This window comes from Bdellovibrio bacteriovorus, from assembly GCF_002208115.1.
GTDB classification, from domain to species: Bacteria; Bdellovibrionota; Bdellovibrionia; order Bdellovibrionales; family Bdellovibrionaceae; genus Bdellovibrio; species Bdellovibrio bacteriovorus_C.
The window spans coordinates 511,033-1,433,778 of record NZ_CP020946.1; the positions used below are offsets into that span (position 1 = coordinate 511,033).

The following is a 922,746-nucleotide window of genomic DNA, read 5'->3' on the forward strand; positions in this document are numbered from 1 at the left end:
GTGCCAACAGCACAGTTAGGGATCACACCGGTATTGGTGTTTCCACCACCACCACTTTTTCCGCACGCCGCTAAAACCAGCGCGCTATAGATCGCGATAAACGATACGATGATCCTTTTCATAATAAACCTCTCTCTCGATATTTTTCCTCACTTACACTGCAATACATGAGTCATGCCAGAGCACGGGATTGTTGAAAGAGGGTTTAAATGCAGATGGGGCGCGCCGAGGTGTTTACTTATTTATAAGGTCAGCCATTTTGTGTCACAGGCTGCGCCGATGGCGAGGGGTGAATACTGCAATGGAACATGAAAAACCCTGTCTCAATCTGAGACAGGGGGGGGAACTTATTGAAAGCACTGCGGGTTTTAGTCGCCGCGAGCGATGTCGGCTGTGCTGGAGATGCCCACGGCATTGCCGGCCTCATCCAGGTCAACATGGAAGCGAACGTTGGTTTCGCCCAGCGGGCGGTAGGTGATCAGCAGATTGCACACGGCGGATTTTCCACTCTGGTCGACGCTGCATTTGGTGTCGGTGTGGGAAACAGCACTTGTCATGTTTTCCAGATCCTGGCCTTCGGAAAGGCGGGTCAGGATCTCGTCGTTGTAGGCCTGAACTTTGGCCAGAATCTCTGTCAGCTTTTCTTCGGGGCGAACATCACCAGTCAGGCGCATTGAAGCGGCATTTTGTTCCAGAAGAGTCAGGGCCTGCTCTTGCAGTTTTTGATCATTCAAAGAATCAAAAGCCGAAGCTGAGGCTTGGGTCGCAAAAACAAAAGACATCAAAAATACAGTCATCGACACGCGCATGGAATCCTCCGGATTTTTTTTAAAGTATGTCGAAGATGGTTCTTAGCAGAATTTGTGCCTGCCGGAGATGAGCTTTGTTTTGATTCCAGTGACTATGCTTGAGTGAGGTGAACATTTTCTGTCACTGCGGGTGGAAACTTTCACGCCACGTTTTGCACATGGGACTTTAATCTTAAATATGGTATGGTGCTGTCCCTATGAGCCGCGAAACTAAAAAATATCTTCCCTATATTCTGGCGACACTTCTTCTGGTGGGACTTATTGTTATGGTTCAGACGCAAAAACCGTTGAAGGCCCGCACTTCAGGAGCGTCTTTCGCGCAGCAGGCCGGATATTTCTTTTTGCCTCCGGGAAGTGCCAAGGTTTCGGATGTGACTGAGGCTCAATACCGAGCCCTGCTGACTGATTTTCAGGTGAAGTACATCATGCCGGTGTTCAACAGCACCGGAAGACCTCTGCTGATTCCGGCGGAATGGGAAAACCCTTACTTTGCGGCCTTTGCCCAGAACAAAGACACTTATATGCAGGTGTCTTTGTGGGGTGGAATGGCCAGAGCGCCAGGGGCTTCGCTGCCGGTTCTGGCGGGAATTCTTTGTCACGAAATTGGTCACGTGATTGCCGGAGAGCCTCGTCAAACTTTCACCGGGGCGGAGTGGTCGTCTTCGGAAGGTCAGTCGGATTTTTATGCTGCGAAAGACTGCCTGCCGCAGTTTTTGAAAGCGCATCCGGAACTGGTTGCTGATATCAATCCGCAGGTGCTTGCACTTTGTGGGGGCAATGAACTTTGCGCCCGAGTTGCGCAGACCGGGGTTGAAATGGTGCAGTTCTTTAAACGCTATGATTCACAAAAATCAGATGATGTATCTTTGTGGACACCGGCTCCGGCAGCAGAACAGTTGCTAAGAAACGTATATCCATCCCATCAATGCCGTCTGGATACTTATCTTGCAGGGGCTTTGTGTCAGACGGGCGGCAGTTGCTCAGCTCCGGCGTGCTGGACGGCGAATAATCAGGAATAATCCCAGCGCCATAATCGTCAGACTGATCCAACTTGAAATGGACAATCCCAAAGAAGGCCCACGGAAATCATCGCGGAAGGCCTCCATCAACAGACGTCCCATTCCATGCAGCACCATCCATAAGAAAAAGATGCTGCCCGGATTTTTTAAGAGCTTGGGACGAAGTGCCTGAGCCGTGGTTTCAGTTCCCAGCAAAATGAAAAGCACTCCCAGTTCCCAAAGCGAAGCATAGGCCTGGGTCGGGTGCAGACCATTCACGGCCCAGGGCAGATCGCAGCTTCCGCCATAACAACATCCCGCCAGCAGGCACGCCACGCGACCCAGGACATAAGCAAAAGACAAGACCGGCGCAAACAGATCCAGGTAATCCTCAAACTGAACCCTGGCCACAAAGATCATATATAATAGACAGCACAAGCCCGCCAGAATTGCGCCGCCATAAAAAACAAACCCGCCATTCCAGAAATAGAAGATGCGGGTGAAGTCTTCCTGATAGTGCTCGAAGTTTTCATAGAATACGTGAAGCAGGCGGCCGCCAATAAATCCCGTGACCATGATGATAAGACTTAGGTCCAGAGCGACCTTCCGGGAAAGTTCAAACTTATCCGCGCGGGCACTGATCCAAATCAGACAAAGGCACACCGTCAGACTCAAAACGAGATAGTAAGTGGGAACGTTCAGAGTTGATGACAGGGGGATAAAAGGAAACAAGCGGCCTCCGCTATATACCGACGATAGACTTAATTTTCTTTGATTACCAAGAATATTCAAGACGATTCTGGTCAAGGGCCCGGAACTACAGACATAATAAGGCCTATATGAAGTTGCACCCGGCTGAAATCGCCAAAGAAATTAGGGCCTTTTCTTTCTTTAAATCATTTGCGGATGACCTGCTTTTGCAGACGTCTGCCATGGTTCATTGCGAGTCATTCGCCGCGGGTTCCTTCATTCTTCAAGAGGGCAAACAAAACAGCTCTCTGTTCTTTTTGAGATCCGGAAAAGTCGAAATTTCCCTGGCTTCTGAAGTGATTGCCACTTTGGACACCCCGGGTGAGGTGTTCGGTGAAATGAGCGTGATCACCTCCAATCCGACATCCACCACGGTCAAGGCTCTTTCGGCGGTGGAATGTTTTGTGATCCGGTCTGAGGACTTCGGTCATGTTCATCCCAAAGACAAAGACCGCTTTCAGGCGTTGTTGTTCCAGATTTACTGCAATGTCCTTACTGAACGTCTTATGAAAACCAACGAAAAAGCGCGACTCTTTGAAATCCTGAACCGCGAACTTCATGAGGCCCAGCAAAAAATCCAGAAAGTCGGCGGACGCGTTTTGTTGGTTGAACCGGATAAAAAGCAGCAGCTTCCGATCCGCATGGCTTTGGGGGGCACCGGGGTTCATCTGGACATTGCCAATGATGCCGAAGGTGCACGGGAATTCCTGCGCGACAATCAGTACGACGTGGTTTTGTGTGAAGAAGGTTGCGTGGAAGTTCTTAAAGAGGTCCACGAAGGCAAAAAGACACCATTTTCAATTTTGCTGACCAGTAAGGATGTCCAGGGGAACCTGCGTATTCTGGAAGGCAATCGTTATGTGGATCATATCATTTCCCGGGATGCAGAAGACCGCAACGCCACCATTCGCTATGTTCTGACGGCGCTGGGAAAACTTCTGAACAAGGATCTGTTCGGTATCGAAAAGTACCTGACCTGGGGAGTGGAAGTTCAAAGAAAGATGGTTTCCAACTCGACCCAGCGTGAATCGCTGCGCGAAGATCTGTATGGCTATTTCAAAAAAATGGGGGTTCGTTCCACCATTTTGGACCGTGTGAACACTGTGGTTGAAGAAATGCTGATGAATGCGATCTATGATGCGCCGGTGGACTCCAACGGAAAATCCATCTTCAATCATGTGTCCCGTAAAGAGGAAATTCAGCTCGACACCCATCAACAGTCCCAGCTTCGTTACGCCAGTGACGGGGTTTATCTGGCGGTGGGGGTGAAGGATCCGTTTGGGTCTTTGACCAAGGATATCATCATTGACTATCTGCTAAGCTGTTACAATGGCGCGGCGGGAAGCATGAACGCCAACAAAGGCGGCGCCGGGCGCGGCCTTCATCAGATCATCGAAAATGCGGATCTGACTGTGTTCAACGTTAAAAAAGGCGTCTGCACAGAAGTCATCTGCATGTTCAATATCGACGGCCAGAAGCGGGAAGCCCAGCCGTCATTCCACTATTTCTTCGTATAAGTGATCAGACCCAGCAACATCTGTCCCAGAAGCACGCAAGGCACTGTGGGCAGATTGGTGGATATCAATGAGGTCGCAAAGCCCAAAGCCGTTCCCCCCAGGGAAATCACCAGCATTCGGATCAGATAACTTTGTAAATTGCGACTGCGGGTGGATGTAAAGCTGGTTGCGATGAACAGGGATCCGATAGTGAACAGATAACCCATGCTTTGGATCGCCATCGTCGTCAGCAGCAGCGTTCCCACGTCAAAGACGCGATTTTGCCAGGTGCGATGAATATAGCTGTGGTTGACCATTTGGAAAGACGCCAGCGACAAGGATCTCCAGAACTTCAGAACAAAGACGCCAAAAAACACGGCCGCCAGCAAACACAATTGCGCCCCCGTATCACTCATCACCGCCAGATCACCGAAGTAAGAGGCGGCAATATGGCTTTCCAGGGCCGGGGTAAGATAGCTGGTCAGATAGGTCAGCGACAGGAAGAACACAAACAGGGTCAGATAGATGTGGTTGCGATCGGACTTTGTCTGAATCAACTGATCCATCAGTAATAAAGTCACCCAACCCAGGGATAATCCCGCCACCAGGCTGATACCATGAAAATCAGTGCCCAGCAGAATATTGATCACCAGGCCCAGAACAATCCCCAGGGAGGCGCCCTGTCCCAGAACAAAAATTTGCGCGCTTTTTTCACGCGCACTCCACTGGGACCCGATCAGTGCCAGCACCGCCGCCATCAACACCGACGACGGCAGGGACCACTTATAGATTTGCAGCAGTTCAATAAAGGATGTCATCGGATCTCCAGCACACGCACGCGGTTCCATTCAGCGGTCAAAGCGCGATGGGACACCAAAATCAATGAACTTTGCGGATGTTCTTTCAGGTAAGTCCCCAGAGCTTCTTCCAACTGCAGGGTGGATTCAGAGTCCACATGATTAAACGGTTCATCCAGAATCAACAGACGGGGCCTTTTAGCGAGCACGGCTGAAAGCAGGATCTTCTGCCGTTCGCCACCGCTGGCGGTGTTCCACTTTTTATCCAGATCCATGTTCTTTAATAGGGGGTGGGATCCTTCGTTATCGCCCAGCAGATCACGCAAAGTCAGTGGCAGATGAAAATGAAGTGTTCCCAGTTGCGGCAGATATTGGATGTCTTTTTGCGGAATTGAAAACTGAAAGCGGCCCTCAAAGTACTTATGCAGCCCCAGCAGGGTTTTTAGCAGCGTGCTTTTTCCAGCGCCGTTTTCACCACGCAGGAAAAGAACTTCACCATCATTCAGTTCAAGGTTCACCACGGGTGAAAGCGCCAGACCATCAGAGCTTAGAACCCGCAAGTCCCGGGCGGAAAGCAAGGAACTCATTTCACTGACCCCACCAGCAGCTCCTGCAGTTTCGCGATGGAGCTGGCATCACCTTTTGTTTGCACATAAGAAGGCACGATCATCACGGGCACGCCGGAAAGTTCCTGAAAGCGCTCCAGGGTTTTATGCGGAGCTGATGCCGTTGCAAAGAGCACAGTCACTTTATTGTCCTTGGCAAGTTTGGCAGCCTGAGCGATGCGCGCCGCAGACGGAGGCATTCCCGGTTTTTCTTCCAAAGAACCTGCGGATTCAAGCCCGTAGGCGCTGAAGAAGTAAGTGAATTCCTTGTGATACTCCATCACTTTGGTTTTCTTAACGGTTTTTGCCAGACGCTCCTGCAGGCGGGTCATTTCGGCTTTGAATGCATCATAATTTTTCTCAAACGCCGCACTTTCCTGAGGTAACGCCGCTGACAGCACTCGCACCACTTCGCGCCCGGCTTCGGCCATTTTCAAAGGGCTTAATGTGAAGTGAGGATTGCCGTGTGCGTGAACATCGCCCAGCGAGCGATTGATCACACCCGTCGGGACGTCCAAGGGCTTGATGCTGTTGCCAAGAATGCAGGAGCCAGTGCCTCCATCCTGAATTTTCGCATTCCCGGATTTGGAAAGAACTTTCGGAAGCCAGCCGACCTCCAGTTCAAGCCCCATGGAACAGACGATGTCGGCGCGGTTTACTTTCAGAATGTAATCAGGGCGGGCTTCGGCAAAGTGTGCATCTTCAGAACCTGAAAGCAGACTTTGTACCTCCACCTGCTCTTGTCCGATGGCACGCACCACTTCAGCAATGTCCGGCAATGTGGTGACAACTTTGATTTTGGCCTGAGCATAAGGACTAAAAAGCAACAGCGCAGAAAGCAAAAATTTATTCATGTCAGGCTCCTAGAATGAATGGGCCGGGTGGGCGCCAAGGATCGCCACCCACTGCAGTTCGATTTTCTGGCTGATGGTGTCGGATTCGCCCTGATAAGTTTGATTATCATAGGTGTACGCCACACGCAGCAAAGAGAACTCGCTGTTTTTAAAAGTCAAAGTCGGGACAAATCCATAATCCAGATTTTCTTGTCGGGAGCCATCGCTGATAAAGCTGCGGGACAGATCCGAGAACAAATCCACACGCAGTCCCAGGAACAGTCTTTCTGACAAAGACATCTGAGGATAGAAGTAAGCACCAATGTCTTCCTGAGTGTCCGCCCCCGGCCCACTCAAGTTGCGGTACCAGATTTCAGACTGGAACAGGAAGCTGAGGGTTTTGCCCTTTGTTTTTTTAAACACAAAATCCAGACCGTAAAGCTGGGTTTTGGTTTCTGCCGCGTCGGTGCGGCCCAGATAGTTCATGCCCCATTGAAGCGCACCGGCCTCGCCGAAGTCGACAAAGTTCACCGGGTGGATGTAGTGAGTGGGCACCTGCGGCTTTTCGCCCTCATCGTGGCTGTGCCCATAAGTGTAGCCATTGGTCACACCCAGGGTGATATCCCAGTAGCTGTCCGTGGGAAGCAGAGTTGAAAACTCTGCGCCAGTATCGGCGACACCTTCCTCATCAAAGAATTCAGCCTGTACGCGGGGAGCCGACACAAACGCCCAGTCGTGTTGGTGGAACTGATTAAGTCGACCCACACCCAGAAAGAATTTTCCGACGCGGAAGCGGGAATTTGGAATCACTTTGCTGGAACCCACATAGGCTTCGTGAACTTCGGCCACGAACTCGCCTTCTTCATTGTGAGCGGCAAAGTTCAGGTAAGCATCAAAGGTCGGATCCAAAGGCCCAAAGAACATCAATTCGGCAGCGCGGATGTCCAGCTTGTTTTCGGCAGAGTCCTCGAAGTTCAGCGGCGCCACCAGATCCAGTGCGGCTGCAGATTGCATGTTTTGCAGAACCTGGGCGGAAGCTGTCGTTGCGGTGGAAGAAAGCAAGGCGGCGGTCAGAATCAGTTTTTTCATCAGTGTCCATCCTGTGGGGAAGAAAGGCGTGCATTCAACAGTTGAGCGTTCGTGGCGGTGAAGCCCCAGGCCCGTCCAGAACCATTTCCGGGAGCGGCATCATAGTTCAGATCCAGGCTGTCTTCAGCACTGTTGTAAACTGTGTTGGTGTGATCCATGCCCGAGGACTTGGCACCATTCCAGATCAGCACGTGTGCGGGACGTTCATTGTTGTGAATATCCAGGGTGAAAGTCAAAGTTGTGGAGGCATACACGGCAGCAAACAAAGAACTCCAGTCCTGCACTTCGCCTTGAGCGTCGGCATGCACCTGCAATACATTTCCAATGCGTGTGAATGTCACCGTGAATCCACTTTGCAGGCTGGAATTTGCGAATGTGTGCAGGCTCAAGGAACCACCGTCATTCAGGGTGAAGGTGATTTCAAAATTGGCTCCGGCAGAAACAGCCGAAATACCTTCGCTCATCAGGCCTTTGCCTGAACCCAGATCATAATAGGAAGAGTCACCCACCTGCAGCGCCTTGCTGAGGTTGTCTTTGTCGGGATTGTGACCACCGCCGCAAGCTGCCAAAGCCAGAGAGAAGAAAACAGTTAAAAGCTTCTTCATCGACTACTCCTGATAGCGGGGTTCGTTCGGACCCGGATTTCTGCTGCGGTGACAGTCAAAGTGATCACCGTGCATGTGACACATGAAATGGGACTTCACTTCTCCCGCACCCGCGTTGTGAGTCAGCGTTGCCCAGATGCCTCCTCCAGTCTGCCACATTTTCACATTCGTGATCTGGGACAGAGGCGCAATTTTTCTGGTGAAGATGTCTGCGGAATAAGCCAAAGAAGCGGCGAATTCATCAACGCTAAAGCTGATGTCGTTCGCAGGGGAGTCGATCACTCCCAAATCTGCAGAGTCATGGCAGTGAGCTTCCTGAGCATCGCCGTGAGCATGGAAATGGCAGTCATAACCCACCACGCGGGCTGTGCCGGAGTTATCCATATAGGTCAGTTTCACGGCCGCTTCATCATCCGCTTTGAAAGTTTGAAAGCCCACCAGACCGCCGATGTTGCCGCTTTCAAAAAGTTCCAACGCCGCCACCGATGCCAAGGTCACCGGAGATTGGTTCAAAACGGTGTTGCCATGATCATGAGGCAGGGCCAACAATAAAGAGAAGATGAGTTTCATAGGTTACTCCTTGGATTCTTTTGCTTCTAACAAGGTCACTTTCTAATTGCAAGATATTTGCGTTTAGATGGTGGAACTGAATTGATTTTGGGTTTAACAATGTCTAAGTGCTTGAAATTACGAAGCAAGGGGCAGCGAATCGTTGCATATTTAAGTCTGCGGTTGCACCCCCGGGGGGCTGGGGTTACAAGGGGCCCATGCCAGGACTGATTCGTTTTCGATGGATAGCTATTGTGTCTTTGTTGCTTGGAACCATCCCGCTTTTGAAGTGGGGTTATCTGGACAAGCGTCATTTTCCGTACATTATTGCAGTGCTGACGTTGCTGGCGATCTTGAATGTTTTGGCTCACAGTATCTGGCCGAAACAAGAAGACTATGGACAGAAGCAAGTGCTGGTGCATTTGTGGGTGGATCTGCTGGCGGCTTCCGGATTGTTGTTCGTAAGTGGTTCTGCCGACAATCCGTTTGTCAGCATTCTTTGCATTCACTCATTCCTGGGTGGGATGCTTTTGCGAAAAAAAGCATCCTATGTTTTCGGAGCTTCCGTTTTGGTGCTGCTGTCGCTATTGCAGTATGAAACCTGGCTGGACTCACAAAAGACGGTGGGGATTGATTTCTCAGAACTGTCTTTGCGCTTCCTTTCCCAGTGGGTTTTGATCACGGCCAGTTGGTTTGTCAGTCATTATTTTTCCAGTCTGCTGGAGCGTAAAGAAAAGCGCATCCGTCTTTTGCAGGACCGTCAGCATCAGGCGGATCGCTTGAAGGCTTTGGGTGCCCTGACGGCGGGTTTTTCCCATCAATTGGCAACACCGATGAATTCGCTGAAACTTCGCATGGAGCGGGGCTTGCGCAAGCTGCCGGAAGAAAGCTCTGGCGCTCGTGAGGAATTTGAAAAAGCACAAAGTTCACTTGATGAGTGCGTTCGTGTTTTCCAGCACATGGCTTCAGTCTTTTCACGCTCTTCCCAAAGCGAACTGCAACGGGTGGAACTGCCGGTGCTGGTGAAGGATTTGATTGGCGTGTGGGAAAAAGAAAATGCCGGGGTTGTGGTTGAATCCCATCTGACCACTGATTCTTTGTGGTGTCGTTTGCAGACGCTGGCTTTTTCCCAGACATTGTTTGATCTTTTGGACAATGCTTTGGAGGCGTCCCCGGTGCCAAGCCCGCTTTACGTGCGCCTGTTCAAAGAGGACACCTGGGCGGTGCTGGAAGTGGTCGACAAAGGTTCGGGCATTTCGGCAGAAATCCTGTCGCGTTTGGGTGAGCCGTTCGTGACTGGCAAAGAAGCGGGCAACGGTCTGGGAATTTATTCTGCGCAAATGATGGCTCAGGCCAGCGGCGGGGATTTTGTAATCACCAATAACGTCAGCGGCAAGGGCGCCACGGCCCGCATCCGTCTGCCTTTGGAGGAAAAGTAATGGAACAACATGCAAAACGACTTTTGCTGGTGGAAGACGACCAGGGTTTGCGTGAAGTGTTGACCGAAGAACTGCAAGAGCGTGGTTTTAAGGTGAAGGCCTATGCTGATATGCCCGCGGTGGCAGAGCTGGGGGAAGTTGACTGGGCGCTTTTGGATTTGCGCGTGGGCAGTGAAAATGGCCTGGAGCTTTTAAAAGATCTGAAGACCCGCCATCCGCAAGTCAAAGTTGTGATGATGAGTGGCTTTGGCAGTGTGGCTTCCGCGGTGAAGGCCATGCAACTGGGTGCACATAACTTTATCGTCAAGCCAGTCACGGTGGAAATGATTTTAAGAGCCTTCAGTGATCAGGCCGAAAACATGGAGCTGCCGGAGGAAGAAATCTCCCTGGCGCGCATGGAGCGTGAATACATTGATTATGTCCTGCAAAGTTCTGAGGGTAATATCACCCAAGCCGCCAAAAAGCTGGGTCTGCACCGCCAGAGCCTTCAGCGCAAACTGCGCAAGAACATCCCCCGCAAATAAGCCAGTTCCCGGATTTATATTTCCTTCAGACCCACTCCCTCAGTTTTAACGTCGGAGTGGGTTTTGCAAAATCAACATATTGATGTTGTAATTACGATGTATTTACATTTTTGAAGAAGCACGGTAATATGGAATTTGAGTGGGACGATGATAAAGCCCAGAGCAACTACAAAAAACACGGAGTCAGATTCTCTGAAGCAGTGACGACGTTTCGAGACTCTCACGCTCTGGAGATGTTGGATCAGGAAAGCTCTGCTAATGAAGACGGCAAGAAGGGCAACATCCCGGGAAATGGAATCATATCTACGAGGTTTGCATGAAGAGTGAATTTGATTTTTCCAAAGCCAAGAAAAAGAAGCCTTTGAAAGACATCAAGGTGCTTAAGACCATTCGTTTGGATCCTGAGGTGCTGGAGTGGCTTGAAATTGAAGCTGAAAAGCAGGGGATGGGTTATCAGACATATTTGAACTGGTATTTGAGAAATGCCATGTCCAATAGAAGTTCGATTGAAGAGCGCATTGCGAAACTGGAAAAGGCTGTTTTTCCCAAGAAGGCTTAACAAATAAAAAAGGCGCCTATGTGGCGCCTTCTTCTTTTTCTTTATTCTTTTTATTTTCCAGGAACATCAACAGCAGCAGCAGTGCGACACCGCCCACGATCGCCATGTCGGCGATGTTGAAGGCTGGCCAGCTCCAACGGTTGTACAGATGGAAATCCAGGAAGTCGATCACGTAGCGGAAGCGCACGCGGTCGATGTAGTTCCCGATAGCACCACCAAAGATGCTGGATAGAGCGATGATTTGTTTTGTGTCGTCATCTTTCACTCCACGCAGGATACCCAGAATGATCAGCAACGCGATCGGCGGCATGGACAGGAAGAAGATCTCACGGAAAGAGGGATGGCTTTCAGCCAGGAATCCAAACGCCGCACCGAAGTTTCTAACATAAGTCAGATTGAAGAAGTTCGGAATCACGATAACGGATTCGCCCAGATGGAAGTGCGTGTGAACGTACACTTTCACCAATTGGTCCAAGGCCACCAGAAGGCCGGAAATAAGCACTAACCAGATATATTTTTTCTTCATGCGGGGGAGTATAGCCTAGTTTAAATAAGATATTAAATGATTTCGTTGGGATATGGCTTACTTCAGAAGGCCCTTGGAGCGGCTGTAGCCGATCTTGATCAGCATTCTGAGGGCTTCCAGATCCGAGCTCAGGTTGAACTCGTCTTTGACTTCCTGAATCATGGCTTTGGAGCCACAATCAAGCATATCCAGGGTTTCCGGGGCGCGGGAGGTCGTCGTCAAAGTCTTTTCTGTGTAGGAAACCTGAGTCTGCGTTGCCGGTGCCGGAGGCATCGTCATCACCGGCTGAACCGGTGGCAGCACCTGCTGCTGCATCTGAGGGACGTGCTGAACTTGATGAACCGGCTGTTGCGGAGCCATCATTGGTTGTGCCTGAACTGCGGCGGCGGCAGCGGCTTGTACGACAACAGAACTAGCCTGAGGTGCGCGATCCAATTCGCCCATCATTCCGGCCAGGCTTTTCAGCTCGTTTTTGAAGTTCTGAATGCTGGGTCTTTCCAGAGAATGTTCACCATCACGGGTGGCCTTCAGATACAGGCTGACCAGAATGTCCGGAGTTGTTGCCATTTCCTTGATAGAGCTGTTCTGCACCATAAGCCATTGATAGGCTTTGAGCATCGTCTCTTTCGTGTAAGCCTGTGGCGGCAACGGATTCATGGTCATTAACTAAAAATCTCCGGGAGTGAGGGACTGAAACTACAGAGTTCGTAAGATCGAGTCAATGCAGAGACCTCACTATTTAAAACAATTCAATGCCTAAAAAATATGCATCTCTAGATAGGGGGGATTTAAGGTGATTACAAAACTAGAGGCGACGCAGAAAGGGCTGTTTTATGAAAAACTTTTTCTTGATTTGGCGGAAGAGCTTTTGTTGGTGACTCCCGAAAACCCTGTCGTTCCGGGAGTTCCAGGCCACTAAGGCCATTAAGTATTTTCGTTTTTCTTCCAGTATCCGGTGGCTTTCACCCATTCCGGATTTGCACCACGAACGGTTTCAACAAGCTCTTTGAGCTCTTTGGATGTTTGCAGCTCGGTGGCGATCCAGCAGAAATAATCACCATGTGGAAGCTTCGCTTTCAGCACAGTTTCTTTCAGTTTTACCGCTGTTCCCGGTGGGTTGTTTTCACGCAAAACCCAGTGAGTTGCCACATGGGCCTTGGATTCAAATTCGCGTTTTTCGGATTCATTTCCGATCTCAACAACCACCACGGCTTCAGCGCCAGCGGGCAGTTCGCTTAAACGGCGGGCAAATGACGGAATCGCGCACTCATCACCGATCAGCAGATACCAGTCAAAGTCATAAGGCACGACCGTGGAACCGCGCGGTCCGCCGACGCCCAGATAGCTTCCCACCTGGGCTGCGCGAGCCCAGTTCGCCGCAGGCCCTTCTTCGTGCAGGAAAAATTCCAGATCAAGTTCTTTGGCGGCATTGTCAAAACGGCGTGGAGTGTAATCCCGCATGATCGGTTTTTCACCTTCCGGGAAGACCGGTCCTTGCGGGCCAAGCTCTGGAATCACCGGCATTATTTCGCCGGGCTTCGGGAAGAAGACTTTGACGTGATCATCCGGGGATGCGCTGTAAAAATCAGCGAGGTCTTCGCCGGTCAAAGTGATGCGTTTCATGCGTGGGGAAATATCAGTGATGGATTTGACCTGCAGCAGTCGGAACTTAAGATTGTGGCGAACTGACTGAGGTTGTCTGTATGTGTTTTCCATTCGAGGAACCTCCAATATCTTTAGATCTAGGAGGCGGGTTGATTTGGTGCAACCGCTTTTCGTTCAGCTCGATTATATGAATTCACATTATCATCGCGTTTGCGATTTGAAAGTTCGGAGTGCTAACGAAGAAGGCCGGGATGTCCCGGCCTTTTCTTAGTTCGAATAGTCTTTGGCGATGATGCCGTACTTTTCGATTTTTCTGAGAAGAGTCTTCTTTGGAATGTTCGCATGCAATGCTGTCTGATTGATGCGGCCGCGGAAGGTTTTCAGAGCCTTGATGATAAATTCTTTTTCGAAGGCTTCTTTCTGGGCGTTGAAATCCAGATTTTCGCCAGAGTAAGCGATCATCTCGCCGTCGTCTTCGTCCAGGTCCATGCCGCCGACATCGCCGTCTTCGTCATCACCCAAAGAAGCGTGAGCCTGAATTGCAGAGCTGATGCCCGCAGAAGCCACGTTCTGAGCGGTTTCCTGAACCGGAGGAACGTCGATCAGGTTTGTGCCTGTCGCGATCAACAAAGCTTCCGGCAAAGAGGCGATCGTGATCACATTGGACATTTCCAGAACGAAAGCGTGTTCGATCACGTTTTCGAGCTCACGGATGTTTCCTGGCCAGCTGTGTTTTTTCAAAACAGCCATGGCATCCGGCGCGATGCCAGTGATGCGTTTGCCATGGGCCTGGTTGAACTTGCGGATAAAGATGTTCACCATGTGTTCCATGTCGTCTTTGCGTTCAGCCAAAGCCGGCAGGAATATAGGTACAACGTTCAGGCGATAGAACAGGTCCTCACGGAAAGTGCCGGCTTTGATCATGTCCTCCAAAGGACGGTTGGTCGCAGCGATAATACGCACGTTCGTTGGGAATTCACGGTTGGAACCCACTGGAGTGAACAGTTTTTCCTGAAGCACACGCAGGATCTTCACCTGCATCAGCTGAGGCATGTCGCCCACTTCATCCAGGAACAGAGTGCCGCCTTCAGCAAACTGGAATTTACCAATCTTGCGCTGATCAGCACCGGTGAAAGAGCCTTTTTCGTGACCGAACAATTCGGATTCAAACAGATTTTCCGGGATAGCAGAACAGTTGATTGCCACGAATTTTTCGTCTTTGCGGGCCGAGTTGAAGTGGATGGCTTTCGCCACCAGTTCTTTACCCGTACCGGAAGCACCACGGATCAGAACCGGGGTTTCCACTTTCGCCAGACGATGGATGATGTTGAACACCTTCTGCATCTGGGAGGTATGACCGATGATTTTGCGGCCTTCTTCCACCATCACGGGGGCAGAGGCGGCGATATTGGAAATCAGATTATGGGCGTTAACGGCTTTGTCGATCAAAGCCAGCAGGTCATCACCCGCCACTGGTTTTTGCAGATAGTTGTAAGCGCCGTCTTTGACTGCCTGAATGGCAGATTCAAAGGTCGCGTGGGCGGTCATGATGATAACGATGATGCCTGGATCGAATTCTTTGATCTGGCGAAGGGCTTCAAGGCCGTTCATGCGAGGCATGTCGACATCAAGCAGAACAAGGTCGTATTTCTTGTCGCCGTTTTTCACTTTCTCCATGGCATTCACGCCGTCGAAAGCTTCATCAACTTCGAAGCGCTGAGTAACCGCAAGTGCGGACTTTACCGAAAGTCTTAAGCCCTGATCATCGTCTACAACCAAAACCTTAAGCATGAGTGCCCCCTTGTTCGATGGGTAGTTCTACCGTAAATGTGGAACCATTACCATGGGAAGATTCTACAAAAATGTTTCCCTGATGTAATTCCGTGAAGTATTTCGCCAGATACAGGCCCAACCCTGAACCCTTGATAGGGGAGGATTTGACGTTTTTCGATCTGAAGAACTTCATAAAGATATTCTGCAATTCATCCTGCGGGATGCCCGGGCCCTGATCGGCCACCTGAACGATCACCTTAGAGGGTGTTTCCTCGCTGCTGACCATGATTTTCGTGTCTTCCGGGCTGTATTTGATGGCGTTTTCCACCAGGTTCGAGAACACCTGTTTCATCAGCTCCGGGTCGACTTGAACCGGGAACATGGGTTCCAGTTCCGACACGATTTGAATGCGTTTCACCTTGGCCAGGAACTCGTGCTTGCGGATAACCTCTTGTAAAAGGTTATTGATGTCCTTGCTTTGCATGTTCAACTGCACGCCCTGACTTTCAATTTTACCGTAGCTTAAGATGGCATTGATGAATTTCAATAGATCATCAGAGGAATGTTTGATCGTGTCCACGGCCTCGCGCTGCTGGTTGCTCAGTGCGACCGAGTCGGTCAGGATCACATCGGTCATGCCCTGAATGCGCGCAATTGGCGTTTTCAAGTCATGGGACATCATGGAAATGAAGTTGGTTTTAAGCTCTTCCACCTGGCTGAGCAGTTTATTCTTCTGATAGTACTCCCAGCTACGGCGGTTTTCCACGATCAGGCGGTAAGGGATAAAGAAGTAATAACACAGGAAGATTGTCAGCAACGGTGCCGCCATTGGCAGCCACAATCCGAAGCCCCAGTAAGCGCCCGCACATAGAATCACAAACCCCAAGAGTGTCGCGCCCAGAACAATCAGGCCGCGGGTGGGTTTCATCGTCAGCACCACTTGTGTGGTCAAAACCGACGCAATCAGAATAAACAGCCAGCTTAGGTAGCCGGAAACTTTCACCGGGCCCGAGTTTTTGATCAATGTGTCGATGACATTGGCCTGCATCTCGATGCGGGTCATGGCGGTCACTTCTCGGCTGAACGGAGTCATGATGTATTCAGCTTCATTCAAGCCCAGATCCGTTCCGATCAGGACGATTTTATCTTTAAAACGGGAAGGGTTCACTTCGCCTTTAAGAATAGCTTCAAAGGAAGTTGCCGGGTAAGAGCGCGCCGGATGGAAATCGATGTACGCCTGGTCAGTGCCATAGAAATCAAACTGACCCCGGATGCTGTCCACTTGCATGGCCTGAGGATTCACCAGACTTGCCAATCGCACCGGCAGCATAGGGCGGTCCTGATAAGTCAGAATCATACGACGGGTGACACCGTCTTTGGCAAAGTTCACCAGATCGGTTGTCTTGGGTGCAGGAGAAATCGAGACCTGTTCCAGAGGCTCTTGCAGGAACATCTGGTTTTCTTCACCCTTCATGGGCGTCGTGCGACCGGCGACAAAAACATGCGGAGAAGCAACAATGGCTGATTCCCAGGCATTCTTTTCGTCAATTGTTCCTGGAACCTCATCAAAGGCAAAATCATAGGCAATGGCTTTGGCGCCGCTGTCATTCAGGGCCTTCAACAGAGCAATCTGTTCCGGGGCGGAAGGATAACCTTTATAGAACTGAACAGTCTGTGGAGTGATATAGATCAGCTCGACGTTGCCGGAAGTGGAATTGAGGATTTTTGTGCGAACCCGCAGATCGTAAAGATAGGACTCAAGATAATCCAGGTTGGTTTGGCCGATGAAAAAAGAAATCCCCACTGCGAACAACATTCGCAGCGCAAGTGCTTGGTAGGAGCGTCTTTTGGAGGCTCCGGATTTCTCTTCAAGGGAGGGAGGAAGAGTCATACAACCTGTCTTTAAAGTTTAATCAATTCTGATTAGCGAACCGGGATGCAGCCTTCGCCAGTACCGCCGCCAGGACCGGCCAGCTTGGTAGTGGATGAAGGTTTGGGCTTCAGAGGTTTGATTTTTTTGATATGTGTTTGCTGTGTCATAGTTTCCTCTAGCAGGTGGCCCTGCTTAATTTATAGTACATAAAAGTGGTTCCAATCAAGCTGCGCGTGCGGAAGCAGAACTGACCGTCCTTTTGGTGCTTGCTGCCCGTGCCTTTCTTGTGGATGAACATGCAGCCGCCACCGCATAGGAACCGCGCCCAGCAGCTTTGGCAGTTGTTTTTTTCAATCAATGGCGCCTGTTCGGCCTCCATGCGGGCAAAGTCAACGTCTGTGCCTTGTCCGACTTTTTCTTCCTGATTTCCCACTTCCCAAGGGCAAGTGAACAGGTTGTTTTTGGCATCCATCATCAGGAAGGATTTACCAGAGCCGCAGAAGTTTTCCGTCTGCTGCTGATTGTCCAGTGCGTTGAAGTACTGGTCGAAGATGCCCACTTTACGAAGCTCTTCCTCGCCGCCGGCTTTGAAGGCCATTTCAGCGATCTGATTCATCTGATCGACGAACAGCTTGTTGCTGGCATCGTCATTTTCTTCCACTGAGTAAGTGAACTCATAGCGGTCCGCATTCAGGGTTTTGTAAAACTCGTAAGCTTTTACCAGCTCCAGGTTTTCACGGTTGAAAACGCCGTGCAAAGTCAAACGACCCAGGGATTCGCGAACGGCAGCAAGCTGTTTCAGACCTTCAACAACCAACGAAGTGCTGCCGCGACCGTCTTTGGAAGGGCGGGCCTTGTCGTTGGTTTCTGCCGGGCCGTCCAGGCTGACGGTGACATTGGTTTTCAATGAAGTCAGAACTTTCAAAGTTCTTTCGTTGATCAAAGTGCCGTTGGTCACAATCGAAAAAGACGCATGAATGTTCTGGCCTGCAGTCATCAGGCGAACATAGTTGCCGATTTCCTGAATGCCGTCCGGGTAAAGCAACGGTTCGCCGCCCAGGAACGTGATGTTGAATCTGCCACCTGCAGGAACACGCTCCAGGAAGAACTTCAACTGCGGCAAAGTTTTTTCAACGTTGATTTTGGTTTGAGCGGAACCATAAGTTCCGTCACCACCGGCTGCACAGTAAGTGCATTTCAAGTTGCAGATCTGGGTCACGTTGATAGTCAGGCTGCGAATGCCCACAGAAAGGCGGCCGGATTTAACGTCAGGGCTGTTTTCCAGCTCCCAGTTTTTCAGCGCCACGGCGGCGTCGTCAGCCCCCAAGGATTCCTGACTCATCTGGTTCCAGGTGTCTTCAGAAATCTCGGCGATTTCAAGATTGCGGGCATGGAAAGCCAGGGGAGCTCCTTGGTTCCATTTGAATGCCACAATGTCTTTAAATCGTCTTTGTTCCATAGTCAGTCCAAGGTATTGCAATAAGCGTTCCATAATGAGACACGGCAAGCCTCTGACATAATTAAGTAAAATCAATTACTTAGGAATACATGCGGTGGTGTTTTTTTGGCCTCTTTGAGGGGGGCTGGGAGCAAAAGGAAACTATTTCAGGGGGTGTCTAAAAGGTCCCTAGGTTCCGGGGCGGTGGCAAAGATGAGGAAACTCGTAAAGCAGGAAGTCTTTGTCGATTCATTCTAAAAAAAAGTCCCGGATTGGTTTAACCCGCCTTTGCTATTTTTTCCAACTGTGCTGTTTTCTCGTTCAGATTATCGATCAGATTTTTTTTCTGTTTTAAATTCATGGATCCCAGAACCTCGATGACCAATTTTTGCAACTGGAGTTTGTATTCGCGGAAGGCCGTTTGGTATTCGGCCAGATCCATGGCGGCGGGATTGTTGTAGTAGGTTTTCAGAAACTCTCGTTTTGCTTCGGGAGTGGTCATCTGTTCCTGATAGCGGCTGAGGATATGGGCTTTGTTGCGCGCCTTCAGTTCGCCGGGGAACGGGGATGAATCCAGGTGGGTGTTGATCATTTTCTCCTGTTCTGGGGTCAGGGAACCCAGGAACATTTCAAAGTACTCGGTGTATTTGTTGCGCATTTCTTTGCGGTATTTGGATGTCTGATGAAACTTGTCCAGATCCGCCTGGGTTTTCTTTTCAAATTCCCGGGCGAAGGTGGCGAGTTGCTTGGGCTGGGTCGAGGCAATGAATTTTCCGGCTGTATCGGAAAAGCGGGCGTTGATCTGCTCAACGTCCTTGAGGAAAAGATCAAAATAGAAACCGGTGCGGGAGGAATCCAGAGTGCCTTTTTGCACTTCCTGTTGCAGTCCTTTGAGGCGGGCAATCCACTGGGGCAGAACTTCGGCTTTAAGTTCGCCCAGATCCTTTTGCACACCATCTTTCAGATCCCGGCTTTGCGAGCTTGAGATGTCGAAATAGTCATCGACCTTTGAGGCGATGTAAGTGTCAGCCCACTTGAATGCGATACCAAAATGATTGCAACCTGTTAGGGTCAAAGCTCCGGCACACAGAACGACAAAAAGAAATCTATTCATTCGTCAATTCTATCAGACGAAGCTTTGAAAACCGCGCTGGTGGCGGTTTTCAGATCAAAGGTCGGGTGATTTGGCCTTGTCAAATACGAGTTCCACTTGAGTTGGATCACCTTCTTTATAGGCGTTCAAAGCCTCCAGCGTCTTTTGATCCAGCATCACTTTTTCGGTGTTTTCCGGCCATGGGAAATCATCCGCCGGGAAACGGGTTCCGATTTTTTTCATAAATTGAGTCCATACCGGCACGGCGCCATTGGAGCCTGTCAGCTTGTGCGTAAGATTGTTGTCGTAACCGACCCACACCACAGTTGTGATGTAAGGGGTGAAGCCTGCAAACCAAGCATCTTTATTGTCGCTGGTAGTTCCGGTTTTGCCGGCTGCCGGGTTGAAGAACCCGTTCAGGGTGATGGATCGTGCTGTCCCGGACAAAATGGTTTGTTTCATCATGCTCACCAGGCTTGCCACCGCGGCAGGGTCCACAGTCCCTGTTGGGCGAGGATCGTGTACGAAGACCTCAACATTGTCTGAATTCAAAGCGCGTCTGATAAAAGACAGCGCGGGTTTTTGTCCCATTGCTGCCAGAGTCATGTAGCTTTGCAGAACTTCTTTTGGATACATTTCAAATGCACCCAAAGTCATTGCCGGGAAGGATTTAAGCTGCGAAGTCACGCCCATTTCGTGGGTCACGTCAATCACATTCCCCAGTCCTACCGCAAGCCCCAGAGAGGCCGTCGCCGCATTCAGGGAATTTTTCAGCGCATAGAACATCGGCACTGTGCCGAAGAATTTCTTACCATAGTTTTCCGGGGACCAGGCCTGACCTTCATATTTATAAGTGAACTTTTCATCGTTCAGCAAAGTCACCGGAGTGTACGGTTCGCCCGTTTCGGTTTTGTTCAGCAGGGCTGTCAAGTAAACGAAGGGCTTCATGATCGAGCCGATCTGGCGGTGTCCGTCGATGGCTCGATTGAATTGAGTCATACGGAAGTTTCGGCCGCCCACAACCACGCTGACCAAGCCCGTTTGATTGTTGCCAACCAGAACGGTTCCTTCCAAAGAGTGACCTTTGGCCTTCAGGCCCGAGATGTGTTTGTTGTTTTTTTCCAGATTTTCAAGGTGGCCACGCAAGGCATCCTGCGCTGTTTCCTGCGCTTCCAGGTCAAGCCCGGTGTAGATTTTCAGGCCATCGGGACTCAGTCCCTGAGACGTCAGTTGTTTGCGAACCGCATCCAGATAGTAGGGGGCTGTCTCGGAAGCGATCGTGCGGGGTGCGCTCGGAAGTGGCTGGCGATCGGCTTCATCAAACTGGGCTTGCGAAATGTAGTCTAGGCCCTTCATTTTTGTCAGAACCAGATTGCGGCGGCGCTCGGCGTTTTCTGGTTTCTTGAACGGATTGTAAAGTCCCGGGCTGTTCACGATCGCAGCCATCAGCGCACATTCGCTGATATTCAGGTCGGTCAGTTCTTTGCCAAAATAGTAGCGGGCGGCCGCGCCATAACCACGCACCTGGAAAGCGCCGTTTTGTCCCAGATAGATCACGTTCAGATAAGTTTCCAGAATCTGGTCTTTGCTGAAGCGCGACTCCAGCAGCACGGACATGATGAACTCCTGATACTTTCGTTTCAGGGTTCTTTCGCTGGTCAGGAAATAGTTTTTCACCAGTTGCTGAGTGATCGTGCTGCCCCCTTGAGCACGGCGGCCCGAGGTGACGTTTTTAACCAGGGCGCGGAAGATGCCTTTGAAGCTGACCCCGCCATGTTCCAGGAACTGGGCGTCTTCAATGGACATCACGGCGTTGGAACACATCGGGGGAACCTCTCCCAATGTCACGGTTTTTTGCATCAGGGGTTCGTTGCCGATATATTGGGCAAGCAAGGGGGCTTCACTGACGGCCTCTTGCACTTCTTCAAAGGGTGCACCTTTGAAAATGCGGGAAATCAAACGGTCCTTTTGCACGACCAGAATCTGAATGGAGCTGTCAACATCCTGAGTGCGGGTGTCTTGTGTGACCCAGCCGATGCAGGCATCCTGGTTTTCGTCCAATCCCACCTGCAGGCGCGCGGCGCACTGCTCACGTGTGGCAATAAAGTAATCTCCAGCGAGCAGTCGTTGATCGAATTCTCGACGGCGATAGTTCTGACGCAGAAGCTGTTTTTCGATGTCGGAAATCTGAATCTGACTGTGCGACTGGAAAGTAGGTGGAGCTGCATAAAACTCCGTCGGAACGATGAACTTTTTTGACTCCAGCTTGGAGGTCAGTTCCTTTTCCAGTGCAAAGTAGGAATAGACGCCAATCCCAAGCCCGCAGATGATTACAAGCGTCAGAAGGATTGTAAAAGCCAATAAAATAGTCTTTAATCGTGGTCGCATCATAGATGACAGAGTAGTACGAAACTCACTCGGTGAACAACCTTTGAAAATGTTTTTCATAAGTTGCCTTTGTGAAAGGATTGTTTGTGGCTAAGAAGAAATCTTCTGCTAAAAAAGCCAGTGTAAAAAAGGTCGTTAAAAAGACCGTCAAAAAAAGCGGCGTAAAAAAATCTCCAGCAAAAGCCGCTAAAAAACCAGCTCCCGCAAAAAAGAAAGCTCCTGCCAAGAAAACCGCTGCTAAAGCACCAGCTAAAAAAGCTGCTGCCAAAAAGCCTGCAGTGAAAAAGGCTGTGGCTAAGAAGCCGGTCGCAAAAAAGGCAGTGAAAGCTGCCAAGCCTGCGCCAAAGAAAGCGGCGGCGAAGCCTGCGACTTCTCACTTGGTGCGTGAATCTGCCCCTGTTAAAAAACTGGATTTGAGTGGCTTTGTCACTCCCTTGGACGACCGTCTGATGGTTCAGGTTTCTGGTGCCGAGAAAATGACCCCGGGTGGTTTGTATATTCCTGATTCCGTGGCCGACACTTCCGGGAACCTGCAAGGTTTCGTGGTGGCTGTTGGACGCGGGCACATGAACAAAAAAGGTCATGTGCGTCCGATGGACGTGCAAGTCGGGGACAAAGTGGTGTTCTCTGAATATGCAGGCTCTAAAATCAAAATTCAAAATGAAGACCTCATTATTCTGCGTGAAGCGGACGTGATGGGCGTGGTTTCCAAGTAAAGGAATGAAGATGTTGAAAAAGAACTTTTTGAAAGCACTGGGTCTTTCTGTCGCTTTGGCGACTCCGGCGGCTCACGCCCTGTCTTTGGATTGGAGCGGTGGTTACCGCTTTGAATGGACTGAGATTGACCGTCCATCTTTGGGTTCCCCGACGGAAAGAAAAGCTTACGGTACCAACTATCTTTATCTAAGCCCGACCGTGATCGCGGCAGACGGTGTGAACGTTGTTTCCCGTTTCGATATTCTGAATAGCTCCGCTTATCCGAACTCCCAACTGGGGGAAATCTGGGGCCTGAATACCAACACAGCTGGTGCTTCCAACTCTTCCCCAGCAACTTCGACAAACCAGGGCTCTACCAACGTTCGTGTCAGCCAGCTTTATCTGACTGTGAATCAGGAATACGGCGCTTTGGTTGTAGGCCGTGCCCCGTTTGAGTTCGGTTTGGGTATGACTTACAACGCCGGCAAGGGTCTTTTCGACCACTGGTACGACACTCGCGATATCGTGGGTTATAAAATCGTGGTGGGCGACTGGTTCTTCATGCCTTCTTTGGGCCGCAAACAGTCCACTGGCTACGGTCAGGGTGGTTCTATCTCTACAATGGGTTTGCACCTTCAGTATGAAAATGCAGAAAACAAAACCATTTTGGGCGTTTATCAGGAAACTTCCAAAGGCGTGAAAGAGGCTTTGGGTTACCAAACTCCGGATCAGGTTGAGGCTATCGGCGGCGCGGGTGCAACTGTTGGCGAAAGCATGAATGTTCAGCGCACGAATGTGGTGTTTGGACGCGGCTTTGATTCCTTCGGTTTCAAATTGGAAGCCGGTTTCCAAAGTGGTGAAACAGGTGTTTTGACCGCAGGTGGTGATTCTGTGTCCTTGAATGGTTTCGGTGTGGCTTTGGAATTCGAAGTTCCGGCCAAAGAATCCAAATGGGATTACAGAGTTCGTGCGGGTATGGCGACGGGTGAAGACGGTGGTTCTTCCGGTTTCGGTGGTTATGCCTTCAATCAGAACTATGATGTGGCGATGTTGTTGTTCAATCATCGTTTGGGCATGAAAGACTTCCTGAATACCAACGCTTATCGTTCCAATCCGAACCTGACTGTTGGAAATTCTGCGGATGATGAATACGTAAGCAACGCCATTTATCTTGCTCCATCCGTGAACTATGCTTGGTCCGAAAGAGTCGACCTACGCAACACTCTGGTTTATGCACAATTGATGCAGACCCAGAATTCTTCTGTTGATTCTACAAAAGATCTGGGCCTAGAATGGGATATCGACGTGGTTTACAAACACAGTGATAAAATTCAGTGGGTGAATCAGGTCGGTCTTCTGTTCCCAGGTGAAGCTTGGAAAAACGGGTCTGGAGCAGACGGAAACCTGGATAACGGGTTTACATTTGGATTTGCATCTAAAGCCGCCATCAGCTTTTGATTACAGCACGATTGCAACTTGTACGACAGCTTGATGACTACTTGAAACATCTTGTTTGGTGGTGAGCAGGGCCCGGGGGGCGAAAGTCCCCCGGGATTTTTTTTTGCCTTAAAACATCATGGACAACTTCCCGAGGATTTGTAATATCAGGTCAGCAACTCAAATCGGAGGTTCTATGAAAGCGCTTTTGGGGTCTTTGTTGGCTCTGGTGATGTTATCTGCTCCGGCAGCTCAGGCTTGGACTGAAGTGGCCAACGAAATGATCTTTGCTGATCAACCGACTTTCCAGCAGGTGTTTTTGCGTAAAAGCAAAGCCGAATATCAGGAAGTCATGGTTCAAATCATGAACCCCAACGGGGCCCGCATCCAAAGAGCTGAAATCATCACGGAACAGGGCTGGTCCAAACCGGTCTGGAGACTTGAAGGCGACTACCGTTTCGGCATGCAAAGAACGGATGTCTTCCAGAAAGCCAAAGTGAATATCTTCCGTACTTATTTGACGACTCTTCGTCCGGGTGAACCGGTTCGTTTGCGCGTGATGATGCGTTAGTTTTCATCCATTAGGTACGGAGTGATGTGGCAGCCCATAAGGCACAGGGGCATATTCTTAACGCCCATCATTCCTGTTGCCATGACATATTTGCTCTTTAGATCTTCAGCTTCCTGTTCGGTCATGTGATCCAAATCAAAAAAGGTTCTGGAAATAAGGGGAATGTCCTCGCTTGCCTTAAAAGTAATATAGCTCCTCGTCTGCGGAAGGAGTTCGGCGGCCGTTGTTAGTTGGGCATGTTGCGGAGCAAGGTCTTTAGACGACAAAGCCAGTTTAATAAAGGCAAACGGAGTTCCAACCAGTTTGCCTCCGGCAACTGGAAGTTCTATTTCCATGGTGTCGATTTTCTTACGGCTTAAAAGATACTTAAGATAATTTAGATTTCCATCGGGATGACGGGACAGGGAGATGATTTCCCCTAACAGCCAAATTTTTAAATTCTGATTGTCCAAATTATCCTGGCAATAGGTCTCTGCCAGCCCAAGAACGGTATTGCTGAAAGTGTTTGAAAAGACACTCATGAACGAGTGAATATTTAATAGATCTGAACAGCCCAGATTGATTTTTTGAAAGTGAGCCCAAGCTTTCTCCAAAGTGCCATAGGTCGACAAGTTTTGATATTGGAGCATCGCCCATGCTCCAATGGCCCCTCCGGAATCCGGGCTGTAGTCCCGAACTAGCAGGTATGGTTTTTTGTGAAAGCTGGATCCTTTGATAAAGGCAGAAGCTCCCTTCGCAATCAAAAGACTGACGATAGTATGATTTCCCCTCTGGAGAGCAACTTCTAAAAGGGTTTGTCCGTTTTCTTCAATTGTTGCCAAATCCGGCATGGGACGGGATTCGATAAGTGACTGAACTTCTTCGAAGGAAGCATACTTCACGGCCTGAAAGATTGATTGAGCCGGAGATTCTACCGACCTTGTAGGGACGTATTTTTCATCAGCCTGGTCTTTCTGAAATGCGCAACCCACTACTAAGCAGGCAAGGAGGCTCGAAATAAGCAGATTTCTCATTCCTCTTCCTCCGGGTTCCAGAAGTCCCCGCTGGCTTCTGCCAATGAATCATTTAGGATGGTGTTACCCCAAAAGTTTTCATCGTTGCGGAGTTCATCGATAGTGATCGAGAATTTTGCTTCGTCGATAGTTTTACACTTTCCCGGGCAATAGATTGTTGCCAGTGCCTCAGGAAAACGTGTGATTTTTTGCAGATAAGTGCTGAAGTTTTCGTGTCTAGCCGGATATTTGATATTTCGCCACCATAGCAAAAGCGATGGATTTACAAAGTAGGTGCGGTCTTCTTTATCGCTATAGTGCCAATATCCATGGAATTTATTCGGCATTTTTCCAGATATAAACTCTGCCAAAGCGAAATGCGGAAGAACCTTGTTTAGCTGGGTATCAAGCTCGTCAAGCAGAATATAGGAAGCATCTTTTACCAGCCTTTCAAATAGCTCGTCATTTTGCATCGAGGGAACTTTAATAAGCTTTTCTATTATGGCCAAAGGAATTTCATGGTCGCGATATCCACGCGTAATTGCGGGGATAACCTCGGAGGCCGGAGTCTGATTGGTGATGACAAAAGTCAGCAGCTCTTCAAAAGACTTGCTCTTAAGAAGACTTCGAATTTGCGACTTGGATCGTGATATGCCCGCCCTGAGAGCGTGGTACTTAAACAGCTCTAAGGAGCTTGGTTTCTTTTGTTCTAATTTTAGAGTGCCGACTTCCTGATACAAAGACTTCTTAGTTGTGGTATTGGCCACGAATGGTGAGGCGCCCAACTGAGCCAGGTGCCGGATGACTTCAACGTCACCACGCAAGGCTGCATTCTCCAGTGGTGTGCTGCCATCTGGAAAATTCTGATTTAGATCGGCTTGGGACTTGGTTTGAATGGCGTCCTTCAGGTCATGAAGTTCAGCTTCAAGAATAAGTTTTTGGAAGGCGTTCTCAGGGGTTTTGGCTGACTGGGCCAACGGCGTTTCAGACGGCACGGCTGGTTTGTTCTGATCTTTCGAGAAAGAACAACCCATCAAAACAGTCATTATGATTGTTTGCGCAAGAATGACTTTTTTCATGTTTTGTTCTCCTTTCTCAATAGGACAAGGGTCCTTCATGGACCCTTGGGAGGATTGAATCAATTAGCTGTTATTGGCGGCCGCGGATCAGTGCTCTTTGTTGCAAGGCTTCGGCCGTCGCATCGCGTGGGGTTCCGAAAGTCACACCACTGCTGTTTGGGTGAACATTCAGTTGCGTTTGTGGCTGAGTGCTCAGTGCCGTACCGCCGGTTCTGGAAGAAACTCCGGACGGGATCGTACCTGGTGTTGTCGGCGTTGTTGGCAAAGTCCCGATAGACGTCGTTGGTACCTGGCTCTGGATAGTGCCGATGGTGCCGCGACCTGGATTCTGCAGGCGGCCGGACAAGTCGATACCTGGATCTTTAACTGTGCCGCTTGTTTTTCCACTAAGGGCATTCAAAAAGGCAAGGTAAGATTCAGTCAGGAAGGTCCCGTATGCAATCTTCTGCTGTTCAGTGAGGTTGCCAATAGAAGCTGCCGACTGCAGTCCATGCAGGCTGTTGGTTTTCAGAAGTGTCTCCAAAACACTGGTTTCACTACGGCGAATTTCTGCTTCGCTGCTCAAGTATGCGAATTCTTGCGGGTTGGTTGTTTTTAGAGACAACGCAGTCAGTGCTGCCGCTTGCTCAGCTTCGTACTTTAATAGATTTGCCTGTGCTGACAAAAGCTTAGAACGAACCATTTCATGCTTTTTCGGGATGTCTGCAATAAGCTTTCTCGTGAGTTCTAAGGTGTCCTTTCTTAGCTTTTCCGCATCTTCTTTGGCCCATTGGTATGAAATATTATCATCAAAAGAAATCATGCCTCTTTTGACACGTTCATCAATTTGAAGGGAGGATCTGATAGTAGTAAGCTGTTCAACCAGAAGAGGCTGAATTGCGCTTGTGAAGAACTTGGAGGCTTCAGAAGATTCTACATCTTTCTTTTTGTCATTCAAAATTTCGGTGAAACCTGAAGCCAGGCAAGAAAGTGCATCTGCAGATTCTTTGTGTTCTTTACACTCTTTACGCAGTTTTTCAAAGTGGTCCACCTTCTTCTCAACAACTTCTTCACCCGTAGCCTCAGCATCCGCTTCCGCCACGTCTTCTTTTTTAGCCACTTTCTTTTTAGGCGCGGCTGTTTGTTCAGCCAATTTTTTCATCAGCTCAACATTCAGTGCATCGATATCAGATTTGTTTTTAGCGCTCAGGACGATGGTGTCGTAACCACACTTGCCTTCGCAGACTTTTCCTTCAGTTGTTCTTTTTGGAACCAAAGCCAGGACTTCTTCATCACCGTTATCAATGTATTTAACGGGCATCACACCTTCAGCGGTGTAAACCTTGCTTTCAGTCAGATCGCCGCTTGTGGAAGCGAAGTCTGCGGAAGCAATTCCGTCATTATGAGTGTTGAACGATACATTGAATCCCAAGACAGCCAGCAGAGCCGACGTCAGAACCCATTTCTTTTGCGGGTAAGTGAATTTCATAAGTCCTCCTATATGAAGGGAACATCCAGTCCCTTTTATCTACACTTATGTAAAGCGAAGGCCGGGCCAAAACCCGAGGTTTGTGCCAGCCGCTCTAAACACAGGAAATAGCTAAGAGTTCTCATGTTGAGATTCATTGCACGGGCGAGGGTGCCTGTTGAACTTCTGGTGTCCCATCGTGAGAAGTATCAAAAGTGTTTTAATTTCATATACTTAGGCCTGACTTTCGGGCAGAAGGCAAAATATTGAAAAAGCGCCCCTTTCGGTCACTTTTAGAGTATAAAACAGCCATGAAGTTTCATTTCCCGCGAAGCAAAAGGCCTGAACATATCGCCGAATCCGATTGGAATAATTGGACCTGGCAGCTTCGCCATTCCCTGAAAACCCAGGACGATTTCGCCCAGCATTTTGAATTAAGTGCGGATGAAAAGGCTGCGTTTGTGGGTGGGAAAGAACTCTTCAACGTGCGCACCACGCCGTACTATGCAAGCCTTGCTCAAGGTTCTGCCGGTCAATCCATTCGCCAGATCCTGATGCCTCATCGATTTGAAATCGAAGACGGAGAACAGCAGATGCTCGATCCTTTGGGCGAACGTCAGAACAAGGCAGCCCCTCGTTTAATCCATCGTTATTCAGACCGTGTGTTGTTCCTGATCACAGATATCTGCAGCGTTTACTGCCGCTTTTGCACCCGCAAGCATTTCACGGGGCAAGAGCAGGCTTTCATTCGCAACGAAGAATACGAACAGGCTTTGGCCTATATCAAATCTCACACCGGGATTCGTGAAGTCATTCTTTCCGGCGGCGATCCGCTGACGGTCAGTGACAAGCAACTGGATCGCGTGCTGGGTGATTTGCGTGCGATCGAACACGTTGAGATCATCCGCATCGGATCCCGCATGCCCGTGGTGTGCCCGATGCGTGTGACCGAAGACCTTGTGCAGATTCTAAAAAAGCACAAGCCGGTGTTTTTGATGTCGCACTTTAATCATCCGGACGAGCTGACTGCCGAGGCGGTGGAAGCTCTGGAAAGACTAGTGGATAACGGTGTTCCGGTGATGAACCAGATGGTGCTGCTGAACGGTATCAACAACCATCCAGCGCTGGTGCAGGCATTGAATCGAAGACTGCTGTTCCTGCGTGTGAAGCCTTACTACATGTTCCAGTGTGACCCGTCACTGGGGACGGACCACTTGCGCACCTCTGTGGAAGATTCACTGGAAATTCAGAAAGAGCTGTGGGGGCACTTGTCCGGCCTTGCGATGCCGAATCTGTCTTTGGATATCCCTAATGGTGGAGGCAAAACTTATCTGGTACCGAATTTTGAAGTCGGCCAGGAAGGCCGCACCCGTCACTATGTTGGTTGGGATGGGGTGAAGGCTGAATACGTCAGCCCCGCGCCCGAAAAGATCCGCAAGCCCGATGCCTCAATGTACGAGGCCGAGTGGGCTCACCTTAAAAACAGCAAGAACTTACTTTAGTTCTCCGTTTACACCATCCAAAAGCTCTTTACCCAAAAGGCCGATTTCTTCCAGCTTTTGTACCGGCAGGCGGTTGAACACAACGGCCCAGGCGTAGCCATCACCATGACGAGTGAAGTAAGAAAGTGTGCCGGTTTCCAAGGCGCCGGCGTGTCCGATGTTTTTCCCACCATCCATGCACACCCAGCCCAGGCACGCGTTCGGATTTCCGATGGTGGTCACGGGGGCCGTCATCACCGCCACCGTTTCAGGTTTCAAAATCTGCACACCTTTGTTCCAAGGGGTTACGGCATTGGCAATTTTCACCAGATCTGACGGAGTCGCCAGCCAGCCACCGTGTCCATCCATGGTGTGGAAGACATAGCCGTTGTAGGATTGAGGCCCCATGGTTTTGTTGTCGAAAACAGACTTATTCGGTGCAGAGCGGGGATCATCATAATAGCGGGCTTCGTTTGGCAGGCGGTCCTGCAAAGTGTTGCCGGCAATTTTCATGTCGGTGATGCCCAGAGGTTGCAGGACCTTTTGCTGCACATATTGCTCATAAGGCATTTTAGAAAGGGACTCGATGATACGCGCCAGAATATTGAAACCCAGATTGGAATAGTGGAACTCTTTCCCCGGAGCCACATCCAGCTTTTGATACTTCAATACATAAGAAATCACAGTTTCTGCGCTGGCAGGAACCGGAGTCTTCATTTTTTTGGCGATCGTGTAGACTTCATACTGCGGATCACCACTGACGCTCAGATCCCAACCCGCAGAATGCTGAAGCAGATCACGCAAGGTGATCTTGTAGACACGCTGATCGCGGATCTGGCGGTACTTTGGCAGATAGCCGCGGGGGCCGAAAACAGGTTTGTTCAAAGCTTTTTCCAGATCGACACCGGAATCTTCCAGCACTTTGAACACGGCAATAGCCGTGATGGGTTTGCTGGCACTGGCGATGCGCCACAAGGTGGTGTCTTGCGGCGTCGTTTTGTTTTCTATATCTGCAAAACCAAAGTTGTCCGTGTGGATGATCTCGCCATCTTTCAGAATGGCGACAGAAGCGCCTGGGATGTTGTGTTTTTGAATGAACGTATTTACGAAATCACCGGCTTTTTTTGCCGACGCATTTTTCTTTGGGGTGCTGGTGCAGCCGATCATCAGCAGGGAAACCAGCAGGGTCATCAGGGGTGCTTTCATCTATAGCTCCTTCTCGCTATGAGACAGCGTGATCGATTTTTTGCATAAAGAAAACAAGTTTTCGTGGATTTTCTGGGCCATCGGTCCCGTCGCGGTTTGGCCAGTTGTTAATGTTCGGTGAAAAATCAATCCATAGTCTCGTGAAGTACATTCAGGATCACCCGAATAGTTCAGCAGAACACAACCGCAAACTCGGATGTAGGCGGTCAACTATTCAAGGAGGCTAAGCCATGGTTATGACGAAGTAGCGAGGAAATAAATGGGAATGAGAGTAACAACCAATGTTGCAGCCCTGAACGCCCAAAGAAATCTGGCGGGTTCGCAAAGAATCGTAAATGATTCTATGGCCAAACTCGCTTCGGGCAGTCGAATCAACAAAGCGGCAGATGATGCTGCGGGCTTGGCGATTTCAGAAGGGTTGAAGGCACAGATCCGTTCTGCAGCTCAGGCTCAAAGAAATGCCAATGATGGTATTTCCATGATCCAGACGGCAGAGGGCGGTCTGAATGAAGTCGGCAACATTATTGTGCGTCTGCGCGAACTGGCGATCCAGTCGGCCTCTGACACTGTCGGGGAAACCGAGCGCGGGATGCTTAATAAAGAGGTGACACAGTTGACCAGTGAAATGCAGCGTATTGCCAAGTCCACGACGTGGGGTACGACGAAACTGCTGGACGGCTCTGCGCCGAAGTTTGATTTCCAGGTGGGCATCGGCAACGACGATTTCGCGGATCGCATCAGCTTTAATGCGGGCGAACACGCGGCGACGCTGGATGCTCTGGGCTTGGAAGGACTGGATTTCTCTTCGAAAGAAGGGGCACAAACGGCACTGAAACGACTGGACGATGCGCAGACGAATGTCAGCGGCACCAGAGCTTATCTGGGGGCATTGCAGAATCGACTGACATCGACAGTGGATAATCTGGGTGTGACTCAGGAAAACCTGTCCGCTGCCAACAGCCGTATCCGTGATACTGATGTTGCAACAGCATCCAGTGAGATGGTCAGAAATAATATTTTACTGCAGGCAGGAACTTCGATTCTGTCTCAGGCAAATCAAGCAAACCAGTTGGCACTTAAGCTGATCGGTTAGCAAGTACTCCGTTAGGGGGCCCTTTCCCAGGGGCCCCTTTTTTTTGTCTTAAGCGGCCTTGCGGCCTTCGATCAATCCACGCAGATCCGAAATCAGCGAATCCACAGCTTCGGTTTTTTCATTGAGCTCTTTGGCAATGGAAGAAACCTGCTCTGAAGCTTTGGTATTGCTTTGTGATGTGGTGTCCAGGCTGACCAGGGCGCCGGAGACCTGCTGAATACCCAGACGCTGTTCTTCGCTGGAAGAAGCGATGTCCTGGTTATAAGAAGACACTTTTTCAATGTCCTTATGGATGCGGGTGAGAACATCCTGGCTTTGGCCGGCCTTGGAGACGCCCTCTTCAATATAGCTGGCACTTTTTGAAATCAGCTCAGAGATTTCTTTGGCAGAGACAGAACTTCTTTGTGCCAAAGAGCGCACGGCTTCGGCGACCACGGCAAATCCGCGACCAGCTTCTCCGGCGCGCGCCGCTTCAACGGCGGCATTCAGTGCCAGCAAGTTGGTTTGGAAGGAGATGTCCTCGATGATATTGATGATATCCTGCATTTTTCTGGAACTGTCGCTGATTTTTTCCATCGAGCTCATCAGTTGTTTGATAGCGCCCGAACCGTCTTCAGCGGAAGTTTTGGATTCTTCAGAAGCAACCTTGGCCAGCAGGGCGCGTTCGCTGCTGATTTTCACAATGGACTCTATCTGACTGATGGAGGCCGTGCTGGCTTCCAGCATCGAAGAGGCTTTGCTTGCGCCGTTTTGCACGGTCAGGCTGGTTTCAGAAAGATAACTGGCGGCCTTATGCACCTCTTGTGAGTTGTCTGCCAGGGCGTCACAAATCTGCTTCACAGTTCTTGCGATGGATGAAGAAGCAAAGAATGAAACCAGGCCCGCCAGAACGATTGAAACGGCGGCAAAGACCGTCACCCAAAAGCGCGCCTGCTCTTCAGCGCTGGTGGCCATGTGGGCTGACTGATCGGCATACTGAATTTGGTAGGTGGTTTCACGCAAAAGAGGCTCATAGATTTTTTGGGCTTTTCCGGGGCACACGTCGCGAATCAGGGAAACGACCTTACTTTCGTTTTCCTTGAACTGCGCACTCATCGCAAGGACTTCGCCTCCAAAGGACTTGAATTCATTCCATCCGGCGATGAACTCTTTATAGCTGGTGCGGTCTTTGGCGGCAGGATCAATCTTCTCGTAAGCTTCAATGTGCTTTTCAAGATTGGTGATCTGTTCTTTGGACTTTTCGATATAAACGTTCACTTCATCCTGCGTGTTGCCGGCAAGTCCAATGCTGCGAACATGGATGCGAAGCTCGCGAATGGTCGCACGAAGATCGGCAAGCTCTTTCAGTGACGGCAGATTTTCATGCGCAACGATGCCGTACTCGGCACTGACTTTATTAAGAAAGAAAAAACCCAAAGCACCGCTGGTGGCTGCAAGCAGAGCAACGGACAGTCCCATCACGGTCAGTTTTGCTTTTAAACTCCAAGTCTTCATAACGGTCCTTAAAAACAATTGTTAAAAAATATTAACCTTGTTTTTACATCGGAGCGATTCAACCAAACATGAGATAAAAGAATTAAAGAGAGGAAGTTTCAACGTTCTGAATAAGAAGAACGGGTGATAGGGAATACGATCCCCGAGAGGGTTTCGGGTTAATATTTGGAGGCCGAACAAAAAAGGCCCGGGTAAAACCCGAGCCTTCCTTGTTGGTCATTGAGTTAATTCAGGCTGCCTTTCGGCCTTCAATCAGTCCGCGCAAGTTGGAAATTAGGGTATCTACGGCCTCGGTTTTTTCGCTGAGTTCCCGAGCAATGGATGAAACCTCTTCCGAGGCACGGCTGTTGGATTGCGAAGCTGAATCCAGACTTACCAGAGCACCGCTGACCTGTTGAATACCCAGTCGCTGTTCTTCGCTCGAAGAGGCGATGTCCTGATTGTAGGAAGATACTTTTTCGATGTCTTTGTGGATGCGTTTTAAGACGTCCTGGCTTTGGCCTGCTTTGGAAACCCCGTCCTCGATATAGCTTGCACTTTGTGAAATCAGTTCAGAAATCTCTTTGGCGGATACGGAACTTCTTTGAGCCAATGATCGAACGGCCTCTGCCACGACCGCAAATCCACGACCGGCTTCCCCAGCGCGTGCGGCTTCAACGGCTGCATTCAGCGCCAACAGATTGGTCTGGAAGGAAATGTCTTCAATGATATTGATGATATCCTGCATTTTTCTGGAGCTGTCGCTGATTTTACCCATGGAGCTCATAAGCTGCTCAATGGCGCCGGCCCCGTCTTCGGCAGAATTTTTAGAGTCTTCAGAGGCGACTTTGGCCTGCAGGGCGCGCTCGTTACTGATTTTGACGATAGCTTCGATCTCGCTCATCGAGGCGGTGCTGGCTTCTAGCATGGAAGAGGTTTTGCTGGCACCGGTTTGAACTGAACTGCTGGTTTCGGCCAGATGGCTTGCAGCTTTATGAACCTCGTTGGAGTTGTCGGCCAGGGCATCGCAGATTTCTTTGACTGTTTTCGCGATAGAAGATGATGCCATGAACGAGACGAGCCCTGCCAAAATAATTGAGATGGCGGCAAAGATGGTCACCCAAAAGCGTGCCTGGTTTTCGGCTTCGGTGGCGTCGTGCGCGGACTCATCTGCGTACTGTACCTGATAGGTTGTTTCACTAAGCAGAGGGTCATAGACTTTTTGTGCCTTTGTTGAACAGACTTCGCGAATCAAAGATACGATCTTGTCTTCGTTCTGTTTGTAATGAGCGCTCAAAGCAATCACTTCACTGCCAAATTCCTTAAACTCATTCCAGCCAGCGATGAACTGCTTGTAGCTGTCGCGGTCTTTTGCAGCCTTATCAAGGCTTTCGTAGGCCTGTATGTACTTTTCAAATAAAGCCACCTGCTCTTTGGATTTCTCCACGTAGCGGTCAACGTCTTCCTGGGTGTTGCCTGCCAATCCAATGCTACGAACATGAATGCGCAATTCCCGGATGGTCGCACGAAGTCCCGCCAGCTCTTTCAACGAGGGCAGATTCTCCTGGGCGACCGTGCTGTATTCCGCGCTGACTTTATTCAGGAAGTAAAAGCCCAGGGCTCCACTTGTTGCAGAAAGCAACGCCACCGACAGACCCATCACCGTTAACTTTGCCTTCAAACTCCAGGATTTCATAAACGACCTCAATCATGGTTTAGTAAAAATATCTTACCAATTATTGATCGGGTGAAATCGCGCAGGCATGAGCGGAAAGTTTGTAATTATTTAAAATTATTGGATTTTTCTAACACGTTTGGGGGAGAAAACACGATCTTCGGGTTGCTTTCGCAATCCGGGACTTCTGAATTTCTGATTTTACAGTTCAATTACATCAATGGAGCTGGCTTCGTGTGAGTGCGGTACTCGCCGGCATCATCCGTGAACAGACGCAGGTCAAAGCTGCGGTTGTGGATGATGTTCTGGATGTACATCAATGAACGGTACAGGCTTTCTTCGGCGAAAGTGCCGAAGCTGTACTGGATCGGAGTGTTGCCTTTTGCTGACAACACCATTTCATAGCGCATCAACTGGTGCTGCGATGTTTCTGGAACCAAAGACATCAGGAAGCCCACGCCGCGTTCGCGCCAAATGCCGATTTCCTGCAGGTCTTCAAACGCTTCGAAGCGTTTTTCAACTGTGGTTGCCGGATTGATGATGATCTGCAGACGGTCTGCGATGCGCTTGATATCGCCCGTGAAGGCCGCCATCCAGTTGCCGATCGCACCTTTAGGCGGGATCAGACCACCGATGATCGGTGTGGAGCGAGGACGGCTTTTGGTTGCGATGTAAGCTTTGAACTTCGCCACAAAAGCCTCTTTCGTCATGTATGGCAGATAAGCCAGCGCATCCGGATTAAAGAAGACTTCCTGTTTGAAGTAACCATTCACGATCTTGCCGTTTTCAAAGGACCACAGATGCCAAGGGATCTTGTTGTATTCCTTCTGACCGATGGTTTCCTGAACGATTTTCTGGATCTCGCGGAAGTCGCGGGCAGAAACATCACGCATTTTCATTTCGTTGCTGGAAGTCAGGGTCACAAAACGCTGAGGTGCCCATTTGTTGTTGGAAGTGAACAACAAGTTGGAAGTCGCCAGAGTTTCTTCACCGAACAGACCAAACAGGATCTTGGACTTTTTGTATTTGGAGAAAGTATCCAGCAGGAAGTGTCTTTCCTGGTCTTTTTTGTCGAAGGAAAGAACTTTGTTTTCACCGTAAGCACGACCGGCTTCGAATTTCAGCAGGCTCAAAGAGAACTTGGTTCTGGCATCACGGAATACACCTTCAGAGGAGCCTTTGAACACGCGGTCGATACGGCGCTGTTGAGCCGGGGCTTGAGCGTCTTCCATGGTGATCGCTTCAACATCCGTCAGGTCAGCAAGAAGCTGGTTCTGAAGGTCTTTGCGGGACGCCAGCGGATTCAGGATCTTCACATCCTTGAACATAACTTTATTCTGCATCAGACCGTCATAGGCCTGAGCTGCTTGCGCGTTGTTCAGGTCAAACACGTAATCAAGCATGATCACGTCGTTTTTGCCCAAACCGGCGCTGGCTTTCAAAGGAACGAAGTTCAGCCATTTTTCGATGCGGTTGTCGATCAGGTTTACACCCAGAACTTCAAGGTCTTCCATTTCAACACCGGCGTTGGCGCCGACACCTTCACCACGAATGGCGATCAGTTTCACGCGCATTTTATTGTCGGCCATACGGAACAGGTGAACCATGAAGTTGCCGGACAGGTAAGCGTGAGTGGATGCCCCGGCTTCAAAAGAGCCTTTCAGGGTGTCGTAGCCCAGGGAAAGGATCAGGCTGATTTTGCCTTCAAATGCCACGAAGTCGCCTGGAACCAGACGGGTGATGGCTTTTTCTGCCGTCAACGGCAGGTTTCTCATTGTGTATGGCAAAGTCAGCAAAGAGTCCTTTTGGGATTTGAACTGACGGGCAAAGATGATTTCTGTGCCTTTGTTAATGCCAAAGCTGACCGGGCTGTCCATATCGTTGATCAAGTCACCGATATCCACGCCGAAGTCCATGATGTATTTGTCGATACGAGTGTAGTAGCCGTCGACGTAAGAAGGCTCGGACTCGATTTTATAGCGAAGGGAAGTGGAGATACCGTCGATGATATCTGCATTCACCAGGGTCAGGCTGCCGCCGATTTCCTGTTTTGCCACTTCTTTTTTGATTTTTTCCCAGGCATTGGCAGGTTTAAGAACTTCCCATCCAGCCTGTGCCGGGGAAGTGATCATCAGTGAAAGGGCTGCGGCCAAGGCGGCAGTCACAACACGTTTTTTGAGCATCATAAGCTCTCCTCTACATACGTCCTTGAATTAAACAGCGGTCATCTATGCCGCTCTGCGAGTTCCGTAACTTTGGGGCACGTTACAACTCCGCAAGAGTGGTAGTAAATATTCTTTCAAAACACAAAGTAAAAACTCTAATGGGCCGAATTACCGGTAAATATCGCTTAGCAGTAGAAAGTATTTGGCGGTAAGACCCCGGCGATGATGTGATGACAGAATGAAGGTCAAATACATCCTCAATGGTCGCGAATATGAAGTCGAAGCAGAATCTGGCCGCACGTTGCTGGATGTGGCTTTGATCGCCCGATTGAATCCTCCCTACTCATGTATGGAAGGGAATTGTGGCACCTGTGAAGCCCTGATTGAGCAGGGATTCACTTCTGAAAATAAAGAGGTAAGTCGAGTTGTTCGCACCTGTCAGGCTGTACCATCGTCTGAATTTGTGATCGTGAATTATGACAAAAGCCCGACCCAATAATATGTAGATTGATTCGTGTTTCTAAACAGTTCATTCTGTTCCATATATGTCGCTTACGATAAAATTTTGGGGGGTTAGGGGCTCTCTGCCATCTGCGCCTCCACCTACGGATTGGACTTATCATGTGGAAGGAGTTCTTAGAAACTTCTTCTCGGCCGGTTATCGCGACCCATCCCAGATTTCCCGCTATATTCAAAGTTTGGATGTGCCCCAGGTCGGCGGCTATGGTGCTGCTACAACCTGCGTGGAAATTCAAAGCCCCAAAGGACAGTTGATCCTGGATGGTGGCAGTGGCATCCGCAATTTGAGCGAACGTATCATGACCGGCACCACCGGTCGCGGCAAAGGCCCTTTCCATATCTTCATGACTCACTTCCATTGGGATCATGTGATCGGTCTGCCGTTCTTTACCCCGCATTTTATTCCAGGCTGCGAAGTCCACTACTATGCTGTGCAGCCGGAACTGGAAAAACTGATCCGCGGGATCTTTCAGCGGCCGTATTTTCCGGTGCCTTTTGAGGCATTGAAAGCAAAGATTCATTTCCACGTCATGGAACCGCGCAAACCCTATCAGTTGGATGACATGACCATCACTCCGTACAAGCTGGATCACCCGGATCCTTGCTGGGGTTTGAAGGTGGAATGTGGTGGCAAGTCCTATGCCCACTGCGTGGATACTGAAGGCACCCGTATCACCCGCGATGAGCTCGGGGAAGATCTGCCGCTTTATCAGAATGTGAACCTGATGTACTTCGACGCCCAATACACCCTGCCGGAGCTGGCAGAAAAAGCCAACTGGGGCCACAGTGCTGCACAGGTCGGCTTGGATATCGCCATTCGGGAAGGCATTCAGAAGGTTCTTTTTGCCCACCACGATCCGGGAGCTCGTATTGAGCATGTGCAGGAATTGAAACGGCAGACGAAGGAATACTACGAATCCCGTCAGCGTTTTGCTTCGGCAAATCAGAACTCTCTTCCGCCGGTCGAGTGGGACTTCGCCCACGAAGGCCTGGAAATCAAACTTTAAAAGAAAAAGGCGGGTTTAACCCGCCCTTTTGGGGGAGTTTGAAAAAAGAAGCCCGGGCAGGCCGGGCTTTTTTAAGTCTGTTTCAGCTCTTCAAACTAGAAGTTGAAAGAGTAAACTGCGGAAGTGAAATCCACAGAAGATGCAGTGTCTTCGTCGAACCAGTTCCATACTTCGAAACGCTCAATGCCGATAGCGCCAGCGCCGTTGGCAAGTTTGTATTGAGCACCGTAACGGAAGCTTGGGCCAACAACAGTTTTATCGTCAGCGCCATCCATTTTGATCATGGAGATGCCCACGCCTGGAGCCAGGAAAGCAGTCACGTTGGAAGCTTCAACAAGTCTTACGAAAGAGTGTGCACCAAAGCTCAATACTTGAGGGATGCCAGCGTCTTTCTTTTCAGTTTGCATGAATACGTATGCACCCAGTGCACCTTGAGCATCGTCGAATTCCATACGGCCACCGATGTTCAATGCAGAACTGGTCATACCCAGATTGATGCTGGCAGTTTTGTTGCCGCCATAGGAAGCAACGTTTCTAGCTGCGAAGGCAGCAGAAGAGGACAAAAGACAAAGGACAACGATCAACTTTTTCATTAATTACTCCTTGTTAGTAACCCGAAGAAGTTTGTCAGTTATCCTCATTTTGGCAACAAAAAAAATATGACTACACGCGCTCCAAGCGGGCGTACTTTACAACGAATTTCTTCACAGTGTTATCCGTGAACATCACGCTGACTTTGAAGTTTTCGCCCGTGCCCTCGGTCGCATACACCGTGCCGACGCCAAATGTCGGGTGTCTTACGCGCATGCCCTTTGAGAACTGCGCCGATCCGCCCCCTTCATTTTCGTAATCCGGGAAGTCCTGTGCATCATCATAGCTCTGCGTGCGCGCGCGATTGCGATCGCTGCTTGTGGCGCCCCATTTCGGCGTGCCGCCAAAGTCAGAGTCATAAGAGCTGGAACCATAGCGGGCCATAAAGCGCGGCGCTTCAGCCGACGTTTTAAAGTCGATCAGGTTCTGCGGGATCTCCTTAATGAATCGCGAAGGAGGATTGAACTGTTCCTGGCCCCACACCCGTCTCATCTTTGCGTAGGTCAGCCAAAGTTTCTGACGAGCGCGGGTCATGCCCACGTAAGCCAGGCGGCGTTCCTCCTCGACATCTTGTTCGTTGTCGCTTTCTGCACTGCGAGCGCTTGGGAACAGATTTTCCTCAAGTCCCACAACAAACACGTACGGATACTCAAGACCCTTGGAGATGTGCAGGGTCATCATGGTGACCGAGTTCTGCTCCTGATCCAGAGAGTCCACGTCATTTACCAAAGCCATTTCTTCCAGGAAGCTGATCAATGTCGATTCTTCGCCACGCTCTTGCACGAACTGGGCAATGGCGTTGTCCAGTTCTTCCAAGTTCTCGATGCGGGCCTGGGATTCCGGGGATTCGTCTTTTTTCAAAGCCGCCAGATATTCAGTGCGATCCAGAACCACGGCAAAGAATTCCAGCAGTTTCAGATGCTGGGCATTTTGCTGAAGGTCTTTCATCAGATCGATAAAGCGACGGATCTTGCCCGTGGTGCCGGCATTGAACAGGCGCTCTTCACAGGCTTTTTCGGCCGCTTCGAACATGCTCAGGTTTTTGTGAGCCGCGTATTCTTCAATTTTTTCGATGGTGGTTTTGCCAATACCGCGCGCCGGAACATTGATGATGCGTTTTAAGGCGATATCATCCGCCGGATTGATGGACAGCTTCATGTAGGAAATCATGTCCTTGATCTCCATACGCTCATAGAAGCGCACGCCGCCCACCAAGCGGTACGGAATTCCCATGGTGCGCAGTTGTTCTTCCAGAACACGAGACTGGGCATTGGTGCGATAGAAAATCGCATAATCATTGTACGAGCCTTCGCCCTCATTCATCATCGACTGAATGGTTTTCGCAACAAAGCGGCCTTCCTCGTATTCGTTCTTTTCCTCGCGCACGTGAATCAGGTCACCCGCGTCGTTGGAGGTGAAAAGAGTTTTGTCTTTGCGCTGGGAATTGTTTTTGATCACGGCCGTGGCGCCATTGACGATGTTGGCGCTGGATCGGTAATTTTCCTCAAGCTTGATCACCTTCGCATCACGGAAGTCTTTTTCAAAATCCAGGATGTTTTTGATGTCGGCCCCACGCCAACTGTAGATGGACTGATCCTCGTCACCCACTACGCACAAGTTGCGGTGAGCGGAAGCCAGCATCTGAACCAGCAGATACTGAATGTGATTGGTGTCCTGATACTCGTCCACCATGATGTAGCGGAACTTTTTCTGATACATCTGCAGAACATCAGGGTACATGCGGAACAGATCATAGGTTTTCAAAAGCAGATCATCGAAATCAAGGCTGTTGGCCTTTTTCATTTCGCGCTCATAGGCTTTGTAAACTTCCACGGTCTTTTGATCCATCAGACGCTTCGAGGACTTTTCCAAACCTTCCGGGGAAAGACCCATCATCTTGGCGCTGCTGATGCGGCTCTGGAAGTTTTTCGCGGGATACATCTTGTCGTTGATATCCAGGGCGGTCATGACTTTTTTGATCTGGCTGAGCTGATCCGAAGAATCGTAAATTCCGAAGAAAGGCTTGTAATCAAGAAGCGTGATGTGCTGGCGCAGAACACGAACGCAGAAACTGTGGAAGGTGCTGATCCAAAGCTGGGTTTGAACCACGGCCCCCATGTCAGACAGGATCTTGTAAATACGGTGTTCCATCTCTTTGGCGGCCTTGTTGGTAAAGGTCACGCACAGAATTTCATCGGAAGCCGCGACCCCCTGGCCGATCATGTTGGCCATGCGGTGGGTAAGGACGCGGGTTTTGCCAGATCCGGCGCCAGCAAGGATAAGCAAAGGCCCTTCCAGGGTTTCGACGGCATCCTTCTGCGCGGGGTTCAGATTTTTCGTAACAAAATCAAGTACATCCATGGCGGCTTCCTTAATGTGCGTTTGCAGGGGCTGTCGAACTTCTGGTGAGACTGACAAAGTTTGTCTATCCATAAGTTTTCATTGAGGTTTTCGCCATTTTCCACTATAACTATAACGCAATAAGTCAAGTGAGCGAGGAAACCCCTCCGTTTATAGAACTTAGAGAGGACTTTGTGAAGCGCGTTTTTAGCCGGATCACAGCAGCAATTGTAATGGCAAGCACCTTGGGTGCTTGTGCCCCGCAGTCTGACAGCGCTGATCAGTCCGGCAATGTCCGTGTACTGGCGCCACAAAGCAACTCCAAGGCCGGTTATTCGCTCCAGACTGTGGAACTGCTGGGGATTGAGGACCTGCAAACCGTCACCGGGAAATTCGTTCGCTTTTTCCTCAGCCCCCGTATCACCAACAACACTTTGCACGGCCGTCCTGCCGTGGCTCGTTTTATCAAAAACAAATCCGGCGATTTTATCCCGGCCAACGAAATGACCCAGCAACTGGTCACCATTTATGCTCACACTCAGAAACTGGCGCTGCTGGATGAAGAATTGGGCGCCGGTGGTGTGAACCAGTGGCCGCGTGATGTGGGTGTCGGCGTTCGAGTGAAAGGTTCTTCCGGCGCCAACAACGCATTCTATGACGGTGCCACCGATTCCATGCTGGTCGTGCCTTATACGCAAGACGGTCTGGCAATTGCCATCAATGGTGGGATTCTGGCTCATGAACATTTCCATTCATTGTTCTTCAAACTGGTTTTGAAAGATGTTGTCGATGAAGACACGGGTGTTCACAGTCGTGAATCTTTCATGGATGACGCGGCTATTGTGCAAGAGGATCTGTCCGGCCGTGGTCGCCGTGAAAAACCGGTTCTGATCGGGGATGAACTGGATGAAGCCACGCTATTGAAGTTCCACCGCCTGGCGATGATGCGCGGCCTGAATGAAGGCCTGGCTGACTTCTGGGGCTGGATGTACACCGGGAACCCTGATTTCATCGCCCAGTCCCTGCCAAGCCAGAAGCGTGTTCGCTCTTTGGAAGTCAGTGATTTGTTTGGCATCTATGAGCTTCCGAACAAAACCGTTGTGCGCAACAACCTGGAATTGTTCCATGCTTCCGGTGAACGTGCGAAGTTCCGCGATTACGTGACAGGTTATGCCTACACCGTGGGAACGCAGTTTTCCCGTGTGTTGAAAAAGTTCACCGACATTTACTCTAAAGAGCGCGGTCTTGAGGATCTGGCCGCCCGCAAAGAAGTGGCGAAACTGGTTGTCAAGATGCTGCCCTCTTTGAAAGCCGAACTGGCTGAAAAGAAAGACACTTATTACACTCACGATCAGTTCATGCAAAGCTTTGTGAAAGAGCTGGGCGAAATGAAAAAGAAAGAATGCGAGTTCCTGGCCGAGGTTCTGGAAACTTCTGCTGAGACTCCGATGGTTTATTCCTGCGTTGAAGAAACCGGCTGGGTGATCAAGTCGGCGACAGCCCCAAATCCTGAAGTCGGGGAAGTGAAGTAAATGAAAGTCATCGCAGGTCTGCTGTTATTCCTAATGTCCGTGAGTGCTTTCGCTCAAGAGTCGCGCATGAAGCTGCCGGCTGAAAAGCCGGTTTCTCTGCTGGCTGCCTATCCTCTGAATTATGAATTGCGCTATGAGCGTGGCAACTCCGGCGATCTGGAAGCCCGGCAGCCGCAGAATTTTTCCCTGGGATATCACCGCAACAGCTACAGCCTTCTGGTGGAGTACGCGAGCTTCACTGATACCACGGGCAACAGCACCTCCAGCATCGAACGCCGTCATCAGGACATGACTGTGTGGGGCCGTTACAATGCCTTAAGCGGGCAGGACGGTGGTATGCGCGGGGTGATCTATTTCGGCGCCGGCCTCGGCGGCTATGAAGAAGAGGTCATCACACGATTCATGACGGACAGTCGTTCTGACAAAACCGGAATGAAAGTGATGGGTGGTCTTTCTGCAGGCCTGGAGCTGTTTATTTTAAGCGCCAGCCAGTTTGGTGTGACGGTCGGCATGGAAGGCCGTGCCTTGGTGGGATCTGATTTTGATCCGAATCCAACTTTGGGTGCTGTTCTGCGCGCGGGCCTGGTGGTTCCGCTATAAAAAAAAGCCCCGTTCTTTCGAACGAGGCTTCCTTAGGAATTTAACTATAAGCGGGTTAACAATTACTCAGTGATCTTTTGCACGATCGCAGAGCCGACTTTCGCTTTGCTCACAAGCTCTGTGCGATAAGCTTGAGCTTCTTTCTGAGTCGCAAACTGGCCAACACTTACGCGGAACCAAGTTTTGCCTTTGATGTTTGCCGGGATATAGAACGCGCTGTAGCCTTTGTTTTTCAGATCAGAAGCCATTTTCTGAGCTTCGGCTTCGTCAGCATAAGAAGCCACTTGCACAGTGAATTTACCCACTGCGAATTGCGCTACGTCTTTAGGAAGGGAGGAAGGCAGACGGTCTTCTTTCGTCGCTGCTTTCTTTTCTGCTGCTTCCAAAGTTGTTGGAGCTTTGCCTGCCGCTACGTTTTTCGCAGCTTCAGATGGTTCGTTGTGCTGGGTTACAGGAGTTTTGTCACCTTTGGTTGGATTCGGTTTGTGAGTCTCAACTTTTGGTTCTTTGGATTCAACTTTTGTTTCAGCGATTTCGCCGTGGTGACCGGCAGGAGCCGCGTGTTCACCGTGAGCTGGTGTTGCTTCGTGTTCAGTTGTTGCCGGAGTCGTTTCGTCAGCCACGAATTCTTCAGCCAGTTTCGCGATTTCTTCATCCGTCATCGCGCCCACTTTGCCTTCAGAAGTCCCGTGTTCAGAAACAGAAGCCACTTCACGCTCTTGGGTGTGAGAGGATTTCTGAGGTTCCAAAGCAGCCAGTTGATGTTGGTTGTCACTGTACTTCTTGCCTACAAATGTACCGATAGAGAAAGACAGCAAAGAAATAAAGAAAACTAAAGCTAGTTTCACCATCACATCCGTTTTAGAACTCATTTTTTCAATCCTCATAATTTTTAAACCCGCTTGAATGCTTAAGTTTCGGGCCCTTCCTTTGGCCCTGCAAACATGTTAGCGTTAATCCTCTGAACTGGTCAATCATCCAAGGGTCCTGCCCGAAGGGGAAAGCGTGGAAAACAGCGTAAAATCAAGGGATTGGAAGCAGGTCTTAGGTCAAGCTATTGAAGCTGTCAACCTGGGCCGCCAAGTGCTTCTCAATTATTTCGGTAACTTAGAGCACGTCGAGGAAAAGTTCCAAGCCGGCCTTGTCAGCGAAGCCGACAAAGAATCAGAAAGAGTCATTGCAGAGCATCTTAGGAAAAATTTTCCGGAAATCGAGTTCCTGGGCGAGGAAACCTTCGCGGCTTCTCACGGAACCGGGACAAAGGTCGCGTGGAGCAAGGCCGGCGCAAACGGGCGCTGGATCTTGGATCCACTGGATGGGACTACAAACTATGTTCATCGTTTTCCGATTTTCTGCATCAGCCTGGGTTTGGAAATTGACGGTCAGATTCAGCTCGCGGTGATTGATGTGCCGATGTTGAATGAAACCTACACCGCGATCCGCGGTCAGGGTGCATTCGTTAATGGCAAGCCTTTGCGAGTCAGCAAGAACACCGAACTGAAGAAAGGCCTGCTGGCGACGGGTTTTGTGTCCGAGCATGAACATGTGATTTCTGAACAGCTAAGAATCTTTGATGACATGGTTCGCAAGTGCCGTGGTGTGCGTCGCCCTGGGGCGGCTGCTTATGATCTGGCACAAGTGGCGCGCGGTGTGTTTGACGGCTATTGGGAGCGCAACATTCAGCCGTGGGATGCGGCTGCAGGAATTTTGCTGGTTGAGGAAGCGGGCGGTGTCGTGCAGACCTACCGTGGTGAGGCCTACACGCCTTATAAGAACTCGATCGTGGCTGGAAATCCCACGATGGTCACAGAGATTCAGAAGGTCCTTGTGCCCCGCCTGAGCGAAGGCACTGATTAATTCTTTTTCTTGGTTGAAACCAGACGGCCTGACTGAGCTTCATCAACCAGAGCCGGGTGGTAGTGATAAATCACACTGCCACCTTTCAACAGCGGAATCAGTTTTTCCGCCATCGACAAAGACAACGCCGGGCAACCCCAGCTTAAACCCAAACGGCCATAAGGCTGTCCGGTCTTTTTATTGACCATATTGATAAAGTCTTCGCCGACATACCACGCGCCATGAACAACGATATCGCGATTGTAGGCCTGATCGTTCGATCTTTGCAGGCCGTACATGCGCAGGGTTTTTCCATAAGAGCCGGTGTACACTTCACCTGTCAGATAAATTCCCAAGGAGGTCTGGCGGGAATCCTTGGTGTTACTGAAGCGATAGGCATAGTTGCCTTCACCACTGCCGATACCGTGAGAGGTATAGTATTTTTCCACGGCTCCATTGCGCAAGTTGATGAAGTAAAAACGTCGCTGGGTGGACGGGGCAGAGTAATCAATGATGACAACGTACTGCGGGCTGTTCAGGGTGACGTACTTGCTGCTGCGGTTGCGTTTTACCTCTTCACAAGGGCGCACACTGGCCGGATCTTTGCCTTCACAGGTGTAAGTGTCCTGTTGAAAGCTGCGGCCCCGGTTTTCATACATGAATTTATTTAAACGATTGACGGCGTCGGCGGGCACGCCCTGGGAGATGATTTTACGATTGATGTCGTCCTGCTGGGCTGCCGAGGCAGAAAAAGCGGTGCAGAAAAGCACTGTTCCCAGAATGTATGGCAAGGTATTTTTCATCAAGGTCCCCTTGTAAATAAGAGACCTTATATTACGCCCTTTTCGGGAAAGAAACTGTCAGAATTTTTGACAGGTATAAAACACAAAAAGGGCGCTCTAGATACGTTTAATTCAAGCGGATACGGAAAGAACCGAAGGTCACCGTTTCGGAGTACTCAATACCGTTGTCAGCTTTCACGTGCTTGCGGGTGCGGATAATAACATCCACGTCCTGTGGGACTTCTCTGGTTTTAAAGAAGGACACAGACTGCTCTTGTACCGCGCCCTGATTCAGGTGCTCAAGGCTGGTTTGCAGCAGAACTTCAGAGTATTTGTTCACCAAAAGCATTTCATAGTTGCTGTAGGTGACTTCTACGTTGGCGCCGTTGGGTGCAACATAGGATTCGCGCGTCGGTGCGGAATCAAGAACCCACTGGGCATTTTGACATTTCACCATGGCTACGCGCAGGGTGGTTTGTTGTTCTTCATCGCTGGAAGAGGCGTTGATCAAAGACAACTGAACAACTTTGGCTTTTGCTTCCGGTGTGCCACGGGAAGAGTCGCAATAAGCAACAGAGCCATCGATAACCTTGTTCAAAGTGATGTCAGCGTGTGCCGCACCAGCAGCCAAAAGCATGGATAGGACAGAAAAAACCAGACGAGCCATGGATACCCCCTTAAAAGTGATCCACTAAATACCACCAAGTGTATGTGCTTTTCAACAAAGGGATAAGTTCCAGAAAAGATTTTTTATTAGGGAGCACAAAGGGAGCGGTTTTTTGCCCGCCAAGGGTGGATATAGGAAAGACAGGGGAGGAGTTGTGGCTCCTCCCTGAAGCCTCAATGGCTGAATTTGTTTTTGATTTCAGCTATTTTATCACCGACTTTGTCGCCCCACTTTTCCATGAAGCCTTTGACTTGGGTGTCATCAATGCCCACGGTGCTCATAGCTTGATGCACGCGTTTGTCGGCTTCTTCTCTGGAGATTCCTGTTTTTGCAGAAACCAGGGTGATCAGTTCGTCGGGATTTTTCATCGCTTTTTTTATTTCTTCGTCAGTCAGATTCAGACCGGCGAATTTCTGTTTCAGGGCGTTTGAAAAGTCCCCGAATTTGTTCTCAAATAACTGCTTGTCCATAACAACTCCTTCCCTCGACCAGAGTCGGGGGCTCAGTGAGACAGCTTGTTTTTGATATCATCGATTTTCGAGTTCACTTTGTCTGCGGCGGATTCCGCTTTTCCCTCGAACTTTCTGTCCATGTTGGTCATGAATTCAGAAACTTGTTTTGACGCTTCCTCTTTGGAAAGTCCGATTTTCTGCTGAACCAAACCGCTTAAGGCTTCCATATTGCCTTTGGTTTTTTGGATGTCGTCGTCGGTCAGGGCACCCCATTTTTTGCGAAGCTCGCCTGATATTTCCTTGATTTTGCCTTGGAAGATATCCTTGTTCATAAGAACCTCCTTAGTCATTGTTGCTACCTTAATGGGGCGCCTGTTTGGCGAAATAGTCAAATTTTCGCGCCAAAACTTTGGCGCCTGTCATAGAATTACTACCCGGCAAACATTCACCACAGGGGCAAAAATTGCCCCAGTTCAAATATGTTGGACCGCAGTCACTGGCCCTCGGCGAAGGTCCTGTTGGCATCCGTGTTGCTTTCAATCTTGATAGGACCACTATGTGGTCATTCATCATGGAGGATGAAGTGGCTGAAGAAAAAGCGGCAGCATCGGATGTATCGTCAGCTCCGAGCGGGGGATCTGGACAAAAGCCTATTCTACTTATTGCCTTGGCGGTCGTTAATATGCTCGTCGTTGCGGGTGTTGGATTCATGCTCTATTCCAACCGCAAGAAAGAAGCGGCAGAACCTAAAATTGAACAAGTGATCAAGGGCGAAGCAGAAGCCCAGCACAAAGAAGCCACTGAAGAAAAAGAGGTCATCGGTAAGGTCGTGCCTCTGGAAACCTTTATTGTGAATCTGGCTGGCTCCAAGGGCCGTAAAGTCGCAAAAGTGAACATGGAGCTGGAAGTGACCGGCAGCCACGTCATGGAGGAACTGGAAAAACGCAAAGCCCAGATCCGCGACATCATTATCATTATTCTATCCAGCAAGACCTACGAGGATGTTTCCTCCAGGGAAGGCAAAGACAGTCTTCGCAGTGAAATCAAGGACACCATCAATTCTTTCCTGGTGCAGGGGAAGATTTCCAACGTGTTCTTCACCGAGTTTATCTATAACTAAGGCAGGACTATGAATCAGGTTCTTTCACAAAGTGAAGTGGATGCTCTGTTAGCCGCGGTCTCTGACGGGGACGTGGGCTCGCCGGAAGCAGCCAAGCCCGAAGCGCAGAACGTCGGCAAGGTCGACGAGCGCAAGATCGTATCCTATGATCTGACCAGCCAGGACCGCATTATTCGTGGCCGACTTCCGCAACTGGAAGTTATCTACGAAAAATTCATGCGTGCCTTCCGCGTGTCTTTGTCATCAGCATTGCGTAAAATCGCCTCCATCACGCTGACTTCCACGGAATTCCTGAAATTCGGGGAGTTCATCAATACACTGCCAATGCCAACGTGCATGTCGGTGCTTCGTTTCGGAAACCTGCGTGGTTCCGCGCTGTTCGTGATCGAAAGCAAGCTGGCTTACGCCCTGGTGGACAGCTTCTTTGGCGGTGCCGACCGTCCTTACACGAAAATCGACGGCAAGGATTTCACCCCGATTGAGCTTTCCATTGTCCAAAAGGTGGTGGGTCTGGCGATCAACGATATGGAAATGGCCTGGGCCTCCATTGAAAAGATCGGCTGTTCTTTCGTTCGTACCGAGGTGAATCCGCAGTTCGTGGGTATCGTGCCTCCAACGGACGTGGTTATTGCCTCCACATTCGACGTTGAGCTTGAAAACGCGACAGGCACGATCTCTATCGTGATTCCTTACGCGACTATTGAACCGATCAAACAAAAACTGCAGACCGGTTTCCAGGTTGAAACCGATCAGACAGACAAAAAGCTTTGGACGGCGATCATCCAGGAACAGCTTCTGGAAACAGACATGGAGATCAAAGTGAACCTGGGCGAAACCGAGATCAAGCTGAAGGATCTTATGAACCTGAAAGTCGGCGATGTGATTCCGCTGGATCAGGATGCCTCAGGAGAGTTCGACGTGGCGGTCGAAGGTGTCAGAAAGTTTAAAGGTTATTACGGAATACATCATGGAACCGTGGCTGTGCAAGTGACCAGACCGGTGGAAAAGTAGGGGGATGAATGAGCGACGATACATTGGATAATCTGGCGGATCAGCTGGTTGCGGAAGCGGCCGGTATGGCTGAATCCAGCGGAAGAAAATCTTCCAGCGAAATGCCTGCACACAAAGACAGAAACCTGAGCCTGATCCTCGACATCCCTTTGAAAGTGTCCGTGGAGCTGGGCCGCACCAAAATGCCGGTGAGCGAGCTGCTGAACCTGACTCAAGGTTCTGTGATCGAGCTGAGCAAACTGGCGGGTGAGCCGATGGAAGTTTATGTGAACGACAAGTTGATCGCCCGCGGTGAAGCCGTGGTGGTGAACGAAAAGTTCGGTGTGCGTTTGACGGATATTATTTCACCTGCTGAGCGCGTAGAGCAGCTCAGATAAGAGGTATGAAAATGCGTTGGTTGCTTTCTTTGATCTTTGTAGTTTCAGTTTCTGCTCACGCGGAAGAGGCGTCGACGCCAACAGCGGCGGCGTCAGAATCCCAGGAGCTTTCTGCGGCGGCAACAGCAGAGCCAAAGGATGTCACTAAAAATGACAACCGCAAAGAGTCCGAGATTCTTCTGAATCTGGAGTCCAACAAGAAAGCGGCCTCTGAGGGCGGTGGCGTCTTCCGTATTCTTTTCACCCTGTCCATGCTGGGTGTGGTGGGTACGGGCGCGTACTTCTTCCTTAGAAAATACAAGATTCCCAAAGCGATGAAACATCAGACGCAGATCAAGGTTTTGCAGCAGCACTACCTGGGTCCGAAGAAAAGTCTGGCGATCGTGCGTGTGGCGGGTGAATCCATCCTGATCGGCGTGACGGATCATAACATCTCCATGATCAAGTCCCTGTCCCTTCTGGATGACGAAGTGCCTGAAGAAGCACCGCAAAGCTTTGGCAAAGTTCTGGGTCAGTCTGCAGCCGCAGACGTGGACTTTACAGACACGGCAGACACAGAAGAAACTCCCGCTCCGCGCAAGCGCAGCGCCAAGGATCTGGATCTGGACGAAGAATTTGCGATCAGTGGAATCAAGGATATCGTTTCCAAACGTCTTAAAGGCATGAGGTCTTTTCAGTGATCAGAAATAAATGGGCTCTTTGGAGTCTGCTTCTTTTGCCTCTGGTATTCTTCTTCGGTTCCAGTGCGTTTGCCCAGGTGACATTGCCGACAATGAATCTGGGATTCAAGACAACCGACAACCCGAACGAGGTTGTGAATGCGGTTAAGTTGATCATGATCATGACGGTGCTGACTCTGGCACCGGCGATCCTGATCATGATGACCGGCTTCACGCGCATTATTATTGTGCTGTCCTTCCTGCGTCAGGCGATGGGCGTGCAGCAGATGCCGCCGAATCAGCTTTTGGTGGGTCTGGCTTTGTTTTTGACTTTCTTCGTGATGCAGCCGGCGTTCAATGAAATGAACACCAACGGCATTCAGCCTTACATGGCGGGCACGATTTCCCAGGATCAGGCGATTGAAAGAACTTTGGCGCCTCTGCGCAAGTTCATGTTCAATCAGACCCGTGATTCTGATCTGGCTTTGTTCATCAAACTTTCCAAAGTTGAAAAACCAAAAACCCGCGCGGATGTTCCGACGATGGTTCTGGTTCCGGCCTTTGTGGTGTCCGAATTGAAAACGGCCTTCCAGATCGGCTTTATCATCTTCCTGCCATTCCTGGTGATCGACATCGTCGCGGCCAGCGTTCTGATGGCGATGGGTATGATGATGCTTCCTCCGGTTGTGATTTCGTTGCCCTTTAAGATCATGCTTTTTGTCCTGGTGGATGGATGGGGTTTGCTCATCGGTTCCATGGTCAAGAGTTTCGGGTGAGGTGAAAGATGACAGATGAATTGGTAATCAGACTGGGACAGGACGCTCTTCGCACGACAGCCATGCTGGCGGCGCCGCTTTTGATCAGCACGCTGGTTGTGGGTTTGGCAGTCAGTATTTTCCAGGCTCTGACTCAGATCAACGAAGCGACTCTGACCTTCATTCCAAAAATGATCGTGGTGGCGGCGGTGTTTATCCTGGCCGGTCCATGGATGATGGATGTGATGAGCTCTTACACTGTGAACCTTTTTGAAAATATTGCCGTGATGGTGAGGGAATAGTGCTGAACTGGAGTACGATGACTGAGGCACAGATTCTGCTGTTTGCGCTGGTTCTTCTGCGCATGATCGCCTATGTCGTTTCCTCCGCGGTTTTTGGCTCTCCCTTGGTGAATACGCCGGTTAAAATCCTGCTTTCTTTGGTTTTAAGCATGGTGATCTTTCCGGTGGTGAAGGTCGGAAACGTCGATTATTCGCTAATTTCCAATGAAATCATTGGTTTGGCGGTCCGTGAACTGATTGTGGGTCTGGCGCTGGGTTTTTTAACCCGGTTGTTCTTCTTCGTGGTCAGTATGACAGGGGACCTGGTTTCCATGAGTATTGGTCTGAGCGCGGCTCAGCTTTACAACCCGATGATGGGTTCCCAGGGTGGGGTGATCGAGCAATTCTATTCTGCGATGGCGACCTTGGTGTTTTTGGCGATCAACGGTCACCACATGCTTATCAGTGCGATCGCGCAAAGCTATGAGCTTGTGCCGGTCAGTTCTTTGGCTTTGAATTTCGGTCCGTTTGCGGAAATCGCCGTATTCGGACAAGTTGCATTTGTGATGGCGATCAAGATGTGTGCCCCGGTCCTGGTGGCAATCCTGATTGCCAATCTGGCTATGGGTATTCTGGGAAGAGCGGTGCCCCAGATCAACGTCCTGGTAACAAGTATGCCAGTGACGATTATGCTGGGTATGGCAGTGGTGTTTATCTGCCTTCCGCTATTGATTATGGAAATGAATGGGGTTGTTGAAATCACAGCTAGCAAACTGTTCGATGTGATGAAACACTTATAGGGTAAGGCTTTTAAGTTCTAGGAAGGAACGAGATGGCTGAAGACAACGGCGAAAAGTCCGAAGAAGCAACGGAAGCGAGACGGGAAGAGTTTCGCAAAAAAGGGAACGTTGCACATACAAAGGAGCTGGGTTCCGCAGTAATGTTACTTGCGGCGGCTGGCGGCGTGTATGCTTTGGGTCGTTTCTTCTTCAAGGAAATGTACGAAGTCTTTCAGCATTCTTTCGGTGATGACATGGTGAAAATGGTGCGTGAGGGGAACTTCACCGAAGCAGCCCAGTACTGCGGTATGAAAGCCATGATCCTGATTGCGCCGGTTCTTTTGTTCGCCGGTATCATCGGTGCAGCCTCTTCCATCGTTCAGATCGGCTTCCTTCAGGTTGAAGACGCCGTTTCCCCTAACTTTGAAAAAGTAAATCCGGTTGAAGGCTTCAAGCGTGTCTTCAGCATGCGTGCTCTTGTTGAAGCTCTGAAATCCATTCTGAAAATGGGCGCCGTGGCCATGGTGCTTTACTTCCTGCTGCGCAGTGAAGTCACTCAGGTTCCTTACATGCTGACTTATTCCATCGACCAGATCATTGCCTATATCGGCGTGATCGTGGTGAAGCTTTTGGGTGGCGTTGGTGCGGTGATGCTGGTGATCGCCGGGGCGGATTACTTCTATCAGCGCTTTGATCTTGAAAAGAAAATGATGATGACCAAACAAGAGGTCAAAGAAGAACACAAGCAGCGCGAGGGTGATCCGATGATCAAATCGCGCATTCGCCGCATTCAGCGTGAAATGGCGAGCAAGCGCATGATGTCCGAGATTCCCAAGGCGGACGTCGTCATCACGAATCCGACCCACATCGCCGTGGTTTTGAAATACACCGACAATCTGCCAGCGCCGCAAATCGTGGCGATGGGCGCTGATCATGTGGCGGAAAAGATCAAGGAAATCGCGCGCGAAAACAATGTGCCTATCGTGGAAAACAAACCACTGGCGCGCACGATCTTCAAAACTTTGAAAATTGGACAGGTTATTCCCCGGGAGCTCTTCGTGGCTGTGGCTGAAGTGCTTTCATACGTTTACCGTTTGCGTAGGAAGAAAAGATAATGGATCAGTTGTTTCAGTTCTTAAAACGATTTGACAAGATCACCAAGAACACGGATTTGTTCATTGCCGTGGGCTTGCTTGCCGTGCTGGCCGTGATGATCATTCCGCTTCCGCCGATGATGCTGGACTTGGCACTGACCTTCTCTTTGGCAATCAGCATCCTGATCCTGCTGGTAAGTATCTATACTGACAGAGCCCTGGATTTCACATCCTTCCCGTCCTTGCTGCTGATGACGACTTTGTTCCGTCTGGCCCTGAACGTGGCCACAACCCGTCTGATTCTGACTCACGGACACGAGGGTGAGCAGGCCGCGGGTCACGTGATCGCTTCCTTTGCGAACTTCGTGGTCGGCGGAAACTATGTGATCGGTTTTGTGATGTTCCTGATTCTGATGATCATCAACTTCATGGTTATCACCAAGGGTTCCGGGCGCGTGGCGGAAGTTGCAGCTCGATTCACCTTGGATGCGATGCCTGGTAAGCAGATGTCCATCGATGCGGAACTGAACTCCGGTCACATCACGGAAGCTGAAGCGCGCAAGCGCCGTAAGCAGGTGGAAGGTGAAGCGGACTTCTACGGCGCGATGGATGGTGCCTCCAAGTTCGTGCGCGGTGATGCCATTGCCGGTATCATCATTACTCTGATCAACGTTATCGGCGGTCTGGGCATCGGTGTGATCCAAAAAGGTCTGGATGTCGGCACAGCCGCAAAATATTACACGATGCTGACGATCGGTGACGGTCTGTTGTCGCAGATTCCGGCGCTTGTGATCTCCACCGCGGCCGGTATCATTGTGACCCGTACTTCCAATTCCGACAAAGATGTCGGTGAAGAGGTGACTGGTCAATTGTTCGTGAAGCCTCGTGCCGTGATGATTTCCGGTGCAGTATTGGTTCTGATGGGGTTGGTGCCGGGCCTTCCGACATTGCCATTCCTGTTCATGGGTGGTGTTCTTTGTGCCACTGCATGGATCATCAAGAAAGCCCGTGCTGAACAGGCCGAAGCTGCCAAAAAGCAGTCCGATGCGGCTTTGTCTGCGCCGAAAAAAGAAAACATCGAAACGATGCTTCCGCTGGATATGGTCGAGCTGGAAGTGGGTTATGGTCTTATCAATATTGTTGAGTCCGATCACAGCGGGGATCTGCTGGAGCGTATCGTCAGCATCCGCAAGCAGTTTGCTTTGGATCTGGGGATCGTTGTTCCAAGCATTCATATCCGCGACAACCTGCAACTGGCGCCGGGCGAATACCGCCTGATGATCAAAGGCAATCGTGTGGGGGGCGGCACTCTTCGTCCGGAAGCCCTGCTGGCAATGGATCCGGGCAACGTGGCCGAGCGTATCGAGGGGATTCCAACGAAGGAACCGGCGTTTGGCCTGGATGCTTTGTGGATTTCGCCTGCGCGTAAAGAAGACGCTGAAATTGCCGGTTACACCGTGGTGGATCTGCCGACGGTCATGGCGACTCATCTTACCGAGATCATCCGCACGCATGCGCATGAACTTCTGGGGCGTCAGGAAGCTTCCACACTTATTGAGAACTTCAAGAAGTCCCATCCAAAAGTGGTTGAAGAGCTTATTCCGGATCTTCTGCCACTGGGATCTGTGGTTCGCGTGCTTCAGAACCTGTTGAAAGAACAGGTTTCCATCCGCGATCTTCTGACCATCTTTGAAACTTTGGCTGACGATGCTCCTCGTACAAAAGACATCGAGGTTCTGACAGAGCAAGTTCGCCGCGGCCTGGCTCGCGGTATCACTGCAAAATACACCACGGATATGGGCAATATTCCGGTGATGACATTGCACCCGCATATTGAAGAGCTGATTGCCAATTCCCTGCTGCAGACAGAGCAAGGGGTTCAGTTGGTTATGGATCCGACGACGGCCCATCGTCTGATCAACGAAATCGCGCGGACGGTGGAACACCATCCGGAAGTGGCCGGTCAGCCGATCCTGCTGACCAGCCCGACATCGCGCCGTCATTTGTATAAGTTAACTTCCCGCTTTATCCCGCAGCTTGTAGTGCTTTCGCACAATGAGTTGTCTTCGGATGCGGATGTGAAATCGGTTGCACTCGTGGAGATGAGCCATGCAGGTTAAGAAATTTGAAGCACGTACCATGAAGGAAGCCCTTGAGATGGTCAAGACCCAGTTGGGTCCTGACGCCATCATCCTGTCGGCCCGTGACAACAACAAAAGCTTCGGCCTTGTCGGGGAAGGCAGTGTGGAAATCACTGCGGCGGTTTCCGAGGAAACCCTGCAAAAAAAGAAGTTTGCTGAATCCCGTCTGCGTGAGCAGGATCGTGTCAGATTCAACAACAGTTCCGCCCGTCAGCAAAAAGAGCTGATCCACAAGATGGTGGAAAAGCATGTGCAAAAGAACACGGCGCCGGCCCCGATCACTCAGCGTCGTTATATCGACATCGAAGATGAGTCTGAATTTGGCCGCCAACAGAAGGTATCTGAAGAGCGAGTGCGCAACGCCGCTCAAAGAGCGTTGAATGCGTTCCAGGAACAAGATGAAATCTTCTCCCGCGGGGGCAATTCGGCGGCACGCAAGCCGGCGGCACCGGCTCCGGCCAAGGCGGCCCCAGCGGCAAGACCGGTGGTTGCGGCGGAAAGCCCGGAAGTGATTGCGCTAAAAAATGAAATTGCCAGCCTGAAACAGGTGATCACGCAGTTCCAGCAGATGCCTCAGACGTTCACGGGTTCACACCCGGGTGCGGACTATGGCATCAACTATGACCTGAGCTTTGTATTCGAAAAACTGACAAAAGCAGGCATGGCTCCGGAAATCGCGGCAGAAATCCTGACCACAGCTCAAGAGACTTTGCCGGCGCTGAAATTGAAGAATAAATCTCTGGTGGAAGCCTATGTGGCCCGCCACGTTTTGGACAATACCAAGATTTCCCAGAATCCGACGCATGGGAAGATCCACTGCTTTGTTGGCCCTGCCGGCAGCGGCAAGACTTCGGCATTGATCAAAATGGCCAGCCAGATGGTGGTGCGTGAAGGCAAGAAAATTGCTCTGTTCACAACCGACACTTTCAAGGTGGGCGCGGCGGATCAGATGAAGATTTATGCTCAGATTCTGAATGTGCCGTTCTCGGTGATTCGCACTCAGAATGACTGGACAAATCTGATGCGCTATCTGGCGAACGTGGACTGCGTGCTGGTCGATTACACAGGTCTTAGCCTTAAGAGCAATGAAGAAATTCAAATGCTGAAAAGCCTGCTGCCACCGGCGGCATTGAATCCGAACATCCATTTGACGTTGTCCACCAATGCCAAAGACAGCGATGCGACCGAGCTGGGTCGTCGTTACTCGGTCCTGGGCTATAAGGATGTGATCTTTACTTCTTTGGACGAATCAACCCAGCATGGAACGATTTACAACTTCATGAAGCGCTTTGATGTGCCATTGCATTCCTTCGGCATCGGGCCGCGTGTGCCTGAGGACTTTGAGTTTGCGACCAAAGAGCGTCTTTTGGATCTGATTTTCAGAATCACGAAATTTAAACAACAGGACTCTGAAGCTGTATGAGAAATTTGAATTCGTTTGATATGCAGCGCACGCGCACGATCAGTATCACGTCTGGCAAAGGCGGGGTGGGGAAGACCACGCTGGTGGCAAACCTGGCTCTGTCTTTAGCGCAAAAAGGCAAAAAGGTGCTGATTCTTGATGGGGACCTGGGGATGGCGAACGTGGACATTCTGTTCGGGGTTCGTCCGGCAGGAAACATGCACGACATTATCGCCGGTCGCAAAGAGATGCGCGACATTCTGATGGAAGTATCCAAGGACGTGTTCCTGATCCCAGGCGGCAGTGGCGTTGTTGAGTTCAATCATCTGAATCATTTCGAAAGAAGAGCCATGGTGGAGGCCGTCAGTGCCTTGCCCCTGGGCTTTGACTATCTGCTGATTGATACCGCTCCGGGCATTGCTGAAAATGTGTTGTTCTTGAACTCGGCTGCGCAGACGGTGTCGGTGGTGATCACGCCGGATCCGGCAAGTTTCGCGGATGCTTATGCGCTGATCAAGGTTCTGCACAAGCAGTACAAGGTCAATCACTTCTCTATCATTTGCAATCAAGTGCGTGATGAACAGGAAGGGCTGGGACTTTACCAGCGCTTCAACGATGTGGTGAACAAGTTCCTCTACATTGGTCTGGATTATTGGGGTTCGGTTCCCAATGACGTGGTTTTGCGAAAAGCAAACCAAATGCAGCGTCTCATCGTGAGACACGATATCAGTGCTGAATCTTCCAAGGCGATTCGTCAAATTTGTAATCAGGTGGAGAAATCCTCCAAACAAATCGAGATCACTGGTGGCATGCAGATGTTCTGGGATCAGGTCGTGGGGAGCGCTTAGGTCCAACTCCACAGTTATGTGAGAATTGGACTTTTAGGGCATGGACCTGTTTGATAACATAGACTTCAAGAGGGAAAATATGGGGAAAAACGCGGCATTGTTGAAGAAGTACAAGGAAGAGCCACGCAAGCTCGCTCCGACGCAAAAAGATGACCTAATCAGAGAATATGCTCCGCTAATTAAGTTCATCGCTCAGAAGATCGCGGTACGACTTCCCTCCAATATCGAGCTGGATGACCTTATTTCCGCAGGTGTCATCGGTTTGATGGATGCGATTGAAAAGTACGACTCCACTCGTGACAATAAGTTCAAAACCTATGCAGAATTCCGCATCCGTGGAGCGATCCTGGATGAACTTCGTGCCCAGGACTGGGTTCCCCGCTCTATCCGTGACAAAGCCAAGCTTCTTGATAAGACCATGGTGCAATTGGAAGCTGATCTGGGTCGTACTCCCTCCGACGAAGAAGTGGCCAAGGCATTGAATGTAAATATTGATGAATTCCATGATCTGGTGAATCAGGTTCGCCCGGTCAGCTTGTTGCCGATCGATCAGGCGACAAGCTTCAGCAATACCGACAAGAAGTCCATTATGGATATTCTTGAAGGTTCTCGCACCAACAGCCCTTTCAATCAGTTGAATGTCAAAAACATCAAGGAAGTTGTGGCTCAGGCAATTGAAGAACTGCCAGAGCGTCAGCGTCTGGTTCTGTCTTTGTATTATTACGAAGACCTGAACCTGAAAGAGATCGGTCAGGTTCTGCGCGTGACCGAGTCCCGCGTGTCCCAGCTTCACGCTCAAGCGGTCGCCCGCCTGCGTGCCAAACTGGCAGCAACCATCGGTGCCGGCGAACTCGAAATCGCTTAACTGGCAGTAATTTCAATTTTCAAAAAATGAAAACTCCCGGAAGAATCCCGGGAGTTTTTTTGTTATGGAACAATTCACGAAGTGGCAGGGTCTTTGCTTAAGGGGTTTGTATAAGCATGAATGCTTATCACAACCACAAGGAGGATACCGTGGGAACAGAAAGAACAAACAGGCCACAACAAGGTGATTTGAATAAAGACAGATCTCAAAGAGAAGAAAGCAGCCGTTTGGAAAGAGAGCGTTCTTCCGAGAGAAGTTCTCAAACATCCCAAAGACCTCAACAAGATAGATCCGACAGAAGAAACAGCAGATAGCCGTTCTCCTTTTGTCTTCGAGCGAGAAGGGGCCTTCCTTAAAACGGGAGGTCCCTTTTTATTTTCCCTTCCTGACATTCATGAAGCGGGGCAAAGTGCCCGTTCAAGCGGGGCGGGATGACCTGTGAGTTCTGACAGCAGACGCGGCTTTTTATGAAAATCCAACCATCGAAGAAATTCATTTTGCGTGACGGGCATCGAAGGAATGAAATGGTTCATAAGGAGGTGCTTATGAAAATCTTAACAGGTCTTTTTCTGCTTCTCCTCGCTTCACCCGTTTCGGCATACGAGGAGTTCAGCGAAGGCAACATCAACGAAGTGTATGTGATCAATGTGACAGACGACACGACAACGCTGGATCGGGACTATTACTATAATTTCGGGCGCACCCGTCTGTTTCAGGATAAGCGGGCAACATTTTATCTGCGCAACAACAGCGGACTTCCGATGTATATCAACGATTTTGATATGAACGGGGACTATGCCTTTGATTATTCCGAGAACTGCCCGCAGATTCTTTTCCGCGGTCAGCAGTGCCGCATTCGTGTGTTCTTTGAACCACGCAGCCTCGGAGTGCATCGAGCTGATTTGGAGATAGAGCTGACTCCGCAGGAGGACATCGTCCTGCATTTGCGCGGACGTGGCGTGCTGAACTATTAAAAGGAAAGACGCCTATTCCGAGGCGTCTTCTTCCATCTTGGCTTTGATTTTTTTCATCAGGCGGGCCTCCATCTGACGGACGGCCTCGCGGGTGATGCCGTGCTTTTCGCCGATCTCCTGCAGGGTCAGTGGATCGTCATTCAGAATACGTTCATCCAGAATGATCTTCTCGCGTTCGGAAAGCTCCGGACGGATCTCTTCGATCTTTTGCTTCAGAATTTCCAGTTGTTCATTGTGGGCCATGGCTTCATCCAGCGGCTGGTCCGAAGGTCCGCGCTGCAGGTCCCCCAGGGTCGTACCGGAATCTTCATCCACCGGGCGGTCCAGGCTGACATCGCGACCGGACATGCGCAGGGTCATGTCGCGCACTTCGTCCTCGGGAATGCCCAGACGGCTGCTGATCAGGCCAATATTGGGTTCAATACCCATGGCATCCAGAGCCTCTTTTTCTTTTTGCAGCTGATAGAACAATTTGCGCTGGTTCTGCGTGGTTCCGATGCGCACCAAAGAATACTGGCGCATTAAAAATTCCTGGATGTATCCACGAATCCACCATACCGCATAGGTGATCAGACGAGCACCTTTGTACGGATTGAACTCGCGCACCGCATGCATCAGGCCGACGTTACCCTCTTGGATCAGGTCGATCATTTTCGAACCGAACTTGGAATACTCGGCGGCGACCTTCACCACAAAACGCAGGTTGGCTTTCACCAGGGCCTGGGCTGCTTCGGGGTCTTTGCTTTCAAAGTATTTTTTGGCCAGGGCCATTTCTTCTTCCCGGGTCAGAACCTTGTAGCGACGGATCTCGTTCAGATACATCACCAAAGGATCGGCCGAAGTCAGGGCCTTGGAGGTGTCGGCGACCGCAAGGGTTTTGGTGTCTTCCTCCACGTCGGGAAGTTCGTCTTCGATGCTGGGGACGGCGTAGGCTTTTTCGGCCTCTTCGTGCGAGCGAAGTTCGTCGCTGTGTGCGTCTTCCACCAGCTCGGCCACGACTGATTTTGATTCAGTGGGGGCGGGCTTGGTGTTTTTCCCAGACGCAGACTTGCCCGCAGGCTTCTTGGCAGAAGCCGTCTTGGACGGGGACTTGGTCTTAGGGGTGGAAGGGCTTTTTGCTTTCGTTTTCGCCATAAGCTCAACTAGCCAAGGTATTTAGCCAGTTTCCTTTGCAGAGTCTCGGTGACTTTACCTTTGAAGGGAGTCAGCATCAACGGCAGATCCACGGTGACAGAGACTTTGCTCCCTGCGCCAGCCGCCGCAACCGTCATATCCGCTTTAAACTGGGATCCCTTGAGATTGGCGCACTTGGTGCCGTCATCAAAAGAGCACTGAATTTTTGGGTCAAAGCGTCGAATATCCTGATCATTCGAGAGGAATTCTTTGATCTTCTTATAGGCTTCTTCCGCAGAATGGCTACTAGAATGATCAATCGTAAACTTGGGCATCGGATATCTCCTTATTTCTGTTTTGAAATTATAGGGGGAAATGCTTGGTAAATGAAGCAGAATGGCTGGGTCTGGGGGGACTCTCTTAAGGTTCTGTTATGGAGAGTATAAGAATATGGTTTTTGACTGCAATGGCACAATATGTAAATCTGGGGCCCACGAACAAGGTAGACATATGAAGTTTGTTAAAGAGCTAAAAAGAACACATTATTGCGGAAGTCTGGGCGTTTCCCAGGCAGGTCAAAAAGTTGTACTGATGGGTTGGGTCGATGTTCGACGTGACCACGGCAGCCTGGTATTCATCGATTTGCGCGACCGTGAAGGCATTGTTCAGGTTGTTCTGGATCCAAATAAAGCCGAGACCGCTTCTTCAAAAAATCTGCGCGGTGAATTTGTTCTGGCCGTGGAGGGTGTGGTTCGTGCCCGTCCGGACGGCATGAAGAATGCGAAAATCAAAACTGGTGAAGTGGAAGTCGAAGCAATCCGCTGCGAGATTCTGAATGAATCCGCCGTGCCGCCATTCCAGGTCAGTGACACGAACGTGAACGAAATGCTGCGTTTGAAATACCGCTATCTGGATCTGCGCAGCCCACGTCTGTCCAATCATCTGATCACCCGTCACAAGGTGGCTCAGTTGGTTCGTCGTTTCCTTTCAGACAACGGATTCCTGGAGGTTGAAACTCCGATCCTTTACAAATCCACTCCGGAAGGCGCTCGTGACTATCTTGTTCCTTCCCGTGTGAACCCGGGCCATTTCTATGCGCTTCCTCAGTCACCGCAGACTTTGAAACAGCTTTTGATGATTTCTGGTTACGACAGATACTTCCAGATCGCCCGCTGCTTCCGTGACGAAGATTTGCGTGCGGACCGTCAGCCGGAATTCTCCCAGATCGATATGGAGATGTCCTACATCGATCAGGAAGACATCATGGAGATGAACGAAAAACTTTTGCGCACGATTTGGAAAGAGATCAAAGGCATCGACGTGGGCGCCATCCCGCGCATGACTTATCAGGAAGCGATGGACCGATACGGCATCGACAAACCAGACACGCGTTTCGGGGTTGAGATCAAGGATCTGAAATCCATCGTGACGGGTTCTGGCTTCAAGGTCTTTGATGATGTTCTGGCTCGTGGCGGGATCGTTCGTGGTATTGCGGCTCCGAAAGGCGGCAGCTATTCCCGTGGTCAGTTGGATAAACTGACGGACATGGCGAAACGCGCGGGCGCTAAAGGTCTTGTGTGGATCAAATCAGAAGCTGATGGCACGCTGTCTTCTTCTGTTTCCAAATTCTTCAGCCCTGAAAAACTGGCTGAAATGTTCAAGGCCTGCGGCGGTGAAACCGGTGACTGTGCTTTGGTTGTTGCGGATGATTACGACACCGCTTGTGCGGCATTGTCCACGTTGCGTTTGCACCTGGGCCGTGAGTTGAATCTGATCGACAACAGCAAATACAAATTCCTGTGGGTTGTGGACTTCCCGTTGCTTGAGTACTCTCCGGATGAAAAGCGCTGGGTGGCTCGTCACCATCCGTTCACATCCCCGAAGGATGAGTTCGCGCAGGATCTGGTGAACAACAACGAAGCCGCTTACGGCAAGATGCTGGCGAAAGCCTACGACCTTGTGTGCAACGGTTACGAAATGGGTGGCGGAAGTATCCGTATCTATCGCAATGAAATTCAGCAGGCGATGTTCCGTCTGTTGGGCATGAGCGAGGAGGAAACTCAGCACAAGTTCGGCTTCTTCCTGGAGGCTTTGAAATACGGAACTCCTCCGCACGGTGGTATCGCGTGGGGTATGGACCGTCTGGTGATGCTGCTTTGTGAAACAGATGCGATCCGTGAAGTGATTGCGTTCCCGAAAACCGCGAAAGCAACAGACTTGATGTCTGACTGCCCAAGCGAGGTGAATCGCGATCAACTGGCGGAAGTCGGTGTTCGTCTGAGCACTCTGGCGGAAAAACATCTGGAAGATCTGAAAAAGAGCTAAAAGATAAAAAACAAAAGCCCGGGATGGAGACATTCCGGGCTTTTTTTATTTCTAAATGACGTCAATTATTCCAGTGCGGATTCAACGGTGATAGGGCCTTCGACCGTTTGCACCTGAATGCGTCCCACTTCTGTCGGCTCCACGCCAGCCACAGGCTCTTGCTTTAAAGAGTTGTCGATAGGTCCTGAGATCGACTGCAGATCCAGCTCGTACAGGGTTGTTGGCGGCAGGCGCAGGGTCACATGTCCTTCGCGGGTTTCAATGCGGATCTGTTTCTTGAAAGTCTCAGGGACGTAAACTTCGGCTTTCAGGTGCGAATCGGTGGACTTGCTCAGTTCCTGTCCATTGACGTTCATCTGAATCCAATGACTGGCCAACGGCTCCAGAAGCTCCAGGTGCAGGCGGGATTGTTCCGCAGTTTGCTGGATGTAGCGGCCTTCTTCAAAGCGCGGCACTTTTCCAGACAGACGGATTTTCAGGGTGCTGCCACTGTAGGTGCGCAGATCGACATCCACGGTGCGGGATGAAATCAGAATCTCGTCCATGCCCTGCAGGAAAAATTCCTCGTTTTCTTCATGGGTCTGACCTTGCAAAAAACGATCGGCGACGGAATTGAAGGCATTAAAGACAGTTCCCGGGTTATTAAAGACATAACCCATCAGCAACATCAAAGAGCCAGCAAGAATAAAGAATAATGCCGCAGCGGCAAGCAGGAGCTTCTTTAACATGCGAAGAAACTAACACATTGAAAAAGCAATTGAAACGTATTTGAATTGAACAAGGCCGGTGAAAGGGGTTCCCATGCAGCGCATTTTGCCAGAAACAGATCTTGAAAAAAAATTGATGTCTTTGGGTGCGCCGTTTATCGAGGAAAATCAAGTTCTTGATGAGCTGTTTCAAGTTGTCGGGTCTGATTTGGAAGAGGGCAAGGAACTTTCCCCCGAAATTCGCGAACAGGTGATGGATGAAATCGGCGAGTACTTCTTTCGCCTGGATATGAATTATGGCCCCGACATCAAACTTGATTGCCTGGCGATCCTGGAGGAGTTCTGGGGAGTGGCCGACCGGGAAACCTGCCAGAAGAGTCTTGAAAACATCCGCACTCAAGGTCACCGCACCAAGTTCAACGTTCTAAGATCCGCTTTGCCGTCTGATGGCAGCATCGACGCGGTTTCCATGGAAAAGTTCCGCCAGATCTTCCGCTTCGATCTGGAAGAAGGGCAGGAACTGCAAATGAGCGACGCGGATTACAGCAAGCTGGCGTTGTGGGTTCAGCGCACAAACAAATATCTAAAGGAACCCGGAATCCTGGCCTGGGATGCTTCCCGCTATATTCACCTGGTGCGACTGAGCTTCGTGGCCGGGCACCTTTCAGATATTCAGGCCTGGTCCGAAATTCTGAAGCTGGCGCCTTTGATTGAAGGGCGATTTTCAAACTGGATGGATTTTTCCCAAAGCCTCCTGATCGGGCGCACGTTCTGGTCGGGTTCGGATGATCCACGCGTAAAATCCATCTGCGAAAAGCTTCTGGGGCATCCGGCAAGCCCTTGGCAGTTTATAAGCTGGTCCTAGGTCCAGAATTCCGGATTCTGTCTCAAGTTTATACGTTCGATTCCGATACGTTTTCCATCAAGTGAAGACCAGGATGGACTTCATGGATACACACGGAGGTGTGATATGGAAAAAATCAGCGGAATCCTTCCAGCAACGGCAAGGACTCGAGCGGTAGACACTTCGGCTTCCCAGCCAGCCCGTCCCGGAGCTTTGGCCTTGGGGCGACCAATGGGAAAGAACTCCCTGGGTGATCGCATCACGTTGAGCAAACAGATGGAAGAAATGCGGGCAACCGGAAACCTTCCTGAACAACAACCGCAGCCGGAGGCCTCTCCCGTATATAAAAGACCGGCTGGCGAGACGAACAAGCTGAAGGTGATTGAAGACCTGAATCAAAAGTTCTTCAATAATCCGAAATCGGTGGCCCGCGAAGGCGACCAGACGAAATCGGAAGAAACCTTCACCAAAGCAACCGAGAACGAAGGACTGTTCTTTGTTGAAAAAGACCTGCGCGCACCGGAGCAAGCTCCACTGAAGCCGCAGACCGACACCACAAAAGTTGTAGCTTAAATCTCAAAAACCCGGACGGCGCCCCTCGCTTTCCGGGTTTTTACTTTTCCTGCTCCAGCAGAAATCCTGTCTCTTCCAGGGAAGTGATTCGATAGACGCCCTTCAGGCGGCGCGAACCGTCGGGTTTTCTTTCCGCCACAATCACATAATCCAAAGACATTTGAATCAGCCTGCGAATCGCAGAAAGACTCCATTGCGGGGCCCCCATCTGAATCAGCATTTCTAAACGGATCAGCGCTTGGCCCGCATCCTGCGCGTGCAAAGTGCCAAAGCTGCCACTGTGACCTGTGGCCAAGGCCATTAAAAAGTCCTTGGCTTCAGCGCCGCGCACTTCGCCCATGACCATGCGATCAGGCCGCAGGCGCAAAGATCGTCGCACCAATTGCGCCTGATCGACGGAAGGTAAAACCCCTTGGGGGTCTTCGCGGGTCAAAAGTTTCAAGCTGGCTTTGTTGGGAAGGGAGATCTCAGACGTGTCTTCGATCACAACCAGGCGCTCGTTTTCTGGCATCAGATTCAAAAACGAATTTAACACCGAAGTTTTTCCTGATCCGGTCGGGCCCACCACCAGAAAATTTTTACGACGCTTTACCAATTCTGCAAAAAACGGCAGACAGTCTGTCGGGCACCACTGATGTTCGGCCAGACGGGCAAAGCTCCAGGGGTTCTTCGGGTGACGGCGCAAAGTCACGTGGGGATGCGTCTGTGTCAGTTCCGCTCCAATCAGGCTTAAGCGAAAGTCCCCAAAGCGGCCGTCGGCACAGGGAAATTCAGTGGTGATGTGAGCCTGGGCGGCGTGGCTTAAACGATCCAAAAAATTGCGATAGCTGGTTTCAGAGAAAAAACAGTCGGGATGCTTTTGCAGGTGGCCGCTTCTTTCAAGCCAGATGGCCGAAGGACCATTGATCAGAATCTCGGTGATGCTTTCATCGGTTAGCAGGCTGTCAAGGGGTCCCCAGGCGTGCATTTCATTTTGCACCCGTGTTCGCACCTCGGGTGCGGCTGAGGCCGTGTGCAGTTCCAGAATCTGTTCAATGCGCTGAGAACGCAGTTTATGCTGTTCTTCGGAACTGAGCAGGAACTCATTCAACGGCAGCTTCAGAATGTCTTCGTGAATCCGGTCATGGAGGTGTTTGGCTTCGCTCATCATAGACGACGACCCTGCAAAGTGTTCAAGTGGTGGGGCATCGGATTTTCCTCGCCCTCGCGCAGGATGGAAGGGCGGACGAAGATCACAAGCTCCGAGCGGTTTTCCTTAAAGTCTTTGCTTGAAAACAACGCCCCCACCACCGGCAGGCGAGAAAGCAAGGGTAGTCCCTCAGAACTTTTCCCATCTTCACTTTTAAGAAGTCCCGACAGCGCAATGGTCTGCGGTCGGGTCAGATCAAAGTGACTGGAAACCCGGTTGGTTAAAATTCCGGGAACGTCATCGACCTTGCGCGAATCATCCACGGTGGAAATTTCGGTTTCAATTGAGATGCTCATACGTCCGGCGGCGTCCGCTTTGGGTTTGACCCGCAACAAGATCCCGTAGCGCTTCCACACGATGTCCTGCATTTTATAATTCATAATCTTGATAGGGAATTCGCCACCGGCCAAGAACTCGGCCTCTTTGCCGCTGCGGCAAAGGATGTTCGGGCTGGCCAGAATTTTCCCGTGGCCTTGAGCCTCCAAGGCGGTCAAGTTAAAAGGAAGCTCATCCCTTTCCCAAACTCCGTCAGGCATAAGCTTTGCGGAATAACCCGCCGGCGGGCGCAATCCATACTTCAGGGAAAAGTCCTTTTTGATTTCAGCCACGGTGATCTGCACTTTGATGGTCGGTGCGACATCCAGACTGGTTTCATCTTTTAAAAGACCGACCCCGTAGGGCATCAATAGCTTGCTGTATTTTTTGAATGTTTGATCCGTACCGCTGACCCGGATTTCCAGGGCGGGTTCATAGATCAGTGTCTGGGGTGGCAGGTGAGCTTGGTAAAACAAGTCACTGAAGTGTTCCTGGGCTTGTTGCTGCAAGGAAGCGGTCATCCGTGCCCGCATTTGATAGTTCAGACTTTTTGAGCGCATGTATTCTGCCAGATGAATCCAATCCTGCAGGCGATACAGTTGGCCTTCAATCAAAAGATCGCCTTCGCTTAAAGACGCACGCAGGCCCACACGGGATTTCAAATAGACACTCAGATCCTGAAAAGAGTCTTTCTTGGACGGATGCAAAACCTGCACGCTGTAAAGGGCCGATCCCACTTTGACTGTGGTCACGCCTTCGCGGCGGCCGACCAAGTTCAGTTTGCTGCTCTGGCCTTCGGCGGTCAGGATTTCGCGGTCTTGAATCCACACACGATCCTGCCCTTGCAAGGGGACGGATTTTTGTTCACCGAGTCCCAGCACCAGCGCGGTCTGAGAGTAGGCAGGAAAAGAAATAAGCATCAGGAAAAACAACAACGTTTTCATGAGCGGGCTTTAAAGCAAAGCCCGTGCAGAGTTCTTGGCAGGATAGAGCGGGGTCAGGGTCGGGAGCCGGACACCCTAGCCCAGGGGCAGTTCGAAGAACACCATCACTCCCTGCGCCGTGTTTTTAAACTGCAGGTGGGATTGGTGTGATTTCAAAATGGACTGACAGATGGTCAAACCTAAGCCCGTGCCGGTGGAGTGGTGCATGACGTCCTCATCAATAAAGAAGGGCTTCATGATTTTATCCACCACAGACGTAGGCAGGTGCGGGCCGATGTTGGAAACCACAAAGCGCAGGTTCGTGCCGCTTTTCATGCTTTCCACGTGGATCTCGCTGCCATCGGTTCCGAATTTGGCGGCATTGTGAATCAGTCGCAGCATGACTTGTTTGATCAGGCGCACATCGGCAGTGACGGCCAAGGGTTCCAGTTTGCTGACCAGCTTTTGTTGCTTTTTATTCATCAGTTCCTGCACCTCTTTGCTGACGGCTTCGTCAAACTGGGTGAAGGCCACTTGCTGCATGTCTATTTTAAGTTGGTTGGTTTCAGCACGGACCACCAGCAGAACATCTTCGACCAGGGTCTTAAGGCGCTCGGCGCTGCGGGTGATACGATTCACCATCAGCTTGTCTTCATCATTCAGTTTGGATTCCGCCAGCAGGGAAGAAAAGCTTAAGATGGAAGTCAGCGGAGTTTTTAATTCATGATTGATCAGAATCATGAAATTGGATTTGGCGACATCCAGGCTTTTGAGTTCTTCCAAGGCGCGCGCCAGTTCCTGATTTTTTTGCTTCAGTTCCTGTCCCAGGGAATAGCGTTCAATCGCATGATCCACGGTGTTGGTCAGGTCCACCGGGTCCCAGGGTTTAGTCAGATAACGGAAAATCTGACCTTTATTCACAGCGCTGATCACGGATTCAAGATCGGTGTAGCCGGTCAGTAGAATGCGCACAGTCTCAGGGTGAGACGTCAGGGTCTTTTCCAGAAATTCCACGCCGGTCATTTCCGGCATGCGCTGATCGGTGATGATAAGGGCGACCGGGCCCGGATGTTCGTCCAGCACAGCCAGAGCCTCTTTCCCGGAGGTGGCCTTTAAGACGTTGTATTTCTTTCGGAACAGGCGTTCCAGGGCGTCAACATTATCCACTTCGTCGTCGACACACAAAATTGTGCTTTTCATCATATGAGGTAGTGTAGGAGCTGGAAATTGCCAGTGCAAAGGATTTCAAGCTGGTCCAACGTACCGTCCGGGTCGAGTCCTGCCAAATGTGAGAAATATGCTGGTCGACAGTCCAGATTCATAATCTTTCAACATTTAGACCGGGAATGCATCAAGTTGAAGCGCTATTCTGACGAAGAGTGGAACGATAGAAGTTTTTTTATTCCTTTTCAGGAGATCGTGTATGAAGTTTTGGATGCGCATTGCAGCTCTTTTCACCTTGGTGATGAGCTTTGCAGCTGGTGCCCAAGCCCAAATGTGGGGCACAGGTATGTACGGTGGGATGCAAGCCTGCCCGTATGATTACTCTGCTGGTGCCGGTTCTTCCAGCTATCTAGATGAAATCAAAGAAGCTCAGGCTGAAATCAGCGAAGCACAAAAGCAGCTTCGTGCAAAACAATCTGAATTGAAGAAGATCGACAGATCCCTGACTCGTTCCCGTAAAGATGTCGAAGACGTGGTTTCTGAAGACTATACAGAACTGATGTTTGAGCACATCGAGAACAACGTCAGCTGCAAAGAGTACAAAGGCATGGGCGCGAGTGATGAGTTCATCGCTCAAGGTCAGGAAGGTGATGCTTCCGTTCAAGCTGGCGGCACCCGTGAAGTTCACGGTTTCAGCATCCAGGAATGGGCGCGCGTTTGTGATCCGAATAAAAACGGTTCTGTTTCCGGCACGGTTTGCTCCACTCCAAAATTCCGTCAAAGTGAAAAAGGTCGTGCAACGACTGAAGATTGTAAAAAAGGTCTTTCTGACTACAAGAAGGGTTATTCTCAAAGAAACAAGGTCACTCGTGAAATTGATGCTTTGAAAAACCTGATCGAAAACAGAAAAGAAGACATCAAGATCGCGAAGGAAGATTACGCTGATGAACAGCGTGAACGTCGTCGTGAGATTTCTGAAGGTGGCGTGTGCGTTGACTGTATCGCCTCCGGCTCCGGTTACCAGTATCAGAAACCAGAAACAAACTGGGGTTCTGTGATCGGGAACTTCGCATTGGGTGGTCTTTCCATCCTTGCTGGTTACAAAACAAATCAAATGATTGCTGATGCGAACTCCAACATCGGTTGGCCGACAGACCCTTGGGCTTCCATGGGCTACGGTTACGGTTTGGGCGCAATCGGTACCGGTATCGGCCAGATGGTCGGTGGCGGCAGTGGTATCTATGGCTCTATTGGTGGTGGTATCGGTGCGGGTGCATTTGGTTGTGCCGGCAATAACGGTGGCGCTTACGGTATGATGGGTCCTTACGGTGGCATGAACGGTAATGGTATGTGGGGTAACCCATATGCGATGGCCGGCCTTGGTATGGGCGGCATGAGTGGCGGTATCTATATGCCAGGGATGGGTCCTTGGGGTATGGCCGGTCCATGGGGCATGGGTGGTCCATATGGCGGCATGGGTGCCATGATCGGCGGTATGGCCGGTGGCATGATGGGCGCTTACCCAGGTGCGATGATGGGTGGTATGGCTGGAATGGGTGGCATGATGGGTGCTTATCCAGGCGCAATGATGGGCGGCATGGCCGGCATGATGGGCGCGTATCCAGGTGGCATGATGGGCATGGGCGCATTGGCTAGTGGAATTATCGGAGCTTACCCAGGTGCTATGATGGGTGGCGGTATGATGGGTGCTTACCCAGGCGCGATGATGGGCGGCATGGCCGGCATGATGGGCGCATATCCGGGTGCAATGGTTGGCGGTATCGGCGGTGGTATTATGGGTGCATACCCTGGTGCTATGATGGGCGGTATGGCTGGCATGATGGGAGCTTATCCAGGTGGTATGATGGGTATGGGCGCGATGGCTGGCGGCATGGCTGGCATGATGGGCGCATATCCGGGTGCGATGGTCGGCGGTTTGGCTGGCGGCATGATGGGTGCTTACCCTGGCGCTTTGATGGGCGGCATGGGTGGTATGGCCGGAATGATGGGCGCATATCCTGGTGGCATGATGGGCATGGGCGCAATGGCCGGCGGTATGGCTGGTATGGGCGGCATGGCCGGTGGCATGGCGGGAAGCCTTGGCATGCTTCAGATGCAGCAGCAGATGATGCAGATGCAAATGCAACAGTATCAACAGTACATCCAACAGCAGCAGTCTTACATGCAACAGCAGGTTCAAAGACAGCAGGTTGTGGCAAGCTTGCAGCAGGAACTTTATGGATTGTTGTATAGAATCCAGCAGGTTCAATACGGTGTAGGCGGCGTGGGTGGCTCTATCGGTATTGGTATCGGTGGCGGCACAGGTATCGGTCCAACGCCAATTGGTGGTGGTATCGGCGGTCCTCAGCCAATCCCGGTTCCGGGTACAGGCGGGACGACAGGTCCGGCTCCAATCCCTTCTGCCCGCTAAATAACAAATTAAACAGTTAAATAAACTAAGGCCTTCTGCTAAAACAGAGGGCCTTATGCTTTTTAAAATCCCGCGTCTTTACGACAGTCACGTTCACTTTATCGCCACGGGCGAATTCGCTTCGGGGCTTCGTCTGGAATCGATCACATCCCTGCAGGATCTGCAGAATCTGGATCGCACCAAGCCGGGATATTATCGTCAGCACTGGCTGGTGGGGTTTGGCTGGGATGAGCGCCAATGGCCCGCGCACGAACAGCCACACAAGGATCTTCTGGATAAAGTTTTTCCCGATATTCCCGTTTACTTTGCCCGCATGGATGGACACAGCAGTTGGTTGAATTCCGCCGCCCTTAAAGAAATGGGCTTGGAGTCCGCCACTGGCATTCTGATGGAAAAAGATCATCTGCGTGCCTGGGATCAGTTGCCGTCGTTCTCTAAGTCCCAGCAACGATCCAATATCCTGCAAGCCTGCCGCACGTTCAATGCCGCAGGCTTCACCCATGTTCGTGACTTGAGCTGCACCGAATCCCTGTGGAATATGCTATGTGAGGTCGCCGATGCCGGAGATCTGACTTTGGCGATCGAGGAAAATTTCACCTCGCACGACATGAATGACTTTGATTCGATGTTGACTGCGGCCCTGGCGGCAAAAAAGCAGGATCGTCCTTTGCTTCGTTCCAAAGGCATCAAGGTTTTCTACGATGGTTCGCTGGGGTCTGAGACGGCTCTGCTCAGTCGACCTTACAACGGCGAGCGTTCTGGCAATCAGGGACGCATTCTTTGGGATATCGCTGATATTGAAACGATGATGAAACGCACCTGGGCTGCGGGGCTTGAGTTTTCAGTTCACACCATTGGTGATGAAGCTGCCCATCACATTGTGCAGGCCGCACGCAAGATTTCCGCGCAAGGGGCCGTAGGGCGTTTGAATTTGGAGCACGCGCAGATCCTGCGCCCGGAAACCATTCAGATGATGAAGCCCTTGCATGTGCGCTGTCATATGCAGCCATGTCATTGGCTGAGCGACCGGGTGTGGTTGATGGAAAAGCTGCGAGAACTTTACCCGTATGTCTTCCCTTGGGAGGCCCTGCGCCTGGCGCAGATTCCGATTTCTTTTGGTTGTGACAGCCCGGTGGAGCCATCGTCTTTCTGGCGCAACTATCTGGCTTTGGAAGAAAGCCCTCAGGCTCGCATTCGCAAATTCAATGGCGACATCACTGTGGTGCATGCGCATCCGGATAAAACTTTTGCACCGGACTGTCATTCCGTGATCGAAGACGGCGTGGTGAAAGAAGTCGTCTTTAACGGCAAGAGGATTATTTAAACGACGGCTTGTCGATAATGATCTTTTTGTCCTTCAGGGCATAGATACCGCCACCCACCAGGATCGCGGCTGTCGGGATCAGCCATTTCTTATTTCTTTGCACCCAGCTTTTTTCAGTTTCTTCATCGGCTTGATTTGTTGCCTGCACACAACTGGGGGTGAAAAACACCCGGGCCTGCAGGGACAGGCTGATGTCGTCGATCTGGGATTGAAATCCGCCACAGCCGCCCTCCACCAGTGCTTGCGCGTGATTTGCCTGCTGCAAAAGCTGCGCGAAGGTTCCATAGAAACTCACGGCGGTGTGAGAGTCAGAAATCAATGTGAAGTGATATGCGGCCTCGGGCACCAGTCGTAAGTGCCTATTTTCTTCCAGAGGGATGATCTGACTTTCCACGGCCAGCGCCTTCATCCACGGATTTAATTTTTTTAGATTTTCCAATGATACCGATTCGACCCGGCAAGCCGTGGGGCTGGATTCATCCTGCAGCAGGCTGAACTTGCAGTGCAAAGTCTTCACAGAACTTTCGATTTGCGGCGAGGTCTTCCCACTTTGCCATTTCAAAGTCAGATCCCGCAGAAATTGCAGACTGAGTGCTGAAAGGGCGGATTGTTGATTCAGTCGATTCAAAGTTTCAAGTCCCTGAGGGATTTCCGTGATGGACAGGTCCGCCAGAGAAAACATTTGTTGTTCTTGTTCCGGGGCTTGTTGCAGTTTTTCAATTTGCACGTCGCCATAAGAACGGGTCGTTGGGTTTTCCTGCAAAAACTTTTTAAACTCGGCCGGAGACGCCGACGGGGCTTGAATCAGCACTTGCGCTTTGGTGCTGGTTGCCAGAAGTAAAATCAAAATCCATCAACGGGGTTTTCATTTTTTCTCCTAGTTTTGATATTCGATACGCACAGCTTTGCGGGGGGCGGAAGCGGGGGTGACGCTGTTACCGCGCGCCTCAGGATTTTGAACGACGGCAATAAAGGGACCATTAAAGCTGAGCAGTCGTGGACTTTCGGTGTCTTTCACCAGCACGGCATATTGTTGGGGATTTAGCGGAGCGCGCAGAAGTTTCAACTTGCTTCCCACTTTCAATCCGCCTTTTTGGGTGTCATTGCTGGCCAGATAAAGATCCACGACGCCACCCATGTCACCAACGAGGGATGCGAGCGATTCTGCATTGGCGATTTCGATTGGCACCAGTACATGGCCTGCCGGGATATAAGTGTCAACCGATGCCGGGGCCGCCACGGTTTCCAGTGGATCTTGTTCAGACTTGGAGGGGCTGCTGATAAAGGCGATCAGGCCGATGACCAGAAAGCCCGCCAGAGGCCAGTTACTTTTTAGATTTGAAACGGTCTTTTGAAACATAAGACTTCTCTTTTGTGAATTGGTGACGTTGTTGCGCGGATTTAAGTTTTGAAAGATGTGAAAAGGCCGCGAAGAAAATCAGCAGCACCAGGGCCATCACCAGACAGACTTCAATGAGTATCTGCCCTTTGTTATTTGGGTTTTCCATCGCAAGGATCCTTTGGTCAAAGTAACGGCGCAGGCTTTTTCAAAGCCGAAATCCGCCTTCAGGAAATTGGAAAGGGGCGGGCGCAGCGCGATCCGGTACTGCCAGCGTTGCGCCAAAGCCTGACGAACTTCAAAGTCAGGCTCAGGGCTGTATGTCGGCGCCGTGTCCGGGAAATCCGGACGGACCGCCAGGCGGGGAATGGGCTCATTTTCAATCTGAGTTTTAATCGTCAGGAAATTCAGACGTGTCTGGTTTTCCCGGTGGGCGCGGTAAAGCTGGGTGCGGGTGGAGCTGTGGCTGCGTTGAAGCTGCAGGTTGCTTTGCTGGATGAGTTGTTTTTGTTGGGCATCCAGGGCCAGGCGCCAGGTTTGAACTTGCAGCACGCGGGCCTCCGCCAGAGTGATTAAGTAGGGATTCTGTGCTGAGTATGCCATTTTCCGTTGAGTTAGGGCTTTACCCCATTGAACTTTTAACTTGATGGCTTCGGAATTCAGCGACAGCAGCTTTTCTAGATGGGGACGAACCTTTTCTTGTCCTTGAAGGCCCTCACTGCGACAAGTGTGTTTCATCGCCAGATCCAGTTGCAGAAAGCCCATCATTGCAGCGACCAGAAACAGTCCGGACACCAGTATCGGCAGTAAAGCCAGAATAAGAATAGCGGCAAAGCCCTGCTGGTTGCGCATGCGGGGGCCTTTCTTACAGCCGCAGTTCTTTTGAAATTTGGATTTCCGGTTGCAACGCAATTTCGATGCGTCCGGTGCTGCCCGAGAGCGATTTGTTCAGACGGACATTCAGGCGGGTGTTCTTAAACATCAGCTTTTGCAGATTCTTTTCCAGATGGTTTTTACAGGTGGAAACTTGAACGGATTCCGCACAGATCAGGGCTTCATGCAGTTGATGATCGGCATAATAGAAAACCAGCGTGCGATAGAATAGAAATGCCAGTGCCGTGCCGGTGGCTAACAGGAGCGGCAGCACAAAAGCCGCTTCCAAAAGTGCCTGTCCTTTTTGATTTAGAATTTTCATAACTATTTGCTGTCTGATTTGGAGTTAACGGAACCCTCGAAGAAATCGCTGAAGTCGCGTTTCTTGTACATGGTGTCCGTGACTTTATGGGCTTCTTTCTTGCGGCTGTCCGTTCCGCCCAGGGCTTGCGCCACATTGGCGAACTGCACGTCGATGTTGGCGCCGACAACTTTGATAACCGAAATGCTGCCGACAGCAACGATAGCGACAATGATCAGGTACTCAACAAGTCCCTGGCCTTTTTTGTTTTTGATGATGGTTTGAGCTTTCATGGATCCTCCAGTGGTCAGGAGGTGAAAGCAAAGATCGGACAGCGGTGGGATGCGATTAAAGCAAAAAAAAAGTCCGGAGGTCCGGACTTTTTGGAAAACTACTTCTTTTTAGCTTTTGTAGTTTCAGCTTTTTTTGCAGCGGCCTTTTCTTCCTTGGCAGCAGCAGCAGCTTCTTTTTTAGCGCCGGCTTTTTTAGCCTTACGCTGGATAATAATGCGATCCAAAATGTCGTAAGCTTCTTTTTGCAGGTCGTTTTCGAAGATAAAGCGATAGAAACCTTCGATTTCCGGGCTTTGACGGAACTTCTTCAGGGACGTAGGAAGGCTGTCAGATTGAACGAAGTCAATAGAACTACCATCTTTTGAGAGCTTAACTTTTTCAGCCATTCGAAAATCCCCTAATCTTTTAAAGGGTTTGTACCTTGATAGGGGTTTAGGAATCAAGCAAAAACAGGGTTCACAGGGGTGAAAAGGTCCCGCAAGAAGGCCTTGGCGGAATGGGACGAAGTTGGAATAAGTATTGAATTTTGTTCAGAAATGACGCAAATTTAAGGCTCAAAAAACAGGGGAGGTCATGGTGCTGATTCTTGACGGAAAAGAAGTCGCGAAAGAGGTGCGTGCGTCCCTTGTTCCCCGAGTGGCGAAGTTTAAAGAAACTTACGGCCGGGCTCCTCATCTGTCGGTCGTCATTGTCGGCGACGATAAGGCGAGCCACGTTTACGTTAAAAACAAAAAAATCGCCTGCGAAAAAATCGGGATGACCTCCACGATTCACACTCTGCCGGCCGAAACCACGCAAAGCGAGTTGAATCAGATTCTAAGCAAACTGAACAACGACAATGGCGTGGACGGCATTCTGGTTCAGTTCCCGTTGCCAAAACATCTCAGCGCGGACGAGGTTCTGAAGCTTGTTTCCGCCGAAAAAGATGCTGATGGTCTGACTTACGAATCTTTGGGGTACTTCTTTGCTGGAAAGCCCCTGGTCAGCCCGTGCACTCCGGCGGGAGTGATTGAGATTCTGAAGCATTATCGAATCCCGGTGGAGGGGAAAAGGGCCGTGGTCGTTGGTCGCAGCAATATTGTGGGGAAACCCATGGCTCTGCTCTTGACTGAAGCCAACGCCACAGTCACATTGTGCCACTCCAAAACTTCCAATATGTCAGAGCTCACAAAGCAGGCGGATTTGGTTGTCGTCGCGGCTGGCAAGGCCCGACTCTTGGGTAAAGAAGATTTTAAAAAAGATGCGATCGTGATTGATGTGGGTATGCATGGCTCAGGTCAGGGCGGAAAACTCTGTGGAGATGTTCGCTTTGAAGAGCTTGATGGCTGGGCGAAGGCAGCAACTCCGGTTCCCGGTGGTGTGGGTCCGATGACCATTGCCATGCTTTTGAAGAACACCTGCCAGTTGGCGGAACAACGCGCCCGCGACCCTCAATTCTAGTTCAGAGGATTTTATGTACAGCGGATTTTTGAAAAATGTTTGGTATGTGGGACTTCCAAGTGCAGAGCTGGCGGTGAATAAAGCCACGGCTCGCAAGATCTTGAATGAGCCCATCGTGTTCTATCGTGACTCCAAAGGCAAAGTGTCCGCGATGCGGGATATCTGCCCTCACCGTGGTATTCCGCTGAGCTATGGCCGCGTGGTGAATGATCAGATCGAATGCCCTTATCACGGCTGGAAGTTTGACGGCACCGGCATGTGTACTGAGATTCCTTCACTGTGCCCGGATCAGGAACTGAATCCGAATAAAATCAAAGTGCGCTCTTACCCTGTTCACGAAGCTCAAGGCCTGATCTGGGTCTTTGTAGGTGACAAGGACTATGATGTTTCCAAAGCGCCAGCGATCCCGGTGATGAAAGCGTTCCCGGCGGATGTAAAACCGAATCTGACTTACGTGGTGAACTTCCCGTGTCACGTCGATCACGCGGTGATCGGTCTGATGGACCCGGCGCACGGTCCTTACGTGCACAAAAGCTGGTTCTGGCGTTCTGAAAAAACCATGCTGGAAAAGAAAAAGAAATTTGCTCCGGTGAACTATGGCTTCCAGATGGTTCGTCACCAGCCTTCAAAAAATTCCAAGGCTTATAAGATCCTTGGCGGCACTCCGACGACCGAGATCACCTTCACGCTTCCTTGCGTGCGTGTCGAGCATATCGAAGTCGGTCCTCGTAATTTCTATTCTTACACGGCGCTGACTCCGGTGGATGAAAACAACACACGTGTGACTCAATTGGCGTATTGGGACATCCCTTGGTTGACGCTTTTGAAACCGGCGATTCATCAATTCTCTAAAAAGTTCCTGGGTCAGGACATGGATGCGGTGACCAAACAGCAAGACGGTCTTCGTTATGATCCAAGTCTGATGCTGATCAAGGACGCCGACACTCAAGCCAAGTGGTACTATGCTTTGAAAACCGAGTACCATGACCACCTTGAGGGTAAACGTGAATTCAATCACCCTGTGAAAGAAACTGAGCTTCGCTGGAGAAGTTAAGATGCTTCGAGGAACCGGAATTTGCCTGGTTTTGCTGTTCTCGCTCAAAGTGCAGGCTTTGAGTTTGGAGTATTTCGGTGAAACCGCGATCAAGACCGGAACCGAGTTCAAAAAGACCACCATCGGTGGTCTTTCCGGCATGGCCTTCAGTGGCGACACTCTGTGGGCGCTTTCTGATGATCGTGGAAAGTTCGGGGAGCCCCGCTTTTACGGTTTTGACCTGAAGATTTCGGGGAAGTCTGTTTCTTTAAACCCCAAATCCGTCAGCTTTATTTCAGGCCTTCCCAAAACCGGGGAGCGGGCCGCGATTTTGGATCCTGAAGGGCTGGCGCTGTTGCCGTCCGGGGATTTCTTGGTTTGCTCTGAAGGCAGCAACGATTCCAAACCACGCGAAATGCCCCGGATCTTCCGTATTAGCCCGCAAGGGACGTGGAAGTCCGACCTGTCCGTTCCGGCCAAGTTTTTACCCGAATCCATCGGCCAGCAAAAGCAGGGCGTGCAGAACAACCTTTCGTTTGAGGGACTCTCAAGTTCCGTGGACGGGAAGGTGCTGTTTGCGAGTGTAGAAACTTCCCTTTTCCAGGATTATGTCGCCGGAGAAGAGGAAAAAGGCGACTGGCTGCGAATTCTCAAGTACGAAGACAAGCCTGAAAAAGGCTATCAGCCCTTGGCCGAGTATGCTTATCGCCTGGATCCGTTGAAAGACGGGCACGGGGGAAAAGAAGTCTTCCGCGGGGCTTCGGAAATTCTGGCCGTCAGTGAAACCAAACTGATTGTGCTGGAACGCGGAGTGCGCCTGCTGCCGAAAAAGATCTGGGCCAATACGATCACTTTGTATCTGGTGGATCTTTCCAAAGGCACGGATGTTTCGGGTGTAAGTAAGTTGGAAGGTGCGAAGTTCACGGGTGTTAAAAAAATAAAGCTGGTGGATTTCGAATCTGATCTTGGTAAAAAACGTGGCGACAAACGTGTGCAGAACTTTGAAGCTTTGGCCTGGGGGCCGAAACTTCCGGATGGCCGGCGCAGTTTGCTGATAATGAGTGATAATAATTTTTCAAAAAAAGAAATCACCGAGTTGGTTGTTTTCGCAGTTGAGGGTGAATAGTTATGATGACAGTGTGGCGTCTTCGTCAGGGAGCCGATAAAAGAATTCGCAGTGGACACCCGTGGGTGTTTTCCAACGAGCTGCTGGTAAGCCCTAAGGGTCATCCCGCGGGTGCGGCGGTAGAGCTTCAGGATTCCAAAGGGCAGTTCTTGGCCCGCGGTTACGGCAATCCTCATTCCCTGATTTCTTTCCGTGCGTTGAGCTTCAACAGTCAGGACAAGGATCCAACCAGTTTTGACTTCCTTCATGAAAAGATCTTCAACTCTTGGCGCGTAAGAAAGGCTGCGGGCTTCCGTGGCAGCTTCCGCCTGGCGTTTGGCGAATCTGATTTCATCCCAGGTTTGGTTCTGGATTACTATGTGATCGTACAAAACGGCAAACGTGCTCAGCTCTTTGCTGCCCAGTTGGTGACGGCGGGAATGAATGAAGCCCTGAAGGATGCGGAAGGCTTCTTCAAAGGTTTGGCTGAAAAAGCTCATGCGCAAGGTCTTTCCGAGTTTGGCTGGGATCAAACGGCGGTGGTGATTCGTAATGACGTGGGTGTGCGCAAGCTTGAAGGCTTGCAGGTTGAAGAGCCGCGCCTGATCAAGGATCTGCCGGACATGAACCTTCGTGATGTTGAAATCGTGCTAAACGCCGCAGGTGATGACGGCACGATCACCATGAGCTGTGATCTGGTTGAAGGCCAAAAAACGGGCTTTTTCCTGGATCAGACTCACAACATCTTCCTGGCAGTGGGGTTATTTAAGAACTGGGCAAAAACCCAACAGCCGCGCAAGATCCGTGTGCTTGATCTGTGCTGCTATGTCGGTCACTGGTCCACGCAGATTACTCGCGCTTTGAAGTCTTTGGGCTTTGAAGTGGAAGTGTCTTTGGCGGATATCTCCAAGACCGCGTTGGCCTTCGCGAAAAAGAATGCCGAGCGTGAAGGGGCGGAAGTCGTCGTTCACGAAATGGACGTGTCTGAAGGTTTGGCGGCTTTACCAAGCACTCACTACGACATCGTGATTGCGGACCCACCGGCGTTTATCAAATCCAAAAAAGACATCCCTATCGGGAAGCACGCTTACCTTAAGATGAACACGCACGCATTCCGTCTGGTGAAAAAGAACGGCTTTGTGGCTTCATGCTCTTGTTCTGGTTTGCTGGAAGAAGAAGAATTCCGCGATGCGATTCGTAAGGCGTCACTGAGAAACTACGCCGAGCTTCGCAGCGTTCTGCGCGGGGGCCATGCGGCAGACCATCCAACCTTGATGCAGTTCCCGGAAGGGTTTTACCTAAAAATGTACGTTCACTATGTGCATTAATAAAAAAGGCCCGTTTCCGGGCCTTTTTTGTTTTTCCTAAACAGTCTCTTTCTTATCGAGATATTTACGTTCAAACCAGAAAGTGCCGGCGGGAAGCACGGCCGCTGCGAAGGAAAGAATTCTTTGTTTCATGGACCAGTTCAGTTCGCTGGCAATGAAGTTTGCCATCAGGATGTAACCGATGAACAGGAAACCGTGGATAGGCCCCATGGATTTAACCAAAGCGGGATTGCCTGCCATGTACTTCATAGGCATAGCGATCAAAAGAAGAATCAGGAAGGAAGCCCCTTCGAGCCAACCCAAAATACGGAATGCTTGAATCATAAGTTCACCTCTTAGTCGTTCAGATACCCAATGTTAGCGCATTGTGCAGCTAAAATATAACTGAGAGGCCGCAGCAAATCATTGCGGTCAGGCTGAAATGCGTTTTATTAGCCACTGGTGCAGGTCCTGAAGCATCTGCGGCGTGATGTGATGGTCCGCTTCATAATTTTCAAATTGAAAGTCAAATGAGGCGGCCTTCAATACAGCCTCGGTGTTCAGGCCGTGAGTATAGGGAAGTTTGCTGTCCTGACGTCCGTGCATCAGCAGCACTTTCGGTGAACGGGGATAGGTGCGCTCTTTGGCTTGCGCGGAAATCTCCTGCAGCGTGCGCCCGGAAATGGCGACAAGGCCCTTGAACAGCTCAGGCTCTGTCAAAGCCAAAGAAAGTCCCATGATCGTGCCCTGGCTGAACCCCAGAACGAAAATATTTTCAGCGTCGATATCCGGATTTTCTTTTGGCAAGGCACGAATGAAATCAATCAGGATCTTTCGCGATTGTTCGGCCTCTTGCTGGTTGTGCAAGGGACCTTGGGCAGTGAAGTTCACATGAAACCACGCAAAGCTTCCGGCTGCCAAAACCAAAGGAGCGCGCAAGCTGTAAACCGCAAAGCGGGGATCAAGTCCCTCAGTCAGCGAAAGCAATGACTGCTCGTTGGAGCCGACCCCGTGAAGTAACAACAGCACTGGGGATTTGCCAGAGGATTTAACTTTTGCCGGGCGATAGATATACTGCAGGCTCATAAGTTAAACCTTTCTGCCAAAGCTCAGGGCGCGCATCGAGATGCTTCCCATGTCAAAGCCTTCAAGCTCAAACTTCAGGTTGTCTTTTTCATCGGCGGCACCCAGCACATACAGCAAAGGCAGATAGTGATCCGGCGTCGGCACACTCAGTTGTCCTGCTAAAGTTTTCGCATAGTCATCCCCGACCGCTTTGAAATCGCGATCGATCAGACGTGCCTTCACCCATTCATCAAATTCTTCGGCCCAGTCAAAACCCTTGCGCGGCTGATTCCAGTCCATGCGACGAAGATTGTGAACAATGTTGCCGCTCCCCAGAATCAACACACCCTGTTCACGCAGCTGGCCCAGGGTTTTACCCAGCTCCAGATGGAAACTTGCGGGTTCGGACATGTCGATGGACAGTTGCACCACCGGCACGTCGGCCTCGGGATACATCTTTGCCAGCACGGACCATGTTCCATGATCCAGGCCCCAGGATTTATCATCGGCTTGAATTTTTGGATTCTTGGAAAGGCGGCGAAGCTCTGCTGCCAGTTCCGGATTTCCCGGAGCCGGGTACTGCATGTCGTGCAGGGCTTGAGGGAAGCCATAGAAGTCGTGAATCGTGCGCGGTCTTTCCATTTGGGTGACCCAAGTGCCGGCGCTCAGCCAGTGAGCGGACACACAAAGAATCGCTTTGGGTTTTCCGATCTCTTGGCCCAGCTCCAGCCAGCGCTGACCGTATTGATTGTCTTCGATGGCGTTCATAGGGCTGCCGTGACCGATAAACAGAGCGGGCATTTTTGCAGAGTCATTTTTGCGGGAGGGGTCGAAAATCATAAGCAGCTCCTTGGCCGAGGTCAGCTGACTAAGCCCGGCGACAGCAGCAAGGCTGCCGGCACCGAAAAGCAAAGATCTGCGACTGAAAGGCCGGGAAGGAAGTTTCATGCTTTAATTATCGGTGGTTTTTGACTGTTTCGCCAGAATACATAATTGCAAATCAGTGTTGCAACAGTAGAACAATCAAACGACTTGCGTCCCTTGCGCCACAAAGCCCGCCGCTTCTGTCAGACCGGAAAGCACCGAGTGGAAGTGAGACTGGGTTTGCAGGCGCTCTAAACCGAAACGTTTTTCAAATTCCTTCTGAATGAACGGCACTTTGGCAGTTCCACCGGTCAGGCACACCAGATCCACTTGATCGGCCGTGACGTTTCCGTCCTTCAGGCACTGATCTAGTGACGCGAAGATGTTTTCGCGGGTGTCCTTGGCCCATTCGATAAACTGGGGACTTGTGAAGTGTTCGCTGATTTCCAGACCCGGATAATCAAAATTGAAATCCGTTTCGTTGCTGTTGGAAAGGGCGCGTTTGGTTTTTTCAATGTTTTCAAAGAACGGGAAGATCTGCTGGTCTTCAATCAAGACGAACAATCTTTCCACGGCTTCAGCATCCTTGGCGGTCAAAGAGCACTTCTTAACTTCACGGATGAACTCGTAGGTGTCTTTTTCTTTCAAGTGCACGATGTGCGCGGGATGATTCAGGCGCAGGGTCACACCTTTGGGCATGGTCATCACGTTGCTTCCCATCGGCAGACGATAGCGGGATTTTGCGCCAAAATATTCATTCAGCTTGTGACTCATAAACACGCTGTCCAGGGCATCGCCTGCCAGCGGGCAGCCGTCGATGGCCAGAACGTCTTCTTTCGAAAACCCAGAAGGGCGCAGCTTGATCAGAGTGAAATCCGAGGTTCCTCCGCCAAAGTCCCCGATCAGAACGATCTTTTCTGAAGTCAGCTGGCGGCGATAGTCAAAGGCGGCCGCCAAAGGTTCTGGAACAAACTGCACTTCTTTAAAACCGGCAAAGGCCGCGGCCTTTTGCATTCTATGCAGGGCAAAGCCGTCCGCCACAGAGTCCATGGAATATCTAGCCGGTCTTCCGATCACGGCTTTGGTGACCTCAGTGTCTAAAGTTTTTTCAGCGCGTTTTTTCAACTCCAGCAGAAAGACCCCGATCAGGGTTTCCAAAGTCAGAATACGGTTGTCCAGAACCGTTCCCAGATAGTTCTGATTGGGCAGGTGGGATTTGAAAGACCGGAACAGACGACCTTCCATATCCTGCTGAATATACTGCTCAATCGCTTCAGAGCCGTAATAGCAAAGATCCGGGTTCGGGAAATAGAGCAGAGTCCGCATCATGGTCGGATCCGAGGCTTTTTCATCCAAAGGCAGGGCCTCATAACGCTTGCCTTGATGGTAAGCGCCTACCAGGGAATTACTTGTGCCGAAGTCGATGGATAAGAATGTGTCTGTGCTCATTACAGCAGGATAACATGGCACCGGTTTTTATCGGTACCTATTTTCGTCACCTCGATTTTCATCTTTTCAAGGGGAACACAAAAATCCCGGGTTTCATGGGGACCTTGGTATTCTGCGCCCGTCTCAAGGTCAGGAGTTTGAATATGAGTAAGAAACATATTGCAATACCTAGTCTCTTAGCTGCTTTACTGGCGTTGTCGGCCTGTGGGCAGATGAAGGCTGGAGTTCACACATTCCACGCCACTCAAGGTACTAATCAGTTGCCGTCTGAAGTGAATAAGGACAGCTATGGCTATTATGGCTATGAAGAAGCCATGGGCACTGATGAAGAGGAAGTGATCGAAGTCATCGCTCCCAAAAAATCTCAGACCCCAAAAAATGCGAATGCCACCAAAACTGAAACGGTGAAGGCAGAAGCGCCGCCTGTACAACCAAAGACGGAAGCTCCGAAAGTGGAGGCTCCGAAGGTTGTAACTCCGAAGCCGGAGACCAAACCAGAAACCAAGCCGGAACCAAAACCAGTAGCCAAGCCTGTGGTGCCGGAAAAAATTGCTGAAGAAGCACCGGAAAACAGTGAAGAAGAACCAGAAGTTCCATCCATTCCGAAAAGTGAAATGGTGGGTCCTGGTGTGTTGAAGCCGACTGTTTATTACTTTGTGATTATTGATGAAGACAAATCAACCCTGTGTCCGGCGAACACCAAAAGGCCGCTTTATGGTGAGGGCGGTAAGACATTGTTGAAAGTCTGCCCGAAAACTGCGGAAGCCTGCTCACTGCAGGGCACTTGCGGAGTTGTGCAAAAAGGTGTGACTCACACGTTTAATATTATCGGTAACTTCCAGGGGCAGGATCGTTTCTTTGAAATCCCTCATGACGGCTGCCGTTTTGGTTACGGTGTGCGCAGCTCCTGCCTTGATCCGTTCTATACATTGGCGGCGGATCTGACGATTTATAAGCCGGGTGAGGTTATTTACATTCCTGCAGTGGTGGGTTTGGAATTGCCTGATGGTTCCAAGCACAGTGGTTATTTTGTGATCCGTGACCGTGGTCATGGCATCAAGGGCCTGGGTCGCTTTGACTTCTTCACTGGACACTATAGCTGGAACAACTCCAAAAACCCGTTCAAGAAACTGGGGCTGGGAGACGTTAAAACCAACATTCCGTATTTCCGAATTAAAGGTGAGGCGGCGAAGCAGGTGCAGGAATACAGATCGTATCCGGATCTTCCTCGCCACGCGGTCACTAAGTAGTCCCGCGTGATCGAGGTCTGAGAAAAGAAAGAACTAAGTTGAGACCTGTTGTTGCTGCTGCTGAGGAACCGGAGATCCCTGAACCTGAGCAGCGGCAACCTGAGCCATCTGCGCCACTGCCATCTGCGCGTGTTGCGCCTGCTGATGGTAGTAGTTCAGCTTCTGTACATACTCTTTAAGCGCGCCGTTTTCCTGTTTCAGCACACCCAACTGAGTCAACGCCTGCTGCAGGTGACTGTAGTAGTCCTGAGCTTCCAGGGATTTTTTATCCAAAGCCAGCTTCATTTCCACAATCTTGGTTTCGGCGACGGACATCAGGTTCTTCAATACATCATTTTGCTGAGCCGCTGAAGACTCCACTTCGCTGAAGGAGGCCGAGATTTTTTCGATCTCTTCATTCAGGGAAGTGATGGTCTCATCACGCAGGGTGATGGTGTTTTGCAGTTCTTCCACCGTGTTCTGAAGGTTCTGGCGTTCGCCCTTCAGGGTGTGGATTTCGTTTTCGAAGTGTTCACGCTGCTCTTCCCACAAGGACTCTTCTTTGGCGAAAGCGCTTTTGGCTTTCATCAGTTCCATCGCAGTTTCGTCTTTCAGCGCTTGATTCAAATCCAGGTCTCTTTGCAGTTGCTTGTTCTTTTCAAACAATGCCTGGCTGTACTTCTTTTCTTCGCTTTGCATTTGCAAGGCGCGCGCCTTCAGGCCTTGGATCTCAAGCTGCAGTTGCAGACTCAGTTCCAAAGATTTCGCCAGATCGCCGCTCAGTTTGGTGTTGTTCGAGCGCTCGGCAATCAGTTGATTGGCAAGGCCCTGCAGTTGTGCGTCCAACGTTTCAGCACCGTAAGACACGTTCTCCAGGGACTTGATCTTCTCGCGAAGTTCTTCCTGGCTGCCTACCAGCTCTGAATGGAATTTTTTCATCTGAACTTGCATCTGCTCATACTTTGGTGGGGCTGGCACTGGACCCTCTTCAGGTTGTGTGCTTAGCTCATTGAGTTTGCCGCAGATCTCATCAAAAAGTTTTTCGTGATCAGGAACAGAGTTCGTCATAGACTTCATTGTGAAGCACAGACGGAAGTCAAGTCATCGAAATTTATTGACAAGAGTCGAGGCTCTCGATTTAGGTCCAGTGTTGAATACGCACGAGTGTAGAAGGAGAGAGAATGAATATCCAAAAGTCCCTGCGCCTGTTTGTGGCTTTCGTGTTTGGGTTGGCTTGCACCCCGGCTGTTCATGCCCAGGAACTGGGTTTGTTAAGCGACATCAAGCCTCCAGCGCAAGCCTCTGAATATATCTTCCGTTCTTCCCCGAAAGAATCCCTGATCAGTGTTCAATTGTTGGGAGCGGTTTACAAACCCGGCATTTATTACGTTCCTGCAAACACTGAACTTTTGAAGCTTCTGACTTTGGCGGGTGGAACCACCAACGGGGGGGATCTTTCTGAGGTTCTGGTTCGTAAAACCGAACCGCGCACCTGGGCTGACCTGAACATGAAGGCGATCAGCGAATACCAAGGGGCCTATGAAGTCGATGCTGAAAAGCTGATCAAATACGGCGGCGGTAAGAACCTGAAGCTGGGACAGGATGATTTTGTCTATGTTCCTCCGCGCACTCCGTGGATTAGCAACGAAGCCTCCCGTGGTATCACTATCGTGTCCATCGTTTTGGGTATCGTGCTGACGGCGGTTCTGATCGATAAAAACACTGGGGATAAATAATGATCCGGGCCCGCGATGGTCGAATTCTATTTTTGATCAAAGCCCTGGTGGCCCTGTTATTCCTTTCCAAGATTTCTTTGGGAAGCTTTCTGCTTCCCGTTCCTTACAGTTTCTCTTTTCTGATTTTCCAGCAGGGCATGCATCCTTTTGTGAACGTGTTTTTGTGTTTCCTGTTGGGTTTGCCCCTGGGTCTGCTGTGGCTGAAGGTGCGCGACCGTCATCATCTTAGCGGTTTCTATAAACTCTTCGTCTTTGCCCTGATTCTGACCATGACTGTTCAGACCCTGTTACAGATCAGCTTTGTGAACACCGAGGAATCTCCGGTCATGCAAGTCGGGGCCCTGGCGGTATCGCTGTTCATGGTGCTCATTTACGGAATGATCATTCCCAGCCTGTGGGACGTGAAAGACTTTATGTACTTCGTTCAGCGCTGGTCAGGGGTGCTGGTGTTGATTTCTTTGGTGTTGTGGGTGGTGGCCGGTGGAGCCGTCTTTAAAGGGGGGCGTTTTGTCGGCGTCTTTAAACACATTCCGCACATGGTGACCTGCGCGACGGTGGCCTTTGTTTTTTCATTGGGAACTTTGCTTGAAGACCAGAAAATGAAACATAAGGTTTTCAGTGCGCTGGTTTTGGCTGGAAGTTTCTTTGCTATCATTCTGACGGGCACGCGTTCTTCGGCGGCGGCGGCCGTGATGGCCTTTATTGTTACGATGGTTTTACACAAAACCGAAACCAATCAAGGGCGCATTTTCAAATTTGCTTCGTTGTCAGTTCTGCTGACATTTGCTCTGTTCTTTGGTTCGCAGGTCTATGATTTTGCCCGTGGAGTGGCCACTGGTCAAAATGCCTTGGGCACCCGGGAGGCTCAGGACGGAATCGCCTCTCGCTGGGAAGAGGTGGAGCGTGGCAGTCAGATCTTCCTGCAGCAGCCATGGCTGGGACACGGGCTTCTTTCGAAATTTGCCTCTGGGAACGAAGTCGATGTTTCCAATTACAACGCCATGAAAGATCCGCACAATATCTTTGTCTCGGCCGGGGTGATCGGTGGCTGGCCCCTGATTGTGCTTGCTGGCATTTCGTTGATCCTGATGGTTGTGGGTTCTTTCAAAGCCCTTGTGAGCTTTGACATCTCCAAACGACAGGTCGCAATCTATTTACTGTCCCATATTCCTATTCTGGTCATTTATCACATACACTTGTCCCTAGGGGGCATGGCAGATCGTCTTTACTGGATGGTCTTTGGCTTTATTGCCGCGTCGGTCTCTCGAACAGGAAAATAATGAAAGGCTTCGGCTACGGCTTTGCAGAGTTGGGAATCAACTGTGTTGAGATTTTCCTGCGTCTGCATTTGCTGGTCTTTTACACTCAGGAAGTGGGCTTGAATTCGTCCTTGGCCGGATTGGCACTGGGACTGGCCATCTTTTGGGATGCGGTGATTGATCCGGTGATTGGCTACTATTCGGACCGGGTGCGTTTCAAGCGGGGAGAGCGGTATTCTTTCCTGCCATGGGGCTTGGTGTTTTTGTGTGTCAGCATCATGGGGTTGTTGAATCCTCCGCCTATGGAATCCATGAATGCAAAGTTTTTTTACCTGCTGGGGTTTTCGCTGTTAGTGAATACAGCCTACACCTGTTTAAGTGTGCCGTATTCTGCCTTGGTTGGGGATTTGGCCGAAGATTCGCGCGAGCGCTCAAAACTGATTGGCTGGCGTCTGGCTTTCGGCAATATCGGTGCGATCTTCGGGATTGCGGTCCCCGGATATTTTCTGATCGCGCGGGAATCAAAGCCTTATGCGCAGACGGCGTGGATGATTGTGCTGTTGTTGTGTGTGGGCACTTTGGTTTCTTGGTACACGGCCCTTCGCTATAATCGTCCCGCGCGCCAGGGACAAGGGCAGGTTAAATTTTCGCTGTTTCAGCCGCTGAAAAACCGCAGCTTCATGCCGCTGCTGGCGGCGTACTTTGTTGCCAATATCGGACTGACTTTCAACTCGTCGGTGGCCTTGTATTTTTATCGGGAGGCCCTGGAATTTTCAGAAAAAGAAATCACCGCCGTATTGCTGCTGTTTCTGCTGTCGTTCACGGTCGCCATTCCCGGGTGGTTGTTTTTGGTCAGGTATGTGCCCAAGCGCCGGGCCCTGATGTGGGGGGTGTTTATTCTGGGAATGGTCAGCTCTTTCATTTATCCGATGCTGCCGCCCGAACAGGTGGGCTGGGCGCTGTTATGGGCTTCGGGGGTGGGGGGAGTGCTAGTGGGCTCGGCCGTGCTTTTAGAGTCGCTCCTGACGGATATAGTGAAGGCTGAAGAGGAGCGCACGGGCCGGGACGAGTTAGGGCTCTATTTCGGAGTGTGGAAAATGATCGGGAAGATCTCTCGGGGATTGGCCCTGGCTGTTACTGGACAGATCCTGACTTGGGCCCTTACCGAGCAGTCCGAACTAACCCATTTCCGACTGGGGCTTGCCTTTGGCCCTCTGGTTGGGAGCCTATTCATTCTGGCGGTCCTTCTGCTGTGGAAGTTGTCAAATGGGCGCCCTGCCGTGAAGTAATTTCAAACTCTTAATCCTCATTGCTTATATAACACAGGCCAAAGCCATTTTTCGGTGGCACAACCAATGCTTACAGGTTCGTGACACTAGAAGGTGGGGAAATATGAGTGATCAACATATTGAACCGGAATTAACAGTTGGCGAAATTATCAAACTATATCTGTCGCACTGGCGGATGTTTGCCCTGTTTACCGCAGTTCTCTTTGCAATCAGCGCTTTAGTATATGCCGTGAAGGTTCCGTTTGTGGCCAACTCCACGATCGTGATCCACGATTCCCAGAACTCCTCTTTGCAGGCGTTTTCTAACCAGTTTTACGGCATGTCCAAGTCTGTTCAGGAATCCAAAAAGGGCAGCAGTGTCCTTTCCAAGCACATTGAATACCTGAAAACCCGTGAATTCTATGAGGATCTGCTGAACCGTATCCAGGCCCGTGGCAACAGCAAAGAAATCACTCTGGAAGAGCGCAAAGGCTTTGAGATCTTCAAAGAAAAGTATCTGAACGGTCTGGAAGGCAATCCGGAAAGCAAAGTTCAGTTGCTGCAGATTTTGAATGCCTGGACAAAAATCAATCTGGATTCTGATTTCGAGATCCGCGTTTCTGCGGTGACTCCGATCAAGTCCATGTCCTTGTTCCTGTCCAACACCGTGTCTGAACTGGCGGCGGAAAAGCTGAAAACCCGTGAGCTGAGCGAAATCAACCGCGTGGAAGACTTCATGGTGAAGCAAAAAGCGGACGCTGATGAAAAGCTGGTGGCGTTGGGTAAACAACTGGCGGAAATGCAGAATAAAGACGAAAACCTGCTGCCTTTGGCTTCCAAAGACAAAATGGGTGAATACGTTTCTGACCTTTTGGTTCGTTCCAACGAGATCAAACTGAAAATGGCCGAAAATAAAAAGATGATCGATTATCTGCAGGCCGGTCGTGGCAAACAGAGAGAAAGCGCACTGTACGGTGTCGGCGGTCGTGTCGAGGCTTTGAAAATCGAAAACAACATCCTGTCCAGCAAGCTGGGTCAGGTGCAGGCCTCTATCGCGCGTTTGAAAAAAGAAGTGAAAGACCTTCCGTTTGCCGCTCAGATGGTGGAAGACCTGAAAAAGAAATCCGAACTTGAGTTCAATCGTTACAAGGAACTCAGTACTGCGTTGACCAAGTTGGATGCGATGAAGATTTCCATCGACACACGTTTTGAGGTTCTGGAAAGAGCCCGTTGGGAAACAACCCTGCCGCAGATCGGTCTGTTGAGCCTGGGGCTGTTGTCATTGTTGCTCAGTCAGTTTATTGGTTCATTGGTGATCTATTTCAGATACCTGTGGAACCCGCATGTGGTGACGGCGCAAGCCTCCCGCAACTTGGTCATCTTCGACAATCACTCCGTGGATCCACGTGTGATTATTGAAAATTCCAAGATCAAATTCAGTTTAAAGAAACCGGAAGCCAAGAAGGAAGACGAAACCGAGGACGAACAGCAGAAGATTGCTTGGAACGTTCTTAATGTAGGTCAGGGTACTGACGTTTCTCAGTAGGTGAATATGAAGAATCTTGTTTTCGGGGGAATGTTAATCATGTCTGCGGCTTCCTTGGTGGGATGTGGAAGCCAGATCGGTAGCAGTGTTCGTCAGGCGGTGTCTGACAACCAATCAGCGCAAACGCTGGTTGAGTGGGAGAACTCTGAAGCCAACCCGGAAGCATTGTTTGCCAACTGGCGCCATGAGTTCATGGTTGATTCCGGCAAGCGTGAATCCATGAAGACCGAATTGTGCAAAGAGCTGAAAGCTCTTCCGGCGCAGGATCTGACTTTGTTTGAAAATGAAATCCGCGATGAAAACAACCGCGCTTTGGTGAGCGATTGTAAACAAGAGCTTCTGGCTCAGGTGGATGCGCACTTTGATGAACAGCGCGAGACTATGGATGTGCCAGGTCACGCGTTGAAAGCCGTTCAGACCAAGAATTCTTTCCGTTTCCCGGAAAACGTTCAAAAGCGTGATATGTCCAATGGCTATATGGCGGTGACGGGCGATGTGGCTCGTAAAGAGATCGTTTTGACCTTCGACGACGGTCCTCATGGCCTTTACACAGATGCTATTTTGCGTGCGTTGAAAGAAGTCAATGCCAAGGCGATGTTCTTTGCTACTGGAAAATCTGTGCGAACCAATCCAGAAGCTTTAAAACGTGTGGCGGCAGACGGTCATGTTATCGGCAGTCACTCCGTCACTCACGCGTGCTTGGGGACCAGTGTTGCCTGCTATAAACAGATGGGTAATCGCAACCTGACCTTTGATGAGGCGGCGGCGGAAATCCGCGGTGGTCATCAGGCGGTCTTTGACGTGCTTGGCTGGGTGGACCCGGTGTTCCGTTTCCCTTATGGTGAGACTTCCAAGGATTTGAAAGCTTTCTTGAGATCCAAATCTGCGGGCGAGTTTGCCTGGAATATTGAAAGTGACGACTGGAGAACTCAAACCAACGAACAGTTGTTGGCTCGTGTTCTTGCGAACGTGGATAAAGCGGGTCGCGGAATTGTTCTTTTCCATGACATTCAAAGAAGAACCGCTGAAATCATGCCTCAGTTTTTGCGCGAGGTTTACAACCGCGGTTACAGTGTTGTATTACTGACTTCCGCAGATCCGTCTGCGAAGTACAACAGCAAACTGGTGAAGCGTAAACAACAGCTTCCATAAGGTTCATGAAAAAGCCCGATATTGACCGTCCCTCGACGTGGAAACCCTATAAATCTGGAATGTGCAATGGCTGCCATGGCGGCTGTTGCACGATGCCGGTTGAAATCAAAATCTCCGACCTGATCCGCCTGGGTGTCGCCACCGAAGACGAGGCCCAGGGCTCCATCAAAAAATTAGCCAAGCGCCTGATGAAAGAGGGCATTATCGTGTCTTATCGCTCTGGCACCGAGTTCTTCATGCTGTCTCAAAAAGCGAACCGGGACTGTCTGTTCCTAGACACCAAAACCCGCCTGTGCACGGTCTATGAAAAGCGCCCGGACACTTGCCGCGAGTTCCCCTCCATTGGCCCCCGCCCAGGCTTCTGCCCCGGCTCCTCCCAATAGGTTCCCGGTTCTTTTTTGGGTCTACAGCGCGTCAGTTTCCAAGAGAGAAGTCCTTTTATTTACTTTTGATAGTTTGAATTCATTTTTCTTCAGTGCTTTCCTAACTTCCTCCCAGTGGTCTTTCTGTGGAGAAGCATTCAGCCATGCCAGAGTTTCACTTCTTGTATCGAAACTACCCCAATTCTCATCCTCAGTGATAGGTACGTCCAGCCATCGGTGACCCAAAAGCCCTCTTAGGGAACTGTATTCATATTCTTCTACGGTTTCGGATAGTCCTGCCTCTACGGGATTGCGATACAGATATTTGTAAGCATGAAGATAGTAGAGTGGTGAAGAAATCATGCTTCGATGAAATCTTCCGCCATAAGTTTGATTGATCCTGTCGCTGGAGCGAGTGATCTCGCGGCTGGTTTCTCGCATAAAGAACCCCATGGCTTCGCTTAAGTTTTCTTCGGGAGCTCTGGCAATCATATGAAAGTGGTTGGACATCAATACAAAGGCGTGGATTCGAATATCGAAGCCCATGTGAAGGAAGTGAAGGTGTCTGGTCATGATGTCCCAAGCGTAGGGCATCTCCAACCCAAACCAGTCGCGGTTAATGCATCTGGCAGTGATGTGATAGGGGTGTTGGGAACTCTGAATGAATTGGGGCCTTGGCATAGACGGCAATATCTGCAACCTGAAGGCTTGAATGGGAGTTGTCTCATTTTGAGATGCGAGATGCGGCGGTCCGAGGGGCAGATAAATCATGATGCGCTGTAGACCCAAAAAAGAACCGGGAACCTTTTTGTCAAGAAACCTGACAGGGGGTTGCGCAAGTACGGCTCTGTCTCAGAGTGATTGGCGCTAAATGCTCTATATTCGCCAATAGGTGGCACAGGCACTGCTCTTACATACAGATAGGAACAGGAGGCCCCAATGAGCTTCACAGATAAAAAACTCGAAATCGCAATCGTCGGCTTTGCCATCGTGATGGTGGGCGGGATGAGCTATCTGTTGAAATCCCCTGTTCAAAACGTGATGAAAGAGCTTGAGGTCGTTTACGAAATGCCTCGCCCTAAATCCATTTTGGCGGCGTTGTTTGATCTGGGTGACCGCGAGATCTCCCGAGATTACAAGAACCCGTTTGAAAAGAAAAAGGCTGACGCCAAGAAAGCGGACGCTCAGGCGGCCACTCAGAAGCCTGCGGCTGCAAAAACGGCTGCTAAAAAGAAAGAAAACTCCAAAGCTCCAACTGAAATCAAAAAGCCATCTGTTGAGGTTAACGTGGTGGGTGCGGATGAAACCCGCGCCAACCTGGGTGAAGACATCACTGTAGGGGATGGCAACGGCAACAATCAGATTGCTGAAGACACATCCGGCAATAACAAACAGGCCGAGCCGAACAAGTCCACCTTGTCCGGTGATCAGTGGCGTGCTCTTTTGCAGGCTCAGCCTACAAAAGAAAATGTGGCCAAGCTGATTGCGGCTTACGAAGCCAAAGAAGTGGACGATCAGACTTTCTATACAATCGTGACGGATCTTCTTCGTGGCAATAAATCTGAAACTCAGCTTCTGGGTCTGATGGCCTTGAAGGGTGCTTACAGTGCGAAAAGTTTCGCGGTGGCAGCTCAGTATCATGATTCCCTGGCTCCAGAAGTTCAGACTCAGGTGCAAAGTTATATGATGACTTATGCGGCTTCCGGTCGCTTGCCTTATCTGATGTCTGCTTTGCAAACGAACAGTCCTGAAGTGGTGACTGCAGCAACTCAAGTGGTGATGCAGGGTTATGCGGCAGCTAAAACCGGCACGAACTTGTCGGATCCACGCGGTTCCCGCGGTGACGTGGTGGCAAACTCTGTGGAAAGCTACAGCAAATTTGTTCCCATCTTCCAGCAACTGGCACAGAGCCAGGACAGCGAAATTGCAGGCTTGGCTTCTGCAGCTTTGAGTCAAATTCAAACTGCGGCGGTTGCGTCTCTTTAAAACTGGACAGCCCCCGTCTTTTTCGATGAGAATAAGCCCATATTTATGGGCTTTTCTAATTTCTGGCGCAGCTTCATTTTAATGACCGCATTGATGGGAACTTCTTATTCCCATGCCGCCACTGATTTGCCCCGCAATCTGACTCAGGGTGATCAGATCCGCACTTTGCAGATTCTGGGATTTGGATCGGCCTCCAAAATTCTTGATAATCCGTACCCACTGGGTGGTTATACCGGGATTGAGGTGGGGCTTTCCACCGAGTTCATTCCCGCTGAAGATCTTTCCGCCTTGGGCAGTAAGACTCAGGACAAGGGTGAATTCAATTACTACACCCTGACCATCGGCAAAGGCCTTTACTACAACATCGATGCACACGTGTATTTCACGCCGACCGTGCAGGAAGAAAAGATGCAGAACTTCGGCGCACAACTGCGCTGGGGTTTTTATGAAGCCAGTTTCTTTCCTCTGACATTAACGGCAATGGTTTACGGCGGGGGGGCGAACTTTTCAAATCTGATCAATGTGTCCAGCATGGGTTATGATTTGATTGCGACTGTCACCATGAATCGTCTGGCGATCTATGTGGGTGGTGGGCGTCTGCGTGCTATTGGCACTTTCATCGGCGGTCCGGACGGGATCACCGCGGATCAAAACACTGTGACTCAGGATATCGTCGAAGACCACGCGGTCTTTGGCATCAACGTCGACATCGCGAAAATGTTCATCGCCATGCAAATCGACCGCTACGCCGATTCTGTATATTCAGGAAAAATCGGCTTCCGTTTCTAGATCGCTGAAAATTACTTTTGCGCTTTTTCGATCAGTTTGGTTGTGGACTTGCCATCAACAAACTGCAGGGACATGACTTGACCGCCGTAAGACATCACAAACGGTGCGCCCACGATGGAATCAATTTTCCAATCTCCGCCTTTGACCAGAATGTCAGGGCGTACTTTGTGAATCAGATTTTCCGGAGTGTCTTCAGTGAAGATGACAGTGAAGTCCACGGCACTCAGCGCCGCCAGAATCTCGGCGCGGTCGGCTTCGATCTGCACCGGACGGGTAGGGCCTTTCAGGCGTTTCACGCTGGCATCCGAGTTTACGCCCACCACCAGCAAATCACCCAGTTTTTGAGCTTCTTGCAGATAGCGCACGTGACCCACATGAAGAAGGTCAAAGCAGCCATTGGTGAATACGATTTTTTTGCCAGCAGCACGAAGAGGGGCCAGAGTCGTTTCAATGTTATCGAGATTACGGACCTGACCCATAGAACTTATGCCTTTTTGAACAGTTGAGCCCCAGTGATAGAGCCCGTGATATCTTTATTGAACAGAACGGACAGAATCGGAAGGATCACAAAACCCGTTGCGATCACCACCAAAGAACGTGCAACCACTTTCAAAGAGTAAGCGGCTTTGTTCAGCTCTTCAGGTTTGCCGATGCGTTGATCAAACGCCCATTCACCCGGAGTGCAACCGATAAAGATGCGGTTCACTGTCAGATAGATGAAGGATACGCCAGCGAACAGACTGAAGGTCGCCAGATAGATCATGCCTTGAGCGTCCGGATTGGTCAGATTGCCGATCAGATCCACTTTCGTCACAACCAACAGGATGATCATGCAAAGAAGGCTTGCCGCCACAACCAGCATTCCGTCCAACAAAGCGGCAGAGAAGCTGAATGTGGTTTTTTTGAATTCTTCTTTGGTAGCCGTGCCAGTGATCTTTTGTTTTGCCGTGGACTTTTCGAAATCCAGACGACGGTTTTTCTGCAGAGTTTTCAGGATCTCATCCACTGCCGCAGAAGATGTGCCGTCACCACCCACTTCCGTCAAACCACCTGGAGTTGGAGGCAGGGAAGTGGCTTTTTTACGCGGCAATGGTGGACGAAGAGGATCGGTGGAGGATTCTTCAATCAGCTCCAGACCTTGGTCCTTGATGCGTGGGGTGGCTACGAAGTTTTCTTCCGGAGCTTGGGACGCTGGATTTGCCTGTTTTTTCTTGTGAAAACCCAAACCATCCGTGAGGGGCTTAAACTCAAATTCCTCAAAAGGATCCATGCCTTCTCCTTAAATCAACACATCAGATCAAAGTCATACTTTAGGACGGAGACCAAGGTCATGCAAGCCGTTTCAACTCGTAGAACTTGGGGCCCCAGAGTGACTGGATGAAGGCCTAGTTTTTGGAATTCTTCGACCTCACGGTGAGAGAACCCACCTTCGCTGCCTACGATAATCCAGACATCTTTGATCCCTGCGGGGTGGTCGGCTTTGACCTTGCTGACGTATTCCTTGATGCTTAGAGTCGACGGACCCTCATAAGCAAATAGACCCACACCGGCCCCGTTTCGGTTAATCAAATCCGAGATCTTTTCAAATGGAATGGCAGGGTGAACTTTCATCAGGTCGCCGCGGCCACTTTGCTGAGTGGCCGATTTGACGATCTTGTCCCAGCGGTCGGTTTTATTGTCAGACAGCTTTTCGCCTTTTCTTAAGAAACTGAATTCAGAAAAGAACGGATGAATACTGGTCACACCCATTTCCACCGCTTTTTCCATGATGGCGTCCATCACGGGGAAACGCGACAGCGACAGCACCAGATGCAGGTGTGGCTCTTTCAAAGCGGGGATGATTCGTTCTTCCAGAACACGGGCCGTGGCGTTCTTTTTAGACACGTGAGTGACTTCAACAAAGTACGCCTTGCTGTCTTCTGTCAGCACTTCGAATTTGGAACCAATCTCCTGGCGGCAGACATCGAAGATGTGATGAAAGACGTCACCGGTGAAATTCACCTGATCCTGGAACAGGTCCTTTTTTTCGATCCAATAGCGTCTCATGACTGAACCCAGTATCCGACCCATTCGTCTTTTTCAATTCGACGAACCACGGTCAGGCCGGAGTTTTCCATGAACTTTTCAAAGAAGTGATTGTCACGCTCTTCCAGAATCCCGGTCAGCAACATGTGGCCGCCTGGTTTCAGGACACGCAGCAGATCTTTTTTGATGTTGATCAGAACGCCATCAATGATGTTGGCAACAACCACGTCATACTGATCGCGGATGTCTTCGATTTGTGTTTCTGGAATTTCAATTTGTGGCAGCTTGTTCAGCTTCACATTTTCACGCGCCACACGGCGCGCTTCCGGATCGATCTCGATACCGGCCACCAGTCCCATACCGGACATCTGCGCCAGCATTGCAAGAATCGCGGTGCCCGTGCCCACGTCCAGCATCGCCCAGTTAGCCAGATCATTTTTGTATTTTTCAGAAAGCTTGTGGATGAAGAACGCCATCATCTGAGTGGTGGCGTGAGTACCGGTTCCGAAAGCCATGCCCGGATCAATGTAAATCGGGTGCTTGCATTCTTCAGGGGGAGTCAGCCAGGATGGAACAACCCAGAAGTCACCCACCAGTTTGAACGGCTTGAAACCTTTTTTCCATTCTTCCAGCCAGTCTTTGGTTTCTTCTTCATGGATATTCCAGCGGATGCCGTCGTTGAGATCGGTCAGGCCGTCAAAGAAGGTGTTGTCTGGTTTTTCAGTGAAGAACACGTCCATTTCGTGGGCGCGCACATGAAGAATTTTGGGATCGTAAGTCAGATCAGGCTGTGAAAACGGCAAAGCCTCGGTGACGCCGGAGGCGCCACATTCAAAGCAGTGGGTTGTGATGATATCTTCAAGTTCAGCAGGAACCTGGCTTAGGCGGATACGGAAGTAGGAATTTGTGTCACTCATTCCGAGTGGTGTTATCAGAAACCACCGAATTATCAAGTCTTTCCGCTGTTGGGGCCGGGGTCAAAGCCAGGGCCGCCGGAGCTGTATTTGCCGCAGGAACCACCGGGGAGGGGTTTGCAGAAACTACAGGGTTTTGGGCGGTCAAAGCGGGGGGAGTGACCGTGGTCACGGCCGTTACCACAACCTCGGTGGCAGGGGTCATTTCGGCCTCCGCGACCTTCTTTTTGGCTTTGGGTTTGGAGTTATCGATAAAGGACCCACCCAGGTCAATGCGGTCGCCGGTCATGATGCCGATTTGCTCCAGCATTGGCAGCTCATCACGGGAAAGCAGGGTGAATTCGCGGGCCACCGCCACACGGTCGTAAATGGCGATGATTTTCAACTGCCCCACCGGAACCAGGATTTCACCAACGGCATTGGCACCACTGGCATCGCGGATGTTGATCTTGCGAACGGCGGTGACCACCAGATTCTTTTTTAGTCCGGAGCCGGGGCCGGCGTTGATGTAGAAGTCTTTGTAGACGGTGTCGGTTTCAGACAGCGTGATATTGCGGCGGACGTCCACCACGGACATATCTGCGGCGTGGGATGAATTCGATAATCCAAGCATGAGCGCAATCAGTAGCATCATAAGAAACCCTTCCATGGTTCACTGAATCCCTTATCGGCTGTCTTATTTTGAAACTTAAATCCACTGGACCAAAGAAGTGCCTGAAGCAAAAAGCCCCTTGGGTTGCAAGGGGCTTCAAAGTTAAAGCGAATGTGGGGGCCGAGGTTAGTTGGAAACGATGGCGCCCTGAACCGAGCTGTACACCTTGTAGGTGTCATCAGCAGTTTTTTGTTCAATACCGGACATGTAGTTACCCACCGTGCTTTGCACGTGATAGGTCACGCCACCACCTGTGGCCGTACCGGTCTGAGTAGAGCCCGACACCAAACCTGTGGTCTTTGCCGGATCCTGGAATTTGACAGGAGGAGGAGTCAGCTCAGCAATCTGCTCCAGAGATGCTTCCATAGAACATCCCGTGGCGAGTATTAGTAGTGAAGCTATAACGAACCTTTTCACGCAATACCTCAGTGTTACTGTCTTATCGGCTGGAAGCCGGCAGACGTTGAGTGTTCTCATTTTGAGACTTGATATATTTCATTAGATCTTCATTCTGTTTGAGCAGAAGCTCATTTTGTTTTTGTAAGGCGGTCATCTGTGTCTCCAGGGCGGAAATGCGCTCGTCATGATTGGTGAGGATCGCTTTGAATTTGTGGTAAAGCTCCTGCACCGCACTGGTGATCGGTGCAATCATGTTCATGTAAGAAACGGCCTTGATGCCTTTTTTGTTTTCATCCACCACGTGTGGATAAACTTTTTCAAGTTCTTGCGCGATGAAACCCATCTGCAGACGTGGATCGGCATTCGGGTCTTTCCAGTGATAGGACGACGGCTTCAGTTGTAGGATCTTGTCCAGGCTGCCATTTAGAACGTGGATGTCTTTTTTCAGGCGAATATCCGAAGCACCGTTCACAGTTCCAGTGGTGGTCAGATTTCCAACTGCAGACAGGGTCATCTTTGTGCCGGTGACGCCGCCGGTTTTCGTGGCAAAGTTGATATCCCCACCGTCCATTTCATTGGCAATGTGAAGTGCGGTGCTACCACCGGTAGGTACTCCCACATAGGCAGAGCGTGTATTCGGAGACGCGGTTCTGGCAAAGAACTGCATGTACACGTGATCTCCGCTGCCGGGCTTAAGGCTCAATATCCCCATGCCGTTTGAACCGGTTTCACCCAAAGTCAGAAGTCCACTGGCATCCAAAGACATCAGCATTTGACCAGACCCAAGGTTTCCTTTGTAGAAATTCAGACGACGGCTGGAACCATATTCATTCACGATGTGGAAATTGTGGGTGGTTGTGGCGTCATTACCCATCTGGAAAGACGAGTACGCCGTGTTGCCAGCGCCCGAGCTTCCGATGTGTATGTTGGCCAGTGGACTTGTGGCAGTGTTAAATCCGGTAGCGCCGGCGAAGTAGTTTTTGGCTCCGGTATTCTGTTGATAGATCCCGTAGCGATTGGTGACAGTTCCGCCGGTGCTTGGATTCTGCAGGAACAGGTCATACATGTTTGTGACCGTACCGGACTGTAAATGAGGCACGATACGGATACCATAGGCATCTGTGGTTGTCGGAGCATTGCCCGCGACATAGTTTTCATGCCCATAGACGAATTGTCCGGAAGCCAGGTATGAGACTGTTCCGGCATCCACGTTCCCGGCATAGCGGTTGCGTGTGGCATTGGAGTGGAAGGCTTCGTTTTGGCTTGTTACAGTCACGCCGGAAGGCACATTGGGAACAACGATACTGACCAGAGCATGTGTCGACATCGTGGAATTGGCTGCAGGACTGAAGCGTTGATAAGCACCGGCAGCCACATAGTTACCAGTTGTTTCCGTATGGTTGCGCAAGGTCGCATTCAAAGTTTCAGTTGTGATAATGCTGAAATTCGCCGGGAACGGAGTGATATCCCCAATCACCGCGCCGCCCTTGACCTGGAAATTCGTTGCCGGGGCATTGGTGTTGATACCGACTTTACCGTCGGCTTTGATGGTCATCCATTTGTTCACACCCATCATGTCGGTGAAATGCAGGTCCGCCGAAGTGGTGTTGGTGAAATCAGTACCAGATTCGATATAGTTGGCACCACTTTGGGAAAGGATGCGCATGGTGACCGGAGTGCCGGACTTGTCCTGAATGCGCAGGTCCACCGCCCCTGTGTTTGAAAGATGCAGGTTCCCTGTCGGAGCCGTTTCGTTCACGCCGACTTTACCCGTGGCAAGAATGGTCATGCGGGGATTGGCGTCTGTTTCAAAGGTCAAAGACTGGGCGTCGTTGGTGCCCAGAACTGCCGCAGCACCAAAGCTGTTGCCGCCATTAGCAAAAATCCCCGAGGAAGAATAACTCGTACAGCCCATCACGCCTGAGGCGTTGAAGGTCAGCATCTGTGCGGTGCCGCAGGTAAATGGAATCACCGCAGAACCTGTGCCATTGGAAACAAGCAGACGGTCGGCCGTCAAAGACGTCGCGCCTGTACCCCCTTTGGATACCGGTACCGCAGACGGGAAGTTCGCCGGATCCGCACTGATGGTGCCTGAGGAAACCGCGATACCCGAGCCCACCTGAACCACACCGCGAGCTCCTGTTGTCGCAGCATCAACGGAAATCACTGGTGTTGAAGTGCCCGTTGCCACCTGAACCGGCGCTGTACCAGAAACACTGGTCACAGTTCCCGCGTTGGGAGTCGCCCATTTTACACCCGCAGTAACAGCACTGTCGGCAGTCAGCACCTGACCGTTCGTTCCCACTGGCAGACGGATGTTGTTGGTGGCATCACGAACCAGAACATCCCCTTTGGTTGTCAGAGGAGAAAGTGCGTTGAATGCCCCCAAAGCGGTTGTTGCGCCCGTTCCTCCGTTTGCGATCGGCAAAGTGCCAGTCACATCAGAAGCCAGATTGATCGCCGCCCCACTGGACGCCGCCGTCAAACGACCTTGAGCATCCACTGTGATGGATGCGCGAGTGTAAGAACCCGCTGTCACTGTCGTGTTGGCCAACGCAATCGTTCCGGTCGAGGTGATCGGGCCACCTGTCAAACCAGTGCCCGTTGCGATATTGGTGACGGTGCCGCCGGAAGAAGTGTCAGTATCAGTACCGCACTCCCAACGATTGTTCGCGGACACCCATTTTAAAACCTGACCGTCAGTACAAGCCGTGTTGTTTGGACGATAAGTCAAATATTTACCAGCGCCACTGCCGATGTCAGCAGCATCCAAAGTAATCGCACCCGTGCGACCCGCAACCGTCGTCACCGGGAAAGCAATGGCGGCATTACTTGCCGCCGTCAAACGCCCTTGGGCATCGACGGTGAAGGTTCCAACTTGAGTGCTGGAACCATAAGATGCGGCCGTCACCGCTGTATTAGCCAGCGAGATTGTGCCAGTTGAAGTGATCGGTCCGCCGGAAAGTCCCGTGCCGGTTGCGATGTTGGTCACAGTTCCGCCGGAATTGGCGTCATTATCTGCGGCGGGTGCGAACTTGGTGCCGTCGTACTTCAGCACCTGACCTGCGGCCAACCCCGTCGTGTCGACAGTGATGCCCTTGATTTTGTTAACAGCCACGGCACCAATGGTGCCACTGACGTCCCCCGCAACAGACACGTTGATAGACTGACAGTTAAAGCCAGACACCGCATTCCAATACATGGTTTGGTGGGCCGCACAGTTTGCATTGGCCACCGCCGTATTGAAGTCGGCCTGGGCCATATAGTTGTTCAATGTGGCCGTCAGTCCATTCACATCACCGGTGCTGATCTGAGCAGACAGCCATTGGGTGCCGTTGAATTTCAAAAAGTGCCCGTTCGTTGGAGCTGTGGCGGACACCGCCACGCCCTGGATTTTTGCAACAGAAGGATTCGGATAGGTGCCGCCCAGGTCGCCAGCGGCCGCGCCCGTCGGAACACGGGCATCACTAAAGCGGGCATCATTTCCGGCGGCAACCTGATTGGCATTCTGACCGACATTCAAGGTCAGTTGCGGAGTGGTTGTGCCGTTGGTCACAGTGATATAAGCGTTGGCGGAGGTCACATCAGACACCGTCCCGCCATTGGCACCGGAAACACCAGCACAGCTTAAAGCGGTGCCATTCCAACTTAAGAACGTACCGGCGGCGCAAGTCGGCAAACCGGCTTTTTGCAGGAAGTCCTCTTCAGTTTTGGTGCCGAGCTTTTCTGATGACAGGGCATAGGCTGCGTAAGGAACCGTACGAATTTCATTGGACGGGGAGATGATCTTCCAGCCCGAGCCATCATGGAATTGCACTTTCAGCAAGCGGGTGTCCCCGGCCTGCGCGGGATAGGTGGAACCACCAAAGCAGTTGTGAGTTTTTGAGTTGTTAAATGCCTCAAGCAATGTGAACAGGGGATCTGCCGGGAAAAGTTTTGTCCCGGAACCGATCGGCACGTCAAACACGCCGCCAGAGTTAATCATGTTCACGCCATCTTTTTGCTCGCGATAGATAACACAACTGCCGTTAGGATTGGTGATCTCAAACAGGAAACTGACGTTGTTATAATCAAGCCCGTGTCCGTCAGCTTTAAGAATACGCCCCTGATAGGTCAGTGAATTGGGGGAGGCCAGTGCAATCACACTGGTGAACATTGAGAGAATAATGAGCAAATACGTTCCGTTTCTCATGTCTGTCTTATCGGCTTTTTAACAGAAAATCGTGAGAAAAATCCCTGAGCTTTTTCAGGGATTTAATCACATTTATTTCTTTTTGATACAGACCTTGGACTTTGGATTGACCTCGCAAATGGCTTCACGAAGCTCCTGATTCTCTTGTTTTAAAGAGGCGATTTCGCGCTTCTGTGCCTGAACTTCGGCCTTAACGCCGGACAGGGACGCGTAAAGCTCTTTGAAGGCTTCAATCATCGGGCCGATCAATTTGGTATAGGCCACGGCACGGAAGCCCTTCTCATCTTTGTCAACGGCTTCAGGGAACACTCGTTCGACGTCCTGGGCGATCACACCCATGTCTTTTTTCTCAATAAGATCCAGATCCGGTCTGACATCATGACGCCAGTTGAAGGTCACACCACGAAGGGAAAGAATTTTCTGCAACGAATCCGGAACAACCTGGATGTCGGTTTTCAAGCGGGCATCGGACAAGTTTTCCCACGCAGCCGTACCACCGGAGGTACCGTTGACAAAGAATTTACGAGAACCTGTGTTACCACCGATATAGACGTTGCCACCACTGGTGACAGTTAATGCGTCACTGGAAGCCGTGGTTGGTCCGGGACGAATCCAGAAGTTACCGCCATCAAGCCCCATGAAGAATTTTCCGGAGGTGTCCATTTCATCAAAACCAATGTAAGGAGCCGTGGCACTTCTCAGATTCAGCGGCGCACCCGGAGTCGACGTGCCGACCCCCATGGTGATCCAGCCGGTGCTGTGAATGCGCATGCGTTCAGTCGGCACTGTGACGCTTCCAGTCCCAGTGTGGGTGGAAAATGTCATATCCGCGGGAACGGAGGTCGATGTCCAGGTCGCAGAAGCGACACTTTGGATATGTGAACCCAGGCCCACAGTTGTGGCGTCACCATAACCATTGAACAGAAGGCTGCCTAATGTGTCACCGGATTGAACGGCGGCTTTGGCGCCCGTAGTTCCGCGGGACTTCATCAGTTGAATCCCCGGGCCTGCACTTGCTTCTTCGTTGCGTTCAAAAGCGGCAGATGAGTTGGTGTAGTTGTTGCCCTGAACATGAAGTCTGACCGTGGGTGCTGTCGCACCGATACCAACAGCCCCAGAGCTGGTGATGCGCATTCTTTCGCCGGATGATCCGTTGTTCAAAGTCGCAAAGGACATATAGGCAGACTTGGCTGTGGCAAAGTCGGCTTCTGCGACACCCGCGATCGAAGCACCACTCTGATAAGCCGTACCGTCATAACCACGCATGGACAGGAAGCCCAGGGAATCACCAGCCAGAACGGCAGCCTCAGCGCCCGAGTTGGAGCGGGCCTTCGTCAGGATGTAAGCCGGTTCACCGGTGTTACCGATGCTTTGGACATAGACGTCATCATTGCCGCCGCCAGTGCCTTTAACATGGATGATTCTTTCCGGGGCAAGGGCGGTGCCAAGGCCTAAACCACCTGGAACATACAGCTTCAGATCCTGAGTCGCACGCCAGTCACCTTGAGCATTGGCATTTCCGATGCCCACTGTGCTGTTCGCCGGATTAGCTACCGGGCCAATACCCCAGTAACCTGCGCTGTTCCAGTTCCCGACAAACTGCGCTTGTCCGTTGGTGTTGTGATAAGAGCCGACGAAGACGGCGTTGTAGTTGGCCGTGGCATTCCATTCACCCACTTGGAAGCGGGCGCCGGGGCTTTCAGCATCAATGCCGACTCGGCCATCGTTGGTGATTCTCATTTTTTCAACATTGTTCGTATCAAAGATGATGTGAGCATCACTGCCATTGGAAATATAAAGATCCGAAGTCGCGGTATTAGCATAACCAAAAGTACCCAGCCAGGTTCCATTGCGCAGGAAATCCATTTCAACTTTGCCGGCAGCTGGTGAATTCAGGATGAGCGCAGACTTGGTTGTTGACGGCGCCATCACGGCCAGACCCGCATTGGTGTCTGGAGACTGACCAATACCAACATAGCCGGCATTAGAGATCGTCATGCGAGTGACGTTGTTGGTTTCAAGCGCCAAAGAATAAGCGTCATTAGTACCCAAAGTCGCATTCGAAGCCAGAGTGTTACCACCGTTGGCAAAGAAGGATGTCGAAGCAAAGTTTGTACAACCCATCACACCCGACGCATTGAAGGTCAGCATCTGAGCGGTACCGCACGTAAATGGAATCACCGCAGAGCCGGTGCCGTTAGAAACCAACAGACGGTCGGCAGTCAGTGAAGTCGCACCCGTACCACCCTTGGAAACAGGAACAGCAGAAGGGAAGTTCGCCGGATCCGCACTGATTGTGCCTGAAGAAACCGCGATACCAGAACCGACTTGAACAACCCCGCGCGCACCCGTTGTTGCCGGATCTACAGAGATAACGGGAGTCGTAGTACCCGTAGCAACTTGAACCGGAGCTGTACCCGTGACACTCGTCACAGTACCCACAGTCGGAGTCGCCCATTTCAAACCAGAAGCTTGAGCAGAATCCGCAGTCAGAACCTGACCGTTCGTTCCCGCAGGCAGGCGAACGTCGTTCGTGCCATCGTTACCGAGAACATCCCCTTTAGTCGTTAACGGGGAAAGACCGTTGAAGGCGGCAATCGCTGTCGTAGCGCCGGTACCACCATTTGCAATTGGCAAAGTGCCGGTCACATCCGAAGCCAGATTGATTGCCGCGCCACTGGACGCCGCCGTCAAACGACCTTGAGCATCCACCGTGATCGAAGCGCGAGTGTAAGAACCCGCAGTCACCGCGGTGTTGGCCAAAGCAATCGTGCCTGTCGAAGTGATCGGACCGCCGGCAAGACCTGTGCCCGTTGCGATATTCGTGACAGTACCACCGGAAGAAGTGTCAGTATCTGTCCCGCACTCCCAACGATTGTTCGCCGTCACCCATTTTAGAACCTGACCGTCGGTACACGCTGTGTTGTTCGGACGATAGACAAAGTACTTGCCAGCGCCGTTGCCAACATCACCCACATCCAAAGTCACAGCACCTGTTCTGCCTGCAACCGTAGTCACAGGGAAGGCGATGTTAGCGTTGGAGGCCGCGGTCAAACGACCTTGAGCATCGACGGTGAAAGTGCCCACTTGAGTCGTGGAGCCATAAGAAGCCGCAGTGACAGCTGTGTTCGCCAAAGAAATGGTGCCCGTGGAAGTGATCGGGCCACCGGAAAGACCCGTTCCTGTGGCGATGTTGGTGACAGTACCACCGGAAGATGTGTCAGTGTCATTCGCACACTCCCAGCGGGAGTTGGCATTGATCCATTTCAAAACCTGACCGTCGGTACAAGCCGTGTTGTTTGGACGATACGTCAGATATTTACCGGCACCGCTTGTGATGTCGCCGGCATCCAAAACGACCGCGCCCGTTCTGCCTGCAACCGTAGTTACAGGAAACGCGATAGCGGCATTCGAGGCCGCGGTCAGACGCCCTTGAGCATCGACGGTGAAAGTGCCCACTGAAGTAGTGGAGCCATAAGCTGCCGGAGTTACCGCTGTGTTCGCCAAAGAAATAGTTCCGGTGGAAGTGATCGGACCACCAGACAAACCGGTCACTTGGTGCCGTCGTACTTCAAAACCTGACCAGCAACCAGACCCGTGGTATCAACAGTCACACCTTTGATTTTATTAACTGAAGAAGCACCGATGGTTCCACCGACGTCACCGGCCAAAGAAACATTGATGGCCTGACAGGAAAAGCCGGCCACCGCGTTCCAGTACATCGTTTCGTGCGCCGCACAGCCGGCATTGGCCACGGCCGTGCTGAACTCCGCATCTGTCATATAAGAATTTAATGTCGCCGACAGACCCGAGACATCGCTTTGTGCAATCGCCGAAGGTGTCCACGCCGTGCCATTGAATTTCAGGAAGTTGCCATTGGCCGGAGCCGCATTGGAAACAGCCGTGCCCTGAAGTTTTGCCACAGACGGATTGGGATAAGTGCCGTCCAGATCTCCAGCCGCAGCACCTGTTGGTGTACGAGCATCAGAGAAACGGGCATCATTACCTGCCGCCACTGTACCTGCCGCCGTGCCCACATTCAGGGTCAGTGCCGGGGTGGAGGTGCCGTTGGCAATCGTAATGTAAGAATTTGTGGAAGTGACATCAGTCACCGTACCGCCGTTGGCACCGCTGATTCCGGCACACGTCATCGTCGTGCCGTTCCAGGTCAGATAAGTGCCAGCTCCGCACGTTGGCAGGCCGGCTTTAGCCAGGAAGTCAGTTTCGGTTTTGGTGCCCAGGCGTTCTGCAGAATAGGAATAAGCAGAATAAGGAACCGAACGAATTTCATTCGCCGGAGAAATCACTTTCCAGCCGGAACCGTCATGGAATTGCACTTTCAACAAACGGGCATCACCGGCCACCGCGCTGTAGGTGGCTCCGCCGGAACAATCGTGAGAGCGGGAGTTGTTGAAAGAATCAATCAACGTATAAAGAGGATCCGTCGGGAACATCTTGGTGCCGGAACCAATCGGCACATCAAACACACCGCCCGAGTTCTGAAGATTCACACCGTTTTTCTGTTCGCGATAAAGCACGCAGGTGCCTGAAGGGTTTGTGATTTCAAAAAGGAAGCTGACGTTGTTGTACTCAAGCCCTTTGCCGTCAGAGTTTACGATACGTCCTTGATATGTCAGAGAATTTGGAGCAGCCAAGGCCACTCCACTCCAGAATGCGAGAATCAAAGCAAGATACGTTCCGTTTCTCATGCTTTTCTTATCGGCTTCTTAACAGTTTGCGAAAGTCCAAGGCCAGTATGTTGCCGCAAACTAATGTAATTGTGATTTATCCACAGATAAGTGTCTCAGGAAGAGACAGATACACTGGATCTTTTGAATTGATCTTGAATTATCTAGAAAACATCAGGACTTAGGATCTATTCCACAGACTTCGTTGGGCGGGAGTAAAGTGTGTTCGTGACCAGTGCTGCGCCAATGATCAAAGCGCCAACTATCTGAACCGGCGTCAGTCGTTCATGGAAGATTAAAGCACCCATCAAAGCGGCGGTGATGGGTTCGATCATCATCAACAGCGCCACTTCGGTGCTTTTCAATTTTTGCAGAGCTGCCAGCTCCAGGGTCAACGGAATGATTGTGCAGACAAAAGCCAGGCCCAAAATGCTGGATGCCTGAATGTGGCTAAGATTTTTGATTTCAGAATAATGAGGATGATGGAACAGAGACAGGGCCAGAGCTCCAAAGGTGATGACGTACAACGCGGAAGAAATTGGACGAACATCCTTTTGCAGGCGGCCTGACAGCAGGACATAGATGGCATAGCTGATGGCTGAACCCAAGCCCGCCGCCACGGCCCAGATGTTACGAACCTCGATATGCCCCCACAGCAACAGGATCAGTCCGGAAGAGGCCGCCACCAGACACAAAGCCTCTTTGCGGGAAATCTTGTCCTGAGTGAAGAAATGGGAAAAGACATTCACCCAGAACGGATAGGTATACAGTAACAGCGCTGCCAGGGTGACGCTCAGTCCGTCGATGGCGATGAAGTACATGGTCGAGAAGAACGCGTAACCGAAGATCCCCAGCAGGGCTGCGATGATGGTCTGACGCAGATTCAGTTTAACCCAGGAAGGGCGGAACAAAAGCAGGAAGATCCACAACAGAACGGCTGCCAGGGCAAAGCGGTAGGAAAGAAGCTCTCCGACTTTCATGCCGGATTCAAAAGCCCACGTTCCAAAGATCCCCAAAAAACCAAAACCCACGCTCGCTACAGAAATTTCCAAAGATCCGCGAAGGCGTGGGTTCATGTTTTTCATAATGGAATGACTTTAAACTTTTTTACCGTTTTTGTATTTGCTTGGTTTCTTGGTCGTTTTCACTTTGGAAGCCGGTTTTGCAGTCTTCTTTTCAGAAGTCGCACGGCCTTTGTAAGTGCGTTTTGTCTTGATCTCTTCCGGATCATCCGCAAGGAACACGCGTTGAACTGCGGCATCGTTCAGGTAAACCAGCTCGCCGGTTTTCACAGCACCCATGCGCAGGCGGCCAATGGCCACACGCTGAAGTCTCATCACATCGAAACCGATTTTCGCGAACATCTGACGGATCTGACGGTTTTTACCCTCGGTGATCACGATTTTGTACCATTCGTACTTTTCAGATTTGTTGTCGCCGGTTTTTTTGATTTTCTCGATATGACGGGCAGACACTTTACCGCCCACGATGGAAACGCCTTTTTTAAGCTTTTCCAGTTGGAATGGTTCAGGTTTTCCGTTCAGTTTCACAAGGTAAGTTTTGGTTACTTCAGCCTTTGGATGCATGACCTTGTTGGCGAAGTCACCATCGTTGGTCAAAAGCAGCATGCCTTCAGAGTCCCAGTCCAGACGACCTACCGGGAACACACGCACCGGCAGTTCGGTCAGGTATTCCGCCACTGTGGGACGGTCGTGTGGGTCATCCATGGTGGTCAGAACGCCGGTGGGTTTGTTCAGGATGGCGTAGATTTTCTGAGTCAGGGGTTTGCGCAGAGGCTTGCCGTCGACAAGAATACGGTCGCTTTGCGGATCAACTTTGATACCCAGCTCGTAAACGCGTTTACCGTTTACGGTCACAAGGCCCTCTTCGATCATGCGGTCTGCATGACGACGGGATGCCAGTCCACTGTCAGCAATTAGTTTATTAAGTCGAACTCTTTCAGAGGAGTTATTTTCAGACATTCTTCATCGGCCTCGGGTAATTGTTGAGTGATCAATATATCACCACTCAGGCCGGAAGAGGAGATATTCTTACGGTTGTACTCGGCGATGGCATGGCGGAGGTCGCGAGCCAGCAGAGTCATGAGTTTATCTCCCAAAAAGACGTTGTCCACGGCGGTTTCCGCCTTGCTCAGAACGATGGAGGACCATTTTAGGGCCTCAGAATCACCTTGTTGGATCAGGGCGCAGGTTCTTTCAAGCTGGCTGACCAGGTCTTGATAGTAAGGATCGGTACGGCGGTCGACAAAGAACTGCTCCAGACGCTTGATCGGGAAAAGCAGGCGGGTCTGTTCCTGCAGCGGCTCGTTTTTCATTTCAAGCAGCTTTTGGAAAACATAACCACGCAACAGGGAACCGGTGACTCTGTCGCCCACCACGCGGAACTGGGCAGTAATATACGGAGCCACCTCGATTTTGTGGGTGTGCTGCGAGCTCAGTTCCAGGTCGGAGTTATAATAAAGAACCAGGTCTTTGCGAAGAGGCTCTAAAAGACCGTCACGGATCGTGAATTTGCGGTCGAAAGTGCGAACTTCCAGGGATTTGTCTTCACGCAGGATGATGGCAATGGCTCTTTTATTCTGATCTGGCAGGATGCGGAACTTCTCGCCTTCGGCGCACTGAGTCTTAAGATAAGAGCCCACCGCGTCAACGAGGTCGGAGAAATGTTCAATTTCGATCAGTTGAACTGATTGCGGGAAGCGAATCGGATTCAGGTCAAATTTCTGCTGATAGAACCCGTTGAAATTCTCCAGCAAAAACTGAACTTCATGACCCAATTGCTGCTTATTGGACGCCCAGTGCGGGTAATCCATGCAGTAATTGAAGAACATTTCGATCAATTCAGGGGTCAGAACGTCGTCGGGATGAGGGAAACCGCGCAGGAAATTGAAGAAAGACAAACGCGTCGGTGTATTCTGAGGATTCAGATCAGAAACAAACTTCAAAAGTTGTCCTACTTTAAGCATTTTTTTCTGTCTCCTTCCCTCGGGCCCTAAAGTATGAACATTTGAATTTTTAGTCCAGAGAAAATATAATGGAAAAGAAGAATTTTTTAAGTCCTATGGAGGGGCCCGATATGCATAAAGAATTGAATCCGGAATTGTTTGGGGAAAAGAAAGTGGCCAAGAACACCGCTATGGACAGCGTTTCTGCCGTGGGGACATCCCCGAACAGCTACCTGAATACAGACCGCCAGATTTTTGAAATCAAAGCCCAGAACCAGGCCCTGGCCGACCAGTTGAACAAGGTCGTCGCCACTGTCAACGAACTGATAAAGACCTCCAACATCAAGTTTGAAAAGCAACACCACCTTTTGAACCGTCTGGAGCAAAGCCACAACGGCCTTGCCACTGAAGCCGGTCAGAAGATCACCCAGCTTTCCCAGCGCGTGAATGAACGCAAAAGTTTTGACCTGAAAGTTCAGGAGATGGTCGACCGTCACAACAACGTGATCAAGAGCTTTGAAGTGCGTATGAACCACCTGCAAAAGCTTCTGGCCGAAAAAGAAGCGCAGATGATTTCCAGTCAGGCGGCTTTGAATGAAGCCAAAATGGAAATCGCGCGCCTGAAACGTCTTTAGAATTGGGAAGCGGCAAAGGGGGCTTTGTTCCGCCCCCGCTGCGCTACATCTTCATGACCTTTTTATAGCGGCAAGTATTAAGACCGAAAATTTGATAAGCCGGACACCAGCCGATCAACCCTGTTATCAGGGGGATCGCTCCCAGCAAGAACCAGGGATTGGCGGGCCCCACGAACGCCAGGCTGATCAGCACCAATCCCACCACCACCCTCAGAGTCCGATCCAGAGAGCCTTCATTTTTTGGAAAGACAGACATAAGAACCTCCTTACCTGCTCATTATAACGCCGAACAGATTTCGGGGAACATGATCACGGACATAGTTCCCGAACTAAAAGCAGCTTTATGTCTGTGGACCTCTGTCGGGATCTCCCCCAAGGGGGCTGACCGAAGTTTAGTCAGTGTCAGGTTTTACCGTTTTTGCCCGCCGCGGTTGGGGAAGTCGTTAATACCACGGCTGAAATTCAGAATGAGACAATGCAAAACCCGGTGAACTTTAGACAGGTCACCGGGTTTCTTTTTGATTAAGTTCGATCTGGTGGTTGGAACAACCCTTGCCTTAGAAGTCTTCACGCAGTTGATGTAACGGGGTGGAGATTATGAAAAAGCAATACGTTGTCCTGACCATGATCTTTTTAGCTTCCACTTTTCTTTTTCAGAACTGTTCTCCATCCGGAGTTCAGTTTGAACAGGCTCGTGAGCTGGCTTCCGTGACTGAGCCTGATGTGGTTTCATCCAGCGGCGAAGCGGAAGCCGAAGAAGAAGCTCCGGAAATCAAAACCAAAACCTTCACGGCCGCTTCCAAGGAAAAAGCGGTGGACATGGTGTGGGTGATCGACAACTCTGCTTCCATGACCGCGGGCGCGGATATCATTCGCAAGAACTTTGAAAAGTTCGCCCACCTGGTGGAAAACGAAGTGGATCTGCGTGTGGCGCTGATTTCCAAAAAAGACGCCTTTTCTTTGCAAACGCATGTGACATTGCCGGAGTCGATGAAAAACGGCCAGCAGGTCGACTTTATGGTGCACAGCTATAATCCGTTGCTGGTGGCGGCGGCGGCCACTTGCCCGGAAACGGCGACGGATGCCTTTTGTAAAAAGATTCTGGGTAACAGCAAGTATGACAAAGTTTATTCGTCCCTGAATGACTTTTTCCGTCCTCAGGCCCAGAAGGTGTTTGTGTTCGTGACGGACGATGATTCCGCGGCGAATGCCAATACGACTGTTCAATACGAGGCTGCCAATTCAAACGGTTACGTGGCTACGATCAAGAGTCTGACCATCAACGAAGATTACATCACCGCGGCGACATTCAAGGACCGCATGGTTCGCGCCTTCGGTAAAAATGGTTCCTATAAGGTTTTTGGATTTATTGCGGCTGCCGACAGCAAATGCCGTGCGCGTGAAAGTGCGGCGTATAGTTCGCTGATCTCTTACAGTGGTGGCGTCGCGTTTAATGTGTGCGACAAGGACTGGAGCAAAAATTTCAGTCAGCTTTCTGAAAAAGTCGTCGACTATGCCAGCACCGAATATTCCCTGCAAAGTGAGAACGTCAAAAAGGTTCTTTCTGTTAAGCTGAATGGGAAAGTTCTGATTCCGGGTGTGGACTACACGGTGGCTGACGGGAAGGTTGCTTTGAACCCGACTTTGGTCAAGTCGCTGGGAAATTATATCATCGACGTCACCTACACAGAATAGCCAGTACTTCGTAGGGATATATGAATGCGAGTTGTTTATAGATACTTAGGTTGTCTAACCTAGGTGGAATGACAAAAAACAAAATTCTATTTCATGTGCTTGCATTCGTATTAACGACATCTGTTTCTGCGGTCTCTTCTGCTGCGGACTGGTCACAAACCAACATTCAATTCCTGCATGGGAACGAATACAAAAAAGGCAATGACGACAGCTATTCAGCCACCGTCGTGACCTTTGAGCATTTAAGTTCCTGGGCCTATGGATCCAATTTCTTCTTCTTCGACATCACCAGCCCTGACACGGAAAACAGCACGGCCTATTACGGTGAGTTTTCTCCGGCCCTCAGTCTGGGGAAGACCGGCGTCTTTACGCCGCCGGAAGGGGTGCTGAAGGACGTTTTGTTGCAGTTGAATTTTGAAATCCCTCAGGGTCCGGCGCGCCGGGTGAACCTGGGCGGGGTGACCTTTGAATGGAAGGATCTGTGGTTTGACTATCTGGGTACTCAGTTCCTTTATCGCGATGCTTTGGGAATTGACGGGCATACCGGTCAGTTGACGGTGGTGTGGCTGAAACGTTTTGGCGGCGAAGTCTTCCCGCTGGAGTTTTCCGGTTTCGTGGACTGGGCCGGTCAGGAAGGTCCACTGAAGGACAATGTGCATACTCAGGCCAACTTCCTTTACGACTTCAATCGCCGCACCCAGAACAAGGTGCCACTGAAAATCGGCATTGAATACAAATACTGGAACAATAAATACGGCATCGACGGCGTGGTTGAAAACGTGCCCCAGGCCAAGCTTCTTTGGATCTTTTAATAAGGAACGTCTATGAATTTCAAAGCTCAATTTAAAGGTCTGCGTGGAAAACTTCTGGGCGTGGCGGTTCTGCCGTTGATTGCGCTGTCGGTGACGGCGTGGATCAGCTTTCAGGGCTTCAGTCAGATCGGAGCCATGCTGAACGAATCTTATGAAGTCTATGTTCCGAACATCCGTTTGCTGGGACAGTTGAATTTGAATCGCGCCAATATTGGCTATTTCACCTTTGCCGCTTTGGCGAATAAAGAGGACATGAAAAACCGCGAAAACTTTGTCGGCCTGCTCGATCGTTCTGTTGATGCTTACAAGGCCGCGATGGCGGAATATGAAAAGCAGAATTATATTGAGGGCGAAGCAGAGGCATTCCGCGCAATGAAGGACAATTATCCGAAATATCTAGAGTACACCAAGCAGGTGCGTGAAGCTTTGCTGCGCGGAACTCCGGCGGACTTTGAATATGTGGTGAGCCTTGTGGATAAGGGGGGACCTTGGCAGGTTCTGCAGATCCAGATCGATCACACCATCACTAAAATTTATCAGATGTACACAGACATCAGTAAATCAAACAATGACCTGCAGAAAAAAGAACGGGCCCAGAAAGCCTCTTTGATTGTTGGCGTTGCGTTGGGTTCATCGTTGGTGCTGTTCCTGATTATGTTGTGGATTGCAAACCGTGTGTCCGGCTCTGTCGGTCGTGTTGTCGGGGCCCTGACTGAAATCAGTCAGAATGTCTCTGGCGCGATTTCCCAGCTTTCGGTGGCAGGTCAGGCCTTGTCGACGTCTTCCACGGAAGCCGCCGCATCCCTGGAAGAAACCGTGGCCTCTTTGGAGGAAATGACTTCCATGGTTTCGCGCAACTCTGACAGCGCGAAACAGGCGTCTTCTTTGGCGGATGATTCTTCGTCGGTGGCCAAAGAAGGGGAGCGTGAGATCAACGGATTGATTGAATCCATGTCTCAGATTTCCCGCGACTCCAAAAAAATTGAAGAGATCATCCACGTTATTGATGATATCGCCTTCCAGACGAACCTGCTGGCGTTGAATGCCGCCGTCGAAGCGGCCCGCGCGGGAGAGCAGGGGAAGGGCTTTGCGGTCGTGGCCGAAGCCGTTCGGGCCCTGGCGCAGCGTTCAGCCACCGCAGCCAAAGAAATCAATGGCCTGATCAAGGAAAGTGTCGAGCGAACTGAAAAAGGCAGCGTCGTGGCTGACAATTCCGGCCAGGTGCTGACCCGAATCGTGTCTTCCGTTGAGCAGGTTGTGGTGCTGAACCGCGAGATTGCCCAGGCCAGCAGCGAGCAGTCGCAGGGCATTTCTCAGATTAGCAAGGCCATGAATCAGTTGGATCAGGCGTCGCAAAGCAATGCGGCTTCTTCAGAGGAAATCGCCGCAACAGCCGGGGAAATCGAGCGTCGCGCCCACGAGCTGCAGCAGCAGGTTCAGATATTGAGTTCAGAAGTTCTTGGGGCCAGTTGATTACTGGCGGCCCTTTTCCATTCTTCTCAGGAATTCCGGAGCTTTTTCAAACTGAGTCAGAGTCAAAGCATCAATCCACACACCGTGTGGGTTGATGAACACCACCGTCGGCAGGCCCTGGATGTGATATTTCTTTTTCAGTTCACGCAGTTCCGGTGAATCCTTGGTCGCATCAAACTTCAAAAGCACATAATTTTCGGACATTGCACGCACGCGCGGGTCGGTGAATGTGTGCTCTTCCAATTCGTGGCAGGCGGCACACCATTCCGCCCAGAAGTCGATGATCACCGGCTTTTGATCTTTGGTGGCTTGAGCCAGAGCGGCTTCCGAATAAGGCTGCCAGTTCAGTTTCTGGATCTGATTGATGCTGGCGCCACCGATCATCTGCCCGCGGATATACGGGCGCAGATCCAGCACCGCAATCACGGCGTAACCAATACCCACCACCAGCAGGGCCTGCATCAGACCTTTTTGAATGTGACGAAGGGCGCTTTGGCCTTTCGCGGGCAGGAAGGCACCATAGATGCTGGCCAGAACAATCAGGCCGATGGCCAGGGCCCCGTCAAACCAGCGCGCTGGCAGCAGCAGCTCCAGATAATAATAGAACGCAGAAAGCATCAGTGTTCCAAGAATGAATTTGAAAGCATTCATCCACGGACCAGAGCGGGGCAGGGCATTGGCCAGTTGGTTGAAAAGTCCCAACACGATGAAAATCAGACCCAGCCCCAGGGCGTAAACGAACAGATAAAGGAAGCCCATCATCTTGTTCTGCGTGGAGGCCACATAAGTCAAAATCGCCACCAGCACCGGTCCGACGCAAGGGCTGGCCACGATACCGGCAAACAGTCCTGTCAGATAGACCCCGATGACACCCTGTTTTTTGGTTCCGCGCCCCAGTTTGTTGCGCAGGAAGGCCGGCACCTGCAGATCATAAAGACCATACATGGACAGTGCCATTGCCAGGAAGATCGCACACACGACGGTCAGAACATAAGGATTCCCGAGGCTGGCTCCGAACAGTCCGCCACTGGAGGCTGCCGCCAGGCCCAGCAGTGAATACGTTGTGGCAATCCCCAGAACATAAATGCAACTGGTGAAAAAGTTCTGCAGACGAGTTCTTTCGTTGGAATGATTTCCCAAAACAGCCAGTGTGATTGGAATCATCGGGAAGATGCACGGCGTGAAACTGGTGAAGATCCCGGCAAAGAACACAAAGATCAATCCGGCGATCATGCTGCTTCCCAGGTATTTCTGGAAGTTGGCCGTATCAAAGAACTCTGTTGGCGCAACCATTGGTTGCACTTCGGCGTCTTTGATCTGAGCTTCACCTTCCACCATGGTCACCACAATCGGAACTTCAATCAGTTTTGTGGTCGGGAACAGACAGAACTGATCTGAACACGCCTGATAGGTGAGCTCCATTTTCATTTTGGTGTGTTTTTTCAGGAAACGGTGAGGGGCTTCAATATGCGCAGTGAGGGTTGCGGCTTTTTCCATTCCGCTGCGCATTTTTTTTGAGAACTTGTCGTGCCACTCAACGATCGGCTCAATCTTGAACGGAGCCACTTTGAAGCCATCTGGTTCAAGAATCACCACGCTGAATTTGTCTTCATAGGCGTGATATCCTTCGGGGAGCGTCATTTTAATTTCGATATTGCCGCCCTGACCCGGACTCCATTCGTAAGGCACGACTTTGGTTTCAGCCAGCAAAGGGTCTGTGTCATTGGGATCAGCAGCCCAAGACTTAGGACTTGCGAACAGGGAAAGCAGAATGGCAACAACGTAAAACAGGCTGAATCTCATGAGTTTCCTCTTAGTATCTCTCCGGACCATGGGCAAGTTTATTTGCGACTGACTCAATATTAACACAGTTCGGTCCGATAGAGAAACTGAGAGGTCATATCTTATGGGTTTTGTAGGTATATTAGTTGTATTCGTGATGGTGTTCGGCGGCTTCCTTATAGCCGGCGGTAACATGTCCGTGATCATCAAGGCGGCCCCTCTGGAGCTGATGATTATCGGGGGCGCGGCCCTCGGAGCGTACATTATTGCCAATCCGATGAAGGTTATCAAAGCCGGATTCAAAATGAGTATCAAAGCAATGACGGCCAAAGGACCTCAAAAGCAGGACTACGTCGAACTGTTGCAGATGATGTTCCAGTTGTTCCAGGCTTTCCGTAAAGAAGGTCCTCAGGGTATTGAAAAACACATCGAGGAACCGGACAAGAGTGACATCTTTAAAGCTTATCCAAGTTTCATGCACAATCATCATGCGGTTCACTTTCTTTGCGACACGATGAAAATCACGCTGTCTGCAGAAATGTCCCCTTACGATGTTGATGATTTGCTGGATGCCGACATCAAAGCGATTCACCACGAAGAACACATGGCGGTTCACGCCGTGCAAACAGTGGCCGATGGTTTCCCGGGTCTGGGGATCGTTGCCGCGGTTTTGGGTATCGTTAAAACGATGGCCCACTTGACGGACGGGGTTGAAAAGATCGGTGCCTTGGTTGCAAGCGCCCTGGTTGGAACGATGTTGGGGGTTTTCGGTGCTTACGGTCTGATTGGTCCGACGGCGACGAAGATGGGTGCCGATATCGATGCTGAAGGCCGTTACCTTGGCTGTATCAAAGCGGCGATGGTGGCTTTGCAGCGTGGTGCGCCTCCGATTGTGTGTGTCGAGTACGCTCGCCGTTCTATTATGCCTGAAGAAAGACCTTCTTTTGAGGAAGTTGACAAAGCTACCAAAGAAATCAAGAAAGCAGCTTAATCATGGCAGAAAAGAAACAGACGATCGTTATCAAAAAGATCATAGTTTCCGGCGGCGGTCACCACGGGGGTTCCTGGAAGGTGGCCTTGGCCGACTTTATGACGGCCTTGATGGCGTTCTTCCTCGTTATGTGGCTGGTGGGGCAATCTGAAGAAACCAAAAAAGCGGTTTCCGATTATTTCTCCACGCCTTCTGTTATTGAATACAACTTCCAGAACTTCGGTGCTGAAATCACTCTGGAAAAACTTTTCCTGGATATTCTGAATGAGCCGTTGAAGGCCTTCCAGAGTTTCATGGAGCCGGCAGATAAAACTCCGAACCTGCTGGACATGGGCTCCACAAAAGTGGTGGCGGCTTATCTTGCGGATCAGATGACAGATGTGGCGAAGAACGTCACGGTCACTCCGGATGGGTATGACTTTGATATTCCTGACTACATGCTGTTTGAGCGTGGCACATCCACGCCGAATGCAAACTTTGTGAAAGTCATGGACAAGATCAAGGGAATCACCACCGGTTTGAAGGATGCGGATATCAAGCTGACTTCGGGTCTGTTCATTCAGGCGGTTCCGGATGGCAGTGTGATGTCGGCGAACAAGGTGGCTTCTGAGCGCTTTGACATTGTTCGTGCCAAAATCATGGCTTCACTTGAAAACAACACGGTGAATGTTTCCGGTGGCATCAGTGTGAAGGAAAAGCGCGGTGAAATTGATCCAGCCAAACTGGTTGGTTTTATCCGTGTGAAGATCGCGCAGAAAGAAATCACTTCCGACGGTCATAAGCCACGCAAGCTCGAAACCCTGTTTGGCCCGTCCCGTGTGGATATGTCTGTGTATGACAGCTTTGTGAATCAGATCAGCAACCGCAAAGCGGCTGAAAAGAAGGACCTGAAACAGCAAGTGGATCAGGACCTGAAAGAAGAAACGGGTATTACAGATCCGTTGATGCAGACAGAATAAAGAAATAATCTCCAGCCCCGTCAAATTGGGAGCTTTCACTGGTCGCGGTGAGGGCTCCTTCAAAGAAGATCACACCCCATTTTGTTCCCAGCCCGGTTCGTGCATCAAAGTACGGATTGATTGTTTCCACGTCCGGTGTGTTGTAACCGATTTCGTTATTCCACTTCCAGCCGCCGAAGACATCCATGATATTGCCGAAAGCAAAGCGTTCGGATTTTTCATGAGTGGCTTCCCAGTTGGAGTTCGTGTCGTACATGATGCGTGATTTCCACAGATTCAGATGCAGGCTGAGCAGGTCCCCATTGTGGTCGCCACCATTGTAGTACTGACTTTTGGTGTAACCGATTTCCAGTTGTGCATTCTGTGAGAAGTCCACTTTCACTTCCGCATTCATGCGCAGGTTGAAGTGGTCGTCACCATGTTCATAGTTCGTGTTCGAGCCCCAAACCCCCAGGCGGAACTGGGAGCCGAAGTTGAACCAGAATGATCCCTGCAAAGCCGGGGAGTTGTCGGATTGAGAAAGACCGTGCTCCACATAGTGGGAAAGCAGGCTCACATCACCGGACAGCGCAAAGGTTGGAGACGTGCTGGCTTTGGCGGCCGTGGCCCCCAAAGTGCTGATCAGAATAATGGCAAAAGCAATGTATCTTCGCATAGATAGTTCGCCTAATTGTGACTTAGTCCTGCCGGAAAAACAAAGTTTTCGCGCGGGGCCTGCACGGGGAACTGGACCAACAGCCCCAAGAAAGGTAGATTAGCCCGCTATGAATCTTGATTTGCCACTGAATGAATACACATATGTCGCCTTTGATACCGAAACCAGCGGAGCTTATCCGGTCGGGCATGACGTGGTCGAGTTTGGCGCGGTGAAGTGGTATAAGGGTGAAGAAGTCGGCCGTCTGCAGTTTTTGTTCAAGCCGCGCGAACTGATGACGGATTTCATTATTGGCATTCATGGCATCACCAATGAAATGGTGGCTGATGCTCCGTTGATCACCGAAAAGATCCGCGAGATTCATGAATTCTTCAAAGGCGCGATTGTGATGGCCCACCACGCTCCGTTCGATTTGGGCTTTATGGCCATTGATTTTGAAAAAAACCAACTGCCGTTGTTGCCCGAACCGGCATTGTGCACCAGCCTTCTGTCCCGTAAATGGATTCATGGCGTGGAAAACCACAAGCTGCAAACTCTGGTCAGACATCTGAATATTGATGGGGGCCAGGCTCACCGCGCCTATGACGATGCGAAGGCCTGCCTGCAAGTGGGCTTGGCGTGTTTTGCAAAGATGCCGCCAGAAATGACTTTGGCCGGAGCCATCAAAAGTCAGGGGAAGAATCTGTGGTGGAAGGATTATTCTTTGGCGTCCTTAAGCGCGCCCCAGTTTAAGTCCATCATCGAAGCGATTCAGACCAAAAAAGATGTCGATATGGTTTACGAGGGTGGATCAGACCGAGGTTCCACCCGTCGTGTGACCCCGATTGGTATTGTCAGAAATCCGGACGGGGATTACCTGCAGGCGTTCTGCCACAAGGATCAGGCGGCCAAACGTTATTATTTGAACCGCATCAGCGATGCCCAGATCATCTGGATCTAGGGCGCACGCTGGACAATGAATTTGTTATTCTTCGTCGATGTTCCAACTGAGCTTTTTCTTTTTGCCTTTGCCTGGGGCCAGACCGAAGCGTTCTTTGATTTGCTCCAGGTCTTCTTTGCGAGCGCGAACTTTCAGCATCACGCCGTTGGCTTCATAGTTTTCTGAAAGCACGCGCATTTTTGCGCGGATGTCACCGATGGCACCCTGAGTGGTGTACGGGATCAGAACATCTTCTTCGACCATGGCATTTTCAAAGTGCTTCACAAGTTTGGTGTGCAAAGCTGCGATGTCGTCAGGATTCTTTGCAGACATGAAGTGAGCTTCCGGGAACTCCTTCGCAAGTTCCGCCTCTTCTTCCTGGGACAGGCGATCACGTTTGTTGAAGATCAGCATGCTTGGGATGTCCTGCGCGCCGACCTCTGCCAGGACGGTGCGGGTGACTTCCAGTTGAGAACGGAAGGTCGGGTCAGAACAGTCCACTGTATACAACAGCAAAGAGGCATTCGCCGCTTCATCTAAAGTGGATTTGAAGGACGCCACCAGATCATGCGGCAGTTTTTTAATGAATCCGACGGTGTCAGAGACAAGCATCTTGGGGCGGGTTTCCGGATAAAGAACACGAACGGTGGTATCCAGAGTTGCAAACAGTTTGTCTGCCACCAGCACGTCACTGCCAGTCAACGCACGCATCAGGGAAGACTTGCCGGCATTGGTGTAGCCCACCAGCGCGATGGTCAGTTCCTGTTCACGGCGCGCGCGGCGAGTATCAAGTTCCTGGGAAATTGAGGCCAGTTCCTGCTTCAGTTCCTTGATGCGGTCGCGGATCTTACGACGATCCAGCTCGATACTGGTTTCACCAGCCCCTTTGCCGCCACCACCTTGACGGTCATCGCCGGCGGTGGACTCACGCATGCGTGGAGCCACGTACGTCAAACGCGCAATTTCAACCTGCAGACGGGCGGCGCGAGTGCGTGCGTGGCGACTGAAGATTTCAATGATCACCCCGGTGCGGTCCAAAACCTGGGCACCGGTGGCGCTTTCAAGGTTGCGCAACTGGGACGGGGAAAGATCGCAGTCAATAACCACAACCTGGGCTTTTTCCTGCGGAGTTGTGTCGCCGGAAGAATCCATGTCTTCAGCGCCTTCTTCAACCTCGAAGACTTCTTCGACGTCATCACCGAAAAGATCGTCTTCTTCCTCGTCTTTTTTAAAGCGAAGGGCGGCCTTGTGCTTTTTCTTAACGAAGTTCGGGCTGACTTTGCCGGTTCCACCAGTCCACTGCGCCAGCTCTTTCAGTTTGCCATCACCCAGGACGTTCGCGGTTTTTGTAGAGCTGCGACGCTGGGACATCTGACCGACAACTTCATAGCCAAGGGTTGTGACCAGACGGGAAAGTTCGGTCAAAGAACCTTTGAGTTCCTGATCTGAAGTGCGTTGAAGTTGAATGCCGACAAGGACGGCCTTAAGAGGGGTGGTTTCGTTTTCGTTCATGGCGAACGGTATAACACAGGGCTCGGCAAAATCCAGCGGGACGTCAAAAAAGTCTTTAAATTCGGGGGGATCGGCGCATCATGATGTAGCAAATACCCGGATCAAGATCCTTGGAAGCGAGGAGTCCTTAAAAGCCCGTTTATTTGCGCGGGCGCAAATAGTGGCGCACCAGTTCGCCGGTGCTTACATAAGACCCGTCCTTAAAGACACAGCGATCCAGGGCGAACCATTCCTTAGAGGCTTCAAACTCCAACAGTTCCGGTTTGCCGCCCAGTTTGCGGCACAGGTTGAAGCCGGGATTGCTTTTTTGATCCAGAATGTCCGCCGTCTTTACTTCGATATCGACAGTGAAAGCCGTGCATTTGCGGTCCTGGCAGTCTTTGGAGTAAAGTTCGGTGCGATCCTCGTTGAAGCAATAAGTCTGCGCTTCAACAACTTTGGTTTCAGCATTGTATGGCATACGGAAGCTGCCTTTTTGGCAGGTCAAATCCGCAGCAAAGACGGGCGTTGTCAGAAACAGAATCAGACTACTTAACATATGTTGCACCCTTGCCTCGTTTTACGATATCCGCTTTAGGAATCCAGATGTTGCCCTCTTTGCACTGGTAAGAAGGATCATAGTAACCACAACTGCGGCCCCAGGAATTTCTTAGCAGGTACTCGCACTGCCCGGATTTTTCATTGAATCTGCGGCCGACCAGAACACTCGCGTGCATTCCCAGTTGGGAATAGTCGCGGCGGTCGCCCAGGCCCTGTGCATCGTAACTGAGAACAACCGGATTTTTCGCGCTCAGTTGTTCATCGATTTCATCACCCAAAGATTTTTCGCGGAAGGTCCATGGAGAGGAGACCTTCAAATCTGTCTTGATGCGCTGTTTGCATGTGCGGTTGGCCATCTGGTCGATGAAATCCGCGCGCGAAGAAGTTTTCAGGATGTGTTCCAGATCCTTGGTGCTGACGTTCGGAAACAGACGGCGCGAGGTCTGATAGACCTTTTCACAGTTCGGGGCCGACCACGAAGTGATCTCGTCCCGTCCTAGTTTGTCGATCTGGGTGATCAGTTCCTGAAATTCACCGTTGATGTTGTCTTCGCTGGGGAAGTCTTTCTCAAGACAAAGGCCTTTTTCGATGGCCCCTTCCAGGGCGCTGGACGGGAAGCCGCCCTCAAGGCTGCCGGCTTTGACGCCGACGTATTTGGCCCCGGTGTTGAACAGGCTGTCGTTATAGTTGACGGCGATGTCCGCGGCCGAGATTTTCTTTTTCAGTTTGAAGGACAATACATCCGCAGCAGCAAAGGCATAACACCAGCCGATCGAATCCTGATTTCGCACCGGGCCCATTTCTTTGCTGACGTCCATGGGTTTGCAGGATTGTTTTTCGCGCGCATAGGATTTTTCAGCCTTCGCTTTCAGGCCGTTCGTGAAGGACTTCAGAATGTTCGGAGGAAAACCCAGGGCTTTACCGTAGGCGGTGTAGGCCTCGACAAATTCATTGATTCGACCTGTGTTCGCATATTGTTCCATGTCGACCTGGATGCGGTTGAATTCAGCTCGAAGTGTTTGCGTGCGCAGGGTCGGATAGAAAGTTTCAGGCACACCCAGTCTGCGGCTGGGAATCTTGCATCGCTGCATGCGACCGGTCAGTGAGTCGATCTCCATCGACATATCGTATTTTTGATAGCCCTGGGCAATCTGCTTTGCCTGAAGTTGGATGCTGGAAATGCTGCAGTTATCGGCATGAGCCTGTGGGAAAGGAAAAGCCGTCAAAAATAGGATTACGATCAATGTGCTGCGCATGATTTGTTTATCGGAATTCAGAGCGAAAACCTGTGGATTTACGCGGAAATCAGGACCAAAAGAGGGGCTAGCCCTCTTCTTTGTATTCGATGACGTTTACGGTGCGTTCTTTTTTAATCTGATGCAGGCGTTTGTTGATCTCGTCCGCCAGTTCTTCGAGATGTTTGAACTCGTCCCCGGTACGAAGTTTCAGATGGGCGTCTGCCTTGCCTTCCAGGGCCTGATGCAGGAAGCGCTCAAAAGCATAAAGGGGACCGGCGATGCGGTGGGAAATCAGACGGCCCACCGCAAACAAGATCGCGCAGAACGCAACTGAGATGATCATGAACGTGATCACAAACGGCACCAGGAATTTATTCAGCAAAAAGGCGTTGTTTCCCACCAGTTCCTGAATCGTCACACGCATGTAGGTATAGGAAAACACCGAGCAGATCAGTGTCAGGCTTAATCCCACACCCATCAGGATAAAGCAGTACTTCAACTGAAACGGCATGTTCACCCAGTACTGTTTGCGCACGTTGTTTTCGGGCCACAGCAGTTCGCCTTCACGAATGATGGCATAGACGATCAGTCCATACCCCACCCACTGCAGGGCATCGGCGACGTTGAAAGCCGGGCTGGACAAGGACGGCGTGCCGACCACGATAAAGTCCACCACGTAACCCCAGATGATGCGGTCGGTGACGTTCCCGATGATGCCGCCAATCAGAATGGAAAGACCCGAGCGCAAAGTGAGGGATTTAATTGGAAGCAGGTATTGAATCAAAGCATAAGTCGCCAGCAAAAACGCGCCACCCGTGGAAAGGGACACGATACGCAGCACCGATGGCAGATCCGAGAACAGTCCCAGCATAGCCCCATGGTTATGATGAAGAACGAAGTGCACAGGACCATAGGATTTCAACTGCGTGATTCCTGTTGCCCAGATCTTGGTGATGCGGTCCAAGGACCACGTCGCCAGAAGTGGCAGAATCACAATTAGCCATTCACGTTTTTTCATGAACTTCAGTCTAACAAGTGACTGTTGGACTTGCGAAAGAAAAACAAGAACATTACCATCGTCCAGACACTTGGTTTTTATGAGGAGAGTTGAGTGAAAGCTTTATTGATTTCTTTGGTCGTTGCGCTGATTTCTTTCAACGTTCACGCGGACGATAAGTTTAAGGATATATCCAAAGAGTTTGAGGCGCTGGCTAAGAAATACGGGGTTAATTCCAAGGATCTTGGGATTTATGCGACGATCGGGGAAGGCGAAGAGCTGAAAACGGTTTTGGATGTGAACGGGAACAAGATGATGGTCCCGGCCTCCATTTCAAAAATTGCGACGGCTTCGGCGGTTTTGGCGTCATTTCCTCCGGGGACTAAATTCAAAACTCAGCTTTTGATCGGCGGGGACCTGAAAAACGGAACTTTGAAAGGGACGTTGTATCTGAAAGGGGGCGGGGATCCTTCGTTCGTCTCTGAAAACATGTGGTATCTGGTCAATGCTTTCACCCGCACTAAAATCAAAAGAATTGAAGGCGATATCGTCGTTGATGACTCTCTGTTCGACAATGTCCGATACGACATGAGCCGTCAGAAAGAGCGTGTGGATCGCGCTTATGATGCTCCGGTCGGGGCGATGAGCTTTAACTGGAACTCCGTGAACATTTTTGTGCGTGCGAACGGGGCGGGGAACGGTGCTGACGTCACCATTGATCCGGAAAATGACTATATCCGTCTGGTGAACAAGGCAAAAACTGTGGGCGGTTCAGCGAACAATCTGCTGGCAGATCGCCAGGAGGACAAAAAATTCCCGGGTGATGTGATTCACGTGGGAGGCAGCATTGGTCAGGGTTTGAAGGAAGTGGTGGTCTTTAAAAACATCACGCAGCCGGACCTTTGGGCAGGGTACAATCTGAAGGCTTTCCTGGCACAAAGAGGAATTCAACTCACCGGTACGATCAGGAACGGTGTCACACCAGAGAAAGCAGAACTTGTCGCTGAATCGGAAAGCAAACCGATTGAGCAGATGGTGGCCGACATGAACAAGTTTTCAAACAACTATGTTGCCGAGATGCTGACCAAGAATCTGGGTGCGGTGAAAAAAACAAAAGGCGCAACACTGGCTGACGGCGTGCTTGTTATCAATGAGCACATGCAAAGTCTGGGTGTTCCCGCGGATCAATACAATCTGGAGTCACCTTCAGGTTTGTCGCGCCAGAACAAACTGTCATCATTCGCGATGTGGAAGGTCCTGCAGCATTTACGCAACGACTTCCGGGTCCAGCCGGAGTTCCTGACATCCTTGCCGATCGCAGGGGTTGATGGCACGCTTAAAAAACGCATGAAGAATTCCCCGGCAGAACGTTGGGTGCGTGCGAAAACGGGATTCCTGACAGGCGTGGTCTCATTGGCGGGTTATGCGGGTTTGGAGGACGGGCGAGTTGTGACTTTCTCTTTCGTTTACAATGGTTCCACGGATGAGACGAAGATTCGCGCGTTTTTTGATAATTTACTTATCTATCTTGTAAAATAAGCCGATTGAAATGGTGGAAGGTGGACCTCCCATGATGAAACTCAGTGTCTCAGTTCTATACGTTTTTATGCTAGGCGCTCCTGTGGCAATGGCCCAGGGGAATATCGCCGAGCAAGTGGTGCCGCAGGTGCTGGGAAGAAGCCCGGAAGAAAGCCGTCCTTGGCGTGCTCCGGTATTCTCTGACCAGGCTGCCTCCTTGGGTTACCATGAGACCGCTTTCTCCATCCCAAAGGGCATGGACAAGCAAGTTCAGTTCTGGATTGATATCTACACAAAGTATTCCACCAATCAGGGCGTGATTCACGATTCTGAAAATGTTGAGAAGGTTTACGAGATCGTTGATCTGACGGGCCTGACAACAGAGCGTGCGAAGCAAAAGCGCGTCGATGAAGTAAAAAAGGAAATTGCGCTGAAACTGAACTCGCCGGAAGCGGCGGATCGTCTGCGTTTCCAACTGGGTCAGAAGGACCGCATGCAGGATGCGATCTTCTATTCCGGCCGTTATCTTGAAGACATGGAAAAAATCTTCCGCGATGCCAAAGTTCCGGTGGAACTGACGCGTCTGGCGTTTGTTGAAAGTTCTTTCAACATCATGGCGCGCTCCAAAGTGGGGGCCAGTGGTCTGTGGCAGATCATGCCTTACACGGCAAAACCTTATAAAATGATTTCTGCGACCGTGGACAACCGCAATCACCCGATGGAAGCCACAAAACTGGCGGCGAAACTTCTTCGTCAGAACTATTCCATGCTGAACTCCTGGCCGCTGGCGGTGACGGGTTACAATCATGGTCCCACAGGTGTGCGCAAGCTGACTGAAAAGTACGGCACACGTGAACTGGGTCAGTTGGTGACGGATGTAAAATCCAGCAAGACCTTTGGTTTTGCGTCCCGCAACTTCTATGCAAGCTTCCTGGCGGCATTGGAAGTGGAAAAGAACGCGGGCAAGTATTTCGGTTCTGTGGTGTGGTCCAAGCCGCTGGATTCCCAGGATCTGAGGCTGCCGGTGTCTGTGAAGTACAAAGAGATCGTGGCCTGGTTTGATGGCGATGACCGCAAGGCGCAGATCTTCAATCCGCACCTGACCTTCAAGGCCCGTAAAGGCCACCCGATCCCGGCTAAAACTGTGATCGCGGTTCCAAAGGACAAATACAATGTCGCTTTGATCACCCTGGCCCGCCGTGACCGCATGGTGGCGATGGAAGATAAAAGAAAATAGAAATCAGAGATTGGAAATTGGAATAAAAAAAAGCCGGGATTGTCTCCCGGCTTTTTTATTTTCGAATGTACGGATGGCTTAGATGAAATCGCCTTTACTGCGATTTACTGCCGCCACCGGAGCGGGACCGCCCAGATCCAGATACTTGTGGAAGAGCTGGTAGATCTCTTCAACCACGGCTGTATCGTGGATGGCGGTTGGATTATCGATCGCCATCGTATTGGTCAGGCCGATGAAGGCGTTAACCATGATGTAAGAGATCTTTTCCATGTCGCGGCCCGGGATCTGTGGAAGGTTGTAGCGGACAACCTCCTGGAAGAAACGGATTGTCTCGGACATATAAGCAGCTTCGGCAACATAGTACTGAATGGTGGTCAGTTTAGAGCGAAGTTCCGAGTTGCGACGAGTGGTTTCAACAGCCAGTTCAATCATGCCTTTCACACGCTGCTCGGGTGGCAGTGGGGAAATAGCGCGCATTTTTTCGCTGAAGATGCGTTTGTCTTCTTCAAGGATGTTTTTCACAACCGCTTGTACAACAGACTCTTTGTTACCAAAGAACTGATACAGTGAACCGATGCTGACACCGGCTTCTTTGGCGATTTTGTCAGTCGTGATGGAGTAGAAACCTTCACTAACCAGAAGGCGAGAGCATGCATCCAGGATTGTTGCTACTGTCTGGCGAGAACGTTCTTGTGTGGGAGCCTTTACAATAATCTTAGTTTTCTTCGTTTTTTCTTCAGATGACATCATGTTCACGGAAAACCCTTTCTGAGGACCTAGTTCCATGAGGACAGAATAGGATTGAGTGGACGCGGGGGCAAGTCTGGTTTTTTGCAAACCTGTAATGTTTGTAAATAAATAATGAAGAAAAACGCGAGGTTTTATTCGCTGTAGGCTTGAGCGTCCTGAAGAACCTCAGGACCCCACATCACAGTGTCGCCGGAGCTGATGTAGTTCTGAAGAAAGTTCGACAGATCCGAAGCGCCTTCGTTCAGCCAATACATCACACAATCAGAATTGGTTGAATGGGCTCCATGAGCCGTGTCCTGATGAGCCGTGACCATCGGAACGCCGTTGTTCACAAATCCCAGGGCGTGACCCATTTCATGCACCAGCGTGCTTTGCTCAACGTATTTCGGGACTATGCCGTTGGGGTTTGCCCCCGAGCTGCGCACGACATCCTTAAAGATCGCGATGATGGGTGTGCCGCCAAGGCTGACACCAATGACTCCGGTTTCAGGGCCGGATCCGGTGCTGTAGTTTCCGTCCAGGAAATAAAGATAGAAACGGGATTCAGCACTGGTGGGAAGCTGACTGTGATACTGCTTGTGCAGATTGACGATATCGATGCCGGTCCATTCCGTTTTTCCCTGCGCCGGGATTGCCGTCATTTCAGCCAGAGTTTTTGGAACAGCGATGGCCGGGGCAGAGCTGCGGTACTGAAAGATCGCCGTCAGGTTGTCTTCCAGAATCTGCCAGTAGTTCATTCCGCCGGCTGTGGTGCCGGTGAAAGGCTCGGACCCTGTTTCATAATAAATCTCCATCGAGATTTTTGCCGTGCTTTTGAAATAGATGCGGGAGTTTGAATAAGGGAAGCTGGATTCAGAACCAGAGCTGCCACCGCTGCAACCAGCGGCCAGAAAAACACAGATTGTAACAAAAGATCCCAGCAACGTCTTAACCACAGATTCATTTTAGACTGGCTGGCCGCCGTTGCCTAGATCTGGTTTCAAAACCGGACAATGTTACTGCAGTTCCTGCTCGCAATAAACCTGGGCGCGCTCTTCATTGGCTGGATAGCTCATGGATTTGGCCAGTTTCTGGCATTGTTTCTTGGTGATCGTGCGGTTGTACTTGCGCAGGCACTCCCAACGGGCCTCATCGCCCGTATCCGGGAATTCCATCAGTTTGGTGATGGAGTGACATTCTTTTAGATTGGATTGCTGGCGCAGATCGTACAGGCACACCAGACGGGCTTCTTCTGCGTTGGTGGAATACTCCATAGAGGACGCGACACCCAGGCACTGGGTCACGCTGATTTGGTTCTTTTTCTGCTTCAGGCATTTCAAGCGCAGATCATCGCGCTGATCCATGGCAAGTTTCGTGGACTTGGCCACATGGCAAAGTGGGGCGGCCTCCGCACGGAAAGCACCCAACCCAATAATCGCAGCTACAACCAACAAGAGCTTCATCATGTTCGCACTCCAATAAGCACTGGTGTCCTAATCAGCAAGGTTCTGGCCAGATTTATATGCAAATAAGAGCGGTCTGAAATCAAATGACTGTCTCATAATTTGACAGTCGACATTCTTTGGAAGCGCCAGGCGTCCTTTAACAGGGCCTGACGCCGGGGCTGCGGGGCACAGCTTAACGAGCTTCCACAGAGGCATCAACGGCGGCCTGGGCATTGACCAGACCCGAACCGTAGCGATTGTCGCCGTTCGGAAGAATCGGCGTGGCGGTTTTCATCAGCAAAGTCTTCACTTCGGAAGGCTTTAATTTTTTATTGGCCGCCTTCACCAAAGCAGCAACGCCAGCGACATGTGGGGTCGCCATCGAGGTGCCGAAGGTTTCTTTGTAACTTGTGAGATCTGACTTCAGGCTGACCAAAGTATTTGGGGATCTTTTGATGGCGGCGCGGATTTTTTCCCCTTCAGCCTGCTCGACAAAAAAGCCCACCGCAAACAGCACGTTGTCTTGTTCAAACAGACGCGTTTCGATCAGGCCCGGTCTGTTGTTGGCGACAATCACGCTGGTGGCGCCGGCGCGCATGGCATTGCGGATCTGGTCCTCAATCGGAGTGACGCCGCTTAAAGTGACCAGCACGTGCTTGTCTTTGACGTCTTTCCCGGCAAAGTCTGCGAGCTCTCCCAAACCGCAGTCCACAACAGGGCGGGTCTGCTCCAGGTACGGAGTTGCGGTGCCCTTAAAGTGATAAGCTTTAAGAGTCTGCGGTCCATGGGTGTCATTAAGGGTCACCGTGCTGAAACGGCCCGAGCCCACGGGGATTGTTGATACGATTTGAACTCCAGGCGCCACCACGGCCACTTCCGGTCCGTACTGGGAAAACACCGCGTGCTTCAGGTTCTTGTCAACGGCACCCACTGCGATCACAGACGGGGCGGAGGCGGGGAAGTAGACTTCGTTGATGCCATAGTTGCCGGTTGCTGCCACCACGGTGATGCCGGCCTGATCTGCACGCAACAAAGCGGCTTTTTCCGCAGGGGACCCGCTTGGGCTTCCCAAAGAAAGATTCATCACGTCCACTCCCTGATCAATCCCCCAGGAAATGCCAGCGACGATGGCGGTGTTGGAACAACCTGAATCCACACAGACTTTGGCGGCCAGCAGTTTTGCATTCGGTGCAACACCGGAAAAGCCACTGCCATCTTCTGCAGCGGCAATGGTGCCGCCCACATGGGTGCCGTGACCGGTGCGGTCGTAGAAATCATTGATGCCATCTTCACCCGTGAAGTTGCGGCCTCGTTCAAAGTTCGGCGCCAGCGAAGGATGAGACGCATTCATTCCGCTGTCCAACACCAGAACGCGGATGCCCTCGCCTTTGTTGGATTTGCTCCATGCTTGCGGGGCTTTCACCGCTTCAAGACCCCAAGGGGTGCCGGGATGAACGACATCGATGTTGGCAAGAACCGCGCCCTCACTGATGCGTGGGGGAGCCGGATGGAAGTATTCTTTTTCGACATACGCCACGCCCGGAGCGGATTTCAGGCGTTCGATGTCAGCGGGGTTTTCCGTGTCGACGATGAAGGTGTGAAGTTGCGGAAGACTTTTTTCGATCGTGCCGGGCAGGGACTGGGACCACGTGCCACGGGTGCTCAGTGTGCGCTGGAAAGCCGAGGCATCTTTCATCATCACAATCGCGCGTGCCGCCAGGGCCTGGGAACTGGTGGAAAGAACGAGCAGAAAAGAAAAAAAGGTGAACTTCATGGGTCAGAAGTTCACCTTTTCGTGTCTATATGTAAAGGGGCTGTCGGGGCCTCGTGAAAGCTTTTCCCGGGTGTCAAAACACTTTACGGGGAGTTTTCTCTTTCAAAGCTTCCTCGACCCAGAATTGCACGCCATGGTGATCCTGGATGTTCTTCATATAGGCTTTGACCATTTTGTCTTTGATCTGAATTTTGTAAGACAGGAAACGGAAGACAATCGGCGCAAAGAAGGCATCGGCGATGCAGAAATCACCAAACAGGTAAGGCCCTTCGCTGACTTTCAAAGCCGTGGTCCACATTTCCAGGACACGGTTGATGTCGGCGATGGTTCCTGGAGTCAGATGGCGGATTTCTTCAGAGTGTTTCAAATCCATGCTCAGTTGGGAGCGCAGGGAGGCAAAACCGGAATGCACTTCCGCCGCGTAAGTGCGGGCCAGCGCGCGGGCCCCGATGTCTTCAGGCCACAGTTTGGCTTCCGGGGAAAGCTCATTCAGGTATTCGGCAATCGCCAGGGAATCCCACAGGATAATTTTACCTTGTTTCAAAGCCGGCACTTTTCCGGATGGAGAGAACTTGGCGATCTGAGCCGCCGTTTTCGGCTGATCCAGGGTGATATTGATTTCACGGAATGGCAGGCCGGATTGCACGGCCACCAGCCACGCCCGCATGGACCACGATGAAAAGGTTTTGTCTCCGATGATCAGGTCAAAATACGGTTTGTCGCTGTGAACGTGATAGGCCACTTCAATACCTCCGGGTATGGGAATGGCCTAGAGTGTAGTCTTACGCAGCCGCCTCGGCAAGGGTCAGCTCAAATGGAGGCGGCGAGGCAGAAGTTTGAGCAAGTTTTTCGGCTTTGTGGTGAGTGTATTTTTCCCACAGCTTGCGCACCCAGTGGTGAGTCAGTGGATTTTCAAAGGTTCGCTCAACTTTTTTCTCAAAGACGGCAATCGCGCATTTGTAATTCATTTTTTCGACGTGACCCTGGATGGTGGCTCCCAGTCGTTCACACATGGAATCGACCTTTAAATCCACGCGCGGGGTTCCGACGACAAAGTCCGCCGGGGACTGATCCATATAGAACAAACCCAATCCCGTCAGAATTTCCCCCCAGGGGATTTCCTGGGACTGCTTGCGCCACAGCGGGGCCAGGGTGAAGTATTCCATCGTCATGATCTTGTTGCCTTGTTTGGTCACTGATTTCACAAACTGCGGATCGAGTTCCTTGAAATAGTTGTGATTTTGATGCGCACGCAGATTCAGATCGAAAGTGGTGAAAAGATTGAATCCGACAATTTCGTTTTTATACAGCAGCACGCCGGCAGCATGGCAGCGGAAGAAATCATCGTGATCAAGTTCAACGCCGGCGCGGTTCAGGACACGCCCGAAGGTTTCCTCCCACAGTCCGTAAACTTCGTTCAGAAGTTCTTTTTGAGAATCGCACACGTGGTGAAGCGGAATGATTTGATAGCTGATTTTTGGCATACACCAAGCATGAAGTCGGTCCGGCATCTTCTGACAGTCCAATTGATTTTTTTTGGACCTTTGCTAAGTAAATTTCAAATATTCCATGTTGAACGACAATAAAAAAGGCGACTTGCGCCGCCTTTTTCAGAGTTAATTTTGATTCGATAAACTAGGGTTTGAAGATTGGACCGTTGCCATCAAGCACGCGATAAGGATTGTCAGCGTATTCGATCATGTAAAGAACCGGCTCCAGATTCTTTCTTTGCACCTCAGGAATGATCTGCGCACCGGGATAGAATCCACCCGAGCCCCAGCCGCTGTTGGCCGGATCCAGTTCGAAGGTGAAGGAAATGATCTTGTGTTCACCGTAAGACCAGTCTGTTGTGTCACCGCTGGCGATATACAGACCTGAAGACTGCTTCGGTTCGTAGCCGTTCCACTCCGCCATTTTTTTTGCCATCACTTCGTGAACTTGTTTGTCACGGGTGTTGGAGATTCCTTCGTACTGGTGGCCCCAAGGATAAAGAATCAGTTGCGAGAACGTGTGGAAGGAAAGAAGGCTTGTGATGTTCTCGTGGGACTCAACATAGTTTTTGATGGCCTGGGTTTCCGGTTCACTGAAGGCTGCAGGTCCGCGGAAGGTGTCACTGTTTGGATTGGTGCTGGCTCCGCCGCCGCCCCAGCCGTAACCATAGTTGCGGTTCAGATCCACACCATAAGTTCCGTTGCTGTTTTGTTTGCGGTTCTTTCTCCAGGATTTATAGCTGCCGGTGGAAATGTCGAATTCCGCTCCGTCAGGGTTCACCATCGGGATGAAGTGCAGATCGCGGGCGTTGATCAGGCGCTGGATGCGCGGATTGCCGTTGGCGTACTCGGTCAGAAGGTACTGCACATAATAAAGAGGCAACTCGATGGACAGATGCTCACGCGCATGGTGACCGCCCATAAAAATCGCCGCTGGCAATGTGTCTGCATTGGCAAGATCGCCGGAAATGCGGATGGCCCAGATGTCACGGCCTTCAACCGACTTCCCGATGGAATTCATCTGGGAAATATCCGGGTGTTGGGAAGTCAGAGCTCTTAGTTTCTCGGTCATTTCTGCATAGTTATGGAAGGCGGCATCTTTGGCCGGGAAATCCATGGCGTCAGTCATCGGGAAGCTGACTTCAAGCAATCCCAGTTTCTCGACGGCGTTTTTTTCTTCCAGGCTGCCGACGGCGATGACGTAGTCTTCACGCGTGGCTTCGATGGAAGCGCCCGTGTTGGCAACAAGGCTTCGCTGGAATTTGTCTTCGGCGCGAACCTTCATCCAGTATTGAGTGGTATCTACGGATTGTGCATTTTGCAGCGGCAAAAAGCTGATAGCGGAAATGGCAACAGCCGCCATCCACATGGTGGTCTTCTTCATAACCCCTCCTTGGGCTTCTGAGGCAGAACTCAGATACCATATTGTGAGAGGTTTTTGTGTTAGGGTACAAGGCTTAGGTAGGGGAGCTGAGACTAAGGTCTAGGTTCGGGACCGCAGAAGCGGTCCACGAGGATCTGCAGTCCTTATCGCAGAAAAATACATGCACTGAGTTTGTCGTGAAGAATGTCTGTTACCAGCGGATGGGTTCGGCTTCGATTTCGACGCCGAACTGAGTGTGAACGTCCGAAGACACCTGGCGAGCGAGCTTCCATACGTCGTCGGCGGTGGCGCCGCCGTGGTTGACCAGCACCAGGGCCTGCTTTTCGTACATGCCCACAGGGCCCAGTTTTTTGCCCTTCCAGCCGGCGCGATCAATCAGCCAACCGGCTGCAAGCTTGAAGCGGTCTTCGTAAGGGAAGCTGACAAGGTCATTGTGTTTGGAAAGCAAACCATCGCGCAGCTCTTTGCTGACAATCGGGTTTTTGAAGAAGCTTCCGGCATTGCCGATGACTTTTGGATCGGGCAGTTTGCTTTGGCGGATGTTGATCACGGCCTGAGCGATGTGGCGGGGATCTTGCGGCCAGTTGTTGCGTTCAACCTCTTTGCGGATGTCGCCGTATTCCAGGTGCAAGGTGTTTTTCTTTGGCAGACGGAAGGTCACATCCCAGATCAGATAGCGGCCCGCGCCTTCTTGTTTGAAGTAACTGTCGCGGTACGAGAAGTGGCATTCTTTGTTGCTGAAGATTCGTGGTTCGCCCGTTTGCAGATCCAGAGCATGGACTTCCCACAGGGTGTCTTTGACTTCCACGCCGTAAGCACCGATGTTTTGAATCGGAGCGGCTCCGACTGTGCCAGGAATCAAAGAAAGATTCTCAAGGCCCCAATAGCCTTCTTCCAAAGTCCACTGAACAAAGTCATTCCAGATTTCTCCGGCCTGGGCTTTCACGAACCAGTAATCCGGATCTTCATGAATCAACTTACGACCGAGGTTAGAGACCTTCAGCACCAGGCCTTCAATCTGAGAAGGCAATACCAGATTGCTGCCGCCGCCTAGAATCTTCCAGGGAAGCTTTTTTAGGTCAGGATTCATCAGCAGGGTGGACAGATCCGCAGGGGTATACAGCTCCACAAAGTGCTCTGCTTGAGAGCGCAGTTGAAGGGTGTTGGAAGAGCTGAGGTCGTGAGAGTTTTGGATCTGCATGATCCAGAGATCTTATTAGAAGGCTCCGGCTTTGGCCATCATTCTTTCAAGGATTTGATCCTTGTTGATAAAGCAAATGCCCAGGCCCAGTCCTTTGCTCCATATCACTTCGGCCGCCACGTTGTGCGTACGATCGACAGTGTCTAACTTGACTGTAAGGTTCAGAAGGTCCCCTTTTTGCGGGACATAGTCTCCTTGCGAGACTTCCAGAAAGGCGCCGGTCTGCGAAATATTACGAAGCTTGGCCACCAGAATGCCAATGTGGCCGTACACTTCGATCGAAGCCATCTCTTTGGTTCTGAATCGTTTCGCGGTCTGGGAAGAACTCATAAGGCACTCCGGGATTAGCGTCTTACCTCTATTCTCGGAAAAAATATCGCGTTGGTAGAGTCCAAATTGAATCAGTCTCAAGATGGGACTTGATTCTGGACCCTACTTGCGCAAGTACGTCAGAAACGAAAAAGGAATAGGCGTTTCGATGTCACGTCGCTCGGTCTGAGTGAACACCTTTTCGTCGATTTCAGGGTAATAAGTGTCCCCCGGAAATTCACGATGGATCAGGGTCAGATAGATTTTGTCGGTGATTGGCATCGCTTGTTTGTAGATTTCGCCGCCGCCAATAATGAATACTTCATCGCCCCACTTTGCCGTCAGGGGTTCTGCGTGTTTTACCGCTTCTTCGATGGAAGAAACAAAAACCACAGGGCTTGATTCGGTGGAATTAAAACTTTGTTTGGACGGATCGCGGGTTACCACAATGTGATAGCGGTTGGGAAGGGCGCGGCCGTTGAAAGAATCAAACGTCTTGCGCCCCATGATCATGATATGACCCTTGGTGGTTTCGCGGAAGAACTTCATGTCCTCGGGCAGATTCCAGGGAAGTCCCCCTTGCGCGCCGATAACACGGTTCTGCGAACAGGCCACCACATGAGTCAAAATCATACTGCCACCTCAGCCTTGATAGCCGGGTGCGGATCGTAACCGATGATTTCGATGTCTTCGTAAGTGAAGTCGAAAAGATCTTTCTTGGCCGGGTTCAGTTTCAACTGAGGCAGTGGACGGAATTCACGGGTCAGTTGCAGGTTCGCCTGTTCAAGGTGATTCAGGTAAAGATGCGCATCACCCAGGGTGTGAACAAAGTCACCCACTTCAAGATCGCAAACTTGCGCGATCATATGGGTCAGCAATGCGTAGCTGGCGATATTGAACGGCACACCCAGGAAGATATCAGCACTGCGCTGATACAGTTGGCAGGATAGTTTTCCGTTCGCCACATAGAACTGGAAGAAAGCGTGACACGGTGGCAATGCCATCTTGTCTACGTCACCCGGGTTGAACGCTACCACCAGCATGCGGCGGGAGTTCGGATTCTTTTTGATTTGCTCGACGACGTTGGTGATCTGATCGATGGTGCGACCGTCAGCGGTTTCCCAGGAGCGCCATTGTTTTCCGTACACCGGGCCCAGGTTGCCGTTTTCATCTGCCCATTCATCCCAGATCGTCACTTTGTTGTCGTGAAGATACTTGATATTGGTTTCGCCTTTCAGGAACCACAGAAGCTCATGGAAGATAGAGCGCGTGTGAAGTTTTTTGGTGGTCAGCAGAGGGAAGCCCTCTTGCAGATTGTAGCGCATCTGATAACCGAACATGGAAATGGTGCCGGTGCCGGTACGGTCCTCTTTTTTCACACCATGTTCTAGAACTGTTTTGATGAGATCGTGATACTGCTTCATTCTGCCTCCTTGCGGGTACCGTACTGTGGGAAAGTTATGGTCCCTTTGTCGCTGAACATTCTATTTTAGCTTCTTGCCTTGTCCACGTGAAAAATAGTCCCAGATGAATTTGCCGCAGGGGCCAAGCTCCTTGGAGCCATGTCGACCAATAGCGGCGTGCAGAGGGATGGGTTTTAATCCCAGTGTCACGAGGGATTTTTGCTTGATTTCCTCTTTAATTGCGAAATCAGGCATGCGCCCATAACCCAGGCCACCTTCCAAAAAGACTTTCTTCGTCTGCAGATCCTGAACGCTGATGGTGTTTGCCGGATTCACAACACCTCCGGAGCGATTGGAGCTTTTCACTGTGCTGGAAAGAACAATCTGAGGATATTTCTTCAGACCCTCGGTGGTGGCTTTTTTCAGCTTCGCCAGCGGATGCTTGGCAGCGCAGACCATCACCATGTTCACAGTGAAAAGCTCCTCAGTGATGAGAAGCCCTTTGTCGTTAAAAATCGTGCCCAGGGAAATGTCGGCGTGATCCTCCAGCAAATGTTCATCGGCACTCAGAACATCGTGAATAATTTTGATCTCCGTCTGGGGGAAACGGGAGGAGAATTCCTTCAGCGCACTGACCAAATTCGGGAGGGGCCACAGAGCGCTGACGGCCAGACGGATGATCGGTTCATGTCCTCTTTTCAATAGTTCTGCAGTTTCCCCCAGTTCATCGAACTGAAGGATCAGGTCGTCGGCTTTCTTTAAGAAAGCGCGGCCCTGAGGGGTCAAGGTCGGGCGGTACTGGTCACGGCTGAAAATTTTAAAGCCCAGCTCACCTTCAAGGGTGCGCATGGCATAACTGACCGCGCTTTGTGCGCGATGCAATTCCTGGGAAGCGGCCCGGAAGCTTCCCGATTTAACTATGGTTTGAAGTACTTGCAGTTGATCCAGTGTCATACCTCAGAAAGTATATCAAAAAATTAGATCATGTTAATCAAAAAATTATAATTTTTTTAGATCGTCTAGTTGTGTAATATTATTTACGAAGAAATGGAGTTCCTGCCGAAGCTAGAGCAGACAACCAACAACCAAGTCTCCATTTCAAGTGGGAGGTCATTATGATGTATCAACGCAAATCCGAAGACAGAGGCTACGCAGAGTTCGGTGGCTGGCTGAAATCCATGCACACGTTTTCTTTCGCCGACTACTACGATCCAAAGTTCATGGGTTACCGTGACTTGCGTGTGATCAATCAGGACTGGATTGCAAAATCTTCCGGATTCCCTGCACACCCGCACCGTGACATGGAGATCATCACCTACGTGCTGAAAGGCGCCGTGGAGCACAGGGACAGCCTGGGTAACGTCGGTCAGATCAAAGCCGGAGAAATTCAAACGATGCACGCCGGAACCGGCATGCGCCACAGCGAATACAATCCGTCCGAGACTGAGGACCTTCAACTGTTCCAGATCTGGATCATGCCTGACGTGGTCGGAGCGACACCGGGTTACACCCAGCAGTCCTTCACCCGTGAACAGAAATTGAATCAGTTCAAGCTGATCGTTTCCAAAGACGGTCGCGAAGGCAGTCAGAAGATCAACCAGGATGCGGATCTGTATGCGTCGGTCTTTACCGAAGGTTATGAACAGGAATTCGCTTTACGTTCCAAACGTGGAGCCTGGCTGCAATTGGCCGAAGGTGAACTGGAAGTGAACGGTCAAATTCTGAAATCAGGGGATGCCCTGGTGGTGGAAGAAGAAAACCTGAAGATCAAAGCTTTAAAAGAAACTGAATTCTTGCTCTTTGACCTGCGCTAGGTCTTAAAACGAAAAAAGGCGGAGTGAATGCTCCGCCTTTCCTATTTCACTCACTGTTGGGACTAGTGATGGTGGTGATGTTCCTCTTTTTTGGTCTCCACGCGGGGGATGACTTTGAAGTCGAAGGATTCAACCTTGCCGTTCACTTTCAAAGACACTTTCAGTGTCTCGTCGGCTTTGACTTCGCGGGTGGGGTCAAACAGCATGATGTGGTTGCCGCCGGGTTTTAGTTCCGCGGATTTCTTCGCCGGGATGGTCAGCTTTTCCACCTTCTGCATGGCCATGCGACCGTCTTTTTCCACGGTTTCGTGCATTTCAACTGCTTTGAAGGGCTCGATCCTTTCAACCGTGACAGTCACTTCCTTGTCGGTCGTGTTGGTGATCACGCCATAACCTGCTGTCGCATTGGTGCCTTTGATTGGCGCAAAGATGCGGGCGTCAGAAATAGTGACTGGGGATTTCGCGGCAAACGCAACAGGGCTCAGTGCCGCTGTCAAAGCTGCAAGTACGATGGCTTTCATAGGTTCTCCTTAATTTTAGTTGTAATTTCATCGGCAGAGCGCGGGCTTTGGATGCTGTCGACGACAATGCCTTTTTTATTCAAAAAAAATACGCGGTCGGTGTGCGAGATCGAATAGCCCAGATAGGACTTCGGATCTTTTTCCACGATGTAGCTGGCGCCAAAGGGTTTGATCGCGGCATCGATTTCAGCCGTGGTGCCAGTCAGGCCGATAAATTCCGGATTGAATTGGTGAGCGTAAACAGACACCGATTCTGCCGTGTCGTTTTCAGCATCCACGCTGATAAAGATCAGTTGAACATTTTCACGTTCTTTGTCCGTCAGTTGTTTGAAGGCCTGGGCAGAATAACTTAAAGCCATCGGGCATACGTCCGGACATTTTGCGTAACCAACATAAAGAAGATTCAGCTTTTTTGCGTTTTCAGAAAACTGCCACGTCTTACCGTTGTGGTTCAGTTTAAAGTCGCCACCCATTGTTGGCGGACGCTGAGTGTACCAAAGTAGAAAAGCCAAAAGCCCCAGGGCGGATAAGGCCGCGACAAGCGAGCGAATTAACTGTGTTTTTATCGAAGTCTTCATCCCCCCAGTTATAGAGAATTCAGCCCGGTTCGCCAAGGTGTAGAATGTCAGACGCAACATCAAATTGCGGGGGAGTTTTCTTTTGACTTTCATCTGCGGCCTTCGTAAGTTGGCCGGGTAGTTAGGGAGTAGTCGCAATCTTTCCCAAGATTTGATTTAAACCGACATACTGAGTGATGAACTCCGGTTTAAATGCCTAAGGACCCAAAAGTCCTTCTGTTGACGAGACTGACACGAGTGTTTTTAACAAAGCACCGTGTGGTCTCGTTTTCTTTTTGAAGCAAGCCCCCACGGTCATAACCGTATCGAGGGCACATGGAAGCAATCATCAATTCATTCTTACTGGTGGCCGCCACAGAAATGGGCGACAAAACTCAGCTATTGGCGCTGGTTCTGGCATCAAAGTTCAAGAAACCATGGCATGTGATGGCCGGGATTTTCACAGCAACAGTTCTGAATCACGCTTTGGCCGCCTGGGCGGGTGAGTGGATCGCCGCCACCGTTCCAGGGCAGTGGTTGAACTGGGCGCTGGCTTTGACGTTCTTTGGTTTTGCTCTGTGGATTCTGATTCCGGATAAGGATGACTCGAATGCCGATAATATGAAGTGGGGCGCCTTCTGGACAACCACCGTGTTGTTCTTCTTTGCTGAAATCGGCGACAAAACCCAGCTCAGCACGGTGGCTTTGGCGGCGAAATATCAAAACATTCTGCTGGTCACTTTGGGCACGACCGCCGGGATGATGTTTGCGGATGGATTGGCGGTGGTCTTCGGTGAAAAACTCACTCAGAAGATTTCAATGAAGTGGATTAACTACGGGTCGTCGCTGCTGTATGTGCTTTTCGGTGTCGGCATTCTGATGCGCTAAAAGCCTTGCAAAGGCCTGTGTGAAGTTTTGACAGGCAGCTTTTTCATGGTGGCTAAGTGTATGAAATTAAATGGCTCTTTCGGGTTTCGGAAGGGCCGTTTATTGCCTCTTTAAAGGGGCTTCAAGCCCCCCTATACTGCGCCCTATGAAAAAGCACATCTTTGCCATTAGCGCCGTTATTCTGTTTTTTGGGACCGTGACTTTCGCTGCGACGGAAGTTTCCAAATCCACGAAAGAGGTCCTTGGGTTTTCCAATCTGTTGAACACAGATGCGACGTCTTGTGATTATTCCGTGGAAAGGCAAAAAGACGGCAAGGGTGCCGTGGTTGTTTCCTTGCGTTCCGATAAAGAAACCGGCATTCAGGATTCCATTCGTATTGCGGCGGCTCAGTTGCCTTTGAAAGAAGGCGTGCTGTTGGCGCGTCCGGGCTTAAGCATCACGTACCGTGATGGTGTTCTGACCAAGAAAGAAAAGCTGGCGACGATGGGTCCGGAAGGCCAGGACTATCAGGTTCTGATGCTGAAGGTGTCCCCGGATCTGAAGGACATTTCTTTGGGTTACGCCCTGGATTCAGTGAAGACGATCTTTAAAGAAAAAGTTCTGGCTGAAATGAACTGCAAGTTCTAATCAGCAACAGATCCTGAAACGAAAAAAGGAGCCTTGAGGGCTCCTTTTTTTATTTGTGCAGTTGTCTTGCTTACTGGAAGTTTTGAACTTGCGCGATGTAAGGAAGATTTCTGTAGTAACCCTGATAATCCAAACCGTAACCAACAACGAATTCGTTAGCGATTTTGAAGCCCACGTGATCAATGTCACATTTCACTTTCAATGCATCCGGTTTTTCTAACAAGGCAACAGTCGTCAAAGATTTTGGTTTGCGGGACTGGATGGCGTTTTTCAGATAGTTCATGGTCAGACCTGTGTCCACGATGTCTTCCACCAGGATCACGTGGCAGTTTTCAACCGGACCAGCCAGATCCAAAGTCACTTTCACTTCGCCAGAAGAAGAAGTGCCGCCGTGGTAAGACGCCACACCGAAGAACTCGCAAGTGATGTCGGCTTCGATGTTACGAACCAAATCAGAGTAGAACATGAAAGAACCCTTCAAAACGCAGATCGCAACGACCTTTTCGTTTTTGAATTTCTTGGAAAGGGTAGCCCCAATCTCTTTCACTTTTTGCTGGATCTGCTCTTCTGTAAGGTAAGGTTTCAAGGAAAGATTTGTCATGGTCGCCCTTTCTCCAACTACACGAAGGAGTTGTTCATGATTTCGCCGAAGCCGCCGCCGCCGGGAACGATGTATTGCTTTTCGTTCAGGCCGCGTTCTTGATCCCAAAATTGTCCGGGAGTTGCATCTAAAACTGCCTGAGGGGACAGTCCCCGGTCAAGTCTTAAGGCATAGATTACGACCTCTGGGTGTGCAGCCAGTACATTCTTCAAATACTCGGGCGTCACAATCAGGTTCAGGGCGATAAACTTGCGGGCTGGACCCTCAATATGGGTCTTATAGTGGTCAATGGCGGTGACCATGGTGTTGCCGGTGGCTCCCATAGGGTCGGGGAAGATCACATGGGCGTCTTTGACGTCGCCCCCGATCTTCATGCCACCGAACTCGGCCCCGGTCACAGCGTCTTTGCTGTTTGTCACCCGGGCGGCAAAGATATGGTCCTGACGCACGTTTTTCCCTGGCAGGGAAAAGTGCAGGAAGTTGTAACAGATATGGCTGGGATAAGTTCCGGCGCGGGCCAGGTTCACACTGACGGCTTTTTGCTCCGGGTTGATGCGTGAGCCAGACAGTTTTTTATCCGGGTGCATCGCGGTCATGCGGGTTTCCTGCTCGAACCTCTCCATCGCAAACTCATTGTTGATCGTGATGGAAATCATGTGGGTGTAAAGCACTTCCACAATGCGGTTGATTTCAGGTTGATAAGTGTCGGGGTGGCAGAGTTTGGCTAAAAGACCGTTAAGGAAAGGGCTGTCAATGATGTGTACCTGAGGCCCATAGTGGTGTCTCAGTTCCTGTTGAAATGCCATGCTGCTGCCTTTGGTGAATCAGTTGCCTTTTTCGAACTCAACAAAGATCACGAAGTCGCTCTCGCCGGAACGGAACTGGGGAGAGCGCAGGATCTTGTAAATATCAAAGCTCATCAACTGGTCTTCTTCCGGGCCCATGTTTGACACCGGAGGCATCACGCCAGACATGAAGAAACCAGTCTCGCCGCCGATTTCAAAAATCGCCGGGAAGGATTTGCGCTGAAGCTCAAACCCGCCGCCGGGAGCCGGCTCGCGCCAGTTTCTTTGGATTTCCAGGTTGCCGCGCAGGTTGTTGTTATCAAAGTCATTCAGCTCAAAGAACGTGGTCAGGCCGATTTCAATGGCCGGATTTCTGCGGTCTTTCAAAGTGTAGGACCACTGCAGGGTTCTTGAGGCTGTCAGGGGGCGGTCTTCCTTGTGCAGAATCTTGATGTCCGGGCGGTTCATCACGTTCTTTTCAAAGTCCGGCAAAATCCCTGCAGAGTACTCGTTGAAATTCATGAACTGTCCGGTGGATCGGCTGGCGCCAAAAATGGTATTCAGGCGGCCGCGGGAAACTTCGGTGTAATAGACAATCAGGTGAGCCCCGGCTTTGGCAACGGCACGGCCCGTGCGATCCGTCAGTTCCGGAGCGGCGGCCGCTGCCACCGCAGTCACTGCGGCAGGTGTCGGCTCCACTTTATAAGCATCGATGGTGCCGTCTGCAGCTTCAGAAGATTGTGTTGCTTCCTCTGTTTCCTGATTGGCAAAGTTCGCGGTGTCCTCGGGTGGGGGGACATCCACGGGTCCGCCGGCAGAGTTGATCTGCACTGTGGATTTCAGATAGCTCACCCGGCGTTCCAGGTTCTGCTGGCCTTTTTTATAGAGAGTGATTCCGACACCGCCTGCAACAACGACCACCAAAGACAATTGAATCAGGGGATTGCCGAAAAAGCGTTTCCACGCCGGTGGAGTTGCGGGTTTAAAGCTTTCCATATCAACGCCACACTGCGCGCAGTATTTGTCTTTAGGTTGTTGAAAACCACAGCGGGGGCAGTTGATAAGCATCGAAATCCTTTTCAATACGAAGAAGCCTTAAAAACAGGTTAAGGCAAAGCGACTTGACGCTCAATAGAATAATTCATACCTTGAATCATCTAATAGCCCGAAAACTATAGCGAAAGCGCGCGCCCATGAAGAAGTACAAGCCCAAATCCGGTGAACGAATTGAACGTCAGGAAGAAGTCATCCCGCCGAAGGTCGAGCTTCCCTTTGAATTCTCTCCTGAACACTATCCCGTTCTGCTTCAGGAAGTGCTGGCGGCGTTTTATCCTCTGCGAGACAAAAAAGAACTGAGCTACTTCGACGGGACTTTTGGCCGGGGCGGTCACTACATGGCGCTGAAGTATGCTTACCCCCAGATGAAAGCCACGGTCATGGACCAAGATCTGACTGCGATTGCCTACGCGCAAAGCCGCTTCCAGACTGAAGTCGAGAAGGGCCAGTTAAACGTAATCCATGGTAATTTCACGCAGTTTTCAGAACACAATCTAAATAACTTTGATATGATGCTCTTAGATCTAGGTGTGAGTTCTCCGCAATTGGACCAGGGAGAACGAGGCTTTAGTTTTTATAACGACGGCCCCCTGGATATGAGAATGAACCAGCAGCAGGGACTGACAGCTGAGGTGCTTATTAATACGGCTTCTGAGGATGAGCTCATTCGAATCTTCAAGGAATACGGCGAGGTCTATCGCCCTTCCCGAGTCGTACGTGCGATCGTCAATGACCGCAAAACAAAAGCATTCCAGACAACAGGTGCCCTGGCAGGGCTGATTGAACGCGTGGACGGATGGCAGGTCAAAGGCCATCACCCGGCCACGAAGTATTTCATGGCTTTGCGACTGGCGGTGAATTCCGAACTGGAAGTGGTGGCAGAGGCGATTCCGAAAATGATTCGCGCGCTGAATCCCGGCGGGCGACTGGCGGTGATCTCTTTCCACTCTCTGGAAGATCGTATCGTAAAAAATATTTTCCGTGAGTCCGAGGATTTAGGCCGCACGGTGACTAAGAAAGTAATTGTTCCCACTCAGGAAGAGTGTGACAGAAATTCTCGCTCACGCTCTGCGAAGCTGAGAATATTCGAGAGGAGTGCTCAGGATGAGCTCACAAAACTTTAAGCAGCTAAAACCTTTCTTCAGTATTCTTATTGTCATCTTTACTTTGTTTTCAATCGTGTTCCTGCAGATGGAAGAACGCCGTATGGGTTACAGCGTTCTGAAGCTGACCCGTGAACACAAAAAAGTCTGGGAAGAAAAACGCACCAAGGAAATCTCTTTGGCAAAAATCACTCGTCCCCAGCTTTTGGATTCCGTGGCTCAGCAAAAATTCACTCTTAAAAAGGTTCAGGCCAATCAGATCATTCATCTGACCGGCCCGCTGGCTTCTGAGATGAACACTGTGGCTGAAAAAGGCATCGCAAAAAAGGATCTGTAAGTTGAAATCACGTATTGTTGTCATCTTCGTCGGAATTCTAGTGTTGTGGTCCGCTTTGGCGATGCGCGCAGCCTATCTTCAATTTCTTCCCAACGACCGCTTGAATGCTTTGCAAAACCGTCAATTCCAAACGAAGGTTTCTTTGCCCGCGCGCCGTGGGGCGATTGTCGACAGCAATGGCCGTGACCTTGCCATGTCGGCGGCGGCTTACTCTTTGTATGCCGATCCAAAGCTTTTGGAAAACCGCAAACAGGTGGCGAGGAAGCTGGCAAAGGTTCTGAATCAATCGCCTGAATCCGTTTACGCAAAGATCAAGGACGGCAACCGCCGCTTCGTTTGGATTCAGCGCATGCTGGAACAAGACAAAGCTGACGAAATCAAATCCTGGGACATCCGCGGTCTTTCCTTTGTGGAAGAATGGCGCCGTGTTTATCCAAATGAAACTTTGCTGGCACAAACCCTGGGTTTCCTGGGCAGTGAAGGGCAGGGACTTGAAGGTCTTGAGCTGGGTTACAACCAGGCTCTGACCGGGAATAAAAAGAAAGTTCTGGTAAAGCGTGATGCTCGTGGCCGCCCGCTGATCAACGACGGTTTGATGTTCATTGAAAATCCGGAAGGGACTGAGCTGAAGCTGACTGTGGATTCTGATTTGCAGTACCGCCTTGAAAGTGAACTGGCGAACGCGGTTTCCCAGTTTGAAGCGGATCATGCAGTGGGTGTGATTCTGGATGCGAAGACTTCCAAAATTCTGGCGTTGGCATCTGCCCCGACATTTGATGTGAACAAAGCTGCCAAGGCGCCGTCTGAATATCGCCGTAATAAAATCGTCACCGACGCATTTGAGCCCGGGTCCACGATGAAAGCTTTTGTGATCGCCGCAGCTTTGCGTGATGGTCTGATTCAGCCCAACACCAAGTTCTATTGTGAAAAAGGCAGCTTCAGAGTCGGCGACCGCATCATCAAAGAAGCCGAAACCAGAGAGAAGTTCGAGGACCTGACTGTTTCTGAGATCCTGGCAGTGTCTTCCAACGTCGGTACCACCAAGATCGCTTTCAAAATGGGTCAAGAGCGTTTGCGCCAGGGCCTGCTTGATTTCGGATTCGGTCAGCGCTTGGGTGTGGATCTGCCGGGTGAAGCCCGCGGAATGGTGCAGGGGCTTCCTTGGAGACAGCATTTGCTTTCCAATATCTCTTTCGGTCACGGGATTTCCACGACACCGTTGCAGATTGCCAATGCCTTTGCGGCGATTGCCAACGGTGGTGTTCTGAATACTCCGTACATTGTACAAAGCATGCGTGATGCGGAAACCGGCGAGCTGGTTGAAGTTCAGCCAAAACCCATCCGCCGCATTCTTTCCCCCGAACAAGCCGCACAAATGCGCGCGATGTTGGTGGGAGTGACCACCAAAGGTGGTACTGGTGGTAACGCCCGCGTCGATGGTTTCATGGTGGCGGGTAAAACCGGGACAGCTCAAAAAGTAAATCCGAACGGGCGTGGCTACCTGCGTGGCGCCTATATCTCCAGCTTTGGCGGATTCATCCCAGCCAACGATCCGAAGTTCGTGATCTATGTGGCGGTGGATTCCCCGCGCAAATCCTATTACGCGGCCACAGTGGCAGCTCCAGTGTTTTCTCGAATTGCCTCTTATGCTGTTCGCAAAGAAGGCATTGCTCCATTGCAGTTGGCTGAAGAATCCACAGTGAATCCAAAAGTTCGCCGAGTGGCTTCTGAACCAAAAGCCGTCAAGAAAGCCGAAGCTCCAAGAGCGATCCTGACTGCGACTGAACTGGATAAGGTCACGAACGTTGAAACCGGTGACACCGTTCCCAACCTGATGAATCTGACCACGCGCGAAGTTCTTCGCAAAGTCAGCGGTCAGGATCTGAAAGTGAAATTCGTAGGGCAGGGCACCGTCAGCGAAGTCTTCCCAACCGCCGGCTCCCAAGTCCCCGAAAGCAAAGAAATCACCGTCATCATGAAATAGCCAAAAGGTACCTGCTTACTTTTGCAGAAGCATTGCGCCAGATGCGCCGCTTCGGAAAAAGTAAGCAGGTACCTTTTTTACCAGAGGTTTTCCTCTTTGAGCAGATTGATGGTCAGTTGTTTGGCGAGGCGGCTGCCGAATTCGGCGTTTTCCACGTCCACGGTGTCGATGTAGTTTGTTGCAAAAACATACTGGCGATCAGGTGTTTTGATGAATCCCACGAACCAGCCGATGCGGCGTTTTTGAGCTTCATCCGTATAGCCCGATCCGGTTTTTCCGCTGAACTCATAACCCTTCGGGGTCTTTTCCAGGAACATGATTTTCTTGGTCAGTTCCTGCGAGCGTTTGGTCGCCGGCAATTTATCGTACAAAAGTTTTTTCAGGAAGTCGGTCTGTTCAAATCCTGAAATGCGCAAAGAGAAGCCTTTTTCATCCGGGGTGAAAGAGGCTGGCGTCAGCCACGCGGTTTTGATGCCGCCGGAAATATCCTGATTGCCGTAATCAAACTTGCGCAGATACGTTTGCAGCTTTTGAAAACCCATCTTGCCGGTCAATACCTGGGAATACCACACAGTGGAGTTTTTCATCCATGAAGCGGCCGTCTGATCTTTGTTCCACTCGGGGATGGAGTGCTTTTTGCCGTTCCATTTGAATTTCGTGCTTTCATTTTTCAGAATGCCGGAATCAAAGCCCATCACTGCCAAGGGAACCTTGAAAGTCGAACACGCCGGACGCTGCACCTGACAGTTTTCCTCATTGATGGATTTCTGAATCTGGCCGGTTTGGGCATCAATCAGCAAAAAACAGACGGCCTTGTCCGGGTAAGGATCCGCTGCGACTGGCGCGGCTTCCTTGGCTGGAGCCTCTTTCGGGGCAGGGGAGGAACAACCCAGCAGCAGGGCAGGAATCGTTAGAAATGAGAGTGCCTTCATAAAAACTCCTTCGGATTTATAGGTTCGCATAAATTGCGGGGCAGGTCTTGCAAAATTTTTCCGACTGGAATTCGGAAACCACCGGGAACTTCCGAAGGATTCAGGGCACTTAGGGCCTCGCCTTGTTCTTGCTGCCTGTTTGCGCGGCAGCACAAGAAGCCGTGCAATCTTGTTGAAATCAAGGGGTGTTTGAATGAAAGTGTCGTTTATGGAAATCGCCGTCCGTCCGCAGGAAAACCAGCTCAAAAAATACTTCAATCTTTCCGGTTTCCGACGCGGGCAAAAAGAGATCATCGATTCGGTGATGGGCGGCCGGGATGTTCTGGCCGTTCTGCCGACCGGTGGTGGCAAATCCCTGTGCTATCAGTATCCGGCGGTTGCCACACAAAAGCTTGTCATCGTTATTTCCCCGCTGATTGCTTTGATGAAGGATCAGGTGGCTTCTTTGCGCCGTTATGGCATTCCGGCGGGCGCCCTGCACTCCGGACAAAGTGATGACGACAAACGTGAGGTCTTCGCCGACATCAACAAGGGCGGCGCCTTCGTGTTGTATCTTTCCCCGGAGCGCGCTCAGAAAGAGGGCTTCCATCGCTGGGTGCAAAACCGTCAGGTCGGCCTTTTTGCGATTGATGAAGCTCACTGCGTGTCCCAGTGGGGGCATGACTTCCGTGAAGAATATGCGCAGCTCAATGTTTTGAAAAAGCTGTGCCCGGATGTTCCCGTGCTGGCACTGACCGCGTCGGCGACACCGACCGTCTTGGATGATATTTCCAAGCATCTGAAGCTGCAAAAGCCCGAGCGCATGGTTCACGGATTCTACCGTTCCAACCTGTACTATCAAGTGGAGCTGTGTGAAGACGAAGACGCCAAGCTTCTGCTGCTGCTTCAAAGTATCAAACAAACCCCTCAAGGGCGCATTATCGTTTACTGTGGGACTCGCAAGGTCACTGAAAGCATTGCGGCTTTCCTGCAAAAGAAGTTCGGTAAAACTGTGGGCTACTATCATGCCGGTCTGACTTCCGAAACTCGCACCAGCACCCAGGAAGCTTACGCCAAAGGGGAGCTGCGCATTCTGGTGGCGACCAATGCCTTCGGTATGGGTATCGATCAGCCGGATGTGCGTCTGGTGGTGCATTTCCAGATTCCTGCCAATATCGATGCTCTTTATCAGGAAATGGGACGTGCGGGCCGTGACGGCGAGCATTCGACCTGCCTGACTTTGTATTCGAAGAAAGACAAGGGTCTTCAGTCCTTCTTCATTCACAGCTCGGAAGCACCGGATGAAATCAAAGACGCGCGCTGGAGAAATCTGGACGCCCTGGTGAACTATTCCGAAGGTGGAGAGTGTCGTCACGCCGAGATTCTTACTTACTACAAAGACTCCCAGCGCATCGAGCGCTGTGGGCACTGTGACAGTTGTGATCCGAAATCAAGTCGTCGCATCCAGAAGTCTGTGACTCCGCTGGCGAAGATGGATCAGGTTGTCACCAAACTGAAAAAGGCCTCCAGCAAATCCAAAAAAATCACCAACACCGACGATATCGTGCTGGATGAGATTCAGGAAAAACGTATGGAGCTTCTGAAGCGCTGGAGACGTGAAAAGGCGAAAGAGCTGGATGTGCCAGCCTTCGTGGTCTTCGGTGATTTGACCCTGCGCCAACTGGCGGTGAAAAACCCACGCACTCTTGATGAGATGAAAAACATCTATGGCATCGGGGATTCCAAGCTGGAAAAGTTCGGATGGGATATTCTGGCGGAACTGGGTGATCCTACACGCCGCCTTTAGTGGCGGCTAAAGCCCCTTATCAGCTTCAAACTGAGTCAGAACCACATCCTGGCTTGTAATGCCGATATAGGTCGGCGAAATCATCCAGGAACCGCTGTTGAAATACCTTCCTTGGGGCAGATCAATGGTGCCGGGATGGTGAGTGTGACCAAAGATGATGGCATCAAAGCCGCGGGAGCAGATTTCTTCAGCCGCGATCACAAAGTCCGGATGTTCCCCGGGCAGGCATGGAACTTCGCTGCTGCCGCGGAAGCGCCGGCGCAGACGGGACTTTATTTCTTCAAACTTAATCCAGGCTTTATAAATTCGCGGGCTGACCATCAGGGCAAAACCACCCAGCCAGGTCAGGAACTCATACAGATCGGGGCGTTTCACAAAGAACGGGTCGTACAAGTGGCCGTGCTCGATGCGAATGCGCTGCTTGCCACACTGAACATTTAAAAATGGCGCCAGGGTTAACGGGCCCCAGTCCTCCAGAAAGTTTTCAAGGACGATGTCGTGGTTTCCGACGACGTAAAACACGCGATTTCCAGCTTTGGTGATGGCTTTGACGGCGCGAAACACCTCGGGCACATCTTCCGCCATTTTACGGAAAGACACTTGCGCGATTTCCAGACCGTCGCCATTGATGCAGACGTCGTATTTGTTTTCCGCCGCCCAGTACAGAAATTCAATCAGGGATTTCTTTGCCTCAGAAAAAGGATTCCCCAGATGCAGATCTGAAATGACCACCATTTTCTCTGTGGTGACATCAATAATCATAAAACGGATTCCGTAATGTCTTGCAGATCATCTTTGGAAAGCTGCTCAGCCGCCATCAATGTGATCAACTTTTCATTGGTCTGACGAATGCGTCCGCTCAGTTGCTTCATCAGCTCAAAGGCAAAAGTTGGATCGCGGCGGATCTTCAGCAGAAAACTTCCCGGATCAAACATCAGCAATGTCGTTTCACCCACAGCCTGAGCAGAAGCGGATCTTGGCAGGGATTCCAGCAAAGACATTTCACCCACCATGCTGCCACGGTCGATGCGACTTAAAATCATGGTGCGGCCTTCGACTCTTTTAAAGACTTCGATGGCGCCTTTTTGTACGATATACATCTCGCGGCTCAGATCCCCTTCACGGAAGAGGACGTCACCATCGGACAGTTTAACGATCTGCTGATCGACGAATTTTTTGCCCTTGGAAGCTTTTGAATTGAACATAGGTGGATAGATTATCAAGGATTTTTGACCATTCCACCGGGCATGAATCGGTCTGGTCGAAGGTACCGCGAGCAAGTGCAGACAGTGGGGCCGCAATGGGCCCTTCGTCTGTGAAAAGAAACTTAGATTGGTTTGGGATGACCATCCACGCGCAGTTGGAACAGGAAGTAAGGCGGAATGCACACGCCTTTTCCGGACTGGGTTTTGTTGCAGATATAGTCGGCCCGGCAGGAGGTGTTGTCATCGCAGGCCTGCAATCCCGCAGGTCGGGTGTTCTGCGCCAGGCATTCTCCGAAAGGACGATTGCGCGCCAGACAGTCGTTGAAGCCCTGAAGAATCGCGATGGCTCCGCACGCTTCACCCGAAGCCAACTGTTCGCAGCCTCCAGAACACATGCCGCCCGGGAAACCCACCTTCGTGGTTTGGCAGTACTGATGTGACGGGCAGGATGTTCTGGTTCCGGCCTTCATCAGATCGCGATGAGAATTTGCGGTTTGAGAAATCGTCCCCGGCTCGCAGGGGTTGCCAGCCATCGGTTGTTCCGGCAGGCATTCGCCGATTTCTTTGGAGGTTTCAGGCGTGACAACCGCCTGGCATTTCAATCCAGTCGCACAAGTCCAAGCCTGATACTCTGAACCCGGCAATCCACAGTGGGCATTCATGGAGCCCGGTGTTTTCGGGTCACGCTCTGAGAAGGGACGAGAGCTGTCGGCCGTTTTTCCCTGGAAGACATTCTGGAAGTATATCTGACGGCGCTTCTGTTCCTGCATCATGTGCGGAGATTGGGATGAGAAGACCGAGTTGGCAAAGATCGTTGATTCCGGGTCTTTCCCCAGAAAGTGGAAGCCCGCAATCGTGCGTCCCTGATGGCAGCCCGCACAGGAAAGGTCGTTCAGGCGGCGACGGAAAGACGACGGGCCATAAATGTTTTCCAGATCCGACAGCTTCAGATTTTTAAAGTCGTCTTTCTTGAAAATCTGATCAAACGGTCGATTGGCCAAGCGGTTCATTCCGTGCAGGGCAAAGGAAGAGCCCTTGTTGGTCAGGAATTTTTCTGGAATGTTCAGGGTCCCGGCATCCAGAGCCTTGATATTTTCCGGCGTGGAAATCCAGGCCAGCAGTTCTGTGCGCAGGGCGGAATCATTTTGCAGACGGGCCACGTCCGGGGTGTTTTCCATCGGGGCTGGCACAAAGATTTTATTTTTTAATTTATACACGCGCAGGAAATATTCCGCATGTCCGCCCATGTCCCCCCGAATGGTCGACGGCCAGCGTACGGCTTGCAGATTCACTTCCAGTGATTTCAGGTTCGCCAGCGTCACCCAGTTTTTCAAAGGAGGCTTTTGCTGAGAGGACCATTGTTTTGCCACCGTCTGGCAGTTTGGTGTTGCTGGAAGTTTGAAGACCGCATTGAGGGTCATCGGCAGACGCGACTGAATCAGGGTTTGGTTCTGGGTTTTCGCATAGGACAGGCGATAGATCAGGCGCACCTCGCCGCAGGTGCCGGGATTAAATACGGTGCGATCCATGCGGTTGACAACGCCCACCAGTTCAAAGCGGGCCGTCGGGGTTTTTAGCCAGCGGATATCAAACAGGCGGTGAACATAGTTCATGCCCACACCCAGCTTGGCATCCTGAGTCTTGAGGGCGTCCAGGTCTTTCTCCAAATCGGCAACCAAAGAATTGTAAGCAGGATGTTCCAAAAGTTTCTTATTGTCTGCGCCAGGAGCAGAAAATAAAACGGCGCCAAGATTGAATTCAGCTTCGTCAAGGGCTTGAACTTCAGAGGGTTCTTCCAGAACCAGACGGTGCGCAGAGGCCGCACAAGCGGACAACAACAAGGCCATAAAAATAAAATTTTTCATGGCTTTATTTTGACTCATACTTGGTTTTTGTCACGTTGCAATTAGGAGAGAGTCGCTCCCGCAAGTTTTGCTCTTCAACTTCGGCCGGGAGCTTGATTTAAGGAATGGAGTTTAGATATTCCCCGATTTGGGTGATGACTGGCATCGGGATTTCATGGCCTCCGCGGAAGCCCATCAAAGAACCCTTCATGCCGTTTTGAGTCAGTAAAGTTTCCAGTTGCTGGGCTTGCTTGAATCCGAGGACTTGGTCGGCCACGCCATGGCTTTGGAAGAATCTTTGGCCCGCGCGATTCGGGATGTGTTTTTTCCATTCTTCCTGATGCACCAAAGTGCCGGACATGATCACAAGTCCTTTTGGAGTTTCCGGTGCACGCAGATAGATTTCGGTCGCCAGCATCGCGCCCTGGCTGAATCCGCCCAGCACGATTTTGTTCCACGGAACCTTCATCTGGCGGATCATCTCCATGGCCAGGTCGTAAGCTTTGCTCATGCCTTTCGGGGTGTCGTTGCTGAAGTCGCGGTGTTCACCGCGTTCCTGCGCACGCTGAATTTCCATCATGTCAATTGTCCACCAGGCGCGGCCCATCCAAGCCGGGCCGATGGGTACTTCCAGATTTCCGTTCGGAAATAACCAGTTGTATGTCTTCTTGGTTGGGATGATTTCCCCCAGCGAAAACAGGTCGTTGGCATCAGCGCCGTAGCCGTGGAAGAAGATGACCCATGGCGCATCGTCGTTATGATTTATTTCTTGGCAATGTAGTTTTCCGAGTTGTCTCATATCTGAGACCTAAGTTACTCTTAGTGCGTGAAACTGCAACATCTCTTTTCCATTCTGCCGGGGATTCCTGAAAACGCATTCTCTCATATTGAAGTGACAGGGGTCTTTAACGACGCACGCCTTGTCGTGCCGGGTTCAGTATTTGTCGCGATTCGCGGCAACAAACTGGACGGGCACACTTTTATTCCTGATGCCGTTGCTAAAGGTGCCGCCGCCCTGGTGGTGGAAGATCGCGCGAAAATTCCGCAAGGGTACGAAGGCGTTGTGTTGCAGGTGCCAAACTCCCGCGAAGTGCTGGATGTTCTGGCCAGCCGTTTTTACTGGGATCCGGGGCAGGAGCTTTTCTGCGTCGGCGTGACCGGCACCAACGGAAAAACTTCTGTCACGTACATGGCCGAAGCCATTTTGAATCACGGCAAAATTCCCACCGGGGTGATCGGCACGGTCAATCACCATCTGGGTGATCAGGTATGGCCTTCTGAAATGACCACACCGGATCCGGTGTTTTTGCAAAAGCGTCTGCGCGAATTCCGTTCGGCAGGGGCTTTGGCCGTGGCGATGGAGGTTTCCTCCCACGCTCTGGACCAGCGCCGTGTGGACAGTGTTCCGTTCAACACCGTGATCTTTACGAATCTGACACGTGATCATTTGGATTATCACAACACGATGGAAAGCTATCTGGAGGCGAAGCAGCGCCTGTTCACGGATCTTTTGTGGAAGACCCACAAGCGTCCGTGCTTTGCCATCGTCAATACCGCTGACAAGTTTGGCCGTCGCTTGCGTGTGGCTGATCCGGCGGTGCTTTGGACTTACGGTGAAAAAGATTCTGACATTCGCTATGAAATTCTGAAGATGGACTTTGCCCTGACCCACTTCAAAGTGTGGACCCCGGTCGGGGAGGGTGAAGTGCGCTTGCCGATGTCCGGGACTCACAATGTGATGAATGCCCTGGCGGCCTTGGGTGCGGGATTGTCTGCGGGGCTTCCGCTGAATATCTGCATCGAGGCTTTGGATCGTTTTACTGGTGTGCCGGGCCGTCTGCAGTCCGTGCCCAATGATAAAAATCTTTCGGTCTTTGTTGATTACGCCCATTCGCCGGATGCATTGGAAAACGTGCTGACGGCTTTGAACAAGGTTCGTGAAAACCTGCAATCCAAAGCGCGCATCTGGACGATCTTTGGCTGCGGCGGGGATCGTGACAAAGGCAAACGTCCTTTGATGGCTGAAATGGCCTTGAAGTATTCAGACGAAGTCGTGATCACTTCCGACAATCCTCGCACCGAAGATCCGCAAGCGATCATTCAGGATATTCTGGCCGGAGTGGCCGGATCTGCGAAAGCCAAAGCCACGACCGTGGTGGACCGCAAGGACGCCATCACTCAAACCCTGAAACGGGCCCAGGAAGGCGATGTGATTCTGATCGCTGGCAAAGGTCACGAAGACTATCAAATTATCGGAACACAGAAGTTCCCCTTCAGTGATGTGAAGGTGGCCGAAGAGGCCTTGCAAGGGAGATAAACATGAGAGCCATGGACCTGCAAACCATCGTTAAAGTCACAGGTGCAAAGATCCTGAGCCAGAAAGAAACCCATTTTGCTGGCATTGGCACCGACACCCGCGCCCAGTTGCAGGGCCAGCTTTTCATCGCGCTTAAAGGTGAGGCTTTTGACGCCCACAACTTCCTGGACAAAGCGGTGGAATCAGGCGCCGCGGGTTTGATGGTGCATGAAGAAAACGCTCACACCGAAAAACTTCAAGACAAAGCCACGATCCTGCTGGTTCCTGATACTTTGAAAGCATTGCAGAAGCTGGGCAATTGGGCTCGTCACGAATCCAGCGCCCGCATTGTCGGGATCACGGGTTCCAATGGCAAAACCACCACCAAAGAATTCACGGCGGCGCTGGTGGGTTCTGCCATGGACGTTCACTACAACAAAGGCAGCTTCAACAATCATTGGGGTGTTCCTTTCACGTTGTTGCAACTGCCTCCGAAAAAGGATGTTGCCATCATTGAGATGGGGATGAATCACGCCGGTGAAATCACCGAGCTGGTGCATATTGCCGAACCGGACGTGGTGGTTTGCACCATGGTGGGGCGTGCGCACATGGAATTTTTCGGCACCATCGAAAAGGTGGCGGAGGCCAAAGAGGAAATCTATGAAGCTTCCGGTGATCAGACTGTGCGTATTTACAATCTGGACAACACACAAACCCACAACATGTACGTGAAGGCGCGCGAAAAATTCCCGAAAGCGCGCATCCTGACGTTCTCTTCCGAAGATCCGCGTGCGGATGTGCACTTGATGATTTCTTCCATGAACATGAATGAAATCTCGATCAAGGGTTCCATCGGTGGCGAAGCGGGAACTGCGCGCGTTCAGGTGTTCGGTGCTCAAAATCTGACGAACCTGATGGCGGCGGCCAGCGTGGGGCTGGCGGTGGGAATGACTCCAGCGCAGGTGTGGGCGGGGCTTCCTGCCTGCAAGACCAATTGGGGGCGTAACCAGTTGGTGCACTTGAAATCCGGTGCGCAGATGATCTTTGATGCTTACAACGCAAATCCTGACAGCATGAAGGCTCTGATCGACAATATGAAACTATTGACCGTTCCGGGTCGCAAAGTCGGTGTGTTCGGTCAAATGCGTGAACTGGGATCTGCATCCGCGAACCTGCATGAAGAGCTGGGCACCTGGGTCGGCCAAGCAGGCTTTGATAAAGTATATTTCATTGGTGATGACGCCGAAGCCTTCGCCAAAGGTTTGAACAGCACCGGATACAAAAATCTGGCGCTGATTGAAAAAGACTATAAAGATTCTTCCGGCCAGGATCTGGCGGGCTTCCTGAAAGCTGGCGACATCGCCGTCGTCAAAGCCTCACGCGGGACAAAGCTAGAGCGCTTCGTCTTCCCGTGTGAGCCTTTGGATTTCGCCGAAAAACAGTAATCCCAAAAGGTTCCTGGTTAGACTCCGGCTTGTCCGACCAGATAGGCGGTTCGTTGCAGCAGGGGATTTGAGAACAAATCTCCCAACACCCATGGGGCGTCCGAGGACTCATCTTTTTTCAGAATCTGATCCAGCAGCACCAGCATGTCTTCCGAAGTCACGATGCCGACAACTTCATCGTCTTTTGTGATCAGAAAGGCCGAAACCTTTTCTTCAATCATCGCATCAACGACGGCTTTCATCGGGGCTTCGATCGGGAATGTTTTTAAGGGTGAACTCATGAGCTTTCCAACAGGAGTTTCGGCGTGCGGAGAACGCAACAGATCCCGCTCGGAAAGCATACCGACGATATAATCCTCTTCTTCATCCATGACGGGAAGGTGACGAATCCAATAGTTGGTCATCAGGCGCAAAGCTTCTGAAGCTGTCGCGTCCTTACTGACAGTGATGAGTTTTCGGGTCATATGGTCTTTCAACGCAATTTTCACAACGACCTCCTTGCTTGCTCTTATTTTAGCACTTTCAAGGGCGCGGAACATGAGCCCTGTCATATCACAGATAATTCTTTAAACATTAGTGATTACATATACTTACGAACTTTCGCTTGATTTTTGTCCAGCGAATATGCTAAACCCTTTAAGTTCCTAGCAAATTTAAATTTTTAGGTCACAACAGGGGATCAGCGCAGCATGCTTTACCAATGGCTTTACTCAATGGCGGATGAATTCTCGCCACTGAACGTTTTCAGGTACATCACGGTCAGAACCTTTATCGCCTTCTTCACAGCCTTTTTGCTGTGCTGGATTTGGGGTCCGCATTTTATCAAACGTCTTCAGTTGAAGCACTTTGGTCAGGCGATCCGCGATGACGGTCCTCAAACTCACAAAAAGAAAGCCGGCACACCAACCATGGGTGGTGGTTTGATTCTTCTTTCCACTTTGATTCCCTGCCTGTTGTGGGTGGATATGATGAACCCGCTGGTGTGGGGTGTTCTGATTATCACTTGGGGCTTTGGTTTGATCGGTTACATGGATGACTGGTTGAAAGTCAGCAAAAAGAACTCCAAGGGTCTGTCCGGTAAAATCCGTCTGGCTGGCGAGTTTCTGATCAGCGGACTTGTGGTTTTGGCCCTGGTTCACTTCCACGGTCTGAGCACCGCAGTCACCATTCCATTTGTAAAGTCCGTTGCTATTGATCTGGGTTACTTCTATGTGATCTTTGCTGCCCTTGTTGTGGTGGGCACCGCCAATGCGGTGAACCTGACAGACGGTCTGGATGGACTGGCGATTGTTCCGGTGATGATCTCGGCGGCGACTTTGGGTCTGTTTGCCTATGTGACGGGCCACTTCTCGATTGCGAACTATCTGCAAATCCCTCACGTCGTGGGCGCAGGGGAGCTGACCATTGTGGCGGCGACCATCGTGGCGGCGGGCATGGGCTTCCTTTGGTTCAATGCGTATCCGGCGCAAGTTTTCATGGGTGACGTGGGTTCGTTGTCCCTGGGCGGTTTCCTGGGTTCCATGGCTGTCATCACTCAAAATGAGTTGTTGATGCTTGTCCTGGGCGGGGTTTTCGTGGTCGAAGCATTGTCAGTGATCACTCAGGTGATCTCTTTCAAAATGACCGGTAAAAGAGTTTTCAAAATGGCGCCGATTCATCACCACTTTGAATTGGGCGGATTGACCGAAACCAAGATCATTGTTCGTTTCTGGATCATTTCCATTTTGCTTGCAGTATTAAGTTTGGCCACTCTGAAGTTGAGGTAAGAAGATGTATAAAGAGTATAGTGATTTAAAAGACAAACGCATTTTGGTTGTGGGATTGGGCAAGACGGGTGTTTCCCTGGCTCACTTCCTGACCAAACATGGCGCACAAGTGACAGTGACAGACCACAAATCCAAGCCGGAGCTTTCTGCTCAGTTGGAGCAACTGGGTGATTTGCCAATCAAGTTTGAGCTGGGCGGCCACAGCCCGAAAACTTTCATTGCTCAGGATCTGGTGATTCTTTCTCCGGGCGTTCCAAGCAATCTGAAAATCTTTGATTATGCCCGCTCCCAAGGCATCAAGATCACCGGAGAGTTCGAATTCTCTGCCGGCTTTATCAAAGAGCCGATCATCGGTCTGACTGGTACCAACGGTAAAACCACAGTCGCGAAAATCACTGAGGCGATCCTGACTGAATCCGGTGTAAGAACCTGGGTGGGCGGGGCGAATGAAAAGCCGCTGGTGGATTACCTGCGTCTGGATGACAAAGCTCAAGTGGTGATCGCGGAAGTATCAAGCTTCATGCTTGAACACTGTGACACTTTCAATCCAGGCAACATCGTGTTCACGAACCTGGCTGAAAACCACCTGGATCGTTACCGTTCCATGGAAGAATACGTCAATGCAAAACGCCGTATCTTCAAAAACACCAACCAGGCAACCACCAGCATTCTGAATGCGGATGACAACGCGGTTGTTGAGTTGGCTCGTGATCCGGCAGTTCAGCGCGGTCGTATCTTCTACTTCTCCCGCAAACCGGCTTTGGAACCTCAAATCATGAACATCGGTGGCGCTGTGAATATCGGCGACGAAATCCGTGTTCGTACCGGCCCAGAGATCGAAAGCTTCAATATCAAGGGCATGAAAATGCGCGGTAAACATTCCGTGGAAAACATCATGGCGGCGATCCTGGCATCCCGCGAACATGGTGCAACCCGTGAAGCGGTTCAGAAAGTGATCAACACTTTCACCGGTCTGCCTCACCGTATCGAATACGTGCGCAAAGTGGGCGGGGTGATGTTCTACAACGACTCCAAGGCCACCAACGTGCATGCGGTTCTGCGCGCTTTGGACACTTTCGATGAAAACGTGATCCTGATCGCCGGGGGTAAAGATACGAATCTGAATTATGAGCCTTTGCGCACTTCCGTGAAACGCAAGGTGAAAACCCTGATCTTGGTCGGGGAAGCCAAAGAACGTATCAATCGCGACCTTGGTGACTTCTCTGAAACCTTCCTGATCGGTACATTTGAGGAGGCGGTTTTGATCGCTTACCAAAAGTCGAGAATCGGGGACGTTGTCCTGCTTTCTCCGGGCTGCTCAAGCTTCGACATGTTTGACAGTTTCGAAGAACGCGGCGATTATTTCAAAGAAATCGTGAGAAAGTTTCACTGATAATTTACAATCAAGAAACAAGCAAAGGGCCCCGAGGATGAGGCCCTTTGAGTATTAACATTGCCAGGAGGGCTCCCCGTGTCTCGTCGTCTTTTCCTTTTATTCTCTTCAAGCGTATTGGTTCTTTCCGGTTGTGCTTCCGGATCTTTCAAGGCCCGCCAGGAACAACGTGAAAAGATGGCAGCCAGCACAGGCATGTTCTGCGAATTCCTCAGTGGTGATGTTTACCATGATCTGGATGTTGAACTGAGCATGAAAATGGCCAATCGCTGCGACGCCAACCGCAACTTCTCTATCACCAACTACAAAAACACTTCCGATCAGAATGGTGTGATCTATTGCTGCGCTACAGCCGGACGTGGGGAGCGCAAAGCTGCCGCTCCGAAAAAGGCTCCAGTGACACCTTCCAAACAGGAAGCAGAGCAGTCTGACGCTGAAGTGATCTCCGAGTAATCGGGTCCAGCTTTTTTCCGACCCGATAGACCTTAATCTGGACTTCTGATTAACTTAGAAAGTGGCTGGTGAAGCCACTTTCTCGGGAGTCCACGTTTATGTTGAGATATCTGTCCAGCAGCCTGTTTCTTGCCATCATCACTCTTTTAGGAATCGGGCTGGTTCAAGTTTATTCTTCCAGTTTTATCTTCGCGATCGAATCCTATGGCGACGGTCTGTTCTTCTTCAAACGACAATTGATTTTCACGATTCTGGCCATGGGCGTGCTGGTGACCACCATCCATATTCCATTCCGTTACATTGAAAAATACGGTTGGGCTTTGTGGCTGGTGGCGACACTGGGGGTGTTGGCGACTTTCGTTCCGGGCCTGGGGGTTCGTGTGGGTGGAGCGATCCGCTGGATTCAGTTGCCATTCGGGGTGCGCTTTGAGCCGGGCGAACTTTTGAAAATCGCCTTCAGTGTGTGGTTTGCAAGTTTGCTGTGCCGTCAGGAAAACTTCCTGGGGCGTGTTAAGTGGCACTGGATTTTTGTGGCCCTGGTGGCTCCGATGGCGTTGCTGCTGAAACAACCTGACTTTGGAACCTTTGCCATCATCGTCATGGTGGCGGTGACTTTGTTGTTTGCCTTCGGTTTGCAGTGGAAATACATCATTGGTGCGGTGGCGGTGATGATTCCGGCGTTCTATTTCCTGGTGATGAGTGTGCCTTACCGCCGCGCACGTGTTCTGGCCTTCCTGGATCCATGGGCGGACCCGGCGCAAAAAGGCTTCCAGGTGATTCAAAGTATGCTGAGTTTCCATTCCGGCGGATTGACCGGCGCAGGTCTGGGGCAAGGGCAGGGGAAACTGTTCTTCCTTCCAGAGGCGCACACCGACTTCACCCTGGCCGTGCTGGGTGAAGAAATGGGCTTTGTCGGTTTCGTTCTGATTTTGGCATTGTACGGTTTTGTTGTTTTCCGCGGAATGCAGATTGCGGTCAAAGCTGAGGAGCCATTCAAAAGAGCATTGGCTCTGGGTTTGTCAGTGACATTTGGCTTGAGTGTATTTATCAATGCAGGGGTGGTGATGGGACTTCTTCCCACCAAAGGTTTGACTCTTCCGTTCTTGAGTTACGGGGGAAGCTCTTTGGTGTCCCTGTGCTTTATGTTTGGACTTATTCTGAACATCGAGAACTCTTTCGAAGAAGACAAGTTTTCCCGTCGCTTTGGTTCCCGTTGGACAGCTTCAAAGGTGAAAAATTAAAATGACTGTTAAGAAAAATATCGTGATCGCCGGCGGAGGCACTGGCGGACACATCTATCCGGGTATTGCCATCGCCCGGGCTTTGCAAAAGCTTGATCCCAGCATCGAGGTGCACTTTGTCGGCACGGCTCGGGGTCTTGAAAGCAAGATTGTTCCTCGCGAGGGTTTCCCTCTGCATCTGATCGAATCCGGTCAATTAAATGTGAAAAGTCCGATTCAGAAACTGAAGACCCTGTTGAAGATTCCGGTGGGTCTGTGGCAATCCATCCGTTTGCTGGGGCAGCTAAAGCCTTTGTATGTGATCGGGGTGGGTGGTTATGCTTCCGGTCCGTTTGTGCTGGCAGCCAGCATTATTGGCTTTAACACGGCGGTGTGGGAACCCAATGCAATGCCAGGCATGGCCAACCGTATCTTGTCCCGCTTTGTCGACAAGTGCTTTGTGGTTTTCAACGAAGCTAAAAAACATCTCAAGGGTGACAGCATCATCCAAACCGGTATGCCGGTTCGTGCTGAAATCGAAGCGGCTGTGCACAGCACCTCTGAAAATCAAAAATTCCACCTGCTGGCTTTTGGCGGCAGTCAGGGATCCCGTATCATCAACAACTGTCTGAGCGATGCCGTGATGAGCGGGGGGGAATGGGTGAAAGACCTTTCTGTCGTTCATCAGTTGGGCAGCGCGGATCTTGAGCGAGTGACTGAAAAGTACAAAAATGCGCCGTGCGAAGTGCAGCCGTTTGAGTTCATCTATGACATGGCCAAGTATTATCAGTGGGCTGACATCATTGTCTGCCGTGGTGGGGCCAGCTCGATTGCGGAAGCGGCGGCGTTTGGCATTATTCCTATCATTGTGCCTTTGCCGGCTGCGGACGACCATCAGCAGAAGAATGCAGAAAGCCTGGTGCAGAAAAATGCCGGCCGGATGATTCTGCAGAAAGATTTAACGCCGGAAAGGTTGATTTCAGAAGTCCAATCTTTGCGGGCCGATAAAGATTTGCGCGATCAAATGGTTCGGAATATAAAGAACTTCTATATCCCTCATTCTGCGACCGTGATCGCAAAGGAAATCCTGCAATGAAGTTACAGCACGCCAAATTCCATTTCGTAGGTATTGGAGGCATCGGTATGTGCGGCCTCGCGGAGCTGTTGCACAATATCGGCGCGAAAGTATCCGGCAGTGACCAGGCTGAAAACGCCAACACGGAAAGACTGAAAGAACTGGGTGTGAAGGTCTTTAAAGGCCACGCTTCCAGCAACGTGGGGGACGCTGACGTTGTGGTCTATTCCAGTGCGATTCAATACGGAAACCCCGAGATCTCCGAAGCGCGCGCTCGGCAGATTCCTCTGATCCCGCGTGCCGAGGCTTTGGCGGAAATCATGCGCCTGAAGCGCGGTATCGCAGTGGCGGGGACGCACGGAAAGACCACCACAACGTCCATGACTTCTGCGATTTTCCTGGAGGCCAACCTAAGCCCGACGATTGTGATCGGCGGCCGCTTTGAACTGATCAAGTCCACAGCGATGCTGGGTTCCGGTGAATGGCTGGTGGCCGAAGCCGATGAGTCCGACGGAAGCTTCCACAAGCTGTCCCCGGAAATTGCGATCATCACCAATATTGACTCGGACCACCTGGAACACTTCAAGACCTTTGAAAATGTGCAGAAGTCTTTCCACGACTTCGCGATGAAAGTTCCTTTCTATGGCAAGGTCATCGTGTGTGGCGATGATCCGCTGGTTCGTCAGATCTTTGAAAACTTCCCGAAAAGAATCCTGTTCTATGGCTTCGATGAAAAGAACGATTTGGTTGTGACCGGAGAGCAGGGGCACTATGCGGTTCACCGCAATGATCGTCTTCTGGGTACAAAACATCTGGTGGGTGAGTTCAATCTAAAGGTTCCGGGTCGTCACAATGCTTTGAATGCGGTGGCGGCGATTTGTGCGGGTGTGGCCGCGGGGATTCCGTTTGCAACATGCGCCAAGGGTCTTCAGCGCTATGAAGGCGTGGATCGTCGATTCCACTTCAAGGGCGAGAAAAAAGGCATCAAAATTTACGATGACTATGGTCACCATCCGACTGAAGTGCGCGCCGTTTTGCAGGCCTTCCGTGAAAAGTATCCGAAGCAGAGACTGGTGGTTTTCTTCCAGCCGCATCGTTATTCCCGCACACAGCACTGCTGGCATGACTTTACCACGGCCTTTATGGAAGCCGATCAGGTTCTGCTGACAGATATCTATCCGGCGGGTGAAGCGCCAATTCCAGGCGTGACCAGTGAAAAGCTGGCTTCAGAAATGAAACATGAACACGCCCAGTATTTTGTGCGTGATGAAAAAGCGACTCAGAAAATTCTGGGCATGTTGAAAGAAGGCGACGTGTTTGTCACCCTCGGTGCCGGAGACGGCTGGAAACTGGGACTGGATGTCCTGAATCAGCTTTAATACAAAGAATCCCCGGGGCGTTGGCCTTCCAGCGCCGCGGTGACATTGTCCAAAGCCCGGTGACCCATGGCGGATCGGGTTTCGACCGTCGCACTTCCCATGTGCGGAGTTAAAAACACATTCGGAAAATCACGCAGCTTCAAGTTGTAATCAGGTTCATGGCAGAACACATCAAGTCCGGCCGCAAACAGATGACCGCTTTGCAGCGCTTTGATCAAAGCATCCTCATTCACCAGATTCCCGCGCCCTACATTCACCAGCACCGCGTTTTTCGGTAGCAGCGAAAAGCTTTTGCTGTCCATGATGCCATTGGTTTCCGGAGTGCTGGGTGCATTTAAGGAAATGATCTGACAGTGCGGAAGCATGTTGTGGAAGTTTTTAAAATACACGGCATCTTTTTCAAGTTCCGGCGGCAATCGTTTGTTGTTGCAATAGATGATCTTCATGCCAAAACCGCGGGCGCGGTCGGCAAGAGCCCGGCCGATGCGGCCCATGCCCAGAATCCCCAAAGTTTTGCCGCTGACCTGCAGGCCCAGCATGTCCGTCTGGCTGTAGGTTTTTCTCCAGCCGTCCTGCATGATGGACAGATACTCGCGTCCGCGACGGCAGGCATTTAAAAGCAGCATCATTCCCAGATCCGCCGTGCACTCGGTCAGCACTTCCGGAGTGTTACTAAGAAGGATGCCGCGCTCTTTGGCGGCACTGATATCCAGGTGTTCAAATCCCACACTGGAGGTGGCGATGATTTTTACGGAATCGGGCAGAGCTTTAATGACATCGGCAGTAATTTTCTGACGGGGTACAACCACGATGGCAGCAGGCTGGATCTTGTGAACCTGATCCAGCATTTCTTCGACGGAAAGTTCTTTGGCCGAAATCGTGGCTTTGAACTGACTTAATGCGCGTTCAAGGACCGAAGCCGGTGGCAGAAAGGAAAAGAGCAGGATGTGTTTCATCGAGGCCTCCAGTGTTTACGTTGTAAACCCCGCAGGCCTTCGGGTCAATTTGCTATACGATTCATGCAATTCCAGTTGGCTTTGAAGCGGTTGCCTTGAATTTTCATTGAAGAGGCCAAAGCAAGACATTCGGACCGGCTCAATTGTTTTTGTTCAGACAATTTGGACCAGCAGTACCAACGAACATTGTCGGAACTCTCTACATCGGCATTGCGATCGGCCGCTTCAAGACACGACCCCAGGTGGATATCGTGGTTAAATCGGGTCAAACAATTCCAGTCGACGCCGGTCACACTTTGTGTTTCAAAACGGCGGGCGAAAAGATGACATTTCAAAGGATTGTCAATCAGCGGTTCAAACTGGTTGTAACAATACCAGCGATAGCCATCGCGGGATTCAGCGTTGTCACCGGAAGCCGCTTTCTGCAAACATGTTTCCACCATTTGCGGCAGCATTTCTGTCGGGGCCTTCAGGCCGATGCTGTAGCTCATGTCCAGACGGTCGCGTTGTGGCCATTGGGCCGAGGCTTTCAGCAACTGACTGAAATCGTGGGAATACAAACGGCCCTTGAGCGCGCGCAAAGCTTCGCGACGAATCGGGGATTCGTTGCTGTACATCATCTCTTTCAGAAGGCCTTCGATGCCCATGTCATAGCTTCCGAAGCATTGGGACAGGCGCGGGATGAATTGCCATGCATCGGAAGTATATTGCAGCCAACTGGCTTTCAGCTCGGTGGTCTTCAGCAGATCCTTCATGGCGCAGAACTGGTCTGTCACGATAAAGTTCAAACCGTCCCCTAGTCGCTGACGGATCAGGCGTTCCTGCTGTTCAGCTTTCACCATATCCGGGAGAAGTCCCAATTGCGCCTGCAGATCCAGGAATTGCATTTTCATTTTCAGTGGCAAAGAGCGCGCAGAGCCGATTTGCAGGAAGAAGTTTTCAAAGTTGCGGGTGGCTTCAGCCGAAGCACGCAAAGTGTCCTGCAGCAGCGCCATGAACAGCGGATTCTGGGTCGCTTCCAAAAGAGGTTCATAGTATTTCTTCAGATGCAGTTTCTTGGCCAGGAAATGGATGGCTTCGCGATTTTCGTTGATGCTTTCAGAATACGCGTTGCAGGTCAGGGCCTTGTAGTTTGGATCGGACTCGGTCTTGGGTGCGACGATGCGATAGCTCATCCCGGCAAAAAGCTGATTCAGCTTTTTTGTATCCGGGCCTTTGCTGAACAGAGTCTGTGCGCTGGTGTCGCGCAGGGCTTTCTTCAGCAGGGGGCCTGCGACTTTTCCCATGGGTCCGGTGCTGGTGAAACCATGCAGGCGCTCGACGTTGTTAAAGGCCGAAGAAAAGATCTGACTGATGCTCATGCCGTATTCGGAATAGCGGGAAAAAGCCACGCGTTCAGCAAGGTCACGGGGAAATCCGTTCTTGATCAGAACTTCCACGTACTCTTCAATCGAGCGTTTGTCCGGGGTTTTGCTGGAAAGGGTGTTGCAGCCCATCAGGAAGACGTCTTTGGGTTTGCTTAAAATCCCCGGGCAGGAGTTTTCGCAGCTCAGCCTTTCGATTTCCTTCAGATCCAGAGTGGTGCTGTTGCCTTCCCCAAAGAACACGCCCCCAAAGTGGCCGGAAATCAAAAGCACGTCACATTGAATGCCGGAGTTGCAGGCGTTTTGCAGCCAGCGGGGGTTCTTGCCTTCCGTGGGAACAAGCTCGGTGATCTCGACATCCTGGGAAGCGTAAAGCTGTCTCAACGCCTCTTTTTCGTCCGCGGAATTCAGGGTCATTGTGCAAATGCGTTTGGTGGCCGCTTCGACAGAAGGGCTCCCAAGCATAACCAGCAGTCCAAGACAGAGCAGGGATTTCAGTTTCATACCCGCAAAAACTGCAAAGGGCTGTCCAGCGCCAGTTAAGAATCAGGCAAGGAGGAGCGTCCATGGCTTGCGCATATGACAAAATGGGGAAGACGAAAAAAGGGTGTCTCGTTTTGAGACACCCTTTTTGGGGGATAAAAATCAGGCGGCTTTGCGACCTTCGACGACCGAGATCAGTTCCTGAACCATCGAATCCATCTGCTGGGATCGCTGGGCAAGCTCTTCAGCGGCCGAGGCACATTCACCCGCGGCCGAGGCATTGTTCTGGGTCACACGATCCAGTTCATTGATGGACATGTTGATCGAGCTGACCCCCTGGGACTGCTCCGTGCTGGCGGTGGAGATTTCAATATTCAACGCCGTCAGTTTTTCGATCTGCACCACGATTTCATTCAGCATCGTGCCGCTGGCCTGAACAACCTCGTGACCGCTTTCAATTTTGTGAACGCTGTCCTCGATCAGGGTGGCGATCTCTTTGGCGGACGTGGCACTTCTTTGTGCCAGTGCGCGCACGGCCTCCGCAACTACGGCGAAGCCTTTGCCTTGCTCTCCGGCGCGGGCCGCTTCCACTGCCGCATTCAGGGCCAGAAGATTGGTCTGGAAGGCGATATCGTCAATAACTGAGATGATCTCTTCGATCTTCTTGGAGCTCTTCGCAATGTCATCCATGGAAAGAATCAGCTTTTCGACCTCATCTTTGCCATGGCGGGCTTTGACCTGCGCGGTTTCAGCCAGTGAGCGGGCTTCGTTGGTGTGTCCGGCATTCAGCTTGATCATGCTCGACATTTCCTCGGTGGCCGAAGTCGTCTGTTCGATGGAGGCCGCGGCCGTCGTGGCGGCGCTGCTGAGGTCTTGAGAGGACTTGGAGATTTCAGAGCTGGCTTGGGCGACACTGGTGCCTGTTTCTTTCAGTTTCACCGCGATGCCGGAAAGGGCCTTCATTGGGCGGTTTAACACCACAAAGGCCAGGCCCATGGCAACAATCGACAGGCCCACGGCAACAAGCACGATGTACATGGTGGCATCGGTAGCTGCGGCTTTGACTTTGTCTTTGCTTGAAATCACAGCGAAACCGCCATGCAGTTTACCGTCGGACCAGTCTTCCATGGGATAGCCCAGAATGTCCTTGCCGTTTTTCCAAGGGGACTGGGAAGGGGAGCCGTGGCAGTTCATGCACCCCTGACTGGATGAAAGGCGCACCGGACGGTATACGATCACGTGATTGTCGGTGGTTGCCGTGAGCTCTTCCAATTTTGGATCGGCCTCAAATTTTTTCAGAATGTCCATTTCTTCCTGAGTGGCGCGATTGTCCGAATTGCGCGGTTCACCCGAGAAAATGCGGAAAGTATAGCCTTCCTTTTCAGCGCCTTCAGCGCCCACTTTCATTGCGGCAAAGATGGGAACCTGCTTCAGGATGGCCATTTTGGATTCTTTGGAAAGATTGCCATCAGGATGATCCTCGATGGCCTTTTCGATGCTGGCTTTTAATCCACCCTGGGAAGCCACGTAAGAGCGCACGGCTTCCAGGCGGGAAAGGATCGCTTCTGATTTTTCGACCAGATGGGATTCGCCTTCGTGCGAGATGCGGGATGATGCCACGATCACAGCTGCGGTCGTGCAGATCACGCAAGCAGTGCCAATACTGATCATAACTTTGGTGCTGAACTTCACTTTGAAACCTCTTGTTCCTTATTTTGTTTAATTGGAATGAGGCTCTTATCGAACAAAAGCTCTGTAATCTTCCTTACAAATGTGAGAAGCCATCTCCACCGGGCGGGGGATATTTCTTAATAACTTGTCCGGCGAGCGTTTAAAATTGAAGTAAAAAAAGGCAGGTGACTAAGCACCTGCCTTGGGCAATGAATTTGTAATAAAAGGTCGAGCTGTTAAGATCTCACAACAATTACAGGAACGGGGGATTTTGCGATCATGTCGCGAAGGTTGGATCCCAGAAGCGTGCCCAGAAGTCCGCCGTGGCTTTCATCACCCATGCAGATCAGATCGCAGTTGCCGGCAGGTCCCGCAAGGAAGGTGTCCACCAGCGGAGTTTTTTCCTGCTCAATGATGCCCTCGCAGGAAATGCCCTTGCTGCGCAGACGCTCCAGTTTTTTCTCCATGGAACTCTGGGCGTCTTTTTTGATGTCAGTATAGATGGTGTCGATACTTGGAGTCGCTTCCCCAGCAGCAAACATGTATTGCTCTACCGTGCGCAAGGTTTCTGCGACGGAATGATAAAGAACAACGTGGGCACCCAGTCGTTTCGCCAGACTGACGCCATAGGTTTCAGAGGCGCGGCACTTTTTCGTCAGATCGGTGACGATGGCGATGCGCAGGTCCTTTTTGGTCGGCAGGCTGTAGTCGTCGCGCTGAGTGCCGGGGCCCAGGATGTAAACGGGCCGCTTCACATTGCGCACTACTTCCTCGGCCACGCTTCCCAGGAAGAACCGGTCCATCCCTTTGAGTGCGCGGGACCCGACGATCAAAGCTTCAACGCTGTTGGTGTCTTTGACGGCGTCAGAGATTTCTTTCACTGGCGAGCCGAACTTCACAATCAACTTTCCGGGAACAGCAAAGTTGTTCATGACCGGGGCCAGTTGATGATGTTTGTGGCTGATGATTTTGGCTTTTTCAGCATAGGAAAGTGCCAGTCGTCCCGGAATGTCTTTGAGTGTTTTGATATACAACAAAGACACCGGGCAATTCAGGCGGACAGACAGGTCCGAGGCGAAGCGACGGTTCACCTGGGATCTTTTCAAAGAGGCTTCGTCTTTATGTTCCAGTTCGTCGGCAATAAGAAGTGAATGAGTGGTCATGCTATCCTCCTTGTCTTGAAGGATAGCACTTTAACTGCGCGGGTCTATGATTCCCGTCATCATTTGTCTATTTTTGGGTCACGAAGCGGCCTGGTCTGAGTTTCCGCTAATAATAACATTCAGTTGCTGGACTGCTTCTTCCATAACAGATGACTGGCGCGTCAGCTCTTCTGAAGCAGCAGCGCACTCTTCGGCTGCCGCTGCGTTGGCTTGTGTGATTTTATCCATGTCGGTCAAGGCCTTGTTAATTTGCAGAATGCCCTGTTCCTGTTCTGAGCTGGCGCCGGATATTTCCGTATTTAGGGCGGACAGCTTTTCGATGGTGGTTACGATTTCTTTTAATGAATCTGCACTGGATCGAACAACTTCGTGACCTGACTCAATCTTTTCAACACTGTCGTTGATCAGATTGGAAATTTCTTTGGCGGAAGTGGCGCTTCGTTGTGCCAGGCTGCGAACGGCCTCTGCGACGACAGCAAAGCCTTTGCCATGTTCACCGGCACGGGCCGCCTCTACAGACGCATTCAAGGCCAGCAGATTGGTCTGGAAGGCGATATCATCAATCACCGTGATGATCTCTTCGATTCTTTTTGAGCTGGAAGTGATTTCATCCATGGATGTCGTCAGCTTCTGAACCTCGCGTTCACCGATGCGCGCCTTTTCCTGGGCGGTGTGGGCCAGGTCGCGGGCTTTGGAGGCGTGCTGGGAATTCATTTTCACCATGCTGGAGACCTCTTCAGTGGAAGCGGAGGTTTCTTCGATGGAAGCCGCCGCCTTCACGGCGGAATTGCTGAGGCTTTGGCTGGAGCTGAAGATTTCATTGCCGGTGGTCGACACCTGCGTGCCGGCGCGGTTGAGGGTGGCAATCGCCTCCAGCAGTGCGCCCAGAGGGGAGCGCAGCAGTGCATAGGAAACGGCCAGAATCACGACCGTGATCAGCAAAGCCCACAGCAAAATAGAGTAGGTGGTGTTGCTGGCGGCCTCGGCGACACGGTCTGTGGAAGAGGTCACTGCGAACACACCGTGAAGCTTGTTGTCGCTCCAGTTTTCCATGGGGTAACCCAGAATGTCTTTGCCGTTGCCCCAGGGACTGTTGGCAGGATTTCCGTGGCACAGCAGGCAGCCTTGCGATTCTGACAGACGCACGGGACGATAGACCACGACCTCGTGATCGCCCCGGGTGATGATCTCTTTCAGTTCAGGTTCTGCTTCAAAGCGCTTCAGGATTTCCAGTTCAGAGGTTGTGGCTTTGTTGGATTCGCGGCGCGGGGCTGCGGTGAAGACCCGGAATTTGTAGCCGTCTTTTTCTGCATTCTCAAAACCCACGGCCATTGATGCGACGATGGGAACTTTGCGCAGCAGTTGTTTGCGCACTTCTTCAGGCAGGTTGCCATCCGGATATTTTCCGACGGCCTGGGCAAAGTCCTCTTTCAGATTTCCGGAGGTTGCCACATATCCACGCATGGATTCAAGGCGGGAAAGAATCGCCTGGGATTTGTCGACCAGTTGGTCGCGTCCCTGTTCGTGGATTTTGGAAGAAGAGATTCCCACCGCTGCCAGAGTGCAGACCACACACGATAAAGCGACGTTTAAAATGACCTTGGTGCCAAACTTCATAGAATCTCCTTCGCTGCTATCTATCGGTAATGAGGTCGAAAACAATATGGACTAAAGCTCGTTTTGTTGCGGTTTGAAAACCTAAGTGCACAAAGGTCCAGTGAAAGACCTTGGTCTTGTTTTGCGGACAGCGTTTCATTGTTGGCGATCTTGTTGCTAATCTAAAATTCACGACAGCAGAGGATTTCCGACTGTGAAGAAGCTCGTTTTGAAACTTATTTTTGGATTCATTGTTCTGCCTGCAGCACTTGCGGGAACGCTTTTTTATCTGAATGAAAACGGCTTTTTCAACATTCGTACAGTCGAGGTGGTGCTTGAAAATCCACCCGCGGGGCAGGAGCAGTTTTTGCGCCCGCACGTTGATCGACTGGAAGCAAGTCTGGCCCGTTACAAGGGCGTTTCTCTTTGGAATATCAAACTTAAAAAAGTGTCTCGTGAAGTGGATGCCCTGAACTGGGTGGAAGGTTTGAACATCAAAAGAAGCTGGCCGACGACGTTGTCTGTGCGCGTGCGCCCGCATGAAGTGAAACTTCTGTTCATGGCCAAGGGTGGAAAACTTGTTCCGATCATTAAAGACGGGACTTTCCTGGATCCGGTTGAAAGCAAGCAGGCTCCCGATGTTGTGTTGCTTGACGGAGAAGGTTTTGTGAAAAAAACAGAACTTCGCAAGAAGGCTGTTGATGTGGTTGAGCAAATTCCTGCTGAAGGATCGTTCAGCAGAAAAACAATTTCTGAAATTCGTTACGACAATAAAGAAGGCTTCTGGATGACCATGATCAAAACGGGAATCCAGGTGAAGATGGGTGAAGACCAAGTGTCTTTGAAGTCTGCACGAGTCAGCCAAGTCGTCGATTATCTCGAATCCCGCCAGTTTGACGCGCGCGTCATAGACGCGAATCTGTCAAAGAAAGTCCTTGTCAGGTTGCGTAAGGATCCCTAAGCTTAAGTCTGGAAGACCGATCAAAGTCGGGTAGATGCCCCCTTTCGAAGCCCCTTAAAATGATTTTAACGGGTGGTCTTTCCTGAAGCTTTATAGTTTAGGCATCCGTGAGGACTTAAGGATGAGTACATCAAAACCCAAAGCTCCGGTATTGGCTGGCTTGGACATTGGTTCTACCAAGGTCTCTTTTGTCATCGGCACAGTTAATCCCGAAGGAAAAATCGAAGTCGCAGGCGTGGGCACCGCTCCCAATACAGGGATCCGTCAGGGTGTCGTAGTCAATATCGAAGCCACGACTGATTCCATCAGAAAAGCCAAAGAAGAAGCAGAATTGATGTCCGGTTACACCGTCTCCGAAGTGTGGGTGGGTGTTGCTGGTTCGCACATTTCTTCCTTTGATTCCAAGGGCATGGTTGCGATCAAGAATCGCGAAGTCACCGCCTCTGAAATTGACCGCGTGATCGAAGCTGCAAAAGCAGTGGCGGTTCCGACGGATCGTTCTGTTCTTCATGTTCTTCCAAGAGAATTCAAAGTCGACGGCCAGGATGGGATCACGGATCCTATCGGCATGTCCGGCATCCGCTTGGAAGCCAATGTGCACATCGTGACCGGCGGTCAGAGTGCCATCAATAATACAGTAAAATGTGTTGAAAAAGCCGGTTTGAAAATCGCAGGCCTGGTTCTTTCCCAGTTGGCATCCGCCACCGCGGTGATGTCCAACGATGAAAAGAATCTGGGTGTGTGCGTGGTTGATATGGGTGGCGGCGCTTGTAACGCCCTTTACTTTGTCAACGGCAGTGTGGCTCACTCCTCTGTAATTCCAGTGGGTGGCCAGCACTTCACTCACGACGTGGCGGTGGGGTTGAGAACTCCGCAGTTCGCGGCGGAAGAGCTGAAAAAGAAGCATGGCTGTGCCATGGCTTCCATGGTGAATGAAAATGAAACTGTTGAGGTCGAAGGTGTCGGCGGCAGAAAATCCCGCGTGATTCCTCGCAAGGACCTTGCGGATGTGATCGAAGCTCGTGCAGAGGAAACTCTGAACCTGATTGCCAATGACATTCGTATGAGCGGCCTGATGCCAATGCTTGGTGGCGGGATCGTTCTTACAGGGGGCGCAAGCAACCTGGATGGTCTGATCGAAATGGGTGAATTTATCTTTGATATTCCGGTTCGCAGAGGGGCTCCTCGTGAAATCGGTGGTCTGACGGATGTGGTGAAGTCTGGAGAATTCTCCGCCGCTGTCGGACTGTTGCAGTATGCACTGGGGCAGAGAAAAGACCTGCTTCAGGCGCATCAACAGCAGCAGGAAGTGAACATTGGTGAATCGCTGGACGGGATCACCAAGAAGATCAAAGAATTTTTTGGACAGATTTTTTAAAATTTTTAGCCTGAGTTCGCCCAAGCCTCGGCGACGGCGGATGATTCTGTGGGGAGGATCAAATGTTTGAGTTGGAAGAAAATATCAATATCGGTGCAAATATTAAAGTAGTGGGCGTCGGCGGTGGCGGTAGCAACGCGGTTGCCACCATGATCGAATCCGGCATGAACGGTGTTGAGTTCATCGTTGCCAATACAGACATCCAGGCCCTGAACGCCAGCAAGTCTCCGAATAAGATCCAGTTGGGTCTGGACCTTACAAAAGGTCTTGGCGCGGGTGCAAATCCGGATGTGGGTCGCAGAGCTGCGATCGAATCCTACAATGAAATCGTTGAAAAATTGGAAGGCGCGGACATGGTGTTCGTCACTGCGGGTATGGGTGGCGGAACTGGTACGGGTGGCGCTCCGATCGTCGCGAAGATTGCGCGTGAACTTGGCGCTTTGACTATCGGTGTGGTTACCAAGCCTTTCCTGTTCGAGGGTAAAAAACGCGGCAAGCACGCTGAAGGCGGCCTGGCTGATCTGAAAGAAAACGTGGACACCCTGATCGTGATCCCGAATCAGAAACTTCTTTCCATTGCTGCGGAAAGAACTCCGCTTCTGGAAACCTTCAAAAAAGCGGACGAGGTTCTTCTTCAGGCTGTTAAAGGTATCTCTGATCTGATCAACATCCGCGGTCTTATCAATCTGGACTTCGCCGATATCCGCACTGTTATGTCCTCCAAAGGCATCGCAATCATGGGTACTGGCGCAGCCAAAGGTGACAACCGTGCGGTTGAAGCGGCGACTGCTGCGATCTCTTCTCCACTTCTTGAAAACGTCAAGATCGATGGCGCGACTGGCATCATCATCAACGTAACGGGTGGTTCTGACCTGTCTCTGTACGAAGTGAACGAAGCTTCCACTCTGATCACTGAAGCGGCTCATGAAGATGCAGAAATCATCTTCGGTGCGGTTATCGATGAAAGCATGGGTGATGAAGTTCGCGTGACTGTGATCGCGACTGGTTTCGATTCTCACGATGTGAAACTTGTGAACGACATGGCTCAGGTAAATCAAATGCAGAACTTCCTGAACCAGAACGCAGCTCACTTCGGTGGCATGAACATGCAGATGCCGCAAATGCCGCAGCAGATGGCTCAAATGCCACAGATGCCGCAGATGCCACAAATGCCTCAGTTCCCGCAAATGCCGGTGATGCCGACAATGCCACAAATGCCTGTTATGCCTCAGATGCCAGCGGTTGAACTTCCGCCGATCACTGCGGTTCAGTCTCAGGTTCAGTCTTTTACGCATCAACCACAGCAGACAGAGGCAGCTCCTCAGGTTACTGAGACTGTGGTTGTTCCCCCTGTAGCTGCCGTGACTCCGCAGGTGGCGCAGCAGGCAGCACAAAACATGATGCCACAAATGCCGGTTCAGGCTCAGCAAGCTCCTGTTCAACAGGAAGTTGCCACTCCGATCCAGCCACAAGTGGAATCATCTTTGTCTCCGCGTGATATGCTGCTGGCTAAAGCCCGCGCTTTCAAAGAAAGCCAGGACTTGAAATCCAAGCACGCGAATCCGGAACAACTGTCCATGAACGTGGATCACGAACAGCAGTCTTTGGAAGAAGCGCGCCGCATGGCTCGCGAAGTCCTGAGCTCTCCGTTCTCCAGCCAGAATCTTGAAGTTCCTGCATTCATCCGCAAGAAACAGGGATTCGATCTGAATAAAGAATAGTGGAAGCCTGGTTCATATCCGACATTCACTTGAAAACCGCTGAAGAGCGCAATGGGAAAATCCTGTTGCGCTTTTTGCGTTCTTTGCTGGCGGGAAATCCGCAGCAGGTTCACCTTTTCATGCTCGGGGACATCTTCGATCTGTGGGTCGGTGGACACACTTATTTTGCCAAAAAGTTCGAACCTCTGATGCAGGCTCTGGGTGATCTTCGCAAAGCGGGGGCCCGTATCACTTTCATCGAGGGCAATCACGACGTGCACGTGGAAGGGTACTTCCAGAAGCGTCTGGGAATCGAAGTTTTTGTCGAGGCTCAGTATTATCTGATCGACGGGGTCCGTGTGCGCTGCGAGCACGGGGACCTGATCAATTTGAATGACGAAAAATATCTCAAATACCGCAGCATCATTCGCAATCCTTACATCAAACCTTTGGGAAGTATTCTGCCGGGCAAGTTCTGGGATCACATTGGAAACAAGGCCAGCAAAAAAAGCCGCGAACGCAGCGGACACTATCGTGTATCCAATGAAGGTGAACTGATTGCGATGATTCGCAAACACACGTCGGTAGCCTATGCGGAAAAGCCGTTTGATCTGATTGTGTCCGGTCACATGCACGTCTTTGATGATCACACGGAAGCCATCAACGGCCACTCGGTGCGCTCGGTGAATCTGGGGTCGTGGTTTGAAGAACGTGTGAAAGTTTTTTGCCTGCGTAATGGTGTGGGCGAATGGGTCTATCTTCCCTCTGAAGACTAAGTTCTGACCGAATTTTCTGGATCACTTAAAAACCTGAACTTTTGCGACGACAGTCTTCAGGGCGTATCCTTTTTGTATTCAAGGAGGATTTATGAGATCAATGGTCAGTGCTTTGGTGTTTCTGCTGGCAATGACAGCTCAGGCTGCTGTGGAAATGACAGTGCAAAAAGAGGCCTTCGTCATTCATTCGACGTCCATCAGTTGCATGGCTTATCAGGACGGATCCAATCGTCGTGATATTGCTTCGCCATACATTGATATTCCTCAGATTCGTATTGCCAACCGCAGTGGTGAATTTTTTGCTCCGGCCATGATTCAGGTGACATTCAAATCTTCGATTCGGTCTTACACCTGCACCTATTCTGATTATCAGTTGGATGCCATCGGCATTCCGGTCCGTATGACCAATAACGAAATTCTGGATCTGACTTGTCCGATCAAGTGTGGTGGATTGCCAATCGGCAGCCCCGAAAAAGTCACCGCCACGGTCGAACTGATCGGGTACACCGAATCTGGCAACGGCCATATGACACCCGTTAAAATTCAAAAGAAAATGGACATCATCAATCCATAACTAAAAGGTACCTGCTTACTTTTTCCGAAGCGCTGCGATAGAATCTGGGTATGGATTTCAAACCGACTCAACGATTTAGTGACCGGGTTGATAACTACGTCAAGTTTCGACCCTCGTATCCTTCTGAACTTCTTAAGTTTTTCACCGACCAATTGGGGCTGACCGCAGCAAGTGTGGTTGTCGATGTGGGTTCGGGAACAGGGATTTCCACCGAAATCTTTCTAAAGAACGGCAACATCGTGTATGGGGTTGAGCCCAATGCCAAAATGCGGGCTGCTGCTGAAAAGAACCTGGTGGGTTATCCTGATTTTCACAGTGTGAATGGTTCATCTGAAAACACCGGGCTGCCTGCCAACAGCGTGGATTTCGTAATTGCCGCTCAGGCCTTTCACTGGTTTGAACCGGTGGCGACTCAGAAAGAATTCAAACGCATTTTGAAATCGCCGGGAACGGCGGCGTTGATCTGGAATGACCGCCGGATGACGGGCACGGGATTTAATGTGGACTATGAAGCGCTGATTGCGAAGTACGGTTCCGACTACAAGCAGGTTCGACATAACAATATCGATCATTCCCAGATTGAAAGTTTTCTGGGGGCCTACAACGAACATGTGATTTTCAATTATCAGGATCTGGATTTTGATGGCTTGTTAGGGCGTCTGTTGTCTTCGTCATACATGCCTCAGGCGGACAGTGAAGTGTATCCGGCCATGAAAGTCGAGCTGCAAGCGCTGTTCGACAAGTATCAGAAAAATGGAATGGTGCGGATTGAATACGACACGCGTATTTTCCACGCACGAATGAAATAAAAAAAAGCCGGGTTTCCCCGGCTTTTTTTTATTTGAAGTACTTTTTGAAACCTTGCCAGCAGTTTTGATAATCGCTTTGCAGGAAATCTTTCCCCATCGCGAAGTCCGTCACCATATACGGGGAGCGGGATTCAAACATGAAGGCCATGGTGGCTTCGATCTTGTGCGGTTTTAAATCCGCGTTGCTGGCTTTTTCAAATGCATCCACGTCCGGTCCATGCGCGGAATAGAAATTGTGCAGACTGCCGCCGCCAGGAACAAAGCCCCCCGCGGTTTTTGCGTCGTATTCGCCATAGATCAAACCCATGTATTCGCTCATGCAATTGCGGTGGAAGTACGGTGGGCGGAAGGTGTGTTCACCCACCATCCAGCGTGGCGGGAAGATCGCAAAGTCCACGTTCGCCGTGCCAGGCACTTCACTTGGTGAGGTCAGTACGGTGAAGATGGATGGATCTGGATGATCATAGCTGACGGTGTTGATGGTGTTGAATTTGCGCAGGTCATATTTGAACGGAACAAAGTTTCCGTGCCATGCCACCACATCCAGTGGCGAGTGGCCGATTTCAGCGCTCCACAGTTCACCGGCAAATTTACCCACCAGTTCAAACTTTCCTTCTTTGTCTTCAAACGCCGCCACCGGAGTCAGGAAGTGACGACGGTGAGCCAAACCGTTGGCGCCAATCGGGCCCAGGTCCGGCAGTCTGAAAGCCGCACCAAAGTTTTCACCGATATACCCAGTGCAAGTGGTGCCGTCTTTCAGTGGATTCACCTGGAACTTCATCCCGCGGGGAACCAGAGCGATTTCGCCGGGTTCCACTTCCATAAAGCCCATTTCGGTTTTTACATGCAAAGAGCCTTTTTGCGGAACCAGCAGGAAATCCCCATCGGCGTTCATGAAGTAGCGTGTGTCCATGGACTTGTTGAACGAATAAAGATGCGCATTCAAACCACGCTGTTCGTGCACAGAGCCTGTGCCACACACGGTGCGGATGCCTTCAACGAAATCCTGCTTCGCGGAAGTTTCAGCCAGCGGATTCCAGCGCATTTGGTTGGGATTGATGTGCTGAGGTTTGAAGAAGGTTTTGGAAGTCAGATCCTTCAGCGGGGCGAAAGGCTTGTGCATCACGGACGGGCGGATGCGATACAGCCAGGAAAACATATTGGAATGACGAGGGGCTGTGAAGGCCGTGCCGCTGAGCTGTTCAGGATAAAGACCCGCCGGGGCCTTTTGTGGAGAGTTCTGGTCCTGAGGCAAAGAGTTCGGGCGAGCTTCTGTGGAAAAATGATTTCCGAAACCTGATAAGTATTTTGTTTCCATATGGGACAGATAATCAGGTCCCAGGTAAAAAATCAACAGGGATGCCCCTCAACCGCGGGGGCTGATAAATGACCTCTTGACGGACTTTAATGAAACTAATATAGTTACAGTATGGCAGCTAATAGCAGATTCGCGGTTGCGACTCATATTATGACCCTGGTAGCTCACGATGCCCCTAAGGGGGAGCTTCTGAAGAGCGATATTGTGGCGGGAAGCGTCAACACCAATCCGGTGGTGGTGCGCCGTCTGATGGCCGAGCTTTCCAAAGCGGGTCTGCTGACGTGCCATCAGGGAAAAGGCGGCGGAGTCGAACTGGCCCGGCCGGCAGAGAAGATCACCCTGCGTGACATTTATCAGGCGGTGGGGGAATCCGACGTATTTGCTTTCAACCCGAACCGGCCCAATACAAGATGTCCTGTCAGCACCAGTATGGCGAAGCTGCTGACGCCGGTGTTTTCAGAAGTGAATGACTGTGTGGCAGATCAATTGAAGCAGACGAAGCTTTCGGATCTGGTTCACAAGGTCGACTAGGTCTTCTGTTTTTTTGCATTAAACTGTAACAAATATGGTTACTTAACAAAGGAGAAAACCATGAATGTAGCACTGATCGGAGCTTCCGGATTTATCGGAACCGACATTTTGGAAGAACTGCTAGGCCGCGGACACAAAGTCACCGCCATTGTCAGAAATCCGGAAAAAATCAAATCCCGCGAAAACCTGCTGGTGAAAAAAGCCGATGTCACTGACACGGAAAAACTGGCTGAAATCCTGAAGGGTCAGGACGCTGTTGTGAGTGCCTATAATCCAGGAACTGACATGAGTGTGACTGGCGCGAAATCCTATGCGGCGGCAACAAAAAAAGCCGGTATCAAACGTCTGCTGATCGTGGGCGGAGCGGGATCTTTGGAAATTTCTCCGGGGGTTCAGTTGGTGGACACACCTCAGTTCCCGGCGGAATGGAAAGACGGCGCCCGTGCAACGCGCGAAGTACTGAACTTCATCCGCACCCAAAATGATCTGGATTGGACCTTCTTCAGCCCGGCCATGATGATCGAACCAGGGCCTCGCACGGGAAAATTCCGTCTGGGCAAAGACACTCCGGTCTTTGATGCAAAAAATGAAAGCCGCATTTCGACGGCAGACTATGCGGTGGCGATGGTCGATGAACTGGAAAAGCCCCAGTACCTTAAACAACGCTTCACCGTCGGTTACTAGAAAGGCCCTTACATGAAAGCATTTAAAGCAATTACTGCCGCATTGATTCTGTCATTGGCTCTTCCGGCAATGGCGAAGAAAACCACCGTGGAAGAAAACAAAAAGATTGTCACGGATTTCTATAACATGGTCTTCCGGGATCACAAAGTGCAGGAAGCCGCCGACAAGTACTTTGGCTCAAAGTACATTCAGCACAATCCCCTGGTGCCGGATGGGGTGAAACCGTTCACCGGGTATTTCATTCCGCACTTCAAAGCCAATCCCGAAGCGCGCAGTGAAATCAAGCGTGTGATTGCGGAAGGCGACCTGGTGGTTTTGCATGTTTTGTCCAAACAGAACAAAGACGATCGCGGTCGTGCGATCGTGGATATCTTTCGCGTGGAAGACGGCAAAATCGTTGAACACTGGGATGTGATTCAGGCGATTCCGGAAAAGGCCGCCAATACAAACACCATGTTTTAGTTTCTTTTGCTGACGCAGCGGAAAGCCGCTGCGTTTTCAATCACGGGTTCCTGATTGCACAGGGATCCGTGCAGGTTCTGTCCGCGTGCGCGGGCATCTTCCAGGACCCTTGCCATTTTCAGATAAGTCGGCGTCAGTGTTTCGCGAATCTTGGCGACAACTTCTTTATATGGTTTGCGTGGATTGCCGGCTTCATAGCCCCGCGCGCACATCTCGGACTTGAACGCTTGCGCTGCGGATTCAAACTCTCCGGTCCACAGGCCCCAAAGACCCGCCAGATAACCCGTGCGGTCTTCACCCACGGTGCAGTGGAAGTAAATGCTTCTTCCGGCTTTCACAGATTTTTCAATTGTCTTTAAAGCCTCAATCGTCATGCGACAGGCGGCCTTGTAGTCATGCAGGTCTTTCCAGGGAAAAGGCACATGGGTGATGGCCGAGGCTGACAGCCCCGCGTTTTGCAGTTGGGCGATTTCTTTGGCGACTTCGCCTTTGGTGTCGGTTTTAAAGATCAGAACCTCTTCGATGCCGGAATCCAGCAGCTCCTGAATCTGAGCTTTGTTTCGGGGCTCCATCCCGCGCACCACGCGGGCGCCGTTGGCGTCGCTGGAAACTTCATGCGAGTTGGGAATGCTTAACCCCTCAACCGAGCCCAGAAAAGCCGATTGTAAAGACCAGGCAGATGGGCAAAGGAATAGAACAAGAAGGAAAGGAAGTGCTTTCATGGCCCCGGTTTCTATTTAAAAACCGGGGGACTGGCAAGTAAGCAGGTGGAAACTTAGTATTCCCGGAAGGAATGATAAGTTTATGGCAGCAGCATCATCGCAGGGCTGCGGACTTCTTTGCCCTTGGCATCCACACTGATGGCCTGAACCTGATACTGCAAACCATGGATCAGACCGCTTAAGACGGCCTTGTGGCTTGTGACCATTTCAGAATCCACGGCCGTGTACATTTCCTCACCCGTAAACACATTCACGATATAGATCTGGCTTGAGGACGGGAAATTTGTGGACCAGGTAATTTCTGCATTCGGTGCCGCCACCGAGGCGATTTTGAAATCACTCAGAGCAAAGTCAGGCTCCACACAAGGGTTCGGCTTTAAAGCGGGCATGTGGAAGTTGGCTGGTGCCACCACGTCCCAGCCGGTGGCTTCCAGGAACTTCACGGCGGCCTGTTTTTTTCCGTTGTTGGGATTATAGAAGAAGTTGTTGCTCTGGATACCACACAGGGAGTGGGAAGAAGGCTTCTTCCAGCTTTGGGCCTTTTTGTGGTGCTTCCACATCATCACGTTGGCGATGTGATAGCGCGGCCCCTGATAGTACAGAATACGGATTGGCAGTTCGGTGTCTTTTTTCATTTCCACCGTGCGATAAGGACAGCCCAGGCGGGTCGGGTGCACACCGTCGTTGTTCACCAGTTCATTCCACACGTCGCCTTCTTTTACGAACAGGCGGGCACCATCATCCGACAGCAGGGAAATCTCGTAGTGGCCTTCGCGGTCCTGATCAGACAGCTTCAGAACTGACGAGTATTCAATGGCAAAGTTTTCTATCAGCTTGTTGCCACCGGCATCCACCAACACATCTCCGTTTTTAGTGGCAAAACCTTCGGTGAAAGCACGGGTGGGCACGTTCACGTCCGAGAAATAAAGATCCTGCTCAAGCTTCACACCCTTGTTGTAATAGTCCATCACGCTCTTGACTGATGCGGACATCTCGGGGCTTTTCACATACAGTTTCGCAAACAGTCCGTTTTCGCTGTTGTTGGCCGAACCGCTGCCCAGAGGATCACACACGGTTTTTTCCGGATCGGCAAAATCCACCGATCCGATGCTGTCGCCAGTCGGGGTTTTTCCGCTGCCATGATAGCTGCACGTGATCTTCTTCAGCAGGCCACGGGCGCGGATATTGGGTTCATTTTGTTTTTTTGCCAGTGCAAAAGGGGACACCAAAAGCACGGCAAGGAATAGTGATTTCGTCATTACGTACCTCAACAATCAGCTATCTACAAGATTAACAAAATTGTAAAAACTGTGGAAGTATCCCCCACACGTCGTACGATATTGATATGTTTTGAAGTTTCGAAATGAGATTACTGCAGACCGAGTTTGGCTTTGATCAGTTCCAGATCTTTTTTGAGACTCTTGTTTTCTTCTTCCAGCGCTTTGATGCGCAGGTCTTTCGCAGCGGCATCCTCTTCCAGTGAAGCCACTTTGCGGGTGATGGTGTTCAGTTGGTCCTGGGTGGCTTTGCACATGCCATGAAGATCTTTGACGGCATTGACGGTCGCCCAGTGAATGGGGTCGACGTTCAGCTCCAGGTACCCATCCGCGCGGGTTTTCACCGCATCCGGAATCACCTGCTGCACTTCCTGGGCGATAAAACCAGTCATAGGCACATCCGACGGAAGGTTCAGGGCATTTCCGGATTTATAATTATAACGAACGGTGTGTAATTTCAGAACTTCATTCAGACCGTATTCGTATTCACCGTGGATGTCTTTCAGGCGTCGGTCCGAGGCATTGGTCCACGCGGTCCCGGTGCTCAGTCCGGCAGTTCCCGTGACATGAAGAGTGTAAGTCGGTGCCGGGGTGTTGATGCCGAAGTTCCCTGTCGCACGATCAATGGTCACCGCTGCGCCCAGAGTGGCGCCCGTGTCATCATAGCGAAGTATGCTGAAGTTGGAGCCCATGTTGGATCCGGTTTCAGACGCTGCATTCACCATCATCGACCAGCGATTGACGTTGGTTTTTCTGTAAATCAAAGACGGGTTGTAGTTCAGTGCTGTGGAGTCGATCACCACACCGCCAGTGGCCGAAGTCACGAAGCGGGCAACTTCGCCAGATCCGATGACATGCAGGGGAGTGGCCGGGCTGGTTGTGCCGATACCCACGCGTCCGCTGTCGTCGATCGTCATGCGCGGAGAATTGTTTGTTTCAAACGAAAGACTGAAGGCATCGTTGGTGCCAAGCACCATCGGAATACCCAGCGAGTTTCCGGAGTTCACCAGGACACCCAAAGAACTGTAGCTGGAGCATCCCGCAACGCCGGCTCCATCAAAGGCGATGGCCATCCCGACAGCGCAGGAAAACTCAGTGAAAGCAGAGCCTGAAGCATTGGTGTAAACCAGTTTGTTGGCACTGAAAGTCCCAGTGCCGGTACCACCTTTGTTGACTGGAACCAAAGAAGGGAATGATCCCGGATTCACGGTGACGACACCGGAGCTGACATTCAGACCGCTTCCGATCTGCACTATACCCTTGGAGCTGGCGGTGGCATCACTGACAGAAATCTGCGGGGTTGTGGTGTTGTTGGTAACAACCACGGGGGCGGTTCCGGCCACATTCGTGACGGTGCCGGTGGGGATTGAAATCCACTTCACACCGTTGGCGTCTGCCGAGTCTGCCGTGAGGACCTGTCCACTCGTGCCCGCTGGCAGACGCACATTGTTCGTGCCGTTGTGAACCAGGATGTCCCCTTTGCTCGTTAATGGTGAAAGAGCGGCCATAGCACCCACACTGCTGGAGGCGCCGGTACCGCCATTGGCTATCGGCAGGATGCCTGTAACCTGGGACGTAAGGCTGATCGGAGTTGCCGCACCACCTCCGCCCAAGGTGCTCCAACTGGAACCATTGTCGCGATAGATCTGGTGGCTGTCTGAAGAAATATAAAGAAGTCCGTTGTTGCCTGCTGCGGGACGGGCGGCATCCACACCCGCCATGATTCCCGTGGCGCCACCAAAGTTTTTCACCGCATCGACGATGCCATATCCTGAAAGTGTGCCAGGAAGGCCCGTGGTGATTTTGCTCCAGTCCAATGCAGGAATATCAGCCGCTGTCAGGGTCGAACCCGCAGTCACGCGTCCTTTGGCATCCGTGGTCACTTTGGTGTAAGTGCCGACCGTGCCGACAGTCGCAAGATTTAAAGCTCCGGCAGAGTTCAAAGTCGCATCACCGCTGACCGCGACTTCGGCCGCCGTGCCACCGGCGTTACCCACCCAGATGTTTCCAGTGGAAAGGGTTTTGCTTTGTTTGTTGTTGAAAGCCTGCCAGTCGGTTGAACTTAAATAACCGTTCGTGGTGGAATTGGCCTGAGTGATGAACAAATCAGGCACCGCCGCAGTTCCCGCAACCCCCAACGGTGATTGTGCGGTGACGGAAGTGACTGAGCCTCCACCGCCGCTGGCAGAAATCGTAATGTTGCCAGCTCCGTTGGTGATATTGATTCCGGAACCTGCTGTCAGAGTTGCCGGAGTATAGCCTGTGCCATTGCCGATCAGGACCTGACCGTTGGCGCCGGCAGTGCCAAACAGATTCAAAACACTGTTCAGAGTGCCGTAGCGGCTAAAGACACTGTCAACATTGGTTTGAGTTGTCGAGGCTGAGATCTGCACAAAGTCCGCGGCAGTCTTGTCGGCAAGGCGGACGGCATTGATGGCGAAGGGAACTGTATTGATTGCCACATCCGGTGTCAGATCTGTTCCACCCACACGCACCCGCAAAGACCTGGTTGTGAAACCAGATGCCGTCACCGTGCTGGTGTCAGCACAGGTCACACTGCCGGAGGACGCAAAGATGCGATCGGCGGTGTTGCCGGTGGAATCCGTGCGCGTGCCACTGCCGACAATCACACTGAATTCACCACTGGAGCCGGGAGTGATGCTGTGGGTTTCTTCAAACACCACACAAGTGGACGGATAGATAATCTGCAGAATCACGGTCTGAGTCGTCGTGATCGGAGTGCCCCCAGCATCAGTCAGCAGACCCTCATATGTGAACAGAGGACCGGGCGAAGGTGATGCCGCATGGGCGGCAAGACCTGTTAAAATCAGGAAGAGGGAAAGAATCAGGCTTTTCATTCGGTGATTCTCCCTTTGATTTTGAAATTGCCGCCAGCAGCGACATGCTGCTGTTGGTGGCGCAGGCGGCTTTTCACCCGATAACCACCACCGGCCTGTTCGGCGCTGCCGATCAGGATTTCCTGACTGCGGGTGGAGGAAGGGGAGTAAAGCACGGTCACTTCCTTGTAGAAGAAGTTGTTCTTGCGAGGTTGCGCACGGAATTTAACCTTCAGTGTCTGGCCCGGTGAAATCGCCAAAGAGCTCCAGGGGGATTTCAGATTGGACAAACTGACGGTGAACTTCCCGTTCACGCACGAAGAGGGAGCCGCAACATCATAGCTGGTCGGTGTGATCCAGGTGGCACCACCATCGAGGCTCATGTCAATGCTGCCGATGAAGTTGGAACAAGAGGCCTGCAGTGGCACGCTGTTCAGGCTGGAAGTAACCACATGGTTTGGATTGAATTCAAGACTTTCCATGGAACGCAGAATCGACACTGTCGGACTGGCATCCGAACAGGCAGAGAGGATCGACACGATCATCCCTAATATGGCGATTTTATTCACGTCCCGTGTGTTCATACTTGTTAAAATATCGGCAAAAATGAAGGACTTCTAAAGTCGGCCGATGTCTCAGGATGAGAATAAAAAAAGCCACCTCTTTGAGGCGGCTTTGGGAGCGAATCAGTACTGAAACAAGACAGCAGTCTTGCTAGAAATTCATCGTATAACCGATCAGGCCCTGCACACCGGACATAGTCGTGGACAAGTCCTTGCCGTTGCGCTCGACTTCTGAATCACCACCGCACTGGCTGACGCCCGGGATGTCGCTGGCGCCGGTACAGTTGCCTCCGGTCGTCAGGTTTCTTTCAATCGGCATGTAACGGACGTTGCCTTCCACCGTCAAACAATGAGCGTCGGTGAAGCAGAAGTCCACACCGATACCACCCATGGCGCCAAAGGCACTGCCTTTGAAATCCAGATTCTTGGTGCCGGCGGTGATCTCTCCACTCAAGGACCCGTAACCCAGACCTGTCTGCATGTAAAACTTAATGAAAGAGTTTTCCAGAGGATACATGCGGAAGATGGGAAACACGGTGAATCCCGTCAGTTTGTAATCGTAGCTTCCGTCTGTCCCAGAGCCTTCAGTGCTTTGCATGAAATAAGAGGGGCGGAAGACAAAGGCGTAAGAAGTCCCGCTGAAGCGGTAGGACCAGTTGGCATAAAACTCCCAGGCGCTGCCCAGAGATTTGGTGTCAGCATTGGCGGCGCTCGCACGAGCGGCATCAATCAGGGAGTTCATGTCATTTTGGCCGGCAGAAACCGTCGACAGACCGATTCCCAGAGACATGTCGCCGGAAAGGCTTGGACCGCGGCTAAGGCGGCGTTGGGCGTTTGCATCCTGGGCAAACATGAGCGAAGCAAGAAGAGCGGTGGACATGAAAATTCCCACCTTGGTCAAAGCTCTCATAGTGATCCTCCTGATCTTTCAAATTTGATTTAACACAAGTCTATACAACACTCTCTATTTCAACATCTATGAGCCACATCCATTCTACACCTTTTGGACAAAAGGCGGGACCATCTTTGGTCCAGACGAAATGAAAGCGACTTCAGCGTGTCTGTATGAGACTCTGAACACCATGAAGCATTTGGAAGAAAAGACGCTTTCCACGCGTCAGATTTTTAAAGGAAGATACCTCAAAATTGAACAGGATCAGGTGCAGGCACCGGATGGGCGCACTTACACCCGGGAATATATTCTGCATCCCGGTGCCGCGATGATGATCCCGCTTTTGCCGAATGGAAACGTGGTGATGATTCATCAGTACCGTCATGCGGTAAAGAAAGTTTTTCTCGAGTTCCCGGCTGGCAAAAGGGATCACAACGAGGAAACCCTGCTGACAGCAAAGCGAGAACTGCTTGAAGAGACCGGCTATGAAGCCAAAGAATGGAAGTTCCTGACCACAATTCATCCCGTCATTGGTTATTCCAATGAACACATCGATTTGTATCTGGCCAAGGATTTGATTCAACTGGAACAGCGTCTGGATCAGGGTGAGTTTATTGAGGTCGTCGAAGTAAAACCTGCGGATCTGATGCAGCTTGTTCTCGAGGGAAAAGTCAGCGATGTGAAAACCCAGATCGGGGCTTTTTGGCTTGATAAATTTCTAAGAGGGGAGTGGAATTGAGAGGAAGGAGCCTCTCATGTTCATTCAATCCAAAGACAGTTTTAAGACGAAATCGAAACTTCAGGTGGGCTCTCAGAGCTACACCATTTTCAACGCTCAAAAAATTCAGCATCCCAACATCAAGAAACTTCCGGTGTCGCTGAAGGTCCTTTTGGAAAACCTTCTGCGGCACGAGGACGGTCTGCATGTCAGCAAAGAGGACATTGATTCTTTGCTAAGCCTGAGCAACGAATCCCTTTCCCGCGAAATTTCTTTCTTCCCGGCGCGGGTTCTGATGCAGGACTTTACCGGCGTGCCGGCCGTGGTGGATCTGGCGGCGATGCGGGATGCGATGAAGTCACTGGGCGGGGATCCGAAAAAGATCAACCCGCTGGTGCCGGTGGATCTGGTGATCGACCACTCCGTGATGGTCGATGCCTTCGGGACACCAAAGTCCTTTGATGAAAACGTTAAGATGGAATTTGAGCGAAACCACGAACGTTATGTCTTCCTGAAATGGGGGCAGAATGCGTTCCAGAACTTCAAAGTGGTTCCGCCGGGCACAGGTATTTGTCATCAGGTGAATCTGGAATATCTGGGTAAAACTGTATGGTCCAATCACGGGCCGGAGGGTGCCAACGCCTTCCCGGACACGCTGGTGGGCACGGACAGTCACACCACCATGATCAACGGTCTGGCCGTACTGGGCTGGGGTGTGGGTGGTATCGAGGCGGAAGCGGTGATGCTGGGGCAACCTCTCAGCATGCTGATTCCGGAAGTGGTCGGCTTTAAACTTGATGGCAAAATGAAAGAAGGCACAACGGCGACGGATCTTGTTCTGACCATCACGCAAATGCTGCGTAAAAAAGGTGTGGTCGGCAAGTTCGTTGAATTCTATGGTCCGGGTCTGGCATCCATGTCACTGGCGGATCGTGCGACGATTGCCAATATGGCTCCGGAATATGGTGCCACCTGCGGATTCTTCCCGGTGGATGAGCAGACGATGAAGTATCTGCGTCTGTCCGGGCGTGATGCCGCAACAATTTCTCTGGTTGAAGCTTATGCGAAAGAAACCGGTTTGTGGCGTTCTGAAGAAGCTGAAAAGCACTATCACTTCAATGACACTCTTCATTTGGATATGTCGACGGTGGAGCCTTCGCTGGCGGGACCAAAGCGTCCTCAGGACCGCGTGGTGCTGGCGGGCGCTGCGGAAGACTTTAAAAAACAACTGGTGGCGGGCTTCCAGGTGGAGGCTGACAAAGCCAGCAAAACCGCTTCTGCGGTGGCGGTGGACAGTGAATCCTATTCACTGGGCCACGGGGACGTGGTGATCGCCGCGATCACGAGCTGCACCAACACGTCCAATCCGTCGGTGATGATCGGGGCGGGCCTGGTGGCGAAGAAAGCCGTGGAAAAAGGTTTGACCGTGAAGCCGTGGGTGAAGACGTCCCTGGCTCCGGGTTCTCAGGTGGTGACGGACTATCTTGAGCGCGCCGGTTTGCAGACTTATCTGGACAAACTGGGTTTCAATCTTGTGGGTTACGGCTGCACGACTTGTATCGGAAACTCCGGTCCATTGGAAGCGCCCGTTGCGGGAGCAGTGGAAAAAGGAAATCTGGTTGTGGCTTCGGTTCTTTCCGGCAACCGCAACTTTGAAGGTCGTATCAATCCGCATGTGAAAGCCAACTATCTGGCGTCCCCGATGCTGGTGGTGGCGCACGCGTTGGCGGGAAATATGATGATTGATATCACCCGTGATTCGCTGGGTACTGATTCGGCCGGTAAACCGGTGTATTTGAAAGACATCTGGCCCAGCACGCAGGAAATCCAGGACACCATCAACAAGACTGTTGAAACGAAAATGTTCGACACCCGTTATGGAAATGTTTTTGCCGGAACTGAGGACTGGCAAAAAATCAACACGACGTCCTCTCAGGTGTACAACTGGGAGCCAAGCACTTACATCAAGAACCCTCCGTACTTCGAAGGCATGACTTTGAAGCCGGAAGCTGTTCATGACGTGAAGGGCGCTCGCCCATTGGCCATTCTTGGCGACTCCATCACGACCGACCATATTTCTCCGGCAGGCAGTATCAAAAAGGATTCCCCGGCAGGTCGTTATCTGACTTCACACGGTGTAGAGGCCAAAGATTTCAACTCTTACGGATCCCGGCGTGGTAACGACGAGGTGATGGTGCGCGGAACCTTTGCAAACATCCGTATCAAGAATGAGATGCTTCAAGGGGTGGAAGGCGGCATGACCAAATACGTGCCAAGTGGTGAAACACTGGCGATCTATGATGCCTCTGTGAAGTACCAGTCCACGATGACCCCGCTGGTGGTGATCGCAGGGAAAGAGTACGGTACCGGCTCTTCCCGTGACTGGGCGGCCAAGGGCACTCGCCTTTTGGGTGTGAAGGCTGTGATCGCGGAAAGCTTTGAGCGCATTCACCGTTCCAATCTGATTGGTATGGGGGTGTTGCCGTTGCAATTCCATCCGGGCACAGATCGCAAAACTTTGCATTTGGATGGCAGTGAGACGTTTGATATTTCCGGCATTGAATCCGGGATGAAACCGCAGCAGGATCTGACGTTGACGATTCATCGCGCCGACGGCAAGAAAGAGGACGTGAAGGTGCGTTCCCGCATCGACACCGCCGTCGAACTTGAGTACTACAAGAATGGCGGCATCCTTCATTATGTTCTGAGAAAACTGGTCTAGTTCCTTGCATATTCACAAGCTCTCGCCTGAACAGGCGAGAGCTCTGTCCACCGGCCAGGTCCAAAAAATTACCTTCCTTTAAGAAACTGTCCCAAGCCCTTCAGTAAAGTTCGCATCAAAACGAAAAGTAGATCAGAACGTTATCGAGGAGTTATACATCTATGGGCAACATCACGTCCTGGTTTCGCGGCATCAAGGGAAAACTTCTATTCGCAGCGGCCCTTCCGATTGTGGCTTTCTGTATGGTCGGGGTTATCTCTGTTAACGGTGTGGGTCGCGTGAATGAGCTTCTGAAAAGTTCGCACAACGAAATCATTCCCAATATTCTGATTCTGACGGACATGCGCATTTCCCGGAATGCTTTTGGATTTCGTGCTTACTCAGCGCTAAGCCTTTTCAAGGCGGGGAAAGATATCGACGGCGAAGTGACGATGGCCGAACAGGCTTTGCATTCCTATCGCAAGGACTATGAAAAATACACCAAGACGTCTTTCACGGAAGAAGAAAAGGTCCTGTTTGAAAAGGCTCAGGACAAGTTCCCGGCCATTCTGGCGATCATGGAAGACATTCTGAAAAATCTTAAATCCAAAGATGCCGCCAGCCTTGAGAAAGCCGAAGAGCTTCTGCGCGGGGCCTACACCGTGGCGGGTGTTCCGGTGAGTGAGTTCACCGCCGCAGCCTTGAAAATCTATGAAGGTAAAGCCACGGCCGAAGGAGTACTGGCTCATCAGGCCGAGCAGTCTGTAAAGATGTGGAATATTCTGACAACGATCATCGGGAATATTCTGATTTCCGGGACGTTGCTGTGGATTGCTTCGCGCATGTCCAAAGAGATCTCCGGCATCTCGGAAAAACTGACGGAAGCCAGCAATCATGTCGCCGGTGCCGTGACCCAGATGACCAGTGCGGGTACAAGCTTGTCCCAGTCTTCCACGGAAGCGGCAGCTTCTTTGGAGGAAACCGTGGCTTCTTTGGAAGAGCTTTCTTCCATGGTGCAGATGAACTCGGATAACGCCAAACAGGCGGCAAGTCTTTCGGCCTCCTCCCGTGAGGTTGCGGAAAAAGGTCAGGGTGAAATTTCAAAACTGATTTCGTCCATGGAGCAGATCTCGGGTTCCTCGCGAAAAATTGAGGAAATCATTCATGTGATCGACGATATCGCCTTTCAGACCAACCTGCTGGCGCTGAACGCCGCGGTGGAAGCCGCCCGTGCCGGAGAGCAGGGGAAAGGTTTTGCCGTGGTGGCTGAAGCCGTCCGTGCGCTGGCGCAACGAAGCGCCTCTGCCGCCAAGGACATCACCCAGTTGATCAAGCAGTCCGTGCAGCAGGTGGAAGAGGGCAGCCAGATTGCCAGCTCCAGTGGTGTGGTTCTGGATAATATTGTGACTTCAGTTAAAAAAGTGGCGGATTTGAACAATGAAATCGCCACGGCCAGCACCGAGCAGACAGCCGGGATTCAGCAGATCAGTAAAGCCATGAACCAGCTTGATCAGTCCGCACAGAGCAACGCGGCTTCCGCTGAAGAAATCGCCGCCTCCAGTGCCGAGATTGACTCGATGGCCGCGACCTCCCAGAAACTGACGTCTCAACTGAATGAAGTGATCCACGGTAAAGGGGGTGTGACGGCTGTTGCGCCGACAGTTGCCGCCGTGGCGGTCAGCAAGACGCCTGCCGTGACGGCCTCCCAGGCAGTAAAGGTGGTGGCCCCGAAGAAAGCTGCGAAAGCCTCGGCTGCCAGCGAGGTGATTCCGTTTGATGACGATCGCCAGGTGGGCACCATCGAGGGCTTCTAAGGCGGCCAAAACGCCTGTGTTGAACTTCTTTACTATGTGACTTTTTAGGGCCCCTTTCAGGGGCCTTTTCCATTCAAAGCCTCCAGCTTGCAGTACAGTGTCTCAAAATGTGGCAAAGTCTTTGCTGTATGAAATTCGTCTTTTCATAAAAAAGAACGGAGTGATTATGAAGAACGTTATGAAGTACGGAGTCGTAGCCGCGGCTTTGGTTGTCAGTCAATCCGCGTCGGCCTCTTTCTGGGGTAAGGTGAAAAATGCCTTTAACGACTGCAAATACGAAGATCAGGAGTACAGCCAGGTCTATTCGTATGAAAAAGCCGTGACGCCGCGTCTGCCAGAATACCTAAGACCGCAGCAGGCATTCAGTGAGCAGGATTTCTATTCCAAGCCCTGGCTGCGTGATTTCCGCTATGTGATCGTGATCAACAAGGCTGAACATGGCCGTACCGCCCAGACAATGCGTGTGTACGAATATGGCCGCGTTGTTATCAACAGCAAAGTATCCACAGGCCGCGAGGGTCTGGAGCTGAAACGCAAAAACAAAGAGTGCACGGGCGCTCCGGCGAAGTCTTACTGGTCTCAGACCCCAACGGGTTATTACACGCCGAAATTCCTGTCTAAAGATCACCACTCCAGTTCATGGGATTCTTCCATGCCGTTTGCGATCTTCTATGACGTGGACAACGGTTTGGCTTTGCATGAAGTTTACAAGAAATACACGGACTATCTTGGAGGCCGCGCTTCCGGTGGTTGCACCCGTCAGGATGCGAAAACAGCTGAAGAGTTGTTCAACCGTGTGAAGGAAACTGAGCGCGCCACCATCCCTGAAATCAATCCGGACGGAACTCCGGTGTTGAATGAGGATGGCAGCGTGAAGTACATCAATTCTCAGTACTGGACAAGCCAGAAGACCGGCGAAACTGTGAAGTTCAACACTTTCAGTGCGCTGATCATCGTGCAGGACGTAAGAGACTAATTCTTATTTCCGTTAACCATCAGAATAAATGCATATTCCGTGGCCGTTTCTTTCAACTGATCGAAGCGGCCGGAAGCTCCTCCATGACCTGACTCCATGTCAGTCTTCAAAAGAATCATCGAAGTCCCTTTGTTGTGTTCGCGAAGCTTCGGCACCCATTTCGCCGGCTCCCAGTATTGTACCTGAGAATCGTGGAAACCTGTTGTCACCAAAACATTCGGATAAGCCTGGTCCTTGACGTTGTCGTAAGGAGAGTACTTGCGGATGTACTCGTAGTCCTCTTTCACATTCGGATTGCCCCACTGGTCGTATTCGCTGGTGGTCAAAGGAATGCTATCATCCAGCATGGTTGAGATCACATCCACGAACGGCACCTGGGCCACCATACCTTTGTAAAGATCCGGGCGCAGATTCATCACCGCCCCCATCAAAAGGCCGCCGGCACTTCCACCCATGGCAAAAGTGTGTTCCGGAGTCGAATAGCCGTCTTTGATCAGAGCTTCGGTGACGTCAATAAAGTCATTGAAGGTGTTCATCTTTGAATGCGTGCGGCCCTGGTCATACCAGTGACGGCCCATCTCGGAACCCCCACGGATGTGAGCCTTGGCATAGACAAAACCGCGATCCACCAGGCTGAACAGATTGCTGCTGAACCAAGGGTCCATGTTCGCGCCGTAGGATCCGTAGCCGTAAACCAGCATCGAGGACTTGCCGTCTTTCTTGAAGTCCTTTTTCATGATCAGGGACACCGGAACTTTGGTGCCATCGCGAACTGTCAGGAATACGCGCTCGGTTTTGTACAAGTCGGCGTTGTAGTTCGGGATCTCTTTCACTTTTTTCAAAACCTGTTCTTTGGTTTTGACGTTCAGTTCGTAAACAGAATCCGGTAGACGCATGGATTCATAGTTATAGCGCAGCCATTCGGTGTCGTATTCACGGTTGTCGCCGACAGATGCCAGATAGCTTGGATCTGCGAACTTCAGCTCGTAAGGATTCTGGGCGTTGCGGTCCGCAATGCGCACTTGAGTCAGGCCGTTGTGACGCTCGTCCAGTGCGATGAAGTCCTTAAACACGGTGACGCTTTCCAGGTACGTGTCATCCCGGTGAGGGATCAGTTCTTTCCAGTGTTTTTCCTCGGTGTGATCAAGGTCTGCCACCATCAATTTGTAATTGCGGGCGTTTTTATTGGAAACGATATAGAACTTGTCGCCGCCATCCGTGACCGAGTATTCGTGCGCACGTTCGCGTGGATTGAACACCTTGAAAGTCCCTAGGGGGGTGTCTGCCGACATGAAACGTGTTTCGGTCGTCAGGGTGCTGTAGGAGCCGACGAAGATGAACTTTTCAGACAAAGACTTGTAAACGTAAACGCTGAAGGTGTCGTCTTTCTCGTGATAGACCAGATCCTTTTTGTGCGTTTTGATGTTGTAGCGATAGATCTTCTCTGAACGCAGGGTTTCTGGGTGCTGTTCGGTATAGAAGATCGTTTCATTGTCATTGGCCCAGCTCAGGTTGCCGGTGACATTTTCGATTTTTTCCGCCAGCACTTTCCCGGTGGTCAGATCCTTAAAGTGAATCGTGTAGAATCGTCGGCCCACGGTATCCACCGCATAAGCCATCATTTTGTGGTTTGGACTCATGCGCGGACCGGTTGAGCTGAAGTAGCTGTGCCCTTTTGCCAGTTCCGGAACATTGATCAGAATTTCTTCCGGGCCCGTGGGGCTGCCTTTGTGGCGGGTGTGCAAAGGGTACTGCTGGCCCTTCTCATATCTAGCCGAATACCAGTAGTCACCGTCCTTGGCCGGCACGAAGGATTCATCTTCCTTCACGCGGGACTTCAGCTCCTGGAATATCTTTTCCTCAAGCTCTTTGGCGGGCTTCATCATTTCGTCAGTGTAGGCATTTTCTTTTTTCAGATAGTCGACGACTTTGGGATTCTCGCGTTCGCGCAGCCAGAAATAGTCGTCCATACGGATGTCGCCGTGTTTGGAAAGCTCGGTTGTGATCTTTTCAGGTTTCGGATAATCAAGATAATTTTTGTGCATGCATGAAACTCCCAGAAGTGCGATAGCCAAGACACTTTTTTTCATTCGAAAAGGCTATCACCATCTTCCGGGAATTGGGAAGCACAAGAACCTTACGGTCTGGCTTCACGCTCCGAGGACGGACGTGATTTTCTGTCTGCGTCAGCGCGCTGAGCGCGGGTGTAAGCATCCAGGAACGTTGTTCTGGCGAATTCCTCCAAAGATGTGGCCGTGGTGTTCTTTTTGTCGCGGTTGAAGGTGCCGGCGATGGTGCCGTTATTGAACGAGCGGCTCATTTCCAGCATGGCATCTGACCAGTCTTCGCTCAGACCGGCTCCGATCAGGTAATTTCTCATTTCCTGTTCAGGGACCTCGACATATTCAAGGTCGGGTTTTTTGATGGCCTGACCGATGATGCGCATAGCTTCTTCGAAGGTCACATCACGCTCACCTAAAAGATATTCGACATTGTGGGATTTGAACTCCGGATGCATCAACAGGAACGCAGCCCGGGCCGCAATATCACGGGTGGCAATCATTGGCACCGGAACTTCTCCGGACATGGTTCCAAAGAAGCGGTTCATCGAGATAATGCTGGGAATTCCGCTGAGCAGGTTTTCCATAAAGTACGTCGGGCGAAGGTGTACGATGTCCGCGCGGGTGATGGAGTTCAGCCTTTCTTCCTGATCATGCAGACCCAGGATAGGGCCTGTGCCGCTTTCAAGGTCGGCTCCGACACTGGAAAGATTCACCACCTTTTTGACGCCGGCCTCTTCGATGGCTTCGGCAATGACTTCACCGAATTTGTTTTGATAGAAGCGCACTTCTTTGGCGCTCAGGTCCGGGGGAATCATCGTAAAGACGGCGGAACAGCCACGCATGCAGTCCATCAGGAAGCTAACGTCATTGGCGTCACCTTGCGCCAGTTCCGCGCCACGGAAGGCCTCTTTGTTTGGGAACTTGCGGGCCACGCAGCGCACTTGTTGGCTGTTTGCCAGAAGGTGAGTGGTGATTTTTGAACCGATGTGACCTGTAGCTCCCATAACAAGAATCATAGCCCGTCTCCTTAAAATATGAGTGTAGGCTTCAATGGTAGGGGATCGGCTTCGGAGGGGGGAACTTACAAATTAGAAAGGCTGCTTTGTGGGCAGCCTTTCTTTGGTTTTATTCTACTCCGCCAGGGTCGGAGTGTAGACCAGCTAGTTTTGTTTGGCGTCTGCCAAGAGTTGCTCGGCGTGGGCCAGGGATGTTTTGGAGATCTTTTCACCGCTGATAAGACGGGCGATTTCCTGAACACGATCCTTTTGTTTGAGTTCTGACACGACCATATTGACAGAATCTTTTTGCGGAGACTTCTGGATAAAGAAGTGAATATCTCCGAACGCTGCCACCTGTGGAAGGTGAGTCACGCAGACAACCTGTTGTCCTTTGGCAATCGTGCGCAGCTTGCGACCGACTTTTTCCGCCGTTTCGCCAGACACGCCGGTATCCACTTCATCAAACAGATACGTGCGCGGCTGATTGCTGGAGCCCACCACGCGCTTCAATGACAAAAGAATACGGCTCAACTCACCACCCGAAGCAAACTTCGCCAGTGGGCGTTTTGCGTCCTTGGCAGAGGTCTGACTTAGGAATTCCACATCACTTAGACCTGTGGACGCCAGTTCCTGCAGTTTTTCAGTCATCACATGGAAGGTCACGCCTTTCATGTTCAGATCCAGCAGTTCTGCGTTCACGCTGTCGGCCAGAAGCTCGGCTCCTTTTTGACGGCGTTTGTGCAGATCCGCACCCAGGGTTTCAAGCTCTTTCAAAATTACAGAAGCTTCTTTTTTCAAAGATTCCACGCGGCTTTCAGAGTTTTGCAGGTTGGAGATTTCAATTTCCATCTCCATCAAAGCCTTCAGGATGTCATCGACCGTGGCGCCGTATTTTTTCTGCAGCTTGCGCAGATCGCTCAGGCGGCTTTCGGCTTCTTCCAGACGTTGAGGGTCCGCATCGATCTTGTTTGCGTACTGGCGCAGGTCATAGATGCTTTCATCAATCAAAGTCTTGGCCTGTTCCAGGTTTTCAAGTTTCGCCGCAATCTGCGGGTCGACGTTGGAAATCTCAAGGCCTTTTTTCAGGATCGCATTCAGGCGGCTGATCGCAGAATCATCATCCGTGTACAGGGCTGATTCCGCCTGATCCACAAATGCACCAATACGATTTGAATTTTTCAGTTTTTTGACTTCGACTTCCAGTTCGTGGTCCTCGCCGGGGGAAAGATCCAGATTGGCGATTTCATCACGCTGATAAGTCAAAAAATCCAGACGTTGGGCCTTTTGTTTGGCATCGCTTTCAAGTTTTTTGATTTCAGCAAAAATCGCGTGATAGCGGTTGAATTTTTCCGTGAACAACAAACGTTTGTCCCAGGTGCCTGCGTACTGATCCAAAAGATCCAGATGATAGTGCTTGGACATCAGGTTGCGGTTTTCGTGCTGACCGGTCATTTCAATCAGCGGTGCGGAATGGCCTGCCAGTTCCACCATCGGGGCCACGATGTCACGCAGGCTGTTCAGGGTGCTCAGGCTGCCGTTCAGGTACACTTTGGATTTGTCACCAGAACTGAGCACGCGACGAACGATCAGGGTGTGCTCGTCGGCTTCAATGCCCATATCGTGCAGCATTTTTTGAATATCGGGGCGGGAGGAAATATCAAATGAACCCTCGATGGTCGCCTGGGTGGCGCCTGTGCGAATGGTGTCGCTGGAACCTTTGCCCCCCATCAACAGGGAAAGACTTTTCAGCAGAACGGATTTACCGGCGCCGGTTTCACCGCTCATGATGTTCAGTCCCTCTTTGAAAGAGACATGAAGGTTTTCGATAATCGCAAAATTGGACACTTTCAACTCAAGTAACATAATCTTTCCTTAAGCTCAGTTTCGATCGCCGAATTTCAGTTTCTCGCGCAGCAAATGGAAATAGTTGTGATTGGCTTCACGAACCATCCAGTGGTCATAACAAGAACGGCTGATGATGACTTCGTCATCGGCCGTCAGTTCCGTCATCTTCTGTCCGTCCACGATGAAGTGGGCCTTCTGGGTTTTACCCTCCAGACGGAAAGAAAGCTCCCGGTCATCCGGGAACAACAACGGACGGGAAGTCAGGCTGTGCGGCGCCACCGGAGTCACCACAAACACCGGGGACTCGGGATGGCAGATCGGGCCGCCCGCTGCCAGATTGTACGCCGTGGAGCCCGAAGGGCTGGCCACGATGAAACCATCGGCCTTCACCTGACTTACCAGGAATTTTTCAGAATAAATCGCCGTGTTGATCAATTGGGACATCGAGCCCCTTTCAATCACCATGTCGTTCAGCGCATGGTACTCGGCTCGAACCTTTCCTTTGCGCAGAATTTTGGAATAGATCATGGAGCGCGGACGCTGAACCATTTTCCCTTCCAGAGTTTTTTCGATGATATCAAAGCAGGAATCCGCACTGTGAGCCGTCAGGAACCCCAAAGAGCCCATGTTAAAGCCCAGAATAGGAACACTGCGACCTTCCAGCAGGCGCACGGCGCGCAGGTAAGTCCCGTCACCGCCCAGAACGATCACCAGTTTCAGATCGTCCATGTGCTTTTTGGTTTTCGCCGCCTTTGTGCCCGCTACCACTTTCTGGTCCGGGCAGGTAAAGACGTCAAAGCCGCGTTCTTTCAAAAACTCCGCGACCTTTTTAGCCAAAGAGACCGCTTGCGCAGTCTCCAGGCGATAGACCAAACCAATGCTGCCGTTTTCTTTCAAAACCAGCTTGCTCTGTTTGTGTTCTTTGTCCATCGAACTTTTCTTCATTAAATCAGTCCATCACGACGCAAAAGAGCGTTTGGATCCGGCTCACGACCGCGGAATTTCTTGTACAAATCCATCGGGTGCTCGGTGCCACCACGGCTCAGAACGTTGTCTTTGAACTTCTTGGCCACTTCCTGATTGAACAGGCCTTTTTCCTTGAAGTACTCAAAGGCATCCGCATCCAGAACCTCGGCCCATTTGTATGAGTAATAACCTGCAGAATAACCGCCAGCAAAGATGTGGCCGAAGCTGCAAGAAGAATTCGCGCCATCCACTTTCGGGAACAGACGGGTTTCGGCCGTTGCCAGCTCTTCAAACGCGTCCACATCCTTGATCGTGCCCGGATCGGTTGAGTGCCATGCCATGTCCATCAGACCGAACTGCAACTGACGGCAGGACATGTAACCCGCCTGGAACTTCTGGGAGCGTTTCAATTTCTCGATCAGCTCCGCCGGCATTGGTTCGTTGGTTTCGTAGTGACGGGCAAAGATGTCCAAGCCCTCTTTTTCACCCACCCAGTTTTCCATGATCTGGGAAGGAAGCTCCACGAAGTCCCAATAGACATTGGTACCGCTCAATGAAGGATACGTGCACTCAGACAGCATGCCGTGCAAAGCGTGGCCGAACTCGTGGAACAGCGTGCGAACTTCGTCATAAGTCAAAAGTGACGGCTTGGTCGGAGTCGGCTGCGTGAAGTTGCACACGATGCTGACGTGTGGGCGTTTCATTTCGCCGTCGATCAGACCCTGTGAACGGAACTGGGTCATCCAAGCGCCGCCTTTTTTGGTCTCGCGCGGGAAGTAGTCCGTATAGAACAGACCCATGTATTTGCCAGAAGCATCTTCATAGATCTCGTAAGCTTTCACTTCCGGGTGATAGACCGGGATTTCTTTGTTTTCTTTGAAAGTCAGGCCGTAAAGTTTCTTCGCGTGTGCGAACACACCTTCAACCACGTTTTCAAGTTTGAAGTAAGGGCGCAGGTCCTCTTCGTTGAACGCGTAACGCTCTTCTTTCAGTTTTTCAGAGTAATAAGCCACGTCCCAAGGTTTGATCTCTTTCAGACCATCCAGCTTGTTCGCGAACTCTGTCAGTTCCTGAACGTCTTTCAGGCCCGCGTTCTTGGAGGCCGCCAGAAGTTTGTTCAGGAAGTCCATAACAGTTTTTGGATTTTTCGCCATACGCTCGGCCAAGACGAAGTCAGCATGCGTGGTGAATTTCAAAACTTTCGCGCGCTTGTCACGAAGCTCAACAATTTTCAGAACGTTGGCCTGATTGTCGAACTCACCTTTGAAGGCCTTGGAAGAAAACGCTCTCCACATTTTCTCACGAAGCGCACGGTTTTTTGCGTAAGTCATGAACGGAAGGTAAGAAGGGATCTGCAGATTGAACATCCACTTGCCGTCGTGACCTTTGGATTTCGCCAAAGCCGCCGCACCTTCCAGTGTGCCCTCAGGCAAACCCTCAACATCTTCTTTTTTATCCAAAAGCATTTCGAAAGAATTGGTCGCTTTCAAAACGTTCTCAGAGAATTTCGGACCAAGAACAGAAAGCTCCTGATCGATCTGACGAAGAACTTCCTTGTCCGCCGCATTCAGCAAAGCTCCGTTGCGAGTGAAAGACAGGTAAGTTTTTTCCAGCAGGCGAGTTTGTTCCAGATTCAGGTTCAAGGATTCACGCTTGTCATAAACAGCTTTCACACGCGCAAAGATCTCAGCATCCAAAGAGATGTCAGAACTTAAAGCCGTCAGCATCGGATAAATATCTTTAGCCAAAGCCTGAAGCGCTTCATCCGCATGAGCCACTTCCAGGTTTGAATAGATCGTGGAAATCTGATCCGCATGAACGCTGGCCGCTTCCAAAGCCACAATGGTATTCTCAAAATCCGGAGCCGCCGGATTGGCCTTGATCTTAGCCACATTTTCTTTAGCCATCTTGATGGCTTCTTCAACCGCCGGCACATAGTGCTCAACTTTGATCAAATCAAAAGGCACTGCCTGATCTTTGTTTTTGAAGGGTTGCAAAAGAGGATTAGTCGTATTCATAGGAACCTCCATGGATAGAGTAAAAACACCCTTCTTTTCTTCCATGAAACCCCTGCGAAATAAAGCGAAAAACCCGGATAAAAAAATGACTCAACCCGACGCCACCAGACGGGTCAAACGACAGTACTTTTTAGCTCCCAAACCTCGACGAAGACCACCCACAGCCCAAACTGTGAGGACTGTGAATAATGCAGGAATGAGCACCAAAGGGGACTTTCAAGTTTTTTACCCGAACAAGCCGGGAAAGAGGCATTGGGGAGAGGGGGGAAGGCTTTATTGGGGCCTCCGGCCCAGGGATGGTCGCGAAGCGAGTGCCGGCAGAGGGCAGGAGCCCGTGCCCCAAGAAAGCCTTCCCCCCTCTCCCCAAGGCCGCCTTCTAAAATTCACTTCGGGTAAAAATGGAAAGCCCCCTTTGGTGGTTATTCCAAAGGGGGCGTATGATGCGGCATATTAGTCCGTTAAAACGGTCGAGAAGTGCCGCGCCTCTCTAGTTTTTAACACAAACTCCAAGATTCGAACCGGACAGAACTTGACGGCATGTCGCCCCGACACCGCAAGTGTTCCCTTGGCTCAAAACGCAGCTCTGAGTGAGGGTCTGAGAGCAGCTGGAGAAGCTGTTAGAATTCGTTGGAATATTGGAGTACTGCGGATGATTGATCGTCATCTGCGGAGCTGACGGAATGGACATGTAGCCGAAGCCCCAGCCGTATCCGTAAGACCAGAAGAAATAGTCATTCCAGTAAGGCATGATCAGTTGTTGCTGAACGCAGCCCAAACCAAATGTGCCGTTGTAAGTTGGCAGATAGCCATTCGGGCAACCACAGAACCCTTGCTGAGCAAAGATAGTCGAATAGTTGTAGGCATAATTGTACAGGCCCGGATAAGGGATGAAACCCGAATAGTTGTAATAAGCGGTGTTATTACAATACGAAGTTCCGTTGATGCAGTTTAGCTGCAACGGTGTGGTCGCGATCTGACCGGGATTGGTCACGGTGTTGTTTCCACCATTGTTATCCGGTTGGCAGGCTGCCAACGCAAATACCGTCAGAACCATAGTTATGAGCTTTTTCATAAAGCACTCCCAAGGTTAAAAAATCTTTCAACAATGCCTAGGACTCCAAGTTCTGTGCCTTATGAGTTTTTATTCAGGAGCCTTATATTCGATTTCAGGGCGGGTTTTTACAATTTCGGGGCCAAAAAGCGTCACCTTGCGCCGCGAAAGGTTCCCGATATGAGATGGCGGCGAGGGTGGGAAATTTGGGGATTTTGGGGGTTGGCAGATGGGGAGTTCCCCTTTAGGCTTAAGGATATGTTCGAAGGGAGTCGATCATGAAGAAGTACATTGGATGTGTATTGGCCGCTCTATTGGCGTTGCCTGCTCAAGGCGCAATTTCTAAGCAAAAAGCAAAACCTGCTGCTTCCAAAATTCTTTCTGGTGAAGGCGTCAGCTTCGGTGGTCTTGCCGGAACCGGTTTCACTTTGATGGATGTTCGCCGTACTGCAGATGCAGGTAAAAAAGTTGAGCGCATCGTGATTGATGTCGGTGATATCAACGGCGGCATGCTGCGTGGCTGGCCGGGCTATTACTATGCAGAGCTGAAGAAAAATCCTCAGCGTCTGGTGGTGGACTTTGCCCAGATGCCGAATGCCAACATCGATCAAAAGCGTTTGAATGACCGTCTGAAAGGTTCTTTGGCCGTGGTGAAAACCAACATGAGTCTGGATCCCGTCGACAGTTCTTTGAACCTGACCCTGGATCTGAAAAAGAACACCAAAGTTCGTGTCTATCAGGTCGCCGGCAAGAAAAGCACCAGCAAGGTCGTTATTGACCTGATCGCGGAGTAGTCGTGATCGTGCGGGGACTTCTTTTCGCGGCACTGCTGATTTCTGCAACTTCGGCGCAGGCCCGTGTTTTTAATATCAACAATGAAACCTTCGCCGCCTATTTTGACGTGTCGGCGGGACCTTCCACTATCGGCACCGGCGCCTTCGATGGCGAAGCCACCGGGCTGAGCTACAGTGGGGGAGCCGGCTACAATTACAGTGGCGAGTTTGGTTTCCTGTATACGCGTCAGTACATGAGTCTGCGTTTCGGTCTTGAGATCATCAGACCCAGCGCCATCGAAGGCTCTTCTGCGACCAACGCCTCTGAAACAGAGCTGTACACCGCAGACAGCCAGATTCTGGGTTATGCCCCAAAGCTGGGGGTTGAATTCAATCTGCAAAGCAATGCACGCTCGCGGTCCTTTGTGGCTTTGGGTGTGGGTGCTGCCAGTGTGACCATGAAAAACAGCTACACGCTGACAACAGACGGGCAGACTGCTTTTCCGGGTGTTTCCAATCATGATGTGGAAGCCAAAGGGTCTGCCACTTTGCTGAATGCCTCTTTGGGCTACGAGGGACTTTTGACTGACACCACCACCATTGTTGTGGAAATGGGGTATCGTCAACTGAATATCGACAATCTGGAGTACACCAAGTCTGTCACCACTTTCAAAGGTCCGGTGAACAGCGGCGACAAAGTCACCACAGCCGCAGGCGAACAGCGTGATCTGAATTTGTCCGGCGCCTTTATCGCCATCGGCTTCCGCTTCTATCTTTAACTTCAAGGAGTCAGCAACATGAGTGCTCTGTATCGTCTTAAGGGCCTGGAATATTCATACCTTTGGAACGGCAAGCAAGTGCCGGTTTTGAAAGGCATTGATCTGGAACTGGAAAAAGGCTGTTTCACCTGTATCGTAGGCCCGAGCGGAACCGGAAAAACCACGTTGCTGAATCTTCTGGGTCTGATTGATACCCCCAGCAATGGACACCTTGAGTTTGCGGGTGAAGACGTCACTCATCTTCCTGAATCTGAAAAAGAAAACGTGCGCCTGCACAAGGTTGGATTCATCTTTCAGTCCTTTTATTTGATACCCACTTTGACAGTGCTTGAAAATACCTCTTATTTCCTGCCTTCGCTGGGTTACAACCACGCCAATGCCCAGAAGGTGGCGATGGAAACGCTGGATTTGTTGGGACTTGCCGATCACGCCAAGAAAAAGCCGCTGGAGCTTTCCGGTGGTCAACGTCAGCGTGTGGCCATTGCCCGCGCGATTGCAAAAAAACCTGCCGTGGTGCTGGCCGATGAGCCGACGGCGAATCTGGATTCGGTGACGGCGGAAAAAACCATCAACGCCTTCAAAGAACTTCAGAAATCTGAAAACACCAGCTTCATTTTCTCGACTCACGATTCACATCTGGTGAGTTTCGCCAAATCCGTGTACCGCATGAAAGACGGCATGATCGACAACACGAAAAACCAGGAGGCTGAATAATGTTGGAACTGTTGAAAATCTCCTGGCGCAATCTGTTCAGAAATCCTCGTCGCACCTGGGCCAGCCTTTGTACGGTGGCTTTGGGGGCTGCAGGCTTGTTGATTTATCAGGGCTTTAACACCGGCGTGATGAACCAGTACCGCGAAAACGTCATTCATGGATACTACGGTTATGGTCAGGTGTTCCCGCAGAACTATTTCGGCAAAGTTCACGAAACCCCGTGGAAGCTGTGGTTTGAAAATGCCGATGAAATCGAAAAGCAGATCCGCAGTTCTGCATCTGTGACGGAAGTCTTCCCGCGCGTGTCGTTTTATTCTTTTATCGTCAAGGGCGGCATCACCTTGGGTGGTAAAGGCGAAGGGGTGATTCCAGAGCGTGAAAACAAGTTCTTCACGGAAATGAACTTCATCGAAGGCCACGACTTGCAAGGACAGGATCAAATCATTCTTGGCAAAGGTCTGGCGGAAAGCATCGACGCGAAAACCGGGGATGTGGTGACTTTGCTGACCCAGACTGTGAATGGTCAACTAAATGGGGCGGACCTGACCGTGGCCGGGATCTTCTTTACCGGAAAGAAAGTCATCGATGATTCCTTCTATCGTGTCGATCTGAAGCAGGCGCAGGCGCTGCTTGATACCACTCGTGTTGAGATGTTCTCGTTGGCAACAAAGGGTGTGGAAGCTTGGCCGTCGGTGGATGCGGATTTGCGCAAAGCCAATCCGTCTTTGGAGGCGGTGCCCTTTGAGATTCTGGACAAGAACTACTATCAGAACTCGGTGGACTTCCTGAATGCGCAGTTCTCCTTCATCCGATCCATCATTCTGGTGATTGTGGCGATGGGGATCTTTAATGTGATCTCCACAGGCTTGCTGGAAAGAGCGGGCGAGATGGGCGCTCTTCGTGCTAATGGTGAAAAGCGCAGCCGTCTGTTTAAGATCCTGATGATCGAAAACAGTTTGCTTGGCATTTTGGGCGGTTTCCTGGGTATTTGTATTGCGGTTGTAGTGGATGCGACCCTGCTTCGCCAGGGGATTCCGATGCCACCGGCTCCGGGGATCACCCGTCAGTTCTTTGTATTCCTGGATATTCAGCCCAGCCACTATCTGCAGGCGCTGCTGTTGCCGATGATCGCGACAGTGGTGGCAAGTTTGTGGCCGGTGCGAAAGCTTCTGAAGAAATCAATCCCGGAACTTCTGCGTTCCACATAAAACGAAAAAAAGCGGCTGTTAAGCCGCTTTTTTTATTCTGTCTGCACCACTCCGGCAGCGTTGAATTTCTGCACCCGGCTGTTACCGGCTTCGGAAACATAGAAGTTGCTGCCAGCGTCGACCATGATGTCTATAGGCATTGCAAACTCGCCCGCCGCGGCCCCGGCCTGACCATAGGTGGCCAGATGGGCTCCATCCGCAGAGAAGCGGACGATTTTATTTCCCGCCGCATCTGCGGTTAAAATGCTGCCGTCTTTGTCGATGGCGATGCCGAAGATCGTGCCTATATTGCCTTCCGTGCTTGGCAGATTTCCCAAGCCAGGGTGTTGTCCGGATTGATTTTTACCAGAGCCCGGAAGGGGGCACCAGGATTTGTGCTGACTGCATCTGAAACGACGACTCCGCCGTCGGCCGTCGCGGCTACACTGATTGGTGAAATAAGAATGCCTGCGCCAATAGTGCCAAGTTCAACCCCCGATGTGTTTAGTTTTCTGATCAGGCCGTTGGTGGCATCTGTTTGGTAAATCACGTCAATACCAAGGTCCTTGTCGTGGACGATGTCGATGAAGAACGTTGTTCCCGTCGGTGTGATTTCGCCCGCCGACGTTCCATCCGGATTGAACTTCATGATTTTTCCGTTGGCCAAGTTAGAGCCATAAATAATGCCCTGGCTGTCGATGTCGATATCGTACATCATAGCGCCAGCAGCAAAGGACAGATCATTGAATCCGGTGGTGTCAAAGCGCTTGATTCCTCCGGAGTCGCTAACATAAGTGTTGCCCAGAGAATCCCGGGCTACTCCAAATGCATTCGATAAGGTGGGATCATATTTGCGGGCCAGAGCTCCTGTGGTTTTGTTGTAAACTCGGGTTGTGGAGCTGTTCATGACATAGACTTCATTTCCAGCTTCTGCAAAGACAACGGGGCTGCTCGTGAACTGTGTGGCTCCGGCGCTTCCATCAGTCAGATAGAGCAAAGCTCCGCTCGGATCAAATGAAATCAGATAACCATTGCTGTCACTTTGACTGATCAGGAAGTTGCCACTGGATAACAGGGCCAGGTCACCCACGTTGCTTGATGCAACCGTTGCCGGCAGAATCAAGGGTGAATTTGGTGTTGCCCCAGAATTCGCCATCAGCGTTGCCGGAGGTGCCGGCACCGTAAGCCGCCATTTGTGCACCTGTGGTTTTGTGGTATTTGCGAATCTGGTAGAAATAATTCAAAGCCAGATACACGTTGTCAGAAGAATCAAAGGCAATGTCCTGAGCCGACGGGAACGTGCCGCCTTCCTGAACAAACTCCTTAAACACACCCTGGGAAACTCCTTCAAGATTGTATGTTTGAATGTATTCACGAACCGCGACACCACCACTGTCTCTTTCGATAAGACCAACATAAATCAAGCCCGTTGAGTCCACGCCCAAGCAGCCGATGTCGCCGGCCGGCCATTTTGAGGCCGCAGGGAGGTTGATGCTTCTCAATTGCTTTCCTTCAGCAGTAAAGACATAGATCTGATGTTCAAACATGGAAGCAGAGACAAACTTGTTCCCCGGTGCCGCACTCAAAAATGACTTGTTCCTAAGGTTGAAAGCGGGTTGTCCCAGAGGGAAACTTCCTTTGATCACGGTCACAGTTGGAGTTTGATCATCTCCGCCAGTGGATGGCGAAACGATTTCGCCAAAGCGATCCAAGCTCATAGTACAAGCCGATGTTGTCAAGACAAGGGCAAGAAGTGTCAGTGTGGTTGAAAATTGCTTGAACATATTCGGTACCTTCTACGTGCCGTTTACGAGGTTATTACGTCGTGTTTTGGATTACAGAGAGGAAATGTCGTAGCCGGAGATGTGAGAGGCCTGTTGTCTCAAAGTGAACAGATATTGGTCAACGGTGCCAAAGTGACGTTTTCGGGCCTCTTTTAAAGGCTCAAATCCAATGAATAGGTTCTCAAAGCGAGACATGTTCGGTATGGGGTTTGCTATAAGGTACTTTCGGAGATTTAAAAATTATGAGAGTGTCCGTCCTTGTTAATTCCAAAGCAGGCTCTGTGAACGCAGAGTTGATCGAGGCGAAAGTGCGTGAAGCGCTTTTCCGCTGCGATCTGCGTTTCTGTCGTCCTTCGACGATGACAGAGATGTTTGACTTTGTTCAGGAAGAGCAAGCGAAGAAAACGGACTACTTTATTATCTGCGGTGGTGACGGCACTATCAACGTGGCGATTCAGGCCATCATGAAATATCAAAACGGCGCGCAGATTCCTCCGATTGCCATTGTTCGTTCCGGTACCGCCAACGATTTGGCTCATGAAATTGGTGTATCCACCAGAATTGATACCGCTGTTCGCAATATCTTTGAAGGTGTTGTGAAAAACATCGACGTGATTGAAGTCAGCTCGGGTGAACAAGTCGCTTACATGCTGACCAACGGAGGTCTGGGACTTCCGGCCAAAGCGGCCGAACTGGCTAATAAATTCCGTTCTCACTTGCAGACCTTGGCGAATTGTCCGAAGTCGGCAAAGGCTTATCGTTTCCTTGCACAGAAAAGTTATCACGCGGTCAAAAAAATGGGGCCGAGTGTTTATTCCATGATGACCGCCGAAGCGATTCGCACCTGGAATCCTGAAGGCTGGGGTCTGGAAATTGAAATTCCTGGAAAAGTGAATGTTGAAACGTCGTCTCCGATCGTTCTGATCAATAATCAGCAAAAGATCGGCTCCAGTTTTGTCCCGGCGCCGTTTACCTCCAATACAGACGGTACGGTGAACCTGCTTCTTTCTGAAACCAACAGTATTCCTGGGCACACTTTGGCGGCATACCACCTCCGTCGCGGTTCCGTCGAGAAATCTCCGGTCTTTAAGTCTTTCGAGCTGAAAGAGTTCAGACTAAAGAGCCAGAATCCCGAGCGTGCTTTGACTTTCTTTGGGGATGGCGAGATCCTTCTCAGAGATGTTCAGGAAATCACAGTTCGTTGCCTGCATCACGGACTGCCAGTCATGGTCCGACAATAGTTCTATTCGGAGGTCATCGTGACCAAACCACGCATTCTCGTTACCGGAGGCACCGGCTTCCTGGGGAAACGGGTCATTCCTTTGCTTCGCGAAAAATTCGAGGTGGACGTGTTGTCTCGTTCGGGCAAGACTGAAGTCCAGGGCGACCTTTGTCAGTGGAATGCAGGCCTGGATCTGGATGCCTTACGCAAAAAGAAGTACGCACTGTTTCTGCACATGGCGGGGCTGTATGAACTGACTGCTCCGAAAGTGGATTGTTACCAGCACAATATCTCGGCCATGGGCACCGCTTTGAAAGTCGCCGAGGCTTTGGAAATCCCTTTCTTCGTCAACACCAGCACTGTGGCCGCGGGCATCAATTCTTCTTTGACCGTGGTAAAACCCAACGATCTGAATTTTCAAAAGACGTTCCCGGATGCTTATTCCGAATCCAAAGCTCATGGTGAACAGGTCCTGCAAAACTGGCCGACGGTTCACACCACAGGCCGCATCAATCTGCGTTTGGGGGTTTTGGTCGGGGACACGAAAACCGGCAGCATCGAGCGCATTGATGGCCCTTATCATGCGGCAGAGGCATTTAATAAAATACGCTCGGTGGTTGAATCCATTCCGACATCTTTGCCGCTTCCTGGGAACGACAAAACTCGTTTGCCATTGGTTCCGGTCGACAAGTGTGCGGAAGCCATTGTGAAGTTCTGTGAATGGGCGGTGCTGACCAAACCTCAGGGCTATCACAGTTTCCATGTAACCCCGAATCAGGGTTTGGCGGTGCGGGATCTTTATCTTTCTGCTTTAAAATCGCAGGCCATTCCGCATAAAGGAGTGGTCCTGGTCGACAAGATCTCTGAAGCGCTGGTGCTGAAGCTTTCCAGTTTTATCGCGCGCTTCCCGGAAGAAGAGTTGCATTACCTGATGAACTTCCCGATCTACGACACCACCAGCACGCGCGAAATTCTGGGCGAAACATGGTGTCCTGAATTCTTCCAATACGAACAAAAATTCTGGAGCGGCTATGAAGCGTACGTATCGAATCGCTGAGATCAGTTTCGGACGCCCCCACTGGGATGCCGCCTATGAATTTGACTTTGCCGGGGACCACTATGAGGTTCAGCGCTTTAGTGCCAATTTTTCTGTCGATGCAGTCGTCAGACTGATCGAAACCCTGCGCAATCAGGTCGACGCGTTTGCCTTGACCAGTCTGCCGCCGGTGATCAAACTCGATCAGAAAAGCTACGTTCACCGCCAGTATCTGGAAATCATGGCCACACCTTCCCCGGTGCCTTTGTGTGACGGGACGGGTTTGCGTGAAATGGCCAATATCAATTCTCTGGTCAAGCACATCGAGTCCGGGGTCATTCAGCCTGAACGGGGAACCTTCTTCCCGACTGCCGTGCTTTGCACGGAGCTTGAAGAGTACATCCGTCACCGTTATCGCAAATCTGTCTATATCGGCGATGCTTATTCACTTTTGGGTCTGCCGTGGATGATTCAGCCGTTCCCGGGCCTGATGACGCTTTCAAAGCTGGCTTTGAATGTCGCCAACATCAAGGACATGAAACGCAATACTCCTCTGGCGCAGACCAAGATGCAGAAAATCAGTCGGTCTTCTTTGGCAGCCCAGGTTGAAAACGTGCAGTACGTTTTCTGTGATCTGCCGATGCTGCTTTTGTTTGATCAGGCGACGGATTTTGTGCGCGGTAAGGATCTGGTGATCTGGTCCTCGCATCCGGCAATGGAGGAAGAAGCCAAGAAATATTCCCCACGCAGTATCATCAATCTGTTCCCGGAAAACTACCGGGTGCATCCGTATATGAACTATTCGGTTCTGGATGCGATGCTGCGCCTGTCTCACAAACGCACCGCCGCTTTGTCCATTGAAGAGTGGGAGCAGTTGATCACTGAAGACGTCGAAATCCGTCAGGTCGCACGTAAATACGTGATGACTCGTAATTCGTCTACGCAGACAAAGATCTCTCAAGGGTTTAATGCGGTTCGAAACAAAGTGTTCAGCCAGCCTGAACCGGATTTTGCCTTTGTGATTCATGCGCTTTCTCACAATGACTTTATGCATGTGCCGGGACTGGGTGTGCTGAAGCATATGCCAAAGACCTGGAATGATCCGTTTGACCGAATGGCCGCGAAAGCGCCGCCGTTTGTTTACGGTCATATCAAGCACATCATCAGCGAAAGCAATGGCAAGGAAATCAACGGGATCATCTATGCCTTGCCAGCCACACCCAAGGTTCTTAAGAACTCGGACCCGGAAGTGATTTATCGCAAGATTGAAAGTATCTGTTATGATGCCGCCAATCGCGGGGCGAAGATGATCGGCCTTGGTGCTTACACGAAAATCGTGGGCGATCAGGGGATCACGATCAATCAGAACAGTCCGATTCCAGTCACCACCGGAAACAGTCTCAGTGCCTCGGCGACGTTGTGGGCTTTGGCCGATGTGGTTCAGAAGATGCGCCTGTTAAAGCAGGACACCGACACCGGCTATGTCGATGGCATGGCGATGGTGATCGGGGCGACGGGCTCTATTGGTAAAGTTTCAGCGAAACTGTTATCGATGATCTTTAAGCGTCTGTGTCTGGTGGCTCCACGCCTGAACCGTTTGGAAGAACTGCGCCAGGAAATCCAGCAGATGTCGCCGAACTGTGAAGTGATTATCACCACGGACGCCAACGAGCTGGCGGCGGATGCCGATGTGCTGGTGACGGCGACTTCGGCATTTGATCACAAGATCGTGGATGTGATGCGCTTAAAACCGGGCGCGGTGGTGTGTGATTGCTCGCGTCCGCTGGATTTTGATATCGAAGATGCCAAACAGCGTCCGGATGTTTTGATCATTGAATCCGGCGAGGTGGTTTTGCCGGGACCGGTGGAAATGAACTTTGACATGGGTCTTCCGGGAAACACTGTGTATGCGTGTCTGGCTGAAACGGCGCTGCTGACTTTGGAAGGTCAGTATGAGCCCTTCACCATGGGGCGCGATATCGAATGGCACAAAGTAAAGCAGATCTATCAGATGGCGAAACGCCATGGGGTCAAGCTGGCGGCGATTCAGGGGCACACCGGAATTATCACGGATAAGGAAATCGAACTGACCCGGGAACTGGCTTTGTCTAAAAGAAAAAAATAAGGAGATGTCATGAAGACACTTTTGGCGATCAGCAGCTTGTTATTCTCTTTGCATGCCCTGGCGGAAAATCCCGCGGAATGGGTGAAAAAGGCGGACAATATCCGCAATCCTGCTGAATCCTATGAAATGAAAATCAAGGTTGAAACGTCTGAAAACACCTCGGTGTTCCAGGTTTATTTGAAAGGTCAGGATAAAACCCTGATCGTCACCAAAGAACCTGCCCGTGACAAGGGTCGCAACATGCTGATGCTGGATCGTGATTTCAACGCGTATGTTCCGAATCTGAAGCGTTCCATGCGTCTTTCTTTGGCGCAAAAGCTTTCCGGTCAGGTGGCGAACGGGGATATTTCCCGCACCCGCTGGTATGGTGACTATGATGTGACCAAAGAAAGCGAAAACGCCAACGAAGTTCAACTGCTTTTGAAGGGCAATAAAGACAATCTGACTTATGCGTGGGTTCGCCTGTGGCTTAAGAAAGGGACCTTTGCTCCGTTGCGTGCGGAATATCTGGGTTTGAATGGTAAAACGGTCCTGAAGCGCGCAAGCTTTGAAGACTATAAGAGCATCTCGGGCGCCGTCCGTCCGACGACTTTGAAGATCGAAGACACTAACAAACAAATCAGCTACATCCGTATTCTTTCCATGGACAAGAAGGACTTCAGTGACTCCTTCTTCACGGTCCGCAATATGGAGAGCATGAAATAAGTGAGATTTCTGGTTCTTCTGACACTTCTGATGATGACTCCTTGGGCGAGGGCAGACCTGGTGTTTGCGCCTCGCTATGAGTATATCCGTGGTCAGGAAGACGAGCTGGCCAACCGCCTGATTCTGAAAGGCAAACTGAACAGCAATCTGGGGCCTTTCGGAGTTTTTATTGAAGGCTTTGGCGACTTTGAGGGCAATGAAGATCAAGCCTATATCCGCCGTTCTCCTTCAAAAGGTTATCTGCAGGAAGCCTATCTGGAGTTCAAGCTGGACTCATTCTATGTGCGGGTGGGCCGTCAGGCCATTCGCTGGAGTGAAATGTGGTCCCTGCCGTCTTTGGACGTGTGGTCGGGACGTCGGTGGGCAAGATTGTTTTTTGATCCGTTCCAGGATCAGCTGACTCATCCAACCGGGGCTTCCTTTTCCTATGCCCGTGAAACGTGGTCCTTGGATCTGGTCGGAATCGGGGATGTTGCCGAGTCCACGTATCCAATTCCGGCACCGGAGCCGGTTGAAGAAAAAAACACCAGTTTTGGTGGCCGTCTGAAGATGGACGTCAAAGGCTTTGGCTTGTCCCTGGTGTCAGCGCAGATTCTGAATCGCAATCACCATGGCTTTACCGCCAACTATGCCTTTGAAACCGCAGTTCCCAAGTTTGAATACGGCTATGTGGATGACACCACCTTGCCCGACACGATCAAAAGTGATCGCAGCTTTGGCACGGTCGGGATGGATCTGTTCCTGGGGAACTGGGTGGTGCTGCCGCAGGTGACCGCTTATGAGGTCAACACACTGACGGGGACGCAGACTCAAGTGTCTTATTACGTCAGTGCGCAGTGGAATCCGAACCGTCATGACGTGTTCTTCCAGCTTTATCAGAACGACACGACCAAGGATCTTTTTGTGAATGCCAGTTATGGTTATAACTGGACGGATTATTTTACTTCCACTGTCTTTGCCCAGAGCTATCAGGGGAAAGACGGCGGGCTTTACGATATGTATGAAGAAATCACCGGCGGTTATGTCGTCGGTTTGCGTTTGGAATTTACCGGCAGTTTGCCTTTTTAACGGGAGTCAGCAATGGCAAAAGAATACTTCTCTGATTTAAACTACACCCTGTCCAACGAAGACACGCGCATTGAATTTGATTTGCTGCCCGAGGGCGCGAACCGTGTGTTCAGCATTGCCGGTTCCGGCGCTCGCTGCCTGCCACTGATTGCAAAGAATCCGAAATATCTGGATGTTATCGATATGTCGGTCAGTCAGCTTTATCTGTGCGAGCTGCGCCTGCAGGCGATGAAGACTTTGACCTATGAAGAATACCTGTTCCTGATGGGCTATCGTGGGGCTTTGCAGGGCGGCCATGACGAAGGCGACAGCCGTGAAGAGCTGTTCAAGCGTTTGACTTTGTCCGCCGCCGCCACCAGTTATTGGCAAGATCGCGTGGAAGGCTGGAAGCCGCGTGGATTTATTCTGTTGGGCCGCTGGGAATCCCATTTCCAGAAGCTGGGTTATTTGTTCCGTGATGTCTTGCAGTGTGATTTCAGCAAGGTCTTTGCCGCACAAACCTTGTCCGAGCAGATCGATCTTTATGAAAAGCACTGGCCGAAAATCCGCTGGAACAGTTTCATCCGTGTAGCTGCCAGTGAATTTGTATTTAACAAGTATCTGTACAAAGGCCACTTCAGTGGTCGTGCCGATCACAAAACTGAGCAGCGGGCCCCGTGGCAGTTTATCATGGAAGAATTTGACCGTATCTTCCGCACCCAACTGGTGCGTAAGAACTATTTCATGCAGATCCTTTTCCTGGGCCGCATTGCTTATGAAGAAGGCCTTCCTTTGGAAGCGCACGAACACGTAGTCGCGGCAGTGAAGAAATCAAAAACGGAAGTGCGCTATTTGCATGGCAATCTGCTGGAAGAGCTGCCAAAGTATGCATATGACTTTATCTCTTTATCTGACACGATTTCTTATCTTGAACAGCGTGATGCCAATCAGATTTTGCAAAGACTGAACACAGACAGCAAAGCCGGCACCCAGATGGTGATTCGTTCATTCATGCGTGCGCCAACGGCGATTGATCTGAAGGGGTGGGAAGAGCTGGGCGACAAGAACGTCTGGGCCCAAAATAAAGATGGAACAGGAGTGTACCAGTTCCACATTTTCAGAAAATCTTAGAATTAGAAAGGGAACCACTTGGTTCCCTTTTTTTTGGCTTATTTTTCGCTGCAGCTGACGTCGGCTACTTTTCCGTACAGGGCCATTTGGCCGTTGCCGGAAGCATCCAACAGTAATTCCACTTTATTTGGGTTGGATTCGCTCACTTGGCCTTTAACAGCGACAATGTGATCGTTGGTGTGCTTGATCACCAGGAAGCGCTCTTTTTGCTCGCTTAGATAGTTTACGGTGATGGTTTCTTCGCCGCCATCGCGGTCCAAAGTCAAAAAGTCCATAATATGGGACTGGGTCGTGCATTCCAGGCCATAGGCAGAGGCGTTTACGGCGGAAAGACTCAAAGCTACCAGGATGATCGATTTCAGAATTTTCATATAATCTCCATTTTTAAACCACACGGGGACAGGTGCCAGAATTATGCCTTTTTCAGAGGCTATTAGGCCAATTTGGTGGTGTATGGAGTGTCGACAATCAAGACAGGGGCCCGAATTGGGCAAGAATGGCTGGAAAGAAAAGGCCCGCTGTTTCCGAGCGGGCCTTAAAAACAGATCTAGTCGTCGCGACCCTAGCGGATGTGTTCTTCCGCGATGTCGTTCAGATTTGTGGCCACGTCCATCAGGCGGGTTTCAAAGGTCACGGCATCAGGTTTGATTTCGTGAATTTCTGCGGTGTTGTACTCCTGACTTTTTTGAGTCAGGAAAGCCGTCACACCAGCAACCGCTTTTCCGAAGTTATTTTCTTTCACTTCTTTTTGCGCTTGGGTGAACTGATATGGGACCGCATCCTGTATGGACTTTTCGGTCATATCGAATCCTCCAAAGGTGTACTTCTGGGATGTCTGGAAGCTTGCCTTCATGCTGACATAAGGCATGAACTTGCCGTCATTGCCCACGTCGAAAGACACAAAATAGGTTGGAGCCACGGCGATACCCTCATCCTGCTTGCGGCTGACTTGCTCGCCCAGCTTGATCAGGTTGTCACCAAAGCCCGCAGTCACACCGGGAACATCAAAGGTGGACTTTTCCAGCATCCAGCCTGTGGGTGCAAAGACGCGATTGTGGTTTTCACCGTTTTGCGGGCTTGCGATCATCTTGTCGCCGGAAAGATATTCTTTCAGATCTTCATAGGCGATTGTTTCGCGCGGAACCAATTCATAGCCGAGGTCAGTCATGCGCTTCTTGAAGTCCGCAAGAAGTTCATCCGTGATTTTCTGGGCCATGGCATCGTCGATAGCTACGTATCCCACATATGTGCGACGTTCGTTCAGACCGTACGTGGTTTTTGCCGGTTCCGCCATTTTATCCAGGAAGGACAAGCCACCTTGGACATCCAGCAGGTATTGTGTCGCGAACTTCACTTTGAAGTCCATGATGTACATTTTCTTTGAGCGGGAGAAAATCTCGGGCTCGACAGTGCGGTTGAAAAATTTTTTGGTCACCGCCGCGCGGTTCTGCTAGAAAGGAATCGCATCATAGCCCCCGGCTTTGGCGCTGTCAGTCTGACCGGCGGTGATCACCTTTTGGGCGCGGGATTGCAGAGCGGCTTCTTCTTGCGGGTTCTTTGAAGCCTTGGGTGCGCTCGAACAGGACGCCAGCACAAATGCTGAACCTGCGGTGATCAAACAACGAAACAAATCTTTCATTCATCCTCCTGGAATTGAATGTTTTTTGCGAAGACGCGAATCATCGTAAGATGCAACATTCGCAGTGCCGCCCCCTGTTTAGGGGGAGGGGTGGTGTAAACTGGACGTGGATTAAAAAAGTAATCTGACGCCGGACTTTTGTGGTGCGCGTTTGTGCCGCCGGTGTCTATACTTGGGGAATGACTACGCCGGCGAATAAAAAGTTTTCTGCTCAAGGGCTGTGCCTTCTGGTTGAAGATCAGAAAGTGGCGCGGTTGTTTTTTCAGAACACTCTGAAATCATTGTTTCCAGAACTGCAAATCGTGGCGGTAGAGAATCTGCGTCTGGCCGAAGAGTGGCTGATGGGGCGTTCGCAAACCGGCAATGATCAACCTCTAAGTCTTGCCATCATAGATCTGGGTTTGCCGGACGGAAGTGGCATCGAGCTGATCCGCAGTCTGCACGCTGCTGAACCCGCCACGCCCAGCATTGTGGCGACCATCTATGACGATGATGCCCGTTTGTTCGGCGCCCTGGCGGCGGGGGCTTATGGGTATGTTTTGAAAGACGACGGAGCAGCCCGCTTGGAAGAAATTTTGTCACGCCTGAGCACCGGGGAACCGCCGTTATCACCGGCCATCGCTCATAGATTATTGAATCATTTCCGTTTTGAAGCTCCTGCGACACCGCCCGTGGAAAGTGTGCTGACGTCCCGGGAAGTGGAAGTGCTGACATTGATCGCGCGCGGCCACACGGTGCAAGAGGCTTCCCAGCACTTGAAACTGAGTGCGCAGACCGTCGCCGGTTATGTGAAAAGCATCTATCAGAAGCTGCACATTTCCAATCGGGCTTCGGCGACTCTCGAAGCCATTCGCCTAGGACTGGTTCGCAACTCCTGACAGGGGCATTTGCAGAATGATCCGGGTTCCAGAACTTCCGGATTCATAGTCAAACGACCCGCCTACATCCTGCCAGCGCCGTTTAATATTCTGCAGACCGTGGCCTTCGCGTGAAGAAGGCGCTGCGGCCCCGATCCCGACACCATTGTCATGCACGGTGATGTGCAGACGGTGTGATTCCAAAGCGACGGCGATGTGCAAATGGCTGGCTTGCGAATGCCTTAGTACGTTGCTGACGATTTCACGCAATGATGATTTTAACGTCTTGTGCTTGTGAAAACTGATCAGGATCTTTTCTGCGTCTTCAGAATAATTCAGCGGCCAGTCCAGATAGACTTTGCCTTCAGTCAGACGGCGGGACACTTCGTGACGGGTTTCGGCCAAAGCTCTTGCCAGCGAAATTTCCTCTTTCGACATTTCGCTGACGATGGCGCGAACATCATCCAGTGCAGACTGGAAAAGAGGACGATGCTGTTCATCCGAACTATAAATAGCTGACAGCAGACGGGCTCCAAGATCGTCATGCAGATCCTGCGCCATACGCTGGCGTTCTTCGCTGACGCCACGGTCATAGGACTCACGACTGGAGTCAGCCTGTTTTACCAAAGCGGACATCTGTGTGGCAAAGTCACGCAGGCTTGGACTGAATAAACCCTGTCCTGCCTCGGGATATTTAAGGCGGATGGCGGGCATCCCGGCAACGGCGGGGATGAGCAGGGTCAAACCACTGTCCAGAATCTCAGTCGTGGCAGGTTGCTCGGAAACGACCTGCAGCTCTAACGGGTTGTATACTTTTTTAAGCAAAGACAGCCACTTCTCGGTTCGTTCGTGTTCCGAGCGGGCAAAGACCACGTTCAGGGCTTCGGGCAAAAATTCATAAGGTGTGGTCAGTTCCCGCTTGCGCAGGAATCTTTGAATCGAGTCGCGCAGTGGCAGATAGGCAAAACCCACAATCAGCACGGCAAGTCCCAAAGCTGGCAGGCGGTCCACACCCACCATATAGATCAAACCGGCATCCAGCAGAACTAGGCCCATGGCACCCAGGGAATAGAACAGGAACTTAAAGGCCCAGTTGCCCACGTCAAACAGACGATACTGGGTCAGCCCGGCGGCAAGTCCCAGATAGATGATCAGGAAGAATAAAAAGGCATAGCCCTGATTCAGTGGCTCCATCCCCAGAATCAATGGCAGGGAATTGAAGGCGACAAAAGATCCCGCTCCGGTTAGTACGGCAAGCCCCAGCCAGGTCAGGGAAGCTCGTTCCTGTGCTTTCCCGCGAGTGGCAAAGAACTGTGCCCCGATCGCGATCAGGATACAGATCATCATGGTCAGAATCAGAACACTGAGATGAGCCCATGGAGCTGTCAGTTGCAGCGAGTGCAGCGTGGCCCAGGCAAGGAAGATCACGGTCAGAACGGATGCCAGAGTCTTCCAGCGCGGCAGACGGTGCGGATACACCAGGAACAAGGCAATCATGCTGACGCCAAACAAAGCCGCACCCCAGGAATTCAGGTGCACCAGCCAGTGGAATGTTTCCGCCGGCAGGGCCCAAGAGCGGGACGTGTACACCGCGGAAGGCAGTGCGGAAAGGAACGTGGAAAAACCACTGAACACAAAAAAGGTGCTTGCGGCATCACGCGGGCGCAAGGCCCAGATCCAGCCCGAAATCAGAAAGGCGCCAAGTCCCACAATAAGCTGAATCCAGAACAGCAAGGGAACATCGCTCAGCGTGCGCAGATCTTTACTGGGAGCATTCTGACTTAATATTTCCTGTCGCTCCAGGAATCTGCGAAACTCGGCGTGTACACTGAGGTCGCCGGGTTCGGGCATCAGGTCTGTCTTTTCCAGAATCAGGGGGCCTTGGTGGGTCTGAACGGTGATGCCTTCTTGCTGGGGCAGGGCGCTGCGAGGCTGTTCCAGAGCCAGATGCAGGGCCGCCAGAGCGCAGGCCGTGCAGATCAGAACGATCAGCAGGAATCGCAAAGAAGGGTTGTGAACGAAGGATGTTTTTGATGTCGACAAGGGCTTCGGTCCTTTTTAATTTGTGATTTTACCCTTCGATCTTAACAACACTGTCTAAACATTTGACATAAAATTCTGTGAGCTGAAGTCTTTTCACTGCCTTCGTGGAAAAGCATTCCCAATATTTAGATCACCTCGTGTTTGTGGTAGAACGTGGCCTCTGTTTTTAACTTGTGAGGTCTAAATGAAATTCAAGCTTCTCGTGGGAGCTCTGGCTTTTGTGGCGGGTTCCTGGGCGCAAAAAAGTGCGGCCTATCTAATTGCTTCTGAACCAGCAAAGCTTCGTGCCGGCGTTCCTACAGACGTATTTGTGGCCGGTTTTGGTAATGATCAGGGGACACAGTTCCTTCAGTCCGCGATCATTGGCGCAAAAGTTTCCCGTGATCGTTTCCCACAAAGACAGCGCGTGATCATCAGCGCGGTGAATGAATCCCTATCAGCCGAAAGTGCGATGCTGGCCAACGCGGGCTTTGGTTTCCGCAAGGCAGATAACGACGATCTGGGTAAAGAGCGCTTGGTCTTGGCTCTTCAGTATTTGAATGCTCCGATTTCTTCTTTGCAGTTCTATGGGCACGCAAATACTTACAACGGATTCCGTCTTCAGGACAAACGTGACCGTTTGGATCACGAAGACCCAGAATTCGCGCAACTTGGCAGCGTTCTGGCTCCGAATGCGTTCGTGGTGTTCCATTCCTGCAACTCGGGTTGGCTTTTGGCTCCGGCGGCGGCAAAAATGTGGCGTCGTCCGGTGTTTGGTTCTTTCGCGTCCTCTGACTTCCAAGAGATGATGACTGACGGCAACTGGTACTATCACGATGTTGGCTACTATCCAGAAAACCTGACTCGCATCGGCACTACGTCCCGCATCACCCAGCAGACGCTGGAATGCACGACTAAAAAATGTCTGCGCTTGAAGCCTGTGAATTCCCCATATGTTGATTCCTTTGGTACATTCAGCCGTGGTTTGGGTTTCTATAAAGTGTTCTCTCCGGTGGATGCTTTGATTCCTCAGGCGACGATTCACTTCACGTTGCTTACGCCGACGGTGAAACCTCTGACTTTGCAGTCTTCCCGTGCAGACCTTATTGATGCGGTTAAAGACTGGATGTGTCCTTCTGATAAATCCGGCGTTCGCCGCAGAGCTTGTTCTGAGGCCATCGACACTCAGGCATTCATGACCAATCCGACTTTGAGCTTCTTCAACGGAACACCTGTGGCCTGCAACAACACCAGCTGCTCCACCACTGTGAAATGTAAAGTTCTGAAGAAACTTGTTGGCGCAGTTCCATGCACGACGGTGGATCTTGATTCCCGCAAGTCCACAGTGTTCTCTGACCAGCTGAAAATGATCTTTAAAGGTCTTGAACAGTTTGAATTGGGAACTTTGAAACTTTAATCCCTCAAATTGCTTTCCCCAAAAAGCAGAAGGCTGCAAGATTTCTCGCAGCCTTTTTTATTGGCGGCAGCCAACAGTGCTGGAGCACCGGCAGGTGCGCAAGCTGAAGCAGCGCTATTCCGCCAGAATTTTGATGGTTCCGGCTTTGGCGTCTATTCGCACCCTCATGCCGGTTTTCAGTTTCTTGGTCAGGCCCGGGATGCTGACGATCGCTGGGATGCCCATTTCACGGGCCACAATGGCTGAATGTGAAAGCAGACTTCCGCGTTCCACCAACAGACCTGAAATCGCCGGATACAGAGGCACCCATCCTGGATCGGTGCGCGCCGTGACCAGAATCTCGCCATTCAGATCCAGGTTGTCGCTTGGATTGATGATAACTTTCACCACACCTTCCAGCACGCCCGGACAGCATGGCAGTCCTTTCAGATCCCAGTCACCGGTTTCGCTGCTGACCTGGGACAGGTCTTCTTCCTTGATGAACTTGTTGTTCCAGTAAACCGCTCCACGAGTCATCACACGCGGGTCGGTTTCTTCGGTGAAGCGGGCATAGTCCTTCTTGCGAAGCTCCACGAAGGCTTTCAGATCAAACGATGGCAGGGTGCCATTGTAAATCCCAAAGACCTCTTCGATGGTCAGCCAGAAGATGTCGCGTGGATTCTCCAGTGCGCCCAAAGAAGCCAGGTCCTCACCAATTGTCTGGAAGATCGTGCGGGCGATCCCGTAAATACGGGTGCGGGCAAAGCGTGTGTTCTCGCGGTTTTTCACCGCTTTGCGCGCATGCTTCAGAACCCAGAAATAGATTTTCTGCTTAAAGCCTGTCAGGTGTCCGGCCACTTTGGCCTCGGCCTGCTGGCGCAGATTTTTTTCGTGAGTGTCGTCATGGGCTTCGACCTGACCGGACTTCAGATAGTTCTTCAGACACACAAACAGATAGCTTGGGTCGGTCAGAAGATCGATCTCTTCCAGCTTCATCTCGCTCATGCAGCGGAAGCCGAAGCGATCCAGATAGTCCAGCACCAGCTTATAGAACTCGGTGTACTGGGACTGGTTCAGGGCTTCAAGGCCTTCTTTCGGATCGGTTTCTTCAATCAGCTTGCGCAGGCCTTCATTTTGATTGGCTTTTGCAGCCAGTCGCAATAACGCCTTGGTGGGCTCGGCACTTTCCAGTCCGCCTTCTCCGGCCAGCAGATCATTTTGAATGGTGGAATCAAGTTCTTTCAGCCACGTTGTCGTGAGCTTTCGCAAAAGACCAAAGTGCACCATGCACAGGAAGTCGTTGATAATGGGCGCCTTCCAGCGGCCCAGCATGTTTCTTTCAACATCCATATACACGCGGATCAATTGGTCCCCGCGCATGCGTTTTAACGGCATCGCGCGGAAGCGGTCATAGTCCTTGTGGAAGGTCGTCAGGAAATCATCCACCACACTTTGGATGGTGAAGTGGTATTTAATAAAGTTAAAGCCCGTGATCGCCTTGCGCAGGCGGCCCACCGGAGTGTCCCAGGATGGATGAGGCTTGATACGATTGGCGATTTCATCGCTGAGGGCTTCAGACACACCCATCATGGTTTCCATGAACTCGCGGTTTTGTTTAAAGCCCGGCAGGACACCGACCAGTTTGTACCAGTTAAACAGGTTGTAGTACACGCGTCCGTCCAAAGAACCCAGCATGTAACTTAAATACGAATCCATGTCCTTGATGATGTCGTTGGGAACCCCCAGGACTTCGCAGAACTGCACATAGACGGCTTTGTAGTTCCTTAGTGCGAAGCTAAAACTCAGCGGTGACGTCAGGCCGCCATAGGATTCGATGATGTTCGAATTGTCCCACAGATTCGGATAACCAATCAGATCCTGATCCAGGCTTGTGACCGGGCGGGTTTGCAGAATATAGATCTTGCCGCTTTCCACAGCCCACTCGATATCCTGAGGCCGATGGTATTGTTCCTGGATTCTTTGCCCCAGGCGGTAAAGGCCATTCAGTTCTTCAGAACTTAAAGAGGCCGTGTTCACCTTTTCCGCACTGACCGGTTTCATTTCGCAATGACCAGAGGCGGATTTCTTCATCATCTCTTTTTTCTCGACCAGTTCTTCCCGCAAAAGTTTTCCGTTTTTGGCATCAAGCCAGAATGAGTCAGCATCCAGGGCCCCGGAAACCAACCCCTCGCCGACGCCATAGACAGAGGACACGACATAGCTGTCGGTCTTTTTTGCCACGGGATCACAGGTAAACAGAACACCGGATTTATCAGGGTCGATCATGCGTTGCAGAACCACAGACACCGATATTTTTTTCAGATCAATCTTGTTTTCCAGGCGATACACCAGACCGCGTTCAGAAAACGCCGAGGCCCAGCACTGACGGATGTATTTCAGAATGTCTGCTTTGCCGGAAACATACAGATAGCTTGAAAGCTGACCGGCAAAGGAATGGGACAGACTGTCTTCATCTGCCGCCGAAGAGCGCACGGAAAAGACTTTGTCGGACCCCAGCGACTTCAAGGCTTCGTCCAGGGACGCCTCGACAATCGCAGGCAGGGGAGTGGATTCAAACAGATTTAAAACTTCTTTTTCCGCCTGCGCAGGTGTCAGCTCCTGGCGGAGCAGGCGATCTAAAATGCCTTCCAGACGGGATTTTACATCCGCAGACTGCAGAAATTCATGGAAGTAGCGCTTGCCGAAAACCACCCATTCAGGCACCGGCAATCCGGCCTGGGACATCAAGTAAAGATTAAAACCTTTTCCACCGGCTTCATTCTTTGCGAAAAACAGAGTCGATTTGGGGGTGACAAGCATGGTTAAACTCCCAAGATACAAATAAGGATGATGTAATGAACCAGAAGATAAACGCCGCTGATATTTCTAAAGAAAGCCGCCGTTTTGCGTGATTTACGCAAAAGATAGGCAAGGCTCACGGCCACATAGATTGTCAAAGCAATCGGCGGCCAGAGATTCGGGTGCAGGAAGTAAATCAAGGCCACACCCAAAACCGCCTGGCTGATGGAAAGGGCCCAGGCTCCGGTGCATCCAAAAATATTGGAATAGCTGGGAACATGGTCGCGCTCTTCTTCCGGGGCGAAGGTCTTTCGGGCAAATTCAAACAAGTTGAAGAAGAACCAGTTCATCAAAAAGAACAGGCCGTGCTCTGTCTTCAACTGGCTCAGGTCCATGCCGGTCATGGCAATCCCTGCCGACAATCCCAACAGTGCACTCACAAAGGTGTGAGACACCGCATAGGTGGTCAGGTGCGGGCGCAGCAGGTCACCGATGAAGAACTCTTCATACATCATCAGGCTGTATCCGATGGCAATGGCGTGCACCAGGAAAGGTGAAAGCCCCAAAGAGCCTGCGATCCCCAGTTCCAACAGTATCAGAAGCAGCAGCGCTTTTTTGACCTGTGCCACGGACAAAACCCCGCGCGCCAGCGGGCGGGTGGGGTTGACCTTCAGGTCGACCTCATAGTCCTTGATTTCATCAAACAGGCGCATGCGGAAAAAGAACGACAGCATCAGAACAAAGACCACTGCGAAGCGGGACCAGCTCCAGTCCTGCCCCTGAGAATTGGTCAGATACAGTCCGTTGGCCCATGAGAATAAGAATATCATGGGCACGTAAGAGGCCGGACTGAATCTTTCTTTAATCAGAACCCACCACTTAGCCAATGACGACTCCTGGCTCTTTCAGTTGGTCGCGCAATACTTTGTATTCCACTTTGGAATGATGGCGCGGGTCCATTGGAACCTTGTTGACGAATTTGATCTCATCGACCGGGATTTTGTTTTTTTCAAAGACACGCTGGATTTCTTTTTTTGCGGCGGCAAAGTCAAATGTCGCAGCATCGATGCCTTCTTTAAGTTCGACCACGGCATAAGTGGCCTGGCCCAGCTTCGCATCATCCATGCCCAGGAAAGCACAGCGGTATGTGAAGTCCATACGCTTTAAAAGAACCTCGGCACGCACCGGGAAGTAGTACTTGCCCGCTCGTTCGATCGCGTTGTTCACACGGCCCACGATCCACAGGTTTTTGTCGGGATCGATGTAAGCCAAGTCACCCGTGCGGTGCCATACGCGGTTCTTTTCATCCATAATTTTGGTGGTCTTGAAGGCGTCAGGGTTGTTGTAATAGTCCCGGCAGACGTGGTCCCCGGTACAGATGAATTCCCCGACTTCACCATTTGGCACTTCGATCTGGGACCACGGAGAATCCTTCAGCTCGATCGGGCCGTCTTTGATGCGGATGAAGCGATAGTCAATGTCTTCACTGATATGGCCGACATTCACACCCTCCTCGATGATCTCTGGATCGGTGATGTTGCTTTCTTTCAGCATGTCGCGGCCTTCAATGTGGGCCATCGGTTCAGCTTCCGTGGAGCCGTACAGAATCCACAGATCTGTTTGCGGGGCGATCTCATAGAAGGCTTTAACGTCATCCTTGGAAATCGGCGCACCGCCGGTCACCACACGACGCAGTCCGGTCAGTTGAATGTTGTTCTCTTTGCAGAACTTCGCAACGCCGACCAGCATGCTCGGGGACAGAGTCGTGCAGTTGATATTTTCGTGAAGGATCTGACACGCCAGCAGGGCTGAGTCGTGGGCCGCGGGGGCCGCCAGATTCAGCGCTGGTAAGATGGTGGTCACTCCGGATGCCAGATTGTTCAAACTGAAAATCGGGAAGGCCGGCATGTCCTTGTCTTTCTCGGTGTACGGAATCACGTGGGAAAGGGCATGGTGCTGGGCCGACAGGAAGCGGTGAGTGCGGTTGGCACCCTTTGGTTTTCCGGTGGATCCTGTTGTAAAGGTGATCAAAGCCGTGAATTCACTTTCGACCGGTTCAATCGGTGAAGGTTCCGCTTTCAACAGCTCTTCGAATTTGTGAGTGAATTTGTCACCCGGTCCGTACAGCACCCGAATTGGCATGGACTTGAACTCTGGCACCTGTTCCACCAGATCAAACGCCATTTTAAAACTGATCATGGCTTTGGGGCCCACGCATTCCGCGGAAGCGCCCAGATGGTGACTGCGTGCCCAGGAATCCAGGAACACGGCAATGGCACCAATGCGCTGAACTGCAAACATCGCGGTGTACATGTCCAGGCTCATCGGCAGGAAGATGATGACCCGGTCGCCTTTTTTAATACCGATATCCAGCAAACCCCGAGCAAAGGAGTTGATGCGGGCGGCGAAGTGGCGATAGGTGATTTCATCGTGTTTGATCGGGGTTTTTGGATCCCCGTTCCACTGCGCCAAGGCTTGTGGGTTTGCCCAGCGCAAAGCCACGCGTTCAGGGAACTCGCGCAGGTGTTTTTCCATGTAGGTGATGACGTTGTTTCTTCCGTCCTCACCCGGATAATAGCCAATTTTATGATCAGAAGCAGAGGCACTGCTGACCTCCGCAGTTAGAACGTTCAGGATGTCCTGAACGTGAGACCACAGCAGCCCATGCCCCGCATTGTCGACATGGACAATTTTATGGGAGGGGTACTTGGTGACGATTTCATTCTGAGCCTGATCCTGACTGATCTTGTCCTGACGGCCATAGATCACAGTTACGGGCACCTTGCAGACGTCGCCGGAAGACCACGGCAGAGCTTCCATTTTCATTTTGTTGGCGACAGTCTTTTGCCACAGCTTCCAGTCCTGCAAACGTTCTTGAACCTTGGCAAGATAGGGAAGGGTGTCGGCCTTGAGGGGATGAATCAGATCAGCAAAGAAGCTGTCTTTCGATTTTGAATGACTGGATTGAATCAGCTTGTCACCCAGAATCGGCAACTGCAGAAGCCCTTTGGCCACTGCTGACAGGGGGCGCTCGGGTTTGATGTAAGGGGTGACCAGCACCACCTGTTCAACATAATCCTGATATTTTGGCAGGGATTTCAAAATACGATAGCCACCCCAGGAATGACCCAGCAGAATTTTTTTGGATTTATCCTGAGTCAGCAGGCGGATCCACTCCTCGCTGTCGGCCTCCACGGCCAGCAGTTTGTAGGCTTTCGGATCCAGACTCTTTTGCAAAAGGCTCCAGTCCTCAGGATGGCCGGGGTTTCCGTGCAGAGCAATGATGGTTTTCATATTCTGACTCCTTTTGAACGAAGCCGGTAAAAGTCACGCAAGCGTGGATTGCTTCTGTAAACCGTTCTTTCAGTTTTCTGGTTCTCAAGACCCTGAATCTTACCTTGGGAGGCGAACTCCTGAAGGATCTGCGAGGCTGCTTTTGCTTCGAATGACGCTCCAAGATCCAGGGACTTTAGATAATCCTTTTTATCGGAGGGAACTTCCACGACCTTTAGCAAGGCGCCGTCGTCCAGTTTGGAGGTCATTTCATGAATGGAAAATCCTGCCGGGGTGTCTAAAAGATGGGCCCAAAAATCACACATCAGACCGCGCTGATCCGGCAACAGGCCGTGATGGATATTCAAACATCCCATTTTGGGAAGAGACAGCAGCTTCTTTTTAAAGAATGAGCGGGTGCGCGCATTCAGAATCAGATCTGGTTGCAGGCGTTCCAGCAGGGCCAGGGATGTTTCGGAATTGATGTCCTTGACGATGTACACCTTTTTGCCAGCGGCTTCATAGGCCTGCTTCTTTCGAGTCAGCGAATTATCGAAGAAGTTTATCAGCAGCTGCCAGCCCATGCGAGGGGCGGCCAGGCTCAGTATCAGCAGGAACGCTTTAACCAGAATATCCCAGCTGCGGTTGTCGATAACGACAAGAGCCTCGATATGAGGCTCTTGCGCCAACGGCAACGTCAGCTTGTCATAGTTGTTCGGAACAAATGTCACCGCCGAGGTGACCAGCAGTGTTCTCATAGATAGAGCTCTTCGATTTTTTCCTTATAGCGCTGATCCAGCACTTTTCTTTTCACTTTCAGGGAAGGCGTCAGTTCGCCGCCCTCCACAGTGAATTCATTGGGCAGAATGATGTATTTTTTGATGCTTTCAAAACTTGCCAGTTGGGCGTTGGTTTCAGCCACCGCTTTGCGGATCAGTTCGGCCACGAACGGGGATTGCACCAGGGAATTCCAGTCGGAATAACTGACTTGTTTTTCCTTGGCCAGATTCTCAACAGCCGGACGATCCAGCGTGATCAAAGCCACGATGTATTTCTTCTGATCGCCGTGAACCAGAACATTGGCGATGTACGGGGACAGACTTAGCAGCCCTTCCAGGCGTTGTGGGGCCACGTACTTGCCGCCGGCGGTTTTGATCAGATCTTTTTTACGGTCGGTGATTTTCAAGTCACCACCTGGCAGGATTTCGCCAATGTCGCCGGTGTGGAACCAGCCATCGGTGAAGGCTTCTTTGGTGGCTTCAGGATTTTTGTAGTACTCCTTCATCACCTTGTCGCTTTTAACCATGATCTCGCCGTCTTCAGCGATCTTCAGCTTCACTTCGCCAATCGGGCGGCCGACGCTGCCAAATTTGTAATTGAATGGAGTGTTCACCGTGATAGCGGCCGTTGTTTCAGTCAGACCATAACCTTCCAGAATCAACACACCTGCGGCGTGGAAGAACAATGCGATTTCACGAGGGATCGGTGCTCCACCACTGATGGCAAAGCGCAGACGTCCGCCGAAAGCTGTCGGGATCTTGTCCAGAACAAGTTTTTTCGCCAGTTCGTATTTTACCAGCAGATCCAGTGGCAAAACCTGGCCGCTCATTTTGTAGTCGCCCACTTTGGTGCCGACTTCCAAAGCCCAGTTGAAGATTTTCATTTTCAACGGCTGAGTCTGAATCTGTGCGGTCACCGCAGCATAAATTTTTTCAAAGATGCGGGGAACCGACATCAGGAATGTCGGACGAACTTCCGTCAGATTGCCACGCATTTTTTCCAGGCTTTCTGCAAAAGCCAGGGTGAAGCCGATATAAGCATGTCCCCAGTGTTCAATGCGTCCCAGAATGTGCGCATAAGGCAGGAAGGACAGGGAAGTGTCCGCTTCCGTGGCACCACACAGCGGGAAAGCTTCGCTGACTTCGCTGATGGCCTGAAGGTGAGTCATCACCACGCCTTTAGGGCGACCGGTGGTTCCGGAAGTATACAAAATAGTGGCGATATCTTCCTGGGTCAAAGAAGCGCAGAGTTCCTGGAACTGACTTGGGTGTTTTGTCAGATAGTCTTTACCCATCTGCAAAAGTTTCGGCCACGTGATCGCCTCCGGGTTCGGGCAGGTTTCGTCAAAGACGATGACCTTTTCCACTTTCGGGCATTTCGCCTTCACGGACTCGAATGTTTTCAAAGGTCCGCGGCTTTCGCAGATCAGAATGCGGGATTCAGAGTTGTTCAGAATGTATTCCACATCATCGGCGGTGTTATTCTGATAGATCGGAACAGTGATGGCTTTGATGCCGAAAATTCCCAGATCCGCCGTGGACCATTCCACCCGCGTGTTAGACATAATGGCAACACGGTCGCCGGGTTTGATCCCCAAAGACAGCAGGGCACAGCCAACAGCCTCGATATCAGAGTAGTATTCGTTCCAGCTTTTTTCTTTCCAGGAGTCGTTGACCTTGTACTTGACAGCCACATGATGAGGACTGCGGCTGCGCATGCTTAGAATGGAATGACCCAAAGTGGTGGGCTTCGTCATGATGAATACTCCTGGTTGCCGTAACTTTGCGACGAAGTGATTATTTCAGATACAAATCTACAATTTTTCTCTGGTCTGCTGGAACCGTAATTGTGGTTTCTGCAGAGAGTCCTGTCGTCTTGTTTCTAGCCTGTATTTTGACACCAACTTCAGCCTGAATCAGATAGGCATCTCCGGATGGTTTGATGCTGACTGGAACGCCGGCAATGCGAAGTTCCGGATTAGCACCGCCATTGACGATGTTGATAATCAGGGAAGCGACTCTTGGAAGTCGTTGAAGAGTTCCGGTGAAAGAGTACGCCTCGTAAGTTGGAGTGATGGTTGTCACCAGATCCGTGTAACCTTCCTTCACCAGTCGCAGACTGTAAGGAGTGTTGGCTTTCACCGTCTTGCGCACCGGTGTGAATTCTCCGGTGTCGTTGCCATCGATCACCACGCGGGCACCGCCCGGGTTGGAATAGATGGTGACTGTGTATTCCGGTGATGTGGCAGCCAGTTCGGTCTGTTGCAGGGTGCCGGCAGCCTGGGCATTGCCCGAGTTGGCCGGTTTTGGAGTCAGGCCTGCAGTGGCACCGGATTTACCCGGGGATTTTTTTGCAACGAAATTGGTGTAACCCCACCACAAGCCCACGACGACCAGCAAAGCACCCACGGCTTTCATCGCAATACCGGTGATGTCTTCCATGGAAGAACTTGGTGCCGGTCGGCCGATGGAGGTGCGTGTGCCCATTTGATTCACGCTGGAAGGCGTGCGTGTCATGGTGCCCGGACCCGAGGCAAAAGTGCCTGTCGCGGAAGTGCGGGTTTGTGTGATGTTGGTGTCTGTTGCGCCAGGCGCCTTCGGCATGGAAGGTTTTGGCGGCGTTTTCAGATTGTCCAGATTCACACGAATATCCGTGGAGGTATCCAGATCCAGACGCTCTTCGCCTTCGGCTGTTTCTGCCGGAGGTGCGTAGGCCGGAGGACGCTGAGGTGTGCGCATGTCGGTCTGAGTGACAATGGTTTTGTCTTCAGAAGTCGGCTGCGCCTGAACTTTGGCGAACTCCACCAGCTTGCGGCGCTGTTCAAGGAAGGCGGCCGAGAAGGCGTTCTTCATGAACACGCTGAAGTCGTGCGGGGAGAACTCAGGGTATTGTGTATTCAGGAAACGGTTCAGATCACGGTGGAAGGCCGCCGCAGTCTGATAGCGCAGGCTTTTGTCCTTCGCCAGGGCTTTGTTCACAATTCTTTCCAGTTCCGGTGGAACGGAAGGATTGATCTTTCTGATGGAAGGCACCTGACATTCACGGATCTTGCGCAGGATCGCCGCTTCACTGTTGGAAGTGAACAGACGGTCGTTGGCCAGAAGCTCCCACAGGACGATACCCATGGAGAAAATATCCGTGCGCGGGTCGATGGACTGGCCATCGGCCTGCTCAGGGCTCATGTAACCGTATTTGCCTTTAAGAGTCCCGGCTTTGGTGGCTTCCATTTGCGTTTCCGCTTTGGCGATACCGAAGTCGATGATCTTCACCTCACCTTCAAAGCTGACCATGATGTTCTGCGGACTCATGTCACGGTGAACGATGTTCAGCGGTTTGCCGGTGGTGCCATCGATGCAGCGGTGAGCGTGGTCAAGACCAGCCGCCACCTCTTTGATCATGTAAACGATCTGCTCGATGGTGAATTGGGTGTTGGTTTTTTTAAGCTCATTCAGAATCTGGCGAAGGTTGCGGCCTTCGACGTATTCCATGACAAGGAAAAACTGGGCTTTTTCAACCCCGAAATCGTAAATTGAGACAACGTTACCGTGATTCAGGTTCACGGCGATCTTTGCCTCTTCCTTGAACATCTCAATAAAGTCCTGATGATCGGAATATTGGGGCAGAATGCGTTTGATAGCGACAAACTTATTGACGCCCACTGCGCCTGTGGATTTAGAAAGATACACTTCCGCCATACCACCGGCGGCAAGTCTCTCTAGAAGAATGTATTTTCCAAATTGTTCCACAGCTTGAGACATGAAATCATGTTCCCCTTTGAGAAGACTATCGGTAAAATAAAAATAATCCTTAAGGAGTTTCAAATATGAAATGGATTGGACTGACCGGAGGTATAGCCTGTGGCAAGAGCACGGTCAGCAGAATGCTCCGAACTCACGACATTCCGGTGGTGGATGCTGATGAAATTGCCAAGGAAGTCGTGAAGCCGGGCTCTGCTGGACTTAAGTCCGTCATACAAGAGTTCGGTCCAGAGTTTTTGACTGCCGAAGGAGCCCTGGACCGACGCAAGCTTGGGCAGAAAGTCTTCGGTCATCCCGAGCTTTTGCACAAACTTGAAGCCATCACCCATCCTTTGATTCGTGAAGAGACCCGCCGTCGTCGTCGGCTGTATGAGGATATGGGCCATAAGCTGGCCATTTATGACATCCCTCTGTTGTTTGAGACCCGCGCGAAGGATCAGTTCGACGGTGTGATCGTGGTGTCATGCACGAAGGAACAGCAAAAAGAACGTCTGCGCCGTCAGAACTGGAGCGAGGATGAAATCGAGATGCGCATTGCTTCGCAGATTCCCCTTCAGTTTAAAGAGCAGGGGGCGGACTTTGTCCTGCACAACAACCGCGACGAGCAGCATCTGCTGCGCGAAGTGGAGCGGTTGCTGAAATGGCTGGAAGAACGTAAAAATCAGAACTGAAAATTGTAGCCGAACTGGGCATAGATATCCGGCCCGGTCACTGAAAAGCCGGTGCCGATCTCGCCGGTGAAGGTCTCTCCGGCGCCAATCCCGGCATGAACTCTCCAGCGGCGGATTTCAATCAAGCCCGTCACTCCGTCAGAAGATTCCAGATAAGCATTGCCCCCCAGACGGGCATAAGGCAAATAGCGGTCTTCTTCCGCAAAATACCAGCGGTGTCCCAAACCGAGTCCGAGGAATTCCTCAGTGTTGTAGGAAAGCTCATAGTCCCAGACTGGCAGCGGGGATTGTTTGATAAAGGCAAAGCGCAGGGCCACATAAGGGCCTTGTGTCCACTCGTCGCGCTCCAGATAATTTCCGCTCTGATATCCCAGCGACGTCTGAATCATAAATTCTTTTCGTTCTGCAAAATCTGAGACTTTTACAGATGCCAGATCAGGATCGTCCTCGCCTGAAAGCGGGGAGGTTTCTAAAGTGGTCGTTGTTGTGGGAGCAGCAAGGCTCTGAATTGAACTCACGACCAAGGTCAAAAAAAGGAGGCTAAGAAAAACTCGCATAAGACAAAGTATAAATTATGTCTACAATCAATGGTAAGAATTTTGGAGGCAAAACTTATGTTCAATAGAGGATTCCTGTTCCTCGCGGGCCTGTCTGCGATGATCACCACTGTATCGGCGCAGGCTGAAAGCATCAGCACCACCATTCACCATCATTATCAGGCTCCTCGCGCCTTGGGGATGGGTGACGCTTTCGTGGCGGTTGCCAATGATTATTCGGCTATGTTCTATAACCCGGCAGGTCTGGCTCGTCGTGAAGACGGTCAAATCAATCTGTCCCTGACTGCGGGGGGGACTCCGGGGGCGATGGACTTCTATAATGAGTTCTCGGACATCGATAAAAGCAATCAGACCGATCAGCAGAAACAGCAGGCTTATCTGGAGCTGATTGAAAAGAACTATGGCGAAGTTTATTCTATGCGTATCGCACCGATGGAAGGCTTCTGGGTTCGTCCGAATTGGGGTATTGCCCTGATTCCGGCTGATGTGTCGGTTGAAATGGCGATGCACCAGCAAGTCGGGCCTACGGTGAACACGACCGTCTATGCTGACACCACTCTGGCATTGTCTTATGCCGATGATGTCAAAGGAGTGGATCATGGTCGTCTTTCCTGGGGTGTGACCGGTAAATTTGTGAACCGTGGATTCTACAGCCGTCCGATCAGTTCCACGGATTTTGCCAACGGGGATGAGATCATTAAGAAAGAGGACATGCTGGAAGGCTACACGATTGATGCCGACATTGGTTTCCTCTGGACTCCGGAATTGCCGGATTCAGGCTTGTGGTCGGTGCTTCGTCTGGCCAGCCCGACTGTGGGTTTGGTGGTTCGTAACGTTGCTGAAACCGGGTTTGGTTCTTCTTTGAAGCTCTTGAATAAAGAGGGCCAGAACGGGGAACCGGAGAAACTGTATCGTGTGGTGGATATCGGGACTCGCTGGGAATACCCAAGCATGTGGATCTTTGGTGGGCGCGGAGTTTTGGATGTGCGTGATCTTGGACACCCTGACTTTAACTGGAGAAAAGGTGTTCACCTTGGTTTTGAATTCGACTGGACAGTTTCCACCTGGTGGAAAGGTCACTACAGAGTGGGCCTGAAAGAGTCATTCTGGACAGCAGGTATTTCCGCAGAGCTGGGGATCTTCAATCTGGATTTCGCATCCTACGCGGATGACGTCGGCACCCGCAACACCCCGGTTGAAAGCCGCGTCTACATGACCCGCCTAAACCTCGACTTCTAAAAGGTACCTGCTTACTTTTGCAGAAGCTCTGCAGCAAAATAGAAAACGGCCCACTTTAGGGCCGTTTTGCTATTTTTAAATCTGTATTTCGGACAAATGGCTCGATGCTTCTGCAAAAGTAAGCAGGTACCTTTTATGGTTGCCATTGGGCTAGCAGGGCTTGGCCGATGGCGTTGATGTCTGCGGTGGACATGTCAATGCCGGCACTAGCGGCTGCCTGGTTGATGTCGCCACAGATGTCAGAGTTGGCGTTGTTGGTTCCGCCACAAGTTACGGAATACACCGTCTGAATCGAAGAGCCGATAGCTTCGATTGCTTCCACAGCGGCAGGCGAGTTCGGATCAGCGATAATGTCGTTGATAGCGCCTTCAATCGCTGCTGTATCACAGCTTGCGATGTCACCACCACAAGAGCCCAGATTCAGAAGTTCGGCGGCATTGGAAAGAGCCGTCGCACTTTTCGCCATGGCACCAATCAAAGCCAGACCTTTTTGACCGGACTGGTTGCAGTAGTTGGCGGTGTCGTTCACAAGACTAACATCGCCAAAGTTCAATGCGTTCAGCATATCTGTTGGACCGCCGCCTTCACTGATTGCAGTCAGGGCCGTAGACAGGTTGGCAGCAGAGGTGATGCCGGAGGAAATAAATCCAGCCGCACATCTTAATGTATAAGCGTTCGGGGAGGTGATCCCGTTGATTTTGCTCATGCAGGCTTGGGCGGAAGCGGCATCTCGCGCTTCGTCCAGACAGAACTGGGCTTCGGCGATCATGTCTTTCTCAGTTTGTTCACCCTCACATCCCGTGAGAAGAGCTGCGCTCAATCCTAGAATCATGGTTGCGATTTTCTTCGAAAACATCCTGGATACTCCTTGGTCTTAGGTACAGAGAACTTATCGGAATTCATCCGGGGTCCTTAACTCACAATCGACAATGGTCGTGAATTCGTAACGAATATGTAAGCAGGACCTTTGAATGTATTTTTCTGAAACGTCTCAATGTGATCCCCTGTTCGACCGATAAGGATGATGACTTGTTTCGATGTTTTTCAATCGGGGTATCTATGAAAAGGATTTTGTGGATAACGCTCATTCAAATGTTTCTTTTGATGGTATTCACGCCGGAAGTGAATGCACGTGAGCGTCATAATTTTTATAGTGGTGTGCGCTGCCTGGGAATGGGCGGAGCCTGTCTGGCTGTAACCAATGATGAAACCGCTTTGCTGGTGAATCCGGCAGCGCTGGGTAAACTGCGTGATTTCTATGGGACGATCTTCGATCCTGAAATTGAATTTGGTTCAGAGACTCAGGGCTTCTATGCGGATCAGTCTTTTTCAAATCCCTACAGCTTAGAGGACGTGCTGGGCGCATTGGATAAAAAACGCGGCACTCCCTATCATGCAAAACTTCAGGTGTTCCCGTCCTTCGTGGGCAGAAATTTCGGAGTGGGGATCTATGGTAACTACACTCTGGATGCCACGATGGCGGCCGATGGCAGCACCGTCGATGCTTATTATCGCAATGACCTGGCATTCGTTCTGGGCTTTAACTTCCGCTTCTTTGATGGACGCGTGAAGCTGGGCTTCAACACCAAACTGATCAGTCGGGTGGAAGTGGATGATCCGGTTCTTTCTGCGACGGGCCCGATGAGTTATGACTCCATCGCCAGTGAAGGTGTGGGGCTTTCAACAGATGTGGGTTTGATTCTGGCGGCACCGTGGAAAATGATTCCGACATTGTCGGCAGTTGTTCGTGATGTGGGTGGCACCAGCTTCGATCAGGCCCATGGTGTCCGATTAGACACAGCCAACCGTCCCAATTTGGTGAAGCAGGACATTGATGTCGCAGCAGCAATCTTTCCGATTCATTCTAATTACGTTCGCTCTGCTTGGACGGTGGAGTACCGTGGCTTATTAACATCAGGGGATGAAGAGGACAAAGCCAAATTGATCCACGGCGGTCTCGAATTGAACTTCGGGGATGTGGTTTTTGCCCGTGCCGGATATAATCAAAGATATTGGACCGCTGGTATGGAGCTCGCCTCCGAACGTTTTCAGTGGCAGTTTGCCACCTACGGCGAAGAGATCGGCACCTCAGATTCACCCAAAGAAGACAGACGATACACCGTCAAGTTCGCATACCGGTTTTAAGGATGAAGCATGAAAAGTGTTAAACAAGCTTTCATAATTCTGCTGAGCCTGGTACTGACCACCTCCTGTGCCCAGCCAAATCTGCTGACCGATGTCTCGGACACCGATTCAGACGATGCACTTTACTATGAGGCCAAGAAAAAGCTCGATGCTCTGGAGTGGGACGAAGCCATTGATATTATCGAAAATCAACTGTCGCCTTCTTACGCTGCGAAAGTCAGCGTGAAGGAAACTTTGGCCGGAGCTTATGCCGGCAAATGCGGCTTTACTTTCGTGGATATCATCAGCGGCATGCAAAACAGCCCGTCTGCGAATATCTTCCCGTTCTTTGTTTCGATTTTCGGGGGCAATACACTTGATACCGCTTCCTGTGATCAGGCGATTTCCATTATTTCGAGTTTGGGTACGGTTTTGCAGCGCACGCAGGATCAGAATCTTTTCATGACCATTCTGGGAATTGCCCGGATAGGAACCACCTTGGGTGCTAAGTTGGATCCAACCAATGACGGCGTCGCTGACGGTGTCTATAATACGGACTTCAGTGTCTGCCATAACTATTCGGGTGCGCCGGGCACCGCCACAGCCACCGATGGCTGGGAACAACCCGGCCCAAGTCCGCAGAATCCACTGGCAATCCCGGCACCGGTTGTGGCGCCAACTCGTTCAGTCACTGACACCGAAGCCAAAAAAGTGGCCTCTGGAATTGGCCTGATTTTTGAGAACATTTCCGCGCTGGCCTCTGTACTTTCCGGTGACAATTCCACGCTGACAGCTTTGCAGGATGCGCTCACTCAGTGCGAGGATGTGGCCGGGGCCGGCAACTGCACCGCGACCAATGAGGCGGCGGTGACTCCGGAACTGCTCTACACAATCCGCGTGCTGATGGATGCCAACGGCATGGGGTTTGGGACTTGTGATCCTACTAAAGTTTATCCTGACGCGGCGGCATGCTGCCCTCGTCTGAAGATTCCGGGGTTCTGATGATGAAGTTCCTGGCGTCTTTCATTCTTTTGCTTCTGGGTCTGTCAGCGCAGGCGCAGGAAATCAATCAGATGTATCGTCCTATCCGCTCTCTGGGGATGGGGGGTACAATGCTGACGACAGTTCATGGGTCGGAGGCGCTGTTTTCAAATCCGGCGGCGATGGGTAAAATCGAGGGTCTTGATATTCATCTTCTCAGCGTGGGCTTGGGGGGACGAGTGCCAAGCACTGAGGACCTTGATGCCATCGAAGGAATCGACTCCAATGACCCGTCCACTTACAACGACCTGTTTGGACGCCGTCTGCATTTCCTGGGAACGGGAAGTGCCGCGATTGCTTTACCCTACATAGGCTTTGGCTATTACACCGACTATACTCTTTCTTTGGAATTGCATAACCCCGGCTATCCCGAGTTCACGACGTACTTCCGCAACGACTCGGCTTATTATATCGGCGGAGCTTATCCGCTGGGACCGAAGACCTTCCTGGGCCTGGCAATGAAGCGCGTGAATCGCTGGGGTGGAGACGTGCAAGAGCTGGGTCTGACGACCGTGGCCAACGCGGGTGACATCAACGCCATCATGGACGAATTTGAAAACAAGGGTACCGGCTATGGCGTGGACATCGCCTTGCTGACTCAGGCGGACACTCCGCTGAATCCAACCCTGACCGTGGTGTGGAAAGATGTGGGTAACACGGCTTTCGAAAAAACTGCCGGGGCGGATGCTCCGTCGCATATTCCTCAGAATCTGGGGGCGGGGGTGTCCCTGGGCTTTGATCTTCCGGGTCTTGATTGGATTGTGGCTCTGGAAGGCCAGCACCTTTTGGATCCGGACATACAGATCGGAAAAAAGTTGCATTTGGGGACTGAGATTTCAATTCCGTTCCTGGATATCCGCGCTGGTATCAATCAGGGGTATTTCTCCTATGGTGCAGGCTTTGATTTCTTTATTTTCCGTCTTGATGCTGCAAGTTACACAGAGGAGCTGGGTGTTTACCCGGGCCAGAGTGCTGACAATCGCATCATGGTGGGCCTCAGCATTGATTTAAGCTTTGATGCTAACTTCAAATTCACGGATAATAGCGGCAAGAAGAGAAAACTGAAACAACGCCGGTAATCCTGAATGCTGAAAGTAATTTCCATTGAAAGCAGATCTCAGATTTCTGAGATCTTCGCCAATTACAATCCCCGCGAGCAATCCTGGCTCGTGTCGGATCTGCGCACCAAATTTGAACTTCAGCAAAAAATCCTGGGCCGTGATGGCCAGTACATCGATGAATCCGTTCTGCGTGCCAGTGACCTGTGGAAGATGCTGCTAAAGCGTCTGGATCCGGGGCTTCGTCTGGTCAGTGATCCGTTTGCGCGCTCGCTTCTGCGCACAATCATGGATGAACACGCCGATGTTCTGGGTGTGAATTCCTCTGCCGAAGACACTGTGTTTAGTTATATCGATCAGATGGCGGCTGTCATCTTTCACCCGGAAGGCACTGAACGTCTGAAGGAGTGGTTTGAAAGCCACTCGGAAGCTCAGAACCGTTGGCAGGAATGGTATCTGCGCGCGCGACTTTGCGCGAAGATGCTGGTCGATGGACACCGTGTGATCACAGCCGACTGGATCACCGCGTACCTGCAAACCTTCCCTGATCTGGAAAGAGTCTGGAGCATGCCCTTGATCGTGGATCTCAGCGGAGAGATCACGCGGGTGGAGGCTGAGCTGCTGCAGGCGCTTTCCCGTTCGGTTGATGTCGTGGTGCTAGAACCAACCCCTGCCTGGCGGTCGGACTTCCACTTCCTGTTGCAACCTTATGAAGACCTGCGTGCGATGAGCACGGCAGTGCAAAAGCTTCCGGCGGTGGTGCGTGGGGAAAAGAAATCCGAAGTTCTGCGTTTCTCAGGGATGCTGGCTGAAATCAAACACAGTGTCGGGCAGGTTCGTCAGTGGCTGGATCAGGGCATTGCCGCTGAAAATATCGCCGTTATTGCCCCGGACATTGAAACCTATTGGCCGGTGCTTCAGGCGTATCTGGCTGAAGAGGGCATTCCCGCGCAAAAAGACATCACTCACAAGGCACAAAGCCTGCCTTCGGTGACCCGTTGGCTGGCACTGCTCAGATCCAAAAGCGGCCGACTATCGACTTCGGATCTGGAGATTTCATTCTTTGAAAAAGAAGAGGCCCAACAACTGCGCTACGAGGAGTTCCGGTCCCTGTTTAAGAGCCTCTATGTCAATGAGGATCTGGCGCGCAATGAAATCGTGCATAAGGTCTTTTTCGAACAGATGGATCTGGGCGGTTTCTTAAAGCGCGATGAATTTGTCGCTAAAGCTTTGTTGTCCTGGAATTCCGATGAAACCGATATCGTGCAGGTTGTTTTGCGTGAACTTCTGCAAAACGCTGTGGCCGGCACATCCCTGACCTGGAAAGAATGGTTGAGCTATCTTGAAAGCATCGTCGCTGCCAAGGAATACACTTTGGAAAAAGGCGAGCCTCGCGGGATCATGGTGACGAAACTGATGTCGGCCCACAGTGAAAAAGCCCGTCGTCGTATTTTCGTGGGCTTGACTGATGAAGCCCTGAAGGGTCGCAACAAGACCCAGCTTTCAGGACAAGACTATTTTGAACTGGCCAAAGACATTGGATTCTATCTGGACAATCCGGATCAAAGCGATCTGGAGTTTGAGTTGCGTTTGCTGGCAGAAGCGGAAAGTGATGAAGACCTTTATTGCTTCGGCGCCACGGACTTAAGCGGTTCCCTGTGTTCACCGGCCACTTTCTGGATGAGCCTGCAGGGCGAGCACGAAAAGCTGACGGTGCCTCTGGAAACCCGCTGGGACGAATTGCAACACTCGACACAGCGGGGGGAGCGTCCGCTGCTGGCTGGAAGAAAAGAGCTGGTAGAACAAAGAATCCTTCAGGATCTGGGCAAAGTTCCCTTTGCCACAATTACATCGCCAGAATTGCCACGCATTTCGGCGTCGGCGGTGGAAAGCTTCCTGGAGTGTCCGTTTATCTTCGCGGCACAAAGATATTTCAAATTAAAAGACCTGCCGGACATTGATCTGGATGTGGATCATCGCACCCGCGGGCAGTTAGCCCATGCCATCTTTGAAAAGCTGACGATTGAGCCCATGCGCTTTGACTGGAAGGTTGAAGAGCTGGATCAGTTGCTTGAAACCGTGCGGGTAGAAAAGAAGCTGGTGTTCGCAGACGAGCGTCTGTGGATGCCGCTGAAAAAGAAACACGTACAACTGGGTCTGCGCTTCCTGGATTTTGAAAAGCGCTGGCGCGAGGAGTTTAAGAAAACCCGCACCATCGGACGCGAAAAACGTTTTGAGTTTTATCTGGACCCGCAGTCCGGGGATGTTTCCACTGAAGCCCGCGACAACTGCTTCCGCATTTCGGGGCAGATTGACCGAATCGACAGCGATGGCGGCCAGCAGCTGGTGGTGGTGGATTACAAAAGTTCTTCGGGCGGGATTTCCGCCCATGGTTCGTGGTTGAAGAATCGTGAGTTGCAGCTGCTGTTCTATATGTGGGTTCTGGAAAAGGGCCTGGTGCAGGACGTGCAAGGTGAAGTCATCGGATTGTTCTATTATGTTTTCAGAAACTTTGAGCGCAAGGGCTTCAAGGTCGATGACCTGGCCGGCGTTCTTTACCCGGCCAACAAACGCAAGGACAAAAACGCCACCTTCGAGGCCAAAGAACGCTATCTGACCGAGTTCAGCCAGATTCTGATGACGACTTTGGGCCGCATCAAGAATGGTGAATGTGATGCGAAGCCGGCTGATTTCAAAACCTGTACTAGCTGTGAGTGGAGGCGACAATGTCGGGCACCACACCTGAATTAAGAAATATCATCCTGCGTGCCGGTGCCGGTGCGGGGAAAACAACGACTTTGACCCAGACCTTCCTGGATTTTGCGAAAGCTTTTAAAGCCAAGGATAAAAAGTTCCCGCGGATCGTGGTGACGACCTTCACCCGCAAAGCCACGCAGGAACTGAAAGAGCGTCTTGTTGGAAAAGCGCTGGTTGAAGAAGAGACCGATGAAAAGAACAAAGGTTTGTTCCAGTTTGTCAGCTCCAAGTCCCAGGTGCAGATTTCAACCATTCACGGGGTGCTAAGCCTGTTCTTGTCCCGCTATGGTTCCTCCATCGGACTGACTCCGGACTATAAAATCATGAGCGAATCCGAGATTCGCAAGGGCGCACGCAAGATCATGCGCAAGTACCTGCTGGAAAACCCGCAGTTGCAGGAACTTTTGGAAGAATATGACTTTCAGACTCTGGAAGGGGCCCTGCTGAAGTATTTCGGCGAACAGGTGATCTTTCCGGGAATGACCTTCATCCGTCGTGGCGAGATGGAAAAAGAAACCGCCAAGTTTGTGGCTGATATCGGCGGGGCTTTGCGCCGGGTGTGCCTGGAAATTTCCCAGGAAACCAGCAATGACAAGTGGGTGGATTATGCCGGTGCCATGACTGGTTTTGACTGGAATGCTGCCAACGGGGATTGGGAGGGCTTCTTTGCCCGCCTGGAGTCCTTCTGGGAAAACATCAGCAAGCCTGTCTTCCGCAAAGCGACTCCGCCATTCAGTTTAAGTCTGAATGAAGAGCTGGAAGAGCTGCGAGACCGTGTTGATCGTTTGTTGGCTGAACCCCGCTATCGTCCCGAATACTGGGATCGTCATGAAAAGAACTGTGCGCTGTTTGAAGAACTGGCACAGAACTTCTGTCGCGACTTTATGCAGACCAAGCTGGAAAGCGGTCTGCTTTCGATGAGTGATCTTGAAACCTTGGCCTCCAAGATCACTTTGGATCAGCCCGAAGCTGCAGTGAAGTTTTCCCAGGAATGGGACTTCTGGATGGTCGATGAATATCAGGACACCAGCCCCGTGCAGGTGGAGCTATTGCGCCATCTTGTTGGGGAAAAGCCGGTGTTCATCGTCGGGGATCCTCAACAAAGTATTTATCTTTTCCGTGGCGCCCGTTCAGAGGTCTTCCGTGAAAAGGTGGCTGAAATCGAAGCCCAGCAGGGCGACGTGCAGGTCAAGCTTGTGAACTATCGCTCTTCCCCGGAAGTGCTGGAGTTCTTCAATCATTACTTCACTCGTCTGGGTTCGCAGTTTGCTGCGATGACCCCGGATGAAAAGAAACCGAAAAAAGGCCCCGAAGTTCCAGTCGTGCAGGTTGTTCTGTCTGAAACCGGTGACGAGGATGAAACCTCGGCCGAGATCCTGGCCACTGTTGCACGCATTCAGGAGCTGTTGCAGGCTGGAACCAGTCCGGAGCAGATCTGTGTTCTGGGGCGCACACATAGAACTTTGGAAGACATTGCCAAGGTCGCGCAGGAATACGGTGTGCCTTTGCAGCTTCACAGCGGCAGCGGATTCTATGAGCGTCGTGAGGTGCTGGATGCTTTGGCGGTTCTGAAGTTCCTGGTGAATCCCCATGACAATGCCAACTTTGTGGCGCTTTTAAGATCGCCATGGCTGGCGCTGCCGGACAGCGAGATTCTTTCTTATTGCCATTCGTTCCGTCATTCTTTCTGGAAAGAAGCACAAAAGGGTCTGGATCAGAAGCCTGAAATCCATCCGCTACGGGTGATGAAGGCTCTTTTGGCGCAGGCTGAAATCAAAGGCTTGTCCTGGACACTGAAAAAGGCCCTGATTGATCTGGGTCTGTTTGATTATTCCGCACGTATTGATTCCACCGGCCGTCGCGAAGCGAACCTGTGGAAGGTTATCTCTTTGCTTTCGCAGGAAGAACGCCGTCCGGGTTTTAACTATCTGGACTTCCTGGATTCGAGTCTTGAAACACTTTCGACCGATGAGGGTGGCGAGGATGCGGATGCGACTCCGGTGATTGAACCCAAACGTGTGAACTTTATGACGGTCCACGCGTCCAAAGGGTTGCAGTTTGATCAGGTGATTTTACCGGGCATGGGGAATGACCCGCGCGCCAGTCATGCGCCGGTTTTGAGCATTCATGAAAAGACCGGACAGTGGTCTTTGAAAGTGCGCAACGAAGAAACTCAAGCCATGGCCGGCAGTGTGTTGGCCGATCAGATTGTGGAAGAACTGCGCAAGCGTGAAACCGAGGAATTCAACCGTGTTTTGTATGTGGCTTTGACCCGTGCCAAATCCGGAGTGACGTTGCTTTGGGATAAAAAGGTCGGGAAGAAATCCTGGGCGGCCCATTGCCCGTTGAATCTGGAAGAAGGTCTTCACGAGGAAAAAGATTTTTCTTACGTTGTACGCAGCGAGAATCCTCAGCCGCAAAAAATGTCCGAGCAGGACCTCGCGGAAAAGGACCTGCGCCCGCAATGGCAGGCGCAAGCATCTGAAAAACGAAAGTATATTTCTGTCACCGAGCTGGTGACGCCGGAAGGTGTTCAGGCTGGGGGTGGTTACACACCGAAGGCCTCTCAGTTGGGGTCGGGCTTGGCCCGGGCTCAGCAGGGGACTAATGCGCACCGTTTGTTTGAAGCTTTGAAGTTTACCTCCTTTGACGAGCTTCTGAAGATTTCAGACGAGGATTTGAAGAAGCCTTTGCAGTTCCTGGCCAAGACCCCGGAACTGCCACTTCTAAGAATCATTAATGAGGGATTTGTCGAGTGGGGGTTTGCTCTAAAGTACAAGGACGCCCTGATGCAGGGGCAGATCGATCTTTGGGGTGTTGTGGACGGCACGTTGTGGATGGTGGATTACAAAACCGGATCCCAACGATATTCAGACACTGCTTTCAGGCAGTTGGAGGCCTACACCTGGGCGCTGTATCGTATGAAATATCTGGATAACGTGCAGCAGGTGAAACTGGCGGTTGTTTATCCTGTGGACGAAGTGGTCAAGATCGAAACTTTGGGCAGTCTCAAAGAGTTGAACGAACGGCTTGAAAAGAGCATCGATAACTATTTCCTTGTCTAGGAATTGAGGGTTCCATATCATTTTTGATATGAAAACAAAACCATGGTCCCTCATCATCCTTGCTTTGCTTCACATCCTGGCTCCGGCAGGTAACCTTTTGCTGAATGCACTACGTTCCGGAAGGACGCTGTCTCAGCAGTGGACGTACTGGTTTGAGGTTCTGCCAAAACCTTTGGTAGCTCTTTATGTTCTGGTGCCGGTGTTGGCGGGGATCTTTATTTTCATCTGCCGCCGCTGGAGCTACTGGGCTTATCTTGGTTGTCTGCTGGTGATTCTGCTTTCAAATATCTACAGTTATTGGACCAATATGAACAAGAGCACTCTGGTGCTTTTGTTGGTGGTGGTTTTGATCGATGTTCTGGTGGTGGCTTACTTTGTGGTGCCTTCCGTTCAGAAAGTTTATTTTGATCCACGCATGCGCTGGTGGGAAGCGGCTCCTCGCTATCACTTCAATCACATGGGCTCTGCCAACGGGCAAAAAGCCTTTATCAAAAGTATTTCTCAGGGGGGCTTGTTTCTGTCTTCCGCACCGGAACTGCATGAAAACGATACGGTCGAGATGGAGTGGAACTATCAAAGCCAGCACATCAAGGTGAACGGAACTGTGGTTTATAAAAACACCCGCACGGATATTCCGGGTTACGGTGTGAAGTTCAGCCATTCTGATGAATCCGAAAAGCAAGTCAAAGCCCTGGTGGCCAAACTTCGTGGGGAAGGGTTGATTATCTCTGAGCGTTTGCCAGGACCGGAGGACAGCTTCGGTGTGTGGCTGAAGAAACTTCTGACCAAAGGGGAAGGTCTGTTCCCGAAAGCCAGAGTTTAAAAAATAAAAAAGGGAGGCTTTAAGCCTCCCTTTTTTTGTTCCGGGACTATTTGCTGCGAATGTATTCGCACTTGGCAACAGCATCGCGACCCACGCCGAAGGCAATACCTTCGAATTCCTTGCGGGTCAGAGTCAGCACACGGCCTTTCTCAGAAATTTTCATGGAGACACCGCTCTGCACGCGGCTGGCAGGCACACCCAGGAACTTGTTAACTCCGCTGTATTGGAATGTCAGAGTGCCGTTTTTATAGGTCACTTTTTCCTTCCCTTTGGAAGAGCTCAGCGCCTCGCCGTGAGAACCACTGACTTCGCGAGCCTCGCCATTCACAACACCTTTATAAAGTGGCATATAGGTGACGTCGGCGCGATAGAATTCCAGTTCAGATTCTTCGTTCTCAGATATGATCACTCCGTCATAGCAGAAGGTTTCACCATTGATGTCAGACGCATTCAGGTCGTAACGACCGATGAATGAACTGACGTCAGCCAGGGCGGAAGAAGCACTTAGCAGAAGGGCTGCAAACACTACTTTTTTCATAAAAACTCCGGGTTCATGCTTGGTTTATTGTTTGGTTCAAGTCACTTGTCTAAAACAAAAAAAGGCGCGGATTCCAGAGAGAGGGGAATCCGCGCCAGGAGAGCCTATTGATTATCTGTTGTACTCTGGGTTTGTCATCAGAGTCAGCTTGTTCAGGAACTCAAGGTTCTTCATGATGATGCCGTAGGAAACTTCCAGACCGCCGCCATCAACCAACTGGGATGAAACGTCACCCAGTTGAGCCAGAACTTCCAGACCCTGCTGCTTGCTCAGAGCTTCGCCAGCAGTTTTCATTGCTTCGTTCAGAGCGTTGAAGTCCAAAGCCAGTAATGGAAGAACTTCTGCCAATTGAGCTGTCTGAGCTGCCAATTCCTGAGCTGCCTCTTGAGCGCCCTGTTGTTTAGTCAGAACCGCTACAGAGATAGAGATCACCTGCTCATTCAGTTGAGTCATCAACTCAACTTGTTTTTCAATGCTCAGGTTCGGATTGGCTTTAACCATTTCAGCAGAAACGATTTTGCCATCTTTGTTCAGCTCGTTCAGTTTCGCCGTCAGAGCCGTCTTCGCTTCAGTCAGTTTCGCTTCCATCTGACCTTGAGTCAGAAGGTTCTGAAGCTGAAGGACCGCCATTTTCTGCATCAGTGGGTTCAGAACTTCTGCATTCTGGATGAAGAAGTTTTTCTGAGCCGCCACATCAACCAGAGTCTGGGAAGCCAAAGCGTTGTCCAAAGCCCAGAAGCTCAGACGAGTTTTGGATTTCTCAGATACACCGAGCTGGCTCAAAGCCGTTCTGTCAGAAGGCGCTTTACCCAGGCTGCTGCCAACTTTGAACAGAGTTGCAAAGTTGTCTTTGTCACGCAGAGTGGATGCTTCCAGATTCAGGATGCCGTAAATACCGGCATAGAATCTCATGGAAGCCGTCACCGTCGCTTTTTCACCCTGGATTGGCTGCAAAGTAACGTCTTCGTTAGAGAACGTCGGCTGCAGTTGATCCAGCATCATGCCCGTGATTGTGTTCACGAACAGGCTGTTTTCCGGGCTCATGCCAAGGATATACTTTTCGAAATCCAGGAACGAGAACTGGATGCTGTTGTAGTAGTACTTGTATGAAGGGTATCCCTTCATAGTCAGCATTTCCATGGCCGTGATTTTTTCGTACTCAAGGCCTACAGTGTCCAGACGGTCTTTGGTTACAGAGATGTCCTGGATTGCACGTTTTTCAACGATCGCAACATCCATGGAAGTCTTGCCAGTCTCTTCACCCTTTTCGTTCACTTCTTTCTTCTCGTAAGGAACCGCAATGAAACGGTCCGCGCTCTGGAACAGGGAGTTCGCATCCGGAGTGTTGATCAGTTGCGTGTAGAACAGGTACGTCTTCAAAGAAGCCTGTACGTAGTCCTGGATCGCAGGGTTTCTGTTGTCAACAACCAGCATGTAGAACAACTCGTCCATGAACTTGCGCATACGGAACTGGTAGTAAGAGGACATGGAGCTTGCACGGATGGAAGTTCCAACATCGAATACCAGGCGGTCCCAAGAGTGGAACGAATTCACGTACATGCTTTCCCAGTCGTTGATATTGGATTCAACGATCTCTTGAGCGGAAGTACCGAAGTCGTGACGCTCACACGTAGGCTCGTAACCAACGTCTTTGTCTGTGCAGTACATGTACTCTTTCACCACGCCCTGAACCTGGTACTTGTTGAAGTTAGCCCAGCCGTTTTTGGCGAAGTTAGCTTTGATCGTGTTCACGTGCAGGTACTTGCCGTTAACAAGAAGTTTCTTGGAAGCAGCGTTACCTTCAAGCTTCGCGATCATTTCTGGAGTCGCTTCAACCAAGCCCAGGTGCGAAGCACGCAAAGCGCGGATGTCGTAAGTACCCAGACCATCCCAGTTGAACTTGCCTGGAGTCAGGTAGTCCATGATGGAAGAGTAGTTACGTTTGCTTTCAGTGCCGTCTTCGTTAGCGAAGTTCGCTTTGTCGAAGGAACCGATGAAGTTGTGAGTCAAACCCTGGGAGTGACCCATCTCGTGACCCAGTGTATTGATGATCTCGATCTTCAAAGCCTGGTTGAATGGCATCGCGATAAAGCTGGAGTCAGCCAGTTCCGCGGATGTTTTCATACAACCTGGAGCGTTCTGCATCGTCGCCATCATTTTGGCGTGGATTTCACCCATTTTAACAGTTTTAGCCAAAGTCGCTTTTTCTTTCGCAGACAGCTTGGAACCCTTTGCCGCCAGCATTTCACGAGCCATCACTGTCTCGATTTCACGAGGAGTCATGCCCGGTTTTTCAGACAACGCCTTGTGAACTTTGTTCATCCAAGCGTCCTGAGTCTGCGGAGAAGAGAACTTGAAGTTGCTGTCGCCACCCAAAGATTTACGCTCAGCCACCGCCGCTTTCAGGATGTTCATGGAAGCGCCGATGTTCTTAGCCTTCATTTTGGACTTGGCATCAGTCTGGGCACCTTTGACCATGTTCACCATGTTACGTGTGAATTGAGTCGCAGCGACCGCTTTGTCCTGGGCTGTGCCTTGCTGAGTCTGGGCTTTTTTAGCTGCCTCAGCCTCTTCAGCCTGCTGTTTAGCCAACTGAGCGCGAGCCTGTTCACGGAAGCTCTCTTTCATTTTGTCCCAGTCTTGTTTGATCTTCATGTTGCGGAAGTCCGCACCCACGCTTTGCAGCATGTTACCAGCATAAAGGATCAAAGAGTCAGCAACCACGATCGCAGAGCGAGGGTTGAAACCAACCTGAGATACTCCCAGGATGCCGTGGTCAGCAGGTTTGTTCTCGAAGTGGATGATGTTCTTATCAAGGTCACCCAAGTGAGCTTCCACACCGTTTTCACCGGCGATCTGCATTTCGATATAGTCACCAGAGCGCTCCAAAGCGGAACCTTTAAAGGCTTGTTTGTAAGCAAAGTTCCATGCCTTCACCAGCTCTTCAGTGGATTCGATGTAAAGCTTGCGCATTTCAGGGTTATCAGTTGGCAAACCAGTTACTGTGTAAACCAGTTTCTTGCCGTTTCTGAAATCGTGGACCATCGGCAGTGATTTTTCAGTGCCTTCGCGACCACGCAGGTTGTTCTTGTCAGGATTTGCCTGACCGATAGTCCAAACACCGTAGCCCAGTGCATTTTGTGCAGAGAACGGGATGGATTCAACAAACGCTTTGTCAGTAGAACCGTCATTCAATTTGAAGGATACGCGTTCTTTTACGCGAACCGCTGCCTGGTAACCTGGAGTTCCGTTGTAATCATCAAAGGCCTGGAAGTCACCGATGCAACCCCAGCGAAGACCTGTGGAGTACTGCTGAGTGAAGCTCAACACACCCTGATCCAGTTTCATGTTGACGTCCATTACCTGTGCATCAGCGATACCAGTCAGGCAACCGTCATAGATAGCAGCGTAAGGGGATTTGTCCTGTGGAAGAGAATTCTTCGTCCAGTCCAATTCCATGTAGTCAGCATCTTTACGGGAAGTTTCAACCAGACGAGCCATTGCGTATTTCGCGCCGGTAGCGTCCTTTTCTTCCAGTTTCAGGTATTTCACCGGCAAAGACATCAGCTCTTCATAGTCCACTGCGTTTGTGCCGGATTTGTAGTTGGCGATCAGGTCCGCCTTGCGAACCACTACGCGGGATTCTTCAAGGTCGAACTTAACGATAGTCAAAGAACCGGCCATACCAGCAGCCAAACCTGGGGAAGCAGCAGAGAATGCCACGTCTTCGATCGTGCGCTTATAGAAGAATTCTTTGCCTTTAACATCAGCAATTTTGATTGTAGTGCGCGGGTCGAACTGAGTGTTCGCCTCTACTTTTTTAGCTTGTACGTTTTGAGCGATCTGAACCAGACCTACAGAGTCACCAGCACGAACCTCTTTGAAAGAGATCGTTGCGTCCTGGTTGCCTTCGTAGTCAACAACTGGCAGTTCCGGGCGTACATATGTTACTGGAACATCGTAACGCAGAACCAGGATACAGTTTTGTTGAGCATCAGCCGGAAGAGCTTTTACGATTTCTTCGGTACATTGACGAACGTTGGCGTTTTTAGCGCCGGATTTCAACTGAGCCAATTGAGAGTCAGTCAATACAGTTTTACCAACCTGACCCACTTCAAACACATGCAAAGCATCCACATCCAGCAAAGTCAGGATGCGAGTGTCTTTTTCAAGGTTCACCGGGATCTGATAGTCAGAGTTCAAAGTGCCAGCAGTCATCAACTTATTGTTGATTTTGTTCATTACGAATGTGCGGTCCAGATCGCCGCGAGAAGCCGCGTCGATACCCACCGGCATACGATCAGCCGGGTTGATGGACACCTGGATGTGAGTTGCATCAGCCCAGTCAGTTGTTTTCATGCGAAGAGTGGAGGTCTCTTCGTTCAACTGATTTTTAACTCTTTGCAAAACACCGTAACCATTGATTTTGAATTTGAACAGTGGAACCAGCAGAGTTGCAGACTTCTGGGAGAGAAGAGCCTGCTTTTCTGAACGGATCTTTTTCAAGGAAGCCACCATGGACTTCGCTTTGCTGTTGTCTTTGGATTTCTGAAGTTGCTTTTGAAGCTGAACTTCCTCTTTCACCTGGGCCAGGTGTTTTTCCAGATTGGACAACTCAGAAGTGTCAGTCACGATTTTGTAAGCTGTCACGAACTGCTTATCAACAGAGAAAGTGATGGAGTACTTCTGGCCAGCCTGACCGGACATCTCCAGACCTTTAAACATATATTTAAGACGTTTTGGAACCTGGGAGTCGCGAACCGCAACCACACCTTTTTCCGCCGTCGCTTTGGAGGAATCCCCCAGGCTTAAAGTGGAGAGACTGTCATCAGTCTGAACTTCATACTGAGAGTTCTCAGTTTGCAGCTCAGGGATGTCACTGATCGCAAAGATGTTTTCCTGGGCTTCTTCCGGCAAAGCGGCGTCCCTTTTCTTTGTACAACCAGTAGCAAAGATTGCCAGAGCCAGCAGGGCTGTGAAGGCCTTTGCGTATTGAGACTTGTTAGACATAACTCTCTCCATTCCTAAAATGTCACCTCTCGGGACCCATATCGAATATAAAGGTCTTCGGGAAATGACTCTCTCCTAAGAGGATATAAATGCATTGAAGGTGCCACGGTGAAACCACCTCAGTTTGAACTATTTGCATTTCAGCCGCGAAAGGTGTCCAGAGTTTGATCAAGGGACAATTAGGGCTCTTCTCATTTTGAAACAAGGCAAGCGCCCTGATTCCTTACACAGGATCTTGTCTCGGAATGGATCTGGGGATTGGCTATGGGTATGTCTTCAAGGAGGAAGAAATGAAGCTTCTAATGCTGTGGCTTTCAGTGTGTCTGTATGGGATCGGAGCAAACGCCGTCGTTGTCTGGGGACCTCCTACGACGATGGGGAAAGGGGAGGTGCGCACCTTCATTGAAACCACTGATTCGGGCGAGCCGCTTTCCATCGGATTGGCCTTTCCGAAAGAGGCCATGGAAGGGCTTTCTGAGCATGCCCCGGAGGTTTTTGTGGTGGCTCTGCCCTCGGCAATGGCGCTGCCTCCGTACAATCACGTGATGCTGGACTGGATGCCCCACGGGCATGATCCGGATTCAGTCTATGGTCGCCCGCATTTTGATTTTCACTTTTACATGATGAGCTCTGAAGACCGTCAGAAGATCACTTGCCTGGGGCCGGATGAGGCTGTGTGTATGAAGCAACCGTTGCGTGAGCTGATTCCGCCCTTCTATGTTCCGACGCCGGCGGGAGTTCCGCAGATGGGCTGGCACTGGGTGGATCCACGTTCGCCCGAATACAATGGGCAGCCTTTTACCAGCACGATGATCTATGGATTTTATAACGGAGAAATGAGCTTCATCGAGCCGATGATCACCAAAGAATTCATCCAGGCCACAACGTGGTTTGCCAGTCTGATTCCCGTCCCGGACAAGGTGATGATCAGCGGGCATTATCCGACGGCCTATTCGCTGGCTTATGATCCGTTTAAGAATCTGTATTATGTGAAACTGAAAAATCTGGTGAAAAAAGAAAAATGATCTAGAACACGCGCCCGCAGGCAGGGGCTTTCGGGCGGGCGATCAAAGTACGGCCCTTTTCCAGAGTGAAACGGTTTTGCGGGTGCTTATTCCATTGGATCTCGGCTTCAGTCGCCAGATCGCCATGAACGCGGGCATTTTCAAGGGCCGTATCAAGCATTGCCAGCCACAGCAGGGCTTTGTTGCGTTCCATGCTCCAGGCTTCAAAGGAAGCAGGCGCATAGGGCTTTCCAGCCATGGAAGAATCATAGTTTTTAAAGTAGTCAAAGATTCCCAAAGAGCCGACGGCTTTATGGGGTTTCACGGCAAAGTCAGTCTGATCATCGATCAGTATCGTGCGGGCCGGTACCGCTTCTGGCATCACCAGGCTTAGATTCTTTTTAAAGCGGGAAGGAAATGACAGTGTCTCATCCTGAGAAACCACCTGCAGGTGGTCTTTGGAAAACACGCGGTGAGCGATCTGCAGCAGGGATCTGCCGTCGGATAAATGCACTTGCGATAACAGGGTTTCGTTGCGGGATTTGGTGCCCCCGCTGAAGAATGAAATGCGCGCATCCGGGTGTCTTTGCATCAGGGCTTCAATCATTTCGGGCAGAAAATCAGTGTGGCGATAGGCTTTGTCCTCGACAACGCGAATTTGTCTGTCGCCTTTATGATCGTCAGGATTTTTGATGCTGTAGAAGGTTGTCCAGTCGATATCAAAAACAATATCAAATCCGGGGGAGGGGCTTTGCGCCCGGGCCTGCGGCTGGAAACTCAAAATCAGAATGAGAATTGCCAGCCACAGTTTCATGAAGTTCCTTAGAATACAACAGTCACAGAGCCATAGACGATGGACGTGTCTTCGTCCATAAGGTCGATATTGGAATCAGTTCCGTTCGGCTTCAAAGTCGAACCGCTGTTGGTGTGACCCACTGCAATCGAGAACGTAGGATTGATTTCATAACCGATTTCCTGAGAGAAATCGAAAGAATCACGCATCACACGCTGGTAAGACCAGGTGTTCATATGCACGAAGTCCGCAGACAGGGAAATGCCGTTGGCAAAAGAGTAAGCAAAGGACAAACCCTGGTTCGATGAGTATTCTGTGTTCACAGATCCATCCAGAGCCGTTTCATACTGGTGGAAGTTGCGGTTGAAGCCCAGAGTCGCCGTGATATCCAGTCCCGAAATGAGATAGTCCGGATTGACAATGAAAGTCGTTCCCGCCGTCAGGGCCGTGATCATATTCTGTCTTTTCTGAGCGTCTTTGGAAGTTGGCGCCACCATGCCCACGCGATAGTTCATGGACAGGCGTTTACCCACCTCGAACGGTGTTCGGTTCACACTGAAAGTGGTGTTGCTGAAAGAATCGTTTTGGGAGTCTTTCAAGTCCTGCGCATAACCACCCTGAACGCGGGCGGTGAAAGTGTTGTTCAGTTTAAGGTTGAAGCGGGCCATATAGTCCATGGATTCCCCACGGGTGCCGTCTTGATAGTCGATCATATTGGTGGAATAGCTGGAATTGATAAAACCACTCCAGCGGCGGCCGTCCTTTTTCGGGGCTTGCATCACGGATGTTGCTGATGTCACAGAAGCATTGTTGGCAAGCGCGGGCGCTGCCATCAGAGCACTGATCAGAAATCCAAGAACAGGACGAATAGCAAAAGACATAGGCCACCTCAGAACCATTACAACTGCGAATCGGGTGCCATTGAAATCCGACCTGAGCTGCAATAAGACCCTAGTTGACTGTCCAAGGTTTGGTCACCGGGCCAATTCCGGCTTCCTTAAGCTTACGCACAGGGCATTGACAGAAAAGCCCCGGCTCGTAAGGATGTTGGGCGTGTCTACAAAAACTCGCGACCATATCATGATTTATTCCGACGGAGCTTGCTCCGGCAATCCCGGCCCTGGGGGCTGGGGCAGTGTGATTCTTTACCCTGACAATCAGGTGCAGGAGCTGGGGGATGGTGAAAAATCCACCACCAACAACCGCATGGAGATGACGGCCGCCCTTGAGGCCTTGAAGGCCGTAGCGCACTTCAAGGTGCCAGTGCGTTTTTATACGGACTCCACCTATCTGATTCGTGGGATCACCCAGTGGGTGCATGGTTGGCGTCGTCGCGGCTGGAAAACTGCTGAAGGTGGCGAAGTTTCCAATCAGGATATCTGGGAAGAGCTGTCCCATGTCGTTGCTGCCCGTGGGGCACAAGGCAAGATCGAATGGCACTATTCCCGCGGTCACGTGGGAATACCTGGGAATGAGCGCTGCGACCGTATTGCGGTGGCGTTTTCCAAGAACGACTATGTGTCTTTGTACTCTGGGAGTTTGGATCAATATCCCTACGATCTGTTGCAGGTTCCTGCTGACACCAGCCTTCCAGAAATGAAGGGCCCTGGTGAAAAGAAGAAAGAAGCCTTTAGTTACCTGAGCAACCTGGGGGGCTTGGTTTACCGTCATCGCAACTGGCCTTCTTGTCAGAAGCGCGTGAGTGGGCAGTCCGGAGCGAAGTTTAAAAAAGCCACCTCGGCCGCTGAAGAAATCGAGATTCTGAAGTCCTGGGGTTTAAGTCCCAGCACAGTTATCAAGGAAGGATAAGCACCTATGGAAATCACCAACCGTCATGTCCTGATCACCGGAGCCAGTCGTGGAATCGGTCGTGCCTTTGCAAAAATCTGTGCCGAAGACAAAGCCCATTTGCATCTGGTGCTCAGAAAAAAAGACGACGAAGTGATCAAGGAATTTGACTCCCTGGGTGCCAAGTCCGTGAACATCTGGGAAGCAGACCTGTCGACCCGTGAAGGCGTTGAGCATCTGCTGGAGCAAATCAAAGATGTACCGGTGGATATCCTTTTCAACAATGCCGGTGTATTGACCGGTGGTCTGATTGAAGAACAGCCGATCAATGACGTATACAAGATGCTGCAGGTGAATGTGAATGCGCTGGTGCATCTGACCCAAGGGGTGCTGCCAGGCATGCTGAAAAGAAAACGCGGAAAGATCATCAATAATTCCAGCGTCTCTGCGTATATGAACTTCCCGTGCGCTTCGACCTATGCAGCAAGCAAGGCGGCCGTGATGGCTTTCACCAACTGCATCCGTCTGGAGCTGAAAGACACCGGCGTCAGCACGTTGCTGCTGATCACCCCGGGAATCAAAACCCGCATGTTTGATGAAATCGAAACTTTGTATTCCAAAAACTTTGTGATTCCATCGGAATCAATGACTCCGGGGAAGTATGCCGAAGTCATCCGCGAAGCGGTTTTGCATGATCTGGAAGTGGTGGAGCCATCCGGTTTGACGGGGGTGGGCTTGAAGATCGCAAAGCTTGCGAAGCCCCTGTTTGAAATGGAAGTCATGCGCCGGTTCAAGCGCTCTTAAAACTAAAAAGCCCGCTTTCACAGCGGGCTTTTTTTATTTTGAAGATTTGTAGCTTAAAGTTCCTGAACCCACCGGACCGGTGATGGTCAGCTTCTGGTCCTTGCCCTCGATGGAAATCATCGGAACCGGGAATGTGAAGGTGTAAGGGGTTGAGAAGCGGTTGTGAATCGGGTACAGACCCTGGATTTCAGCCAGCGGCAGCTTGATTCTTGTGGCTTTGCCTTCGAAGCGGCGGCCGTCCACATCCAGGAAGATTCTCCACACAGTGTCAGCTTTGTACAGATCGTCGTTCTTTCTTTCTGGTGTAAAGAAGGTCACAAAGAATTCAGACTGTTTGGAAAGACGCTGTTCAAACTTCGCCTTTTCTTCCGCGTATTTTTCTTCCGTCCACTGATACAGGCGCATGCTCTGATCCAGTTGTGCGGCAGCGACTTTGGAATTCAACTGAATACCTTCAACATCCAGCACGTTGTAAAAGCCGTTGTAGGTGCGAAGTTTGTCCGAGTTGTCTTCCAGAACTTGCATGTATTCGTCAGAGGTGCGCAGGGTGCGACCGGACGGAGTCACTTCATAAGTGGAAGCGCAGGCGGACAGGATTGTGACAGTGGCCAAGGCCAGAAAATATCTCATTACTTAGACTCCAAAAAACCGTCGAGGAACTTTTTGATATCCGCATACACGGTCTGGCGGATCGTATCGTTGATCAATTCATGCTTGCCGCCCGGATAGACGTAAAGCTCTTTTTCTGTGGTGCCAAGATGTTCGTACAACGCTTTGGCTGCCGCCGTGCTGATCACCGGATCGGCATCAGACACAATCACCAATGCGGGTTTTTTCAGCTGATTCGCACGAGGGTTGACGAATTCAAAGGATTCCAGGAAGCCCAGAAAAGCGCCGGGTGAAACACGCGTGTGGCGAAGAGCATCCTGTTCGTATTCACGGATCACATCTGGATCGCGTGTCAGCATGTCGTTGGAAAGCTCATTTCCCATGGTGATCTGTGGCAGAAGCTTGTTCAGAATGCCAGCGCCTTTGGCTTTGAACGCCGGAACCGGAACTGTCAAACCCAGCAGCGGAGCACTGATGACCATCGCCGTGCAGTCGATATCGGAATTTTGCAGCAGGGTTTTTAGCTGAATCAATCCACCCATGGAATGGCAGTACAAGATCACCGGGCCTTTTTTGACCTTTTCATCTTTCATCACCATGTCGAGGAAGATTTTGTAGTCCTTGCAGTAATCGTCAAATTCCGCCACGTAACCGCGGCGTCCGTCCGAGCGGCCGTGACCGCGCAAATCCCAGCCGTAAAAACTCCATTTGTCGTTTTCAAAAGCTTTGATCAGTCGGTGATAGGATTCCGAATGTTCGCCATGGCCATGCGTGATGATCACGGTGCCGCGCGCTTCGGGATTGTCCCAAATCTGGAAGAAAAGTTTGATGTCTTGGTAGCCCTTAAAGAAGCCTTCAGATCGTTTGTACATACTGTCTTAGCTTGCCGTGCCCGTTTAAAGCGGGCAAGTCAATTCAGGCCTCGAACCACGATTGTATCGTGGGCGGTCTTGCTCTTTTCCGGATAGTCGAGATTGTAATGGATACCTCTGGACTCATGTCTGCGCAGAGCGCACTCCACCGACAGGTCGGCCACAATCGCGATATTACGAAGTTCCAGAATGTCCGGGTGGATCTTCATGTTCGAATAATATTCTTTGGTCTCTGAAAGAATGTTTTTCAGACGGTGCTGGGCGCGTTCCAGACGTTTGTTAGAGCGGACAATCCCCATATAGTTCCACATCAGGCGGCGAATCTCGTCCCACATGTGGTTGATCACGATCATCTCATCGTCGTTGGATTCCTGAGGATGAGTCCAGGCTTTCGGCTCCTTGTCCGTCAGCCTGTAGGTGTCCCAGTGCTTTTTGATTTCCTCAGCGCAGTTGTGAGCCGTGGTCAGGCATTCCAGTAACGAGTTGCTGGCCAGACGGTTGGCGCCGTGCAGACCTGTGCAGGCAGTTTCGCCAATGGCCCACAAGCCTGTGATGTCCGTGCGACCTGAAACATCTGTCAAAACACCACCGCACAAATAGTGCGCTGCCGGCACCACCGGGATCGGTTGGGTGCTCATGTCGATGCCAAATTCCATGCACTTGTTGAAAATAGTCGGGAAGCGCTGCTTGAGGAATTCACGATCCAGTTTGGTCATGTCCAGATACACACAGTCAGCACCGGTTTTTTTCATTTCATTATCAATCGAACGAGCCACCACATCGCGCGGAGCCAGTGAGCCCAGTTCATGATACTTGCGCATGAAGGCTTGACCCTTGCTGTCGATCAGCTCGCCACCTTCGCCGCGCAAAGCTTCCGAGATCAGGAAGTTGCGGGATTCGCGGTGATACAGGCACGTCGGGTGGAACTGCATGAATTCCAGATTGGCGATGCGGGCGCCCACTCGGTACGCCATCGCGATGCCGTCGCCGGTCGCGCCACCCCAGTTGGAAGTGTAAAGATAAACCTTGCCCGCGCCCCCGGTGGCCAGAGCGGTGTTTTTTGCTATAAAAGTATGCACCTCTCCGGTGTCTTTGCTAAGGGCGTAACAGCCGATGCAGGTCACCGGATCCATGTCCGCAGGGTCGACCTCTTTGTTCACGATCAGGTCGATGGCGTAGTACTTTTCCATCAGGATGATGTTCGGATTTTCGCGAACTCTTGCCAGAAGAGTGCGATGGATCTCTAAACCGGTTTGGTCCTCGAAGTGAAGAATGCGCCTTTTGCTGTGTCCGCCTTCGCGCGTCAAATCCACTTCGTTGGTTTCTTCAGAGCCTCGTCTGCGGACGTCAAAATGAACGCCCCAGTTTGTTAAATCTTTAATGCGATCAGGGGCTTGCTCTACATAATCTCGGACGACAGTTTCTTTGCAAAGACCGGCTCCGGCGGTCAAAGTGTCCTGCACGTGGGACTCAAAACTGTCTTCTTCCGACATCACCGCAGAGATTCCACCTTGAGCCATGGCCGAGTTCGTTCCACCGGCGCTTTCTTTGGCCAGCACGATCACTTTTCCATTTTCCGAGAGCTTCAGAGCCAAAGCCAAGCCAGCAGTGCCAGAGCCGATAATCAAAATGTCGCAGCGGTGAGTACTCATAGTGGGGATCTTCTACCCCTTTTAGTGGCATTTGCAAAGGACTCTTGCTTGATTCTTACCAGTTTCTAAAACTACAATAAAATCAAAGGTATCTCGCTCTTGGAAGAGCGTGGAGAAGTTACAGGAAGGAACTGCCTCAATGAAAGTTAAACTCATCGTCGTTCTGATTGCGGTGGCGGCTGTTTTCATCAGCGCTGTCTTGTGGCGGACGGACAGTTTTGTCTATGGGGACCGTATGAGTTGGGTCGAAGCGCAGACCCGCACCCAACTGGGTGCCATCAACCATTCATTGACGGTGGAATTGAAATCCCTGCAGCGCCTGGTTTCTGGTTTGAATTCGGAAAGTTTCCAAAAAGGAAAAATGAACTGGAGCTCCATGGCTCCGTATTATGCGGTGGCCGCTTTTTCTGTGCGTGGCAACGAGCTCGATCCGCAGGCCCTTGCTGTTCGTGAAAATTCCAAAGCCGCGAACTGGAACAAAGAATTCGTCAAGGCCGCTATCGGCAACATCGGTGCGCGCGGCAATGACATGAGATTTTATGTGAAGCCGTTCCAGGATTCCCAGCGCGGTCGTTACGTGGCGCTGGTGTTTTTGGAAGGCACGCGCGCTTATGCTTTGATCGGTTCCGGTGAAACCTTCCAGTCCCTGATCGACGCGCAAAAAGGTTCGTTGAGCGCATTTTCAATTGTGACGGCCACGGGCCTGACGGTGGGCCACTCGGTGCCGGAATATCTGGGCACGGTGATGCGCGATGATCCTGTCTTCCGTGAAGCGCAAAAAAGCGGATCCTCCCACGGCAGTTCTGTTTTCAAGCTGGCTTCCGGTCAGGATCTTTACGGCATGTTTGAAATGATCCCGCAAAGCAATCTGTATGTGCTCAGCTCCGCTCCGCTGAAAGAGGCGATGAAGGGGCGCACCGGATTGTGGTGGCAGTTCCTGCTTCTGGGGGCGGGTCTGGTGCTGGTGGGTGCGGCTGCTGCATTATGGGTGATTTCACCTGCGGAAAAAGAAATTGAAACCTTGGAAACCCAACTGGCAGAAGCGAAGGCAAAACCGGCACCGGCTCCGGTGGTCGAAAAAGTCATCGCGCAAGATCCAGAGATCGCGCACAAAGAGCGTCTGGATGCTTCGATGCGTGTGGCTTCGGCGCTGGCGCATGAAATGCGCGGGCCGTTGGCTTCCATTCTGGGCTATTCGCAGATCATTCTTTCCAAAACTCCGGAAGCGGAAGTTGTGCAAAGCACGGATTCCATTCTGCGTGAAACCCGCGCGGCACGTTCGGTCCTGGACAAGCTTCTGGGATATGCCGGCGAAGAAGTGAAAGAAAAAAATGCCATGCGTGTTGAAGGTCCGCTGGTGCGCGCCCTGAAGCAACTGGACACGCTGTTTGCGCAAAAAGGCGTGAAGATCACCAAAGACATTCAGGACACTCACGCGAAAGATCTGGATGTGGACGGCGTGACGCGCGCAATGGTGAACATCATGACCAACTCGGTGGAAGCGATGGAGCGTATGGCGAAAAAGGAAATCAAGGTTTCCCTGTACGAATCCGAAAGCGGAACCCATCTGGACATCGAGGACTGTGGCGAGGGCATTGAACCTGCGAACATCGAAAAGATTTTTGATCCGTTCTTCACAACCCGTTCGTTCCAGAATCACATGGGGCTGGGTTTGTCGGTGGCCTTCGGAATTCTGAAAGAGCACAACGCCGATGTGAAAGTGGAATCCCAGCGCGGGCAGGGCACGAAAGTGATGATCCTGTTCAAGAAAACCATGGGTCTTGCGGTGATGAAAGCGCCGGTGGCGCCAAAGCAGGAGGAGGAAGAAGTGATTGTGATGAAAGAACTGCCTCGCCTGAAAGAAGAGTCCCCGGAGCGCGCCGAAGCCGAAGCGAACTTTGTCGCGGCAACCACGGTGCAGCCGGAGCCTGCGGCATCCCCGCTGGATGTGAACATCGACAACCTGCTGGAAGAGCTGCCTGAGGTGGTGCCTGCCAAAGTCGAGCCGGTGGCGGCAACGGAACCGGTGATGGTTAAAAAGATCGTTAAGAAAACGGTGAAAAAGAAATCCCAGCCTGCCAGCGATGAACTGACCTTCATTGACGGCTTCATGGGTGAAGAGGTCGAGGAGGAAGTTGAAGTGGAAGAGGAAATTCTTGTGGCGGCCGATCAGGCCGAGGCTTCCGCTGAAACTGTTGTCGCTGCGGCGACAGAGCCCGTGACCAACACGGCGATTCCGGTGGAGCACGCTGCCGGCGCCAGCCTTGCTGATATGGATGATGAACTGACTCCGGTGAATTTTATCGTTCCGCCGAAAATGGCTGCGACGAAAAAAGAATCCAAGCTCGACGGATATCATGTTGAAATTCGCCGCCCTGGAAAGAGGATTTAATTGAACATTCGCGATTACAGTTCTCAGTTTACGGTTTTTGTTTTCACCACGGATGTGGATCTGGGGGCGTCGGCGAAAGTGTATCTTTCACAAGCCGGCTATGATGCCTATTTCTTCCAGGATCCTGAAACGCTGGAACAAAGACTGAAAGAGAACGCCCCGCATATTCTGGTGTTTTCCACAGCGGCCCTGGCGGGTTCGCTGAGTGATTTTGTCAGCATCGTACAGGGGATCAACGACGAGATCCGCTTTATTGCGGTCAGCTCGATTTCCCAGTTCGATATTCTGGCCCAGTACAACAGCCACGGTTTTGTGGATGTGATTTCGGACGATGCCGCAGCCCTTGAGTCCCGCGTGGTGTGGGCGGTGGACCGTGCCTGTGAAAAACTTTATCTGACCTATCAGAACGAACAGTTGTTTGATGATTTGAAATCCACCGAATCACGCATGGAAGAAGTCCACGCCGCGGCGGTGAAAAGCATGAAGCAGGCGGAAGCTGAAAAAGCTCCGCCGGTTTCCATTTCAACCCGCATCGGCGAATACCGTTCTGCGCAAAGCAAAGAGGATCTGATCCAGAAGTATCTGAATCAGTTGCCGGGCAGTCTTTGTGTGTTCTTTAAATTCCTGCCTTCAGTTCGTTCGTTTGTGGCAACCCATGCCAGTGGCATTCCGGGTTCTGACATTCAGGGCGTCGGCGTGCAGTTGGAATCCAATGACATGAAAGAGCTGAGCTCGCAAATGGCTGTCGGATTGCTGCCTCCGCGCTTTACCGAAATGCTGGTGGAAGCCTTCCACTTCAGCCCGCCGAAAGCTTTGCCGCTGTATGCGCACAACGCTTTGGAAGGTGTGTTTGTTTATTCCGGCCAACTGCCGGCTGAAGAAGTTGCACGCATGAACGAAGAGTTCACGCTGTTGTCGCTTTGTTATTCGCACTTTTCTCTGGAAAAGAAAGTCGATTCCCTGGAAGTGCAGGACTTCGTCACTGAGGTTTATAACCGCAACTATTACCAGAAAGTTCTGGGCGATGAAGTATCCCGGGCCCGCCGCCTGAAGCAGCCTTTGTCGGTTGTTAAAATCTCGATGGATGATTTTTATGAGATTGAATCATCTTTGGGTGAAGCGGTGAGAGATGAGTTGCTAAAAGCTGTGGCAACCATCATCACTAAGACCAGCCGAACCAATGATGTCACCTGCCGCACGGGGGTGAATGAGCTGGCGATGATCCTTCCGCACTGCCCGAAAAAGGGTGCGGCTTTGCGCGCGGAACGTCTGCGCCGGATCATCGAAGGCACGTCGTTCATGGATAATGGCATGAAGGTGTCCATCAGCCTGGGTGTCAGTGAGTATCCTTCCTTGTGTGATTCCGCCAAGTCTTTGGATGAATCCGCAACCAAGGCTTTGCTTCACATCAATGACAAGGGTGGAAATAAAATTTGTTTGTTCAAGGCTCCGGAAACCCACAAGCCTGAATTTGAAGTGACAGCGGAATAGAGACTGAGAATGGAAATGTACCGTCGCACGTTTGCGGAAATTAATCTGGATCATCTGAAGCACAACATCCAAGTGCTGCAGAAGGCCTTTCCGCAAACCCCTTTTCTGTGTCCCATGGTCAAGGCCAATGCCTATGGCCACGGGGATGTGCAGTTGGCGCGTTTCCTGGAAGCTCTGGGCATCAAACATCTGGGTGTGTGCCTGATTGAAGAAGGCCTGCTGCTTCGTCGCTCGGGTGTGAGCGCAGAAATTCTGGTCTTCCGCGGTTTCGATCGCGAAGGGGCGGAAAAAATCATCGAATACAACATGACACCGGTGGTGAGTTCCTGGGAGCAGATCGATCATCTGGAGGCTGTAGCTTCAGACCCGGTGGGAATTCACCTGAAGTTTGACACCGGTATGAACCGTCTGGGATTCCGGCCCGAAGAAGCGCAAAAACTTTTCGATCGTCTGTGGCAGAACAAAAAAATCCGATTGAAAGCCCTGGTGACTCATCTGTTTAACGGTGAAGACGCCACGGATTCTCAAGGGATCAGTGCCCGCCAGTTGCGCGATTTGAATCGTGTCAGCACGGTGTTTAAGCCATTTAATATTTTCTGCCACGCTTTGAATTCAGCCGGGATCATGAGCGCCCTGCAGATGAAAGACGCCGGAAACACATCGGCGGATCATCCGTTGTTCATGCAAAACTGGGGGCTGCGTCCGGGGCTGATGATCTACGGTTACAACCCACTGGGGGCGAAGAACTTCGGGGGGCTAAAGCCGGTGATGAGCCTGAAATCTCATGTGGCCACCTACAGACAGCTTCACATCGGTGAAACTGTTTCTTATGGCGGCACGTGGACGGCAAAACAGGAGTCTGTCATTGCGGTGGTCCCGATTGGATATGCGGATGGTTATCATCGCATTTTATCCAATCAGTCTTCTGTGGTTTTTGCAGGCAAAAGAGTTCCTCTTGTCGGAAACATCTGCATGGATTATCTGATGCTGGATGTGACTGAAGTGGTGCGCGGCAGGGATCTGAAGGACTTTAAGGATCAGGAAGTGACTTTGTTCGGATTTGCTTCCGATGGCAGTTTCCTGTCTCCGGAAGAACTGGCGGTTCAGGCCAAAAGTATCACCTGGGAAATGCTGACCAGTGTGGGCGAGCGCGTGCCGCGTATTTACTCCGGCGTGGATGTCGGATTTGTGTTTGATGAAAGCAGAGGCCAACGATGACCCTGTCGCAAAAACTGTATAAACTGATTGCCGGGCTCGGTCGGTACTTTATGGGCACCATCTCGGATCTGATTTCCTCGACGGGAAAGATCATCATTTTCTTCAATGAAAGTATGCGCCTTATTTTCGCCAAACCCTCGCGTTTTGCCGAAATCATCCGTCACATGGAATTCATCGGAAACCAGTCCATCGGGATTATTTGCCTGACCGGTGGTTTTACGGGGCTGGCTTTATCCCTTCAATTGTATCTGGGTTTTAAACTGTTTAACGCGGTCAACATGGTGGGACCGACGGTGGCGTTGGGTATCACTCGTGAATTGGGTCCGGTATTGACGGGTCTGATCGTGGCTGCGCGGGCTGGGGGTGCCATGGCGGCTCGCCTGGGCACCATGCGTGTGAACGAGCAGATCGATGCCCTGGATGTCATGGGTGTGAACACCAAGCAATATCTGGTGTCACCGCGTCTGGTGGCGGCCTTCATCTGCATGCCGTTGCTGGTGGCGGTCTTTGACTTTATTGCGATGCTGGGAAGCTGGTTCCTGTGTGTGAAAATGGTGGGTTTGGACGAAGCGGTCTTCTGGCAAAAGATCGCCGACTTTATTGAAATCCGTCACATCAACGAGGGGCTTTTGAAGGGGATGATCTTCGGAATCTACTTTGCCCTGATGTGCACCTATCGCGGATTTAACACCACGGGCGGCGCCAAGGGGGTGGGTGAAGCCACCAATCAGGGTGTCGTGCAAAGCATGGTCGGTATTATCATTCTGGATTATTTTGCGACCAACCTGATCCGTCTGTTCTACAGTCTTGTGGGGATTACATAATGGCGATTGAATCAGCAATTTCACTGCGTGATGTGAAAAAGTCCTTCGATGGCGGGCATGAGTTCGTTCTGAAAGGCATCAATCTGGAAATTCCCAAAGGAAGTCTGACGGCAATCATCGGTTTTTCCGGCACAGGAAAAAGCGTGATGCTGAAACACTTGCTGGGACTTTTCAAACCCACTTCGGGAACCATCGAAGTGTTGGGTACAGATCTGTCCACGTTGAATCCGGATCAACTGACGAAGTTCCGCTGTAACTTCGGGGTGCTTTTCCAGTCTGCGGCCTTATTTGATGATATGACCGTTCTGGAAAACGTCTGCTTCCCCCTGCAGGAACACCGCCGGGATCTGAAGCCGGCCCAAGTCCTTCGTATAGCCGAAGAAAAGCTGCATCAGGTAGGTTTGGAGTCCAAACATTACCATAAACTTCCGAGTCAAATCAGTGGTGGTATGCAGAAGAGAACTGGTCTGGCGCGAGCTCTCGCCCTAGATCCAGAAATTCTGATCTATGACGAGCCGACCACGGGTTTAGATCCCATTCTGACAGAAATGGTGGATAATTTGATCCTGAGTACCCATAAGTTAAAAAAGGGTGTGACTTCAATCATGGTATCGCATGATTTGTCCGCTGCGTTTAGGATTGCCGACCACATCGCGATGTTGGATAGTGGGCGGGTTTTGTTATTTGGTACTCCAGAGGATTTCTTCAACACGGATATTGAACTGGTGAAGAGATTTGTGAATAAAGGGATGAAACATCAATGAATTGGCTTCGCGCTGCAGAATTTAAAGTCGGATTAATGGTGATTGTGGTGGGTTCACTCATCGCGGTCATGTCTATGCAGGTCAGCGACGATCCATCTTATCTTGGTCGTTCCAAAAAAGCCTGGTTCCTTCTTCCCAATGCTGGTGGTCTGGTTAAAAACTCCGCCGTTCGTTCCGCCGGTATCCCGGTGGGTGTTATTAAGGACATTCGTTTGCAGGACGGCATGGCCCGCATCGATATCACTATCAAATCTGAAGTGCCGCTGACGACGTCCGCATCTGTAGAAATCAAAGCTCAGGGCATTTTGGGTGACAAGCACATCGAAGTATACCCAGGTTCACCCACGGATCCTCCGTTGGAAGATAACGCCCAGATCCTGTCCATTAAAGACGGGGCGGGTATGGAAAACCTGATGGCTCAGGTTTCTGATGTGGCAAGCTCCCTGAAAGAAGTGGCAAAAAACCTGAAAGAAGCGACTTCTGAAGACGGCACCCGTGCCCACGTTCTGGGCCGTATCGTTAAAAACATCGAGACACTGACCGGTGATCTGGCGCAAATGACCACCGAGAACAAGGACAAGATCGGCGATATCGTGGATGACATTCACGGCATCACCGCGAACCTTCAGGAAGTCATGAACGACAAAAGCGACTCGGGCCTGAAAGAGACCTGGAAGAAGCTGTCCAACACAGTTAAAAACCTGGATGACATCACCACCCGTATCAACAAGGGTGAAGGTGCTTTGGGTAAACTTATCAGTGATGAACAAACTTCCGAAAACCTGACCTCGGCGATCGATGGTCTGGGGGGAATGCTGGACACTGCCAACCGCATTCAAACAGCGTTTGAGTTCCGCGGCGAGTATCTGAATGAGGTCGGCGCGACCAAGTCTTATATTGGTGTGCAGATCCAGCCGGGTCTGGATCGTTACTATTATATCGGTGTGGTGGATGACCCTGCCGGTGTGGTGGAAACGACGAAAACTGAAGTCACCGGTCCGGGGGCGGGTGATGTTGGGCCGGGTTCTTACACCGAAAAGAAAACCTACAGCAACAAGATCAAGTTCACTGTTTTGTTTGCAAAGAATTTCTGGGATCTGACTCTTAAAGGGGGTCTGATCGAAAACAACGGCGGTTTCGGTATCGATTACTACTTCTTCCGCCGCAAGCTGAAGTTCACGGCTGAAGCCTTCCAGTTCAGCGAAACCAACGTGCGCAGCAGTCTGACTTACAACCTGTATCGCGGTATCTTTATTACCGGTGGTATCAACGATGCCTTCGATCAGCAGGGGGCACGTTCCAGCTATCTGGGTGCGGGTTTGTTCCTGACGAACGACGATCTTAAACTTCTTCTAACCAAGGCACCTTTTTAAACTATGAGCGGTGACAACGTGATGAGCAGCACAGAAAAGAACTGGTTGGTGAAATCCTCCACAAGGATTCTGGGCCCCTTCACTCTGGCTGAAGTCACTGAACAATTGCGCTCTAAGCAGGTGTCCATCATCGATGAGGTTCGTCAGCCGGAAGGCCGCTGGAGCTACATCCGTGAAAACAAACTGTTCATGGATATCGTCAAGAATATCCGTGAAGAACAGGATTCCCACTCTGAACAAACCATGACCCAGTCGATTGCTCATCACACGATGACAAGGACTGATGTCTTGCCAGTGACCGATGATCTGACGCCGACCCCGGTGCCACATCTGGATCTGACCCCGCCACCGATTCGCGACATCAAGGATGTGACTCCGGTGGTGCAGACTCCGGCGAACCGTGCCTCGGTGAATGCAACCGCTGCCAAAAGCTATGGCGCGACTGGCGACACCCGTTTGCAGGGTAAAATCCGTGAAAAATCCAATCTTATGCGCTGGGGAATGCTGGCGGCGGCCGTGGCCGTGGCAGGTGTGGTGTTCTTCACACTTTCCCAGAAAGACAAGAATAAATCCCTGGGTTATGAAGAGCTGATGAGCCAGGCTTTGCGCTACAAATCCCTGGGGTTGTACGAAAGATCCCTGGAATCTTATCAGCGCGCTTCCAAGCTGAAAGAGCCGGATGCCGAAGCCCAGGTGCAGATGGCAACCGTGCTGATTTCTGAAGACCGTCAAAGTCTGATGGGCCGCCGTATTCTGGAGCGTGCTTTGGTTCAGGAAAACCGCAGCCGCAGCGAAATCGTCGATGCTTATTTGGGGATTGCCGTGTCCTATATGATGGACGGGGACCTGAAACAAGCTGAAGACACTTTGCAAAAAGCCATCGGGCATGAGCCGTTTAATATTTCTGCTCTTTTGAATCTGGCAATCATCCAGTTAAAAAAAGGGAATTACGGCGAAGCGATGCGTGACTTTGATTCCATCTATCGCAAAAACCCGGGTTCTGTTCTGGCGCTGTTTGGTAAAGCGATGGCCTCGGTGGAATACGCCAAGTCCGTCAACGATCTGACTTTCCTGAACCAACTGGTGGGCGATATCAAAGCCAATATCCAGAAGACCGGTTATCTTCGTCAGGAACTTTTGCTGTTCCTGGTGTACGCGCAAAGTTTGATGGGGGACGTGGACGGGGTGAATCGTGCCGTTGTGCAGTTCCTGGCAGAAATGCCGGGACAGGCCCGCAACTACATCCATCCTTTGCAGGTTGAATGGCGTTTCACCCAGTGGGACTATCTGGAAAAATATTGTGCAGAAGCATTTAAAAAACAATCCCCGCATGCCGAACTGAAAGCGTTGCGTTCCGTGTGTCTGATGGAAGTCAACCGTGACTCGGATGCCGCGAAGATTCTGCAAGAGGCGTTGGCGGAAGCTCCAAAAGATCCGTATGTTCTGGTGACTCAGGCCAGTTATCTTTCCAAAGTGGGGCGTCTGCCGGAAGCTTTGGGAATTCTGAAAATGCCGGAGCTGTCCCAGATTTCTGTAAAAAACTTATTGATGGGTGACATCTGCATCATCACGCAGGATGTGAATTGTGCCCAGACTGCTTATACTCATATCTATAGCACTGACAAACGAAGTGCGCCGACGTTGTATGGTTTGGCGTGGGTGATGGTGAAGAGCAACAACCGTCCTATGGCTTACGACTATGTTCGCGCTGGTTTGCAGGCAGAACCAAACTATCTGCCACTTCTGGAGTTGAGGGATCAACTGGAGTCTGAGTAATGAAACGTTCCGTCCAGGCCGCAAGCATCTGGATGTTTCTTTTGCTGGGAGCCTGCACGAAGGAGCCCGGTTATCACGTGGCAGATTATCAGGAAATCAAGTTCGAGGATGTTCCTGAGGAAATCAAAATTCCCACCAAGGCCTGGGACCTTTTGGAGTTTAAACCCGCTGCCGACGGCCATGGGCCCGCAGTGGGTAAAAACCTGATCTTTTCTGAACTGACTGTTTATCTGGTCGAAAAAAATCCTGGTGTGGTTGAAGGTGAAGCCATCAAGATCCAGCTTCCGCGCGGCGGGGGCACGATTGACCTTTCACGCTTTATCACCGACCGCCGGGGCACTTTCTATGTGGGCTTTGATTTTCCGGAATTCACTGATGCCACGGGCAAGAAAGTGTTGTTCTTGAGCAAGGCGCGCAAGCGCCGTCTGGGCAGCGAGGTCTTCGGGGCCGGCTGTAACCAGTACTTTGATATTACGGATGAATTCTTCAAGAAAATGAAGGCCGAAGGACTGAAGGTCAACAGCACCCAGGACAGATATTTGAGTGTGCTAGGGGGAAGCTTCCTGTTCGCGGCGGAAAAAGGGACGGATGTTCATCTGGCCCAGGTTCGATTCACCAACTCTCAACAGCCCCAATTCTTCTGCGAGGAGCGCTGATGGAAAAACAAACTGTCCAAAGTCTTCAGGATAAAAGCAATGTCGACGCTCTTTTCCTGGTGAAGGAAAAGAATGTTTCTGTCGGTAAAAACGGCCGTCCTTTTATGGGTCTGCAATTGGGTGATGCCACGGGCACCATCGATGCACGTCTGTGGGACCGAGTGGACGAACTGGCTCGCGAATTTGAAATTGGCGATATTCTGAAAGTGAAGGGTCTGGTTCAGATCTTTCAAAATCGCAAGCAACTGATCGTGCATCGTCTGGAACGGGTCGAGTCTTCGACGGTGGACATGGCGGAATTCATTCCGGCCACGGCCCGCAATGCCGAAGACATGATGGCCGAACTGACTCAGCTTGTGCGTTCAATGAAAAACGATTATCTGCGCCAGTTGGTGACCGACACCTTGGAAGATCCCGAGATTCGTCCCATGGTGCTGCGTGCGCCGGCCGCGAAAAGCATTCACCACGCGTGGATGGGCGGCCTGTTGGAGCATATTCTTTCCATCTGCAAAATTATGGACTTCATGGGGACGCACTATCCGTTCCTGAATCGTGACCTGCTTTTGTTCGGTGCGATTTTCCATGATATCGGCAAGGTTTGGGAGTTGTCGTATGACAATGGAATTTCTTACACCGATCGTGGCCGTTTGATCGGGCACATGCAGATCGCGTGCGAGCTGATAGACAAGAAGTCCTCACGTATCCTGGGTTTTTCCGAAGAACTGCGTGACATCTGCAAGCACATTATCTTAAGTCATCATGGCAAACTGGAGTACGGATCGCCCAAGCGTCCGAAGTTCCTCGAAGCGATGGTGGTGGCCATGGTGGATGATTTCGACAGCAAGGTTGCCACAGTGAAGACCCTGATGGATAACGAGCGCGGTTCCGGAGAAAAGTGGTCCCGCTATAGCGAACTGTTTGATCGCTATTTCCTGCTCGATGATATGAACGAGAAATACTAGAAAAGAAGCACGATGATTAGCGGCATTTTGGAATTCCTGCGCACCTATAAGAACTACGACCCGGCGGCAAAATCCCTGTGGGAGATCGCTTTGCTGTATCCGGGGCCCAAAGCCGTGGCTTTGCATCGGATTGCTCATGAACTTTATGGGATGAAATTGTTTTTCCTGGCCCGACTGGTGGCCGAGATTTCCCGTTGGCTGACCGGCATTGAGATTCATCCCGGCGCCACTCTGGGAAAACGCCTGGTGATCGATCATGGCTTCGGTGTCGTGATCGGGGAAACCGCCGTCATTGGTGATGACTGCATCATCTTTCACGGTGTGACTTTGGGTGGATTGAAATTTGATCCTGTGAAACGTCATCCAACGGTTGGCAACAAAGTGCTGATCGGAACTGGCGCCAAGATTCTGGGACCTATCACTATCGGTGATGGAGCCCTTGTGGGCGCCAATGCCGTGGTGATTCGCGACGTGCCGGCCGGGGCGACGATGGTGGGGCCGGTTTCAACTCAGAGGTAGCATGAAAACGCTGGAACAATGGTTTGCCGAATACAGTGAAAGTCATCAGCATCCCGTCAACCAGCGCCTGCACAAAGTCTGCGTGCCCTTGATCTTCTTTTCTATCGTTGGAATGCTTCTGCAAATCCCTGTTGAACTGGGGCCGATCAAGCTCGGAGAGCTGTTGATTGCCGTGGCTTTGGGTTGGTACATGACCCTGGGTCCCCGGGTTTTTCTGGTAATGTTGGGCCAATTGGTTCTGAGTTATGCTTTGGTTTACGTATTAAGTCTGTGGGTGTCACCGATCTGGCCCTTGGTCCTGATCTTCGTTTTGGCGTGGGTGGGACAGTTTTATGGGCACCACCTTGAAGGTAAAAAACCATCTTTTTTCAAAGACTTACAGTATCTACTGATCGGACCCTTGTGGGTGGTCCGTGGCCTGTTTTGAGTGCCAAGATATTCTCATCCTGTTTTCATGACTCAAGCTTCATATTAAATGGTTCGCTTGCCGCCGTGCGTTTCTGAGATACTAAGGGTGATCTTAATCTAGGCGAAAGGAGTTCGGCTATGAAGCAGACAGAACAAATCCAGACGGTGCCAACTTCGACTCCGCACCAGGAAAGCAACGGAACAGTTGCTCCGGTACGCAAGAGAAGAAGTCGCAGACGTCTCAGCGGTTGGTAAGCCCAACCGCCACAGCCGGTGAACAAGGCCCATCCGAATAAGCGGCTGAACCTTTTTGACCGGCTTTTTTTAAAGCTCCCATTTCGGGGGCTTTTTTTTATTCATTTTCAGTTGGCACTTCAGTTCGTTTTCAATCTCATCTTCTTTTCAATCCGCTTTCCTCACGTTTTCATTCGCGCTTGTTTTCAATGAAATGCTGTTCTTTCACTCAGGGTGCTTTTAAATCGTCTGACGACATTGAAGGATGAAATAATCTATGAACAGACAAGGTAAAACGCCACGTTTTAAAAGACAGAGAAGACTTTTGACCGAACTTCCCGGTATGGGGAAGGCGGGCGCTCTTGAAAGACGCCCTTATCCTCCAGGTCAGCACGGCTTGCAACGCCGAAAGTACTCTGAATTCGCTTTGCAACTTGAGGAAAAACAAAAGCTGAGATTCCACTATGGTCTGCGCGAGGAGCAGTTCCGTCGTTTGATCAATAAAGCCAAAAAATCCAAAGCCACCAACTGGGTTGAAGCTTTGGTGAACTTGCTTGAAAAACGCCTGGACAACGTCGTATTCCGCCTGGGCTTCGCTGGCAGCATCCCGGCAGCAAGACAGTTGGTATCTCATGGCAAGGTTCTTGTGAACGGCAAGAAAGTGAACATCGGTTCGCAAATTATCAAGGTTGGCGACAAGATCACTTTGAAAGATGAAGCGTACCAAAATCAGGTTTACATGGCTGCGAAACAGGCTCCACGTCTGCCTTTGCCATCATTCATGGCTAAAGAAGACGTCGCAGGCAAAGAACAAGGCCGTTTGACTGATGAACCGAATCTTGAGGCCGTTCCATTTGCCTTCGAGCCGGGTTTGGTCATCGGTTACTACTCAATGAGGGGCTAATGAAAACGACGAAGTTCATCGAAGCAGAGCAAATTGCTTTCGAAGAAGTAGCTGAAAACTGGGTCTCCGTAAAATTCGGGGATGAGAAGTTCGTGATCGACGTGGATACTCTGTTCGATCTGTCCTTCCGCTGTGCTTCTTTCCTGGCACAAGTCGAAGCCAAGGAAGAAGAACAGGCCGCAATGCAAGGCACCTGTGTCTGCGAAGGCGTTCCTGCAGAAGCTAAAGTACACTAAGAAAAAGGCCTCGAAAGAGGCCTTTTTTTTTGCCCAAAATCCAAAGCCATCCAGGCTCCGCTGGCACCGTGATTGCTCCCTCCCTTATGAGAATCATTTGAGATGATTCAGAGTCGTTATATTGGAGGCCACATGCCCTTGTTTCGCCCATTTTTGTCGTTTGTTCTGGGGTTGGTCACCATCCTTTCTGTGGCTCAGGCCCAAGCCCGTCCCCAAAGTGCTCTGGATGTGATGACCTTTGAGGATGAATTCACCTGCAACGACAAGTTTCCTCATCATTCCTTCTGCGAGGCTGTGGAGTTCCGCCCCTGGTCTGAGGCCGAAAAACAGATCGTCGGGGAGTATCTGGCCAACATCAACGATCCCCGTCTGGGGCACCTGCTGGAAGTGATCAAAAGCAAAGGCATCACCAAAATTCACCGCGTGGGGTACGGTGCCACCTGGTACAACAATATTTCCAAGCGTCGGGCCGAGTTCGTGCGCAGCAGGGACAAAGCTTTGTTGTGGGTCAATCCGGTCACCAATGTGATTGGTTTCTCGGACTCATTCTTTACCGGCACATCTTTCATGGATCCTCACGCGAAAGTGGATCGCAAACAGATCAATGTCTTCCACGAACTGGTGCATGTCTTTGATGTGGCTTTGGGGCATATCTCTACCTCGCAGGAATTCTATGACAGCGTGGGCTGGCACTGGGACGGCAAGGAGCATGTGATTGGTGGCGTGGACTATCATCAGTCGCAGTTGGACTTTAAAAATATTCTGGCGTTGGTGGGAAACAAACAAAGTGCGCGGGCTTATGCTCAAGACCGCGAACTGGGAATTCAGTATGGATTCCCGACAGTGTATTCCATGACCAACACTCATGAATCCTTCGCAGAGATCATTTCCTATTACATCTTCGATCCCACGGCGAAAGACTATCTTTCCCCCAAGATTCAAGCATATGTAAAATCAGTCCTCAAAGAAGACTGACGCAAAGCTTCGGAAAAAGTAAGCAGGTACCTTTTAGTGGCGGCGGCGGCCTTTGGCTTCCGGGACGCCATCGGCGGGGTCTTCGGGCCATTGGTGTTTCGGGTATTTGATGCGCAGTTCTTTGCGCACTTCCGGGTAACCATTCTTCCAGAAACTTTCCAGATTTGAAGTCACCTGCACCGGGCGGAAATTCGGCCCCAGCAAATGCAATGTGATCGGAATCGTCTGTTTATAGACTTTCGGTGTATGCATCAGGCCGAAGACTTCCTGAATGCGCACTTCCAGGTATGGTGGTTTGTCGGACGGATAAATCACGCGGATTTTGCTGCCGCTGGGAACTTCAATGCGGTCGGGGATTTCCCGGCGCAGGGTGTTTGCGGTTTCTGGTGGCAGGACACTTTCAAAGAAGAAACATAGGTCCTTTTCCATCACAGTCTGCATTTTGCTTTCGCCCATGCAGGCTTGCGTGAAGGCTTCGACCTTCATTTTTTCGATATCAAGATTCAGGTCCTCTTGCTGCTGCAGGAACTGCAGGCGCTCCCACCAGTGGGACAGGGCTTCGTTGGTTTTTAAAACCAGATCAAACTTGTCGGCCAGAATCTGTGGCAGTTTTTCAGCGACTTCGGTTGCTGAAGCCGGACTCAGTGATGGCTCTTCCAAAGGCAGGCCGTACAGGGACCGGTATTCGCGAGTGAAAAATTGTCCCTTTTCCTCGACGAAGGACACATCACGAATTTTGACGATGTCATCGCGGAAAAGATCCAGCACGAAATCTTTTTCAGCACCGCATGCAAGGCTTACCATGGTTTCTGCGTCGGAACTGCCTTCCACTCCATTCAGAGCGGCAAAGAATTCAGAATTTTTCACCAGAGTTTCATTTTGCAGCTTCACTCCGCGACCGCCCACCATCAGGGCGCGTTCGGACTTGCCACGGCGGCGGCACAGGCGGTCAGCGTAAGCTGTCAGCAGAATTTTTTTAGTTAAAGCCAACTGCTGATCTTTTTTTAGCGCTGCTGCCGGAGCTTCTGAAGATTTTTGCAGGCGCTTGGCCAGTTCCTGAATCTGGCGAGCCGCCTGATCCACAGTTTGCAACGAGAAGTAGGCACTGCCCGCTGGGGCTTTCTTGCTTTGGCGGAACTGATGCAACACCTCCAGGCGCGCACTCAGGTCGCATTCCAGATTGTCCCCCAGGAAGGAAGCGACGGATTCACGTCTGAGGATGTCACGCTCTTGCAGCAAGGCGGCCATCTCTGACGCCAATTCAATGGCGCCCAGATCCATTCCCACCAGCATCAGCTTTGCCAGACGCACGGGCAGTGGGAAGTGCAGGATCTTGCGACCCAAAGCTGTGATTTTGTTGTTGTCGTCCACGGCGCCGGAAATGCGCAGGTATCGAAGGGCATTTTCAATGGCCACTTTCTGAGGTTTTTCAAACCAGCTGAAAGAATCAAAATCAGTGACACCTTGAGCACTTAAGAACAACAAACTTTCTGTCAGGTCCACGCGCTGGATTTCAGCCACTTCGCTTTTACCGAAGGACAGCTCATCCATTTTATTCCACATGCGATATGCGACACCCGGGAATTGACGGGCGGCCCGGCCGGAACGCTGAATGGCGCTGGACAGACTGATACGTCCCAGCTCCAGGCGGGAAAACCCGGTGCGGTGATCCTGCTTCATGTTTTTGGCAAGACCTGAATCGATAACCGTGTTCACGCCGTCAATGGTGACCGAGGATTCCGCAATATTGGTGGAAAGGATCACCCGTTGCTGGGAGGTCTTTTTCAAGGCACGTCGCTGGTCTTCCAGATTCAAGGACCCATGCAGTGGGACCAGTTCGATGTTTTTGCTGTCAGCCCAGCTTTGCAAAGCATCTTTGGCGCGGTCAATTTCACCCACGCCCGGCAAGAACACCAGAATGTCGTGACGGGTTTGCAGTTGGGCGTCTTTCACAGTTTGCGCGACGGCATCAAAGAACTGCGGAAAGGTTTGCAGTTGCTGAGATCCCTTTTGATAGCGCACGTCCAGCTCAAACAATTTTCCCGGCACACTGACAATCGGGCAGTCGCCCAGATAGCTGGCGATTTTTTCGGCTTCCAGGGTCGCGGACATCACCAGTATTTTGATATCACGGCCCAGCTCCTGCAATTCACGCAAAAGTCCCAAAGCCAGATCCACGTGCATGGAGCGTTCATGGAATTCATCCAGAATCACCAGTTCGACTTCGGATAGTTCCGGGTCGTCGATCATCTGGCGGGCCAGCAGTGCTTCGGTCATAAAAACCAAACGCGTCTTATTCGAAGTTTTATTGGCAAAGCGAACTTGATAGCCGATCTCTTCACCTACCTGCCAGCCTTGTTCTTCGGCGATGCGGTGGGCAGCAGCGATGGCCGCCATACGGCGCGGTTCAAGCACGATGACTTTTTTGGAAGTTACCTGCAGCAGGGCCGGAGGCAGACGGGTGGTCTTACCGGCACCCGGCGCTGCGGTGATGACAAGATTCTGGCCATTTTTCAGAAGGCTCTGAATCTCGGGGACGAAACTGTCAATTGGAAGCAGCAGTTCCTGGTTCATCAATCAGACCGGATACACCAGCAGCATGAATTCTGCCTTGTCGGCTTTCAGGCCGCCGATCAGTTTGTCGATTGAGCCCTCCAGAACGATCTCTTCTTCCTGGGACAGATTCATGGTCAGCAGGAAGCGACGTTGAGCAAAATGCTCTTTCATGTCGTTCAGGGTTTTTTTCAGGCGGTAAGGAGTGTCCATCAGAATGATGGCGCGCTTTTCTTTGGTCAGTTCTTTTAAAGCACGCGCACGAGCTTCGTTTTCAGCCGGCAAGAAGCCGCGAAACACGAACTCATCAATGCGCTGACCGCTTAAAGACAGCAATCCCATCAGGGCTGAAGCGCCCAGAACGGATTTTACCGGTACGTTTTTCTGGCGGCACAGGCGCACCAGATCCGCTCCCGGATCGCAGAACCCTGGCGTTCCACAGTCAGAAACCAGAGCCACGGTCTTTTCCGCACACAGCGGAACCAGCGCGGCTTTGTCTTCAGGGGTGGAATGCTCATCCAGAACTTCGTAGGATTTACCCGTAATGCCATGGGCACGCAGAAGCTTTGACGCTTCTTTCGTGCTTTCGCAAATCACCACGTCGCAGTTTTTCAGAATTTCAAGGGCGCGCAGGGAAATTTCGCTGACATCGCCAATCGGGGTGGCCACCACGTAAAGCATCAGGACTCCTTCTGATTCAGCAGAAAATTCATGATACGCGGAAGGTCCGCGGGCGGCTCGGCTTTTCCGGCATGGGTGCTTTCAAAGAAGATCATCTGTACTTTTGGACAGTGCTGCGCCAGCAGATGCAGATTCACCGGTTCATTTTCAAAGAAATAAATCGCCTCGTAATTCTTTTTCTCGGCATCCAAGAACCAGTCCGTTTTGAATTTCGCGTCGTCCATACTGCGATGAGGTTTCAACACCAGCTTGGCTTTTTCATTCAAAGGGAATCCCCATTGTGCAATGACTTCGCCTGAGCTTCCGCCCATGCGTTCGACGTCCCGGCCGGTCAGATATACAACATCAGCACCGGCATCGGAAACGGCGTTCACAAATTCCACGGCTCCGTCATAAGGTGCATCGAACTGCAAATAGTGGTTCGAGAAAAAGCTTTTCTGCCAGTAGGCTTTCACGGCCTCTTGGAACTCAGGATGATGCCCGTCCAGTCCGGCGCGGGTCAGGGCTCCCACGATGCCCCAGTCGGTTCTCAGGGTCTTGATGTTCTTTAGCAACGCCACTTGCTCAGGGAATTTTTTTTGATTCAATGGCGAAGCCGCGAAATCCAGAAGGATTCTTTCAAGGCGGGGACTGACATCAAATAAAGTGGAGTCGAGGTCGAAAACAGCAAGGCTGGTTTTGCCCTGTTTTGTGAGGTCCTGAATATTAACAAGAATCTGTTCCAGCATAGGGGCCATCTAGCCATACAAGTCCAGTGAAATCAAAGACTTTTCTTGCCCGTGCTTGGGGGTTTTCTATAATGATTTTGGGAGGCAAACAGCATGAAGAAACTTCTTCTTGGCATGGTTCTGTGGGGACCTGTTGTGCTTGGTGGATGTCATCTGAAGAAAGATGTTTTAGGAACGGCTGAAAACCCGATCAAGTTTCATTTGGTTCCTGCAGTTGATGCCAAAGTTCTGACCGACAATTCTCAGATTCTGAAGGATTATCTGGAAAAGAACACACCTTATAAATTTCAAATCACTATCCCTCAGAACTTTGTGGCGGTGGTGGAATCTTTCGGCACCAAGCGGGCGGATGTTGCTGCTATCAACACCTATGGATACTATCTGGCGCACAAGCAGTACGGTGTGGAAGCCCGTCTGACGGTGATTCGTTACGGGTCCGCGACCTATCAATCGCAGTTTCTGGCCCGGGCGGATGGAAAGATCAAATCACTGAAAGACCTGCAGGGAAAGAAAGTGGCCTTCGTCGATCCGGCTTCGACTTCGGGTTATCTGCTGCCGCTGAAGACTTTGAAGGACCGCAAGATCGAACCCAAGGACACCGTCTTTGCAATGAAGCACGATTCCGTTGTGACGATGATTTATCAAGGGCAGGTGGATGCGGGCGCAACCTATTACAGTCCACCTCAAAATGGGCAGCTTGAAGACGCCCGCCGCCTGGTGAAAACCCAGTATCCTGATGTCGAACAGAAGGTGAAAATCATCGAATTGTCCGAACCCATCCCGAATGACCCGATCGTCTTCCGCAAAGACATGCCGGAAGAAATGAAAGAAAAGATCGTCGACACCCTTTTGCAGTTTGCTGCCACACCTGAAGGGCAAAAGTCCCTGGACCTGATGTTGGGGGCAACCAATTTGAAAAAATCCACCGACAGTGACTATGACAGCGTTCGCGAGATGCTGTCGACGCTGGCGCCGGAAGGGAAGTGATCGTGGCTGAAGCCCTGTTGCGCGTTGAAAACCTGTCCAAGACCTATCCCAACGGTGTGCAGGCGCTGAAAAATATCAATCTGGAGGTTCATCCCGGAGAATTCCTGGTGGTGATCGGCCTCAGTGGCTCGGGGAAATCAACCTTGCTGCGATGTCTGAACCGCCTGCAGGAGCCAACTTCCGGACGTATCTATTTCTCGGGACAGGAAATAGGTCAGTTGCAAGATGCGGCGAAAATTCGCAGTGTGCGCAGCAAGATGGCCATGATCTTTCAACACTTCAATCTGATTCCGCGACAAAGTGTTTTAAAGAATGTTCTAATGGGGCGACTGGCGGCAAAGTCCACCTGGCAAAGTTTGTGGGGGATGTTTTCCGGCTCAGAAAGGTCAGAGGCCAAAGAGAACCTGCGTCTGGTGGGGATCGCTGAAAAAGCCTCCTTGCGCGCAGACCAGCTTTCAGGCGGTCAAAAGCAGCGTGTGGCCATTGCCCGGGCTTTGATGCAAAAGCCGACATTGCTGCTGGCGGATGAACCGGTGTCCTCGCTGGATCCGGCGACTTGTCATGTGGTGATGGATTATTTGCGCAAGATCAATCAAGAGATGGGCATCACCGTGATCGCCAATCTGCATTTTCTTTCACTGGTGCGCCAGTACGCGACCCGTGTGGTTGCGCTGAAAGACGGTGAAATCGTCTTCCGCGGAAAGCCCGAAGAAATCACCGAAGAATGGTTCCGCCGTATTTACGGGGAAGGAGCACAGGATGTTGCGCCGAACGATATTTGACGGCATTGTCTTTGGCTTTTTGCTGTGCCTTCTGGCGGCTCTGTTTGTCACTTCGGAAGAGCAGCTTTTGCAGTTGGGCCTGGTTTCATCTTTGGCCTTATTGTTCTTTGTTGTTGGTTGCGGCATCAGTCTGGGGCTTTCAGCCCGCAACGTCGTCACTCTGGGCGCAAAGTTATTCGCAGCTCATCAGGGGGCTGAGGAAGATCGCCCTTGGTATCGCACTTTCTGGTGCTGGCAGCTTTTGGTTTCTTTGGCCGCCACGCTGACGGTGGCCGTGATCAAGACCGAGTTTTCGTTTGTTGAGCTGTTTGATCAGAACGGTTTTGCCGGGGCAGTTCGTCTGTTCAAGGGACTGTTGAATCCGAACTGGGATGTGTTGCCCCGAGCTGTGCTGAATATCATTGAAACCATCTTTATGGCGTTTCTGGCAACCACGCTCGCAATCCCGGTGGCTTTTTTGCTAAGTTTTGTCTGTGCCAAAAATATCATGCAGGGTCCCTGGGCCCGGATGATCTATTTCGTCATGCGAACCTTCCTGAACGTCACTCGATCCATTGAAGCTCTGATCTGGGCCATCATCTTTTCGGTGTGGGTGGGGATAGGACCGTTTGCCGGGATGCTGGCTTTGATGATTCATTCGGTTGCTTCACTGGCCAAACAATATTCCGAGATGGTGGAATCTGTTGAAGAAGGGCCGATTGAGGCGATTGAATCCACCGGAGCCAATAAACTGCAAACGATTTGGTATGCGATTGTTCCTCAGGTGCTTTTGCCTTATATTTCATTTACGGTCTATCGCTGGGACATCAACGTGCGCATGGCGACGATCATCGGTCTGGTCGGTGGTGGCGGTATCGGCACGATGCTGGTGCAGTATCAGGGGCAGGCGATGTGGCGTGAGGTGGGTTGTATCATTGTCGTGATTGCGGTGGTGGTATGGGCCCTGGATCAGGCCTCGGCCTATGTTCGTGAAGCATTGAAATAGTCTTAAGGAGCTTTCCATGTCTGTTTTGAATAACTATAAAGTCACTATCAAAGAACACCATGTCGATTCACTGGGCCACATGAACAATGCCACCTATCTGGCGTTGTACGAGGAAGCCCGCTGGGAAGCGATCACCAGTCGTGGATACGGTTTTAGGGACATTCAAAAGATGAAACAGGGTCCGGTGATTCTGGAAGTGAATTTGAAGTTCCAGCGCGAAGTGCTGTTGCGTGAAACGATCACCATTACTCTGGAGATGCTGGGTTACAAAGGAAAGATCGCCCAGATGAAACAGCAGATGATCAAGGACGATGGCAGTGTTGCCAGCGAAGCGGTCTTTACGTTTGGTCTGTTTGATATGAAAGAAAGAAAACTGATTGAGCCCACTCCGGAATGGAAGCGGGCGATTGGAATGGATTAAGCGGCTTTTGCCAGTGGCAGGGCGACGACGGTGATGTAGAACTTTCCTTTTTCAGTCGCAAAAGGAATCATCATCCCGGCGGAGCCTTGAGCGCACGGCACATTTTGGCCGCTGCCCAAAAGAACTTTCGGCACGGTCATCTGAACTCCATAGGAACTGATTTCCGCCTTGGCGTTACCAAAGATAATGTTATTGATCTCACCCACGGCATCCTGATTGTCTTTATTCAGCTCGGTTTGTTCCTCCATAAGCATGGAAGACACAACCTCCAGGAAGCTGCCTTTATCAAAGGAAATGCACAGATGTCCCTGGAATGCCTGGGACTTGATCTCCACAACCGAGGAAACTTCCCCCATCATCGGATCGTGCGGGGACTTGGGGCCGGCTTTTTCCATTTTTACGGACGAGCAGCCAAACTGACCCAACACATGCGTGGTGGCCTTGATGACGGCGTTGATCACGCGCACATCGACGGCATACTTGGTGGCGGCCGCCGCAGTGGCAGGTTCTTTCGCGCCGGTGCCGTGGTGTTGGGCATTTAGAACCGAAATCATCGCGCTGATCAGTTCATTCGGAGAAACAGGCTTTTTAAAGAATTTTGAAGACTGCAGACTTTCCGGCAGATCCGAAGAGTCTCGTTGTGAGATTACGATCAGCTCGGCATCCTGGGTGTTCTTATAAGTATGGATACCATAAACGAAACCGCCGTCCATCAGGCGCGGCACTTCGGTATCAATCAGCACGACGTCGAACTTTTGGTTTTCGGACTTGATCGCAGCTTCGGCGCCATCCTTTGCACGGACCACCACCGGGGAAAACCCCGAGTTTTCAAGCTGCTTTAGCAGTGGTTCTTTCACCAGTTGCTCAAGCTCACAGTTGTTGTCCACGATCAGGATGTTTTTTCGTGTTTTCATTTCTTTCTTCTGTATGAATACCATAAACTCTATTCGGTTTAAGATGCGGATTTCTTAACTGGCAGTAATCTTGTCGGGTAACTGTGAGGAAGCCTTTAACTCTATTTATTGTCCAGAACTTCGACGAAATTTCCCAAACAAATTATCAACAAAATGTCTAATTTCCTACAGTTAAGTCATCTTCTGTTTGTGCCGAATAGTGCGGAACAGGAGTATCGAGAGCATGGGAAAACAGTATTATCTTTCGAACAATGGGACTCATATCGGGCCGTTCAATCTTGAGACAGTTCTAAAAAAGATTGAGACTCAGGAGAACCAGTGGACGGATTACATCTATGACGAAGCGCTGGGTGAGTGGCTTATGCTGCTGGAGCATCCGGAGTTTTCTGCGAAACTGGCACAAAAGCCTGCGACTCGACCTTCGGCGTCCCCAGTGTCATTGCTAAGCAAGCTGGCATTGAAAGACAAAGAATGGTTTATTTTGAAAGAGGGTAATAACTACGGCCCGTTCTGCCAGTTGGAGCTGATCCAGATGCTGCAGGAAAAGGCGTTGTACGAATACGACTACATCTGGCACTCCAAACTTCCTTCCTGGAAAAGAGTGGCCGAGGTGGAAGACTTCTCTGCGGAAAGCATCCGTGTGATGAAAGACTCCAAGGAAGCTGATGTGGCCGAGATTTTCTTCCGCCGTCGTCATGTGCGTGCATCCTATGGCGCTTCTTTGATTGTTCATAACAACAAAACAGTTTTCCGCGGTCAGGCTCTGGAAATCAGTGCCGGTGGGGCGGGTGTTCTGATCGACACTCCGAATCTGCAGCCGGGGCAAAGTCTGTTCCTGCATTTCCAGCCGGGTGATGGTGTGCCGCCTTTCAATGCGGTCTGCCAGATCGTCAGCAAACAATACGTGAAGGACAGTGGCGCCGCCGTTGAGCCGGTGAAGTATGGCGTGAAGTTCACAACTCTCAGCCAGTCCGCTCGCGAATCAATCAAGAATTTCACAACGAAGGCTGCATAAAAGCAGCCTTTGAGAGGATCTTTGGTATGAAAAAGGACTTTCAGCTTTTTGTTGTCGCGGCAGCGTCAGCTTTCTTGATGGCCTGCGCGCAGAATGTGTCTTTCGATCTTCCAGAAACTCAAGACAACTTTGGTCAAAGCATCACGTACAACAACAAGGTGGATATTCTGTGGATCGTGGACAACTCCACCTCCATGCTGAAGCATCAGCAGCGTCTGAGTGAACAAATCCCGGATCTGGTCAGCAAACTCAATACTCTTAAGATGGATTATCACATGGCCGTGGTGACCACCAGCATGGGGGGCACGTCCCCTGACGGCGGGAAGTTTATCGGCAGTCCCAAATATGTGACTTCGAAAACCCCGGATCTGGTCAACAGCCTGAAAAATCGCATGATCGTGGGTGAGGCGGGCAGCAATTTGGAGCGCGGTCTGGAGTCCATGGAAAATGCGCTGTCAGCAAACTATCTTGCCAATGAAGGCAAAGGCTTCTTCCGCAATGACGCCCTTTTGGTGGTGATCGCGTTGTCGGATGAAGATGACTTCAGTAAATCCAGCTCTTCCGCGGGCATCACCTACTACACTAATTTATTGGACAGTATCAAAGAGCCGTGGGTGGATGGCAGCCGTTCCTGGGTGTTTAATTTTATCGGCGTCTTAAGTTTGACGTCCCAGTGCAAAACCTTCAATGACTTTGCGTCGGCGGGTTTAAGCTATATGGGTTTGGCTGATACGTCAGGCGGGGTCAAAGAATCCATCTGCAGCACGAATCTGTCGTCGGCCGTGGGGAACATTCGTTCACGCATCTATCAGATCCTGACGGACTTTAAACTGTCCAAAGTGCCTTTGGAAGAGTCCATCACGGTCAGCATCAATGGTGTCAGCATTCCGCGTGACACCACCAATGGTTGGGACTATCTGGCCGCCAGCAACGTGATCCGTTTCTATGGAACTGCGGTGCCAGCGGCGGATGCGTCGATCAAGGTCGATTTCAAACCTAAAGACGCGAACTGATAATACATGCCCTGGGCTTGCATAAGTTCTTCGTGCGAGCCCATCTCGGCCACTTCCCCCTGATTCAGAACAATAATGCGATCGCACTGTTCAATCGTTGAAAGACGGTGGGCAATGATGATGCTGGTACGGCCTTTGGTGATCTCTTTGGTCGCATCCTGAATGATGTGTTCACTTTCAGAATCAATATTGGCGGTGGCCTCATCCAGAATTAAAATATCCGGATTGAAGGCCAGAATGCGCGCAAAGGCGATCAGCTGGCGTTCGCCGACCGACAAGTTGGCTCCGCGTTCTGCCACCGGGCTTAGCAGATCGCGGCCTGTGCGGGTCAATAGAGCCATATAGCCGGTTTTTTCACAGGCCATGCGGATTTGTTCTTCTGTGATGCGCGGGTCGCCCAGGCCAATATTGTCGCGGATGTTGCCGCGGAAGATGAAGTTATCCTGCTGAACCACGCCGACGTGGTGGCGGATTTCCTCGCGCGGGATGCTTTCCAGGGCAAGACCATCGACAAAGACCGTCTGCTCCGGGGCATCATAGAATCGCTGCAACAGCGAGATGAACGTGGACTTGCCGCTGCCGGTACGCCCCACCAAAGCCACGGATTCTCCGGCTTTAATGTGCAGGTTGATGTTTTTCAAAACCAGCGGCAGATGGCTTTCGTACTGGAAGTTCAGGCTCTTGATTTCCAGTTCTCCACGCAAAGATCCCGGGCTGGTCAGAGCGGCCAGTTCGTGCTCTTTCGGTTCATCCATCAGGGTGAAGATGCGCTCGGCACTGGTCAGGGAGTTTTGGAACTGCTGGTATTTCTCTAAAATCTCTCGCAATGGCGGGATGAAGTCCTGGATGTTCATCAAAAACGCCACCAATGAACCAATGGCGATCGAGTTTTCAGCGCTTAAGTAACCACCGAAATACAAAGCCGATGTGATGGTCACGGCGTTGAACAGATTCATCACCGGTTGCATCAGGGCATAGGCTTTGATCGAACGCATATTGGTATCGCGATAGTCCACCGACAGTGCGCCGAACTTGTCGCGATTGCGGGTCACACGGTTGTAAAGCTGAATGACCTTGATGCCGTTCAGATTTTCAGCCAGGAAGGCGTTGATCACGGACAGTTTCTTTTTTTGTTCGCTTAAGATCGCACGAATTTTATTGGACAGGTGGAAGGTGGCCCAGATAAAGAACGGCGCCAGGAACAGGGACACCACGGTCAGCTTCCAGGAAATCAGGCTGAGCGCAATCACCACCGACGCGATGATCACCGCGTTGGTGAAGACCGAAATCACACCTTCTGAAAACAGTTCGCCCAAGGACATCACGTCATTGGTCAGGCGCGTGACAATGCGCCCGTTCGGAGTTTTGTTGAAGAACTGCATCGGCAGTCTTTGCACGTGGTTCATCAGATCTTCGCGCAGGTGGTACAGCATGCGGTTTCCGAACAACTGGAATAAAAAGGCATTTCCGAAAGAAAACACCGAACGCATGATTTCAAGTGCCAGGTACGCGTAAGCCACTTTGGTGAAGATCGAAAGATCGCGACCCACGACACCTTTGTCGATGGCTTGTCCTACGAGCATCGGAATCAAACGGGCCACGGTCGCGCCGCCGGCGACAGCAAAGATCGCCATGAACAAAAGACCTTTTTCGCGACGGGCATAAGGCCACAGGCGTTTGAATAGAATCGGGTAAGTGACCTTGGTTTTTACCAGGTCCTCATTCATAAAGTTATCATTCATGGTGATCCCCCAATCCTTGAATCTGCACAATTTTCTGGAAGGTCGGGCTGGTTTCCTGAACCTGCTCCATCGTGCCCCAGGCTTCCGCATGGCCGTCTTTTAAAATCAGCAGACGGTCCACGGACTTCAGGGAGGACAGGCGGTGAGCCACAATAATGCGGCTGAGACTGCCATGGCTTTTACGCAGTTCCTGCTCAATTGCTTTTTCAGTGCGGGTGTCGACGGCACTGAGTGAGTCATCCAGAATCAGCACCGGAGTTTTCATGATAATTCCGCGGGCGATGGTCAGACGTTGTTTCTGGCCTCCGGATAGATTCACACCGCGTTCACCCAGTTGGGAGTCAAACTTGTGCGGTAAAGAATCAATTTCTTTGGTCAGATCGACGATTTCAGTCATGCGTTGGATTTCATTGATGTCCGCTCGCTCGGTCAGGCCCAGGCTCAGATTGTCGGCAATGCTGTCGCTGAATAAGAAGGCCTCTTGCGGGACAAGCAGGAAGGTGCGGCGCAAAGATTCCTGGGTGATGCTGCTGATATCGTGGCCGTTGACCAGGATCTGGCCTTCTTCAAGCGGATACATGCGGGTCAAAAGATTCAGCAGTGTGGTTTTGCCAGCCCCCACCGGCCCCATGATGCCCAGGCTTTCGCCAGCCTTCAGGGTGAAGGACACATTTTTAAGCGCATACACCGGGCTGGTTTTATGGCAGAAAGAAACGTTTTTAAATTCCAGCGTTTCAAACTTTTCAATTTCCACGGTGCCGTTGTCGGGAATGTCGGTTTCGGTTTGCAAAACCTCTTTGATCCGGTCAAAGGAAGCATATCCTTTTTGGAAGTTGGAAAAGCCCATGCCCAAAGCCGTCATCGGCCATACCATCTTTTGGATGTAGCGCTGGAAGGCAAAGAAGGTCCCGATGGTGACTGCACCCGAGTACAGATCGTCCTTGGCGATGAAAAGCAGAATCACACTGCCTGAAGTCACGCCGAACTCCATCACCGGAATGAACATCGAATCGACGCGGGCCACTTTGTTGCAGGCTTTTTCAAAGCCGGCGCTGATACTGTTGAAAAGCTGAGTGCGGTTGTTTTCCTGCGCGAAGCTTTTGATCACGCGGATCCCGCCCACGGTTTCCTGGGCGATCCCGGTCAGTTCAGAAAACCGTTCCTGCTGAATTTTATAGTTTAAGTGTATTAATCGCATGACTTTCCAGATCAGGAAAGGCACCAGCGGCAGGAACACCAGGGTTTTCCAGGTCCATTCCCAGTTCAGGGACATCATGATCGGCAGCACCATCAGGATATAGATGATCCCGTCGGCCAGAATCAAAAGTCCGGGGCCGATGGCCTGACGGAACGACTGCACATCGTTGGTCAGAAGACTCATCAGTTCGCCCACGGGGTTTTTGTGGAAGAAGTTCGGTCCCAGAGAGGTGATGTGGCGGAAGATTTTTTGACGAATGTGTTCAGCGGCGTAGGTGTGGAAACGGCCAAAGTTCGCGCGCCAGCCGTAACGGGTGATGGCAAGTCCGGTCATCATGGCCAGAAAGATCAGGCAGGTCTTTCCGATGTCGGACAAGGAAGCCTTGGCCTGAATCTGATCGATGGCGGCTTTCATGACCAGTGGATAGGCGGAATCCAGGGCATTCGTCAGCAGCAAAAAAATCATCCCCAAGCTGAAGGCCCGGGGATTGTTTTTGATATAAAACCAAAGGGGACGCTTAAATAATAAGGAATTTTCAGAGGAGTTCTGCATCACCCCGGGGACTGTATTTAATCCTTCCAAAGTCTGCAAGAGAATTGGGCGTCACAGTGGGATTGCTCTTGGCGTCGTTCATAAGCCCGTTGTTCCCACCCATAAAAGAAGGGGCGGTGCTGTGTCAGTCTTTGGAAAAGCAGTCTCAGAGCGGTCATTGGAACCTCCATGCCTGCTGTTAGGATCGGTTGTTTGGTGCCAGCATTCAATACCCTTGCTTGGGGTACTATAATGTAATACTCTGGTTTTGGGGGTTGAGATGTCACAGATTGACCAGTTTTTGAATGCCTTAAAACGATCCTTAAAAGCGAAGAATATTCTTTATAAGGATCTCGCCAAAGCTTTGGATTTGAGCGAATCCAGTGTGAAGCGCATTCTATCCAGCAAAAGTTTAAGTCTGGATCGTCTGGAGGAAATCTGTCGGATCGCCGACCTCAGTTTTTCCGAGGTGGTGAAATCCGCGAATCTGGAAGAAGCCAATCAGCCGATGATTCTGTCGGACGAACAGGAAAAGGCCCTGGCTGAAAACGCGCGCCTGCTGCATTTCTATATGATGCTTCAGGAAGGCAAAACCCCGCAGAAAATTGAAAAGGAATATCAGATCCCGGGTTCCGAGGCGAAAAAATATTTATTCCAGTTGGATCGTCTGAACCTGATTGAACTGCACCCCCGCGACAAGGTGAAGCTGAAGCGTCAGGGCTTTCTGCGTTTCCGTCGTGACGGGCCGGTGGGGAAAGCGTTGTTTGAGCAAACCAAGTCGAATTATTTGAATTATGATTTTCGTCCCGAGGATTACATCCGCTTTACGTTGATCAAAGTCAGCGCGCCCACTCTGGCCAAGTACAAGGCCAAACTGGAACGTCTGATGATGGATATGCAAGAAGAGTCACGCTACGAGGTGGAACATAACGTTTCTGTCATCGATTCCGGCGTGTTGATGGCATTCCGTCCTTGGCAGTATTCCTATATGGGTGCACTGAAGAAGAAAGAATAGTCCGTCAGTTGATTACCTGATTTTCATACACTGTTTACTGGCAAGTGCAGAGGCCCTGCCTTGCCTTTGTTTTAGAGTCCAAAGTATTCCTTTGGGCTCTATGAAAAACTTCACTGAATCCATTCAATATCTCATTTCACTGGTGACGGAAGATCCGCATCTGGAATCCGCGTGGCTTAGCACCCTGGCGCACATGGAGCACTTGGCTTCGCAGCAGGTGCTGGGAAATGTCTCAGCCTCGACGCCCTTGCATTTTGTGAATGAAATTCAAGAGCATGCGGCAGATGAAGCCCGTCATCGTGATATCATTTTATCTCTGCGACCTTATCCGCTGGCCAAAGACGGGCGTTATGAAGATTTGCGCCATCGGCTGCGGGCGGTGGCGGAAAGTTTTGTTCTTGGATTTTTTGCCAATCCGGTTTTGCTGCAGGCGCAGTCCCGCTTTGCCGCTTACGTTCATGGCGCGATCACCATTGAACAGTTTCCCTTTCAAATTTATTCCGCCTATATCGACGGCACCGGCAGCCCGCGGATTCGCGAAGGCATGCAAGAGGTTTTGGCTGACGAAGTCGGGCACATCCAACTGGGTAAAAAGTTTTTGGCCACTTTGCCCGAAGCCGAACGCCTGTCTTTGCAGGAACTGCAGATCATTGAAAAGGAAATGTGCCTGCTGATGGTCCAACGCATGACCGTGCTGGTGCAGGAGTTTCAGAATCATGAAATGCCGACAGAACCTGCCGTTCGCGCCAGTCAAAAGCTGGTTCGGGTCCTGGCGGACCGTCCTTATGCTCAGGTGGCGTGGGTGCATGCTCTGGGACACAGCGAGCTGATGGCTTCTTTGCACATGCAAAAGATTTTTATTTCGCGCAATCTGCCCATGCCGGACCTGATGCCTGAACATGTCAGCGATGAATTGCGCCATGCCCGCCTGCTGCAAAGAAGTGTTGTGATGGAAAGACGCAAATGGCTGTCAGTACCCGGTTATCGCCAGTTGGAGCGTCGCTTGTGTCATGAGCTTGAACGCTATCTGAACCGCTATTTCAGTTTGATGATGCGGGAAATCCCGGAACCCGAACAACTGTATCTTTATGGGGCCTGGGGTTTGGAAATGCGGGTGTTCCGTCACTACACGGATATCATGCGCGGGACTGACCATGTCGGGGTGGCCCAGACGATTTCCGTCATTTTGCAGGACGAAGCTGAACACACGCGCATGGTGCATGAAGAGATCGGCGATCGCGACTTTATGAATGTGCAGCTTTTGAAATGGGTTCGTCAGACCGAGGATGTGGTTTTCGAACACACTGCCAGCCGCGTGCTGTCCCTGATTGAAGTCCAGGATCAGATGTCTGAATTTGCTCCGCTGTATCAGCGCGCCTTTCCGGTGCGCAATTTGGTTCGGCACCCCGAGACGGAAATGGAGTTGCGATAATGGCGACGGCTTTTCTTTTTCCCGGCCTGAATGCTTTGCTGCGAAAATCAGATCGTCATCGCTTTTTGCATCTGCCCGAAGTGCAGGCCTGTTTTCGTCGGGCCGAGGCCATCATTCAGGAACGTTTTGGTTATCGTTTCAGCTTCAGGGAGTTTCTTGAGCTTCCAGCCGAGGATATTTATTCTTTGAAAAATATCAGCCTGGCAGCCGTGGCGATCTGCTGCATTCAGACCGGCGTGGCCCGGCGTTTACGCGATCAAAGCGGCGACCCGGACTGGGTCATGGGATGTTCCTTGGGGGATCTGGCCCGTGCGGTGTTTGCGGGGACTTACACCTTTGAGGATGCTGTTTATAATCACATCCATTTCACCCGCAGTATCGAGGGGATTGACAAGATCGGCCGCAATATTGCGGTGCTGGCCCCCAAAACGGCGCCTTTTTCCGTCGAGGATTATGCGTGGTTTGAACAAAACAACGTGGACGTGTCCTGCCTGACCCCGAGATTTTTGAATATTGGCGGCCGCTATGCAGACCTGGATGAAGTCGAAAGACACGCCAAAAACAAAGGTTGGAACGTGATGCGTATTTTGGATTACCCCGTGCATTCACGTTATATTCTTCCCTATGTGCAGGCGGTGGAAAATGACTTCGCAAGTGTGCACACGGAACATCCGCGGGTGCCGATATTCTCAAGCTTGAGTGCTCAGCCCCTGAATGATCCCCAACAAATCAAACAGGAGTTTCTTCTGAGTATCACGAAACCCATTCACTGGAGCCGGGCCGTGCAGAAGCTGGTGCAGGATCATCACATTGACTGCTTCGTGAATATCGGTCCGTGTCGCAGTTTGACGGGGCTGATGCGGGAAATTCCGGTGCAGGCGGTGATGGTCGAGGCTGCGGATCTGATTGCCGGTGCGATGCCGGATAGGGAGCTGGCAGGTGTTTAGAAGAACACTGTCGCGGTGACAGAGCCTTCTCGCAAAAGATAGTAATTGTAAAGTGCGCCGAGCATAAAGCGGCGGCTGAGGGCATACTGAACGCCGCCAAAGTATTCTTCTTTGATCTGCTTTTCTTCCAGCTCTTTGGTTTCATAGTTATAGGCCCACGCCGGAGAATCCTCGATGCGTTTAGCGGCCGTGAAAATGAATTTTCCCATTGCCAGAGAAGCCGTGTAAGTCTGCACGCGGGCTTCGTACAGCTCCTCTTGTTCCATCAGATGCAGATTTGCATAACTTAAAATCAAAGAGCTTAAGTGAAGGGCCACGTTATAGGTGTTGACCTGGTATTTGATGGTGGTCTTCACGTATTCGCTTTGTTGCAGTTGAGTTTCATCGCCGTACACAGAATAGCCGGCCGAAAACGGGCCCCAGATGGCATTGATCCCGCCGCCAATGTTGATTTTATTCGTTTCGGTATTGTACTTCGCCATGGCGCCGGCCTTCAGGCTGTAACGGCGATACCCATTCCCTTTGCGGTCGACGATGTCGAAGGCCGAAGCCAGGGTCAGTTTCTGATTGGGGTATTTTTCCTGATTGTGTTTGCGCTCCCAAAGGTCATCCATCATTTCAAAGCCGGGGGCTCCAAAGAAGGTTTCCTCACTATTGGAAGGGGACAGAGCTGCGCCAATCTTGCCATTGCCCCGAACAATCGAAAAGTCTGCCGAAGGGTTGAAATAGATGGCTTCCAGACCCAGACCTTTTTCAGTTGGGACAGCGGACGGGTTGATTTTAATCTGGCTGCCGCCCGGGGCGGGACTGGCGGGGTCCCGCCGGAATTTGCTGCATTCGTTGATCAGATAACAATCCGAAAAGTCGGCCTGGGCCACGGAGGCAGTCCATAAAGCAAAGATAAGAATGAAAAAACGCAAACCAGGCATTCATTTAAGGTTAGAAGATGCCCCGGGATTTGTTAAGGACCGGTGACCAATTTCTGGACAGTCGAGGTTTATTTACAGGGGCCCGGAGCCCGGGGGGCGGGTCGTTTGCGGGGTATGGTATAACGAGCTCATGAAGTCTTTGTCTGTGATTCTATTCAGCTTTGCGGTTTTTGCGGTGCCGGCCCTGTCCTGGGCGGGTCTGAAAGACGTGCGCCCCTGCCTGTCTGAGCATATTCACGAAGCCCTGGTTCTGAATAAAGAGCGCAAGCCCCTGTATATGAATCTTTCCGACGGCAAGTCCAAGGCGGTTTCAGACAAGTTGATCTGGATGGAACGAAAGCTGTCTGTGGCCGTTCCGTTTGCAGATGCGTGGGCGGCTCCTTATCAGGCGGCGGGAATTCCAATTCTTTGTCAGGACTTTATCTCGATGTCGGAAACCCCGAAGTTCCAGGCGCAAAACCCTGAAGGCCCGGATTCTTTGCACAACTATCGCCGTCCGGATATCGCGGGTATCAAGTCCCGTCTGCTGGAGCTGTACAAAGCCAAGGCTTACCAGCAACTGGCTGAGTATGCAGATAAACAGATCGTCGATCTGGATCAGAAGCCGCGCTACAACTGCATGGTAAAACACATTCTGGAATCAGTACGTCGCATGGCGGCCCTGACCCCGGTGCACGCACAAAAATCAAAAGCCAAAAATAAAGTGTCGAGTGAGTTCCTGTCGCGTACAGTTTTGAGATCTCACATCATGCTTTTGGATGACTCGGCCGAGATTGATGAAGTTGCTGCACCTTTGCAAGCGGCGGGTTTGCCAATCGTCTGTCAGGATGTTCCGTACATTCCCTGGCCGTAACTCTGACCTTTCCGATTCTTAATTTGCGGATGCGCCCATCTCCCTTGAGAGTGGGGGAATGAATTGCGCATCACGAATATACCAATACTTAGTGGCGTTGTTTTTACTGCTATCTGCCTCTGTCAGCATGGCGGAATCCATGTTCAATCGCAGAGCAGCCAACGGTCGTTTTCTGTTTGATGTCCTGTTGGAACAATCCGTTCCCCGTGAACCACTGGATCTGATCTTCCGTATGTTTGACTATAATGAAGGCCGTATTCCCAATACTGATTATGCGGTGTTGGTGGACTATTCCCGTCCCAGCACGGAAAAACGCCTGCATCTGCTGGATCTGCGCACGGGGATGGTGCAGAAATTCCATGTCGCTCATGGTATTCGTTCGGGGATTCTGGAAACACGAAGCTTTTCCAATCTGCCGGACTCCTGGAAGAGCTCTTTGGGGTTTTATTTCGCCAAAGGAACTTACAACAGTCCCAAGAACGGCTTGTCACTGTATCTGGACGGTATAGATCGTTCGAATAATAATTCGCGCTTGCGCCAGATTGTTTTGCACGGGGCCAGTTATGTCAGTGAGGAATTCATCGCCCGCAACCGGCGCCTGGGCTGGAGCGAGGGTTGTTTTGCCGTAGGGTTAGAGTATGTGCAGTACCTGATCAATCTTTTGCAGAACGGAAGCATTTTGTTTTCCTATCACAAGGACCTGATTGGGTATTCCCGCCGTTACCCTTCGGAGCAGTCTTTGATGGGGGACGAGCTGTTGCCTCCGGGAGTGAACACACGACGCAACCCCGGCGAAGGTGGGGGCGTGGATTAAAATGAGACACTTAGGATAAACTTCCTCGCAATAACATCTGTGATATTCAGTATCCTGAAGCGAATCCGATAATTCCCTACGACTTCAACCCTAGGGGGATCGGATTATGTGGAATAAACTCTGGAAGACTCGCAGTTATCGCTACAAGACGCTGGCACTGCTTATCGGCGCGATGATTCCCCTGTGGGCGATTGTTCTTTTCTATGTGCTTCCGCTGGTGCGTGAGAACATGTACGAAGACCGCCGCGTGGCGATTCGCGCCACAGTCGATATCGCCACCAAAGTGCTGGAATTTTATCACGATCAGTATCAGCAAAAAATTCTGACAGAAGATGAAGCCAAGAAGCAGGCGCTGGCAGCGGTGGCAAAACTTCGCTACAGCGGTAACGAGTACTTCTGGATCAACGATCTTCATCCGACCATGCTTATGCATCCGATCAAACCGGAATTGAACGGCAAGGACCTTTCAGGTTTTAAAGACCCCAATGGTTTCCATTTGTTCGTGGCCTTTGCTGAAAAAGGAAAGACTGCGGAAGGTGAGGGTTTTGTTCCTTATCTGTGGCCGAAGCCGGGGTCTCCGAATCCGGAACCCAAGATCAGCTTCGTTCGCAATTTCAAACCGTGGCAATGGATCGTGGGCAGTGGCGTTTACGTCGATGACGTGGAAACGGCCATCGGAAACTTCCGAAATAAAGTTCTGATTGGCTTCACCCTTGCCTTTGCTGTGGCGTTTGCCTTGTTCTTTGTCTTTGCCAGCCGTTTGATGAACTTCCTGGCGCGCACGGTGAATGATACCAACGATGCCAGCCAACAAGTGCTGGAGGCGTCCAATATGCTTTCCAGCGCAGGACAAAACGTCGCGCAAGGGGCGGTGGAGTCTGCAGCGCGTATCGAAGAGACCATGGGTTCAATCAAAAATCTGAATGATATTGTTCAGGCCAATCAGGAAAGAGCCCGTGCGGCGGCCGATCTGGCAAGAAGCTCTGAAAGCGGAGCTTCCCAAGGGGCTATGGAAGTGAAAAAACTGATTGAATCCATCAACGTCATGTCCAAGATTTCCGGTGAAATCACCTCGGCGATGGACATCATTGATGATATCGCTTTCCAGACGAATCTGCTGGCGCTGAATGCGGCGGTCGAGGCGGCCCGGGCCGGAGAGCAGGGGAAAGGTTTTGCCGTCGTGGCAGAAGCCGTGCGCAGTCTGGCGCTGAAGTCGGCGCAAGCCGCAAAAGAAGTAAAATCCGTTATCACCAGCAGTGTGACGCAAACCCAAGTGTCCTTGGAGCTTGCAGAACGCAGTGACCGCGTGCTTGATGGCATTGTCAGCTCGGTGCAAAAAGTGAATGTGTTGAATCAGGAAATTTCAGAAACCACCACGCATCAGTCTGAAGGCATCCGTGCCATTCACGAAGCTATGGGTTCTTTGGAGCGCCAGACGCAAGCCTTCTCGGCGGCGGCAGAGGAAACAGCAGCCACCTCCGAGGAAATGTCCGCTCAGGCCAACACGCTTCAGCACATGGTGCACAGTATGGCTACAGAAGTGATCGGTAAGGCCTCTTAGTAGGCCTCTACCGACATCACATCCTCAATGATCCCGGCTTTCATCATCATTTCAAAAAGCTGGGCGATTCTTTCAGGGCTTAATGAATTTGCATGCGGGGTCAGGGCTTCAGCGACCGTGCGCCCGCTGGCCAGAGCGCGCAGAATCTGCGCCTCCACGGGTTGCAGTTCCTGCACCAGCACCTTTTTTTGTTTCTTGTGAATCATAAGACTTTGGGGGGTGTTCCAGTTCACACCCTCAAACATATAAGCCGGTTCGAAGCGATGCTCCCAGATATCATAGACCGCATACTCGCTTTCAAAAATCTCCATCGCATCAATCATGTGCATCTTCACATCATCCGAATTCAGCAGTTCCTGAATAGTTTCAACCGGCAGCGGCTCCGGGGTTGCCGCGTGTTGCACTTCTTTATGGATCCATTCAAATTTTGCCAGGTCCGGCAAGAAAGGAATGCCTTTGGCGGTGGAGGTTTCCTGAATGAACCCGGAAAAAGCTTCGCCATAGTCCGCCAGATTATAGGCCACGGACGGCTGGGCTTCGATGTACTTTCGGCACAGCTCATTGAAGAAGTTGTCACCCAGGACCCAGGCCACGGCCGGATAGGTCGTGCGCAAAGCCTCAGTCAGACGTGCCACATAGGTGCGGTGATAGATCTGAAAGGCCTGCTCAAGGCTGAGCTTTCCGGCGGGTTTCAGATACGCCAGATGCTGCGGATCTGCTTCGGGAGCCAGGATGTTTCTTTTAAACAGACTCTGTAGTTCGCTCAGTTTCATAGGAATTCTCCAGAATGTAAGCGGCCTTCATCACTTCAACTTCGAGTTCACGGAAATCCGGTATGTCATCGTCCCGTTCAATCAGTACCGGCAGGTGACGAACCTGGGGCGCCAGCATTTTAAACAGATCCCAAACTTGCGCCGGAATTTCCTGAGAGTGAGTGTCATACAGGAAGTCACCATAATCGCTCGGGCCGGACAGGTGAATTTGCGCCACACGGTCCAGTGGAATGTGGTTGATAAAGTATTTTGGGTCAAAGCCGTGATTGCGGGAGTTCACATAGATGTTGTTCACATCAAGTAACAGCGCGCAGCCGGAACGCTTGCTGACTTCCGAGATAAAGTCCCATTCATTCATGTGGCTGTGATGATAGCTGATATAAGTCGAAATATTTTCAAGCACCAATGCCCGGCGCAGGAAGTTCTGCACAAAATCGATGTTGTTCACCAGTGTCTGCAGGCTGTCTTCCGTAAAAGGTATTGGCAGCAGGTTGTGAAAATTCTGACCTGAGATCGAATTCCATGACATGTGATCTGAAACAATGAATGGTTCCACACGTTCAATCAGTTCGCGCAGTCCCTGCAGGTAATCCACGCGAATGCCCTCGGGCGCACCGATGTTCATGGAAATCCCATGCAGAGCGACGGGATAGTCCTGGCGGATGGTTTGCAGCATCTCCAGCGAGCGTCCGTGGGTATGAATGTAGGTTTCAGTCTGCGCCTCGAACCACGCCACCTCGGTGGAGGGGCGCTGTTCAAGATAAGAAAAATGCGGGGCCCGCAGGCCCATGCCCACCTTGTGGGAGAAGCTGGAATTTTGCATGACGTCCTCTATTTTTTTGGAGCTGCTGGAACTGCTGCGACTTTGGCTTCGCCATCGATTTCGATTTTGATCTTGTCACCGACAACAAATCCGCCCTTGTCCATGGCCTTGTTCCAGTTCAGCCCGAAGTCCTTGCGGTTGACTTCGCCTTCGGCTTCAAAGGTGACAACGCGATTGCCCCAGGGGTCGGTGACTGCGCCGTTGTAATCAACATCCAGGGTGACTTTCTTGGTGATCCCGCGAATGGTCAGGTCACCTTCGACTTTGTCGGGTTTGTTCTTGTCGTATTTGACGTTGGTGGATTTAAAAGTCATTTCCGGGTACTTTGCCACATCAAAGAAGTCCGGACTGCGCATGTGTTTGTCGCGATCGGCTTCATTGGTGTTAATTGAATCGGTTTTGATGGTCACATTGATGTCACTTAACTTCATGGACTTTTCATCGAACTCGAAACTGCCACTGACCTGGTCGAAACGGCCTTTGACTTTTGAAACCATCAGGTGCGGAGCTGTGAAGGAAACGTTGGTGTGAGCCTTGTCGACATCAAATTTCGCGGCAAGGGCAGAGGTGGATACCAAAGATGTGGCCATGAAAGACAAGAGCAGCGCGCGCATACGTGATCCTTTCGATTGTTCTTAAATAGGTGCTCCGGGATGGAGACGGTATTCATTAACTGTTTTTGATCGAAAGAAGATTTACAAATTAAGAAGCAGAAAGTTTTTAAGATAAAAACAGAAGCTCAAGGAATATTGTGCGGCGACAGATTTTGGGCAAAAAAAAGCCCGGTGCTTTGTCGGCACCGGGCTTTGAAGTTCAGAACTTAGTAGCTCATCAAAGCTTTCACATCAAGCTTGCCGCCTGACACGGATTTGCGGTCAAGAGCATTGATCTTACGAGCAGATCCGATGATCGCCGCTTTCACATCCTGCCAGGATTTTTCCGGGTGAGCAGACCAGTAAAGAGCCGCGGCACCCGCAACGTGAGGCGCCGCCATGGACGTGCCATCCCAAGTTGCTTTGAAGCCAAATTTATCGATAACAGTGTCGCTGTAGCTTTGTGCTACGGTTGTGGAATAAACCTTCACGCCCGGCGCGCCGATATCCACAGATTTTTGACCCCAGTTGGAGAATGAACCCAGACGGTCGTTGGAATCCAATGCCGCCACAGAGATGATGATGTCGTGATCATAAGACGCAGGGTAAGCCGGAAGCTTGTCCGTGTCGTTGTCATAGCCCACACCTTTGTGCCCGTTGCCCGCCGCTGCGATGAACAGAACACCTTTGTCCTGAGCGTATTGAACAGCATCACGCAATGCCTGATTTTCAGGAGCGCCTGGCTCTTCACCTTCAGAACCCCACGAGTTGTTCATGATTTTCGCGCCGTTATCAACAGCATAGCGGATGGATTTGATCGCATCAGCTGTGGTTCCGCCGCCCGTCATGCCGATGAAACGCAAAGACATGATTTTCACGTTCGGTGCCACGCCCGCAATACCTTTGCCATTGTCACCACGAGCCGCCACGTTACCCGCACAGTGAGTGCCGTGACCTGGGTTGCCACCTTTGAACAGGCCGTCCAAAGAATCCACGGCAAGGTCATAAGGTTTGTTGTCGTTGGTCACAAAATCCCAGCCGATCACGTCGTCGATGTAACCGTTGCCGTCATCGTCGATGCCGTTGTCCGGGATTTCGCCAGCGTTTCTCCAAAGATTTGGCAGAAGGTCTTCGTGTGTGTAGTCGACACCTGTGTCGATAACCGCCACGATCATTTCCGGATTGCCTTTTGTCACTTTCCAGCCGTCAACTACGCCGATATCCAGCATGCCCCACTGTTTGGAGAACAAAGGATCTGCGCCGGTTGTTGGTTGCGGAGCGTCAGGGATCGCCGGATTGTCCTGGCGAGCGGCTGCGCGAAGCTGAGGATTTCTTGAAAGCATTTTTGCCAAAGCGGCACGGCGAAGAGGGTCTTCGATTTTATAATCTTCCAAAAGAGAGATTTTGTAGTTCGGCTGAACGTACTCGATGGCCGGATTTTTTTCCAAAGATTGAAGGCTCATGCGGCGGGGAGCTTGAACGCGAACCCAGGATTCGCTCAATTTTTCGACTTTTGCGCCCTGAATTTCCAATTCAACGAAGCCAGGTGCCAGTTTAATAAGCAAATCTTGCTTTTGGGAGTTGGCAGATGCCACTCCGGACAAAGCAAGAATGGCAGAAGCAACGTACAGTGCCATCTTCTTCATGTGGGTTTTCTCCTATTGTTTAAGCTCCCTAAAGTTTGTGGTTAAACGACAGGAGAATCAATTTCATTTGGCCTGCTTTGGAAAGGTGCGTTGAAGAAAACGGCGAGGGCCGCCAATATATATATCTAGTTGTCAGGATTACGGTTTTTCAGTAACTACTTAATGATAGCTAAATGAAATTGCAGAGGTGTATTTATGCACAATGAACAAGTGCAGGGTTTGGTATCTCACGATGGGATGACCGGAACCCAAGCTGTAGATGATATGTCGCGAGGTTTTGCTTTCACGTCAAAGCTTGATGCTATTGTTGCGTGGGGAAGAAAAAACTCTCTGTGGCCAATGCCGTACGGTACTGCTTGCTGCGGTATCGAGTTCATGTCCGTGATGGGTCCCAAGTATGACTTGGCTCGTTTCGGTGCGGAAGTGGCGCGCTTCTCTCCACGTCAGGCGGACTTGCTTGTCGTTGCGGGAACCATCACCGAGAAAATGGCTCCGGTGATCGTGCGTATCTATCAGCAGATGCTGGAACCTAAGTACGTGTTGTCCATGGGTGCTTGTGCAAGCTCCGGTGGTTTCTATCGTGCTTACCACGTTCTTCAGGGCGTTGATAAAGTCATCCCTGTCGACGTTTACATTCCTGGCTGCCCTCCAACACCAGAGGCGGTGATGGACGGTATCATGGCTTTGCAGCGTATGATCGCGACAAATCAACCACGCCCTTGGAAAGACAACTGGAAGAGCCCATATGAACAAGCTTGAAAATCTGAAACAGCTTCTGGCTGGCAAATTTAAAATTGAGAACTTCAAGTTCACCCACGCTGTCGGCGATGACGTGATCGAAGTTCCTAAAGAAGACGCTCCGGCGCTTTTGTTGTTCCTTCGTGAAAGCGGCCAGTTCGACTTCCTGATGGACGTGTGCGGTGCGGATTATCCAAGCCGTGAAAAGCGTTTTGACGTTGTCTACAACCTGTTCAACTCCAAGGATTCCTCCCGTCTGCGCATCAAAGCGCAAGTGGGCGAGGGCGAGTCCATTGGTACTGCAATTCCTGCTTACCGTGGTGCGGACTGGTTCGAGCGCGAAGCGTACGACATGTTCGGTATCATCTTTGACGGTCACCCGAACCTGCGCAAAATCCTGACTCACCACCAGTTCGTCGGTCACCCTTTGCGCAAGGACTACGATGCGAACAACCAGCAGGCGTGCACAAACTCCCTGCCGATTCATTTCAACAACGAGCCGGGTTCACCAGGCGACGTATTGAATGACAAATATCTTCCATTGAACATCGGTCCTTCCCATACAGCGATGCACGGAACTTTGCGTGTGATGGCTGAAATGGACGGCGAGACAATCATCCGTTGCAACAACGAGATCGGTTACCTGCACCGCTGCTTCGAAAAAATGGCGGAAACTCACCCGTACAATCAGGTGATCCCTTACACCGACCGTCTGAACTACTGTTCTGCTCCGATGAACAACATCGGTTACTGCAAAGCGGTTGAAAGACTTTTGGGCGTGGAAATCCCGCCAAAAGCTCAGGCGATGCGTGTGATCCTGGCTGAACTTTCCCGTATCATCGATCACACGATCGCAATCGGTACCGGTGCGATGGACTTGGGGGCTTTGACCAGCTTCTTCTATATGTTCGGTATGCGTGAAAAAGTTTACGGCCTGTTCGAGAAACTTTGCGGTGCCCGTCTGACAGTGTCCATGACCCGTATCGGTGGTATGGCTCAGGATGCGCCGGAAGGCTGGTTCGATGAAGTCGTGGCTCTTTGCAAAGAAATCCGCAAGGGCACTGACGAAATGGCGGCGATGGTTATCGACAACAAAATCTTCATCCAGCGTACTAAAAACGTATGTCCGGTGTCTGCTCAGGATGCGATTCAGTGGGGCTATACAGGTCCAATGCTTCGTGCCTGCGGTGTGAATCTGGATCTGCGCAAAGCGCAGCCATACTATGGTTACGACGCTTTGGACTTTGATGTTCCAGTGGGAACCAACGGTGACATCTATGACCGTTACCTGGTTCGTTTCGAGGAAATGCGTCAGTCCGTTCGTATCATTGAACAAGTCTGCAAAAACGTTCCTGGTGGCGATTACACAATCCGCGACAAAGGCATCGTTCTTCCAGAGAAAAAAGACGTTTACGGCAACATCGAAGGTTTGATGAATCACTTCATGCTGATCATCAAGGGTCTTCGCCCACCAGTGGGTGAAGTTTACGATGCGACAGAGGCGGCCAACGGTGAGTTGGGCTTCTATCTGGTCAGCGATGGTTCCGCGAATCCTTACCGTTTGAAAGTTCGTCCACCTTGCTTTGCGATCTACCAGTCTTTCCCGACTGTGGTTAAGGGCGCGATGCTGGCCGATGCGATCGCAACGGTTGCCTCCATGAACCTTATTGCCGGCGAATTGGACCGCTAGAGGAAACAACGATGTTTAAATTGTCTGATTCTGGCTTGGCTGCAGTAAAAAGTGAACTGGCTCGCTACGAGGCGAAAGAGTCCGCTATTATTCCAAGCCTTTATATTGCTCAAAAAGAAAATAACGGCTTCATCACGCCGGACATTATCCGTCATCTGTCCCAGGTTATGGATATTCCGGAAGCACGTATCAATGAAGTGTTCAAATTCTACACCATGTTCAACCAGAAGCCCGTGGGCAAATACCACGTGCAGGTTTGCACGAACATCTCCTGCGCGCTTGAAGGCGGCCGTGAGATGGCAAGCCACATCTGCCATGAACTGGGTGTAAAATACAATGAAGTCACTGCTGACGGCCGCTTCACAGTTTCCAAGGTAGAGTGCCTTGGTTCCTGCGGAACTGCGCCGATGATGCAGGTGAATGACACCTACCACGAAAAGCTGACTCCAGAGACAGCGATGAATCTGTTGAGAGGTATGAAATAATGTCTGAAGTAAAAGTGCTTACAGAATTCTACCACCTGCCTGAATATCAAACTTTGGCGGGCTACAAAGCCAAGGGTGGTTACGAAACTCTTCACAAAGCCTTCAAAATGCAACCTCAAGCCATCATTGATGAAGTGAAAGCTTCCGGTCTGCGCGGTCGTGGTGGTGCGGGTTTCCCAACGGGTATGAAATGGGGCTTTTTGCCGAAAAACGGCGAGCCACGCTATCTTCTGTGCAACGCCGATGAAGGCGAGCCAGGGACTTTCAAAGACCGTATGATGATGGAGCGTGCTCCACATCAATTGATCGAAGGCATGATCATCTCTGCTTTCGCGATCGGTTCCAACAAAGGTTACATCTACGTTCGTGGTGAGTACGTATTCCCGATTGAATGCCTGAACAAGGCGATCAAAGAGGCTTATGCTGCCGGTCTTCTGGGTAAAAACATCCTGGGTTCCGGTTTTGATTTCGATCTGGATGTGTACCGCGGTGCCGGTGCTTATATCTGCGGTGAGGAAACAGGCATGATCTCTTCTTTGGAAGGTCTGAAAGGCCAGCCAAAATTGAAACCGCCATTCCCGGCAGTTCAGGGTTACCTGAGAAAGCCAACCATCGTGAACAACGTGGAAACTCTGGCGGCTGTGACTTATATCATTAAGGACGGCGCTCAGACTTACCGCAAACACGGTACGGAGAAATCCGCTGGTACCAAGCTGTTCTCTTTGTCCGGTAACGTGATGACTCCAGGCAACTTTGAAGTTCCGCTGGGTTATCCGTTGATGGATCTGATCATGAAAGAGGGCGGCGGTATGAAGCCGGGCCGCAAACTGAAAGCAGTTATCCCGGGTGGTTCTTCCGCTCCGGTTTTGACGGCTGAAGAAGTGGCGAAAGCAAACTTGGATTACGAATCCCTGGCGGGTCTGGGCACAATGCTTGGTTCCGGTGCGGTGATCGTGATCGATGATTCCCAGTGCATGGTTGATATGCTGGGTGTTTTGACTCACTTCTATGCTCACGAATCCTGCGGTCAGTGCACGCCTTGCCGTGAAGGTACAGGCTGGCTGAACAAAGTTCTTCATTCGATCCTGGAAGGCCGCGGCCGTTTGCAGGACATCGACTTGTTGATCAAAGTTGCTGACAACATGAAAGGTAAAACCATCTGCGCGCTTTCTGATGCAGCGGCTTTGCCGGTATTGAGCTTCGTAACTAAGTTTAGAGATGAATTTGAATTCTATGTCCGTGAAGGACGTTCGAAAGTAAAAGGAACGACATATGCCGAAATGCACCATTAATGGCAAAGAAGTCGAAGTAAAGGAAGGCACGTCGATCATCGAGGCGATGCAACAGTCTGGCGATCGTATCGCTCACTATTGCTGGCACCCGGGATTGTCCGTGGCTGGTGTTTGTCGTCTTTGCATGGTGGAGATCGAAGGAAATCCACGCGTTCAGATCGCATGTAACACCATGGTTACTGAGGGCATGAAGATCAACAACACGTCTGAAAAAGTAAAAGACGCTGTGAAGTGGGGCTTGGACTTCCACTTGATCAATCACCCGCTGGATTGCCCTATCTGCGATCAGGCAGGGGAGTGCGGTCTGCAGGATCAGTACATGGAATACGGCAAGTACGATCCTGAAATGGCCGAACACAAGCAAAAGAAACACAAGGTTGTAGACCTGGGTCCGACAGTTGTTCTGGATTCCGAGCGTTGCATCCTTTGCTCCCGCTGTGTTCGTTTCACTGAGGAAGTATCCAAAACCAACGAACTGGGCCTGTTCAACCGTGGTGACCGTACTGAAATCGGCACTCACGATGGCATGCCTTTGGACAACAAATACTCTTTGAACACTGTCGACATCTGCCCGGTGGGTGCGTTGACTTCCAAAGACTTCCGTTTCCGTCAGCGCGTTTGGTATCTAAAAGATGCTGAAACTGTATGTAATGGCTGCTCTACCGGCTGTAACGTAAAAGTCTTCTATAATAAGGAAGGTTTCTTCCGTGTGAAGCCTGTTTACAATGAGCAGGTGAACGGTCACTGGATGTGCGATGAAGGTCGTGACATCTACAAGTTCGTCAACCGTGAACACCGTCTGTTGAAGGCGCAGGTTCGCAATGCTTCCGGCTGGACAGAGATGACAGCAGGGGCGGCGGCGAAGAATGCCAATGAGGTTCTGAAAAACTCTCAAGGTGATTCTTTGGCACTGGTTCTGACTGCTCAGTACACGGTGGAAGAGTTCGATGCGATCGTTTCCTCGTTCGTGAACGAGTTCAAAACCAAGAAAGTCTTCTTCTGGATCAACAACAAGGAATCCTTCGAAAGCTTCGATGGATTGCTGTTGCGCGGGGATAAAAACCCGAACACCAAAGGCCTGCTGAAAGTTCTGGAAAAACACGGAATCACAGCGACTTGGGCGGATCTGACTTCCGGTTTGAATTCCGGAGCGATCAAAACTGTTGTGGTGGCTGGCCCGGAGAACATGAATGCGTTCCCTGACTTCGCAGATCGCGTGAAAGAGCTTTCCAAAGCTTCCAACCTGATCTGGCTGCAGGCGACCAAACAGGATGCTTTGATGGCGTTGACTGGCAACGTATGGTTGATCCCGACAAAAACATTTGTTGAGAAAGACGGCACGTTCATCAACCACGCAGGTCTTGAGCAGAAGTTCAAAAAAGCGACGACGATTGTTTCCGAAGCACTGACATTGACTGAAGCGGCGCTGTTGATGGTTGGCAAGAACCTGGCGATCCCTGCGGTGAACGCGACGTTCATGCCGAACAACCAGCGTGAAGATCAGGTGACTTTGGAAGCTCGTAAAAAGAATGAGTTCGTGTTCAGAAGAGGTAGCCTATGAGCGTAATGCAAAACAACTCTGAAAAGTCCAAGTGGTTCCTGCCGGGGATTCTGGGTGGTCTTGCAACGACCATGAAGCACTTGCTGAAGAACTTGTTCAATCAGAAGAAAATGATGACCCTGAACTATCCTGAGGAGAAGTATGAGTACTCTCCTCGTTTCAAAGGGAATCACGTTCTGACGGTTAAAAAAGACGGTTCTTTGCGCTGCACGGCTTGTATGCTTTGTGCGACCAACTGCCCTGCGGAATGTATCAAGATCACGGCGGCGGAACACAACGACCCATCAGTCGAAAAGTTCCCGATCAGCTATGAGATCGACATTCTTCGCTGCGTATTCTGCGGTTTCTGTGAAGAAGCCTGCCCGGTGGATGCAATCCGTTTGGGCCCTGAATGGCAGACTCCAGGCGTGAACGGTGCAAACTTCATCTACGACATCAATCATCTGGCATACCGTCCAAACCTTAAGGGCGGCATCCTGACTCACGTCGACGACGAAGAACGCCACAAAGCCGGCATCTAAGCCGCGGCTGAACCTTTTTGATCAGCCGCTCAAAAAGGTGCCTGGTGACTTTTTAAATCTACAATGCGTCAAAAAGGGAGTCGAAAGACTCCCTTTTTGTTTGCCCGCGCTTCGGTTCCCCTGCCAGACTTAAGTCATAGAAGGGGGATTCTATGAAAAAGTTTTTGATGTCTTTGGCGTTGGTTTTAGCTCCAGCCTTGGCTTTGGCAGATGTGTCTGTTCAGCCGCTGAATGTAGAGGCGAAAGCTCAGGATCAATATCTTAACTACAACTTCGGAACCACATTTGTTCACTCCGCAAGATTCCAGGATTTCATTCTGACGGCCAATGGCCCTGATTCCACATTCATTCGTGGTATCAGCGTTCAGGGTTCCTTCGCCTATCGCGTGGACACCAACTGCCCGCAGATTTTAATGCCGGGGCAGCAGTGTGTGATCCGTGTGATCTTCAGTCCATCCACAACCGGTGGTCACTGGGGTGATGTGACTGTTCACCTACGTGAAAGTAATATCTATATTCGTTTGTTCGGGAACGGCATCCGCTAGGTCGGCGCTTCCGGTCAGCTTGCAACGGGCGAGGGGCTTGTACACAGGGAAGGCCCCTTGCAGTGTTGATTCGTACAGAACGATTTCCGTAACATGAATCTTGCCGAAACTTTTGCGTTTAAAGGGCGAGATCATATCCTTCACACTTCGCGGGTTGCGAAGTCTTCCAAAGGTCAGATGCGGTGAAAATGGCCGCTCTTCAATTTTCGGCAGCAGATTCTTTTCCACCAGCTCGTGATCCAGAGCTTCCTTGAATTGATTCAGACTTCTTTTGTTTTGCACACCCAGCCACAAAACCCGGGCATCGTGCTCATTTGAAAAGGCACCGACATCCTCGATCTTCAGATCAAACGGCGCAAAGTTCTGGCAAACATTCGCCAGGGCTTCGGCTACCTTCTGAACTTCCTCTTCGGGGCGATCACCCAAAAACGTCACAGTGACGTGGTAGTTGTCCAGCGGGACCCACTTCACGGTCATGTCACGGCGATCAGCATTGATTTTGAGTTTCTTTAAGGTCGGCAGAAAGGTGTCTGCCAAAGGATCGGTAGCGTTGAGAGCAAGGAACAGTCGTCTGGTCATAAAGCCCCCTCATAACTATGATCGCTGTTATGAGGGGGCTTGTCTAATGGATTAAGCTTCTTTTTTCGGGAATATCAGGGAAGCGGCAATAGAGCCACCGATAAACGCGAAAATGATGCCCAAAGAGATGCCAATCGGGAAGTGGCCGCCGAAGAGCTTGTTCAGCCATACCATCTTAAGACCGACAAACACCAGAGTCAGGGCCAGACCGTATTTCAGCAGGTGGAACTTATCAACCACGCCCGCCAGCAGGAAGTACAGGGAACGCAAGCCCAGGATCGCAAAGATGTTGGACGTGAACACAATCAGAGGTTCTTTCGTGATAGCGAAGATCGCCGGCACAGAGTCTACCGCAAAGATGATGTCCGTGAATTCCAGGAACACCAGAGCAATAAACAGCGGAGTTGCCAGTTTCACGCCATTTTCTTTAATGAAGAAGTGATCTTCATGCATGCGATCGGCAACGCGGATGTGCTTTTTAAGCCATTTGATCAACCAGTTTTGAGAAGGGTCCACTTCTTTGTCCGGCTGAAACATCATCTTCACACCTGTGATGATCAGGAACACACCGAAGATCAGAACCACAGCCTGGTATTGCATCAGGACTGATCCCAGAGCGATGAAGATCGCACGGAAGATCAGGGCTCCCAGGATACCATAGAACAGCACGCGGTGCTGGTACTTGGCCGGAACCGAGAAGAAACCGAACACGACGACGAAGACAAAGATGTTATCGACGGACAGCGATTTTTCGATCACATATCCGGTCAGGAACTCCAATCCCACCTGTTTGGCCAGGGCCGGGGTTTCCGGGTAAAGATGCAGGGTGTAGTAATACAAGCCCAAGTTGAAGAGCATCGCGATCGACACCCAAACAATCGACCAGATCGTGGCTTCTTTGAAACTCACCGTATGTGAGTGTTTATGAAATACACCCAGATCCAGGGCGAGCATACCTATGACAAAGGCGATGAAACCTGCGTAAAACCACCAGAAGTCAGCAAAAGGGAATAGTAACGTTTCGGACACGGTAAAACCTCCAGAGCGCAGTATAAAGACTTTTGGATGTTTTAAAAATTAGATATTCTTTAACAAGTTATTCGCAAAAAGCAATGAGGTGAAATATGCCCGTTCGTATCGAAAATCAGGTTCAATGGCTGAACTACCATCATCTGCACTATTTCCACGTTATTGCCAAAGAGGGCAGTATCGCCAAGGCCGCCGAAAAGCTGAACATGGGTCAACCGACTCTTAGTATTCAATTAAAGCAGCTGGAAGAGTCCTTGGGAAAGAATCTTTTCGAAAGACGCAAACAACGCCTGTTTTTGACAGAGGCGGGGAAGATCGCCTTTGAATATGCCGACCAGGTGTTTCGCCTGGGGGCGGAAATGGTGGAGGTTTTGCAGGATCGTATGCAGAACAACCGTGTGCACGTACAAATTGGAGCGCTGGACAGTGTGCCCAAACCGATCATTTCTGAAGTGGTGCTTCAGGCCTATAAGCAGGGGAACTGTGCGGTTTCGGTTTTGGAAGGTGCGGGCAATGATTTGTTGCGCGAACTCAGCGCGCATCAGATTGATCTGCTGCTTTCAAACTATCCTCCGAACGTGGATTTCCAGACGGTGTATGCCAAGTCCATCGCCAAACTCGATGTGGTGGTGTGTGCCTCGGCGAAGTACAAACATCTGCGTCGGGATTTTCCGTATTCACTGGAAGGTCAGCCGTTTATTTTCCCGACCATTCACAGCCGTCTGCGCCGGGATCTGGAACATTATTTTTCTATCAATGGCATTCGTGTGGATCGCATCGCGGAAACTCAGGATACCAGTCTGCAAAAACTGCTGGGTCAAGAGGGCGTGGGGCTGATTCCGATTGTGGAGGTCGCAGCATCGGATCTGATCCGGGAGAAAAAGCTGGTGGTGCTGGGAACATTGCCGGGCATTTATGAAGAGATCTGGCTGATGGCGGCCAACCGCAAGATTGACAATCCAATCGCGGCGAAGTTGATGAAGGGTTTTACATTATAAAAGAAAAACGGCGGGAAACCCGCCGTTTGTTTTTTGTTGTTATGTACAAAGCGCTGAAAGGATCTTCAGTGCTTCCACTGCTTCTGGAACCACGCCGCCCTCACGGCTGGTGGAGTTTTCAATGTGCACCTTCGTGGAGTGGCAGGATTTTGCCGACACCTGGCGCATGCGGATCAGGGCGACATAGTTATCGAACTCCGTCAGGCTGCGGTACTCCTCAAGGCGCGGATCGTTGTCGGGTGTGGTCTCGATGTCCGGCAGTTCAATGGTGTTCAATCGTGAGTACAGGAAGTCCTTATAGGATTCCAGTTGGCGCAAACGAACTGAGGTGTCACCTTCCAGTTGCATGGCGTTGATCAGCTCGTCCGTCGCTCGGTACGTTTGCAGATCCTGAAAAGCCATTGCGGAATTGCCGGCAAGAACGAAAGCCAGAATCATCACTAGTTTACGCATGTGCCACCTCCTACTGCGTTTTCGATATTATTCAAAGTTTTTGTGATCTCAGGGAAATAACGGGACGTTTCCTTGCGACGAGCGCTGGATTTGTTGGCGCTGGCCGGGAATTTTTGCATGTACTGCTGCATTTGCTGGATGAACTGATCCGCGTTGGTCACGGTTTTTCCTCTGTAGAATGTGTTCAACAAAGTTTTTGCCGGTGTCCAGGTTCCTGCCGGGCCGGTGTTGTGGGACCAAACCATCAAAGCACGCTTGATCTTGTTCAGGTCAAATTCAGACATGCGGAATTTGTTTTTATAGTTTTTGTTTTCGAAGATCATGTTGTTCATGTCCGCTTTAACCCCTTTCAGGTAAGCGTATGTGTAAATCATGTTCTTCATTGGATTGCCGTTTTTCAAAGAAATGCGTTCACAAGACTGCGCTTTGCCCGGGCGGATCGGTTCCATCTTATCCAGAAGCTCCATGGAAAGGCGGCTGCACAGAGGGTTCTTGTTGCCTTCCAAAGAGATACGAACCGCGTTCAGTTCATTGGAATTCACATCCTGAATAGCAGGGGCGGTGAACTGGCCGATACCGCCAGCGCCGGTGCCACTCATGGCGTTGACGTGGAAGCCGGATTCGATATTGATCAAAGCGTAAACCGCGCGAACATCCAGATTCTGTGTTTCCTCGTCCTTGCCCGGAGCAATAAAGTCCTTCATGCAAGAGCTGACCAGTTCAAAGCTGTTGTTCACCATCTTGAAGTAGTTTTCAGAAATACAAGGGCGGAAGGCCTGGCGGGCGGCGCCAGCGGCATTGCACTGACGGAAGGTTTTGCTGCTGACACCAAATTTCGTGTTCATGCCCATTTGAATGCACGACGCTTTAATAATGGAGTTTGCTTTGATCGGTGCACGGATCAGATCACCCAGCAGGCTGTTCTGTGATTCCACGGCCGTTTTCATCTCTGCTTCCAGATAGTTGTTCTGGGCATTGCACTGCATGTAGCGCATGTTGCGGATTTCTTCCTGGCAGGTGTCGCAGTTGCGGTTGGCAACATTGTCACCCCAGCCAAACAGGCTTTGGAAGCTTTTGGTTTTTTCAATCTTGTCGAGGGCATGCTCAATAATAGGAATCGGCTCTGAGGTTGTTTCCTCTTCCTTTTTGTTTTCCACTTTGGCTTTGGAGGCGTTCAGGTTAAATGGCGCTGCCAGCCCCTTTTCTTCCTTGGAAGCCAGGTCCAAATGGAAGTCCACAGGTTTCATATTCCAGCCCATGCTAAAGCAAAGGGTCAGAAACAGCATTTTGTACAAATGGGGTGTGGTAGCTCTCATGAAGCCTCCTCACGGCCTTAAAGAGCAAGAGGCCTGCCAAAGAGGATTCCACAATTATCAAGGACTTGCGGGACTGTAAGCTGTCTCGTTATGAGATTGCCAGTGTCAAAGGCCTAAACGGTCATCGCCCTGTCTAGATCATCAACAGGGGAGCTGCAGGGAACTAGATAGCGCCGACAGCCTGGGCTTCGGCGGCTTCGTAACCACAGGCGCGGCACTTCATTACGAAGTGGCCCTGGGCATTCGTATCCAAATAAAGGATAGAATCCGGGCAGTGAGGGCAGGAGCTTGCAGAAACATCCTTGCGCACGATCGGAGCCTGATTCAGTTCGAAGACATAGTGAGTGTCGCCTTCAAAACCTTTGATCACGCGTTCGCCGATGTTTTTTACGGCAAAGCCTTCCATCTGCAACGTCTGTGCGATGTCGGAATCAATCAGAATCTGATCCGGTTCCGCCAAGTTTGTCAGGCGGGAGGCAAATGGCAGCGGCGCGCCAATGGCCGTGTAAGAACGGAAGAACTTTTTATTACCATAGAAGCCCACGTTGGCGTAACCGGCAGAAATACCGATGCGGATCTGCATTTCCTTTTTCCAGTTTAGCAGATAGAACTCACGATCCTGACGAAGGGCTTCGCGCACCTCCAGGGCGGCAAGGCACGTTCTTTGTGTATAGTCTCCGTAGCGGATCGGATCGTTGGCAAAGGCCAGAATGCCGTCGCCTTGGAACTTGTCGATGGTGATGTCGTATTTCAGGAAGATACTGACAACCGTGTCCATGAACCTTGCCAGAACCAGATCCACTTTGGCCTGATCCAGACGGACCACGCGTTCCGTGGAACCGACGATGTCCACAAAGATGGCGCAAATCTGCGCACGGCGAACACCTTTTTCCAGATCCACTTTACCTTCACGGATGGCTTGCACCACCTGCGGGCTGAACTGGGTGCTTAAGGTATTCAGACGGACAGCTTCTTCTGTTTTGGATTTGATAATGTGATCTCGGTTGGCGATTTCGGCCTTGAGGGCCAGGCGGCTGTTGATCTCACGCATGCGCAACTGTTCGTGGAAGAAACGAATCAGGAAGCAAATCACGATAGAGCCGACAATAAAGAACGAATTCAAAACCACCGGCCACAGATCCGTCACAGCCTGAATTTTCAGTGCAGTGAACAGATAATAAGGCAGATAGATTCCCAAAGCGGTGGCGACAAAAAAGCCCGTGGAAAACGGAATGAACGAAAGTCCCCCGATGGCCACCAGGTTCAACCCGGCATAGTAGCCGGTGCCCACGTCAGGGATAAAATAAATCATGATGTTGATGGGTAAAGCCACGAGCCCCGCATACAGGGCGGCAAACCACTGGGCGCGATGGAAGCTTTGCTCTTTGCGCAGTTCGTACTTGGCCACCAGACACAGCGGAATGATGGTCAGGCGCAGACCCAGGAACAGCCATTTGAACTGGGGAACGTAAATCAGATCGGCAATCCAGAAGGCCATGAACAAAGGCACGGCCATCCAGTTTGCGATGACTCGCAGGACAGATCTGATTTCTTCAATCACCTCAAACTCGCGCATTTGTGAGGTGGTGATTTCTTTCCCCAGCATTCAGTTCCTCAAAGCTTCCTATTTCTGAATCACTACAAACAGATTCACACCCAGAGGCTCTTTTTCCACCCAGATCTTGGAACCCATGCCTTTGAATATACGCAGCAGGTCCTCTTCAGAGCGGTAAATCAGATGCCAGTCCAGAACCAGCTCCATGAACGGCACACAAGGATTGTCCTTGCTGAAGTTGCCGATCACGACATGGCCACCTGGTTTTACAGATGCCAGCATTTTTTGTGCTGCCATTTGTGCCACAGGTTCTGTGAAGTAATCAAACAGGCCGGCAGAATAGATCAGATCATAATCTGTCTCGGGGCAGCCAGCCGCGATCACGTTGCGGATCGCCATATTGTTGAATTTGAATTTAAAGCCGGATTTCACAAAGCGCTCAACAGAGTGCAACTGTCTTTGCGCGTGTTTCAGGGATTCTTCATCCTGATCCAGGCACGTGAATTCAGCCGGACGGCCATGATAAGGAGTCGCATTCTGCAGGAAGATCTGCTGTTCCATCGCAGGACCGCTGGCCACGGAAAGAACTTTTACCGGAGTCGTCGGTGGAGTGCGCTCAAACAGTTGAGTGATCTTTTCAAACAGATACTGACCACGGTTTTTTACCGCCGCACCCGCAGGTTCATCGATGAAGTATTTGTGCATGCACTGGTCAAACAGGGTTTTACCCACCAGTTCGTCGCGGTACAGGTGATTCATCATTTCATAGTCACCGGCATAGCCGCGTGGTTTGAAGTAAGCACGGTTGGCAAACGGAGCACCGTAAACCAGGTGACCCACCTGTTCACGGGCAAAGTCCGTGGCCCACTTCATTTGTTCCGGCGTGAAGTCTTTCACAAGCTTCGGAACATCTGCGTATTTCATTGGAATGACCTGGCCCAGATAGTCGGACACAGAGTCCGCAATGGTCATGCGATAGTCTTGAGCTTCTTTCCAGCTATCGACCGGGGATTCCTGTTCCAGTTTGTCGATGCGGGATTTAAGCTTTTCCAGCCAGTCCTTCATCTCGTACACAAATGTTTTAAATTCTGCCGGCAGTTGTGCCAGGTGCATGGCATATTCCGTCTGCGCATTGATAACTTCAGAAGACACTTCCAGAGCTTTGATGCGGTCCACTTTCAAAGGTTCACCCAGAACCTCAAAACCCACGATCATTTCGCCGGTCACAGACTTGCTGTGGTTTTCAGAGCGAGCCCAGCGCAGGGAAACGTGCTGGGTTTGAATGTTTTTATAAAGGACGTCGGCTTCGAAGTGAGGATTTTTATCCCACCAAGCTTTCAAGTCCGCGTATTCCGCGCCAGGAACCAAAACAGCGCAACCAAAAGAACTGATGTTCAGAACTTCCAGATTGCGGCCGGGGATAGTTAGGAAGCAGGCACCAGGCTCAATATCATTGCGATCCTGACGAATCACTTTTTTGCGTGTGTTTTCATCGATCTGGAAAAATTCCTGCTTCATAGCGCCGTTGCCGCCCATGCTGACTCCTCTAGGTTGAAATAACTGATGTAAAACTAAGCAAGGCTCTTATCGTACTTATGGGATACGAAGAATACGGGACCAAAGCAGGGGGAGCGTTCTTATTATACTTTAGTCCAGTTGGTTTTGTTCCTTAAGTGACCGAAAAAGAAAGGGACTAATTAGGAGATTATTTATGAAGAAGCTCGTTTTATTGGGGGCCGCTGCGGCGGTGGGGTTGGTTACGGCCTGCACATCACCATTTAAATCTGAAGTTAAAACATATCGTCATCCGGCCAGCACGGAAGAGCTGATCACGGGCAGTCGCAAGGTTCTGGCGGATATCGGCAATCCTCAGGTGTTTAATGCCAAGACTTGTGCGGGCTTTGTGAACAAAGTCACAGACTATCTATATTATCTGCCAGCAGATCATTTCCTGCCGAAGAATGCCACAGAAGTGGAGCAATTGAAGTCCGTCGGACCTGAAGTGATGGACACCATCTTCCAGATCCGCGTGGCTTTGCATGATAAATTGCAGGAGTTTGAATCCCGCAATGAACTGAGCAAAGAGTGCATCCTGGAAATGCGTGAAGGCTTCCAGTATGCACGATTCTCTGAAGAGTACCTTTTGGACTGGCTTTACACCAACAAGGTCTTCACCTTCAAAAAGACCCCGATCATGGTGAATTCAAAGCCGGACACCTGGACAAATCCGAAGTATTCCGGTTTTGAATTGAAAAGCGGGGATGTTCTTTTGATCCGTGGTAAGTCCTATGTTTCAGCGATGATTGCCCGTATCTCTGATGAAGAAGGCAATTTCTCGCACTTGGCAGTTGTTGCTGAAGACAAGGCCGGGAAAAAATACATCGTTGAAGCATTGATTCAGTACGGGGTGATTGTGACTCCGCTGGAAAAGTGGCGTCAGGCTGAAGATGCGCGTGTGGCGCTTTATCGTCAGCCGGATGAAGCTTTGGCGAAGAAAGCTGCGCGCTTTATGTATGATCATGCCAAAGGTGCTTTGGATCGCAAGAAAGGCATCCGTTATGACTTTGCCATGGACGATGATGACTATTCATCTTTGTTCTGTTCTGAAGTTATCCGCATGGCTTACGACAAAGCCTCCGGTGGTCAATTTATCGTACCTAAATATCGCAGCACGGTGTCCAAGTTTAAGAACACGGATTATCCGCGTTCACTGGGTGTGACCAAGACCTCTTTGTTCTCGCCTTATGATATCGAAGTGGATCCGCGTTTTGACTTCGTCGCTGAATACCGCTTCATGCCGCTGCTTCGTCAGGTGCGCATGCAGGATGCAGTGATGCAAAGTGTTTACGGCTGGATGATTGATAAGGACTATACGTTCCACTGGGCACCTCAGCACAGTGTGAAGGCTTACTTTGCCAAAATGGTTCGTCAGTTCGGTGTGGCGAAAGATACTTTGCCGAAGTACATGCCTGTCGACAGCATCAAAACGAACGTGCAGTTTGAAGCGGTAGCGACTTTGCTTGAAAAGAACATCTATGAAAAAGAAAAAGAGTTCTATCAGAAGAAAGGTTATCTGCCGTCCTTCCAGGACATGCTGGCGATCAACGAAGCTTACCGCGTCGCTGATTGTAAAAAGCATCAGGAGTACCGTAAACAGCCGATGACGGTGGATAACAAGCCACTTCCGGATGAATCAAAGTTCCACTGGTTCTTCTATAATAAGAGCAAAAAGTGTGAATAATTAGGATTTCCATCTCAAATGGAAGCGCTGAAAGCCGCACCTGTTTCAGGTTGCGGCTTTTGGCTTTTTTGGGCTCCATACTGAATCCATAGTGCCTTGATATTCTGTGTTCAAGACGGCGGTGTTCTGTCTGAAAGGAATCAGAGGATATGGAAATCAAAAGACTGTCTCGCAGAGAGCTGATCAAATACGGTGGAATCGCCCTTTTCGGAGCGGCCGCAGGCGGAGTGCTTGCTGGCTGTTCCCAAACGAATTTTTCCAATGCCGTGGCTGATGGCGCAGAGTCTGTCAGTGATGGTAATGGCGGAAGCTGTGCCCAGATTCCCTCTGAAACTGCGGGACCGTATCCTGCCCATGATGACAGCGCCATCAACGTGTTAAGACTGAACGGAATTGTTCGCAGTGATATTCGCAGCAGTCTGAATACGGGTGGCTATACGGGAAGCTCAACGGCCACCGGGGTGCCTTTGACCCTGACGTTGAACTTGCTCGATGTGAACGCGTCCTGTGCGCCGTTGGCGGGGTATGCGATCTATTTGTGGCATTGTGATATTAACGGCAAGTATTCAATGTATTCATCCGGCGTCACCAGTGAAACTTATCTGCGTGGCGTGCAGCAGACCGACAGCAATGGCAGCGTGACGTTTCAGACGATCTTTCCGGGTTGTTATGATGGTCGTATGACCCATATCCACTTCGAGATTTATCCCAGCATGGCTGAAGCCGTGGATGACAGCTATATCGTCAGAACTTCACAGCTGACGTTCCCGCTGGCGACTTCTAGTTCCGTATATAACAATGCTTCGGGGTATTCGGCCAGCAAAACCAATTTTAACAAAATCAGTTTTGCCACGGACAATGTGTTCAGCGATGGGACCGCTTATCAGATGGCGAGCATCCAGTCCGGAAACTACAGTTCCGGCTTTGTCGCCAGCCTAGATGTGGGGATCAAAGCTTAAGGTTTTGCGGATTCAAAATAGGAAATGATCGGGGAGGTCTTGGTGTTTTTCACCGCCAGACGAACCCCGTCGTGTTCAATTTGGGTTTCGGTGCCTTCGCCGTGACCCACTTCGGATTCATCTTTTTGGGCATCTTCCGGGAGCAGGGCCTGCACGTCTTTTAGATGCACTTTTCCTTCAGGGATGCGGTGATAGAACGATTGCACCTTGCCGTCTTTGATTTCAATGGTGGTGTCATAATCCAGGCTGCCGGTCTTATAGAACAGCAGCGTGTCTTTGTTTTCAGTCTTTAACGGCTTACCCAGCAGTTTGGTGATTTCGGCTTTGGTGGTTTTACCCGGGGTTACAGAGGCCAGCTTCTTTGGCAGGTATTTCGCCTTAAAAGAGGCAGCAAAGCCATCAGCCAGAGCGGGTAGTGACAAAGTCAGCCCTGCACTCAAGATCACCGCAGAAAGAGTTTTAAGCATAACAACCTCCTGAAAAAACAAAACCCACAACCAATTAAAGTTGTGGGTTTGTGCTGGCGTCAACGCCTATGTCAATAATGACAACCGGATCTAGACAGAGCGCAGATACACGCGCCATTGTTTCATGCCCATCTGGAATTCCAGTTTGGCAATTTCCATGTCACGGCGAAGCTCTTCCAGCTTGTGATCGTAAGCTTCTTTCAGTTCTTCACGTTTGCGAACAGCATCCAATTTGAACTGTTCATAATCCTCACGCAGCTTTTTCATTCTGTTCTGCGCTTCCAGGATCTTTTCTTTCATCTGAGCCAGTTTTTCTTCAGCAAAACCGTGTTTGGTCAGTTCGGCCGCTTCCGCCTGCAGTCGGGCTTTCAGAATTTCCACGTGAGAGATCTGGCGAAGTTTGGTCGCAAGTCCCATCGCGCTCAAAGTGCGGATCACCCATTTAGTCGGATCCCAGTGATACCACTTGATACCGTTGCGATAGTCGATCTGGAACTTGTGGTGGAAGTTATGGTAACCCTCACCGTGAGTCAGAATCGCCACGAACCAGGAGTCACGGGCTGAGATTTCTTTGGAATAAGTCTGTTTGCCTAAAGTGTGGCAAAGAGAGTTGATGAAGAACGTGGATTGCTGGGTCAAAGCGATGCGCAAGCCCCCGGCAATCACCAGACCACCCAACCAAGAACCCATCGCCCAGCCCACCAGCATAGGGAAGATGAAGCCTGTCAGGATCGCGATTGGAACGTAGTGATCGTTCTGGAATTTCACCATCCAGTCTTTTTCAAGATCCGGAGCGTGGATTTTCTGATCGACGGAGTCCTTGAAGAACATCCAGCCCATGTGGGCGTACCAGAAGCCTTCATTGATGTTGTAAGGATCTTTTTCGCCATCAATGTGTGTGTGGTGACGGCGGTGGTCAGAAGACCATTTCAACGCAGAACCCTGGAAGGCGGAAGCACCGATCAAAAGGAACAGAGCTTTCACCAGTGGGTGAGCATCATAGCTTTTATGGGAGAACAAACGGTGATAGCCCGCCGTAATACCCAGGTTTGTTGCCGCGGCAAAAGCCAACGCGAAAAGAAGGATGTCCCATTGGAAACCGAAATTGTAGAAATAAATGGGGGCCAGGATGAGAGTGATCAGTGGATTCAGAACCAAGAACAAGGCCACTGGCCATTCGATACGTTTTTTTGTCATGAGGGCACCTCGTACTACTGAGTGTAACAGAGGCGCCATGATTTCAATACTTAAATGGAAAAGCCAAGGATAAATTTACCGTAAGTCCCATTCATATTGATATCTTGAGAGGGTGCGTTACCAGTCGAGTCTGTCGCATCATTCCATTGGAAATTCTGATATCCGAACTCAGCCCCTAATGAGAAGCCAATGAGCTTTACGCCAGCCTCTAAACCCACTGTGTACGAGCTGGGAGAGCCAGCCGAATAACTGGCTTTTTTAACACCAAATTCCGTGACTTTCAGGTCGGTGGAATGTGACAGGCCGTATGTGAGGATTGGCCCGGCATAGATCAGATTATCAATGGGACGCCAATTGAGCAGCAGCGCCGTTCGGCTGAAGTGGGCGGTATAGTCCAGTCCTGATTTTGAGGTCGAAAATTCCATATTCTCATAACGAATTCCGATGCCGGGCAAAAGTGGAATCGGAAGTGTGATAATTCCGTCTGCGCCCAGACCATAAAACGGAGTGACACTGGGAGCAGAACCGGCGCAGCCTGCGCACAAGGGGTTCAAGTCCGGATCTGAGTTCAACATGCCATAGGAAAGGCGCGCTTCAAAAAGATCGCGAGCTTGCGCGACGGGTGACATCAGCAAAAAAGAAAGAGCCAGAATCAGAATATTAAATAGACGCATAAACGAACTCCCAAAAAACCATTTCAGTGTAATGTTCCTTGCCGGGTTTCTCAAAACGGCGTCTTAAAATAAGACCTTCGTCTCACTCTCTTTTGTCGGGGAATCTGCTAGCCTTGAACGAAGTATGCTCATCGATGTTGTGCGCCCTGAGACCTGGGAAGAGTTAAACGATCAAGTGAAAACCTGTTTGGGGCTGGCGCCGCGAATTCGTGCGCGTGCCTATCAGGGACTGTCTCAGGCTGTTTACGAAATTTCTCAGAGCACGGCTCACTTTATGTCCCACAAAAAAGCCATCGGTGTTGTTCAGGGTCAGACCTCTGTTTTTGAAGGTTTGCTGGGTTACTATTACAAAGAAACCTATGAAGTGAATGCCCGTTCGCACACTCAGATCACCGACGTGAAAGAGTGGGTGGAAAGTCTGAAGAAAGACACCTGCTTTGTTCTGTTCAGTGAAGATCATCCGGTGACGGGGGAGTTGTATCCTTTTGCCGACGAGCTGGATCGCCTGCTGAATGAAAAGCGCATTTTTTCTTTCCGTGTTTCTCACGCCAGACATTTTCATGAATCCGTTGAGATTCGCCCGTACACCGTTCGTTTGTGTTCTTATGCACCGATGGTGAGTGTGGCGATTTTGGGGGAGCGTTTCCGTTCTCCAGCTTTGCAGGTGCAAAATCAGTCCTGGCTGGAGGTGGACTTTATCAATCAACTGATGAAGGCCCGCGACGGTCGCAGTGTGAATCAGTTGTTGGTTGAAAAGTTTGAAACAGAAGCGGCCTCTGTCGCACAGCCTTTTTTAAAGCCGGGCAGTGCGAGACTGTATGACCGGGCGTTGTGTGTTTTCTCGGACGTCAGTGCGGAAGCTGTGGCGCAAAAGGTTTTCAGTAAGCTGGGGCTTTCCGCCGAAGAGGGCTGGAAGAAGCTTGAGACCACCAACATGTGCCAGTGGAATGCCATTAAAATGTTCCGCCACTGGTGGGAGCCGGCGCCGTCGTCTGACAGCCTGCGTGGGCTGCTGATTGTCGGCCCGGAACTGCTGGCGACAAAAGACTTTGCCAAGCTGCTGATATCTTCGTATGAAGATATCAAAGCCCAGCAAAGTTGGAATGTGTGACCCAAGCTCAGAATCGCTTCATTATCCTGAAGAAAATGAAATACTCCGAATCGGATCTGATTCTGCATGCCATTTCCACTCAAGGTGAAAAGCTGTCTTTTATGGCCCGGGGGGCGGCGAAGAGCAAAAAACGCTTTGGGGGCGGGGTTTTGGAGCCGACTCATTTTGTCAGCCTGACCTACAAACAATCTTCCGAAGAAGGCAAACTGCATGTCCTGCTGGAGGCCACACTGATTAATGATTTTGCCGGACTTCGCACGGACTATGACCGTCTGGAGCTGGCTTTGCACATCTTAGAGTGTGTCAGCAAAGTCAGTCAGGAAGGCGACCGTCATTCCGAGTTCCTGTTCAATCTTCTGGGACACACGTTGCGCGCCCTGGAAACGGCTCAGGATCCTTTGGTCGTAAAAATGCATTTCTATCTGAAGTTTCTTCTGCAGCAGGGTGTGGTGGATGCTGAACCCTGGATGGCACCCTTTCTTAAAACCAACATGGCCGACAGCAATCAACTGGTGTCATATCGTCAGATTGTCGATGATGAACTGAAGAACGTTGAACAAATGGTTCGTCATTATATCGTGAACGCCACTCTTTAAAGCTTATTTTCCTTTACCCAGCGGATGCAGGTTTTCCATGGTGCGGGCCAGCTGATCAATGCCCAAGTGCGTGTACTTTTCCGTGGCCTGCAGACTTTCGTGGCCCAGAAGTTCCTGTAGAGTACGAAGGTTGGCGCCGCTGCTTAGCAGGTGAGTGGCAAAGCTGTGGCGAAGCGCATGGGGATGCAGCGGTTTTAAGAGCCCCGCACGAATGCCACTTTGGCGGACCATTTCGTAAGCCGTGCGGGAATTCAGTGGCTTTTCTCCGAAAACGTATTCATCAAAAGAGCTTTCCTTTTTCCATTTCAGCAGCACATCGACCGTCAAAGACGGCAGAGCCACGACACGCTCTTTGGAACCTTTTCCCTTCACGCGCAGAACTTTCTGCGAGATCTGCACTTCGCTCCACTTCAGATTGCAGGCCTCGCTGACACGCAGACCGCCCCCATACAAGAGCAGGAACAGAACTTTTTCTTTCAGCGGGATTTTCGAGTCGGCGTCGAAGCTTTTCAAAACGGAGAGCGCCTCATCCACACTCACAAAGTGCGGAAGCTTCTTAGGGACTTTCGGGCAGGTGATCTGCACGGACAAATCCATCTCAGTCAGGCTTTCTTCAAAGGCCCAGGAAAAGAAGCTTTTTAGAGTGGCGGCTTTGCGGTTTCTAGAGGCCAGCGAAAGGTGCGCCCACTGGTTGAAGGCCGCCCGGGCCGTGGAAAGTAATTCGGACTCCGAAATTGATTTAGACTTAACTGAGGGATCTTCATAATTAAAGGCCTGCATCAGATCCAGGGAATAGTGCTTGATCGTAAGGGGCGAGGCTGACTTTATAAAAGTCATGTATTTCAGGTATTTATCTATATTTTCGGAAAGCTTAAATGCCTTCGCCATAGCCCTGAAAGTCCCTGTATTGGGTTTGAGACCCTAAAAAAAAGTTAACGTCGTGCATTATTTTTATTGCAATTACTACACGACCAAAGTTATAACTCAATGCGTTGTCGCGGCGTATCAAAGCGAGATAATCAAATTGAGACGCCCACCCAAGTTTAAAAAAGTACGTAAACCGAAAGGTGGAGCTATGAACGAAAACAACTCAACGACTGTTTTGCCCTCTTCTCAGAATGCAAACCAAGTTATGTGGAACACAAATCAAACTTCCAAAGTGGTTGAAAACAAGACCATCGTCTATCAGTCCGAAGTGATGGGCAGTTTGATGAAGATGATCGACCGTGTAGCTCCATCCCAAGCCAACATCCTGGTTCTGGGTGAATCCGGTACTGGTAAAGAGCTGATCGCCCGCTCCATCCACGATCGCTCCGGCCGCAAGAACAAACCGTTTGTTGCGATCAACTGCGGTGCCCTTCGTGAAACATTGCTTGAGTCCGAGTTGTTCGGTCACGAAAAAGGTTCCTTCACCGGCGCTTACAACCGCAAAATCGGTTTGGCTGAAGCGGCTAACGGCGGGACTTTGTTCCTTGATGAAATCGGTGAATTGGATCCGGCGATCCAGGCTAAGCTTCTTCGTTTCATCCAGGAAGGTGAAGTTTACCGTGTGGGTGGCAAAGACCCAATCAAAGTTGATATCCGTCTGATCTGTGCGACCAACCGTGAGTTGGATCAGGAAGTGACTCGTGGCAACTTCCGTGAGGACTTGTTCTATCGTATCAACACGATCGTGGTAAGTGCTCCGCCTCTGCGTCGTCGTAAGGAAGACATCCCTGCATTGGTGAATCACTTCCTGAACAACTCCCAGCACGCCTACCTGAACCGTGGTCGTTCTGTGAATGAAGAAGCGATGAAGGCTCTGATTCGCTATGAGTGGCCGGGTAACATCCGTGAACTTCAGAACGTGTGTGAAAGACTGCAGATCCTGTCTGACGGTCACATGATCATGTTGAATGATATTCCAGAGAATATCCGTAACGGTGAAGCTGAAAAAGACGTTATCGCTTACGATCCTGCGATGACTTTGCATGAGCTTGAAAAGCGTTACATCCTGAAGGCGTTGGCTCACTTCGGTGGCAACAAAACTCAGGCGGCAAACAATCTGGGTATCACGATCAAGACCCTTTATAACAAACTTCATGAGTACGGCGAATTCGAGAAATTCGCGGTTCACACGAAGCCGATGAAATAGTTTTGTACTAGCAACCCGGAGTGGTTCCTCTCTCTTTCCACTCCGGGTGTTCTCTTCTCTCTTCGAAAGGCCCTTTGCGGGGCCTTTTGTCGTTTAAGCCCCTGGAACTGTTTGTATTTACCGGCCTTGTCGCCGCAGAAAGCGGCACTGCTGTCAAACTTGTGCGCAGGTAAAATACTCCAAAACGTACAGAATTGAGATGGTTTTGGCGCAGGCATTGCAACTCAAGGCCTTGGATAATAGAGGTTCATATGAAACGCGCTTCTGTAACATTATTGATGATTATTGCCATGGCCAGCTCTGCCAATGCGTGGATCAAACGTGGAAATGGCAACAACAATCCGCCAGCACCGCCGCCGCCGGGAGCTGTGGCTTCTCAGACAATGGGAAGTTGTGCAGATAATCTTTTTAATGGCTTGGATTTGTGGCCGTCATCTGCTGAATATGCCTGTGGTCTGGGACGCGTGGATGTTCAATTCCAAAAATGCGTGATTGATCTTACGAAGGTTCTGGATAACAAGGCCAATCCAAATAAGGACCATTTGTCATACTCTGATCATAATAAATATGTTGGTCGTGCTGCTGATGTTTGTGTTACCTCCAAACGCGCAGATGCGGTTCAGTGTATGCTTGATTTGTCCAAGAAACGTTCGCTGACCTTGGAAAACGCTGCGTTCTTCTGCGAAAGAGGCGTTGAAAACAATTTGCCAGCTCAGCTTTGTACGGAAAGTCTGGAAAAGTCGTTCCCACGTTATGGTCAGGCTAAAGAGTATTCTCTATTTATCTGCCGCCAGTCAGCCAGCCCTACGTTTGATAAGTGCGTATCGCAACTTTACAACCAGGGTGCTCTTGAGGTTGAAAACAACCGCTTGCAGTACGATGCTTTGAGACTTTGTAAGAACGGAACCAACACCGCACTGAATAAGTGTATCGTGGATGAAGTTCAAAACCGCGGTCGTACGGGTGTTTCTGCGGCAGCAGTTTGTATGGAAAGACACGACGCTGAAACCCGCGCTCGTGCCGAGGCCGAACGTCGCCGTATTGAAGAACAGCGCCGTGTCGAAGCAGCCAAGGCGGAAGCTGCGAAAAAAGCGGCTGAAGAAAAACGTCGTCAGGATGAGCAGCGCAAAGCCGACGAAGTTCGTCGCCAGCAGCAACAACAGCAAGAGCAGGCTCGTAAACAGGAAGAGGCTCGCAAGCAAGAAGAGCAGCGCCGTAAGGAAGAAGAAAACCGCAAGCAGCAGGAAAAGCCACAGCCGATCCCGCAGCAGCCTTCCAAGCCGACAGCTCCGACGACTCCTTCTCAGCCATCTGTAGATTCCGGCAAACAGCAGGAAGATCAGAAGCGTAAGGACGAGGAAAAACGCCGTCAGGAAGAACAGCGTAAGGCCGACGAAAAACGCAAAGCGGACGAACAGAAAAAGAAAGACGAAGAAAAGAAAAAAGAGGAAGAGAAGAAAAAGCAGGAATCCCAGCAGCCACCAGCGCCGTTGGATCCGGTGACGACTCCTCCACCTCCACCACCAGATGGCGGCCTGATCATCGATCTGCCAATGCCAGAGTAATCAAAACCAAAATCACCAAGGGCCTGTCGGTAAAACGACGGGCCTTTTTCATATTAAAAGACCAAGGTCCTAAACAATTTAATTTGTGTTTACACATTTGCGGCCCCCGAAAGATCATCAATCCACGTGCATTTCAGGAGTACAGCATGAGAATTTTCGCAGCAGCAGTGATGATGATTTTGGGTTTTTCCACGACGGCCAACGCCGAGTGGAGATATGGTGTTCAGATCGGGTACAGCCCGAATTATCTGGCGAAGCTTTCCGGTGACGGAACTGTTTCGGGGACTCCAACAGACATTGATTATGATCTGGAATACAAAGGCGCCCTTGAGGTCGGCTTCAACGCCTGGTACGCACCTCAACATTCCTGGGGTTTTATCAGTGGTATTTCATTGGGCGGGGAACGTGATCTGGACAAGATGACCCTGAACGGAATCACTTACAGCGCAACCGGCAGCACTTCCAAATTCCAGACGCACTTCCTTTATGCGGGAACGCTGTATCGCTGGGAATCCTTCTATCTTCCACTGGGTCTTGCTTATGGTATCAACAAGTTCACTCCGGCAGGAACGGGTGACGGCGAAGCGACCAACGGGGTGGGTGTTTTGTTCGGCCTGGGCTGGTTCTTTGCGGATAATTTCGTGATTGAATATATCGGACGATCCACGACGACCGAGCTGAAGCTGTCTTCCGGTACGGACACGATAAAAACAAAGGGCGCTATTGGAAGCGCCCTTTTGAACCTGAAGTATTTCTTCTAGGACTTTGTGATTCCGGCGGTGTAGTGCCCGATGAATCGGCGGGCACTTTTCACGACTTCCTCTTCCGGAGTTTCTGAAAGAATCAGATCAAACAGGAAGGCGCCGTGCAGGTAGGTTTCGATCTCTTCGGCGATTTCATCCAGCGTCATGCCGTCTCTGATCTGACCTTTTTGCTGGAAGCGCGCCATACGATCAATCAGCTTGGGATCCGCAAACATGGGAATACGTTCTAATGCTTTTTTACGGAACTTATTGTCTGTCAGACACTGGCAGATAATGATTTTACCAAGACAGTCGCGTTCATGGCTTTTGCCCACTTTGAATTCGACATACTTGATGAGCTCGTTCTCCAGGTTTTCCTGAGGAGGGTAATCAAGTTCTTCGTTGCGCATTTCTTCGATGAAGCGTTCGACGATGGTAAGTAACAAACCTTCCTTGCCGTCAAAGTAGCGACCGATCAGGGATTCATTTACGTCGGCCTTTTTTGCAATCAACTTAGTAGTGGAGCCGTCATAACCATGCTTGGAGAAGATTTCGATGCCCGCAGCAATCAGACGCTCTTCAGAAGCACTTCTGTCACGCTTTTTACCCTTTTGGCTATCAGCACTTTCATCCTGAACAGTCTTAAGTTGAGATGTGTCAGACATGGATAAACCCCCTAAATACCTAAAATCACTATCTATAAGATACTGTATCATAAGGTCAATTGATATTCAATTAAGTAATTGATTGCATACTTATCATCATTGGGGTACAAACTTGTATGTAAGCGATTACATATTCAACCAGTCAGTAATTGGACTTTGGAGAACTAATATGGAAAAAAACAAGATCATACAATGGGGAGCGAAGTTCCTCATCTGTGGGACTCTTTTGCACGGAGCTTCGGCCTCCGCACTGACTCTGAACGAGTATCTCGATCAGGTGAAAGGTGACAGTACGGCCTATAAAGGAAGTGCTGAGCAGTCAGAAGGTGCCCAGTTAAAATCCCGTGAAGCAGATTTGATCTTCACGCCGAAGCTTTTTGCAGAAGCCCGCTGGGGCTATGACGGCAAGCCCGGCAATCCGAAAATGTATGACGAAGTTAAAAGTCAGTATTACTCCCTGGGTGTAAGTCAGCAGTTCAGTTTCGGTCTTCAAACCAAATTGTCTTATGATCTGACGCGCACACAATTTGAAGGGCTGGCGCCAACGTCTCCGATCAATCCATCCAAATACTGGGATGCAACTCCGAAGCTGGAATTGTCCATGCCTTTGTGGGCCAATGGTTTCGGCCGTACCGCTCAGGCCAATGAAGAGGCTTTGCGCGCGCAGAACCTTGCGGAAAAATTCTCAAGCCAAGGGCAATCCCTGAACATTCTTGCGGGTGCAGAAGCGGCTTATTGGAAGCTTGCTGCGTGGCAGGACGTGGTGACGATTCAAGAACAGGCCAAACAAGCGGCGCAAAGTATTCTTGATTATGTCAGCCGTAAAAAAAGAATGAATCTGGGCGAAGAAGCGGACGTTCTGCAGGCCCGCGCTTTGGTTGAAGCGCGTACTTTGGAACTGCAAGTGGCTCAGAACGAATATCTTGAAGCCCAACGCATGTTCAATAAATTCCTGAACCGCGAAGCCTCTGCCAAAGTAGAGACACTTGAAAAGGTGAACTATAAATCATTGGAGCAACTGACCATCCCGGGCGCTCGTCCGGGCAGCCGTGCGGATGTTGAAGCGACTAACGCTCAGTTGGCAGCAGCCCGCGCCAATGCGGTGATCACGCTGGAAAGAAACCGTCCGTCTCTGGATCTTTACGGTAACTATGCAATGAACGGCCGCGATGAGGAATACAACGAAGCGATGAAAGAATCCGGTAAAACGGACCAGGACACCGCTTTTGTAGGTGTTCGCTTCAGCATGCCTTTGAATATCGGTGCGGCATCTGACACAAAAGCCGGTGCTCGCAAAGCGGAACGCGCGGCAGAGCTGAACCGTGAATATGCTTACTATGCCCAGGAAATCGATTGGACCAATTTGACCCGCAATCTTCAGGATGCCCGTGACAACCTTCGTTTGTTGTCTCGCATTGAAGATGCTCAGAAAGCGAAGCTTGAAAACGAGCGCGTTCGCCTTCGTCAGGGTCGTACGACGACGTATCAGGTTCTGTTGTTTGAACAGGACTATACAACGTCCGCAATCAGCAAAGTAAAATCAGCAGCAAATATCCTTGGTTTGCAGGCGCAAATCAAACTTTACCAAGCCTCTCCTGAAGGAGGGAAATAGTCATGAGCTTACCTAAGTTATCCATCAGCCGTCCGATATTTATCACGTGTGTGACCATCGCCATGGTGGTTGTCGGTTGGGCCTCCTTCAAATCCATGTCCGTTGATCTTTATCCGGACGTTTCCATTCCGGTGGTAACCGTACAAACCGTTTATGCGGGTGCGGGTCCTGCCGAGATCGAAACTCTGGTCAGCCGTCCTATTGAAGAGGAAGTCAGTACGATTTCCGGTATTAAACGTCTGACCTCCAAATCCCTGGAAGGTGTTTCCCAGGTTATCGTTGAGTTCAACAGTGAAGTGGACGTCAAACACGCCGAGCAGGAAGTGCGCGACAAGGTCAACCTTGCCAAAGCCAAATTGCCTGACGACGTTGAAGATCCACTGATTAAACGTTTTGACCCGGCGGACACGCCGATCCTGACGGTGTCTTTGACTGCCAAAGACCTTGGCGATGCGGCACTGTTTGATATCGCCGACCAGTTTGTGAAACCGCGCCTTGAGCAGGTTCGTAACGTCGGGGCCATCGAGATCATCGGGGGTCGTGAGCGTGAAATTCATGTGCTTCTGGATCGCAAAAAACTGCGTGCCCGTGAGATCTCTGTATCTCAGGTGGCGGCGCAAGTGGGCGCTTCCGGTCAGAACATCCCTTCCGGTAAAGTGAATCAGGGTCAAAAAGAGATGGTCTTCCGTGGTCTGGGTGAGTTCTCATCCGTGCCGGAAATCTCGGACACTCTGGTAAACCTTTACGGGAATGAAGTCCCAACTCGCGTGGCGGACCTGGGTAAAGTCGTTGACACTCTGGCCGATGAAAAATCCCGTGCTTATGTAGACGGTGAAAAATCCCTGTTCCTGCAAGTGTATCGTCAGTCCGGTTCCAACACTGTGAAAGTGGCCCAGGACGTGATCAAGCAGATGAACCGAATCAAGCCTGAGCTTGAAAAAATGGAAGGTGCTCCGGTTGTCGCGGTCATGACAGATGCTTCCGTGAAAATCTCGGACAACTTGTATGACGTTTACGAGACGATCATCATCGGTATCCTTTTGACAGTTATTACCGTGTTCTTCTTCCTGGGAAGCCCGCGTTCCACATTCATCACAGCCTTGTCTGTTCCAATTTCTTTGATTGGTGCGTTCATGGTCATGAAGATTGCCGGGTTCTCTATCAACATCGTATCCATGCTGGCATTGACTCTGGCCGTGGGCCTGTTGATCGATGACGCGATCGTGGTTATTGAAAATATCTATCGTCGTATGGAGCTGGGTGAAGAATCCCTGACTGCGGCGGAAAAAGGGACAACTGAAATCCAGATGGCCGTTATGGCGATCACTCTGGTGGTTATCGCGGTGTTTGTGCCAGTGGGTACAATGTCCGGAACCATCGGTCAGTTCCTGAAACAGTTTGGTATGACGGTCGTGTTCTCGATGGCGATCAGCTGGTTCGTGGCAATGACTTTGATCCCGATGCTGACAGCATACTTCGGTGGCTCCGGTCACGGTGGTGGTCATGACAAACACAAGCCAGCAGGCTTGTATGACAAGACTCTGGGCCGCATGGTGAAAGGTTTCGACCGTTTCCAAACCATGCTTGAAAACGTGTATGTGAAACTTTTGAATGTATCTCTGGATTGGCCGAAGGTGACTATCGGTCTGACCATGATGGTGTTCTTCCTGAGTATCTATACAGTGACGAAAGTTCCAGGCGCGTTCATTTCCGATGATGACTCGGGTGAATTCTCTGTGACTTTGGAACTGCAGCCAGGCACCAGCTTGGATGGTACAGAAGAAGTGGCTCGTCAGGTGGACAAGATCCTGCACGACAATCCGGAAGTTCGCTTCACGACAATGATCGTGGGCAGCTTGTACGGGGAGTCCAATAAAGCCAGCTTCTATGTTCGCATGAAGGATGGTAAAGAGCGCGGGCCTCTGACAACAGAGCAGTTCCGTGACAAAATCCGTGGTCAGTTGACGCATTTGTCCTCTGCGAATCCGGTTGTTAAAAAGTATGACGCAACTGGCGGTATGGGTGGTCAGCCATTCATTCTGAACATTATTTCTGCGGACCCGGTGGAGTTGGAAAAAGCCGGCACAAAAATGTATGAACTTTTGAAGAAGGATCCACGTCTAAAGGACGTCGACTCGAACTATCGCCCGGGTAAACCTGAAATGCAGGTTCACTTGAAACCAGGCGCGGCTAAAGTATTTGGTATCAACACCAGCACTATGGGGGGCGAGCTTCGTGCCCAGGTCGAGGGTTTGACGCCGGCGAAATTCCGCGAACGTGGTCGTGAGTACGAAGTTCGTGTTCGTTTGCAGGAAGATCAGCGCGACTTGATGAAAACGTACAATGACGTTTATGTTCCGAACGTGAACAGAAAACTGGTGCGTTTGAGCGATATCGCCAAAGGTGAAGTGGAGTCCGGACCGGCTTCCATCGAACGTCAGGACCGCGGTCGTTACATTCAGATCACTGCAGGTCTGGCACCGGGTGCAGGCTTGAGTGACGTGGTGAATTCAGCCGTGGCAGCAATGACGACGGGTGAAAATGCTCTGCCTCCAAGTGTGCGCTATGGATTTGGTGGTGATGCGGAAAACATGCAGGAACTGATGACATCCACGGTGATGGCACTGGGCTTTGCGATTCTGTTCATCTATCTGATCCTGTCGTCTCTGTACGAGTCCTTCATCACGCCGATCACGATCATGGTGGCGTTGCCGTTGGCTTTGTGCGGTGCCTTCCTGGCGCTGTTCCTGACCGGTGAAGTTCTGACGATCTTTGCGATCTTCGGGTTCTTCATGCTGATCGGGGTTGCGGGTAAGAACGGTATTTTGCTTGTCGACTTTGCCAAGCAGATGATGGAAGAGGGTAAAAACCGCCGTGAAGCTTTGATTCTGGCTGGTAAGACCCGTCTTCGTCCGATCCTGATGACGTCCTTCGCATTGATCGCCGGGGTTGTTCCGGTGGCGATCGGTATGAATGCGGCTTCCAAAACGCGTACGGCGATGGGGGTTGCGATCATCGGGGGTATGATTTCATCCACGATCCTGACTTTGATTGTGGTACCGGCAGTGTTCACTTACGTGGACAGATTCCGTGTGTGGGCAAATAACTTCGGAGCTAGATTTACTTCCCAGAAAAAGATGGAAGAAAAATCCAGAGATGCCGTGATTGAAGAATCCGAGAACCATGACGACAAAGGCATGATTCCGGCTAAATAATGCAGTACCGGGCGGACCTTGAGCAATCCGGCTTTGCCGGAGTAGGGGAACCCGCCCTTGATTTCAGATATTGGAGGCCTTTATGGCAAAATTATTCATTCAAGATCTCCCTTCCCGTGAAGAGGTTCATACGTCTTTGACGACACTGCCGGTGGCGGCAGAGCCGGATTCCATGGCGGTGTATTCCAATCTGCTGTTCCTGAAAGTGGCCAGCGAGATTGAAAACAGCCTGGACAGCCTGCTTGCCAAGTACAACCTTTCCAGCGGTCGATTTATGTTGTTGTTCCTGCTTCGAAATGCGCCTGCGGGATTGCGTCCTTCCGAGTTGGCCAACCAGGTGGGTGTAACCCAAGCCACGATTTCAGGTTTGATCAACAGCCTAGAAAAAGCTGAATTGGTGGTTCGTGAGGGGCATCAGTCTGACGGTCGTTCCTTTGTGATTCGTCTGGCTCCAAAAGGGGAGCAGGCGATTCAGGATATCTTCCCTCAATGGTATCCACGCATTGTGAACTTCTGGAATGTGGTTTCCAACGAGGAAAAAAGCAGCCTGAACGGTCTGATGGAAAAGATGATTCAGAACAAGTCAGCGCTGACACCGAGATAGAAATTAGACATTGGAAATTTGAAATTGGAAGAAAAAAGGCCGTCTTGTGACGGCCTTTTTTAGTTTTGAACTTTGTCTTCGTTGGAATTTTTCAGTCGCAGGGAAAGTGTTTTCACCAGCGCCTTGGACCAGGCGGGTTTTGAGAACAGCACCACGTCCAGACAGTTGTTGGGGATTTCAATCAGTTCGCAGTTGGTCAGGCTCATGACGTTGGCGGATCTGGGTTCGCCGTTGATGTAGGCCATTTCACCCACGAATTCGCCGGGATTGATATGACCCAACAGGGTTTCAACACCGTTGTCAGCCTTGTAGGCTTTCAACTGCCCGCGTTTCACCAGGTACACGGACTCGGCTTTTTCACCTTCACGGATCAGAATCTGATTGGCCGCCAGGAACTTCATGCGATAGTTGGCATTGTCACCGTTCACAATCCAGTTCAAGGCGCGCGTCAGGTGTTCAATAAATGTTGCCTCATCGGTGGGGCGGGTCAGGATGTGCACCTGGCCCGTGACCACTTCGTCGACAAAGTGATCCGTGTCCGGAAGCGGTGACATGATGATGACAGCGATGCGCTCTTTTCTTTGAATCAGCTTTTGTGTCAGATCCAGAGCACTGACTTTGGCGATCTCGGAATCCACGATGACCACATTCGGGATCACGTTTTCGGCTTTGAAAAGGGCGGCACTGCCATCAGTGGCGGTGAAAACGGTGGCATTTTGTATGTGCTTGGTCAGGGTGCTTTCAATTTTCTCTGCTTCTTCCGGTTTGGCAGAAGCGATCAGAAATATTCTTTTACTTTCAAGGTCAGCCACGCGAATTCCCTTCTTCGGACTCCTTAATAAAGAATAGAGAATTCTTCGGCTTGTTCAACGACCGCGAGGGCTGCCTCGACCTTTCTACAGACGGGCGATCACGCTGCGGACATCTTCTGTATCATGATACAACCCGAAGCCGAAACGCAGGCGGTTCTTGCGTGAATCCACATGGACTCCGCGAGCATCCAGATCCCGCACCAGCTTCTGGCAGTCCTCGGTGGTGGGAAGATCGAAAGTCAGAAAGTGACCATGATGATCAAGATCCAAAGCCATCAGACGCGAGCGGTTCAGCAGGGGATGCTTCTTTTGATCCAGTTCCTGCAGAAAGACCTTTTGATTATTTTGAATGTGGGTGTGAATGGCCGTGACCGTCAGGCCTTCTTTCTTGAATGTTTCCAGCGAGGCAATCAGGCGGTACAGCGCTGAAAAGTCCATGGTGCTGCCAGCGTACTGAAGGGCATCGGTCGGATAACCCACTTCATTTCCCACGGCAGAAAGCTTGGAAAGTTCGGCAAACCATCCCGTGTGAAACGGACGGTGACGGGTGCTTGGGGGAACATAAAGGAAGCAGGCCCCTTCGCCTCCCTGGGCGTATTTGTAAGAGCCGGCAAGATAGAAAAGGCGATCTTCGATGGGCTTTAAATCCGTCGGCATCGCCATAAAGGCATGATAGCCATCCACCACGAACAAACTGTCGGCGGGGGCGGCTTTCGCCAGACGGTGAATATCGCAAGCAAGTCCTGAGTTAAAGAACACCTGGCTGACAAAGACCAGATCCCAGGCTGAGGATTTTGCTGCCGCCTCGAATCTTTCCTGGAAGGTCTCAAAGGGCAGGGTGGGCACTTTCACCACTTCAAACGGAGCCATTTCAGACAGGCGGTTGATCTGACGGTCGAAGCTGTAAAATTCTGAATCGGTGGTCAGGATGCGCAGTTTTTTATCCCAGTTCAGGGAGCTGAGCAGGCGAAAGACAAATTCGTGCGTGTTCGGGGCAAAAACAATCTGTTCGGGATGGGACAGGTTCAGATTTTCGGCGATCAGTTTTTGTGCCTGGGGAACCTTGGTGGAAAAAATGTGGTTCCATTTGTTGTCGACATATTTGCAGGAATCATCCCAGTACTGCAGGTGGGCTTCGCGGGTGGCATCCGGCCAGTAGTGGTGGCTGTGGCAGGCAAAATGGATCTGCTGGGGATGGGCATCAAGGAAGCGCTTATAAAGGTGTTTGTACATGCCCTGATGATAATAAAAAAGGGAGTCAAAGACTCCCTTTTTTATTTGCTGTGTGCGCAGCGACTAGAAGTAACCTTCGTCATCACCGAAGTCTTCGTCGTCTTCATCGTCATCGTCGTCGCCATCATCATCGTGTTTGGAAGTGATGTCTTCTTCGATTTCGTCTTCGTCGTCTTCTTCGATGGAACCTTCGCCTTCTTCAGACTCGTCTTCGTCATCCCATTCGTCGTCTTCAGAAACAGCTTCTTCTTCGATGTCGATCATGCTGTCGATTTCAGCTTCGTCATCGAAATCCGCTGTCATGTCTTCAACCTGAGGTTTCAGAACTTCAACGGCAGCGATACCACCGGCAGCAGCGGCTGCAGCTTTTTCCTTTTTAGGAGCAGCTGGTTTCTTCGCAGCAGGTTTTTTTGCGGCTGGCTTTTTAGCAGCGGCTTTTTTCGCAGGCTTCGCAGCTTTTTTGGCAGCTGCTTTTTTAGGAGCGGCTTTCTTAGCTGGTTTAGCGTTTTTTAGCAGTCGCTTTTTTAGCTGGTTTAGCAGCTTTTTTAGTTACTTTTTTTGCGGCAGCTTTCTTAGCAGGTTTCGCTGCTTTCTTAGCTACTTTCTTCGCAGGTTTTGCTTTTTTCTTTGCCATGATTCGCTCCCTGAAATGTCCTGGTTCAATAATGGAAATGCCCCCTTAGACTAGCGAGAATTAAGGGGGCAGGCAAATCAAAATAGAATTACGATGAGGACGGTCTTGGTTACTTGATAACCCCACTCAAGTGGTCATCGATGATCTTGGCCAGATCATTCGGAAGGATGAAGGACAGGAACAGACCACCATTATAGGCGCCGGATTTAGGGACAATCGTGAAATAGCCCAGGGTGCGGGTCGCAGCAGCGTTCTTAAGAGGGTACGTCAGGCCCAGGAATGCCGGGAACAAGGAACTTTCGATAAACATTCCGACCGCATTCACGCCGAAATACAGATAAACCTTGTTGTCCGAGTTCGGATTCAGACCCAGCCCAAGGGATGGAAGCTCTCCGCTTGGCATCATTGGCAGGTTGTTACCATTTGGCAATTTAGTCGCCGGCAGGGTTGTAACGCGATCTTTAACAATCAGTTTCAGTGGAATGCTGACGGCTACGCGCGCCTTTTGCTGGGAATCCATGACCGTCTTGATCTGAACCCCCTTTACTTGCGGCACATCTATATAAAGACTGCTGAAGGCACCAGGCAGGGGGAGGTACAGAAGCAAAGCGTTGTTGGCTTTGTCGATACCAAGCACCTTTTCATTTTCATAGGTGCCGCCGCCCACGTATCCATTTAAATCCATTTTGTCGTAAGCACTTGGAGGAGCTGGCTCTGTCGGAGCAGGTGTGCCACCTTGACCAGAGTTCCCGCCATCACTGGACCCTTGGCTGGTATTGCCGGTAGCGCCAGGCAGGGACTCGAATCCTCCTTGTTTGCCACAGGCGGCAAGAGCTGCGGTGGCGAAAAGAGCGACCATCAATCTTGCTGTGATATGTTTAGTCATACAAAACCTCCATGCTTCTTCCATATTTTTCGGAAGGTTTTGCCCTGGACTTTAGCTAAATATTTGAAATTATTGGTAAAAAAGTTCTACACTTTTCTGGTGCTAATTATCTAGGCAGCTTTGCCTGGAAAAACTTTGAACATTAAAAATGAAAAAGGGAAGCCGATGCCTAGCCGGTTCCCCCAAAATAAAAAACCCGGAAGGCGTAAACCCTCCGGGTATAAAGTTACCTTTTACTTCAGCTTCGGGCTTGCGCCCTCAGCCTCGTCCGCTGCCGCGGCTTAACCGATCAGCTTAAGAGCCAATTGGTTGGACTGGTTGGCTTGAGCCAAAGTGGATGTACCAGCTTGCAACAAGATGTTGTTACGAGTCATCTCGGAAGATGCCTGAGCAACGTCTGTGTCACGGATACGGCTGTTAGCTGCAGACAAGTTCTCTTGAGCAACACCCAAGTTGTCCACTGTAGAAGTCAATCTGTTCTGAAGGGCACCCAGGTTGGCGCGAGTTCCAGAGATTGAAGTCTGTGCATTATCCAGCATACCCAAAGCTTCCTGAGCGCCTTCTTTAGTGGAGAAATCCACACCAGACAGACCCAGAGCATCCAAAGTAGCCACGTTTTCAGAAGCGTTGAAGGAGATACGATCTTCTTCAGAGTTGTTGAACAAACCTACTTGGAAATCGAACTTCGGAGAAGAACCATCCAATAGTTTTGTAGTACCCCAAGTTGTTACAGAAGCAATACGCTGCATTTCTGATTTCAACTGTTGAACCTCTTTATTCAACATGCCACGCTCTGTTTCACCAACTGTATCAGAAGCAGCCTGGATGCCCAACTCACGAAGACGAACCACGATGTTACCGATCTCGTTCAGACCACCCTCTGCAGTTTGAACCATGGAGATACCATCGTTCGCATTGCGCTGAGCTTGAGCAGCAGATCTGATCTGAGCTTTCAAGCCTTCAGAGATCGCCAAACCTGCAGCGTCGTCAGCAGCTTTATTGATGCGGCTGCCGGAAGCAAGTTTCGCCATAGAGTCGTTGATCTGTCTTTGAGAACCGACCAAGTTACGTTGAGCATTCAGTGCACTGATATTTGTTGTTACTCTCATTCCCATTTTAAATTCCTCCGTTAATATTTATTTTTCATATTCATTACCTTCCTTGATTTGTTTTGTTGGCATCAGCGAAACCTACTTTCGCTTTGCCGGCACTGACATCCGAGTCGGTGCATTTGTATGGCCTTTGTTTTTTGCTCTTTTCAGAGCTTGGGCTTAGTCCGCTTCCGAGGCTTGCAGCCTCTGCAGCTCCTGGGCTCTGCCCGGTGAACAATCTATTGTTCTATTTTACTTTCATCCTTGAAGGCCCTCCTTTCGGTTCAGCAAGAGAGTGACCATCTCTCTTGACTCCTTCTGAGTGAATCGTTGATGTGCATTAGATCGGGATTTGGTACGAGCTCTTGACAGGACGTCGGGCGGGTTTTGTTTGTTTTTCACAATACTGGCCGTAAGGCAGATCGGGGTTTCAGGACGTAGGATTGTCCTGAATCATTTGTACACAGTACTTTCAGAGGGAAAAATCGAATTTGGCAGGACTTTGGATAAGTCAATTTTCTGAATGGGGATAAAGGGCTTAAGCGACGCAAAGGCCGCAAACCCGCTGCTGGAGTGCAAAGGAACAGAATTTAATCGATTTCGATAAAGCGGCAGAAGGCCATGTTGCCCGCCAGTTCGTACTGGTGGGTCTGTGTGGCTTTCAGGTGATGAATGGGATTGTACCCAATAGTGCAGACAACTTTTTCGCCATCATAGTGAGAACAGTCCTCACAGGAAAAGCGTGTGTCATATTCCATGTAGTCCTTGGGGTTGACGCGGTCTTTTTTGATGGATGGATGCAGGCGCGGCTGGGATTTGCCTTTACCTTTGGGATTTACGATACCTGCCACTGTGACCGCCTTGACATTGCTGAAATAAGACTCATCCTTTATTCCAGATGGAGGGTTTATGAGCAACGATATTGAAAAAATGACGCGAAAAAGCCAGGAGGCCATGCAGGCCGCCGCGAGACTGGCTGAGCGCAAAAACAGCCCCTCTGTAGAGCCGGAACACCTTCTGATGGAGCTGGTACAGCAGACCGAAGGCATTGTTCCGCGCATTCTCGACAAATTGAATGTTCCTCAGGCCCAGTTCCTTGCGGAACTGCGGACCAAAATTGATAAATTCCCTCAGGTGACGGGCGGCGGCCAAAAGCTGTTTGCCAGCCCTCGTCTTGAAAAGATCTTCAAGGCGGCCGAAGACGAAGCGCAGGAGTGGGGTGATTCCTATATCTCCACCGAGCACTTCTTTATGGCCATGCTTAAAGGGGGGGACTCTGAACTGCTTGGGCTGTTTAAGAAAAACAAAGTCACGGCGGAGGCGGCTCGCACGGCCCTGACTGAAATTCGCGGAAAACAAAAAGTGACGGATGATGATCCGGAAAACAAGTACGAGGTTCTGAACAAGTACGCCCGTGATCTGACCGCTTTGGCGGCCGAGGGCAAATTGGATCCGGTGGTGGGTCGCGATGAAGAAATCCGCCGCGTGGTGCAGGTTCTTTCCCGTCGTACCAAAAACAACCCGGTCCTGATCGGTGAGCCTGGTGTGGGTAAAACCGCCATCGCCGAAGGCCTGGCTTTGCGTATTATCAAACAGGACGTACCGGACAATCTGATTGGCAAAAAACTGATGTCCCTGGATATGGGAGCCCTGATTGCGGGTGCCAAGTACCGTGGGGAATTTGAAGACCGTCTGAAGGCGGTGATCAAAGAAGTGACCAGCAGTGAAGGCCAGATCATTCTGTTCATCGACGAACTGCACACTTTGGTGGGCGCGGGTAAAACCGACGGCGCCATGGATGCAGGACAGTTGCTGAAGCCGGCACTGGCGCGCGGTGAATTGCGCTGTATCGGTGCGACCACTTTGGATGAGTACCGCAAGTACATCGAAAAGGATGCGGCTTTGGAAAGACGCTTCCAGACTGTGATGGTCGAGGAACCAAGTGTTGAAGACGCCATCACCATCCTGCGTGGCCTGAAAGAAAAGTATGAAGTCCACCACGGTATTCGCATCACGGATGCGGCGCTGGTGTCGGCGGTGAAATTGTCTCACCGTTATATCACCAACCGTTTCCTGCCGGACAAGGCGATTGACCTTATTGACGAGGCGGCCAGCAAGCTGGGTATTGAAACCCGCTCGGTGCCGGAAGAAGTCGACAAGATCGAACGCGAGCTGATGCAGTTGCGTATTGAAAAAGAGGCGCTGAAAAAAGAAAAAGACGAAAGCGCCCGCGAGCGTCTGGCGGTGATCGATAAAGAAATCACCGAGCTGAACGCCAAGAACCAGTTGCTGCGTGAACAGTGGGAATTTGAAAAAGGCGGCATTGAGGGTATTAAAAAACTCAAAGCCGACATTGAGGATCTGAAAGTGGCGGTGGCCAAAGCCGAGCGCGAAGGCGACTTGGGTAAAGCGGCCGAACTGAAGTACGGAAAGCTTCCCGAGGCCGAGAAAAAACTTAAAGCCCTGGAAGAGCGCAGCAAGGAAGGCGCAAAATCCGCTTCAGAAAACCGCATGCTGAAAGAAGAGGTCGGTCCTGAGGATGTGGCCGAAGTCGTCGCGAAGTGGACGGGAATTCCAGTCAGCAAAATGCTGGAAAGTGAATCTCAGAAACTGCTGCACATGGAAGATTCTTTGAAACACCGTGTGGTGGGTCAGGATCATGCCCTGACGATTGTGGCCGATGCCATTCGCCGGGCGCGGGCTGAGATTTCAGACCCGAACCGTCCGATCGGGACCTTTATGTTCCTGGGTCCGACGGGTGTGGGTAAAACTGAAACCGTGAAGGCCTTGGCCGAATTCCTGTTCGATGACGAACAAGCCGTTGTTCGTATCGACATGAGTGAATACATGGAAAAACACGCGGTATCCCGTCTGATCGGCGCGCCTCCGGGTTATGTCGGTTATGAAGAGGGTGGTCAGTTGACGGAATCAGTCCGTCGCCGCCCGTACAGTGTGGTTCTGCTGGATGAGGTTGAAAAAGCCCATCCGGATGTGTTCAACATCCTGTTGCAGGTTCTGGATGACGGTCGTTTGACCGATGGTCAGGGGCGCACGGTGGATTTCAAAAACACCGTGTTGATCATGACCTCGAACGTGGGTTCACAGTCGATTTTGGATCCGGGTATGTCGGAAAATCAGAAGCGTGAAGCCGTCAACGAAGCTTTGCGTGAAAGATTCCGTCCGGAGTTCCTGAATCGTATTGATGAGATCGTGATGTTCAAGTCCCTGGGCGAATCGCAGATTTCCGGCATCGTGAAGGTGCAGTTGGATCTGGTCGCGCAACGACTGAGAGCAAAAAAGATCGGCATCGACTTCAATCAGGAGGCCATCGACTTCCTGGCGAAGAAAGGCTACGACCCGATTTATGGTGCAAGACCTTTGAAGCGTGTGATTCAGACCGAACTTCTGAACCCACTTTCCAAAGAGATCATCTCTGGCAAAGTCAAAGCCGGAGACACCATTCACGTCAAAGCCAACGGCGGCTCCTTGACCTTCTAAAAGGGGCCTGGTTGTTTTTTCTGGCTAAACAGCATCAAGCCCTGTCTCATCGAGGCAGGGCTTTTTGCTTCTTAAGCGATGACATGACAATTGAGTTTTACGGGAATAGAGTGAAGGAATGAAAAAACAAAAGAAAAAGACATTGGCCTTGATTGCTCACGACGGAAAGAAAGCTTTGATGGTTTCATTCGTGCGTGATCATCTGGATACTTTCAAAAACTTCACTTTGGTGGGCACCGGCAATACCGGTCGTCTGATTCAAGCCGCGGGTCTGAAGGTTACACGCAGGCTATCGGGACCGCTGGGTGGGGACGCCCAGATCGCTGCCGAGGTTGCGACTGGCAAGTGCCAAGGGGTGATCTTTTTCCGTGATCCGCTGGGCATGCATCCCCATGACCCGGACATCTCGATGCTGATGCGAATCTGTGACGTTCATAACGTTCCTTTGGCGACCAATCCGGCGACGGCTGAGCTGCTGATTACGGGCCTTTCCCACGACTAGTGCTGTCAGGGTTTTAGACACCTTTTGCATTCTTTTCCGTTACAGGCCTGTGGGTTGAGAAACCCCTCTGCCGAGGGCATCCTCACGGGCTATGCGTCTGAATAAAGCCTTCCTTATTGCCAGTTTGATCTTTGCAACGTCGGCCCACGCCAACAAAGGGGCGAATTGCGCTGATGGTTCCGTGGTACTGGGTTTTGCCGGGGACATTCTGGTTCACGATGCTCTTTATAAAAACATTCTGCCCAAACAGAACTTCACAAGTCTTTGGAACAAGGCCATTCCGTTGTTCAACAAAGCCGATTACATGACCGTGAATCTGGAAGGCCCGGCGGCCGTTGGTATCGACAAAGCCGGTCGTGATGTGGGCGATCAGGGTTTCACCTATGATCTGAACGTGTATTCGGGAACGAATTTTTCCTTCAACTTCCATCCGCAGATTCTGCGTGATCTGAAAAGTTCCAATATTGATCTGATCAGCACCGCGAACAATCATTCCTTGGACAGACAATGGCGGGGAGTCGATCGCACGATTGAGGCCGCAAAAAACATCGGCCTTTCCATAGTGGGCACAAGACCGTCTTACGCGCCGAATGAAAACTTCTATCACCTGACGGATGTGCGCGGTTATCGCATGGCCTTTATTGCCTGCACCGAAGCGACCAATGGGATTGCAGACACTAAGAACCAGGTTCTTTCCTGTTATGGCAAGTCCCAGCAGGTGGAAATATTGATTCGTCAGCTGCGCGCTCGTGGCGACATTGACGGCGTGTTCGTGCTTCCGCACTGGGGTGTGGAATACAGCCACAAGCCGGACAAATCACAAACAGCTTATGCCAAACGCTTTTTGGAAGCGGGCGCTGTGGCAGTGGTGGGATCTCATCCCCATGTCCTGCAACCTTGGGAAAGCTATCGCACCAGTGATGGTCGTTTGACGATGATTGTGTATTCTCTGGGGAACTTCCTGGCATTCCAGGCCGGGACCGAAAAGAAGACCGGCGCCGTTGTCTATCTGCAGTTGGGACGCGATGTGCAGGGCCGCACTCAGGTGCTGACATCCTATTACACGCCGACGTACCGCGATGGTTACACCGTTTATCCGATCAGCAGCAAAGGTTCCAAGGACGCGCTGAAAGAGGCCGCCCGTCATCTGGGTACGGTAAATCGTCTGGAGCCAGACCAGAAAATCCCGCGCTGCAATTAATTGGTATATGTACTGAAGGCTGCTAAAAAGAGCTGGCCAACTTTATGACAACCGCAAAGTTCTTCTTGCAGTACTGAATTGACGCACTTTTGGTAGTTTTAGGGTCTCGAGTAAATAACTTCTTTACCTTTAATTCTATAGCCGCAGCGGCAAGCAAAAATTGTTGATCATCGGCATCAACGTACTTGCCTAGGTCTGCCTTTTGGCCACCCGAAATCTTTACAGGTTTTAATGTTACTATCTTGTTGTTGTCGAGTAGAAACCTGTAAATAAGATCTTCTATCGCATTTTTAATAAGATACTCCTGCAATATTGCAGGAGTAACTCCAATTTTGAAATCAGAAGTGGCATCCGTTAACTTAATAAGGATTCGCAATGCGCCGTCTATTTCGGCGACTGGCGCGTCAGTTGCTGTGATATCCTTTTTTGAATCGAGAAGGACGTTAGTATCAAGCACAACTGTCATTTTTTTACACTCATCTTTGCGCGGAGAATGGCACTAATGTCTTCACTTGATGCTGAGAAGAACCCTTCTGGCCATCCTTCAAGATCGCCTGTTTCGGTAATTGAGACTTCGTCAAGAGTTGAGCCATCCTTTTTTTTGTTAACGTGGAAGAGCTTTATCTCATCTGGTGGCAGGGGAGACTTCTTTTGTGCAACTAACGAGCGCAAACGTAAAATTAGATGCTCGCTATGTGTCTCGATAAAGAGTTGGTGCCCTTCTTCTGCCATTTCGAGTAGTAGTTCGGCAATTTCTGCTTGTGCTTTTGGGTGTAAATGAAGTTCTGGCTGTTCAATTAATATCGCACCTTTATTTGAAAAGGCCTTAGCAACGATAATCGGTAATACTTGAGATACGCCATAGCCAGTGTTTGCTAAAGCCACGCTAGTTCTTAGCGTCGGATCAGTGCCTTTTAAAATATGGGCAGAAATGCCCTTCATCTTTTCAAGTTTTGTATTATCAATAAGTTCGAGACGCTCTCCAAGCCATTTGGTAATTACGCTGTTTAGTCTTAGTCTTTCGCTATTGGTACGAGTGTGACGTAGTAGAAAAGCTACAAGATTCGCAGCTTCTGAGTCAATTCTATCTGGATATCTGCCTTCCATGAGATAGATCGAACTCAGTGGAGCCCTTGATGGGCCGATATAGGTGATATTGGAAGAAAATGATCAAATCTGCAAGTTATCCAACTTGGCTTAGAGATAGAGCTCTTATTTTTGATGAAGCTAGCAGCTCCTCCGCTTTTCCCTTGAATTACAAAGCTTCTTCTTTGCGCTTTGTAGCCAGTCATTGTGCTGATACCAAGACGTAAATCATTTGCTTCGCCTTTAAGGTTTAGCGTCAATCGGTCATATGCGGGAGAGCTAGTGGACGAAAATGAAAGGTCAAACTTTATTGGATTGGAAATGTCGTTTTTGTGAACGACGTTTTCAAAAGTGCCTAGGTTAATACCGTTTCCGCTTAAGAGCATTCCAGTTTGTTCGCTTGGATCATACATTGTCTCACTCAGTAACGCTAAGGCGTGCAAGACGGTGGATTTTCCAGAGCTATTCTTTCCGACGAAAATATTGAGGGACCCAAGTTTAACCGGCGATTGATTGTCAAATGAAAGAAAATTGGAAATGCCAATCTTAGAGAGCCTAGTGTCAGAAGTATCTTTTTTCATATTAAAATCAAAACACGCAGAGCGTTCTTCGTCCAACAATATAAACACTTTATTGTATTATTGGGATATGGTAGGTCAAAGGTCGGGGGCTTCTTGAGACCATAGTTGAAGGAATTTTTGTTTTTAGCCTTGCCGAGTTGTGTTTCAATAGTGGCAGGAGATTTTATGGAAGCCACCACCGCATTCTGGCGTAAATGCAGTTCCTGCAAGAAGCCCATCAATTATGGTTCGAAATATTTCGTCTGCAGTGTTTCTACCTGCAATAACGAACGCACGGGCTATGTCTTTTGCAGTGTTCCTTGTTTTGAAACACATCTGCCAGGGGCAAGACACCGCGATGCCGGGGCCGTGGAAAAGGTTGCTCCCAAAGATGCAGCGGCCGCTGAAGAATCCCATCAGCGCGCTCCGGCCCGTATCATCGTCAAGTCCCCGACGGCTTCCACTTCTTCAGCTCCGGCGGGCAGTTTGGCCGCAGCTCCTCAGGAAGTTTTGATCATCGCTTCTCGTTTGAAGGACTATATTCAGGCGCGCTCTGAATACAACACTTCGGCTTCGGTGATGGATGTGCTTTCGGATCACGTGCGTATTTTGTGTGACCGGGCGATTGAAAATGCACGGGCTGACGGGCGCAAGACGGTGATGGATCGCGATTTCGAGTTTTTGAAAAAATAAAAGCACTGGTTTCGTTCCTGCAACTGAGACTACGGGTGTAATTCAGATACTTAACGAAATGGAGTTCTATGAAAAAGTTTATTGGTGCGCTTATTCTGGCAATGGGCTTTTCCTGCGCGGCCCAGGCTTCGTATGTTTCTTACGACTTAAGTGGTTCTGCCGGTTCCCGTGATGGCGAATCCTACAGCGAGATTCATCTGGGCTTGAATTACTTCCCGGTGAACTGGTTTAACTGGAGAAACTCCATCTTCACTCAGTTCGGGTCCCAGATTAACACCGTGTATGGCTTCGACACCGCTGGCCTTTTCAATTACGAGATGTATAACAGCAGCCGCACTTTGGGGATTGAGCTTTATGCGGGTCCGGGATTGCGTTTTGCCTCTGAAAATTCCAATGCAGCATTTGGAGTTGCCGGGATCACCTTCGGCCTGGGTGGTTTGCGCATCGGTGGAGGCGTGCAGCAGTTCCAGTATTTCGAGGATCGTAAGGATAAAAACGATTTCACTCTTAATAAAAGCGAGACCCAATATTTTATCACATTGTCCGGTGGCGGAAGTTTCTAAAAGCCCCGGAATCTTTCGCAGGTCATGACCGGCATCATACAGTGAGAGGGATTCACTCCGACAAGAGCCTCGGAGGAATCCCCGCATGAGAATAAACGACATTGTTCTGGCCCACGCCAAATACAAACTCAGCCTTAGGAATTTTGTGGAAACCGGTTCAGAGCTGCAGGTCCCTGATGAGGATCTGCTTTTCTGGTTGCAGGACAACAAGCACAATCTTTCGCATCTGCCCGCGTTTAAGCATCTGGAAAAAGAACACGAGGCTTTTTGCAACTATGTTTCCGCCGTGCTGACGCTGGTAGATGCCGGGCAGCGATCGCAAGCCCGGGAACTAATTAAGAGCGAAATGTTTGTGCTGTTGTCAGAGGAAATTGTCAGCAGCATTGCGGTGCTGGAGCGGGCGGCCAAGTAGCCGTCCGAAAATTCTTTATTGGTATTTCGTTTTTTTGTGATCAAGGTTTTGACGTTCAGAGTATTCACACTAGTGATTTCACCATTCAACTTTTCTTAAACAGTCTAAACATTCGACAAGGCAATTTTTTTTGAAAATTGCTGTTTTCAATGCTTGCGAACAAATTCAGACACTTAGCGTGTCTCAAGGTGAAACCGGTTTCGTTTTTGCAAATGAGTTCGCAAACTTACACCCGGTTTAAGGTCCAGCCTTTTCATTCCGTATACTGTGCAAGAACCGCCTCGATAGATGGAGTGGAAAGGGAATATCATGAAATCACAGGGCACAGCAAAATGGTCGAAGAAGTTTTTCAAAGCGGGCGTGATGATCGCCGGTGCGGCCATGACTATGGGGAACCAGAAGTGCGAACAGAAGCAGGTTGAAGCCCCACCGCGTGTTCTAAAAAAGATTGTTGAGATGGGTGCGATCCGCTCCAGTCCTCTGATCTTCCCTAACGGTTCTTTTGACTTCCAGTTTGTTGCCAATGAACAGATTTACGGAGTGCTCATGGAGAGCAAAGAGTTTGCGCTAAGATATGCGCCTCCCATCGCTGTTCCCCCCGAGCAGGCACGCAGCGGGGATGAAAGCTTCTTCAATCTGACCAAAGCGGACGGTCAGATGATGAAGGCGTTCGCGCAGGCAGTCGGTAAAGACAACTACAATGTGCAGTACGCGCAAACCGCGTGGTGTATGGTGAATATCCCGCAGGCGAAACTTTCCGGTGCGGTGAATTCGTTTGAATTGATCGGTGGTGGTGGTCTGACGGTAGGTTTCACTCCGGCAGGAAACTATTCCACGAATGGCCTGGCTTCGGCGGGCTTGAATGTCGAGTGGGCGCAACTGGATCTTTCCATGATGGCAACTCGTCCGCTGACCTCGAAAGTCATGACCGCCGCCAATGTGACGACAAAACAAACCAAAACCAAAGTGAACTTCGGTCTGAACTTCGGTGCTTTCACCATCGGGCCAAGTGCATACTATCAGACTCCGCTGGCGCAAGTGACCAAGAACGCGTTGGTCAAAGCCGTGGGTGAACTGAACTCCGGATTGAAATCGGAAGAATGGCACACCCGTGTGATGGCCAATCACGACACGCATCTGGTGATCGTGGGTGGTTTGGATGTGGGCCTGGAGGCGGGCGACCAGTTGTTGGTTTATAACGAGGACTACTACTGGGAAGGCGAGCCTTGTAATTCGAAGTACCTGGGTGGTGGTGCCGCGGCAGGTTCGGCTGTTGCCAAGATCGAGATCGACTGGGTGGGCGATGAGATCTCGCGTGGTCGCGTGATTGAACAAAATGCCAATAACGCTGTTATTGGAGCCAAAGTAAAACTGTTCCAGTTCCATGCGGCGGATTATAAGCCCCAGGATCCGGGGGTTCAGCCGGTGGATTCCTCCACGCCAGGCACTCAGACCCCGTCCAAGCCCATTGGCAATCAAAACCCGGGAAAACCGGGCCGCGGCTAGGGCTTTCTCAGAGTGTAAAAGTGCCACTTTCCTTGCCACGGGCAGGGGAAAGATGTAGGGTCTCGGCCACAAGCTTGAGGCCCCTATGTTTTCTGGAATCGTAGAATCTGTGATGCCCATTGAAAGCTCTGAAGAGCTGACCAATGCCTATCGTATTAAAATCAAAAAACCTTCTGAATTCAATGACATAAAGCTCGGCGACAGCATTGCCTGTGACGGCGCCTGCCTGACCGTGGAAGCTTTTGATGATCAAACCATGACCTTTGCTTTGGCGGCCGAGACCATCAAGGTTCTTGAATGGAACCCGCAAAGCTGGCTGGGTAAGCAAGTCAATCTTGAGAGATCTTTGCGTTTTGGCGACCGTATTCACGGCCATCTGGTGACCGGTCACGTCGACAGCCTGGGGACAGTGACCCGCGCGGATCTGGAGGGGGAGTCCTTCTTCCTGGATGTGAAAGTGGCTGACACGATCCTGCCGTATGTTTGGAAAAAGGGCAGCGTGACTCTGAATGGGGTCAGCCTGACCGTTAACGAACTTGCAGGCTCTGTGGTGTCTGTCTGCCTGATTCCTGAAACTTTGAAACGCACAAACTTGGGACTGCTTAAGCCGGGCAGCCGTATCAATGTGGAGCCTGATTACATGGCTCGCGCCATCCAACGTTCTTTGGAAGTCAGAAAGGGCTAACAATGGAATTCAACACAATCCCTGAGATCATCGATGATGTTCGTAATGGCAAGATGGTTATCCTGGTGGATGACGAAGATCGTGAAAACGAAGGCGATCTGATTCTAGCGGCTGAATTCGCAACGCCTCAAAATATCAATTTCATGGTGAAAGAAGCCCGCGGTCTGGTGTGCCTTTGTCTGACTGCCCAGCAGGTGGAACGTCTGCAACTTCCGCTGATGGTGCGTGACGATCTGAACTTTGCGCCGAACAAAACGGCGTTCATGGTCAGCATCGAAGCTTCTGAAGGGATCTCTACCGGTATTTCCGCTGCCGACCGTGCGCTGACGTGCCGAGTGGCTGCGAACCCGCATGCAAAACCTGCTGACATTCACATGCCGGGTCACATCTTCCCAATCCGCGCCCAGCAGGGCGGGGTTTTGAAGCGTGCCGGTCACACGGAAGCCAGCGTGGATCTGGCTCGTCTGGCGGGGTTGAATCCGGCTGCGGTGATCTGCGAAGTGATGAACGATGACGGCACTATGGCTCGCGTGGGTGACCTGCGTGAGTTCGCAAAAAAGCACGGTATCAAAATCGGCACGATCGTGGATCTGATTGCATACCGTCTAGCCAATGAAACTTTGGTGGAAGAGCTGACCAGCATTCCACTGCCGGCGTCTTTTGGTGAAAATATGCAGGCGCGCGTTTTCCGCAGCACCGTGGATGGGTTGGAACATTTGGTGATTCAAAAAGGTGAGATCAAGAAAGATCATCCAACCTTGGTTCGTGTCCACGTGGACAACTTCACCCGTGACTTTATGGCGGTGGTTCAGCGTGGGGCTTCGTCTGTGCTTGAAAGCATCAAGGCGATTGCGCAGGAAGATCATGGGGCTTTTGTGTTGCTTCGCGGGAACAACCGCACCACAGGTCTTGCTCAGGAGCTGAATGTGCTGGTGGGTCTTGAGGACATCCGTCCGACGACGCCGCTGATGGATGAGCGTGATTACGGCATCGGTGCGCAGATCCTGCGTGAAATCGGTGCGAACAAAATCCGTCTTTTGACCAACAAGCCTGAAAAGAAAGTCGGCTTGAAGGCCTTTGATATCGAAATCGTTGAAATTGTCGCAATGGAAAACTTGAAGGGACCAAAATAATGGGAAAAATCAAAGTTGGTGTTGTCACCGCTCGTTGGAATCAGGAAATCACCTCTAAACTTGAAGAAGGCGCTATCAGCTATCTGGAGTCCTGTGAAGACGTAGAGATCTTTGCAGCTTTGGTTCCGGGCGCGGTGGAAATCCCATTGGCGTGCCAGGCGTTCCTTGAGGCGGGCTGTGACGGTGTTGTGGCTTTGGGTGTGGTGATCCGCGGTGACACTTCTCACTATGACTATGTTTGCAACTCTGTGACTGACGGCGTAACCCGTCTTATGCTTGATTACAAAAAACCGATCGGTTTCGGCGTTCTGACGACTGAAAACGAAGAGCAGGCTTTCGCCCGTGCCGGTGGCGAACATGGCAACAAGGGTGAAGAAGCGGCTCAGGTGACGATGGAAATGATCGGCCTGACCCAGGAAATCCCTGCGGCCATGAAGACAGCTCTGATGCTGGCTAAAAAAGCCCCTGCGAAAGCGGCCAAGAAGCCTGCAAAAGCTGCGGCAAAAACACAAAAAAAGAAGAAAAAAGTAAGAAAGTAATCTAGCATGGGGGCTATGGAAAATACGCCCCTTAAGGATGAGTTTCTTCCTCCTGGTCCCCAGGAGTTTAAAAAGCGACGCCGCGAGATCATTTTGGTTCTTGTGGTGTCGTTTTTATTTGGTCTTCTGACGTGGTTTGAGATCCGCCTGTTCGCCACCAGTCAGCAGCTTCCGTTTGTTCACAGTATCTTCTTCTTCGGTCTGGTGAACTTCAACATCATCCTGCTGTTGCTTCTGCTGTTCATGATCTTCCGCAATGTCGTGAAGGTGTTCGTGGAAAGGCAGGGCAAAGTCTTTGGCTCAAGCTTAAAGGCCAAACTGGTCGCGGCCTTTGTGGCGTTCAGCTTTATTCCGACCGTGCTGATGTTCATCATCTCGGTGTTTTATATCAACTCCAGCTTCGACAAATGGTTCAGTGCGAAGATGGCCGGGGTTCTGAAAAGCTCCATCGAAGTCACCAACGCCTATTACTTCAACGCCAAGAAAAAGAACTATCACTTCGCCCATCAGATTGCGGATTCCCTTCGTCCGCTGCGTGATCAGCGTGCCATCGAAAAAAAGGTGGAACAGCTGCGCAAGGATTTCAGCCTGGATGCGGTCGAGTATTATCCATCGCTGTTTGGCAAGCGCGTGGTGGTGTCGGCCGAAGATGACACGGTCCCGACGGTGCCGGCAGTCTCACTGGAGTTCCTGCAAAAAGGTATCAAACTTCAGGCTGAAGCCAGTATCATTCACCAGTTTGGTGACGGCAACCTGGTGCGTGTGATTGTACCAGTGCAAGAGGGCGCCGAGCGGGGCGCGGTTGTCGTTTCAAGTTTTCTGCCGCTTTCATTGATTTCCAAGATGAATGACATTTCGACCGCCTACGATGAATTCCGCGACATCAATCCGCTGGAATATCCGTTGAAGTCGATCTATCTGTATATTCTGGTTCTGATGACCTTCGTGATTCTGCTGGCGGCAACGTGGTTTGGATTCTATTTGGCAAAACAGTTGTCAGTGCCGATCGTGCAACTGGGCCGCGCCACCCGCCGGGTTGCCGGGGGGGATTATACTCCCCTGGACGTCAAAGCCGGTTCAGAAGAGATTGCCGACTTGATTCAAAGCTTTAACTCGATGACTGTGACCCTGGAAAGCACGCTGGCCGAACTGGATCAACACGCGCGCTACACCGACACGGTTTTGAAAAACGTCAGCGCCGGGGTGATCTCGGTGGACAAGGCCGGGGTTGTAACCACGATCAATCGTCATGCGGCTCAGTTGCTGCGTGTGGACCCTGAAAAGTACATCGGGCATTCGGTGCGAGATCTGCTGACGCTGGAGTATTTCCGCACGTTCGCGGAACTGCAAAAAACCATGCACGATCACAAGATTGAAAGCTTGCAAAAAGAGCTGCGCCTGAATGTTCAGGGGGAAGCGATTCCGTTGCAGGTGACTTTGTCGATGCTGAAAGATGAAAAGGGCGAAGACATCGGTAAGATTCTGGTCTTTGACGACATGTCTCCGATTGTGAACGCCCAGCGTGCGGCCGCCTGGACGGAAGTGGCCCGTCGTATCGCGCATGAAATCAAAAATCCGCTGACGCCGATCAAACTTTCCGCCGAACGCCTGCAACGCAAGTTCGGGGGCTCGATCACGGACCCGGCTTTCAGTGAATGCACCACCATGATCGTGAAGCAGGTGGATGGGCTTAAGAATCTGGTGAACGAGTTCAGCAACTTTGCCCGTTTACCACAGGCCCGTCCGGTGGTGGCGAATTTGAACTCGGTGGTGGAAGAATCCCTGGGGCTGTACCGTCAGGCCCACCCGCAGATCGACTTTGAATTCAGCAAGGATCTGGAGCTGCCGGACTTTAAGTTTGATCCGGACCAGATCAAGCGTGTTCTGGTCAATTTGGTCGATAACTCAGTTTCGGCTGTTGCAAAAGAGTCACAGCCCAGCGTGAAAATCACCACGCGCTACGATAAAGACATCAAAACCGTGCGTATGACGGTGGCGGACAATGGCGAAGGCATCCCCGCAGCGGATCGAAGTCGCATTTTTGAGCCATACTACTCTACAAAAGAGGGCGGAACTGGGCTAGGATTGGCCATTGTGAAAAGGATTATCGAGGATCACAACGGGTTTATTCGTGCCACGGCCAATGAACCCAAAGGGATCAAGATGGTTATTGAAATGCCAGTGAACGAAGTCGGCGCATGGAAGCCGTCGGAGTCCTAGCAAGAAAAGGGGTCGTTATGACGGCACTGAATACGAAAATTTTGATTATTGATGATGAAGCACCGATTCGTGATGTGCTTTCTGCATCTTTGCGTGATGAAGGCTATCAGGTTTCTTTGGCCCATGATGGTGAAACCGGGATTCAGGCGATTCGTGATGTTCAGCCTGATATCGTGTTTCTGGATATCTGGATGCCGGGTAAGTACGACGGTATCGAGGTTCTGAATCTGGCGCGCAAAGAATTCCCTCACGTGGAGTTCGTAATGATCTCCGGTCACGGGACCATCGAAACTGCGGTGAAGGCAACCAAGCTGGGCGCCTGGGACTTTATTGAAAAGCCTCTTTCCATGGACAAGATCCTGATTGTGATCTCCAATATCCTGAGCTACCAGCAGCAGAAGGAAGAAAAAGCGCTTCTGTTGAACAAGCTTCGTAAATCTATCGCTTTGATCGGCGAGGCTCCAAGCATCGTGGCGACGAAACAAATCATCGCACGCGTGGCACCGACCAGTTCCTGGGTTCTGATCCAGGGCGAAGCGGGCACCGGTAAAGAACTTGTCGCGCAGAATATCCATTACATGAGCTCTCGCGCCAGTCGTCCGTTTGTTGAAATCAACTGCGGTGGCATCCCTGAGGACCTTCAGGATTCCGAAATTTTCGGAATCGAAAAAGGCGCCATGCCGGGTGTTGAGCGCACGAAAAAAGGCAAACTGGATCTGGCTTTGGGCGGAACGCTTTACATTGCTGAGATCGGCGAGCTGAATCAGGCGGCGCAATCCAAGCTTTTGAAGTATCTCGACAGCCGTACCTATACCCGAGTGGGCGGTACGGAATTGATCGAAAACGATGTTCGTGTGATCGCAGCCTCTTCGAAGGATCTTGAAAAAGAAGTGAAGGACGGTCGTTTCCGTGAAGACCTTTACTATCGCCTGAACGTGATTCCTTTCCGCGTGCCTGCGCTGAGAGAGCATCCCGAGGACATCCCGGTGCTTGTTTCCTATTTCTCTGACAACGTTTCCCGCGAAAGCGGTTATCCGAAAAAAGCGTTTTCAGAAAAAGGCGTGGAAAAAATGCTGGCCTATCAGTGGCCGGGTAACGTTCGTGAACTGAAGAATTTTATTGAGCGCGTGTACATTCTGACTCCGGGCGATTTCGTGGACGTTCACGATCTGCGCTTCGCGGGTCTGATCGACAAAGACGACGAAAAGGCGGTGGAGATGCAGGATCTTTCCACCTTCCGTGAGGCACGCGCCCAGTTTGAAAAAGAATATCTGCTGCGCAAGATTGGCGAAAACAGCGGCAATATTTCGCGCACAGCAGAGGTGATTGGTCTGGAAAGAAGTTACCTGCACCGAAAGATCAAAGCCTACGGAATTGATACGAAAGAATAGAAGGAAAGAGACAGCAAGATGGCAGATACAGCAATTACCCCGACACGTTCTCAAAACTATCCAGAGTGGTACCAGCAGGTGATCGTTGCCGCTGATATGGCGGAAAACTCTCCGGTGCGCGGTTGCATGGTGATCAAACCCTGGGGCTATGCCGTTTGGGAAAACATGCAGGGCGTTTTGGACCGCATGTTTAAAGACACCGGCCATGTGAATGCCTATTTCCCTCTTTTGATCCCGTTGAGCTTCCTTGAAAAAGAAGCGGCTCACGTGGAAGGCTTTGCGAAAGAGTGCGCGGTTGTGACTCATCACCGTTTGAAAGGTGATGGCAACGGCAAGCTGATCCCGGATGGTGAACTGGAAGAACCACTGATCATCCGTCCAACAAGCGAAACAATCATCGGTCACCAGTTTGCAAAATGGGTGAAATCCTATCGTGATCTGCCGATTCTGGTGAATCAGTGGTGTAATGTGATGAGATGGGAAATGCGCACGCGTATGTTCCTGAGAACCGCCGAATTCCTGTGGCAGGAGGGTCATACCGTTCACGCCACTGCGAAAGAGGCTCAGGAAGAAACCTTGCAGATGCTGAACGTGTATGCAGAGTTCGCTGAAAAATACATGGCGATGCCGGTGATCAAAGGCATGAAAACTCCGGATGAAAGATTCCCGGGTGCGGTTGACACTTACACGATCGAAGCACTGATGCAGGATAAGAAAGCCCTGCAGGCGGGAACCTCCCACTTCCTGGGTCAGAACTTTGCCAAAGCTTCCGAGATCAAGTACCTGAGCGCCGAAGGCAAGGAAGAGTTCGCATGGACCACCTCCTGGGGTGTTTCCACCCGTTTGATCGGTGGTCTGATCATGACCCACAGTGATGACAATGGCTTTGTGGTTCCGCCAAGACTGGCTCCTCTGCATGTCGTGATCATTCCGATTTATCGTAACGACGAAGAGCGTGCTCAGGTTCTGGATTATGTAAAAGCTCTGGAAAAAGATCTTAAGTCCCAGAGCTATGTGGGTTCTTCCGTGCGTGTGAAGATCGATGATCGTGACATGCGTGGCGGGGAAAAAGCATGGCAGTACATCAAGCAGGGTGTTCCGGTACGTGTGGAAGTCGGTCCTCGTGATATGGCAAAAGGTGAAGTCTTCGTCGGCCGCCGTGACCGCGGTCCGAAAGAGAAAGCTTCCATGGAAAGAAACGCTTTCGTGGCCAACATCACTCATCTTCTTCAGGAAATGCAGGATGGTATGTTTGAACGCGCGAAACAAATGCGCGATGAAAGTATCAAAACCATCACGAACCTGCAGGACTTTGAAAAGTACTTCACCGGTGGTGAAAACACGGCTCCGGGCTTTGCCAAGGTTCCTTGGTGTGAAGCCGGGATGGGGCATGAGCTGCTGGCGCAGTTGAAAGTGACTCCACGTTGTATGCCGCTGGATCAGGAGCCTGTACAGGGTAACTGCATCTTCTCTGGCAAGCCCGCGACGAGCTGGGTTCTTTTCGCCAAGTCCTATTAGGAAGAAGGCCCTCAGTGAGGGCCTTCTTTTGTGTTAAAAAAGGATCAAGATTTATATCATTTCATAATGTTCATGAAATAATTCTCCGGGAACACTTTGGGGTCGTGTCTTTGTATGCTTGCATTGCGCTTTTTGCGTCCAACGTTGACGATTAAAAAAGTTAACGGAGGCGGATGTGTTAGCAGTAGTTAAAACGCAAGAGAGTGAAGTTAGGGATCGCATTGCATATTTGCTGGAGAATGTGGTCAAAGAAATGGCTTCTGGTGCAGAAGGTATTGAGGTGAAATACGCTTCCGGCGAACGCACGACAGTGTATCAAATCAATGTTCCTCAAGAACATCGTGGAAAGTTGATTGGGGCCCAGGGAAAGAACATTACTTCGTTGCGCAATATTCTGGCGGCAATGGCTGGAAGCCATGGGTTTCGCGCAATCATCGAGCTTGTTGTATAGCTGAGAAAAATAGAATGCTTAAAATTAAAGAGCTCCCGGTGGGAGCTCTTTTCTTATTGAACATCGATGAAGCTTGTATTGGACCAGGGTGAAACCTGGCTGGAACTGCGCCCGCGGATTCTAAAGTACCAGCGACCTTGTGTAAGTCCTTGGCGCAGATAATAGTCTCGGGCTTCAATCTTATAGACGGTGCTGCCTTTGAAGTCCTGTTGGTTGGAAACTTCTAGTTCATACCAAGCGGCGCTAAGAATCTGTCCCCATGCAAAGCGTATGGCCTCACCTGCCTTGAAGTTGGCTCCTTTGGCTGGCGCATCCATTTCTGCGGCAATCAGGTCGGCTTGCTTGCGGTACTCCACGCCATAGACTTTAGACGGAGTGTCGAAGAAGTCCGGATTTTCGGAAATCGGGATCATGCGGAAGTAGTACCAACCCACTTCCTTGATCGGCATGAAGATCTCAATATTTTTGGTCTCGATACGGGTGGAGTTCTTAAGGTCTTCAGTGCGTGCCACTTCGACAACGTACTTCTTGGCATTCTTTCTATGGGTCCACAGAATATGCAGGCTGTCGCTGTCTTTCGATTTCTCGATGTTAGCGTAAGTGATCTCATATCTTTCAATGACCGGTCCTGGCAGAACACCTTTGATTTTGAAAACTTCGGAGGCTGGAGAAAGTTCACCTTCCTGTGATCGTGCAAGTACACGCACAAAGCTGGGCTCTTTGGTGGCGTGTTCGACGGCATATTTGGTTTCGTTCACTTTAATCTTAAGTTGAACATTCCCGAACATTGGTGTGTCAGCCACCTCAATAAGATAGTCTTTTGCAAATGGGACTGGCTTCCAGTTGATGGTGACTCGAACTGCGATCGGACTGATCAGATCTTCTTTTTTTTCTGTCAGTACTGGGGTGCTTAGGGGAGCCCGAATATCCACAGAGGCTGCATTGGACCACTTGGAAGCAGGTTTATCAGCGAGTAACCTTTGGGCTCGAATGAAGTATTCGCCGGGAGTGGATATCTTAAATCCGTTCGCCAGAGTGCCTTTATAGCTATCTTCAATTTTTTTGAAGTCTTCAGTGCGACTGAGCTGCAAATTGAATTGCTCCTGGTTTTTTGCATCGCGGACCTTGGCAAGGATCTCCCATTTGCCCCTTTCGATGAAGCGGAGCTGGGCTCGATCCAGGTTAATATCCGAGACAGCAACCAGGGAAAGACGACGCGCTTCCGTGGGTCTGCCGTCAGTTCCAACCAAACGCCAATATAGCGATCCTGGAGTTTTTCGGGTTATTCCAAGGTTTGTAGTTCCAGCGACTTTGAGTTTTTCCACATTCTGTGAAAACTGTCGGACTGGCGACAGTTCAAGAGTCACCGCCGGGCCGGACCATTTCAACTCTACGGGCTTGTCGACATAGGCGACGGAGTTGTTGGCGGGACTAAGGAGTGTCAGGTTGGCAGCAGCTGAAGCTGAGCCGGCATCGCCACTTCTATTGCTGCCGGCTTTTGCAAGGCTGCCTTTAGCAGCGTTAGAAGGTGGCTGAAGTGTGACGATATTTGAAATTGGAGAGACTTCACCTTCTGCGGCCTCTGCCTGGATGACGGCATACATATTTTGGGTCAGGCTTTCAGAAATACTGTAATCCTGTTTATTCTTCGGCAGTCGTATCACATTGGAGGAAATAAAGCTGGAGGTGCTGGACAGGCGGAGCAAGTAAAACTCTGCATCAGCAACCATATTCCAGGAGAAGGTGGCTGTCGTCACACCTTGAGAGTATTCAGTGTTCGGTGCCAAAGTTAATGTTGGTGCGACGATTGGCGGGCGAATTTGAAGAACCTTCGTGCTGGTCCACTCCGAAACCAACTGATTGCTGTATAGGCGGCGCATACGCAGGAAGAACTTTCCATCCTGATCAATCAAGGAGCGGAATGGCGGAGCCCCAACATAGGCATCATAAGGTTCGGAGAAGTTTTCAAAACGGCTCAGCTGAAATTCATAGCGGGCTTCCGGGTCTGTACTTTGTACCGTGGCCAGTAATTGCCACTTACCCCGCTCAACAAAGTGAACGTTGACCTCTTTGAAAGCTGCGGGCTGCAGGTTGGCTACTTTGAAATAGGACGGACTGGAGTACTTTGCAATGCCTTCGGTGTAAGAGACGATTCTCCAGAAGACATCGCCTTGCATATGTTCCATTGGGATAGGGTACAGCTTCTGTCCGGTTACATTGAACTCTTTTACATTTTCATAGAAGTCCGGGTGAGTGGAGTATTCCAGAACCTGTCGATCCGACGGGCTGCATTCCCAGAGGAAAACGGTGCTTTTTTCGCCCTTATAAACGATCTGTTTTTCCACCGGGGAGATCAGCTTTATGGTCGGGTCGATAACCTGGTCAATATAAAGTTCAACGCTATTGGAATTTCCGGGTGCGCTGTTGGCATGGTTGCGATCTCTGACAACGACACTTTCACCCTGGGACAGGCTGGACTTGTCCGTAACTCCATCCATAACAAGATTTCCGGAGGCCATTGAAAGACCCAAAGCATCTTCTTTTTTCTTTACGTGAAGGTCGTAGTTGTAACCCGGGCGAATTTTGAGGCTGCCTTCACCAACACGAAGTACCAGACCCATCTGGTCGGCTTGCATGCTGCGAATATTGAAGCCTCCGTCATTCAGACTTAAAATCAGCTTGTTCTTGTCAGAGTTGTCTTCAGAAATTCGGAGCAAAGTGTTTTCAGACAAACGCGCGCGACGTCCGCCAGAGAAAAAAAGTACAGTGGAGGACTGTCCACCGACGAAGACCTCTGAACCGTTGAACAGCTTTTGTCCGTCATCGCTGGTGCGCCAGAAGAAATCACCGGGATACTTGTGTTTGACATCTTTTTTCTTCTCGCGGACTACGGCAAGAGGTTTGCCAAATGAAGTTTCGTCTACGGTATTAATGCCGGATAAGCCAAAGTAGTATGCCAACCCTCCGACTAATCCAACGGCTCCAATCAATGCTGCAAACCATTTCTTCTGCATTCTTTTACTATCGATGATTTATGTGTGTATGTACAGTGACGTTTGAGAATTGCTCATGAATTTTTGAGGAAGCTAAATGTTTTATCCATAATGAAATCCGCCTCCATTGTTCCGCCACACTTTGCACATTTCATGTCCTCTGGAATCTGAATTTTGTAGGGACTTTGATCATTAGTGTAAAAGTAGTGAACATCTTTTGAGAGTTTGACGATTTGTTCGTGTGAGCATTTTTCACAAAGGAAAGGCGCCATAAAAGATGTAACAAAAGAATTTTTGGGAACAAATCCCTGAACGATGTTGATCTGATTCACAATTACGAACGGACATTCTTCCAGATAAAGTGTGGCGTCCTGCGGGATTCTGCAAGTCCATAGAATCCAATTCTTTACGCCAATGGAGTTGATGAAAGTGACCTTTGACAAGTTCAGTTTGATTTCTTTATAGGCCTGTATGCTGGCTTCAAACAAAGACGCTTTTTCACTGATAGGTCCTTCAATAGAAATTTCAATGGTGCTTCCGGTAACCTTTGTTTTCATGCGCTGCCTTTGCGGTGGTATATGGTTTTCAGCATATATTTTGAATCAAAATACAGTCTGCGGCTCTTTGGAACTTGAATTGAGTATACAAAACGTTTCGTCGGTCTTCAGTAAGGATCGATAGGGGCCGGACTGGGCAAAGGTAATAGATTGAGTGTTTGAATTAATCTAACGAACACGCCGAACAACTGCTACATTCCAATAGCCGGAAAGTCTTATGTCATTAAGCTCTGATTCTCCGCGGGAGTTTGCAGGGTCTGCCAGGGTAACATAAGTGGTAAACCGGGAGGTCTCATGAAATCCTTCATTCTTTCATTGGTGATGTTGCTGTCTGTAAATGCGCTTGCCGAATCGGAGCCATTGGATGACCTGATGACTCCGGATGAGATTGCCGCAGAGGCGGGGTTTCCACGTACTGAAATGAACGATAATGTCCTGAGCCTGCGGGATTTTGACTCGATCGAGTCCCTGAATGTGGCTCGGGAGTTCCCGATCGTTCTTGTCGCCAATAAAAACGCTTACGGTTATGAAGCCCAGACCATGCGGGTGATTCAGAATGGAAACCTGACAAACACCTGGAAAATATCAACGGGGAGGGAACGCTGGGAGACGGCCAAAAGCGGACGGCAATACTTCACCACAACGCCGCCGGGATGGTTCTATCCTTATTCGATTGTGCGCAATCACTACTCACAAACTTGGCAAACCAATATGGAATTCAGTGTCTTCTTTAACGGCGGGGTTGCCCTGCATGCCGCAAATTCCGCGCACAATTATCAATTGGGCCGCCGCGCTTCCGGTGGATGTGTCCGCCTGCATCGCGATAATGCAAAGTACATCTACGAACGGGTCGTGCAGGAAGGGAAAGGTCTGGTTCCCGTTATTCGACCCAACGGAGCTGTGGCCCGGGACTGGCGGGGCAATGTGATTCGCGCGGTGAAGTACCGCACACTGATCGTTGTTGAGGGATATTAAATGGACTATCGTCGGGTGCAAACGGAAGGCTTACCTAATAAACTGAAACAATGAGATATTTCCTGCTCGTTTTCTTTATTTCCGCTTCCTGTCTTGCCAACGAGGTCATTCTGGATCGCACCAATAAAATGGGCATCCGCAAGATTGATATCCTGAAAAAGGACAAGGGTGTTTACACGTTTGATGGCAAGATATTGGGAAAATCTCTTCCACCCAAAGTCGCCGCAGCCTGGAAGCAGGTTGAAAGAGGCCCGGCCTCCGCAGGCAAAGCGCGCTGCCATGCCGGCACTTATATCTATATTAATAAGATCTCCAAAAAAGAAACCCGCAAAGAAGGGTGTGCCGAAGGCGTCGAGTATGGCCGCTTTGTTCAGCATATCGAAGACATCCGCACTCACGCGCAAGGAAAATAGTTTATGAAGTTCATGGGGTTCGTTGCGATCGTTCTTGTCACTTCATCTCTTCAGGCACAGGAAGCTGTCAGTCCTGCCATGCGTGAGACGATCGATAAGATCACGAAAATGCGCGAGACCCTGAAGGTCTCTGCCGACCGCAGTGGCGTCTGTGAGACGCCTCAGTCTCCGTCATGCACTTTTGAAGGCTATTGTGGAAAACTGGCCGGAAAAGCCCAGGATTTTTATCTTTATCAGGACAGCGACGGGCGCAAGGTTCCAAATATGGCGATGATCGGCAATCTGAGTTTTGCTGAACATTGTGCGAAGGGCACATTCCCGCAAACGGCGGTGCAGGATCCATTTGTTTATGCCAACCAGTTTATGGACGAGAAAGCGGCGGGCGGTAAAGAGCAGCTTCAGCGCAATAAAGAACGTCTGAAAAAAGAAACAGCCCGCACTCTCAAGGTGGTAGAGGACGCCCGCAGCCATGTTGTCAAATCCCTGGAGGCGCAGAAGACGTCGGCCAATGCAAAGCAGATCGACAATATGATCGCGCGCGTGAAGGCCATAAAATATCGTGAAGCCAAAACTGACGGCCAATACATGGATCTGGTGGCTGATGGGTGTGAGTCTCCGAATGCTTATTATTCTTCGGAGACCAACACGATCACGGTGTGCCCGCAGATGATGAACCTGCCGGAAGCTTCTTTGTTTGCAACTTTGGCCCATGAATTCGGCCATGGTATCGATCCCTGTGCGATGGAAATGGATTTCGGCAAGGAAGGGGCGAAACTGCCGGACTTTATGAGTCTGGTGGTAAAGCCCAATCAGCCCACAGTGAATCCCGCCGTCAGAATGGCGCAGAACCCGTTTAAAAACGTGATTAGCTGTCTGCAGTCTCCGCAGTCTATTGAAGTCAGTATTCCGACCAAGGATGCTTTGCTTCGTGAAATCAACGAATTCGAAGATGGCTTGAAGGCGGAAGTCGGCGGTGAAATCGACGAGGAAACCGGCGAGGCCAAAGCCACTGACGCCACCGATGCCCGCTTTGAAGATTCCCGTCAGAACATTGAAAAGAATTACGAGCGCTACAAATACTGCAGTGAGATCACCGGCACCGGTCATATTCAGGAAGCTTTTTCTGACTGGATTTCCGCGCAGGCTTTGACTTCAAAAATTTCGGGCATCCAGGATTCTGCCAAAGCACGTGAGTTCGCGTTTGCTTCGCAGACCATGTTCTATGGGATGGCATGTGAAAACGTGCAACAGGCGGTGGACAGCAGGATGGATCAGTTTGTGGAGGCCTGCCCTCAGTTGGAGGAAATCCGCGCCTATATGGAGGATATGAAGCATTCTGATGGTCACTCCAGTCACCCGGATGCAAATCGTCGTATCAACCGAATCTATTATGCCAAGCCCGAGATTCAGAAAGCTCTCGGCTGTGAAAGCGGTCACAACGACGCCCAAGAGTGTAAGCCCTGATTTTGGCAAGATGTGTTGAATTGTCAGGATTCTGTCAGGGGTCTTGACGGAACTCTGTCACGGTCGCTAGCGTTGGTTGCATTCCACCCAATCAGCGTAAAGAGAGACCCATGACACTTGCCGTGTTTTTGAGACATTCTTCGCCACCTAGGCCCCCATCGAAGGGACCCTCTTCGGGAGAGAAATCCCGTTCGAACACCCTCCGTGTGTCTTTACACCCGAACTGCCAGCAAAAAAAATCAAATATCAATATTAAAGAAAACGGCGTCCCAGTGACGCCGTTTTTGTTTTTTAAAGGGGTCATTCCATGTGTGGCGTTGTAGGACTCATTGGTGAAGATCAGGCCGGCGAAAAATTGTATCCGGCGCTCTTCGCTCTTCAGCACCGTGGGCAGGATGCCGCAGGCATTCTGAGCTATGACTTTGAACGTTCTCAGTTTCATCTGGAAAAGGATCTGGGCTTGGTGGAAGACGTCTTCACCACCGAACGCCGCAAGCGCCTGAAGGGCACCATGGCTCTGGGGCACACACGTTATTCCACTATCGGCAGCGTCGACAAAGAGGACCTGCAACCGATCTTTTTAAGTTATCCCTATGGCATCGGCATGATCCATAACGGAAACGTGACGAACTATGATGAAATCGTGGATTATCTGCGCAACCGAAAACTGCGGTGGACCTTTTCGCGCAACGATCTGGAAATTTTGATGCACATGGTGGCCGTCGGTCTGTCTTCACGCAAGGACAACCCGGATCTACCTTCCAGTCTGGCCGAAGCAGTGAAAGAGCTTCTGCAAACCGTGCAGGGTGCTTACAGCTCTATCGGAATGCTGGCCGAGCAGGGTATGTTTGCCTTCAGCGACTTGAATGGCATTCGGCCTTTGCTGATCGGTCGACAGAAAAAGGGCGACAAATACAATTACTGCTTTGCCTCTGAAAAACAGGTTTTCTTTGGACTGGGATATGAATACTGGCGGGATCTGCGCCCCGGGGAGCTGGTCTTTGTCGACAAGGACCGCAATCTGCATTCCTTCGTTTTGAGTGAAAAGAAACCGCGTCCGTGCATGTTTGAATGGATCTATTTTGCGGGCTCTGAAACCGAATGGCACGGCCGTCCGGTCTATGAAGTGCGCCTGAAGCTGGGGGAAATCCTGGCTGAAGAGTGCCGCAAAAAGGGCCTGGATATAGATGTGGTGGCTCCGGTGCCGGACACCTCGCGGGCGGCGGCCTGCCGTCTGGCGGAAGTGCTGGAAAAACCTTACCGCGAAGTTCTGATCAAAAACCGCTATGTGCAAAGAAGCTTTATCGTCAACGAACCCGAAGTCCGCAAGATGATGGTGAATCTGAAGCTTTCACCGGTGCAAAGCGAGATCAAAGGTAAAAAAATCCTGCTGGTGGATGACAGCATTGTGCGCGGGACCACTTCCGCGCGGATCATTCGCTTGCTTCGTGATGCGGGGGCGGAAAAGGTCTATCTGGCCAGCACCTGTCCTCCGATTCGCCACCCTTGTTTTTACGGCATTGATTTCCCGGACGGGGAATCGCTGGTGGCGCACAAACGCAGTGAAGCTGAAGTGGAAAAGATTTTGGAGGTCGACGGCCTGGTCTTCCTGCCTCTGAATCGGCTGCAAGAGGGCCTGGGCCTTAAGAATCTTTGCAGCGCTTGTCTTGATGGTGATTATCCTGTTCCGGTCTCAACTGAAAACTTTTTGAAGACCCGGAACATTAATTTAGGTGGTGAACTATGAAAATTCAGGTTCTTTTTGGCAGTGCGAATGATGAGCGTGTGTACGGTCCGTTGTGCCGTTCCCTTGAAAAATGCGGTGATGTAAAAATGGAAGTGGCGTCGGCCCACCGTGATCCAGCCCGGGTCCACGAGGTTGTAAAAACCTGTGGGGCTGATGCTTTTGTGGCAGGCGCAGGTTTGGCCGCTCACCTGCCGGGTGTTGTGGCTTCTTTAACAGACAAGCCAGTCTTCGGAGTGGCCGTGAACGGGGCTTTTGCCGGGCTTGATGCCTTTTTATCCATTGTGCAAATGCCGCGCGGGATTCCGGTGGCCGCAGTGACTGAAGAAAATGCCAACACCATCGGGGACTTCCTCGTGCGTCTGGCGAAGGTCCCTCAAGACCGTCTGTGTCTGCACTGGAACCGCAGCCTTGAAAGCTATTCACCGATTCAAAAAGCCCTGGATGAAATCCAGACACAAACCGGATTGTCGGTTGAATGGACGACGGCTCAGGCCGAAAACTGTCTGGGGGAGATCGTCAGCCCGTGGGAGTTGCCACGCACCCAAGGCTTGAATTTGTTCCTGTGTGAAAAGGAACAACTGGCAAGCTCTAATCTTGCGTTGGACTTCTATGCCAAAGCCCGGCACGGCGGATTCTGGGTGGGGGCCAACAACGTGACCAATTTCGTGAATCAATGGAATAAACTGAAAGTTTTGGGAGCAGGACGATGAATCTGATCTATCGCGGTTCCGTAAAGGATCTTTATCAAAACAACGACAAAATCGTTTTTGAATACAGCAATCGTTATTCCATTTTTGACTGGGGTGAAATGCCGGATGAAATTCCGCAAAAAGGCGAAGCCTTGGCGGCCATGGCTTCAATGTTCTTTGATCATCTGTCGTCCAAAGGTTTTTCTTCCCACTATCTGTCCGGTCGGTCCCGCACCTCCATTGAAGTGCAACCGGTAAAGGTTTTGCGTCCGGAATGGAAAGATGATGCCTATGACTATTCCATGTATGCGTGTCGTCCGACCCAGTGTCTGGTGCCGCTGGAGGTGATCTTCCGCCGCCATCTGGGGCAGGGAAATTCTTTAGAAGGCCGTCTGAAAAAGAATCCCGCCTATCTAGCGGATCTGGAGCTGACTCAAGTGCCCACTTCTGCTGACAGCTTTATGCCGGCCCTGGTGGAGGTGTCGACAAAACTTGAAACCACCGATCGCTACCTGTCCAAAGCGGACGTGGCGGCCATGAATGTGGTGAACGATGCCGAGTACGCAGCCCTGCGCAAGAGCACCCAGGAAGTGGCAGCCGAACTGGAAAAACTTTTTGCCAGCTTCGGGGTAAAACTGTGGGATGGAAAGTTTGAATTTGCATTCACAGATGAAAACAACGGTCAGCGGGGACTGGTCCTGGTCGATTCCATCGGGCCGGACGAATTGCGTCTGACTTATGAAGGTCTGCCGTTGTCGAAAGAATTCCTGCGTCAGATCTACACCGGATCTGAATGGAGCGAGGCGGTTAAAAAAGCCAAAGACCTTGCAAAAGAAAGAAAGACCCAGGACTGGAAGTCGATCTGTGAAAATGAACTGGGGCAAAAACCGTCCCCGTTAACAGTCGAACAGATTCAAGTCAGCTCCTGGCTGTATCTGGCTTTGGCCAACGAGATCGCCATCGTACTAAACAAACCACGTCCTTTTGACGAACACATCAACTTGAAATTCTGGCACCAAAAGGCTTTGTCTTTGCTGGAGAAAAAAGCATGAAAATGGTTGTTGTCGGAAAGGGCGGGCGCGAGCACGCTTTGGCGCAAAAACTGAAAAGCTCCCCCTTGGTCACAGACTTGTGGGTGGCGCCGGGAAATCCCGGAATGCAGCAGGCGGGTCTGTCTTGCGTGAACTGCGAAAGCCCGGAAGCCATTGAAAAGTTCTGCCTCGAAAACGGAGTGTCGCTGGTGGTGGTTGGCCCGGAGGCTTTGATTCTGTCGGACTTAAAGCTGCGTCTGCAAAAGCGTGGTATTGCATGCTTTGCGCCTTCTATGGAAGTGGCGCAGTTGGAATCCTCCAAACTTTTCTGCAAAGGGGTGCTGAAGGACGCGGGCGTGAAAACCGCCGCTTGTCAGGTGGCTTACTCGGAAGACCAGGCCCTGCTGGCCGTTGGAAAGCATGACTTTACAAAGCCCCTGGTGGTGAAGGCCGATGGCCTGGCTCAAGGCAAGGGCGTGTGGGTTTGCAACACCTGGGATATGGCTGAAGAAGCTGTGCGCACACTGGGACGTCATTTTGGTTTTCCATTGTTGTTGGAAGAATGTCTGATCGGAAAAGAACTTTCCGCCTTTGCGTTGTGCGATGGCGAGGACTTTGTGATTCTGGGCACGGCTTGTGACTACAAGCGTGTGTCGTCGGATCCTTTCAGCGCCAACACCGGCGGCATGGGGGCCTACAGCCCCTGTGACTTTGTGAACGAGGCGGATGAGGCGGAGATTCGCAGTATTTTTGCCAAAACTCTGAAGAGCTTGCGGGACAAACGCCTGCCGTATCAGGGCTTTTTGTTTGCGGGCTTGATGAAAACAACGGAAGGCATTTACGTTCTGGAATACAACGTGCGCATGGGGGATCCGGAAACCCAGGCCCTTTTGCCTCGCCTGAAAACGGACCTTGCGGATCTGATCATGAAGGCCGTGACTCATCAATTGAAAGATCAGGCATGTGAACTGGCCTCCGAATCTTCCGTTCACGTTGTCGCAACCAGCGAAGGCTATCCGGGATCGCCGATGAAACTGGGAAATCCCATCACGGCCAAGGTTCTTTCCGCCCCGGATCGTCATTTGTACTTTGCCGGCGTCAGCCGCATCAATGATCAACTGGTCAATGTCGGTGGCCGTGTTTTGGGCATAACTGCCCTGGGGTCCACCCGCGAAGAGGCTCGGGAAAAGGTCTATCATGAAATGCAGGCTGTGAATTTTGACGGCATGTATCTGCGACAGGATATCGGGCTATGAATAAAATCAGGATTGCGATCTTGGCCTCTGGAACCGGCTCCAATGCCGAAGCTCTGATGAAAAAGGCGCAGTCCCTGAATTCTGTCGAAGTCACCTTTGTCCTTTCTGACAAAGCCGGGGCGGGTGTTTTGGAAAAGGCTCAAAATCTTTCTGTGCGCCATTTTGTAGTGGCCAAACAAAACGATCGCCGCGAACACGAGCAGCGCGTGTTAAACCTGCTGCGTGAATACCGCATTGACTGGGTCTTTCTGGCTGGTTACATGCGCCTGTTAAGTCCTGAGTTTTTGCAGACCTTCAGTGCCTGGCATCGAGGGAGTTCACAAGTGGTGAACATTCATCCGTCGCTGCTGCCGGCCTATCCAGGTGTTGATTCCATCCGCCGCGCCTATGAAGACCGCGTAAATGAAAGTGGCGTGACACTGCATCTGGTGGACGAGGGTATGGACACAGGCCCGCACCTGATGCAGTCGCGATTGACCTTGGAAGCCGGTGAAAGCCTGGCCGACTGGTCTGTGCGTTTTCATAAACTGGAACATCAAACTTACACTCAATTTCTGGAACTTGTGGCTTTGGGGCAGATCCCCACAAGCCCATTTGAGGAGACTTAAAGATGCAAAGAATATCTGTGCGCAGCCGCTATGATCACAGCACCGAAAAAGCTCTTAAATCGGCGTTGTCGCTGGAAGCCCCAGTGAACGAACTGCACCTGCGCCGCGTGTACTGGCTGCTTGAAAAGAAATCCGGCGCCGCCCGCGAATTCCCTCTGCAGACAGCGATGGACAAGGTCTTCTTTGATCCGATCTCAGAATCCCGGAAAACCGGTTTCATGGACTATCAGGACGACAAAACCTATGTCGAAGTCCGTTTCCTGGCCGGAGTCACCGACAACATGGCTCGCACCGCGACCGAGGCTTTGATGCTGTTTTCTGCGCAACATAATTCTTCCTGGCAGGAGTTCCCTCTGGAAGTTCACAGCGGATGGGAAATGGAAATCAGTGGGGATATTTCCAAAGAGCAAATTGAAAAGGTTCTGTTCCAGAATCTGGCCAATCCACTTTTAAACAGGCTTGAAATTCAGACGGGCGCAGCCCTGAAAAAACAAAACACCTGGGCCGCTTATCCTCATTTCTGGAAGGCCTCCGAGCACATGCCCCAGTTGCAGCTTTTGAATCTGGACGCGAACACTCTTCAACGCATCAACAACGAACGCGGCCTTGCTTTAAGTGATGAAGAGATTCAAACCATTCTGACTCATTTTAGTTCCCCGGAAGTGGCTGCCGAGCGTGCTTCCTACGGCTGGCATGGCAAGATCACAGAAGTGGAACTTGAATGTCTGGCTCAAACCTGGAGTGAACACTGCAAGCACAAGATCTTTGCCGCTGACGTGGACTATACAGAAAGCTCTGGCGACTTCCCGGCCCTGGGCGAAAAGAACATCACCAGTCTTTACAAAAGCTATATTCAAAAAGCCACCCGCGATCTGGATGACTGCGGTTATCTGGTGTCTGTCTTTAAAGACAACGCCGGTATTGTCGATTTTGATTCAAAATTAAATGTGTGCGTTAAAGTCGAAACGCATAACAGCCCGTCGGCGCTGGATCCTTTCGGCGGCGCTTTGACGGGCATCTTGGGTGTGAACCGTGATATCCTGGGTTGCGGCCTGGGCGCGAAACCTGTCGCCAACACAGATGTCTTCTGTCTTTCCACCCCGAACCTGTTTCCGAAAGCAGATTCCCCGCAAAGACCCGAGCTGCTCAAAGATCCCGGTGTGATCTTCCGCGGCGTCCATCAGGGGGTCGAAGAGGGTGGCAATCAAAGCGGTATTCCGACCATCAATGGTGCTTTCTGTTTTGCCAGTGAATTTGCCGCGAAGCCTTTGATCTTTGTCGGCTCTGTTGGCGTGATGCCCAAGACCGTTCACGGCCGCGGCAGCGAATCCAAAGAAATTCGCGCGGGTGATCTGATTGTGGTGGCTGGCGGGCGCCTTGGAAAAGATGGCGTGCACGGTGCGACCTTCAGTTCTTTGGCGTTGCATGACAACGTGGCCTCGAATGTTGTGCAAATCGGTGACAGCATCACGCAAAAGCGTCTTTTGGATTTCACCTTGAAAGCTCGCGACAACGGCTGGATTCAATCCATCACGGACAACGGGGCTGGGGGTGTCAGTTCCTCGATCGGGGAAATGGCGCAGTATTCGGGCGGGGCGCGCATGGATTTGGGTCTGCATCCAGTGAAGTACTCGGGCCTTGAATACTGGGAAATGCTGGTCAGTGAATCTCAAGAGCGTATGTCTTATGCCGTCAGCCCGAATCACCTGCTGGAGTTTATGAATCTGGCTCGTCACATGGGTGTTGAGGCTTTTGTTCTGGGAGAATTCACCGATTCCGGATCCTTTGACATCTTTCACGGCAAAGAACCTCTGGCAAAGATCAGCCTTGAATTCCTGCATGAAGGTTTAAGCCGAATGAAGCTGAAAGCCCACTTCGACGGACCAAAACAATATCAGGAATACTTCCGCGCCGAAGGTAAGGCTCCACTGAATGGCAATGATCTTGCCGCGGCCCTTAAAAAAGTTCTGGCAAATCCCAACGTGGCTTCGCGCGAACCTTTAGTTCGTTACTATGACCACGAAGTGCAAGGGGCCACACGCGTGAAACCTTATGGTGGTAAGACCCAGTCCGGAGCCAACGATGCCGGTGTTCTGGATCTGTCCGTGCACGGCGGGGACACCAACAACGCGGTGGCAGTTTCAAACGGACTGTGCCCGCAGTTTTCCTGGTATGACACTTATCTGATGGCGCAAAAAGCGGTCGACGAATCCGTGCGCAATCTGGTCGCGACCGGGGCGGACCCGGCGAAGATGGCCTTGGTCGATAATTTCTGCTGGCCGGATCCGACCCCCAAAAACACCAACCCCGATGCGGCCCATAAGATGGCGCAGTTGGTGCGGGCCTGTGCCGGGCTTTACGATGCGGCTCTGGCTTACCGGGCTCCGTTTGTCAGCGGCAAAGACAGTATGAAAAATGATTTCATCGGAAAAACCAAAGGTGGCGAAACTGTGAAGATATCTGTGCCGCCAACCTTGCTGGTGACGGCCATGGCACAGGTCCCGGATGCGACGAAAACAGCACCGGGATTCTTCCAGAAGGCCGGGGATCTGATTTATTTATTGGGCACACCGACGAACAGTCTTTACGCTTCGGTTCTTTCCCAGGAATTCACCGTGCAGGAATCAGCGCCTGAGTATCCGGATTTAAAACGGAACAAGGATCTTTACTTGCGCATCTTTGCGGCTCATCAGAAGTCTTTTTTGCAGTCTTGCCACGATATTTCTGATGGCGGTCTGATGACGGCCTTGGCGGAAAGCGGCTTTGGCAACAATCTGGGAATGAAGCTGAATCTGGATTCACTGAGCTGGAATCAACTGTGGTCTGAAACGGGTTCTTTGTTTGTGGTCAGTGTGAAGCCTGCTGACAAGTCCCAGTTTGAAGAACTGTTCACCAGTCAGCAAAGACTGCTGGGAGAAGTTCAGGAAAATCCTGTGATGAGCTGGCAGCATCAGGGAATCACACAAAACACCGCCTTGTCCGAACTGCAAAAAATCTGGTCTGAAGGAGTTTTGAATGTCTATCAAGCCTAAGTTTCTGGTTTTGTGGGGTGACGGAATCAACTGTGAAAATGAAACAGTCAGGGCCGTTTCTTTGGCTGGCGGTGAAGCGGACAAAGTCCACGTCAATGACCTGCTGGCAAACCCAGGGCTCTTGAATGAATATCAGGCCCTGGTGATTCCCGGTGGTTTTTCTTTCGGCGATCATCTGGGCAGCGGGCAGGTGCTGGCCCTGAAGCTTGAAATGAATCTAAAAAATGAATTGCAGCAGTTTGTGAAAACCCGCCCGGTGTTGGGCATCTGCAATGGCTTTCAGACACTCGTCAAGCTGGGCCTGTTGCCGGACGCTGACTTTCAGCGCAGTTGTGCGCTGGTGAAAAACGAGCAGGGGCATTTTGTGGACCGCTGGATCGAAGTGGAAAGAAACGAAAAATCCCCTTGCGTCTGGACCCGGAATCTTCCCGCCAGATTTGCTCTGCCGATTCGTCACGGGGAAGGCAGATTTGTCTGCCGGGATGAAAGCCTTCTGCAGCGACTGCTGACCCAGAATCAGGCCGTGCTTCGTTATACCGAAGACGTCAATGGCGCGCAGGCGCAGATTGCCGGTGTCTGTGATCCGTCGGGTTTGGTTTTTGCCCTGATGCCTCATCCCGAGGCGGCGGTGCATGACTGGCATCTTCCCTATGAAGGCGAAGCGTGGGGTCTGGAATTTTTCAAAAGTGCAGTGAATTATTTGAATCAGGAAATGGGAGTGAACCTATGAATCCAATCCGCCGAGCTCTGTTGAGCGTGTCTGATAAAACCGGTTTGCTGGAGCTGGCAAAGAACCTGGCCGCCCAAAATGTCGAGCTGATTGCCAGCGGCGGCACCGCCAAGGCTTTGACTGAGGCCGGATTGAAAGTCACCGCGGTGGAAACTTTGAGCGGCAAAGGCGAAGCCTTCAACGGCCGGATGAAAACCATCAGCTTTGAAATTGCCTCAAGCCTGCTGTTTCGCCGTCAGGATGAAAATGATGTGCACCAGGCCGCCGAGCTGGGGATTGAACCCATTGATCTGGTGGTGGTGAATCTTTATCCCTTCCACGCGACCCTGCAAAAGCAGGCGGGGTTTGAGGAGTGCATTGAAAACATCGACATCGGGGGGCCGACCTTGCTGCGTGCAGGGGCCAAAAACTTCCACTCCGTCACGGTGTTGTGCGAGCCCTCCCAGTACGGTGACTTCTTAAAAGAATTCAACGGCAACAAAGGCGCAACCACTTGGGAGTTCCGTCAAAAATGTGCCGCTGCCGTTTACACCATGACGGCCTTTTATGACATGGCCATTGCCGGTTTCTTGACGCAAAAATCCGGGGCCGCTCTAAGATACGGGGAAAACCCGCATCAAAAGGCCGTGGTGCTGAAAGATCCATTTGCTGACGGTCTGGCCCACGCCAAATCCCTGCAGGGCAAAGAGATGTCCTACAACAATTATCTGGATGCCGACTTTGCCCTGAAGACTTTGCAGGATGTGCATTCCTGGCAGGGGAGCAAAGCTTTGCCCGTCGCCGTGGTTGTGAAACATAACACGCCCTGCGGTATGGCCGTGGCCGAAACTCCGCAGCGAGCTTTGGAAAAAGCCTGGAAAGGGGATGAGAAAAGCTCTTTCGGCGGCATCATTGCCCTGAATGTTCCAGTGACAGAGGACATCGCAAACTTTTTTGCCGAAAAATTTGTCGAGGTGATTCTGGCGCCATCCTTCACCGACGGCGCCCGCGAAAAACTGAAAAAGAACTGCCGCGTGATGGAAATTGCATTAAAGCCCAATCCCTCCATGCAGGTGCGCTCCATCGAAGGAGGGCTGCTGCTGCAGGACTCGGATGCTTTTGATTTAAGCCAGATGAAAACCGTCACGCAAAAACAAGTCAGCCCGGACCAGCAGCGTCTGGCGGCTTTTGCGATGCTGGTGGTGAAGAACCTGAAAAGCAACGCCATCGCGCTTTGCCGGCAGGACGGACCAGAGTTCGAGCTGCTGACCATGGGCTCCGGTCAGACCAACCGCATCGACTGCATTGAAAAACTGATCAGCTCGCGTCTTGCTGACAAAGGCATCACCGATCTTTCCGAAGTGGTCCTGGCGTCCGACGCGTTCTTCCCGTTTGCTGATTCGGTTCAGGTATCGGCAAAGTTGGGAGTTAAAACCATCATCCAACCCGGAGGATCCGTGAAGGACCCGGAAGTGATCGCCGAAGCCGATCGCCTGGGGGTTTCCATGATCTTTACCGGCCGCCGCCACTTTTTACACTAGGAGAACATGCCATGACGACTGTGAGTTTGGATTATAAAAATGCAGGAGTTGACATCACCAAGGCCGATGCCTTCGTGGAAAGAATCAAAAATCTGGTGCCGACCACTTTCAACGACCAGGTTCTTCAGGGCATCGGGGGCTTTGCTGCTGTTTACAAGCTGACTGAAGAAAAGTACCTGGCCTCCTGCACGGACGGTGTGGGCACAAAATTGAAACTGGCCCAGGCCCTGAACAAACACCACGGCATCGGAATCGATCTGGTCGCGATGTGTGTGAATGATCTGTTGTGTGTCGGAGCAAAGCCGTTGTTCTTTTTGGATTACATGGCCTTTGGAAAGCTCGACACCCAGGTCAGTGAAGAGCTGATCGCCGGAATGGTTGACGGCTGCCGTCAGTCCGGGATGGCGCTGATTGGCGGTGAAACGGCCGAAATGCCCGGCGTGTATCAGGGGAATGAATATGACCTCGCGGGTTTCAGTGTGGGTGAAATGAGCCCGGCGGATATCTTCGATGAAAAAGACATGAACGAAGGGGATGTGCTGATCGGGATTGCGTCGTCAGGATTTCATTCCAATGGATATTCTCTGCTGAGAAAGCTGGTGAACCAGGATGAAACCGAACTGATGCAGGAGCTTCTGACTCCGACCCGCATTTACGTGAAATTGGTCAATGAGCTGCGCCGCCAGTTCCCTCTGGCGATGGTGGGGGCTTCCCATATCACGGGCGGGGGCATTCACAATATTCCGCGCATGAGTGAAAAGTTTGATTACGATATTTCCGGCTGGCCGGCCTTGAATGAAATGGTTTCGGTCTTTGGCAAGATCATTCCGCGTGCGGGTCTTTCTGGTGAAGAGTTGTATCGCACCTTCAACATGGGGGTCGGACTGGTTTTGCTGATCAAGAAAGAGCAGGCTGATTCCGTGCAAACATGGTTGACCTCTCAAGGCGAGAAGCACTGGCGCTTAGGCTCCGTACAAAAAGGCACAGGTCAAATCGCCCCCGCGCGTCACTAGGGCTTGCCGTCTCTGCCACGCCTATATTGGCAGAGACGGCCTTTTTAGCTTTAAAGGTCCCTGTCTAAATCCTGATCACCGGGCCCTTTCTTTCATATCCTTTTTTTAATATGGACTCACATTCTGTGAGTGGGCTATACCAGTCGCCTGTTCATTACAAACGGAGTTTAAAATGATGAATAAGAATGCTTACTTGGTATTGGCGGCAACAGGGTTGTTGATGGCCCCTGTTTCTGGTTTCGCGCAAACTTCCACCACGTCTGTGAATACAAATTCCAGCACTGTGAAAATGGAAGACCTAAAAAAGGCCGACGAAAAAGAAAAGGACATCGACAGTGAAATCACTGACGCCCGCATGAGAGCGCAGTTGGGTTCCAAGTCCAAATGGTCCTTCAAATCCAGCCTGGCTTACTCTGGCGGTTCTGTTGAAGAGCCTCTAAGTGGTGTTCGTCCTAACTACCGTGCATCCGCAACTATCGAAGCCATGACAACTTTGTCTGGTGATGTTGGTGTCAACTACCGTTTGGGTGAGCGTGACAATATCAGCTTCGGTACGGGCGTGACTGTGGTGGATCCTCTTCACGGTGATATCGTGAAGCCTGCTCAAGACACTCGTAAAGGCCGTAAAGGCACTTTGTCTCGTTACGAAGTTTCCACTCCATACCTGAGCTGGAGCCGTGGTTACCGCGCATTTGACACTCAGATGATCTCCAGCATGCAATACAGCCATGCGACAGACAGTGATTCTATCAACCTGACCAAAACCTTTGGTGCGGCAAGCTTCAGCCAGACAGTTCTTGCGAACTTCGGTCAATCCAAATGGAATGGCGGTACAAGCCTGACTTTGGGTAAGAGCTTCTACACTGGTGATCTTGATGACGCCAACATGATTGCGGCAGCTAAAGCGGGTAAGTACAAACGTTCTGACATGAGCTTCGGTTTGTTCCCGTTCCTTCAGTACACTTTCAACGACCGTTATTCCTTCAGAACTGTGTTCGGTTACTTCCAGTTTGCACGTTACGAAGGGTATGCTGACAACTTCCAGTTGGAACCATATCAGTCTGTTGGTACCGGTATCTCTATCACTCGTGATATCTACCTGTATCCAAACGTACAGTTCACACCAAAAGACATCCGCGCAGACCGTACAAACGTAGCATTGTCTGCCAACCTGAACTTGTTCTAGTTTCGGTCGGTGAAAAGGGGGCATCTGACTGCGTTGTCGGTGCCCGTCCTCACTCCGACGTGCTTGGAGCACGCCTGCGTTGCGGGCGGTCGCCTCCGCCTTGCATCTGTCCCCTTTTGACCAACCTTGGTTCCCGGTTTTTGGGGGCGGGGAACGGGGAGTGGGCTTTGAGGCAGTTCGTTTTTGGAAATTTTTGTTGAGGATATTTAAGTTTGAAAAAGGCTCCCCTGCGGGGCCTTTTTTTGTTTGGGAGCCAGCCTGGGTAATACCTTGGTTGGCTTTTTGCGTTTTGGGGTTGTGGTTGTTCCTTTGTCTGGTGTTGGGGGGCAGGTTCAGAAAGTGTGGTGGCGGTCGTGGGTTGCCTTTTGGCTGCGATTCGGCGAGCCTTATTCTTGTGTGGAGGTGACTGATGAAACTCGCAGTAGGGATGCTGGCGTTTTCTTTGGTGGTGTTTGCTTCAAATGGATTTGCGGGGGCGCAGCCGGTCTGTGGCACTCAAACGACTTCTTTGGGCGATTCTTATAATTATTGTGTTCACACGGGCAATCGTCAGAAAACCCAGGACGTGGTTTATTACTTTCATGGATTGTGGGGGAATGCCCGGCAGTTTTTTGATCAGCGTCGTGACACCTCGTGGGTGCTGAAGCGCTGGGCCCAGTTGGGGTATGAGCCTTCGGTGGTGACGATCTCTTTTGGTGAAATCTGGCTGCTGGTCAATAATCAGAAATTCCCTCTGCTGCCGGTTTTTCAGAATGAGATGATGCCTTTTCTTGAAGGTCAAGTCGGAGGCCTGGGTAGCGGGCGCCGCCTGTTGATGGGGGAATCCATGGGGGGCTTCAATGCTTCGCAGGCCTCTTTGCAGTTGCCGGCGACCTTTTCCAAAGTGGCTTTGTTGTGCCCGGCCCTGACCGTGATCGGGCCTTATTCTTCTGAAGCTGATATCGACAAATATATTGCTCGCACCAAGGCGCTGCGGTCGCGCGTGAATTTGATGCTGGGAATTTCCCGCGAGGTTTTTGCTGACGAGGCCGACTGGCAGAATCACAATCCCTTCAATCTGCTGACGCGGTATTCGGGCCTGATCCGCCCGGTGTTCTTTGTTTCCACGGGGCTGCAGGATGAATTTGGCTTTCAGGAAGGATCGGCTGAATTTGTAAAGGCCGCCCAAGCCGTGGGAATGTCCGCGACCTGGAGTCCCCTGGCGGGGGGGCACTGCAAATACAACCGTGAGGCTGTGGCGCAGTTTTTCCTGAGCCGCACCCGCTGAAATGAAGTGAAAAACTTTTGGACGTTTCTCAATCAGAAACGTTCCCTGGTGGATACTGACATTTAACGAGTTTAACCCGCAGGGCTGGGATATAATTTGGCTATGAAAACATTCCGTCCGCGCCGCAAGTTGATCGTCAATCGCGAAGTGCAGTTTGATGTGGTCATGCATGTCAGCGTCTTTGTTGCCGTGCTTTTTCTGGGGCAGATGTTTGCCGCTTGGTTGTTCATTGGAAAAATTCAGGAATTGGCCGGGACCGGTGCCTTTTCAATGATGTCGGTGCAGGAATTTATCTCCCGCTATAAAACTGTGTTTTTGGTCTATCAGTTGATCCCGGTGTTGCTGGGGTTGGTGGTGGGCTTTTGGTACTTCAACCGCATGACCCGCAGAATTGTCGGTCCGCTCTTTAATATCAAACGCACGGTGAAACGAATGGCGGATGAAAATCTTGATTCGGTAGAGATTCACCTGCGGGAAAATGATTATTTCCAGGATCTGGCCCAGGACATCAACGTGGTTCTGCAGAAAAAGCCGAAGTGATGCGGCCCTTGCTTTGTTCCAGGGCCCCCAGCACCAGCTTTTGAAAGAGCCATTCCCTCAAGCCACGGGGGCGATTCAGTTCCATTCTTTTCAAGCAGTCCTGATATTCCAGGGGGTCTGTCTTAAATCCCTTTTTCAGCAGTGCCAGAAGTTTTCCCAGGGATTCCTCCTGCGCCTGTCGCAGTTCGCCCAGGGCCAAAGCCAGCAGCTCCTCATCCAAAGTAAAGTCACTGCCAAAGGCAAAGGGCGGGAACAGCCGGTCAAAGCCTGCTTCCCGGGCCTGTTTTAAAAGTTCTGCGGGTGTGTTGTGACGGGCCCACTCCGGAATTTGATAGTCGGAGCGAAGTTTACCTTCTTTCTGCGCTTTGATTTTCAAAGACTCCTGAAACTCAGAATCGGCGATGTTCAGCAGTTCTTTGATGACCTCCTCGTCGGTCTTGCCGCGCAGGTAAGCAATGCCGTATTCAGTGATCACGATGTCACGCAGGTGGCGGGGGATGGTCAGTTGTCCGTGGGACCACAGGATATTGGAATGACGGCGGCCCTTGTGCTGCCGTGTGGATCGCAGCATCAGCACGGAATGGGCTCCTTCCAGTTCGTGGGCCATGGCCACAAAGTTATACTGCCCCCCGACGCCACTGACGACGGTGCCGCTTTCCAGAGTGTCTGAAGCGGCCGAGCCCAGCAGGGTTACGTTCATACAGGTGTTAAAGAACCGGGCTTTGCGCCGCTGACGTCGCAGGGCCAGTTCGTTGCCATCATAAAGATCATTGACGATGGACACGCGGGTCATGTTCAGACCGTCAAATTCCTCGCCCTCCAGATGGCGCAACCATTTGTACAGTTCGCTGGATCCCAGAAAGAAAGCCCCATGCAGATAACGTTTTTGTTTTGAAACTGGCTCCTGTACCTGACGTTTTAAAATCCCGGCTTTGCGCAGATTCATAAAACCGTCCATGACCATTTCGCTGGTGCCGTACAGGCCTTTTTCGAAGGGCGTGCGATACAGGTGCAGTTCACGTGCGTGCCGGCGGTGTTGCCAGAATTTTTCCGACAGCACTTCATAATCGGCGCCTTTTTGATGACGAAGACAGGCAGAGTACACCAGTGCCTCTGACAAAGAGCCGATGCCTATTTGCAGGGTGCCGTCATCTTCCAGCAGATGACTGGCTAAAAAGCCGATCAGATGATCTGTCCAGTCCACCGGAGTCCGCGGCAGGGCAAAAAGTTTGCGGTGTTGACGGGGGTCCTCGACAATCATGTCAAAGTAATCGGGACCGACTTCGGCATCCGTCCCCAGAAAAGGCAGTTCGGGGTGGACCACTCCCAGCAGCAGGATTTTTTTTTCGGCCTTGCGGTATTGATCTATCACATCCAGGGTCAGATCGGGATTGCAGCTCAGGCTGTAGCGCGGGCCCTGATCTGTCTGGCGGCAGGCCACCAGTTGCAGCACCACTTCGATATTGCATTCGACCAGGTACGAGGCCACGTGAGTGTAATTCAGGCTGACGTAATCCTGCTGCGCAGAGTCCGCGTGCAGGGCCTGGCCGGCCTGAAAGTAAAACTCATGAATGCGGACATTGCCGGGAAGCTCGCCATGCCGGCGGTCTTTCAGGTACTCAAACACGGGATAATCAGGTCCGAAGTGACGATCCAGAAAAGGGGACAGGAATCGTCGTTCCAGATCGCTTTGTGGAGAGGGAATATCCAGTGAAAGAGCGGTGTAGATTTCCAGACGGCGGTCAGGCAGGTCTTTGACCCGGTTGTACAGCAGATTGATCAACTGATTGGGTTTGCCAAGACCCAGCGGAGCAGCCACGCGGATAACCGGTCCCAAAGTGTTCAGGAGCGCATCCACAGCCGTTTCAAATGAATGGAACTGACGGGGTTTCTGGTCCATACCCTATTGAAAACCCGGGGCAGCCAAGTGCAAAGTCTTAAATGGCGAATTTGTATTTTAAACGGCAAAAAAAAGAGGCTGCCTTTTCGGGGCAGCCTGCTTTGTTTCTTTAACGAATTACTGGCATTCGTTTTTGATCGCTTTATCAGCGTTCTGATAACGAGCATAAAGCTCTTCATACTGGTCCATGTAAAGCTCAAGAGTGTCAGAGTTTCTTGTGCTTCTCATTTTTTCGCGGATCCAGTTCATTTCTTCAGCAAGTTTGGCTTTGTAGGAAACCAATTGACCGCAGGAAAGAGCAGCCTGGGAAGAGGAAGCAGCGCCAACGATGGCCAATGCGATAAGAAGAGCTTTCATGATAAATCTCCTTTTGAGTTAATGAATTCTGATTTCGGGGCGAACCTACTAACGCAGGACATGAAAGACAATCTTTGATGCCGCAGGAATAATTTTTACATAATCGGGGATTGCATTTATGATGGGTTCGTCTTCCCAGGAGTTTCCATGAACAAAAATCTGCGTGCTCACCCCATGAAAAATCCGATTATTCTGGCTCTGGATGTGGATACCCGCGACAAAGCCCTGAAAATTGCCGACGATGTTTCAGATATCGTCGGGGGCATCAAGCTGGGGCCGCGCCTGTGTCTGCGTTATGGAATGGATTTCGTGAAGGAAATGGCGCAAAGAGCGCCGGTTTTTCTGGATAACAAACACTTCGACATTCCCTCGACGATGGAGGCCGCAGTTCGTGCCAGTTTCGAGGCCGGGGCGTCTCTGGTGACGGTGCATGCCCTGAGTGGCAAAGAGGCTCTGACCCGCATGGCAGCGGTGGAAAAAGAGCTGAACCAGCAGCGTCCGTTCCGCATTCTGGCCGTGACGATTCTGACTTCCTGGGATCAGAATTCGCTGCCGGTGAATATGAAATCTCAACCGATTGCCCAGCACGTGACGGAGCTGGCGGCTTTGGTGAAGGATTCGGGTTTGTCCGGTGTCGTGTGTTCCCCTCACGAATTGGACCTTTTACAAAACCGCGATCTTTACCTTGTCACTCCGGGAATTCGCTTTAGTATGCAGGATTCCGGCGATCAAAAACGTATCATGGGACCCAAAGAAGCTCTTCGTGCAGGAGCTTCGGCGCTGGTCGTGGGTCGCCCTATTCTGGAAGCTTCCAACATCAAGGAAGCTGCCACTGATTTTGTGATGGCAATGTATGAAGAAAAATAACTCTCGTCCGTCTGGCAGAAACAACTCTCAACGTCCTCAGCAGGGTGGTCGCCCGCAGCAGGGCCGTGCTCAAGGCGGTCGTCCGCAAGGGGGCCGTCCCCAGGCTCATGCTCCTCGTGAAAATCAGATCCCGCGTGACTGGCGTGTGGTGATCGGCACGCATGCGATCAATGAGGTGCTGAAAGTGCGTCCGAAGCAGGTGAAGGGCTTCTGGATTCGTCAGGGCTTTGAAAATTCAGGCGATCTGCGTGAAATGAACGAACTGGCGATGAAAAACCATATCAAAGTTGAATTGAAGGCCGAAGCTGCGCTGGAAAAATTCGGTCCGTCCCAGCAGGGAGCCGCTATCTTTGTCGAGGGCGCTCCGGAATTTGATATGGCTAGTCTGGAAGGCCTGGATAAATCCATGGTTCTGATTCTGGATGGTATTGAAGACCCTCATAATCTGGGAGCGATCCTCAGAACCTCCTGGCTGGTGGGGGCGCAAGGGGTTCTGATTCCGGAAGACCGCGCGGTGGGTTTGACGCCTACGGTACATAAAGTGGCTTGCGGGGGCGTGGAGCATGTTCCGGTTGAAGAGACTACGAACTTTGCTAACTATGCGGAAGAACTTAAAAAACAGGGTTATTGGATCTATGGTTTAAGTCCGCGTGGAAAGCGATCTATTTTCGAATTAGAGCTTCCGGACAAGGTGGTTTGGGCAATTGGTTCAGAAGACAAAGGAATGAGAGTGACAACGGAGCGCCTTTGTGATGAATTGGTCTTCATACCGCAAGCTAGTTCTTCGGCGAGTTATAATGCCTCTGTGGCGACAGCCATGGCATTAACTGAGACCCTTAGACAGCATGCGCCGCGCGGAAATCGAAAAAAATCGTAATCTGTCGAATAATTATCTTTGACGGACGTTCTTTTTCTCCGTACAACATTTCGGTTATCTCAGTAAGGCTGGTTTAGCTCAATTGGTAGAGCAGCTGATTTGTAATCAGCAGGTTGCGGGTTCGAGTCCCATAACCAGCTCCAAATTTTTCTGGGTAAGCATTCACAAGTGGGTAGGTGCCCGAGTGGCTAAAGGGGACGGACTGTAAATCCGTTGGCTTATGTCTACGAAGGTTCGAATCCTTCCCTGCCCACCATTTTTTTTGAATGTTTTCCCGGAAAAGTTTTGAAACAGAAGAGAAGAAATTCTCTTCGGGCGTTCTGAAAGGGCGGGAATAGCTCAATTGGCTAGAGTATCTGCCTTCCAAGCAGAGGGTTGCGGGTTCGAGACCCGTTTCCCGCTCCAAATTTCAGAACTAATGCCCATGTAGCTCAGTGGTAGAGCACACCCTTGGTAAGGGTGAGGTCGTCGGTTCGGCTCCGATCATGGGCTCCACTTAATTGGCTTTTAATTTTTAAGGTTAAGATAAATAAAAAATCTCTGCAGGAGGAATAATGTCTAAAGAGAAATTTACACGTAATAAACCGCACGTAAATATCGGCACTATCGGTCACGTCGATCATGGTAAAACCACTTTGACTGCTGCTATCACTACTACTCTTGCAGCAGCTGGTAAAGCTCAAGCAATGGCTTACGATCAAATCGATAAGTCTCCAGAAGAGAAAGCTCGTGGTATCACGATCTCCACTACTCACGTTGAGTACGAAACTGACAACCGTCACTACGCTCACGTTGACTGCCCAGGTCACGCTGACTACGTAAAAAACATGATCACTGGTGCTGCTCAAATGGACGGAGCTATCTTGGTAGTTTCTTCTGCTGACGGTCCAATGCCACAAACTCGTGAGCACATCCTTCTTGCACGTCAAGTAGGTGTTCCTGCTCTAGTTGTATTCATGAACAAAGTTGACATGGTTGACGATAAAGAACTTCTTGAGCTAGTTGAGCTTGAAGTTCGTGAACTTCTGTCTAAATACGAATTCCCTGGCGATGACATCCCAGTTGTTAAAGGTTCTGCATTGAAAGCTCTTGAAGGCGATCAATCTGAAATCGGTCGTCCAGCTATCATGAAATTGATGGATGCTTGCGATACTTACATCCCAGCTCCAGTTCGTGCAGTAGATAAAACATTCTTGATGCCAGTAGAGGACGTATTCTCTATCTCTGGTCGTGGTACAGTTGTTACTGGCCGTGTAGAGCGTGGTATCGTTAAAGTTGGTGACGAGATCGAAATCGTTGGTATCCGCCCAACTCAAAAAACTACTGTAACTGGTATCGAGATGTTCCGTAAACTTCTTGACGAAGGTCAAGCAGGGGACAACTGCGGTGTTCTTCTTCGTGGTACTAAAAAAGAAGACGTTGAACGTGGCCAAGTACTTGTTAAACCAGGTACAGTTAAACCACACAAAAAGTTCAAAGCTGAAGCGTACATCCTGACTAAAGAAGAAGGCGGACGTCACACTCCATTCTTCAACGGGTACCGTCCTCAGTTCTACTTCCGTACTACAGACGTTACTGGCGTTTGTACTTTGAAAGCTGGAACTGAAATGGTTATGCCTGGTGATAAGATCGAAGTTTCTGTTGAACTTATCGCTCCTATCGCTATGGAAAAAGAGCTTCGCTTCGCGATCCGTGAAGGCGGTCGTACAGTTGGAGCTGGTGTTGTTACTGAAATCCTTGAGTAATAACGCAGCGTAAGCTAAGTAATAATCACCCGGGGGACTTCTTGACAAAAGAGTCCCCCTCGGTGTTTCTTGGCATTCTCAAAAAAAGGTCTGAAAAGTCTATTTTTTGAGGTTTTTGTAGTCTCAATAGGTTTTTCCTAATGAGAAATGATCCAGCGCAAGGCGCGCCGAGGAAAGCGTACCGGGGTACGCCGACGAGGAAGCAGCGCAGTCGATGGGTCAGTTGTCATTAGGAAAAAGTGCAGGGGTGTAGCTCCAGCGGTAGAGCGAACGACTCCAAATCGTTAGGTCGTGGGTTCGAATCCCTCCGCCCCTGCCAATTTTGACTCCATAACTTTAGGATGAGGAATAATGGAAAAGGCCAACTCTAAGATTTTGACTATCAGCTTTGCACTTGCAGGTATCTTGGTCGGTTTGACCGTCTCTCTTCTAATCAAGGCATTCGCTGGCGCATTCGGTGTTGTGGCTCGTGCTGCTGACTCTGATATGGTTCGCCACGGGATCCCTGTTTTGGCAGGTTTCGCGTTGTTTGCCGCTCTTCAGTTCAACCCACGCGTTCACACTTGGGGTGAAGAGGTTGTTTCTGAGATCCGTAAAGTTGTTTGGCCTTCCCGCAAGGACACAACGGCTATGACCATCGCTTGCGTGGTTATGGTTCTTATCTCCAGTGTTATCATCAGTTCCTTCGATCTGATCTCTGGCTTCTTAATCAACTTTCTTATGAAGTAAGGACGGAACCATGGAAAAAAAGTGGTACATCGTTAACGTTCAGACCAGCTGTGAAAACACAGCTAAAAAAGCCATCGAAGAAAAGATCAAATCTTCCAAAATGGAAGAATTCTTTGGCGAAATCCTGATCCCTGCGGAAAGCGTAGTGGAGCTGGTAAAAGGTCAAAAACAGACCAAATCACGTAAATTTTTCCCGGGTTATATCTTCGTTCAGATGTTTTTGAATGATGAGACTTGGCATTTGGTACGTAATTCGTCTAAAGTCACGGGCTTCGTGGGCGGCACTAAAACCCGTCCTCCGGAAGTTCCGGAGGCTGAAGTTCTTCGCGTAACCCAGCAAATGGCTGGCGTTGCTGAAAAACCAAGACCGAAAGTGAAGTTCGCTGTGGGTGAGAACGTGACTGTTATCGACGGTCCATTCTCCAACTTCCAGGGAACTGTAGAAGAAGTGAACGAGGACAAAGCGAAGCTTAAAGTTCTTGTGAGCATCTTCGGTCGTCCGACTCCAGTTGAGTTGGACTACATTCAAGTAGAAAAACCATAACCAGAAGCCGCATAGGGCGGCCGATGGATTTTAATTAACACAACCTCTTGCAGGAGTGGGTCATGGCAAAAAAAGTTACAGGAATGATCAAGCTGCAGATACCGGCAGGGAAAGCTAATCCAGCTCCACCCGTTGGACCGGCGCTCGGACAGCATGGGGTAAACATCATGGAATTCTGTAAGCAGTTCAACGCTCGTACACAAGCGTTGGGTGATAGCATCATCCCTATCATCATCACTGTTTACCAAGACAGATCGTTTACTTTCATCACAAAAACACCACCGGTGTCTTCTTTGATCAAAAAGGCGTTGAAACTGGAATCCGGTTCCAAACAGCCTCAAAAAGACAAAGTTGGCAAAATCAATAACGATCAAATCAAGCAAATCGCTACAACGAAATTGCCTGACTTGAACTGCTTGAAAGTTGAATCCGCAATGTCACAAGTTGCTGGTACAGCTAAGAGCATGGGCATCGACATCGCGTAAGGGTGGTAATAGATGGCAGGCAAAAAATTCGCAGCGGTCGCTAAAAAAGTTGATTCTGCAAAAAAGTACACTGTTGAAGAAGCATTCAAACTGGTTGTTGAAACAGCTCCAGCTAAATTTGATGAATCTATCGACGTAGCATTGCGCTTGGGTATCGACCCTAAGCAATCTGACCAACAAGTGCGTGGAGCTATCGCTCTTCCTCACGGTTTGGGCAAAGAAGTTAAAGTTGTTGTTTTCGCAAAAGGCCCGAAAGAAGCTGAAGCGAAAGCGGCTGGCGCTGACTTCGTAGGCGCAGACGACCTGGTAGCTAAAATCCAGGGTGGCTGGTTGGATTTCGATAAATGTATCGCGACTCCGGACATGATGGCGACTGTTTCTAAAGTTGCTAAGATCCTGGGGCCTCGTGGTTTGATGCCGAATCCAAAAATCGGTACTGTAACTATGAACGTTGGTGAAGCTGTAACTGCCGAGAAAAAAGGTAAGTTGGACTTCCGCGTTGATAAAGCAGGTATCGTACACGCTGGTATCGGTAAGAAATCCATGGGCGATGCTAAACTTAAAGATAACTTCATGACTTTGTTGGGAGCTATCGTTAAGGCTAAACCAGCATCTTCCAAAGGTATCTACCTTCGTTCTATCGCTGTAGCGTCCACTATGGGCCCAGGCGTTAAGATCGAGCCAAATGCAGCAGCTGCTGCAACTGGTGCTAACTAGTAAATTTTAAGGCTCTGAGCGTGCTCAGGGCCTTGTTTTTTATCTGGTTATTTTGTATTAGTTCATAAAATTATTGCGATCAGAGACAGTAGGTTTCTTTCAGTGGATGTAATCCCTCGTTTGTGGGGGGCCTACCGAGATAAGGCAAAAAGGTTCCATGCGACCTCCAAACCGACCTGATTCGCACAGGCCCCTTCGAAAGAAGGGCAAAAAGTCTAATGAAAGGAGGCTCACATATGATCACTCGCGCAGATAAAGAGCAGGAGATTAAGCTAATCACGGAGAAATTCGGAAAGGCTAAGGGAGCTTTCATCGTCGACTTCAAAGGCATCAAGGTTGAGCAAGTAACTAACTTGCGTAAAAAATTGAATGCTGCTGATTCTGAGATGAAAGTTGTTCGTAATACTCTTGCAAAAAGAGCGTTCAAAGATCACCCAGCTATTGAAACAGCATTTGCTAATTCAATGAAAGGTACTAACGCCATCGTATTCTCTTACGGTGAGGTGAACGCGACTGCAAAAGCATTGGCTGATTTCGCTAAGGACGTAGAAGTTCTTCAAATCAAGTCCGGTGTTATGGACGGCGCTGCTTTGGATGATGCTAAGATTAAATTCTTGGCGACACTTCCGGGCAAAGACCAGCTTCGCGCTATGTTGTTGGGTACATTGTTGGGTGCAGGTTCTGCACTTGCTAGATGTCTTAACGCTTACGCTGAGAAAATGGGCGGCGGCGCAGCCGCTGGTACTGAAGAAGCTCCACAAGCGTAATTGCTTGAATCCCGAAGGTTCGGGACTGATGGTGCTGAATATTTGAATTTTTAAATAATTTTTTTATATCCCTGGAGGATAAAATGTCTCTGACTAACGATCAAATCGTTGAAGCGTTGTCTGCGAAAACTGTTCTAGAAATCGCAGAACTAGTAAAAACTTTGGAAGAAAAATGGGGCGTTTCCGCTGCTGCTCCAGTTGCTGCTGCTGCTGCAGGTCCTGCTGCTGCTGTTGAAGAAAAAACTGCTTTCGACGTTATCCTTGTTGACGCTGGCGCCAACAAAATCAACGTTATTAAAGAAGTTCGTGGCTTGACTGGTTTGGGTCTTGCTGAAGCTAAAGCCCTTGTTGAAGCTGGTAACAAAGCTGTTAAAGAAGGCGCTACTAAAGAAGACGCAGAAAAAATCAAGAAAGCTCTTGAAGCTGCGGGCGCGAAAGTTACTGTTAAGTAATTTCTGCCACTTAGTTTATACTAATGCCGAAAGCCTCGTGGAAACACGGGGCTTTTTGCATTTTGGCCCTCGCTTTACCCTTCGTTGGGATTGGGCTGGGGGCTTAGGGATGCAAAACCTTTCGGACAGTCCTCGCGCGGTGGGGACTTTTTGTTTTGCGGTAGTATTTTATTTTTAGTTTTCTGAGTGCTTGATTGGATTTTCGGGCGCTGTGGAACTCAGGTTTTGCATCCCTAAGCCCCCAGCCCAATCCTAACGGGGCTTGCGGTGGCCAAAATGCGAAAAAGCCCCTTTGTTGGGTGCTTTGGACTTTTTTACCAGGCGAAGCCAAGTTTTATGCCGAAGGCTTCTTGGGTTTCTCGGTCGGATCTGTCCCATTTGATGTCTATGTGGCTGTATTCGATGGCGGTTCTAAGGCCTTTTTGATGGGTGCTTAGGCCCAGCGAGTAATAGCTGTGATTTCCTTCGTCGTTGTAGGGGCCGAAAGTTCCGTTGGTGCTGGTGATGCTGGTTTTAACTTTGTGGGCTTCGTAGATGTAGGAAAAGTAGGGGACCAGGTACTCGTATTTGTACCCTAGGCTGACGCCGGCTTGGGAGGTGGTGATGTCCGACTTGGCTTTGGCGTCGGTGGTGTTGTTCCCCAGGTAAAATGCGTCGGTTGTGGTTTCACTTTTTGTTCCGTAAGCGCCCATCAAAGAGCCGACCCACACTCGGTTTTGGGTTCCGTGGTTCAGGAACTGGAATCTTACGCCCCATAGGAAGTTTTCCAGATAGACTTCTATCCCTTTGAAAACACTCACGCTTGCGTCGAATCCGATGTTGTTTGCGCCCGCCACGAAGTCGCTGGCGTCAATATCGCTGTTGATCAGAACCTTGTCGCGCAAGGGTGGGTTCGAGTTGATATCGTTGACCAGGGTCACCCGGGTTTCAGAGGCCATGACCATGGCGGCGTGCCCTTGCCACTGTTCGTTGGAGACTACCGGCATGTTGAAATGGGAGGCGCGCATGCTGATGGAATGTGAGCATGCTGATAAACTAAGCAAACTTAAGGCGAACAACGCTCTAAACATGGAGATCCTTCCTTCGACTTTTTAAGCCTATGATGCGTCCTTGTTATGGGCTACTGATTAGCTGCAAAACTCGACTTTACACGGCGCAATAATCGCCTGTTTTTGGAGTGCCTGAAGTTTTTGGAAAGGCATCAAAAACCTCTAGAATCACTTGCTTTATTGAAAACTTAGGGTAGTTTGAGATACTTGCGTTTTTATTTAATGTGGGCCTTGGAACATTCCCCCCGAAGCGAATGTCCGATTTTCTTATCACGGAGAGTACATTGGAAAAAACTCCAGTTACGGCTTCTAACATTCGAGTTAGAAAGTCATTCGCGAAAAATAAGCAAGTCATTGATATCCCAAATCTGATTGAGTTGCAGAAATCTTCTTACGAAGCTTTCATTCAAAAAGATATGGATCCAGATCGTCGCGGCGATGCTGGTCTTAATGGCGTTTTCAAATCTGTTTTCCCAATCACAGATTTCAACAATACAGCAAGCCTTGAGTTCGTATCATACACTCTAGAGCCAGCTAAGTACGACGTGGACGAGTGCCGTCAGCGTGGTATGACTTTCGCTGCTCCGATCAAGGTGACTCTTCGTCTGATCGTTTTCGATGTTGATGAAGAAACTGAAGCACGTTCTATCCGTGACGTGAAAGAACAGGAAGTTTATCTGGGCGAAATCCCATTGATGACTGCCAACGGTTCTTTCATCATCAACGGTACTGAGCGCGTTGTTGTTTCCCAGTTGCACAGATCTCCGGGCGTGTTCTTCGATCACGACGGTGGTAAAAACAATGCTTCCGGTAAACTGATCTACTCTGCGCGCGTGATCCCTTATCGTGGTTCATGGTTGGATGCTGAGTTTGACCAAAAAGACCTTATCCACGTACGTATCGACCGTCGTCGTAAGTTCCCAGTGACAATCCTTCTTAAAGCTTTGGGTTACAACTCTGAGCAGCTACTGGAATACTTCTACGATCTTGATGAAGTTTACGTTAAGGGCGGCAAGCTCTTCCGTAAGTTGGATATCGAGCGTATGTCCGGTCAAAGAGCATTGACTGATATCGTTGATCCAAAATCCGGCGAAGCGCTGGTAAAAGCGGGTCGTCGTATCACTCGTGCGATCGTTAAGAAAATCAAAGATCTTGATATCACTGAGCTTGAAGTTCAGCCGGAAGATCTTGAAGGCAAAGTTCTTGCGAAGCCTCTGATCGATGAATCCACTGGTGAGATCATCGCTGATGCGAATGCGGAGTTGAACTCTGCGATCATCAAGCGTTCCATCGAAGCTGGCATCGAAAGCTTCTTCATGATCTTCTTCGACGGTTTGACTGTAGGGCCTTACTTGCGCAACACCCTGTTGGTTGATAAAGTTTCCAACAAAGAAGAATCTTTGGTTGAGATCTACAAACGTCTTCGTCCTGGTGAGCCTCCAACTCTGGAAGCGGCTACGACATTCTTCGGCCGTTTGTTCTTCGATCCAGAGACTTATGACCTTTCTGAAGTTGGTCGTATCAAGATCAATCACAGATTCGGTATCTCCATGGACGAGTGCCCACCGTCTCACAGAACACTGACTCACAAGGATATCCTGAGCACCATCAAAACTTTGATCGATCTGAAAAATGGTCGTGGTGTTATCGACGATATCGATCACTTGGGTAACCGTCGTGTTCGTTCTGTGGGTGAGTTGCTTGAAAACCAATACCGTATCGGTTTGGTTCGTATGGAGCGCGCTATCCGTGAACGTATGTCCCTTCAGGACGTTGAAACAATGATGCCTCACGATCTTGTGAACGCGAAACCTGTGAATGCCGTAGTAAAAGAATTCTTCGGTTCTTCCCAGTTGTCTCAGTTCATGGATCAGACGAACCCACTTTCCGAGATCACGCACAAACGTCGTTTGTCTGCTCTTGGGCCTGGTGGTTTGACTCGTGACCGCGCTGGTTTCGAAGTACGTGACGTACACCCTACGCACTACGGACGTATCTGTCCTATCGAAACTCCAGAGGGTCCAAACATCGGTTTGATCGCCTCTTTGGCAACTTACGCTCGTATCAACAACTATGGTTTCATCGAGACTCCATACCGTAAAGTTGAAGCGGGTCAGGTTTCCAAGGACATCAACTATCTTTCTGCATTGGAAGAAGCTGGTCACCACATCGCTCCTGCGGCTCGTGACGAAGCTGGAAACAAAGCCATCCAGACTGCGACTACCATCACTCGTCGTGACGGTGAGTATGAGATCGTGGACAAGGATAAAGTTGCTCTGATGGACGTTTCTCCATCTCAGTTGGTTTCCATCGCAGCTTCCCTGATTCCATTCCTTGAGCACGATGACGCCAACCGTGCCTTGATGGGATCGAACATGCAACGTCAAGCGGTTCCACTGCTTCGTTCTCGCGCGCCACTTGTTGGTACGGGCGTAGAGCGTTTGGTTGCTCGTGACTCCGGTACTTCCATCGTTGCTCAAAACGATGGTATCGTTGAGGAAGTTGATGCTTCCCGTATCGTTATCCGTCGTTTCGCCAAAGGCGGCGAGCTGGGTGCGAACGTGGACATCTACAACCTGACGAAGTATCAGCGTACGAATCAAAATACGTGCTTCAACCAAAAACCAATCGTTACTGTTGGTGACAAGATCTCCAAAGGCGACATCATCGCTGACGGTCCTTCTACGGAGCTTGGTGAATTGGCATTGGGTCAGAACATCCTTGTGGCGTTCACCCCATGGCAAGGTTACAACTTCGAGGACTCCATCCTTATTTCTGAGCGTCTGTTGAAAGACGACGTTTACACTTCCATCCACATCGAAGAATTCGAGTGCGTGGCTCGTGACACAAAACTTGGTAAGGAAGAGATCACTCGCGATATCGCCAACGTTGGTGAAGAAGCTCTTAAAGACCTGGACAGCTCTGGTATCATCCGCATCGGTGCGGAAGTTCGCCCTGGCTTCATCCTGGTTGGTAAAGTGACTCCAAAAGGTGAAACTCAACTTTCTCCTGAGGAAAAACTTTTGAGAGCGATCTTCGGTGAAAAAGCCGGCGACGTTCGTGATACATCTTTGCGCGCTCCATCCGGCGTGTACGGAACTGTTATCGATGCTCAAGTTTACTCTCGTGAAGGCGCAGACCGCGATGAGCGTTTGTCCCTGATCATCGAAGAGAAGAAACGCAAGCTTGAAAAAGACTTGGCGGTTGAGCAGAACGTTATCAAAAATAACGCTATCTCCAAACTTCGTGACATCCTAGTGGGTAAAATCACTACAGGCGTTCTTCTGAATGAAGACGGTTCTCAGAAGTTGTTGAACAAAGGTCAAGAGATCACAGAGGCGGATCTAGAGACAGTTCCATTCGAATTGTTGAACTACATCCCTCTTGAGCAAGACCTTGAGTTCCAGGTGAACAAAATCATCGACAATGCTCGTAACCAGTTGGATGCAGTTAAACTTGTGTTCAACGAAAAGATCGATCGTCTTCGTAAAGGTGACGAATTGCCTCCGGGCGTGATCAAAATGGTTAAAGTTTACGTTGCTATCAAACGTAAAATGCAAGTCGGTGACAAATTCGCCGGTCGTCACGGAAATAAGGGTGTTGTCTCCAAAGTATTGCCTGCGGAAGACATGCCTTACCTTGCTGACGGTACTCCAGTAGACATGGTTCTGAACCCACTAGGGGTTCCTTCTCGTATGAATATCGGTCAGATCCTTGAGGTTCACTTGGGTTGGGCAGCGCACAACCTTGGTAAACAACTGGGTGCTCATCTTGAGAAGTGGAATGCAGAGAACGCTCGCACAGAGATGAAAGACATCTTCAGCGACTCTGATATCTCCGCGAAACTTGATAAAGCAGACGATGCTTCATTGAAGTCCATGGTTCAGCGCATGAAACACGGTATCCACGTGGGTACGCCGGTGTTTGATGGTGCCCGTGAATCTGACGTGAAAGGTCTGCTTGCAAAAGCGCAAGTGCCTTCTTCCGGTAAGTCCGTTCTATTCGACGGTCGTACAGGGGAGCCGTTCACGAATCCGGTAACTGTCGGCATCATGTACATGCTGAAACTTCACCACTTGGTGGAAGAGAAGATCCACGCTCGTTCTATCGGACCTTACTCACTCGTTTCTCAACAGCCTCTGGGCGGTAAAGCTCAGTTCGGTGGTCAGCGTCTCGGGGAGATGGAGGTTTGGGCGATCGAAGCATACGGTGCTGCATACTCTCTGCAAGAGTTCCTGACTGTTAAGTCAGATGACGTTGCAGGTAGAACTCGTATGTACGAGAGCATCGTGAAGGGTGAAAACATCCTTGAGCCAGGCTTACCTGAATCCTTCAACGTATTGGTGAAAGAGCTTCAATCTCTGGCACTGAACGTGGAGCTGATGGAGTCTGACATTCTACGTGACCAGGATGAAGATTTTGGTGACGAAGAAGTGATCGAGGTAGAACCAGTTGCGCCGGTTGCGTCTAAAGACGAACCAGAGCAGCACTAAGTTTAATAATTTAACAACAGGGGTGTTCTTTGAGAGACTTGTTGAATTTTTTCGATAAACCAAAAGATCCACTTTCGTTTGACGCCGTACGAGTTTCGTTGGCGTCACCTGAAATGATTCGTGAATGGTCATTTGGTGAAGTTAAGAAGCCAGAAACTATCAACTATCGTACTTTCAAGCCTGAGCGTGATGGCTTGTTCTGTGCGAAAATCTTCGGTCCTATCAAGGACTACGAGTGCTTGTGCGGTAAGTACAAACGTATGAAGTACCGTGGCGTCGTCTGTGAAAAGTGCGGCGTTGAAGTGACTCAGACCAAGGTTCGCCGTGAGCGCCTTGGTCACATCGAATTGGCAACTCCAGTAGCCCATATCTGGTTCCTGCGTTCTTTGCCTTCTCGTATTGGTAACCTTTTGAATCTTTCTTTGAAAGACGTTGAAAAGGTTCTTTACTGTGAAGCACACGTGGTTATCGATCCAATGGAAACCACATTGGAAGAAGGCCAGGTACTGACTGAAGAAGCATTGCAAGCGGCTCTAAATGAGTTCGGCCCATCCTTCAAATACGGAATGGGTGGCGAGGCAGTTCGTGATCTTTTGAAAAAAATCGATCCTGAATACCTTTCCCGCAAACTTCGTCTGGAAGTTAAAGACACCAAGTCTGAAGCTGGTATCAAAAAATTGACTAAACGCCTGCGCGTTGTTGAAGCCTTCAAAGGTTCCATCAACAAGCCAGAGTGGATGATGTTGGAAGCACTTCCGGTTCTTCCTCCTGATCTTCGTCCATTGGTACCTCTTGATGGCGGCCGTTTCGCGACGTCTGACCTGAATGACCTGTACCGCCGTGTTATCAATCGTAACAACCGTTTGAAACGTCTTCAGGAGCTGAACGCTCCAGACATCATCATCCGAAACGAAAAGCGCATGCTTCAAGAAGCAGTGGACGCTTTGTTGGATAACGGTCGTCGCGGTAAGACCTTCACTGGTCCGAACAAACGTCCTCTTCGCTCCCTTTCTGATATGTTGAAAGGTAAGCAGGGTCGTTTCCGTCAAAACCTTTTGGGTAAACGTGTAGACTACTCTGGTCGTTCCGTTATCACCGTTGGACCTACTCTGAGACTTCATCAGTGCGGTCTTCCGAAGAAAATGGCTCTCGAGTTGTTCAAACCATTCGTTTACAACAAACTTGAAGAAAAAGGTCTTGCGACCACTATCAAACAAGCCAAGCGCTTGGTTGATCAGGAAACAGTTGAAGTTTGGGATATCCTTGCTGACGTGGTTAAAGAGCACCCGGTTCTTCTGAACCGTGCACCAACCCTGCACAGACTTGGTATCCAGGCGTTCGAGCCTGTTCTTCACGAAGGTAAAGCTATCCAACTGCACCCGTTGGTATGTACGGCGTTCAATGCCGACTTCGACGGTGACCAGATGGCAGTTCACGTTCCACTTTCTGTGGAATCCCAGGTTGAAGCACGCGTTCTGATGATGTCCACGAACAACATCCTTTCTCCTGCCAACGGTAAACCTATCATCAATCCTTCCCAGGATATCGTGTTGGGTATGTACTGGTTGACTCGTATGCGTCCGGGCGCCAAAGGATCAGGCAAAGCCTTCTCCAGCGTTCAGGAAGCTCAATACGCGTTTGAAACAGGTCTGGTAGACCTTCAGGCGGTATGTAAGGTTCGTATCAACGGAACTCTGCAAGAGACCACAGTGGGTCGTGCAATCCTTTCTGATATCGTTCCTAAAGAAGTTCCGTTCAACGAAGTGAACGTGACAATGGGTAAAAAACAGATCGCGGCCCTGATCGACAAGACTTTCCGTCTTGCCGGTGCAAAAGCGACCTGCATCCTTGCTGACAAGATCATGGAATACGGCTTCAAGTATTCAACTGCAGCAGGTATGTCCATCGGTATCGATGACATGGTGATCCCGGCGGCGAAAGCTCCGATGATCGCTGACGCAGAAAAACAAGTTACTGAGATCCAGCAGCAGTACGACGAAGGTTTGATCACAGATGGTGAGCGCTACAATAAAGTGGTCGACATCTGGGCGCAGACTGCAGACAAAATTGCTAAAGAAGGTATGAACGCGATCGAAAAGCAAACATTCAACGTGAATGGTAAAGAGGTTGTGGGTCCTTCCTTCAATCCAATTTACATCATGGCTGACTCCGGAGCCCGTGGTTCCGCAGCTCAGATCCGTCAGTTGGGTGGTATGCGTGGTCTGATGGCGAAACCTTCCGGTGAGATCATCGAGACTCCGATCACTGCAAACTTCCGTGAAGGTTTGACAGTTATCCAGTACTTCATCTCCACGCACGGTGCGCGTAAAGGTTTGGCCGATACCGCATTGAAAACAGCGAACTCCGGTTACCTGACTCGTCGTTTGGTTGACGTTGCTCAGGACGTTGTTGTGTCCGAGATCGATTGCGGTGTTGAAGATGGTTTGGAAATCACTCCGATTTACGAAGCGGGTGAAATCGTACAAAACATCGGTGACCGTATCCTGGGCCGTACAGCGTTGAAAGACGTTGTTGATCCGGCAACGAACGAAGTTGTTGTTCGTGCTAACCAGGAAATCACTGAGAATGACGTTAAGAACATCGAAGGCCGCGGTATCGACAAAGTCGACATCCGTTCTGCGTTGATCTGTCAATCCAAGCGCGGTGTTTGCGTGAAGTGCTACGGACGTGATTTGTCCCGTGGTGCGACTGTGAACCTGGGTGAAACAGTGGGTATCATTGCCGCTCAGTCCATCGGTGAGCCGGGTACTCAGTTGACGATGAGAACGTTCCACTTGGGTGGTGCGGCTTCTCGTGCGGTTGAACAATCTGTTCACACATCCCGCTATGACGGTACTATTAAACTACAAAACGTTCACGCAGTGACAAACCGTAACGGTAAGTTGACTGTGATGAATCGTAACGGTTCTGCTCTTGTGATCGACGAAGCAGGTCGTGAGCGTGAAAACTTCAAGCTCGTATACGGCGCTGTTTTGAACTTCAAAGAAGGCGACAAAGTTGCCAAAGGTCAGACTGTTGCGGAATGGGATCCATATTCGAATCCAATCATCGCAGAGGTTTCTGCGAAGATCCAATACCAGGATATCGAAGAAGGTTCCACAATGCAGGAGCAAGTGGATGCGGTAACTGGTTTCGCGACCAAAGTTATCATGGAATCCAAGTCTTCCGATGTTAAGCCAACTGTCTTCCTTGTGGATGGCGCTGGTAAAACATTGAATCTTCCTGGTCGTGATATCCCGGCTCGTTACCTGATCCCAGTTGGGGCTCAGTTGCTAGTTGCGGATCAGCAGGAAGTGCATGCGGGTGACGTAATCGCGAAGATGCACCGTGAAGCTTCTAAAACGAAGGATATCACCGGGGGTCTTCCGCGCGTTGCCGAATTGTTTGAGGCTCGTAAACCGAAAGAAGCAGCTATCATCTCTGAGATCGATGGTTATGTGACATTCGGTAAAGACGTTAAAGGTAAACAACGTGTGATCGTAACTCCTGAAGTGGGTGAGCAAAAAGAATACCTCATCCCTAAAGGTAAGCACGTTGCTGTAAGAGAAGGTGAGTACGTAAGAGCCGGTGAGGCTTTGATGGATGGTCCAACAAATCCTCATGACATTCTGGCGGTTCTGGGTGCTAAAGCCTTGTCTGCATACCTTGTAGATGAAATCCAAGAAGTTTACAGACTTCAAGGGGTTGGTATCAATGACAAGCATATCGAAGTCATTGTTCGTCAGATGCTACGTAAAGTAGAGATCCGTGATGCCGGCGACAGCCGCTTCCTGGCTGGTGAGCAAGTTGAAAGATATGCTTACATGGAAGAAAACGAACGTATTAACAAAGAGGGTGGCCAGCCTGCTACTTGCAGCCCACTTCTTCTTGGTATTACTAAAGTTTCTTTGAGCACTGACAGCTGGATTTCAGCAGCGTCCTTCCAGGAAACTACAAAAGTTCTTACGGAAGCAGCGATCAATTCTCGCACAGACCATTTGCGTGGCCTGAAAGAGAATATCATCATGGGTCGTCTGATTCCTGCGGGAACTGGTTTGACATCTTACAAACGCTGGAAAGTGTCTGTGCATGAAGATGACGATATCGGCTTTGTTGCATTGCCGGGTATGACGTCTTCCGTACAGCCTCAAGGCTAAAGTAAGACCACCTGATCGCCGGCTTCACAGGCCGGCGTAGGGTAAAAAGCTCATGGATTGGGGACCTCACGCCGCTTTTCATGGATAAATGTAATTTTAACAACAAAGTCTTGACCTGGGCGTCACCGAAATGTAAGTTCCAGCGTCCAGAACCGCATAATTGTTTTTAAGGGGTATATAAAGTGCCAACAATTAATCAGCTCATCAAAAGTGAGCGTACTGTTCAAAAAAACCAAACAAAATCACCAGCTTTGGACTCTTGTCCTCAGCGTCGCGGTGTTTGTACACGTGTTTATACTACGACTCCAAAGAAGCCGAACTCCGCTCTTCGTAAAGTAGCAAAAGTTCGTCTTTCCAATGGCTTCGAAGTTATCTCTTACATCCCTGGTATCGGCCATAACCTTCAAGAGCACTCCGTTGTACTAATCCGCGGTGGTCGTGTGAAGGACTTGCCGGGTGTTCGTTACCACATCGTTCGTGGGGTATTGGACCTTCAAGGTGTAAACGGTCGTCTGCGCGCCCGTTCTAAATACGGTACTAAGAGACCTAAGAAATAAGGATTGAGAGATGTCACGTCGTAAAAAGACCTTTAAAAGAGAAATCATTCCAGATCCGGTTTTCAAGGATCTAGTAATCGCTAAGTTCATCAATAAAATGATGATCCAAGGTAGAAAAGCAACTTCTCAAAAGTTGTTCTACGGTGCTTTGAAAGAGCTTGAAGGTAAAGTTCAAGGTGAAGAGCCTTTGGCAGTCTTCAAAAAAGCTCTTGAGAACGTTAAACCTTCTATCGAAGTTCGCTCCCGCCGTGTAGGTGGTGCTACTTACCAAGTTCCAGTAGATGTTCGTCCATCCCGTCGTTTGGCTTTGGCTATGCGTTGGTTGGTTGAGTACTCTCGCGAGCGCGGTGAGAAAGACATGGCGAAACGTTTGGCTGGCGAATTCTTGGACGCGTACAATAATAGAGGAAATGCTATTAAGAAGAAAGACGACGTTCACAGAATGGCTGAATCCAACAAGGCATTCTCTCACTACAATTGGTAATCTGTTCAGATGTCAGCTAAAGATCCTAAAGTTGTAGCTGATCTCAAGTACACTCGTAATATCGGCATCATGGCTCACATCGATGCCGGTAAGACGACCACCACCGAACGCATTCTTTACTATACAGGTAAAAGTCATAAAATCGGCGAGGTCCATGATGGTGATGCCACCATGGACTGGATGGTTCAAGAGCAAGAGCGCGGTATCACTATCACCTCTGCTGCGACCATGGCGTTCTGGAAAGATCACAGAATCAACATCATCGATACTCCGGGCCACGTTGACTTCACGATTGAAGTTGAGCGTTCCTTGCGTGTATTGGATGGCGCGATCGCTGTTTTCGACGGTGTGAATGGGGTTGAACCTCAGTCCGAAACCGTCTGGAAACAAGCCGACAAATATAAAGTTCCCCGCATTTGCTTCGTAAATAAAATGGACCGTGTTGGTGCTGACTTCGTGATGTCTTTCGGGACGATCAAGGAAAAGCTGAACGCGAACCCAATCCCAGTGCAGGTACCAATCGGCATGGAAGACACCTTCCGTGGTGTTGTCGATCTTTTGGAAAACCGCGCTTACATGTGGGATCAGTCCGGAATGGGTGACCATTTCGAAGTTACCGATGTTCCCAATGACATGAAAGAGGAAGTAAACCGCTTCCGCACTGAAGTCGTTGAGAAGATCGTTGAATTTGAAGACGAACTTCTTGAGAAATATCTCAATGGAGAAGAAGTCACCGTGCCAGAGCTTAAACGGGCTTTGCGCAAAGGGACTCTTGAGCTGAAAGCCTTCCCGGTATTCTGTGGAGCCGCTTTCAAAAACAAAGGCGTTCAGCCTTTGTTGGATGGGGTCATTGACTACCTTCCGTCGCCTCTGGAGGTGCCTGCAATTGTGGGTCACGATCCTGAGCGTCCTGATAAAGAAATCATCTGTAAAACTGAATTCGATGCTCACGCGGCTGCATTGGCGTTTAAAATTGCCAATGATCCGTTTGCCGGCACTTTGACTTATATCCGTGTTTATTCCGGTGAGGTGAAGGTCGGGGAGCAGCTTTTGAATCCGCGCACTCAGAAAAAAGAGCGCATCCAGAAGTTGGTGAAAATGCATGCGAATTCCCGTGAAGAAATCAACAGCCTGAAGGCGGGTGATATCGGCGCGGTTATCGGTCTTAAGTTCACAGGCACAGGGGATACTCTGTGCGAAAGCTCTCATGCTGTGGTTCTTGAGGCGATCACATTCCCAGAGCCGGTTATTTCCGTGGCGGTGGAAGCGAAGTCTTCTGCGGACCAGGAAAAGATGTTGGCTGGCCTGGCTAAACTTGAAAAAGAAGATCCATCCTGCCGTCTGCGCACGGATCCGGAAACGGGGCAAATCCTGCTTTCTGGCATGGGTGAATTGCATTTGGAAATTCTTGTGGATCGTTTGCTTCGTGAGCATAAGATCCAGGCCAATGTGGGTAAGCCGCAGGTTTCCTATCGTGAAACCATCACGGCGGCAGCCAAGGCGGAACACGTCTACGAACGTGAGATCGCTGGCGAAGCTCACTTTGCCAAAGTCTCCCTTTCCATCGAGCCTATTTCTCAGGCGGATGGCATCCAGTTCATCAGTAAAGTGGCTGTGTCTAAAGAATTTACAGCCCCGATGTTGAAGGCCGTTGAATCGGGCTTCCGTGAGGCTTCCGAGGTCGGTCCTTTGGCAAGCTGTTCGATGCTGGGTATTAAGGGGACCTTAAATTCGATTGAAGTTCGTCCGGATTCATCCAGCGAGATGGCCTTTAAAGCGGCTGCTTCCCTGGCATTCCGGGACGCAGTTAAGGCAGCCTCTGTAGAGCTTTTGGAGCCTATCTTTAAGCTTGAGGTGACTTGCCCGGATGACTTCGTAGGAAACATCGTGGGTGATCTGAATTCCCGTCGTGGAAAGATTCTCACAATGAATGTGAAGCAGGGTGGTGGGCAGGTTATTTCGGCCGAAGCCCCTCTGGCGAGTCTGTTTGGTTATGCTACGGATGTCCGCAGTTTGAGCCAAGGCAGAGCCAGCTTCAGTATGGAATTTTTGGAATATGCCATTGTGCCTGCGAAGGTAAAAACGGACATTCTCCATAAAATGGGAAGATATTAAAAAAAATAATATTTCCCTTTGACATTAGATTTCAAAGTGCGCATACTCGCGCACTCATAGCGTCTATATCTACAAAAAACCCCCCGCGTTGAAGGCGATTCAGGCCGCAAGGGCTAATTCGGGGCAAGTTTTCGATGGGATCAGGACGTTGATTGTTAACAAATTTGCTAGTAATTACGATACTTTATAAAAGAGAAGAGTGTCCATATGCAAAGTCAGAAGATTAGAATCAGATTGAAGGCATTCGATCATAAACTGCTTGACCAGTCGACGAAAGAAATCGTTGAGACTGCTCGTCGTACAGGCGCTAAAGTTGCGGGTCCAATTCCCTTGCCTACTCGCATCAACCGCTACACTGTATTGCGTTCTCCGCACGTAGATAAAAAATCTCGTGAACAATTCGAAGTGAGAACTCACAAGCGTATGCTCGATATTTTAGAACCAACTCAACAGACAGTAGATCAGCTTATGAAGCTGGATCTTTCTGCTGGTGTAGATGTTGAAATCAAACTTTCTGCGGTTTAGAGGTAAGACGTGAGCGAAACTACAGAAACTCAAAATACTGCAGGTCTTAAATTGAACGGCCTGTTTGCCTTCAAAGAAGGTATGGCTACTATCTATAACGAGAACGGCGAAGCTGTTCCTGTTACTGTTCTTCGTTACGAGCCTTGGTTTGTTTCTCAAATCAAAACTAACGAAGCAGATGGTTACGAAGCTATTCAGGTAGCTTGCCACCCTAAAAAAGCTAAAAACTCCAACAAAGCAGAAAAAGGTCACCTTGAAAAAGCTGGCTTCGAAAATGGCGCTCAGTTCGTAAAAGAACTTCGTCAAGCTGCTCCAGAAGGTACTGTTGTTGGCGCGCAAATCTCTATCGACAGCTTGGCTAAAGGTGATTTCGTAAAAATCACTTCCAAGTCTAAAGGTAAAGGTTTCGCCGGTTCCGTGAAGCGTTGGGGCTTCGCAGGTGGTCCTGCATCCCACGGTTCTAAATTCCACCGTCGTCCGGGTTCTTCTGGTAACAGAACATGGCCAGGTCGCGTAATGCCGGGTAAGAAATTCCCAGGTCATTTGGGTGCTGAAACTGTCACTGTTAAGAACGTAGAAGTTGTTCAGATCATCGCTGAAGAAAACGTTCTGATGGTAAAAGGGCCAGTTCCAGGTGCTAGAAACACTTTGGTTAAGTTGGTGAGAGAATAGTATGGCTACAGTAAATGTATTGAACTGGAAAAAAGAAAAAGTTGGCTCCGTTGAGCTTGCTGCTGACGTGTTCGAAACTCCTGTTAAAAAGGAAGTTCTTCACACAGTAGTTCAATGGCAATTGGCGGCTCGTCGTCAAGGCACTCACATGACTAAGACCAAAGGTCTTGTGTCTGGTGGTGGTAAAAAGCCGTTTAAACAAAAAGGTACTGGTGGAGCTCGTCAAGGTTCCAGCCGTTCTATCTTGATGCCTGGTGGTGGTACCGCTTTCGGTCCTCAACCTCGCAGCTACGCTTTCGTTCTGCCTAAAAAAGTTCGTCGTTTGGGTCTGAGCATGGCACTTTCTCACCTTCAAAAAGAAGGCAAACTGTTCATCGTGGACAGCATGGCTTCTGAAGGTAAAACTGCTGAGCTTAACAAACGTTTGCAAGCTTTCGGTTTGAAAAAAGCTGTATTGGTTGACTCTGTAGTTGATGACAAATTCAACCGTGCTTCCAAGAATCTTCCAACATTCAAATACTTCCCAGTTGAAGGTTTGAACGTGTTTGATCTATTGAAGTACGACGCTGCTGTTATCACTAAAGATTCTGTGGCTAAAATCGTAGATCGTTGTTCATTGGAGAAGGCGTAATGAAACAAGTAATTAAAGCCCCTCTCATTACTGAGAAAAATACTTATCACAACGCTGCTGGCGTATACGTTTTCGAAGTGGACCTGAAGTCCTCTAAAACTGACGTTAAAGCTGCTGTTGAGAAAAACTTTAAAGTTAAAGTTGATAGCGTTAGAACTAGCGTCTGCCGCGGTCACTCTAAGCAAACTAAATTCGGTCTAACCAAGGTCGCTTACTGGAAGAAAGCTTACGTTAAGCTTGCTGAAGGTGAGAAGATCGCTCTTTTTGAGGGAGTATAAAGATGGGTATTAAAACATTTGCCCCACGCTCTCATGGTCGCAGAGGAATGACTGGTTTCGATTTCAAAGAAATCACTAAGACTACTCCAGAGAAGTCTTTGCTAGCTCCTCTTAAGAAACAAGCTGCGCGTAACAATCACGGTCAAATCACTATTCGTCACCAAGGTGGCGGTCATAAGAGAAAATACCGTTTGGTTGATTTCAAGCGTAACAAACTTGAAGTATCCGCAAAAGTTATCGCGATCGAGTACGATCCGAACAGAACTTGCCGTATTGCTCTGATCTCCTACGTTGATGGTGCTAAGGCTTATATCCTTGCTCCAGTAGGTTTGAATGTTGGCGATACTGTTATCTCTTCTGATAAAGCCGATATCAAACCAGGTAACTCCCTGACTTTGGGTGCTATCCCTGTTGGTACTGTTATTCACAATATCGAATTGCGTCCAGGCAAAGGTGGTCAAATCTGCCGTGGTGCTGGTGCAAGCGCGACTCTTGCTGGTAAAGGCGACAAGTACTGCCAAGTACGTATGCCATCTGGTGAGTTGAAACAAGTGTTGACAGTTTGCCGTGCTTCTATCGGTCAAGTTGGTAACACTGACAATGAAAACATCAATCTAGGTAAAGCAGGTCGCTCTCGTTGGAGAGGTATCCGTCCTTCTGTACGTGGTATGCACATGAATCCAGTTGATCACCCACTCGGTGGTGGTGAAGGCGTTGGTAAAGGGCATCACCCAGTAACTCCTTGGGGTCAACCTTGTAAGGGGTTCAAAACTAGAAACAATAAGAGAACCAACTCTTCAATCATCAAGAGACGTAAGTAGGAGTAAAAGGTGGCACGCTCAATTAAAAAAGGTCCATTCGTCGATACTCATGTTCAGAAGAAAATCGACAATGCACTTGAGAAAAATGATAAAAAAGTTATTAAAACTTGGTCTCGCCGCTCAACAATTCTTCCAGAGACAATTGGACTGACATTCGCAGTTCATAACGGAAGAAAGTTCGTTCCTGTGTACATCACAGAGAACATGATTGGTCACAAACTCGGTGAGTTTGCTCCAACCAGAACTTTCCATGGTCACGCTGAGAAGAAAGCCGCTGCTCCTGCTGCGAAGAAGTAATAGAGGTTTATTATGGAAGTTAAAGCAAGCTTGAAATATGCAAGAGTTGGCGCTCAGAAAGCAAGATTGGTTGCTGACCTGGTTCGCGGTAAAGACGTGAACGAGGCAGTTAAAACCCTTACTTTCCTGAACAAAAAAACTGCAGGTATGGTAAAAAAGCTAATCGAATCAGCTGTTGCCAATGCTGAATACAAAAAGGTTATGGATGTAGACAGCCTTTATGTTAAAGCTATCTGGGTTGATCAAGGTCCAGTTCTTAAAAGATTCCGTCCTCGTGCACAAGGTCGCGCGTTCGGTGTTCGTAAGAAGACCAGCCACATTAACGTAGTACTCGAGGAGAAATAGTCGTGGGTCAGAAGGTTAATCCAATTGGTCTAAGAGTCGGTGTTATCAGAACTTGGGATTCTCGCTGGTATGCGAAGGGTCAACAATATTTTGAAAATCTCCACGAAGACATCCGTTTGAGAAAGTTCCTTAAGGACAAACTTAAGAACGCGGGTGTTGCGAAAATTGAAATGGAACGTGCTGCGAAGAAGATTAAAATCATCATCTCCACAGCTCGCCCAGGTGTTGTTATTGGTAAAAAAGGTAGTGGTATTGACGCTCTTAAAGCGGAAGTTCAAAAACTTACACCCAACGAAGTTTTCCTGAGCATCCAAGAAGTGCGCAAACCAGACCTCGATGCTCAGCTCGTTGCTGAGAGCATTGCTCAACAACTTGAGAAACGTATCTCTTGGAGAAGAGCTCTTAAAAAATCTATTGCAGCTGCGATCAAAGGCGGCGTGAGAGGTATCAAGATCCGTGTTTCCGGTCGTCTTGATGGTGCAGAGATTGCCCGTTCTGAGTGGTACAATGAGAAGAGCGTTCCTCTTCATACATTGCGCGCTGATATCGACTACGGTACAGCAGAAGCTCTAACAGCATACGGTATCATCGGCCTGAAAGTATGGATCTATAAAGGCGATATCTTATCTGCTCGCGAAGTTGAGGAGGCAGGTCGTGTTAAGTCCTAAAAGAGTAAAATGGCGTAAACAATTTGTAGGCCGCGCTACTGGTTTTGCAGTAAGAGGCGCTAACCTTGATTTCGGAGACTACGGTCTTCAGGCAATCGAGGAAGGTCGTCTGACTGCTCGTCAGTTGGAAGCTGGTCGTATCGCTATCTCCCGTTCTGTTAAGCGTGGTGGTAAAATCTGGTGCCGTGTGTTCCCGAACATCCCGGTAACTAAAAAGCCTGCTGAAACTCGTATGGGTAGCGGTAAAGGTAACCCGGAACTATGGGTTGCTCGTGTTCTTCCTGGAAAAGTTCTTTTCGAAATGAACGGTGTGACTCGTGAGCAAGCTAAAGAAGCTTTCGAACGTGCAGCTCACAAACTTCCTTTCAAAACTCGTTTCTTGGTAAGGGAGTAGTTGTATGAAGTTTGTAGAGATCAAAGATCTTTCTGTAGCTGAATTGAAAAAGAAAAGAGCAGCTCTTTCTGAAGAGTTGTTCCAGGCGCGTATCAAGAATTCCATTGGGCAGCTTTCTAACCCAGTGCAAATCCGCGGTCTTCGCCGTGACATCGCTAAAATCAACACAGCGATTGTAAAAAAAGTGGCGAGATAGAGGTAGGACATGACTGAAACTAATTCTAGAGGACGTAAAATTGAAGTCGTAGGTGAAGTTATCAGTGACAAGATGGATAAAACCATCTCTGTCCTCATCTACCGCATGGTTAAACATGCCAAGTACGGTAAGTATGTTAAGAAGACATCTGTTTTCAAGGCTCATGACGAAAAGAACCAAGCTAAAGTTGGTGACATCGTTAAGATCCGTGAAACTCGTCCTCTGAGCAAAACTAAACGTTGGGCTTTGGCTGAAGTCGTAGAAACGGCAAAGGCGTAGGAGACTGTTATGATTCAAATGCAAACCAGACTGAATGTAGCAGACAACTCCGGCGCAAAAGAAGTTATGTGCGTTAAGGTTCTTGGTGGTTCTAAACGTCGTGTAGCATCCATCGGTGATGTTATCGTTGTTTCCATCAAAGAAGCTCTGCCAAATGCAAAAGTAAAAAAAGGTGACGTGGCGAAAGCCGTAGTTGTTAGAACTGTTGCTAAACTTCGTCGTCCAGACGGATCTTACATCCGCTTCGATGACAACTCTGCAGTTCTTATCAATGCGTCTAAAGAACCAATCGGAACACGTATCTTTGGCCCAGTTGCCAGAGAGTTGAGAGCAAAGTCTTTCGTTAAGATCGTATCTTTGGCTCCGGAAGTTCTATAAGGGGTGATGAGATGAATCGCTTACATACAAGATATAATAAAGAGATCGCTCCCGCTCTGAAGAACCAATTGGGAGTTAAAAACGTGATGCAAGTACCTCGCCTGGAGAAAATCACTCTGAGCGTGTGCTTGAGCGAAGCTGTTCAGAATCCAAAAATCTTGAACACTGTGGTTGATGAAATCACAGCGATCACTGGACAAAAAGCTGTTATCACTAAAGCAAAGAAAGCTATCTCCAACTTTAAGTTGCGTGCTGGCATCCCATTGGGTGTTCGCGTGACTTTGAGAAGAGAAAAAATGTGGTCCTTCATGGATCGTTTGAACACGCTGGCACTACCTCGCGTACGTGACTTCCGTGGCTTGCCTAACAAAGGTTTCGACGGTCGTGGTAACTACAACATGGGCTTGAAAGAGCAGATCGTGTTCCCTGAGATCAACTACGATAAAGTAGACAAGACTCGTGGTATGAACATCACTATCTGTACAACTGCGAAGAACGATACTGAAGGCAGAGCGTTGCTTGAAGCGCTTGGTATGCCTTTCAGAAAATAAGAGGTGTCACTTGGCTCGTAAAGCAAGCATTGAAAAAAATAATAAAAGAAAAGCTCTTGCTGCTAAGTATGGTCAATACAGAGCAGAATTGAGAGCTAAAGCTGTTGATATGAAGCTTTCTGACGAAGAAAGAGCAACTGCACGCACTAAGCTGCAAGCTCTTCCTCGTGACACAAACCCAAACCGCACAATCACACGTTGTGAAATTTCTGGTCGCCCTCGTGGTAACTACAGAAAATTCGGTTTGTCTCGTATTGCGTTCAGACAATTGGCCCTTGACGGTAAATTGCCTGGCGTAACGAAAGCCAGCTGGTAAGAGGTTCAGAATGGATACAATTTCTCAGTTCCTTACAATGATCAGAAACGCTGGAGCAGCAAAACACGAAAAAGTGGATATGCCTGCTTCTAAAGTGAGAGCTGGTATTGCTCAGATCTTGGTAAACGAAGGCTTCATCAGAAGCTTTAAAGTTGCTAAAGACAGCAAACAAGGCATCATGCGTGTTTATTTGAAGTATGACGAAGCTGGTGGCCACGCGATCAATAATATTGACCGTGTTAGCCGTCCTGGCCGTCGCGTTTATGTTAAATCTGACAAGATTCCAACTGTTCGTTCTGGTATGGGCATGTCCATCATCAGCACAAGCAAAGGAATCATGAGCGGTAAGCAAGCTACAGAGCAAAAACTCGGTGGCGAATTGCTTGCGACACTTTGGTAGGTGAATCATGTCTCGTATTGGAAAAGCACCCGTTGTTTTTGATAACACAGTACAAGTGAGCGTTACACCTGCTAACGAAGTAGTCGTTAAAGGTGCGAAAAGCTCTTTGAAAATCGGTATGAAACCAAATGTTTCCGCGAAAATCGACGGCAACAAAGTGGTTTTGACTCCGAACGATGAAACTAAAGAAAGCCGCGCGATGCACGGTCTTTACAGAGCACTTATCCAGAACGCAGTTACTGGCGTTACTAAGGGCTTCACTAAAGGTCTGGAGCTTCAAGGGGTTGGATATCGTGCAAACGTTGCAGGTAAAAAGTTGGAGCTTTCTTTGGGCTTCTCTCACCCTGTAATCTTCGATATCCCAGAAGGTATTGAAATTAAAGTTGATAAGCAAACACAGTTGACTATCACTGGTCCAAGTAAAGAGCTTGTTGGTCAAGTTGCGGCGAAAATCCGCTCCTTCCGTCCACCAGAGCCATACCTGGGCAAAGGTGTTCGTTACACTGGTGAGCAGATCAGACGTAAAGCCGGTAAGTCTGCTGGTAAATAATTGAGGTAAAGTATGAAATTGAAATTTAGTAAGCATACAAGCGAAAGAAAAGTAAATCGCCTCAAGAAGAAGATCAGAATCCGCAAGACTGTTAAAGGGACTGCGGAAAGACCTCGTCTTTGCGTATTCAGAAGCGGTAAGCATGTTTACGCTCAAATCATCAATGACGTAGACGGCAACACTCTAGTGGCTGTTTCTTCTCTTGGTAAAGAGGATAAATCCGGTATCGAAATGGCGAAACTTGTTGGTATCGAAGCAGCTAAAGCAGCTACTGCGAAAAACATCAAAGACGTTGTTTTCGACAGAAACGGTTACCTCTATCATGGACGTGTTAAATCTCTTGCTGACGGCGCTCGTGAGGGCGGCCTGAATTTCTAAGGAGTGATGTGTGGAGAAAGTTCAAGCTCAAGCAGCTGAATTAGAAGAGCGTGTAGTCGCGATCAACCGTGTAACAAAAGTTGTTAAGGGTGGTCGTCGCTTCTCTTTCGCAGCTCTAGTAGTTGTGGGTAACAAAGCTGGTGATGTTGGATTCGGTTCCGGCAAAGCTGGTGAAGTTCCAGAAGCAATCGGTAAAGCAAGCAGATCCGCTAAAAAATCTGCTAAATCTGTAGCTTTGAAGGAAGGTCGTACGATCCCTCACGAAGTTATCGGTAGATTTGGTGCAGCTAAGGTTATCATGAAGCCAGCTGCTCCAGGTACTGGTGTCATCGCGGGTGGTGCGGTACGTGCCGTTCTTGAATCTGTAGGTGTAAAAGACATTCTTACTAAGTGTGTTGGTACTCGTAACCCGCACAACGCTGTAAGAGCAACAATCGACGGCTTGAAGCAGTTGAAACAACAGCTTTAATTCGCGGACTGGTGGCAAAAATGGCTAAAACATTCGTAGTAACTTTGAAAAGATCAACTATCAAATGCACGCAGGATCAAAAGGACGCAGTTCGCGTTCTTGGTCTTAAGAAACTTCACCAAACTGTTGAAGTGAAAGATTCTGCTGCGGCACGTGGTAATATCATGAAAGTTCAACATCTTCTTGATGTTGAAGTTAAGGGGTAATCATGAGCTTGCTTAAAACATTGGCACCTAAGGCAGGATCCAAGCATGCTCCAAAAAGAATCGGTCGTGGTATCGGTTCTGGCATGGGCGGCACTTCTACCAAAGGTCACAAGGGTCAATTGGCTCGCACAGGCGGGACAGTGCGTCGTGGCTTCGAGGGTGGTCAAACACCTATGCACCGTCGTCTTCCTAAGTTTGGTTTCAGCAACGTAGCTTTCGCAAACAACTTTGAGATTGTAAACGTTGGCCAACTTGCTAAATTTTCTGGAGAAGTCACTCCTGAATCTCTACACGCTGCTGGACTTATTTCCAAAGGCGCTGTTAAGATTTTGGGAAATGGCGAGCTTAAAACAGCTTTGACTGTAAAAGCTCATAAATTCTCAGAAAGCGCTAAGAAAGCTATTGAAGCTGCTGGCGGCAAAGTCGAGGTAATTAAGTAGTGTCTGCAATTGAGAGCATCGCAAAAAATTCTGATCTTCGTAAGCGCATCTTGTTCACATTGGCCCTTTTGGCCATCTACAGAATTGGTGTACACGTTCCGACTCCTGGAGTAGACGGATCTGCGGTGCTCTCTTTTTTCCAGGCTCAAAGCCGTGGAATTTTTGGCCTATTTAATACCTTCACAGGTGGAGCTCTTTCCCAGTTCAGTATCTTTGCACTGGGAATCATGCCTTACATCTCCTCTTCCATCATCTTCCAACTTTTGACTTCTGCGATCCCGTATCTGGAAGCTCTTAAGAAAGAAGGGGAGCAAGGTCGTCGTAAAATCAACCAGTACACTCGTTATGCGACGGTGGCTTTGGCGATTATCCAAGGTTACGGTATCAGCACGTGGTTGATGAACTCCACAAGCCCGGATGGACATCCTTTGGTGATCGCTCCAACTGTGGCATTCCTTCCATTCCAAATCATGACTATCATCACATTGACAGCAGGTACCTGCTTTATCATGTGGTTGGGTGAGCAGATCACAGAGCGTGGTATCGGTAACGGTACTTCACTGATCATCTTCACTGGTATCGCTGCTGCGATCCCTGGTGGTGCTCAACAGCTTTGGGAGCTTGTTCGCACAGGCGAAATGCGTTTTGCATTGGTTCTTTTGTTGGTTGCCTTTATGGTGGCGATCATCGCAGCCGTTATCTATATGGAAGTGGCTCAGCGTAGAATCACAGTTCAGTACTCTCAAAGACAGGGCGGTGGCGGCATGCAATCCATGCAGACTCCGACCTCTCATCTTCCTATCAAACTTAATATCTCTGGTGTGATCCCGCCAATCTTCGCGAGCTCTTTGTTGATGTTCCCGGCGACAATGGCTCAATTCGTGAACACGCCTTGGTTGAAGGCCCTTCAGGATTCTTTGAATCCTTCCGGTACCATCTTCAACATCATGTTCGTGGCTTTGATTGTCTTCTTCTCCTTCTTCTACACAGAGATCGTATTCAATCCGAACGACGTGGCAGACAACCTGAAAAAATACGGTGGTTTCGTTCCTGGCGTTCGTGCTGGTAAATCCACTGCAGACTACATCCAAAGAGTTTTGGAGCGCGTAAACGTAGTAGGTTGTATCTACCTTTGTACTATTTGTATTCTTCCAGGCATCATGGTGAACCAGTTCAACGTTCCGTTCCACTTTGGTGGTACTAGCTTGTTGATCTTGGTGGGTGTTGCTTTGGACACTGCTCAACAGATCCAGTCTCATATGATCACTCAGAAATATGAGGGCTTCCTTAAGGGTGCTAAGATCCGTAGCAGAAGGGTTCAGTTCTAATGAACTTGATCCTGTTTGGTGCCCCGGGGGCCGGTAAAGGTACGCAGTCTGAGCTTTTGATTAAACGCCAGGGAATGACACAGATCAGCACTGGCGATCTATTCAGAGCAGCCATTAAAGGGCAGACGGACCTCGGCAAAAAAGCCCAGGAATTTATGGATAAAGGTCAGCTAGTGCCAGATAGCATCGTTATCGGCATGGTTGAAGAAGTTCTCCAAAAAGGCATCCAAAACTTTATTTTAGATGGTTTCCCTAGAACTGTGGCTCAGGCCCAGGCTCTAGATGAATTACTTGTAAAAATGAATCTATCCATCGGGAAGGCGATCTTCCTTGAAGTTCCCATGAGAATCCTGATGGACAGGCTGACTGGCAGACGCGTTTGTAAAAATTGCGGCGCTGTCTATCATATAGTCAGTAAGCCCTCCAAAGTAGAGGGCAAATGTGATTTGTGCGGTGGTGAGGTCATTCAACGGAATGATGACAAGGCAGAGGTTATTGAGACCCGCCTGAAGACTTATGAAGAGTTCACAAGCCCCCTAAAAGAGTTTTATAAAAAATCAGGCAAATATACTGAAGTGGACGGAAATAGGGACACCGAAGAAGTCTATAAAGAGATCGAAAAAATAATAAAATAGACGGCTGTATTATTTTTATCTCTAGACTTTGTGTTTTTTCGGTGTTAGCGTGCCGGACCGCATTCGTGTTTTTGCTGGAATTTTCACTTTTTAATAAAAGTGGAAACTATAAGCGTATGGGAAGACATTATGAAAGTAAGACCATCAGTTAAGGCTATCTGTAACAAGTGTAAAGTTATTAAAAGAAAAGGCGTTATTCGCGTTATCTGCGAGAACCCTAAACATAAGCAAAGGCAGGGTTAATCATGGCACGTATCCTTGGTGTCGACTTACCTAGAAATAAGCGCGTTGAAATCGCATTGACTTATATTTACGGCATCGGCCGTCCTCGTGCTGCTATGATCTGCAAGCAAGTTGGTATTCCTTCTGAACTAAGAACTGAAGGACTGACTGACGAGCACATTGCTAAAATCCGTAGCATCGTTGAAGCTAACTTCAAAGTAGAAGGTGACTTGCGCCGTGAAATCGGTCAGTCCATCAAACGTTTGATGGATCTGAACTGCTTCCGTGGTATCCGCCACCGTAAAGGCTTGCCTGTTCGTGGTCAGAACACTCGTTCTAACGCACGTACTCGCAAAGGTCCTAAGAAGACGGTAGCTAACAAGAAAAAAGCCGTATAATTGAGGTTGCGTAAATGAACACTGATAAAAAAGCTGTTACAAAGAAAAAAGTAAAAAGAAACGTTCCTCAAGGGAACTGCTATATCCAAGCTGGGTTCGGTAACGTTATCGTAACGATGACTGATCCAACCGGTGCTACCGTGTCCTGGTCCTCTGCAGGTCACCTCGGTTTCAAAGGAAGCCGTAAAGGTACTCCATTTGCAGCTCAAGTCGCGGCAGAAGACGCTGCAAAGAAAGCTATGGAAGCAGGCATGAAATCTGTGGACGTTTACTTGAAAGGACCAGGCGCTGGTCGTGAGCCTGCAATTCGTGCATTGGCTGCTACTGGAATGAGAATCTTGTCTCTTAAAGACGTGACTCCAGTTCCTCACAACGGTTGCCGTCCACCTAAGCGTAGAAGAATCTAAGGAGTATATCGTGAGCTGCATTAACGAAAGCGTTTGTAAGCTTTGCCGTCGCGAAAACGTGAAACTTTTCTTGAAGGGTGACCGTTGTTACACAGATAAGTGTTCTTTCGAAAGAAGACCTTATCCTCCAGGACAACATGGTCAATCTCGTTTGAAGTTCTCTGAATTTGCGCTTCAATTGCGTGAAAAACAGAAAGCCAAGAGATACTATGGCGTTTCTGAGAAACAATTTGTGAAATATGTTGGAGAAGCCAACCGTGCAAAAGAATTGACCGGTCATGCGCTTCTGAAATTCCTCGAGACTCGCCTTGATAACGTTGTGTACACTTTGGGGTACGCAAATTCTCGTCGCGAAGCAAGACAGCTTGTTAAGCACAACCATTTCCTGTTGAATGGTAAAAGAGCTAACATCCCAAGCATTCTTGTGAATAAAGGCGATGTTATTCAAGTTGCTGAATCAAGCCGCGAAATGGCTAAGATCCAGTCTGCTATCCAGGCGGTAGCTAGACGCTCTGTGCCAGCATGGCTTGAAGCCGATCATGCTAAGTTCACTGGAACTGTTAAAGATCTTCCGAATCGTGAAGACGTAGCAGTTGCTGTTGAAGAGAACATGATCGTTGAATACTACTCAAGATAATTTTACCTCTCGGGGGAGCTATGCAAGAGCACTATTATAAGTTTTGGAGAGAAATGATCAAACCAAAGGGATTTGAGGTTGATCGTGATTCTCTTCGTGATGACTACGCTAAATTCATTATCCGTCCCCTTGAAAGAGGGTTTGGCGTTACCTTGGGTAACTCCCTAAGAAGAATTCTTCTTAGCTCCATGATGGGTTCTGCAATTACAGCTGTTAAGTTCGAAGGCGTATTGCACGAGTTCACTACGATCCCAGATGTTCTTGAGGACGTCACTGACATCATCCTGAACCTCAAAGAAGTGCGCTTTAAACAGTACACTGCAGATTCTTTGACTTTGAAGATCTCCAAAAAAGGTCCAGGCAAAGTAACTGCAGCGGACATCCAAACTACCGATAAGATCGAGGTTTTGAACCCAGATCTTCCAATCGCTACTTTGGGCGCGAACGCAAACTTCAACGCGGAAATCGTTGTAAGTTTCGGTCGTGGTTATGTACCAGTTGAAAACAGAGAAACTGATCTGCCAGTTGGCTTTATCGGCGTTGACGCTCTTTACAGCCCAATCAGAAAAGTGAACTACAATGTTTCCAATGCGCGTGTTGGTCAAAGAACTGACTACGATGCATTGACTCTTGAAGTTTGGACAGACGGTTCTTTGAAGCCAGAAGAAGCAGTAGCTCTTTCTTCCAAAATCATGAAAGAACAACTGCAAATCTTCCTGACTTTCGACGAGACTATGGAGCCTGCAGAAGAAGCACGCGAGCTTGGTTCTCCAACTCTGAACGAGAACTTGTTCCGTTCTGTTGACGACCTTGAGCTTTCTGTTCGTTCTGCGAACTGCTTGAAGAACGCTAACATCCGCTACATCGGCGAGTTGGTAGTACGTTCTGAAGCTGAAATGCTTAAGACCAAAAACTTCGGCCGTAAATCTTTGAATGAAATCAAAGAAATCCTGGGCGAAATGGGATTGGGTCTTGGCATGAAGATCGAAGGCTGGCCACCGGCTGGTTGGGATCCAAGTCAACCTCCTCAAAAGAGAGAGACTCAACAGTAATCTAAAATAGACACCAAGAACGGTGTTTGAACACGCGGCCCTGCGGGGCTGCGAGGGCACGGAGCCCTGAAAAGTAACACTCTAACCAAATAAACCCAGAGTGTTCTATCGTGCTGATACCTGATACGGTCAGCCCGTTTAACCGGAGAATAAAATGAGTTCACACAGAAGAAGAGTAAAACATTTCGATCGTAAATCTGGCCCAAGAAAAGCTTTGTTGAGAGGTCTTGTGACTTCTTTGATCGAGCACGGCCGTATCACTACAACTGTTGACCGTGCTAAAGAAGTACGTCGCCACGTTGAAAAAGCGATCACTTTGGGTAAAAAAGGTGACTTGGCTACAACTCGTTTGTTGCTTTCTCGTTACCCTAACAAAGAAGCGGTTGCTACAATCGTTAAGGATCTTGCTCCACGTTTCAAAACACGTCCTGGTGGTTACACTCGTATCATCAAGATCGGTCGTCGCCCAGGTGACACTGCTGAAATGGCATTCCTTGAGTTCGTAGACTACGATTTCGAAGCTAAAACAGCTGACACTGCAGAGAAATCTGAAAAGTCCGCTAAAACTGCGAAAGCTACAAAAGCTCCAGCTAAAAAAGCTGCTGCAAAAAAAGCTTCCACTAAAGCAGTAGCAGCGAAGAAAAAAGCTGTTAAAAAGACTCAGAAGAAAGACAGAGCAGCATCTGCAGCTCGCGCTTAATTCCGGGATCTGATTAAGATCTTCAAAAAAAGGCTCAAGGAAACTTGGGCCTTTTTTATTTTCAGCAACCTTCGTTTTATCCTTCAGAACTCTCGGACCTCTCACTGGCTTTGCGAACCGCTCTCGCTATTTATCACCAGTGCGTCTTGCCATCCCGGACGACAATCTTTACCTTGGATACTCAGTTCCTTGCTGGAAGGGGAGTCCCATGAAACAACACCTTAAAGCCTTCGGTATCGTCTTTATTCTGGCAGCAGCCGGTTTGTGGGCCTACACCCAGTTCTTTGCCAGCAAGCTGAACCAAACCACCTCAGATTACGCCACGATTGAAGCCATGGAAAAAGAAGGCGTTCCTAACTTTGTGACCAAGGATCTGGACGGAAAGGCTGTCGAGCTTGAAGCCTTTAAGGGTAAAGTGGTTATTCTGAACTTCTGGGCGTCCTGGTGCGGACCTTGTATCGAGGAAGTCCCTTCCCTGGTCAAGCTGATCAAGGAATTCAAAGGCGACGTACAACTTATCGCAGTTTCTGGTGACAGCAGTCGTAATGACATCGATGTCTTTATGAAGTCCTTCCCCGAAATGAAGGGCGCTAATATCCATATCGTCTATGATGAAGACCGCTCTTTGATGAAACGGTTCCAGGTGGCGCGCCTGCCGGAATCCCTGGTGCTGGGCACAGACCACAAGCTGGTTAAAAAAGTTGTGGGATCCATCGAGTGGTTCAATAAAGACTCGGTATCCTATATCCAGGGCTTATTAACGACGAAGCCTGCTCAGTAAGGGTAAAGTAAAAAGCCGCTCGAGAGAGCGGCTTTTGTCGTTTAAAGGCTTGAAGAAGCGCGCGCAGACAGGTCTGCTTGCTTGGGCGCGCGCAAACAAGTTTGCTTGAGCGCGCGGCGACGTCGTCGCCTTGCTATGGAATCCCCTCTACGCAGTCGTATTGCAGGTCAATCTTGGTTCCTTCGATCAACGCATAAGTGAATTTCAAAATGCTCTTCTCGACTTTGTAGTTCAGGATGTTCAAGCCGTCGATGCTGACCTTCAAGGTTTCCGGAACCGGTTCGCATTCCAAAGTCAGATTGGAAAGCGAGTTCACGATCTTGTCCTTGAACGTGTTCAAGTTGGCACTGTAGTCGGAATCACAGATGCTTCCCACGCCTCCATCGGTCAGTCTGGAGGCCTCTTCGTAGAAGTAGCCTGCGTGGCTTGGAGAAGTGTCTTTATCCTGTTCGGCCTCGCAAGCGGTGTCGCCGGGTTTCACGATGATCGAACTGAATGTGAAGCGCACATCCGGACCGAAGACATTTTTGGATTTAGCCACCAGATTGGCAGGCATGTCGGAAGCCTCCATCGGTAACAGCACGCCGGCGGCATCATTTGCTTTCACACGGGAAGCCACGCCCCCCACAGAGCGCTCGTCCTCATCGGAAATCACGATCACAGAAATCGCGGCGCCCGGGCGATAGCATCCATGGGAACCTGCGGCTTCAAAATGGTCATGGGCGGCTTTGATTGCACGCTCATCCCCGGAGCTACCGCCCCCAATGGTCAGGGCATCAATCGTGGAATTAAAAATCGTATTCAGGTTGGCAGTCCCTTTTCTCAGGATATAGGCCGGAGACCCACCAGCGGGTGTATAGTTGGCCCAATTGTAGGGGGTGCCATAGACCAGGGAGCCGCCAGAAGAAACGCCTCTGGTGGTCGTCAGGCACATTTGCCAGTCGATATTGCTGGCATCCAGCGAGCTTACGAACGTGCCCATGCGGGCTGCGAGCTTTCTAAGCTCGGGAAGCATCGAATTGGAATCATCCAGCACAAACAGGAAGTCGACCTGTTTGTTGCCGTAAGCCACGACCTCGCTGGTCGAGATGGTTTTGCTGGGAGTGGTCGGCGGAGTGACCGCGGTGGTGTCCTGCTCAGGGACCGGCGCAAAATTCATTTTCGCGCAACCCGCAGAGAGGGTTCCAATCACACAACCTAAAACTGCTAAATGTGTTTTGAACGATGCTTTCATACCTACCTCATCGTCAAGGCTAGCATGAAAGTAAATGCTTAAAACAGAGGCAAAGTGAAAAAGTGAGGAAAATTGATAAGTAAAAACAGTAAGTTACGAGTTACCGTCGAAGATCTTTACAGGACCATGCTGAAAAATTAGACAAAAAAAGACACCCTTTTTAGGGGTGTCTTTTGCGTTGTCAGAAAAGTTGAAATCTTAAAGTCCGAATCTTTTCTTCAATTCATCAACAGCTTTCTGGCCTTCTTTTTCAAGCTGCTTCTTGCCTTGGTTTTCGGCGTCTTTTTTCGCCTGATTCACGCGGGCTTCGGCTTGTTTTTTCTGCTCGTTCAACTGGGTCTCGGCTTTTTTGATTTCCTTGTCCAGATCACCGCGCAGTTTGTTGATTTCGGCTTCCACGCGGGCGCGCTGTTTGCCGATCTCTTCATTGACGTAGGCCTCGATTTTCTTGCGGGCTTCGTCAATCTTGGCCTGGATCTGCTTTTCGAATCCTTTTTGCAGCTCAGGTCCCAAGTTGGAGTTGATAGACAAAGGAACATTCGGGAACGTGCCCTGACCGTCCACTGTCAGCGTCACCACCGGGATTCCGGCAAAGACCGCCTTCAGAATCTGGTCGGCAATCTCGTTCTTGGATCCGACGGCGTATTCGATCTGGGTGAACTTGTTATCCATGTTCACCGTGATGTTCTTCAGACCCACAAGCTTGCCTTCGATACCGATGCTGCCTTTGGCCTTGTTAAAGGCAATCTGCACATCAGGGGACTGCACCAGTTCTTTGCCTTCGATCGAGTAGGAATCCACCTTGAAGCGATAGTCCACGATGCTGTCAGGCTTGGTGTTATCCAATGACAGGCGCACTAGGAAGCCCATGATTTCCTTGGACGGGAAGTCCCCGGACAAAGAGGCTACGGTCGGCTTGCCGATCAGCTTCTGGTGGGTGGTGATATCCAGGATTTCACCTTTGATGTTCCCGGCATCCGGAGTCAGACCCGCTTGAGAGCTGACTGCCGTGCGTTTGATCCAAACCAGTGGATAAGAATTCGGACGACCGAATTCATAGCTGATTCCGTTTTCACGCGGATGTGGTTGAAGAGGAATATCTTCCGGATCTTTTTCTTTTTTATTCAGCAGGTTGGGCGGAATGTATTTTTCGGCCATGGCCTTGTAGCGGAAGAATTTGGCTTTGTACGGTCCCAAATAGCGATTGAAGATCGCCATCGACATGGACTTGGCATCCAGCTTTGGAATGCGGAAGTGCTGCTCAAGACTTTTGATGTCGGTCTTGACCTGCTTTTCGATTTCTTTGTACTGGGCCTCAAGCGCTTTCAGATCTTTTTGCAGATCATTGCTTGCGCCCTGCACTTGTTTGTACATGGCATCGCCATCTTTAAAGACTTTATCCAGTTCCTGCAGGGAAGACTGCAGTTCCTGCGGAGTTTTAAAGTCCTTATACTTGATGCTGTTCAAGCGCTTGTTCAAAGCCTCGATGTCCTTACCTTGAGGCAGGGACTTCATGCGCGCATCCCAGGCGGCTTGTTTGGCTTTCAGGTCTTTTTCAAAGTTTTCCAGCATCGCTTTGGACGGCAATGAATCCTGCAGCTTTTGCAGTTGCACGTTGGCGTCAGTGCCCGTCAGCATCGCGATCACGTCACCCAGAACGCTGTCGCCGGCTTGTTGCTGGGCTTCGCTGATGGCTTGTTCTTTCAGTTTGTCAGCAAGGCCTGGTTCGTTGGACACCGGCTCTGGCGGAGCCACGCGGCCCGGGCGGGCACGCTTCACACCAAAGGCGATCTGTTCAACGGCCGCTTCATTCACCACCACTTTGGCGCGCAACAAAGCATCCCACAGCATCGAGAAACGGATGTCGCCGATGTTCAAAGAGTTGTGGGTCGGCTTTTCTGCGTCAGTGACTTCGATGCCCTGAATGCGCAGGCTGGCGTTGAAGAAACTGGTTTCGACTTTGGCGATGTTCACTTCAGCGCCGACAGCTTTGTAACCGGCCCATTCCATGCCCTTACGCAGGTGAGAGTCGAAGAAGAAGTGGAAATACAATCCAATCACCGCACAGATGATCACAAACGGAATGATGGCTTCCCAGCGGATCGGGCCTTTTTCTTTTTTCTTTTTTACGGGTGTTGTTTCAGGTGTTGTCATGTGCTGTGTGTCCTAGCCGTAAAGGTTGTCGTAAGTGCAGTACCAGTTGTAAAGCTTGGTCGCCGTGAAGGCTTTCCAGAACTTTGTGCCTTTAAATCTTGCCACCACCGTCGCGCGATACTTCAGAATCAGCGCTTTGAAGGCAAAAAACGCAAACGGCAAAAGCAGGATGGAAACAATCATGGATCCCATCACGATGCTATTGTTGAAGCGGGTCATTGGCACCAGTGGCATGTTGTACATGGTGGTGAACAGTGGTTTCAGACTTTCGTTTTCAAGCACGGCTTTACCCAGGTGGTGAGCCGGTCCGTCAAACATGAAGGCCACGAACTTGAAAAAGAACGCCGACAGGAAGGCGGCACCAATCTGCACGCGGAAAATAAAGATAATCGCAAAGACCACAAAAGTCTGAATGGAAATAAACGGGGAAAACCCCAGGATCAGTCCCAGCGACAGGCCGGAGGCCAATTGGTTGGTTCCGGTGTCCGAGTTGAGGAGTTTTAGAAAATTAAAAATCTGCTTCAGTAAGGCCGTCATGGATTTCCTCCTGCAGGAATTTTAATAAGCATAAATGCAAGGCGGCAAGTAGAAACCCGAGGACACAAGGGGCGGTTTGTCGTAAACTGGGCCCCTATGTCACATCCCCTGGAACTTTTGATTGTTGAAACAGTTCAGTTGGGCGGCAGTCTGGTCTTTATTGCGGATCAGAATCCGGCCACATTGTCGCAATGGCAGCAGCCATTGGTGCAGGACTTTGCCGGGGAGATTCCTTTCGTCACGCGCACGGCGCAGGATCTGCGGGCACAAAAGTATGTCACACGCCCTGAAGATCTGGTTATTTTCCAGTCCAACCAAAAATCGATCCTGTCTTCCCTGGATGCCGTTCTGAATGGCCAGCGTCTGTTGGTGGGGGATGAAGTTTCGCCGGCGGAGTCCCATCAGTGGGACTATGCTTTTGCGGATTTAAGCCTGCACAAGTGGCAGTTGATTTTGCAAAGTTTAAAAGCGCACTGGGGGCAATGGTCTGCCTTGCAGGGTTTGGATGGCGAACACGGGGCAGGCTGTCTGTTCCTGGATCGCGATGATGTTGTGGTTAAGAATGTTCCCTATAACAAAGACCCCGAAGCCGTTCAGTTGCTTCCGGGAATTTGTGAATTGATTAACAGCGCTCATGCGCAGTCCTATTGGGTGGCACTGGTGACAAACCAGTCCGGTTTGGGGCGAGGCTGGATCAGTTGGTCCCAGTATCAGTCCGTGCATCAGCGCATGATGCAGCTTTTGGCCCAGCAGGGGGCGTGGATTGACGACTGTGAGTGGTCGGCGTTTATCGACGAAGCGGGCAGTCCGCGCGGCCGTTTGCTGGCGGGCCTTCGCAAACCTCGTAACGGCATGTTGCTGAAGGTGAACAACAAGCTGCGTGTGAACATGGCGAAATCTGTGATGGTCGGAGATAGTGCTTCTGATTTGAAAGCGGCTTTTGCCGCCGGGGTCGGACGTCTTTACCTGCTGGCTTCAGAGAAAACTGATAAGGAAGTCAAATCCCTGCAGGCGCATCAGTCCGCATACTCTGGTTTTAAGTTTACAGTTTTGGAAAAACTCTCGGACCTGAAGCTTTAATTTAGCCCAGGTCTTCCAGTGTGGAGGCATCCACGCGTTCTTTGATGCGCAGATAGAAGAAAGCGCCCAGCAAGCTCACTACGAAGTTGGTCACTTGGAAGGCCGTGATCACAGTTGGTCCCACCTCGGATGTGCTTCCGTTGTAGATATTAAACAGGAAATAGAAAGCCGCCTGACCCACACCAACCCCTGCCGGGGAAATTGGGATGGCTGTCGCCATATAGCCCAGTGGTGCCACCAGGAAATAGGTTTTGGCAGCCACTTCAGAATAGCCTGCGGCATTGCCGGCGATGATCAAAAACACGATCGAGCAGCCCTGGGACAGCAGGCTTAGAAGCAGCACCAGCATGAAGCGTTTTCCGTCTTTGCCATAAAGATGCATGCTTTCATAAAGCTTCATGAATTTTTCAGACAAAGGCAGTTTGTTGATCACACGCTTTAGCAGCGAGGTTTTGTAGATCTGTGGGGAAAAGATCAAAGCCAAAGCAATCACAAACGCAAAGAACAGCGCCAGAATAAACCAGAACAGCGTCGTCAGGGCCGGGATGGTCATGATGTGGTTCAGGTCATAAAGCATCACCAGCAGTGCCAATAGCACCATGGCAAACAGGCCCAGAACCCGGTCCATCAGGACGCTGGTCACGGCAATGACTTTTGATCCGGGATTGGCACGGGTGAAATAGTAAGCCTTGATGACATCGCCACCGACCCCGCCGGGCATGGCAAAGTTAAAGAACGAGCCGATCAGGCTGAGTTTGAAGACTTTCAGAGGGCCGGCATTCATTCCTTGAGAGCGAATCAGGGTGCGCCATCTTTCGCTGGCCAGGAAAAGGTTCAGCAAAACCAAAAGCAGTGCCACAGACGCCGTGGTCGGCGTCAGCAGGTTTTTAAGGGCAGAGAAGTTCAGCTTTCCGGATTGGATCAGCCAGTAAATGATGCCGGCTGAAAAAAGAATCTTAAAGGACTGAACCAAAAGCTTTTTGGTGTGTTTAACCATGGGGATTGTCTTACTTGAAATCAGCTCAGAACACTACCTCGAAGTACGGGTGTGCAAAGATTTAGGGGGCTTAAATTCGATTTGAGCAGGGCTTTTAAGCAGCTAAAAAGCCTCAGTTTTTTGACGAATTGAGCCATTGTAAGGTCTTAATTACTCAGAAACTGGCTTTGATGATATAGATTGAGGACTGATTTCGGAGGTAGTTTTGATACCGGTTATATTATCGGGAGGAAGCGGAACACGATTGTGGCCCGTATCCCGTCAGCAGATGCCCAAACAATTTTGCGACATTTTCGGGGAGCCTTTACAGACTCTGACCCTGAAAAGATGTTTGCGTATGGGAAGCCCCTGGATTGTCACCTCCAAGGCCCTGCAGACACTGACCGAACTGAATCTGAAAACCAACCAAGGCGAAGCTGTTAAGGCCAACCAAGGCGAAGCTGTTAAGGCCAACCAAGGCGAAGCCGTTAAGGTTGTCTACGAACCTGTGGGCAAAAACACCGCACCTGCCGTGGCGGCTTTGTGCAAGCTTTTACTGGATCAGGGGAAGGGCGATGAAATCGTCGGAGTCTTCCCCTCGGATCATCTGATCACCAAAGAAGATGCGTTCCTGAAGGTTGTGGAATTTGCTTCTGCAGTGGCGAAAGAAAACCGTGTGGTCACGTTGGGGATCACCCCGTCTTATCCGGAAACTGGATATGGCTATATTCAAACCAAAACGGCGAGCCTGAAAGAAAGCGGGGCGCTGAAAGCGTACTCCGTGGTGAAGTTCCATGAAAAGCCGGATCTGAAGAAAGCGGAAGAGTTTTTGGCACAAGGTGGATTCAGTTGGAATGCCGGGATCTTTGTTTTCAAAGTGTCTCATATGGCAAGCCTGTTTGAAAAACATCAGCCGGCGATGTGGGCGCAAATTTCTGCCTTGAAAGCAGATGCCTCCAATTTGGGTGATATCTACGCTCAGGTGCAAAGCATTTCCATTGACTATGCGATCATGGAAAAGCTCAGCGAATCTGAACTGGCTTGCGTGCCAGCGGACTTTGGCTGGAGTGACGTGGGCTCTTGGGATGCCGTGGCTGCTTTGCAAAAGGGGCAGGACATTATCAACGTCAAAGGAAAGGACAATTTCGTCTTTGGTGAGCCGACCAAAAATTATTCTATGATCGGCTTGGAAGACGTGATTGTCGTGGACACCAAGGACGCCTTGATGCTGGTTAAAAAAGGCCAGTCCCAGGATGTGCGCCATGTGGTTGAGACTTTGACTCAGGCAAAGTCCCCGCTGGTGAAAGAGCATGTCTTTGAATACCGCCCTTGGGGTTATTTTGAAATCCTGAAGGACACAGAGAACTTTAAGTCCAAAGTCATCCGCGTAAACCCGCATTCCCAGTTGTCCTATCAGTCGCACGCCAAACGTGAGGAACACTGGACGATCACTCAAGGGTCGGGCGAGGTGGTTCTGAATGACCAGGTGATCCCGGTGAAGGCCGGAAGTCACATTCATATTCCACTGGGTGCGAAGCATCGCATGCGCAACAACTCCAGCGAGATGCTGGAATTCGTGGAGGTTCAATTGGGAACCTACTTCGGAGAAGACGACATCGTTCGTTACCAGGACGACTATTCAAGAAATTAGATATTGGAAATTTGAGTTTGGATTTGCGAAAAAAGAAAGGGCTGCGTTTGCAGCCCTTTTTGTTTTCTAGTCTCTGGATTCTTCCAGCGGTACGGATAGAACTTCTGCGTTTCCGGTTGGCAGGCCGCTTGTGGAAGAGGCTGCGGTTGGGTTCTTACGAACGCTTTCTTCTTCCTCAGGAAGATCGATGTCTTCCTCATCCACGTGCTCTTGCACGACTTGCAGAGTGGGGTCTTTCTGTGTGCTGGCTGTCAGGTCTTTGTGATATGCGTAAACCAAACCGCCTTCTTTGAAGTTGTTCAGCATTCTTTTGATGATACCCGGAGCAACTGCCGGGCAACCCCAGCTGCGACCCAGACGGCCCTGGCTTTTTACGTAGTCTTCAGAAACGTAGTTCGCGGCGTGCACGACAATGTCGCGTTCAGCGGCGTTGCTGTTGGAAGCTTCCAGACCATACAGATTCAAAGATTCGCCGTGACCACCATAGTAAGTATTGCCGCCCAGGTACAGTCCCAGGGAAGACATCTTCGAGCCATCGATGTTCGAGAATTTCGCCGCCACGTTCACGCCAGAGCCCTTGCCGTGTGCAACAAAGTGCTTGGTCACGGCGCCAGTCTGCATGTTCATGATGTAAAGGCGTCTTTCACTGGAGGGTTTTGAGAAATCAATAATGGCGATAAAGTCCGATTTGATGGTGACCTCGCGAGTGCTCATGTAGGTCTTTTCGCGACCACGGATTTTCGCTTTCATTTTAACGGTTTTACCCGCATTGACATCCAGGAATTCGAAAGTTCTTTGCAAAGCCGGCTCAGGGACGCCTTGTTTCTTAAACATGTCGTAAATGCGCACGTCTTTGATTTTCTTGTCATACAGGCTGTCAGCATAACTTTGGATGCTGGCAAGGGTGATGATAAGGGCGGCCACAAGTTTCTTCATGCTTTCCAACTTTCAATTACGTGAGGATTCAATAATTCCACGAACTTTCCTTACAAGGCATGTGCCAGCTTTTTTGCCTGCTTTAGTGTCCTAATTTTGAGCTGAATGCGGGGGCGGTGCCGTGAAAAGTCCCCTTGTACAGAAAATCGACGCCGTTCGCCGACGTTCCGGAATAGCCCCTTTTTCCCTGCTCTTAGGCAGTTTTTGGGGTTCTGAATTGAGCTTTTTCACTGGGTGACTTTAATAATAATCAAACACGACTCTTACAAGGAGCTTATATGAAATTTGTGGTTATACTGGGTGCGATGTTGCTTTCACTGAGTGCTTTGGCGGCCAAGACCTATCAGGTGACGGGCCCGATCGTGGAGCTTTCTGATTCTCGCATCATTGTTCAAAAAGGCAGTGACCGCTGGGAGATTGAAAGAAACCCGAACACCAAAGTGACGGGTGATCTGAAGGTCGGTCAGAAGGTGACGATTGAATACACGATGGCGGCAGATACTGTGGAAGTGAAAAGCGAAGGCAAGAAAAAGTAACTTCTTGTGGTTTCTTAAAGGGCTGAAATCTAGTTGATGAATTCTTAATTCTGATGCGCTGGAATGCTGTTGTGTGAGGTGGGGAGCCTCGGATAAACCCTGATGTTGGTCAACAACAACAGGGGGTTCGCCATGGCGGCACTCAAAAAGGTTCTGATTTCAGCCTTTATTACTGGTCACATCGTGATGATGATCACAGCGGCACTGCCGGACCGCAGTGCCGTCGGGGACCGCATCCTGCAGGCCCTGTCGCCTTATCAGGTTTTCTTCGGATTGGATCAGCCCTGGAGCATGTTTGCTCCCAATCCTGCATCAGTAAATTCTTACTTAACTGCGACAATCACATTCAAAGATGGCTCGACCGAACAGTGGACCTTCCCGAGGGCTTCGCAGTTGGACAGCTGGGACCGTTTCACAGCGGGTGAACGCTATCGCAAGTATCAGCAGGATAATCTTCTGCCGATGGAAAAATCAGAACTGTGGTTTGATTTGTCCCGTTATGTGGCGCGCGAAGTGGCCAAGTTGGAACAACTGGGTCGCAAGCGTGAGTTTGAACAGCTATATTTCTATCGTCACACCAATACTGTACAGCCGCCGACCCAGGTGTTTATACCGCATGGACAGATGAGCACGGCCTACACCAGCGAAAGTGTTTTCCACTTTAAACCCACCGGAGGACCTCGTTATGAAGCTAACAACTCTCACTAGTGGATTGAATGAATTTTTCTTTAAGCCCCAGCCGGTGCATACCGTGGCGTTGCTGCGAGTATTGTTCGGAGTCGTTTTGCTGATCAATTGGTTTATGGTGTGGAACCATCTGGACACGTTCTGGGGAGTTGAAGGGATCTTCTCTTTGGAAAGCGCTTTAAAGATGGGGAGCGCCTTCCGCTTTAGTTTGTTTGAACTGTTACCACCGGATCCGCGGGTGCCGGCGCTGCTGGCCCTGGTTCATTTGGGGGCGGTGATCGGGGTGCTATTCGGGCTTTTCACCCGCACCTCCATTGCGGTGGCATTTTTCACGCTGATTTCGTTTCATAACCGCAACGTCTTTGTTCTGAACAGCTCTGACATTGTGATCCGCAATTTTCTGTTTTTGTTGTTCCTGACTCCTTGTGGGGACTGGTTGTCGGTGGATCGCTGGTGGCAGGTGCGACGGGGGCTGGCGCCGGAAGAACCGGTGGATAAAGCGCCATGGGGGCTGCGTTTGATGCAGATTCAGTTCAGTATCATTTACATTGCCACGGTGATGTTCAAAATGAAGGGGGCTTTGTGGGCGGACGGGACGGCAGTATACGTTGCGACCCGTCTGGATGAATTCGTGCGCATGCCATTGGGTTTGCTGAACAATCTGCTGGTGATCAAGTTTTTGACCTGGTCGACCTTGGCGGTGGAGCTGGCTTTGGGGACTCTGATCTGGATTCGAGAACTGCGCTACTGGGTGTTGCTGGCCGGTGTGGGTTTGCACCTGGGAATCGAGCTTTCAATGAATATTCCGATGTTTGAATGGATCATGATTATAGTGATGATCTGCATGGTGGACCCAGAAGATATGAAAGACTGGCTGACACTGGCGAAAGAGGGAAGATTGTTTTCAAGTATTTTGTCCTGGAGACCGCCGATACTGGCCAAAGTTAAATAAATAAAAAAGCCGCTGGTTGCAGCGGCTTTTTTTGTATCCTAGTTATGTTGTTGCTGGTTCGGGATGTTTTGTGCGGGACCTGCGGTATTCCTGAAGCTTTTGAATCCATCGGTCGATGTCCCGGGAATCCACCATGCTGATCATGACCACAATCATCGCCCATTCAAAAACCGGAATGGACATTGTGAACTCAATTCCCAGATGCAGGCCGACTCCAGCCAGCAGCACCCAGTAGCGCAGTTCCTTCACCCACACCAGAGTTCCCAGGGCAAATTCAACAAGCAAGGTCGACCAGGTGATGTATTTGATCAGGACCATATTGTTCAGAATTGGCAGTTCAAAACGGACAAAATCATCCAGGCGCGTGGCGATATAGACAGCGGTGCCATCAACCCAGCGGTCGCCTTTGATTTTGAATAACACCGTGGCTATATAAATGATGCAGAACTGAATCTGAATCATGCGTAAGGCCCAAGGCGCTTTTTCTGCTGGAACCTCAGGGGCTTTGCCTTTTAGGCGCAGTCGCCAGCGGTCGATGGAAAAAGCGTCACCAGACGGGGTGAACAGAAGCAGGAACAAGAAAACTCTTAAGACAGAGTCTGCACTGTTCATGATAAAACCGTTACGGTGATGAAATGAAGTCAAGGTGACAAAGGCAATTAGAATGGACATCCTTGTCCACGCGCCGAATGTCAAAGCTAGGACGGCCAGCAGATGCACGAAGGCAATTGTGGCTGTGACTTTGTACGAGTTCGGCATGTAGTCAAATAAAGAAAAACGCAGGGGATTACCGTACTGCTGCGCAGTTTGCAATGACACAATTCCATCGGGTCCAAAAAGAACTTCCAGATCCGTATATATCATCAGCCAATTGAACAGCAGAATCAGTCCCAAGCCAATTCGCAGCAGGGCGACGCTATAGACTGGTTGCGGTTTGAACAGAAACTCATCAACGCTATTGGCGATTGTTCGTAGCTTCATGGCGAATCCTTTCAAAGGTCGGGGTGTAAACGAAGATCGTTTCAATGTCGTATTTGCTGCTCAGGGTGCCATGTGGAATCAGTGGGGCCTCTGGCGGAGGAGCGACTCGGCTCTGATATCGTTTGAAGGATATTTCCTTCAGGATGCGGTTCTTGCCGGTGCTTTCGGCCTGCATCACTTCTCGAGTCACAAAGCGGGAGACATCGAACCAGACAAGCTCGTTTTGATTTGGTAGCAGGGTCTCTTGGCCTAGTAGGCGATAGCGGTCTCCGGTCAAAACTTTACGGGGGCCATTGATATTCAGAGGGCGAGGCATCTTCCAAACACCTGTGGAGCCGTCGTCGAATTTAAGGTCGGCTTCGATGAACGCATTGGTGTTCATTGGATTCGGAGCAAACATCGCCCAGGGTTGATAGAGCATAACCAGTGCTTGATAACGTTTCACAAACGACATGAAGCGTTCTCCCAATTTGCTCTGATCGGGCAGGCCGTCAACGACCATGATGCCCACATTCAGGGTGAAGAAGCTCATGATGATGATTTTTTTTGACTGATTGAATGCAAATTGCATCTTTTCTTTCAGTGTCACTGTTTTTTCTCCTGTGGAGGATCCGTCCTTAAATGATATTTGCATATGGTTCTTAACATAGAATTCTCGGAATAGTTCTTTACGCTTTTGCAAGTTTCTGAAGGTCAGCTTCCCAATTCTGCGAAGTCTGCAATGCTGATTAACATACTTTGGAAGTGTCAATTAAATGGCTGAAATTATGATTTATTTAAGTGTCAAAAATATTTTCTGCGTTCTAAAAATTCTGTCAGCTCGAAGAAAAAATTAACCGGTCGTTGTCTGTAGCGGTGGATGTCTTCCATTGCCGCGGGCGAGGGCTGCAAAAAGGAGAATGCAATGGGTGGGATGTCTGGGAAAGTGATTTTCCTGGCGGGGATGTCGATGATTGCAAACGTCGCGTTTGCAAATAAACCGACAAATAATACCGTCAAGAAAGACACGCAGGTAATTGAAGTTGGGGGCCGCGGAGGATTTGTAAATCTTAACTCTAAGGTTATTCAGGCTGTTGGGAACAACGGTAACAATGGCAACAGTGGAGTTGTCGGAAATAACGGTATTGTTGGCAGCAGCGGCAACAACGGTAACAATGGCAATAATGGACTTGCCGGAAATAACGGTATCGTTGGCAGCAGCGGTAACAACGGCAATAATGGTAATAACGGAATTGTCGGGAATAACGGTATTGTCGGTAGCAGTGGCAACAACGGCAATAACGGAAATAACGGAAATAACGGTAACAATGCCGTCCTAGGAAACAACGGGGTTCTTGGAAGTAGCGGGAACAACGGAAGTAACGGTAATAACGGTAACAACGGTAATAACGGAGTTATCGGGAACAACGGTATTGTTGGTAACAACGGCAACAACGGCAACAACGGCAATAACGGCGGCAATAACGGCAATAACGGCAATAACGGCAACAACGGAAACAACGGAAACAACGGAAACAATGGCCATAACGGTCACAACGGGCACAAAGGTACCACCACGGGATATAGCACCGGCTATACAACGGGTTATACGACGGGTTACACCACGGGCTATACCACCGGTTATACGTCAACTGGTTATACGTCTACAGGCTACTCCACTGGGTACACAACGGCGACGACTTACGGTCCGACGACCAGTGTAACGACTGCCACCACTTACAATCCTGACACGGCAACCACAGTAACGACGGCAACGTCTACTTCTGTGACTACATCCACGACAGGTGAAGTGACGACGTCTTCCAGCTCGTCCAGTTCTTCCACGTCTTCAACTTCTACTTCCACGACCGGAGAGTCCACGGCGACATCCTCCAGTTCGACTGGATTCAAAGAAGAAGAGAAAAATAAACTGCGGGCGAAATTGAAGCCTCTGTTCCACCTGAGCTTCGATTACGGTCAGTACATCGTGAATCTGACTCCGCACTTCAGAAATGTGCAACCGGCGTCCATCGTAAAGTATGACTACCGTCCAACTTCCGATACGCTGATTTACGGCGATTATCGTGACGGTTTCCAAAAAACTGTTTACGGTGCTATCGAAGTGGGTCTGGGTGCGCAGGTGCGTTTCTGGTTCGACAATGCGACAGGTTTGCGTCAGCACTTCTGGGGCTATGTCGGCGTTCTGCCAATCATGGGTAAAGAGACAGAGTCTGTTCGCTATGTGAGCACTCTGGACAAAGCCCGTAATATGGGTGGTCGCTGGTCTGTTCCAAAAGACGCCGCGGATCTGGACACGTGGGATCCAGGTGACAGCATCACTTACATCGGTCACGGTGGAATCATCTTCTCTGCAGGCGCGGGCTTCGGTCCGGTGGGTGCAGGGGTTGCAAAACTGGCGAACGGTACGTGGGAAACTTACGTGGAAAAAGTCGGTTCGGACCGTGCCTACGTAAAAATGTCCAAAGGTAAGCTGAACAGCTTCTCGATGTTCACGAATGTGTCCATCCTGACGTTGAGCTTGAGTGAGTTCAGATCTTCCGATGACGGATTCTCCTTCTTGTTCGATTTGACGACCGATACTGGCCGCAAAGCATACGAAGACGTGATCCGCGGAAACGTTTTGGCTTCAGAAACTCTGTCAGCCGACAAACCACGAAACTTGGTTGAGCGTGCTCCAGTTGTTAAGGTTGAAACATTCAGATCTGTGGCGACGGGCCGTGTTGTCAGCAAGTCTTTGGCTTTGCCAATCATTTGGGACAAAACGTACAGCAAGGGTAAGATCAACTCTTACACCACATCTGAAATGCATTTGGATCGCAACACTGCCGTTGTTCACTACGGAATCTACTCTGATTCTGAAGACAGCCGCTTCTGGTTCAAGCATAAAGAAAAAGACTTCATGTTCTATGGTGCCAAGTATTCTGTTGAAAACTGGGATAGCAAAGCGCGCATGGAAAGCATGTTTGGTACTTATTCTTATGCCTTCAAGCACGAAAGCTCCAACGGCAAACGTCTAAGATCCGGTATCTATGCTTTGGTTAAGAAAACCGGCTTGGATTCCCTGATGGTGGGCGTGCCTGATGCAGATTTGGGTTACACCGGCATTGAGTTCAACGTGAACTTCAGTGACGAAAACACCATGAGACTGATGAGAGCGGCTCAGAGCATGAGTCAGGATGCCTTCATCGACAAGTCCACGGATCAGATCTATTCCTACTTCAACGAGCGCAATGATCCTTACGATCTGTGCATGATGGATAGTGGAGCACGTCTTCCGGGTTCTTGCGTGAACGTCACGACCAAGAAAACGGCCGAGGCCGCAAGCAAAATGTACTATGCTTTGAAGACCATGTATAAAACGATGAACTCCGATCCTAAGGCGTTTGCCGCCGCTTACGGCGCATTCGGTGAAGGTATGGCAGAGAATCTGTTCACATTCCGTGCGGCGATGTCCATTGCGGGTGCGGGCACCACAATCGACTATCTGGTTGAAGGTACTCACATCAATATGTACTTCCGTGAATGGATGGTGGATGGTTCCGGACGCTGGGTGCCTGCAGTTCAATCTCCGAACTACAAAGGTCTTCCATTCCAGCCGGCAACTCGTCACTCGAAAGTGCGCGGTATGATCATCGGAAATTCCGATGCAGGAAAAATTCCGCACATGATGCCAGTCACTTTCTAACCCCGGGTTAGAGAAGTGTTCTCGCAAAAGGCCGTTGGTGAACACCAGCGGCCTTTCCTTTTTTTTCGTCGAACATTTCTGATTGATAATTACATTCTCTTTAATTGCGGATCTGTAGTTTGAATTTCCTTTTGCCAGGTTGGTAAAAAATATTTCGCACCAAAAAAACAAATTCCAATCAAGGAATGGGAAAGGGAAGTTATGAAACTCAAGGCGCTTCTTGCGGGAGTTTTGTTGGCGACAACAATGCAGGCGACTGCGAATGAATTCGATGATGGCACTGGAGAATTCGATCCACGCCCGCTTCCTCAATATTCTGAAGCAGAGCTGCAGAAGAAAATTGAGAATGAGATGGCGATCGCCTGTTCAGGCAATCTTTGTAAGATCGTCGGCCAGGACAGCAGTGGTTCCGGATGGACCGTGCAGTTTCAGGTCGGTTACGGACGCGCCAATGGGGGCGACGGGGATACCATCTACATCGGCGACTATGACAACGGCAATAACAACAGTAACGGCTACGCAAACATCACTGTGACATACAAGAACTACAAGTGCCGTTCCAATCTGCTGGTTACGCCGGCGGTATATCGTTTTGTAAATACCTACCTGTACAACATGGTGAACTCCGATGGTTCTGTGAAGAGAAACTTCTCTCCAGCGGATCAGACGGTGGTTTTGTTCTATACAACCATGCTGAACAAAGTCAGCTCATGTGGCAGCGGTCTTAACTAGAGGTCTTAAATGAATAATGCAGGGTCTATGGGCAAAACCGTGTTGATGGCAGTGATCTGGATGATGGCGATGGGTGCTGAGGCACAAACGACGGCCACCTCCCAGGCACAGTTGAATAAGTTGAGAATTACGAATCGCGCGCAATGCGCCGTAGACTCTGAGATTCCGACCGAGTCCGCTTTTATTGTGGTGGACGGGTACAATGCCGGAAAGATGGTATATTCCCTTGGTAAAAATATCGGCTCCAATGCCGAGGCGATGAGTGCCGAGGGTATGCAGCAGTTTCGGATTGCGGTGACCCGTCTTACTAAAGTGATCATGAACAAGCTGATGGCCGGACAGCTTCCGCTTCTTCCGACCAACCTTAAAACGTCATCTTTGACTGGCTATAACGCCATCGCTGAAAAATGTCAGAACAAGACCTACTGCCCCGAGCTGAATGGTTATCTTTCCAAGTTGTGGGATAATTCTGAAGGGGCGGGATTGCGCTGGGAAAGTCTTGATAAATTCAACGGCACCCACTTTATGTCGATGAAAAAGACCGACCGGGTTGCCTGCTTCTATGTAAAAAGATTCTCGGCTCTTCAGGAGCAGTTGAATTCCGTTGAAGTGGACAAGTCAGTCCTTTTGTCAGTGGCTCAAGCTGCACTGGCCAGAGAAAAGTATATCACAGACTGTGAAAGTGCTGATGCGACCCTGGATTCGCGTAACTCAATTATCCAGCTTGATTTGAAAATTCCCCGGGCGGTGGACTTCGCCTCGGTCGGATTCGATTTCTGGAATAGTGTAAAAATCTATCTTTCTTTTGCCTGGAGATATTCCAATATTCCACTTCAAGTGGCACCGGAGTACGGTCAGATGTTCCGTTCCATCGCCCTTGAAGAGTCCATTATGATGATTCCCAACGGCTGTAAAAGCATTGAGAAGCCCGAATGTGACGCCGCCACTTTGTCAATGAACAGCATTCGCGAGCTGGCCCGTCCCGACGGCAATGAAACTGAGCATCGCAAAGAAGTTCCCAAAGGCCCTGAAGACGATGTCGTCAACCGCGGCCCTCGTGATGTTAATGACGACTTCCTGGGGACACGCAGCTATGAAGATGCTTCTGACTGGGTTGAAAACTTCCGTAAGAACTATGTGACGGCGCGCGGATCCATGAAAAACCGTGTGCAAAGTGCGATTCAGTTTCTGAGCATCGTGGCGGGGGCGATGACTCCGGCAGAGCTGGGCGAGTTCGTAAAACCACTGGCTTTTGCCAAGAGTTATTCCAACCAGCACCGCGACGAACTTTACTACCTCTGCACGGAAGCCCGTCTGGCCGGGGATCAGCGCCTGGACTTTATGAAAACCGGCATTGATAAGGTTCAGCAACTGGATGTCATGCAGCGTTCTTTCCACGGCTCTCAGGTTCAGTTGGCAGATGCGACTCGATATTTTGATAAAGTCAGCGAAACAGTGGTTGCGTTCTGCGACTCCCTAGAGCGAGAGAAAATCTGGAATGTGGCTGGTTACACCGTGAACAGAAGTGGTTTCCACGCCTGGGCACGTGAACTTTTGGGTGTGGCTCCTCCGGCGACGATTGCGGCCGATATTCAGCCGATGAAGTTTGGGGCCCCGTTGCTGGTGTGGGATGCCACTCGCGCCAGTGATCCCGGGAACTCTATTTGTGCTTCGGCGATCGACTGCACCCGTCGTCTTATCAAGTCCATGGTGGATCTTTATGCTGTGGCGAAATATGCGGATGCATTCCTTCCGGTGAATTCGACAGTTTCCACTCCGGACGTCTTTAATCCTTATGCCGATTTGAAAGCATGTAAAGTTTATGATCCATGGTATCAGACCCGTCGTGCAAACAAACGCCTGATGGCTGATTTGGCTAGCACGGCCCTGTTTGGCTGGAATGCTTTGCCACTTTATTTGGATGTGGACTTCAAACCACCGAAAGTCACAAGCCTCAATGCGATGATCAAAAATGGAGCGGTGAAGTTTGATCCAAAAATCCAGAAAGAAAAAATGGAAATGGCCTTACTGGCGGACTTCGGTCCCTTGATGGGGGCGCCGTGTGCGGTGTCAATTGCACCCAACAGTGCCAAAGATTTCAGTTTCTATGCCTTCAACGGAATTTCCGTAAATTATTGTAAAATTCGCGACAATGGGACCACGATAGGTGAATCCAACGGAGGGCTGCAGACCAGTCCGACCGTCAGCAAGTCTTATTGCGGTGGTTGCTCCATTAACTTCGTAGGTGTTGCGGGGGGGGCGGCCGTTTCCACGGGTGGTCTGCCTCTGAATCCGATCAAACTGGGCGTATACCTGTTCCGCAGTATTCATCGCTATATCACTGCCAAGAAAGACAAGGTTAATATTCCTCGTCTGCAGGAAGTGGACGTAAACCGGGTCGTGGAGACCTATAAAAAGTACGGCACCATCCCGGATCACTGCGTGGATCAGTTGGCCGCCGGAGTCGGCTGCTATCAGAACGTCTGCGCCGCAAAAGCTGCTGATTACTTCGAAAGATACACAGGTAAGAAAGTGAAGCATCTCGAGCTGGAAGAGCTGACGGATGCCAACGGCAATACCACACCATCTTCTGCGGTGATCATCCAGTCTGACTATTGTAACGGCAAAGTGCGCGTCAAATACAGTTGTTCAGAGGACGGGAAGAAATTCAAAACATATGAAAAATTCGGTGGCATGTACGGCATGAGCAAAGACTGTCGTCAGACCATCGGTCACAACTTCTGGGGCTTCTAGTGAAAAAGTGGATTGGAACCATCACGACATTGATTCTGCTTCAGCCAATTTTCGCTCAAGCATTTTTGGTGGAAAGCACCTATATAAAACAACCCGGAGGCCAATATGCCAAGATGACCAAAGTCACTTGCGACACGGCATCTTCGGGGGACTGCCAAAGTCTTTGCCAGAATGCGACGGCTTGCCAACGGCCGGAGCCGTACTGTCGTAACTGTGCGGGCACAACATCGCCGTTACTGCGTCAGCTCTTCACGGAAATTTCCCGAGTGTATGCCATTTCGCGGGAAGTGAACGACCGCAAGGATCTGGTTCGGTTCCTGGGGACTGAGAAGTACGTAATGCTGGATTTAAAAAGTGTCTTTAACTACTACAGCCCGGTCGGCGGGGACGCCTTTACCAAGGAACTTCGCTTTTTCTGTGGAGAGACCGGAGAAAACACCCTGCTTGCCGTAAAGCTGGATGAAGTTCATCAGCCGGTTGCACTGAGCTACGTGCTTTGTCGCAACAATGTGGGCCAGACCTCTGCCTTTGAGGTGCAGCCTCGACAGCCAGGATTTGGTCAGCGTCCTTTGAGTGCACCACTTATTTTTAAAATGAACTGATTTATCAGTTTACTACAACAACACCCTTAAATGGGAAGGAGACAACATGAAACGTTTGTTAAAAGCGATGGCTACGACAGCCGTCACCTTGGTGGCGATGCAGGCAAACGCCATCCAGGTCAACTATAGTTTCCGAGTGAACAGCTCGGGTCCAAGCATCTATCCCTGTAACGCGGGTTTGCTGACAAAAGGCGACACCTACGGCGATAAAAAGATCTGTTACTACGAAGGCACAAACACGGCGTGTACGCCTAAGTGTGATGGCTTGGATTGCGAAGGCGGCTCTAAGCCAACACCGCAATTCATCCAGAACCTGGCTACCTGGTCCAACACACCGTTGAATACCAAGTCTGCGTGTGAAGCTGCAGGCCGTAACTGGATTAGCACGCCGACTCACGCAAGCAACGTACCTCCGGGTGTTCTTGGTTCTGAAAAAGACCAGGCCGGTCCAGGTAAATTCGTATACTGCGACATCACTTGTAAAACATCTGGTCACACGTTCAACTCTCAGGACAGAACTTGTTCCAACCCAGGTGGCGGCAACAATGGTGGCAACGGCAACACTTGCGTATGCTCCACTCAAGAAGGTCGTAAGTTCGGTAACTACGTTCATGCAAGCTGGACTAAGTGGGAAGACCGTCAAGATCCTCACACTGACAAAGTTTCCGGCATCAGCCCTTACTTCGCGACTCTATTCGGTGAAGTTGATGCGTTCGACAGAGTATTGGATAAATTGTCCTTCAACCTGGGCAGTGAAACATACAATGCGGCATACTTCGTGGATATCTGCTACCGCGGTTCTCAGATTGACTACAGCCACTACAAAGCGGCTTACAAAGTCATCGCTGAAGCTTCTTTGACAGACATCGGTCACAAGTACAACGGTAAAGGTTACAGCGACTTCGCGGACCTTGAAGTTCAAGCACACTTGATCTGTACTTCTCAGACTCAAAACTGTGAAAACGGCAACTGCAGCGACACTGATGAGCATCCAAACGGAAGCAACACTCCTCAGTTCGACAATGACATCACTGACATTGACGATCCAGTAAGCAATCACACTAAGTATCTTGCTGGTGATATCAAGGATTTGATCAGCGGCGCGAACTTCGTGCAGACGATCGATAAGAACACTCCGATCTATCTTGATAAGTACAACAAAGGTGCAGCAGCGAAATTCTGTAAAGTTCGCTACATCTTCAAGGAAAAAGACGGTCTGGGTCACTATCCTAAACTGCGCAAATGGCAAAAACACGGTGCAAACATCTGCACTCACACGAAAATCGAAATGGCAGATCTTGATGGAAACTGCCCTAACTGCAAATAGCTAATTGATATCAGAAGGAACAGATATGACTAAAATTGGTGGTTCTATGAAAAATGAGTTACGGATCTTGGGACGTCTGCTCCTTCTGATTGTATCTTTGACTATGGCAGAATCCGTTCACGCATCCGGTGGATGCGTGGCCGATACGGATGAAAAGATCGAGATTCAAATCTCCCCGGCGAACCAAAGCTGGGGAGATTACACCGGCCGACAGTTGATTCCGTCCACCCTGGTGGACAAGTGCGAAAAGGATGCGGGTCGCTTTTTAATGATCTCCTTGGGCTCGGCGTTTTGGGATACAACCAACACGGGCATTAATACCAGTATCTTTGGTGATCATGCGGCAAGAAATTGCAGTATCAATAACTCCCACGTCTTGGGAGATTTTAAGCAGGGCAGGGCCACGGCCAGTCTACTGCGTCAGTACAAGTTTATCAGATCATGCTTTGACGTCCGTGTAGTTGACGTCGGTGGTGAACCTATCATTGCCAAAGAAAATCAGGAGTTCTGCCAGGTTCGTCGTGAAGAGGACGGAGCGGTCACCTTGATTGGCGATATGTGCTTCTTAAAGGTTCGCGGCAGAAATAAATTTGCAATTCAACCGGTTTTCAAGGGCAAGTGCCTTGAGCCATCCTATCTTCAGGAACTGGGAATCGAACCCCAGGACATGTATGCAAAACTAAATACTTTGATTGCTGGTGATGATACCGGAAACAGTCAGGACCTGACTCATATCGGCAGCCGACTGCTTCATTTGAATATTGCGCCAGATTCGAAAACTTTGAAATTGACAGAGGACTACGGTCCCATGACCCCGCGATTTGTCACAGACTACAGTGTCGAATCGGACATTTCTGATATCGAAATCAAGCAGCAGTCCGACACCTCAGAGCTGCAGCTCAAATTCCTGGTGTCCAACTTCGCCCCGGAAAAGTGCGTGGGGAATGAGTGCGCCAGCGCCTCGAACTATACCCAGCCCTTCTTCGGTCAAGTGGAGCTTTATCAGGTCGGAAAGAACAAGCAGACTTTGATTGATGAATGGTGGGACGGGGGCCTGGTGCCGCCAAACTGGCAGGGGGTGGTGCCTGGGATGAAATTCAGATTGTCCGAAGGGCCCTTGGTAAAAGGGGGCCGCTACAAAATTGTCGTGACGATGCAGAATCCAACGGATGACTATTCTATTTTCCTGAGTGGCTTCAGACAAATGCTTCTGAATATGTACGCCACGGAGGATGCCGAGGTGGGGATCGATATTTTCCCTAATATCTCGTCTTTGAGCAATCTCGGTGTTTTGCCTTCATTTGGCGGCGTGGGTTCTTTGGTCCGTCACAATCAGGGCGTGGCCCTGGGGGAAATCGTTCGCGGTTTGGATGGCATTATCAAGAGCCAAATATGGCCTCCGTATTATGACCGTGTTTGCGACGATGAATCCAGTTGCCTGAAGGTCGGCAACAAGAAATTTCACCAGAAATACGTCGTGGAGTTTGTTGTTGGGGAAAAGGATCTCGATACCGGTGCGCAGAAGCTGCTGAACCTGTCTATTTCCAAAAGAAGTGTTCTGGGTGGAAATTACGACAATAAGACCAGCGGCTTTGCCACCTTGACGTGTGAAAGATAGAAATATGAAGAACTTTATGGTCCCTTTGTTGCTTCTTCTTTTTTCACTGACTGCCGGGGCCAGCACCGGCAGTATTATGGGCTCTTCAGTGAATCCGGTGACGGGTGAAGAACTTTATGCCTGCAATGCAAAAATCCGCAGTCTTGCTTCATCGGCAGAGCAGATTTGTCTGAACCTCGGTACCGGAGAATCCTGTGATCCGACCCGAGTCGGACCGACGGATGGCCCCTGTCAGTGTTATTCCAAAGAGATGATTGGCAACCAGATCGTGGCCACTCGATCAGACGGAGCGGCCCAGGCCATTCACAGCACTTCCCAGTGGAAGCAATTCGTGGATGACGGCAACTTGTTCAATGGCAAGCTGAACAGTCTGGAAGTGCAGTTGGGAAGCGAGATTCTGGGTGCGGAGTATGGTTTTACCTATTGCTACAAAGGGCCTTTCGCGACTTCAGGGAATGATCAGTCTTTGGGGTCTTATGGGCTGGACTTCACTCTGCAGGGAAGCGCTTATGCGGTGGCCTTGGATTCGGTGGAAATAAAGTATGCGTGCGATCTGAGATATCGTGGGCAGAACGGAAGTCCTCGACAGCCAAATTCCAGTCCTAATTATGGGGACCTTTATTCCGACTTCGTCCGTACAGAGACGATCTATAAACGGGTGGATGAAAGAAGTCCGAAGGAAATCGGTTATCAGAAGATTAAAATGCTTTTGAATCAGGCAGCGCACGAAGTCCCACGATTTTGTGTGGTGGAAGTTCGCTTCAAAGAACGTTCGGGCAAGGATCTTAAAAGGGATGCTTTGGCCACGACGTCATTCAATGGAAGTCTGGCTATTAAAAAACAAGGCTCTATGTGAGCCTTGTTTTTCTTTGAACACTATAAATAACTTTTTACTGCAAAGCCTGCTGTCAACTCCGCAATCAGGAATGCAATGTCTCGCGCATGTGTTTCTTTTTCCTCAAGGTTCAGCGCCATGAGTTTTTTCAGGCGACTGAGTCCTTCCTGATCCGCGGTGGAACGCTCCAGGAACTGCTCCAGAATTTGTCCGGCCTGATCCCTTTCAAACGCACGCAGCATATCCAAAGACAGAACGTTCGTGGTGCCTTCCCAGATAGAAAACACCTGCGCATCGCGCAGCAGACGGGGAATGCCGGTGTCTTCCACATAACCCGCACCGCCGAACATCTCGACGACCTCGCTGGAGATATGGATGGATTTTTTCGCGGTATAAAGTTTCAGAATCGGCGTCAGAACCCGCAGCAGGATTTTTTCAGAAGCAGAAGCTTCGCCCACTTCCTCTTTCCCCAAAAGATTGGCCACAAAGAAGCTAAAGGCGATGCATTTGCGGAAGTCCGCCTCCAGGGAATCCAAAGTGGACTTGTGCAGGGGATGGTCTTTCAAAAACTTTCCGAACGCCTGGCGTTTGCTGGAATAGTCTTTAGCCAGATCCAACGCACGTCGCATGTGACCGACAGCGCAGATGGAATTGTAAATGCGCGTGATATTCAAAACACTCGCTATGCGTTTCACGCCTTCACCCACACCGCCAATCATGCGGGCCGGTGTTCCCTGCAGGCTCAGCTCTGCGGTTGGCAGGGCCTTGGTGCCCAACTTGTCTTTCAGGCGGTGAATTTGAATGTGATTCAGCTCGCCTTTGTCATTGCGAAGCTCCAGGAAGAACAGGCTTAAACCGCGGGACCCAGGTGCAGCACCATCCGGACGTGCCAGGGTCAGGGCCATCTGGGATGTCGTCGCGGAAGTAAACCATTTGGTTCCATGCAGGGAATGGGTCGCGCCAAATTCGCTGGTGCCGGTAAACGGGTGTGCATCCGTGGAAGTTCCACTGACATCAGAACCGCCGGTTCTTTCCGTCATCCATTGACCAGCCGTCCAGAATGTTTTTGGATCCCGGGACAGCAGGTGAGGCAGGACACGGGATTTAAGATCAGGGTCCGCGTAAAGCTCCAGTGCGCGGGCTGCTCCATCGGTCATAGCCAAGGGGCATGAGAAGATCGCCGAGCTTGGGGAATACAGATACAGCAACGCCATTTGATAGACGCGGGAAGCAGCTCCAAACCGGCGGTCGTAGGCCGTAGCCACGATGCCTTCTTCGGCGGCGACCTTTTCCAGAGCCTTCCAGCCGTGAGAGGTGCGGATGTCGTCGATTCTTCGACCCCATGGGTCAAAAGGCACGTGGACGGGTGGTTGGGATTCTGCCTCTTGGGCCCAAGTCAGCATGTCGGTGACCGCTCGTTCACCCAAGTGTTCAAGGTGAGGAAGAGCCACTTTCTGGGCGTCAGCAGGTAAGAGGGACTTCAGGATCTTTTGAAGTGTTTCGTCGGAGCGGAACGTGTTCGAAAGCTGGGGACCGTCTTGGTAAAAGTTTTTCATACCCTGAATTTTATTCTTTCATAGGGAGAACTCAAGAACATGTCGGTCACCCCGCCTTTTTTTAAAAAAGTGTTGCCGTTTGGTAAGGTCCTACATATAAGAGCCGCTCTTTTGGGGGAGGCACATTTGAATCGTATTCTATTGGCATTGGTGGCCATTGTTTTGGCTTCCTGTGGACTTTCTAATCGTCCTCAGGTGAATACCAAGGATTCCGCGGGTATTATGGGCGGCACTTTGGTGGCGGAAAACGCGAAAATCGCATCCGGAATTGTTGGGATCATGGACTTGCAGTCCAATTCCATCTGCACAGGTTCCATTATCGCTGAAAACTATATTTTGACGGCTGCTCACTGTGTGATCGGTCTGAAGCCAAGCAAACTGCGTTTGATCTTCGGTTTGGATGTGGATGAGCTGATGGGCGCCCGCGAACAGGACATCGTTCAGATGTACACTCGCTCGGTGTCTGACTATAAAATCCATTCCAGCTACAACGAAGTGGATCAGGAAGAAAAAGAGACTGACTGGGGTGACATCGCTTTGATCAAGTTCCACGGTGCTTTGCCTCCGGGCTACAAGCCGGTTCAAATGCTGAAGGATGATACGATCCTGCGTCGTGGTTTGACGGTGACTTTGGCGGGTTATGGCGTTTCTCAGGTGGATACAGAGCCTGTGGATGCAAGAAAAGTCAAAAATCTGGATGAGGCCCTGGAATATGGCGAAATCATCTGCGATGAAGACCTGAAGAACTGCCTGAAAGTGGACATGTCCGGTGACGGCGTTTTGCGCCAAACCAAAGCTCCGATTTCTTCTGTTCAGGAAACAGAAGTGCGTCTGGATGAATCCAAAGGTTCCGGCACTTGCGCTGGGGATTCTGGTGGTCCGGCTTATGTGGACATCAAAGGTGAGCTGTTCTTGTTCGGCGTTACCAGCCGTGGCAGCGCTCTGTGTGACAGTGTGGGTGTTTACACCAATGCCGTTTACTATGCTGACTGGATCAAGTCCACGATGCCAAAAATGCGATAGTCTCATTCTGAGACTGTCAGTTTCCTGACATCTGTAAAGCAAAAAACTTCTGCGGGGAAAGAGCTCATGTTCTTTCCCCGTTTCTTTTTGTTCTGGGCTGGAACACCCTTTGAAATCCTTAAGAGCTGAACCATTCTTGGAGGATTTCGAAATGAAAGTGTTTAAGACTTTTGTGGGTTCTGCTGTTGTTGCATCGATGTTGTGGTCCCAGCTGGCGCTGGCCATCACTGATGAAATGCGGGATCTGGTTTTGTATGAAACCAAAGCCAATGCCGTGGCGACACGAAGTAATGAAAAGAAAGTCATTCATCATTACGAAATCCCCCTGAAAATTTTGGAATCCGACCTGAAGATCGACGCCAATGCCGGCTACGTCAAAGCTCTGACCTTTGAACGTGATGGCGAAAAGTATGTGCGCTGGGTTTTGAATCCGGAAGACACCCGCTGGGAAAAAGCCGTGCGCGTGTTCCTGCTTCGCAATGGCATTGAACCAGTGAAAAAAGCCTACTTTGAAGGTTATATGACCGCCTCGCGCAGTTATATCCTGGTGGACCCGGTAACAGGTGCTGAGTTTTCTTTGAAAACCTCCACCAACCGCACCGGCGGTTACTGGGCCGACAAGAAACAGACCTGGGATGATGCTTCCCAGATCCGTAAAATTTCTGATTACGTGATTGAGCGTCTGAAGTCTCAGCCGCCTTTGCAGCACTCGATCGTTTTGGATGAACCGATTGCTTTTGGTATCAAGCGTTTTGATATGGGTATGATCGTGCGTTCTTACGAAGAGCTTCCGGGCACGGGCAAGCGCTATGTGCCGGGCTTCTCGATCATGCACGAAAAGCTGGGGCGTGAACTGGCCAAAGCCAATGGTTCTTCAGACCCGGCAACTTACTGGAATGAAAACTATAACAAGCCTCTGGCCCGCGCACTGGCGGAATTCTTTGTGGCGACCGGGATTCGTTATGATTCCCCGCACTCTCAGAACTTCCTGGTGGAGCTGGATGAGCGCAACAAGCCGACGGGTAAAATCGTTCTGCGCGACTTCGGTGATTCTTATCTCTACGAAAAATTCTTCAAGGCGATCAAGCGCACCGATATCATCGATATCTGGGAAAAGGGCAATATCATGAGAGGCGACATGGGTATGACTGTCGGGATTCTGCATGGTAACCAGCCGCCAAGCTGGATCGACTATCGCAACGACAAGAGTTCGGCGGACAGCTATGATAAGTGGGGCCGTGACTTCTTTGCTGAATTTGAAGCTGAGGTAAAACGTCAAACAGGTGTGGACATTCCTGCACGCACTGTGATCGATCGCAGTATCTATGAAGACCCGGAAACCAAAGTGAAGCACAAAATGGGTTACTTCACGCGCGATTACAGCTTGTTGTCAGCGGATAATGGATTCCTGAAAATGGTTTCCAAGGATCAGCAGCGTGAAGTGGGCGCGGCACGACTGTGCGGCCGCGTGTTTAATCACTAGACCTGGTACCATTGAGTCAATGTTTTAAAGAACCAGTCCTGCATGGGCTGTTGCAAGGAGATGCTTTCGAGCATCTCCTTTTTTGTTTGTACCAGGCCCGTGTGTTCCGGTGTGACGGAGTCAGCACATTCGTGGATCCATTCCAGAGTGGACTCGGGATGAAACTGAGTGGCCACCACGTTGGTGCCCCAGCGGAAGGCCTGGTTCGGGAAGAAGTCATTTGTTGCCATCAGCTCGCCACCCGGAGGCAGATCGAAAGTGCATTGATGCCAGTGAAAGACGTTGAGTGTGTAGGGAGTGGTCTGATCTTTCATGGTCACCGGAACGAAGCCGACTTCCCACTTTCCGGCCGCATACACGCGTCCGCCCAGAACTTCCGCCAGCAACTGGCTTCCCAGGCAAAGGCCGAAGACAGGCAGACCCAGCTTCACACATTTTTTGATAAAGACTTTTTCATCGATCAGCCACGGATGCAGATCTTCTTCAAAGGTGTCCATCGTGCCACCGCAAATCACCAAAGCTTTGATGTCTTCCGGTTTGAATGGTGCAGGTTCAGTGGCAATATTCCAGACGTGGGGTTTGAGCCCCTGTTGTTCCGCCCAAAGCAGAACCGTGCCCGGAGGAGTGTCATTTTCGTGCTGGATAATAAGAAGATCTTGCATGGGAGGCACTATAGTCAGAAACTCTGCAAAAGGGGACGATTTTCTTGAAGCAGAATATTGAAATATGTTCAGGGTGCATTGCCAGATCCACGGAGGCGCGGGCGGAGAGTCCGGTCGAATCGCGCAAGCTTTTTCTGGCGGAGGTTCAGGCGGCGCTGACGGCGCGCCGACCGGATGTGGAGTGGAATCTAAGCACCGTGTCCTGTATGCGCTTTTGCCCTGAAAACAAACTTAGCATTGTGGTGCTAAACCGCATGGGCATGACCCGCGGATCGGCAGTGGACACTATTGTTGAAGATATTCTGATCAGAATAGACCGCCCTTAAACAGAGCGGCTTCTTTTTTACAACTGCGGGCGCAGGCGCACGTATTCATTGATGGCGCCGATGATGTGATAAAGCGAACTTGCTTTTGCCGGTTGAATTCTGAATTCGCCGCTTTCCTGCCAGGTATCAAACCACAGGCCTTTCTGCGGAGTCTCAAAAAACTTAAACAGGGTCGCCATGGCCTCATCCGCAGATTGGGCGTACTGGGCACGCTGGTCTTTCTTTTCAAGTCCCATTTGCAGAACCGCTTTGATGCGCTCGCATTGAGGCCAGAAACGGGACGTCTTCGTTTTGGGCGATAGATCGCTCCACACTTCATCAATCACGGACTTGCGCTCGGCCCAGAGGCCGTGTTTTTCACTGAGCACGATCAGATTTTCGCGAACAGCTGTCAGGTCTTTGCCGGTGAGGCCTTGATAAAGACCCATCAACCACGCCCACTCGTATTGATGGCCTGGTTCAAAAACGAATTTGCCATTTTCCAGAATTGGGGACCAGTCGGCGTTGAAGTGTTCAGCCAGTGTTCCGGATTTGGGATCAATAAACTTGGTCAGACACAGGTTCAGAATTTCGTCAGCCAGTTTCTTCCAAAGTGGATCACTGTCGACGGCCATCCAGGCAACCGCAGATTCAAACATGTGCATATGCGGATTGGCTTCGTATTGTACGCCTTTGTCGGTCAGTTCGGTGAAACCGCCCTGGGACAGGTGGCGTTCATTGTAAAGATACTGAACCAACTGGCGGGAGCGCTCTTTGTACTGCGGAAGAGGATTCACGGCATAAGCATGTGCCAGGCCGAACAGCGCAAAGGCTTGAGCATACAGATCCGGTGTGGTGTTTTTGGCTTCGCCTTCTTTGGTGGCGGAATGAATGAAGCCTCCGGATGGCAAAGAGTAATTGCGGATCAGTGCGGCGGCCCCGATGTCGATGGCTTTGCGGGATTTTTCCTGATCGCAAAGCCCCAGTTCCATGCCCAGGCGCAGACTGTAGATTTGGCGTGCCTGAACCATTGATCGCCGAGGAACGTCCTGAGGTTCGCCCTCCAAAGAGAAGGATTCAACAAAGCCGCCGCGTTCCCAATCAACCCCTTTGTTCAACCATAGGGGAAGGACGTCTTTTGAAAGCCAGTTCTTGCAGTTTTCAACCATAAGCACTCCGGAATGTAACTAGATGTGAGCGTTCACAATATCCTGTCTGGTAACAGGAGTCCAGCTCCCTGTTACCAGTTGAAGTGTGGGAAAAGGCAGGGGATTTCATCGAATGATATGTGTTTCGTCCGACGACTTGCCTAGTTCCACGAATTACCTCCGAATAGAGAACACGGACAATTCATTGTACGAAACAAGGAGGAAAAAAGTATGAAAAAGTTGATTCTGTTTTTGGCGATCGGTCTGACGGGAGCATTTGCGCAGGCCAACACGGATGCGGTGACCATGGAAAATGATGCCAGCATCATGGGGAATCGCCTGTGGGGTTGCGGCATGACCTTTAAAGGGACATCCAAAGGTATCAAAGTTATTGTCGGGCACTTTAAAACTGTGGCTTACGGGACACTTCACTGTAAGAGCATCAAGGGAACCCACTACAGACAAGATGTGATGGTGACGATCGGACATCATTGGATTGGCGCAACTGCGGGAATCGGCTATTTCAAACTTAAGGGCGCTTCATCCGAAATCAGTCTGTTCAATTCCAATCCTGATGTGATCCTGGGGAAATACCTGGTGGCGCAAGGTGAAGCGGCTATCATCGGCGGTGTAGGCGCATTCACAGCCGTGAAGGTGGGCTTGCCTCAGTTGGCAATGAACATCTCTTTGCAGTTGCTGAAAGGCCTGGGCGTGCAAGTCGGTGTGGATAAGCTTTATATCGAAGCGATCTCTGAACCGGAAGTGGAGCCAATCTAAATTCAGACGGGCTTAACAAAAAAGGCGCCTCTCGAAAGAGGGCGCCTTTTTTGTTTGTTGAACCGGCGAAACTACTGTTTTTTCACGTAGGCATTCAAACGCATGCCCGGGGCGATGGAGCTGGTCAGGCTGACACTCGTGCCGCGCACCAGATCTTCTGTTGTGGTGGTGCCGAAGTCGATGTTAAAGCTGATTTCCTTGGAGCGGTCACTTGGGCAGGTGAAAGAACCTTTGAAATTCTTTTTTGCCGCTAGAATCAGGAATTCCTCATCCCAACTGACGCTGGAAAGAAGGTTGAAAGTGCCGTTGCAGACCTCATCCACATTTCCATTGGGATAAGTTCTTTGCACTTCGAATTCGGTTGTGTTGACGACGCGGAAATTCGCATAAACTTTCTGGAACCCGGCGCGGGCCTCCACTTTGTAGCGTCCCACCAGATTTCCTGGTGTCAGTTCTGCGGCCCAGGCGGGGCTGGCGGCGCTTAAGATCATTGCTGCAGATAAAAAATACTTTTTCATTGTCATACCCTCCATTGGTTGATGAGTTTTTATACCGGGGTTATGATAAGACGGACAAAATAAAACCCGGCTCTGTGAAGTTTTACAATGAGGAGTAATTTGACATGGCAAAGACAGCTCGCCCGATGAAGACACTTCATCCCATGAAGTCATTGGGAGTGGTCAAAGCTGAACGCGGAGATATTCGCGCCGAGCGTTTGGAAGGGCGTGTGAAGCCGTCGGTGCCCTTTCCTCATCGTCATGATTTCTTTCAATTGGTCGTTGTGGCCGGAGGCCGCGGTCAGCATGAGATCGACTTTGAAACATATCCCATCAGGGCCGGGGCGGTTTTTGTCGTGAAGCCAGGTCAGGTGCACCGCTGGGATTTGCAGGGCGCCAGGGGTTATGTGATCGAGTTTTATGTGGAATCCTTAAGTCTGGATGCCATGGACCGCGAGTTGTTTCAGAGTCTGCATGAATTGCCAGAACACCTGAAACTGCTGTCAGCACCACAGCAGAAAGAATTCTATTTCCATTGCGAAAAGATGTGTGGCGAGTTTGCATCCCGGGACCGCGGTTATGGCAGTGCTTTAAAGAGTCATTTGAATATTCTGATTCTGTCCCTGTTCCGTCTTTCAGGCAGAACAGCGGTCAAAAAAAGTGAAGGCGCCTTCCTCGGAGACTTCGAGCGATTGATTGAACTGAACTTCAGCCGGCAGCACAACGTTGAATTTTACGCCAAGGCTTTGGGGCTTTCTCCAAAAGCACTGACCATGCGGGTGCATCGTTTGTTGGGAAAGTCCGCTCGCGAGATGATTCACGACAGATGTCTGCTCGAAGCTCAGCGCTATCTGGGATATACCACCATGCCGATTGCGGAAGTGGGCCTGAGTTTGGGGTTTCAGGATCCGAACTATTTCAGTCGATTCTTTAAGGCTAAAACGGGATTCAGTCCGGGAGCCTTCAGGGACAGAAACAACTAGGTCGCAAGAGCTGCGACCTAGCCTTTGATAGGAGTGTTGCCAGTGTCTTCTGATTCACCTTCGCGGTGGCTTTGTTCGGCACGCAGGGCGATCTTGCCAGTGATACCAACCCATTCAGGGAGAAACACCATAAGACAGAAGTAGATGATCACGGAGATTCCGGCAACCGCCAAAAATCCAAGTACAAACCATAATTCCATGATAAAGCTCCTTTTGCTTCCTTCAATATAGAACAATTCAGAGCTTTTTACCAGAGACGGGCTTCACAATCACTAGCACAAAGGTAACAAAAAGAGGCTTTGGACCAGAGAGTCAATGCTGTTTCTGGGCTTCCGCTTTTTCAACTTCCAAGATGTATTTCTTAGTGGCTTCCGGCAGCTCTTTCCACATGCGCAAAGCCAGGATCAATCCCAGGCCCGCAAACGGGATCAGGAACAGGGGCCAGTAGTGCCAGTTTTTCGCCGACAGATAACCAATGGAAAGAGACTGCAGGCCGGAACCCAGATAGACGCAGCCATCGACAATGCCCGAAGCGGTCGCCGTCATTTTTTTGCCGCCAAAGTCAGCAGCGGCAGTTCCCGACATCAGGGAATGCACGCCAATCACCGCCAGGGTCATCAGCACCGCAGCCAAGCCGAACAGGGTGGGATTCTTTGTCAGGAAGAAACACATCGCAATCAAAAGGAAGATCATGATGAAGTTGTTGATCGCTGCCGGAGGTCCGCGACGGGACTGGAACAGTCTGTCAGAAACAAGGCCCGCAATAAAGCCTCCCAGAACTCCGGTCAGACACAGCAGCAAACCCCAGTTTTTGATGAAGAATTCAGATCCTGCATAAAATGCCGGATTGGTCTGTTTGGTTTCGTTGGCAAAGATCAGATACCACTGCATGATCCCGTTGCGCAAAACGCCGGAAGTGAAATCCACCAGGGCGATGGTGATCATCACCGGGTTGGCGAAGACCTTTTTGAAAATCAAGCCCATGGTGATTTTGACATCGTCGTCATCACCGGAAGAGGCATCAGCGGTGTCGAACTCATCGAAGTTGGCCTCTTTCGGGGAGTCCTTCAATAGCACCATGTCGATCAGGGCCCACACAATCAGGATGAAGGCCGGGATCGTGAAGACCAGCCAGGTTGCATCGGTGGCTCCGGTATCAATGGCAAAGATGTGCTGGATGAAATTCTGGAACGCAGTCCGCGGACCCTCGGGATTTAGTTTCGAGGCGTCAACAATCGCCTGGCCCCAGTCGAAGGCAAAATAGACACCGAATGAAATCAGCGTTCCAAAGATGGCGCCAAAGACTCCGCGCTCGCGCACGTGGAACCAATAAGCCTTCACTTTGATGATGGAAACGGCACCATAACTTTGGAAGAACATGTTCAGCGCATACAAAACCGAGAAGGCCACGACCATGTTGGTTTTCAGACGGCCCATTAAATAGAGATACGTAGCGCCGCCCATTAACAGATTCATCAATGCCGAACCCAGAGTGGCGATGATGATGCCTTTTTTTCCGCCGATGCGGTCCACCAGCGGGCCGTTGATCAGGAATGACAGTCCATACACGATGGTTCCGGCGGCAAAGATGATCCCGAACTGTTCCTTGGTCATCATATCGCCCATGGCGTTCTTGGAGACATTCAGATTGTACCGGGCCATGTACAGAAAGGCGTAGCTCATGCCCAGAGGAAACCAGTTGACGAAACGCCTGAAGATAAATTTTTTCGAGTGATTCAGAGGGTTGTTATTGAAATACAGAAAGATGACGGCGGCTAGACAGATGCTCACGAGTAATAGGGCCATGGCGTCTCCGATACGTTTTGCGGCCACAGTAGGACTAAAAATCCCTCTTGGCAAACGATAGCTTGGAATGTGAACGGATCTACGAAATCCACCGGGGGATTGGGGGCATATTCTTCACTCCTACGGAAGGCTTAAATCTTACGAAAACTGTTCAGGTCATTGACAGTGCTCTCAGAATGAATGAACCACTTCGGGCATTTTTGGGTTTTTCGGCGCCCGGGTGTACATTGAGGGAAAGATTCTGCCAGGAGGGTAGTATGAAAAATGTGTTCTTGAAGACAGTAAGTCTTGGCGCGATGGTGGTGATCGCCGCTTGCAGTCAGAAGGTGTCAGAGTCCCCGTCAGACTCGTCGAGTTCGGCCCTGGGACAAAGCAATGCAGAAAAGGCCGTCGTCAGTTTTAATCTGACCGATGCGCCCAACAAGGACCTGAAATCCGTGGTGGTTGATATTGACCACATGGAAGTTGTGGTCGCCGGGGCAGGCAAAGCCGGAAGGCTTATCTTGGCCCAGGGGCTGGGGCCTGTGGATTTGCTGACTCTGCAAAACGGGGTGACCCTGCCTTTGCAGGATGTGGAAGCGCCAGCCGGGATTCGCATTCAGCAGATTCGCCTGGTTCTGAAACCATCCGGACACTATGCCGTGAAAGGTGACGATTCGATTTGCGAATTGAAAACACCGAGTGCGCAAAAAACGGGTGTGAAGATCATTCTGACCAACAAGGTGCAGTTTGAGGCCGGTCATCATTATAATATTGTCGTGGACTTTGATGCGCTTAAGTCTGTGGTGGTGCAGGGAAATGGTGGATGCCTGCTAAAACCTGTCCTGAAGCTGAAGTCCGCTTTCAAAACTCCGATCGTTCAGCCAGAGCCTCCGGTTGATAACGGTGGTGAAGAGCCGTCAGAGCCTGTTGTTGAACAGCCAGAACAACCGGGCACCGGCGAAGAAACCGGCAGCAATGAAGAATCCGGTGGTGAGTCTTCTGAAGGTGAAGAACTGGTGACCGAGCCGGAACAGAATGATCCTTCGGACGATGGTTGGGATTATACGCCGATTGTCGACGGGGAGGACTATCCTGTTGTGACCGAGGATGAGCTGGCCCAGCTTTTGTAAAAATACCTGTGAACCCACCTTCTTCGGAAGGTGGGTTTTTTCTTTTGGGGTTGCCTGCATGAAATGGGGTCGGCATCATTAGGGCATGACAGACACAGCATCCGTTCCCGGCACCCTGACTAAGTCTTTGAATAACGCCCAAGCTCTTCATCGCAAAGAGCAGCGTTTAAATCTGCTTCTGACCAGATGGCAGGCGAAACTGCAGAGTCATCAAAGTGGTCGTCTGATTTCTGGGCTGCTGTTCTTTGCCAGCCTGGTTCCCTTATCCATGAACGCAGAGGCTCGGGTTGGCTTTGCAGTTCCTGCGGTTGTTCTTTTGGTGTTCATTTACCTTGTGATTCGCACGCGCAACATCGCTCGCCATTTGCAGCATCTGCAAAGACTGCAGCAGTTCGTCGTGCGCCAGAAAAAACGCTGCCTAGGGCAGATGTCAGGCCGAAGCTGGAAGCAGGCACATGAGGCCTCTGCGGAATATCCGATGATTCGTGATCTGGGATTGGTTGGATCTCATTCCCTGTGGACGGTGCTGGATGAAACTTTCTCTGAAGGCGGTTTGCGCCGTCTTTTGCACTGGATGAGTGTTGCACCACTGAGCCCGGATTTACTGCACAAAAGACAGCAGCAGATTCAGGCCCTGCGACCGCAAACGTGGTTTTTCACCCGTCTGGGGATTCAGGCTAATTCCAACGAACTGAACCTTTCCACTTTGCAGATTCAAGAGTTTCTGAAAAGTTCTTTCGTCGGCCCGCAGTTTATGAAGCTGTTTGTGGCCAATCTGTTGCTGTGGGTTTTGACGGCGTTATTGCTGGTGTTCTCTGTGACCACAAAAACAGCATTGCCGGCAATGCTGTTCGCCGCCTTTCCGTTGCTAAGTTTGGTCAGTCTGGGGTCTGTGGGACGCGCCTTTATGCAGGGAACTGGGTTGTCCCATCACCTTTCTGCCTTGGCGCCGTTGTTCCTGGCGATTGAAAAGAAATGCGAAAGCAGTCCGGCCCTGGCCCAACTGTGCCCGCAGATTTTCAAAGTGCGCCCGTCAAAAACATCCCAGAAGCTGGATACGGTCTTGGGCTTCGTGGGCACCCAGACGAATCCGATTTTGCATTTCATCCTGAATGCGATGTTGCCGTGGACTGTGACTTCGGTGTTTTTCCTGGAGCGTCTGCGCCAGAAAATGGTGAAGGACTTCCCGCAGTGTGTGACGGAGCTTTCTGAATTTGAGGTTTTGGGCTCTTTGCTGATCTTCGATAAATATCAGACGCAGACTTATCCGGTGCTAAGTGGTGCCATGAATCTGCAGTGTGTGCAGGTGTTCCATCCTCTGTTGGATCGCAACAAAGCCGTGGCGAATGATTTTGGATTCCCGCACAGCAAGTCTCTGGGGTTGCTGACGGGATCCAATATGTCGGGTAAATCGACGTTTCTGCGCACTATGGGGATCAATCAGATTCTGGCCAATATGGGGGCTCCCGTCTTTGCTGACAGTTATCAGACTGTGCCGATGAAAGTGGAAACCTGTATCGAAGTCAGCGATTCCCTGCGTGATGGATATTCCTATTTTTATGCGGAAGTTCGTCGTCTGCGGGATATTCTGCAGACCGCGGCCACGGATACCCCCGTGTTGTATTTAATTGACGAGATCTTCCGTGGTACCAACAACCGGGAACGCCAGATCGGGTCGCGAGCAGTGATTCAGACTCTCGCCAACGAAAAGACGTCGTTGGGCTTTATCTCCACCCATGATCTGGAATTGACGGTGCTGGAGCAAAGCAGTCCTTCGGTGATGAATCTGCACTTCCGCGAGGACATCGACAGCTCTGGTAAAATGGTCTTCCATTATCATCTGAACCAGGGCCCATGTCCCACGACCAACGCCTTAAGAATCATGGCCGCTGAGGGTATAAAGGTGGATGAGGTCTGATCTGAATTTTCTCAGATAAAAAGCAGTGCTTGTTGGCAGCACAGGCACTATGTTTCCGCTTTTAGGATATACTATAAATGAAACGATGCTTTTGGAGTAGAAGCGCAAATTTGGATCTTTCTTAATTTGTATTGCTTAAGTTTTCTATCCAGAAGTGATCGTCCGAGACGGGACTTGGCCGAAGGGTCGGGGCCCGTTTCCATTTTTGGGGGTGGTTGAGGAAGGCTCTTGCTTCCCCAAAAAGTGTCAACAATCTGCAATACCGCGTTCATAGCCATTGTTATATTGATAAAAAAAGCGGGAGGTTTGTGATGAGAAGAATATCTACTCAGCTTATCTTTTTGGGAAGTGTCTATCTGATTCTGGGGGCCACGGCGCTGGCGTTTGCATCGGCGGCGACTCTGGCTTCTGTGATGGTTCTGGGCGTGGTTTTATTCTGTGTGGGGATTGCGCAAATTGTGTACGGGATTCAAGGGCGCAAGGATGGGCAACTGTGGCCTCATTTGGGTTTGGGGTGTCTGGCTTTGGTGTGTGCGGCATTGATCGCCAGAAATCCGATTGAAAACACGTTGGGTCTGACTTTGGCGGTGAGCTTCTTGCTGATAGCCAGCGGTCTGACCAAATTTATCGGTGCGGTGACCGAACGATCCCTGGGGTGGGGCTGGCTCGCGGGCAGTGGATTGATTTCGCTTTTGCTGGGGGGACTGATTCTGGCGACGTTCCCGGTATCGGCATTCTGGACAATTGGTACGCTGGTCGGTGTGGATCTGGTGGCCGCAGGCATCGCCACCATGGGGCTGGGCATTTCGATCAAAGAGGTTCGCGAGGATCTGCGTGAAGCCGGACTTAACAGTTCTAAAATGAACACAGTCGAGCGTCGACGCTATGACCGGGACCGCGATGATGATTCTCGCACTCCGCCGCTACATTAGGTTGAAAAGGCACCGGGGGCTGCATTAATGTAGCCTCATGGCAAAACGCACAAGTACGAAGAAGCCCATGACCGAGGCCCAAAAACAGGTCCATGATTTCGTCAAGGATTTGCAAGTCCTTGCCCAGCAGCCTTTATCTAAAAAGCACTCCAAGCTGCTGCTGGAAGACTATCCCTTTGATGGCGCCCTGCTGAACTCCAGCTCTGTTTATCGTAAAAGCCGTGAGTTGTACCTTTCTTTGGGCGGAACCTTCACGGCGCGTGTGTGCTCAACGATGCGCTCTTTAAGTGCCCAGGATCTTTTCAAAGACAATATCGAATTCACGCCGACAGCCGCTGAATTGGGTTGGTTCCGGGATTTTCATCATGAAGTGGCGGACCCGCTGAATGAAATACACTCCCTGATGCGTTTCAATGAGATTTCTCTTTTTCACGAACAGAATCACCGCGTGATCTGGCGTCTGTTGCCACCGGCACCGACGGAACAGCGGGACATCAGTCGTTATTTGAATTTTGCCGAAAGCCTTGTGGTGACCCTGGATCTGGCCCTGGGGGATCAACTGGGTAAAAAGCTGTCGCCTGTCTACGAGCGTATAAAAGTTATTTATCGTTCGGGTGGTGAACACACCTGGATGCAAAAGTCCAAAGCTGAATATCGTCAGTATCTGCTGGCGATGTTTGTGTCGACTTACTATCTGCTTGAAATGATCAATCCCGAAGACATTCTGAAGGCGGTGGACTATGTTCTGCCAGGGCAAAAGAAAATGAACAAAGAGGCCGTTCATCGGGGGCTTGAACTGAGTGAGCTTTTCACCCGGGTCACCAACCCTTTGTGGCAGGATCGTTATTGGCAGACGGCCGCCGCCAAACTGGCAAAGATGCATGTGGACTCTGAAGAAGAGGACCTGTATCTGCCCGAGGATCCCTTGGATTTGCAGGACAGTGAGTTCTTCTTTGTTCACCGGGTCTTTGACTATTACGGTCTTTAATCCGCTTTATATCAGAGAAAAGTTTTAAACAGGAACCCGGCTGGACCTGCGCGCAGTCCAGTTCCTGTGACTTGTCAGATGTAATTCACAGAAATTGCCCGGCGACAGTTAGACTAAGAGGACAATTCTTTTTCGTGAGGGGCAAGAATGGTCCGAAAGTTCAATCAACTGATGAAGCGTGTGGTGGAATTTTATGATTTCCTCAAAGCCATGGATGAAATGCCCATGCGCCGTCTGTTAGGGGATTTCTACGAGGAAAAAGAACCACGCCGCAAACCTGTCCGTCGTGAAACTAAAACCTCGGTGGAAGATCTGCGTCCATCGAAGAACTCCGAACAATAACATTGCGGTAGATTACGTTCCTGCCGAGCGCCACGCATCTATCCGTTGCCCGACTGATTTTGGGCAACTGTCTCACATTCTCTTTAGCAACCAAAAATAAAACGTTCAGAATCAAACGGCACCAATGTCCTATCATCTTGATCGTCCAAGGAGGGATACATCATGCGAGTGGCAGTCTCGTCACTGGTTCTGACTTTTTTTCTTGTCTCTGTGACAGCGAATGCAGCCGTTGATTATAGCTCGGCATTAAGCCAGCTAAGTCTTTCGGAAATGCGTCAGGCTGCACTGGGAATCTGGAAGCATGGTTTGAACCCGAAAGTCTACTGGAATGATCGCCTGGAAACCTTGTATCGCAACGGGGGAAATCTGGAAAAGACCCTGCGTCCTCAGGCCAACCAGGCATTTTTGCGCATGTTGAAGGACCTGCAAATTGGCAGTGTGGATCCGGTGAATGCCGGTCGCGATGTCAAGCTGGTGCGACGGGATTTTTTGACGCCCAAGCAGTTTCAGATGATCGCTCTGGCTGCGGGTAATGATGCCCAGAGCTTTGTGAATTTGGTGGCCCCGCAAAATGCCCCTTATATAGGAGTGCAGGCGGCGATGCAGAAGATTTATCCGCATTGTATGGATGGAACGTGGCAGGACATTGTGCCGCTGACGACCCCTTTGCGTCTGTATTCGGTTCATCCGGTGATTCGCGAGATCAAAAGCCGGCTGGCATTGCTGGGCTATCCGATGAAGAACATGGATGATCGTTTTGACGGCGATCTGCTGAAAGCGGTGACCGACATTCAGTGGAACATGCGGATTCGCCCGGATGGAGAGATTTCCCCGAAAGGAAAGGTGTGGTCTTTCCTGAGCGTGTCTTGCATGGACCGGGTTCGTCAGATTCAGGTGGATATGGAAAAGATGCGCTGGTTCCCGCAGTATTTCGAAAAGAAATACATTTTTGTGAACCTGGCGATGTCGTACTTCATCATGATGGATCAGGCCACTGACTGGCCGCGGGTGATGAGCTTCCGCACCATCAACGGACGTCCCGCCCGAAAGTCACCAACCATGCGGGATGAAATCGTCAACGTCATCATCAATCCTTTCTGGGTGGTGCCGCCGACGATCTTTTATGAAGACAAGGTCAACGATCTGAAGGATCTGACCAGTGATCAGATTCGGGAATACTTTGATTCGCACCACTACGAGGCATGGGTCGGGGGCTTCCGACGTAAAGTGGATCCGACGACGATTGACTGGAAGGGCATTGCCGCCGGAACGGTGGATCCTGACATTATCATTCGCCAGCTTCCGCATCTGGGAAATGCGCTGGGGGTTTTGAAGTTTGATTTGACGAACAGTTTTGCGATTTATCTGCACGATACGAATCAGCGCGAGCTGTTTGATACGCCGATGCGCCAGCTCAGTTCGGGGTGTGTGCGCCTGGAAAAGCCGCTGGATCTGGCCGAGTACCTGCTGGAGGACACTCCGTGGGACCGTCAGACCATTGCTTCGATGATGGCTCGTCCCGGCGAAGTGGTGGCAAAGCCCACCGAGATTCCGGTGCCTTCCTACAAGCGCCTGCCGGTGTACACGGCTTATCTGACTTCCATGATGAATTCAGACGAGATCGTGAGATTTGTGGATGATATCTATGGTCAGAACCCGGCAGTTCTGCGTTACCTGGATGGACGTTTTTAAAGGTGATTACATGCCCCTTGGGGCAAAAAAGAAGCAGGAAAACTTAACAACGAAAATCACAATCGTGAAAGGGGTTCGAAAATGTTAGTGAGTAGAGTACTCTTGTTCGTTTTAGCAGGTGCGCAAATCAGTTTTGCGGCGCCCGAGGTGGGCAACAAGCCGGATCTTCCAAAACCACCGGCACCGCCGTCTGAGCCGACGCCTCCTCCTGGAGAAACTCAGTATGAGGGCGTGGGCCGTATCGATCAGGTGACGCGGGACAGGGGCGGGGATTTGTATCGTCTGGATCTTATCAAGACCTTGCCGCTGGTAAGAATCGAGGCAAAATCCCGACTGGGTCGCATGAAAATTTATTCTGTGTCGCTGGTGACGGATAAAAATGAAAAGGTGCCGGTTCGTCAGTTGATGGGTGTGAATGTGGATGAACCGATGGCTCCGATCAGTTCTGAAATCTTCCAGACCAAGACCGGCATTGTGGCAATTGAAATCCTGGCGGAAGCCATGGGTGGAGAAGCGGCTTTGGAAATCAAGGCCTTTTCCACCAAAGAAGCGCCACGACTGGCTCTGGGGTCCCGCATTCCGGCGTTTTCCTGCAAGCGCAATCTGGATGCGCTCCTGAAAGACAAACTGGATCCAGTGCAGTTATGGGTGGGACGTGCGGAAGCGGCGGCTCCGGGCTCGGTGCAGGAAAAGTTTGCGGGTAATCAGCTTCGCGATCAGGTGAAGGACTTTATCGCCACTATGAATACGGGCGGTACATTCACTTCCACTCCGTATATTCTGACGCTGATGAACTTCTTTGTTGATCAGTACAATGCGGTTCGTGGCGGAGGTGTTTCGGAGCCAGCCTACAAGAGTCTGCTGACGGGCACTTATGACATGCTGATCGTGTCCATTCAGAATGAACTGCCGTGCAGAAAATTCCCAAGTGCTGAATTAATCAAGATGGCAATGGATTTCAACAAAAAGCATCAGTCCATGCCAGCGGATGCCAGAGGCCGTGCGCTGTTTGCGACAATGATGGCCAAAGTGCGTGACTATGCTCCGGATCAGTACCGCAAGGAACTGGCGGCAGCCAACATGACCTTCCGTGAAGCTGACGCTGAAGGCACCAAGTACTACAAAATGTACGTGGGCAGCAAAGACGGTGATTTCCTGAAAGACACCAACAAGAACATGAGCGCTTACGCGTTCATGATTGCCGAGCAGGCCTTGAAAGTGGAAGTCAAAATGATGGATATCGAGCAGAAGTATCAGCTGATCGTCGAGTATCAGGCCAAATACAACTCGAACAACGAGTTTCCGCAGGCGGTGGCGATGCGCTACTTGAACATTCTGTCTGAAGAAACCTTTGGCTATCCAATGTTCTATTAACAGGTGTTGGAAGCAAAGATGATGAGCAACCGGGACCTCAAGTCCCGGTTGCTCATTTAATAACGTCCTCTTTTTATTTCAACGCGGCGGCCAGTGTGACCGCCAGCGGTGTGGTCTTTCTGCCAATCAGCTGACTGAGCTCATGACTTTCATCGTACAGGCCACCTTGCGCTGCCGCAGAGTCGGACTGAGCCAGAATCCCGGCGAATCCCTCGGGCAAACCCACTTGAATCAAGACAGCTTTATAGTCGGCCTCGGAAAGGTTGTTGTATTTTACTTCCTTGCCGGACTGTTTGGAAATCTCCGCAGCCAGTTCCTTCAGGGAATAGCTGGTGTCACCTGCCAGCTCATAGACAGCTTTTGGATTTTGCAAAGTCAGCACTTGGGCCGCGGCTTCGGCGTAATCTTCACGCGAAGCCGAAGCAATGCGACCATCCTGAGCGGCGCCCAGAACGGCTCCATGCTCGACCGCGGACTTCGCCGAGCCGACATAGTTTTCTGTGTACCAGCCGTTTCGCAGCAGGGAATAGCGCAGACCACTGGCCTGAATCATTTTTTCAGTTTCCTTGTGCTCCTGGCCCAGCACCAGTGGGGAGGTGTCAGCACGTAGCAAGCTGGTGTAGACCAGAAGCTCGACGGTGCCGGCTTTTTTCGCGGCGTCAATCACGGCCTTGTGCTGCTGGATGCGGGAACCCACTTCGCTGCCAGATATCAGCAGAACCTTTTGAATACCCTTTAATGTTGCAGTCCAGGCTTCGGGATTGTTGTAGTCGGCTTCACGAACCTGAATGCCCAGGTCCTTCAGGTTTTGCGCTTTCTGCACATTGCGAACGGCGGCCACAATTTCAGAGGCGGGAACTTTTTTAAGCAAAGAATGGATCACCAGTTGGCCCAATTGGCCAGTAGCACCTGTTACGAGAATCATAGAAAACCCCTTTTGAAGTGTTTAGGTACGTTCTCAGTATAGTTTCTTGATTTGTTCAGATAAATAGCTTTGCTGGGAATACAATGTTTCATATATTGAAACAATGGATAGATTAACGGCAATACAGGTATTTTTAGAGGTCGCCAAGACAGGCAGCTTTACCAAGGCGGCTGACAACCTAAGTATGTCCCGGCCCATGGTCACGCGTTATGTGGGGATTTTGGAGGACTGGGTCGGCACCAGTTTGTTGCAAAGAACCACAAGGAATGTCTCATTAACTTCCAGTGGTGAAATGTACTTGGAAAAATGCCGACAGATTCAGGACATCGCTTTTGATATCGAAGTGAACTCAAAATCCGCGTTGGATGAACCCAAAGGTGTGATTCGTGTCGCATCCAGTGTTTCGTTCGCTATGTCACAGTACCGCGAGCTGATTGCCCCGTTCATGGAGCGTTATCCTCAAATCTCGATTGATTTTGTCGTCACCGACCGTCAGGTCAATCTGATTGAATCTAAAGTGGACTTCGCCATCCGCATCACCAACAGCCTGGATCCGGGAATTGTCTCAAAGCAATTGGGAGTCTGTCACAGCTGTCTGGTGGCCACACCCAAGTATTTGAAAGCCAAAGGCACCCCCCGCAAAGTGGAAGACCTGCGCAAGCACCGTCTGATGGCCCACGATCACTTTAAAAATTCAAAACTTTCCTTAAGAAAAGGTGACCGCCAAGAAGAGCTCTCGTTCACCAGCGCCTTCAGTTCCAACGAAACACTTTTGTTGCTGGAGGCCGCCACGCAGGATCTGGGTATTACAATGATGCCCAGGTATCTGGTGCAGGATCATCTTAAGTCTAAGACTCTGGTCGAAGTTCTGTCTGATTGGAGTTTGCCGGAATTCGGCCTGCATATCGTTTTCACCAACCGAAAGTTCATTGCTCCGCAAGTGAGACTGTTCATTGACTATCTGTCGGCAGAAATAAAAAAGCAAAATTGGTAAGGGATTAAAGCCGGCCCCCGCAGGAACCGGCTTGTTTTATGTTCGGTCAGTCGACGCGCTCAACGCCACCCAGGGATTTGATACTGCGGACTTTGAGATAGTCGCAGTCGAATTCTCCGGTCAGCTTTAGACGGATTTTTTGATCTTTTTCCGGCGAACGATAGTTGGAGCGGTCAAACTTGATCACCAGATCGGCAATATATTCTTGGTTGTAGGACCCCGGTGTCATGACATCATAGGATGTCACTTCGATCTTGTCTTTTTTGCTCACAACAAAGTCGAAGCGGTTGGAGGTGTCCACGACATTGAAGTAGGCCTTGGTGATCTGGGCCACGCGGGCTTCACATGGAACCCCTTTGGTGTCAGTCAATGCCCAGACATTTTGAGCAGAAAGCAGCAACCCCATTGCAATCATCATCTTTTTCATAGTGATTCCCCATATATTGGATCCCCGCGGGGATCTGTTCGTTTTGATTGCTGAGGTTCTATCTCAATATGAGACGCCAGCGCATCTCTCAAATTTTTAGACATTCTACCGATAAGAGAAGCATGGCTGAAACAGTCGGTGGAACCCTTAAATCAATCCGGAAAAAGATGGGCTATCTTAGTGCCCGTTCTTTCTATATGGCCCTGGAGGGCCGGGCCGACCTGGTTTTCAACTATTCCTATTACATGAAGATCGAAGGCGGGCAGATTGCTCCTTCGGACAAGGTGATCAATCAACTGGCGGTATTGCTGCCCCAGGCGGATGGCGATGAATTGGTTGCGGCCTATTGCCGTGAGCTTTTTCCCAAGCAGATGGACCGTATTATTTCCCCGAATGCGGCATTGAGGCCGGCGTCCAGGGCCACGGGGAAAAATTCCATAAAAGGTTTCCAGCAGGAATTGACCGAACGGCAGGTGTCCAAAGTGGGCAGGACCCGCGATCACTATTTTTTGTTTTTGCTTCTGACTTTGGCGCGGGCGCCGTTGACCAGAGCACAGATCGAAGCCTATGGCTTTGTGGATCTTGGGACTGCTTTGCAGGACTTGCAGGACGTAAAGCTGCTGATGGAAGAGGGCGGCGCCTTCAGTGCGACCTTCCCGGAGTTTGTTTTCCCCAAAGCCAGCACGGAATCCATTAAAAAGATTTACTCCCTGCTGGATGTCTATGACCAGGAACGGGCGGCGTTTTTTAAGCTGGAGAAAGTCAAGCGCGGTTCGTTCTTCAAACGAATCTCCCCGCGCCAAAGTGATATCCTGCTGGCGCATCTTGAGCTGCTGTTTCAGACGATTCGCTCCGCGGACGAAGTCGATGTCACCTATAATACCGAGGTGATTTCATTCAACGTCAATTTGCACAAAGGCCCCGTCAAAGGTTAGCAGTCACAGGCTCGGGGACCAGCCACCCCAGGAAGGACAGTAGCGTGCGTGATCCGACGGACCTCGCAGCACGCCCCAGCGGTATTCACCGCGCTCATTGGGGTTGTTCGAAAGCCAGCCTAAAAACAGCCGGCGTTTGAATTCGGCCATATCCATGCTGCGACTGGCAAGATAGTTCACCACACAGACGGAATTTTCAGTGATGTTCTGAGCGGGCATCTGGCGGGCTTCGCTGGCAGGGCTTTGATTTATATAAGGAAAGATCTTAGCCAGTTGTTCCTTTTGTTCAGATGTCAGATCTCTGCCGGAATTGCGCTGCAGGATTTCCTTGTACGAGCGTCTAAGCAGCATCAGATCATCAAAAATGCGTTCATCCCGACTGGGGGAGGAGTAAATGTCAAAGGCTTCATACGACATGCAAGAAGGGTATTGGCGTTTGTAAGACAGGGCTTCGTTGACATAGGAAACCCGGTCTTTAAAGCCCACGCAGACGTTGTCAACCAGGCGGCTGACCATTTCGGTGTCACCCTCTTGCTGGGTGGCCAGACGGGACTGCAGAGTCTTCGTCCATTTTTGCAATGAAATCTGGAACTGTTCGGTGCTGTAACCCGGAACTTCCCATACCGGTCGGTTCAGGCTTGCAATCGGACGCCAGGCACGGAATCCCGCTCCGCTGGCTGAACTGTAGTTTCCTTCAAAGACCCAGTTGGCATTGGGCCAGGACTTTCTTTCCTGCATTGTGAATCCGGAGTGGGACCCCACCACTGAGTTGTAAACCAGATAGGGAACTCCGATGGGCAGAATCTCTTTGATAGTCCATGAGTGGTGGTTGACCGCGGTGGTCGCAAGAATCCCGCCAGAGCGGATCGTCTTGCGACTGATGGCAACTGGATAGGTGTCCCCGGGCAAAGACCGTGTGCTGGTGGTTTCATGCACATAAAGCAGGAAGCTGCGCACGCGTTCGATTTCGCGCAGCCGGTCCCAGCGGCTCATTTTGTTTGAGATCCGCGAACTGGAATAAGTCGGATCCTTAATGACAAAAGGCAGCCGGTGTTCATACGCAAAGATCAAGCGCATGGAATAAACAGCGTCGGCACAATCCACGCGCAGGCCATAGTAGGGATTGGCCTGTCCGTTGGGCAAAAGCCTGCGTGAAAAGAAGTATCTGTTCCACTCACTTTTCACCCAGGCCGAGTATTGGTTTTCCCATTCTGCCGACCATTGGTTGGTGTCAGTCCAGACAGCCGCCTGTCCCGGTGAGCCGAGAAGGGCGATTGTGATCAATATCAAAATCAACTTCATGCTGGTGCTCCGTTATTGGCAGATAAATCGGAATTTTTCCCAGTTTCTAATTTGGGTCGCATCGGTGTGGATTGTGTCGGTGATTCGTCCGCCACCACCCACGGCTGTCACATAGTGACCCGAGATGGTTTGAATCGCATAGGCTCCATACCCCAAAGAGATCAGCTTGAACTTTTCCCAAGCCTGCAATTGTGTGGCGTCGGAATGGATTACATCAGTGATGCGACCGCCACCTCCAACCGCTGTCAGGTAATAGCCTTTGGACGTCTTGATTCCATAGTTGATGACAGAGCTGCCATCGCACGAATCCACCAGGGTAAAACGCTCCCACGAGCCCACCTTGGTCGCATCGGTGTGAATGACGTCGGTAATGCGCCCACCACCACCGACGGCAGTAACATAGTTACCGAGATAAGTTTTGATCACACATGAAATCGGGGCGTTGCAGGCCTGTGCTGAAGTCGCCGCCATACCCACAAACAAAAACACGGAAAGAATAAGTTTTGTTTTCATTGGCTTCTCCTTGGGTCATCCATGACCGCCAGGTTCTAGCTCATAGCAGGCCGAACGGGGTTTCAATATTTACCTTGGGAAAATGTCGAGATAATGCTTCGGCTCGGTCGAGTCCTGTGTCAAAATGGCGGCATATGAAACAAATTGAAAAACAACTGGTTGATCGTTTCTTTCGTTATCTGGCAGTCAGCTCACAAAGTGATGACAATGCCCTGGCTTTGCCCAGCACTCCGGGACAGCAAAAGCTCGCGGAACTTCTTGCGCAGGAACTGAAAGACCTTGGATTGCAGAATATTGTGGTTGATCAAAAAGCCACAGTCACGGCCGTGAAGCCGGGAACCAAAAAGGGCGGCCCGCGCATCGGTTTCATCACTCATATTGACACCGTGGATGTTGGACTGAGCCCGCATATTCATCCGCAGATTCTGAAATTCACTGGCGAAGATGTTTGTCTGAATAAAAAAGAGAACATCTGTCTTAAAGTTTCTGAACACCCCGAGATTCTTCCGTATCAGGGGCAGGACATTATCTTCAGCGATGGCACCAGTGTCCTGGGGGCCGACAACAAAGCCGCCGTCAGTGTGGTGATGACCCTGCTGGCGAACCTGCGTGAGGATCAGCAGTATGGCGACATCGTGGTGGCCTTTGTGCCCGATGAAGAAATCGGCCTGCTGGGGGCTAAAGCAATGGATCTGTCGCGGTTTGATGTGGACTTTGCCTACACCATTGATTGCTGCGAACTGGGCGAGGTGGTTTATGAAAACTTCAACGCCGCGACGGCTGATATGACTTTCACCGGGGTGACCGCTCATCCGATGTCGGCCAAAGGTGTTCTGGTCAATCCGATTCTGATGGCTCAGGATTTTATGGCACTTTTTGATCGAGCGGAAACGCCGGAAAACACCGCCGGTCGTGAGGGGTATATCTGGTTTAACGGGATGACGGCGACCCAACAGGAAGCCAAATTGACGGCTTCCATTCGGGACTTCGATCTGAACTCGTTTGCGAGACGAAAAGAGCAGATGCAAAAGGCCACTGAATCGATTCAAGCCAAGTACCCGACAGCCCGGGTGCAACTGAAGATCACCGACACCTACAGCAATATCAGTTCAGCGATCGGCGAGGACCGCCGTGCGATTGATCTGATTTTTGCGGGACTGAAGGAAATCGGCGTAGAGCCCAAAGTCATCCCCATGCGTGGCGGCACGGATGGGGCGGCACTTTCCGCGAAGGGAATTTTAACTCCCAACTTCTTCACAGGCGCATTGAACTTTCACTCCAAATACGAGTTCCTGCCCATTCCGTCGTTTGTGAAGTCCTATGAACTGGCGGAAAAGATCTGTCTATTGGCGGCTCGCTGATCAGAAAAGAAGAATTCTTGGGTTTTGGCTTAAGCTATTGATATTTCTATAAAATTAGAAATTGGCGGAAAGCCGTTGTCGGGCCTTACCCGATGGGGGAAAAGTATTTCCCACAGTCCGAAAGCTCAAAGAAGTGCTTGAAAACACGGGGTAAAACCCATATAAAGGAACCTCACTTCAAGTGAGACCGTGGTTCCGTAGCTCAGCTGGATAGAGCATCTCCCTTCTAAGGAGAGGGTCGTACGTTCGAGTCGTACCGGAATCACCATTTTTCCTGCCTGATTCAAGACAACTGACAATCCACTGTAAAAAGCCGTGATTCTAAGACCGGGATTTGCTTCTTTGTGCGTCCGTTTGAACCCCTGATTTCTTTGTTTCAAAGTATCGGCAAAGGGGGGCTCTGTATGAAGCTCATCATTATTCTTTCGCTGATACTGTTAGGTGTTCAAAATTCCTATGCCGCTTGCGGTGATGAAACGGTTCGCGAGTTTGTGGGCGATGAGGCGGTGACGATGGCTTACAATGTTCGTTATGCGTCTTTCTCGAAAAAGAAAACCAGCGGGGACTATGTTTCGTGGTCCATCAAAAAGCTGGTGTGCGTGCAGACCAATCGCGGAATTCTGCCTGATACGATGCCGACTTATTCCTGTTCCAGTCCCAGTGGCGTGGGAAAAATCACCGCCAAAGCCATGTGGGATTCCATGTCTGAACTGGGCGTGATGCCAGATGCGACGACGGGACATGTGTATCACCAGGCCAAGGACATCAAATGCCAGGTTCACAAAGAGGGCGACGGCGGAACATCAGCCAATCCTCATTGTTGGGTTACGGCGGCTTGGGGAGATCAGTGCCCTTAGGCCACGTGACGCTTTTGCAGGCTGGCACACAAAGCGACGCCGCCCAGAATCACGTACCACAAGGTCAGAATCCAAAGAAGTAACAACGGCAGGGCTGCGAACGAGCCATACAGCTTGTTGTAAGCGAAGAATTTTTTAGCCAGAAGCACATAGCCTTTGTGAACTCCGAACAGGGTCACAGAGGCTAACAATGAGCTGATGAACGCCGCCTTGGCGCGCACGCGCACATCCGGCACCATTTTGTAAACCAGGAACAGCGTCCCCACCAGCACCAGGGAATTGGAAACGGTCGCCGGAATCACACGGTGAACGAACTGGAATTGCTCCAAAGATGTAAAGCCCACATAGATTGCCAGGAACACGGGGATCGCCAGAACAAGGCCCCAGTGATAGATCAGGCGCTTGTAAAAGGGTCGGGTGTTGCGCTGATTCCAGACACGGTGAATGCCCACTTCCATATCATGCAGCAGGCGAATAGAGGTAATAAACAGAAAGACGGCACCGGCGGTCCCCAGTTTTCCGGCGTTCACGTTTTTCAAAACGACTTTCATCATTTTCGTGAATCCGCTGCCTGCGGCTTCCTTCATGTTTGAAAGCAGCAAGGCTTCGACTTTGGGATAAAAGACCTCAAGGCCGCCGATAGACTGAAAGGTCGCCAGAACAACGGCGATGAAAGGGACCAAGGCCAGAGCAGTTGAAAAAGACAGGGAGGCGGCCACCAGTTGCAGCTCGCCATCGCGCATTTGTTGAATAGTGTCTTTGAGTACGCTCCAAAGTCGCTTAAACAAAATGAAGTCCAGTTCCGCGGTTGCCCGCTGCACATCCTGCGCGGATGCGCTTAAAGCCAAAATCTGTTTTTAACGGCAAAGTCGTTTCCTTGTCTTTCAATCTGAGCAGCATCGCAGTAAGGATCGTGCTCAAAGAAAAGATACCATGATTGGTCGGCCGCTTCACCTAGATACTTCTGTTTTTCTTCGATCAGAGTCAGCGGGTGCAGGTCGTAACCCATCACCCACGGCAGTTTCACGTGCGTGCTGGTGGGAACCATGTCGCCACAGTAAAGCAGTGTCGTTGTGCCGTCAGTGACTTTCACCACCTGCTGCGCCAGTGTGTGGCCGTTGCTGATAATGGCAGAAATGCCCGGAAGGAAATTATCTTTGGCGCCGTCCATGACGTTCAGAACACCTGCATCTATCAACGGCTGAAAATTCGCAGCATAGTAGCTGGCTTTTTCGCGCACATTCGGATGGCTGGCGGTTTCAAGGTTGCCTTTTTGCACCCAGTACTTGGCATTCGGGAAGGTCGGGACCAGCTTCCCGTTTTTTTCGGTCGTAGCGCCGCCGGCATGGTCGAAATGCAGGTGAGTCAGAATGACGTGATGAATGTCTTCCGGTTTCAAGCCATGGAATTGCAATGACTTCAGCAGGGACGGGCCGTCGGACTGGATGTTGAACAGGTCGGCAAACTTGCTTCCCATTTTGTCGCCGTATTTCGCAACAAAGTCGCCACCATTGCCGGTGTCGATCAGGATGTTGCAACCAGGGGACTTCAGCAGCAACCCGCGGGCTTCCATCGAAATGCGGTTCTTTTCATCCGGGGGATTGCTTCTTTCCCAAAGGACTTTGGGAACAGTTCCGAACATCGCGCCGCCATCCAGGCCGAAAAGACCTGTGGGGATCGGGCACACTTCATAGGGCCCGATTTTCAGCTTCTTGTTTTCAATTTGAATCGTTGTCTGGCTCATGAGGTTTTTCCTCCATCGGAACGGCTGGGAAAGCATCGGGATTGATCGTCAGCACCCAGCTCTTATAAGCAGCATACACCTCTTGGATCGGACCTGGGGGATGAACCGGACCTACGTGCAGGATCAGCTTTCCCGGGCGGGGCATGGATTGACCTTTAGGCCAAAGCTCCATCACGCCATCCAGATAGGTGAACAACAGCGGTGTCTGCGTGCGCTCTGAAAATATGGATACGCCACGTTTGAATTCCTGAATTTTACCGTCTTTGGAGCGGGTGCCTTCCGGGAAGATGATCAGCCACATGCGGGGCAGTTCAGTCAAAAGCTTCAGGATCAGATTGATGGCTTCACCTTTACGGTCTTTGCGGTCAATCGGAATGGCGCCCAGGCAGTGCTGGGAAAAGAACATGAACACCGGGTTGCTGAAAAAATAATCCTTCGCCGCGGCGATGTACAGATTCAGCCAGTAACGTCTTGGGATGGAGGCTGCGATAGACACCGCGTCCAGATGGCTGGCATGGTTGCTGATGATGATCAGCTTCGGCTGGGTCTTGTAGATTTCCGCAAACGGGGTGCCGCGGACTTCCAGGCGGATATAGAACTTGTACAGAATGTTCTTCAGGATCACGGACCACAGAAAACGCATGCACACACTGAAAAGATCAATGTGGCGGGTGAAAAGCGGCAGATGCTTCAGATAAGTGGGAAGCTTGGTCCACTGTTCGTTTTCGTAGTTCCAGTCCTTCATAGAATTACCGTCATCACGTAATAATAAATTGGCGCCACAAAGATCAGGCGATCCATGCGGTGCAGGAAGTCCCCACGGCCGATGATGAACGGACCCACGGTTTTCATGCCCGCATCACGACGAACCACGGTCATCAGGTAATCCCCAACGAAACCACCCATGGACGCCACAAGCCCAGAGGCCAACCAGTATTTTTCAGAACCGTCCGGCAAAAGGAAGCGCATGCAACCCGCCAGGAACAGCGTCAGCAGCGCCGACACAATGGTACTTCCGACTGTACGTCGCGGGTTGATACCCGGGAACATTTTCCAGCCGCCGATGTAACGGCTGACTGCCAAGTTCGTGTTATCGCAGAATTCTGTCAGGATCACCAGGTACATCACCTGGAAAACACCATTGGGCATTTTCATGATCAGGCCCAGATGCATGAACGACCATCCCAGGAAGATGAAAGCCAGCAACGTCAGGGAGATATACTGAATCATGCGCTTGTAAGAGTTCTTCACCAGCGGCACAAGGCAGGAAATCCCCAGCACCACCATCGGCATGGCATTGTAAATATCCAGACGGTCGTACCACGCGCAGACACCCAGTCCGATAATGCCCGCATAACAAATCATCACGAAGTAACTGCGATGGAACATCCCCATGATCTGGAAGAAAATCTTTGCGCCTAGAATCGCCAGGGCAGTCAGGGCCACCAAAGGCCAAGGCTCAGGCATACCCATGGCAAGAAACATCAGTGGGGCGGCAATCAGCCAGGATTTGATGCTGGCCCATGATTGAACAAAGTAATAGTTTTTCTGGCGGAAGAAAAAGACGATCAGGCCGGATGCAAAGATGATCGACAGAACGATCAGAACTGTCTGGCGGTAAATGTGGTTTTCCCAAGCCGTCGGCATGGCAATACGGATGGGAAGATCCAGATCAAAAAAATCCATTACGAAGGTTCCTCTTCAATTTTGTAGTCTTTGATTTTCTTGTACAGGCTGGAACGCGAGATTTGCAGGATGCGCGCCGCCTCTTCGATGTCCTTGGTTTGTTTCAGGCAGGTCTTGATGGCGTGGGCTTCAAATTCCTCCACCAGCGTATTTAAACCCTTGTTGAAATCAATGACCGTGTAAGACGGGGCACTGGTTGCGGTGGCCGCAGGCTTCAGCCAGGCCGCCACATCCTCACCACGAATGAACGGAAGTGGGGATGTCAGGCTCAGTTGTTCGCACACGCGCTTGAGTTCACGCACATTTCCAGGCCAGTTGTATTTTTTCAAAGCCTCCAGGCCGTCTTCAGTAAAGGACTTGTTACGGCGCGGGCGTTCGGCATCCAGGAAGTGGGCTGCCAGTTCGTTGATGTCTTCAAGACGGTCCCGCAGCGGCGTCAGTTGAATGCGCTGGGATGCCAGACGATACAAAAGGTCTTCGCGGAATTCTCCGGCCGCGACCATTTTTTCCAGCGGCTTGTTGCTGGCCACGATCACGCGGGTTTTCACCTGTGTTGTTTCTTTGGCGCCCACTTTGCGAACTTCACCGGTTTCCAGGAAGCGCAACAGTTTTGCCTGCTGGGTCAGGGGCAGGGCCTCGATTTCATCCAGGAACAGGTCGCCGCCGTGGGCCGCTTCAGTCAGGCCCACTTTGTTTTGATCTGCGCCCGTGAAGGCGCCTTTGATATGACCGAACATTTCGGATTCAAAAAGATTTTCCGGAATGCTGGCAACGTTTACTGCGATGAACGGGCGTTCGCCCTCTTGTTCATGCAGCAGACGGGAAACAACTTCCTTGCCGCAGCCGGTTTCACCCTCGATCAGAACAGGACTGGTTTCGCCACGCAGATCGGCAATGCGTTTTTTGATTTTTTGTGAAGCTTGGGAGGTTCCCACCCAACGCGTGGATTTGCGGTTGGCGGCAGGATCCACACTGCGCAGATCCCACAGGGCTTCGATTTTTTCCAGCACCAGCAGAATTTCTTCCGGCATCAGGGGCTTGGCCAAAAATCTTTGCGCTCCGGCTTTCAGACAGCTTTCCATCAGGGGACGGCTCAGGTCCCCGGACATCGCGACGACTTCCAGTTGGTTGTTGTGCTTGACCAGCTTTTCAATCACTGTCGGACCCACGGCTTTGGTAGAGCCCGGCTCCAGATGCATATCGACGAAAGCCGCATGATAAAAACGCTCGTATTGAATGGCTTCCAAAGTGGGAGCTGAGAAAACCTTCCAATGGTTCGGCAGGGACAGCTTCAAGGACTGATGGATCAGTGGATCATCATCCACGATAAGTAGAGAGAATACTCGAGTTGTTGCCATAGGACTTTAGCATACCCCACAGCCCTTAATTAGCCATCATTAGCACGCCTCGTCACCACGAATAGTGACGAAGGACGGGAACAGAGTTACCATTTTTAGAGTGGAGGCCCTATGAGCGCTCAAAGAATCTTGTTGGTTGAAAACATTCACACCGTCGCAAAGGAAAGGCTGGAGGAAGAAGGCTACAAAGTCGATCTGATCGCTCATGCGCCTTCCGAAGACGAACTGCTGAAACTTCTGCCAAACTACGACGTGCTGGGCATTCGCTCCAAAACGGAAATCACAAAAAAAGTTCTGGATTCGAGCAAACATCTGGTGACCATTGGTTGCTTCTGTATTGGAACAAATCAAGTGGACCTTCTGACCGCGCGCGAGAAGGGGATTCCGGTGTTCAATGCTCCTCATTCGAACACTCGTTCCGTGGCCGAGCTGGTGATCGCGGAAATGATTTCCCTGTCCCGTCAACTGGGCGACCGAAACACTCAAGCGCATTTGGGTGAGTGGGTGAAGTCAGCGGTGGGCTCTAAGGAAGTCCGTGGCAAAACTTTGGGGATCGTCGGTTACGGCCATATCGGAAGCCAGGTCAGCATCCTTGCTGAATCCATGGGGTTGAAGGTGCTGTTCTTTGACGTGCTGAAAAAACTTCCTCTGGGAAATGCCATGGTACAGAACACTCTGGATGATCTTTTGCGAAATTCTGATTTTGTGACTTTGCACGTGCCAGAGACTCCTGAAACCAAAGACATGATCGGCGCCCGCGAACTGTCGATGATGAAAAAAGGCAGCTTCCTGATCAACGCCAGCCGCGGCACGGTTGTTGTGATTGACGATCTGGTGAAATCCCTTCAGGAAAAACATCTGGCGGGTTGTGCGATCGACGTGTTCCCGGAAGAGCCGGCATCAAACAAGGAAAAATTCAAATCCCCGCTGCAGGGAATTCCCAACGTCATTCTGACTCCGCACATCGCAGGCAGCACAGAGGAAGCGCAGTATGCCATCGGCCTGGAAGTGGCCGAAAGCTTCCGCCGCTACCTGAAGATCGGCTCTTCGCCGGGGGCGGTGAATTTCCCGAATGTGGATCTGCCAGTGAAGCAGGGGACGTCGCGTATTTTGAACGTTCACCGCAATGAACCTGGTGTCCTGGGTGAAATCAATGGTCTTATTTCCAAGGCCGGTGCCAATATCGAAGGGCAGTACCTGTCGACAGATGAAAAAATCGGTTATCTGGTGATGGATCTGCATTCCAGTCAGGCGCACACGCTGGCGGCGGATATCGAGAAGCTGTCCCGTTCCATCCGCACACGTGTGGTTTACTAATTTTGAGTCGTCAGCGCTTTGACTTCTGAAGTGGAAAGCTCCTGATCAAAAATCAGGAGTTCTCTTATGTAGCCTTTGATTGGCAAAGTCGTCCCTGACGTCCCGCCTGAGAAAAGATAGGCATCCGCATTTGTGGAAGGCTCGTATCCCGATAGAGTTCCTGTTGAAGTCGTTGGGGTTGCTGTTGTTGCCGTGGAAGTGATCAGATTTCTTTTCGCCGACCCGCCAGTATTCAGTATCATCGCCTGGCCAGGCGAACTTGTGCTCAAGGCGGGGCCGCTGGTCGTTTCTAGTGTAGAGGAGTTCAGTGCTGAAGTGACTGTCCAGGCACCTCCGGCCGTGCGACCAATTTCAAACCCTTCCAGCCCCAGGGCCTCTTTTTTTCCAAATGACAAAAGTGAAGCTGCGGTCGCCTGGGTGGTAAAGGTAAAATGTGTATAAACCGTCATCGCAGTTGGCGTCGGAAAATCAGGAACAGTCATGGAATCATCAACACCATCGGCTGTGATGCGCAGAATTCCGCCGGACAGGGTGACGACGGGCTGGCGATTCGGATCTGTCTGGTAGGCGTGTTTTCCCTGAGAACCCTGGTCGTACCATGTCACCAAACGTCCGGTCGTGCCCGCAAAGGTTGTTAAATACGGGTCGACCATTCCATGTGAATCAAAATAGATGTCAGTGGTGTTATTGTCGGAGATGCGACGTACCGTCAGTGCCGGACCAGAATAGTTGCCACGTTTTCTCCAGGAGTAGATTCGGCTCGGAGTCGGCAGGGCCTGCATGCTGATGTTCAGAGTGCGGGTTGCTTGGCCGTCAGTGGCATTCAGCAGGATACCGGATTGTCCGTAGATTCCGGGGCTGGATGCAATTGAAACAGAACAATTCAGTCCTGAACCACCCATAGAGATATTTCCGTTGGGTATGACTCCGGTGTTTGAGCTGGTCGCAGAGGTGCCACTGCAGTCAATGGTGTCTTCGGGATCCGGGTCCGCAATAGTGAATTTTCTGGTGTAGGTGTCACCAAAAGTAACGGCATTAAAGGCTGTGTTTATGGCCAATGCCGGACCTTGTATCGTGATGTTTGGCTGCGTGCTGACAGGAGTGGCGGATTGGCTTGCAGAGGCGGTGGTCCCATATGCATTTACAGCTTCAGCGCGGAAATAGTAAAGGGTGCCATTGGTCAGATTTTCGACAATGTACGGTGAGGTGGCAGAGGTTGAAGCCACAGTTGTGGGTGGATTCGTGGTGCCATATTTAACCGTGAATGAGTTTGAGCCACTTCCGCCGGTCCAAGTGAGTGTGATCTTTTTGTTGCCAATACTGCCGCCTGTAATCGAAGAAAGTGTAACGGCCGCCGGCGCGGCAAGATTGCAGGAGATATTGCTGGTGGCAGGACCTGTGCCGACAGAATTGATGGCTTCAATCGTGTAATTGTAAGTCCCGCCGGAAAGACCTTCTTCCGAGCAGGTTCTGGTTGATATGTTTTCACAAATAACAACATTCACACTTGGATTCACAATGCGGCGAACGGTGTAGGTGATCGGCGGGGCACCGCTGGCCGGGGGCATCCAGTTCAAGGTGCATTTGCCAACCTCGGGAACTGTCACCGTCGGACTCAGTGGCACTGTCGGGGGAATGTTCGGAGTGGCGCTGAGTGTGTTAGTGGAATTTTTTGATCCCTGCGCATTGGTCGCCGTCACCGAGAAGTGATAAGGAACCATGTTCGTCAGGCCAGTCACCGTGTACGGTGATGTGGCGGCCGCAGAGGCGACGGTTGAAATATCACCGGCACTGGTGCCGTAACGAACGGTGTAAGCAGTGGCAAGACTGCTGGCTTCCCAGGTCAGTGCCACGGTTCCATTGCCCGGAGAAGCCGTCAGCATCTGGAAAGCTCCTGGCAGGCCCACACTACACGACACGGCGCTTGATTTGGCCCCGGTGCCAGAGGTGTTGGTGGCCTCCACTGTGTATTCGTAAGTGCCAGCGGCAATGGTTTCTTCGCAAGTCAAAAGGGGAGTGTTAGTACAAACTGCAACGTCAGTGGTGGGGCTGGTGATGCGACGGACGGTGTACAGGAAGGGAGCCGTTCCAGTTGTCGGTGCTTCCCAGGTAAGTGTGCATTTGCTGGAGTCTGCCGTCGCCGTCAGGTTCAGGGGGGCGGACGGCGGAGGGCTGGGTGTGGCGCTCAGGGTGTTCGTTGAAGTGGCTGTGCCGGCGGCGTTTTTCGCAGTGACCGAGAAGTGGTAGGTCGTGCCGTTGGTCAGGGCAGTGATGGTCTTCGCCGTTGTCAGCGAGGTCCCGGCCGAGGTGGTGATGTTGCTTGCGCTGGTGCCGTACATCACGGTGTAGGACGAAGCTTCCGGGCTGGCGTCCCAGGTCAGCGTCACTTCGGTGTTTCCTGGGATCACAGTCTGCAACTCAAAGGCGCCGGGCGCGCCCATGTACGGATAACTTTTTTCAGAGGTGGAATCCACCGTGCCGATATCATTGCTGGCCGTGACGCGGAAATAGTAAGTCGTGCCCGGCACAAGTCCGCTTTCAATCACCACCGGGGATTTGGTGGCTTTGATGGAATTGGTGTAAGTACCAGCGGCAGTTCCGTATTTCAGTTCGTAAGAAGAAGCGCCTTTGGATGTGCTCCAGGAAACCAGCAACTGGTGATCAAAACGCTGAATGGTCGCAAGATTGAATGCGCCCGGAGCTTCGCTGGAAGGTTGATTTAACGGATCTTCCTCACCCAGAGGTTTGGTACACGAAACGCACAACAAAAATAGAAGAAGTATAAACTTACGCACAGCTCTTTCAGTCTATCAGTGCAGACGGGAAAGAGCCATGGCAGCAGGTCCTAGGGTGGGTCTAGATAACTTTGCCCGGATTGATGATGTTGTCCGGGTCGAAGACTTTCTTAATCCCGCGCATAAGCTGGATTTCAGCTTCAGAACGAGTGTAGTTCAGGAAGGACTTTTTGGTCAGACCCACACCGTGTTCGGCAGAGATGGATCCTTTGTACTTTTTAACCGCATCAAAGACCATCACGTCGACCTTGCGGCATTCCTTGACGAATTCTTCCTTGGTCATGCCCTCGGGGCGCAGGATATTGATGTGCAGATTCCCGTCGCCAATGTGGCCGAACCAGACCACTTCCCAGTTCGGATAAGCCTTGGACAGGACCTGGTCCAGGTCTTCCATGAACGGCGGCACCTTGGAAATCGCCACAGCGATATCGTTTTTGTACGGGGAATATTTCGCCAAAGATTCAGAGATGTCCTCGCGGTATCTCCAGAAGGTCTTGGCTTGAACTTCCGATTGGGAAATCACGCCATCCAGAACCCAGCCTTCTTCCAGGCATTTTTCAAACACACCCAAAGCGTGTTCCTGGTCCTGTTCGTTGCGGGTTTCAACTTCCGCCAGAACATAGAACGGGCACTCGGTCGCCAGCGGAGCCGACAAGCCTGTGCTGTCCAAAACCTTGCGCAAAGCTTTGTCCGAGAACATCTCAAAGGCCACCAGCGGAGTTTTGGTTTTGAATTCCGCAAAGATTTTCATCACGGCATCAAGCCCGGTCACACCCATCACCAGAACATTCATTGGTGGGGGATTGGCAGCAAGCTTGATGGTGGCTTCAGTGATAAAGCCCAAAGTTCCTTCAGATCCGATGAACAGGTGGCGCAGATCATAGCCCGTCGCATTTTTCACCAGGCCGTTATTCAGCTCCAGAACTTCGCCCGTGCCAGTCACTACAGTCAGGCCGACAACCCAGTCACGAGTCAGGCCGTAACGAACGACTTTGATGCCACCAGCATTGGTTGCGATGTTGCCACCCATTTGGGAGGAACCGCGGGCTGCAAAATCCACTGGATAGAAAAGCTGTTTTGAGTGCGCGAACTGCTGCAAAGCCTCCGTTACGACACCCGGTTCAATCACCACGGTTTGATCCACGGAATTGAACTCTTTGATTTTGTTCATTTGATCAAAAGACACGACCACTTCGCCGTTGGTGGCGACCGCAGCCCCGGAAAGACCCGTGCGGCCTCCGGAAGGGATCAGAGCGATTTTGTTTTGACGGGCCCATTGGACCAGCGCAACCACATCGGCGGTGGAGTGAGGGAAAACAATGGCGCTGGCTTTGATGTCGAAATAGGTTGTCCAGTCCCGGCCCCAGTATTTCAGACTCTCTTCGTCGGTTTTGATTTGGTCTTTCTTCAAGATGCTTTCAAGGTCGCGGAGAGCTGTGGTGGACATGTGCTACAATCCTATTCTTCGTTGATCGGGCGGTGATAATCTTTCAGAGTTCTGATTCTAAAGAAAGCATAGACGGGACACAAGCCCCAAGCGGCCGTGATCAGACCATAGACCCCAATGTACGCCCAGAAAGGACCGCCTGCCACAGCGTAAGCGGTCAAACCCACGCCGAACAGAAATCTTAGAATGCGGTCCCACAGGGCGACATTGCATCTCATACTACTTCAGAAGTTCCTGAAGTTCGCCGGACTGGTACATTTCCATCATGATGTCGCTGCCGCCAACCAACTGGTGGTTGATGTAAAGCTGTGGAATTGTCGGCCAGTTGCCGTACTCTTTGATGCCCTGACGGATTTCGTCGTCATCAAGTACGTTCACATCGTGGAACTGAACGCCCATATCCTGAAGGATTGCGCATGCACGAGCAGAGAATCCGCACATAGGGAACTGTTGAGTCCCTTTCATGAACAATACGATTTTGTTACCTTTAACAATCTGATCAATTCTTTCGTGAGTCGTTGCCATTTTTACGGTCCTTTTTATGATTTAATCTTAGTCTTGATTGAAAGGGCATGAACCTCTCCGGTCTTCAATTCTGGACCAAAGCAAGCCATGACGTTCTGGTGCTGCTGAATGCGGGTCATGCCGGCAAATACAGTGCTTTCCACGAACACTTCCCAGTGATCCTGAGTTCCGGTCAGATCGAAAACTTCGATCGTGGATTGAGGATAATGCTTCTCTAAACGCTCTTTCATTTGTTCTGCTGTCATAGAACGGGAAACTAGCAGAGGGCGCCCTCCCTGTCCAGCCTTCGCCAAGGCTTCGGTGGGCAGCCAGCGGTCCCATCCGGCAAAGCCTTAGCGACGGCGGATTGATTGATGCAGGCCGTCGATGTACTATAGGCCCATGTTTGGACCGTCCTTCCGCCTGATTAAGATATTCTCTCTGGTATTGCTGACTGTGCTCTTCTATTTCTTCGCAAGAGCCGAGTTCCTTATTTGGAATTGGAGTTTATTCAAAAATAAACCCGCTCAGGACATTTTGTGGTCCTTCATAGTGGGCCTGCGCTTTGATGTGGCGGCCATTCTGACTTTGACGGCACCGTTGCTGTTGCTGGCCTTCGTGCCCTGGCCACGGGCCTGGAACGGTCTTTGGGCCACGGTCACCTGGGTGGCTTTCAGTGTTTTGCAGGTGCCATTCCTGATTCTGAACCTGGGCGACACCGAATTCATCAACTTCGTGGGCCGTCGTTTCACTTTTGACAGTCTGTTTGTGGTGAACGAAATCCCCGGTAAAGTCTGGAACTTCGTCAGCAGCTACTGGCTGCTGTTTTTGGTGAACACACTCATTGTGTTGCTGTTCGTGCTTTTGGTGCGCAAGGTGACACTTGCTGGCTTTGAAAAACTGCAGTGGACCGTGCACAGCCGAAAAGACAAAGCCAAACTGTGGCTGGCTCACGGGTTTCTTTGTTTTGTGGCGCTGGCGATTTCAGTGATCGGAATTCGCGGTGGTCTTCAGGCCAAACCCGTCAGCTTCGTGAACGCCAATGTATTCACCGCCCCTTTGTTGAACAATCTGGTGCTGAATTCCACCTTCACCTTTATTAAAAGCTACGGAGCCAAGGGTCTTAGCAAAGACAAGTACTTCAACGACCAGCATGAAATGCTGTCATTGCTGAATGGATCTTTGCGTGGCTCCCTGATGGAGGGCCGCCGTCCGAAAGCCCCGCAAAATGTGGTGATCATCATTCTGGAAAGCTTCGGGGAGGAATACATCGGCCCGGTGAACGGGAAGTCCTACACGCCGTTTTTGGATTCTTTAAAGGCCCAATCCCTCAGCTTTGAAAACGCCTATGCCAATGGCCGCCGCTCCATCGAAGGGGTGGGGGCGATCATGGGCGGGATTCCGGCGCTGATGAATGAGCCGTTTATTTCCTCGCACTTTACTTCGAACTATTTCCTGGGTTTGGGGACTCTACTGACGCCGGCGAAGTATTCGACGAGCTTCTTTCATGGCGGTCACAACGGAACGATGTACTTTGATTCCTTCATGCAAAGTGCCGGGGTTGAAAAATATTTTGGTGCGCGCGAATACGGTAACGGCGCCGATGACGATGGTGTGTGGGGTATCTGGGATGAGCCCTTCCTGCAGTGGATGCTGACAGAAGTAGACCAGTTGCCTCAGCCGTTTATGACTTCGGTGTTCACGTTGAGCTCGCATCAGCCCTACAAGATTCCGGCTCAGTATCAGGACCGTTTCAAAGAAGGTCCGATCGAGATTCTGAAAACGGTGGAATACACGGACTTTGCCCTGGAAAAGTTCTTTGCCGAGGCCGCGAAAAAGCCGTGGTTCAAAAATACATTGTTCATTGTGACAGCGGACCACGCTTCCATGCACTACCGTCCCGAATATGAAAATGAACAGGGAAGCTATCGCATCCCGCTGTTCCTTTATCATCCGGGGTACAAGTTCCCGGAAGTGGACACGAAGATGGTGGTGCAGCAGATCGATGTTCTGCCGACGGTTTTGGATTTCCTGGGAATTTCTGACAAGGATCAGAACTATCTGGGCAGTTCCATCTTCATTCCTGGCGACAAGACCGCGGTGAATTTCATTGATGGTCGTTATCTGTTGTTTGCAAAAGACTATTTCCTGCGCTGGACACCGGGACACGGCGAACCACAAATGTTCGCCATGTCCGACCGTGCGACCGAGCACGAAATCCCGGCCGATCAGCCGGGCACTTCGCCGCGCCGGCAGGCGCTGGAAAAAAAGCTGAAGGCCACCATCCAGTACTTCAATGAAGGCATGTGGGACAATAAACTTTATTACCCTTCAAAATAGCGAAACATAAGAAAGGACCCCGTTGAGAGGTCCTTTTGTTTTAATGGGAAACGTTGGACAAAATTTCGTGGGAAAGATTTTGATCGCGGGCTTTGCTGGCGATGTCGCCCAGGCTGAGCATGCCAACCAGGCGTTTGCTTTCGTTGATCACTGGCATGCGACGAATTTTCTGCGACGCCATCAGTTCTCCCACTTCCAACAGATCATCTTCTTCAAAGCAATATTCAATTCCCTTGCTCATGCATTCGCTGACTTTGGTGACGTTCGGATCCAGGCCCTTGGCGACCACACGCAGGGTGATATCGCGGTCCGTAATCATGCCGATCATCCGGTCATTTTCCTCAATAGGCAGGCAGCCATAGTCGCCTTTTGCCATCATTTCGGCGGCCTCGCGCACGGTGCGGTCGCGGTTGATGTAATCAGCATGTTCATGCATGACGTCTTTTACTTTCATGGGAAACTCCTTGTTGGTTGAGTCCTCATGATATTTCTTTTGCTGAATCAGCAGTGGTGTATTTTGTCATTGATGTTCGCAGGAAAAAGTTGACTGACACAGACGGAATGATTTTAAATCTGTCGTCATGTCAGACGATAAATCTTCCAATTTTGAAATTCGTTGTGGTGTTGTGATCGCTGTTTTTGCTGCGGTCATGGCGGTGAGTGATCTGGTTGCAGGCAAGTACGGGGATGATGAGATTATCGGAACCAATGAAAAAGCCGCAGCTTACATGTGGTACCAGTCCAAAAGCGTGAAAGAAACGCTGGTCGAAGGGGAAAAGTCCCTGCTGGAAAGCCTGAAACAAGCCGGTGCTTTGAAGCCAGGCACGGAAAAGGCCATCGACAGTCATCTGGTCAATTTGCAGAAACGCATTCTGCGCTATAAGAAAGAAAAGAATGAAATCCTTCGTGGGTCGCAGACGGTGGGGCAGGATAACTGGGTTCAGGATATCAATGGCGAACTGGGCAAAATCATCGGTGCCCAGGAAATGGAAGCCCATCTGGCGACCTTGTCGGTGGCCGGGGACCGTTTTGATATGTCCAGTTTGTTCTTTCAGTTGTGTCTGGTCCTGGGGGCGATGAGCCTGATCCTGAAAAAAGAAAGCCTGCAAAATGTGTTTTTTGCAGGCATGTGTGTTTTGGGAATGGTCGGCACGGGGATTTCCCTGTGGGCTTATCTGGGTGTGGCTTAACCTGTACGACGGAAATAAATATCGCGTTGCAAATCAGTGAGGGAGGCCACAATCTTGCCCTCGCTGGCATTGGCCATATGATTGAATTCCACGCCTAATACCAGGGTCTCGTCATTTTTCACACGGATATTTTTGATCAGGCCCTGAACGACGATGGGCTCTCTGTCTCCCAGAAAGATTTCTGCTTCCACCAGATCTTCCAATTGCAGATTGGCTTCAGTCTGGGGAATCTCCACAGCACAACCTTCTGTGGACAGGTCCAGCAGGCGGCAGGTGTGGGAACAAACGGCCTGATTCAAATATGTCACCACAAACTCGGCGGAATAATCTGCCGGAATCACGTAGCGATAGTTTTTTCTTTTTTGCAGATGGAACAGGTTCAGCACTGTCAGGGTGACATTGTTTTCGTTGATCACCGGATGAGTTTCAAACAGGTACTTTTCGCCTTTGATGGAAAAGCTGGCCGTGAACGTCGCTGAATCCTCGGTGTTCATGGCGGTGGATTCCGGCGGGTGGCATTTGATCTGTAGTTTGTCATTCACACCCATGGTGCGAAGAGTGATGCTGCGATCGAATTTGTCTCTAAGGACAATCGACTCATTGCTGTTCACCAGACGCTGTAACAGCGTCTGCTTTTCGGCTTCATTATGAATGGCTTTAAAGACGACCAGGGATTCGCTCATGTCAGGCCGCCGCAGTCATCTTATGGCCACATTCGTGGCAGAACTTGGCGCCAGCCTGAACCTCGGCACTGCAGGCCGGGCAGGATGGACCGCTGGATTTTTTCTTGGGCTTTTCCTCTTTTTCGTCCATGTCGACGAAGCCTTTTTCATTCCATTTTTCAATCTCGCGCAGCATCTTCCAGCTTTGCAGGATGGAGCGGAATTCTTTGACTTCAAATTGCAGGACCACTCCGGTGCCGGCATTTTTGCGTTTCATGAAAACGCCTTTGCCTTCCAGACGGGCAAAGTGGTCGTTGTTCAGGTTGATGCCGATTTCCTCTTTGCAGAATTCACTGAACTTGGCGAAATCAACTCCGACGATGCCGAAGCGATCCGGCTGTTCATTTTCTGAAAGCTTCAAAATCGCCCCCAGCATCTGCACACACAGTTCATCGACTTTCAAAAGGTCGGAACGGCCGCCTTTGAAATAGTAGTACTGATAGAATTCAAAGAAGCTTTCCACCAGGCCCAGATCCAGGAAGTGAACCTTCTGGATTTCTTCCGGGCCATCAGGATTAGTGGGGTCTTTGCCCATTTCATACAAAGCCAGTTTCAGCTTCACCAGAATGTTGATGGCCTGTTCGATGCGTTTCGGGGAATCGCCCATCACGCGCTGGGAATACTGCTTCATCATGTTCCAGTCCACGATCACACGACCGGCCTGGGATCTGTCGCCCTTGTGGTTGGCCGTGTGGAAGACGGCGCCGTACACCTTGGCCACCTGATCTTCCGGGCAAGGCGACGAGTCTTTTTCCATTTTACTGGAACGAACATCATTCATCGCCAGACGCAGACGGTCCGCCAGTGATTTGATGATCACCTTCAGCATCTGAGGTGCGCCTTCATATTGCTGCTTCAGGGTTTCAACCGGAATTTCCAGCACCTTGGTTTCAGTGGTCGCAACAGCGGATGTGGGGTGAGTGGCTTGCCCCAGAATCACCTGATCACCAAGAATATGAGAAGAACCCAATTGGAAAAGGTCGATGGTTTTTTTACCGCGGATCAGACATTGATTCGCACCACCGGATTGGATCAGATAAACGGCCGTAATTTTATCGCCGTCTTTATAGATCACTTCGCCTTTTTTAAAGGTTTTTACAGACATAGCATCCCACTCCTTAAAGAAATCACATGGTTATATCGGCTGAAAGGGCCCTAAAATTGAGTTCGGGCGGGGGCTTGCGAGGTCCAGTTTCATACGTTATAACGGTGCGGATGGATTACTTCTTTTCGGCCGCTCCTCCGGAGCATCAAAAACGTGAAAAAGCCAAAGCCCGCGAGCTGCGCCAAAGCCAATGGTGGAAGCAGGAGCTGGGCAAAGGTCTGTGCTATCACTGCGGTGAACGTTTCAAGCCGGCCGATCTCACAATGGATCACCTGATCCCCATCGCCCGCGGGGGCAAATCCAATAAGAACAATTGCGTTCCATCCTGCAAGGACTGCAACAGCAAAAAAGGTTATAAAACCCGTGCAGAAATGGCTCTGGAGGAATTGAAGAATTCCTCCACTCCGGCCCCGGAATCTGACGACGAAAGTCAGGAATAACAGCGCCCCTCAAGGGCGTTTTTTATTAGGGCAGTCGGCTTGTCGCCACCGTGAGGATGTACGAGTCCCCTTTGGTCAGAGACTGTAACGGACTTAGCCAGAATATTTGTGTGATGATTTCATCCCGTTCCAGGGCGCCCAGAGCGCGGATGGTGTGTTCCGGCGCTGTTGCCTGAAGGGTTTTCAGGGGATTTTGTGAATAGTACTTGCCGATGTCGGCTTCCAGATTTTCCTGATCCTGTGTGGTGCGTTGGTACAGGTGGTACCACTTGCGGCAATACAGATCTTCAAGGGAATAGCTGCACACTTCAAAGAATCTCAAGCTGCGGAAGATCTGAGTATGCGCTTGCGTGTAGATTTCAATCAGGTGATGGGGGTGAATTTGTTCCAGAATAAACGGATCCACGCTGACGCCCAGGCGGTGGATGGCTTTTTCCGTGAACAATCGGGTGTCTTTCAAGCTGCCGTTCTGGGATTTCACGTCGGTGCAGACTTGAAAATAAACCAGGATGTCTTTCAGAACCTGTTCTTGTTCTTCGGCGGTTAAAAGATTGAAGTAAGGCAAAGTGGTGTGCCCGTAGGGGCGAACCAGAAGTCCCTCTTCTTCGATGAGCACACTGATGTTTTCGCTCAGGATTTTAAAACGTGCATGACGACTGAGCCCGGATGACGACTGCATATGACTCAGTTTAGGCATAAGTTCCTGAGCTTGCCAAGTTACATACAGAATGGAGCCGAAGGATCTTTCTGGCAAAGATAGGACTTCATTTCCTGATTTTCTTTTTCAAGGCGTTCAGTGCGTGCTTTTAAGGCAGAGACTTCTTTTTGGGTGCCCATAAGCTCTGAATAAATTTCTTTGACAGCGTTGATGAGAGGAGCAACAAGAGTCGAATAAGTCACTGCCAAGTATCCATCCGGACTTTTTGTGACAGCTTCGGGAAAGACCTTCTGTACATCCTGAGCAATCACGCCGATCTGGCGACTTGTTCCGCGACTCTCATCTTTCCAGTCGTAGGTGATGCCTTCAATCTGTAAAATTTTGTCCAGGCTTGAAGGGATGCGTTCGATGTTCTTTTTTAGGCGAATGTCTGACGACGAAGACCACGCATTGGTCAAAAAACCACTCCCGTCGGCTTTAACATAAAAACGTGTGTTGCCGTTCGAGCGCCCCATAAGGATGTTATTGCTGGCCGCAGCTCCGTTCAGATAAATATTCACACCATGAGCATCCGCCGCGCTTGAGGAGTTTATGAATTGCCCCGCATAGCCCCCGGCCGCAGCTTCGATATTCAATGCCATTGCAGAAACACCGGTGCCTCCTGGGACGGCAATCGTTCCGGTGTCACCCGGATTGGCCTGACTGTTGCCAATAAGTCCGGCGCCGCCCACAAAGAAACGGCGATACCAGGTGGATCCGTTGGTTACACCGACAGCAAAGGTGTCAGAGGCTGATAATTGATCGTCCCCGATATTCACCCGCAGATCAGTGTTGTTTGGAACACCTGAAACATTATAGCGTGCGATCCACAAAGGATCCGTGTTTGAATTGGCGCCCAGGAAATACAATTTTTTACCGTAAGTCGCTTCACGGGTGGCAAGATCTGTGTCATCCACACCCACGCTGACATCCCCACGAGTGACCAGGCTCACATTCGCAGTGGACGAACCAACATTTAAAGAGGTTTCGGTAAGGCTCAACAGATAGTTGATGGCTGCGGTGTTCGTGGAGGAATCGGCCTTCCATACGTTAAAAGAATTGTTCGATGCTGTTGCCCCGATGCCAAACTTGTTGTTGGCTGCCAGGTCAAATTCGATGGCCGAGCTTCCCGCTCCGCTGAATTTTAGAAATTTGTTCCAGTTCACGGTCGTCCAAAGGTTGCTTTTTGAAATCTCAAGACCCGTGGTCGGAGAGCCATTGCCGATACCCACGTAACCCGCATCATCAATCAGCATGCGAGTGGACCGAGCAGTGCCGCCGATCGGAGTCGTGGCAAAGTCAATTTTGGTTCCGTTCGCTGCGGCGGTGAAGGGCTCGGCCGCCAAAAATTGAATCGCGGCGACGTTGCCACTAGTGCCAGGGCCGGAGTGATAGCCCATGCCATAAAGACCCATCAGGCGATCTCCAGTAGTGACAGCAGCCGGAGAGGCCACTGTGCCCCGGGTTTTTACAAAACCCACCGCCGGACCATTGTTATCATTGGAAGATTGCTGCAAGCGGACCCAGGCACTGGAGTCCTTGGTTATATCCAGCGGAGCCGTCGGCGTGGTTGTGCCAATACCGACCTCGCCAGCAGCGCTGACAGTCATACGGGGAAGGTCCGCCGTCAATAGATGTATCGGTGCAGCTCCTCCATTCCCAAGAATCATGCTTGATACGGGGGTGGTGCTGAAGCTGCGAATCAGGAAAGAGTCGGCCCCGTCAATTCCACCAAAGGTTTGGGTGTTGGCGGTGCTGAGCACGGCCATTTCCACTTCGGCACCATCAGATTTGGCAATGAATCCGGCTTTGGAGGCTGTATCTGCCGTGGTGTTATCAGCCTTAAAGAATGTTCCGCTGTTCTGATGGTTCGTCACGTGCAGTTCTTCACTTCCAGTAGCACCCACAAACAAGCGACCTGACGTGTCCAGCGTCATCCGGGACACGTTGTTTGTTTTGAAACTCAAAGCATTGCCGTCATTGGTGCCGATGCTGGTGGCCGCACCAAAGCTGTTGCCGCCATTCTTAAAGTAAGTGTTGTCATAGGCATTGGCCGGAAGATCACTGGAGGCCAGAGAACGGAAGCTGGGCGCTCCAGCACCCCCGGAGGCGGGACCGGCAAAGATCAGATTCTGACCTTTCGAAGCATAGGTGATCTGCGAGTCCTCCACCGAAATCGTGGTGCAGGCGAGTTTGTCTGTTAAAGAAATCCAAGTCAGCGTCTGTTTGGGCGTGCAGGAGGTCGTCGGAAAGGCGGTGTCCGTTGGAACAACGCTGGAATGAATGTCGCTGAGACTTAAGAAGCCTGGTGCGTACTGCGTTGAGCCATCATAGCGCAGAACATGCCCCGCTGAAGAGGGAGTGGTGGTGGACACGGTAATGTTTTGAATCTTTGCCACTTTTGTAACACCGGCATTCGTCAAAGAAATGTCACCTGAGGGGGAAACTGCTGTAGCGACACCGCTGCCATTGCCGATCCAGATGGACCCATTGGCCAGAGATGTTCCCAGTTTGCCATTGAAAATGGCAAAGTCTGTCGCCGCCAAATATCCGTCTACTGATCCCGTGGCTTTCGGAATACCAATCGTCGGATTGCCCCCACCTGAAGATGTCAGTGGAGCAGACACAGAAACGCCCGTCATGGTGCTGACGCTGGCAATAACCACCCAACTGCTGCCGTTGTCGGAATAAATCCGTTGCGTGTCCGTGGCCAAGTAAATGCGACCCGCCGTGCCGGCAGTTCCTTTTGCGGCATCGGAACCGGTTTCCAAAGACACCGTGCCGCCGGCATTCTTCACGGCATCAGCGATTCCATAACCCGCAAGAGTTGTTGGCAAGCCAGATGTGATTTTACTCCAGGGAAGATTTGGAACTGATCCCACCGCCACAGTGCCGCTGAGGTCTGAAGCCAGCAGTGGAGAATTCGCAAAAGCGGAACCATCATGGCGTATATACTGGCCTGAGGTTGGCGTGGTCAGTGTCAAAGTCGTGCCTTGCAGCTTGCCAATCGTTGGATTGGGATAACTGCTGGCAAGATCGCCGCCGGCAGCTCCGGTGGGAATGCGCGCGTTGGTGAAGCGGCTGTCATCACCGGCAGCTACCGTGTTGGCAGCAGTACCGACATTCAAAGTCAGTTGCGGGGTGGATGTTCCGTTGGTGATAGACAGATAGCTGTTGGCACTTGTGACGTCGGTGACGGTTCCACCGCTTGCACCAGACACCGCCGCACACGTCAGAATTGCTCCGTTATAGGTTAGGAAAGTTCCGGGGCCGCAGGAAGGCAAGCCCGCTTTTAGCAGGAAGTCAGATGCGGCATAGCCCCCGACAGTGCCGGCATTGGCCGCTGAGGTCGCATGATGTGCATAGGGAACGGAGCGAATGATCGAATCTGGCGAGATCTGTTTCCAACCACTGCCGTCATAGAATTGAACTTTCAGGACGCGGCCGTCTTCGGCCAGGGGATTGTAGGGACTGCCACCTTCACAAGTCAGAGAGGTGGTGTTGGCGAATGCTGCCGACAGCTTAAATGGCGGCGCTGGGTATTGCATTGAACCTGATCCGATCGGCACGTCAAACACCCCGCCGGAGTTCACCATGTTGATTCCATTTTTTTGTTCACGATAAAGAATACAGGAACCATTGGGACTGGCGATTTCAAAAATAAAGGACACGTTGTTGTATTCCAGCGGAGCGCCATCCGCCTTCAGAATACGACCTTGATATGTCAGTTGATTGGGCGCAGCCCAAGCCAGGATGGAAGCCATAAATATGGCCGAAAAAGAAAGAAAAACCCGTGACGTTCCCATGAGCTACTTATCGGAATTTTAACCAGAAATTGAAGAGGTGTTCCCATTTTGAAACAATGAGATCTCACTTTGACCCGTTTATCTGAAAGTCCTTTTGAAACTTCGCAATCCACGAGTTGGGAAAGAAACTTGAATAAGTCAGGGGTTTTTTGCAGACGTTGGTGGCGGCAACCAGAGGTTGCCACTGGCTTTCGCCCTGATAGCGCACGGGCACCGTCAGATCTGCCTGCAGAATCGACGAATCTTTGGCGCTCCACTGGCAGAGGTGCTCTGCCAACCGCATGTAAACCAGGGGATCACAGGCAGTGCGGGTCATCAGCCAGGGAGGTGTCAGCGGCACGGTTTCTTTGCTTTGATCTTTTTTCCACAAGGTCACATGAGGTTCGCACTGCACACGCCCGTCGTACATGATCAGCGCATACATGCGCCCTTCGCCCGTCAATGCGGCATCGCCGGGCAGATAGTATTGCGGCAACTGCAAGGCCAGGAAGATCACCGTCAGAATCACAGCGCTTCGCAGGGCAAAGACTTTTTGGAATGTGGCTTTGATGCTCCAGTCGGAAACCAGGGGCCGTGTGATCAACAGTGTTCCCAGCAGCAATAACATCACGGATGGATAAAAGAATCGGGTCAGGTGCCAGGAATAAAGGTGAAAAATCACCAACTGCGAAAACACGAAGTAAAACCATCGATTGTTTTTGGCAAACAATAGAAAAATCAATCCCAGTTCCAGAACCAGCACATACCAGACACCCAGTTCAGTGAACAAGGCCGGGAGCAGTCGTTCGTTGATGGCCGAGCCACTCAGCCACTGGCTGTTCAGCTTTAATAATCCGGCCGTAAAATACAAAACGAAGAATGCCATCGGCAGGGACCGGGCGCGATCCGGGATCAGCAGGAATGCGAATGTTATCAGTGTGGGAATGTAGTGATAGTTCCCGGTCAGACGATAATCCAGAAGAATGAACCCCAGTTTGAACAGCAGCAAAGCCCAAAGCAGTCCGACGGCCCATTGGGGCTTCTTTTTCAGGGCCCACAGAGCCGATGAAATCACGGCCAGCACAGCATAAGTGCCCAGCAGCATCTGCAAAAGCTCGGGACCGGGTTTGAAAGCGTCACATTGTGAAAACAACGGCCAGCAAACCGAGGGCGTTGACGGAGAAAGAATCAACAGCAGGGGTCTTTCGCTCAGCCAGAAAAAAACAGTCAGCAGGTGTTCAAGACTTAAAATAACCCCAACAATCCACAAGGCAGGCTGTTTTTGCAGCTCGGACTTTAGGGTCTTCATCGCTCTTCTCGCATTCCCAAAGACCGGGCAGTCTCGGATGAAAAGGGCAGACGGGTGCCGGAGTCAAACAGGGCTCCTTGCAACTGGCTTCCGTAAAGCAGCGCCTCCGAAAGGTTGGTGCCTTTCAGATTCGCGTTTCGTAAATCTGCAAAGCTCAGATTTGATTTTGAAAGGTTTTTTCCTGAAAGATTCTGATCTCGCAAAACTGCAAAGGGCGCAAACAGATTTTCCTGCAGGATAATGTCAGCCGCGGGAAACTGAGGCACGGTGCCGGGGGCCAGCACTGGCAAAGCGGGATTGAAAGTCTGCTCGACAGAGGGAAAATTCAGCGTGCGAACTTTCGGAGCCGGAAACAGTTCGTGGCCATGGGGAAGAAGGTATCCTCCCAGAATGACCACGCAGATGATGAGATAATAGGAAGTCAGTGATTTCACAGTTTAGAAACCGTCGCCGTCACCGTCACAGCCGTTGGGAACCAGAACTGTACCGATGGAAACGTTGCCGCCGTTCAAACATTGTGTCACTGCGGCTGTTCCGCAGTTGACCGCCAAAGTGATTCGTCCGTGCGGCGTGCCCCCGCAGGCAGCACCGGCAGCAACAGCCACGTTACTGACAGCAGTGATGCGCCCTTGAGCATCGACGTAGAACGTCGGAATAACCGTGGAGCTTCCGTACCAACCGGCACCGACACCGGTATTGGTCAGTCCCAGTGAAACCGCACCGGAAGAACCACCACCGGTCAGACCGGTACTGGCCCCAACACTGGTGATCGTACCGCCCGAGTTGTTATCCGCCTGCGGTGTCCATTGAGACCCATTCCATTTCAAAACCTGACCAGCTCCCGGTCCGACGTTGGCAACGGACCGGCCTTGCAGGGCGGTGACCACGGTTGAGCTTTGCCCGCCGGTGACATCACCATTTAAAGACCCATAAAAACCTGCCGCATTGCCAGGGATGTTGCCGGTCACTTTGCTGCCGGAAACAGAATTGATTTTTGCATCGGTCACGTTGCCGTCGGCAATTTTAGCCGTCGTGATGGCATTGTTGGCAAGATCGGCAGTGACAATGGTCCCGTCATCAATCTTGGCACTGGTTATCGCAGAGTCTGCGACATCGGAAGTTACAATTGTGCCGTCAGCGATCTTCGCGCTGGTTATTGCGGAATCAGCCATGTCGGCGGTGACAATACTGCCATCCAGAATTTTGGCAGAGGTGATGGCGGAATCCACGATCTTGGAAGTACTGATGGCGCCGTTGGCAATTTTATTAAACGTGATTGCACCATCGGCGATTTTGGCGTTGGTGACGGACATGTTCATCAGCTTGTCAGAAGTAATGGCCTCATCGGCAATTTTATCCGTGGTCACTGCGTTGCTACTGATCTGTGCCGCAGTCACCGCATTGGGTGCCAAATCCGCTGTGCCAATGGAACCGTCTTCGATATTTGAAGACCCCACGGCGGTGTTTCCGGTGACAATCGGCTGCCACTGTCCGCCCACGGATACTTGCACCGTCTGGGTGTTTTCATCATAGCGCATAAGACCGTCACGCGCCGGAGGTGCGGCCGATCCGTCAGAGTTAGGAATGCCGATGGAACCCACGCTGGGCGCACTGGCCGAAGGATTCAGCAATGACAGCAAGCCATCAAAGTTGGCAGGCAGGAACAGAGTGTCTGCTTTTTCCTGCGTTACGTTCGCAGATTTTTGAATAAAGTCCGAGGCCTTTTTACCATTCAGGGCCACGGCGTTTTCAGACTCCAGCGCAAACGGGACTGAGCGCATCTGGAAGTCCGGGGACAGAGTGATGGTGTCTGATCCCACCGTGAAGGTCACGCGCACTTTGCGCGCATCTCCCGGCTGTGGAACATAGGCGGTATATCCCGCCGCACAGGACGTCAGCCCGTTGATAGCGGCAGAATTTTTCAAAACCTGATGGATGGCCAGCAGAGGGCCTGTGTTCACGACCGTGGCGCCATTTTCACCGCTTCCCAGAGTGAAGTTGATGATCCCTTTGCTGTTGGTCATGTTGACGGTGCGGTTTTCTTCAAACAGCACGCATGTCTCCGGCCCTGGAGAAAGAACCTTGATATTAAAAGAGACATGGGAATCTTCCAGCGGCATGCCGTTGGGTTGAATGATACGACCCTGAACCGTCAGTCCTTGGGGCACTTCAGTCAGAGATACGCTGGCATTGGCAGAGACACTTAAACTGCACAGAGCTGAGGCCGTGAATTTAATGAGTGTTGAAAAATCCATACCTTATGTCCTTCCGAAACGTTCAATACAAGGTCGAATAGTCGCTCAATACCTTATTTATCGGGTTATTTTGCCAAATCCATTAATCGGGGGATAAATAATTACCAATTTATACAGATCTTGTTTCAGTGTGAGACACTAAGGGCGCGAAGACTTTGCGATGTTGTTTTTGCACGAAGGGGACAGTTCAGACATGCGTTTTTTCAAACAAACGAAATAGCTTGCCTCCCCCGCGCAGAATTTTTGGATGTCATTGCCACAGTCCTGATGAAAACGGTCGCGCACCGCAGACAGCTGGTTGAAGCATGCCCGGGAAAGTTGATCTTTCTTGCTGCGCAAACAGGCCAGTGGGTGCTCTGCCAAAAAACGATTCTTCGTGCAGTGTTCTTTGTATTCGTCATGACAAGCCGGAGTTTCTTTCATCAGGCTGTTGATGACGTTGTCTGCGGAAAGTGGTTTTTGTTCCACCGGACCACGCTGGAATTCTTTTGGAATGGTTGCGGCCTCGAAGCTCATTCCTGCTTCCGGCACGGGGGCGGGTTTCGGTTTTTGAGGATTCAAAGCCGGATTCGGTGGAAGCTGCGCTGGCGCCGCAGCGTTTGCAGGAAGTTGTGCTGGCATGACTTGTTGTTGTGCTGGCGGGGCGACGTGAGCAACGGATTCTGTTTTGGTTTGAGTCATACGCAAGGTGATGATCACCGATAAAACGGAGATCCCCACTGTCCCGAGAATTAATAGTATCACGTTCCGAATGCTCATAGACCTTTGATATTTCGGAAGATTCGAAAGTTTTCTTGAATTGGGGCTGGATTCTAAACCTGATGTAATCTACAGAAAGTCCTGAAACCTGCCGATATAATGGACAGATCAATCGGGGGCATTGGAATGTTTCGGAACCTTGCGATAAATCTTTTACCGCTATTGCTGCTGCTGACAGGCTGTTCAATCGAAGCCAGTCTGCAGGATTTGGCAGGTCTGCGCGGTCCCAAACTTCCGCCTGGAATTGATATTACCAACAAACAACCCATCGCCGGTGTGGTCACGGATCCTGCGATCAGTGATTTTGCGAAATCAGAAATTCTGGTCGGTCCCGCAGGAAAAGCCGATGGCGTCACGGAACTTCAGTTTGCGATTCAATTGATGAATTCAGATAACACGGTTGTTGCCGGCTATGTTCCTCAGTTCACAGTTATCAAAGGACTGGGCACGGTCCCGGTGGTCTGTACGCCCAGTGATGACTTTGGTTTCTCTGTTTGCAGCATCCGGTCCTCTGAGCCCGGTATCAAAACTTTGCAGGTCACCAATCTGGGAAGCTTCCAGGGGCAAAAAGATCTTTTGTTCGATGCCGTTGTGAAAGAGACCACCCGTATTGTCAGCTCCGGTGGCGAGGTGACCGTGGCCACACATCCCAGTGGCTGGCAGATGACGGGTGCGGTGGGTTCCCAGTTTGGCAGTGCGATGGCTGAAAAGAATGGTTATAAACTTCGCCTCGGTGCCGGGGGCGCCGCTATTGAGTAAAGACCAGCAGGCCATCCGGCCCCGTCGTCGCCACGAACAGTTGATTTTTGAAATAAACTGGCGAAGCTGAAAAATCCCCGGTTAAAGTCAGTGACTGAAGCTCTTTGGAACTCTTCAAATCATAAACGCACACTTTTCTGTTTTCACACACCATCACGGCCACTTCCTGATGAGCATAGGAAATAATCAGCGGGCTTGCTTGTGCACGTGACGCCCGACCGGCAATTCCTTTTTCCCACAGGATTTTTCCATGGGATGTTTCCAGGACAAAATTTTTCATGAAACCGGTGATGGCCAGGATGGTGCCGTCGGCATTGATGGAGGGGCAGCTCATACTGCCGCCTTTGTCCAGTTCGGTCTTCCAAATCAAGGCTCCGGAATCAGCTTTGACTGCATAAATAAACCCGTCCCAGGAACTGAAGTAGGCACGATCCCCGTGAATCAAAGCGGCGCACTTGATATCGCTGCCAGTGGCAAAGCTCCACTTGGCTTTCCCGTTTTTCAGTTCGTACCCTTGCATGGCGCCGGTGTTGGAGCCCATCAGAATCAGCCCCTGCGGCAGTCCCAGGGTGGGGGATGAGTGAGGATGATTGCCGATCAACGGTGAGGTCCAAAGCCATTTTCCCTCGCGGGCTGAAATCGCCAGCAGGTAACCGTCGGGCTTGGCCAGCTCAATACCGACGTACAGGATACCGTCCTTCATGAATGGAGAAGACCCAATGGTGACTCCGGTCTTGGTGATCCAGCGGATGGCTCCGGTATCCTTGTTCAGGCTGTAAAGATAGCCGGAATAATCCCCGACATAAACACTGTCTTCATCGGTCAGAGGAGTCGAATGAATGCCGCGGGAGCTGACTCCGGTATAGAACTGCCAGCGCAACGAGCCGGTCCAGTCATAGGCTCGTAAAAAACCCGTGTCATCAGCGACATAAAACCCTTTTTCATCGGCTGCCGGAGAACTTTTGCTGGCGCGGTGAATGCCGTTGTTTAATTGTGGCACCTGCCATTTCAATTGAAAGGCCTTGAAATGATCCCCCGATGAAATCGCCAGACCGGATCGGGTGGCGTTGCCGCGGTAAGTGGACTGGGGCTGGCGGGTTTCCCGCAGGCTTAAATCATAGGTCAGCGTTGCTCCGTGAACGGGGGAATGAAGCTCCTGAAAGCTCAGGTCTTTTTCCAGCAAGGGCAGGGTGCTAACTTCTGCGCGAATGAGCAAAGCCACGATAGCGATGCAGTACAGACCGAACAAGGTGTATTTCATAGCACCTCCGCCCACATCAGCTCTGCGCGGGATTTTTTGCAGACATCGCGCAGAATCAGACGGGTTTGCATCTGAAGCTGCGTGGTGCGACGGGACTGCATCCAAAAATCAAAATTTTCGCCAGAGTTTTGGCACAGGGACTCGATCTGGGAAAGAAACACCAGAGGATCGCATTGGGTGCGGGTGGAAGGGGCTTTCACGAAGGGATTGTAAACTTCGCTGGCCCGCTCCTGATGACGAATCAACAAGGTGTCGCATTCCATGCGGGCATCCAGCATATTTAACGACATCAGTCTGGGGGCCCCCGATGCGGCGCTGTCTTTCACCAGGATGACAGGCAGAATCTGAAGCAGCGCCAGTGTCACGGTGAAGATCACAGCGGACTTTTTATTCTGCAGATTTTCATCCCATAGCGCCTGCCACGATTCTTTGTACCAAGGAATCAGTACAAAAATTCCCAGAAGCAGCAGCATTGTCATGGGATAGAAGTACCCCACAATGTGCCAGGAAAAGGCATGGAACAAAACAAACTGGGCCAGAGTCACATGGCGAATCCATGCACGTCGGCTGAAAAGCCCCACCACCAGAATGCATTCCAGAATGACGGCATAAATCAGACTTGCATGTTGCAGGGGGGGTGGCAGAAAGCTTGGGTGGATCAACGACACACCAGAAAGCCATTCAGGATCCAGCTTCAGAATCCCGGCGCCCCAGTAAAAGACTCCGACAAAGAAGGGAATGACAGTGGTTTTGTGGGGCAGGAACAGAAACGCCACCTGCACAAAAAAGCTCATGTAGTGATAGTTGCCCATCAGTCCATAGGAAAGGCTTGTGAAATAAATCTTCATTCCCAGCAATGCCAGCAGCAGGAGATAAGCGGGTTTGATCTTTTTAAGCAAAAAAAGAACGGCCGTGATCAAGCCCAGTCCGGCATATACTTGCAGATATGTCGAAGCTGTTGCCGTGCTGATAAAGCGAAGACTTTCACAAGAGGGCAAAAGCGGCCAGCACAGCGAAGCGGATTTTTCGGCGCTTCGGACCACCAGATCCAGCGATCGGTCCATCCAGAAATAGGCCGACAGCACATGGGTTAAGGCCAGCAAGACCCCATAAATCTGCAAAGCGCGGGACTTTAGCAGCTCTTTCATGGTTGCTCCTGCACGGGCAGATTCCATTTTTTTAGCATGGCCGGATGAACGGTTTTTGCCGTTGCTGCATCGACCGAGCAGTTTTCAAACCGGACCCCGACAAAGTCTGCACGACTGAGGTCAGAATTCAAAAAGCGTGTGTTGGCAAAAGCCCCCCCCAGAAAACGGGCCCCGTCCAGGCGGACTTTTCTGAAAGTGGAGTTCGTGAAGCGGCAAAGGTCGCACTTGAATCCGCTTAAGTTTGAATTGGAAAATTCGATGTCAGCAAATTCAGAACGGTTGCTTTGAGTGCCCACCAGGCGTGTGTTTTCAAAGCGCGTGTTGGTCAGATTGATTTGCATCCATGTGTTTTGTGCCAAAGAACTGTCTTTGAAGGTCGCATTGATGACCTGAGCGTAGGCCAGGGCACTTTCGTTGAATTCAAGATTAACCATTTTTTGACCGCTCCAGGGAGAAGCGCTGAGCGAAGTGGCATGGGCGCCACTGGTCCAGAGAAGAGCAATGAAAAGATATTCCGAATAAAACCGATTTCTCATTGTGAGATAAATGATGGCACCTTTTTAATATCAAAACAATCCAGTTTTACCAGAATATTCCGATAATATAGAGGATGAGTACTGTACGTCTTGGATTGACCATCATCATGCTTCTGTCGCTTTCGGCGTGTATGAACGCCGACTTGGCTATTCTTACAAGCAAAATCACTCAGACTCAAAACTTGAACGGCGCCTATAAGTCCACGTCTCTTGTGCCGATTCGCTGGTCGACGGCGGATGCGGATATTCCGCCAGACTATTTGAAGTTGGAAGCATCGGCGGATGGCGGTAACACCTGGATGGTGATTCAGGACCGCATGTCCAACACGGGCGCTTATGACTGGGATATTTCCCACCTGGCTGATGGCAGCACCCATCACTTGCGATTGATCGCCGTGGTTCGTGATGCCCGGGAAACATTGCCGTTGGGTTCTTTTCTGATTGATGATCAACCTCCGGTGCCGGGGGCTGATCAGACGGTGTCGGTGACCGAGGACGTGACGGCTCCTTTTGTACTGAACACACCCAGTGACAACGACCAATATAAAATTCAGATTGTGACGGCTCCCGCGCGCGGTTCGCTTTCCGGTTGCGGTGGCAGCAGTGTTTTGAACTGCACTTACACTCCATCCTTAGATAATGATATCGATGACAGTTTTACCTATAAAGTCGTGGACCGCGCCGGAAATGAAACGGCTGTGGTCACGGTGACGTTGGATCTGCAGCCGGTGAATGATGTGCCGGTGATCACGACTTTGGCGTGTGCGGGCAGCATCGGTGAAAACTATGCTTATGCCTGCGGTATTAATGCCACAGATGTGGACCTGCCTTCGCCGCTGACGTTGACCTATCATCTGGATGCCGCCACCACTTGTGGACCTTGGTTAAGTATTGATGCCAACACCGGCGCCGTGACCGGAACTCCGTCTGCTGCGGAAGTCGGGACGACCTGCCATGTGGCGGTGTATGCGGAAGATGACGTGGGCGGGCAGTCCGCGATCTTTGCGTGGGAACTTGCAGTGACCAACTCACCGCCAATCGTAAATGTGACGGGCGGACCCTACATTATTTCTGAAGATGCCGCTTTGGCTGAAGTGATATCCGGTGCGAATGTTTCTTCGATTGAGGAAGCGGGCAGCACCTATTCATTGGTGACTCCGACCGTGGCGGGAGATCGCTGTGAAGATCACGCGATGGCGCCGACGGCGGCGAATTACAGTATTGATTCCGTCACGGGAGCATTTTCTTTCCAGCCGGCACCGGACTATCAGGGAGTCTGTCAGATACGTATTGCCCTGACCGACGCCTTCCCTTCGACAGGGTATGCGGATGTGGCGATCACCGTGAATAACGTTCAGGATGCGCCGGTGATTGCCGCAGGTCTTGCGCCCTGTGCTGCAAACATCGATGAAGATGACCAATATAATTGTATCGTTGCGATCACGGATCCCGATCCGGAAACGGTGACAGTGACCCGGGATGTTTCAGACACCTGTCCATGGCTGACCGCCACCCCTTCGGGCAATGGCCGGGTGGTCACGATCTCGGGGACGCCGGATGATGATGACGTCGGAACCTGCCGTTTGGCCATTCACGCTGAAGATCCTCAAAATGCCACGGATGTGCAGTTTATCGACATCACCATTGCCAATGCTGAACCGACGCTGACAATTGGAACCCCGACCGTGCTGACCGAAGACGATCCGTCTTTCTCGGGTCTGGTGGATGTGCTGAGTGCTGCCGCCGTAAGTTCCTTGGATGAGGGCTTGGGCACTTATTCTCTGGATTATACCGGCCTGACGGGCACAGCCTGCAATGACACGTCCGTGGTGGTCACGCCGGCTTCGGACTTTGTTATCAGTGCTGCCACGGGGGCGGTCAGCATCAAGCCCCGCGCAGATTATTTCGGGACTTGTTATGCAAAGATCCGGTTTGATGATGGTAATGGTGCTGGCAACTCGGTCGTCGAGCAGGAGATCGCCATCGTTGTTCAAGCGGTGAATGATGCGCCGGTAATTACATCTATTCCCACCACACATGAAATTCTGCTGACGCCGGGTTCAGCGACACTTTCAAGCTTCACGTTGACGGTGGATGTGGGACCAGCGAATGAAAACTTGCAGAATCTTGAATTGATCTGCACCAATTCAAACACTTCGCGCCTGACCGTGGACTGCACGCAAACGCGCGCGGGTGACGGCGACCTGACGGTGAATCTGTCCGCCAGCGCAGGAGTTGATGCTTCGGCAACGGTGACGGTGAAGGTGCGTGACAGTGGCGGCGGTACCAATGAATCTGCGGTGGCAAGTGTCGCTGTTTCCATGACAGATGCGGTGGTGCTGGCTCCGATTGCGGCAGACACTTTGAATTACAACATTTATGACCAGGCTGTGGCTCAATACAGCGGGGCGGTGGCGGCTTCGGCGCGCACATTTGTGGTGCGTGTGAATCCGATGGTAAAGGTTTCCAGCAATGATCCGGCACTGCCGGCGATGCGCACGGGATCTTTGGCGGCCACGGCGCGGGTTCGTCTGATCAATGATGGTTTGATCATTGGTGCCGCCGGTGCGGGAGGGCTTGCACCCGCAGCGACCGCGGGGTCCCTGCGCATGGGTCAGCACGGAGGAACTGCGTTTAAAGTGGAAGCGCAATACGCCAACGTCACGATTTTGAACAACGGAATGATCTATGGTGGTGGCGGTGGCGGCGGTCGCGGTGGTACTGACAACAGTGATGTTGGGGCGGGCGGCGCCGGGGGCGCAGGTGAAGGACCTGCATCCGCAGCCGTCAGTGGAACCGCCGGAGCCTCCAGTGGTGGTACCGGGGGATCTCCAGCCACTGCCGTTGCGGGCGGAGCATCTCCAGCGGGTGATTATACTCCCTCTAATGGAGTTGCGCGCACTCATGGAAGTGCCGGGCAGGGTGGCAGCACGTGTTTGATTGGTTCTGCTTTGGGGAATAATCCGGGTGAGGCCTTCTTTGGGCGCGGCGGATTCGGTGCCGGCTTTGGCGGTGGTGCCGGAGCCTGTGATATCACCTTTGGTGGCGGCGGCGGCGGCGGTCACTTTGGAGGTGGCGGTGGATCTGGTGGTCTGGCCGACCTGAATGATGCTGGAAATCTGAATACGGATGCGAATGGTTACAACGGTGGTAACGGGGGTGCTGCAATTGAAGTCCCTAATGCTGTCAGTGTGCCCGCCGATATTGCGATTTCAATTGTGCCTGGTGGTGGCAGTCAGATTGCCGGTTGTGTATGGAATGATATTTCAGGTGTTTACCTTTCAAATGTGGCGAGTGACACGGATATTAACAACCGTGTGTTGACCTACTCGTCCACGGCCAGCCAGAACGTCAACAGTCCTTCCGGGCTGAAAATCTGGTCCAATGGGCGCGGAAAAGCCTATCGATAGCTATGAAAAAGGGGGGTTTTTAGACCCTTCCAGACCCCCTTTTTAAAGCCTACCAGTTCCTCGCATTTAAAATTACGCCAAGCATCACTAAGCCTTAAGTCTTGCTTTGACCCCCTGCGTTCGGCTTAACCTATGAAAGTCATTCATTAAAATTCGTTAACATCGTGTAAGGACCAAGCGACTGTGAGCAAAATTACCAAAAGTAGCACAGCTGAATATTTTGCTAAGAACCTCCAGCAGGTGGGTTTCTCATCTCCTTTGAAGGCCGTTTTGACGACCTTGAAAGAAGCCGTGGACAACTCATTGGATGCCTGCGAATCGGCTGGTATCTTGCCGGATCTGCTGGTTGAGATCTCCAAGGTGGGAGCAGGTTCCACCAAAAATACTGATTTAATTCGCATCGTTGTTGAAGATAACGGCCCTGGTATCGAAGGTGAAGACCTTGCCAAGGTTTACGGTGAATATCTTGCCTCTTCCAAATTTGGTCGTGGTCAGTGCTCCCGTGGTCAGCAAGGTATCGGTATCTCTGCGGCGACCACCTGGGCGCAGATGACCAATGCCCGTGGTGTGAGTGTTATTTCCAAAACCAAAAAAATGCGCAAAGCGATCTCCGCACAAGTGGATGTCGACATCAAATCCAACACCGGTGTTCTGAAAAACAAAGAAACTCTGGATTGGGATCGTGAGCATGGAACCCGCGTTGAATTTGTTCTGGATGGACGTATTCAACTGAACGGTGACGGTGGTCTTTTGACTTACATCGAGGGCACCATTCTGGTGAATCCTCACATGACCATCACCTACAAGCTGACGGACGGCGACTTCGTGACCGTAACCCGCGTAAGCACCGATGTGCCGAAAGTTCCGGAAGCATCTTTGCCGCATCCTCACACCTTCAAGCTGGGTGAGTTCATCACGCACTCCACTTTGTTCGGTAAAACGACTTTGTCCAAGTTTTTGAAAACGGGTTTCTCCCGTATTTCGGACCAGTCCATTTCTGATTTCGTGAAAAAAGGTCTGCCAAAAGGTCTTCTTGAGAAACCTTTGACCGCGTTGAGTGAGGAAGACTTCAAGAAGGTCTTCCAGGCTGTGCAAAACACAGATCTGATGGCTCCAAGCACGAAGTCTGTTCTGACTGTGGGGGAAGAGGCGCTGTCCAAATCCATCACTCGTCTGGGTGAAATTGACTTCTTCGCCGTTGTGACCCGCAAGCCGACCATCTGTGACTTCAAGCCGGTTGTGGTGGAAGTGGCGCTGGCGCGTTTCAAAACCCGCAATCAGGAGGCTGATTCTCCGGTGACTTTGCTTCGTTTCGCCAACCGCGTTCCGCTGCAATTTGATAAATCCGGTTGTGCGATCACGTGGGCGATCGAGTCCGTGAACTGGAAATCCTATGGTTTGGGTCAGCCTAAAGACTCTTTGCCATTGGGTCCGTACATCTTCGCGGTTTCCATCGTGTCTCCGTTCATCAAGTTTAAAAATGCCTCCAAGGAAACTATTGATGCTTCCGAGGAGCTGGTTGCGGAAATCCGTCTGGCTTTGATCCAAGCCGGTCAAAAGCTGTCCCGTCACATCAAAAAAGAAGTGAAGGAAGCGGATCTTGAAAGAAAACTGGCGCACATTGAGCAGTTCGGTCCGATCCTGGTTGAAGGTTTGGCAAGAATCATCAAGGCACCAGAGTCCCGCAAGAAGAAAGCCGAAGAAGGTTTGAAGAAACTTCTGGGCCGTGATTCCGAAGACGCGATGGCGGATTTGGAAGCAGCGGAATCCAAACTTCTTGAGCAGAAAAAACGCGACAAGAAAAAAGGCATCGCTCACGGTGACGAAGAGGAATTTGATGTGATTTCCTCAAGTGATCTGGTGGAAGAGGCTTCCGAGGAACCGCAAGGGACCAAGAAAACCACCACCAAAAAGACTGTAACCACTAAGAAAACCACTGGGAAAAAAGCGTAATGGCAAAACTACTCAGCATTCGCGATTTGAAAATTGATATTCCTAAAGAAGCCCGCATTCTTGCGGACAAGATGCTGAAAGACCTGGAGTCCTCCAAGCGTCCGGTTCTTGAGGCGGTGAAAACTTCTTTGGACAACTCTTTGTACAACGCCAAAGTGGGCTACCTGACTCCGGGGGACAAGGTTGTTCGTACTGAGTTGAACGTTTCTTCCGTGCAGAAACTGGCGCGTGTGGTGTTCCTTTTGGAAATGCTTTTGCGCAATCTTGAAACCGGCACCGTGAATACGAAGCGTGAGCTTTATTACATGTGTAAAGGTGAGATCAAAGGCAATCCGCGTTTGAAACCACTGGATTTCGAAGATCAGCCTGAATCCGACTCTATCATCGACTTCATCGGCGATATGCTGGAAGTGTACCGTGAAGAACTGAACGTTTTCGCCAATGACCGTGGTGGGCAGACTTATTCCCAGCAACTGGTTGTGACTGAGACTTTGGCAGACGGGGACAAGGCCGTGATCGACCTTTCCACTTTGGGAACGTCTCCATTCCAGCCAAAGAACAAACCTCAGGCGCTGAAGCTGAAGGCAAAAAAGAAAATCGATTTCTGTCTGATCGTGGAATCCGAAGGTACGGCGAATACGCTGGTAACCATGGGCTTCACCAAACGTAACAACTGTATCGTGATGGGTGCTCAAGGGGTTCCATCCAACGGTGTGCGTGGCTGGGCAAAACTGATCCAGGAAGAATTGGATGTTCCAATGTACTTCTTCGGGGATCTCGATGCGTACACCATGCAGAATATCTATCGTACTTTGAAAGCCGGTTCCGCCGCGTCTTTGATCCGTAATGCTGACTTCTCCGCACCGAACGTGAAGTTCCTGGGCGTGTTGCCGGAAGACGTGAAAAAATACGATCTGCCTCACTACAAAGTGAAAGAATCCGATCCGGCAGAAGCGCGCGCTTTGAAAAAAGCCAAAGATGCGCTGGAAAACGATCCGTTCTTCCTGGATAAAAAGAACAAAAATCTGGCGGACATCCTGCGCTGGTTGATCAAAGAAAAGATTCGTTGCGAGCAGCAGTCCTTCTTCTCTGTCGACCCGAAAGATCCAATCAAGACAGAAAAGCTGATTCTTGAGAAAATCAAACGCGGATCTTACGTTTAAGATTTTCGCTTAAAGAAAAAATCACTCAAGCCCCTGTCCTCACGGATGCGGGCTTTTTTTTCGGGCGGCGCCCGGCAGACCTGGAGCGCCGGCAGGCGCGCAAGCTGGAGCAGTTCAGCACTGCCGGCTTTCGCCGGAACACTATAATCTCTTCAAAACTTCCAGCTATTTCCACCATTTAGGCGTTTAGAAAGATGAAACTTCGGTAGGGTTTGGTAAAAGCCCTTTCGAACTGCGGTGAATTTTGTTAAAAAACCCTCGAATTTTAAACCCGGGAGTTTTTATGAAATCCGTTTTCGTCGCTCTGGCTATGTTTGTTTCTTTGTCCGCTCAAGCCGATGTATCTCCGGCGGTGGTTGCGAAGTGCTCTGGCAGTCTTTATGACAACACAGCTTTGTCCTTTGTGATTCAGGATACAGCCGTTGTGAATTTGAAGCAGGGTGTGCTTTCGACTTTCGATGGTGATTTTGCTGTGAATATGATCTGCAAAAAAGCGGATCGCTCTGAACAAAACACTCCGGACCGTTCTTTGGCTTATACTTGCGTTGAAAATCGCGCGGGTGACGGCAAGTATCTGATCAATCTGGAATACGGTATCAGCGGTCGTCTGGTGGGTCAGATCCAGCATGAACAGATCTTCCCATTGAAACCACAAACCATCGGTTCCATTTTCTGCCGCTAGTCGGCTGTCAGCCTCTTTTAGCTGATTAAAACCAAAGGTGTGCCGCGAATGTCGGCCACCTTTTTTATTTCACGGTGTCCGTTGAGCAGACGACGGGCTTCTTCCAAAGGATTCCAGCCGTGATCCTGTAAATCGCGCAGTAAAATATAAGCGCGACCCTGTGGTTTCAGTGCCGCATCGATTCCACGAATCAAATTTGTAAAATCAGAATCAATAAAGAAACGACAGCGGTTTTTAAACTCTGAGGGCGAAAGCTTTCCCTGATTGATGCGGAAGTAAGGCGGGTTGCTCAGAATCAGATCATAGCGGCCGCTGAATTCAGCGGTCCGCAGCGATTCGTAATTCTGATTTACGAAATTCACTGAAGGCGGGTTGTCGCCAAAGGCGGCCCGATTTTTTTCAAAGTGCTCGCGATAAACATCCTGCACTTCCATGAAATCAAATCCGGAAGGATAGGCGCGGTTTTCTGATTTGCAGTGATACAGAAAATCAAGGCCCACGATCCCGCAGCCGGAACACAGATCCAGGGCGGTCATGGTGCCCAGATCCTCGTTCAAAAGCTCAAACACCTGACGCGCCAAAAACACCGAATCATGGGAAAAACGGTATTCCTCGGGTTGGGAGTAGTTAAAGGTGAAATGCGGGTTCAGGGAGCTCATCAGGGCCTAGGTTTTAGATTTCCCTCTGCCAAATGTCCATTTTTTCATTTCGCTTTCATTAGCAAAGGCTCAGATCTAAATTAATTACATTTGGGCTCAATTTGGGGGGCCTGTATTGAGTTTTCCGGGCCAAGAATCTATAAATTGGCCAAGACCATGTCCAATAAACAATTCTCATTATCTTTGAATATCAGCCGTTCCGTGACCCTGTCGGTGCTTTTGCATGGCGGGCTGTTCGCGCTGGCGGTGGGTATGGCGGCTCCGGAAGTGCTTCCGCTGCCCGTGGGCGTGGAGCTTCAGTACGGCGATGGCGGCACGGTTCAGGCTCCAAAGCACGAACAACAAGTCAAGGCCGCGAAGATGAAAGCCCCGGTGGTGGCCGACAACTCCGAAGGCCCGGCCATCAAGTCTGAGAAAGTAACGGAAGCGGCTCCGCAACCTGTTGCTAACGGGAAGGCGGCGGGTTCCTTGGCGGGGACTTCTGACAAAGGGGGCCTGGAAGGCCGTGAAGGGGTTGTCAACGGAAGTGAAGTGTCGCCGGAGCAGCGTTACCTTTACGAGATCAAAAAGCTGCTGGAGCGCCGTAAGCGCTATCCAATGCTCGCCAAAAAAATGGGTCAGACCGGAAAAGTCACCATGCGCTTTACACTGGCGCAGGATGGTTCCTTGCTGACCAGTGAGATCGTGGAAAAGACTCCGTATGATTCTTTAAATCAGGCGGCCCTGGATCTGGTCAAAGGCATCCATGGTTTGAAGCCTTTCCCGCAGGAAATCCAAAGAGGCTCCTGGTCGATCACAGTTCCTATCGAGTACGTGTTGAACTAAATCGGTGAAAATACCTCATTCGACTGCGTTGTCGGCGAGCTTTGCGCCTGAGGTATTTTGACCGATTTTAAAGGCAGGGCTATTTCGTGATGCCCTGGAAGTTGCGGCAGAAGTACACGTTGAAGGTTCTTGCGTGGATGCCGTGACGGAATGTTTTCAAGGTCTCTTTGTCGCAACCATCCCAAGCGGCCCACTCCATCGGATCGGCCGGATATTTTTCCGTGCTGACGAAGATCGCGTTTTGTCCCTTCAGATTGTTCATTTCTTCCGGGGACTGCATCACGGTGTAATGACTGACCGTAGAACTTAGCATGTACACTTTCTGTTTTGTGCCCCAGGTGGTCTGCGCCGTGTTTTCATAGCGGTGAGCCGCGATGAACGGTTTGCTGCCGCTTTCTGCGTGGATTTCACGCTGACGACGATTCACATAGCGCCCCAGGTCTTCCCAGCCGGTGAATTCGTTACTGAAGTCATAGGTGGTCTGCCACTCGCCATTGGGGTTGAACAGTTTGTACGCTTTAGGAATCCACGGATAAGCAAACGGTGTGTAGCTGATCAAAGCCAGCAGCACAAAGAAGGCGCCAATACCCCAGGTGAAGACTTTGCTTCGCGCCTGAACAACTTGACGACGACCCCATACCAAACCCTGAGACCAGATCGCCCCCGCACCCATCAACAGCAGGGTGTAGGCCGCACCACTCCAGTGGGGCTTGTATTCCGCCCAAAGCGGCTGTGGATAGAAGATCGCAATCGAAGGCAGGGTCAGGCACAGCAGGAATCTCCAGCGCGCCTCGTGGCGTTTAATGAATGAAGTGACAAACGCCAGCGCGATCATCACGTACAGGAACGGAGTGGCAAACAGCAACTGAGCTCCGAAGAACACCAGCCAGCGGCCGATATCAAATTTGGCGCCCGTGTGACGATCATGGAACTGATATTTGAAACCCGGCCACTCATGCAGGTGATTCCACAGGAAGATCGGTGTCGCCAGAACAGTCGCAATCAGCAACCCCACCCACGGCCACGGCGTTAAAAGGTCCTTGCGGCGGGAAGGTGTCGCCAGCAGATACAGGCCAAAACCCGGCGCCAAAAGGGCGATGATGAATTTTGAATTCAGACCCAGGCCCATCAGGATGCCCAGCCAGATCCAGGTTTTTTTCACGCTCCAGGCTTTGCCGTCTTCACGCACGCCCTGCCAGAATACGTAGGATGCCGCCACCCAGCAGAACATGAAGGGAGGTTCCGGAGATGCCACATAGCCGCCAAAGCCCCAGAACGGGGACCACAGCAAAACAACGCCGACAAAAATAGCCGCCCAGTCGTCAAACAAATCGCGAGTCAGTTTGTAAAGCAGAATGACCGTGCCCACAAAGCACAGGAAGCCCGGCAGACGCACCCCCAGATAGGTGTCACCAAAAGCACTGGTGGTGATGGCTTCAAGCCACGCAATCATGGCCGGGTGGTCAAAATAGGAAAGCTGGGGCCATTTGGCCCAGGACCAGTGGTAAGCCTCGTCATCAATCAGGCCGATATTCAGCGAGAAAAAAGCTCGGAAAAACAGTGTCAAAATGAACAGGATGGTGACTTTTTTCGAGAGGTTTTGGCGCTTCCAGAATTCACGAATCACAGGGGTGTCCTTGCTGGGGTGTTCGGTCATTTTGTCAAAGCTCTGTCGTAATATCTTGGGGCGTCGGTGGCAACCAAATTCTTGCCTGTAAAGGCGCTGGGTGAGACTCTGCGGGGCATGAAATTGACCTTGATCGCTGTGGCCGGGTTGTTTGTGTTTTTGGGGTGCCAAAGTTTCCGTTATCATGACCCCCAGAAACCACATCGCGGGGAAACCCAGTTTTACAACAACTATGACAATTCCCCGAAAGCCAGCTTTTGGAAGTGGCAGTGGGAGCGTTTGACGGGACCGCATAAAGACGAAGCGCCGTTTCGTCCGCCTGTGCTGAAAACAGACACAGAATATTTGCGCCAGAATAAAAGTGAAACCACACTGACCTGGATCGGGCACAGCTCTTTCCTGCTGCAGTTGCACGGAAAAAATGTTGTCACTGATCCGGTCTTCTCGGAACGCGTGTCTCCGGTCAGTTTCATGGGGCCGAAACGCCTGGTGGCTTTGCCTTTTGAGCAAAAAGAACTGCCGCCGGTGGATGTGGTTCTGGTTTCCCACGCCCACTATGATCATCTTGATTTAAAAACCCTGCGTGAACTGAACAAACATAATCAGGGAAAGACTCTGTTCCTGGTTCCGTTGGGAAATGCGGACCTTTTGAAATCCGAAGGAATTGAAAACGTCAAAGAACTCGACTGGTGGGAACAATTCAGCCTGGATGGACTGACGATCACTTTCACGCCCGCTCAGCACTGGACCCAGCGCAGTCTTTGGGATCGTAATCAGACTTTATGGGGTGGCTGGCACGTGCAGTCAGAAAAATTCAAATTCTTCTATGCCGGCGACACCGGTTATTCGAAGGATTTTTCAGACGTGCACAGTCGTTTTGGAGACGTGGATCTGGCGCTGATTCCAATCGGTGCTTATGAACCACGCTGGTTCATGGGAAAGCAGCATGTGGATCCGGATGGAGCAGTTAAAATTCACAAGGATCTTCATTCCCGCCTGAGCATTGGGGTACACTGGGGCACTTTCCGCCTCAGTGATGAACCCATGGCTGAGCCGCCTCAGGAATTGGCGGCGGCAAGGGATCGTGCCGGAATCCCCGAGAGTGGTTTTCGCGTGATGATGCACGGTGAAGTTTTGAAATTGGACAATAGAAAATAGATTTGGAGTTTGTGATGGAAAAGTTCCGCGTAGAAAAAGATTTGCTGGGTGAAAAGAAAGTCCCTGCGGAAGCTTATTACGGTATTCACACCGTGCGTGCGATGGAAAACTTCCAGATTTCCGGCATCCCGGTAGGGGGCAATCAAAGTTTTGTGCGTGGTCTGGCGCTGGTGAAAAAAGCCTGCGCACTGGCCAATGGCGAGTTGGGCACCATCCCGGCGGATGTTTCCAAGTCCCTGGTGGAAGCCTGTGACATTGTTTTACAGGATCCGAAAAAATGGGGTCAGCAGTTTCCGTCTGACGTGTATCAGGGCGGCGCCGGGACTTCCATCAATATGAACGCCAATGAAGTGATTGCCAATATCGCGCTGGAAAAACGCGGTTTGCAAAAAGGCACCTATTCTGTGATCAATCCCAACGATCATGTGAATAAATGCCAGTCCACCAATGATGCGTATCCGACGGCTTTCCGAGTGGCGCTGTACGAACATCTGAATGGAACTTTGGCGGCACTGGATTCACTGGCTTTGGCCTTTGAGAAAAAAGGCAAAGAATTCCAGAGCGTTCTAAAAATGGGTCGCACGCAGTTGCAGGACGCGGTTCCGATGTCCCTGGGACAGGAGTTCAACGCCTTTGCCACTTTGCTGAAAGAAGACGGCCGTCTGACCCGCACAGTTCAGAAATTCATGCTGGAGGTGAATCTGGGGGCGACGGCGATCGGCACCGGCATTAATACACCTCCGGGATATGCTGCTTTGGCGGTGCAAAAGCTGGCTGAAGTTACCGGTCATCCTTTCGTACAGTCAGAAGATTACATCGAAGCTACCAGCGACTGTGGTGCTTACATCATCATTTCCGGTGCCCTGAAGCGCACGGCTGTGAAGCTTTCCAAAATCTGCAATGACTTGCGTTTGCTCAGTTCCGGTCCGCGTGCGGGTTTAAAGGAGATCAATCTGCCGGAAATGCAGGCCGGTTCTTCGATTATGCCTGCGAAAGTCAATCCGGTGATTCCGGAAGTTGTGAATCAGGTCAGCTTCAAAATCATCGGCAATGATCTGGCGATCACGCTGGCTGCTGAAGCTGGTCAATTGCAGTTGAATGTCATGGAGCCCGTCATTGCCTCCAGCTTGTTTGAGTCTTTGGATCTTTTGAAAAATGCCTGTGAAACCCTGGAGCACAAATGTGTGAAGGGCATCACCGCAAATCCCGAGCGTTGCCGTGATTATGTGATGAACAGCATTGGTATTGTGACATATCTGGACCCGATCATTGGTCACGACGAAGGGGACCGCATTGGTAAGATCTGTGCAGAGACCGGTCGCAATGTCGCGGAAGTCGCTCTTGAGCGGGGAGTGGTGACTCAGGCGCAGTTGGATGAGTTGTTCTCAATGGAAAATCTGCTGAACCCGAAGTACGTCGGGAAGAAGCACTAACTGCGGCGCCGGAAAAGCACCTGGGGGTTCACCACCAGGATGCCGACCAGGGCCAGAATGCAGCCGATGCCCGTGGCTGTCAGGCGAATCATCGGGGTGTGCAAATCACCCCGTTCCAGATTGGGCATATCCAGAATAAGCAATAACATCACAGCCATGACCGCCGACCCCAGCCAGTAGCTGCGGATGATGGACCATGGCCCCCAGAAGCTCACCAGAGCCAAAATCAAAATAGCCAGCCACAACGGCGGCTCGGCATAAATAATCACATCAGCGACGATCACACCCACTAATGTTCCCAGGAATCGCTGAATGCTGCGATAGACGCTTTGTTTGATCTCCGGACGCATAATAATCAGCACGGTGCCCACCGCCCAGTAGCCGTGATCCACCTTCAGTACATCCACGGCAATCAGACTCAGCAGAATCGCCATCGCATATCCGGTGGCATACAAATGCCGGGACTTTTCCGTGGTCATGGATTCTTTCAAGGTGGTGCGAAGCCGCGCAAAGGGATTGGGCTGGTGCCGGCGCAAAAACACCAAAATGCCCAGAGAAACAAAGACGCACAGATAACCCAGGAAAGCATAGCTCACGATCGGGACGAAATATTTTTGCAGATCCCCGGCGTAAGCCCCGGCCAGCACCTGAAAGATTGAAAACAGCAAAGCGCGCTCAAGTTCCGCACCCTTGCCTCCGCCCATGAGCCCCAGCCAGTAAACCAGGCCCAGCAGTGTGGGAATGAAAAGAGCGTTGTGTTTGTGGGTCAGGATGCCCAAAGAAAGCCCGGCCGCCATCATCAGGAATGTCAGAGTGATCGTCCACAGGCGATGTCCCAAGGTCCCCAAATGATCATTCAAAGGCAGCAGAAAGCCCATCAAAGAGCCGAAGATCGCCACCGGCAGTTGCCCCATGATTGAGCCAATCACCAAAGGAAAGGCCGTCGCAAAAGCGCAGACGAACATGCGAGGCCACGGAGATGGCATCGGCTGGATTCGCAGAACTTCATCGATGTGATGGCGCAGACTCATGAAAATCAGTATACTACTGCGGAGGTGCCTTATGAAAAAGAAAATCAAACTTGAACTGGTGGTCGATATTGTTTGTCCGTGGTGTTATGTCGGAAAAACAACACTGTTTAAGGCCATGGAATCTGTCAAAGATGAGTATGACTTTGATGTGAGCGTTCTTCCGTTTCAATTGGATCCGGGCACTCCGGCAGAAGGCGTTCCCCGAGCTGTGTATCTGGCTGCCAAGTTTGGAAATAGCGAACGTTTTCAAATGGCAGAGCAACGGGTGATTCAAGCGGCCGCCGCCGCGGGCGCTGAACTTCATTTTGATAAAATGCAGGTGCAGATCAATACGATGGACTGCCATCGTCTGATCTGGTGGGCGGGCACTCGACAAAATCAGGTCGCGGTCACCAATGAGATTTATAAGGCCTACTATGCAGAGGCTTTGGATCTGTCCCAGCGCGAAGTTTTAGCCAGCGTGATGGCACGAGTGGGCTATGACAAGAATGAGGTTCTGACATTCCTGCAAAGCGAGCAGGGCTTCAACGAAGTGGCCGCGCTGATTGACGAGGCTTATGCACTGGGAATCAGCGGGGTGCCGTTTGTTATTTTAAATCGGGAGGCTGGAATTTCAGGAGCTCAGCCACTCGAGGTGTTTTTGCAGGCTTTTCAACAAGTTTAAGCAGGGGATGAGCCGGAGGCAGCGACAGTTGAACTTCTGGCGGTGCCTTCAGATTCAGGAACCATTTTTTGTAAAGGTGTTCATACTGCCCGGAACGTTTGATTTCTTCAAAGGCGGTCTTCCATTTGCTTATGGTCAGCGGGGCTGTTCCCCGGGAAAAAGCAAAGTACAAAGAACTGTGAGCCAGCGACAGCACTTTGACGAAGGGGTTGGATTTGTATCCGGCACGACGGAACAGTTCGGCAACGACCAGTTCATCATCGCAGATGGCTTCCACGCGTCCCGACATCAGCATCTTTGCGGCGTTGACGGATGAATTCACGGGAACAATGTTGGCGAAACCCTCTTGCTCCAGAATGTTATGGAAGGCGGTGCCGCGATGGACGGCGATGCGCAGTTCTTTTTTCAAAGACTGCAGGGTCACTTTGCCAAGATCCTGGGTGCCGCGCACATAAATGGCGATTTCGCCATTGGCGATGGGGCCGATCAGGGTGAACAGCTTTTCACGCTCAGGATTGCGGACCACTGTGAACAACAAAACATCAGGCTGGGTCACGGCCAAGTGATAAGCCCGCGGCCATGGCAGAACCTCAATACTTTGACTTAACGAAGCTGACTTTTGAATCATGCGCGCCAGATCCACAGCCATTCCTTCCGCAGATCCTGAATTTTCATAGGTAATAGGAGGCCAGTGCTCGGTCACAATTCTCAAGGGGAACTGTGAAGCCCAGCAGGGCTGCGCCAGTGGCAGCAGTAAAAAAATAATCAAAAAAAACAGCTGCGACATGTGTTAATCTTATCACAGATCAAACATCGGTGGAGGAAGAGCTATATGCCAGTCCTGTCGAATATCAAGTCTGCTCACGTTCCGGTGAAAATCTGGTCTCCAGAATCCGAAGTTGAGTCACAAGCCTTGAAGCAACTTCAGAATGTGGCATCGTTGCCATTTGTATTTAAGCATGTGGCAGCAATGCCGGATGTGCATTTGGGAATTGGTGCCACAGTCGGAAGTGTGATCGCTACCAAAGGCGCGGTGATTCCTGCCGCCGTCGGTGTGGATATAGGCTGTGGCATGATTGCGGCGCGGCTGAATGTAAACCCGGAACTGGTGCTGCATGATCTGTATCGTCTGCGCGCCGGAATTGAAAGTGTGATTCCTTTGGGGCATGAATCCAATAAAAAGCTGACCCAGGAAGTGCAGAACTGGAAGGGCTGGAAGAACATGCCGGAGTCTGTGTCCCTGCTGCGCTTGAAAGACCGCGCGTCCCATCAGTTGGGAAGTCTGGGTGGGGGCAATCATTTTATCGAAATCTGCACCGATGAAGAAGGAGCCGTGTGGGTGATGCTGCATTCCGGTTCCCGCAACGTGGGAAAAAGCCTGGCCGAAGAGCACATCCGCGGCGCCAAAGGGGAAATTGCAAGACTGGCCGTCAAGCTGCCTGACCCGGATCTGGCTTATTATGTGGAGGGCACCACCGAGTACGAAAATTACATGCGCGATCTGGAGTGGGCGCAAAGCTATGCGCTGGAAAACCGCGAAGAGATGCTTCGCCGGGTGATGGAGGTGATTTCTCATCACGTCGGGAAAAAAGGCGCACCTCTGCCATATTCACTGAAGGTTAACTGTCATCATAACTATGCCACCCGCGAAGTGCACTATGGGGAAAATGTCCTGATCACGCGCAAAGGGGCGGTGCGTGCCCAAAAAGGTGATCTGGGGATCATTCCGGGTTCGATGGGAGCCAGATCCTATATTGTCAGAGGCAAAGGCAATGCCGAGTCTTTTGATTCCTGTTCGCACGGGGCGGGAAGGCGCATGTCACGTTCAGAAGCCAAGCGGCGGTTCAGTCTGACGGATTTGCAAAAACAGACGGCAGGGGTGGAGTGTCGTAAGGACGCCGGTGTCATTGACGAAATTCCCGGCGCTTACAAGGACATCGACCAGGTGATGAAAAATCAAATGGATCTGGTCGACGTCGTGGCGGTGCTAAAACAGGTGCTGTGCGTGAAAGGCTAGTTGCGTTTCTTGCGGGACTGCTGGCGGTGGGTTTCCTGCCAGTTTTTTCTGTGATGTGCCGTCTGATGTTTTTCAACTTTGGATTCCGGCAGATTCTGCAGATGTGCTTTCAACTGGGAATGCAATGGTAATAAACCGACACCGGACATCAACAGGTCGCGGTACTGTTTTCCAAAACCTTCTTCGACGTGATTGATCAAAAGTTTTTCGATTTCTGCGCGGGCCACGCCGGCGTCTTCTTCAGAGATGTGTTCCAGTTCGGTCAGGATGTCGATGTCAGCCATCAGGGACGTCAGTTCACGCAGCCACAAATAGCGTTCTGCGGTCATCAGCACCTGAAACCATTCTGTCGGAGCGGCCTGATAACCTACTTCACGGTCGAATTGGTCTTTCAGTGAATTCAAAACTTCTTTTTGCAGAGCCCACAGGGCTTGACGGACTTGAAGAGTGGCAGAGTGATGAGCTGATTTTGACATGGGGTAGGGCTCCTGGTTCGCTTTTAAAAGCCGATCCTAGCGTATTTTATCGCCAATGACATCTACTTTTAGCAGCTCTGCAGGAGCCCAATTGGGGTTCTTAATAAACCAGTGGTAACGTCACTATCTGCAACGTCTCCATTGCAAGTGGTAGATCAGGCCGGAGCTGATGTCGGCGCTATCCACCGTTGCCAGGGTCTGTTCACCACGGGCGTTGGATTTAGCCATCATGGATGTGTTGACACGCAAGTTCACGTTGGCTCCGCACGGCGTCCAAACCATAGTGCTGGCAAGCAGACCGTCAGAGATCGTGTAGCTGTCGTTCACCGGACCCATGAAGGTGCGGCTGATGCGAGGACCACGGGCCCCTGCCCAGAAGTATTCCGCATCAAAGCGTGACATACCACCACGAGGCACGAAGTTGAATCCACGGTAGTCAACCTGGATCACCGCCACGCTGTAGCCGCTTGGCACGGTCACTGGAACAGAGATGTTACAGGACTTGCGATCCATGGAGCGGCCGTTACCGGCTTCAGCCACATAGTTATCGAACAGGATACTGAGTGCAGAAGCATCCGGGCTGACAGTGACACTGGCACTGCCCGCAGGACAGCCGGTTCCACCGTAGGCTGGTTGACCCAGGCGAATTTCCTGAGCATTGGCTTGCAGACTCATTGCAGAGATCATCCCCGCGATTGCGATCAATAGTTTACCTTTCATAAATCCCCCTTGTGATTATGACATTGTTAGTTTGTTAATTTGGTTTTTGATTTTTAATTATGGAAAACGCGGTGGTCTTCCAGGATTGTTCGGCCGACCTGGTCCCGGATCGCGTCCCGGTGGTTGATTGACACCACCGTTACTTGGTCGGCAGGTCTTCCACGCCAGTTGGTATTTTTGGGATTGCACCTGACCGTCGATACTGTCCAGAGTGATCTGGGCTGTCAGCAGTGACGATAAATTCAGATTGCGGGCCATCAGATAAGTCGTGATGTAAAGTGACTGAACAGAATTGGCGTTGCATGCGGCCCATGGTGCAACACGAGTGTCGACCTGGTGACGGATGTAATAAGTGTCGTTGTACGGTCCACGGAATTCCTGCGCGCGGAAATTGTAGGTGCCGCCGTTTTCATAGCCGGGACGTTCGTTGCGGGGTTTGCTGCCATCAAAAGAATAAAGGGCCTGATGGGTCACCATCGTTCCGGCTTCAGCGTAGGCAAAGCCGCGATAGTCTGCGGAGGTCACCGCGAAAGTCCATCCTGCCGGCACCTGGAAATTCACCTTCAGTTCACAGTTCAGGCGAACGATCGGGCGGTGCATGGTGGACTCAGCGATAAAATTGTCCAGAAGTAAAGAGAAGGTCTGTGCATCCGGTGAAATTGTGGCGTTGTAAGTGCCCGCTGGACATCCCGAGCCCACGGCCTGGATGCTGTGAATGCGGATGCCTGGTGGCGTTTGGGCCAAGGCGGCTGGTGCCGATAACAATAAGGACATTCCAATTAATGATGTGATTCCCCGCCAGATCATAATGTTTCCCCCCAGAAACTGGTGACATCGGTCACCTGGGAATCCATATAGCAAGGGCCGGGCCAGCTTTATCGGTGGCAGCGTGGCTCCACCTCTGTCATGACGCACTAGCGATGCTGGTGTCGTTCTTCGCTCAGTTTTTGAATATGATTCAGCAGATCTGCTTTGCGCAGCGGTTTTACCAGATGCATGTTGCAGCCAACAGAAAGACTGCGATCGATCTCGTTTTTCAGAGCAAAGGCGGTCAGCGCCCAGATCGTGGCGGCCGGCAGTTTGTGATCCTTTTCCCATTTGCGAATTTTCTGGGTGGCGGTGAAGCCATCCATCACCGGCATCTGCATATCCATTAATATCAGATCAAACCGCTGCTTTTGCACCAGGTCCAGCGCCTGTTGGCCATTGGCGGCTTCTGTGATCCGGTGAGGCGTGTTTTTCAGATAAGCCTTGATCAACAGACGGTTGTCGTCGGTGTCATCAACAATAAGGATGGACAGGGGTTCCTGCGGGGTCTGTGAAGACGAAGCCGGGACAGTGGCCGTGACCTGAGCCAGCAATTCTTCCTGCACGTCACGCAGCCAGGGCAGATCCAGACTGAATGAAAAACGGCTTCCGCGATGCAGTTCACTTTCAATGGTGATATCGCCATTCATCATCTTAACCAGACGTTTTGAAATGGAAAGCCCCAGCCCGGTGCCGCCGAACTTGCGGGTGATGGTGGAATCAGCCTGGGTGAATGGCTGAAACAACTGCGGAATTTTTTCTCGCGGAATGCCAATGCCGGTGTCGCTGACGTGGAAGATCAGGTTGCCTTCCATATTAGTTTGGTTCTTCATCAGCTCGACCCGGATGAATCCTTCGTTGGTGAACTTTATGGAGTTGCTGATCAGATTGGAAAGAACCTGCCGGATGCGCGTCGGATCACCCATGAATATCCCGCGTGTGTCCTCGCTAAGGTAAACAGTCAGTTCCAGATTTTTTTCGCGGGCCTTCAGTTCAAACATTTCCGTGACGTCGGCGACCAGACTGTGCAGGTTGACTTCGGTTTTTTCCAAAGTCACCAGGCCCGCCTCAATTTTCGAAATATCCAGAATGTCGTTGATGATGCTTAAAAGATTGTGTCCGGCCTTTTTCGAAATATCGACATAGTGTTTCTGCTCTTCGTTCAGCGTGGATTCCTCAAGCAGGTCGGACATGCCGACAATCACATTCAGGGGGGTGCGGATTTCGTGGCTCATGTTGGCCAGGAATTCGGATTTGGTTTCAGAGGCTTTCTTAAGCTGAACATTGAGGTCGATCAGATGCTGGGTTTTCTCGTCCACGATTTCTTCCACCGTGATGATCCGGTTGGCGATGGTCAGCAGCAGGGCACAGATCAAAAACACAAAGACCAGGGACGTCAGCAGGAACACCGCCGCATTGAATGCCGATCCTTCCCGCAACGAGATGTCCTGCTGAACGGTGACTTCCCACTGTCGATCGCCGACCTCAAGATGCGAGCTCCATTTGAAGTCCGCATGAAACTCACCAGCCCGGTCGTTCAGGGTGTCGATCATTAATTCGCGGGCGGACGCCTGGGTGACGTCTTCAATCAAAACACGATAGCTCGGGTCATTCAGCACATCAGTCAGGTCGCGCAATATTCCGTCCAGACGCACGACCTCCAGCAGCACCCCTTCCGGTCGGCCGATGGCCATCATCAGATAGATCCCGCGGGAGGTGTGGTTGAATTCATTCAGTTCAACAGGGCTTGAGGTGATGATGCGTTTTTTCTCAAGCGCTTTTTTTAGCAGTGTGCTGCGCTCGGGATGATTTCCGAAATCATAGCCCAGCACCTGGCTGTTTTGGGAAACGGGTTCAATGTATTCAATCTGGAATTTTTCCGGCTGTTTTCGGTCATACGGAATCCAGGCCAGGGCCTGAACTTCGGGTCGGCGCGAATGCAGGGTGGTGGCAAAATCATGGAATTCCTGACGGGTCACCGTGGTAGAGCTGTCAAAGAAGCTTTTCAGGGACACCAGCATGTCGATGTTGCCGTTGAAGTCCTTTTCCAGAACATTGAAGGTGAATTCAGCCTTGCGGGTGAACTCGGCGGCCTGTTTCTCTTTCTCCGAGTGGGTCAGGTATTGAGAGGCGGAAAGAATCAGGGCAAAGGCCACGCACACCGGGACAAGAACTTTGGTGACAGACTTCAGCCAGTAACGGCGTGACTGGGTGGAGAACATCAGGGCCAGTGGCGCAAGGATCAGACCGCCTATGGAATCCCCGACGAACCAGTGAATCCAGTTCATTGAAATATTTTTGGGCGTCAGCACGTGGTTGAAATAAAGCAGTCCCACGCCCCAACTGGCACTGATCAGGGCCGCGACCGGTCCTGCTAAAAACAGAAACAGAATCACTTCGCGCTCAAGATAGAAGCGCTTTGGAAAACGGAGAAAACGTCGGATTAAAACGGCGGCGATGACCACCGACAGGGTGTTTCCGACAGAAATTCCCAGAGGCAGCAGCAGATTTGAAATAGTTTCCAGGTTGCGGGCATTGATCAGGAAGGCACCCACAAGAACGCCGGGCCAGCGGTTGATTCCAAAAAGCAACAACGCCGCGATACTGATACCAAATGGGGGCCAAACCAATGACGCATAACCCGGGGGTAACGCTAGCAAAAGCCCCAGCCGTCCTGTCAGATAATACAGAACAAAAATAAGAAAGGTTTGAAAAGCCCAGGTCTTAAGAAGCCGTTGGAACATGAGTCCATTTTATCGGTGTTCCAGAGGGGAAACAATCTATACCTATTTACCCTCTACCAAATGCCTTTTTGTACTGTTGTCAAAAGCATGTTATGAATAGGCCACGGTTAGGAGAATTCCATGTCAAACATCGCGGGGGTGTGCGTGAGCCCCGACAAAGAAACACAAAAGTACGTATTCAACCACACGATGCTTAGAATCAAAGATCCTAAAGCCTCCCTGGATTTTTACACCCGCATTTTGGGGATGAAGCTGGTGCGCAAACTGGATTTTGCCGAGTGGAAGTTTTCTTTGTTCTTTTTGGCCTATGTGCCGGAAGGAACGGATGTCCCTGCCGAGAACGAAGCCAATGCCCGCTATGCCTTTGGTCGGGAAGCAGTTCTGGAGCTGACCCACAACTGGGGCACCGAAGAGCAAGAGACCACTCCCTACCATAACGGCAATACCGAACCTCGCGGTTTTGGTCATATCTGTATTTCAGTCCCGGACATTCAGCAGGCCTGTGCCCGTTTTGAATCCCTGGGTGTGACCTTTCAAAAACGTCTGGGCGAGGGCGGCATGAAAAACATCGCTTTTATCAAAGATCCGGATCAATATTGGATTGAGGTGGTTCAACCGGGTCTTTTGTAAAAACATGCGCAGTCGTTGGCAAACTTTAAGAAAATGGATCCTGAAAGCAGTGCTGCTCTTTTTCGTGAGCAGTCTGGGATTCGTTTTACTTTATCGCTTCGTTCCGGTGCCGCTGACACCTTTGATGGTGATTCGCTCGGTCAGTTCGTTGTGGGGTGAAGAGTTTGTCGGCATTCACAAGGACTGGGTGCCGCTGGAAGAGATTTCCCCATCCGTGCAAAAAGCCGTTCTGAAGGCCGAGGACTATCGCTTCTTTGAGCACAATGGTTTTGACTTTGACGCCATTGAAAAGGCGATGAAGTACAACAAGACCCATAAACGAAAAAAAGGCGCCAGCACCATCACCCAGCAAACGGCCAAGAATGTGTTCTTGTGGCCCCAGCGCGACTGGGTTCGCAAAGGGCTTGAAGCCTATTTCACCATTTTGATTGAATTCACCTGGCCCAAAGAGCGCATCATGGAAGTTTACCTGAATGTGATCGAACTGGGTCCTGGAGTTTACGGGGTCGAGGCGGCTTCGCAGAAGTACTTCAAACGCAGCGCCCGCAATATCAATCCTTATCAGGCGTCGTTGATCGCTGCCGTTTTGCCAAATCCGCGGCGCTTCCGTATTGACCGGCCTTCCAACTATGTTGTCGGCCGTCAGCGCCGTATTCTGAATCGCGTGGCTCCGGCCATTCCCAAAGCCGCCGATGCTTCTGTTCTGGACTTCCTGGATCTGAAGTTTGACAGCGAAGAAGATGAGTCCGCCAACTAAAATCCAGCGTTGAAGGACAGATTGCCTTCCTCCGCCGAATCCCCAAAGCTTTCATTAAGTCACGAGGGGATTTATGCACCATTTTGTCTGGTTTGTGCTTTTGCTGCTGACGTCGGGACTGGTTTCCTGCGGGGCGATTTCCTCTGGGGACAGCTCGGGGCAAAAAGATCCCGACACCAATCCGCAAAAGCCCGTGGATCCGCAGGAACTGCATTATCCCAATGTGGATGCGGAAGTCTTTTCGGTCAGTTGCTATCGCTGTCACAGTCATCTGTTTGGAGTCACACGGGGCGGGGTTGCTTTGGATTCCTATGCAGAGGCCAGCTTCAACGCCGCAAGAATCTATCAGGCGGCCATCGTGGAAAAACGCATGCCTCTGGGAGGCATGCTGACTGTGCGTCAGTATGAACTGCTGAAGGCGTGGCTGGAATCCGGTGCCCCGGCCTTTGAACTCGAGGTTGCGCCCGTGACCCTGCAGGAATAGAATTTTCCCATGAGTTCAAAAAAGAAAAAAGCGCAGATGGTGAAGGCAATCAACGAGCGGGGCTGTCTGCTGGTGTATCCTTTGGAAAACCGCAAAGAGCCGGCAAGCCTGTGGTCTGAACTTTATCCGCGCACCAAAATGCGCTGGGAGTGGGATCAGGAGGGCGACAACCGCGTGGCTGAAATGTGGGTGCTGCGCGAAGAGCTGTCACGCAGTGAGGAAGTCATCTATGCCAAGTGGTTCCGCAACCGCGCGACCTTTTTTTCAAAGGAAGTGTTCGTAAATCTGCTGGCCTATCTGGGCAGTTCTCAGGGGCGCCTTCAACTGCCGCGTTCCAGTCAGGAAGCGTTGGATAGTTTTCTGCTGGATTCCCCGCAGTCCACCAAAGTGATCAAGGAAAATCTGGGCTGGCAGGGAAAGCTGATGGAAAGCCACTACAACCGGGCGATGAAGCCCCTGTGGAATTATCTGCTTCTGGTGGGTTATGGTGAAGTGCAGGATTCCAGTTTTCCCTCCCTGAACATGGCCGCTTCCCAGAATCTTTTCGAAGACCTCTGGCTTCAGTCTCAAAACCTCAGTCCCGAAAAGGCCGAGGCCTTTCTGGAAAACAAACTGGGCTCTGACAATCCGTTTTTCAAGTACGCACAGAAGATGGCGAAAAGCAGCGCGCAGCTTTAGTCTGCTGCCTTTTGCCAGCGCTGTATTTATTCAAAGCCGCGAAGGTGCTTTTGCCTCGGCATTAAATTCAGGAAAAAGTGAAGTCTATGCCAAGACATCACTTCATCCTTCTTTTGATTGCGGTTCTTTTCATTCACCCCACCCAGGCCAGGGCCGCGCCGGATGTGCAGTTTCAGACGGAATGTCAGGACGGGCAGGACCGAATCAGTCTGTCCTTCGTGGGTGATATTCTGGTGCATGAGGCTTTGTACCGTGCTGTAGTCAGCGGCACGCAGCACTTTAGCCAAATCTGGCGAAGGACCGATGCGCTGATGACCAAAGCACATTTTTCTGTGGGCAATCTGGAGGGACCGGCTGCATTGGGGGTCGATAAGCGAGGCAAGGACCACGGCGACGTCGGCTTTATCTATGATGAGGTGGTGTATTCGGGCTCTAATTTTTCCTTCAACTATCATCCGCGTATTTTGTCGGATCTGTATCGCTCGGGTTATGATCTTTTGACCGTGGCCAATAATCACTCTTTGGATCGCAGTTGGCTGGGGATTGACAAGACCATTCGCGCGGCACGCAATGTGGGGATTCCCACTGTGGGCATTCGTCTGTCATCAGAACGCAGCGGGGCCTTCCATCACATTGCCACCATTGGGGGCTTCCGGGTGGCCTTCCTAGGCTGCACGGAAATGAGCAACGGACACAACGACAGCAGGGATCAGGTGCTGTTTTGTTATAAGAACCCCGACAAGATGGTGGAGCTGATTAAAAGCATCACTGCGGATTCCAGTGTCGATGCGCTGATTTTGCTGCCGCACTGGGGGCAGGAATACAAACATTCTCCTGATTCTCGGCAGAAGGCTTTTGCAAAACGCTATCTGGAGGCCGGGGTGACGGCAATCATCGGCTCGCACCCCCATGTGCTGCAACCGTGGGAAAAGTATGTCACCAAGGACGGGCGCGAAACACTTGTGGCCTATTCACTGGGGAACTTCGTGGCGGGGCAGGCGGGCTTGGCGCGAAAGACCGGTCTGGTGGTTTATCTGGGGCTGGCCCGCAGCGCCGGCCGGGTGAAAGTCTTTGGCGCTTCTTACACGCCAACTTATCGTGAAGGTGCAGAGGTTTATCCAGTCACCAAAAATCAGGCGGTGTTCGATCATGTTGCCAGTATGTACGGCAAAGAACGCCGGCTTGATGCCGCCGGGGACCTGATGAGTCATCTGTGCACGAAAAGTGAATGATTTGCTCGGGCCCCGGAGTTACACTGGGGCCATGAGCGACAAAGACAAATTTCCTGTGACCCTGGCTATTCGTGAACTGCAAAAACATCAGGTGCAGTACACCGGACATCTTTTTCCCTATGAAGAAAAAGGCGGCACGTCTCATTCCTCAAAAGAACTGGGAGTTCCTGAACATCACGTGATCAAAACCCTGATCATGGAAAATGAAAAAAAGGAACCCCTGGTGGTTTTGATGCACGGGGATTTGCAGGTCTCAACAAAACAACTGGCGCGTGAGCTGGGTGTGAAAACGATTTCTCCGTGCAAGCCTGAAGTGGCGGATCGCCATTCAGGTTATCAGGTCGGCGGAACATCTCCGTTTGGAACCAAACGCGAGATGCCTGTGTACATGGAAAAAACCATTCTGGATCTGGATCTTATTTATATCAATGGCGGCAAGCGTGGATTCCTGGTTTCTTTGAAACCGCAGGAAGTCCAAAGGCTTTTACAACCAACTTTGGTTCACGTCGGTGTTAAAGCTTCTTGATTACCGTCTGCAATAAATAGATATTTTTTGTTTGTTTACATCTTCAAGATTCTCAAGATTGTCTTTGATGGACAATTTTTTGAACCCACATAGTCTGAGACCAGCGCTTGTTCGGAGGTTTCATGTCGTATGATGGCGGTGTCAGAAAGCTTGTGGAAGTGATTCAAAACCTGTCTGCGGCCCGGTCTTTAGATGAAATCACAAAGCTGGTGCGGACTGCCGCCCGGGTGATTGCCGATGCGGACGGAGCTACCTTTGTTTTAAAAGACGGGGACTTTTGTTTCTATGCAGACGAGGATGCGATCAGTCCTTTGTGGAAGGGTCAGCGTTTTCCGCTGGAGTCCTGCGTTTCCGGCTGGGCCATGCTGCACAAAGAAACCGTGATCATCGAGGATATTTATCGGGACTCTCGTGTGCCATGGGACGCTTATCGTCCGACCTTTGTTAAAAGCATGATGATGACCCCGATCCGGCGCGAGGACCCCATCGGCGCCATTGGCACTTATTGGAAAGACCAAAGACTTCCCACCGATGAGCAGCGCGAACTGTTGCGCGCGCTTGCAGACTCTGTTTCGGTCAGTATCGAAAATCTGAACAACTATAATGATCTGCAAAAACGTATCGAAGAACTGAAAGAAGCCAATCGCTCCAAGGACGAGTTTTTGATGACGGTGTCGCATGAACTGCGCACGCCTTTGAATTCGATCATGGGATGGGCCGAAATTCTGCTGGAGTCAAATCCCGGGGACAGGGACGCGCGCCTGGGGCTTGAAACCATCGAACGCAATGCACGCAATCAAACCCGCATCATCGAGGACCTGCTGGATTCCTCGCGCATTTTGCTGGGGCGTTTTCACATGGAAAAACATCCCGTGGATCTGGTGGAGGTGGTGAATCAGACGGTCGATGCGGTTCGTCTGATGGCGGAAAAAAAGGACATTCACATCGAGATCGCCAAGGGTGTGACCACCGCCATGATCCAAGGGGATGCCGAGCGACTGAAACAAATCGTCAATAATCTGCTGATCAATGCCATCAAGTTTTCACATGCCAAAAGCAAGGTCGAGGTGACCGTGGTCCGTCAGGGCCCCAGTTTCTCAGTTTCAGTAAAAGATGAAGGCGTCGGCATGGAGCCGGAGTTTATCCCCCAGGCCTTTGAACGATTCCGTCAGGCGGACGGCTCAACCACAAGAAAATTCGGCGGTCTGGGGCTGGGGCTGTCCATCTCACGGCACTTGGTAGAGGCTCACCAGGGAACCATTGTCGCCCGCAGCGCAGGGACAGGCAAAGGCTCGGAGTTCTCATTTTCAGTTCCCGCTTTAAGCAAGCAAGGGGAGATCCTTAACGAAACGCCGGCCACGCCCGCACCCCGCAACACCAAACCTCTACTGGGAGCTCACATTCTGGTGGTGGATGATGATAAAGACTCACTTCAGGTGATGGAAACAGTTTTGCGAATCAACGGTGCTGACGTGGTGGCGGCAGACTCCGTCGAGGAAGCGCTGCGGTCTCAAGGTGCGGTGGATCTGATTGTTTGTGATCTGAGCATGCCCGGTGAAGATGGCTTTTCTTTCGCGCACAGGATACGCGCCGGGGAAACCCGGTTTTCACGGCAGGTTCCGATGATGGCCTTGACGGCCTTCGTGGATAAGGGCAGTGAATCCAAAGCATTGGGAGAGGGATTTGATTCCTTTATGGGGAAGCCCTTTGCTGTTCCTCAGTTGATTCGCAGTCTGGTGGAACTTAACAGTGCGAACTATACGCATTAGCACAGTGATTGTGGGGACAGTTATCCTGGAGTAAGATCAGGGGAATCATAGAAATCGAGTTTCTTATGGCCTCTGCTGCTTCAGCAAAATCAGACGAACGATCCCAAAACCTTTTATTGTGGCTGGTCGCCATCGGCTTTTTCATGGAGACCCTGGATTCCACCATCGTCAACACCGCACTGCCGGGGATGGCGAAGAGTCTTGGTGAAAGTCCGCTTTACATGCAGTCCGTGGTGATTGCCTATTCCCTGACTATTGCGTTACTGATTCCTTCCTCGGGATGGATCACCGATCGCTTCGGAACCAAGAAGGTTTATCTGGGGGCGATCCTGGTGTTCACCCTGGGGTCGCTCTGCTGTGCCTTCTCTCAAACGTTGCCACAGTTGGTGATATCTCGCGTGTTGCAAGGGGCGGGGGGCGCCTTGTTGCTGCCGGTGGGGCGTCTGGCGGTTCTTCGCGCGTTTCCGGCTGACAAGTTTTTGCAAGCCATCAGCTTTGTCACCATTCCCGGTCTGATCGGCCCTTTGATTGGGCCCACCCTTGGCGGGTGGCTGGTTGAGTACGCTTCTTGGCACTGGATATTCCTGATCAACATTCCGGTCGGCCTTGTCGGGTGCTGGGCCACTTACAAACTGATGCCGGATCTTCGCGGGGCGAAAGCTTCGCGCTTTGATATTTCAGGTTATGTGCTTTTGGCATTCAGTATGGTGTCCATTTCATTCGGCATGGAAGGGCTGGCCGAACTGGGGCTGCGTCCGGGCCTGGTGATGATTCTGCTGGTGTTCGGTCTTGCAAGTTTGGCTGCGTACTGGCTGCATGCCGGGCGCACAGAGGCTCCGTTGTTTTCGTTGAATCTTTTTAAAATCGGAACCTATAACATCGGATTGCTGGGGAATTTATTCGCCCGTATCGGAAGTGGTGCGATGCCGTTTTTGCTGCCGCTGCTTTTGCAGGTGGGGTTGGGCTATTCGCCGTCCTACGCCGGAATGATGATGATCCCGATGGCGGTGGCCGGGATTCTGGCCAAACGCTTTGCCGCCCCCTTAATCACGCGCACGGGTTATCGCAATATGCTTGTCGGCAACACTTTGCTGGTGGGACTGACTATGGCAAGTTTTGCCTTGATGTCGGAATCCCAGCCGATGTGGCTTCGTCTGGTGCAGTTGTTCTTTTTTGGCTGGGTGAATTCCCTGCAGTTCACGGCGATGAACACGCTGACGCTGAAAGATCTGGGCAGTGAATACGCAAGCAGTGGCAACAGCCTTTATTCCATGATGCAAATGCTGGCGATGAGTCTGGCGGTCGCGGCGGCCGGGGCCATGCTGACAGGTTTTTCAGATCAGTTTGGTACAGCCAATCACGGTGCTTTGCGCACGTTCCAGTGGACTTTCATTTGTATGGGGGTGATCACCTGCAGTTCGGCGGCGATCTTCTGGCAGGTGCCGGAAGGGGAGCGCAAGAAAGAGCCCATCCCGCAAAGTGAACCGTCACTGCACTAGTAGCCTTCGTCGATCATCATCATGCGCTCTTCGTTGCGCATCAGTTCAAACCACAGGTTGTCTTCGCCATCGACCTCTTTGCTGCGCACTTTGTATTCTTTCAATGTGCCCTGGACAGACTTGTTGAAATCATTGTCCTTGAAGTTCACGCGGATGGTGCCGGCATCATTGTAGGTTGCAGCCGGGGTGAATTTTAAGTTCACTTTCATCTTTGGATTATGCCGGGTCATGGTGGCCTGCCACTCAGAAACCGGCACGGCTTTTTTCTCCAGTGACGGGTCCATCACATAAGGAACCAGTTCAGAACCTTTTTTAACCAGCACCACCGGGGCCACATGGTATTTCCAGTCCACGGTCATGCCGTTTTTGGTGGGATTCGGGCGGCGCAGGCGCGGTGATTCGTCTTCGTTCACGGATGCAAAGACCTTCAGCGGGGTGATACCTTTTAGCAGCATCAGGCGCGACATTTCATGGGCGCGCTCTTCGCAGCCCGCGATGGAAAACTCAAAAGGAATGTCGCCGTTGGACTTCAGTTCACTGAAAAGCTTTTGCGCATCGGCTTCGCTCATCACCGTGGCTTTATCTCCCTGAAGGGTGGCGGTGGCCACTTTGGCTTCGGTCGGCTTTTCGGTTTTGCACGGCACGTTTTCGCGGTTGTTCAGATAGCGAAGGGTGCTGTCTAAATTTGCGGCAAAGGACGACAGATCATCGGCGGCAAAGCCCGCCTGACAGAACAGCAAAAGAAGTGGCAAAATGATCTTACCCATGGGAATCTTTTCGGCAGGACACCCTTCAGGCATAAGTCATTTCACTGGATGATGGTCGGGGTTTTCAGGGGTATTTCCCAGGAGCAAATGAATGGCACAGCGATCTTTCCCGGCAGTATACATGCGAGGCGGCACCAGCCGCGTGGTGGTGTTCAAAAAAGACGATCTGCCTTCGGATCCGGCGCTTTGGAATGAGATTTTTCTGTCTTGCATGGGAAGCCCTGATTCACACGGTCGTCAGTTGGACGGCATGGGCGGCGGGATCTCTTCCCTTTCCAAAGTGTGTGTGCTGTCGCCTTCTTTGCGCGGAGATGCTGATGTGGATTACACCTTTGCCCAGGTGTCGGTGAACGAAGCCAAAGTGGATTACAAAGGCAACTGCGGCAACGTCAGTTCTGCAGTGGGGCCTTTTGCGGTGATGGCGGGATGGGTGAAGCCTGCGGGCAAAGAAGCCTGCGTGCGTATCTTTAATACCAACACCGCCAAAGTCATTCATGCTTACTTCCCGGTGGAAAATGGCGAGCCCGTTTTCACCGGTGACTTTGCCATCCCCGGAGTCAGTGGCACCGCCGCGCCGGTAAGGCTTGAGTTCCAGCAACCCGGTGGGGCGGTGACTGGAAAGCTTCTGCCCACCGGACAAGTTTGCGATACACTGAAAATCTCTGAGTCTGAATCCGTGGAAGTTTCTTTGGTGGATGCGGCGAACCCCTGTGTATTTGTGCGCGCTCAGGATGTGGGGTTGACGGGGGCAGAGACTCCGGCCCAGCTTGAAAGTTCTGGGGACCTGTTGAAAAAACTGGATCTGATTCGTCGAATGGGTTCAGTGAAGATGGGGATTGCGCCCGATCTTGAAACGGCCAAAAACTCGATCGCTATTCCATACATCGCTTTGGTCAGCGCACCGTCATCAGATGAAATGAATTTTTCGATGCGGGTGATTGCCAGCGGGCAGCCCCACAAGGCTTTGCCTTTGACTGTGTCTTTGTGTGCCGCCGTGGCCGCGAAGATTCCCGGAACTGTGGTTCATGAACTCGCGCAAAGAGTGACAGATGAAGTCCAGATCGGAATGCCCTCGGGTGTTCTGACGTTAAGTGCGGAAGTCACCACGGAAATGGGCCAGTGGACTGCCGTCAGCGGCAGTTTCTTCAGGACGGCAAGGCTGCTGTTTGCGGGCCGTATCTTCGGCTGAAAACCGTCCCGATGTAAAAACCTTGAACAGTTGAATGTCTTCTGGACGATTTCACAAGGGTGCTAAAGTGGCATAGCGGTTGCTTTAAGGGCTTCGGGCGATTTTGCCCGTTGGCTTTTGAGGTTCTTTGTGAGCAAGACACGATTTTTATCCCTTTTGATTTCGCTGATGCTGGTGGGGCCTGCGTCCCAGGCGGCACTGACCTGTGAATCTGTCTTTGCACCCAGTGTCTGGAAAGAAAGTGGCGGCAAGCCCTTTCCGCAGGATCCTGCAACTTTAAAAAGAATCCAGCACGAACAGCAGGAAAGTCTGAAGGTGTCCAAATTCCTGATGCAGGAAATGACTCGTCAGTCGACAGCGCTAAAAAATGCAAATAAAGGCAAAACGATAGAGCTGGATGTGCTGTGTCTGGGCGCCGGGCCACAGTGTGCGGCGGCGTCTTTGGTGCTGGGAAAAACCAACCTGAAGTCTTTGGTGGTTGAAAAGACCGATCTGGTGGCCAAGACTTTTGCGGAAAAAGATTTCTATATCAACAGCATTGAAGCTCAACGTCTGTCCATGCATGACTTCCCGGGTGGCGTGGGCAGTTTGTCCCATCTGACTTCGCAGATGTATGCGCATTCGACGCAACTTGCGACCCATATTCAAAGCCAGCAGTATGTTTCCAAAGTTCCCGTGATGCTTGAAACCACCGTGGTTGCCGTGAACAAGGTTGTGGTTGATGGCAGACTGCAGATTGAGGTGGTGACCGACCAGGGGATCACCCTGCGTGCCAAGAACGTGATTCTGGGAACGGGTCTTGGTGAAGTCGGAACCAAAGTCAAAGATGCCTCTTATCAGTCAGCCTTTGCAGAATATCAAAAGCTTCATCAAGCCGAGCCCGCTGTCCTGCGTCCGATCATGAGCACTGATGCCTTCCTGGTGTCCTTGCGTGAAAGTCGCCTGCAAAAACTCGGCGTGCACATGCCGCGCGATTTGATCATTATCGGAAACGGAGATGGCTCACGCATCGCGATTGAAGGCCTTTTGAATCCTCATGTTAAAACTCAAGAAGAATTCAAGATTCAGTGGATCGGCAATACCTTCCGCACCGCTGAAGAGTACATCCAAAGTCAGAACGGCTGGGATCGCTACGTTGATATGATCGTGCCGCAATACCACAAGAATCGTGTTACTGGTTTGCCTGGCCATGTGGAGAAGGTCGAGCGTCTGAATAACGGCCGTTATCTTGTGACGGTGCGGGATGCGAAGAACAACATCGTCAGTCAGGCTGAAGGCGACATGATTGTTGATTCCACCGGCTATACCAATCTGAATGGTCAATTGCTTTCGAATGTGGCGAAAAGTCCTGAAATGATTGATGTGATGGGTCCGTTGAAAGAATTGAATTTAGCTGAGACCGTTTTGGCTCGGCAGTATGCCGATGCAGGCGGGGAAAAATTGCCGATTTATGCTGTGGGCTCGGCTGCCGGCAATCTGGCTAAAGACACTGAATTGGCGGGTTCTCCGAATAAGAATCCGGTGGCCATTTTCAACACAGTGGCCAGGACCTCGCAGTTCATCTCGCAACTGATTGGCGCGAAGCCTTTGGAAAGCCAGCGGGGAGTTCGCTCCGAACGTCCTGGCACCAGGTCTTCTCAAGAGATTATCAAAGATCTTCAGGCACGTCGCGGGGCTCATTAGGCCCCCAGCGTCAGCATTCAATGAATTTGCGCGCTCCAGGGACCATGGTTAGAATTTTTAGCAATGATGTTTCTTCTGGTGTTTCTATCATTGATGCTGACGTTCTCGGTTTGTACGGTCTTAAGCTGTTATCTGTGGCCCTATCGTCGGCAGTTGTTGCACCGGATGATCCTGAGCATCCAGGTGACTTATGCCGTCTGGTCCTTTTCCATCATCACCGTTCTGGTCATTGATGACATGGCCATTAAAATCTTCATGACTCATCTGCGGCAGTTGGTTTTGCCCCCGCTGTGCGTGACGTGGGTTCTGGTGGGAGCTGCCATCTTCCTTCCGGACCTGTGGGAAAAGATAAGACGCTGGCAGTGGATTCTGTATGTGCTTCCTGCAGTTGTGATCGGAGCCAACGCCATGTCGTTAATGGGCTTTCCATTTGCGAAGGAATGGATCTTCTTTAACTTCCGTCTGGTAGAAGGCTTTGAAGGTCTTCCCATTTTTGAAAGAAGTGCTTTGCAAAAAGCCAATCTGCTGTATTCGTTCTTTTGGATTCTTGTTCTGTACCTGATCTATTTCTGGGTGATGGCCACCAAAAAGGGCCCGCGCCGCCGGCATGCGATTTATATGTTCCTGGCCAGCGTGATTCCGGTCGGAGCCGAAATTTTGGGACAGACCGTATTCAAGCTTCAGCCCCAGTTTACCCAGTTGACCGTCGCCGGGATCTGGCCCTCGATGCTGGCATTGAATTATGCGGCCGTTCGTGGGGATCTTCTGGAAATCAGCACTTTGGCGCAAAGAAGTGTGTTTGATCACTTGCCCAGTCCGGTGATTGTTTTGAACACTCACGGGGAATTCTGGGACTGCAATCAGGCCGCGAAAAAGTTGCTGGAGCTGGGGCCGAAGGATTTCGGCCAAAGAGCCTCACAGATCCCCGTCATTCGTGAGATTATGAATGGGGACGAGTCCATTGCCTACGCCAGCCGTACCTTCAGAATTGTCGAACACACGGTCCATATGACCAAGGGACCTGAAACTGCCAAGATTTATGTGCTGATGGACGTGACAGACCTTGAGGAAAGCAACCGCACCCTGCGCGAGCTGAACGCCCAGATTCTGCAAATGACCCGTTTCAGCCGCAAGGTACAGACGGTGTTGTCTCATGATCTGACGGGTTCCCTTTCCGGAGTGCAGATGCTGCTGACCGGAGTGATCAATCAGATGAAGCAAAACGAAGATCAAACCCCAGTGGATTCTTTGCAAAAGGTTCGTGATGCGAACAAGTCTTCGATGAATCTGTTGCGTGACGTGCTGGCCTGGAGTCACGAGGATGAAAGTCAGCGCAGCATCGACTTCCAGGGGCGGGTGAATGCCGCTATTGAACAGTTGTCACCGCAACTGCTGCAAAAGAATATTCAACTGCACAAAGAAATGCCCGAGCAGGAGATTCAACTTTTGGGGTCGGGTAAAGTGCTGGAGGCGGTTGTTCGCAATATCCTTTCAAATGCGATTCGCTTCAGTCCGCGTGAAGGTGTCGTGCGTGTGACCGGCAGAATGCTTGAGCGCCATGTTGAATTGAACATTCAGGATTATGGCCTCGGAATGTCGCAGGAGTTGATCGATGAAGTGTTCAGTTCAAGGGCGGCATTCGCAGCCACCAGTGGTGGTTTTGGTATCGGTTTGCACTTCACGAAGGACTTTATCACCCAAATGGGTGGTGTGCTCATCATAGAATCTGCAGAGGGAGAAGGGACTCTGGTCCGTGTACAATTGCCGTTATTTGGTTGACCTGATACACTGGTCAGAGAATAGTTGGGAAAGCATGAGCACACTAGAGAACACACTTCAGAATTCTGTATCGTTTTTTATTGTAGATGACCATCCGGTGACCCGTCATGGGTTGCGTGTGGCGCTGACTTCATTGTCACCAAAGATTCAGTGTGTGGGTGAAGCGTCCACTGTACCTGCGGCCCTGCAAAATCTTAAGAGTCTTGATGTGAACTATGTTGTGTTGGATCACATGTTGCCAGGCCAGTCCGGCATGGAGCTTATTACCATGGCGGCTTCCGCGCGTCCGGATCTGAAATTTATGCTGGTCACTCAGTGTGAAGATGCGGAAACACTGGCACAGTATCAGCGCATGGGTGTGAAGGTGCTCCTGTCCAAAATCTCTGCCATGGATGTTCTCGAAGATGCGGTGAAATGTCTGATTGAAGACAAAAACTATCTTTGCCCTGCTTTTGAAAAAATCATGGAAGAACCGCGCCTGACGAATGTGCTGACACCGCGGGAACTGGAAGTCGTGCGCATGATCGCTCAAGGCAAGACCAACAAAGAAGTGGCCGCATGTCTGGAGTGTTCAGAGCACACCATCAAAACTCACAAAACCAATGTGATGCGAAAGCTGAATCTTTCCAACGCTGTTGAAATCAGCGTCTGGGCCCTGAAGCGCAATCTGGCTTAAAGGCCCTTCCGTTTTTTTATTAAACCTGTTTTGCGAACTGCACATCCAAAGAGATGCTGACGTCGTCACCGACCAGCACGCCACCGGCCTCCAGGGCCGCGTTCCAGGTCAGACCGAAATCCTTGCGTTTGATTTTGGTCGTCGCAGAAATCCCGATTTTAATATTTCCATACGGGTCTTTCATTTCCGCCGTCGGACCTTCCACTGCCAGAACCACCTCTTTGGTAACTCCATGAATGGTCAAGTTTCCGGTGACCTTCAGATCGTCGCCATCTTTTTCCACTTTGGTGGATTTGAAGTTCAGGGTCGGATACTTTTCTACGTCAAAGAAGTCAGCACTCTTTAAGTGGGTGTCGCGCTGGGTTTCACGGGTGTTTATGCTGGAAGCATCGATCACCGCTTCAATGGAAGATTTGGTGATGTCAGATGAATCCAAAGAAAGGCTGCCGGACAGTTTTTCAAAGCCGCCGTGAACTTTGGCAATCATCATGTGTTTGATGGTGAAGTTGGCGCTGGAGTGCATGGGGTCGATGTTCCATTTAGTGGTTGTCATGTGTTCCTCCTTCAAGGGGATGAGTGTTCGTTATGGATTCATCCTGCCATGGGTGGGATTGTTGCGTAAGGAGACATATCTGCAATAGATTGTTGCAAATATGGAACTATCCTGAATCTTCGTTTCAAGATAAGATGATCCGCATAAGGAGACTATATGAAAGTCGAAAACAAACTGAATGACAGATTCACCCTGCCAATTCCCGGAGCCGGGGAGGGTGTGCTTTTGTATCGTCGGGGCCGAAACAACGCTTTGGATCTTTATTCCACTGTGGTGCCGGAAGCGGCGCGAGGTCAGAATCTGGGAGACAAGCTGGTCAGGGCGGCGTTGGATTTCGCCAAACAGGAAGGGGTCAAAATCATCCCGACCTGCCCCTATGTGGCGCACTGGTTTAGCAAACATCCCGAAGAGTCCGGGATGTTGCTTTAAAGCTACTGAGGGTAAATCTGGCGGCCGTGCTGAAGGCCGAACTCAAGAATCTGATCCGGTGAAATGCCCGGGTCATTGCGATGGATCCAATCCGGATAGTATTTCACATAGTGAGTCCCGGCGAAGCTCATCGGCAGGGGCTTCATATTCAGGGCAATTCCCACCAGCTTGGAACAATACGTCTTTTGATTGTCCCAGATGAAATTATAATCAAACGGCAATCCCATCTGCCCCAGCAAAGCCTGCTCATTGACCAGTTCATCCGGGATTTCCACACGGATATGACCGGCGGGCAGGTGGTGGGCGGGAACGCGGCGGCCCCCTTCACGGGTGTCAGCTTCGTACACGTAAGACTTGTATTCCAGGGTTACGTGGAACAACGGCTGAGGCACGCGGGGGTTGCTGTAAAAATGCAACACTGCCGCGAAACTTTGCGCAGAAAACAACAGGCCAAACAAGGATAACAGAAGGCTTTTTCTCATGAACCCATGCATAGTCCTCTGGCTGCGGTTTGGCAAGGGCAGTGGGCTGGTTTTTACGAATTTCACTGGGTAAATTATGCAAGGGCCATTGCTTGCCTATAGGGCGGGCAAGGAGTAGGTTCATGCTCATAACGACCCTTCCTTTACTTGAGGATTATTCGTGGAAACCGACAATAAATACGCGCGCCCTGTTTATATTCCATACTCTGGAACTGTCCTGCTTGAAATGTCTTTGCTAAACAAAGGAAGTGCCTTTTCTGACGAGGAACGCACGCATTTAAACCTGCACGGCCTGGTGCCTCAGACGATTGAAACCATCGAAGAGCAGGCCCAGCGTGTGTACTCCCAGTACCGTCTGCTGAAGTCCGACATCGACAAACACGTTTATCTGCGCAACCTGCAGGACACAAACGAAACGTTGTTCTATCATCTGTTGGTGAATCATCTGACCGAAATGATGCCGATCATTTACACGCCAGTGGTGGGTGAGGCCTGCGAACATTTTTCCGAGATCTATCGCGCCTCGCGCGGTCTGTTCATTTCCTATCCGAACAAGGACCGTATTGATGAAATGCTTCGCAACGTGACCAAACAAAAAGTCAAAGTCATCGTCGTGACCGATGGCGAACGCATTTTGGGCCTGGGGGACCAGGGCATTGGCGGCATGGGGATTCCTATCGGAAAGCTTTCGCTGTACACGGCTTGTGGCGGTATCAGTCCGGCGTACACATTGCCGGTGGTGCTGGATGTGGGCACCAACAACCAGGCGCTGATCAACGATCCGTTGTACATGGGTTGGCGTCAGCCGCGCATTACCGGTCAGGAATACGAAGACTTCGTCGACGCCTTTGTGCAGGCGGTGAAACGCCGCTGGCCGGATGTACTGTTGCAGTTTGAAGATTTCGCGCAGAAAAATGCGTCACCGATTTTGAAGCGTTATCGTGATGAGATCTGCAGTTTCAATGACGACATTCAAGGCACCGCCGCCGTGACGGTGGGCTGTCTTATAGCGGCCAGTCGCGCCAACGGGGGACGTCTGCGCGATCAGCGGGTGGTCTTCCTGGGGGCCGGTTCTGCGGGCTGCGGTATTGCTGAACAAATTATTGCCGAAATGAAGCACGAAGGGCTTAGCGATGAACAGGCCCGTCAGCAGGTGTTTATGGTGGACCGTTTTGGTCTTTTGACCGACAAGATGCCAAACCTGCTCGAGTTCCAAAGTCCTTTGGTGCAAAAAGCCGAGACGCTGGCTTCCTGGGAAATCTCTAACGACGAGATTTCACTGCTGGACACTGTTCGCAACGCCAAGCCGACGATCCTGATCGGAGTGTCCGCGCAGCCGGGTCTGTTCACCGAAGAAATCATCCGCACCATGCATAGCCATTGTGAGCATCCCATTGTGATGCCGCTGTCGAATCCGACGTCGCGTGTGGAAGCCACACCCGCGGACATTCTGCGCTGGACAGACGGTAAAGCCTTGGTGGCAACGGGCAGTCCCTTTATGCCGGTGCATATCAATGACCAGATTTACCCGATTGCTCAGTGTAATAACTCGTACATCTTCCCGGGGATCGGCTTGGGGGTTTTGGCTTGTGGAGCCCGCCGCGTGACGGACTCGATGTTGATGGCCGCCAGCAGTGCTTTGGCCGATTGTTCTCCGCTAGCGCAAAATGGCAAAGGAGCCTTGCTGCCAGAGCTATCTCAGATCGAAAAAGTGTCGCGCACGATTGCCTTTGCGGTGGCGAAAGCGGCACAGGCTGATGACGTGGCTTTGAAGGTCACTGATGAAGAGCTTTTGGCATTGATCGATAAAAACTACTGGTATCCGAAGTATCGCAGCTATAAGCATGCATCGTCTTAGTGTTTCTGGATTGTAATAGTCTTGACTGAGGCTTAGCTTGAACTTGCAAACGGGGGCTGCTATTTCGTGACTGCAACTAAATCACAGTCAATTGACATACTTCGGAGCCGGCCATTCGTTTCATCTGTACGTTCCTTATTCTAATTGCCTTTCAGTTCGGTCACGCGGCTGTGACGGACATCACCACCCAAGTGCAAATGGGCGAAGCTCCCGCTTTCGTCAATAACCCGGCAGATGTGGAATTTGTTCCCGCTGGTGTCAAAGAACTGTCGCGTGGTTACACCATAGAAGATCAGTGGTTTAAGATTTCTTTGCACAATGATCACAACACACCTCAGTCAAAAGTGCTTTATTTTGATGCCCCCCTGATGGGGCGCTTGTACTTGCAAAAGCAGGGCGACTCGTTGGCGCTGTCTTCCGGTCCCGGTCTGCCTTTGGCGGAAAGGGCTTTTAAAAGTCGCTTTGGGGCCTTTCCGATCGAGCTGGGCCCCGATGAAACCGCAACGTACTATATTAAACGTGATTCCCATCATGCGCTGAACACGCGGGTCTTTTGGGCGGATCCGGCGGACCTTGAACATCAGGATGATCTGGCGCGCACCATTTTTTATTTCTATCTGGGCGGGATTTTTTCTCTGGTGGTTTACAATCTTCTGCTGGGTTTTTTCACCACGCAGAAAGATCACGTCAGCTATTCATTCTTTGCGGCAAGCTTCGGTGTGACCGCTCTGGTTTTGCACGGGGTGTTTGACAGCTATCTGCTTCCCAACGGCAAATTTGTCTTTTCCAACTATCTGATGTTCTTTTCCTCGGTCAGTCTTTTTTCGGCCAGTCTTTTTGTGGAAAGATTCTTAAGCATCAAAAAAGAATTCGCCGTCGGTTACTGGGGGCTTCGCCTGTTTTTGGCACTTTCGGTGGTGACGATGGTGGGAAGCCTGTTTGCGCCGGTGTATCGTGAATTGTTCTTTTTGGGATATCTGATCGATATTGCCATCGGGGCGGCGATCTTGTTCTTTATTTTCTGTGGTTTCTATTCCCTGATTCGCTACAGGCACAAACTGGCGTCTTATTTCCTGTTAAGCTGGCTGGTGGTGTTGATCGGAACTTTTGTTTGGTTTGCATCCATTCATGGCTTTATCCGCGGCAATATCTACACTCAGTACTCGCTGCTTCTGGCGAATCTGGGCGAAATGATCGTGTTGTCTTTGGGACTGGCTTACAAGATCCGCGTGTTGGACGAGGAAAAACGTCTGGCTCAGCAAGCCGCCGTGGACAAGGAACGTTATCACCGTCTGGTGCGGGTGCTTTCACATGACGTTGCAAACACGGTTTCGGGGCTTTTGTATCATTCAGAAATGCTGAAAGATCACGTCACTGCCCAGGCTGGGGATGCGCACCTGGATCGTATCAACAAATCCACCACCAAACTGAATCAGATTCTGAAATCGGTCCGTCAGGAAGAGGTCTATCACGTCTTCAAACAGAACGCAGAAATGCAGTTGGTGGAGCTGGCCTCGGCATGCTGGGAAGCTGTGAATCACTATTCCTGGCAGATTGAGGAAAAAGAACTGCTGATCGAAGTCGAAATTGAAAATGATCTGTGTGTGCGAGCCGACCGCTCGGCGCTTATCAATCAGGTGCTTTCCAATATTCTTTCCAACAGTATCAAATTTTCTGAACCGGGCCGCGAGATCCGTTTGCTGGCGCATAAACAGGATGACGGTGTGGTTCTGGAAATACGGGATCAGGGGCTGGGCATTCATCCCAGCGAAGTCAGTCTGCTGTTCAAACGCAACCGGTTGTTCTCTCACAAGGGCACCGGAAATGAAGAGGGCACAGGCTTTGGCACCTCGCTGATTGCAGAATACATGCAGTTGTTCGGCGGTCAGGTGGAAGTGTCTTCAGTTCATCATTCGATCCATCCGGCCTCGGGCACAACGGTGAAGCTGGTCTTTCCCCACCCATGATATCGTCTCGGTCTGAGACACAGTTGCAGTGACAAATAATGCCGTGTTTCCCCTGACTAGACACCTTCCGTGACTGGGATGGTATCTGGTGGGTCCCCAGCGGGCACGCCGAGTGCACTTTAAAGCCCCACAGGGGGCGCCATATGAAAAATCAAAAAATCCGCATTCTGGCTTGTGTTTTGGGGCTTTTCAGTTCCTTCCAGGCCACGGCCTTTGTGGAACTGGAAAAGCGTCAGCCTCTGGAAGTTGAAGACGGTCGTCTGACCCCGTACTGGGCGCAGGAATACATCGGCGCTGATCTGGTGAAAGAGGAAATGCGTCTGCTTCCGAATCTGCAGCGTGTTCCCATGGCTGTCTATGACGTGGGCTTTGAAAAAGAACACATCAATCTGGCTTTTGATATTCCGGTGGATCGCGCCATGAACGGAAACCGTCCGATGAAAGGGCATCACGGCACCAGCGTGGCGTCGTTGATCAATGGCAAGGGCATGGTTTCGGTTTCTGAATTTGTGAACTATGTGCAGCTTAAAAAAGTATCCCCGGCGGTGTTCTATTTTGGCGCTGTCAGAGAACTGAAAGAGCTTCCAGTAAAACCACAGGTGATTTCAAATTCCATGGGCTGGACATCTGAATCCGTCCTGGAACTGGCCACGGAAGTGGACCAGATGGGCATCATCTGGGTGATGGCGGCCGGTAACGAACATCCCAACGAAATTGCTGAACACGAACGGGTCGCGCCGGTCATCAGCGTCGGATCTTATTCGCCTCGGGGACTTCAAACTCTGTCGTCCCAGGAATCCGATCAACTGGACATTCTGGCTCCGGCGGATGAATACCAGGCGGCCCTTGATGGCAACGGACAAGAGGTTTTGTTTGGTGAGACCAGTGGTGCCACCCCTTTGATTTCCGCGTCCATCGCCAATGCCAAGGCGCTGATTCCGTCTTTGTCCCGTGCCCAGATTGAAAGCCTGATGAAAAGAACGGCGATACGTTCTTTCCACAGTCTGTATTCGGAAAAGAACAAGGCCGGACTTTTTAATGCTTATCGTTTCTTCAAGGTGGTGCAGCGTCTGCATGCGGTGTGCGGTGCCAATGCCCCGTGCATTCAGGCCCAGATGGACAATCGTCAGAACTATCTGTTTGAAGCTCAAGTCTTAAGCCCGCGTATCACGGCAGTTTGCCATTCCAGACAGGGACTTTCCAAGGCCGAAATGAAAGCCCTGCGCACGCAGTATTTGCTGAACGCTGAACAATCCCAGTACGCGCGTTTGCTTTCTTGTGCCTATCGCAATGAGGGTTACAGCATCAATGCGGACTACTATGAAAACATAGCCCTGATTCACGAAAATCCCAAGGCCTTGCAAAACAAAATTCAGACCCATGCAGTCCAGGCTGTACTGCATGGCTACACGGCAAGTGCTTCCTTGCGTGATCTGCAGATATTAAATGATTCTTTCCGCGAAGCCCTGCTCAAGATCCTTTCCGGTGAAACGGGAATGGAACAGTATCAGGCGCGGGATCTGTTGAAAGCCTACGACAACACCGTGAAAGTGGAGCTTCCCTAGATGAAACTTCTGCTGTTGCTGTCATTGCTGATTTCCTGCCGGGTTCTGGCATTTGTCGAGCTCGAGGATCGCAAGGCCCTGGAGGTGGAAGGCGAAAAGCTGACCCCGTTCTGGGCGCAGGAATACATTGGCGCGGATCTGGTGAAAGAGGAAATGCGCCAAATACCGGGGCTGGTGAAGGTGCCGGTTTCGGTTTATGACATTGGATTTGAAAAAGATCACATCAAACTCACACGGGACATCGAAGTGGACACCGCCTCTGGCGGTATGGGTGAGGTGGGTTATGGCGGGCACGGCACCAGTGTCGCAAGTCTGCTGAACTGGCCGGGAATGGTGTCGGCTTCAGAGGTCGTGGACTTCGTGCAGCTTCGCCGGGTCAGTCCGGATATTTTTTATTATTCAGCCTTGCAGGAAGTTAAATCAATGTCCGTGCGCCCGTGGATCATTTCCAATTCCATGGGATGGGAAACGGCGGAAGTCACTGGTTACGCCCGGCAGGCCGATCAGATGGGCATCATCTGGGTGATGGCGGCCGGCAATTCCCATCCACTGAAGATTGAGGATCACGAACGTCTGGCGCCTGTGATCAGTGTCGGATCCTATTCTCCACGAGGGCTGCAGACGATATATTCTCAGGAGTCTGATCAACTGGACATTCTGGCGCCGGGTGATGACTATCAGGCCGCCATAGACGGAATGGGGCAGAGGGCCTTGTTTGGTGCGACCAGCGGGGCGACGCCGCTGGTGACGGCTACAATCGCGAATGTGAAATCGCTGCTTCCGTCACTGGGCCGTTCAGAAATCGAATTTTTGCTGAAGAAAACCGCGTTGGCCTCTTTTCACAGTTTGTATTTGCCGGATAATAAAACGGGTCTTTTGAATTCGTATAAAGCGTGGAAGGTCGCGGAAAGGCTGTTTGCCATCTGCGGGAAGGACGAGGCCTGTTTACAGCAGCAAATTCGCAATGGGCGCAATTACGTGTTCAAAGAGGCCCGCTTGACCGCCAAGGTGGAAGGGGTGTGTGCGGGGAAAACTGTTTTAGCAAAGCAAGAGATGAATGATCTGCGCCGGCAGTATTTTCTGAATCCGCAAATCACCCGCTATGCCCGGCTTCTATCCTGCGCCTATGGAAATGAGGGTTACAGCGTTAATGCCGACAACTATGATTCGATGGTTTTGATCCAGTCAGACCCCGTCGCCATGCAAGCCAAAGTCCGACGACAGGCCGTGCGGGCTGTGCAGAAAAATCATGTCAACAGCGGGGCTCTTCGTGATGTGCAAATACTGGATGATTCCTTCCGGGAGGCACTGGTCCTGGCTCTAAAAGACGGCCATGGTTTGTACCCCAGCCGGGCGAGGGAATTTCTGGAAAAGTACGATCAAACAGGTCGAGTGGAGCTCTCGGATCGGTCCAAAATCTCAAAAAAGAGCAGTAAAAAAACTGTGAAATAAAAATCAATGAAGGCACGGCAAATCCCCCATCCGTGTGAGCTTGCGCTCATGTTGAGGGGTGTTTATTACAGACCTGCAAGACAAGGGGTCGTTTTGGAAAAATGTTGGAACTCAAAGCTCATAAAATGCTTATTGGTTTACAGGATTACTGGTTCCTAATTTTCTCGGCTTTCGGCGGAAAGATTAAGATTTAGACAAAACAAAATCATCCTCTCGTCCTTTGAAATATTCCTACCGAACAGTTGTAGGTCGAATATTTGTAAGGAGAGACCTTCGATGAGTACTGCACGTAAAATTGTAGAACAAAGTCCCCAGCTTGATGAACTTACCAGCCTCCGCGAAGAAATCAAGGCGCTGCATCGGGTGCAGGCAGTGATCGAGTTCAACCTCGATGGCACTATCATCACGGCCAACGAAAACTTTCTGGGTGCGTTGGGGTACTCTCTTGAAGAGATTCAGGACCACCATCACTCCATGTTCTGCGAACCAGAGTATGGCAGAAGTGTGGAATACAAGAAATTCTGGCAGACTTTGGCTAAAGGTGAATTTGTCGCCGGTGAATTCAAACGTCTCACCAAAAGCGGCAAAGAAATCTGGATCAATGCTTCTTACAATCCGATTTTTGATAACGAAGGCAATCCCTGCAAGGTGGTGAAGTTCGCCACAGACATCACGGCCCAGAAAGCCAAAACCTCTGAATACGAAGGCAAAGTGACGGCGATCAGCCGGGCGCAGGCTGTTATCGAATTCAACCTCGATGGCACGATCATCAGCGCCAATGAAAACTTCCTGGCGACCGTGGGCTATGGCCTTAGTGACATCCAGGGCCATCATCATCGCATGTTCTGCGATCCGGCTTATACAAGTTCCCCGGAATACAAAATGTTCTGGGAAAAGCTGGCGCGCGGCGAGTTTGAGGCAGGCGAATTCAAGCGTTTTGCCAAGGGCGGTCGCGAGGTTTGGATTAATGCTTCTTACAATCCGATTTTCAATGCCGATGGCAAGCCCTGCAAGGTGGTGAAATTTGCCACCGACATCACGGCTGCAAAAATGAGAGCCGCTGAAGATGCGGGAAAAATTTCCGCCATTGGCAAAGCGCAGGCGGTGATTGAATTTAACATGGATGGCACGATCATCAGTGCCAATGAAAACTTCCTTGCAACCGTGGGCTATGGCCTGTCGGAAATTCAGGGGAAACATCACCGCATGTTCTGCAGCAGTGAATACACGGGAAGTCCTGACTATGCAAATTTCTGGGCGAAACTGAACCGCGGTGAATTTGATTCCGGCCGCTATCAGCGCGTGGGTGCGGGGGGCAAGTCCATCTGGATCCAGGCCACATACAATCCGATCATGGATATGAATGGCAAGCCTTATAAAGTAGTGAAATTCGCCAGTGACATCACCAAGCAGGTTGAACTGGAACAAGAGGTAAAAAGAAAAGCCGAAGAAGACCAAATGAAAGTCGATGCCCTGCTGCTGACCGTAAATAAGGCCGCAGCCGGTGACCTGACTTCCCCTATCACAGTTTCCGGCGCGGATGCCATTGGCCAGTTGGCTGATGGTATCCAGAAAATGATGGTGGATCTGCGGGGAGTGATCTCCGTGGTTGTTTCCTCAGCGAATAACTTCGGAACCTCTTCCAAATCCATCGCAGAGCAGTCCACCTCCGTGGCCGCTGGTGCCCAGAGTTTGGGCGCGACGGTTGAAGAAATGAACGCTTCCATTGAAGAATTCACAGCTTCCATCGCATCGATTGCTGACAACACCAAACAGGCCAATGAGCTGGCAAAAGTCACTCAGAAGGAAGCTGAACAGGGCAGTCAGGCCATTGCCAAGTCCATCGAGGCCATGGAGCTGATCAATAAGTCCTCTGAAGACATCAGCGAGATCATCAAGGTGATCAGCGAGATCGCAAGTCAGACGAATCTTCTGGCCTTCAATGCGGCGATCGAGGCGGCACGTGCCGGTGAGCACGGTCTGGGCTTCTCGGTGGTTGCGGACGAGGTTCGCAAGCTGGCGGAAAGATCATCGCAGGCAACGAAAGAGATTTCCAAACTGATCAACGAATCCACCAAGCGCGTGGAACAGGGCAGCTCCATTTCCAAGCAGGCCGGCGAAGCCTTCAGCAAAATCGTGGCGGGTATCGAAAAGACCACCCAGTCCATCTCTGAAGTCACTCTGGCGGCGGAAGAGCAGTCTGAGGCAGCCAAAGGTGTCAGTGCTTCGATTCAGCACATTGCTGCTGAATCCGAGAAATCGGCGCAGTCATCTGAAACCATTGCAAACAACACCGGCATGCTGGTGAAAGAAGCCGACGACCTGAACAGAACTGTGGCTAGATTTGTGGTGTAAACGTGGCAGAAGCAGCAAAGAAACTGGAAGGAGCAGCCCTGACAAGGCTGCTTTCTTTGGTAAAGACACATACCGGGATCACCATGGAAGAGCGCAAGCGCGACATGCTCACCGCTCGGATCAAACCGCGTTTGAGGATATTGGGCCTTGAATCCATGGAAGACTATATCGACCACCTGGAACAGGGAAAGGTCGAGATTCAGGACTTTGTTAATCTGGTCACCACCAACGAAACCCACTTCTTCCGCACCCAGGCGGTGTGGGACTACTTCCAGAACGAATACCTTCCGGAGTGGTATAAAAAGAATCCGGATACGATCCTCAGAATCTGGTCGGCGGCAGCCTCGACTGGGGAAGAAGCCCACTCTTTGGGAATGGCTTGCGAGGAGTTCCGTTTCAAACATCCGTCTTTCAAATACAAAGTCATGGGTTCAGATATCGACACGGAAGTGCTGGCCAAGGCACGTTCGGGTGTTTTCAGGGACCGGACTTTGGATGAATTGAAAAATCGCCATCCGACGCTGGTGGAAAAATATTTCCGTGAGCAGGCCGACGGCACTTTCCGCATCAGCCCGGTGGTCAGCGCCAATCTGGAGTTTTTCCAGCACAACCTGCACAAAGCGCCGCCGAAGGGTCTGATGTTTGATATCGTTTTTCTGCGCAATGTTTTGATTTACTTCAACGACCAGGATCAGGAACTGGTGCTTTCCAATATGCACCGGGCTTTGAAGCCGGAAGGCATGCTGATCCTGGGTGAATCCGAATCTTTGGCGCGGCATAAGGCGCAGTTCACGTTCAAGAAACCTCTGATCTATATGAAGGGCTGATATGTTGCCGGTCGAACACCACGTCAGAATCGGTCAGATCCTGATCGCTGAAAACGGCGAGGTGCTGAAGACTGTATTGGGTTCATGTGTCGGCATTGCGCTGGTGTGGCGCCGGCAGAACAAATGGGCCCTGGCCCACTGTCTGCTGCCGTACCCGGAAACCTTCAAAGAAGACAAAGACGCCCGTTATGTCAGTCAGACCATTCCCCGCATGCTGGAAAGAATGGGCGCGACTCTGGCGGATGTTTCCGAGATGGAAGCCATCGTCGCTGGTGGCGGCCGCATGATGGACGGGGATAAAAGCTATACTAAATTTGTCGTCGGAGATGAGAATCTGAAAGCGGCAAAAGCGGTGCTGGAAAAACACCGCATCCGCATTGTGGCCTTTGAGCCCGGCGGCGAACAGGGAACCAAGATGCGTATCGCCGGTGACGGTGATTATTCCATCGAAAGACTTCCCAAGACGGGTTAGGAAGAAACTATGAAAAGCTCTTCGCATATGCAAATGTTTGCTTCTTTCCGACTGGGTCAGGCGGAACTGGCCGTTTCGATTTCGTCCCTGCAGGAAGTCGTCAACTATCCGGAAAAAATCACTCTGGTGCCCCTGGCGCCGGATTATCTGACGGGTTTGTTCAATCTGCGTGGCACGGTCACACCGATTGTGGATATCGGCCGCCTGCTGGATGTGGAAACTTCCGGCAACAACAGTGTCAAAAAAGTGGCGATCGTGCATGTCAACGGCGTGCGTATCGGTTTGCTTTTTGACTCCACTTCAGAAATTTTAAATGTTCAGGCCGGGGACATCTCGCGCTTTGACAATCCTCTGGAAGGTCGTAAATCCGTCATCCGCAGTGTGCTGAAGCTGAATGGCGGGGATCGCATCGTCGAGGTGCTGGATCCTGAAGCTTTGATCAAGATTGAAAACATCCCGCAGATTCTGGAACAAAGCCGCAGCACTGCGACGGAAATGACCCGCAAGGCCTCCAAACGGGACCAGTGCATCACTGTGCGCTCCGGAGCGTTGGAATTTGGTCTGAGCATTTCCGGGATTCGCGAGATCATTCGCGTTCCTGAAATCAAGCGCAGCGTATTGGCGGTGGACTACTGTATCGGCATGGTGAACCTGCGGGGCACAATCATTCCGATTTTGGATTTCCGCATGTTCCTGAAGATTGAAGGCGAAGAATGCAAGGACCTTGAGTCCCGTCGCATCGTGATTTTGAAGCTTCAGAATATTCAGGTGGGTTTTCTGGTCGACAGTGTCGATAGCATCGTGACCTTCTTTGAGGAGGAAGTGCTGCCGATTCCGATGTTTGCCCAGGAAAAAGTCGAGATGATGCGCGGCCTGCTGGCGCAGGAAAACAAAGCCAATGTTGTGCTGCTGAACGAAAGCAAAATTCTTTCAGATCAAGAGATCCTGGCCATCACTCGCGGGCATGATTCTTTGTATGGCAATCGCGAGAAAGAGGCCGAGGCGGCCAAAGCCAAGACCGAAAGAAAACCGTATATTTCCTTCCGTCTGGATTTCATGCTGTCGACGCGCTTAAGTTCGATCGACGAGATTGCCAAGGTGGAAGGTGAATTGATGCGCCCGCCGGGTTATCCGGAGTATGTCGTGGGAATGATGAAAATGCGCGGGGAAGTCGTGACAATCGTGGATTTGCGCAGCTTCTATGGAATGAAGCCGGCCACGGACCTGGTCAATTCCCGGGTTTTGATCGTAAAGGGCCAGCAAAGCAAGTTCGGTCTGCTGGTGGATTCTGTGGAGTCGATTGACACCGTGGATGAGGCCAATAAGACGCGTATTCCGACGATCCTTGCTCCGGAAGCGACGAAGACTTTGCAGGGCCATATGAAAGAAATTGTCGAAGTCACGGACCTTGCCGGTGTGAAAAAGACGTTTATGATTTTGGACGTGCCGGAACTTATGAATCGCCTTGATGTCCGCGCGGCATAAATAACAAACTGATTACTTGACGTTTTCCTGCAAGTGCTGGAGTAGTCATGCAAAGGGAACTTTGTATGACGACGACTGTAAAACGAATCCTGCAAATCGGTATTTTATTGCTGGGCCTGTACAGCCTTGCGGGATTTGTTCTGGCTCCCTGGATCATCAAATCTCAAATCATCCAACAATGTGAAAAGCGGCTGCAGACGACCCCGAAGGTGGGGGCGGTGTCGCTCAATCCCTTTACCTTCGAACTTCTAATTAAAGACTTTCTGCTGCCTTCCAAAGATCAGGAAAAGCCGCGCCTGGCGTTCAATCATTTTTCCGTGAATCTGACTTGGTATGCGCTTTTTAATCAGGAAATTCGTTTAAAAAGTGTGATGCTTGACGGGGCGGCAGCGCGCTTTGTGGTATTTAAAAGTGGTGACACCAACTGGGAATTGACGCCGACCGGGGAACCCGAAAAAGACACTTCTCAGGATTCAGATTGGATTTTGACGCTGGAGCAAATTCAAATCCGTGAAAGTGGTGTGGACTTTTTTGACTACACTCACGCCACGCCGCTGGAACTTCCTTTGGGACCCATGAATCTGGCCGCTGCCAATATCAGTACATCTTTGGGCTCCAGGACCTCTTTGAAGTCTTTGAACATTTCTTTCGGTGAACAAGGATCATTGAATTTAAGCGGGGACATGCAGTTAAAACCTGTCACCGTCAATCTTATCGTGGAGGCACGTCAAGTGCCGTTGGATTTTTTGACAGCTTATCTTTCGGATCATACTTATTTGACGCTGAAAAAGGGCCAGGCCGACACAGTGTCACGCATTCAATATCAGAATGGCCGAGTGCGTGTAACCGGCGAAGCCCAGATCCACGACTTGGCGCTGGTGCCGGAAAATCAGGATAAGCCCGTGGTGGAATGGGCGCAGTTGGATTTGCAAGGCATAGATGTCACCACTGGCCCGGTGGATTTAAAGGCTGCCGAGTTGGTGTTGAAAGGTCTTAAAACTGACGTGGAGTTGCGAAAAGACGGCACGTTGAACTTCCGCTCCTTCGTGAAGAAATCTCCGCAGGCCCCCGCGGAAGCGGAAATCACCAAGCCTGCTGACGCCACAAAAAAAGCGCCGCTAAAATATTATATTGAAAAACTGACTTTAAGCGACGGCCTTGTGAACTACGCGGATCTGCAGATCCGTCCCAATTTTAAAGCGCTGGTGCATGATCTTGAGGGTTCTGTCGGACCGATTTCCCCAAAGGCGGATGAAAAGATTCAAATTGCTTTGTCCGGGCAGGTTGAAGCCTATGGAAAATTCAAGGGCAAAGGTTTTGTGATTCCGGGAACCAAGCGCCCCACGCTGGATCTGGACATGAACTTCCACAATATCGAAATGACGACCTTTACGCCTTATTCAGGACACTTCGCCGGATACGAAATCAAAAAAGGAAAGCTTTTCCTGGATTTGAACTACAAGCTTGTCAACAGTCGTATCAAAGGCAGCAACAAGGTGCTGCTGGATCAGTTCACTTTGGGGGACAAGGTTGAAAGCAAGAATGCGACCGGCTGGCCATTAAAGTTGGGTTTGGCATTGATGAAGGACCGCAAAGGGCAAATCAAGTTTCAACTGCCGGTGGAAGGGGATGTGAATTCTCCGTCCTTTTCATTGGGTAATCTGATTTGGACGGCCGTCAAAAACATGATCATCAATATCGTGGCGGCACCCTTTGATTTTCTTGCAAGCCTGGTCGGTGGCGGCGATGACATGCAGGACATCCGCTTCGCTCCGGGACAGAGCGAGCTTAAAGCCGGTGAAAAAGAAAAGCTGATAAAGCTGGCCCAAGCCCTGGCCGAGCGACCCCAGTTGAATCTTGAGATTCGCGGCGAATATCAGGCAGCCGACAGGCAGGCGCTGCAGGTAAAAGCCCTGGAAGAAAAGCTCGAACCTTTAATTGCAAAAAACAAAGATCGCAGCAAAGCGGTGAGAACTGTCGCAAAAGAAAATTTGCAGCCGGAAGCTTTCGAAGTCATTGAAGACCAATTTGCCAAAGACCCTGCCGGGCGCACCGCTGCCTGGGAAAAGAAAACAGCGGAAGCATTGTCCGTCAGCGACGATGAACTAAAAGTCCTGGCTCTTGCTCGGGGAAAGGCTGTCATGACGGAGCTTGCTGCTGGCAAAGTTGAAACGGAACGGCTGTACTTGTTATCAGGCAGTGCCGGAGAGGCAGGCAAGGCCCCACAGGTGACCTTGTTGCTGAAAGAAAATTAATTAATTCCCCGCGCAGAAGTTGCGGATGGTATCCGGGAAGCAGGTATAGATAATCGCCGGATCTTTGGGCCCCTGGCCATCCAGATAGACCAGTTTTCCCTGGTCACCGTCCACATGCAGTTCAACGTGTCGTTCGATATCCGCGTCACCCGCGACGATGCTGACACCGTTGTTGCGGCATTCAAGGGTTTGAATCTGATACGGCATCGGACGAATTCCATAGGGAATGTGGGTGTCGATCCAAAGAACTTGCAAGGTCGGTTCTTTGCTCACGGTGATACGTAAATCAGTATTAAAAATATCCGAGTGGTAGGGACGTTGGCAGAATAAGCTGTGGGACGCGGCCTTCGCGGCGGCAGAACCAAATATCAGGAAAAGAATCGGCACCAGTTGTTTCATAATGTCCTCTTTCAACTGAAGCTCGGTCTAACGAAAAAAATTGTCAACGTGACTAACATTAAGATGGTTTCATATTTGGGAATCAGGCAAGCCTGCCAGCGGGAAAGGAAGCCGCTGGGCAGACTTGCCCGAGGGAAGTCCGTTCTTAGTTGCGACAGACGTGTCCGTGATAGACATTGTTTCCGGTGTAGCACTTGCACGGCTGACCAAAGCGGTCGGTGTAACCCATGTCGCAATAGTTCCCGCGGTTCATGCAGCAGTAACGGGATACAGATCCGCCGCCACCTTGCAGATCCATCTCGTCCGGCATCTCGGCTGTCGACATCTCGACCATGGATTCGATCTCCACCGGCAGTGTCACCAGAGTTTGTTCTTCAGCGTGCGCAAAACACGACAGCCCCAGAATCATAAACAGAGCCATAACCATATTTTTCATGAAATCCTCCTTGAGCTGTTTATTGTGTATCAAACTCCCAAGGCGGCAATATGTATTCGGTCACTTCTTAGGTGGAACGTGGACGAACATGCGGACGATAGCGGAAGTAGAACAGCAGTATGATTCCCACACACATCACCAGCGACCCCAGATATTTCCAGATACGGCCTGGATCACGATTCACGGACAAAATGGAAGCCGTGACCCCGCCATTTGGGGACTCTTCAAAGCTGGCCTGATAGATATAATAGCCCTGATGCTTCAACGGTTCATTCATTGAAATCGTGGCGCGCTGATCGTCGAACTGCACTTCACTTTCATAGGCCATGGCACGCATGGTGCCGGGATAATCAGTTTTTTTGAAATTTCTTAAAGAGATATCGAATCCCAATGGAATTTTTTTGTGATGATAGGCGACCAGATAAACCCATTCGTCGGTGAAGACTTTAATATAATCATTCAGCACCAGATAGCTTTCTTGTCCGTTGTAACGAACTTTCAGTGATGCGCGAGTGGCCGGAGTCGGCCGGTCCAAAGAGCGGACTTCGTATTTTTGTATAGCTTTGGTCAGGAATTGCAGGGTGCGAAGCTCAAGGCCCATCCAGGCGGTTTGAATGCGGTCACCTTCCGTCAGAGTGCCTTTTTTATAAGGATTCTGATTGTCCTTGCTGTAAAGGGCATAGTTCAGTTGCTGTTTTTCATTCTGATAAAGACGGATTTCGTTAATCTCGGGACGGCGTTCCCACAGGCCTCCCATGGTCACCAGAACCGGGCCGACTTGTTTTTCAGCGCGCTCAAAAGCGTTGCGCTGAATCAGCCAGTCAATTTCGCTGACGTTCGCGTTGGCCAACTGAAAACGCACAGCCGACCCACTCTGTGCCGCCGGCGAGGCTTCAATGCGGGTTTGGGCAAGGCCATAAGGAATAGATTCCAGCAGCTCAAAATGCAGTCCCTTGGCTTTGATCAGGAAGGGTTCTTTGGCAGAGACGGGTTTTTTTAGAAAGTTGACCTCTTCGGAATAAACTTTGTCATAACCGTCTCCGGTGCGGGAACGATAGACGGTCAATTGGGTGTCCTGCAGTTGCACTTCGTTGACGGCTTCTGCGGTGCGGGTCAGGCGGATGATGCCGTCCACACCGTAAAGCTGGGTTAGCAGGGCTCCAAAGACGATCATGATGATACCGACATGGGCAAAGATGAACGCTGCATGCCGTGGTTTCCACGGCCAACGATCGGCGATCACTGCGACCAGGCTTGTGACCAACAGGCCCAATGCACAATACATCCAAACGGAGTTGTAAACGAGCTGCTTGGCAGTCCAGGCATCAAAGCGGGCTTCGACAAAAGTACCCACAGAAATCAGTACAGCTAAAACGGCGATGATAACCACCGCCAGCTTTAAGGAAGCAAAAAAACGAATCACCGGTCGAAACACGCGGAAACTACTTTCCGGCCACTTTTTTGGCGCGAAGACTTGCCACCAGTTTTTGTCCTTCACGGACTTTTTCGATGGAAAGGCCCAGAATACGCGCAGCCTCCTGCGGAGCATGGAAGCCGGAAGAGTTTTCGGCCTCAACAAAGTCGAACAGGAACTGAGCTTCTTTTTGCAGGGCGCGGGCTTTTAGCAAATTTTCTGACGGATTCTTTTCGTCTTTGAACTCTTTAAGGTCATTGATGTAATCCACCAGCGCATCAAAGGCCACATCACGCAAAGAGATATGACGATCCTGGATGGTTTCCACGCGGGCTTTTAATTCCGCTTCCGGTACATTGTGGCAGGTCTGGCAGGCTTTGTTGATATTCAGAAGCGGGCTGCGCACCTGGTGATCGGTGACTTTCATGGCGCCCACACGCTGATAAGGCATATGGCAGTCCACACAAGCCACGCCAGCGCGGGCATGGGTGCCCTGATTGAACATTTCAAATTCCGGGTGCTGCGCTTTTAACACTTCAGCTCCAGTCAGGGCATGCACCCAGTCTTTGAAGCCGTTTTCTTTGTAGTATTCCATGATCTGATCGGCCTTCAGGCCTTTACCCCATGGATAGGTCAGGCGTTTTTCTTCACCCTTAAAGAAGTACTCAACGTGACACTGACCGCAGACAAAACTGCGCATTTCCTGGCGAGATGCCATTTTGTTAACATCATACTCTTTGATGCCTTGCTGGGCCTTCACCAGCTTGATGCCTTCCATAAAGGCCGGGCGGGTGATTCGCAGTGACATGGTGGAAGGGTCATGACAATCGATGCAGGACACGGGATGTTGAACTGAGTGCACGATGTCTTTGTAAGGGATTTTACCCATCTCTTCAAAACCCTTGGTGATGTCGCCGTCACCCAGTTTTTTATACAACAAATAAGTGGAGGCGTGGCAGTTCAGGCACGTGCCCGGCTGTTTCACTACATTCTGGCGTTCTGTGAAGATCTGATCCACCAGCATGTAAGCGTGACCACGCTCTTCGCGGAAGTCCTTGGAAAACGCATAGCCGGCCCACATGGTTTTTAGGCGAGGGTCTTCATCAAGTTTCTGGGCAGAAACCACATCGCGCGGGTCCTTGTCCGTCGGGATATGAGGGAAGGCCTCAGAACCACCGTACTTGGTGCGGGTCATGTCGGTTGTTTTCAGATAAGAATCATACTGGTGCGGGAAGTTCTTGCCCCAGATTGCCGGATCATCGATGTCGTCGGTGATTTCCACCACGCGATAGAAGGGGTTTTTCTCTTCGGATTTTCGTTCAAAGATATTCACCAGCAACGCCGTGACCAGAACTGTGACGATGGCGGCGCCGCCAACGGCCAGAAACATCCATTTATTTTTGTTCATACAGACTCCTATCGAACGTGTCCCACACCACGGTGGCAGTGCAGACAATTGGCTTCCTCGTTGTGATTTTTATCAGTGCGATCCATGGCCTGCACCATCGGCTGATGGCAGTTCAGGCAGGAATTTTTAACGACCTTCAGGCTGTGTTCTTTGATCAGGATGGGTTCGTGAAAGTTCTGAAGGGTGAAGGCCACGGAATGATTCCAGCCATTTAGAGCTTTCACGGCGTACTTGCCGACGATGTTGTGGGGCAGATGGCAGTCGTTGCATTTAGCGACGTGGTGATGGGCGGACTTTTGCCAGGAATCCAGGTTTTCGCGCATGACGTGGCAGTTCACACAGGCCTTGGGATCGTCCGACAGGTACGAATATCCCTTCGCATAGATGAACGAGTAGCAGCCCAAGCCGATGACAACACCGAAAAGAACCAAGATAAGCAGGTTGAGTTTGCTGAAGTTGGACATAAACGGATTATCAATTACTTTGCAGTATTTAGGTAGCTTTAATCCGACACTGGGCCTGCCAATCCAACCCGGGTTGAAGGCAAAAAAAAGCCGACCCCTTGGGTGGAGTCGGCCGATTTTTAACAAATTTATGACGGCGGTTATTTACTTCGCGCTGATTTCGACAAGAGCGCAAGTTGGAGCCTGAACCACAACTTCATATTGAGCTGTCCAGGATTCGCCTTCATCGTTGGCGCCGGTGATTTCCACGGCAACTGCCACCTGGCTCTGATCAAGTTTTGTGTAGCCAGTGATGGAGGAATCATATTCGTGGCCTTGGATGCCGGTGGCGTCACGCAGATAGTCTGCAACCGCTGCACCTTGCGCAAATTGCGCGCATGGAAGTTTGTCAAGTTTAGCGGCCATAGCGGAAGTGGACACCAGGGTCATCAGAGCAAGAATCAAAGATTTCATGGAAAACTCCTTTGGTTTTTTATGGATCCTCTGTAGCACAACCAAAAGAGATTCTCTATGGGGGGAAGGAGGCAGATAAAAAATATTCACTGCACTTTTAAAATGCGTGCTCCGTCAGATTCCGACGAAGCACGGGTTGTCAGGTTTTTGTCGGGATTTGGTTATTAAGGCGTAAACACCTTAAACCAAATCGCCTGATCGGTGCCTTTCACATAGATGACCAAATATCCCGGCGCCAGGGCGGCGGCTCCGGGACCGGAGGTTAAAACTCCTCCCAAGGATTCCCATGAGTTCCACTTTCCATCCCACCACAGGTGCCATAAAGCATTGTCTGTGCCACGCACGAAGATATCCAGACGATCCGGGCCCCAGGCAGCCACATCAGGATCCGAAGTCAGAATGCCACCCAGAGACTCCCATCCTGACCAGCCACCAGCAAACCACTTGTGCCAGAGAGCATTGTCAGTGCCGCGAACAAAGACGTCGATTCTTCCCGCAGACCAGGAGGCTGCCGCGGGATCCGAAGTCAGAACGCCGCCCAAGGATTCCCATTCGGACCATGCACCACTGGCGAACCACTTGTGCCAGAGAGCATTGTCAGTCCCTCGTACAAACACATCCACCCGGCCAAACTCCCAAGAAGTCACGGCGGGCCCGGACGTCAGCACGCCACCAATGCTGATCCATTCACTCCATTGGGAGCCCCACCAGTAACGGGCCCAAAGGGCGTTGTCAGTGCCTCGGGCAAAGACATAGATCTGTTCACCTTGGCAGGCTGCTGCCGGAGATGATGTCAGTACGCCCCCTAAAGAAAACCATTCTGACCAACTGGCGCCATTCCAATAGCGCGACCACAGTGCATTGTCGGTGCCTTTTACAAACACGATGTTGCGAAAACCCGACATGGAGCAACTGGCCGGATCGGAAGTGCCAATTCCACCGATAGTGATCCAATCGGACCACCCGGCGGGATTGATTTTTTCCGTCAGGCCGAATGAAGGATCATTTGTTGTGAGAGGCGAGTTGGGCACGTACCCGTGGGCCGAGAATGAAGACAACAACAACGTCGCAAAAAGTGAAATTATTTTGAAACGCATAACCACCTCCTTGTAAGAATGTGTGGAGCTGATGGCTTCAAAATAGCACCGGGAATTTACGCTGCCAAACCAGTCAGGATCAGACTGGCCTTTTAATATTCGTAATCAATGAGTGTGCGGAAATAATTCGGGACAGGAGCCTTGATGGTGATGCGCTTTTTATTGTGCGGATGCGTGAACTCAAGACTGGCGGAATGCAGGCGCAGTTCTTTGAAATTGGTAGAGGCTTTTCCGTACTTGGGATCACCGACGATCGGGTGCCCTTCACCGGCAAGATGCACACGGATCTGGTTTTTCTTGCCGGTCAGCAGGTTGATCTTCAAAAGACTGAATTTCTCAGTTTCTTTCAAAACTTCATATTCGGTAATGGCAAGCTTTCCTTTGTCGGAATCCTTGCTGGAATGAACAACATAGTTTTCATCCTCTTCCAAATAGCTGCTGATGGTGCCGCTTTTTTTCGGCATTTTACCGTGAACAATGGCGTAGTAAGTCTTGATCGTGGACTTCCAGTCGTCCTTTAGAAATTGCTGAACCTGTTGGGTTTTTGCAAAGATCAAAACCCCCGTGGTGGCCTGATCCAGACGATGCACAACATAAACACATTTGTTGGAGCGGGGATTGCCTTTACGGACATACAGATTCAGCAGATTGTGAATCGTGTTTTCACGGTCCCACTTGGCTGCCACAGTCAGAACCCCCGGAGCCTTGTTACCCACGATGACATCCAGGTCTTCATGAAGAATTTCAAAGCCGCGGGGTTGATGTTTTTTAGGGATCTTTTTCATGGGGAACCTGCTGTCTGTTGAGAGCTTGTTTTTAGCTTAAACGGACAGCAGGTGCCTAGTGGAAATTAAGCAAAATGAATTAATTGTCCTGGCCGACCGGTTCACCCGTGATTTTGCAGTATCTTTGGTTGCGAACGGGGATTTCCAGTTCGATCGGGGTGTTACCCAAGGATTTCACAGTGGCTTTAAGCAGCATGGTTCCGTTCGGGTTGACGGACAACGAGGCCGTCACCTCAGCCTTTAGCTGACTGTGGATGGTCGTGCGGTCGAAGATTCCATCTGCGGAAGAGGTGCTTTCGCCCTTGGCAATGATGGTTGCGTCCACCGGGCCGCAAGTGAACGAGGTGGTCAGCAGTTCCCCGTGTGGAAGGGTGCAGGCCGCTTTCGGGCTGATGGCCAAGGTCACGGCAGTCACGGTTTTGTCGGCGTCCTGGGCGCGCCCCGTCACTTGAGAAAGGCTGTAGTTTCCGCGATGACCCCAGTAGCCCAGGTCCGCCTGCATTGTAATGTAGGTGCCGTCAAAGCCGATCGCGCCGTCACGGTTGATGAAGAAACTGCGCTGTGTGAAAGAGGGACTGTCAGTGCACTCCAGATTTAATGCCATGGCTGGGTGACCAAGAAGAAGAGCTGCTACCAAGAAAATCGATTTCATAGGATACCTCCGTTTTGTTAGGCGGAAGGTATAACTAGGGTATTGATATGTAAATAAAGATACTGGTTATATATTTAATAGGTATTTACCTATATAAAAGAACGGCCCGGCGTCTGTGGGGGATCGGAAGGGTTGAATAGGGCCCCTGGATCCGTGTTTGTTGTCAGAGATTGTAGCGGACGGGGGGCTTATATTGTTTAATGTAAGCTATCCAGCGAGGTGGTTATGGATTCAAACAAGACTTCCGACGTGTCTCCTATCGCGGGCAACTTCAGTAAAGAACGCAATCCTTCCGTTCAAAACGGAGTTCAGTACAATCAAGGGGACATCGAAGATCATCAAAGCAAAGAAGATATGCAAAAGAACTGGGACAAAAAGGACGGGGACAAGTCCGAGGTCATTGATAGCGAAGGTCACCGCAATCGTATTAATCACTACTGACTTTTAAACACAAACTATTCACACAGTTCATCGCGGATTTTCATGAACAAGTCCGCGCGGTCGGTGATGACTCCATCGGCCCCAGCGGCTATCACCCACTTTAATTCCTCCACCGAGTTCGGGGTCCACGCGATCACGCGAATGCCTTTCTGATGCAGGCCGAAGACCACCTCGGGCGTCAGTTGGGGCCAGCCGGTGGTGACCAGGCGACTGCCCAGCTTCGAGGCCGCTTCCAGCGCTCCGCGCGCATCCCAGATCAAGGGCACCACGTCGATTTCCGGAGCTTTGGCTTTCAGGTTCTTCAGAGTTTCGTGATTAAAGGACTGAACAAAGAATCGATCCTGGCTCCAGCCGCTTTGGCGGATTTCTTTGATAATCAGATCCAGATACTGATCTTCGGCGGGGAAGTACTGCTCCTGGTCTTTGAAATATTTAATTTCGATGTTCAGACGGGCAGGTTTGCCTGCGACTTTATAGTCTTTGAAAGCAGAAAATACTTCGCGAAAAAGCGGGATGGGTTCGGTGCGGGGCTCTGAATAATGTCGCTCTCCGCAGCGGATCTGCGATGTTTCGGCGTAACTCATATGGCGAAGCGCGGCCTTTTCCAGGGACTTGCCATGCAGCGAGCAGCGCTCGGCCTTGATATTGGGAATCGGATCGTGGGCGGCGACGATCTGATCATCACCGGTGATCATCAAATCCAGCTCTGCCGTGTCAGCTCCGGCGTCAAAGGCGGCTTTGAACGAAGCCAGAGTGTTGTTGGCATATCCGTCAATGCCACGATGACCGTGGACTTCCATATTTTTGGCAATCAGGCACATCACCGCATTTTTTCCCAAAGTGTCGCCACTGAAGGGGCGGCGCTGAATAGGGGCCGTTGTTTGCGCCAGCGCTGTCAGGCTGAACGCCACGGTCACCAGGAATGCCATGCCGGATGGAAAAATACGTTTCATAGAATAAAGATATCGGATGAAACTGGACCTGAATTAACTGGTGCGATTGCAAAGTCTCATTTTGTGACACTGATTTGTGACAAGTAAGAAGGGTCGTGACGTCAGGAAAGGTGCCCACATCGCCGATCTTTCATAAAATGACAGGCATGGAAGACACTGAATTGTATCAGCAGTTAAAACAGATCTGGCAGATGCTGAACGAGCCGATCTTTCGTATCAAGGATGCCGAGGTTTCTGCGGCCAGTGTTTTGGTTTCCATTTTGTTGATGGTTGTGGCCGTTTACGGATCGAAGCTGGTCAGTAAGATTGTGGTCAAGCAGCTTTCGCGCCGCCGGGTGGACAGCGGGGTGCGTGACTCCATCGCGAAGTTTGTGCGCTATGTGCTGGTGGTGATGGGGGGCATATTTGCCCTTGATAACATGGGGATCTCGATCAGCTCGTTGGCGGCAGTCGGGGCCGTCCTGATGGTCGGGATCGGCTTTGGTTTGCAAAACGTCACGCAAAATTTTATAGCCGGGATAATTTTACTGATAGAGCGTCCGATCAAGGTCGGCGACATCATTCGGGTGGGCGACACTTCTGGAAAAGTCATCGACATCCGGGTGCGTTCCTCGATCATCCAGACCCGGGATGATATCACCATCATCGTTCCCAATTCCAAATTCATCGCGGAAGAAGTCACCAATGAAAGTTTGGCCTCGGGCAAAATTCGCCAGCACATCACGGTGGGTGTGGCCTATGGTTCTGACGTGGCATTGGTGAAAAAGATTCTGATTGCAGCCGCTTTGGAGCATCCCGAGGTCGTAAAGGAGCCCAAACCCAATGCTTTGCTTAAAGACTTCGGGGAATCGTCGCTGGATTTCGATCTGCGCTTTTGGTGTCAGAATATCTGGCGCATCGAAAGCATCACCAGCGATATTCGTTCCATAATCGTGGAGCGTTTTAAGGAAAATAAAATACTCATTCCTTATCCACAGCGGGATCTGCATATAGTAGAGTCCTCACCTCAGGACTCTACCTCCCGGGCCCCGACACAAAATCCGGAGCTGGATCACTAGTTACGGTTCATCATTTCTTCGAAGGCCCCGACGGCTTTGGCGTCATGGCTTGGAACTATCAGAAGATCCGGATACTTTTTTTGCAAAGCCTGCAGTTCCAGGATCCGGGTCATGACTTCATCGGGTTTGTTGTCAGCGAATTTTGAGCTAATCCAGAACTTGGGCAGCCCTTTGGTGATCCCATCGGAATTCCATACGGTGTCACCGACCAGAAAGGCTCTTTTGCCGCTGGCAAGATTGATGAAAAGACCCACAGACCCCGGAGAATGCCCCGGCATTCCGACCAGAATCAGACTGCCATCACCAAAGATGTCGCGGCTTTTTGCATAGCCTTCATAGCTTTTGTTTTCCAGTGTGTAGGTCTGCCATACAATCTGCTCGTTGAACAAAGAGGGGAAGATTGCCGGAGACGCATTTTTTGTTTTTAAAAAGTCCAGTTCCTCTTGAAGAACCTCGACGGGGACGGATGGAAAATCGATCAAGCCACTGGAATGATCAAAGTGGGCATGGGACAGAATAATACGGTCTGCCTTAAGTCCAAGGGCTTTCAGTTGATCTGCGGCGGATTCTTTTTGTATAAACTTTGTCGCTGATCGAGCCCACCAAACCATATCCTTCACCTGAGTTTTAATGGAATGTCCCAAACCGGTATCAAACAGGAATGTCCCTTTCGGATGCTGGATAAAGAATGCGGGGTGGACCATGGAAAACTTTTTAAACCACGAGCCTCCTTTGATAGTTTCAGCCTCGGGCGGGGAAATGGTTCCGGTATACAGAACCTTCACATTCAGTTTCTCATCACGAGACCAGCTCGGGAACGAGATTGCGGTTATGGCCATTAAAATCATCAAATATTTTCTCATAGGAACTCCCATGGACTTCATCCTAAACTATGGAGTAAACTCCATGGTCAAGAGGGCTTTTTATGCTGATTGGACAATTATCCAAAGAAACCGGTATCTCCCGGGATACCTTGCGTTTTTATGAAAAAGAGGGGCTGATCCGCAGCTCATTAAGAGAAAATGGATACAGGGACTATTCGTCTGCGGTGGTGGAGGAGCTGAAGCTGATCCAGCTTGCCAAAACCCTGGGTTTCAGCCTGAAAGAAATCAAGAGTTTGAAAGTGGCCTTGCTGAAGGGAGAGCTGTCCCGAGAAAAAGTGCGTTTACAGCTTGAAAAGAAGCTTCTTTGGATCGAGCAGCAAAGTCAGGGTCTGAAAATGATGAAAAAGCTGATTCTGGAAAAATTGAATAATTGCGACTCGCCCATTTGTTAACAGGTGCTCCGCGCGGGCGCGACTGTTTTATTTTCCTTCGTAGCGGAACAAAGAACTTGCCTAACATCTGTGCGTTGGCCAATAAAACCGGTTTGTAAATATCACCGGAAGTTGTTTGGTATTCTACTGGAATCGCATGTTATTTGTGAAGACTCCGATACGCTCAAGATTCCAGATTGTTTGCATTCCTAAATATAGTATCCTCGCTACACAAAACTATCAGACACCCGTTGATTGGGTATTCCCCTTTGGAGGATGGGACAATGAACATGGCGAAGTTTCTCAAGGAGAAAAGAATAGATGCAGCTTTGACTCAACTGGAAGTGGGGCAGCGCCTCGGCTTTCACAAATCGCAGTTCATTTCCAGCCTGGAAAGAGGCACCAGCAGGCCGCCGGTGATGGTTTTAAAAAGAATGTGTGAAATCTACCGTGTTTCTGAAGAAGAGATGCGGCGGGCTTACTTGGAAAATGCCGTGGAAGAAGCAGAAGTCAAGGCCGTCAAAGCCTGGAACTCTGAATCTTAATATAAATAACAAAGCAACTTTATCAAAGTTAGGGACAGAATGTCTTATCGATTTCTATTGCTTGAAGATGATCCTGAGATTGCCGCTATCGTTCTGCAGGGGCTGTTTGCGGAAGGTTATGAAGGGGAGTGGGTGCCCAACGGAGAGCGCGCGCTGGACCGTTGTCAGAGTCAGAAATATGATCTTATGATTTCTGATATTTTGATGCAGGGGATGAGCGGACTGGAAGTGGTTCGTCGTGCAAAGACCCTTCAGCCGGATCTTCCTGTTATCTTTCTAAGCGCCCTCAGTGCTGATGAGGAACGCATTTTGGGGCTGTCTTGTGGGGATGACTATTTGTGCAAGCCTTTTTCTGTGGCCGAGTTGCAGATTCGCATCCGCAAGATTCTTCAGCCCAGGGACAGTTCCGCGGTTTTGACATACGGAAATCTGAAGCTGGACCGATTGAAGCGGAAAGTGGTGTGCGGCACCGAGCTGGTTGATATGCAAGAGCGTGAATTTAAGCTCTTGGATTTGTTCATCTCCAATCCTCATCGCATTATCAGTCGGGAGCATATTCTGCGGGAAATTTGCGGGTACAATCATTTTCCAAGCACAAATGTTCTGGATGTCCTGATTTGCCGGCTGCGGGAAAAGATCTCTGCGGGGACCGGGCGGGTTTCGATCCGCACCGTACGCGGAGTCGGCTATAAAATTCACCTTGAAGCGGTGTAAATACCAAGGGGCTCTGGATCGAGCCCCTGACTAAATAGCCTACGACGTGATTGTTACGATTGCGCCATCGTTGAGATTCTAGGTTCTTTTCTCGCCCAAATGGAGTAGAGTCCATGGGCTCCATAATAATAATACTTTAACTCCTTAGGAGAGTGTATGCCTCTCGCCAGATTCCTCAAGAATAAGCGGACGTGTGCAGCTTTGACTCAGCTTGAAGTTGGACAGCGTTTGGGTTTTCACAAGTCACAGTTTGTTTCAAGTATGGAGAGGGGAACCAGCCGTCCTCCTATTCGGGTCCTTAAGAAAATGTGCGAGATCTATCAAATTCCTGAAACGGAGATGAGAAAGGCATATGTCCACAATGCCGTCGTTAAAGCCGAAGCACGCGCCTGCGACGACTGGGATAACGAGGATCATTAATCTCGCTTCAGCCAGGGTCATGAATTCCGCCCGTGCTGGGTTTGTTCATGACTCGAATTTACACTTTTGCTAAATTGGATGTCAGGAGCTGGCCACGCCATGAAACATCCACTGAATGATCTTTACTGGATCGAAGATCTGCTGCCCCCGGGTTATGAGTGTCTGCCCAAGCACGGCGGCTTAGCTTATTATCTGGATATGAAGCTTGTGCTGATTCTGGTCGAGCGCAAAGGCCTTTATGAACACAAGGGCGTCAGTTATCCTTTTGAGCTGTGGAATGGATGCATCATCCCGGTTGAAAAGAAAAAGCAAAATGCTTTCTTTCTGAAATACCTGTTTTTGGAAAATCACCCGGCGAACAAGGACTGGTTGTATATTCCAGCCCAGTCCGAGGATTTTGAAGAAGAGGTCAAACAACTGATGCGGGAAATCAGCAAAGGCAATCCGTTGTTGGGCCTTCCCGTGAAATCCAGCTTGTCTGAAAAAGCCGAAACAGCTTCCGCGAAGAAAACTCCGCGGAAAGCCAAGACCGACAAGAAGAAGGAAAATGCCTTCTTCCTTTCCATCGCCAAGAAAACCGGAAAATAAGCTTTCTATGGCAGCAGGGCCATGCGGGACTTGATTCGTCCGGCTTCCAGCTCATGCAGCCAGTGATTGACTTCTTTCATGGGAGCGGTCTGAACCTGAGGTTTGATCTTTCCCTGCTCAATCAGCTCGTAAAGTTCCTGCATTTCAACGTGAGTCCCCCAGAAAGACGCCTGCACCTTGGTTTCAAAGGTGATGGCTGTCGCTGTCGTCAAGGGCACTTGTGCCGAACCCAAACCGATCAGCAGAATGGTGCCGCCGGGTTTTACAAAGTTCTGAGCATCTTTAAACGTGGACTCCAGTCCCACAAAATCAACGACCACATCAAAGGACAGGGGTTGCAGCGAAGAGATCTGTTTGGAGTTTAAAACATTCTGCACGCCAAAAGATTTGGCCATCTCCAGATTCGCATCTTTTAAATCCACCGCTGTTACTTCCGCACCCAAAGCCAGAGCAATCTGAACGCCGTTCATCCCCAGACCGCCCAAACCGATCGCCAGCACTTTGGATCCCAAGCCCACGCCACCTTTGGTTTTGATGGCATGATAAGGAGTCAGTACCGCGTCGGTGGCAACAGCCGCGATTTCGGGGCTGATGCCTTTGGGCACCTTCACGATGTTGCGTGCGGGAACTTTCAGATATTCCGCATAGGCGCCATCTTGTCCCAGGCCGATGAAAGTTCTGCTGGGATCGTTGCACAGATTGTCGTGACCGGTGCGGCAATAGTTGCAATGACCGCAAGGGTTCGGGCCGTGGACGGCGTAAAGGTCCCCTGCAGAGTAGTTCTCAGTGACTTCCGAACCTTTTTCCACGACTTCACCGCAGGCTTCATGGCCCATGGTGAAAGTTTCTTTGTAAGGAACTTCACCATGCAGGACGTGCAGGTCGGAATGGCAAATGCCTGCCGCACGGATTTTTAAAATAACATCCAAAGGGCCCGGAGTTGGTTTGGGAATATCAACAAGGGAAAGCTCTTTTTTTCCAGGAACGTATCTTGCGGCGAACATAGTTGCTCCTCTGATAAAGATTCTTGTCTTCTCATGGTCTCATTGCTCGAGTGCGCAGGTGAATTAATAATATTTGTGGGGCGTTGGAATGACAAAAATCAGATTGCTGGAATTTTATTAAAAGTGGGAAATCGCCCAGATTCCGCGTTTCTTCATCGCCTGTTTGGGTTATAAATTCGAGTTCTATAGCATTTTATTTCGCAAATATTTCGACTCATTAAGGAAGGTATATGAGCATCGGAAAGTTTCTTAGAGACAAAAGGGCCAATGCAGCTTTGACTCAACTTGAAGTGGGCCGGCGTTTGGGCTTTCATAAATCGCAGTTTATTTCCAGTATGGAAAGGGGAACGAGTCGGCCTCCGATTCAGGTTTTGAAACGGATGTGCGCAATCTATCGGATCTCTGAAGAAGAAATGAAGCAAGTTTATTTGAGTAGTGCCGTCCGCGCCGCCGAAGCCCGGGCTCTTGCCGAGTGGGATAAAGCCAGCTGTGAACTATAGTCTAAGACCCGGGTGTATATTCTTAGATATTGATGTCAATCAAGACTCTTCCATCAATTTAGGTCTATTTTCATGTCGAAACCGCGTTTGCGGAACGGCAGAGTCGTACAGAAACTCTTGCGAATTCGGCCATCATGACTTTGTTTAGTAGCTGAATATGGAGAAGATAAAATGAGCAGCATGAAAAAACTTTGGATCGCGTTCGGTGTAGTGGTTGGGACCTCTTTTGCGGTCTTACTTTTCTACGGTGTTGAGATCTATCGGGAAGCACCACCGATTCCTGATAACGTCGTCACATCTGCCGGTGAGACCTTATTCACCGGCGAAGACATTTTAAATGGCCAAAACGTCTGGCAGTCCATGGGCGGGCAGGAGGTCGGATCGATTTGGGGTCATGGTGCTTATGTGGCGCCGGATTGGACGGCCGACTGGCTTCACCGCGAAGCTGTTTTTATTTTAGACAGATGGTCCAATGCCGAGTTCGGTAAATCCTACGAGAGTTTGGGCGAGGAACAAAAGTCTGCTTTGGTGGCGCGCTTGAAAAAAGAAATGCGCACCAACACCTATAGCAAAGAAAGCGGTGTGCTGACGGTCTCTGCCGTTCGCAAAGATGCGATGGATGCAAACAATGCGCACTATCGCTCTTTGTTCATGGATGATCCAGAACTAAAGAATTTGCGCGAAGCGTATGCCATTCCCGCAAATTCAATCCGCGATCAGGATCGAATGCGCCAGATGAATGCCTTTTTCTTCTGGGCTTCCTGGGCGGCGGTCACCGAGCGTCCTGGTCACAGCATCACATATACCAACAACTGGCCTCCGGACAAATTGATTGGCAATGAACCGACGGGTTCGATGCTGCTCTGGACCGGGTTCAGCGTCATTATTTTGCTCGCAGGTGTTGGAGCCTTGGCGCTTTACTATGCGGCTCAACGTGAAGAAGAGCCCAGCTCCGTAAGTTTGCCGGAAAAAGATCCTTTGCTGGGACTTAATCCCACGCCGTCGATGTCGGCAACCTTGAAGTACTTTTGGGTGGTGACCGCCCTGATTGTGGTGCAGGTGATTCTGGGTGCGGTGGCCGCCCACTATGCGGTGGAAGGTGACGGTTTTTATGGCATCCCTCTGTCCGATTTCCTGCCATATTCCGTGACACGCACCTGGCACGTGCAAATGGGTATTTTCTGGATCGCAACTTCGTGGCTGGCTACGGGATTATTTATTGGTCCGGCGATCTCAGAGTATGAACCCAAGTTCCAGAGATTCGGGGTGAATTTCCTTTTCATTGCTTTGCTGGTGATTGTCGTAGGTTCCATGGCGGGACAATGGTTCGGGGTCATGCAGAAGCTGGATCTGGTGCAGAACTTCTGGTTCGGACACCAAGGGTATGAATATGTGGATCTGGGGCGCTTTTGGCAGGCATTCCTGCTGATTGGCCTGTTCTTATGGTTGTTCCTGATGGTGCGCTCGGTTTGGCCGGCGTTCAAAAAGGCGCAAGAGTCTCGGCACTTGCTGGCGCTGTTCCTGATATCCTGTGCCGCCATTGCGTTGTTCTATGGTGCAGGCATGATGTGGGGCCGTCATACAAATCTAGCAGTGGCCGAGTACTGGAGATGGTGGGTCGTACATTTGTGGGTTGAGGGCTTCTTTGAGGTCTTTGCAACTGTCGTCATTGCTTTTCTGTTTGTGCGAATGGGATTGGTCAACGTCAAGCTGGCGTCCAGCACGGTTCTGTTCTCAACAGTGATCTTTCTGTTCGGGGGCATTCTGGGGACCTTCCACCATTTGTACTTTACCGGAACTCCCACGGCAGTGCTGGCGCTCGGAGCCTCTTTCAGTGCGCTGGAATGTGTGCCGTTGGTGCTGATGGGTTTTGAGGCATATCACAATCTGAAGCTGGGTAAATCGACGGAATGGTTAAAGGCCTACAAGTGGCCCATCTATTGCTTCGTATCAGTGGCGTTCTGGAATTTCCTGGGGGCTGGTATCTTTGGCTTCTTGATCAATCCGCCCATTGCCCTTTATTATATGCAAGGGTTGAACACGACTCCACTGCATGGGCACACCGCTTTGTTCGGGGTTTACGGCATGCTGGGAATCGGGCTGATGCTGTTTGTTCTAAAAGGTCTTGCCGCGCGAAACGAGTGGCGCGACGGTGTTATTGGCTTTGCATTCTGGAGCATCAATATTGGATTGCTACTAATGGCGCTGTTAAGTTTGTTGCCTCTGGGTCTGCTGCAGACAATGGCCAGTGTGGAGCACGGGCTTTGGTATGCTAGGTCGGCAGAATTCATGCAGACGGACCTGTTGGACATCATTCGTTGGCTGCGAGTCATCGGGGATACTGTCTTTGCATTGGGCGCCCTGGCTTTGGGGTGGTTTGTAATTGGTCTAAAAACCGGACATTCCCTGAAAAAGACGGTGGATCTTTCCCAGACAACCTATCCAAGTTCCGCTCCGAAAAAACGATAAACTCGTCAGGGCTTTTTGTGACTGCAAAGAGCCTTTTTGTTCTTTTCCTTTGTGATTCCGCTTGATAGAAATCAGGCATAAGGAATCTTACGATGAAATCCAAAATCAAACTGTTTCTGAGAATTCTGCTCGGCGCTTTTCTAGTGTATGCTGGGACCGGACATTTGACATGGCTTCGCACCGAGTTCTTGGCTCAAGTTCCGAAGTGGCAGCCTTTTGACCCCGATTTCGTGGTGGTGGCTTCAGGAGTCGTTGAAATTTTGCTGGGCCTTAGTTTCCTGTTTCTGACCCGCTATAAAGCGCAGGTCGGAGTTGTCGGGGGGCTGTTTTTCATTGCGATTTTTCCTGGGAACATAAATCAGTACGTCTACCAGATTGATGCCTTTGGTTTGAATACGGACAAGGCAAGGTTGATTCGCTTGTTCTTTCAACCGGTCTTGGTGGCTTGGTCCCTGTGGTGTACTGGTGGTTGGGACTATTTGAAGGCGCAGTGGCGTCGTCGAGGGACGTAAAACGTCGTTTTTTCAGGTTTAAATGAAAATAATAGGTCTGCAGGCTTGGCGCATTTTTCGCTAGTCAAAGGGAATGGTTCTAAGTCGTTTAAAAGCCGTTTTCATTTTGGTTATGGGTCTGGTGGTCAGCCTGTGGGGCAGGGCCGCGGATCTGACGCCGGCTTTTCATAAGACCTACGCCAATAATTCGCTGCTGACTGTGGAAGAGCAAATCCTGCTGCGCCAATTTGATTTCTATCTGGTGCCGGGCATTTTGTCTGAAGCTTTTTTGCAAGCGGACGATCGATCTTCGGTCAGTTTTGCACGCCTGACTGGCGATTACCTGGGGGCTCAGCAAGAGCTGTTGCAGAAAGTTTATAAATTTAATTCCGTCCGCCTTTCCAGCTCTTCCAAATCAGTCAAAGAAATCAAAGAAAACATCCGCAAGGCTTTAAATCAGTCCGTCGATGCCGGCAGAAAAGCGGTGTTTTTAACTCACTCCTTGGGTGGTTTGGCTTTGCTCGAAGAACTGGTGGATTCTTCCAACCTCAGGGACGTTGTGGCGGGGATCGTGTTCCTGCAAAGCCCTTTCAGGGGTTCGCCGATTGCTGATGCGTATTTTGATAATCCAATTTATCTGGATAAACTGCTGGGTACGGTGATTCCATTCTTTAACACTTCGCCAGACACCATTCGTTATCTGGGAACCTCCAGCCGTTCGCAGTTTATGAAAGAAAACTTCGAGGCAATCACCGCGATCACAAACATTCCCATGATCACTGTCGGCGGCGTTGTAAACGGGCAGAAGAGTCTGTTCACCCCCGCGGTCAATATCATGGCGATGGGCTGTCTGGAAAAAGTCTTCGGTCAGTGTGTGGTTCGTCTGTATTCGGGCCCGTATGATCTTAGCGATGGCATGGTGCCTTTTGAAAGCTCAAAACTTCCAGGCGTGGACTTTGTTCGGCTGGATGGCGCAGACCACGGTGAAACGGTCGTGAATATACCGTTTCAACGATACGACAAGGCCCGCACTACGACCACCTTGCTGCGCTTGCTGCTGCCGTCCTTGAATCCGCTTTAGCGAGTGTGAATCAGGCTGTAGTCCTCGGTGACTTTCAGGCAGTTCATGCCGGCGGTGTGAGCCGCTTCAATTCCCAAAACAGCATCCTCAAACGCCAGGCAGTCCGTCGGGGCGATATTGACTTTCGCCGCTGCCAGTAAGAAACAATCCGGCGCAGGTTTGCCTTGGGAATAGTCCTCTGCGCACACCCATGTGTCGAAGTACTTTTGAATGCCCAGTTGATTCATCGTCAGTTCGACGATCTTGCGGCGGCTGCCGGTGACAATCGCCATCGGGATCTTGCCATGATAGTGCTCGATGATTTCCATCACCGAAGCTATCGTGGTGACATCGTTTAAAGAAGCCAGATAGTGGGCCTCTTTTTCTTTTACAAACTGCTCAGGGTTGATTTCGGTCTTATGCAGCTCGTTCATCATCTCAACAATTCTCGCCGTGGGGCGGCCCGCCCAGGACAGGTGCTGCTCGCGGCTGAGTGTCAGGTCATATTTATCCAGGGCCTTGTTCCAAGCGGCCAGGTGCGCCGGCATGGTGTCGGCAACAGTGCCATCGAAGTCAAACAGCAGGGCTTTAAAAGAGTGCTCAGGAAAGAAATGATGAAGCATGGATGGATTCTCCGAATCAGAAATTAAATCTATCAGTTCGTTTTTAATAGTACTATCCTTTATTGGGGAGCATTTATGAAATACGCCAGACTATGGATCGGTTTGCAGTTGGTTTTAACGGGTTCCTTTGCTATGGCCGGTGCGCCAGAGGCACAACGGGTGGCCGTCGAGGCACCGGAGTGCAAGTCCATCCGGCCGTTTTATTGGGAAGTCGGAAATTCTCAAGGACTTCTTGCCGCAGGATCGCCGGGAAAAAAGTATGAACGCAAAGATGAAATGAAGGTCGCCTCGGCTTCGAAGTGGATTTTCGCAGCCTACTATGTCGAAGTAAAAAAAGGCCTGTTGGCAGAACAGGACAAGAATTTGCTTCTGATGCGCGGGGGGTATGATCAGTTCAATGTCATTCCATGTGCTTTGCGCCTGACCGTAGAGGCCTGCTTCCAGGCCCGCAGCAACAGCACGGTGAACCCCGCCCATGTCGGTAAGTTCTATTACGGCGGGGGCAGTGCTCAGGCTTTGGCAGTGAATGCGGGCTTGGGAAAGTTGAACCGCAAAAAACTGAGCCAAGAAATCGAAAGCACCCTGAAGAACAAATTCAGACTCAGTTATCCGAACCTGGCCTTGGCCGGTGGGGCGGAAATGAGTGCGGAAAATTATGCCCGCTTCCTGCAGGAAATACTGAAAGGCACGTATCTGATCAAGGATATGTTGGGGGCCGATGCGATTTGTACCAGTCCTGCCACCTGCAAGCAGGCCGCATTTTCTCCGGCCAAAGAGGACTGGAAGTATTCTTACCATCACTGGGTTGAAACCAACGGCAGTCAGGTCGAGGCCTACAGCAGTCCAGGGGCCTTTGGCTTTTATCCCTGGATCAGCGCTGATAAAAAGACTTACGGAATCGTGGCCCGCGAAGGGCGGGGCGAGCAGGCGTACTGGGACTCGGTCCAGTGCGGGCGCGCGATTCGCAAGGCTTATTTCAAGTAAGATATTTTAACAGACAGCTCGCGCAGTTTTCCGCGAATCTTGTTTGCACGCTTTTCATCCGTCGTCAGGCTTGCCGCCTTTTCATACATCTGTTTGGCTTTGTCGGTTTGGGATTCCATCGAATAAGCGTCCGCCAGATGTTCAGCAATGATGCTGGCCGAGGCTTGATACTCGTGCGCTTTTTCCAATACCTGAATGGATTCCGAGAAGCGTTTTTGTTTGAACAGCACCCATCCCAGAGTGTCCAGAACGTAACCGTCCTTGGGATCAAGCTCCAGCGCGCGACGGGCCAGTCTTTCGGCCTCGGGCAGATGCTGGTTCAGTTCAGCCAATGAAAAGGCCAGATAGCTCAAGCTCTGCACGTGATTGGGTTCAATCTCCAGAACCTTTTTCATCTGGGCGATCATGTTTTCTTTTTTGCCCAGACGATCCAGGATCAGTGCATGTTGGAACAACAACTCCACATTCTTGGAGTATTTGGAAAGACCTTGTTCCAACACCTGAGCAGCCCCCAGGTAATCAGCCTTCGCATCAAGCAGCGAGGCGTACATCGTATAGACTTGCGGTTTGTCGGCGTTGGTTTGCAGACCCTTTTTGGTGACGACCAGGGCTTGGTTCAGCTTGCCCTGACCTTTTAACAAATGGGCGGCATGCACAATGGCCTCGCTGAAGTGCTTGCTTGAATGCGGCACCTGCATATAGTTGCGAACGGCATTTTCCATGTCGCCGGTTTCTTCCTGAACCGCAGCCAGGTAATAGCGGGCCGAATCTGCTGTCGGGTGCTGGGTGACGATGTCTTGTAGTTTTGCTCCGGCCTGATTGAAGCGTTTTTGTTCAATCAACAGCAGGGCCATTTTCATCTGCACATCCAGCGATGATTCGGAATTACCGGTGATCAGCTCCAACTGGGAATAGGCTTTTTCCGAATCGCCGTCCTCCAGATAGATTTGTGCGATCAGGTCGGCCACTTTCGGGCTGAAGTTTTCCTGTCTTTGGTATTCCAGACACAAAGACAACGCTTTGCCGCGATTGTTCTGTTGCAGGTATAGATTCGCCAAAGCCATCAAAGCGTCTTCAAAACCCGGTTTGATGGTCAGGGCTTTCTTGAAGGCGGCTTCTGCAGCCTTTTGATGACCGGCCCCCTCCTGATCCAGATGGGTCAGGCCGATATAATAAAGCACCTCGTGCGGGGTTTCATAGTTGGGATCTTTCAGCAGGGAGTTGAAGTACTGCTCTGCTTTTTTGAATTCTTTCTTATCCGCATACAAAGAGCCGATGTAGATAGGCGCTTCGCTGTTTTTCGGTTCCAGACGAAGCACAGCCTGATACTGAGCGATGGCTTTGTCATAGGATTTTTCTGCGGAATACAGTCCACCCAAGACCAACAGTGATTCGACGTTTTTGGAATCTTTCGCCACTGCCTGTTCGGCTTTCTGAATGGCTTCTTTCACTTTGCCGATCTTCAGGTATTCAGCGGACAGGCGCATCTGCACCGCCGCAGAGTTCGGATCCAGGGCAGCGACCTTTTCAAACAGGGCCACGGCTTGTTCGGACTTTCCTTCACGGCTTAGCACATCCCCCATAATGAAGTTATAGTCCGCCTCGGCACGGGCATTGATGGCATCCGTTTTCGCAGCAGGAATCACAAGGCTTTGTTTTTCGGGGGCGGCGGGTTTCTTGGCAGGCGTGCTTGCGCAGGCTGTAAGGGTCAGCAGAAGAGCGGCACTGGCAGTCGTTTTGAAGGATGGGCGCATCAGTTCTCCTTGTCAGAGTACAGTGTAAAGAACTTTGCTGATTTATAATAAATTTGTTGAAGATCGAGCCTAAGACTGGCCCTAGATGCGGTTTCCACGGCGTTTGGGGGATACGGATACTAGTAATGTTCACTTGTCGCTGACTGGCTCTTGGTAAGGGCGGCGGGGATGGACTGGCGCTTGCAATCTAAGCTGGCAGACGAAGTTTTTTACCTCAAAGACAAGCTATTGGAACAGGGAGTGGAAATATGAAGGCACTATGGGTCGCAATTTGTTTACTGTCTGTTTCATTGACATCCTTGGCAGAGGAACAACTGGCTTCGGTTCGTGTGGTTAAAGGCCGCCTGGAGCTATTAAATCAAGACGGCCGTGCGGTGGCGATCAAGGACGGGGCCGTAAAGCTTGAAATCAGCAAACCCTCGAAGCTGTCGTCTCCTGTTCGCTGGATGAAAAACGAACGCGTGGTGCGCATTCAGGATCAGGGCCATGTTTTTGAATTTAGAATTCCAAAAAGCTCAATCAAGGGAGAAGGGCAATTCTTGGTTAGTGCCGAAGCGGCGGAACAAAGCGCCAACCTCAGCTCCGTTGTGCAGAAGTCGGATGTGACTTCCGAGCGTTTGGAAGTCGTGAAGGGCTGCAGTTATTTTGTTCTGGTGCCAACGCCAGTAACCCGTGTCGATAGTAATGGCAATATCTCAACCACCATCGAGATTCAGCAGCAGTCTTATTCAGGCCGACAAGATGTTCTTGTTCATGCGATGAACTGGACTGAACAAGTCATCATACAGGTCTATAACGAGGAAGGCACGATTGAAATCAAGTCCGAGCCCGTGGCAAGACATGATGAAGTCGTTGTTCGCGAACTGTCGGACTGCCGATAACTGAGGGATCTATGATTAAGCTTGGCAAGTTTCTGAGTATCATTGCGTTAGGTCTGATTCTGGGCGTGGAAGCCTTTGCCGCTTCTGCCGAGGCCCTGCTGGCGCGTGATTTGCGAAATGCCAAGATGACCTTTGGTCATGAGCAGCGGCTATATCATTACTTCGATATTTATCAGGAAGCGGCCCCGGCCACGCAGGCTTTGATGGCGACACCTCAAGGGCGAAAGCAGGTTTTGCAAACCCGCATTTCTTATGCGACTTCCAAGTTTTGGTCCAAGGCCTCTGGCAGCAAAGGGCTGTTTGCCGGGGAAGGCCTTTATCTGGCCATCGACCCCCATATTTCTGAAAGCTATGGCAAGATGATGATCGAATTCACGGTCAAGCCGGACTCCTATTATATCAGCCTGGCTCGCGGTCTTTATCTCAGCGCAGACACGGTGAAGGCTATTTATCAGGAAGGCCATCTGGTGGCGGACCCGGCTAACGGTATTCCAGACACGATGCGGATTTCAGAGATGACTTTGGCGATGATTCTTCAGCCCGAAAACGCACGCTTCCGGTTGCTTCTGCAAAAAGCCCTGAAAAGTGAAAACATCATGATGGCCGAATACGTGTGGCGTTCGGACCTGGATGTGGTTTGTGGGGAGGAATCCCTGCAGACAGCCTTCGTGTATATTGGGACAGATCCTCGGCTTCCGGAATTCAGCGCCGTTGAAATGGCGGATGTGAAGCAGGCTTATGCCGGGATTGCGATGACGGCAGGGGAGCAGCGAGCCTCCCAGGAAGCGCAGAAGCTTCGCACCTTGATAGATATCAATCAGCAGGCGATGTCCGCCAACGAGATGGTTGAAAATGCCTTGGCGATTTATAAGTCTGAAAATGAATTTAAGAATGCCGTCGGGCGACTTCATGGGTGCAGGCCCTAAAGCCGCCGCAATCGGGCTTCAGGCGGGCTATTTGTTTTTAAATCCCAGGATGTCCACGTAAGTGATGCCTTTGGCAACAGAAGAAGACGGCGTTGCTCTTTGTCCTTTGATCAGGATTTTTCCGGAATTGAAAAGTTCTTTGTACTGGGTGCGGGAAATCTCGCGCAGGTTCAGGTCTTCGTTTTGGTTTTTAATCGCCGTTAACAAAACACCGTCAAGACGCTTCGCAGACTTAAACAGCTCCAGAACAATGCGGAAGGATTTTGGGGGCTGTGGAGGGATGAAGTCTTGCATAACGTATTTCCTGTTTTTAGGGGATGACGGGCGAAAGTCCCATAAAAACGGGGGGATGAGCAAGGGCTTTTGACCCTTTTGTAGTTTTAACTGAGCGTCAGCTAAGAAACCGGACCCTCGCAAATAAAAGGATGCTTCAACTTTCTGTCTCATGCTGCGACGGAAAGTTGTTTCATCCCATTTCAGAAACACAGTTTTCCTCGCGATTATCATAGTTTATCCAGATTTTCCTAAGGGGACCCGATAAAAATATGAGCTATTCCGTGGGATATCGGGGGAAATATGAATATTTTGGTGCGTTCTGCAAAACTGCTGCTGATCTGTCTGCCGGCCTTTATGGGGGCAGTTGGGTGTACCCTCAAGGCAGATCTCCTCCAAAAAAGTCTCCCTTCGATTGAGGCTCCGGATGTGGGTGATGGGGACGGCGAAACTGATAATGACCTTTCAGGCTATTTTCCGGTGGATAAGACAACTCCATTTTTCCAGGATGACTTTAATCGCGACGATGAACTTCTGGCCAGTAACATAAAATGGATTGATTTAGGCGGTGCTCCCACCAGACTGACAAACAAAGAAGTGTCCACGTCGGACAATAGTGGGCAGTTATTGATTTCTCCCAACAATCCTGCGGTCTTTCCTGATCAACCCAAGGTTTATCTGGAGTCTTCAGTTGTATTTGATTCTAGTGCAGACCAGATTTTCGGTATAACGCCTGCTGCGGATATGGGAAGCATGAACATCGTGGGATGTTTCTATCGATTTACAGCGGCAACTCAAACGCTCAGCATTTATGCCGGGGATTTTATGAGCTTTTACGGAGGCGCATTGACGCCTTACCTGACTCTGACAAATTACCCCGTGGAGTCGCCAAACTACCTCGGGTGTGAAGTGGACGAAGTCGCTGGTACAGCTACGGTGTTTCACAATCTCATAGAGTTGGGGACCGCGTCGGTGGTCGTACCTCCGTCCGCGAGTGCTGTTCCTTTGATTATTGCTCTGGGCAGCATCGTTGTAGATAATGTGAAAGCTTTTCCTTCCTTTGAGGTGGGAAGAGATCCAAACGGCGACAATAAGCTGAAGATTTACAATCCTCCATATCAGAAGCACTACCTTAGCAATCTGGCAAACTTTGTTCTTCAGGGCTATTGTGCGGATGACGGGGCCACGATTCAGGTCAAGGACTCGCCTCCTGGAACATTTCAATCAGGTCCTGTCACTTGTGCCGGCAACAAATTCTCTATTCCTTTGGATTTATCAGACGTAACTAGATTTGCAGAGGGAACCAATCAGATCCGCATCGAATACACAGTGGGTGGGGTTAGCAGTGAATACTTCTGGCACTTTATCCACGTCCCAACGCCACCTCCTCCGGTCGTTTCCATCGCCATTGGCGCACCGTCACCTTCATCTGGGTCCAGCACCACGGAATTTGAATGGTCGGTCACTTATCAAAATGCAAGTGCGATTTCTTTAAATAGTAGTGATATTACTTTATCGGGAAACACCACAGGCTGTGTTGTTTCGATTGTGAACACCGGCCCCTCCAGTCGGACCGTGAAGGTGACAGGGTGTTCTGCCGGATCTGGCAGTGTCGCTATTTCGTTGAAGGCAGGGACTGCGGTGAACAGTGTTGCGGTTCCAGCCGGTCCGCAGGGACCTTCGGCAGCGGCTTTGTTGAAGCCCTCGATTTCTATCGGATCTTCGACCCCGGATCACGGAGGCAATGGAATCACTGAGTTTGTCTGGCCGATCACATATACCGGGGCATCGACTATCAGTCTCAGTTCAGCAGACGTCTTTCTTGTGGGCACAGCCAGCAAGACTGGCTGTAGTGTTTCGATTGCGGGCAGTGGTACAGTCAATCGTCAAGTCAAGGTGTCTGGGTGTCAGGCGACGTCGGGAACATTGGCCATTGTCATCACTGCGGGCACCGCGCAAGGCAGTAATGGAACCTTGGCACCAGCTTCAGCAACTTCGCCCTCCGTCACCATGATGGTTCCTTTAAGCATCAGAACCTTTGCTCCCTATGAAACTTCAGCCGGTGCCAGAAAAGGTTATAGATTCCAAATTGCTTTTGATGGAGCTACGGCGGCGACTCTTGATCCAACGGATGTCGTGCTTGCTGGCGCCACCGCGGATTGTGTGGTGGAAGTTGAAGCATATGATTTTACCACGTTTCAGGTCGGGTACATAAATCTTTGGGATTGTTCGTCGTTAGCCTACGGAGCGGCGGTCACCATTTCTGTTAAAGAAGGGGTTGCGACAAACAGCTATGGCGATCTTTCACCAGCGTTGCCGAATGCGACGGTGATAGTGCTGGACAATCAGATTGAGGTTTCTTTTGCCAAAGCCGTCGATGTGATCCCGGGTGGTGCTTCAACAAATACCCAGCAACTGATGTTGGCGTTGGATCGCCCTTCTCCCGTTGATGTGCTGGTGGAATACACGGTTTCACCATTCTTTACGACGGCGGCAAATCCGACAAACTTCAATCTGCCCTCACGAGGCACAGTTCTTGTCCCCGCGGGGCAGACCTCCTGGCCGGTGTCTTATAGTTACCACGGTGGCTTAAGCACGGATGGGCATAAGATTCTTCAAGTGGGAATCTCGGGCGTGGTGGCCGTCGGCTATCGCGCCGTCGTCGGAGTCAATCAAGTGGCCCGCCGTGTGATTTCTGAAGAGTCCGGCCGGGTCACGCAAATGGTTCTTTCTCAAGGCGACGAGCCTGTCTTTATGTGCAGTCTTCGTGGAGGCCGGGTCTTCTGTATCGGGGACAATACTTACGGTCAGCTCGGCGATGGAACAACTGTCAATAAAACGGCTCCAACCCAGGTTGTCGGTGGGGATGTCTTCACTGAGATTTCCGCCGGTTCCAAATCCGTATGCGGGATCACCTCTGCGGGAGTTGTAAAATGCTGGGGTGATAATTCAAATGGTCAGTTGGGGGATAGCACAACCGTTTCCAAGTCGGTGCCCACCGCTGTGAGTGACGCTTCCACTTACAAGTCCATTTCGGTCGGGAACATGCATGCTTGTGGCGTGACGACGGCGGGGGTGACGAAGTGTTGGGGTTCGAATAACATCCTTGGCAATGGAGGAGCAACACCTTTAGTCCCGACAGCGGTCACGGGTGGGGATCTTTATAACTCTGTTTCTGCGGGAGCGTTCACAACTTGTGGCATTCTGACCTCGGGCTTGGTGAAATGTTGGGGCGACAACGAATACGGGCAGATCGGTGATGGCACCAGCGGAATGTGGGAAGATCGGGCGGCTCCAACTGCAGTGAGTGACAGTGATACCTACAGTGTTGTTTCTGTTGGATACGGGCATGTCTGTGGCGTGCTTGTTTCGGGTGGGGTAAAATGCTGGGGTAATAACGAATACGGGCAAGTCGGAGACGGCACTACGACTCCTCGACTTGTGCCCACTCCGATCAGTGGCGCTGACACTTATGTGACGGTCTTTAGCAGTCGCGGGAAATTCTACGGCTGGCCCGATTATAATATTTACGATCAGAGTTGCGGCGTGACCAGTGCCGGTGTTGTAAAGTGCTGGGGTTACTCTTTAGGGTTGGTTCCTGAGCAAAAAATTAACGGCCAATTCGTTTCCGTAGTCACAGGGCTTTCCAGACATTGCGCTGTTGATGTGAATGGTGTCGCTCAGTGTTGGGGTGCTTCGTCCGAAATTGCATTAGGTGATGCGCTTGATGGTCGACTGACCTCCCCGGTGTTAAGCCCGACTTTAACGGCGGACACGACGTTGTATGACTCCATTTCAGGATCGGCTTTAAATCGGTGCGGGATCTCAACCACGGGCGGCGAACTGCGCTGTTGGGGAGTACGCAGTGGTCAGGAAAAAGACATGTCGATCCTTATGAATTCCGGTGATCAGTATGTGAAGGTGGCCCCAGGCCGAAGTCATTCTTGTGGTATAACCTCGACAGGAACGGCTAAGTGCTGGGGGGACGGATTCGCAGGTAAACTTGGGACATTCAAGACCGCAGAAGTTCGAATCCCAGAACCTGTATTTGGAAATGATACCTATACGGATATTGCCGTTTCCTATCATCACACCTGTGCTGTGACTTCGACCGGACAGGCGAAGTGTTGGGGTTACAACAATACGGGTGAACTGGGGAATGGAAACACGTCGACAGTCTATGGACCTCAAACCGTGGTGGGTGGTGACAGCTTTAAAGCTATTGCGGTTTCTCCGGGTCGCTCCTGCGGGATTACGACGTCGGATGCATTGAAGTGTTGGGGGCTCGGGTTCTATTATGGTGGTAATCGTCTGACTCCTGTGGAAATTGCGGGTGGACCTTATAAGGCTATTGCCATGAGTGAATTGGCTCAACATGCCTGCGGATTGACGACGGCAGGGAAAATCTGGTGTTGGGGCAATAATGATTTTGGTCAGTTAGGAGACGGAACGGCCAATTCCCGCGAGGAAGCCGTTGCCGTCAGTGGCAGCGAAACTTACAAGGCTGTCTATGTTGGAGGGGGCACAACTTGTGGCCTTACAACTTCTGGGGCCGCTCTGTGCTGGGGAGCTTACGTCGGGGATGGAACAATTATCAGTCGTACCTCACCAACAGCCGTCACTGGCGGGGATGTTTACACTTCGTTGTCCGTCAGTGCCGATTATACTTGTGGTGTGACGGATGCGGGACTGGTCAAGTGTTGGGGTTTGAACCAAAAAGGTCAGTTGGGTGATGGGACGACGGTTGATAAATATGCTCCTACTGCGGTCCTGGGGGCCGACAGTTACAAGGCCGTCTCAACTGGTGTTGTCTGGTCTGATGCAGACGGTAACAGCACTTGTGCGTTGACCGTGGCGGGCAGAGTGAAATGTTGGGGCGGCAGTCAAAAAGGTTTAGGGGTTGGAAATCTTAGATCTGCGTATCAGCCGATACCGATGGCGCTGTAGGCAGGAATCGGTCTTCCTACGAAAAGGCGTCACGCCTTTTCGTCCTAGCTTCTGTCTGAGCCCGATATTTCGGCTTTTTATTTCTTCTTCGTCAGCGGAAATAGATTCAGATCCAGTTGCATAAGATAAGAGTCCGTCGAAGGAGATTTTGACTGCGCAAGGTGCTGGCGTGAAAGTTCGTCAATCCAGTTTCGCAGTTCGATGAGTTTCATTGCCACCGGCATAAACTGCCCCCGAGGAATAACCACAGGATGGTTATGATAGGTGGACGGACTTTGCGGATTTTCAATAAATGTTAAAAAGTTATTAACCGCATCGCGATGAAGCTCGATTCCCTGGTAGGGCGCATCGCCCTTCGTAGTGGAGTGGTCAAATTCGGCCGGAGCCGCCGTCAGCGGGCTTCCTTCTATGAGCTCTCCGTTGTCATCCCATTGCAGATATTTTTCTTTCTCAATTCTGTCGAGTGCGTTTTGCATCCGCAGAGACGATATTCCCGGAATTTCAAAGCTTTCTTCGATCTCTTTGACAGAGAGGCGTTTTTTCTTCCAAGTCATCAAACGCAGAGCCCAGACAATGTCTGACCAGAGCACCTGATCCATTCCAGCTTCCTTCTGATAGAGCGATGGGTTGGGATCGGTTTTTGATTTTTCCTGAAATAGCTGATCGGATTGATTTTTGGGGGAATGAGCCAACGCAAGCCACAACATGTGTTCTTTTTGGGCGTTGTTCATTTTGAAATAGTTCGCAAATTCCAGGGCGCGTGTAACACTGAGATTTTTTCTACCTGAGCTTAAATCCGAAAGATAGCTTGCCGGCCAATTTAATAAATTGGCGAACACCCGGTAAGAAAACTTAGCATCACGCACTTTGTTTTCGACAAAAAAATCCTTGAAGTAGTCTTTCGCATCTTTGTATGGCATGGGCGAGACAAATTTTAACTTCTTTTCCACTGCAGGCATCCTTTGCAAACATTTTAGGGGATCAAGGTTCGAATTCAAGAGTTAAACCGCGAAAGAAGTGTACTCATTTTTAGTACACCAGGTCTAGAAATGTACTCTTGCCGAGTAGAAAGTGACCAGCAAGGTCCGCTGCAAAAGCTAGTGACAGCCCAACCTGCTTACGCTTCTTTCCGGGGTGGTTTTTGATTTGCAAAAGAAGGTGGCAAATGTGTTCAACTACCAAACAAGAAAGAAGGTATGAAATGAAAAACGCAGTCGTTCTTATGATCGGTCTCTTGGCGGCAAGTACGGTGATGGCGCAAGGAACAGCTAAGGTTGTGTCGGTAAACTGTCAGTCTCCTTCAATGATGGCTGGCGGTGTCTCAGCATCCCTAACGGGCACCCTTGAAATCATCGTCAGCCCGACAACGGGTATGACAAAAGTACGTCCCGGCAGCGAAGTTGTTTTGAGTGTTGGCGGCGAAACTGCGTCAGTTGCCATTGAAGGAGTTTATTTTGTGGCAGGTGCCCGGGAATACATCAACGGGAGTTTGGATCAAGACGCGGTTCCCTTTTCAAGTACTCGAATTGATTTTAATGACTCTTCAGAAAGTCAAAGAAGCTACATTCAGCGTTTGAACGGCCAAAAGATTCCACTTCATTGTGCGCACTAGAATTACCTAGTAGGTAGCAGAGCTCGGCTTCCCAGGTTGGGCTCTTGCTTTATCTCTTTTTTAGAACCACAAAGACGGCGATAGCAACAATGGCAATGACAGCCCCAGCCGATACTAAGACGTTCTGATGGGCCGACGAAAACGCAACCTTTGCCGCCGACACCAAGGTTTCGGCCGAAGCACTATCAAGAGCTTTTGCCGCAATCATGGTGTCGCCAATGCTTAAAGTCCCTTGTGCCGGGATGCTGCTCGCAATTTCGGCAGGCAGCTGAATGGCTTTTCTGTAGCTTTGCGACAGCAATAATCCGAACAGGGTGATCCCCAGTCCCATGCCCAGCTCATATCCTACGGCTTCAATCGAGCCTGCGGCGCCCGCTTTTTCCGGGGGTGCCGCACTCATGATCGCAATGGATGAAGCAGTAAGGCCAATGGCTAAAAACAGACCCAGCAAGAAAAGTGAAATGATGATCAGCGCATTCATCGTGGAAAAATCCGCAGCAGCCAAGCTGAATAAACATCCGGCTGAAACCAGCAGGCTTGTCGTCGCGACGGATCTGACTCCGTACCTGCCGACAAAAAATCCGGACACGGGGCCGCCAATGGCGGTTGCCAGCATCAAAGGCAGCATGACAGCGCCGGCTTCAAGCGGTGTTTTTCCAAAAACAAACTGCAGTTCCTGGGCGATGGTGAATTCAACCCCGGCCATCGCACCGGCGACCAGCAGTGCTAGCACAAGCCCGACGCAGATAGCAGGTTTTTTAAACAGCCCCAGGTCCAGTAAAGGATTTTTCGAGCGAAGCTGAATCCTGATAAATACGGAAATCGCTGAAAGGCCGATGGCCAGCGATCCGAATTTTTCCATGGGACTGACATCCCCTTTGAAAAAGGATTTCAGGGCATAGACGCACCCGATAAGTCCGACAACCAGAATAAGGGCCTGATCAATGGCCCACTTGGAAGAACTGGTGGTTTGGGATTTAGGATAGACGATGTATCCCAGCGGCAGAATCAAAGCAATCAACGGGGCATTGATTAGAAACACCCAGTTCCATGAAGAATGAGTCAGGATATACCCACCGATTAAAGGTCCGATAGCGCCGCCGGCAGCCCCCACGGTGGACCAGGCACCCAGCGCCAAGGCCCGTTCTTTGTCATCCTCAAACACCGTGCGAATGATTGATAAAATACTGGGCATAATCATAGCCGCACCAAAGGCGGTGGCAGCTCGGGCAACGATCAAAAGATTTGCGGAGGTCACTAGTGAAGCAAAGACCGAAGCGATCAGAAATAACAGCAATCCATTCAGCATCAGTTTTCTGGATCCGATTTTGTCAGCCAGGGTGCCCATCGGGATCAGTAATCCTGACATCATCAGGGCGTAAATATCGATGATCCAAAGAACCTGAGTGCCGGTGGCTTTCAGCGAAGTGGTTAGGGTCGGGATCGCCACGTGTAATGTTGTCATATTAATGACAACAGGCAGGCTGGCCAAAAGGGCCGCGAAAAGAACTAACCATCTGTTGTGCTTAAGTGTCTGTTTCATAGAATTGACATAATACATACCGATCGGTATGGCAACCGCCGGGATTGCCAGTGAGGAAGGGGTTCACGCCATCAGACTGAGCAAGGTTTCTGCCGCGGCCGGGGTGACCAAGGGGGCGTTATTTCATCACTTTGTAAATAGGGAAGCGCTGATTGCAGCGATGGCTTCGTATCTGATGGATCATCTGGATGCAGAGATTGATCAGCTTATTGAAAAAGACACGCAAGAATACGTGGTTTTTACCCGCGCGTATATTCAAGCAACCCTGAATATGGAAAGCGAATTCGGCAAAGCCTTTTCTACTTTACTGCTGGCCGAACCCAGCGTGGTTTCCATCAGCAGCGATTGGTTTGTTGGAAGGATGAAGAAACACGTGAAGACGGATTCTGATCCAAGTCTTGAGGTCGTCCGTTATGCCGCTGACGGAGCGTGGCTGGCGGCGGTGACGAACTACAATCCTAAGATGGATTTGGCTAAGGTCAGAAAGCGTCTTATCGCGATGACAGAAGTTAAGGGCGACTGAGTTCTTGTCGCGTGCGGAAATCTCGCGCATAGATCATGCGAGCGATGTGATAGTACAGGTCGAAGTGGAATATTGATCATTCGGTATTTGGCAGGAGTAAAGAGTTTAATTTTGCAGTCTCGTAGCCGTGCGTAAATATCGTATCAAAGGATTCTGGGGTCATTTTAAGTAGAGAGGTCGGAAATGATCTTGCGTATGATACGCTTTTTTCATCTAGCCACATCTCGCCATTCGGACACAGGTTTTGAAATGATGGGGCACTCGAGATAGTACCGATCTGTAAATACATTCCTAATGACGGATTGTTTTTTATAAAGTTCACTATACTTCGAACACGAAGTGCTCGTGTTTGTTCGCTCATTATGTCCATCAATCTTTTGAATCTGAAAGGATTTAATGGGTGAGGAATATCTTCCGTTGCAAACGGTTTGCCTGCGTCAGATACGATCAGAAAGTCGACATTTTCATTGGAAGACTTAATCCTTTGTGTGCCACAATCATAGAGAGGTTCGACCCCTAGGTTGTCGTAAACTCCTCCATCATAAAGGTGGAGGGTCTTCTGTTGAAGGGTAGTTGGTTTGGCATTGGCTTGAGAGCCCCATTCCGCTTTGCGCCAAACATACTTATCAGAGGCTATCTTGAGTGGGCCAATTCCTCCGGGAAACGCTGCTGACATGGCCATGGCGTTGGCTATTGGGAAATCGGTCATATCCGCATAGCCGATTGAGTAGTCACCTCCGGTACCTTTTTTAAATCTAAATCGTTTTCCATTTTCGGCTGTGGTGCCGTTGATGGACCAGGTTGGTGATGGGGGTAGATCTCCCAATGTTCCTGTTATCTGAAACAACTCATTGATGGATTCAGCTACTATATTTGCACGATATGTAAGTCTATGCCAATTCAAGGGGCTCAGCGCTTTTGTTTTTGCTGTCGACTGGAGGCAATTTGATGTCAGGATATTTTTGATTTCGAGGCAGTGATTTTGATATTCGCCGCTACTAGGCCACTTGTAATTTGAAATGTGAAATAGGAGGCCGATGAAAATGCTTCCACCCGAAACGCTGGATACGTGAGATACATGCTCTAGTTGTTGAGTGTCGGCAAGCCACTTGAGTACGCCGGCATGAAATGCTGCGGCTCTCATTCCTCCGCCAGATAAACAAATTCCAATACTTCGATGTGGTGTATTTCTCATGGGAAAAACATCCTTAGATGCTATATTTTGTACTTATAGGATCTTTCCCGGCCTCGAGCGTGGTCAAAATTGATTGACCGTCACTCCCTGTATTTGTTTGGTACCAAATTTTAGAGTGTTGGTTAAATAGCTCGACTGCTTCTTTGTGGGGATGGCCATATTGATTGTTTACTCCGGCGCTAACTATAATTTTGTAAGGGGAAACGGCAGACAACAGCTCTTTCGATGATCCATTTTTTGAACCATGATGAGGAGCTGTCATCATTTGAGAAGCTAAACTATTGCCAAACTCTTTTATAATATTAGCCCATCTGTCGATTTCGGTATCGCCGGTGACTAAGTAAGACTGCTGAGAGGAATTTTCGACCACTTTACAAACTAGCGAGCAGTTGTTGGAAGAAGATTTATCCTCCGCATGGGGGGAGAAAATCTCGAAGGTAAACTCCTTTGAAAGTTTCGAGTAAAAACGTGATTTATTGTCATTTAAAAGAATCGGAACACGTTGAATTTTGCTGTTAGTGTCGTGAGCGTCAATAAGCTTAAAGCACTCGGAAGCATTATCAGTTGCTTTGAAATACTTTGGATACATGATCCAATTTGGAAGATATTTGTGAAGAATTATGCTTAAACCCACTGAATTAAAGTGGTCTGCATCAAAGCCAGTAATCATTAATCCAATTAAGGCCTTGTTTTTTAGGATGTCGGCAAGAGCCCCTTTGATATTGATAACTTTTTGGTCGGTTCCCATTGGCACATGGGTATCGACTATGAATGCTTCGTTAGTGCCAACTACAACGGTAAAGTTTCCTTGCGCAACATTTAGAGAATAGACTTTCATTTTAACTCCTGCAAATTACGGTATGTAAGTATACAGCTGTTTGTTTTTTGTCAAACTCCACTGGTGATATCGAATGGTCAGAATCAATTGTGTCTCGGGATTGTAATTTGCGAGCCTATTGCTCTCTTCGAGTCCCGCTACCCCAACGGTAGATTTTGGACGTAGCAAAGCCCGTTTGGGATTCGATATATTTTGTTTTAAAGGGAGAAAATGGATGTCCTAAGACATCAATAAGCAATAATTGCCCGTCCCTTGATATTATTGAGTTTTTTCAAAAAATTGAACCCCGCATTTACGAAATTATCGCGCCGCTGCACGTGGAAGGCATGTCGATAACTGATATTGAGCAGCAAACGGGCTTAAAAAGAACCTCGATCTGGAAGGCATTGAAGGCTCATGATCAAAGCCTTCCCTCCAAACAGTCAGTTCCATACGCAAGGTGGCGCAAAGGTCATAAAAGGACCGGCGCCAGACCCCCTTATGGATTTTGCTTTCTTTAGGGGGAGTTGGTGAGAGACCCCAAAGAGTACCCCACGCTTCTTTTAATCCACAACTTATGGACTCGCGGCAGTGATATTATGTCTATTTTTTCTGCCCTTAGTGATCGTGGCCTTAAATCCCGAACGGGTAAAGAGTGGAGCTACGGAGTCATTAAATCCATTGGTCAGAGAATTGAGTCGGGGGCGATAGTTCTTCAGTCGGGGAAGTTAGCGCTCTCCGAGAGCTTCCTAAAAGGAACTTCGTCGGCTTCAAAAGTACTAACAAAAAAGAGAAAGGGATGAATTATGAACCTCACGAATCTTATTTTTTGGAGTGCCAGTGTCATCACCGGGTTGGCTGGAGTTCACAACATAGATTCCATTCAGCGAGCCATTTGGAAGGTCCAAGCACGAATCGTCTACGAGTCGCGTACCGAGACATGGGGATCTCCAAAGTTTTTAAGGAATGACCAAGGTCCTCACAAGTTAAGTCAGAGGAGCGGTCAGGAAAGGAACTGACTTCAAAAGAGCTTTTATTTGTCCATACTTTAGCGGTCATAGACCTAGGCGCGATGTTTCAATTCTCGGATCAGAACCGAAGTTCGGTTGATATGATTGATGAGGCTTTGGTGATCTTGTTGAAATTCGAGATGTGAGCTTCATCTTTCTATATTAAGATTTTTCTATTCGCTAGGAGATTAGTAATGGCGCTAAAGAAGAATACCCTGGGGCAATTTCTGAAAGAAAAGAGAACTCTTTCCGGACTCTCTCAAGGTGAGGTCTCAAAAAAACTTGGTTATTCGACTCCGCAGTTTATTTCAAACTGGGCGCGAGGAGTTTCCTCGTCTCCCATTGATACTCTTAAGAAGATCGGCCAAATTTATCATGTGTCGGCAGACGAATTATTTGAACGAGTACTTGAAGGCACAATTGAGAGTGTAAGAGACGATATGGCGAAGAAATTTAAGAAGGGTTAGGGGGGGGCCGCCGAGGGCAGGTAGTCAATTTTTCTAGAAAAACCTCACCTCAATAGACCGAATCTAAACCATTCGACTGTCTACCCGTGACCCTAGTAAAACTACTAGGCTTCTCTCCGAATTATAGCCTGAGTTATCAGTATCAGAAACCTTAAGAGTGAACTCAGATCAAGTGAAGGGCTTTTGTGAACTCTTTACACGCCAATAGCATGCTTCTTGTTGCATAGTAAAAATACTAGTAGAAATACTTTTAAGCAATTGGAGGATGTTATGACTGATGAAACAAAAGATGGGTTAAAAGAAGCAGGAAAAGATGCCAGCTCAGCTACTATCGGGGCGGGAGTTGCTATTACTAGTTTGTCAGTAGCAGGAGTTCCAGGCCTCAGTGCTGCTGGAATCACTTCTGGCTTAGCTGTACTTGGCGGCTCGATGATCGGTGGAATTTTTGTTGTTGGAGCAATTGGATATGGCGGCTACAAATTATCACGCCTCATCATAAATAAATGTAGCGAATAGAGGCTTGCAATATGAATGAGTTCACTGGAGGAGATCTTCGCGCATTCAGGACTGAGCTTAGGCTATCAAGGGCGCAGCTCGCGGCACTATTGAATGTAAGTCCCACAACGGTCGAAAAATGGGAGCAGCGAGAAAGTGAGCCTATACGCTCTAAGTATCATACGCTGCTATCGTCACTGGGTGCAAAGGGCGTCGGTGTAGCTATAGGAGCTGGGATAGCCGGGGTTGTGGCTGCGCCGGCAGTCCTAGGGTTCGCGGCAGCGTTAGGGGCAACTGCTTTGGCAACTGGATCAGGAGCTTCTTTTTTGAAAGAGGATTCGGACACTCAATCTCTTAGGAACTTTCTGGTAAAGTTTGGGGGACTATCTGAAGAAGAAAAAAGAACGTTTATTGATGTTCTTCAAAAGATGATCTAGAGGGTTTGTATACTTTTAATCTCAATCCATCTTTTCAAGTTTGATTTCCCAATGAGCCAGATTGAATTATTTTGGAAAGATCATTTACCAGTGAAGGAAGATTTGCTCTAAGGTCACAAGATAGGTCAATAGTGGCCGCGATGAATGTGGCATCGGACCCATTTACTTGAAACTCCTTTCTTATGTGGACGTTGGATTTTGGATATAGCAATGCTACAGAAGGCGCCGCAACTCCTGAATGATGAATTTGTCTGTATGCTAGAACTTGGTAGGCATCCTGGTTGCTAATACCATAGTGATTTTTAGTGTCGTTGATGATTTTATATTTTGTGTCCAAAATGAATTCTGATCCTGATTTTGATTTAATGTGGATATCGGTAAAGGTGTCGAAGAGGCTTCGTGGTACCCATTCTCCATTTTCCAATAGGTCGCGCTCTGCTGAGAGATTATGAGAAGATTGCCAGCGGAGAATCTTCGATATGTAAAAATTGACAACTTAAGTCAGATAGATAGCAAGTTGGCGGACTTATCTAAGTTTCAACTGCTTTCGTTTAGTATGCCTAGTACTCTTGGAAGCGAACCGTGGTTTTTTGTTCATCCTGATTTGAAGTCTTTGCGAGATAGAATGGTGGAGCGTTTTGGAACGATTGAACATTTTGGCAAAAGCATGTCGATCAATGTTGGACTTCAAGTCCTTTACAAGAAGTTCTATCTAATCAGAGGTAGAATAGAAAAGAACAAAGTTATAGGTCAGAATTATGCCGGAATTCCGGTGAGCATTGAGAAGTCAATTTGTCGGCCTCTTGCAATAAATCGGAAGTTCTATCCCTTTAAAGTTATTGAGAAAGATAATTTTGTATTGTTCCCATATCAGCTCTCTTTGATTGATTCAAAAAAGAAGAGGTCATTGGCAAATTTGAAATGTGACGCAATCAAGTTCACAGCACTTAAAGAAACGTTTCCAAAAACATGGGAATACTTAAAGGAATCTAAAGAAGAGATTCAAGATAAGGTGGAAACTAAGACTGGAGTAAATTGGTACCACTACACCTATGAAAAAAATCATTGTTTGCAGAGCCTACCAAAGATGTTGATTCCATCAACGTGCTTGGATACAACAGCTACCGTTGATGCGCTTGGTGAATTTTATCAAGATAATGTGCGGGTAAATTCTATCATCATTGATGGCGCGGATGTTCGCCATTATAAAGCTCTAGCTGCGATCTTCAATTCGAGGATTTTTGACTGCCTTGCAAAAATCACGGCTGAATCTCTTGATAATGGTTATATTCAGTTGAATAAGCAATTCCTCTTACCAGTTCCTCTTCCCGTACAAAGACTATTGGATGAGGTAGAGGTAACGGATTCACTGGCTTCGGTTTATGATGAAATGCAAAGTGTCATTAGTGCTTATGTCAATGCTTCGGATAAAGAAACACGTGAAGCCTTAAAGATTGCTTTGAGTAGCGCCGAAGAGAACCTCAACAGTTTGGTAAACACTCGAGTCTACGAGTTGAACGATCAAGATGTTCAGGAACTGCAGCGATTTGGAAAACGTCTGCCTATCGGCTCTTATGTTGATCAAACTCTACGAGAAGTGGGAGAACTGGATTTCGTAGAAGAGGCAGAGGCTGTATAATTAACAGGGCGTGGGGGCATTATGAAAATGCTCCCATTCAGAAGAGAAAGAAATTTTTAGAGTATACTATTGGCGGTGGATTCTTTTTTATTACCACCAGACTTCTTAACTAGCTTATTAAACATCAACTCATCAAGACCAAAAAGTTCTTTATATTTGTTTGCCCACGCTAAATCGCCATCAATAGCTCTCTTTAGAGTGTTTAAGGTTCGAGCGTGAGGAATGTCTTCCACAATAATGCGTGCAAATCGGGGATTCTCCGCCGCGATATCGATAATTTTTTGAATATTTTTTGCTCCACTGACAAACTTTAAAACATCAAAAGCGAGCTGTGGATTCTTTGCGCACTCAAGCATATTATCTGCTGTTTGCAGAGCTGGGACAGACGCTAAAAAGCGAATTGCACGATTGTAGTCACTATTGGAAAGAGCATCGTCGAGCATCATTTGAGGTGTCATAATCTTATTCTCTTTTAAGAACAAATTATTGGGCAATCTGATTGCACGCGATATTGGAAAATTCAAGACCAAAGCCTATCTCCTCGGTACTGACCCGCAAATTTAAACGGTCATAGCAGTAATCTTCATTAGGTGATTATGCTCAACCAGTCATCTCCGTAGTTGGGGTTAGCTGCGTCAATATGTTGGTTTTTAGCTAGTTTTTGCAGATATACGAGGTTGGCCTGTAGAAATTACAAAAGGTTGATAGGCGACCTGATGATGATTTAAGGAGCTTTACAAACCAAATACTGAAGTAGCTTGTAGGCAAACTTACCACCAAAAGCTTCCACTTATTATTGAAATGCTGAAGTCCATTTTGTGCAATACTCAGGCTGCGGGCAGCCTCAGCCCTGGAGTTTAGAAAGGGCTTTCCGAAGACAACGCCAGCTCTAAAAAGAAGACTTGTGAGAAAGGTCTTAAAGAAGTTGGTGCTCACTCTGAAGGGCTTGGAGACGTTCTTCTGCGTGGATGAGAGCGGTGTTGAGAAGGCGGCTGGGCGACATGTCCCTGGGGCCTCAGTTAAAATATTGAGATTTGAAAGAAAAAAGGAATCGGAAAGTCAGATTTTGGGCGCGACAGAGCCGTCAGCGTTGACCCTGCGGGCAGCCGGATCTGATTGATTCCGTCGTTTGAATTTTTGCTTAATGATGGAAATGGATGGGGTAGCAGGACTCGGTCTTCCCAGGTTGGGCTCCTGCCCAACCTTCCAGAGCCGGGGCCGTTCGCTCAGCCGGCCATCGTGGCCGTCTGCCCCGAATCGAATGCTCCTAAGGTCGCATCCGACACGGGTCGCTCTCTCTATTCTCGTCCTGCAACCCCGGGGCAGACGTAGCTGTGCCCTAAGGGGAATTTTGCTGGCTTATTTTCTGTGATTTTTTAAGAAAAAATGGATGGGGTAGCAGGACTCGAACCTGCGAATGACAGAATCAAAATCTGTTGTCTTACCAACTTGACGATACCCCAGCAAGATGATGCGTTCGAAGGCCCAAATTACGGATATTGCGGCCCAAAATCAAGAAAAGACTTTATGCGTTGAAAGATAACGCACCATGGGCCGGAAAAAGAACCAGGAACCTTTTGAATGAAAAAGCCCGTCAGGGATCTGACGGGCTAAGAATTCCAGGGGGTTTACTTGAAGCCGCCGTTGCTGGCTGCCTCCACATTAGGCAGCCAGGTGTGCGTGAGCAGGGAACTCGACCCCGGCCCCATGGCCCTAGGGTGAATCAAGTCAAACCTAGTAGTCGTCGTTGCCGTAGTCGCTCCCAGGAGCTTTTTGGCGTTTTAGACTGACCAGGGTTTCGCCCATGGATTTTAGTTCTTTTTCGTAGGCCTCAAATATGAGGTCTTCAATCATCGCCCGGGTCTCCTGATTCAGGGGGTGGGCGATATCGCGGAACTGACCGTCTTTGCGTTTTTTGCTGGGCATAGCCACGAACAAACCGCTGGTTCCTTGGATGACCTTCAGATCCCTCACGACAAAACAGTTGTCCAGAGTGATCGAGACGTAGGCCTTCAGCCGGTCCTCATTGACGGGGAAAACTTTCACCTCGGTGACTTTCATACAGTCCCTTTCTTGTTGCCGTTCTTGTTGCCATAACAGTTGCTCATTCTTAAAAGCCATTTGACCGGCCTTTTTGTCGCAATCTTGGAGCCAAACTATGGTCCGTATTTCTTCTCGGTGGGCCCAAGAAAAACTAAAGACCTAGGTCGAGGATTTTTTTATATTTTTACTGAGGTTCCGCGAACTGCCTCAATTTGAGGCAGGTGTTTACTTATATAGCGGCAAAATAAAAAAGCCCATCCGAAGATGGGCTTTGAAGCGCTGCTCTTTATTAAAATTTCTGAGTTTAGAATTACTCGATGTTGATGATCTGAATACGGGTGTTGCGGGCAATTCTAAGGGTGTTCTTGCCCTTTTTAAGAGCTTTTAAAACGTCCTTGGCGGTGTCGACGGGCTGTTTATTAACATCCAAAATCACATCGCCCACGCGCAAACCGCCCTTTGAAGCGTTGGAGTTTCTTTCCGTCTCGATCACCACGGGCTGCTTCATATCGTCCGGCAGGCCCCATTCCTTGCGAAGCTCGGTGGTTGGATCAATCACCGTGAAGCCCAGATCAAACGGAGCTTTCTGGCCCGCATAGGTTTTAGTCGCCGCACGAACCGCGCGTTTTTCTTCCACACGTTCTGCCGTCACCACATTCAGGGTCATTTCCTTGTTGTTGCGGATGATCTTGGTTTTAATCGGCTGACCGATAGGGGCGTCGGCCACGGCATCCATCAGATCCAAAGAGGTTCTGATTTTCTTGCCGTTAAACTCGGTCACGATGTCGTACATCTTCAAACCGGCTTTCAAAGCCGGGCTGCCCGGAGACACCTGCGTGATCACGGCCCCGCGAAGCTCGCCCAGTCCCAGGTACTCGGCCGCTTCCGGATCCAAGTCACCCAAAGCCGTACCCAGGAAACCTCGGGCAATGCGGCCCTTGGATTCAAGAATTGGCAAGATGGCTTTCACTTCATCAATCGGAATCGCAAAACCGATCCCCTGCGCGCGGGCATCAATCGCCGAGTTCACGCCGATCACCTGACCTTTGGTGTTCACCAGCGGACCACCCGAGTTCCCCGGATTGATGCTGGCATCGGTCTGAAGCAATGGAATTTTATTGATCTCTGTGATGTCGCGGCCTTTGGAAGAGATAATCCCTTTCGTCATGGAGTGACCGTGACCGAACGGATTCCCGAACGCCGCCACCCATTCGCCGACTTCAACATCTTTGGACGAGCCCAGCACCGCCACAGGCAGTTTGCCTTTCGGAGTGATCTTGATCAAAGCAATGTCCGTGCGTTCGTCGCTGCCGACAAGGGTCGCTTCAAACACGTCCGTGGATTTTTCGCTTAATTGAACGTTGATGATGTCGGCGCCGGCGATCACGTGGTTGTTCGTGATGATCAGGCCGTCTTCACGGATGATAAAGCCTGTGCCCAGACCCATTTGTTGCGGACGCTGTTGTTGTTGAGGTTGCTGCATGCGGAAACCATAAAGCTGTTCCAGCATATCCAGCATCGGATCACGCATGCGCGGAGAGTTCTTGGGCATCGCCGTGGTTGAGATATTCACAACCGCCGGGTTGATGGCCTTGGCCAGCTCAACAAACAAGTTGCCGGGCAGGGCGGCGCTCAGATTCATCTTCGGTGGATCTTTCGGGAGTTCCTTCGCGCCCGTTTGGGCTTGAGCGGTCATTGCGACAGACAGAATAAGAACCAACAGCGTCTTCATAGACAGTTTTCTCCTTACATAGACACAAATTTCATTTGCAGATCACTGATTAAGTTTTCCAAAAATTTGGCTTCATCGCCAGTCAGATTTCCTTTGGTCTTTTGTTGCAGGACCACCAAAAGGTCGATGTTAAAGCGAGCCATATTTTTATCTTTGCTCACTTCGCCGTTTTGAGGATTTGGAGCCAGACCCATAGCCATAATCGCCGAAGAGGCGACGGACATAATTAGGACTGAAAAGGAGGCTTCAATTTTTTCGTTCATAAGTATCCTCTCTGTGAATGTGAGTTCTCTGTTAATCCTGTCAAGTTAGATGGGGTAATAACCCATCAGTTTTTGCAAACGGACCTCAATGGCCGGGTGGGATTTCAGGAACAGATTTTTTTGTCTAAAACCTTCCGGGTTCACCATGAAAAGATGACTGGTGCAGGCCGGGATATCCAGCGGCTGGGTTTGAGCCAGGCCTTCCATGCGCCACAAAACTTCGCCCAGGCGGTTGCGACTTTCCAGAAGTTCAGAAGCCATCAGATCATTTTCAAAGAAGGACTTTTCCACCACCACAAGCTTGATGATCAACCAGCCAATCGGGGACAGCAGCGGCATAAAGAATCGCAGCTTGTACGGGATCAAGTTGTCCAAGAACTGTCCCAGGCCCACGACGGAATTGGCCAGTGTGCTGCTGACGCTAAAAGCAAACGTATCCAGACGGCGGATGTGGCAGATTTGATGGGCCACGACGGCTTCCAATTCCTCATCACTCAGTTTTTGCAATAGCCCTGCGGTGAAGCCCAAAGATCCGCGTTTCCAGGAATGACCCACGCAGAAGGCATTCACGGACGAGTGCGGGGTGATATAAACTGCCGGAGCGGGCATGGACAGTTGGGCGGACATCTTTTGAACCTTGTCGATCAGACCCCAGGAGTCCTGGCCTTTGATTCGTTGTGCGTTCAGTTTCGCCAGCACGCGGCTTTCGCCGTAAAAGAACACAAAGAAGTTCAAAAGAACCGCAAAGAAGAAACCAATCAACAACCCCAGACGTTCCCCAAACTGGTAACCAAGAACCAGCAGGGCCAGAGAGCTTGATAGAATGAATATCCAGACTTTTGTATTGTTGTTGATCATATAAAATTAGTCCCACTAAAGAGGGGTCTTGGCAAGCACAGGAACGGCGCATAGTTTTTCGTCGGGATTTCACTCTAAACTTGCGTAGTTTTTGGCTTAATTGTGAAATAGAGAGGTTCATCTACTCAGGAGGCAAGAACGTGAGTGAAGTCGATATCATGGCCCTGAATGCCGCGATCAAGCAAGAGAGCCAATTCATTGATAAAATGATGGCTGAAATCAACAAGGTTGTCGTAGGGCAAAAGGAAATGGTGGAGGGCATCATGATGGGCCTTCTGACCGGGGGCCACATCCTGCTGGAAGGTGTGCCGGGCTTGGCTAAGACGCTGACCATCGCGACCGTTTCGAAATCCATCTCATTGGATTTCCAACGCATCCAGTTCACTCCAGATCTGCTACCAACGGACTTGATCGGTACCATGATCTTCAACCCGAAATCCGGTGAATTTGCTCCGCGCAAAGGACCTATCTTCACGAACATCGTTCTGGCGGATGAGATCAACCGTGCTCCGGCGAAAGTGCAATCCGCACTGCTTGAAGCCATGGCTGAAAAACAAGTCACCATCGGGGATGAGTCCTACAAACTTTCAAGCCCGTTCCTGGTTCTGGCGACTCAGAACCCGTTGGAACAAGAAGGTACTTATCCTCTGCCGGAAGCCCAGATGGACCGTTTCATGTTCAAGATCAACGTCGTTTACCCAGGTAAAGGCGAAGAGCTTGAAATCCTCAACCGCATGGGCACCAACGAAAAACCGGAAGTGCAGCCGGTAATTTCAAAAGAAGACCTTTTGCGTGCGGCTCACCGTGCGGATCAGATCTATGTTGATAACAAAATCAAAAACTACATCGTGGAATTGATCATGGCCTCCCGTAAACCGGGTGAATACGGTCTAAGCCGTATTGCGAACCTGATCAACGTGGGTGGTTCCCCGCGAGCGACGATCAGCTTGTATCGTGCGGCGAAAGCTCATGCGTTCTTGCGTGGTCGCGGTTATGTGACTGCCGAAGACGTAAAGGCCATTGCGTACCACGTTCTGCGCCACCGTCTGATTCTGACGTACGAAGCCGAAGCTGAAAACATCAGAACCGATGACATCATCAAAGAAATCCTAAGTCAGGTCGAGGTGCCATAGTGAGCTTGCCTCCTGAGGTCTTAAAGAAAGTCAAACTGCTTGAGATCAACACAAGAAAGCTTGTGAACAATCTCTTTGCCGGTGAATACCACACGGCCTTCAAAGGGCAGGGGATGACTTTTGCGGATTTCAGGGAGTACGTTCCCGGCGATGACGTTCGTTCGATTTCTTGGCCGCTGACCGCGCGCACGGGAAAGCCGTACATCAAAACCTTCGAGGAAGAGCGCGAGCTGACCCTGATTCTGGCCGTGGATGTCAGTGGTTCCAGTGATTTTGGAACCGGGCCTTATTTTAAGGGCGAAGTCATGACTCACATGGCGGCGTTGTTGGCGTTTTCTGCGGTGAAGAACAACGACCAGATTGGTTTGTTGCTGTTCAGTGATCAGGTGGAACACTTTGTTCCGCCGAAAAAAGGACGGGGCCACGTGCACCGTCTGTTGCGTGACTTGTTTTACTATAAACCAAAAAGCCATCGCACCAAGCTGTCTGCCGGGTTCTCTTATTTGCAGGGGATCTTAAAGAAGCGCGCGACGGTGTTTGTATTTAGTGATTTTATGGATCAGGGCTTTGAACAGTCCTTGCGTTTGCTGGGAAGAAAGCATGACGTCGTGGCCTGCGTGGTCAACGATGCGGCCGAGTATTCCTTGCCTTCCATGGGTGTGATCGAAGTGCAAGATGCCGAGACCGGGGAAATCGTCACCGTCGATACGTCTTCGCAATCGTTCCGCGCCCAGTATGAAGAGGCCGTGGCCAAACGCAAAGACGCCCGGGATCGTCTGCTTCGCCTGGCTCAGGTGGAGCGTGTGGATGTGAAGTCCAGCGAGGATTATGTGAATCCTTTGGTGGCCTTCTTTAAGAAGAGAAGATAATGGCGGCAATTCAGTGTAAGGCAGAAATTCCCAAAGTCGAGGGACTGAAAGACAACGAGCTCACCGTAGGGCGCGAGTTTCTTTTGGTGTGTGACGGGGACTTCCCGCGCGATCTTCAGCAGGAAAAACTTCATTTTGTTCTGAAGCCGGAACAAAAATACCAGATTAAACTTCTGGGTTTTGAGTTCCGTTCTCCGACGGTGGCGGATATCAAGGCCACGGCTTACACGGCCGGCAACATTCCGTTTGAAAACCTGCAACTAAGTGACGGCGTGCAGACTCTGGATCTGGGGCCGATACAATACGCGGTGACCTCGGTGCTGCCGCCGCCTCCGCAAAATCCGGGCGAACAGCCCGTGAAACAAGAACCTTACGGTCCGATCGGGCCTGCCAGCATTGGGGTGCCGATGCTTTATTGGGGAATTTTAGCGGCATTCCTGGGTGTGATTGCTTTGATTGCCATCACCAAGATTTATCGCGTGATTCAAAGACGCAACATGCTGGAACGCCTGCGCGAACATGACTCGGCCTTAACACCGCTGTCTGAATTCCATCAAAACTATCGCCGCCTTCAGCGCACCAATCCGGTTTTCTTTGGCAAAGACGCCAAAAAAGAAGAAATCGATCAGGTGCTGGTTGAAACGAACAAGATGTTTAAGCTCTTCCTGACCCGCCAGTTCCGTGTGCCGGCTTTGGAGTGGAGTGAGCGTCTGGTGATCAAGGATATCAAGAAATACCATCGCAACGTCTATGTGGAAACGGGCGAAGGCCTGCTGAAGCTGTTCCATGAATACCAGCACGCATTTGCCGATCAGAAGAACCTTTCCAGCAGCGACGTTTTGAATTTGGCCACCCACTGCCGCACTCTGGTAGAGAAAATGGAAAGGGTGTCCTCATGACGTATCATTCATTGTGGGCCCTGTGGTTCCTGTTGCCGCTGGTTTTGATTCTGATCTGGAACTTCTGGAAAAGAAAAAAGAAGACGCCGACGTTGCAGTTTGGTTCGGTTGAACTGTTAAAGTCTGTGACGCCGACCGTGCGCACGCGTTTGATGCACCTGCCGGTGATCTTAAAATCCCTGGCGCTGGTGTTTGCGATTGTCGCTTTGGCGCGCCCGCAGGAAATGAACACCAAGATCCGCAAGAACGTGGAAGGGATCGACATCGTCATCTGTCTGGACGTGTCTGACTCGATGCTGATTGAAGACATGAAACCTTTAAACCGTCTGGAAGCCGCGAAAGAAACCATCGCGAAATTCATCAGCGCGCGGACCTCAGATCGTATCGGTCTGGTGGTCTTTGCCGGTGAATCCTTCACCATGGTTCCACCAACGCTGGATTATCAGATGATCTTGCAGCGAGTGAATGAAATCTCCAGTGCGTCGAGTGCAAAAATCAAGGACGGGACCGCCTTGGGTGTGGCCATGGCCAATGCCGCAGGCCGCTTGAAAGATTCCCAAGCCCGCAGCCGTGTCATGATCTTTATGACGGACGGGGAGAACAACTCCGGCACCATTGATCCTGAAACGGGTCTTGAAATCGCCAAGGGTTACGGCATCAAGGTTTATTCCATCGGTATTGGTAAAGACGGTCCGACACGCATCCCGGTTTATTCCCGCGACATCTTCGGCCAGAGGGTAAAAACCTATCAGCCATTTGAAAGCACCGTGAACGAGGATCTTTTGGGTCGTATGGCTTCCGACACCGGTGGTAAATACTATCGCGCGACCAATGAAGGCGCCTTGCAACGGGTCTTTAATGACATCGACACCTTGGAAAAAACCAAGATCGATGTGAACAAGTTCACCAACTACACTGAAAAATTCCCGCCCTTCCTGATTTGGGCTTTGGTTCTTTATTTGGCCGGACTGCTTTTGGGCCGTTCCTGGTTAAGGAGGGTGCCATAATGTTCCGCTTTGAAAATCTGGCAGCATTTAATTATTTGTGGCTGATTCCGGTGATTATCATCGTGGGCTTTATCTTTGATCGCATGTCGAGAAAAAAGATGGAAGCCGCCATCGGTTCAAGATTGTATCCGTTCCTTTCAAGTTCCGTATCGCGCAAGAAGCGTTCAATCAAAACCACTTTGCAGGTTTTGGCCGTGCTGTGTTTTGTACTGGCTTTGGCACGCCCACAAATGGGTGAATCCCAACAGGAAGTCAAAAGTGAAGGGGTTGAGATCATCTTCGCTGTCGACGTTTCTGAAAGTATGATGGCCGAAGACGTGAAACCTTCGCGCTTGGCACAAGCCAAAGCCGAACTGAGCCGTCTGGTGGATCTGATGCCGGGAAATAAAGTGGGCATCGTGGCCTTTGCCGGATCGGCGGCGTTGTTGTCGCCCCTGACAAATGATCCGGGTGCGATCAAAATGTATCTGGAATCCCTGGAGCCAAGCTCTGTGTCCTCGCAAGGAACAAACTTCACGGAAGCTTTGAAGATCTCCAAAGACGCCTTCGAGCGCGGTGGGGTTTCCACCGATGAAACCGTGAAAGTCACGCGCGTGATCCTGTTTGCCTCCGACGGGGAAGATCACGAGCAGGGCGCCTTGGATGAAGCCAAAAAAATGGCCGGTGAAGGTGTCAGAATCTTCTCGCTGGCTTACGGCACGGAAAAAGGCGGGGCGATTCCGGTTCGTGATGGTATGGGCTTCTTAAAAGGTTATAAAAAAGACCGTCAAGGTCAGACCATCCTGACGACCGTCAAAGGCGATGCTTTGCGCGCGCTGGCTGAAGCCGGTCAAGGCAGCTTCTATTTCGCCACTTTTGGGGGCGAACAGACCAAGCTGCTGGTGGAAGATATCAGCAAACTTGAAAAAGCCCAGTTTGACACGACTATGGCCACCCAGTACGAAGAACGCTTCCAGACAGTTCTGATGTTGGGAATTATCATCGCGCTTTTAGAACTGTTCCTGGGTGAACGCAGAAACTCTTTCCTGTTCTGGAAAGGCCGCTACGAGGTGCCTCCCGCATGAAGCGCTTGGCCTGTGGTTTTTACTCGAAGCTTCGGACAGTCCTCGCTCGTGATGGGCAGGGGGTAGATATGGCATTTAGTGGCTCGCTGTGGAACTTGCTTCAAGCAAAAACCACAGGCCAAGCTTTGTGTGTTGTGTTGCTTTCGCAATTGCTAGTTAGTTGTGGACCTGGAAGACCTCACTTGAAGACCCTTGAACTGAATCGTGAGGGGAATAAAGCTCTGACGGGGCAGAAGTATCCGGGGGCGATGGAGAAGTATCTTGAGGCTCTTCGCTATGATCCGTTTGTGGGGCAGCTTCATTTGAATTTGGGTTTGAGCTTTGAAGGTCTGCAGCAGGCGGAAAAAGCGCTGCAGTCTTATCGTGAGGCCGAGAAGCTGGCCTTGGCCGACAAGAATTTTGAGCTGGTGTTTATGGCGCGCTTTAATCAGGCGCAGCTTTTAGGCAAGGCCAAGCAGGTGGACGAGGCTTTGGCGGTTTATCAAAAGGCGCTGGAGATCATTCCGTCTTCCAAGGAAGTGAAAACCAACATCGAGCTTTTGACCCAACAACAGCAGGGTCAGGGTGGCGGTGAGGGCAAGCAAGATCAGCCGCAAAATGGTGACAAGAATCAACAGCAGCAAAATCAGGATGGAAAAGATCCTAAAGAAGGCGACAAGGATCAGGAACAAAAAGAGGGGAAAACCCCTCAGCAGTCCCAAAAGTACAAGCCTCGCCCGTTTAACGGGAAAGAGCTGACTGAAGGGGACGTGAAAAAGATCCTGGGCGAATTGAAACAGCAGGAAGAAAAAATCCGTGCTGAATACAATCGCAAAGATGTGAAGGAGCAGCCTCGTGACAAAGACTGGTAATTTCCTGTTCTTTCTAAGTTTTATTTTCTTCGGGCTTTTTGCCCAAGCCGCGGGCACCACCGTGCAGTCCACTGTGGATCGCAACGAAATGGGCCTGGGTGATACATTCACTTTGACCGTAGCCGTGACGTCCAGTGAAGACGTTGACATCCAGGACCCGCGTTTGCCGGATCTGGATGGTTTTGATCTTTTGAACAACTGGCAAAGCAATGCCGTGGCCCAGAAGCTGGTGAACACGCCCTCCGGGATGCAGTTTCAGACCCAGCGTCGCAAAGAATTCCATTATCAGATGAGCCCCAAGAAAACGGGGACCCTCAGTGTGGGTTCTTTTGAAGTGGTGATCGGTGGCAAAGTTCACCGCACCCAACCTATCGTGATCAAAGTCGGTCAGGAAAGCATGGGGGGCGGAAAACCTCCTAAGCGTCCGTCCATGGCGCCTCCGGGGTTTGATGATCCGTTTGAATCCATGGATCAGGCCGAACAAGAGATCTTTGATCAGTTGTTGCGTCAGCGGCAAAGACTTTTGCAGCAGCAAATGCAAGGGCAGCAACAGCAGGAGGACTTTGGTGGCTATCCGAATTCCACAGGTCTGCCAGAGGCTGCTTTCCGCAGTCTGCCGACAAATCCGAACGAGGCTTTTTTCATCTCTGTTGAAGTCGACAAAACAGAAGTCTTTGAAGGCGAGCAGGTCACAGTCAACTGGTACATCTACACCCGTGGTCAGATGGAAACCCTGGATCGTCTGAAATTCCCAAGTCTGAAAGGCTTCTGGAAAGAAATCATCGAAGAGGTTCCGTCCATCCAGTTCACCGAAGAAATCGTCAACGGCACGCCATGGAAAAAGGCCCTGCTGGCGTCCCACGCCCTGTTCCCGATCAAGCCGGGAACAGCGACGATTGATGAATACAAGATCAAGTCCCGCGTGCGCCTGCCGACCCAAGGGTTCGGATTCTATGGCAAGCCGTATGAATACACGAAAAGCTCGGCCGCTGTTCCAATCAAAGTGAAACCTTTGCCAGTGGAAGGGCGTCCTTCCGACTTTACCGGGGCAGTGGGGCAGTTTGAACTGCATGCGTCTGTCGAAAATCCGCAAGTTTTGGTGAATCAGCCGTTCAGTCTGAAAGTGCGCTTTGAAGGGGCCGGCAATGCGAAGATGATTGATCTTCCGGCCTTGAATCTGCCCACGGGCCTTGAACAGTACGACAGCAAGTCGGAATCCAAGTTCTTTAAAAACGGGCGCAGCTACAAGGAATTTGAAGTGCTGGTGATCCCTCGTCAGGAAGGCCAGATGGTTCTGCCGGGCTTGAGTGTCAGTATGTTTGATCCTCAGACCAAGAAGTACTACACCCGCACGACTCAACCGATCAATTTGACGGTTTCGAATAATCCAAATGCACCCGTGGGGTCTTCTTCGCGCATGGCCGATGCGGGGAAAAAAGCAGAGGCTCCGAAAGTGGTTGAAAACCGTTTGCCGGATCCTTTGATGCAGTGGCAGCCAGCGGCTGAAGCCAGCGTCCTTTATCGCCCGTGGTTGTGGGCGGTGCTTTATTCCGTGGCATCATTGTTGTTGCTGGTAAAAGCACAGCGTGAATTCGGCTGGGGCCGCCGTCGCCGTACTTTGAAAGAGCTTGTGCAAAAACGCTTTAAGGTTGTCGACACGGCTTTGGGTAAAAATGATTACCGCAAAGTGGGTGTTGAAATGACCAACACGTTCTACACCGTTCTGGGGGAAGTGTCGGGCACAGGTGGGGCGGCGATGGAAATTGAACGTTTGTTGGAAGTCATTCCACCAAGCATTCGTCGTGACCATGGTGATGACATCGCAAAAAGTTTTGAGTTCTTCCAGACCTTGAGTTTTGCACCGGAAGAGATGCTGGGCAAAATGAAAGAAAAAGAAACCATGAAATCCCAGGTGGATCATGCTAAGAAAGTTCTGACCGCGGTGGTATCCGCGGTCGAGGAGAAATAAAAATGAAATCTTTGATTGTTACTTCATTGACCCTGATGGCTTTGCAAGCAGGGGCGCAGACGCCTCCGGTAGAGCCGGTGCCTGGCTCTGAAACTCCAGAGCAGATGCCCTCAGAAAACATCACTTTGACGGCCCCTCAGGGCGAAGCCAAAGTCGATCTGAAGTCCGCGCACCACACCAACAAAGATGTTGTGATTGCCGAGCTAAAAAAATGTCATGACCAGACCGTGGCAGAAGCCAAGGCGGCCAATCAGCCGATTCCGGTGGGTAAAGTGGTTGTGGATTTCAGCTTTGATTCTGAAGGCTCTGTGACTATGTTCCAATTCAAGGAAAACCGTGTTCGTCCGGCGTCACCGGCTTTGAATTCCTGTATTGAAACATCCATTCGTCAGGCGAAGTTTGAAAAGCTTCAGAACCAAAGAACGGGGAAAATCGTCAGCGTTTTCTATCCGTACATCTTTGAAGTTCAGAAAACCAAAAAGAAATAGTCCGTGACGAATCCTCAGCAGTTGCCGGGTCCCCGGCAGACTGCCTTGCCGAGATTCCGGCAGCCTTCCTCTCAGATCAAAATAAAGCCATTTTCAAGGGTGTAAAGCTTTGGCACCGCCGTTGCTTTATAGGTTTGTATCTAAAACAAATCACCTGAAAGAGGTTGTTATGAAAAAGTTCATCCTGATTGCGCAAATTCTGTTGGCTCTGTCCCTGACTGCTACGGCTCATGCCGGTGAATATGATTGCGGACTTTCTGAAGTGCGTGCTTTTAACGCTGCTACTGTTCCCGATGAAAATGTCTGGATGAAAGCTGACGGGCGTCTTATTGATATCAATCAAAATATGGCTTTGTTTTCTTTGCTGGGTAATAAATATGGCGGGGACTATCGTATGAATTTTGCTCTGCCTAAAGTTGCAGACCTGAATCTGAACGGGACAAAATTCGTTCACTATGTCTGTGTCTATGGAATTTATCCCACGGGAGGAACAGACAATGGCAACACCGGATTCCTTCGCCAGTACGCAGGCCGGTTCAATCTGGATTCTTACAGTGAGATGATAGTTGAAAACGAACTTGAACTTCCAATTCAGCGCTACCAAGCCCTGGCAAGTGTAATGAATAAGGATCTGGTCACTTACTATAGCCTTCAAATTCCGACGGTGAATATGCCGGCCGTCGTCCTGAATGGTGAAAAAGACAATAAAATGAGCACTGTGCTTGAGCTGAATGGTTTCTATCCGATGTACAATATTCTCTGTGAAAAAGGCGGCTTGTATATTTCTCTGGGTAAAATGCGCGAACCAGAGAACGTGAAAGAGATCGTCGTCGACGGCATGGCGGGCATCTCCTTCCGTGGTAATGTCAAGGAGTCCGCTCATCTGTATGAGTGCTTGTAAGGGGGCAATAAAAAAGCCGGATTTTCATCCGGCTTTTTTTATTGTTTGAAGAACGGCAGCGGTTCGTATTTTTTATGGCGCTGGGAAGGGGACTTGCCGCTTCCTTGCGCTGAAGCTGCACCGATGTACAAAAGCTCAGCGCCGTCTTTTTGTTCGGTTTTGAAGATCGAATAGGTTTTGTCGCCCACATTCGGAGCTTTGTATTCGTCACACAAATATCCCGAGACGACTTTTTTCTCGCCCCGTTTCCAGTCGGTGTAGTCGCAGTATTTCACCATATTCAAAGCCTCCGCCACTTCTTCAGTCAATGGAGTGTACGAGGACTCAGACACAGTCAAATCAACATCGGTCCCGGCCGTGGCGGTGGTGTACTGGATTTCAAAAGCCAGATAGGCCTGCTTGCATGCATCTTCTTCATAAGCCAGATGGGTCAAAATCCACTGGTCTTCAGAAACCTGCAGGTGCGTGGTCAGCGCATCGCCCTCGTCCATGTAACAAGGTCGTTCATAAAGAGCCGCCTGCGGAGCCGCCCATACCAATTGTGTCAGCAGTAAAAATAGATGCATCATACCCCTAGACTATCGAACAGAGCTTCGTTGCCAACAGAAATCAGAGCGGCTGGTGCAGAATGGCAGAGCAAAAGACCTTGGGCTCCCTTGCGCTAGGGGGGATAATCAGAGGCAAAGAAGGAGGTGGTTATGACTACTCCCGATTTCTCTCCGTTTCGCCATATGAATGATATTGAGGGCCTTGAACCTGAAGGCATCTTTGTCGACGCCAAAACCGGAGAGCCGATCCTGCTTCGGGCGGACAACGATTATTGGGTGAATCCTTTTGCCTTAAAATTCATTCCGGTCCGCGACCTTTCCCAAAATGGTTATCAGGATTACGTCGAGCTTTTTGAAACCGACGAAGAAGAAGCCGAACGGGAAGCTGGCGGCGCCAAAGAAGCCGGGGCTCCGGGCTATTAAGGCGTCTTCCTTTTTGGATTTCCTGGGAATTGGCCGGAGGCAACGGTGATACTGGCTTTTTTGCCTTTATATTTTGCCAGGTGGCCTCTTAGCTTGATCTTGTTTTGGCTATGTTGCTTTGCTCGCGCCACGGTCTGAGTATGGCGAAGTGTCACTGCGCGATTTCGAGCGCTTTCCATGGCTCTTTTTTTCTGGTCTAAGTATGCGCTAAGCAGATTTTTAACTTCATCATGGCCGATCTTTTTCGATCTCAAATCGACGATGAAGCTGTTCAAAACCCAGTTTTTTTCTTTAACTGACTTTTCGAGTACGCGTGCAAAAAACTCACTAAATGACTTCTGGTGGTACAGATCCAAATCAAAGAGGTCATACGCGATGAGAGCTTCTAAATACTCCTCTTTTCGGTTGAAGAAATAAAGCTCCAGTCTGTCAGTTGGAGTGTTGGTAATCCTCATTTTAACGAGCTCATTATAAAGCCCCGCGCAGTAAGTCCATCGTCGACCGAAGATAGCATCCAAACTCCAGTAAACTGCAATTGGAGCCATTGTGAGAGTCAGGAATCCTTGAGTTAAGTTTCTAGTGGAACCATTGACAGCGGTAAATGTGTCCCGGATGAGGCGAGCCGTCGTAGCAAAATCGAATCCTGAAAGAACAAGTGAGCAAAAGAAAATCAGCAGGGATCCCAAAATGAACGTGATCCAAATTGCCCTGATCAGTTCCTGGCTGCGACGTGAAAAGATTCGACTTACGAAGTTGAAGTCGCAGAAAAGGAACCGGGTGAACGGGTTCTCTTTCTTCAGCAAAATAAGGTCATCCGAGGTAATGGTGGGCTCTCGATATTGGTCCATAGACCAACGTATCGGATAAACAACAGCCGGATTAACGCCGTTCATAACTTTGTAACCAAAAAGAAGTTGTCTGTTTTATTTTGATACACCGCGAGGCGGTTTCATTGAGTTTTCATTGAACGGGAAGGCTCGGAGCATTCTTGCTCTTTACGTCTGTGTCCTTTAAGCATGGGGCCGTTTTCCTAAGGAGGAATCAAAATGCGTATTCTTTTGGCGACTTTGACTTTGTTGGCATCTTCAGCGGCTTTTGCCGGTAACCTTTGCACAAAATGGGAGCACAGTGACCGCTACGCAGCGGCGATCAAGGTTGTGGCGGCTCAAGAGGATTTCTCTTACGACGAACTTTGCACTTTCGCCAGAATTCTGGACATTGAAGCTCAACCGTCCCGCGTGATCACACCAAAAGGGGACGTGATTCCTCACGTGCGCATCCAGCTTCACATGGCTTATGAAAGCTGCCTGTACATGGTTCGTGACTCTGACAAAGTGATCACTTCCCAGCGCTGCTATTCTGGCTGGTAAGTTCTAGGTTCCTTCCTGAAGGAACTCTGCAATAAATCGAGGAACCTCCGTGGAGGCCGGGCCGACATAGTGCTCGTCAAACGCGGGGGAGATCTCGGTGTCTTTAAGATTGATTTCTATCTTCCTGGCTTTCCAAGCCAGCCGTACAAAGCCCGCAGCCGGGTAAACATTCCCACTGGTTCCAATCGAGATAAAATAATCCGCCTTGTCCAGGGCCGCATAGATTTCCTCCATGTGATGGGGCATCTCGCCAAACCAGACGATATCGGGGCGAACGCCGCCTTTTCTGCCGCAAGCCGGGCAGGGGTGCTCCACCGCCAGATCCAGCAGCCACTCGAAATGCTCATCACAATGCAGGCAGAACACGCGATCCAGGCGCCCGTGCATGTGCAGCAGATTCTTTGAACCTGCGCGTCGGTGAAGGTTGTCGACGTTCTGGGTGACCAGCAGAAAGTTCCCCTCCCAAAGGTTTTCCAGTTCGACCAATGCCTGGTGGGCAGGGTTCGGGGCAAGGTTTGGCTCTTTCAGTTGAGCTCTTCTCAGATTGTAAAAGCGCTGAACCAAAGCCGGGTTGCGCGCAAAAGCTTCGGGTGTCGCCACGTCCTCGATGCGGTGATCTTCCCAAAGACCGTTCTGGTCCCGGAACGTGCGAATCCCGCTCTCGGCCGAGATGCCGGCACCAGTGAGGATGACGATGTTCTTAAATAGCCTTAAGTCCATTATGCCTCGCGCAATTCAGGCCATGGGGACGGTCCCGAGAATGAATCCCAACCCCGCATTTTGTTTGAGATTTCAACTGATTTTCATTAGGATGGGGCGTTCTTAAAAGAAAGGCAATTACAATGGCTTCGAAAATCGAAACTACACCGGAAATGGTGCAGAACGTATACAAGAAGACAGCTGAAAGATTGGCTGTTGTTCGCAATCGCTTGAACCGCCCTTTGACATTGGCGGAGAAAATTTTGTTCGGTCACTTGGATGATCCACAGAACCAGGAATTGGTTCGTGGCGAAAGCTTCCTGCTTCTAAGACCAGACCGCGTGGCGATGCAAGATGCGACAGCGCAAATGGCTTTGTTGCAATTCATGCTTGCAGGTAAAGACGAAGCGGCTGTTCCTTCCACAGTCCACTGCGATCACTTGATCCAGGCTTACAAAGGTGCGGGCGCAGATATGACTGTTGCCAATGCAACCAACAAAGAAGTTTATGACTTCCTGGCGACAGCTTCTTCCCGTTACAACATCGGCTTCTGGAAACCAGGCGCTGGTATCATTCACCAAGTCATCCTTGAAAACTACGCGTTCCCAGGCGGCTTGATGATCGGTACGGACTCTCACACTCCGAATGCGGGTGGTTTGGGTATGTGTGCTGTGGGTGTTGGTGGTTCTGATGCTTCTGACGTGATGGTGGGTCTGCCTTGGGAAGTTAAAAATCCTAAGCTGATCGGTGTTCACCTGAAAGGCAAACTGGGCGGTTGGGCGTCTGCTAAAGACGTGATCCTGAAACTGTGCGGAATGCTGACTGTAAAAGGTGGTACGGATAAAGTTGTCGAGTACTTCGGTGAAGGCACGTCCTCCATCTCTTGTACTGGTAAAGCAACTATCACCAACATGGGTGCTGAGCTGGGTGCAACCTGCTCTGTATTCCCATACGACGAGCGCATGGGCGCTTACCTGAAATCCACAGGTCGTGATCAATTGGCGTCCATCGCTGACGGTCATAAAGACATCCTGTCTGCGGATGCCGACGTTGTGGCAAACCCAGGCAAATACTTCGACGAAGTTTACGAAATCGACTTGTCTGCTTTGGAACCACACCTGGTGGGTCCTCACACTCCAGACTTGGCTCGTCCTATCTCTGCACTTAAAAAAGAAGTGGCTGAGAAAGGTTACACAGTTAAGATTTCCTCTGCTTTGATCGGCTCCTGCACGAATTCTTCTTACGAAGATATCGGTCGCGCGGCGTTCGTGGCGAAACAAGCTATGGAAGTGGGCGTGAAAATGACGTCTCCGTTTCTGGTTTCCCCGGGCTCCACTCAGATCCAGAACACGATTGAGCGTGACGGCCAGATGGCAACGTTCAATGAAGTGGGCGCGACTGTTCTTGCGAACGCTTGCGGTCCTTGTATCGGTCAGTGGAAACGTGACGACATCAAGTCTGGCGAGAAAAACACGATCGTAACTTCCTTCAACCGTAACTTCCGCGCACGTAACGATGCGAACCCGGAAACTCTGGCGTTCATCGCTTCTCCGGAAATCGTTATGGCGTTGGGTCTGGCAGGTCGTTTGGACTTCAACCCGGCAACTGACGAGCTGGAAGGTCCAAAAGGCAAAATCAAACTTCAGGCGCCAGTGGCTCCAGAATTGCCGGCTAAAGGCTTCATCGCAGACACTGAAGGCTATCAGAAACCAGCAGGTGCAACCGCTCAAGTGGCAGTGAATCCTTCTTCTGATCGTTTGCAGCTTCTTTCTCCGTTCACCAAATGGGATGGCAAAGACTTCGTTGATCAACTGGTTCTTGCGAAAGCAAAAGGCAAGTGCACGACGGATCATATCTCTCCGGGCGGTAAATGGTTGAACTACCGTGGTCACCTGGACAACATCTCCAACAACATGCTGTTGGGTGCGGATAACGCGTTCACAGGTGAAATTGGTAAAGGTAAAAACCAACTGACTGGTGAAACAGCAGAATTCGCTCAGGTGGCACGTGCTTACCAAAAAGCGGGTAAAGGCTGGGTTATCATCGGTGACGAAAACTACGGTGAAGGTTCTTCCCGTGAGCACGCGGCAATGTGCCCAAGACACTTGGGTGCTTCTGCTGTTATCACGAAATCTTTCGCTCGTATCCACGAGACGAATTTGAAAAAACAAGGTGTGCTGGCTTTGACTTTCGTAAATCCAAAAGATTACGACAAAGTTCAGGAAGCAGACCGTGTTTCCCTGGTTGATCTGAAAGATCTGGCTCCAGGCAAAAACGTGAAAATGAACATCAGACACGCTGATGGCTCTGCTGAGACTATCGAGCTGAAACACACTTACAACGCTGAACAGTTGAAATGGTTCCGCGCTGGAAGTGCGTTGAATCTGATCCGCGGTCTGTAAGACCGGGATAGGGTTCAAAAACAAAACCCCTGGTGTTTTACATCAGGGGTTTTTTATTTTTTGAATCAATCAATATCAAAGCTGAGCTGATTGGTCGGACGCTTGAAGTTTTCCGACGACAGATGAAACTCTTCTTTGTTCAAGCCCCACTTGCGGCAGTAAATCTCAAACATCTGCTCCAGTTGATCGGCGCGAGCGCCCTCACCCCGCATGCGTGAGCCAAAGTTCGGATCATTCAGGCGACCGCCGCGAATGTCTTTGACGGCATTAAGCACTTTGTCTTTTTTCAAGGGTTCATGCACTTGCAGCCATTCGGAAAAAATCGGCAGGACCGTGGACGGCAGTCGCAGGGGAGTATAACCTGCAAACTTGGCTCCGGCGTCTTTCGCTCGTTTTAGAATCATCGGCATTTCATGATCTGTCAGACCGGGAATGCAAGGGGCGACGTTTACGCCCACAGGAATGCCCGCCGCCGCCAGAGTTTCAATGGCTTTCAGGCGTGCTTCCGGGCGCGAGGTGCGCGGCTCCAGCTTCGCCGCCAGATCCGCATTCAGGGAAGTCACGGAAATATAAATCAGAATCCCGTCATACTTTGCCATTTCCGTGAAGATATCCAGATCCCGTGTGATCAGCGCATTTTTAGTAATCAAAGAGGCCGGGTTTTTGAACTCTGCCAGCACCTGCAGGCATCCGCGGGTCAGTTGCATTTTTCTTTCCAGCGGCTGATAGCAGTCGGTGATTCCGCTCATCATGATCACATCACCCTTCCACGAGGGCTTCATCAAAGCCTCGCGTAAAAGCTTTGGACCTTCTTCTTTCACATAGATTTTTGATTCAAAATCAAGGCCTGGGGAATGTCCCAGATATTCGTGCGAGGGGCGGGCATAGCAGTAAGAACAGCCATGTTCGCATCCGCGATACGAGTTGATGGAATAAGTGAAGCCAATGTCCGGGCTTTTATTCTGCGAGATGATCGTGCGGGAACTGTCTTTCAGGATTTCTGTGCGCAGCAGGGGTTTTTCTTCGTCCTGATAATTGTCGAAGTCCTCTTCGGTGGCTTCATAGGTCAGGGAATCATAGCGATTTGAAAAATTGCTACTGGCCCCGCGCCCTTTGATGTCTTTGCGAAATTCCCGGCTCATGGGCGCCAGTATGGCACAGGAAAATAGAAATAGCCCTCATCTTAAGGTTCAGGCAGGCGCGGAGCGGAAAAATCCTGCGTCAGTGTCAGGCGGTATTTGCGGGCAATTTGTTCCAGGGTGCCGTCTTTGTGCAGCTCAACCAGATAGCGTTGAATTTTCTCAAAGCGCTGAGGGTCAAAACTCTTTTTGGAAAAGGCGATGGAGTACGCCACGGGTTCGCCCAGTTCCGGAACCTCCCGCAAAGGGCTACGGGTCTTTTCAATCCAGCGCATGGCCACGTCGCGGTTTCCGTAAGCCAGGGCATAGTTTTTCTTCTGCGCTTTCAACAGCGAATTAAAGATGGTCTTTTCAGGCTCAATTTTAAAGTTCTTGTCGGCAAACTCGTGAATACGCTGCAGACTTATTTCGGTCATGGACGGGGCAAGCACTCCGATACGCATGTCCTTCAGATCCGCATAACTTTTTACTTTTTGGGTGGCTTCCGGAAGGCCAAAGAAAGAATAGCGGCCGCGGAAAAGGGTGTGCATATAGAATGCAGTTTCACGGGGGCCGGATCGTGACAGGGGACAGCCGATATCCGCCTGACCTTCTTTCAGCATGGTTAAAAATTTTCTTAGCGGCGCGAACTTGAATTTGCAGTGGGACTTTTCCAGAGAACAAAGTTTTTGCACGATCTCATAACAGGCACCACCAATACCCGCAGATCCGTTATTGAAATAATACGGCTCGTATTCTTGGCCCACCACCACCAGGGCGTGGGCTTGGGGGGAACTCAATACAATAAGGCATAAGGCGGTCAGGGCGGCGGTCCATCGTCTCATGCTATCAGTGTATCGCAACCCTGATTGAATTTTGACAACCGCGAGGTCCAGTGCTAGTAAAGTGATTCTTGTGAATTTAGAAGCCCAGATTCAGGATCTTTGGACCCACGGTCAACCAAACAAAGAAGCCGATAGAGTTAAACACAATCGCCAGGAACAGACGATTGCGGCTGGTCTTGCTTAAGGGAACTTCGTGGCGAAGCACACGATAACCCAGCACCATGGAATAGAAGTTACAGATCAGGGGCACCATCGTACAGCCAATGATGGCATTCCACAGGGCTTTCTTTGCCAGGGCTTGGGTGTCATAGCCGCTCTCTGTAATAATCTGGACTCGCGGCTTCTCCTGACTTTCCATCAGCAAAGAAGCTTCCATGTATTCATGTTCCGGGATTTCCAATGTGAGTTTACCCAACAACTGACCAAAATGCGGAGCCACACCACGGGTTTGTTCATCCCGCACGCGGGGATGGAAGCCTTGTGAAGTCAGGTAAGACTTCACCACCTGGGCTTCAGAAAAATCAGCACAATCCATCAGAAATACATAGTCGGAGTTTTGTTGGCTCATGCGGCTATTTTACGCCGCCGTCCCAGACCTGTACACAGGCATTTTTCGAAACTTTACGATCCGCGATCCAGGGAAAGACCTGCTTCATTCCAAAGAAGCTGTCCATACCCGAGGTGTAATGGAATTGCTTCAGTTGGGAGGTTCGCGCATTGAACTTTTTTGGAAACAGCACGGCCTCAGTGGCAATGCGAAGGGTGTTTTCCCAGATGTCCTGTTCTTCCTTGCTGGGCTTTGCCCCACTCCAGAACGGTTTGTTTTTGTCTGAAGGCGGGCACAGGGCGTGGGCCAGCGGGCCGTTTTTCTGTCCGTTGTGGGTCTTCATCCAAAGGTTGAACTGTGACGGGGTCGTGACCACTTTCGCCAGATCACTTTTTCCGCCGTGGTGAGAACCTTTGATAAATTCCTTGTGCCGGCTTTCCGTGTTGGCGCGATTCACGGCAATCTTAGCCACCGCCATCGGATAGTGCAGACCGTGCTTGTAACAGCGGGCCATCTCGGCATACATCGTGCGCGCCAGAGCATCGACGGTGATCAGGTCCTGTTGGGTCATCATTTTGCCGTCTTCACGGGTGACTTTGGGAACAGCCTGTTTTTTCAGATGAGGCAGAACATAGGAATCAAACGGATTTTCGCCCTTATAGGCCGCTGGCGGATTTTTCGGATTGATCACGCAAGCACCCACCGAGTCTTTTAATGCCTTGGCCGTTTCTTTGACACCTTTGTTGGCAATAGCGGACTGAATTCCGGAAAGGCTTTTTTGAACCTCTTTGGCACCGCCACCAGTTGTGGATTTTTGCATCGGGGGACAGTATTCGGATTTGTCGTCAGCAGCGCCATAGACGGCTTTGGTTTTACTGCGGCTGACATACGCGGCATCTACCCAGCCGGTGCCTTGCTGAGTGTAAGTGATCCCGTCCCGTTCCCGCACGTAAGAGTACTTGATTTGCACGTACTCTTCCATTTGCATGGTGCCGGTGTAGGGGTCTTCCACTTTCATTTTGCGGGGTTTGGAGATCACTTCCACGGACGCATCGCGATCTGGCCACCCCACCGGGCGACAACTGGGGTCGGCTGAACAGTTTTTCCAGTTCATTCCGGGTTTGTTAAATACGGAAAGAATCTGGTCTTCTTCCAGATCAAGATAGGCTTTGCCATCAGCCCAGGCATTCACCGATGTCGTCATTAAAAGCAAAAGGGCAATAAAACGCATAAATCTATATCGTTCTATCGCCCGTGATCTTTAGAAAAAAGCGCCTGCATTCTCAAATTAATACGGGCTGTAGGTCAGGAATATGACGGATATTAGCCTTTGATTTTTGTCGCCACTTCGATTGCGCAGTGATGAGCCGTCTCGAAGCAGGGATTCATCCAGTTGTCCTGATTGGCGAAGTGGATGATGCCGTTGATCGACTCAGATGCTTTTTGTGGCAAACCATCTTGAATCAGGCCTGCACGAGAAAGCGGCAAAGCGTGACCCCAGCGGGTCAAGCGGATGCCGTGCACGTCGTTCATGCCAAGATTCATGGTTTGCAGAATCGGTTCTACATCCTGCAGATATTTGGCTTTGTATTTGTCATGGGAAGCCGGGTTGAACAGGAACTGACGGGCCCCATCGTAAGGGATGCCGTGATAAAGCGTCAGGACGCTGTGATCGACTTTTTCTTCCTGTGCCCAGGTGCCAAAACAGATATCAGTGAAGCTGCGGTCCCCACGTTTCATCGGAGTCGGGGACGGCGGTACTTGGCCTTTCAGGCAGTAAAGTTCATAGCTGGGGCTTTGGAAGTTCTTTTTCGTCAGGATGTTACCTACCAAGTACGCGCGGTAAGGAAGCATGGTGATCGCGTCCGCCTGATCTTTCGGCATCTGCGGCAACAGGCGTTTTGCAACGAATTTCTGGCAGGCCATCACAACCTGTTTTGCGCGGATCTTTTTAAGTGCACCCATCGCGTCTTCATAAAGAATCACGGCGGAATCACCTTCGGTGGTCACACGCAAAACAATGCTGCCTGCGCGCAGGGATTTATCGCCGGCCTCTTTGCGGATTCTTTGCGCCATCTTGTGAGCCACATAGGCGTTGCCGCCCGGATAAGCCATCAGTGTGCCGGTTTCCGCACAGATAAAGCCCAGATACTGGTAAGCAGACAGTTCATCCGTGGAACCGCAGAACGAGCTCCAGCCATACAACTGGAAGTACTCAAGCAAGTGCTTGTGCACATCGCCGAATTCTTTGGTCAGCCATTGTTCAAAGTTCAAGTGGTCGACAGATTTAGCCAGTTCGCCGTTATAGTCAAAGTCTGCTTCCGCGCCGATTTCAGCCAGGCGTTTGAAGACTCTGTTGAAGTTGTCTGCGGCGGCTTTGTCGGTGGCACCTTTCCAGAACGGGGAGGTGAATTTATTGTTGTAAAGAACTGTGGTGTGATCAGAGCTTTCACGGCGGGCTTTGTCCCAGATACCCAGCTCTGTCAGCAGACTTCCCAAGGGAGCTGTCTGATCTGGTTCAACCAGATACGCGGCGCCCGTGGAATAGACCGAGTTTTTGTACTGCTCGCCCTTGGAGTTTCCGCCAAGTTTGAAATCCATTTCAAGCAACGCGATTTTTTTATCGCGCAGATAGTAAGCCGTGGAAAGACCGGCAATACCGCCACCCACGATCACGACATCCAGGTCCTCAGAGAAGGATTTGGGTTCGCCGCCTTTTTTCTCAATATAGCCGTCGATGTTCCAGAAGGCATCGTGCGGGCGATTGATGTCATCACCATTGAAGTCGATGCTGTTGTTTTCAGAGTCCTTCAGACGCGCGATCGGCCAGTCATCCGTCAACTGGTCATTGACCCACTCCGAACCTTTGGCCAAAGAGGATGCAGGAAGAGAAGAAAGGGCTGCCACGGACAAACTGGTTTTTAGAAAATCACGTCTTTGCATGGCGTCTTGATAAGTCCGGGTCCGTAAACAGACAAGAGGAGTTCTAGGAACTCCTCTTGTTGAAAGGGTATTGAAAGCGTCTTAGTCCACCGTCGGAGTGTCACACTGAGGGACCGTGTAAGATTTTCTAAACAACAGCTCATATCTTTCCACATTGCGGTTGGAGATGCGCTTGTAAACGGGAATGTTCACAGTCAGTGGGTACGAGCCTGTGACCGTCTCCATTTTGCAGCGGCGCTGGTTGTTGTTCCAGAAGCAGTTTTCTACTTCGTGAGTGTAGTTGATAGGCGTGGACAGATAATCGCGGTCGATCACGATGATCTCTTCACGGTCGCCACGAGTGCGGCTGACAGTGGTGTCCACGGGCTTCTGCGTGCGCAGACGGTCCCCGTCCTGGCAGGCGAAGGTGTAGTCGATCGCGCGGCCCATGTAGATCGTTGGGGCCTTTACGATCGCATAGCGGTCACGCATGATCTCCTCCCAGGAAGAGTTGGCGTTCACAGCGGCAAAAGCAGGCATAGCGGACATCAAAGTGATCAAAAGAGTCATAATACGTTTCATAATCAGGGGTCTCCATTTTGTGTTCGATTTTTTTTGTCCTCTTTGCGCAAAGAGATGGAGGCAGCTTCTGGCAGAGCACATACTTTTCTCAAGTTACCTTCCGGTAAATGGGGGGTGTTTTGTGTTTTGACTGTTCCGAGAAATTCCTACCCTGACGCGGCGCCTTGCACGGATTCTTCATGCAACTGCGGAAACCATAAGGTAAGCAACCAACCCATGAATATCGAAATGCCCATTCTGCCGGAAAATTTGAATCGTCCTGAAATCGTGGAAAAATCCTGGGTTGTGACCCTTTCTGGAAGCCGCTTTAGTATTCTAAAGCCGGATCCGGATGCGATCATGATCGAAGACATCGCCTGCGCACTGGCTCGTCAGGCTAGATTTAATGGGCATACCCGTTTCTTTTACAGCGTGGGTCAGCACTCGTGCCTGGGGGCGGAAGTTTCTCCAACCAAAGAGATCGCTTTGCACATGCTTTTCCATGATGCGACCGAAGCTTATGTCGGGGATCTGGTGTCTCCGGTAAAGGCTTTGCTGCCGGATTTTGAGATTATTGAATCACGCATTCACTGGGCGATTTCCAAACGTTTCAACCTGGAATACCCACTGCCAAAAGTGGTGAAGCAGATCGACCGCCGCCTGCTGGCGACGGAAGTCCGTGACCTGATTACCAAGGACCTGAAGTCCTGGAATATTTCTGAAGATGAGCCGTTTGATTTCCCGATCATCCCTTGGCCGTCGGAAGTGACGGAAGCCCGCTTCCTGGATCTGGCAAAAAACCTGCTTAAAAAATAAAAAAAGCCGACTGATGAAGTCGGCTTTTTTGTTTTTGCCCAGTTAAGAACTTTTTGCCCAGTTAAGAACTAGGATTTTGGAACTTTGGATTCGTCGACAGTGATTTCGATTTCCACGCGGCGGTTTTTAGCGCGCGCTTCTTTCGTTTTCGCCGGGTCCACTGGGTTCAATGCACCCATACCAACAGAAGTCACTGTTTGTGCAGGAACGCCCGCAGCAATCAATTGCGCGCTGACGGCTTTTGCACGTTGTTCAGACAATGGGTTGTTCACCATCTGAGTACCCGTGTCGTCAGTGTAACCTTTTACAGTCAGCACGTTCTCTGGATATTTCTTCATGATCGCAGCCAGTTGATTGATGTTGTTTTGAGCCGCTGGTTTCAAGTCCGCTTTACCCGTGTCAAACAGGATGTCGCTTTTCAGTTTGGTGATCAGGCCCTGTTCAGTTCTTTTGGTTTCAGCGATTTTCGCCAGTTCTTTTTGCTGTTTGTCCAGACGGTGACCAACAGTACCACCGATACCCGCACCCAAAGCTGCACCAATCAAAGCGCCTTCATTGCGTTTACCAGTTTGGTGACCGATCACCGCACCAGCCACAGCACCAATCGCCGCACCGATACCAGCACCTTTAGCTGTGTTTGGGTTTTCTTGTGTAGTTGCGCAGCCAGAAAGCATCATTGCTACTGCTGTGCCGATCAAAAGCATCTTTTTCATTTGGGGAACTCCTTGAAAGTTGAGCCTCCAATTATGACTGAACTTTGTTACTTCGCAATCCTTGAAGCAGCTTGTCCTAAAACATTCCCTCCCTTATGCTAGTGTTTTGACCCAAGGAAAGGGGAGAAGAATGAAGAAGTACGTTTTGGCAGGCCTTATGGCTGTCTCTATGGTATCCGGCGCCCGCGCTTTGGCCGACAGTCGCTACATTATCGTCAGCGGTTTTGCAGAAAGAGGACTGGACCCGAATATGGTCAACCTCAATATCGAAGTCTGGAGCAAGGCTTCGACGGCGAAGCAAGCTCAAAGCCTGGCGGCGAACCAGTTTAAGCAAGTCCGAAAAACTCTGGAAGACTTCAAGATCAAAAAAGAGGACATTCAGACTGACAACTATTCTTTGAATCCTGAATACGAATACGACCAGAAACTTCGTCAGAATAAAATGGTTGGCTTCCGTGTGTCCCAGTCTTTGACGGTGACATTGCGTAAAGTGGAAGACGCCGGGAATTTCCTGGACGCTCTGGTGGCAGAGAAAAAGACCATGGATGCCGGGGTGAACGTGTCGTCACTTTCCTGGGATTCAGACAAACGCGATCAGACGGAAACGGCCACTTTGGGTGAAGCCGTTCGTGCGACCCGCACCAAGGCGGATGAAATTGCCAAGGCAGCCGGTGTGAAGATCAAAGGTGTTTCCAAGATCAGCCACGGTGTTTCTGGCGGCTTGCCGCCACAACCGGTGTTCAGAAACTTTGGTGGTGCCAAAATGATGGCGGAAGCAGCAAGCACGGACGTGGCTGCAGGTCAGATCAAAGTTCGTGTTGAAGTCACAGCAGAATACGAGATCAATTAATAAGAAAAGAATTGAATGCACTCGTTGCTATAGCGGGTGCCTTCAATTTTGACGTCCTTCATGTACGCCTTTTTGGCGGCATCCTTGTTCAGGTCAGCCCACGTTACGGGCGGATTAGTCGCCTGAGTGCTTTGCGGATAATAAAAATGAGTCACAGATTTCGGCAGCGGATTTTTCTGCGGGTGGGAGAGTGCCTGATCGGCGGCTTTTTTTGAAAGCTCCCACAGTCTTTGCCACTGCGGGTGCTCACTTGGGCACAGGAAAAGTCTTGAGTAGGACGACTTTTTCGAAACCGCCGGATTGAACTGGGCTTTCTTGAAGATCACCCCGTGCAGACCCTTGCCAAATTGTTTGGCGTAGCGGGGCTGGGCTGCGGAAAGAGCCACCCGGTTTTGCACGCCCCAGGCAAGGCTTGCAAACAGCGAGTCTTCGTACTTGGAACACTTGTTCAGATTGGTTGAAATGCCTTCGGCAAAAACCAATCGTGCCAGCACTTCAAAGTCGGTCAGCTTTTCGCGCTGAATGATTTCTTCATTGCTTTCATCGTTCTTGCGGGTCAGGCAGGCCGGAGTGGAATCGATTTTGGACAGCGTGATTTTATCGGGGGTCGAAGACGGCCCCTGACACTTGGCCGGACAAGGGGCTTCGCCAAAAGCCAGCCCCGAAGTCAGCAGCAGTGCAGATAAAATCACGGCCTTCATTATTGAACCGGGAACAGGTAAGTGGTGGTCATGGCGTTTTTCTCGGTGATGGAGTGGATCTCATAGATCTCTACCACGGCGCCGGTTTGTTTTAGATTGTGTTTCACCATGAAGTCATTCACGCGCGGGTACACTTTCAAAGGTCCGATACCCGGGGATCCTGTGAATACCGCCATCACATACTTGCGCTCGGGGATTTCGCCCACTTGCAGGCCTTCCACCAGTTGTGGCGGTTCGCCGGTGATGATGCAGCCCACTTTAGAACGCAGGCGAGCCTCTTCCACGACTTGTGGATCATCAAGGTATTCTCCAAAGGTGCGGCCGCAGGTCATGTTCTGGGAGGTCATGTACTTTTCAATACGTTCCAGTTGTTTGTTCACCTTGTGGTAAGGGCCGACGTGTTCAACATAGACAATCTTGAACGGTCCCTGAACAGATTCAGAAATATCAACGCCTTTGAAGGCGCCCAGATAGTTCGCCAGGAAAAGGCCGAAAGAGATCATCGTCACAGCAACAAATACCAAAATATACTTCATCGTCTTAAACCCACTTGATAGAGCAGCCCATAGAGGCTGTTTGTTCTTCAGATACTTTATCGTTTTTCAAAAGCGTTTGAACGGCGTCAAACAGTTCACGCTTGGTCACTTTCGCAGCGTCTTTCCAGGAATCGTCCAGACGCCCGCGGTAAGCCAGTTTCAGGTCCTTGTCGTACACAAAATAATCCGGGGTGCACACGGCGCCAAAGGCATGGGCCACTGCCTGGGACTTGTCATGCAGGTAAACAAACGGATAGCCTTTTTCTTGCGCGCGTTTTTGCAGATTCTCGAAAGAATCTTCGCGGTTGTGGCTTTCTTCGTCATTGGCACAAATAGCAATCACATTCACGCTTTGCTTTTTCAGATCATGACCCAACTGGATCAGGCGGTCTTCAATCGCCTGCACATACGGGCAGTGATTGCAGATGAACATCACCACCAAAGGCTGACCATTGCTGAAGTCTTTCAGCGAATAGGTTTTGCCATCCACCGCGGGCAGTGTGAAGTCAGGGCATTTGTTTCCAAGATCCGGAAAAGGGGTGAAAGTCAGTGCCATCGATTAGTTCCTTACAATGTAGACCAGTTGATTTTTTTATCACCAATCAACAGACTGCCGTCTGCTTCCATGCCTGTGTACTTTTCTTTCAGCAAAGGATGCTGATTCAAAGCCGTCAGCAAAGATAGTTGATCTGTAGGGCTCAAGGATTCTTCCGCGTGTGAAACAGCATCGGTCAGTTCGAACATCAAGCGATCCAGGAAGGCCATATAGTCCTGACCCAAAAGCGGAGCGCCCGCAGGCAGGGATTCAATCAGGCTGGTGGCCGTGTCGACATCTTCCGGGGAATCCGTGACATTCAGACCCAAGCCAACGATCAAACGAACTTCATCACCCTGAGCCACATTTTCAAGCAGGATGCCGGCCACTTTTTTGTCGCCGATGTAAATGTCATTGGGAGCTTTCAGGTTCCAGGCCAAAAACGGCCAGGTCGTTGAGCACGCACGATACACAGCAAGTCCCACAAGGCAGGATGTGGTCGGCTGGGGTTTTACACCCAACAGGTAAGACCACGAGCTCAAAAGAGAACTTCCGGGACGCGCATCGATCCACGTGTTCTTGCCCCGGCCACGACCTGCGGTCTGGTGGTCCGTCACATACAGGCACAAGGATTCCTCCATCAGGTTTTCGGCAAAAGCCTCTTCCTTGGCGATGGCGTTGGTGCTGGTCATTTCTTTTTGATAAGCCACGTACAAGTGATTGCCTTCGGCCCACTGGGAGGTGACTTGTCCAATGCGAATGTCGGAAACGGGATTGTCCTTCGCCATTAGTCCTCCCACTGGAAAACAAGGCTCACGTCCGCGCACGGAGCTGAATGCGTCAGCGCACCAACAGAGATATAGTTCACACCCAGGGCCGCTACAGAAGCCACGCGATCCAGGTTCATGTTACCGCTGGCTTCGGTTTCAACTTCAGCGGGGATTACTTCCAGAGCTTTTTTCAAAGTGTCATTATCCATGTTGTCCAGAAGGATTCGGTGAGCTTTCATGGCCACCGCTTCTTTGACATCTTCGACGGTGCCAGCTTCCACTTCGATAGGAAGGTTGCTGTGTTCACGCACGCGATTGATGGCGTTGGTGATGCCGCCCATGACAGAAATATGGTTGTCCTTGATCAGGATTGCATCGCTCAGGTTCATGCGGTGATTGACGCCGCCCCCGTGAACCACGGCGCGCTTTTCCAGATCACGGAAGGCCGGAGTCGTTTTGCGGGTGTCGAGAATTTTGGTTTTGGTGCCCGCGATTTTTTTAACAAAGCGGTGGGTGTGGGTGGCAATCCCGGACAGATGGCCCAGGAAGTTCAAAGCCACGCGTTCGGCTTTCAGGATTTGCACCAGATCACCTTCGATCGTGCAGATGATTTGATTTTTAAGAATTTCATCGCCTTCTTCAAAGTGCCACTTGATACGGCAGGTGGGTTCCAGGGCCTGCATGGATTGTTCAAAAGCCATGGCGCCGGAAAGAACAATGTCTTCCTTTGCTTTCAGACGGGCGCGTCCGATACGGGGTTTTAGGGCCAGGGATTCGGTGGTGACATCGCCATGAGGCATGTCTTCTTTGATGGCAGCGCGGATCAGCTCCAGCAACGTCATAATTAAGACCTCTTACTTGCAAAGAGGTCGACGCTGTTGGGACGGCCTCTTAAATGGACTTTTCAGTTTCGCGGAGGATCTTTTTGATTTCTTCGCGCACGATGCGCTCAGCAATCTCCGGAAGGACCTTCCAGCAGATGGATTCGATCACTTCGCGAGCTTCCTCACGGATAATCTTTTCCATCATATTGGGGTCTAAGTCCATCTTGGATTGAGTATTGGGCTTAGCATTAGAAGCGGGTTGCGGAGCCGCACCCGTAGCGGTGCTTTTTGTTGCACCCTTTTTGAGGGTTTCCATCATTTGATCTTTGACGGATTTTTCCACGTTGGAGATGAAGGAGTCCGCAGCAGCCGATGGTGCTTTGGTTTTGGTCACTTCCGGAGTGGATTTCACAAAGCTGATTTCTTCAAAGTCGCCATCCATTTCGATGTGCGCGCCGGAAAGATCGTCATCCTGAGGAATCACAAACTTGGAGGCAAAATCACTGCTGTCAGTTTCCGGGATCTGGATTTTGAACTTCGTCAGATCCTGATGAGCCCAGCCGCCTTCGTCATGTTCGTCTTCCGCTTTGGGATTGGTCAACGGAACAGCCGAGAATTCCTCGCCGGACACTTCCAGAAGGTTGGCTTCGTCAGCGTCAATTTCCGGGATGTTCAGGAAGTCACTTTTTTCCTCTGGGATGGCGTAAATCTCCTGCTCAGCGGCAGGGGCGTTTTCGGCTGGAGTTTCTTCAAACTCCGGCATTTCCGGGAAAGTCAGGAAACTGGAAACGGGATTGGATTTCGTTTTTTGCACCAGCTCAGAAACGATAGAGCGCAGGTGGTCCGCATCAAATGGCTTTTCCAAACGGCGGTCGGCACGGCATTCGGTGGCTTTGGCTTCGTCGATTTCCATGAAACCGCTCCACATCAGAACAACCGGGATGTGCGAGGTTTCGGCGTCGTTTTTCAGGTCCGCACAAACTTCGTAGCCTGAACGTTTGGTCAACAACACATCGGCGAATACGATGTCGGGCTTGAAGGTCTTTGTCACTTGCAATACGTCAAGGCCCACGGGGACCGATTTAACTTCAACCCCGAAGTCAGACAATGCCAGTTGCATTACTTTTTTGATTGTGGAACTCTCATCTGCAAGCAAGACGCGTAAAGCCATAATCAAAGTTAAATTGGATTTCCGCCGCCAGTCAATGAGTTTAAGGGATTTGCCGTGAATAGGATCGATCGTTATACAGCTTGGCTCTTCGTAGGTTACTTCGTGGGTGGCCTTCTGGTGTTTTTGACTCTGTTTACCGCGGTTGACGCGATGTCCACAATGGTCAACTACAAGGACGTTGCTCCCTCGGCATTGGTGAATTATTACCTCTATTCCTTCCCTGGAATCATCTCACAACTGTTGCCGGTGGCCTGTTTGCTGGGGGTGATCCTGACCTTGACCAGCCTGAATAAGGCCAATGAACTCGTTGCGTTATTTGCCAGTGGGATGAGCCTGATTCGTATCGCGGTGCCGATGCTTTTGTTGGTGGCGGTGATCTCGGCTTTGGGGTACATGGCCGCGGACCGGGTTTTGCCCCGCGCGACCAAGCAAAAGAATTACATTCTGTACTATGACCTGAAAAAAGAGCCGCACCGTTTTTCCACGATCCGTACGGACCGTATCTGGTATCGTTCCAAAAACTCCATCTTCAATATCAAAACCCTGAATGCAAAAGGGGATGGGGCGCAAGGTCTGACGATGTACTTCTTCAGCGACGAATGGGATCTGGTGCAGATGATCACAGCCGCTCAGGTGAAAATCCAAGGGGCCCAGTGGCTGCTGGAGCAGGGGACAGTGACGATCTTTAACAAGGACTCAAGCTTCCCGCTGACTAGTCCGTTTAAGACCAAAAGCATCGTGATGGCCGAGGATTCCAAGGACCTGCAAAGCGCCGGTCAGACCGCCGACATGATGTCGCAAAAAGAGCTGGAACATTTCATCGACAAGAACAAGGCCGCCGGCCTGGATACCGTGGCCTATGAGGTGGACTATCATTCCAAAATCAGCTTCGCCTTTGCCGGCCTTGTCATGTGCCTATTGGGTATTCCTTTCAGTGTGGGGCGGGCCCGGTCCGGGGGCACCATGCTGAATGTCGGGATCTGTCTGGCCCTGGTGTTCGCCTATTACGTGTTTTATTCCTCGGGAATCACTTTAGGGCAGCACGGGACCCTGCCTCCGGTGGCGGCTGCCTGGGCTCCCAACATAGTTATGTTGATCGTGGCCTTCGTTCTTCTCAAAAAGCTGAAACGCTGATATAATGGGGGCCTCCCGGAGGCCCTTATGATCATGAAAATCCTCACATTCCCAGACCCGAAGTTGCGTGAAGTTTCGCAGCCGGTGAAGACTTTTGGACCTGAAATCGCCAAATTGGCTGAAGACATGGTTGAAACCATGTACCACGCCAACGGGATCGGTCTGGCAGCCCCGCAAGTGGGTGAGCTGGTTCGCATGGTGGTGATCGACACTCGTCCCAAAGACGAAAAGGGCCGCCGCTACAAATACGAAGAAATGACCGAACTGGAAGCGGCGGTAAAACAACCGCTGATTCTGATCAATCCAGAAATCGTCAAAGGCGAAGGCAAGACCACTTTCGATGAAGGCTGTCTGTCCATCCCTGGCTATTACGAAACAGTGGAACGCTACAACTACATCGAAATGAAAGCTTTCGATGTGAATGGCAAAGAGTACATCGTGAAAACCGACGGTCTGCTTGCGATCTGCATGCAGCACGAAATGGATCACCTTGAAGGCACTTTGTTCATCGATCACCTGAGCTTCGTCAAAGGCAACAAAATCAAAAATCAAATCAAGAAGTACGGCTACCCTGTTAAAAAAGAAAAAGAAGGGGATGCTACAACAGCTGACGAAGAAAAGTGTGAAGTGTGAGCAAGGTCCGCGTCTGTTTTCTAGGAACCCCTGAATTTGCCGTGACCTCTTTGAAAGCTCTGTTGTCTGATGAGCACTTTGAGGTCGTGGGTGTTGTCACCCAGCCTGACCGCCCTGCCGGTCGTAAACTCCAACTGACTCCAAGTCCCGTAAAAGCTCTGGCTCAAGCCCACAACCTAAAGGTTTTGGCGCCTGAGTCGTTGAAAGCGAATCCACTGATGCTTCAGGAAATCAAAACCTGGGGAGCTGAGGTGGCGGTGGTGGTGGCCTTTGGCCAGATCCTGACTCAGGAATTTTTGGATTCATTCCGCTTTGGTTGTGTGAATGTGCACGGATCTGTTTTGCCACGCTGGCGTGGGGCGGCTCCGATCCAAAGAGCTATCGAAGCCGGAGACGTCGAAAGTGGCGTGACCCTGCAGAAGATGGTTAAGAAACTGGATGCCGGTGACATCATTGGCATTCGTCGTGTGAAAATCACTCCGGACATGAACGCTTTGCAGTTGCATGATGTGCTGGCCCAGTTGGGGGCAGAACTTCTGCAAGTGGAACTGATGGATTATGTTCGTGGCAATCTAGCGCCGACACCTCAGGATGAATCGAAGGTGACGATGGCGAAAAAAATCGAAAAGATGGAATCCCAGATCGACTGGAACACGTCCGCCAAAGCCATCGACGGAAAGATCCGCGGCTTTGTTTACGGGCCGGGGACGTACACTTTGTTGCAGGGTAAGAAATTGAAACTGCACAGAGCCACAGTCACGCGTGATGGTGGCTCTATCGGCAGTGCCAAGCCTGGTACGATCACCGCCATTCACGACGACCACATTTCGGTGGCAACCGGTGACGGTGTTTTGCAATTGTTTGAAGTTCAGCCGGAAAGCCGCAACCGCATGGCGATTGCTGATTTCCTGAAAGGTCATGCCTTGAAAGTGGGGGATCAGCTTGGCGTCTAAGATGGTGGCTCCTTCCATTTTGTCGGCGGACTTTGCCAATCTTGAAAAAGAGATCAAGGCCGTGGCTCAGGCCGGTGCGGACTGGATTCACGTCGACGTGATGGACGGACGCTTTGTGCCGAATATCACCATTGGTATTCCGGTGGTAAAGGCGCTTAAAAAAGTGTCGCCACTTCCTTTGGATGTGCATCTGATGATTGAAGAGCCTGAACGCTATGTGGAAGAATTCGTGAAAGCGGGCAGTGACTATCTGACCATTCATGTGGAGTCCACCAAAGACGCCGCAGGCACTTTGAAACGCATTCGTGAACTGGGTGCGAAACCCGGCATCACCCTTCGCCCGCGTACTGCGGTGGAAGAAGTTTTGCCTCTGCTGCCATTGTGCGATCTGGTGCTGGTGATGACCGTAGAGCCGGGCTTTGGCGGTCAGTCTTTCATGAATGATCAGGTGGCGAAGATCACTCGTTTGCGTCAGGAAATTTCCTCTGGGAGTTTGTCCTGCCTGATTGAGGTTGATGGCGGTATCAACGCAGAGACTGCGAAGATCTGCCACGAGGCGGATGTGTTCGTTGCCGGCAGTTATGTTTTTGGCAAGGAATACGGATCAGCGATTGCCAGTCTTAAAGGGTCGTAAAACGGACGACCCTCTTCCAGATAAATGGCCCCCAGTCCCTGTTCTTGCGCCAGTATCACACTGTGCACGCGGCGGCTGACAATCGGGGTGAGCATTTCCAGGGCCTTTTCAACGGCGACAAATTTGAAATCTTTTATTTCATACATGGGCAGGCGGATGTTTTGCGCCTGATATTCAGTCAGGTCTTTGGCGGAAAAAAGCAGTTGCATGTATTCGCCTTTGACATCGCGGTTGCTGACATAGTCGATGGCCAGCAGTGAACCGGCTTGGATGTTTAATCCGAGCTCTTCCTTTAGTTCCCGTTGCAAAGCTTCGCTCGGGGACTCTTCAGCCTCGACGGTGCCTCCGGGCAGAATCCAGGCCGGGTTGTAGGTGGGTTGTACGATCAAAAGATCGCCTTTATAAAACAGCAGTGCGCCCACTCCGATGCGTTTTTTTGGCAATGAGGCGTAGTATTCACGGTCATCTTTGTAACTTCGTAACATAAGCGCTCCAAAGTCGGGTGTGTCTGGACTGGGCTTTCGGTAGGGTGGGGTTTCGGTCATTGACCCTGCGAAAGAGTCTCTTCAAAATTCTAAAGGATGCCTAAATTTTTTGGGTTACAAAAGGAGAAGACTTTATGAAAAAGCTCTTGGTCATGTTGGCTGTTGTTATGGGTTTCGGGAGCGTATCTCACGCAGACATTCTGCTAGAGCCGTATCTTGGTTACGAAATGGGTAAAACCACAGATCCAGATGGGAAAATTAATGGAACTCAGTTGGGTGTGCGCCTGGCTTATAGATCTCCAGTAATGTTCTGGGCTGGGCTTGATGGTACGTTGGGTATCAGCGGAACATCTGAGTTGGATTCCGGCCCTGATGAGTCTGCAAAAAGAACCACCGTATACGGTGTTGTCGGTCTTGATTTCCCGATTCTTGTTCGCGCGTGGCTGGGTTACGGCTTCATGAACGACATCGATCTTGAAGACAGCGGTAAAATGAAAGGTAAAAGCACAAAGCTGGGCGTAGGCTTCACTGGTTTGCCATTCCTTTCTTTGAACGTGGAATACCTGAAAGAAACATTCGACGAAGTTGACGGCGTAGACATTGACGCGAAAAACGAATCCGTCGTTGTATCCGTATCCCTGCCTTGTATCCGTATCCCTGCCTCTGGAATTCTAAAAAACCAAATAAAATTCCAATCCCAAAGCCACTCCACCGGAGTGGCTTTTTTCGTTTAAAAGGTGCCTGGTGACTTTTTACACCTACGCCGCGTCAAAAAGGGCTGAAAATGCTGCGCTGTAGACGTAAAAAGTCACCAGGCACCTTTTCGATTCTTTGCCAGTTTTAGAGTGTTTGCGTTAGGATGCGGGCTTCTTAAGAGAGGCTCTGAATATGCAAATTACTGGTGAGAATATCACGCTCGAAAACCTATATGAAATCGCTCACAACCCTTCCATCAAAGCGGAGCTTTCTGCTTCTGGAAGAGCCAATATGCAAAAGTCCCGCGACTATATCGAGGGTCGTATTGCCAGTGGTGAAGTGATGTACGGTGTGAACACCGGCTTTGGTGCTTTTTCTTCCGTGCGCATCTCGGATGCTGAAATCGAACAACTGCAAAGAAATCTGATTCGTTCCCACTCCATGGGTATCGGCGCTCCGTTCACGAAAACGGAAACTCGCGCGATGATGGTTCTGCGTGCGAATGCTTTGGCCAAAGGCCACAGCGGTATTCGTCCACTGGTTGTAGAAAAAATTCTTGAGTTCCTGAATAACGACATCATCCCGGTGGTTCCTTCTCAAGGTTCCGTGGGTGCGTCGGGGGATTTGGCTCCGCTGTCTCACCTGGCTTTGACCATCATCGGTGAAGGTGAGGCGTGGGGTGCAGACGGTAAGCCAGTACATGTGACTGAGCTGTTGAAACAAAAAGGCATTACTCCGCTGGAGCTGAAAGCCAAAGAAGGTCTTTCCATGATCAATGGCTGTCAGGTGATGACCTCCATTGGCCTTTTGTCTTTGTGGGAAAATCGCCGCCTGTTGTGGTTGGCGGATCTTGCCGGTGCGATGTCTTTGGAAGGTTTGCGTGGTTCCAGAAAGCCATTTGATCCATTGATTCAAGCCAGCCGTCCTCATGCGGGTGAAGGTAAAACCGGTCGCAATCTGATCAAGCTTATGGGCGAAACCAGCCCGATCGCGGAAAGCCATGCGGTGAATGACCCGCGCGTTCAGGATGCGTACTCTCTTCGTTGTATGCCGGCTGTTCACGGTGCTGCGAAAGATGCTTTGAGATACGCGGTGAAGGTTCTGGAAACAGAAGCGAACTCTTCCACCGACAATCCGCTGGTGTTTGCGGATGCGAACAAAGTTCTTTCCTGCGGGAATTTCCACGGTATGCCAGTGGCCCACGCGATGGACTTTGCGGGGATTGCTTTGTCATCCCAGGCCAGCATCAGCGAATGCCGTATTTCCAAAATGATTTCGACCCAGATGAGTGAGCTTCCTCCATTCCTGACTCCAAACGGGGGCTTGAATTCCGGACACATGATCGTGCAGGTGGCAGCCGCTTCCCTGGTCAGTGAAAACAAAGTGTTGGCACATCCGGCGAGCGTGGACTCCATTCCGACGTCGGCTGAAAAAGAAGACCACGTTTCCATGGGTACTATCGCGGCTCGCAAATTCGCACAGATTCTGCGTAACGCGGAAAATGTGGTGGCGATGGAATTGTTGTCTGCAACTCAGGCTCTGGATTTGTTGGCTCCGCTGAAACCGTCTGCTGCGGTGAAGGCTGCGCACGAACACATTCGCAAGACTGTGCCGTTTGCGAAAGAAGACCGCATTTTCTCTAAAGATGTTGAGGCGATCAAAGCCATGATGGTGTCTGGAGAACTGATGGCCGTCGTGGAAAACGCGGTCGGCAAACTGGAATGGTAATTTTAATAACTTAATATCTGTCGCACTGCTTAAGCAAAAGTAAGCAGGTACCTTTTGGGAGGGATTATGTCTCGAGTAGTTAAGGCCCCTACGGGCAACAAGATGGTGTGTAAGGGGTGGTTGCAGGAAGCGGCTTACCGAATGATTCAGAACAATCTGGATCCGGTGATTGCTGAGCACCCGGAAAATTTGGTTGTCTATGGTGGTATCGGTAAAGCGGCTCGTAACTGGGAATCTTTCGACAAGATTCTGGAAGCGCTGAAAGAGCTTGAAAATGACGAGACTCTTTTGGTTCAGTCCGGCAAACCTATCGGTATTCTGAAAACACACGAAGACGCTCCTCGCGTGCTTCTGGCGAACTCCAACCTTGTGCCTAAATGGGCGACGTGGGAGCACTTCAACGAACTCGATAAAAAAGGTCTGATGATGTACGGTCAGATGACGGCGGGTTCCTGGATCTATATCGGAACACAAGGGATCATCCAGGGGACTTATGAGTCCTTCGTGGAAGCTGGTCGTCAGCACTTTGGCGGCAACCTTACTGGCCGCGTGATTTTGACAGCGGGTCTGGGCGGTATGGGTGGAGCACAACCACTGGCGGGCGTTTTTGCCGGTGCCTGCGTTCTGGCGGTTGAAATTGATCCAACTCGTATCCAAAAACGTCTTGAAACCAAGTACGTGGATGAAGTGGCGACAGACCTTGACGACGCTTTGGCGCGCATCAAAAAGTACACGGCTGCCGGCGAAGCCAAATCCATCGCTTTGCAAGGCAACATGGCGACGGTGATCCATCAATTGATTGAGAAAAACTTCACTCCGGATCTTCTGACCGATCAGACCTCTGCGCACGATCCATTGGTGGGTTATATCCCAGAAGGTTACACTGTAGAGACGGCGAAGACCTTCCGTGAAAATGACCAAAAAGCTTATTTGAAAGCGGCTTATGATTCCATGGCGAAACACGTTCGCGGCATGCTGGCGATGAAAGATCGCGGTGCTGTTACGTTTGACTATGGTAACAACCTGCGCGCGCGTGCTCAGGAAGCGGGTGTTGAAAATGCCTTCGACTACCCAGGCTTCGTTCCAGCGTTCATCCGTCCTTTGTTCTGCAAAGGTTCTGGCCCGTTCCGCTGGGTGGCTTTGTCTGGTGATCCAAATGATATCAAGGTCACTGACGATGCGATGAGAAAGCTATTCCCGCACAAGAAAGACCTGCTGCGCTGGCTGGACATGGCTGAAGAGCGCATTGCCTTCCAGGGCTTGCCAGCACGTATCTGCTGGTTGGAATACGGAGAGCGTGCGAAAGCGGGCTTGATGTTCAATCAACTGGTGGCGGAAGGTAAAGTGAAAGCTCCGATCGTTATCGGTCGAGATCACTTGGACTGCGGATCTGTGGCGTCTCCAAATCGCGAAACCGAAGCGATGAAAGACGGATCTGACGCTGTCAGCGACTGGGCGTTGTTGAATGCACTTGTGAACACCGCTTGTGGTGCCACTTGGGTCAGCTTGCATCACGGTGGTGGTGTGGGCATGGGTTACAGCCAGCACGCGGGTCAGGTGATCGTTGCTGACGGTACGGAAAAGGCCGCACGTCGTCTGGAAAGAGTGTTAACTGCCGATCCAGCAATGGGTGTATTTAGACATTTGGACGCAGGTTATGAATTGGCTCACGACGTAGCAAAAGAGCGCGGTGTCCGCAGTCTTTGGTTGTAAGCGGCCACAGCCGGCAGAGCTGTAGCGCTGCCAAGCGCGCAAGCTGAAGCAGCTCTCGCACTGTATGCGATCACATAAATGAATTATTCAAAGGCGTTGGATTTCCTCCAGCGCCTTTTTTATTTCGGTCACAAAAGCATTATGTGACTTCGCAAAAAATAATTTTGTGATTCCTCTCTGATTTTCTTCTCACATTCATATCGTCTTTAAATGAGACCCGAAAGTCTTGCCATCTTCTGCTAATCATCAGACCATTATTACATGATGTTCTTTAATTGTTAGGAGGACTCCTATGAAATCGACAGCGAAAGCAGTGGCGATCAATCGCGCTGTAAATATGAAAGCAGTGAAGCTGCTAATAAGCCTTTTTGTTTTGTTGCTTCTGTTTGTGTTCAACTTTGAAGCCAAAGCTCAAGCCCCGGATGTTGTGCGAGTTGGAAATCTGAAGTTCGCTCACTATGGTGCGATCAGCTACATGAGTGAGTACTGTACCAAGTACAACCTGAAAGTGACCGAGCGTGTGTTCGCTAAAGGCATTGATATCATGCCGGCGATTATCGCTGGTGAAATCGACGTGGCCGCCAGCGCTGCGGATGCGGCGATTGCCGGTCGTTCGGGCGGAGTGCCTATTTATGCCGTGGCGGGCTTTGCTGAGGGTGGCGCGCGCATCGTGATCCGTCCGGATCTGGGCATCAAGTCGGTGAAAGACTTTAAAGGCAAAAAAGTCGGTGTCGCCCGCGGTGGGGCGCAGGAGTTGTTGTTGTTGGCAGAACTTGCCAAGCACAATCTGACCTGGTCCGATCAGCCGGGTAAAGACGTGCGCATTGTGTACATGGCCTTCGCCGATCTGAATCAGGCCTTGCAGGCAAAGAACATCGACGCCATGGCGCAGAGTGAGCCTCAGGCCTCTCAGGCGATCAACAAAGGTTTCGGCGTCGAGCTGCTGAAGCCGTATGACACTCCAATGGGTGAACCGATCCGTACCCTGGTGATGACAGAAAAAATGTACAACACCAAAAAGCCAGTCGCGGAAAGATTCATGAAGTGCTTCGTGGAGGCAACCAAAACCTTCATCGAAAAGCCGGAGCTGGCTGAAAAATACGTGATCGAAAAAATGTTCAAAAACCAGATCACTTCCCAGGACTTCAAGGATGCTATCGGAAACTCTCCGTACACTTATGATCTGACCGTTGAGCACATTCAGATCACCACCGACTTTATGGTGAAATACGGTGTGGGTCGTATGCAGAAGCCGCCAAAAGCTTCTGACTGGGTGAAGCTGGATCTGTTGACGGATGCCAAAAAGGCATTGGGTGTGAAGTAGGTGAGTATGAAGAAGGATCAAGGATTGCTATCTAAACTCAAAGGTGTCTGGGTACCGGCGATTGTGATTATATTGTGGGAAGTCGTGGTGCGCGCAGGCTGGGTGAATCCTCAGGTCCTTCCGGCGCCGTCGGCAGTCCTCGTCAAGTGGTACCAGTATCTGATGCCACTGGAGGCTTACGATCCCGCGCAAGGTTCGAAGTTTGCCTGGTATTTCTCGGGCGAACTGATTCGCGATCTTTGGGAAAGCTTCTATCGTGTGTTCCTGGGCTTTGTGATCGGTGGGGGCCTGGCTTTGCCGCTAGGACTTTTGATGGGGGCAAGCCAGCGCATTTATGATTATATGAATCCGCTGATTCAGGTTCTGCGTCCGATTCCGCCGATTGCCTACATTCCTTTGGCGATCTTGTGGTTCGGACTGGGGAATCCTCCGGCTGTGTTCCTGATTGCCTTGGGTGCCTTCTTCCCGGTTCTGATGAACACCATCGTGGGCGTGCGTGCGGTGGACAGCATCTATATCCGTGCCGGAAAAAATCTGGGTGCGGGATCTTTCCTGATGTTTAGAAAAATCATCGTACCTGCGGCGATGCCGTACATTTTAAGTGGTGTGCGCATCGGCATCGGTACGGGGTTCATTTGTATGATCGTGGCTGAAATGATCGCGGTGAACAACGGTCTGGGGTATCGCATTCTGGAGGCCCGCGAATACTTCTGGTCTGACAAGATTATTGCCGGAATGTTCTCTATCGGTCTGTTGGGGCTTGCGATCGACACTGTCGTCAGCCGTTTGAATAACTATCTGCTGCGCTGGCATCGAGGTCTTGAATAATGTCGAATCCAACACAAATCGAAATCAAACATGTTTCCAAAGTTTTCAAAGGCTCCGAACAGGATGTAATTGCCTTGAAGGATATTGACTTCAATATCCCGGAAGGACAGTTCGTTTGTCTGCTGGGGCCTTCAGGTTGTGGCAAGAGCACTCTTTTAAACGCCATTGCCGGGTTCTCGCTGCCCTCGGACGGTGACGTCTTCGTCGGTGGTCATAAAATCGTGGAACCGGGACCTGACCGCGGCATGGTGTTTCAAGAGTACGCTCTGTTCCCATGGATGACGGTCGAAGACAACATCACCTTTGGTCTTAAAATCAAAAACGCCCCGCCAGATCAGATTGAACAAAAGCTGCAGCAGCTTTTGAAAACGCTGAAGCTGACAGACTTTAGAAAACGCTTCCCGAAAGACCTTTCCGGGGGGATGAGACAGCGTGTAGCGATTGCCCGCGTATTGGCCCTGGATCCGCCGATTATGCTGATGGACGAACCGTTTGGTGCATTGGATGCCCTTACCCGTCGAAGTCTGCAGGATGAATTGTTGAAAATCTGGAGCGAGCTGAAGAAGACCGTGGTGTTTGTCACTCACAGTATCGAAGAAGCTATTTATCTGGCGGATCGTATTATTGTGATGAGCTATCGTCCGGGCACAGTGAAAAAAGACGTGACCGTGCAGATCCCGCGTCCGCGCAATCCCGCCGATGTTGATTTCAACAATCTAAAACGTGAATTGTCGCAGATGGTGATGGCAGAGCAAAACCGCTTCGAGATGGCCCAGATGATGGGTTCGACCGGAGACTGAGTTATTCGTCCGTAGGGGAGCCGGGGGTGACACTGCTATTTGTGGTCACCCGGCTTCGGCTCATTTGGTGCAGTTTGTGTCCGAAGTGGTGCAACAGCATACCCAAGAATGAAAAACCAATTCCCAAAACCAGTGTTGTCGTTGTTGAAACAAATGCCAGATTCAGGAACTCTTTGATCGACGGTGCTTCTGTGTAGGACAGCTTCAGGCTGTTACGAATCAAAAGTGGCAGGATGTATCCCAGGGTCATCAGCAGGGAGTTTTCCAGAATGTGGATGAATCTGCGCGCCAGCAATCCGTTCATGACGAACAGCAAGCACAGAAAATTGACTGAATCTCCAATGATTTCCCAGCTCAGCGCTTGGTACACCAAAACCAGCGAGCCCGAAAAGAAGAGGGTGTAATAGACCCACAAACTTCGGCTGTGCAAAAAAGAACCGCTTTTTGTCATGCAATAGACCCTCTGGGTTTAATCTTAACAGAGGGTCTGTGGAATGAAATATTGTGACGGATTATTAATCCCTGACAGGACCTAAGAGCAGGTCCTAAGTCTTACTGGCAAAGGCAGTCTTTATAACGGCAGGACAGAATTTTGCCATGGTTGTTGTATTGGAACTCGAACACGACGTTGTCATGCTTTTCCAGGTTCACCGTGGTCTTGTCTTTGAGCTCCAGAACGGACTTCACTTCGTGGCGGCTGACTTTACCCAGGGCCAGCAGTGACTCCAGGGTTTCATCGCCCTTCAGGGCCAGGCGCTCCGGGTATCCTTCCGCATCCAGTTTAAAGAAGCGGATTTCCACTTTGTCTTTGGCATTGGTGTTGTCGGCGGTGATCAGGTGCACGCGGCGCAAAGATCCATCCGGCAAAGTCAGGTGGTAATTTTCCAGAGAGATTTCTTCTTTGGCAACCCCGACACTTTTTTGCAGGTATTCCATCAGGGCTTCCGGGGTGGCGATAGCTTGAGCCGCCACTTCCGGAGCACAGGCCTGCAAAGAAGCCAGGAAGGTGTCTTTGCCGGAATCGTTCTGAACTTGCGCATTGCCTTTTTCACCCAGGAAGCTGTCGTCGCCCGCAGTGGTTGCTGGGGTGGCTTCTGTTGCTGCGGCTTTTTCGCCTTCTGCTATTTGCAAAGCTTCCTGCTGCTTTTGATGGAAAAGAATATGCAGGAAGTAATAGTCCGTTGCCACACCCAGTGCAAAGAGCACCAGGCCCCAAGTGATCCATGTGCTAAGTTTAGTCGATCTCATAATTCCTTTTTATTCCTGAGTTAAATCTGGAGCCCAATGGTCCCATGATTGGCAGGTTCTTGCACGCTGCGAAGGCCCACGAGCCTCACCCCAGCGGTACTCACCACCGTCATGTGGATTGTTGGAAATCAGACCTTGGAACAAACGGCGTTTGAACTCTGCCAGATCCATTTTGCGGCCTGGAAGGTAATCCACCACGCACACAGAAGCAGAAGTCACAGTCTGAGCTGCCATGCGGGAAGTTTCCTGTGCCGCAGACAAAGAAATCGCCGGGAAGATTTTGTCCAATTGAGCTTTTGTGGAAGCGCTCAACTGGTTGCCACCGTTGATTTGCAGGATCTCTTTGTATGCGCGACGCAAAGACATGAAGTCGTCAAAGATACGACGGTCACGGTTTGGCGTGGAGTATGTGTCATAAGTTGCATAGTCCATGCACTTGTTGTTGCGCTTCAAATAGTCCAGACCTTCATTGATGGAAGTCACTCGGTCCGCAAAACCAGAACAAGTGGTTTTGATCAGACGAGCCACCAACTGGTCATCGGTTTCCTGGCGCAGAGCCAGGCGGCTTTGCACGTGGCGAACCCATTTGTTCAATGGAATTTTGAACTGCTCATCGCTGTAGCCTGGGGACTGCCAAACGGGTTTGTTCAATGCAGAAGCCGGTCTCCAGTAACGGAAGCCCGCGCCGCTGTTCACAGAGTAATCGCCCTCAAACACCCAGTCGGGATTTGGCCAGGACTGGCGCTCTTGCAGACCGTAACCAGAGTTTGCACCCACAACAGAGTTGTAAACCAAATACGGAACACCGATTGGCAGGATTTCTTTGATCGTCCAGGAGTGATGGTTCTTTTTTGAAGTCGCCATCAAACCGCCAGAGCGGATTGTGTTACGGTTGATTGCCACAGGATAGGTGTCGTTCGGAAGAGAACGCGTGGACATCACACCATAGATATACCAAAGGAAATTGCGCACGCGCTGATTTTCACTTTGGCCATCCCAACGGCTCATTTTATTGGAGATTGTTTTGCCAGCCGCTGTCGGATCCTGAGCCACGAAGGGCAGGCGGTTTTCATAGGCAAAGATAATACGCATGGAATAAACCGTGTCAGCACAGTCCACACGCAGGCCATAGTAAGGATTGCTTTGGCCGTTGCGCAAAGACTTGCGAGAGAAGAAGTCCGTGCGCCATTCTGCGCGAACCCATTCCGCATAACGGTCTTCATAGGCCTGGGACCATTCGTTGACCTCAGTCCAAACAGCCGCGTTGGCTGCCGTTCCCATCAACAACATTACAAAAATTAAGAGACTACGAAGCATTTTACCCCCTCGAGTGTTACACCGGGGCAGGGGTATATTGCTGGCAGGTAAGGATCAATGGAATTATTATAGTGCGTCGTGTGTCATCTCGAATTTTATACCGCGCCTCGCTAGTATGCCGCGTTATCTATGCGAAGACTCATCCAGCTCACCTTTTTTGTGGTCACTTTGTCCCTTTTGGCTTGTCAGTCCAAAGAGGAGCCCCTCACTCGGGAAAGCCGTCTTTCCAAGGGCTATCAATTGATCGATCAAGGGCGCTGGGGCGAGGCCATTGAATACCTGACCAAGCTAGAGCAGCAGGATCCGCATCTGCACGTGAGGCTGGCGCTGGCGTCCGCCTATGCCGGCCGGGCGGGGGTGCGCATCGAAAAGATCTATTCCTTTGTGGTCGTCCGTAACTTGCTACCCACGGCAGTGTCTTTGGCAGCGGTTCGCGTGGACCAAAAGACTCAGGAGCTGATGCAGTCCCTGGGCCGCTATGCTGCTCAGTGGGAGAAAATCCCGGAAGTCAAAGCCTCGGGTCGCGAGGACTTAACCCAGGCCCTGCAGGTTCTGGCGGATCAACCCGAAGCCGGGGCACGCCTTTATGCGGCGACCTTGCGGGTGGTCCTTTTAAAGTCCGTCGTCAATGAAGGTCTTTTGAACTGGCAGGTGGTGCGCAGTCAGAAAATCTGTTCGGATATCGTGCAGCCTTACTATGAGTGGGCGTTGCAGTTGCTGGAACATCTGATTGTGATCAGTCAGGATCTGACTTCCGCGTTCCCCGAGAAAAAAGCTGAATTCAGCCGCTACACGGAAGACCTGCAAAAGTTTAAAAAAGAAGCCGAGACGGTCCCGTGGCCGCAGGAAAAAATATGCTTCTAAGAATTCTTTCGGCCCTCTTTCTGACATGGACTGCCGTCTTCGCTCAGGCGGCGACGTATTCTCCGGCCATTCGTGATGGGGGCAGTCGTTTCTTGGCGCGGTCACTGGGCAGTGCCTGCTATTCAATGGACAGTCTGCGCCGCGGCCTTCCGTGCAATCCCGCGTATGTCGCAAAAGAAAAATCCCCGCGCTTTGATACCGACCTGCTTCTGGGCAGCAACATGGAATACCTGCGTGAAGCAGAGGCTTTATTAAACGGAACCAGCGACGAAGCTTCAGTGGCAAAAATGTTTTCCCGTCGTGAAGCGGTGGATGGCGAGATTTCCATCGAAGCCTCGTTTCAGCGTCCGACCTGGGGAATTTCCGTTGAGCCTTATCGTCTGGTGTACATCTATCAGTTTGAAAACTCGTCCTTACCGATGGTGGATATGATCGCTTCGGAAGAACAAAGCATCAAAGCCCAGTTGGCCAGTTTCACGGCCGGAAACTTCTATGCAGGTTTGCAGCTTCGCTACACGCATGTGAAGTACGTCGGGAACTATTTCTCGGTGGTTGAAGCCCTCGCCGGTGACCGGGACGAACTTTTTGAAATTCATAATCAGGACATTTTGTATGTCGAACCGGGTCTTTTGTATGCCTGGGAAGAGGCTCCGTGGGAGCCGCAGATTTCCGCCATGCTTTCCCAATGGGGTGTCAGTGATAAAAAGTCCGAGCAGTATCCCATTCGGCCTCAGGGTTTATTGGGGGCTTCAGTAAAGCCTGCTGTCCCGCTGGGTCTTTTGGAAGTCGGCGTGCAGTTTCAAGTGCACAACGAAACTGAAAACTTCCAGGATGCTGTTCGCGGGGCGGTGACTTATCAACTGGGTGTTCTGCAAGGGGTGCTCAGCGCTTCGCAGTACGATCAGGCCGCCGCGTTTTTGGCGACGTACAAAAGCTTTTCCACGGGTCTTTCTTATTGGAGTGAGCGCGAAAACAAGTCCGTCTTTGTGCAGTTCGGGGTGAGCCTGTGAGGTTTTTGATCTTTCTGGTCTTTTTACTTTTTTTAAGTGGAGAGTCCTTCGCCGGAGATCGCCGCGATGTGGATTATTCCGGTCCCTCCAATTGGAATGAATTCCGCACCTTTGTTCAGAAGCAACAGCAAGAAGACGAGCAGGCGGGTGTGGCTTACATGATTTCCGGCGCGATTGCGGCGATTGGGGGCACGGTTGGTTATCAGCAGTCCGAGGAAGTTTTCAGTCGCACGATCTTTGCCATCACCTCGAACGTGGGATTGGCGGCGATAGGTCTTGGCGCAACTTATTATTATACTGGCAATGAAATGGACTCGTTCTTTTACGCCATTGACGGATCATCGTTGTCCCTGGCCGAAAAGAATGAGGTTCTGCAGCGGTTTCTGCTGAAAGAGCGCGAAGAAAAAGAAAAGCGCAAATGGATTCGGGTGGCCACGCATGCCTTGCTGGCTGCTGCCAATATCTATAGCGCCACTCAGGAAGAAAACAGCGACGTGCGGTCGGTGTTTTATTTCCTGGGCGGAGCCAACACCTTGTTGGCTGTGACCTACAGCTTCTAATTTAAAATTAGCGGCGGTTTTTGCAGCAGTAAGGAACAATCGGCAGCGAACCATCTTGAGTGGTTGCAAAGGTGAATGTTCCTGCGGCCCATGTGTTGCTTGCTGCCGAGCAGAGAATGACGTGCGCGCTGGAGTTGTCGGTCAGTTGCCCGATCCACAAGCTTGTGTCTGTTGTGATGAAATCGGATTGGCACAAGCCGACAGCCTGCTGCAGGTCGCAAAGTTTGGCCCCGGCGTTCAGACACTGAGTCATGGAAGCGGCGAAGTTAGTTCCGGTGCTGGACAGCTTTTGAGCGCAGAACGGATCCCCTTTGGTGATCAAAGTCCAGCCGGCATCACAAGGACTTGTTGTCTTCCAGGCAGCCAAAGCAGAGTCGTAGATTAAAGAGCCACCGTCAAAGTATCCCGCAGATACGTTCACGGGTTTTCCCTGGATTTTAGCTACAGTTGGGTTTGGGTAAGTTCCAGAAAGATCTCCTGCGGCTGTTCCTGCCGGAGACCGCGAGTCAGTAAAGCGCGGATCATTTCCGGCAGCCAGAGTGTTGGCTGCAGTTCCGACATTGGCTGTAATTACCGGGGCGGTGCTGCCGCTGGCGACAGTAATATAGGCATTGGCACTAGTGACCCCACTGATGATATTCACGGTGGTTCCGCCAGCAGAGGTCAAGCGACCTTGAGCATCTACCGTGAAGGAAGGAATCTGTGTGGCACTTCCATAGGTTCCGGCGGTCACACTGGTGTTAGCCAAAGAAATGGTGCCGGTGGATGTGATCGTGCCCCCGGTTAGGCCCGTGCCTGCAGCCACAGAGGTGACCGTGCCAGCTCCTGTCGGGATCGTTGCTGGCACCCAGTCCGTGCCGTTGTAACGAAGGACCTGACCGCTGGTTGGGGTGGTGGCCGCGACGTTCACTCCGCGCAGGCGGGTGACTTGGGTCGCTGTTGTCGTCCCGGCGACGTCGCCGGCCAAAGGCAAATTGATGGCCTGACAGTCCCAGGTGTCGCTCACAGAAGTGTAGTGCATGGTCTCGCTGGTCCCGCAAGTGGGCAGAGCCGCCTTATTCAATTTGTTGCTCAGCTCTGCATTCAGATTGCTGACGTCCGTGATGGCAATCGCCCCGGCTTTCCACTGAGATCCATCGTGCTTCAAAACCTGGCCACTGGCGCCGGTGGGTAAAGTGAAGTTCGTGCCGGTTTGATCCTGAACGCAGGTCAGGTTTGTTCCATTGGATGTCAGCGTGTATCCCGCAGCACATGTTGGCAGAGCGTTTTTAGCAAAGCCCTGAACCGTTGGATCGGCTTCGACTTTCAGGAACTGATTATAGTCTGCGACCACCGACAACAAGGCCGACATCTGGGCAGGCGTCATCGCCGGAGCTGTTCCGCCATCGACCCGCAGCAGGCTTGTGGCATTATAGTTACCCAGCTTGTTTGCTGACTGGGCATTTTGGGATTCCGTCGCAAAAGGAACTGCCTTTAATTTTTGCGCGGCAAAGCTTTGCCACGCGCTGCCGTCATAGAAAGAAATACGCAAAGATCTTTCATCTGTGGCCACAGGATTAAAGAGGGCTCCACCTTTACAGGTCAGAGATGCGCTGTTAGAGACGACCTTTTCCAAAGGCATGTCACCGCTGGAATAAACCCGGGTCCCTGATCCCAGCACCAGATTGAAGCGGCCTTTGGAGCCACTCATGTCAACGTTGTTGATTGTTTCCTGGTACACCACGCAGGTGGCGTCAGGGGACAGAACCTCAAGATTGAAACTGACAGCATTTGCATCCACGGGAGTGCCGTCGGGACGAAGAATCTTTCCCGACACATGATAACCATCGGCCTTTGCGACAAAGGCAAACAAAAGCGGGATTATCAACAAAGGATAACGGACGTGCTTTGGTTTCATTCATGAATATATTCGGAGTTATTCAGACAAATCCTTAGGATTTTGACCGTATTTTAGTCGATATCTTCATTAAGAATCAGAAGATAGCCTTGAGATGAGACAAGCTGGGTGCTTCTGTCTTCTTTCGACACAGTGGCTTCCAGTTTAAAGCCGCCAGCGGAAGTTGAAACGGCATGGCTGGCCAGGTCGGTCTTTATAAATGATTCCCCTGCAGGACTGCCCGTGCTCGGGGAGGGGGTCTGTCCTTTTAAAAAGCTGACCTGCGGGGTGACGTCGGAACATCCCGCCAAAAACAGCAACGCACTAAAAAGACTTAAAGACAGTTTAAGCATTCTTATTACTTATCGGAGGAAAGGAACTGGACTTTAGTGCATTCAGTTTTCGGGCATTTAAACAGATAAGACATTGATAAATATGGAAAGAGGAGATGATCGTGCAACGTTCAAGGACATCCTTTTGGTTTTACACATTCTGTTGCCTGGCTTCCTTCACCGCCTTTGGCTGGTATGAAGTCACTCGTCCAACCGCTGGTGCCGGCGAATATGCCTCCAGTGCTGAAGAGCAGGTGATTAAAAAGCTGCAGACCGTGAACAAATCCCTGACGGGAATTGGAACAACAGCGGCTAAAGACGACATGACCTGCACCTGTAATTTCGGCGACGTCGAAAACATGATCACGTTCGAAAAGCCGGAAAACTGCGGCCCGGACCGCAACTATCTGCAAAAGCAGTTTGAAGCTTTCAAGAAAGCCGATCCGAAAGGGTTGTTCGCCGGTGGTCGTGATTACTCCAAGACCGCGGAAATTCTGCCACGTAAGTGTGCTCTTTATATCATGAAACGTTTCTGGAAAGACCGCGCCCTGACGCCGGAAGAAAAGCGCGAGGCGGACATCGAGTTCAACCGCACGGCTCCACCGACCAATCAGCGTGAAGTCAAGGACGTGAAAGACTACAAAAAAGACCCGTGGTTGTTTGCCAAGTGTGACAAAGACACAGGCACTCCAGAGCGTTATGGTCACAAGGCCTGCGTGACTGAAAACTATGTGAACCTGGTTTATAATTCGTTGATCGACGTGGCGGACTGTCTGGAAGTTCCGGCGAAATTCATCGCGCCAAAACTTTCCAATGAAAGCGGTCTGCATGTGAATGCGTTTGGACTGGTGAATGACGGTGGTATCGGGCAGTTCACGGATCAGGCGTTGGCGGATGTGGCTCAGAACTTTGAAAACTTCAAGGGCCGTATCAACAACAGCACCAAAGAATCCTGCCAAAGACTGCGCAGCATTCCGGGGGCGGTGCCTGCGAAAGCCGAAGAAATCCTGTCTGAAGATTCCCAGCGCTGTCATGCAATCTCAACGCCGCCGAATCCTCTAAGAAGTATGGTTTATTATGGTATCTTCTATCATGCGACCAAAAGAAATTCGAATGGCGCGTGGAATCGCTCCACGGATGCCAAAAATCCGGATTTCAAAGGTGTTGAGCAGTTGATGAAAGAGGCCGGCATTGACAGCTTCGACAAAGAATCCATCAAAGAGATGATCTTTGTTATGGCTTACAATTCGGGTCCGGGTCGTCCGCCAGTGTTTTATCGTGAATGGCTGAAATACCGTATCACGACACTGAAAAAGTACCCGATCACGAAAGCAGACTTTGATATGAATTACTGGCCGACAGGGGCGCAGTTGAAAGCCAAGGCCGGCGAAGCCCGCGCCAAAGCGATTGGCAAAAAGACACCTTTGACGTTGGCTGAATACCTGTTTGCATATAAAGATTCTCTTTATATCCCGGCAGTAAAAGCGCAGGCGCGCGTATTGGATAAAGCACTAGGAGCAGGCACATGCACAGAAAACAAATTCTTGGAACTGTAATTGCGGTACTGATGACCGGTCTTTCTGTGACTGCGGCGCAAGCGGCCAAAGTGGACGTTTTTGCTGAGTTCAATAAAAAGATCACCAAGCTTGAAGGGGAGTTGAAGAAGGAAAAAGACGTGACCAAGCGTTACGACGTGTTCCTGAAAAACTATCGTGAGATGGGTGAACTGAGATCCAAGAATCCCCGTCAGGCGGAAGAAAAAGAAATCAACATGAGTCTTTTCATGGACTCGTTGGCATTCCTGCCAGAGAAAAAAGACTTCCAGGCGTCCAAATGCAAGGACTATAAAAAGGAAGTGAATGACATGATGAAATCCTATGCAAAGGATCAAAAAGAGCCCTTTGTTGATAAGGCTTTCAATGTCGTGGACCTGATCTGTAAGTAAGCAGATTAAAAAATCACTTAATATGGTGCCTTCAGCCCTGCTAGAGATTGAAAAACATCTCGAATCATAAGATAAAAGGGGCTGGAGGTGAGCATGAAAACGATCTGGGTCTTGTCAGCAGTATTGGTCTGCAGTCTGGACGTTCATGCCATTATCCCACCGGAAGGGCTGGGGGCCGGAGAAGTTGCCATTCGCAGCAATCGCAGTGTGCGACAGCAGGTGGAATCCTACACCGAGATGCTGGAAAAAGAAGTCGGTAAAGCCAAGAACAACAAAGAACGCTATCGCGCCATGAATCGTATCGTGAGTCAGATACGCTCTCTGCGTGACAATAGCGTTCCCCAGGGGGCGCAGGACGAGGCACACATGGATCTGATGGTGTCCGTTCTGGAATCCCTTCCGTCCGAAAAGAACTTCAAGAAAAAAGACTGCGCCAAATACGAAAACGATTTGATCAATCAGTATGAGCCCACTGCCGAAGACACTCCGACAGAACCCGCAGTTCAGCCGGGTTGGAAGGTGTTAGAATCTTTGTGTCAGTAAGCGCTATGTTTAAAACGCTGGGTATTTTGATTCTTTTCTCGGCTTCGGTGGCGTGGTCTGAAGCCAAATGGGACTCTGCGGGTGCCGACGAAGTGAAAGTCACTCTGGGGCCTCAGGTTTCCTCTTATCAAATCGACATTCAATCGCCAAATGACGGACCTGAAGCGCAGTTTATGCCGAATGTGGGCAGCAAAACTTATCTGGGAGTCAGTTACAGAAATTTGGGAGCTTCCATTGGCCTTAGCAATCCGGTGGATCCCTCCACCGTCGAACAAAAAGGCGAAAGCTCTGCTACGGATTTTCACCTGCGCTTTTACGGGAAGCGCACCTATGAATTCAGCTATCAATCTTATAAGGGCTATTATCTCGACAACACCGAAGCTATTAACGCCGGTTCGGCCCCGGTCGGGATCAAGTATCAGCGCAGTGATATCAGCACCCGCAATATCAGTTTCGTGATGCACTGGAATCTGCGTGAAGACGATTACAGCCTGGGTGTGGCCTTCGGTCAGGACGGACATCAGAAAGAAAGTGGCTGGTCGTATTTTGCCAGTGCGATGATTTCTGACAACAAGATGACGGGTGATTCACCTTTTATTCCTGCGGGGACTTCGGGGTTTGACAGGCTGGCCGACCTGCAGGAACTGGATCGTCAAATGGCGGGCTTGGGTGGAGCTGTCGGGGGCATCTGGGTTCGCGGACCATGGTATATGACGGGCTTTGCGGCATTGGGCGTGGCCTGGCAGAAGGTCTATGGAAAGTTTGCGACATCTGCCAATCTGGATGAAAGTTTCGTGGGCTATTTTTCAGATGCGAAAGTCGGCGGAGGCTACAACGGCGAACGCCACGTTGTGGATTTGCAGTTGCACTCTGATAACACGACGACGGACTTTCTGGGAGGGACGGTGGATGCCATACAAATGGAGATGCGTCTGACGTACTCTTACCGCTTCCAAAATGTGGACCTGCCTGGGTTGAATTCTCTTTCGTCGTTCCTTGATTAATTCAACGTAATCCTGTTGAGTCACGCTCTGGAAAATCCGATAGATTTTCTAAATGCGCGTTATTGTAAAATCTTGTCTCATCTTGATACTGTGGAGTCTTCTGTCGGGTTGCTCGATGGAAGCGTCTATAGTTTCGCTGGAGGAGTCGCCAGTTCCTCTGCGTTCTGTTTCTGGCAAGATGGCTATTTCTCCCTCTCGACAAATCAGCGCTCAGGATGAATCCGGTCAATACCGGGTGGAAGGCGTGGTGGGTGAAATCACCACGACGGACAAGTCCTATTCCGATGATGGAGTCTATCAGGCAGAAATCAACATACGCTTTCAAGCCATGTGAGGAACGTTATGGTGAAACAGATTCTGGCGGTTCTGGTGTTCAGTGTCCCTGTCACAACGGCTTGGGCCAGTGGGCCCAAGGGTATTCAAATATCCGGGCGTATTCTGGATGTGGCTTCGGAGTTGCCTCTGAGTGAAGGCAGTGTGGATTTCACCGTCAAAGTTCTAAGCCCTGACAACTGTCTTTTGTATCAAGAGCAACATCTGAACAAGGATCTTTCGGCTTCGGATGGCAGCTTTTCCCTGACAATTGGTTCAGGAAGTTCGCCAGTGAATGTCTATGCGACGGCCGGACAAGAACAAACACGTGAAAACATCCTGAAGGTTTTTTCCAATGACTCAGCCGTCGCCAGCGGGCTGACGTCACAGGACCAGGGATCCGAGTCCACAGTTTGTTCCGGTTCTTACACTCCCGCTGCTGGTGACATTCGTAAAGTGAAGATCGTATTTGACACGGGCACAGGCGGCCCTCGCGCCATCTTGCCTTATCATCAGATCGGCACTGTTCCTTACGCCATGGTGGCACAAGAGGCGGCCAAGGCTCGTGATGCCGACAAGCTCGGGGGAGTCGCGGCAGCAAGTTACGCAAAACTCACGGATCTGGCGACCATTCAGGCCTTTGCAAAATCCGCGCTGCCGACTTGTGCCGCGGGTGAAGTGTTGAAATCCAATGGAACCAGTTTTTCTTGTGTGACCGATACGGGCGGAGTGGTGTCAGTTGCAACCGCGGCTAGCACCGGGGTTGTGCAAGTGGGTTCGGGTTTGTCCGTGAATGGAGCTGGCGTTCTTAGTGTCGGCAGTCTGCCGATTTCCCAGATTACCGGCCTGCAGACGGCGCTGGATGATCGTCTGCAAATGAGTCTTTTGCAGCAGTGTACAAGCAGTCAGGTTTCAATATGGAATTCAGTTTCGGATACTTTTACCTGCTCCAATATCAGCGTTACGGCCAGTCAGATGTCTGACTTTAACACTGCAGTGGATGCTCGAGTCAGCGCGGCCGACACCGCCAATCCAAAATTGCCTTTGAGCGGCGGTACGATGACGGGCGATCTGAATATGGGTGGCGAAGACATTTTGGCCATCGGCCACATCACCATGAGTGCCACAAAAACTTTGTTGCTGGGGAACTTCACGCAAGCCCAGGAAGATGCGCTGGTGCTGAACGCAGGTCACAAAGGCCTTTCCTGGTACAATTCAGATTTGAAGGCGTTAAGATACTATGATGGGGCGGCAAAGCTGACGGTGGCCGCCAGCACTTCAGCCTGCACTGATGGGCAGATTTTAAAATGGAATAACACCGCGAAAACCTGGGATTGCTCGGCCGATTCCAGCGGGACGACGCCGGGAGATGCCTCCTACGCCGCAAAAGGTCTTGTGCGTTTTGATACCAGCGCGGATGTCTCGGGGATGACGGTGGCTTCTGGATTGGCCAGCGTGAACACAGGGACCGGCGCAAACCAGATTGTGAAGCTGGGGTCGGACTCAAAGTTGCCGGCTGTGGATGGTTCTGCTTTGACGAACATCAACGCCAGCAATATCGCGACAGGGACCGTGGGCACTTCCGTGTTGCCGACCATACCAGTCACGAAGGGCGGTACAGGTTTGACAGCGGGAGCTTCTGGCGGGATTCCCTATTTTAGTTCTAATACAACCATAGCATCGACCGCAGCGGGAACGGCCAATCAGGTTTTGCGTGTGCCGGCAGGTGGTGGCGCGCCAGCATTCGGCGCCATTGATTTGGCTTCTGCGGATGTTGTGGGAACTTCAGTTTTATCAATTGCAAACGGCGGTACGGGGGCTGCGACGGCGGCCAATGCCCGCACAGCTTTGGGGTTGGGAACTGCGGCTGTGGCGACAACGGGGAGTGCTTCAGGCAATGTCCCGGTCTTGGGTGTGGGCGGAATAACAGCGAATAAGATGTGTACTTCAGATGGTACCGGAACTGGCATTATCTGTAACGTGAACATCCCGGGGACAAGCACCCTGATGGGGTCTTTGACTATGCTGGGAAAGGCGGGGTGCGTGTGGGAACATGCCAATACTTCGTATGCCTCTTTTTCGAATGTGACAGCATGTAACACGGCCACGGTGACGGGACTGGCTTCGGCTCCAACGGAAGGCAAGATTCCGGGCATTCGTTTCGCAAATCTTCCCGCGGGAGATTATGAGCTGACGGTATTACTTTTTTCGATGTATCCAGTGGATGCCGGGGTTTACTGTCGTTATCGTCTTTGGGATGGCACAAACTTCTCGGGCACGGCAGGGGCCTATCAAAGTGAAATCTATCAAATGACCGGGTTGTTCTCTTATGCCACGGACCAGACGAATTTGACCTTTTATGTTCAGACGCAGACGACGACGGCCACGAAAAACTGCCGTGCCGACATTTCGGTGCCTGGACAGGATAAGATGCAAATCTATTTGAAGAAGTTATAGCTGGTTGAATACGCGGAAAAGAAAAAACCCACAGTCGGAGACTGTGGGTTTTGTTTTTGCTGCTTCAGCTGAATCGCCTGCCGGCGACTCAGCTCTGCCGGGCTGGGCCCGCTTACATCTGGCGTTGACGTTTTTCAACGGCCAAAGCTGCTTCACGCACAACTTCAGACAAAGTAGGGTGGGCGTGGAACGATCTTGCCAGATCTTCGCTGCTGCCGCCGAACTCCATGCACACGATCACTTCGTGGATCAGCTCAGACACGCTTGGACCCACCATGTGAGCGCCCAGGATTTTGTCTGTTTTCTTGTCTGCGATGATTTTCACGAAACCTTCCGTGTAGCCTTTCGCGCGCGCACGGCCGTTGGCCATGAACGGGAATTTACCCACGTTGATTTCCATGCCTTTTTCTTTCGCGAATTCTTCAGTGATACCAACAGAAGCAATTTCCGGGTGAGTATAGATCACACCTGGAACTGTGTCGTAGTTCACGTGACCTGCGCCACCAGCCAGGATTTCTGCCAAAGCCACGCCTTCTTCTTCCGCTTTGTGCGCAAGCATTGGGCCGGCAATAACGTCACCGATGGCATAAATGCCCGGCACGTTGGTTTGATAGTGTTTATCCACGATGATGCGACCCTGAGGATCTTTTTGGATACCCATTTCTTCACAGCCAACGCCCGCAGAGAATGGTTTGCGGCCTGTGGAAACAAGCACAACATCCGCTTTCATGGAAGATGCTTTACCGTCAGTCAAAGATTCATAAGTCACTTCAACGCCATCGTTGCCAACTTTAGAACCCGTCACTTTCGTGGAAAGAAGGAAGCTCATGCCTTCTTTTTCCAGGGATTTTTTAAGCACGTTCATGCAGTCCTGATCCATGGTGCCGCCCAGACGGTTGGCATATTCGATCACAGTGACTTTGGCACCCAGACGCTGCCATACAGAACCCAGCTCAAGACCGATCACACCACCACCCACAACGATCATGGATTTTGGAACCTGATCCAAAGCCAATGCGCCCGTGTTGGAAACGATACGTTTTTCATCGTATTTCAAGAAAGGCAGTTCCACAGGAACAGAACCGGTTGCGATTACGATGTTCTTGGTCGTCAGGACTTGGGTGTTGCCGTCAGCACCTTTTACTTCCACCTTGCCAGCGGCGACGATTTTACCCATGCCGTTGAATGGAGTGATTTTGTTCTTTTTGAACAAGAAGGCGATGCCTTCGGTATTTGTTTTTACAACCTTGTCCTTGCGAGCCTGCATGGTCGGAAGATCCAAATCCACTTTGGAAACTTTCACACCGTGAGCAGCCAGGTCGTGCTGAGCCGCTTGATAGTGCTCAGAACTTTCAAGCAGGGCCTTGGAAGGGATGCAACCCACATTCAGGCAGGTGCCGCCGTAAGTTTTATCTTTTTCAATCACGGCCGTTTTAAGACCCAGTTGAGCTGCACGAATGGCCCCTACGTAACCGCCGGGACCGGAACCAATAATAATTAGGTCAAATTGAGTGTCTGCCATGATTATACCTCTAGAAGCAATCTTTCAGGATCTTCGACAAGTTCTTTGATTTTAACAAGGAAGCTCACAGCCTCTTTGCCATCGATGATACGGTGATCGTAAGTCAAAGCCAGATACATCATCGGGCGGATTTCCACTTTGCCGTTGATCGCCATTGGACGATCCTGGATTTTGTGAAGGCCCAAGATAGCTGACTGCGGGAAGTTCAAAATCGGCGTGGAAAGTAAAGAACCGAACACACCACCATTGGTGATAGAGAAGGTGCCGCCACCCAGATCATTCGGAGTGATTTTACCATCACGGCCTTTTGCCGCCAGATCACGGATCGCCAGTTCAATGCCAGCCAGGGACAGTGTATCCGCGTCTTTCACGTTCGGAACCATCAAGCCCTTCTCGGTGGAAACCGCAATACCGATGTTGTAGTAGTTGTGGTATTCGATGTCTGTGCCGTTGATCCATGCGTTGACTGCAGGGAAGTCTTTCAGTGCCTCAACAACGGCTTTTACGAAGAATCCGTTGAAGCCCAGGTTCACGCCGTATTTTTCTTTGAACTTGTCTTTGTATTTAGAACGAAGCTCCATCACTTTGCCCATGTCCACTTCGTTGAAAGTGGTCAAGAGAGCTGCCGTGTTTTGCGCTTCTTTCAGTTTCTCGGAAATGCGCTTGCGGATGGTTGTCATAGGAACAAGCTTCTTATCACCCTGTTTAGAAGGACCGCTTGCTACCGGAGTGACAGTCGCTGGGGCTGCTTTCGCTGCCGGAGCAGGAGCCGCCGCTTTCGCCGCAGGCTGAGCATCAAGAACGTCACCTTTTGTCAGGCGGCCGTCTTTGCCAGTGCCTTGGATCGCAGAAGGATCCAAACCTTTTTCATTTACGATTCTGTTAACAGCCGGGGAAAGGTGCGCAGAAGCATCCTTGCCGGCGGCAGCCGGAGCCGCTTGAACCGGGGCTGCTGCTTTTGGAGCTTCAGCTGCTGGAGCTGCTGCGCCCGCTGCTGGTTTTGCATCTGTATCAAGAGTTGCTACTGTAGCGCCGATCTGAACAACCGCACCAGCTTCGCAGCCCGGGTTGATTGTCAAAACGCCGTCGTTTTCTGCAACAACTTCCACGCTGGCTTTGTCAGTCTCAAGAAGCATAAGAACTTCATTGCGTTTTACAAAGTCGCCGGATTTTTTAGTCCAACTGCCGATGGTTGCTTCTGTGATGGATTCCCCAACCGCGGGAACTTTAATCTCTTGTTTCATGGCAACGTCCTTTTATAAAAATTATCTATTAAAAACTGCTTTAATAATCTCAGCTTGTTCAGTTCTGTGTCTGTAGACGGAACCCGTCGCTGGGGAAGATCTCTCCGGACGGCCCACGTATTCAAAGCCCAGTTTCAAGCCGGCTTTGGATACAACCTCAACAAACTTGAAGTACACATTCTGGAAGGCACCCATGTTTTTAGGTTCTTCCTGTGCCCAAACCAAAGTCTTCGCTTTAGGGTAGGACTTCAGAACTTCCGTCACCTGAGTTGCAGGGAATGGATAGATCTGCTCCAGGCGAACCAAAGCCACGTTTTCTTTTTTGGATTTTTCTCTTTCTTCCAGAAGCTCATAGTAAAGCTTGCCGGAAACAAACACCACGGTGTCCACTTTGGATTTGTCGATGGTGTCAGCAATCACTTCCTGGAAGCGGCCTTTTGCCAGATCCTCGATAGAGGACACCGCGCGTGGGTGACGCAACAGGGATTTCGGAGACATCACAACCAATGGTTTGCGGAAGTCACGGCATACCTGACGGCGAAGAGCATGATAGATCTGCGCTGGAGTTGTCAGGTTCACAACCTGCATGTTGTTCTGAGCACAAAGCTGCAAGAAGCGTTCAAGACGGGCCGAGGAGTGCTCCGGGCCCTGACCTTCATAGCCGTGTGGCAGAAGCAGAACCAGGCCGCTCATTTGCTGCCATTTAGATTCGCCCGCAGCCAGGTATTGATCGATCACGATTTGCGCGCCGTTGACGAAATCACCAAACTGCGCTTCCCACATAACCAGGGATTTTGGGTCGTGAACGGTGTAGCCGTACTCGTAACCCATAACGCCGTATTCAGACAGGATGCTTTCAGCTACCAGCAGTTTTGCTTTTGGATTCAGATCCGCCAGTGGGAAGTAAGCTTTGCCAGTTTTGAAATCATACATACCCGCATGACGGTGAGTGAATGTGCCGCGCACGCAGTCTTCACCGGTCAGACGAACGGAGGTGCCTTCGGAAAGCAAAGAGCCGTAAGCCAAAAGTTCGCCCATGCCCCAGTCGATATTTTCTTTGCCGGCACCCATGGCTTTACGGGCTTCCAGAAGTTTGATCAGTTTCGGATGCGGAGTGAAGTCAGCAGGGTAGCTGCCGATTTTTTCACCGATCTGTTTTAGTTTTGCCAGATCGAAGCTTGTGTCCGCTGCTTTTTCAAAATCAGCGTCCTTGGCTTTGCGAAGTCCCTTCCAGTTGCCTTCGAACTTGAAGTTCTTAAGCTTAGGCGGGTTCTTCTTGGTGTCTTCATAGATTTTCTGCAGACGATCCATGGCCTGGTTGTACAGGTCTTCGGAAGTCTTCGCGTCCACAGATCCTTCGGCTGCCAGTTTCTTGGCGAACAACTCACGCACCGTCGCGTGAGTTTTGATCAGCTCATACATCTGTGGTTGAGTGAAGGCTGGTTCGTCCCCTTCGTTGTGGCCGTACTTGCGGTAGCACAGAAGGTTGATGACAACGTCTTTGCCGAATTCCTGGCGATAGCGAAGGGCGATGTCCATGGAACGAACAGCACTTTCAACGTCGTCACCGTTTACATGCAGAACCGGCGTGAAGGTCATCTTCGCCGCATCGGATGCATAACGGGTGGAACGGGTGTCCTTGCCGCTGGTGGTGAAACCCACCTGATTGTCGATGATGATGTGGATCGTGCCACCAGTGGAGTGAGAGTGGACTCCGGCCATCTGCAGAGTTTCCTGCACGATGCCCTGACCGGCAAACGCCGCGTCCCCGTGGATCAGAACCGGAACGACATTCTTTTTGCCAGAAGCGCCGATTTGATCCTGAGCCGCACGAGCCATACCCAAAGCCACCGCATTCACGGTCTCCAGGTGAGAAGGGTTGTAAGCCAAAGTGACTTTGCAAGTGCCAGTCGGGGTTTTCTTTTCAGTGACATAACCCAAGTGGTACTTCACGTCGTTGTCGAAGTCTTCAATAGGCTCTGCCAGTTCCAGTGGGCCATTGAAGTCACCGAAAACATATTCTTCAGGCTTGCCGAAGAAGTTCACCAGAATGTTCACACGTCCACGGTGAGCCATGCCCACGTAAACTTCCTGAACCTGCTGGGAAGTGCCTTTGTTCACCAAAGTGTCCATCATCGGCAAGATGGAATCAGCACCCTCGACAGAGAAACGCTTGGTTCCCACATAGCGGGTGTGAACGAATTTTTCCAGAGTCTCAGCTTTAGTCAAAGAAGACAGGGCGTCTTTCTTGTCAGCCAAGCTTGGTTTTGCCGGATTGTTTTCAAACTGCTGAATCAGCCATTGCACTTCTTTCGGCGAAGCGTCGGCTGCCTGCAAAGAAAGAGTTCCGCAGTAAGTGGCTTTCAGGTGATTGATGATATCGCTCAAAGTGGCATTGGCTTTACCAATCACAGAACCGATTTGGAATTTCGCGGTCAGATCTTTTTCGGTCAGACCGAAACGTTTCAATGAAAGAAGCTCACCCGCTTGTGGAGCGTACAGTGGGTTGAGGTTTGCTTCCGTGTGTCCGTCAGCGCGATACGCCTGGATCAGTTGGAAGACGGCCAGCTCCTTGTCGGACATTCCGAATTTACCACCTTGGGCAAACTCAACACCTTCAAAAAAACTTTTCCATTCAACTGCGAGAGAATCCGGATTCGCTTTGAAATCAGCATAGAGTTGTTCGATATATTCTAGATTCGCACTGTTGATGCCACTGTTGCTCACGATTAACCTCAAACGTCGCATTTGGTAGTTGATTAGCGCTCGCTAATTTTTCAAAATCTTCGGGGTTTGACACGTCTTAATGCGTAGCAAAACGCCAAGCTTTTGATGTTATTTAAAGCCCTGTCATGATAGCTCTTTTTCTATCCAAAATGAAGGAGTTTAAGCGTGTATAAGTTGGTGCTAATTCGACACGGCGAAAGTGTGTGGAACCAGGAAAATCGCTTCACTGGCTGGCAGGACGTAGATCTTTCTGAAAAAGGTCGAGCGGAAGCTCTAAAGGGCGGCAAAGCTCTTCGGGAAAAAGGCTTCAGTTTCGACGTTGCATACACAAGCGTGCTGAAAAGAGCGATTAAAACTCTGAATTTCGTGTTGGACGAAGTGGATCAGGTGTGGCTTCCAGTCCACAAAGACTGGCGTTTGAACGAAAGACACTACGGAGCCCTTCAGGGATTGAACAAAGCTGAGACCGCAGCTCGTCATGGTGAAGAGCAAGTGAAGATCTGGCGTCGCAGTTACGACACTCCGCCACCTCCGATGGAAGTGAGCGACCCTCGTCATCCTTCCTATGACCCTCGCTACAAAAATGTCGACGCCAAACTTTTGCCTAGCAACGAATCCTTGAAAGATACCGTGGCCAGATTCCTTCCGTTGTGGGACGGCACGATCGCGCCTGCTGTAAAATCAGGCAAAAATGTGCTCATCGTGGCCCACGGGAACAGTTTGCGTGCCTTGATGCAGCATTTGGAGGGCATGACCCCGGAAGAGATCATGGGCGTCAATATGCCGACCGGGATCCCGATGATGTATGAATTGGACGCAAACTTGAAGGTCCTGAAAAAGGAGTTCATTGGCGATCCGGACGAGGTCAAGGCGGCGATTGAGGCCGTGGCCAACCAGGGGAAGGCGAAGTAGTTCCTTCCAGTGCAAATTTCTTCCCAAAGCCCACCGCCTTCAGGTCGTGGGCTTTTTTTATGTAAACAAGCTAAAATTGATACAATAATTGTTCTGATCTGAGACACCTTTTGCTCTGAAACGGGTCGCTCCACACTTTGAAATCTTAAGTTTGATACGATAAATGTCGATACAAGATACAGGGAGAAACCACCGTGAAATCTTGCAGATCAAAGGGACGTACAGTCTCCAATAATCGAGGAAGTGCCTTCGTCCAAGCCCTTGTGGCTGTTGGCGTTGTCGGCGTGATGATTTACTTCCTTTCTCCTACCGTTATCAAACACCGCAGTCAGGTGACCAAGACCGCCTCCATCATCACCGCACGCTTGGCGTTGCATTCGATGGTGGACTACACACTTTTCGGTATCCGTCAGCGCTGGTGTTTTTCTGAATCCTGGATGCAGGAAAGTTGTGGATCAAGCACGCCTCCAAAAGCCATTGAGATTTTAAGTCACCCCCGTTCGGTTGAGCGTTTGCTGATGAAGCAGGAGTCCGTGGATTTCCTGCGTGCGATCGGTATTGCCAATCCGGAAAAAGTGCCTTTGAAGGACGGGATTAATCAGACCATTAATATTTCAAATTTTTCTACGATGCATCCGGTTTACAAGATCGTGGCAGATTTGAAGGGCTACACAGTTGAATTCATTCAAATCAAAATCACTCGCGATGTTCGTGCCGCCATTCCTGAATACGGCCGTGAGGTCTATCTTAAAGTTGTTGTGAGTCTTTTGAACAGTCAGAAGAAGATTATCGAAGTCGGTTCCAGCAAGCTTGAGACAACCTCTTTTGTTGGTGTGTATCCTCGTGAAGTGGGAAGTTTTGCCCTGCTGGTGGCCGGAGATCTTCGTCTGGACAAGGAAAGCGCTTCTGACCTTGGGGTTGGGGGAGCTTACTTTAAGCAGCACGGCTCTCGTGCACAGACGATCAAATATCCGGGTCTAACCTTTGAATCCCCGGTGTTTGTGAATGGGGCGATTCATTTGCCCAAGGCTCCGGATCTGGCAGTGGACATTGCCGAAGGCGACACGGTTTATACGCCAGTCACTTTCAAAGACAAAGTCATTCTGGGGTATGGTCCGATCAAGCGTGAAAACGTCGAGTTCCGTCCGCGTTCGGCAGGAAATGAGGTCGATCAGTTCTGGTCCAACATCCGTCAGTTTGGTGGATTCCAAAAAGGTGTTGAAGTGGACGGAGAGCGTGACTTGGGACTGGACTATTTGTCCGGTTATGCGAGCGGAGCTGGTAATCCAAGCGCCAATTTGATGGCGCTTTGTAAACGTCACGAGGATCGCAAGTACAATCTAAATACGACCGCTAACAGTCAGTTGACGGGGGCTTTGCTTAGTAAAAGTGGTGGCAAGTACAACTACCGTCTGGCTTTGACGGACGGGAACTTGTTCAATCCGCAGACCAAAGAAGTCGATCGGCCTTCTGTGAAAAACTTCTTCTCTCGTGATTTGTTGAAAGACTGGGGTCTGACAAGTCGTGCGACACCTGTGAGCAAGTTCACCATGAGATTTGGTAACCTGGAAGTGGAGGGGGAAGTTCCTCTGGATGGAACTGTAACCCTGGAGCCAAAAATCGATCTTCGTCCCCTGGAAAGAAGTATTGAGCGTCAACTGAGTGCTGCTGAAGGTGGTCTGGATGATGCCCGTCGTGATTTGAACCAGGCCGCGCGAGCCGTGGAAAGAGCCCGTCGCGATGTTAATGATGCTGAAGATGAGCTGGAAAGCGCACGCAGACGTGTTCCAGCAGATCCAGGCAGAGTGAACCAGGCTCGAAATGCTTTGGCGAACGCACAGAATGACCTGCGAAATGCAGAAGCCAACAAGAACCGTTTGGAGCAGCAGGTTGAGAACGCCGAAAAGCGTGTGTCTTCGTTGCGTGGTGACTTGAGTGAAGTTCGTGCGAATATGGGTATTCAGCCTAAAATCAACATCACTATGAAGAATCCGGTGAAAGCGGGCGACAATCCGGAAAACACCAATGCTTCTTTCAAGGATTTGGAAATTAAATTTGAAAATGGGCATGCGTTGGTGAACTCCAACGGAGAACGTGTTCCTGTGTCTTTCGAATTTGAAGCCTTTGATGTGGCTTACTATAAAGGTTATTCCATGCGTCCGTGGTCTAATAACAACCGCGGAGCTTTGGTGTTTAATCCAGATGGTGGCGGCTTTGATGTGTCGCAAACTCTGTTGGATTCCCGCGGGCAGTCCAAAGGTGGTTTGCCAGACGGTGAAGATCCATACGTGAACCTGGATCTGGCCTGTAAAACACTGGGTACTAACACTTCGGCCTTTGCCGGAACGGACTGGTCGAAATCCTTCGCACCAAACTCCAAGCATTCCTGGTCGTTCACGAACAAGTACGAAGATCGCAAGGACCTTATCTTTAATGCTGGTAATGCCTATGCACCTCAGGGAGGGGCGGGGACTGCAGTCTTCCATGTGGTTTCCATGGCCAAGAGCTGTATCATTGAGCCGGACGCCAATCTGGTCAGTGGTTTCCTGAACTGTGAAAAGCTGGTGATCAAAAGCCGTTCCTCTGAGTTGAGAATTATCGGCAGTATCATCGTGTCCCAGGGTATTGAAGTGGATGAGCAGGCCTACAAACACGGCATTCGCTGGAGCACGATCTATCATCCGATGGCGACGTTTGAGCTTCGTCGGGCGGGAATCTTAAAAGGTCTGAATGCGCAGGATTGTACGACCATCAACCGTTATCCGGTATGGCATCCATATCCAAGCATGCGTGACGTTTCTAATCTTTATAAATGTAATTCACTGTCGTTGCGGGCCAAAGCCGATCCATTCCGCTGGACTGCGGTGGATCCGGATTGTGGTCTGATCAACAACAGCAACTCAACAATGTGTAAAAACCGTCTGATGAGATTCTATGTTCTCGAAGTCTCCAGGGAGTCCGGCATATGATGAAAATAGCATCAAACCAAAAAGGGATGTCGATCCTTGAAGTGCTGCTGGGGCTGGCGATGATCACGCTGGTTGGGTCCTTCTTTATCTCAGGGATTCTGAGCATGAAAAAGGTCGCCATGGACAGTGGTACCAAGAACTCGTTGTACAAACAAATCAATGACGTTATTGAAAACATTCGTCCGAATGTGCGCATGTATCAGATCAACTATTTCACGACCGACAAAGAGCGGGAAAATGCCCTGAATCCCGGAGACCTTCCAATGGCGTGGGGCAACGGGATGATGTCGACGGCGAAAGACTGCCCGGGCTGTCCTGGGCGGTATGGCTTTGTGATTCAGGCCTATCCTGGCATGAAAGGTTTGTATTTGGTCACCGTGCGTTTGACCCACCGAGATTGGGCGCAAGGCGAGAAGGCGGCGACAGTCGGTGATGCCAAGTCTTATGGGTATGTGGACTATCAATTCGTGGTGAACTCACAATGATGATTAAGAATAATCGCGGTTTAACTTTAGCAGAGATGATTGTCGGTGTGGCCCTCATGGGGATCATGGGGATGGTCGCGGCTTCTTTCTTTGTCTTCACTGCAAAGACTAAAAAAGAAATCACCAACGAGATCGAAGACAAGGTCGACAATATCCTGGCAGAGCGAATGATTCTGCGGGATCTGAAGTATTCCGAGCCATCATTTAATAACGTTGTTATTACTGACGACAATGGCCGTCAGTTCTTTGACTATGTTGCCGATGTGACCCAGTCCGCAGTGGACAATGCGCCCAGAAAATTGACGCTTGAAGCGGGTCGTCGCAATGAATTTATCTTTATCGCCACCAATGAAAAAATGGGTGGTTCAATGATGTATGCTCCCTCGAACGCCTATCAGGTGGGAAACCCTCCAGGGGATCCGTTCGTGGCGGCTTCTTTGACATTTGTTTCTTTAAATAAAGACAGCATCGTGCAGTTTTCAGATCCTCAGGGGCTGGGGCGCTACTGGCAGGTGGGGAACGTGCTGATGCTGGATACTCCAACAATGGTTCGTCAGATGACGGCCAGTGGGCCTGACTATAGCAAGCCTGCAAGATCACCGATTTTCCTGGGCAGTGTGCAGGCTCCGGGTGCCACACGTTTGTTACCTCTGAACATCCCGGGTTTCATTAATACGACAAATCCGATGTATCCATCTGAGACAATCGGAGATGAAGATAAGTTCTTAAGGGATATACCGCCAATGGGAGGCGCAGCCCCTTTGGTGCGCTTGAAAGTTGTCAGTATTATCAAGTATTATCTACAGAAGGATTCTAAGGGGAATCAGGTCAATGTGTATCGGTCCATGTATACCGGTCGCGCATTTGGCCCTGGACAGCTCTTCGCATCGGATGTTGCGAAAGTGGAGTTTTCCAGAAAGAGTGCACACGATGCTTTGATCTATTTCAAAATCGTGCGCAATAATAAGAAATAAAAGGGGAAACCAAAAGGGGGCTTGTATGTTTTGGTTAAGATGGGCTTGTGCATCAGCCATGGTGGTGTCATCCACTGCGTATGCACAGACTGAACAACAGCCTGCAGCCGTGAATTCGGGAGCCGGGGGCTCAGCAGGTTTTCAAGGGGTTGTTCTTTCTGGCCAGGCCGCTAGGGCTTCGGTCGATGGAATCACAGTGAATATTGCAAACACGTGTTTTGGTACAAACTTAAGACACGTTTCCAATCCGCTTTCTCCGGTTTCCAGCGTGTTAGTCAAACTGACATTGCGGGAAAAAGGGGCGCTAAAAACTTATACTGTGAAGTATCCCGCCAATGTCGTGACCCAAGCGGGTAACGATGCGCAAGTGACGCAGGTTTCGGATGTCACGGCAGGGGTAAAAGCTCAGTATGCAGGCAACAGTGTTCGCGTGACTTTGCCGGTGAACTTCACTACGAAAGTGGATGAAGAGGGCAATATCTCCAATGACTTTGAAGCCAAGCTTGAAGCCGTCAGCTTTGAGCAGGTGTTTGCACCTGGTCAAAAGCAAGGCGGGGAGTACATGGGTTATAACGGACCGCTTTCTGCGTCCGTGTATACCAGTAACTCCAAAGACGGAAAGCAGTACAGCGTATCTGCCTTCTTCCCGGGTGAAAATGGCTATTGCGGCGGTTACTTCTCGCCTCTGATGGTGTTTTTCGACGACAAGATGCCAAACTTCACGGCGGTGACCGACTTCCCATTGAATCCGACCGGGAAAACCATGTGGCCTGAAGCCGGTGCGCCGGGGGCCTTCATTGCGGTGGACCGCAATGGTGATGGTCAGATCACAACGGAAGATGAACTGTTTGGTAATCAGGGTGACAAGTTCAAAAACGGCTTTGAGGCTTTGCGCGAATTTGATTCAAACAAAGACAACGTGATCGACAAGAACGACAAGGATTTTGCAAAACTTCAGCTGTGGTTTGATAAAAACGGAGATGGCAAAGTGCAAAAAGGCGAGCTTGTGTCGCTGAAATCCCGCATCGAATCCGTGTCCCTGAAATACGATGACTCGGCAGTGAGCGGTATCGCGGACCGTGCCCAGATCCGTGAAAAGAGCACCTTTGTCTTTGTTGAAAAAGGCAAAAAGAAAGAAGGTCGTGTGATCGACCTTTGGTTCTCGCCAAAAATGAAATAAGTCTTATTGATGATCGAAACAGAAAAGCCGGAGTGTCTGACAGCACTCCGGCTTTTTACTTTTGACACTGGTCCTTGTACATTCTTGACGCTTTCACACCGTCTTCTTAGGTTAAAGGCATCTCAATAAGGAGGATGCCATGCCAATGCGAAGTTTAAGTCCCTGGGGCGGTCGCCGTCGTCTGCCGTCTTCGGACCTCTTCAGTCAGTTTGAGGATTTTATTAATGAGTTCGACCGCGGTGAATCCAACGCTCTGACCCGGGCCGGATTTGACTTCTCTCCCTCGGTGGATGTGGAAGAAAAGGACAATGCCTATCTGGTCAGCGCCGACCTGCCGGGCATGAAGAAAGAAGACATCAAAGTTGAGCTGAACGACAATATCCTGACGATCTCCGGAGAGCGCACCCGCGAAACCAAGTCGGAGGGGCACTATTCAGAAAGATCTTATGGACGTTTCCAAAGATCCTTCACTTTGCCGGTCAAAGTACAGACAGAAAAGATTGAGGCTCACTTTGAAGATGGTGTTTTACACCTGACCTTGCCCAAATCAGAGGGCGCACGCAGTCATAGTATCAAGATTATGTAGGAACTCTGTTTTAGCTTGATCCCAGAAACCCATGTGCTTGAATAAGCTCATGGGTATTCTGCTTAAAAATATATCGACACTTCTGACTCTTCAAGGCGCCGCTGCAAAACAAGGCCGTCGCATCCAGGAAGAGGATCTAAGCCTTTTGCAACAAGCCGCCATCGTCATTGAAAAAGAAAAGATCGCCTGGGTGGGCCCGCAAAAGAAACTTCCCAAAGAATTCTCCAGAAAGAAAGCTCTGCGTGAATATGACATGAAGGGGCGCACGGTGCTGCCGGGCTTTATTGAGTGTCACACGCATTTAATTTTTGCCGGGGATCGCGCGGCAGAGTTTGAAATGCGCAATCAGGGCGTCAGCTATCAGGAAATCGCCGCCAAAGGGGGCGGGATCCTTTCAACCATGAAAAAGACCCGCGCCTCCAGCCTGAATGATCTGGTGAAAACCGGGCAGAAGCGGCTGGATCATTTCGTATCCCAGGGCGTGACGACGGTTGAAATTAAATCGGGCTATGCGTTGAACCTGAAAGATGAGCTGAAAATGCTTCAGGCCGCGCAAAAGCTTTCGGGCATTCGCACGGTGAACACCTTTTTGGGGGCACATGCTTTGCCGCCGGAATTTAAATCTTATGAAGAGTATCTGACATTCCTGGCGCAGGAAGTTCTGCCCGTGGTGGCGAAAAAGAAGCTGGCCCGCCGGGTGGATGTGTTCATCGAAAAAGGATTCTTTCCACCGGAGGCCTCTGAAAAGTATCTGCGTCGCGCTCAAGAGCTGGGGTTTGAAATCCTGATTCACGCCGATCAGATGTCTTTAAGTGGGGGCAGCGACATCGCCGTGCGCTTGGGGGCGTTGTCCGGTGATCACCTTCTGCAAATTGAAGACAAAGAAATAAAAAAGCTCGCACAAAGTGAAGTGACTGGTGTGCTTTTGCCCACGGCGGATCTCTATACGAAAACCAAATATCCACCGGCTCGCGCGATGATCGATGCGGGGGTGCGTGTGGCGTTGGCCACTGATTTCAATCCTGGCACATCACCAACACAGAATTTGAATCTGGTGGGGTTACTTGCGCGCCTTGAAATGAAGATGAGTTTGACGGAAGTCATTGCCGCTTACACGGTGGGTGGGGCTTACGCTTTGAATTTACAAAATGAAGTGGGTTCACTGGAAGTGGGCAAGTCTGCTGATATTTTATGCATCGATCAAGACTGGCAGACGCTGTTCTACAGTGTGGGGGAAGACTCTGAGAAGGTGGTTTTCTCGAGAGGAAAGAAGGTTTTTGGCAGTCTTAAATAATCTGATGCGTCAGAAAATTTAAGATTCTTAAAATTTCCTTTGAATTAGGAAGGGTTTTCTTCCTAGTCTTGGGGTGTGTCTGTGGAGGGGGGAGCTACAACATGAGGTCGTCATACACCACGTTAATGCAGTCGAAATATTTTAATCCTGCTTTTAATAGTGCCATCTTTGATGGTCCTGTTCGTATCTACTTTGCCCAGTTTCATGAAGCATTGGCTTTGAAGATCTATTTCCTGATTCAACAGAAGTTGACCGTGGAAATGGCTAACGCCAAAGAGGTTTCCAAAGCTGCTGGCGCCAACATCCTGGTGATGGTTTACCCAACAGAAGACAGCTTCTTGTTGTCCTTTGAGGATGCCGCGAAACACATCAGCCCTCTGGAAGTAGAAAAGTGGCATGACGATGTGGTGATTGGCCTTCGCGGGCCGATCGCAGATGAGAACTTGGACCTGTTGGTCGAGTCTCTGCGTCTCACAATGGAAAACTGGCGTCCAGCCGCCATGCTGAAAGCTTCCGCTCCTGCGGAAGTGTGATACAATCTGATTCATGAATAAACGAGGTCAAATCGTGGTGGAGTACGTGCTCCTCCTCGTCCTAGCCGTCAGTCTTGCTGCATTGCTGGTAAGCCGACTTGTCAGTCGGGAAGAAGGCAATGAAGGCATCCTCGTGGCAAAATGGCAGAACATCTTACAAGTCATCGCTGATGACTTGCCTGACAAGAAATAAACCCGAAAAATTTCAAATTAAAGGAAAGCGTTGCCGCGTTTTTGGATTTCTTCCTCGACCGCGGTTTGCATGCGCTCTTGGATGTCTTGGGCGATTTCGTGGACCAAGTCGGCATCGTTCACGGCTGATGGCTTATAAGGCAATGTGATTGGTTCCAGAAAACGGATGCGCCATTTGGCTGGCAGGGGAATCACGTTCAAGGGCAATGGAATCACCGAACCCTTGAGGAACTTGGTGAATTTAAGTTTTTTCAAGTTAATATGAGTCTCTTCGGCGCCTAAGATCACTACGGGAACAATCGGGCACTGGGCTTCCAGGGCCATGCGCACAAAGCCGCGTTTGAATTCTTGCAGTTGATAGCGTTCGGAGGTGGGCTTGAAGTTGCCTTGCTCACCTTCCGGGAACAGGACAATCGCATTCCCTTTTTTCAGGGCGTTGATCCCGTTTTCATAAGTGGCCTCGGTGAAGCCCATTTTGTTCGCCGGAATTGCGGTCGTTTCGGTCAGAAACCAGAAGTGATGTGTCAGCACGCGGGGAATGCGTTTGGCTTCCTGCTGCACCACGTGGCCCAGCAAAAAAGCATCAAAACCAGTGTAGCCCGAGTGATTCGGTGCCAGAATCACGGCCCCGCGGCGAGGGATGTTTTCCACGCCTTCAATTTCCAGGCGGAAGTACTTGCGCAGAATCTCCAAAAGAAAACGCGGCAGCACACGGAAAATCAAAGTGTCACGATCCAGAGATCGTAAGCCAAAGATTTTTTCGTTGGGTTTCTTCAGGAAATTCTTCATTATTAGTACATCGATTGGAGAGTGTTTATGTCTTCTTTTATCATGGCCATTGACCAAGGGACAACCAGCTCAAGAACATGCATTATCAATCAAGCCGGAGGTCTTGTCGCCGAGGCTCGTGAGACATTCAAGCAGATCTTCCCGAAACCAGGCTGGGTTGAACATGACCCCGAAGATATCTGGTATTCCACGCAAAGATCCATGCGTCTGGCGCTGGAAAAAGCAAACATCAAAGGATCTCAGATTCGCACGATCGGTATCACCAATCAGCGTGAAACTGTGATGCTTTGGGACGCGAAATCAGGCAAAGCCCTGCACAACGCCATTGTCTGGCAGTGTCGCCGCACGCAGGATATCTGTGAAAAGCTCAAGAAAAACAAAAAAGAAAAAATCATCACCGCTAAAACAGGTTTGGTGCTGGATCCTTACTTCTCGGCCACCAAGATTCAGTGGTTGCTGAAACATGTTCCCAATGCGGCAAAGAAGGCCAAGGACGGGCAGGCTTTGGCTGGAACGGTCGACAGCTTCTTGTTGTGGAAGCTGACCGCAGGGCAATCGCATAAGACAGATGTCAGCAATGCCTCTCGCACGATGCTGATGAACATCCACACCGGGTGGTGGGATGAAGATCTGCTTAAAATCTTTGGCGTGCCTGAAGGTATCTTGCCAGAAATCTGTCCTTCCAATTCTGATTTCGGTGTGACCCGAGGTCTGGGCTTTATGCCGGATGGAATTCCAATAACTGGCATCGTTGGCGACCAGCAGGCGGCCTTGTTTGGTCAGACGTGTTTTGAAACCGGAGATTCCAAGTGCACCTTTGGCACCGGAAGCTTCCTGCTGCTGAACACTGGAAAAAAAGCCGTGAAATCGAAAAACAAGCTGCTGACCACGATTGCCTGGAAACTAAAAAACCAGGAAATGACTTATGCGCTGGAAGGCGGTGCGTTTGTCTGCGGAGCCGCAGTTCAGTGGCTGCGTGACGGATTGGGATTGTTCCAGCAGTCCTCTGATATTGAGGCGTTGGCAAAAACTGTCGACAGCACCGAAGGGGTGGAGTTTGTTCCAGCCCTGACCGGGTTGGGGGCTCCGCACTGGCAACCGGAAGCACGCGGTCTGATCTGCGGTCTTACCCGCGGCAGCACCAAAGCTCACGTCGCGCGTGCCACATTGGAAGCCATGGCTTTGCAAAATGTGGATATCCTGAACACCATGCAAAGGGATCTGGGCAAGAAACTGCGTGGCGTTCGCGTCGACGGCGGGGCGGCTGCTAATGATCTGTTGATGCAAATGCAAGCTGACTATTGCGGAGCGAATGTGGTTCGCCCGCAGAATCTTGAAACCACGGCTTTGGGGGCCGCCTTCATGGCCGGTCTGGGGGCGGGTGTGTGGAAAGACCTCAAAGAAATCAAACGAGTGTGGAAAGTGAACAAGGAATTCAAAGTGAAGATGACGCCGAAAGCGCGCAAAGAACGATTGCAGCGCTGGGCCCGGGCTTTGGAGCGAGTGTAAGCACATGGCCGTCAGTATGCCGGGGCAGACCATTTTCAAGAAAGTTGCAGTGTCGGAGAAGAAAATGCTTTTCCGTGAAATCGCTGACGACAAATTACAGTTGTCGATGAAGGGCTCCATCAATGAAGACGTCTTTCATCTGATCGCCGTGCAAACTGACAAGGATGAAACACTGCTTTGCCATCACACGGCGGATTCAAAAGCTGTCACGCAACCACAAAAAGTGGTGGTGAATTTTCCCTTTAAAAGTGAACGTTATTTTTTCCAGACAGAGCTCAGCTTCAGTGTTGGCTGGGCCGTATTGAAGACGGACGTCGATCTGTTTCAGTTGCAAAGAAGGGCGAATGCCCGCATCGATATCCCGGCAAAGTACGAAGCCGTTTTCAGTATTCTTCATCATGGCGGAAAGGTTCATTTCGTCGAGACCCGGGTTCGGGATGTCAGTGCCGGGGGGCTTAAAATCGAATTTAAAGGGACAACCCCTGAGCTTAAAATCGGGGATCAGATCAAAGGCGCTTTGCGCCTCGGGGTTCGCCGCGCCATGGAGTTTGATGTGGAGGTGCGTTTTGCCCAGAAACGCGAAGTCGACGGGCAGGTTGTTCAGACGGCTGGCTTGCAGTTCTTAAACGTCACAAACATCCTGGAAACGCGCCTATTGAGTCTGGTGATGGATCTGCAGCGCGAACTGTTCTTAAAGTACCCTAAGAAATAATTTCCTACAGCGCCATTTGGTGTCACTTTGTCCAGGCACGGATCTTGGAATATCTCCTTTGTCTTCAAAAAAGGAGTCTTTATGAAACTACCAATGTTGAGCGCCCTTTTGACCGCAGCCGTTTTGCTGCAAAGTCCCGTAGCCGGAGCACAAATCCGCCCGGGCCATCCCCCAAGTGGCAATGATGAGCGTCGTGATGACCGTCGTGGCGACAATGATCGCCGTGATGATCGCAGAGACGACCGTCGCGATGATCGCCGCGGACCAGATCAGTACCATGACCGCGACCGCGATGACCGCCGTTATGAAAACGACCGCAGAGACGACCACCGTCATGGCGGCATTCGCCCGGATCGTCCGCCAGTAAGACCGGGACCTCGTCCTGATCCGTATCCACAACCATATCCTCCGCACCGTCCGGATCCACATCCTCCGTATCCAAACCCACCACGTCCACCGAACAACTACGGTGAATCTACAGTGCGTTTCTACGGCGTTTCCCGTCGCAGTGGTGGCGAGTGGCTGCGTGTGGCGTTCAACTATGCTTCTTACGTGGATTATGTTCGTGTGAACCCGTACTTCAACGGCGTTCAATTGCATGAGACTTATGCGATCACTCAAAGCGGTCGTCGTATCCAGCTTCGTCAGTTGAGCTACACTGGTACGTTCTACTACAGCCTGACTTCTGAATACCTGACAGCCGGGGAGCGTATCGTTGCGATCGACATCCGTGCTGAATCCATGGGTGGGAATGCGGATCTGAACTTGACTGTGACTTCCAGTTACGATGCGCCTTCGATCTATCCAATCCGTTACTAGGTAAAAAAATCCCTGGGGTCTTCGGGCCTCAGGGATACCAGATTTTCGAATAAGCTTCTTTATAGTTCAGTCTTGATTCCAGATTTCCTTCTTTTAAATTCTTCAAAACTTCCTGAGTGATCACCAAAGGTTCTGTCGTAAATCCGCTTTCACTGCTGCCGGCAAAGGCGCGATTCATTTCGTCGGCGACCTGCCAGCCCTGGGCTTTCAGGGGTTCGGCGATCGTTGCCAGTTGCTGTGAAAGTCCGGATTTAATCCGGTGCAAGGCCGTTGCTGAACCATCTCCGGCCGAGACATTGATCAGATCCTTACGGCCGATTTTTTTAAGTGGAAAATTGATGTGATCAAAATAGATGTCGTTGATGGCAAGACTGTGAGTCCACTTTTTCCCAAAGCGCTCGTTTAATTTGGCGACCGCTCCCGGCATCAGGTGTTCGGCTTTGGAAATCTGCACATCCATGATGTCCAGAACGTGGCAGTTCTTATGTTCATCAATGATCTTTTTCATGTGCAGGGTTTTGGCGCGGGCGATGGAAAAGTCATTGTCCGTAAAGATCACGACACCTGATTTTTCAGAGCTTTCACACACCAGTTTGGCGGCTTTTTCAGCCACCACCAAAGGGTCCGTGGTGACATTTGAAAACATCAGGTTCGAGCTGCCGGGGCGGGGGGCTGAGTGCCAGCCGACGATCTTGATATGAGTGGATTGGGCTTTTTTGATCTCGGGGCGGAAGTCGGCGGCGTCAAAACCTCCAAGAACAATTCCGTCGGCACCTGCTTGAATGGCCTCACTCAAAGCTTTTTGAATTTTGGCGCGACTGCCCTGGCCATCACGGATGGTGATATTCCATTTCAAAACGCGGCCTGCAGATAGAAAACCTTCACTGACGGCAGCGGCGCCACCGTTCTTCATGTCTGAAGCAATAAAGATGATCTTGCGGCCTTCTTGCGCTTTCGGGCCTGAATCCGGGCCGCCCCAGTGGGGAACTTCCAAAGCGGAAGCCTGCCCAAAGGACAGTGGCAATAGCCACAACAAAGCTGTTAAGAAAAGATGTTTAAATGAGCTAAGCATTTTCTCCAGCATACAAGCAGGAAAAGAAAATAACCAATTCAATGAAATTACAATTTTATGATTTTTAGGACTCTCGTCTGCGGAACTGTTCGGCTTCGCGAATCTTTTCCGTCATGTTCTGCAGGCGATCGGTAAAGGACTTCAGCATGCACTCGGCCCAGGTGGGCAATTCTGACAGAAGTTGCTGGAACCCCTCTTCAGAAACCTTCACCAGTATAACGTCCGTAACGGCTTGGGCCGAAGCCGAACGCGGGCTTTTGGAAATCAGCGCGAACTCGCCAAAGGATTCGCCGTCCACGATGTCGCAAATGGGAATTCGTTTGCCCATTTGATCTTTCGTGAAGATGTTCACCACACCGCTTTCAACAATGTAAAAGTGATTTTCGATGTCGCCTTCAAAGAAGATGAAGTCACCGGGTTTATAAGTCTCTTTTACAATTGCGCTCTGTGCATCCATGCCAGAATTCCTTTTCGTAAGTCCTTAGATGATTTTATTCAGATCATGCACGTTTTTGACAAACGAAATCTTCTTGTCCTTGGAAAGCTTGACGTCCTCCAGGTGGCGTTTGTTTGAAAAAGGCATGACGAAATGTTTGAAGCCCAGCTTGTCGGCCTCTTTGATTCGTTGTTCAACAAAGGACACACCACGGACTTCGCCGGTCAGACCGATTTCGCCAAAATAACAAGTCTTGGCGTCAAGATCACGGCGGTGCTCGGTCGACAAGATCGCCGCCGCCACGGCCAGGTCCGAAGCCGGCTCCACCAGTTTTAAGCCGCCAACAACGTTGATAAAGATGTCGTTGTGGGCCAGGCGCACATCCAGGTGACGATCCAATACGGCCGTCAAAAGATGCAGACGGTTGATATCAATACCCAAAGCCGTGCGACGAGGCATCGCCATGGGACTGGAAAGTGTCAGCGCCTGAACTTCACACAGTAAAGGCCTTGTGCCCTCCATCGACGCAAACACGGCTGAACCAATCAACTGATCACCGCGTTCTTCCAGGAACAACTCGGAGGGATTGGAAACCTCTTCCAAGCCCTTGGAGTTCATCTGGAACACACCCAGTTCGTGAGCCGCGCCAAAACGGTTTTTCAAAGAACGCAGCAGGCGGAAGTTGTAAGAGATGTCGCCATCAAAGGACAACACGCAGTCCACCATGTGTTCCAAAACCTTGGGACCGGCGATATTGCCGTCTTTGGTGACGTGACCAATCAGGATCACAGTGATGCCATCGTGCTTGGCAAGGCCCATCAAGTGCCCGGCGCATTCACGAACCTGAGACACCGAGCCCGGTGCTGCCTGCAAATCAGGCAGGAACATCGTCTGAATGGAATCGACAACCAGAACATCCGGTTTTTTGAATCGGGCCATTTCCATCACGGCCGTCAGATTGCTTTCACAACCCACTTCAATCAAGGGCGAACGGATACCCAGGCGGTGAGCGCGGGATCCCGTCTGAGAGACACTTTCCTCGCCGGAGATATAAAGAACCTTGTGCTTGTTATTGGCTAAACCACCGGCCATTTGCAGCAAAAGGGTGGATTTCCCAATGCCCGGAGATCCCCCCAAAAGCACGAAACTTCCCTTGGCCAAACCGCCGCCCAGCACGCGATTGAGCTCTTCGAAACTTGTATCAAAACGATCCAATTTCACTTCTTCAAGTCTTTGGTCCAGCGTGACAGGCTTGGATCCGGTGCCTTCGCGATCGCCAGACCCTGTAGACCATCCTCGAGTTTTAACTTCCGGCATCTGCAGTTCTTCGACGTAAGAGTTCCACGCACCGCAGTCAGAGCATTTGCCCTCCCACCTTGGTCTTTGGGCCCCACAATTTTGACAGGTATAGATCGTTTTAGTTTTCGATTTTGCCATAGATATTCGGTATCATTATTAGATGACGGTTACAAGGACTGTACAACTTTTCGTATTGGAGTGGTGGACATGAAGGTCTCCCTGAAATGTATTGTGTTTTCTCTCTTGCTCGGTCCGGTGGCCGGCGCCCAAGTTACTAAAAATGACCTTGAGCCCTTTAAAAAGGCCCTGGATCAGTTCCGCGCAGCGAAATACGATCAGGCCATTCCCGCTCTTCAGGACATTCTGAAAGAAAAAACCTCACTGGAAGAATACGTGCGCTTCTATCTGGCGCAGTCTTATATGAAAACTTCCAAATGGGATGACGCCGAAGGGGAGCTTAAAAAAGTTCTGGATCTTTCCCCCAACGTGAAAATGTCCATCGAGGCGTCAAACCTGATGGGGCAGATCGCGCTTGAAAAGAAGAACTACAAACTGGCCAGCACGCAGTTTGTGAAACTGGAAAAAAGAACCCGCAACACCGAAGACTATCCGGATGTGATTTACAATCTGGCGGTGGCTGAAAAAGGCCTGAATCGCCACGGCCAAATGTGTAAGTGGCTGGTGAAATTGTACGAACGCTATCCGGCTTACCCGAAAGTGGCGGACTGGAGCGTGGACCTGGCCATCAATGAATTTGAAGGCAAACCGACAGACTGCAAAGTCACGCCGGAAGACTTCCGCACGCGCGTTCGTTACCTGCTATGGGCTGGTCTGGATCAAAAAGCCCAGGGTGAAATCAATATCATGAAATCCAAAGTGGCCAAGTCTGACAAGTACCTGGCTGACAAACTTCAGGCTCAGTTCTATCTGCAAGAGGGTGAAGTCACCAAGGCGGTCGAATTGCTGAAGCCTTACTATGACGCCAACAAAAGAAACTTCGATTTCCTGATTCTGTTTGCGTCTTCTGCCGCAAGAGCGGGGGAAGTGCAATTGGCGGTGGGTTCTTATTATTCCGCTTACAAGCTCAGCCCTAAATCCAAAACCGGTCGTCAGGCTTTGTATCAGTCCGCGTTCCTGTCTTATCAGTTCCAGGATTACGACGGGGCTGCCCGCCGTTTCCAGGAGTTCATGAAGGCGTATCCAAACTCCGGTTTGAACCGCGATGCCCAGTGGCACCTGGCTTGGTTGAAATATCTTAAAGGGGACTACCAGGGCGCTTACAAAGCTCTGGGGAATTTGAATGCGGCGAAAAAGAAAAACCGCAAAGCGTGGAAGTCCTTCCCGGAAGACCGCGTGACGTACTGGATGGCGATGAGCCTTTTCCGTCAGGGGAAAGTCGAGCAAGCCAAGGCCATGATGTCCTCTTTGGCGAAAGATCCTTTGCTGGGTTATTATTCTATTGCCGCCCAAAGTCGTCTGAAAAAAATGGAAGAGGTGAAAGTGCCTCGTTTGGCTGAATCCAGCCTGCCAACGCAGCCGCGTGTGATTTCCAGATTCTCCGCTGGCGAATTCCTGATGCCGTCTTCTTCTGACAGCTATCGTGGGGATGATTCTGAATCGGAAGAAACACTGGTTCTGACCCAGTATTCGGCAGATGACGAAAAAGGCGAGGAAGAAGAAGCAGAAGCTTCTGACAACCCGGATTTGAAATCCGTTGAAGTGGCCACTTCCGAGGATGAAGTTCCGGATGCCAGCGGCGAGAAGGTGACCACATTCTCAAACCCAGCCCTGATGAAGCGCTTTGAAAGAGCCCGCGACATGATGATCCTGGGTGAAAACGAATGGGCGCGCTGGGATCTTTATGACATCGAAAGAAAGACCTCCAACCGCGAATACCTGCGCACTTTGATGAGTGAATACAATACCGCAGGTCACTACAACCGTTCTTCTTACATCGCGCAGATTAATTTCGGCGGTCAAAGAGCGGCTCACGGTGTTGAAGGCATTCGCTATCTTTGGGAGTTTGCATACCCGCGTGCATATTCTGAGCATGTTGAAAAATACACCAAGAAATTCTCTGTGCCAGAAGAACTGGTATGGGGAATCATGCGTGCAGAAACTCATTACCGTCGCGATGCGATTTCTCCGGTGGGGGCGTTGGGTCTGATGCAGGTCATGCCGTTCACCGGGCACAAAGTGGCGACGCTTTTGGGTGAAAAAGAATTCAAAGCGCCTTTGTTGCTGCAGCCAGAAACATCGGTGAAGATCGGCAGCCGCTATCTGAAACGTCTGATGGATCGCTTTGAAAATACGATTCCGTTGGTGGCCGCAGGTTACAACGCCGGTCCGCACCGCGTGAAAAACTGGTTGTCGTCTTTCGGTAACCTGGAAACAGATGAGTTCATTGAACACATCCCTTTCCTGGAAACACGCAACTATGTGAAACGTGTGGTTTCAAACGCTTATATTTATTCACAATTGTACGGCAACAAAAAAGATCTTTTCCCATACATGGCAGGCGCGGTTCCGGTGAAATTCCAGGCCGAGCTGGCGGGGAAAGAAAACTGGGATGACATTTGATAGACAACGCGTTTCGGTTCGTCTTTAAAAAAACAGTGGAAATGACAGCGTCGCTAGGGGTCCTAGCGGCGTTGACGTTTGTGCTGTTGAAAGCTCTTCCGGGCGGTCCTTTTGATGAAGAGACGGCCTTAAATCCCGTGGTGCGCGAAAAGCTGGCGCAACACTGGGGGCTGGAGCAAAGCCTTCCTTCCCAAATAGGGAACTATCTTCTGTCCGTCGTGCAAGGGGACCTGGGTGTGTCGATGTCCAAACCCGATCGCACGGTGGTGGACATCATCGGCCAGGGCCTGGGTAACACCCTGACTTTAAATGCCATCGCGCTGGGTGTGATTCTGGTGGGCGCTTTCGTGATCGCGGTGGCCGCGACTCGTTTCCGCGAAACCTGGTTTGAAAATCTGGTCGATCAGACCGTGATCGCATTCTTGTCCTTACCCAGCCTGTTCTGGGGGCCTTTGTTGATATACGCTTTTGGTTTTTACTGGAACCTTTTGCCCGTGGCCTTTTTGTCGTCGCCCGTGCACTACATTCTGCCGGTGGTGACTTTAAGTGTGCGCCCGCTGGCTTCACTGATTCGCTTGCTTAAAAATTCACTGAATGAAAATCTGAATCAAGACTATGCCCGCACCGCCAAAGCCAAAGGTGTCGGGGTGTGGGGTGTCTTATTCCGTCATGTCCTTAAAAATTCGCTGATTCCTTTTTTAAGCTACGTAGGCCCTTTGACTGTGTCCTTACTGTCAGGCTCTTTCCTGGTGGAAGTTCTGTTCGCGGTGCCGGGTTTGGGCAGTGAATTCATTGCGGCCCTGAACGATCGTGATTACACGTTGATCGTGGGCCTTACGTTGTTCTATGGAAGTCTTTTGATTGTGGTGAATTCGTTTATTGATGTGTTGCTGAAGTTGGCGGATCCACGCCTGCAGGAGCGCGCATGAAAAAGGTGCTTTTGGTTTTTGCCACTTTGTTCCTTTCCACTCTGGTGCTGGCCACGGTTTTTTATCCGTGGGTGTTAAATAGCTCGGGGCTTGAACAAAATGTCGAAAGCATTCTTTTGCCGCCCGGATCAGAACACTGGTTCGGCACCGACACCTTGGGAAGGGATCTGTTTGCCCGGGTGTTGATGGGTGGGCGCATTTCGCTTTTGGTGGGCCTGGTGGGATCATTCCTGGCCTTTATGATCGGCTTTATTTATGGAGCCATTGCCGGATGGTCTGAAGGGATCGTCGATCGTATCTTGATGCGTTTTTGTGACATCCTGATGGCGGTGCCAAGCTTCATTCTGGTGTCGGTGATGTGTCTAAGTCTGCAGTTGCTGCTGCCGTTTGAAGATCCGTTGAGCCGGGCTTTGCTTGGCTTGTGCATCAGTATTGCGATCACGCATTGGATGAGTCTTGCGCGCGTCACCCGCGGGATGGTTTTGGAAATCAAACGCAAACCCTATGTGGAAGCGGCAATTTCACTGGGTGGCAGTCGCGTGCATGTGATGCTTCGCCATGTGCTTCCGAATATGCTGGGAACACTGCTGATACTGGTGGCGATGCAGATTCCGACCAATATCTTGTATGAAAGTTTCATGAGCTTTATCGGCCTGGGGATTCATCCCCCTTACACCAGTTGGGGCATCTTGGTGCGCGAAGGGTGGAAGACTCTTTCAAGCTTCCCGCATCTGATTCTATATCCAAGCCTGATCTTGTTCCTGACCGTCTGGAGCTTCCACATCATCTTGGATCATCTACGCACCAAATACCGCATTTAAGCTATAGGTTTTTGGGCGGTTGCCAGCCGCCGAATGTTGTTTCCAGGAATTCCGCACATGCCAGTGTCAGATGGTCCTTCATGTAAGGACCGACGACTTGAACTCCCAATGGGATACCGTCTTCGTTCAGGCCCGTTGGAACTGAAGTCGCTGGATGGCCCAGCGTCGTAAAGATCGCCGTGTAGATAAAGTCAAACGGGGACCACAGCGGAGCTCGGTGTTTTGGGGCCACCCGAGGGTGCGGAGGCAGAATCAAAATGCCGTCAGCGCCCAGTTTTTCATCCAGGTCGGATTTCATTTTGGCCAAGGCCTGCATTTCTTCAGTGAAGTCTTTTTTGCGGGTGTCAAAAATTTCAGCCAGCGACACCAGCAGATTTGGCAGGGTGTAATTTCCTTTACCGAAAGTCAGTTGCAGGATTTCTTTCCCGATCGAAAGGTGCTGGGTGGGGCCCATCAGGGTTTCATACAAGTTTCTGTTCTTCGAGTTTTTCACCGCCGCAAACCACAGTTCTGCCGAGCGGACAAAGAATCTTGGATCCAGTTCTTCAACGTGGGCGCCCAGTTCTTCAAACAGCTTTCCGCAGTTTTTCACCACTTGCACCAGTTCATCATCGGTTCCGCGCGCGCGGTGGAAGACGGGGTTCGGACAGATCAAAACCTTGCGGCCTTTCCATTCCTGGGACAGTTCTTCCATGGCTGGATTTTTCAGCGTGTGTTGATCGATGTCGTCAGATCCCATCAGGATCTTCATCATCGGCGCCAGATCCGCGGCTTTACGGGTCATCGGCCCCATGGAGGTGTACGGATACTTCTGATCCAGCAACAGCGTGCGGAAGTCATTTTGTTCAAACGGGAAGTGGCCCGTCAGTGGCAACAAATAGCGAGACGGCTTGTGACCAAAGACCCCGCAGAACGACGCCGGCATTCGGATGCTGCCGCCGATATCACTGCCAAGACCCAGCGGAGAAGCGCCCGCGCCGATCAAAGCACCTTCACCACCGCTGCTGCCGCCGCAAGTGCGGCCCAGATCATAGGGGTTGCTGGTGCGGCCATAAACCGGGTTGAAACACTCAAACCAGAATCCCAGTTCCGGCACATTGGTGGTGCCCATCGGGATGGCACCGGCTTTTTTCATTCGAGCAACAACGGTGGCGTCCCAGTCCATCACGTCATTCTTGTGATGGATGCTGCCCCCGGTGCGTTTCATGCCCTGGTAAGAGAACATTTCTTTGACGGTGAACGGGACACCAAACAGCGGCGGAAGATCGGAATTGTTCTTCGCCAAAATTTCTGTCTGTTCGTGCGCCAATTTTCTGGCACGGACGAAGTCGTCTTCGACCATGGCGTTCAAAGAAGGGTTCACCTGCTCAATGCGGGTGATGTGTGCTTCCAGAACTTCGGAAGGGGACACTTCTTTGTTTTGTACTTTTTTATGCAGATCCAAAGCAGATAAAGTCAGTAATTCATTCATACAAAATAAAAAAGGGGCTTTGCGGCCCCTTTTTCCCTTCTTAAGAAGAAATTAAACGTTGAACTTGAAGAACAAAACGTCGCCGTCTTTCACAACGTACTCTTTGCCCTCGATGCGGTATTTACCAGCATCTTTGATCGCTTGTTCAGATTTGTACTTGAACAAGTCTTCACAGTGGTAAGTTTCAGCTTTGATGAAACCACGCTCAAAGTCCGAGTGGATCACACCCGCCGCTTGAGGAGCTTTCGTGTTGGCACGAATCGTCCAGGCACGCACTTCCGTCACACCGGCAGTGAAGTAAGTCTGAAGTCCCAAAAGTGTGTAAGCTTCGCGGATCAGACGGTTCAAGCCTGGCTCTTCAGCGCCCAGTGCATCCAGGAAGTCCTTGCGTTCTTCTGGTGGCAACAAAGCAATCTCAGCTTCCATCGCAGAACAGATCAGGATGGTTTTGTTGTTTTCTTCAGCGGCGCGGGCCTCAACAGCCTTTGTCCAGTCATTGCCACCGGCTGCGAAGTCAGCGTCGTTGACGTTCATCGCGTAAAGAACCGGCTTGGCAGTCAGCAGGTGCATCTCTTTCAAAGCACCTTGCTCCATTTCGTCCAAAGTCACAGAGCGGGCAGGAAGACCTTTACCCAAAGCCTCTTTGATTTTTTTGGCAACTTCGACATCCAGTTTCAGCTTTTTGTCGGTGGAGTTTTTCGCCTGTTTTTCAGTGCGCTGAAGGCGCTTTTCAACAGAGTCCAAATCTGCCAGCAACAACTCGGTGTTGATGATTTCGATGTCACGGATAGGCTCCACAGAACCCGCCACGTGAATGATATTTGGGTCGTCAAAACAACGAACCACGTGAACGATCGCGTCTGTTTGACGGATGTGGGACAGGAACTGATTTCCCAAACCTTCACCCTGGGACGCACCTTTTACGATACCCGCGATATCCACGAACTCCATAGTTGTTGGAACAACTTTCTGAGGTTTGATGAATTCAGTGATTTTATCCATGCGAGGATCCGGAACTGTCACCACGCCCACGTTCGGGTCGATAGTACAGAATGGATAGTTGGCCGCCTCAGCCTTGGCAGATGTCAGAGCATTGAAAAGCGTGCTCTTACCCACGTTCGGAAGACCTACGATACCGACTTGAAGTGCCATTGAAAACTCCTTGCGAAATGACGGCTCAATCTAGCCTAAGTGTTGAATTTTGTCGAAGCTTTTTGAATTCCATCCAGGATGATGCTTTCTACAGCATCGCCGGCTTTATTCAGGAAATCCGGCATTTGCGCGAACTCTTCCTTGGTGAATTTACCCAGGACGTAATCAGGTACCGGGATGTTCGGGTTGGCCGGACGCCCCACGCCCAAACGCAGGCGCGTGTAGTCCATCGAGCCCAGCAGGCCTGAAACGCTTTTAATGCCGTTATGGCCGCCGTGACCGCGGTTTTTCTGGATTTTCATTTGTGCAAACGGCTGGTCAATTTCATCGTGAATGACGATCAGGCGTTCCAGAGGGATTTTATAAAAGCCCATCAGGGGCTGTACGGATTCGCCGGAAAGATTCATGTACGTCTGTGGTTTGCAGAAAATCACCGGGTGGTCTTTGATTTTCGCCTGAGCGATTTCGGCCTTGAATTGATTTTTGATCGGGGGATTCCCCAGGCCTTCCATCAGATAGTCCACAGCCATAAAGCCGATGTTATGACGGGTTAGTTTATATTCACCACCCGGATTGCCAAGACCAACAATCAACCACATTTTTCCTCCATAACGGCCGATGAAAAAGGCCCATCCGACTGCGTTGTCGGGCGGCCTTCTCGCTCCGACGTGCTGGGAGCACGCCTGCGCTGCGAGGGCCTACTCCGCCTTGCGGCTGAACCTTTTTGATCAGCCTTTAAAGTGGGGGTAGGGCAAAAAAAGAGGCAGCTCTGGTGAGCTGCCTCTTTGGAATTCAAATCTTTGCTGGAAATTACTTTTTCGCAGCAGGAGCTTTTGCAGCAGCAGGTGCAGCAGCAGCAGGAGCCGCGGCAGCAGCTGGAGTAGCAGCAACTTCTTCTTCTTGAGCGTTAACAACTGCAACAGTTTGTTCTGCGCCAGTGATCATTTTCACGGAGCCGCCAACTTTGATGTCGGATACGTGAAGAGCGTCACCAACTGCCAAGTTAGAGATGTCAGCAGTGAAGAACTCAGGGATTTCAGTTGGCAAGCACTCAACCTCAACGGAACGAAGAACAACGTTCAACAGACCGCCTTCAGAAAGACCGATAGCTTTACCTTCAAGACGTACTTCAACGTTAACGCGAACCGCTTTTTTCAGATCCAAAGCGAAGAAGTCAACGTGTTGAGGACGACGAGTCAGTGGGTGTACGTCTACGGATTTGATCAGAACTACGATGCCATTTGCAGTTTTGTCAGTGGATTTCAAGTTGAAAAGAGCATTCTCGTAAGCGCGAGTGTTGTACTTAACGATTTCTTTTTCACCAACGGAAACGTTCGTTGGAGTTACAGCTCCGTAGATAACAGCAGGAACGTTACGGCTAGTGCGCAGGCCACGGCTGTTGTGTTTACCAGTTTCACGAGGTTCAACTGTAAGGTCGATTCTTGTTTTCATGTATTTATCCTTCTAGTCCAATAGAGGAAGTTAATAATATCCACCCGAAGGTGGGTTAGTTAGTCAAACAATGAACTGACGGAGTCATTTCCGTGGATTCGTTTCATGGCTTCGGCCAGGACCGGAGCTACTGAAACCACTTCGATTTTTCCGCAGTTTTTCGCCGCTTCAGACAGCGGGATCGTGTCGGTGACCCATACTTTTTCAATAGGGCTTTCCTTCAGGCGATTGATCGCAGGACCTGACAAAACAGGGTGGGTTGCAACGGCGAACACACGTTTTGCCCCATTCTTATACAGGCTGTCAACTGCTTGTGTAAGAGTTCCCGCCGTATCGATCATATCGTCCACAATGACGGCCGTTTTGCCAGTCACATCCCCGATCAGGTGCAGGGCTTTAGCCTCATTAGGGCCGGAACGGCGTTTATCGATGATCGCCATGGAGGACTCAATTCTCTTGGCAAAGGCACGGGTTCTTTCGACCCCGCCGGCGTCTGGACTCACCGCAACAAACTCAGAGCCCTGGCCGTAGGCATCCCGCCAAGCGCGAGCCAAAGTCGGAATTGCGAACAAATGGTCCACCGGAACATTGAAGAAGCCTTGGATTTGGGCGGCGTGCAGGTCCACGGACACCACACGGTCGGCGCCGGCCGTCGTGATCAGGTCCGCCATCAATTTGGCCGAAATAGGGGCGCGCGGGGCCACTTTTCGATCCTGGCGGGCATAACCGTAATAAGGGATCACGGCGGTGATGGAGGCGGCGGAGGCCCGGCGAAGGGCATCGAGCATCACAAACAGCTCCATGTAGTTTTGATTTACAGGAGGGCAGGTGCTTTGGACAACAAACACGTGTTGCCCGCGGACGCTCTCATGTATTTCGACTTGGATTTCACCGTCAGCAAAACTGCTGACTTCACAGTATCCGAGCTCAACTCCAGCGGCTTCGGCTACTTTCTTGGCTAATGTGGGATTGGCATTGGCTGAAAAGATTTTTAGGCCCTTCATCACTCGTAGTCTCCTGAGTTAAAAGTGCGTTTAAAGGAAGCTAGCAAGGGGCCCTCTTTTTGTCCAACGAAAAGGGGGTCTTTTTTGACCCCCTTTGGCGAGCAAAACACCTAGATTTCCCCTCTGGATTTCTGTTTTACGCGGACTCGCAGTCCTTGAGTGATTTTCTTCCATTTCTGGCGCTCCTCGCGAGCTTTTTCGGGGTCGGTTTTGCGCTCAAAATAGCGCAGTTCCCGCTCCAGATTTTGAAAACTTTCCCAACGTTCCGCTTCCAGCTCTCCCGATTCCAGGGCGGCTTGGACGGCACAGCCTGGTTCGGTCTGATGCTGGCAGTCCGTAAACCGGCAACGGGTGGCCAGTTCCAGAATATCGTCAAAGAGGTTTTCAAAGCCCTCCCGGTGATCCAAAAGCCCCAGTTCCCGCATGCCCGGCGTGTCCATCAAAAGGGCGCCAGAGGGAAGCTGATACAAGGACCTTGAAGTGGTCGTGTGTTTACCTTTGTCGTCGTCCTCGCGGATGCTTTGGGTTTTGATCTGCTCTTTTTCCAAAAGCAGATTTCCCAAAGTCGATTTTCCAACCCCCGAAGACCCCAAAAGCACCACGGTCTTTCCGGGCAGCAGGTGAGTCTTCAGCGGCTCCAGGGTTTGCGGATCCAAAGCACTCACGGCATGCACCGGAACCGCCGGGTGGCGGTCTTCCACTTCGGCGATGAGGCCTTTAAGGTCTTCGGCCAAATCCGCCTTGGTCAGAACGATGACCGGCGAGGCGTTGGATTCCCAGGCAAGGCTCATATAGCGATCCAGGCGTTTCAGGTTGAAATCCTGATTGGCCGACACGGTCACAAAAATCACATCCACGTTGGCGGCCACGATCTGGGCCCGGGCCCCGCTGCCGGGTTCCTTGCGGTAAAAGCAGCTTTGGCGCGAAAGGACTTCGTGAATGACCGCGTGCTCGTCATTGGAGTGCAGTTCGCAAATCACCCAGTCACCCACGCCGGGGTATTCCAGGTTCAGATCCGAATGTTCATAGCGAAATTTTCCAGAAAGCTGGGCCAGAGCTTTGCCTTCGTGATCGTTTTTAAAGAACACCACGCGGTACATTTCGCGTTCTTGATTAATAATACGTCCAACGACCTCGTGCGATTTAAGCGGTCGAAGTTCGATTTGCGCCTGTAAAAGCGCGTTCCATCCCCAAGCGGGAAGGATTGATGAAGTAGTCACGGATAACTCCATTGAATAAAATTAAAATTCAGGAGCTCTCTTGGCGAACTTAAGTTTTAAAAATGAAAAAACTAGAAAGACGCAAGGAGAGCGGCTTTAGCGATAAGAGATTTTACAATCATAGGCCCTCCTTGTTGGGTGTGTTTGATAAAGTATGGACCGATTTTAAGCCTGATGCAATGGCAAAGACAAGTTTAAGAGTAACCCAAAACGTCACTGGCCCGAAAAACTGTGAAAAAGTTGAGCTGTGGCAGTCACTTAAGCCACAGCTCGGAGCGAGCCGAAAGACATCTCTAAAGCCCTGTAGTCCAATTTATCGCTACTTGGGAGGGGCTGGTATGCAGAGGCCCGAATGCTGCAAGATCTCACTTTGTAAACAAAGCCATTTTAAATAAACAAGCATTCGGCGAAGGCCAAATGAATAAAGGAGTATATTATGAAAAAGATGTCTGCAATTGCCACGGCAGTTCTTGCTATTTCTACTTTTTCCACAGCGGCTCACGCGGTGACTGAGCTTGCCTGCAGCTATGAGTATAAAAACGTCGGTCAGTATCTGAAAATCGACCACAGAGTGGGTCGCGATGGTAAACTTTATCCATTTATGCGTCACAAAGAAGATAAATCAGGTGATTCTAAATTGAAATTTGGAACCGATGAAATCCAATTCAGCGTTTCCGGCAATGACAAACGTATGCAAAACTGGATTTACGTTGAAGCGTACAGCGACATCGCAGAACGCACCTTCCAGTTGGACCTGAAAAACGAGACCATCACGATCATCAAAGGTGGACGAGTTATTTTGAATAAGAGTCCGCTGTCCTGCACTCTTACAATGGGTGGCGAATAGTTTCTGGAAAGCTATTGAATGCCTTGAAGAAGTTCCCACGAGAAGTCGTGGGAACTTTTTTTTATGGGTTTACGGTCTGAAGCTTTTCCAGGAAGGCTTTTAAAGCCATCGCTCTATGGGAAAGCAGGCTTTTATAGCCTGTGCCCAGTTCTGCCAGGGTCTGAGTCTGGCCTTCCGGGATGAACACTGGATCGTAACCAAAGCCGTGCAAGCCGGCAGGCTTTTGTGCGATCGTGCCTTTCATCTCGCCATTGAACACCCATTCTTCACCCGTCGGAGTGTAAACCACCGTCGTGCAAACGAATTTTGCATTCTTGTTCGGCATTGGTTTTAGCGTGATCATTTTCAAAAGCTTGGAAACGTTTTCGCTGTCAGAAGCCTTCGGTCCCGCATAACGAGCCGAATGAATTCCTGGCAAGCCGTTCAGACCTTCAACAACCAAACCCGCATCCTCACCCAGCACCCAGACATTGTTTTTCACCGCACGCAAAGTTTTGGCTTTGATGCGCGCGTTGTCTTCAAATGTTTTTCCGTCTTCTGGACGGGGAGTGAAGGAGGGGATGTCGCCTTGTGAAAAGACCTTCAAGTCCGGCAGCTCACGCAGCAGTTGTTTGTATTCAGCCAGTTTTCCTTTGTTTCCGGTGGCAATCCAAAGTTCCATTTATGCTCCTGCGATCTTATAGATTTCACCCATCACTGCGGCTTGGTGAATGAAAAGTTCACGGCAGCCTTTTTCAGCCACATCCATCATCTTGAACAACTGATCGCGGGTGAAGGGAACGTGTTCGGCGGTACCTTGAACTTCCACGAATTGGCCCTTGTCCGTCATGACAAAGTTCATGTCAGTGCCGATTGCAGAATCTTCGTCATAGTTCAGATCCAGCAGGATGTTGCCTTCATGCAGGCCCACACTGATCGCGGATACATAGTTGATCAACGGCAACGTTTTGATTTCGCTGACGGCATGCAGTTTTTTAAGCGCCAGGGCCAGCGCCACAAAGCCGCCGGTCACCGAAGCCGTGCGTGTGCCGCCATCGGCATTCAACACGTCACAGTCGATGATGATTTGTTTTTCACCCAGTTGTTTTAGGTCCACCGCCGCACGCAAAGAGCGTCCAATCAGGCGCGAGATTTCTTGAGTGCGCCCCCCAGTCATGGATTTGTCACGACGGATGCGCGTGTGAGTCGATCTTGGCAGCATGCCGTATTCCGCCGTGATCCAGCCAGCTCCGGTGCCCAGCAACCAGCTTGGGGCTTTAGATTCATAAGTCGCCGTGCAAAGAACTTTGGTGCGACCAAATTCCACGATGGCAGAGCCTTCAGCGTACTCGGATACATTTGGGGTGATTTTAATATTTCGAAGTTGATCAAACAGACGGCCGTCAGCACGCATAGAAAGCTCCAGTAAGGCCGGGTAAGAGGTGGCCTTTTTTCAGTCTTAGTTTTGGGGTGATTAAAACGATTAAAACAAACTAATTTAAGGATTTTGCGGTGTGGTTGTCCATCTTTTCTTTGTAGGACTGGAGGGCGGTGTAGATTTTTTGGGCAAGATCGTTTTGATATTCTGCGCTGACCAGCTTTTTGGCTTCACGCGGGTTGGTCAAAAAGCCGATTTCAATCAAAACCGAAGGCATTGTCGTTTTTGAGATCACATAGAATGGGGCCTGTTTGATCGTGGCTTGAGCCGCGTTATTGTCCGTGCCCCACACCTGCGTCAGGGTTTGTGTCAGGCGCAGGCTGCTGCTGAGACGGTTTTGACGATGCAGGTCTTCCACAATCGCTGCCACGTCGCCTTTTTTGGAAAGCTCGTCGCCTCCAGAGATGTCATGCAGCTCGCGGCTGTTAAGAACCATCTGATTTTCCTGGCTGGCTAAAAACAGTGCATCTTCATCGGGTGGCAGATTGTTTTGGAAGAAGAACTCAACACCCTTGGCGCGCTGATCGGAAGCGGCATTGGCGTGCAAACTGACGAACAAGTCCGCCTTGGATCCTTCGGCCATTTTCACACGCTCAGGCAAAGACAGATTGCGATCACTTGTGCGCGTCATGGTGACTTTGAACTTTTCATCTTTGGCTAATAAAGTCTGCAGCTTTTGTGCGACTTTCAAAACCAGTTCCGCTTCTTTCGCTCCGCCATACACCGCTCCCGTATCAACACCACCATGGCCGGGATCCAGCATAATGTGCAGAGCAAACGCAGAAGGGGAGCAAAGAATAAGCAAAGCACCAAGGCTTTGTTTCAGAAACGGAAAGTTCATGCAGTCAGAATAAGAAAGAAGTCTTGGGTGTGTCGAGTCCAGACGGGCTTGGCCCAGGAACCTAGCCGTGGGTCAAGTGCGGGGACCTGCGCCAGCACAGGTCCCAAAAGAAATTACTGCAGACAAAGTGTGGGAGCGACTTTAACCGGAGCAGGAAGTGCCGGCAGTTCTGCCTCGGTGATAGGAGTGTACTTGTCAGCGTCGGCGAAGTCCGTCTGGCGCAACTCTTCCGTGGTTCCGTCATCCGGGCCGTTGGCAATGAATAGGGTGCTGTTTTGAACTTTCAAAGTCGAATAGCGATCCGTGCAACTGATGAAAGAGTGGAACTCCTGAGTCAGCGGGCTTTCGGCGACAACCGTGCCTAAGGTGATTGTGCCATCATCCTGGATTTGCAGGACAACCACGGAAGGGCATTTGGAGCTGCCGCTGCCAGAGCAGGGCAATAAACTGGACGATAGACTCAGATTTTGAGCTCATATTGAGACGGAGATAAGGAAAAATTCTTGGCAGAAGGTCGTGGTTTGCCGTGGGCAGAAACTCCCACAAAGATGCGTTTATATGACGAAAGCTTCCGCCAATTGTCGTTTTCTGTCAAAAACCTCGACATAGGATTTGGGTCGGCTGTGAGTTTAATCGGATCTGACGAACAAGTAGGCATGGCACCTGCGTTGCTTTAGTACAAGTCAACCCCCCATGGCGGCCAGGACCCCTCCCCCTCCCCCCCAATCCTGGTCGCTTTTTTTTTGCCTAAAATCCCTATATCCTAGTTGCTATTGAACATCGATGATTCATCGAAGGAGATTTTCAATGCAGGTAAAACCACTAGGGACACTTCTTTTGGCAGCTCTTATGACCGGCACCATGCCATTGGCGGCGTACGCGCAAGTCGACAGCTCACAGATTGAAGCCGAAGAGGCCACCGCGGATGCCGAAGCGGCCAAGGCCGAAGCCAACGAAGCAAAAAAGCGCGCGGAAGAAGATCGCAAACGCCGGGATAAAATCCGTGCAGAGTCCCAGGCGGCCATCAACAAGGCCCGCTCATTGGAAAATGACGCCAAAAAAGAACAGGCTGATTCCGAGCGTGAATCTGCAAAACTAAAAGCTGAAACCAACGAACATGACAGAGCTCAAAAGGCCGCTGAAAAAGAGCAGGCCGCGGCTCAGGTGCGCATCAAAGCCGCCCAGGAAAAAACGCAAAAAGCCATTCAGGTTCGTGACGAAGCTCAAAACAAACGCAAGCAGGCTGAAAAGCAGGCCGACGATTTGCGTGATCAGGCAAAAGATCAGGAAAAGCAGGCCAACTCTGCCACAGAAGCAGGCTTAAGCGCGACGAAAGAAGCCGAAGCGGCAAAGAACGAAACCCTGAAGGCGGAACAGAATCTTTCCAAAGCCAAACTGCTGACGCAAAAAGCGGTGGCTGAAGCCAAGGCCCGAGAAGCCAAAGCCAAGCAGGAGATCGCCCGTGCCGAAGCGGATCGCGCGCGTGCAGAAGCCGAAATGTCCCGCTTGAAGGCTCAGGATGAACAGTCCAAAGCGATGATTGAAAAAGTGGAAGGCGAGTTGAAAGCGGCGCTGGACGCTTCGAAAAAAGCCAAAGAAGAGGCTGAATCCGAGCGCAAAAAGGTGACTGAAACCAAGTCGCAGGAAGAAAAGCTGAAACAACAAGCCGCCAAAGCCCGTCAAGAGCTTGAAAGCAACCGTAACAACCTTCGTAAAGAGCAGGCGACTGCGAACCTTGAAATTGCCCGTTCGAAAAAAGCCATCGCTGAATACGAATCTGAAGTGGCGAAGTCTGAAAGCGAATTGAAACGTCTGACTGAAGAAACCGAGAAGGCAAAAAAAGAGCGTGAAAAGCTTGAAAGCCGCCTGGATTCAGCAAAAAACGAAGCCGAAGAAATCCGCATCAAAGTGGCGACAGCCAAAGCCAACTTCGAAGCTGAAGAGTCCCGTCTGGAAGCCGTTAAAATCCGCCTGGATGCCGGCTTGAAGGCAAAGAAGAAGAAATAGGTTCTTCTTGGTCTTTAAAACAAAAAACCCACAAACCTGAAGTTTGTGGGTTTTTTTATTTCATTTTGTTCAGGAAGCGGAAGTAGCGCTCTGGCTGGATGTCCACCGACATCAGGTTGCCGCGGCTGTCGTGAACCTCAGGGAAGGAAAACTTCCACTGCCCTTCGTACAGATAAAAATTGATGCCGATAGTGAACTGCACCTGGGTCTCTTCACCCGTGGCTTCGGAATAGTAGGGCACAAAGAAGCTTCGCATGCGTGTTTGCGGCGGCAGGAAGCCATCCACCATGTTGATCTGATCCACGAAGGCTTTGGGGGCGTCGTGAATCATGATCTTGGGGTTTTTCAGCTTGGAAGACCAGTTCACAAAGGCACGGACCCCTAAAGAGTTGATCCCGCGCAATTGTTCCAGGTGCAGGTGCAGATCCAGGGCTGCCGGGATCGCCAGTTCAGTTAAAGCCTTTTCGTCATTTTCAAGCAGGCCAGCCAGGCTGACACGAGCCAGGTTTTGGTCTTTTAAAATAACGTGGTCGACTTTTACGGACATGGTTTCTTGGGCTCCTTATCTTACCGTGGTCACCTGGCTATAAACCGTCTGAGTCGGGTAAGCAAAACTGACTTTCATATCGGCAGCGATCTTCAAAATCTCAATGAAGATTCTTTGCTGATGTTGCAACTCTTCCGGTCCAGTGTACACCTTCAAATGGAAATTGACGAGAACATCCAGGGATGAGGCATTGTAATTATTAAAGTGGACTGTCACGGTGTCCGCAATAACCTTTTCGTCTGACTTGATATAATATCTAACGCGGTCGCAGAAAGCCTCGATGGTCTCGGGCGCTGTTTCGTACACCAAGCCGAGCACCTGACGAACGCGGCGGGCAGGACGAACACCCATATTGTCGACCGTTTCTTTAGCCATCATAGCATTCGGAATAGTGATCAAAGAGTTGTAGAACGTGCGGACGCGGGTAGAACGGAAGCCGATCTCTTCAACCGTGCCCTCCATATCCTTGATCTTCACCCAGTCGCCTACCTGAAACGGGCGATCAAACAAGATGGTGATTGAACCAAACAAATTGGCGGCGGTGTCCTGAGCCGCCAACGCCAGGGCCAAGCCCCCCAAACCCAGACCGGCCAGCAAGGACATTACATTGAGTCCAAAGCTTTGCAGCACAATCAGGAAACCCATCACCACGACAAAGATCTTTAATGCTTTCGAGGCAAACGGCACCAACTGGTCATCAAAAGTGCTCGGGGTTTTTGAAGTATAGTCGGCGAGCACGGAGCACGCCGCATCCACCGCATAATAAACCAAGCGGATAATGAAGATGGCAATCAGACCGCGCAGAAAATGGTCATAGTAGCTGGCAAACTTGCCAGTCAGCTCGGCCGCGTCGCCCGCCGCAAACCACAAAAGGATCACCAGGATCCACGCCATCGGACGGTCCGTGTCGGTTCTTAGGAAATACCCCCAGAACGTGTTTGGATACTTTTTGGTGATCGGGTTGTGTTTTTTAAGTTCTTTAAGGATCAGGTGAAACACCGGGCGGATCACAAAGATCCCCGCTGCAAACGCCAGCGCCAGGAAGGCCCACTTCCAGTTGGGCATCACAAAGGTTGTGGATTTCAGAACCTCGGTCAGCTCCGGAGTGAACCACTGGGATTCTTCAAACAAAAACTTTTCCATGGAAGAAAGCTCTTTCATATTACACCATCTGCAAGTCATGCCCTGTATAGAGCAAAATCAAAATCACCAAACCCAGAACAATTCGGTAGTAACCAAAGCCCCGGAACCCATAGCGCGACACTATACCGATAAAGAACTTGATCGCAACCATCGCCACAACAAAGGCCACAGCGCAGCCCACCAGCAGCAAATTGATTTGTGCGGGCTCAATCGTCTTATAGATCTTTAACAGTTTGTACAGCGTGGCTGCGGCCATTGTCGGAACCGCCAGGAAAAATGAAAACTCCGCTGCTTCTTTTTTGTTCATGCCAAGTGTCAATCCGCCCATGATGGTCGCACCAGAACGCGAAACACCCGGGATCATCGCGATGGCTTGGAACAGTCCGAGCTTCACCGAATCTTTGTATGTCAGATCATCGGTTTTTCGGCCCATCATTGTCAGGTGAGCAAATGCCTTGTCCGCCCAAATCAGGATTGCACCACCGATAATCAGCGACCAGGCAACCACTTGCACGCTGCCCATCAGGTGTTCCACCAGATCCTTCACCACGAAACCGATGATTGCCGTTGGCAGGAACGCCACAAACAGCTTGCGATAGAATCCCCAATGAGGAAGGAAGCGTTTCCAATACAAAACCAGCACCGACATAATCGCACCAAACTGGATGATGACTTCGAAAGCCTTTGTGAAAGAGCTGTCTTCGATGCCCATCATAGAGCTGGCAATAATCATATGACCCGTGGAAGAAATGGGCAGGAACTCGGTGATCCCCTCGACAATGCCAAGGATGATCGCGTGCAGATAACTCATAGATGAACCCTCTTTCGCTGCAAAAAAACAGTCGCGAACATCATTGAAAAGAACGCCGGTGGGTTCAATATTCGATGGGTTGTGTCAAAAAATTTAAGATTTGTTTAAGATTTTTGTATTCAATGCTTAAGAAAGGTGAATATTATTTTTTCACCACGGAGGGGGTTTAATTATGAAACGTGCATTACTAGTTGGTGCGGTTCTGTTTGGTTCTCAGGCGTTCGCTGGCGAATACCTGGTGAAATATTCGAACACTCGCGCTTTCAACATGCTGAATACAATGACGACATCTAAGGTGTCCACGATCCAAATGATGGATCACAACGACACTGCTAGCTTGGTGTTGGTTGATGTGAACAAGAAACACGAAGCTCAGGCTTTGGCTTCTTTGTTGTCTCAACCAGGCGTTGAGTACATCGTTCCTAACTTCAAAATCAGAGCTTTCACAGCGCCAGTTGACGCTGCTGCTTTGAAAGAGCAATGGGCTATCGCGAAAGTTCAAGCTGAAAAAGCTTGGCAGCGCGCTGGTAACAAAGGCTCCAAAAACGTGATCGTTGCGGTTATCGATACTGGTGTTGATTATACTCACCCGGCATTGGCTCCGAACATGATCACTGGTTATGACTTCCGCGACAACGACGCTGATCCAATGGATCTGACGGGCTTCCAAAACCCAGGTCACGGTACACACTGTGCGGGTGCGGTTGGTGCGACGGGTCTGATTGACGGTGGTATCGTAGGTCTTTCTCCTGAAGTTTCCATGATGCCTTTGCGCTTCCTGGGTGCTGACGGTTCCGGTGACCTGAACAACGCGATCAAGTCTATCGACTACGCTGTTGAAAAAGGCGCTCAGATCATTTCTGCATCTTGGGGTGCGGCAGTTCCTCGTTCTCAAGCAGCTCCGCTTCTTGAGGCAGTAAAACGTGCTGACGACAAAGGTGTTATCTTCATCGCAGCTGCTGCGAATGACGGTAAAAACAACGATAAAACTGAAATGTTCCCGGCGAACAACGGTTACCCAAATTCCATCACAGTAGCGGCTTCCGGCCCTGCAGATGCGAAACCATCTTGGTCTAACTACGGTACAGCGACTGTTCACGTTTCTGCACCGGGAGAGAACATCATGTCCACTCTTCCAAAAAACAAATACGGCAACTTGTCTGGTACTTCCATGGCAACTCCGCTTGTTTCCGGTCTGGTGGCTTTGATGAAAGCTCAAGATCCTTCTCTGACTGGTGCGCAAATCCGCGCGATCCTTCAGACGACAGGTGCTAAAGTTTCCATCGAAACTGCATGTAACTGCCGCGTTGACGCTTACGAAGCGGTTGAAGCTGTTATGTCCAAGAAAATGGTTGTAGTTCCGGCTGCGGCAACTATCAAACCTTCTGAGACTCTGGCTTTGTCTGTTCTTCACGGTAAAGCGCCATTCAAATTTGCTTCCAGCAACTCTTCTGTAGCTTCTGTATCTGACAACGGTACTTTGACTGCAGCTTCCAACGGTTCCACTGTTGTGACAGTAACTGATGCTGACGGTAAAACGGCTTCCACTCTGAACATCCACGTGGGTGCTTCTTCCGGTGGCGGTAACAATCCAAATCCACCAGACAACGGTGGCGGTTTGCCTGACCCAGGTCAACCTGGCGAATGTCCACTTGGTGATCCAGCGATCTGCCAAATCATCTGCCAAATCAAACCAGACCTACCGTTCTGTCAGTAGGTAAGAAGGCTCCCGGAAGGGAGCCTTTTTTCGTTTCAGACCCGAAGCTGCCCTTGAGGCGCCAACTGCTTCGTTGGTCGGCGTCGACGTACCAGTGGTACGCCTCCTTCTTCCGCCTCGCATTTGACTCCTCAATGACAGCTTCTACGCTCTCGGGCCCACGGATTGGGATATGGAGTTGCGCAATTTAGGTTGCTTCGGTAGCTTCGAGGGTAGGGGGAATTGTGTCTTTTTATTCTCAAGCTTTTACGCATCTTTCGGTTCAGAAGAAAAATCATACATTGTGGCTGACGCTCAATAATCCGGAGCAGAGTAATGCTATTTCGCTTGAGATGGTGGATTCGTTGACTCGGGTTTTGAGGTTTGCGGATTTTGATTCTTTGGTGCGGGTGATTGTTATTACTGGTGAAGGAACCTCGTTCTGTGCTGGTGGTGATGTGAAGGCTATGCAGAACAAAACCGGCATGTTTGCTGGGGAGTCGAATGAGCTTCGGATGCGGTATATGCATGGGATTCAGCAGATTCCCAAGGGTATTGAAGAGCTTTCTAAACCGGTGATTGCCATGGTCAACGGGCCGGCGATTGGGGCTGGGTGTGATTTGGCGATGATGTGTGATCTGCGTATCGGGACTGAGAAAGCCAAGTTTGGCGAGACCTTCGTAAAACTGGGGCTGGTTCCGGGGGACGGGGGCAGTTTCTTCCTTCAGCGTGTGATTGGCTTTAGCAAGGCGATGCAGATGTCTTTGACTGGGGATCTGGTGTCCGGCGCTGAAGCCTTGAATTGGGGCCTTTTGAATTATCTGGTGCCGGTGGAATCCTTATTGGCTGAAACTGAGAAGTTGGCGGATAAGGTTGCTGGCAATGCGCCGGTGGCGGTGCAGATGACGAAAAAGACCATGAAGATGGCTTATATGAATGATCTTTCCACGATCCTGGATCTGGCGGCGGCTTATCAGGGGATCACTCAGCGTACCGAGGATCACTTTAAGGCCCTGGAAGCGATGAAAGAAAAGAAAGCGCCCGAGTTTCAGGGGCGCTGAGCGATCTTGTCCAGATCCTCGGCTCTTGAGATTAAGTTATCCCTTAAGACATTCTTTTGCGAGGAACTTAAGCCCTTCCAGAACTGCTCAGTCAGGAACGTCTGGAAGGCGGCTTTGTGTTTGTTCAGGGCCTCGGTGAATTCCGGCAGACGGCTTGATTCATAGTCGATGAAATAGTCCGCGACAAATTTCTGCAAAGCCGCAGGATTTTGGCTGGCTGCCAGGAAAAGTTTCAGCGTGTGTTCGCGGCTTTTGTTTTGAAGCTCCCAAGGGTAGGGGTTGGCTTTTAAGAATTTTTCGATTTCGTCTTGTTGTTTGACTGAAATTCCGCCAATCCAGAACTCAAAACTTCGGCGATAGCGTTTGTAGGCTGTCTTGAGCGACTTTTCCGGGATTTCGTTGTCCTCTTTAGTTTCGGTGATGTCTTCGCGGACCTTCCGTGCGAAGTGTTCAAATTGCGCCTTTGTCAGTGTGCCGGCGGTTTTAAGGGCCGAGTCTTTGAAATAGTTTGTGCCTTTTTTGAAATAGCTTTGAATCTCTAGAAAGTTTTTGGCGACCAGGTCCGGGTTGATCTGACTTTTTTTGATTTCAGGTTCCAGGCTGCGGAAGGTTTTGGCGACTTCGGGGAACATCTCTTTACGCATCTTGGTGATGTCGTTTTGGATGTTTTCTTTCAGCTCTGATTTTTGTTCGCTGGTCAGATCAAAATAGCGATCGGCGCGGGATGTGGCGGTGATATCAGCCCAGCGGACCATCATGTCCAACTGACCGCACCCGGTGCACAGTAATAAGATAAGTCCCAAGATCAGATTTTTCATTCTGATCTTTGTTTTAGAACGATCCTTCGAAGCAGAACAGCCTCAATGACAAGATACAGGATAAAACTGACGGTCAGTCCAATGCCTTTTAAAAGGGCCCAGTTGGTGGTGCTCCACTCTAAGGCCGCCCACGTTGCCAAGACGGCATGAATGGCAAAAAAGATTCCCGTGCGGAACGTGATTCCGGCCATACGCGATTTGATAATGTCCGGAAACTGCTGCCCCTGCTGTTCTGCAAGATAAACCAACAATGGCTTTTTAACGACCAGCGATCCCCAAAGCACAATCGCAAAAGCCCCTTCCATCAAAGCGGGCTGAAGCTTAAACCAAATGCCTTCGGATGAAATCAAAGAAATCGCCCCCAAGCCCAGCAACATCCCGTTGCCGATCCAGGTGATCTTTTGCACTTTCTTGTGTCGGTAAAGCTCCCAGATGATTTCACCCAAACCAAAAATCATCCCGGCAATCAGACCCGGAATGATTCCGTAGTATTCTTCGATCAGAGTGAAGGCGATAACTGGCAGCAGGCCGCCAAAGAATAGACCGGCGGCGGTTTTCTTCGGAGCTGGATTCATGAACGGGTTTCCAGGAAGTCTACGGCCTGGCCTTGGCTTGGCAAAACAACCTGATCGTTTTCCATAACCAGTTTGCCACCCACAATCGTATGCGTTGGCCATCCGGTCACCCGCATGCCGTGGAACGGAGTCCAACCGCAGCGGCTGGCGATCCAGGAATTATCGATCGTGGTTTCTTTTTTCAGATCCACAATTGTGATGTCAGCGTCGAATCCCTGGCGCAGGCGACCTTTGTTTTTGACACCAAAGACGCGGCAAGGATTTTCCGTGACAAGTTCGGTGAACTTTTTCAAAGACAGTCGTCCGTCATGCACGTGATTTAGCATGATCGGCACCAGGGTTTGCACACCCGGAACTCCGGAGGGACTTGCTGGGTAGGGACGGTCTTTTTCTTCACGGGTGTGGGGCGCGTGATCTGAACCGATCACGTCCACGGTGCCATCCAAAAGGGCTTTCCAGATGCGGTCCATGTGGCGTTTTTCACGGATCGGCGGATTTTGCTGGGCATAGGTGCCAAGCTTGTCATAACAATCCGGCGCATACAAAGTCAGATGCTGAGGCAAAACCTCAACAGTGGCGATGTCCTTGGCGTCTTTTAACAGGTCCATTTCTTCACCCGTGGAAACGTGCAAAACGTGAATCTTACGTCCTGTTTTTCGGGCCAGTCTTAACAGCCGGGTGGTCGAGTTCACGGCCGTTTCCACATCACGCCAGACCGGGTGATAGTGGGGATCGGCCATATCAGAAGCAATGTGTTTACGCTCACGCAAGCGCATTTCATCTTCACTGTGGAAGATGATACGGCGGTGGCCGCGTTTCAGGATTTGCTCCAAAGTTTCATCGTCCTCGACCAAAAGATTCCCGGTCGAGCTTCCCATAAAGATTTTTACGCCCGAGCAGTGAGGCAGCAGCTCCAGTTCCGCGATATTGGCGACGTTGTCATGGGCTCCGCCAATAAAGAAGGCATAGTTGCAGTGAGCGCGGTTTTTGGCTCTTTGCAGTTTGTCTTCGAAGGCTTCTTTGGTGGTGGTGGAAGGGTTGGTGTTTGGCATCTCAAAGATGCTGGTGACGCCCCCTAAAACGGCGGCGCGGGTGCCGGTTTCAAGGTCCTCTTTGTGGGTCAGACCCGGTTCGCGGAAATGCACCTGGCTGTCTATAACCCCGGGAAGGACGTGCAGGCCGTGGGCTTTGATGACTTTCAGGGCGGGCTCATTGATGGAGTCGCGGATCTTTTCGATGCGTCCATCTGTAATGGCGATGTCGGCCTGCTGCTCGATAAGGCCACTTTCAGAGGGGTGGGGTAACAGGCAGATCCCGCCTTGGATGATCAGGTCATAGGGCTTTTGAGACATAAGTATCACCTCGAGATGGAATCACGCTAACCCGAATACCTTCAAAGGTCCAGCATTGACGGGGCCCTTGGGATGGGCGAGAATTTGAATTGTGACAATTGAAAAATTTCTGTCCTTTTGGGATCACCACAATACCTCGATCATTGAGGGCCTTCTAGGGCTCATCATCCTTCTTGCGCTGTTCTTGGCCTTCCGGGCCTTTTTCGCGAAGAAAGGTTCTTCTTCCACCACTGCAGAAAACGGTCAGGGTATCGATGCGGCTCAGTTAGAGAAAACGCTGCAAAAGATCCTCGACAACCAGTCTCATGCTCCGGCGGCGAAATCCCGCCCGGCGGCAGAAGATCTGGGGGTGGATGTTGAAATGGACGAATCCCCACTGAGCACAAAGAAAGCCCAAGCCTCGGCAGCCTCTTCAAGTGCCGATGCCGCAGCGGCGGTGGCAGAATCCGCAGCCGAAGTGGCGCAGTTGCGTTTGTCCTTGTCAGAGAATCATCAGAAAGTTGAAACCCTTCAGGCGCAATTGCAAGAAGCTCTTGCTGCAGCGCAAGCCGCCTCTGCAGGCGGTGGAGCTGGTGGCGGCGGTGAAGGCGGAATGTCTTCGGCTGAAAAAGAAGAACTGAACGGCAAGCTTCGTGATCTGGAAGCACGCCTGGCGGAATATGAAATCATCAGCGAAGATATTGCGGATCTTTCCCGTTATCGCGATGAAAATGAAGATCTGAAGAAACAACTGGAAGCGTTGAAGGCGGGAGCTCCGGCCCCTGCGGCTGCGGCGCCGGCACCAGAAGCGGCACCGGCTCCGGCTCCAGAGCCAACTCCGGAACCGGCAGCCCCGGCAGCGGAAGTCGCGGCCGAGCCAGCTCCGGAAGCTCCGGCGGACAGTGGTGGCGGTTCTGATTTGATCGATGATGACCTTATGAAAGAATTTGCAGCAGCCGTGGAAGGTCAGCGCGCTTTGGATAAAGCCGCGGAAAAAGCCGGTGATGGCAGCGAAGAAGCCGCCAAAAACGGAGATGAAACCAACCAGCTGATGAGTGAGTTTGAAAACTTCGTCACCAAAAAGAGTTAAAAGCTATGAATAAGATTCTTGTGGCCTCTGTTTTGATTGCGGGACTTTCTTCAAGTGCTTTGGCAGCAGGTCCCAAGGGTTCATCCAGCACTTTAACTTCAGCCATGGAACTGCTGAAGCTTCCTGGTGAAAACCGCCGCATGGTGGTCCAGGTTCAAGGTGAAAAATACTATTCCCAATTCGTGTCTTTGGCGTTTAATGATTCCCAACCCATGAGTGTTCGTTGGAAGGCTTTGATGGCAGCAGCGGAAGCTCGCGGCCCAAAAGCCACGCCGGATCTGGTGCGCGCAGGGGATTCCAGTCAGTGGTTCATGCGAAACGCGGCGCTGATTGCGCTGAGCGAAGTGAACGCGGACGAGGCCCAGAAACTTGCGCAAAAGCTGATCAAAGACAAAGCCCTGGTGGTTCGTTCCGCGGCGGTAGAGGTTCTGGAAAAGAACTCTTCGCCCGAAGTTCGTGACCTTTTGTGGGAAGAGCTGAATCAGAAATACAACTTCAAAAACGCCCACAGTCTTTGGATCCGCCATCAGATCGTGGATGTGCTGGCGAAGAAACCGATGGATCGGGAGCTTAAGACCTTTGCGGGCCTGCTTTCAGATACCGACACAAGGGTTCATCTGCCCGCGGTTCGAGGGCTTGAGAGGCTGACCGGAGTTCGCTTAAGCGACAAGCCGATCAAGCAAACAGCCCTGGTCGACATGTGGAAAGACTATATTAAGAAGAATAACTAATAAAAAAGCCGGGTCACCCCGGCTTTTTCTTTATTCAGTGGCAGGTTCTGCCTCTGCGTTTTCCATTTGCTGTTGTTCATCTGCATTTTCAGCGGCCTCCTCAGAGTCCACCTCGTTGGTAGGGTTGGCTTCTGATTTGGCGCTTTTATAGGGATCTGTCACCGAGGACGGGGTTTTAGCCAGAACCGAGTTGCATGCAGGTTTCGCGCGGAAGAAGTGCTTCCACATCTCATCCCCTGGTTTGCCTTTGATTTCTGGATCTTGCAGTTCAGATCCCATGTAAGAGCTTGCGCCCGAATATTCTTTAAGACGTTTCAGGCGAGGGATCTTGCGTTCGCCGTCACACTCGCCTTGAGAAGCCTTGCCCCCTTCAGCAATAAAGCTAAAGGCCTTGGGCGGAGTTCTTCTTTTCGCCAAAGCGGCAGAGCTTGGGTTTAGGATGGGTTGAAGCAGCAGGACGCTTGCAAAGATCAGTGCTTTTTTGAATTTCTTGTTCAACATATCCAAAAAGCGTAGCAGGAATCTGCGTCGTCTAAAAACGAAAAAAAAGGCCGTTTCAAAATTTACGTTGCGGCTTGGCGTGGTTTGTCGTTGGCGTGGTTTGTCGGATTTCTTCCGCACGTAGAGCGTCTTGCTTAATTCTGCGACTTTCATGCCGTTTAGATCAAAGACATCCACTGGCAGGTCAAAAACGAACTTGTCTCCGGTTTTGGTTTTTTCTCGGATTTCGTTCAGCAGGTTGTCGTCGATGCGGAACTCGGCGATCAGGTCGGTTTTGCCGGGCTTTAGGAATTCAATTTTGGCAGCCTTGTCCCAGACAATGTATTCAGAGCCCAGGCTGTTCAGCAGCAGATACATAAAATGCGGGTCAGTCATGGAATAGATGCTGCCGCCAAACTGAGTGCCCACGTAATTGCGATTATAAAAGCGAAGCTTCAGTCTTACGCGCAGGTATTTATAGTCGGACGAAATCTCTTCGACTTTGATGCCCGAACCGAAATACGGCGGGTAGATGTTAAAGAACATCCTCATAACAAATGTCGGGGATCTTTCAGCAATAGAGCGAAGGAATCTGACCAGCACGGTTAGAAGCCGGCTTTTTTCAAAGCTTCGTTGACGATCAATTCGCGTTCGATGCGATAGAAGATGATTTTTTCTTCCAATCCGTCGGTTTCCATCGTTTCAGGTTCACTGAAGAAGTCGCGCAGGATCTCCATGCGCTTTTCAATGGTCACTCGTGTGGATTCGCGGCCTTCGGTTTTACCTTTGGCAAAGATCAAGGTCAGTTTGTAGCGAATCCCGCTGGAAGGCGGGCGCTGTTCGTTCGGTGGAATCCAGCCGTCGACACCTTTGATGTATTCAGTTTCAATAACGCCGGTGTCCTGGTTTTCCTGGGCAATCGGGTATTTCAAAACCGCGTGGGCCGCACGCCAGACGTTGTCGTAGGAAGCAAAGAAGACTTTTTGTTTGTTGATCTGTCCCATGCGCTGGTGGGCGGATGGTTTTTTGTCAAAAAGGCTGCAACCCACGAATGTGCATCCTGTGATAATCACAAGTCCCATCAGAACTTTTTTGGATAGAATGCGCGCTGGATTAGACATCTAAGAAAAATCTAACAGCAACTTTGCGCTTTTGGAAAGCTTTTTGGCGCGAAAAAAAAGCCGCTTCGGGATGAAGCGGCTTAGGGTGTCTTAGAAGGAAACAGAGCTGTGGGTCACGTGAGTCGCAGATTCGATCATCTGAGGTCCCACCGGAGCCGTCGTTGCCGTCTGGCTTCCGACGAAGTTCACTTCCCAGCGTTTTTTGCCAGCTGGGGCAGAGTCATTCGGCCACTGTGGCAGTTTCATGCGCTCAAGCCAGTTCTGAGCATAAACTTCCCACTGAGGGTTCAAAACTTTCACTTTGGCAGAGCCTTGAACCACTTCCTCTTCCTTGGAAAGGACAGAGTAAGTCGCAATCGGGCTGACACCATCAATAGTATTAAACTTAGGCATCAGGATCTCGCCAGATTGCAGGGATGGATCCGGGATCAAAGGCAGCATTTTAGGAGCCACGCCGGCTGCGAATGGAAGAAGTGTCGCACTCATGCGGTCGCCGCCGGATTTCATCTCAGAGGTTTTCTTCAAAACGCCCAGAACCATCGGTTCAGACCCTGGCAGGGTGTTTAGACCCAGTTTTTTGCCGTTTTCGATCTTTTTCACGTCTGTTGGGATCAAATAACCAGACTGATTGGCCACGCCGACAGCGATGAACATTTCGTCAGAACGGAACGCCGGGGCGGTCACGTCTTGTTTCGCGTTGAAGTTCAGCTCGCGGGTTGGCATGTCCAGGCGGGTGCTGCCGGATTTCACGTCGATGTCACGAACCGCACCACCGCTGATGGTGAAGCTGTTGATCAGCTCATAGAATTCAGCTCCGCCGCGAAGGGCGTCCACGGTGGATTTGAACGGGAATCTGCCGCGAGCCGCAAAAACGCGGTTCACGCCGGTGTTTCCGTAGTAAATGCGATAGTTCGGTTTATCCAGGGTGATCGTGAACAGAGCGTATTTCTCGCTTTGGCGAGGCAGGGAGATGTTGGCTGGAACATCGATGTCCTGACCCATGGCTTCGATGCGATCGGACTGTGGGCTGATCACGTTGTTGATGTCGAAGGAAAGCAGCGCCATTTTAGAGAACGCGGGCATCACCAAACCGAAATCCACATAACCGTCTTTGTCCTGAACCGGCAGACCGGAAGTCACACCTTTGACTTCATACTGAGTGGTCGTCACGGACGGGCGTAGTTTGAAGGTCAAAGCGCCTGGTTCCTGGTTCATATAAGTAGAGCGAATAAAGCCTGGGGCTTGAACAGTCACGGCCATGCCAGTGTTCCAGCCGGCTGGGATTTCAACCTGGCCGTTGGCGTCTGTCGTCAGGAAGTTCCCGCTGAACGGGGAGTTCAGGGCATCACCGATCAAAATTTGAGCATTTTTAATGGGCTGGTCATCAAAGGTGCGAACGGAAATGACGTTAGCACTTTGTTGCCAGAACAGGCCTGCAAGGCCTTCAGAATCACCGGTTTTTGGCGTTTTCTTGTCAGAACAGCCTGCAAGTAGCGCTGGGACGGCCAAGGCCATCATAAGCTTTTTCATATTAGTTCCCCCTCCGTGGTATGGAATCTGTCATAATCTGTAATTGCAGGACCTAATCGACCCAGGGTCAAGACTTAAGGCGGGCTAAGTACGAAAATTTAAGTTTCGAAATATAACGCAAAGCCCATTATTGACTTCCTGCGCGTTCACAACTAAAAATCTTGCTTCACGCAGACAAGTGGGGACTTCGTTCCTTATAAGTTGGCGTTACTGTGTGGTGGGGTAGCTCAGCTGGTTAGAGCAACGGAATCATAATCCGTAGGTCGGCGGTTCAAGTCCGCCTCTCACTACCAATTTTTTAAAAAGGCAGCCTTTGAGCTGCCTTTTTTTATTTCCAAAACGGGTTCAAACCCCGACGATCACCCCATTTTTCCCTTCTCAAATAATAAGCAAAAACATAAGTATCAGAAACAACGTAGAACCTGCTCAGACAGGCGTAGACACGCTATTTTCGATCCTAGGGACTGCGGGGGACACTGGGGGACCATGGTTGGCTACTTTTGGCTACCATTTGGCTACCACTTTTCCACATCCCTACAAGGCTCTTCTTTTTGCAATTTTTCTGCATTTTCCAAGCAGAAATAAGCCCATCTTGTCGTCCATCAAAACCCCCATCCACCGCGATGGGAGTTTTGGGGATTCTAGCCGCTCCCTTGCCAGCTTTTTCAGCACCTTAGGCGCTGGGGCGACCTGCTTTATCTTGCTGACCACCCACTCCCAACGTGTTGAGAGCAGGTGGTCAGCAAGGCAGGTCACCCATTACTTAAGTAACAAAAAGCTGGCAAGGGAGCTCATTTTCCTAGTTGGGAGAGGTTGTTTTTAGTTTTGAGAATAACAACAAGATGGAGGGGAGGAGTTTTGCCTCGGCCACTTCATCTTTCATTAGTCCGGCTTTGTTGTTGGTTTGTGTTTGCAAATCAAAAAGTCGGCGAAGGGAAAGAGTATGCAGACTGCTTATAGTTTTTTTGATTTACCGTATGTTGTGCAAAAAGTTACTCCGCAAAAGGGGTATAGGTTAACTGAGCGAGAGCTTGATGTTTTGGAGTTTGTTCTGGAAATGAAATTCTCAACGCTCGAAGATTTGCACGCGAAGTTTTTTAAAGTTACCAAGCTCGGGACTGTTAGTAGTTCGCTGATCTGGGCAAGGCAACGAGTTCATAAATTAGTAAAAGCTGAAATGCTTCAGATTTTAACTGATGTGTGCGCAAGACCGCTTTATGTGATCACTCAAAAAGGTTACTTGTTTTTGCGAAACTCGCGTTCGCAGAAAAACTATTGTCGTCCACTTTTGGATGTCGATGGTCGCTTTTTTGATCATGACCAGCGTGTGGCGCAGGTTCGGATTGTTCTTGAAAATTCTGGTGTTGTTAAAGAATGGATTTCCGAAAGACAACTTTCTGAGATTGAAGAGTATCGAAAGTATTTGCCGACGGAATTTCGTCCGGATTCTATCTATGTGACTCAGGAAGGGCGGCGAGTTGCCTTCGAGCTTGAGATTGCACGCAAAACTAAGGAGCGATATCAGCAAAAGGTGAAGCGCTACATCCATATGATGACGGCAGCACCGGATGCTGAGCGACTTTTTGAGGAGGTTCACTATGTGTGTGAAAAGGAAGCCGTTCGGAATCTGATTCAAGACCACACTCAGCTGTTTCAGCCACTGTTTCGTTTTAGCATGTTGAGCGAAGTTTTGGGCGAGTAGGGAGGGTTTGAAAATGGAACAAGTTAAAAACTTATTTTTGAGAAATTCACCTGCAGCCCAGGATCGTGTTGTTTTGGGTAGGGTCTCTGGATCTATGTGGCGAAAGGAAGAATTAACTGAAGGACAGCTGAATCACCACGTTCACGTTGTTGGGGCTTCTGGTTATGGGAAGACGGTTTTACTTTCCCATATTATCAAGCAGCGAATCCAGCAGGGAAAAGGTTTGCTCTTTATTGATTTAAAATCGGATATGGAGACTCTGCTAAAGTTCTCCAAGCACGTGGCAGAAGCTAACCGTATTGACGATTTAATGATCTTTTCCCTTACGGAAAAGCAAATGTCCTTGTCATATAATTTGATCGAGGATGGGACCGCTACGCAACTTCGTGACAGGATCATCAATAGCCTCAATTGGTCAGAGGAGTATTATAAAAATCAATCATCGAGTTTCATCCTAAAGCTGATGATTTTGCTCTGCTGGCTCCGCGATAATAAACAAGAACGTTTCCATTTGGGGACAGTTCTTGATTGCGCCAGTAACCCGGTAAAGATCATCGAGGTCGGCAATAAGATCCCCATGACTGAAACGAAACTGAAAATTTACGCTCAGAATCTGAAAGAATTCTTGGATGCAAAAGAGCATTTTAATTCATTGCAAGGGTTGCGAACTCAGTTGGAAAGTATTGTTCTTTCGGACTTTGGAGAGTTGGTAACTTCAGAGGTCCTAGGTATCAACTTATTTGAGGCATATACCAAATCTAAAATCATCTTCCTATTTTTGGATTCCCGTCGGTATGGCGAAACAGCCAAAGCATTAGGTCGTTTCATTTTGCAGGATTTGAAATCCGTTTCGGCAAGAGTTGACGGCGAGGTTCCAAAAGAACAACGAAAATCATTTTCGGTGATCATCGACGAGTTCGCAGATTTAGCCCAAGAAGACTTCATTGGTTTCCTCGATCGTGCCCGAAGTAGCCGGATGTCGGTGGTGGTGGCACACCAAGAGATTTGCGATTTACAGCGCATTAGCCCCGAGTTTGCAGGTCGGCTTATGGGAAACACATCAACCTTGTATTCGTTCCTCCAGAAGCGTCCTGAGAGTGCAGAAATCATCTCCGGCATGGCGGGGACCCGGACGGTCTGGAAGCAGACCCGGCAGACGGAGCGCTTGGGGTTCTTTGAGATGGACTCGGGTGGCGGGAGTCGGCGCGAGGTTGAGGAGTTCTGTATTCACCCGAATACCATTAAATCGCTGAGAGTGGGGAAATGCGTTTGTATTAAGAAGTACCCGGAGGCAAGGGCCTACCTGGTGAACGTTTTTGAAGGAAAATGACATCATTAATCACGGATGGTCTAGCTTAGTAGGGTGATATGTTCATTTTTAGATGAACTGTCTGTTTAATTTAAACTAGAAACGACGTGAAAGATCTATAGCTTCTTTAAAGCCAATCTCACCTTTTTCCAATTTTTGTTGAAGCTCTAAAATGTCTTCAGACTTTGGAAGTCCCTCGATTGAGATAGAATCTATGCACGAGCCTAATTTCTTGAGTTGTGGAAATAAAATGGTATTGAGTTGATCAATCAAATATTCTCGAAGCCGAAAGCAGTTGTAAGTGAAGCGTAGGAAGCGGATTGTAAAGTAGTATTCCGTTATGCGCGCATCATAAAGCGTTCGTCCTTGCCAGCCACTTTGTTTAGTTAAGTTTAGCACTCTGACTTCTTGCGCTTGTCGAAAGGCGCTGAAATCAAAATAGCTTTTCTGCCCCTGAGAGGTCATTTGAAAGTGATTTACAGGCGTTGAGTCTCGTTTACTTTCCTTAATTAAGTTTTTGATCATGAGCGAGAATCCTTGCTCACCCTCAATCCACGTGGGGGCCTTAATTGTAAAGACTTGTTCCCTCGATGAGCTACGTAATACTGAAAACTCTGCTTTTGCCGCTTTTTGAGAACAAAACGGGTGTTAACTGGTTGAATTTACTTTGCGAACCGACCAGCACCCCAATTTACATCAAGTAACTATTTACGCCATCACTACTTGGGCCCATATAGGGACTTATTACTTTTGTGATGATTTATGGCATATAGCCTTCGCTATATCTTTGTGGCGTTCCGCTCTAGTCTTCTGGCCTTCGTTTCTCGAGTAACCGTTCGATGAATATCCGTCTCGTCCCTAAAATTTACCGATGAACCCCGGTTCGTACCGTCTCTCATGCAAGTAAGTTTCTTGCTGCAATATTTCACGGTCCACAATTTTGGAATTACACGAAGCTGGCGGGATTATGAAGCATTCATCTTTTCATTTGAAAAGAAGATAGGTGAGTCGCTATTGTTGCCCACAAAGCTCCCATCCAGGAGAACGCGACCTTAATCTGAACCACGAACCTCTCCGCTATTCTCCTTTCGATACAACCTCCGTCCCAAAATATACCTGTCGCGGAATTTCGTTCTACGTATTCAACGTTTCACCTACCATCAATTAGGGGGATATTCATGCGTCTACTGAGTGCAAAGTCAGCTCTGCTTGCTATTGTCATTTTCCTTTCAAATATCTTCTTTATAAATGCCGGGGGGTGTTGAACAACCCCAGAATATTTATCTTGCCGCCAATGGTGATGACCGGGGTGACGGCAGTGCTCAGCGGCCCTATCTGACTTTAAAGAAGGCGCATGCAGCTGTCGCGGCCATCTATAAACTTCGTCCTGATGCCCATGTTCAGGTTTTCATCCGCGGGGGCGTCTATTACGGGCAAACCCTCGTTTGGACGGCTGTGCCTAGAGCGGGCAGCTTGATTATTCGTGGTTATGGAAGCACTAAGCCCGTTTTTGATGGGCGTGCTCATGCCAATGCTGCTGTGGGCAGCACGGTTTCGCTTTTAAGTTTAAGACCCGCAAAAGCAGGGCAGTATAACATCACGGTTTCTCACCTAAGACTGCAAAACTATCTAGAGGGTATTGATCTGATCGCCCCAAGTCGCGATATTATCATGCAAGGAATTTCCGGCCTTGTCCTCGAGCACCTGGAATTCTACAAAATCGGAAGTGAACATGCTGCGGTCTTGGATGCGACAGGCAAGCGTCGAGCGGGCCTTGCCGCCATTCGTATGGTTAACGTCAAGCAGTCGCAGTTTCGCAATAATGATTTTAAAGACCTCTATAATCTAGGTCGCAGTGGGGGTTCGCAGCATGCCTATTATGCGGCCCATTACTCTTCTAATAACACCTTCTACGGGAACAGGTTCATTCGAAACCTTTCCGGGCACGCGATCAAGATTCGTGATTTTTCCAATGATAACTTGATTCACTACAACTACTTTGAAACTGTGACCCCGACTGCTTTGCAGATCTGGCATTGTGAAAAGAAAGACCGCAGTGACTGCACCAAGGCGGGCTTAGGGGAATCTCGTTCCTACAATACGAAGGAAACCAAGAATATCTACATCAATACGGAAAAGTACAGCGTGTTTAAAGAAAGAGTTGGGCAGAATAGTCCGCTTCCTTATCCGGGCGGGGTTTATGACTTTATTAAAGATGGTGCGACCTACCTTAGGTATATTGTTCGTTCGCAACTAAATAGCAGGACACTTGTCGGAATCTGCGAACGCGCGAACGATTGTATCAGCTCGACAGCGAGATGTTATAAAGATCAATCTGGCACCCAAAATCACAAGTGTGAAAAGGGCAACTGGGTTGCGAGGTAAATCGTTATAGACCGAGGTCTAGAGCTGATGCACACGCCCAAAGTACTCTGACAGTAATCGAATGCAAAACTGGTTTTCGGGGCATTGAAAACGCAAAATAGATTGCAAGTGGGGGGTGTTTTGACTGAACCCATTCGTAATTTCTTTTGGATCTTTTTTGTGATTCTGAGCTTTTTCTGGCTGCAGAGCATTTGGTTTGGCTCGCGCACCGTGCAGCAGATTCCCTACAGCCAGTATGAAACTCTTATGAAGCAAGGCGATGTGCAAAATCTGGTCGTGACAGAAAAGCACATTCGCGGGGAATTCAAACAGCCCCAAAATGGGTTTAAAAGCTTTGTCACCAATCGGGTCGAGCCCGAACTTGCCAAAGAACTGTCGGGGGCCGGAGTCAGCTATCGCCGTGAAATTGAAAACACCTTTATTCGCGATCTTTTATCGTGGATCATCCCAGCCCTGATCTTTGTGGCGGTCTTTCTGTATTTCAGTCGTAAGATTGCAGAAAAAGGCGGGATGAGCGGCTTGATGTCCGTCGGCAAAAGTGGCGCCCGTCTGTATGCCGAAACCGGAGTGAAGGTGTCCTTTGAGGATGTGGCGGGCGTGGAAGAAGCAAAAGGGGAACTGTATGAAGTCGTCCAGTTTCTTAAGAGCCCTGAAGAGTTCGGCCGTCTGGGGGCGCGAATGCCGAAAGGAATTCTTCTGGTGGGGCCCCCAGGAACGGGCAAGACCCTTTTAGCCAAAGCGGTCGCTGGTGAAGCGCAAGTTCCATTTTTTTCAATCACCGGTTCTGAGTTCGTGGAAATGTTTGTCGGGGTCGGAGCCGCCAGAGTGCGGGACCTTTTTGAACAGGCAAGAAAGAATGCTCCCTGCATAATATTTATTGATGAGTTAGATGCCTTGGGAAAAGTTCGCGGCGTGGCGGGTTCTTTCGGGGGACATGACGAAAAAGAGCAGACTTTAAATCAGCTTCTGGCCGAATTGGATGGATTTGATTCTCGTTCGGGCGTGGTGATTCTGGCTGCCACGAATCGCCCTGAGGTGTTGGACCCCGCGCTTTTGCGGGCCGGCCGATTTGATCGCCAGGTTTTGGTGGATCGCCCGGACCGAACAGGGCGGGAGCAGATTCTGCGGGTGCACTTAAAGAAGATCAAGGCGGATGAAGCTTTGAATATCGAACATCTGGCACATCTGACTTCGGGATTTACAGGAGCAGACATTGCCAACCTGATCAACGAGGCCGCCATGGTGGCGACTCGTCGCAAGGCCGAAACTGTCAGCGAAAAAGACTTTGTTGCGGCGATCGAAAGAATCGTGGCAGGCCTTGAAAAGAAAAGTCGTTTGCTGAATGAAAAAGAAAAAGCCATTGTGGCTCACCATGAAATGGGCCATGCCATTATGGCCTGCCTTTTCCCGGGCGTGGATAAGGTGCAAAAGATTTCAATCATCCCCCGAGGTTTGGGTTCTTTGGGATACACTATGCAGCGCCCGACAGAAGATCGGTATCTCATGACCCGACCAGAGCTCTTGGACAAGATATGTGTTCTTTTGGGCGGACGAGTCGCTGAAGAGCTGATCTTTGGAGAAGTTTCCACAGGGGCCTCGGATGACCTGGTTCGCGTGACTAACATCGCTGAAGCGCTCGTTACTCGCTATGGGATGAGTGAGGTTTTGGGCAATATCGTTTTTGAACAGCCCACGGGAAATTTTCTTGAAGTACCCGGAGCAGGCTATCGAAACCGCACCTACAGTGAAGAAAGTGCCACCGAGATTGATCAGGAGATTCGTCAGATTGTGGCGGCCTGTGCCTTGCGAACACGGGAATCATTGGCGGCGAACTTAAAGATTCTCAAAAAAGGGGCCGCCCAACTTCTTGAAAAGGAAACTTTGGGTGAACTCGAAATCGAACTTCTGATGCGCGACCTGGTGGTTAAAAACGCCGCGGCCCCCCAAGGGCGGGACTTATCGGTTTTGCGTTGAGCCAACAGTATATCTGCCAGGCGCCTCGATGGTAAAAGATATCCATGTCGAAAAACCTCACCAAAGAACAAACCCGCATCCTCTGGCTTGCATCCCAAGGCCTCACGGAACCTAAACCCTTCGGTCAAGGCCCCAAAGCCACCGTTAAAGCCATCAAGCACTTGGGTTATGTTCAGATCGACACCATCAACGTGATCGAGCGGTCCCATCACCACATCTTGTTTTCGCGCATCCCGGACTACAAGCGCTCGCACCTGCACCAGGCGCAAAGCAAAGATAAGACGATCTTCGAGTATTGGACCCACGCCCTGGCGTACATTGCCACTGATGATTTTAAATACTTCATCAACGACATGAACCGCCGCAAGGCGAATCCTTCCGAATGGTATTCCTCTGTCACCGAAAAAGATGTGAAGGGGATTTTAGCCACTATCAAAAAACAAGGCCCCATCAGCATTCGCGATGTGACCGATGACGTGTTGGTTGAAAAAACTCACGCATGGGCCAGTAAAAAGCCTTCAAAGAAATTCCTGCAATGCGGATTTAACGGTGGGGACTTGGTCATCGCCGAACGCCTAGGCATGCTTAAAAAGTACGACCTGACTGACCGTCACTTCGCGTGGGACAAGCGCCCGAAGGCCGCGACGCCGGCCGAAGTGTGCGAATACTACATTGACCGGGCCTTACGATCCCAAGGCGTTATCAGCCTTGATTCCGCCGCCTATATGACCAAAGCTCCATTCAAGAAAGAAATCCTGAAACGCATCGAAGCCCGGGTCAAAAAGGGGAGCTTGGTCCCTGTCCAAATAAAAGGCCTTGAAAAAGAAGCCTTCTGGATCGAAGCCGAAACGCTAGACAGCGAAATGCCCGAAGCCAACGACATGACCCACATCCTGTCGCCGTTTGACCCACTGGTCATTCAGCGCAAGCGCTTTCACATGTTCTTTGATTACGATCACCGCTTTGAAGCCTACGTCCCGAAAGAAAAACGCAAGTACGGCTATTTCGCCTTGCCGGTGATCATCGGGGATCAGGCCGTGGCGGTCATTGATCTCAAGACCGATCGCCAAAACCAAGAGCTTCTGATTCAACAATGGAGCTGGCTGGGTAAACACAAATCCAAGGCCAATAAAGAGAAAATCGAGAAAGAGCTTCATCGGTTCGAGAAGTTCCAGCTCGGAAAATAGCCGGTCCTGTCCGTCCTTTTTCTCGGACGGCTTCCGGATTTTCAGACGTTCTGGGGCTTAAAACGAAATAAAGCTGTCCTCAGGCCCCAACGACGGGGTCTTCACCTTGCAAAAGGGTCTTCCTGAAAAAAAGAGGAGACCCCATGAAGTCATTCATTCTATTTGCCGCCACCATCCTTGCCGCGACCTCGGCTCGTGCCACCGGCCGATGTTCTATGGAAAATATATCCGTTCAACAAGCTCGCGACCGAGTTGCTTGGCTTAAACGCTGTATCGATGAAAACAACGGTGTCTTTCTGAACTTCACCCATGAAAACGCCAAATACTTTGGAGGCATGGTCAGAGCCAACGCCGTCATGATAGTCACGACAGCCAACTATCCGATTTTTGGTAATGAAGAACAAAACTGGGCGCCGGGGCAGTTGTGCCAAGTTCCCGATGGCGTGCGATTTATTGCCGTTTGTGAAACGTCGATGACCGAAAAGATCGTGATGCCCAATCCATTTACGCCACAGCCTGAAAAGAAGCCAGAACCCAAACCGCAGCGCCCGCCCCGAGAGATTTGCCCCCCGAGAGATTTGCCCCCCTCGTCTGTGTCAATAAAAGGAGCATCAAATGAAAGCACTCATTCTAAACACCATTATTTTTCTGGCAGCCACTTCCGCCAAGGCCTCTTTCGAAAGATGCACGGTGGAACAATTGACGGTGGCTCAAGTAAAGTCTCGCATTGCTTGGTTGAATCGCTGCATCCAGGAAAACAACGGCTCTTTCCTAGAGCTCACCAAAGACAGCGCTCAGTACTTCAGTGTCAAGGAAGCAGGGACTGAGTCCGAGTCGACCGCCACCGTGAATTATCCGGTCTTTGGTGATGAAGAGCGAAACTGGGCCCCCGGTGAAGTCTGCCGAGTCCCCGAGGGTGTCAAGTTCGTGGCGGTTTGTCAGTGGTCGCTGACTGAAAAGTTGGCTCCGCCGCCCCAGCCACCACCGCCCAAAAAAGAAAAAGAATACTATCCGCCGCCTAAACGCCACGAAGTCTGTCGAGTTCAAACCTGCTAATAAAATTTAACGGAGAATATATGAAAACGAATTTACTGAAAAAAATCAAACTAGGCATGGCCGCGGCCCTGATTACGGGCGCAGCTCCAGTCTCTGCGGAAACAATCACCAAACTTTCAGAACAAGGCTTTCTGGGTTCAGGTTTTGATTCCGCGACTCAAACCTTCAAAGTGCCTTGCGTGACGGGAACCCTTGCCTATGTGGGCAGTTCCAACGGCTATGTCGGCGTGGAAGCGGGTGTCAGTCAAGAACGCCTGCTGACAGAGCTGGGGATGGCGATCGGGGCGGATATCTCGTTGGATATTATCTCTGCCGGTGGGGCTGCAAACTTCACGGGCAGCACCGCCAACACCTCCAACTCGGTTTCTGCGGCCTACGTTATCAGTGCGGCCGGGAAAAACGCCGTTTTGCAGAACCTGACGCTCACCCAAGCAGGCAAAGATGCGGTCAGCAAAGGAAATGTTAAACAAGTTTGCGGTGACAGCTATATCCGCTCTTTGGCTTTGGAAGCAAAGCTTTTGATCAACGTGAAGTTCACTTTCACTTCCAGCGACTTGAAAGCCAACTTTCAGTCTGATGCGAATGCCAACATCATGGATATTATCAAGCTAAACGGCCGCATGAACGCGGCTGTTCAAAAATACGGCCGCGACGTGAAATTCACGGTTACCGCAGTTCAAGTGGGTGGGGACGTTTCAAAACTGGCTAATATTCTAAAGGGCGTTGAGACCTCTGAAGAAAAGATCAAAAAAGGCGTCACCGCCCAGATCTTTAAGTGCGATATCGAAAAGTACGAAGCGTGCTATGAGGCGATCTCTCAGATGATCAATTATGCGACTGAAGAGGGTGGTTTTTCGTCTCAGTTGAACAACATGACCTACCAGCCTCAGAAGTCTGACGGTCCGGCGTGGATGCAGTATGGTTACACCAGCTATGCCAACTCTGAAGCTCAGGAACTCAGCAGTGAAGTCACTGAAATCGGCGAAGACATCAAACAAAAAAGAAGATCCCTGGTGCGCCAGTACTTGAAGCTGAGCGCTGACTTGGGTCGCACTCAAGATTTACTGGATATCAGCATCGAGCATTCTGAAGAAAAAGCGCGTCTTCAAGCCCTTCAGACCGTGATTCGTGATAACTTTGACGTTGTTCAAAACGCGATCAAGATTTGCCGTGAAAATCCGGATTCTTGCGTGAACGCTTTTGCCGGTATGACGGAAAAGCTGAAGTTCTATGATTCCCGCGAAATCACAAAAATGATGACCTTTGAAGATTACTGCGGTCTTTCTGACGAGACCTCGGTCACCAAGGAAACAGTGAAGGCGATTCGCACGGCTGCAAAAGTTTCTGAAAAGATGAATTGCTCCCAAGCATTCCGTTATCTGCAGGATCTGCACAAGCTGAATCTGGCCAACACCAAGATTTCTTCCCTGGAGCCCTTGCGCGGTTTGAAGTCCCTGACGTCTTTGGATGTTTCAGAAAACGAAATCTTCATGTTGGACGGGATTGAGAACCTGAAAAGCCTGGAAGTTTTGAACATGCACCACAACCGCGTGATCAATATCGACAAACTGAAAGAATTGCCTAATCTGTCGCATGTGAACTTTGCCAATAACAACGTTAGCAATCTGTCAGCGCTTTCTGCCATGAGACTGGTGACCATTCGTGCCTACGGGAACCCGTTGTCAGAAAAATGGAATCACGAAAATCACGGCATTCAGAACCATATTATCACCAACAACCGTGCCTGCGATCTGCTGCGCCAAACGATGTTTCATCAGGGTGTGGATATCCGTCAGGCCGAAGCCCTGAACACGGCACCGATCTTTAAGGTCCCTGGTCAGTTCGGTAACTCGAATGTGGAAGGCTGGTACAGCTGTGACATCGCGGTCGCTGCGGTGAAGGCTGAACCCGATTTCTGGAAAAGCTTAGCTCAATAGGACGATTTATGAATGCTCAGGCACTTCTTGTTAACATTCTAGCATTGTTGCTTGCAGGAGTTTCCGTGCCAGCGTGGGGCCAGACCGTGCCCCGCGCGGAACAAGAAGCCTGGGCTTTGGGAACGGGATATGACACCAAAACCAAAGAACCCCGCGCACGCTGCCTTAAAGGCCGAGTTCATTACCGGGGCCTGTCCGAAGGGCAATTGCAACTGACGACAAACTTATCCCTAAACGGAATTAAGACCTCGTTAAGTGGTAAAGTGTCTGCTGAAATCAATGCCGTCGTATTGGGCGGCAGTGCTTCGGCCTATACGTCGACGTCTTATGAAGACGGGACGATGGCGGGTTCCACCGGATTTAAATATGAAATGCGCGGTAAAACAGCCGCGTTGATTGATTATGAGCTGACCGAAATTGGTAAAAACGCCCTGGCATTGAATGACCCCAAGGCCTTTGAAGAAATTTGTGGCAACAGCTTTCTTGATAGTGCCGATATGGGTGGGGTGCTGCTGATTCATAATCGCCTTGATTTGTCTAAAAAGTACTTTCGTAACCAGATCGACATTAAAACCGAAGTCTGCGTGTTGGGTCTGTGTAAGTCTGATTCGGTGACGGTCGTTAATCAAAAGCTGCATGAAAACACTTTGATCACGACAACGGCCACCCAGCTTGGCGGTAACAAGAGCCGCCTGCCGCAGTTTGAATTAAAAAGCTGCCGCGTGGACAACGTCGAACCTTGCCGGGATATCGTGAATCAGATTTTGGACTATGTGAATGGTCCTGAAGGGTTTGCCGCCCAAATGGCGTCTTTGGAATACAACGAGGCCAAGCTTGAGGAATCGCCAATACTTCAATACAACCTGGATTCCTACACCCGAACAGGCTTGCTTCCATCTTATTGGAGCTTTAGTGAAACGGGTGGGACCGACCCTGAATTTATTGAGCAGTTTGTCGAGGTTCATTCCGCCGTCCTTAAAAGACAGGCAAGGGCTGAAATCCTGCTGGCGAATGCAGAGCTGGAAATAAACCACCAGCGCTCGGTTCAACAGTATTTGAACTTTGCCAAAAGTGCCTCACGCAAGATCGCAGTTTCCATGAACCGCTGTCAGAAAAGTCAGTCCTGTATTTTGGAAATTCGCGACGCCAAGAACCTTTATCAGCAATTGGTTGGACAAGACATGGTCCTTGAATTGCAAGATTCAGAGATGTTCAAAAGCGCGAGGTAGTAACCGGCTATGAAACTTCTAAAATCCCTTCCTGTCCTTATTGCATTTCTAATTTTGATCGGCTGCGGTCCGCAGCCGCGCAATCATCATATTGATTTTGACTATGATCAGGCCTTTTTGACGGAAACCCGTCGCAACATTCCTGACAATCTCGCTTTGGGCAGAAGCTACAACGTTTTGACCGGAGACGTGGGTCGCGAGTGTGCAACAGGAACCAAAACCCCTCAAGGCGAGCTGGTACTGAAAAACAGTCTGAATCGCAACTTGTCCCCGGATCAAGTTTACGAGCTTTTAGGATTTAACCAAGGACAGTATCCCAATCAGAAGACGTTCTTTTCGGGCAGTTCCGTGGACAGATTTTTGCTGCCGCCAAAAGAATCGTTCCGCAGAATCTTTTTTTACAGTCTTTCCTTGCGCGGTCTTACGCTGAAGCTAGATCAAGTTAAACTAAGCCAGAAAGACTGCCAGCAAGCCTATATCGAAAGCCAAAACCTTGGCGCCGATATTTTGGTGAAAGTGGACATGTATTTTCAAAACCGTCAGGCGGCGGATCTTTTTGAAAGCCAGGCTGACGGCAGCTCGCTTAAATCCTTATTTCGTGTTTTGCGGCAACATAAAAATTTAGATGGATTTATGGTGTCCGCCCTGCAGTGGGGCGGGGATCCTCAGCAGTTTATTAAATTTACGGCCAATGAACTTAATGGGCTTGCCCAGTGTAATATGCAGGCGGATCTGAATGCCTGTGCCGAGATTTATGAATCCCTGACAAGCTATGCCCTGAACAAACAAACCGGTTTGCTTCAGCAGGTTCTAGCGGGTGGGGCTTCATCTTCAATTGTTTCCTTTAACTGGAAAGAACTAAAAAGTCCGCTGTTCACCCAGCAGGAGGAGCAGGCGCTGCAGCAGCTGAAAGTCCTTTCAGAGGCCTATCGCAAATTGCAGGTGACATCAGGGCAAATGGAAAGCTGGCAAAGTATTGTCTCCGTCCCCGGTGCTTATCGCGAGATATGGGACAAAGCTAAAGAAAACATCAATCAAGCCAAAATTCAGATCGAGGATCAAGTCCTTGCTTGTTTCCAAAACCTGCAGACCTGTGAAATCAATCTAAGGCAGGATGCCGTGGCCTTTCCAAAAATTCCGACTTTTATGTACTGGTGTCAAAACTCCAGCGATAAAGTATTTCAAACTTTGACGGACAAGTTTGCGGGAAGTTGTGGGGCGGCTTTTCTGTACCTGAATGAAAGTCCGCGTTTGGATCTTTCAAAGATGGAAATCGAACATCTGGATTTTTTGGAAAACCTGCCCGAAAAAGAAGTCATCAATCTAAAACGAAATAACATCTCAGATCTCACGGCGTTGCAGACAGTTGCCGGAGTGGGAACTTTGGATCTTTCAGAAAACTCGGTCGGGGACTGGGAAGCTGTTGCGGCGATTCAAGGGCTCAAGAATCTGGTGGTGAGCGAAAGTGACTTCTTGCTTTCCGTAGCAGCAGAAAAGTGCCCGGACTATAAAGTTTGGGCTCGCGGAAGAATCCTTGAGCCCCCATGTGCTAATTAAAGACGGATGCCTTCCGCAGCAACAGCTTCTTTTACGGAAGCACGCTCTGCCACTTTAGTCATCAGACCTTGGATCGCCTTGTGGTTCGTGGTGTCCACATTCACAAGGTTCGTCCAGCGAAGAACGTTGTAAGCATAGGCATCCACAAGCGAGAAATTATCACCCAAAATGTAGGCGTTGTTTTGCAGGTGCTGATCCAATACGCCCAGACGCAATTGGACTTTTGCTTGGATCGCCGCTTTTGTTTCGTCGTTCATGTGTGCCGAGTTGAAAAGGGAACCAAGACCTTTGTGCACTTCTGTTGCGATGAAGTTTAGCCATTCCATCGCTTTGTAGCGTTCCATGGTGCCGAACTTAGGCAAAAGATTTTTCTCTGGAGCTTGGTCTGCGATCCATTGCAGAATCACCGCGCCTTCCGTCATCAAATGACCGTTCGGAAGCTGCAGGGCAGGGATGTAGCCTTTTGGGTTTACTTTTCTGTAGTCGCCGCCAGCGTACTCTTTGTTTTTCAGGTCCACTTTTACAAGTTCGAAGTTCATGCCTGCTTCACGCAAGGCGATTTGAGAAGCCAGGGCACAGGCACCAGGAGAATAAAACAGATTCATTTTCAGATTCCTTTGCATAATAAATGCGTTTAAGCGTCAAATGTACCACTTACTGTTACATAAGGGCTTCCATTATTGCAACAATAATAGTAACATTAACGCTCCATCGATCCTTCAAAGGAGCATTCTTGAATACTCACTCACTTTTTCAGCCCTTCCAGTTTAAAGGACTCAGCCTTAAAAATCGCATCGTCATGGCGCCGATGACGCGTCAAAAATCTCCGAACGGTGTGCCGACAGAAGACGTCGCGAAGTATTATCAACGTCGTGCTGAAGGGGACGTCGGTCTGATTCTGTCTGAAGGAACCGTGATCAATCGTCCGGCTTCTTCCAATGAAAAAGACGTTCCGCACTTCTACGGTGAAAAACCCCTGACTCAGTGGAAAGAGGTGATTACTGCGGTTCACCAAGCTGGCGGCAAGATGGCGCCCCAGATCTGGCATATGGGAAAAATGAAACCCAGCGGATCGGGCTGGTTGCCAGCAGCACCCTTTGAAGGACCGGCCGAGATGACTGTGGAAGACATTCAAAACACCATCAACGCCTATGCACAAGCGGCTTTGGATGCAAAGAATCTGGGCTTTGACACCGTTGAACTGCACGGAGCCCACGGCTATCTGATTGATCAATTCTTCTGGCCGGGAATGAACACTCGCACGGATCGCTTTGGTGGAAACACGATCGCCGCAAGAAATACCTTTGCCGTGGAAGTGGTGAAAGCCGTTCGCGCGAAAGTCGGCCCGGATTTCCCGGTGATCCTGCGCTTGTCTCAGTGGAAACAGCAAGATTATAACGCCAAGGTCGCAACGACGCCGAAAGAGATGGAAGAATGGCTGTTGCCACTTTCTGAAGCGGGCGTGGATATTTTCCACTGCTCTCAAAGAAGATTCTGGGAGCATGAGTTTGCAGATTCTGATTTGAACTTCGCGGGCTGGGCCAAGAAAATCACCGGCAAACCAACGATCACGGTCGGCTCTATCGGTCTGAGTGGTGGGGACTTCTTAAACAGCTTCCGTGGGCAGGGTGCCGAGGTCGGGGGCCTTGACGAATTGACCCGCAGATTAGATCGCGGGGACTTTGACCTGGTGGCTGTCGGCCGTGCGCTGCTCAGTGATCCGCAGTGGGTGAAGAAAGTAAAAGATGCCCGCACGGCAGAGCTGAAAGGCTTTAATCCGGCGGACCTTGCCGTTCTGACATAGGTTCTGGGCTTTGACATGCGAGGTCTTTCCGGTATGCTGACAGCAGCCAGGGAGCCGCATGACCAAGACCGAAGAAAAAATCAGAAGACTTTGCCCGGAAGTGGTGGCATCGGGCTTGGATCCGGTGTTCTTAAGCCAGATGCTGGATACACGTTTTCTGGGGAACTTTTCGCTCTTTTCGGCGGCGGCGGATATTTTTCTGTACGAATATGCCGAGGAGCTTGAAGAGCTTCAGAATCTGATTGAAAATCTGGATCGCAAGAAAGCCTTTGCCGCGGCTCACAAGATCAAAGGGGCGATCTCGAATTTTCACCGCCCTGATGTTGCTGAAACGGCGCGAATTTTAGAGATCCACACCGATGACTGGAGTCATGAGCAGTTGAAAGCGCAGTTTGCGGTTCTTCAGGTGCAGATCCAGGAATTTGCGTTTGAATTGAAAATTCTAATGAGATCTTTTGAAGAGATTCAGGACCTGCCATGAAGCCATTAAACATTCTTGTGGCCGAAGATAACACCGTCAATCAACTGATCGTTCGTGGCATGCTGGTAAAGCTGGGTCATAACATCACCATGGTGGAAAACGGCAAACTGGCGGTTGAAAAACTTCAGACCTCTGAAATTGATTTGATCCTGATGGATTGCCACATGCCCGAGATGGACGGGTTCCTGGCCACGCAGACCATCCGTGCAAATCCCAAATTCAAAAATCTGCCCATCATCGCCATGACCGCCACCGAAATTGCCGAAGAGAAAGACCGCTGCGTGCAAGTGGGAATGAATGACTTCCTGGCAAAACCTCTGACCATGGCGACGGTCGAAGCTGTTCTGCGAAAATACATGAAAGTATAAGAGTCTCATTTTGAGGCGCCTTGGATGGACCAGTCTTTGCTTTTCTGAGAGCAAGGGCCCTACAAAGTGCGTGAGATGCATTTTGTGCGTTTCCATCGTCTAAGTGATGTATGGTGCGTGCCCTAAAAGGGAAGACCATGCAAAAAGCCTTTGTGCTGATAGCGATTTTCATTGTGATGTTGACGTCGGGCCCGGTCCGGGCGGTCAACCTTTGTCAGGATGTTCTTTTTGATATTCCGGGTTTTCAGATCAAAGAAGCAGTGCTGAACAATCTGCCGGTTTCCTTCCGCGCGGTTCCCTATAACTCACGGATGTATAAGGCCGAGCAGATTTTAGGCAATACCCAGGATGTGCTGCTGGGGTTTTCCGAATACGGTCATGCCTATGTGGTGGCTAACAAACTGCGCTTGGACGGGGATGTTATCGGTCGGCAAACACAAGTTCGAGCGACAGATTTGCTGGATGCCGGTATCATCATCCGCATTCATTCTACGGCTATAGATCGGGTGAAACTGAAAGCCTTCAACGACAAGAACGGTTTGTCCTGCAGCAAGACGGCGTGCAAGGCGTTGGCAAAGACGGCGGGCCTTTACGTGGGTGGCAGCCGCACGGGATACTTTTCGCCCTACAAAATGCTGAATTCGATTTTGAAAAACGGAATCAAAGACGAGGATGGAAACAACGTTCCTTTTGACGTCTATTATGTCGGTAACAAGTCCTTGAATGAAAGCGCCGCTCTTCTTGAAAAATCAGATGCCCGCATTACCAAAGAGATCGCAGTCAAGGGCGGGGTTATTTTGACAGGGACCTCGGTCACCGCCGTCACGCTGCTTTATGCTCTCGGTGTTCTTTAATTAAGTTATTGCCACTATCCGCTCCGGGGTTTGTGTTTCGTGGAATTCACGAGGCATAATCAAACCTCGTGGGAGCCTCTATGAATCAATTTATCTCTTGTTTGATAACAGGTGTTTTAATTGTTTTATCCTCGGTGTCTGCGTGGGCGGGGCAGGGGCCCTTGCCGTTGCCTGAAAAGGGATACAAAGTTTTTTCGCGCATTCAGTTTGTCGATCTGACAACTGAGCATCCGATACGCGACAGGGCTTTCGGGGACACGCTGGAAGTCAGCTTTAAATCGCAACTGGATCAGCTTTATCGCCTGCACAATCCCCCGGTTCGTCATTTACAATTCGTGGAGCGCCTGCCTCAGGCGGACTGTGATCTTCTGATCCGCGGGACCTATACACTGCGGGCTTTTGGCAATCGCGGGATGCATGCCACCGTCATGGTGGAAAATATCCGCACGGGTGAAACACAAAGTTTTGAAGCTGCCGGCGACGCCTTTGAGGTCACTGAAAATTTGGCTTTGGATGTTTTCCATGAATTTCAGAAAACCCGTTTCCCCGTCGAGGCTAGGGTGTCGGGGCGAAACCTGACATTGTTGTTTAAGGGCGCGATTTATCGGCCCTCCGCCTCGAAGATGGCGGAACTTTACCGTCAGAGCCTTGTTGCCTGTGAAATGCGTGGGGGGCGTGTCAGCACCGAGAAAGAGCTGGTCGCCATTTCCACACTGGGGGATTACGGTGGCGGTGTTTCTGTTGGAAATACGGGTGTGAGCAGTGACTACTGGTCCGTGGAAGCGGGGCGGGTTTATGTGGCGCCGTGGAGTCAATCCACCAGCGCCACCAGCTTAAATCCCACAGAGCAGTTGAATTATCTTTGCGTGCGATAGTCATTCAGGGGTTGAATCGACTCCGGAGCCATAAAGTTTTAGCAAGATGTTGCCTTCACTGGTTCCGATGTACATCTCGCCATAGTGCTCGCCCAGTGTTTTGGGTGTGAAGTACAAGTCGACCACACAGTACTTGTCCGGATCAACGGTGTCACCGCAGTTGGTTGTCGCCGCATACATTTCCCCGAAGATCGTCAGTTCATTGATTGTCAGCGGTTTGTCGCTGGGGGCGTTCAGTCCGATCTCCACCCAGACGGTTTCTTCCAGGTTGGCTTCGCCGAATTCAATACTCAGATAGCTGATGTCCTGCGGAGTGGGTAAGACGGTTTCTGCGGCGAAGGTAGGAAAGGCCATAAAGGTTGCCATTAAGAAGGCGCCAAGGGTTCTCATAACTCCTCCTGTTTTGTAGCCTTATTCTAAGCCCGTGCTCGTCATTTCGCAGTATGCAAGCAAACAGCGGTCTGGTACATTTTCCGGATCGAGGTTTGGTTTGGTCGGGTCATTAAAATATTTTGAGCTTTGGGCATTAAAGTTCAGTGCCTTCTTAGCGGGAAGTTTCTTCTGTTTTTTTTTGCAGTCCCAGTTTCAAATTCGCGCGGTTGTTGCCGCCGCATTGACGGGCTTTTTGGGGACCTTCATCCCGGATACTAAACGCATTGAAAAGACCCATGTTCACGCCACCATCTACATGGGGGCCTTTATCGCCATGGGTTCGCGCGTGGTGGAGGCGGGGCCTTGGCAGATCCTGTGGGTGTCGGTGCTGGGCTCGACGATTTATTTTTTGATCAGCCCTTATTTTAAGGGCATGGGTGGACGTCTGGGGTTGATTGCCTTTATTTCATCCTTGCTGGGATGGGCGATGAGGCATTGGCTATGATGATCTTTCTGGTGATGCTGTTATCCTTTTTTGGTGCAGAACTGACTTTTTTCTTAATTCATCGTTATCATTTCCCGACTGTGCAAGCGTCCAGTGGACTGACGTTGGTGTTTGCAGGAATCCTGGCCCTGTTCAATCTTCCCTTTTTCGGGGTTTTGCAAGCCGCCTTTTTTGGAGCTACCTTCGTGGGGATGACCGACAGGTCGCGCATGGGCTGGAAGCGGGTGTTCCTGGCCAGTCAGATTTATGGTCTGATTTATTTCTTTCTGATTCCCTTTGCGCGGGGCTTTGGCGGGGGATTGGGGGCTGCGGCCTTTGTGTCTATCGCGACGGTTTATTCTGCTGACAAGCTCTTGAGGAAGGCCCGATCGTCGGGTACCGTTAAGTCATGACTTCATTTGTAAATCAAATTGCCTGGATCGAAGAAAACTTCAAAGAAATTGAACCTTCGGCTGAAGTTTTTCTGGATATGAAATACGCCACCAACGACAACTTTATGAATATTGATATTTATAAAGGTTTTGACCGTTGTTTTGTTTCCCCCGTGGCTTATGAGATGTTCATGAAAGCCTGTGCGGTCTTGCGTGAAAAGCACCCGGATTTGCAGTTTCTGATCTGGGATGCTCTTCGTCCGCGCAGTATTCAGGCCCAGTTCTATGACCACTTGGCGGGCACTCCGTTTCAGAGTTATGTCGCGGCCCCTTATCCGGGATCACTTCATAATTTCGGCATGGCGATGGATTTAAGCCTGCAAAATAAGGATGGCACTCCGCTGGATATGGGGACGGGGTTTGATGATTTCCGTGATTTGGCTCAGCCCAAACTAGAACAGCAGTTTTTGCAGTCCGGTGAACTGACCGAGGTACAGCTGCAGAATCGCCTGTTGCTGCGAAGCCTGATGGAAGATCAGGGCTTCAAAGTTTTGGAACACGAGTGGTGGCACTTTAATGCGCTTCCCAAAGATCAAGTGCACGGCAAGCATCCGGTGCTGGAATAGCCGAAAAAAAACGAAAACGGGAACCGTCCTTGGTTCCCGTTTTTTATTTCTGAATTTGGTTCTTGTTTACGGATTTCTGAAAGAATTCAGAATTGTTAGCAGGGAGGTCAGATTGTCAGAAACGCCGCTCATCACGCGCATATTGTTGGCACTTTGTGGAGCGGTGATCACAATCTGGATTTCACAATTGTTGAACCCGCGGTTGGTGACAGTGTAAATGCCAGACTCTTTGAAGTCAGTTGCGCCGCGAAGATCCAGCTCGTAGTTGCTTGGATCACGCACAATCACATCACGTCCACATTCAGGATTGGCGGAGAAAATCACTTTTTTGCCATCAGCAATCTTGATATCCATCACGGCGGTCATCATTCCAGACAATTTCAGAGAGCACATTCCTGAAGCCAGTTCTGCATCCGTGCAACGATCGTAGTCTTTCATTTCAATCTTTTCAGTGCGAGCACCGCCGTTTTGCAACGCCGTTAGCAAAGCACTTAAATTGTCTGCGTGAGCAGAAGTAGAGAAAGTGGAAGACACGATCATCATCAGGGCAGCGATTTGTTTTTTCATTTGAAACTCCTTAGTGTTTTTATTTTGCCGGCATCAGCGCCAGCGTTATGCAGATCTATAAAGCACTGGATGTGCCAGCCTGGTTTAGGGCTGAAAGTGCGTTTATTTTGATCTGACAAGGAGTCTGTCGGGAACCCGGCAGGTGATTCTGCCGGGGAATCGGTGGCTGCCGAAAGCCCGGCAGGGGGATTAAGTGGTCCAAAACTCCATATCGAGGTCGACACGGGTGTGTTTTTAGTACTTCGCTTTGGCAATTGCAGTGGCGGCAGCTTGGTATTTAAGTGAGTTCTCCGGAGCCAGAGCGATGATAGAGGTTGTTTGGGGTGTTGCAAAGCCTCGTGACTTTAGGTTTTCGGATTTGTGAAGTCTTCGGATCTGACACATTGTTTTGCTATCTAGGGGGATCTCTAGGTGCCAACCATGGTTTAAATTGAGCTTCAATTCCTTGATAAAGTAGCTGTTATATAGAACATCACGAAAGAATATATTTAGCCCTTTGCGAGCTGTGCCCCAGCGGCAGCCATACTTTTTTGCAGCTTGAACTAAAAGTAGAGTCTGCTTGTCTAAATAGTTGTGGTATTTACCGGATCTTAAGGCTGTGCCAAAAGCATGGAGATCAATATTCTCATTTATATAGTTTTGAGTAAAACGAATCAGACCTTGCTTGCCTTGACGGCGAAATGCACTGGTAGAGATGCTCATCTTTGCAAGTCGACGTTTATGATCTTTGAAGTAAGAAGTTTCTTTAGACAAAGCGATTTCCTTTGGAAAGGTTGTGCTTGGCGCAGAGAATTTGAATGTTTTCAACCTTCTTTGATGATCCACCTTTGGAGTAGGGTAGGATGTGATCAAAGTGAAGGTTTTCCGTTGAGCCACACTTTACGCAGCGGCCTTGATCGCGTTTAAAGACCGCCGCTTGAATTTCGCTGGGAATCATTCGATCGTGTCTCAAGTCTACGACGGAATGGGTTTGGGGATTTGACTCCGCCAGTTGAAGCTTGAAGCGAAAGACTTTGCGTGGACCCGCCTGGACATAGCTCACATCGATAAGAGAAAAAACTCCGCAGAACGTCCAAATGCCGTCTTTGACTTTGTTGAAGATAGAAATCTTGCAGGGGCCGATTCCATGATTTTTAAACTTTAAGGCCTCTTCTTCGAACTTGCCATTTTTTGTAAGGCTTCCACTTTTATTTCTGCGTGGCTGGTCAGTTCTTTCGGGATCGGCGCAAAGGCTTTTCGTTTGATTGTGGCCTTCGTATTCTACCAAAGAGCCATCTTCTGAGATCCAGTCTTCATACGGGGCATTTTCTCTCATGGACATGAGAAAGACATGGCCACCTTTTGGGGTAGAATAATTCATTCCATGTTGAATTTGAAATCCGGAGAATGCGCGTAGTTCGTCGTAAGAGAGAATTTGACCTATTTCCATCTGATAACAGTAAACGAACTGCTATTTTGCCTCCAGGAAATAGGTCTTTCACAGGCCCTTTGTCTTAAGAATAAAGCGGCTTGTAAGCGCCCTGGCGCAGGTTGATGCCGTATTCCAGATAGGCTTTCATCGCGCAGGCCATTTGCGACCAGCCCATGCAGTTTTTGTATGAGCTGCTGATGCCCGCTTCATCTTCTTTCCAGCCGGTTTCATAGATCTTCACTTTGGCTTCTTTGTCATTCAAAGCTTCAAAGACAAACTCTGTCTTGGTGTTGTAGCCACCGGCTTCGGCCTCCCATTCGATCACAATCAGCTTGTCCTGGATGACTTGTTTCACCGGCACAGGGAAAGGACCCGGGAAGTCAGCAAATTCCCACTGCACGGTGGTGCCCTCTTTCAAGGGGGCTGAGGCGCCTGCGGTCGTGAAGTAGGCGCTGAGTTTTTTCGGATTGTAAACGGCATCAAATACTTCGTTCACAGGCTTTTGAATGATGATTGAGACTTCAAACTTGGGAATCATGGTGACCTCCGGTATTTGCTGGAAGCCAAATTCTATCGAAGATTTCTTGGTAAAAGAAGCATTTGCCGCCAAAGGTGTGTGAATATTCACGGACAAACTGATTCCCCGAGGTGGCCGGAAAATCTAAAATGGAACCATGAAATCACTGCTGGGAATTATTCTATTTCTGTGTTTGTTCTCGTTAAACGCTTTCGCGTTAGAACCGGCAATCAACATCGTCACTTATCATCCACTGGGGTTTCGGGTGGATGACACCGAGCAAGGACAGCGGGTGCGTCGCCTGCTGGAAAAGATTCAGCAGTTGGGCGTCAAGGTTTTGATATTGAATGTCCGGGGGCACATGATCACTGGAAGGGGCAGCGAGATCAACTCGGTGATTCCCGAGTCCCTGCGCCCGGAGGAAGAGTTTCACATTCGCGCTTTAGCAGCTTACGCAAAACAAAAGGGAATGGAGGTGGCTTTCAGACCCATATTGTTGGTCGTCGGACCGAAGGGGGAATTTCCTTACACCGAAAAAGGGGTCACTTGGTGGCATGGCAATATCGAGCCCAAAGATCCGGTCAGTTGGTTTAATAATTACTTCAAGTTTCATGAACGTTATATGATGTTAGCTGCCAGTGTCGGAGCCAAATGGTATTCGGTGGGCGCGGAAATGCATTCCATGACGTCCGGGTTGGGCAGTCGAAAGCCCAAGTGGCGATTTGGTTTTCCGGATAAATGGGTGACTTTTGTTAATGCCGCCAAAGAACGCCTGCATCCCCACAGCGTCGCCGTCACCTATGGAGCCAACTTCACCGATCAGTTCGTTCTGGAAAACGCCAAACGCACCTGGGGTGGGGAGCTGGAACAATGGCGCCATGATATCACCTTTAAACCCAAGAGCAGCAAAGAGACCCTTCATCAGAACAACATGCGTGAACTTTGGCGGTCTTTGGATTTTCTGGGTTTGGATTTTTATCGTTCTTTGGGAAAGAAAACGTCAAAGTATCCTGAAGCCTTCGAGGATCTGGCCAATCATTTGACGGTCCAGACGCGGGGGTTCGCCCAGCAAATTCAAAAAAGTGTTGAGCAGATTGCTCAGGCCACCGGCGTATCCAAAGAAGTGGGGTTGCAGGAGGTCGGCTATCGCAGTGTGGAAAAGTGTTTTGTTTCTCCTTATCACTATGAAGGGGGCACCGAGCCTATCAACTACATGCACCAGGCCGCCGCGTGGGAGGCTTTGCTGCGGGCCTCTGCAGAGTTTGGCCTTTACGGTGTCGGTATATGGCAGGTGCTGGTGGATGAAGACACGGACTTGCTGGAAAACCGGGGTTTTTCACCCTTGGGAAAACAACCCGTCAGTGAAGTCTTTCGTCGTCACTTTATAGTTCAGTGATTCCAGTCGGCCAAAACACTCCAAGCTCGGCGATCCTCGATCTGGCTGTGATCATAGACATCGATTCCATAACCCAGGTCACGAATGGCCCACAGGGTTCGCTGGAACTCTTGCAGGGTCGGTTGCACCATGCTGTCCTGACCATACCAAGGTGAAATCTCAACATGCAGAATTGGCAGACTGCGACCGGCGACAAAACGGACAAAGTCCAACGAGGCTCGACGGGTCCATTCGGGAGTAAAAACAGCGCCGCCGTATTCTCCGGCCCATTGCTGCCATAAAAACTCGCCGACAATGATGTCGATCTTTTCAAGGCCCTGCAGATTTAAAACGCTGTCAAAATCAAAACCCACTTGATCGCGGATTTGTTCAGAACTCATCAGGCGCCCGTTGGCATGGGCGGGCCAGGTATGGACCACTGCCGAGAGGATACCGTGTTCATGGGCCACTTTGGACATGATCGCCACAAGATCCGTTAAACCCTGAGCTCGGAATTTCAGCCAGGTCCCGTCACCAAGGAGCGCTTGAGGATAACGTCGTTTGAATTCGGCATTTGCGGCTGGGTTGTAGTCGGGCTCTGCCGTCCAGAAGCAGTCCACAGTGGGTTCAACGGCTTCGATCGCGTGCAGGTCCGGAAACTTCTGCAACAGATCGTGAACGTAGCCTTTGAACCACGCGCGATAGGCGGGATGCCAAGCGGAAAGATGGTGCGTGCGGGCGAAGGGCTTGTAATCAAGGCCATTGCGCATTTTGGAACGCCAGTCGGGATGTTCTTCCCAGAGTTTCTTAAAGTCATTGACGGGAATGACGGCAACGACTTTCAAGCCTTGTGCGCGGGCGGTGTTATAGACCTCCAGAAACACATTGTCTTCACCCAGATGTTCTTCAACTTCGGTGAAAGGATAAGTGGTGCGATAAAAGGACCCATGCAGGGGGCTGTAAGCATATAAAAACAGTGTGTTGGCGCCGGCATGCTGGGCCTGACCCACCACACGTCGGGCGATCGCCTCAATGGTCAGATTCGGATAAAGGCGGCTGAAGTACGCCGGATCCACGCGCAAGCCCCGCATCGAAACATTTTGGGCGGAGGCGCTGAGAGCACTCAGGCCTACGAGCAAAGCTGTCAAAAGGGAGGCAAGGATTTTCATGTTTCACCTTAAAGTTTTTCGGCCAAAACTTCGAGAATGCGTTCTGAGGCTTTCCCGTCACCAAATGGATTTTTGGCTTGAGACATGCGCTCAAAGATTTCAGGCGTATCCAGCACCTGGGTTGCGGTGTCGTAGAAAGCCTTTTCCTGCAGGGGAATCAGCATCGAGGTGCCAGCCGCAATGGCTTCAGGCCGTTCGGTCTTTTCCCGCGCCACCAGAATGGGTTTTCCCAAAGATGGAGCTTCTTCCTGAACGCCGCCAGAGTCCGTGATGATCTTGTGGGCTTTTTCCATCAGATACACAAAAGGGACATAGTCGATCGGTTCGCACAGCCAGATTTTGCTTTCGCCCGGATTTACGGGAAGGCCTTTGTCTATCCACCGGGCCCGATCGCCGAAAATTTTGCGTGCCGAAGCGCGCACCTGCGGATTCATGTGCAGCGGGATCAGAATTTCGACATCCGGTCGTTCTGACAGGGCCACCAGTCCCTTCATGACTTCTTCCATGGGCGCACCAAAAGATTCGCGGCGATGAACCGTGACCAGAATCAGTTTTTTTAAAGGATCCAGGAATGAAAATCTTTCGTTCAATTCCTGATTATAGATATCTGACTTTTGCAGACGTTTGCGCACCTCAAACAAAGTGTCGATCCCAGTGTTACCTGTCACATAAATATCATCTGAAGGATAGTGCTCTTTCAAAAGATTTTCCCGTGAGGTTTCCGTCGGGGCGAAGTGGAACTTCGCCAGCAGGCCCGTGGCCTTGCGATTGAACTCTTCCGGGAACGGAGAGTTGATATCGCCGGAACGAAGGCCGGCTTCCACGTGGATGATCGGAATGCGATGATAGAAGGCGACCAGGCCTGCGATAAAGCAAGTCGTGGTGTCACCTTGGACCAGAATTCCATCCACCTTGTGATTCGACAGATAGTCATGCAGGCCCTTCATCACGGATGTTGAAATGTCTGCAAGGCTTTGCCCTGGTCTCATCAAATCCAAATCGAAGTCCGGCTCGATCTGAAAGAAGTTCAGAAGAGGTCTAAGCATTTCCCGGTGTTGCCCGGTTGAGCCAACGATCACACGAAAGCGTGGATCGCGTTTGGCTTGCAGAATCAGCGGGGCCAGTTTCACTGCTTCAGGTCTTGTTCCAAATACGACGAGTAGTGTTTTCATGCGTTCAACCGTAGTGGCGCAGATTATTCGTTGGCAATTCCTATATACTTACAAGAGTTTAACTCTTCATTGTCGCGAAATTCATTTACCGTCTACTTCCCACGAACTCTTTGCGAAGGAATTGCGGATGACGTTTCGTTATATATGTTCACTTATTGTAATTGCATCTCTGTGTTGTGCATCTGCAAACGCCGATGAAGCTACGGATGTACTGGCCGAAAAAATGGTGATGAGTGCGAAGCCTGCCCCAAAGGGCTTTGTCGAGCTGTATTCCGAGAGCAGCTATTTCTATGACTACGACGTCGTCACCGACACGCGCCTTCGCTATTACCATCCGGTCGCCGAGATTCTTTCGGCGAAGATCGCGGCCTATCTGGGGGCCAATGTTCAGTATCAGTCCTCGGGGGCAAAAGCGAAGTACTATGACAACACGGTGAATCCTCATCTGGGATTACAGCTTCGTCCGGTCGAGTGGGCAAGTATCGGGGCCCAGGTGGGCTATCGCACGGTGATCGGCAATGACGAACAGCCCGCGGCGACGACGTGGGATCCACGCATGGTGGCTGCGGCAGGATATTTCTTTAATTGGCCGGTTCCCAAAGTTTTCACGGATGTTTATGGTGAGGCGTCCTATGTCCCACGTCTTTCCTCAACGCCAGTGTCAATTGCCTGGGTGAAGCAGGGCTATCGCTGGTCCCCTTTGAGCAAACTTAAAGTGGATGCCTATGGAGAGTTCTATGCGCGCGAAAGCCGCAGTGCGGATCTGGGCCCCACCATGACAGAGTGGCGTATCGGCGGGCGCACCGGATGGTTTGAAAACTCCTGGAATATGTCGGCGTTGATTTTCCATCCCCTGGAAAAACACACTCATAGTGGCGAGCTCGAGGGTCTGCTGGTCGTCGGGGGAATCTTCTGATGCATTGGACTTGGGAATATCATGATGCTTTTTCTGTCTTGACGTGGCTATTGGTGGTCGCGACAGCGGTGTTTATTCTGGATGATCTTTTTATTGATCTGGTGGCTTTGGTGCGCAGACTGAAGCCCGGGCGGCTTGATCAGTCGGATTTGCAGGTGATGAAGGCGATTGAACAAAAGAACATCGCCATCATGATCGCCAATTGGAAAGAGGCCGACGTCATTGGCCCGATGATCCGCGGAAATGTGCAGGGAATTGAATATCAGAATTATAAGTTCTTTCTGGGTGTTTACCCCAACGACACCGCGACATGGGAAGAGGCCCGTAAACTTGAGCGCCTGTTTCCGGATAAAGTTGTCGTAGTTGTAAACACCCAGGCGGGACCGACATCCAAAGGTCAAATGTTGAACGAGATCGCCCGGCAGATTCTTCAGTCCGAGAAGGTGACCGGGCAGGCAATGGATTTGTTCCTGCTTCAGGACTCAGAGGATGTCTTGCATCCGCACGCGTTTACCCTGATGAACTATCACAGCCGCGAGGCGGACTTCATTCAGATACCGGTGTTTTCTTTTGATGTACCGAAGTCATCCCTGGTCGGGGGAATTTATATTGATGAATTCAGCGAATCGCACACCAAGGATCTTTTAGTGCGCCAGGAGCTGGGAGCGGCGATCCCGTCCGCCGGAGTGGGGACTTGCATGGCGCGAAACCTGGTCCTGGGTATGATGGCGCGGCAGAACGGGCAGCTTTTAAAAGAAGATACTTTGACTGAAGACTATCACTTGGGAATTATCGCCAAACCCATGGGCTTTAAAAGTCGGTTCGTTTGTGCTGAATGGGTGAAGTCAGATGGGCAGAAAGAATTCATAGCCACCCGGGAATACTTTCCCCATCACTTTATGGCCAGCGTCCGGCAGAAATCCCGTTGGACCCTGGGGATCGCCTATCAGGGCTTTCACAATCTTCAGTGGAGCGGATCTTGGATAGACAAATATTTCCTGCTGCGCGATCGAAAGGGTCCGGCCAACAGCATTCTGGTTGTGTTGTCGATTCTGATATTGCTTGGGATGCTGGCCCTGCGTCTGCAAGGGGAGGCGATGCCAAGTCTGCTGCAAAGTCCGTTTTTTTCGGCCCTGTTGATGTTTAATGCGGTGGCCATGGGTCTTCGCATTGTGCAAAGAATGCGTGCAGTGATACGGGTGAACGATTTCAGTCAGGCCATGATGGTGCCGGTGCGCTGGGTGCTGGCAAATGTTGTCAATCTTTTGGCGTCACTGAAAGCTCACCGCATGTTCAAACAAAGTCAAAAAACCGGCGAGCGCCCGGTGTGGATCAAAACCGAACACAAGATGCCGGCTCACTTTGGTGTGGAAGGTGGGGCACCGATGCCATCAGCCCCCATGGCGGATGTTGAACTGGGTTGATCAGTTTAAAAGGCCGTCGATGATATCGGCGGTTTTTTTCTGGCTGGAAGTCAGGAAACTGACATATTCATCGGTTGGCTTGCTATGAGTGGTGTCTGCCACGGTTTTGGCAATCACAAAAGGAACCTGCGCTTTTTCACAAAGATACGCAATAGAACAAGCCTCCATATCGACCAGCAAAGCATCAGCAAAAGTGCGCTTCAGTAATTCTTTGCGAACCGTTCCGCCGACAAACTCAGATCCCGACAAAACAGTGCCATGATGAACTTTGTAAGGTCCGCCTTTCAGAAGACCGTCGATCTTTTGATTCCATTGCGCTGAAGCTTTGATCTTCAGTGATTTGCGTTTTTCTGGTGGTAAGGATAGATGCAGTTCCCCACTAGCCATGTACTCCAACCCATGATCGGAAGAACAGATGGCGTCGTGCTGGATCACGTCCGTGGCGATGCAAATATCACCCAGCTTCAGTGCAGGGTCGATGGCTCCGCCCAATCCCAGCAGCATGACGACATCGAATTTATAATTGCTTAGAAACGACGTCAGAACTGAACTGGCATTGATGGGGCCGATTCCGGTCTGGGCGATAAGAATTTCTGATTCATTTTTTTGCAGCTTCCACACCGGAACCGCAAAAGGGGCCAAAGAAGTTTCAGACGTTGCTGGCAGGCCCGCAACGTCTTTAAGTTCTTCTTTCATGGCGGTCAGAATCAGAATTTTTGCCATTAAGCCTTCTTGACGAACTCGGACTTCAAATTCATGGCGCCAAAGCCATCAATCTTGCACGCGATGTCGTGACCGTCACCACCGGATTGCAAGCGGATGTTTTTCACTTTGGTTCCGACTTTAACAACCGACGAAGAACCTTTGATTTTCAGGTCCTTGATCACCACTACGGTGTCGCCATCCTGAAGAATGTTGCCATTGGCGTCTTTGATAACACCGTCATCGCTTGCTTCTTCCGCCGGGGCGGCAGAGGCGTGGGCGCTCCATTCGTGGGCGCACTCTGGGCAAACCCAAAGGTTGCCGTCTTGATAAACATGTTCGGAATTGCATTTAGGGCATTTGGATTCAGTACTCATAGGTCAGTTAAAACATATCAAGGCCGCGGAAGCTAGTACTTAGCGGTGATATTTTTAAGGGTGCCGTCTTTGCGCATGGATTCCAGGGCGCTGTTCAGGGCTTCGATGACGGCATCAGGCGTGCTGGGATGAAATGCCAGCCAGTAATCTGTAGAGTACAAGTAGGCCAGCTTCTTGTATTTGACATTCCATTTGGTTTCATAGGACTTCTGGCTTCCCGTCGTCACGATGTCCAGCGGGATGCGGCCCTTTTTAAAGGCCTGCATGCGTTCGTCTTCTTCGCGATAGATGGTGATTTTAAAGCCGTGCTTTTGCAAAAACTCAATCGGGGCGTCACCATACTGGCCCGCGACGGTGTGGGATTTGAAGGTGGTAAAGTCCGGGTGGGGGGTGAAGTCAGCCCCTTCCAGACAGGCCAGATGGACTTCATCTTTCACGATGGGGCCCACCCATTTGAAAAGTTTTTCGCGCTCTTGCGTGCGAGAGGTGGAATAGACAAAGTGTTTGGGTTTTTCCAGGGCCGCCTTATAGGCCCGGGCCCAGGGCCACACCGCAAAGGACACTTTAAGCTTTGCGCGTTTAAAGGCCTCTTTTGCGACCTCCGTGGCCGAACCTTTCACGTCGCCATCTTCCTGATAGTTGAAGGGGACAAAGTCCTCAGTCAGGCCCTGATAGACGATGTCTTTGCCTTTGTGGCCTGAGAATTTCGAGGGCACCTGCGCGGGCGGTGTCGCCCACAGAGCGGCCCCCAGCAGAATCAATGAAAGCTTCATTTGCTGACGGCTTTAAAGCGGGCCAGAGGCGCCATGCGCGCTTTGTTCAGGCTTAAGCCGTCTCCATCCACGGTGTAGTTGTCGACTCCTTGCAAAACTTCGCCGAAGTTATCTTCCGTCGGCATTTTCACACAGAATTTTTTGGTGGAAGCCAGCTTTGAGATAAACAGACGCTGGCCCGGAGTTTCTTCATAAGCTCCGGTGAAATTATTGCAGCCATCATTGCCGTTGACGCGGTTGTCGCCGCTGTTGAACTGAATGTAGACCTTTTGCGAATCCGCGTTGGAGTATTTTACGGGTTGCCCCATCAGCTCGACTAGTTCCCAGCGGATGTCTTTGAAGTTGGCAGCAGGGGCCGAGGTGTTTTGCATGCGGGTCTCCTCAGGGGTCGTTTCGCTGTGGGCGCAGCCCCACAAAGACAGGCAGATCAGGGGTAACAGGGTTGCTTTTTTCAAGGCAGATTCCTTTCTGACTCGGTGACATCTTTCATTTCATCGGTGTCGATGTCTTTGGAAAATAAATCCAGGGCCGACTGACCGACCTGTTGAGTATCATAGCGTGTATACCAGCCGACGGCAACGGCTCCGGCCACAGGAATCCAGCGCGAGATCGTCGCCCCCAGCATTCGTTGGCTGACCCGCAGGCCCAGTCTTTCACACAATCTTTGCACCATGCGCAGGCTGGTCTTGCGCAGAACGTAGCGTTCACCGACGCGCACGACGATGTCGCGGAAAAGTTGGCTGGCGCCGTGTTTGAACAGGCAAAACAGCAACGCCTCTCTGGTCAAAAATCCTGTTTTGCCATGAATGGCCGCAATATCTGAAACCATCTGGGCTTGAATTCGCCAGATCAAAATCAAATCAGGAAGAATTGTCATCATGCCAAAGGGCCCCGGTGGAATGGCCAACGCCGCCGACACACTGGCGGCTCGCAAAGAGGCGGACTTAATGACGTGCGCGGAATCTTTAACCGGAGTGTTGGACGCCTTGTGGGGAGAGTCGGGGATCTGACTGACCAGATCCAGCAGTGAATTGGCGATGCCTGTGGCTTTGGACTTTGGTTCTGCCATTTCTCATCCTTCCGTTGAAGTTTGAGGACCTGTTAAAAGGATACGGCAAATTCCGCGCAATTGCATCAGAGCTTTGGCAAACCAGAAAGAAAAAGCAAAAAATACGGCCGTCACCGCGGCCGTATTTAAAGCTCGTTTAGAATTCTGTTTTCAGTCCCAGAAAGGCGGTCCGGCGCATGCCAGGAAAGATTCCCTGAGGGGCCCTTGAGGCGATGTAGGTGGTGTCCGCCAGATTTCGCACTGACAGCTCCAAAGTCAGATCCCGTGTTGCCTGGTATTCGCCGGTCAGGTGAAACAGCCCATAGGCCGGCAGCACACCACGCATTCCATCCACGGAACCTTCCACCGTGTTTTCAGCATCGGCGTACTGTTCACTGACGAAGGCATATTGCAGCTGAGTGAACCAGGCTTGACGTTTGTATCCCAGGGCCGCGTTGAACATGTATTCGGGTGCATAGGGCAGGCGATTGCCATTGCGGTCTTCAGAGGAAATAATTCGGGTGCTGTTGAACTTTGCCACGGGCAGATAAGTGGCATTGACGTCGATGATCAAAGAGCGATCAAACTCGGGACTGTAGCGGGCTGAAAGTTCAAGTCCCTGGTGCAAAGTTTTTCCGCCGTTTGTCAGTGTGCTTGAAGCCCCGCCGGATTCTGTAGCCTGAATCAGCTGGTTTGAAAAATCCAGCTGGAACAGGGCTGCTTCCATCTGCAAGTTGTCCCGCTGGCTGCGATACCCAAGCTCGACATTCACGCTTCTTTCCGCGCTCAAATCCACGGCTTGGCCATTGTTGTCGATGGAATCCTGCACTCTTGGAGGAGCGAACCCCTGGTGAACTCCGGCAAACAGAAACTCTTGCTTTGTCAGCTCATAAGCGGCGCCTATGCCGCCCAGATATTCGGTGTTTCTGGTGGCAGATCCCTGATTGAAATCGGCAGATGATTTTCGATAGATCATCCGGCTTTGTCGATAGGATTCAATGCGCACTCCTGGTGTGATGGTCCAGCGTTCTAGATTAAATGCGTTTTCAGCATATAGCGTCTGTGCATCCGCAAAACGTTTGTCGTCCGTATCAATGACTCCGGATCGGGACGTGGAGGTGGCGCCTTTGACCTCGACGTTGCGCATGTCTTCGGTGTGCAGGCGCAAGCCCACTTGCAGGTCGTTGGTGACTTCACCCGCATTCCAGTTCAGGAAGTAGCGGCTGTCGATGCCGGCGACATCAAAGGTGCGATTGCGCCCTTTGTTCCCGGCGGTCATACTGATGTTGCCCGCGCCGTCCTTTGAGAAATTCTGCCTCCACCAGTCTCGCGCGGTTTGATTGACGTAAAACAGCGTCGCCAATCGGGAGTCGCCGTTGATCTGATAGTCATGGGTCAGATTCATTTCATAGCGATTGATATAAAGAATGTCATCTTTCGCCGGATTCTGATAAGGGTCCTCTTCATACAGTTTCTGGGTCAGGCCCAGATAAGTCAGTTGTGCTTCGCTTTTATAGTGGCTCAATTTGATGCCGATATAGCTTTTTTCCGACAGCGCACCACCATACTTCACCAGCACGTCCTGAGTTTTGAAGTGACTGTTGTCGCGGGAACCGTTTCCGTCCTTGGCAAAAATATTTAACAACAATCCGGTGCCGTCTTTCACAGAACTGCCTTCGATCAAGAGGGCTTTATAATCCCGGGAACCACCTGTCAATGTCACCGCATTGCCATGATCCTTTGTGGGATTTTTGGTCAGATAGTTGATGACTCCGCCAATGGTGGAAGGGCCAAAGGCCAGCGAGCTGCTGCCTTTGCGGATATCAATGCGTTCCATCCGTTCAATGATCGGCGCATAGTAGGCTGAAGAGTCGATATAGGGCCCCAGTGCCAGAGGAGCGCCGTCTTCAAGCAGAAGAACCTTGCGGCTTCCGTCTGGGCTTAGGCCGCGCATCCCGATATAGGCCACACCTTCGGCTTCGATCACGTTGGCGCCAGCGGTTCTTTTGACGGCATCCTGCGCACTGGTTGGTTTGTTTTTTTTAAGTTCATCCTGGGTGATCACGGTGACGGCACCAGGGGTTTTTAGCACTTCCTCCTGTCTTTCACTGAGCACCTGAATTGTCGGAAGATTTACGACATCGGGGCGGGTGGCTGGGGCCTCTTGTGCGAAGGCTGTGGAGGTCACAGCGGCTATGTATAAGATCGAAAAGATTTTCATGCTTTGTCTCCTGAAAGGTATTTGCGGAAATTACTTTTTAGTCTGGTGAATCACAAATTTCCTGTCGGGAATCGGGACAAATAACAACCAATTGAAAGGGCTTCCGTCCGCAGTCTCCGCCCCCGGAGTGGATTTCAAATTCTAAAAACGAAGAAACATGATCTTGGTCATTTCTTTTTGTCGCCATTCGCGGGAAGAAGGTACTATGGCAGAAAAGTGTTCACCTGAAGAAGCGGCGCTAAAAAGTTTTTTTCTGGGTCCGCAGTCTGAAAATGCGGATTGGGTTCGGCATGAGATGCTGGCTGTTCTGGATCATTGGTTTCAGTGGAGGCAGGATCTTTTTCCTGACGACGGCAAGGCCATCTCCCGATCAGATCAAAAAAGTGGAGAGTTTCAAAGTCGCCGTGAGAAGACACAACAGGTCCTTCAGGACCTGTGTCATCGCTTCGAGGCCGAGATCCCGCAGTTTTCGCCCCGGTACGTCGGGCACATGTATTCAGAGATTTCTTTACCGGCCCTGTTCGGACACTTTGTCGCTCTTTTGCACAATCCCAATAACATTTCGACTGAAGCTGCCCGCGTGGGGGCGGTGATTGAAAACGAAGCTATTCTGGAGCTGGCAAAGATGATCGGATTTGATGCGAGTGAAGCCACCGGGCATTTTACTTCCGGCGGTACGGTGGCCAATATCGAGGCTCTGTGGCGGGCCCGGTATCGCATGGATCATTTTCTGTCATTGGGCTGTTTTCTGAATCTGAAAGGGTTCACGAAGCTGAAGTTTTCGGAAGCGGCTCATATGGGATGGCAGGCCTATGAAAAATACCTGCGCGAATATCAGGTTCCTGAAATGGAACTAAAACAATACAGTGCGGTGGCCCAGGGTCCCTGGAAGGTCGCAAGAGTTTATGAAGAGGCCTTTGGTCATCCCTATGAAGGCCCTGTTGTTCTGGTTCCGGACTCCAAGCATTACTCGTGGCTGAAAGGTGTTTCGCTGCTGGGTTTTGGAGAAACGGCCTTTCGACCGATTGCTTTGGATGCGCAGGGGATTTTGGATGTGGAGTCTTTGCGCACGGAAGTTGAAAAGGCGCTGGCCGAGGATCGTCCCATTCTGATGGTGGTTTCGGTGGCCGGAACAACAGAACTTGGGCAGTGTGATCCGGTGGATGCCATTCAAGATTATCTTGGGCAACTGAAAGTTCAGCGCAGCCAGCATCTGTGGCATCACGTGGATGCGGCCTATGGTGGATACTTCTGCAGTCTTTTGAAGGACGGTAAAAGTGAAAATCTTGATCCGGCAATTGCTCAGGCTCTGGCGGCGATGGCCAAGGCGGACTCTGTGACTCTGGATCCCCACAAGCTTGGGTATGTGCCGTATGCCTGTGGTGCTTTCGTGGTTCCGGATCAAATTCACTATCGGGTCTCGGCGTTTGATGCGAAATACATCCAATCCCCAACCAAGGGCATTGATCGGTGGATGAAGACCCTGGAAGGTTCCCGGTCTGCGGCGGGGGCCACGGCCACGTGGATGACGGCCAAAACCATTGGTATGGATTCCGGCGGATACGGGCGAATCTTAGGCCGGACCATCCTGGCTCGGAACAGGCTGAAGGAAGAAATCCAGGAACAGTGTGAAGATCTTAGGATTTTGCAGTCTCAGGAGCTGAATCTGCTTTCGCTGGTTCATCTGGGGTCAGCCCAAAAACTGTCGGAAGTGAATCGCCAAACGGGGAGACTGGTTCAGGCGGTCAATGTGACGCGGGAATTTATGGTATCTCAGACCGTCTTAAAAAGACCTGAATACCAGAAGCTGATTGAAAGCCATTGCCAGCGGTGGAACATCGAGATGGATGATTCCGGTTTGGTTTTGCTTCGTATGACCATTATGAATCCGTTCTTCTTGAACAAGGAATCAAAGACCCAGTTTGTATCCCGGCTTGTGGAGTTGTTAAATAAGCTAAGCCCCTCGGCTGTCGAAGCTTCGTTTTTGCGTTAGCGAAGTTCGATGTGCTCGGCGGCTCGTTCCGCCAAGGCAGAAATCGTCAGCAGGGGGTTGACCCCGACGGCGGTGGGGATGATCGATCCGTCCATCACAAAAAGACCTTCGTACAAACCACCCTCGGGGTGATAGACCTGGCCCAGATGATTGACGACGCCTGCAGTGACAGAATCGCCCATGGAGCATCCGCCCAACGGGTGCACGGTGATCAGGTTGTTCCCGCCCATAAATGTGCTGCGCGGATTTTTGACGTAGGTGGAGTTATTGACGCTGACGTGTTGTTTTATCTTGGCGATCATGCGCTTGAATATCGGATCCTGCTGCACGCCGGGCCACTGAACCACGACGCGGTTTTGACTGTTCAGGACCAGGCGTCCCTGGCCCCGGTCGTGGCCCATGCCAAAATAGACCATCGAATGATTCATCGAACCTTTTTCAAAGTCCTTGCTGTCAATAAAATCAAGCCATGCCCGATAGATCTTTGACGGCGAGGTTGGGGCTTTGACGAAGGTGGTAAGGCGTCTTGCCAGCTGCACCAGGGCCCCGGGGATGTTGCCTTCTTCGATCAAAAATCTTTCAAAGATGTTTTTTCGCTGGCGATAGTCGGCGATCCCATAGATGGTGGCCCCGGAAATCATACCCGGCCGGAATATTTTCGCGCTCGAGTTTCCCAGCATGTCCGTCGCGGTGTCGCCGTTAAAACCCAGCCCGAGCAAATCACCGTTGCCGGAAAAGTGCTGCCCCAGTTCTTGCGAAAACTTCAGATTGCCCAGCTTCTGAGAGCGCAACAGGATTTGGTTCGACCCCATGGTGCCGGCAGAAACCACAACATTGCGGGCCTCAATGCGAAAAGGTCTTTTCGTGCCTGCAGAAACGTGGGTGCCTCTGACAACATAGTTTCCTTGTTTGTTTTGCTCAATGTGGCTGACCTGCATCTGGGTGAAAATTCGGGCGCCGTGTTTTTTCGCCATGGGCAGGTAGTTCATATTCAGAGTGTTTTTAGCTCCCGTGTTGCAGCCCGTGCTGCAATTGCCGCACATATGGCATTTCGGCTGAGTGTCGCCGGATTGATTGCGATGGGGGCCGTGAAGGTTCACAGCAATTCGCGCCCAGGTGAAGGGGTCCCCCAAAGCCTCGCTGCTGTGGTGCAGATTTTCGGCTTTGCGGATCTTTGTTTTGCGTGGATCGTGGGACTGGATGTGGAGCATCTTTTCCACGCGCTGATAATATTTTTCAAATGTTCCCTGGTCTGCATCCGTGCGAATTTCCTGGGGCCAGCCTTTTTTTGAATACAAATCCCGATCCGGACGAATCACCACCCCGGCATTGATCAGGGATGTTCCTCCCAGGCCGCTGCCGCAGACAACATCGATGTCACGATGGGTGTGATATGAGAACAGCCCCAGCGGGTTGCTGTCGCAATAGATTTGTTTTTTGAGTTCGTGAAAGGTCTCGGGGTATTCGCCGGGGCGCCACTCTCGGCCGCGCTCTAAGATGGCGACTTGATGGTGGGGGCTTAAGCGTGCGCCCATGATGGCTCCGCCATAGCCGGAGCCGATGACGACCACCTCATAAAAGCTTTCAAGTTCGGAAAAGGAATCCGCCAGGCGGGTGTAGTCCATGGTCAGATTCACCCGGTGAATTTCAGGGGCGGCCGGAGCGTCTTCGGATTTCAGAAGTCCCAGTGCTCCCGCAGCCAGCGAGGATTTTAGAAAGGATCGACGTGAGAAATAAGATTTCACCCGAACTGCCCCCTGTCTTCAGATTAGGGGGGGACTTCAGGGTTTGGGAATCGGTGAGTGCAAGTTCCTGCCAACAGTCACCGGACAAAGTCCTGTGACTGTCAGTTCTCAGGTGGCCTTTACTGCAGGAAGGCTTTTGAAAGTTTCTGCTGATACTGTTTCAGGGCCTGGCTGTAGTCACCCAGATCCTTGATGATGGTGTGAGCGTGGTCTTTGGAGGGCTCGACAAACTGATTGTGCATGGGGCGCACTTGCAGTTCAAACTGCTTGCGCACTCCCTCTGGCGTTCTGCCGCGTTCGTGAACATCACGTTTCAGACGGCGCTCAAAGCGCAGGGATTCGGGGGTGTCAAAGAAGATGGCCTCATCCAGTTCCTGGCGGACTTCTTCAGAGTGCAGGATCAGGATTCCGTCGATGATAATGACTTTTTTGGGTTCGCCTGGAAGGGTCTCTTTTTTGCGGGAATGGGTCACGAAATCATAAATCGGGATGTTCAGGCTTTGGCCGGACTTCAGGGCACGCAAGCCCTGTGCGAGCAAAGTGAAATCAAGACTGGAGGGATGATCAAAGTTCACCGAACCGCCATCGCCGTCAAATTTTGCGGATTGGTCGATGTAGTAGTTGTCCTGGTAGATGATGGAGCAGTTGTCTTCGCCCAGCAGTTGTTGCAGCTCTTTGGCGAAGTGTGTTTTGCCGGAGCCACTGCCACCAGCAACACCGATGATGTGAGGTCTTTGCATAAATCATCCCCTGTGATCGGGGCAGTTTCCTTATTTACAGGAAGGATTTCAACTGCCGGAAGCAGGGGATGAAGTAAATGCCTGACTGTCCAGTTGATGGACAGGGGACCGCGCTGCCGCCAATCCTAATAGATCAGCTCCATCGGGGATGTTGCGTTCGTCGGGGTGTTTATACCCAATTCGCCTTCCATGCCCTCGCCCCAGCACACCACACGGTTGGAGGTCGTGGCGCACGTGGTGCCCGAGCCCGTGGAAACTTGCATCGGGGCGCCCCAGGCACTCAGCATCGAAACAGGCACGGGCGTATTCTGATCACCCGCAGCTCCGCCCAGGCCCAAACGGCCATAAGAGTTCAAACCCCAGCACTTCACCTGGCCATCACCGATGCCGCAGGCCATTTGTTCACCCACGGAAACGGACGTGTAATTGACGCCGGTATCGATTTCCACAGGATTCAGGACATTGCCGCCACTGGTGCCGTTGCCGACGTTGCCAAAACTGTTTTCTCCCCAGCACTTCAGAGATCCCGGCAGGGTGATACCGCAGGTGCTGACAGTTCCTGCTGAAATCGTCATGTACTTGATCGAAGAATCAATCAGGATCGGCGTCATCGAGTTGGTGGTTGTGCCATTGCCAAGTTTGCCACCCAGATTGTTGCCCCAGCATTTTAAGTCATCGGCCATCGTGATACCGCAAGTGTGGGTGCCTCCGGTCGAGACGAATTTGTAGGAAGTGCCCGAATCAATGATCACAGGGCTGAGGCGGGTGGTCGTGGTTCCATCCCCCAGTTGGCTGGCGCTGTTGGCGCCCCAGCATTTCAACACATTGGACATGGTGATGCCGCAGGCATGGCTGGGTCCGACAGAAAGTTGCATGTAATAGTCGCCGCCGGATATCGCCGTCGGAGTGGTGACCGCCGCAGTAGAGCCATTCCCCAATTGCCCTTGGGTGCCCTGGCCCCAGCATTTGATCTCGCCGGACAAACTCATGCCGCAGGCGAAATTAGAGCCCATCTTGATGTAGTCCCAGTCGACGCCAGCAGGGCTGACGTATTGGGGCATGGAAGAGGCGCCATTCAAAATGCGCGAGCCATTGTCATTCCCCCAGCAGTAGGTGCCGTAAGGGCTTTTGGCACAAACACCGTTGTAGTTGGAAACATGGATGTTGTTCGCCCCCATGCCCAGAGGACCTCGCACATTGACATCATAGAGGCCCAGGCTCAGTCCCGGGGACGTGGCGGATAATGGAACCATCATAGAGACATGGGTTTTGATATAGAACGGCAGCGAGTATTGACCCGCAGCCAGAGAAACTGTGGAGCTGGTCGGAGTCATACATCCACTATCTGCAAAGAACTCTGTGTTCACCGGCCCCAGGTTCACTTCCATGGCAGCAGGTGCCAGCACGGCGGTGTGATACTGATTCACCAGGACCGCTTCATAAGCAGAGTTATAACACTGCCCGCGAGTCGGGCCATCACGATGACCGCGGACTTCAAACCCCCAAGGGGCGTTGGTACCGCTGCCGCGATACACGGATTGAGTCAGACTGAGATAGCCCGAACCAGACAGAGTCAGAGTGTTCTGCCCCTGGGCGCCGGTCATCTTGACCCAGACATTGACGGACTTGGCGTAAGGAGCAATGGTGGCACTGTTTGTCGGAGTCGAGCAGGTGGAGTCACTGTAAACAGTGAAGCCGCTGGAAGGCGCCAGAGTGATTGGTGCCGAAGACGTGCCGTAGTCATAGGAGCCGGTCACGTAGCGGCGGCTGATGTTATACGGATAACACAAATCCGGCAGAATGGAGCGGGCCCCCTCAAGTTCAAAGCCTTTGTCTCCTGAGCTGATATTCTGGAAGTTCGCCGTCGGGTTTGCCAGCACGGCAGAGGATGATAAAATCGTGGTGGAGATTGTCAATGCGCCCGGCGATGACGGACCTTTGACGATCACATCTTTGTACCGAGCCCCCATCGGGATGACCGCCGTGGAATAGCCGCCGATGCTCTGAGAGCATTCATCGTAAGAGTTGTAAATTTCAAGGGGCGTGCCGTTGGCCGCCACTGAGAAAACGGTTTCTGACGCCAAAGAGCCTTCGCGGTTTTCATTGTCACGCAAAGAAACACCGAAGCTGCTGCAGGTATTGGCGGTCAAAGTGTTCGCCGGGAAGTAGTCCTTGTGTATGGCAAGTTTTGTGGGAATGACATTGCCCCCAGGGCCGTCATGCGGGCCATCATCCGGGAAGTCGGGACCGTCACAGGAATCAAACCATTTTTCCGGATCGTAAGTGATGTCGATGTCGACTTTCTTTTCTTCGCCGGCATACAGTTGCAGTTTGCCGACTTCGCCCAGAATATAGGGCTTCGACATCAGATCGCTGGGGCCGGAAGTGCTTTTAAAGTCTTTGCAGGTGCCTTCGGGCGCATAAAAGCCCACAACGGTGATCACGCGGTCTTTCCCTGAGGTCACGTCCATGGTGATGGAACCACCGGCCGGAACGCCGCCCACCCATTCACCGATGTGTTTGGGTGTCATGGTGCCGTCATCGCGGGTGCAGACATTTCTGCGCATGCTTTCTTCAGGACCACTGGCGCCAATGATGTAGCAGTTGATCGGGCGGTCTCCGGAAAATCCCGTGGGTACCGGGCGGCTGTCACCACTGGTGGTCATGGCTTCGACTTTGGAAGAAAGGGTCTGAGTGGAAGGGAAGGTGATTTTCACCTTGGAAGATTCATCCAATGAAAGACGATCGCATCCTGTAAGTCCCCAAAGGGCCATGATCACAATAACATGATTCTTTTTCATACTGACCTTGTCGGCTTTTTATCAGGGCCTCTAAATACTGAAAATCACGTCCCGTTTCAAGGCGTCGCACACAGTCTCTGTTTGGGTCTGGGAAATTTCATTGCAGAAAGGAATCTTGCAGAACACGCCTATTGTCCAGTGATATTCCTGAGACCTCAGTCTAAAACCGAGACGGGTGACAAAGTGTTTTTCTAATCCAAGAATTTCTCATCTAAACTATAGAGGTACTTAATAATTAGAGGATGGCGTAAATGGCAAAAGTCGTTGGCTTTGTTTGTTTCTTATTGTGTGTTCAGGTTCATGCCGCTGACAAAATGTATGGTGTCTTTATGGTTGTGAAAGGCGGAGTGCAGATTCGCACAGAAGGAAAAACCGCTCCAGCCAAAGTCGGTGCAAAAGTATATGAGGGCGACAAGGTCGTGACGGCCGCTGATTCCCGCGCCAAGATCGTGATGTCGGACCGCAACGTTCTGAATCTCAGCCCGGACACGACGATTGAAATCACTCAATATCAGAATGACGCTGCTACCGGCAAAAAGAACGTTGAGATCAAACTTTCTGGCGGTAAGATTCGCAGCAACGTTGAACAAACCTATGACGGTGAAAAAAGCAAATTCCAGATCAAGACGCCAACCGCAGTTGCGGGTGTGCGGGGAACTCAGTTCCAGGCCGGGTTTGATGTAAAGACCCAGATGACTTCGATTGTGACCTTTAAAGGTGCCGTGTCTTTGGCGGCAGTGAATGCGCAAGGTAAAATGGTCGGAAATCCCGTGATGGTTAAAAAGGGCGAGATGACCACGGCGGCACCAAATGCAGCACCAGAAACTCCGAAGGCTTTGCCGAAAGAGGAAATAAAACAAATTGATGGCGATTCAGTGGCGTCAGCGGTGACGGCCCCTGTGGAAACCGCAACCGTTGAGGCGGGAACAAACACCCGTGATGTGGCGTCGGAAGCTCCGCTGGCGGGCACTGACAAGCCTGCGGCACCCACTTCGATGATTGACAGCCAGGACATGGATCTGGGCATGGCTCAGGAAATCAAGCCGATCGCGGCCCCGGTGCTGGCGCCTCCAACAGTGGTGAAAGCGCCGACTCAGGACACGTTGAAGGATGTCACTCGGACTCTTAACGGAAAAACCAAAGTCATCATCACACCGCGTCCGCGTTAATATTCACCTCAACCATCGAGAATGCAGCGTATGAAACTGGCAGCTTTGGGATTAGCAGGCACTTTGATCGTGAACTCAGCTTATGCTTTGGATGCACGAATCTCTCAGACACAATCTTTGGAAATTGAACTGCAGGACGGCGAGGGCGGGGCAGACGCCCGGCCTCTGCGCGTGCGGGATGCGGAATCCGGCAAGATGGCGCAGGTGATGCTGAATCGCCGCGGTGGAGCCGGTGGGCCCCTGACGGGCTTCTTTATCATTCAGTTCTTTATCGGAGACAATCGTCCTCGGGTCCTGGAGTTCGCAGCGCCGGGGAAAGCTCCGTATTATGCGTATGCCGTTCCGGGGGGAGCCGTTCAGCGCATCGTGCTGTTTAAATCCGCCGATGAGCTGGCAAAGTTCGTGGCAGAAAATGAAAAGACGACAGCTAAGAATCTGGGGGCAAAACCAGCGCCCACGGCCACAGCAAAAGTGATGTCACCGCAAGCCATCCGCAGACTTGAAAAGCAGGATCGCGAGCAAAAGCGTGTTCAGGAAAAAACCCAGCTGATGCTGGAAGAAGAGCAGGCGAAACAAAGAGCGGCGCTGCTGGAGCAGCAGGCCGCCCTGAGTGCTGCTGCGAAAAAACGCAAAAAAGAAGAAGCCACGGCCCTGGTCAACGAAGCTGACAAGCTCTATACCCAGAAAAACTTTGTCGAGGCAGAAAAGAAGTACGCCGCCGCGGTGGATCTGGATCCTGAATCAGATTCCTACTATTACCGCTATGGGGTGAGTCTTTATAAAGTTGGAAATTACAACAAATCCCTGGCGACGCTGTCCATGGCCGATGTGCCGATGGAGCTCTCTTTGGAAAAAGACTATTATGTGGCCCTGAATCTTTTGAAACTGAAGGACTACGACAAGGCCCGTAAAAAGCTGATTGATATCCGCTCTGAAAATGATCCGGTTTTGAGTCCGACAGCTTCCTTCTTTGCCGGTAATATCGAAATGCAGCAGCAAAAGTTCCCGGAAGCCCGCACCAGCATGGAATATGTCCTGGACAATTCCCAGGACCCGCAGATGGACCGTGCCGCCGAGGACCTGCTGGCCCAAATCGACAAGCTGCAGTCCTTCTATGAAAGCAAAAAAGAGAAGTATCGTTTCACCGGATTCATTGGCGCTATCTATGATGGCAACGTTTTGAATGTCGCGGAAAATAACGTCAGCACGGACGTAAAAGCCTATCGTCTGAACTTTGGTGCCAGTGCGCTGGCGATTTGGAACCGGACACCGACTTCGGACTTTGGAACTCAGATCGGGGTGTCTGATTACTACAGCACCGACACAAGTTTTAAAGACAACGCCACTTTGCAGACGGCCGATCCTTTGCAGTTTGACCTGAGTCTTCCCTTCCATAAAGAGTTTGAATACGCCAAACGCTCGTTGAACTGGGAGCTGGTGCCCACCTATAAGAGCATCTTTATGAGCCCCACCGGAGGAACGCGCAAAGAAGCCATCAGTTCTTTGGGTGTGAACACGACTTTGTCAGCGCCGATTCAAAGTGATTTTTTGATGGCGGGCCGGTTGGACGTATCCCACGAGCGTTCGCTGCTGGCAACGTCCGTAGGGGATGATGACCAGACAGCGCTGCGCTACGGGTTCACGCTGTTGCCGACGTGGATTCTGGATCTGAAAGGTGAAAAATCCCTGACCTTGGATGCTTCCTATCTGATCAATCAGGCGGAAGGGCGCAACTATCGTTATAAACGGTCGGCCCTGGGCCTGACTTATGCCTTCCCGGCGTGGTGGAAGTTCAATGGCAGTCTGCGTGGCGAATACTCCAGCCAGAACTATGACGAAGCCACCAGCCCGAGGATTGATACCAATCCCATTGTGACGGCGGCCTTCAATAAGGATCTCAAGCGCAATGTGAATATGCTCTTAAGCCTGCAATACAACGTGGGGGACTCGGATGAGGATTCTTACGACTATAACAAGTTTGTAGTGACAAGCTTGTTCACCTTCACCCACAGCATCCTGGGTAAGTAGGATTGAAAAAGCCACCTTGCGGGTGGCTTTTTTTATTTCGTTTTCATGACGTAAACCCCATCCCAGTCCGGCGGTGGGGGAGAGTCCAGATACTCCTGGCAGCGTTCGATATAAAGCTGACTGACGGGTTCTTCCGCACCCCAATTGTTTTGGGCTTTTTCAAAAACCTCTTTGGCTTCGGCAAAGCGTTTTTGATGGTACAGGTCGTATCCCATCTGGAAGGACGCCATCAGCTCTGCGGTTTTGTCTTTGGCGGCACCTTCACACACCAGTTCAAAGATGCGCACGGGCTCAAGCTTTCCTTTGACGCGCACGCGGTCGATTTCACGGGCGGTGAAGGCCTCTTTAACGTCATTGTAGGTGAATTCACTGATCACAATGCGCGTGCCGTATTCTTTGTTGATTCCCTCAAGGCGCGAAGCCAGGTTCACGGAATCCCCCATGACAGTGTAGTTCTGAACGATGTTGGAACCCATGTTCCCCACGCTCATTTCCCCGGTGTTGATGCCAATCCCGATATCGATATGGGGCAGACCCTTGTCCGAGAATTCTTTTTGCAGCTCTTTGAGTTTTACCAGACTTTCCAGGGCGCAACGGCAGGCATGGGCCGCGTGATGCGGGTCTTTCACCGGGGCTCCGAAGAAGGCCATGATCGCATCACCCATGTATTTGTCCAGAGTGCCGCTGTTTTTAAAGACGATGTCTGTCATCGGTGTCAGATAAAGATTCAGAACACGGGACAGCTCTTCGGGCGGCAATTTTTCCGAAATGGTCGTAAAGCCCCGCACGTCCGAGAAGAACGCGGTCATGCGCTCTCGGCGCCCCCCCAGTTTCAGGTTGGCGGCATCTTTTAAAAGCTCATCCACGACGGCCGGGGACACGTATTTTGAGAAAGTGGATTTAAGCTCCTTCTTCTTTTTTTCCTCGGTGAAGTACTTAAAGACCTGAATCGCACCAAAGCCCGCAAAAGCACAGGCATAGATCAGGAAGGAGTGAACCAGCAGGTTGTTCTTGATAAAGAGCCATAGATCCAATGCCCCCAGGGCAAGGATGAAGATGACAAAACCAAGAAGGGATGACAGTGATCCCAGCAGGGCCCAAGCAACTGCCAGCGCAGTTCCGCCGACAAACAACACCACCGGAAGCCACTGGGCTTCCTGGTTCCACTGTTTCAGGAAGTGTTTGTCAAAAAGATTCGCCAGCATGGTCAGATGAAGCTCTGGCCCTGGATAGTTGGCTTCCAGCGGCGTGTTGCGCAGATCATACAGGCCCACCGCCGTGGCACCCACGATCAAGCTGCGGTCCTTGAAGAATTCTTTTTTGTCGTATTCTTTGGTTTCAATCACCAGCTGTTTGGATTCCTGATTCATCACGCTGGTGGTGACCTTCACGGTCGGTTCGTCGTTGAACAGCTCTTTGGCAGAAACATAGGGCAGTGACATCTGACGGCCATAATAGTTGATCAGCAACTGGCCGGAACCGTCCACCGGGTAACTTGCGATTTTGATCTCTGGTTCTTTGGAGGTGTCATAGATGTTAAACTGCTCCAGACTTTTTTCGCCGTCTTTGGCGGTGGCCATTTTCAGTTCGGCGCGATAGGGACCGGACAGAAGGAAGCTTTGCAGGGCCATGGACGGAATGAAGCTGGTGCCCAGTTTATGACCTGAGCGGAAGAACAGGGGATAACGGCGGACATAACCGTCGGCATCCAGCTGGGCGATAAAGCTTGAGGTGTAGTTCGCAGGTGTTTGCAGCTCCAGCGTGTTCGGGGTCCATTCACCATATTGGGGAATGGGATGGGTTTTATAAGCTTTGCGAATGCGCGAACGCAGGTCCTCGAATTTCAGATTTTTCAGGTCAGGCGCTTCGGCCACCACATCGTGATACAGGGTTTCAACCTGAGCGATGTTTTCAGGGGACAGGAAAATATCGTGTTTGGTCAGCCATGTTTTGCAGTATTCGAACAAAGCCAAAGATTGACGGGCCTTCAGATTGTTTTTCTGGAAGGTGGAAAGTTCTTCGGGGGATTTTTTTCCCAGGCTTTTTAGCAGGTCATTTTGCTCGCGTTCCTGAATGGTTTGAAACAGGGTGGTGAACAGCGGGGCCCAGTTCAGGTCATCAATCGCATGGGTTTCTTCATCGATGGCGAAGCTGGGGTTGATTTTAACCAGTTGGTCTCCGCCGGTGGCCAGGAACGCCTCGGCCACACACAGATCCTGGTGCGGCTGGAAATCGATCAGGTTTTCGCTGAAAGTCCCCAGAACGATACGGTCCGGGTTGTCGGCGATGACTTTGGCAAAGGCCGTGTCGGCTTGAGGGTTGGATGTTTCAGGTTCGGCAAAGATCACGTCGAAGCTGACGGACTTGGCGCCAAGCTTTAATAAATTGTCGGTCATCTCTGCGACCATTTCACGGCTCCACGGGAAGCGGCCGATCTCGCGCACAGAGGCATCATCAATGGCGATCAGTGCCACCGGAGCCTGACTTTGAGAAGGCGGGCGGAGCTTGTATTTGATGTCGTTAAAGCGCAGGTCCAGAACCTCAATGCCCTCTAAGAAAGGACTGTAGGGGCGCTGGATCGCAGGGGTGTCCACGTATTTGAAATAGTGGAAACCGAACCACATAAAGAGGGCCGAAACGGTGATGCCTATCAGGATGCTGATCTTTTCTGTTTTCATGCTGTGTGTACTTCTGCTGCCTTATTGCCCGGTTAAATTAACTAAATGCACAGTCCCTTTGCTGTCGGTGACGGACACCTGGATGGTGCCCACTCCGCTGGCTGTCACCTGAATTGCGTGGGGAGGATAGCCGACCACTGAAACCGATCCCGGTCCGGTGAGAACCTGCGCGGTGTACGGGGGCACACCACCCACGATCGAGAAGGTCGCAAAGCCCCCCACCAGGATCGTTGGATCCGGTACCGTCACGGACAAAGGAAGGACATACGGGCTGAGTGCCAGCTTGCTGATCAAGTCCGTAGAGTACCCTTGAGTCCGCTCGGTGTGTTCAGAGTTGTAGCTGATATAGCCAGCATAAGCATTGATCGCTTTGACATAGATCGTGCGACTGACTTCGCCAGATGAAATAGTATAGTTGTTGGAATTGTAGCTGCAGTCGCTGCCATCAAAGAACTCGGCCAGTGGTCCTGGGGTGTTGCCCTGATAAACAGTTGAAGGCATAAAGCTCAGCCTTTGCCCCGCAGGGATCGGAAGATCCTGGTCGGCGGCGTCTTTGGCCACGACTTCCAGTGCCTGGCAGGAGCCAACGGCCGGAGTTTCGGAAGACCCGCTGGGCCAGCGCAAGGACAAGTGATGCACCAGCGGCGCATTGTTGAACACGATTTGTGCGGAAGCACTGAAGCCATCAGCTTTCAAAATCAGATTGGTCGGAAGATCAGCCCCCACTTCGATCGCAAATTCCGCGATGGACGTGGCACTGAAGTTCAGAGAGCCAATCGCACTGCGGCTGATGCAGTTGTTGATCAAGCGTGTTCCCGTTGGTGGAGTGGCGGATGTTGTTCCGTCAAGTTTGTACCAGGAAAGACTGGCTGAACCGGAAGACACTACGGAAATCCCCGAGTTCGTCAGGCGAAGTTTCATCGGGAAGCAGCCGTTTCTATAAATCTTCAGTTCGGCCGGGTACCCCGCGTACATGTCAGAATTGTTCGTAGAAAGCTCCACCTGGAGGACCGTCGTTGGGGCATCGATCACGGTCATTGGCAAAGCCGCCGGGGGTGTGAGTCCGCCGGAGTTGCTGTCGATCGTGATTTGATAGGAGCTCGGACTGGCGGACTTCACATAAACGGGCAGGGATGTGGTGCCCGCAGGCAGTGTGACATTCAGGTTTGTGGAGGCCGTGGTGCTGCAAGTGGCATCGGCATAAAGAACGGCTTCCCCGCCGGCACTAAGTGATACGGACACGCCGTTCAAGTTCATCACAGGTCCTGAGGTGTTGGACAAGTTCACCTCTATACGGCGGCACTCATTGACCAAAGGATAAGAGGCGTAGCCATAGGGGCTTGATGACATTGTCAGATTCAGGGCGGCGGCTGGCTGTCCGGCGAAGGTCCAACTGCTAAACGAGATCTGTGATCCGAAGGGAATGTTGTTCTTGCTCAGGCACAGCATGTAGCTGCTGTTTTGATCGGGAGTAAAACCAATGTTGCCCAGAGTGAACTGCACAGAGTCGCCGGGGCCTTCCGGAAGAATGTTGGTTCTTAGCAGAATCCACCCATGGCGCTGCAAATCTTCGGGTTCGCAGCGATTGTCGTAACCCATCGGGGCCATGGAGCCCGTAGTGGCTTTGTAGATCTGATAGCTAGTCACGGAATCCTTGATGCCGGGAAGCAGAGGCACTTCCAGGAAGCTGCCATTGGCATTGCCGCCATACTTATAGCTATTGCGGTAGGATGTGATGCCATCGATGGATTTTATGCGAGGGGCTGCAATGCCTCCGCGCAGGCCTGAAAGTCCTTCAATTGATTCCCACAATTCGTTGCCAAGGTTCGAGTTATCAAGAACCAGATAGCGTTTGAATTCCTCTGCCAAAGGCAGGGTAGAGCAGGCGCTGATATCCAGGCCGCCCATGATGGAGGCAAAGTTTGCTGACACCTGTGGGGTGGTGCCCGTGAAGAAGGCCTTGATTGGAATGACATTCAATGTGGAATGTCCCAGATACTTGTTGCCGAAGTAGAGATCCCCGCTGTTTTTCGCGGTTTTGGCGGGAGCACAGACTTTTTTATCATCCAGAAGCGTGGCTTGGGATGCAAAGAATCCCAGGAACTTGTTGTCTGCACCACGATCCTGCCAGTAGTTCGAATTGCCTTCCCATCTTTTTTCCGAGTGGGCGGGAAGTCGGATACGCATCAGGTGTTTTGACAAAGGCAAAGACTCCAGTGTCCACTGCTGACCAAGCAGGCTGCCATCAGGCAGGACATAATCAACAGGCACATTTTTGAAAACGGTGGCCTCAAACCAGCCGCCCAGAATCTGTTGACGATCCACCACGATGCCAGGTTTTCCTGCCGGGCGATAGACCATCTTCAGCTCGCCGCTGGGGCCTTGATTGACACCGGTCAGATAGCGGCCGTACACGCGACCTTCTTCTTCAGGCAGCGCACCACTGAGGTTGTCCAGGGGAACATCGGCGGTGTCCGTGCCGCCAAGCAGGTTTTTAGTCACATCGCCATAGTAGATCATTGCATTGTCGTCGTTGCTGCCGCTGCCGTAAGCCGCCAGCACTTGAATCAGGCGGTTGTCACCGGAAGGAATCTCTAGGGTGATTTCCGAAGGCACTGTCTGGCTGTCGTGGGAATCCAGAATCAGCACCACGGGGGTCGTCATGTCTGCTGCCGTGACCTGCACAGCAATGTGCTTCAGTTGTGAAACAGATTGCGCCCCGGCTTTCCCGGAAACTGTTTTGGGAAGTCGGAGAGAAACTTTACTGTCATCCACCGCCATTCGATCACAGGCACTCAGTAAGAAGGCCATTGAAAGGATCGAAGTGACGTGCTGAATATTTAATTTTTTCATGAACTTAGACTCCACGGCGTGTAGGGTTTTATCGGCTTTTTCACAGGGAATCTGAAGAAATCTCGGGCTCAATTAAGTTTCAAGATGTCTCAGAATGAAGCACAGTTGCCACTTTGGTCCGGGAGTAGTAAGTTCTTGTAATGTCTGAAGAGAAAAAGCCCTACGAATTGCTGGGTGGCGAACAAGTCCTGCGCCAACTTTGCAAAAGATTCTATGAAATCATGGACACCGTTCCGGAAGCCAAAGGCATCCGCGACATGCACCCGGGAAACCTGCAAGGATCCGAGGAAAAACTGTTTATGTTTTTGTCCGGGTGGCTGGGGGGACCGGGATTGTTCGTTGAAAAGTACGGACACCCCAGACTGCGCATGCGCCATTTTCCATTCAAGATCGGAAAGTCCGAGCGCGATCAGTGGATGATGTGCATGGTGCAGGCTTTTGATGAGGTGAATATCGCCGAGCCGTTGCGCAGTGAACTTTTGCATTCACTGCTGCGTCTGGCGGATCACATGAGAAATGTCGAAGAACCAGAGTTTTCGGAAGGCGCGGATTAAAGTCCGCGCACGCGTTCAATCATCTTCATCAACGCGGACATCTGGGCGCCGGATTTGCTGACGTAATCAGGACCGGTGAAACCAAACCAGTCCCAGCACGCATAAGGATTACCGCGATTGTCGCGGGCTGACTGCGGATAAAGCACAACGATGTTATTGGTTTCAGCCCAGTCGTTGTAGCCAGCCAAAGTCGCAAACTTGTCTTGAATAAAATCCGGATTCATCTGGCAGCCATGCAAGGCCACGTGCAGTTTGCAGCGGGCGCCTTGTTCACAAGCCTCGGGAACATAGATCCATCCATCGCGATATAACGGAGTTTTGCTGTCGCCAAAATCAGTCTGCGTGAACTTGTGCAGGTTTTCCGCCACTGCAATTCCCCGTGCTTTCAAATCGGTATACATCTGCGCAAGAATGTCGCCGGCCGTATCAAAATTGCATTTCAAAAGCCATGGCAATGCCGCCATCGTACAGGGCCCTCCACTGGCCAGAGTCGGGAAGCCGTGAGCAGCTTCTGGAGTCGTCACACGGTGAATTTGATTTTTTGGAACGAAGCTTTCATAAAACTCAATCAGCTTGTCACTGTTACCCAGCTTCACCACGGAATCTTTGGGGCTTGCGAAAATATAGATGCGGTGGTCTTTGAGGTTTTCGAGGGAATCAATGTCACCTTGGCCTGACAAGTCGCGGGCTTTTTCAATCATCAGGCGGCTGTCGATTTTTTCGGGGCTTCCCATGCACTGGGACTGGGCTTTCTTGGAATCTCCTTCAGAGCACCAGTAGACACCCCCGGCAACGGCACCCGCTCCGGAAAAGACCGACGAGAAGGCCACATCCATTTGCACCGCCATAAAGCCGCCGGAGGATACTCCGGAGATGGTGATGCTGTGGGGATCAATGTTGTAAGCTTTTAAGTTCTCGGTGGCGGGATCAGAAGACTGAATGCAAAAGGGCACAAGCATTGCGCATAATGTTTCAAACATGGTGACCTCCTGATAAAGAAATCACCCCGAATGAATCACGAAATTTGCTGGACTGTCGAGAAGAAAAAGCCCCGTTCTGTCAGAAAGGGGCTTTAGAGTAATTGCTTCAAGGACCTAAGCCTCTACTTGTAAGGGTATGAAGCTGAAATTTGTGACGTTCACCAAGCCACGATCGGTGAGCTTCAAGGTTGGAATCACCGGCAAAGCCAGGAAAGCCATTTGGATAAACGGTTCATCTAAATGGACTCCCAAGGATCGGAAGGCGGTTTTAAGGTCTGCGATGCCGTCTTTGATTTCTTCCGCGCTCTGAAGGCTCAAAAGACCCGCGATTGGCAGTTCCACCAAAGCTTTGATTTCACCCTGATCAGCCACAGCAAAGCCGCCGCCAGATTTGATTAATGTGTTCACGGCCAAAATCATGTCCGCCGGGTTGGTCCCGATGACCATGATGTTGTGAGAATCATGCGCCACAGAGCTGGCTAGAGCGCCGCTTTTTAGCCCCATGCCTTTTACAAGGCCCAACGCCGGAGGCAAACCTTTGCCATAGCGTTCGATGTTGGCCATGTAAAGTACGTCACTTTCAGCAAACTTTTGGCCGTCAAAAGCCACGGTCAGATGTTGGGTGATGATTTCGTGAGGCACGATTTCAATCACGTTGTAAACACCCGGAAGCAGATTCACGGTCAGTTCTTTTTCTGTCAATGGCGCTCGCTTCATGGTGTTTTCAAGAGGCGGTTGCGAGGTCTGCAGTTTTTCCTGCAATGAATCCTGAAGTTTTAATTCAGAAACAAACTTCCCACCGATCATCACTTCCTGAATATCGACAGCTTTCAGATCCTTCAAGAAAACCAGATCGGCTTTCTTGCCCGGAGCCACCAGCCCCAGACGTTTCAAACCAAAGTGGCGGGCGGCGGAATAAGTCGCCAGACGGTACGCCACATGCACAGCCACGCCGTGTTTGTTGATCAGTTCTTTGATCAGATAGTTGATATGACCTTCGTGTGCAATTTCAAAAGGATTGCGATCATCGGTGCACAGCAAGCACTGCGGGGACGAAAACTCATTCACCAGCGGAGCCAGGGTGCGCAGGTTCTTGGCAACACTTCCTTCGCGAATGATCAGACCCATGCCTTTTTGCAGCTTTTCGCGGCCTTCTTCCAAAGTCACGGTTTCGTGGCAGTTTTGAATTCCCGCCAGCAGGTAAGCATTCAAGGCTTTGCCGCGCAAAAGGGGCGCATGGCCGTCCATGTTCAGATCATCAAAGGCCTCAATTTTTGCCAGGACTTCTTTGTCGGCGTGAATCACGCCGGGGAAGTTCATCATTTCAGCCAGACCCAAAACGGAAGGGTGATCCTTGAAGGACTTCATTTCTTCCAATGGGAAATCACTGCCGGTGGTTTCAAAACCAGGAAGGGCCGGAACACAGGAGGACATCTGCACAAAAAGATTCTGGTGCATCAGTTCAGAAGAACGCAAGAACCAGCTAAAACCCCGGCCACCCAGAACGTTGGTGATTTCGTGCGGATCACAGATGGCCGTAGTGGTTCCCAGCGGCAACGTCGCTTTTTCAAATTCAAAAGGCGACATCATAGAAGATTCAATGTGCAAATGACCGTCGATAAAGCCCGGGGTCACGAAGGCCCCTTGGGCGTTCCAAGTGCGACGAGCGGACTGGGTTTGATACTCCATCCCCACGCCGACGATGTGTTCACCACCGATGGCAATGCAGGTGGGATAGATGTCGCCCGTGATCACATCCAGCATCTGCACATTCGTGATCAGCAGATCCAAGGTGCCATCGCCCCGTGCTTGGGACAGACGGGCTGGCAGCAGGTCGGAGGCGATCTTTTGGGTTTTCTTGTTGCTTAAACTCATAGAACCAAATCCCTTGTTTTAAGAATCTGCGCCACAATACTGAAGGCGATTTCCACCGGCGCGTTGGTGCCAAAGCTTTCTCCCATAGGGCAGTGGAATTTGTCGAGTGACTCTTGAGCAATGCCGGCATCGATCAAGTCCTGGCGCAGGCGGCGCGCTTTTTGGTCGCTGCCGATGTTACCCACATAAGCGAAGCGATCGCGCTGTTTCATGACTTCCACCAAAATAGGCAGGTCAGTGCCATGGCCCATGGTCATCAAAGTCACAAAGGACTTTTCCGGAATGCGGGAAACCAGGCCCTTCATGTCCTCGGTGCAAATTGTGGTCAGACGACTGGAGGTCGGAAGTTTATCGATCCATTCCTGGCGCGGATCCACGCACGTGATCTTGCAATCCAGCCGCATCAACAGGCGCACCAGTTCCTGGGCAATGTGGCCGGCACCGAACACCCAGATGTTGAACGGGTGGTTGTATTCAAAGAATTCAAAGAAGAAGCTGACCACACCACCGCAGGTCATGCCGATATCTTTTTGCAGATTCCAGTCGGCGTAGTGATGATGGATCTTTTCGCGGATCATTTTCTGGGCTTCTTCAATGGCGCGTTTTTCAACTTTGCCACCGCCAACAGTCCCGTACTCCAATCCGTCGGCCGACACGAGCGCCCGAGCGCCCACATCCTGGGGCGAGGATCCTTGTTGTTTTACCAGTGTCACGCTGACAAAGGATTTTCCCGCGTCCTGCAGGGACTTCATCGCGGACAGATAGTCTTCAAAGTTCATTTTACTCATGACGGGCGATCTCCATCAGCATCTCTTCCGGGGTGGCCGGGGATTTCAGGGTCGAAATCAAACCTTTGCTTTTGGCATTGGCGGCGTCTTTCAAAGCAGTCCATACGCTGATTCCCAATAAGAACGGCGGTTCCCCCACGGCTTTGGAGCGGTGGACGTTTTCGCGGTTCTCGTGGTTTTCAATGAACTCGACATTAAACACCCTTGGCGTGTCTTGCACGTTCGGGATCTTGTAAGTGGTTGGGGAGTGGCTTAAAAGTTTTCCCTCTTTGTTGTGGAAAAGTTTTTCAGAAGTCACCCAGCCCATGCCTTGCACGAACGCACCCGTGACTTGGCCCTTGTCGATGCCCGGATTGATTCGGCGGCCCAGGTCCATCAGGATGTCGGTGCGAAGGACTTTGTATTCACCTGTGAACAGATCCACCTGCACTTCACTGACGGCAACACCGTTGGTGAAATACTTAAACGGCGTCCCTTGGCTGGTCTTTTTGTCAAAACCAAGGCCCTCGGTTTTAAAGTGAGCGTACTCTCCCAAAGAAAGACGGTTGAAGTAAGCCTGTTTAACAGCGTCAAGCCAGGTCATGGATTTACTGGAAGGTTTGTGGGTCAGAAGTCCGTTTTCAAAATGGAATTCTTCAAACTTCAATTTGGATTCGTCCAAAGGCGGGCATTCGGCGATATCATTCATCGGCGTGCCAGCCAGGATGTTTTGGAACAACCATGCCAGACGTTTTTGAATCCCGACAGCTGCTTTTAAAGCCGCCGCACAGTTGATGTCAGATCCGCTGGAGGCCGCCGTAGGTGACGTGTTGTGGTTTTTCTCGGTCGAGGTTGCCATAACTTTGACGTCGTGGGCTGGAATACCAAAGGCGTGAGCCACGACCTGCTGGATCTTGGTGTTCACACCCTGACCCATTTCGGTGGCGCCGGTGGAAACCTGCACGGTGCCGTCTTTGTGAACGTTCACCGAAGCATTCCCTTGATTCAGGAAGCGTGCGGTGAAGGCGATACCGAACTTGGTTGCTGTCATGGATAAGCCACGCACCGCGGTTTTGCTGCTGGCATTGAAAGCGTCGATTTCTTGACGGCGCTTTTCATAGTCGGAAGACTTTTTAAGATCCGCAAAAAGTTCTGGCAGGGGATTGTGTCCCAGCGCCTGACCATAGTGGGTCACGTTGTTGTGATCTTTTTGATAACAATTCAGTTCGCGGATGGCGAGGGCATCTTTTTTCAGATGCAGGGCCATGTCCTCGATAATGCTTTCGATGGTCATGGTCCCTTGCGGACCCCCGAAACCACGGAAAGCGGTGTTGGAATAAAGATTGGTGCGAACCACGGCACCTTCGATGTGCGCGGCGGGCAGATAGTACGCGCCATCAACGTGGAACATGGCTCGATCCAGGATCGAGCTTGAAAGATCGGCGTAAGCACCCCCGTCGGCATAAAGATGCGCCTTCAAGGAAAGAATGCGGCCGTCGTTATCAAAGCCCACTTCGTAATAGTTTTTAAACGGGTGGCGTTTTCCCGTCATCATCATGTCGTCGTCTTTCGACAAACACAAACGAGCCGGGCGTTTCATTTTGCTTGCGACCAGAGCTGCCATCGCCGCAAATGGGGCGGCCTGACTTTCTTTGCCGCCAAAGCCGCCACCCATGCGTTTTACAATACAGACGACTTCATGCAGGCTTAAGCCCAAAGCTTCGGCCACCACGTGCTGGGTTTCAGTCGGGTGCTGGGAACTGGCGTGAACTTCGATCTGTCCGTCTTCCATCGGGTAGGCGATGCAGGCGTTGGATTCTAAATAGAAATGCTCCTGACCGCCGCACTCAAAGGCGCCTTTAAGGCGGTGTGGGGCTTTGGCCATTGCGGCGTCGGCATCGCCGACTTTGAAGGCGTTGGCTTTATAGATGAAACGATCCAGTTTAATGGCTTCATCGATGGTGAAGATGCCATTTTCTTTTTCAATTTCAAATTGCACGTGTTTTTTTGCGCGCAACAGATCTTCGATGTCGGTGCCGACCAACAGCACCGCCGGTTCGTCATAGTGGCCGATCTTGTCGGCAACCAGAATAGGCTGTTCCGGAACAATGGTGCCCCAGGAGTTGTGGGAAAGATCTTTGGCCGTGAAAGCGGCCAAAACTCCACGGCACTTCAGGGCTTGGGAATAATCAATAGACTTCAGGCGGCCGGCGGCCGCGGGAACACCCACTGGCAGCACCAAGACTTCGCCCGCCATCATCGGGCGGTCGTCGATAAACACACTGCCACCAGTGACGTGGCCCCGGGAAGAATCATGAGGGATGTTTTGACCTACGGACATGCTGTCATTTCCTGTTGAAGTTCAATATGGCATTTCTTGAATAAATTCTCGGCGACTTTCAGACGGTATTCATCCGTGGCGCGAAGATCGGAAATAGGCTTGATCAAGGTGCGAACCTTTTCACCCATTCGTATAAAGGTGTCTTCGCTGAAAGGCTGACCCTTCATTGCGGATTCAATGTCACTTAAACGAACCACGGTCGGGCCGACACCGCCCATGGCGATGCGGGCGTCACTGATGGTATTGCCATCGACTTTTACCAAAGCGGCAAAGGTCACCGCAGAAATATCCAGATCCTTACGCAGGGATACTTTAAAGAACTTGGACTTCCATTCAGGTCCGGGCACCGGGATCAGGATGCCTGTGGCAATTTCATCCGCAGTCACGTCAAAGACCTTGTAGGCTTTATAAAACTTTGGCAAAGCCACTTTGCGAAGACCCTTGGTGGATTGCAAATGAACTTCCGCATCCAATGCCAAAAGAGCAGGGATGCTGTCACCAATCGGGGAGCCGTTCATGACGTTACCGACCAGAGTGCCTTGATTTTTGATTTGCGGTGAAGCGAAGATGCGCAGCAGGCGGGAAAGCTCTGGCAGTTTGTCTTCCAGGAAGTTTTCCAGGGCTGTCAGGGTGACGCGGGCTCCGACCCACACGCCGTCAGCGGTCATTTTGATTTCATTGGTGTCGGTGATCTTGTGCAAGCTCATCACGTCATCCATGAAGGCTTTGCCTTTGTTGTGCAAAACGCCCAAATCAGTGGCACCGGCCACCAGACGAGTTTGTGGGGATTTGGATTTTTGCTCGGTCGCCACCTGGAAGTTCGCCGGGGCGGTGAATTTCTTGGCGCCAGCTTCAATCATCAAAGAATCAGAAGCCAGTGGCTGGAATTGTTTTTTCTGACTGTCCGTCAAGTACTTGGCGGAAAGGGACTTCCATTTTGACAGATCCAGATTTGTCGCAGCCGCCAGGATCGGTTCATAGCCCGTGCAACGGCACAGGTTCCCGGTCAGGAAGTTGCGGGCTTTTTTCTCGGTGATGGCTTTGCCAGAGCAGGCACTTTTTTCTGCCAATGATGACAGCGAACACACCATGCCGGGCGTGCAGTAGCCGCACTGACCACCGTGGAATTCGCGCATCTTGTTTTGCACTTCGCTTAAGTCTTCCTGTTCGGAAAGTCCTTCCACCGTGACCAGTGATCCCATGTCGAAAAGGTACATCGGGGCGATGCAGGAATTGATGGCTTGGAATTCAGACCAGGTGTTGTTTTCAAGTTTTGCCGAAAGCACCGTGCAGGCACCGCAGTCGCCTTCAGCGCACACCACTTTCGTTCCCGGAAGGGAGCTGTGATAGCGTAAATACTGGGCTAGCGGAAGAAAGGCTTTTTCGCCGGAAATGCGGTGTTCAGCGCCGTTGATAAAGACATGAATTTCGTTGCGAATTTTGTTTTCAGACATCTAAATTGGTTCTCATAAAAGGGGTCCCATGACAATAGAATTTCCCTTATGAGTTTAGCCCCTTTTGGGGGCCTCAATGTCCTCAAAAATTCAAATGTGAGCCGCCCCGGGGCCCTTATCGATTAAAAAGGGCTTTGAGTGTGGCAAGCGTGACGCGGATCGCTGGACTTTTTGCCCGTTTACTTCTTAGTCAAAGTAAAACGCATCAATGAGTCGCCTCTTCCATACACCTTAATTTTCAGTTCATCTTCTTTTTTCAGATTCAAGGATGATGTGACGGTATTGTTCGGTAGACACCGCTTCATTTTATCTTCGTTCTTGTCATCAAGATCGTCTTTGCCAGCATCAGGTTTTGCAGGCGCTGGGGATTTGCAGAACTGCTTTGGGAAAACTAATACTTTGCCGTTAATAGAAATCTCCGCCCTTACTGCACGCTGATGGCTGGAAACGTTTGTCATTGTCAGTGTGTAGTTACCATCCTTCACGGAGGGCCTTAGGGAAAGTCCTGAAACTGTTTTGCCAACCATGTTAATGGAATCATAGGAGCCGGTCTCTTGCAGGCCTTTATCTGTCAGAGTGAATACTCTGGTGGGGCTGCCGTCGTTGGAGTAATCGAAGATCATCAATTTACCCTGGACGGGTTTGTCGGTGATTAGCACGGATCGAAGCTTCTTAGTCGTAACGCCATTTAAAGTTTGTGTCGGAGTTGAATCGATAAGCTTCGCTCCATCCCATCTAAAAATAGAGGGAGATCCGACTTCTTTTCCATCAAGGATTTGAACAACTATTTCCGGTTTCCCATCCTGGTTAAAGTCCTTTGTTTCAAGGGATAAGCATGAGTGAATGGACGAGCTTGTGGAGAAAGTAACTGGATACTTTTTAAAACTTCCTTTTGGACCTTCTTTAAAAACAAGCAAACTGCAGTCAAGTGTTGTTGTCTTCAGGAGCACAACGTCATAAGGCAGCTTAGTTGGCCCATCAAGTTTGACTGACAATTGGTCGGCCACAACCCCGTCATTTATGGTTCGAGTGGCTCCTGTTTCTGGGTCTTTTGTAAGTGTAGCAGGAATATTTGCACTCAGGATCTTGTCTGGGACAAGCGCAGATGCATGCTGGGAGATCAATAGTATGATTGAAGCTAAAATTAAATTAGTCACTTCGTACTCCTATTTGGATACAAATGGATTAGCTGCAACTGGTTCATATTTTGAAATGTGTGACCAGACTTTGGCACCAGGTTGCATTAGCCCGTAGCTTGAAGCAACGATTGTTTGAGCAGTAAAGTCAAAAATGGGGCTAAAGCGCGATTTTGAATTCGGATCGCGAAGACCTGAGTTCAAAAGAATTAGTTCCTCTTTGGCTACTTTCCCTTGGTCAAGAAACCAGTTTTAACGTTCAAAGGTTGTTTCATTCTTATTTTTTGCCTTGTATCCCGCGTTGTTGATTCTCATCAATTCTGTACTTTGAAGAGATTTTCCGTTGTTGTATTCCATTTCGTAGTTGGCTGGGACGGCGCTCGGAACTGGTGATGAACCCAAGTAAACTCCATATCGATTTCTGGGTCTTAAAAGGTCAATAAACTGGAGTTAATTAACCAGCACAGATCGTAATTTGTGTTCTGTGGAGGTTTTATGCGGACTGTTTTTAATTTGTCGTGAAATGATACGCGTTGTGGTTCATTTAAACACCATTCGGCCGTCCCAGACAGGCGCTTGGGCGGGGAGCTGGGTGTTGGGATTTCCGTCCCAGAAGAACGATTTGAAGTACGGTGCCATCGAGTCCCGCAAGGCTTCACGGGACTGACGGTTCTGTTCCGTCCACGCAAATCGGGCAAAGCTGGGCTTTTCAGTTTCAAAATTCCCCAGGTAGAACATCGCATCCATGCCGTGCACAGCGCCAAAAACTTCTTTCCACGGGGAGGGGGTTTCTTTCCATTCAAAGGAATAGCGATAGGTCTGCGGGTTGTAAGCTTTCACCGCCCAGAAGATTTCTTCCATCGTCATCTGCATCGCTACGGACCCAGCGGCAGTGCTGGAATGGTACAGAGTCACCTTGTCGTCTTTGATAAGATCTTCCTCTTTCAGGTCCGCAGGCGGATTCTGAATCAGGGACCATAGCTCTTTGTCAGTGGGCTTGATCAGGGCGCCGCCCAACAGATAGGTTGCTTCATCGGTGGTTAAACCCAGGATCAGAGGAACGCGGTGGAAGCTTCCGAATAGGATGCCCTCCACCCCATGCGGGAAAACGGCGTCATCTTTGAAATGCTGAAACGGCACGATATATTCTTGAGCCTGCACCAGTTCTTCGGTGGTGCGGGAATACAGGAACTGACGGACCCACTTGGTGCCCTTGGATAGCAGATACGCTTCAGCATCGGATTTTTCTTTCACCAAGCCGGCATTGACGACCAGATTTTCTATGAAGTCTTCAGAGCGGGCCTCCGCCACCCAGCGTGGATACGCATTCGGCACACCGGCAGAACAAACCGCACGGTGGAAAAGATCTTTGGAAAGGGGCGTTTGCAAAAGACCCCATACATTCATGCAGCCTGCGGATTGACCCATGATGGTGATGTTGTCGGGATCTCCGCCGAAGTTTTCAATATTGGTGTGGATCCACTTGAGCACGGCGACCAGATCAAGAGTCACGTAGTTGCCGGAACTGTCCCACTTGCTGCCTTTATTCAAAGCCTCATGGGCCAGCGCGCCCAGCATGCCCAGTCGATAGTTGGCACTGACAAAGACAACGTCTGAAGAAGAAGCCAGCCACGCGCCATCATAAAGAGGATCGGCAGAAGTGCCTTTGAAGTTGGATCCACCGTGAATCCACAATACCACCGGGCGTTTTTTCGCTGCGACGGGTTTCCATACATTCAGATACAGACAGTCTTCGCTGCCGACGGGAGTTCCAAATTGTTCCGGTGGAACGTTGGCAAAGAAATTTCCTTTTTGAGGGCAGGCGACAGGGAGTTTTGTGGCGTTGAGAGTGCCAATCCAAGGGGCCGGGGATCTGGGCGCTTTCCAGCGAAGATAACCCACCGGCGGTTCTGCATAAGGGATTCCAAGAAAGGCTTCGGTGTTGTGAGCAGTACGAAGGCCTTGGATTTTACCATCAGCCACGCGCGCGAAAGGGGCCGCTGCGTGGGAGTTCAAAGTCCAGCAGGTAAACAAGACCAGCAAAAGAGCAGAGTAAGCAAGTGATCGCATGGGGCCTCCGTCAATTTCAGTCTTAGCGAGCTTCGGAGGATCTTCCAAGAATAAAGAAATCGAATTTCATAAAAATCATGCAGGCTTGGCAAGTTCTTTTAAAAAAATCGGTAATTACCGTCGAGGAAGAAATGTTCGGGGGCAATAATTTCCCCTCTGCAAAGGTCCGAAAAAAGGCCAGTTCCAAAGTGGGTCGCCGAGAGTCTTTGAGCATTGGGAAAAAACAGACAACGATTGATACAGGTTTTGAAGGATTCAAGACCAGAGGGGAATAAAATGAAAATGAACCATCTTGTTATCGCAGGCCTCATGATGATGTCTGCTCCAGTATTCGCGAAATCTGGCTCTGTAGGGGCTAAAATCGTTGGTGGCGTTGAAGCTTCCATCGGTGAGTTCCCATATATCGTGTCTTTGCAGAGCAGCAGCCATTTCTGCGGCGGTTCCTTGATCAAGAAGAACTGGGTATTGACGGCAGCTCACTGTGTTCGTGGTGGCACGGTTAAAAAAGTTGTGATCGGCTTGCATGACCGTACAAATGCGGTGAATGCAGAATCCATCGCTCCAAAAAGAATCATCGCTCACCCGAACTACAATTCACGCACAATGGAAAACGATTTTGCATTGATCGAGCTTTCTCAGGATTCTTCTTACGCTCCAGTGGCGCTGAACCCTGCTGAAATCACTCTTCCAACGGATGGCTCTGAAGTTTTGACGACTGTGGCTGGTTGGGGTGCAACTCGTGAAGGTTCTTACTCTTTGCCGACAAAACTGCAAAAAGTGGACGTTCCATTGGTTTCTACAGCAGCTTGTAACAAAGCTTACAACAACGGCATCACGGACAGCATGATCTGTGCTGGTTACGAAGGTGGCGGTAAAGACTCTTGCCAAGGTGACTCTGGTGGTCCATTGGTAGCTCAAGACGAAAACAATCAGACATATCTGGTTGGTGTTGTGAGCTGGGGTCAAGGTTGTGCTCGTGCGAACTATTATGGTGTTTATGCCAAAGTTAGCAACGCGATCGAGTGGATCAATAACACCGCTCAATAATTCGATTTAAAAATTGAATTCAAAAGAGCCCCTGGGGAAACCCGGGGGTTTTTGTTTTTTTGGTAAAGGAAATTAGCGACAGCTTTGGGCCCATTTTTTCAGGTCCGCCGAAGACGACTGCGCCGGATTAAGCCAGCGGGCTTCTTCAAACTTCCAGACAAAGTCCATGCGGTGAGTGTTATAGACGTTGACGTAGTGAAGGCCGTCGCAGATTCCTTCAAGACCCTTATCTGTGACATACCAGTCTGAGTGATAGGCTGTCACTTCCGTGCGCTGTTGCTGCGAATCCTGGCAGGTATAGACGCAGCTCCATTTGCGCTGGGTGCCGTACCAGGTTTTTTTGTACAGTTGATACTTTTTGGAATACGGATCGGCGATACAACTGCAGGCATCGGCAAAAGCCGGCGCTGTAAGCTGAAGAGCCATAAATGCTGCAAGAATCCAGAACATCATCCGCATCCCTGGAAAGAATGCAAGAGCAGTTCCGGCCAGGGATGAAACCAGGCAGATTTAGGCTGTCTATAAAATCGACGGTGCCGTGCCGGGACCTATTTGTCGTGATGTTTGGAGGCATTGTAGGCCTTGCGACCGGCCCGGTGTTGCAGGACGTGGGCGGATGTTTCAAGCAGAGCACAGGACAGGTCTGCGCAGCGATCCAGCAGTTCCTGGGCGGCTTCCGTCAGAGCCTGAGTCTGTTGCACGTAGCGCACGTTGTACTCCATGTTTTCAGAACTCCACCCCAGGGAATGAGCGATAAAAGGAAACGGCGGCAGATGATAGCCGAGCTCCGAGAAGAAGCCCATCATGTGACCCGCGACGGCCTGCACGTTGTCCTGGCCTCCGGTGATAATGAATCCCGCGACCTTGTTGCGAATCAGTTGGTTGTTTTTGATGGTGATTTGATTCTGAATGCAGTTAAAGCGTTCGGCCATTTTATAATACAATGAACTGGCCGAACCCCAGCGAATCGGGGTGGCCACGATCATCACATCCGCCCAGTGAATTAGGTCTTCATACACGCGATCCAACTGGTCGGTGGGATCCATCTGCGTGATGGAACAGGGCCAGGTGCAGGCGTGCGCACTTTTGGAATAGAAGCCCTCGCAGTGGCGAAACTTCAGTTCGCGGATTTTTTGCAGACGCGTTTCATAGCCTTTGCTTTCGGCGTGCTTCAGGGTTTGTTCCAGTAAAAGCTCCGAGGTTGAAACTCGCGGATGGGCGTTGTCCATGACAGTGGTGGAAATTCCCACCACCCGCAGCGGGCCGGGTTCGCGCTGCACTTTGCGGGTCAGGGGATGAGGTTCGTGAGGCATGCGTCCTCGCGCCGTGGCGCTGGCCAGGTCCACCCACAGTTCGCCATTTTCGGTTTTTAAATTATAGACGGGCACATGATCGGCCTCATAGCCGGGCTCGCCCAATCCGGTGCGATAGTGGAATTTATAGTAGTGCCAGGGGCAGACTACATAGTCGCCCTCAAGCTGACCATCACCCAAAGGGCCACCGACGTGATTGCACACCCCGGAAATGGCGGTGAATTCGTTGTCTTTAAAAATCAGAGCCAGCTTGGTCCGGTGAACTTCGATCTGCTGCAGGTTTTTCTTCTGCAGCAGATCGGTCGGACCCAGCTTGTGCCATTGAGGTTGTGACATGTCTTTATTGGAACCAAAAAGAATGGTTCAGGAAAGAAATGTCAGTCGGATCTGATGAAGGTCAAAGATAAGGCAGGATGCGGGTGATGCGCGTGACATCTTCGCCGCGACAGCCTGTGCTGGTACAGCGGTTGGAAACAGTGCAGGACCCTTGGTATACGAAGTCAGTGTCACCCCGGACCAAGATGCCTTCGATGACCCCGGAAGAATTAAATACTGCGGAGCCTGAGTTTCCTCCATAGGTATCCAGATTTGCGACGAAATGTTCGGCTTCCGTGGCACTGCGCACTTTGGCCCCGGCGGCGATCTTGGTGGGAAGCCCTACCGGGTGTCCAATCACAACCAATGAGGCTCCGAATTTGACGCTTCCGCTTTTGCGGGTTTTCAAAACGGCATGGTTGTTCACAGGTCGATCCAGTTTGATCAGGGCAAAGTCGGACCCGGTTGCCAGCACTTCGCTGTGAATGATTTCAGCGCAGCGATAGACTTCGGTGGATGGCACTTCACGCGGCTGAACTCCGGCTGATTTTATGGCGTAACCAAAGACGAAACGGGTTTCGCTGCAATCACGCACCGATCGCACGCAATGACCGGCGGTGGCTATGACGTCGGGCGCCACCAAGGAGCCTGAACAGAAGGCGGCATTTTCCTGTTCTCCGAAACGTTCCGAAGCGCAAAGGTTGTAAGATCTGCGGAAAGTTTGAGCAGAGATGCGTGTGATCTCTGCGCCTTCCTGTAAGTTTTCTTCCTTGATCAACGCCACTGTCGAGTCGGCCAAACGCCTTTGTAAAGTTGATTTTACTTCATACAGGTCTTTGCGGTTGTCGCTGCCATAGATGACTTTTTCCTGCAGCTCCGGGGTTTCTTGCGGAGTGACGACCGAGGGTTCACCCGGAGTGCTGTTTTCGCAGGCACTTAAAAACACTAATAAAGAAAAACATAAAACTGTTTTTTGCATCCGTTATCTTCCTTTGATGGGGATTGGCGGGACGGCCCTGTCCCGGTACTGCATGACCCCGAAGAAACAGGAAAAGGTTAACCCGGCGGCCGTTTTTTGGGTCTTACCATAGGGGAATTTGAGCATTCCTATATTCTTGGTGGAACACTTTCCGGCCTAGGGTGGACCCGGCAGGGTTGCTCTTAAGGCAGGGGATCAACAAAATGGGTGGTACGGAGAACGAAACATGTTGGCGGAGACTATGACCCAGGATGCGGATATTAGAGATCGTTTGGCGAAGGTTCTTGAGAGCGTAATTCAAGAGATGACTTCCTGCTATGAACAGGTGGAAGTGACCTTTGCAGCAGGCGACAAGACAACAGTGTATAAAGTGACGGTGCCGCAGGAGTATCGCGGAAAGTTGATCGGATCTCAGGGGAAGAACATCACTTCGCTTCGTAACATTATCGGGGCAATGGCTGGCAATCACGGCTTTCGCGCGATCATAGAGCTCGTAATCTGAACCTGTCGCAGCGTTCCCTTTGTTTGTCGTACGGAACTCTTCGTCCATTTTAACCTTGCAACTTTGGTATTAAATGTAAAAAATCCCTCATGTCGGTGGGGGATTTTGTGTCTAATCAATTCGGTGCCCTTTTAAAAAACAAACTTGAGGAAATTCAGAAAAAGAACCCTCGATTTTCCTTCCGCTCTTTAGCAAAAAAAGTGGGCATTTCACCCGGCTGTTTGAACGAGCTGATGCACGGCAAACGTCCTTTGAGTGAATTTTACGCCAACAAGATCGTGCTGGGGTTGGAGCTGGGGACAGAGGAACGCAACGAAGTCTATTCTTTGATCTCTACGCGTTCCCGTAAATTTGCCGCGCAAAAAACTTTGGCTGAAAAAGAGCTGGAGCTGATTGCCAGTTGGGAGCACTTTGCCATCCTGAACCTGATCCGTATGAAGACCTTCAAGCCGGACCCGGAGTGGATTGCTGAACGCCTGGCGCTGCCGTTGGAGAAAGTTCAGCAAAGTCTGGATCTGCTTTTGGATCTGGGCTTTATCAAGCGCAAGGGCAATTCCATCGCGCGTTCCGTGGCCAGTCTTGCCACCACCACCGATATTCCGAGTGAAGCCCTGGTTCAGGCCCACGTGTCTGACATGCACAAGGCCATCGAGGTTCTGAAAAGAACTCCGATCGACCGCCGTGATTATTCGGCCATCACCATGGCGATCAACCCGCACAAAATGGAAGAGGCCAAGAGTTTGATTAAAAAATTCCGCCGTAAACTGTCCATGCTGGTTGAAGAGGGTGACATGACCGAAGTGTACAATCTGAATATCCAGTTCTTCCCCCTGACTGTTGCTGAAAGTGAGAAGCCGCTATGATCAAAAAGACCCTGTTACCCCTGATTCTGATTTCATTCGCGGGGTCGCTGGCACAGGCCGCATTTATCGGCGGTGATGAAAAAGGCAACGGCGGCAGCGTCATTTATTGCGAAGGCCGTGTGGAACATCAGCGTTATGAAGTTCTGGATCTGTTTGAGGCCCGCGAGATTCAGACTTTTGAAATGGATGTTATTGAAGGCCCTGAGTATAAAAAAATCCTGCGCCAGATGATTGCCCGCATGGGGGAAATCAATCCAACCCGTGCAATTTTGTACACCTCGTTTCTGGAGACTTTTGATCGTGAAGCTTTGTTCCTGAAAGGCACCGAGTTCACTGATATTCCGGACCGTGGCTGGGGCGCTTTGCCAAAAGGTTGCATCCTGGTTCAGGGGGCTGTTCAGTATAAACGCCCCAGCATCAAGGGGCATCGCTATTATTTCAATAAAGATGTCTGGGATCGCATGACCAATACCCAGCGCTCTGCTCTGGTGTTGCATGAGTTCATCTATCGTGAGGGTTTGCAGCCGGAAAACAACTTCCAAACTTCCAATGGTGTCCGTCTGATGAACGGCTTCCTGCATTCCACGATGATGCGCGATGTGACCGTGCCTCAGTATATCGATCTGTTGCAAAGATCGGGTCTGCAATTGGCGGACGTCAATGGCTACCACATCTTCCTGCATTCCGGTCAGGAACTGGGTCGTGGTCAGTCCTACAGGGTTTCCTACAATGACATGGGTGTGGTTACCTCCGCGACTCTGGCCAGATCCTTCAATATGTCCGGTCCGGGAGGGCGTACCATGCCGGTTCACTGCGGGGAGTCCACGCCGGTAGAAAAGGGCGGGGGGACTATCAACTTCTGGCCGAATGGAAAAGTAAAGCATATTCAAATGGGCTGCACTTCCGCCGGATTTGTTCTGCGTTCGAAAGAGGCCATTGGTCAGGCGACGGCTACGGAACTGTTTTATAACGAGCAGGGCTTGCTGACTCAGATCAAAACTCTTCAGTTGGAATTCAATCATGTTGATTACAGCCTTCGTTCGACTCGTCCGGGTGGTTTTATCAACTTCTATCTCACCGGAGAGCCGGCTCAGATTTGCATCGGTAATTACTATGCCGATCACCAGCGCAGTTGGATGCGTGATGCAAATGGCGAGGGCGTGATCGTCGCTCAGTCCGGACATGACACCTTCGGTTTGACTTTGGATGGTCGCATCTTTGAGTCTGCAAAGTCCCGCTGCGGTTTTGAGCAGTAGATCCTTCAGACAGAAAAGCTCAATAAAAAAAGCCCGCTGGATTCAGCGGGCTTTTTTATTTGATGTTTTGCAGTCGTATTAGTTGCCAAACATGTTGATACAGAAGGTGACCAGCGCTGCGTTGATAAAATCGATGAAGCAGGAACCCACCAGCGGCACCACCAGGAAGGCCTTGTAAGCGTGGCCATAGCGCTGACTGAGCGAATGCATGTTGGCCATGGCGTTGGCCGTGGTTCCCATCATAAATCCGACATAGCCGGCACTCATCACGGAAGCCTCATAGTCCTTGCCGGCCACCCAAAACGCCGGCCCCAGGGCCGTGACCGCGACCAGAATGGCCTGCACCGTCAGGAAAACCAAAATAGGCAATGCCGCGTTTTTCAGTTCTTCCAGCCGCAGGCTCATGATCGCCATGGCAATGAACAGGGTCAGGGCCACGGAGCCGATTTCCTCAATCCATTCCGGAGAGATTTTGAAAACTGTTTTGGTGTCTTCGATATTGCGGAAGATCGCCGCCACCACCATGGAACCAATATAGATCGGCAGGGTGATTTGCAAAGAGCTGATCCAGGAGCTGATCGTAGTGCCAATCCCCATGATCAGAGTCAGCGCCAGAAGGTGCATCAGCAGATCGCGACCCGCGAAGGATTTTAGCATCATCGATTCCTGATGTGCACCGCTGTCATGATCCACCGGATGCTTTAGTTTTTTCTTATTAATAAGATATGTGGCCAGCGGAGTTCCGATCAGGCCGCCCAGCACAATACCACCCATGGCCGTGGTCACACCAATCACCGAAGCGCCTTCGACACCAGCAGCTTCAAAGACCGGTCCGAACGCCAGGGCGGTGCCCGGGCCACCTGTCAAAGACACAGCGCCGGTCAGAACTCCCATCAGGGGGTGTTCACCCATCATTTTTGCAAGACCAATTCCTGCGATAATCTGCACCAGCAGGCCGCCGATGGTCAGAAGCAGGAAGAACACAACGGCGCGACCGCCTTCTTTAAGCAGGCGCACAGAGGCGGAATAGCCGACCGAGGTGAAGAAGGTGATCATCAAAGCTTCTTCAAAGGCTTTGTTGAATGTCAGCACGAAAAGGCCCTGGGCCTTCAGGGTTGAAATGATGATGGCGACAATAAATCCGCCGATGACCGGAGACGGCAGATTGTACTTGTCCAGAATCTGGATTTTGCTTTTAATAAACCGGCCGAAATACACGACCAGAGCTGCCAGGGCGACGGTTTGAAATGCTGTTAATGTCATGCCCAAAGCCTAGCGTGGCCCGTCGCCGCTGTCCACCCTTTAGCTGGCTTTCGGGCGTCCGTTAAGAACGCCTTCCACGGATTCCACCATCATATCGAGCTGCTGGGACTGACTGGACAGCTCCACCGAGGCCGCCGCGGTTTCTTCAGAAGAGGCGGCGTTGTTCTGGGTCACTTTGTCCAGATCGTGCAGAGCGCGCGAGATCTGGTCGATACCTGTCGACTGCTCCTGACTGGCCTGGGCAATTTCATTGTTTAAAGTCGAAACTTTTTGTGACTCTTGCACAATTGTCTGCAAAGTTTCACCGCCTTGCAGAGCGGATTTGTAACTGACGTCGATCTGGCTGACACTTTCAGAAATCAAACCTGATATTTCCTTCGCGGATTGGGCGGATTTCAGTGCCAACTGGCGCACGGCTTCGGCAACAACCGAGAAACCTCGTCCATTTTCACCGGCGCGGGCGGCTTCCACGGCAGCATTCAGGGCCAGCAGATTTGTCTGAAAGGCAATATCGTCAATCAGACCGGTGATCTCCTGCACCTTTTTCGCCGTGACCGAAACGGTTTGCATTGAAGTGATCAGTTCCTGCATGTTTTGTTCGCCCCGCACCGCCGCCTCCATGGCAGAAGTGGACAGCAGTCGGGCATTCTGGGCATTGTCAGAATTCATTTTCACCATGCTGGTCAGTTCTTCGATGGAAGCGGATGTTTCCTCCAGGGCCGCAGCCGCTTCTGTGGCCGATGTGCTGAGGCCTTGTGAAGCATTGGATATCTCAGAACTTGTGGCGGAAAGGTGCTGGCTGGAGTTTCTGATGCTGTTGACGGCGGTGCGCAGGTTTTCCAGCGGCTTGCGCAGGACAACCCACGCGAAAAGAACGCTCAGAATAAGTCCGAAGAAAGAAAAAAGAAGGATCTTCTTCACTGAAGCCTGGCTGGCGGCATTGGTGGTGGCCAGGCTGCTGGTGATGGCAAAGACTCCGTGAAGTTTTCCATCCGACCAGTTTTCCATGTCATGTCCCAGCACATCTTTCCCATTGCCAAAAGGGCTTTGAGACGGCTGGCCGTGACATATTAAGCAGCCTTGTTTTTCAGACAGCCGTACTGGGCGATAGACGATGACTGATTCATCGCTGGTGGTGACGATTTCCTTCAGGGTCGGTTCATTGAGAAAGCGATTGTAGATCTGCATTTCATCAGTTCGAGCCAGGTTTTCCTCCCGGCGAGGCTCTGGAGAAAAGACCCTGAACTTATAACCACTGCGCTCGGACTGCTCCTGACCCACTTTGATCGAAGCGAAAATCGGAACCCGTCGCAGAATGTTCATCTTTAAATCCTTCGGGACATTTCCATCAGGATAGCGACTGCCAATATCATTGATAAATTCAGCAAGCCCTCCTTGGGAGGCGACGTAATCGCGCGTGCCCTCCAGTTGATCCAGGATGGCCCGGCTCTTGTCGATCAGGTCTTTTTCGCCCTGATCGTGGACCTCGGATCGCGAGACCTGGGTGGCGGCAATAACTGAGACAACAGCGGCCAGGGAAACAATGGCGGTAATTTTTGTGATCAGCTTCAAGCACAACCTCCCGTGCCCTATCAGTGTAAGATGGGCCGGGGGAGAGTAATGATGATGCAGATCATAAAATAAATTATTATTCATTGGGATGTTTCAGACTGAAACATCTTAGGACTGACCGATGATCCAGTTCATTACAATAACGGACAAGGCCCCGGCGACAAACTGCTTTTGCCACAGGTAAGTCATGCGGGTCTCTTTCATTTTGGCGAAGATTTCCTCCAGGGTCACACTGATCATCGCCCCACCCGCGAAAGCCAGGATGAAAGGAAGGGATGCCGATGTGATGCTGGTGAAAATGCCGCCCAAAGCACCGCCCAGAATTTCCATGACACCGGTTAATGCGGCACCAAAGAAGGCCACTTTGCGGGACATGCCAATTGAAAGGAAAGCTGCGGCAGTGGCAAGTCCTTCCGGGAAGTTCTGAAACACGATGGCGCCCACGACTGTCCAGCCGTTGGCGGTGGAAATGGAATCAGCGCTCAGCGCAGCTCCCGAAGCCAAACCTTCGGGGAGGTTGTGCAGCATCATAGCCGTCACGAAAAGCCAGGCTCTTCGGTGAACAGACCATTCGGAGGGCGACACGCTATGGATCAGATGACTCAGTCCATAGATGGAAGCCACACCGAGCGCCAGGGCAAGAGACACCCCGAAGGAGCTGTGTGTGCTTGAGTAAGCAGGGCCGATCAGATTAAAGGCCGCCGCCGCCAGCATCATCCCGATGGCAAAGTCCAGATTCAGACTGCGCCAGGGATTCCAGCCGGTGGTTTTGTTTTTAAGAATGGGAAGGGCACCGAGCATTGTTGAAAGCCCGGTGATCCCTCCTGCCAATAATCCCATCAGTGCGCTGCCCATGTTCTACATCCTTTCTCGATAATTCAAATCGGGATCAGGATCTGTGACTGCGGATCATCCAAGCGGCTTTTTCATGGAAGCCGATCAGGTCCTCGTACAAAGTCACAGCACTGGTTTCTTCCGCATCCTCTGCGGTTTCCAGTCGGGATTTCAAAGCGATGGCCAGATTTGTGTGGTCCTGGCTGAGCATTTCGATCATTTGGCTGGCGGTCAGTTTGTCAGAAGCCTCCTGAATGGAGGACAGTTCTCTGAACTCTTTGAAGCTGCCCGGAGCTTTGACTTTCAAAGCGCGGATCACTTCCGCCGTGCGATCGACGAATTCAGCCAACTGGCCGTATTGTTCTTCAAACAGTTTGTGCAAAGAGAAGAACATTGGACCTTCCACGTTCCAGTGGAAGTTTTGGGTTTTAAGTTGCAGCAGATATTCCTCAGCCAAAGATTTTTTCAGCGTTTCAACAACAGCACTGGTGCCGGTTTCGACCGATTTTATATTGCTGACGGATTTGTTTTCATTCAGTGAATGGGCGTTTTGTGATCTCATAAATTCCTCCTTGTCACTGTCAGAGGGGTGCCTTACAGGAACCCCGCTCTTGCCTGTAAACAGGATAAGCCCGGTGAGGGGAGGTGAACAGTTCTCTTTTTCTATGGGACATATAGATTTTGTCTATATACTGTCTATAGGCATAGATGAAAACTATTTGAGATAACCTAAAGGGTTGTCGATTTTCAGTTGGTTTTTACCTCGGGTGGCAGACAGTCCTTCGGGCAGGTTTTTCTTTATGGTTTCAATAAGAGCCTTTAAAAGGGCCTTCCTTTGGAAATGAGGTCCATGAACCAGGCTCACTTCCCGGGTTGGGACCGGATCCGAGAAAGGTCGCAGTCGCTTTTTGTCCTGCACGTCGAGCGCGGCCAGATAAGGGAGCAGTGTAAAGCTTTCCCCCTGATCCACCAGTTTTTTCAGGGTCTCAAGACTGCCACTTTCAAAGGTGAAACTGCGATCCATCACCGCCGGACTTTTTTTGTTGCGGCAAAGGGAAAGGCTTTGCTCGCGGAAGCAGTGGCCTTCGTTCAGCAGCAGGACGTCTTCTGATGACAGGTCTTTTTCATCCAGCGATTTCTGGCTTAGAAGGGGATGCCCCTTGGACAGATAAACATTGAACGGCTCATAGAACAAAACGTGATTGGCGATATTCAGATCATCAATCGGCGTGACGATGATGCCCAGATCCAGGCTATGATTGCGGATCTTTTCAATCATCACCTCGGTTTGCAGTTCTTCAAAAGTCAGATGCAAACTGCTGTGGGCGTCCTTGATTTTTTTCAGGAACAGCGGCAGCAGATACGGGGCCAGCGTGGGAATGATTCCGATGCGCAGTTCGCCGCGCAGAGATCCTTTAGCATCGTCGACGATTTCTTTCAGGTGCTGAGAGCCTTTGACCACTAGACGGGCCTGCTGCAGGACCTCTTCGCCGACGGAGGTGGCGCGGATGGGTTGTTTGGTGCGATCAAAAAGAATCACGCCCAGTTCTTCTTCCAGCTTTTGAATTTGCATACTCAGCGTGGGTTGGGTGACATGGCATTGGCGGGCAGCGTGGCTGAAACTGCCTGTGTCGGCGACGGCAAGAATATATTCGAGTTGAGTCAGTGTCATGATACAAGCTTGCCGTTCGGGAAAAAACCTTGCAAGCTTAATCATGGGCCTGTCACTGGAACACTATCAACAAAGTGTCTTGAAGCGCGCATTGCCACTGTCTGAAAAAGTGGTGGAAGCTTTTTATAGTCAGCCCCGGCACATCTTCGTGCCGGAATACACGGTCGAAGAGGCCTACGAAGATCATCCTCTGGTGTTGTTCAACAGTCCTCCTTTTGTCTCTACTATTTCTCAACCCAGTTTTGTTCTGCGCATTCTGGATTTGCTCAAACTCGAGCCCGGACAAAAGGTTTTTGAGCTGGGCTCGGGCAGTGGCTGGAACACCGCCATGATGGCTGATATTGTTGGTAAAAGCGGCAAGGTGGTCTCTGTGGAAGTGATCAGTGAGCTTGCCGGCAGAGCCCAGAAAATCCTGGCGGAGCGCCATCTTTCCCAGGTCATTGTCAAAGCCGGGGACGGTTTTGAAGGGGATGCGGCCAATGGACCCTATGACCGGGTGATATTCACGGCCGGCTCTTCCGAGTTTCCACAAAAGGTTTTTGCGCAGTTAAAGGAGTCCGGTTGGATGGTGTTTGTGCGAAAGGCGCATGGATCGCCGGATATGCTGGAGCTGATTCATAAAGTGAATTCTGAACCCCATGTGGTGACGTCAGTGCCTTGCTCTTTTGTTAGTGTGGTGCGGGAAAAAGCGGGGCCTGATTCGAAAGAAACAAATCCTTGAATCAAGCCTCCGGTGGGTGAGCAGGGTCTCATCCCAGGTAATCATCTTTTGGTTTTCGGTCACGATTCGCCGGAGCTTTGGGTTTCAGCTCCATCACACGTTCTTTCTTTTCCTCGTCAGCCTTGACCGGCTTTTCCTCGGGTTCATCATAAAGATGATAGTGTGATGCTATCTCGGCGAACTTTTCACTGGCTTCGTCGATGGCCATTCCCACTTTGCGTTCCAGCAGATCGACGATGGACTGGGCATTGCCTTTGGTGCTTTCAAGGTCATTGTCCGAAAGCTCACGCCATTTCTGCATGAGCTCCCGTTTCAGTTCCTGCCAGCCTTGACCAGGAATTTGTGATGCCATAGGCACCTCCTTACTCAGTTTCGATCACAAGATCAATACGACGATTTTGTGCTCGTCCTGCAGCCGTGTTGTTGTTACCAATTGGATTGTCATAACCCATTCCCACGGACTCGACTTTATCCGCTGGCAGAGTTCCCTGGGATACCAGGAAGTTCTGAACGGATTGAGCGCGTTTTTCTGACAACACGCGGTTGGCTTCTGCGCTTCCCACGTTGTCCGTGTGACCTTCGACGATCACTTTGGAAGGGGTGACTCCGGCCAATGCGCCTTCAACTTTTTTCAGCAGGGCCTGGTTTTTTGGTCCCAGATTGGACTGCGCAGTGGGGAATTGCAGACCTTTCAGGCGCACCATCAGCTTGCCGTTTTCGGTGAAGACTTCCGCCTCGTTGGGCTTCAGTTGACTGCGCAGGGCTTGAGCGCGACTCAGCAAAGCCTGCTGCCGTTCCAGCTGCATGCGCTGACGTTCAGCTTCGCTTTGAACTGTTTGCAGTTCTTGTTCCGCACTGGAGTACTCATTACGCAAAGTGGAGATGGTGCGCTGCTGGCGTTCTGCCATCAAAACCAGGTCTTCAGAATTGCCTGCATTGACTTTGCGGGTGACTTCCATCAAGTGCTGGGATTCACGGGTGGCATCCTGGGAGGCGCGGGCGATGACGGCCGGATTGCGCGGATCAGCCTTGATCAGCTTCTCGGCATTTTCATATTTCATCGCTGCCATGCCAAAGGACTTGGGTGCATTTTTGTCAGCACCGGCTTTTTTTGCGGTGTCCAGATTGTCTTTGGCTGTTCCCAGATAGGCTTTGGTGACGGACATGATTTCAAGGTCCCGGTAACGGCTGATGATTTCATCGCCGCGTTTGTCCGCCGGACTCAAGTTCCCTTTTTCAATCGCCACGGTGATCTTTTCCAGATCCTTTCCAGCCTTGTCCCATTCTTTAGGGTAAAGTTTGGGGGCTCCGGCTTTCATTGCGCCTTCGCGTGCATCGGTGATTTGTCGCATCGACGTTCGTGCGATTTCTGCGCGGGTGTTGGCTTCATTCAACCACGCGCGGGAATAAGCAACCTGTTCCAGAATGTCAGCATTGGGTTTGTCTTTTTCTTTTTTCTGCTTGGCTTTTTCCAAAGCTTTGGTGGCGTCCGTGAAGTTTTCCGGCGACAGCACGTCAATTTGTTTGGATCGTGCCTCGTTGATCATGGCTTCGGTTTTTTCAATCTCGGCCGTCGGATTGGCACTGGAAGAAATCGGCTGCACATTGGGTGGTTTGCTCGCGCAACCTGCGATAAATCCGGCAACAGCCACAGATGCTAGTACCTTATGAGTCCGGGAAACCATAGAACGCCTCCTTCGTAGACGTGAACGAACGTGTTAAACTCTTGATTTAACGCTAAGCCCGCGGAAGGAAGGCGCACAAGGAAAACAACCTTGGACGGTCGAATCGTTGCGATCTAACAACGGGGCTCGTCCAAAGAAAGGTCGGGTTTGTTGCGAAGCGGAAATAACTAAAAACTAATGCATCAGCATGAAGCTGCCCAAAGAATACAAACCGGCCACGATCAGCACACCACCAGCAATGCGTTGCTGGCGAAGTCCGGCGTGTTGAATGCCCTGACGAACCATCATGGGCACAGCACTTAATGCAGGTAAACCACCCAGCCAGAAAAGACCCAGCGTCAGACCACCGGCCCACGGGCTTTGTGTGGCAATGGCCGCGGTGACGTAAGTGTAAAGCCAGCCGCAGGGAAGAAGGGCTGTTAGCAATCCGACAACAAAGCCGGACTTTCCAACATGGAAGGCCTGCAGTCTTTTGATCACACTTAAAATGGAATGAGAAATCTTATTCGCAGACAAACGCTGTTGCCACGAAACGGGCAGAATCAGACGAGCTCCAGAGCCCACAAGCACCAGCGCCAAAAGTATCGCTGAAATCCAGCGCAGGGTCACAAACTGACTGTTCAGGAAAAACTGCCCCAACGATCCCGCCAAAACGCCCAGCAAAACATAAGAGCACAAGCGACCCAGATGATAGCTAAATAAACTATTGCGTGCGCTCATCAGGGTGGCTACAGGTCCGCACATTCCGGCACAATGCCAGCTGCCGAAGAAGCTGGAGGACAATATTCCCAGTGCCAGAAGTGCTGATGACATCATTGTGACCTCGGTCCCACAAGAATCAGTTCGCGATGGGTTTTGAAGCCTTCCGGAGCCAGTTCATCCTGAACATTCACTTCTGTTTTCAGCTGTCCATTGGCCGGGATCACAGATGTCGGGATTCTGACAAAGAAATACCATTCACGTGATTCACCCGGAGCCAGATGAATCGGATTTTCCGCCACCTGAACCTGGATTCCCTGATCCAGAAGTTGTTGAGGCAAGGTCAGATTGTAGCGGGCCCGCAAGGCGCCCTGATTTTGGATGTGCAGGCGGAACTGATTTAAAAGAACTTCCTGACCATCACTGTTTTTGACGTAAGAGTACGGCAGACCGGCCCCGCGAAGGACGGCGATATGCACCGGTTCGCGCGTGCTGACCGCGTAAGCCAGCCCGCCAATCAAACCCATAATCGCTAGGATGTAAATGATTGAACGTGGTTTGGCCAAAGAGATCTTGCTGCCATCCAGAGTGTCATAGCGAATCAGCCCTTTGGGTTTTTTCACTTTTTCCATGATTTCATCACAGGCATCAATACACGCGGTGCAGGTGATGCATTCCATTTGCAGGCCATTGCGGATGTCGATGCCAGTCGGGCAGACTTGTACGCAGCGATTGCAAGACACGCAGTCGCCGGCTTTTTGGTTGGGTTGAGTGGTGCCTTTGCGGGGTTCGCCACGGTTGACATCGTAAACGACGGCCAGGGATTTTTGATCCAGCAGCACGGACTGAATGCGCCCGTACGGGCACATGATCACGCAGAACTGTTCGCGGAACCAGCCGAAATCGAATAGAATGATGGCCGTGAAGAACAGCACCAGCAGGAAATAAGTCATGTTCTGGGCCGGTGAGCCTTGGGTCATTGCCAGCAGTTCACTTGCGCCCACGAAGTAGGCGATAAAGCTGTGGGCAATCACAGAAGACACGGCAAAAAACAGGAACCATTTCAAAGAAACTTTGCGGATCTTGGTCAAAGTCATCGGCCCGTCACGCAACTGACGGCGCTGAATGTAAGTGCCCTCCACCCATTTTTCAATGCGGCGGTAAACGGCATCAATGAACACCGTCTGCGGGCACGCCCAGCCGCACCAGACACGGCCCCAGATGGAAGTCACAAAAGCCAAGCCCAGCGTCAGTGTGCCGACGATATAAAACAACATCGGGGCGTCGTGGGCTTTGAACAAAACCCCAAACAGAGCGAATTCACGTTTGGGGATGTCCAGCAGAATGGTCTGATGACCATTGAAAGTCGTCCAGGGCAGGATCAGGAACACAATCAACAAAATGATCTGAGTCCAGTCGCGATGACGTCGGAAGCGCCCCCGCACTTCGGCAGGGATAATGTTCAACCGGTCACCATGCTCATCAACACTTGTTAGCTTGCCTGAATCCAACCCCGACATAACTTACTCCACAGCCTCGCCCTGAGGCTCTTTTGCGCCAGCCGGGTTGCTGCCTTTTTTGGACAGGATAAACGCCGACACCGCATAGATTTCATCTTTTTTCATGACGGGGCCCCATGGAGGCATGCCTTTTTCGGGAACACCGTCGCGAACAACCTTCACCACATCCAAGCGAGTGGCTTTGCCATGCATCCAGAACTTATCAGTCAGATTCGGTCCGATCAAACCTTGCAGCTCCTGGCCATGGCAGGAAGCACACTTGGAGGCAAACTGGGCGGCTCCTAAAGCCAGCACACCGTCTTTTTCAAATGCGGCTTGCAGGGATTCTTCAGTTTCCATCGGTGACGCGGTTGCGGCCTTGGCTTGAACCTGTTCGATTTCAGTCATCGCCACCTTCAATTCATCCTGCAAAGTCGGGCCACCGCCCAACTCATAGTGGATGTAATAGATGAAGGCGAAAATGATGGTGAGGAAGAAGGTCCACAGCCACCAGGTTGGCAGGGGGTTATCGTGTTCGATAATCCCGTCGTATTCGTGGAATTTTTCCTTGTTATCTTCACTCATTTTATTCTCCGTCTTTCAAAGGAATCTGTTCCATGTGGGCATAAATCTCGGTGCTGTTTTTGCGGTATACCCAGATCATCACTCCTACAAAGAAGAGGAAGAAGATCAAAAGGCCCATCGCAGTCAGGTGCGTGTCAGTGAAATATTTCAGTCCTTCCGATTTCATTGTACTTTTCCTTTCTGCCCCAGGGACTGCAGGTAAGCAATCAGGGCCACGATTTCCTTGTCTTCAAGACCTTTTGGAGCACCGTTGGATTCCAGATCCGCAGCGATCTCTTTGGCCTGTTTCTGAGCATAGATGTCGGCGTTGGCCACAACATCGTCTGCATAAGGAACATCCAGCTGTTTCATGACGGACAGTTTTTTACGCAGGACCAGGAAGTCGGTCTTTTTTTCTGCCAGCCAAGGATAGTTCGGCATGATACTTTTCGGGGTCACTGCACGCGGATCCAGCATATGGCTGTAATGCCACAGGTTCGGATACTTCTTGCCCAGACGGGAAAGATCCGGACCGGTGCGTTTAGAGCCCCATTGGAACGGACGATCGTACATGGATTCTTCCACCGTGGAAGCGGCTCCATAGCGCATCACTTCAGAAGCGATCGGACGGATCTGCTGGGAGTGGCAGACGTAACAGCCTTCTTTGATATAGATATCACGACCGGCAAGCTCCAGCGGAGAATACGGATCCACGATATTGTTCGGATTCACATAGCGATGCAGGGACAGAGTCGGATAAATCTCGATCACGGAACCCACGGCAATGGCCAGGAACGCCAGGACAGAGAACACCGCACCCATGCCTTCCAGTTTGCGGTGACCCTTGGTCAGCTCGTCATAACCGGAACGGGACACTTCGATGTAAGCATCATGTTGTTCTTTGGGAGCCAGCTTGATGGTTTTATAGATGTTGTAACACATCATCACGAAGCCCACGATGAACAGGAATCCACCCAGTGCGCGCACCCAGTAAAGTGGAACGATACGAACCACAGTTTCGATAAAGTCCGGATACACCAAGGTACCGTCTTCACCGACAGCCAGCCACATCAAACCTTGAGTGATGCCGGCCACAACCATGGAAGTGTAGTACAGAAGCACGCCGGTCAGGCCGATCCAGAAATGGTTTTCCAGAAGTTTTTTGGAATACAGTTCAGTTCTCCACAAGCGTGGAACCAGATAATAAATCATACCGAAAGTCAGGAACCCGTTCCAGCCCAGGGCACCGGAGTGAACGTGACCCACGATCCAGTCAGTGTAGTGACCGACTGCAGAGATGGATTTGATGGACAGCAGCGGTCCTTCGAAAGTCGACATCCCATAGAAAGTCAAAGCCGCAACAAAGAACTTGATCAGTGGTTCGGTTTTCAGCAGGTGCCAGGAGCCTTTCAAAGTCAAAAGACCATTGATCATGCCACCCCAAGAAGGCGCCCACAGCATGATGGAGAAGATCATTCCCAAAGTCTGTGCCCATTCAGGAAGGGATGTGTAAAGCAGGTGATGTGGACCGGCCCAGATATAGATGAATACCAAAGCCCAGAAGTGAATGATACTGAGGCGGTAAGAGTACACCGGACGGTTCGCCGCTTTCGGCACGTAGTAGTACATCAGACCCAGGAACGGCGTGGTCAGGAAGAAGGCCACCGCGTTGTGTCCGTACCACCATTGCACCAGGGCGTCCTGAATCCCGGCATAGACCGGATAGGACTGCAGGAATGTCACCGGAATCTCGATGGAGTTCACGATATGCAGGACTGCCACAGTGATGATTGTGGAAATATAGAACCAGATCGCCACATACATGTGTTTTTCACGGCGTTGACGGATGGTCATGAAGAAGTTGATGGCGAAGATCACCCACACCACAGTGATGGCGATGTCGATCGGCCATTCAAGCTCTGCATATTCCTTGGACTGGGAGTACCCCAGAGGCAAAGTGATGGCGGCAGAAAGAATGATCAGCTGCCAGCCCCAGAAGTGCATCTTGGAAAGCAGATTTGAGAACATGCGGGTTTTCAGCAGTCTTTGGCTGGAATGATAGATCCCGGCAAAGATCGCATTCCCGGCAAAAGCGAAGATCGCCGCATTGGTGTGCAGCGGTCTCAGGCGCCCGAATGTGATCCATTCCAGATTGGCGTTCATTGGCCAGTAGGCCAGCTGCAATGCTGCGATCAAGCCAAAAAGAAACGCAGCCCCGGCCCAGATCATGGTCGCCAGGACGAACTTTTTGACAATATCGTCATCGTAATAAATTTTCTCGATGAGATTTCCCGATGTGTTCACGATTTTTTCCTTTCGTTTTCGTCATCTAAAATACGGTGTGCTGGTGTCTCGAGGTCATCAAACTGACCTTTGGAGGTGGCCCAGAGAAAGGCGGAGACAAAGCCAATTCCCAGAATTAACGCCATGGGGATCATGATCATGATGATGTTCATCGGAACCCCCACAAGGATGAAAGAATGATGACCACGGAACTGATGGGCATCAGAATCGCCGCCATCAGCGGATCGATGAATCCGGCCAGGGCCAGGATTCCACCGATGGTGTTGTAAGTCAGTGAAATTCCCAGATTGCGTTTCAAAACGTTCTGGGTTTGTTCCGAGATTTTCAAAAGATCAAAGAACGGGGAAAGTCCCCCGCGAGTGAAGTACACATCCGCACTGTTCAGGCTCAAGTCCACGCTGCCTTTCACGGCGATACCGACGTCCGCCGCCTGCAGGCTGAGTGAATCGTTGGCGCCATCGCCGATCATGCAGGTGTTTTTGTGGCGAATGAGAATGTCTTTTTTATCTTCCGGGAATAGTTCGCCGTGGGCGTTCTCACGGGCAATACCACACTGGTTTGCGGCCTGGTACACGCGACTTTTTTTGTCGCCGGAAAGAAGGAAGCAGTTCATGCCGCGTTTATTCAGCTCTTGCACCGCCTGGGCAGAGTCCTGGCGAAGCTCATCCAGGAAATAAAGGCGGCACAGGCTTTGGCCGTCACACAGAACCTCGATGGCGGTTTCGTCCTCGTGAGTGCTTTCTGAAAGATGGCGGATCTCGTAAAGTTTTCCGTCGATCAGTCCCTTGACCCCTTTACCCAGGATCTCCTGGGCATTTTGCACCGCGGGCATAAATTCAGGATGCGGCCATGCCTGGCGCAGGGCAAAGGCCAGTGGGTGGTAAGAGGTGGCTTCCAGCGCCAGAATATTGGCCTGCAGGCGCGGAGAGATTATCGCCGGCTCGGAGTGAGACAAAGACAGGTGGCCTTCAGTCAAAGTGCCGGTTTTGTCAAAGAAGATGTTTTTTACTTCGAGCATGCGTTCCAGACTGGTGGCATCTTTCAATAAAATCCCCAGACGCTGGGATTTTTTCAGGGCCAGTCCGAAAGTCAGTGGCGAACCAAAAGCCAGTGCACAAGGGCAGGCCAGGACGATCAGAGCCAAAGAGCGGTTGAAGGCCTCGGATATATCGATGCTGGCGTAAGCAATAAAGAACAGCACCGCGATAGAAAACACCGTGATTATCAACCACTGGGCCAGACGGTCGGTGAGGGCGATAAAGCGGCTTTTTTTCAAGGCCCCGTGATCCAGCTGCTGCAGCAGCTGACCCAGTTTGGATTCAGAAAACTGCAGGTTCATGCGCACCAGAACTCCGTCATCCAGAATTTTGGTTCCGGCGAACAATGTCATCCCGGAAGAAAACACCTTGGGCAGGGACTCGCCGTTAAATAAGGACATGTCCAGCGTGGCGTGGGAAGACAGCAACGTGGCATCCGAGGGCAGGCTCTGGCCCTGTTTTAGTTTCAGGACGTCGCCGGCCTTCACAGAGGACCACGGGATCACAGCGGAGGTATCACCGCTGATGCGCTCGTATTTTTCCATCTGGAAAAAGGACTTCATGCGGGACGGGGAAAGATAGTTCTGCTGCACGCGTTTGAGCAGATAACGCGCTGAAAGGATAAAGAACATGAAGCTGGCGGTGCTGTCGAAATAGATGTCGCCGTCACCACGAACCAGGTTGGCGGTGGAAAGGGCAAAGCCGGACAGCATCGCAATTGCGATCGGCAGATCGACATTGATGACTTTGTATTTCAGGGAATTCCAGGCGCCTTTGTAAAAGGGCTGGGCAGAGTAAAGCAGGATCGGCAGGAACAGGGCAAAGCTGAGCCAGTTAAATACTGTCGCCCAGGTGCCAGCAAGCCCTGAGTACACCGGAATCACAAACAGCATGGTGTTCCCGGCACAGAAGCCCGCCACCGCGATTCTTTTTAAAAAGCTGCGGTTTTCGGATTGATAGCGGGCGGCCAGATTGTCCTGGGCGGCCAGCGGTGAAGGTTTGTATCCCAGTTCCGCAATGACATGGGCCACTTGCGCCAAAGAACCGCCTTCGGCCAGTTTCACCGCAACAGTGCTTTGACCGAAGTTCACTCGGGCCATGGCAATGCGATCATAAAATTCGGGTAGTTTCTCCAGCAGATGCACGCACGAGGAGCAGTGCAGTCCTTCGGCAAAGAACAGGAAGTTGAAATCCTGTTTGTCGTGGCTGTAAAGGCGACGGAACTCGGGCTGATCCAGATAAGCATAAGGATTCTGTTGTTCGGAAAGCACCGGAATTTGTCGCACATGCAGATCCAGAGTCTCGCACGCCGAACAGCAGTACACGGGCTCGGTGGTTCCGGCTCTGCAGTAGGCGCATTCGTGTAGATTTGCTGTGTTCATGGTGTCTCCAGGATGTCTCAAGTGTGCCATCAGCATGCCCACCCCGATATGATCGGGATCATGTTCCAGAAAATAGTCGGGGAATCTGTTTTCCGCAAGCGGAACAGGTGCTGTAAATCGTTGCATTGTCTTGATTTTTCGATTCCTAATGAAACCTGAAACTTCTCACTATATTAGAAATTGGTCCGGGTCACCTTGATCCTTGTCAATTTTTGGTTGTTTTATTCTGCGGTGGTCCAGCGGCGGGTGAATTTTCTGAAAAAAATCGGTCAAGATTGGGCAATGGTTGACGGCCGTCATGTACTTCACCCGGAATTTCTCCGAGAATGACTGTATTCATCAAGGAGAAAAAAGATGAAAGACTGGAACTACAAAAGACTACTGCTAACTGGAGCGATCGCCTGCCTGGCTCCCATGCCGGTCCTGGCTGACAATATCAAGGGTGAAGAGGTGGCGGTGCTGACTGATGCACCTGAAGTGCCACCGCCAATCACTCGCAAACATGCAACCAAGGTCATCGTAAACCTTGAAACCAAGGAAGTGAAGCTCCGCCTGGCCGATGGGGTGGACTATACTTTCTGGACTTTCGGGGGCAAGGTTCCCGGTAAATTCATCCGTATCCGTGAAGGGGATCAGGTGGAGTTCCATCTGCACAATCACCCTTCCAGCAAGCTGCCTCATAATATCGACTTGCACGCTGTGACTGGACAGGGTGGTGGTGCGGAGGGATCCTTCACTGCTCCCGGTCACAGCTCCACTTTCAGTTTCAAGGCACTGAATCCGGGGCTGTATGTGTATCACTGTGCAACTGCGCCGGTGGGCATGCATATCGCCAACGGGATGTATGGTCTGATTCTGGTTGAACCCAAAGAAGGTCTGCCTAAAGTGGACCGTGAATTCTATGTGTTGCAGAGTGAGTTCTATACTAAGGGTAAATATGGAGCTCCGGGTTTGCAGCCGTTCAGCATGACTAAAGCGGTCGAGGAAAAAGCCGACTATGTGGTCTTTAACGGTAGCGTCGGGTCTTTGGTGGGCGATAACGCCATGAAAGCCAAAACTGGTGAAAAGGTCCGCTTGTTTGTGGGTAACGGGGGGCCGAATCTGGTGTCCTCTTTCCACGTGATTGGTGAGATCTTTGACAAGGTCTATGTTGAAGGTGGCAAGCTGGTGAATGAAAACGTCCAGACTACTTTGATTCCGGCGGGTGGATCTGCCATTGTGGAATTCAAACTGGATACTACAGGCACTTTCATTCTGGTGGATCACTCGATCTTCCGTGCCTTCAATAAAGGCGCCATCGGGATGCTGAAAGTGGAAGGCAAAGAAGACCATGAAGTCTATTCCGGAAAAACCAAAGACGGTATCTATCTGCCTGAGGGTGGTGTGATCCAGGAAATTGGTGCGGAAGCTCCGAAACAGATCCCAGCCAAAACTCTGGAAGAACGACTGTCTGGCGGTAAACGTATCTATGAATCCTCTTGCTTTGCCTGTCACCAGAGCAATGGTCAGGGGCTGCCGGGTGCGTTCCCTCCACTGGCGAAGTCGGACTTCCTGAAAAACAAGGATAAGGCGATTTCTGCGGTGATTCACGGTCTTGAGGGCCCGATCAAGGTCAACGGCAAAGAGTACAACTCAGTGATGCCGGCGCAGATTCTGTCGGATGAAGATGCTGCGAACGTACTGACTTACATCTACAGCATGTGGGGCAACTCCAAAAAAGTTGTGACTCCGGCTGATGTCAAAGCAGTTCGGGCTGCGGGTAAAAAGTAACTACGGAGGTTCAGAATGGACGGTCTTAAAAATTGGATAATGCTGACAGCCGTCCTTCTTTCCTGTGCTGGACAAGCCGCCCCCGAGGTGCTGATCCCGGCTGGTGAATACAAAATGCCAGCCAAGCTGAATCAGAAAAGCATCAAGGTGGCGGAATTTAAGATCGACATGCGTCCGGTCACTAATGCCGAGTACCTGGAATTTGTGCGCCAGAATCCCCAGTGGCGCAAAGCCGGGGTGAAAAAGATCTTTGCCGACAGCAGCTATCTGAGCTATTGGCCGGCGGATCTGGAGTTCGGTGATAAATCAATGGCGAATTCGCCGGTGGTGCGGGTGAGCTGGTTTGCCGCCCGGGAATACTGCGCCTGGAAAGGGCGCAGACTTCCTTTCACCAACGAATGGGAATACGTTGCACAATCCCCCTATAAAAATCGCACCGAAATCCGTGAATTGATATTGGAATGGTATGGTCGCGGCGCAGAATGGCCGTTGGCTTCCGTCGAAAAGGGCAGTGCCAACCGGTTTGGCGTGCATGATATGCACGGCCTGATCTGGGAGTGGGTCGAGGACTTTAACACCGCGCTGGTCACCGGGGAATCCCGGGCCGATGGTGGACTGGATAAAAACCTGTTTTGTGGCGCGGGGGCTTCCGGCGCTGCGGATCCCGGCGATTATGCCGCATTTATGAGATTTGCTTTTCGCAGCAGTTTGCAAGCCCGGTACACAGTGCAAAACCTGGGCTTTCGCTGCGCTAAATAACGAGGAGACGTTATGAAACTTTCAAAAGTTCACTTTGTGGCGATAGCTTTTTTGATGGCGGGCCCGGTTCAGGCAGGGGATCATGATCATCACCATCATCAAGCCGCACCCGCAGCGGAAAAATCAAAACCGCTGCATGATGAATCCATTTACAATCTGAATTCCTCTTTGCTGGACGAAGACGGAAAAGTCTTTCAACTGGAAAAGTACCGTGGCAAGCCTGTGGTCATCTCCATGGCTTACACCAGCTGTGTTTATACTTGCCCACTGATCCTGGCGCAAATGCAGCAACTGGAAAAAGCCCTGGCCGAACAGGGTAAGAAAGATGTGCGCTTTGTGCTGGTCAGCTTTGATCCGGCCAAGGACACTCCGAAGGTTCTGAAGGACTATGCGAAGAAAAAGAAACTGAGCACACAGTGGAATCTGCTGACATCCAAGTCTGACAAAGAACCCCGCGAAATCGCCAGCGTTCTGGGCATCAAATACAGCAAAGTCGAAGGCGGTGACTATGACCACTCCTTTATTATTACTGTGCTGGATGCTGAAGGTGTACCACGCGGCCGCCAAGTCGGCGCGGCAGGAAACCCAAAAGACCTGATAAAGTTCATCCCTTGATTTGAATCAAGGCCAATGGGGGTGAGACGGCTTAAAGTGGTCTTACCAACAAGGAGGAACTAGTATGAAAGAGTTCGTAATCGAGGCACAAAAGATCGAGCCTATGCACAGACATTCCTATATTTTTGAAAGCTTTGATAATCTGGAGGGCGGTGACAGCCTGGTGATCGTGAACAACCATGATCCACTGCCACTGCTTCGCCAGTTCGGGGAATCCCGCCCCAACCAGTTTGTCGACGAGTATCTGGAAAAAGGTCCGAACGTTTGGAAACTGCGCCTGACCAAAAAGAAAAAAGAAGGCTGCTGCGGATTCTGCGAGTAGCCCCAATAGCAAGCCCCTGTTGCGGAAAATCTGCGACAGGGCTTACGCCAGCAGTTTCTCACATAACACGAACAGACATCCATCCTCTTTCGCAATATGCCGGCGCAACAGCTGTTCATAGTCGGACTTTAAAGCTTCCAAAGCCCCGGGATATTTTTCCCGCATTTCGGGTTTTAATAAAATTTTAATGGCCTCGGCCAGGTGATGACCCAGTTCATGTTCATCCATGGGCAGGCTGAGCGGGTTCTGCGCGTTCAGCCATTCGAACGACGGATAGGCTGAGGCCTGGGGCAGGCCCTGTTCATGCAGCAGCTTCAGGCGTCGACGAGGTTCGCTTTGCGGGGCCAGATCCAGCTCCATGCCCCGGAAGTAGGTGCACAGCGGTCCGCCCTGGCTGAGCAGGGGGTGCGCTGCGATTTTCGGAAACAGCTCCTGTTCCTCCAAGGGGTGATGAACCGCCTCCACAAAATGCAGGATCTCCAGGATCGGTGCTTTTTGCTCAAACATTTTCAAGATGGTCTGATGCTCCTCGCGAAGCTTTCTTAGAAGGTCGTTCACTTTCCACCTCCATCAACGCCTGTCGGTTTAAAATTTCAATATGCCTGTCGGTTGTTTGAATCCAGCCGTTCTTGGTCCACTGGCTCAGGATACGAATCACGGTTTCACTCTGGCTGCCGATCCGTTCGGCAATATCATTTCGGGTCAGCGGGATGTTGATATAACCGCTTTGTGATCCCTGCCGAGCCAGCAGGCGCAGCAGAAAGTCCGCCACCCGGTGGGGCGCCAGTTTATGGGACTTGCAGATGTCGTTCTGGAACTCCAGAAAACGCTCGGAGATCTGGCGGTTCACACGCCGGCGCAGTTCCGGGATCTGCATCAGATGATCAAAGAACAACCCCACCGGTATTTTCAGTAAAGTGCTGTCCTCGTTACAGACGGCGGAAGTCGGATAGCGGGGGTTCGGAAGTCCGGCCATGGCTACGCCCAGGAACTCACCCTGACTGAGGAAGTTGAATATTTTCACTGCATCCCGGTCAATGGACTCCTGAATCTTAAAAGACCCGTACAGCACCAGATAGATGTGTTCGATCGGCTGGCCTTTTTCAAACAACGTGTCCCGCTGAGTGCAGTGTATAAGCTCGAAATAGGGTGCGATCTCGCGCAATTCCTTTTCGGTGAACTGGCGAAGAAAATCCTGTTTTTTAAGTACGCTGATCTTGTCTGACATAAGGTCCTCTTGCACAGAATGCCAAGACTTTAAGGGCCAAAACATGATCCGGATCAACTCTGGGATTTTTATCATTTAGTGATCATTCTTGATCTGGATCAAAGATTGGCGGGCGGGTGCAGTGTTATTTCTTCTGAAAAATGCCCACAGCACAGGAGCAACATGTTAACCAAATCACAGGCAAAGAAGTTTTTTGTAGTGGGAACGGTTCTTTGCTCAGCGGCCTTCGTGTTGCTGACCATAGACACCTTCCGCCGGATTCCCAAACAGACCAATCAGATCGAAATGACCGACGCAGTTGTGCGCGGTAAACATCTTTTCGATCGCAACAACTGCATGGGGTGTCACACCATCCTGGGAGAGGGCGCGTATTACGCGCCGGAGTTGACCAAAGTGTGGGAACGGCGCGGAGAGATCTTTATCAAATCCATGCTGCGCGACCCGCAGGCCATGTATCCCAATGACCGCAAGATGACCAACTATCACTTCACCGAAGAAGAGATCAATGATCTGACGGCCTTCTTGAAATGGATCGGCACGATGGATTTGAATGGCTTCCCTCCGAAACCCGATCTGGCTCAGCCGGTCAGTGCCGCTGCCGTGCAGGCGACTGTGGCCCAGCCGCAGATTTACGGTCAGGTTTGCGTAGCCTGCCACACGATGAATGGCACTGGCGGCAACACCGGACCAACGCTGGATGGGATCGGCAGTCGTCGTGACGGTGAATACCTGACTCACTGGCTGAAAGATCCTGCGGCGGTGAAGGCGGATTCCAAGATGCCAAAACTGCCCCTGACAGACGAGCAGATCCAGGAACTTGTGACTTACCTGTCACAGATAAAATGAGGACATCATGAAGTATCAAACACAAAAAATAGCGTACTGGTTTTTCGCCACCTGCATGCTGCTGTTTTCGCTGCAGCTGGTTTATGGATTCATCATGGGCTTTGCCCATATGGGTTTCGATGGTTTGCATAACATCATTCCTTTCAATGCCGCGCGCGCCACGCACACGAATTTGCTGGTGGTGTGGCTGTTGACGGGCTTTATGGGGGCGGCCTACTACATCATTCCTGAAGAGGCGGACCGCGAACTGATTCACCCGAAGCTGGCGTATGTGCAGCTGGGGGCTTTGGTGGCCGTGGGTGTGGTTGCCATTATCGGTTTTCACATGAACTGGTGGGAGGGACGTAAGTTCCTGGAAATCCCACGTCCTTTGGACTATCTGGTGGTGGCCGATGTGCTGCTGTTTATTTATCTGATCGGTGGCACGATCTGGAAGGGCAAACGCTACACCACAACAAGCATGGTTTTGTTCCTGGGCCTGTTGATGGCGGCACTGCTGTATCTGCCGGGCATGATCAACACGGATCACCAGACGCTGGATTCTTACTGGCGCTGGTGGGTGGTGCATCTGTGGGTGGAAGGTGTGTGGGAGCTGATCATGGGGGCGATCATGTCCTTCCTGCTGATCAAAATGACCGGCGTGGACCGGGAAGTTATCGAGAAATGGCTTTATATCATTGTCGGTTTCACCTTCCTGTCCGGGATTCTGGGAACCGGGCACCATTACTATTACATCGGTACACCCAGATACTGGCTGCTGGTGGGTGGTTTGTTCGGGGCTTTGGAGCCGCTGGCATTTTTGGGTTTTGCTATCTATGCCGTGGCCATGGCCCGCAAAGGCGGGAAAAATCCTGACAACAAAATGGCGATGGCCTGGACAATGGCAACCGCGATTCTTTCCTTTGTCGGTGCGGGCTTCCTGGGCTTTGCCCACACTCTGCCGCAGGTGAACCTGTACACGCATGGAACTCTGGTGACAGCGATGCACGGACATCTGGCATTTTGGGGAGCGTATGCCTGTCTGGTGCTGGCGCTGATCGCCTATGCGATGCCAAAACTGACCGGTCGGAACTTGCAGGATTCCCGTATGAATGTGTTCGCTTTCTGGACCTCCAACATCGGCATGATTGCGATGACGCTGGCTTTTGGAGTGGCGGGGATCGCGCAGGTGTACCTGGAAAGAAAATTGGGCATGGATTTTTTGACCGTGCAAAAAGAGGTCGAAGTTCACTTCCTGGGACTGGTGCTGGCCGCATCGCTGTTTTCAGTGGGGATTGTTGCCTATGTCTGGAACTTCATCCGCTTCGGGAAACCTGCAGGTGAAGTCAAATGAGTGTCTATTACCGGGAAGTCGCCAACGAAGTGGATCTGTTCACACGCTGTTATGAGCAGCAGCTGCCGCTGTTGATCAAGGGACCCACCGGTTGTGGAAAAAGTCAGCTGGTCGCCCACATGGCCGAAAAACTGAAACGTCCTTTGGTGAAAGTGGCCTGCAATGAAGACACCAGCAGTGCTGACTTGCTGGGGCGCTTTCTGATCAAAGGCAATGAAACTGTGTGGCAGGATGGGCCGGTCACACGCGCCGTGCGTGAAGGGGCGATTTTATATCTGGATGAAGTCGCCGAAGCCCGGGAAGACGTGATTGTGGCTTTGCATCCGCTGACGGATCACCGTCGCGAACTGTATGTGGATCGCACCAACGAAGAACTGGTGGCGCCTGCCGGATTCATGTGTGTGGCCAGTTTCAATCCCGGCTACCAGCGGGGCTTTAAGGAATTAAAACCGTCCACTCGTCAAAGATTTGTCACTTTAAGTCTGTCTTACCCAATGCCGGAATTGGAAACTGAAATTCTGCATCGGGTGACCGAGGTTGATCTGAAAACCTGTCAGCGTCTGGTTGAATTGGGGAATAAGATCCGCGGGCAGAGACACCTTGAGTTGAAAGAGACCGTGTCCACGCGCCTGCTGGTGCATGCGGCCCGTCTGTTCAAGTCCGGGATGTCTCTGCGCCAGGCTTGCTTGTTTGGTGTTGGTCAGTGCCTGTCTGATGACGTTCAGGTGCTGGAAGGCCTGAAGGATCTAATTCATTTGAGCATGTGATATGGATTTAACCGAGAAGCTTTTTGAAATGGCGGTGCGCTGGAATCGGCGAAGACAGACAAGGGCTTCGCAATCCAGTCGCTATGGGCTGCAGGACTGCGACAAGGCCCTGGCCCTGGTGGTGCAGCCATTCTTTGAGGAAAGTTTCGAGATCCATGCCTCACGCCAAAGCGGGGTGAGCGATCGGGTCTTGTATCTTCCCGAGTCCATCGGATTTTTTCCGGAAAAAAAACGCAATCGTGATTTATACATTCATCAGGCGCTGCATCTGGCTGCGGCGCAAAGACTTGGTTTGTGCTGGCCTGACGCCGACATGAATGGTTATGCCCGCGCGGTGCATTTTTCCAAAATGCGCCAGCCGTTGTCGCAAATTATTGAAAAGATCTATCCGGCTTTTGCCGAATTTCACCGGGAACTGACGAAGGATTTCTTTTTTCATTTAAAAAACACCCCGGTCACGCGGGCCGGAACCGAGGCATTGGTTTTGCTGAACCCGCTGCATCCGCAGGGTTTGAAACCTTCGTTGGATGTTCAAAAAATCAAGCGCAATGAACCGTTTCCTGACGACGTTTGGCTGTTGTGGGGTGGGCTGGCCAGCCGGGGGCCGAGCCACTTTTCACGGGAGGGGGAAAGCTCCCTCCAGCCACGAACATCGCAGAAAGAATCTGAACTTGTGATGCAGACCCACTTTGAAAAAGAAGAAGTGGATCTGGACAAGGAAGAGCACAATCCGGTGACACATTCCTTTGAAAAGATGGAAACGGTGGATGACTATCAGGGCGGGAGCCGGGTGGCTGACGGTTCCGATCAGCTACAGGAACACGCTGAAGCTCTGCAAGAGATCATGCCGCGCAAGGTGACCCGCTCTGGAGAATCGGCGGCTTCGTTTTTCAAATCGGATTTCGCCGGAGGTTCTGTGCGTGAGGACCTGAGCGAGGTGATCACATCCACCGAAGAAGTCCATTACCCGGAATGGCATTTTAAAAAGAAGCAGTATCTGAAGGACTATTGTAAACTTCTGGTCAGTCATCCCGAAGTGACTGTGGGAGGAGATTTGGCCGGGCAGTTGAAAGAACAGCACAGTGGTCTGATCAGTCGTTGCCAGCAGCAGCTTGCGGCCGTTCGCAACCAGCGCAGATGGCGCAAAGGTCAGCTGGATGGACCGGAGCTGGATCTGGATGCATTGGTTCGGCATGTGGGAGATGTGCAGAATAAAATCCCTTCCCCCGGCCGGTTGTACCAGACTCAGGTGAAGCGCGAACGTGATCTGCAGATCGTGATAGTTTTGGATCTGAGCCTTTCCACGGATTCTTATGTCAGTGACCGGCGCGTGCTCGATACTGAGCTGGAGGCGGTCGGCCTGTGGGGTCTGTTGCAGCCCTCAGGCCCGGACAACACCTTGGTGGCGGGGGCATTTTCCGAAACCCGACACAAATGCGCCTTTGAGATTTTAAAGGATCAGGGCGAGGACTGGAGCGCGTATTTTTCCCGGGCGCAGCAGATTGTGCCCCGGGGTTATACACGTTTGGGCCCGGCCCTCCGTCACGCCACACGGATCCTGAGGGAATGCTCGGCACGGCAAAAAGTGCTCATTATTCTGACCGATGGCAAACCTACAGACTATGATGGCTATGAAGGCCGCTACGGCATCGAAGATATGCGCAAGGCGTGCATGGAGGCGGAAAGCGCACAAATCAGCACGCGGGCCTTTGCGATTGAAAAGGCCGCCAAGCACTACTTCCCCCAGATGTTTTATTCCTTTGAAATATTACCGGATCCTTCCCGGTTACCCGAGAGTTTGATCCAGTTCCTTCTGAAGATTCGCAGTTAACCTGCCCCATGGTGCTGTAACATCCGTGTGGTCGAGTTGTTTTTTTCATCCCCCGGGGTAGATCAGAAAAACGTAAAGCTACCCATAAATCGGACCGACTTATTGCACGCACTAAAAACGGAGGAAGAGATGAAGGCGTGGTTCAAGGGTATTCGGGGCAGGTTGTTGGCGGTGGCGCTTTTGCCGGTTGTGGGTTTTTCAGTCGCTTCGTGGGTGTCCTTTGATGGCATCAGTCGCGTCGGAAGTCTGCTTGATTCGGCCCATGATCAGATCATTCCCAGCACCACGGCCTTGGATCGTCTGATAATTGCCCGGAACAGATACGGCTACAGCATCTTTGTGGCATTGAGTTCCACCGACAATCCCGAACTGAAGAAAGAGCGCTTGGAAATTGCCCGGGAAGCGATCCGTGACTGGCGCACGAACTTTGAAATTTACCAAAAGAATCCGATTCATTCTGAACAGGAAAAAGAGAGTCGTCAGTTTATTGAACAGAACAAAGATCACTATCTGGGGCTTCTTGAAAAAGCCATCGCGTTGGTGGAAAGTGGCAAACCCGAGGAACTGACCGAGGCGCGCGCCCTTCTTTTGGGTGAGGTTTGGCAGCTGGGCACTTTGATTGGTAAAAACAACCAGACCATTGCCAGGACCTATGAGGAACGGGCGCGTCAGGAGGGGCTTGAGTCCGAGAGCCTGCAGAAATCCGTGTACCTGTGGACCGGGATCATCAACACCACGGCAAGCATCGTGATCATCTCAATTATTCTTTTGATTTCAAACCGTATTGCCAGGGGCATTTCTTTGATTGCCGACCGTCTGTCTTCAGCCAGCGGGGATGTGACTTCCTCTGTGTCCCAGCTCAGTGAAGCGGGCATCACGCTGTCGCAGTCCTCGACGGAAGCGGCTGCCTCTTTGGAGGAGACGGTGGCTTCGTTGGAGGAGTTGACGTCCATGGTGCAGGTCAATGCTGACAATGCAAGACAGGCCGCGGCCATGTCGGCAAGCTCGCGTGAATCCGCCGAGGCCGGGGAGCGCGAGATCCGGGGCCTGATTGAATCCATGAGTGAAATCAGCAAGTCATCCAAGAAGATTGAAGAGATCATTTCGGTCATTGATGACATCGCCTTTCAGACAAACTTGCTGGCCTTGAACGCTGCCGTGGAGGCTGCGCGCGCCGGGGAGCAGGGCAAGGGTTTTGCCGTGGTGGCAGAGGCCGTGCGCTCGCTGGCGCAGAGAAGTGCGGTGGCCGCCAAGGACATCACCGTGCTGATCAAAGCCTCGGTGGAACAGGTTGAACAAGGCAGTGTTGTTGCTGACAACAGCGGTGTGGTTTTGAAAAACATCGTTGAATCAGTCAAGAAGGTCGCGGATTTGAACAATGAAATTGCCGCGGCCTCTGTCGAACAAAGTGCCGGGATCGCACAGATTGGCAAAGCCATGAATCAGCTGGATCAGGCATCGCAGTCCAATGCCGCGTCCGCGGAAGAAGTCGCCGCCAGCAGTGGAGAGATCGGGGGGCTTGCCGGCGTAACCCAGCAGCTGACCGTGGATCTTAACACGATGGTTCTGGGGGCATGATCCCCATCAGCAGGGCTGCTGATTTCCCGGGTGAAACCGGCGGCTCTTGATTTCGGTCATGTTTTTGCCACGCTGGCCGCCATTATTCTCGGATTATTCATCGGAGAATAAAAAATGGAATTGGCAAAGAATATTTTCGTGGGCGGTGTTGTTGGAAGCTTAATGGTTGTCGGTGCCAGCGTGGGCATCGTGGGTGGTTCCATGGTGATCTGTGGCGCCTCCCTGATAGGCTTATGGCTGGCCGGGGGCTAGTGCATTATTGATCCCGATCATGTTTCGAGCCGGGAAAGAGTGTTAGTGTCGAATCAACCCCTCAAGAGGGTGGAGCGAGGCTAATATGAATACGACTTCAATGGATGCATACCGATACTTCTTCCCAGCGGGCTGGGTGATGGCTGTGTGGGGTGTGTTGCTGTGGATTCTGTTTCCGTGGAATCTGGTGACCTATCCGGGACTGCATCATCCTGAAATCATGTCGGGTGGCTTCTTTCTGTGTTTTGTCGCGGGCTTTTTAATGACCGCGGCCCCGAAATTCACCGCAAGCTTTGGTCCCACTAAAAATGAGCAGCGGGCGTCGCTGGTGTTGATTGGTCTATTGTTCGCAAGCCTGATTCCAGGCAGCAAAACTTTCTTTTATTTCACCGTCACAGCGTTATTTGTTTTCCTGATTACTTATATGGCCCGTCGGTTTTTGAATCGTAAAAACAATCCGCCGGATTCATTTCTGTTTGTCGGTGTCGGCCTTGGAGCCGGGTTGGTGGGCAGCCTTACTTTGCTGCTGGGGCAGTTTGTGAATGTGCCCAGTGAGTTGTATCAACTGGCGCGCACGTTCTTCCTGCAGGCGTATGTACTGTGTCTGGTAATGGGTGTGGGAAGCCGTTTGATTCCGGCCCTGCTGGGCTGGGCTCCGCTGCCAACCGAGTCTTCCAAGTACACTCCGCAGATCAAATTGTATTCGGCTCTGGCCGTGGCTTTCCTGGGAAGTTTTGTGCTTGAAGTCCTGGTGCAGCCGCTGTCCGGTCAGATTCTGCGCGCCCTGGTGATGAGCTTTATCGTGTTTAAATTCTGGAAGCTGCACCACCTGCCGCAGCGTCGTGCCTTCCAAAGCTGGTGGCTGTGGGGTTCAGCGTGGATGCTGCTGCTGGGACAGTGGGGCACTGTGGCCTTTTTGGATTTTCGCGTGCATCTGCTGCATGTGATTCTGGTCTCGGGATTGGGGTTGATGACTTTCATGATTGCGACGCGTGTGACTTTGTCCCACGGAAAGCATGACATGATCTGGGAGAAGAACTCCAAGGGGTTGTTCCTTGGAGCCCTTCTGATGGGATTTGCCGGACTGACTAGGTTGTCAGCGGGATTTGCTCCGCACATCTATCAGTCCCATCTGGTCTATGCGGCGTATACCTGGATTCTGGGTTTGATCGTCTGGGGCTGGTTGTTCCTGCCAAAGATGATACGGGTGAAGGCGTAGGGTGATAGAACCTTTTCGCCGCTTCGATCTGGCGGGACTTACTGAAGGCTGAGACCCGCTTCAGATAGCCTATGACCCGGGTGGCGTGGTCAATGTCCTGACTGCCGCACTCGCTGCATTTGTACAGAGTTCTTTTGTCGATGTGTTCACAAACGTTGCAGATCGTGATCTTGATGTTCACACACCAGTAATTACAGCCTGACAAAGCCGCCGCACGGATCAGTTTCAGGAATCCGTCGGAAGTCAGTCTTTCCTCCAGATTCAAGTGCAGGGCGGAGCCGCCATCCAGATATTGCATCATTTCCTTGCCGTGCAGATCCATTTTGTCCAGCGGATTGACGCCGTCGTTTTCCACCACATAGAAATAGGAATTGTAGCAGTCCCTTGGTACGAACAATCCGTCTTTGCGATCCCACTGGGCATTTTTCACCCCAAGATTTTCCGCCGGAACAAATTCGGTGTTGAACATGAAACCGTATTTTTCCCGCGCTTTGCGGTTGGCATCATAGATGACTTTCAGTTTTTCCCGCACGAAGTCCTTGTAGGCTGCGCTGTTTTCCACGCTTAGGCCGGAAAACTCGGCCGCTTCCACCATGCCGTTGATCCCGATGGTCAGGAACTGTTTTGTCAGGGTGATAAAGCCTGCGGAATAGGCACTTAACAAGCCGGCCTCGAAATATTCCTGCATCAGCTGGCGATAAGCGACCTGATACTTTTGCACTTTGTCCACCATCTCGGCCAGATCCAGATTTTTTTGCACCAGGCGGTTCATGTTGATGGTGATCACATTAATGGATCCCGTCGCGACGCCCCCGGCCCCCAGAGAATAGCTGAACGTATTGTCCGAGATTTCATTGCGCAGACGGCAGCAGCTGGCCAGACTGTCGGCGGAATCGCTCATGTACATAAAGAAGCTGTTGCCGCGGCTCAGTTCGTCGGCGCACATCGTGGCAAAATCCAGGTCCCGCGGGCCCTTGTCATCAACAAGCATGGCGGCTGTGACCACCGGGAAAGTCAGAATCGCCTTCTTGCGTTCGTCATTGAACCAGCTCATGAAATGAGATTGCAGTTTCTTGACGCTGTCCCAGCGGGGAAGATCGCCGTCCGGGAAAACAAAATCGCCGAACAGGGATTTGAAATAGTATTCATCATAGGCCGAGATGTTCCAGAACACTGACTGATAGCCTCTGGCCGCGGCGGGCTGATTGAGGGCATAAACCACGTGCTGCAGGTGATTGTTGATAATGCGTCGATGCGTTTTCAGGTAATCGTCGCCATAATCCAGACGTGCAAAGTGGTCAAAATACATCAGCCATTCGACGGTGGCCACGGCGCCGGCAAACTGCGCTGACACGGCAAAAACCAGATTCACAAAACAGCCGCAGAAACTTTCCAGGTGCTGCGGAGCTTTGGATTCGCCACCCAGATCTTTAAGTCCCTGCAACAGCAGGGGGTACATGGAGATCGAAGCGCAGTAGGGCTTTAAAGATGTTTCATCATGCACATAAATTTCATGACTTTCAATTTGGCGCACATATTCTTTTGCCAGATCCGGACCAAAGAGATCGGCGATCTTTCCGGCGACCAGACTGCGGTTGATCTGGATGTTGATGTCCTTGTTGATCTCGGCCTCCAGTGTGGCGATGTTTTTCAGAGTGACGTTGGCGTTGGCATCCAGCTTGGAGCCTTCAGCGGCATTGCTGGCGGCTTTGTATTGCTGAACAAATTCGATTTTTTTCTGTATCTGCTCTTCTGTGAGACGGATCATAGGGAGGGCTCCTTTGTGTTGTGTTGAAAAAGATGATTTAAAGTTTCACCGCTACGCAGATCCCTGAAGATCTGATTGGTGGTGGGCGACCACAGGCCTCCGCGGGCAGTGATCCACGGGCCGGTTTTTAAAAAGTCGAGGTGTTGTTGCAGTTCATGCGGGATGTGATCCAGCCCCGTATAAAGAGCGGTGAGGAGATCTTCCTGATGCGCGAGTTTTAAAAATTCAAGGAGTTCGTCCTGGCGCCATTCTCCACCCAGGAAGAGGACGCAGGAGATTCGCTGGCGGTAGCGTCGCACCAGTTCAAGAAACATGATCGGCGTCAGGGGAGTGCCGGTCTTTTCGGTCCAAAGTTCCGGAGAATGACACCCCGGACATTTCAACGGGCAGCCACAAACATAAAACGCCAATGAGATATGATTTGGGACTTCCTGGAAGACGATGTCGTGCTTATAGATGTTCATGCTGGTCTCCACCACTAGATATAGGATAGCGGCGCAAAACCCGGTGACACCCCTATAGTGGCGAAAGCATGATCGAGATCACATCACAAAAGATTTTTAAAAAAAAATCAAAAGAAGAGAGCTGAATTGTAGGGTCCAGAGAATCAACGGGGATTATTTGGGACTTTGCAGAATCTGAATTTGTTTGTGATTCATTTTGATCTGGCCTTCGTTTTCGAGTTCAGCCAGTGCGCGCGAAAAGGTTTCGGGTCTGAGACCCAGCATCAGCGCGACTTCGTGTTTTTTTCCACTCAGCTGCAGCAGTGGTTTGTTTTGCTCGCTTTGCAGGCGGCACAGATAGGACCACACACGCTCTTTTGCAGAAGGTGTGTTGATGTTTTCAATGACGTTGTTGAGGTTTGCCATCCAGCGCACCAAAGAGGCCACCACAGATTGATAGAGCAGAGGGTTTTTCTGCAGAATGTTTTGCAGTTCTTTTTTTGGCAGATAGAACACTTCGGTGGGTTCGGTGGTCGCTGCGGTGTCAGCCTGGCGATCCTGTCCCAATAGACTGCCTTCACCAAAAGTTTTTCCGGCGCCCAGAAGACCCAGCACGATCTCTTTCCCATTCGGAGAGATCTTTGAGATTTTCACAGTGCCCTTGGTGATCAGGAACAAACCTTTGGATTCGTCCTCCTGTTCAAACAGCAGGGCGTTCTTAGGATAGGTTTTTTTCTGAATGACGGAAAGAATCTGTTCAGTGACGTCTTCTTCCTGGGTGGAGCAGATCGGGCAGTTGTCGATGAAGCGTTTTTCCATAAAGGCCGCCTTAGCGAATCTCCGCGCGGTCTTTCAGACGGTCGCGGGAAAGAATGCGAATGCTGCGCCCATCTGTCTGGTCAATCAGGCCGTCTTTTTCAAACTGAGACAAGGTGCGAATCACGGTTTCTGGAGTTGTGCCGGCCCACTGGGCGATTTCCCGGCGTGTCCAGTTCTGATGTGCGAAGTGATCTTGCAGGAAGATCAGGGCTTCGGCGATGCGCTCGGAAGCGCCCTTATCCATTTGGTCCATCCATTTTTCCTCGGCCATTCGCAGGTCCTTGGAAATATGAGACAGAAGCTTCATGGCCAGTTCAGGATAACTTTTGAAGATGTTCATGATTTCGGCTTTGGGAACGAAGCACAGTTCGCAGTCTTCCACCGCCACAGCCGAAGCGTGGTAAGGCTCATTGGCAAACATAGAGCGATAGCCCAGGGTGCCGCCCGGTCCGACCAGACGCAGGGTGTGAGCCGCGCCGGATGCTGAGGTCACTTCCAATTTAACCAGACCAGACTGGATGGTGAAAATACCCAAAGGATCATTGCCGGAATAAAAAATGATCTGGCCGGCTTTGAAGCGGCAGGAAACACGGGCTTTTTCAACCATCAGCAGTACATCCGGATTGGAGCACAAAATGCTGTCCAAGCGGTTGCCACAGGTTTTGCAGGATTCAAGGTTGGGTTGAGGGCCGCATTCTTTTTTGATCGACATAGAGGCAGTCTATCAGAAAAACCCATTTTCGTCATGAAAGTTTATTGATACTGCAGTAAGGCTGAGTGCAACAAAAGACTGTCGTCGAGACCTTGGAATAGGGGCGTATTCAGGCGCAGGGCCGCATGGTGAGCTTCGTCCGGCAGTTTCCAGGTTTTTAAGCTGGACTCAAACAAACGCTGGAATTCGGCCTCTGAGGCTTCAGGCAGGGCTGCAGTCATGGCCAGGCCCTCCCGCCGTTTGAAGTAACCCAAAAGGACGGCCTTGAAGGTTTTCAGCAGATGCAGTGGGAAAGAGTTCATATCGGACATCAGATATTCAAATTCTTTTTTGAAAACCGGATCTGTCTGCAACATGGTCTGAATTTCTCTGAAGCCAAAGACCACCAGCAAATGACGGCTGAATTCAATTTGCGCACGGGCTTTGGCCGGGTCGGCGAAGAAATGGTCCGCGTGAATCAAGTCATGCACGATAAAACCCAGGACATCGCGCCCTTCCTCAACAAATTCCTGCATTTCCGTCAGGTCCTGCAGCATCGAAACACAGCGTTGGCCTTCGGTCTGCATGCTCAATACCTCTTTGGGTGTGGGCACATAAGACAGCAGGCGCAAGGGATAAAGCCCGCTTTCCCAGGCCATCAGGGATTGAGCCACGGACAGCGGAATAGAGCGCCAGCTGTGGGAGCAGAAATAGGTTAAAAGATCATCGGGGCGCTGAAAGCGGAGCAGGGACTTTGCCTGACGCAGGTCTTCAGGGAGGTCTTTTTGCAACAATTCGTAAAAGCTCTGGCAGCTCATTCGCGAATGTGCCGGAAGGTGGGCCAGGGGTTTGTTGTGCGGGCCTCCAAGAAAGTCTTTGGGGCGGCGTAAAAAGCTGAACACCAAAATGTAAATTGCCGCGATTTCCGCATCAGACAAGGATTTGCTCTGCCACAGACGCATAAAAACCTGCAGGCACTTGTGGGCCAGCGGGCTTGTGTTTTTCAGGAATTCGTCCTCCAGAAGACGATGACGGAATCGGCCGACGCGTAACATAATCGGATTTGTAGCGGAGCCGTTAACAGAAGTCTAACAAATAAACTCTTTGCCAAGGCCCTAATATCCTTTTCTAATAAGGAAACAACGATGCTCTAAAAGGATTTGGAGACTTCATGAAGAAAACGCTTCTTGTGATGATGTTGGTGGCCACCTCGGGAACTTCAAAGGCCCTGGCAGAAGAAAATCTCGCCAACCCCCGTTTCGATGACTATTACACAGTCAGGGAATCCATTTCCTCTCCTGCCGAAAACTTCACCGGTCCTTGGGACGCGGTTCAAAACCTGCTGCAGCAAAATGAAGAATTTTTCACCGAGCTTCGCACTCGTTTTTATTCTCTGGTGCGCTTTGATCATCACACCGACGGATACGGAAATGTCGGGGAGCGATACAACCGCGCCAAACATTTTGGTGGCTGGTTGAATGATCACCGTGATGAAGACTGCTACAATACGCGCGCCAAAGTTCTGATGCGTGATTCAGAGGTGCCTGTGGGCTTTGCCTCCAACGGCTGCACAGTTTCCACGGGGCAGTGGCAGGATCCGTATGGTGATCGCCAGTATTCCCGCGCCAGCGATATTCAGATTGATCACTTTGTGCCGTTGAAAAATGCCTATATCAGCGGCGCTCACAAGTGGAGCCGCACCAAACGCTGTCTTTACTCCAATTATCTGGGGAATGAATTCCATCTTCTGTCTGTTTTCGGAAAAGAGAACGCTTCCAAGAGTGACAAAACTCCGGAAGGATACATGCCGCCGAATCCGGGCTATCGTTGTCAGTATCTGGTGCAGTGGTTGAAGGTGAAAATGATCTGGTCGCTGGGGCTGACACCGCCGGAAAAGGACACGGTTTTGCGACTGGCCAGTGAAAACCGCTGTGACTTGAATGATTTTGTCTATAGCGAAGGGGACTTGCAGAATCAGCGCCGTTTTATGAATGAGAATATGGCTCTGTGCGAATAGGTTCACTCTGAGAATATGGAAAGATTAAGAAACAAATAAGGAGCGGATTTTCTCCTGATCCCCCTCAAATCCCCGCTCCGGGTGCCGATAAGAGCCTCATGAAAACAGTTCTTTTCTTATTCGGCCTATTCGGAGCCCTCGGGGCGGGAGCACAGGAAACCTGTCCCAACTCCAAAAGCACTGTCAAGGATCTGCAAAGTCTTTGCGATGAGCTTAATAAATCCAATCAGACCCACTGTAAAGTCAATGCGCCGGCGAAAACCGAGTCGGTGCCGACAATCACTTATGGGCTTTTAAGTGCCTCCGGAAAAATGAAGTCTCTGTTTGAGAAAATGGAAGGCATGCAAAAAGCCTTTCTGGCGGAAGCCGGAGGGTGTCCCGGGGGCTGTTCGCGCATCAATGCTCCGGTGGTTGAGATATCCACGCAACCCACTGCCGTGGTTAAACACGCTTCCTGCCCGGATCAATACACGGCGCTGAAACTCAGCTCCCAGGAACAACAGCGCTTTGCCATCGGCCAAAGCGGCGACTATTTCAAAAAATCATTCCGCCTGCGTGCGGATTCAAAAAAATGCCAGGAAGCGGCCACGACCTACGCGCAAGAAACCCTGATGGGTGAAAATGAACTGGGCTCATTCCTTGAGGACTCAAAATGCAAGTCGCCGTGCTCGTATTCATCCGTCATTCGTCTGAAAACCCGCAGCGCTGGCAAAGGCGAGTGTGCTGTGGATCTGGAGCTGGCTGTGCAGTGCGGTTCTCCGAAAAAAGACCGCGAGTGGCAGACTCAAGCCAAGTTGACCAAAACATTCAGCTGTGAGGTGGCACAATGAGAACCCTTTTGATTGTGTTGGTGATGTCGACATCCGTGGTTCACGCCGGCGTCTGCAAGGACTCCGATCAGGGGTTGATCCCGGAGGCCGCGGGCAAAGTCATTTATTCTTTGGGTGATGAGAATTGCCTGGGGGACAGCTGCTATCGTCAGGTGGTGAAAGAGTTTGACCGCTGTCTGGATTCGCAAAAGCTTTTGGAGTTTGCCTGTCAGCAGGGGGAAATCATGGAAAAAGAAATCCTCTGCGCGCCCGATCAAGCCTGCCGCCAAGGCGCTTGTGTCAAGAAGTAGCAGACTTGGACTCGGGGCAAAATCGCACGGGTTTTTCCGGTTCTGTTTGGCAGGGGTTTTTGTCTCTGTGTAATATGTCCGAATGACATACACAACGATTGAACTCATCGGAACAATTCTATTTGGTTTGGCAGTCATTCACACCTTTATGGTGGGGCGAATTTTAGCCTGGTCTCATCACTTCCCCAAAGATTCACTATGGAGCAACTTCCTGCACCTGCTGGGGGAGATTGAGGCGGTTTTTGCCATCTGGGCCGCCTTGTTCATGGCCATCTTTATCAGCCTGGAGGGCTGGACATCGGCTATGGATTATCAGAGCAATCTGAACTTTATTGAACCGTTCTTTATTTTTGCCATCATGGTGGTGTGCTCGACGCGCCCGGTGCTGGCGGCGGGACGCAAGGGGATTTTGTTCATTTCTTCCCTGATTCAAAAAGTCTTCCGCACACCGGCGGTTTTGACAGATATATTTGTCGTGCTGATTCTGGGGCCGCTCAGTGGCAGTTTTATCACTGAGCCTGCGGCAATGACAGTGACGGCGTTTATGCTGAATTCGATGCTGCAGAAAGAAAGCAGCAAGTTGATTTATGGCCTGATTGCCGTCTTGTTCGTGAATATTTCCATCGGCGGGGCGCTGACTCCGTTTGCCGCGCCTCCGATTCTGATGGTGGCGGGGAAATGGAACTGGGACTTTACCTTTGTCATGAGTAACTTTGGCTGGAAGAGTGCGATCGCGGTTGTGATCAACACCGCTCTTTTGATTGCGGTCTTCCGCAAGCAGTTGAGCGAGGGGTGTATCACTTTGCGTGAGGTGGAAACTCGTCTGGCGGGTTCGCAGGCGGCGATTCCTGTGCCGGTGACCTTGGTGCACTTGTTGTTCCTGACAGGGATTGTGGTGACTGCGCACTATCAGAATGCCTTTATGGGGATCTTCCTTTTGTTCCTGGGGGTGGCTGCGGTGACCCAGCGCTATCAGGATTCTTTGCGTTTGAAAGAAAGTCTGCTGGTGGCCATGTTCCTGGGCGGTATCATTCAGTTTGGCGCTTTCCAGAAGTGGTGGCTGGCGCCCTTGCTGGGCAGCATGAGTGATCTTTTGTTGTTTAAAGGTGCTGTGGGATTGACAGCGATCACCGACAACGCGGCTTTGACTTATCTCGGGTCCCAGGTGGAAGGATTGAGTGATTCCAGCAAATACGCGCTGGTGGCCGGGGCAATCGCCGGGGGGGGATTGACGATCATAGCCAACGCGCCGAATGCGGCCGGTTATTCTATTCTAAGCCACAAATTCCCGGGTGGGATCAAGCCTTTGAATCTTCTTGTTGCTGCTTTGGTGCCCACAACTGTGGCCGTTGTTTGTTTATGGCTGTTGTAAGACATTTGTAAACTGAGGTCCTAACTTGGAAGCCATCTGATTATCAGGTGGCTTTTTTGATTTTTACCCTGTTAAGATTTCTCAATGGAATCTCGTTACGAAGCCCTCTTTGAATTGTCCAATGACATGATTGGTGTCTTTGGCGAAGACTGGCGTCCGACAAAACTGAATAATGTTTGGTCGGAAGTTTTGGGATGGTCCCATGAAGAGTTGATGCAAATTCCTTTCAATGAGTTGATTCATCCCGAAGACGTCAAAAACATTGTCAGTCGTTATGAAAAAATCAGAAAAGGGGATGTGCTCCGCAACTTCCTGCTGCGCTATCGCTGCAAGGATGGTCACTATAAATTCCTGTCCTGGAACTATCAGTTTGATCCGGTCACCAACGAGGCTCTGTGTGTTGTCAAGGATACGACTCCGCAGAAAATCTTCACTGAGATTTCGGGTCAGGCCAACGCCGAGGCGCCGATCGGGACCTGGAGCATAGATCTGACTACAGGCAAACATTTCTGGTCCCGTGCTCTGTATGATATTTTCGAGGTGGATCCGGACACCTATGATCTGGACCGTCTGCGTGGATTTGAAATGATCGCCGAAAAAGACCGCTCCCTGATGATGGAAACTCATCGCCGTCTGATGGAGCAGGGGACGGACTATGACGTGGAAGTGACGGTTTGTTCCGGCAAGGGGCGGGTGTTCCCGGCCCGTGTGATGGGGACAGCGCTGCGGCAAGAGGGGCGCATCGTGCAGATCTATGGTCTGATGTACGACGTCGCCCAACGGCGGCATGTTGAAAAAGAGCTGCGCTATCAGCAGTTTTTGCTGAGGATGTTTTTGCAGTCGTCTCCGGCCATTGTTTACGTCAAGGATTTGCAGGGACGTTACCTGTTGGTCAGTCCAACTTTTGAAAATCTGGTCGGCAAGAGAAGTGTTGAGCTGGTTGGCAAAACAGATGCGCAGATCTTCGGTGTCGAGGACGCACGCAGGTTTTCCGATTCAGACAACCAGTTGATTCAAGAGCAGCAGCCGCGCAGCTACGAAGAAAAGCTGACCTTCCATGATGGCTCACAAAAATATTATCTGTCAGAAAAGTTTCCGTTGCGGGACGAAGATGGTCATCTAATTGCGATCGCCGGGGTTTCCACCGATATCACCGAGCTGCACCGCTACCAGCAGGAGTTGGAGCGTGCCAAAGAGGCGGCCGAAGCCGGCACTCGTGCCAAGTCGGAGTTCCTGGCCAACATGAGTCACGAAATTCGCACGCCGATGAACTCGATCATGGGTATGTCGGAGCTTTTGCTGGACACGGAGCTCAGTCCTGATCAGCGCCAGTTTGTGACAATTCTGACCCGGGCCTCTTCAAGTCTTTTGAACCTGATTAACGATATTCTGGATCTGTCCAAGATTGAGTCGGGTTTGATGGTGATTGAAAAAGTTCCGTTCAGCGTGCGGGAATCCGTGCGCCGGGCTTTGGAGCTTTTGATGATCCGTGCCGTGGAAAAGAAGCTGGATCTGAAGCTGGAAATCGATCCTCAGGTGCCCGAAAAGATTCTTGGCGATGCCACGCGCTTTCAGCAGGTGCTGATCAATCTGATTGGCAACGGCCTGAAATTCACCACTCACGGCGAGGTGCGGGTGCAATTGAAGGTGAACGGCCATCAGTTGTGGGTTGGGGTTAAGGACACGGGCATTGGCATGGCACCAGAGCAAATGCAGGGGCTCTTTACACGTTTTTCACAAGGGGATTCCTCGATCACGCGCCGCTTCGGTGGCACGGGCCTGGGCTTGAGTATCAGCAAGCAGCTGGTCGAGAAAATGGGCGGAACTATTGGTGTTACCAGTGAAATCGGCCATGGGTCGGTTTTCTACTTTACGCTACCTCTGGGATCAAAATAAGAGTCTTTGGTTTTTATTTTAGGAGGGGGCTAGACAAGCCCTTTTTCTTTGGATAGGCTTTAAACATCTCACACAAGAGAGGAGGACCACATGATTATGATGAATATCAGCTCACTGATGGGCCTTCTTCTGTCACAGTTCTAAGGTCATTTGTTCATTTAAGAACTGATCTTATTCTTCTGCACAATTAAATATTTGACTGTTTTTTTCGCCCGTTTGGGGCAGTTATGGATTCGTTATGAATTTTTTCAGACGTTTGTTGTTCACTGATGTCATGCCATTGGTGAAGTTGGCGAAAACGAAAAATATCGAGGAAAGTGATCTGCTGGCACTGCCGCAGGAACTGAATCCTCAGCATATTAAGGTAGATATGCAGGAAATCAGCTGGAAGTCCCCACGGGCTCTGCTGTTTTCTTTGATCCCCGCTTTGCGTGATTTCACCCGACCTGCTTATATCTGGTATCTGGCCAGCTCCGTTTTGGCGCTGCTGTCACCGGTGTTCGTGAATCGTTTTATCGGGACTATTTCCGCCGGTGTGACAGCAGAGACTTTGCCGACGGCATTGATTTATGGTGTGGCGCTGGGTCTTTGCGGCTTTTTGTCGGGCCTGTGCATGCAGCACTATTTCTTCAATTCTTTGAAGGCCTACCAGGTTACGACCAATATTTTGAATGAGCGTCTGTTCAAGCACAGTTTGAAGCTCAGTCAAAAGTCGCGTCAGAAAAATCAGGTCGGTGATATCGTCAATCACATGAGTTCGGACAGTGACAATGTGTCTGACTTCCCGATGGTGTTTGGTGACTTGATTTCCGCAAGTTTCCTGATCATCGGGGTCGTGGCGATGCTGTTCTATTATATTGGCTGGTCGGCACTGGCGGCATTGGCTGTGCTGTTCATCCTGGCGCCATTAACCAATTACGTGGCGAAAAAATTCACGCATCTGGATGAAGAGATGATGGAACACCGGGACCGCCGGGTGACCCTGATGACTCAGGCGATGAATGCGATCCGCGTGGTGAAGTACTTTGCCTGGGAAAAGAGCGTTGCCAAGGAAGTCACCGAAGTCCGTGAAAAGGAACTGACCAGCCGTCGTCGTTTGGCCAAAGCCGAAGTGGTTTCAAGTCTGGGTTACCTGGCGGTGTCCACGCTGGTCTTGTTTGTGGCCTTGGCGGTGCATGCCTGGCGCGGGGAAAAGCTGGATGCGGCGGTGATCTTCACCTGTATTTCTTTGTTCGGTCTTTTGGAAGGTCCATTTGGTGATTTGTCCCGACTGATCTCCCGTGCAACGAATGCCAAAGTCGGTGCTCGTCGTATTTTGGACTATCTGAACGAGGACGAAGTTGAAATCTCGACTGAAGAGCGCACCGATGGCGCGGCCGTGGGTCTGCAGATGCAGCACCTGAGCCTTCGTCATGACGGGGCTGTTTCTGATGTGCTTCACGATGTGAACGTTCATGTGCCGGCGGGAAGTTCACTGGCCATCGTCGGACCTGTCGGGGCGGGGAAAAGCTCGCTTTTGATGTCGTTACTGGGCGAGGTGTCTCCGCGTGAGGGTTCGTTGCGCTTTGTGCCGGAAATGCCGGGACGTCCGCGCATGGCCTATGTGCCGCAGGAAGCATACATCGTAAATACTTCACTGCTGGAAAACCTGCAGTTCGGTGAAGAGGTTTCCAAAGAAGAGCTGCGTCGCGCTTTGCATAACAGCTGCCTGAGCCGCGACCTGAAAGAATGGTCCGGGGGACTTCGCACTGAGATCGGTGAAAAAGGCGTGAACCTGTCCGGCGGTCAGAAACAGCGTGTGGCCCTGGCCCGCGCGTTCTTGCGCAAACCGCAGATCGTGCTTTTGGATGATCCGTTGTCTGCAGTGGATGCGGATACGGAAAACCTGCTTTGTGAGCGTCTGATTTTTGGCGCCTGGAAAGACGTGACCCGCATTGTGGTCACGCACCGACTGGAGCATTTGGCGCAGTTTGATCAGGTGATCTATATCCAGCACGGACGAGTGCAGGGGCAGGGCACTTTCAGTGAGCTGGTGAAGACGTGTGCACCATTTGCAGAGTTCTATAAAGAGCACGGCAAAACTCAAGGTGAAGGGCACGAAGTGCGCCCGGCCGAAGCCGCTCAGGAAGCCGCGTCCATCAACACCGAGCTTGAAGCCAAAACGACCCGTGTGACCGAAGACGAGGATCGCGAAGTCGGTGCGGTGAAGGGTTCGGTGTATTGGGATTATATCAGTTCTTTGGGGGGTGACGGTAAATTCACCAAGCCATTGATTTTGGCGACGCTGCTTCTGGGAGCAACGGCGGCAACACTTCTGCCTTTGGCGCAGAAAGCCTGGCTTTCTTATTATTCCGGTCATCAGGCCGAGTGGGTGGCGTTGACGGCCATCGGGATTTACGGACTGATTGGCGTGCTGGTGCTGGTAGGTTCATTGCTGAATCACCTGTTCTGGCTGGATCGTGGTATTCGCGCCGGTAAAAACATGCACGACAAAATGCTGAAAAGTGTTTTGAGTTCCCCGGTACGCTTCTTTGATTCGACTCCGGTGGGACGTATTATTCAGCGCTTCTCGCGTGATGTGGAATCGGTGGACGTGTACCTGCAATGGAGCTTTGATTCGGCGGTTCACTGTGCGCTGCAGGTGATTGTATCGATTGTTTTGATTTTGGGTCTGATGCCTTTGATGGTGTTTGTGATTGCTCCGGTGATGGCGCTTTATTATGTGCTGCAACGGGACTATCGCCGTCCAGCCCGTGAAGTGAAGCGTTTTGACAGTGTTGCCAGATCGCCTCGTTATGCCCACTTCAAGGAGAGCCTTCAGGGGCTGGTGGTCATTCGCAGCTTTAACAAGGCGCCATGGTTCATGCAGAATTTCTATGCAAAACTTTCGCACAGCAATCGCATGTTCTATTCACACTACATGATCAACCGCTGGTTCTCTTCGCGCATTCCGCTGGTGGGTGGCCTGATTTCCATGGCGACTGCCGTGGGGGTCAGCTTGTCGGCCTATTATGGAGTGATGGATGCCGGAACTGCCGGCCTTGTGACGTTGTACTCGCTGTCCTTCTGGGGGTTCCTGAACTGGGGTGTTCGTATCTTTGCGGATATTGAATCGCGCATGACATCGATTGAACGTTTGAAGTTCTTCTCGAACCTGCCGGGGGAAGTGTCCGTTCTGAAACCGATGCCTGAACCGCTGCGCCCGACGTGGCCGGAGTTCGGTGAAATCTCTGTCGAAGGCCTGAAAGTGCGCTATGCAAGTCATCTGCCGTTGGTTTTGAAAGGAATCACTTTCAAAGTTGAGGCGGGAAGTCGCGTGGGCATTATCGGACGGACAGGTTCTGGTAAAAGCACGTTCTTCCAGTCACTGTTCCGCTTTATTGAGGCGGAAGAGGGCAGCATCAGCATTGACGGTGTGAACACCGCCAGTGTGCCTCTGGAAAAACTGCGTCGCAGTCTTGCGATCATTCCGCAGGATCCGACTCTGTTTATGGGGACGATTCGCAATAATCTGGATCGTTACAACGAGTATTCAGATGACGAGGTGATGGGCGCACTGACACATGCTTCCATGTGGGACTATGTGCAAAGTCTGCCGCAAGGCATGAACTCGGCCGTGGCCGAAGGTGGTTTGAACTTAAGTCAGGGACAGCGTCAGTTGCTGTGTCTGGCAAGGGCTCTGCTGACCAAGGCGCGGGTGATCGTGATGGATGAAGCCACCGCCAGCGTGGATGTGCAGACGGATGCTCTTTTACAGAAAGTCATTCGCACCTCCTTTGCCGGGGTGACGATGTTGATCATCGCCCACCGTCTGGGAACGATCGCCGACTGTGATCAGATCGTGGAAATTTCAGCAGGCGAGGTGAAATCCATTCGTCGGCCGACAGAATTTTCAAAGGAAGAGATCGAAGAAAGTCTGGTGTAATTTCAGACTTTTGCAGATAAACAAAAGGCCCTCTGGTTTCTTGGCAAACCCGGGGGCCTTGTTGTTTTTATGGCCGAAAAAGCCTTTTATTATTCTGGGATGTGATCCTTGAAGGAGGTTTCAGTGGCCGTAAAACAAATTGATAAAATTCGTTATGCTGTTGTCGGGCTTGGGCATATTGCCCAGAACGCGGTCCTGCCGGGATTTACCCAGTCCAAGGCCAACTCGGAACTGGTGGCGCTGGTGTCCGGGGACGAAGTCAAGCTTCAGAAACTTTCCAAAGAATATAATGTGGACTACACCTTCGATTATTCCGATTACCGCAAGATGCTTTATTCGGGGCTGATTGATGCCGTTTATATTTCTCTTCCCAACGACATGCATGCGCGCTTTGCGGTGGAAGCGATGCAGGCCGGAGTTCACGTCCTGTGTGAAAAACCTTTGGCCATGTCGGTTGAAGACGCCAAGGTCATGGCTCAAGTCAGTGAAAAAACCGGCAGTCGCCTGATGACGGCCTACCGCCTGCACTTTCAGCGCGCCAATTTAAAAGCCATCGAAATTGCCAGGTCAGGCCAGGTGGGTGACGTGAGATTCTTTAATTCCGTCTTCAGCATGCGGGTGAAAGAAGGGAATGTGCGCACCAGTCGCACCAAAGGCGGAGGTCCGCTTTATGATATCGGCATCTATTGCATCAACGCGGTTAGAGGCTTTTTTGGTGAATTGCCGGAAGAGGTTTTTGCCTTTGCCCATCAGGGATTTGATCAGCGTTCCACAGAGGTGGATGAAATGCTTTCGGTGGTGATGAAGTTTTCCGGCGGGCGTATGGCGACCTTTATCTGCAGTTTCAGCGGTCACCATCAGGCGGCTTTTGATGTGGTGGGAACCACCGGGTGTCTGCGCCTGGAAAATGCCTATGAATATTTTGATGACATGACCCTGCATTTCAGTCGGGTGAATGCGGCGCCTCGCAAGTACAAGTTTAAAAAAAGTGATCAGTTCGGGCCGGAGATCGTGTATTTCTCGGACTGCCTTATCAATAAAAAACACCCCGAGCCGAACGCCACAGAAGGGGTGCTGGACTTGATGGTGATTGAAGCCATCATGAAGTCAGTGAAATTGCGAAAGCCGGTAACCTTGACGGCACTTAGCAAGACTTTGCATCCCACTTTGCGACAGGCACTTCGCCGTCCGGCGGTTGAAAAACCTTTCACGATTCATGTGGAAGCCCCGTCGATGGACTAGGTCGATTCCCAATTTAGGTCGGGGTTTGTGTCTGATTCTGAGACAAAACCCTGCTGAAATATGTAACAAAGGTTCGTAAATAGCGAGATACTCCAAGGATTTTGCGAATGTAATTCAGAGTCAGATTATAAATGCCGATATATTACGTATGAAAAACTACGGAACGTTAACGGCACTTTTCTTTGTTAGCCTCTTAACAACGGTGGCTCATGCCAGTCCGGCGGCGCTGACTTATCAGGGACGCATCGTTAAAAGCAGTGGGGCACCGCTGGAATACAATGCGGTCGCCTTCCAGTTTGAAATTCTGGCGCCGAATAAAGTCTGCGTTCTTTACCGCGAGCAACTTAATCACATCGACATGACGAATTCAGGCGGGGTCTTCGACGTTAAGATCGGGGCTTCGCACAGTTATCCGGCAGCGCCGACATTCACAATTCTGGATGCTTTTAACAACGGCAATCCTTTCACGTGTGACGGCGGTTCTCCTTACAACCCGGGACTGACTGATGGGCGTTTCCTGCGTGTGAAATTCCACGATGGGGCTCAGTGGCAGACGATTTCTCCGGACAATGAAATCCGCACGGTTCCTTTTGCAGGTTTTGCTTCTTCCGCTGCGACTTTGGGTTCGCATGTGGCAACTGACTTTGTGATGAAAACGGAAGTTAACGCTGGTGCTGATTGCGGTGCCGGCAGCTTCCTGACTTGGAATGCGGCGACCAAAGAATTTGGTTGTGCGGGTGTGTCTGGTGCCAGCGGCGGAACGGTTCAGTCCGTGGGGGCATCTGCTGGCAGCAATCCTTATCTGACAGTTTCAGCAGATACGGTGAATCCGGTGATCACGTTGAACGTGGGCACTGTGGCTGGCACCGTGGCGGCGGGTAATGATGCGCGCTTTAGTGATGCGCGTACTCCGACGGGTGCTGCGGGGGGTGCTTTGACGGGCACTTATCCTAATCCGGGTCTTGCTGACAATGCGGTGACGACTCCTAAAATTGCCGCAGGCGCGGTTTCCACCGAAAAGCTTTTTGCCAATCCGGGCATCAGCCGTCTGGTGATGACGGATTCTTCGACGGGCGCGACGCTGGCTCCGCTGTCTTGTGGTGCCAATCAGTTGCTGACCTGGTCTGTGGCTTTGGGCTGGCAGTGCACAAATCAAACTTCGCTGGCTGTGGGATCGGCAACTCAAGCGACGAACTTCCTGGGAAGTCTTGCCGGGGATGTGACGGGCACTCAGGGTGCGACGGTGGTTGGTCAGATTAAAGGTTACCCTCTGGATTTCACGGTAGCTCCAACCAACAATCAGGTTCTGAAATTCAACGGCACCAGTTGGTATGCGGCCGCAGACAGCAATGCCGGCGGTACGGTCACGAATGTGACAGGCACTGCGCCGATTTCTGTGGCGACAGGCACGACGACCCCGGTGATCTCGATTTCTCAAGCGAACACAACGACAAACGGTTACTTGTCTTCAGCGGACTGGAACACCTTTAATGGAAAACAAAATGCGCTGGGCTTCACACCGCTGAATCCAGCAAATAATTTGAGCGAGCTGACGGCAACAGCTACGACAGCCCGTACCAATCTGGGTTTGGGAACTGCGGCCGTGAAAGATGCTCCGGCGGCCGGGGACGCGACAGCGGCTCAAGTGGTGCTGGGGAATGATTCGCGCCTGACGAACTCTCGTGCTCCATCGGGTGCAGCGGGCGGAGATCTGACCGGCACTTATCCGAATCCGACGCTGGCGAATGTGGTGACGGCTGGTACCGGAACGAAAATCACTTATGATGCTAAAGGGCGCGTGACCTCATCCGCTGGCCTTGCGGCGGGCGACATCCCGAATCTGGATTGGTCTAAGATCACCTCCGGCAAGCCGACAACATTGTCAGGTTATGGCATCACCGATTCATTGGTTTCAAATGCCGGTGGTTCACCAAGCATTCAGTCCGGTACCGATGCTGCAAAACCTGCCAGTCCGGCGGCTGGCGCGATTTATTTCGCTTCTGATACGAAAGTAATTTATCAGTATAATGCCGGTTCTTGGGTGGCGATTGCTTCTTCCGCAGGTGCGGGTGGTACCATCACGGCCCTTACAGGTGATGTGACGGCTTCTGGTAATGGCACAGTCAGCGCGACAGTAAACTCTGTTGGCGGCTCTTCAGCGGCAAATATCAATACCGCAACTGTGGCGGCCAATGCTGCGACAAACTTGAATACTGCAAGTACGATTGTTAAACGCGATGGGTCCGGTAATTTTGCAGCCGGAGCGATCAGCGCGGGCTCTGTGGTTCTGCGTGACACGGGCTCCAACACGGTGACTTTGCAGGCTCCAAACACTGTGACGACTTCTTATGTGTTGAGATTCCCGGCGGCGGTGGGCTCAGCCAACCAGGTATTGACGACGGATGCTTCGGGAAATCTTTCCTGGACGACTCCGGCCGTGACTTCAGGTGTGGCGGTGACTTCTCCGATTGTGAACTCGGGCACGGCGGCGGCTCCGAATATCGGTATTCAACAGGCCAACGGTTCTCAAGCCGGTTATCTGTCGGCGGCAGACTGGACAGCATTTAATTCAAAACAATCCACTTCTTTGGCTCCGGCCAATATTCTTGTGGGTAACGGTTCCAGTGTGGCGACGGCGGTGGCTCCATCGGGCGATGTGAGTATGACGAACGCGGGTGCCTTTACCGTGACCAAGGTTCAAAGCACGGCGGTTAGCAGCACGGCGCCAACGGCGGCGGGTCAGGTTCTTCGTTATAACGGGACAACTCAATATGCACCGGCCTTCTTGCAACTGGGTGATTTGCGCTCGACGATCACTCCGTTTGGTGGGGTGTTTGCAAGCACGGCTTGTACGACTTCTCAGACTATGTATTACAATGCAGCGACCGACACGTTCCTGTGTCAGTCGATTTCGGTGACGGCGGCTAACTTTGCCAATCAGGCGCAGAACTCATTCTTCGCGGGTCCTTCTACAGGTGGTGCAGGGGCGCCAGCATTCCGCGCCATTGCGGCTGCGGATCTTCCGACTGTGGGTACAGCAGGAACCTATCGTTCTGTGACGACAGACGCCTATGGCCGTGTGACCGCAGGAACAAATCCAACGACGGCCAGCGGGTATGGTTTGACGGATGTCTTTGTCAATGGCGGCAACAGCTTCGGTGCTGCGGCGATAGTGGGAACAAACGATGCTCAGAGTCTGCAGTTTGAAACCGCCGGTACAGTGAAAATGACGGTGGACATTGCAGGCAATGTGGGTGTCGGAACCGCTTCGCCAATTACTCCACTGCATGTCAATGGTGCGGCCATCATCGGAACCGGAAATACGACTTTCACCAATGCCTCCAACTGGGTGTTTGGCTCTTCCAATTCGATCACGAACTCGGGTGGGGGTAATGCTTCTTCGATGAATATTGTGGGCTCTAGCAATGCTATCATCACAAATTTACTGAACTTCAGCTACAGTCTGGATGTGTTTGGTCGCAGCAATACCGTGAATGCCAACTCGGGGAATTCCGTGGTGATCGGGCGCAGCAATAATGTGACTTCATCCAACTCGGTGACTATCGGTAACAGTATAACCAACAGCGTGCTTGGTTCTTTGCAAATGGGTATCAGTAACACCGCGAAGATGACCATTCTTAGCTCGGGTTACTTCGGTATCAATACGACGACACCAAGTGTGGCCCTGGAAGTAAACGGCGACGTGAAAGCTGCTTCCTATCTTTACACTTCCGATGCGCGCCTGAAAAAAGACGTTGTGACTTTGCCGATGGCACTGGAAAACGTGCTGAAACTTCGTGGGGTGAATTTCGTCTGGAAGAACAACGGCGAAAAGACCATGGGTTTCATCGCGCAGGAAGTGGAAGCAGTTTATCCTGAACTGGTTCGCACCGACAAACAGTCCGGATATAAAGCCGTTCAATACGGAAATATCGTGGCAGTTCTGGTAGAAGCCCTGAAACAGGAACACGCAGAACGTCTGCAGGACAAAGAGCTTTGCCAAGGGCAGATTGCCCAGGTGTCCCGCGGTCTGGCCAGCGTGAATGAATCTTCCGACAGCCGTTTGAAAAAACTGGAACAGGAAAATCAGGATCTGAAAGCACGTCTGGAGCGTCTGGAAAAAGCTTTGTTGAACGGAAAATAAGACTGTGAAGATCATCGGAAAGATCGCCTTCATTCTAGCCGTGTCACCTTTGCTGGTGGCACTGAACACCCAGGACACAGGTCACAGGGTGAATCGTGGCACCACCAAAGCCATCCATGCCCATAACGTCTGCAAGAAAGTGGTCAATGCCACGGCCGACAAAGATTTCTTTGTTCCGACCAAAACGGCGGCAGAGTGGACGGCGTTTCGGGCCGCTACGATCACCAGTGTCTCTTTGACCAAGTGTGGTTCCTGTCTGGATATTTTGAACAACAACGGTTCTGAAGGGGATGGGATCTATTACATCGATCCCACGGGCAGTTCTCCGTATCCCGTTTACTGTGACATGACCACCGATGGTGGGGGATGGACCCGGATTTTCAAACACAATATCTCCGGCGGGTATTTTACTGATGCGACGGATGCCAGCAGTAAAAACACGACCACTCCGACAGCGGATCTGTATTCCATTCTTAATAAAATCGATCACTTTAAAACTCCCGGCAACAAGTATCAGTTCCGACTGACCTGGCCTGGAGAAAACTTAAAAAACATCTGGTTTCAAACCACTAACCCCACGGCCGACGTGAATGTGGCCGGCTATAAGACTGTCTTTGTTCAGGGTTATACCAACTATTGGGGTGGACTTGAATTGGGGAACGGCGCTCATGGCCCTGCGCAAACATCGTCGTATCTGGAAGGTTCAGTGAATCACGTGAACTGGTTTTATTCCGTTGGTGCCTATGTGGTTTGGGGCACAACTCCACCGGGGATTCCGGCTTCTGATGTGCTTGGTGCAAGCCATGGGGTGCAGGAAGTGAATCTGTGGATGAAAGAAGATGACACTCACACGGTCTATAATTCCTGTAAAGCGATCCTGGATGCCGGGGCCTCCAAAGGTGACGGAATCTATACGATCGATATTGACGGAGCCGGAGCCACAGCGCCTTATGAGGTCTTCTGCGACATGACCACCTCCGGCGGGGGCTGGACACTGGTGGCATACTCCAACGGCACGGTCACGGGCACAACACCGAATGATTTCTTTGTGAATACCTACAATCTGGCGGCGGCGGGTAAACACATAATGCCGACGCAGCAGGCTTCCGTGAATCCTGAAGCGTTTTCCATTGCAGTGAACACGACGGATGCCATGTTTGTTTCCCCGTCTTACAACAGTGGAGCTCCAATCATTGATCTGGCTGGCGGCAACTGGAACTATAACAATACCAAGTGTACCGGGAATTTGCGCCACACCAGCCGAACTGCCGGGTGCGCCGGGCAAAATGCCAATGACAATTACAATTCTTCCGATGCGTTTAACATAGCATTTAATTCCGGGAATGAGGGGATCGTGCCGACGTACAAAGCGACGGAGGTCTGCTACAGTGGCAAAGGAAACGCCTGTAACTTTAAATTCTATCTTCGCTAAGACGGGACGTGAACGAATATGAAACTGCGAATTGCATTGATGATTATGATGGCGCCATTTGTTTTGGGGATCAACACCCTGAGCGAAGGCTATCGTATTCCGGTGGGCGGTTCCACACGTGTGTACGTCCCTTACGTAAGCTCTCAAGGGTCCTGCTATATTGTGACCAACAATCACGCCAGCAGTGATCTGTTCGTGCCTACCAAAACTTCGACCGAATGGACTGCGTTTATCGGTGCATCGAAGCCGGCATTCATTGTGGCGACTCAGTGCTATCCGAAATCCTGTAAAGAGATCAAAGATCTGATGGGAAGCCCGACCGATGGCACCTATACGATTGATTCGGATGGGACCGGAGCGAATGCGCAGTATTCCGCGTATTGTGACATGACGACCGACGGCGGCGGCTGGACACGCATCTTCCGTCACAACACGGCGGGCGGCTATTTTGCGAGCACGGCCGATGCGCAGTCTAAAAACACCGGTGCTCCGACGGGGAATCTGTATTCGCAACTGACCAAAATTCCAGACTTTGCAACTAACGGCAAGTATCGCTTCCGTCAGACGTGGCCCGGGTATTCCAATAAAAATATCTGGCTTCAGAGCACAAACCCGCTTAGTGACGTGGTTGTGAGCGGGTGGACGCCCATCATGGCAACAGCGATCACCGATAAATGGGGCGGTCTGGAACTGGGGAACGGAACCCACGGCCCTATCAACAACAATCAGGCTTTGCTGGATGGTTCAGTGCAGATTTCCGACTGGTGGTATGCGATCGGATCGACGGTGGCTTATGGAACACCTGCGGGAATTCCCGCCGCCAGTTCCATGATCGGAACCGGGGCCGGCGTGGCGGAGGTGAATCTGTGGATCAAAGAGGACGACACATACACCACCTACAACTCCTGTAAAGCGATCCTGGATGCGGGAGCGTCCATTGGCTCGGGACTTTATACGATCAATCCCGGTGGTGGCGGCGCGATTCCGGTTTACTGTGACATGACCACCGATGGTGGCGGCTGGACTCGAATTCTGAACCACAATTATTCCGACGGAGTGTTTGCCAACGTCGCAGAGACGTTAAGCTACAACTCGGGGGCGCCGCTTGCGGGCCGCTACTCGATCATGGGCCGAGTGGCTGGATTCTATCGCTCTGGCAAGCTGGAGTTGAAAATCAACTGGCCGGGCTCGGGCAGTGCCATCCGCAACTGGTGGACTCAGACCAGCAACTTCACTTCACAACCGGTGGCCGGATATGTGGCGGTGGCGATTGAATCCACCTCGAACTATTGGGGTGGTCTTGAATACAATGGTGCCAGCAACACAGCTTTGGCCGACGGTTCGGCCAATCACTCGAACTGGTTTTATGCGGTGGGGATGATGGCTCCGGCGGGGTATGGGACTCCAGTGGGGATTCCGGCTTGTGATACGGTTACGGGGGCGGGGACGATTGGTGTTCCGCGTGTGGAACTCTGGGTGAAATAATTCAACAACATTTTCAGGAATAAAAAAAGGGAACCCGGAGGTTCCCTTTATCACATCTTTGCTTTCGCGAAAGACTAGTGACCAGCAGGAGCTGTAGTAGCAGGAGCAGCTGGAGCTGCAGCCGCTGCAGGAGCAGCTTCTTTAGCGTGTTTTTTCTTAGCAGCTTTTTTCTCAGCTTTAACTTCAGCAGCAGGAGCAGCTGGAGCAGTAGTTGTAGTAGCAGCTGGAGCAGTTTCGTTAGCGTGAGCAACAACACCTGCGAAAGCGATAGTCATCAAGATAGAAGCGAATTTCATAGTAACCTCCTAATGGTTCTTTGTTAGCTTCAATTGCGAACTAGGAAAGGCTAACAAACGGGGTTAAATCGATTAAATGTTTTTAATTTCAAAGCCGAACTTCGCACCGGTCCCTGAATGATTCTGAGCACTTAGCTTGGCATTATGAAGGATGGCGATTTTTTGCGCGATGGCTAAACCTAGACCAAAGCCTTTAACACGAGTCTCCATATTGGAGCCGCGCGAGAAGCGCTCAAAGATGAACGGCAGCTGTTCTTCCGGGATGCCAGGGCCATTGTCTTCCACCAGCAGTTCCGTTGTTTCACGGCCGTGATTAACCGTGACAGAGACCACTTCCTGATTCGGTGAATACTTGATGGCATTTTCCACGATGTTCACAATGAGATTCGTCAGCAGATCATTGTCGCCACGAATGTGTTTGTGCTCTTCTCCGGTTTCATTGTTAATTGTGACTTTCAGTTTGATGTCTTTGGACTTGGCCAGTTTCTCACAACGAGTCAGCGCTTCGAAAACCAGTTCATCAAAGTCCAGGTCTTCCAGATTCAGGGCGCCAATACCCGCGTCCACACGGGCTAGCAGCAGCATCTCCTGCACGATGCTGGAAAGATTGTCCACTTCCTGCAATGCACTTTTAATGAATTGATCCACATCACGCTTTTCCGTTTTTTGCAGCAGTTCCATTTCACCACGCATGATCGTCAGCGGGGTCAGCAACTGGTGTGAAGCATCCGCGACGAAACGCTCCTGTGACTGAAAGGCCTGCTGGATACGGTCCAGCATTTCATTGAGCGTCAAGGACAGTTGTTTGATTTCGTCGTTGGCATTGGGGACGGGGACTCTTTTGGAAAGCTCGGTGACTTTGATTTCCTTGGCAATGTTAATGATGTTGTTCACCGGGTTCAGCGCGCGGGCCGACAGGAACATTCCGCCCAGGGTGGCCACGAAAAGCACAAACGGAATACCCAATTGCAGCAGCGTCAGACGTTTTTGAATCTGGGTTTCCATCAGGGTCATCGGCACCGCAATTTGCAGCATCAACTGGGGTTTGGCGGCGTTATCCAGCGGGAAGGAAATCAGCCGGTAGGAATCGGCCTCGGCCGAAGGGATGTTGCGGATGTGTTCAATGGTTCGATAGGTGGCTTCTTCACCTTTCCAGATGCGTTCAAAATCCTTCTTGTAGGGCGGATTGAATTCACCGAAATTCCCGACTCGCGCCAGTACGGCCCCGGAGCTGTGGCGCACCTGAATCAACGCGGTTCCCAGAGGGAAGGGAAGGATTTTACCGTGATCCAGTCTTAAAGGCGGAAAGCTTAAATCGCCCTTGATGCCGATTTCGATCCCGTCAGAAACGTCGACGCAATAGTTGAAAAGCGCATCATCGAAATCCTGTTGAAGAGTGTCGATCATCATCTGGAACAGGAACATGTTAAAAAAGACCGTGGTCGCGCCGAAGATCAGCACGAAGATCAGTGACAGGCGCAGACGGATGCTGAAGCTTTGAAAGAAGTTATAGATTTTCTTTAAGAACATACCCTGTGCCCACCACCGTATGAATCAGACGTTTCGGGAACGGGACATCGATTTTTTTGCGCAACAGATTGATATAGACGTCAATCACGTTGCTTTCAGAATCAAAGTGAATGTCCCAGACGTGTTCAGCGATAGAGACCCGCCCCAAAGGACGCTCTGGATTTCGCATAAAGTATTCCAGCAGGGCAAATTCTTTGGAGGTCAAAGAGATCTCCTGGGAATTTCTGCGGGCTTTGCGCTGGATCAGATCCAGTTCCAGATCCGCATACTTCAGAACATTGGTGGTGGTGCCGTTGATAGGGGCTTTACGGCGAAGCAGGGCGCGCACGCGGGCGTGAAGTTCGTCAAAAGAATAAGGTTTGGTCAGATAGTCATCCGCACCGGCATCCAGTCCGTGAACCTTGTCCTTCGTGGTGGACAGTGCCGTCAGCATCAGGATGGGGCCTTCATAGCCGTCACGGCGGATGTGGCGGGCGGTGTCGATACCACTTTGATCCGGCAGCATCACGTCCAGAATCACCAGATCATAATCGCCTTGAGCCATGTAAGATTCCGCGGCAGAGCCGCTTTCAGCCAGGTCCACGGCATAGCCGACCTCATTGAGGCCCTTTTTCAAAAAGTTCGCCATTTTTATCTGATCTTCAACGACTAGAATCCGCATGATCCACGGGCCCTTTCTGATCTTGCTTTTCTTTCATGAAATAATAATCCAGGACACTCATCAGGGATTTGTATTTCACGGCGAGTTGTTTTTTATGATCGGTGTTTTCCCCACGGACCAGGCGCTCATAGCGGCCTTCCCAGTCCAAAGGAATGTCGTTTTCTGGTTTGCTGGCTGTCAAAACCCCGCCGGTGCGATCGGCAATCAGGTTGAATGCATTCACCGCAAAGTCACCGTTTTTATCAAACAGGTCGCGACCCAAAGCTGAATACGGAACTTCCGACAGAGCCAGATTGTAAAGCGTCGGGGCAATGTCAGCCTGCGAGCCAAAAGTTTCCGGATCCAGTTTCTTGCGAATGGGCTGTGGCAAATAAAGATAGAACGGCACCGAGCCTTTTTGCAAAAGCTCCTGTTCAGTGAAATTCACAATCCAGAACGTATGATCGCCGGTGATGGCGACAATGACCTTGTCTTTTAAAGGCGAGTTCTTAAGCTTCGTCATGAACTTTGCCAACTGGTCAGAGGAATAACGATAAGTCTTAAAGCGTTTTTCCGCCAAGGTCGCATCGCCAATCAGACGGGACTTCAACTCATCCGGCGTTTTAAGATCCGGCAACTTGTAAGAGTTCGGAAGCTGATAAGGCGGGTGATTGGTTGTGGTCATGGTCAGCAGGAACTGTGGTTCCGTGCTTTCGTTCAAAGTCTTATAAACGTAGTCGAACAGCTCTTCATCATAAACGCCCCAGTCATGGCGCTCTTTAAGTCCGCCAAGAGCTTCGGCCATTTCGCTTTCACCTTCGACGGTGTCAAAGCCCTGCTTTATCGCAAACTTGTTCACTTCACGCCAGCCCGGATTGCCACCGTAAAGGAAGCGCGCTTTGTAGCCAGCACTCTTAAACACTCTTGCAGTGCTGGAACGGAACGGCACCTGCAGGTAATCACTTTCCGTCAAAAATTCGCCGATGGGTCTTTGTGGGGAGCCAATCATCAGACAGCTCAGGCTGCCAATCGTGGCATTGGTGCTGGAAAGGAAATTCGTGAGGTAGGTGTCTTCGTTCAGGTGCTTTTGGAAATCACCCAGCAGATTGAATTCCGGGTTGTTATAATTAAACCAGTAAGCCCCCATGGACTCCATCACCAGTAACAATACATGCGGACGGTTCTTTTCAGCCCAGGCGTTTTTGGGTGTCTGACGCTTCATCAGATCCAGGGGGTCGGCCGGAACCTGATCCACAGGGATCTGATAGAAATCGGCAAAGGCCTGACGGTAATTGCCGCCGTATCCATAATGGCGCAGATTGCTGTCCCACTGGGAAATCTGCTGGGCTTTCAGTTCCACCGCGCGGCCAAAGGCGCGCACGCCATTGAAGCTGAGGTGATTCACAAAAATGCTCTTGGAAATCCCGGTGTCCATTTCACTTAATGGAAACAGGGCCAAAGAACCCCGGGCTCCGATGCCGTTCAAAACAAACAGTGCAAAGAAGAAAAGCACAAACACCGGGTAAGAGATTTTTTGCACTCGCCAAGGAAGCCATTCACGCCCTTGAGTGAAATTGATTTTTAGACCTTTCCACAAAAGATAAGTGAAAAGTCCCAGGCCCAGGAATATCCACACTGCCGGATAGTTGCGCCAGATGGTTTTGGTGATGGCGACGGTGTCGTCTTCGAAATATCCAAAGATCAAAACGTTGATGCGGTCCTGATAGAAGCTGTAAAAACCAAAGTCCACCGCCGTGATAAACATCACGATGAACAACATCACGGTGTAGTACGGCACCAGGAAAGCGGTGAAGCGGGAATAGATGCGGGTCAAGCCCGCTTCAAAACCCTTCCAAAATGTGAAGAGGCTTAAGAACAGCAGAATCAGCAGGGGAACGGCATTCACGTAAAACAGCACCGTGCTGTCAAAGCGGAAGCCCAGAATGAAGGCCTGAATCACATGCGGGGTCAGTTGCGAAAGTTCGCGGGCATCGCCAAAAGTGGCCATAAATGCCCAGCGCCAGATGGAACCGATAATCAGGAAAGCGACATTCACGATCAGAATGCGCTTGAGATATAGCCAGGATTGATTGAACCAAAGTGCCCGAGTGTTTTTCATTGAGGAAGTGAAAATCTCACTTCCCGGGCTTAGGATCAATCTGGAATTTTACCGAAATCCCATTTCTTGTTTGGGTCGTCAGGCACAATCACTGTGGATTTCGGGGCGGCGGAAGCCTCCACGGATTTGATGCGTTTTTCACCATCGGCCGAGACCTGCACCGGAGGGCCCCCCGGCTTGCGGGACTTCTCAAGGATCTTCAGCAGTGCGCCATATTGCGGCAGGGAGCGGGGCAGGGTGTAGGCACCCTTGGCTTTTTCGCCCTCAAAGAAGACCTCCACTTCATCGGAAATCTCGCGAACAACGCGGACTTTGGCGGAAAAACTCTCTGTTTTCTCCTCTTCCGCTTCCTGCTCATAGATGGAAGTGTTCATTTTCTTGGCTTTAGGTGGGTTCTGGGCCTGTGCATTACCGGCCAGAGCCAGCATCATGATGAAACTCAGCATCGTATTTCCCCTTTCTCAATATAATGCACCTCCTTTTGTTGCCGCGCAATAGGCCTTATGCTAGGGTTTCGGTGTTCTAACGAGGAGACCTTATGAATTTGGGTTGGACAGAAATCCTGCTTATCGGTGGTATCGCTTTGCTTCTTTTTGGACCAAGCAAGCTTCCCAATTTGGGACGTTCTTTGGGTGAATCCATCCGTGGTTTCAAGAAGGGCTTGAATGAAGATCCTTCTTCCGACGAAAAGGAAGCGAAACAGCAGATCACTCAGAATCCGCAAAGACCGGTGAATGAGCAGCATCAGACTGAAGAGAAAAAAGAAACTCACAACTCATGACTTCCCCAAAAATTTCCCTGACCCAGACGGTGCAAAAAGGGGGCTGTGCTGCGAAAGTGGCGGCTTCCGAATTGCGTGAGATCCTGAAGCAGGTGAAATTTCCGGCGGCTCATCCGGCCTTGATGGTGGATGGCGGCCTGTTTGACGATGCGGCGATTTATCGTATTAACGATGAAATCGCCCTGGTGCAAACCCTTGATTTTTTCACTCCCATTGTCGACACCCCCAAACTGTTCGGAGAAATCGCCGCAGCCAATGCGCTGAGCGACGTTTATGCCATGGGTGGAAAACCCAAAACCGCGATGGGTATTTTGGCGTTTCCTCTGGCGACTTTGCCTAAGGAAGTGATCGTCGATGTCATGCAAGGGGCCAGTGACAAGATCGCGGAAGCTGACGCCAACTTCGTGGGCGGACATTCCATTGATGATGACACTTTGAAGTTCGGCCTTTCCGTGACAGGATTTGTGAACCCGCAACAGGTCTGGACCAATGCGGGTGCGAAAGTCGGGGATCATCTGATTCTGACCAAACCTTTGGGTACGGGCACGTTGACGGCAGGATTGAAGCGTCAGGAAGTGCAGGAGGCGGACATCATGGAGGCTTTGCAGAGCATGGCCACCGTGAACAATGCCGTGGATTACATGACTCCGGTTTTGAAGTCCGAAGTGCATGCGGCGACTGATATCACCGGCTTTGGTTTGTCCGGTCACGGAATGCAACTGGCCAACGCAAGTCAGGTCAGTCTGCGGATTTCATTCAGTCAAATCCCGCGTTTTGCCAAGGCATTGTCGTTCCTGGAAAAAGGTTTCCTGACCAAGGCGCACCGTTCGAATGCCGAATACACGAAAGAATCCATTTCTGTGACCGGTCTTGAGTCGTTGCAGCAGCACTTGCTGCATGATCCGCAGACCAGTGGTGGGCTGCTGTTGTCGGTGTCCCGCGAGGTCAGTGCCGACATGGTTCAAGCCTTGCGCGCAAAATTCAAATCTGCTGAAATCATTGGAGAGGTTTTGCCTCGCCAGGATAAAGCGGTGATCTTTGAGCCTTAAAAATATCAAACCCGATGAGTTAAAACGACTGTTCCAGCAGAACATTCCGTTGATGGATGTTCGTGCTCCGGTGGAGTTTCAACAAGGCTCTATTCCTGGGGCCGTGAATCTGCCCATAATGAATGATGAGGAGCGCGCGCAAGTTGGGACGGTTTATAAAAACCAGGGCAACGAGGCCGCAGTGAAACTGGGGCATGAACTGGTTTCCGGTCCCGTCAAAGAGCAGCGGGTGAACGCCTGGAAAAGTTTTGTCCAGGCAAACCCCGAAGCCGTCTTTTACTGTTTTCGTGGCGGTCAGCGTTCGCGCATATCTCAGTCCTGGCTGAAAGCGGCCGGAATTGAGCGCCCCCTGCTGGTCGGTGGGTACAAAGCTGCCCGCAACTATCTGATCAAGCAGATCGAAGAATTTTCTGTCCGGCAGCCGCTGATTGCGGTGTCGGGGCCGACGGGCAGTGGGAAAACGCATTTTCTGCGCAGTCTGAAAGACTATCCGGTCATTGATCTTGAGGCTCTGGCTCGTCATCGGGGTTCGGCCTTTGGCAACTGGGAGGTTCCACAGCCCACCCAAGTGGACTATGAAAACAGTCTGGCCCGGGAAATCCTGCTTCTTGAGGACAAAATTCAAGGAAAAATCAAACCTGTGGTGGAGGATGAAAGCCGTTTGATCGGGCGCATCTCGCAGCCAGCCACGTTCTTTATTCGTCTGCGGTCTTCGCCGGTGATCTGGATTGATGAGCCGCTGAATGTCCGGGTGGAGAATGTTTTTGACGATTACATTTTGAATTCCTCGATCGGCAAAAGCCTGGAGGCGGCGCCCCGTTGTGCGGAAGAAAGCGACATCCTTCGTCGCCAAGCCCTGGATCTTTTTGCCCGCTATCGCCAGTCTTTGACGGCCATTCACCGGAAGCTGGGAGGTCTACGAACCCAGGAAGTGATGGCCGATCTTGAAAAGGCCGAGATGGAATACCTGAATCATGCGGAGCTATCCGGCAATAAAGTGTGGATAGAAAAGTTGCTGCAATATTACTACGATCCAATGTATCTGGGATCTTTGGATCGGCGCCATGTGACGGTCCTGTTCAAGGGAACCCGCGCTGAGGCGGAAAAGTTTCTGCTAAGTCAGGTCTGAACTTAGCCTCATTTCTCTGCGCGTTATCTATTTGAAAATAATAGAAACGAGCGCAAGATAAAACCTTTAGTATTTAAAACAAAACCCCTTAAGAGGAGACAGCATGAATAAATTGGTCCTTGGTGGTCTGGTTGTTGCGGCGATGGCCTTCACAACAGCTTGCCAAAAGAAAGTTAAGCTCGACACTGATATGAAAAAAGCGAGCTATGCTATCGGTCAACAAATCGGTGGTAACTTGAAACAACAAAACATCGACTTCGATGCAGATGCATTGGCGATGGCTTTGAAAGACGCAGCAGCAGGTAAAAACGAAATGTCTAAAGAAGACATGCAAGCTGCTATGATGAAACTTCAAGAAATGGCGATGAAAAAACAACAGGAACAAGCTGAAGGCAATGCTAAAGCTGGTAAAGACTTCCTGGAGAAAAACAAATCTGCAGCGGGCGTGAAAACAACTGCTTCCGGTTTGCAGTACATCGTTGAAAAAGAAGGCACTGGCGCTTCTCCTAAAAAAGAAGACGTAGTAAAAGTTCACTACAAAGGGACTTTGACTAACGGTGAACAGTTCGACTCTTCCTACGATCGTGGTCAACCTGCTGAATTCCCAGTTGGTGGCGTGATCCCAGGTTGGACAGAAGCTCTTCAGTTGATGAAAGTTGGCGGCAAAGCCAAGCTTTTCATTCCACCTGAGCTGGCTTACGGTCCATCCGGTCGTCCTGGCATTCCGCCAAACTCTGTACTTGTTTTCGACGTTGAGTTGATCGACATCGTTAAACAAGACACTAAAAAGAAAAAGTAATTAATGTTCGACATTAACAAAGACCCTTTTGAGCATTTTGACCGCCTGATGAAAGAGGCGGTCGCAAAGCAGATCCCGGAAGCCAACGCCATGTCGGTGGCGACCGTGGATGAAAAGGGTGTGCCCTCCGTGCGCATCGTCTATCTTAAAGAGGTGAGCAAGGGGGGCTTTGTTTTTTATGGGAACTACAATTCTCATAAAGGCAAAGACATCGAGACAAATCCCATTGTCTGTCTGAATTTCCACTGGCCCGCGATCTGGCAACAAATCCGCATTACTGGTAAAGCTGAAAAAATCTCGGCGGCAGAAAGTGACGCTTACTTCGCGACACGCGCCCGCCTGAGCCAAATCGGCGCCTGGGCAAGTCATCAAAGTGAAGAAATCCCGGACATTGAGTGGTTGTCCCGTCGGGTTCAAGAATACGAAAAACAATTCGAAGGCCAGGTTGTACCGCGCCCGCCACACTGGGGCGGATGGAGAGTCATCCCAACCGAAATCGAATTCTGGTTCGGCCTGAATGGCCGTCTGCACGAACGTTACATCTACCAGCGCACCTCAGATGGCGGCTGGAAGACATTCTTGCGAAGCCCTTAGCTCCTTCTTTTAAATAGAAAGCCCCTACCTGCCCCCTCGGCTGCGAACAGTCCTCGCGGACGCCATCCCGTTGGGATGAGCTGCTGCGGAACTTGCCGATGGGACAGGTAGGGGCTTTCTATTTAAAAGAAGGGCGTCAGACCTTGTACTTTGTCGACGCCCCCAAAAAGGTGCCTGGTGATTTTTTACTTAGCTTTGTGTCAAATGTCCGTGGGGCGGGCAGTTGATTACTTTACTTGCATTAAATATTTGTCCAGGCGGTCTTTGTTCATGGCGAAGGTTTTGGCCAGTTCTTTGGCTCTGTCTTGCGCCTCTTTGAGGTTGGTTGGGTTGCCTACTTGGATGACGCCGACCATGGCCATGGGCAGGTGGGCTTTGCATTCGTAGACATAGACACCCTCTTCGCTGACTTTGATTGTCAGGGGTTTGTTTGATGGGGCGCTGAAGGCTTTGGCGCTTTTTGGGATCACCACAGAAGACACGTCATGGGCAGGGTCGGTGGGGACGAACTTGATGGTGTCGCCTTTGGCGGCCTTCAGGTAAGCCGGTTCGAAGACCATGATGCCCTCTTTGCCGTTGTTGAGCATTTTGATTTCGTGAGTGGCGGCATTGGCCGCCAGGGCGCCATTAAGCAGGATTACAGTCGCAATAAGTTTTAGATTTCTTTTCATAGAACACCTCTTTCATAGGGGGGATTTCGCTCTTGTTTTTTGAGTTGGTCAAAGCTGTATTCTTTCTTTCATGATGAGCATCATGGTGCTTCCGAATATTTTTTTCGCCCAGGAATCAACCCGAAAAATATAGCAATGAGTAGCTAGGTCCCTAAGTAAGGGAGTGCGTGTATTTGAGTAAGGATCGCTTTTTCGCACGAGCGGCAATTAACCAGCGGATAGGATTTCAGAAAATTGAATGTGACATTGATTTCATGTTTTGACCCTTTTGGCATGTGATGAGGCTGCCGAAAGAGTTAGCACTATGGTGCGACACTTCGGAACGTTCATGATTTTGTGTCTCTTTTTTGGACCGTTGACGTTGTCTGCGGCTCCGCAATTTCTGACTTATCAGGGGCGGGTGCTTAAGAACAACGGTTATCCTCTTGAATATGAAAATGTCAGTTTTAGTTTTGAAATCACAAATCCGGACGGGCTTTGTGTGATTTACCGTGAGCAGGTTAATGGCATCAACATGGTGAACTCCGGAGGAGTTTTCGATGTCGCGATTGGTTCAGGGGCCCGGCAGTATCCGGCGGATGCGGGATTTAATTTGCTCGATACCTTTAATAATGCGACTCCTTTTGTTTGTGATGGCGGCAGCCTTTATTCGCCAGCCTTCAATGACGGGCGTCGTTTGCGGGTGAAATTTCACGATGGAACTGGATGGAAGACAATCACGCCTGATTCCGTGATTCGCACAGTTCCTTATGCCGCTTATGCGTCTTCCGCAGCGAAGCTGGGGGCCTATTCAGCTTCTGATTTTTTATTGAAGAATGTTTTGCCTGTGTGTGGTTCTGGATCTTTCCTTTCCTGGAACGGAAGTGATCTTGTGTGTGAAGGTGTCAGTGGTGCCAGTGGCGGTACTGTGACCCAAGTGTCTTCCGCCAACTCTTATTTGACGGTGGCCAATGGAACTTCAACACCACTTTTGACGTTGAAGGTGGGGACGGTCAGTGGGACCGTTGCGGCCGGTGATGATGCAAGGCTCACGGATGCGCGCACTCCGAAAGGGGCGGCTGGAGGAGATCTTTCAGGCACCTATCCGGCGCCTTCCGTGGTGGCCTTGCAGGGAGTTGCGGTGTCGAACTCGGCACCGGCTTCTGGAAATTACCTCAAGTACAATGGTGCTCAGTGGGCACCGGCTGGAATCAATACCAGTGATGTTAATGGGCTGTCTGCGGCACTGAGCACATATCTGACTCAGTCCGCATTTAATGCGGCGGTCAGTTCTGCCAGTTGTGGTGCGAATCAGGCGGCTTATTGGAATTCTGTATCCTCTAATTTTCAATGTCAGACAATCAACGTGGGTGTGACCACAGTGTCGGGAACCGCGGGGCAAATTGTGGTTAGTAACGGCAGCACAACGCCAACATTGTCTTTGACCAGTGTCGGTACCAGCGGAACTTATTTTAAAGTGACGACGGATGCACAGGGGCGCGTGACTGCGGGGCAAAGTTCACTGGTCAGTGCTGACATTCCGGCACTGAGTTGGACGAAGATCGCTTCGGATCTTCCCACCACATTGGCGGGCTATGGTATCACCAATGCAGTGACCAATGTCGCAGGAACGCCCAGTCTGCAAACAGGTTTGGATGCAAGTAAACCCGCGGTTGGTACTGCCGGTCGTTTGTACGTGGCCAGTGATACCAAACGAATCTATCGCGACACGGGAAGTGTGTGGGATCTTATAGCCTCTGCGGCGGGCGCCGGTGGCACTGTCACCAGCGTGGCCACAGGCACGGGTTTAACTGGTGGACCGATTTCCACGACAGGAACCATCTCGTTGGCGAACACCGCAGTGACGGCGGGCTCGTATGGTTCTGCAACGCAGGTGCCGACATATACGGTGGATGCTCAAGGCCGATTGACGGCGGCTTCCAACGTCACGATTTCCGGAGTGAGCCCTGGTGGGGTCGCAGGTGGAGATCTGACTGGTACCTACCCGAATCCAGTTCTGACTGCGACGGGGGTTGCGGCCGGGACCTATCCGAAAGTCACCGTTGATGCCAAGGGACGGGTGACGGCTGGCGCGGCCCTTGCGGCTGCGGATATTCCTGCACTGGATGCTTCAAAAATTACGACCGGCACCTTTGCCGCCGCAAGAATGCCGGCGTTCACGGGAGATGCAACTTCCGTGGCGGGAGCCACGGCGTTGACACTGGCGGCTTCGGGTGTTTCGGCAGGGACTTATAAATCTGTCACTGTGGATACCAAAGGGCGCGTGATCGCGGGGACGAATCCGACAACTTTGAGTGGTTATGGCATTACTGATGCTGTGACCAATGTCGCCGGAACTCCCAGTGTGCAAACAGGTTTGGATGCAAGTAAACCCGCGGTTGGTACTGCCGGACGCTTGTACGTGGCCAGTGATACGAAACGAATCTATCGCGACACGGGAAGCGTGTGGGATCTTATTGCCTCTGCAACTGGTTCTGGCGGCACGGTCACCAGCGTGGCCACAGGCACAGGTTTAACTGGTGGACCGATTTCCACGACGGGAACCATCTCATTGGCGAACACCGCGGTGACCGCGGGAGCCTATGGTTCCACGACGCAAGTGCCGACATTCACTGTGGATGCTCAAGGCCGATTGACGGCGGCTTCCAACGTCACGATTTCCGGAGTGAGCCCGGGTGGAGCCGCGGGTGGAGATTTGACTGGCGCCTACCCGAATCCAGCTCTGACTGCGACGGGGGTTGCGGCCGGGACCTATCCGAAAGTCACCGTTGATTCCAAGGGACGGGTGACGGCTGGAGCTACGCTTGCGGCTGCGGATATTCCTGCACTGGATGCTTCAAAAATTACGACAGGAACCTTCACGGCAGCAAGGATGCCGGCATTTACCGGGGACGCAACATCAGTGGCAGGGGCCACCGCATTGACACTGGCCGCCTCGGGAGTGACGGCTGGGACCTATCCGAAAGTGACGGTGGATACCAAAGGCCGTGTGACGGCCGGCGCGGCCCTTGTGGCTGCGGATATTCCAGCACTGGACACCTCCAAATTGACGACGGGAACTTTACCGATTGCACGGGGCGGAACCGGTTCGACAACTGGATCAATTACTGGTTCTGGAGCACTGACTTTTGCTGCAGGAGGGACGAATCAGAACATCGTATTAACCCCCAGTGGTACTGGCAGAACGGTGTTGAATGGAAATGTAGGCATAGGAACCACAACACCCGCTGCAGATTTGGAAATCAAAAGAGCATTTGGAGCGGGGGGGCATATTCGAATCGGGGATGGCTATGATGCCAATTCTTTTGCATCCCTTGGGTATTCAGCCTACGGGGCCAACCTGATTATTTCGTCAGGGTCTTATTGGAACGGAAGTGATTGGCAGGCCACCCACACTTCAGCTTCGCATGTCTCTGTTGGGCCTGACGGGGTGATGTTTAAAAATACCAAGGGTCTTACAATTGGTGGCTCTGATCCCCTTAAAAACATGGTGCTGATTGGGGGCACGCAGAATCGATTGGAAATTTATCCACAAGCAGCGACAGTCGAAGGTGGGGAAATCTATCTGCAAGCTGCGGGAAATGCCGGGGCGACGGCAGATGTGTCATTGGATAACTATAACAACAGATTCCGTGTGATTGTCGGCGGGGCTGAACAAATGGTTGTGGCAAGTTCGGGAAATGTCGGTGTGGGGCAGACAAGTCCATCCTATAAGATGCATGTTAATGGGACTGTTGCCGGCACCGCGGCTTATGTGAATACTTCCGATGAAAGACTTAAGAAGAATATTTCTGTGATACCTGGAGCTTTGGAAAAAATCCTTCGTCTGAATGGTGTGTACTTTGACTGGCGCCAGGATGAATACCCTGAATGGAATTTTGAACAGCGACACGATGTGGGGGTCCTTGCTCAGGAAGTGGAAAAAGTTTTTCCTGAAGCGGTTCGCACTGACGAAAAAGGTTATAAAGCTGTGGCTTACAGCAAGCTGGTGCCGCCCTTGATTGAAGCAACCAAAGAAATCAACGGAAAGTGCGAGATGAACGTGGCGCAGATCCGCGATTTGCAGGATAAAGTAACTGTCCTTCAAAAAGAAAATGAAGAATTAAAAAAGCGCTTAAGCGCCATTGAAGAAAAACTCAACGGGGCCCTCTGAGGAGGGCCTTAAATTTTCAACGATCTATTGATGGATGTTGTCGATGTCCGAGATATCAAACACCTCTATGCCATCATACAGCAGGACGTAGAGATAGTTTCCTTTAATGACAACAGCCTTGGAATTCGCCCCGCCGAACAGGGTTTTGTTCATTGTGGTTTTCAGAGTTGGATTCAAAGGATCAGTGACATCAATGACTTCCACGTGGCCGGAGTCGGCAACAAAGACGTAATTACCTTTCTTGGCAAGTGAGATCGCGGTCCCCGCAGTGTCGTAGGTGGCAACGGCTGTCGGGCTTGCCGGGTTGGATACGTCAACCACCTGCAGTCCGGCGGTCCCGTCGGCCAGGTAGGCATAGGTGCCATCCAAGATCGCATGTCGGGCAGATCCTGGAGAATTGTAGGTTCCACTGAGGCTGGGGGATGTCGGGGTGCTGATGTCAAAAACTCTTAGACCGGTTGAACCGCTGGCAGCCAAAAGCATGTTTCCGCTGACTGTCAATTCCATCATGCTTGCATAAGACGGAGATGCCACCTGCAAGATATTGGCCGGATCTGCAACGTTATAGATGCCCAGAAAAGATCCTTCGATGGTGTAAAGTAAAGAACCCTTCTTGGCGAGAGCGTTGATATAGCCTCCGGTGGCACTGAATCGGGCGCTGCTTCCTAAAGAAACAGGGTTTGCAGCATCTGTGATGTCGATTGTGCGAATGAAATACTGGTCGGCGACGTAAAGGATGTTGTTTTCTTCAATAGGGGCTGCAACGACAGACATCGAGTTGATGCGACTTGTGAACTCGGGTCGCAAGGGATTGGAATTGTTCAAAGTGACGATACCCATGAAAGAGTCCGGCAGATAGATGTGACTTGCGCCAACAGTTATTGAGTTCACACTCATCAATGAAAGGGGGTTTTCCATTCTCAGATACTTTCGAGAACTGGAATTCAGTATTCTCAGACCGGTTTCTTCGTCAGCGATATATACGGTGCCGCTCAGGGAAGTGATTCCCAAACACCCTCCCAGAAGGAACGAGTCGATCCGTACGGGACTTGTCGGGGTTGCAAGATCCCATTCGTGCACACCCACGTCATAGTTGCATGAATAAAGCTTGTTTCCCAGGATCGTCATACTTTCCGGGGTGTCTGTTTTGGTGTCCTTGCTGATAAGAGTTGGCGCCGCGGGATTACTGATGTCGAGGACACCAAGGCTTTCGCTGCCACCGACGTAGATCAGAGATCCCGACTTAATCAGGCTGTAAGAAGTCGCCGTGCCGCTGGGATAAGTGTACGAGCCGACCACAGTGATACTGGCCGGATTTGAAATGTCTATAATTCTTAATGTGGTTGCTCCGGCCAGATAGGCATAGTTGCCTTCCACTATGATATCGTTGGCGGTGTAAGCATAGGTCCCAGCAACGGCCGGTGCCGCAGGGTTGCTGACGTTGTAAATGTAAAGGGCCCCTGAATATGCTAGGTACACAAAGTTTCCGGACTTCGCAATTTGTCTGGCTGAGCTTCCGTTGTCGATGTTGCCGATATCAGCCGGGCTGGCCGGGTTGCTGACATTCAATATCTTCAAACCAGAGTTGTTCATAGCGGCATAAACGTAAGTACCGTCATAGATCAGCTCCCGGCTGCATCCGGATTCGGTGGTGCTGAGCAGAGTTGGTTTGGCAGGATTGCTGATATCCACCATCAAAAGGCGGCCCCAGTCGTTTTCGCAAACGGCGGCAATGGTTCCAACAACAGAGACGGAGTTGACCCAGGATCTTTGGGGTCGATAGGCATAGGGAACGTGAGGCTGCGCCGGGTTTGAAACATCGACCGCAGTAATGCCATATGTTTCAACTGCCATGAAGATGTGGGTGTCATTGCTGGCAAATCCATAGGGCTCGCCCCACCAGCGGGTGGTGTAAGGGGTCGCAACCCCTTTAAAAACTGGAGTCGCCGGAGTCGAGATATCATAGACTGTTATGCCGTCGTAGAAGTCCATGGCAAAAAGATAGTTGTTTTTGATTTCGATCTGAGTAAAGGCATTGTAGTAATTGTACTGATCATAAAAGTTGGTCACCAGTGCAGGGGCAGTCTTGTTGGTGATATCCAGAATGGTGATATTGTCCCAATCCACGGTTACAAAGGCATGGCTGCCTTTGACTTTCACATCCATGGCATCACCACCCACATTGTAACTGCCAATTTGCGTGGGGGTGGACGGGGTTGAAATATCAAATATCTTTACTCCATCCCACTGGTCGGCAAGATATAGATAATTGCCATCAATGCTCGCAGAAAGAGCCACGCCCGTTGTGTCGATAGTTGTAACCAAAGTGATATTGCCCGGATCGGAAAAATCAATCACGCGCAAGCCGCTGGCGCCGTCCGGAACATAGGCAAGACTGTTTTTGACAGCTACTCTTTTTGGAGCTGTTAAAGTCACGGAAGATCTGGCGACCGGACCTGCGGGATTTGAAATGTCAAAAACCTCCAGAATTCCGTTGTTGTAACTGACAAAGGCCAGATCATCGACCTTCGTAAGTTTGCTCACTGTATAGGTTTTGAAAGAGTTGACCTCAACCGGCGTGTAGGGGTCCGTCGCATCCAGGATGGTCAATCCTTTTCGCCCCCCGGATATAATGTAACTTCCCGATATAAGAACATCATATTGAGTGCGACCGTAGCCCCAACGATCAATCTTGTCACTGATGATTGGAGCCGGAGGGGTCGGACCTGGATCCTCACTGCCGATGTCCGCTTGTTGAACTCGGCGAAAAAGTTCGGCATTCACAAGGCCACAAGATGTGGTTAACAGAAGAAGACAGTTGATGATGATTTTCCAAAACGTTCTCATAGAGAACCTTTCGGCTTCTGAGTTCTTCTCTAAAGCAAGTGTGCAACAGATTCCGAATTATATTCTTATATATTTGTCATGAACTTGCCTTGTTTTGAGGCGTCTTCTCTTGCGCTAGGGGGTATAGGGGCGACAAGCCAGTCCTACTTCATTCAAATGGGATTGCAGCTCCAGGGATTTTGACTGGACGGGTTTTGCAGAGGCCAGTAGGGCCGTCAAATAGCGGACCTGCACGGTGTTGTTACTCCAATGGGGATTGAGAATCTGATTGCGCAGCAGGATTTCATGCAACACCAAGGTCGCCTGTTGAAAGGCGTCCATTTTTTTCCACAAATCCAGATTGATGATGTAACGGGGCTGATTCGTGCTGAAGCGGGTTTTAAGCTGAATGGCCACCTGTTTTTTCTGGCAGTTCTTGGGTACCACGAAAGAAGTTTCATCATCGACTTCCCGGAACTCATGGTTTTTTACATACTGGAACTCACTCCAGAAACGAGGGTCGTTGACGTAGCTCATCAGGCACTGGTGGAGTTCGGGAGTTTTTTTACGGAGGGGGCGCAGCAGATCTTCCACCGCGTATTCAATTCGGTATCCGTGAGAAATTCGCAGTCTGTTTTCTTCAGGGTGAATGTCAAATCCGTACAGTACGTTTCTTTCAAGGATGTCCAGCACCTGAGGTGCCTTGTCGGGGCAAAGGATGACGTCTCCGCCGTTACAAAGCTCGTCGCCAGCTTGGGATAGGGAAGCAAAAGAAAGTGCCACAAGCAGGCCGATGACAGGTGTTAGAATTTTCATTTGGAAGCCTCCGTTATTTTGCTAAGTGGAACAAGTTGCAGGCCCAGAAGATAAACTTCCGTGGCGGGGGCGGTCTCTTCCAGCAGTGCTGCCATCTTCCGTCTGAACAGACGGATCTCTTCTTTGGCTTCGGGAAGTTTGTCCGGATTGATGGCCATGACCATGTGGGAAATATCGCGAAATTCGACCGGCACTTTTTGCAAGGCCTTTTGGCTTTGCTCCATCATTTGATGATGCATGTTTCTTAATGTGGCACTGGGAATCTGAGCAGATGTGGTGACAAATCCGCTGGTGCGGCGATAGCCGGACTCTTCCTGTACTATGAGGCGCAGTCGAAGCATGCGGCGCAGGGCCTGATACACGTCCTTTTCGGTAATTCCCAGTCGTTGAGCAAACCAAGCGGGGTTGCGGTGGCCGCCATCTGTTTTGATCAGATTTAAAATAGCCAAGTGGTACCAGTTCTGGATGACTTGAAGTTCGTCTTCGCTAAGAACCCGGTCGGGGCGAGTGGGGTTGGCGGTGCCAGCCTTCATAAGAGATTCTGGGGGAGTGATGTTCAGGGCCAGAGCAATCTTGTTGGCGTAATAGACCGTCAGAGGTCTGCGCCCCTGAAGAATTTCAGAAACTCGGCCCGGGGGGATCTTCGCACGCAGGGCCAGGCCTCTTTGAGAAATGCGCCGGGTTTTGAGTTCAAGCCGAACTTTGTCCAAATATTCCAGAGTGTCCAAACATGCTCCCAAGGTTCTGCTAAGGATCGAAAATATAAGGGAAAGCCGTTAAAAAGTGAACAACTCTCTGTTGTTTTGGCACGATTGAGCCCATGGATGATCAGATTGTGTTGCAACTGAAACGAGAATTTGCGCGCCGCCGCGCAAAAAACCCGCGCTATTCTTTGCGCTCGTTTGCAAAGTCTTTGGGTGTTTCTGTCAGTGTGGTGTCGCGTTCTCTGAATGGAGAAACAGTTCCCGGCCCTCGCAACAGCAAAATCATCGAAGAAGCCCTGGCGAAAACAGCAGCCAAGAACAGTTGAACTTCCGGCAATTACTTCTTGGAAGAGCGCAGATCCTCGCAGGTCAGGGCCCAGATCTCCATGTCCTGCCACTTTTTATGAACCAGCAGGCGGCGTTTGCTTAAGCCTTCTTTGCGCATTTTCAAAGCCTTGGCGACCTTGATGGATTTTTTGTTCGTCGGCGCGATGCCGGCTTCCACCCGGTGAAGTTTCAATTTTTTAAAAGCGATGTCGATGCAACCGCGGGTGGCCTCTTGGGCAAAGCCATAGCCCCAATAGTTGTTGAAAATACGATAGCCGATATAGGCGTTCTGGAAAATCGCGCGGGAAATATCCATCAGGGTGACAAGACCAATCAGCGTGCCGTCGTCTTTCAAAAACACACCGAAAGAATAAAAGTGATCACGTGCGCGCTGGTCTTTTTCAGACTTCAGAAGCTCTTTGAATTTTTTAAGGGTCAGTTCACTCTCGTCCCAGTTCGTTTCATCCCATTCATTTTGCGGAGGACGCATACTGGAATAGGCCTGCACCCAGTTTTCATAATCAGTGGCTTCCAGGGGGCGCAGGATCAGGCGGGATGTTTTTTTAACGATGGGCAGATCTATAGACTTCATTGCTGACGAGTCTAAGCGGGATGCGCTCCAGGTTGCAATAGTAATAGGTCAGATTGTGCGAGCTTTTCACCACGGCGGTGTGAGGTTCGTGGCCAATCATTTTTACGGTGATTTTGACCGGATGGTCCTTTTTGATTGCGACCAGTTTTGGGGTGAAATAGTTGGTTCTTTGGCCTTCAACCCAGATCTCGGCACCTTCTTGTTCAGACACGACCATGCACAGGCACATATCAGGTTTTTCGAGGCCCAGGAGTTCTTTGAGATTCTTAAACCACGTCATAAAACGCCCCCAACGAATTGCCAGAGGGTTTAGCACGGCTTTCTTCGCAATTTCCAGCCAAAAACTGAAAACTGGACCAGGTAATGTTCAAAAACGAATTAGGAACAGCAGGGAATTAATGCAGCGCCAAAGGAGCGATCAAATAGAACTCTGGCACTTCCACCGAGAAGCTTTCGCCGCTTTCGCCGACGAAGAAATAACGGCCCACCATGCTGCCGGTGGACGTCGTCAGCGGGCAGGCGCTGTCGTATTCAAAGGTCTGACCCGGTTGAATTTTGGGCTGTAATCCGACAACACCGGGGCCACGAACTTCTTCTTTTTTGCCCAAAGCATCGGTAATGATCCAGTGACGGCTCATCAGCTGGGCAGGAGTGGTGCCGGTGTTGGTGATGGCAATTTTATAGGCAAAGAAATGGTAGCCTTCAGACGGGCGCGACTCTGTTGGTACATAGACCACTTTCGCAGTGATTTGGAAATCCGGGATCGAAGTTTTTTGCATTGCCATAGTGACATTCAGGATAAATTTGACCGTGAAAAACGTCAATATGTTGGCTTCTTATTTCAAAGGAAGCTTCTCAATTTCGAACACCAGCGGATAATGATCCGAGGGGAGACTTAATTTGGCATCCATATTGCGGGGAATGTCGTGAGCCATGCCGAACTCATCTTTGTACCGATGCACATAAGCTGACGCCGGCTTCAGATAGGGGTGCAACAGAGGTGGGATAAAAACAAAATCAATTTGTCGTCCGTCGGCCCGCGAGGAGTTTCGGACTTGATAGAAGGTCGCTCGCTGCTCGGCTTCCAGTTGCGCCACTTCCAACACGTCGCGCAGTGAGGTGAGGGTGTAAAGGTCTTTAAACTCCTCATCCGTTCCGGTGATGCTGGCGTTTCCGTTAAAGTCCCCGGCGACCATGACGGGCACTTGCGGATGGGTCTTTTCCAGTTCCTGATAGATTTCGATCAAAGTGCGCAGCTCGGCCTGACGGCGCTCAAAACCGTTCGGATCGATGCGTTCTGGATCCAGGCGGGATTTTAGGTGCGTCAGCAGGATGATCATGAAGGGTTTGTCTCGGTCAGTTTTGAAAAGCTTCAGCTCTACGACATCCCGGGAAAACTTGTGGCTGGTGGTGATCTTGCCGCCCTTGACCGGATAGCCGTGGGTCAGGCTTTCGCGTTCGTGCGGGTACAGGTAATTGATCAGGCGGTGCTTGTTGGATTGAAGGTCAAAATAGAACGGCAGTCCTTTGCGGATCAAAAAACCCACGTCGATATTGCGTTCCGAGTTTCCTTCAATCAGACAAGGGGAATAGGCCTCATCCATAAAGAGAAGGTTGAAGTTATTCAGTGACTCCAAACCGCCCACTTCGCACAGCATGATGATGTCGGCATTGATCTCTTTCAGGGCTTTGGCGATATCCTGAGTCTTTTTCAGGGGTTTGTTTTCATAAACCGAGGTGGACAGACGCTGCCAGTGAGCTTCTTTCAGGTTCAGAGCATCCTTGGAGGGGATTCCATCAAACATCAAAAACAGGTTCTCTGCATTGAGTAAGCAAAATTTTAGGTTTGTGGTCTCTGTCCACGTCATATTATGATTCTACGGAATATCACCCTAATCACAAACTAAAAGTGAGGATTTAAAGTGGCTAAAAAAGCGACTCCAGCAGCAAAGGCGGCGGGGAAGCTTCAATTCCATTCCTGGATTGAAACTTTCGACTTCGGAAAAGAACTTAAAGTAAAAAATGAAATGACAGGCTTTGTCTATTTCCTGGGAGTGGATGACTCTGCAAAGTTTGCTTCTTTGATTGAAGAACACGCGTTGGAATGGCAGGCAAAGTCCCTGAAACAGAACGACCGTGAGGTCGTTTATTTCGCAGGAAGCAAGGGCCCGGTTTGGATTCTGCGCCCGCGTAAAAAAGCGAGTGTTGGCCATGACGGTCTGATTGATGAAGCGGCTTATTCCTGGGCCCGCGATCAGTTCGGAACTTTGGTAAGTCAGTTGAAAGCACACCACCTGAAAGGTGTTCAAATGGAATTCCATGGCACCGAAGGGGCTCAGGATCTGGGCGCCTTGGTGGGGATGGATGTGGCAGTTTACAACTTCCGTCAGTTTGTTGACGGCAAGCAACTGACCGATCTGCCAAAAGTGGCTTTGAGAAAATCCCTGGGGTCCTGGGACAAGGCTGTGGTGAAGGATGCGATGCTGCGTGCCCGCGCGGTGAACGTGGCCCGTCACATGGTGAACTTGCCACCGAACGATCTGAATCCGAAATCTTTCGCGGAAATGGCGACCAAACGCCTGGGCTTCCCGAAAAACACCAAAGTCACTGTTTGGGACACCAAAAAACTGGTCTCTGAAAAAATGGGTCTGCATGTGGCCGTGGGGCAGGGCGCGGAAAACGGTCCTTGCATGGTTCATTTGAAATACCGCCCGGCGAAGAAGTCTTCTTTGAAGCCGGTGGCCTTTGTCGGTAAAGGGATCACCTTTGACACGGGCGGTTTGGATATCAAACCAAGCTCTGCAATGCGCCTGATGAAAAAAGACATGGGTGGCGCGGCCAGCGTGATTGCTCTTGCTCAGTGGGCAGCGGAAAGCAACTATCCGGGGCCTTTGGATTTCTATCTGGCGTTGGCTGAAAATGCGGTGGATGGTAAATCCTTCCGCCCGGGCGATGTGATCACGGCCCGCAGCGGGATGAAAGTTGAAATCGACAACACTGATGCCGAAGGCCGTTTGGTTCTGGCGGATGTTTTGGATGTGGCCTGCACCCAAAAAGGTGCGGAAGAAGCGGAGCTGGTGATTGACGTGGCGACCCTGACGGGCGCTATCAAGGTGGGCCTAGGGGCCGAAATCGCGGGTCTGTTCTCGAACGATGATGAACTGGCTTCTGCTTTGACTAAAGCGGGGCAGCGTTCCGGGGACCTGAACTGGCGCATGCCTTTGTTTGAAAAGTACTGGGGTGACCTGTCTTCACCATTTGCGGATTGTAAAAACTCCGGTGGTGGATTCGGTGGGGCTATCACGGCGGCCTTGTTCCTGCAAAAATTCGTGCGCGGAAAGAAGTGGGCGCACTTGGATGTGTATGCGTGGACGGACAAAGCTCATGGGGCTTTGCTTGCCAGCGGCGGCAGTGGTCAGCCGGTTCAGTGTCTGATTGAGTTCCTGAACTCTCGCGTGTCCAAGTAATTTTATCTTGAAAAAGTATGTAAAAAGCAGCGTGCAGAAATGCCGCTGCTTTTTGTTTTTGGGGGCACTCTGACACCGAAAGCGTTGGCCCTGATCTTGCTCTAGTTGTTTTCACCTTCTTCGATGGGGCGAAGAGGTAAAACACCTGGGGGTCTTTGTGATGTCACTTATTAGAAATTCTTTGGTATTGGGTCTGTCTGCTGCCTGTTTCCTTTTTGCTAACAGCGCAGGCGCGCAGGAACGTGGTCAGGAACGCTCTTTGGAGCGCATCCGCATCCTTGAAACCCGCGTGAATCAATTGGAGGGCATTATCAGCCAGATCAACCAGCGCGTTTCCAATCTGGAGTACAATCAAAGACCGGAACCTTACCCTCCGGTGGCTGCGGAGGTGGCCTGCATGGTGACCGACACCGGATACAGCAAAGTCTTTTTAGGTAAGGGGCGTATAAAGCTTGAAGCGGAAGCTGCGGCTCGCGAAGCCTGCGGCAAAGCGGTTCATTCCAGCTACTGTCAAGGGGCGGTGAAGTGCTCTGATCCACGTCAGGATCGTCCGATTGCAGGCGCTATTTGTATGTTGACTGATACAGGTTACGCAAAAACTTTCAAAGGGGAGGGGAAATCATTGATAGAGGCTGAATACAATACTCGTAAACAATGTGGCGATCAGGTGCACCCATCTTACTGTGTGGGTTCCATCCGCTGCGAGACTTTCTAGGAATTTAAACTTAAAATTTGAAAGGACCTTCGGCCTCTATTTGAGGCCGAATAGTTTTTTGGATTTGATCAAATCGCGAGCGCTTGGCGGGACCAGTTGCTCCCATTTGGAATCGCCCGATTCAATCATCTTCATCACATCTGCAGAGTGCAAATAGTCGCCAGTTTCATCGCAGCCGGAAATGTCCACGATCTGCTTGTTTTCAATGAAATGAGCATAGATATGGCGCAGGTGCGGGGACGGGAAGAAGCTTTTCGCCGTCAGACACAGGTTTGGTGTCTTGTGCGGATAAATGTACAGTTTGGTTTTTTGCTCTAACAGTTTACCCAGGCCCTCTAGCAGGCCGCCTTGCAGGTTGCTGTAGTGCTCTTCAGTAAATAGTTTGTTCAGGTGGCTTGCCCCTACAACCAGCGCCATGAAGTGCGGGTTGTAGCGACGGATAAAGCGCTTTAGTCCATAGAACAGGAAGAAATTGGAAATCATAACATGCACTCCCTGACTGGTCAGGGTTTCTACGCGCTCCAGGAAATCCTTTTCATTGACGTTTCCGTCCGTGATCAGATTGTGCATGGTCAGTTCCATGATCGGCAGAACCTCCAGGGCCTTACCCTCGCTTTTCAGGACGTCGTCCTTCATCTGCTCAAGCCCTTTTTTCAGCACATCCATGTGAGTCACGGTCACCGGACGATAGGTTCCACGCTGAATCAATAGCGACTTGCCATAGATGGCGTCAGACACATTCAGGATCTCATTTTTCGGCGAGAACAAGATGGCTTCCGCCAGACCCCGGCGCACGAGTTCCAGATTCATCAGACGCACATCGAAGTGCTTCACGGCAGAACCCGAGAACTTGATAACATCAATGATGATCTGACCGTCTTTCAAGCCTTCCGCCAGCAGGGGAATGAAGTCCTCAGACTTGTCCAGATGATAGAACGCGCAGTTCAGAAGGTTCACCCCCAGGATACCCAGGGCTTCCTGCTGCTGCAGACGATGGCGATCCAGCATGCGCACATGCAGAATGATTTCGTTGGCCGGCCCGCCGGGTTCCGATTGGAAACGCACACCCATCCAGCCATGAGATTGTTTGTTGCTGCCGGAAGAGGCCGTCGCCACGGTGTTAGCCAGAGCAAAGAATCGGGAGGTGGCGCCACGCGGGCCAGTCAGGCGGTCGATCAAAAGACTGTATTCATGATCCAGCATCTTGTACAGACGCGGTTCGCACACGTAGCGGCCGTTGGCCTCTTTGCCATAGATGTCATCGCTGACAACCATGTCATAAGCGGAAATAGTTTTCGCAATTGTCTGGGACGCTTTACCGGCCTGGAAAAAGTGACGGGCCACCTCTTGTCCGGCGCCAATTTCCGCAAACACACCATAACGACTGGTGTCCTGATTGATACGACGGGCTTTGCTCAGGGTGTTTTCAGAAGAATCAGACATTACTTTTTCTCGCCTTCGTTTTTGTCGGCCTTCACCCAGCCGGTGATGGCAAGACTCATGGCTTTTTCAATCGGCATGTCCAGCGGAGTGATGCGATTTCTTGGGATCATCAGGGTGAATCCACCCAAACCATAGCTCATTGGAATATAAACAGCGACGCGGTCCCCGGCATTTTGTTCAATGGCAGGAACATCTTTGAAGCTTTCACGGGTCACAAGGCCCATGGCACGAATCGGGTTTTCACCTTCGCCAATATCGACCAAGACAACTTTTTGCAATCCGCCCGGACCGCCACCTTTTGAAAACAGATTCATTAGGTCGCGCAGGGGACTGTAGATGGCTTTGATGAAGGGAACTTTGGTCAGCTTTTGTTCGAGTTTCTGGAAGATACCGCCCGCCAGCAGGTTGTTCAGCATCAGACCCAGCAGAAGAATCAGAACAATCGTGATCAGGAAGCCCAATCCCGGGATATAGATAGGCAGAATTTGGCGAAGAGCATCCCCCAGGAAACTGTCTACAATCGCGACGCCAGCGTAAATGATATAGATTGTCAGTGCGATCGGCAAAAATGTAACGAGGCCCTGCAAGAAGATCTTCTGAAGTTGTTTCATAGCTAGATGTCCTGTTCTCTGATGACCTATCGGCATTAAATAGATATCAGCTAAGCCCGCGGTCTTCAAGTTCTGACGCTGTCTCACTGTGAGGCACAGAATAAAAATAATTTGTCTAAATCCTCCTCGACTTCCGGCCGAATAGTAACTGAGTGGAAAAGGAGAACCGGTGACGCCGATTCTAAGAGGTCTTTTTATTTCATTGATTCTGATTGGGTGGAATGCGGGGGCGCAGTCAGCTCCTGAAGTGGTTCCTGGCGAGTATCTGATCAAGTTCAAGGCCTCTTCCGGAGGACCTGGATTGGCGCAGAACAAGCTGCAGGGGAAAGCCAACTTTAAGGCCGCCTTCCCGGGCCTGGGTGTTTTCCAGGTTTCCATGAAGTCTGACATGGACGAAAAGGCCATGTTTGAGGCTTTAAAAAACGATCCGGACGTTGAGTATATTGAGCCCAACTTTGTTTTGAAGAAGAACGAAATCGAACCCAACGGTCCTGTAGAGCGTCTGTCCTATGAGGACGTCGTGGCCTCAGGCTATGTTTCTTCCAATCCTTCGGTTTATTCCCAGTCCACAGCCGATACTCGGGTTGCGGATTCCTGGGCTCAGCAGTCGCCTTTGGACTCCTCGCACGGCAAGGTGATCGTGGCGGTGGTGGATACGGGGCTGGACAAGGCCCATGACGTATTTAAGCCTTACAGCTCCGGCGGTACCGGAGCCCTGTGGATCAATCAGATTGAAGCCAACGGAACTCCGGGCGTGGATGATGACCAGAACGGTTATGTCGATGACATCAACGGCTGGAACTTTATTTCCAACACCGGAAATTTCTATGACGATGATGACCACGGAACCCACGTGGCGGGGATTGTCGTTGGAGCCGGGCAGAACATCTTTGCCCGTCCTCTGGCTGAATCCAAAATCCAGATCATGCCTTTGAAATTCCTGGGGGCAGGGGGCTCGGGCTCCACGGCCAATGCCATCAAAGCGATCTATTATGCTGTGAACAACGGCGCGCGCGTAATCAACAACTCCTGGGGTGGTTCAAGTTACAGCCGCTCTTTGCACGATGCGATCACTTATGCGTATGACCATCATGTGCTGGTGGTCTCTGCTGCCGGGAACTATGGCAGCAACAATGACTCAGCTCCGATGTATCCGGCCAACTACGATGTTCCAAGCAACATCGCGGTGGCTTCGACCTCCAAGTGGGATGACCGCTCGGGCTTCTCGAACTATGGCAGCTACACGGTTCACATTGGCAGTCCGGGTGAATACATTGAAAGTACCGTTCCAGGGAACGATACGATGAAAATGTCCGGAACCAGTATGGCTGCTCCGTTTGTGGCCGGCATGGCGGCTTTGGCTTTGCGTGAAGCTACAAGTCTTTCCGGTTATCAGATCAAACAACTGGTGTTGCAGTCCGCAGATCAGGTGTATTCCCTGAACGGAGTTGTTTCTTCCAGTGCGCGTATTGATGCTTTAAGTCTGCTAAACGGGGCGCAAAGCATGGCATCGACAATGGCCTCCCAGCCTTCGTACAAACCGTCTTATCTGTCAGAGCGAAGTGTCGCTTCTGACGGAGCTGCTGGCGGCGGCGGTTGTGGTCTGGTTCGCTCTGTTGTCAGCCAGGGCCCGGGCTCTGGTCAGGGCGGTGCCGGCGGCGGTGCTGCGGGTGTGGTGTTTGGATTGTTGATGGTGCCTTTGATCTTGTGGCAGGTTCTGCGTGCCCGTGATCCGAAAGCGCGCCGCAAACACGAGCGCTTCAAGATGAGTTCTGAAATCCGCGTTCAGGTCGGTGACCGTGAACTGGTGGGTTCTGTGAACACGATTTCCCAGGGTGGTCTGTCCTTCAATACGGATCAGGCTCTGGAAAAAGGCGGTATCGTCACCATGCGTATCCAAAGCCCGGATGGCCACGAAGTCATCGAGGTGCAGGGGCAAGTCGTGTGGTGCGAAGAAAACAAAGCCTACGGGGTGGCATTCGAAAATGCCCGAACCGGAACTCTGGCTATGATTCGAGATTGGACCAGCGGTTTAATCAAGACTTAGTGAGTGGTGAAAAATAAGAAATAAAAAGGGAGTCGAAAGACTCCCTTTTTATTGCTGCTATTTTTGCTGCGCTGTGGGCCTGAAAAAGAACCAGGAACCTTTTAGAGCAGGATGCCTGACAGGAAGAAGGAGGCGGCGGTGAAGTAAATCACCAAACCTGTGACGTCGACCAGCGTGGCAACGGCCGGGGCGGATGCGGAAGCGGGGTCAAAGCCGACTTTTTTCAGGATGAAGGGAAGCATAGAGCCTGAAATAGTTCCCCACAACACGACGCCCACGACGCTGGCTGCAACCGTCAGACCCACTTGCATGTAGTGGGCGGTGTACAGGGTTTCACGATTCGGCCACAGCATGATTCGAATGAAACCAATTGCTCCCAGCACCAGACCCAGGCAGGCCCCGGTCATGATCTCCCGACCCAGAACACGCCACCAGTCACGCAAACGCACTTCGCGCAGGGCAATCGCACGAATAATCAAAGTGGAAGCCTGAGAACCCGAGTTACCCCCCGAGCTGATAATCAAAGGAATGAACATGGAAAGCACCACAGCTTTGGACAGTTCATCCTCGAAGAACGCCATGGCGGTCGCCGTGAACATTTCCCCCAGGAAGAGGATCATCAGCCAGCCACCGCGCTTTTTTAACATCTCCAGCATCGAGATCTTCAGGTACGGAGCATCCAGGGATTCAACACCCCCGATTTTATGGATATCTTCCGTCGCTTCTTCCTGAATGGCCGTGGCCACGTCATCGAACGTAACGATACCTTTCATGATACCGTTTTCATCAACAACCGGGACGGCCATCAGATCCTGTTGCGAGAAAATGCGACCGATTTGTTCCTGGTCCATTTCAACGGGAACTTTCAGAACATCCGTGTGCATGATCTCGGCAATTTTCTTTTCCGGAGAAGACTGGAACAACTCACGGAAAGAAACCACACCCAGAAGCTTCTGGTCCGAGTCCAAAACGTAAGCGTAATAAATCGTTTCAACGTGGGTTTTCGCCTGAATGCGGATGTAGCTGATGGCTTCATCCACGCTCATGTCAGGGCGCAGACGCACGAAACGGGAACTCATCAAGCCCCCGGCGGCGTCTTCTGCGTAAGCCAGCAGAGCCGTGACTTCACGTTTGGTCTGAGGGTCCAGCAAAGACAGAATGTCCTCGCGGTGATCGCCACCCATTTCCTGGATCAAATCGGCCACGTCATCGGGGGCCAGCAGGCGGATCCAGGATCTTTTTTCAAGATGAGTCGCTTCTTCGATCAGTTCGGCCTGATCGTGGGTTTTAAGACTGAGGAAAAGCTCTTCGGCTTCGGTGCGGGGAAGGTCTTTGAATTTTTCACGGCGTTCAGCCGGACTAAGGGCAGACCAGCTCTCAGACAGACTGAGAACTGTGTCTTGATCCTGGACTTCGATGTTGTTCTGGTTGTTGTTGCTGTCCATGTCGCCCCACCAGTTTAAGAATTATGCTTTGCCCGATGAAATACCCCTTATCATCGGCAGGGGCAACCCTAATTGTTAGACCAGTTCTGTATTTTTAAAGCGAGGCAGCACTTCGGATGTCGGCCCCAAAGCTTTGATCTCGCCATTCTGTAACCATAAGATTCGATCACACTTTGCCAGTGTCGACAGACGGTGGGCAATGATGATCTGGGTGCGATCCGAGAAGAACTCTTCGGTCGCGCGGACCATGATTTCTTCAGACTGCGGATCCACCGAGCTGGTGGCCTCATCCATGATAACAATCGGGGCCTGTTGCAGCAGGCAGCGCGCCATGCACATAAGCTGACGTTCCCCCAGTGACAGGTTCTTGCCTCGTTCTTCAATGCGCATGTCCAAGCCGCCGGGCTGAGCCAGCACCCAGTCACGCAAGCCCACCTGTGCCAAAACAGAAAGAAGTTTTTCTTCGGTCAGGTTGCCTTCGATGTCCAGGTTAAAGCGCAAAGTCCCCTGGAACAGAATGGGTTCCTGGGAAATAAAGGCCATGGATTTACGATACAGATTCAGGTCGACGCCGTTGGCAGCCGCAGTCAGTTTAGGCTGATGCGTGTTGATGGCGATCTGTCCTTTGTCGATCGGGTACAGATAGAACAAGGCTTGGATCAGACTGGATTTGCCGGACCCGGTGCGTCCCACGATGCCCAGGCGTTCGCCGGCTTTTACGTCAAAATTGACACCTTTCAGGACCCAAGGAAGGTCTTCGCGATAGCGGAACCACACATCCTGCACTTGCACTGAGGCATTGCGTTCTTCGGTGAGGCGGCGGGTGGACAGGTACTTTTCAACACTCGGGGAATAGGTCGGATGCCCGGTCGCAAACGTGGCACTGGAAGGCAGCAAGCTGCCTTGTTCGATGTTCATGCGCATGTACTGATCCAGACGCTCAACGCCGATCATGGCTTCTTCAAACTGGGTCAACCATTCAAAGAACATCTGCACGGTGTTTCCGGAAAGCGCGATAAAGGCAAAGGCCACACCCACGGACCCCACCGTCGCCCAGCCTTTTTCAATCATAAAGTAAGCCGACACACCCGTCACCAAAAGCAGCAGGGCGGTCAGGCTGTTCATCTGCAGGGAAAAGCTCAGCAGGCTTTTTGTGGTGTCCATCTTTTGTGTCAGGAAGTGGCTGTCCAGGCGTTCAAAACGTTCACTGAAGGACTGCTGACGGCGGAATGAACGAATGGTGCTGGCCCCTTGGGTGGTTTCTGCAAAGTGCGCGATGCTGGGCGAGCGGCTGGCCGACAGTTCGCGACGGGCCGTGCGCAGTTTTTCCTGATTCAGTTTGTAAATCAGATAGTTCATCAAGGCGATAAAGACCACGAAGATCAGGTACACCGGATTGGCCACGGTGATCAGAATGATCATCATGGTCAGATCAAAGATGATCGAAATAAATTCGGCCAAAGGTCCCCCGAACAGACGGAAGACGTTGCCATAGTCACTGGAAAAACGCGTGATGATTCGTCCGGCCGGAGTGTTGTCAAAGAAACTCATCGGCAGGCGGGACGTGCGCAAAGTCACTTCATCATAGAATGAGGAAATCGCCTGAGCCGACAAGCGCGAAAAACTGACCCGGAAGGTCATCGTTAATATAAAACCTGTCACGGCCATCACGCCCAGCAGGGCGATCAACTGGGCAGAGCTGAGGCCCGACAAGATATTCTCTTTGCCAACGATGGAATCGACCCAATAGCCGATCACGTTGGTGTTTGCCAGCAGCAATCCACGTCCAGTGATTCCCAGAATCAGACACAGGACAATGCGCGTGAAGAACGGGCTGTAGGCAAATTTCAGGGTTTCATAAATGCTCTTGTTGTATCCGCCGTCTTTTTTCGTGTCACCGTCGCTCAGGTATTTGGCTTTGATAGGGGCACTAGACATGAGGCACCTCCGCTTTCTTTGCGGATTCTTTTTCAGTGGCTTCTTTGGCGACACTGGTGGTGTATTCGCGGAATTTTTCGTTGCGCGCCAGCAGTTCTTCGTAACTACCGGAATCAATAATCTGACCGTCTTCCATGAACAAAATACGGTCCACGCGGTGAAGCGCACTGAGACGGTGAGTCACCAGCAAACGGGTGCGGTCCGCCCAGGCACCCAGCAAGAGTTGTTCAAATAATTTATGTTCCGTATCGACATCCACCGCGCTCAGGCAGTCATCCAGCAGCATGATCGGGGCTTCGTGATAGTGTACTCGCGCAAGTCCCACACGCTGCTTCTGGCCCCCGGAAAGATTCACACCGCGTTCACCGATTTCAGTGTTCAGACCTTTTTCCACGCGCTCGGTGTCCAGGTCAAACTGCGCCAGACGCAGGGATTCCTCCACCATCGGATCCCGCTCGGCTTCGATGTCGTACAAGAAGGCCACGTTTTCGCGCAAGGTGGCGTTCATGATAAAGCCTTCCTGTGGGACATAGGCAAAGTGCGAACGAACATCATCAACAGAAATCTTCAGGGCGTTTTTGCCACCCAGATGATAGAAGTCAAAATGAGCCCCGGTTTCTTTTAGCAGCGACAACAGCAGCATGGATTTACCAGCACCCACTTCGCCAACAACGGCGACAAATTCCCCGTGAGCGATATCCAGATCCACATTGCGCAGGATCTTTCTTTGGGCCACAGTCAGATTCAAGCCGCGCACCTGCAGGGCGTACTTGTCGGCCAGCTCTGCCTGACGGCGCTCCTGGGAGTTTTCCGCGGTTTCATTGTTTTGTGTCGAGAAGAATTCTTCCAGACGGCGCAGGGACGTCCAGGAATCAAAGGCAAAAGTAAAGAACCACGGCATTTGACGGAAAGGGCGGGTCAGGAACACCGCCACAATCCAAAGCAGTGCCAAAAGTTCGCCACTGGTCAGGGTGTGCTTTGAATAGAACACCAAAGTTGCCAGGGCCACCACATTCAGGAAGAACGTGATGGAGGTGGAAATGGAGTTCATCATCTGACCGTTGGTGACCATGGAAACACGGTTGCTGGTTTCGATTTCACGTTTGGCGAAGATGTTGCTTTCAAAGTGATGGGTCCAGCTAAGAATGCGGATGGTGCGGATGTTCTGGATCCACTCATTCACCAGGCCAATGCGTTCCGCCGCCAGTTGTTTGAAATTAAAAAAGAACTTGGACTGACGAAATGCCATGAACGTGTTTAAGCAGGAAATCCCCAGCATCATCAGCACCGTGGGCCACAGAGGAATATCAAACAGCAGTGAAATTGCAAATGGCGCCAGAATCAGCGGGAATATCGTGGAAGCACCCGCGGGCAGGGTCTGATCCAAAAACACCGTGGCCCCTTGCACGTCCGTGGCGTACAGGGAAACAATTTCCCCCACCGGGCGGCCGCTCATGGTGTCGACACGCAAGTGCAGGGTTTTGTTGTAAAGACGTTTGGCAAAGACCTTTTGCATGTGCAGGGCCTCGCGAACACTCAGGAAGTTTGTCAGTTGCGAGAAAGCCTGGGCCAGCAAAACACAGAAGAAAGCGCCAATGATGTAAGACAGGGTGTGATCAAACTGGATGAAGTGCAGCTTGCTTTCGACTCCGGTCAACTGGTCGATGAATTCCTTCTGAAAGAAAGGACCCATCAAGCCCAGAACCGCCGCCACCAAAGAACAAATCAGAACCGTGATGCGGGCGTGAATGCGAGTGAAAACTACTTCTGCGAACAATGACTTCATGATGCGTCGTTCCTAAACCAGCCAGTCAGACTGAGCCGGGGTGAATGACTCTTTTCCACCTGATGGGGAAAGAGATCGCTGCGGAAAAGGACCAATGTTCCAAGGCGGGGTTGCACTTGCGCCAGCAGAAGGTTTTCATCTTCGGGGCTGTACAAACTCAGTTCTCCTCCGTCGCCTTTTTGCCAGTGGGCATTGAGGTAGAGGATGAAAGTGATCCGTCTTGCGCCGGAACCGCGGTGGTTGTCGATATGCTTATCATAACCTCCGCCGGGAGGATACAGGGCAAAGTGAGATTCAAATCTTTGGAGACCCAAATAAAAATTCTCATTCAGTTTTTGGCGCAGAACTTCAAGCTGAGCCAGGAACTGCTTTTGCAAATCCGAGCCCGTGTCCTGCTCCAGCCACAGAGTGAAATCACCGCGAATTTCCGCGTTCACCGTCTTGGTGGCAGAGTGACCGATGGAGGCTTTGTTCAAAGCGCCGGCAGCGTGCAGATTTTGACACTCGTGGGCGAGCGCCTGACAAAAATCCTGTGAGAAAACCTCGGTGGCGACGGCCCAGTGATGGTCCGCGAGGTCATCAAACATTCTATCGAGATTTGTGAGATTGATTTGATTCTGCTTCAAAGTGTTGCCATTCTATGCAGGTGAGGGATTGATGGCAAAAAGTTCTTTTACTCGTCGCGAGTTTTTAAAAATCTCGGCCCTGGGGTCTTCGGCTTTGGCATGGGGCGGCTGCGCCAGTGCCGAGCGATTCTTCATGGGGGATTCCCGCGACCTGCGCAGTGAAGTTGTCATTCTGGGGGCCGGAGCGGCCGGCCTGGCTGCAGCTTTTGAACTGAAAAAGAAGAAAATCCCTTTCCGTATCTTTGAGGCCTCCTCACGTGTGGGGGGCCGCGTGCAAAGTGTTCCCGTGTTCGGTGAAGCAGGCCCCGTGGGCGAACTGGGGGCCGAGTTTTTTGACAACTCTCATGTGCAGTTGCTGAGTCTTGCCAAAGAACTGAATCTGCCCGTGCGCGAAATCAAAACTCCGACAGATGTGGAAGCACACCTGTTTTCCTTTGATGGCAAACAGTACCGTGTGAAGGATCTGCTGCCACGACTCAAAACCCTGCAGGCGCCTTTACGCCGTGTGCGCCTGGATCTGTATCGCGACCAGGACGTGGTGCTGAGTTACAAAAACGCCTTTCAGTTTGAGCGCGCCGCTTACTATGACACTTTGTCTTTGAAAGACCTTCTGGAGTCATGGTCCTCGGAAGTGGATCCGGTGCTGCGTCAGTTGATCGAAGTGCAGGCGGTCAGTCGTTTTGGCGTGGATGCGGCAGATCAGTCGTCTTTGCATTTCCTTTCCACCGTGGACGCTGAAGGCAGCTCGCTGCTGGGTGCGCGCACGACCTATCGCATGGAAGGCGGGCTTTCCAATCTGATGCAGACTTTGGCTTCCCGAGTGGCCGGTGTGATTCCGGACTATTCCGTGAAGATGAACATGGCCCTGGTGGAAATGTCCTTTGAGAATGAAACCTTCGAGCTGACTTTCCAGGGACCGCAGGGCAAAGAAACCTTCCGCACGCGCAGTGTGATCTGCACGATTCCGTTCTCAAAACTGCGTGAAGTGAAGGGCTTTATGGATCTGGAAATTTCCAACCTTAAAAAAGAGGCCGTGCGCACTCAAGAGTACGCGACGCATTCCAAAGGACTGATCCCGTTTGCCAGCCCCTTCTGGAAGAATCGCAGTGGCTCAACGCCAGCGAATCTTGGGAACTTCACCGGTGACTTCCTGACCGAGAAAATCTGGGACTCCGGGCGTTCTCAGGCTGGCACGCAAGGTCTTCTGACCTGGCAACGCGGAGGCAGTGCCGGCTTGAAGGCCGGGGCCGCTGCCACCGAAGAAACATTGAAGGACCTGGGTTTGTTCTATGGCGAAGTGCCGACAAAATTCAACGGCCGCGATCAGATGGTGAACTGGAAGCAGCGCAAGTGGTCTTTGGGGTCCATGGCGGTGTTTAAACCAGGCCAGTATATGAAGTATCGCGGGGCTGCCGCCGATCCGGAATTGAACGGGCAGTTGCTGTTTGCGGGCGAACACACCAGCCTGCGTTTTGCCGGAACCCTGCAAGGGGCGATTGAAACCGGGCAGAGGGCCGCGGCGTCTGTGTCCTTGGGATAAAATAAAAAAAGGCCCTGAGTCAGGGCCTTTTCTTTTTCTGATTTTTCAGTTCAGAACTACTTCACCAGATTGATTTGCAAAGTGCCGGCTTCGCCTTGAGCCGAGATGAAACCATCAACATCGGTTTTGTTGATCGCGTTGATCAAAGAGCTCAGACGGTTGCCGGTGGCGGTCATGCCCTGAGGCACGGAACCATCCGCGTTCACCCAGCTGTAGTTGGCTTGCGGGGACACCACAAACACCACGATGTTGTAAGAAGGACGGAAGCCCTCTTTTTCCACCTGTACGGATGGCAAGCTCATGGAATCAGCAGAAATGTAAACGGTGCGCGCCTCTTTCACCTGAGAAATAGAGATTGAGGAATTCTCGGTGGAGATGAACGGGCGGGAGCCGACAGCATAAAGAACCGTCAGGTACTGACCGCGATAGTTGCCCAGTTTGTTGACCTGAAGGGACGGGATCGTTTCAAAGCGTGCAGCTTCTGCACTTCTTTGTGATACCGAACCACTCATAAGGCCCAGACCGATGATCAGAGTCAAAGCATTGATGATAATAAGTTTGAGGGATCTCATTTAGTTTGCTCCTGTTTTCGCGTAATCCAGATACATGATCAGGTGACCATTTGGATCCATCATCACACGATTGATATCCAGTTTAATTCCCAAAATCTGCGGTGGCAGTGGCAGGCCGCCTGGAAGGGCTTCTTCCGTCTTGGCCCAGTTGGCACTGCGTTTTTTCAGCTCGTCCTTCACACCTTCACGGACTTTGCCTTTGAACAGCTTGCCGGCTGTCGAGATGTACTTGTCATCCAGGTACATGCTGTCAGTGTCGATGGAGTACATCAGCAACTGCATGCCGGTCTTATCACTCAATTGGCGCAATTTTGCAATGATATCGAAGTCCACCACGATGGTGTTTTTCAAGAACATGCTTCCGGGCTTGATTTCGACGGAAACTCTCAATTTAACGAAGGTTTCCGTAGGCTTAACCGCCACACCGGCTGGAGTTTTTACATAGTCAATCAGTGGCGTCGCGACCAGTTTCAAAACGGAACCATCACTTTGTTTGATCTGTTCGAAGTTTTTGCGCTCGAAAGCCAGTTGCAGAACGCGGTTGATCAGGGCGCGGTCCACGCTCAGGCCGATGTCATAGTTTTCCTGGGTCACGGCCGTGAAAGACGGAGCCCCACGGGAAGCGTGCGATTTCACCGGAGCACTCTGAGCGTTGATCGGATCTTCCACATAGGTGGTCAGATCCACATTCAGGGATTTCTTAAGATTCAGGCTTTGCAACTGCAAGCCCCACTTGAAAGCGGGACGGGTGTCGGTCGGTTCCTGACCTGGGGCTGCCATGTCCTGAACCTGTTCTAAAGATCCACCCAGGAATTCTTTGGCCTTCTGATTCAGCATGGCCGGCAATTGCGTGCGGGCGAAGTCACCGATGCTGCCGCGGACTTTTTCAAGAATCATCGGAGCCTGGGACTGGAACAGTCTTTCCAGTTCCTCGTTGTTCACATAGAATTTCTTGCCGTTCACTTCCACGGCGAACTGCGGAACGATCAGACGGCCGTATTTCAAACCCAGGGGGATGGAATCAAAGTTGTTGGAAATCTCCAAAGCTTCAAATTCAAGTCCGCCCAGGTTGTTCATGCGCAGATAGAATGGCAGACGGATTTTCAGAGGCATTTCCTCATCCGCGGCCTGCAAAGTCACGTCTTCAAAACCGGCTTTACCCAGGAATTCGTTTTGAGTGTCCCACGCCACCACGGATTTGGTGGAGATCGTCAGTTTTTTGACTTCAAGTTCAATCGCCAGGATGGCGCCATCACGCTTACCCAGAGCTTCCATCAGAATTTCATCAGTCACCAGACCAAAACGCGAGAACTTCGCCACGTAACCGGATTCACCGATTTCAATAGTCGGTTGGTGATCATTCATCGAGAAGCCCACCAGCCAGCGGGTCAATAGACCGCGCACCTGCTGGTACATTTTGACCATTTCAGGATTCGCATCCATGAAGTCGTCCATATTGATGGGCTTTTCAGCGGTGTAGCTCATCGCCGGGAAGTAGCCCTCATCCAGTTTCACGCCGACGTTACCCAGGATTTCGCTCAAGCGGTTGTCGAAGTATTTCATCCCGCGTGGGGTGATTTGCACGCGCACAGCATTGGGCATCAGATGCTTGTTTGCAATCTGCGGATTGGCGTCCGTGATAGCATGGGCATTCAGACTCTGCAAAGTCAGCAGAAGTGGGATCAGCATCTTGGATGTATGAAACCGACGTACCATTTTTTCGTCCTCATGGTTAGGGGCCTTTCGGCCTCAGCCACTAGTTGCAAAGCAGATTCCAATTTGAGACGGCCTCAGAAGCAATTAATAGGGGACAGAAGCTTCTGCCGGTGTCCAAAATTGATACAGGCGCCTTTTAGCGGCGCCTTAAACTTATTTAAGCAGACCCGCGCTTAACGCCAGGGCTTTTTCCATTTTCTGGTCCGCTTCGGCGCGGATTCTTTCTGACAAGCGGGCCTCCAAAAGATCGGCGTTGCCATCGGCCCCAGCCAGTGTTTCCAAAGAAGTCTTCATCGTGCTGTCAGCGGCAAATTCAAAAGAGCCTTCCAGAATGGAAGTCGTTTCACCAGAAGCCATGAAGAGCGCCAGAGAAGGGTGGCGGTCCGCTTGGAAAGTGCTTTCTGCCTGAGTGTAAGAGGCTTCTTTCAATGCCTTTCTGGCTTCGGCATCCCAAAGCTTCAGTTCTTCCATATCCGATTTTTTGCTGTCGACCAGGGCTTGCAGCATCGGCAGCGCCGCCAGGTCTTTGGCTTTGGCGAAACTCAAAGCACGCGTGCGGGCCTCAGCGCAAGAGTCGGAGGTTTTAAGGATCTCTTGCACGGCGGCGATGTGCTCTTTGTGTGACGCTGTCGTCAGGATAAGATCGCGAACCGAGCCTTCCACTTCCTGCAGCAGGTACTGAGCTTTCAGGGGATGCTGGGAGCTGTAAAGGGACTGTTCCTGATGCAGACAGTTTTGGATCTGGGAAACATCAAGGCCCGCCGCCTGGGACAGGGAAGAGCCGAACATCAGACAAAGCACCGCAATCTTAGTCATTTTCATTTTCTTATCCTTTGGAGGGTAAATCTTTGAACGGATTGAAATACTTCAAAGTGGGGACCACCGCGCTTGGCGAGCCATTGCGATCTGGGCTGTTGTGGTTGTGGCGGTGGGCCCAAAATTGTCAAAAATCAGGACGGTAGGGTAAAAACATCTGGGAACACTTTTAATAGGAGGCGCGGCGGGACTTTTTTTGATAGAAGGGGAGCGCTTTTAAAGGAGTGCTCAAATGCTCAAAAAGATTTCTTTGATGATGGTTTCGGCTGCGATGTTGGCTGCCTGTGCGGATCAAAATGCCGCTCAAATTCAGGCGCAAGGTACCCAGGATGTTATTGGTGGCGACAAGGTTTCTGCCAACGATATCATCGCTCGCTCTACCGTGGGTCTTTACGATGAAAAAGCCGGTGCTTTGTGCTCGGGGACTTTGATTGCTCCCCAGTTGGTTCTGACGGCAGCTCACTGCGTGGATCCAAATTCTGACAAGCTGATTGTTTTCTTCGGTCAGGAAATGAAGGGTCTTGATCCTGCGAAGGTTCGTAAGACGGTAAAAGCTCTTCAGCATAAGGACTACAATCCTGAGCGCGTGGAAGACACGGCCGACGTGGCTTTGGTCAGATTTGAAGGTGCATTGCCTGCGGGTTATGCTCCAGCTCCATTGTATACAGAATTCAACCAGTTGCAGAAAGGTTCCAACGTTGTGGTGGCGGGCTTTGGTTTGAACTGGGCTTGGGGTGTTAAAAAAGGTGCAGGGACTCTGCGCACAACGGAATTGAAAGTGAAACGTTCCCTGTATGGAACAACTGAAATCATGCTGGATCAGTCCATTCGCAAAGGTATTTGCAGTGGTGATTCCGGTGGTCCTGCGTATGTTCAGAAAGACGGCCGTCTGTATTTGATGGGTGTTGCCAGCCGTGGGGACTCTTTGCCAATTCCTTTGACTCCGGACTGCTTCATGATGTCCATCTTCACTCGCGTGGATGCTTACACTCCATGGATCGCAGAAACATCTGCATTGTTGATGTCCATTAAGTAATTCAGATTTGAATAGTTAGAAAAAGAAAAAGCTCCCGAAGGGGAGCTTTTTTTATTTGAAATCCTTGTCATTGACCAGGAACCAGTTTTTGCCCTGGTCCTCTGATTTCAACAACGCCGAGTTCAGCATCGGGGAGGTGTTGATGGCCTCACCACTGGGTGATTTAAAGTAATAAGGCGCATAGGGGCGCATCTGGCTGTATTCCAGATACAGGTTGCCTTTGCGGTCCATTGTCAGCACCTGATAGTAATGGGTGTATTCCTGAGCATTCGGGTATACCAGAATTTTAGGCTCGGACCATTTCCAGTTTTTGCCGCTGTTGTCAGGCTCTGCACTCTGATAAGCCAAAGCACCGAAGTACTCAAAATCAAATACGGATTTGTCATGGGCCCACAGGCGGTAAGCCAAGTGCAGGCGGTTCTGGGGATCAATCACCAAAGACGCATAAGTTTGGCTGCCACCCTTAACGCCCGGGATATTGAAATTCGCAGAGTAACCACTGTCCGTGGTGTTCACATATTCTGACGGGCTCCAACTGTCGATAGAATCCGGTTTCAAACTTCTTGTATACGTGAAGTGAGCGCCATGCGCGCCCCCAATGACGTGCAAAGTGCCATCCTGACTGCGCACGATGGCCGGCTGATTGTGACTGTCATTCAGTGGCCAGGTTTTCAGGATCTCGGTTTTTTTGAAGTTGCGCGTTTTCACGTCCACTTCCGCAATCCAGATGGCAGAGTAGGGATTACCGGCTTTGTCAGGCTTGGAGTTCGTCACTCGGCCACGCTCGTTCTTTTCCATTTTGTGATCCAGCGTTGCTTCAAGCCAAGTGATAAAGTACTTGTCTTTGGAACGCAGGATTTTAACGCCACTGCCACTGCGATAGCCGATGGGCTGGGCATTTTCAGACAGCACCACAGGCAGATCCTTGACCAGTTCGCCTTGTTTGAAATGGGTCATCTGGAAAGTCAGTTTGCCGACGGTACCTTGCCAGTATTCAAAACCGCGTTCATAGCCCGGCGCTTTTCCCGTGGCTTGATAATACAAAAAAGCCGGAGGACCGGGCAGGGCTTCCACCGAGGTGGGTCTTTCCAGGTCATACCATTCAGGCAAAGCGCTTTCAGTCAGAAGATTCAAAGCCTTCCAACTGCGACCATAGTCTTTGGAGTAGGCCACGACATAACTTTTCTCAACGCCATCTTTGATTCTTAGGGGCGTGTACATGATGTCGTCCCGGTCAAACACCGCCATCTTGGGGTCCCACAACAGATCCTGGCGGTTGGCTCGGGCCAGTTCATCGACATTGGATTTCGGGTAAAGGTCCTTCAGAAAATCTGATCCCAAACCAAGTTCAGTCCAGCCACCCCCGTCATAGCGGACAAAACCCGTGGTCAAGGCCGTGGTCTGACTGCGTTCATGCTGACGCAAGTAAGCGCGGTTCTGACTGTCAAAAGCAGGAATGTAAACTGGAAAACCCGGTGTCCAGTGAAAGACGTTTCGTTCGTGCTGGGATTCCTGAAAGTTATAGGCTTCTGCAGCGGTGTTGAAGCTGTTCAAACCGCTTTTAGGCAAAGCCGGAAGTTTAATGGGAGTGAATGTGCGGCTGGTGGAGGCAAAGTCGGCCTGGCCTTCTTTGTCGTTATAGTATGCCGAAACCGCGATAAAGGCGATCAAGAGGAAGAAGACGACCTTCTTCATTAGAACTGCCAGCCCCATCCTGCGCGGATGATGATCTGATTCGCAGACGAGGTGTTGTTATCCGGGAACATGGCATAATCCAGTTGTACCGGAATAAAGCTTTTGCGATCCAGATGATAGTCCAGACCCAAAGAGCCCACGATGGTTTGATTCGTGCTGATTTTGCTGGTGTCCAAAACGTTACTGGATTTGCCAATGGCGAACAGGAAGCCCAGACCGCCGCCAACCCAGGCGTCCATCTTGGTGTTGCGAAGGTAAGAATAGCGCACCAAAGCCTCTACCCCCAGATAGCTGATGTCGACGGTACAATCAGAACCTGAGCAACTGACTGTGGAAGAGCTGCCTTTGGCGCTCAGGGTTTCATAGCCCCCCAGAATGCGCGCGCTGATGTTTCCATCCAGTGGCATCTGATAGAATGCAGAAGCATTGATGCTGCTGCCGCTCAAAGCCACCGAAGAGCTGGAGCTGGGTTTCACCGTCATGTTATTCATGGCGTAACCTGCAGTCACACCCCAGGATGATTTGCTTTTGCCGGGTTTTTCCGGAGCGGCGCTTTTGGCCGTGGAAGCCGCTTTGGTCCCGCCGATCTTGGCAACAGTCAGGTCCGCCGTCATTTGTCCTTTGAGGACTGCCGCAACAGCTTTGCCATTTTTGATTTGTTTTACTTCAAGCAGGGCGCGGGCCTTGCCTTCAGCATTGCGGGCCCCGAGTTTGTCGCCAACCTGAAGGTCTTCACCTTCCATGTCGATCAGGGCGCGATCACCTTTAACGACGACAGTTTTAAGTGCCCAAGCTGGTGAAACCAAAGATGATATCAATAGTGTTGCAATCAAAAATCTCATAATGACTTTATCGACAAATTGAAACGGAACTAAAGGAAAAGATGTTCCCCAAGGCGGCGGGGACGGGCGGCTAAATGGCGAAAAAGCCTCTGAAAAACATGGGTCCACAGCCTAGGTGTATCGCAATGATGCATTCGCGGAAGCAGGAATCAGCTTTTTCGTTCTTGGGGAACATTTAGTTTTCATCCTTCCGGAGCATAAAAGTGTCTCATGCAGGGATTCATGGATCCTGTCTTCAGATACTTAAGCCCTTTCAGAGGGCAAAAGTGTTTCACTGTGAATCATCGTCAATGTCTTCTACAGGGAAATCCGGACAAGTTTTTCTGTCCGGAGCATCACAATTTTTCCCAAATTAGACGATAATGTAATCACTCAAGGGGGAATTGAGTATGAGGGGCTACAAATATCTTGTTGTCGTGGCGTCAGCGTTTTCTATTATAAACGCTCATGCTGCAGAGTCAGACATGCTTAAGGCCAAGAAACTCTACGAGAGAATGACCGGCGTTAAGGTGTCTTCCACCAAGCCCGAACTGAAGAAAGTGGCGGAGTTCATTGCGAACGGGGACACTCGTGGTGCAGCGAACTATATTACCGGCACTTCAGACTTTCTGAATGTTCAGATCAAAAATCTGTCTTTGAAGCTTTCAAATAAAGATGAATCCGTGAAAGTGCCTTTCAACGACTTCTCGGCGTTGATCGTTGGTGTGGTTCGTGATGGCAAGGATTTCCGTGAAATTCTGACGGCTGATTATTATTATGACGTGAAGGGCGTAGCCAACGAGACTGATCAAAGAACCCGCATGTTCAATCAGGCCAACTATACACCGGTTGAAACGTCTTATATGAATCTGCAGACATCCCTGGTTCAACAACCGCGCCAAAAGATGGTGAAGTCCGCGTGGAGCACGCCTTATCTGCAGTCTGAGAAAAACTATGAGATGGTCAGTCTGGATAACAATCCTGAACCAGCCGGTGTGTTTACGACCCGCACCTTTGCGGAAAGAAACCTGAGCGGTGGTACCAACCGTCGTGCCGTTGAGTTTTCTTTGAAACAGTTCCTGTGTGTGTCCATGGCGGAAGCGGCGGATTCTTCGGCTTCTGACCAATACGTGGGCCGTGATGTGGAGCGCTTCCCGGCAGGGGATCACAACAAATATCTGACCAGCTGTAAAAGCTGCCATTCCGTGATGGATGGTATGCGTGGTGCCTTTGCAAAGCTGGATTACACCAATTTCACCACGGGTGGTGCGACCGGCACATATTCCCAGATGAACGGGGACTTCTTCAATCAGCATGGTATCCAGCAGGAATACAACACCTACAGCACGAACTTTATTACCCCGGCAACAAAGGATATTTTGCCTGATCTGGAGATCAGACAGGAGAATTCCACTTGGTACAAGACACGTCTGGCTTATTTGATGAAACGCGGGGACACCGAGGCCGTAGCGCGTGGCAAGTTGGATCCGACGTTGAGCACGATTCGCGATCCGGCGATTGCAAATGCAATGGCGGCAGATTTCAGTGCAAAAAAAGCCGCCTTCCTGGAGGACTTGAAGGCGAACCGTGCGGTTGATGCCTATAAAACTCAATATGTTGCGGGCTGTCTGAACAATTTGGTGAAAGCTAATACCGATGTGGCCGAACAGCGCCGTCTGTTCCTGATCTGCAATCTCGACAACAAAAAAGAAATGTCTGTATTGTACGAACACTATGATGCGTATTTGACTGCGGCGAAGACAGCCGATACGGAAAAAACCCGTCTGTTGGGCAAGCTGGTCAACAGAGGCAAGCCGGCTCCGATCAACCTGGTGACACCTTACCTTGAAGCCCGTGAAGAACTGCGTTTGTTCCCGCGCAACGCTTTTGATTCCAGCACGGGTGTTGCGGCAAAAATGAACAAAGGCAGCTATCCTTATGGTTTTGTTGTCAGCAGCGATAACTTCGTGAACAACGCTGTTTTGGGCAGCAAATCTACGTTCTTTGGCTGGAGAGGCAGCAATGCCGGTGGCGGCCAGGGAGTGAAGGATTTCGGCAAAATGCTTTCTCAAAGCCGTCGTTTCAGTCAGTGTATGGCCAAACGCGTTTACGAGAGCGTGTGCCTGAAAAAACTTGAATCCACCCAGTACACGACGCTGGTTCGCCTGGGGGATCGTTTCGAAGCGGTCAATTATAATCTAAAAAGTCTTTATACTGAAGTCGCCCTGGACCCTGTCTGTGGCGTGGTGAAAGAGGAGTAGGCCATGAATGCGAAAAGAAAAATTGGCGCAGTGATCGGTGTGAGCTTCTCTTTCCTGTTTGTGACGATGGGCTTTCAAAACTGTGCTCAACAGACTGATTTTGCAAGTCTTGAGGAAGTCACTTTGAATGGTGGCAGTGTTGATGGCAGCAATAACAGTGTCAACAACAAGCCCCAGTCGGACATCGATGGGGCGCCGGTGGATGCAAAGCAAACGCTGGAATCCATGATGTCACTTCTGAATCTGAAAAGTTCGGATATCAACATGACGCTCGTGAATTCCGAGATCAATTATCGTCGCAATCTGCTGGTTCCGGCCAATGATCTGACGCTGGTAAATTCACCTAGCATTATTGCCACGACGTCTTTGGCGGGCGTGGTCTGTCAGCAAGCGGTGACCAAAGAGAAAAAAGGCCCTCGCGATATCTTTAAGTACCTGGATTTTGCCAAAGGGCCGGGTACTTACGGTAAAATGGGTGCCATCAACACTTATATTCTGATGATCGACCGCTTCTGGATGCGTAAGCCTTCCAGCGATGAGCTGGTTTACATCACGCAGGCTGTGGATGAGTACTACAGCACGTTGAATTCCACGGCACTGGGGAGTGCTGCGGAAACCGACAAGCTGGCTATCTTTATCTGTTCAGGCATGTTGTCCGTGCCAGAATCTTATTTGCTGTAACGGACGACGGGGATTTGGGGGGAAAATGAAAAACGATAAACTGAAAAAAGTTCTTGATGAAAAGACCGACATTTCCAGCCTGAAACTGTCTCGCCGCGAGTTGCTTGAGACAGGCGTTCTGTCTTTCGCCGCGCGAGTGGCCGTGCCTGGCGCCGTGACATCCATCCTGACAATGGGCAGTCAGGCGGAGGCTGCTGACAATGCTTCGATGATTCCGTTTGTGACCCTGGGATTGAGCGGTGGCGCTGCTCTTCATGGGAACTTTGTCGTAAAAGACAAAGGCGGCAGTCTGCTGAGTTCTTACAACAAACTGGGCCTGGGTAAGGCCGGCTTCGGCACTGAAAAAGTCATGGGGGCGGATTTTGCCACCAGCTCTCAGCTGCATAAAGGCATCAAGTCCGTCGCTTCTGCAGCAACGCTGGGCAAAGCCCGCCTTGTCGCTCTGTGCACGGACACCGCTAACGACACCAATGGTCAGGCGGCTCTTCGTCCTTTTTATGATCTGTCTGGTCCTTTGGAGCGCGCCGGTCTGATTGGTAAAGTTTTACCGGGTGTGCATCAGGGCGCCAGTGCGGAAAATATTCGCCCGGTGTTTTCTTCTCCGAATTCCACTTTGGAGTTGGCGAGCCTGGATAACATGTTTGGTGCCTTGAACTATTCAAACACTTTGGCGGATTCGAAATTGTTCAATGCAAATCAAAGACGCAGTCTGGCTTCATTTGTTGCCAAGATGACCAAGTCCCAGGTGGCAAAACTGAACTCAAAAAATGACGGATTGAAAGTGGCTTTGCAGGAAGCCGGTATCAAGTCCGGAGATATCATTGCGGCGGGCGGCGCTTCGGGTGTCGATCCACGCAAAGATGCGATCGTTCAGAATGTTTATAAAATCAATACCTCCACGGCAAGCAACAATGCCACTGCAATTACGGCAGGTGTTGTTTACAATGCCCTGAACGGAAATATCGCGCACGGGCGCATTACTTTGGGCGGTTACGACTATCATGCTCCGGGAGTGCGTACGGCGGCGGATGCGAAAGACTTCGCTGCAGGTGTGCAGATCGGCAATATGCTGGAACTTGCCAGCCAGATGAAAAAGCCTTTGTTTATCATGGTCACAACTGATGGTGCTTGTTCCTCCGAAGTGTCGGACTCGCCAACTAGCATCTGGTCCAGTGACTATTCGTCGTCACTGCAGTTCATTATTGCCTTTGATCCAAGTGGCAAAGTGACTTCCAGTGGTACCCAGATCGGTCATTACCTGAGCGATCAAAGTGTGGATACGTCCACGCTGGTAGGATCCCGTCCGGACTATGTGGCGGCGGCGATTCTGGCGAACTATTTGAATTTGAATTACAAGATGGGGATGTTCAAACAACTGGCGCCGGCCACCTTGCAGGCGGACGACGTAGAAAAAGTTGTTAAACTTCACGTAGCTTAAGGGGAAGCGAATGAAGAAACTTCAATCTTTGAAGGCTCTGGGGGCTGTATCCGGGGGACTGATCCTGGTTGTGGCATTCCAAAACTGCGCTCAGAGTCTGGGCGAAGGTTTTCAGATCGACACGCAGACCGTGAAGCTGGTCAATCAGGGCAGCTCGGGTTTGACGGGTGGATCCACGGAAGAAGAAGGGGATGAAGGTGAGCAGAGCACAGGTGATATCTGTGAAGATCAGCTTTATGCCAAGTTCGGTTCCGGTTATTATACATTCCTGAAAAACAACTGCGCGGGCTGCCACAATGGTGAGCACGAAGCACCGGCCTTTGCCTCCAAGAACTCTTTGATGTCCTATCAGGTGTTCAAGGATAAAGGTTACGTGGCGATTTCAGACAATGCGATCAATCCGGCGCACAATCCCCCTTACACAGGTGCGCACCACAACGGTGCGATTTCAAGCTTGAAGGCGGAATGGCAGGCGGCTCAGACGTCTTATCTTTCCTGTAAAGGTGATGACGGCGTCGATAAATCCGTCATCACAGCCAATAAATCCAATGCAGCCATCGTTAACAGCAAAGGCACCCCTGCCACCTGGACGAAGCTGGAATGGAATTACAGCACGGCAGCAGACCTGCCCGCAAAAGCCACGACGTTCCCATTGAAGATTTCGGTGGAGTTGCAGGTTGCAAAAGTCGGTGGAGTTGAAGTCGGATATGCGGCTCGCAATCCCACGATGTCCATCACAACCGGCACTGCGAAGTATCGTGTGAAGGGTCTGTTCTTCTATGTAAATGACAAGATGCTGGATTCGGCGACTGTATACCGCAGCATTAATGCCGTGGTTTGTCCGGGAACACCGCTGGCGCTGGCGCCAGTAGGGAATGCCCAGCTTCTGGTGCAGAATACAACCAAAACAACAGATAAGTTTGCCCTGCAGTTCACTTCCATTGAAAAAGCCGAGTCCACCGCGACATGTGGAACCGGAAGCAGTGTGGTGGTGCCGGTTGATGAAGCTCCGGCAAACGTGACTTATGCGATGCTCGTGGGTTCGGATACAAAAGTAAATGTGTTTAAAACTCAGTGTCTGAGCTGTCACTCGGGCGCGGGCGCAGACGGCGGGCTGGATCTTAGCAATTATGCGGCTTCCAAGGCGAAGTCCGGTGTGATTATCAAGCGTATTAATGACGCGAACTCACCGATGCCACGTTCGGGTCTGATGTCTTCGCAGATGAAGGCCATCGTGCAGAAATGGGTGGATCTGGGGATGCCAAACTAGTCTCATATTGAGACAGGAAAGCAAACACGGAAGCCTTGGGTTCTTCGTGTTTGATGCCGATAAGAGTTTTGTATGTTTTTGGGGGAGTTCGAATGAAGCTAGGGGTTTTAAAGACCGTTGCGGTCGGCAGTGCGGGGTTGGCGATGATTCTGGCGTTCCAGAATTGCAGCGACTTTGCTTTGCAGGATCAGGTTCTTTATGAACAGGGGATCTTTGATTCCCGCGAAGCCCTGGATCAAAAATCCCTGCCAAAACTTTTGTCTTCCACTGAGCTTTCTTTCTGGTCCAAGCCCGGCAATCCTTCCTATGTCAACAAAGCCCTTTTTATGGCGGATCAACTGTCCTTCGTTGTGGCACTGGATACCAGCATGACGGGGAAAGTTTTTTCAGTGTCTGCGGGAGCCAATCAAGAGGATGCTTATATCAACATCGCTGCGGGTAAGATCCGCGTGGTGCGTGCGGCTCCGGATGCCAGCAATATCGCTTATATGGAAGTAAACCTTCCCAGCAGCGGCAGCAAGATGGTGCTGGCGGCAGGTTTTGGTGTGAAGCCCACCGAGATGACCTTGCAGGTGAATGGCGTGGTGCAGACGGCTGAAATTAAAAAAACCGGAACTCCCGGAGACTTCGCCTTCACCGTGAAAAGTGTGGCGACCGGTGGTACGAACGGTCAGATATACGAGTATGTTGTGTATGGCGGCTCAGCCACTGACGGTCTGGCGTTGAGCAAGGGCGAACTGAATGTGATGTCCCGCTATGTGGCGACCAATAATCTGATTGAAAATGTGATCTTTGATCCGGCGTTGATCAACGAAGGCAAGGAAGTGGTGGAAGAAAATCCAAAATTCCTGGCGGCCAAAGCAGTTATCGATTCCAAATGTCTAAACTGTCACAATAGTTCTTCTTACGGAGACTTCCGCAACCTGACGGAAACCAAAGCGCTTTCGCGCGGCCTGGTGAAAGCCAAGGATCTGGCGGGATCAAAACTTTACTATCGCCTGTCAGGGGCCACAGTGGGGCCGGGAACTCGCAATATGCCGACGTCGGGTTCTATGTCAGCGGCAGAGGTTCAAGCCGTGGCTGACTGGATCAACAGCATTGAGTAAGTCATTTAATATGTTTTTAAAACAATCACCAAAAGTAAAAGGGGTAGGGCAAATGAAATTTGTTGCAGCATTGATTGTCACAATGGGTATTTCCACAGCAGCGATGGCGCAAAGTGTGGTTCTGGATGTGGTTTTGAATCCGATGGGGGATTTCAAAGGCAAAACTTCTGACGTCAAAGGTCAGGCCGTGGTGAACGGTGACGAAGTTTCCGCTGAAAACATTGTTGTGAATCTGAAAACCTTGAAAACCGGCGTAGAGCTTCGTGATAAGCATACGCAAAAGCATCTGGAGACAGAAAAGTTCCCAGAGGCGGTTTTGCTTTCCGCAAAAGGTAAGGGCGGCAAGGGCACGGGTAAGATCAAAATCCGTGGTATTGAAAAGGACATTTCCGGGGTTTACAAAGTGGAAGGCAAGACTTTGAAAGCGAAATTCAAGTTGAAGCTGAGCGACTTTGGCATCGAGGACATCAACTATATGGGTGTCGGTGTTGAAGACGAAGTGACCCTGGCCGTGACTGTTCCAGTAAAATAAATAAAAAAAGGCCCCTGAAAAGCCTGAAAAGGGGCCTTTGTCTTTTTAGAATCGGTAGTTCACGCCGATTTTCCAAAGGGTGGATCCTTCCGTCAAAGGACCAATCCCGGTATAGAAATCCCACTTCTGAAACATGCGAATGTTCAAGTCGGCAATACCCGTGACGTTCAGGCTGCGGCCCGAGTCAATGGTCTGCGTGCTGGTTTCTTTCGGCCAGTCGATGTTTTTATAAAACAACATTCCGGTCACACCGGCATTGATTCGTCCGGACAGACGGTAAAACACGCGCGGGGAGATCCCGTAAGTGGTGAAGGCCACTTTGTCTGCAAGATAAGGATCCGCATCAGATCCACCGTTGGAACGGCCCGCCCCGATGAAGGCACCGGCGCTCCAGCCCCAGCGATAGTAGGTGATTTCTTTCATGATGGTCACTGTGATGGCATTATAGTTGGCAGGCACCTTGGTGTTGGTGATGCCGTCTTGAACGCGCAGGGTTTCATCCCACTGCAAAGTGGAAAGGCTCAAGCCCCAGTTTTCACGTGCGCGAACCGCCGGTTTTTTGGCGGTGGTTGTTGCCGGCGCAGCTTCTGCCGCCGGAGTTTCTTCGGTCTCGGCCTCTTCCTGGGCCAGAACACTCTGAGTCAGTAAAGAGGCGATTAGTACAAGCATCCATTTTTTCATATGCGTCCCTTAGTAGGAAATATGGATCTGCCCCTGCAGAGCCCAGGCATCATCGACACCACCGGTGTCCGAATAGGTTTTTCCATTGGTGGCCATGGCACGGAACTCTGTGCGTGGCAGCGGGAACATCAAAGCCCCCAGACTCCATTTCATCGCCTCCGCCGAGGATTTGTTAATGTCGCCTTTGGTGTGTTCCAGAATCGACAGGAAATTATAACCACGATTGATTTCAACCATGGTTTGCACGATCGCATAGGTTCCCAGCTCGGCTTCAGAATCCGCAATCTTGTCCTTTTTCTGGCGCAGACCAAATTCACCCATGATCGCAGAGCCTTTGGAAAGCCCCATACGCGTGGTCAGGGCCGCCAGATTCCACTGTTGCAGGTCACTTTGGGAAGTCAGCACAGAGGCGCCGACTTTGAACTTTTCATAGACCTGGTATTCACCGGCCACCGAGAAGCCTTTTTGTTTTTGCGGATCTTCCTGGGCAGCGTTGCCAAAGAACGCATTCACAGCCACGTCCCAGTCCGGGTAGGTGAAGTGACCAATCACTCCTTGAGACTGGTCAAACTGCCCCAGAGTGATGGCTTTACGGCTGACCGCCGAGTGATCGACGTTGCGGATGCCGTAAGCTTTATCCATCTGACCCACATACAGCCAGAAGTTGTTGCTTTGTTTCCAGCGCAGATAGTATTCACGCATGAACCAGGTGTTGGTTTTTCCGTAATAAGGCTCCACGCCGGTGTAGGAAACGGTTGTGATCAGCGCATAGTTCTGTTTCTTGTCCAGGAAGAAATTCAGATTCACATCATTCTGCATGTTGATGTAGCGCTCGGTGGAAGCCTTGGCACCAGGATCCATCTGCAACCACAGACCACGGTATTTTAGACCCGGGCGCACCCACCATGGCAGCTTCTTTTTACCCAGAAAGCCGGACATCTCGGCGATTTCCTCTTCTTCCATGGATTTCGGAAAGACCTGGCGGGACGTGATCTCGGTGGCAAACAGGGCACGACCGTAGTCATTCAAAGCGCCACCCCCCAGACCGTTATAGTGGCAGGTGATGCAGGAGGAATAGCTGTACCCGATAAAATCAGGATAGGCCTTTGCCTGACTGGTCAAAACAAGGGACGCAAGGATGAAAATGACGTGCTGAAAATTTATGTGTCTCACAATGAGAAATTCTAAGGATTGAAGCGAGATAATCAATAAAAATCTATACCCTGACTCGGCTCTAACCGATAAGTTTATCATGGAAACAAAATCACCAGCTCTAGAACGTCCTCGTGCAGTGGAAATGGCTGCCGCTGTGCTTATGTTCACGCCTGTGCTTGACCTCATCATGATGCAAAGAACCGGAGTTGCGGTGTTGAATTGGGTGGGTTGGGTGTCTGTATTCGGCGCCGGATTGACGCTCATGATCCGTCACAAGCTGTCCTGGGTCCTGGGGATGATCCTTTGTGGAATCTTTGTGATCAGCACGCTGGTCAGCCTGTTTAAGGGGTTTGGCGTGGTGGACCCGGCGATCAGCACCGCAAGGGTGCTGGATTGCCTTTTGGTGCTCTTTATCGTGGGCACGGTGTTTTCATTCTTCCGTTATCCTTACCTGGATCGTCGTCAGAACTGGTTTGCCCCGACGGGAGATCGTTTCGTCGTGGTGACCCCGGTTGTTTTGAACGGCAAAGTAAATGGCGAAACCGTGGATCTGTCCTATACCGGAGCTCGCATTTCCGTGCCGGAAGGCGTGGAGTCTTTCAAAAAAGACCAAGTGCTGACCCTGGTGCTGTCAGAGATCAACGATATTCAGTGCAAAGCCAAGGTCATCGATGTGAAGGACAAAGTCCTCAGAATCCATTTTGACGGTCTGTCTTCGTCAGAGAAAGACCTGCTGCGCCAATGGCTGGGCAGTCAAAATCTACAAAAAACATAATTTAAGACCTTTGAGCTTTGCGAACCTGCCGATTTTAGGGCATAAGTGGGCTTTTCGAGCAGGGAATAACGATGGCAAAAACAACAAAGAAAACCACCAAGAAAACCAGCAAAAAAAGTGTAAATGCAAAACCAGAATCTCAGTTCGCGGATGTCTCTGCATCCGTGAAGCAGATTTTGGAAAATGTCCGCCCAACTCCGATGATCCACAATGGTCTGACCAACGAAGAAAAGATCGAACGTATCACCGAAAAATTCACCGACATCATGAACACCCTGGGCTTGGATCTGGATGACGATTCTTTGCGTGAAACTCCAAAACGCGTTGCCAAAATGTACGTGAACGAAGTTTTCGGAGGATTGGATCCCAAGAAGTTCCCAAAAATGACCGTCATCGAAAACAAGATGAACTACGATCAAATGATCGTGGTGCAAAACATCGGTTGCCTGTCTTTCTGCGAACACCACTTCCTGCCAATCGACGGCTTCGCAACAGTGGCTTACATCCCAAATAAAAAAGTCATCGGTCTGTCCAAGATCAACCGCATTGTGCAGTACTTCTCCCGCCGCCCACAGGTGCAGGAACGTCTGACAAAACAAATCGCCGACTGCCTTCAATACATCCTGGGCACCGAACACATCGCGGTCCACATCAACGCAAAACACTACTGCGTAATGATGAGAGGCATCGAAGACACCTCCAGCACAACCAGCACGAGCGACCTAAGAGGCCACTTCAAGAGCCGCATGGAAACTCGCGAAGAGTTCCTTGAACACTGCCGAACCAAATACTAGCGGCTGGTGAAAAGGGCCCATCTGACTGCGTTGTCGGCGGGCCTTCTCGCTCCGACGTGCAGGGAGCACGCCTGCGCTGCGAGGGACCGCCTCCGCGTGGGCTACACCTCAAAATGCCCCTGGCATTTTGTGCATCTGAGCCCTTTTGACCAGCCTTGGTCTTGGGTGGGGATGGGGAAATAAAAACACGAAAAAAGCAAAAGGGAGTCTTTCGACTCCCTTTTTTTATGCGCATTTTAAGGTCGCATTGGATTAGTTGATTGAAGAGGGCAGAGGGAACGGAAGCGAGCCGGGAGACCGCCCGTAAGAGGGCCTTCGGTGGCGCACGATGCGCGAACCGGGGCAACGCCCCGGCACCGACTGAGCACGGATGCGTGCCCTCTGAAGCGGCGGACTCCCGGATTGATTCCGAGCCCGCCGTCCTAAGCAACCTACTAGGTCAAAGCCGATTGCAAAAGTTCGCGAGAGTTCTTGGACAAAGACTCCACCGCAACCATGCGTTTGATTTGAGTCAGGGCCTTTTCCTTCATGGCTGGTTCCAGCTTGGAAACGAAGTTGAAGGCCGCGCACAAACGGGCAGCGACTTGCGGGTTCTTTGGATCGATCTCCAGGATCTTGTCGGCATAGAACTCGTAAGCGTTGGTGTTCGGGTCGTTGAAGCGAACAAGGTTCGCACCAAATGCACGAAGCAGGGAATAAACATTGTTCGGGTTCGTGATGTTGAATGCCGGATGTTTCGTCAATGCTTTGACGTCTTCCAAAGTCTGCGGACGGTGAGCGGTGGCCTGAGCCGTGAACCATTTGTTGATCACCACTGAATCGTTCTTCCATACCTCATAGAAGTTCTGCAGAACTTTTTCACGGTGGACAGAGTCTGAATCCGCCAGCAAAGACATCGCCGTCATACGGTCGGTCATGTTCTGAGCTTCCCAGTACTGCTTGTTCACGATGTCCATGATTTCCGGTTCGTGCAGTTCCGCCAGATAAGCCAGGGCCTGATTTTTCAAAGAGCGGTGACCAAAGACTTTCGGGTCACGGCTTTTTGGCTCAACGCCATGGAATTTTTTGTAGATATTCAGCAACTGAGTGCGGTTTACGGTTGCAATCTCTTTGCGCAAAGCTGTGCGGGCTTTATAGAAGGCTTCCGCATCCAATACCGCTTCCTCCTGCGCCAGAACAGCGTAACTTGGCAGTTGCAGCATCTTTGCCTTGAAAGCCGGGTCCATCGCCTGATCTTCCAGAATGGAAGTCATGGTGCTGATGAAACGAGGATCCAAAGTCATCGGTTCTTTGGCGCGCGCCTGCTGGATCATCTTTTTGAACAGACGAAGCCCCAGTTTCTGAGCCATTTCACGACGGTTGAAGGAATCCGTGTCTTTTTCCATCAGGAAATAAAGATCGTTTTCGGAAGCCTCCCAGCGAAGGTTCACCGGAGCCGAGAATTCACGCAAAATCGAAAGCACCGGACGCTCTTTCAAGCCTGTGAACACGTAAGTCTCTTTTGGCTCTTTCAGTTCCATCAGGTTTTTGCCGTCAGAGTTCACTGTGATTTTATCGCAGTTCAATGGCAACTCTTTGCCGGATTTGTCCAGAAGGCCCATCATCAATGGAATGTGGAATGGTTCTTTCGTCGGCTGGCCCGGAGTCGGCGGGCAGCTTTGTTCCAAAGTCACATGGAACTCGCCCTTTTCAGCGTCGAATTTTTCCTGAACAGCAACCACCGGAGTGCCGGCCTGGTTGTACCAGCGACGGAACTGAGTGAAGTCCTTGTTGTTCGGAGTCGCGATCGCCGACGCAAAGTCTTCTGTCGTCACGGCTTGTCCATCGTGGCGTTTAAAGTATTCATCCATACCTTTGCGGAAGCCCTTGCGGCCCACAATCGTTTGCATCATGCGGATCACTTCAGATCCTTTTTCATAGATCGTCATGGTGAAGAAGTTATCAACCGCCATGCAGGACTCGGGACGAACCGGGTGGGCGTTCGGACCCGCGTCTTCTGCGAACTGGCCAGCTCGCAAAGCATCGACGTCCTCGATACGCTGAACTCCACGGTCGGTCATGTCAGCAGAGAATTCCTGATCGCGGAACACGGTCAGACCCTCTTTCAGGGACAACTGGAACCAATCACGCAAAGTCACGCGGTTGCCGGTGTAGTTGTGGAAGTATTCGTGTGCGACAACGGATTCAATGTTGTGGAAGTCCACATCGGTTGCCGAATCAGAATCCGCCAGCACCAGACGGGAGTTGAAAATGTTCAGCCCTTTGTTTTCCATCGCGCCAGCGTTGAAGTCATCAATCGCCACGATCATGTAGTCGTTCAGGTCGTATTCAAGGCCGAAGACCTCTTCGTCCCATTTCATGGATTTGTGCAGGGATTCCATGGCATGCAGACAGCGGTCCTGCTTGCCGTGGGCCGCGTATACTTCCAGATTCACTTTGCGACCGTTCACAGTTGTGAAAGTGTCGCGGATCACGCCCAAGTCACCCGCAACCAATGCAAACAAATAGCACGGCTTTTTGTGCGGATCCTGCCAGTAAGCTTTGTGACGGCCGTTACCCAGGTCTTCCACTTTGATGCGATCTCCGTTGGACAGCAAAACCGGGTATTTCTTTTTGTCAGCTTCGATCGTCACGGAATAAGAAGTCATCACATCCGGACGGTCAAAGAAGTAAGTGATCTTTCTGAAGCCTTGAGCTTCGCACTGGGTGCAGAAGATGCCGTTGGATTTGTAAAGGCCTTCCAGAGAGGTGTTGTTCTGCGGTTGCAATTCGGTTTCGATTTCCAATGTGAAGCTGTCGGGAACTGACGGAACAATCAGTTCTTCTGCCGTGATCTGGTATTGGTCGGCATTCAATTGGCGGCCGTTGATTTTGATGGAAACCAGTTTCAATTCCTCGCCATTCAGGCGCATCTCACCGGGGTGGGTGCGACGAACCTGGGATTTTGCCACGACTCGACAAAAGTCTTCGTTCAGATTGAAGTCGAGGTTAATGGAATCCACCGTGAAGGCAGGGGATTTATAGTCTTTCAGATAAATTTTTTCTTGTTTCATGCGGCCTCGCTTCAGATAATAGACGGATGAGTTTGCTATTCACTTCTATCACAATAAACACCACGCAGCTACAGGGCATGCTGGGTTTTTATCGAATTATCGGCTTTCAATTTACAGCGTCAAAAGTTGATAAAGGGAGTGAAGTTCACAGAGCCGTTCACAACGGTGTCGAATTTTCCCTGTACAACATCCAAAATCCGCAAAGATCTCAGATTCCAAGCCTGCAGCTGGGTTTCAAGATTACGGATTTGGAGAAAACAGTGCAGGAACTTGTTAAAGTTCCGGGTGCTATGTGCATTTTAGACCCTACAGACATGCCTGATGGCAAAAAGGCCATCGTGCTGGATCCCGACGGGCATTCCATCGAACTTTGCGAATTATAAAAAACTAAAAAGCCCCGGGAATCGAGATTCCGCAGGGCTTGTTTTCCGGAAAATGCATCAAAATTCTACTTTGCAACTGAAATCGAGAGTGGCAGGGTTTTGAGTTCACCTTTGTCATTCAGTTGAATCCATACACGATAGTCACCTGCAGTAGGGAATGTCGCATGCAGCATTCCTGTGTTCGGCGCGCGTCCCTTCATGGGATGAACGTGGATAAGGCGGGTGCCATCCGGAGAAACTGCGATAACATGGGCAAAGGCCCCCAGATAAGGGGTAATATCCGCTGGAGTGCCGTCTTGACGGGAAACTGTAAAGTCCAGCATGATCATTTTTCCTGCCTGAACTTTTCCGGAAGCAACTTCCACGACGGTGCCGTCAGCAAGGGCTTTTCTTACATCTCCCAATGGTGCTGTTGGAATTTCCTCGAGGCCGCCTTGAATCTGTGCTTTGACGGATGATGAAAACTCAGTGCCATCAGCAAGTTCCCCCTGGGCCCAGATGAAGTAGTTGCCGTTGACTGGCAGATCCAGCTCAGCCTCCCAGTTGCTGCCGTTGAAGACGGGGTGCACATGATTGAACTCATGCAAAGATGTATCATAGGCAATAAGATGCAGCTTCTTTGTGTGGGAGTCGACCAGATCCTGGTCTTTGACCGCTTTATGGGCTTGGTCATCAAATAGATCAAATTTATAGACTATTTTACCGGAATTCAGTTTTCCCTGAATCTCTGGCTCGATGATGATGCGTTCCGGCCCCCCATGAGCCCATAGATTAAGTGAGGCGAAAATCACAAGACAACCAGTTAATGCTTTTTTCATAGTTCCATCCTTTTTTGAAGTCGCTCACTGCATACCCCAGGTGGGTATGCATGGCGAGGCCATTTGCTGCGCGTTAGGCCGTATTTCTTAAGGTGACATTATACCCCCCATGGGTATACCAAGGTGCTCTCTTTTAAGGAGTCTATATGAAGAATTTGTCCCTATTTGTCCTTGCTTTCCTTGTCTGGGCTTCCTTTGCTCAGGCACAAGGTTTGCCAAAGGCAGAAGACTATCGGTCTTTGATTTACAGGATCAGAACCAATGCGGAATTCATGATCCCTTTTCCGGGCATGAAGTCCTCCATTAATTACTCGTTTGAGTTTGCGCAACCCCTCTATGATCTGCCGATTATTTCCGACATGAACTCCTCGCTCCAGGGAGCGTCCATTTATCGTCATTTCTGGGATCGAATTCTTTTAAAGGACGGTTCCTTTATTGAAATCAACGGTGAAAAGCTGGCATTGACCTGTGTCTTTGTTGATGGCCAGGACAATCGTTTTGCCAGAAAGTCGCCTTCGCCACTTTTCCCTGAGTTTGTCATCCGGGTTTATCTGGTTGCGAACGACTATAGTTGTCAGGGGCCCATCAAGCCAGGATGGCCTGAATCCGGGGGCAAAGAAGAGAGTTGGGATACCTACATTCATTATGAGATTAAAGATCCCACGATTATGCTTCCGGTGGATGCCAAGATCCGCTACCGATGGAATGAATTTAATATGGTCCTGGTTGACAGGGGTGGCCGATGAAATCATTCGTTTTGATTCTGTGCCTGATGATTTTCCCGATCTTCGCAGAAGCAGCACCGTCATGGTATCCCATGCCGAAAGAGGCCTACAAGTTTGGCGAGGCCTATCCAGAGGCGCAGCAGCTTCTGTATGCCTTCGACTATGGTCATGCGCTGGTTTATGAGCGGTTGTTGCACAATAAAGGCAAGATCGCGAATCCCAAAGAATTTGAAAAAGAGATTTTGCGCGACATTCTTGTAATTCTCAAGAATCCGCCACCTGTAAAAGTGGATGAGGATGATATTGCGCCGGAGTATGTGTTTACCTTCCCGCTGATGGTCAATGCGTTTGACTGGTCCCATATGTTGCATCAATGGGTGCTGGACGTACTGGCAACTTCCGAGGATCGAGGGGAAGGGATGCATCGTCGGATCAATGAGATATTTGTCCAATACAAGGCCAATCGCAGCCTGGCGATAACGGATGTTTGCAAAACCATGTTGTTCATGGATGGGCACTACTTCTCCAAAGATTTCCGCCGCAGTTATCCAAGCTTTAATCTCTTGATCTGGTCCTATCATTGGTTCCAGATCCGTCTGTACGAGGCTTTGATGAAGCCCCATCGGGCGGAACGGGATCTGGCTGTTCAGGAAACTGTTAAGGAGTTCTGGACCCTGATCAGTGATCTGCCGGATTCAGCAGAATTTGACATGATGCCAGAGACCGCGAAGGAGGCGCCGACTTTTGCTCGTCAATTCCCTTTGATTGCCGCGGCCTTCGACAATAATCACATGCTTCACGATATTGTGTCGGACATCCTGACCTCCAATAAAGTGGCAGCGGTAGATATGCGTAAGTTGGGTGTTGAATACGGCCGTATGGCTCTGGATCCCCAGTCTTTTAAATCCAACAAGTGTGCAGCTTACCCTTAAACAGGAGAATAAAATGAAATCACTATTAACAATTGCAGCGGTTCTTATGTTTTCAGTCACAGGCTTGGCGCAGGAAGTGACGCTTGCTAAGGCCGCGGAACTGACAGCCCATCGTATTGATCGACTGGTGACCCTGGGTAAGATTGACAGTGGATTTATTTCCCATCTTGATTCCATTGAAATTGCGCCGACAGCGGATAAGTCTGCAGGTGCCTTCCGTGCCGTGGCGTCTCAAACTCAGCCTGAAACGGGGGCAGCTCTGAAGCTTGAAGTTTATTTTGATGAAAAGGGCAAGGCTCTTTCCTATCAGGTTCTGCCGGATGGGGAACAGGGGCCGGACAATGCGTGGACAGAAAAAGATGCCGCTTCATTGATGGAAAATGCGCTTCACTATGTTCTTGAAAATAATGGCGATGAAACCGTAGCTCTCTTTGACCAGGGCCTGTCTTCTATTAAATTGATCAAAGTTCAACAGGACGGGAAAGAGATGGCGTTGGGTGTGATGCACTCCACACTGACCAATCTGACTCTCAACGTTTATTTGAATTTGGATGGCAGCTTCGTTGCGGCTGAGGTGGCACAATAATGAAGCTATTGTGTTTTGTTTCTTCCCTGATTCTTTTTGCGGGAACGGCCAAAGCTTTGGAGCCGACCTATGAGTCCATCAGCCGGGAAGTGTTTCAATACTCCTGCTATGACTGCCATCACGCCACGGGTACTGGAAAGCGCGTGCCATTGGACAAAGCCTCTCTTTTGAATTCTCCGTTGGAGCTGGTGATTCCTTATAATCCTGATGAGTCCGGGCTGATTTTAGCACTGGAAAGAAATGATGATAAAAGAATGCCTCCACCAGACGACATCTACGATGCGGTGACCAAGGAAGAGATTCTGATCATTCGCAAGTGGATTGAAAACGGAGCGCAAGACTAGACACTATTTGCGTTTTTTCGATTGAGGAGCATATGGACAATCACAATCACAATCACAATCACCATGGGCATATTCACGAAAACAAAAAGCCGGAGCTGACAACGCCGTTGGCTTCAGCGGATGTTGAATACACTTGTCCTATGCATCCTCAAATCCGACAAAAGGGTCCTGGGAACTGTCCTATCTGCGGGATGACTCTGGAGCCAGTGACGCCCACTTTGTCTATTGAAGAGGATAATACCGAATATCTGGATATGAAAAGACGCTTTTGGGTGGCGACGGGATTGAGTGTTCCATTGGTCTTTGTAACAATGGGAGGCCGCCACCTGATCCACTCCAGGGGTTTTTTGGAAGCAATGCCGTGGGTCGAGCTCCTTTTGGCGACTCCAGTTGTCGTCTGGGGCGGATGGCCCTTTTATGTGAAGTTCTGGCAGTCTATAAAAAACAAATCTCTGAATATGTTTACGCTGATCGGACTTGGCGTCGCAGTGGCATATATTTACAGCCTTATTGCGGTTCTAATCCCCGAAGTTTTTCCTGAATCTTTCAAAGATCCGATGACAGGGGAAGTGGGATTGTACTTTGAAGCGGCAAGTGTGATTGTCACGCTTGTTTTGTTGGGACAGGTGTTGGAGCTGAAAGCTCGGGGCCAGACCAGTGCTGCGATAAAGTCATTGTTGGGGTTGGCTCCCAAGACAGCCCGAAAAGTCATGCCTGATGGTTCGGATGTTGATGTTCCTCTTGATGAAATTCATGTTGGAGATAAAATTCGTGTTCGCCCAGGGGAAAAAATCCCGGTGGATGGCCTTGTTTTATCCGGCTCCTCTTCTGTGGATGAATCCATGGTCAGCGGAGAGCCTGTTCCTGTGGAGAAAACGCAAGGGGCAAAGGTTGTCGGTGCCACTATCAATGGGACGGGAACGCTGCTGATGCAGGCTGAGAAAGTCGGAAAGGACACCCTGCTTTCCCAGATTGTCCAGATGGTGGCAGAAGCGCAAAGATCTCGCGCGCCAATTCAAAAATTGGTTGATCATGTATCCGCTTACTTTGTTCCTGCGGTGATTTTAGTGGCGGTACTCACTTTCGTCATTTGGTCGATCTGGGGAGTGGAGCCAAAGCTGGCTCATGCTGTGATTAATGCAGTAGCTGTTCTGATCATTGCTTGTCCTTGCGCCTTGGGTCTGGCGACTCCGATGTCAATCATGGTAGCGACGGGGCGGGGTGCAACCATGGGAGTTCTTTTTAGAAATGCCGAGGCCATTGAGCTGATGAGAAAAGTTGACACTCTTGTTGTGGATAAGACGGGCACATTGACGGTAGGGAAGCCGAAGTTAGTCACGGTGATTGCTCTAGGAGAGCATTCGGAAAATGTGCTTCTAAGTCTGAGCTCCGGCCTGGAGATTTTGAGTGAGCATCCTTTGGCGGCCGCGATAGTTTCAGGAGCGAAAGAAAAGAATATTGAAATCAGTGCAGCTCAGGACTTTAATTCCGTGACGGGAAAAGGGGCTTTGGCGCAAGTGGCGGGATATCAGGTTGCCATTGGTAACAAGGCTCTGATGGAGGAAGTTTCCGTTAAGCTGGGAGACTCTGAAGCTCGCGCTGATCAATTGCGGGAAGATGGTCAAACTGTGATGTACGTGGCAATTGATGGCAAATTAGCGGGACTTTTGGGCGTCAGCGACCCTATCAAAGACAGCACCTTGCCGGCGATTAAAGCTCTTCGAGATGCAGGCATCAAGGTCATCATGATGACCGGAGACAATAAAAAAACGGCGGCGTCGGTGGCCAAAAAAGTGGGGCTGGATGACTACTTTGCGGATGTTCTTCCTCAGGGTAAGGCAGATCTTGTAAAGAAGCTGCAAAGTGAGGGATCTTTTGTGGGAATGGCCGGGGATGGTATCAACGATGCTCCAGCCTTGGCCCAAGCTCAGGTAGGAATTGCAATGGGAACGGGTACTGATGTTGCAATGAATAGCGCTGGGGTGACACTGATTAAAGGAGATCTGACGGGAATAGTGAGAGCGCGCGGACTGAGCGAAGCAACATTGAAGAACATTCGACAGAATCTATTCTTCGCATTTGTCTATAACTCATTGGGAGTGCCAGTGGCTGCTGGTATTTTATATCCTTTATTTGGAATTCTTTTGAGCCCAATTTTTGCTGCTGCGGCAATGGCACTAAGTTCTGTTTCCGTGATCGTCAATTCCTTGATGTTAAAGAGGGCCAGAATTAAATAAAATGCCCTTGAAGTGGTTTCAGGGGCATTTTATTACCGACTTACTGAGGCGTGGTGATAAACTGTGCTGATGAGGCTTTGACCTGTGCCTCAATCGGCTCCAGACGCCCTTTCAGATATTTCTGCAGGAATTCCTCTGTGATGGCGTTGGCGCCCATGTTGTTGGCCGCTTTGGCAAAGCCGTGTCCCTCGTCAGGGAACAGTACGTATTCCACTGGGATCTTTTTAGCAGCCATGGCGTTGTAGATCTGATCAGCTTCCGCCTTTTTCACGCGCGGATCATTGGCCCCCTGTAAAATCAGCAATGGCTTTTTGATTTTATCCACATGAGTCAGTGGAGAGCGCTCTTTCAGAAGCTTCTTGCCTGATGCCGTGGTCGGGTCGCCGACGCGCTTATATAGATTCGCACGGAAGCTTTCCCAGTAAGGTGGAACCGTGTTCAACAACGTTTCCAGATTGGACGGGCCGACGATATCCACCGCAGCGGCAAAGGTATCCGGTGTGAAGGTCACACCTGCCAACGCGGCATAACCGCCATAGGAACCACCCATGATCACGATCTGTTTTGGATCTGCATAGTCGTTCTTAACGGCCCAGTTGACAGCATCAATCAGGTCGTCATGCATCTTGCGGCCCCATTGCTTGTCGCCGGCATTCAGGAACTTCTTCCCGAAACCTGTGGAAGCGCGGAAGTTCACGCTCAGAACGTTGTAACCGCGATCTGCCAGCCATTGGTGATAGGGATTGTAGCCATAGTCATCCCGGCCCCAAGGACCACCGTGCACCAGCAAAACCATCGACTTGCCTGCTTGCTTACGGGCTTGAGTCAAATAGGACACCAGTTGATAACCATCGCGAGACGGGATTTCAACAGCTTCCATGGAACTCATGCGGTCGCCGTAAGGAATCATGGATTTGGTGTGATACAAAGGCTGGCTCAAAGTTCCGGTTTTGACGTCATAGAAATAAAACGCCACCGGTTTGTCGGTGGAGTCTGCGAACAGCACCCACTGATTTCCGTCAAGACTCATGGAAGTCACGTTGATTTCGGTATTGAGTTTTTTCTCGATGTTTTCAAAGTGCTTCTGGAAGTCCTTGTCGAAGAACTGGATATCACGTTTCAGGTAATAAGATGACGCCCACAGCAGCTTTCCTGTCTGTGGGTGCATCTGCAGGCCCTGAATGTCAGAGCGTTCGTCAGAGGCAACCACCTTGGATTTATCAGACTTGATATCCCATTCGATCAAAGCCGCTTTGTCGCGTTTGCGGCTGTCCAGCAGATAGACTTTGCTGCCGTCATGGGAAACGTCCACCGCAGAAGATGTCATGCTGTCTTCAAATGGCATCACGGTTTTTTTGACAAACTTTTTACTGCCAGCATTCCACAGGAAGATGGTTGAAGAACCGTCTTTGTTCGACTGGCTTGCGATGATCGGGTGGAAGTTTTTATCAAACATGATCCCGGCATAGTTTTCAGTGTTGGTGAAAAGATCCGTGGTGGCTTTCGTTGTCAGATTCAGAATCTTGTAATCAAAAAACCTTGGATCGCGTTCGTTGGTCATGATGACCACTTCCTGCGGGCGAAGGTGGCTGGTTTCAGCAATCTGGGAGGTTACTTTGCCAGGTTTGGTGATTTCTGTGATTTCCCCGGTAGAGACATTCAGGGTGTACAGACCGAAGTTTTCGTCCCCGGCGACGTCCTGAGTGAAGGTCAAAATGCCCGGAGTGTAAGTCCAATTGTATCTGAAGATGCCACGCTTGGTGTCGTGGGTGACAGGTTTTGCTGTTTCCGGCTTGCCGAATTCCTGAGCCCAGATGTTCAGAACTCCTTTGTGGGCGGAAAGATAAGTGACGTATTTTCCGTCAGGACTGATTTTGATGCCGGTGATATCCGGATTTCCAAAGAGAACTTCGCGCGGAATGTATTCAGCGTTCACGGCTTCCTTCTTGTTCAGGGTTTGGCAGGCGCTCAACGAAAAAATCAGAGCGGCTAAAAATGGCATTTTCAATGCTGTTTTCATTAAATGGACTCCTGTTTTGCTGAATCATCGTAGGTCAGGCAGATTTGGAGTCAAGAGGCGAGATGCTTTACGCACAATAGAAAACGGGCCCTATGAGGGGGAGGGCCCGCGAATTTTACAGCAACGTGCCGGTATTCTGTTAGGAATGATACATGCGGTCTTCAAATGCCGCCAAAGCGGCTTTCGCGCCTTCGCCCATGGCAATCACGATCTGCTTGTATGGCGTCGTTGTGACGTCACCAGCAGCATAAATGCCCTTGGCGGAAGTGCGACCCTTTTCATCGACGATGATTTCACCGAACTTGGTCAGTTCCACAGTTTCTTTCAGGAACTGACTGTTCGGCACAAGGCCGATCTGCACAAAGATGCCATCCAGGTCCATTTTCTCTTCTTTGTTCAAAGAGCGATCCAGATACTGGATCTGCTGAACCTTGTTGCCGTCACCGATGATTTTTTCCGTCTTGGCGCTGGTCACGATGGACACGTTCGGCAGGGATTTCAGTTTGTCGACCAGGATCTTGTCGGCTTTCAGTTGGTCGTTGTATTCAAACACCACGACTTCGCGAACAATGCCGGCCAGGTCAATCGCGGCTTCCACGCCCGAGTTTCCTCCGCCGATGACGGCCACTTTCTTGCCTTTATAGAAGGGGCCATCACAGTGTGGGCAGTAAGCCACGCCACGGCCCAGATATTCTTTTTCACCTTCAACACCCAGTTCACGCCATTTCGCCCCTGTAGTGACGATGATCGCGTCGGCCGTCAGGTGTTCGCCACTTTCCAGTTCGATGGCTTTGACTTTGCTTTCCGTGTGGATCTTTTTCACGCGGCGGTTTTCAAGAACTTTGACCGGATAGCTGGCAATGTGCTGATTCAACTGCGCTGCCAGTTGAGGGCCTTCGGTGTAAGTCACACCAATCAGGTTTTCAATGCCTTTGGTTTCCTGCACCTGGCCGCCGATTTTTTCCGTGATCATCGCGGTGGAAAGACCTTTACGAACGGTGTAGATCGCCGCAGACGCCCCCGCAGGGCCGCCGCCGATCACCAGCACATCAAAGTGCCCCAGATTCTTGTTCACAGGTTCAGAGGGGGCGGCATTGGCGTCAACGCCGAAAGTGGATTCCAGTTTTGCCACCAGATCCAAAAGCTGGATACGGCCGGAGTGGAACATTTTTGCGTTCGCCACCAGGCTCGGCACACCTTGGATGCCCAGGGACTTGATGTCGTCCTGAACGTAACCGCCGTCAATGATTTCATGACGAAGACTTCCGTGAATCAAAGCAATCTGATTCAGGGCCTGCACCACCTCAGGACAGTTTTCACAGGTCAAAGAGATGTAAGACTGGATTGTGATGTTTTTGTTCAGACGACGAACGCGGTCCGCGATCACGCTGTCCAAAAGCTTGCCTTTGCCATCGGTGTTCAGGATGGCCAGAATCAATGAAGTGAATTCATGACCGCCGGGAATACCTTTGAACACGATGCCCGTGGGCTTGCCTTTATAGTCAATGCGGAACTGAGGCATCGGAGAAGTGCCAGACGCATTCTGCGTCAGCGTGATTTTATCAGAAGTGCTGGCAACACTTTGAAGCATGTCCAAAAGATCTTTTTGATCTTCGTGAGAGCTGTTCTCATAGACAAGCTCAACCGTATTCTCCAAGGCACCAAAGACTGATCTTAGTTGTTCAAGAAGAGAAGAGTCTAACATTGTGACCTCCGTTCGGGGGAAATTACCTGAAAATTGCAACTGCTGCGTTGGTCGGCGTCGCCGTACAGGAGTACGGCTTCCTTCTCCCGCCTTGCATTTGCAACTTTCAGCTAATTTCTGTTCTGCGTTTGGTGGGCTTGTCCCCGCGTGGGCGGGGACTCGCATAAAATCTAGAAACTAGATTTTACCAACTAGGTCCAAGCCTGGTTTCAGAGTGGATTTGCCTGGAGTCCATTTCGCAGGGCAAACTTCGCCTGGGTTTGCAGCGATGTATTGAGCTGCTTGAGTTTTACGGAACAATTCATCAGCGTTACGGCCGATACCGTTGTCCTGAACTTCAGCCAATACGATTTTACCTTCTGGGTTCACCAGGAAAGTACCACGGTAAGCCAAACCTTCTTCTTCAATGTGCACGCCGAATGCGCGAGTCAATTGGAAGGTAGGGTCTGCCAACATTGGGTATTTGATCTTTTTGATTGTCTCAGAAGCATCATGCCATGCTTTGTGAGTGAAGTGAGTGTCAGTGGAAACACCGTAAACTTCCACGCCGATTTTTTGGAATTCAGCGTATTTGTCAGCCATATCACCCAATTCAGTAGGGCATACGAATGTGAAATCCGCAGGGTAGAAGAAGAAGATGGACCATTTGCCTTTAAGGTCGTTCTGAGTCACGGTTTTGAAATCACCGTGGTGGAAAGCTTGAACTTTGAAATCTGGCACTTTCGTGTTGATGATAGTTTGCATTTATTCTCCTTCGAATAAAGTGGTTAGGTTGTGGCCTTAGGGCCTAAATAAAAATTCAGGTCCACCAGCAGGTTTAGTTGTTAGTGGACATCTTTCGTCTTTGAGACTACGGGATCAACCATTTTTAGGGAAATCGATTATAAATATGCATTGATAGATTTTGTCTATTGCGGCATAATAGGCCCCAAGGAGCCCTTATATGAGCCCAAAAGTGAACTTTTCTTTGACGCAGCTGGAATACGTTATGGCTGTCCATAAGCACGGCCATTTTGCCAAGGCGGCCGAGGCCTGCCACGTGACTCAACCCACGCTCAGCATGCAAATACAGAAGCTGGAAGAGGATTTAGGGGTGGTGATCTTTGACCGATCCAAAAAACCCATTTTACTGACACACATGGGTAAAAAACTGATTTCCCAAATTCAGACGGTCCTTTTTGAGTCCAGAAAAATTGAGAGCATTATTCAGCATGAGCAAAAAGGCGCTAAACAAGGAAGCTTGTCTATTGGTGTCATTCCGACGGTGGCTCCGTATTTGCTGCCTAGACTTTTGCCGGTGGTTGAAGAGCTTTTTCCGGAAGTCGATTTGAACATCAAGGAAATGCAGACGGATCAAATCATCGATGCCCTAAATGGGGATGAAATTGATGTCGGGGTTCTGGCGACCCCAGTACAAATAGCAAAGATGTTCGAGTTTCCATTATATTACGAACCGTTCTATGTGCTGTGCGAAAAGAATCACGAATATGCGCACTTGAAGAAAATCAAGTATTCGAATCTGAGCATGGAGGATATCTGGCTGCTGGAAGAAGGCCACTGTCTTCGGAATCAGATTCTGGATATTTGCTCTGTCAAAAAAGGCAAAGGGCAGGGGCGTCGCTATAAGTTTGAAAGTGGCAGTCTTGAGACTTTGAAAAATCTGGTGGACCTGTATGGCGGATACACATTGTTGCCGCATCTCGCGACAGAACAGCTTGGCAATCGCAGTCAGATTGTGCCGTTCGAGCGTCCGATCCCGGCCCGCGAAATTGGTCTGGTTTATCGTCGCGAGCACTACAAAAATGAACTGATCGAAGCTCTTGGCGAAGCGATCCTGAAGTCCATCCCGGAGGACCTGCGCAAAATCCGCCCTAAAGATCTGGATGTCCTGCCAATTGCGTAGGGGCCTCCAACCCGGTGGTTTATTTTGGAATTCATGGCTGAGTTCCAAGTTCATCCGTGCTAAGTTGTTTTTGAAAAGAGAAACTTCATGACGACAACAAAAGAAAGAAAGCCCCTTGAGACTCGCGAGGATATCAAAGTTCTTGTCGATGGCTTTTACGCAAAAGTTCGTGCCGATGGATACATCGGTCCGATCTTCACTGATGTGGCGAAAGTGGACTGGGATGAACATCTGCCGAAGCTTTACAATTTCTGGAGTGACCTGCTGTTGGGCGAAGACACCTATCGTGGTCGTCCTTTTCCGCCACACACCAAATTGAATTTGGAGCGCGGGCACTTTGAGCAGTGGCTGCGTCTGTTTGTCGAGACCGTTGATGAGCATTTCGTGGGCCTGAAAGCCAATGAAGCCAAAGAGCGCGCCTATCGTATTGCGCGCAATTTTATGATCAATTTGCAGTTACTCAGTCTGGAGTAAAGACCTCCGTCGGGTCTGTCTGTTGTTTTACGGCAGTTCAGCCCGAATATCTGTGTGCCTTCTGCGGCCTCGTTTTATTTTTAAAGACAGCGGGAGGTTCGCCATGAAACTCACTGTCAATTTCACGTCACAAGGCCGCATGCTGGAAGGAACTTTGTTTTTGCCAGAGGATGCTTCCGAGATCTTTGCAGCCTGCCTGTTTGAAGGTTCAATGACCGGAGCCACGGCGCAAGTGACCGAGCGACTGGCTCGGGAGGTCAGTGCCGAAGGTTTTATCACCCTGATCATGGACCACAGTTATTTCAGTGAAGACGAGCAGGCACCACAACCCTGGGAATCTCCCAGCAAGCGCCTGCAGGATATCCGCGCGGCCCTGGATTTTTTGGAAAACCACGCCAGCGTCGATAAAGAGCGTATCATCGGCGTCGGCGTCAGTGTGGGAGCCGAGTATTTGGCGCAAGTCTGTCAGGAAGGTTGCAGTCTCAAAGGGCTGGTGATCGTGGAAAGCGCCATGGATGACAGCCGCAATCTGGCCGTGGATCATCTGGATATTCCAACACAGGTGGTGGATGAAACCCATCTTGATTCGGCAGTGGACGAAATTGTCCTGTGGGCCCGCACCTTGTTTAACGGCGGTCCTGCGCAGGAATCCGCCGGTCGACAGGACTGGAGTGTCTCGGACAAATAGTTATTTCAGTTTGATTTCGACAGAATTCACCACTTTGCTGTTCATGTCGCGAATCTGCATGGACACAGTTTTCATTTTCCAGTCAATTTCGGCCAGGCCGAAGTTTTCCTGGTTGTAGGTGGCACCCACATAGTGACTGTCAGCGTCCGGGTATTTGTTCGGACGGTTCAGAGAGCTGGCAGTGATGTCATAAAGAGGGCCATAATCTTTCAAATCTGTTTTCGCGATCGAGGCAATGTGCCGGTCGCCGCTGATGACGATCACATTTTTAGCGCGGGTTGATTTGATCAGATCAAAGAATCTTTGCCGCTCTTTCGGAAAATTTCCCCATTTTTCAAACTGCGGATCATTGGCAATCATCTGAATGCTGCTGATGATAAAACGAACCTGCGCCGGGCGCTTTAGCTGGGCTTCCAGCCACTGCCACTGATTTTCACCCAGAATGGTGCCTTCATCCTGAGGGATGTAATTCATCGCTTTGCCTTCAAAACCCGGGCGTTCTTTCAGCGGGCTGCGATAGTAACGGGTGTCGAGCATAATCACCTGAACCATTTGTTTTTTCGGGCCGATGATTTTGCTGTGATAAACGCCCCCTTGCTCCAGCGGCATGCTGTTGCGGGTGTAGGTCCAATAGTTCATGAAATCACGGCGGGCGGCATCTTTGCCGGCCCATTCATGACCGCCATCGCGCTGGCCAAAGTCATGATCATCCCAGGTCGCCATGAAGGGAACTTTTTCACGAACGGCGCGATATTCGGGAACCAGATCCAGCTTGCGGTATTGTTCGGCGATGGGTTGCTGTCCGGACCAACTGCCGTAGATGTTGTCACCCGTGAACAAGAACAGATCCGGGTGGGTGGCCGCGATGGTTTTCCAGATCGGCTGAGGTTCATCCTGGTTCGCGCAGGAACCGAAGGCCACACGTTCAATTTTGGCAGAATAATCGATGCCCCGAGACGGCAGGGTGGACACATAAGTGGTCGCCAGATGCTGAACGTGGGTGGCTTTGTCCGGGGTCTTGTGAGTGCAGGCGGAAAGCGCCAGTACCAGCAGAATCATTCGCTTCATTCGTTCTCCTTGAAACAGTACCCGGGTATTTCAATAAACCCCGGCGTTTTTGGCAACCATCTTTTGTCTCAATTTCAGACACGGCACGGGCCTTGTATTGATTCTTTGGTATGACGAATAAAATGAAACTTTACAGCAGAACTCTGGCGATTTTCTTTGTGGGGCTGACTCTTCTGGCAGGTGAACTGTCATTAGCTTCACTTCAGCGCAAAAGTCTCACGGTGAGACAGCCGACAAAGGGCGCCGCTGTACATGGATTGGCATCCAAACAAAAGCTGCTGCTGGGGTTGAATAAAGCCAAAACTTCCGCTGAAGGCCTGGATTTGCAGATCGGCCGCTATCTGGAGATTTCCTCGATGGGTGCGTTTCAGCGCTGGCAGAAGAATATTGATTTCGATGCCGTTAAGGACGAGTACTCGCAGCGCGTGCTGAATCATCTGCAGGCGATGACGGAACTGATGAAGCTTCGTCGTTCCAGTCACGGTCAGTTCAAAAAGCTGTATGAATTTGATTTTCAGAACCTGATCCGAAAAAGTGACTATGTGCTGTCAGTGAATACGACTCGCACAACGCTGGAACATTCCAGTGAAGATCCGGCTTTCGCGGCCCAGGCTGAAAGAACCTTGGCGGACTATAACGAAGAAAGAATGCGCTACGACTCCAAAATGATCGCACTTAACTAAGGATGGTGAAAAAGGCCCTTCTGACTGCGTTGTCGGGGGACCTCTTTCTCTCCGACGTGCTAGAAGCATGCCTCCGTTTCAGAGAACCCCCTCCGCCTTGCATAAGGACCTTTTTGACCATCCTCTTAAAAGGTACCTGCTTACTTTTGCATAAAAAAAGGGAGCCAGAAGGCTCCCTTTTTTGTTTTAACTTTTGGTTAAAAACTATTTGCGCTCGCTGATTGGAGTCACTTTGCGCTGTTCAGCACCCACGTACTCGGAAAGAGGACGGATGATGCGGTTGTCAGCAGTTTGTTCCATGATGTGAGCAGACCAGCCGGTTGTACGAGCCATTACGAAGATCGGCGTGAAGAAGTCGATCTCGAAGCCCATCATGTAGTAAGCAGGACCCGCTGGGAAATCCAGGTTCGGGTAGATCTTTTTCTTATCAACCATGACTTTTTCCAAAGCCGTGTACATCTGCATCCATTTTTGTTCGCCAGTCACGTCCGCCATAACTTGAGCGTACTTTTTCATGGTTGGAACGCGGGAATCGCCAGAGCGGTAAACGCGGTGACCGAAGCCCATGACTTTTTTCTTCTGCGCCAAAGCATCCAGCATCCACTGTTCTGCTTTTGCAGGATCAGCGATTTCCTTCATCATGTGCATAACCATTTCGTTCGCGCCACCGTGCAAAGGACCTTTCAGGGCACCAATACCTGCAACAGTTGCAGAGTAGATGTCAGACTGAGTGGAAGTCACAACACGTGCCGTGAACGTGGAAGCATTGAAGCTGTGTTCAGCGTAAAGGATCAAAGAAACGTCAAAAGCCTTAACAACTTCTTTTTGTGGAACTTTACCGAAGCACATGTGGAAGAAGTTTTCCGCGATGGACAAATCAGCTTTCGGTGGAATGAAATCCAGACCTTTTTTGAAACGGTAGTCAGCAGCCACCATGGTCGGGATTTTCGCCAGCAACATCATGGCTTTGTCCATGTTTGTCGCAGGAGAAGAATCCCAGATACGTGCATCTTCAGCGCCCAGGAAGGAAACAGCCGTGCGGATGGAATCCATTGGGTGACATTTTTGTGGAAGTGCCTTGATCACGTTCAGCAAAGTAGTGGAGATTTCACGGTAGCTGCGTTCCTTTTTGGAGAACTCTGCAAGTTGACCTGCATTTGGCAGCTCGCCATTGTACATCAGGAATGCCACTTCTTCGAAAGAGCAGTTTTCAGCCAGGTCTTGAACCGGGTAACCGCGATAGATCAAAGAGTTGGTGTGAGGGTTTACTTTGGATACAGAAGACGTATCCATAACAACGCCATCAAGACCCTTTTTAACGTTCATTTTCTCTGGTTCTGGAACATAATCTGGATTGATATACTCAGCCATTTTTCCTCCGGCGAAATCCGCGCAGACGACGCCCATTCGAATGATTAGGAATCGGTGCGTTATATTGCTAATGATTAACGACCAAAGCTAGCGCGGCACCTGAAGCCGGTCAAGAGTTCGTGCAGGGACTCTACTTTGCGCAGCGGCGGGATTGACGAACGGGAAAGGCCTCCGCACACTTAGACTATGGAAATATCATTCGCTCTCGTTCCGGCACTTATTCATGTGTACATTTTTGCTCTGGAAAGCCTGCTTTGGGGGCGTAAAAGAACCAATAAGACTTTTGGCGTCACGGAAAGTGAAGCCGCGACCACCAAACTGATGGCCTTTAACCAGGGTTTTTATAACTTGTTTTTGGCGGTGGCGATTTTGCTCGGTTTGCATTTGCGAACAGGGGAGGTCACCCACGCGGCAGGCACCACCCTGGTGATTTATGGTTTGGTGTCCATCATTGCGGCGGGCCTGGTGTTGATTTTGTCGTCACGCCGTTTATGGCGGGCAGCGCTGGTGCAAATCGTACCGGCTGCCATCGCTCTGGGGCCGTTCCTTTTCTAGAACTGCCCTTCACACACGCCCGGTGTTGTCGTCAGCACCGGATTCGGGTTGTTTGAGAAGTAATCCTTGATATCCAAGTCCAGGTACAGACTTCCGCTTTTGCAGTTTTTGTAAAGTGCGCGGTACAAGCTGAGCAAATTGTTTTTGAAGATCTTGTATTCCGCCGCAGTGAGCTGCAATGAGTTGCGGAAATAAGTTTCCATGGCCAATTGGGTTTCAGGCGTGCCAAAGACCTGACCGTACAAACGCATCACACCCTTATAAGTCTGAGGGCTGAAGTGTTTTACCACCATGGTCGCATTCAGGAACAGATCCGCATTGTCCTTCCAACTGTCATATGTGGCAGAGGTTTTTTTGACATCTGCAATCAGAGCGTATTTTTTGGCGGTGTTCATGTCAAAGCCACCGTCGTTGTCTTTCAGAAGCATGACCTTCAAAGAAACACCGGTTTGCTTGATGGCGCCTAATACCTCCACTTCAGCCGGGGTCAACGTGTTTGCGGGCTTCGCCAGAAGCTCTTTGTATTTTTTGTCCGAGATACTGTCCAAGGTGCCCTGCGCAGTTTTAAAGAACTGGCGGCGTTTGTAGTGGATGTTGCCGATACGATCAGCCTGATCCAGCAGGAAGTCCATCACCAGCATGTCAGATGAATCCTGCATGCCCAGCATCTTCTGACCGGCTTTGCTCAATTCGTTGCTGCCCAGAATTTGGGAAACAGGGCGGGGATCTTTCAGCAGAGGCCAAAAGACACTGCTGTTGCGGAACTGATCGATGCGGGTCTTGTCCGATTTTAAACCGAAGGCCTCAGCATACAGTTCTTCGTTCCCGGGGTTTTCAGACAGGACGCCGAAGACCTGCAGTTTGTCTTCGGTCAGGATGCGTGGTGTCCAGTAAGCTGTGCTGTTCGCAGAAAGCCCGCGGCGTTTGCCGTCTTTGTAGAATGAAGTGGGAACAATGCCCAGGCCGTGAGGTGGCTTCGTGTACACATCCGGCAGTTGGGCGACGTTGCCGTGTTTTGCGCGAACCAAATGGCCGATCTGATCGTACCAGTATTGATTCAAATAGGTGTTGCCCATTTGCAAACCCAGATAGCGTCCGGCCAAAGCATGATCTAAAACTGTGTCCAGGCTCACCGTGCGAAGAACGCTGGGTGGAACGTCCACGGATTTAAACAACTGAGTCAGACGGGAATAACCCAGAATGCTTCCCACAGAAACGCCGGGGGCGGCAAACTTGAATTTCGCCTCTTTGTCTGGATAGCCGGATTTGGCTTTCAGGGCTTTTTTCGCGGAACGGGTCAGAGGGCAGACGGCTTTTTGAAATTGCGCCTCGGTCATTCCTTTGGGGACGGTGTAGAATTCCACCGCGACAGAGGTGCTGTTCACTTTCGGGCACCCATAAAACATCTGTGTCTTGGGATGATCGCCGCGAGTGGGGTACAGATTCATCGCACAAAGAGCGTCTTCGTCTTTGTTGATCTTGTTTTCCAGGCCCGGGAACCTTTGCAGAAGGTAGCACTTTTCCGGGATGGCTTTTCCCGAAACTTCAATGTTGTAGGTTTTTACAGCGTGTTTATCAAATTGAGGATCCAGATAGCTGTAGGCATTTGAACTGATCAGTGCGAAAGATAGAAATGCAGCAAACATGGAAAAGTCTCCGTATTGTGAAGCACGGAGACTAGGACTGCCGAAATCAAAAACCAAGTTACTTTATTGCAAGCAAAATCAGCGCACGTACTTGACGCCGTTTTTTGCATCCAGCGTGAGTGAAGCGGGCAGGGAGCTGAGGCTTTGTTGCGTGCCAGATGAATTGTAATAGCGAATGGTCAGTTGATTCGTTTCAGAAAAGACAAGCTCCACATAGCCCTGCGGAGTGCGTGTGCTGGTGCCCACCAGGTAACGGGGCGAGCTGCCTGCACACGGCATGGAAACCACCTGTAACTTTTTTCCATCAGGATAAGTGTAGTGACCGGAATAGAATCCATGGGAATGACCAAAGATGACCAGATCCACATTGTGGCTCAGTAAGATGGCCTCCAAGGTGTTGCTTCCTGCGGTCCGTCTTTCACCGGCCAGAACACCATTTTCATAAACCGTGGAGCTGTTGGCTTTGCTGCTGACAATCGAATACAGAGGGATGTGACCATAGACCACGCGGGCCCGGGCCCCTTTGGCGCGTGCGGAAGACAGTTGTTCCTTCAACCATGCCAACTGGGCCGTGCGGTTGGAAAGTTTTGAATAATTCGCATCATCCAAAGAAACGAAGAAAACATCTTCCTTGATGAAAGAGTAATAGAACGGAAAGTTGTCATCATCGACGTATTCCACGTTGGGTTTGTTTTTGCCCCAGAAGGAATCATACAAACGGCGTTCCTGCGCATAATAGGCATCGTGATTGCCCGGAGTCGCCAAAAACGGAATGTTTGCATCGCGCATGAAGGACAGAACTTTTTTCGAGAACTGATTCCACATGTTCACATAGGTGCTGTCGGAAAGGCTTTTCTTTTCACCGTCGATGTAATCACCCACACCCAAAATAGCCGCTGGCTGACGCAAGATCATGGATTTCACAATCGAGATTGTGGCGCTGGCATAGGTGCCGCTGGTGTCGATGTTCATGTCGGCGAAGGCATGAATCTTCAGCGACTTGGCGCTGTCTTTGATTTCATCATCGGGTTCAGGAGTTGTCGGTGTTGACGGTTCCTCCGTCCCCGGTACCGACTGGGAATTGTCTGTGTCCGTGCCCGGATGGGCTGTGCTTAGGACGTCAGAGGTTGATGGGGCACACGCAGCGAGAGTTGAAACGAGCAAAAAGGCCGCAAGAATATTTTTAGAGGCGGTGACTTTTGTTTTCATACAGTTTGTATCGTAACAATGGTCTAAAAGATTAAGCCAAATTAATGATTCTGAAACGGATGTAAAATGGACTCAGGTCTAAGTTGGAATTTCTTGTTATTGATATAGGCACAGCCAAATCAGAAGCGGATGATTGGCTGCTTTTGTCGAGGTTCAGAATTCTTGTTTAGATTCATTGCAAGAACTGTAGGCCCTAAGGACGGGAAAGATCCCACTGATAACTAAGGCGCAGTTGCAGATCTGAATTGAATAACTTCTGCGTGCCTTGTCGTTCTGTCGAGTGGTCGGCCGAGGAATAGTCATAGGAAAAGCTATGTGATTGGCCAAACCAGTAAACGCCAAAGCGCCACTGATCTGAAAGCGGGCGAGAGAGTCCCACCAGTCCATCAAATGAAGTCGCGCTGGCAATTTGGAAGTTTCCGCTACTGGATGTTGCACTAAGGGGCGTCTGATAATGCAGGAATGATTCAACGAACCATTTGTTCTGGAGCTGCCATTCCATGCGCACACCCAAAGACGCGGTCACGATCTGATTCTGAATCAGGGCCACATCCGTCGCGGATCCCCCGACCAGGAAAGGCATTTGATGACGTTGCAATCCGCCCAGCAGATAGAACTGGGTGCCAGCGGGGCCTTCGGTGATTTTGCGCATGGCTTCAGCGCCGAAATAGCTCCAGGTATAGTCGTCTTTATCTATGGTCACAGAAGTGGGGGTCTGAATTTTACCGGGCATCTGATTGTAAGAAAAAGAATAGATCCAGTTGTCGTTCCACTGCAGGCGGGCTTCCGCCATGAACGTCGGTGACGTCACTGCACTGAATTGGCCGGATTCCTGCGCATTGGAGTTGGTTTGGTCAAATTTCAGATAGTTCGAACCAATCCCTGCCGACAAGGTCAGTTTTCTTACCTGTGGCGGGTGATTTGGTTCGTTGCTTGATGTTTGTGTGGTATCCGGCGCATTGGAGATTGTTGCATTTCTCTCGGTCATGACCGGAGTGTGCGGCTTTCTGATTTGTACCGGAAATAAACTGTCTACGGCTTTTGGCAGCTTCACGTCTTTTACCGAGTTGACCTCGTTGTTCACTGGAGAGTCCGTGACAGGCAAAGAAGTGTCACTGGAAGGATCGGATAAAGTGGAGTTGTCACTGTTCTGAGGTTCCGTTGGTGTTGCAAGCTCCTGATCGGCTGGATTTGAGGAGTGCATGGAAGGAAGGTAGTACGCAACCATCGTGAGTCCCGCGATAATGATTCCTGTAATTGCATATTTCCAGCGCTTTAATTTGGTGGGCATCATTATTCAATGTCGGTCACGGAGGCAAAAGTATTAAGCCGTCAGAGCAGGACCTTGGTTTAAATTGTTTGAGTTCCCCTCGTGTTGAAGCTCGTTGCATCTCGCGATCTCATTGGAAACTCTTAAGGAACACCTTTTATTGATTCTTTACAAAAAGTAACAGAAGATTCACGTTAATCGCCCGATAAGGGCAGTATGGATAAGCCAGAACGTACCATCAGTCTTAAAACGAGTCGCCTTTACGCAGTTCTTCTCAACAGTCTTCGCGGAGGGTTGCTGGTGACTTTGTTGGCTTCCTGTACGGCCGATTCTCTTAATTGGGTGCCGGCTGAAAACTCCATCATCTCCGGTAAGATTCATAACTATTCTGCTGACTCAGCTCTTTCGCAAAAGGTCAGTGCGTTGTCCTGCGCGGCTCCGCAAGTGCATCTTTATAAAGTCGATGGCGCGGGTAATCGTATGGAACCAGCCGTGGATTCTGGTGCGGTGGCTGCAGATGGCAGCTTTTCGGTGTCCATGAAGTCTTTGGGTGGCAGTCTGCTTACTCGAGGCGTTCTTAGTGATTCTTTTCTATTGCAGGTGACGGGTTGTTCCAGTGGACTTTATCTGCGCCCAGTGACCGGCAGTAAAGAGCAGGATATCAGCATGGGTTCGTCGTTGATTTCCTATTTAATGAACACCAATCAAAAAGATAAAATGGTTGAAGCTTTGAAGGCCTCTCCAGAGAATGTGAATCATCTGATTACATTGCTCAGCACTTCATCTTCGTTGGAAGAAGCTTACAGTCGTTTGACCGGAGATGCTTCTGTACTGGCTAAGTTCACCGAGATATTTGGTTCTCATCCGGATGTACTGGCTTCGGCGGCTCCGGAAATTTTGGATGTGACCATTCCCTCCAATGCCATGGAGCACAGTGCGATAGCGCTGAGCGTGGAGGCTCTTCACTGGTCCTCTGGGTATCAGATTGCCTATGAATGGAAATTGGATGGTATCATTCTTGGTTCTGCTAAAAATATTTCCTACACTGCGAGTGCCAATCAGCAGGGGGTGCATGAACTGGTTTTGACCGTCGGCGAAAGCAACGGGGCCGGGGGCCTTGATACAAACCGTCCGACTCAGCGTCTGGTGAGGTCTCTGGTGATCGGCAATAATGTGCTGCCGGTGGCACCGACGATGGCGATCACATTGCCTTTGGTATCAGGCAGTGTGCCGATATCCACCCGGTCTGTGATCGTCACCATCAATACTGGAGCGGCCCTGTCTGGGTGTGAATCCTTCAGCTCTCTCTTATTAACGGAAGAGGCCACGGCACCCACCGCGACGGCGGTGTTTCCGATTCTCTGTACGCAGCCCGGAGGGCAGGACGTGCCCTTCAATCTGGCTTCGGCCGGGGATGGTTTAAAAAATATTTATCTGTGGGCGAAAGACTCTGCTGGGGTCGTGTCGCAAGTGCCGTCCGTCTATGGGGTTCGGCTGGATACGACTGCGCCGACGGCTTTGATTTCAACCAGCGTGGCGGTTCATCAGAAAAGCAGCACTCAAAGCTTTGCGTTCACCGGCGATGATGGCGGTGGAGTCATTGAACGTTTTGACTGTAAACTGGACACTGGGGCCTGGACGGCTTGTTCAAGTCCGATATCTTATTCAGGTCTTGGCCAGGGTCATCACTCTTTCTCGGTTCGAGCTGTGGATACTGCCGGTAACAGCTCCGCAGTTGTCAGTAAAAGCTGGAACGTGGATCTGACCGCACCGGTTTTAAGCCTGGTGTCGACACCGGCCTCCATCACTAATTCTTTAAGTGCGACTTTTGAATTGGCGGCATCGGATGTGGGCGGATCTTTGGTCAGCGTTTATCAGTGCAGTATCGACAATGCGGCTTTCGCAGATTGTCCTGGCTTGTCGTCCTATGTGGTGACTGCGGGAACGCACAATTTCCGCGCGCGCGCATTGGATGGTGCTGGAAATATCTCAGGTCTTCAAAGTTATACTTGGACTGTGGATACCGCGGCTCCGGTGACGACGATCTCAGCCAAACCGCCGACTTTGACCAATGCGATGACGGCAAGCTTTTCGTTCAGTGCGACGGACAGTGGCGGCGGCAGCATTGCCAGTTATTTCTGTGAACTGGATGGGGCCGGTTTTAGCGCCTGCAGCTCTGGTAAATCCTATTCGGGTTTGCTTGACGGCGGGCACATCTTTAAAGTGCGCGCGCGGGACACCGCCGGCAACGACGGTGTTGCGGTCAGCTATTCCTGGACGATTAATACCTCAACTCCAATGGCCTCGATTTCTCATAACCCGGAGCCGATCACCAAGCTGACGACGGCGTCTTTTGAGTTTGCGGCAGTTCCTCCTCCAGGGGGTTCTATCGTCGGATATCAATGCAGTTTGAATGGTGGGACCTGGGCGGCCTGTAGCTCACCCAAAAATTATTCGGCTTTGAGCGCAGGATCTCAGCAGTTCTCTGTGCGCTCGGTGGATAATAACTCCAACGTCAGCACTGCCGCCGTTTATAATTGGTTGATTGATACGACAGCTCCCGTTTTATCTGTCAGTAGTGCGCCGGCGCCTCTGGTCAATAGCACCGAGGCTCAATTTGTCTTTGCCGGCACGGACAGTGGGGGGGCGGGCCTTGATTATTATCTGTGTCAGCTTGATGGGGGACCTTTTGGTGCCTGTGTCAGTCCGAAGAATTTTTCGAATCTCGCAGCAGGCGCACATTCTTTTAATGTAAAAGCTGTGGATGCCGCGGGCAATGAAAGCGCTGTGCAGAGTAAGTCCTGGACAGTGGACGTGACGGCTCCAACCCTGACCCTAAATACTTTCCCCACTTCCGTCACGAATCTGACAACGGCGAGCTTTACCTTTGCAGCCAGTGACGTCGGTGGAGGAACGGTGGCAGGTTATACTTGTCGTCTGGATACGGCTGCAGCGGCCAGTTGCGCGTCCGGTGTCAGCTTCAGTTCTTTGACGGCCGGAACTCATACATTTGAAGTTTTTGCGGTGGACTCTGTTGGAAATACTTCTGAAGTGACCAGCTACACTTGGACCGTGGACTTAACTCCTCCAACTCTGACGATCACTTCGAAGCCGGCAGAGAAATCCAATACAGTCAGCCCGGTTTTTGCGTTTTCCGCAAGTGATACCGGTGGCGGAACAGTCCTTGGCTATCAATGCAAGCTCGATGGGGGGGCGTACAATGCCTGCTCCAGTCCTTGGGCTTTGACGGGCCTTTCTCAAGGCAATCATACGGTTTCCATTTATGCTGTGGATTCGGCCGGCAATAGTTCGGCGGCAGGCATTTACACATGGACCGTGGATACGGTAGCTCCGGTGATCAGTGTGACTACGCCGGTAGCAAATGGCTTTGTGGTTCCAAGCAGCAATGTGGGCAGCTATTCCGTAGGGGGAACTTGTTCGGAAGAAGGCACGGCCGTGGTTCTTTCCGGTGTGACATCGGCAAGTGCACCTTGTACCGGTGCAGTCTGGGGTGCCACGATCGATCTGTCGGCAATGGCAGATGGGATTTATTCTTTGCAGGCTGCACAGACGGATGCCGCCGGTAATACGTTCACCACGGTCGCGCGCACCTTTGTTAAGGATACAACGGGGCCGGTGATTAATGTGGCATCCATGCCGTCTTTAAAAGGCGGCAGCACGCAGGCGGTGTCCTGGACAATGACGGAAGCCAACCCGGCCGCGGGCAGCAGTTTTAACGTTGAAGTTTACAATGGCACGGCGTGGAGCAGCGTGGGAACCAAGATTGTAACTGCGGGCGCGAACTCGGCCACAGCTTATGTGTTGACGACGGCGGCAATGCCAGTCGTTTCCACGGATCAGGCTCGTGTGCGCGTGACGTTTGTTGATGCCGCCGCGAATTCCACAACGGCGAATTCGAATCCGTTTATTATTGATTCCCTGGGGCCGGTTTTAAGTTCCCTGACGGTGAACGGTGGTCTTGTGACGTCTGGAAACAATAACATCCCAGTGGCGTTGACGGCCGCAGATTCTTTAACGGACATTCAAAAGATCTGCTTACAGACAAGCCATGTGCCTCCGACGTCCACTCATAATTGTTGGGTGAATATCAGTGCCTATGGTGTGAACCCGGGGAAGAACATCAATCCAACGTCGTTGTATTTCAATGTGGGCCTGGTGTCAGGCAGCTATCCGATTTATGTGTGGTTGATGGATGCGGTGGGGAATATCTCAACGAATACCGGTACGGCGATTGATTATGGTTCAGTGACATACAATTCACCGACTCCTCCCGTGATTCAGGCGTTGCAGGTGACTTCGACGGATACGCCAAGTTCTCCGCCGACCAAGGCGGATTTGACGGTGGGTTCCGGCTCGCCAGTTTATGTGAAATGGAAAGTGGCAAGTACTGTCGGATTGTCAGCTTCTGCAATTAAAGTCAGCTATACCACGGACGACACCACCTTTGGTGGCGGCCCCACAGGTAGCTATGCCGATGCGGTCAATGGTTCCTGCAGTTTGGATGGCGGTTATACCGGATGTGTGGTGCTTTCAGCACCAGCAGCCACGTATTTCAAAGTGCGAGTGCAAATCACGGATCTGAAAGGCTTTATTACCATGGGTCTAAGCCAGCCGCTGAACTCATCCAAAGTGAGTTTTCTGGCAGGAAATACGGATTTGGGCTTGGGCTCCAGCGCGAAGTCGGCTGTCATTCTGCCGGATACAAATTATGGTCTGGCCGTTCTGGATGATGGACGGATTTTTGTGATAGACACTCGCGGACTGGCTTGGGTGAATCCGGTGACGGGTGTTTATGAAATCATCGCAACTAAAGCGGCCAGTTCTTCGGGCGATGGTGGTGTCTTGAGCAATGCCAAGTTCAGTGGTTTGACCGGCATCTGGGCTGATAACAATAATGATCTGTTGATCGCCGATGGTAAACGCCTGCGCAAAGTGAATACCAAGGCTGATCCGATGACGATTTCCACGTTGTTGGGTGGTGGCGGCGATGCTTCTGACAGTGTGGCGATTGCCACCAACTATAATCCCTCTAGCAATATCAGTCGTCTGTCCATTTCGCCCAACGGGGATATCTATTTCCGCGGTGAGGGGACATCCGGAAAAATTCGCAAGTACAAAGCCAGCACCGGAGCGATTAGCACGGTCACTATTTCCGGGGTGGGAAACACCTTCTCTGCGACTCAAGACAATGCTTCATGCGGTTATCAGGACTATGGTGTGACTTTTGATTCGTCGGGGAATGCAGACAGCTTGATCATGAAAGTTCAAAGCACCGGTGCAAGTGGAGCTTGCCCTTATGGGGATACCAGTGAATGGAAAGGTTATGCCCAAGCCAATCCAGTGACCGGGGCGGTAAAGTTGCCGGCACCCAACTGGGTGGTGACAGCGGGTCGTCGTGAAACCATGAAGCTTTACAACAGCAAAGGAGGAGATTTGTATTACGCTTCCTCCGACCGCTCGGTGAACGGAAAAGCCATCTATCGCTTTAACAGATCTACATTAGGATGGGACCGGGTTTATGGCGCCAATGCGCACGGAACCTGCGCCGATGGATCGTCGGCCGACACCTGTGCGATTGCGGCTTCCAGTCTGGCATTCAATTCACAGGGGCAGATCTTTTATGTAGACGGAAAAACCAAGTCCATTCGCACGATTGATGGACAGGATAAGATTCGCACATTGGCCGGGGATTCATTGGGTTCGGAAGATGGAACGAAAGGTTCGCTGGTGCGTTTTGCCGGTCTGACAGATGTGAAGCTTCAGGGAACAGATATTTATTTATTTGATCTTGCGGATGCGCGCATTCGTAAGATTCCTATTGGTGGGAATGTTTCCACTGTGGCGGGCAACCAAGTATCCGGAGAGGCTCCAGACAGCTCTGTGGCGGCGGAAAAATCGATTCATGTGACTGGCGATAGTCAGCCGGGTCGCTTCATCATTGATGAGCTCACAGGGGATATTTATTATCCTCGGTCTGGCAGTTTGCTGGCACGAATTGTAAAAGCCACCGGTCTTTGGGAAGATGTGACGACAAAAATATATGGCTATGGTCCGCTTCCATACGGTATCGGGAACGGTCATATTCTGGTTAATACGTTCTCTTACAGCGGTACCTTGGGGCATGTGAATTCTTATATGAGTATTGTAAATATCAGCACCAAGGCCAGTACCAAGATTGTATATCCTGACAATGGAAGTAATGTCGTCGCGGGCTCGACATTCTGTGCGGACGGGGCGACGCTTAAAGGTTCTTGTAATGCACCGGGATTGCGCGACAGCGGAAATAATCAAGGCAAATACGATGTTGCGACAGGCAAATGGTTGGCTTATGAAAATACCACGGGCCGGGTTGTGATCTTTGACTTTAACGGTGCCGGGGTGATCGAGACACTGATTCCATTAGGGCGGGGAATTCGCGGTTTGGAAACAGACCGTAATGTGGGGCTTAGCAAAAATAATCTCTATGTCTGTGGTACGGACGGGAAGATTTATAAATATGATTTGAACAATTCAAATCAAATGACGGAGCTGCCACTGCCAAACACGACAATGACATGTACGGGACAGCTGCATTATTCAGAGTCCCGCAACAAACTGATGTTCCAGTATTCACAGAATGGACTGGGTGCCGTGGCGGAATATGATTTGAACCCTTAATCAAACTTCAATCTGTCGGCACAGCCACTCTTCAAGTTCTGACAAACCCAGATTTAGATCCGGATATCTGGCACGAACACTCATAAGGGCTTCACGCACGGCTTCGCCGCGATATGGTTTTTCCCGCAGAGCTGCGGTGACGTCTTCCACCACATGCGGATACAGACAGTCGGTGTAGATTTTCAAATCCTTGATCTGTCCGTCTTCCACTTTGAAATGGAAATCAAAAAAGCCCAGTGCCAGATATTCATCCATCTTGTGGCTGAACTCGAGGGTGTTGCCATACAGCCAGTCCCAGGAACTAAGTAAGTCGTACTGTTCTTTCAGTTCTGGAATCAGTTTTAAACTATCCATGGTCAGGGATTCCACTTCGGCTTTGCCCGCATAGAATTTTTCAAAGGACTTCACCATGGTCATCACGATCTGATCGTGATTGATCCCCGGGGATACTTCCGTCAGGTTTGCCACGCGGGCGCGAACGGATTCTTTGCCCTTGGCCTGAAGTTTCTTGGGATTTGGTGTCAGGTAATTTCCCAGACGGGTCAGGTCGGTATTCAAAAGCAAGGTTCCGTGATGGAAAGCGCGGTCCTTTTTTTCTCGGTAGGCGCTGCCGCTGAACTTGCGCGGACCATCGGGGAACGGGATCAGCAGATCATTGCGGCCGGAAGCCTCTCCCTGAATGCCGAAAGTCTTCAAGGCATCAAAGATGATCTGCACATTGTTTTCGCGCTTATAGGATTCTTTCGGCGACAGGAAGGTGAAGTTGGTGTTTTGCAGATCATGAAAAACCGCGCCACCGCCCGTCGTGCGACGGGCCAGGTGAACTTTTTCGTCTTTCATTTTTGCGAGGTTGCATTCAGACCAGGGGTTCTGGTTGCGCCCGATCACCACGGTTTCTTCGTTGCGCCACAGGAACAGCACCTGCTGGGAAGGATCCAGATTGTGAAAGATCCATTCTTCCGTGGCCAGATTAAGGTGAGGATTCAAACTGTCTGACAGAAACACTTTAAGCTTTTGCATAGGTCTGAACCTAGTCCGCCATTGGGGACGGGTCAAGAACGAGGCGGCGCAGGAAGGGAAGAGCAAGCCCGTTCTTTCCCAAATGAGTCTGAACTTTACTTTTTGCCTGTTTTGCGCTTTAATGATCGGGTATTTCAGTTTCTGCGACTGATGTGCCCGGACGATGTGCGACGTACCCGGTCAGGACAAGACGACGCTTTTTTCTAACGAAAGGAGTGTTGGTATGTCTAACACAGTAGCATGGATCATTTTGGCAATCGCAGGTCTTCTTGAAGTCGGTTGGGCTATCGGCCTTAAATACACCGAAGGTTTCACAAAACTCGTCCCCAGTGTTCTGACGCTGGTTGCACTTGCGGGCAGTATGTTTTTGCTGGCGCGGGCGGCGACCGTGCTTCCCATCGGCACGGCTTACGGTGTGTGGGTGGGAATCGGCGCTTTGGGGGCAGCGATTCTGGGGATTTTCCTGTTCAATGAGGCTGCGACCCCGGCTCGCCTGTTCTTCCTAGCTTTGCTGTTGATTTCCATCATTGGTCTGAAAATGACGGCCGGCGGGCACTAAAGTCCCTCATCCCAACGGGGGAGTATTCTGAAAAAAGATCAAATTTGAGAGGGGATTTGGACTATAGTCCTCTCTCTATTGCCAGTTTTTCATCCGAATCTGTCCAGGTTCGGATAAAGCTGGAGTTGTCGTATGTTCTTCCGTGGATTCAGAAAACTTTCATTCACTCAACAGTTAACGTTGCCTATCGCTCTTGTCGGAACGGTGGTGCTGGGAGGCATTGCCTTCCTTGCGGTGCAGGACTCGTTTAGGGACGCCAAAAAGGCGGCGCACTCGATGTCTGAAGAGATGGGCCGCAAATATGCCCAGCAGATTAAATCGTATCTGGATAAATCTTTTGCTCAGGCCGAAGTGGTCGGGCGCCATTTTGCGATGGAGACTGAAACTCATCAGCAGGATCGCAGGAAAAGCTATCAGTTGTTGCGTGAAGTGCTGAAAAGTGATTCCCAGTATCTGGCGACCTGGTCCGCCTGGGAGCCCAATGCCTATGATGGGAAAGACGCGCAGTTTGCCAACACCGAATATCACGAAAAGACCGGACGGGTGTATCCGTGGTGGGTCCGTCAGGGTGATGAGATTATTTTTAAGACCTTGTTGAATGAAGAAACCCCGGATCTGGGCGACTGGTATTTCCAGCCGATGCAAAGCAAACAAAGCATGCTGGTGGAGCCTTACAAGGACACGGTCAACGGCAAAGAGCTGGTGATGACTTCCGCGGTCTATACGGTTGTGCAGAATGGGACCGCCAAGGGCCTGGTGGGCATTGATATCAGTCTGGATAAAATCAAAGAACTGGTGGCAGAGATCCGTCCTTTTGCTGATTCCCAGTCCTTCCTTGTTTCGGATAAAATGATGGTGGTCGCCGGGCCCCATCAGGACGAGGTGATGCAGGAATATAAAGCCGGAGCGGCTTTGCAGGCCCTGTTGCAAAAGCATGAAATCGGCAGCATCGACATTGATACCGAACGTGGCAAAGAATTTTTCCTGGTGATGCCGGTGTCGATCTATGATCTTTCGCAGAAGTGGACTCTGGTGATCCGCACTCCGGAAAAAACCATTCTGGCTTCCGCGTATGCGTCACTTTGGAGACAACTGGGGTTTTCTCTGGTGGGTCTTCTGATGCTGATGTCTGTGGTGTACTTTGGCGCCAAGCGTTCCGAGAAAAAGATTTCAACGTTGTCCCAGGGGTTGAGCACATCCTCTGCCGGGATCACGGAGGATATTCAGCATTTGAATTCCACCGGTGGCCAACTGGCAGAATCCTCAACCCGGGCGGCCGCTTCGATCGAGGAAACGGTGGCGTCTTTGGAGGAAATCACCTCGATGGTGCGCTTAAACACCGGCAACGCCCAGAATGCGGCAATGTTGTCGGGGGATTCCGCACGTCTGGCCAAGACGGGCGAGGAAAAAATTCTGGAACTGGTGCAGACCATGACCCAGATTGAGTCCTCGTCCCAGAAAATTGAAGAGATTATTTCAATCATCGACGATATTGCCTTCCAGACAAATCTGCTGGCGCTGAATGCTTCCGTGGAAGCCGCCCGCGCCGGCGAACACGGCAAAGGCTTTGCGGTGGTGGCCGAGGCCGTGCGCTCGCTGGCCCAGCGGTCCGCCGTGGCGGCCAAAGATATCACCCAGTTGATTTCCACCAGCGTGGTGCAGGTGAAGCAGGGGACGGTTTTGGTTCGCGCCAACGGGGATGTGTTGAAACAGATGTCCTTAAGTATTGAAAAAGTGGCGACACTGAATTCAGAAATCGCCAACGCCAGCCAGCAGCAGTCCGCTGGCATTGAACAGATCAACGTGGCCATCAACCAGCTGGATCAGGTCATTCAAAGCAATGCGGCGGAAGCCGGCGAGATCGTGAACACCGCCGCCCACATCAGTGAAAAATCTGAAGTGATGAATTCGACGGTGAAGGTGCTGAGCGCCGCCTAGCTCCCGTGAACCACCGTGTTCATCTCTGTCACGACAGTCTTCATCACATGGGCCTGGTTCAGGATTTCCTGAACCGTGGCTGAAATCTCCTCGGCCGAAGCGGCATTGGTCTGTATGGCCTGATCCAGAGAATTCATGGCTTTGCTGATCTGCTGAATACCGGTGGACTGTTCGTCGCTGGCTGAAGAGATCTCACCATTCAGATGGCTGACCTTGCGAACCGAATCCACAATTTCTTTCAGGTTGGTATTGGAGCTTTCTGCCTTGCTGCTGCCGCGCTGAACCTTTTCAATGGAGTCATTGATAAGACTGTTGATGTCTTTGGCGGCGGTCGCGGACTTTTGCGCCAGGGTTCTGACGGCATCAGCCACCACGGCAAAGCCTTTGCCGTGTTCTCCGGCGCGGGCGGCTTCCACCGAGGCATTCAGCGCCAGCAGGTTCGTCTGGAAAGCCAGATCATCGATGACCCCGTTGATTTCGGCGATTTTTTTGGAAGAGTCCGTGATTTCATCCATGGCGCCGACCAGGGCGCTCATTTCTGTGTTACCGCGTTCCGCACTTTGATTGGAGTCCGACGACAGGCGAGCGGCTTCCTTGGCATTGTCGGCATTCATTTTTACCATGGAAGTCAGTTCTTCAAGACTGGCCACGGTTTCTTCGATGGAGGCTGCGGACTCTGTTGCGGACTGGGCCAGATTCTGGCCGGCGCGGCTGAGCTGGTCGATCGCAGCCGTCACCACGTTTTCAGCCTGATCCAGGCTGGCGGTGAGAGCTGTGAACCGACGGGAGATCCGGCGGGAAATCATAAAGACCGCAACGCCCATCACCAGAAGGCAGATCAGAAACACGATCAACTGGCTCCATAGCAGGGAGTAAGCACTGGCCAATACTGTTTTTACGGGCGTTGAAATCAGCACTCCCCAGAATGTTTTTGAATAGGGAATGGAAACCGGCACCAGCAGATTCAGGATTTCCTCTCCGGACTGGCTGTCCCGGCCGGACTTAAGCAGCAGGCGGCCTTCGCGCAAGGCCTGTTTAAACTCGGCCTCGGCGAATGGCAAAGTGACTGCTTTCCCAACCTGGCTGGGCTCTGGATTAGTGACATAATTGAAGCGGTCTGAAATCAGAAAGCCGACAGATGTTTCATAGGGTTTCACGGCCGAGATTTGTTTGTCCAGTTGGGACAGCAGCAGATCCACACCCACAACCCCCAACAACTTTTCACCGTCATAAAGGGGAGCCGCTGCAGAGGACATCAGCAGATTCTGTCCATTGACTTCGTCATAGTAGGGCTCAGTCAGAATGCGATGACCTGCATTTTTAGGGGCCAGGTAAAATTCGCCGTTGTAGTTGATGTCATTTTCCCAGGTCAGGGATCCGTTTTCACCCGAACGGTTCCAGTACGGGCCGAACCCGCCGATCTTTTCATAACCCGGCTGTCCCAGATAATGAGCATCCTGTCCGTCGAATGCGTTGGGCTCGAAGGTGGCCCACAAACCAAAGACAGACGGGGCCTGCTCAAGCATGGTCTTTAAAACGGCATTGACCTCTGCGCGCTGTTTGGAGTGTTGTTTGCGCATGGTGCCCAGGTAGGCTTCCACTTGTTGCGCCACCATAAGGCTTGTATCCAAATCCGCTTTGAAGGCGTTGGCAAAGGCTTCAGCTGATTTTGTGACCTTGAACTCGGCATCGGCTTGCGCGGTTTTAAAACTGCGTGATGCTGAAAAGTAGGTTAGAAGTCCCAGAGCGATGAAAGTGATTGTTAGAATGGGCAGGGCAATTTTGGTCTGTAAAGAGAACTCTTTCTTCATTGATCTATCTTAGAAGAGAATGTGAGCTCTGACGCCTTGGAAAAGACAATTAAGACTCTGGTCGAAGTTTGCGTCTTGGTTTTTGCAGACATGATGTCCGCAAATTAAGGCTAATGCCAAGTTTATTGCAATTTATGAGGGCTTTTAGATTTTGCGTGCCCGAGGCAAAAAAAAGGGAGGCTTGTGGCCTCCCTTGCGGATTATTTCAAAGTGAAGTTGAAGATGCTGGTGTCGAAAGAGTTGTACTCGTCATAACGGGAAAGTGCATACAAGTCTTTGCGAGTCTGCATCTTGTCCAAAAGACCCTCTTGAGTGCCTTTGGCTTTGATTTCATTCAAGCCCGCCACCGTCGCACCCATCGCCAGACGGAACGTCGTCACCGGATAGATCACGATGTTGTAACCAAGATTGGAAAGCTCTTCGTAAGTGTACAGGCGACCTTTGCCGAACTCGGTCATGTTCGCCAAAAGGGGCACGTTCACCGCCTTACGGAACGTTTCAAATTCTTTTTCGTTTTCCAAAGCCTCGGTGAAGATGCAATCCGCACCCGCATCAATATAAGCTTTCGCACGGTCGATGGCTTTATCCAAACCTTCAACAGCACGCGCATCTGTACGAGCGATCAAAAGGAAGTTTTCATCCATCTTTTTGCCACGAGCTGCCGCCGCCACCTTACGGGCCGCTTCATCGCGAGTCACAAGACCTTTGCCATCCAGGTGACCACAACGCTTCGGATTGATCTGATCCTCAATGTGGCAACCCGCCAGACCCATCTCGATCATTTCCTGAACCGTGCGAGTCGCAGACATTGGTTCACCAAAACCCGTGTCGATATCAATAATAGTCGGAAGTTTTGTCGTGCGGGCAATCTGACGACCGCGCTGAGCGACCTCAGTCAAAGAAGTCAAACCGATGTCCGGGTAACCCAAATCATTGGAAAGCACAGAGCCAGAAATATAAACCCCATCAAATCCCGCTTTTTCAATCGCCATAGAAACCAGCGGAGACCAAGACCCCGGCATCTGCAAAAGCTTGCCAGACTTCAAAGCATCTCTAAAGTTCTTACGTTTCTGCGCAGGAGTAATTTCAGGAAACAACATACAAGCCTCATCTTTCCTAGCGACCGCCTTGGGACAGGGGAAGGGCTCCTTGAACCTTTCGCCTTCAGACAGTCCTCGCGGACGCCATCCCTTCGGGATGAGCTGCTGCGGAACTCGGCGAACGGCTCAAGGAGCCCTTCCCCTGTCCCAAGGCAGCCCCTGGGTCGATTTCTTTATTTACGTTTTCTTCATTCAGCGCCAAGCACGACGTTTCATGCTTGTCTCTCAATGCCCGGCATCGCTTGTTAACGTTGGCAGTAACCGGTTCAGCAGTCATCTTATCACAGTCCATTTCAAGTAGTGCTCAAGTATAAGCGTCAACAAATTGAACTTATAGAGCGATGAGCTTGAAGGGAGTGGGAAACTGTACTTGGAGGGACCTCTGGGGGCGCAGGAAGCGCGAACCGGGCGAACGCCCGGCCCCAGCGAGGCAGGAAGCCGTGTCCCGTAAAGGACAGCTTCCCACTCCCTTCAAGCGGACCTTCGTTCTAGAAGATCCCTTTGTTGTCGCGTTTGTTGTTCACAAGCTTTTCGATTGGGATCTGAACGTTCAACTGCTGAACTTGTTCTGCAGTCAGGTTTTCCAGATTTTCAACCAAGCCGATGAAACGATCGCGTTCTGCTTTGGTGATGATACCTTCAGTCAGAATGTCGAACTTGCGGATGTAGTCAGCACGTTTGAACGGACGAGCGCCCGCCGGGTGAGCATCAGCTACGCCAAGCTCATCAACGATTTTGGAACCGTCTTTCATGGTGATTTCTACGCGGCCACCGAAGCGTTTTTTGTCTGGATCTGTCTCGTGGTACCAAGCAGTCCATTGTTTGTCTTCAACGGTGGAGATTTTGTGCCACAAAGCCACAGTGTCAGCACGTTTCGCACGCTCTGGAGCGTAGGAATTAACGTGGTGCCAAGTGCCGTCCTGCAACGCCACAGCGAAGATGTACATGATAGAGTGATCCAGAGTTTCGCGGGATGCATTTGGATCCATTTTTTGTGGATCGTTTGCGCCAGTACCAATCACGTAGTGAGTGTGGTGGGACGTGTGGATCACGATGGACTGGATGTCGTCGAAGTTTTTGATCATTGGCTTCATTTTGCGAGCCAAATCGATCAACGCCTGGGACTGATACTCTGCAGAGTGCTCTTTAGTGTAGGTCTCTAGGATCGCGCGTTTTTCTTCGCCCACTTCTGGAAGTGGAACTTCGTATTTACCGTCTTTGCCATCAAGCATGTAAGCGATAACAGAGTCTTCACCTTCATAGATCGGAGATGGAGCGCCTTCGCCACGCATAACACGGTCCACGGCTTCTACAGCCAGTTTACCAGCATGTGCCGGAGCGTAAGCTTTCCAGGAAGAGATTTCACCTTTACGGGACTGACGAGTCGTGAAGGACACGTGAACCGCTTGTTGAACCGCTTGGAAGACAGTTTCTGTCGGCAAAGACAAAAGTGTGCCGATACCTGCTGCCGTCGCTGGGCACAAGTGAGCGATATGATCTTTTTTGTGTTTGTGAAGGCAGATGGCTTTAACCAGGTCCACGTGAACTTCGTAACCAGTCACGATACCTTTTAGAAGCTCTTTACCGTTTTTACCCATTTGCTGAGCCACTGCCAAAATAGCAGGGATGTTGTCAGCAGGGTGAGAATAGTCCGCGGCAAGATAAGTGTCATGGTAGTCCAACTCACGAACTGCAGTTCCGTTGGCCCAAGTCGCCCATTCACAGTCAAATTTCTGGTCGTTCGGCATACCGAAGACAGTTGCACCACCGTTGCGCGGGTGAGCAATCGCCATAGCACGAGCAGAAGCCACCGGACGGCGGTTGGCAGCTGCGATAGCTACGGAAGCATTGTCGATGATACGGTTGATAACCATGTCAGTGACGTCAGCTTTGATAGGGGCATTGTCAGTTGCGATTTCTGCAATTTTCCAAGCCAGTTGGTCTTTGCGATCCAACTTTTCTTTAGATGGGTACACACGAACTGTATGTTTCTTCATGAATGGGTCCTTTCTGGATTAAGAAAATGAAACAGCCCAAGCTATCTTGGGCTCCAGAAAGGGTCAAGAATGACCACGGGGAACGGGCGGTTCGCTCAATGCGTCGAAAGGGCGGTCCAGCCGGCTTTATTATGGAAGTCGGCCTGCGGTCCGGGATGGAACAGGGACCAGTAACTTAAGGTACCGTCGACGAACTCGATCACGGCCGTCAGTCCCAGGCAGGTGAACTCCAAGGGCTTGCGGCTGTCGATTTCAATCTGAAAACGCGCCTCGGCGTCCTCAGAATTTCGTGGTTGCAGGCGAACACGGGTGTCGGCCGCCGGGGCCATGTCTTTGCGATAGCTGCTAAAGGAATAAGCATTCCAGTGGCCGTTCGGCGCACAGTTGATCTCCAGATACGCAGATTCTGGTGTCGCACCATTTCCCAAAAACACCTCCAGGCAGGTGTGTTTCCAAAGTCCGTCTTCACGGCGCTCTGAACTGGAGGACTCGGGCCACTTGATGGCGTCGGTCGCGCCACTGATCTTAAATTCCACCAGCAGGCGGCTGTCGGAAAGCGGGGTGACCGCGCCTTGCACCTGCAAGGTGTTGGTCAGAGGTGTTTTGGTGAATGGAGTCAAAGATCTCATTTGCGTTTCTCCCATCCCAGTACGGCGGTGAAAAGGACTTTTTCATCTCCCACACGCAGGCCCTTGTAGGCGCTTTCACCGTGGGTCGCCAACTGCACATCGGGGCTGGAGCAGTTGCGGTGGACTTCGACTTCATCACCCAGGTGGGTTTCCGCCAGGAAATTGACGGAGTAGGTGTTCAGCTTCAGGCTTTTATGCAGATCATAAGGAATGGCATCCAGAATCCACTGGGCGTACTTGGTGTTATTCACATGCTGGTTGATGTCCAGATCGGAGTTGCGCACACGGTACTTGGCGATTTTTTCGTAAGTGCCGGTCACCGGGATTTTTTCCGGCGTGATTCCCGTGGAACGGGCATGAGCGATCTGATCCCACGGGCGCAGGGTTTCTGCGGGCAGGATCTTTTTGCTCTGGCGATCCAAAGCCAGCCAACTTGTGGAACACAAGCCGATTTCTTCCCCCGACTGGGTGAGAATTGCAAATTCCCGGGCCACGAAAGCACCTTCCGGAGCCCGCAGCCAGGTTTGAATCTGGATGTTTTCCCCAAAGCGGGGCCAGGTCTTCATCTGCAGGCTTTGGCGGGTCAGAACCCAGAACAGTCCTTGTTGTTCCATATCCTGCATGCCAAAGCCCATTTTCTCGGCATGGATCCATGCGGTTTCCTGTAACAGGTTCAGCAACCCGTACAATCCCAAGCGTCCTAAGGGATTAACTAATAGACTTGTAATGTGGAAGTTCTCTGTCCAAGGGGCGTTGTTAATGTTTGCCATGCTCATATCCTTCAATCTTTTCTGCTGTAAAACAAGAAATGGCTCACATCTCAAACACGGAAAAGATTAGAAATTGCAAAAAAACAGGAAGTAATTTAGATCAAATAAGCTATAATGTCAAATAAGCTATAATGTATTTATCTGGATGAGAATATTTTGAAAGCTTTTTGAATGCAAAGGGCTTGTCACACTCGTCATGATGTGTATAAATAAATTCATCATTAGGTGGAAAACACATGAGACAAAAAAATATGTTAGCTGATTTTTTGAAGCAAAAACGTGTATCGGCAGGTCTTTCTCAAAGAGACGTTGCGGATAAATTGGGCTACTCCACTCCGCAGTTCATTTCCAACTGGGAGCGTGGTGTTTCTCATCCTCCAATCAACGCGCTGAAAAGACTGGGCGAACTTTACAAAGTTTCTGCTGATGATCTTTTCGAAGTGACATTGAACGCGACAATCCATGAAGTGACTCAGGATCTTCGCCGCAAGTTTGCCAGCAGCAAAGCTCGCTAAGCTACAGGTTTTTTGAAACTTGATTATCGAAGAGCTCCTTTGGGGGCTCTTTTTGTTTAAGTGCATCATGAGTGTGGCAACCCCAGGGCATCTTCAAAAATTCAAACTTCTCTGTGAAGAGCTGTCTTCTATGCTGGAGCAGGAGGGGTGGTCCGTTCGTCCTTATTCCCAGGACACTTTGCCTTACTTTCAACAGTTGAACGAATCCGAGCAGGCGCAGGCGACGGATCTGATGAATCAGTATCTGGAAATCTGCCGCTCGGTGCACCGCCAAGGCCGTCGTATCAAGGACATGTCATTCCTGGTAAAAACGGCCTTGGACTACTATGGGTATAAAATCAGCCAAGAGGGCATGGAACAACTGGTGAATAAGGAAGGGCGTATTGTTGAGTTTTATTCTCACAAGCACACCCAGTTTTTCCGTTCGTTCAATTTCTTTGAATTTTGCAGCTACACCGTCGAAGACATCTTCTGTCGCAGTTGGCCTCATCTGTATTCCCGCGCTGAAGAAGTGACGATGCGTATTCTGGAACAGGCCAATTACGTTTTATCCGGTCGTTTGAATCAGCCGGTGATCATCACCGAGGTTCACAAGATCCAGGAACGTGTGTCCCTGGAGCGTCTGCAGATGTATATGACCCGTCTGTATCTGGAGCCTCTGATCAAGGACGGCAAAGTCGAAGGACTGATTGCCATCGAAGACTGTGTCTGGGATCTGGCTGATTTCACAATTTAAGATTTAAATTTTAGAAGGTCCCGATAGACAGGTGGAAGCGCCATGGCTCTTCACCTGGGCGCGCATCCAGTTTCCACGCCCACTCAAGACTTAACGGCCCGACCGGGGTGTTGTAGCGTATGCCAAATCCGGTGGAATCACGGTAAGGGTCGGTGAAATGAAGGTCCGTGATTTTTACCGATCCGCCGTCGTAGAACACAGCCCCGCCCAGACTTTCCCAAACCGGGAAGCGCACTTCGGATTTGATCAGATACATGGTGGAATCCGTCGTCAGATAGTAAGTCGGATCGGTGTCACTGAGGCCCAGATCCTGACGGTTCGGGAAGACCTCTTGAGTTCCGGCTTCATAGCCACGCACGGTGGATTGACCACCCAGTGTGAAGCCCTTTTTGTCCCAAGGCACGCCGCCGTCCTTGCTAAGATTTTTCAAATAACCGCCGCGCACCTGATTGGCCCAGACGACCGGTTGCTTGGACAGATGCCCCACGGTCCAATAGTGGGTGAAACTTAAAGTCGAGCGCCAGTATTCAATCGTCGGGCTGCTGCCGATTTCCGGAGTTGAGTATTCCGCGTTCCAGCGCGTGAACGTCCCGCGAGTCGGGTTGAACGGGTTGTCGCGGAAATCCAGATCCAACTGCGGGCCGGTGGTGGCGATGTTTTGTTCCAGCGTATCGTACGGGTAAGAATCATCCAAACCGAAGTCACGGATGGTCGCCAAAGACCACAGATCCCAGATTCCCAGAATGCGTGAAGTGAAGTCTTTTTCCAGAGAGTAAGTGGTCGAACGCACATCCGACACCTGCTTGATATCGTAATCAGTCACGGTACTGGAGCGGGTGACGTTGATACGGCCGCGCACGCGCGAATCAAAGATGTAAGGTTCAAGGTATCCAAGGACCACGCGGCTTTCCAGATACTTGATGTCAGCCACGTTGTAGTTCCCTTCCAGACGCAGGGAAATCCCGCGGCCGGTGCCCCACAGGTTGCGATAGGCAATCCCGGTGTATCCGCGCAAAGTCAGGGTTCTTTCGTTGGTGGCGCCGGCTCCCAGAGTAAAGACGCCCGGATCGCGTTCGGTCACTTTCACCAGCACGGTGCGGTTGGCGACGTTGGTTTTTTCTTCCAGTGTGCGGATTTCCACGGAACCAAAGAATCCGGTTCTTTGCAGACGTGCGACGGATTCTTCCAAATTGGAAGGTGTCAGCAGGTCGCCTTTGTCGAATTCAAGTTCCTTGTGAATCACGTAATCGGAAGTGAAGGTGTTGCCTTCCAGAATGATCGAAGCCACACGAACCTGGGGCCCTTCAAAGATTTTGAAATTTAAAGTGGCCTTGGTGTTGGTTTCATCATAGGTCACCAGATCCGCGCGCTCGTTCAGCAGCAGCATTTCGATATAGCCCTGCTCGCGGTAATGATTTTTCAAACGGGCCACGGCCTCTTCAATCTGGCCCAGTTTCAGCGGCCCCGGGCGCAGGCGGGTGACCTTCAAAAGCTCTTCCGGGGTGAAGGCCTGATTGCCGGTGAAGGTGACAGATTCCACCACGGTCAGCGGGCCTTCATCCAGATTGATGTAAATCGTGACGGCGTCACGTTCTTTGTTGTACTGCGTGCGCGTGGAAAGAATCTTGGCCTGCAGGTAACCATTGTTCTGCAATTCCAGAATCAAATTTTTCAGGCCGGCGTCGATGTCGTCCTTGTTGTAATAACCGCTGTCTACGATGGCCGAACTGTGCTCTTCGATGAAGTTGATATAATAGCTGTCTTTTTTGCTATAGCGTCCGGTCAGGTTGTACTTTTGCACTTTCACCTGCGGGCCTTCCTCAATGTGGAAGGTCACCTTGCGCTGGAAGTTGCGCAGCTCTGATTCATCCGCTTTGACTTCGGCGCGGGCGTAACCCTTGGACAGGTAATAGCTGCGAATCTTCGCGGCCAGTTCGGCACTGACTGACGGGCTGGCAGAATAGTAATTGTCCAGATCCAGCGCGTTTTCGATTCCACGGATCGCCAGGAAACGCACACCCTGATAGTCAAAGTTGTACTTTTCCGTTTTTTCCAGACGGTAGGTTAAAGTCACCTGGGATTCGTCCGAGTTAAAGTCCGCCGTCGGTCCCACCAGATCGGCACGGATGTAGCGGTTCTTGGTCAAAAACTCGCGGGCGTCTTTTTGAATCTTGGAAAGGGTCGCATCGGTGTAGGGATCATTCAGGGCGCCGTCGATCTCTTTCATCAGGCGCTTGTTCAGATCCTCGTTCGGGCTTTGCAGCACGATATTGTGAACGCGGGTTCTTTTGTTTTCATTCACCCGCACCAGAATCGAAACCGACTCCGGGCTTTCCGGCGGCATTTCGATATCAATCACCGCATTGTAAAAACCGATGTCGCGATAAGCCTGGCGCAGTTTTTCTCCGCCTTCGATCAGGGTCTGCTGGTCAAAGACGTCATCCGTCTTCACGCCGAACAGGTTTTCAGCTTCTGAAGAGGACATGGTTTTGTTGCCGTCAATCTGAACCTGGGAAATACGACGGGTCAGTTGGAAGTCCAGACGCCAAGGGCTGCCATTGCCATCATCAAAAACCCGCAGGCGTTGCAACTGGGGTTTTTGCTGCATAAAGCGCAGGATTTCGTCGACCTGATCCTGGCTCAGGCGTTCTTTGCGGGCATCCGGAAATCTTTTTTCCAGATCCTGCTGCAGTTCCTGTGGCAGCGTGGAATAGTTCAGATTTTTTTTCGCCGCCCACGCGGGAAGTCCCAGGGACAGAGCCAAAATCAATGCGGGTTTCAAAAGGGGTGTGCAGATCATTTAAACTCCCTTTTGAATTCCAGATCCAGACCGAAGATGCTTTGGGATTCCTGCTGCGTGGACTGCACGTTGGTGCTTTCCTCAGAACCACGGGTTTCAAATGAACCGATGGCCGTGATGTTGCTGTTCAGGAAGTATTCAAGTTTGATGTCATAAGACTGCGTATCACCCACGGGGCGGCTGCCGGACACTTTCATTTTTTCTGAAAGGCGGCGGCTTAAAGTGATTTTAGGAACTGAGATATTGCGGGTGGAATCGTACTGGGACGTCACGGCCAGGTTCAGGCCCAGGGTGCTTTCGAGCTGCTTGTTGATTGGTTTTGCCAAAACAGCGCCACCGATTTCAACACCCAGTTGTTCAGCCTGCTGACGGGACTGCAGGTTCTGATCCATTGCCGAGGATGTGACGCCCAAGGCGATCAAAGAGATAATGTCCTGCTCTGACAGCGGCGGAACGCTGTTTAAGTGAATTGTCAGATTCTTGGAAGGCCCTTGGGCCAGCAGGGTGATGTCGTATTCGTTAATGCGGGACACGGCTGAAATGTACAGATTCGGATTGATCTCATCCGGATCGTTGAAGTCAATCATACCGCTTTGAACATCAAAGACTTTGTCTTTAAAGATGATCTTGGAACGTCTTTCCATGTTGATCTTACCCAGCAGAACCGGATTGGTCGGAGGCCCCTTGACCTGCAACTGCCCCGTGACTGAACCATCAATCAAAGAGTTTTTGATCACGATATTACGGCTGAGCAGAATCTGCAGATCCAGCAGAATGGCTTCAAACTGGCCTTCGCGCAGAAGCTTTGGCAGGTACAGGCTTTGACGAACACCCGTAACACCGCCGGCATCTTCGGTGAATTCTTTTTCGACCATGGCGCTGGTCACATGATAGGTTCCGGAAAGAGTGAACGGGAACCAGCGGCCCGAGAACAGCAAATCCGCACTGCCGCTGCTGCGCACTTTATCCGGCACATTGAAGGTGACACCTTCTAAGCGCGCACGGATGGTGGTGGGAATGTCTTTGATCCCGTTGATCTGAATGCCGCCGTCACCAGTCAAAGTTCCACCGGCAATCTGGCCGTTGATGGAATTAATCAAAATACGGCTTTGCGAGAACACCACTTCCGCAGAAACCTTTTCCAGCGGATGCGGGAACCCTTTGATTTTCACAAAGGTGTCTTTGGCGTTGGCGTTCCCCAGGATTTCAGGTTTTAGAACAGAACCTGAAACATTCGTGGAAAGATGAATCGGTCCCCCCATGTCTTCCAGGAACGGGGTGAAGATCTGCAGCAGGCGAAGATCCGCGTTGGCGGTCACACCCACGTTCAGATTTTCCGCCGTGAAGTTGGTGCCGCGGATCTGGATCAGATTGTTCGGACCTTGCAGGGTGAAGTTCCGGATACTGGCCACTCCGTGATCCATGGTGATGTCGATGGGGCCGTTATTCGCAAAACTGAGAGGTCCGCGCTTTAAGGTGAATGTGTCGATGTGAATTTTGCCCGTGGCTTTAAACAGTTCGCCGCTGTCAGATCTTAGGTCCACAGTTGAGGTCAGTGCGGAATCATACTCGTTGGCCAGATTCGCTCCACCGATCAGGCCGAGCAGGGTGGAATAATTCCAGTTGTTGGTATTAACCTTCATCACCAGTGGCGTGCGGCTGTTGGCGATCGGCAGTTGGAAATCGGCTTTGACTTTGTTTCCGAACAGGGTCATCTGACCGCCGAAGCTCTGGCGGTTGATTTTCAGGATCAGGTTTGAATTTGGAATTTCCTGATCTTCAAACAGGGTGTCGGTGATTGCGCCTTTCAAAAGAATCTGCGGCTGGGTGACGGATTCTTTCAGTTCAGCGGCAAAATTCAGGTTGCCGGTGATATTGGAATTGATTTTGCTGATGATGTCGGATTCTTCCAAACGCCAGTTTTTTCCATCCGCATAAAGATTCATGATCTTGTCGGAAGAAATGCCCCCTTGCAGGGTGACGGTGGAATTGGCTCTTTGTAAAACAACTTTGTCAGCTTTGATGTTTCCCTGATTCGCGGAAGCATTGAATTGAAGCGAGTCGAAGTTTTCCAGACCAATGAAGACGTTCTTGAATGCTGATTCAAGCTTGTAATTCAGCTTCCAGAAATTCAGCGGACCTTCCACATGGGCTTTGGCAGCGCCCACGCCCTGAACCTGAATTGGCAGCTTATAGATCGGCTCGAACACCTGGGCCACATCAGCAATGTCGGCAGTCGGCACGCTGAAATCGCCGCTCAGGGTTTCGTTATTCAGGTTCACATTCAGATCGCCCAGGTACTGGGTTTTGTTGATGGCACCGGCAATGTCTTCAAAGATCAGATGGCCTTTGCGGTACTTCAGGTCAGAAATCAGATTTCCCAGCGCAAAGTCTTCGAAGACAAAGTTGCGCGCATTCAGCTTCATGTCGAAGATCGCGGCGTCAGAATCCCCCGAAGTGGAACCCGAGATACTGGTGGATCCGACCATCTTCAAGTTTGCCAGATTGCGGATGTTTTTAAGATCCAGCTTGTCCGTCTTGAAATTGATCTTAAAGCCTTTTTCGAAATCAATCACCCCATCCGTGGTGCCCTGGCTGCTGCCGACGTTCAGAATTGCCGCATAGGTCACGCTTTGGGTGGTGACCTGGAACTGACCTTTGGCTTTCATGCTGTCGATATTCACCAAAGGTTTTTTTTTGGGTTTCAGGTCGGTTTTCACCCACAGGTCTTTGCCCGTGATGGAGGCATTTGTGCAAGTCACCTGGAAAGTCGGACGGATGCGGCCTTCACATGGCAGTTCACCCTCAAGCCCGATGCCCACCGGGATGTTCGCCAGATCCAGGCTTTGGAAAAGTTTGTACAGATCCAGGCTGTGAACTGTGACCAGGGACTTAAAGCCGTAATTGCCGTCCAGCTCCAGTTGGGACTTGGTCAAAGTCGCTTCACCGGCCGGGTGGTTGACCTGCATTTCAGAAAGACTGATGACGCCGTTTTGGTATTCACCCTGAATGCGCGCATCGCCCAGTTCCAGTTTTCCCAAAGTGACGGAGCGGGTGTTGATGTCGGCGGAAGCTTTGACGTCATCAAGGCCGTTGAACTTGGCATCCATTTCGGTGACCAGTTCGCCGTTGATCACCGGCAGCTTGATGTCCGGGCGCAGACGCTTCATTTCATTGTAGATGTCAGTCAGGTTGACCTTTGCACTTAGATCCAGAACGCCGGAAGGTTTGATTGCGATTTTGGAAAAGTGGGTCAGTTCCCCGCGAGTCAGGATTTCAGATTCCCCCAGGCGCACGCCCAGTTGAATGATTTTCAGCGACTGACGGGTCAGATAAAGATGCGTGTCCAAAGATCCCGCAAAATCACCGACACGACCCAGCTTAACTTGCAGGGACGGGATGTTGGCTTTTGCTGTCAGATTTTTTCCCATGTTGGTTAAAAGCAGGTCGCCGCTTTCAACATCGACATTCAGCTTCAATTGCTTTGAGGACACATTCACCAGAATGTTTTGCAGGAACACGCGCTGCAGAGGCAGCTTTTCCAGCAGGGCAAAGACTTCATCCATCGGAAGTTCTTTGGCCGGGGAGTCATCTTTCAGGAACGGATCGATATTGATTTGCGCGCGCGGGGATTCCGCCACCACTGCTGACAAAGTCAGGCGGCCACCCAAAAGGTGAAACACATCGACGAAGGCGCGCACACTGCCGATTTCAATCAAAGGCAGGGATTCAGCCAGTTCGCCTTTGCCGCGAATTTCAATCCCTTCCATGGCCACCGACGGGCGCAGGAATCTTAATGACAATTTTTTGGCGCGAATGCTGACGGGAAGGTTTTCGTCGGAATAGCTGTGGATTTTATTCAGCGTCCAGGTTTCAAGTTTCGGCGCAAGATAAGTCGATCCCACCGCCCATAAAACCAGAAAGCACGCCAGTGGCGTCAGTAAAATCCAAAAGGCCCTTCTCACTGGCCACCCCAGATGCTGAGCAGTGCGCTGGCCGCACGGTAGTGCGGACGGGCCGCCAGCAATCCTTCCATCACTTCAACGGCGGTGTGTTTTTGGCCAAGTCCCCACAGGGCCTGGGCACGCAGATATGCCGTGGCAAAAAAAGTTTCCGGTTCGTGGGCAAAGACGACTTCGACTTTGGCGAGATCTGTCAGCAACTCGACAAAACGGCGGCACTTCAGCAGAACCTCCAGGCGGAACCAGATCAGGGCATCGGTTTCATCACTGAAGGACAGTAATGACAGCGCGTCTTCATAGCTTTCCAGCATGTAAGCGGCAATGGCGAAATCAAAAGCCATGGAAGGATCGGCTTCCGCGTGTTCATGCATACTTTGCATCAGCACTTGCAGTGCCTGTTCCGTTTCCGGATCTTTCGGCGAAAAATCCTCTGTCTTTACGCCCCGCGAGCGCGGCGTGCGACGGGAAAGAATTTCCAGGGCATAACGCTGCTTGTGTTCATTCACTTCGCGGCGGATGTCGCTGTCGCCGGGATAAAGTTTTTGCAGACGAGCCAGCAGGGATTTTTCCTGTTCATACAACTGCTGCGTGCGCAAAGTGATCAGCTGATCCAGCAGCAGACGTTTGTTGTTCAGATAGTCTTTGTGAATTTTGTATTTGCGGTTGCTGCGCCACTCTCCCAGAGTTTGAATGGACTGGCGCAAAGCCAGGGAGCGGGATGCTTCCTCCTGGGCGCCGTCTTCCTCGATGCCGTCAATCAGGGCGCGCACGGATTTTTCATCCAGCTCTTCGTTGAAAGCGCTCAGGGCCTCCAGGAAGTACGGCCAGGGAATCGGGAAGGATTCATTTTCAAGATGGCGCAGAACAAATTCCACCAGCACCAGTTCGTTTCCGGACTGAATCAGAAAACGAGAAAGCGCCGTGATGTTATCAAGAGTAAAATGATCCGGAGAAGATTCGATACTGGAGACAAGACGGGATGCCACTTCAGCCAGATCGACAGTTTGATCTGAGCCTTGATTGAGTAAATTCTGGATTTCTAACTCAACATATGTGGACAAGAAAAAAGCCTCCGCAATTCATCTGAAACTTTATCTCATTATTTTGCGATAAAATTCAGTGGTTGCGGAGACTTAATACTAGGCGTTAATTACTTTTGGCTGACGCGCTCTACGTACTCACCTGTGGAGGTGTCAATACGAAGAACATCGCCTTCATTGATGTGCAAAGGAACGCCTACAGTCAGGCCGGTTTCCATCGTCGCTGGCTTGGTAGCGCCAGTCACACGGTCACCTTTGATACCTGGGTCTGTTTGTGCCACAGTCAGGTTCACAGCTTTTGGCACGTCACAAGCAACGGCTTTTTCGTTGTAGAACAAGATGACAACTTTCAGGTTTTCAGTCAGGTAGTACTTTGCTTCGCCCAGGTCGTCTTCAGACATAGCGATCTGCTCGAATGTCTCCTGAGACATGAAGTTGTAGCCCGTGTCGTCCTTGTACAAGAAAGACATCTCTTTGTTTTCTACGTTTGGAACTTCAAATTTTTCACCGGATTTGAAAGTGGATTCAAGGTTCTGACCCGTCAGCATGTTTCTTAGCTTGGTGCGGGTGAACTGATTGCCTTTACCTGGTTTAACGTGTTGGAAATCCACGATCACGTAAGGCTTGCCCTCAAGCATGATTTTTAGACCTTTTCTAAAGTCCGACGTTTCGTACATTGTAAAATCCTTCCTAAATAAGATAAATCAAGGAAGGGCTATAATGTCCTAAACGGGCGTCAGAGGTCAACCTTGGGCGCGGTAGTCTTCTATTTTGCGAAGCATCATCTCAAGGACTTCCAGCTTCCGTTCGCGGATCAACTTCTCACGGGGTTGGATCGGTTTTAGGGGGATGGCCTCATCAGTGTCGTTATAGCGGACCTGAAGGGTTTTCATGCGTCTTTGGATCTCGGGATGGTCGCCGAATTCCACGCGGGTGTCTTTCAAAAGGGCATGGGCTTTTTCCAGATCGTTGCGCACAATAAAGGCATCAATCAGGGAAAGCATGCGCTCCAAAGCCTTGTTCGTGGTGATCGGAGCCGGGCGGATGACCACCTCTTCGATGCCAAAATCCGGGGTGCGCTCGGAGGTTGCTGGTGATTCCAGATTCACTTCCGGCAGTTTGGTCATGGCAAAGACGTCTTCGTCGTATTCATCCGCCGTCAGGGATTCCAGTTTTTGCACCGCTTTCTGGGCGCTTTTGGAATTTGGATTCAGGAACAAAACCATTTTAAAGGACTTCAAAGCTTCCTTCGGATTCTTTTGTGCCAGATGAACTTCGGCCATCAACTGGTGCGCCAGAATGTTTTCCGAGGACAGGGAGGTGGCTTTTTTCAGCGTCTCCAGAGCTTTGGAAAGCTCTCCCAAATCACGCATCACCTTGGCGTAAGTGACCAAGCCGCCGACAAATTGCGGGTGGCGTTGAACGCCTGCAGTCACGGTTTTGCGGGCTTCCTGCAGCATTCCCATTTCGCGATAAGCCTCGGCCAGCGGAGCAAAAACCTGAGAATTCGGATCTTTCTCGAGGAGGCTTTGGTACTTTTCAATGGTGCTTGCTTCAATTTTGGGCATGAATAGATACTAAAGCAGATTGATTGACTAAGCAATAGCTTCAGCTTCAAATAGGGGCGAGAGTTTAAAAACAGGGTGGTTGTCTTTGGTTATTCTTGGGGTCGATCCCGGTTCCCGCATTACAGGTTTCGGTGTTGTTCGTGTGGCGAACGGAAAGATTGAGCATATCAATCACGGCGTGATCGTCATGGACGGTGACGACGCTTTTCCGCGCCGGATGACCGAACTGGGTTCTGCGTTCCGTGAAGTCATGGAAAAGTACAAACCCGAACAGGTCGTCATCGAAAAAATCTTCCTGGGTAAAAATGCCGACAGTGCCTTCAAACTAGGGCATGCCCGCGGTGTGATCATGTATGAAGCCGGCCTGGGCGGCGCTGAAGTTCAGGAATACGCCACCCGGTCCGTTAAAAAAGGTGTCACCGGCAACGGCGGCGCCTCCAAAGAGGACGTGCAGGCCATTTTGAAAGTGATGCTGAGCCTAAAAACCATCAGCCGCATCGATGCCTCTGACGCCCTGGCCATGGCTTGTTACCATGCCTTTGAAATGAAAAAGAAAGCCCTAATGCAAAGAGCGGTGAGTTTATGATTGGATATTTGCGCGGTAAAATTATTGAAGTGATGAACGACTCCGCTTTGATCGACGTCAGTGGGGTGGGTTATGAAATCCACGCTTCCAGCAACACGCTGGGGGATCTGCAGACGCTTTTGGGAAACGACATCATCGTCTGGATTCACACTCACGTGCGTGAAGATGCTTTGCAGCTTTTCGGCTTCCACGACAAAGAGGAAAAAAATCTGTTCCTGTCTTTGTTAAAAGTAAACGGCGTCGGTCCGAAGATGGCTTTAAGCATTCTTTCCGGCGGCCGTCCGGCGCAAATTCATGAAATGATCGAAGCGGGTAATGCCAAGGCGTTGTCGGGTTTGCCAAAAGTGGGCAAAAAGACCGCCGAGCAGATTATTCTGACCCTCAAAGGCAAGCTTGTTTCCATCGAAGAAGGCGGTGTGGTTGCCAAAGCCAAATCCGTGGCGCACACGCAGATCACTTCAGCTCTTTTGAATCTGGGTTATAAATCCCAGTTGGTGGATCAGTTTGTTTCCTCCTTGCCAGCGGACATCGCGGTTGAAGACGGTATCCGCAAAGGCTTCCAGACCCTGTCTGGAGGATTGTCATGAGTCGTATTCTTGAAGGCGATCCGGTCGAAGGCGAAAAGAGCTGGGAAAACGAACTGCGTCCCCAGAAATTTGAAGACTTCCCCGGTCAGGATGATGTGAAGGAAAAACTGAAGGTGTTCGTGGCGGCGGCCAAACACCGTGGTGAATCCCTGGATCACGTTTTGTTGTGCGGGCCTCCGGGCTTGGGTAAAACGACACTTTCCAAAATCATCGCCAATGACATGGGTGCTGAAATCAAGATGACATCGGCTCCGGCGATCGACAAAAAGGGTGACCTTGCGGCGATTTTGACTTCATTGAAGCCGCACTCGGTTTTGTTCATTGATGAAATTCACCGTTTGAGCCGTCATGTGGAAGAATACCTGTACACAGCGATGGAAGATTATTACATCGACATTGTGACCGGCGAAGGCCTGGGCGCGCGCTCGATGAAATTCACTTTGGCACCGTTCACTTTAGTGGGGGCGACCACACGGGCGGGGCTTTTGAATCCGCCGTTCCGGGATCGTTTCGGTATTGTGGAGCGTTTGCAGTTCTATGATAAGGATGCTCTTCGCCAGATCCTGATGAGATCTGCGGAAATTCTGAAAGTTGAAATCGACGAAGAGGGCGCAGATGAAGTGGCCCGTCGTTCGCGCGGAACTCCGCGTGTGGCGAACAGACTGCTGAAGCGTGTGCGTGATTACGCTCAAGTCAAAGGCAACGGTGTGGTGACGAAAGACATCGCCGTGTATGCGTTGAATCAGTTGGGTGTGGATCAGTATGGTTTGGACCTGATGGATCGCCGAATTCTCAGTCTGATACAGGATAAGTACGCTGGTGGTCCGGTGGGGATCGATACGATCGCTGCGGCCTTGAGTGAAGAGCGTGACACCCTGGAAGAGGTCTATGAGCCATTCCTGATTCAGGAGGGGTTCATTCAAAAGACCCAGCGTGGGCGTGTTATCACCGAATTTGCGAAAAACTCAGTTCTTGCGGACAAATAGCGAGTTTTGGAAACTCGTGGAAATTAGCTAAATTCTCATATTGAAGCTTCAGAAGTTCGGAAACTGACCCGATAAAATCTCAGGAACACTTTGATTTTAAGGGGCGTTGATGGGCTATCAGAATGTCATCCGTATTTTCACGTCAGTTTTTCTGATGTGGGCGGTTGCCGGTTGCGGAAATCTGAGTGCTGAAATGTTCGGTAAGGTCGGATCTATTTTGAATCCGTCTTTGCCGGGGCCAGCTCCTTTGCAATATCCAAAAATCTTGAAAGTCGATGCCGACACCACCGGAGCTTCTTCGGTTTCTACGCTTGCCTTGCCTCGCTATACCACGGCGGGGATTGTTCCTATCCAGGTGCACTTCAGTGGTCCGGTCAATGTGACTGGCAATCCCACGATTGAACTTGAAACCGGAGCGACGAAGCGTCTGGCGACATATGCTTCCGGTTCCGGCACGAGTATGCTGGTATTTGAATACGCAGTGGTTGCCGGGGATTCGGCTCTGACGTTGGATTACACGGGCACGCAGGCAATCAACTTAAACGGCGGCTCTATTGAGCCCGCAGAGGATGTCACAGGCACCGCTGATGAAGTCGCCAATCTGCTGACACTGCCAGCTCCAGGGGCGGCAGAGTCTTTGTCGCAGAGTACGCCGGTATTGATCCGCACCATCCCTGAGGTGAAAAGACTGAGCACCCCGGACACTGACGTGTACCTGGATGGCACCAGTTTGGAAGTCATTGTAAAATACGATCAGCCAGTGACCGTGACTGGAAATCCGCGCATCACCATTCGCATTGGCAGTAATAATCGTATCGCCAACTATGTGACTAAGGTATCCCCATCGGAATTGCTTTTCCGATATGAGGTTGTTGTCGGTGATGATGATACGGACGGTATTGAAATGCCTGCGGCTATTGAACTGAATGGCGCCACTGTCACCAATCCCGCCAATGAAGTGGCGGTGACAGATCTGCCAGTCAAAGACACGACGGGGATTCTGACTTACACGTCGGCTTTGACGGCATCCTTTGTATCCAGCAGTCAGATTGTGAATGAAGATGCGGGCACTTTGAACATTCCGGTGGTGCTGAGTGCTCCCGCTCCGATCGCCTTTAAAGTGACAATCGCGGTCATGGGTGACGCAGGTGCAGAGGACTTCACCCTGACATCCAAAGAAGTCAATTTTGCCGTTGGTGAAACGACTAAATATATTCCGCTGACCATTCTTGATGATGCTGTAGCAGAGCCTGAAAAGAGGATTCGTCTGATTCTGGCGAAAAACTCCCTCGGAAACGGGGGGATGCTCTCGGTGCATGAGGTATTGATCCGGGATGATGATTCCGCTGTTGTGGCGCCGAAGGTTGTGTCGTTCAAGCAGGGCGTGGGTTTTGCCTGTGCACTGTATGACAACAACGACCTGAAATGTTTCGGTGCCAACGACTATGGCCAGCTTGGCAATGGGACTGTGGTCAACACGAATGAACCTTCCGCCACACCTGTTATGCAGAATGTGGCGCATTTTGAGGTGGGCGGATACACCGTCTGCGCCGCGAACACTTCAGGCGAGATGTGGTGTTGGGGACGGGATAATGCCAGTGCCCTGCCGGGATCCGTCGGTGGCAAAGTGCTGCAGCCAACGAAATATGTGAATTCCGGAGTCACTCAGGTGGCGGTCAGCTCGAATGCACTATGTTACCTGAAAACCAATAAAGACCTGATGTGTTGGGGCGATGACTATTCCGGTATTTTCGGTACTGGATCGAACAATGCTTCGCGCACTCTGGCTGCTCCACAGCTTGTCACAGGGCAGGTGGAGGAAATGCGTCTTATCGCGGCTGTTACCGGAAACACCTTGTGTGCGGTTAAGTTGGATTCCGTAACTCCGTCGCAAAGAAATCTTTTCTGCTGGGGTAACAGATCGACCTGGTACTCTTCAGGAAGCACGTCCACTGTGCCCGCGACGCCCTTGGCAACCAATATCGTTTCCTATGACCTTTTCAATGACAACATCTGTGTGCAAAAAGATGAAGGTGCGCCGACAGTGCGCAAAAACTATTGTTGGGGCAGTGGCGGAAATGGCCAGTTGACTCCGGGAACCAGCGGGGCAGGTTCAACGGTTCCGGTAGAGATGAGTTCCGACTATAAAGATATGATGACTTCGCAAGAGTCGATCATAGCTTTGAAAAATGACGGCAGTGTATGGACGTGGGGCTCTGGTGGCCGAATCCCAGGCGGCAATCCGGTTGTGGCAGCTTCGGCACCAGTGCAATTGATCAGCGGCGGAGTGAAAAGTCTGCTGCGAATGTCTAACAGATATGGCCCAACAGATGGCCTCGATCCACGGTGTGTGTTGATGCAGGATTCTTCGGTTCAATGTTGGATGGCCTCGCCGTTACCAGTGAATAAAACACTGCCTGTGACGGTCATTCCTGCGGGCGTAGAATCAGTTTCAGTCAGCAATGTGTTCCATGAAAACTACTATTCGGCCTGTTCTTTGATGTCTTCGGGCGAAGTTCTTTGCTGGGGGCAAAACTCGGTGGGGCAGGTGGGTGATCGAACGCTGTTGCCTCGCTTGGTTCCGACTCAAGCCTTGTCGCGCAATCAGCGACAGATCGCCACAGGGCGAGAGCGCAGTTGTTCAGTTTCAACCTACGGGGAGCTGAGATGCTGGGGATATAACTCCGCAAACTTGAGTTTGGGTGTCAGTCCTGCCTTCACAAGCTTTAAAACTCCGAAGATTGTTATTGGTAAAGATGTCAGCAAGGTGGCATTGAATGATGACGGTGGGTGTGCGCTGTTGACGACCGGCGGACTGAATTGCTGGGGCGACAACAACAGCGGCCAGAGCAAGCCAGGAAGTGCCAGCGTCAACACTCTTCCAAATCTGGTGTTGTCGTCTGGAGTTCGGGATGTTGAAACGTCTTACCAGGCAGCCTGTTATATCGCAACCAATGATGATTTGTTCTGTTGGGGGGATAACACCCAAAAGCAACTGGGATTGGGAGACACTGTTGATAGAACAACGATACCAGCGACGCCGTTATTGTCCGGGGTTGACTCCGTCTCTATGGGGGGGCATGAAACCAGTCCGGGCTCTTGTGCCGTCATGAAAAACGGGGACTTGAAGTGCTGGGGGAGTGGTTTGGCTTGTATGGGGACGAACGGCGACACTCCCACAACATTGCTGACGGATGTTAAGAAAGTCTCTGTGGGGCGTTCCCATATGTGCGCGATCGTGGGTGACGAACGCCGCTTGGTTTGCTGGGGGCAGAACCCGAAGGGGCAACTTGGAATAGGAACGACGGTTGATAAATGTTATTCTTCCGGCCCCGCAACCGTGGTTGTGGAAGGTGTTCGTGATGTCTCTGCGGGCAGTGACAGCACCTGTTTCGTTCTGGAAACGGGTGAAATGAAATGCATGGGTGATAATAATAAAGGTGTTGTTGGAACCGCAGATCGCTTCCCATTCCCGCGCACGGTCTGGGGACTGTAGAATCAAAGGGCCAGGGATATCTTAAAAACGTGATTACTATTCGAAGCCGGCGTACCGCCGGCTTTGTCGTCTGTCGTATTTTGATTCTTTTGCAGGTTTTTATATTGGGGTCCCCTGTATCCTGATAGACTGATCAGCGGTTCGCCTGCGATGTTCGGGCGATGTTCTGCAGGACAATCTTTCGGAATCGTTTTGATATGAGAATCCTGGCACTAATTCTTTTGGAGAGCGTATATGGCATCAAAGCAGCCGTTGATCATTGAGGTGTTGCGCGGTCCCGTGGTGGAAAGCCAGCACCAGGTGATGGCCGTTGTTGTTAACGAGATCGGCAACCTTGTGCAGTACTGGGGGCATCCTCAGTATCTGACCATGCCTCGCAGTGCAATCAAGATGTTGCAGGCTCTGCCGCTGATTGAATCCGGTGCCGCGGAAAAATTCAATCTGGAAGACAAGCACATTGCTTTGGCCTGCGCCTCGCATCGCGGAGAAAAAGAGCACTTGGCCGCCCTGTCGCAGTGGCTGGAAAAAGCCGGCTTGAAAGAAGCTCAGTACGTCTGTGGTCCGCATTTGCCTTACGATGAAGCCAGTGCCCACGATATGATTCGCAAAAATCAAAAGCCCAGCGTGCTTTGTAACAATTGTGCTGGTAAGCATTCGGCGATTATTTCGACCTGTCTGCATTTGGGCGAGGATCCCACGGGATATGAAAAGTACGAACACAATGCGCAGAAAAGACTGCGTAAGGTTTTAAGCGAAACCATGCGTATAGATCACTCCAAGGTTCCTTATGGAGTGGATGGTTGCGGTATTCCGACGTATGCCGTTCCGCTGCAGAATATGGCCATCGGGATGTCGACCTTTATTAATCCCAAAGAAGCTCCTGCGCGCAAAGTCGCAGCAGAGCGCATTTTGCACGCAGTCAGGTCCAACCCGTTTTATATTTCCGGCAGTGACAATTTTGCCACAGCTGTGATTGAAAAGTCACAAGGTCGTGCCGTGATCAAAGGCGGGGCTGAGGGTGTGTTCTGCGGGGTGCTGCCGGAAAAGAAGGTGGCTTTCGCGGTGAAAGCCGCTGACGGGGCCGGACGAGCCGCTCAGGCTGCCACGGCGATGCTTTTGCTGCAGTTGGGGGGCTTGAATGAAAGTGAATTCAAGGCGCTTTCCAAATTCACCATGTCTCCTGTCACAAACTGGCGTGGCGACGTGGTCGGGCAAATCCGCATTGCGAAGGGCTCTTAGTTAGGCTAAATTGAAAGCAAGATGTTCTTGCAAAAAACTATTCGTAAAAAGACTGTGGTTCAGGGGATCGGGATTCATTCCGGCGATCCTTGTACATTGACCTTCCGCCCGGCTCCGGCTGACACGGGGGTTTACTTCATCCGCACGGATCTGCCAGGCAGTCCTTCGCTGAAAGTCACAGCTCGCAACGTGCAGGCAACATCTCATCAGACCACCATCGGTGGTCCGGCTTTTTCTGTAGCGACCATTGAACACTGTGTTTCAGCGCTTTCGGCGTTGCGCATCGACAATCTTTTCATCGAACTGGACGGCCCTGAGATCCCTATCGGTGACGGCAGTGCGCGAGTGTTTCTGGAAGCATTGCTCGCGGTCGGAATCGTGGAACAAGATCAGCCGCGCAAGTACTGCTATATCACTGAGCCTATTTATTTTAGTGAAGGCGAAAAACACGCTTACGTGGTTCCGTATCATGGACTGCGCTTGACCGTGACCATTGATTTCCCCAATCCCACCATCGGAAAACAGACGCTGGATCTGGACATCAACGAACAATCCTTCGGGCGTGATGTGGCCAACGCCCGCACGTTTGGATTTATGAAGGATGTGGAGGCATTGAAATCCCGCGGTCTTGCCAAGGGCGGCAGTCTTGATAACTGCATCGTTCTTGATGGTGAAACTGTGGTGAATCCGGACGGGTTGCGCTGGGCGGATGAGTTTGTCCGTCACAAACTTCTGGATGCCCTGGGGGATTTGGTGACGCTGGAGATGCCTTTGATGGGCCATGTGGTCCTTTATAAAGCCGGCCATGATGTCATGAACAAACTGGTGCGCAAGATCTGGGATTCGCCGACCAGCTATCGTCACGTGGAACTGGGTGCGGATATTTCCGACGAAGTTCGCCGTTATACGGGCTGGACTGTCCCAGTCTGAGACGAATCAGACTGATTCCATTTTTTCTCAACATTTGCCGATCAGTATAATGGTAAAGTAGCAATACTGTGCTTCTGGTGGGGGAATGTATGCAGAATCAAAAGAAAATCTGGGGCAGTGCCATCGTGTTTGCTGTCCTTGTCGTTTGTACCCTGAGTTTCCAAAACTGTGCGCCGAGCTCTTCTGGCTCGGCCTCCAGTGACAATAACAACTCCAACAGCACCGATAGTTCCGGGATTTTGAGTTATCCAAACTCAGGCACGCCGGTGGTTCTGGTTCCTGGTCAGGCAGTGACATTGAAACTGCAAAAGCCTTCCTATATGGGAAGTGCGGCTGACTATATTTGGATGGTGCCTGGGGATGATTATGCGCTGGCTTCTTATTATGGTCTGTTCACTGAAATCAACGGCTATATCTATGTGTCGCTGACGGTGAAGGCGTCTTATAGCTCTGCCAAGAACATGCGTCTGTATATTTTGAAAATGTCGGATTATTCGTACGCCGATACAACTGGTTTGGGTATTCGCGTGGATTCCTCCGCCTATGGTTCCCACTATTCCGCGGACATGGCGACCGAAATCTGTGACAGCCGAGGCAGCTACGTGCCGACATTCATTTACGATCCGTCCAAGTCTGCAGCGGACGCCCTTATCGTCTTTGATAACGGTGCCGGTGTGGGATCTTTGGAGTGCAGTTTCGGCGGTACTTCGGTGGATTGCCTGAACACGCCAGCATGGCCATCTGATTGGGCCTCGAAGAAGCTCACCATTAGTGGTTATAACCGCTGCGGAACATCGACAAGTCGTACCTTCTAGCAAGGTTACTGACATGGACACAAAAAGGGTTGGCGTTGCCAGCCCTTTTTTATTTGAGCCCTTGGATCTTTTTGCCGGATTTGTCCAGTTTGATCGTGAAGGTTTCGCCGTTGTTCATTTTTGATTGAATGAATTCGCAGTAAGGATGGGTGGTGAAATCGTCGCCGGTTAATTCAAAGTAAGCCAGTTGGGGTGCCGGATTTTCTGCGGTGACATAGATGACAGTCCCGTAGCTCAGCGATTGCTCGCCCGCTTGTTGAATCCCGCATTGAAGTTGAAGAGCCGTCACCAAAGTCAAAATCATGACATTGTTTTACAGCGTCTATCGATAAACGTAAATCCGCAGTTACATCTTTGAAATTAATTATTCTACAAGGTGATTCGTAAATCGCATCGGGGGAGTGGGGATGCGGTGGGCACGACGGACTCATGCCTGTGACGAAAGCGACCTCTGTGGGCGCCCGGATGGCGCACACCCGCGCGCAGCGCGGGCCACAGCAGAGCCCGGACGGCGTGTCGCGAAGTCGCAGGCAGGAGTACGGCGAGACCAGCGCGGCCCCGCTCCTCCGCCCGGGAGCCAGGAAATTATCTCTGGGATTTCAAGTAACCAACGATGTCTACATCCGGTGGATTCGCGATACCAACGCCTTGGATTGGACCTGTCAGCTCATTCAGGCTGTAGTCCATGCGGACGTCATAGCGGCGTTCCCACTGATTGCGCAACCATTGTTCGCGCTCATACCAAGAACGTTTGTTCGCGTCGTCCTGGCAGGATGCAAGTTCTGCCGGGATACGAGCGCCCCAGCGAAGCTCAATACAGTGATACGGGTCAAAGCTCATTGCAAACAGTCTTTGTCTTGCAGCTTCCAGATTCATCATCACAGTTTTTCCACTGGTAGTGGTGTACGAGAACTGACAAGCCTGGGCTTTTTGCGCGTAGATATTAAACAGATCCTGAGCCAGGTTGCCGCCATTGTAGCGGATGGATGGATCACGTTTTTTGTACTTTTCAATGTTCGCGCGGGTTGACGTCACCAGATCCATGTACGCCACTTTCAAACGGGCATCACGGGATGGGGTCGCATAGTTTTCCCACTCGCCTTCGGTACCGAAGATATTCACCGGCAGACGTTCTGGGTGAGGTTTCGCCGCCACACCGGAAGTTCTGGCAGCATCCACAGCGGCCACACGGTCTTTCAGACTGACGCAAATATCATCGGTCAGTTGCGCCATGTCTTTCAATGGATCGATGTGTGCTTCACCTTCAGTCAGGCTTAGGCGGATATAATCGTAATAAGTGACTTGCTGACCGCGGAACAGGAACTTGCCTTTGCTCCAGCCGGCACTGTCTGGTTGAGTTCCATAGAACTGCTCCAGACTGTAGTCACGCAGTTGGTAGTTATTTGCCGCCACGATTTTGCCGCCAGCATAGGCGCCAGAGGAATCCTGTTTTGCATCAACCAACGACAAAGGGCGGAATTTTTTAAAGCCCGCACCCTGATTCGGGTTTGATCGCACAAACTTCGGAGTGAACATACCCATCGTCAAAGAATTGTCCGGGTGAGCATCGATATAGAACACACGGCCGTCATCAGTGACTTTATACACCACAGCCACGTGGCCGTTTGGATCATAGATCACGGTGCCCGGACGGATGCCCTGACGGTCGATCTTCACCGGATAGAAATCAGTGTAAAGTTCCGCGTCTTCGCTGCCGGACATGCGCAAGGTGGCTGAATACGTCAGGCCAGGAACCACGTCATTCAGGATTTCCAAAGCATTTGGATAGGTGTTTTTGAAGATCCCGTTTTTAGTCAGGACATCATAACGTTTGGTGACCATGTTACCTTGGGAAGAATAACGAACGTCCTTTACCTTGTCGGTGTTCAGCGGACTGGGTTTGACTTCGGCAGTTACAGAGAACGGCAGACCGTTTTTCCAGGCGAAGTAACCGCGCAGGTAATAAGGCAGATCCGCACAATCAGAATAGTATTTCAGGCCCGATGGATCGGTTCCATAATACATGTTGGCGGTGCTGAGCATACAAGTGTTGACCTTGCCGCACTGACGTTTTTCAACGGCGTCACCAAGACGGGCTACGAATTGACCGAATTGTTCTTCGTGATATTCAGTCCACGCAGGCTGAGTAACGCGCCACTGGGTGGCGGCGTCCTTGCTTTGAGCCTGAGCGCTCAGGGACAACAGTAATATAGCGGAAACACGTACTGCTAATTTCATAGTATTCTCCGAGCAGGGAGAATACTCGATGTCCGGGAAATCCGCCCCTGTCAGGATTTTGTACAGTAGAAACTTCCGGGTTGTCTAAAAGCTGCCGGCGAGGGGCGACGGATTTCGCGTGTTTTTCGCAGGCTTTTATGGGAAGGAATAGAAATCACCTTTAAGGAGTAGACCCATGATCCGTGTCGCCGCCGCCCAGTATCTGTTGCAAAAGCATTCCAGCTTTGAGGGCTGGCAGCACTCGGTGGAATCCTGGGTGCGGGAAGCGGTTGAAAACAAAGCAACCCTGCTGGTGTTCCCTGAATATGGTTCTATGGAACTGGTGTCCTTGATGAAGGAAACGACTCAGCAGGACCCCAAGGCCCAGGTTCGTGAGCTGGACAAACTAAAAGACAAGTTCCTGGAGACCTATCAGGAGCTGGCCAAGAAATACCAGTGCGCGATCGTGGCTCCTTCGATCCCGGTCAAAACCGAGCAGGACACCTTCGTCAATCGCAGTTATTTTGTCGGTCCCAGTGGTGGAGTCGGGGTGCAGGACAAAAAGAACGTCACCAAGCTAGAAGAAGAACTGTGGGGGATTGTCAGTGGCGGCAACGCTTTTAATGTATTCGAAACCCGCCTGGGTGACATGGCCGTTTGCATGAGCACCGATGTCGAATACCCGGGCCCGGCCGCATCAATGGCTGCTGAGGGCGCCAAAATTCTTCTGGCCCCCAGCCGCAGTGAAAACCAAATCGACTGCAACCGCGTGCACCTGGGCGCAAGAGCCCGCGCCATGGAAAACAACGCCTTCGTGGTCGTCAGCCAGCTTTTAGGGAAAGCCCCATGGACCGCCACCGTCACCGAAAACACCGGATATGCCGCCATCTACAGCCCCTTGGAAGAAGGCCACCCCGAAGACGGCATCCAAGCCAAAGGCACCTTGAACGAACCAGGCTGGCTCTATAGCGAATTAAACCATTCCCCATCCTAATCCCGACCGAAAAGGTGCCTGGTGACTTTTTACATCTACACTGCGTCAATGACGCGTCGTAGGTGTAAAAAATCACCAGGCACCTTTTTTGGGGTCGCTTGCTTTTTATTACCGATCTGGCATAGTTGCGGAGTTTCAAAACCGGAATAACAGGAGTAAATCATGATTATCGGTGTTCCTAAGGAGATTAAGATTTCTGAGAACCGCGTTGGTTTGACCGAAGCGGGCGTGCGTCAGTATGTGAGCGAAGGCCACACTGTGATCGTTGAGAAAGATGCGGGCGTTGGCTCTGGTATCTCTAACGAGCAGTACGAAAAAGCTGGTGCGAAAATCATCGACACAAAAAAAGAAGTGTACGCAAAAGCGGACATGATCCAAAAAGTTAAAGAACCTCTTCCAGACGAATACGAACTGATGAGAGAAAATCAGATCCTTTACACTTACCTTCACTTGGCTGCAGAAGCGAAGCTGACGAAAGTTCTTTGTGAACGTAAAGTGAAAGCGATCGCTTACGAAACTATCCAGTTGGACAACGGCTCTTTGCCATTGTTGACTCCAATGTCTGAGGTTGCCGGTCGTATGGCGACTCAGATCGGTGCTTTCTACCTGCAAAAAGACCACGGTGGAAAAGGCATCCTGATGGGTGGCGTAACGGGTGTTAAACCAGCTAAAGTCACCATCATCGGTGGTGGTGTTGTTGGTACCAACGCAGCGAAAATGGCTGTAGGTTTGGGCGCTTCCGTAACTATCCTTGATGTGAACACAGCACGTTTGGAATATCTTGATGATATCTTCCAGGGCCGTTGCATGACTTTGTTCTCCAACGCGAAAAACATCGAAGATTCCGTAAAAGAATCTGACCTGGTAGTTGGTGGCGTTCTGATCACTGGTCACAAAGCTCCGACTTTGGTGTCTAAAGAGATGGTTTCTTCCATGTCCAAAGGCTCTGTTGTTGTTGACGTTGCCGTTGACCAGGGTGGTTGTATCGAGACTTGCCGTCCTACTTCCCACACCAACCCAACTTACGAAGTTGACGGTGTGATCCACTATTGCGTTCCAAACATGCCAGGCGTTGTTCCTAGAACATCCACTTACGCATTGACGAACGTAACTCTGCGCTACGGTTCCATGATCGCGGCTATGGGTGTGGAAGATGCAGTTGCGAAATCTCCTGCATTGTTGAAAGGTCTGAACACTTACGGTGGCCACGTAGTTTACGAGCCAGTAGCAAAAGACCTACACATGGAATACAAACCTTACAAAATCTAAGGTTTAAAATTTCTGAAATTTTAAAACCCGCATCTCGCAAGGATGCGGGTTTTTTTATTCCCGGCGGGTTTTCATATAGAACAGAACGGCCGCTTTTTCCCCGGTCGGCTTCTGAAGCACCAGGCGCACCCGCCACCGCATTTCGCTGAGCTCACAGACCGGAAGCTCGTACGTGGCTTCATGACTTGCGCCGTCCTGGGAAGGGGACAGCAGAGGTCTGATAAATCCCATATCCTGTTCAACCCCTTCAAAATCCAGCAGCAGCGGCACCCAAGAGGTGTTAAGTGTACGCACTTTGACGGAAGTTTCCTGTGCTTCCCGGACGGGGCGTGGGTTCATCTCAACTTGAAAATGACCCTGGGAAGTTGCAATTTCGCACGGGGCCTGAGTCGCCAGATCGCAGTCCGGGTTTTCGGCCAAAAGTGTGACGTCCTTCAGTGGGATCTGGCGCTCTGAAAAAGGTCTTTTGTCGTCGGCGGTTTCCAAGGCCTGGCGATATTCCGAAGGTGGAGACTTGTAATCCAGAGTTTCAACCCATTCCCCACGGCTGTTGATCACAAAAACATGGCTGGTGTGGTCCACAAAGAAAGAACTGCCGGTTTGAATGCGTGAATAGCGGGCGCCGAAAAGGGAGGTGATTTTCCTTAAGTTCTCGTGGGTGTCCGTGGCGGCCTTCATCGGGGCTTTGAACCTTTTCAGGTGTTCTGCCAAAGTGGTCAGGGAGTCCCGTTCCGGATCAATCGAGACAAACAGGACCTCCACTTTGTTTTGATGCTCGGGCGGCAGTGCCTGAATCATCTGGCTTAAGTTTGCCAGGGTCATGGGACAGATGTGCGGGCAGTGGGCAAAGCCGAAGAAAAGAAACAGAACGCGGCCTCTTTTTTCGGAGGTCTTGTAAAGTCCCGCGGTGGAGGGGATTTCGAAGTCACCCCCAGCGGGAATTTTAAATTCCATAGGCGGTGATTTCAGCATATTGCCTGAAGGCCTTAAGAACAGGGCCAAAAGAGCGACCGGGATCAGGGCAACAGCAAACAAAAGTGCTTTTTTCATAAGTCTATTTCAATTCTTTGCCGGGTTATTGGCAAAGAATTTTTCCCATGCTTCCCTGGCCGATTTGGGCAACAGAAACTCCGGAAACATATGGGGCATTTCCGGTGGCTTTGTTCTTGATGTAAAGAATATTGCGGCTGCTGAAGTAAGCGCTGTCCTGGGCCTTGCGCAGTTCGGTCAAGGACGCAACGGCACGGCCTTGAGAGGTCTTGCAGTAAGTGCCCGGCAAATCATGGATGGCCACAACAGGACTGAGGGCGCCCTGATAAGCCGTCTTAAAGACCACCGTGATTTTTTCCAGATCCAGGTTTTCATTGTACTGAATTTTGTATTCGTAGTTGCCACCATAGATCATGTTCATCTTGTTCATAAAGTTATTGGTGGTCAAAACCACTCCATCACTGCGACCGGCAGCAAAAGCTGTGGTGGCCTTGGTCGGATTAAACAGATAGACGCTGCCCACCTGATATTTGCAAAGCATCGCACGCACGCTTTGGTCCTTGGGAGCAGAACAGCCCGCTGTATTGTTGAAGTCATGGGTCGGAACCAGAATAGTTTGCGCTGTGCCCGTCAAGCTGCCGTCCAGGTCGCGAATGCTGGCGGACTCAGTCCCACCCAAAGATGTCGGGCCGCTGACCGCATCAAAAACAATTTTGCGTGCGGGTTCCGGGAAAAAGCGCAGTTTCTGAGACACATTGGCAAAGCGTTCGGAAGCACCCACTGAACGGAACGGGGACGGCTTGATCACTGTGCTTCCATAAGGCACGTCAGTGAAGTTGATAAAGTCAATGCCGCTCAGATCCATAGGCCCATCATATATTCGGGCGCCCGTGAACATCGAGTTGTCCTTGAATTCGTCCGGCTGGTGGTTGCCACTGATTGCGATTACGGCACTGTCGCGTACGACGATATTGTAGGCCGCCCAGATATTTGAACGGTTGTCGGCCAGAATGGCTCCTACGAAGTTCATCGTCTGGGCGCGGGTGTACATGGCCGCCTCGACGCTTTTAAAAGCTTTCAGATTGCGGATCGTCGGCGTTGTTTTTGGCGCATAGTGAACAGTCACAATCAGGCGGTCATGAGGATTGCGGGGGTTGTTGGCAATTTTTCCGTCAGCCACGCCATCCCAGCTGAAGCCAACAGTGGTGGAGCGGGCGGTGTTGTTATCGAACTGGCGGGTGTTTTCCTGACGTGGGAACACGTTCGCTGGATTTTGGCTGTCCGGGAACACGCATCTGAAATTCACACAGGAAACACCACGGGCAAAGCTCATCCAATAGCCCGTGCCTTGAGAGCCTGCCGCCACGTTGTCTTTAAAGATGTTGTTCGGATTGGAAACCCAAAAGGTGGCCGGGCCCGGGAATCTGCCGGGGCTGCTGACGTCAATATCAGATTGCAGAATGTGTCTGTCGGTCAATGGGCGACGGGAAAGGATGCCCAGGTTTTTGCTGAAGGTGTTACCTACTTCATTGCCATCTTCCAGGAAGAAGCCGTGGCCATAGTGATCATAGCAGACGTTGTTTTCAACCACAGTGTTGTTCGTGGCGTGAACCGTGATGCAACGCTGGAACGAATGGTGAATACTGGAATTTTTGATGTACTGACCGGAGGCATCACCCACGCGGTGCCAGTGAAACGGATATCTGGCCATTTCGCCCATGCGGCCCATGTATGAAAACTCCACACCGTCAATATAGCCAAAGGCTGACGGCATGATCATCAGGTGAGCACCTTTGTAGTTCATGGCAGAGATATTGCCATCGGAAGTGATCTGAATATTGCGTGTCAGGTTGGCCACTTCTGCCCGTTCATCCACAGTCCAGGTGCGAGTGGGTGTTTTGTAGCTGTTATTTTGTCCGTTGTGGCGGAACTTAAGTGGTGCCGTCAATGTGATGCGGGTGCCTTGCACGGATTTGATTACGACGTCCTCTGCCTCCAGATAGCGATAGGCAGTCGGAGCAACAGCCAGGCGATCCCCGGCCTTCCAGCCGACATTCTCACTGACATAGAGGTCAGAAGTTCCCGCAGCGGCGGTCTTTGCAAGTTTCAGCCACTTTGCATTGATGCGGTTGCCGACCAGGCGGATGGTTCCGCCATTCATGGCCATGATATTGCGGTCACTGCAAGGAACCAGAACGCCGTCGCAATTTTCTTTAAGAAAGGTACCGCCTTTGATGGCGATTTTAAGCTGTCCTTGGAATGGTGTCATGGCTGTCCCGCACTGAAGCAAAGCTTCTGATCCGTGCACATGCAGGGAAGAGGCTTTCAATGTGAAGGTTCCGTTTGCAGGGCAGAACAGTCGGCCTTGCACGGTCAGGTTGCGCACGTTGATGTCGCGATCAATTTGCACTCGATAGCCGGACGGGATTAGCAGGTCGCCGGTAACAGAGCTGCCATCAGCATTGAGCATGAGCTGTGAAAGTCTTTGATCGACCGGGAACGTCGGAATGGAAAATCGCCCAGAGTTGCCAATCGTGCTGTTACGTCCGCCGGAAACAGAGATCCCGTGAACGAAAACGGGGCTGCCGGTATAGCGCAGGGCCAGGGCTTTGGGGATAACAGATTCAAAGCGATGGCCCGAATTTTTGGTGCCACAGATGGATTTCACTGCGGCTTCGGAAGATCTGCGGGCTGGGGAGGACTGAATGAAACGGGCGTTGGCGCTTCCTGCCGCAGCACCGGCGTAAAGATGCACGGAGATGGACTGATCTTGGGAAGTGTCGCAGGCCCAGCCCCGGACCACCACGGCTCCATCAGGTCGTTCTTTCACTGTATCAATATGACCTGTTACATCAGCCACCGCCGTTGAGACGGTCATGGTTGCCACAGTCAGACCAAGTTGGAATGTTTTCATTTTGTTGATCCCCCAGAGATGGATTTCTGCAAGGGCTGTACTTGGTGTTATAAAAACCAAAAGGCATTGGACACGGATTGCTGTCGAAGTTGAAAACTTTGATCAAAAGTTTCACAAGGCATTCGAGGGAGTGCATGGAGTCTCAATCCTCAGTTTGCTGCCGGGGAACATTGAATTTTGAGACTCTTTGCTTTCTTGCAGGTGTCTCAGTTTCCCGTGGTGATTCCGGTAAAAGCATTTCTAAGATTCTTCATTGGGTACAAACCCCATGGAGGATGAACAATGATCAAATGGATTCTTTTATTTACAGTGGCAATCAGTCTGTCTGCCTTTGCAGAGGAGCAAACTGATGATCAGGCCATGCACGAGGTGCAACTGATTCAGGAACTTCAAGAGGACTTTGTGGTTGAACCTATTTCGGGCGGCAGTCGCATTTCATGCCCTCGCGGCACCCAGCTTATCAACAAGTACTGCTGGGATCGCGCGAAGAATGTCTTCAATAAATGTGGAGTCATCTGTAAAAAGATCGGCGACGAACACTC

General features: G+C 50.8%; 845 protein-coding genes, 8 tRNA genes, 6 pseudogenes and 1 riboswitch (2 of these 860 cut by a window edge). Of the genes and pseudogenes, 465 read left to right on the plus strand and 394 right to left on the minus strand.

Going from position 1 to position 922,746, the window contains the following annotated elements:
- Positions 1–122: the beginning of a hypothetical protein gene (locus B9G79_RS02565; RefSeq protein ID WP_088564160.1), read on the minus strand. The gene continues 586 nt to the left of window position 1, outside the view; the window shows 122 of its 708 coding nt (coding positions 1–122); its start codon is at positions 120–122; its stop codon lies off the left edge, out of view.
- 246 nt (positions 123–368) lie between these two features.
- Entirely contained in the window at positions 369–809 is a 441-nt protein-coding gene (locus B9G79_RS02570; RefSeq protein ID WP_088564161.1) for a metalloproteinase domain-containing protein, read from the minus strand.
- A gap of 197 nt (positions 810–1,006) precedes the next feature.
- Here B9G79_RS02570 and B9G79_RS02575 point away from each other — a divergent pair, with 197 nt between their 5' ends.
- Positions 1,007–1,828 carry a hypothetical protein gene (locus B9G79_RS02575; protein WP_088564162.1) on the plus strand — a complete coding sequence of 274 codons (822 nt, stop codon included), beginning with the start codon at positions 1,007–1,009 and terminating at the stop codon, positions 1,826–1,828.
- Here B9G79_RS02575 and B9G79_RS02580 read toward each other — a convergent pair.
- A complete protein-coding gene (locus tag B9G79_RS02580) occupies positions 1,790–2,539 on the minus strand; it encodes a prolipoprotein diacylglyceryl transferase (RefSeq protein ID WP_088564163.1) in 750 nt (249 codons plus the stop codon). The two genes, B9G79_RS02575 and B9G79_RS02580, sit on opposite strands and share 39 nt — an antisense overlap.
- A gap of 107 nt (positions 2,540–2,646) precedes the next feature.
- Here B9G79_RS02580 and B9G79_RS02585 point away from each other — a divergent pair, with 107 nt between their 5' ends.
- Positions 2,647–4,074 (plus strand): cyclic nucleotide-binding domain-containing protein, encoded by a 1,428-nt coding sequence (locus B9G79_RS02585; protein ID WP_088564164.1) that lies wholly within the window; start codon positions 2,647–2,649, stop codon positions 4,072–4,074.
- Here the strand turns inward: B9G79_RS02585 and B9G79_RS02590 are convergent.
- Genes B9G79_RS02590 through B9G79_RS02615 form a run of 6 tightly spaced genes read right to left on the minus strand, consistent with a single transcriptional unit; the run spans position 4,059 to position 8,552 of the window.
- Positions 4,059–4,871: a metal ABC transporter permease gene (locus tag B9G79_RS02590; protein ID WP_088564165.1), complete on the minus strand. Its 813-nt coding sequence runs from the start codon at positions 4,869–4,871 to the stop codon at positions 4,059–4,061. The genes B9G79_RS02585 and B9G79_RS02590 overlap by 16 nt on opposite strands.
- Complete coding sequence (locus B9G79_RS02595; protein ID WP_088564166.1) at positions 4,868–5,437, minus strand: ATP-binding cassette domain-containing protein; 570 nt, start codon at positions 5,435–5,437, stop codon at positions 4,868–4,870. Before B9G79_RS02595 ends, B9G79_RS02590 begins: the two co-directional genes overlap by 4 nt.
- Complete coding sequence (locus tag B9G79_RS02600; protein ID WP_088564167.1) at positions 5,434–6,309, minus strand: metal ABC transporter substrate-binding protein; 876 nt, start codon at positions 6,307–6,309, stop codon at positions 5,434–5,436. Before B9G79_RS02600 ends, B9G79_RS02595 begins: the two co-directional genes overlap by 4 nt.
- A gap of 9 nt (positions 6,310–6,318) precedes the next feature.
- Positions 6,319–7,377 carry an outer membrane beta-barrel protein gene (locus B9G79_RS02605; RefSeq protein ID WP_088564168.1) on the minus strand — a complete coding sequence of 353 codons (1,059 nt, stop codon included), beginning with the start codon at positions 7,375–7,377 and terminating at the stop codon, positions 6,319–6,321.
- Entirely contained in the window at positions 7,377–7,982 is a 606-nt protein-coding gene (locus B9G79_RS02610; RefSeq protein ID WP_088564169.1) for a hypothetical protein, read from the minus strand. The genes B9G79_RS02605 and B9G79_RS02610 overlap by 1 nt, the downstream gene beginning before the upstream one ends.
- 3 nt (positions 7,983–7,985) lie before the next feature.
- Entirely contained in the window at positions 7,986–8,552 is a 567-nt protein-coding gene (locus B9G79_RS02615) for a hypothetical protein (RefSeq protein WP_088564170.1), read from the minus strand.
- 233 nt (positions 8,553–8,785) lie between these two features.
- On the opposite strand from B9G79_RS02615, the gene B9G79_RS02620 reads away from it, so the two are divergent.
- The 4 genes from B9G79_RS02620 (at position 8,786) to B9G79_RS02635 (ending at position 11,053) form a co-directional block, all read left to right on the plus strand.
- Positions 8,786–9,970 (plus strand): sensor histidine kinase, encoded by a 1,185-nt coding sequence (locus B9G79_RS02620; protein WP_232469035.1) that lies wholly within the window; start codon positions 8,786–8,788, stop codon positions 9,968–9,970.
- Positions 9,970–10,494, plus strand: a complete 525-nt coding sequence (locus tag B9G79_RS02625) for a response regulator transcription factor (RefSeq protein ID WP_088564172.1) — start codon at positions 9,970–9,972, stop codon at positions 10,492–10,494. The genes B9G79_RS02620 and B9G79_RS02625 overlap by 1 nt, the downstream gene beginning before the upstream one ends.
- Before the next feature lie 128 nt (positions 10,495–10,622).
- Positions 10,623–10,814, plus strand: a complete 192-nt coding sequence (locus B9G79_RS02630; RefSeq protein WP_088564173.1) for a BrnT family toxin — start codon at positions 10,623–10,625, stop codon at positions 10,812–10,814.
- Positions 10,811–11,053, plus strand: a complete 243-nt coding sequence (locus B9G79_RS02635; RefSeq protein WP_088564174.1) for a BrnA antitoxin family protein — start codon at positions 10,811–10,813, stop codon at positions 11,051–11,053. Before B9G79_RS02630 ends, B9G79_RS02635 begins: the two co-directional genes overlap by 4 nt.
- A gap of 16 nt (positions 11,054–11,069) precedes the next feature.
- On the opposite strand, the gene lspA is transcribed toward B9G79_RS02635, so the two are convergent.
- The 9 genes from lspA to B9G79_RS18245 form a co-directional block, all read right to left on the minus strand.
- Complete coding sequence (lspA, locus tag B9G79_RS02640; RefSeq protein ID WP_088564175.1) at positions 11,070–11,579, minus strand: signal peptidase II; 510 nt, start codon at positions 11,577–11,579, stop codon at positions 11,070–11,072.
- Between the two features lie 57 nt (positions 11,580–11,636).
- The gene (locus tag B9G79_RS02645; protein ID WP_088564176.1) at positions 11,637–12,242 is read right to left on the minus strand and encodes a hypothetical protein; all 606 of its coding nucleotides are present in this window, start codon (positions 12,240–12,242) and stop codon (positions 11,637–11,639) included.
- Between the two features lie 261 nt (positions 12,243–12,503).
- Complete coding sequence (locus tag B9G79_RS02650; RefSeq protein ID WP_088564177.1) at positions 12,504–13,295, minus strand: siderophore-interacting protein; 792 nt, start codon at positions 13,293–13,295, stop codon at positions 12,504–12,506.
- 156 nt (positions 13,296–13,451) lie between these two features.
- Positions 13,452–14,975 (minus strand): sigma-54-dependent transcriptional regulator, encoded by a 1,524-nt coding sequence (locus tag B9G79_RS02655; RefSeq protein WP_088564178.1) that lies wholly within the window; start codon positions 14,973–14,975, stop codon positions 13,452–13,454.
- Positions 14,968–16,848, minus strand: a complete 1,881-nt coding sequence (locus B9G79_RS02660) for a CHASE2 and HATPase_c domain-containing protein (protein ID WP_232469037.1) — start codon at positions 16,846–16,848, stop codon at positions 14,968–14,970. Before B9G79_RS02660 ends, B9G79_RS02655 begins: the two co-directional genes overlap by 8 nt.
- Before the next feature lie 157 nt (positions 16,849–17,005).
- On the minus strand, positions 17,006–18,289 hold the full coding sequence (locus B9G79_RS02665) for a radical SAM/SPASM domain-containing protein (RefSeq protein ID WP_088564179.1): 1,284 nt from the start codon (positions 18,287–18,289) through the stop codon (positions 17,006–17,008).
- Positions 18,290–18,545: 256 nt separating this feature from the next.
- The gene (locus B9G79_RS02670; protein ID WP_088564180.1) at positions 18,546–19,382 is read right to left on the minus strand and encodes a DUF6279 family lipoprotein; all 837 of its coding nucleotides are present in this window, start codon (positions 19,380–19,382) and stop codon (positions 18,546–18,548) included.
- A gap of 54 nt (positions 19,383–19,436) precedes the next feature.
- Positions 19,437–21,722, minus strand: coding sequence for a transglycosylase domain-containing protein (locus B9G79_RS02675; protein ID WP_088564181.1), 2,286 nt, complete (start codon positions 21,720–21,722; stop codon positions 19,437–19,439).
- A 52-nt stretch (positions 21,723–21,774) separates the two neighbouring features.
- Positions 21,775–22,083: a hypothetical protein gene (locus B9G79_RS18245; RefSeq protein WP_232469039.1), complete on the minus strand. Its 309-nt coding sequence runs from the start codon at positions 22,081–22,083 to the stop codon at positions 21,775–21,777.
- Here B9G79_RS18245 and B9G79_RS18250 point away from each other — a divergent pair.
- The 3 genes from B9G79_RS18250 (at position 22,070) to B9G79_RS02690 (ending at position 24,453) form a co-directional block, all read left to right on the plus strand.
- A complete protein-coding gene (locus B9G79_RS18250; protein WP_232469041.1) occupies positions 22,070–22,465 on the plus strand; it encodes a co-chaperone GroES in 396 nt (131 codons plus the stop codon). The two genes, B9G79_RS18245 and B9G79_RS18250, sit on opposite strands and share 14 nt — an antisense overlap.
- Positions 22,466–22,475: 10 nt before the next feature.
- Complete coding sequence (locus B9G79_RS02685) at positions 22,476–23,903, plus strand: hypothetical protein (RefSeq protein ID WP_088564183.1); 1,428 nt, start codon at positions 22,476–22,478, stop codon at positions 23,901–23,903.
- Between the two features lie 175 nt (positions 23,904–24,078).
- A complete protein-coding gene (locus B9G79_RS02690) occupies positions 24,079–24,453 on the plus strand; it encodes a hypothetical protein (RefSeq protein WP_088564184.1) in 375 nt (124 codons plus the stop codon).
- Here the strand turns inward: B9G79_RS02690 and B9G79_RS02695 are convergent.
- From B9G79_RS02695 to B9G79_RS02705, 3 genes are all read right to left on the minus strand, one after another.
- Positions 24,450–25,466 carry an ankyrin repeat domain-containing protein gene (locus B9G79_RS02695; protein ID WP_088564185.1) on the minus strand — a complete coding sequence of 339 codons (1,017 nt, stop codon included), beginning with the start codon at positions 25,464–25,466 and terminating at the stop codon, positions 24,450–24,452. The two genes, B9G79_RS02690 and B9G79_RS02695, sit on opposite strands and share 4 nt — an antisense overlap.
- Positions 25,463–26,524: an ankyrin repeat domain-containing protein gene (locus tag B9G79_RS02700; RefSeq protein WP_088564186.1), complete on the minus strand. Its 1,062-nt coding sequence runs from the start codon at positions 26,522–26,524 to the stop codon at positions 25,463–25,465. The genes B9G79_RS02695 and B9G79_RS02700 overlap by 4 nt, the downstream gene beginning before the upstream one ends.
- Before the next feature lie 70 nt (positions 26,525–26,594).
- Positions 26,595–27,992 (minus strand): hypothetical protein, encoded by a 1,398-nt coding sequence (locus tag B9G79_RS02705; protein ID WP_088564187.1) that lies wholly within the window; start codon positions 27,990–27,992, stop codon positions 26,595–26,597.
- Between the two features lie 290 nt (positions 27,993–28,282).
- Here B9G79_RS02705 and B9G79_RS02710 point away from each other — a divergent pair, with 290 nt between their 5' ends.
- Positions 28,283–29,473 (plus strand): KamA family radical SAM protein, encoded by a 1,191-nt coding sequence (locus tag B9G79_RS02710; protein ID WP_088564188.1) that lies wholly within the window; start codon positions 28,283–28,285, stop codon positions 29,471–29,473.
- On the opposite strand, the gene B9G79_RS02715 is transcribed toward B9G79_RS02710, so the two are convergent.
- A complete protein-coding gene (locus B9G79_RS02715) occupies positions 29,465–30,658 on the minus strand; it encodes a serine hydrolase domain-containing protein (RefSeq protein ID WP_088564189.1) in 1,194 nt (397 codons plus the stop codon). The two genes, B9G79_RS02710 and B9G79_RS02715, sit on opposite strands and share 9 nt — an antisense overlap.
- 259 nt (positions 30,659–30,917) lie before the next feature.
- On the opposite strand from B9G79_RS02715, the gene B9G79_RS02720 reads away from it, so the two are divergent.
- Positions 30,918–31,751, plus strand: a complete 834-nt coding sequence (locus tag B9G79_RS02720) for a flagellin N-terminal helical domain-containing protein (RefSeq protein ID WP_088564190.1) — start codon at positions 30,918–30,920, stop codon at positions 31,749–31,751.
- A 48-nt stretch (positions 31,752–31,799) separates the two neighbouring features.
- Here the strand turns inward: B9G79_RS02720 and B9G79_RS02725 are convergent, their stop codons facing one another.
- From B9G79_RS02725 to B9G79_RS02735, 3 genes are all read right to left on the minus strand, one after another.
- Positions 31,800–33,245, minus strand: coding sequence for a methyl-accepting chemotaxis protein (locus B9G79_RS02725; protein WP_088564191.1), 1,446 nt, complete (start codon positions 33,243–33,245; stop codon positions 31,800–31,802).
- Positions 33,246–33,474: 229 nt separating this feature from the next.
- Positions 33,475–34,905, minus strand: coding sequence for a methyl-accepting chemotaxis protein (locus B9G79_RS02730; protein WP_232469043.1), 1,431 nt, complete (start codon positions 34,903–34,905; stop codon positions 33,475–33,477).
- A 206-nt stretch (positions 34,906–35,111) separates the two neighbouring features.
- On the minus strand, positions 35,112–37,085 hold the full coding sequence (locus tag B9G79_RS02735; RefSeq protein WP_088564193.1) for a hypothetical protein: 1,974 nt from the start codon (positions 37,083–37,085) through the stop codon (positions 35,112–35,114).
- Between the two features lie 217 nt (positions 37,086–37,302).
- Between B9G79_RS02735 and B9G79_RS02740 the strand changes: the two genes are divergently transcribed.
- Both B9G79_RS02740 and B9G79_RS02745 read left to right on the plus strand, forming a co-directional pair.
- Entirely contained in the window at positions 37,303–37,563 is a 261-nt protein-coding gene (locus B9G79_RS02740) for a 2Fe-2S iron-sulfur cluster binding domain-containing protein (protein WP_015092361.1), read from the plus strand.
- Between the two features lie 124 nt (positions 37,564–37,687).
- Positions 37,688–38,590, plus strand: coding sequence for an MBL fold metallo-hydrolase (locus tag B9G79_RS02745; RefSeq protein WP_232469045.1), 903 nt, complete (start codon positions 37,688–37,690; stop codon positions 38,588–38,590).
- A 95-nt stretch (positions 38,591–38,685) separates the two neighbouring features.
- Here B9G79_RS02745 and B9G79_RS02750 read toward each other — a convergent pair whose 3' ends face one another.
- The gene (locus B9G79_RS02750; RefSeq protein WP_088564195.1) at positions 38,686–39,183 is read right to left on the minus strand and encodes a hypothetical protein; all 498 of its coding nucleotides are present in this window, start codon (positions 39,181–39,183) and stop codon (positions 38,686–38,688) included.
- Between the two features lie 70 nt (positions 39,184–39,253).
- Positions 39,254–41,542, minus strand: a complete 2,289-nt coding sequence (locus B9G79_RS02755) for an ATP-dependent helicase (protein WP_088564196.1) — start codon at positions 41,540–41,542, stop codon at positions 39,254–39,256.
- Between the two features lie 212 nt (positions 41,543–41,754).
- Here B9G79_RS02755 and B9G79_RS02760 point away from each other — a divergent pair, with 212 nt between their 5' ends.
- Together B9G79_RS02760 and B9G79_RS02765 are read left to right on the plus strand one after the other, a co-directional pair.
- Positions 41,755–43,053: a hypothetical protein gene (locus tag B9G79_RS02760; protein WP_232469047.1), complete on the plus strand. Its 1,299-nt coding sequence runs from the start codon at positions 41,755–41,757 to the stop codon at positions 43,051–43,053.
- Entirely contained in the window at positions 43,054–43,653 is a 600-nt protein-coding gene (locus B9G79_RS02765; RefSeq protein WP_088564197.1) for a hypothetical protein, read from the plus strand.
- Between the two features lie 62 nt (positions 43,654–43,715).
- On the opposite strand, the gene B9G79_RS02770 is transcribed toward B9G79_RS02765, so the two are convergent.
- Positions 43,716–44,525: an SPOR domain-containing protein gene (locus B9G79_RS02770; RefSeq protein ID WP_232469049.1), complete on the minus strand. Its 810-nt coding sequence runs from the start codon at positions 44,523–44,525 to the stop codon at positions 43,716–43,718.
- Between the two features lie 133 nt (positions 44,526–44,658).
- On the opposite strand from B9G79_RS02770, the gene B9G79_RS02775 reads away from it, so the two are divergent.
- Complete coding sequence (locus tag B9G79_RS02775; protein ID WP_088564199.1) at positions 44,659–45,510, plus strand: inositol monophosphatase family protein; 852 nt, start codon at positions 44,659–44,661, stop codon at positions 45,508–45,510.
- Here the strand turns inward: B9G79_RS02775 and B9G79_RS02780 are convergent.
- The 4 genes from B9G79_RS02780 to B9G79_RS02795 all read right to left on the minus strand — a co-directional run bounded on the left by B9G79_RS02780 (position 45,507) and on the right by B9G79_RS02795 (position 47,722).
- Complete coding sequence (locus B9G79_RS02780; RefSeq protein WP_088564200.1) at positions 45,507–46,292, minus strand: murein L,D-transpeptidase catalytic domain family protein; 786 nt, start codon at positions 46,290–46,292, stop codon at positions 45,507–45,509. The two genes, B9G79_RS02775 and B9G79_RS02780, sit on opposite strands and share 4 nt — an antisense overlap.
- Positions 46,293–46,398: 106 nt before the next feature.
- A complete protein-coding gene (locus B9G79_RS02785; RefSeq protein WP_088564201.1) occupies positions 46,399–46,938 on the minus strand; it encodes a hypothetical protein in 540 nt (179 codons plus the stop codon).
- A gap of 173 nt (positions 46,939–47,111) precedes the next feature.
- Complete coding sequence (locus B9G79_RS02790; protein WP_088564202.1) at positions 47,112–47,408, minus strand: hypothetical protein; 297 nt, start codon at positions 47,406–47,408, stop codon at positions 47,112–47,114.
- Positions 47,409–47,440: 32 nt separating this feature from the next.
- Entirely contained in the window at positions 47,441–47,722 is a 282-nt protein-coding gene (locus tag B9G79_RS02795; protein WP_088564203.1) for a CsbD family protein, read from the minus strand.
- A 224-nt stretch (positions 47,723–47,946) separates the two neighbouring features.
- Between B9G79_RS02795 and B9G79_RS02800 the strand changes: the two genes are divergently transcribed.
- From B9G79_RS02800 to B9G79_RS02860, 13 genes and pseudogenes are all read left to right on the plus strand, one after another.
- Entirely contained in the window at positions 47,947–48,510 is a 564-nt protein-coding gene (locus tag B9G79_RS02800) for a flagellar basal body-associated FliL family protein (RefSeq protein WP_232469051.1), read from the plus strand.
- Positions 48,511–48,519: 9 nt separating this feature from the next.
- Positions 48,520–49,521 (plus strand): flagellar motor switch protein FliM, encoded by a 1,002-nt coding sequence (fliM, locus tag B9G79_RS02805; RefSeq protein WP_088564204.1) that lies wholly within the window; start codon positions 48,520–48,522, stop codon positions 49,519–49,521.
- Between the two features lie 125 nt (positions 49,522–49,646).
- A pseudogene (fliN, locus tag B9G79_RS02810) lies at positions 49,647–49,898 on the plus strand (flagellar motor switch protein FliN); the annotation flags it as partial.
- Positions 49,899–49,903: 5 nt separating this feature from the next.
- Positions 49,904–50,578 carry a FliO/MopB family protein gene (locus B9G79_RS02815; protein WP_088564206.1) on the plus strand — a complete coding sequence of 225 codons (675 nt, stop codon included), beginning with the start codon at positions 49,904–49,906 and terminating at the stop codon, positions 50,576–50,578.
- The gene (gene fliP / locus B9G79_RS02820; RefSeq protein ID WP_088564207.1) at positions 50,575–51,333 is read left to right on the plus strand and encodes a flagellar type III secretion system pore protein FliP; all 759 of its coding nucleotides are present in this window, start codon (positions 50,575–50,577) and stop codon (positions 51,331–51,333) included. The genes B9G79_RS02815 and fliP overlap by 4 nt, the downstream gene beginning before the upstream one ends.
- Before the next feature lie 8 nt (positions 51,334–51,341).
- Complete coding sequence (gene fliQ / locus B9G79_RS02825; protein ID WP_088564208.1) at positions 51,342–51,614, plus strand: flagellar biosynthesis protein FliQ; 273 nt, start codon at positions 51,342–51,344, stop codon at positions 51,612–51,614.
- Entirely contained in the window at positions 51,614–52,393 is a 780-nt protein-coding gene (gene fliR / locus B9G79_RS02830; RefSeq protein ID WP_088564209.1) for a flagellar biosynthetic protein FliR, read from the plus strand. The genes fliQ and fliR overlap by 1 nt, the downstream gene beginning before the upstream one ends.
- Positions 52,394–52,425: 32 nt before the next feature.
- On the plus strand, positions 52,426–53,487 hold the full coding sequence (flhB, locus tag B9G79_RS02835) for a flagellar biosynthesis protein FlhB (protein ID WP_088564210.1): 1,062 nt from the start codon (positions 52,426–52,428) through the stop codon (positions 53,485–53,487).
- A complete protein-coding gene (gene flhA / locus B9G79_RS02840; RefSeq protein WP_088564211.1) occupies positions 53,487–55,586 on the plus strand; it encodes a flagellar biosynthesis protein FlhA in 2,100 nt (699 codons plus the stop codon). The genes flhB and flhA overlap by 1 nt, the downstream gene beginning before the upstream one ends.
- A complete protein-coding gene (flhF, locus tag B9G79_RS02845) occupies positions 55,576–57,030 on the plus strand; it encodes a flagellar biosynthesis protein FlhF (RefSeq protein ID WP_088564212.1) in 1,455 nt (484 codons plus the stop codon). Before flhA ends, flhF begins: the two co-directional genes overlap by 11 nt.
- Positions 57,027–57,857, plus strand: coding sequence for a MinD/ParA family protein (locus B9G79_RS02850; protein WP_088564213.1), 831 nt, complete (start codon positions 57,027–57,029; stop codon positions 57,855–57,857). The genes flhF and B9G79_RS02850 overlap by 4 nt, the downstream gene beginning before the upstream one ends.
- Positions 57,858–57,936: 79 nt before the next feature.
- Positions 57,937–58,722: a FliA/WhiG family RNA polymerase sigma factor gene (locus B9G79_RS02855; RefSeq protein WP_041577976.1), complete on the plus strand. Its 786-nt coding sequence runs from the start codon at positions 57,937–57,939 to the stop codon at positions 58,720–58,722.
- 545 nt (positions 58,723–59,267) lie between these two features.
- Positions 59,268–59,696 carry a hypothetical protein gene (locus tag B9G79_RS02860; RefSeq protein ID WP_232469053.1) on the plus strand — a complete coding sequence of 143 codons (429 nt, stop codon included), beginning with the start codon at positions 59,268–59,270 and terminating at the stop codon, positions 59,694–59,696.
- Between the two features lie 12 nt (positions 59,697–59,708).
- Here B9G79_RS02860 and B9G79_RS02865 read toward each other — a convergent pair whose 3' ends face one another.
- Together B9G79_RS02865 and B9G79_RS02870 are read right to left on the minus strand one after the other, a co-directional pair.
- Positions 59,709–60,830, minus strand: coding sequence for a sigma-70 family RNA polymerase sigma factor (locus tag B9G79_RS02865; protein WP_088564215.1), 1,122 nt, complete (start codon positions 60,828–60,830; stop codon positions 59,709–59,711).
- Positions 60,831–60,838: 8 nt separating this feature from the next.
- The gene (locus B9G79_RS02870; protein ID WP_088564216.1) at positions 60,839–61,144 is read right to left on the minus strand and encodes a polyhydroxyalkanoic acid system family protein; all 306 of its coding nucleotides are present in this window, start codon (positions 61,142–61,144) and stop codon (positions 60,839–60,841) included.
- Between the two features lie 175 nt (positions 61,145–61,319).
- On the opposite strand from B9G79_RS02870, the gene aspS reads away from it, so the two are divergent.
- Positions 61,320–63,134: an aspartate--tRNA ligase gene (aspS, locus tag B9G79_RS02875; RefSeq protein ID WP_088564217.1), complete on the plus strand. Its 1,815-nt coding sequence runs from the start codon at positions 61,320–61,322 to the stop codon at positions 63,132–63,134.
- A gap of 65 nt (positions 63,135–63,199) precedes the next feature.
- Here the strand turns inward: aspS and B9G79_RS02880 are convergent, their stop codons facing one another.
- Complete coding sequence (locus B9G79_RS02880) at positions 63,200–63,862, minus strand: hypothetical protein (RefSeq protein ID WP_088564218.1); 663 nt, start codon at positions 63,860–63,862, stop codon at positions 63,200–63,202.
- 73 nt (positions 63,863–63,935) lie between these two features.
- On the opposite strand from B9G79_RS02880, the gene B9G79_RS02885 reads away from it, so the two are divergent.
- Both B9G79_RS02885 and B9G79_RS02890 read left to right on the plus strand, forming a co-directional pair.
- Complete coding sequence (locus tag B9G79_RS02885) at positions 63,936–64,706, plus strand: DUF1266 domain-containing protein (protein WP_088564219.1); 771 nt, start codon at positions 63,936–63,938, stop codon at positions 64,704–64,706.
- Between the two features lie 105 nt (positions 64,707–64,811).
- Positions 64,812–65,258 carry a hypothetical protein gene (locus tag B9G79_RS02890; RefSeq protein ID WP_088564220.1) on the plus strand — a complete coding sequence of 149 codons (447 nt, stop codon included), beginning with the start codon at positions 64,812–64,814 and terminating at the stop codon, positions 65,256–65,258.
- A gap of 40 nt (positions 65,259–65,298) precedes the next feature.
- Here B9G79_RS02890 and B9G79_RS02895 read toward each other — a convergent pair whose 3' ends face one another.
- The 3 genes from B9G79_RS02895 to B9G79_RS02905 form a co-directional block, all read right to left on the minus strand.
- Positions 65,299–66,408, minus strand: coding sequence for a CpaF family protein (locus B9G79_RS02895; RefSeq protein ID WP_088564221.1), 1,110 nt, complete (start codon positions 66,406–66,408; stop codon positions 65,299–65,301).
- Positions 66,405–67,706, minus strand: a complete 1,302-nt coding sequence (locus B9G79_RS02900; protein WP_088564222.1) for a type II and III secretion system protein — start codon at positions 67,704–67,706, stop codon at positions 66,405–66,407. Before B9G79_RS02900 ends, B9G79_RS02895 begins: the two co-directional genes overlap by 4 nt.
- A 75-nt stretch (positions 67,707–67,781) precedes the next feature.
- On the minus strand, positions 67,782–68,888 hold the full coding sequence (locus B9G79_RS02905) for a hybrid sensor histidine kinase/response regulator (RefSeq protein WP_088564223.1): 1,107 nt from the start codon (positions 68,886–68,888) through the stop codon (positions 67,782–67,784).
- A gap of 220 nt (positions 68,889–69,108) precedes the next feature.
- Between B9G79_RS02905 and B9G79_RS02910 the strand changes: the two genes are divergently transcribed.
- Positions 69,109–71,280 carry a hypothetical protein gene (locus tag B9G79_RS02910; protein ID WP_088564224.1) on the plus strand — a complete coding sequence of 724 codons (2,172 nt, stop codon included), beginning with the start codon at positions 69,109–69,111 and terminating at the stop codon, positions 71,278–71,280.
- 55 nt (positions 71,281–71,335) lie between these two features.
- Positions 71,336–72,604: an amidohydrolase gene (locus tag B9G79_RS02915; protein ID WP_088564225.1), complete on the plus strand. Its 1,269-nt coding sequence runs from the start codon at positions 71,336–71,338 to the stop codon at positions 72,602–72,604.
- On the opposite strand, the gene B9G79_RS02920 is transcribed toward B9G79_RS02915, so the two are convergent.
- The 6 genes from B9G79_RS02920 to B9G79_RS02945 all read right to left on the minus strand — a co-directional run bounded on the left by B9G79_RS02920 (position 72,597) and on the right by B9G79_RS02945 (position 75,796).
- Positions 72,597–73,451: a hypothetical protein gene (locus B9G79_RS02920; RefSeq protein ID WP_232469055.1), complete on the minus strand. Its 855-nt coding sequence runs from the start codon at positions 73,449–73,451 to the stop codon at positions 72,597–72,599. The genes B9G79_RS02915 and B9G79_RS02920 overlap by 8 nt on opposite strands.
- Before the next feature lie 30 nt (positions 73,452–73,481).
- Positions 73,482–73,964, minus strand: a complete 483-nt coding sequence (locus tag B9G79_RS02925; RefSeq protein ID WP_088564226.1) for a hypothetical protein — start codon at positions 73,962–73,964, stop codon at positions 73,482–73,484.
- Positions 73,965–74,060: 96 nt separating this feature from the next.
- Entirely contained in the window at positions 74,061–74,795 is a 735-nt protein-coding gene (locus tag B9G79_RS02930; RefSeq protein WP_088564227.1) for a hypothetical protein, read from the minus strand.
- Positions 74,796–74,808: 13 nt separating this feature from the next.
- Positions 74,809–75,138 (minus strand): hypothetical protein, encoded by a 330-nt coding sequence (locus B9G79_RS02935; RefSeq protein WP_088564228.1) that lies wholly within the window; start codon positions 75,136–75,138, stop codon positions 74,809–74,811.
- Between the two features lie 2 nt (positions 75,139–75,140).
- On the minus strand, positions 75,141–75,410 hold the full coding sequence (locus B9G79_RS02940; protein ID WP_011165646.1) for a Flp family type IVb pilin: 270 nt from the start codon (positions 75,408–75,410) through the stop codon (positions 75,141–75,143).
- Between the two features lie 98 nt (positions 75,411–75,508).
- Complete coding sequence (locus B9G79_RS02945) at positions 75,509–75,796, minus strand: hypothetical protein (protein WP_088564229.1); 288 nt, start codon at positions 75,794–75,796, stop codon at positions 75,509–75,511.
- A gap of 187 nt (positions 75,797–75,983) precedes the next feature.
- Here B9G79_RS02945 and folD point away from each other — a divergent pair, with 187 nt between their 5' ends.
- The 4 genes from folD to B9G79_RS02965 are packed head-to-tail and all read left to right on the plus strand — an operon-like array spanning position 75,984 to position 80,316.
- Entirely contained in the window at positions 75,984–76,850 is an 867-nt protein-coding gene (gene folD, locus B9G79_RS02950) for a bifunctional methylenetetrahydrofolate dehydrogenase/methenyltetrahydrofolate cyclohydrolase FolD (protein ID WP_088564230.1), read from the plus strand.
- 13 nt (positions 76,851–76,863) lie between these two features.
- Positions 76,864–77,904, plus strand: a complete 1,041-nt coding sequence (locus tag B9G79_RS02955) for an aromatic ring-hydroxylating oxygenase subunit alpha (RefSeq protein ID WP_088564231.1) — start codon at positions 76,864–76,866, stop codon at positions 77,902–77,904.
- Between the two features lies 1 nt (position 77,905).
- The gene (locus B9G79_RS02960) at positions 77,906–79,009 is read left to right on the plus strand and encodes an esterase-like activity of phytase family protein (RefSeq protein WP_088564232.1); all 1,104 of its coding nucleotides are present in this window, start codon (positions 77,906–77,908) and stop codon (positions 79,007–79,009) included.
- A gap of 2 nt (positions 79,010–79,011) precedes the next feature.
- Positions 79,012–80,316, plus strand: a complete 1,305-nt coding sequence (locus tag B9G79_RS02965) for a class I SAM-dependent rRNA methyltransferase (RefSeq protein ID WP_015092305.1) — start codon at positions 79,012–79,014, stop codon at positions 80,314–80,316.
- A gap of 36 nt (positions 80,317–80,352) precedes the next feature.
- On the opposite strand, the gene B9G79_RS02970 is transcribed toward B9G79_RS02965, so the two are convergent.
- From B9G79_RS02970 to B9G79_RS02985, 4 genes are all read right to left on the minus strand, one after another.
- Positions 80,353–80,640, minus strand: coding sequence for a DUF3817 domain-containing protein (locus tag B9G79_RS02970; RefSeq protein ID WP_011165639.1), 288 nt, complete (start codon positions 80,638–80,640; stop codon positions 80,353–80,355).
- Between the two features lie 87 nt (positions 80,641–80,727).
- Positions 80,728–81,381: an alpha/beta hydrolase gene (locus B9G79_RS02975; RefSeq protein WP_088564233.1), complete on the minus strand. Its 654-nt coding sequence runs from the start codon at positions 81,379–81,381 to the stop codon at positions 80,728–80,730.
- 3 nt (positions 81,382–81,384) lie between these two features.
- Positions 81,385–82,200 (minus strand): 4,5-DOPA dioxygenase extradiol, encoded by an 816-nt coding sequence (gene ygiD / locus B9G79_RS02980; RefSeq protein WP_232469058.1) that lies wholly within the window; start codon positions 82,198–82,200, stop codon positions 81,385–81,387.
- Between the two features lie 183 nt (positions 82,201–82,383).
- The gene (locus B9G79_RS02985; protein ID WP_088564234.1) at positions 82,384–83,673 is read right to left on the minus strand and encodes an Hsp70 family protein; all 1,290 of its coding nucleotides are present in this window, start codon (positions 83,671–83,673) and stop codon (positions 82,384–82,386) included.
- 143 nt (positions 83,674–83,816) lie between these two features.
- On the opposite strand from B9G79_RS02985, the gene B9G79_RS02990 reads away from it, so the two are divergent.
- Positions 83,817–84,923 (plus strand): 3D domain-containing protein, encoded by a 1,107-nt coding sequence (locus tag B9G79_RS02990; RefSeq protein WP_232469060.1) that lies wholly within the window; start codon positions 83,817–83,819, stop codon positions 84,921–84,923.
- Between the two features lie 33 nt (positions 84,924–84,956).
- Here the strand turns inward: B9G79_RS02990 and B9G79_RS02995 are convergent, their stop codons facing one another.
- On the minus strand, positions 84,957–85,970 hold the full coding sequence (locus B9G79_RS02995) for a hypothetical protein (protein ID WP_232469062.1): 1,014 nt from the start codon (positions 85,968–85,970) through the stop codon (positions 84,957–84,959).
- A 113-nt stretch (positions 85,971–86,083) separates the two neighbouring features.
- Here B9G79_RS02995 and B9G79_RS03000 point away from each other — a divergent pair, with 113 nt between their 5' ends.
- From B9G79_RS03000 to B9G79_RS03025, 6 genes are all read left to right on the plus strand, one after another.
- Positions 86,084–86,638: an SLBB domain-containing protein gene (locus tag B9G79_RS03000; protein WP_088564237.1), complete on the plus strand. Its 555-nt coding sequence runs from the start codon at positions 86,084–86,086 to the stop codon at positions 86,636–86,638.
- A complete protein-coding gene (locus B9G79_RS03005) occupies positions 86,638–87,918 on the plus strand; it encodes an O-antigen ligase family protein (protein ID WP_088564238.1) in 1,281 nt (426 codons plus the stop codon). Before B9G79_RS03000 ends, B9G79_RS03005 begins: the two co-directional genes overlap by 1 nt.
- Positions 87,918–89,186 (plus strand): MFS transporter, encoded by a 1,269-nt coding sequence (locus B9G79_RS03010; protein WP_088564239.1) that lies wholly within the window; start codon positions 87,918–87,920, stop codon positions 89,184–89,186. Before B9G79_RS03005 ends, B9G79_RS03010 begins: the two co-directional genes overlap by 1 nt.
- Positions 89,187–89,289: 103 nt before the next feature.
- Positions 89,290–90,711, plus strand: coding sequence for a hypothetical protein (locus B9G79_RS03015; protein ID WP_088564240.1), 1,422 nt, complete (start codon positions 89,290–89,292; stop codon positions 90,709–90,711).
- A 6-nt stretch (positions 90,712–90,717) separates the two neighbouring features.
- Entirely contained in the window at positions 90,718–91,863 is a 1,146-nt protein-coding gene (locus B9G79_RS03020) for a polysaccharide deacetylase family protein (RefSeq protein WP_088564241.1), read from the plus strand.
- Positions 91,864–91,868: 5 nt separating this feature from the next.
- Positions 91,869–92,246, plus strand: a complete 378-nt coding sequence (locus B9G79_RS03025) for a YkgJ family cysteine cluster protein (RefSeq protein WP_088564242.1) — start codon at positions 91,869–91,871, stop codon at positions 92,244–92,246.
- 21 nt (positions 92,247–92,267) lie between these two features.
- Here B9G79_RS03025 and B9G79_RS03030 read toward each other — a convergent pair whose 3' ends face one another.
- Positions 92,268–92,996, minus strand: a complete 729-nt coding sequence (locus tag B9G79_RS03030; protein WP_088564243.1) for a transposase — start codon at positions 92,994–92,996, stop codon at positions 92,268–92,270.
- Between the two features lie 168 nt (positions 92,997–93,164).
- Here B9G79_RS03030 and B9G79_RS03035 point away from each other — a divergent pair, with 168 nt between their 5' ends.
- Positions 93,165–94,211: a hypothetical protein gene (locus B9G79_RS03035; protein ID WP_088564244.1), complete on the plus strand. Its 1,047-nt coding sequence runs from the start codon at positions 93,165–93,167 to the stop codon at positions 94,209–94,211.
- A 45-nt stretch (positions 94,212–94,256) separates the two neighbouring features.
- Entirely contained in the window at positions 94,257–95,000 is a 744-nt protein-coding gene (locus B9G79_RS03040) for a hypothetical protein (RefSeq protein WP_088564245.1), read from the plus strand.
- 11 nt (positions 95,001–95,011) lie between these two features.
- Here the strand turns inward: B9G79_RS03040 and rfaE2 are convergent, their stop codons facing one another.
- The 11 genes and pseudogenes from rfaE2 to B9G79_RS03095 form a co-directional block, all read right to left on the minus strand.
- On the minus strand, positions 95,012–95,479 hold the full coding sequence (gene rfaE2 / locus B9G79_RS03045) for a D-glycero-beta-D-manno-heptose 1-phosphate adenylyltransferase (RefSeq protein ID WP_088564246.1): 468 nt from the start codon (positions 95,477–95,479) through the stop codon (positions 95,012–95,014).
- Between the two features lie 5 nt (positions 95,480–95,484).
- Positions 95,485–96,270 carry an RDD family protein gene (locus B9G79_RS03050; protein WP_088564247.1) on the minus strand — a complete coding sequence of 262 codons (786 nt, stop codon included), beginning with the start codon at positions 96,268–96,270 and terminating at the stop codon, positions 95,485–95,487.
- Between the two features lie 14 nt (positions 96,271–96,284).
- On the minus strand, positions 96,285–97,046 hold the full coding sequence (locus B9G79_RS03055) for an RsmE family RNA methyltransferase (RefSeq protein WP_198298040.1): 762 nt from the start codon (positions 97,044–97,046) through the stop codon (positions 96,285–96,287).
- Positions 97,043–97,942 carry a 50S ribosomal protein L11 methyltransferase gene (locus B9G79_RS03060; RefSeq protein ID WP_088564249.1) on the minus strand — a complete coding sequence of 300 codons (900 nt, stop codon included), beginning with the start codon at positions 97,940–97,942 and terminating at the stop codon, positions 97,043–97,045. The genes B9G79_RS03055 and B9G79_RS03060 overlap by 4 nt, the downstream gene beginning before the upstream one ends.
- Positions 97,935–98,573, minus strand: coding sequence for a hypothetical protein (locus B9G79_RS03065; RefSeq protein WP_088566751.1), 639 nt, complete (start codon positions 98,571–98,573; stop codon positions 97,935–97,937). Before B9G79_RS03065 ends, B9G79_RS03060 begins: the two co-directional genes overlap by 8 nt.
- A 144-nt stretch (positions 98,574–98,717) precedes the next feature.
- Entirely contained in the window at positions 98,718–98,957 is a 240-nt protein-coding gene (locus B9G79_RS03070) for a hypothetical protein (RefSeq protein WP_088564250.1), read from the minus strand.
- Positions 98,958–99,030: 73 nt separating this feature from the next.
- Positions 99,031–103,182 (minus strand): tail fiber domain-containing protein, encoded by a 4,152-nt coding sequence (locus B9G79_RS03075; RefSeq protein ID WP_088564251.1) that lies wholly within the window; start codon positions 103,180–103,182, stop codon positions 99,031–99,033.
- A 72-nt stretch (positions 103,183–103,254) separates the two neighbouring features.
- Positions 103,255–107,891 (minus strand): annotated as a pseudogene (locus B9G79_RS03080) (tail fiber domain-containing protein).
- Between the two features lie 167 nt (positions 107,892–108,058).
- Positions 108,059–108,955 carry an EamA family transporter gene (locus tag B9G79_RS03085; protein WP_088564252.1) on the minus strand — a complete coding sequence of 299 codons (897 nt, stop codon included), beginning with the start codon at positions 108,953–108,955 and terminating at the stop codon, positions 108,059–108,061.
- Between the two features lie 12 nt (positions 108,956–108,967).
- Complete coding sequence (locus B9G79_RS03090; RefSeq protein ID WP_038448409.1) at positions 108,968–109,852, minus strand: pseudouridine synthase; 885 nt, start codon at positions 109,850–109,852, stop codon at positions 108,968–108,970.
- Complete coding sequence (locus tag B9G79_RS03095; RefSeq protein ID WP_088564253.1) at positions 109,807–110,856, minus strand: hypothetical protein; 1,050 nt, start codon at positions 110,854–110,856, stop codon at positions 109,807–109,809. Before B9G79_RS03095 ends, B9G79_RS03090 begins: the two co-directional genes overlap by 46 nt.
- 110 nt (positions 110,857–110,966) lie before the next feature.
- Here B9G79_RS03095 and B9G79_RS03100 point away from each other — a divergent pair, with 110 nt between their 5' ends.
- Positions 110,967–111,470, plus strand: a complete 504-nt coding sequence (locus B9G79_RS03100) for a hypothetical protein (RefSeq protein WP_232469066.1) — start codon at positions 110,967–110,969, stop codon at positions 111,468–111,470.
- A 43-nt stretch (positions 111,471–111,513) separates the two neighbouring features.
- On the opposite strand, the gene B9G79_RS03105 is transcribed toward B9G79_RS03100, so the two are convergent.
- Complete coding sequence (locus B9G79_RS03105; RefSeq protein WP_088564255.1) at positions 111,514–111,726, minus strand: YgaP family membrane protein; 213 nt, start codon at positions 111,724–111,726, stop codon at positions 111,514–111,516.
- A 341-nt stretch (positions 111,727–112,067) separates the two neighbouring features.
- Between B9G79_RS03105 and B9G79_RS03110 the strand changes: the two genes are divergently transcribed.
- The 3 genes from B9G79_RS03110 to B9G79_RS03120 all read left to right on the plus strand — a co-directional run bounded on the left by B9G79_RS03110 (position 112,068) and on the right by B9G79_RS03120 (position 115,450).
- On the plus strand, positions 112,068–113,165 hold the full coding sequence (locus tag B9G79_RS03110; RefSeq protein ID WP_088564256.1) for a hypothetical protein: 1,098 nt from the start codon (positions 112,068–112,070) through the stop codon (positions 113,163–113,165).
- A 68-nt stretch (positions 113,166–113,233) separates the two neighbouring features.
- Complete coding sequence (locus tag B9G79_RS03115; RefSeq protein ID WP_088564257.1) at positions 113,234–113,977, plus strand: DUF5020 family protein; 744 nt, start codon at positions 113,234–113,236, stop codon at positions 113,975–113,977.
- 12 nt (positions 113,978–113,989) lie between these two features.
- Positions 113,990–115,450: a methyl-accepting chemotaxis protein gene (locus B9G79_RS03120; RefSeq protein WP_088564258.1), complete on the plus strand. Its 1,461-nt coding sequence runs from the start codon at positions 113,990–113,992 to the stop codon at positions 115,448–115,450.
- Here B9G79_RS03120 and B9G79_RS03125 read toward each other — a convergent pair whose 3' ends face one another.
- Positions 115,451–117,253, minus strand: a complete 1,803-nt coding sequence (locus tag B9G79_RS03125) for a protein-disulfide reductase DsbD family protein (protein ID WP_232469068.1) — start codon at positions 117,251–117,253, stop codon at positions 115,451–115,453. It lies immediately after the preceding gene.
- A gap of 103 nt (positions 117,254–117,356) precedes the next feature.
- Between B9G79_RS03125 and motA the strand changes: the two genes are divergently transcribed.
- Together motA and B9G79_RS03135 are read left to right on the plus strand one after the other, a co-directional pair.
- Positions 117,357–118,223 (plus strand): flagellar motor stator protein MotA, encoded by an 867-nt coding sequence (gene motA, locus B9G79_RS03130; RefSeq protein ID WP_038451640.1) that lies wholly within the window; start codon positions 117,357–117,359, stop codon positions 118,221–118,223.
- 2 nt (positions 118,224–118,225) lie between these two features.
- On the plus strand, positions 118,226–119,182 hold the full coding sequence (locus tag B9G79_RS03135) for a flagellar motor protein MotB (RefSeq protein WP_088564259.1): 957 nt from the start codon (positions 118,226–118,228) through the stop codon (positions 119,180–119,182).
- Here B9G79_RS03135 and B9G79_RS03140 read toward each other — a convergent pair.
- Complete coding sequence (locus tag B9G79_RS03140) at positions 119,154–119,837, minus strand: TorF family putative porin (RefSeq protein WP_088564260.1); 684 nt, start codon at positions 119,835–119,837, stop codon at positions 119,154–119,156. The two genes, B9G79_RS03135 and B9G79_RS03140, sit on opposite strands and share 29 nt — an antisense overlap.
- Positions 119,838–119,946: 109 nt before the next feature.
- Between B9G79_RS03140 and B9G79_RS03145 the strand changes: the two genes are divergently transcribed.
- A complete protein-coding gene (locus tag B9G79_RS03145) occupies positions 119,947–120,777 on the plus strand; it encodes an exonuclease domain-containing protein (RefSeq protein WP_088564261.1) in 831 nt (276 codons plus the stop codon).
- Between the two features lie 24 nt (positions 120,778–120,801).
- Here B9G79_RS03145 and hflX read toward each other — a convergent pair whose 3' ends face one another.
- The 4 genes from hflX to B9G79_RS03165 all read right to left on the minus strand — a co-directional run bounded on the left by hflX (position 120,802) and on the right by B9G79_RS03165 (position 125,064).
- Positions 120,802–122,268, minus strand: coding sequence for a GTPase HflX (gene hflX, locus B9G79_RS03150; RefSeq protein ID WP_088564262.1), 1,467 nt, complete (start codon positions 122,266–122,268; stop codon positions 120,802–120,804).
- 139 nt (positions 122,269–122,407) lie between these two features.
- Positions 122,408–122,806 carry a hypothetical protein gene (locus tag B9G79_RS03155; protein WP_232469070.1) on the minus strand — a complete coding sequence of 133 codons (399 nt, stop codon included), beginning with the start codon at positions 122,804–122,806 and terminating at the stop codon, positions 122,408–122,410.
- Positions 122,796–124,064 (minus strand): C1 family peptidase, encoded by a 1,269-nt coding sequence (locus B9G79_RS03160; RefSeq protein WP_232469072.1) that lies wholly within the window; start codon positions 124,062–124,064, stop codon positions 122,796–122,798. Before B9G79_RS03160 ends, B9G79_RS03155 begins: the two co-directional genes overlap by 11 nt.
- Before the next feature lie 67 nt (positions 124,065–124,131).
- Positions 124,132–125,064, minus strand: a complete 933-nt coding sequence (locus tag B9G79_RS03165) for a signal peptidase II (RefSeq protein ID WP_088564263.1) — start codon at positions 125,062–125,064, stop codon at positions 124,132–124,134.
- A gap of 93 nt (positions 125,065–125,157) precedes the next feature.
- Here B9G79_RS03165 and dacB point away from each other — a divergent pair, with 93 nt between their 5' ends.
- Together dacB and B9G79_RS03175 are read left to right on the plus strand one after the other, a co-directional pair.
- Complete coding sequence (gene dacB / locus B9G79_RS03170) at positions 125,158–126,582, plus strand: D-alanyl-D-alanine carboxypeptidase/D-alanyl-D-alanine endopeptidase (protein WP_088564264.1); 1,425 nt, start codon at positions 125,158–125,160, stop codon at positions 126,580–126,582.
- 31 nt (positions 126,583–126,613) lie between these two features.
- Entirely contained in the window at positions 126,614–127,798 is a 1,185-nt protein-coding gene (locus B9G79_RS03175; protein ID WP_232469073.1) for a lytic transglycosylase domain-containing protein, read from the plus strand.
- Positions 127,799–127,876: 78 nt separating this feature from the next.
- Here B9G79_RS03175 and B9G79_RS03180 read toward each other — a convergent pair whose 3' ends face one another.
- The 12 genes from B9G79_RS03180 to B9G79_RS03235 all read right to left on the minus strand — a co-directional run bounded on the left by B9G79_RS03180 (position 127,877) and on the right by B9G79_RS03235 (position 138,487).
- Positions 127,877–128,548 carry a TetR/AcrR family transcriptional regulator gene (locus B9G79_RS03180; RefSeq protein WP_232469306.1) on the minus strand — a complete coding sequence of 224 codons (672 nt, stop codon included), beginning with the start codon at positions 128,546–128,548 and terminating at the stop codon, positions 127,877–127,879.
- A gap of 131 nt (positions 128,549–128,679) precedes the next feature.
- Positions 128,680–129,483 carry a hypothetical protein gene (locus tag B9G79_RS03185; protein ID WP_088564267.1) on the minus strand — a complete coding sequence of 268 codons (804 nt, stop codon included), beginning with the start codon at positions 129,481–129,483 and terminating at the stop codon, positions 128,680–128,682.
- A gap of 60 nt (positions 129,484–129,543) precedes the next feature.
- The gene (locus B9G79_RS03190; protein ID WP_088564268.1) at positions 129,544–129,993 is read right to left on the minus strand and encodes a hypothetical protein; all 450 of its coding nucleotides are present in this window, start codon (positions 129,991–129,993) and stop codon (positions 129,544–129,546) included.
- Between the two features lie 172 nt (positions 129,994–130,165).
- Positions 130,166–131,746, minus strand: coding sequence for a S8 family serine peptidase (locus B9G79_RS03195; RefSeq protein WP_088564269.1), 1,581 nt, complete (start codon positions 131,744–131,746; stop codon positions 130,166–130,168).
- 73 nt (positions 131,747–131,819) lie between these two features.
- On the minus strand, positions 131,820–132,488 hold the full coding sequence (locus B9G79_RS03200) for a glutathione S-transferase family protein (protein WP_088564270.1): 669 nt from the start codon (positions 132,486–132,488) through the stop codon (positions 131,820–131,822).
- Between the two features lie 40 nt (positions 132,489–132,528).
- On the minus strand, positions 132,529–133,230 hold the full coding sequence (locus tag B9G79_RS03205) for a hypothetical protein (protein ID WP_088564271.1): 702 nt from the start codon (positions 133,228–133,230) through the stop codon (positions 132,529–132,531).
- Positions 133,231–133,381: 151 nt separating this feature from the next.
- Complete coding sequence (locus B9G79_RS03210; RefSeq protein ID WP_088564272.1) at positions 133,382–134,620, minus strand: M14 family metallopeptidase; 1,239 nt, start codon at positions 134,618–134,620, stop codon at positions 133,382–133,384.
- Positions 134,621–134,810: 190 nt separating this feature from the next.
- Positions 134,811–135,821, minus strand: coding sequence for a UDP-N-acetylmuramate dehydrogenase (murB, locus tag B9G79_RS03215; protein WP_088564273.1), 1,011 nt, complete (start codon positions 135,819–135,821; stop codon positions 134,811–134,813).
- Positions 135,822–135,836: 15 nt separating this feature from the next.
- Complete coding sequence (locus tag B9G79_RS03220; RefSeq protein WP_232469075.1) at positions 135,837–136,151, minus strand: PilZ domain-containing protein; 315 nt, start codon at positions 136,149–136,151, stop codon at positions 135,837–135,839.
- A 102-nt stretch (positions 136,152–136,253) separates the two neighbouring features.
- Positions 136,254–136,763, minus strand: coding sequence for a dihydrofolate reductase (locus B9G79_RS03225; protein WP_088564275.1), 510 nt, complete (start codon positions 136,761–136,763; stop codon positions 136,254–136,256).
- On the minus strand, positions 136,760–137,554 hold the full coding sequence (locus tag B9G79_RS03230) for a thymidylate synthase (RefSeq protein ID WP_011165585.1): 795 nt from the start codon (positions 137,552–137,554) through the stop codon (positions 136,760–136,762). Before B9G79_RS03230 ends, B9G79_RS03225 begins: the two co-directional genes overlap by 4 nt.
- A 60-nt stretch (positions 137,555–137,614) precedes the next feature.
- Positions 137,615–138,487 carry a LysR family transcriptional regulator gene (locus B9G79_RS03235; protein WP_088564276.1) on the minus strand — a complete coding sequence of 291 codons (873 nt, stop codon included), beginning with the start codon at positions 138,485–138,487 and terminating at the stop codon, positions 137,615–137,617.
- Between the two features lie 161 nt (positions 138,488–138,648).
- Between B9G79_RS03235 and B9G79_RS03240 the strand changes: the two genes are divergently transcribed.
- Positions 138,649–139,347 carry a pirin family protein gene (locus tag B9G79_RS03240; protein ID WP_038448387.1) on the plus strand — a complete coding sequence of 233 codons (699 nt, stop codon included), beginning with the start codon at positions 138,649–138,651 and terminating at the stop codon, positions 139,345–139,347.
- Positions 139,348–139,409: 62 nt separating this feature from the next.
- Here B9G79_RS03240 and B9G79_RS03245 read toward each other — a convergent pair whose 3' ends face one another.
- Together B9G79_RS03245 and B9G79_RS03250 are read right to left on the minus strand one after the other, a co-directional pair.
- Positions 139,410–139,868 carry a copper chaperone PCu(A)C gene (locus B9G79_RS03245; protein WP_088564277.1) on the minus strand — a complete coding sequence of 153 codons (459 nt, stop codon included), beginning with the start codon at positions 139,866–139,868 and terminating at the stop codon, positions 139,410–139,412.
- Entirely contained in the window at positions 139,865–140,380 is a 516-nt protein-coding gene (locus B9G79_RS03250; protein WP_232469077.1) for an SCO family protein, read from the minus strand. Before B9G79_RS03250 ends, B9G79_RS03245 begins: the two co-directional genes overlap by 4 nt.
- 381 nt (positions 140,381–140,761) lie before the next feature.
- On the opposite strand from B9G79_RS03250, the gene B9G79_RS03255 reads away from it, so the two are divergent.
- Both B9G79_RS03255 and B9G79_RS03260 read left to right on the plus strand, forming a co-directional pair.
- Positions 140,762–141,313, plus strand: a complete 552-nt coding sequence (locus B9G79_RS03255) for a TMEM165/GDT1 family protein (RefSeq protein ID WP_088564278.1) — start codon at positions 140,762–140,764, stop codon at positions 141,311–141,313.
- A gap of 145 nt (positions 141,314–141,458) precedes the next feature.
- Positions 141,459–141,941: a hypothetical protein gene (locus B9G79_RS03260; RefSeq protein WP_088564279.1), complete on the plus strand. Its 483-nt coding sequence runs from the start codon at positions 141,459–141,461 to the stop codon at positions 141,939–141,941.
- 70 nt (positions 141,942–142,011) lie between these two features.
- On the opposite strand, the gene hpt is transcribed toward B9G79_RS03260, so the two are convergent.
- Genes hpt through B9G79_RS03275 form a run of 3 tightly spaced genes read right to left on the minus strand, consistent with a single transcriptional unit; the run spans position 142,012 to position 144,323 of the window.
- Positions 142,012–142,542: a hypoxanthine phosphoribosyltransferase gene (gene hpt, locus B9G79_RS03265; protein WP_015092239.1), complete on the minus strand. Its 531-nt coding sequence runs from the start codon at positions 142,540–142,542 to the stop codon at positions 142,012–142,014.
- 17 nt (positions 142,543–142,559) lie between these two features.
- The gene (locus B9G79_RS03270) at positions 142,560–143,348 is read right to left on the minus strand and encodes a uracil phosphoribosyltransferase (protein WP_088564280.1); all 789 of its coding nucleotides are present in this window, start codon (positions 143,346–143,348) and stop codon (positions 142,560–142,562) included.
- Positions 143,349–143,366: 18 nt separating this feature from the next.
- The gene (locus tag B9G79_RS03275; protein WP_232469079.1) at positions 143,367–144,323 is read right to left on the minus strand and encodes a hypothetical protein; all 957 of its coding nucleotides are present in this window, start codon (positions 144,321–144,323) and stop codon (positions 143,367–143,369) included.
- A gap of 197 nt (positions 144,324–144,520) precedes the next feature.
- On the opposite strand from B9G79_RS03275, the gene rsmH reads away from it, so the two are divergent.
- From rsmH to B9G79_RS03290, 3 genes are read left to right on the plus strand one after another with little or no spacing between them, the layout of a single operon-like run.
- Positions 144,521–145,507, plus strand: coding sequence for a 16S rRNA (cytosine(1402)-N(4))-methyltransferase RsmH (rsmH, locus tag B9G79_RS03280; RefSeq protein WP_088564282.1), 987 nt, complete (start codon positions 144,521–144,523; stop codon positions 145,505–145,507).
- Positions 145,488–145,823, plus strand: coding sequence for a hypothetical protein (locus tag B9G79_RS03285; protein ID WP_011165571.1), 336 nt, complete (start codon positions 145,488–145,490; stop codon positions 145,821–145,823). The genes rsmH and B9G79_RS03285 overlap by 20 nt, the downstream gene beginning before the upstream one ends.
- 1 nt (position 145,824) lies before the next feature.
- Complete coding sequence (locus B9G79_RS03290; protein ID WP_088564283.1) at positions 145,825–147,807, plus strand: penicillin-binding transpeptidase domain-containing protein; 1,983 nt, start codon at positions 145,825–145,827, stop codon at positions 147,805–147,807.
- A gap of 77 nt (positions 147,808–147,884) precedes the next feature.
- On the opposite strand, the gene B9G79_RS03295 is transcribed toward B9G79_RS03290, so the two are convergent.
- Positions 147,885–148,739 (minus strand): penicillin-binding transpeptidase domain-containing protein, encoded by an 855-nt coding sequence (locus B9G79_RS03295; protein ID WP_232469081.1) that lies wholly within the window; start codon positions 148,737–148,739, stop codon positions 147,885–147,887.
- A gap of 193 nt (positions 148,740–148,932) precedes the next feature.
- Here B9G79_RS03295 and B9G79_RS03300 point away from each other — a divergent pair, with 193 nt between their 5' ends.
- Positions 148,933–150,525 (plus strand): RecQ family ATP-dependent DNA helicase, encoded by a 1,593-nt coding sequence (locus B9G79_RS03300; RefSeq protein ID WP_088564285.1) that lies wholly within the window; start codon positions 148,933–148,935, stop codon positions 150,523–150,525.
- Between the two features lie 6 nt (positions 150,526–150,531).
- Here the strand turns inward: B9G79_RS03300 and B9G79_RS03305 are convergent, their stop codons facing one another.
- The 4 genes from B9G79_RS03305 to B9G79_RS03320 form a co-directional block, all read right to left on the minus strand.
- Entirely contained in the window at positions 150,532–151,287 is a 756-nt protein-coding gene (locus tag B9G79_RS03305; RefSeq protein ID WP_088564286.1) for a UDP-2,3-diacylglucosamine diphosphatase, read from the minus strand.
- Positions 151,284–151,730, minus strand: coding sequence for a Crp/Fnr family transcriptional regulator (locus B9G79_RS03310; RefSeq protein WP_088564287.1), 447 nt, complete (start codon positions 151,728–151,730; stop codon positions 151,284–151,286). The genes B9G79_RS03305 and B9G79_RS03310 overlap by 4 nt, the downstream gene beginning before the upstream one ends.
- A 122-nt stretch (positions 151,731–151,852) precedes the next feature.
- Positions 151,853–153,595, minus strand: coding sequence for a hypothetical protein (locus tag B9G79_RS03315; protein ID WP_088566756.1), 1,743 nt, complete (start codon positions 153,593–153,595; stop codon positions 151,853–151,855).
- Positions 153,596–153,692: 97 nt separating this feature from the next.
- Positions 153,693–154,373 (minus strand): alpha/beta hydrolase, encoded by a 681-nt coding sequence (locus B9G79_RS03320; RefSeq protein WP_088564288.1) that lies wholly within the window; start codon positions 154,371–154,373, stop codon positions 153,693–153,695.
- 27 nt (positions 154,374–154,400) lie between these two features.
- On the opposite strand from B9G79_RS03320, the gene B9G79_RS03325 reads away from it, so the two are divergent.
- Together B9G79_RS03325 and B9G79_RS03330 are read left to right on the plus strand one after the other, a co-directional pair.
- The gene (locus tag B9G79_RS03325) at positions 154,401–155,891 is read left to right on the plus strand and encodes a UDP-N-acetylmuramoyl-L-alanyl-D-glutamate--2,6-diaminopimelate ligase (protein WP_088564289.1); all 1,491 of its coding nucleotides are present in this window, start codon (positions 154,401–154,403) and stop codon (positions 155,889–155,891) included.
- Between the two features lie 2 nt (positions 155,892–155,893).
- Entirely contained in the window at positions 155,894–157,315 is a 1,422-nt protein-coding gene (locus tag B9G79_RS03330; RefSeq protein WP_088564290.1) for a UDP-N-acetylmuramoyl-tripeptide--D-alanyl-D-alanine ligase, read from the plus strand.
- Positions 157,316–157,332: 17 nt separating this feature from the next.
- Here the strand turns inward: B9G79_RS03330 and B9G79_RS03335 are convergent, their stop codons facing one another.
- Entirely contained in the window at positions 157,333–157,803 is a 471-nt protein-coding gene (locus tag B9G79_RS03335) for a CBS domain-containing protein (protein WP_088564291.1), read from the minus strand.
- A gap of 201 nt (positions 157,804–158,004) precedes the next feature.
- Here B9G79_RS03335 and mraY point away from each other — a divergent pair, with 201 nt between their 5' ends.
- From mraY to murC, 6 genes are all read left to right on the plus strand, one after another.
- A complete protein-coding gene (gene mraY, locus B9G79_RS03340) occupies positions 158,005–159,081 on the plus strand; it encodes a phospho-N-acetylmuramoyl-pentapeptide-transferase (RefSeq protein ID WP_088564292.1) in 1,077 nt (358 codons plus the stop codon).
- Between the two features lie 4 nt (positions 159,082–159,085).
- Positions 159,086–160,474 (plus strand): UDP-N-acetylmuramoyl-L-alanine--D-glutamate ligase, encoded by a 1,389-nt coding sequence (gene murD / locus B9G79_RS03345; protein WP_088564293.1) that lies wholly within the window; start codon positions 159,086–159,088, stop codon positions 160,472–160,474.
- 78 nt (positions 160,475–160,552) lie between these two features.
- Entirely contained in the window at positions 160,553–160,927 is a 375-nt protein-coding gene (locus B9G79_RS03350) for a hypothetical protein (RefSeq protein ID WP_088564294.1), read from the plus strand.
- 98 nt (positions 160,928–161,025) lie between these two features.
- A complete protein-coding gene (ftsW, locus tag B9G79_RS03355) occupies positions 161,026–162,168 on the plus strand; it encodes a putative lipid II flippase FtsW (protein ID WP_088564295.1) in 1,143 nt (380 codons plus the stop codon).
- A 1-nt stretch (position 162,169) separates the two neighbouring features.
- On the plus strand, positions 162,170–163,243 hold the full coding sequence (gene murG / locus B9G79_RS03360) for an undecaprenyldiphospho-muramoylpentapeptide beta-N-acetylglucosaminyltransferase (RefSeq protein WP_088564296.1): 1,074 nt from the start codon (positions 162,170–162,172) through the stop codon (positions 163,241–163,243).
- Positions 163,240–164,601, plus strand: a complete 1,362-nt coding sequence (gene murC, locus B9G79_RS03365) for a UDP-N-acetylmuramate--L-alanine ligase (RefSeq protein WP_088564297.1) — start codon at positions 163,240–163,242, stop codon at positions 164,599–164,601. Before murG ends, murC begins: the two co-directional genes overlap by 4 nt.
- On the opposite strand, the gene B9G79_RS03370 is transcribed toward murC, so the two are convergent.
- From B9G79_RS03370 to B9G79_RS18625, 7 genes and pseudogenes are all read right to left on the minus strand, one after another.
- On the minus strand, positions 164,598–165,557 hold the full coding sequence (locus tag B9G79_RS03370; RefSeq protein ID WP_088564298.1) for a 2-hydroxyacid dehydrogenase: 960 nt from the start codon (positions 165,555–165,557) through the stop codon (positions 164,598–164,600). The two genes, murC and B9G79_RS03370, sit on opposite strands and share 4 nt — an antisense overlap.
- Before the next feature lie 44 nt (positions 165,558–165,601).
- On the minus strand, positions 165,602–167,386 hold the full coding sequence (locus tag B9G79_RS03375) for a hypothetical protein (protein WP_232469082.1): 1,785 nt from the start codon (positions 167,384–167,386) through the stop codon (positions 165,602–165,604).
- Between the two features lie 180 nt (positions 167,387–167,566).
- Entirely contained in the window at positions 167,567–168,532 is a 966-nt protein-coding gene (locus B9G79_RS18610) for a methyl-accepting chemotaxis protein (RefSeq protein WP_442857623.1), read from the minus strand.
- Between the two features lie 12 nt (positions 168,533–168,544).
- Positions 168,545–169,075: pseudogene (locus B9G79_RS18615) on the minus strand (Tll0287-like domain-containing protein); the annotation flags it as partial.
- A gap of 236 nt (positions 169,076–169,311) precedes the next feature.
- A complete protein-coding gene (locus tag B9G79_RS03385) occupies positions 169,312–170,238 on the minus strand; it encodes a universal stress protein (RefSeq protein ID WP_088564300.1) in 927 nt (308 codons plus the stop codon).
- A gap of 78 nt (positions 170,239–170,316) precedes the next feature.
- The gene (locus tag B9G79_RS18620) at positions 170,317–171,291 is read right to left on the minus strand and encodes a methyl-accepting chemotaxis protein (protein ID WP_442857624.1); all 975 of its coding nucleotides are present in this window, start codon (positions 171,289–171,291) and stop codon (positions 170,317–170,319) included.
- A gap of 12 nt (positions 171,292–171,303) precedes the next feature.
- A pseudogene (locus B9G79_RS18625) lies at positions 171,304–171,855 on the minus strand (Tll0287-like domain-containing protein); the annotation flags it as partial.
- A 193-nt stretch (positions 171,856–172,048) separates the two neighbouring features.
- Between B9G79_RS18625 and B9G79_RS03395 the strand changes: the two are divergent.
- From B9G79_RS03395 to B9G79_RS03420, 6 genes are all read left to right on the plus strand, one after another.
- Entirely contained in the window at positions 172,049–172,795 is a 747-nt protein-coding gene (locus B9G79_RS03395; protein WP_088564302.1) for a cell division protein FtsQ/DivIB, read from the plus strand.
- 121 nt (positions 172,796–172,916) lie between these two features.
- A complete protein-coding gene (gene ftsA / locus B9G79_RS03400; RefSeq protein ID WP_088564303.1) occupies positions 172,917–174,173 on the plus strand; it encodes a cell division protein FtsA in 1,257 nt (418 codons plus the stop codon).
- Between the two features lie 62 nt (positions 174,174–174,235).
- Positions 174,236–175,894, plus strand: coding sequence for a cell division protein FtsZ (gene ftsZ / locus B9G79_RS03405; RefSeq protein WP_088564304.1), 1,659 nt, complete (start codon positions 174,236–174,238; stop codon positions 175,892–175,894).
- Positions 175,894–176,649 (plus strand): UDP-2,3-diacylglucosamine diphosphatase, encoded by a 756-nt coding sequence (locus B9G79_RS03410; protein ID WP_088564305.1) that lies wholly within the window; start codon positions 175,894–175,896, stop codon positions 176,647–176,649. The genes ftsZ and B9G79_RS03410 overlap by 1 nt, the downstream gene beginning before the upstream one ends.
- A 91-nt stretch (positions 176,650–176,740) precedes the next feature.
- Entirely contained in the window at positions 176,741–177,223 is a 483-nt protein-coding gene (locus B9G79_RS03415; RefSeq protein WP_088564306.1) for a hypothetical protein, read from the plus strand.
- Between the two features lie 50 nt (positions 177,224–177,273).
- On the plus strand, positions 177,274–178,032 hold the full coding sequence (locus B9G79_RS03420) for a class I SAM-dependent methyltransferase (protein WP_088564307.1): 759 nt from the start codon (positions 177,274–177,276) through the stop codon (positions 178,030–178,032).
- Positions 178,033–178,060: 28 nt separating this feature from the next.
- Here the strand turns inward: B9G79_RS03420 and hmgA are convergent, their stop codons facing one another.
- Positions 178,061–179,350: a homogentisate 1,2-dioxygenase gene (gene hmgA, locus B9G79_RS03425; protein ID WP_232469086.1), complete on the minus strand. Its 1,290-nt coding sequence runs from the start codon at positions 179,348–179,350 to the stop codon at positions 178,061–178,063.
- 111 nt (positions 179,351–179,461) lie between these two features.
- Between hmgA and B9G79_RS03430 the strand changes: the two genes are divergently transcribed.
- The 3 genes from B9G79_RS03430 to B9G79_RS03440 all read left to right on the plus strand — a co-directional run bounded on the left by B9G79_RS03430 (position 179,462) and on the right by B9G79_RS03440 (position 181,027).
- Positions 179,462–179,881, plus strand: a complete 420-nt coding sequence (locus B9G79_RS03430) for an Rrf2 family transcriptional regulator (protein ID WP_088564309.1) — start codon at positions 179,462–179,464, stop codon at positions 179,879–179,881.
- Between the two features lie 60 nt (positions 179,882–179,941).
- Complete coding sequence (locus B9G79_RS03435; RefSeq protein ID WP_088564310.1) at positions 179,942–180,565, plus strand: NAD(P)-dependent oxidoreductase; 624 nt, start codon at positions 179,942–179,944, stop codon at positions 180,563–180,565.
- A gap of 69 nt (positions 180,566–180,634) precedes the next feature.
- Positions 180,635–181,027 (plus strand): nuclear transport factor 2 family protein, encoded by a 393-nt coding sequence (locus B9G79_RS03440; protein WP_374035879.1) that lies wholly within the window; start codon positions 180,635–180,637, stop codon positions 181,025–181,027.
- On the opposite strand, the gene B9G79_RS03445 is transcribed toward B9G79_RS03440, so the two are convergent.
- The 5 genes from B9G79_RS03445 to B9G79_RS03465 all read right to left on the minus strand — a co-directional run bounded on the left by B9G79_RS03445 (position 181,024) and on the right by B9G79_RS03465 (position 187,336).
- Positions 181,024–181,749, minus strand: a complete 726-nt coding sequence (locus B9G79_RS03445) for a phosphatase domain-containing putative toxin (RefSeq protein ID WP_088564312.1) — start codon at positions 181,747–181,749, stop codon at positions 181,024–181,026. The two genes, B9G79_RS03440 and B9G79_RS03445, sit on opposite strands and share 4 nt — an antisense overlap.
- 80 nt (positions 181,750–181,829) lie before the next feature.
- Positions 181,830–183,008, minus strand: coding sequence for a PA14 domain-containing protein (locus B9G79_RS03450; RefSeq protein WP_088564313.1), 1,179 nt, complete (start codon positions 183,006–183,008; stop codon positions 181,830–181,832).
- Positions 183,009–183,118: 110 nt separating this feature from the next.
- A complete protein-coding gene (locus tag B9G79_RS03455) occupies positions 183,119–185,884 on the minus strand; it encodes a tail fiber domain-containing protein (protein ID WP_088564314.1) in 2,766 nt (921 codons plus the stop codon).
- Positions 185,881–186,402 carry a hypothetical protein gene (locus tag B9G79_RS03460; RefSeq protein ID WP_232469088.1) on the minus strand — a complete coding sequence of 174 codons (522 nt, stop codon included), beginning with the start codon at positions 186,400–186,402 and terminating at the stop codon, positions 185,881–185,883. Before B9G79_RS03460 ends, B9G79_RS03455 begins: the two co-directional genes overlap by 4 nt.
- Positions 186,403–186,577: 175 nt before the next feature.
- Positions 186,578–187,336, minus strand: coding sequence for a hypothetical protein (locus tag B9G79_RS03465; protein WP_232469090.1), 759 nt, complete (start codon positions 187,334–187,336; stop codon positions 186,578–186,580).
- A gap of 172 nt (positions 187,337–187,508) precedes the next feature.
- Between B9G79_RS03465 and B9G79_RS03470 the strand changes: the two genes are divergently transcribed.
- The 4 genes from B9G79_RS03470 (at position 187,509) to B9G79_RS03485 (ending at position 193,527) form a co-directional block, all read left to right on the plus strand.
- On the plus strand, positions 187,509–188,057 hold the full coding sequence (locus B9G79_RS03470; RefSeq protein ID WP_088566760.1) for an NUDIX domain-containing protein: 549 nt from the start codon (positions 187,509–187,511) through the stop codon (positions 188,055–188,057).
- Positions 188,058–188,073: 16 nt separating this feature from the next.
- Complete coding sequence (acnA, locus tag B9G79_RS03475; RefSeq protein ID WP_088564315.1) at positions 188,074–190,758, plus strand: aconitate hydratase AcnA; 2,685 nt, start codon at positions 188,074–188,076, stop codon at positions 190,756–190,758.
- 161 nt (positions 190,759–190,919) lie between these two features.
- Complete coding sequence (locus B9G79_RS03480) at positions 190,920–192,551, plus strand: HAMP domain-containing methyl-accepting chemotaxis protein (RefSeq protein ID WP_088564316.1); 1,632 nt, start codon at positions 190,920–190,922, stop codon at positions 192,549–192,551.
- A gap of 166 nt (positions 192,552–192,717) precedes the next feature.
- Positions 192,718–193,527: a L,D-transpeptidase gene (locus B9G79_RS03485; protein WP_088566761.1), complete on the plus strand. Its 810-nt coding sequence runs from the start codon at positions 192,718–192,720 to the stop codon at positions 193,525–193,527.
- Here the strand turns inward: B9G79_RS03485 and B9G79_RS03490 are convergent.
- From B9G79_RS03490 to B9G79_RS03520, 6 genes are all read right to left on the minus strand, one after another.
- Positions 193,524–195,572, minus strand: coding sequence for a S9 family peptidase (locus tag B9G79_RS03490; protein ID WP_232469093.1), 2,049 nt, complete (start codon positions 195,570–195,572; stop codon positions 193,524–193,526). The genes B9G79_RS03485 and B9G79_RS03490 overlap by 4 nt on opposite strands.
- Before the next feature lie 92 nt (positions 195,573–195,664).
- On the minus strand, positions 195,665–196,606 hold the full coding sequence (locus B9G79_RS03495) for an NmrA family NAD(P)-binding protein (protein ID WP_088564318.1): 942 nt from the start codon (positions 196,604–196,606) through the stop codon (positions 195,665–195,667).
- A gap of 144 nt (positions 196,607–196,750) precedes the next feature.
- Positions 196,751–198,451, minus strand: coding sequence for a DNA repair protein RecN (recN, locus tag B9G79_RS03500; RefSeq protein ID WP_088564319.1), 1,701 nt, complete (start codon positions 198,449–198,451; stop codon positions 196,751–196,753).
- A gap of 15 nt (positions 198,452–198,466) precedes the next feature.
- The gene (locus tag B9G79_RS03505; RefSeq protein ID WP_088564320.1) at positions 198,467–199,378 is read right to left on the minus strand and encodes an NAD(+)/NADH kinase; all 912 of its coding nucleotides are present in this window, start codon (positions 199,376–199,378) and stop codon (positions 198,467–198,469) included.
- A complete protein-coding gene (locus B9G79_RS03510; RefSeq protein WP_088566762.1) occupies positions 199,378–201,417 on the minus strand; it encodes a M3 family metallopeptidase in 2,040 nt (679 codons plus the stop codon). Before B9G79_RS03510 ends, B9G79_RS03505 begins: the two co-directional genes overlap by 1 nt.
- 487 nt (positions 201,418–201,904) lie before the next feature.
- Positions 201,905–202,489: a hypothetical protein gene (locus B9G79_RS03520; protein ID WP_088564322.1), complete on the minus strand. Its 585-nt coding sequence runs from the start codon at positions 202,487–202,489 to the stop codon at positions 201,905–201,907.
- A 257-nt stretch (positions 202,490–202,746) separates the two neighbouring features.
- On the opposite strand from B9G79_RS03520, the gene B9G79_RS03530 reads away from it, so the two are divergent.
- From B9G79_RS03530 to B9G79_RS03545, 4 genes are read left to right on the plus strand one after another with little or no spacing between them, the layout of a single operon-like run.
- On the plus strand, positions 202,747–203,262 hold the full coding sequence (locus B9G79_RS03530) for a hypothetical protein (RefSeq protein ID WP_088564324.1): 516 nt from the start codon (positions 202,747–202,749) through the stop codon (positions 203,260–203,262).
- Between the two features lie 2 nt (positions 203,263–203,264).
- A complete protein-coding gene (locus B9G79_RS03535) occupies positions 203,265–204,020 on the plus strand; it encodes a hypothetical protein (protein WP_088564325.1) in 756 nt (251 codons plus the stop codon).
- An 18-nt stretch (positions 204,021–204,038) separates the two neighbouring features.
- A complete protein-coding gene (locus tag B9G79_RS03540) occupies positions 204,039–204,734 on the plus strand; it encodes an ABC transporter ATP-binding protein (RefSeq protein ID WP_088564326.1) in 696 nt (231 codons plus the stop codon).
- Positions 204,734–205,942: an ABC transporter permease gene (locus B9G79_RS03545; RefSeq protein ID WP_088564327.1), complete on the plus strand. Its 1,209-nt coding sequence runs from the start codon at positions 204,734–204,736 to the stop codon at positions 205,940–205,942. Before B9G79_RS03540 ends, B9G79_RS03545 begins: the two co-directional genes overlap by 1 nt.
- Positions 205,943–205,974: 32 nt before the next feature.
- Here B9G79_RS03545 and B9G79_RS18255 read toward each other — a convergent pair whose 3' ends face one another.
- Genes B9G79_RS18255 through B9G79_RS18265 form a run of 3 tightly spaced genes read right to left on the minus strand, consistent with a single transcriptional unit; the run spans position 205,975 to position 207,705 of the window.
- A complete protein-coding gene (locus tag B9G79_RS18255; RefSeq protein ID WP_232469095.1) occupies positions 205,975–206,259 on the minus strand; it encodes a hypothetical protein in 285 nt (94 codons plus the stop codon).
- Positions 206,226–207,077 carry a hypothetical protein gene (locus tag B9G79_RS18260; RefSeq protein WP_232469097.1) on the minus strand — a complete coding sequence of 284 codons (852 nt, stop codon included), beginning with the start codon at positions 207,075–207,077 and terminating at the stop codon, positions 206,226–206,228. Before B9G79_RS18260 ends, B9G79_RS18255 begins: the two co-directional genes overlap by 34 nt.
- Positions 207,004–207,705 carry a hypothetical protein gene (locus tag B9G79_RS18265; protein WP_232469099.1) on the minus strand — a complete coding sequence of 234 codons (702 nt, stop codon included), beginning with the start codon at positions 207,703–207,705 and terminating at the stop codon, positions 207,004–207,006. Before B9G79_RS18265 ends, B9G79_RS18260 begins: the two co-directional genes overlap by 74 nt.
- A 281-nt stretch (positions 207,706–207,986) precedes the next feature.
- Between B9G79_RS18265 and B9G79_RS03555 the strand changes: the two genes are divergently transcribed.
- Genes B9G79_RS03555 through B9G79_RS03580 form a run of 6 tightly spaced genes read left to right on the plus strand, consistent with a single transcriptional unit; the run spans position 207,987 to position 214,971 of the window.
- On the plus strand, positions 207,987–208,946 hold the full coding sequence (locus B9G79_RS03555; protein WP_232469101.1) for a diacylglycerol/lipid kinase family protein: 960 nt from the start codon (positions 207,987–207,989) through the stop codon (positions 208,944–208,946).
- Between the two features lie 18 nt (positions 208,947–208,964).
- Entirely contained in the window at positions 208,965–209,984 is a 1,020-nt protein-coding gene (locus B9G79_RS03560; protein ID WP_088564329.1) for an SDR family oxidoreductase, read from the plus strand.
- Complete coding sequence (locus tag B9G79_RS03565) at positions 209,959–212,088, plus strand: dehydrogenase (RefSeq protein WP_088564330.1); 2,130 nt, start codon at positions 209,959–209,961, stop codon at positions 212,086–212,088. Before B9G79_RS03560 ends, B9G79_RS03565 begins: the two co-directional genes overlap by 26 nt.
- A 9-nt stretch (positions 212,089–212,097) precedes the next feature.
- Positions 212,098–212,793: an outer membrane lipoprotein-sorting protein gene (locus B9G79_RS03570; protein ID WP_088564331.1), complete on the plus strand. Its 696-nt coding sequence runs from the start codon at positions 212,098–212,100 to the stop codon at positions 212,791–212,793.
- Positions 212,794–213,861 carry a hypothetical protein gene (locus tag B9G79_RS03575; RefSeq protein WP_088564332.1) on the plus strand — a complete coding sequence of 356 codons (1,068 nt, stop codon included), beginning with the start codon at positions 212,794–212,796 and terminating at the stop codon, positions 213,859–213,861.
- Positions 213,862–213,873: 12 nt separating this feature from the next.
- Positions 213,874–214,971, plus strand: a complete 1,098-nt coding sequence (locus tag B9G79_RS03580; RefSeq protein WP_088564333.1) for a BtaA family protein — start codon at positions 213,874–213,876, stop codon at positions 214,969–214,971.
- Positions 214,972–215,009: 38 nt separating this feature from the next.
- Here B9G79_RS03580 and B9G79_RS03585 read toward each other — a convergent pair whose 3' ends face one another.
- The 3 genes from B9G79_RS03585 to B9G79_RS03595 form a co-directional block, all read right to left on the minus strand.
- On the minus strand, positions 215,010–215,342 hold the full coding sequence (locus tag B9G79_RS03585) for a hypothetical protein (protein ID WP_088564334.1): 333 nt from the start codon (positions 215,340–215,342) through the stop codon (positions 215,010–215,012).
- Positions 215,343–215,533: 191 nt separating this feature from the next.
- Positions 215,534–216,406 (minus strand): hypothetical protein, encoded by an 873-nt coding sequence (locus tag B9G79_RS03590; protein WP_088564335.1) that lies wholly within the window; start codon positions 216,404–216,406, stop codon positions 215,534–215,536.
- A 15-nt stretch (positions 216,407–216,421) separates the two neighbouring features.
- Positions 216,422–216,610, minus strand: a complete 189-nt coding sequence (locus B9G79_RS03595) for a hypothetical protein (protein WP_088564336.1) — start codon at positions 216,608–216,610, stop codon at positions 216,422–216,424.
- Between the two features lie 179 nt (positions 216,611–216,789).
- On the opposite strand from B9G79_RS03595, the gene B9G79_RS03600 reads away from it, so the two are divergent.
- Positions 216,790–217,488 carry a LuxR C-terminal-related transcriptional regulator gene (locus B9G79_RS03600; RefSeq protein ID WP_088564337.1) on the plus strand — a complete coding sequence of 233 codons (699 nt, stop codon included), beginning with the start codon at positions 216,790–216,792 and terminating at the stop codon, positions 217,486–217,488.
- On the opposite strand, the gene B9G79_RS03605 is transcribed toward B9G79_RS03600, so the two are convergent.
- Positions 217,465–219,510, minus strand: coding sequence for an ATP-binding protein (locus B9G79_RS03605; RefSeq protein WP_088564338.1), 2,046 nt, complete (start codon positions 219,508–219,510; stop codon positions 217,465–217,467). The two genes, B9G79_RS03600 and B9G79_RS03605, sit on opposite strands and share 24 nt — an antisense overlap.
- Positions 219,511–219,694: 184 nt before the next feature.
- On the opposite strand from B9G79_RS03605, the gene B9G79_RS03610 reads away from it, so the two are divergent.
- On the plus strand, positions 219,695–220,906 hold the full coding sequence (locus B9G79_RS03610; RefSeq protein WP_088564339.1) for a hypothetical protein: 1,212 nt from the start codon (positions 219,695–219,697) through the stop codon (positions 220,904–220,906).
- 114 nt (positions 220,907–221,020) lie between these two features.
- Here B9G79_RS03610 and B9G79_RS03615 read toward each other — a convergent pair whose 3' ends face one another.
- Genes B9G79_RS03615 through B9G79_RS03640 form a run of 6 tightly spaced genes read right to left on the minus strand, consistent with a single transcriptional unit; the run spans position 221,021 to position 231,495 of the window.
- Positions 221,021–223,705 carry a phosphoenolpyruvate synthase gene (locus B9G79_RS03615; protein ID WP_088564340.1) on the minus strand — a complete coding sequence of 895 codons (2,685 nt, stop codon included), beginning with the start codon at positions 223,703–223,705 and terminating at the stop codon, positions 221,021–221,023.
- Positions 223,706–223,707: 2 nt separating this feature from the next.
- Positions 223,708–224,571 carry a UbiA family prenyltransferase gene (locus B9G79_RS03620; protein ID WP_232469103.1) on the minus strand — a complete coding sequence of 288 codons (864 nt, stop codon included), beginning with the start codon at positions 224,569–224,571 and terminating at the stop codon, positions 223,708–223,710.
- Positions 224,564–226,978, minus strand: a complete 2,415-nt coding sequence (locus B9G79_RS03625; protein ID WP_088564341.1) for an alpha/beta fold hydrolase — start codon at positions 226,976–226,978, stop codon at positions 224,564–224,566. Before B9G79_RS03625 ends, B9G79_RS03620 begins: the two co-directional genes overlap by 8 nt.
- Complete coding sequence (locus tag B9G79_RS03630; protein WP_088564342.1) at positions 226,975–227,715, minus strand: formyltransferase family protein; 741 nt, start codon at positions 227,713–227,715, stop codon at positions 226,975–226,977. The genes B9G79_RS03625 and B9G79_RS03630 overlap by 4 nt, the downstream gene beginning before the upstream one ends.
- A complete protein-coding gene (locus B9G79_RS03635) occupies positions 227,712–229,493 on the minus strand; it encodes an AMP-dependent synthetase/ligase (protein ID WP_088564343.1) in 1,782 nt (593 codons plus the stop codon). Before B9G79_RS03635 ends, B9G79_RS03630 begins: the two co-directional genes overlap by 4 nt.
- Positions 229,494–229,533: 40 nt before the next feature.
- Complete coding sequence (locus B9G79_RS03640; protein WP_088564344.1) at positions 229,534–231,495, minus strand: protein kinase domain-containing protein; 1,962 nt, start codon at positions 231,493–231,495, stop codon at positions 229,534–229,536.
- 65 nt (positions 231,496–231,560) lie between these two features.
- Between B9G79_RS03640 and coaE the strand changes: the two genes are divergently transcribed.
- Positions 231,561–232,166 (plus strand): dephospho-CoA kinase, encoded by a 606-nt coding sequence (gene coaE / locus B9G79_RS03645; protein ID WP_088564345.1) that lies wholly within the window; start codon positions 231,561–231,563, stop codon positions 232,164–232,166.
- Here coaE and B9G79_RS03650 read toward each other — a convergent pair.
- Positions 232,157–232,555, minus strand: coding sequence for a hypothetical protein (locus B9G79_RS03650; RefSeq protein WP_232469105.1), 399 nt, complete (start codon positions 232,553–232,555; stop codon positions 232,157–232,159). The genes coaE and B9G79_RS03650 overlap by 10 nt on opposite strands.
- A 225-nt stretch (positions 232,556–232,780) precedes the next feature.
- Here B9G79_RS03650 and B9G79_RS03655 point away from each other — a divergent pair, with 225 nt between their 5' ends.
- Complete coding sequence (locus B9G79_RS03655) at positions 232,781–233,962, plus strand: hypothetical protein (protein ID WP_232469107.1); 1,182 nt, start codon at positions 232,781–232,783, stop codon at positions 233,960–233,962.
- A gap of 133 nt (positions 233,963–234,095) precedes the next feature.
- On the opposite strand, the gene B9G79_RS03660 is transcribed toward B9G79_RS03655, so the two are convergent.
- Complete coding sequence (locus B9G79_RS03660) at positions 234,096–234,818, minus strand: hypothetical protein (protein ID WP_088564348.1); 723 nt, start codon at positions 234,816–234,818, stop codon at positions 234,096–234,098.
- A gap of 203 nt (positions 234,819–235,021) precedes the next feature.
- Between B9G79_RS03660 and B9G79_RS03665 the strand changes: the two genes are divergently transcribed.
- Genes B9G79_RS03665 through B9G79_RS03690 form a run of 6 tightly spaced genes read left to right on the plus strand, consistent with a single transcriptional unit; the run spans position 235,022 to position 244,830 of the window.
- Positions 235,022–236,107 (plus strand): hypothetical protein, encoded by a 1,086-nt coding sequence (locus tag B9G79_RS03665; protein WP_232469109.1) that lies wholly within the window; start codon positions 235,022–235,024, stop codon positions 236,105–236,107.
- Positions 236,108–236,116: 9 nt separating this feature from the next.
- Positions 236,117–237,088 carry a hypothetical protein gene (locus B9G79_RS03670; RefSeq protein ID WP_088564349.1) on the plus strand — a complete coding sequence of 324 codons (972 nt, stop codon included), beginning with the start codon at positions 236,117–236,119 and terminating at the stop codon, positions 237,086–237,088.
- The gene (locus tag B9G79_RS03675) at positions 237,088–238,206 is read left to right on the plus strand and encodes a hypothetical protein (protein ID WP_232469111.1); all 1,119 of its coding nucleotides are present in this window, start codon (positions 237,088–237,090) and stop codon (positions 238,204–238,206) included. Before B9G79_RS03670 ends, B9G79_RS03675 begins: the two co-directional genes overlap by 1 nt.
- A 6-nt stretch (positions 238,207–238,212) precedes the next feature.
- A complete protein-coding gene (locus tag B9G79_RS03680; protein WP_088566765.1) occupies positions 238,213–240,936 on the plus strand; it encodes a PD-(D/E)XK nuclease family protein in 2,724 nt (907 codons plus the stop codon).
- Positions 240,912–244,007, plus strand: coding sequence for a UvrD-helicase domain-containing protein (locus tag B9G79_RS03685; RefSeq protein ID WP_088564351.1), 3,096 nt, complete (start codon positions 240,912–240,914; stop codon positions 244,005–244,007). The genes B9G79_RS03680 and B9G79_RS03685 overlap by 25 nt, the downstream gene beginning before the upstream one ends.
- Positions 244,008–244,035: 28 nt before the next feature.
- Complete coding sequence (locus B9G79_RS03690) at positions 244,036–244,830, plus strand: PilZ domain-containing protein (protein WP_088564352.1); 795 nt, start codon at positions 244,036–244,038, stop codon at positions 244,828–244,830.
- Positions 244,831–244,876: 46 nt separating this feature from the next.
- Here the strand turns inward: B9G79_RS03690 and B9G79_RS03695 are convergent, their stop codons facing one another.
- Together B9G79_RS03695 and B9G79_RS03700 are read right to left on the minus strand one after the other, a co-directional pair.
- Positions 244,877–245,368, minus strand: a complete 492-nt coding sequence (locus tag B9G79_RS03695; RefSeq protein WP_088564353.1) for a hypothetical protein — start codon at positions 245,366–245,368, stop codon at positions 244,877–244,879.
- Positions 245,369–245,479: 111 nt separating this feature from the next.
- Positions 245,480–250,378 carry a zinc-dependent metalloprotease gene (locus B9G79_RS03700; protein WP_232469113.1) on the minus strand — a complete coding sequence of 1,633 codons (4,899 nt, stop codon included), beginning with the start codon at positions 250,376–250,378 and terminating at the stop codon, positions 245,480–245,482.
- 290 nt (positions 250,379–250,668) lie between these two features.
- On the opposite strand from B9G79_RS03700, the gene B9G79_RS03705 reads away from it, so the two are divergent.
- Complete coding sequence (locus B9G79_RS03705) at positions 250,669–251,403, plus strand: DUF5602 domain-containing protein (RefSeq protein WP_232469115.1); 735 nt, start codon at positions 250,669–250,671, stop codon at positions 251,401–251,403.
- A 1-nt stretch (position 251,404) separates the two neighbouring features.
- Here B9G79_RS03705 and B9G79_RS03710 read toward each other — a convergent pair whose 3' ends face one another.
- Together B9G79_RS03710 and B9G79_RS03715 are read right to left on the minus strand one after the other, a co-directional pair.
- Positions 251,405–252,196 (minus strand): hypothetical protein, encoded by a 792-nt coding sequence (locus B9G79_RS03710; RefSeq protein ID WP_088564355.1) that lies wholly within the window; start codon positions 252,194–252,196, stop codon positions 251,405–251,407.
- Between the two features lie 8 nt (positions 252,197–252,204).
- Entirely contained in the window at positions 252,205–253,056 is an 852-nt protein-coding gene (locus B9G79_RS03715; protein WP_088564356.1) for a hypothetical protein, read from the minus strand.
- A gap of 163 nt (positions 253,057–253,219) precedes the next feature.
- On the opposite strand from B9G79_RS03715, the gene rnhA reads away from it, so the two are divergent.
- Positions 253,220–253,984, plus strand: a complete 765-nt coding sequence (rnhA, locus tag B9G79_RS03720; protein WP_232469117.1) for a ribonuclease HI — start codon at positions 253,220–253,222, stop codon at positions 253,982–253,984.
- Positions 253,985–253,990: 6 nt separating this feature from the next.
- On the plus strand, positions 253,991–254,767 hold the full coding sequence (locus B9G79_RS03725) for an SDR family NAD(P)-dependent oxidoreductase (protein WP_088564357.1): 777 nt from the start codon (positions 253,991–253,993) through the stop codon (positions 254,765–254,767).
- Between the two features lie 33 nt (positions 254,768–254,800).
- On the opposite strand, the gene B9G79_RS03730 is transcribed toward B9G79_RS03725, so the two are convergent.
- From B9G79_RS03730 to nadB, 3 genes are read right to left on the minus strand one after another with little or no spacing between them, the layout of a single operon-like run.
- Positions 254,801–255,397: a hypothetical protein gene (locus tag B9G79_RS03730; RefSeq protein WP_088564358.1), complete on the minus strand. Its 597-nt coding sequence runs from the start codon at positions 255,395–255,397 to the stop codon at positions 254,801–254,803.
- Positions 255,397–256,248 carry an alpha/beta hydrolase gene (locus B9G79_RS03735; protein WP_088564359.1) on the minus strand — a complete coding sequence of 284 codons (852 nt, stop codon included), beginning with the start codon at positions 256,246–256,248 and terminating at the stop codon, positions 255,397–255,399. The genes B9G79_RS03730 and B9G79_RS03735 overlap by 1 nt, the downstream gene beginning before the upstream one ends.
- Positions 256,249–256,286: 38 nt before the next feature.
- Positions 256,287–257,900: an L-aspartate oxidase gene (gene nadB, locus B9G79_RS03740; protein WP_088564360.1), complete on the minus strand. Its 1,614-nt coding sequence runs from the start codon at positions 257,898–257,900 to the stop codon at positions 256,287–256,289.
- Between the two features lie 139 nt (positions 257,901–258,039).
- Here nadB and B9G79_RS03745 point away from each other — a divergent pair, with 139 nt between their 5' ends.
- The 14 genes from B9G79_RS03745 (at position 258,040) to B9G79_RS03810 (ending at position 272,632) form a co-directional block, all read left to right on the plus strand.
- Complete coding sequence (locus tag B9G79_RS03745; protein WP_088564361.1) at positions 258,040–260,292, plus strand: sensor histidine kinase; 2,253 nt, start codon at positions 258,040–258,042, stop codon at positions 260,290–260,292.
- Complete coding sequence (locus tag B9G79_RS03750; RefSeq protein ID WP_088564362.1) at positions 260,293–261,783, plus strand: GGDEF domain-containing protein; 1,491 nt, start codon at positions 260,293–260,295, stop codon at positions 261,781–261,783. It begins immediately after the preceding gene.
- A gap of 9 nt (positions 261,784–261,792) precedes the next feature.
- Positions 261,793–263,001 (plus strand): alanine racemase, encoded by a 1,209-nt coding sequence (alr, locus tag B9G79_RS03755; protein ID WP_088564363.1) that lies wholly within the window; start codon positions 261,793–261,795, stop codon positions 262,999–263,001.
- Positions 262,998–263,825 carry an MlaE family ABC transporter permease gene (locus B9G79_RS03760; RefSeq protein ID WP_088564364.1) on the plus strand — a complete coding sequence of 276 codons (828 nt, stop codon included), beginning with the start codon at positions 262,998–263,000 and terminating at the stop codon, positions 263,823–263,825. Before alr ends, B9G79_RS03760 begins: the two co-directional genes overlap by 4 nt.
- Positions 263,825–264,589 (plus strand): ABC transporter ATP-binding protein, encoded by a 765-nt coding sequence (locus B9G79_RS03765; protein ID WP_088564365.1) that lies wholly within the window; start codon positions 263,825–263,827, stop codon positions 264,587–264,589. The genes B9G79_RS03760 and B9G79_RS03765 overlap by 1 nt, the downstream gene beginning before the upstream one ends.
- A complete protein-coding gene (locus tag B9G79_RS03770; RefSeq protein WP_088564366.1) occupies positions 264,586–265,962 on the plus strand; it encodes an MlaD family protein in 1,377 nt (458 codons plus the stop codon). The genes B9G79_RS03765 and B9G79_RS03770 overlap by 4 nt, the downstream gene beginning before the upstream one ends.
- A 21-nt stretch (positions 265,963–265,983) precedes the next feature.
- Complete coding sequence (locus tag B9G79_RS03775; protein WP_232469119.1) at positions 265,984–267,738, plus strand: tetratricopeptide repeat protein; 1,755 nt, start codon at positions 265,984–265,986, stop codon at positions 267,736–267,738.
- Positions 267,738–268,394 carry an AhpC/TSA family protein gene (locus B9G79_RS03780; protein WP_088564368.1) on the plus strand — a complete coding sequence of 219 codons (657 nt, stop codon included), beginning with the start codon at positions 267,738–267,740 and terminating at the stop codon, positions 268,392–268,394. The genes B9G79_RS03775 and B9G79_RS03780 overlap by 1 nt, the downstream gene beginning before the upstream one ends.
- Positions 268,394–269,356, plus strand: coding sequence for a 3'-5' exoribonuclease YhaM family protein (locus B9G79_RS03785; protein ID WP_088564369.1), 963 nt, complete (start codon positions 268,394–268,396; stop codon positions 269,354–269,356). Before B9G79_RS03780 ends, B9G79_RS03785 begins: the two co-directional genes overlap by 1 nt.
- Positions 269,357–269,368: 12 nt before the next feature.
- Positions 269,369–269,875, plus strand: a complete 507-nt coding sequence (gene cysE, locus B9G79_RS03790) for a serine O-acetyltransferase (RefSeq protein WP_088564370.1) — start codon at positions 269,369–269,371, stop codon at positions 269,873–269,875.
- 1 nt (position 269,876) lies between these two features.
- Positions 269,877–270,302 (plus strand): Mpo1 family 2-hydroxy fatty acid dioxygenase, encoded by a 426-nt coding sequence (locus B9G79_RS03795; protein WP_088564371.1) that lies wholly within the window; start codon positions 269,877–269,879, stop codon positions 270,300–270,302.
- Positions 270,303–270,794: 492 nt separating this feature from the next.
- Positions 270,795–271,421 carry a 30S ribosomal protein S4 gene (gene rpsD / locus B9G79_RS03800; protein ID WP_088564372.1) on the plus strand — a complete coding sequence of 209 codons (627 nt, stop codon included), beginning with the start codon at positions 270,795–270,797 and terminating at the stop codon, positions 271,419–271,421.
- Entirely contained in the window at positions 271,421–271,657 is a 237-nt protein-coding gene (locus B9G79_RS03805) for a hypothetical protein (RefSeq protein ID WP_088564373.1), read from the plus strand. The genes rpsD (B9G79_RS03800) and B9G79_RS03805 overlap by 1 nt, the downstream gene beginning before the upstream one ends.
- A 132-nt stretch (positions 271,658–271,789) precedes the next feature.
- Positions 271,790–272,632 carry a hypothetical protein gene (locus B9G79_RS03810; RefSeq protein WP_232469121.1) on the plus strand — a complete coding sequence of 281 codons (843 nt, stop codon included), beginning with the start codon at positions 271,790–271,792 and terminating at the stop codon, positions 272,630–272,632.
- Positions 272,633–272,665: 33 nt separating this feature from the next.
- Here the strand turns inward: B9G79_RS03810 and hrpB are convergent, their stop codons facing one another.
- From hrpB to B9G79_RS03825, 3 genes are read right to left on the minus strand one after another with little or no spacing between them, the layout of a single operon-like run.
- A complete protein-coding gene (gene hrpB / locus B9G79_RS03815) occupies positions 272,666–275,206 on the minus strand; it encodes an ATP-dependent helicase HrpB (RefSeq protein WP_088564374.1) in 2,541 nt (846 codons plus the stop codon).
- A 3-nt stretch (positions 275,207–275,209) separates the two neighbouring features.
- A complete protein-coding gene (rsmI, locus tag B9G79_RS03820) occupies positions 275,210–275,866 on the minus strand; it encodes a 16S rRNA (cytidine(1402)-2'-O)-methyltransferase (RefSeq protein ID WP_088564375.1) in 657 nt (218 codons plus the stop codon).
- Positions 275,866–276,594, minus strand: a complete 729-nt coding sequence (locus B9G79_RS03825) for an HAD family hydrolase (RefSeq protein WP_232469123.1) — start codon at positions 276,592–276,594, stop codon at positions 275,866–275,868. The genes rsmI and B9G79_RS03825 overlap by 1 nt, the downstream gene beginning before the upstream one ends.
- 93 nt (positions 276,595–276,687) lie before the next feature.
- Between B9G79_RS03825 and phnD the strand changes: the two genes are divergently transcribed.
- The 4 genes from phnD to B9G79_RS03845 are packed head-to-tail and all read left to right on the plus strand — an operon-like array spanning position 276,688 to position 279,769.
- Positions 276,688–277,581, plus strand: coding sequence for a phosphate/phosphite/phosphonate ABC transporter substrate-binding protein (phnD, locus tag B9G79_RS03830; RefSeq protein WP_088564377.1), 894 nt, complete (start codon positions 276,688–276,690; stop codon positions 277,579–277,581).
- Positions 277,578–278,363, plus strand: coding sequence for a phosphonate ABC transporter ATP-binding protein (gene phnC, locus B9G79_RS03835; protein ID WP_088564378.1), 786 nt, complete (start codon positions 277,578–277,580; stop codon positions 278,361–278,363). The genes phnD and phnC overlap by 4 nt, the downstream gene beginning before the upstream one ends.
- Entirely contained in the window at positions 278,341–279,348 is a 1,008-nt protein-coding gene (gene phnE, locus B9G79_RS03840) for a phosphonate ABC transporter, permease protein PhnE (RefSeq protein WP_088564379.1), read from the plus strand. Before phnC ends, phnE begins: the two co-directional genes overlap by 23 nt.
- 16 nt (positions 279,349–279,364) lie before the next feature.
- Positions 279,365–279,769: an acyl-CoA thioesterase gene (locus B9G79_RS03845; protein WP_088564380.1), complete on the plus strand. Its 405-nt coding sequence runs from the start codon at positions 279,365–279,367 to the stop codon at positions 279,767–279,769.
- Here the strand turns inward: B9G79_RS03845 and B9G79_RS03850 are convergent.
- Complete coding sequence (locus B9G79_RS03850; RefSeq protein ID WP_232469127.1) at positions 279,766–280,683, minus strand: chemotaxis protein CheX; 918 nt, start codon at positions 280,681–280,683, stop codon at positions 279,766–279,768. The genes B9G79_RS03845 and B9G79_RS03850 overlap by 4 nt on opposite strands.
- Before the next feature lie 223 nt (positions 280,684–280,906).
- On the opposite strand from B9G79_RS03850, the gene B9G79_RS03855 reads away from it, so the two are divergent.
- Together B9G79_RS03855 and B9G79_RS03860 are read left to right on the plus strand one after the other, a co-directional pair.
- Positions 280,907–281,698, plus strand: coding sequence for a GYF domain-containing protein (locus B9G79_RS03855; protein WP_088564382.1), 792 nt, complete (start codon positions 280,907–280,909; stop codon positions 281,696–281,698).
- Between the two features lie 26 nt (positions 281,699–281,724).
- On the plus strand, positions 281,725–282,711 hold the full coding sequence (locus B9G79_RS03860) for a hypothetical protein (RefSeq protein WP_088564383.1): 987 nt from the start codon (positions 281,725–281,727) through the stop codon (positions 282,709–282,711).
- Here B9G79_RS03860 and B9G79_RS03865 read toward each other — a convergent pair.
- Both B9G79_RS03865 and B9G79_RS03870 read right to left on the minus strand, forming a co-directional pair.
- Positions 282,642–284,453, minus strand: a complete 1,812-nt coding sequence (locus B9G79_RS03865) for an ABC transporter ATP-binding protein (RefSeq protein ID WP_232469129.1) — start codon at positions 284,451–284,453, stop codon at positions 282,642–282,644. The genes B9G79_RS03860 and B9G79_RS03865 overlap by 70 nt on opposite strands.
- Positions 284,446–286,116, minus strand: coding sequence for an ABC transporter ATP-binding protein (locus B9G79_RS03870; RefSeq protein ID WP_198298041.1), 1,671 nt, complete (start codon positions 286,114–286,116; stop codon positions 284,446–284,448). Before B9G79_RS03870 ends, B9G79_RS03865 begins: the two co-directional genes overlap by 8 nt.
- A 346-nt stretch (positions 286,117–286,462) precedes the next feature.
- Here B9G79_RS03870 and B9G79_RS03875 point away from each other — a divergent pair, with 346 nt between their 5' ends.
- The 3 genes from B9G79_RS03875 to B9G79_RS03885 all read left to right on the plus strand — a co-directional run bounded on the left by B9G79_RS03875 (position 286,463) and on the right by B9G79_RS03885 (position 289,576).
- Positions 286,463–287,197 (plus strand): helix-turn-helix domain-containing protein, encoded by a 735-nt coding sequence (locus tag B9G79_RS03875; RefSeq protein ID WP_088564385.1) that lies wholly within the window; start codon positions 286,463–286,465, stop codon positions 287,195–287,197.
- 100 nt (positions 287,198–287,297) lie between these two features.
- Positions 287,298–288,629: a ferritin-like domain-containing protein gene (locus tag B9G79_RS03880; RefSeq protein ID WP_088564386.1), complete on the plus strand. Its 1,332-nt coding sequence runs from the start codon at positions 287,298–287,300 to the stop codon at positions 288,627–288,629.
- Positions 288,629–289,576, plus strand: a complete 948-nt coding sequence (locus tag B9G79_RS03885; RefSeq protein ID WP_088564387.1) for an acyltransferase domain-containing protein — start codon at positions 288,629–288,631, stop codon at positions 289,574–289,576. The genes B9G79_RS03880 and B9G79_RS03885 overlap by 1 nt, the downstream gene beginning before the upstream one ends.
- On the opposite strand, the gene B9G79_RS03890 is transcribed toward B9G79_RS03885, so the two are convergent.
- On the minus strand, positions 289,573–290,505 hold the full coding sequence (locus B9G79_RS03890) for a hypothetical protein (RefSeq protein WP_088564388.1): 933 nt from the start codon (positions 290,503–290,505) through the stop codon (positions 289,573–289,575). The two genes, B9G79_RS03885 and B9G79_RS03890, sit on opposite strands and share 4 nt — an antisense overlap.
- A 130-nt stretch (positions 290,506–290,635) precedes the next feature.
- Here B9G79_RS03890 and B9G79_RS03895 point away from each other — a divergent pair, with 130 nt between their 5' ends.
- The 3 genes from B9G79_RS03895 to B9G79_RS03905 all read left to right on the plus strand — a co-directional run bounded on the left by B9G79_RS03895 (position 290,636) and on the right by B9G79_RS03905 (position 293,733).
- The gene (locus B9G79_RS03895; RefSeq protein WP_088564389.1) at positions 290,636–291,358 is read left to right on the plus strand and encodes a hypothetical protein; all 723 of its coding nucleotides are present in this window, start codon (positions 290,636–290,638) and stop codon (positions 291,356–291,358) included.
- A gap of 139 nt (positions 291,359–291,497) precedes the next feature.
- The gene (locus tag B9G79_RS03900; RefSeq protein ID WP_232469131.1) at positions 291,498–292,172 is read left to right on the plus strand and encodes a murein L,D-transpeptidase catalytic domain family protein; all 675 of its coding nucleotides are present in this window, start codon (positions 291,498–291,500) and stop codon (positions 292,170–292,172) included.
- Positions 292,173–292,278: 106 nt separating this feature from the next.
- Complete coding sequence (locus B9G79_RS03905; protein ID WP_088564391.1) at positions 292,279–293,733, plus strand: cache domain-containing protein; 1,455 nt, start codon at positions 292,279–292,281, stop codon at positions 293,731–293,733.
- On the opposite strand, the gene B9G79_RS03910 is transcribed toward B9G79_RS03905, so the two are convergent.
- The 4 genes from B9G79_RS03910 to B9G79_RS03925 form a co-directional block, all read right to left on the minus strand.
- Entirely contained in the window at positions 293,730–294,506 is a 777-nt protein-coding gene (locus tag B9G79_RS03910) for an HvfC/BufC N-terminal domain-containing protein (RefSeq protein ID WP_088564392.1), read from the minus strand. The two genes, B9G79_RS03905 and B9G79_RS03910, sit on opposite strands and share 4 nt — an antisense overlap.
- A complete protein-coding gene (gene bufB / locus B9G79_RS03915) occupies positions 294,475–295,329 on the minus strand; it encodes an MNIO family bufferin maturase (RefSeq protein ID WP_088564393.1) in 855 nt (284 codons plus the stop codon). The genes B9G79_RS03910 and bufB overlap by 32 nt, the downstream gene beginning before the upstream one ends.
- Positions 295,330–295,337: 8 nt before the next feature.
- Positions 295,338–295,943: a YceI family protein gene (locus tag B9G79_RS03920; protein ID WP_088564394.1), complete on the minus strand. Its 606-nt coding sequence runs from the start codon at positions 295,941–295,943 to the stop codon at positions 295,338–295,340.
- Positions 295,944–296,149: 206 nt separating this feature from the next.
- Positions 296,150–297,568: a S8 family peptidase gene (locus B9G79_RS03925; protein ID WP_088564395.1), complete on the minus strand. Its 1,419-nt coding sequence runs from the start codon at positions 297,566–297,568 to the stop codon at positions 296,150–296,152.
- Between the two features lie 237 nt (positions 297,569–297,805).
- Between B9G79_RS03925 and B9G79_RS03930 the strand changes: the two genes are divergently transcribed.
- The 7 genes from B9G79_RS03930 to B9G79_RS03960 all read left to right on the plus strand — a co-directional run bounded on the left by B9G79_RS03930 (position 297,806) and on the right by B9G79_RS03960 (position 304,400).
- Positions 297,806–298,327 carry an NADH-quinone oxidoreductase subunit B gene (locus B9G79_RS03930; protein ID WP_050792947.1) on the plus strand — a complete coding sequence of 174 codons (522 nt, stop codon included), beginning with the start codon at positions 297,806–297,808 and terminating at the stop codon, positions 298,325–298,327.
- A complete protein-coding gene (gene nuoD, locus B9G79_RS18465) occupies positions 298,314–299,996 on the plus strand; it encodes an NADH dehydrogenase (quinone) subunit D (protein WP_088564396.1) in 1,683 nt (560 codons plus the stop codon). Before B9G79_RS03930 ends, nuoD begins: the two co-directional genes overlap by 14 nt.
- 11 nt (positions 299,997–300,007) lie before the next feature.
- Entirely contained in the window at positions 300,008–300,481 is a 474-nt protein-coding gene (locus tag B9G79_RS03940) for a complex I 24 kDa subunit family protein (RefSeq protein WP_088564397.1), read from the plus strand.
- Entirely contained in the window at positions 300,481–301,773 is a 1,293-nt protein-coding gene (nuoF, locus tag B9G79_RS03945) for an NADH-quinone oxidoreductase subunit NuoF (RefSeq protein ID WP_088564398.1), read from the plus strand. The genes B9G79_RS03940 and nuoF overlap by 1 nt, the downstream gene beginning before the upstream one ends.
- Positions 301,754–303,334 (plus strand): 2Fe-2S iron-sulfur cluster-binding protein, encoded by a 1,581-nt coding sequence (locus B9G79_RS03950; protein ID WP_088564399.1) that lies wholly within the window; start codon positions 301,754–301,756, stop codon positions 303,332–303,334. The genes nuoF and B9G79_RS03950 overlap by 20 nt, the downstream gene beginning before the upstream one ends.
- Positions 303,331–303,855 carry a NuoI/complex I 23 kDa subunit family protein gene (locus tag B9G79_RS03955; RefSeq protein ID WP_088564400.1) on the plus strand — a complete coding sequence of 175 codons (525 nt, stop codon included), beginning with the start codon at positions 303,331–303,333 and terminating at the stop codon, positions 303,853–303,855. The genes B9G79_RS03950 and B9G79_RS03955 overlap by 4 nt, the downstream gene beginning before the upstream one ends.
- Positions 303,856–304,007: 152 nt before the next feature.
- On the plus strand, positions 304,008–304,400 hold the full coding sequence (locus tag B9G79_RS03960; RefSeq protein WP_088564401.1) for an Ig-like domain-containing protein: 393 nt from the start codon (positions 304,008–304,010) through the stop codon (positions 304,398–304,400).
- On the opposite strand, the gene thpR is transcribed toward B9G79_RS03960, so the two are convergent.
- Complete coding sequence (gene thpR, locus B9G79_RS03965; RefSeq protein WP_088564402.1) at positions 304,350–304,979, minus strand: RNA 2',3'-cyclic phosphodiesterase; 630 nt, start codon at positions 304,977–304,979, stop codon at positions 304,350–304,352. The genes B9G79_RS03960 and thpR overlap by 51 nt on opposite strands.
- A gap of 51 nt (positions 304,980–305,030) precedes the next feature.
- Positions 305,031–306,008 (minus strand): TerC family protein, encoded by a 978-nt coding sequence (locus B9G79_RS03970; protein ID WP_088564403.1) that lies wholly within the window; start codon positions 306,006–306,008, stop codon positions 305,031–305,033.
- A gap of 95 nt (positions 306,009–306,103) precedes the next feature.
- On the opposite strand from B9G79_RS03970, the gene B9G79_RS03975 reads away from it, so the two are divergent.
- Positions 306,104–307,006, plus strand: coding sequence for a LysR family transcriptional regulator (locus B9G79_RS03975; RefSeq protein ID WP_088564404.1), 903 nt, complete (start codon positions 306,104–306,106; stop codon positions 307,004–307,006).
- Positions 307,007–307,045: 39 nt separating this feature from the next.
- Here B9G79_RS03975 and B9G79_RS03980 read toward each other — a convergent pair whose 3' ends face one another.
- The 4 genes from B9G79_RS03980 to B9G79_RS03995 all read right to left on the minus strand — a co-directional run bounded on the left by B9G79_RS03980 (position 307,046) and on the right by B9G79_RS03995 (position 311,866).
- Complete coding sequence (locus B9G79_RS03980) at positions 307,046–307,459, minus strand: hypothetical protein (protein WP_232469133.1); 414 nt, start codon at positions 307,457–307,459, stop codon at positions 307,046–307,048.
- A complete protein-coding gene (locus B9G79_RS03985) occupies positions 307,447–308,775 on the minus strand; it encodes a transglycosylase SLT domain-containing protein (protein ID WP_088564405.1) in 1,329 nt (442 codons plus the stop codon). The genes B9G79_RS03980 and B9G79_RS03985 overlap by 13 nt, the downstream gene beginning before the upstream one ends.
- 163 nt (positions 308,776–308,938) lie before the next feature.
- Positions 308,939–310,381, minus strand: a complete 1,443-nt coding sequence (locus B9G79_RS03990) for an adenylate/guanylate cyclase domain-containing protein (RefSeq protein WP_088564406.1) — start codon at positions 310,379–310,381, stop codon at positions 308,939–308,941.
- A gap of 18 nt (positions 310,382–310,399) precedes the next feature.
- Positions 310,400–311,866 carry a class I SAM-dependent methyltransferase gene (locus B9G79_RS03995; protein ID WP_088564407.1) on the minus strand — a complete coding sequence of 489 codons (1,467 nt, stop codon included), beginning with the start codon at positions 311,864–311,866 and terminating at the stop codon, positions 310,400–310,402.
- Between the two features lie 175 nt (positions 311,867–312,041).
- On the opposite strand from B9G79_RS03995, the gene B9G79_RS04000 reads away from it, so the two are divergent.
- Positions 312,042–313,571, plus strand: a complete 1,530-nt coding sequence (locus B9G79_RS04000; protein ID WP_088564408.1) for a YiiX/YebB-like N1pC/P60 family cysteine hydrolase — start codon at positions 312,042–312,044, stop codon at positions 313,569–313,571.
- Positions 313,572–313,720: 149 nt separating this feature from the next.
- Entirely contained in the window at positions 313,721–314,530 is an 810-nt protein-coding gene (locus B9G79_RS04005) for a dioxygenase family protein (RefSeq protein ID WP_015092092.1), read from the plus strand.
- On the opposite strand, the gene B9G79_RS04010 is transcribed toward B9G79_RS04005, so the two are convergent.
- From B9G79_RS04010 to B9G79_RS04020, 3 genes are all read right to left on the minus strand, one after another.
- Positions 314,527–314,997 carry a hypothetical protein gene (locus tag B9G79_RS04010; RefSeq protein ID WP_088564409.1) on the minus strand — a complete coding sequence of 157 codons (471 nt, stop codon included), beginning with the start codon at positions 314,995–314,997 and terminating at the stop codon, positions 314,527–314,529. The genes B9G79_RS04005 and B9G79_RS04010 overlap by 4 nt on opposite strands.
- Positions 314,998–315,087: 90 nt before the next feature.
- A complete protein-coding gene (locus B9G79_RS04015) occupies positions 315,088–316,194 on the minus strand; it encodes a fatty acid desaturase (RefSeq protein WP_088564410.1) in 1,107 nt (368 codons plus the stop codon).
- Between the two features lie 50 nt (positions 316,195–316,244).
- On the minus strand, positions 316,245–316,868 hold the full coding sequence (locus tag B9G79_RS04020; protein WP_088564411.1) for a hypothetical protein: 624 nt from the start codon (positions 316,866–316,868) through the stop codon (positions 316,245–316,247).
- A 124-nt stretch (positions 316,869–316,992) separates the two neighbouring features.
- On the opposite strand from B9G79_RS04020, the gene B9G79_RS04025 reads away from it, so the two are divergent.
- Together B9G79_RS04025 and recO are read left to right on the plus strand one after the other, a co-directional pair.
- Positions 316,993–317,979 (plus strand): hypothetical protein, encoded by a 987-nt coding sequence (locus B9G79_RS04025; protein WP_088564412.1) that lies wholly within the window; start codon positions 316,993–316,995, stop codon positions 317,977–317,979.
- Between the two features lie 35 nt (positions 317,980–318,014).
- On the plus strand, positions 318,015–318,575 hold the full coding sequence (gene recO / locus B9G79_RS04030) for a DNA repair protein RecO (RefSeq protein WP_232469135.1): 561 nt from the start codon (positions 318,015–318,017) through the stop codon (positions 318,573–318,575).
- Positions 318,576–318,578: 3 nt separating this feature from the next.
- Here recO and B9G79_RS04035 read toward each other — a convergent pair whose 3' ends face one another.
- Positions 318,579–319,463 (minus strand): tyrosine-type recombinase/integrase, encoded by an 885-nt coding sequence (locus B9G79_RS04035; protein ID WP_088564414.1) that lies wholly within the window; start codon positions 319,461–319,463, stop codon positions 318,579–318,581.
- Between the two features lie 187 nt (positions 319,464–319,650).
- Between B9G79_RS04035 and B9G79_RS04040 the strand changes: the two genes are divergently transcribed.
- From B9G79_RS04040 to B9G79_RS04055, 3 genes are all read left to right on the plus strand, one after another.
- Positions 319,651–320,709, plus strand: a complete 1,059-nt coding sequence (locus B9G79_RS04040; protein ID WP_088564415.1) for a sigma-54 interaction domain-containing protein — start codon at positions 319,651–319,653, stop codon at positions 320,707–320,709.
- Between the two features lie 251 nt (positions 320,710–320,960).
- A complete protein-coding gene (locus B9G79_RS04050; RefSeq protein WP_232469137.1) occupies positions 320,961–322,274 on the plus strand; it encodes a hypothetical protein in 1,314 nt (437 codons plus the stop codon).
- 146 nt (positions 322,275–322,420) lie between these two features.
- A complete protein-coding gene (locus tag B9G79_RS04055) occupies positions 322,421–323,035 on the plus strand; it encodes a hypothetical protein (protein WP_088564417.1) in 615 nt (204 codons plus the stop codon).
- Here B9G79_RS04055 and B9G79_RS04060 read toward each other — a convergent pair.
- Entirely contained in the window at positions 323,032–323,682 is a 651-nt protein-coding gene (locus B9G79_RS04060) for a TetR/AcrR family transcriptional regulator (protein ID WP_088564418.1), read from the minus strand. The two genes, B9G79_RS04055 and B9G79_RS04060, sit on opposite strands and share 4 nt — an antisense overlap.
- Positions 323,683–323,851: 169 nt before the next feature.
- Between B9G79_RS04060 and B9G79_RS04065 the strand changes: the two genes are divergently transcribed.
- The 3 genes from B9G79_RS04065 (at position 323,852) to B9G79_RS04075 (ending at position 329,113) form a co-directional block, all read left to right on the plus strand.
- Complete coding sequence (locus tag B9G79_RS04065) at positions 323,852–325,294, plus strand: TolC family protein (protein WP_232469139.1); 1,443 nt, start codon at positions 323,852–323,854, stop codon at positions 325,292–325,294.
- A gap of 2 nt (positions 325,295–325,296) precedes the next feature.
- Positions 325,297–328,509 (plus strand): efflux RND transporter permease subunit, encoded by a 3,213-nt coding sequence (locus B9G79_RS04070; protein WP_088564419.1) that lies wholly within the window; start codon positions 325,297–325,299, stop codon positions 328,507–328,509.
- 82 nt (positions 328,510–328,591) lie between these two features.
- Positions 328,592–329,113 (plus strand): MarR family winged helix-turn-helix transcriptional regulator, encoded by a 522-nt coding sequence (locus B9G79_RS04075; protein ID WP_088564420.1) that lies wholly within the window; start codon positions 328,592–328,594, stop codon positions 329,111–329,113.
- A 59-nt stretch (positions 329,114–329,172) separates the two neighbouring features.
- Here the strand turns inward: B9G79_RS04075 and B9G79_RS04080 are convergent, their stop codons facing one another.
- The 7 genes from B9G79_RS04080 to B9G79_RS04105 all read right to left on the minus strand — a co-directional run bounded on the left by B9G79_RS04080 (position 329,173) and on the right by B9G79_RS04105 (position 334,620).
- Positions 329,173–329,925, minus strand: a complete 753-nt coding sequence (locus tag B9G79_RS04080; protein ID WP_088564421.1) for a cyclic nucleotide-binding domain-containing protein — start codon at positions 329,923–329,925, stop codon at positions 329,173–329,175.
- An 84-nt stretch (positions 329,926–330,009) separates the two neighbouring features.
- Positions 330,010–331,158, minus strand: a complete 1,149-nt coding sequence (locus tag B9G79_RS04085; RefSeq protein ID WP_088564422.1) for an aminotransferase class V-fold PLP-dependent enzyme — start codon at positions 331,156–331,158, stop codon at positions 330,010–330,012.
- Between the two features lie 63 nt (positions 331,159–331,221).
- Positions 331,222–331,461 carry a hypothetical protein gene (locus B9G79_RS18280; RefSeq protein ID WP_157678710.1) on the minus strand — a complete coding sequence of 80 codons (240 nt, stop codon included), beginning with the start codon at positions 331,459–331,461 and terminating at the stop codon, positions 331,222–331,224.
- Positions 331,462–331,657: 196 nt separating this feature from the next.
- Positions 331,658–331,792: a hypothetical protein gene (locus B9G79_RS18470; RefSeq protein ID WP_269768127.1), complete on the minus strand. Its 135-nt coding sequence runs from the start codon at positions 331,790–331,792 to the stop codon at positions 331,658–331,660.
- 109 nt (positions 331,793–331,901) lie between these two features.
- On the minus strand, positions 331,902–332,678 hold the full coding sequence (locus tag B9G79_RS04095) for a hypothetical protein (RefSeq protein WP_088564423.1): 777 nt from the start codon (positions 332,676–332,678) through the stop codon (positions 331,902–331,904).
- Positions 332,679–332,959: 281 nt separating this feature from the next.
- On the minus strand, positions 332,960–333,793 hold the full coding sequence (locus tag B9G79_RS04100; RefSeq protein ID WP_011165421.1) for a flagellin N-terminal helical domain-containing protein: 834 nt from the start codon (positions 333,791–333,793) through the stop codon (positions 332,960–332,962).
- Between the two features lie 566 nt (positions 333,794–334,359).
- Complete coding sequence (locus B9G79_RS04105; RefSeq protein ID WP_232469141.1) at positions 334,360–334,620, minus strand: hypothetical protein; 261 nt, start codon at positions 334,618–334,620, stop codon at positions 334,360–334,362.
- Positions 334,621–334,678: 58 nt separating this feature from the next.
- On the opposite strand from B9G79_RS04105, the gene clpB reads away from it, so the two are divergent.
- The 3 genes from clpB to B9G79_RS04120 all read left to right on the plus strand — a co-directional run bounded on the left by clpB (position 334,679) and on the right by B9G79_RS04120 (position 338,970).
- Positions 334,679–337,267: an ATP-dependent chaperone ClpB gene (gene clpB, locus B9G79_RS04110; protein ID WP_232469142.1), complete on the plus strand. Its 2,589-nt coding sequence runs from the start codon at positions 334,679–334,681 to the stop codon at positions 337,265–337,267.
- Between the two features lie 118 nt (positions 337,268–337,385).
- Positions 337,386–337,769: a methylglyoxal synthase gene (locus tag B9G79_RS04115; RefSeq protein WP_015092070.1), complete on the plus strand. Its 384-nt coding sequence runs from the start codon at positions 337,386–337,388 to the stop codon at positions 337,767–337,769.
- Positions 337,770–337,860: 91 nt separating this feature from the next.
- Positions 337,861–338,970, plus strand: a complete 1,110-nt coding sequence (locus B9G79_RS04120) for a CapA family protein (RefSeq protein ID WP_088564425.1) — start codon at positions 337,861–337,863, stop codon at positions 338,968–338,970.
- A 22-nt stretch (positions 338,971–338,992) separates the two neighbouring features.
- Here the strand turns inward: B9G79_RS04120 and B9G79_RS04125 are convergent, their stop codons facing one another.
- Genes B9G79_RS04125 through B9G79_RS04135 form a run of 3 tightly spaced genes read right to left on the minus strand, consistent with a single transcriptional unit; the run spans position 338,993 to position 340,637 of the window.
- On the minus strand, positions 338,993–339,436 hold the full coding sequence (locus tag B9G79_RS04125; protein WP_088564426.1) for a hypothetical protein: 444 nt from the start codon (positions 339,434–339,436) through the stop codon (positions 338,993–338,995).
- Positions 339,433–340,077: an AAA family ATPase gene (locus tag B9G79_RS04130; RefSeq protein WP_088564427.1), complete on the minus strand. Its 645-nt coding sequence runs from the start codon at positions 340,075–340,077 to the stop codon at positions 339,433–339,435. Before B9G79_RS04130 ends, B9G79_RS04125 begins: the two co-directional genes overlap by 4 nt.
- Before the next feature lie 14 nt (positions 340,078–340,091).
- Entirely contained in the window at positions 340,092–340,637 is a 546-nt protein-coding gene (locus B9G79_RS04135) for an AAA family ATPase (RefSeq protein ID WP_088564428.1), read from the minus strand.
- 165 nt (positions 340,638–340,802) lie between these two features.
- Here B9G79_RS04135 and B9G79_RS04140 point away from each other — a divergent pair, with 165 nt between their 5' ends.
- From B9G79_RS04140 to B9G79_RS04190, 11 genes are all read left to right on the plus strand, one after another.
- Positions 340,803–341,309 (plus strand): hypothetical protein, encoded by a 507-nt coding sequence (locus tag B9G79_RS04140; RefSeq protein WP_088564429.1) that lies wholly within the window; start codon positions 340,803–340,805, stop codon positions 341,307–341,309.
- Between the two features lie 68 nt (positions 341,310–341,377).
- Complete coding sequence (locus B9G79_RS04145) at positions 341,378–341,872, plus strand: hypothetical protein (protein WP_088564430.1); 495 nt, start codon at positions 341,378–341,380, stop codon at positions 341,870–341,872.
- An 85-nt stretch (positions 341,873–341,957) separates the two neighbouring features.
- The gene (locus tag B9G79_RS04150) at positions 341,958–342,284 is read left to right on the plus strand and encodes a CZB domain-containing protein (RefSeq protein ID WP_088564431.1); all 327 of its coding nucleotides are present in this window, start codon (positions 341,958–341,960) and stop codon (positions 342,282–342,284) included.
- A 309-nt stretch (positions 342,285–342,593) separates the two neighbouring features.
- Positions 342,594–343,790 carry a hypothetical protein gene (locus tag B9G79_RS04155; protein ID WP_232469143.1) on the plus strand — a complete coding sequence of 399 codons (1,197 nt, stop codon included), beginning with the start codon at positions 342,594–342,596 and terminating at the stop codon, positions 343,788–343,790.
- 85 nt (positions 343,791–343,875) lie between these two features.
- Positions 343,876–344,475, plus strand: coding sequence for a riboflavin synthase (locus tag B9G79_RS04160; RefSeq protein ID WP_088564433.1), 600 nt, complete (start codon positions 343,876–343,878; stop codon positions 344,473–344,475).
- A 2-nt stretch (positions 344,476–344,477) separates the two neighbouring features.
- Positions 344,478–345,608 (plus strand): 3,4-dihydroxy-2-butanone-4-phosphate synthase, encoded by a 1,131-nt coding sequence (ribB, locus tag B9G79_RS04165; protein WP_088564434.1) that lies wholly within the window; start codon positions 344,478–344,480, stop codon positions 345,606–345,608.
- A complete protein-coding gene (ribH, locus tag B9G79_RS04170) occupies positions 345,608–346,147 on the plus strand; it encodes a 6,7-dimethyl-8-ribityllumazine synthase (protein WP_088564435.1) in 540 nt (179 codons plus the stop codon). The genes ribB and ribH overlap by 1 nt, the downstream gene beginning before the upstream one ends.
- Before the next feature lie 15 nt (positions 346,148–346,162).
- The gene (locus B9G79_RS04175; RefSeq protein WP_232469144.1) at positions 346,163–348,367 is read left to right on the plus strand and encodes a sensor histidine kinase; all 2,205 of its coding nucleotides are present in this window, start codon (positions 346,163–346,165) and stop codon (positions 348,365–348,367) included.
- Positions 348,368–348,384: 17 nt separating this feature from the next.
- Positions 348,385–349,758 (plus strand): sigma-54-dependent transcriptional regulator, encoded by a 1,374-nt coding sequence (locus tag B9G79_RS04180; protein WP_088564437.1) that lies wholly within the window; start codon positions 348,385–348,387, stop codon positions 349,756–349,758.
- 18 nt (positions 349,759–349,776) lie between these two features.
- Positions 349,777–351,276: a proline--tRNA ligase gene (proS, locus tag B9G79_RS04185; protein WP_088564438.1), complete on the plus strand. Its 1,500-nt coding sequence runs from the start codon at positions 349,777–349,779 to the stop codon at positions 351,274–351,276.
- 175 nt (positions 351,277–351,451) lie between these two features.
- On the plus strand, positions 351,452–351,727 hold the full coding sequence (locus B9G79_RS04190) for a KH domain-containing protein (RefSeq protein ID WP_088564439.1): 276 nt from the start codon (positions 351,452–351,454) through the stop codon (positions 351,725–351,727).
- 53 nt (positions 351,728–351,780) lie between these two features.
- Here the strand turns inward: B9G79_RS04190 and B9G79_RS04195 are convergent, their stop codons facing one another.
- Positions 351,781–354,687, minus strand: a complete 2,907-nt coding sequence (locus B9G79_RS04195) for a hypothetical protein (protein ID WP_232469145.1) — start codon at positions 354,685–354,687, stop codon at positions 351,781–351,783.
- Positions 354,688–354,794: 107 nt separating this feature from the next.
- A complete protein-coding gene (locus B9G79_RS04200) occupies positions 354,795–355,277 on the minus strand; it encodes a hypothetical protein (protein ID WP_088564441.1) in 483 nt (160 codons plus the stop codon).
- A 294-nt stretch (positions 355,278–355,571) separates the two neighbouring features.
- On the opposite strand from B9G79_RS04200, the gene B9G79_RS04205 reads away from it, so the two are divergent.
- From B9G79_RS04205 to B9G79_RS04280, 15 genes are all read left to right on the plus strand, one after another.
- On the plus strand, positions 355,572–356,252 hold the full coding sequence (locus B9G79_RS04205; protein WP_088564442.1) for a L,D-transpeptidase: 681 nt from the start codon (positions 355,572–355,574) through the stop codon (positions 356,250–356,252).
- A gap of 50 nt (positions 356,253–356,302) precedes the next feature.
- On the plus strand, positions 356,303–356,665 hold the full coding sequence (locus B9G79_RS04210) for a hypothetical protein (protein ID WP_088564443.1): 363 nt from the start codon (positions 356,303–356,305) through the stop codon (positions 356,663–356,665).
- Positions 356,666–356,668: 3 nt separating this feature from the next.
- Positions 356,669–358,129 carry a hypothetical protein gene (locus B9G79_RS04215; RefSeq protein WP_088564444.1) on the plus strand — a complete coding sequence of 487 codons (1,461 nt, stop codon included), beginning with the start codon at positions 356,669–356,671 and terminating at the stop codon, positions 358,127–358,129.
- A 307-nt stretch (positions 358,130–358,436) separates the two neighbouring features.
- On the plus strand, positions 358,437–359,876 hold the full coding sequence (gene purF / locus B9G79_RS04220; RefSeq protein ID WP_088564445.1) for an amidophosphoribosyltransferase: 1,440 nt from the start codon (positions 358,437–358,439) through the stop codon (positions 359,874–359,876).
- Entirely contained in the window at positions 359,873–360,586 is a 714-nt protein-coding gene (locus tag B9G79_RS18540) for an AIR carboxylase family protein (RefSeq protein ID WP_088564446.1), read from the plus strand. Before purF ends, B9G79_RS18540 begins: the two co-directional genes overlap by 4 nt.
- Positions 360,583–361,617, plus strand: coding sequence for a phosphoribosylaminoimidazolesuccinocarboxamide synthase (locus B9G79_RS04230; RefSeq protein WP_088564447.1), 1,035 nt, complete (start codon positions 360,583–360,585; stop codon positions 361,615–361,617). The genes B9G79_RS18540 and B9G79_RS04230 overlap by 4 nt, the downstream gene beginning before the upstream one ends.
- The gene (purD, locus tag B9G79_RS04235) at positions 361,614–362,852 is read left to right on the plus strand and encodes a phosphoribosylamine--glycine ligase (protein ID WP_088564448.1); all 1,239 of its coding nucleotides are present in this window, start codon (positions 361,614–361,616) and stop codon (positions 362,850–362,852) included. The genes B9G79_RS04230 and purD overlap by 4 nt, the downstream gene beginning before the upstream one ends.
- Positions 362,849–363,460 (plus strand): phosphoribosylglycinamide formyltransferase, encoded by a 612-nt coding sequence (gene purN, locus B9G79_RS04240; RefSeq protein WP_088564449.1) that lies wholly within the window; start codon positions 362,849–362,851, stop codon positions 363,458–363,460. The genes purD and purN overlap by 4 nt, the downstream gene beginning before the upstream one ends.
- Positions 363,461–363,462: 2 nt before the next feature.
- Positions 363,463–366,492 carry a phosphoribosylformylglycinamidine synthase subunit PurL gene (locus tag B9G79_RS04245; RefSeq protein WP_088564450.1) on the plus strand — a complete coding sequence of 1,010 codons (3,030 nt, stop codon included), beginning with the start codon at positions 363,463–363,465 and terminating at the stop codon, positions 366,490–366,492.
- Positions 366,476–367,222, plus strand: a complete 747-nt coding sequence (locus B9G79_RS04250; protein WP_088564451.1) for a phosphoribosylformylglycinamidine synthase subunit PurQ — start codon at positions 366,476–366,478, stop codon at positions 367,220–367,222. Before B9G79_RS04245 ends, B9G79_RS04250 begins: the two co-directional genes overlap by 17 nt.
- Positions 367,219–368,742: a bifunctional phosphoribosylaminoimidazolecarboxamide formyltransferase/IMP cyclohydrolase gene (purH, locus tag B9G79_RS04255; protein WP_088564452.1), complete on the plus strand. Its 1,524-nt coding sequence runs from the start codon at positions 367,219–367,221 to the stop codon at positions 368,740–368,742. The genes B9G79_RS04250 and purH overlap by 4 nt, the downstream gene beginning before the upstream one ends.
- An 11-nt stretch (positions 368,743–368,753) precedes the next feature.
- Positions 368,754–369,755, plus strand: a complete 1,002-nt coding sequence (purM, locus tag B9G79_RS04260; protein WP_088564453.1) for a phosphoribosylformylglycinamidine cyclo-ligase — start codon at positions 368,754–368,756, stop codon at positions 369,753–369,755.
- A 172-nt stretch (positions 369,756–369,927) separates the two neighbouring features.
- Entirely contained in the window at positions 369,928–370,941 is a 1,014-nt protein-coding gene (locus B9G79_RS04265; protein ID WP_088564454.1) for a hypothetical protein, read from the plus strand.
- A gap of 409 nt (positions 370,942–371,350) precedes the next feature.
- Positions 371,351–372,208 carry an alpha/beta hydrolase-fold protein gene (locus tag B9G79_RS04275; RefSeq protein WP_088564456.1) on the plus strand — a complete coding sequence of 286 codons (858 nt, stop codon included), beginning with the start codon at positions 371,351–371,353 and terminating at the stop codon, positions 372,206–372,208.
- Between the two features lie 102 nt (positions 372,209–372,310).
- Positions 372,311–372,748, plus strand: coding sequence for a HAMP domain-containing protein (locus B9G79_RS04280; protein ID WP_088564457.1), 438 nt, complete (start codon positions 372,311–372,313; stop codon positions 372,746–372,748).
- On the opposite strand, the gene B9G79_RS04285 is transcribed toward B9G79_RS04280, so the two are convergent.
- Together B9G79_RS04285 and B9G79_RS04290 are read right to left on the minus strand one after the other, a co-directional pair.
- On the minus strand, positions 372,717–374,648 hold the full coding sequence (locus B9G79_RS04285) for an acetyl-CoA hydrolase/transferase C-terminal domain-containing protein (RefSeq protein ID WP_088564458.1): 1,932 nt from the start codon (positions 374,646–374,648) through the stop codon (positions 372,717–372,719). The genes B9G79_RS04280 and B9G79_RS04285 overlap by 32 nt on opposite strands.
- Positions 374,649–374,765: 117 nt before the next feature.
- Entirely contained in the window at positions 374,766–375,005 is a 240-nt protein-coding gene (locus B9G79_RS04290) for a hypothetical protein (protein ID WP_011165370.1), read from the minus strand.
- Between the two features lie 147 nt (positions 375,006–375,152).
- Between B9G79_RS04290 and pyrF the strand changes: the two genes are divergently transcribed.
- The 14 genes from pyrF to rplL all read left to right on the plus strand — a co-directional run bounded on the left by pyrF (position 375,153) and on the right by rplL (position 382,188).
- Positions 375,153–375,872: an orotidine-5'-phosphate decarboxylase gene (pyrF, locus tag B9G79_RS04295; RefSeq protein ID WP_088564459.1), complete on the plus strand. Its 720-nt coding sequence runs from the start codon at positions 375,153–375,155 to the stop codon at positions 375,870–375,872.
- Positions 375,859–376,749: a TrmH family RNA methyltransferase gene (locus B9G79_RS04300; protein ID WP_088564460.1), complete on the plus strand. Its 891-nt coding sequence runs from the start codon at positions 375,859–375,861 to the stop codon at positions 376,747–376,749. Before pyrF ends, B9G79_RS04300 begins: the two co-directional genes overlap by 14 nt.
- A 67-nt stretch (positions 376,750–376,816) precedes the next feature.
- A tRNA-Thr gene (locus tag B9G79_RS04305) sits at positions 376,817–376,892 on the plus strand.
- 27 nt (positions 376,893–376,919) lie between these two features.
- Positions 376,920–377,005 (plus strand) — tRNA-Tyr (locus tag B9G79_RS04310).
- A 72-nt stretch (positions 377,006–377,077) separates the two neighbouring features.
- Positions 377,078–377,154, plus strand: a tRNA-Gly gene (locus B9G79_RS04315).
- Positions 377,155–377,169: 15 nt separating this feature from the next.
- Positions 377,170–377,244 (plus strand) — tRNA-Thr (locus tag B9G79_RS04320).
- A gap of 59 nt (positions 377,245–377,303) precedes the next feature.
- On the plus strand, positions 377,304–378,494 hold the full coding sequence (gene tuf, locus B9G79_RS04325) for an elongation factor Tu (protein WP_015092020.1): 1,191 nt from the start codon (positions 377,304–377,306) through the stop codon (positions 378,492–378,494).
- Between the two features lie 243 nt (positions 378,495–378,737).
- A tRNA-Trp gene (locus tag B9G79_RS04330) sits at positions 378,738–378,813 on the plus strand.
- Positions 378,814–378,845: 32 nt separating this feature from the next.
- Positions 378,846–379,223 carry a preprotein translocase subunit SecE gene (gene secE, locus B9G79_RS04335; protein ID WP_088564461.1) on the plus strand — a complete coding sequence of 126 codons (378 nt, stop codon included), beginning with the start codon at positions 378,846–378,848 and terminating at the stop codon, positions 379,221–379,223.
- A 10-nt stretch (positions 379,224–379,233) separates the two neighbouring features.
- Positions 379,234–379,767 (plus strand): transcription termination/antitermination protein NusG, encoded by a 534-nt coding sequence (nusG, locus tag B9G79_RS04340; protein ID WP_088564462.1) that lies wholly within the window; start codon positions 379,234–379,236, stop codon positions 379,765–379,767.
- A gap of 62 nt (positions 379,768–379,829) precedes the next feature.
- On the plus strand, positions 379,830–380,252 hold the full coding sequence (gene rplK, locus B9G79_RS04345; protein WP_038448239.1) for a 50S ribosomal protein L11: 423 nt from the start codon (positions 379,830–379,832) through the stop codon (positions 380,250–380,252).
- A gap of 12 nt (positions 380,253–380,264) precedes the next feature.
- On the plus strand, positions 380,265–380,969 hold the full coding sequence (rplA, locus tag B9G79_RS04350) for a 50S ribosomal protein L1 (protein ID WP_011165363.1): 705 nt from the start codon (positions 380,265–380,267) through the stop codon (positions 380,967–380,969).
- A gap of 236 nt (positions 380,970–381,205) precedes the next feature.
- Positions 381,206–381,736 (plus strand): 50S ribosomal protein L10, encoded by a 531-nt coding sequence (gene rplJ, locus B9G79_RS04355; RefSeq protein WP_226988014.1) that lies wholly within the window; start codon positions 381,206–381,208, stop codon positions 381,734–381,736.
- An 83-nt stretch (positions 381,737–381,819) separates the two neighbouring features.
- Positions 381,820–382,188, plus strand: coding sequence for a 50S ribosomal protein L7/L12 (rplL, locus tag B9G79_RS04360; protein WP_011165361.1), 369 nt, complete (start codon positions 381,820–381,822; stop codon positions 382,186–382,188).
- A 314-nt stretch (positions 382,189–382,502) separates the two neighbouring features.
- Here rplL and B9G79_RS04365 read toward each other — a convergent pair whose 3' ends face one another.
- Positions 382,503–383,258, minus strand: coding sequence for a hypothetical protein (locus B9G79_RS04365; protein WP_232469146.1), 756 nt, complete (start codon positions 383,256–383,258; stop codon positions 382,503–382,505).
- Positions 383,259–383,491: 233 nt separating this feature from the next.
- On the opposite strand from B9G79_RS04365, the gene rpoB reads away from it, so the two are divergent.
- The 34 genes from rpoB to B9G79_RS04535 all read left to right on the plus strand — a co-directional run bounded on the left by rpoB (position 383,492) and on the right by B9G79_RS04535 (position 409,997).
- Complete coding sequence (gene rpoB, locus B9G79_RS04370; RefSeq protein ID WP_232469147.1) at positions 383,492–387,730, plus strand: DNA-directed RNA polymerase subunit beta; 4,239 nt, start codon at positions 383,492–383,494, stop codon at positions 387,728–387,730.
- Between the two features lie 29 nt (positions 387,731–387,759).
- Entirely contained in the window at positions 387,760–391,887 is a 4,128-nt protein-coding gene (gene rpoC, locus B9G79_RS04375) for a DNA-directed RNA polymerase subunit beta' (protein ID WP_088564465.1), read from the plus strand.
- 182 nt (positions 391,888–392,069) lie between these two features.
- Positions 392,070–392,444 (plus strand): 30S ribosomal protein S12, encoded by a 375-nt coding sequence (gene rpsL, locus B9G79_RS04380; protein ID WP_011165356.1) that lies wholly within the window; start codon positions 392,070–392,072, stop codon positions 392,442–392,444.
- Between the two features lie 10 nt (positions 392,445–392,454).
- On the plus strand, positions 392,455–392,928 hold the full coding sequence (gene rpsG, locus B9G79_RS04385; RefSeq protein ID WP_011165355.1) for a 30S ribosomal protein S7: 474 nt from the start codon (positions 392,455–392,457) through the stop codon (positions 392,926–392,928).
- A gap of 9 nt (positions 392,929–392,937) precedes the next feature.
- A complete protein-coding gene (gene fusA, locus B9G79_RS04390) occupies positions 392,938–395,043 on the plus strand; it encodes an elongation factor G (RefSeq protein WP_088564466.1) in 2,106 nt (701 codons plus the stop codon).
- A gap of 207 nt (positions 395,044–395,250) precedes the next feature.
- Positions 395,251–395,568, plus strand: coding sequence for a 30S ribosomal protein S10 (rpsJ, locus tag B9G79_RS04395; RefSeq protein ID WP_011165353.1), 318 nt, complete (start codon positions 395,251–395,253; stop codon positions 395,566–395,568).
- Positions 395,569–395,577: 9 nt separating this feature from the next.
- The gene (rplC, locus tag B9G79_RS04400) at positions 395,578–396,240 is read left to right on the plus strand and encodes a 50S ribosomal protein L3 (RefSeq protein WP_011165352.1); all 663 of its coding nucleotides are present in this window, start codon (positions 395,578–395,580) and stop codon (positions 396,238–396,240) included.
- A 1-nt stretch (position 396,241) separates the two neighbouring features.
- Positions 396,242–396,871, plus strand: coding sequence for a 50S ribosomal protein L4 (gene rplD, locus B9G79_RS04405; protein ID WP_011165351.1), 630 nt, complete (start codon positions 396,242–396,244; stop codon positions 396,869–396,871).
- Positions 396,871–397,149 (plus strand): 50S ribosomal protein L23, encoded by a 279-nt coding sequence (gene rplW / locus B9G79_RS04410; RefSeq protein WP_088564467.1) that lies wholly within the window; start codon positions 396,871–396,873, stop codon positions 397,147–397,149. The genes rplD and rplW overlap by 1 nt, the downstream gene beginning before the upstream one ends.
- Before the next feature lie 2 nt (positions 397,150–397,151).
- Positions 397,152–397,970 (plus strand): 50S ribosomal protein L2, encoded by an 819-nt coding sequence (gene rplB, locus B9G79_RS04415; RefSeq protein WP_088564468.1) that lies wholly within the window; start codon positions 397,152–397,154, stop codon positions 397,968–397,970.
- A 9-nt stretch (positions 397,971–397,979) separates the two neighbouring features.
- The gene (rpsS, locus tag B9G79_RS04420) at positions 397,980–398,267 is read left to right on the plus strand and encodes a 30S ribosomal protein S19 (protein ID WP_011165348.1); all 288 of its coding nucleotides are present in this window, start codon (positions 397,980–397,982) and stop codon (positions 398,265–398,267) included.
- A 12-nt stretch (positions 398,268–398,279) separates the two neighbouring features.
- Positions 398,280–398,612 (plus strand): 50S ribosomal protein L22, encoded by a 333-nt coding sequence (rplV, locus tag B9G79_RS04425; protein WP_011165347.1) that lies wholly within the window; start codon positions 398,280–398,282, stop codon positions 398,610–398,612.
- A 2-nt stretch (positions 398,613–398,614) separates the two neighbouring features.
- Complete coding sequence (gene rpsC / locus B9G79_RS04430; protein WP_088564469.1) at positions 398,615–399,280, plus strand: 30S ribosomal protein S3; 666 nt, start codon at positions 398,615–398,617, stop codon at positions 399,278–399,280.
- Positions 399,267–399,674: a 50S ribosomal protein L16 gene (gene rplP, locus B9G79_RS04435; protein ID WP_041577922.1), complete on the plus strand. Its 408-nt coding sequence runs from the start codon at positions 399,267–399,269 to the stop codon at positions 399,672–399,674. The genes rpsC and rplP overlap by 14 nt, the downstream gene beginning before the upstream one ends.
- 4 nt (positions 399,675–399,678) lie before the next feature.
- The gene (gene rpmC / locus B9G79_RS04440; protein ID WP_011165344.1) at positions 399,679–399,870 is read left to right on the plus strand and encodes a 50S ribosomal protein L29; all 192 of its coding nucleotides are present in this window, start codon (positions 399,679–399,681) and stop codon (positions 399,868–399,870) included.
- A 9-nt stretch (positions 399,871–399,879) separates the two neighbouring features.
- Entirely contained in the window at positions 399,880–400,149 is a 270-nt protein-coding gene (rpsQ, locus tag B9G79_RS04445; RefSeq protein WP_041577921.1) for a 30S ribosomal protein S17, read from the plus strand.
- Positions 400,150–400,158: 9 nt separating this feature from the next.
- Positions 400,159–400,527: a 50S ribosomal protein L14 gene (gene rplN / locus B9G79_RS04450; protein WP_011165342.1), complete on the plus strand. Its 369-nt coding sequence runs from the start codon at positions 400,159–400,161 to the stop codon at positions 400,525–400,527.
- A gap of 11 nt (positions 400,528–400,538) precedes the next feature.
- Positions 400,539–401,078, plus strand: coding sequence for a 50S ribosomal protein L5 (gene rplE, locus B9G79_RS04455; protein ID WP_011165341.1), 540 nt, complete (start codon positions 400,539–400,541; stop codon positions 401,076–401,078).
- A gap of 10 nt (positions 401,079–401,088) precedes the next feature.
- Positions 401,089–401,394, plus strand: a complete 306-nt coding sequence (gene rpsN / locus B9G79_RS04460) for a 30S ribosomal protein S14 (protein WP_088564470.1) — start codon at positions 401,089–401,091, stop codon at positions 401,392–401,394.
- Between the two features lie 10 nt (positions 401,395–401,404).
- Positions 401,405–401,794 carry a 30S ribosomal protein S8 gene (gene rpsH, locus B9G79_RS04465; protein ID WP_011165340.1) on the plus strand — a complete coding sequence of 130 codons (390 nt, stop codon included), beginning with the start codon at positions 401,405–401,407 and terminating at the stop codon, positions 401,792–401,794.
- Between the two features lie 7 nt (positions 401,795–401,801).
- Entirely contained in the window at positions 401,802–402,344 is a 543-nt protein-coding gene (gene rplF / locus B9G79_RS04470; protein ID WP_088564471.1) for a 50S ribosomal protein L6, read from the plus strand.
- A 12-nt stretch (positions 402,345–402,356) separates the two neighbouring features.
- Complete coding sequence (gene rplR, locus B9G79_RS04475) at positions 402,357–402,722, plus strand: 50S ribosomal protein L18 (RefSeq protein WP_088564472.1); 366 nt, start codon at positions 402,357–402,359, stop codon at positions 402,720–402,722.
- Between the two features lie 10 nt (positions 402,723–402,732).
- On the plus strand, positions 402,733–403,191 hold the full coding sequence (rpsE, locus tag B9G79_RS04480; RefSeq protein WP_041577917.1) for a 30S ribosomal protein S5: 459 nt from the start codon (positions 402,733–402,735) through the stop codon (positions 403,189–403,191).
- A 20-nt stretch (positions 403,192–403,211) separates the two neighbouring features.
- On the plus strand, positions 403,212–403,397 hold the full coding sequence (rpmD, locus tag B9G79_RS04485; RefSeq protein ID WP_232469151.1) for a 50S ribosomal protein L30: 186 nt from the start codon (positions 403,212–403,214) through the stop codon (positions 403,395–403,397).
- Between the two features lie 2 nt (positions 403,398–403,399).
- Complete coding sequence (gene rplO, locus B9G79_RS04490; RefSeq protein ID WP_088564474.1) at positions 403,400–403,837, plus strand: 50S ribosomal protein L15; 438 nt, start codon at positions 403,400–403,402, stop codon at positions 403,835–403,837.
- Entirely contained in the window at positions 403,837–405,165 is a 1,329-nt protein-coding gene (gene secY, locus B9G79_RS04495; protein WP_088564475.1) for a preprotein translocase subunit SecY, read from the plus strand. Before rplO ends, secY begins: the two co-directional genes overlap by 1 nt.
- Positions 405,165–405,800, plus strand: a complete 636-nt coding sequence (locus tag B9G79_RS04500; RefSeq protein WP_088564476.1) for an adenylate kinase — start codon at positions 405,165–405,167, stop codon at positions 405,798–405,800. Before secY ends, B9G79_RS04500 begins: the two co-directional genes overlap by 1 nt.
- Before the next feature lie 129 nt (positions 405,801–405,929).
- Positions 405,930–406,043: a 50S ribosomal protein L36 gene (gene rpmJ, locus B9G79_RS04505; protein WP_011165332.1), complete on the plus strand. Its 114-nt coding sequence runs from the start codon at positions 405,930–405,932 to the stop codon at positions 406,041–406,043.
- Between the two features lie 2 nt (positions 406,044–406,045).
- Positions 406,046–406,420 (plus strand): 30S ribosomal protein S13, encoded by a 375-nt coding sequence (rpsM, locus tag B9G79_RS04510; protein ID WP_011165331.1) that lies wholly within the window; start codon positions 406,046–406,048, stop codon positions 406,418–406,420.
- 14 nt (positions 406,421–406,434) lie between these two features.
- Entirely contained in the window at positions 406,435–406,827 is a 393-nt protein-coding gene (gene rpsK / locus B9G79_RS04515; RefSeq protein WP_011165330.1) for a 30S ribosomal protein S11, read from the plus strand.
- 10 nt (positions 406,828–406,837) lie between these two features.
- Entirely contained in the window at positions 406,838–407,464 is a 627-nt protein-coding gene (rpsD, locus tag B9G79_RS04520; RefSeq protein WP_011165329.1) for a 30S ribosomal protein S4, read from the plus strand.
- Between the two features lie 20 nt (positions 407,465–407,484).
- Positions 407,485–408,516, plus strand: coding sequence for a DNA-directed RNA polymerase subunit alpha (locus B9G79_RS04525; RefSeq protein WP_038448232.1), 1,032 nt, complete (start codon positions 407,485–407,487; stop codon positions 408,514–408,516).
- 229 nt (positions 408,517–408,745) lie between these two features.
- Positions 408,746–409,216 carry a 50S ribosomal protein L17 gene (rplQ, locus tag B9G79_RS04530; RefSeq protein WP_232469153.1) on the plus strand — a complete coding sequence of 157 codons (471 nt, stop codon included), beginning with the start codon at positions 408,746–408,748 and terminating at the stop codon, positions 409,214–409,216.
- Positions 409,217–409,424: 208 nt separating this feature from the next.
- Positions 409,425–409,997, plus strand: a complete 573-nt coding sequence (locus B9G79_RS04535) for a TlpA disulfide reductase family protein (protein WP_088564478.1) — start codon at positions 409,425–409,427, stop codon at positions 409,995–409,997.
- A gap of 133 nt (positions 409,998–410,130) precedes the next feature.
- Here the strand turns inward: B9G79_RS04535 and B9G79_RS04540 are convergent, their stop codons facing one another.
- The 3 genes from B9G79_RS04540 to B9G79_RS04550 form a co-directional block, all read right to left on the minus strand.
- On the minus strand, positions 410,131–411,231 hold the full coding sequence (locus tag B9G79_RS04540) for a hypothetical protein (RefSeq protein ID WP_088564479.1): 1,101 nt from the start codon (positions 411,229–411,231) through the stop codon (positions 410,131–410,133).
- Positions 411,232–411,429: 198 nt separating this feature from the next.
- Positions 411,430–413,385: a TIGR03545 family protein gene (locus B9G79_RS04545; RefSeq protein WP_088564480.1), complete on the minus strand. Its 1,956-nt coding sequence runs from the start codon at positions 413,383–413,385 to the stop codon at positions 411,430–411,432.
- Between the two features lie 12 nt (positions 413,386–413,397).
- Entirely contained in the window at positions 413,398–413,922 is a 525-nt protein-coding gene (locus B9G79_RS04550; RefSeq protein ID WP_088564481.1) for a DUF2062 domain-containing protein, read from the minus strand.
- A gap of 96 nt (positions 413,923–414,018) precedes the next feature.
- Here B9G79_RS04550 and B9G79_RS04555 point away from each other — a divergent pair, with 96 nt between their 5' ends.
- On the plus strand, positions 414,019–415,002 hold the full coding sequence (locus B9G79_RS04555) for a D-glycero-alpha-D-manno-heptose-1,7-bisphosphate 7-phosphatase (RefSeq protein ID WP_088564482.1): 984 nt from the start codon (positions 414,019–414,021) through the stop codon (positions 415,000–415,002).
- Position 415,003: 1 nt separating this feature from the next.
- Here B9G79_RS04555 and B9G79_RS04560 read toward each other — a convergent pair whose 3' ends face one another.
- Positions 415,004–415,999, minus strand: a complete 996-nt coding sequence (locus B9G79_RS04560; protein ID WP_088564483.1) for a lysylphosphatidylglycerol synthase transmembrane domain-containing protein — start codon at positions 415,997–415,999, stop codon at positions 415,004–415,006.
- Between the two features lie 244 nt (positions 416,000–416,243).
- On the opposite strand from B9G79_RS04560, the gene B9G79_RS04565 reads away from it, so the two are divergent.
- Positions 416,244–417,629: a sugar phosphate nucleotidyltransferase gene (locus B9G79_RS04565; protein WP_232469155.1), complete on the plus strand. Its 1,386-nt coding sequence runs from the start codon at positions 416,244–416,246 to the stop codon at positions 417,627–417,629.
- Positions 417,630–417,695: 66 nt separating this feature from the next.
- On the opposite strand, the gene B9G79_RS04570 is transcribed toward B9G79_RS04565, so the two are convergent.
- Complete coding sequence (locus B9G79_RS04570; protein WP_232469157.1) at positions 417,696–418,565, minus strand: murein L,D-transpeptidase catalytic domain family protein; 870 nt, start codon at positions 418,563–418,565, stop codon at positions 417,696–417,698.
- A 278-nt stretch (positions 418,566–418,843) separates the two neighbouring features.
- Between B9G79_RS04570 and B9G79_RS04575 the strand changes: the two genes are divergently transcribed.
- The 3 genes from B9G79_RS04575 (at position 418,844) to B9G79_RS04585 (ending at position 420,740) form a co-directional block, all read left to right on the plus strand.
- Positions 418,844–419,101, plus strand: coding sequence for a hypothetical protein (locus tag B9G79_RS04575; protein ID WP_088564486.1), 258 nt, complete (start codon positions 418,844–418,846; stop codon positions 419,099–419,101).
- Positions 419,102–419,233: 132 nt separating this feature from the next.
- Positions 419,234–419,809: a hypothetical protein gene (locus B9G79_RS04580; RefSeq protein WP_232469159.1), complete on the plus strand. Its 576-nt coding sequence runs from the start codon at positions 419,234–419,236 to the stop codon at positions 419,807–419,809.
- Positions 419,787–420,740, plus strand: a complete 954-nt coding sequence (locus B9G79_RS04585; protein ID WP_232469160.1) for an HTTM domain-containing protein — start codon at positions 419,787–419,789, stop codon at positions 420,738–420,740. The genes B9G79_RS04580 and B9G79_RS04585 overlap by 23 nt, the downstream gene beginning before the upstream one ends.
- A 42-nt stretch (positions 420,741–420,782) precedes the next feature.
- On the opposite strand, the gene B9G79_RS04590 is transcribed toward B9G79_RS04585, so the two are convergent.
- A complete protein-coding gene (locus B9G79_RS04590) occupies positions 420,783–421,721 on the minus strand; it encodes an HTTM domain-containing protein (protein ID WP_232469162.1) in 939 nt (312 codons plus the stop codon).
- A complete protein-coding gene (locus B9G79_RS04595; protein WP_088564489.1) occupies positions 421,696–422,310 on the minus strand; it encodes a hypothetical protein in 615 nt (204 codons plus the stop codon). Before B9G79_RS04595 ends, B9G79_RS04590 begins: the two co-directional genes overlap by 26 nt.
- Positions 422,311–422,625: 315 nt before the next feature.
- Here B9G79_RS04595 and B9G79_RS04600 point away from each other — a divergent pair, with 315 nt between their 5' ends.
- The 7 genes from B9G79_RS04600 (at position 422,626) to B9G79_RS04630 (ending at position 433,295) form a co-directional block, all read left to right on the plus strand.
- Positions 422,626–425,406 carry a hypothetical protein gene (locus B9G79_RS04600; RefSeq protein WP_088564490.1) on the plus strand — a complete coding sequence of 927 codons (2,781 nt, stop codon included), beginning with the start codon at positions 422,626–422,628 and terminating at the stop codon, positions 425,404–425,406.
- Positions 425,407–425,607: 201 nt separating this feature from the next.
- Positions 425,608–426,138, plus strand: coding sequence for a protease (locus tag B9G79_RS04605; RefSeq protein ID WP_088564491.1), 531 nt, complete (start codon positions 425,608–425,610; stop codon positions 426,136–426,138).
- Between the two features lie 9 nt (positions 426,139–426,147).
- A complete protein-coding gene (locus B9G79_RS04610; protein WP_198298042.1) occupies positions 426,148–428,892 on the plus strand; it encodes a hypothetical protein in 2,745 nt (914 codons plus the stop codon).
- A complete protein-coding gene (locus tag B9G79_RS04615) occupies positions 428,892–429,494 on the plus strand; it encodes a hypothetical protein (protein WP_088564492.1) in 603 nt (200 codons plus the stop codon). The genes B9G79_RS04610 and B9G79_RS04615 overlap by 1 nt, the downstream gene beginning before the upstream one ends.
- A gap of 46 nt (positions 429,495–429,540) precedes the next feature.
- Positions 429,541–430,821, plus strand: a complete 1,281-nt coding sequence (locus B9G79_RS04620; RefSeq protein ID WP_088564493.1) for a hypothetical protein — start codon at positions 429,541–429,543, stop codon at positions 430,819–430,821.
- 46 nt (positions 430,822–430,867) lie between these two features.
- Positions 430,868–432,439: a hypothetical protein gene (locus B9G79_RS04625; RefSeq protein ID WP_157678712.1), complete on the plus strand. Its 1,572-nt coding sequence runs from the start codon at positions 430,868–430,870 to the stop codon at positions 432,437–432,439.
- A gap of 4 nt (positions 432,440–432,443) precedes the next feature.
- Positions 432,444–433,295: a hypothetical protein gene (locus tag B9G79_RS04630; RefSeq protein ID WP_157678714.1), complete on the plus strand. Its 852-nt coding sequence runs from the start codon at positions 432,444–432,446 to the stop codon at positions 433,293–433,295.
- Between the two features lie 20 nt (positions 433,296–433,315).
- Here the strand turns inward: B9G79_RS04630 and B9G79_RS04635 are convergent, their stop codons facing one another.
- Positions 433,316–434,830, minus strand: a complete 1,515-nt coding sequence (locus B9G79_RS04635; RefSeq protein ID WP_088564496.1) for an acyl-CoA dehydrogenase family protein — start codon at positions 434,828–434,830, stop codon at positions 433,316–433,318.
- A gap of 126 nt (positions 434,831–434,956) precedes the next feature.
- Here B9G79_RS04635 and B9G79_RS04640 point away from each other — a divergent pair, with 126 nt between their 5' ends.
- Together B9G79_RS04640 and B9G79_RS04645 are read left to right on the plus strand one after the other, a co-directional pair.
- Positions 434,957–435,853 (plus strand): S1 family peptidase, encoded by an 897-nt coding sequence (locus B9G79_RS04640; RefSeq protein ID WP_232469164.1) that lies wholly within the window; start codon positions 434,957–434,959, stop codon positions 435,851–435,853.
- 151 nt (positions 435,854–436,004) lie between these two features.
- Positions 436,005–437,336 (plus strand): hypothetical protein, encoded by a 1,332-nt coding sequence (locus B9G79_RS04645; RefSeq protein WP_232469166.1) that lies wholly within the window; start codon positions 436,005–436,007, stop codon positions 437,334–437,336.
- Here the strand turns inward: B9G79_RS04645 and B9G79_RS04650 are convergent.
- Complete coding sequence (locus B9G79_RS04650) at positions 437,333–437,998, minus strand: type 1 glutamine amidotransferase (protein ID WP_088564498.1); 666 nt, start codon at positions 437,996–437,998, stop codon at positions 437,333–437,335. The genes B9G79_RS04645 and B9G79_RS04650 overlap by 4 nt on opposite strands.
- A 44-nt stretch (positions 437,999–438,042) precedes the next feature.
- Here B9G79_RS04650 and B9G79_RS04655 point away from each other — a divergent pair, with 44 nt between their 5' ends.
- Positions 438,043–438,324, plus strand: coding sequence for a hypothetical protein (locus tag B9G79_RS04655; protein ID WP_088564499.1), 282 nt, complete (start codon positions 438,043–438,045; stop codon positions 438,322–438,324).
- 17 nt (positions 438,325–438,341) lie between these two features.
- Here B9G79_RS04655 and B9G79_RS04660 read toward each other — a convergent pair whose 3' ends face one another.
- Positions 438,342–439,472 carry an AGE family epimerase/isomerase gene (locus tag B9G79_RS04660; RefSeq protein ID WP_088564500.1) on the minus strand — a complete coding sequence of 377 codons (1,131 nt, stop codon included), beginning with the start codon at positions 439,470–439,472 and terminating at the stop codon, positions 438,342–438,344.
- A 210-nt stretch (positions 439,473–439,682) separates the two neighbouring features.
- Between B9G79_RS04660 and B9G79_RS04665 the strand changes: the two genes are divergently transcribed.
- A complete protein-coding gene (locus B9G79_RS04665) occupies positions 439,683–440,228 on the plus strand; it encodes a hypothetical protein (protein WP_088564501.1) in 546 nt (181 codons plus the stop codon).
- 71 nt (positions 440,229–440,299) lie between these two features.
- Here the strand turns inward: B9G79_RS04665 and B9G79_RS04670 are convergent, their stop codons facing one another.
- Positions 440,300–440,746, minus strand: a complete 447-nt coding sequence (locus tag B9G79_RS04670) for a hypothetical protein (RefSeq protein WP_232469168.1) — start codon at positions 440,744–440,746, stop codon at positions 440,300–440,302.
- 104 nt (positions 440,747–440,850) lie between these two features.
- Between B9G79_RS04670 and B9G79_RS04675 the strand changes: the two genes are divergently transcribed.
- A complete protein-coding gene (locus B9G79_RS04675) occupies positions 440,851–441,708 on the plus strand; it encodes a helix-turn-helix domain-containing protein (RefSeq protein WP_198298043.1) in 858 nt (285 codons plus the stop codon).
- Between the two features lie 17 nt (positions 441,709–441,725).
- On the opposite strand, the gene B9G79_RS04680 is transcribed toward B9G79_RS04675, so the two are convergent.
- On the minus strand, positions 441,726–441,908 hold the full coding sequence (locus B9G79_RS04680; protein WP_088564503.1) for a hypothetical protein: 183 nt from the start codon (positions 441,906–441,908) through the stop codon (positions 441,726–441,728).
- 112 nt (positions 441,909–442,020) lie between these two features.
- Complete coding sequence (locus tag B9G79_RS04685; protein WP_232469169.1) at positions 442,021–443,391, minus strand: MFS transporter; 1,371 nt, start codon at positions 443,389–443,391, stop codon at positions 442,021–442,023.
- A gap of 380 nt (positions 443,392–443,771) precedes the next feature.
- Between B9G79_RS04685 and B9G79_RS04690 the strand changes: the two genes are divergently transcribed.
- The 7 genes from B9G79_RS04690 (at position 443,772) to B9G79_RS04720 (ending at position 451,872) form a co-directional block, all read left to right on the plus strand.
- A complete protein-coding gene (locus B9G79_RS04690; RefSeq protein WP_088564505.1) occupies positions 443,772–444,626 on the plus strand; it encodes a DUF4382 domain-containing protein in 855 nt (284 codons plus the stop codon).
- A gap of 85 nt (positions 444,627–444,711) precedes the next feature.
- Complete coding sequence (locus tag B9G79_RS04695) at positions 444,712–446,544, plus strand: MutS family DNA mismatch repair protein (RefSeq protein WP_088564506.1); 1,833 nt, start codon at positions 444,712–444,714, stop codon at positions 446,542–446,544.
- Positions 446,545–446,855: 311 nt separating this feature from the next.
- A complete protein-coding gene (locus B9G79_RS04700) occupies positions 446,856–447,476 on the plus strand; it encodes an HdeD family acid-resistance protein (RefSeq protein ID WP_088564507.1) in 621 nt (206 codons plus the stop codon).
- A 37-nt stretch (positions 447,477–447,513) separates the two neighbouring features.
- Positions 447,514–448,464, plus strand: a complete 951-nt coding sequence (locus B9G79_RS04705; protein WP_088564508.1) for a hypothetical protein — start codon at positions 447,514–447,516, stop codon at positions 448,462–448,464.
- Positions 448,465–448,611: 147 nt separating this feature from the next.
- Positions 448,612–448,806, plus strand: coding sequence for a hypothetical protein (locus tag B9G79_RS04710; RefSeq protein WP_088564509.1), 195 nt, complete (start codon positions 448,612–448,614; stop codon positions 448,804–448,806).
- Positions 448,807–448,968: 162 nt separating this feature from the next.
- On the plus strand, positions 448,969–450,498 hold the full coding sequence (locus B9G79_RS04715) for a L,D-transpeptidase family protein (RefSeq protein ID WP_088564510.1): 1,530 nt from the start codon (positions 448,969–448,971) through the stop codon (positions 450,496–450,498).
- A gap of 81 nt (positions 450,499–450,579) precedes the next feature.
- Positions 450,580–451,872, plus strand: a complete 1,293-nt coding sequence (locus B9G79_RS04720; protein ID WP_232469171.1) for a beta-sandwich domain-containing protein — start codon at positions 450,580–450,582, stop codon at positions 451,870–451,872.
- Between the two features lie 73 nt (positions 451,873–451,945).
- On the opposite strand, the gene B9G79_RS04725 is transcribed toward B9G79_RS04720, so the two are convergent.
- Positions 451,946–452,797 carry an SDR family oxidoreductase gene (locus tag B9G79_RS04725; RefSeq protein WP_088564512.1) on the minus strand — a complete coding sequence of 284 codons (852 nt, stop codon included), beginning with the start codon at positions 452,795–452,797 and terminating at the stop codon, positions 451,946–451,948.
- A gap of 103 nt (positions 452,798–452,900) precedes the next feature.
- Between B9G79_RS04725 and B9G79_RS04730 the strand changes: the two genes are divergently transcribed.
- The gene (locus tag B9G79_RS04730; protein WP_088564513.1) at positions 452,901–453,791 is read left to right on the plus strand and encodes a LysR family transcriptional regulator; all 891 of its coding nucleotides are present in this window, start codon (positions 452,901–452,903) and stop codon (positions 453,789–453,791) included.
- A gap of 46 nt (positions 453,792–453,837) precedes the next feature.
- Here B9G79_RS04730 and B9G79_RS04735 read toward each other — a convergent pair whose 3' ends face one another.
- Positions 453,838–454,218: a hypothetical protein gene (locus B9G79_RS04735; RefSeq protein WP_011165285.1), complete on the minus strand. Its 381-nt coding sequence runs from the start codon at positions 454,216–454,218 to the stop codon at positions 453,838–453,840.
- Positions 454,219–454,340: 122 nt separating this feature from the next.
- Here B9G79_RS04735 and B9G79_RS04740 point away from each other — a divergent pair, with 122 nt between their 5' ends.
- Positions 454,341–455,153 (plus strand): hypothetical protein, encoded by an 813-nt coding sequence (locus B9G79_RS04740; RefSeq protein ID WP_088564514.1) that lies wholly within the window; start codon positions 454,341–454,343, stop codon positions 455,151–455,153.
- 3 nt (positions 455,154–455,156) lie between these two features.
- On the opposite strand, the gene B9G79_RS04745 is transcribed toward B9G79_RS04740, so the two are convergent.
- Together B9G79_RS04745 and B9G79_RS04750 are read right to left on the minus strand one after the other, a co-directional pair.
- On the minus strand, positions 455,157–456,455 hold the full coding sequence (locus tag B9G79_RS04745; protein WP_088564515.1) for a hypothetical protein: 1,299 nt from the start codon (positions 456,453–456,455) through the stop codon (positions 455,157–455,159).
- 12 nt (positions 456,456–456,467) lie between these two features.
- On the minus strand, positions 456,468–456,968 hold the full coding sequence (locus tag B9G79_RS04750; protein ID WP_038450143.1) for a fascin domain-containing protein: 501 nt from the start codon (positions 456,966–456,968) through the stop codon (positions 456,468–456,470).
- 134 nt (positions 456,969–457,102) lie between these two features.
- On the opposite strand from B9G79_RS04750, the gene pepT reads away from it, so the two are divergent.
- The 3 genes from pepT to B9G79_RS04765 all read left to right on the plus strand — a co-directional run bounded on the left by pepT (position 457,103) and on the right by B9G79_RS04765 (position 459,186).
- Positions 457,103–458,329: a peptidase T gene (gene pepT / locus B9G79_RS04755; RefSeq protein ID WP_088564516.1), complete on the plus strand. Its 1,227-nt coding sequence runs from the start codon at positions 457,103–457,105 to the stop codon at positions 458,327–458,329.
- Between the two features lie 191 nt (positions 458,330–458,520).
- Positions 458,521–458,597: transfer RNA gene (locus tag B9G79_RS04760), tRNA-Arg, on the plus strand.
- Positions 458,598–458,733: 136 nt separating this feature from the next.
- Positions 458,734–459,186 (plus strand): hypothetical protein, encoded by a 453-nt coding sequence (locus B9G79_RS04765; RefSeq protein ID WP_088564517.1) that lies wholly within the window; start codon positions 458,734–458,736, stop codon positions 459,184–459,186.
- Here the strand turns inward: B9G79_RS04765 and B9G79_RS04770 are convergent.
- Genes B9G79_RS04770 through B9G79_RS04790 form a run of 5 tightly spaced genes read right to left on the minus strand, consistent with a single transcriptional unit; the run spans position 459,183 to position 463,974 of the window.
- The gene (locus B9G79_RS04770) at positions 459,183–460,034 is read right to left on the minus strand and encodes a YihY/virulence factor BrkB family protein (protein WP_232469173.1); all 852 of its coding nucleotides are present in this window, start codon (positions 460,032–460,034) and stop codon (positions 459,183–459,185) included. The genes B9G79_RS04765 and B9G79_RS04770 overlap by 4 nt on opposite strands.
- Entirely contained in the window at positions 460,025–460,930 is a 906-nt protein-coding gene (locus B9G79_RS04775; RefSeq protein WP_088564519.1) for an MBL fold metallo-hydrolase, read from the minus strand. The genes B9G79_RS04770 and B9G79_RS04775 overlap by 10 nt, the downstream gene beginning before the upstream one ends.
- Positions 460,905–461,675, minus strand: a complete 771-nt coding sequence (locus B9G79_RS04780; RefSeq protein ID WP_088564520.1) for a lysophospholipid acyltransferase family protein — start codon at positions 461,673–461,675, stop codon at positions 460,905–460,907. Before B9G79_RS04780 ends, B9G79_RS04775 begins: the two co-directional genes overlap by 26 nt.
- Positions 461,672–462,616: a phosphatidate cytidylyltransferase gene (locus B9G79_RS04785; protein WP_088564521.1), complete on the minus strand. Its 945-nt coding sequence runs from the start codon at positions 462,614–462,616 to the stop codon at positions 461,672–461,674. Before B9G79_RS04785 ends, B9G79_RS04780 begins: the two co-directional genes overlap by 4 nt.
- A complete protein-coding gene (locus B9G79_RS04790; protein ID WP_088564522.1) occupies positions 462,616–463,974 on the minus strand; it encodes a sigma-54-dependent transcriptional regulator in 1,359 nt (452 codons plus the stop codon). The genes B9G79_RS04785 and B9G79_RS04790 overlap by 1 nt, the downstream gene beginning before the upstream one ends.
- A gap of 111 nt (positions 463,975–464,085) precedes the next feature.
- Between B9G79_RS04790 and serA the strand changes: the two genes are divergently transcribed.
- Positions 464,086–465,291, plus strand: coding sequence for a phosphoglycerate dehydrogenase (gene serA / locus B9G79_RS04795; RefSeq protein WP_088564523.1), 1,206 nt, complete (start codon positions 464,086–464,088; stop codon positions 465,289–465,291).
- Here serA and B9G79_RS04800 read toward each other — a convergent pair.
- From B9G79_RS04800 to B9G79_RS04820, 5 genes are all read right to left on the minus strand, one after another.
- Complete coding sequence (locus B9G79_RS04800) at positions 465,288–468,086, minus strand: fibronectin type III domain-containing protein (RefSeq protein ID WP_088564524.1); 2,799 nt, start codon at positions 468,084–468,086, stop codon at positions 465,288–465,290. The genes serA and B9G79_RS04800 overlap by 4 nt on opposite strands.
- A 61-nt stretch (positions 468,087–468,147) precedes the next feature.
- Positions 468,148–469,533: an FAD-binding oxidoreductase gene (locus tag B9G79_RS04805; RefSeq protein WP_088564525.1), complete on the minus strand. Its 1,386-nt coding sequence runs from the start codon at positions 469,531–469,533 to the stop codon at positions 468,148–468,150.
- Between the two features lie 11 nt (positions 469,534–469,544).
- Positions 469,545–469,751 (minus strand): YgaP family membrane protein, encoded by a 207-nt coding sequence (locus B9G79_RS04810; protein ID WP_011165270.1) that lies wholly within the window; start codon positions 469,749–469,751, stop codon positions 469,545–469,547.
- A gap of 1 nt (position 469,752) precedes the next feature.
- Positions 469,753–470,058: a Grx4 family monothiol glutaredoxin gene (gene grxD, locus B9G79_RS04815; protein ID WP_011165269.1), complete on the minus strand. Its 306-nt coding sequence runs from the start codon at positions 470,056–470,058 to the stop codon at positions 469,753–469,755.
- A gap of 14 nt (positions 470,059–470,072) precedes the next feature.
- The gene (locus B9G79_RS04820; RefSeq protein ID WP_226987824.1) at positions 470,073–470,288 is read right to left on the minus strand and encodes a BolA/IbaG family iron-sulfur metabolism protein; all 216 of its coding nucleotides are present in this window, start codon (positions 470,286–470,288) and stop codon (positions 470,073–470,075) included.
- 151 nt (positions 470,289–470,439) lie between these two features.
- Here B9G79_RS04820 and B9G79_RS04825 point away from each other — a divergent pair, with 151 nt between their 5' ends.
- Positions 470,440–472,377, plus strand: a complete 1,938-nt coding sequence (locus B9G79_RS04825) for an LTA synthase family protein (protein ID WP_232469175.1) — start codon at positions 470,440–470,442, stop codon at positions 472,375–472,377.
- Between the two features lie 40 nt (positions 472,378–472,417).
- Here B9G79_RS04825 and B9G79_RS04830 read toward each other — a convergent pair whose 3' ends face one another.
- Positions 472,418–472,831, minus strand: coding sequence for a CBS domain-containing protein (locus B9G79_RS04830; RefSeq protein ID WP_088564527.1), 414 nt, complete (start codon positions 472,829–472,831; stop codon positions 472,418–472,420).
- Positions 472,832–472,958: 127 nt separating this feature from the next.
- Between B9G79_RS04830 and B9G79_RS04835 the strand changes: the two genes are divergently transcribed.
- Positions 472,959–473,567 carry a DUF4337 domain-containing protein gene (locus B9G79_RS04835; protein ID WP_088564528.1) on the plus strand — a complete coding sequence of 203 codons (609 nt, stop codon included), beginning with the start codon at positions 472,959–472,961 and terminating at the stop codon, positions 473,565–473,567.
- On the opposite strand, the gene B9G79_RS04840 is transcribed toward B9G79_RS04835, so the two are convergent.
- On the minus strand, positions 473,564–474,250 hold the full coding sequence (locus B9G79_RS04840) for a PilZ domain-containing protein (protein ID WP_088564529.1): 687 nt from the start codon (positions 474,248–474,250) through the stop codon (positions 473,564–473,566). The two genes, B9G79_RS04835 and B9G79_RS04840, sit on opposite strands and share 4 nt — an antisense overlap.
- Position 474,251: 1 nt before the next feature.
- Positions 474,252–475,394 carry a cyclic nucleotide-binding domain-containing protein gene (locus B9G79_RS04845; RefSeq protein ID WP_088564530.1) on the minus strand — a complete coding sequence of 381 codons (1,143 nt, stop codon included), beginning with the start codon at positions 475,392–475,394 and terminating at the stop codon, positions 474,252–474,254.
- Positions 475,395–475,504: 110 nt separating this feature from the next.
- On the opposite strand from B9G79_RS04845, the gene B9G79_RS04850 reads away from it, so the two are divergent.
- A complete protein-coding gene (locus B9G79_RS04850) occupies positions 475,505–475,834 on the plus strand; it encodes an HNH endonuclease (RefSeq protein ID WP_088564531.1) in 330 nt (109 codons plus the stop codon).
- Positions 475,835–475,859: 25 nt separating this feature from the next.
- Here the strand turns inward: B9G79_RS04850 and B9G79_RS04855 are convergent, their stop codons facing one another.
- The 6 genes from B9G79_RS04855 to B9G79_RS04880 form a co-directional block, all read right to left on the minus strand.
- On the minus strand, positions 475,860–476,531 hold the full coding sequence (locus B9G79_RS04855; protein WP_088564532.1) for a hypothetical protein: 672 nt from the start codon (positions 476,529–476,531) through the stop codon (positions 475,860–475,862).
- Between the two features lie 20 nt (positions 476,532–476,551).
- The gene (locus tag B9G79_RS04860; RefSeq protein ID WP_157678716.1) at positions 476,552–480,295 is read right to left on the minus strand and encodes a tail fiber domain-containing protein; all 3,744 of its coding nucleotides are present in this window, start codon (positions 480,293–480,295) and stop codon (positions 476,552–476,554) included.
- Positions 480,296–480,401: 106 nt separating this feature from the next.
- Positions 480,402–481,625: a hypothetical protein gene (locus B9G79_RS04865; RefSeq protein WP_088564534.1), complete on the minus strand. Its 1,224-nt coding sequence runs from the start codon at positions 481,623–481,625 to the stop codon at positions 480,402–480,404.
- Complete coding sequence (locus B9G79_RS04870) at positions 481,622–482,059, minus strand: pentapeptide repeat-containing protein (protein ID WP_088564535.1); 438 nt, start codon at positions 482,057–482,059, stop codon at positions 481,622–481,624. The genes B9G79_RS04865 and B9G79_RS04870 overlap by 4 nt, the downstream gene beginning before the upstream one ends.
- A 3-nt stretch (positions 482,060–482,062) precedes the next feature.
- Positions 482,063–483,880 (minus strand): hypothetical protein, encoded by a 1,818-nt coding sequence (locus tag B9G79_RS04875; protein ID WP_088564536.1) that lies wholly within the window; start codon positions 483,878–483,880, stop codon positions 482,063–482,065.
- 138 nt (positions 483,881–484,018) lie between these two features.
- Positions 484,019–484,624 carry a hypothetical protein gene (locus B9G79_RS04880; protein WP_232469177.1) on the minus strand — a complete coding sequence of 202 codons (606 nt, stop codon included), beginning with the start codon at positions 484,622–484,624 and terminating at the stop codon, positions 484,019–484,021.
- 141 nt (positions 484,625–484,765) lie between these two features.
- On the opposite strand from B9G79_RS04880, the gene B9G79_RS04885 reads away from it, so the two are divergent.
- The gene (locus tag B9G79_RS04885) at positions 484,766–485,398 is read left to right on the plus strand and encodes a hypothetical protein (protein WP_088564538.1); all 633 of its coding nucleotides are present in this window, start codon (positions 484,766–484,768) and stop codon (positions 485,396–485,398) included.
- Here B9G79_RS04885 and B9G79_RS04890 read toward each other — a convergent pair.
- Genes B9G79_RS04890 through B9G79_RS04900 form a run of 3 tightly spaced genes read right to left on the minus strand, consistent with a single transcriptional unit; the run spans position 485,388 to position 488,241 of the window.
- Entirely contained in the window at positions 485,388–486,659 is a 1,272-nt protein-coding gene (locus B9G79_RS04890; protein ID WP_088564539.1) for an outer membrane protein assembly factor BamB family protein, read from the minus strand. The two genes, B9G79_RS04885 and B9G79_RS04890, sit on opposite strands and share 11 nt — an antisense overlap.
- Positions 486,656–487,807, minus strand: coding sequence for a hypothetical protein (locus B9G79_RS04895; RefSeq protein WP_088564540.1), 1,152 nt, complete (start codon positions 487,805–487,807; stop codon positions 486,656–486,658). Before B9G79_RS04895 ends, B9G79_RS04890 begins: the two co-directional genes overlap by 4 nt.
- Entirely contained in the window at positions 487,804–488,241 is a 438-nt protein-coding gene (locus tag B9G79_RS04900; protein ID WP_088564541.1) for a pentapeptide repeat-containing protein, read from the minus strand. The genes B9G79_RS04895 and B9G79_RS04900 overlap by 4 nt, the downstream gene beginning before the upstream one ends.
- Before the next feature lie 176 nt (positions 488,242–488,417).
- Here B9G79_RS04900 and B9G79_RS18475 point away from each other — a divergent pair, with 176 nt between their 5' ends.
- The 4 genes from B9G79_RS18475 to B9G79_RS04920 all read left to right on the plus strand — a co-directional run bounded on the left by B9G79_RS18475 (position 488,418) and on the right by B9G79_RS04920 (position 495,551).
- A complete protein-coding gene (locus tag B9G79_RS18475) occupies positions 488,418–491,753 on the plus strand; it encodes an Ig-like domain-containing protein (protein ID WP_157678718.1) in 3,336 nt (1,111 codons plus the stop codon).
- Positions 491,754–491,936: 183 nt separating this feature from the next.
- Positions 491,937–493,706, plus strand: coding sequence for a DNA topoisomerase VI subunit B (locus B9G79_RS04910; protein ID WP_088564542.1), 1,770 nt, complete (start codon positions 491,937–491,939; stop codon positions 493,704–493,706).
- Positions 493,706–494,869, plus strand: coding sequence for a DNA topoisomerase VI (locus B9G79_RS04915; protein WP_088564543.1), 1,164 nt, complete (start codon positions 493,706–493,708; stop codon positions 494,867–494,869). Before B9G79_RS04910 ends, B9G79_RS04915 begins: the two co-directional genes overlap by 1 nt.
- 283 nt (positions 494,870–495,152) lie before the next feature.
- Positions 495,153–495,551: a hypothetical protein gene (locus B9G79_RS04920; RefSeq protein ID WP_088564544.1), complete on the plus strand. Its 399-nt coding sequence runs from the start codon at positions 495,153–495,155 to the stop codon at positions 495,549–495,551.
- A gap of 17 nt (positions 495,552–495,568) precedes the next feature.
- On the opposite strand, the gene B9G79_RS04925 is transcribed toward B9G79_RS04920, so the two are convergent.
- Positions 495,569–496,210: a methyltransferase gene (locus B9G79_RS04925; RefSeq protein ID WP_088564545.1), complete on the minus strand. Its 642-nt coding sequence runs from the start codon at positions 496,208–496,210 to the stop codon at positions 495,569–495,571.
- A gap of 156 nt (positions 496,211–496,366) precedes the next feature.
- Between B9G79_RS04925 and B9G79_RS04930 the strand changes: the two genes are divergently transcribed.
- Positions 496,367–497,035: an energy transducer TonB gene (locus B9G79_RS04930; RefSeq protein WP_088566778.1), complete on the plus strand. Its 669-nt coding sequence runs from the start codon at positions 496,367–496,369 to the stop codon at positions 497,033–497,035.
- Positions 497,036–497,114: 79 nt separating this feature from the next.
- Here B9G79_RS04930 and B9G79_RS04935 read toward each other — a convergent pair whose 3' ends face one another.
- The gene (locus B9G79_RS04935; RefSeq protein ID WP_088564546.1) at positions 497,115–498,692 is read right to left on the minus strand and encodes an ArnT family glycosyltransferase; all 1,578 of its coding nucleotides are present in this window, start codon (positions 498,690–498,692) and stop codon (positions 497,115–497,117) included.
- An 87-nt stretch (positions 498,693–498,779) separates the two neighbouring features.
- On the opposite strand from B9G79_RS04935, the gene B9G79_RS04940 reads away from it, so the two are divergent.
- Both B9G79_RS04940 and aspA read left to right on the plus strand, forming a co-directional pair.
- The gene (locus B9G79_RS04940; protein WP_088566779.1) at positions 498,780–499,820 is read left to right on the plus strand and encodes an MBL fold metallo-hydrolase; all 1,041 of its coding nucleotides are present in this window, start codon (positions 498,780–498,782) and stop codon (positions 499,818–499,820) included.
- Between the two features lie 14 nt (positions 499,821–499,834).
- A complete protein-coding gene (aspA, locus tag B9G79_RS04945) occupies positions 499,835–501,253 on the plus strand; it encodes an aspartate ammonia-lyase (RefSeq protein ID WP_088564547.1) in 1,419 nt (472 codons plus the stop codon).
- Here aspA and B9G79_RS04950 read toward each other — a convergent pair.
- Complete coding sequence (locus tag B9G79_RS04950; RefSeq protein ID WP_088564548.1) at positions 501,250–502,284, minus strand: FUSC family protein; 1,035 nt, start codon at positions 502,282–502,284, stop codon at positions 501,250–501,252. The genes aspA and B9G79_RS04950 overlap by 4 nt on opposite strands.
- A 31-nt stretch (positions 502,285–502,315) precedes the next feature.
- Here B9G79_RS04950 and B9G79_RS04955 point away from each other — a divergent pair, with 31 nt between their 5' ends.
- Positions 502,316–502,948 carry a DsbA family oxidoreductase gene (locus B9G79_RS04955; RefSeq protein WP_157678720.1) on the plus strand — a complete coding sequence of 211 codons (633 nt, stop codon included), beginning with the start codon at positions 502,316–502,318 and terminating at the stop codon, positions 502,946–502,948.
- Here B9G79_RS04955 and B9G79_RS04960 read toward each other — a convergent pair.
- Positions 502,872–503,735, minus strand: coding sequence for a substrate-binding periplasmic protein (locus B9G79_RS04960; protein ID WP_088564550.1), 864 nt, complete (start codon positions 503,733–503,735; stop codon positions 502,872–502,874). The genes B9G79_RS04955 and B9G79_RS04960 overlap by 77 nt on opposite strands.
- Before the next feature lie 45 nt (positions 503,736–503,780).
- Here B9G79_RS04960 and B9G79_RS04965 point away from each other — a divergent pair, with 45 nt between their 5' ends.
- On the plus strand, positions 503,781–504,965 hold the full coding sequence (locus B9G79_RS04965) for an RtcB family protein (protein ID WP_088564551.1): 1,185 nt from the start codon (positions 503,781–503,783) through the stop codon (positions 504,963–504,965).
- Here B9G79_RS04965 and B9G79_RS04970 read toward each other — a convergent pair.
- The 4 genes from B9G79_RS04970 to B9G79_RS04985 all read right to left on the minus strand — a co-directional run bounded on the left by B9G79_RS04970 (position 504,962) and on the right by B9G79_RS04985 (position 509,628).
- Positions 504,962–505,441, minus strand: coding sequence for a hypothetical protein (locus B9G79_RS04970; RefSeq protein ID WP_088564552.1), 480 nt, complete (start codon positions 505,439–505,441; stop codon positions 504,962–504,964). The two genes, B9G79_RS04965 and B9G79_RS04970, sit on opposite strands and share 4 nt — an antisense overlap.
- A 123-nt stretch (positions 505,442–505,564) precedes the next feature.
- On the minus strand, positions 505,565–506,161 hold the full coding sequence (locus B9G79_RS04975) for a DUF4360 domain-containing protein (protein WP_088564553.1): 597 nt from the start codon (positions 506,159–506,161) through the stop codon (positions 505,565–505,567).
- Between the two features lie 57 nt (positions 506,162–506,218).
- Positions 506,219–506,935: a DUF4360 domain-containing protein gene (locus B9G79_RS04980; protein WP_232469181.1), complete on the minus strand. Its 717-nt coding sequence runs from the start codon at positions 506,933–506,935 to the stop codon at positions 506,219–506,221.
- A gap of 140 nt (positions 506,936–507,075) precedes the next feature.
- The gene (locus B9G79_RS04985; RefSeq protein ID WP_232469183.1) at positions 507,076–509,628 is read right to left on the minus strand and encodes an ATP-binding protein; all 2,553 of its coding nucleotides are present in this window, start codon (positions 509,626–509,628) and stop codon (positions 507,076–507,078) included.
- A 204-nt stretch (positions 509,629–509,832) separates the two neighbouring features.
- On the opposite strand from B9G79_RS04985, the gene gloA reads away from it, so the two are divergent.
- The 8 genes from gloA (at position 509,833) to mdtD (ending at position 517,287) form a co-directional block, all read left to right on the plus strand.
- Positions 509,833–510,342 (plus strand): lactoylglutathione lyase, encoded by a 510-nt coding sequence (gloA, locus tag B9G79_RS04990; RefSeq protein WP_088564555.1) that lies wholly within the window; start codon positions 509,833–509,835, stop codon positions 510,340–510,342.
- A gap of 4 nt (positions 510,343–510,346) precedes the next feature.
- Positions 510,347–511,099, plus strand: a complete 753-nt coding sequence (gene mtgA / locus B9G79_RS04995; protein ID WP_088564556.1) for a monofunctional biosynthetic peptidoglycan transglycosylase — start codon at positions 510,347–510,349, stop codon at positions 511,097–511,099.
- A 73-nt stretch (positions 511,100–511,172) separates the two neighbouring features.
- Positions 511,173–511,583: a hypothetical protein gene (locus B9G79_RS05000; RefSeq protein WP_088564557.1), complete on the plus strand. Its 411-nt coding sequence runs from the start codon at positions 511,173–511,175 to the stop codon at positions 511,581–511,583.
- A gap of 9 nt (positions 511,584–511,592) precedes the next feature.
- The gene (locus tag B9G79_RS05005; RefSeq protein WP_088564558.1) at positions 511,593–512,261 is read left to right on the plus strand and encodes an AlkZ-related protein; all 669 of its coding nucleotides are present in this window, start codon (positions 511,593–511,595) and stop codon (positions 512,259–512,261) included.
- 86 nt (positions 512,262–512,347) lie between these two features.
- A complete protein-coding gene (locus B9G79_RS05010; RefSeq protein WP_088564559.1) occupies positions 512,348–513,493 on the plus strand; it encodes a CapA family protein in 1,146 nt (381 codons plus the stop codon).
- Positions 513,494–513,524: 31 nt separating this feature from the next.
- On the plus strand, positions 513,525–514,019 hold the full coding sequence (ybaK, locus tag B9G79_RS05015; RefSeq protein WP_088564560.1) for a Cys-tRNA(Pro) deacylase: 495 nt from the start codon (positions 513,525–513,527) through the stop codon (positions 514,017–514,019).
- Between the two features lie 122 nt (positions 514,020–514,141).
- Positions 514,142–515,788: an ATP-binding protein gene (locus tag B9G79_RS05020; protein ID WP_088564561.1), complete on the plus strand. Its 1,647-nt coding sequence runs from the start codon at positions 514,142–514,144 to the stop codon at positions 515,786–515,788.
- 65 nt (positions 515,789–515,853) lie between these two features.
- Complete coding sequence (mdtD, locus tag B9G79_RS05025; RefSeq protein WP_088564562.1) at positions 515,854–517,287, plus strand: multidrug transporter subunit MdtD; 1,434 nt, start codon at positions 515,854–515,856, stop codon at positions 517,285–517,287.
- Here the strand turns inward: mdtD and B9G79_RS05030 are convergent.
- Positions 517,284–518,054: a protein-glutamine glutaminase family protein gene (locus B9G79_RS05030; protein WP_232469187.1), complete on the minus strand. Its 771-nt coding sequence runs from the start codon at positions 518,052–518,054 to the stop codon at positions 517,284–517,286. The genes mdtD and B9G79_RS05030 overlap by 4 nt on opposite strands.
- Positions 518,055–518,145: 91 nt before the next feature.
- Here B9G79_RS05030 and B9G79_RS05035 point away from each other — a divergent pair, with 91 nt between their 5' ends.
- The 4 genes from B9G79_RS05035 (at position 518,146) to B9G79_RS05050 (ending at position 523,381) form a co-directional block, all read left to right on the plus strand.
- The gene (locus B9G79_RS05035) at positions 518,146–519,243 is read left to right on the plus strand and encodes a 2-methylaconitate cis-trans isomerase PrpF family protein (protein ID WP_088564564.1); all 1,098 of its coding nucleotides are present in this window, start codon (positions 518,146–518,148) and stop codon (positions 519,241–519,243) included.
- Positions 519,244–519,372: 129 nt separating this feature from the next.
- Entirely contained in the window at positions 519,373–520,926 is a 1,554-nt protein-coding gene (locus B9G79_RS05040) for a hypothetical protein (protein ID WP_232469189.1), read from the plus strand.
- Between the two features lie 63 nt (positions 520,927–520,989).
- Positions 520,990–522,705 carry an ATP-binding protein gene (locus B9G79_RS05045; protein WP_088564566.1) on the plus strand — a complete coding sequence of 572 codons (1,716 nt, stop codon included), beginning with the start codon at positions 520,990–520,992 and terminating at the stop codon, positions 522,703–522,705.
- Positions 522,706–522,739: 34 nt separating this feature from the next.
- The gene (locus tag B9G79_RS05050; RefSeq protein ID WP_232469191.1) at positions 522,740–523,381 is read left to right on the plus strand and encodes a response regulator transcription factor; all 642 of its coding nucleotides are present in this window, start codon (positions 522,740–522,742) and stop codon (positions 523,379–523,381) included.
- Positions 523,382–523,400: 19 nt separating this feature from the next.
- On the opposite strand, the gene B9G79_RS05055 is transcribed toward B9G79_RS05050, so the two are convergent.
- Positions 523,401–523,934, minus strand: coding sequence for a YceI family protein (locus tag B9G79_RS05055; RefSeq protein ID WP_088564567.1), 534 nt, complete (start codon positions 523,932–523,934; stop codon positions 523,401–523,403).
- 156 nt (positions 523,935–524,090) lie between these two features.
- On the opposite strand from B9G79_RS05055, the gene B9G79_RS05060 reads away from it, so the two are divergent.
- Positions 524,091–524,363 (plus strand): GNAT family N-acetyltransferase, encoded by a 273-nt coding sequence (locus B9G79_RS05060; protein ID WP_088564568.1) that lies wholly within the window; start codon positions 524,091–524,093, stop codon positions 524,361–524,363.
- A gap of 2 nt (positions 524,364–524,365) precedes the next feature.
- On the opposite strand, the gene B9G79_RS05065 is transcribed toward B9G79_RS05060, so the two are convergent.
- Positions 524,366–524,845 carry a hypothetical protein gene (locus tag B9G79_RS05065; protein ID WP_232469193.1) on the minus strand — a complete coding sequence of 160 codons (480 nt, stop codon included), beginning with the start codon at positions 524,843–524,845 and terminating at the stop codon, positions 524,366–524,368.
- Positions 524,846–525,005: 160 nt separating this feature from the next.
- On the opposite strand from B9G79_RS05065, the gene B9G79_RS05070 reads away from it, so the two are divergent.
- The 9 genes from B9G79_RS05070 to B9G79_RS05110 all read left to right on the plus strand — a co-directional run bounded on the left by B9G79_RS05070 (position 525,006) and on the right by B9G79_RS05110 (position 539,081).
- The gene (locus B9G79_RS05070; protein WP_088564570.1) at positions 525,006–526,703 is read left to right on the plus strand and encodes an NAD-dependent malic enzyme; all 1,698 of its coding nucleotides are present in this window, start codon (positions 525,006–525,008) and stop codon (positions 526,701–526,703) included.
- Between the two features lie 170 nt (positions 526,704–526,873).
- Positions 526,874–528,670 carry a sensor histidine kinase gene (locus B9G79_RS05075; protein ID WP_232469194.1) on the plus strand — a complete coding sequence of 599 codons (1,797 nt, stop codon included), beginning with the start codon at positions 526,874–526,876 and terminating at the stop codon, positions 528,668–528,670.
- A gap of 143 nt (positions 528,671–528,813) precedes the next feature.
- The gene (locus tag B9G79_RS05080; RefSeq protein WP_232469196.1) at positions 528,814–530,235 is read left to right on the plus strand and encodes a S8/S53 family peptidase; all 1,422 of its coding nucleotides are present in this window, start codon (positions 528,814–528,816) and stop codon (positions 530,233–530,235) included.
- Positions 530,236–531,687 (plus strand): S8/S53 family peptidase, encoded by a 1,452-nt coding sequence (locus B9G79_RS05085; RefSeq protein ID WP_088564572.1) that lies wholly within the window; start codon positions 530,236–530,238, stop codon positions 531,685–531,687.
- A 276-nt stretch (positions 531,688–531,963) separates the two neighbouring features.
- Positions 531,964–534,042: a methyl-accepting chemotaxis protein gene (locus B9G79_RS05090; protein WP_088564573.1), complete on the plus strand. Its 2,079-nt coding sequence runs from the start codon at positions 531,964–531,966 to the stop codon at positions 534,040–534,042.
- 2 nt (positions 534,043–534,044) lie between these two features.
- The gene (locus B9G79_RS05095) at positions 534,045–534,869 is read left to right on the plus strand and encodes a CheR family methyltransferase (RefSeq protein ID WP_088564574.1); all 825 of its coding nucleotides are present in this window, start codon (positions 534,045–534,047) and stop codon (positions 534,867–534,869) included.
- Position 534,870: 1 nt separating this feature from the next.
- A complete protein-coding gene (locus B9G79_RS05100; RefSeq protein WP_088564575.1) occupies positions 534,871–535,341 on the plus strand; it encodes a chemotaxis protein CheD in 471 nt (156 codons plus the stop codon).
- A gap of 9 nt (positions 535,342–535,350) precedes the next feature.
- On the plus strand, positions 535,351–536,826 hold the full coding sequence (locus tag B9G79_RS05105) for a chemotaxis protein CheW (protein WP_088564576.1): 1,476 nt from the start codon (positions 535,351–535,353) through the stop codon (positions 536,824–536,826).
- A 65-nt stretch (positions 536,827–536,891) separates the two neighbouring features.
- Positions 536,892–539,081, plus strand: coding sequence for a DUF748 domain-containing protein (locus B9G79_RS05110; RefSeq protein WP_198298045.1), 2,190 nt, complete (start codon positions 536,892–536,894; stop codon positions 539,079–539,081).
- On the opposite strand, the gene B9G79_RS05115 is transcribed toward B9G79_RS05110, so the two are convergent.
- The 9 genes from B9G79_RS05115 to B9G79_RS05155 form a co-directional block, all read right to left on the minus strand.
- On the minus strand, positions 539,082–539,480 hold the full coding sequence (locus B9G79_RS05115) for a hypothetical protein (protein WP_088564578.1): 399 nt from the start codon (positions 539,478–539,480) through the stop codon (positions 539,082–539,084).
- A 145-nt stretch (positions 539,481–539,625) separates the two neighbouring features.
- On the minus strand, positions 539,626–539,916 hold the full coding sequence (locus B9G79_RS05120; RefSeq protein WP_198298046.1) for a hypothetical protein: 291 nt from the start codon (positions 539,914–539,916) through the stop codon (positions 539,626–539,628).
- Between the two features lie 67 nt (positions 539,917–539,983).
- Positions 539,984–541,414, minus strand: a complete 1,431-nt coding sequence (locus tag B9G79_RS05125; RefSeq protein WP_232469198.1) for a cytochrome c biogenesis protein ResB — start codon at positions 541,412–541,414, stop codon at positions 539,984–539,986.
- Positions 541,359–542,738, minus strand: coding sequence for an ammonia-forming cytochrome c nitrite reductase subunit c552 (locus tag B9G79_RS05130; RefSeq protein ID WP_088564579.1), 1,380 nt, complete (start codon positions 542,736–542,738; stop codon positions 541,359–541,361). The genes B9G79_RS05125 and B9G79_RS05130 overlap by 56 nt, the downstream gene beginning before the upstream one ends.
- 8 nt (positions 542,739–542,746) lie before the next feature.
- Positions 542,747–543,202, minus strand: coding sequence for a cytochrome c nitrite reductase small subunit (gene nrfH, locus B9G79_RS05135; protein WP_088564580.1), 456 nt, complete (start codon positions 543,200–543,202; stop codon positions 542,747–542,749).
- 144 nt (positions 543,203–543,346) lie between these two features.
- Positions 543,347–543,655 (minus strand): hypothetical protein, encoded by a 309-nt coding sequence (locus tag B9G79_RS05140; RefSeq protein ID WP_088564581.1) that lies wholly within the window; start codon positions 543,653–543,655, stop codon positions 543,347–543,349.
- 164 nt (positions 543,656–543,819) lie between these two features.
- Positions 543,820–544,752, minus strand: coding sequence for a DUF346 domain-containing protein (locus tag B9G79_RS05145; protein WP_088564582.1), 933 nt, complete (start codon positions 544,750–544,752; stop codon positions 543,820–543,822).
- A 92-nt stretch (positions 544,753–544,844) separates the two neighbouring features.
- Positions 544,845–545,537: an RluA family pseudouridine synthase gene (locus B9G79_RS05150; RefSeq protein WP_088564583.1), complete on the minus strand. Its 693-nt coding sequence runs from the start codon at positions 545,535–545,537 to the stop codon at positions 544,845–544,847.
- 79 nt (positions 545,538–545,616) lie between these two features.
- On the minus strand, positions 545,617–546,189 hold the full coding sequence (locus tag B9G79_RS05155; RefSeq protein ID WP_088564584.1) for a hypothetical protein: 573 nt from the start codon (positions 546,187–546,189) through the stop codon (positions 545,617–545,619).
- A 225-nt stretch (positions 546,190–546,414) separates the two neighbouring features.
- Here B9G79_RS05155 and B9G79_RS05160 point away from each other — a divergent pair, with 225 nt between their 5' ends.
- A complete protein-coding gene (locus B9G79_RS05160) occupies positions 546,415–546,630 on the plus strand; it encodes a hypothetical protein (protein ID WP_232469200.1) in 216 nt (71 codons plus the stop codon).
- A 14-nt stretch (positions 546,631–546,644) separates the two neighbouring features.
- Here the strand turns inward: B9G79_RS05160 and B9G79_RS05165 are convergent, their stop codons facing one another.
- Positions 546,645–547,583, minus strand: coding sequence for a glycerophosphodiester phosphodiesterase family protein (locus B9G79_RS05165; RefSeq protein WP_088564586.1), 939 nt, complete (start codon positions 547,581–547,583; stop codon positions 546,645–546,647).
- A 146-nt stretch (positions 547,584–547,729) separates the two neighbouring features.
- Between B9G79_RS05165 and B9G79_RS05170 the strand changes: the two genes are divergently transcribed.
- Positions 547,730–548,641 (plus strand): mechanosensitive ion channel family protein, encoded by a 912-nt coding sequence (locus tag B9G79_RS05170; RefSeq protein WP_088566785.1) that lies wholly within the window; start codon positions 547,730–547,732, stop codon positions 548,639–548,641.
- On the opposite strand, the gene B9G79_RS05175 is transcribed toward B9G79_RS05170, so the two are convergent.
- Positions 548,638–549,504 (minus strand): MBL fold metallo-hydrolase, encoded by an 867-nt coding sequence (locus tag B9G79_RS05175; protein WP_157678722.1) that lies wholly within the window; start codon positions 549,502–549,504, stop codon positions 548,638–548,640. The genes B9G79_RS05170 and B9G79_RS05175 overlap by 4 nt on opposite strands.
- A 62-nt stretch (positions 549,505–549,566) precedes the next feature.
- On the opposite strand from B9G79_RS05175, the gene B9G79_RS05180 reads away from it, so the two are divergent.
- The 5 genes from B9G79_RS05180 (at position 549,567) to B9G79_RS05200 (ending at position 552,163) form a co-directional block, all read left to right on the plus strand.
- Positions 549,567–549,917 carry a MerR family transcriptional regulator gene (locus tag B9G79_RS05180; RefSeq protein ID WP_088564588.1) on the plus strand — a complete coding sequence of 117 codons (351 nt, stop codon included), beginning with the start codon at positions 549,567–549,569 and terminating at the stop codon, positions 549,915–549,917.
- 269 nt (positions 549,918–550,186) lie between these two features.
- Positions 550,187–550,441, plus strand: coding sequence for a helix-turn-helix domain-containing protein (locus tag B9G79_RS05185; RefSeq protein ID WP_157678724.1), 255 nt, complete (start codon positions 550,187–550,189; stop codon positions 550,439–550,441).
- A 39-nt stretch (positions 550,442–550,480) separates the two neighbouring features.
- The gene (locus B9G79_RS05190) at positions 550,481–551,155 is read left to right on the plus strand and encodes a response regulator transcription factor (RefSeq protein WP_088564590.1); all 675 of its coding nucleotides are present in this window, start codon (positions 550,481–550,483) and stop codon (positions 551,153–551,155) included.
- A gap of 156 nt (positions 551,156–551,311) precedes the next feature.
- Positions 551,312–551,575: a helix-turn-helix domain-containing protein gene (locus tag B9G79_RS18560; RefSeq protein ID WP_088564591.1), complete on the plus strand. Its 264-nt coding sequence runs from the start codon at positions 551,312–551,314 to the stop codon at positions 551,573–551,575.
- A 99-nt stretch (positions 551,576–551,674) separates the two neighbouring features.
- On the plus strand, positions 551,675–552,163 hold the full coding sequence (locus B9G79_RS05200) for a hypothetical protein (protein WP_088564592.1): 489 nt from the start codon (positions 551,675–551,677) through the stop codon (positions 552,161–552,163).
- 5 nt (positions 552,164–552,168) lie between these two features.
- On the opposite strand, the gene B9G79_RS05205 is transcribed toward B9G79_RS05200, so the two are convergent.
- Entirely contained in the window at positions 552,169–553,167 is a 999-nt protein-coding gene (locus B9G79_RS05205) for a zinc-binding dehydrogenase (RefSeq protein ID WP_088564593.1), read from the minus strand.
- Positions 553,168–553,397: 230 nt separating this feature from the next.
- Between B9G79_RS05205 and B9G79_RS05210 the strand changes: the two genes are divergently transcribed.
- The 4 genes from B9G79_RS05210 to B9G79_RS05225 all read left to right on the plus strand — a co-directional run bounded on the left by B9G79_RS05210 (position 553,398) and on the right by B9G79_RS05225 (position 557,708).
- Positions 553,398–553,667: a helix-turn-helix domain-containing protein gene (locus tag B9G79_RS05210; protein ID WP_088564594.1), complete on the plus strand. Its 270-nt coding sequence runs from the start codon at positions 553,398–553,400 to the stop codon at positions 553,665–553,667.
- A gap of 171 nt (positions 553,668–553,838) precedes the next feature.
- Positions 553,839–556,136 carry a nitric-oxide reductase large subunit gene (locus tag B9G79_RS05215; RefSeq protein WP_088564595.1) on the plus strand — a complete coding sequence of 766 codons (2,298 nt, stop codon included), beginning with the start codon at positions 553,839–553,841 and terminating at the stop codon, positions 556,134–556,136.
- A 92-nt stretch (positions 556,137–556,228) separates the two neighbouring features.
- On the plus strand, positions 556,229–556,648 hold the full coding sequence (locus tag B9G79_RS05220; RefSeq protein ID WP_088564596.1) for a DoxX family protein: 420 nt from the start codon (positions 556,229–556,231) through the stop codon (positions 556,646–556,648).
- Positions 556,649–556,721: 73 nt separating this feature from the next.
- On the plus strand, positions 556,722–557,708 hold the full coding sequence (locus B9G79_RS05225; RefSeq protein ID WP_232469202.1) for a hypothetical protein: 987 nt from the start codon (positions 556,722–556,724) through the stop codon (positions 557,706–557,708).
- Here B9G79_RS05225 and B9G79_RS05230 read toward each other — a convergent pair.
- On the minus strand, positions 557,705–558,310 hold the full coding sequence (locus tag B9G79_RS05230; RefSeq protein WP_088564597.1) for an HAD family hydrolase: 606 nt from the start codon (positions 558,308–558,310) through the stop codon (positions 557,705–557,707). The genes B9G79_RS05225 and B9G79_RS05230 overlap by 4 nt on opposite strands.
- 75 nt (positions 558,311–558,385) lie before the next feature.
- Here B9G79_RS05230 and B9G79_RS05235 point away from each other — a divergent pair, with 75 nt between their 5' ends.
- A complete protein-coding gene (locus B9G79_RS05235) occupies positions 558,386–559,294 on the plus strand; it encodes a hypothetical protein (protein ID WP_088564598.1) in 909 nt (302 codons plus the stop codon).
- Here B9G79_RS05235 and B9G79_RS05240 read toward each other — a convergent pair.
- A complete protein-coding gene (locus B9G79_RS05240; RefSeq protein ID WP_088564599.1) occupies positions 559,282–561,048 on the minus strand; it encodes a tetratricopeptide repeat protein in 1,767 nt (588 codons plus the stop codon). The two genes, B9G79_RS05235 and B9G79_RS05240, sit on opposite strands and share 13 nt — an antisense overlap.
- Before the next feature lie 248 nt (positions 561,049–561,296).
- Between B9G79_RS05240 and B9G79_RS05245 the strand changes: the two genes are divergently transcribed.
- Together B9G79_RS05245 and B9G79_RS05250 are read left to right on the plus strand one after the other, a co-directional pair.
- Entirely contained in the window at positions 561,297–561,929 is a 633-nt protein-coding gene (locus B9G79_RS05245; protein WP_088564600.1) for a hypothetical protein, read from the plus strand.
- 11 nt (positions 561,930–561,940) lie between these two features.
- Positions 561,941–562,855 (plus strand): hypothetical protein, encoded by a 915-nt coding sequence (locus B9G79_RS05250; RefSeq protein WP_088564601.1) that lies wholly within the window; start codon positions 561,941–561,943, stop codon positions 562,853–562,855.
- 27 nt (positions 562,856–562,882) lie between these two features.
- Here B9G79_RS05250 and B9G79_RS05255 read toward each other — a convergent pair whose 3' ends face one another.
- Positions 562,883–563,149, minus strand: coding sequence for a hypothetical protein (locus B9G79_RS05255; protein ID WP_088564602.1), 267 nt, complete (start codon positions 563,147–563,149; stop codon positions 562,883–562,885).
- A gap of 282 nt (positions 563,150–563,431) precedes the next feature.
- Between B9G79_RS05255 and B9G79_RS05260 the strand changes: the two genes are divergently transcribed.
- The gene (locus B9G79_RS05260) at positions 563,432–568,075 is read left to right on the plus strand and encodes a hypothetical protein (RefSeq protein ID WP_088564603.1); all 4,644 of its coding nucleotides are present in this window, start codon (positions 563,432–563,434) and stop codon (positions 568,073–568,075) included.
- Between the two features lie 77 nt (positions 568,076–568,152).
- Here the strand turns inward: B9G79_RS05260 and B9G79_RS05265 are convergent, their stop codons facing one another.
- Complete coding sequence (locus B9G79_RS05265; RefSeq protein WP_157678726.1) at positions 568,153–569,025, minus strand: hypothetical protein; 873 nt, start codon at positions 569,023–569,025, stop codon at positions 568,153–568,155.
- A 251-nt stretch (positions 569,026–569,276) separates the two neighbouring features.
- Between B9G79_RS05265 and B9G79_RS05270 the strand changes: the two genes are divergently transcribed.
- Positions 569,277–569,687, plus strand: coding sequence for a hypothetical protein (locus B9G79_RS05270; protein ID WP_088564605.1), 411 nt, complete (start codon positions 569,277–569,279; stop codon positions 569,685–569,687).
- Positions 569,688–569,736: 49 nt separating this feature from the next.
- Here the strand turns inward: B9G79_RS05270 and B9G79_RS05275 are convergent, their stop codons facing one another.
- Positions 569,737–571,152 carry an MFS transporter gene (locus B9G79_RS05275; RefSeq protein ID WP_232469203.1) on the minus strand — a complete coding sequence of 472 codons (1,416 nt, stop codon included), beginning with the start codon at positions 571,150–571,152 and terminating at the stop codon, positions 569,737–569,739.
- 106 nt (positions 571,153–571,258) lie between these two features.
- Between B9G79_RS05275 and B9G79_RS05280 the strand changes: the two genes are divergently transcribed.
- A complete protein-coding gene (locus B9G79_RS05280) occupies positions 571,259–571,753 on the plus strand; it encodes a TetR/AcrR family transcriptional regulator (RefSeq protein WP_088564606.1) in 495 nt (164 codons plus the stop codon).
- A gap of 76 nt (positions 571,754–571,829) precedes the next feature.
- Here the strand turns inward: B9G79_RS05280 and B9G79_RS05285 are convergent, their stop codons facing one another.
- Positions 571,830–572,948 (minus strand): patatin-like phospholipase family protein, encoded by a 1,119-nt coding sequence (locus B9G79_RS05285; protein ID WP_088564607.1) that lies wholly within the window; start codon positions 572,946–572,948, stop codon positions 571,830–571,832.
- Between the two features lie 13 nt (positions 572,949–572,961).
- Positions 572,962–573,786, minus strand: a complete 825-nt coding sequence (locus B9G79_RS05290; RefSeq protein WP_088564608.1) for a ComEC/Rec2 family competence protein — start codon at positions 573,784–573,786, stop codon at positions 572,962–572,964.
- Positions 573,787–574,969: 1,183 nt separating this feature from the next.
- Here B9G79_RS05290 and B9G79_RS05305 point away from each other — a divergent pair.
- The 3 genes from B9G79_RS05305 to B9G79_RS05315 all read left to right on the plus strand — a co-directional run bounded on the left by B9G79_RS05305 (position 574,970) and on the right by B9G79_RS05315 (position 576,174).
- Positions 574,970–575,242: a helix-turn-helix domain-containing protein gene (locus B9G79_RS05305; RefSeq protein WP_088564611.1), complete on the plus strand. Its 273-nt coding sequence runs from the start codon at positions 574,970–574,972 to the stop codon at positions 575,240–575,242.
- Positions 575,243–575,512: 270 nt separating this feature from the next.
- Positions 575,513–575,758, plus strand: a complete 246-nt coding sequence (locus B9G79_RS05310) for a hypothetical protein (RefSeq protein ID WP_088564612.1) — start codon at positions 575,513–575,515, stop codon at positions 575,756–575,758.
- An 11-nt stretch (positions 575,759–575,769) separates the two neighbouring features.
- Positions 575,770–576,174 (plus strand): helix-turn-helix domain-containing protein, encoded by a 405-nt coding sequence (locus B9G79_RS05315; protein ID WP_088564613.1) that lies wholly within the window; start codon positions 575,770–575,772, stop codon positions 576,172–576,174.
- A gap of 34 nt (positions 576,175–576,208) precedes the next feature.
- Here B9G79_RS05315 and B9G79_RS18565 read toward each other — a convergent pair whose 3' ends face one another.
- Positions 576,209–576,598: a 5-methylcytosine restriction system specificity protein McrC gene (locus B9G79_RS18565; RefSeq protein ID WP_157678728.1), complete on the minus strand. Its 390-nt coding sequence runs from the start codon at positions 576,596–576,598 to the stop codon at positions 576,209–576,211.
- Between the two features lie 24 nt (positions 576,599–576,622).
- On the opposite strand from B9G79_RS18565, the gene B9G79_RS05325 reads away from it, so the two are divergent.
- Complete coding sequence (locus tag B9G79_RS05325) at positions 576,623–577,813, plus strand: hypothetical protein (RefSeq protein ID WP_088564615.1); 1,191 nt, start codon at positions 576,623–576,625, stop codon at positions 577,811–577,813.
- A 56-nt stretch (positions 577,814–577,869) separates the two neighbouring features.
- On the opposite strand, the gene B9G79_RS05330 is transcribed toward B9G79_RS05325, so the two are convergent.
- The 6 genes from B9G79_RS05330 to B9G79_RS05360 form a co-directional block, all read right to left on the minus strand.
- Positions 577,870–578,271 (minus strand): hypothetical protein, encoded by a 402-nt coding sequence (locus tag B9G79_RS05330; protein ID WP_157678730.1) that lies wholly within the window; start codon positions 578,269–578,271, stop codon positions 577,870–577,872.
- Positions 578,272–579,200: 929 nt separating this feature from the next.
- Positions 579,201–579,276 (minus strand) — tRNA-Gln (locus tag B9G79_RS05340).
- 271 nt (positions 579,277–579,547) lie between these two features.
- Positions 579,548–579,874 carry a septation regulator SpoVG gene (gene spoVG / locus B9G79_RS05345; RefSeq protein ID WP_011165187.1) on the minus strand — a complete coding sequence of 109 codons (327 nt, stop codon included), beginning with the start codon at positions 579,872–579,874 and terminating at the stop codon, positions 579,548–579,550.
- Positions 579,875–580,166: 292 nt separating this feature from the next.
- On the minus strand, positions 580,167–581,588 hold the full coding sequence (locus B9G79_RS05350; protein ID WP_088564618.1) for a trypsin-like peptidase domain-containing protein: 1,422 nt from the start codon (positions 581,586–581,588) through the stop codon (positions 580,167–580,169).
- Between the two features lie 14 nt (positions 581,589–581,602).
- The gene (locus B9G79_RS05355; protein ID WP_011165185.1) at positions 581,603–581,851 is read right to left on the minus strand and encodes a DUF1844 domain-containing protein; all 249 of its coding nucleotides are present in this window, start codon (positions 581,849–581,851) and stop codon (positions 581,603–581,605) included.
- A gap of 45 nt (positions 581,852–581,896) precedes the next feature.
- A complete protein-coding gene (locus B9G79_RS05360) occupies positions 581,897–582,709 on the minus strand; it encodes a M48 family metalloprotease (protein ID WP_088564619.1) in 813 nt (270 codons plus the stop codon).
- A 158-nt stretch (positions 582,710–582,867) separates the two neighbouring features.
- On the opposite strand from B9G79_RS05360, the gene B9G79_RS05365 reads away from it, so the two are divergent.
- From B9G79_RS05365 to B9G79_RS05405, 9 genes are all read left to right on the plus strand, one after another.
- A complete protein-coding gene (locus B9G79_RS05365) occupies positions 582,868–583,842 on the plus strand; it encodes an AAA family ATPase (protein ID WP_038451994.1) in 975 nt (324 codons plus the stop codon).
- Entirely contained in the window at positions 583,842–584,711 is an 870-nt protein-coding gene (locus tag B9G79_RS05370; protein WP_088564620.1) for a DUF58 domain-containing protein, read from the plus strand. The genes B9G79_RS05365 and B9G79_RS05370 overlap by 1 nt, the downstream gene beginning before the upstream one ends.
- On the plus strand, positions 584,711–585,610 hold the full coding sequence (locus B9G79_RS05375) for a hypothetical protein (RefSeq protein ID WP_088564621.1): 900 nt from the start codon (positions 584,711–584,713) through the stop codon (positions 585,608–585,610). The genes B9G79_RS05370 and B9G79_RS05375 overlap by 1 nt, the downstream gene beginning before the upstream one ends.
- Entirely contained in the window at positions 585,607–586,617 is a 1,011-nt protein-coding gene (locus B9G79_RS05380; protein ID WP_088564622.1) for a vWA domain-containing protein, read from the plus strand. The genes B9G79_RS05375 and B9G79_RS05380 overlap by 4 nt, the downstream gene beginning before the upstream one ends.
- Positions 586,617–587,681: a vWA domain-containing protein gene (locus tag B9G79_RS05385; protein WP_088564623.1), complete on the plus strand. Its 1,065-nt coding sequence runs from the start codon at positions 586,617–586,619 to the stop codon at positions 587,679–587,681. The genes B9G79_RS05380 and B9G79_RS05385 overlap by 1 nt, the downstream gene beginning before the upstream one ends.
- 182 nt (positions 587,682–587,863) lie before the next feature.
- Positions 587,864–588,532 carry a tetratricopeptide repeat protein gene (locus B9G79_RS05390; protein ID WP_232469204.1) on the plus strand — a complete coding sequence of 223 codons (669 nt, stop codon included), beginning with the start codon at positions 587,864–587,866 and terminating at the stop codon, positions 588,530–588,532.
- A complete protein-coding gene (locus tag B9G79_RS05395; RefSeq protein WP_088564624.1) occupies positions 588,516–590,501 on the plus strand; it encodes a BatD family protein in 1,986 nt (661 codons plus the stop codon). Before B9G79_RS05390 ends, B9G79_RS05395 begins: the two co-directional genes overlap by 17 nt.
- 2 nt (positions 590,502–590,503) lie before the next feature.
- Positions 590,504–590,989 (plus strand): hypothetical protein, encoded by a 486-nt coding sequence (locus B9G79_RS05400; RefSeq protein ID WP_088564625.1) that lies wholly within the window; start codon positions 590,504–590,506, stop codon positions 590,987–590,989.
- Positions 590,990–591,158: 169 nt separating this feature from the next.
- Positions 591,159–591,890 (plus strand): tail fiber protein, encoded by a 732-nt coding sequence (locus B9G79_RS05405; protein WP_088564626.1) that lies wholly within the window; start codon positions 591,159–591,161, stop codon positions 591,888–591,890.
- A 38-nt stretch (positions 591,891–591,928) separates the two neighbouring features.
- On the opposite strand, the gene B9G79_RS05410 is transcribed toward B9G79_RS05405, so the two are convergent.
- Complete coding sequence (locus B9G79_RS05410) at positions 591,929–592,459, minus strand: hypothetical protein (RefSeq protein WP_088564627.1); 531 nt, start codon at positions 592,457–592,459, stop codon at positions 591,929–591,931.
- A gap of 129 nt (positions 592,460–592,588) precedes the next feature.
- Between B9G79_RS05410 and B9G79_RS05415 the strand changes: the two genes are divergently transcribed.
- Positions 592,589–592,861 carry a peptide methionine sulfoxide reductase gene (locus B9G79_RS05415; RefSeq protein ID WP_041577875.1) on the plus strand — a complete coding sequence of 91 codons (273 nt, stop codon included), beginning with the start codon at positions 592,589–592,591 and terminating at the stop codon, positions 592,859–592,861.
- Here B9G79_RS05415 and B9G79_RS05420 read toward each other — a convergent pair.
- Positions 592,858–593,754, minus strand: a complete 897-nt coding sequence (locus tag B9G79_RS05420) for a hypothetical protein (protein ID WP_088564628.1) — start codon at positions 593,752–593,754, stop codon at positions 592,858–592,860. The two genes, B9G79_RS05415 and B9G79_RS05420, sit on opposite strands and share 4 nt — an antisense overlap.
- A 153-nt stretch (positions 593,755–593,907) precedes the next feature.
- On the opposite strand from B9G79_RS05420, the gene B9G79_RS05425 reads away from it, so the two are divergent.
- The gene (locus B9G79_RS05425; protein ID WP_088564629.1) at positions 593,908–594,231 is read left to right on the plus strand and encodes a hypothetical protein; all 324 of its coding nucleotides are present in this window, start codon (positions 593,908–593,910) and stop codon (positions 594,229–594,231) included.
- 3 nt (positions 594,232–594,234) lie between these two features.
- Here B9G79_RS05425 and cobB read toward each other — a convergent pair whose 3' ends face one another.
- On the minus strand, positions 594,235–594,951 hold the full coding sequence (cobB, locus tag B9G79_RS05430) for a Sir2 family NAD+-dependent deacetylase (RefSeq protein WP_088564630.1): 717 nt from the start codon (positions 594,949–594,951) through the stop codon (positions 594,235–594,237).
- 122 nt (positions 594,952–595,073) lie between these two features.
- Between cobB and B9G79_RS05435 the strand changes: the two genes are divergently transcribed.
- Complete coding sequence (locus B9G79_RS05435) at positions 595,074–597,332, plus strand: aconitate hydratase (protein WP_088564631.1); 2,259 nt, start codon at positions 595,074–595,076, stop codon at positions 597,330–597,332.
- 65 nt (positions 597,333–597,397) lie between these two features.
- Here the strand turns inward: B9G79_RS05435 and B9G79_RS05440 are convergent, their stop codons facing one another.
- The 6 genes from B9G79_RS05440 to B9G79_RS05465 all read right to left on the minus strand — a co-directional run bounded on the left by B9G79_RS05440 (position 597,398) and on the right by B9G79_RS05465 (position 603,346).
- On the minus strand, positions 597,398–598,474 hold the full coding sequence (locus B9G79_RS05440) for a PA0069 family radical SAM protein (protein ID WP_088564632.1): 1,077 nt from the start codon (positions 598,472–598,474) through the stop codon (positions 597,398–597,400).
- A gap of 41 nt (positions 598,475–598,515) precedes the next feature.
- Complete coding sequence (locus B9G79_RS05445) at positions 598,516–599,295, minus strand: substrate-binding periplasmic protein (protein WP_088564633.1); 780 nt, start codon at positions 599,293–599,295, stop codon at positions 598,516–598,518.
- 76 nt (positions 599,296–599,371) lie between these two features.
- Positions 599,372–599,863 (minus strand): hypothetical protein, encoded by a 492-nt coding sequence (locus B9G79_RS05450; RefSeq protein ID WP_088564634.1) that lies wholly within the window; start codon positions 599,861–599,863, stop codon positions 599,372–599,374.
- A 4-nt stretch (positions 599,864–599,867) separates the two neighbouring features.
- Positions 599,868–601,073, minus strand: a complete 1,206-nt coding sequence (locus B9G79_RS05455) for a hypothetical protein (RefSeq protein WP_088564635.1) — start codon at positions 601,071–601,073, stop codon at positions 599,868–599,870.
- Positions 601,074–601,165: 92 nt separating this feature from the next.
- Positions 601,166–602,785, minus strand: coding sequence for an FAD-dependent oxidoreductase (locus tag B9G79_RS05460; RefSeq protein WP_088564636.1), 1,620 nt, complete (start codon positions 602,783–602,785; stop codon positions 601,166–601,168).
- 81 nt (positions 602,786–602,866) lie between these two features.
- Positions 602,867–603,346: a hypothetical protein gene (locus B9G79_RS05465; RefSeq protein WP_232469205.1), complete on the minus strand. Its 480-nt coding sequence runs from the start codon at positions 603,344–603,346 to the stop codon at positions 602,867–602,869.
- Positions 603,347–603,562: 216 nt separating this feature from the next.
- Between B9G79_RS05465 and B9G79_RS05470 the strand changes: the two genes are divergently transcribed.
- Positions 603,563–604,141, plus strand: coding sequence for an HD family phosphohydrolase (locus tag B9G79_RS05470; RefSeq protein ID WP_088564638.1), 579 nt, complete (start codon positions 603,563–603,565; stop codon positions 604,139–604,141).
- A gap of 68 nt (positions 604,142–604,209) precedes the next feature.
- Here B9G79_RS05470 and B9G79_RS05475 read toward each other — a convergent pair whose 3' ends face one another.
- Positions 604,210–604,854: an OmpA family protein gene (locus B9G79_RS05475; RefSeq protein WP_088564639.1), complete on the minus strand. Its 645-nt coding sequence runs from the start codon at positions 604,852–604,854 to the stop codon at positions 604,210–604,212.
- 130 nt (positions 604,855–604,984) lie between these two features.
- On the opposite strand from B9G79_RS05475, the gene B9G79_RS05480 reads away from it, so the two are divergent.
- Complete coding sequence (locus B9G79_RS05480) at positions 604,985–605,704, plus strand: SIMPL domain-containing protein (protein ID WP_232469206.1); 720 nt, start codon at positions 604,985–604,987, stop codon at positions 605,702–605,704.
- Here B9G79_RS05480 and B9G79_RS05485 read toward each other — a convergent pair.
- From B9G79_RS05485 to B9G79_RS05510, 6 genes are read right to left on the minus strand one after another with little or no spacing between them, the layout of a single operon-like run.
- A complete protein-coding gene (locus B9G79_RS05485) occupies positions 605,701–606,405 on the minus strand; it encodes a cell wall hydrolase (protein ID WP_088564640.1) in 705 nt (234 codons plus the stop codon). The genes B9G79_RS05480 and B9G79_RS05485 overlap by 4 nt on opposite strands.
- Positions 606,405–606,941 (minus strand): GyrI-like domain-containing protein, encoded by a 537-nt coding sequence (locus B9G79_RS05490; protein ID WP_088564641.1) that lies wholly within the window; start codon positions 606,939–606,941, stop codon positions 606,405–606,407. Before B9G79_RS05490 ends, B9G79_RS05485 begins: the two co-directional genes overlap by 1 nt.
- A gap of 4 nt (positions 606,942–606,945) precedes the next feature.
- Positions 606,946–607,497, minus strand: coding sequence for a thioredoxin family protein (locus B9G79_RS05495; RefSeq protein ID WP_088564642.1), 552 nt, complete (start codon positions 607,495–607,497; stop codon positions 606,946–606,948).
- Between the two features lie 11 nt (positions 607,498–607,508).
- Positions 607,509–608,264 (minus strand): biotin--[acetyl-CoA-carboxylase] ligase, encoded by a 756-nt coding sequence (locus B9G79_RS05500; RefSeq protein WP_088564643.1) that lies wholly within the window; start codon positions 608,262–608,264, stop codon positions 607,509–607,511.
- Positions 608,264–609,088 carry a carboxylating nicotinate-nucleotide diphosphorylase gene (gene nadC / locus B9G79_RS05505; protein ID WP_088564644.1) on the minus strand — a complete coding sequence of 275 codons (825 nt, stop codon included), beginning with the start codon at positions 609,086–609,088 and terminating at the stop codon, positions 608,264–608,266. The genes B9G79_RS05500 and nadC overlap by 1 nt, the downstream gene beginning before the upstream one ends.
- A gap of 49 nt (positions 609,089–609,137) precedes the next feature.
- Entirely contained in the window at positions 609,138–610,190 is a 1,053-nt protein-coding gene (locus tag B9G79_RS05510) for a response regulator (protein WP_232469207.1), read from the minus strand.
- Between the two features lie 105 nt (positions 610,191–610,295).
- On the opposite strand from B9G79_RS05510, the gene lptG reads away from it, so the two are divergent.
- From lptG to rpe, 4 genes are read left to right on the plus strand one after another with little or no spacing between them, the layout of a single operon-like run.
- Complete coding sequence (lptG, locus tag B9G79_RS05515) at positions 610,296–611,375, plus strand: LPS export ABC transporter permease LptG (RefSeq protein ID WP_088564646.1); 1,080 nt, start codon at positions 610,296–610,298, stop codon at positions 611,373–611,375.
- A 27-nt stretch (positions 611,376–611,402) separates the two neighbouring features.
- On the plus strand, positions 611,403–612,008 hold the full coding sequence (gene def, locus B9G79_RS05520; RefSeq protein ID WP_011165147.1) for a peptide deformylase: 606 nt from the start codon (positions 611,403–611,405) through the stop codon (positions 612,006–612,008).
- Complete coding sequence (gene fmt, locus B9G79_RS05525) at positions 612,005–612,961, plus strand: methionyl-tRNA formyltransferase (protein WP_088564647.1); 957 nt, start codon at positions 612,005–612,007, stop codon at positions 612,959–612,961. Before def ends, fmt begins: the two co-directional genes overlap by 4 nt.
- A 1-nt stretch (position 612,962) precedes the next feature.
- Positions 612,963–613,595, plus strand: a complete 633-nt coding sequence (gene rpe, locus B9G79_RS05530; RefSeq protein ID WP_088564648.1) for a ribulose-phosphate 3-epimerase — start codon at positions 612,963–612,965, stop codon at positions 613,593–613,595.
- On the opposite strand, the gene B9G79_RS05535 is transcribed toward rpe, so the two are convergent.
- Complete coding sequence (locus B9G79_RS05535) at positions 613,541–614,080, minus strand: NUDIX domain-containing protein (RefSeq protein WP_157678732.1); 540 nt, start codon at positions 614,078–614,080, stop codon at positions 613,541–613,543. The two genes, rpe and B9G79_RS05535, sit on opposite strands and share 55 nt — an antisense overlap.
- A 134-nt stretch (positions 614,081–614,214) precedes the next feature.
- Here B9G79_RS05535 and B9G79_RS05540 point away from each other — a divergent pair, with 134 nt between their 5' ends.
- From B9G79_RS05540 to B9G79_RS05565, 6 genes are all read left to right on the plus strand, one after another.
- A complete protein-coding gene (locus B9G79_RS05540; protein WP_232469209.1) occupies positions 614,215–614,814 on the plus strand; it encodes an outer membrane beta-barrel protein in 600 nt (199 codons plus the stop codon).
- A gap of 154 nt (positions 614,815–614,968) precedes the next feature.
- Positions 614,969–616,504 carry a histidine ammonia-lyase gene (gene hutH / locus B9G79_RS05545; RefSeq protein ID WP_088564650.1) on the plus strand — a complete coding sequence of 512 codons (1,536 nt, stop codon included), beginning with the start codon at positions 614,969–614,971 and terminating at the stop codon, positions 616,502–616,504.
- Positions 616,505–616,570: 66 nt separating this feature from the next.
- The gene (hutU, locus tag B9G79_RS05550) at positions 616,571–618,217 is read left to right on the plus strand and encodes a urocanate hydratase (RefSeq protein ID WP_088564651.1); all 1,647 of its coding nucleotides are present in this window, start codon (positions 616,571–616,573) and stop codon (positions 618,215–618,217) included.
- A 292-nt stretch (positions 618,218–618,509) separates the two neighbouring features.
- Positions 618,510–619,541: an ABC transporter substrate-binding protein gene (locus B9G79_RS05555; protein WP_088564652.1), complete on the plus strand. Its 1,032-nt coding sequence runs from the start codon at positions 618,510–618,512 to the stop codon at positions 619,539–619,541.
- A 6-nt stretch (positions 619,542–619,547) separates the two neighbouring features.
- Entirely contained in the window at positions 619,548–620,369 is an 822-nt protein-coding gene (locus B9G79_RS05560; RefSeq protein WP_088564653.1) for an ABC transporter permease, read from the plus strand.
- Positions 620,369–621,169: an ABC transporter ATP-binding protein gene (locus B9G79_RS05565; protein ID WP_088564654.1), complete on the plus strand. Its 801-nt coding sequence runs from the start codon at positions 620,369–620,371 to the stop codon at positions 621,167–621,169. The genes B9G79_RS05560 and B9G79_RS05565 overlap by 1 nt, the downstream gene beginning before the upstream one ends.
- A 1-nt stretch (position 621,170) precedes the next feature.
- Here B9G79_RS05565 and B9G79_RS05570 read toward each other — a convergent pair whose 3' ends face one another.
- The 3 genes from B9G79_RS05570 to B9G79_RS05580 form a co-directional block, all read right to left on the minus strand.
- Positions 621,171–621,620: a hypothetical protein gene (locus B9G79_RS05570; protein ID WP_232469210.1), complete on the minus strand. Its 450-nt coding sequence runs from the start codon at positions 621,618–621,620 to the stop codon at positions 621,171–621,173.
- Positions 621,621–621,721: 101 nt separating this feature from the next.
- Positions 621,722–622,417, minus strand: coding sequence for a hypothetical protein (locus B9G79_RS05575; RefSeq protein ID WP_088564655.1), 696 nt, complete (start codon positions 622,415–622,417; stop codon positions 621,722–621,724).
- Positions 622,418–622,426: 9 nt separating this feature from the next.
- Positions 622,427–623,734 (minus strand): hypothetical protein, encoded by a 1,308-nt coding sequence (locus B9G79_RS05580; RefSeq protein ID WP_088564656.1) that lies wholly within the window; start codon positions 623,732–623,734, stop codon positions 622,427–622,429.
- A 129-nt stretch (positions 623,735–623,863) separates the two neighbouring features.
- Here B9G79_RS05580 and B9G79_RS05585 point away from each other — a divergent pair, with 129 nt between their 5' ends.
- The 4 genes from B9G79_RS05585 to B9G79_RS18570 all read left to right on the plus strand — a co-directional run bounded on the left by B9G79_RS05585 (position 623,864) and on the right by B9G79_RS18570 (position 626,553).
- Positions 623,864–624,598: a hypothetical protein gene (locus B9G79_RS05585; RefSeq protein WP_088564657.1), complete on the plus strand. Its 735-nt coding sequence runs from the start codon at positions 623,864–623,866 to the stop codon at positions 624,596–624,598.
- Positions 624,589–625,608 carry a hypothetical protein gene (locus B9G79_RS05590; protein WP_088564658.1) on the plus strand — a complete coding sequence of 340 codons (1,020 nt, stop codon included), beginning with the start codon at positions 624,589–624,591 and terminating at the stop codon, positions 625,606–625,608. Before B9G79_RS05585 ends, B9G79_RS05590 begins: the two co-directional genes overlap by 10 nt.
- Entirely contained in the window at positions 625,605–626,168 is a 564-nt protein-coding gene (locus tag B9G79_RS05595; RefSeq protein ID WP_088564659.1) for a hypothetical protein, read from the plus strand. Before B9G79_RS05590 ends, B9G79_RS05595 begins: the two co-directional genes overlap by 4 nt.
- Before the next feature lie 121 nt (positions 626,169–626,289).
- A complete protein-coding gene (locus B9G79_RS18570) occupies positions 626,290–626,553 on the plus strand; it encodes a hypothetical protein (protein ID WP_416480772.1) in 264 nt (87 codons plus the stop codon).
- Between the two features lie 1,565 nt (positions 626,554–628,118).
- On the opposite strand, the gene B9G79_RS05605 is transcribed toward B9G79_RS18570, so the two are convergent.
- A complete protein-coding gene (locus B9G79_RS05605) occupies positions 628,119–628,397 on the minus strand; it encodes a hypothetical protein (protein WP_088564661.1) in 279 nt (92 codons plus the stop codon).
- Positions 628,398–628,492: 95 nt separating this feature from the next.
- Here B9G79_RS05605 and B9G79_RS05610 point away from each other — a divergent pair, with 95 nt between their 5' ends.
- From B9G79_RS05610 to B9G79_RS05635, 6 genes are all read left to right on the plus strand, one after another.
- Positions 628,493–629,932, plus strand: coding sequence for a hypothetical protein (locus B9G79_RS05610; RefSeq protein WP_088564662.1), 1,440 nt, complete (start codon positions 628,493–628,495; stop codon positions 629,930–629,932).
- Positions 629,902–630,321 (plus strand): hypothetical protein, encoded by a 420-nt coding sequence (locus B9G79_RS05615; RefSeq protein WP_088564663.1) that lies wholly within the window; start codon positions 629,902–629,904, stop codon positions 630,319–630,321. The genes B9G79_RS05610 and B9G79_RS05615 overlap by 31 nt, the downstream gene beginning before the upstream one ends.
- 93 nt (positions 630,322–630,414) lie before the next feature.
- Complete coding sequence (locus tag B9G79_RS05620; protein WP_232469211.1) at positions 630,415–630,864, plus strand: hypothetical protein; 450 nt, start codon at positions 630,415–630,417, stop codon at positions 630,862–630,864.
- Positions 630,865–630,869: 5 nt separating this feature from the next.
- Entirely contained in the window at positions 630,870–631,868 is a 999-nt protein-coding gene (locus tag B9G79_RS05625) for a DUF4421 family protein (RefSeq protein WP_088564664.1), read from the plus strand.
- 115 nt (positions 631,869–631,983) lie between these two features.
- The gene (locus tag B9G79_RS05630) at positions 631,984–632,202 is read left to right on the plus strand and encodes a hypothetical protein (protein ID WP_088564665.1); all 219 of its coding nucleotides are present in this window, start codon (positions 631,984–631,986) and stop codon (positions 632,200–632,202) included.
- Positions 632,203–632,210: 8 nt separating this feature from the next.
- Positions 632,211–634,637 (plus strand): cell wall anchor protein, encoded by a 2,427-nt coding sequence (locus B9G79_RS05635; RefSeq protein ID WP_088564666.1) that lies wholly within the window; start codon positions 632,211–632,213, stop codon positions 634,635–634,637.
- Positions 634,638–634,749: 112 nt separating this feature from the next.
- Here B9G79_RS05635 and lpdA read toward each other — a convergent pair whose 3' ends face one another.
- Genes lpdA through B9G79_RS05650 form a run of 3 tightly spaced genes read right to left on the minus strand, consistent with a single transcriptional unit; the run spans position 634,750 to position 640,130 of the window.
- Entirely contained in the window at positions 634,750–636,159 is a 1,410-nt protein-coding gene (gene lpdA, locus B9G79_RS05640; RefSeq protein WP_088564667.1) for a dihydrolipoyl dehydrogenase, read from the minus strand.
- 2 nt (positions 636,160–636,161) lie between these two features.
- Entirely contained in the window at positions 636,162–637,403 is a 1,242-nt protein-coding gene (gene odhB / locus B9G79_RS05645) for a 2-oxoglutarate dehydrogenase complex dihydrolipoyllysine-residue succinyltransferase (protein ID WP_088564668.1), read from the minus strand.
- 21 nt (positions 637,404–637,424) lie between these two features.
- A complete protein-coding gene (locus tag B9G79_RS05650; RefSeq protein WP_088564669.1) occupies positions 637,425–640,130 on the minus strand; it encodes a 2-oxoglutarate dehydrogenase E1 component in 2,706 nt (901 codons plus the stop codon).
- A 165-nt stretch (positions 640,131–640,295) separates the two neighbouring features.
- On the opposite strand from B9G79_RS05650, the gene gpmA reads away from it, so the two are divergent.
- From gpmA to B9G79_RS05690, 8 genes are all read left to right on the plus strand, one after another.
- Positions 640,296–641,042: a 2,3-diphosphoglycerate-dependent phosphoglycerate mutase gene (gene gpmA / locus B9G79_RS05655; RefSeq protein ID WP_088564670.1), complete on the plus strand. Its 747-nt coding sequence runs from the start codon at positions 640,296–640,298 to the stop codon at positions 641,040–641,042.
- A 263-nt stretch (positions 641,043–641,305) separates the two neighbouring features.
- Positions 641,306–644,011: a hypothetical protein gene (locus tag B9G79_RS05660; RefSeq protein WP_088564671.1), complete on the plus strand. Its 2,706-nt coding sequence runs from the start codon at positions 641,306–641,308 to the stop codon at positions 644,009–644,011.
- Complete coding sequence (locus B9G79_RS05665) at positions 644,008–644,496, plus strand: type II secretion system protein (protein ID WP_088564672.1); 489 nt, start codon at positions 644,008–644,010, stop codon at positions 644,494–644,496. The genes B9G79_RS05660 and B9G79_RS05665 overlap by 4 nt, the downstream gene beginning before the upstream one ends.
- Positions 644,493–645,470 carry a prepilin-type N-terminal cleavage/methylation domain-containing protein gene (locus B9G79_RS05670; protein WP_088564673.1) on the plus strand — a complete coding sequence of 326 codons (978 nt, stop codon included), beginning with the start codon at positions 644,493–644,495 and terminating at the stop codon, positions 645,468–645,470. The genes B9G79_RS05665 and B9G79_RS05670 overlap by 4 nt, the downstream gene beginning before the upstream one ends.
- Before the next feature lie 25 nt (positions 645,471–645,495).
- A complete protein-coding gene (locus B9G79_RS05675) occupies positions 645,496–646,650 on the plus strand; it encodes an EF-hand domain-containing protein (protein WP_088564674.1) in 1,155 nt (384 codons plus the stop codon).
- A gap of 139 nt (positions 646,651–646,789) precedes the next feature.
- A complete protein-coding gene (locus B9G79_RS05680) occupies positions 646,790–647,236 on the plus strand; it encodes an Hsp20/alpha crystallin family protein (protein WP_198298049.1) in 447 nt (148 codons plus the stop codon).
- A 49-nt stretch (positions 647,237–647,285) separates the two neighbouring features.
- The gene (hutI, locus tag B9G79_RS05685; RefSeq protein WP_088564675.1) at positions 647,286–648,530 is read left to right on the plus strand and encodes an imidazolonepropionase; all 1,245 of its coding nucleotides are present in this window, start codon (positions 647,286–647,288) and stop codon (positions 648,528–648,530) included.
- 101 nt (positions 648,531–648,631) lie between these two features.
- Complete coding sequence (locus tag B9G79_RS05690) at positions 648,632–649,063, plus strand: hypothetical protein (RefSeq protein WP_088564676.1); 432 nt, start codon at positions 648,632–648,634, stop codon at positions 649,061–649,063.
- A gap of 210 nt (positions 649,064–649,273) precedes the next feature.
- Here the strand turns inward: B9G79_RS05690 and B9G79_RS05700 are convergent, their stop codons facing one another.
- The gene (locus tag B9G79_RS05700) at positions 649,274–650,044 is read right to left on the minus strand and encodes a lysophospholipid acyltransferase family protein (protein WP_088564677.1); all 771 of its coding nucleotides are present in this window, start codon (positions 650,042–650,044) and stop codon (positions 649,274–649,276) included.
- A 27-nt stretch (positions 650,045–650,071) separates the two neighbouring features.
- Here B9G79_RS05700 and glpK point away from each other — a divergent pair, with 27 nt between their 5' ends.
- From glpK to B9G79_RS05715, 3 genes are all read left to right on the plus strand, one after another.
- Entirely contained in the window at positions 650,072–651,553 is a 1,482-nt protein-coding gene (glpK, locus tag B9G79_RS05705) for a glycerol kinase GlpK (protein ID WP_198298050.1), read from the plus strand.
- 64 nt (positions 651,554–651,617) lie between these two features.
- Entirely contained in the window at positions 651,618–652,265 is a 648-nt protein-coding gene (locus B9G79_RS05710; protein ID WP_232469212.1) for a flagellar brake protein, read from the plus strand.
- Between the two features lie 81 nt (positions 652,266–652,346).
- Positions 652,347–653,084, plus strand: coding sequence for a beta-sandwich domain-containing protein (locus tag B9G79_RS05715; RefSeq protein ID WP_157678736.1), 738 nt, complete (start codon positions 652,347–652,349; stop codon positions 653,082–653,084).
- A gap of 28 nt (positions 653,085–653,112) precedes the next feature.
- Here B9G79_RS05715 and B9G79_RS05720 read toward each other — a convergent pair whose 3' ends face one another.
- The 3 genes from B9G79_RS05720 to radA all read right to left on the minus strand — a co-directional run bounded on the left by B9G79_RS05720 (position 653,113) and on the right by radA (position 656,029).
- Positions 653,113–654,156 carry a substrate-binding domain-containing protein gene (locus B9G79_RS05720; RefSeq protein ID WP_232469213.1) on the minus strand — a complete coding sequence of 348 codons (1,044 nt, stop codon included), beginning with the start codon at positions 654,154–654,156 and terminating at the stop codon, positions 653,113–653,115.
- A 64-nt stretch (positions 654,157–654,220) separates the two neighbouring features.
- On the minus strand, positions 654,221–654,613 hold the full coding sequence (locus B9G79_RS05725) for a Crp/Fnr family transcriptional regulator (RefSeq protein ID WP_088564682.1): 393 nt from the start codon (positions 654,611–654,613) through the stop codon (positions 654,221–654,223).
- 24 nt (positions 654,614–654,637) lie between these two features.
- Positions 654,638–656,029, minus strand: coding sequence for a DNA repair protein RadA (gene radA, locus B9G79_RS05730; RefSeq protein ID WP_088564683.1), 1,392 nt, complete (start codon positions 656,027–656,029; stop codon positions 654,638–654,640).
- Positions 656,030–656,098: 69 nt separating this feature from the next.
- Here radA and B9G79_RS05735 point away from each other — a divergent pair, with 69 nt between their 5' ends.
- Genes B9G79_RS05735 through B9G79_RS05745 form a run of 3 tightly spaced genes read left to right on the plus strand, consistent with a single transcriptional unit; the run spans position 656,099 to position 660,221 of the window.
- Positions 656,099–658,471: a transglycosylase SLT domain-containing protein gene (locus tag B9G79_RS05735; protein WP_088564684.1), complete on the plus strand. Its 2,373-nt coding sequence runs from the start codon at positions 656,099–656,101 to the stop codon at positions 658,469–658,471.
- Between the two features lie 41 nt (positions 658,472–658,512).
- Positions 658,513–659,400 carry an ABC transporter permease gene (locus B9G79_RS05740; protein ID WP_232469214.1) on the plus strand — a complete coding sequence of 296 codons (888 nt, stop codon included), beginning with the start codon at positions 658,513–658,515 and terminating at the stop codon, positions 659,398–659,400.
- Positions 659,397–660,221, plus strand: a complete 825-nt coding sequence (locus B9G79_RS05745) for an ABC transporter permease (protein ID WP_088564685.1) — start codon at positions 659,397–659,399, stop codon at positions 660,219–660,221. The genes B9G79_RS05740 and B9G79_RS05745 overlap by 4 nt, the downstream gene beginning before the upstream one ends.
- Position 660,222: 1 nt before the next feature.
- Here the strand turns inward: B9G79_RS05745 and B9G79_RS05750 are convergent, their stop codons facing one another.
- From B9G79_RS05750 to rsgA, 6 genes are all read right to left on the minus strand, one after another.
- The gene (locus B9G79_RS05750) at positions 660,223–661,692 is read right to left on the minus strand and encodes an amidase (RefSeq protein WP_088564686.1); all 1,470 of its coding nucleotides are present in this window, start codon (positions 661,690–661,692) and stop codon (positions 660,223–660,225) included.
- Between the two features lie 51 nt (positions 661,693–661,743).
- A complete protein-coding gene (gene ychF / locus B9G79_RS05755; protein ID WP_088564687.1) occupies positions 661,744–662,844 on the minus strand; it encodes a redox-regulated ATPase YchF in 1,101 nt (366 codons plus the stop codon).
- A gap of 35 nt (positions 662,845–662,879) precedes the next feature.
- Complete coding sequence (gene pth, locus B9G79_RS05760) at positions 662,880–663,443, minus strand: aminoacyl-tRNA hydrolase (protein WP_088564688.1); 564 nt, start codon at positions 663,441–663,443, stop codon at positions 662,880–662,882.
- Between the two features lie 211 nt (positions 663,444–663,654).
- Positions 663,655–664,296, minus strand: a complete 642-nt coding sequence (locus B9G79_RS05765) for a 50S ribosomal protein L25 (RefSeq protein WP_088564689.1) — start codon at positions 664,294–664,296, stop codon at positions 663,655–663,657.
- A gap of 59 nt (positions 664,297–664,355) precedes the next feature.
- Entirely contained in the window at positions 664,356–665,300 is a 945-nt protein-coding gene (locus tag B9G79_RS05770) for a ribose-phosphate diphosphokinase (RefSeq protein WP_198298051.1), read from the minus strand.
- A gap of 110 nt (positions 665,301–665,410) precedes the next feature.
- Positions 665,411–666,520 (minus strand): ribosome small subunit-dependent GTPase A, encoded by a 1,110-nt coding sequence (gene rsgA / locus B9G79_RS05775; RefSeq protein ID WP_232469215.1) that lies wholly within the window; start codon positions 666,518–666,520, stop codon positions 665,411–665,413.
- A gap of 436 nt (positions 666,521–666,956) precedes the next feature.
- Here rsgA and B9G79_RS05785 point away from each other — a divergent pair, with 436 nt between their 5' ends.
- Positions 666,957–667,367 (plus strand): hypothetical protein, encoded by a 411-nt coding sequence (locus tag B9G79_RS05785; protein WP_088564692.1) that lies wholly within the window; start codon positions 666,957–666,959, stop codon positions 667,365–667,367.
- 61 nt (positions 667,368–667,428) lie between these two features.
- Here the strand turns inward: B9G79_RS05785 and rdgB are convergent, their stop codons facing one another.
- From rdgB to B9G79_RS05805, 4 genes are all read right to left on the minus strand, one after another.
- Complete coding sequence (gene rdgB, locus B9G79_RS05790; protein ID WP_088564693.1) at positions 667,429–668,028, minus strand: RdgB/HAM1 family non-canonical purine NTP pyrophosphatase; 600 nt, start codon at positions 668,026–668,028, stop codon at positions 667,429–667,431.
- The gene (rph, locus tag B9G79_RS05795; protein ID WP_088564694.1) at positions 668,029–668,760 is read right to left on the minus strand and encodes a ribonuclease PH; all 732 of its coding nucleotides are present in this window, start codon (positions 668,758–668,760) and stop codon (positions 668,029–668,031) included.
- A gap of 79 nt (positions 668,761–668,839) precedes the next feature.
- The gene (locus B9G79_RS05800) at positions 668,840–669,625 is read right to left on the minus strand and encodes an N-acetylmuramoyl-L-alanine amidase family protein (protein ID WP_088564695.1); all 786 of its coding nucleotides are present in this window, start codon (positions 669,623–669,625) and stop codon (positions 668,840–668,842) included.
- A 113-nt stretch (positions 669,626–669,738) separates the two neighbouring features.
- Positions 669,739–670,029 carry a hypothetical protein gene (locus B9G79_RS05805; protein WP_198298052.1) on the minus strand — a complete coding sequence of 97 codons (291 nt, stop codon included), beginning with the start codon at positions 670,027–670,029 and terminating at the stop codon, positions 669,739–669,741.
- A 403-nt stretch (positions 670,030–670,432) separates the two neighbouring features.
- Here B9G79_RS05805 and B9G79_RS05810 point away from each other — a divergent pair, with 403 nt between their 5' ends.
- A complete protein-coding gene (locus B9G79_RS05810; protein WP_232469216.1) occupies positions 670,433–671,632 on the plus strand; it encodes a hypothetical protein in 1,200 nt (399 codons plus the stop codon).
- Between the two features lie 55 nt (positions 671,633–671,687).
- On the opposite strand, the gene B9G79_RS05815 is transcribed toward B9G79_RS05810, so the two are convergent.
- The 3 genes from B9G79_RS05815 to B9G79_RS05825 are packed head-to-tail and all read right to left on the minus strand — an operon-like array spanning position 671,688 to position 674,133.
- A complete protein-coding gene (locus tag B9G79_RS05815; protein WP_088564697.1) occupies positions 671,688–672,179 on the minus strand; it encodes a hypothetical protein in 492 nt (163 codons plus the stop codon).
- A 15-nt stretch (positions 672,180–672,194) separates the two neighbouring features.
- Positions 672,195–673,322, minus strand: coding sequence for a mechanosensitive ion channel family protein (locus B9G79_RS05820; protein ID WP_232469217.1), 1,128 nt, complete (start codon positions 673,320–673,322; stop codon positions 672,195–672,197).
- A gap of 19 nt (positions 673,323–673,341) precedes the next feature.
- Complete coding sequence (locus tag B9G79_RS05825) at positions 673,342–674,133, minus strand: undecaprenyl-diphosphate phosphatase (protein ID WP_088564699.1); 792 nt, start codon at positions 674,131–674,133, stop codon at positions 673,342–673,344.
- A 172-nt stretch (positions 674,134–674,305) separates the two neighbouring features.
- Between B9G79_RS05825 and B9G79_RS05830 the strand changes: the two genes are divergently transcribed.
- On the plus strand, positions 674,306–675,850 hold the full coding sequence (locus B9G79_RS05830) for a S8 family peptidase (protein WP_088564700.1): 1,545 nt from the start codon (positions 674,306–674,308) through the stop codon (positions 675,848–675,850).
- A gap of 224 nt (positions 675,851–676,074) precedes the next feature.
- Positions 676,075–676,890: an enoyl-CoA hydratase-related protein gene (locus tag B9G79_RS05835; RefSeq protein ID WP_088564701.1), complete on the plus strand. Its 816-nt coding sequence runs from the start codon at positions 676,075–676,077 to the stop codon at positions 676,888–676,890.
- Here the strand turns inward: B9G79_RS05835 and B9G79_RS05840 are convergent.
- From B9G79_RS05840 to B9G79_RS05850, 3 genes are read right to left on the minus strand one after another with little or no spacing between them, the layout of a single operon-like run.
- On the minus strand, positions 676,878–677,708 hold the full coding sequence (locus B9G79_RS05840; protein ID WP_088564702.1) for a DUF6279 family lipoprotein: 831 nt from the start codon (positions 677,706–677,708) through the stop codon (positions 676,878–676,880). The genes B9G79_RS05835 and B9G79_RS05840 overlap by 13 nt on opposite strands.
- A complete protein-coding gene (locus B9G79_RS05845; protein ID WP_088564703.1) occupies positions 677,705–678,283 on the minus strand; it encodes an inner membrane-spanning protein YciB in 579 nt (192 codons plus the stop codon). The genes B9G79_RS05840 and B9G79_RS05845 overlap by 4 nt, the downstream gene beginning before the upstream one ends.
- Complete coding sequence (locus tag B9G79_RS05850) at positions 678,280–679,635, minus strand: dihydroorotase (RefSeq protein WP_088564704.1); 1,356 nt, start codon at positions 679,633–679,635, stop codon at positions 678,280–678,282. The genes B9G79_RS05845 and B9G79_RS05850 overlap by 4 nt, the downstream gene beginning before the upstream one ends.
- Positions 679,636–679,726: 91 nt before the next feature.
- Between B9G79_RS05850 and B9G79_RS05855 the strand changes: the two genes are divergently transcribed.
- Complete coding sequence (locus B9G79_RS05855; RefSeq protein WP_088564705.1) at positions 679,727–680,704, plus strand: hypothetical protein; 978 nt, start codon at positions 679,727–679,729, stop codon at positions 680,702–680,704.
- Positions 680,705–680,709: 5 nt separating this feature from the next.
- Positions 680,710–681,435 (plus strand): HEAT repeat domain-containing protein, encoded by a 726-nt coding sequence (locus B9G79_RS05860; protein ID WP_088564706.1) that lies wholly within the window; start codon positions 680,710–680,712, stop codon positions 681,433–681,435.
- Between the two features lie 582 nt (positions 681,436–682,017).
- Here the strand turns inward: B9G79_RS05860 and B9G79_RS18575 are convergent.
- The 3 genes and pseudogenes from B9G79_RS18575 to B9G79_RS05880 form a co-directional block, all read right to left on the minus strand.
- Positions 682,018–682,467 (minus strand): annotated as a pseudogene (locus tag B9G79_RS18575) (DUF4442 domain-containing protein); the annotation flags it as partial.
- A gap of 53 nt (positions 682,468–682,520) precedes the next feature.
- On the minus strand, positions 682,521–683,036 hold the full coding sequence (locus B9G79_RS05875; protein WP_011165078.1) for a hypothetical protein: 516 nt from the start codon (positions 683,034–683,036) through the stop codon (positions 682,521–682,523).
- A gap of 90 nt (positions 683,037–683,126) precedes the next feature.
- Complete coding sequence (locus B9G79_RS05880; RefSeq protein WP_088564707.1) at positions 683,127–684,566, minus strand: hypothetical protein; 1,440 nt, start codon at positions 684,564–684,566, stop codon at positions 683,127–683,129.
- A gap of 216 nt (positions 684,567–684,782) precedes the next feature.
- On the opposite strand from B9G79_RS05880, the gene B9G79_RS05885 reads away from it, so the two are divergent.
- From B9G79_RS05885 to B9G79_RS05900, 3 genes are all read left to right on the plus strand, one after another.
- A tRNA-Met gene (locus B9G79_RS05885) sits at positions 684,783–684,859 on the plus strand.
- A gap of 650 nt (positions 684,860–685,509) precedes the next feature.
- Positions 685,510–686,268: a replication-relaxation family protein gene (locus tag B9G79_RS05895; protein ID WP_088564709.1), complete on the plus strand. Its 759-nt coding sequence runs from the start codon at positions 685,510–685,512 to the stop codon at positions 686,266–686,268.
- Between the two features lie 13 nt (positions 686,269–686,281).
- Positions 686,282–687,598: a type IV secretory system conjugative DNA transfer family protein gene (locus B9G79_RS05900; RefSeq protein ID WP_088564710.1), complete on the plus strand. Its 1,317-nt coding sequence runs from the start codon at positions 686,282–686,284 to the stop codon at positions 687,596–687,598.
- A 75-nt stretch (positions 687,599–687,673) separates the two neighbouring features.
- Here B9G79_RS05900 and B9G79_RS05905 read toward each other — a convergent pair whose 3' ends face one another.
- A complete protein-coding gene (locus tag B9G79_RS05905) occupies positions 687,674–688,102 on the minus strand; it encodes a hypothetical protein (RefSeq protein WP_088564711.1) in 429 nt (142 codons plus the stop codon).
- Between the two features lie 723 nt (positions 688,103–688,825).
- Between B9G79_RS05905 and B9G79_RS05910 the strand changes: the two genes are divergently transcribed.
- From B9G79_RS05910 to B9G79_RS05945, 7 genes are all read left to right on the plus strand, one after another.
- On the plus strand, positions 688,826–689,962 hold the full coding sequence (locus B9G79_RS05910) for a hypothetical protein (RefSeq protein WP_088564712.1): 1,137 nt from the start codon (positions 688,826–688,828) through the stop codon (positions 689,960–689,962).
- A gap of 120 nt (positions 689,963–690,082) precedes the next feature.
- The gene (ftsH, locus tag B9G79_RS05915) at positions 690,083–691,936 is read left to right on the plus strand and encodes an ATP-dependent zinc metalloprotease FtsH (RefSeq protein ID WP_088566795.1); all 1,854 of its coding nucleotides are present in this window, start codon (positions 690,083–690,085) and stop codon (positions 691,934–691,936) included.
- 44 nt (positions 691,937–691,980) lie between these two features.
- Positions 691,981–693,123 (plus strand): winged helix-turn-helix domain-containing protein, encoded by a 1,143-nt coding sequence (locus B9G79_RS05920; protein ID WP_088564713.1) that lies wholly within the window; start codon positions 691,981–691,983, stop codon positions 693,121–693,123.
- 615 nt (positions 693,124–693,738) lie between these two features.
- Positions 693,739–694,179, plus strand: a complete 441-nt coding sequence (locus tag B9G79_RS05930; protein WP_088564714.1) for a hypothetical protein — start codon at positions 693,739–693,741, stop codon at positions 694,177–694,179.
- 20 nt (positions 694,180–694,199) lie between these two features.
- Positions 694,200–696,116, plus strand: a complete 1,917-nt coding sequence (locus B9G79_RS05935) for a leucine-rich repeat domain-containing protein (RefSeq protein ID WP_088564715.1) — start codon at positions 694,200–694,202, stop codon at positions 696,114–696,116.
- A gap of 65 nt (positions 696,117–696,181) precedes the next feature.
- Positions 696,182–697,345 carry a hypothetical protein gene (locus B9G79_RS05940; protein ID WP_157678738.1) on the plus strand — a complete coding sequence of 388 codons (1,164 nt, stop codon included), beginning with the start codon at positions 696,182–696,184 and terminating at the stop codon, positions 697,343–697,345.
- A gap of 9 nt (positions 697,346–697,354) precedes the next feature.
- On the plus strand, positions 697,355–698,902 hold the full coding sequence (locus B9G79_RS05945) for a hypothetical protein (RefSeq protein ID WP_088564717.1): 1,548 nt from the start codon (positions 697,355–697,357) through the stop codon (positions 698,900–698,902).
- On the opposite strand, the gene gstA is transcribed toward B9G79_RS05945, so the two are convergent.
- On the minus strand, positions 698,899–699,507 hold the full coding sequence (gstA, locus tag B9G79_RS05950) for a glutathione transferase GstA (RefSeq protein WP_232469219.1): 609 nt from the start codon (positions 699,505–699,507) through the stop codon (positions 698,899–698,901). The genes B9G79_RS05945 and gstA overlap by 4 nt on opposite strands.
- Positions 699,508–699,635: 128 nt before the next feature.
- On the opposite strand from gstA, the gene B9G79_RS05955 reads away from it, so the two are divergent.
- The 5 genes from B9G79_RS05955 to B9G79_RS05975 all read left to right on the plus strand — a co-directional run bounded on the left by B9G79_RS05955 (position 699,636) and on the right by B9G79_RS05975 (position 703,284).
- Positions 699,636–700,706, plus strand: coding sequence for an NADH:flavin oxidoreductase (locus tag B9G79_RS05955; protein WP_088564719.1), 1,071 nt, complete (start codon positions 699,636–699,638; stop codon positions 700,704–700,706).
- A 58-nt stretch (positions 700,707–700,764) separates the two neighbouring features.
- Positions 700,765–701,187 carry an Hpt domain-containing protein gene (locus B9G79_RS05960; protein WP_088564720.1) on the plus strand — a complete coding sequence of 141 codons (423 nt, stop codon included), beginning with the start codon at positions 700,765–700,767 and terminating at the stop codon, positions 701,185–701,187.
- Positions 701,184–701,555: a response regulator gene (locus B9G79_RS05965; protein WP_088564721.1), complete on the plus strand. Its 372-nt coding sequence runs from the start codon at positions 701,184–701,186 to the stop codon at positions 701,553–701,555. Before B9G79_RS05960 ends, B9G79_RS05965 begins: the two co-directional genes overlap by 4 nt.
- A 137-nt stretch (positions 701,556–701,692) precedes the next feature.
- Positions 701,693–702,409 (plus strand): hypothetical protein, encoded by a 717-nt coding sequence (locus B9G79_RS05970; RefSeq protein WP_088564722.1) that lies wholly within the window; start codon positions 701,693–701,695, stop codon positions 702,407–702,409.
- An 80-nt stretch (positions 702,410–702,489) separates the two neighbouring features.
- Positions 702,490–703,284 (plus strand): hypothetical protein, encoded by a 795-nt coding sequence (locus tag B9G79_RS05975; RefSeq protein WP_088564723.1) that lies wholly within the window; start codon positions 702,490–702,492, stop codon positions 703,282–703,284.
- On the opposite strand, the gene B9G79_RS05980 is transcribed toward B9G79_RS05975, so the two are convergent.
- Positions 703,285–703,674: a hypothetical protein gene (locus B9G79_RS05980; protein ID WP_198298053.1), complete on the minus strand. Its 390-nt coding sequence runs from the start codon at positions 703,672–703,674 to the stop codon at positions 703,285–703,287.
- A gap of 181 nt (positions 703,675–703,855) precedes the next feature.
- On the opposite strand from B9G79_RS05980, the gene B9G79_RS05985 reads away from it, so the two are divergent.
- The 3 genes from B9G79_RS05985 to B9G79_RS05995 are packed head-to-tail and all read left to right on the plus strand — an operon-like array spanning position 703,856 to position 705,158.
- Positions 703,856–704,161, plus strand: coding sequence for a hypothetical protein (locus B9G79_RS05985; RefSeq protein WP_232469220.1), 306 nt, complete (start codon positions 703,856–703,858; stop codon positions 704,159–704,161).
- Complete coding sequence (locus B9G79_RS05990; RefSeq protein ID WP_232469221.1) at positions 704,158–704,553, plus strand: hypothetical protein; 396 nt, start codon at positions 704,158–704,160, stop codon at positions 704,551–704,553. The genes B9G79_RS05985 and B9G79_RS05990 overlap by 4 nt, the downstream gene beginning before the upstream one ends.
- Positions 704,550–705,158, plus strand: coding sequence for a M15 family metallopeptidase (locus B9G79_RS05995; protein ID WP_088564726.1), 609 nt, complete (start codon positions 704,550–704,552; stop codon positions 705,156–705,158). Before B9G79_RS05990 ends, B9G79_RS05995 begins: the two co-directional genes overlap by 4 nt.
- A 66-nt stretch (positions 705,159–705,224) precedes the next feature.
- On the opposite strand, the gene B9G79_RS06000 is transcribed toward B9G79_RS05995, so the two are convergent.
- The 4 genes from B9G79_RS06000 to B9G79_RS06015 form a co-directional block, all read right to left on the minus strand.
- Positions 705,225–705,725, minus strand: a complete 501-nt coding sequence (locus B9G79_RS06000; RefSeq protein WP_088564727.1) for a hypothetical protein — start codon at positions 705,723–705,725, stop codon at positions 705,225–705,227.
- Between the two features lie 234 nt (positions 705,726–705,959).
- Complete coding sequence (locus B9G79_RS06005) at positions 705,960–706,478, minus strand: hypothetical protein (protein ID WP_088564728.1); 519 nt, start codon at positions 706,476–706,478, stop codon at positions 705,960–705,962.
- Entirely contained in the window at positions 706,471–707,154 is a 684-nt protein-coding gene (locus B9G79_RS06010) for an HNH endonuclease (RefSeq protein ID WP_088564729.1), read from the minus strand. Before B9G79_RS06010 ends, B9G79_RS06005 begins: the two co-directional genes overlap by 8 nt.
- A 64-nt stretch (positions 707,155–707,218) precedes the next feature.
- Positions 707,219–707,674 (minus strand): SRPBCC domain-containing protein, encoded by a 456-nt coding sequence (locus tag B9G79_RS06015; RefSeq protein ID WP_088564730.1) that lies wholly within the window; start codon positions 707,672–707,674, stop codon positions 707,219–707,221.
- A 136-nt stretch (positions 707,675–707,810) separates the two neighbouring features.
- Between B9G79_RS06015 and B9G79_RS06020 the strand changes: the two genes are divergently transcribed.
- Positions 707,811–709,049 carry a glycoside hydrolase family 113 gene (locus B9G79_RS06020; protein ID WP_088564731.1) on the plus strand — a complete coding sequence of 413 codons (1,239 nt, stop codon included), beginning with the start codon at positions 707,811–707,813 and terminating at the stop codon, positions 709,047–709,049.
- On the opposite strand, the gene B9G79_RS06025 is transcribed toward B9G79_RS06020, so the two are convergent.
- Together B9G79_RS06025 and wecB are read right to left on the minus strand one after the other, a co-directional pair.
- Positions 709,043–710,197, minus strand: coding sequence for a hypothetical protein (locus B9G79_RS06025; RefSeq protein ID WP_088564732.1), 1,155 nt, complete (start codon positions 710,195–710,197; stop codon positions 709,043–709,045). The genes B9G79_RS06020 and B9G79_RS06025 overlap by 7 nt on opposite strands.
- Positions 710,198–710,205: 8 nt before the next feature.
- Positions 710,206–711,369 (minus strand): non-hydrolyzing UDP-N-acetylglucosamine 2-epimerase, encoded by a 1,164-nt coding sequence (gene wecB / locus B9G79_RS06030; RefSeq protein ID WP_088564733.1) that lies wholly within the window; start codon positions 711,367–711,369, stop codon positions 710,206–710,208.
- A 127-nt stretch (positions 711,370–711,496) separates the two neighbouring features.
- On the opposite strand from wecB, the gene B9G79_RS06035 reads away from it, so the two are divergent.
- A complete protein-coding gene (locus B9G79_RS06035; RefSeq protein WP_157678740.1) occupies positions 711,497–712,285 on the plus strand; it encodes a hypothetical protein in 789 nt (262 codons plus the stop codon).
- Positions 712,286–712,323: 38 nt separating this feature from the next.
- A complete protein-coding gene (locus tag B9G79_RS06040) occupies positions 712,324–713,709 on the plus strand; it encodes a glycosyltransferase (RefSeq protein ID WP_157678742.1) in 1,386 nt (461 codons plus the stop codon).
- Here the strand turns inward: B9G79_RS06040 and mtnN are convergent, their stop codons facing one another.
- The 6 genes from mtnN to B9G79_RS06070 form a co-directional block, all read right to left on the minus strand.
- On the minus strand, positions 713,710–714,432 hold the full coding sequence (gene mtnN / locus B9G79_RS06045; RefSeq protein WP_088564736.1) for a 5'-methylthioadenosine/S-adenosylhomocysteine nucleosidase: 723 nt from the start codon (positions 714,430–714,432) through the stop codon (positions 713,710–713,712).
- On the minus strand, positions 714,432–714,788 hold the full coding sequence (locus B9G79_RS06050) for a zinc ribbon domain-containing protein YjdM (RefSeq protein WP_088564737.1): 357 nt from the start codon (positions 714,786–714,788) through the stop codon (positions 714,432–714,434). Before B9G79_RS06050 ends, mtnN begins: the two co-directional genes overlap by 1 nt.
- A gap of 32 nt (positions 714,789–714,820) precedes the next feature.
- Entirely contained in the window at positions 714,821–715,561 is a 741-nt protein-coding gene (locus tag B9G79_RS06055) for a substrate-binding periplasmic protein (protein WP_088564738.1), read from the minus strand.
- Positions 715,558–716,016: an META domain-containing protein gene (locus B9G79_RS06060; protein ID WP_232469222.1), complete on the minus strand. Its 459-nt coding sequence runs from the start codon at positions 716,014–716,016 to the stop codon at positions 715,558–715,560. The genes B9G79_RS06055 and B9G79_RS06060 overlap by 4 nt, the downstream gene beginning before the upstream one ends.
- Positions 716,013–716,630: a hypothetical protein gene (locus B9G79_RS06065; RefSeq protein ID WP_088564739.1), complete on the minus strand. Its 618-nt coding sequence runs from the start codon at positions 716,628–716,630 to the stop codon at positions 716,013–716,015. Before B9G79_RS06065 ends, B9G79_RS06060 begins: the two co-directional genes overlap by 4 nt.
- Positions 716,631–716,766: 136 nt before the next feature.
- Positions 716,767–718,830, minus strand: a complete 2,064-nt coding sequence (locus tag B9G79_RS06070; protein ID WP_088564740.1) for a TonB-dependent receptor family protein — start codon at positions 718,828–718,830, stop codon at positions 716,767–716,769.
- 205 nt (positions 718,831–719,035) lie between these two features.
- Between B9G79_RS06070 and B9G79_RS06075 the strand changes: the two genes are divergently transcribed.
- A complete protein-coding gene (locus B9G79_RS06075) occupies positions 719,036–720,823 on the plus strand; it encodes a pyridoxal phosphate-dependent decarboxylase family protein (RefSeq protein WP_198298054.1) in 1,788 nt (595 codons plus the stop codon).
- Here the strand turns inward: B9G79_RS06075 and B9G79_RS06080 are convergent.
- From B9G79_RS06080 to B9G79_RS06090, 3 genes are all read right to left on the minus strand, one after another.
- On the minus strand, positions 720,820–722,568 hold the full coding sequence (locus tag B9G79_RS06080) for a GMC family oxidoreductase N-terminal domain-containing protein (protein WP_088564742.1): 1,749 nt from the start codon (positions 722,566–722,568) through the stop codon (positions 720,820–720,822). The genes B9G79_RS06075 and B9G79_RS06080 overlap by 4 nt on opposite strands.
- Before the next feature lie 119 nt (positions 722,569–722,687).
- Positions 722,688–723,308, minus strand: coding sequence for a uridine kinase (gene udk / locus B9G79_RS06085; RefSeq protein WP_011165041.1), 621 nt, complete (start codon positions 723,306–723,308; stop codon positions 722,688–722,690).
- 125 nt (positions 723,309–723,433) lie between these two features.
- A complete protein-coding gene (locus B9G79_RS06090) occupies positions 723,434–726,109 on the minus strand; it encodes an RCC1 domain-containing protein (RefSeq protein WP_088564743.1) in 2,676 nt (891 codons plus the stop codon).
- A 251-nt stretch (positions 726,110–726,360) separates the two neighbouring features.
- Between B9G79_RS06090 and B9G79_RS06095 the strand changes: the two genes are divergently transcribed.
- Together B9G79_RS06095 and B9G79_RS06100 are read left to right on the plus strand one after the other, a co-directional pair.
- On the plus strand, positions 726,361–727,278 hold the full coding sequence (locus tag B9G79_RS06095; protein ID WP_088564744.1) for a FecR family protein: 918 nt from the start codon (positions 726,361–726,363) through the stop codon (positions 727,276–727,278).
- A gap of 30 nt (positions 727,279–727,308) precedes the next feature.
- On the plus strand, positions 727,309–729,306 hold the full coding sequence (locus tag B9G79_RS06100; protein ID WP_232469223.1) for a tetratricopeptide repeat protein: 1,998 nt from the start codon (positions 727,309–727,311) through the stop codon (positions 729,304–729,306).
- Between the two features lie 32 nt (positions 729,307–729,338).
- Here the strand turns inward: B9G79_RS06100 and B9G79_RS06105 are convergent, their stop codons facing one another.
- Both B9G79_RS06105 and B9G79_RS18305 read right to left on the minus strand, forming a co-directional pair.
- Positions 729,339–731,984 carry an adenylate/guanylate cyclase domain-containing protein gene (locus tag B9G79_RS06105; RefSeq protein WP_038449866.1) on the minus strand — a complete coding sequence of 882 codons (2,646 nt, stop codon included), beginning with the start codon at positions 731,982–731,984 and terminating at the stop codon, positions 729,339–729,341.
- 21 nt (positions 731,985–732,005) lie between these two features.
- Positions 732,006–734,837 carry a hypothetical protein gene (locus B9G79_RS18305; RefSeq protein ID WP_088564746.1) on the minus strand — a complete coding sequence of 944 codons (2,832 nt, stop codon included), beginning with the start codon at positions 734,835–734,837 and terminating at the stop codon, positions 732,006–732,008.
- A 140-nt stretch (positions 734,838–734,977) separates the two neighbouring features.
- Here B9G79_RS18305 and B9G79_RS06115 point away from each other — a divergent pair, with 140 nt between their 5' ends.
- Positions 734,978–735,391 carry a group II truncated hemoglobin gene (locus B9G79_RS06115; protein WP_088564747.1) on the plus strand — a complete coding sequence of 138 codons (414 nt, stop codon included), beginning with the start codon at positions 734,978–734,980 and terminating at the stop codon, positions 735,389–735,391.
- Here the strand turns inward: B9G79_RS06115 and B9G79_RS06120 are convergent.
- The 7 genes from B9G79_RS06120 to B9G79_RS06150 form a co-directional block, all read right to left on the minus strand.
- The gene (locus tag B9G79_RS06120; RefSeq protein WP_088564748.1) at positions 735,388–736,371 is read right to left on the minus strand and encodes an extracellular catalytic domain type 2 short-chain-length polyhydroxyalkanoate depolymerase; all 984 of its coding nucleotides are present in this window, start codon (positions 736,369–736,371) and stop codon (positions 735,388–735,390) included. The genes B9G79_RS06115 and B9G79_RS06120 overlap by 4 nt on opposite strands.
- Positions 736,372–736,485: 114 nt before the next feature.
- The gene (gene adeD / locus B9G79_RS06125; protein ID WP_088564749.1) at positions 736,486–738,246 is read right to left on the minus strand and encodes an adenine deaminase; all 1,761 of its coding nucleotides are present in this window, start codon (positions 738,244–738,246) and stop codon (positions 736,486–736,488) included.
- Positions 738,243–739,034, minus strand: coding sequence for a xanthine dehydrogenase accessory protein XdhC (xdhC, locus tag B9G79_RS06130; protein WP_231839164.1), 792 nt, complete (start codon positions 739,032–739,034; stop codon positions 738,243–738,245). Before xdhC ends, adeD begins: the two co-directional genes overlap by 4 nt.
- A complete protein-coding gene (gene xdhB / locus B9G79_RS06135; RefSeq protein ID WP_088564750.1) occupies positions 739,027–741,354 on the minus strand; it encodes a xanthine dehydrogenase molybdopterin binding subunit in 2,328 nt (775 codons plus the stop codon). Before xdhB ends, xdhC begins: the two co-directional genes overlap by 8 nt.
- The gene (locus tag B9G79_RS06140) at positions 741,345–742,808 is read right to left on the minus strand and encodes a xanthine dehydrogenase small subunit (RefSeq protein WP_088564751.1); all 1,464 of its coding nucleotides are present in this window, start codon (positions 742,806–742,808) and stop codon (positions 741,345–741,347) included. The genes xdhB and B9G79_RS06140 overlap by 10 nt, the downstream gene beginning before the upstream one ends.
- Before the next feature lie 179 nt (positions 742,809–742,987).
- Positions 742,988–743,965, minus strand: coding sequence for a hypothetical protein (locus B9G79_RS06145; RefSeq protein WP_088564752.1), 978 nt, complete (start codon positions 743,963–743,965; stop codon positions 742,988–742,990).
- Positions 743,966–744,484: 519 nt separating this feature from the next.
- Positions 744,485–746,014: a carboxylesterase/lipase family protein gene (locus B9G79_RS06150; RefSeq protein WP_088564753.1), complete on the minus strand. Its 1,530-nt coding sequence runs from the start codon at positions 746,012–746,014 to the stop codon at positions 744,485–744,487.
- A gap of 276 nt (positions 746,015–746,290) precedes the next feature.
- Here B9G79_RS06150 and B9G79_RS06160 point away from each other — a divergent pair, with 276 nt between their 5' ends.
- On the plus strand, positions 746,291–747,061 hold the full coding sequence (locus tag B9G79_RS06160; RefSeq protein WP_088564754.1) for a S1 family serine peptidase: 771 nt from the start codon (positions 746,291–746,293) through the stop codon (positions 747,059–747,061).
- Between the two features lie 72 nt (positions 747,062–747,133).
- On the opposite strand, the gene B9G79_RS06165 is transcribed toward B9G79_RS06160, so the two are convergent.
- The 3 genes from B9G79_RS06165 to B9G79_RS06175 all read right to left on the minus strand — a co-directional run bounded on the left by B9G79_RS06165 (position 747,134) and on the right by B9G79_RS06175 (position 749,668).
- Complete coding sequence (locus B9G79_RS06165) at positions 747,134–747,514, minus strand: hypothetical protein (protein ID WP_232469224.1); 381 nt, start codon at positions 747,512–747,514, stop codon at positions 747,134–747,136.
- Between the two features lie 95 nt (positions 747,515–747,609).
- The gene (locus B9G79_RS06170; protein ID WP_088564755.1) at positions 747,610–748,710 is read right to left on the minus strand and encodes a Rieske 2Fe-2S domain-containing protein; all 1,101 of its coding nucleotides are present in this window, start codon (positions 748,708–748,710) and stop codon (positions 747,610–747,612) included.
- Between the two features lie 61 nt (positions 748,711–748,771).
- Positions 748,772–749,668 carry a trypsin-like serine peptidase gene (locus B9G79_RS06175; protein WP_088564756.1) on the minus strand — a complete coding sequence of 299 codons (897 nt, stop codon included), beginning with the start codon at positions 749,666–749,668 and terminating at the stop codon, positions 748,772–748,774.
- A 226-nt stretch (positions 749,669–749,894) separates the two neighbouring features.
- Between B9G79_RS06175 and B9G79_RS06180 the strand changes: the two genes are divergently transcribed.
- The 3 genes from B9G79_RS06180 (at position 749,895) to B9G79_RS06190 (ending at position 752,289) form a co-directional block, all read left to right on the plus strand.
- Positions 749,895–750,170, plus strand: coding sequence for a KH domain-containing protein (locus tag B9G79_RS06180; protein WP_088564757.1), 276 nt, complete (start codon positions 749,895–749,897; stop codon positions 750,168–750,170).
- A 107-nt stretch (positions 750,171–750,277) separates the two neighbouring features.
- Positions 750,278–751,033, plus strand: coding sequence for a DUF4423 domain-containing protein (locus B9G79_RS06185; RefSeq protein WP_232469225.1), 756 nt, complete (start codon positions 750,278–750,280; stop codon positions 751,031–751,033).
- Complete coding sequence (locus B9G79_RS06190; RefSeq protein WP_088564759.1) at positions 751,030–752,289, plus strand: hypothetical protein; 1,260 nt, start codon at positions 751,030–751,032, stop codon at positions 752,287–752,289. Before B9G79_RS06185 ends, B9G79_RS06190 begins: the two co-directional genes overlap by 4 nt.
- Before the next feature lie 78 nt (positions 752,290–752,367).
- Here B9G79_RS06190 and gltS read toward each other — a convergent pair whose 3' ends face one another.
- The 5 genes from gltS to B9G79_RS06215 form a co-directional block, all read right to left on the minus strand.
- Positions 752,368–753,552, minus strand: coding sequence for a sodium/glutamate symporter (gltS, locus tag B9G79_RS06195; protein WP_088564760.1), 1,185 nt, complete (start codon positions 753,550–753,552; stop codon positions 752,368–752,370).
- Positions 753,553–753,591: 39 nt separating this feature from the next.
- The gene (locus tag B9G79_RS06200; RefSeq protein ID WP_232469226.1) at positions 753,592–755,124 is read right to left on the minus strand and encodes a methyl-accepting chemotaxis protein; all 1,533 of its coding nucleotides are present in this window, start codon (positions 755,122–755,124) and stop codon (positions 753,592–753,594) included.
- 108 nt (positions 755,125–755,232) lie between these two features.
- Positions 755,233–755,979, minus strand: a complete 747-nt coding sequence (locus tag B9G79_RS06205) for a ZIP family metal transporter (RefSeq protein WP_088564762.1) — start codon at positions 755,977–755,979, stop codon at positions 755,233–755,235.
- A gap of 34 nt (positions 755,980–756,013) precedes the next feature.
- A complete protein-coding gene (locus B9G79_RS06210; protein ID WP_088564763.1) occupies positions 756,014–756,520 on the minus strand; it encodes a Dps family protein in 507 nt (168 codons plus the stop codon).
- Between the two features lie 153 nt (positions 756,521–756,673).
- On the minus strand, positions 756,674–757,630 hold the full coding sequence (locus B9G79_RS06215) for a hydrogen peroxide-inducible genes activator (RefSeq protein ID WP_088564764.1): 957 nt from the start codon (positions 757,628–757,630) through the stop codon (positions 756,674–756,676).
- Here B9G79_RS06215 and B9G79_RS06220 point away from each other — a divergent pair.
- Positions 757,629–758,351, plus strand: a complete 723-nt coding sequence (locus B9G79_RS06220) for a protein-L-isoaspartate O-methyltransferase family protein (RefSeq protein WP_088564765.1) — start codon at positions 757,629–757,631, stop codon at positions 758,349–758,351. The genes B9G79_RS06215 and B9G79_RS06220 overlap by 2 nt on opposite strands.
- Before the next feature lie 28 nt (positions 758,352–758,379).
- Here the strand turns inward: B9G79_RS06220 and B9G79_RS06225 are convergent, their stop codons facing one another.
- From B9G79_RS06225 to B9G79_RS06265, 9 genes are all read right to left on the minus strand, one after another.
- A complete protein-coding gene (locus tag B9G79_RS06225) occupies positions 758,380–758,703 on the minus strand; it encodes a transcriptional regulator (protein ID WP_088564766.1) in 324 nt (107 codons plus the stop codon).
- Between the two features lie 10 nt (positions 758,704–758,713).
- The gene (locus tag B9G79_RS06230) at positions 758,714–760,036 is read right to left on the minus strand and encodes an OmpA family protein (RefSeq protein WP_088564767.1); all 1,323 of its coding nucleotides are present in this window, start codon (positions 760,034–760,036) and stop codon (positions 758,714–758,716) included.
- 174 nt (positions 760,037–760,210) lie between these two features.
- On the minus strand, positions 760,211–760,852 hold the full coding sequence (locus B9G79_RS06235) for a sulfite exporter TauE/SafE family protein (protein WP_088564768.1): 642 nt from the start codon (positions 760,850–760,852) through the stop codon (positions 760,211–760,213).
- Entirely contained in the window at positions 760,849–762,255 is a 1,407-nt protein-coding gene (gene ccoG / locus B9G79_RS06240; RefSeq protein ID WP_088564769.1) for a cytochrome c oxidase accessory protein CcoG, read from the minus strand. The genes B9G79_RS06235 and ccoG overlap by 4 nt, the downstream gene beginning before the upstream one ends.
- A 3-nt stretch (positions 762,256–762,258) precedes the next feature.
- Positions 762,259–762,819 carry a cbb3-type cytochrome c oxidase N-terminal domain-containing protein gene (locus tag B9G79_RS06245; RefSeq protein WP_088564770.1) on the minus strand — a complete coding sequence of 187 codons (561 nt, stop codon included), beginning with the start codon at positions 762,817–762,819 and terminating at the stop codon, positions 762,259–762,261.
- Position 762,820: 1 nt separating this feature from the next.
- Positions 762,821–762,985 (minus strand): cbb3-type cytochrome oxidase subunit 3, encoded by a 165-nt coding sequence (locus B9G79_RS06250; RefSeq protein ID WP_088564771.1) that lies wholly within the window; start codon positions 762,983–762,985, stop codon positions 762,821–762,823.
- Positions 762,982–765,102 (minus strand): cytochrome-c oxidase, cbb3-type subunit I, encoded by a 2,121-nt coding sequence (gene ccoN / locus B9G79_RS06255; protein WP_088564772.1) that lies wholly within the window; start codon positions 765,100–765,102, stop codon positions 762,982–762,984. Before ccoN ends, B9G79_RS06250 begins: the two co-directional genes overlap by 4 nt.
- Positions 765,099–765,254 (minus strand): cbb3-type cytochrome oxidase assembly protein CcoS, encoded by a 156-nt coding sequence (gene ccoS / locus B9G79_RS06260; protein ID WP_011165006.1) that lies wholly within the window; start codon positions 765,252–765,254, stop codon positions 765,099–765,101. Before ccoS ends, ccoN begins: the two co-directional genes overlap by 4 nt.
- Complete coding sequence (locus tag B9G79_RS06265; protein ID WP_232469227.1) at positions 765,251–767,521, minus strand: heavy metal translocating P-type ATPase; 2,271 nt, start codon at positions 767,519–767,521, stop codon at positions 765,251–765,253. The genes ccoS and B9G79_RS06265 overlap by 4 nt, the downstream gene beginning before the upstream one ends.
- Before the next feature lie 354 nt (positions 767,522–767,875).
- On the opposite strand from B9G79_RS06265, the gene nirK reads away from it, so the two are divergent.
- The 4 genes from nirK to B9G79_RS06285 all read left to right on the plus strand — a co-directional run bounded on the left by nirK (position 767,876) and on the right by B9G79_RS06285 (position 770,987).
- A complete protein-coding gene (nirK, locus tag B9G79_RS06270; RefSeq protein WP_011165004.1) occupies positions 767,876–769,291 on the plus strand; it encodes a copper-containing nitrite reductase in 1,416 nt (471 codons plus the stop codon).
- Positions 769,292–769,306: 15 nt separating this feature from the next.
- The gene (locus tag B9G79_RS06275; RefSeq protein WP_011165003.1) at positions 769,307–770,050 is read left to right on the plus strand and encodes a formylglycine-generating enzyme family protein; all 744 of its coding nucleotides are present in this window, start codon (positions 769,307–769,309) and stop codon (positions 770,048–770,050) included.
- Between the two features lie 12 nt (positions 770,051–770,062).
- Positions 770,063–770,665: an SCO family protein gene (locus tag B9G79_RS06280; protein WP_011165002.1), complete on the plus strand. Its 603-nt coding sequence runs from the start codon at positions 770,063–770,065 to the stop codon at positions 770,663–770,665.
- Positions 770,666–770,729: 64 nt separating this feature from the next.
- Entirely contained in the window at positions 770,730–770,987 is a 258-nt protein-coding gene (locus tag B9G79_RS06285) for a DUF2249 domain-containing protein (RefSeq protein ID WP_011165001.1), read from the plus strand.
- Positions 770,988–771,029: 42 nt separating this feature from the next.
- Here the strand turns inward: B9G79_RS06285 and B9G79_RS06290 are convergent, their stop codons facing one another.
- On the minus strand, positions 771,030–771,494 hold the full coding sequence (locus B9G79_RS06290; protein ID WP_038449827.1) for a hypothetical protein: 465 nt from the start codon (positions 771,492–771,494) through the stop codon (positions 771,030–771,032).
- Complete coding sequence (locus tag B9G79_RS06295; protein ID WP_038449825.1) at positions 771,487–772,215, minus strand: Crp/Fnr family transcriptional regulator; 729 nt, start codon at positions 772,213–772,215, stop codon at positions 771,487–771,489. Before B9G79_RS06295 ends, B9G79_RS06290 begins: the two co-directional genes overlap by 8 nt.
- Before the next feature lie 162 nt (positions 772,216–772,377).
- Here B9G79_RS06295 and B9G79_RS06300 point away from each other — a divergent pair, with 162 nt between their 5' ends.
- The 7 genes and pseudogenes from B9G79_RS06300 to B9G79_RS18310 all read left to right on the plus strand — a co-directional run.
- Positions 772,378–773,061 carry a c-type cytochrome gene (locus tag B9G79_RS06300; protein WP_038449822.1) on the plus strand — a complete coding sequence of 228 codons (684 nt, stop codon included), beginning with the start codon at positions 772,378–772,380 and terminating at the stop codon, positions 773,059–773,061.
- A gap of 7 nt (positions 773,062–773,068) precedes the next feature.
- Positions 773,069–774,394, plus strand: coding sequence for a cbb3-type cytochrome c oxidase subunit I (locus B9G79_RS06305; RefSeq protein WP_011164997.1), 1,326 nt, complete (start codon positions 773,069–773,071; stop codon positions 774,392–774,394).
- On the plus strand, positions 774,391–775,161 hold the full coding sequence (locus tag B9G79_RS06310) for a CbbQ/NirQ/NorQ/GpvN family protein (RefSeq protein ID WP_011164996.1): 771 nt from the start codon (positions 774,391–774,393) through the stop codon (positions 775,159–775,161). Before B9G79_RS06305 ends, B9G79_RS06310 begins: the two co-directional genes overlap by 4 nt.
- A 1-nt stretch (position 775,162) precedes the next feature.
- The gene (locus B9G79_RS06315; protein WP_011164995.1) at positions 775,163–776,992 is read left to right on the plus strand and encodes a nitric oxide reductase activation protein NorD; all 1,830 of its coding nucleotides are present in this window, start codon (positions 775,163–775,165) and stop codon (positions 776,990–776,992) included.
- 129 nt (positions 776,993–777,121) lie between these two features.
- Entirely contained in the window at positions 777,122–778,570 is a 1,449-nt protein-coding gene (locus B9G79_RS06320; protein ID WP_011164994.1) for a methyl-accepting chemotaxis protein, read from the plus strand.
- 114 nt (positions 778,571–778,684) lie between these two features.
- Positions 778,685–778,822: a hypothetical protein gene (locus tag B9G79_RS18145; protein ID WP_011164993.1), complete on the plus strand. Its 138-nt coding sequence runs from the start codon at positions 778,685–778,687 to the stop codon at positions 778,820–778,822.
- A gap of 139 nt (positions 778,823–778,961) precedes the next feature.
- Positions 778,962–779,969 (plus strand): annotated as a pseudogene (locus tag B9G79_RS18310) (NnrS family protein); the annotation flags it as partial.
- Here the strand turns inward: B9G79_RS18310 and nrdD are convergent.
- From nrdD to B9G79_RS06350, 5 genes are all read right to left on the minus strand, one after another.
- A complete protein-coding gene (gene nrdD / locus B9G79_RS06330) occupies positions 779,911–781,809 on the minus strand; it encodes an anaerobic ribonucleoside-triphosphate reductase (RefSeq protein ID WP_011164991.1) in 1,899 nt (632 codons plus the stop codon). The pseudogene B9G79_RS18310 and the gene nrdD sit on opposite strands and share 59 nt — an antisense overlap.
- A complete protein-coding gene (gene nrdG, locus B9G79_RS06335) occupies positions 781,806–782,273 on the minus strand; it encodes an anaerobic ribonucleoside-triphosphate reductase activating protein (protein ID WP_011164990.1) in 468 nt (155 codons plus the stop codon). Before nrdG ends, nrdD begins: the two co-directional genes overlap by 4 nt.
- A 153-nt stretch (positions 782,274–782,426) precedes the next feature.
- A complete protein-coding gene (locus B9G79_RS06340) occupies positions 782,427–783,071 on the minus strand; it encodes a Crp/Fnr family transcriptional regulator (protein ID WP_011164989.1) in 645 nt (214 codons plus the stop codon).
- Between the two features lie 10 nt (positions 783,072–783,081).
- Positions 783,082–783,783, minus strand: coding sequence for a Crp/Fnr family transcriptional regulator (locus B9G79_RS06345; protein ID WP_038449816.1), 702 nt, complete (start codon positions 783,781–783,783; stop codon positions 783,082–783,084).
- A 41-nt stretch (positions 783,784–783,824) separates the two neighbouring features.
- Positions 783,825–784,817: a hypothetical protein gene (locus B9G79_RS06350; protein ID WP_088564774.1), complete on the minus strand. Its 993-nt coding sequence runs from the start codon at positions 784,815–784,817 to the stop codon at positions 783,825–783,827.
- A 116-nt stretch (positions 784,818–784,933) separates the two neighbouring features.
- Here B9G79_RS06350 and B9G79_RS06355 point away from each other — a divergent pair, with 116 nt between their 5' ends.
- The 10 genes from B9G79_RS06355 (at position 784,934) to B9G79_RS06400 (ending at position 802,395) form a co-directional block, all read left to right on the plus strand.
- Positions 784,934–785,779: an HNH endonuclease family protein gene (locus B9G79_RS06355; RefSeq protein ID WP_088564775.1), complete on the plus strand. Its 846-nt coding sequence runs from the start codon at positions 784,934–784,936 to the stop codon at positions 785,777–785,779.
- A gap of 98 nt (positions 785,780–785,877) precedes the next feature.
- Positions 785,878–786,609, plus strand: a complete 732-nt coding sequence (locus B9G79_RS06360) for a hypothetical protein (RefSeq protein WP_088564776.1) — start codon at positions 785,878–785,880, stop codon at positions 786,607–786,609.
- Positions 786,606–786,899, plus strand: coding sequence for a hypothetical protein (locus tag B9G79_RS06365; RefSeq protein ID WP_011164984.1), 294 nt, complete (start codon positions 786,606–786,608; stop codon positions 786,897–786,899). The genes B9G79_RS06360 and B9G79_RS06365 overlap by 4 nt, the downstream gene beginning before the upstream one ends.
- 82 nt (positions 786,900–786,981) lie before the next feature.
- Positions 786,982–788,271 (plus strand): putative Na+/H+ antiporter, encoded by a 1,290-nt coding sequence (locus B9G79_RS06370; RefSeq protein ID WP_011164983.1) that lies wholly within the window; start codon positions 786,982–786,984, stop codon positions 788,269–788,271.
- Between the two features lie 84 nt (positions 788,272–788,355).
- Positions 788,356–790,167: a PAS domain S-box protein gene (locus tag B9G79_RS06375; protein ID WP_088564777.1), complete on the plus strand. Its 1,812-nt coding sequence runs from the start codon at positions 788,356–788,358 to the stop codon at positions 790,165–790,167.
- A 238-nt stretch (positions 790,168–790,405) separates the two neighbouring features.
- Entirely contained in the window at positions 790,406–794,092 is a 3,687-nt protein-coding gene (locus B9G79_RS06380; RefSeq protein WP_088564778.1) for an ABC transporter transmembrane domain-containing protein, read from the plus strand.
- Between the two features lie 123 nt (positions 794,093–794,215).
- Positions 794,216–795,334 (plus strand): Gfo/Idh/MocA family protein, encoded by a 1,119-nt coding sequence (locus B9G79_RS06385; protein ID WP_198298055.1) that lies wholly within the window; start codon positions 794,216–794,218, stop codon positions 795,332–795,334.
- Between the two features lie 148 nt (positions 795,335–795,482).
- Positions 795,483–799,478 (plus strand): tail fiber domain-containing protein, encoded by a 3,996-nt coding sequence (locus B9G79_RS06390; protein WP_088564780.1) that lies wholly within the window; start codon positions 795,483–795,485, stop codon positions 799,476–799,478.
- Between the two features lie 4 nt (positions 799,479–799,482).
- Positions 799,483–800,910, plus strand: a complete 1,428-nt coding sequence (locus tag B9G79_RS06395) for a fibrinogen-like YCDxxxxGGGW domain-containing protein (RefSeq protein WP_088564781.1) — start codon at positions 799,483–799,485, stop codon at positions 800,908–800,910.
- Positions 800,911–800,928: 18 nt separating this feature from the next.
- Positions 800,929–802,395 (plus strand): fibrinogen-like YCDxxxxGGGW domain-containing protein, encoded by a 1,467-nt coding sequence (locus tag B9G79_RS06400; protein ID WP_088564782.1) that lies wholly within the window; start codon positions 800,929–800,931, stop codon positions 802,393–802,395.
- A gap of 74 nt (positions 802,396–802,469) precedes the next feature.
- Here the strand turns inward: B9G79_RS06400 and B9G79_RS06405 are convergent, their stop codons facing one another.
- The 5 genes from B9G79_RS06405 to B9G79_RS06425 all read right to left on the minus strand — a co-directional run bounded on the left by B9G79_RS06405 (position 802,470) and on the right by B9G79_RS06425 (position 807,426).
- Complete coding sequence (locus tag B9G79_RS06405) at positions 802,470–802,691, minus strand: hypothetical protein (RefSeq protein WP_011164976.1); 222 nt, start codon at positions 802,689–802,691, stop codon at positions 802,470–802,472.
- Positions 802,692–802,763: 72 nt separating this feature from the next.
- Positions 802,764–804,221 carry a sensor histidine kinase gene (locus B9G79_RS06410; protein WP_088564783.1) on the minus strand — a complete coding sequence of 486 codons (1,458 nt, stop codon included), beginning with the start codon at positions 804,219–804,221 and terminating at the stop codon, positions 802,764–802,766.
- Positions 804,199–804,882, minus strand: coding sequence for a response regulator transcription factor (locus B9G79_RS06415; protein ID WP_088564784.1), 684 nt, complete (start codon positions 804,880–804,882; stop codon positions 804,199–804,201). The genes B9G79_RS06410 and B9G79_RS06415 overlap by 23 nt, the downstream gene beginning before the upstream one ends.
- Positions 804,863–806,980 (minus strand): LTA synthase family protein, encoded by a 2,118-nt coding sequence (locus B9G79_RS06420; RefSeq protein ID WP_088566799.1) that lies wholly within the window; start codon positions 806,978–806,980, stop codon positions 804,863–804,865. Before B9G79_RS06420 ends, B9G79_RS06415 begins: the two co-directional genes overlap by 20 nt.
- Positions 806,981–807,015: 35 nt before the next feature.
- A complete protein-coding gene (locus B9G79_RS06425) occupies positions 807,016–807,426 on the minus strand; it encodes a hypothetical protein (RefSeq protein ID WP_088564785.1) in 411 nt (136 codons plus the stop codon).
- 92 nt (positions 807,427–807,518) lie between these two features.
- Here B9G79_RS06425 and B9G79_RS06430 point away from each other — a divergent pair, with 92 nt between their 5' ends.
- From B9G79_RS06430 to pdxH, 5 genes are all read left to right on the plus strand, one after another.
- Positions 807,519–807,761 (plus strand): Sec-independent protein translocase subunit TatA/TatB, encoded by a 243-nt coding sequence (locus B9G79_RS06430; RefSeq protein ID WP_088564786.1) that lies wholly within the window; start codon positions 807,519–807,521, stop codon positions 807,759–807,761.
- A complete protein-coding gene (selD, locus tag B9G79_RS06435; RefSeq protein ID WP_088564787.1) occupies positions 807,758–808,810 on the plus strand; it encodes a selenide, water dikinase SelD in 1,053 nt (350 codons plus the stop codon). The genes B9G79_RS06430 and selD overlap by 4 nt, the downstream gene beginning before the upstream one ends.
- Positions 808,800–809,939: a tRNA 2-selenouridine(34) synthase MnmH gene (mnmH, locus tag B9G79_RS06440; RefSeq protein WP_088564788.1), complete on the plus strand. Its 1,140-nt coding sequence runs from the start codon at positions 808,800–808,802 to the stop codon at positions 809,937–809,939. The genes selD and mnmH overlap by 11 nt, the downstream gene beginning before the upstream one ends.
- Positions 809,940–810,042: 103 nt before the next feature.
- Positions 810,043–810,738 (plus strand): FKBP-type peptidyl-prolyl cis-trans isomerase, encoded by a 696-nt coding sequence (locus B9G79_RS06445; RefSeq protein WP_088564789.1) that lies wholly within the window; start codon positions 810,043–810,045, stop codon positions 810,736–810,738.
- Positions 810,739–810,741: 3 nt separating this feature from the next.
- Entirely contained in the window at positions 810,742–811,332 is a 591-nt protein-coding gene (gene pdxH / locus B9G79_RS06450) for a pyridoxamine 5'-phosphate oxidase (protein ID WP_088564790.1), read from the plus strand.
- A 227-nt stretch (positions 811,333–811,559) separates the two neighbouring features.
- Here pdxH and B9G79_RS06455 read toward each other — a convergent pair whose 3' ends face one another.
- Positions 811,560–812,003, minus strand: coding sequence for a pseudoazurin (locus B9G79_RS06455; protein WP_232469228.1), 444 nt, complete (start codon positions 812,001–812,003; stop codon positions 811,560–811,562).
- Between the two features lie 328 nt (positions 812,004–812,331).
- Between B9G79_RS06455 and B9G79_RS06460 the strand changes: the two genes are divergently transcribed.
- Positions 812,332–816,156: a tail fiber domain-containing protein gene (locus tag B9G79_RS06460; protein ID WP_157678744.1), complete on the plus strand. Its 3,825-nt coding sequence runs from the start codon at positions 812,332–812,334 to the stop codon at positions 816,154–816,156.
- Between the two features lie 24 nt (positions 816,157–816,180).
- On the opposite strand, the gene B9G79_RS06465 is transcribed toward B9G79_RS06460, so the two are convergent.
- From B9G79_RS06465 to B9G79_RS06475, 3 genes are all read right to left on the minus strand, one after another.
- Positions 816,181–819,003, minus strand: coding sequence for an LVIVD repeat-containing protein (locus tag B9G79_RS06465; RefSeq protein ID WP_088564792.1), 2,823 nt, complete (start codon positions 819,001–819,003; stop codon positions 816,181–816,183).
- 114 nt (positions 819,004–819,117) lie between these two features.
- The gene (locus B9G79_RS06470; RefSeq protein ID WP_088564793.1) at positions 819,118–819,798 is read right to left on the minus strand and encodes a hypothetical protein; all 681 of its coding nucleotides are present in this window, start codon (positions 819,796–819,798) and stop codon (positions 819,118–819,120) included.
- Positions 819,795–820,526, minus strand: a complete 732-nt coding sequence (locus B9G79_RS06475; RefSeq protein ID WP_088564794.1) for a TIGR02147 family protein — start codon at positions 820,524–820,526, stop codon at positions 819,795–819,797. Before B9G79_RS06475 ends, B9G79_RS06470 begins: the two co-directional genes overlap by 4 nt.
- Positions 820,527–820,618: 92 nt before the next feature.
- Here B9G79_RS06475 and B9G79_RS06480 point away from each other — a divergent pair, with 92 nt between their 5' ends.
- The gene (locus B9G79_RS06480; protein ID WP_088564795.1) at positions 820,619–820,828 is read left to right on the plus strand and encodes a helix-turn-helix domain-containing protein; all 210 of its coding nucleotides are present in this window, start codon (positions 820,619–820,621) and stop codon (positions 820,826–820,828) included.
- An 11-nt stretch (positions 820,829–820,839) separates the two neighbouring features.
- Here B9G79_RS06480 and B9G79_RS06485 read toward each other — a convergent pair whose 3' ends face one another.
- From B9G79_RS06485 to B9G79_RS06500, 4 genes are all read right to left on the minus strand, one after another.
- Positions 820,840–821,421 carry a GNAT family N-acetyltransferase gene (locus tag B9G79_RS06485; RefSeq protein WP_088564796.1) on the minus strand — a complete coding sequence of 194 codons (582 nt, stop codon included), beginning with the start codon at positions 821,419–821,421 and terminating at the stop codon, positions 820,840–820,842.
- The gene (locus B9G79_RS06490; protein ID WP_038449787.1) at positions 821,393–821,701 is read right to left on the minus strand and encodes a hypothetical protein; all 309 of its coding nucleotides are present in this window, start codon (positions 821,699–821,701) and stop codon (positions 821,393–821,395) included. Before B9G79_RS06490 ends, B9G79_RS06485 begins: the two co-directional genes overlap by 29 nt.
- A gap of 115 nt (positions 821,702–821,816) precedes the next feature.
- Complete coding sequence (gene apaG / locus B9G79_RS06495) at positions 821,817–822,206, minus strand: Co2+/Mg2+ efflux protein ApaG (RefSeq protein ID WP_088566801.1); 390 nt, start codon at positions 822,204–822,206, stop codon at positions 821,817–821,819.
- Between the two features lie 51 nt (positions 822,207–822,257).
- On the minus strand, positions 822,258–823,226 hold the full coding sequence (locus B9G79_RS06500) for an endonuclease/exonuclease/phosphatase family protein (RefSeq protein WP_232469229.1): 969 nt from the start codon (positions 823,224–823,226) through the stop codon (positions 822,258–822,260).
- Positions 823,227–823,343: 117 nt separating this feature from the next.
- Between B9G79_RS06500 and B9G79_RS06505 the strand changes: the two genes are divergently transcribed.
- A complete protein-coding gene (locus B9G79_RS06505) occupies positions 823,344–824,888 on the plus strand; it encodes a M17 family metallopeptidase (RefSeq protein WP_088564798.1) in 1,545 nt (514 codons plus the stop codon).
- Positions 824,889–825,048: 160 nt separating this feature from the next.
- Positions 825,049–825,603: a hypothetical protein gene (locus tag B9G79_RS06510; RefSeq protein ID WP_038449782.1), complete on the plus strand. Its 555-nt coding sequence runs from the start codon at positions 825,049–825,051 to the stop codon at positions 825,601–825,603.
- 36 nt (positions 825,604–825,639) lie between these two features.
- Here B9G79_RS06510 and B9G79_RS06515 read toward each other — a convergent pair whose 3' ends face one another.
- Together B9G79_RS06515 and B9G79_RS06520 are read right to left on the minus strand one after the other, a co-directional pair.
- Complete coding sequence (locus B9G79_RS06515; protein ID WP_088564799.1) at positions 825,640–827,046, minus strand: hypothetical protein; 1,407 nt, start codon at positions 827,044–827,046, stop codon at positions 825,640–825,642.
- Positions 827,046–827,657 carry a DUF502 domain-containing protein gene (locus B9G79_RS06520; RefSeq protein ID WP_088564800.1) on the minus strand — a complete coding sequence of 204 codons (612 nt, stop codon included), beginning with the start codon at positions 827,655–827,657 and terminating at the stop codon, positions 827,046–827,048. The genes B9G79_RS06515 and B9G79_RS06520 overlap by 1 nt, the downstream gene beginning before the upstream one ends.
- A gap of 169 nt (positions 827,658–827,826) precedes the next feature.
- Here B9G79_RS06520 and B9G79_RS06525 point away from each other — a divergent pair, with 169 nt between their 5' ends.
- Positions 827,827–829,704, plus strand: coding sequence for a S8 family serine peptidase (locus B9G79_RS06525; RefSeq protein ID WP_088564801.1), 1,878 nt, complete (start codon positions 827,827–827,829; stop codon positions 829,702–829,704).
- A gap of 101 nt (positions 829,705–829,805) precedes the next feature.
- On the opposite strand, the gene mgtE is transcribed toward B9G79_RS06525, so the two are convergent.
- From mgtE to B9G79_RS06545, 4 genes are all read right to left on the minus strand, one after another.
- Complete coding sequence (gene mgtE / locus B9G79_RS06530; protein WP_088564802.1) at positions 829,806–831,149, minus strand: magnesium transporter; 1,344 nt, start codon at positions 831,147–831,149, stop codon at positions 829,806–829,808.
- Positions 831,150–831,224: 75 nt separating this feature from the next.
- Positions 831,225–833,087 carry an ABC transporter ATP-binding protein gene (locus tag B9G79_RS06535; protein ID WP_088564803.1) on the minus strand — a complete coding sequence of 621 codons (1,863 nt, stop codon included), beginning with the start codon at positions 833,085–833,087 and terminating at the stop codon, positions 831,225–831,227.
- On the minus strand, positions 833,080–834,873 hold the full coding sequence (locus tag B9G79_RS06540) for an ABC transporter ATP-binding protein (RefSeq protein WP_088564804.1): 1,794 nt from the start codon (positions 834,871–834,873) through the stop codon (positions 833,080–833,082). Before B9G79_RS06540 ends, B9G79_RS06535 begins: the two co-directional genes overlap by 8 nt.
- Complete coding sequence (locus B9G79_RS06545; RefSeq protein ID WP_157678746.1) at positions 834,870–835,499, minus strand: 2OG-Fe(II) oxygenase; 630 nt, start codon at positions 835,497–835,499, stop codon at positions 834,870–834,872. Before B9G79_RS06545 ends, B9G79_RS06540 begins: the two co-directional genes overlap by 4 nt.
- A gap of 31 nt (positions 835,500–835,530) precedes the next feature.
- Between B9G79_RS06545 and B9G79_RS06550 the strand changes: the two genes are divergently transcribed.
- Entirely contained in the window at positions 835,531–837,039 is a 1,509-nt protein-coding gene (locus B9G79_RS06550; RefSeq protein WP_232469230.1) for a flavin monoamine oxidase family protein, read from the plus strand.
- Between the two features lie 56 nt (positions 837,040–837,095).
- Here B9G79_RS06550 and B9G79_RS06555 read toward each other — a convergent pair whose 3' ends face one another.
- The 3 genes from B9G79_RS06555 to B9G79_RS06565 all read right to left on the minus strand — a co-directional run bounded on the left by B9G79_RS06555 (position 837,096) and on the right by B9G79_RS06565 (position 840,149).
- Positions 837,096–837,611: a hypothetical protein gene (locus B9G79_RS06555; RefSeq protein ID WP_088564807.1), complete on the minus strand. Its 516-nt coding sequence runs from the start codon at positions 837,609–837,611 to the stop codon at positions 837,096–837,098.
- Positions 837,612–839,327 carry a DUF2785 domain-containing protein gene (locus B9G79_RS06560; RefSeq protein ID WP_088564808.1) on the minus strand — a complete coding sequence of 572 codons (1,716 nt, stop codon included), beginning with the start codon at positions 839,325–839,327 and terminating at the stop codon, positions 837,612–837,614. It lies immediately after the preceding gene.
- A gap of 153 nt (positions 839,328–839,480) precedes the next feature.
- Positions 839,481–840,149, minus strand: a complete 669-nt coding sequence (locus tag B9G79_RS06565; RefSeq protein ID WP_088564809.1) for a hypothetical protein — start codon at positions 840,147–840,149, stop codon at positions 839,481–839,483.
- Positions 840,150–840,375: 226 nt separating this feature from the next.
- On the opposite strand from B9G79_RS06565, the gene B9G79_RS06570 reads away from it, so the two are divergent.
- Positions 840,376–841,179 (plus strand): S1 family peptidase, encoded by an 804-nt coding sequence (locus tag B9G79_RS06570; RefSeq protein ID WP_088564810.1) that lies wholly within the window; start codon positions 840,376–840,378, stop codon positions 841,177–841,179.
- Between the two features lie 51 nt (positions 841,180–841,230).
- Here the strand turns inward: B9G79_RS06570 and B9G79_RS06575 are convergent, their stop codons facing one another.
- Together B9G79_RS06575 and B9G79_RS06580 are read right to left on the minus strand one after the other, a co-directional pair.
- Complete coding sequence (locus B9G79_RS06575; RefSeq protein ID WP_088564811.1) at positions 841,231–842,874, minus strand: BNR-4 repeat-containing protein; 1,644 nt, start codon at positions 842,872–842,874, stop codon at positions 841,231–841,233.
- Positions 842,874–843,716 carry a hypothetical protein gene (locus B9G79_RS06580; protein WP_232469231.1) on the minus strand — a complete coding sequence of 281 codons (843 nt, stop codon included), beginning with the start codon at positions 843,714–843,716 and terminating at the stop codon, positions 842,874–842,876. Before B9G79_RS06580 ends, B9G79_RS06575 begins: the two co-directional genes overlap by 1 nt.
- Before the next feature lie 464 nt (positions 843,717–844,180).
- Here B9G79_RS06580 and B9G79_RS06585 point away from each other — a divergent pair, with 464 nt between their 5' ends.
- From B9G79_RS06585 to B9G79_RS06610, 6 genes are all read left to right on the plus strand, one after another.
- Positions 844,181–845,956: a hypothetical protein gene (locus tag B9G79_RS06585; RefSeq protein WP_232469232.1), complete on the plus strand. Its 1,776-nt coding sequence runs from the start codon at positions 844,181–844,183 to the stop codon at positions 845,954–845,956.
- A gap of 3 nt (positions 845,957–845,959) precedes the next feature.
- Positions 845,960–846,637 (plus strand): hypothetical protein, encoded by a 678-nt coding sequence (locus tag B9G79_RS06590; protein ID WP_088564812.1) that lies wholly within the window; start codon positions 845,960–845,962, stop codon positions 846,635–846,637.
- A 25-nt stretch (positions 846,638–846,662) separates the two neighbouring features.
- A complete protein-coding gene (locus B9G79_RS06595) occupies positions 846,663–848,075 on the plus strand; it encodes a hypothetical protein (protein ID WP_088564813.1) in 1,413 nt (470 codons plus the stop codon).
- A 10-nt stretch (positions 848,076–848,085) separates the two neighbouring features.
- A complete protein-coding gene (locus tag B9G79_RS06600) occupies positions 848,086–849,345 on the plus strand; it encodes a hypothetical protein (protein WP_088564814.1) in 1,260 nt (419 codons plus the stop codon).
- 92 nt (positions 849,346–849,437) lie between these two features.
- A complete protein-coding gene (locus B9G79_RS06605; protein WP_088564815.1) occupies positions 849,438–850,451 on the plus strand; it encodes a hypothetical protein in 1,014 nt (337 codons plus the stop codon).
- A gap of 52 nt (positions 850,452–850,503) precedes the next feature.
- Entirely contained in the window at positions 850,504–850,983 is a 480-nt protein-coding gene (locus B9G79_RS06610; protein WP_088564816.1) for a YceI family protein, read from the plus strand.
- A 45-nt stretch (positions 850,984–851,028) separates the two neighbouring features.
- Here B9G79_RS06610 and B9G79_RS06615 read toward each other — a convergent pair whose 3' ends face one another.
- Both B9G79_RS06615 and B9G79_RS06620 read right to left on the minus strand, forming a co-directional pair.
- Positions 851,029–851,664 carry a hypothetical protein gene (locus B9G79_RS06615; RefSeq protein ID WP_088564817.1) on the minus strand — a complete coding sequence of 212 codons (636 nt, stop codon included), beginning with the start codon at positions 851,662–851,664 and terminating at the stop codon, positions 851,029–851,031.
- Positions 851,665–851,673: 9 nt separating this feature from the next.
- On the minus strand, positions 851,674–852,837 hold the full coding sequence (locus tag B9G79_RS06620) for a hypothetical protein (RefSeq protein ID WP_232469233.1): 1,164 nt from the start codon (positions 852,835–852,837) through the stop codon (positions 851,674–851,676).
- A gap of 79 nt (positions 852,838–852,916) precedes the next feature.
- On the opposite strand from B9G79_RS06620, the gene B9G79_RS06625 reads away from it, so the two are divergent.
- Together B9G79_RS06625 and folE are read left to right on the plus strand one after the other, a co-directional pair.
- Positions 852,917–853,594 carry a PilZ domain-containing protein gene (locus B9G79_RS06625; protein WP_088564819.1) on the plus strand — a complete coding sequence of 226 codons (678 nt, stop codon included), beginning with the start codon at positions 852,917–852,919 and terminating at the stop codon, positions 853,592–853,594.
- A 65-nt stretch (positions 853,595–853,659) separates the two neighbouring features.
- The gene (gene folE / locus B9G79_RS06630; protein WP_088564820.1) at positions 853,660–854,388 is read left to right on the plus strand and encodes a GTP cyclohydrolase I FolE; all 729 of its coding nucleotides are present in this window, start codon (positions 853,660–853,662) and stop codon (positions 854,386–854,388) included.
- A gap of 434 nt (positions 854,389–854,822) precedes the next feature.
- On the opposite strand, the gene pepN is transcribed toward folE, so the two are convergent.
- Positions 854,823–857,441: an aminopeptidase N gene (pepN, locus tag B9G79_RS06635; RefSeq protein WP_088564821.1), complete on the minus strand. Its 2,619-nt coding sequence runs from the start codon at positions 857,439–857,441 to the stop codon at positions 854,823–854,825.
- A 26-nt stretch (positions 857,442–857,467) separates the two neighbouring features.
- Here pepN and B9G79_RS06640 point away from each other — a divergent pair, with 26 nt between their 5' ends.
- Positions 857,468–857,824, plus strand: a complete 357-nt coding sequence (locus B9G79_RS06640) for a VOC family protein (RefSeq protein ID WP_041577782.1) — start codon at positions 857,468–857,470, stop codon at positions 857,822–857,824.
- A gap of 65 nt (positions 857,825–857,889) precedes the next feature.
- Here the strand turns inward: B9G79_RS06640 and B9G79_RS06645 are convergent, their stop codons facing one another.
- Positions 857,890–858,642 (minus strand): hypothetical protein, encoded by a 753-nt coding sequence (locus B9G79_RS06645; protein ID WP_088564822.1) that lies wholly within the window; start codon positions 858,640–858,642, stop codon positions 857,890–857,892.
- A 146-nt stretch (positions 858,643–858,788) separates the two neighbouring features.
- On the opposite strand from B9G79_RS06645, the gene B9G79_RS06650 reads away from it, so the two are divergent.
- From B9G79_RS06650 to B9G79_RS06670, 5 genes are read left to right on the plus strand one after another with little or no spacing between them, the layout of a single operon-like run.
- Positions 858,789–859,388 (plus strand): hypothetical protein, encoded by a 600-nt coding sequence (locus B9G79_RS06650; protein ID WP_088564823.1) that lies wholly within the window; start codon positions 858,789–858,791, stop codon positions 859,386–859,388.
- A complete protein-coding gene (locus B9G79_RS06655) occupies positions 859,385–860,299 on the plus strand; it encodes a hypothetical protein (RefSeq protein ID WP_088564824.1) in 915 nt (304 codons plus the stop codon). Before B9G79_RS06650 ends, B9G79_RS06655 begins: the two co-directional genes overlap by 4 nt.
- A gap of 13 nt (positions 860,300–860,312) precedes the next feature.
- The gene (locus tag B9G79_RS06660; protein ID WP_088564825.1) at positions 860,313–860,885 is read left to right on the plus strand and encodes a hypothetical protein; all 573 of its coding nucleotides are present in this window, start codon (positions 860,313–860,315) and stop codon (positions 860,883–860,885) included.
- Positions 860,885–861,229 carry a c-type cytochrome domain-containing protein gene (locus B9G79_RS06665; RefSeq protein ID WP_088564826.1) on the plus strand — a complete coding sequence of 115 codons (345 nt, stop codon included), beginning with the start codon at positions 860,885–860,887 and terminating at the stop codon, positions 861,227–861,229. Before B9G79_RS06660 ends, B9G79_RS06665 begins: the two co-directional genes overlap by 1 nt.
- A gap of 32 nt (positions 861,230–861,261) precedes the next feature.
- Positions 861,262–863,466 (plus strand): copper-transporting P-type ATPase, encoded by a 2,205-nt coding sequence (locus B9G79_RS06670; RefSeq protein WP_088564827.1) that lies wholly within the window; start codon positions 861,262–861,264, stop codon positions 863,464–863,466.
- A 40-nt stretch (positions 863,467–863,506) separates the two neighbouring features.
- On the opposite strand, the gene B9G79_RS06675 is transcribed toward B9G79_RS06670, so the two are convergent.
- From B9G79_RS06675 to ahpC, 3 genes are all read right to left on the minus strand, one after another.
- Positions 863,507–865,486, minus strand: coding sequence for an alpha/beta hydrolase family protein (locus B9G79_RS06675; protein ID WP_088564828.1), 1,980 nt, complete (start codon positions 865,484–865,486; stop codon positions 863,507–863,509).
- Positions 865,487–865,625: 139 nt separating this feature from the next.
- Complete coding sequence (gene ahpF, locus B9G79_RS06680) at positions 865,626–867,191, minus strand: alkyl hydroperoxide reductase subunit F (protein WP_088564829.1); 1,566 nt, start codon at positions 867,189–867,191, stop codon at positions 865,626–865,628.
- 177 nt (positions 867,192–867,368) lie between these two features.
- On the minus strand, positions 867,369–867,935 hold the full coding sequence (gene ahpC / locus B9G79_RS06685; protein ID WP_011164920.1) for an alkyl hydroperoxide reductase subunit C: 567 nt from the start codon (positions 867,933–867,935) through the stop codon (positions 867,369–867,371).
- 199 nt (positions 867,936–868,134) lie between these two features.
- Between ahpC and B9G79_RS06690 the strand changes: the two genes are divergently transcribed.
- The 3 genes from B9G79_RS06690 (at position 868,135) to B9G79_RS06700 (ending at position 870,256) form a co-directional block, all read left to right on the plus strand.
- On the plus strand, positions 868,135–869,094 hold the full coding sequence (locus tag B9G79_RS06690; protein WP_088564830.1) for a hydrogen peroxide-inducible genes activator: 960 nt from the start codon (positions 868,135–868,137) through the stop codon (positions 869,092–869,094).
- Positions 869,095–869,181: 87 nt separating this feature from the next.
- A complete protein-coding gene (locus B9G79_RS06695; RefSeq protein ID WP_088564831.1) occupies positions 869,182–869,568 on the plus strand; it encodes a group III truncated hemoglobin in 387 nt (128 codons plus the stop codon).
- A 103-nt stretch (positions 869,569–869,671) separates the two neighbouring features.
- The gene (locus B9G79_RS06700; protein ID WP_088564832.1) at positions 869,672–870,256 is read left to right on the plus strand and encodes an alpha/beta hydrolase; all 585 of its coding nucleotides are present in this window, start codon (positions 869,672–869,674) and stop codon (positions 870,254–870,256) included.
- Here B9G79_RS06700 and B9G79_RS06705 read toward each other — a convergent pair whose 3' ends face one another.
- On the minus strand, positions 870,257–871,324 hold the full coding sequence (locus B9G79_RS06705) for an alkaline phosphatase D family protein (protein WP_088564833.1): 1,068 nt from the start codon (positions 871,322–871,324) through the stop codon (positions 870,257–870,259).
- A 110-nt stretch (positions 871,325–871,434) separates the two neighbouring features.
- Between B9G79_RS06705 and B9G79_RS06710 the strand changes: the two genes are divergently transcribed.
- Positions 871,435–872,007 (plus strand): hypothetical protein, encoded by a 573-nt coding sequence (locus B9G79_RS06710; protein WP_088564834.1) that lies wholly within the window; start codon positions 871,435–871,437, stop codon positions 872,005–872,007.
- A 204-nt stretch (positions 872,008–872,211) separates the two neighbouring features.
- Here B9G79_RS06710 and B9G79_RS06715 read toward each other — a convergent pair whose 3' ends face one another.
- The gene (locus B9G79_RS06715) at positions 872,212–873,378 is read right to left on the minus strand and encodes a bifunctional 2-methylcitrate synthase/citrate synthase (RefSeq protein ID WP_088564835.1); all 1,167 of its coding nucleotides are present in this window, start codon (positions 873,376–873,378) and stop codon (positions 872,212–872,214) included.
- A gap of 186 nt (positions 873,379–873,564) precedes the next feature.
- On the opposite strand from B9G79_RS06715, the gene B9G79_RS06720 reads away from it, so the two are divergent.
- Positions 873,565–873,933: a DUF1304 domain-containing protein gene (locus B9G79_RS06720; RefSeq protein WP_088564836.1), complete on the plus strand. Its 369-nt coding sequence runs from the start codon at positions 873,565–873,567 to the stop codon at positions 873,931–873,933.
- Here B9G79_RS06720 and B9G79_RS06725 read toward each other — a convergent pair.
- From B9G79_RS06725 to B9G79_RS06735, 3 genes are all read right to left on the minus strand, one after another.
- A complete protein-coding gene (locus B9G79_RS06725; RefSeq protein WP_088564837.1) occupies positions 873,930–875,579 on the minus strand; it encodes a hypothetical protein in 1,650 nt (549 codons plus the stop codon). The two genes, B9G79_RS06720 and B9G79_RS06725, sit on opposite strands and share 4 nt — an antisense overlap.
- A gap of 78 nt (positions 875,580–875,657) precedes the next feature.
- Complete coding sequence (locus tag B9G79_RS06730) at positions 875,658–876,788, minus strand: metallophosphoesterase family protein (RefSeq protein WP_088564838.1); 1,131 nt, start codon at positions 876,786–876,788, stop codon at positions 875,658–875,660.
- Positions 876,789–876,981: 193 nt separating this feature from the next.
- Positions 876,982–878,016 (minus strand): hypothetical protein, encoded by a 1,035-nt coding sequence (locus B9G79_RS06735; RefSeq protein ID WP_088564839.1) that lies wholly within the window; start codon positions 878,014–878,016, stop codon positions 876,982–876,984.
- Positions 878,017–878,274: 258 nt separating this feature from the next.
- Here B9G79_RS06735 and B9G79_RS06740 point away from each other — a divergent pair, with 258 nt between their 5' ends.
- A complete protein-coding gene (locus tag B9G79_RS06740; RefSeq protein ID WP_088564840.1) occupies positions 878,275–884,736 on the plus strand; it encodes a hypothetical protein in 6,462 nt (2,153 codons plus the stop codon).
- Here B9G79_RS06740 and B9G79_RS06745 read toward each other — a convergent pair whose 3' ends face one another.
- Complete coding sequence (locus B9G79_RS06745) at positions 884,737–885,756, minus strand: lipoate--protein ligase (protein WP_088564841.1); 1,020 nt, start codon at positions 885,754–885,756, stop codon at positions 884,737–884,739.
- A 138-nt stretch (positions 885,757–885,894) separates the two neighbouring features.
- Positions 885,895–885,956, plus strand: a riboswitch (guanidine-III (ykkC-III) riboswitch).
- Positions 885,957–885,979: 23 nt separating this feature from the next.
- On the opposite strand from B9G79_RS06745, the gene sugE reads away from it, so the two are divergent.
- A complete protein-coding gene (gene sugE / locus B9G79_RS06750; protein WP_088564842.1) occupies positions 885,980–886,315 on the plus strand; it encodes a quaternary ammonium compound efflux SMR transporter SugE in 336 nt (111 codons plus the stop codon).
- Positions 886,316–886,495: 180 nt separating this feature from the next.
- The gene (locus tag B9G79_RS06755; RefSeq protein WP_232469235.1) at positions 886,496–888,253 is read left to right on the plus strand and encodes a methyl-accepting chemotaxis protein; all 1,758 of its coding nucleotides are present in this window, start codon (positions 886,496–886,498) and stop codon (positions 888,251–888,253) included.
- Here B9G79_RS06755 and B9G79_RS06760 read toward each other — a convergent pair.
- The 5 genes from B9G79_RS06760 to B9G79_RS06780 form a co-directional block, all read right to left on the minus strand.
- Positions 888,250–890,064 (minus strand): methyl-accepting chemotaxis protein, encoded by a 1,815-nt coding sequence (locus B9G79_RS06760; RefSeq protein WP_088564844.1) that lies wholly within the window; start codon positions 890,062–890,064, stop codon positions 888,250–888,252. The two genes, B9G79_RS06755 and B9G79_RS06760, sit on opposite strands and share 4 nt — an antisense overlap.
- A 200-nt stretch (positions 890,065–890,264) precedes the next feature.
- On the minus strand, positions 890,265–891,164 hold the full coding sequence (gene prpB / locus B9G79_RS06765; protein ID WP_038449736.1) for a methylisocitrate lyase: 900 nt from the start codon (positions 891,162–891,164) through the stop codon (positions 890,265–890,267).
- Positions 891,165–891,652: 488 nt separating this feature from the next.
- Positions 891,653–893,161, minus strand: coding sequence for an MmgE/PrpD family protein (locus B9G79_RS06770; protein ID WP_088564845.1), 1,509 nt, complete (start codon positions 893,159–893,161; stop codon positions 891,653–891,655).
- Between the two features lie 95 nt (positions 893,162–893,256).
- A complete protein-coding gene (locus tag B9G79_RS06775) occupies positions 893,257–893,790 on the minus strand; it encodes a DOMON-like domain-containing protein (RefSeq protein ID WP_088564846.1) in 534 nt (177 codons plus the stop codon).
- Complete coding sequence (locus tag B9G79_RS06780) at positions 893,787–894,560, minus strand: acyl-[acyl-carrier-protein] thioesterase (RefSeq protein ID WP_088564847.1); 774 nt, start codon at positions 894,558–894,560, stop codon at positions 893,787–893,789. The genes B9G79_RS06775 and B9G79_RS06780 overlap by 4 nt, the downstream gene beginning before the upstream one ends.
- A gap of 251 nt (positions 894,561–894,811) precedes the next feature.
- Here B9G79_RS06780 and B9G79_RS06785 point away from each other — a divergent pair, with 251 nt between their 5' ends.
- Positions 894,812–895,075, plus strand: coding sequence for a helix-turn-helix domain-containing protein (locus B9G79_RS06785; RefSeq protein ID WP_038451964.1), 264 nt, complete (start codon positions 894,812–894,814; stop codon positions 895,073–895,075).
- A gap of 52 nt (positions 895,076–895,127) precedes the next feature.
- Positions 895,128–895,811, plus strand: coding sequence for a hypothetical protein (locus B9G79_RS06790; RefSeq protein WP_232469236.1), 684 nt, complete (start codon positions 895,128–895,130; stop codon positions 895,809–895,811).
- Between the two features lie 10 nt (positions 895,812–895,821).
- Here the strand turns inward: B9G79_RS06790 and B9G79_RS06795 are convergent, their stop codons facing one another.
- The 5 genes from B9G79_RS06795 to B9G79_RS06815 all read right to left on the minus strand — a co-directional run bounded on the left by B9G79_RS06795 (position 895,822) and on the right by B9G79_RS06815 (position 905,181).
- A complete protein-coding gene (locus B9G79_RS06795) occupies positions 895,822–898,611 on the minus strand; it encodes an outer membrane protein assembly factor (protein WP_088564849.1) in 2,790 nt (929 codons plus the stop codon).
- A complete protein-coding gene (locus B9G79_RS06800; RefSeq protein WP_088564850.1) occupies positions 898,608–902,576 on the minus strand; it encodes a translocation/assembly module TamB domain-containing protein in 3,969 nt (1,322 codons plus the stop codon). Before B9G79_RS06800 ends, B9G79_RS06795 begins: the two co-directional genes overlap by 4 nt.
- Entirely contained in the window at positions 902,573–903,634 is a 1,062-nt protein-coding gene (locus B9G79_RS06805) for a hypothetical protein (RefSeq protein ID WP_088564851.1), read from the minus strand. Before B9G79_RS06805 ends, B9G79_RS06800 begins: the two co-directional genes overlap by 4 nt.
- Before the next feature lie 89 nt (positions 903,635–903,723).
- Complete coding sequence (efp, locus tag B9G79_RS06810; protein WP_088564852.1) at positions 903,724–904,290, minus strand: elongation factor P; 567 nt, start codon at positions 904,288–904,290, stop codon at positions 903,724–903,726.
- A 66-nt stretch (positions 904,291–904,356) separates the two neighbouring features.
- Positions 904,357–905,181, minus strand: a complete 825-nt coding sequence (locus B9G79_RS06815) for a tetratricopeptide repeat protein (RefSeq protein ID WP_088564853.1) — start codon at positions 905,179–905,181, stop codon at positions 904,357–904,359.
- A gap of 85 nt (positions 905,182–905,266) precedes the next feature.
- Here B9G79_RS06815 and ruvC point away from each other — a divergent pair, with 85 nt between their 5' ends.
- From ruvC to B9G79_RS06850, 7 genes are all read left to right on the plus strand, one after another.
- On the plus strand, positions 905,267–905,767 hold the full coding sequence (gene ruvC / locus B9G79_RS06820) for a crossover junction endodeoxyribonuclease RuvC (protein ID WP_226988183.1): 501 nt from the start codon (positions 905,267–905,269) through the stop codon (positions 905,765–905,767).
- Positions 905,764–906,354 (plus strand): Holliday junction branch migration protein RuvA, encoded by a 591-nt coding sequence (gene ruvA / locus B9G79_RS06825; protein ID WP_088564854.1) that lies wholly within the window; start codon positions 905,764–905,766, stop codon positions 906,352–906,354. The genes ruvC and ruvA overlap by 4 nt, the downstream gene beginning before the upstream one ends.
- A complete protein-coding gene (ruvB, locus tag B9G79_RS06830) occupies positions 906,351–907,340 on the plus strand; it encodes a Holliday junction branch migration DNA helicase RuvB (RefSeq protein WP_088564855.1) in 990 nt (329 codons plus the stop codon). Before ruvA ends, ruvB begins: the two co-directional genes overlap by 4 nt.
- A gap of 109 nt (positions 907,341–907,449) precedes the next feature.
- Complete coding sequence (locus tag B9G79_RS06835) at positions 907,450–910,836, plus strand: Calx-beta domain-containing protein (RefSeq protein ID WP_088564856.1); 3,387 nt, start codon at positions 907,450–907,452, stop codon at positions 910,834–910,836.
- A 234-nt stretch (positions 910,837–911,070) separates the two neighbouring features.
- Complete coding sequence (locus B9G79_RS06840) at positions 911,071–912,075, plus strand: asparaginase (RefSeq protein WP_088564857.1); 1,005 nt, start codon at positions 911,071–911,073, stop codon at positions 912,073–912,075.
- Between the two features lie 21 nt (positions 912,076–912,096).
- Positions 912,097–913,005 carry a UDP-3-O-acyl-N-acetylglucosamine deacetylase gene (gene lpxC, locus B9G79_RS06845; protein WP_088564858.1) on the plus strand — a complete coding sequence of 303 codons (909 nt, stop codon included), beginning with the start codon at positions 912,097–912,099 and terminating at the stop codon, positions 913,003–913,005.
- An 89-nt stretch (positions 913,006–913,094) separates the two neighbouring features.
- Positions 913,095–913,820 carry a hypothetical protein gene (locus B9G79_RS06850; protein ID WP_232469237.1) on the plus strand — a complete coding sequence of 242 codons (726 nt, stop codon included), beginning with the start codon at positions 913,095–913,097 and terminating at the stop codon, positions 913,818–913,820.
- Positions 913,821–913,869: 49 nt separating this feature from the next.
- On the opposite strand, the gene B9G79_RS06855 is transcribed toward B9G79_RS06850, so the two are convergent.
- Together B9G79_RS06855 and B9G79_RS06860 are read right to left on the minus strand one after the other, a co-directional pair.
- Entirely contained in the window at positions 913,870–914,124 is a 255-nt protein-coding gene (locus B9G79_RS06855; RefSeq protein WP_088564860.1) for a hypothetical protein, read from the minus strand.
- 281 nt (positions 914,125–914,405) lie between these two features.
- Positions 914,406–916,058 carry a hypothetical protein gene (locus B9G79_RS06860; protein WP_041577773.1) on the minus strand — a complete coding sequence of 551 codons (1,653 nt, stop codon included), beginning with the start codon at positions 916,056–916,058 and terminating at the stop codon, positions 914,406–914,408.
- Positions 916,059–916,233: 175 nt separating this feature from the next.
- On the opposite strand from B9G79_RS06860, the gene B9G79_RS06865 reads away from it, so the two are divergent.
- Positions 916,234–917,031, plus strand: a complete 798-nt coding sequence (locus tag B9G79_RS06865; RefSeq protein ID WP_088564861.1) for a nitrilase-related carbon-nitrogen hydrolase — start codon at positions 916,234–916,236, stop codon at positions 917,029–917,031.
- Positions 917,032–917,193: 162 nt separating this feature from the next.
- Positions 917,194–918,300 carry an alanine dehydrogenase gene (ald, locus tag B9G79_RS06870; RefSeq protein ID WP_015091539.1) on the plus strand — a complete coding sequence of 369 codons (1,107 nt, stop codon included), beginning with the start codon at positions 917,194–917,196 and terminating at the stop codon, positions 918,298–918,300.
- A gap of 54 nt (positions 918,301–918,354) precedes the next feature.
- Here the strand turns inward: ald and B9G79_RS06875 are convergent, their stop codons facing one another.
- Together B9G79_RS06875 and B9G79_RS06880 are read right to left on the minus strand one after the other, a co-directional pair.
- Positions 918,355–919,350 (minus strand): SCO family protein, encoded by a 996-nt coding sequence (locus B9G79_RS06875; RefSeq protein WP_088564862.1) that lies wholly within the window; start codon positions 919,348–919,350, stop codon positions 918,355–918,357.
- Positions 919,351–919,375: 25 nt separating this feature from the next.
- Entirely contained in the window at positions 919,376–922,204 is a 2,829-nt protein-coding gene (locus B9G79_RS06880) for a G8 domain-containing protein (RefSeq protein ID WP_088564863.1), read from the minus strand.
- A 282-nt stretch (positions 922,205–922,486) separates the two neighbouring features.
- Between B9G79_RS06880 and B9G79_RS06885 the strand changes: the two genes are divergently transcribed.
- Positions 922,487–922,746 carry the 5' portion of a hypothetical protein gene (locus tag B9G79_RS06885; RefSeq protein WP_088564864.1) on the plus strand. It continues 10 nt past the right edge of the window, so only the first 260 of its 270 coding nucleotides appear in the window; its start codon is at positions 922,487–922,489; its stop codon lies off the right edge, out of view.

Bases quoted from the DNA above. Each gene is read 5' to 3' on its own strand.
- B9G79_RS02570 (WP_088564161.1), bottom strand. From the start codon at position 809: ATGCGCGTGTCGATGACTGTATTTTTGATGTCTTTTGTTTTTGCGACC.
- B9G79_RS02575 (WP_088564162.1), top strand. From the start codon at position 1,007: ATGAGCCGCGAAACTAAAAAATATCTTCCCTATATTCTGGCGACACTT.
- B9G79_RS02585 (WP_088564164.1), top strand. From the start codon at position 2,647: ATGAAGTTGCACCCGGCTGAAATCGCCAAAGAAATTAGGGCCTTTTCT.
- B9G79_RS02590 (WP_088564165.1), bottom strand. From the start codon at position 4,871: ATGACATCCTTTATTGAACTGCTGCAAATCTATAAGTGGTCCCTGCCG.
- B9G79_RS02595 (WP_088564166.1), bottom strand. From the start codon at position 5,437: ATGAGTTCCTTGCTTTCCGCCCGGGACTTGCGGGTTCTAAGCTCTGAT.
- B9G79_RS02600 (WP_088564167.1), bottom strand. From the start codon at position 6,309: ATGAATAAATTTTTGCTTTCTGCGCTGTTGCTTTTTAGTCCTTATGCT.
- B9G79_RS02605 (WP_088564168.1), bottom strand. From the start codon at position 7,377: ATGAAAAAACTGATTCTGACCGCCGCCTTGCTTTCTTCCACCGCAACG.
- B9G79_RS02610 (WP_088564169.1), bottom strand. From the start codon at position 7,982: ATGAAGAAGCTTTTAACTGTTTTCTTCTCTCTGGCTTTGGCAGCTTGC.
- B9G79_RS02615 (WP_088564170.1), bottom strand. From the start codon at position 8,552: ATGAAACTCATCTTCTCTTTATTGTTGGCCCTGCCTCATGATCATGGC.
- B9G79_RS02625 (WP_088564172.1), top strand. From the start codon at position 9,970: ATGGAACAACATGCAAAACGACTTTTGCTGGTGGAAGACGACCAGGGT.
- B9G79_RS02630 (WP_088564173.1), top strand. From the start codon at position 10,623: ATGGAATTTGAGTGGGACGATGATAAAGCCCAGAGCAACTACAAAAAA.
- B9G79_RS02635 (WP_088564174.1), top strand. From the start codon at position 10,811: ATGAAGAGTGAATTTGATTTTTCCAAAGCCAAGAAAAAGAAGCCTTTG.
- lspA (WP_088564175.1), bottom strand. From the start codon at position 11,579: ATGAAGAAAAAATATATCTGGTTAGTGCTTATTTCCGGCCTTCTGGTG.
- B9G79_RS02645 (WP_088564176.1), bottom strand. From the start codon at position 12,242: ATGACCATGAATCCGTTGCCGCCACAGGCTTACACGAAAGAGACGATG.
- B9G79_RS02650 (WP_088564177.1), bottom strand. From the start codon at position 13,295: ATGGAAAACACATACAGACAACCTCAGTCAGTTCGCCACAATCTTAAG.
- B9G79_RS02655 (WP_088564178.1), bottom strand. From the start codon at position 14,975: ATGCTTAAGGTTTTGGTTGTAGACGATGATCAGGGCTTAAGACTTTCG.
- B9G79_RS02660 (WP_232469037.1), bottom strand. From the start codon at position 16,848: ATGACTCTTCCTCCCTCCCTTGAAGAGAAATCCGGAGCCTCCAAAAGA.
- B9G79_RS02665 (WP_088564179.1), bottom strand. From the start codon at position 18,289: ATGGAACAAAGACGATTTAAAGACATTGTGGCATTCAAATGGAACCAA.
- B9G79_RS02670 (WP_088564180.1), bottom strand. From the start codon at position 19,382: ATGAATAGATTTCTTTTTGTCGTTCTGTGTGCCGGAGCTTTGACCCTA.
- B9G79_RS02685 (WP_088564183.1), top strand. From the start codon at position 22,476: ATGTTGAAAAAGAACTTTTTGAAAGCACTGGGTCTTTCTGTCGCTTTG.
- B9G79_RS02690 (WP_088564184.1), top strand. From the start codon at position 24,079: ATGAAAGCGCTTTTGGGGTCTTTGTTGGCTCTGGTGATGTTATCTGCT.
- B9G79_RS02695 (WP_088564185.1), bottom strand. From the start codon at position 25,466: ATGAGAAATCTGCTTATTTCGAGCCTCCTTGCCTGCTTAGTAGTGGGT.
- B9G79_RS02700 (WP_088564186.1), bottom strand. From the start codon at position 26,524: ATGAAAAAAGTCATTCTTGCGCAAACAATCATAATGACTGTTTTGATG.
- B9G79_RS02705 (WP_088564187.1), bottom strand. From the start codon at position 27,992: ATGAAATTCACTTACCCGCAAAAGAAATGGGTTCTGACGTCGGCTCTG.
- B9G79_RS02710 (WP_088564188.1), top strand. From the start codon at position 28,283: ATGAAGTTTCATTTCCCGCGAAGCAAAAGGCCTGAACATATCGCCGAA.
- B9G79_RS02715 (WP_088564189.1), bottom strand. From the start codon at position 30,658: ATGAAAGCACCCCTGATGACCCTGCTGGTTTCCCTGCTGATGATCGGC.
- B9G79_RS02720 (WP_088564190.1), top strand. From the start codon at position 30,918: ATGGGAATGAGAGTAACAACCAATGTTGCAGCCCTGAACGCCCAAAGA.
- B9G79_RS02725 (WP_088564191.1), bottom strand. From the start codon at position 33,245: ATGAAGACTTGGAGTTTAAAAGCAAAACTGACCGTGATGGGACTGTCC.
- B9G79_RS02735 (WP_088564193.1), bottom strand. From the start codon at position 37,085: ATGATGCTCAAAAAACGTGTTGTGACTGCCGCCTTGGCCGCAGCCCTT.
- B9G79_RS02740 (WP_015092361.1), top strand. From the start codon at position 37,303: ATGAAGGTCAAATACATCCTCAATGGTCGCGAATATGAAGTCGAAGCA.
- B9G79_RS02750 (WP_088564195.1), bottom strand. From the start codon at position 39,183: ATGAAAAAGTTGATCGTTGTCCTTTGTCTTTTGTCCTCTTCTGCTGCC.
- B9G79_RS02755 (WP_088564196.1), bottom strand. From the start codon at position 41,542: ATGGATGTACTTGATTTTGTTACGAAAAATCTGAACCCCGCGCAGAAG.
- B9G79_RS02760 (WP_232469047.1), top strand. From the start codon at position 41,755: ATGGCAAGCACCTTGGGTGCTTGTGCCCCGCAGTCTGACAGCGCTGAT.
- B9G79_RS02765 (WP_088564197.1), top strand. From the start codon at position 43,054: ATGAAAGTCATCGCAGGTCTGCTGTTATTCCTAATGTCCGTGAGTGCT.
- B9G79_RS02770 (WP_232469049.1), bottom strand. From the start codon at position 44,525: ATGAGTTCTAAAACGGATGTGATGGTGAAACTAGCTTTAGTTTTCTTT.
- B9G79_RS02780 (WP_088564200.1), bottom strand. From the start codon at position 46,292: ATGAAAAATACCTTGCCATACATTCTGGGAACAGTGCTTTTCTGCACC.
- B9G79_RS02785 (WP_088564201.1), bottom strand. From the start codon at position 46,938: ATGGCTCGTCTGGTTTTTTCTGTCCTATCCATGCTTTTGGCTGCTGGT.
- B9G79_RS02790 (WP_088564202.1), bottom strand. From the start codon at position 47,408: ATGGACAAGCAGTTATTTGAGAACAAATTCGGGGACTTTTCAAACGCC.
- B9G79_RS02795 (WP_088564203.1), bottom strand. From the start codon at position 47,722: ATGAACAAGGATATCTTCCAAGGCAAAATCAAGGAAATATCAGGCGAG.
- B9G79_RS02800 (WP_232469051.1), top strand. From the start codon at position 47,947: ATGTGGTCATTCATCATGGAGGATGAAGTGGCTGAAGAAAAAGCGGCA.
- fliM (WP_088564204.1), top strand. From the start codon at position 48,520: ATGAATCAGGTTCTTTCACAAAGTGAAGTGGATGCTCTGTTAGCCGCG.
- B9G79_RS02815 (WP_088564206.1), top strand. From the start codon at position 49,904: ATGAAAATGCGTTGGTTGCTTTCTTTGATCTTTGTAGTTTCAGTTTCT.
- fliQ (WP_088564208.1), top strand. From the start codon at position 51,342: ATGACAGATGAATTGGTAATCAGACTGGGACAGGACGCTCTTCGCACG.
- flhB (WP_088564210.1), top strand. From the start codon at position 52,426: ATGGCTGAAGACAACGGCGAAAAGTCCGAAGAAGCAACGGAAGCGAGA.
- flhA (WP_088564211.1), top strand. From the start codon at position 53,487: ATGGATCAGTTGTTTCAGTTCTTAAAACGATTTGACAAGATCACCAAG.
- flhF (WP_088564212.1), top strand. From the start codon at position 55,576: ATGCAGGTTAAGAAATTTGAAGCACGTACCATGAAGGAAGCCCTTGAG.
- B9G79_RS02850 (WP_088564213.1), top strand. From the start codon at position 57,027: ATGAGAAATTTGAATTCGTTTGATATGCAGCGCACGCGCACGATCAGT.
- B9G79_RS02855 (WP_041577976.1), top strand. From the start codon at position 57,937: ATGGGGAAAAACGCGGCATTGTTGAAGAAGTACAAGGAAGAGCCACGC.
- B9G79_RS02860 (WP_232469053.1), top strand. From the start codon at position 59,268: ATGAAAATCTTAACAGGTCTTTTTCTGCTTCTCCTCGCTTCACCCGTT.
- B9G79_RS02865 (WP_088564215.1), bottom strand. From the start codon at position 60,830: ATGGCGAAAACGAAAGCAAAAAGCCCTTCCACCCCTAAGACCAAGTCC.
- B9G79_RS02870 (WP_088564216.1), bottom strand. From the start codon at position 61,144: ATGCCCAAGTTTACGATTGATCATTCTAGTAGCCATTCTGCGGAAGAA.
- aspS (WP_088564217.1), top strand. From the start codon at position 61,320: ATGAAGTTTGTTAAAGAGCTAAAAAGAACACATTATTGCGGAAGTCTG.
- B9G79_RS02880 (WP_088564218.1), bottom strand. From the start codon at position 63,862: ATGTTAAAGAAGCTCCTGCTTGCCGCTGCGGCATTATTCTTTATTCTT.
- B9G79_RS02885 (WP_088564219.1), top strand. From the start codon at position 63,936: ATGCAGCGCATTTTGCCAGAAACAGATCTTGAAAAAAAATTGATGTCT.
- B9G79_RS02890 (WP_088564220.1), top strand. From the start codon at position 64,812: ATGGAAAAAATCAGCGGAATCCTTCCAGCAACGGCAAGGACTCGAGCG.
- B9G79_RS02895 (WP_088564221.1), bottom strand. From the start codon at position 66,408: ATGATGAGCGAAGCCAAACACCTCCATGACCGGATTCACGAAGACATT.
- B9G79_RS02900 (WP_088564222.1), bottom strand. From the start codon at position 67,706: ATGAAAACGTTGTTGTTTTTCCTGATGCTTATTTCTTTTCCTGCCTAC.
- B9G79_RS02905 (WP_088564223.1), bottom strand. From the start codon at position 68,888: ATGATGAAAAGCACAATTTTGTGTGTCGACGACGAAGTGGATAATGTT.
- B9G79_RS02910 (WP_088564224.1), top strand. From the start codon at position 69,109: ATGAAGTTTTGGATGCGCATTGCAGCTCTTTTCACCTTGGTGATGAGC.
- B9G79_RS02915 (WP_088564225.1), top strand. From the start codon at position 71,336: ATGCTTTTTAAAATCCCGCGTCTTTACGACAGTCACGTTCACTTTATC.
- B9G79_RS02925 (WP_088564226.1), bottom strand. From the start codon at position 73,964: ATGTTTCAAAAGACCGTTTCAAATCTAAAAAGTAACTGGCCTCTGGCG.
- B9G79_RS02930 (WP_088564227.1), bottom strand. From the start codon at position 74,795: ATGCGCAACCAGCAGGGCTTTGCCGCTATTCTTATTCTGGCTTTACTG.
- B9G79_RS02935 (WP_088564228.1), bottom strand. From the start codon at position 75,138: ATGAAAATTCTAAATCAAAAAGGACAGGCACTTTTGGAAGCGGCTTTT.
- B9G79_RS02940 (WP_011165646.1), bottom strand. From the start codon at position 75,410: ATGAAAGCTCAAACCATCATCAAAAACAAAAAAGGCCAGGGACTTGTT.
- B9G79_RS02945 (WP_088564229.1), bottom strand. From the start codon at position 75,796: ATGGCTGAAAAAGTTAAGCTCTCAAAAGATGGTAGTTCTATTGACTTC.
- folD (WP_088564230.1), top strand. From the start codon at position 75,984: ATGGTGCTGATTCTTGACGGAAAAGAAGTCGCGAAAGAGGTGCGTGCG.
- B9G79_RS02955 (WP_088564231.1), top strand. From the start codon at position 76,864: ATGTACAGCGGATTTTTGAAAAATGTTTGGTATGTGGGACTTCCAAGT.
- B9G79_RS02960 (WP_088564232.1), top strand. From the start codon at position 77,906: ATGCTTCGAGGAACCGGAATTTGCCTGGTTTTGCTGTTCTCGCTCAAA.
- B9G79_RS02965 (WP_015092305.1), top strand. From the start codon at position 79,012: ATGATGACAGTGTGGCGTCTTCGTCAGGGAGCCGATAAAAGAATTCGC.
- B9G79_RS02970 (WP_011165639.1), bottom strand. From the start codon at position 80,640: ATGATTCAAGCATTCCGTATTTTGGGTTGGCTCGAAGGGGCTTCCTTC.
- B9G79_RS02975 (WP_088564233.1), bottom strand. From the start codon at position 81,381: ATGAGCCTGCAGTATATCTATCGCCCGGCAAAAGTTAAATCCTCTGGC.
- ygiD (WP_232469058.1), bottom strand. From the start codon at position 82,200: ATGATTTTCGACCCCTCCCGCAAAAATGACTCTGCAAAAATGCCCGCT.
- B9G79_RS02985 (WP_088564234.1), bottom strand. From the start codon at position 83,673: ATGAGCACAGACACATTCTTATCCATCGACTTCGGCACAAGTAATTCC.
- B9G79_RS02990 (WP_232469060.1), top strand. From the start codon at position 83,817: ATGAGTAAGAAACATATTGCAATACCTAGTCTCTTAGCTGCTTTACTG.
- B9G79_RS02995 (WP_232469062.1), bottom strand. From the start codon at position 85,970: ATGACGAACTCTGTTCCTGATCACGAAAAACTTTTTGATGAGATCTGC.
- B9G79_RS03000 (WP_088564237.1), top strand. From the start codon at position 86,084: ATGAATATCCAAAAGTCCCTGCGCCTGTTTGTGGCTTTCGTGTTTGGG.
- B9G79_RS03005 (WP_088564238.1), top strand. From the start codon at position 86,638: ATGATCCGGGCCCGCGATGGTCGAATTCTATTTTTGATCAAAGCCCTG.
- B9G79_RS03010 (WP_088564239.1), top strand. From the start codon at position 87,918: ATGAAAGGCTTCGGCTACGGCTTTGCAGAGTTGGGAATCAACTGTGTT.
- B9G79_RS03015 (WP_088564240.1), top strand. From the start codon at position 89,290: ATGAGTGATCAACATATTGAACCGGAATTAACAGTTGGCGAAATTATC.
- B9G79_RS03020 (WP_088564241.1), top strand. From the start codon at position 90,718: ATGAAGAATCTTGTTTTCGGGGGAATGTTAATCATGTCTGCGGCTTCC.
- B9G79_RS03025 (WP_088564242.1), top strand. From the start codon at position 91,869: ATGAAAAAGCCCGATATTGACCGTCCCTCGACGTGGAAACCCTATAAA.
- B9G79_RS03030 (WP_088564243.1), bottom strand. From the start codon at position 92,996: ATGATTTATCTGCCCCTCGGACCGCCGCATCTCGCATCTCAAAATGAG.
- B9G79_RS03035 (WP_088564244.1), top strand. From the start codon at position 93,165: ATGAGCTTCACAGATAAAAAACTCGAAATCGCAATCGTCGGCTTTGCC.
- B9G79_RS03040 (WP_088564245.1), top strand. From the start codon at position 94,257: ATGGGCTTTTCTAATTTCTGGCGCAGCTTCATTTTAATGACCGCATTG.
- rfaE2 (WP_088564246.1), bottom strand. From the start codon at position 95,479: ATGGGTCAGGTCCGTAATCTCGATAACATTGAAACGACTCTGGCCCCT.
- B9G79_RS03050 (WP_088564247.1), bottom strand. From the start codon at position 96,270: ATGGATCCTTTTGAGGAATTTGAGTTTAAGCCCCTCACGGATGGTTTG.
- B9G79_RS03055 (WP_198298040.1), bottom strand. From the start codon at position 97,046: ATGAGACGCTATTGGATCGAAAAAAAGGACCTGTTCCAGGATCAGGTG.
- B9G79_RS03060 (WP_088564249.1), bottom strand. From the start codon at position 97,942: ATGAGTGACACAAATTCCTACTTCCGTATCCGCCTAAGCCAGGTTCCT.
- B9G79_RS03065 (WP_088566751.1), bottom strand. From the start codon at position 98,573: ATGATGCTACTGATTGCGCTCATGCTTGGATTATCGAATTCATCCCAC.
- B9G79_RS03070 (WP_088564250.1), bottom strand. From the start codon at position 98,957: ATGGAAGCATCTCTGGAGCAGATTGCTGAGCTGACTCCTCCTCCTGTC.
- B9G79_RS03075 (WP_088564251.1), bottom strand. From the start codon at position 103,182: ATGAGAAACGGAACGTATTTGCTCATTATTCTCTCAATGTTCACCAGT.
- B9G79_RS03085 (WP_088564252.1), bottom strand. From the start codon at position 108,955: ATGAAAAACATGAACCCACGCCTTCGCGGATCTTTGGAAATTTCTGTA.
- B9G79_RS03090 (WP_038448409.1), bottom strand. From the start codon at position 109,852: ATGTCTGAAAATAACTCCTCTGAAAGAGTTCGACTTAATAAACTAATT.
- B9G79_RS03095 (WP_088564253.1), bottom strand. From the start codon at position 110,856: ATGCTTAAAGTAGGACAACTTTTGAAGTTTGTTTCTGATCTGAATCCT.
- B9G79_RS03100 (WP_232469066.1), top strand. From the start codon at position 110,967: ATGCATAAAGAATTGAATCCGGAATTGTTTGGGGAAAAGAAAGTGGCC.
- B9G79_RS03105 (WP_088564255.1), bottom strand. From the start codon at position 111,726: ATGTCTGTCTTTCCAAAAAATGAAGGCTCTCTGGATCGGACTCTGAGG.
- B9G79_RS03110 (WP_088564256.1), top strand. From the start codon at position 112,068: ATGAAAAAGCAATACGTTGTCCTGACCATGATCTTTTTAGCTTCCACT.
- B9G79_RS03115 (WP_088564257.1), top strand. From the start codon at position 113,234: ATGACAAAAAACAAAATTCTATTTCATGTGCTTGCATTCGTATTAACG.
- B9G79_RS03120 (WP_088564258.1), top strand. From the start codon at position 113,990: ATGAATTTCAAAGCTCAATTTAAAGGTCTGCGTGGAAAACTTCTGGGC.
- B9G79_RS03125 (WP_232469068.1), bottom strand. From the start codon at position 117,253: ATGAGATTCAGCCTGTTTTACGTTGTTGCCATTCTGCTTTCCCTGTTC.
- motA (WP_038451640.1), top strand. From the start codon at position 117,357: ATGGGTTTTGTAGGTATATTAGTTGTATTCGTGATGGTGTTCGGCGGC.
- B9G79_RS03135 (WP_088564259.1), top strand. From the start codon at position 118,226: ATGGCAGAAAAGAAACAGACGATCGTTATCAAAAAGATCATAGTTTCC.
- B9G79_RS03140 (WP_088564260.1), bottom strand. From the start codon at position 119,837: ATGCGAAGATACATTGCTTTTGCCATTATTCTGATCAGCACTTTGGGG.
- B9G79_RS03145 (WP_088564261.1), top strand. From the start codon at position 119,947: ATGAATCTTGATTTGCCACTGAATGAATACACATATGTCGCCTTTGAT.
- hflX (WP_088564262.1), bottom strand. From the start codon at position 122,268: ATGAACGAAAACGAAACCACCCCTCTTAAGGCCGTCCTTGTCGGCATT.
- B9G79_RS03155 (WP_232469070.1), bottom strand. From the start codon at position 122,806: ATGTTAAGTAGTCTGATTCTGTTTCTGACAACGCCCGTCTTTGCTGCG.
- B9G79_RS03160 (WP_232469072.1), bottom strand. From the start codon at position 124,064: ATGCGCAGCACATTGATCGTAATCCTATTTTTGACGGCTTTTCCTTTC.
- B9G79_RS03165 (WP_088564263.1), bottom strand. From the start codon at position 125,064: ATGAAAAAACGTGAATGGCTAATTGTGATTCTGCCACTTCTGGCGACG.
- B9G79_RS03175 (WP_232469073.1), top strand. From the start codon at position 126,614: ATGATGAAACTCAGTGTCTCAGTTCTATACGTTTTTATGCTAGGCGCT.
- B9G79_RS03180 (WP_232469306.1), bottom strand. From the start codon at position 128,548: ATGATGTCATCTGAAGAAAAAACGAAGAAAACTAAGATTATTGTAAAG.
- B9G79_RS03190 (WP_088564268.1), bottom strand. From the start codon at position 129,993: ATGATGAAGCTCTTGTTGGTTGTAGCTGCGATTATTGGGTTGGGTGCT.
- B9G79_RS03195 (WP_088564269.1), bottom strand. From the start codon at position 131,746: ATGAAGTTCACCTTTTTTTCTTTTCTGCTCGTTCTTTCCACCAGTTCC.
- B9G79_RS03205 (WP_088564271.1), bottom strand. From the start codon at position 133,230: ATGCCAAAAATCAGCTATCAAATCATTCCGCTTCACCACGTGTGCGAT.
- B9G79_RS03210 (WP_088564272.1), bottom strand. From the start codon at position 134,620: ATGAAGAAGACCACCATGTGGATGGCGGCTGTTGCCATTTCCGCTATC.
- murB (WP_088564273.1), bottom strand. From the start codon at position 135,821: ATGCAGATCCAAAACTCTCACGACCTCAGCTCTTCCAACACCCTTCAA.
- B9G79_RS03220 (WP_232469075.1), bottom strand. From the start codon at position 136,151: ATGAGTTCTTCCCAGACCGCGAAACGATTCAGAACCAAAGAGATGGCT.
- B9G79_RS03225 (WP_088564275.1), bottom strand. From the start codon at position 136,763: ATGATTTTGACTCATGTGGTGGCCTGTTCGCAGAACCGTGTTATCGGC.
- B9G79_RS03230 (WP_011165585.1), bottom strand. From the start codon at position 137,554: ATGAAGCAGTATCACGATCTCATCAAAACAGTTCTAGAACATGGTGTG.
- B9G79_RS03235 (WP_088564276.1), bottom strand. From the start codon at position 138,487: ATGACACTGGATCAACTGCAAGTACTTCAAACCATAGTTAAATCGGGA.
- B9G79_RS03240 (WP_038448387.1), top strand. From the start codon at position 138,649: ATGATGTATCAACGCAAATCCGAAGACAGAGGCTACGCAGAGTTCGGT.
- B9G79_RS03245 (WP_088564277.1), bottom strand. From the start codon at position 139,868: ATGAAAGCCATCGTACTTGCAGCTTTGACAGCGGCACTGAGCCCTGTT.
- B9G79_RS03255 (WP_088564278.1), top strand. From the start codon at position 140,762: ATGGAAGCAATCATCAATTCATTCTTACTGGTGGCCGCCACAGAAATG.
- B9G79_RS03260 (WP_088564279.1), top strand. From the start codon at position 141,459: ATGAAAAAGCACATCTTTGCCATTAGCGCCGTTATTCTGTTTTTTGGG.
- hpt (WP_015092239.1), bottom strand. From the start codon at position 142,542: ATGACAAATCTTTCCTTGAAACCTTACCTTACAGAAGAGCAGATCCAG.
- B9G79_RS03270 (WP_088564280.1), bottom strand. From the start codon at position 143,348: ATGGCATTTCAACAGGAACTGAGACACCACTATGGGCCTCAGGTACAC.
- B9G79_RS03275 (WP_232469079.1), bottom strand. From the start codon at position 144,323: ATGGAAAGCTTTAAACCCGCAACTCCACCGGCGTGGAAACGCTTTTTC.
- rsmH (WP_088564282.1), top strand. From the start codon at position 144,521: ATGAAGAAGTACAAGCCCAAATCCGGTGAACGAATTGAACGTCAGGAA.
- B9G79_RS03285 (WP_011165571.1), top strand. From the start codon at position 145,488: ATGAGCTCACAAAACTTTAAGCAGCTAAAACCTTTCTTCAGTATTCTT.
- B9G79_RS03295 (WP_232469081.1), bottom strand. From the start codon at position 148,739: ATGAAGGCACTCTCATTTCTAACGATTCCTGCCCTGCTGCTGGGTTGT.
- B9G79_RS03300 (WP_088564285.1), top strand. From the start codon at position 148,933: ATGAAAGTGTCGTTTATGGAAATCGCCGTCCGTCCGCAGGAAAACCAG.
- B9G79_RS03305 (WP_088564286.1), bottom strand. From the start codon at position 151,287: ATGATTATTGATGTCACCACAGAGAAAATGGTGGTCATTTCAGATCTG.
- B9G79_RS03310 (WP_088564287.1), bottom strand. From the start codon at position 151,730: ATGTTCAATTCAAAAGCTTCCAAGGGCAAAAAATTCGTCGATCAGCAG.
- B9G79_RS03315 (WP_088566756.1), bottom strand. From the start codon at position 153,595: ATGAAAAATTTTATTTTTATGGCCTTGTTGTTGTCCGCTTGTGCGGCC.
- B9G79_RS03320 (WP_088564288.1), bottom strand. From the start codon at position 154,373: ATGAGACAACTCGGAAAACTACATTGCCAAGAAATAAATCATAACGAC.
- B9G79_RS03330 (WP_088564290.1), top strand. From the start codon at position 155,894: ATGAGAGCCATGGACCTGCAAACCATCGTTAAAGTCACAGGTGCAAAG.
- mraY (WP_088564292.1), top strand. From the start codon at position 158,005: ATGCTTTACCAATGGCTTTACTCAATGGCGGATGAATTCTCGCCACTG.
- murD (WP_088564293.1), top strand. From the start codon at position 159,086: ATGTATAAAGAGTATAGTGATTTAAAAGACAAACGCATTTTGGTTGTG.
- ftsW (WP_088564295.1), top strand. From the start codon at position 161,026: ATGTTGAGATATCTGTCCAGCAGCCTGTTTCTTGCCATCATCACTCTT.
- murG (WP_088564296.1), top strand. From the start codon at position 162,170: ATGACTGTTAAGAAAAATATCGTGATCGCCGGCGGAGGCACTGGCGGA.
- murC (WP_088564297.1), top strand. From the start codon at position 163,240: ATGAAGTTACAGCACGCCAAATTCCATTTCGTAGGTATTGGAGGCATC.
- B9G79_RS03370 (WP_088564298.1), bottom strand. From the start codon at position 165,557: ATGAAACACATCCTGCTCTTTTCCTTTCTGCCACCGGCTTCGGTCCTT.
- B9G79_RS03375 (WP_232469082.1), bottom strand. From the start codon at position 167,386: ATGCTTGGGAGCCCTTCTGTCGAAGCGGCCACCAAACGCATTTGCACA.
- B9G79_RS18610 (WP_442857623.1), bottom strand. From the start codon at position 168,532: ATGGAAGACTGGTCCGACGGTAAACTGCATGGCGGTTTCGCTGTGATT.
- B9G79_RS03385 (WP_088564300.1), bottom strand. From the start codon at position 170,238: ATGACCACTCATTCACTTCTTATTGCCGACGAACTGGAACATAAAGAC.
- B9G79_RS18620 (WP_442857624.1), bottom strand. From the start codon at position 171,291: ATGGAAAACTGGAGCGACAACAAGCTTCACGGTGTGTTCGCAGTGACC.
- ftsA (WP_088564303.1), top strand. From the start codon at position 172,917: ATGAGTACATCAAAACCCAAAGCTCCGGTATTGGCTGGCTTGGACATT.
- ftsZ (WP_088564304.1), top strand. From the start codon at position 174,236: ATGTTTGAGTTGGAAGAAAATATCAATATCGGTGCAAATATTAAAGTA.
- B9G79_RS03415 (WP_088564306.1), top strand. From the start codon at position 176,741: ATGAGATCAATGGTCAGTGCTTTGGTGTTTCTGCTGGCAATGACAGCT.
- B9G79_RS03420 (WP_088564307.1), top strand. From the start codon at position 177,274: ATGGATTTCAAACCGACTCAACGATTTAGTGACCGGGTTGATAACTAC.
- hmgA (WP_232469086.1), bottom strand. From the start codon at position 179,350: ATGGAAACAAAATACTTATCAGGTTTCGGAAATCATTTTTCCACAGAA.
- B9G79_RS03430 (WP_088564309.1), top strand. From the start codon at position 179,462: ATGGCAGCTAATAGCAGATTCGCGGTTGCGACTCATATTATGACCCTG.
- B9G79_RS03435 (WP_088564310.1), top strand. From the start codon at position 179,942: ATGAATGTAGCACTGATCGGAGCTTCCGGATTTATCGGAACCGACATT.
- B9G79_RS03440 (WP_374035879.1), top strand. From the start codon at position 180,635: ATGGCGAAGAAAACCACCGTGGAAGAAAACAAAAAGATTGTCACGGAT.
- B9G79_RS03445 (WP_088564312.1), bottom strand. From the start codon at position 181,749: ATGAAAGCACTTCCTTTCCTTCTTGTTCTATTCCTTTGCCCATCTGCC.
- B9G79_RS03450 (WP_088564313.1), bottom strand. From the start codon at position 183,008: ATGACGAAATCACTATTCCTTGCCGTGCTTTTGGTGTCCCCTTTTGCA.
- B9G79_RS03455 (WP_088564314.1), bottom strand. From the start codon at position 185,884: ATGAAAAGCCTGATTCTTTCCCTCTTCCTGATTTTAACAGGTCTTGCC.
- B9G79_RS03465 (WP_232469090.1), bottom strand. From the start codon at position 187,336: ATGAGAGCTTTGACCAAGGTGGGAATTTTCATGTCCACCGCTCTTCTT.
- B9G79_RS03470 (WP_088566760.1), top strand. From the start codon at position 187,509: ATGAAGCATTTGGAAGAAAAGACGCTTTCCACGCGTCAGATTTTTAAA.
- acnA (WP_088564315.1), top strand. From the start codon at position 188,074: ATGTTCATTCAATCCAAAGACAGTTTTAAGACGAAATCGAAACTTCAG.
- B9G79_RS03480 (WP_088564316.1), top strand. From the start codon at position 190,920: ATGGGCAACATCACGTCCTGGTTTCGCGGCATCAAGGGAAAACTTCTA.
- B9G79_RS03485 (WP_088566761.1), top strand. From the start codon at position 192,718: ATGAAGAACGTTATGAAGTACGGAGTCGTAGCCGCGGCTTTGGTTGTC.
- B9G79_RS03490 (WP_232469093.1), bottom strand. From the start codon at position 195,572: ATGCACAAAAATTATCTTGATTATCCGAAACCTGAAAAGATCACAACC.
- B9G79_RS03495 (WP_088564318.1), bottom strand. From the start codon at position 196,606: ATGATTCTTGTTATGGGAGCTACAGGTCACATCGGTTCAAAAATCACC.
- recN (WP_088564319.1), bottom strand. From the start codon at position 198,451: ATGTTACTTGAGTTGAAAGTGTCCAATTTTGCGATTATCGAAAACCTT.
- B9G79_RS03505 (WP_088564320.1), bottom strand. From the start codon at position 199,378: ATGAAGAAAAGTTCGATGGACAAAGAACACAAACAGAGCAAGCTGGTT.
- B9G79_RS03510 (WP_088566762.1), bottom strand. From the start codon at position 201,417: ATGAATACGACTAATCCTCTTTTGCAACCCTTCAAAAACAAAGATCAG.
- B9G79_RS03520 (WP_088564322.1), bottom strand. From the start codon at position 202,489: ATGAAAAAGCTCATAACTATGGTTCTGACGGTATTTGCGTTGGCAGCC.
- B9G79_RS03530 (WP_088564324.1), top strand. From the start codon at position 202,747: ATGAAGAAGTACATTGGATGTGTATTGGCCGCTCTATTGGCGTTGCCT.
- B9G79_RS03540 (WP_088564326.1), top strand. From the start codon at position 204,039: ATGAGTGCTCTGTATCGTCTTAAGGGCCTGGAATATTCATACCTTTGG.
- B9G79_RS03545 (WP_088564327.1), top strand. From the start codon at position 204,734: ATGTTGGAACTGTTGAAAATCTCCTGGCGCAATCTGTTCAGAAATCCT.
- B9G79_RS18260 (WP_232469097.1), bottom strand. From the start codon at position 207,077: ATGGCGAATTCTGGGGCAACACCAAATTCACCCTTGATTCTGCCGGCA.
- B9G79_RS18265 (WP_232469099.1), bottom strand. From the start codon at position 207,705: ATGTTCAAGCAATTTTCAACCACACTGACACTTCTTGCCCTTGTCTTG.
- B9G79_RS03565 (WP_088564330.1), top strand. From the start codon at position 209,959: ATGAAGCGTACGTATCGAATCGCTGAGATCAGTTTCGGACGCCCCCAC.
- B9G79_RS03570 (WP_088564331.1), top strand. From the start codon at position 212,098: ATGAAGACACTTTTGGCGATCAGCAGCTTGTTATTCTCTTTGCATGCC.
- B9G79_RS03580 (WP_088564333.1), top strand. From the start codon at position 213,874: ATGGCAAAAGAATACTTCTCTGATTTAAACTACACCCTGTCCAACGAA.
- B9G79_RS03585 (WP_088564334.1), bottom strand. From the start codon at position 215,342: ATGAAAATTCTGAAATCGATCATCCTGGTAGCTTTGAGTCTTTCCGCC.
- B9G79_RS03595 (WP_088564336.1), bottom strand. From the start codon at position 216,610: ATGAAAGATTTGTTTCGTTGTTTGATCACCGCAGGTTCAGCATTTGTG.
- B9G79_RS03600 (WP_088564337.1), top strand. From the start codon at position 216,790: ATGACTACGCCGGCGAATAAAAAGTTTTCTGCTCAAGGGCTGTGCCTT.
- B9G79_RS03610 (WP_088564339.1), top strand. From the start codon at position 219,695: ATGAAATTCAAGCTTCTCGTGGGAGCTCTGGCTTTTGTGGCGGGTTCC.
- B9G79_RS03615 (WP_088564340.1), bottom strand. From the start codon at position 223,705: ATGCTTGTCACCCCCAAATCGACTCTGTTTTTCGCAAAGAATGAAGCC.
- B9G79_RS03625 (WP_088564341.1), bottom strand. From the start codon at position 226,978: ATGAAAACCATCATTGCTCTGCACGGAAACCCCGGCCATCCTGAGGAC.
- B9G79_RS03630 (WP_088564342.1), bottom strand. From the start codon at position 227,715: ATGAGAACACTGCTGGTCACCTCGGCGGTGACATTTGTTCCGAACAAC.
- B9G79_RS03635 (WP_088564343.1), bottom strand. From the start codon at position 229,493: ATGACGAAGCCCACCACTTTGGGTCATTCCATTCTAAGCATGCGCAGC.
- B9G79_RS03640 (WP_088564344.1), bottom strand. From the start codon at position 231,495: ATGTCTCAAGCTGTGGAACAATTTGGAAAATACATTCTTCTAGAGAGA.
- coaE (WP_088564345.1), top strand. From the start codon at position 231,561: ATGAAATGGATTGGACTGACCGGAGGTATAGCCTGTGGCAAGAGCACG.
- B9G79_RS03650 (WP_232469105.1), bottom strand. From the start codon at position 232,555: ATGATTCAGACGTCGCTGGGATATCAGAGCGGAAATTATCTGGAGCGC.
- B9G79_RS03655 (WP_232469107.1), top strand. From the start codon at position 232,781: ATGTTCAATAGAGGATTCCTGTTCCTCGCGGGCCTGTCTGCGATGATC.
- B9G79_RS03660 (WP_088564348.1), bottom strand. From the start codon at position 234,818: ATGTTTTCGAAGAAAATCGCAACCATGATTCTAGGATTGAGCGCAGCT.
- B9G79_RS03665 (WP_232469109.1), top strand. From the start codon at position 235,022: ATGAAAAGGATTTTGTGGATAACGCTCATTCAAATGTTTCTTTTGATG.
- B9G79_RS03670 (WP_088564349.1), top strand. From the start codon at position 236,117: ATGAAAAGTGTTAAACAAGCTTTCATAATTCTGCTGAGCCTGGTACTG.
- B9G79_RS03675 (WP_232469111.1), top strand. From the start codon at position 237,088: ATGATGAAGTTCCTGGCGTCTTTCATTCTTTTGCTTCTGGGTCTGTCA.
- B9G79_RS03680 (WP_088566765.1), top strand. From the start codon at position 238,213: ATGCTGAAAGTAATTTCCATTGAAAGCAGATCTCAGATTTCTGAGATC.
- B9G79_RS03685 (WP_088564351.1), top strand. From the start codon at position 240,912: ATGTCGGGCACCACACCTGAATTAAGAAATATCATCCTGCGTGCCGGT.
- B9G79_RS03690 (WP_088564352.1), top strand. From the start codon at position 244,036: ATGAAAACAAAACCATGGTCCCTCATCATCCTTGCTTTGCTTCACATC.
- B9G79_RS03695 (WP_088564353.1), bottom strand. From the start codon at position 245,368: ATGAAAAAAGTAGTGTTTGCAGCCCTTCTGCTAAGTGCTTCTTCCGCC.
- B9G79_RS03700 (WP_232469113.1), bottom strand. From the start codon at position 250,378: ATGTCTAACAAGTCTCAATACGCAAAGGCCTTCACAGCCCTGCTGGCT.
- B9G79_RS03705 (WP_232469115.1), top strand. From the start codon at position 250,669: ATGAAGCTTCTAATGCTGTGGCTTTCAGTGTGTCTGTATGGGATCGGA.
- B9G79_RS03710 (WP_088564355.1), bottom strand. From the start codon at position 252,196: ATGAAACTGTGGCTGGCAATTCTCATTCTGATTTTGAGTTTCCAGCCG.
- B9G79_RS03715 (WP_088564356.1), bottom strand. From the start codon at position 253,056: ATGTCTTTTGCTATTCGTCCTGTTCTTGGATTTCTGATCAGTGCTCTG.
- rnhA (WP_232469117.1), top strand. From the start codon at position 253,220: ATGTTGGGCGTGTCTACAAAAACTCGCGACCATATCATGATTTATTCC.
- B9G79_RS03725 (WP_088564357.1), top strand. From the start codon at position 253,991: ATGGAAATCACCAACCGTCATGTCCTGATCACCGGAGCCAGTCGTGGA.
- B9G79_RS03730 (WP_088564358.1), bottom strand. From the start codon at position 255,397: ATGAGATATTTTCTGGCCTTGGCCACTGTCACAATCCTGTCCGCCTGC.
- B9G79_RS03735 (WP_088564359.1), bottom strand. From the start codon at position 256,248: ATGTACAAACGATCTGAAGGCTTCTTTAAGGGCTACCAAGACATCAAA.
- nadB (WP_088564360.1), bottom strand. From the start codon at position 257,900: ATGAGTACTCACCGCTGCGACATTTTGATTATCGGCTCTGGCACTGCT.
- B9G79_RS03745 (WP_088564361.1), top strand. From the start codon at position 258,040: ATGAAAGTTAAACTCATCGTCGTTCTGATTGCGGTGGCGGCTGTTTTC.
- alr (WP_088564363.1), top strand. From the start codon at position 261,793: ATGGAAATGTACCGTCGCACGTTTGCGGAAATTAATCTGGATCATCTG.
- B9G79_RS03760 (WP_088564364.1), top strand. From the start codon at position 262,998: ATGACCCTGTCGCAAAAACTGTATAAACTGATTGCCGGGCTCGGTCGG.
- B9G79_RS03765 (WP_088564365.1), top strand. From the start codon at position 263,825: ATGGCGATTGAATCAGCAATTTCACTGCGTGATGTGAAAAAGTCCTTC.
- B9G79_RS03770 (WP_088564366.1), top strand. From the start codon at position 264,586: ATGAATTGGCTTCGCGCTGCAGAATTTAAAGTCGGATTAATGGTGATT.
- B9G79_RS03775 (WP_232469119.1), top strand. From the start codon at position 265,984: ATGAGCAGCACAGAAAAGAACTGGTTGGTGAAATCCTCCACAAGGATT.
- B9G79_RS03780 (WP_088564368.1), top strand. From the start codon at position 267,738: ATGAAACGTTCCGTCCAGGCCGCAAGCATCTGGATGTTTCTTTTGCTG.
- B9G79_RS03785 (WP_088564369.1), top strand. From the start codon at position 268,394: ATGGAAAAACAAACTGTCCAAAGTCTTCAGGATAAAAGCAATGTCGAC.
- cysE (WP_088564370.1), top strand. From the start codon at position 269,369: ATGATTAGCGGCATTTTGGAATTCCTGCGCACCTATAAGAACTACGAC.
- B9G79_RS03795 (WP_088564371.1), top strand. From the start codon at position 269,877: ATGAAAACGCTGGAACAATGGTTTGCCGAATACAGTGAAAGTCATCAG.
- rpsD (WP_088564372.1), top strand. From the start codon at position 270,795: ATGAACAGACAAGGTAAAACGCCACGTTTTAAAAGACAGAGAAGACTT.
- B9G79_RS03805 (WP_088564373.1), top strand. From the start codon at position 271,421: ATGAAAACGACGAAGTTCATCGAAGCAGAGCAAATTGCTTTCGAAGAA.
- B9G79_RS03810 (WP_232469121.1), top strand. From the start codon at position 271,790: ATGCCCTTGTTTCGCCCATTTTTGTCGTTTGTTCTGGGGTTGGTCACC.
- hrpB (WP_088564374.1), bottom strand. From the start codon at position 275,206: ATGAACCAGGAACTGCTGCTTCCAATTGACAGTTTCGTCCCCGAGATT.
- rsmI (WP_088564375.1), bottom strand. From the start codon at position 275,866: ATGCTTTACGTGGTGGCCACCCCGATTGGCGATGTCAGCGAAATTTCC.
- B9G79_RS03825 (WP_232469123.1), bottom strand. From the start codon at position 276,594: ATGCTGGAACAGATTCTTGTTAATATTCAGGACCTCACAAAACAGGGC.
- phnD (WP_088564377.1), top strand. From the start codon at position 276,688: ATGAAGAAACTTCTTCTTGGCATGGTTCTGTGGGGACCTGTTGTGCTT.
- phnE (WP_088564379.1), top strand. From the start codon at position 278,341: ATGTTGCGCCGAACGATATTTGACGGCATTGTCTTTGGCTTTTTGCTG.
- B9G79_RS03845 (WP_088564380.1), top strand. From the start codon at position 279,365: ATGTCTGTTTTGAATAACTATAAAGTCACTATCAAAGAACACCATGTC.
- B9G79_RS03850 (WP_232469127.1), bottom strand. From the start codon at position 280,683: ATGAAAACACGAAAAAACATCCTGATCGTGGACAACAACTGTGAGCTT.
- B9G79_RS03855 (WP_088564382.1), top strand. From the start codon at position 280,907: ATGGGAAAACAGTATTATCTTTCGAACAATGGGACTCATATCGGGCCG.
- B9G79_RS03860 (WP_088564383.1), top strand. From the start codon at position 281,725: ATGAAAAAGGACTTTCAGCTTTTTGTTGTCGCGGCAGCGTCAGCTTTC.
- B9G79_RS03865 (WP_232469129.1), bottom strand. From the start codon at position 284,453: ATGAATGATAACTTTATGAATGAGGACCTGGTAAAAACCAAGGTCACT.
- B9G79_RS03870 (WP_198298041.1), bottom strand. From the start codon at position 286,116: ATGATTTTTTTGCTGCTGACGAATGCCCTGGATTCCGCCTATCCACTG.
- B9G79_RS03875 (WP_088564385.1), top strand. From the start codon at position 286,463: ATGTCACAGATTGACCAGTTTTTGAATGCCTTAAAACGATCCTTAAAA.
- B9G79_RS03880 (WP_088564386.1), top strand. From the start codon at position 287,298: ATGAAAAACTTCACTGAATCCATTCAATATCTCATTTCACTGGTGACG.
- B9G79_RS03885 (WP_088564387.1), top strand. From the start codon at position 288,629: ATGGCGACGGCTTTTCTTTTTCCCGGCCTGAATGCTTTGCTGCGAAAA.
- B9G79_RS03890 (WP_088564388.1), bottom strand. From the start codon at position 290,505: ATGCCTGGTTTGCGTTTTTTCATTCTTATCTTTGCTTTATGGACTGCC.
- B9G79_RS03895 (WP_088564389.1), top strand. From the start codon at position 290,636: ATGAAGTCTTTGTCTGTGATTCTATTCAGCTTTGCGGTTTTTGCGGTG.
- B9G79_RS03900 (WP_232469131.1), top strand. From the start codon at position 291,498: ATGTTCAATCGCAGAGCAGCCAACGGTCGTTTTCTGTTTGATGTCCTG.
- B9G79_RS03905 (WP_088564391.1), top strand. From the start codon at position 292,279: ATGTGGAATAAACTCTGGAAGACTCGCAGTTATCGCTACAAGACGCTG.
- B9G79_RS03910 (WP_088564392.1), bottom strand. From the start codon at position 294,506: ATGAAACTGAGCGAACTACAGAGTCTGTTTAAAAGAAACATCCTGGCT.
- bufB (WP_088564393.1), bottom strand. From the start codon at position 295,329: ATGCAAAATTCCAGCTTCTCCCACAAGGTGGGCATGGGCCTGCGGGCC.
- B9G79_RS03920 (WP_088564394.1), bottom strand. From the start codon at position 295,943: ATGCGCGCGCTGCTCTTGTCTTTCATGGCCACATCTTTGGTATCCACC.
- B9G79_RS03925 (WP_088564395.1), bottom strand. From the start codon at position 297,568: ATGAAGAAGATGGCACTGTACGTTGCTTCTGCCATTCTTGCTTTGTCC.
- B9G79_RS03930 (WP_050792947.1), top strand. From the start codon at position 297,806: ATGACCGGAACCCAAGCTGTAGATGATATGTCGCGAGGTTTTGCTTTC.
- nuoD (WP_088564396.1), top strand. From the start codon at position 298,314: ATGAACAAGCTTGAAAATCTGAAACAGCTTCTGGCTGGCAAATTTAAA.
- B9G79_RS03940 (WP_088564397.1), top strand. From the start codon at position 300,008: ATGTTTAAATTGTCTGATTCTGGCTTGGCTGCAGTAAAAAGTGAACTG.
- nuoF (WP_088564398.1), top strand. From the start codon at position 300,481: ATGTCTGAAGTAAAAGTGCTTACAGAATTCTACCACCTGCCTGAATAT.
- B9G79_RS03950 (WP_088564399.1), top strand. From the start codon at position 301,754: ATGCCGAAATGCACCATTAATGGCAAAGAAGTCGAAGTAAAGGAAGGC.
- B9G79_RS03955 (WP_088564400.1), top strand. From the start codon at position 303,331: ATGAGCGTAATGCAAAACAACTCTGAAAAGTCCAAGTGGTTCCTGCCG.
- B9G79_RS03960 (WP_088564401.1), top strand. From the start codon at position 304,008: ATGAAAAAGTTTTTGATGTCTTTGGCGTTGGTTTTAGCTCCAGCCTTG.
- thpR (WP_088564402.1), bottom strand. From the start codon at position 304,979: ATGACCAGACGACTGTTCCTTGCTCTCAACGCTACCGATCCTTTGGCA.
- B9G79_RS03975 (WP_088564404.1), top strand. From the start codon at position 306,104: ATGCCCGTTCGTATCGAAAATCAGGTTCAATGGCTGAACTACCATCAT.
- B9G79_RS03980 (WP_232469133.1), bottom strand. From the start codon at position 307,459: ATGCGTAAACTAGTGATGATTCTGGCTTTCGTTCTTGCCGGCAATTCC.
- B9G79_RS03985 (WP_088564405.1), bottom strand. From the start codon at position 308,775: ATGAGAGCTACCACACCCCATTTGTACAAAATGCTGTTTCTGACCCTT.
- B9G79_RS03990 (WP_088564406.1), bottom strand. From the start codon at position 310,381: ATGCTGGGGAAAGAAATCACCACCTCACAAATGCGCGAGTTTGAGGTG.
- B9G79_RS03995 (WP_088564407.1), bottom strand. From the start codon at position 311,866: ATGGGCGGCAACGGCGCTATGAAGCAGGAATTTTTCCAGATCGATGAA.
- B9G79_RS04000 (WP_088564408.1), top strand. From the start codon at position 312,042: ATGAAGAAGCTCGTTTTATTGGGGGCCGCTGCGGCGGTGGGGTTGGTT.
- B9G79_RS04005 (WP_015092092.1), top strand. From the start codon at position 313,721: ATGGAAATCAAAAGACTGTCTCGCAGAGAGCTGATCAAATACGGTGGA.
- B9G79_RS04010 (WP_088564409.1), bottom strand. From the start codon at position 314,997: ATGCTTAAAACTCTTTCTGCGGTGATCTTGAGTGCAGGGCTGACTTTG.
- B9G79_RS04015 (WP_088564410.1), bottom strand. From the start codon at position 316,194: ATGACAAAAAAACGTATCGAATGGCCAGTGGCCTTGTTCTTGGTTCTG.
- B9G79_RS04020 (WP_088564411.1), bottom strand. From the start codon at position 316,868: ATGCGTCTATTTAATATTCTGATTCTGGCTCTTTCTTTTTTGCTGATG.
- B9G79_RS04025 (WP_088564412.1), top strand. From the start codon at position 316,993: ATGCTCATCGATGTTGTGCGCCCTGAGACCTGGGAAGAGTTAAACGAT.
- recO (WP_232469135.1), top strand. From the start codon at position 318,015: ATGAAATACTCCGAATCGGATCTGATTCTGCATGCCATTTCCACTCAA.
- B9G79_RS04035 (WP_088564414.1), bottom strand. From the start codon at position 319,463: ATGGCGAAGGCATTTAAGCTTTCCGAAAATATAGATAAATACCTGAAA.
- B9G79_RS04040 (WP_088564415.1), top strand. From the start codon at position 319,651: ATGAACGAAAACAACTCAACGACTGTTTTGCCCTCTTCTCAGAATGCA.
- B9G79_RS04050 (WP_232469137.1), top strand. From the start codon at position 320,961: ATGAAACGCGCTTCTGTAACATTATTGATGATTATTGCCATGGCCAGC.
- B9G79_RS04055 (WP_088564417.1), top strand. From the start codon at position 322,421: ATGAGAATTTTCGCAGCAGCAGTGATGATGATTTTGGGTTTTTCCACG.
- B9G79_RS04060 (WP_088564418.1), bottom strand. From the start codon at position 323,682: ATGTCTGACACATCTCAACTTAAGACTGTTCAGGATGAAAGTGCTGAT.
- B9G79_RS04065 (WP_232469139.1), top strand. From the start codon at position 323,852: ATGGAAAAAAACAAGATCATACAATGGGGAGCGAAGTTCCTCATCTGT.
- B9G79_RS04070 (WP_088564419.1), top strand. From the start codon at position 325,297: ATGAGCTTACCTAAGTTATCCATCAGCCGTCCGATATTTATCACGTGT.
- B9G79_RS04075 (WP_088564420.1), top strand. From the start codon at position 328,592: ATGGCAAAATTATTCATTCAAGATCTCCCTTCCCGTGAAGAGGTTCAT.
- B9G79_RS04085 (WP_088564422.1), bottom strand. From the start codon at position 331,158: ATGTACAAACACCTTTATAAGCGCTTCCTTGATGCCCATCCCCAGCAG.
- B9G79_RS18280 (WP_157678710.1), bottom strand. From the start codon at position 331,461: ATGACAGCGGATTTCGATGACGAAGCTGAAATCGACAGCATGATCGAC.
- B9G79_RS18470 (WP_269768127.1), bottom strand. From the start codon at position 331,792: ATGGCAAAGAAAAAAGCAAAACCTGCGAAGAAAGTAGCTAAGAAAGCA.
- B9G79_RS04095 (WP_088564423.1), bottom strand. From the start codon at position 332,678: ATGACTAAACATATCACAGCAAGATTGATGGTCGCTCTTTTCGCCACC.
- B9G79_RS04100 (WP_011165421.1), bottom strand. From the start codon at position 333,793: ATGGGAATGAGAGTAACAACAAATATCAGTGCACTGAATGCTCAACGT.
- clpB (WP_232469142.1), top strand. From the start codon at position 334,679: ATGAGCAACGATATTGAAAAAATGACGCGAAAAAGCCAGGAGGCCATG.
- B9G79_RS04115 (WP_015092070.1), top strand. From the start codon at position 337,386: ATGAAAAAACAAAAGAAAAAGACATTGGCCTTGATTGCTCACGACGGA.
- B9G79_RS04120 (WP_088564425.1), top strand. From the start codon at position 337,861: ATGCGTCTGAATAAAGCCTTCCTTATTGCCAGTTTGATCTTTGCAACG.
- B9G79_RS04125 (WP_088564426.1), bottom strand. From the start codon at position 339,436: ATGACAGTTGTGCTTGATACTAACGTCCTTCTCGATTCAAAAAAGGAT.
- B9G79_RS04130 (WP_088564427.1), bottom strand. From the start codon at position 340,077: ATGGAAGGCAGATATCCAGATAGAATTGACTCAGAAGCTGCGAATCTT.
- B9G79_RS04135 (WP_088564428.1), bottom strand. From the start codon at position 340,637: ATGAAAAAAGATACTTCTGACACTAGGCTCTCTAAGATTGGCATTTCC.
- B9G79_RS04140 (WP_088564429.1), top strand. From the start codon at position 340,803: ATGGAAGCCACCACCGCATTCTGGCGTAAATGCAGTTCCTGCAAGAAG.
- B9G79_RS04145 (WP_088564430.1), top strand. From the start codon at position 341,378: ATGAAAAAGTTTATTGGTGCGCTTATTCTGGCAATGGGCTTTTCCTGC.
- B9G79_RS04150 (WP_088564431.1), top strand. From the start codon at position 341,958: ATGAGAATAAACGACATTGTTCTGGCCCACGCCAAATACAAACTCAGC.
- B9G79_RS04155 (WP_232469143.1), top strand. From the start codon at position 342,594: ATGAAATCACAGGGCACAGCAAAATGGTCGAAGAAGTTTTTCAAAGCG.
- B9G79_RS04160 (WP_088564433.1), top strand. From the start codon at position 343,876: ATGTTTTCTGGAATCGTAGAATCTGTGATGCCCATTGAAAGCTCTGAA.
- ribB (WP_088564434.1), top strand. From the start codon at position 344,478: ATGGAATTCAACACAATCCCTGAGATCATCGATGATGTTCGTAATGGC.
- ribH (WP_088564435.1), top strand. From the start codon at position 345,608: ATGGGAAAAATCAAAGTTGGTGTTGTCACCGCTCGTTGGAATCAGGAA.
- B9G79_RS04175 (WP_232469144.1), top strand. From the start codon at position 346,163: ATGGAAAATACGCCCCTTAAGGATGAGTTTCTTCCTCCTGGTCCCCAG.
- B9G79_RS04180 (WP_088564437.1), top strand. From the start codon at position 348,385: ATGACGGCACTGAATACGAAAATTTTGATTATTGATGATGAAGCACCG.
- proS (WP_088564438.1), top strand. From the start codon at position 349,777: ATGGCAGATACAGCAATTACCCCGACACGTTCTCAAAACTATCCAGAG.
- B9G79_RS04200 (WP_088564441.1), bottom strand. From the start codon at position 355,277: ATGAAAACAAAGGTTACCGGAAGCACCATTGAAATTTCTATTGAAGGA.
- B9G79_RS04205 (WP_088564442.1), top strand. From the start codon at position 355,572: ATGAAATCCTTCATTCTTTCATTGGTGATGTTGCTGTCTGTAAATGCG.
- B9G79_RS04210 (WP_088564443.1), top strand. From the start codon at position 356,303: ATGAGATATTTCCTGCTCGTTTTCTTTATTTCCGCTTCCTGTCTTGCC.
- B9G79_RS04215 (WP_088564444.1), top strand. From the start codon at position 356,669: ATGAAGTTCATGGGGTTCGTTGCGATCGTTCTTGTCACTTCATCTCTT.
- purF (WP_088564445.1), top strand. From the start codon at position 358,437: ATGTGTGGCGTTGTAGGACTCATTGGTGAAGATCAGGCCGGCGAAAAA.
- B9G79_RS18540 (WP_088564446.1), top strand. From the start codon at position 359,873: ATGAAAATTCAGGTTCTTTTTGGCAGTGCGAATGATGAGCGTGTGTAC.
- B9G79_RS04230 (WP_088564447.1), top strand. From the start codon at position 360,583: ATGAATCTGATCTATCGCGGTTCCGTAAAGGATCTTTATCAAAACAAC.
- purD (WP_088564448.1), top strand. From the start codon at position 361,614: ATGAAAATGGTTGTTGTCGGAAAGGGCGGGCGCGAGCACGCTTTGGCG.
- purN (WP_088564449.1), top strand. From the start codon at position 362,849: ATGAATAAAATCAGGATTGCGATCTTGGCCTCTGGAACCGGCTCCAAT.
- B9G79_RS04245 (WP_088564450.1), top strand. From the start codon at position 363,463: ATGCAAAGAATATCTGTGCGCAGCCGCTATGATCACAGCACCGAAAAA.
- B9G79_RS04250 (WP_088564451.1), top strand. From the start codon at position 366,476: ATGTCTATCAAGCCTAAGTTTCTGGTTTTGTGGGGTGACGGAATCAAC.
- purH (WP_088564452.1), top strand. From the start codon at position 367,219: ATGAATCCAATCCGCCGAGCTCTGTTGAGCGTGTCTGATAAAACCGGT.
- purM (WP_088564453.1), top strand. From the start codon at position 368,754: ATGACGACTGTGAGTTTGGATTATAAAAATGCAGGAGTTGACATCACC.
- B9G79_RS04265 (WP_088564454.1), top strand. From the start codon at position 369,928: ATGATGAATAAGAATGCTTACTTGGTATTGGCGGCAACAGGGTTGTTG.
- B9G79_RS04275 (WP_088564456.1), top strand. From the start codon at position 371,351: ATGAAACTCGCAGTAGGGATGCTGGCGTTTTCTTTGGTGGTGTTTGCT.
- B9G79_RS04280 (WP_088564457.1), top strand. From the start codon at position 372,311: ATGAAAACATTCCGTCCGCGCCGCAAGTTGATCGTCAATCGCGAAGTG.
- B9G79_RS04285 (WP_088564458.1), bottom strand. From the start codon at position 374,648: ATGGACCAGAAACCCCGTCAGTTCCATTCATTTGAAACGGCTGTGGAT.
- B9G79_RS04290 (WP_011165370.1), bottom strand. From the start codon at position 375,005: ATGAAAGCTCTTCTTATCGCATTGGCCATCGTTGGCGCTGCTTCCTCT.
- pyrF (WP_088564459.1), top strand. From the start codon at position 375,153: ATGAACAAAAATCTGCGTGCTCACCCCATGAAAAATCCGATTATTCTG.
- B9G79_RS04300 (WP_088564460.1), top strand. From the start codon at position 375,859: ATGAAGAAAAATAACTCTCGTCCGTCTGGCAGAAACAACTCTCAACGT.
- tuf (WP_015092020.1), top strand. From the start codon at position 377,304: ATGTCTAAAGAGAAATTTACACGTAATAAACCGCACGTAAATATCGGC.
- secE (WP_088564461.1), top strand. From the start codon at position 378,846: ATGGAAAAGGCCAACTCTAAGATTTTGACTATCAGCTTTGCACTTGCA.
- nusG (WP_088564462.1), top strand. From the start codon at position 379,234: ATGGAAAAAAAGTGGTACATCGTTAACGTTCAGACCAGCTGTGAAAAC.
- rplK (WP_038448239.1), top strand. From the start codon at position 379,830: ATGGCAAAAAAAGTTACAGGAATGATCAAGCTGCAGATACCGGCAGGG.
- rplA (WP_011165363.1), top strand. From the start codon at position 380,265: ATGGCAGGCAAAAAATTCGCAGCGGTCGCTAAAAAAGTTGATTCTGCA.
- rplJ (WP_226988014.1), top strand. From the start codon at position 381,206: ATGATCACTCGCGCAGATAAAGAGCAGGAGATTAAGCTAATCACGGAG.
- rplL (WP_011165361.1), top strand. From the start codon at position 381,820: ATGTCTCTGACTAACGATCAAATCGTTGAAGCGTTGTCTGCGAAAACT.
- B9G79_RS04365 (WP_232469146.1), bottom strand. From the start codon at position 383,258: ATGTTTAGAGCGTTGTTCGCCTTAAGTTTGCTTAGTTTATCAGCATGC.
- rpoB (WP_232469147.1), top strand. From the start codon at position 383,492: ATGTCCGATTTTCTTATCACGGAGAGTACATTGGAAAAAACTCCAGTT.
- rpsG (WP_011165355.1), top strand. From the start codon at position 392,455: ATGTCACGTCGTAAAAAGACCTTTAAAAGAGAAATCATTCCAGATCCG.
- fusA (WP_088564466.1), top strand. From the start codon at position 392,938: ATGTCAGCTAAAGATCCTAAAGTTGTAGCTGATCTCAAGTACACTCGT.
- rpsJ (WP_011165353.1), top strand. From the start codon at position 395,251: ATGCAAAGTCAGAAGATTAGAATCAGATTGAAGGCATTCGATCATAAA.
- rplD (WP_011165351.1), top strand. From the start codon at position 396,242: ATGGCTACAGTAAATGTATTGAACTGGAAAAAAGAAAAAGTTGGCTCC.
- rplW (WP_088564467.1), top strand. From the start codon at position 396,871: ATGAAACAAGTAATTAAAGCCCCTCTCATTACTGAGAAAAATACTTAT.
- rplB (WP_088564468.1), top strand. From the start codon at position 397,152: ATGGGTATTAAAACATTTGCCCCACGCTCTCATGGTCGCAGAGGAATG.
- rplV (WP_011165347.1), top strand. From the start codon at position 398,280: ATGGAAGTTAAAGCAAGCTTGAAATATGCAAGAGTTGGCGCTCAGAAA.
- rpmC (WP_011165344.1), top strand. From the start codon at position 399,679: ATGAAGTTTGTAGAGATCAAAGATCTTTCTGTAGCTGAATTGAAAAAG.
- rpsQ (WP_041577921.1), top strand. From the start codon at position 399,880: ATGACTGAAACTAATTCTAGAGGACGTAAAATTGAAGTCGTAGGTGAA.
- rplN (WP_011165342.1), top strand. From the start codon at position 400,159: ATGATTCAAATGCAAACCAGACTGAATGTAGCAGACAACTCCGGCGCA.
- rplE (WP_011165341.1), top strand. From the start codon at position 400,539: ATGAATCGCTTACATACAAGATATAATAAAGAGATCGCTCCCGCTCTG.
- rpsH (WP_011165340.1), top strand. From the start codon at position 401,405: ATGGATACAATTTCTCAGTTCCTTACAATGATCAGAAACGCTGGAGCA.
- rplF (WP_088564471.1), top strand. From the start codon at position 401,802: ATGTCTCGTATTGGAAAAGCACCCGTTGTTTTTGATAACACAGTACAA.
- rplR (WP_088564472.1), top strand. From the start codon at position 402,357: ATGAAATTGAAATTTAGTAAGCATACAAGCGAAAGAAAAGTAAATCGC.
- rpmD (WP_232469151.1), top strand. From the start codon at position 403,212: ATGGCTAAAACATTCGTAGTAACTTTGAAAAGATCAACTATCAAATGC.
- rplO (WP_088564474.1), top strand. From the start codon at position 403,400: ATGAGCTTGCTTAAAACATTGGCACCTAAGGCAGGATCCAAGCATGCT.
- B9G79_RS04500 (WP_088564476.1), top strand. From the start codon at position 405,165: ATGAACTTGATCCTGTTTGGTGCCCCGGGGGCCGGTAAAGGTACGCAG.
- rpmJ (WP_011165332.1), top strand. From the start codon at position 405,930: ATGAAAGTAAGACCATCAGTTAAGGCTATCTGTAACAAGTGTAAAGTT.
- rpsM (WP_011165331.1), top strand. From the start codon at position 406,046: ATGGCACGTATCCTTGGTGTCGACTTACCTAGAAATAAGCGCGTTGAA.
- rpsK (WP_011165330.1), top strand. From the start codon at position 406,435: ATGAACACTGATAAAAAAGCTGTTACAAAGAAAAAAGTAAAAAGAAAC.
- B9G79_RS04525 (WP_038448232.1), top strand. From the start codon at position 407,485: ATGCAAGAGCACTATTATAAGTTTTGGAGAGAAATGATCAAACCAAAG.
- B9G79_RS04535 (WP_088564478.1), top strand. From the start codon at position 409,425: ATGAAACAACACCTTAAAGCCTTCGGTATCGTCTTTATTCTGGCAGCA.
- B9G79_RS04540 (WP_088564479.1), bottom strand. From the start codon at position 411,231: ATGAAAGCATCGTTCAAAACACATTTAGCAGTTTTAGGTTGTGTGATT.
- B9G79_RS04545 (WP_088564480.1), bottom strand. From the start codon at position 413,385: ATGACAACACCTGAAACAACACCCGTAAAAAAGAAAAAAGAAAAAGGC.
- B9G79_RS04550 (WP_088564481.1), bottom strand. From the start codon at position 413,922: ATGACGGCCTTACTGAAGCAGATTTTTAATTTTCTAAAACTCCTCAAC.
- B9G79_RS04555 (WP_088564482.1), top strand. From the start codon at position 414,019: ATGTCACATCCCCTGGAACTTTTGATTGTTGAAACAGTTCAGTTGGGC.
- B9G79_RS04560 (WP_088564483.1), bottom strand. From the start codon at position 415,999: ATGGTTAAACACACCAAAAAGCTTTTGGTTCAGTCCTTTAAGATTCTT.
- B9G79_RS04570 (WP_232469157.1), bottom strand. From the start codon at position 418,565: ATGAAGAAACTTGTGGCCGCCCTTATCATCACCCTTGCCAGCATCCAA.
- B9G79_RS04575 (WP_088564486.1), top strand. From the start codon at position 418,844: ATGAAATTTGTGGTTATACTGGGTGCGATGTTGCTTTCACTGAGTGCT.
- B9G79_RS04580 (WP_232469159.1), top strand. From the start codon at position 419,234: ATGGCGGCACTCAAAAAGGTTCTGATTTCAGCCTTTATTACTGGTCAC.
- B9G79_RS04585 (WP_232469160.1), top strand. From the start codon at position 419,787: ATGAAGCTAACAACTCTCACTAGTGGATTGAATGAATTTTTCTTTAAG.
- B9G79_RS04590 (WP_232469162.1), bottom strand. From the start codon at position 421,721: ATGAAGCTACGAACAATCGCCAATAGCGTTGATGAGTTTCTGTTCAAA.
- B9G79_RS04600 (WP_088564490.1), top strand. From the start codon at position 422,626: ATGGGTGGGATGTCTGGGAAAGTGATTTTCCTGGCGGGGATGTCGATG.
- B9G79_RS04605 (WP_088564491.1), top strand. From the start codon at position 425,608: ATGAAACTCAAGGCGCTTCTTGCGGGAGTTTTGTTGGCGACAACAATG.
- B9G79_RS04610 (WP_198298042.1), top strand. From the start codon at position 426,148: ATGAATAATGCAGGGTCTATGGGCAAAACCGTGTTGATGGCAGTGATC.
- B9G79_RS04620 (WP_088564493.1), top strand. From the start codon at position 429,541: ATGAAACGTTTGTTAAAAGCGATGGCTACGACAGCCGTCACCTTGGTG.
- B9G79_RS04625 (WP_157678712.1), top strand. From the start codon at position 430,868: ATGAAAAATGAGTTACGGATCTTGGGACGTCTGCTCCTTCTGATTGTA.
- B9G79_RS04630 (WP_157678714.1), top strand. From the start codon at position 432,444: ATGAAGAACTTTATGGTCCCTTTGTTGCTTCTTCTTTTTTCACTGACT.
- B9G79_RS04635 (WP_088564496.1), bottom strand. From the start codon at position 434,830: ATGAAAAACTTTTACCAAGACGGTCCCCAGCTTTCGAACACGTTCCGC.
- B9G79_RS04645 (WP_232469166.1), top strand. From the start codon at position 436,005: ATGAAAGTGTTTAAGACTTTTGTGGGTTCTGCTGTTGTTGCATCGATG.
- B9G79_RS04650 (WP_088564498.1), bottom strand. From the start codon at position 437,998: ATGCAAGATCTTCTTATTATCCAGCACGAAAATGACACTCCTCCGGGC.
- B9G79_RS04660 (WP_088564500.1), bottom strand. From the start codon at position 439,472: ATGGTTGAAAACTGCAAGAACTGGCTTTCAAAAGACGTCCTTCCCCTA.
- B9G79_RS04665 (WP_088564501.1), top strand. From the start codon at position 439,683: ATGAAAAAGTTGATTCTGTTTTTGGCGATCGGTCTGACGGGAGCATTT.
- B9G79_RS04670 (WP_232469168.1), bottom strand. From the start codon at position 440,746: ATGAAAAAGTATTTTTTATCTGCAGCAATGATCTTAAGCGCCGCCAGC.
- B9G79_RS04675 (WP_198298043.1), top strand. From the start codon at position 440,851: ATGGCAAAGACAGCTCGCCCGATGAAGACACTTCATCCCATGAAGTCA.
- B9G79_RS04680 (WP_088564503.1), bottom strand. From the start codon at position 441,908: ATGGAATTATGGTTTGTACTTGGATTTTTGGCGGTTGCCGGAATCTCC.
- B9G79_RS04685 (WP_232469169.1), bottom strand. From the start codon at position 443,391: ATGAGCTACGCCTTTCTGTACATGGCCCGGTACAATCTGAATGTCTCC.
- B9G79_RS04690 (WP_088564505.1), top strand. From the start codon at position 443,772: ATGAAAAATGTGTTCTTGAAGACAGTAAGTCTTGGCGCGATGGTGGTG.
- B9G79_RS04695 (WP_088564506.1), top strand. From the start codon at position 444,712: ATGACAGACACAGCATCCGTTCCCGGCACCCTGACTAAGTCTTTGAAT.
- B9G79_RS04700 (WP_088564507.1), top strand. From the start codon at position 446,856: ATGAGAAGAATATCTACTCAGCTTATCTTTTTGGGAAGTGTCTATCTG.
- B9G79_RS04705 (WP_088564508.1), top strand. From the start codon at position 447,514: ATGGCAAAACGCACAAGTACGAAGAAGCCCATGACCGAGGCCCAAAAA.
- B9G79_RS04710 (WP_088564509.1), top strand. From the start codon at position 448,612: ATGGTCCGAAAGTTCAATCAACTGATGAAGCGTGTGGTGGAATTTTAT.
- B9G79_RS04715 (WP_088564510.1), top strand. From the start codon at position 448,969: ATGCGAGTGGCAGTCTCGTCACTGGTTCTGACTTTTTTTCTTGTCTCT.
- B9G79_RS04720 (WP_232469171.1), top strand. From the start codon at position 450,580: ATGTTAGTGAGTAGAGTACTCTTGTTCGTTTTAGCAGGTGCGCAAATC.
- B9G79_RS04725 (WP_088564512.1), bottom strand. From the start codon at position 452,797: ATGATTCTCGTAACAGGTGCTACTGGCCAATTGGGCCAACTGGTGATC.
- B9G79_RS04730 (WP_088564513.1), top strand. From the start codon at position 452,901: ATGGATAGATTAACGGCAATACAGGTATTTTTAGAGGTCGCCAAGACA.
- B9G79_RS04735 (WP_011165285.1), bottom strand. From the start codon at position 454,218: ATGAAAAAGATGATGATTGCAATGGGGTTGCTGCTTTCTGCTCAAAAT.
- B9G79_RS04740 (WP_088564514.1), top strand. From the start codon at position 454,341: ATGGCTGAAACAGTCGGTGGAACCCTTAAATCAATCCGGAAAAAGATG.
- B9G79_RS04745 (WP_088564515.1), bottom strand. From the start codon at position 456,455: ATGAAGTTGATTTTGATATTGATCACAATCGCCCTTCTCGGCTCACCG.
- B9G79_RS04750 (WP_038450143.1), bottom strand. From the start codon at position 456,968: ATGAAAACAAAACTTATTCTTTCCGTGTTTTTGTTTGTGGGTATGGCG.
- pepT (WP_088564516.1), top strand. From the start codon at position 457,103: ATGAAACAAATTGAAAAACAACTGGTTGATCGTTTCTTTCGTTATCTG.
- B9G79_RS04765 (WP_088564517.1), top strand. From the start codon at position 458,734: ATGAAGCTCATCATTATTCTTTCGCTGATACTGTTAGGTGTTCAAAAT.
- B9G79_RS04775 (WP_088564519.1), bottom strand. From the start codon at position 460,930: ATGAGCCAGACAACGATTCAAATTGAAAACAAGAAGCTGAAAATCGGG.
- B9G79_RS04780 (WP_088564520.1), bottom strand. From the start codon at position 461,675: ATGAAGGACTGGAACTACGAAAACGAACAGTGGACCAAGCTTCCCACT.
- B9G79_RS04785 (WP_088564521.1), bottom strand. From the start codon at position 462,616: ATGGATTTTTTTGATCTGGATCTTCCCATCCGTATTGCCATGCCGACG.
- B9G79_RS04790 (WP_088564522.1), bottom strand. From the start codon at position 463,974: ATGGCAACAACTCGAGTATTCTCTCTACTTATCGTGGATGATGATCCA.
- serA (WP_088564523.1), top strand. From the start codon at position 464,086: ATGAGCGCTCAAAGAATCTTGTTGGTTGAAAACATTCACACCGTCGCA.
- B9G79_RS04805 (WP_088564525.1), bottom strand. From the start codon at position 469,533: ATGTCCACCACAGCTCTCCGCGACCTTGAAAGCATCTTGAAGAAAGAC.
- B9G79_RS04810 (WP_011165270.1), bottom strand. From the start codon at position 469,751: ATGAGATGCAATGTCGCCCTGTGGGACCGCATTCTAAGATTTCTGTTC.
- grxD (WP_011165269.1), bottom strand. From the start codon at position 470,058: ATGGCAACGACTCACGAAAGAATTGATCAGATTGTTAAAGGTAACAAA.
- B9G79_RS04820 (WP_226987824.1), bottom strand. From the start codon at position 470,288: ATGAAAGAGCGTTTAGAGAAGCATTATCCTCAATCCACGATCGAAGTT.
- B9G79_RS04825 (WP_232469175.1), top strand. From the start codon at position 470,440: ATGTTTGGACCGTCCTTCCGCCTGATTAAGATATTCTCTCTGGTATTG.
- B9G79_RS04830 (WP_088564527.1), bottom strand. From the start codon at position 472,831: ATGAAAGTAAAAGACGTCATGCATGAACATGCTGATTACATCAACCGC.
- B9G79_RS04835 (WP_088564528.1), top strand. From the start codon at position 472,959: ATGTCAGACGATAAATCTTCCAATTTTGAAATTCGTTGTGGTGTTGTG.
- B9G79_RS04840 (WP_088564529.1), bottom strand. From the start codon at position 474,250: ATGAGCGAATCCCTGGTCGTCTTTAAAGCCATTCATAATGAAGCCGAA.
- B9G79_RS04845 (WP_088564530.1), bottom strand. From the start codon at position 475,394: ATGTCTGTAAAAACCTTTAAAAAAGGCGAAGTGATCTATAAAGACGGC.
- B9G79_RS04850 (WP_088564531.1), top strand. From the start codon at position 475,505: ATGGATTACTTCTTTTCGGCCGCTCCTCCGGAGCATCAAAAACGTGAA.
- B9G79_RS04855 (WP_088564532.1), bottom strand. From the start codon at position 476,531: ATGCCTAAACTGAGTCATATGCAGTCGTCATCCGGGCTCAGTCGTCAT.
- B9G79_RS04860 (WP_157678716.1), bottom strand. From the start codon at position 480,295: ATGGCTTCCATCCTGGCTTGGGCTGCGCCCAATCAACTGACATATCAA.
- B9G79_RS04865 (WP_088564534.1), bottom strand. From the start codon at position 481,625: ATGAAGACCCTAAAGTCCGAGCTGCAAAAACAGCCTGCCTTGTGGATT.
- B9G79_RS04875 (WP_088564536.1), bottom strand. From the start codon at position 483,880: ATGGATTTTTCAACACTCATTAAATTCACGGCCTCAGCTCTGTGCAGT.
- B9G79_RS04885 (WP_088564538.1), top strand. From the start codon at position 484,766: ATGTTTCGGAACCTTGCGATAAATCTTTTACCGCTATTGCTGCTGCTG.
- B9G79_RS04890 (WP_088564539.1), bottom strand. From the start codon at position 486,659: ATGAAATACACCTTGTTCGGTCTGTACTGCATCGCTATCGTGGCTTTG.
- B9G79_RS04895 (WP_088564540.1), bottom strand. From the start codon at position 487,807: ATGAAAGAGCTGCTAAAGTCCCGCGCTTTGCAGATTTATGGGGTCTTG.
- B9G79_RS04900 (WP_088564541.1), bottom strand. From the start codon at position 488,241: ATGGTTAATCTTGAATTCAACGAAAGTGCCCTGGCCTACGCTCAGGTC.
- B9G79_RS18475 (WP_157678718.1), top strand. From the start codon at position 488,418: ATGAGTACTGTACGTCTTGGATTGACCATCATCATGCTTCTGTCGCTT.
- B9G79_RS04915 (WP_088564543.1), top strand. From the start codon at position 493,706: ATGGCAAAACTACTCAGCATTCGCGATTTGAAAATTGATATTCCTAAA.
- B9G79_RS04920 (WP_088564544.1), top strand. From the start codon at position 495,153: ATGAAATCCGTTTTCGTCGCTCTGGCTATGTTTGTTTCTTTGTCCGCT.
- B9G79_RS04925 (WP_088564545.1), bottom strand. From the start codon at position 496,210: ATGAGCTCCCTGAACCCGCATTTCACCTTTAACTACTCCCAACCCGAG.
- B9G79_RS04930 (WP_088566778.1), top strand. From the start codon at position 496,367: ATGTCCAATAAACAATTCTCATTATCTTTGAATATCAGCCGTTCCGTG.
- B9G79_RS04935 (WP_088564546.1), bottom strand. From the start codon at position 498,692: ATGACCGAACACCCCAGCAAGGACACCCCTGTGATTCGTGAATTCTGG.
- B9G79_RS04940 (WP_088566779.1), top strand. From the start codon at position 498,780: ATGAAATTGACCTTGATCGCTGTGGCCGGGTTGTTTGTGTTTTTGGGG.
- aspA (WP_088564547.1), top strand. From the start codon at position 499,835: ATGGAAAAGTTCCGCGTAGAAAAAGATTTGCTGGGTGAAAAGAAAGTC.
- B9G79_RS04950 (WP_088564548.1), bottom strand. From the start codon at position 502,284: ATGAGTCTGCGCCATCACATCGATGAAGTTCTGCGAATCCAGCCGATG.
- B9G79_RS04955 (WP_157678720.1), top strand. From the start codon at position 502,316: ATGAAAAAGAAAATCAAACTTGAACTGGTGGTCGATATTGTTTGTCCG.
- B9G79_RS04960 (WP_088564550.1), bottom strand. From the start codon at position 503,735: ATGTCGCAGCTGTTTTTTTTGATTATTTTTTTACTGCTGCCACTGGCG.
- B9G79_RS04965 (WP_088564551.1), top strand. From the start codon at position 503,781: ATGCCAGTCCTGTCGAATATCAAGTCTGCTCACGTTCCGGTGAAAATC.
- B9G79_RS04970 (WP_088564552.1), bottom strand. From the start codon at position 505,441: ATGTCAAAATCAGCTCATCACTCTGCCACTCTTCAAGTCCGTCAAGCC.
- B9G79_RS04975 (WP_088564553.1), bottom strand. From the start codon at position 506,161: ATGAAAGGTAAACTATTGATCGCAATCGCGGGGATGATCTCTGCAATG.
- B9G79_RS04980 (WP_232469181.1), bottom strand. From the start codon at position 506,935: ATGTCCTTATTGTTATCGGCACCAGCCGCCTTGGCCCAAACGCCACCA.
- gloA (WP_088564555.1), top strand. From the start codon at position 509,833: ATGTCAAACATCGCGGGGGTGTGCGTGAGCCCCGACAAAGAAACACAA.
- mtgA (WP_088564556.1), top strand. From the start codon at position 510,347: ATGCGCAGTCGTTGGCAAACTTTAAGAAAATGGATCCTGAAAGCAGTG.
- B9G79_RS05000 (WP_088564557.1), top strand. From the start codon at position 511,173: ATGCACCATTTTGTCTGGTTTGTGCTTTTGCTGCTGACGTCGGGACTG.
- B9G79_RS05005 (WP_088564558.1), top strand. From the start codon at position 511,593: ATGAGTTCAAAAAAGAAAAAAGCGCAGATGGTGAAGGCAATCAACGAG.
- B9G79_RS05010 (WP_088564559.1), top strand. From the start codon at position 512,348: ATGCCAAGACATCACTTCATCCTTCTTTTGATTGCGGTTCTTTTCATT.
- ybaK (WP_088564560.1), top strand. From the start codon at position 513,525: ATGAGCGACAAAGACAAATTTCCTGTGACCCTGGCTATTCGTGAACTG.
- B9G79_RS05020 (WP_088564561.1), top strand. From the start codon at position 514,142: ATGTCGTATGATGGCGGTGTCAGAAAGCTTGTGGAAGTGATTCAAAAC.
- mdtD (WP_088564562.1), top strand. From the start codon at position 515,854: ATGGCCTCTGCTGCTTCAGCAAAATCAGACGAACGATCCCAAAACCTT.
- B9G79_RS05030 (WP_232469187.1), bottom strand. From the start codon at position 518,054: ATGGGTAAGATCATTTTGCCACTTCTTTTGCTGTTCTGTCAGGCGGGC.
- B9G79_RS05035 (WP_088564564.1), top strand. From the start codon at position 518,146: ATGGCACAGCGATCTTTCCCGGCAGTATACATGCGAGGCGGCACCAGC.
- B9G79_RS05045 (WP_088564566.1), top strand. From the start codon at position 520,990: ATGATGTTTCTTCTGGTGTTTCTATCATTGATGCTGACGTTCTCGGTT.
- B9G79_RS05050 (WP_232469191.1), top strand. From the start codon at position 522,740: ATGAGCACACTAGAGAACACACTTCAGAATTCTGTATCGTTTTTTATT.
- B9G79_RS05055 (WP_088564567.1), bottom strand. From the start codon at position 523,934: ATGACAACCACTAAATGGAACATCGACCCCATGCACTCCAGCGCCAAC.
- B9G79_RS05060 (WP_088564568.1), top strand. From the start codon at position 524,091: ATGAAAGTCGAAAACAAACTGAATGACAGATTCACCCTGCCAATTCCC.
- B9G79_RS05065 (WP_232469193.1), bottom strand. From the start codon at position 524,845: ATGAGAAAAAGCCTTCTGTTATCCTTGTTTGGCCTGTTGTTTTCTGCG.
- B9G79_RS05080 (WP_232469196.1), top strand. From the start codon at position 528,814: ATGAAAAATCAAAAAATCCGCATTCTGGCTTGTGTTTTGGGGCTTTTC.
- B9G79_RS05085 (WP_088564572.1), top strand. From the start codon at position 530,236: ATGAAACTTCTGCTGTTGCTGTCATTGCTGATTTCCTGCCGGGTTCTG.
- B9G79_RS05090 (WP_088564573.1), top strand. From the start codon at position 531,964: ATGAGTACTGCACGTAAAATTGTAGAACAAAGTCCCCAGCTTGATGAA.
- B9G79_RS05100 (WP_088564575.1), top strand. From the start codon at position 534,871: ATGTTGCCGGTCGAACACCACGTCAGAATCGGTCAGATCCTGATCGCT.
- B9G79_RS05105 (WP_088564576.1), top strand. From the start codon at position 535,351: ATGAAAAGCTCTTCGCATATGCAAATGTTTGCTTCTTTCCGACTGGGT.
- B9G79_RS05110 (WP_198298045.1), top strand. From the start codon at position 536,892: ATGACGACGACTGTAAAACGAATCCTGCAAATCGGTATTTTATTGCTG.
- B9G79_RS05115 (WP_088564578.1), bottom strand. From the start codon at position 539,480: ATGAAACAACTGGTGCCGATTCTTTTCCTGATATTTGGTTCTGCCGCC.
- B9G79_RS05120 (WP_198298046.1), bottom strand. From the start codon at position 539,916: ATGAAAAATATGGTTATGGCTCTGTTTATGATTCTGGGGCTGTCGTGT.
- B9G79_RS05130 (WP_088564579.1), bottom strand. From the start codon at position 542,738: ATGAACAAAAATAAATGGATGTTTCTGGCCGTTGGCGGCGCCGCCATC.
- nrfH (WP_088564580.1), bottom strand. From the start codon at position 543,202: ATGTCCAACTTCAGCAAACTCAACCTGCTTATCTTGGTTCTTTTCGGT.
- B9G79_RS05140 (WP_088564581.1), bottom strand. From the start codon at position 543,655: ATGAAATCTTTGATTCTTGCTCTGATGACCCTGGTGTCCACTTCCGCT.
- B9G79_RS05145 (WP_088564582.1), bottom strand. From the start codon at position 544,752: ATGCGTTTCAAAATAATTTCACTTTTTGCGACGTTGTTGTTGTCTTCA.
- B9G79_RS05150 (WP_088564583.1), bottom strand. From the start codon at position 545,537: ATGAAAAAGATCCCTAAAAAACATCAACCCCGCGGCTTTGAAATTCTT.
- B9G79_RS05155 (WP_088564584.1), bottom strand. From the start codon at position 546,189: ATGAAATCGATTTTCTTGGTAGCAGCTCTTCTTCTTGGTCACCCAGCC.
- B9G79_RS05160 (WP_232469200.1), top strand. From the start codon at position 546,415: ATGGATTCAAACAAGACTTCCGACGTGTCTCCTATCGCGGGCAACTTC.
- B9G79_RS05165 (WP_088564586.1), bottom strand. From the start codon at position 547,583: ATGAAACGTATTTTTCCATCCGGCATGGCATTCCTGGTGACCGTGGCG.
- B9G79_RS05170 (WP_088566785.1), top strand. From the start codon at position 547,730: ATGGAAGACACTGAATTGTATCAGCAGTTAAAACAGATCTGGCAGATG.
- B9G79_RS05175 (WP_157678722.1), bottom strand. From the start codon at position 549,504: ATGAGAAAATATTTGATGATTTTAATGGCCATAACCGCAATCTCGTTC.
- B9G79_RS05180 (WP_088564588.1), top strand. From the start codon at position 549,567: ATGCTGATTGGACAATTATCCAAAGAAACCGGTATCTCCCGGGATACC.
- B9G79_RS05185 (WP_157678724.1), top strand. From the start codon at position 550,187: ATGGCGAAGTTTCTCAAGGAGAAAAGAATAGATGCAGCTTTGACTCAA.
- B9G79_RS05190 (WP_088564590.1), top strand. From the start codon at position 550,481: ATGTCTTATCGATTTCTATTGCTTGAAGATGATCCTGAGATTGCCGCT.
- B9G79_RS18560 (WP_088564591.1), top strand. From the start codon at position 551,312: ATGCCTCTCGCCAGATTCCTCAAGAATAAGCGGACGTGTGCAGCTTTG.
- B9G79_RS05200 (WP_088564592.1), top strand. From the start codon at position 551,675: ATGAAACATCCACTGAATGATCTTTACTGGATCGAAGATCTGCTGCCC.
- B9G79_RS05205 (WP_088564593.1), bottom strand. From the start codon at position 553,167: ATGTTCGCCGCAAGATACGTTCCTGGAAAAAAAGAGCTTTCCCTTGTT.
- B9G79_RS05210 (WP_088564594.1), top strand. From the start codon at position 553,398: ATGAGCATCGGAAAGTTTCTTAGAGACAAAAGGGCCAATGCAGCTTTG.
- B9G79_RS05215 (WP_088564595.1), top strand. From the start codon at position 553,839: ATGAGCAGCATGAAAAAACTTTGGATCGCGTTCGGTGTAGTGGTTGGG.
- B9G79_RS05220 (WP_088564596.1), top strand. From the start codon at position 556,229: ATGAAATCCAAAATCAAACTGTTTCTGAGAATTCTGCTCGGCGCTTTT.
- B9G79_RS05225 (WP_232469202.1), top strand. From the start codon at position 556,722: ATGGTTCTAAGTCGTTTAAAAGCCGTTTTCATTTTGGTTATGGGTCTG.
- B9G79_RS05230 (WP_088564597.1), bottom strand. From the start codon at position 558,310: ATGCTTCATCATTTCTTTCCTGAGCACTCTTTTAAAGCCCTGCTGTTT.
- B9G79_RS05235 (WP_088564598.1), top strand. From the start codon at position 558,386: ATGAAATACGCCAGACTATGGATCGGTTTGCAGTTGGTTTTAACGGGT.
- B9G79_RS05240 (WP_088564599.1), bottom strand. From the start codon at position 561,048: ATGCGCCCATCCTTCAAAACGACTGCCAGTGCCGCTCTTCTGCTGACC.
- B9G79_RS05245 (WP_088564600.1), top strand. From the start codon at position 561,297: ATGAAGGCACTATGGGTCGCAATTTGTTTACTGTCTGTTTCATTGACA.
- B9G79_RS05250 (WP_088564601.1), top strand. From the start codon at position 561,941: ATGATTAAGCTTGGCAAGTTTCTGAGTATCATTGCGTTAGGTCTGATT.
- B9G79_RS05255 (WP_088564602.1), bottom strand. From the start codon at position 563,149: ATGCAAGACTTCATCCCTCCACAGCCCCCAAAATCCTTCCGCATTGTT.
- B9G79_RS05260 (WP_088564603.1), top strand. From the start codon at position 563,432: ATGAATATTTTGGTGCGTTCTGCAAAACTGCTGCTGATCTGTCTGCCG.
- B9G79_RS05270 (WP_088564605.1), top strand. From the start codon at position 569,277: ATGAAAAACGCAGTCGTTCTTATGATCGGTCTCTTGGCGGCAAGTACG.
- B9G79_RS05275 (WP_232469203.1), bottom strand. From the start codon at position 571,152: ATGACAACATTACACGTGGCGATCCCGACCCTAACCACTTCGCTGAAA.
- B9G79_RS05280 (WP_088564606.1), top strand. From the start codon at position 571,259: ATGGCAACCGCCGGGATTGCCAGTGAGGAAGGGGTTCACGCCATCAGA.
- B9G79_RS05285 (WP_088564607.1), bottom strand. From the start codon at position 572,948: ATGAGAAATACACCACATCGAAGTATTGGAATTTGTTTATCTGGCGGA.
- B9G79_RS05290 (WP_088564608.1), bottom strand. From the start codon at position 573,786: ATGAAAGTCTATTCTCTAAATGTTGCGCAAGGAAACTTTACCGTTGTA.
- B9G79_RS05305 (WP_088564611.1), top strand. From the start codon at position 574,970: ATGGCGCTAAAGAAGAATACCCTGGGGCAATTTCTGAAAGAAAAGAGA.
- B9G79_RS05310 (WP_088564612.1), top strand. From the start codon at position 575,513: ATGACTGATGAAACAAAAGATGGGTTAAAAGAAGCAGGAAAAGATGCC.
- B9G79_RS05315 (WP_088564613.1), top strand. From the start codon at position 575,770: ATGAATGAGTTCACTGGAGGAGATCTTCGCGCATTCAGGACTGAGCTT.
- B9G79_RS05325 (WP_088564615.1), top strand. From the start codon at position 576,623: ATGAGAAGATTGCCAGCGGAGAATCTTCGATATGTAAAAATTGACAAC.
- B9G79_RS05330 (WP_157678730.1), bottom strand. From the start codon at position 578,271: ATGACACCTCAAATGATGCTCGACGATGCTCTTTCCAATAGTGACTAC.
- spoVG (WP_011165187.1), bottom strand. From the start codon at position 579,874: ATGAAAGTCACCGAGGTGAAAGTTTTCCCCGTCAATGAGGACCGGCTG.
- B9G79_RS05350 (WP_088564618.1), bottom strand. From the start codon at position 581,588: ATGAAGACGCTGTTGGTTCTTATTCTGTCTGTCGCAATGACCGCTCAA.
- B9G79_RS05355 (WP_011165185.1), bottom strand. From the start codon at position 581,851: ATGAACGAAAAAATTGAAGCCTCCTTTTCAGTCCTAATTATGTCCGTC.
- B9G79_RS05360 (WP_088564619.1), bottom strand. From the start codon at position 582,709: ATGATCAACAACAATACAAAAGTCTGGATATTCATTCTATCAAGCTCT.
- B9G79_RS05365 (WP_038451994.1), top strand. From the start codon at position 582,868: ATGGCCCTGAATGCCGCGATCAAGCAAGAGAGCCAATTCATTGATAAA.
- B9G79_RS05375 (WP_088564621.1), top strand. From the start codon at position 584,711: ATGGCGGCAATTCAGTGTAAGGCAGAAATTCCCAAAGTCGAGGGACTG.
- B9G79_RS05380 (WP_088564622.1), top strand. From the start codon at position 585,607: ATGACGTATCATTCATTGTGGGCCCTGTGGTTCCTGTTGCCGCTGGTT.
- B9G79_RS05385 (WP_088564623.1), top strand. From the start codon at position 586,617: ATGTTCCGCTTTGAAAATCTGGCAGCATTTAATTATTTGTGGCTGATT.
- B9G79_RS05400 (WP_088564625.1), top strand. From the start codon at position 590,504: ATGAAATCTTTGATTGTTACTTCATTGACCCTGATGGCTTTGCAAGCA.
- B9G79_RS05405 (WP_088564626.1), top strand. From the start codon at position 591,159: ATGAAAAAGTTCATCCTGATTGCGCAAATTCTGTTGGCTCTGTCCCTG.
- B9G79_RS05410 (WP_088564627.1), bottom strand. From the start codon at position 592,459: ATGATGCATCTATTTTTACTGCTGACACAATTGGTATGGGCGGCTCCG.
- B9G79_RS05415 (WP_041577875.1), top strand. From the start codon at position 592,589: ATGACTACTCCCGATTTCTCTCCGTTTCGCCATATGAATGATATTGAG.
- B9G79_RS05420 (WP_088564628.1), bottom strand. From the start codon at position 593,754: ATGAACGGCGTTAATCCGGCTGTTGTTTATCCGATACGTTGGTCTATG.
- B9G79_RS05425 (WP_088564629.1), top strand. From the start codon at position 593,908: ATGCGTATTCTTTTGGCGACTTTGACTTTGTTGGCATCTTCAGCGGCT.
- cobB (WP_088564630.1), bottom strand. From the start codon at position 594,951: ATGGACTTAAGGCTATTTAAGAACATCGTCATCCTCACTGGTGCCGGC.
- B9G79_RS05435 (WP_088564631.1), top strand. From the start codon at position 595,074: ATGGCTTCGAAAATCGAAACTACACCGGAAATGGTGCAGAACGTATAC.
- B9G79_RS05440 (WP_088564632.1), bottom strand. From the start codon at position 598,474: ATGAGCCGGGAATTTCGCAAAGACATCAAAGGGCGCGGGGCCAGTAGC.
- B9G79_RS05445 (WP_088564633.1), bottom strand. From the start codon at position 599,295: ATGAGACGATGGACCGCCGCCCTGACCGCCTTATGCCTTATTGTATTG.
- B9G79_RS05450 (WP_088564634.1), bottom strand. From the start codon at position 599,863: ATGAGCCAACAAAACTCCGACTATGTATTTCTGATGGATTGTGCTGAT.
- B9G79_RS05455 (WP_088564635.1), bottom strand. From the start codon at position 601,073: ATGCGTTTTATTGCCCTTTTGCTTTTAATGACGACATCGGTGAATGCC.
- B9G79_RS05460 (WP_088564636.1), bottom strand. From the start codon at position 602,785: ATGCAAAGACGTGATTTTCTAAAAACCAGTTTGTCCGTGGCAGCCCTT.
- B9G79_RS05465 (WP_232469205.1), bottom strand. From the start codon at position 603,346: ATGAAACGTATTATGACTCTTTTGATCACTTTGATGTCCGCTATGCCT.
- B9G79_RS05470 (WP_088564638.1), top strand. From the start codon at position 603,563: ATGAATATCGAAATGCCCATTCTGCCGGAAAATTTGAATCGTCCTGAA.
- B9G79_RS05475 (WP_088564639.1), bottom strand. From the start codon at position 604,854: ATGAAAAAGATGCTTTTGATCGGCACAGCAGTAGCAATGATGCTTTCT.
- B9G79_RS05480 (WP_232469206.1), top strand. From the start codon at position 604,985: ATGAAGAAGTACGTTTTGGCAGGCCTTATGGCTGTCTCTATGGTATCC.
- B9G79_RS05485 (WP_088564640.1), bottom strand. From the start codon at position 606,405: ATGAAGGCCGTGATTTTATCTGCACTGCTGCTGACTTCGGGGCTGGCT.
- B9G79_RS05490 (WP_088564641.1), bottom strand. From the start codon at position 606,941: ATGAAGTATATTTTGGTATTTGTTGCTGTGACGATGATCTCTTTCGGC.
- B9G79_RS05495 (WP_088564642.1), bottom strand. From the start codon at position 607,497: ATGGCACTGACTTTCACCCCTTTTCCGGATCTTGGAAACAAATGCCCT.
- B9G79_RS05500 (WP_088564643.1), bottom strand. From the start codon at position 608,264: ATGGCGAAGGACAATCCCGTTTCCGACATTCGCATTGGACAAGTCACC.
- nadC (WP_088564644.1), bottom strand. From the start codon at position 609,088: ATGACGTTGCTGGAGCTGATCCGCGCTGCCATCAAAGAAGACATGCCT.
- B9G79_RS05510 (WP_232469207.1), bottom strand. From the start codon at position 610,190: ATGCAACTGGCATTGTCTGACTTCGGGGTTGAAGTTAAATCGGTCCCC.
- def (WP_011165147.1), top strand. From the start codon at position 611,403: ATGATCATGAAAATCCTCACATTCCCAGACCCGAAGTTGCGTGAAGTT.
- rpe (WP_088564648.1), top strand. From the start codon at position 612,963: ATGGTGGCTCCTTCCATTTTGTCGGCGGACTTTGCCAATCTTGAAAAA.
- B9G79_RS05535 (WP_157678732.1), bottom strand. From the start codon at position 614,080: ATGTTACGAAGTTACAAAGATGACCGTGAATACTACGCCTCATTGCCA.
- B9G79_RS05540 (WP_232469209.1), top strand. From the start codon at position 614,215: ATGAAAAAGCTCTTGGTCATGTTGGCTGTTGTTATGGGTTTCGGGAGC.
- hutH (WP_088564650.1), top strand. From the start codon at position 614,969: ATGCAAATTACTGGTGAGAATATCACGCTCGAAAACCTATATGAAATC.
- hutU (WP_088564651.1), top strand. From the start codon at position 616,571: ATGTCTCGAGTAGTTAAGGCCCCTACGGGCAACAAGATGGTGTGTAAG.
- B9G79_RS05555 (WP_088564652.1), top strand. From the start codon at position 618,510: ATGAAATCGACAGCGAAAGCAGTGGCGATCAATCGCGCTGTAAATATG.
- B9G79_RS05560 (WP_088564653.1), top strand. From the start codon at position 619,548: ATGAAGAAGGATCAAGGATTGCTATCTAAACTCAAAGGTGTCTGGGTA.
- B9G79_RS05565 (WP_088564654.1), top strand. From the start codon at position 620,369: ATGTCGAATCCAACACAAATCGAAATCAAACATGTTTCCAAAGTTTTC.
- B9G79_RS05570 (WP_232469210.1), bottom strand. From the start codon at position 621,620: ATGACAAAAAGCGGTTCTTTTTTGCACAGCCGAAGTTTGTGGGTCTAT.
- B9G79_RS05575 (WP_088564655.1), bottom strand. From the start codon at position 622,417: ATGAGATCGACTAAACTTAGCACATGGATCACTTGGGGCCTGGTGCTC.
- B9G79_RS05580 (WP_088564656.1), bottom strand. From the start codon at position 623,734: ATGCTTCGTAGTCTCTTAATTTTTGTAATGTTGTTGATGGGAACGGCA.
- B9G79_RS05585 (WP_088564657.1), top strand. From the start codon at position 623,864: ATGCGAAGACTCATCCAGCTCACCTTTTTTGTGGTCACTTTGTCCCTT.
- B9G79_RS05590 (WP_088564658.1), top strand. From the start codon at position 624,589: ATGCTTCTAAGAATTCTTTCGGCCCTCTTTCTGACATGGACTGCCGTC.
- B9G79_RS05605 (WP_088564661.1), bottom strand. From the start codon at position 628,397: ATGCTTAAACTGTCTTTAAGTCTTTTTAGTGCGTTGCTGTTTTTGGCG.
- B9G79_RS05610 (WP_088564662.1), top strand. From the start codon at position 628,493: ATGATCGTGCAACGTTCAAGGACATCCTTTTGGTTTTACACATTCTGT.
- B9G79_RS05615 (WP_088564663.1), top strand. From the start codon at position 629,902: ATGCACAGAAAACAAATTCTTGGAACTGTAATTGCGGTACTGATGACC.
- B9G79_RS05620 (WP_232469211.1), top strand. From the start codon at position 630,415: ATGAAAACGATCTGGGTCTTGTCAGCAGTATTGGTCTGCAGTCTGGAC.
- B9G79_RS05625 (WP_088564664.1), top strand. From the start codon at position 630,870: ATGTTTAAAACGCTGGGTATTTTGATTCTTTTCTCGGCTTCGGTGGCG.
- B9G79_RS05630 (WP_088564665.1), top strand. From the start codon at position 631,984: ATGGAAGCGTCTATAGTTTCGCTGGAGGAGTCGCCAGTTCCTCTGCGT.
- B9G79_RS05635 (WP_088564666.1), top strand. From the start codon at position 632,211: ATGGTGAAACAGATTCTGGCGGTTCTGGTGTTCAGTGTCCCTGTCACA.
- lpdA (WP_088564667.1), bottom strand. From the start codon at position 636,159: ATGGCAGACACTCAATTTGACCTAATTATTATTGGTTCCGGTCCCGGC.
- odhB (WP_088564668.1), bottom strand. From the start codon at position 637,403: ATGAAACAAGAGATTAAAGTTCCCGCGGTTGGGGAATCCATCACAGAA.
- B9G79_RS05665 (WP_088564672.1), top strand. From the start codon at position 644,008: ATGATGAAAATAGCATCAAACCAAAAAGGGATGTCGATCCTTGAAGTG.
- B9G79_RS05670 (WP_088564673.1), top strand. From the start codon at position 644,493: ATGATGATTAAGAATAATCGCGGTTTAACTTTAGCAGAGATGATTGTC.
- B9G79_RS05675 (WP_088564674.1), top strand. From the start codon at position 645,496: ATGTTTTGGTTAAGATGGGCTTGTGCATCAGCCATGGTGGTGTCATCC.
- B9G79_RS05680 (WP_198298049.1), top strand. From the start codon at position 646,790: ATGCCAATGCGAAGTTTAAGTCCCTGGGGCGGTCGCCGTCGTCTGCCG.
- hutI (WP_088564675.1), top strand. From the start codon at position 647,286: ATGGGTATTCTGCTTAAAAATATATCGACACTTCTGACTCTTCAAGGC.
- B9G79_RS05690 (WP_088564676.1), top strand. From the start codon at position 648,632: ATGAGGTCGTCATACACCACGTTAATGCAGTCGAAATATTTTAATCCT.
- B9G79_RS05700 (WP_088564677.1), bottom strand. From the start codon at position 650,044: ATGAAGAATTTCCTGAAGAAACCCAACGAAAAAATCTTTGGCTTACGA.
- glpK (WP_198298050.1), top strand. From the start codon at position 650,072: ATGTCTTCTTTTATCATGGCCATTGACCAAGGGACAACCAGCTCAAGA.
- B9G79_RS05710 (WP_232469212.1), top strand. From the start codon at position 651,618: ATGCTTTTCCGTGAAATCGCTGACGACAAATTACAGTTGTCGATGAAG.
- B9G79_RS05715 (WP_157678736.1), top strand. From the start codon at position 652,347: ATGAAACTACCAATGTTGAGCGCCCTTTTGACCGCAGCCGTTTTGCTG.
- B9G79_RS05720 (WP_232469213.1), bottom strand. From the start codon at position 654,156: ATGCTTAGCTCATTTAAACATCTTTTCTTAACAGCTTTGTTGTGGCTA.
- B9G79_RS05725 (WP_088564682.1), bottom strand. From the start codon at position 654,613: ATGGATGCACAGAGCGCAATTGTAAAAGAGACTTATAAACCCGGTGAC.
- radA (WP_088564683.1), bottom strand. From the start codon at position 656,029: ATGGCAAAATCGAAAACTAAAACGATCTATACCTGTCAAAATTGTGGG.
- B9G79_RS05735 (WP_088564684.1), top strand. From the start codon at position 656,099: ATGAAGGTCTCCCTGAAATGTATTGTGTTTTCTCTCTTGCTCGGTCCG.
- B9G79_RS05740 (WP_232469214.1), top strand. From the start codon at position 658,513: ATGACAGCGTCGCTAGGGGTCCTAGCGGCGTTGACGTTTGTGCTGTTG.
- B9G79_RS05745 (WP_088564685.1), top strand. From the start codon at position 659,397: ATGAAAAAGGTGCTTTTGGTTTTTGCCACTTTGTTCCTTTCCACTCTG.
- B9G79_RS05750 (WP_088564686.1), bottom strand. From the start codon at position 661,692: ATGAATGAATTACTGACTTTATCTGCTTTGGATCTGCATAAAAAAGTA.
- ychF (WP_088564687.1), bottom strand. From the start codon at position 662,844: ATGGCACTTCAAGTCGGTATCGTAGGTCTTCCGAACGTGGGTAAGAGC.
- pth (WP_088564688.1), bottom strand. From the start codon at position 663,443: ATGTGGTTGATTGTTGGTCTTGGCAATCCGGGTGGTGAATATAAACTA.
- B9G79_RS05765 (WP_088564689.1), bottom strand. From the start codon at position 664,296: ATGAAAACAAGAATCGACCTTACAGTTGAACCTCGTGAAACTGGTAAA.
- B9G79_RS05770 (WP_198298051.1), bottom strand. From the start codon at position 665,300: ATGAAGGGCCTAAAAATCTTTTCAGCCAATGCCAATCCCACATTAGCC.
- B9G79_RS05785 (WP_088564692.1), top strand. From the start codon at position 666,957: ATGAAAAAGATGTCTGCAATTGCCACGGCAGTTCTTGCTATTTCTACT.
- rdgB (WP_088564693.1), bottom strand. From the start codon at position 668,028: ATGGAACTTTGGATTGCCACCGGAAACAAAGGAAAACTGGCTGAATAC.
- rph (WP_088564694.1), bottom strand. From the start codon at position 668,760: ATGCGTGCTGACGGCCGTCTGTTTGATCAACTTCGAAATATTAAAATC.
- B9G79_RS05800 (WP_088564695.1), bottom strand. From the start codon at position 669,625: ATGAACTTTCCGTTTCTGAAACAAAGCCTTGGTGCTTTGCTTATTCTT.
- B9G79_RS05810 (WP_232469216.1), top strand. From the start codon at position 670,433: ATGCAGGTAAAACCACTAGGGACACTTCTTTTGGCAGCTCTTATGACC.
- B9G79_RS05815 (WP_088564697.1), bottom strand. From the start codon at position 672,179: ATGTCCGTAAAAGTCGACCACGTTATTTTAAAAGACCAAAACCTGGCT.
- B9G79_RS05820 (WP_232469217.1), bottom strand. From the start codon at position 673,322: ATGGAAAAGTTTTTGTTTGAAGAATCCCAGTGGTTCACTCCGGAGCTG.
- B9G79_RS05825 (WP_088564699.1), bottom strand. From the start codon at position 674,133: ATGAGTTATCTGCACGCGATCATCCTTGGCATTGTCGAGGGGATCACC.
- B9G79_RS05830 (WP_088564700.1), top strand. From the start codon at position 674,306: ATGAAACGTGCATTACTAGTTGGTGCGGTTCTGTTTGGTTCTCAGGCG.
- B9G79_RS05840 (WP_088564702.1), bottom strand. From the start codon at position 677,708: ATGAAAAATCTGATCTTGGGACTTATCTTATTACTGTGCACCGGGTGC.
- B9G79_RS05845 (WP_088564703.1), bottom strand. From the start codon at position 678,283: ATGAATCCAGCTCCGAAGAAAACCGCCGCCGGTCTATTCTTTGGCGGC.
- B9G79_RS05850 (WP_088564704.1), bottom strand. From the start codon at position 679,635: ATGTCTCAAAAGCCCTATGACCTGATCATCCAAGGCGGGATCTGCCTG.
- B9G79_RS05860 (WP_088564706.1), top strand. From the start codon at position 680,710: ATGAATAAGATTCTTGTGGCCTCTGTTTTGATTGCGGGACTTTCTTCA.
- B9G79_RS05875 (WP_011165078.1), bottom strand. From the start codon at position 683,036: ATGTCTAATCCAGCGCGCATTCTATCCAAAAAAGTTCTGATGGGACTT.
- B9G79_RS05880 (WP_088564707.1), bottom strand. From the start codon at position 684,566: ATGAAAAAGCTTATGATGGCCTTGGCCGTCCCAGCGCTACTTGCAGGC.
- B9G79_RS05895 (WP_088564709.1), top strand. From the start codon at position 685,510: ATGCAGACTGCTTATAGTTTTTTTGATTTACCGTATGTTGTGCAAAAA.
- B9G79_RS05900 (WP_088564710.1), top strand. From the start codon at position 686,282: ATGGAACAAGTTAAAAACTTATTTTTGAGAAATTCACCTGCAGCCCAG.
- B9G79_RS05905 (WP_088564711.1), bottom strand. From the start codon at position 688,102: ATGATCAAAAACTTAATTAAGGAAAGTAAACGAGACTCAACGCCTGTA.
- B9G79_RS05910 (WP_088564712.1), top strand. From the start codon at position 688,826: ATGCCGGGGGGTGTTGAACAACCCCAGAATATTTATCTTGCCGCCAAT.
- B9G79_RS05920 (WP_088564713.1), top strand. From the start codon at position 691,981: ATGTCGAAAAACCTCACCAAAGAACAAACCCGCATCCTCTGGCTTGCA.
- B9G79_RS05930 (WP_088564714.1), top strand. From the start codon at position 693,739: ATGAAAGCACTCATTCTAAACACCATTATTTTTCTGGCAGCCACTTCC.
- B9G79_RS05935 (WP_088564715.1), top strand. From the start codon at position 694,200: ATGAAAACGAATTTACTGAAAAAAATCAAACTAGGCATGGCCGCGGCC.
- B9G79_RS05945 (WP_088564717.1), top strand. From the start codon at position 697,355: ATGAAACTTCTAAAATCCCTTCCTGTCCTTATTGCATTTCTAATTTTG.
- gstA (WP_232469219.1), bottom strand. From the start codon at position 699,507: ATGAATCTGTTTTATTCTCCTGGTGCCTGTGCCCTGGCTTCTCAAATC.
- B9G79_RS05960 (WP_088564720.1), top strand. From the start codon at position 700,765: ATGACCAAGACCGAAGAAAAAATCAGAAGACTTTGCCCGGAAGTGGTG.
- B9G79_RS05965 (WP_088564721.1), top strand. From the start codon at position 701,184: ATGAAGCCATTAAACATTCTTGTGGCCGAAGATAACACCGTCAATCAA.
- B9G79_RS05970 (WP_088564722.1), top strand. From the start codon at position 701,693: ATGCAAAAAGCCTTTGTGCTGATAGCGATTTTCATTGTGATGTTGACG.
- B9G79_RS05975 (WP_088564723.1), top strand. From the start codon at position 702,490: ATGAATCAATTTATCTCTTGTTTGATAACAGGTGTTTTAATTGTTTTA.
- B9G79_RS05980 (WP_198298053.1), bottom strand. From the start codon at position 703,674: ATGAGAACCCTTGGCGCCTTCTTAATGGCAACCTTTATGGCCTTTCCT.
- B9G79_RS05990 (WP_232469221.1), top strand. From the start codon at position 704,158: ATGATGATCTTTCTGGTGATGCTGTTATCCTTTTTTGGTGCAGAACTG.
- B9G79_RS05995 (WP_088564726.1), top strand. From the start codon at position 704,550: ATGACTTCATTTGTAAATCAAATTGCCTGGATCGAAGAAAACTTCAAA.
- B9G79_RS06000 (WP_088564727.1), bottom strand. From the start codon at position 705,725: ATGAAAAAACAAATCGCTGCCCTGATGATGATCGTGTCTTCCACTTTC.
- B9G79_RS06010 (WP_088564729.1), bottom strand. From the start codon at position 707,154: ATGGAAATAGGTCAAATTCTCTCTTACGACGAACTACGCGCATTCTCC.
- B9G79_RS06015 (WP_088564730.1), bottom strand. From the start codon at position 707,674: ATGATTCCCAAGTTTGAAGTCTCAATCATCATTCAAAAGCCTGTGAAC.
- B9G79_RS06020 (WP_088564731.1), top strand. From the start codon at position 707,811: ATGAAATCACTGCTGGGAATTATTCTATTTCTGTGTTTGTTCTCGTTA.
- B9G79_RS06025 (WP_088564732.1), bottom strand. From the start codon at position 710,197: ATGAAAATCCTTGCCTCCCTTTTGACAGCTTTGCTCGTAGGCCTGAGT.
- wecB (WP_088564733.1), bottom strand. From the start codon at position 711,369: ATGAAAACACTACTCGTCGTATTTGGAACAAGACCTGAAGCAGTGAAA.
- B9G79_RS06035 (WP_157678740.1), top strand. From the start codon at position 711,497: ATGACGTTTCGTTATATATGTTCACTTATTGTAATTGCATCTCTGTGT.
- mtnN (WP_088564736.1), bottom strand. From the start codon at position 714,432: ATGGCAAAAATTCTGATTCTGACCGCCATGAAAGAAGAACTTAAAGAC.
- B9G79_RS06050 (WP_088564737.1), bottom strand. From the start codon at position 714,788: ATGAGTACTGAATCCAAATGCCCTAAATGCAATTCCGAACATGTTTAT.
- B9G79_RS06055 (WP_088564738.1), bottom strand. From the start codon at position 715,561: ATGAAGCTTTCATTGATTCTGCTGGGGGCCGCTCTGTGGGCGACACCG.
- B9G79_RS06065 (WP_088564739.1), bottom strand. From the start codon at position 716,630: ATGGCAGAACCAAAGTCCAAAGCCACAGGCATCGCCAATTCACTGCTG.
- B9G79_RS06070 (WP_088564740.1), bottom strand. From the start codon at position 718,830: ATGAAAATCTTTTCGATCTTATACATAGCCGCTGTGACCTCCACAGCC.
- B9G79_RS06075 (WP_198298054.1), top strand. From the start codon at position 719,036: ATGGCAGAAAAGTGTTCACCTGAAGAAGCGGCGCTAAAAAGTTTTTTT.
- udk (WP_011165041.1), bottom strand. From the start codon at position 723,308: ATGCAAAGACCTCACATCATCGGTGTTGCTGGTGGCAGTGGCTCCGGC.
- B9G79_RS06090 (WP_088564743.1), bottom strand. From the start codon at position 726,109: ATGAAAAAGAATCATGTTATTGTGATCATGGCCCTTTGGGGACTTACA.
- B9G79_RS06095 (WP_088564744.1), top strand. From the start codon at position 726,361: ATGGCAAAAGTCGTTGGCTTTGTTTGTTTCTTATTGTGTGTTCAGGTT.
- B9G79_RS06100 (WP_232469223.1), top strand. From the start codon at position 727,309: ATGAAACTGGCAGCTTTGGGATTAGCAGGCACTTTGATCGTGAACTCA.
- B9G79_RS06105 (WP_038449866.1), bottom strand. From the start codon at position 731,984: ATGAAAACAGAAAAGATCAGCATCCTGATAGGCATCACCGTTTCGGCC.
- B9G79_RS18305 (WP_088564746.1), bottom strand. From the start codon at position 734,837: ATGAAAAAATTAAATATTCAGCACGTCACTTCGATCCTTTCAATGGCC.
- B9G79_RS06115 (WP_088564747.1), top strand. From the start codon at position 734,978: ATGTCTGAAGAGAAAAAGCCCTACGAATTGCTGGGTGGCGAACAAGTC.
- B9G79_RS06120 (WP_088564748.1), bottom strand. From the start codon at position 736,371: ATGTTTGAAACATTATGCGCAATGCTTGTGCCCTTTTGCATTCAGTCT.
- adeD (WP_088564749.1), bottom strand. From the start codon at position 738,246: ATGAGTTTAAGCAACAAGAAAACCCAAAAGATCGCCTCCGACCTGCTG.
- xdhC (WP_231839164.1), bottom strand. From the start codon at position 739,034: ATGAGTAAAATGAACTTTGAAGACTATCTGTCCGCGATGAAGTCCCTG.
- xdhB (WP_088564750.1), bottom strand. From the start codon at position 741,354: ATGTCCGTAGGTCAAAACATCCCTCATGATTCTTCCCGGGGCCACGTC.
- B9G79_RS06140 (WP_088564751.1), bottom strand. From the start codon at position 742,808: ATGTCTGAAAACAAAATTCGCAACGAAATTCATGTCTTTATCAACGGC.
- B9G79_RS06150 (WP_088564753.1), bottom strand. From the start codon at position 746,014: ATGCGATCACTTGCTTACTCTGCTCTTTTGCTGGTCTTGTTTACCTGC.
- B9G79_RS06160 (WP_088564754.1), top strand. From the start codon at position 746,291: ATGAAAATGAACCATCTTGTTATCGCAGGCCTCATGATGATGTCTGCT.
- B9G79_RS06165 (WP_232469224.1), bottom strand. From the start codon at position 747,514: ATGATGTTCTGGATTCTTGCAGCATTTATGGCTCTTCAGCTTACAGCG.
- B9G79_RS06170 (WP_088564755.1), bottom strand. From the start codon at position 748,710: ATGTCACAACCTCAATGGCACAAGCTGGGTCCGACCGATCTGCTGCAG.
- B9G79_RS06175 (WP_088564756.1), bottom strand. From the start codon at position 749,668: ATGCAAAAAACAGTTTTATGTTTTTCTTTATTAGTGTTTTTAAGTGCC.
- B9G79_RS06180 (WP_088564757.1), top strand. From the start codon at position 749,895: ATGTTGGCGGAGACTATGACCCAGGATGCGGATATTAGAGATCGTTTG.
- B9G79_RS06190 (WP_088564759.1), top strand. From the start codon at position 751,030: ATGATCAAAAAGACCCTGTTACCCCTGATTCTGATTTCATTCGCGGGG.
- gltS (WP_088564760.1), bottom strand. From the start codon at position 753,552: ATGACATTAACAGCATTTCAAACCGTCGCCCTGGCAGCTCTGGTCGTG.
- B9G79_RS06205 (WP_088564762.1), bottom strand. From the start codon at position 755,979: ATGGGCAGCGCACTGATGGGATTATTGGCAGGAGGGATCACCGGGCTT.
- B9G79_RS06210 (WP_088564763.1), bottom strand. From the start codon at position 756,520: ATGAGATCACAAAACGCCCATTCACTGAATGAAAACAAATCCGTCAGC.
- B9G79_RS06220 (WP_088564765.1), top strand. From the start codon at position 757,629: ATGATACAAGCTTGCCGTTCGGGAAAAAACCTTGCAAGCTTAATCATG.
- B9G79_RS06215 (WP_088564764.1), bottom strand. From the start codon at position 757,630: ATGACACTGACTCAACTCGAATATATTCTTGCCGTCGCCGACACAGGC.
- B9G79_RS06225 (WP_088564766.1), bottom strand. From the start codon at position 758,703: ATGGCATCACAAATTCCTGGTCAAGGCTGGCAGGAACTGAAACGGGAG.
- B9G79_RS06230 (WP_088564767.1), bottom strand. From the start codon at position 760,036: ATGGTTTCCCGGACTCATAAGGTACTAGCATCTGTGGCTGTTGCCGGA.
- B9G79_RS06235 (WP_088564768.1), bottom strand. From the start codon at position 760,852: ATGATGTCATCAGCACTTCTGGCACTGGGAATATTGTCCTCCAGCTTC.
- ccoG (WP_088564769.1), bottom strand. From the start codon at position 762,255: ATGTCGGGGTTGGATTCAGGCAAGCTAACAAGTGTTGATGAGCATGGT.
- B9G79_RS06245 (WP_088564770.1), bottom strand. From the start codon at position 762,819: ATGAGTGAAGATAACAAGGAAAAATTCCACGAATACGACGGGATTATC.
- B9G79_RS06250 (WP_088564771.1), bottom strand. From the start codon at position 762,985: ATGAAATCGGAAGGACTGAAATATTTCACTGACACGCACCTGACTGCG.
- ccoS (WP_011165006.1), bottom strand. From the start codon at position 765,254: ATGAACATCATCATGATCATGATCCCCATGGCGTTAATTCTGGGAATT.
- B9G79_RS06265 (WP_232469227.1), bottom strand. From the start codon at position 767,521: ATGAACACAGCAAATCTACACGAATGCGCCTACTGCAGAGCCGGAACC.
- nirK (WP_011165004.1), top strand. From the start codon at position 767,876: ATGAAAGACTGGAACTACAAAAGACTACTGCTAACTGGAGCGATCGCC.
- B9G79_RS06275 (WP_011165003.1), top strand. From the start codon at position 769,307: ATGGACGGTCTTAAAAATTGGATAATGCTGACAGCCGTCCTTCTTTCC.
- B9G79_RS06280 (WP_011165002.1), top strand. From the start codon at position 770,063: ATGAAACTTTCAAAAGTTCACTTTGTGGCGATAGCTTTTTTGATGGCG.
- B9G79_RS06285 (WP_011165001.1), top strand. From the start codon at position 770,730: ATGAAAGAGTTCGTAATCGAGGCACAAAAGATCGAGCCTATGCACAGA.
- B9G79_RS06290 (WP_038449827.1), bottom strand. From the start codon at position 771,494: ATGTTTGAGCAAAAAGCACCGATCCTGGAGATCCTGCATTTTGTGGAG.
- B9G79_RS06295 (WP_038449825.1), bottom strand. From the start codon at position 772,215: ATGTCAGACAAGATCAGCGTACTTAAAAAACAGGATTTTCTTCGCCAG.
- B9G79_RS06300 (WP_038449822.1), top strand. From the start codon at position 772,378: ATGTTAACCAAATCACAGGCAAAGAAGTTTTTTGTAGTGGGAACGGTT.
- B9G79_RS06305 (WP_011164997.1), top strand. From the start codon at position 773,069: ATGAAGTATCAAACACAAAAAATAGCGTACTGGTTTTTCGCCACCTGC.
- B9G79_RS06310 (WP_011164996.1), top strand. From the start codon at position 774,391: ATGAGTGTCTATTACCGGGAAGTCGCCAACGAAGTGGATCTGTTCACA.
- B9G79_RS06315 (WP_011164995.1), top strand. From the start codon at position 775,163: ATGGATTTAACCGAGAAGCTTTTTGAAATGGCGGTGCGCTGGAATCGG.
- B9G79_RS06320 (WP_011164994.1), top strand. From the start codon at position 777,122: ATGAAGGCGTGGTTCAAGGGTATTCGGGGCAGGTTGTTGGCGGTGGCG.
- B9G79_RS18145 (WP_011164993.1), top strand. From the start codon at position 778,685: ATGGAATTGGCAAAGAATATTTTCGTGGGCGGTGTTGTTGGAAGCTTA.
- nrdD (WP_011164991.1), bottom strand. From the start codon at position 781,809: ATGATCCGTCTCACAGAAGAGCAGATACAGAAAAAAATCGAATTTGTT.
- nrdG (WP_011164990.1), bottom strand. From the start codon at position 782,273: ATGAACATCTATAAGCACGACATCGTCTTCCAGGAAGTCCCAAATCAT.
- B9G79_RS06340 (WP_011164989.1), bottom strand. From the start codon at position 783,071: ATGGAAAAACGCTTCATCGACAACTGCCCGATCTGCTCCACCCAGGAA.
- B9G79_RS06345 (WP_038449816.1), bottom strand. From the start codon at position 783,783: ATGTCGATCAAAAAAGAATGCGGCCCTCAACCCAACCTTGAATCCTGC.
- B9G79_RS06350 (WP_088564774.1), bottom strand. From the start codon at position 784,817: ATGTTACGCGTCGGCCGATTCCGTCATCGTCTTCTGGAGGACGAATTC.
- B9G79_RS06355 (WP_088564775.1), top strand. From the start codon at position 784,934: ATGAAGAAAACGCTTCTTGTGATGATGTTGGTGGCCACCTCGGGAACT.
- B9G79_RS06360 (WP_088564776.1), top strand. From the start codon at position 785,878: ATGAAAACAGTTCTTTTCTTATTCGGCCTATTCGGAGCCCTCGGGGCG.
- B9G79_RS06365 (WP_011164984.1), top strand. From the start codon at position 786,606: ATGAGAACCCTTTTGATTGTGTTGGTGATGTCGACATCCGTGGTTCAC.
- B9G79_RS06370 (WP_011164983.1), top strand. From the start codon at position 786,982: ATGACATACACAACGATTGAACTCATCGGAACAATTCTATTTGGTTTG.
- B9G79_RS06375 (WP_088564777.1), top strand. From the start codon at position 788,356: ATGGAATCTCGTTACGAAGCCCTCTTTGAATTGTCCAATGACATGATT.
- B9G79_RS06380 (WP_088564778.1), top strand. From the start codon at position 790,406: ATGAATTTTTTCAGACGTTTGTTGTTCACTGATGTCATGCCATTGGTG.
- B9G79_RS06390 (WP_088564780.1), top strand. From the start codon at position 795,483: ATGAAAAACTACGGAACGTTAACGGCACTTTTCTTTGTTAGCCTCTTA.
- B9G79_RS06400 (WP_088564782.1), top strand. From the start codon at position 800,929: ATGAAACTGCGAATTGCATTGATGATTATGATGGCGCCATTTGTTTTG.
- B9G79_RS06405 (WP_011164976.1), bottom strand. From the start codon at position 802,691: ATGAAATTCGCTTCTATCTTGATGACTATCGCTTTCGCAGGTGTTGTT.
- B9G79_RS06410 (WP_088564783.1), bottom strand. From the start codon at position 804,221: ATGTTCTTAAAGAAAATCTATAACTTCTTTCAAAGCTTCAGCATCCGT.
- B9G79_RS06415 (WP_088564784.1), bottom strand. From the start codon at position 804,882: ATGCGGATTCTAGTCGTTGAAGATCAGATAAAAATGGCGAACTTTTTG.
- B9G79_RS06420 (WP_088566799.1), bottom strand. From the start codon at position 806,980: ATGAAAAACACTCGGGCACTTTGGTTCAATCAATCCTGGCTATATCTC.
- B9G79_RS06425 (WP_088564785.1), bottom strand. From the start codon at position 807,426: ATGCTGAGTTTCATCATGATGCTGGCTCTGGCCGGTAATGCACAGGCC.
- B9G79_RS06430 (WP_088564786.1), top strand. From the start codon at position 807,519: ATGAATTTGGGTTGGACAGAAATCCTGCTTATCGGTGGTATCGCTTTG.
- selD (WP_088564787.1), top strand. From the start codon at position 807,758: ATGACTTCCCCAAAAATTTCCCTGACCCAGACGGTGCAAAAAGGGGGC.
- B9G79_RS06445 (WP_088564789.1), top strand. From the start codon at position 810,043: ATGAATAAATTGGTCCTTGGTGGTCTGGTTGTTGCGGCGATGGCCTTC.
- pdxH (WP_088564790.1), top strand. From the start codon at position 810,742: ATGTTCGACATTAACAAAGACCCTTTTGAGCATTTTGACCGCCTGATG.
- B9G79_RS06455 (WP_232469228.1), bottom strand. From the start codon at position 812,003: ATGAAAAGAAATCTAAAACTTATTGCGACTGTAATCCTGCTTAATGGC.
- B9G79_RS06460 (WP_157678744.1), top strand. From the start codon at position 812,332: ATGATTTTGTGTCTCTTTTTTGGACCGTTGACGTTGTCTGCGGCTCCG.
- B9G79_RS06465 (WP_088564792.1), bottom strand. From the start codon at position 819,003: ATGAGAACGTTTTGGAAAATCATCATCAACTGTCTTCTTCTGTTAACC.
- B9G79_RS06470 (WP_088564793.1), bottom strand. From the start codon at position 819,798: ATGAAAATTCTAACACCTGTCATCGGCCTGCTTGTGGCACTTTCTTTT.
- B9G79_RS06480 (WP_088564795.1), top strand. From the start codon at position 820,619: ATGGATGATCAGATTGTGTTGCAACTGAAACGAGAATTTGCGCGCCGC.
- B9G79_RS06485 (WP_088564796.1), bottom strand. From the start codon at position 821,421: ATGAAGTCTATAGATCTGCCCATCGTTAAAAAAACATCCCGCCTGATC.
- B9G79_RS06490 (WP_038449787.1), bottom strand. From the start codon at position 821,701: ATGACGTGGTTTAAGAATCTCAAAGAACTCCTGGGCCTCGAAAAACCT.
- apaG (WP_088566801.1), bottom strand. From the start codon at position 822,206: ATGGCAATGCAAAAAACTTCGATCCCGGATTTCCAAATCACTGCGAAA.
- B9G79_RS06500 (WP_232469229.1), bottom strand. From the start codon at position 823,226: ATGTTTGATGGAATCCCCTCCAAGGATGCTCTGAACCTGAAAGAAGCT.
- B9G79_RS06510 (WP_038449782.1), top strand. From the start codon at position 825,049: ATGTCACTTATTAGAAATTCTTTGGTATTGGGTCTGTCTGCTGCCTGT.
- B9G79_RS06515 (WP_088564799.1), bottom strand. From the start codon at position 827,046: ATGTCTGATTCTTCTGAAAACACCCTGAGCAAAGCCCGTCGTATCAAT.
- B9G79_RS06520 (WP_088564800.1), bottom strand. From the start codon at position 827,657: ATGAAACAACTTCAGAAGATCTTCTTGCAGGGCCTCGTTACATTTTTG.
- mgtE (WP_088564802.1), bottom strand. From the start codon at position 831,149: ATGGACAGCAACAACAACCAGAACAACATCGAAGTCCAGGATCAAGAC.
- B9G79_RS06535 (WP_088564803.1), bottom strand. From the start codon at position 833,087: ATGTCTAGTGCCCCTATCAAAGCCAAATACCTGAGCGACGGTGACACG.
- B9G79_RS06540 (WP_088564804.1), bottom strand. From the start codon at position 834,873: ATGAAGTCATTGTTCGCAGAAGTAGTTTTCACTCGCATTCACGCCCGC.
- B9G79_RS06550 (WP_232469230.1), top strand. From the start codon at position 835,531: ATGGCAAAAAGTTCTTTTACTCGTCGCGAGTTTTTAAAAATCTCGGCC.
- B9G79_RS06555 (WP_088564807.1), bottom strand. From the start codon at position 837,611: ATGAGATCCCTCAAACTTATTATCATCAATGCTTTGACTCTGATCATC.
- B9G79_RS06560 (WP_088564808.1), bottom strand. From the start codon at position 839,327: ATGGTACGTCGGTTTCATACATCCAAGATGCTGATCCCACTTCTGCTG.
- B9G79_RS06565 (WP_088564809.1), bottom strand. From the start codon at position 840,149: ATGAAAATGACTAAGATTGCGGTGCTTTGTCTGATGTTCGGCTCTTCC.
- B9G79_RS06570 (WP_088564810.1), top strand. From the start codon at position 840,376: ATGCTCAAAAAGATTTCTTTGATGATGGTTTCGGCTGCGATGTTGGCT.
- B9G79_RS06575 (WP_088564811.1), bottom strand. From the start codon at position 842,874: ATGAAGAAGGTCGTCTTCTTCCTCTTGATCGCCTTTATCGCGGTTTCG.
- B9G79_RS06580 (WP_232469231.1), bottom strand. From the start codon at position 843,716: ATGAGATTTTTGATTGCAACACTATTGATATCATCTTTGGTTTCACCA.
- B9G79_RS06585 (WP_232469232.1), top strand. From the start codon at position 844,181: ATGCTTAAGGCCAAGAAACTCTACGAGAGAATGACCGGCGTTAAGGTG.
- B9G79_RS06590 (WP_088564812.1), top strand. From the start codon at position 845,960: ATGAATGCGAAAAGAAAAATTGGCGCAGTGATCGGTGTGAGCTTCTCT.
- B9G79_RS06595 (WP_088564813.1), top strand. From the start codon at position 846,663: ATGAAAAACGATAAACTGAAAAAAGTTCTTGATGAAAAGACCGACATT.
- B9G79_RS06600 (WP_088564814.1), top strand. From the start codon at position 848,086: ATGAAGAAACTTCAATCTTTGAAGGCTCTGGGGGCTGTATCCGGGGGA.
- B9G79_RS06605 (WP_088564815.1), top strand. From the start codon at position 849,438: ATGAAGCTAGGGGTTTTAAAGACCGTTGCGGTCGGCAGTGCGGGGTTG.
- B9G79_RS06610 (WP_088564816.1), top strand. From the start codon at position 850,504: ATGAAATTTGTTGCAGCATTGATTGTCACAATGGGTATTTCCACAGCA.
- B9G79_RS06615 (WP_088564817.1), bottom strand. From the start codon at position 851,664: ATGAAAAAATGGATGCTTGTACTAATCGCCTCTTTACTGACTCAGAGT.
- B9G79_RS06625 (WP_088564819.1), top strand. From the start codon at position 852,917: ATGGAAACAAAATCACCAGCTCTAGAACGTCCTCGTGCAGTGGAAATG.
- pepN (WP_088564821.1), bottom strand. From the start codon at position 857,441: ATGAAACAAGAAAAAATTTATCTGAAAGACTATAAATCCCCTGCCTTC.
- B9G79_RS06640 (WP_041577782.1), top strand. From the start codon at position 857,468: ATGAGTTTGCTATTCACTTCTATCACAATAAACACCACGCAGCTACAG.
- B9G79_RS06645 (WP_088564822.1), bottom strand. From the start codon at position 858,642: ATGAAAAAAGCATTAACTGGTTGTCTTGTGATTTTCGCCTCACTTAAT.
- B9G79_RS06650 (WP_088564823.1), top strand. From the start codon at position 858,789: ATGAAGAATTTGTCCCTATTTGTCCTTGCTTTCCTTGTCTGGGCTTCC.
- B9G79_RS06655 (WP_088564824.1), top strand. From the start codon at position 859,385: ATGAAATCATTCGTTTTGATTCTGTGCCTGATGATTTTCCCGATCTTC.
- B9G79_RS06660 (WP_088564825.1), top strand. From the start codon at position 860,313: ATGAAATCACTATTAACAATTGCAGCGGTTCTTATGTTTTCAGTCACA.
- B9G79_RS06665 (WP_088564826.1), top strand. From the start codon at position 860,885: ATGAAGCTATTGTGTTTTGTTTCTTCCCTGATTCTTTTTGCGGGAACG.
- B9G79_RS06670 (WP_088564827.1), top strand. From the start codon at position 861,262: ATGGACAATCACAATCACAATCACAATCACCATGGGCATATTCACGAA.
- B9G79_RS06675 (WP_088564828.1), bottom strand. From the start codon at position 865,486: ATGAAAACAGCATTGAAAATGCCATTTTTAGCCGCTCTGATTTTTTCG.
- ahpF (WP_088564829.1), bottom strand. From the start codon at position 867,191: ATGTTAGACTCTTCTCTTCTTGAACAACTAAGATCAGTCTTTGGTGCC.
- ahpC (WP_011164920.1), bottom strand. From the start codon at position 867,935: ATGCAAACTATCATCAACACGAAAGTGCCAGATTTCAAAGTTCAAGCT.
- B9G79_RS06690 (WP_088564830.1), top strand. From the start codon at position 868,135: ATGAGCCCAAAAGTGAACTTTTCTTTGACGCAGCTGGAATACGTTATG.
- B9G79_RS06695 (WP_088564831.1), top strand. From the start codon at position 869,182: ATGACGACAACAAAAGAAAGAAAGCCCCTTGAGACTCGCGAGGATATC.
- B9G79_RS06700 (WP_088564832.1), top strand. From the start codon at position 869,672: ATGAAACTCACTGTCAATTTCACGTCACAAGGCCGCATGCTGGAAGGA.
- B9G79_RS06705 (WP_088564833.1), bottom strand. From the start codon at position 871,324: ATGAAGCGAATGATTCTGCTGGTACTGGCGCTTTCCGCCTGCACTCAC.
- B9G79_RS06710 (WP_088564834.1), top strand. From the start codon at position 871,435: ATGACGAATAAAATGAAACTTTACAGCAGAACTCTGGCGATTTTCTTT.
- B9G79_RS06715 (WP_088564835.1), bottom strand. From the start codon at position 873,378: ATGGCTGAGTATATCAATCCAGATTATGTTCCAGAACCAGAGAAAATG.
- B9G79_RS06720 (WP_088564836.1), top strand. From the start codon at position 873,565: ATGGAAATATCATTCGCTCTCGTTCCGGCACTTATTCATGTGTACATT.
- B9G79_RS06725 (WP_088564837.1), bottom strand. From the start codon at position 875,579: ATGTTTGCTGCATTTCTATCTTTCGCACTGATCAGTTCAAATGCCTAC.
- B9G79_RS06730 (WP_088564838.1), bottom strand. From the start codon at position 876,788: ATGAAAACAAAAGTCACCGCCTCTAAAAATATTCTTGCGGCCTTTTTG.
- B9G79_RS06735 (WP_088564839.1), bottom strand. From the start codon at position 878,016: ATGGTTGCGTACTACCTTCCTTCCATGCACTCCTCAAATCCAGCCGAT.
- B9G79_RS06740 (WP_088564840.1), top strand. From the start codon at position 878,275: ATGGATAAGCCAGAACGTACCATCAGTCTTAAAACGAGTCGCCTTTAC.
- B9G79_RS06745 (WP_088564841.1), bottom strand. From the start codon at position 885,756: ATGCAAAAGCTTAAAGTGTTTCTGTCAGACAGTTTGAATCCTCACCTT.
- sugE (WP_088564842.1), top strand. From the start codon at position 885,980: ATGTCTAACACAGTAGCATGGATCATTTTGGCAATCGCAGGTCTTCTT.
- B9G79_RS06760 (WP_088564844.1), bottom strand. From the start codon at position 890,064: ATGAAGAAAGAGTTCTCTTTACAGACCAAAATTGCCCTGCCCATTCTA.
- prpB (WP_038449736.1), bottom strand. From the start codon at position 891,164: ATGTTGTTTCCTGAAATTACTCCTGCGCAGAAACGTAAGAACTTTAGA.
- B9G79_RS06770 (WP_088564845.1), bottom strand. From the start codon at position 893,161: ATGAAGAAACATACAGTTCGTGTGTACCCATCTAAAGAAAAGTTGGAT.
- B9G79_RS06775 (WP_088564846.1), bottom strand. From the start codon at position 893,790: ATGAGATCTTTGACTCCATTCACCAAAACACCTCTGACCAACACCTTG.
- B9G79_RS06780 (WP_088564847.1), bottom strand. From the start codon at position 894,560: ATGGCAAACATTAACAACGCCCCTTGGACAGAGAACTTCCACATTACA.
- B9G79_RS06785 (WP_038451964.1), top strand. From the start codon at position 894,812: ATGTTAGCTGATTTTTTGAAGCAAAAACGTGTATCGGCAGGTCTTTCT.
- B9G79_RS06795 (WP_088564849.1), bottom strand. From the start codon at position 898,611: ATGATCTGCACACCCCTTTTGAAACCCGCATTGATTTTGGCTCTGTCC.
- efp (WP_088564852.1), bottom strand. From the start codon at position 904,290: ATGTACGAAACGTCGGACTTTAGAAAAGGTCTAAAAATCATGCTTGAG.
- B9G79_RS06815 (WP_088564853.1), bottom strand. From the start codon at position 905,181: ATGCCCAAAATTGAAGCAAGCACCATTGAAAAGTACCAAAGCCTCCTC.
- ruvA (WP_088564854.1), top strand. From the start codon at position 905,764: ATGATTGGATATTTGCGCGGTAAAATTATTGAAGTGATGAACGACTCC.
- ruvB (WP_088564855.1), top strand. From the start codon at position 906,351: ATGAGTCGTATTCTTGAAGGCGATCCGGTCGAAGGCGAAAAGAGCTGG.
- B9G79_RS06835 (WP_088564856.1), top strand. From the start codon at position 907,450: ATGGGCTATCAGAATGTCATCCGTATTTTCACGTCAGTTTTTCTGATG.
- B9G79_RS06840 (WP_088564857.1), top strand. From the start codon at position 911,071: ATGGCATCAAAGCAGCCGTTGATCATTGAGGTGTTGCGCGGTCCCGTG.
- lpxC (WP_088564858.1), top strand. From the start codon at position 912,097: ATGTTCTTGCAAAAAACTATTCGTAAAAAGACTGTGGTTCAGGGGATC.
- B9G79_RS06850 (WP_232469237.1), top strand. From the start codon at position 913,095: ATGCAGAATCAAAAGAAAATCTGGGGCAGTGCCATCGTGTTTGCTGTC.
- B9G79_RS06855 (WP_088564860.1), bottom strand. From the start codon at position 914,124: ATGATTTTGACTTTGGTGACGGCTCTTCAACTTCAATGCGGGATTCAA.
- B9G79_RS06860 (WP_041577773.1), bottom strand. From the start codon at position 916,058: ATGAAATTAGCAGTACGTGTTTCCGCTATATTACTGTTGTCCCTGAGC.
- B9G79_RS06865 (WP_088564861.1), top strand. From the start codon at position 916,234: ATGATCCGTGTCGCCGCCGCCCAGTATCTGTTGCAAAAGCATTCCAGC.
- ald (WP_015091539.1), top strand. From the start codon at position 917,194: ATGATTATCGGTGTTCCTAAGGAGATTAAGATTTCTGAGAACCGCGTT.
- B9G79_RS06875 (WP_088564862.1), bottom strand. From the start codon at position 919,350: ATGAAAAAAGCACTTTTGTTTGCTGTTGCCCTGATCCCGGTCGCTCTT.
- B9G79_RS06880 (WP_088564863.1), bottom strand. From the start codon at position 922,204: ATGAAAACATTCCAACTTGGTCTGACTGTGGCAACCATGACCGTCTCA.